General features: G+C 59.3%; 801 protein-coding genes, 9 tRNA genes, 1 other RNA gene, 4 pseudogenes and 2 riboswitches (1 of these 817 cut by a window edge). Of the genes and pseudogenes, 420 read left to right on the forward strand and 395 right to left on the reverse strand.

The window, feature by feature from the left end; genetic code table 11:
- A protein-coding gene (gene ubiB, locus BLR72_RS07625; RefSeq protein ID WP_091947009.1) for a 2-polyprenylphenol 6-hydroxylase crosses the window boundary here: on the reverse strand, window positions 1-1242 show its 5' portion. Its footprint begins 336 nt before the window's first position; only the first 1242 of its 1578 coding nucleotides appear in the window; its start codon is at window positions 1240-1242; its stop codon lies beyond the left edge, outside the window.
- A 7-nt stretch (window positions 1243-1249) separates the two neighbouring features.
- Window positions 1250-2026 carry a bifunctional demethylmenaquinone methyltransferase/2-methoxy-6-polyprenyl-1,4-benzoquinol methylase UbiE gene (gene ubiE, locus BLR72_RS07630; RefSeq protein WP_091947012.1) on the reverse strand — a complete coding sequence of 259 codons (777 nt, stop codon included), beginning with the start codon at window positions 2024-2026 and terminating at the stop codon, window positions 1250-1252.
- Between the two features lie 108 nt (window positions 2027-2134).
- Here ubiE and BLR72_RS07635 point away from each other — a divergent pair, with 108 nt between their 5' ends.
- Window positions 2135-3154, forward strand: a complete 1020-nt coding sequence (locus BLR72_RS07635) for an adenosine deaminase (protein ID WP_091947015.1) — start codon at window positions 2135-2137, stop codon at window positions 3152-3154.
- A 32-nt stretch (window positions 3155-3186) separates the two neighbouring features.
- A complete protein-coding gene (upp, locus tag BLR72_RS07640; protein WP_027230687.1) occupies window positions 3187-3813 on the forward strand; it encodes a uracil phosphoribosyltransferase in 627 nt (208 codons plus the stop codon).
- A 65-nt stretch (window positions 3814-3878) separates the two neighbouring features.
- On the opposite strand, the gene deoA is transcribed toward upp, so the two are convergent.
- The 7 genes from deoA to BLR72_RS07675 are packed head-to-tail and all read right to left on the reverse strand — an operon-like array spanning window position 3879 to window position 10643.
- A complete protein-coding gene (deoA, locus tag BLR72_RS07645; RefSeq protein WP_091948552.1) occupies window positions 3879-5192 on the reverse strand; it encodes a thymidine phosphorylase in 1314 nt (437 codons plus the stop codon).
- Between the two features lie 6 nt (window positions 5193-5198).
- Window positions 5199-5999 carry a purine-nucleoside phosphorylase gene (locus BLR72_RS07650; RefSeq protein ID WP_027230689.1) on the reverse strand — a complete coding sequence of 267 codons (801 nt, stop codon included), beginning with the start codon at window positions 5997-5999 and terminating at the stop codon, window positions 5199-5201.
- Between the two features lie 40 nt (window positions 6000-6039).
- Window positions 6040-6453, reverse strand: coding sequence for a cytidine deaminase (locus BLR72_RS07655; protein ID WP_244506657.1), 414 nt, complete (start codon window positions 6451-6453; stop codon window positions 6040-6042).
- Window positions 6450-7421: an ABC transporter permease gene (locus tag BLR72_RS07660; RefSeq protein WP_091947018.1), complete on the reverse strand. Its 972-nt coding sequence runs from the start codon at window positions 7419-7421 to the stop codon at window positions 6450-6452. Before BLR72_RS07660 ends, BLR72_RS07655 begins: the two co-directional genes overlap by 4 nt.
- Window positions 7421-8566 (reverse strand): ABC transporter permease, encoded by a 1146-nt coding sequence (locus BLR72_RS07665; protein ID WP_091947021.1) that lies wholly within the window; start codon window positions 8564-8566, stop codon window positions 7421-7423. Before BLR72_RS07665 ends, BLR72_RS07660 begins: the two co-directional genes overlap by 1 nt.
- Window positions 8563-9114: a cysteine hydrolase family protein gene (locus BLR72_RS07670; RefSeq protein WP_027230693.1), complete on the reverse strand. Its 552-nt coding sequence runs from the start codon at window positions 9112-9114 to the stop codon at window positions 8563-8565. Before BLR72_RS07670 ends, BLR72_RS07665 begins: the two co-directional genes overlap by 4 nt.
- Window positions 9111-10643: an ABC transporter ATP-binding protein gene (locus BLR72_RS07675; protein WP_091947024.1), complete on the reverse strand. Its 1533-nt coding sequence runs from the start codon at window positions 10641-10643 to the stop codon at window positions 9111-9113. Before BLR72_RS07675 ends, BLR72_RS07670 begins: the two co-directional genes overlap by 4 nt.
- Window positions 10644-10815: 172 nt before the next feature.
- On the opposite strand from BLR72_RS07675, the gene BLR72_RS07680 reads away from it, so the two are divergent.
- Window positions 10816-11031 carry a SlyX family protein gene (locus BLR72_RS07680; RefSeq protein ID WP_091947027.1) on the forward strand — a complete coding sequence of 72 codons (216 nt, stop codon included), beginning with the start codon at window positions 10816-10818 and terminating at the stop codon, window positions 11029-11031.
- A 10-nt stretch (window positions 11032-11041) separates the two neighbouring features.
- Here BLR72_RS07680 and BLR72_RS07685 read toward each other — a convergent pair whose 3' ends face one another.
- From BLR72_RS07685 to BLR72_RS07695, 3 genes are all read right to left on the reverse strand, one after another.
- Window positions 11042-11683, reverse strand: coding sequence for a LysE family translocator (locus BLR72_RS07685; protein WP_210183725.1), 642 nt, complete (start codon window positions 11681-11683; stop codon window positions 11042-11044).
- A 92-nt stretch (window positions 11684-11775) separates the two neighbouring features.
- Window positions 11776-12771, reverse strand: coding sequence for a BMP family lipoprotein (locus BLR72_RS07690; protein WP_027230697.1), 996 nt, complete (start codon window positions 12769-12771; stop codon window positions 11776-11778).
- Window positions 12772-12961: 190 nt separating this feature from the next.
- Complete coding sequence (locus BLR72_RS07695) at window positions 12962-13285, reverse strand: hypothetical protein (protein WP_091947030.1); 324 nt, start codon at window positions 13283-13285, stop codon at window positions 12962-12964.
- Between the two features lie 366 nt (window positions 13286-13651).
- On the opposite strand from BLR72_RS07695, the gene BLR72_RS07700 reads away from it, so the two are divergent.
- Window positions 13652-13742: transfer RNA gene (locus BLR72_RS07700), tRNA-Ser, on the forward strand.
- A 404-nt stretch (window positions 13743-14146) separates the two neighbouring features.
- Here the strand turns inward: BLR72_RS07700 and BLR72_RS07705 are convergent.
- The 9 genes from BLR72_RS07705 to BLR72_RS07750 form a co-directional block, all read right to left on the reverse strand.
- A complete protein-coding gene (locus BLR72_RS07705) occupies window positions 14147-14482 on the reverse strand; it encodes a hypothetical protein (protein ID WP_091947034.1) in 336 nt (111 codons plus the stop codon).
- 169 nt (window positions 14483-14651) lie between these two features.
- Window positions 14652-14888, reverse strand: a complete 237-nt coding sequence (locus BLR72_RS07710; RefSeq protein ID WP_139202510.1) for a hypothetical protein — start codon at window positions 14886-14888, stop codon at window positions 14652-14654.
- Window positions 14889-14993: 105 nt separating this feature from the next.
- On the reverse strand, window positions 14994-15278 hold the full coding sequence (locus BLR72_RS07715) for a hypothetical protein (RefSeq protein ID WP_175492309.1): 285 nt from the start codon (window positions 15276-15278) through the stop codon (window positions 14994-14996).
- A complete protein-coding gene (locus BLR72_RS07720; protein ID WP_091947040.1) occupies window positions 15275-15541 on the reverse strand; it encodes a hypothetical protein in 267 nt (88 codons plus the stop codon). The genes BLR72_RS07715 and BLR72_RS07720 overlap by 4 nt, the downstream gene beginning before the upstream one ends.
- A gap of 511 nt (window positions 15542-16052) precedes the next feature.
- Window positions 16053-17741, reverse strand: a complete 1689-nt coding sequence (locus BLR72_RS07730; RefSeq protein ID WP_091947046.1) for an arylsulfatase — start codon at window positions 17739-17741, stop codon at window positions 16053-16055.
- A gap of 150 nt (window positions 17742-17891) precedes the next feature.
- Window positions 17892-18080 (reverse strand): hypothetical protein, encoded by a 189-nt coding sequence (locus BLR72_RS07735; RefSeq protein WP_091947049.1) that lies wholly within the window; start codon window positions 18078-18080, stop codon window positions 17892-17894.
- Between the two features lie 103 nt (window positions 18081-18183).
- Window positions 18184-18786 carry a DUF922 domain-containing Zn-dependent protease gene (locus BLR72_RS07740; protein WP_091947052.1) on the reverse strand — a complete coding sequence of 201 codons (603 nt, stop codon included), beginning with the start codon at window positions 18784-18786 and terminating at the stop codon, window positions 18184-18186.
- Window positions 18787-18853: 67 nt separating this feature from the next.
- A complete protein-coding gene (locus tag BLR72_RS07745) occupies window positions 18854-19369 on the reverse strand; it encodes a DUF992 domain-containing protein (RefSeq protein WP_027230717.1) in 516 nt (171 codons plus the stop codon).
- Window positions 19370-19605: 236 nt separating this feature from the next.
- Window positions 19606-20391, reverse strand: a complete 786-nt coding sequence (locus BLR72_RS07750; protein WP_091947055.1) for an LssY C-terminal domain-containing protein — start codon at window positions 20389-20391, stop codon at window positions 19606-19608.
- A gap of 149 nt (window positions 20392-20540) precedes the next feature.
- Here BLR72_RS07750 and BLR72_RS07755 point away from each other — a divergent pair, with 149 nt between their 5' ends.
- Window positions 20541-21653, forward strand: a complete 1113-nt coding sequence (locus tag BLR72_RS07755) for a calcium:cation antiporter (protein ID WP_091947058.1) — start codon at window positions 20541-20543, stop codon at window positions 21651-21653.
- Window positions 21654-21663: 10 nt separating this feature from the next.
- Window positions 21664-22305, forward strand: coding sequence for an alpha/beta hydrolase family protein (locus tag BLR72_RS07760; RefSeq protein ID WP_091947061.1), 642 nt, complete (start codon window positions 21664-21666; stop codon window positions 22303-22305).
- A 6-nt stretch (window positions 22306-22311) separates the two neighbouring features.
- Here the strand turns inward: BLR72_RS07760 and BLR72_RS07765 are convergent, their stop codons facing one another.
- Together BLR72_RS07765 and BLR72_RS07770 are read right to left on the reverse strand one after the other, a co-directional pair.
- The gene (locus BLR72_RS07765; protein WP_091947064.1) at window positions 22312-23094 is read right to left on the reverse strand and encodes an SDR family NAD(P)-dependent oxidoreductase; all 783 of its coding nucleotides are present in this window, start codon (window positions 23092-23094) and stop codon (window positions 22312-22314) included.
- A 63-nt stretch (window positions 23095-23157) separates the two neighbouring features.
- Entirely contained in the window at window positions 23158-23799 is a 642-nt protein-coding gene (locus tag BLR72_RS07770) for a TetR/AcrR family transcriptional regulator (protein ID WP_051614672.1), read from the reverse strand.
- 228 nt (window positions 23800-24027) lie between these two features.
- Here BLR72_RS07770 and BLR72_RS07775 point away from each other — a divergent pair, with 228 nt between their 5' ends.
- The 12 genes from BLR72_RS07775 to BLR72_RS07830 all read left to right on the forward strand — a co-directional run bounded on the left by BLR72_RS07775 (window position 24028) and on the right by BLR72_RS07830 (window position 39495).
- Window positions 24028-26127 (forward strand): oxidoreductase, encoded by a 2100-nt coding sequence (locus BLR72_RS07775; RefSeq protein WP_091947066.1) that lies wholly within the window; start codon window positions 24028-24030, stop codon window positions 26125-26127.
- A gap of 6 nt (window positions 26128-26133) precedes the next feature.
- Window positions 26134-27420, forward strand: coding sequence for an MFS transporter (locus BLR72_RS07780; RefSeq protein WP_091947069.1), 1287 nt, complete (start codon window positions 26134-26136; stop codon window positions 27418-27420).
- Window positions 27417-29435 carry a CocE/NonD family hydrolase gene (locus BLR72_RS07785; RefSeq protein ID WP_091947071.1) on the forward strand — a complete coding sequence of 673 codons (2019 nt, stop codon included), beginning with the start codon at window positions 27417-27419 and terminating at the stop codon, window positions 29433-29435. Before BLR72_RS07780 ends, BLR72_RS07785 begins: the two co-directional genes overlap by 4 nt.
- A 55-nt stretch (window positions 29436-29490) precedes the next feature.
- Complete coding sequence (locus BLR72_RS07790; RefSeq protein ID WP_027230726.1) at window positions 29491-30435, forward strand: ABC transporter permease; 945 nt, start codon at window positions 29491-29493, stop codon at window positions 30433-30435.
- A gap of 1 nt (window position 30436) precedes the next feature.
- Window positions 30437-31348 (forward strand): ABC transporter permease, encoded by a 912-nt coding sequence (locus BLR72_RS07795; RefSeq protein WP_091947074.1) that lies wholly within the window; start codon window positions 30437-30439, stop codon window positions 31346-31348.
- Window positions 31345-32343 carry an ABC transporter ATP-binding protein gene (locus BLR72_RS07800; RefSeq protein ID WP_091947079.1) on the forward strand — a complete coding sequence of 333 codons (999 nt, stop codon included), beginning with the start codon at window positions 31345-31347 and terminating at the stop codon, window positions 32341-32343. The genes BLR72_RS07795 and BLR72_RS07800 overlap by 4 nt, the downstream gene beginning before the upstream one ends.
- Window positions 32340-33368: an ABC transporter ATP-binding protein gene (locus BLR72_RS07805; protein ID WP_175492310.1), complete on the forward strand. Its 1029-nt coding sequence runs from the start codon at window positions 32340-32342 to the stop codon at window positions 33366-33368. The genes BLR72_RS07800 and BLR72_RS07805 overlap by 4 nt, the downstream gene beginning before the upstream one ends.
- Before the next feature lie 31 nt (window positions 33369-33399).
- Entirely contained in the window at window positions 33400-34959 is a 1560-nt protein-coding gene (locus BLR72_RS07810) for an ABC transporter substrate-binding protein (RefSeq protein WP_091947084.1), read from the forward strand.
- A gap of 44 nt (window positions 34960-35003) precedes the next feature.
- A complete protein-coding gene (locus tag BLR72_RS07815; protein WP_091947087.1) occupies window positions 35004-36536 on the forward strand; it encodes a trimethylamine methyltransferase family protein in 1533 nt (510 codons plus the stop codon).
- Between the two features lie 174 nt (window positions 36537-36710).
- Entirely contained in the window at window positions 36711-37889 is a 1179-nt protein-coding gene (locus tag BLR72_RS07820; RefSeq protein WP_091947090.1) for a patatin-like phospholipase family protein, read from the forward strand.
- 39 nt (window positions 37890-37928) lie between these two features.
- Window positions 37929-38687, forward strand: a complete 759-nt coding sequence (locus BLR72_RS07825) for an acetoacetate decarboxylase (protein ID WP_091947093.1) — start codon at window positions 37929-37931, stop codon at window positions 38685-38687.
- Between the two features lie 25 nt (window positions 38688-38712).
- Entirely contained in the window at window positions 38713-39495 is a 783-nt protein-coding gene (locus BLR72_RS07830) for a 3-hydroxybutyrate dehydrogenase (protein WP_091947096.1), read from the forward strand.
- Window positions 39496-39543: 48 nt separating this feature from the next.
- Here the strand turns inward: BLR72_RS07830 and BLR72_RS07835 are convergent, their stop codons facing one another.
- Complete coding sequence (locus BLR72_RS07835) at window positions 39544-39852, reverse strand: MliC family protein (protein ID WP_091947099.1); 309 nt, start codon at window positions 39850-39852, stop codon at window positions 39544-39546.
- 33 nt (window positions 39853-39885) lie between these two features.
- Window positions 39886-40332, reverse strand: a complete 447-nt coding sequence (locus BLR72_RS07840; RefSeq protein WP_091947102.1) for a DUF1810 domain-containing protein — start codon at window positions 40330-40332, stop codon at window positions 39886-39888.
- Between the two features lie 87 nt (window positions 40333-40419).
- Here BLR72_RS07840 and BLR72_RS07845 point away from each other — a divergent pair, with 87 nt between their 5' ends.
- On the forward strand, window positions 40420-40887 hold the full coding sequence (locus BLR72_RS07845) for a DUF2721 domain-containing protein (RefSeq protein ID WP_091947105.1): 468 nt from the start codon (window positions 40420-40422) through the stop codon (window positions 40885-40887).
- Between the two features lie 28 nt (window positions 40888-40915).
- Here the strand turns inward: BLR72_RS07845 and BLR72_RS07850 are convergent, their stop codons facing one another.
- Window positions 40916-41317 (reverse strand): YybH family protein, encoded by a 402-nt coding sequence (locus BLR72_RS07850; protein WP_091947109.1) that lies wholly within the window; start codon window positions 41315-41317, stop codon window positions 40916-40918.
- Window positions 41318-41500: 183 nt separating this feature from the next.
- Between BLR72_RS07850 and BLR72_RS22810 the strand changes: the two genes are divergently transcribed.
- Window positions 41501-41632, forward strand: a complete 132-nt coding sequence (locus tag BLR72_RS22810) for a hypothetical protein (protein WP_255453086.1) — start codon at window positions 41501-41503, stop codon at window positions 41630-41632.
- Between the two features lie 119 nt (window positions 41633-41751).
- Here the strand turns inward: BLR72_RS22810 and BLR72_RS22420 are convergent, their stop codons facing one another.
- Window positions 41752-42588, reverse strand: coding sequence for a hypothetical protein (locus tag BLR72_RS22420; RefSeq protein ID WP_175492311.1), 837 nt, complete (start codon window positions 42586-42588; stop codon window positions 41752-41754).
- A gap of 663 nt (window positions 42589-43251) precedes the next feature.
- Between BLR72_RS22420 and BLR72_RS07865 the strand changes: the two genes are divergently transcribed.
- Window positions 43252-43887, forward strand: a complete 636-nt coding sequence (locus BLR72_RS07865; RefSeq protein WP_051614678.1) for a transglutaminase-like cysteine peptidase — start codon at window positions 43252-43254, stop codon at window positions 43885-43887.
- Here the strand turns inward: BLR72_RS07865 and BLR72_RS07870 are convergent.
- On the reverse strand, window positions 43880-44302 hold the full coding sequence (locus BLR72_RS07870; protein WP_091948555.1) for a DUF4864 domain-containing protein: 423 nt from the start codon (window positions 44300-44302) through the stop codon (window positions 43880-43882). The genes BLR72_RS07865 and BLR72_RS07870 overlap by 8 nt on opposite strands.
- A gap of 228 nt (window positions 44303-44530) precedes the next feature.
- On the opposite strand from BLR72_RS07870, the gene BLR72_RS07875 reads away from it, so the two are divergent.
- Both BLR72_RS07875 and BLR72_RS07880 read left to right on the forward strand, forming a co-directional pair.
- Complete coding sequence (locus BLR72_RS07875) at window positions 44531-45754, forward strand: MFS transporter (RefSeq protein ID WP_091947115.1); 1224 nt, start codon at window positions 44531-44533, stop codon at window positions 45752-45754.
- A 157-nt stretch (window positions 45755-45911) separates the two neighbouring features.
- A complete protein-coding gene (locus BLR72_RS07880; RefSeq protein ID WP_036813520.1) occupies window positions 45912-46166 on the forward strand; it encodes a DUF982 domain-containing protein in 255 nt (84 codons plus the stop codon).
- A 51-nt stretch (window positions 46167-46217) separates the two neighbouring features.
- Here the strand turns inward: BLR72_RS07880 and BLR72_RS07885 are convergent, their stop codons facing one another.
- From BLR72_RS07885 to BLR72_RS07940, 12 genes are all read right to left on the reverse strand, one after another.
- Entirely contained in the window at window positions 46218-47873 is a 1656-nt protein-coding gene (locus BLR72_RS07885; RefSeq protein ID WP_091947118.1) for a GMC family oxidoreductase, read from the reverse strand.
- A gap of 1 nt (window position 47874) precedes the next feature.
- Window positions 47875-48639 (reverse strand): 3-ketoacyl-ACP reductase, encoded by a 765-nt coding sequence (locus tag BLR72_RS07890; protein WP_091947120.1) that lies wholly within the window; start codon window positions 48637-48639, stop codon window positions 47875-47877.
- On the reverse strand, window positions 48636-50159 hold the full coding sequence (locus BLR72_RS07895; RefSeq protein ID WP_091947123.1) for a GMC oxidoreductase: 1524 nt from the start codon (window positions 50157-50159) through the stop codon (window positions 48636-48638). Before BLR72_RS07895 ends, BLR72_RS07890 begins: the two co-directional genes overlap by 4 nt.
- 12 nt (window positions 50160-50171) lie before the next feature.
- Window positions 50172-51287 carry an ABC transporter ATP-binding protein gene (locus BLR72_RS07900; protein WP_027230744.1) on the reverse strand — a complete coding sequence of 372 codons (1116 nt, stop codon included), beginning with the start codon at window positions 51285-51287 and terminating at the stop codon, window positions 50172-50174.
- 4 nt (window positions 51288-51291) lie between these two features.
- Entirely contained in the window at window positions 51292-52173 is an 882-nt protein-coding gene (locus BLR72_RS07905) for a carbohydrate ABC transporter permease (protein WP_027230745.1), read from the reverse strand.
- On the reverse strand, window positions 52170-53048 hold the full coding sequence (locus BLR72_RS07910; protein ID WP_091920480.1) for a carbohydrate ABC transporter permease: 879 nt from the start codon (window positions 53046-53048) through the stop codon (window positions 52170-52172). Before BLR72_RS07910 ends, BLR72_RS07905 begins: the two co-directional genes overlap by 4 nt.
- A 97-nt stretch (window positions 53049-53145) precedes the next feature.
- Window positions 53146-54393 carry an ABC transporter substrate-binding protein gene (locus tag BLR72_RS07915; protein ID WP_091947126.1) on the reverse strand — a complete coding sequence of 416 codons (1248 nt, stop codon included), beginning with the start codon at window positions 54391-54393 and terminating at the stop codon, window positions 53146-53148.
- A gap of 107 nt (window positions 54394-54500) precedes the next feature.
- Window positions 54501-56006, reverse strand: coding sequence for an aldehyde dehydrogenase family protein (locus tag BLR72_RS07920; RefSeq protein ID WP_091947128.1), 1506 nt, complete (start codon window positions 56004-56006; stop codon window positions 54501-54503).
- Complete coding sequence (locus tag BLR72_RS07925; protein ID WP_091947132.1) at window positions 56006-56785, reverse strand: enoyl-CoA hydratase/isomerase family protein; 780 nt, start codon at window positions 56783-56785, stop codon at window positions 56006-56008. Before BLR72_RS07925 ends, BLR72_RS07920 begins: the two co-directional genes overlap by 1 nt.
- Window positions 56778-58379 (reverse strand): acyl CoA:acetate/3-ketoacid CoA transferase, encoded by a 1602-nt coding sequence (locus BLR72_RS07930; RefSeq protein WP_091947135.1) that lies wholly within the window; start codon window positions 58377-58379, stop codon window positions 56778-56780. The genes BLR72_RS07925 and BLR72_RS07930 overlap by 8 nt, the downstream gene beginning before the upstream one ends.
- Before the next feature lie 17 nt (window positions 58380-58396).
- The gene (locus BLR72_RS07935; RefSeq protein WP_027230751.1) at window positions 58397-59398 is read right to left on the reverse strand and encodes a Gfo/Idh/MocA family protein; all 1002 of its coding nucleotides are present in this window, start codon (window positions 59396-59398) and stop codon (window positions 58397-58399) included.
- Entirely contained in the window at window positions 59395-60432 is a 1038-nt protein-coding gene (locus BLR72_RS07940) for a LacI family DNA-binding transcriptional regulator (RefSeq protein ID WP_091947138.1), read from the reverse strand. The genes BLR72_RS07935 and BLR72_RS07940 overlap by 4 nt, the downstream gene beginning before the upstream one ends.
- Before the next feature lie 217 nt (window positions 60433-60649).
- Here BLR72_RS07940 and BLR72_RS07945 point away from each other — a divergent pair, with 217 nt between their 5' ends.
- Window positions 60650-61813 carry a dihydrodipicolinate synthase family protein gene (locus tag BLR72_RS07945; RefSeq protein ID WP_091947141.1) on the forward strand — a complete coding sequence of 388 codons (1164 nt, stop codon included), beginning with the start codon at window positions 60650-60652 and terminating at the stop codon, window positions 61811-61813.
- A gap of 102 nt (window positions 61814-61915) precedes the next feature.
- Here the strand turns inward: BLR72_RS07945 and BLR72_RS07950 are convergent, their stop codons facing one another.
- From BLR72_RS07950 to BLR72_RS07990, 9 genes are all read right to left on the reverse strand, one after another.
- Window positions 61916-63640 (reverse strand): ABC transporter substrate-binding protein, encoded by a 1725-nt coding sequence (locus BLR72_RS07950; protein WP_091947143.1) that lies wholly within the window; start codon window positions 63638-63640, stop codon window positions 61916-61918.
- A gap of 71 nt (window positions 63641-63711) precedes the next feature.
- Window positions 63712-63993 (reverse strand): DUF2160 domain-containing protein, encoded by a 282-nt coding sequence (locus tag BLR72_RS07955; RefSeq protein WP_027230755.1) that lies wholly within the window; start codon window positions 63991-63993, stop codon window positions 63712-63714.
- Window positions 63994-64104: 111 nt separating this feature from the next.
- The gene (locus tag BLR72_RS07960) at window positions 64105-65010 is read right to left on the reverse strand and encodes a carbohydrate ABC transporter permease (RefSeq protein ID WP_175492312.1); all 906 of its coding nucleotides are present in this window, start codon (window positions 65008-65010) and stop codon (window positions 64105-64107) included.
- A gap of 1 nt (window position 65011) precedes the next feature.
- Window positions 65012-65878 carry a carbohydrate ABC transporter permease gene (locus tag BLR72_RS07965; RefSeq protein WP_091947146.1) on the reverse strand — a complete coding sequence of 289 codons (867 nt, stop codon included), beginning with the start codon at window positions 65876-65878 and terminating at the stop codon, window positions 65012-65014.
- Window positions 65879-65938: 60 nt separating this feature from the next.
- A complete protein-coding gene (locus BLR72_RS07970) occupies window positions 65939-67003 on the reverse strand; it encodes an ABC transporter ATP-binding protein (RefSeq protein ID WP_091947148.1) in 1065 nt (354 codons plus the stop codon).
- A 9-nt stretch (window positions 67004-67012) separates the two neighbouring features.
- Window positions 67013-68095, reverse strand: a complete 1083-nt coding sequence (locus BLR72_RS07975; protein ID WP_091920502.1) for an ABC transporter ATP-binding protein — start codon at window positions 68093-68095, stop codon at window positions 67013-67015.
- 78 nt (window positions 68096-68173) lie between these two features.
- The gene (glpD, locus tag BLR72_RS07980; protein WP_091947151.1) at window positions 68174-69763 is read right to left on the reverse strand and encodes a glycerol-3-phosphate dehydrogenase; all 1590 of its coding nucleotides are present in this window, start codon (window positions 69761-69763) and stop codon (window positions 68174-68176) included.
- A 73-nt stretch (window positions 69764-69836) separates the two neighbouring features.
- Complete coding sequence (locus tag BLR72_RS07985) at window positions 69837-70601, reverse strand: DeoR/GlpR family DNA-binding transcription regulator (protein ID WP_027230761.1); 765 nt, start codon at window positions 70599-70601, stop codon at window positions 69837-69839.
- 92 nt (window positions 70602-70693) lie between these two features.
- Window positions 70694-71719, reverse strand: a complete 1026-nt coding sequence (locus BLR72_RS07990) for a LacI family DNA-binding transcriptional regulator (RefSeq protein WP_091920505.1) — start codon at window positions 71717-71719, stop codon at window positions 70694-70696.
- A 150-nt stretch (window positions 71720-71869) separates the two neighbouring features.
- On the opposite strand from BLR72_RS07990, the gene denD reads away from it, so the two are divergent.
- From denD to BLR72_RS08035, 9 genes are all read left to right on the forward strand, one after another.
- Window positions 71870-72853 (forward strand): D-erythronate dehydrogenase, encoded by a 984-nt coding sequence (denD, locus tag BLR72_RS07995; protein ID WP_091947154.1) that lies wholly within the window; start codon window positions 71870-71872, stop codon window positions 72851-72853.
- Between the two features lie 3 nt (window positions 72854-72856).
- Complete coding sequence (locus BLR72_RS08000; RefSeq protein ID WP_091947157.1) at window positions 72857-73633, forward strand: SDR family oxidoreductase; 777 nt, start codon at window positions 72857-72859, stop codon at window positions 73631-73633.
- Window positions 73634-73697: 64 nt separating this feature from the next.
- The gene (ugpC, locus tag BLR72_RS08005; RefSeq protein ID WP_091920511.1) at window positions 73698-74762 is read left to right on the forward strand and encodes an ABC transporter ATP-binding protein; all 1065 of its coding nucleotides are present in this window, start codon (window positions 73698-73700) and stop codon (window positions 74760-74762) included.
- 115 nt (window positions 74763-74877) lie between these two features.
- A complete protein-coding gene (locus BLR72_RS08010; RefSeq protein ID WP_091920513.1) occupies window positions 74878-76191 on the forward strand; it encodes an ABC transporter substrate-binding protein in 1314 nt (437 codons plus the stop codon).
- 73 nt (window positions 76192-76264) lie between these two features.
- Window positions 76265-77197: a carbohydrate ABC transporter permease gene (locus tag BLR72_RS08015; protein ID WP_027230767.1), complete on the forward strand. Its 933-nt coding sequence runs from the start codon at window positions 76265-76267 to the stop codon at window positions 77195-77197.
- A 22-nt stretch (window positions 77198-77219) separates the two neighbouring features.
- Entirely contained in the window at window positions 77220-78119 is a 900-nt protein-coding gene (locus BLR72_RS08020) for a carbohydrate ABC transporter permease (RefSeq protein ID WP_027230768.1), read from the forward strand.
- Between the two features lie 21 nt (window positions 78120-78140).
- Entirely contained in the window at window positions 78141-79943 is a 1803-nt protein-coding gene (locus BLR72_RS08025) for an IlvD/Edd family dehydratase (protein ID WP_091947160.1), read from the forward strand.
- An 18-nt stretch (window positions 79944-79961) separates the two neighbouring features.
- Complete coding sequence (locus tag BLR72_RS08030) at window positions 79962-80714, forward strand: SDR family NAD(P)-dependent oxidoreductase (protein ID WP_091947163.1); 753 nt, start codon at window positions 79962-79964, stop codon at window positions 80712-80714.
- Between the two features lie 28 nt (window positions 80715-80742).
- A complete protein-coding gene (locus BLR72_RS08035; RefSeq protein ID WP_091947166.1) occupies window positions 80743-81582 on the forward strand; it encodes a fumarylacetoacetate hydrolase family protein in 840 nt (279 codons plus the stop codon).
- A 178-nt stretch (window positions 81583-81760) separates the two neighbouring features.
- Here the strand turns inward: BLR72_RS08035 and BLR72_RS08040 are convergent, their stop codons facing one another.
- The 3 genes from BLR72_RS08040 to BLR72_RS08050 form a co-directional block, all read right to left on the reverse strand.
- Window positions 81761-86365, reverse strand: a complete 4605-nt coding sequence (locus BLR72_RS08040; protein ID WP_091947168.1) for a translocation/assembly module TamB domain-containing protein — start codon at window positions 86363-86365, stop codon at window positions 81761-81763.
- On the reverse strand, window positions 86362-88290 hold the full coding sequence (locus BLR72_RS08045) for an autotransporter assembly complex protein TamA (RefSeq protein WP_051614680.1): 1929 nt from the start codon (window positions 88288-88290) through the stop codon (window positions 86362-86364). Before BLR72_RS08045 ends, BLR72_RS08040 begins: the two co-directional genes overlap by 4 nt.
- Before the next feature lie 282 nt (window positions 88291-88572).
- Window positions 88573-89847: a D-amino acid dehydrogenase gene (locus BLR72_RS08050; RefSeq protein WP_091947170.1), complete on the reverse strand. Its 1275-nt coding sequence runs from the start codon at window positions 89845-89847 to the stop codon at window positions 88573-88575.
- Window positions 89848-90054: 207 nt separating this feature from the next.
- Window positions 90055-90141: riboswitch (glycine riboswitch) on the reverse strand.
- 104 nt (window positions 90142-90245) lie between these two features.
- Between BLR72_RS08050 and BLR72_RS08055 the strand changes: the two genes are divergently transcribed.
- Window positions 90246-90482 (forward strand): Lrp/AsnC ligand binding domain-containing protein, encoded by a 237-nt coding sequence (locus BLR72_RS08055; protein ID WP_027230775.1) that lies wholly within the window; start codon window positions 90246-90248, stop codon window positions 90480-90482.
- Between the two features lie 164 nt (window positions 90483-90646).
- Complete coding sequence (gene ilvD, locus BLR72_RS08060; RefSeq protein WP_091947174.1) at window positions 90647-92500, forward strand: dihydroxy-acid dehydratase; 1854 nt, start codon at window positions 90647-90649, stop codon at window positions 92498-92500.
- A gap of 40 nt (window positions 92501-92540) precedes the next feature.
- Here the strand turns inward: ilvD and BLR72_RS08065 are convergent, their stop codons facing one another.
- The 9 genes from BLR72_RS08065 to BLR72_RS08105 all read right to left on the reverse strand — a co-directional run bounded on the left by BLR72_RS08065 (window position 92541) and on the right by BLR72_RS08105 (window position 101742).
- Window positions 92541-93527, reverse strand: a complete 987-nt coding sequence (locus BLR72_RS08065; protein WP_091947177.1) for an ABC transporter substrate-binding protein — start codon at window positions 93525-93527, stop codon at window positions 92541-92543.
- Window positions 93528-93554: 27 nt separating this feature from the next.
- Window positions 93555-94655 carry an ABC transporter permease gene (locus BLR72_RS08070; RefSeq protein WP_175492313.1) on the reverse strand — a complete coding sequence of 367 codons (1101 nt, stop codon included), beginning with the start codon at window positions 94653-94655 and terminating at the stop codon, window positions 93555-93557.
- Window positions 94656-95007: 352 nt separating this feature from the next.
- Window positions 95008-95883, reverse strand: coding sequence for an ABC transporter permease (locus tag BLR72_RS08075; protein WP_091947183.1), 876 nt, complete (start codon window positions 95881-95883; stop codon window positions 95008-95010).
- Window positions 95880-96383, reverse strand: coding sequence for a GNAT family N-acetyltransferase (locus BLR72_RS08080; RefSeq protein ID WP_244506658.1), 504 nt, complete (start codon window positions 96381-96383; stop codon window positions 95880-95882). Before BLR72_RS08080 ends, BLR72_RS08075 begins: the two co-directional genes overlap by 4 nt.
- Window positions 96352-97191, reverse strand: a complete 840-nt coding sequence (locus BLR72_RS08085) for an ABC transporter ATP-binding protein (RefSeq protein WP_081815795.1) — start codon at window positions 97189-97191, stop codon at window positions 96352-96354. Before BLR72_RS08085 ends, BLR72_RS08080 begins: the two co-directional genes overlap by 32 nt.
- A complete protein-coding gene (hydA, locus tag BLR72_RS08090) occupies window positions 97191-98645 on the reverse strand; it encodes a dihydropyrimidinase (protein ID WP_091947185.1) in 1455 nt (484 codons plus the stop codon). The genes BLR72_RS08085 and hydA overlap by 1 nt, the downstream gene beginning before the upstream one ends.
- Window positions 98646-98692: 47 nt before the next feature.
- The gene (locus tag BLR72_RS08095; protein WP_091947188.1) at window positions 98693-99154 is read right to left on the reverse strand and encodes an endonuclease domain-containing protein; all 462 of its coding nucleotides are present in this window, start codon (window positions 99152-99154) and stop codon (window positions 98693-98695) included.
- A gap of 3 nt (window positions 99155-99157) precedes the next feature.
- Window positions 99158-100405 (reverse strand): Zn-dependent hydrolase, encoded by a 1248-nt coding sequence (locus BLR72_RS08100; protein ID WP_091947191.1) that lies wholly within the window; start codon window positions 100403-100405, stop codon window positions 99158-99160.
- Window positions 100406-100416: 11 nt separating this feature from the next.
- Complete coding sequence (locus BLR72_RS08105) at window positions 100417-101742, reverse strand: omega-aminotransferase AptA (protein WP_091947194.1); 1326 nt, start codon at window positions 101740-101742, stop codon at window positions 100417-100419.
- A gap of 216 nt (window positions 101743-101958) precedes the next feature.
- Between BLR72_RS08105 and rutR the strand changes: the two genes are divergently transcribed.
- Window positions 101959-102612 (forward strand): HTH-type transcriptional regulator RutR, encoded by a 654-nt coding sequence (gene rutR / locus BLR72_RS08110; protein ID WP_091920537.1) that lies wholly within the window; start codon window positions 101959-101961, stop codon window positions 102610-102612.
- Window positions 102613-102616: 4 nt separating this feature from the next.
- Here rutR and preA read toward each other — a convergent pair whose 3' ends face one another.
- From preA to BLR72_RS08130, 4 genes are all read right to left on the reverse strand, one after another.
- Complete coding sequence (gene preA, locus BLR72_RS08115; RefSeq protein WP_091920538.1) at window positions 102617-103927, reverse strand: NAD-dependent dihydropyrimidine dehydrogenase subunit PreA; 1311 nt, start codon at window positions 103925-103927, stop codon at window positions 102617-102619.
- An 11-nt stretch (window positions 103928-103938) separates the two neighbouring features.
- Window positions 103939-105393 carry an NAD(P)-dependent oxidoreductase gene (locus BLR72_RS08120; protein WP_091947197.1) on the reverse strand — a complete coding sequence of 485 codons (1455 nt, stop codon included), beginning with the start codon at window positions 105391-105393 and terminating at the stop codon, window positions 103939-103941.
- A 206-nt stretch (window positions 105394-105599) separates the two neighbouring features.
- A complete protein-coding gene (locus BLR72_RS08125) occupies window positions 105600-108731 on the reverse strand; it encodes an efflux RND transporter permease subunit (RefSeq protein ID WP_091947200.1) in 3132 nt (1043 codons plus the stop codon).
- Window positions 108732-108740: 9 nt separating this feature from the next.
- Window positions 108741-109904, reverse strand: coding sequence for an efflux RND transporter periplasmic adaptor subunit (locus BLR72_RS08130; RefSeq protein ID WP_091947203.1), 1164 nt, complete (start codon window positions 109902-109904; stop codon window positions 108741-108743).
- A 257-nt stretch (window positions 109905-110161) separates the two neighbouring features.
- Here BLR72_RS08130 and pncB point away from each other — a divergent pair, with 257 nt between their 5' ends.
- Complete coding sequence (gene pncB / locus BLR72_RS08135; RefSeq protein WP_091920545.1) at window positions 110162-111469, forward strand: nicotinate phosphoribosyltransferase; 1308 nt, start codon at window positions 110162-110164, stop codon at window positions 111467-111469.
- Window positions 111470-111486: 17 nt separating this feature from the next.
- On the opposite strand, the gene BLR72_RS08140 is transcribed toward pncB, so the two are convergent.
- The gene (locus BLR72_RS08140) at window positions 111487-111744 is read right to left on the reverse strand and encodes a BQ00720 family protein (RefSeq protein ID WP_051614838.1); all 258 of its coding nucleotides are present in this window, start codon (window positions 111742-111744) and stop codon (window positions 111487-111489) included.
- A 56-nt stretch (window positions 111745-111800) separates the two neighbouring features.
- The gene (locus tag BLR72_RS08145) at window positions 111801-112223 is read right to left on the reverse strand and encodes an Hsp20 family protein (protein ID WP_027230792.1); all 423 of its coding nucleotides are present in this window, start codon (window positions 112221-112223) and stop codon (window positions 111801-111803) included.
- Between the two features lie 134 nt (window positions 112224-112357).
- Here BLR72_RS08145 and BLR72_RS08150 point away from each other — a divergent pair, with 134 nt between their 5' ends.
- A complete protein-coding gene (locus BLR72_RS08150) occupies window positions 112358-113296 on the forward strand; it encodes a nucleoside hydrolase (RefSeq protein ID WP_091947206.1) in 939 nt (312 codons plus the stop codon).
- 141 nt (window positions 113297-113437) lie between these two features.
- Window positions 113438-114001, forward strand: coding sequence for a L,D-transpeptidase (locus BLR72_RS08155; protein ID WP_027230794.1), 564 nt, complete (start codon window positions 113438-113440; stop codon window positions 113999-114001).
- 3 nt (window positions 114002-114004) lie between these two features.
- Here BLR72_RS08155 and BLR72_RS08160 read toward each other — a convergent pair whose 3' ends face one another.
- The 13 genes from BLR72_RS08160 to rph all read right to left on the reverse strand — a co-directional run bounded on the left by BLR72_RS08160 (window position 114005) and on the right by rph (window position 124947).
- On the reverse strand, window positions 114005-114352 hold the full coding sequence (locus BLR72_RS08160) for a 2Fe-2S iron-sulfur cluster-binding protein (RefSeq protein WP_027230795.1): 348 nt from the start codon (window positions 114350-114352) through the stop codon (window positions 114005-114007).
- Between the two features lie 5 nt (window positions 114353-114357).
- Complete coding sequence (locus BLR72_RS08165) at window positions 114358-115383, reverse strand: NAD(P)/FAD-dependent oxidoreductase (RefSeq protein ID WP_091947209.1); 1026 nt, start codon at window positions 115381-115383, stop codon at window positions 114358-114360.
- Window positions 115384-115413: 30 nt separating this feature from the next.
- Entirely contained in the window at window positions 115414-115950 is a 537-nt protein-coding gene (locus tag BLR72_RS08170; protein WP_091947212.1) for a DUF934 domain-containing protein, read from the reverse strand.
- The gene (locus tag BLR72_RS08175; protein WP_091947215.1) at window positions 115947-116702 is read right to left on the reverse strand and encodes a phosphoadenylyl-sulfate reductase; all 756 of its coding nucleotides are present in this window, start codon (window positions 116700-116702) and stop codon (window positions 115947-115949) included. Before BLR72_RS08175 ends, BLR72_RS08170 begins: the two co-directional genes overlap by 4 nt.
- Window positions 116692-118362 carry a nitrite/sulfite reductase gene (locus BLR72_RS08180; RefSeq protein ID WP_091947219.1) on the reverse strand — a complete coding sequence of 557 codons (1671 nt, stop codon included), beginning with the start codon at window positions 118360-118362 and terminating at the stop codon, window positions 116692-116694. The genes BLR72_RS08175 and BLR72_RS08180 overlap by 11 nt, the downstream gene beginning before the upstream one ends.
- Window positions 118363-118382: 20 nt before the next feature.
- Window positions 118383-118697, reverse strand: a complete 315-nt coding sequence (locus BLR72_RS08185) for a DUF2849 domain-containing protein (RefSeq protein WP_027230800.1) — start codon at window positions 118695-118697, stop codon at window positions 118383-118385.
- An 18-nt stretch (window positions 118698-118715) separates the two neighbouring features.
- Window positions 118716-120167, reverse strand: coding sequence for a siroheme synthase CysG (cysG, locus tag BLR72_RS08190; RefSeq protein ID WP_091947223.1), 1452 nt, complete (start codon window positions 120165-120167; stop codon window positions 118716-118718).
- 374 nt (window positions 120168-120541) lie between these two features.
- Window positions 120542-120907: a YraN family protein gene (locus BLR72_RS08195; RefSeq protein WP_027230802.1), complete on the reverse strand. Its 366-nt coding sequence runs from the start codon at window positions 120905-120907 to the stop codon at window positions 120542-120544.
- Window positions 120904-121803: a 16S rRNA (cytidine(1402)-2'-O)-methyltransferase gene (gene rsmI / locus BLR72_RS08200; protein WP_091947226.1), complete on the reverse strand. Its 900-nt coding sequence runs from the start codon at window positions 121801-121803 to the stop codon at window positions 120904-120906. Before rsmI ends, BLR72_RS08195 begins: the two co-directional genes overlap by 4 nt.
- Before the next feature lie 12 nt (window positions 121804-121815).
- Window positions 121816-123063 (reverse strand): radical SAM family heme chaperone HemW, encoded by a 1248-nt coding sequence (hemW, locus tag BLR72_RS08205; protein ID WP_081815796.1) that lies wholly within the window; start codon window positions 123061-123063, stop codon window positions 121816-121818.
- A gap of 103 nt (window positions 123064-123166) precedes the next feature.
- On the reverse strand, window positions 123167-123814 hold the full coding sequence (rdgB, locus tag BLR72_RS08210; RefSeq protein WP_091947229.1) for an RdgB/HAM1 family non-canonical purine NTP pyrophosphatase: 648 nt from the start codon (window positions 123812-123814) through the stop codon (window positions 123167-123169).
- The gene (locus BLR72_RS08215) at window positions 123811-124218 is read right to left on the reverse strand and encodes a VOC family protein (protein ID WP_027230806.1); all 408 of its coding nucleotides are present in this window, start codon (window positions 124216-124218) and stop codon (window positions 123811-123813) included. Before BLR72_RS08215 ends, rdgB begins: the two co-directional genes overlap by 4 nt.
- 12 nt (window positions 124219-124230) lie before the next feature.
- Complete coding sequence (rph, locus tag BLR72_RS08220) at window positions 124231-124947, reverse strand: ribonuclease PH (RefSeq protein WP_027230807.1); 717 nt, start codon at window positions 124945-124947, stop codon at window positions 124231-124233.
- 127 nt (window positions 124948-125074) lie between these two features.
- Between rph and hrcA the strand changes: the two genes are divergently transcribed.
- From hrcA to BLR72_RS08235, 3 genes are all read left to right on the forward strand, one after another.
- Entirely contained in the window at window positions 125075-126145 is a 1071-nt protein-coding gene (hrcA, locus tag BLR72_RS08225) for a heat-inducible transcriptional repressor HrcA (protein ID WP_091920566.1), read from the forward strand.
- 66 nt (window positions 126146-126211) lie between these two features.
- On the forward strand, window positions 126212-126916 hold the full coding sequence (gene grpE, locus BLR72_RS08230; RefSeq protein WP_027230809.1) for a nucleotide exchange factor GrpE: 705 nt from the start codon (window positions 126212-126214) through the stop codon (window positions 126914-126916).
- A gap of 112 nt (window positions 126917-127028) precedes the next feature.
- The gene (locus BLR72_RS08235) at window positions 127029-127709 is read left to right on the forward strand and encodes a trimeric intracellular cation channel family protein (RefSeq protein WP_091947232.1); all 681 of its coding nucleotides are present in this window, start codon (window positions 127029-127031) and stop codon (window positions 127707-127709) included.
- On the opposite strand, the gene BLR72_RS08240 is transcribed toward BLR72_RS08235, so the two are convergent.
- Window positions 127669-128661 (reverse strand): adenosine kinase, encoded by a 993-nt coding sequence (locus tag BLR72_RS08240; protein ID WP_027230810.1) that lies wholly within the window; start codon window positions 128659-128661, stop codon window positions 127669-127671. The two genes, BLR72_RS08235 and BLR72_RS08240, sit on opposite strands and share 41 nt — an antisense overlap.
- Window positions 128662-128815: 154 nt before the next feature.
- Here BLR72_RS08240 and BLR72_RS08245 point away from each other — a divergent pair, with 154 nt between their 5' ends.
- Window positions 128816-129532, forward strand: a complete 717-nt coding sequence (locus tag BLR72_RS08245) for a sulfate transporter family protein (RefSeq protein WP_091947235.1) — start codon at window positions 128816-128818, stop codon at window positions 129530-129532.
- On the opposite strand, the gene nth is transcribed toward BLR72_RS08245, so the two are convergent.
- Window positions 129525-130307, reverse strand: coding sequence for an endonuclease III (gene nth / locus BLR72_RS08250; RefSeq protein ID WP_091948561.1), 783 nt, complete (start codon window positions 130305-130307; stop codon window positions 129525-129527). The genes BLR72_RS08245 and nth overlap by 8 nt on opposite strands.
- Here nth and BLR72_RS08255 point away from each other — a divergent pair.
- From BLR72_RS08255 to cueR, 4 genes are all read left to right on the forward strand, one after another.
- Window positions 130306-130812 carry a DUF2244 domain-containing protein gene (locus tag BLR72_RS08255; protein WP_175492314.1) on the forward strand — a complete coding sequence of 169 codons (507 nt, stop codon included), beginning with the start codon at window positions 130306-130308 and terminating at the stop codon, window positions 130810-130812. The two genes, nth and BLR72_RS08255, sit on opposite strands and share 2 nt — an antisense overlap.
- A gap of 88 nt (window positions 130813-130900) precedes the next feature.
- Window positions 130901-131800, forward strand: coding sequence for a methylated-DNA--[protein]-cysteine S-methyltransferase (locus BLR72_RS08260; RefSeq protein ID WP_091920572.1), 900 nt, complete (start codon window positions 130901-130903; stop codon window positions 131798-131800).
- A 137-nt stretch (window positions 131801-131937) separates the two neighbouring features.
- Window positions 131938-134439, forward strand: a complete 2502-nt coding sequence (locus BLR72_RS08265; RefSeq protein ID WP_091947238.1) for a heavy metal translocating P-type ATPase — start codon at window positions 131938-131940, stop codon at window positions 134437-134439.
- A 7-nt stretch (window positions 134440-134446) separates the two neighbouring features.
- The gene (gene cueR, locus BLR72_RS08270) at window positions 134447-134836 is read left to right on the forward strand and encodes a Cu(I)-responsive transcriptional regulator (protein WP_091947240.1); all 390 of its coding nucleotides are present in this window, start codon (window positions 134447-134449) and stop codon (window positions 134834-134836) included.
- A 7-nt stretch (window positions 134837-134843) separates the two neighbouring features.
- On the opposite strand, the gene BLR72_RS08275 is transcribed toward cueR, so the two are convergent.
- Entirely contained in the window at window positions 134844-135137 is a 294-nt protein-coding gene (locus tag BLR72_RS08275; RefSeq protein WP_091947242.1) for a Dabb family protein, read from the reverse strand.
- A 180-nt stretch (window positions 135138-135317) separates the two neighbouring features.
- Here BLR72_RS08275 and BLR72_RS08280 point away from each other — a divergent pair, with 180 nt between their 5' ends.
- Window positions 135318-137996 carry a sensor histidine kinase gene (locus BLR72_RS08280; RefSeq protein ID WP_091948564.1) on the forward strand — a complete coding sequence of 893 codons (2679 nt, stop codon included), beginning with the start codon at window positions 135318-135320 and terminating at the stop codon, window positions 137994-137996.
- Window positions 137993-138679, forward strand: coding sequence for a response regulator (locus BLR72_RS08285; RefSeq protein ID WP_091947245.1), 687 nt, complete (start codon window positions 137993-137995; stop codon window positions 138677-138679). The genes BLR72_RS08280 and BLR72_RS08285 overlap by 4 nt, the downstream gene beginning before the upstream one ends.
- Here BLR72_RS08285 and BLR72_RS08290 read toward each other — a convergent pair whose 3' ends face one another.
- Window positions 138680-139462: an SDR family oxidoreductase gene (locus BLR72_RS08290; RefSeq protein ID WP_091947248.1), complete on the reverse strand. Its 783-nt coding sequence runs from the start codon at window positions 139460-139462 to the stop codon at window positions 138680-138682.
- A gap of 104 nt (window positions 139463-139566) precedes the next feature.
- On the opposite strand from BLR72_RS08290, the gene BLR72_RS08295 reads away from it, so the two are divergent.
- The 4 genes from BLR72_RS08295 to BLR72_RS08310 all read left to right on the forward strand — a co-directional run bounded on the left by BLR72_RS08295 (window position 139567) and on the right by BLR72_RS08310 (window position 141139).
- Window positions 139567-140058: an OsmC family protein gene (locus tag BLR72_RS08295; protein WP_091947251.1), complete on the forward strand. Its 492-nt coding sequence runs from the start codon at window positions 139567-139569 to the stop codon at window positions 140056-140058.
- Complete coding sequence (locus BLR72_RS08300) at window positions 140051-140245, forward strand: eL24 family ribosomal protein (RefSeq protein ID WP_036813545.1); 195 nt, start codon at window positions 140051-140053, stop codon at window positions 140243-140245. Before BLR72_RS08295 ends, BLR72_RS08300 begins: the two co-directional genes overlap by 8 nt.
- 83 nt (window positions 140246-140328) lie before the next feature.
- On the forward strand, window positions 140329-140661 hold the full coding sequence (locus BLR72_RS08305) for an ArsR/SmtB family transcription factor (RefSeq protein ID WP_027230823.1): 333 nt from the start codon (window positions 140329-140331) through the stop codon (window positions 140659-140661).
- Between the two features lie 4 nt (window positions 140662-140665).
- Window positions 140666-141139 carry an SRPBCC family protein gene (locus tag BLR72_RS08310; protein WP_091947254.1) on the forward strand — a complete coding sequence of 158 codons (474 nt, stop codon included), beginning with the start codon at window positions 140666-140668 and terminating at the stop codon, window positions 141137-141139.
- Between the two features lie 9 nt (window positions 141140-141148).
- Here BLR72_RS08310 and BLR72_RS08315 read toward each other — a convergent pair whose 3' ends face one another.
- Window positions 141149-142114: a DMT family transporter gene (locus BLR72_RS08315; RefSeq protein WP_091947257.1), complete on the reverse strand. Its 966-nt coding sequence runs from the start codon at window positions 142112-142114 to the stop codon at window positions 141149-141151.
- 23 nt (window positions 142115-142137) lie between these two features.
- Window positions 142138-142308: a hypothetical protein gene (locus tag BLR72_RS22425; RefSeq protein ID WP_210183726.1), complete on the reverse strand. Its 171-nt coding sequence runs from the start codon at window positions 142306-142308 to the stop codon at window positions 142138-142140.
- Between the two features lie 117 nt (window positions 142309-142425).
- Here BLR72_RS22425 and BLR72_RS08320 point away from each other — a divergent pair, with 117 nt between their 5' ends.
- The gene (locus BLR72_RS08320) at window positions 142426-144351 is read left to right on the forward strand and encodes a peptidoglycan L,D-endopeptidase MepK (protein WP_244506659.1); all 1926 of its coding nucleotides are present in this window, start codon (window positions 142426-142428) and stop codon (window positions 144349-144351) included.
- A 60-nt stretch (window positions 144352-144411) separates the two neighbouring features.
- On the opposite strand, the gene BLR72_RS08325 is transcribed toward BLR72_RS08320, so the two are convergent.
- Window positions 144412-145152 carry an SDR family oxidoreductase gene (locus BLR72_RS08325; protein WP_091947260.1) on the reverse strand — a complete coding sequence of 247 codons (741 nt, stop codon included), beginning with the start codon at window positions 145150-145152 and terminating at the stop codon, window positions 144412-144414.
- Between the two features lie 127 nt (window positions 145153-145279).
- On the opposite strand from BLR72_RS08325, the gene BLR72_RS08330 reads away from it, so the two are divergent.
- Window positions 145280-146173: a LysR family transcriptional regulator gene (locus BLR72_RS08330; RefSeq protein WP_091947263.1), complete on the forward strand. Its 894-nt coding sequence runs from the start codon at window positions 145280-145282 to the stop codon at window positions 146171-146173.
- On the opposite strand, the gene BLR72_RS08335 is transcribed toward BLR72_RS08330, so the two are convergent.
- Window positions 146170-146847, reverse strand: a complete 678-nt coding sequence (locus BLR72_RS08335) for a TetR/AcrR family transcriptional regulator (RefSeq protein ID WP_244506660.1) — start codon at window positions 146845-146847, stop codon at window positions 146170-146172. The genes BLR72_RS08330 and BLR72_RS08335 overlap by 4 nt on opposite strands.
- Before the next feature lie 97 nt (window positions 146848-146944).
- Here BLR72_RS08335 and BLR72_RS08340 point away from each other — a divergent pair, with 97 nt between their 5' ends.
- Window positions 146945-147709: an NIPSNAP family protein gene (locus tag BLR72_RS08340; RefSeq protein WP_091947266.1), complete on the forward strand. Its 765-nt coding sequence runs from the start codon at window positions 146945-146947 to the stop codon at window positions 147707-147709.
- Here the strand turns inward: BLR72_RS08340 and BLR72_RS08345 are convergent.
- The 4 genes from BLR72_RS08345 to BLR72_RS08360 form a co-directional block, all read right to left on the reverse strand.
- Window positions 147646-148902 (reverse strand): acyltransferase family protein, encoded by a 1257-nt coding sequence (locus tag BLR72_RS08345; RefSeq protein ID WP_091947270.1) that lies wholly within the window; start codon window positions 148900-148902, stop codon window positions 147646-147648. The two genes, BLR72_RS08340 and BLR72_RS08345, sit on opposite strands and share 64 nt — an antisense overlap.
- A gap of 95 nt (window positions 148903-148997) precedes the next feature.
- Window positions 148998-149549, reverse strand: a complete 552-nt coding sequence (locus BLR72_RS08350; protein WP_027230832.1) for a hypothetical protein — start codon at window positions 149547-149549, stop codon at window positions 148998-149000.
- 144 nt (window positions 149550-149693) lie between these two features.
- A tRNA-Ala gene (locus tag BLR72_RS08355) sits at window positions 149694-149769 on the reverse strand.
- A 149-nt stretch (window positions 149770-149918) separates the two neighbouring features.
- Window positions 149919-150308, reverse strand: coding sequence for a TIGR02300 family protein (locus BLR72_RS08360; protein WP_027230833.1), 390 nt, complete (start codon window positions 150306-150308; stop codon window positions 149919-149921).
- Between the two features lie 235 nt (window positions 150309-150543).
- On the opposite strand from BLR72_RS08360, the gene aroA reads away from it, so the two are divergent.
- The 4 genes from aroA to rpsA all read left to right on the forward strand — a co-directional run bounded on the left by aroA (window position 150544) and on the right by rpsA (window position 155137).
- Window positions 150544-151899 (forward strand): 3-phosphoshikimate 1-carboxyvinyltransferase, encoded by a 1356-nt coding sequence (aroA, locus tag BLR72_RS08365; protein ID WP_091947273.1) that lies wholly within the window; start codon window positions 150544-150546, stop codon window positions 151897-151899.
- 85 nt (window positions 151900-151984) lie between these two features.
- Complete coding sequence (locus BLR72_RS08370; protein WP_091947276.1) at window positions 151985-152329, forward strand: hypothetical protein; 345 nt, start codon at window positions 151985-151987, stop codon at window positions 152327-152329.
- Between the two features lie 347 nt (window positions 152330-152676).
- Window positions 152677-153315: a (d)CMP kinase gene (gene cmk / locus BLR72_RS08375; protein WP_244506677.1), complete on the forward strand. Its 639-nt coding sequence runs from the start codon at window positions 152677-152679 to the stop codon at window positions 153313-153315.
- 121 nt (window positions 153316-153436) lie between these two features.
- Window positions 153437-155137, forward strand: a complete 1701-nt coding sequence (rpsA, locus tag BLR72_RS08380) for a 30S ribosomal protein S1 (protein ID WP_027230837.1) — start codon at window positions 153437-153439, stop codon at window positions 155135-155137.
- 73 nt (window positions 155138-155210) lie between these two features.
- On the opposite strand, the gene BLR72_RS08385 is transcribed toward rpsA, so the two are convergent.
- Window positions 155211-155798 carry a hypothetical protein gene (locus BLR72_RS08385; protein ID WP_091947279.1) on the reverse strand — a complete coding sequence of 196 codons (588 nt, stop codon included), beginning with the start codon at window positions 155796-155798 and terminating at the stop codon, window positions 155211-155213.
- A gap of 427 nt (window positions 155799-156225) precedes the next feature.
- Between BLR72_RS08385 and BLR72_RS08390 the strand changes: the two genes are divergently transcribed.
- Window positions 156226-157242, forward strand: a complete 1017-nt coding sequence (locus BLR72_RS08390) for a LacI family DNA-binding transcriptional regulator (RefSeq protein WP_091947282.1) — start codon at window positions 156226-156228, stop codon at window positions 157240-157242.
- Window positions 157243-157365: 123 nt separating this feature from the next.
- Window positions 157366-158334: a complex I NDUFA9 subunit family protein gene (locus tag BLR72_RS08395; RefSeq protein WP_091947285.1), complete on the forward strand. Its 969-nt coding sequence runs from the start codon at window positions 157366-157368 to the stop codon at window positions 158332-158334.
- 38 nt (window positions 158335-158372) lie between these two features.
- Here BLR72_RS08395 and BLR72_RS08400 read toward each other — a convergent pair whose 3' ends face one another.
- Complete coding sequence (locus BLR72_RS08400; RefSeq protein ID WP_091947288.1) at window positions 158373-159179, reverse strand: undecaprenyl-diphosphate phosphatase; 807 nt, start codon at window positions 159177-159179, stop codon at window positions 158373-158375.
- Between the two features lie 173 nt (window positions 159180-159352).
- Here BLR72_RS08400 and BLR72_RS08405 point away from each other — a divergent pair, with 173 nt between their 5' ends.
- The 3 genes from BLR72_RS08405 to BLR72_RS08415 are packed head-to-tail and all read left to right on the forward strand — an operon-like array spanning window position 159353 to window position 162107.
- Window positions 159353-160045 (forward strand): glutathione S-transferase family protein, encoded by a 693-nt coding sequence (locus BLR72_RS08405; RefSeq protein ID WP_027230842.1) that lies wholly within the window; start codon window positions 159353-159355, stop codon window positions 160043-160045.
- A gap of 50 nt (window positions 160046-160095) precedes the next feature.
- On the forward strand, window positions 160096-161238 hold the full coding sequence (queG, locus tag BLR72_RS08410) for a tRNA epoxyqueuosine(34) reductase QueG (protein WP_091947293.1): 1143 nt from the start codon (window positions 160096-160098) through the stop codon (window positions 161236-161238).
- Complete coding sequence (locus BLR72_RS08415) at window positions 161238-162107, forward strand: SDR family oxidoreductase (RefSeq protein WP_091920615.1); 870 nt, start codon at window positions 161238-161240, stop codon at window positions 162105-162107. Before queG ends, BLR72_RS08415 begins: the two co-directional genes overlap by 1 nt.
- A 9-nt stretch (window positions 162108-162116) precedes the next feature.
- Here BLR72_RS08415 and BLR72_RS08420 read toward each other — a convergent pair whose 3' ends face one another.
- Complete coding sequence (locus BLR72_RS08420) at window positions 162117-163157, reverse strand: zinc-dependent alcohol dehydrogenase family protein (RefSeq protein WP_091947296.1); 1041 nt, start codon at window positions 163155-163157, stop codon at window positions 162117-162119.
- 125 nt (window positions 163158-163282) lie between these two features.
- Here BLR72_RS08420 and mepA point away from each other — a divergent pair, with 125 nt between their 5' ends.
- The 8 genes from mepA to BLR72_RS08465 all read left to right on the forward strand — a co-directional run bounded on the left by mepA (window position 163283) and on the right by BLR72_RS08465 (window position 170866).
- Window positions 163283-164302, forward strand: coding sequence for a penicillin-insensitive murein endopeptidase (gene mepA / locus BLR72_RS08425; RefSeq protein WP_091920618.1), 1020 nt, complete (start codon window positions 163283-163285; stop codon window positions 164300-164302).
- 114 nt (window positions 164303-164416) lie between these two features.
- Window positions 164417-164845 (forward strand): methylglyoxal synthase, encoded by a 429-nt coding sequence (locus BLR72_RS08430; RefSeq protein WP_091947299.1) that lies wholly within the window; start codon window positions 164417-164419, stop codon window positions 164843-164845.
- A 79-nt stretch (window positions 164846-164924) separates the two neighbouring features.
- Window positions 164925-165953 (forward strand): glucokinase, encoded by a 1029-nt coding sequence (locus BLR72_RS08435; protein WP_091947302.1) that lies wholly within the window; start codon window positions 164925-164927, stop codon window positions 165951-165953.
- A 194-nt stretch (window positions 165954-166147) separates the two neighbouring features.
- Window positions 166148-167977 (forward strand): ABC transporter ATP-binding protein, encoded by a 1830-nt coding sequence (locus tag BLR72_RS08440; protein ID WP_091920622.1) that lies wholly within the window; start codon window positions 166148-166150, stop codon window positions 167975-167977.
- A complete protein-coding gene (gene dapB, locus BLR72_RS08445; protein ID WP_091947305.1) occupies window positions 167974-168807 on the forward strand; it encodes a 4-hydroxy-tetrahydrodipicolinate reductase in 834 nt (277 codons plus the stop codon). Before BLR72_RS08440 ends, dapB begins: the two co-directional genes overlap by 4 nt.
- Window positions 168808-168831: 24 nt before the next feature.
- Window positions 168832-169452, forward strand: coding sequence for a 2,3-bisphosphoglycerate-dependent phosphoglycerate mutase (locus tag BLR72_RS08450; RefSeq protein ID WP_091947308.1), 621 nt, complete (start codon window positions 168832-168834; stop codon window positions 169450-169452).
- A gap of 170 nt (window positions 169453-169622) precedes the next feature.
- A tRNA-Leu gene (locus BLR72_RS08455) sits at window positions 169623-169707 on the forward strand.
- 214 nt (window positions 169708-169921) lie between these two features.
- Complete coding sequence (locus BLR72_RS08465; RefSeq protein ID WP_091947311.1) at window positions 169922-170866, forward strand: adenylate/guanylate cyclase domain-containing protein; 945 nt, start codon at window positions 169922-169924, stop codon at window positions 170864-170866.
- 4 nt (window positions 170867-170870) lie between these two features.
- Here BLR72_RS08465 and BLR72_RS08470 read toward each other — a convergent pair whose 3' ends face one another.
- Together BLR72_RS08470 and BLR72_RS08475 are read right to left on the reverse strand one after the other, a co-directional pair.
- Window positions 170871-171506, reverse strand: a complete 636-nt coding sequence (locus tag BLR72_RS08470) for a LysE family translocator (RefSeq protein ID WP_091947314.1) — start codon at window positions 171504-171506, stop codon at window positions 170871-170873.
- 61 nt (window positions 171507-171567) lie between these two features.
- Window positions 171568-172527, reverse strand: a complete 960-nt coding sequence (locus BLR72_RS08475) for an NAD-dependent epimerase/dehydratase family protein (protein WP_091947317.1) — start codon at window positions 172525-172527, stop codon at window positions 171568-171570.
- Between the two features lie 290 nt (window positions 172528-172817).
- Between BLR72_RS08475 and BLR72_RS08480 the strand changes: the two genes are divergently transcribed.
- The 3 genes from BLR72_RS08480 (at window position 172818) to BLR72_RS08490 (ending at window position 179915) form a co-directional block, all read left to right on the forward strand.
- Window positions 172818-176312 (forward strand): GH92 family glycosyl hydrolase, encoded by a 3495-nt coding sequence (locus BLR72_RS08480; protein ID WP_210183727.1) that lies wholly within the window; start codon window positions 172818-172820, stop codon window positions 176310-176312.
- A 199-nt stretch (window positions 176313-176511) separates the two neighbouring features.
- On the forward strand, window positions 176512-178254 hold the full coding sequence (locus BLR72_RS08485; RefSeq protein WP_027230856.1) for a cation:proton antiporter domain-containing protein: 1743 nt from the start codon (window positions 176512-176514) through the stop codon (window positions 178252-178254).
- Between the two features lie 134 nt (window positions 178255-178388).
- Window positions 178389-179915 (forward strand): UxaA family hydrolase, encoded by a 1527-nt coding sequence (locus tag BLR72_RS08490; RefSeq protein ID WP_091947320.1) that lies wholly within the window; start codon window positions 178389-178391, stop codon window positions 179913-179915.
- Window positions 179916-179989: 74 nt separating this feature from the next.
- Here the strand turns inward: BLR72_RS08490 and BLR72_RS08495 are convergent, their stop codons facing one another.
- The 6 genes from BLR72_RS08495 to uxaC form a co-directional block, all read right to left on the reverse strand.
- Entirely contained in the window at window positions 179990-180835 is an 846-nt protein-coding gene (locus BLR72_RS08495) for an ABC transporter permease (RefSeq protein WP_027230858.1), read from the reverse strand.
- A gap of 3 nt (window positions 180836-180838) precedes the next feature.
- Complete coding sequence (locus BLR72_RS08500; protein WP_027230859.1) at window positions 180839-181750, reverse strand: ABC transporter permease; 912 nt, start codon at window positions 181748-181750, stop codon at window positions 180839-180841.
- Between the two features lie 5 nt (window positions 181751-181755).
- Window positions 181756-182823: an ABC transporter ATP-binding protein gene (locus BLR72_RS08505; protein ID WP_091947323.1), complete on the reverse strand. Its 1068-nt coding sequence runs from the start codon at window positions 182821-182823 to the stop codon at window positions 181756-181758.
- A gap of 61 nt (window positions 182824-182884) precedes the next feature.
- Complete coding sequence (locus tag BLR72_RS08510; RefSeq protein ID WP_091948578.1) at window positions 182885-184063, reverse strand: ABC transporter substrate-binding protein; 1179 nt, start codon at window positions 184061-184063, stop codon at window positions 182885-182887.
- A 117-nt stretch (window positions 184064-184180) separates the two neighbouring features.
- Window positions 184181-185665 carry a mannitol dehydrogenase family protein gene (locus BLR72_RS08515; RefSeq protein WP_091948581.1) on the reverse strand — a complete coding sequence of 495 codons (1485 nt, stop codon included), beginning with the start codon at window positions 185663-185665 and terminating at the stop codon, window positions 184181-184183.
- Window positions 185666-185673: 8 nt separating this feature from the next.
- Complete coding sequence (gene uxaC, locus BLR72_RS08520) at window positions 185674-187071, reverse strand: glucuronate isomerase (protein ID WP_091947327.1); 1398 nt, start codon at window positions 187069-187071, stop codon at window positions 185674-185676.
- Between the two features lie 255 nt (window positions 187072-187326).
- On the opposite strand from uxaC, the gene BLR72_RS08525 reads away from it, so the two are divergent.
- The 5 genes from BLR72_RS08525 to BLR72_RS08545 all read left to right on the forward strand — a co-directional run bounded on the left by BLR72_RS08525 (window position 187327) and on the right by BLR72_RS08545 (window position 192818).
- Window positions 187327-188097 carry a GntR family transcriptional regulator gene (locus BLR72_RS08525; RefSeq protein WP_091947330.1) on the forward strand — a complete coding sequence of 257 codons (771 nt, stop codon included), beginning with the start codon at window positions 187327-187329 and terminating at the stop codon, window positions 188095-188097.
- Window positions 188098-188131: 34 nt separating this feature from the next.
- The gene (uxuA, locus tag BLR72_RS08530) at window positions 188132-189322 is read left to right on the forward strand and encodes a mannonate dehydratase (protein ID WP_091947333.1); all 1191 of its coding nucleotides are present in this window, start codon (window positions 188132-188134) and stop codon (window positions 189320-189322) included.
- 488 nt (window positions 189323-189810) lie between these two features.
- Window positions 189811-190116 (forward strand): septal ring lytic transglycosylase RlpA family protein, encoded by a 306-nt coding sequence (locus BLR72_RS08535; RefSeq protein ID WP_051614846.1) that lies wholly within the window; start codon window positions 189811-189813, stop codon window positions 190114-190116.
- 115 nt (window positions 190117-190231) lie between these two features.
- Entirely contained in the window at window positions 190232-191173 is a 942-nt protein-coding gene (gene gshB / locus BLR72_RS08540; RefSeq protein WP_091947336.1) for a glutathione synthase, read from the forward strand.
- Window positions 191174-191285: 112 nt separating this feature from the next.
- Window positions 191286-192818, forward strand: a complete 1533-nt coding sequence (locus tag BLR72_RS08545; protein ID WP_091947339.1) for a YifB family Mg chelatase-like AAA ATPase — start codon at window positions 191286-191288, stop codon at window positions 192816-192818.
- Window positions 192819-193000: 182 nt separating this feature from the next.
- On the opposite strand, the gene BLR72_RS08550 is transcribed toward BLR72_RS08545, so the two are convergent.
- The 9 genes from BLR72_RS08550 to dnaK form a co-directional block, all read right to left on the reverse strand.
- Window positions 193001-193615 (reverse strand): transglutaminase-like cysteine peptidase, encoded by a 615-nt coding sequence (locus tag BLR72_RS08550; protein ID WP_027230869.1) that lies wholly within the window; start codon window positions 193613-193615, stop codon window positions 193001-193003.
- A gap of 318 nt (window positions 193616-193933) precedes the next feature.
- On the reverse strand, window positions 193934-195214 hold the full coding sequence (locus BLR72_RS08555; RefSeq protein WP_091920642.1) for a polyhydroxyalkanoate depolymerase: 1281 nt from the start codon (window positions 195212-195214) through the stop codon (window positions 193934-193936).
- Window positions 195215-195378: 164 nt separating this feature from the next.
- On the reverse strand, window positions 195379-195675 hold the full coding sequence (locus BLR72_RS08560; RefSeq protein WP_027230871.1) for a DUF1330 domain-containing protein: 297 nt from the start codon (window positions 195673-195675) through the stop codon (window positions 195379-195381).
- A 23-nt stretch (window positions 195676-195698) separates the two neighbouring features.
- The gene (gene pyrF / locus BLR72_RS08565) at window positions 195699-196397 is read right to left on the reverse strand and encodes an orotidine-5'-phosphate decarboxylase (protein ID WP_091948583.1); all 699 of its coding nucleotides are present in this window, start codon (window positions 196395-196397) and stop codon (window positions 195699-195701) included.
- 91 nt (window positions 196398-196488) lie between these two features.
- Entirely contained in the window at window positions 196489-197073 is a 585-nt protein-coding gene (locus tag BLR72_RS08570; RefSeq protein WP_091947342.1) for an NADPH-dependent FMN reductase, read from the reverse strand.
- 44 nt (window positions 197074-197117) lie between these two features.
- Window positions 197118-197714: a phospholipid N-methyltransferase PmtA gene (gene pmtA / locus BLR72_RS08575; RefSeq protein ID WP_091947346.1), complete on the reverse strand. Its 597-nt coding sequence runs from the start codon at window positions 197712-197714 to the stop codon at window positions 197118-197120.
- Window positions 197715-197798: 84 nt separating this feature from the next.
- Window positions 197799-198926, reverse strand: a complete 1128-nt coding sequence (gene dnaJ, locus BLR72_RS08580; protein ID WP_027230874.1) for a molecular chaperone DnaJ — start codon at window positions 198924-198926, stop codon at window positions 197799-197801.
- 252 nt (window positions 198927-199178) lie between these two features.
- The gene (locus tag BLR72_RS08585) at window positions 199179-202937 is read right to left on the reverse strand and encodes a GH92 family glycosyl hydrolase (RefSeq protein WP_091947348.1); all 3759 of its coding nucleotides are present in this window, start codon (window positions 202935-202937) and stop codon (window positions 199179-199181) included.
- A 226-nt stretch (window positions 202938-203163) separates the two neighbouring features.
- A complete protein-coding gene (gene dnaK / locus BLR72_RS08590) occupies window positions 203164-205086 on the reverse strand; it encodes a molecular chaperone DnaK (protein ID WP_091947351.1) in 1923 nt (640 codons plus the stop codon).
- A gap of 254 nt (window positions 205087-205340) precedes the next feature.
- On the opposite strand from dnaK, the gene BLR72_RS08595 reads away from it, so the two are divergent.
- The gene (locus tag BLR72_RS08595; protein ID WP_091947354.1) at window positions 205341-206501 is read left to right on the forward strand and encodes a zinc metalloprotease HtpX; all 1161 of its coding nucleotides are present in this window, start codon (window positions 205341-205343) and stop codon (window positions 206499-206501) included.
- A gap of 121 nt (window positions 206502-206622) precedes the next feature.
- Window positions 206623-208536: a S10 family serine carboxypeptidase-like protein gene (locus BLR72_RS08600; protein ID WP_091947357.1), complete on the forward strand. Its 1914-nt coding sequence runs from the start codon at window positions 206623-206625 to the stop codon at window positions 208534-208536.
- A gap of 75 nt (window positions 208537-208611) precedes the next feature.
- Here BLR72_RS08600 and BLR72_RS08605 read toward each other — a convergent pair whose 3' ends face one another.
- Both BLR72_RS08605 and BLR72_RS08610 read right to left on the reverse strand, forming a co-directional pair.
- Window positions 208612-209598 carry a Gfo/Idh/MocA family protein gene (locus tag BLR72_RS08605; protein WP_091947360.1) on the reverse strand — a complete coding sequence of 329 codons (987 nt, stop codon included), beginning with the start codon at window positions 209596-209598 and terminating at the stop codon, window positions 208612-208614.
- Window positions 209599-209635: 37 nt separating this feature from the next.
- A complete protein-coding gene (locus BLR72_RS08610) occupies window positions 209636-210526 on the reverse strand; it encodes a LysR family transcriptional regulator (RefSeq protein WP_091947363.1) in 891 nt (296 codons plus the stop codon).
- A 100-nt stretch (window positions 210527-210626) separates the two neighbouring features.
- On the opposite strand from BLR72_RS08610, the gene BLR72_RS08615 reads away from it, so the two are divergent.
- Together BLR72_RS08615 and BLR72_RS08620 are read left to right on the forward strand one after the other, a co-directional pair.
- The gene (locus BLR72_RS08615) at window positions 210627-211622 is read left to right on the forward strand and encodes an aldo/keto reductase (protein ID WP_027230880.1); all 996 of its coding nucleotides are present in this window, start codon (window positions 210627-210629) and stop codon (window positions 211620-211622) included.
- A 199-nt stretch (window positions 211623-211821) separates the two neighbouring features.
- Complete coding sequence (locus BLR72_RS08620; protein ID WP_027230881.1) at window positions 211822-212634, forward strand: aspartyl/asparaginyl beta-hydroxylase domain-containing protein; 813 nt, start codon at window positions 211822-211824, stop codon at window positions 212632-212634.
- A gap of 131 nt (window positions 212635-212765) precedes the next feature.
- Here the strand turns inward: BLR72_RS08620 and pheT are convergent, their stop codons facing one another.
- The 5 genes from pheT to infC all read right to left on the reverse strand — a co-directional run bounded on the left by pheT (window position 212766) and on the right by infC (window position 217876).
- Window positions 212766-215174, reverse strand: a complete 2409-nt coding sequence (gene pheT / locus BLR72_RS08625; RefSeq protein ID WP_091947366.1) for a phenylalanine--tRNA ligase subunit beta — start codon at window positions 215172-215174, stop codon at window positions 212766-212768.
- Between the two features lie 86 nt (window positions 215175-215260).
- On the reverse strand, window positions 215261-216343 hold the full coding sequence (pheS, locus tag BLR72_RS08630; RefSeq protein ID WP_027230883.1) for a phenylalanine--tRNA ligase subunit alpha: 1083 nt from the start codon (window positions 216341-216343) through the stop codon (window positions 215261-215263).
- A 111-nt stretch (window positions 216344-216454) separates the two neighbouring features.
- Window positions 216455-216856, reverse strand: a complete 402-nt coding sequence (gene rplT / locus BLR72_RS08635) for a 50S ribosomal protein L20 (RefSeq protein ID WP_027230884.1) — start codon at window positions 216854-216856, stop codon at window positions 216455-216457.
- A 41-nt stretch (window positions 216857-216897) separates the two neighbouring features.
- On the reverse strand, window positions 216898-217098 hold the full coding sequence (rpmI, locus tag BLR72_RS08640) for a 50S ribosomal protein L35 (RefSeq protein WP_027230885.1): 201 nt from the start codon (window positions 217096-217098) through the stop codon (window positions 216898-216900).
- A gap of 241 nt (window positions 217099-217339) precedes the next feature.
- On the reverse strand, window positions 217340-217876 hold the full coding sequence (gene infC, locus BLR72_RS08645; protein ID WP_036813559.1) for a translation initiation factor IF-3: 537 nt from the start codon (window positions 217874-217876) through the stop codon (window positions 217340-217342).
- Window positions 217877-218080: 204 nt separating this feature from the next.
- Between infC and BLR72_RS08650 the strand changes: the two genes are divergently transcribed.
- From BLR72_RS08650 to BLR72_RS08695, 10 genes are all read left to right on the forward strand, one after another.
- Window positions 218081-218896 (forward strand): alpha/beta hydrolase, encoded by an 816-nt coding sequence (locus tag BLR72_RS08650; RefSeq protein WP_244506661.1) that lies wholly within the window; start codon window positions 218081-218083, stop codon window positions 218894-218896.
- 8 nt (window positions 218897-218904) lie between these two features.
- Window positions 218905-220050, forward strand: a complete 1146-nt coding sequence (locus tag BLR72_RS08655) for a benzoate/H(+) symporter BenE family transporter (RefSeq protein ID WP_091947369.1) — start codon at window positions 218905-218907, stop codon at window positions 220048-220050.
- 117 nt (window positions 220051-220167) lie between these two features.
- Window positions 220168-220614 carry a DUF2852 domain-containing protein gene (locus BLR72_RS08660; RefSeq protein WP_027230889.1) on the forward strand — a complete coding sequence of 149 codons (447 nt, stop codon included), beginning with the start codon at window positions 220168-220170 and terminating at the stop codon, window positions 220612-220614.
- A gap of 103 nt (window positions 220615-220717) precedes the next feature.
- On the forward strand, window positions 220718-221476 hold the full coding sequence (locus tag BLR72_RS08665; RefSeq protein WP_091947371.1) for a M48 family metallopeptidase: 759 nt from the start codon (window positions 220718-220720) through the stop codon (window positions 221474-221476).
- The gene (locus tag BLR72_RS08670) at window positions 221476-222117 is read left to right on the forward strand and encodes a YdcF family protein (RefSeq protein ID WP_091947374.1); all 642 of its coding nucleotides are present in this window, start codon (window positions 221476-221478) and stop codon (window positions 222115-222117) included. Before BLR72_RS08665 ends, BLR72_RS08670 begins: the two co-directional genes overlap by 1 nt.
- A 55-nt stretch (window positions 222118-222172) precedes the next feature.
- Complete coding sequence (locus BLR72_RS08675) at window positions 222173-222832, forward strand: phosphoribosylanthranilate isomerase (protein ID WP_091947377.1); 660 nt, start codon at window positions 222173-222175, stop codon at window positions 222830-222832.
- 45 nt (window positions 222833-222877) lie between these two features.
- On the forward strand, window positions 222878-224128 hold the full coding sequence (gene trpB / locus BLR72_RS08680) for a tryptophan synthase subunit beta (protein ID WP_091947380.1): 1251 nt from the start codon (window positions 222878-222880) through the stop codon (window positions 224126-224128).
- 2 nt (window positions 224129-224130) lie between these two features.
- The gene (gene trpA, locus BLR72_RS08685; protein WP_091947383.1) at window positions 224131-224970 is read left to right on the forward strand and encodes a tryptophan synthase subunit alpha; all 840 of its coding nucleotides are present in this window, start codon (window positions 224131-224133) and stop codon (window positions 224968-224970) included.
- 45 nt (window positions 224971-225015) lie between these two features.
- The gene (gene accD / locus BLR72_RS08690) at window positions 225016-225948 is read left to right on the forward strand and encodes an acetyl-CoA carboxylase, carboxyltransferase subunit beta (protein ID WP_091947386.1); all 933 of its coding nucleotides are present in this window, start codon (window positions 225016-225018) and stop codon (window positions 225946-225948) included.
- A gap of 33 nt (window positions 225949-225981) precedes the next feature.
- Window positions 225982-227310: a bifunctional folylpolyglutamate synthase/dihydrofolate synthase gene (locus BLR72_RS08695; RefSeq protein WP_091947389.1), complete on the forward strand. Its 1329-nt coding sequence runs from the start codon at window positions 225982-225984 to the stop codon at window positions 227308-227310.
- Window positions 227311-227356: 46 nt separating this feature from the next.
- Here BLR72_RS08695 and trxA (BLR72_RS08700) read toward each other — a convergent pair whose 3' ends face one another.
- From trxA (BLR72_RS08700) to BLR72_RS08755, 12 genes are all read right to left on the reverse strand, one after another.
- Complete coding sequence (gene trxA / locus BLR72_RS08700; RefSeq protein WP_027230897.1) at window positions 227357-227680, reverse strand: thioredoxin; 324 nt, start codon at window positions 227678-227680, stop codon at window positions 227357-227359.
- A gap of 110 nt (window positions 227681-227790) precedes the next feature.
- Entirely contained in the window at window positions 227791-231288 is a 3498-nt protein-coding gene (gene addA / locus BLR72_RS08705; protein ID WP_091947392.1) for a double-strand break repair helicase AddA, read from the reverse strand.
- Complete coding sequence (addB, locus tag BLR72_RS08710) at window positions 231285-234413, reverse strand: double-strand break repair protein AddB (RefSeq protein ID WP_091947395.1); 3129 nt, start codon at window positions 234411-234413, stop codon at window positions 231285-231287. Before addB ends, addA begins: the two co-directional genes overlap by 4 nt.
- Window positions 234406-235131, reverse strand: a complete 726-nt coding sequence (locus BLR72_RS08715; RefSeq protein WP_091947397.1) for a nucleotidyltransferase family protein — start codon at window positions 235129-235131, stop codon at window positions 234406-234408. Before BLR72_RS08715 ends, addB begins: the two co-directional genes overlap by 8 nt.
- Window positions 235131-236642: a tRNA (adenosine(37)-N6)-threonylcarbamoyltransferase complex ATPase subunit type 1 TsaE gene (gene tsaE, locus BLR72_RS08720; protein WP_091947401.1), complete on the reverse strand. Its 1512-nt coding sequence runs from the start codon at window positions 236640-236642 to the stop codon at window positions 235131-235133. The genes BLR72_RS08715 and tsaE overlap by 1 nt, the downstream gene beginning before the upstream one ends.
- Window positions 236643-236649: 7 nt before the next feature.
- A complete protein-coding gene (locus tag BLR72_RS08725) occupies window positions 236650-239178 on the reverse strand; it encodes a sensor histidine kinase (RefSeq protein ID WP_091947405.1) in 2529 nt (842 codons plus the stop codon).
- A 204-nt stretch (window positions 239179-239382) separates the two neighbouring features.
- Complete coding sequence (gene ahcY, locus BLR72_RS08730) at window positions 239383-240783, reverse strand: adenosylhomocysteinase (RefSeq protein WP_091948586.1); 1401 nt, start codon at window positions 240781-240783, stop codon at window positions 239383-239385.
- Between the two features lie 159 nt (window positions 240784-240942).
- Complete coding sequence (locus tag BLR72_RS08735; RefSeq protein ID WP_027230904.1) at window positions 240943-241257, reverse strand: HPr family phosphocarrier protein; 315 nt, start codon at window positions 241255-241257, stop codon at window positions 240943-240945.
- Window positions 241258-241266: 9 nt separating this feature from the next.
- Window positions 241267-241668 (reverse strand): PTS sugar transporter subunit IIA, encoded by a 402-nt coding sequence (locus BLR72_RS08740; RefSeq protein WP_027230905.1) that lies wholly within the window; start codon window positions 241666-241668, stop codon window positions 241267-241269.
- Between the two features lie 175 nt (window positions 241669-241843).
- Window positions 241844-242311 (reverse strand): HPr kinase/phosphorylase, encoded by a 468-nt coding sequence (locus BLR72_RS08745; protein WP_091947408.1) that lies wholly within the window; start codon window positions 242309-242311, stop codon window positions 241844-241846.
- Window positions 242311-244098 carry a sensor histidine kinase gene (locus tag BLR72_RS08750; protein WP_091947411.1) on the reverse strand — a complete coding sequence of 596 codons (1788 nt, stop codon included), beginning with the start codon at window positions 244096-244098 and terminating at the stop codon, window positions 242311-242313. Before BLR72_RS08750 ends, BLR72_RS08745 begins: the two co-directional genes overlap by 1 nt.
- Before the next feature lie 146 nt (window positions 244099-244244).
- Window positions 244245-244964 carry a response regulator transcription factor gene (locus BLR72_RS08755; protein ID WP_027230908.1) on the reverse strand — a complete coding sequence of 240 codons (720 nt, stop codon included), beginning with the start codon at window positions 244962-244964 and terminating at the stop codon, window positions 244245-244247.
- 296 nt (window positions 244965-245260) lie between these two features.
- Between BLR72_RS08755 and BLR72_RS08760 the strand changes: the two genes are divergently transcribed.
- The 4 genes from BLR72_RS08760 (at window position 245261) to BLR72_RS08775 (ending at window position 248654) form a co-directional block, all read left to right on the forward strand.
- Entirely contained in the window at window positions 245261-246874 is a 1614-nt protein-coding gene (locus tag BLR72_RS08760; RefSeq protein WP_091947414.1) for a phosphoenolpyruvate carboxykinase, read from the forward strand.
- Window positions 246875-246965: 91 nt separating this feature from the next.
- Window positions 246966-247403 carry an alternative ribosome rescue aminoacyl-tRNA hydrolase ArfB gene (gene arfB / locus BLR72_RS08765; protein ID WP_091947417.1) on the forward strand — a complete coding sequence of 146 codons (438 nt, stop codon included), beginning with the start codon at window positions 246966-246968 and terminating at the stop codon, window positions 247401-247403.
- Window positions 247404-247522: 119 nt separating this feature from the next.
- Window positions 247523-247981, forward strand: coding sequence for a peptidoglycan-binding protein LysM (gene lysM, locus BLR72_RS08770; protein WP_091947421.1), 459 nt, complete (start codon window positions 247523-247525; stop codon window positions 247979-247981).
- Window positions 247982-248039: 58 nt separating this feature from the next.
- On the forward strand, window positions 248040-248654 hold the full coding sequence (locus tag BLR72_RS08775) for an alpha-ketoglutarate-dependent dioxygenase AlkB family protein (protein ID WP_091947423.1): 615 nt from the start codon (window positions 248040-248042) through the stop codon (window positions 248652-248654).
- Here BLR72_RS08775 and coaA read toward each other — a convergent pair.
- The 7 genes from coaA to hisB form a co-directional block, all read right to left on the reverse strand.
- Window positions 248641-249597, reverse strand: a complete 957-nt coding sequence (gene coaA, locus BLR72_RS08780; RefSeq protein ID WP_244506662.1) for a type I pantothenate kinase — start codon at window positions 249595-249597, stop codon at window positions 248641-248643. The two genes, BLR72_RS08775 and coaA, sit on opposite strands and share 14 nt — an antisense overlap.
- A gap of 47 nt (window positions 249598-249644) precedes the next feature.
- Window positions 249645-249968, reverse strand: coding sequence for a phosphoribosyl-ATP diphosphatase (locus tag BLR72_RS08785; protein ID WP_091920702.1), 324 nt, complete (start codon window positions 249966-249968; stop codon window positions 249645-249647).
- A 14-nt stretch (window positions 249969-249982) separates the two neighbouring features.
- Window positions 249983-250768, reverse strand: a complete 786-nt coding sequence (hisF, locus tag BLR72_RS08790; RefSeq protein WP_091947426.1) for an imidazole glycerol phosphate synthase subunit HisF — start codon at window positions 250766-250768, stop codon at window positions 249983-249985.
- Window positions 250765-251508, reverse strand: a complete 744-nt coding sequence (hisA, locus tag BLR72_RS08795) for a 1-(5-phosphoribosyl)-5-[(5-phosphoribosylamino)methylideneamino]imidazole-4-carboxamide isomerase (protein ID WP_091947429.1) — start codon at window positions 251506-251508, stop codon at window positions 250765-250767. The genes hisF and hisA overlap by 4 nt, the downstream gene beginning before the upstream one ends.
- Window positions 251509-252057: 549 nt before the next feature.
- Window positions 252058-252708 carry an imidazole glycerol phosphate synthase subunit HisH gene (gene hisH, locus BLR72_RS08805; RefSeq protein WP_091947436.1) on the reverse strand — a complete coding sequence of 217 codons (651 nt, stop codon included), beginning with the start codon at window positions 252706-252708 and terminating at the stop codon, window positions 252058-252060.
- A 2-nt stretch (window positions 252709-252710) separates the two neighbouring features.
- On the reverse strand, window positions 252711-253208 hold the full coding sequence (locus BLR72_RS08810; RefSeq protein ID WP_091947439.1) for a DUF2628 domain-containing protein: 498 nt from the start codon (window positions 253206-253208) through the stop codon (window positions 252711-252713).
- A 14-nt stretch (window positions 253209-253222) separates the two neighbouring features.
- Window positions 253223-253831, reverse strand: coding sequence for an imidazoleglycerol-phosphate dehydratase HisB (gene hisB / locus BLR72_RS08815; RefSeq protein WP_091947442.1), 609 nt, complete (start codon window positions 253829-253831; stop codon window positions 253223-253225).
- Window positions 253832-254036: 205 nt separating this feature from the next.
- Between hisB and hslV the strand changes: the two genes are divergently transcribed.
- The 4 genes from hslV to BLR72_RS08835 all read left to right on the forward strand — a co-directional run bounded on the left by hslV (window position 254037) and on the right by BLR72_RS08835 (window position 257553).
- Window positions 254037-254591, forward strand: a complete 555-nt coding sequence (gene hslV / locus BLR72_RS08820) for an ATP-dependent protease subunit HslV (protein WP_027230920.1) — start codon at window positions 254037-254039, stop codon at window positions 254589-254591.
- Window positions 254581-255117, forward strand: a complete 537-nt coding sequence (locus BLR72_RS08825) for a GNAT family N-acetyltransferase (protein WP_091947444.1) — start codon at window positions 254581-254583, stop codon at window positions 255115-255117. Before hslV ends, BLR72_RS08825 begins: the two co-directional genes overlap by 11 nt.
- Window positions 255114-256421, forward strand: coding sequence for an ATP-dependent protease ATPase subunit HslU (gene hslU, locus BLR72_RS08830; protein WP_027230922.1), 1308 nt, complete (start codon window positions 255114-255116; stop codon window positions 256419-256421). Before BLR72_RS08825 ends, hslU begins: the two co-directional genes overlap by 4 nt.
- A 163-nt stretch (window positions 256422-256584) precedes the next feature.
- Window positions 256585-257553 (forward strand): DUF1402 family protein, encoded by a 969-nt coding sequence (locus tag BLR72_RS08835; protein WP_091947446.1) that lies wholly within the window; start codon window positions 256585-256587, stop codon window positions 257551-257553.
- Window positions 257554-257562: 9 nt separating this feature from the next.
- Here the strand turns inward: BLR72_RS08835 and BLR72_RS08840 are convergent, their stop codons facing one another.
- From BLR72_RS08840 to BLR72_RS08855, 4 genes are read right to left on the reverse strand one after another with little or no spacing between them, the layout of a single operon-like run.
- A complete protein-coding gene (locus tag BLR72_RS08840) occupies window positions 257563-257925 on the reverse strand; it encodes a helix-turn-helix domain-containing protein (protein ID WP_091947448.1) in 363 nt (120 codons plus the stop codon).
- Window positions 257922-258473, reverse strand: coding sequence for a Smr/MutS family protein (locus BLR72_RS08845; protein WP_091920735.1), 552 nt, complete (start codon window positions 258471-258473; stop codon window positions 257922-257924). The genes BLR72_RS08840 and BLR72_RS08845 overlap by 4 nt, the downstream gene beginning before the upstream one ends.
- On the reverse strand, window positions 258470-259570 hold the full coding sequence (locus tag BLR72_RS08850) for a murein transglycosylase A (RefSeq protein ID WP_091947451.1): 1101 nt from the start codon (window positions 259568-259570) through the stop codon (window positions 258470-258472). Before BLR72_RS08850 ends, BLR72_RS08845 begins: the two co-directional genes overlap by 4 nt.
- A 20-nt stretch (window positions 259571-259590) precedes the next feature.
- Window positions 259591-260286: a Tim44/TimA family putative adaptor protein gene (locus BLR72_RS08855; RefSeq protein ID WP_027230927.1), complete on the reverse strand. Its 696-nt coding sequence runs from the start codon at window positions 260284-260286 to the stop codon at window positions 259591-259593.
- A 178-nt stretch (window positions 260287-260464) separates the two neighbouring features.
- Between BLR72_RS08855 and BLR72_RS08860 the strand changes: the two genes are divergently transcribed.
- Window positions 260465-260950: an FxsA family protein gene (locus BLR72_RS08860; protein ID WP_244506663.1), complete on the forward strand. Its 486-nt coding sequence runs from the start codon at window positions 260465-260467 to the stop codon at window positions 260948-260950.
- A 147-nt stretch (window positions 260951-261097) separates the two neighbouring features.
- Entirely contained in the window at window positions 261098-261604 is a 507-nt protein-coding gene (gene secB / locus BLR72_RS08865) for a protein-export chaperone SecB (protein WP_091947454.1), read from the forward strand.
- A 48-nt stretch (window positions 261605-261652) separates the two neighbouring features.
- Here secB and dnaQ read toward each other — a convergent pair whose 3' ends face one another.
- The 5 genes from dnaQ to BLR72_RS08890 form a co-directional block, all read right to left on the reverse strand.
- A complete protein-coding gene (gene dnaQ / locus BLR72_RS08870; RefSeq protein ID WP_091947456.1) occupies window positions 261653-262363 on the reverse strand; it encodes a DNA polymerase III subunit epsilon in 711 nt (236 codons plus the stop codon).
- A gap of 87 nt (window positions 262364-262450) precedes the next feature.
- A complete protein-coding gene (gene coaE, locus BLR72_RS08875; RefSeq protein ID WP_027230931.1) occupies window positions 262451-263038 on the reverse strand; it encodes a dephospho-CoA kinase in 588 nt (195 codons plus the stop codon).
- Complete coding sequence (locus BLR72_RS08880) at window positions 263035-263871, reverse strand: shikimate dehydrogenase (protein ID WP_091947459.1); 837 nt, start codon at window positions 263869-263871, stop codon at window positions 263035-263037. Before BLR72_RS08880 ends, coaE begins: the two co-directional genes overlap by 4 nt.
- The gene (locus BLR72_RS08885; RefSeq protein WP_091947461.1) at window positions 263864-264457 is read right to left on the reverse strand and encodes a Maf-like protein; all 594 of its coding nucleotides are present in this window, start codon (window positions 264455-264457) and stop codon (window positions 263864-263866) included. The genes BLR72_RS08880 and BLR72_RS08885 overlap by 8 nt, the downstream gene beginning before the upstream one ends.
- Before the next feature lie 31 nt (window positions 264458-264488).
- Window positions 264489-265310, reverse strand: a complete 822-nt coding sequence (locus BLR72_RS08890) for a pyruvate, water dikinase regulatory protein (RefSeq protein ID WP_027230934.1) — start codon at window positions 265308-265310, stop codon at window positions 264489-264491.
- 410 nt (window positions 265311-265720) lie between these two features.
- Here BLR72_RS08890 and hemE point away from each other — a divergent pair, with 410 nt between their 5' ends.
- The 3 genes from hemE to rho all read left to right on the forward strand — a co-directional run bounded on the left by hemE (window position 265721) and on the right by rho (window position 268784).
- Window positions 265721-266752 carry a uroporphyrinogen decarboxylase gene (hemE, locus tag BLR72_RS08895; protein ID WP_091947464.1) on the forward strand — a complete coding sequence of 344 codons (1032 nt, stop codon included), beginning with the start codon at window positions 265721-265723 and terminating at the stop codon, window positions 266750-266752.
- A 24-nt stretch (window positions 266753-266776) separates the two neighbouring features.
- On the forward strand, window positions 266777-267316 hold the full coding sequence (gene hemJ, locus BLR72_RS08900) for a protoporphyrinogen oxidase HemJ (RefSeq protein ID WP_091947466.1): 540 nt from the start codon (window positions 266777-266779) through the stop codon (window positions 267314-267316).
- Between the two features lie 202 nt (window positions 267317-267518).
- A complete protein-coding gene (gene rho, locus BLR72_RS08905; RefSeq protein WP_027230937.1) occupies window positions 267519-268784 on the forward strand; it encodes a transcription termination factor Rho in 1266 nt (421 codons plus the stop codon).
- Between the two features lies 1 nt (window position 268785).
- On the opposite strand, the gene BLR72_RS08910 is transcribed toward rho, so the two are convergent.
- Entirely contained in the window at window positions 268786-270792 is a 2007-nt protein-coding gene (locus BLR72_RS08910) for a thioredoxin domain-containing protein (RefSeq protein WP_091947469.1), read from the reverse strand.
- A gap of 66 nt (window positions 270793-270858) precedes the next feature.
- Between BLR72_RS08910 and mnmE the strand changes: the two genes are divergently transcribed.
- From mnmE to BLR72_RS08935, 5 genes are all read left to right on the forward strand, one after another.
- Window positions 270859-272190: a tRNA uridine-5-carboxymethylaminomethyl(34) synthesis GTPase MnmE gene (gene mnmE, locus BLR72_RS08915; RefSeq protein WP_091947472.1), complete on the forward strand. Its 1332-nt coding sequence runs from the start codon at window positions 270859-270861 to the stop codon at window positions 272188-272190.
- Between the two features lie 139 nt (window positions 272191-272329).
- Window positions 272330-274201 (forward strand): tRNA uridine-5-carboxymethylaminomethyl(34) synthesis enzyme MnmG, encoded by a 1872-nt coding sequence (gene mnmG, locus BLR72_RS08920; RefSeq protein WP_091947473.1) that lies wholly within the window; start codon window positions 272330-272332, stop codon window positions 274199-274201.
- The gene (gene rsmG, locus BLR72_RS08925) at window positions 274198-274842 is read left to right on the forward strand and encodes a 16S rRNA (guanine(527)-N(7))-methyltransferase RsmG (RefSeq protein WP_091947476.1); all 645 of its coding nucleotides are present in this window, start codon (window positions 274198-274200) and stop codon (window positions 274840-274842) included. Before mnmG ends, rsmG begins: the two co-directional genes overlap by 4 nt.
- A 50-nt stretch (window positions 274843-274892) precedes the next feature.
- On the forward strand, window positions 274893-275687 hold the full coding sequence (locus tag BLR72_RS08930) for a ParA family protein (RefSeq protein WP_153666943.1): 795 nt from the start codon (window positions 274893-274895) through the stop codon (window positions 275685-275687).
- Window positions 275688-275728: 41 nt separating this feature from the next.
- Complete coding sequence (locus tag BLR72_RS08935) at window positions 275729-276613, forward strand: ParB/RepB/Spo0J family partition protein (protein ID WP_091947479.1); 885 nt, start codon at window positions 275729-275731, stop codon at window positions 276611-276613.
- Between the two features lie 18 nt (window positions 276614-276631).
- On the opposite strand, the gene holA is transcribed toward BLR72_RS08935, so the two are convergent.
- From holA to BLR72_RS08955, 4 genes are all read right to left on the reverse strand, one after another.
- The gene (holA, locus tag BLR72_RS08940; protein WP_091947482.1) at window positions 276632-277681 is read right to left on the reverse strand and encodes a DNA polymerase III subunit delta; all 1050 of its coding nucleotides are present in this window, start codon (window positions 277679-277681) and stop codon (window positions 276632-276634) included.
- Between the two features lie 139 nt (window positions 277682-277820).
- Window positions 277821-278240: a PIN-like domain-containing protein gene (locus tag BLR72_RS08945; protein ID WP_091947485.1), complete on the reverse strand. Its 420-nt coding sequence runs from the start codon at window positions 278238-278240 to the stop codon at window positions 277821-277823.
- Window positions 278241-278254: 14 nt separating this feature from the next.
- Window positions 278255-278929: a hypothetical protein gene (locus tag BLR72_RS08950; protein WP_244506664.1), complete on the reverse strand. Its 675-nt coding sequence runs from the start codon at window positions 278927-278929 to the stop codon at window positions 278255-278257.
- Window positions 278930-279148: 219 nt separating this feature from the next.
- Window positions 279149-279223, reverse strand: a tRNA-Gly gene (locus BLR72_RS08955).
- Between the two features lie 33 nt (window positions 279224-279256).
- On the opposite strand from BLR72_RS08955, the gene BLR72_RS08960 reads away from it, so the two are divergent.
- The 6 genes from BLR72_RS08960 to BLR72_RS08985 all read left to right on the forward strand — a co-directional run bounded on the left by BLR72_RS08960 (window position 279257) and on the right by BLR72_RS08985 (window position 283063).
- Window positions 279257-279928: a prolyl-tRNA synthetase associated domain-containing protein gene (locus tag BLR72_RS08960; RefSeq protein WP_175492316.1), complete on the forward strand. Its 672-nt coding sequence runs from the start codon at window positions 279257-279259 to the stop codon at window positions 279926-279928.
- A 53-nt stretch (window positions 279929-279981) separates the two neighbouring features.
- Window positions 279982-280959 (forward strand): thioredoxin, encoded by a 978-nt coding sequence (gene trxA, locus BLR72_RS08965; protein WP_091947493.1) that lies wholly within the window; start codon window positions 279982-279984, stop codon window positions 280957-280959.
- 59 nt (window positions 280960-281018) lie between these two features.
- A complete protein-coding gene (locus BLR72_RS08970) occupies window positions 281019-281681 on the forward strand; it encodes an LON peptidase substrate-binding domain-containing protein (RefSeq protein WP_027230947.1) in 663 nt (220 codons plus the stop codon).
- Window positions 281682-281696: 15 nt separating this feature from the next.
- On the forward strand, window positions 281697-281891 hold the full coding sequence (locus tag BLR72_RS08975) for a Trm112 family protein (RefSeq protein WP_027230948.1): 195 nt from the start codon (window positions 281697-281699) through the stop codon (window positions 281889-281891).
- A 92-nt stretch (window positions 281892-281983) separates the two neighbouring features.
- Window positions 281984-282562 (forward strand): TetR/AcrR family transcriptional regulator, encoded by a 579-nt coding sequence (locus tag BLR72_RS08980; protein ID WP_091947496.1) that lies wholly within the window; start codon window positions 281984-281986, stop codon window positions 282560-282562.
- A 75-nt stretch (window positions 282563-282637) separates the two neighbouring features.
- A complete protein-coding gene (locus tag BLR72_RS08985; protein ID WP_091948593.1) occupies window positions 282638-283063 on the forward strand; it encodes a metallopeptidase family protein in 426 nt (141 codons plus the stop codon).
- A 33-nt stretch (window positions 283064-283096) separates the two neighbouring features.
- On the opposite strand, the gene BLR72_RS08990 is transcribed toward BLR72_RS08985, so the two are convergent.
- Together BLR72_RS08990 and BLR72_RS08995 are read right to left on the reverse strand one after the other, a co-directional pair.
- Window positions 283097-283303: a DUF1737 domain-containing protein gene (locus BLR72_RS08990; RefSeq protein WP_027230952.1), complete on the reverse strand. Its 207-nt coding sequence runs from the start codon at window positions 283301-283303 to the stop codon at window positions 283097-283099.
- Between the two features lie 45 nt (window positions 283304-283348).
- Window positions 283349-284230: an HpcH/HpaI aldolase/citrate lyase family protein gene (locus BLR72_RS08995; RefSeq protein ID WP_091948596.1), complete on the reverse strand. Its 882-nt coding sequence runs from the start codon at window positions 284228-284230 to the stop codon at window positions 283349-283351.
- Between the two features lie 156 nt (window positions 284231-284386).
- Between BLR72_RS08995 and leuD the strand changes: the two genes are divergently transcribed.
- Window positions 284387-284992, forward strand: coding sequence for a 3-isopropylmalate dehydratase small subunit (leuD, locus tag BLR72_RS09000; protein ID WP_091947499.1), 606 nt, complete (start codon window positions 284387-284389; stop codon window positions 284990-284992).
- Between the two features lie 156 nt (window positions 284993-285148).
- Window positions 285149-286261 (forward strand): 3-isopropylmalate dehydrogenase, encoded by a 1113-nt coding sequence (gene leuB, locus BLR72_RS09005; RefSeq protein WP_027230955.1) that lies wholly within the window; start codon window positions 285149-285151, stop codon window positions 286259-286261.
- A gap of 70 nt (window positions 286262-286331) precedes the next feature.
- Here the strand turns inward: leuB and BLR72_RS09010 are convergent, their stop codons facing one another.
- Window positions 286332-288218: an MFS transporter gene (locus tag BLR72_RS09010; protein WP_091920770.1), complete on the reverse strand. Its 1887-nt coding sequence runs from the start codon at window positions 288216-288218 to the stop codon at window positions 286332-286334.
- Between the two features lie 337 nt (window positions 288219-288555).
- Between BLR72_RS09010 and BLR72_RS22815 the strand changes: the two genes are divergently transcribed.
- Both BLR72_RS22815 and BLR72_RS09015 read left to right on the forward strand, forming a co-directional pair.
- Complete coding sequence (locus BLR72_RS22815; RefSeq protein WP_280140124.1) at window positions 288556-288687, forward strand: hypothetical protein; 132 nt, start codon at window positions 288556-288558, stop codon at window positions 288685-288687.
- Between the two features lie 101 nt (window positions 288688-288788).
- Window positions 288789-289823: an aspartate-semialdehyde dehydrogenase gene (locus BLR72_RS09015; RefSeq protein WP_091947501.1), complete on the forward strand. Its 1035-nt coding sequence runs from the start codon at window positions 288789-288791 to the stop codon at window positions 289821-289823.
- A 49-nt stretch (window positions 289824-289872) separates the two neighbouring features.
- On the opposite strand, the gene BLR72_RS09020 is transcribed toward BLR72_RS09015, so the two are convergent.
- Both BLR72_RS09020 and BLR72_RS09025 read right to left on the reverse strand, forming a co-directional pair.
- The gene (locus BLR72_RS09020; RefSeq protein WP_091947504.1) at window positions 289873-290610 is read right to left on the reverse strand and encodes a haloacid dehalogenase type II; all 738 of its coding nucleotides are present in this window, start codon (window positions 290608-290610) and stop codon (window positions 289873-289875) included.
- A complete protein-coding gene (locus BLR72_RS09025) occupies window positions 290607-291086 on the reverse strand; it encodes a MarR family winged helix-turn-helix transcriptional regulator (RefSeq protein WP_091947506.1) in 480 nt (159 codons plus the stop codon). The genes BLR72_RS09020 and BLR72_RS09025 overlap by 4 nt, the downstream gene beginning before the upstream one ends.
- Before the next feature lie 159 nt (window positions 291087-291245).
- Between BLR72_RS09025 and BLR72_RS09030 the strand changes: the two genes are divergently transcribed.
- A complete protein-coding gene (locus BLR72_RS09030) occupies window positions 291246-291668 on the forward strand; it encodes an organic hydroperoxide resistance protein (protein ID WP_091947509.1) in 423 nt (140 codons plus the stop codon).
- Between the two features lie 7 nt (window positions 291669-291675).
- On the opposite strand, the gene BLR72_RS09035 is transcribed toward BLR72_RS09030, so the two are convergent.
- From BLR72_RS09035 to BLR72_RS09050, 4 genes are all read right to left on the reverse strand, one after another.
- On the reverse strand, window positions 291676-293727 hold the full coding sequence (locus BLR72_RS09035) for a M3 family metallopeptidase (protein ID WP_091947512.1): 2052 nt from the start codon (window positions 293725-293727) through the stop codon (window positions 291676-291678).
- 140 nt (window positions 293728-293867) lie between these two features.
- Window positions 293868-295091: an argininosuccinate synthase gene (locus tag BLR72_RS09040; RefSeq protein ID WP_091947514.1), complete on the reverse strand. Its 1224-nt coding sequence runs from the start codon at window positions 295089-295091 to the stop codon at window positions 293868-293870.
- Window positions 295092-295191: 100 nt separating this feature from the next.
- A complete protein-coding gene (locus tag BLR72_RS09045; RefSeq protein ID WP_091947518.1) occupies window positions 295192-296895 on the reverse strand; it encodes an ArnT family glycosyltransferase in 1704 nt (567 codons plus the stop codon).
- 80 nt (window positions 296896-296975) lie between these two features.
- Window positions 296976-297794, reverse strand: a complete 819-nt coding sequence (locus BLR72_RS09050) for a phosphatase PAP2 family protein (RefSeq protein WP_175492317.1) — start codon at window positions 297792-297794, stop codon at window positions 296976-296978.
- A 164-nt stretch (window positions 297795-297958) separates the two neighbouring features.
- On the opposite strand from BLR72_RS09050, the gene BLR72_RS09055 reads away from it, so the two are divergent.
- Window positions 297959-298600 (forward strand): LysE family translocator, encoded by a 642-nt coding sequence (locus BLR72_RS09055; RefSeq protein ID WP_027230964.1) that lies wholly within the window; start codon window positions 297959-297961, stop codon window positions 298598-298600.
- Here BLR72_RS09055 and BLR72_RS09060 read toward each other — a convergent pair whose 3' ends face one another.
- The 4 genes from BLR72_RS09060 to BLR72_RS09075 form a co-directional block, all read right to left on the reverse strand.
- Window positions 298601-299035 carry a hypothetical protein gene (locus BLR72_RS09060; protein WP_091947521.1) on the reverse strand — a complete coding sequence of 145 codons (435 nt, stop codon included), beginning with the start codon at window positions 299033-299035 and terminating at the stop codon, window positions 298601-298603.
- Window positions 299032-300270 (reverse strand): dual-specificity RNA methyltransferase RlmN, encoded by a 1239-nt coding sequence (gene rlmN, locus BLR72_RS09065; RefSeq protein ID WP_091947524.1) that lies wholly within the window; start codon window positions 300268-300270, stop codon window positions 299032-299034. The genes BLR72_RS09060 and rlmN overlap by 4 nt, the downstream gene beginning before the upstream one ends.
- A gap of 112 nt (window positions 300271-300382) precedes the next feature.
- The gene (locus BLR72_RS09070) at window positions 300383-300886 is read right to left on the reverse strand and encodes an invasion associated locus B family protein (RefSeq protein WP_027230966.1); all 504 of its coding nucleotides are present in this window, start codon (window positions 300884-300886) and stop codon (window positions 300383-300385) included.
- A 266-nt stretch (window positions 300887-301152) separates the two neighbouring features.
- Entirely contained in the window at window positions 301153-301542 is a 390-nt protein-coding gene (locus BLR72_RS09075; protein ID WP_091947527.1) for a YkvA family protein, read from the reverse strand.
- 134 nt (window positions 301543-301676) lie between these two features.
- Here BLR72_RS09075 and BLR72_RS09080 point away from each other — a divergent pair, with 134 nt between their 5' ends.
- Window positions 301677-302147 (forward strand): low molecular weight protein-tyrosine-phosphatase, encoded by a 471-nt coding sequence (locus BLR72_RS09080; RefSeq protein WP_091947530.1) that lies wholly within the window; start codon window positions 301677-301679, stop codon window positions 302145-302147.
- On the opposite strand, the gene thpR is transcribed toward BLR72_RS09080, so the two are convergent.
- Both thpR and BLR72_RS09090 read right to left on the reverse strand, forming a co-directional pair.
- Window positions 302099-302695 (reverse strand): RNA 2',3'-cyclic phosphodiesterase, encoded by a 597-nt coding sequence (thpR, locus tag BLR72_RS09085; protein WP_091920792.1) that lies wholly within the window; start codon window positions 302693-302695, stop codon window positions 302099-302101. The two genes, BLR72_RS09080 and thpR, sit on opposite strands and share 49 nt — an antisense overlap.
- A gap of 172 nt (window positions 302696-302867) precedes the next feature.
- Complete coding sequence (locus BLR72_RS09090; RefSeq protein WP_091947533.1) at window positions 302868-303539, reverse strand: arylesterase; 672 nt, start codon at window positions 303537-303539, stop codon at window positions 302868-302870.
- Between the two features lie 79 nt (window positions 303540-303618).
- Between BLR72_RS09090 and BLR72_RS09095 the strand changes: the two genes are divergently transcribed.
- The 4 genes from BLR72_RS09095 (at window position 303619) to BLR72_RS09110 (ending at window position 308553) form a co-directional block, all read left to right on the forward strand.
- Window positions 303619-304311 (forward strand): ABC transporter ATP-binding protein, encoded by a 693-nt coding sequence (locus BLR72_RS09095; RefSeq protein WP_175492340.1) that lies wholly within the window; start codon window positions 303619-303621, stop codon window positions 304309-304311.
- Complete coding sequence (locus BLR72_RS09100) at window positions 304308-306875, forward strand: ABC transporter permease (RefSeq protein ID WP_091947536.1); 2568 nt, start codon at window positions 304308-304310, stop codon at window positions 306873-306875. The genes BLR72_RS09095 and BLR72_RS09100 overlap by 4 nt, the downstream gene beginning before the upstream one ends.
- 191 nt (window positions 306876-307066) lie before the next feature.
- Window positions 307067-307843, forward strand: a complete 777-nt coding sequence (locus BLR72_RS09105; RefSeq protein ID WP_027230973.1) for a Bax inhibitor-1/YccA family protein — start codon at window positions 307067-307069, stop codon at window positions 307841-307843.
- Between the two features lie 152 nt (window positions 307844-307995).
- Complete coding sequence (locus BLR72_RS09110; RefSeq protein ID WP_091947539.1) at window positions 307996-308553, forward strand: GNAT family N-acetyltransferase; 558 nt, start codon at window positions 307996-307998, stop codon at window positions 308551-308553.
- A gap of 6 nt (window positions 308554-308559) precedes the next feature.
- Here the strand turns inward: BLR72_RS09110 and BLR72_RS09115 are convergent, their stop codons facing one another.
- The 3 genes from BLR72_RS09115 to acnA all read right to left on the reverse strand — a co-directional run bounded on the left by BLR72_RS09115 (window position 308560) and on the right by acnA (window position 312968).
- Complete coding sequence (locus BLR72_RS09115) at window positions 308560-308931, reverse strand: DUF2794 domain-containing protein (protein ID WP_091947542.1); 372 nt, start codon at window positions 308929-308931, stop codon at window positions 308560-308562.
- 388 nt (window positions 308932-309319) lie between these two features.
- Window positions 309320-310093 carry a DUF1223 domain-containing protein gene (locus BLR72_RS09120; protein ID WP_175492318.1) on the reverse strand — a complete coding sequence of 258 codons (774 nt, stop codon included), beginning with the start codon at window positions 310091-310093 and terminating at the stop codon, window positions 309320-309322.
- 187 nt (window positions 310094-310280) lie between these two features.
- A complete protein-coding gene (gene acnA / locus BLR72_RS09125) occupies window positions 310281-312968 on the reverse strand; it encodes an aconitate hydratase AcnA (RefSeq protein WP_091947545.1) in 2688 nt (895 codons plus the stop codon).
- A 289-nt stretch (window positions 312969-313257) separates the two neighbouring features.
- Between acnA and ccmA the strand changes: the two genes are divergently transcribed.
- Genes ccmA through BLR72_RS09150 form a run of 5 tightly spaced genes read left to right on the forward strand, consistent with a single transcriptional unit; the run spans window position 313258 to window position 316112 of the window.
- Window positions 313258-313866: a heme ABC exporter ATP-binding protein CcmA gene (ccmA, locus tag BLR72_RS09130; protein ID WP_091947548.1), complete on the forward strand. Its 609-nt coding sequence runs from the start codon at window positions 313258-313260 to the stop codon at window positions 313864-313866.
- Window positions 313866-314531: a heme exporter protein CcmB gene (gene ccmB / locus BLR72_RS09135; RefSeq protein ID WP_091947550.1), complete on the forward strand. Its 666-nt coding sequence runs from the start codon at window positions 313866-313868 to the stop codon at window positions 314529-314531. Before ccmA ends, ccmB begins: the two co-directional genes overlap by 1 nt.
- A 47-nt stretch (window positions 314532-314578) precedes the next feature.
- The gene (locus BLR72_RS09140; protein WP_091947553.1) at window positions 314579-315346 is read left to right on the forward strand and encodes a heme ABC transporter permease; all 768 of its coding nucleotides are present in this window, start codon (window positions 314579-314581) and stop codon (window positions 315344-315346) included.
- The gene (ccmD, locus tag BLR72_RS09145; RefSeq protein WP_027230981.1) at window positions 315343-315513 is read left to right on the forward strand and encodes a heme exporter protein CcmD; all 171 of its coding nucleotides are present in this window, start codon (window positions 315343-315345) and stop codon (window positions 315511-315513) included. Before BLR72_RS09140 ends, ccmD begins: the two co-directional genes overlap by 4 nt.
- Complete coding sequence (locus BLR72_RS09150) at window positions 315510-316112, forward strand: DsbE family thiol:disulfide interchange protein (RefSeq protein WP_091947556.1); 603 nt, start codon at window positions 315510-315512, stop codon at window positions 316110-316112. Before ccmD ends, BLR72_RS09150 begins: the two co-directional genes overlap by 4 nt.
- A 13-nt stretch (window positions 316113-316125) precedes the next feature.
- On the opposite strand, the gene BLR72_RS09155 is transcribed toward BLR72_RS09150, so the two are convergent.
- From BLR72_RS09155 to dapF, 4 genes are read right to left on the reverse strand one after another with little or no spacing between them, the layout of a single operon-like run.
- Entirely contained in the window at window positions 316126-316794 is a 669-nt protein-coding gene (locus BLR72_RS09155) for a septation protein A (protein WP_091947559.1), read from the reverse strand.
- Window positions 316794-318371: a signal recognition particle-docking protein FtsY gene (gene ftsY, locus BLR72_RS09160; RefSeq protein ID WP_091947563.1), complete on the reverse strand. Its 1578-nt coding sequence runs from the start codon at window positions 318369-318371 to the stop codon at window positions 316794-316796. Before ftsY ends, BLR72_RS09155 begins: the two co-directional genes overlap by 1 nt.
- A gap of 17 nt (window positions 318372-318388) precedes the next feature.
- Window positions 318389-319672, reverse strand: coding sequence for a tRNA (N(6)-L-threonylcarbamoyladenosine(37)-C(2))-methylthiotransferase MtaB (gene mtaB / locus BLR72_RS09165; protein WP_091947566.1), 1284 nt, complete (start codon window positions 319670-319672; stop codon window positions 318389-318391).
- Entirely contained in the window at window positions 319672-320565 is an 894-nt protein-coding gene (gene dapF, locus BLR72_RS09170) for a diaminopimelate epimerase (RefSeq protein WP_091947568.1), read from the reverse strand. Before dapF ends, mtaB begins: the two co-directional genes overlap by 1 nt.
- A 391-nt stretch (window positions 320566-320956) precedes the next feature.
- Between dapF and BLR72_RS09175 the strand changes: the two genes are divergently transcribed.
- The 9 genes from BLR72_RS09175 to lpdA all read left to right on the forward strand — a co-directional run bounded on the left by BLR72_RS09175 (window position 320957) and on the right by lpdA (window position 332813).
- Window positions 320957-321493, forward strand: a complete 537-nt coding sequence (locus BLR72_RS09175; RefSeq protein ID WP_027230987.1) for an AprI/Inh family metalloprotease inhibitor — start codon at window positions 320957-320959, stop codon at window positions 321491-321493.
- A gap of 51 nt (window positions 321494-321544) precedes the next feature.
- Window positions 321545-322732: a cell division protein ZapE gene (gene zapE, locus BLR72_RS09180; RefSeq protein WP_091947571.1), complete on the forward strand. Its 1188-nt coding sequence runs from the start codon at window positions 321545-321547 to the stop codon at window positions 322730-322732.
- A gap of 301 nt (window positions 322733-323033) precedes the next feature.
- Window positions 323034-323996 carry a malate dehydrogenase gene (mdh, locus tag BLR72_RS09185; protein WP_091947573.1) on the forward strand — a complete coding sequence of 321 codons (963 nt, stop codon included), beginning with the start codon at window positions 323034-323036 and terminating at the stop codon, window positions 323994-323996.
- A 64-nt stretch (window positions 323997-324060) separates the two neighbouring features.
- A complete protein-coding gene (gene sucC / locus BLR72_RS09190) occupies window positions 324061-325257 on the forward strand; it encodes an ADP-forming succinate--CoA ligase subunit beta (RefSeq protein WP_091947576.1) in 1197 nt (398 codons plus the stop codon).
- Window positions 325258-325260: 3 nt separating this feature from the next.
- Window positions 325261-326175: a succinate--CoA ligase subunit alpha gene (sucD, locus tag BLR72_RS09195; RefSeq protein ID WP_091947579.1), complete on the forward strand. Its 915-nt coding sequence runs from the start codon at window positions 325261-325263 to the stop codon at window positions 326173-326175.
- Window positions 326176-326339: 164 nt separating this feature from the next.
- On the forward strand, window positions 326340-329354 hold the full coding sequence (locus BLR72_RS09200) for a 2-oxoglutarate dehydrogenase E1 component (protein ID WP_091947582.1): 3015 nt from the start codon (window positions 326340-326342) through the stop codon (window positions 329352-329354).
- A 31-nt stretch (window positions 329355-329385) separates the two neighbouring features.
- Window positions 329386-330684, forward strand: coding sequence for a 2-oxoglutarate dehydrogenase complex dihydrolipoyllysine-residue succinyltransferase (odhB, locus tag BLR72_RS09205; RefSeq protein ID WP_091947585.1), 1299 nt, complete (start codon window positions 329386-329388; stop codon window positions 330682-330684).
- 153 nt (window positions 330685-330837) lie between these two features.
- Window positions 330838-331362, forward strand: a complete 525-nt coding sequence (locus BLR72_RS09210; protein ID WP_091947588.1) for a hypothetical protein — start codon at window positions 330838-330840, stop codon at window positions 331360-331362.
- A 47-nt stretch (window positions 331363-331409) separates the two neighbouring features.
- Window positions 331410-332813 carry a dihydrolipoyl dehydrogenase gene (gene lpdA / locus BLR72_RS09215; RefSeq protein ID WP_091947591.1) on the forward strand — a complete coding sequence of 468 codons (1404 nt, stop codon included), beginning with the start codon at window positions 331410-331412 and terminating at the stop codon, window positions 332811-332813.
- Between the two features lie 71 nt (window positions 332814-332884).
- Here lpdA and BLR72_RS09220 read toward each other — a convergent pair whose 3' ends face one another.
- From BLR72_RS09220 to BLR72_RS09230, 3 genes are all read right to left on the reverse strand, one after another.
- Complete coding sequence (locus tag BLR72_RS09220) at window positions 332885-333211, reverse strand: hypothetical protein (RefSeq protein WP_175492319.1); 327 nt, start codon at window positions 333209-333211, stop codon at window positions 332885-332887.
- 117 nt (window positions 333212-333328) lie between these two features.
- Window positions 333329-334396 (reverse strand): TraB/GumN family protein, encoded by a 1068-nt coding sequence (locus tag BLR72_RS09225; RefSeq protein WP_091947594.1) that lies wholly within the window; start codon window positions 334394-334396, stop codon window positions 333329-333331.
- Between the two features lie 82 nt (window positions 334397-334478).
- Entirely contained in the window at window positions 334479-335435 is a 957-nt protein-coding gene (locus BLR72_RS09230; RefSeq protein WP_091947597.1) for a tyrosine recombinase XerC, read from the reverse strand.
- 128 nt (window positions 335436-335563) lie between these two features.
- Here BLR72_RS09230 and rimM point away from each other — a divergent pair, with 128 nt between their 5' ends.
- From rimM to leuC, 6 genes are all read left to right on the forward strand, one after another.
- Entirely contained in the window at window positions 335564-336145 is a 582-nt protein-coding gene (gene rimM / locus BLR72_RS09235) for a ribosome maturation factor RimM (RefSeq protein WP_091947601.1), read from the forward strand.
- The gene (trmD, locus tag BLR72_RS09240; RefSeq protein ID WP_091947604.1) at window positions 336142-336846 is read left to right on the forward strand and encodes a tRNA (guanosine(37)-N1)-methyltransferase TrmD; all 705 of its coding nucleotides are present in this window, start codon (window positions 336142-336144) and stop codon (window positions 336844-336846) included. The genes rimM and trmD overlap by 4 nt, the downstream gene beginning before the upstream one ends.
- A 205-nt stretch (window positions 336847-337051) precedes the next feature.
- Window positions 337052-337498: a 50S ribosomal protein L19 gene (rplS, locus tag BLR72_RS09245; protein WP_027230999.1), complete on the forward strand. Its 447-nt coding sequence runs from the start codon at window positions 337052-337054 to the stop codon at window positions 337496-337498.
- Window positions 337499-337667: 169 nt separating this feature from the next.
- Window positions 337668-338459, forward strand: coding sequence for a transporter substrate-binding domain-containing protein (locus BLR72_RS09250; RefSeq protein WP_091947606.1), 792 nt, complete (start codon window positions 337668-337670; stop codon window positions 338457-338459).
- Window positions 338456-339274 (forward strand): amino acid ABC transporter permease, encoded by an 819-nt coding sequence (locus tag BLR72_RS09255; protein ID WP_027231000.1) that lies wholly within the window; start codon window positions 338456-338458, stop codon window positions 339272-339274. The genes BLR72_RS09250 and BLR72_RS09255 overlap by 4 nt, the downstream gene beginning before the upstream one ends.
- 130 nt (window positions 339275-339404) lie before the next feature.
- Window positions 339405-340814, forward strand: a complete 1410-nt coding sequence (gene leuC / locus BLR72_RS09260; protein WP_091947609.1) for a 3-isopropylmalate dehydratase large subunit — start codon at window positions 339405-339407, stop codon at window positions 340812-340814.
- A gap of 67 nt (window positions 340815-340881) precedes the next feature.
- Here leuC and queF read toward each other — a convergent pair whose 3' ends face one another.
- The 5 genes from queF to BLR72_RS09285 form a co-directional block, all read right to left on the reverse strand.
- Entirely contained in the window at window positions 340882-341343 is a 462-nt protein-coding gene (gene queF / locus BLR72_RS09265) for a preQ(1) synthase (RefSeq protein ID WP_091947612.1), read from the reverse strand.
- The gene (locus BLR72_RS09270) at window positions 341340-341726 is read right to left on the reverse strand and encodes a 6-pyruvoyl trahydropterin synthase family protein (protein ID WP_091947615.1); all 387 of its coding nucleotides are present in this window, start codon (window positions 341724-341726) and stop codon (window positions 341340-341342) included. Before BLR72_RS09270 ends, queF begins: the two co-directional genes overlap by 4 nt.
- Before the next feature lie 51 nt (window positions 341727-341777).
- On the reverse strand, window positions 341778-342425 hold the full coding sequence (gene queE / locus BLR72_RS09275; protein WP_091947618.1) for a 7-carboxy-7-deazaguanine synthase: 648 nt from the start codon (window positions 342423-342425) through the stop codon (window positions 341778-341780).
- Window positions 342422-343132, reverse strand: a complete 711-nt coding sequence (gene queC / locus BLR72_RS09280) for a 7-cyano-7-deazaguanine synthase QueC (RefSeq protein WP_091920848.1) — start codon at window positions 343130-343132, stop codon at window positions 342422-342424. The genes queE and queC overlap by 4 nt, the downstream gene beginning before the upstream one ends.
- Before the next feature lie 77 nt (window positions 343133-343209).
- Entirely contained in the window at window positions 343210-343620 is a 411-nt protein-coding gene (locus BLR72_RS09285; RefSeq protein WP_091947621.1) for a hypothetical protein, read from the reverse strand.
- Window positions 343621-343805: 185 nt separating this feature from the next.
- On the opposite strand from BLR72_RS09285, the gene BLR72_RS09290 reads away from it, so the two are divergent.
- From BLR72_RS09290 to BLR72_RS09310, 5 genes are all read left to right on the forward strand, one after another.
- Window positions 343806-344279 carry a GNAT family N-acetyltransferase gene (locus BLR72_RS09290; RefSeq protein ID WP_027231006.1) on the forward strand — a complete coding sequence of 158 codons (474 nt, stop codon included), beginning with the start codon at window positions 343806-343808 and terminating at the stop codon, window positions 344277-344279.
- Between the two features lie 370 nt (window positions 344280-344649).
- Window positions 344650-345048, forward strand: coding sequence for a succinate dehydrogenase, cytochrome b556 subunit (gene sdhC / locus BLR72_RS09295; protein ID WP_091947624.1), 399 nt, complete (start codon window positions 344650-344652; stop codon window positions 345046-345048).
- 17 nt (window positions 345049-345065) lie between these two features.
- Window positions 345066-345449, forward strand: a complete 384-nt coding sequence (gene sdhD, locus BLR72_RS09300) for a succinate dehydrogenase, hydrophobic membrane anchor protein (protein WP_091947627.1) — start codon at window positions 345066-345068, stop codon at window positions 345447-345449.
- Window positions 345450-345457: 8 nt separating this feature from the next.
- Window positions 345458-347290, forward strand: a complete 1833-nt coding sequence (sdhA, locus tag BLR72_RS09305; RefSeq protein ID WP_091947629.1) for a succinate dehydrogenase flavoprotein subunit — start codon at window positions 345458-345460, stop codon at window positions 347288-347290.
- A gap of 24 nt (window positions 347291-347314) precedes the next feature.
- Window positions 347315-348094: a succinate dehydrogenase iron-sulfur subunit gene (locus BLR72_RS09310; RefSeq protein WP_091920854.1), complete on the forward strand. Its 780-nt coding sequence runs from the start codon at window positions 347315-347317 to the stop codon at window positions 348092-348094.
- 71 nt (window positions 348095-348165) lie between these two features.
- On the opposite strand, the gene BLR72_RS09315 is transcribed toward BLR72_RS09310, so the two are convergent.
- Complete coding sequence (locus tag BLR72_RS09315) at window positions 348166-348603, reverse strand: OsmC family protein (protein WP_027231011.1); 438 nt, start codon at window positions 348601-348603, stop codon at window positions 348166-348168.
- Window positions 348604-348763: 160 nt separating this feature from the next.
- On the opposite strand from BLR72_RS09315, the gene BLR72_RS09320 reads away from it, so the two are divergent.
- Together BLR72_RS09320 and BLR72_RS09325 are read left to right on the forward strand one after the other, a co-directional pair.
- A complete protein-coding gene (locus BLR72_RS09320) occupies window positions 348764-349288 on the forward strand; it encodes a hypothetical protein (RefSeq protein ID WP_091947632.1) in 525 nt (174 codons plus the stop codon).
- Between the two features lie 26 nt (window positions 349289-349314).
- Window positions 349315-350355, forward strand: coding sequence for an aldo/keto reductase (locus BLR72_RS09325; RefSeq protein ID WP_091947634.1), 1041 nt, complete (start codon window positions 349315-349317; stop codon window positions 350353-350355).
- Window positions 350356-350396: 41 nt separating this feature from the next.
- On the opposite strand, the gene BLR72_RS09330 is transcribed toward BLR72_RS09325, so the two are convergent.
- Window positions 350397-351620, reverse strand: coding sequence for a ubiquinone biosynthesis hydroxylase (locus tag BLR72_RS09330; protein ID WP_091947637.1), 1224 nt, complete (start codon window positions 351618-351620; stop codon window positions 350397-350399).
- Between the two features lie 96 nt (window positions 351621-351716).
- Here BLR72_RS09330 and tesB point away from each other — a divergent pair, with 96 nt between their 5' ends.
- The 6 genes and pseudogenes from tesB (at window position 351717) to BLR72_RS09360 (ending at window position 359228) form a co-directional block, all read left to right on the forward strand.
- Window positions 351717-352586: an acyl-CoA thioesterase II gene (gene tesB / locus BLR72_RS09335; RefSeq protein WP_091947640.1), complete on the forward strand. Its 870-nt coding sequence runs from the start codon at window positions 351717-351719 to the stop codon at window positions 352584-352586.
- Between the two features lie 247 nt (window positions 352587-352833).
- Window positions 352834-353172: a P-II family nitrogen regulator gene (locus tag BLR72_RS09340; protein ID WP_027231016.1), complete on the forward strand. Its 339-nt coding sequence runs from the start codon at window positions 352834-352836 to the stop codon at window positions 353170-353172.
- Between the two features lie 23 nt (window positions 353173-353195).
- Window positions 353196-354608 (forward strand): ammonium transporter, encoded by a 1413-nt coding sequence (locus BLR72_RS09345; protein ID WP_027231017.1) that lies wholly within the window; start codon window positions 353196-353198, stop codon window positions 354606-354608.
- 224 nt (window positions 354609-354832) lie between these two features.
- Window positions 354833-357457, forward strand: coding sequence for a DNA translocase FtsK (locus tag BLR72_RS09350; RefSeq protein WP_091947643.1), 2625 nt, complete (start codon window positions 354833-354835; stop codon window positions 357455-357457).
- Between the two features lie 323 nt (window positions 357458-357780).
- Window positions 357781-358335, forward strand: a pseudogene (locus BLR72_RS09355) (outer membrane lipoprotein carrier protein LolA); the annotation flags it as partial.
- A gap of 86 nt (window positions 358336-358421) precedes the next feature.
- Window positions 358422-359228, forward strand: coding sequence for an exodeoxyribonuclease III (locus BLR72_RS09360; RefSeq protein WP_091948605.1), 807 nt, complete (start codon window positions 358422-358424; stop codon window positions 359226-359228).
- A 10-nt stretch (window positions 359229-359238) separates the two neighbouring features.
- On the opposite strand, the gene BLR72_RS09365 is transcribed toward BLR72_RS09360, so the two are convergent.
- Together BLR72_RS09365 and BLR72_RS09370 are read right to left on the reverse strand one after the other, a co-directional pair.
- The gene (locus tag BLR72_RS09365; protein ID WP_027231021.1) at window positions 359239-359697 is read right to left on the reverse strand and encodes a cyclic nucleotide-binding domain-containing protein; all 459 of its coding nucleotides are present in this window, start codon (window positions 359695-359697) and stop codon (window positions 359239-359241) included.
- Between the two features lie 38 nt (window positions 359698-359735).
- A complete protein-coding gene (locus BLR72_RS09370; protein WP_027231022.1) occupies window positions 359736-360419 on the reverse strand; it encodes a response regulator transcription factor in 684 nt (227 codons plus the stop codon).
- Between the two features lie 129 nt (window positions 360420-360548).
- Between BLR72_RS09370 and BLR72_RS09375 the strand changes: the two genes are divergently transcribed.
- Window positions 360549-361085, forward strand: coding sequence for a L,D-transpeptidase family protein (locus tag BLR72_RS09375; protein ID WP_091947649.1), 537 nt, complete (start codon window positions 360549-360551; stop codon window positions 361083-361085).
- Window positions 361086-361088: 3 nt separating this feature from the next.
- On the opposite strand, the gene BLR72_RS09380 is transcribed toward BLR72_RS09375, so the two are convergent.
- From BLR72_RS09380 to tsaD, 5 genes are read right to left on the reverse strand one after another with little or no spacing between them, the layout of a single operon-like run.
- Entirely contained in the window at window positions 361089-361766 is a 678-nt protein-coding gene (locus BLR72_RS09380) for a class I SAM-dependent methyltransferase (protein WP_244506665.1), read from the reverse strand.
- Window positions 361763-362191, reverse strand: a complete 429-nt coding sequence (locus BLR72_RS09385; protein WP_091947655.1) for an EVE domain-containing protein — start codon at window positions 362189-362191, stop codon at window positions 361763-361765. The genes BLR72_RS09380 and BLR72_RS09385 overlap by 4 nt, the downstream gene beginning before the upstream one ends.
- Before the next feature lie 12 nt (window positions 362192-362203).
- Window positions 362204-362494, reverse strand: a complete 291-nt coding sequence (locus BLR72_RS09390; protein ID WP_091947658.1) for a YciI-like protein — start codon at window positions 362492-362494, stop codon at window positions 362204-362206.
- 31 nt (window positions 362495-362525) lie between these two features.
- Window positions 362526-363512, reverse strand: a complete 987-nt coding sequence (locus BLR72_RS09395) for an NAD(P)H-dependent glycerol-3-phosphate dehydrogenase (protein ID WP_091947662.1) — start codon at window positions 363510-363512, stop codon at window positions 362526-362528.
- Complete coding sequence (gene tsaD / locus BLR72_RS09400) at window positions 363509-364588, reverse strand: tRNA (adenosine(37)-N6)-threonylcarbamoyltransferase complex transferase subunit TsaD (RefSeq protein ID WP_091947665.1); 1080 nt, start codon at window positions 364586-364588, stop codon at window positions 363509-363511. Before tsaD ends, BLR72_RS09395 begins: the two co-directional genes overlap by 4 nt.
- A 95-nt stretch (window positions 364589-364683) precedes the next feature.
- On the opposite strand from tsaD, the gene hemC reads away from it, so the two are divergent.
- From hemC to BLR72_RS09430, 6 genes are all read left to right on the forward strand, one after another.
- Window positions 364684-365613, forward strand: coding sequence for a hydroxymethylbilane synthase (gene hemC / locus BLR72_RS09405; RefSeq protein WP_091947668.1), 930 nt, complete (start codon window positions 364684-364686; stop codon window positions 365611-365613).
- Complete coding sequence (locus tag BLR72_RS09410) at window positions 365613-366323, forward strand: uroporphyrinogen-III synthase (protein ID WP_091947669.1); 711 nt, start codon at window positions 365613-365615, stop codon at window positions 366321-366323. Before hemC ends, BLR72_RS09410 begins: the two co-directional genes overlap by 1 nt.
- A 99-nt stretch (window positions 366324-366422) precedes the next feature.
- Window positions 366423-367700 (forward strand): COG4223 family protein, encoded by a 1278-nt coding sequence (locus BLR72_RS09415; RefSeq protein ID WP_091947672.1) that lies wholly within the window; start codon window positions 366423-366425, stop codon window positions 367698-367700.
- Window positions 367701-367715: 15 nt separating this feature from the next.
- Window positions 367716-369377, forward strand: a complete 1662-nt coding sequence (locus BLR72_RS09420) for a heme biosynthesis protein HemY (RefSeq protein WP_091947675.1) — start codon at window positions 367716-367718, stop codon at window positions 369375-369377.
- A 115-nt stretch (window positions 369378-369492) separates the two neighbouring features.
- A complete protein-coding gene (locus tag BLR72_RS09425; RefSeq protein ID WP_091947678.1) occupies window positions 369493-369969 on the forward strand; it encodes a tellurite resistance TerB family protein in 477 nt (158 codons plus the stop codon).
- Between the two features lie 11 nt (window positions 369970-369980).
- Window positions 369981-370742, forward strand: a complete 762-nt coding sequence (locus tag BLR72_RS09430) for a glutamine amidotransferase (protein ID WP_091947681.1) — start codon at window positions 369981-369983, stop codon at window positions 370740-370742.
- Here the strand turns inward: BLR72_RS09430 and BLR72_RS09435 are convergent.
- On the reverse strand, window positions 370739-371980 hold the full coding sequence (locus BLR72_RS09435) for an MFS transporter (protein ID WP_091947684.1): 1242 nt from the start codon (window positions 371978-371980) through the stop codon (window positions 370739-370741). The genes BLR72_RS09430 and BLR72_RS09435 overlap by 4 nt on opposite strands.
- Window positions 371981-372103: 123 nt before the next feature.
- Entirely contained in the window at window positions 372104-372790 is a 687-nt protein-coding gene (aqpZ, locus tag BLR72_RS09440) for an aquaporin Z (RefSeq protein WP_091947686.1), read from the reverse strand.
- Window positions 372791-373044: 254 nt separating this feature from the next.
- Between aqpZ and BLR72_RS09445 the strand changes: the two genes are divergently transcribed.
- Both BLR72_RS09445 and BLR72_RS09450 read left to right on the forward strand, forming a co-directional pair.
- The gene (locus BLR72_RS09445) at window positions 373045-373335 is read left to right on the forward strand and encodes a YggT family protein (RefSeq protein WP_027231036.1); all 291 of its coding nucleotides are present in this window, start codon (window positions 373045-373047) and stop codon (window positions 373333-373335) included.
- The gene (locus BLR72_RS09450) at window positions 373332-373661 is read left to right on the forward strand and encodes a DUF167 family protein (RefSeq protein WP_091948608.1); all 330 of its coding nucleotides are present in this window, start codon (window positions 373332-373334) and stop codon (window positions 373659-373661) included. Before BLR72_RS09445 ends, BLR72_RS09450 begins: the two co-directional genes overlap by 4 nt.
- A 3-nt stretch (window positions 373662-373664) precedes the next feature.
- On the opposite strand, the gene ppa is transcribed toward BLR72_RS09450, so the two are convergent.
- From ppa to BLR72_RS09480, 6 genes are all read right to left on the reverse strand, one after another.
- Window positions 373665-374204 (reverse strand): inorganic diphosphatase, encoded by a 540-nt coding sequence (ppa, locus tag BLR72_RS09455; RefSeq protein WP_027231038.1) that lies wholly within the window; start codon window positions 374202-374204, stop codon window positions 373665-373667.
- A 161-nt stretch (window positions 374205-374365) separates the two neighbouring features.
- The gene (locus tag BLR72_RS09460; protein ID WP_091947689.1) at window positions 374366-374872 is read right to left on the reverse strand and encodes a GNAT family N-acetyltransferase; all 507 of its coding nucleotides are present in this window, start codon (window positions 374870-374872) and stop codon (window positions 374366-374368) included.
- A gap of 130 nt (window positions 374873-375002) precedes the next feature.
- Window positions 375003-376829 carry a translational GTPase TypA gene (typA, locus tag BLR72_RS09465; protein WP_091947692.1) on the reverse strand — a complete coding sequence of 609 codons (1827 nt, stop codon included), beginning with the start codon at window positions 376827-376829 and terminating at the stop codon, window positions 375003-375005.
- A 186-nt stretch (window positions 376830-377015) separates the two neighbouring features.
- Window positions 377016-378401: a magnesium transporter gene (mgtE, locus tag BLR72_RS09470; protein ID WP_091920886.1), complete on the reverse strand. Its 1386-nt coding sequence runs from the start codon at window positions 378399-378401 to the stop codon at window positions 377016-377018.
- 248 nt (window positions 378402-378649) lie between these two features.
- Complete coding sequence (locus BLR72_RS09475; RefSeq protein ID WP_091947695.1) at window positions 378650-381091, reverse strand: GcvT family protein; 2442 nt, start codon at window positions 381089-381091, stop codon at window positions 378650-378652.
- Window positions 381088-382005 carry a choline/ethanolamine kinase family protein gene (locus BLR72_RS09480; protein ID WP_091947698.1) on the reverse strand — a complete coding sequence of 306 codons (918 nt, stop codon included), beginning with the start codon at window positions 382003-382005 and terminating at the stop codon, window positions 381088-381090. The genes BLR72_RS09475 and BLR72_RS09480 overlap by 4 nt, the downstream gene beginning before the upstream one ends.
- Before the next feature lie 376 nt (window positions 382006-382381).
- Between BLR72_RS09480 and BLR72_RS09485 the strand changes: the two genes are divergently transcribed.
- Window positions 382382-383155: a DeoR/GlpR family DNA-binding transcription regulator gene (locus tag BLR72_RS09485; protein ID WP_091947701.1), complete on the forward strand. Its 774-nt coding sequence runs from the start codon at window positions 382382-382384 to the stop codon at window positions 383153-383155.
- A 64-nt stretch (window positions 383156-383219) separates the two neighbouring features.
- Complete coding sequence (locus tag BLR72_RS09490) at window positions 383220-383789, forward strand: methylated-DNA--[protein]-cysteine S-methyltransferase (RefSeq protein WP_091947704.1); 570 nt, start codon at window positions 383220-383222, stop codon at window positions 383787-383789.
- Window positions 383790-383801: 12 nt separating this feature from the next.
- Here the strand turns inward: BLR72_RS09490 and BLR72_RS09495 are convergent, their stop codons facing one another.
- Window positions 383802-385172 carry an aminotransferase-like domain-containing protein gene (locus BLR72_RS09495; RefSeq protein WP_091947708.1) on the reverse strand — a complete coding sequence of 457 codons (1371 nt, stop codon included), beginning with the start codon at window positions 385170-385172 and terminating at the stop codon, window positions 383802-383804.
- A gap of 191 nt (window positions 385173-385363) precedes the next feature.
- Here BLR72_RS09495 and BLR72_RS09500 point away from each other — a divergent pair, with 191 nt between their 5' ends.
- On the forward strand, window positions 385364-385753 hold the full coding sequence (locus tag BLR72_RS09500) for a DUF983 domain-containing protein (RefSeq protein WP_091947709.1): 390 nt from the start codon (window positions 385364-385366) through the stop codon (window positions 385751-385753).
- 9 nt (window positions 385754-385762) lie between these two features.
- On the opposite strand, the gene BLR72_RS09505 is transcribed toward BLR72_RS09500, so the two are convergent.
- Window positions 385763-386503: an SDR family oxidoreductase gene (locus BLR72_RS09505; protein WP_091947711.1), complete on the reverse strand. Its 741-nt coding sequence runs from the start codon at window positions 386501-386503 to the stop codon at window positions 385763-385765.
- Between the two features lie 101 nt (window positions 386504-386604).
- On the opposite strand from BLR72_RS09505, the gene BLR72_RS09510 reads away from it, so the two are divergent.
- A complete protein-coding gene (locus tag BLR72_RS09510) occupies window positions 386605-387213 on the forward strand; it encodes a TetR/AcrR family transcriptional regulator (RefSeq protein ID WP_091948610.1) in 609 nt (202 codons plus the stop codon).
- 3 nt (window positions 387214-387216) lie between these two features.
- Here the strand turns inward: BLR72_RS09510 and BLR72_RS09515 are convergent, their stop codons facing one another.
- The 6 genes from BLR72_RS09515 to BLR72_RS09540 all read right to left on the reverse strand — a co-directional run bounded on the left by BLR72_RS09515 (window position 387217) and on the right by BLR72_RS09540 (window position 392100).
- Entirely contained in the window at window positions 387217-388794 is a 1578-nt protein-coding gene (locus BLR72_RS09515; RefSeq protein WP_091947714.1) for an alkaline phosphatase D family protein, read from the reverse strand.
- Window positions 388795-388948: 154 nt separating this feature from the next.
- Entirely contained in the window at window positions 388949-389368 is a 420-nt protein-coding gene (gene rpsP / locus BLR72_RS09520; RefSeq protein WP_091920900.1) for a 30S ribosomal protein S16, read from the reverse strand.
- A gap of 10 nt (window positions 389369-389378) precedes the next feature.
- A complete protein-coding gene (locus tag BLR72_RS09525) occupies window positions 389379-389696 on the reverse strand; it encodes a chorismate mutase (protein ID WP_027231051.1) in 318 nt (105 codons plus the stop codon).
- Window positions 389697-389698: 2 nt separating this feature from the next.
- Window positions 389699-391285, reverse strand: coding sequence for a signal recognition particle protein (gene ffh / locus BLR72_RS09530; protein WP_091947716.1), 1587 nt, complete (start codon window positions 391283-391285; stop codon window positions 389699-389701).
- A gap of 247 nt (window positions 391286-391532) precedes the next feature.
- Entirely contained in the window at window positions 391533-391844 is a 312-nt protein-coding gene (locus BLR72_RS09535; RefSeq protein ID WP_244506666.1) for a BrnA antitoxin family protein, read from the reverse strand.
- Window positions 391831-392100 carry a BrnT family toxin gene (locus BLR72_RS09540; protein ID WP_027231054.1) on the reverse strand — a complete coding sequence of 90 codons (270 nt, stop codon included), beginning with the start codon at window positions 392098-392100 and terminating at the stop codon, window positions 391831-391833. Before BLR72_RS09540 ends, BLR72_RS09535 begins: the two co-directional genes overlap by 14 nt.
- A 323-nt stretch (window positions 392101-392423) precedes the next feature.
- Between BLR72_RS09540 and BLR72_RS09545 the strand changes: the two genes are divergently transcribed.
- A complete protein-coding gene (locus BLR72_RS09545) occupies window positions 392424-393242 on the forward strand; it encodes a lytic murein transglycosylase (RefSeq protein WP_091947722.1) in 819 nt (272 codons plus the stop codon).
- 53 nt (window positions 393243-393295) lie between these two features.
- On the opposite strand, the gene BLR72_RS09550 is transcribed toward BLR72_RS09545, so the two are convergent.
- From BLR72_RS09550 to BLR72_RS09565, 4 genes are read right to left on the reverse strand one after another with little or no spacing between them, the layout of a single operon-like run.
- On the reverse strand, window positions 393296-393712 hold the full coding sequence (locus BLR72_RS09550; RefSeq protein WP_091947726.1) for a DUF4440 domain-containing protein: 417 nt from the start codon (window positions 393710-393712) through the stop codon (window positions 393296-393298).
- An 8-nt stretch (window positions 393713-393720) separates the two neighbouring features.
- Complete coding sequence (locus tag BLR72_RS09555; protein ID WP_027231057.1) at window positions 393721-394389, reverse strand: carbonic anhydrase; 669 nt, start codon at window positions 394387-394389, stop codon at window positions 393721-393723.
- 60 nt (window positions 394390-394449) lie between these two features.
- Window positions 394450-395331, reverse strand: coding sequence for a pyridoxal kinase PdxY (gene pdxY / locus BLR72_RS09560; RefSeq protein WP_091947729.1), 882 nt, complete (start codon window positions 395329-395331; stop codon window positions 394450-394452).
- 55 nt (window positions 395332-395386) lie between these two features.
- The gene (locus BLR72_RS09565) at window positions 395387-395635 is read right to left on the reverse strand and encodes a hypothetical protein (protein ID WP_027231059.1); all 249 of its coding nucleotides are present in this window, start codon (window positions 395633-395635) and stop codon (window positions 395387-395389) included.
- A 137-nt stretch (window positions 395636-395772) separates the two neighbouring features.
- On the opposite strand from BLR72_RS09565, the gene BLR72_RS09570 reads away from it, so the two are divergent.
- From BLR72_RS09570 to BLR72_RS09590, 5 genes are all read left to right on the forward strand, one after another.
- On the forward strand, window positions 395773-396387 hold the full coding sequence (locus BLR72_RS09570; protein ID WP_091947732.1) for a LemA family protein: 615 nt from the start codon (window positions 395773-395775) through the stop codon (window positions 396385-396387).
- A gap of 127 nt (window positions 396388-396514) precedes the next feature.
- Window positions 396515-397303, forward strand: coding sequence for a TPM domain-containing protein (locus tag BLR72_RS09575; RefSeq protein ID WP_244506680.1), 789 nt, complete (start codon window positions 396515-396517; stop codon window positions 397301-397303).
- A gap of 3 nt (window positions 397304-397306) precedes the next feature.
- Window positions 397307-397939, forward strand: a complete 633-nt coding sequence (locus BLR72_RS09580; RefSeq protein WP_091947741.1) for a TPM domain-containing protein — start codon at window positions 397307-397309, stop codon at window positions 397937-397939.
- Between the two features lie 107 nt (window positions 397940-398046).
- Window positions 398047-402837 carry an NAD-glutamate dehydrogenase gene (locus tag BLR72_RS09585; RefSeq protein WP_091947744.1) on the forward strand — a complete coding sequence of 1597 codons (4791 nt, stop codon included), beginning with the start codon at window positions 398047-398049 and terminating at the stop codon, window positions 402835-402837.
- Window positions 402838-403083: 246 nt separating this feature from the next.
- A complete protein-coding gene (locus BLR72_RS09590; RefSeq protein WP_175492320.1) occupies window positions 403084-404478 on the forward strand; it encodes an MFS transporter in 1395 nt (464 codons plus the stop codon).
- Window positions 404479-404489: 11 nt separating this feature from the next.
- On the opposite strand, the gene purH is transcribed toward BLR72_RS09590, so the two are convergent.
- The gene (gene purH / locus BLR72_RS09595; RefSeq protein ID WP_091947747.1) at window positions 404490-406106 is read right to left on the reverse strand and encodes a bifunctional phosphoribosylaminoimidazolecarboxamide formyltransferase/IMP cyclohydrolase; all 1617 of its coding nucleotides are present in this window, start codon (window positions 406104-406106) and stop codon (window positions 404490-404492) included.
- 241 nt (window positions 406107-406347) lie between these two features.
- On the opposite strand from purH, the gene BLR72_RS09600 reads away from it, so the two are divergent.
- On the forward strand, window positions 406348-407574 hold the full coding sequence (locus BLR72_RS09600) for an aminotransferase-like domain-containing protein (protein ID WP_091947749.1): 1227 nt from the start codon (window positions 406348-406350) through the stop codon (window positions 407572-407574).
- On the opposite strand, the gene BLR72_RS09605 is transcribed toward BLR72_RS09600, so the two are convergent.
- From BLR72_RS09605 to htpX, 3 genes are read right to left on the reverse strand one after another with little or no spacing between them, the layout of a single operon-like run.
- Complete coding sequence (locus tag BLR72_RS09605) at window positions 407571-409274, reverse strand: heparinase II/III family protein (protein WP_091947752.1); 1704 nt, start codon at window positions 409272-409274, stop codon at window positions 407571-407573. The genes BLR72_RS09600 and BLR72_RS09605 overlap by 4 nt on opposite strands.
- Before the next feature lie 60 nt (window positions 409275-409334).
- Window positions 409335-410717 carry an RsmB/NOP family class I SAM-dependent RNA methyltransferase gene (locus tag BLR72_RS09610; protein WP_091947755.1) on the reverse strand — a complete coding sequence of 461 codons (1383 nt, stop codon included), beginning with the start codon at window positions 410715-410717 and terminating at the stop codon, window positions 409335-409337.
- Window positions 410714-411688 (reverse strand): zinc metalloprotease HtpX, encoded by a 975-nt coding sequence (gene htpX / locus BLR72_RS09615; protein ID WP_091947758.1) that lies wholly within the window; start codon window positions 411686-411688, stop codon window positions 410714-410716. Before htpX ends, BLR72_RS09610 begins: the two co-directional genes overlap by 4 nt.
- 124 nt (window positions 411689-411812) lie before the next feature.
- Between htpX and BLR72_RS09620 the strand changes: the two genes are divergently transcribed.
- On the forward strand, window positions 411813-412046 hold the full coding sequence (locus tag BLR72_RS09620; RefSeq protein ID WP_091948617.1) for a DUF1674 domain-containing protein: 234 nt from the start codon (window positions 411813-411815) through the stop codon (window positions 412044-412046).
- Here BLR72_RS09620 and BLR72_RS09625 read toward each other — a convergent pair.
- Window positions 412043-413443: an MATE family efflux transporter gene (locus BLR72_RS09625; RefSeq protein WP_244506667.1), complete on the reverse strand. Its 1401-nt coding sequence runs from the start codon at window positions 413441-413443 to the stop codon at window positions 412043-412045. The two genes, BLR72_RS09620 and BLR72_RS09625, sit on opposite strands and share 4 nt — an antisense overlap.
- A 185-nt stretch (window positions 413444-413628) precedes the next feature.
- Here BLR72_RS09625 and BLR72_RS09630 point away from each other — a divergent pair, with 185 nt between their 5' ends.
- The 3 genes from BLR72_RS09630 (at window position 413629) to BLR72_RS09640 (ending at window position 415837) form a co-directional block, all read left to right on the forward strand.
- Entirely contained in the window at window positions 413629-413925 is a 297-nt protein-coding gene (locus tag BLR72_RS09630) for a type II toxin-antitoxin system RelE/ParE family toxin (RefSeq protein WP_091947762.1), read from the forward strand.
- On the forward strand, window positions 413925-414221 hold the full coding sequence (locus tag BLR72_RS09635) for an addiction module antidote protein (RefSeq protein ID WP_091947765.1): 297 nt from the start codon (window positions 413925-413927) through the stop codon (window positions 414219-414221). The genes BLR72_RS09630 and BLR72_RS09635 overlap by 1 nt, the downstream gene beginning before the upstream one ends.
- A gap of 350 nt (window positions 414222-414571) precedes the next feature.
- Window positions 414572-415837 (forward strand): SAM-dependent methyltransferase, encoded by a 1266-nt coding sequence (locus BLR72_RS09640; RefSeq protein ID WP_091947768.1) that lies wholly within the window; start codon window positions 414572-414574, stop codon window positions 415835-415837.
- Window positions 415838-415872: 35 nt separating this feature from the next.
- Here the strand turns inward: BLR72_RS09640 and acs are convergent, their stop codons facing one another.
- The gene (gene acs, locus BLR72_RS09645; protein ID WP_027231073.1) at window positions 415873-417825 is read right to left on the reverse strand and encodes an acetate--CoA ligase; all 1953 of its coding nucleotides are present in this window, start codon (window positions 417823-417825) and stop codon (window positions 415873-415875) included.
- A gap of 293 nt (window positions 417826-418118) precedes the next feature.
- Between acs and BLR72_RS09650 the strand changes: the two genes are divergently transcribed.
- On the forward strand, window positions 418119-418655 hold the full coding sequence (locus BLR72_RS09650; protein ID WP_091947770.1) for a YcbK family protein: 537 nt from the start codon (window positions 418119-418121) through the stop codon (window positions 418653-418655).
- Here the strand turns inward: BLR72_RS09650 and BLR72_RS09655 are convergent, their stop codons facing one another.
- Complete coding sequence (locus BLR72_RS09655) at window positions 418656-419318, reverse strand: YggS family pyridoxal phosphate-dependent enzyme (RefSeq protein WP_091947773.1); 663 nt, start codon at window positions 419316-419318, stop codon at window positions 418656-418658. It lies immediately after the preceding gene.
- 131 nt (window positions 419319-419449) lie between these two features.
- Between BLR72_RS09655 and leuS the strand changes: the two genes are divergently transcribed.
- Together leuS and lptE are read left to right on the forward strand one after the other, a co-directional pair.
- A complete protein-coding gene (leuS, locus tag BLR72_RS09660; protein ID WP_091947776.1) occupies window positions 419450-422068 on the forward strand; it encodes a leucine--tRNA ligase in 2619 nt (872 codons plus the stop codon).
- Window positions 422055-422639, forward strand: a complete 585-nt coding sequence (gene lptE / locus BLR72_RS09665) for an LPS assembly lipoprotein LptE (protein ID WP_027231076.1) — start codon at window positions 422055-422057, stop codon at window positions 422637-422639. Before leuS ends, lptE begins: the two co-directional genes overlap by 14 nt.
- A gap of 143 nt (window positions 422640-422782) precedes the next feature.
- On the opposite strand, the gene fsa is transcribed toward lptE, so the two are convergent.
- Window positions 422783-423436 carry a fructose-6-phosphate aldolase gene (fsa, locus tag BLR72_RS09670; protein WP_027231077.1) on the reverse strand — a complete coding sequence of 218 codons (654 nt, stop codon included), beginning with the start codon at window positions 423434-423436 and terminating at the stop codon, window positions 422783-422785.
- Between the two features lie 104 nt (window positions 423437-423540).
- On the opposite strand from fsa, the gene BLR72_RS09675 reads away from it, so the two are divergent.
- The 7 genes from BLR72_RS09675 to BLR72_RS09705 all read left to right on the forward strand — a co-directional run bounded on the left by BLR72_RS09675 (window position 423541) and on the right by BLR72_RS09705 (window position 431490).
- Window positions 423541-425724 carry a primosomal protein N' gene (locus BLR72_RS09675; protein WP_091947779.1) on the forward strand — a complete coding sequence of 728 codons (2184 nt, stop codon included), beginning with the start codon at window positions 423541-423543 and terminating at the stop codon, window positions 425722-425724.
- 44 nt (window positions 425725-425768) lie between these two features.
- Window positions 425769-426158, forward strand: a complete 390-nt coding sequence (locus tag BLR72_RS09680; protein WP_091947782.1) for an AGROH133_08824 family phage infection protein — start codon at window positions 425769-425771, stop codon at window positions 426156-426158.
- 246 nt (window positions 426159-426404) lie between these two features.
- On the forward strand, window positions 426405-426965 hold the full coding sequence (locus BLR72_RS09685; protein ID WP_027231080.1) for a F0F1 ATP synthase subunit delta: 561 nt from the start codon (window positions 426405-426407) through the stop codon (window positions 426963-426965).
- On the forward strand, window positions 426965-428494 hold the full coding sequence (gene atpA / locus BLR72_RS09690) for a F0F1 ATP synthase subunit alpha (protein ID WP_027231081.1): 1530 nt from the start codon (window positions 426965-426967) through the stop codon (window positions 428492-428494). The genes BLR72_RS09685 and atpA overlap by 1 nt, the downstream gene beginning before the upstream one ends.
- A gap of 22 nt (window positions 428495-428516) precedes the next feature.
- Window positions 428517-429395: a F0F1 ATP synthase subunit gamma gene (locus BLR72_RS09695; protein ID WP_027231082.1), complete on the forward strand. Its 879-nt coding sequence runs from the start codon at window positions 428517-428519 to the stop codon at window positions 429393-429395.
- A gap of 18 nt (window positions 429396-429413) precedes the next feature.
- Window positions 429414-431009, forward strand: coding sequence for a F0F1 ATP synthase subunit beta (atpD, locus tag BLR72_RS09700; protein WP_091947784.1), 1596 nt, complete (start codon window positions 429414-429416; stop codon window positions 431007-431009).
- 73 nt (window positions 431010-431082) lie between these two features.
- Entirely contained in the window at window positions 431083-431490 is a 408-nt protein-coding gene (locus BLR72_RS09705) for a F0F1 ATP synthase subunit epsilon (RefSeq protein WP_027231084.1), read from the forward strand.
- A 67-nt stretch (window positions 431491-431557) separates the two neighbouring features.
- On the opposite strand, the gene BLR72_RS09710 is transcribed toward BLR72_RS09705, so the two are convergent.
- From BLR72_RS09710 to BLR72_RS09725, 4 genes are all read right to left on the reverse strand, one after another.
- Window positions 431558-432076, reverse strand: coding sequence for an RNA pyrophosphohydrolase (locus BLR72_RS09710; protein WP_091947786.1), 519 nt, complete (start codon window positions 432074-432076; stop codon window positions 431558-431560).
- 32 nt (window positions 432077-432108) lie between these two features.
- Window positions 432109-433158, reverse strand: a complete 1050-nt coding sequence (locus BLR72_RS09715; protein WP_244506668.1) for a divergent polysaccharide deacetylase family protein — start codon at window positions 433156-433158, stop codon at window positions 432109-432111.
- A 192-nt stretch (window positions 433159-433350) separates the two neighbouring features.
- Window positions 433351-434676, reverse strand: a complete 1326-nt coding sequence (locus tag BLR72_RS09720) for a S41 family peptidase (RefSeq protein ID WP_091947792.1) — start codon at window positions 434674-434676, stop codon at window positions 433351-433353.
- Window positions 434666-436036, reverse strand: a complete 1371-nt coding sequence (locus BLR72_RS09725; protein ID WP_091947795.1) for a murein hydrolase activator EnvC family protein — start codon at window positions 436034-436036, stop codon at window positions 434666-434668. Before BLR72_RS09725 ends, BLR72_RS09720 begins: the two co-directional genes overlap by 11 nt.
- 262 nt (window positions 436037-436298) lie before the next feature.
- Here BLR72_RS09725 and BLR72_RS09730 point away from each other — a divergent pair, with 262 nt between their 5' ends.
- On the forward strand, window positions 436299-437018 hold the full coding sequence (locus tag BLR72_RS09730; RefSeq protein WP_091947798.1) for a glycosyltransferase family 2 protein: 720 nt from the start codon (window positions 436299-436301) through the stop codon (window positions 437016-437018).
- On the opposite strand, the gene BLR72_RS09735 is transcribed toward BLR72_RS09730, so the two are convergent.
- The 3 genes from BLR72_RS09735 to BLR72_RS09745 all read right to left on the reverse strand — a co-directional run bounded on the left by BLR72_RS09735 (window position 436960) and on the right by BLR72_RS09745 (window position 439615).
- Window positions 436960-438441: a glycosyltransferase family 39 protein gene (locus BLR72_RS09735; RefSeq protein ID WP_175492321.1), complete on the reverse strand. Its 1482-nt coding sequence runs from the start codon at window positions 438439-438441 to the stop codon at window positions 436960-436962. The genes BLR72_RS09730 and BLR72_RS09735 overlap by 59 nt on opposite strands.
- A gap of 140 nt (window positions 438442-438581) precedes the next feature.
- The gene (locus tag BLR72_RS09740) at window positions 438582-438746 is read right to left on the reverse strand and encodes a DUF1328 domain-containing protein (protein ID WP_027231091.1); all 165 of its coding nucleotides are present in this window, start codon (window positions 438744-438746) and stop codon (window positions 438582-438584) included.
- A gap of 74 nt (window positions 438747-438820) precedes the next feature.
- Window positions 438821-439615 (reverse strand): response regulator, encoded by a 795-nt coding sequence (locus BLR72_RS09745; RefSeq protein ID WP_027231092.1) that lies wholly within the window; start codon window positions 439613-439615, stop codon window positions 438821-438823.
- Between the two features lie 188 nt (window positions 439616-439803).
- Between BLR72_RS09745 and BLR72_RS09750 the strand changes: the two genes are divergently transcribed.
- Both BLR72_RS09750 and BLR72_RS09755 read left to right on the forward strand, forming a co-directional pair.
- Window positions 439804-440007 carry a NepR family anti-sigma factor gene (locus BLR72_RS09750; RefSeq protein ID WP_036813618.1) on the forward strand — a complete coding sequence of 68 codons (204 nt, stop codon included), beginning with the start codon at window positions 439804-439806 and terminating at the stop codon, window positions 440005-440007.
- Between the two features lie 11 nt (window positions 440008-440018).
- Window positions 440019-440570, forward strand: a complete 552-nt coding sequence (locus BLR72_RS09755; RefSeq protein WP_027231094.1) for an RNA polymerase sigma factor — start codon at window positions 440019-440021, stop codon at window positions 440568-440570.
- Here BLR72_RS09755 and BLR72_RS09760 read toward each other — a convergent pair.
- The gene (locus BLR72_RS09760) at window positions 440553-440969 is read right to left on the reverse strand and encodes a response regulator (protein ID WP_175492322.1); all 417 of its coding nucleotides are present in this window, start codon (window positions 440967-440969) and stop codon (window positions 440553-440555) included. The two genes, BLR72_RS09755 and BLR72_RS09760, sit on opposite strands and share 18 nt — an antisense overlap.
- Window positions 440970-441106: 137 nt before the next feature.
- On the opposite strand from BLR72_RS09760, the gene BLR72_RS09765 reads away from it, so the two are divergent.
- Window positions 441107-441859, forward strand: a complete 753-nt coding sequence (locus tag BLR72_RS09765) for a Crp/Fnr family transcriptional regulator (protein WP_091921560.1) — start codon at window positions 441107-441109, stop codon at window positions 441857-441859.
- Between the two features lie 32 nt (window positions 441860-441891).
- Here BLR72_RS09765 and BLR72_RS09770 read toward each other — a convergent pair whose 3' ends face one another.
- Window positions 441892-442113, reverse strand: coding sequence for a hypothetical protein (locus BLR72_RS09770; RefSeq protein WP_091920945.1), 222 nt, complete (start codon window positions 442111-442113; stop codon window positions 441892-441894).
- Window positions 442114-442277: 164 nt separating this feature from the next.
- On the opposite strand from BLR72_RS09770, the gene BLR72_RS09775 reads away from it, so the two are divergent.
- Entirely contained in the window at window positions 442278-443798 is a 1521-nt protein-coding gene (locus BLR72_RS09775; RefSeq protein WP_175492323.1) for a sensor histidine kinase, read from the forward strand.
- Here BLR72_RS09775 and BLR72_RS09780 read toward each other — a convergent pair.
- The 3 genes from BLR72_RS09780 to BLR72_RS09790 form a co-directional block, all read right to left on the reverse strand.
- Window positions 443778-444245 (reverse strand): hypothetical protein, encoded by a 468-nt coding sequence (locus BLR72_RS09780; RefSeq protein ID WP_027231099.1) that lies wholly within the window; start codon window positions 444243-444245, stop codon window positions 443778-443780. The two genes, BLR72_RS09775 and BLR72_RS09780, sit on opposite strands and share 21 nt — an antisense overlap.
- 1 nt (window position 444246) lies before the next feature.
- Window positions 444247-444585, reverse strand: a complete 339-nt coding sequence (locus BLR72_RS09785) for an ElaB/YgaM/YqjD family protein (protein ID WP_027231100.1) — start codon at window positions 444583-444585, stop codon at window positions 444247-444249.
- 258 nt (window positions 444586-444843) lie between these two features.
- Window positions 444844-445002, reverse strand: a complete 159-nt coding sequence (locus BLR72_RS09790) for a DUF3309 family protein (RefSeq protein ID WP_036813626.1) — start codon at window positions 445000-445002, stop codon at window positions 444844-444846.
- A 185-nt stretch (window positions 445003-445187) separates the two neighbouring features.
- Here BLR72_RS09790 and BLR72_RS09795 point away from each other — a divergent pair, with 185 nt between their 5' ends.
- The 3 genes from BLR72_RS09795 (at window position 445188) to BLR72_RS09805 (ending at window position 448027) form a co-directional block, all read left to right on the forward strand.
- Window positions 445188-447191, forward strand: coding sequence for an AI-2E family transporter (locus tag BLR72_RS09795; RefSeq protein ID WP_091947809.1), 2004 nt, complete (start codon window positions 445188-445190; stop codon window positions 447189-447191).
- Between the two features lie 254 nt (window positions 447192-447445).
- The gene (locus BLR72_RS09800; protein WP_027231102.1) at window positions 447446-447637 is read left to right on the forward strand and encodes a CsbD family protein; all 192 of its coding nucleotides are present in this window, start codon (window positions 447446-447448) and stop codon (window positions 447635-447637) included.
- Between the two features lie 147 nt (window positions 447638-447784).
- Window positions 447785-448027 carry a DUF768 domain-containing protein gene (locus BLR72_RS09805; protein WP_091947811.1) on the forward strand — a complete coding sequence of 81 codons (243 nt, stop codon included), beginning with the start codon at window positions 447785-447787 and terminating at the stop codon, window positions 448025-448027.
- An 8-nt stretch (window positions 448028-448035) separates the two neighbouring features.
- Here the strand turns inward: BLR72_RS09805 and BLR72_RS09810 are convergent, their stop codons facing one another.
- The 4 genes from BLR72_RS09810 to BLR72_RS09825 form a co-directional block, all read right to left on the reverse strand.
- Window positions 448036-451275: an error-prone DNA polymerase gene (locus tag BLR72_RS09810; protein WP_091947814.1), complete on the reverse strand. Its 3240-nt coding sequence runs from the start codon at window positions 451273-451275 to the stop codon at window positions 448036-448038.
- Window positions 451272-452714 carry a Y-family DNA polymerase gene (locus BLR72_RS09815; RefSeq protein WP_091948623.1) on the reverse strand — a complete coding sequence of 481 codons (1443 nt, stop codon included), beginning with the start codon at window positions 452712-452714 and terminating at the stop codon, window positions 451272-451274. The genes BLR72_RS09810 and BLR72_RS09815 overlap by 4 nt, the downstream gene beginning before the upstream one ends.
- 13 nt (window positions 452715-452727) lie before the next feature.
- Window positions 452728-453516 (reverse strand): ImuA family protein, encoded by a 789-nt coding sequence (locus BLR72_RS09820; RefSeq protein WP_091947817.1) that lies wholly within the window; start codon window positions 453514-453516, stop codon window positions 452728-452730.
- A gap of 85 nt (window positions 453517-453601) precedes the next feature.
- Window positions 453602-454030, reverse strand: coding sequence for an Lrp/AsnC family transcriptional regulator (locus BLR72_RS09825; protein WP_027231106.1), 429 nt, complete (start codon window positions 454028-454030; stop codon window positions 453602-453604).
- A 122-nt stretch (window positions 454031-454152) separates the two neighbouring features.
- Between BLR72_RS09825 and BLR72_RS09830 the strand changes: the two genes are divergently transcribed.
- Complete coding sequence (locus BLR72_RS09830; RefSeq protein ID WP_091947820.1) at window positions 454153-455256, forward strand: saccharopine dehydrogenase family protein; 1104 nt, start codon at window positions 454153-454155, stop codon at window positions 455254-455256.
- Between the two features lie 176 nt (window positions 455257-455432).
- Here the strand turns inward: BLR72_RS09830 and BLR72_RS09835 are convergent, their stop codons facing one another.
- The 3 genes from BLR72_RS09835 to BLR72_RS09845 form a co-directional block, all read right to left on the reverse strand.
- The gene (locus BLR72_RS09835) at window positions 455433-456683 is read right to left on the reverse strand and encodes an aminopeptidase (protein WP_091947823.1); all 1251 of its coding nucleotides are present in this window, start codon (window positions 456681-456683) and stop codon (window positions 455433-455435) included.
- Window positions 456684-456806: 123 nt separating this feature from the next.
- Complete coding sequence (locus tag BLR72_RS09840) at window positions 456807-457652, reverse strand: SDR family NAD(P)-dependent oxidoreductase (protein WP_091947827.1); 846 nt, start codon at window positions 457650-457652, stop codon at window positions 456807-456809.
- Between the two features lie 74 nt (window positions 457653-457726).
- Window positions 457727-458155 carry a hypothetical protein gene (locus BLR72_RS09845; RefSeq protein WP_027231110.1) on the reverse strand — a complete coding sequence of 143 codons (429 nt, stop codon included), beginning with the start codon at window positions 458153-458155 and terminating at the stop codon, window positions 457727-457729.
- 253 nt (window positions 458156-458408) lie between these two features.
- Between BLR72_RS09845 and BLR72_RS09850 the strand changes: the two genes are divergently transcribed.
- Window positions 458409-458702, forward strand: a complete 294-nt coding sequence (locus BLR72_RS09850) for a DUF6074 family protein (protein ID WP_091947830.1) — start codon at window positions 458409-458411, stop codon at window positions 458700-458702.
- A 62-nt stretch (window positions 458703-458764) separates the two neighbouring features.
- On the opposite strand, the gene BLR72_RS09855 is transcribed toward BLR72_RS09850, so the two are convergent.
- The 3 genes from BLR72_RS09855 to BLR72_RS09865 all read right to left on the reverse strand — a co-directional run bounded on the left by BLR72_RS09855 (window position 458765) and on the right by BLR72_RS09865 (window position 460530).
- Entirely contained in the window at window positions 458765-459076 is a 312-nt protein-coding gene (locus BLR72_RS09855; protein ID WP_091920968.1) for a PepSY domain-containing protein, read from the reverse strand.
- A 209-nt stretch (window positions 459077-459285) separates the two neighbouring features.
- Entirely contained in the window at window positions 459286-459702 is a 417-nt protein-coding gene (locus tag BLR72_RS09860) for an HD domain-containing protein (RefSeq protein ID WP_091947832.1), read from the reverse strand.
- A 123-nt stretch (window positions 459703-459825) separates the two neighbouring features.
- A complete protein-coding gene (locus BLR72_RS09865; protein WP_091948627.1) occupies window positions 459826-460530 on the reverse strand; it encodes a DUF899 family protein in 705 nt (234 codons plus the stop codon).
- Window positions 460531-461097: 567 nt separating this feature from the next.
- Here BLR72_RS09865 and BLR72_RS09870 point away from each other — a divergent pair.
- On the forward strand, window positions 461098-461607 hold the full coding sequence (locus tag BLR72_RS09870; RefSeq protein ID WP_091947836.1) for a GNAT family N-acetyltransferase: 510 nt from the start codon (window positions 461098-461100) through the stop codon (window positions 461605-461607).
- A 25-nt stretch (window positions 461608-461632) separates the two neighbouring features.
- Here the strand turns inward: BLR72_RS09870 and BLR72_RS09875 are convergent, their stop codons facing one another.
- The 4 genes from BLR72_RS09875 to BLR72_RS09890 form a co-directional block, all read right to left on the reverse strand.
- Entirely contained in the window at window positions 461633-462190 is a 558-nt protein-coding gene (locus tag BLR72_RS09875) for a methylated-DNA--[protein]-cysteine S-methyltransferase (protein ID WP_091947839.1), read from the reverse strand.
- Between the two features lie 134 nt (window positions 462191-462324).
- On the reverse strand, window positions 462325-463239 hold the full coding sequence (locus BLR72_RS09880; RefSeq protein WP_091947842.1) for a hypothetical protein: 915 nt from the start codon (window positions 463237-463239) through the stop codon (window positions 462325-462327).
- Between the two features lie 260 nt (window positions 463240-463499).
- Window positions 463500-464591, reverse strand: coding sequence for an extracellular catalytic domain type 1 short-chain-length polyhydroxyalkanoate depolymerase (locus BLR72_RS09885; protein WP_091948630.1), 1092 nt, complete (start codon window positions 464589-464591; stop codon window positions 463500-463502).
- A 115-nt stretch (window positions 464592-464706) separates the two neighbouring features.
- Window positions 464707-464796: transfer RNA gene (locus tag BLR72_RS09890), tRNA-Ser, on the reverse strand.
- Window positions 464797-465143: 347 nt separating this feature from the next.
- Here BLR72_RS09890 and rplU point away from each other — a divergent pair.
- The 11 genes from rplU to BLR72_RS09945 all read left to right on the forward strand — a co-directional run bounded on the left by rplU (window position 465144) and on the right by BLR72_RS09945 (window position 475488).
- Window positions 465144-465629: a 50S ribosomal protein L21 gene (rplU, locus tag BLR72_RS09895; protein WP_091947845.1), complete on the forward strand. Its 486-nt coding sequence runs from the start codon at window positions 465144-465146 to the stop codon at window positions 465627-465629.
- A 23-nt stretch (window positions 465630-465652) separates the two neighbouring features.
- On the forward strand, window positions 465653-465925 hold the full coding sequence (gene rpmA / locus BLR72_RS09900; RefSeq protein WP_091920980.1) for a 50S ribosomal protein L27: 273 nt from the start codon (window positions 465653-465655) through the stop codon (window positions 465923-465925).
- A 119-nt stretch (window positions 465926-466044) separates the two neighbouring features.
- Window positions 466045-466665, forward strand: a complete 621-nt coding sequence (locus BLR72_RS09905; protein WP_027231120.1) for a GNAT family N-acetyltransferase — start codon at window positions 466045-466047, stop codon at window positions 466663-466665.
- Window positions 466666-466754: 89 nt separating this feature from the next.
- Entirely contained in the window at window positions 466755-467789 is a 1035-nt protein-coding gene (obgE, locus tag BLR72_RS09910) for a GTPase ObgE (RefSeq protein ID WP_027231121.1), read from the forward strand.
- Between the two features lie 30 nt (window positions 467790-467819).
- Entirely contained in the window at window positions 467820-468986 is a 1167-nt protein-coding gene (gene proB / locus BLR72_RS09915) for a glutamate 5-kinase (RefSeq protein ID WP_091920982.1), read from the forward strand.
- Window positions 468987-468989: 3 nt separating this feature from the next.
- Complete coding sequence (locus BLR72_RS09920) at window positions 468990-470273, forward strand: glutamate-5-semialdehyde dehydrogenase (RefSeq protein WP_091947847.1); 1284 nt, start codon at window positions 468990-468992, stop codon at window positions 470271-470273.
- 56 nt (window positions 470274-470329) lie between these two features.
- A complete protein-coding gene (locus BLR72_RS09925; RefSeq protein ID WP_091948633.1) occupies window positions 470330-470932 on the forward strand; it encodes a nicotinate-nucleotide adenylyltransferase in 603 nt (200 codons plus the stop codon).
- Between the two features lie 163 nt (window positions 470933-471095).
- Window positions 471096-471458, forward strand: coding sequence for a ribosome silencing factor (gene rsfS / locus BLR72_RS09930; RefSeq protein ID WP_036813635.1), 363 nt, complete (start codon window positions 471096-471098; stop codon window positions 471456-471458).
- A gap of 144 nt (window positions 471459-471602) precedes the next feature.
- Complete coding sequence (rlmH, locus tag BLR72_RS09935) at window positions 471603-472085, forward strand: 23S rRNA (pseudouridine(1915)-N(3))-methyltransferase RlmH (RefSeq protein ID WP_091947850.1); 483 nt, start codon at window positions 471603-471605, stop codon at window positions 472083-472085.
- 155 nt (window positions 472086-472240) lie between these two features.
- Window positions 472241-473536 carry an efflux RND transporter periplasmic adaptor subunit gene (locus BLR72_RS09940; protein WP_091947853.1) on the forward strand — a complete coding sequence of 432 codons (1296 nt, stop codon included), beginning with the start codon at window positions 472241-472243 and terminating at the stop codon, window positions 473534-473536.
- A gap of 8 nt (window positions 473537-473544) precedes the next feature.
- On the forward strand, window positions 473545-475488 hold the full coding sequence (locus BLR72_RS09945; protein ID WP_091947856.1) for a MacB family efflux pump subunit: 1944 nt from the start codon (window positions 473545-473547) through the stop codon (window positions 475486-475488).
- 3 nt (window positions 475489-475491) lie between these two features.
- Here the strand turns inward: BLR72_RS09945 and BLR72_RS09950 are convergent, their stop codons facing one another.
- Window positions 475492-475878, reverse strand: a complete 387-nt coding sequence (locus BLR72_RS09950; RefSeq protein WP_091920986.1) for a DUF3011 domain-containing protein — start codon at window positions 475876-475878, stop codon at window positions 475492-475494.
- A 118-nt stretch (window positions 475879-475996) separates the two neighbouring features.
- The gene (locus tag BLR72_RS09955; RefSeq protein ID WP_091947859.1) at window positions 475997-476878 is read right to left on the reverse strand and encodes a LysR family transcriptional regulator; all 882 of its coding nucleotides are present in this window, start codon (window positions 476876-476878) and stop codon (window positions 475997-475999) included.
- Between the two features lie 134 nt (window positions 476879-477012).
- On the opposite strand from BLR72_RS09955, the gene BLR72_RS09960 reads away from it, so the two are divergent.
- Complete coding sequence (locus BLR72_RS09960; RefSeq protein WP_027231130.1) at window positions 477013-478509, forward strand: CoA-acylating methylmalonate-semialdehyde dehydrogenase; 1497 nt, start codon at window positions 477013-477015, stop codon at window positions 478507-478509.
- Window positions 478510-478584: 75 nt separating this feature from the next.
- On the opposite strand, the gene BLR72_RS09965 is transcribed toward BLR72_RS09960, so the two are convergent.
- Complete coding sequence (locus BLR72_RS09965) at window positions 478585-479238, reverse strand: GntR family transcriptional regulator (RefSeq protein ID WP_091947862.1); 654 nt, start codon at window positions 479236-479238, stop codon at window positions 478585-478587.
- Between the two features lie 82 nt (window positions 479239-479320).
- Between BLR72_RS09965 and BLR72_RS09970 the strand changes: the two genes are divergently transcribed.
- The 12 genes from BLR72_RS09970 (at window position 479321) to BLR72_RS10025 (ending at window position 494635) form a co-directional block, all read left to right on the forward strand.
- Window positions 479321-480214: a dihydrodipicolinate synthase family protein gene (locus BLR72_RS09970; protein ID WP_091947864.1), complete on the forward strand. Its 894-nt coding sequence runs from the start codon at window positions 479321-479323 to the stop codon at window positions 480212-480214.
- A 15-nt stretch (window positions 480215-480229) separates the two neighbouring features.
- A complete protein-coding gene (locus BLR72_RS09975; protein ID WP_091947866.1) occupies window positions 480230-481477 on the forward strand; it encodes an NAD(P)/FAD-dependent oxidoreductase in 1248 nt (415 codons plus the stop codon).
- A gap of 8 nt (window positions 481478-481485) precedes the next feature.
- On the forward strand, window positions 481486-482487 hold the full coding sequence (locus tag BLR72_RS09980) for a 4-hydroxyproline epimerase (protein WP_091947869.1): 1002 nt from the start codon (window positions 481486-481488) through the stop codon (window positions 482485-482487).
- Between the two features lie 268 nt (window positions 482488-482755).
- On the forward strand, window positions 482756-483664 hold the full coding sequence (locus BLR72_RS09985; protein ID WP_027231135.1) for a branched-chain amino acid ABC transporter permease: 909 nt from the start codon (window positions 482756-482758) through the stop codon (window positions 483662-483664).
- Window positions 483665-483668: 4 nt separating this feature from the next.
- On the forward strand, window positions 483669-485063 hold the full coding sequence (gene livM / locus BLR72_RS09990; RefSeq protein WP_027231136.1) for a high-affinity branched-chain amino acid ABC transporter permease LivM: 1395 nt from the start codon (window positions 483669-483671) through the stop codon (window positions 485061-485063).
- On the forward strand, window positions 485063-486475 hold the full coding sequence (locus tag BLR72_RS09995) for an ATP-binding cassette domain-containing protein (RefSeq protein WP_091947872.1): 1413 nt from the start codon (window positions 485063-485065) through the stop codon (window positions 486473-486475). The genes livM and BLR72_RS09995 overlap by 1 nt, the downstream gene beginning before the upstream one ends.
- The gene (locus BLR72_RS10000) at window positions 486475-487206 is read left to right on the forward strand and encodes an ABC transporter ATP-binding protein (RefSeq protein WP_027231138.1); all 732 of its coding nucleotides are present in this window, start codon (window positions 486475-486477) and stop codon (window positions 487204-487206) included. Before BLR72_RS09995 ends, BLR72_RS10000 begins: the two co-directional genes overlap by 1 nt.
- A gap of 46 nt (window positions 487207-487252) precedes the next feature.
- Entirely contained in the window at window positions 487253-487606 is a 354-nt protein-coding gene (locus tag BLR72_RS10005; RefSeq protein ID WP_027231139.1) for a DUF6867 family protein, read from the forward strand.
- A gap of 126 nt (window positions 487607-487732) precedes the next feature.
- Window positions 487733-488848 carry a branched-chain amino acid ABC transporter substrate-binding protein gene (locus BLR72_RS10010; protein ID WP_027231140.1) on the forward strand — a complete coding sequence of 372 codons (1116 nt, stop codon included), beginning with the start codon at window positions 487733-487735 and terminating at the stop codon, window positions 488846-488848.
- Between the two features lie 168 nt (window positions 488849-489016).
- A complete protein-coding gene (gene pyc / locus BLR72_RS10015) occupies window positions 489017-492475 on the forward strand; it encodes a pyruvate carboxylase (protein WP_091947876.1) in 3459 nt (1152 codons plus the stop codon).
- Window positions 492476-492627: 152 nt separating this feature from the next.
- Window positions 492628-493410 (forward strand): DeoR/GlpR family DNA-binding transcription regulator, encoded by a 783-nt coding sequence (locus BLR72_RS10020; RefSeq protein ID WP_244506669.1) that lies wholly within the window; start codon window positions 492628-492630, stop codon window positions 493408-493410.
- Between the two features lie 58 nt (window positions 493411-493468).
- Window positions 493469-494635: an MFS transporter gene (locus tag BLR72_RS10025; protein WP_091947881.1), complete on the forward strand. Its 1167-nt coding sequence runs from the start codon at window positions 493469-493471 to the stop codon at window positions 494633-494635.
- On the opposite strand, the gene BLR72_RS10030 is transcribed toward BLR72_RS10025, so the two are convergent.
- Both BLR72_RS10030 and BLR72_RS10035 read right to left on the reverse strand, forming a co-directional pair.
- Window positions 494632-495747 (reverse strand): patatin-like phospholipase family protein, encoded by a 1116-nt coding sequence (locus BLR72_RS10030; protein WP_027231143.1) that lies wholly within the window; start codon window positions 495745-495747, stop codon window positions 494632-494634. The genes BLR72_RS10025 and BLR72_RS10030 overlap by 4 nt on opposite strands.
- Entirely contained in the window at window positions 495747-496526 is a 780-nt protein-coding gene (locus tag BLR72_RS10035) for a 3-hydroxybutyrate dehydrogenase (protein ID WP_091948638.1), read from the reverse strand. Before BLR72_RS10035 ends, BLR72_RS10030 begins: the two co-directional genes overlap by 1 nt.
- Before the next feature lie 220 nt (window positions 496527-496746).
- Here BLR72_RS10035 and ispG point away from each other — a divergent pair, with 220 nt between their 5' ends.
- Complete coding sequence (gene ispG / locus BLR72_RS10040; RefSeq protein WP_091947884.1) at window positions 496747-498009, forward strand: flavodoxin-dependent (E)-4-hydroxy-3-methylbut-2-enyl-diphosphate synthase; 1263 nt, start codon at window positions 496747-496749, stop codon at window positions 498007-498009.
- A gap of 4 nt (window positions 498010-498013) precedes the next feature.
- On the opposite strand, the gene BLR72_RS10045 is transcribed toward ispG, so the two are convergent.
- Window positions 498014-498931: a polyprenyl synthetase family protein gene (locus BLR72_RS10045; RefSeq protein ID WP_051614859.1), complete on the reverse strand. Its 918-nt coding sequence runs from the start codon at window positions 498929-498931 to the stop codon at window positions 498014-498016.
- 211 nt (window positions 498932-499142) lie between these two features.
- Here BLR72_RS10045 and mtgA point away from each other — a divergent pair, with 211 nt between their 5' ends.
- Window positions 499143-499838 carry a monofunctional biosynthetic peptidoglycan transglycosylase gene (gene mtgA, locus BLR72_RS10050; RefSeq protein ID WP_027231147.1) on the forward strand — a complete coding sequence of 232 codons (696 nt, stop codon included), beginning with the start codon at window positions 499143-499145 and terminating at the stop codon, window positions 499836-499838.
- A 189-nt stretch (window positions 499839-500027) separates the two neighbouring features.
- Window positions 500028-500210, forward strand: a complete 183-nt coding sequence (rpmF, locus tag BLR72_RS10055; protein ID WP_027231148.1) for a 50S ribosomal protein L32 — start codon at window positions 500028-500030, stop codon at window positions 500208-500210.
- A gap of 67 nt (window positions 500211-500277) precedes the next feature.
- On the opposite strand, the gene BLR72_RS10060 is transcribed toward rpmF, so the two are convergent.
- The 5 genes from BLR72_RS10060 to phaR form a co-directional block, all read right to left on the reverse strand.
- The gene (locus BLR72_RS10060; protein WP_091947887.1) at window positions 500278-501516 is read right to left on the reverse strand and encodes an RNA polymerase sigma factor; all 1239 of its coding nucleotides are present in this window, start codon (window positions 501514-501516) and stop codon (window positions 500278-500280) included.
- Between the two features lie 5 nt (window positions 501517-501521).
- On the reverse strand, window positions 501522-501875 hold the full coding sequence (locus BLR72_RS10065; protein WP_091947890.1) for a YciI family protein: 354 nt from the start codon (window positions 501873-501875) through the stop codon (window positions 501522-501524).
- A 97-nt stretch (window positions 501876-501972) separates the two neighbouring features.
- The gene (locus BLR72_RS10070) at window positions 501973-502254 is read right to left on the reverse strand and encodes a cupin domain-containing protein (RefSeq protein ID WP_027231151.1); all 282 of its coding nucleotides are present in this window, start codon (window positions 502252-502254) and stop codon (window positions 501973-501975) included.
- 5 nt (window positions 502255-502259) lie between these two features.
- On the reverse strand, window positions 502260-502697 hold the full coding sequence (locus tag BLR72_RS10075) for a GlcG/HbpS family heme-binding protein (RefSeq protein ID WP_091947893.1): 438 nt from the start codon (window positions 502695-502697) through the stop codon (window positions 502260-502262).
- Between the two features lie 74 nt (window positions 502698-502771).
- The gene (phaR, locus tag BLR72_RS10080) at window positions 502772-503377 is read right to left on the reverse strand and encodes a polyhydroxyalkanoate synthesis repressor PhaR (protein ID WP_091947896.1); all 606 of its coding nucleotides are present in this window, start codon (window positions 503375-503377) and stop codon (window positions 502772-502774) included.
- A gap of 261 nt (window positions 503378-503638) precedes the next feature.
- Here phaR and BLR72_RS10085 point away from each other — a divergent pair, with 261 nt between their 5' ends.
- The 6 genes from BLR72_RS10085 to BLR72_RS10110 all read left to right on the forward strand — a co-directional run bounded on the left by BLR72_RS10085 (window position 503639) and on the right by BLR72_RS10110 (window position 511328).
- Window positions 503639-504823, forward strand: a complete 1185-nt coding sequence (locus BLR72_RS10085) for an acetyl-CoA C-acetyltransferase (RefSeq protein ID WP_091947898.1) — start codon at window positions 503639-503641, stop codon at window positions 504821-504823.
- Window positions 504824-504944: 121 nt separating this feature from the next.
- Entirely contained in the window at window positions 504945-505670 is a 726-nt protein-coding gene (locus tag BLR72_RS10090; RefSeq protein ID WP_027231155.1) for a beta-ketoacyl-ACP reductase, read from the forward strand.
- Between the two features lie 562 nt (window positions 505671-506232).
- Window positions 506233-509316, forward strand: coding sequence for a helicase-related protein (locus BLR72_RS10095; RefSeq protein ID WP_091947900.1), 3084 nt, complete (start codon window positions 506233-506235; stop codon window positions 509314-509316).
- 1 nt (window position 509317) lies between these two features.
- Window positions 509318-509716: an RNA-binding S4 domain-containing protein gene (locus BLR72_RS10100; protein WP_091947902.1), complete on the forward strand. Its 399-nt coding sequence runs from the start codon at window positions 509318-509320 to the stop codon at window positions 509714-509716.
- 314 nt (window positions 509717-510030) lie between these two features.
- Entirely contained in the window at window positions 510031-510369 is a 339-nt protein-coding gene (gene fdxA / locus BLR72_RS10105; RefSeq protein WP_027231158.1) for a ferredoxin FdxA, read from the forward strand.
- A 359-nt stretch (window positions 510370-510728) separates the two neighbouring features.
- Window positions 510729-511328 (forward strand): CarD family transcriptional regulator, encoded by a 600-nt coding sequence (locus BLR72_RS10110; protein WP_027231159.1) that lies wholly within the window; start codon window positions 510729-510731, stop codon window positions 511326-511328.
- Window positions 511329-511380: 52 nt separating this feature from the next.
- Here the strand turns inward: BLR72_RS10110 and BLR72_RS10115 are convergent, their stop codons facing one another.
- The 4 genes from BLR72_RS10115 to thiB all read right to left on the reverse strand — a co-directional run bounded on the left by BLR72_RS10115 (window position 511381) and on the right by thiB (window position 516413).
- Window positions 511381-512808 carry a M48 family metalloprotease gene (locus tag BLR72_RS10115; RefSeq protein ID WP_091948641.1) on the reverse strand — a complete coding sequence of 476 codons (1428 nt, stop codon included), beginning with the start codon at window positions 512806-512808 and terminating at the stop codon, window positions 511381-511383.
- 204 nt (window positions 512809-513012) lie between these two features.
- Window positions 513013-513765 (reverse strand): thiamine ABC transporter ATP-binding protein, encoded by a 753-nt coding sequence (gene thiQ, locus BLR72_RS10120; protein WP_091947905.1) that lies wholly within the window; start codon window positions 513763-513765, stop codon window positions 513013-513015.
- The gene (thiP, locus tag BLR72_RS10125) at window positions 513758-515392 is read right to left on the reverse strand and encodes a thiamine/thiamine pyrophosphate ABC transporter permease (RefSeq protein ID WP_091947908.1); all 1635 of its coding nucleotides are present in this window, start codon (window positions 515390-515392) and stop codon (window positions 513758-513760) included. The genes thiQ and thiP overlap by 8 nt, the downstream gene beginning before the upstream one ends.
- Window positions 515393-515396: 4 nt before the next feature.
- Window positions 515397-516413 (reverse strand): thiamine ABC transporter substrate binding subunit, encoded by a 1017-nt coding sequence (gene thiB / locus BLR72_RS10130; protein ID WP_091947911.1) that lies wholly within the window; start codon window positions 516411-516413, stop codon window positions 515397-515399.
- Between the two features lie 44 nt (window positions 516414-516457).
- Window positions 516458-516576, reverse strand: a riboswitch (TPP riboswitch).
- Between the two features lie 374 nt (window positions 516577-516950).
- Here thiB and BLR72_RS10135 point away from each other — a divergent pair.
- From BLR72_RS10135 to BLR72_RS10155, 5 genes are all read left to right on the forward strand, one after another.
- Window positions 516951-517595, forward strand: coding sequence for a thiamine diphosphokinase (locus BLR72_RS10135; RefSeq protein ID WP_091947914.1), 645 nt, complete (start codon window positions 516951-516953; stop codon window positions 517593-517595).
- Window positions 517596-517681: 86 nt separating this feature from the next.
- Window positions 517682-517963: a hypothetical protein gene (locus tag BLR72_RS10140; protein ID WP_027231165.1), complete on the forward strand. Its 282-nt coding sequence runs from the start codon at window positions 517682-517684 to the stop codon at window positions 517961-517963.
- A 274-nt stretch (window positions 517964-518237) separates the two neighbouring features.
- Complete coding sequence (locus tag BLR72_RS10145) at window positions 518238-518570, forward strand: glycine zipper 2TM domain-containing protein (protein WP_091921023.1); 333 nt, start codon at window positions 518238-518240, stop codon at window positions 518568-518570.
- A 131-nt stretch (window positions 518571-518701) separates the two neighbouring features.
- Window positions 518702-520516: an ABC-F family ATP-binding cassette domain-containing protein gene (locus tag BLR72_RS10150; RefSeq protein WP_091947917.1), complete on the forward strand. Its 1815-nt coding sequence runs from the start codon at window positions 518702-518704 to the stop codon at window positions 520514-520516.
- An 84-nt stretch (window positions 520517-520600) separates the two neighbouring features.
- Window positions 520601-522271 (forward strand): ABC transporter ATP-binding protein, encoded by a 1671-nt coding sequence (locus BLR72_RS10155; RefSeq protein WP_244506670.1) that lies wholly within the window; start codon window positions 520601-520603, stop codon window positions 522269-522271.
- Window positions 522272-522278: 7 nt separating this feature from the next.
- Here the strand turns inward: BLR72_RS10155 and BLR72_RS10160 are convergent, their stop codons facing one another.
- Window positions 522279-522644: a cell division protein ZapA gene (locus BLR72_RS10160; protein ID WP_027231168.1), complete on the reverse strand. Its 366-nt coding sequence runs from the start codon at window positions 522642-522644 to the stop codon at window positions 522279-522281.
- A gap of 22 nt (window positions 522645-522666) precedes the next feature.
- On the reverse strand, window positions 522667-522939 hold the full coding sequence (locus BLR72_RS10165; RefSeq protein ID WP_027231169.1) for a DUF4164 domain-containing protein: 273 nt from the start codon (window positions 522937-522939) through the stop codon (window positions 522667-522669).
- Window positions 522940-523286: 347 nt separating this feature from the next.
- On the opposite strand from BLR72_RS10165, the gene tkt reads away from it, so the two are divergent.
- The 5 genes from tkt (at window position 523287) to BLR72_RS10190 (ending at window position 529776) form a co-directional block, all read left to right on the forward strand.
- A complete protein-coding gene (tkt, locus tag BLR72_RS10170) occupies window positions 523287-525272 on the forward strand; it encodes a transketolase (RefSeq protein WP_091947920.1) in 1986 nt (661 codons plus the stop codon).
- 58 nt (window positions 525273-525330) lie between these two features.
- The gene (gene gap, locus BLR72_RS10175) at window positions 525331-526338 is read left to right on the forward strand and encodes a type I glyceraldehyde-3-phosphate dehydrogenase (RefSeq protein ID WP_027231171.1); all 1008 of its coding nucleotides are present in this window, start codon (window positions 525331-525333) and stop codon (window positions 526336-526338) included.
- 120 nt (window positions 526339-526458) lie between these two features.
- Window positions 526459-527652: a phosphoglycerate kinase gene (locus BLR72_RS10180; protein ID WP_091947923.1), complete on the forward strand. Its 1194-nt coding sequence runs from the start codon at window positions 526459-526461 to the stop codon at window positions 527650-527652.
- A gap of 270 nt (window positions 527653-527922) precedes the next feature.
- On the forward strand, window positions 527923-528948 hold the full coding sequence (locus tag BLR72_RS10185) for a class I fructose-bisphosphate aldolase (protein ID WP_027231173.1): 1026 nt from the start codon (window positions 527923-527925) through the stop codon (window positions 528946-528948).
- A gap of 81 nt (window positions 528949-529029) precedes the next feature.
- Window positions 529030-529776 carry an SGNH/GDSL hydrolase family protein gene (locus BLR72_RS10190; RefSeq protein ID WP_091921035.1) on the forward strand — a complete coding sequence of 249 codons (747 nt, stop codon included), beginning with the start codon at window positions 529030-529032 and terminating at the stop codon, window positions 529774-529776.
- 65 nt (window positions 529777-529841) lie between these two features.
- Here BLR72_RS10190 and BLR72_RS22430 read toward each other — a convergent pair whose 3' ends face one another.
- The gene (locus BLR72_RS22430) at window positions 529842-530003 is read right to left on the reverse strand and encodes a hypothetical protein (protein WP_175492324.1); all 162 of its coding nucleotides are present in this window, start codon (window positions 530001-530003) and stop codon (window positions 529842-529844) included.
- A gap of 125 nt (window positions 530004-530128) precedes the next feature.
- On the opposite strand from BLR72_RS22430, the gene BLR72_RS10195 reads away from it, so the two are divergent.
- From BLR72_RS10195 to BLR72_RS10215, 5 genes are all read left to right on the forward strand, one after another.
- On the forward strand, window positions 530129-532033 hold the full coding sequence (locus BLR72_RS10195) for a propionyl-CoA synthetase (RefSeq protein WP_091947925.1): 1905 nt from the start codon (window positions 530129-530131) through the stop codon (window positions 532031-532033).
- An 85-nt stretch (window positions 532034-532118) separates the two neighbouring features.
- Window positions 532119-532418, forward strand: coding sequence for a DUF1127 domain-containing protein (locus tag BLR72_RS22695; protein WP_113281490.1), 300 nt, complete (start codon window positions 532119-532121; stop codon window positions 532416-532418).
- A gap of 29 nt (window positions 532419-532447) precedes the next feature.
- On the forward strand, window positions 532448-533035 hold the full coding sequence (locus BLR72_RS10205; protein ID WP_091947928.1) for a DJ-1/PfpI family protein: 588 nt from the start codon (window positions 532448-532450) through the stop codon (window positions 533033-533035).
- Window positions 533036-533060: 25 nt separating this feature from the next.
- Window positions 533061-533471, forward strand: coding sequence for a hypothetical protein (locus BLR72_RS10210; protein ID WP_091947931.1), 411 nt, complete (start codon window positions 533061-533063; stop codon window positions 533469-533471).
- Window positions 533464-534174, forward strand: a complete 711-nt coding sequence (locus BLR72_RS10215) for a helix-turn-helix transcriptional regulator (RefSeq protein ID WP_027231178.1) — start codon at window positions 533464-533466, stop codon at window positions 534172-534174. The genes BLR72_RS10210 and BLR72_RS10215 overlap by 8 nt, the downstream gene beginning before the upstream one ends.
- Before the next feature lie 146 nt (window positions 534175-534320).
- Here BLR72_RS10215 and BLR72_RS10220 read toward each other — a convergent pair whose 3' ends face one another.
- Window positions 534321-535013, reverse strand: coding sequence for a DUF1013 domain-containing protein (locus BLR72_RS10220; RefSeq protein ID WP_027231179.1), 693 nt, complete (start codon window positions 535011-535013; stop codon window positions 534321-534323).
- A gap of 227 nt (window positions 535014-535240) precedes the next feature.
- Here BLR72_RS10220 and BLR72_RS10225 point away from each other — a divergent pair, with 227 nt between their 5' ends.
- The gene (locus BLR72_RS10225; RefSeq protein WP_091947934.1) at window positions 535241-537442 is read left to right on the forward strand and encodes an esterase-like activity of phytase family protein; all 2202 of its coding nucleotides are present in this window, start codon (window positions 535241-535243) and stop codon (window positions 537440-537442) included.
- 84 nt (window positions 537443-537526) lie between these two features.
- On the opposite strand, the gene BLR72_RS10230 is transcribed toward BLR72_RS10225, so the two are convergent.
- The gene (locus BLR72_RS10230; RefSeq protein WP_091947937.1) at window positions 537527-538531 is read right to left on the reverse strand and encodes an NAD(P)H-quinone oxidoreductase; all 1005 of its coding nucleotides are present in this window, start codon (window positions 538529-538531) and stop codon (window positions 537527-537529) included.
- Window positions 538532-538626: 95 nt separating this feature from the next.
- On the opposite strand from BLR72_RS10230, the gene BLR72_RS10235 reads away from it, so the two are divergent.
- The 3 genes from BLR72_RS10235 to BLR72_RS10245 all read left to right on the forward strand — a co-directional run bounded on the left by BLR72_RS10235 (window position 538627) and on the right by BLR72_RS10245 (window position 540521).
- Window positions 538627-538812: a DUF1192 domain-containing protein gene (locus BLR72_RS10235; protein ID WP_027231182.1), complete on the forward strand. Its 186-nt coding sequence runs from the start codon at window positions 538627-538629 to the stop codon at window positions 538810-538812.
- A 111-nt stretch (window positions 538813-538923) separates the two neighbouring features.
- Window positions 538924-540180, forward strand: coding sequence for an MFS transporter (locus BLR72_RS10240; RefSeq protein WP_091947940.1), 1257 nt, complete (start codon window positions 538924-538926; stop codon window positions 540178-540180).
- Window positions 540181-540257: 77 nt separating this feature from the next.
- Entirely contained in the window at window positions 540258-540521 is a 264-nt protein-coding gene (locus BLR72_RS10245; RefSeq protein WP_027231184.1) for an ArsR/SmtB family transcription factor, read from the forward strand.
- Window positions 540522-540640: 119 nt separating this feature from the next.
- Here BLR72_RS10245 and BLR72_RS10250 read toward each other — a convergent pair whose 3' ends face one another.
- Complete coding sequence (locus tag BLR72_RS10250; protein ID WP_027231185.1) at window positions 540641-540820, reverse strand: YdcH family protein; 180 nt, start codon at window positions 540818-540820, stop codon at window positions 540641-540643.
- Window positions 540821-541046: 226 nt separating this feature from the next.
- Here BLR72_RS10250 and BLR72_RS10255 point away from each other — a divergent pair, with 226 nt between their 5' ends.
- The 5 genes from BLR72_RS10255 (at window position 541047) to BLR72_RS10275 (ending at window position 543890) form a co-directional block, all read left to right on the forward strand.
- Window positions 541047-541250, forward strand: a complete 204-nt coding sequence (locus tag BLR72_RS10255) for a YdcH family protein (protein WP_027231186.1) — start codon at window positions 541047-541049, stop codon at window positions 541248-541250.
- Between the two features lie 104 nt (window positions 541251-541354).
- Window positions 541355-541852: a 5-(carboxyamino)imidazole ribonucleotide mutase gene (purE, locus tag BLR72_RS10260; RefSeq protein WP_091947943.1), complete on the forward strand. Its 498-nt coding sequence runs from the start codon at window positions 541355-541357 to the stop codon at window positions 541850-541852.
- Window positions 541849-542928: a 5-(carboxyamino)imidazole ribonucleotide synthase gene (locus BLR72_RS10265; protein WP_091947946.1), complete on the forward strand. Its 1080-nt coding sequence runs from the start codon at window positions 541849-541851 to the stop codon at window positions 542926-542928. The genes purE and BLR72_RS10265 overlap by 4 nt, the downstream gene beginning before the upstream one ends.
- A 165-nt stretch (window positions 542929-543093) precedes the next feature.
- Window positions 543094-543219, forward strand: coding sequence for a type B 50S ribosomal protein L36 (gene ykgO / locus BLR72_RS10270; RefSeq protein ID WP_027231189.1), 126 nt, complete (start codon window positions 543094-543096; stop codon window positions 543217-543219).
- Window positions 543220-543281: 62 nt separating this feature from the next.
- On the forward strand, window positions 543282-543890 hold the full coding sequence (locus BLR72_RS10275; RefSeq protein ID WP_091947949.1) for a tetratricopeptide repeat protein: 609 nt from the start codon (window positions 543282-543284) through the stop codon (window positions 543888-543890).
- A 101-nt stretch (window positions 543891-543991) separates the two neighbouring features.
- Here BLR72_RS10275 and pyk read toward each other — a convergent pair whose 3' ends face one another.
- Together pyk and BLR72_RS10285 are read right to left on the reverse strand one after the other, a co-directional pair.
- Window positions 543992-545428, reverse strand: coding sequence for a pyruvate kinase (gene pyk, locus BLR72_RS10280; protein ID WP_027231191.1), 1437 nt, complete (start codon window positions 545426-545428; stop codon window positions 543992-543994).
- A pseudogene (locus tag BLR72_RS10285) lies at window positions 545425-545817 on the reverse strand (DUF1036 domain-containing protein); the annotation flags it as partial. The pseudogene BLR72_RS10285 and the gene pyk, both read right to left, overlap by 4 nt.
- 485 nt (window positions 545818-546302) lie before the next feature.
- Here BLR72_RS10285 and BLR72_RS10290 point away from each other — a divergent pair.
- The 3 genes from BLR72_RS10290 (at window position 546303) to BLR72_RS10300 (ending at window position 547842) form a co-directional block, all read left to right on the forward strand.
- A complete protein-coding gene (locus tag BLR72_RS10290; RefSeq protein ID WP_091921052.1) occupies window positions 546303-547115 on the forward strand; it encodes an N-formylglutamate amidohydrolase in 813 nt (270 codons plus the stop codon).
- Between the two features lie 19 nt (window positions 547116-547134).
- The gene (locus BLR72_RS10295) at window positions 547135-547440 is read left to right on the forward strand and encodes a DUF1244 domain-containing protein (protein WP_027231194.1); all 306 of its coding nucleotides are present in this window, start codon (window positions 547135-547137) and stop codon (window positions 547438-547440) included.
- Between the two features lie 138 nt (window positions 547441-547578).
- Window positions 547579-547842 (forward strand): DUF2312 domain-containing protein, encoded by a 264-nt coding sequence (locus BLR72_RS10300; protein WP_027231195.1) that lies wholly within the window; start codon window positions 547579-547581, stop codon window positions 547840-547842.
- A 77-nt stretch (window positions 547843-547919) separates the two neighbouring features.
- Here the strand turns inward: BLR72_RS10300 and BLR72_RS10305 are convergent, their stop codons facing one another.
- Window positions 547920-548756 carry an oxidoreductase gene (locus BLR72_RS10305; protein ID WP_091947952.1) on the reverse strand — a complete coding sequence of 279 codons (837 nt, stop codon included), beginning with the start codon at window positions 548754-548756 and terminating at the stop codon, window positions 547920-547922.
- A 99-nt stretch (window positions 548757-548855) separates the two neighbouring features.
- Here BLR72_RS10305 and BLR72_RS10310 point away from each other — a divergent pair, with 99 nt between their 5' ends.
- Complete coding sequence (locus BLR72_RS10310; protein WP_091947954.1) at window positions 548856-549761, forward strand: LysR family transcriptional regulator; 906 nt, start codon at window positions 548856-548858, stop codon at window positions 549759-549761.
- Here BLR72_RS10310 and BLR72_RS10315 read toward each other — a convergent pair.
- Both BLR72_RS10315 and BLR72_RS10320 read right to left on the reverse strand, forming a co-directional pair.
- Window positions 549751-550440: a YoaK family protein gene (locus tag BLR72_RS10315; protein ID WP_139202513.1), complete on the reverse strand. Its 690-nt coding sequence runs from the start codon at window positions 550438-550440 to the stop codon at window positions 549751-549753. The genes BLR72_RS10310 and BLR72_RS10315 overlap by 11 nt on opposite strands.
- A 90-nt stretch (window positions 550441-550530) precedes the next feature.
- On the reverse strand, window positions 550531-551178 hold the full coding sequence (locus BLR72_RS10320; protein WP_091947957.1) for a hypothetical protein: 648 nt from the start codon (window positions 551176-551178) through the stop codon (window positions 550531-550533).
- A 181-nt stretch (window positions 551179-551359) separates the two neighbouring features.
- On the opposite strand from BLR72_RS10320, the gene BLR72_RS10325 reads away from it, so the two are divergent.
- Window positions 551360-551785, forward strand: a complete 426-nt coding sequence (locus tag BLR72_RS10325) for a DUF2721 domain-containing protein (protein ID WP_091947960.1) — start codon at window positions 551360-551362, stop codon at window positions 551783-551785.
- An 8-nt stretch (window positions 551786-551793) separates the two neighbouring features.
- On the opposite strand, the gene BLR72_RS10330 is transcribed toward BLR72_RS10325, so the two are convergent.
- Window positions 551794-552294, reverse strand: coding sequence for an ion channel (locus BLR72_RS10330; RefSeq protein ID WP_091948646.1), 501 nt, complete (start codon window positions 552292-552294; stop codon window positions 551794-551796).
- Window positions 552295-552480: 186 nt separating this feature from the next.
- Between BLR72_RS10330 and BLR72_RS10335 the strand changes: the two genes are divergently transcribed.
- A complete protein-coding gene (locus BLR72_RS10335; protein WP_081815810.1) occupies window positions 552481-552954 on the forward strand; it encodes a DUF992 domain-containing protein in 474 nt (157 codons plus the stop codon).
- A gap of 77 nt (window positions 552955-553031) precedes the next feature.
- On the opposite strand, the gene BLR72_RS10340 is transcribed toward BLR72_RS10335, so the two are convergent.
- The 5 genes from BLR72_RS10340 to BLR72_RS10360 form a co-directional block, all read right to left on the reverse strand.
- Window positions 553032-553337: a hypothetical protein gene (locus BLR72_RS10340; RefSeq protein WP_027231201.1), complete on the reverse strand. Its 306-nt coding sequence runs from the start codon at window positions 553335-553337 to the stop codon at window positions 553032-553034.
- 135 nt (window positions 553338-553472) lie between these two features.
- Complete coding sequence (locus tag BLR72_RS10345; protein WP_091947963.1) at window positions 553473-554363, reverse strand: fatty acid desaturase family protein; 891 nt, start codon at window positions 554361-554363, stop codon at window positions 553473-553475.
- A gap of 114 nt (window positions 554364-554477) precedes the next feature.
- Window positions 554478-555026: a phosphatase domain-containing protein gene (locus tag BLR72_RS10350; protein ID WP_175492325.1), complete on the reverse strand. Its 549-nt coding sequence runs from the start codon at window positions 555024-555026 to the stop codon at window positions 554478-554480.
- A 35-nt stretch (window positions 555027-555061) separates the two neighbouring features.
- Complete coding sequence (locus tag BLR72_RS10355) at window positions 555062-556486, reverse strand: sensor histidine kinase (protein ID WP_091947969.1); 1425 nt, start codon at window positions 556484-556486, stop codon at window positions 555062-555064.
- Entirely contained in the window at window positions 556473-557150 is a 678-nt protein-coding gene (locus BLR72_RS10360; RefSeq protein ID WP_091947972.1) for a winged helix-turn-helix domain-containing protein, read from the reverse strand. Before BLR72_RS10360 ends, BLR72_RS10355 begins: the two co-directional genes overlap by 14 nt.
- A 286-nt stretch (window positions 557151-557436) precedes the next feature.
- Between BLR72_RS10360 and BLR72_RS10365 the strand changes: the two genes are divergently transcribed.
- Together BLR72_RS10365 and BLR72_RS10370 are read left to right on the forward strand one after the other, a co-directional pair.
- The gene (locus tag BLR72_RS10365) at window positions 557437-557700 is read left to right on the forward strand and encodes a hypothetical protein (RefSeq protein ID WP_091947975.1); all 264 of its coding nucleotides are present in this window, start codon (window positions 557437-557439) and stop codon (window positions 557698-557700) included.
- A gap of 23 nt (window positions 557701-557723) precedes the next feature.
- Window positions 557724-558518, forward strand: a complete 795-nt coding sequence (locus BLR72_RS10370; protein ID WP_091947978.1) for a COG4705 family protein — start codon at window positions 557724-557726, stop codon at window positions 558516-558518.
- Between the two features lie 157 nt (window positions 558519-558675).
- On the opposite strand, the pseudogene ftsZ reads toward BLR72_RS10370, so the two are convergent.
- The 3 genes and pseudogenes from ftsZ to BLR72_RS10385 form a co-directional block, all read right to left on the reverse strand.
- Window positions 558676-559659: pseudogene (gene ftsZ / locus BLR72_RS10375) on the reverse strand (cell division protein FtsZ); the annotation flags it as partial.
- Between the two features lie 166 nt (window positions 559660-559825).
- On the reverse strand, window positions 559826-560239 hold the full coding sequence (locus BLR72_RS10380; RefSeq protein WP_091947980.1) for a DoxX family protein: 414 nt from the start codon (window positions 560237-560239) through the stop codon (window positions 559826-559828).
- An 85-nt stretch (window positions 560240-560324) separates the two neighbouring features.
- The gene (locus tag BLR72_RS10385; RefSeq protein ID WP_244506681.1) at window positions 560325-561605 is read right to left on the reverse strand and encodes a PQQ-dependent sugar dehydrogenase; all 1281 of its coding nucleotides are present in this window, start codon (window positions 561603-561605) and stop codon (window positions 560325-560327) included.
- A gap of 189 nt (window positions 561606-561794) precedes the next feature.
- On the opposite strand from BLR72_RS10385, the gene BLR72_RS10390 reads away from it, so the two are divergent.
- Window positions 561795-562775 carry an SDR family oxidoreductase gene (locus BLR72_RS10390; RefSeq protein WP_091947985.1) on the forward strand — a complete coding sequence of 327 codons (981 nt, stop codon included), beginning with the start codon at window positions 561795-561797 and terminating at the stop codon, window positions 562773-562775.
- Here BLR72_RS10390 and BLR72_RS10395 read toward each other — a convergent pair.
- Window positions 562769-563092 carry an antibiotic biosynthesis monooxygenase family protein gene (locus BLR72_RS10395; RefSeq protein ID WP_091947988.1) on the reverse strand — a complete coding sequence of 108 codons (324 nt, stop codon included), beginning with the start codon at window positions 563090-563092 and terminating at the stop codon, window positions 562769-562771. The genes BLR72_RS10390 and BLR72_RS10395 overlap by 7 nt on opposite strands.
- Before the next feature lie 12 nt (window positions 563093-563104).
- Window positions 563105-563389 carry a DUF3175 domain-containing protein gene (locus BLR72_RS10400; RefSeq protein WP_091947991.1) on the reverse strand — a complete coding sequence of 95 codons (285 nt, stop codon included), beginning with the start codon at window positions 563387-563389 and terminating at the stop codon, window positions 563105-563107.
- 40 nt (window positions 563390-563429) lie between these two features.
- Here BLR72_RS10400 and BLR72_RS10405 point away from each other — a divergent pair, with 40 nt between their 5' ends.
- Together BLR72_RS10405 and BLR72_RS10410 are read left to right on the forward strand one after the other, a co-directional pair.
- Window positions 563430-564113, forward strand: coding sequence for a UdgX family uracil-DNA binding protein (locus BLR72_RS10405; RefSeq protein ID WP_091947994.1), 684 nt, complete (start codon window positions 563430-563432; stop codon window positions 564111-564113).
- A gap of 72 nt (window positions 564114-564185) precedes the next feature.
- A complete protein-coding gene (locus BLR72_RS10410; protein WP_091947996.1) occupies window positions 564186-565106 on the forward strand; it encodes a sensor domain-containing diguanylate cyclase in 921 nt (306 codons plus the stop codon).
- Between the two features lie 11 nt (window positions 565107-565117).
- Here the strand turns inward: BLR72_RS10410 and BLR72_RS10415 are convergent, their stop codons facing one another.
- Window positions 565118-565693 (reverse strand): MarR family winged helix-turn-helix transcriptional regulator, encoded by a 576-nt coding sequence (locus tag BLR72_RS10415; protein ID WP_091947999.1) that lies wholly within the window; start codon window positions 565691-565693, stop codon window positions 565118-565120.
- Between the two features lie 182 nt (window positions 565694-565875).
- On the opposite strand from BLR72_RS10415, the gene BLR72_RS10420 reads away from it, so the two are divergent.
- Together BLR72_RS10420 and BLR72_RS10425 are read left to right on the forward strand one after the other, a co-directional pair.
- The gene (locus BLR72_RS10420; RefSeq protein ID WP_091948001.1) at window positions 565876-566181 is read left to right on the forward strand and encodes a hypothetical protein; all 306 of its coding nucleotides are present in this window, start codon (window positions 565876-565878) and stop codon (window positions 566179-566181) included.
- 47 nt (window positions 566182-566228) lie between these two features.
- On the forward strand, window positions 566229-567077 hold the full coding sequence (locus BLR72_RS10425) for an aldo/keto reductase (protein ID WP_091948003.1): 849 nt from the start codon (window positions 566229-566231) through the stop codon (window positions 567075-567077).
- Here the strand turns inward: BLR72_RS10425 and BLR72_RS10430 are convergent.
- The 3 genes from BLR72_RS10430 to BLR72_RS10440 all read right to left on the reverse strand — a co-directional run bounded on the left by BLR72_RS10430 (window position 567074) and on the right by BLR72_RS10440 (window position 570847).
- Entirely contained in the window at window positions 567074-568882 is a 1809-nt protein-coding gene (locus BLR72_RS10430; protein ID WP_091948006.1) for a chloride channel protein, read from the reverse strand. The genes BLR72_RS10425 and BLR72_RS10430 overlap by 4 nt on opposite strands.
- Window positions 568883-569095: 213 nt before the next feature.
- On the reverse strand, window positions 569096-569899 hold the full coding sequence (locus BLR72_RS10435) for an SDR family NAD(P)-dependent oxidoreductase (protein ID WP_091948009.1): 804 nt from the start codon (window positions 569897-569899) through the stop codon (window positions 569096-569098).
- Window positions 569900-569995: 96 nt separating this feature from the next.
- On the reverse strand, window positions 569996-570847 hold the full coding sequence (locus tag BLR72_RS10440) for a DMT family transporter (RefSeq protein ID WP_175492326.1): 852 nt from the start codon (window positions 570845-570847) through the stop codon (window positions 569996-569998).
- A gap of 252 nt (window positions 570848-571099) precedes the next feature.
- Between BLR72_RS10440 and BLR72_RS10445 the strand changes: the two genes are divergently transcribed.
- Window positions 571100-572254, forward strand: coding sequence for a fumarylacetoacetate hydrolase family protein (locus BLR72_RS10445; protein WP_091948014.1), 1155 nt, complete (start codon window positions 571100-571102; stop codon window positions 572252-572254).
- Window positions 572255-572256: 2 nt separating this feature from the next.
- Here the strand turns inward: BLR72_RS10445 and BLR72_RS10450 are convergent, their stop codons facing one another.
- The 9 genes from BLR72_RS10450 to BLR72_RS10490 form a co-directional block, all read right to left on the reverse strand.
- Window positions 572257-573195, reverse strand: coding sequence for a phosphatidate cytidylyltransferase (locus tag BLR72_RS10450; RefSeq protein WP_091948017.1), 939 nt, complete (start codon window positions 573193-573195; stop codon window positions 572257-572259).
- Window positions 573188-573808 carry a lysophospholipid acyltransferase family protein gene (locus tag BLR72_RS10455; protein WP_091948021.1) on the reverse strand — a complete coding sequence of 207 codons (621 nt, stop codon included), beginning with the start codon at window positions 573806-573808 and terminating at the stop codon, window positions 573188-573190. The genes BLR72_RS10450 and BLR72_RS10455 overlap by 8 nt, the downstream gene beginning before the upstream one ends.
- 56 nt (window positions 573809-573864) lie before the next feature.
- Window positions 573865-574287 (reverse strand): hypothetical protein, encoded by a 423-nt coding sequence (locus tag BLR72_RS10460; protein ID WP_091948024.1) that lies wholly within the window; start codon window positions 574285-574287, stop codon window positions 573865-573867.
- On the reverse strand, window positions 574280-575626 hold the full coding sequence (locus BLR72_RS10465) for a phosphatase PAP2/dual specificity phosphatase family protein (protein WP_091948027.1): 1347 nt from the start codon (window positions 575624-575626) through the stop codon (window positions 574280-574282). Before BLR72_RS10465 ends, BLR72_RS10460 begins: the two co-directional genes overlap by 8 nt.
- On the reverse strand, window positions 575623-577419 hold the full coding sequence (locus BLR72_RS10470; protein ID WP_091948030.1) for a bifunctional alpha/beta hydrolase/class I SAM-dependent methyltransferase: 1797 nt from the start codon (window positions 577417-577419) through the stop codon (window positions 575623-575625). Before BLR72_RS10470 ends, BLR72_RS10465 begins: the two co-directional genes overlap by 4 nt.
- Window positions 577420-578037 carry a CDP-alcohol phosphatidyltransferase family protein gene (locus BLR72_RS10475; RefSeq protein ID WP_091948033.1) on the reverse strand — a complete coding sequence of 206 codons (618 nt, stop codon included), beginning with the start codon at window positions 578035-578037 and terminating at the stop codon, window positions 577420-577422.
- 23 nt (window positions 578038-578060) lie between these two features.
- On the reverse strand, window positions 578061-579389 hold the full coding sequence (locus BLR72_RS10480) for a GGDEF domain-containing protein (protein ID WP_175492327.1): 1329 nt from the start codon (window positions 579387-579389) through the stop codon (window positions 578061-578063).
- Window positions 579390-579434: 45 nt separating this feature from the next.
- Entirely contained in the window at window positions 579435-580196 is a 762-nt protein-coding gene (locus tag BLR72_RS10485; protein ID WP_091948039.1) for a transporter substrate-binding domain-containing protein, read from the reverse strand.
- A gap of 99 nt (window positions 580197-580295) precedes the next feature.
- Window positions 580296-581888, reverse strand: coding sequence for an EAL domain-containing protein (locus BLR72_RS10490; protein WP_091948042.1), 1593 nt, complete (start codon window positions 581886-581888; stop codon window positions 580296-580298).
- A 158-nt stretch (window positions 581889-582046) separates the two neighbouring features.
- On the opposite strand from BLR72_RS10490, the gene BLR72_RS10495 reads away from it, so the two are divergent.
- On the forward strand, window positions 582047-583810 hold the full coding sequence (locus BLR72_RS10495) for a putative bifunctional diguanylate cyclase/phosphodiesterase (RefSeq protein WP_091948045.1): 1764 nt from the start codon (window positions 582047-582049) through the stop codon (window positions 583808-583810).
- On the opposite strand, the gene BLR72_RS10500 is transcribed toward BLR72_RS10495, so the two are convergent.
- Complete coding sequence (locus tag BLR72_RS10500) at window positions 583797-584096, reverse strand: hypothetical protein (protein WP_175492328.1); 300 nt, start codon at window positions 584094-584096, stop codon at window positions 583797-583799. The two genes, BLR72_RS10495 and BLR72_RS10500, sit on opposite strands and share 14 nt — an antisense overlap.
- Window positions 584097-584295: 199 nt before the next feature.
- A complete protein-coding gene (locus BLR72_RS10505; RefSeq protein ID WP_091948048.1) occupies window positions 584296-585399 on the reverse strand; it encodes a DNA topoisomerase IB in 1104 nt (367 codons plus the stop codon).
- Between BLR72_RS10505 and BLR72_RS10510 the strand changes: the two genes are divergently transcribed.
- The 4 genes from BLR72_RS10510 to BLR72_RS10525 all read left to right on the forward strand — a co-directional run bounded on the left by BLR72_RS10510 (window position 585398) and on the right by BLR72_RS10525 (window position 589086).
- Window positions 585398-585697 carry a putative quinol monooxygenase gene (locus tag BLR72_RS10510; RefSeq protein ID WP_091948051.1) on the forward strand — a complete coding sequence of 100 codons (300 nt, stop codon included), beginning with the start codon at window positions 585398-585400 and terminating at the stop codon, window positions 585695-585697. The genes BLR72_RS10505 and BLR72_RS10510 overlap by 2 nt on opposite strands.
- A gap of 63 nt (window positions 585698-585760) precedes the next feature.
- Window positions 585761-586573, forward strand: a complete 813-nt coding sequence (locus tag BLR72_RS10515) for a non-homologous end joining protein Ku (RefSeq protein WP_027231229.1) — start codon at window positions 585761-585763, stop codon at window positions 586571-586573.
- A gap of 113 nt (window positions 586574-586686) precedes the next feature.
- Window positions 586687-587097, forward strand: a complete 411-nt coding sequence (locus BLR72_RS10520) for a hypothetical protein (protein WP_091948054.1) — start codon at window positions 586687-586689, stop codon at window positions 587095-587097.
- Between the two features lie 135 nt (window positions 587098-587232).
- Window positions 587233-589086: an ABC transporter ATP-binding protein gene (locus BLR72_RS10525; RefSeq protein WP_091948057.1), complete on the forward strand. Its 1854-nt coding sequence runs from the start codon at window positions 587233-587235 to the stop codon at window positions 589084-589086.
- Window positions 589087-589095: 9 nt separating this feature from the next.
- Here BLR72_RS10525 and ligD read toward each other — a convergent pair whose 3' ends face one another.
- The 7 genes from ligD to BLR72_RS10560 form a co-directional block, all read right to left on the reverse strand.
- Window positions 589096-591645, reverse strand: coding sequence for a DNA ligase D (gene ligD / locus BLR72_RS10530; protein ID WP_091948060.1), 2550 nt, complete (start codon window positions 591643-591645; stop codon window positions 589096-589098).
- A gap of 15 nt (window positions 591646-591660) precedes the next feature.
- Window positions 591661-592509, reverse strand: a complete 849-nt coding sequence (locus BLR72_RS10535) for a non-homologous end joining protein Ku (protein WP_091948062.1) — start codon at window positions 592507-592509, stop codon at window positions 591661-591663.
- Window positions 592510-592589: 80 nt separating this feature from the next.
- The gene (locus tag BLR72_RS10540; protein ID WP_091948065.1) at window positions 592590-593873 is read right to left on the reverse strand and encodes a CynX/NimT family MFS transporter; all 1284 of its coding nucleotides are present in this window, start codon (window positions 593871-593873) and stop codon (window positions 592590-592592) included.
- Window positions 593870-594547: a FadR/GntR family transcriptional regulator gene (locus BLR72_RS10545; RefSeq protein ID WP_091948068.1), complete on the reverse strand. Its 678-nt coding sequence runs from the start codon at window positions 594545-594547 to the stop codon at window positions 593870-593872. Before BLR72_RS10545 ends, BLR72_RS10540 begins: the two co-directional genes overlap by 4 nt.
- Window positions 594548-594649: 102 nt before the next feature.
- Window positions 594650-595840 carry a vWA domain-containing protein gene (locus BLR72_RS10550; protein WP_091948071.1) on the reverse strand — a complete coding sequence of 397 codons (1191 nt, stop codon included), beginning with the start codon at window positions 595838-595840 and terminating at the stop codon, window positions 594650-594652.
- Window positions 595840-596286 carry a GNAT family N-acetyltransferase gene (locus tag BLR72_RS10555; RefSeq protein ID WP_091948074.1) on the reverse strand — a complete coding sequence of 149 codons (447 nt, stop codon included), beginning with the start codon at window positions 596284-596286 and terminating at the stop codon, window positions 595840-595842. Before BLR72_RS10555 ends, BLR72_RS10550 begins: the two co-directional genes overlap by 1 nt.
- Window positions 596283-597122 (reverse strand): AAA family ATPase, encoded by an 840-nt coding sequence (locus BLR72_RS10560; RefSeq protein WP_091948649.1) that lies wholly within the window; start codon window positions 597120-597122, stop codon window positions 596283-596285. The genes BLR72_RS10555 and BLR72_RS10560 overlap by 4 nt, the downstream gene beginning before the upstream one ends.
- A gap of 115 nt (window positions 597123-597237) precedes the next feature.
- On the opposite strand from BLR72_RS10560, the gene ssrS reads away from it, so the two are divergent.
- The 7 genes from ssrS to BLR72_RS10595 all read left to right on the forward strand — a co-directional run bounded on the left by ssrS (window position 597238) and on the right by BLR72_RS10595 (window position 601720).
- A non-coding RNA gene (gene ssrS / locus BLR72_RS10565) (6S RNA) lies at window positions 597238-597394 on the forward strand.
- 31 nt (window positions 597395-597425) lie between these two features.
- On the forward strand, window positions 597426-598034 hold the full coding sequence (locus tag BLR72_RS10570) for a 5-formyltetrahydrofolate cyclo-ligase (protein WP_091948077.1): 609 nt from the start codon (window positions 597426-597428) through the stop codon (window positions 598032-598034).
- A gap of 42 nt (window positions 598035-598076) precedes the next feature.
- The gene (locus tag BLR72_RS10575; RefSeq protein WP_091948080.1) at window positions 598077-598901 is read left to right on the forward strand and encodes a TIGR00282 family metallophosphoesterase; all 825 of its coding nucleotides are present in this window, start codon (window positions 598077-598079) and stop codon (window positions 598899-598901) included.
- A 109-nt stretch (window positions 598902-599010) separates the two neighbouring features.
- The gene (locus tag BLR72_RS10580) at window positions 599011-599757 is read left to right on the forward strand and encodes a TerC family protein (protein ID WP_091948083.1); all 747 of its coding nucleotides are present in this window, start codon (window positions 599011-599013) and stop codon (window positions 599755-599757) included.
- A 50-nt stretch (window positions 599758-599807) separates the two neighbouring features.
- Window positions 599808-600386: a biotin transporter BioY gene (locus BLR72_RS10585; protein ID WP_091948085.1), complete on the forward strand. Its 579-nt coding sequence runs from the start codon at window positions 599808-599810 to the stop codon at window positions 600384-600386.
- The gene (locus BLR72_RS10590) at window positions 600383-600805 is read left to right on the forward strand and encodes a DUF1284 domain-containing protein (RefSeq protein ID WP_091948088.1); all 423 of its coding nucleotides are present in this window, start codon (window positions 600383-600385) and stop codon (window positions 600803-600805) included. Before BLR72_RS10585 ends, BLR72_RS10590 begins: the two co-directional genes overlap by 4 nt.
- Before the next feature lie 165 nt (window positions 600806-600970).
- Window positions 600971-601720, forward strand: a complete 750-nt coding sequence (locus tag BLR72_RS10595) for a YebC/PmpR family DNA-binding transcriptional regulator (protein ID WP_027231244.1) — start codon at window positions 600971-600973, stop codon at window positions 601718-601720.
- 60 nt (window positions 601721-601780) lie between these two features.
- Here BLR72_RS10595 and BLR72_RS10600 read toward each other — a convergent pair whose 3' ends face one another.
- Together BLR72_RS10600 and rpmE are read right to left on the reverse strand one after the other, a co-directional pair.
- Window positions 601781-603205 carry an APC family permease gene (locus tag BLR72_RS10600; protein WP_027231245.1) on the reverse strand — a complete coding sequence of 475 codons (1425 nt, stop codon included), beginning with the start codon at window positions 603203-603205 and terminating at the stop codon, window positions 601781-601783.
- A 161-nt stretch (window positions 603206-603366) separates the two neighbouring features.
- The gene (gene rpmE / locus BLR72_RS10605) at window positions 603367-603588 is read right to left on the reverse strand and encodes a 50S ribosomal protein L31 (protein ID WP_027231246.1); all 222 of its coding nucleotides are present in this window, start codon (window positions 603586-603588) and stop codon (window positions 603367-603369) included.
- A gap of 204 nt (window positions 603589-603792) precedes the next feature.
- Here rpmE and BLR72_RS10610 point away from each other — a divergent pair, with 204 nt between their 5' ends.
- A complete protein-coding gene (locus BLR72_RS10610; protein ID WP_091948091.1) occupies window positions 603793-605598 on the forward strand; it encodes an ABC transporter transmembrane domain-containing protein in 1806 nt (601 codons plus the stop codon).
- Between the two features lie 47 nt (window positions 605599-605645).
- Here the strand turns inward: BLR72_RS10610 and BLR72_RS10615 are convergent, their stop codons facing one another.
- The 7 genes from BLR72_RS10615 to BLR72_RS10650 form a co-directional block, all read right to left on the reverse strand.
- Window positions 605646-606677 (reverse strand): peptidoglycan -binding protein, encoded by a 1032-nt coding sequence (locus tag BLR72_RS10615; protein ID WP_027231248.1) that lies wholly within the window; start codon window positions 606675-606677, stop codon window positions 605646-605648.
- A 2-nt stretch (window positions 606678-606679) separates the two neighbouring features.
- Window positions 606680-607702, reverse strand: coding sequence for a MotA/TolQ/ExbB proton channel family protein (locus tag BLR72_RS10620; RefSeq protein WP_027231249.1), 1023 nt, complete (start codon window positions 607700-607702; stop codon window positions 606680-606682).
- Between the two features lie 383 nt (window positions 607703-608085).
- Window positions 608086-608877, reverse strand: coding sequence for an inositol monophosphatase family protein (locus tag BLR72_RS10630; protein WP_027231250.1), 792 nt, complete (start codon window positions 608875-608877; stop codon window positions 608086-608088).
- Window positions 608878-608941: 64 nt separating this feature from the next.
- On the reverse strand, window positions 608942-609505 hold the full coding sequence (gene efp, locus BLR72_RS10635) for an elongation factor P (protein WP_027231251.1): 564 nt from the start codon (window positions 609503-609505) through the stop codon (window positions 608942-608944).
- A gap of 147 nt (window positions 609506-609652) precedes the next feature.
- Entirely contained in the window at window positions 609653-610816 is a 1164-nt protein-coding gene (locus BLR72_RS10640) for a M20 aminoacylase family protein (protein WP_091948099.1), read from the reverse strand.
- 106 nt (window positions 610817-610922) lie between these two features.
- A complete protein-coding gene (locus BLR72_RS10645) occupies window positions 610923-612023 on the reverse strand; it encodes a tetratricopeptide repeat protein (RefSeq protein WP_081815815.1) in 1101 nt (366 codons plus the stop codon).
- Between the two features lie 5 nt (window positions 612024-612028).
- A complete protein-coding gene (locus BLR72_RS10650; RefSeq protein WP_091948102.1) occupies window positions 612029-612685 on the reverse strand; it encodes a thiamine phosphate synthase in 657 nt (218 codons plus the stop codon).
- Between the two features lie 240 nt (window positions 612686-612925).
- Here BLR72_RS10650 and BLR72_RS10655 point away from each other — a divergent pair, with 240 nt between their 5' ends.
- The 7 genes from BLR72_RS10655 to ruvB all read left to right on the forward strand — a co-directional run bounded on the left by BLR72_RS10655 (window position 612926) and on the right by ruvB (window position 620184).
- Window positions 612926-613693, forward strand: coding sequence for a sulfite exporter TauE/SafE family protein (locus BLR72_RS10655; protein ID WP_091948105.1), 768 nt, complete (start codon window positions 612926-612928; stop codon window positions 613691-613693).
- A gap of 134 nt (window positions 613694-613827) precedes the next feature.
- Complete coding sequence (gene opgC / locus BLR72_RS10660) at window positions 613828-615021, forward strand: OpgC family protein (RefSeq protein WP_091948108.1); 1194 nt, start codon at window positions 613828-613830, stop codon at window positions 615019-615021.
- Between the two features lie 124 nt (window positions 615022-615145).
- Window positions 615146-616786, forward strand: coding sequence for an acyl-CoA synthetase (locus BLR72_RS10665; RefSeq protein ID WP_091948111.1), 1641 nt, complete (start codon window positions 615146-615148; stop codon window positions 616784-616786).
- 555 nt (window positions 616787-617341) lie between these two features.
- Window positions 617342-617869, forward strand: coding sequence for a protease adaptor protein RcdA (locus BLR72_RS10670; RefSeq protein ID WP_091921142.1), 528 nt, complete (start codon window positions 617342-617344; stop codon window positions 617867-617869).
- 92 nt (window positions 617870-617961) lie between these two features.
- The gene (gene ruvC / locus BLR72_RS10675) at window positions 617962-618489 is read left to right on the forward strand and encodes a crossover junction endodeoxyribonuclease RuvC (protein WP_027231258.1); all 528 of its coding nucleotides are present in this window, start codon (window positions 617962-617964) and stop codon (window positions 618487-618489) included.
- Window positions 618486-619103: a Holliday junction branch migration protein RuvA gene (gene ruvA, locus BLR72_RS10680; protein ID WP_091948114.1), complete on the forward strand. Its 618-nt coding sequence runs from the start codon at window positions 618486-618488 to the stop codon at window positions 619101-619103. Before ruvC ends, ruvA begins: the two co-directional genes overlap by 4 nt.
- Before the next feature lie 40 nt (window positions 619104-619143).
- On the forward strand, window positions 619144-620184 hold the full coding sequence (ruvB, locus tag BLR72_RS10685; RefSeq protein ID WP_091948117.1) for a Holliday junction branch migration DNA helicase RuvB: 1041 nt from the start codon (window positions 619144-619146) through the stop codon (window positions 620182-620184).
- A gap of 3 nt (window positions 620185-620187) precedes the next feature.
- Here ruvB and BLR72_RS10690 read toward each other — a convergent pair whose 3' ends face one another.
- The gene (locus BLR72_RS10690; RefSeq protein ID WP_139202514.1) at window positions 620188-621501 is read right to left on the reverse strand and encodes a glycoside hydrolase family 5 protein; all 1314 of its coding nucleotides are present in this window, start codon (window positions 621499-621501) and stop codon (window positions 620188-620190) included.
- Between BLR72_RS10690 and ybgC the strand changes: the two genes are divergently transcribed.
- The 14 genes from ybgC to BLR72_RS10760 all read left to right on the forward strand — a co-directional run bounded on the left by ybgC (window position 621488) and on the right by BLR72_RS10760 (window position 637226).
- Window positions 621488-621952, forward strand: a complete 465-nt coding sequence (gene ybgC, locus BLR72_RS10695) for a tol-pal system-associated acyl-CoA thioesterase (protein ID WP_091948124.1) — start codon at window positions 621488-621490, stop codon at window positions 621950-621952. The two genes, BLR72_RS10690 and ybgC, sit on opposite strands and share 14 nt — an antisense overlap.
- A 242-nt stretch (window positions 621953-622194) precedes the next feature.
- The gene (gene tolQ / locus BLR72_RS10700; RefSeq protein WP_027231263.1) at window positions 622195-622902 is read left to right on the forward strand and encodes a protein TolQ; all 708 of its coding nucleotides are present in this window, start codon (window positions 622195-622197) and stop codon (window positions 622900-622902) included.
- 45 nt (window positions 622903-622947) lie between these two features.
- A complete protein-coding gene (gene tolR / locus BLR72_RS10705) occupies window positions 622948-623400 on the forward strand; it encodes a protein TolR (protein ID WP_027231264.1) in 453 nt (150 codons plus the stop codon).
- A 5-nt stretch (window positions 623401-623405) separates the two neighbouring features.
- Window positions 623406-624467, forward strand: coding sequence for a cell envelope integrity TolA family protein (locus BLR72_RS10710; protein WP_091921149.1), 1062 nt, complete (start codon window positions 623406-623408; stop codon window positions 624465-624467).
- Between the two features lie 38 nt (window positions 624468-624505).
- A complete protein-coding gene (tolB, locus tag BLR72_RS10715) occupies window positions 624506-625822 on the forward strand; it encodes a Tol-Pal system beta propeller repeat protein TolB (protein WP_027231266.1) in 1317 nt (438 codons plus the stop codon).
- A 234-nt stretch (window positions 625823-626056) separates the two neighbouring features.
- Window positions 626057-626560, forward strand: a complete 504-nt coding sequence (gene pal, locus BLR72_RS10720; protein WP_091948127.1) for a peptidoglycan-associated lipoprotein Pal — start codon at window positions 626057-626059, stop codon at window positions 626558-626560.
- 182 nt (window positions 626561-626742) lie between these two features.
- Entirely contained in the window at window positions 626743-627717 is a 975-nt protein-coding gene (gene ybgF, locus BLR72_RS10725) for a tol-pal system protein YbgF (RefSeq protein WP_244506671.1), read from the forward strand.
- Window positions 627692-629068: a tRNA lysidine(34) synthetase TilS gene (tilS, locus tag BLR72_RS10730; RefSeq protein ID WP_091948131.1), complete on the forward strand. Its 1377-nt coding sequence runs from the start codon at window positions 627692-627694 to the stop codon at window positions 629066-629068. Before ybgF ends, tilS begins: the two co-directional genes overlap by 26 nt.
- Window positions 629069-629163: 95 nt before the next feature.
- Complete coding sequence (gene ftsH / locus BLR72_RS10735) at window positions 629164-631098, forward strand: ATP-dependent zinc metalloprotease FtsH (protein WP_027231269.1); 1935 nt, start codon at window positions 629164-629166, stop codon at window positions 631096-631098.
- A gap of 209 nt (window positions 631099-631307) precedes the next feature.
- Complete coding sequence (gene glmM / locus BLR72_RS10740; protein WP_091948134.1) at window positions 631308-632654, forward strand: phosphoglucosamine mutase; 1347 nt, start codon at window positions 631308-631310, stop codon at window positions 632652-632654.
- Window positions 632655-632879: 225 nt separating this feature from the next.
- The gene (locus tag BLR72_RS10745) at window positions 632880-633665 is read left to right on the forward strand and encodes an outer membrane protein (RefSeq protein ID WP_081815817.1); all 786 of its coding nucleotides are present in this window, start codon (window positions 632880-632882) and stop codon (window positions 633663-633665) included.
- A 182-nt stretch (window positions 633666-633847) separates the two neighbouring features.
- Window positions 633848-635023, forward strand: coding sequence for a phosphoserine transaminase (locus BLR72_RS10750; RefSeq protein WP_091948138.1), 1176 nt, complete (start codon window positions 633848-633850; stop codon window positions 635021-635023).
- 74 nt (window positions 635024-635097) lie between these two features.
- Window positions 635098-636693: a phosphoglycerate dehydrogenase gene (gene serA / locus BLR72_RS10755; RefSeq protein ID WP_027231273.1), complete on the forward strand. Its 1596-nt coding sequence runs from the start codon at window positions 635098-635100 to the stop codon at window positions 636691-636693.
- Window positions 636694-636710: 17 nt separating this feature from the next.
- A complete protein-coding gene (locus BLR72_RS10760; RefSeq protein ID WP_091948652.1) occupies window positions 636711-637226 on the forward strand; it encodes a GNAT family N-acetyltransferase in 516 nt (171 codons plus the stop codon).
- On the opposite strand, the gene BLR72_RS10765 is transcribed toward BLR72_RS10760, so the two are convergent.
- Entirely contained in the window at window positions 637204-638115 is a 912-nt protein-coding gene (locus BLR72_RS10765; RefSeq protein ID WP_091948141.1) for a DMT family transporter, read from the reverse strand. The two genes, BLR72_RS10760 and BLR72_RS10765, sit on opposite strands and share 23 nt — an antisense overlap.
- 192 nt (window positions 638116-638307) lie before the next feature.
- On the opposite strand from BLR72_RS10765, the gene BLR72_RS10770 reads away from it, so the two are divergent.
- A complete protein-coding gene (locus BLR72_RS10770) occupies window positions 638308-639600 on the forward strand; it encodes an adenylosuccinate synthase (protein WP_091948143.1) in 1293 nt (430 codons plus the stop codon).
- A 47-nt stretch (window positions 639601-639647) separates the two neighbouring features.
- Complete coding sequence (locus BLR72_RS22880) at window positions 639648-641324, forward strand: hypothetical protein (RefSeq protein ID WP_091948146.1); 1677 nt, start codon at window positions 639648-639650, stop codon at window positions 641322-641324.
- 65 nt (window positions 641325-641389) lie between these two features.
- Here BLR72_RS22880 and rpoH read toward each other — a convergent pair whose 3' ends face one another.
- Together rpoH and BLR72_RS10785 are read right to left on the reverse strand one after the other, a co-directional pair.
- Window positions 641390-642298 carry an RNA polymerase sigma factor RpoH gene (rpoH, locus tag BLR72_RS10780; protein ID WP_091948149.1) on the reverse strand — a complete coding sequence of 303 codons (909 nt, stop codon included), beginning with the start codon at window positions 642296-642298 and terminating at the stop codon, window positions 641390-641392.
- 231 nt (window positions 642299-642529) lie between these two features.
- Entirely contained in the window at window positions 642530-643534 is a 1005-nt protein-coding gene (locus BLR72_RS10785) for an RluA family pseudouridine synthase (protein WP_091948152.1), read from the reverse strand.
- A gap of 54 nt (window positions 643535-643588) precedes the next feature.
- Between BLR72_RS10785 and BLR72_RS10790 the strand changes: the two genes are divergently transcribed.
- Both BLR72_RS10790 and BLR72_RS10795 read left to right on the forward strand, forming a co-directional pair.
- On the forward strand, window positions 643589-643987 hold the full coding sequence (locus BLR72_RS10790; RefSeq protein ID WP_027231280.1) for a hypothetical protein: 399 nt from the start codon (window positions 643589-643591) through the stop codon (window positions 643985-643987).
- 84 nt (window positions 643988-644071) lie between these two features.
- Window positions 644072-644146 (forward strand) — tRNA-Glu (locus BLR72_RS10795).
- A 35-nt stretch (window positions 644147-644181) separates the two neighbouring features.
- Here BLR72_RS10795 and BLR72_RS10800 read toward each other — a convergent pair.
- Together BLR72_RS10800 and BLR72_RS10805 are read right to left on the reverse strand one after the other, a co-directional pair.
- Entirely contained in the window at window positions 644182-644895 is a 714-nt protein-coding gene (locus tag BLR72_RS10800) for a DUF2270 domain-containing protein (RefSeq protein ID WP_027231281.1), read from the reverse strand.
- 91 nt (window positions 644896-644986) lie between these two features.
- Entirely contained in the window at window positions 644987-646213 is a 1227-nt protein-coding gene (locus tag BLR72_RS10805; protein ID WP_091948155.1) for a TIGR03862 family flavoprotein, read from the reverse strand.
- A 178-nt stretch (window positions 646214-646391) separates the two neighbouring features.
- On the opposite strand from BLR72_RS10805, the gene BLR72_RS10810 reads away from it, so the two are divergent.
- Complete coding sequence (locus BLR72_RS10810; RefSeq protein ID WP_091948156.1) at window positions 646392-647030, forward strand: hypothetical protein; 639 nt, start codon at window positions 646392-646394, stop codon at window positions 647028-647030.
- A gap of 18 nt (window positions 647031-647048) precedes the next feature.
- Complete coding sequence (locus tag BLR72_RS10815) at window positions 647049-647750, forward strand: glycosyltransferase (protein ID WP_091948159.1); 702 nt, start codon at window positions 647049-647051, stop codon at window positions 647748-647750.
- Window positions 647751-647795: 45 nt separating this feature from the next.
- On the opposite strand, the gene BLR72_RS10820 is transcribed toward BLR72_RS10815, so the two are convergent.
- A complete protein-coding gene (locus BLR72_RS10820; RefSeq protein WP_091948162.1) occupies window positions 647796-648986 on the reverse strand; it encodes an alpha-hydroxy acid oxidase in 1191 nt (396 codons plus the stop codon).
- A 207-nt stretch (window positions 648987-649193) separates the two neighbouring features.
- Between BLR72_RS10820 and BLR72_RS10825 the strand changes: the two genes are divergently transcribed.
- Window positions 649194-650117, forward strand: a complete 924-nt coding sequence (locus BLR72_RS10825; protein ID WP_091948165.1) for a 2-hydroxyacid dehydrogenase — start codon at window positions 649194-649196, stop codon at window positions 650115-650117.
- A gap of 42 nt (window positions 650118-650159) precedes the next feature.
- Here the strand turns inward: BLR72_RS10825 and purU are convergent, their stop codons facing one another.
- The 5 genes from purU to cobG all read right to left on the reverse strand — a co-directional run bounded on the left by purU (window position 650160) and on the right by cobG (window position 655329).
- The gene (purU, locus tag BLR72_RS10830) at window positions 650160-651014 is read right to left on the reverse strand and encodes a formyltetrahydrofolate deformylase (protein WP_027231287.1); all 855 of its coding nucleotides are present in this window, start codon (window positions 651012-651014) and stop codon (window positions 650160-650162) included.
- Window positions 651015-651183: 169 nt separating this feature from the next.
- Window positions 651184-652602, reverse strand: coding sequence for a precorrin-3B C(17)-methyltransferase (cobJ, locus tag BLR72_RS10835; RefSeq protein WP_091948168.1), 1419 nt, complete (start codon window positions 652600-652602; stop codon window positions 651184-651186).
- Window positions 652599-653339, reverse strand: coding sequence for a precorrin-2 C(20)-methyltransferase (locus BLR72_RS10840; RefSeq protein WP_091948655.1), 741 nt, complete (start codon window positions 653337-653339; stop codon window positions 652599-652601). The genes cobJ and BLR72_RS10840 overlap by 4 nt, the downstream gene beginning before the upstream one ends.
- Entirely contained in the window at window positions 653339-653965 is a 627-nt protein-coding gene (locus BLR72_RS10845; RefSeq protein WP_091948171.1) for a precorrin-8X methylmutase, read from the reverse strand. The genes BLR72_RS10840 and BLR72_RS10845 overlap by 1 nt, the downstream gene beginning before the upstream one ends.
- Window positions 653965-655329, reverse strand: a complete 1365-nt coding sequence (gene cobG, locus BLR72_RS10850; RefSeq protein WP_091948174.1) for a precorrin-3B synthase — start codon at window positions 655327-655329, stop codon at window positions 653965-653967. The genes BLR72_RS10845 and cobG overlap by 1 nt, the downstream gene beginning before the upstream one ends.
- A 111-nt stretch (window positions 655330-655440) precedes the next feature.
- Between cobG and cbiE the strand changes: the two genes are divergently transcribed.
- From cbiE to BLR72_RS10885, 7 genes are all read left to right on the forward strand, one after another.
- Window positions 655441-656673, forward strand: a complete 1233-nt coding sequence (gene cbiE, locus BLR72_RS10855) for a precorrin-6y C5,15-methyltransferase (decarboxylating) subunit CbiE (protein WP_091948657.1) — start codon at window positions 655441-655443, stop codon at window positions 656671-656673.
- A gap of 182 nt (window positions 656674-656855) precedes the next feature.
- Window positions 656856-657902: a DUF475 domain-containing protein gene (locus BLR72_RS10860; protein WP_027231293.1), complete on the forward strand. Its 1047-nt coding sequence runs from the start codon at window positions 656856-656858 to the stop codon at window positions 657900-657902.
- 87 nt (window positions 657903-657989) lie between these two features.
- The gene (locus BLR72_RS10865) at window positions 657990-658787 is read left to right on the forward strand and encodes a mechanosensitive ion channel family protein (protein WP_091948176.1); all 798 of its coding nucleotides are present in this window, start codon (window positions 657990-657992) and stop codon (window positions 658785-658787) included.
- 117 nt (window positions 658788-658904) lie between these two features.
- On the forward strand, window positions 658905-659810 hold the full coding sequence (locus tag BLR72_RS10870; protein ID WP_091948179.1) for an AraC family transcriptional regulator: 906 nt from the start codon (window positions 658905-658907) through the stop codon (window positions 659808-659810).
- A gap of 157 nt (window positions 659811-659967) precedes the next feature.
- Window positions 659968-660369 carry a GlcG/HbpS family heme-binding protein gene (locus BLR72_RS10875; protein WP_091948660.1) on the forward strand — a complete coding sequence of 134 codons (402 nt, stop codon included), beginning with the start codon at window positions 659968-659970 and terminating at the stop codon, window positions 660367-660369.
- A gap of 45 nt (window positions 660370-660414) precedes the next feature.
- Window positions 660415-661218, forward strand: coding sequence for an SDR family oxidoreductase (locus tag BLR72_RS10880; protein ID WP_027231296.1), 804 nt, complete (start codon window positions 660415-660417; stop codon window positions 661216-661218).
- Between the two features lie 54 nt (window positions 661219-661272).
- Window positions 661273-661767 (forward strand): nuclear transport factor 2 family protein, encoded by a 495-nt coding sequence (locus tag BLR72_RS10885; RefSeq protein ID WP_091948182.1) that lies wholly within the window; start codon window positions 661273-661275, stop codon window positions 661765-661767.
- 179 nt (window positions 661768-661946) lie between these two features.
- Here the strand turns inward: BLR72_RS10885 and BLR72_RS10890 are convergent, their stop codons facing one another.
- Window positions 661947-663197, reverse strand: a complete 1251-nt coding sequence (locus BLR72_RS10890; protein WP_091948185.1) for a tyrosine-type recombinase/integrase — start codon at window positions 663195-663197, stop codon at window positions 661947-661949.
- Window positions 663194-663562, reverse strand: a complete 369-nt coding sequence (locus tag BLR72_RS10895; RefSeq protein WP_091921478.1) for an Arc family DNA-binding protein — start codon at window positions 663560-663562, stop codon at window positions 663194-663196. Before BLR72_RS10895 ends, BLR72_RS10890 begins: the two co-directional genes overlap by 4 nt.
- A 117-nt stretch (window positions 663563-663679) precedes the next feature.
- Between BLR72_RS10895 and BLR72_RS10900 the strand changes: the two genes are divergently transcribed.
- The 12 genes from BLR72_RS10900 (at window position 663680) to BLR72_RS10945 (ending at window position 669196) form a co-directional block, all read left to right on the forward strand.
- Window positions 663680-663868: a hypothetical protein gene (locus tag BLR72_RS10900; RefSeq protein ID WP_091920176.1), complete on the forward strand. Its 189-nt coding sequence runs from the start codon at window positions 663680-663682 to the stop codon at window positions 663866-663868.
- The gene (locus BLR72_RS10905; protein ID WP_091948188.1) at window positions 663868-664590 is read left to right on the forward strand and encodes a hypothetical protein; all 723 of its coding nucleotides are present in this window, start codon (window positions 663868-663870) and stop codon (window positions 664588-664590) included. Before BLR72_RS10900 ends, BLR72_RS10905 begins: the two co-directional genes overlap by 1 nt.
- The gene (locus tag BLR72_RS22820) at window positions 664581-664715 is read left to right on the forward strand and encodes a hypothetical protein (RefSeq protein WP_280140125.1); all 135 of its coding nucleotides are present in this window, start codon (window positions 664581-664583) and stop codon (window positions 664713-664715) included. Before BLR72_RS10905 ends, BLR72_RS22820 begins: the two co-directional genes overlap by 10 nt.
- Window positions 664715-664906, forward strand: a complete 192-nt coding sequence (locus BLR72_RS10910; protein WP_091948191.1) for a hypothetical protein — start codon at window positions 664715-664717, stop codon at window positions 664904-664906. Before BLR72_RS22820 ends, BLR72_RS10910 begins: the two co-directional genes overlap by 1 nt.
- The gene (locus tag BLR72_RS10915) at window positions 664903-665463 is read left to right on the forward strand and encodes a helix-turn-helix domain-containing protein (RefSeq protein WP_139202515.1); all 561 of its coding nucleotides are present in this window, start codon (window positions 664903-664905) and stop codon (window positions 665461-665463) included. The genes BLR72_RS10910 and BLR72_RS10915 overlap by 4 nt, the downstream gene beginning before the upstream one ends.
- Window positions 665453-665782, forward strand: coding sequence for a DUF6074 family protein (locus BLR72_RS22255; RefSeq protein ID WP_139202516.1), 330 nt, complete (start codon window positions 665453-665455; stop codon window positions 665780-665782). The genes BLR72_RS10915 and BLR72_RS22255 overlap by 11 nt, the downstream gene beginning before the upstream one ends.
- 174 nt (window positions 665783-665956) lie before the next feature.
- Entirely contained in the window at window positions 665957-667147 is a 1191-nt protein-coding gene (locus tag BLR72_RS10920; protein WP_091948196.1) for a phage major capsid protein, read from the forward strand.
- 2 nt (window positions 667148-667149) lie between these two features.
- A complete protein-coding gene (locus tag BLR72_RS10925; protein ID WP_091948199.1) occupies window positions 667150-667344 on the forward strand; it encodes a hypothetical protein in 195 nt (64 codons plus the stop codon).
- Entirely contained in the window at window positions 667341-667580 is a 240-nt protein-coding gene (locus BLR72_RS10930) for a hypothetical protein (RefSeq protein ID WP_091948202.1), read from the forward strand. The genes BLR72_RS10925 and BLR72_RS10930 overlap by 4 nt, the downstream gene beginning before the upstream one ends.
- Window positions 667580-668089, forward strand: a complete 510-nt coding sequence (locus BLR72_RS10935) for an HNH endonuclease (protein ID WP_175492329.1) — start codon at window positions 667580-667582, stop codon at window positions 668087-668089. The genes BLR72_RS10930 and BLR72_RS10935 overlap by 1 nt, the downstream gene beginning before the upstream one ends.
- Before the next feature lie 542 nt (window positions 668090-668631).
- Complete coding sequence (locus BLR72_RS22440) at window positions 668632-668793, forward strand: hypothetical protein (RefSeq protein WP_175492330.1); 162 nt, start codon at window positions 668632-668634, stop codon at window positions 668791-668793.
- 157 nt (window positions 668794-668950) lie between these two features.
- Window positions 668951-669196: a DUF6894 family protein gene (locus BLR72_RS10945; RefSeq protein WP_091948209.1), complete on the forward strand. Its 246-nt coding sequence runs from the start codon at window positions 668951-668953 to the stop codon at window positions 669194-669196.
- Between the two features lie 25 nt (window positions 669197-669221).
- Here the strand turns inward: BLR72_RS10945 and BLR72_RS10950 are convergent, their stop codons facing one another.
- On the reverse strand, window positions 669222-669464 hold the full coding sequence (locus BLR72_RS10950; RefSeq protein ID WP_091948212.1) for a hypothetical protein: 243 nt from the start codon (window positions 669462-669464) through the stop codon (window positions 669222-669224).
- Window positions 669465-669719: 255 nt separating this feature from the next.
- The gene (locus tag BLR72_RS10955; RefSeq protein ID WP_091948217.1) at window positions 669720-670106 is read right to left on the reverse strand and encodes a hypothetical protein; all 387 of its coding nucleotides are present in this window, start codon (window positions 670104-670106) and stop codon (window positions 669720-669722) included.
- Between the two features lie 194 nt (window positions 670107-670300).
- Here BLR72_RS10955 and BLR72_RS10960 point away from each other — a divergent pair, with 194 nt between their 5' ends.
- Both BLR72_RS10960 and BLR72_RS10965 read left to right on the forward strand, forming a co-directional pair.
- Window positions 670301-670915 carry a DUF3102 domain-containing protein gene (locus tag BLR72_RS10960; protein ID WP_091948221.1) on the forward strand — a complete coding sequence of 205 codons (615 nt, stop codon included), beginning with the start codon at window positions 670301-670303 and terminating at the stop codon, window positions 670913-670915.
- A 73-nt stretch (window positions 670916-670988) separates the two neighbouring features.
- Complete coding sequence (locus BLR72_RS10965; protein ID WP_091948225.1) at window positions 670989-671846, forward strand: DUF7946 domain-containing protein; 858 nt, start codon at window positions 670989-670991, stop codon at window positions 671844-671846.
- A gap of 210 nt (window positions 671847-672056) precedes the next feature.
- Here BLR72_RS10965 and BLR72_RS10970 read toward each other — a convergent pair whose 3' ends face one another.
- From BLR72_RS10970 to BLR72_RS10980, 3 genes are all read right to left on the reverse strand, one after another.
- Window positions 672057-672782 (reverse strand): hypothetical protein, encoded by a 726-nt coding sequence (locus BLR72_RS10970; protein WP_091948227.1) that lies wholly within the window; start codon window positions 672780-672782, stop codon window positions 672057-672059.
- A 139-nt stretch (window positions 672783-672921) separates the two neighbouring features.
- Window positions 672922-672998: transfer RNA gene (locus BLR72_RS10975), tRNA-Arg, on the reverse strand.
- Between the two features lie 75 nt (window positions 672999-673073).
- On the reverse strand, window positions 673074-674243 hold the full coding sequence (locus BLR72_RS10980) for a M20 aminoacylase family protein (RefSeq protein ID WP_091948230.1): 1170 nt from the start codon (window positions 674241-674243) through the stop codon (window positions 673074-673076).
- 169 nt (window positions 674244-674412) lie between these two features.
- Here BLR72_RS10980 and BLR72_RS10985 point away from each other — a divergent pair, with 169 nt between their 5' ends.
- Together BLR72_RS10985 and BLR72_RS10990 are read left to right on the forward strand one after the other, a co-directional pair.
- Entirely contained in the window at window positions 674413-675525 is a 1113-nt protein-coding gene (locus tag BLR72_RS10985; protein ID WP_027231299.1) for a D-alanyl-D-alanine carboxypeptidase family protein, read from the forward strand.
- On the forward strand, window positions 675525-676682 hold the full coding sequence (locus BLR72_RS10990; RefSeq protein ID WP_091948232.1) for a CobW family GTP-binding protein: 1158 nt from the start codon (window positions 675525-675527) through the stop codon (window positions 676680-676682). Before BLR72_RS10985 ends, BLR72_RS10990 begins: the two co-directional genes overlap by 1 nt.
- On the opposite strand, the gene BLR72_RS10995 is transcribed toward BLR72_RS10990, so the two are convergent.
- The 4 genes from BLR72_RS10995 to BLR72_RS11010 all read right to left on the reverse strand — a co-directional run bounded on the left by BLR72_RS10995 (window position 676675) and on the right by BLR72_RS11010 (window position 679885).
- The gene (locus BLR72_RS10995) at window positions 676675-676857 is read right to left on the reverse strand and encodes a sulfurtransferase TusA family protein (RefSeq protein WP_051614871.1); all 183 of its coding nucleotides are present in this window, start codon (window positions 676855-676857) and stop codon (window positions 676675-676677) included. The two genes, BLR72_RS10990 and BLR72_RS10995, sit on opposite strands and share 8 nt — an antisense overlap.
- Window positions 676858-676912: 55 nt before the next feature.
- Window positions 676913-678172 (reverse strand): L,D-transpeptidase family protein, encoded by a 1260-nt coding sequence (locus BLR72_RS11000; protein WP_091948236.1) that lies wholly within the window; start codon window positions 678170-678172, stop codon window positions 676913-676915.
- Between the two features lie 291 nt (window positions 678173-678463).
- Window positions 678464-678739, reverse strand: a complete 276-nt coding sequence (locus BLR72_RS11005; RefSeq protein ID WP_027231303.1) for an HU family DNA-binding protein — start codon at window positions 678737-678739, stop codon at window positions 678464-678466.
- Window positions 678740-678943: 204 nt separating this feature from the next.
- Window positions 678944-679885: a LysR family transcriptional regulator gene (locus BLR72_RS11010; protein WP_091948239.1), complete on the reverse strand. Its 942-nt coding sequence runs from the start codon at window positions 679883-679885 to the stop codon at window positions 678944-678946.
- A 165-nt stretch (window positions 679886-680050) separates the two neighbouring features.
- Here BLR72_RS11010 and BLR72_RS11015 point away from each other — a divergent pair, with 165 nt between their 5' ends.
- The gene (locus tag BLR72_RS11015; RefSeq protein ID WP_091948662.1) at window positions 680051-681004 is read left to right on the forward strand and encodes a ring-cleaving dioxygenase; all 954 of its coding nucleotides are present in this window, start codon (window positions 680051-680053) and stop codon (window positions 681002-681004) included.
- Between the two features lie 19 nt (window positions 681005-681023).
- Here BLR72_RS11015 and BLR72_RS11020 read toward each other — a convergent pair whose 3' ends face one another.
- The 3 genes from BLR72_RS11020 to BLR72_RS11030 form a co-directional block, all read right to left on the reverse strand.
- Window positions 681024-682589, reverse strand: a complete 1566-nt coding sequence (locus BLR72_RS11020; RefSeq protein WP_091948241.1) for a VOC family protein — start codon at window positions 682587-682589, stop codon at window positions 681024-681026.
- Window positions 682590-682795: 206 nt separating this feature from the next.
- Complete coding sequence (locus BLR72_RS11025; protein WP_081815820.1) at window positions 682796-682945, reverse strand: DUF1127 domain-containing protein; 150 nt, start codon at window positions 682943-682945, stop codon at window positions 682796-682798.
- A 148-nt stretch (window positions 682946-683093) separates the two neighbouring features.
- On the reverse strand, window positions 683094-683567 hold the full coding sequence (locus tag BLR72_RS11030; RefSeq protein WP_027231306.1) for a low affinity iron permease family protein: 474 nt from the start codon (window positions 683565-683567) through the stop codon (window positions 683094-683096).
- 222 nt (window positions 683568-683789) lie between these two features.
- Between BLR72_RS11030 and BLR72_RS11035 the strand changes: the two genes are divergently transcribed.
- Window positions 683790-684188: a hypothetical protein gene (locus BLR72_RS11035; protein WP_139202517.1), complete on the forward strand. Its 399-nt coding sequence runs from the start codon at window positions 683790-683792 to the stop codon at window positions 684186-684188.
- A gap of 81 nt (window positions 684189-684269) precedes the next feature.
- Here BLR72_RS11035 and BLR72_RS11040 read toward each other — a convergent pair whose 3' ends face one another.
- Window positions 684270-685163: a LysR family transcriptional regulator gene (locus tag BLR72_RS11040; protein ID WP_091948247.1), complete on the reverse strand. Its 894-nt coding sequence runs from the start codon at window positions 685161-685163 to the stop codon at window positions 684270-684272.
- Window positions 685164-685278: 115 nt separating this feature from the next.
- On the opposite strand from BLR72_RS11040, the gene BLR72_RS11045 reads away from it, so the two are divergent.
- The 16 genes from BLR72_RS11045 to BLR72_RS11125 all read left to right on the forward strand — a co-directional run bounded on the left by BLR72_RS11045 (window position 685279) and on the right by BLR72_RS11125 (window position 700411).
- Complete coding sequence (locus BLR72_RS11045) at window positions 685279-685692, forward strand: (R)-mandelonitrile lyase (RefSeq protein WP_027231309.1); 414 nt, start codon at window positions 685279-685281, stop codon at window positions 685690-685692.
- A gap of 51 nt (window positions 685693-685743) precedes the next feature.
- A complete protein-coding gene (locus BLR72_RS11050; protein WP_091948251.1) occupies window positions 685744-686724 on the forward strand; it encodes an aldo/keto reductase in 981 nt (326 codons plus the stop codon).
- 163 nt (window positions 686725-686887) lie between these two features.
- Window positions 686888-687904, forward strand: a complete 1017-nt coding sequence (locus tag BLR72_RS11055; protein WP_091948254.1) for a zinc-dependent alcohol dehydrogenase family protein — start codon at window positions 686888-686890, stop codon at window positions 687902-687904.
- A 698-nt stretch (window positions 687905-688602) separates the two neighbouring features.
- Entirely contained in the window at window positions 688603-689412 is an 810-nt protein-coding gene (locus BLR72_RS11060) for a rhamnan synthesis F family protein (protein WP_091948257.1), read from the forward strand.
- A 459-nt stretch (window positions 689413-689871) separates the two neighbouring features.
- Window positions 689872-690111, forward strand: a complete 240-nt coding sequence (locus tag BLR72_RS11070; protein ID WP_091948263.1) for a hypothetical protein — start codon at window positions 689872-689874, stop codon at window positions 690109-690111.
- Window positions 690108-691319, forward strand: a complete 1212-nt coding sequence (locus BLR72_RS11075) for a hypothetical protein (RefSeq protein WP_091948265.1) — start codon at window positions 690108-690110, stop codon at window positions 691317-691319. The genes BLR72_RS11070 and BLR72_RS11075 overlap by 4 nt, the downstream gene beginning before the upstream one ends.
- A complete protein-coding gene (locus BLR72_RS11080; protein WP_091948268.1) occupies window positions 691319-691576 on the forward strand; it encodes a hypothetical protein in 258 nt (85 codons plus the stop codon). The genes BLR72_RS11075 and BLR72_RS11080 overlap by 1 nt, the downstream gene beginning before the upstream one ends.
- Before the next feature lie 154 nt (window positions 691577-691730).
- A complete protein-coding gene (locus BLR72_RS11085) occupies window positions 691731-692732 on the forward strand; it encodes a hypothetical protein (RefSeq protein WP_091948271.1) in 1002 nt (333 codons plus the stop codon).
- Between the two features lie 371 nt (window positions 692733-693103).
- Window positions 693104-693625, forward strand: a complete 522-nt coding sequence (locus tag BLR72_RS11090; RefSeq protein ID WP_091948274.1) for a hypothetical protein — start codon at window positions 693104-693106, stop codon at window positions 693623-693625.
- Between the two features lie 10 nt (window positions 693626-693635).
- Window positions 693636-693998, forward strand: a complete 363-nt coding sequence (locus BLR72_RS22260) for a hypothetical protein (RefSeq protein WP_139202518.1) — start codon at window positions 693636-693638, stop codon at window positions 693996-693998.
- A gap of 61 nt (window positions 693999-694059) precedes the next feature.
- Window positions 694060-695157, forward strand: a complete 1098-nt coding sequence (locus tag BLR72_RS11095; protein ID WP_091948277.1) for a phage major capsid protein — start codon at window positions 694060-694062, stop codon at window positions 695155-695157.
- 1345 nt (window positions 695158-696502) lie between these two features.
- The gene (locus BLR72_RS22445) at window positions 696503-696658 is read left to right on the forward strand and encodes a hypothetical protein (RefSeq protein WP_175492332.1); all 156 of its coding nucleotides are present in this window, start codon (window positions 696503-696505) and stop codon (window positions 696656-696658) included.
- On the forward strand, window positions 696659-698062 hold the full coding sequence (locus BLR72_RS11110) for a hypothetical protein (protein WP_091948283.1): 1404 nt from the start codon (window positions 696659-696661) through the stop codon (window positions 698060-698062).
- A gap of 3 nt (window positions 698063-698065) precedes the next feature.
- Window positions 698066-698509 carry a hypothetical protein gene (locus BLR72_RS22705; RefSeq protein WP_244506673.1) on the forward strand — a complete coding sequence of 148 codons (444 nt, stop codon included), beginning with the start codon at window positions 698066-698068 and terminating at the stop codon, window positions 698507-698509.
- A 193-nt stretch (window positions 698510-698702) separates the two neighbouring features.
- Entirely contained in the window at window positions 698703-699335 is a 633-nt protein-coding gene (locus BLR72_RS11120) for a type II toxin-antitoxin system toxin DNA ADP-ribosyl transferase DarT (protein ID WP_210183728.1), read from the forward strand.
- A complete protein-coding gene (locus BLR72_RS11125; RefSeq protein WP_091948289.1) occupies window positions 699335-700411 on the forward strand; it encodes a type II toxin-antitoxin system antitoxin DNA ADP-ribosyl glycohydrolase DarG in 1077 nt (358 codons plus the stop codon). Before BLR72_RS11120 ends, BLR72_RS11125 begins: the two co-directional genes overlap by 1 nt.
- Before the next feature lie 538 nt (window positions 700412-700949).
- Here the strand turns inward: BLR72_RS11125 and BLR72_RS11130 are convergent.
- The 5 genes from BLR72_RS11130 to BLR72_RS22710 form a co-directional block, all read right to left on the reverse strand.
- Entirely contained in the window at window positions 700950-701906 is a 957-nt protein-coding gene (locus BLR72_RS11130) for a hypothetical protein (RefSeq protein WP_175492333.1), read from the reverse strand.
- Between the two features lie 294 nt (window positions 701907-702200).
- Window positions 702201-702485 carry a hypothetical protein gene (locus BLR72_RS11140; protein WP_091948297.1) on the reverse strand — a complete coding sequence of 95 codons (285 nt, stop codon included), beginning with the start codon at window positions 702483-702485 and terminating at the stop codon, window positions 702201-702203.
- Window positions 702486-702722: 237 nt separating this feature from the next.
- Window positions 702723-703043 carry a helix-turn-helix transcriptional regulator gene (locus tag BLR72_RS11150; protein WP_091948302.1) on the reverse strand — a complete coding sequence of 107 codons (321 nt, stop codon included), beginning with the start codon at window positions 703041-703043 and terminating at the stop codon, window positions 702723-702725.
- A gap of 293 nt (window positions 703044-703336) precedes the next feature.
- A complete protein-coding gene (locus BLR72_RS11160) occupies window positions 703337-704104 on the reverse strand; it encodes a DUF4145 domain-containing protein (protein ID WP_091948308.1) in 768 nt (255 codons plus the stop codon).
- Window positions 704105-704130: 26 nt separating this feature from the next.
- Window positions 704131-704379, reverse strand: a complete 249-nt coding sequence (locus BLR72_RS22710; protein WP_091948311.1) for a helix-turn-helix domain-containing protein — start codon at window positions 704377-704379, stop codon at window positions 704131-704133.
- Window positions 704380-704470: 91 nt separating this feature from the next.
- On the opposite strand from BLR72_RS22710, the gene BLR72_RS11170 reads away from it, so the two are divergent.
- Entirely contained in the window at window positions 704471-704743 is a 273-nt protein-coding gene (locus tag BLR72_RS11170) for a hypothetical protein (protein ID WP_139202520.1), read from the forward strand.
- A gap of 368 nt (window positions 704744-705111) precedes the next feature.
- The gene (locus tag BLR72_RS11180) at window positions 705112-706167 is read left to right on the forward strand and encodes a tyrosine-type recombinase/integrase (protein WP_091948320.1); all 1056 of its coding nucleotides are present in this window, start codon (window positions 705112-705114) and stop codon (window positions 706165-706167) included.
- A gap of 15 nt (window positions 706168-706182) precedes the next feature.
- Here BLR72_RS11180 and BLR72_RS11185 read toward each other — a convergent pair.
- From BLR72_RS11185 to BLR72_RS11205, 5 genes are all read right to left on the reverse strand, one after another.
- A tRNA-Arg gene (locus BLR72_RS11185) sits at window positions 706183-706259 on the reverse strand.
- Between the two features lie 251 nt (window positions 706260-706510).
- Window positions 706511-707464 carry an acetyl-CoA carboxylase carboxyltransferase subunit alpha gene (locus BLR72_RS11190; protein ID WP_027231318.1) on the reverse strand — a complete coding sequence of 318 codons (954 nt, stop codon included), beginning with the start codon at window positions 707462-707464 and terminating at the stop codon, window positions 706511-706513.
- 132 nt (window positions 707465-707596) lie between these two features.
- On the reverse strand, window positions 707597-708109 hold the full coding sequence (locus BLR72_RS11195; RefSeq protein WP_175492334.1) for a hypothetical protein: 513 nt from the start codon (window positions 708107-708109) through the stop codon (window positions 707597-707599).
- Between the two features lie 38 nt (window positions 708110-708147).
- Window positions 708148-709074 carry a site-specific tyrosine recombinase XerD gene (gene xerD / locus BLR72_RS11200; RefSeq protein WP_091948323.1) on the reverse strand — a complete coding sequence of 309 codons (927 nt, stop codon included), beginning with the start codon at window positions 709072-709074 and terminating at the stop codon, window positions 708148-708150.
- A 4-nt stretch (window positions 709075-709078) separates the two neighbouring features.
- Entirely contained in the window at window positions 709079-709240 is a 162-nt protein-coding gene (locus BLR72_RS11205) for a hypothetical protein (RefSeq protein WP_051614764.1), read from the reverse strand.
- 132 nt (window positions 709241-709372) lie between these two features.
- Between BLR72_RS11205 and BLR72_RS11210 the strand changes: the two genes are divergently transcribed.
- The 3 genes from BLR72_RS11210 to BLR72_RS11220 are packed head-to-tail and all read left to right on the forward strand — an operon-like array spanning window position 709373 to window position 712406.
- Window positions 709373-709996 (forward strand): shikimate kinase, encoded by a 624-nt coding sequence (locus BLR72_RS11210; RefSeq protein ID WP_175492335.1) that lies wholly within the window; start codon window positions 709373-709375, stop codon window positions 709994-709996.
- The gene (gene aroB / locus BLR72_RS11215) at window positions 709993-711123 is read left to right on the forward strand and encodes a 3-dehydroquinate synthase (RefSeq protein ID WP_091948326.1); all 1131 of its coding nucleotides are present in this window, start codon (window positions 709993-709995) and stop codon (window positions 711121-711123) included. Before BLR72_RS11210 ends, aroB begins: the two co-directional genes overlap by 4 nt.
- Window positions 711120-712406 carry an HlyC/CorC family transporter gene (locus BLR72_RS11220; RefSeq protein ID WP_091921224.1) on the forward strand — a complete coding sequence of 429 codons (1287 nt, stop codon included), beginning with the start codon at window positions 711120-711122 and terminating at the stop codon, window positions 712404-712406. Before aroB ends, BLR72_RS11220 begins: the two co-directional genes overlap by 4 nt.
- A 125-nt stretch (window positions 712407-712531) precedes the next feature.
- Here the strand turns inward: BLR72_RS11220 and BLR72_RS11225 are convergent, their stop codons facing one another.
- Window positions 712532-712834, reverse strand: coding sequence for a BolA family protein (locus BLR72_RS11225; RefSeq protein ID WP_027231322.1), 303 nt, complete (start codon window positions 712832-712834; stop codon window positions 712532-712534).
- A 124-nt stretch (window positions 712835-712958) separates the two neighbouring features.
- Here BLR72_RS11225 and BLR72_RS11230 point away from each other — a divergent pair, with 124 nt between their 5' ends.
- The 4 genes from BLR72_RS11230 to BLR72_RS11245 all read left to right on the forward strand — a co-directional run bounded on the left by BLR72_RS11230 (window position 712959) and on the right by BLR72_RS11245 (window position 717596).
- A complete protein-coding gene (locus tag BLR72_RS11230; RefSeq protein ID WP_027231323.1) occupies window positions 712959-713606 on the forward strand; it encodes a J domain-containing protein in 648 nt (215 codons plus the stop codon).
- A gap of 93 nt (window positions 713607-713699) precedes the next feature.
- Complete coding sequence (cobS, locus tag BLR72_RS11235; RefSeq protein WP_027231324.1) at window positions 713700-714686, forward strand: cobaltochelatase subunit CobS; 987 nt, start codon at window positions 713700-713702, stop codon at window positions 714684-714686.
- A 13-nt stretch (window positions 714687-714699) separates the two neighbouring features.
- Window positions 714700-716586 (forward strand): cobaltochelatase subunit CobT, encoded by a 1887-nt coding sequence (gene cobT / locus BLR72_RS11240; RefSeq protein ID WP_091948328.1) that lies wholly within the window; start codon window positions 714700-714702, stop codon window positions 716584-716586.
- Entirely contained in the window at window positions 716586-717596 is a 1011-nt protein-coding gene (locus BLR72_RS11245; protein ID WP_091948332.1) for an esterase-like activity of phytase family protein, read from the forward strand. The genes cobT and BLR72_RS11245 overlap by 1 nt, the downstream gene beginning before the upstream one ends.
- On the opposite strand, the gene BLR72_RS11250 is transcribed toward BLR72_RS11245, so the two are convergent.
- Both BLR72_RS11250 and rpmB read right to left on the reverse strand, forming a co-directional pair.
- On the reverse strand, window positions 717569-718219 hold the full coding sequence (locus BLR72_RS11250) for a queuosine precursor transporter (protein ID WP_091921233.1): 651 nt from the start codon (window positions 718217-718219) through the stop codon (window positions 717569-717571). The genes BLR72_RS11245 and BLR72_RS11250 overlap by 28 nt on opposite strands.
- Window positions 718220-718318: 99 nt before the next feature.
- Window positions 718319-718618: a 50S ribosomal protein L28 gene (gene rpmB, locus BLR72_RS11255; protein ID WP_091921235.1), complete on the reverse strand. Its 300-nt coding sequence runs from the start codon at window positions 718616-718618 to the stop codon at window positions 718319-718321.
- Window positions 718619-718895: 277 nt separating this feature from the next.
- Here rpmB and BLR72_RS11260 point away from each other — a divergent pair, with 277 nt between their 5' ends.
- Together BLR72_RS11260 and BLR72_RS11265 are read left to right on the forward strand one after the other, a co-directional pair.
- Window positions 718896-719705: a DUF3108 domain-containing protein gene (locus tag BLR72_RS11260; RefSeq protein WP_091948336.1), complete on the forward strand. Its 810-nt coding sequence runs from the start codon at window positions 718896-718898 to the stop codon at window positions 719703-719705.
- A gap of 39 nt (window positions 719706-719744) precedes the next feature.
- Entirely contained in the window at window positions 719745-720605 is an 861-nt protein-coding gene (locus BLR72_RS11265; protein ID WP_027231330.1) for an aromatic amino acid exporter YddG, read from the forward strand.
- 6 nt (window positions 720606-720611) lie between these two features.
- Here the strand turns inward: BLR72_RS11265 and BLR72_RS11270 are convergent, their stop codons facing one another.
- Both BLR72_RS11270 and gloB read right to left on the reverse strand, forming a co-directional pair.
- Complete coding sequence (locus BLR72_RS11270) at window positions 720612-721043, reverse strand: cupin domain-containing protein (protein WP_091948339.1); 432 nt, start codon at window positions 721041-721043, stop codon at window positions 720612-720614.
- On the reverse strand, window positions 721043-721813 hold the full coding sequence (gloB, locus tag BLR72_RS11275; RefSeq protein WP_091948341.1) for a hydroxyacylglutathione hydrolase: 771 nt from the start codon (window positions 721811-721813) through the stop codon (window positions 721043-721045). Before gloB ends, BLR72_RS11270 begins: the two co-directional genes overlap by 1 nt.
- A 146-nt stretch (window positions 721814-721959) precedes the next feature.
- Here gloB and BLR72_RS11280 point away from each other — a divergent pair, with 146 nt between their 5' ends.
- The gene (locus tag BLR72_RS11280; protein WP_091948344.1) at window positions 721960-722706 is read left to right on the forward strand and encodes a class I SAM-dependent methyltransferase; all 747 of its coding nucleotides are present in this window, start codon (window positions 721960-721962) and stop codon (window positions 722704-722706) included.
- Here BLR72_RS11280 and metW read toward each other — a convergent pair.
- Window positions 722703-723317, reverse strand: coding sequence for a methionine biosynthesis protein MetW (gene metW / locus BLR72_RS11285; protein WP_091921245.1), 615 nt, complete (start codon window positions 723315-723317; stop codon window positions 722703-722705). The genes BLR72_RS11280 and metW overlap by 4 nt on opposite strands.
- Window positions 723314-724501 carry a homoserine O-acetyltransferase MetX gene (locus tag BLR72_RS11290; protein WP_091948667.1) on the reverse strand — a complete coding sequence of 396 codons (1188 nt, stop codon included), beginning with the start codon at window positions 724499-724501 and terminating at the stop codon, window positions 723314-723316. Before BLR72_RS11290 ends, metW begins: the two co-directional genes overlap by 4 nt.
- Window positions 724502-724724: 223 nt before the next feature.
- Between BLR72_RS11290 and hisC the strand changes: the two genes are divergently transcribed.
- The 4 genes from hisC (at window position 724725) to BLR72_RS11310 (ending at window position 727242) form a co-directional block, all read left to right on the forward strand.
- On the forward strand, window positions 724725-725831 hold the full coding sequence (hisC, locus tag BLR72_RS11295; protein WP_091948346.1) for a histidinol-phosphate transaminase: 1107 nt from the start codon (window positions 724725-724727) through the stop codon (window positions 725829-725831).
- Between the two features lie 3 nt (window positions 725832-725834).
- Entirely contained in the window at window positions 725835-726767 is a 933-nt protein-coding gene (locus BLR72_RS11300) for a prephenate/arogenate dehydrogenase family protein (RefSeq protein WP_091948349.1), read from the forward strand.
- 62 nt (window positions 726768-726829) lie between these two features.
- Entirely contained in the window at window positions 726830-727090 is a 261-nt protein-coding gene (locus BLR72_RS11305) for a type II toxin-antitoxin system ParD family antitoxin (protein WP_091948351.1), read from the forward strand.
- On the forward strand, window positions 727087-727242 hold the full coding sequence (locus tag BLR72_RS11310; RefSeq protein WP_091948354.1) for a type II toxin-antitoxin system RelE/ParE family toxin: 156 nt from the start codon (window positions 727087-727089) through the stop codon (window positions 727240-727242). The genes BLR72_RS11305 and BLR72_RS11310 overlap by 4 nt, the downstream gene beginning before the upstream one ends.
- Window positions 727243-727331: 89 nt before the next feature.
- Here the strand turns inward: BLR72_RS11310 and BLR72_RS11315 are convergent, their stop codons facing one another.
- Window positions 727332-728369 (reverse strand): DUF2125 domain-containing protein, encoded by a 1038-nt coding sequence (locus tag BLR72_RS11315; RefSeq protein WP_175492336.1) that lies wholly within the window; start codon window positions 728367-728369, stop codon window positions 727332-727334.
- 42 nt (window positions 728370-728411) lie between these two features.
- On the opposite strand from BLR72_RS11315, the gene BLR72_RS11320 reads away from it, so the two are divergent.
- Entirely contained in the window at window positions 728412-728933 is a 522-nt protein-coding gene (locus BLR72_RS11320; protein ID WP_091948669.1) for a gamma-glutamylcyclotransferase, read from the forward strand.
- A 52-nt stretch (window positions 728934-728985) separates the two neighbouring features.
- Here the strand turns inward: BLR72_RS11320 and BLR72_RS11325 are convergent, their stop codons facing one another.
- The 4 genes from BLR72_RS11325 to ftsE all read right to left on the reverse strand — a co-directional run bounded on the left by BLR72_RS11325 (window position 728986) and on the right by ftsE (window position 732276).
- Window positions 728986-729771: a lysophospholipid acyltransferase family protein gene (locus BLR72_RS11325; RefSeq protein WP_091948359.1), complete on the reverse strand. Its 786-nt coding sequence runs from the start codon at window positions 729769-729771 to the stop codon at window positions 728986-728988.
- Between the two features lie 83 nt (window positions 729772-729854).
- A complete protein-coding gene (locus BLR72_RS11330; RefSeq protein ID WP_244506674.1) occupies window positions 729855-730556 on the reverse strand; it encodes a YdcF family protein in 702 nt (233 codons plus the stop codon).
- 117 nt (window positions 730557-730673) lie between these two features.
- Window positions 730674-731660, reverse strand: coding sequence for a cell division protein FtsX (locus tag BLR72_RS11335; protein ID WP_091921253.1), 987 nt, complete (start codon window positions 731658-731660; stop codon window positions 730674-730676).
- Window positions 731653-732276: a cell division ATP-binding protein FtsE gene (gene ftsE / locus BLR72_RS11340; protein WP_234576140.1), complete on the reverse strand. Its 624-nt coding sequence runs from the start codon at window positions 732274-732276 to the stop codon at window positions 731653-731655. The genes BLR72_RS11335 and ftsE overlap by 8 nt, the downstream gene beginning before the upstream one ends.
- A 244-nt stretch (window positions 732277-732520) precedes the next feature.
- Between ftsE and BLR72_RS11345 the strand changes: the two genes are divergently transcribed.
- Window positions 732521-732775: a hypothetical protein gene (locus BLR72_RS11345; RefSeq protein WP_091948366.1), complete on the forward strand. Its 255-nt coding sequence runs from the start codon at window positions 732521-732523 to the stop codon at window positions 732773-732775.
- Window positions 732776-732871: 96 nt separating this feature from the next.
- A complete protein-coding gene (gene hpt / locus BLR72_RS11350; protein WP_027231345.1) occupies window positions 732872-733414 on the forward strand; it encodes a hypoxanthine phosphoribosyltransferase in 543 nt (180 codons plus the stop codon).
- On the opposite strand, the gene BLR72_RS11355 is transcribed toward hpt, so the two are convergent.
- From BLR72_RS11355 to argH, 4 genes are all read right to left on the reverse strand, one after another.
- Complete coding sequence (locus BLR72_RS11355) at window positions 733411-735975, reverse strand: TIGR02302 family protein (RefSeq protein WP_091948368.1); 2565 nt, start codon at window positions 735973-735975, stop codon at window positions 733411-733413. The two genes, hpt and BLR72_RS11355, sit on opposite strands and share 4 nt — an antisense overlap.
- A 123-nt stretch (window positions 735976-736098) precedes the next feature.
- A complete protein-coding gene (gene lysA, locus BLR72_RS11360) occupies window positions 736099-737364 on the reverse strand; it encodes a diaminopimelate decarboxylase (RefSeq protein WP_091948371.1) in 1266 nt (421 codons plus the stop codon).
- A gap of 9 nt (window positions 737365-737373) precedes the next feature.
- Window positions 737374-737559: an LPS translocon maturation chaperone LptM gene (locus BLR72_RS11365; protein WP_091948373.1), complete on the reverse strand. Its 186-nt coding sequence runs from the start codon at window positions 737557-737559 to the stop codon at window positions 737374-737376.
- An 80-nt stretch (window positions 737560-737639) separates the two neighbouring features.
- Window positions 737640-739040: an argininosuccinate lyase gene (gene argH, locus BLR72_RS11370; protein ID WP_091948376.1), complete on the reverse strand. Its 1401-nt coding sequence runs from the start codon at window positions 739038-739040 to the stop codon at window positions 737640-737642.
- Between the two features lie 34 nt (window positions 739041-739074).
- Here argH and BLR72_RS11375 point away from each other — a divergent pair, with 34 nt between their 5' ends.
- Window positions 739075-739752 (forward strand): thiol:disulfide interchange protein TlpA, encoded by a 678-nt coding sequence (locus BLR72_RS11375; RefSeq protein WP_091948378.1) that lies wholly within the window; start codon window positions 739075-739077, stop codon window positions 739750-739752.
- Window positions 739753-739828: 76 nt separating this feature from the next.
- Here the strand turns inward: BLR72_RS11375 and BLR72_RS11380 are convergent, their stop codons facing one another.
- From BLR72_RS11380 to BLR72_RS11430, 11 genes are all read right to left on the reverse strand, one after another.
- On the reverse strand, window positions 739829-741757 hold the full coding sequence (locus BLR72_RS11380; RefSeq protein ID WP_091948381.1) for a DEAD/DEAH box helicase: 1929 nt from the start codon (window positions 741755-741757) through the stop codon (window positions 739829-739831).
- Window positions 741758-742083: 326 nt separating this feature from the next.
- Window positions 742084-742557, reverse strand: coding sequence for a YaiI/YqxD family protein (locus tag BLR72_RS11385; RefSeq protein WP_091948384.1), 474 nt, complete (start codon window positions 742555-742557; stop codon window positions 742084-742086).
- A gap of 3 nt (window positions 742558-742560) precedes the next feature.
- The gene (locus tag BLR72_RS11390; RefSeq protein ID WP_091948387.1) at window positions 742561-743199 is read right to left on the reverse strand and encodes an exopolysaccharide biosynthesis protein; all 639 of its coding nucleotides are present in this window, start codon (window positions 743197-743199) and stop codon (window positions 742561-742563) included.
- Between the two features lie 21 nt (window positions 743200-743220).
- A complete protein-coding gene (locus BLR72_RS11395; RefSeq protein WP_091948390.1) occupies window positions 743221-744258 on the reverse strand; it encodes a TerC family protein in 1038 nt (345 codons plus the stop codon).
- Between the two features lie 174 nt (window positions 744259-744432).
- Window positions 744433-745314 (reverse strand): 3-hydroxybutyryl-CoA dehydrogenase, encoded by an 882-nt coding sequence (locus BLR72_RS11400; protein ID WP_027231353.1) that lies wholly within the window; start codon window positions 745312-745314, stop codon window positions 744433-744435.
- A 97-nt stretch (window positions 745315-745411) separates the two neighbouring features.
- Entirely contained in the window at window positions 745412-746341 is a 930-nt protein-coding gene (locus BLR72_RS11405) for an electron transfer flavoprotein subunit alpha/FixB family protein (RefSeq protein WP_091948393.1), read from the reverse strand.
- 21 nt (window positions 746342-746362) lie between these two features.
- On the reverse strand, window positions 746363-747112 hold the full coding sequence (locus BLR72_RS11410) for an electron transfer flavoprotein subunit beta/FixA family protein (protein WP_091948396.1): 750 nt from the start codon (window positions 747110-747112) through the stop codon (window positions 746363-746365).
- A gap of 204 nt (window positions 747113-747316) precedes the next feature.
- Window positions 747317-748078, reverse strand: coding sequence for a rhomboid family intramembrane serine protease (locus BLR72_RS11415; RefSeq protein ID WP_091948399.1), 762 nt, complete (start codon window positions 748076-748078; stop codon window positions 747317-747319).
- A 23-nt stretch (window positions 748079-748101) separates the two neighbouring features.
- Window positions 748102-748680 (reverse strand): cob(I)yrinic acid a,c-diamide adenosyltransferase, encoded by a 579-nt coding sequence (locus tag BLR72_RS11420; protein ID WP_091948402.1) that lies wholly within the window; start codon window positions 748678-748680, stop codon window positions 748102-748104.
- Between the two features lie 9 nt (window positions 748681-748689).
- Complete coding sequence (locus BLR72_RS11425; RefSeq protein WP_027231357.1) at window positions 748690-748887, reverse strand: twin transmembrane helix small protein; 198 nt, start codon at window positions 748885-748887, stop codon at window positions 748690-748692.
- A gap of 43 nt (window positions 748888-748930) precedes the next feature.
- Window positions 748931-749764, reverse strand: a complete 834-nt coding sequence (locus BLR72_RS11430; protein WP_091948675.1) for an SDR family oxidoreductase — start codon at window positions 749762-749764, stop codon at window positions 748931-748933.
- A 106-nt stretch (window positions 749765-749870) separates the two neighbouring features.
- Here BLR72_RS11430 and BLR72_RS11435 point away from each other — a divergent pair, with 106 nt between their 5' ends.
- The gene (locus tag BLR72_RS11435; RefSeq protein ID WP_027231359.1) at window positions 749871-750725 is read left to right on the forward strand and encodes a YihY/virulence factor BrkB family protein; all 855 of its coding nucleotides are present in this window, start codon (window positions 749871-749873) and stop codon (window positions 750723-750725) included.
- Here BLR72_RS11435 and BLR72_RS11440 read toward each other — a convergent pair.
- Together BLR72_RS11440 and gluQRS are read right to left on the reverse strand one after the other, a co-directional pair.
- Complete coding sequence (locus BLR72_RS11440) at window positions 750692-751576, reverse strand: DMT family transporter (protein WP_091948405.1); 885 nt, start codon at window positions 751574-751576, stop codon at window positions 750692-750694. The two genes, BLR72_RS11435 and BLR72_RS11440, sit on opposite strands and share 34 nt — an antisense overlap.
- 64 nt (window positions 751577-751640) lie before the next feature.
- Window positions 751641-752504 (reverse strand): tRNA glutamyl-Q(34) synthetase GluQRS, encoded by an 864-nt coding sequence (gene gluQRS / locus BLR72_RS11445; RefSeq protein WP_091948678.1) that lies wholly within the window; start codon window positions 752502-752504, stop codon window positions 751641-751643.
- A gap of 76 nt (window positions 752505-752580) precedes the next feature.
- Here gluQRS and BLR72_RS11450 point away from each other — a divergent pair, with 76 nt between their 5' ends.
- Both BLR72_RS11450 and BLR72_RS11455 read left to right on the forward strand, forming a co-directional pair.
- Complete coding sequence (locus tag BLR72_RS11450; RefSeq protein ID WP_091948408.1) at window positions 752581-753225, forward strand: DNA-3-methyladenine glycosylase family protein; 645 nt, start codon at window positions 752581-752583, stop codon at window positions 753223-753225.
- A gap of 108 nt (window positions 753226-753333) precedes the next feature.
- Window positions 753334-753891, forward strand: a complete 558-nt coding sequence (locus BLR72_RS11455) for an HNH endonuclease (RefSeq protein WP_027231363.1) — start codon at window positions 753334-753336, stop codon at window positions 753889-753891.
- Between the two features lie 99 nt (window positions 753892-753990).
- On the opposite strand, the gene BLR72_RS11460 is transcribed toward BLR72_RS11455, so the two are convergent.
- A complete protein-coding gene (locus BLR72_RS11460) occupies window positions 753991-754509 on the reverse strand; it encodes a disulfide bond formation protein B (RefSeq protein WP_244506675.1) in 519 nt (172 codons plus the stop codon).
- A 21-nt stretch (window positions 754510-754530) separates the two neighbouring features.
- Window positions 754531-755121: a YqaA family protein gene (locus tag BLR72_RS11465; protein WP_091948414.1), complete on the reverse strand. Its 591-nt coding sequence runs from the start codon at window positions 755119-755121 to the stop codon at window positions 754531-754533.
- Between the two features lie 246 nt (window positions 755122-755367).
- Here BLR72_RS11465 and BLR72_RS11470 point away from each other — a divergent pair.
- A tRNA-Leu gene (locus tag BLR72_RS11470) sits at window positions 755368-755452 on the forward strand.
- A gap of 493 nt (window positions 755453-755945) precedes the next feature.
- Here BLR72_RS11470 and BLR72_RS11475 read toward each other — a convergent pair.
- Entirely contained in the window at window positions 755946-757082 is a 1137-nt protein-coding gene (locus BLR72_RS11475) for a helix-turn-helix domain-containing protein (RefSeq protein ID WP_091948417.1), read from the reverse strand.
- A 650-nt stretch (window positions 757083-757732) separates the two neighbouring features.
- On the opposite strand from BLR72_RS11475, the gene BLR72_RS11480 reads away from it, so the two are divergent.
- The 7 genes from BLR72_RS11480 to BLR72_RS11510 all read left to right on the forward strand — a co-directional run bounded on the left by BLR72_RS11480 (window position 757733) and on the right by BLR72_RS11510 (window position 765150).
- On the forward strand, window positions 757733-758746 hold the full coding sequence (locus tag BLR72_RS11480; RefSeq protein WP_091948420.1) for a UDP-glucuronic acid decarboxylase family protein: 1014 nt from the start codon (window positions 757733-757735) through the stop codon (window positions 758744-758746).
- Entirely contained in the window at window positions 758746-759732 is a 987-nt protein-coding gene (gene galE / locus BLR72_RS11485; RefSeq protein ID WP_091948423.1) for a UDP-glucose 4-epimerase GalE, read from the forward strand. Before BLR72_RS11480 ends, galE begins: the two co-directional genes overlap by 1 nt.
- Window positions 759729-761573 (forward strand): glycosyltransferase family 2 protein, encoded by a 1845-nt coding sequence (locus tag BLR72_RS11490; RefSeq protein ID WP_091948425.1) that lies wholly within the window; start codon window positions 759729-759731, stop codon window positions 761571-761573. The genes galE and BLR72_RS11490 overlap by 4 nt, the downstream gene beginning before the upstream one ends.
- A gap of 15 nt (window positions 761574-761588) precedes the next feature.
- Window positions 761589-763016 carry a UDP-glucose dehydrogenase family protein gene (locus BLR72_RS11495; RefSeq protein ID WP_091948428.1) on the forward strand — a complete coding sequence of 476 codons (1428 nt, stop codon included), beginning with the start codon at window positions 761589-761591 and terminating at the stop codon, window positions 763014-763016.
- Between the two features lie 34 nt (window positions 763017-763050).
- On the forward strand, window positions 763051-763554 hold the full coding sequence (locus tag BLR72_RS11500) for a DUF995 domain-containing protein (protein ID WP_091948431.1): 504 nt from the start codon (window positions 763051-763053) through the stop codon (window positions 763552-763554).
- Between the two features lie 15 nt (window positions 763555-763569).
- A complete protein-coding gene (locus BLR72_RS11505) occupies window positions 763570-764514 on the forward strand; it encodes a glycoside hydrolase family 26 protein (RefSeq protein WP_091948434.1) in 945 nt (314 codons plus the stop codon).
- 117 nt (window positions 764515-764631) lie between these two features.
- Window positions 764632-765150, forward strand: coding sequence for a DUF995 domain-containing protein (locus BLR72_RS11510; RefSeq protein ID WP_091948437.1), 519 nt, complete (start codon window positions 764632-764634; stop codon window positions 765148-765150).
- 59 nt (window positions 765151-765209) lie between these two features.
- Here the strand turns inward: BLR72_RS11510 and BLR72_RS11515 are convergent, their stop codons facing one another.
- Complete coding sequence (locus BLR72_RS11515) at window positions 765210-765506, reverse strand: hypothetical protein (RefSeq protein ID WP_091948440.1); 297 nt, start codon at window positions 765504-765506, stop codon at window positions 765210-765212.
- A 1171-nt stretch (window positions 765507-766677) separates the two neighbouring features.
- Between BLR72_RS11515 and BLR72_RS22450 the strand changes: the two genes are divergently transcribed.
- The 6 genes from BLR72_RS22450 (at window position 766678) to arsH (ending at window position 770875) form a co-directional block, all read left to right on the forward strand.
- Window positions 766678-767283, forward strand: coding sequence for a Holotricin-3 precursor (locus BLR72_RS22450; RefSeq protein ID WP_175492337.1), 606 nt, complete (start codon window positions 766678-766680; stop codon window positions 767281-767283).
- 581 nt (window positions 767284-767864) lie between these two features.
- Window positions 767865-768221 carry an ArsR/SmtB family transcription factor gene (locus BLR72_RS11530; RefSeq protein WP_091948447.1) on the forward strand — a complete coding sequence of 119 codons (357 nt, stop codon included), beginning with the start codon at window positions 767865-767867 and terminating at the stop codon, window positions 768219-768221.
- Between the two features lie 13 nt (window positions 768222-768234).
- Window positions 768235-768684 (forward strand): arsenic resistance N-acetyltransferase ArsN2, encoded by a 450-nt coding sequence (gene arsN2 / locus BLR72_RS11535; protein WP_091948684.1) that lies wholly within the window; start codon window positions 768235-768237, stop codon window positions 768682-768684.
- 7 nt (window positions 768685-768691) lie between these two features.
- Window positions 768692-769753, forward strand: coding sequence for an ACR3 family arsenite efflux transporter (arsB, locus tag BLR72_RS11540; protein ID WP_091948450.1), 1062 nt, complete (start codon window positions 768692-768694; stop codon window positions 769751-769753).
- Window positions 769753-770172 carry an arsenate reductase (glutaredoxin) gene (arsC, locus tag BLR72_RS11545; RefSeq protein ID WP_091948687.1) on the forward strand — a complete coding sequence of 140 codons (420 nt, stop codon included), beginning with the start codon at window positions 769753-769755 and terminating at the stop codon, window positions 770170-770172. The genes arsB and arsC overlap by 1 nt, the downstream gene beginning before the upstream one ends.
- Before the next feature lies 1 nt (window position 770173).
- On the forward strand, window positions 770174-770875 hold the full coding sequence (gene arsH, locus BLR72_RS11550; protein WP_280140127.1) for an arsenical resistance protein ArsH: 702 nt from the start codon (window positions 770174-770176) through the stop codon (window positions 770873-770875).
- Window positions 770876-770906: 31 nt separating this feature from the next.
- On the opposite strand, the gene BLR72_RS11555 is transcribed toward arsH, so the two are convergent.
- Together BLR72_RS11555 and BLR72_RS11560 are read right to left on the reverse strand one after the other, a co-directional pair.
- Window positions 770907-771278, reverse strand: a complete 372-nt coding sequence (locus BLR72_RS11555; protein WP_091948456.1) for a YkvA family protein — start codon at window positions 771276-771278, stop codon at window positions 770907-770909.
- Window positions 771279-771290: 12 nt separating this feature from the next.
- Window positions 771291-771716, reverse strand: a complete 426-nt coding sequence (locus BLR72_RS11560) for a MerR family transcriptional regulator (RefSeq protein WP_091948459.1) — start codon at window positions 771714-771716, stop codon at window positions 771291-771293.
- Between the two features lie 67 nt (window positions 771717-771783).
- Here BLR72_RS11560 and BLR72_RS11565 point away from each other — a divergent pair, with 67 nt between their 5' ends.
- On the forward strand, window positions 771784-774015 hold the full coding sequence (locus BLR72_RS11565) for a heavy metal translocating P-type ATPase (RefSeq protein WP_091948461.1): 2232 nt from the start codon (window positions 771784-771786) through the stop codon (window positions 774013-774015).
- A gap of 237 nt (window positions 774016-774252) precedes the next feature.
- Here the strand turns inward: BLR72_RS11565 and BLR72_RS22455 are convergent, their stop codons facing one another.
- The 4 genes and pseudogenes from BLR72_RS22455 to BLR72_RS11580 form a co-directional block, all read right to left on the reverse strand.
- Window positions 774253-774411: a hypothetical protein gene (locus BLR72_RS22455; RefSeq protein WP_155810780.1), complete on the reverse strand. Its 159-nt coding sequence runs from the start codon at window positions 774409-774411 to the stop codon at window positions 774253-774255.
- A gap of 29 nt (window positions 774412-774440) precedes the next feature.
- Window positions 774441-774908, reverse strand: a pseudogene (locus BLR72_RS11570) (transporter); the annotation flags it as partial.
- 96 nt (window positions 774909-775004) lie between these two features.
- The gene (locus BLR72_RS11575) at window positions 775005-775817 is read right to left on the reverse strand and encodes a hypothetical protein (RefSeq protein WP_091948466.1); all 813 of its coding nucleotides are present in this window, start codon (window positions 775815-775817) and stop codon (window positions 775005-775007) included.
- A gap of 84 nt (window positions 775818-775901) precedes the next feature.
- Complete coding sequence (locus BLR72_RS11580; RefSeq protein WP_091948469.1) at window positions 775902-776858, reverse strand: GlxA family transcriptional regulator; 957 nt, start codon at window positions 776856-776858, stop codon at window positions 775902-775904.
- Window positions 776859-776932: 74 nt separating this feature from the next.
- Here BLR72_RS11580 and BLR72_RS11585 point away from each other — a divergent pair, with 74 nt between their 5' ends.
- Together BLR72_RS11585 and BLR72_RS11590 are read left to right on the forward strand one after the other, a co-directional pair.
- Window positions 776933-777619: a DJ-1/PfpI family protein gene (locus tag BLR72_RS11585; protein WP_091948472.1), complete on the forward strand. Its 687-nt coding sequence runs from the start codon at window positions 776933-776935 to the stop codon at window positions 777617-777619.
- 126 nt (window positions 777620-777745) lie between these two features.
- Window positions 777746-778729, forward strand: a complete 984-nt coding sequence (locus BLR72_RS11590) for an alpha/beta hydrolase family protein (protein WP_244506676.1) — start codon at window positions 777746-777748, stop codon at window positions 778727-778729.
- Window positions 778730-778757: 28 nt separating this feature from the next.
- Here the strand turns inward: BLR72_RS11590 and BLR72_RS11595 are convergent, their stop codons facing one another.
- From BLR72_RS11595 to secA, 3 genes are all read right to left on the reverse strand, one after another.
- On the reverse strand, window positions 778758-780044 hold the full coding sequence (locus tag BLR72_RS11595; protein ID WP_091948477.1) for a type IV secretion system effector crotonyl transferase BspF: 1287 nt from the start codon (window positions 780042-780044) through the stop codon (window positions 778758-778760).
- Window positions 780044-781465 carry a lipopolysaccharide biosynthesis protein gene (locus BLR72_RS11600; protein ID WP_091948480.1) on the reverse strand — a complete coding sequence of 474 codons (1422 nt, stop codon included), beginning with the start codon at window positions 781463-781465 and terminating at the stop codon, window positions 780044-780046. Before BLR72_RS11600 ends, BLR72_RS11595 begins: the two co-directional genes overlap by 1 nt.
- Window positions 781466-781614: 149 nt before the next feature.
- On the reverse strand, window positions 781615-784341 hold the full coding sequence (gene secA, locus BLR72_RS11605; RefSeq protein WP_091948482.1) for a preprotein translocase subunit SecA: 2727 nt from the start codon (window positions 784339-784341) through the stop codon (window positions 781615-781617).
- Between the two features lie 338 nt (window positions 784342-784679).
- On the opposite strand from secA, the gene BLR72_RS11610 reads away from it, so the two are divergent.
- The 5 genes from BLR72_RS11610 (at window position 784680) to BLR72_RS11630 (ending at window position 788467) form a co-directional block, all read left to right on the forward strand.
- Entirely contained in the window at window positions 784680-785531 is an 852-nt protein-coding gene (locus BLR72_RS11610) for a peptidylprolyl isomerase (RefSeq protein WP_228019360.1), read from the forward strand.
- A 77-nt stretch (window positions 785532-785608) separates the two neighbouring features.
- Entirely contained in the window at window positions 785609-786850 is a 1242-nt protein-coding gene (gene argJ, locus BLR72_RS11615; RefSeq protein WP_091948485.1) for a bifunctional glutamate N-acetyltransferase/amino-acid acetyltransferase ArgJ, read from the forward strand.
- Window positions 786851-786877: 27 nt separating this feature from the next.
- The gene (locus BLR72_RS11620; protein WP_091948488.1) at window positions 786878-787633 is read left to right on the forward strand and encodes a GNAT family N-acetyltransferase; all 756 of its coding nucleotides are present in this window, start codon (window positions 786878-786880) and stop codon (window positions 787631-787633) included.
- Entirely contained in the window at window positions 787626-788042 is a 417-nt protein-coding gene (locus tag BLR72_RS11625; RefSeq protein ID WP_027229672.1) for a (deoxy)nucleoside triphosphate pyrophosphohydrolase, read from the forward strand. Before BLR72_RS11620 ends, BLR72_RS11625 begins: the two co-directional genes overlap by 8 nt.
- A gap of 80 nt (window positions 788043-788122) precedes the next feature.
- Window positions 788123-788467 carry a hypothetical protein gene (locus BLR72_RS11630; protein WP_348271821.1) on the forward strand — a complete coding sequence of 115 codons (345 nt, stop codon included), beginning with the start codon at window positions 788123-788125 and terminating at the stop codon, window positions 788465-788467.
- 3 nt (window positions 788468-788470) lie between these two features.
- Here the strand turns inward: BLR72_RS11630 and BLR72_RS11635 are convergent, their stop codons facing one another.
- Window positions 788471-789361: a methyltransferase domain-containing protein gene (locus BLR72_RS11635; RefSeq protein ID WP_091948492.1), complete on the reverse strand. Its 891-nt coding sequence runs from the start codon at window positions 789359-789361 to the stop codon at window positions 788471-788473.
- Between the two features lie 62 nt (window positions 789362-789423).
- On the opposite strand from BLR72_RS11635, the gene BLR72_RS11640 reads away from it, so the two are divergent.
- The 5 genes from BLR72_RS11640 to BLR72_RS11660 all read left to right on the forward strand — a co-directional run bounded on the left by BLR72_RS11640 (window position 789424) and on the right by BLR72_RS11660 (window position 792811).
- Complete coding sequence (locus BLR72_RS11640; RefSeq protein WP_091948495.1) at window positions 789424-790203, forward strand: ComF family protein; 780 nt, start codon at window positions 789424-789426, stop codon at window positions 790201-790203.
- Window positions 790204-790280: 77 nt separating this feature from the next.
- Window positions 790281-790550 (forward strand): glutaredoxin 3, encoded by a 270-nt coding sequence (gene grxC, locus BLR72_RS11645; RefSeq protein ID WP_091948498.1) that lies wholly within the window; start codon window positions 790281-790283, stop codon window positions 790548-790550.
- A gap of 10 nt (window positions 790551-790560) precedes the next feature.
- On the forward strand, window positions 790561-791427 hold the full coding sequence (locus tag BLR72_RS11650) for a carbon-nitrogen hydrolase family protein (protein WP_091948501.1): 867 nt from the start codon (window positions 790561-790563) through the stop codon (window positions 791425-791427).
- Window positions 791424-791837 (forward strand): DUF1178 family protein, encoded by a 414-nt coding sequence (locus tag BLR72_RS11655; RefSeq protein WP_091948504.1) that lies wholly within the window; start codon window positions 791424-791426, stop codon window positions 791835-791837. Before BLR72_RS11650 ends, BLR72_RS11655 begins: the two co-directional genes overlap by 4 nt.
- Before the next feature lie 59 nt (window positions 791838-791896).
- Complete coding sequence (locus tag BLR72_RS11660) at window positions 791897-792811, forward strand: DMT family transporter (protein ID WP_091948506.1); 915 nt, start codon at window positions 791897-791899, stop codon at window positions 792809-792811.
- Here the strand turns inward: BLR72_RS11660 and ubiG are convergent.
- On the reverse strand, window positions 792798-793541 hold the full coding sequence (gene ubiG / locus BLR72_RS11665; protein ID WP_091948509.1) for a bifunctional 2-polyprenyl-6-hydroxyphenol methylase/3-demethylubiquinol 3-O-methyltransferase UbiG: 744 nt from the start codon (window positions 793539-793541) through the stop codon (window positions 792798-792800). The genes BLR72_RS11660 and ubiG overlap by 14 nt on opposite strands.
- A gap of 158 nt (window positions 793542-793699) precedes the next feature.
- On the opposite strand from ubiG, the gene BLR72_RS11670 reads away from it, so the two are divergent.
- The 9 genes from BLR72_RS11670 (at window position 793700) to BLR72_RS11710 (ending at window position 805626) form a co-directional block, all read left to right on the forward strand.
- Window positions 793700-793966, forward strand: coding sequence for a type II toxin-antitoxin system ParD family antitoxin (locus BLR72_RS11670; RefSeq protein ID WP_091948512.1), 267 nt, complete (start codon window positions 793700-793702; stop codon window positions 793964-793966).
- Complete coding sequence (locus tag BLR72_RS11675; protein WP_091948515.1) at window positions 793963-794274, forward strand: type II toxin-antitoxin system RelE/ParE family toxin; 312 nt, start codon at window positions 793963-793965, stop codon at window positions 794272-794274. Before BLR72_RS11670 ends, BLR72_RS11675 begins: the two co-directional genes overlap by 4 nt.
- Window positions 794275-794429: 155 nt before the next feature.
- The gene (locus tag BLR72_RS11680; protein ID WP_027229661.1) at window positions 794430-795683 is read left to right on the forward strand and encodes an aspartate kinase; all 1254 of its coding nucleotides are present in this window, start codon (window positions 794430-794432) and stop codon (window positions 795681-795683) included.
- Between the two features lie 91 nt (window positions 795684-795774).
- The gene (gene ptsP / locus BLR72_RS11685) at window positions 795775-798069 is read left to right on the forward strand and encodes a phosphoenolpyruvate--protein phosphotransferase (protein ID WP_091948517.1); all 2295 of its coding nucleotides are present in this window, start codon (window positions 795775-795777) and stop codon (window positions 798067-798069) included.
- Between the two features lie 9 nt (window positions 798070-798078).
- Complete coding sequence (gene prfA, locus BLR72_RS11690) at window positions 798079-799158, forward strand: peptide chain release factor 1 (RefSeq protein ID WP_091921324.1); 1080 nt, start codon at window positions 798079-798081, stop codon at window positions 799156-799158.
- Complete coding sequence (prmC, locus tag BLR72_RS11695; protein ID WP_091948520.1) at window positions 799155-800018, forward strand: peptide chain release factor N(5)-glutamine methyltransferase; 864 nt, start codon at window positions 799155-799157, stop codon at window positions 800016-800018. Before prfA ends, prmC begins: the two co-directional genes overlap by 4 nt.
- 295 nt (window positions 800019-800313) lie before the next feature.
- The gene (locus BLR72_RS11700) at window positions 800314-800994 is read left to right on the forward strand and encodes a DUF4167 domain-containing protein (protein WP_081815716.1); all 681 of its coding nucleotides are present in this window, start codon (window positions 800314-800316) and stop codon (window positions 800992-800994) included.
- A 431-nt stretch (window positions 800995-801425) separates the two neighbouring features.
- Window positions 801426-804038, forward strand: a complete 2613-nt coding sequence (clpB, locus tag BLR72_RS11705) for an ATP-dependent chaperone ClpB (RefSeq protein WP_027229657.1) — start codon at window positions 801426-801428, stop codon at window positions 804036-804038.
- Window positions 804039-804213: 175 nt separating this feature from the next.
- Window positions 804214-805626: a L,D-transpeptidase gene (locus BLR72_RS11710; RefSeq protein ID WP_091948523.1), complete on the forward strand. Its 1413-nt coding sequence runs from the start codon at window positions 804214-804216 to the stop codon at window positions 805624-805626.
- A 9-nt stretch (window positions 805627-805635) separates the two neighbouring features.
- Here the strand turns inward: BLR72_RS11710 and BLR72_RS11715 are convergent, their stop codons facing one another.
- Window positions 805636-807588, reverse strand: coding sequence for a M23 family metallopeptidase (locus BLR72_RS11715; RefSeq protein ID WP_027229655.1), 1953 nt, complete (start codon window positions 807586-807588; stop codon window positions 805636-805638).
- Window positions 807589-808024 lie beyond the last annotated feature (436 nt).

Genomic DNA, 808024 nt, shown 5'->3' on the forward strand with positions numbered 1-808024 from the left:
CGATACGCCCTCCACCACCACCATTGTTTTCTGCAACATGACGAGTTCTGGACGGGTTTCCATGTCGAAGAGTTCTGTAACCTCGAAGAGCAAGGTCAAGAGCTTCGCCATGGAGATCGTCTCGGCCGGCTGGCCGTGGATCGGCTCGCCAATGGCGCGGATCGCCTGCGCGAAGCTCGCCACGTCATGGTGATGCGGGACGTAGCCGGCCTCGAAATGAACTTCGGCGACGCGGGCATAATCGCGAGTGATGAAGCCATAGAGAATTTCGGCGAGAAACCGCCGTTCCTTCTTGCCGAGCCGGCCGGTGATGCCGAAATCCACGGCGACGATATGGCCTTCGTCATCGACGAAAAGATTTCCCGGATGCATGTCGGCATGAAAGAAGCCGTCGCGCAGCGTGTGGCGCAGGAAGGACTGGATCAGCGTTTCGGCGAGGCCAATCAGATTATGACCGGCCGCCCGCAGCCCTTCGATGTCGGACATCTTGATGCCGTCGATCCATTCGAGCGTCAGCACATCCCGGCCTGTCCGCTCCCAGTCAACCTTCGGCACGCGAAAGCCAGGATCATCCTTGGTGTTCTCGCCGATCTCCGAAAGCGCCGCTGCTTCGAGACGCAGGTCCATCTCTATGCGCGTGGTCTGGGCGAGCGTGCGGGTGACTTCGATGGGCCGCAGGCGGCGCGTCGCTGGCACGTAGCGTTCCTGCCACTGCGCGACCAGGAAAAAGCTCTCAAGATCGTTGTTGAAGCGCTGCCGCACGCCCGGTCGTACCACCTTGACCGCCACCTTCTCAACCGCGCCAGCAACATTGACATATGCAGGGTGAACCTGCGCAATCGATGCCGCCGCTATTGGTGCGTCAAAGCTTACATAAAGATCGTCGAGCCTCCGGCCGAGTGAACCTTCGATGGCCTTGACTGAGGCTTCCATCGGAAAGAAATCCAGTTGGTCCTGCAGCAGCGCCAGATCGTCTGCAACTTCCGTGCCGACCACATCGGGACGCGTGGCCAGAAATTGCCCGAGCTTTACGTAAGATGGTCCAAGCTTGTTGATGGCCCGTGACATGCGCTCCGAACGACGCGCGGTCATGGCGCGGCGGCGCGCCAGAAGGCCGGCGACGCGATGGCCAAAGGCGGGAAGACCGCTCAGGCCGTCCGCGGGCAGCGCTGAAATCACGCCTTCACGCGTCATGATCCATCCGGCCCGCATCAGGCGGAATGTCGCTGCTAGCTTACTCATTCAGAATTCACAACTTCCAGCCGGAATGCAGGGCGGCCACTCCACCGGTGAAATTGCGCCAGGTAACGCGCTCAAGGCCTGCCTTGCGGATCATTTCGCCGAAATCGGCCTGACGCGGAAACTTACGGATCGATTCGACAAGATACTGGTAGCTGTCGGCATCGCCGGTCACCGCCTTGCCGATCTTCGGAATGGCGTTGAACGACCACGCATCATAGACCTTGTCGAGGATCGGCAGTTCCACCTCGGAAAACTCGAGGCACATGAAGCGCCCGCCCGGCTTCAGGACACGGAAGGCTTCGGCCAGGGCACGATCGATATGCGGAACGTTGCGGATACCGAAGGCAATCGTATAGGCATCGAATCTCGCATCGGCAAAGGGAAGTTCTTCGGCATTGGCTTCGACAAATTCGAGATTTTCCGCGAGGCCCTTCTTCACGGCGCGGTCGCGCCCGACGCCGAGCATGGAACCATTGATGTCAAGCACGGTTGCATGTGCGTTGCGGCCGGAGGCTTCCACGATCCGGAACGCGATGTCTCCGGTACCGCCGGCAACGTCAAGGACTTTCCAGTTGGCCGTGCGCGAAGGCGACAGCCAGGCAATCATCGAGTCCTTCCAGACCCGGTGCATGCCGCCCGACATGAGATCGTTCATCACGTCGTAGCGCTTGGCAACGCGGTGAAATACATCGTTGACACGCGACTGCTTTTCGCCATCGCTGACGTCCTGAAACCCGAATGAAGTTTCCATGCCGCCATGGGCGCCGGTGCGTTGCTGGCTCATCTCGATTACCTGATCTACTCTATTTGCGGCGAACCATAGAAGATTAGTTCGCGCAACGCTATTGTCCTCTTGCGCGATGAAGCGACGCGTTTGTTGTCGGGTGACTTGATGGTTCTGAAAGCTGAGTTGCACTGCCATATAGAAGGCGCCGCATCCGTGCCGCTGGTGCAGCGGAAGGCGGCAAAATACGGCGTCGATGTTTCCGGCTTCATTCAGGACGACAAATTCGTTTGGGATGATTTCACGTCTTTCCTTCATGCCTATGACCAGGCATCCATGCTTTTTCGCACGGAAGAAGACTATGCCGACCTCGCCGAAGATTACCTTTTAGCGCTGAGCCGGCAGGATTGCATCTATTCCGAAGTGTTCATTTCCACTGATCATGCCATCAGCGCCGGTCTCGATCCGCGCGCCTACATCGAGGGCCTTGCCGAGGGCATGAGCCGCGCCAAGGCAGCAACCGGAATTGAGGGGCGCCTGATCGCGACGGGCCTGCGCCACAAGGGTCCCGAAGCCGTATTGGCGGCGGCCCGCTATATTGTGGAGAACCCGCATCCGCTGGTCACCGGCTTCGGCATGGCCGGAGACGAACGCATGTATCGCCCGGGTGATTTTGCCGCCGCGTTCAATCTCGCCCGCGATGCAGGCCTCGGCATAATTGTGCATGCGGGTGAGCTTTGTGGCTGGGAAAGCGTGGCCGCCGCGCTCGATGCCATCAAGCCCACGCGCATCGGCCATGGAGTGCGGGCCATCGAGAATCCGGACCTCGTCAAGCGCCTTGCCGCCGAGCAGATCGTCCTTGAATGCTGCCCGGGATCGAACATCGCGCTCGGCGTCTATCCTGACTTTTCTGCCCATCCCTTGCCGGCGCTGGCTCGCGCTGGCGTCCCGGTAACGCTTAATGCCGACGATCCGCCCTATTTCCATACGGATCTTGACCGCGAATATGCCATCGCGGCCAACAATTTTGGCTATGACGAGGCGGGCCTCGTCGCCGTGACCAAGACGGCCCTCAAGGCAGCGTTCATCAACGAGGATACGAGGCGTTCATTGATCCAACGTCTCGCAGCGGACAAAACTGTGCGCGCTTCGGTTGAGATCTTTGCGGGACCGGCGCCGAAAGGCTAAGATCGCCGCGTAAAAGAATGAAGGGGATTTCCATGGGCGTGACGCTCGTTTCTCATCCGCTTGTCCAGCACAAGCTAACCATCATGCGCGACAAGGATACCTCGACCGCCGGCTTCCGGCGGCTCCTGAAGGAAATTTCCCTGCTGCTCTGCTATGAAGTGACGCGCGACCTGCAATTGACCACGATCAAGATCCAGACGCCGCTGGCCGAGATGGATGCGCCGGTGATCGAGGGCAAGAAACTGGTCTTCGCCTCCATCCTCCGCGCCGGCAACGGCCTTCTCGAAGGCATGCTCGATCTGGTCCCGGCGGCGCGCGTTGCACATATCGGGCTCTACCGCGATCACGAAACGCTGCAGCCGGTCGAATATTACTTCAAAGCGCCGGAAGACATCGTTAACCGGCTTATTATTGTCGTCGATCCGATGCTCGCAACGGCAAACTCCGCCATTGCCGCGATTCAGAAGCTGAAGGACCGCGGCGCGAGCAACATCCGCTTCCTGTGCCTCCTCGCGGCCCCCGAAGGTATCGAGCGCTTCACCACGGCGCATCCCGACGTGCAGGTCTTTACCGCCGCGATCGACGATCATTTGAACGAAAAGGGCTATATCGTACCGGGTCTCGGCGATGCCGGCGATCGCATGTACGGGACGAAATAGCCTTCCGGGGAACCTCGCCCAGACAAGGACGAGCGTGAGATCACAAACTTCTGAAAGTTTGGTGCTTAACCGCCGACGCGCCGCAGGACGGGGCTTACGGTGCGTGGCTTGCGTTCCGAAAAGCTGAACGCCTGCTCGATGGCGCGAACGCCTGCTGCCGCATCGTCGTCGCTGCGCGCATGGACCAATGCAATCGGCTCGCCCGCTTCCATTCTGGCACCGATCGGCTGCAGATCGGTGATGCCGACGGCATGGTCGATGGGATCCTGGGGGCGGATGCGCCCGCCACCGAGCGCGACCACAGCGACCCCGATGCCGCGCGTATCGATCGACGAGACGAAGCCAGAGACCGGCGCTTTCACTTCACGGGTAATCGGCGCAACCGGCAAATAGTGGCGGGGCCGCGTCATCAAATCGGTTGGACCGCCGAGGGCAGCCACCATGCGCCCGAAGATCTCCGCCGCCTTGCCGCTGTGAAGCGCTTCGCGGGCCTTCTCCATTGCCAGCTTGTGGTTGGCAGCCAGTTTGCCCGAAACCAGCATTTCGGCGGCAAGCGCAAGGGTCACATCCTCAAGCCTGCTGTCGCGCTTGTCGCCGGTCAGGAAATCGACGGCAATCTTGACCTCAACGGCATTTCCCGCCGCGAGAGCCAGCGGCTCGTTCATATCGGTGAGCAACGCCGTCGTCATGAGCCCGGCGCCCTGCGCCACCCCCACGATGCTTTCCGCGAGAGCGACGGCGTCGCGGGTCTTCGCCATGAACGCACCATTGCCAGCCTTGACGTCCAGCACCAGCGCGTTGAGCCCAGCCGACAGTTTCTTCGACAGGATCGAGGCGGTGATCAGCGGGATCGATTCCACCGTCGCGGTGACGTCGCGGATCGAATAAAAGCGCTTGTCGGCTGGCGCCAGGTTTGCCGTCTGGCCAATGATTGCGCAGCCCACGCTGTGCACCACCCGGCGAAACAAGGCATTGTCTGGCTGGCTGCGATAACCGGGGATCGCGTCCATCTTGTCGAGAGTGCCGCCCGTGTGGCCAAGCCCACGGCCGGAGATCATCGGCACATAGGCGCCGCAGGCCGCAGCGATCGGCGCCAGCATCAGCGAGACATTGTCGCCGACGCCACCGGTGGAGTGCTTATCTACGGCGGGCCCGGGCAGATCGGACCAGTCAAGAATATCGCCGGAATCGCGCATGGCGAGGGTCAACGCCACAGCTTCGTCGCGCTTCATGCCGTTGAAGAAAACGGCCATGGCGAATGCAGCGACCTGGCCCTCGGTGATGGAGCCCGAACTCATGGCATTGACGAAAGCGGTGATGTCGGCGGCGTCGAGTGTCTCACCATCGCGCTTGCGGCGAATGATTTCCTGGGGCAACAGCATGGGTCAGCCAATCTCCCGGATCAGCACCCGGATAATCTTCTGCAGGCGCGCGCCACCCATCGGTGCGATGTCCTTGGTTTCCTCGTGCGAGAGTTCAGCGCCGGTCATGCCGGCACCGTAATTGGTGACGACCGAGCAGGCCGCAACGCGCAGGCCGAAGAACCGGGCGAGAATGACTTCCGGCACTGTCGACATGCCGACCGCATCGGCGCCGAGCGTGCGGGCCATGCGAATCTCGGCCGGCGTTTCGAAGGATGGGCCGGAAAACCACATATAGACGCCGGAGGTGATCTTCTCTCCCGCCTCGCTGGCGGCAAGGATGATGGCGTCCCTGAGCTTCTGGTCATAAGCTGTGGTCATGCCGACAAAGCGTTGATCCGAGGGTTCGCCGATCAGCGGATTGAGCCCCGAATAGTTGATGTGATCGTCGATCAGCATGACGCTGCCCGGCGCAATATCGTGGCGCACCGAACCTGCGGCATTGGTGAGGATCAACATCTCGATGCCGAGGTCCGCAAGCGCTGCAATTACCGGGCGCATGACCGATGCATCGCCCTTCTCGTAATAATGCGATCGCCCAGCTAGCATAAGGACCGGCTTGCCGGACAAATAACCGGCAACGACTTCTCCGGCATGGCCGGAGACGCCGCTATGCGGGAAGCCCGGCAGGTCGGCATAGGGGATACGGACCGGATTTTCGACGGCATCGACCAACGAGCCAAGCCCCGAACCGAGCACCAGTGCCACGCGCGGCGCAAGGCCATTGAGCTTCTTGATGAGAGCGCCGGTTGCAGGTGCGATCATGCGGCACCCACAGGGGCGAGAGCAACGTGATGGATGTTCATCATCCCTTTGCTCCTCCGAGGACTTCCGCTTCAAAGCCGAAGGGGAAAATCTCCTTCATCGTCAAGGTCTCGACAATCCCGTCATTGTCGCAAAGGTGGAGCAGCACATCGGGGCCGGCAAATTCCGCTAGCCGCTGGCGGCAGCCCCCACAGGGGGTGCATTTCGCCTTCTTCTCGGCGACGACAGCGATTTCGGTGATCGTGCCGCCGCCGCCCATGACGAAGTGTGAGAGCGCCGTCGTTTCGGCGCACCAGCCTTCCGGATAGGAGACAACCTCGATATTGCAACCCGAATAAATGCGCCCGTCGCTGGTGCGAATCGCGGCGCCAACCGGGAACTGCGAATAGGGCGAATGCGTCTTCTGCATCGCGGCATAGGCCGCGTCGAAAAGGTCCTTGCTGTTGGTCATCATCTTTCTTTCACGTAGGCAACGCCCCCGGCCTTGGGCGGGATCGCCTTGCCGATAAAGCCGGCGAGCAGCACGATGGTGAAAATATAGGGAAGCGCCTGCATCAATTGCACGGGCACCTCGCCGATCAGGGGCATGGGATGGCCCTGCATGCGAATGGCGACGGCATCGAGAAAGCCGAAAAGCAGGCAAGCGAACATCGCCTGCACAGGACGCCATTTGGCGAAGATCAAGGCGGCAAGCGCTATGTAGCCCTTGCCGGCTGTCATGTCCTTGACGAAGCCGGCGCCCTGCGCGGTGGCAAGATAGGCACCAGCAACGCCGCAAAGCACGCCGCAGCAGATGACGGCGCGATAGCGCAGCCAAGGCACCGATACGCCCGCCGTATCGACCGCCGCCGGGTTCTCGCCCACGGCACGCAAACGCAGCCCGAAGCGCGTGCGGTAGAGCACCCACCAGGTGAACGGGACCAGCAGGAAGGCGAGATAGACCAGGATAGAATGACCCGAGATCAGTTCGTAATAGATCGGGCCGATGATCGGGACGCTTCGCATTGCCTCGGCGCCCGGAAGATTGATCGGATTGAAACGTGCCGTATTGGGCAAGGACGGCGTGCGCCCGCCCTGGCTGAACCACGCCTGTCCGAGGATGACGGTGGTTCCCGCCGCGATGAAGTTGATGGCAACGCCCGACACAATCTGGTTGCCGCGATGGGTGATCGAGGCAAAGCCATGCACGAGACCGAGCGCCACGGATACAAGGACGGCAGCGAGAAGCCCCGCCCAGGCGGAGCCGTACCAGGCCGCAACCGTGCCGGCCGCAAAGGCTCCGGCCAGCATCTTGCCCTCAAGCCCGATATCGAAGATCCCTGATCGCTCGGAATAGAGACCCGCCAGACAGGCGAGCAGCAGCGGCACAGAGAGGCGGATCGTTGAATCAAAGAGCTGCAGCAGGGTGATCAGAAAATCCATTATTGCCCGCCCCCAGCTGTAACCACCGATGCAGTCTCCCGCTTCACCCGGCCCACGCGCTGGAAAATGCGCTGCAACGAGGGGCGGAACATATGCTCGAGCGCACCGGCAAAAAGAATGACGAGACCCTGGATGATGACGATCATGTCGCGCGAGATATTGGGCATGTCGAAGGCGATTTCCGCGCCGCCCTGATAGAGCATACCGAAGAGAATTGCCGCGAGCACGATGCCGACCGGATGGGAACGTCCCATCAGCGCGACGGCGATGCCGACGAAACCCGCGCCTTGCACGAAATCGAGCTGCATGCGGTGCTGGGCGCCCATGATAGGGTTCAGCGCCATCATCCCGGCGAGGGCGCCGGAAATCATCATGGTGATGATGATGATCCGCAACTCGCTGATGCCTGCATAGCGGGCCGCCTTCGGGCTGAAGCCCATGGTGCGAATTTCATAGCCGAGCTTGGTGCGCCAGATCAGCAGCCATACCAGGAAGGCGGCCAGCAGCGCGAGCAGGAAACTGATGTTGAGAGGGGCCGAGCGCATGTCGAGGCCGATGATATTGAGCAGCCAGCCGAGGCCCGGCAACTGCCCGCCATCGCCGAAGACCCGGGTTTCCGGAGCCTGGCTGCCGAGCGGCTTAAGAACGCCGACCAGAAGATAGACCATGATGCTGGCGGCAATGAAGTTGAACATGATCGTGGTGATGACGACATGCGAGCCGCGCTTTGCCTGCAGCCATGCCGGGATAAGGGCCCAGAGAGCGCCGACCAGTGCCGAGGCTAGGATCGCCAGAGGAAATACCAGCCACCAGGGCAGGGAATTGCCAAGTCCGAGGCCGACAATGGTCACGCCCAGCCCGCCAATGTAGGCCTGGCCCTCGCCGCCGATATTGAAGAGGCCGCAATGAAACGCGACCGCGACGCAGAGCCCGGTAAAGATGAAGTTGGTGGCGTAGTAGAGCGTGTAGCCGACACCGTCGCCGGAGCCGAAGGCCCCCTTTACCATCAGAACCGCGGCGTCGATCGGGCTTTCGCCGACAAGCATCACAACGAGGCCTGCCACAAGAAATGCAACGATCAGATTGATCAGTGGCAGAAGCCCGTAATCGGCCCAGGCAGGCAATTTGGCGAAGGGCTGGCTCATGGCAAGGTCTCGATGATCGCGTCAGTCATTGAAATGCGGGCATATTCGCCATCGAGAATGGCCAGTGACAGCGCATGCACGTCTTCGGCACTCCATAGCTTGCCGCTCCGATCCTTGCGGTCGATGCTTGCGACCGCATCCTCCGGGATCGTCACCTCGAACCCGAGATTGCTGGCCATGCGCACCGTGGCATCGACAGAGTTTTCGAGAAGGACGCCGGCAATGACCAGGCTGCGCACCTGCAATTCGTCCAGCACATCCATCAGATCGGTGCCGATGAAGGCATTGTTGGTGCGTTTGTCGACGACGGGCTCGCCCAATTGCGGTTCGGCCTCCGGCTTGAAGTCATTGCCGTCGGTGCCGGGCCGGTAGGGGGACTGCGGATCGGTGGAATCGTGGCGGATGTGGATGACCGGCAAACGTCGCTCGCGCCAGGCGGCGAGCAAACGTGCTATCGCTGCCTCCGCACCGGGTTGGCCGCGCCGCCCCCATTTCGGATCATCAATCGCTTTTTGAACGTCGATGATGAGGAGTGCCTGGGTCGTCATTCGGCTGCTTCCTTCGCTTCGACACCAGCCATCAACAGTCCGAGCTCGCCTTCGCTGGCATCGGAATCCCTTTCGCCGACAATACGGCCGGCGAACATCACAAGAATTCGGTCCGAGAGGGAGCGTATCTCGTCAAGCTCGACGGAAACAAGAAGTACCGCCTTGCCGGCGTCGCGCATTTCGATGATGCGCTTGTGGATGAATTCGATGGCGCCGACATCGACGCCCCGCGTCGGCTGGCCGATAATGAGCACACCGGGATCGCGCTCCATCTCACGCGCAAGCACAATCTTCTGCTGGTTGCCGCCGGAGAAGTTCGCCGTCTTCAGGCGCGGATCGCCGGGACGGATATCGTATTTCTCGATCTTCTTGCGTGCGTCCGCCTGGATCGCCTCGATATCGAGAAACGGGCCGCGAAGATAGAGCGGGTCGTCGTGGTAGCCGAGGATCGAGTTTTCATATTCCTCAAAGGCAAGGACGAGACCCATGTGGTGCCGGTCTTCCGGCACATGCGCGAGGCCGCGATCGCGCAGTTCGCCAGGGTCGGCAGCGCCAGTGATATCGATGACCTGGCCGTCAAGCAGCACGCGGCCCGAAACTGCCGTTCGAATCCCGGCGATGGTTTCGATAAGCTGCGACTGGCCGTTGCCGGCGACGCCGGCAATGCCGACGATCTCGCCCGCGCGTACGGTAAAGGATGCGTCGTCCACCATGACCACGCCGCGGCTGTCGCGCACGGTAAGGTGCTCGACCGAAAGCTTGATCTCGCCCGGCTTTGCCTCGCCCTTCTTGACGCGCAGGAGCACGCGGCGGCCAACCATCAGTTCAGCGAGTTCCTCCACCGTCGTCTCGTCGGTCTTTCGCGTTGCCACGACGGAGCCCTGGCGCATGACCGACACATTGTCGGTCACCGCCATGATCTCGCGCAGCTTGTGCGTGATGAGCACGATGGTTTTGCCCTGATCCTTCAATTGTTCGAGAATGCGAAAAAGGTGATCCGCCTCGGGCGGCGTCAGAACCCCAGTCGGCTCGTCCAGAACCAGAATTTCCGCGCCGCGATAGAGCGCCTTCAAAATTTCCACCCGCTGCTGCAAGCCAACGGGCAGTTCCTCGATCAGCGCGTCCGGATCGACATCGAGCTGGTATTCGCGCTCGAGCCGCTTCAGTTCCGCCCTTGCCTTGGCAATGCCGTTCTTCAGGAGCGGCGCGCCCTCGACGCCGAGCATGACATTTTCGAGGACCGTAAAGTTCTCGACCAGCATGAAATGTTGATGCACCATGCCGATACCAAGGCCGATGGCGGCGTTCGGATCCGGTATCTTCACCGGCACGCCGTTAATGCGGATCTCGCCACTGTCAGCCTGGTAAAAACCATAGAGAATCGACATCAGCGTCGATTTGCCGGCGCCGTTCTCGCCGATAATGCCGTGGATCGTGCCCTTTTCGACAAGCATATGGATGTCGCGATTGGCGTGCACGGCACCAAAGCGCTTATCAATTCCAACAAGTTCGATTGCCGGTTCGGCCATATCCCCATCCGCTGTTTCGCAGCTTTTATCGTCTTTTCGCGTTTCGACCCTAACACGGGATTTTTTTCTTTCCAGTCAAGAAACGCAAGATTCAACAGCCATCGGGCGACGAGCCTTGCACCGGGATCGCCCACCGCCTAGAGAGTAAACCGCACGGCAATGGAGACGAGCAATGACGACGGAAGACCGGCCACATCGTTTGACGCGCCTCGAAATTATCGTCACCGAGCAGGAGAAGACCATTGAGGAACTTTCCGGCCAGATCACCGAGCAGTGGAAGACAATCGAAGCCATGCGCCGCCAGCTCGGGGCGTTGACCGACCGCTTCCTCGTTCTCGAAGAACAGGCGACACCGGATATCCCGATTACCAAGCCGCCGCATTATTAAGGGCGGGCAATCAGGCTTTGGACGTGATCGCTTCCGCCATCAGCTTCACGCCGAGGGCGCCCATGACGGCGCCCGCGCCGCGGTCGATCCAGCGTTTCAAGCGCATATAGACGAGGCGGGCGCGCGTACCCGAAAAGGCGAGTGCCACGATCGTGTACCATCCGGCCTCGACGCAAAATAGCATGGGCGGAAGTGCGAGAAGCAGCCAGAGAGGCGGCGATTGCGGCATGAGAGCGGCAAAGATGCTGGCATAGACGATCGACGTCTTCGGATTGCTGAGCTGGGTGAAAAGGCCGACGAGAAATGCCCGCCGCACGGAAAGACCTCTGCCCTCGCCGCTCGGACCCGGCACAGCGAGCGGTTCGGATGCGCCGCGCCAAATCTTGATGGCAAGGTAGACAAGATAGGCCCCACCGAGAAGCTTCAATACCACGTAAAGCCATTCGAACTTGAGCAGCAGCGCAGTTAGTCCAAGGACGGCGAGCGCCGCAAAGAACGCGCCCCCGACCCCCATGCCGAGCGCCGATGCGAGCCCATGGCTTCGCGATGATGCGACGGAAATGCGCGAGACGAGGACAAAACTGGGGCCCGGGCTCATTGCGCCGATGGCGATGGCGGCGAGAATGCTGAGGAGTACGGCAAAAGCAGTCACGGCGAGCTCCTTGGTTTGAATGCGCCCAGTACTAACGACGAAGCCGCCGGATGTCACTATCGGCGGCTTCTCAAGTGCTTATGGATTAACGCTTACTTGTAGGGGCAGGCATTGTCCGTGTTGTAGTTGTGAACCTTGATCTTGCCGGAGATGATATCGGCCTTGGCCGCCTCAACCGCCGTCTTGACGTCATCGGTCAAAAGCTTGGCGTTGTTTTCATCCGCCGCATAATCGACGCCGCCTTCCTTGACACCAAGGACATTGACACCCGCGGTGAATTTGCCGTCAGCGCCGTCCTTGAAGGCATTATAGGTAGCAACGTCGACGCGCTTCATCATCGATGTCAAAACTTTGCCCGGATGCAGGCCGTTTTGGTTGGAATCGACACCAATTGCGAGCTTGTCCGCATCAGCGGCGGCCTGCAGTACACCGATGCCGGTGCCGCCAGCGGCAGCAAAGACCACATCCGAGCCCTGGTCGATCTGTGACTTGGCGATTTCGCCGCCCTTGGCCGGATCGTTCCATGCAGCCGGGGTATCACCGGTCATGTTCTGGATGACCTTTGCATCCGGGTTCGTGGCCTTGACACCGCCGACATAGCCGCAGGCGAAATTGCGGATGAGCGGAACGTCCATGCCGCCGATGAAGCTGACCGTCCCGGTCTTCGAAGCCTTGGCGGCGATCACGCCGACGAGGTAGGAGCCCTCATTGTCGTTGAAGACGACGGAGCGAACATTGGGCTTCTCGACGACCGCATCGATGATGACGAACTTGGTATCAGGAAATTCCGTTGCGACCTTTTCGATCGCGGCTGCGGCTGAGAAACCGGCGATGACGATCGGCGAGTTGCCGTCCGAAGCAAACTTGCGCAGGGCCTGTTCGCGCTGTGCCTCGTTCTGGATTTCGAACTCGCGATATTTGACGCCCGAGTCCGTCTTGTACTTCTCGGCGCCGTTGAACGCAGCCTCGTTGAATGATTTGTCGAACTTGCCGCCCAGATCATAGATCACGGCCGGCTTGTCATCGGCGGCAAACGCCGAGACTGACAATGCTGTAGCGGCCATGAGACCGAGAAGAATACGCTTCATTTGAACCAACCCTCTGGATTTTTGTTGAAAGAACCAACCTGCCGTCGATCCTCGAAATCGTGGCGGCAACCCACGATGGCCCCCGCCCCAAAATTCAATCTGGCATGCCCGCAGGCAAAATTCACGCGGAATTTTGCTGACCGGTCAAATATTGCGCAAATATCGAGTTATGTCAGTTGGTTAGATCGGATCAGCGGGCTGCAAAGCGCCCTGCCCGCTGCTCGCGCCGGTGGCCGAGCGTGTAAAGCACAAAAGCCAGCGCCGCGAAGATGATGAAGGTCGGCGTTTCGAAGATCCAGAGCATCAAGGGATCCCATAGCATGGGATAGAGATGCGAGCGGATATAGTCTTCGGCTGGGACGAGGGTTGAAGGCGAGAAGGACTGCCAGCTGTCGCGAAGTGACGTCATGACCAGACGCGATGCCCCGACGGAGCGGGCAGCGTCCAGGACTGCGGCGATAATCGCCAGGCTCAGGGAAATATAGGCAAGCAGCCTTAGAAACGCACGGATCACTCAACCACTCCAGAATCTTGCGCCCTGATCGCGATGGGGCCGACAGGCACCGCCGGCGATCGTAAGAGGACACGAATGAACGCGACCTTACCGGCATTTTGACGGCACGTGATGAAATTTTCGCGAAAACTCCCAGTAAAATCAGCATCGAATTTGAGAAACTGCGGCAAAGCGCGATAAAACTGAAATAGGTGTTGAACAAGTGCCTGTTCTGACTATATTGCGCGCCGCACGGGGTCGCTGCCAGCTAACCATCGACAGCGCCGTGCATGCTTCAAAAAAGAGTGACCGGTGGTTTGACGGTGCTCACGGCCGGCATTTGCGGCCGACATTATCGACCCGCCTGGCAGATGCCGGACGTTCTGCGGAGAGGTGGCCGAGTGGTTGAAGGCGCACGCCTGGAAAGTGTGTTTACGTCAAAAGCGTAACGCGGGTTCGAATCCCGCTCTCTCCGCCAGTTTCACTGAGACCTAGGAACGCCACTCTCCCATTACTTCCCGAACATCCCGTTTGCAGCCTCGGCGACTAGGGTCCGCGTCGCGGTATCTTGCCATAAAACTCGATGCGAATGATTTGACCATTCGACAATTCGAACACGCCGTTTTGGCCGCCTTGCGCAGAAAATTCCGATCGGACATCCCGCCAACGGCCCATATATGCTCCGCACTCGCTGCAAAAGACCGGGCCGTCATCGTTGTCTATTCGAGGGATGCTCAGATAAATCGTCCGGCATTCCTCGCACTGGAGTTTCCCGTCAATTTTTTGGGCCATTATGCGCCTCTAACACCGTGATCACGCGGGCCTAGCCCACTTCTTTAGAAGTGGACGGCTGCCGCCAGCGACCAGTAAAAACCGGAACAGTCAGTGGTAACCGTCAAGGCTCTGCCCGCAGCCGGACAACCGGTATTGCCGCGCCTGTTCATTCGCGGGAACGAGCGTCAGAATCTTGTTCAGGCTGTACGAATGCTGGGCCTGGGCCCGTTCCGTCTGTGCGGCGACTGCCGCGATGATGGCTATGTCGCGATGCCCCAATTCAAACAGGCGTAAAACCTGCCTGGCCAAGCGGTCAGAGTAGCGGTGACCGTTCGGCGATCGACCAAGGTTCTTCGATGCGCTTTCATGGGCAGCCTGCAGCACAAGCCAGTCGGCGGCGCGCAGGAGATGGGGGCTGGTTATGGTATGATCGATAGGCAACATGTCTGTCTCCTCGCGATTAAAAGGCGGGAGCAGATACTCTCAAGCGTCAGCGGCCATTGCATGCCTGACGACCACTGACTAACGCGCTCAAATCACCGTTAAGTCAATCATGCTTCGATCACATTGCTGTCTTTGGGTTTCAAGTGACCGCGCGCATAGGCATACCAACTCAAAGTTTCGGCTGGGCCTTGCGTGTCTGCTCATTCTCGAAGCGCAGGACGACGGCCTTATAGTGCGATATGAGCTGCTTGTAGTGCGCCGCCGTTTCGACCGAAATGTCTTCGCCTCCGTACTTTCCGGTACTGAACACCTGATCGGTTTCGGCAATAAGGCGCTCTCTTGTTGCCTGGTACTCGGCAATGACAAGCTTGAGGTTTTCGATGAAGGCGTGGCGGGCTGTCCGCACGGTATTCCTCGCCAAAATTCTAGTCCTTTCGCCATGATCTCCGGGTTGGGTAAACCAGCAGCAGTGTCCGCGCATCGGCTCTTTAAATTCCTGCTGTTGGGCCATTCATGAATGCACGTCTGCAAGTGCCCGCAGACTGTCGCGGTCGCCGCTGCTCCAGATATCGATGGCTTCAAGACTATCTTCAGTGGCCATCCGTTCGTGTTTCTCTTCTGCGTCGCGGATACGATACTGGAACGAGCCACCCAGGGGCGGAAGCCTCGCCAGAATCTCGAAGATTGCAGTGCTCTTCATCGCTGCGCCCCCGCCGCTGCGCAGGCGGACCTGCTGGCCGATTGCGAACCGATGCGGCGGGGTTACCGGCAACTTGTAGCGTCGGTGGATATTCATTTGTTTGTTTCCTGTTCTTTTTTCTGTGCCATTTCGAGTTCGTCATAGTCGATCGCAACAAGCTGCGTTCGATGGGCTTTCATGCCCCTTGCCGGAACGTGGATAAAGGTCGCCACGCGCTGATAAGCGAGCCGGGACAGGCCTTCGATCATTTCCTCGTCTACATCGACATCGTATTCGCCGGGGGGCTGAACCCCGTCCAATCCGCGCAAGGCGAAGGGTTCCAAGAAATGAGCAATCAAACGTTTGGTACGCGGGTTCATGCCAATTCCTCCATCACAAGCAGCACTCGCGATTTGGATAGCCATGGCGGCTCGAGGATTTGCGCGAAGAGCCAGAATGTGGCCAAAAGACGAGAACAGGAGCTTGAGCGTCAATTGCGCTTTAATTGCGGTTCGTGGCCAAAAGATTGAATAATAAACCAAATATTGTGGATGCGATTTCGATTTTACTAGTAAGGCGGTGCGGAACAAAAGTCTGATTGCTCAGTTTGAAATATGACATGCGCCGAATTCAAGTGCATAATCATAAAACATTCTGAAATGGCGCGCTTTTTTCAAGATTGCAAAAAAATGATGACTTATTCAGCCAATGTTTTCTCAACGAATATTCTGAGCTACGCATTCGGCGCGATGTTTTTGATCGTGCTCGCCTGGGGCTTTTTCATCGTCCGGCGGCGAATGCGAGGAAGACCTTCCAACGACGAATAGGCTACTGCGTGCACAGGCAACGGGCGGCCTTTTGAGCCGCCCGCCGCACACAATCCAGACCGGCCTAGTTGCCTGGCTTGTTCTTGATTGCGGCATCGATCTGCCGCTTGACAGCATCGAGGTTGAATGACGCCGGGTCCTGCATAGGCGGGTAGTCGACCGCCGTCAGCGCGAGTTTTCCGACCTCCTGCTGAACACTGACGAACCTCCAGAACTCGCGGGCGAAGAAGTCGTTCATATAACCTCCGCCGAGGTCGTTGAGGCTCTGCTGGGCAATCGACGGGGTCCGCTCGAACGGGTCCTGGCGGATATTGACCATGGTCGGCATGTCGGTCGTAACCTTTCCACCCGGCCAACCTTGCGGCTGCTGGAAGAACTGGAACTTGAAGTCATCGATGCGCACTGCGCCGAGCTGGGGTCCACCGAAATAGAAGAATTCATGTCGTGCGGAGGGGCCTTTGCCCAGCAAGAGATCCATCTGATTGTAGCCGTCGAGATGGTTCTTGTAAGTGGTTTCGCCCAGTTTCACACCCTTGAGCAACTGGTCGGTGATATCGGGGTTTCCCGCTGCCGCCACCAGCGTCGGGAACCAATCAAGCGCGGAATAGATGCCGTTTTCGACCGTCCCGGGCTTGACCTTCCCCGGCCAACGGATGATGGCCGGCGCCCGGAAGCCGCCTTCCATCACGGTGCCTTTCGTGCCTTTGAAAGGCGTCATGCCCCCATCAGGCCAGGTAAATACTTCAGCACCATTGTCGGTCGTAAAGAGGACGATGGTATTGTCTGCCTCGCCCGAATCCTGGATGCATTTCAGGATGGCGCCGACGCTGTCATCCAGCTGCGCCATCCCGGCTTCTTCGAGCCCATAGTTGGACGTGCTGTTCATGAGCGCCTGGTATTTTGGCGAAAGAAACGTCCAGACATGCATGCGCGTCGTGTTGTGCCAAACAAAGAACGGTTTGTTTTCCGTCTTGGCCTTGTCCATGAAGTCGCAGGAAGCCTTGACCAGCACTTCGTCAAACGTTCCCATGTCGTACTTCGCCTTGGGCGTTATGTCGTGCATGTTCGGTACATTGGACATGTCCGGGTAAGGCGCCAGTGGACCCTCGTCGACGATGCGCTGCTTGCCGACCTTGCCCCAACGCGGCTGTTCGGTCGCGTCATCGGTGTCCGTCGCAAAGCTATGCACGAGATTACGGGGCCCGACCTTATCGCGGTATGACTGATCGTCGGGGAAGGAATACCAGTAAGGATCAGACATGGCATCAAGATGATAGAGATAGCCGAAGAACTCATCGAAGCCATGCAGCGTCGGCAGGAACTTGTTCAGATCGCCGAGATGGTTCTTCCCGAATTGACCCGTTGCATAACCTTCCGTCTTGAGGGCGGCAGCAATGGTCGCGGCCTTGTCGGGCATCCCGACATCTGCCCCGGCTTGGCCAACCGTCGTCAGCCCGGTACGCAACGGTATTTCACCGGTAATGAAACTTGCCCGGCCGGCCGTGCAACTCGCTTCGGCGTAGTAGTCGGTGAACATCATGCCCTCGGACGCCAACTTGTCGAGGTTGGGCGTTTTTCCGGACATGATGCCCCGGTGATAGGCGCCGATATTGAACCAGCCGACATCGTCGCCCATGATGACGACAATATTGGGCTTGCTGTTTTGAGCGTGCGCCGTATTTGCGACCGGCGATAGAAACGTACCAGTCAATGCCACTGCCGCGGCAAAGTATTTGAGCCTACTTGAACCCATGACCGTAACCTCCGTTGGCGGCGGGCCCACGCTGCCGGGCAGAGGCTTTGGCTATGATGGGTCACGCGCACGGAAAGGTTACTGCAATAAGAAAGGCCAGACAGGTAACTTACGGTAGGCTACACCCGAAGCGCGCGCCCGCGCACCTTGTCACGGGTACTTTTTGATGCAGACAGCAGCCTTCCCATGGCTGTTGACCGCCGGCAAGCAACGTCCCGCCAGCGTTGCCTGCGGTGCCCCATAGATCGATGATTGCGGCGTGATATAGGGCGGTTCGATCTTGTTCCCCATGCAGCCGACGAGCGCGAGCGCTGCAAGCGTCAAGGCAAAGGCTTTCATTCGTGTGTCCCCCGATCAAAACTTGATCAGGCTCAGAATATCACGCCGGTAAAGTGCCGTCAGGGCATCCCTTTGGGCAGGGTGGAATGACGCGCCTCGCGTCTCAGGATCCGTTTACAAGTTGTAGGATGAGACGGTGAACATTGCCGCCCTCGCTCATTTCGTCCTTGTCGAAATCCCGGCTCTTCTGCCGCTGCGCCAGCGACAGTGCGGAGAGACGCCTGGTCATCTCGGACCTGATCTTCTGGCATTTGGGATCATCGGGCACGGACAGTCCGACGGTAGAAGCCTCGATTGCCTTGACCATCTCCTTGATCGTGTCGCCATGGACCCTTTCATGGGTCTCGACGCCGCCTATGAAGGTCTCCCAACCGGCTCGCACTGAAGGCGGCAGAGGTTCGGCAGGCTTCGGAAGCGTATAGGTGATGATCAGCTTCGGCTGCGCCGACACCAGCGTGCAGGCGGTGCCCTGATTCTGGTAGTTTCGCCGCCATGTCAGCTTGAAGTTGGTATGGGCGATGGTGCGGACCTTGCCGCCGCCAAGCTGCGGACCGTGCTCTCCAATAGAGGCGTAGAGTTCGGCGCCCGACTTGCCCCTGATTGCATAGGTTTCGATCTGTTCGACCGCCTGCCAGGCAGCTTTGGCCGTCGCTGGAAGCACAATAAGGCAGGCGGCAAGAAGCGCGCGCTGGACGATCCTGTTCACGTGAGCCCCCGCCCAATTCAACAAAGATGGAAATGCCCCTTCCAGCGAGCGGAAGGGGCAACTGAAGTCAGTTCGCCGAAGCGAGGGTCATCGACGTTCCGGTTGCGGCCAAGTTCAACCCAATCTGCCCGGTCACGCTGATTGCCTGCAGGTGAATTGAACCTGCCGTGCCGCCAAAGAGCACATTGGTCCCGATACCCGCACCGATCGTGGCCTCCGCTGTCGCGCCGCTGTAGACGCCGGCCAGCGATCCGCGGTGATAGCCGGCCGTTGGTGCGAACACCGCCCACAGCAAGCGGCTTTGTGTCGTGAAGCCGACGTCGACGCCGAGCTTCCTGATCGCACCGGAGTAGCGCTCCGAACGATCACCCGTCAGGCTGGAACGGAAAATGCAGTCGATCTCTTTCGCCGAGCCTAGAAGATAGCCGACACCGCCGCCGATCGTGCAGTCGAGATAGCCGATCCTGACACCGCCGCGCGCATCCGGGCTCTGGTAGCGCGCCATATCAGCGGCATTGGCGGAGCTCGCTCCAACGCCTGCCAGCAAAGCTCCAGTAAGCACCATTGCAAAGGTCTTTTTCATGATTTTCTCCTTAAGATTCGGCCTGCGGACCTTGGGTATTTGATCGTCGGCTACGGTTGGGGCAACGGTTTCCACGCAGAACGGTCCCAATTGGGACAATTGGAACGGTTGATGTCAACAGCATGTTTGGATGCGCAAATTTCAGAAACTTGATGGTACCTCCTCCTTTGGGTCAATTTGAAGGCATCGCGTTGATAAGCTGCGGTAATTTGATTCGAGAAGCGCAACAACGCCCGTCAAAAGCCGAGCATGTTCTTGACGCCGTGCCAGGCCTGGTCCTTCGCCTCGATGAAAGGCGGAGGCGGCAACACCTGCGGCGGCGCGCTGCGCTTCTGCCCGTCCTTGACCAGGTCCAGCATGTGAATTTCACCGTCTGTGAAATATCGGCTTCCTTCGCCATTGCGCCCATTCAGCGTCGGGCCGACCCCGGAAACCTCGTAGATGGCGTTGACCATCCCCGCCTCACTGAGACTGCCCGCGAAAAAGTCCCGCTCCCGGTCGACATCGGGTGAAATGTCATGCGTCACCTGGCCGGTATATTCGCTGACGCCAACATGCGCATCATACGTCGCAGAACCCAGCCACACCGGGCGTCCTTCCTCGCCTGATTGCAGCACTTCCCACAGGCGGACATGGTGGCGATGGCGAGCGCTGTCACCTACGGGTTTTTCGTAGGCAAGGTCCTCATGGCGCCCATCGTAGAACAGTGGGCTTACGGGCGCGCTCTTGTATGCCCGGTCGAAGACGACGCTGCCGATGATATCGATGCTCGAGCGCAGGGTGACCGGATCTGCAGGATACCATCCAGCAGCGTGCATGACGCGAACGACATCCTCGCGGCTGCCGATCAATCCAACATTCAAGGGATCGCCAGGCATACCGCCCGCCGTCATCGTCACCATGGGGCGCCGTGCAAGACCGGGCTGGCGCTCGTAATGGGTCCAGGCGGCTGGCAGGATCACATAGGCCAGCAGGAGGTAAACCGCGACCACGACTCCAAGCCCGATGAGCAAGCGCTTCATGTTTCCCCCGCGCGATTCCCCTAGATATGCAGATCGATCTTCGCACGGCTTGGCAAAATACGAAATGCAATCTCTGGATGCAGGTCGGGCTAGGCCTGTTCCGGGAGGAGTGGTAGGAATAGCGTGCACTCGCTTGACCCGGATCGTTCATGGCCCCACGACCCATTTCAATCCATCGCTATCTTATCCCGATTGCCTGCCTTGCCCTTGCGGTCGGCATTCAAGTGGCGAAGGTGCCGGTCGGCGCCGGGCGTCACGGCATCGGCATTGTCGTTTCCGCGCTTGCAATCGCCTTGCTCCTTGCCACGGTGTTTGTCGTCCTGCAGCATGCGGAAGGCCTGGCGCTACGCCTCGGGCAACCTTACGGCACATTGCTCCTCACCTTTGCCGTTACCACTGTGGAAGTTTCGATCATCCTCGCCATGATGCTGCATGGGGAAAATAACCCGACGCTGGCGCGGGAGTCGGTGTTCTCGACGGTCATGATCGTTTGTGCGGGCGTCGTGGGTCTTTGCCTTACGCTTGGCAGTATGCAGCACCGCCAGCAGGAGATGAAACGGCAAGGCACGAGCGCGATTCTTTCCGTGCTTACGGCGCTTGCCGTCCTGACGCTGATCCTTCCGAATTTCACCCTGCATGACGCACCCGGCACATTTTCACGTTTGCAGCTCACCTTCGTGAGCATTTGCTCTGCCTTACTCTATGGCAGCTTCGTCTTCGCGCAGACGGTTCGGCACCGCGATGATTTCGTCGATGACATCGGTGACGCCGAAGGCACACATGCCGGGCACCCCCATCCCGGCGAAGGTTCGTGGATCAACGCCGTCCTTTTGATGATCGGGCTTTTCGGTATTGTCCTCCTTGCCGAACGGGTGGCAATCGGCGTGGAGAACGGTCTCGATGCGATCGGAGTCCAACAAGCGGACGCCATAGTCGGCGCGCTCATTGCAACGCTTGTCCTCTTGCCCGAGGCCCTGTCGGCAATCCGCGCCGCCATGAACAACGAATTGCAGCGCAGTCTCAACATTGCGCTCGGATCGGCGCTCGCGACGATCGGCCTGACAATCCCGTCCATCGGCATTGCCAGCGTCATTACCGGCCGCGAACTGACGCTGGGCTTGCCCGGGGGCGACGCGGTGTTGCTTGCCCTTATTCTCGGCATAAGCATCCACAGTTTTGGAACGGGACGAACCAACGTGTTGACGGGTCTCGTTCATCTCGTTGTATTCGTCGCCTTCATCCTTCTCGTCACCACCAAATAGGCAGACTGAAATGCAGGACAGGTTCCTCTTCGACGGCAGTGACGACGCGCCTGTCACCATTCTTCTCGCACATGGCGCTGGCGCGCCGATGGACTCAGCCTCGATGACTGCAACGGCCAAGGCTCTCGCCGAAGCGGGCTTTCGGGTGGCGCGGTTCGAGTTTGCCTATATGGCGGCGCGCCGCACCTCGGCAGGACGCAAGCCGCCACCGCGTGCCGAGACGCTCAAACCCGAATATGTCGACGCCATCGCCGCGCTCGGCAAACCGAAGCGCCTGATTATCGGCGGCAAATCGATGGGCGGCAGGGTTGCCAGCATGATCGCCGATGAACTCCATGCGGCAGGCGCGATCAGCGGATTGCTCTGCCTCGGTTATCCGTTCCATCCGCCGGCCAAACCGCACCAACTGCGTACGAAGCATCTTGCAGGATTGATGACGCCGACCTTGATCTGCCAGGGAACGCGCGACGAATTTGGTACAAGGGAGGAGGTTGCGGGTTATGACCTTTCCGACAAGATCGAAATCCTCTGGCTTGAAGATGGCGACCACGATCTCAAGCCGCGCAAGAGCATATCCGGCTTTTCGGCCGCCGATCACCTGAAGACCTTGGCCGCCACAGTGGCGGGCTGGGCGGAGAGCCTGAAACGTTAGGTCGTTTCAGGCGATTGACCAGCCGCCGTCGACGAGCAGGTTCAACCCTGTGATCAATGATGCGGCCGGTGATGCCAGGAAAACGACGGCGCCCACAACATCGCGGGTTTCGCCGATCCGTCCGAGTGGGATGTGGGCGAGCGTCTGGTCATGGAAATCCTTGTCCGCAAGGGCGGGCCGGGTCCCATCAGTCCAGATGAAGGTTGGTGCGACCGTGTTGACGGTGATCCCATAGGGCGCCCATTCGGCGGCAAGGCACCGGCTCAGATGGTTGATCGCGGCCTTGCTCATGCAATAGATCGCCTCGCCGCGCAGCGTAACGGTTCCCGCCTGCGAACTGATGCTGATGATGCGGCCTGCCTTGCGGTCGATCATGTGCCGGGCAACAGTCTGGGTCATCAAGAACGTGCCCTTGATATTGACCTGCAGAATCTCGTCAACCGCCGCTTCCGAGACGCGTTCGGCAAGATCGCCTGGCGCTACGCCGACATTGTTGACGAGCACATCGATACGCTCGAATTGCTTCAGAGCGGCCTCGACCGCACTTTCTATATCCGCGCGCTGCGAAATATCGAGTCGTACCGGCAGGACCTTGCGCCCCATGGCTTCGATTTCAGCGATCAGATCGGATGAACCCGAAATGTCGCGCAAGCCGAGGACGATGTCGGAGCCAGCGGCAGCACAGGCAAGTGCGCAGGCCCTGCCTATGCCGCGCGATGCGCCAGTAATCAGCGTTACCTTGCCGTCCAGACTGAAGTTGGGTGCATGTTCGCTCGGCTGTGCCACGATTTATCCTCCTCGTTCTCCCAAGGCAGACCATAGCATGGAGGTGGGAAATCGGCCTAGAGACGGTCAGGCGAAGGCGCCGAGCCGCAATCCCTCGATCCAGTTCTTGCCGATCCGGATCCCTTCCTCAGGCTGGAATGCCTCGGGATTCAAGCACCAAGCGAGCCACAGGCCGTCCATCAGCGCCGTGAAGCCGATCGCGGCAAGACGCGGACTGGCTATCGCGCAGCCCTCCGCCTCGGCATAGTCCGTGATCAGTTTCTCCACGGTGACGACATAAGCGGTATACTCGCCCTTCTGCGAGGCGCTCATGCGCGGCGAGTGCAGGATCAGGCCCCAGAAAACGACCCAAACGCCAAGCACGTCGCGATCGAACAGCGCCGGCGAGAATGAGTTCTCGACAAAGGCCTCCAGCCTCGCCTTGGGCTCGGGCAAAGCGCTGTCAACGGCCGTCATGACCGTATCGAGCATGCCATCGGACATGATGTCGAAGGCATGGGCCACCAATTCGTTTATCTCGCCGAAATGATGGGTGATCAGCCCTTGCGTGACGCCGGCCTCCATGGCGATCTGCCGCGCCGATACCCCGGCATTTCCATGCCGGACGATGCAGCGCAGAGCCGCCTCGGCCAATTGCCGGCGGCGATCCTCCGGAGCTTCACGGCGGAACCCGGCCCGCGTTCTGACGCCTGATTTGGACTTGGCCAAGATCATTTTCCCGTTGCTTTATCACATCGAGGAATCAGGGGCGAAGAGGCAAAAATCTCAGCCAACCGACTCACTTAGTTCACGCTTAATATCAAAATAACATAACTAATTCAAATACTAATAGAGAAATTATACGATCATATAATTTCTCTTGCGGAACACGCAATTCCTGCATATCCTTTTTCCAACGATCCGCCCCGGATGCGGACAATGGGAACGAGGTTTGGCATGAAGCGGGATCCCCGATACGACGTCCTATTTGAGCCGGTGAAGATCGGGCCGGTCACCGCGCCCAACCGTTTCTACCAGGTGCCGCATGCCAGTGGCATGACCAATGCGCTACCCCGCGTTCGCGCAGCATTTCGTGAAACCAAGGCCGAGGGCGGATGGGGTGTCATATGCACCGGCGCATGCTCCACCGATCCGAGTTCCGACGATTCTCCGCTTCCCTTCGCTACCATGTGGGACGCGAATGATATCCGCGCCCATGCGATGATGACGGAGGCTGTCCACCGCCACGGCTCTCTCGCCGGTGTCGAACTCTGGCATGGCGGTGCCTCGGTGATGAACCGCACCAGCCGCATTCCGCCCCTATCGCCCTCCGGCATTCCGTGGATGGCGACGCATGTGGGTTTCATGGGCAATGCACGGCCGAAGACGATGGATAAGGCCGACATCCGCGATGTCCTGCGTTGGCAGGCCGAAGGCGCGCGGAAGTCGCGCACCGCCGGCTTTGACATCGTCTACGTCTATGCCGGCATGGGCTATCTCGGTTATGAATTCCTGCTGCCCGAATATAATCATCGCACCGACGAATATGGCGGTACGCTTGAAAACCGCGTGCGCTTCGTCCGCGAGCTTCTGGATGTGACGCGCGATGCCGTCGGCAAGGATTGCGGCGTTGCTTTGCGCATCAGCCTTGAAGCACTGCGGGGTCGTCCGGGTACACACCAGCCCTCCGAGGCGCACGAGGTGATCGAACTCCTCGCCGACTACGCCGACCTCTTCGACGTCAAGATGGATTCGAGCCCGACTGACTGCTCCGCATCGCGTTTCACCGGCGAAGGCAGCCACGAACCGGTAATCGACTTCGTCAAGGCACTGACGAAGAAGCCCGTCGTCGGCGTCGGTCGCTTTACTTCGCCCGATACAATGGTCTCGCAAATCCGGCGCGGCGTCCTCGACCTCATCGGCGGGGCGCGTCCATCGATCGCCGATCCCTTCCTGCCGGTGAAGATCAAGGAAGGCCGCCATGACGAGATCCGCGAATGCATCGGCTGCAATATCTGCATTTCGAGCTGGCATGACGGTGTACCGGTGCGCTGTACCCAGAACCCGACAGCGGGCGAGGAATGGCGGCGAGGCTGGCATCCCGAACGGGTGGACGCGGCCAAGAAGCCGGAAAACGTACTGATCGTCGGCGGCGGGCCTGCCGGCCTCGAATGTGCGCTCACCCTCGGCCGTCGCGGCCACGAGGTGACGCTTGCCGACAAGGGCACGAGCTTCGGTGGCCGGCTCACATTCGAAACACGGCTTCCGGGGCTCTCCACCTGGAACCGCGTCGCAGAATACCGGCTTGGCCGTCTCAACGAGATGACCAACGTGTCGATGTATCTCGAGAGCGATATTGGCGTCGACGAAATCATCGATCTCGCGCCCGATCACCTCATCCTCGCAACCGGCGCGCGTTGGACCCGCATGCTCTACTCATCCATGGAAATACCCGTCGGTGAACTCGATCATCCGCGCGTCTATACGCCCGACGACATCGCGGCGGGGCGCCTGCCGGAAGGGCCAACGCTGGTCTTTGATTTCGACAATTACTACATGGGCGGCGTTCTCACCGAGTATCTTGCGCAGCAGGGCAATGAGGTCACCTATGTGACGCCCGCCGGCCAGGCATCGGCATGGACGATAATGACCAACGAATTGCCATTGGTGCATCGGGCGCTGGCGCGGCGCAATGTTCGGGTCACGACGCTGCACATGCTCACCGCCTTCGACGGTGCGATGGCAACGCTTACCCACCTCTTCACCGGCGAAACGTTCCGCATCAAATGCCGGTCGGTCCTTGTCGTCGGCCTGCGCATGCCGCGCAACGAACTCTTCGAGGCCCTGACCGCGCGCAGCGAAAACGTTTCGGCGGCAGGTATCAAAAGCATTCGCCGCATCGGCGACGGCCTTGCGCCCGGCGCTATCGCCCATGCGGTCCATAGCGGCCATACCTGCGCCCAGGAACTTGGTGGCAAGCAATACGCTCCATATCGGCGCGATACGCCGATCGTCGATGCCGAGCCCGAATTCAAATCTCGCGCAGCGGCGGAATAGGCGGCCATGAGCGAGCGTCCCGCCCTTTCCCCCTGGTCGATCGCTTCGCCGCTTGCCGGCGGGGCGCTGCATGCCGCGGGGTCAGGGTTGTTCCACACGTTGCTGCCGTTGCGCCTGATCGAGAACGGCTACGGCGCCGACGCTGTCGGTCTCGTGGTCATGGCCGAGGGTGCCGGCTTTCTCATCGGCTGCATCGGCTCGGTGCGGCTCATTCGCTCGGTCGGCGAGGTCCGCGCCTATGCTGCGCTCTCCGCTTCATCCTCCGTACTTGTGCTTGCCCTGGGAGCCGGGCCGGAACTCGCCGTGATGATGGCAATACAGGCGGTCGTCGGCTTCGCCAATGCCGGCCAGTCGGTCGTGATCGAAAGCTGGCTCAATGCGATGGTGCCCAATGAGGGCCGCGGCCGCGCGCTTACCCTCTATGTGCTGGTGCTTGGTCTCTTCTACGGTCTCGGGCAGTTGCTTGCGCGCGATATCGCGCCTGCCGGCAATGCCATGTTGATGATCACCGCGGCATTCTATGCCCTGGCCCTGGTCCCGGTTACGGCGATATGGGTCGGGGAGCCGCAACTCCATGCGCCGTTGGGCATCGATCTCCTCGGCGCCTTTCGCACCTCGCCGCTCGGAGCCCTCGCCTGCCTGCTGACCGGTCTCGTATCATCGACCTTCTCGAGCATCGGCCCGCTATACGGCCTGGAGCTCGGCTTCAGCCAGGACAGGATCGTCATCCTGATGGCGGCCGTCGCCCTTGGCGCTCTCTTTTTGCAGTTCCCGCTCGGCTACCTTTCCGACCGGCTCGACCGGCGCGGCATGATGTTGTGGCTTGCGCTCATCCTCGCCGGCGTCTGCGGTATGTTCCTGCTCGTCGACAGCAACACGCCGCTTTGGGCCTTCCTCATCCTGTTCTCGGTTTTCGGCGGCATTTCGGAAATATTTTACCCTCTCGGCGTGGCGCACGCCAATGACCGCGCTTCGTCCTCGCAATTCGTCACACTCTCATCAAACCTTCTGCTGATCTGGGCGTTTGGCGGCACCATCGGGCCGGCCATCGCCGCGACCGGCGTCGAACATCTCGGCGCGCATTCCTTCTTCTGGTACGGGATTGGACTCTCGCTCACTTTCGCATCCTTCGCCCTCTGGCGGCAGTTCCGCCAGCCAATCGTCGGCACGCGCGATGAGTTCGTCACCTATCCCCAGACATCGCCGGCGGTCTACGAGTGGGTGCCGCGCAAGGAGATCGGTTCCCCTGTCGAAACGGATGCCCCAGAATCCAGCGAGACATCAAAGCCATGACGCGCGTCATCGAGACATTCCCGCACAAGGTGCGCTGCATCGACCCTGTCTTCATACCGATGCCAGACGGAACGCGGCTCGCAGCGACGATCTGGTTGCCGGAGGACGCCGAGACGAAGAAGGTTCCGGCAATCCTCGAACTCATTCCCTACCGTCGTCGCGACGGCACGGTGTTTCGCGACCTCAAGATGCATCCCTATCTTGCCGGCCACGGCTTTGCCTGCTGCAGGGTCGATATTCGCGGGTCCGGCGATTCGGAAGGGCTGCTTGCCGACGAATACACCGAACAGGAGTTTGACGACGCCTGTGCGATCATCGATTGGCTAGCACATCAATCCTGGTCAACCGGCGCGGTAGGCATGACCGGCATTTCGTGGGGCGGGTTCAACGCGCTGCAGGTGGCCGCACGCCGCCCCCCGGCGCTGAAAGCGATCATCGCGCTCTGTTGTTCCGACGATCGCTTTGCCGACGACGTGCACTATTTCGGCGGCTGTCTTTTGACCGAGGACGCCATGTGGTCCTCGTTCATCCTCGGGCTTGGCGCATTGCCGCCAGACCCGCAGATCGTCGGTGATCGCTGGCGCGAGATGTGGCAGGAACGGCTCGACGCAACCACATGCTGGTCGTCCGAGTGGATGCGGCACCAGCGCCGCGACGCCTATTGGAAGCGCGGCTCGGTCTGCGAGGATTTTTCCGCCATCGACATCCCGGTCTATGCAATCAGCGGCTGGGACGACACCTATTCGAATGCGGTGCCGCGGCTGCTTGAAGGTCTCACCGCGCCGTGCAAGGGACTGGTGGGTCCATGGACCCACGCCTATCCGTTCCTCGGCGAACCGGGCCCTGCCATCAACTATCTGCAGGAAGCAATACGCTGGTGGCGCCATTGGCTCGAAGGCATCGACACCGGCATCATGGACGAGCCGAAATACACGGCATGGATCAATGATCCGCACGCGCCGGCGCCATTTTACGAGGAACACCCCGGACATTTCGTTGCCGAGCCGTCGTGGCCCTCGCCGAACATCAAGGAAAACCGCCTCTATCTCAATCGCGGCGCCCTCGAGGAGGTTGCCCAGGTCGGGACGAGCATGGTCCTGCGCTCACCGGTGACCGCCGGTCGGGATTTCGGACGTTATGGCGGCTACGGCGGCATCGTCCCGGATCTTGCCGTCGACCAGCGGCGCGAGGACGGGATTGGACTGCAATTCGAGACCGCGCCCTTGACGCAGGATATCGATGTCCTCGGCGCGCCAAGCGTTTCGCTGGTCCTGACTTCCGACGCGCCGCAAGGCTTTGTCGTGGCACGGCTTTGCGATGTCGCCCCCGACGGAGCATCGACCCTTGTCACCTGGGGCGTTCTGAACCTCGCGCACCGCAACGGACATGAGCATCCGCAAGCGGTTGTTCCGGGCGAGCCGCTAACGGTGAGGCTCGAGCTCAATCATGTCGGCCGTCGCTTTGCCGCGGGCAGCTGCATTCGCCTCATTCTGTCCAACCAGCACTGGCCTATCCTGTGGCCATCGCCGACGATGCCGTCATTTACCATCGACACCGGCATCTCGACGCTCTGCTTGCCCTTGCGTCATGCGCCGGCAAACGATGTGCATCCGACCTTTGCGCCGGCAGAGATCGCGACGCCGGTGCAGATGATCGAACTCAGCAGCGAAGCGCATCGCCGCGACATTGCCATCGATGTTGGCGCACGCAGGGAAACGATCACGCTGACAAGCGACTTCGGTAGCCAGCAATTGACCGACCGCGCCATTGTCACATCGGCCTGTGTTGTCGACAGGATGGAAATCGTGGACGGCGACCCACTCTCGGCACGGCTCGATACCGGCTGGGTGCTTGGTTTCAAAAGCAGCGAAGCCGACACGGAAACACGCTCCTCGGTGACGCTTACGGCGGATGCCGAACGTTTCCGCCTGCAGTGGCGGCTCGAAGCCTATGAGCGCAACGAACTGATTTTTGAACGGGAGGGGGACGAATGGATCGACCGCGATCACCTGTAGCCCCTGATCCTGCAAGGGCCCGATCCGGATCCGCGCCTTGGCGGAGGGTCCGCCGGTGACGAGCTTCATCATGCGTCGCATTGGCCTTGCCGCAATCATCCTGCTGATCGTGGCAATACTTCTGTTTTCGATGATGCACCTTATTCCCGGCGATCCGACCGTGGTCGCGCTCGGGCCCCGCTCGACACCGGAAATGCGCGAGGCTTTTCGCGAGATGATGGGTCTCGACCAACCCATCCTCAAACAGCTCGCACTTTTCCTCGGCCGGCTCGCGGAAGGCAATCTCGGCGAGGACGTCTGGAGCAAGCGGCCGGTGCTGACCATGATCTTCGAGGTCCTGCCCTATACGGCGACCCTTGCCGTGGCGAGCTTCCTGTGGGCGGTAACGCTCGGCATATTGCTCGGCTGCTTCGCCGTCGTCCATCACGGCAAGTGGCCGGACTGGCTGATCGGCATCCTCTCCGTCGGTTTCGTCGCCGTTCCCTCCTTCGTCGTCGCGCTCTATTCGCTGCTGATCTTCGCCGTCAGCCTCAACTGGCTCCCGGCAATCGGCGCCGGCACGCCCGGCGATATCGTCAGCCAGTTGAAGGCGCTCGTCCTGCCCTCCTTCGCCATAGGCCTCGGCTGGGTGGGCTACGTGGCGCGGCTGGTGCGCGCTGCGATGATCGAAGCCATGGGCGAAAACTATACCCGCACGCTGCGTTCGTTCGGCGTTTCCGAACGCCGGATCATTTTCCGCTACGCCTTGCGGCAGGCGCTGATTGCCGTGCTTTCGGTGATCGCGATCGGCTTTGGCGGCCTGCTGACAGGCTCCGTATTTGCCGAAATCGTCTTTTCGAGGCCTGGGCTCGGCAAGATGACCTATGACGCGGTGATGTCGCGCAATTATCCGCTGGTCATGGGCACCGTACTCGTGACCTCCGGCCTTTACGTCACCTGCATGATCATTGCCGACGTCGTTACTGCCTGGATCGACCCTCGCGTCAGGAGCGCGCTCTGACATGGCGGTCATAGGCATAGATACGAACCCGCTCCAATCGCAAACCAGAGAGCCCGGCTGGCTGCGCCGATCGGGCCGCGTTGTCTCGGACATTTTCCACACGCCGCTTGGCGGCATCGGCATCACCCTCGTCGTCCTGATCCTTGTTGTCGCGGTCTTCGCCCAATGGATCGCGCCCTACAATCCGACTGCAATCAGCGTCAAGGAACGCCTCGCCGGTCCGTCCTTCACCCACCTTCTCGGCACCGATCAATTGGGACGCGACCTCTTCTCACGGGTCATCGTCGGCACGCAAACGGCTATGATGGTTGCGATATCGGCGCTTTCCATCGCCCTTGTCGCCGCGTTGCCGCTCGGGCTCATCGCCGGCTATGGACCACGCTGGCTCGACGCCGCGTTGATCCTCGTCTTCGACAGTCTGAGTTCGCTGCCGATGATCATGCTCGGGCTTGCCATCGTCGTTCTTCTCGGGCCCGGCATCCCGACCGTCATCCTCGTAATCGTGCTCTATTCCGTTCCGAGCTATGCGCGCCTCGTGCGCACGCAGACGCTGAGCCTCAAGTCGCGCGATTTCATCAAGGCGGAGCAGGCCATGAATGCCTCGACGCCGCGCATCCTGTTCAATCATCTCCTGCCGAATGTCATCGGGCCGCTGCTCATTCTCGCTTGCCTCGATATTTCCACTGTCATCACGCTGGAGGCAGGGCTCTCGTTCCTCGGTCTTGGCGTCAAGCCGCAGGTGCCAAGCTGGGGCAACATCCTGAGCGATGGGTTCTCGGTCATACGCTCGACCGCGCTCCCGGTCATTGCCGGCGGCGCACCGCTTATCCTCGCGACGATCGGCTTCACCTTCTTTGGCGAGGCGCTGCGCGATGCGCTTGATCCGAAGCTTGCCCGGGAGCGCAAGCCATGATCCCTGGCCCTGCAACCGCAACACCCGTCAACCCGGCACCCGTGCTCGAGCTCGCCGATGTCTCAATCAGCTATAGCGGCATCGTACCTGCCGTCGTCGGCGTCGATCTCAAGGTCATGCCCGGTGAAATCGTCGGCATCATCGGCGAAAGCGGTTCTGGAAAGTCGACGCTGGCGCATTCGGTCCTTGGCCTCCTGCCAGACTCCGCCCAGATCTCCGGTAAGACACTTTCATTGAACGGCATCGACATGCTTGGCGCGCCGGAACAAGCCATGCGCCAGTTGCGCGGCCCGGCGGCGGCGATGATATTCCAGAATCCGATGACGACCTTCAGCCCCATGCATAAGCTCGGTCGCCAGCTCATGGATCTGCTCTGGCGCGAGCGCGGCCTTTCAAATCAGGAAAAACGCCAGAAGATTCTGAAGGCCATGCAGGATGTCGGCCTTCCTGACCCGGCCGCGCGGCTTGAAGCCTATCCGTTCCAGCTCTCCGGCGGCATGCTCCAGCGCGTTGCGATTGCCGCGGCGTTGCTCATGCGCCCTTCGCTGCTTGTTGCGGATGAGCCGACCACCGCGCTCGACGTGACCATGGAAGCCCAAATCCTGCATCTCATGCGCGAGATTCGCCGCAACGCCGGCGTTTCCATCCTGATGATTTCGCATCATCTCGGCGTCATTGCCGAAATCTGCGACCGCGTCGCGGTAATGTATGCCGGACGCATCGTCGAAGAGGGTCCGGTCGATGTCATTTTCGCCGATCCGCGCCATCCGTACACGAAGGCGCTGTTTGCCTGCGAGCCGGCGCTCATTGAAACTGGGGCGACGCGGCTTCCGGTAATCGGTGGCGAAGTGCCCCGCCCCGTTCGGATCGGGTGTGGTTTTGCCGGGCGCTGCCCGCAGGTGCTCGAATGCTGTTGCAACGCGACGCCTCCATGGGTCGCTGTCGGCGCCGGCAACGTCTCCCACTTCTCACGCTGCCATCGGAGTGCGCCATGATGCGGGAGACGGCACTGATCGAAGCAAACAATCTTTCGGTCGCGGTGCCGCGATCATCGCGCTGGTTCCCCTCGAGAAAGCCGGACCTCGATATTCTGGTCGACATTTCGGTTGCCGTAAAACCCGGCGAGATAGTTTGCATGGTCGGCGAGAGCGGCTCAGGCAAGACGACTTTCGGCCGGGCTTTGCTCGGCCTCGTGCGTCCCTCGGCGGGACAGATCGTCTTCGACGGCACGCCTCTGCCGGATTTCTCGCCGGCAAGTTTCAAGCGTATCCGGCGCGAGGCTTCACTCTTGTTCCAGGACCCGGTGACTTCGTTCGATCCGCGCCAGCGCATCGGGTCGATCCTCGCCGAACCACGCCGCATCGCCCGCAGCGGAAGCGTGGCGCGATCGGAGATTGAGGAGCTGGCGCGCAAGGCCGGGCTTGTGAGCCCGCTTCTATCGAAATTTCCGCATGCACTGAGCGGCGGCCAGGCAAGGCGCGCGGCGGTGGCACGGGCCCTTTCGGTCGTGCCGCGACTGATCGTTGCCGATGAGCCCACGGCCGGGCTCGACGTTTCGGTTCAGGGCGGCGTCCTCAACCTCTTCCTCGACATTCGCGAAGAATTTCGCACGTCATTTCTTATCATCACGCACAACCTTTCCATCGCCCGCCACGTCTCGGACCGCATCGTCATTCTCTATCTCGGTCGCGTGCTCGAAAGCGGGCCGGGCCGCGAGATCTTTCGCGCGCCGCGCCATCCCTATACCCGCGCACTGCTCGACTCCGAGCCGATACCCAACCCGGCGAAGCGGCGCGAAGCGCCCCCGGTGATCGGCGAGGTGCCTGGTCTCGCGGCACGTCCAAGCGGCTGCGAATTTCACACCCGCTGTGCCTTCGCGCAGGATCGCTGCCGCCACGAACGGCCGCTCCAGACGACAATATCGGCAGAGCACGAAGTGGCTTGCCACTATCCGCTGACGCCGCGGCTGACCGTCGTCGGTCCGCCGCCACAACGACTGCCGAAGACCGCAAACAGATAAAATCAAGCATAACAAAAGAGGGATCAGAACAATGCATGCAGTTTCGCTCAATCGCAGACACTTCCTTCTCGGCGCCGCGGCGGGCATGTCCGCCCTCGCCATGCGGCCGGGTCTTTCCTATGCCGTGGAGGGTGACACGCTCGTCGTACGCGGCGCCTCGGACATCGAAGTTCTCGACCCGGCTTTCCAGAACGGGCTGCTCGAGGAGGAGATCGGCCGTTGCCTCTTCGTCTCGCTCAATCGCCTTGATGATGTGCGCTCAGGCGCGGCGAACTGGACGCTGTATGGCGCAAGCGAACTCAACCAGAAGTCCCCGACCGAAATCGAGTTCAAGCTCAACGACTGGCTGGAATGGACCGGCGATTTCGGTCCGGTGATGGCGGAAGACGTCAAGTTCTCGTTCGAGCGTGTCGCCAACCCTGAAAACAAATCCGCCTGGGCCTACGCCTTCGATGCGCTGGACAAGGTGGAGGTGACAGGCGAGCGGTCCGGCATCATCCACCTGAAAGCGCCGTCAGCGCCGTTCTTCGTTACGACATTGCCCTATTACATGGGCCATATCGTCTGCAAGAAGGCTGTCGAGGCGGCAGGCGGCAAGTTCACCACCGAAGCTCCTGCCACCGCCGGTCCTTACATCATCGAGAAATGGGTACCGAAACAGAATATCACGCTCGCGCCCAACCCGAAGTGGAAAGGGCCTGCTCCGACATTCCCGAAGGTGCGCTTCGAGATCGTGACGGACGACGACTCTGCCGCCCTCGCCTATGAATCGAAGTCGCTGCAATACACGAAGATCAGCCTCAATACGCTCGCCAACTATCGCGAAAAGCTTCCGGCCGATACGGAACTCATCGAGATGAACGGCAACCGCTTCGTCTGGCTCGCGATCAATCTCGGCAACCCGAAGTTTGCCGACGAAAAGGTTCGGCGCGCCCTGCAATATGCCCTCGACGTCAACCAGATCATGGATGGTTCCTATTCCGGGCTGGCGGCCCCGGCGACGGGTGTCGTGCCGCCTTCGATGATAGGCCATCGGGAGGCGATCCTCTTCCCGGCCGACGCCGCCAAGGCGCAGGCGCTGCTCGAAGAAGCCGGCGTTTCTGACCTGAAGATCGAGCTCGCGGCGCAAAACGACAAGACCAGCCAGCTGACGTGCCAGATTATCCAGGCGGTGTTCGGTGCCGTGGGCGTTACCGTCGACATCAAGACCTATGATGACGGCGTCTACTGGACACTCGGCGACAAGAGTTCGGGCGATACCTACAAGACGCTCGAGATGGTGCTGATGAGTTTTGCCGGCGGCGTCGATCCATCCGAGAACCTGACCTGGTTCCGCCCGTCGCAGATCGGCGTGTACAACTGGTCGCAGTTCGACAGCCCGGAGTTCGAACAGCTTTACCTCGACGGCATGAAGGAAACCGACAAGGACAAGCGCTCCGTCATCTACAAGAAGATGCAGGACATCATGGAGCAATCCGGCGGCTTCATTTTCCTCACGCACGAGACGTTTGCTGCGGTCGTGCGTAAGGGATTGAAGCCCTGCATCATGGCTGACGGCTATCTCGACGTAACGCGGTTCGGCAAGAGCTGATCCCCCCAGGGTTCGGGGAAACCCGGCATGAAAAGGAGGCCATCATGGCCCGAAGCATGTTGAACAGGCGCGAGCGCCGCCTTGCGAGCGCGGGGTCGGTGCGGCAGATGCCGTTTGGCGGTGTCACCAACCGCTATCCGCCGATTGCGATCATGAGCACGGACGAGATCGAAGCGATCCACCGCGCGTCATTGCGGCTTCTGTCGGAGACCGGTATCGAGATCCTGCACGACGAAAGCCGCACGCTTCTCAAGGCGGCGGGAGCGGACATCGATATGTCCAATCTGCGGGTGCGGTTCGATCCGGCGATGGTCGAGGAAAAAATCCGGACCGTGCCTTCCAGCTTTACGCTGCAGGCGCGCAATCCGGCACGCAATCTGACCGTCGGCGATGGCAGCCTCATCTTTGCCGCGACCGGCGGTCCGGCCTTCGTCCACGATACCGACCGGGGGCGGCGCGCCGGCAATTATGCGGACATGTGCGATTATATCCGGGTTGTCCAGCAACTGAATGTGATCCATCAGGAGGGCGGGTGCCCCTGCGAGCCGACCGATCTGCCACCTGATTCGCGCCATCTCGATTTCTATCTTGCCGCGATCCGGCTCACCGACAAGAACTGGCAGTGCTGGGCGCTTGGCGGCTACCGCGTCGAGGATGCGATCGAAATGCTCTGCATCACGCTCGGCCAGACGCGCGAGGAACTGCGGGCAAAGCCGGCGGCGCTCACCGTCGTCAACTCCAACTCGCCATTGCGGCTCGATATTCCAATGGGCGAGGGCCTCTGCGCCATGGCCCGCGCCGGCCAGCCGGTGGCGCTCACGCCTTTCACCCTTTCGGGTGCCATGAGTCCAGTGACGATCGCCGGCGCCCTGACCCAGCAAAATGCCGAAGCCCTTGCCCTGATGACCTTGTCGCAGGTCGTCGCGCCAGGCGCGCCCGTGCTTTACGGCGGTTTCACCTCCAATGTCGACATGCGCACCGGCTCACCGGCGTTCGGCACCCCGGAATATGCCAAGGCGCAGATTGCGTCTGGCCAGCTGGCGCGGCGCTATGACGTGCCGTTTCGCTCGTCGAATGTGACGGCCTCAAATCTGGTGGACGTACAGGCCGCCTATGAGAGCGGGATGTCACTATGGAGTACGATCATGGGCGGAGTAAGCCTGATCGAACACGCCGCCGGATGGCTCGAAGGCGGGCTGACGGCTTCGTTCGAGAAGCTCATTCTCGATGCTGAAATGCTGCAGATGATGCGCAGCTTCCTGGACCCTATTCTCGTTGATGAGGACAGTCTTGCGGTCGATGCCATCAGCGAGGTCGGACCCGGTGGTCACTTCTTCGGCGCGGGCCATACGCTCGCGCGCTTCGAGAACGCGTTCTACGAGCCGATGCTCTCGGACTGGCGTAATTTCGAAAACTGGTCGGAAAGCGGGGGGCGCAGCGGCACGGACCGCGCCAATGCGATCTGGAAAGACCTTTTGCGCACCTATGAGCAGCCGCCGCTCGACCCCGGTGTCGATGAAGCGCTGGACGCCTATGTGGCAAGGCGCAATGAGGAAATCCACGCCGGCAAGTTTTGACCGTCGCGAGCCGATAGCAGCGAACAGGTCGCATCGATGTGGCCTGTTCGGCTTTTGATTTCCTGTATATAGTCCTGACAGTCTTGTGGGATCGATGCCGGCTGTCATCACACCAGCCGCAAACCTTTCCGCGGGCGTGATCGAAGCGACCTCTCATAAACCGGATTGGCCCGCATGACCGTCAATCGCACGCCGAGAAAAAAGACCCACCATACAAGCAAGCGTCCACCCTTCGAGCGGATCGCCCTGCTCCTTCAGGGTGGCGGCGCGCTCGGCTCCTATCAGGCCGGCGTCTACCAGGCGCTCGCCGAATCGGACCTCCACCCCGACTGGGTCGCCGGCATTTCGATTGGCGCCATCAATTCGGCTCTCATTGCCGGCAATGCGCCCGAGCGGCGCGTCGATGCGCTGCGCAAGTTCTGGGAAGCGGTCACCGAGCCGCCGCTTGGCGTCGCGTCACTGGCTTCGGCCTGGCTCGGCAAGCTTGCTGCAAGGGGCGACATGGCCCATGGCTTCGTCAACCAGGCACAGGCCTTTGCCACCATGGTGGGCGGCGCGCCGGGCTTTTTCATCCCGCGGCCGCTGCCACCCTTCATCTCGCCAGCCGGAAGCATGGAGGCCGAGAGCTTCTATGATGTCACGCCACTCAGGGCAACGCTCGAAGAGCTTGTCGATTTCGACCGGATCAATGAAGGGGGAACACGCTTCAGCGTCGGTGCGGTCAATGTTCGCTCTGGAAACTTCGAATATTTCGACAGCACGACCCACCACATCACGCCGGACCATATCATGGCGAGCGGCGCACTTCCGCCGGGCTTCCCGGCGACGCGGATCGAAGGGGAATATTATTGGGATGGCGGGCTGATCTCCAACACGCCGCTGCAATGGGTGCTTGAGAGTTATCCGCGCAAGGATACGCTGGCTTTCCAGGTTGACCTCTGGAGCGCACGCGGTGAAATCCCGCGCGACCTCGTAGGCATTGAGCTGCGCCAGAAGGAAATACGCTTTTCGAGCCGTACCCGCGCCGCCACGGACCAGTTTAAGCGGGCGCAGCGCCTGCGCCGGGCGCTCAAGCATCTGCTCAAGATGGTGCCCAAGGAAACGCTGGCCGCGGCCGATGACGAGACCAAGCTTCTGATCGGGCAGGCCGATGAAACCGTCTACAACATCGTGCAACTGATCTATCGCGCACGATCCTATGAGGGAACTTCCAAGGACTATGAATTTTCCCGCCTGACGATGGAGGAGCACTGGGCTTCGGGGTACAATGACGCGGTTCGCACGCTGCGGCACCCCGAAGTGCTGGAACGCCCCGATACGCCGGACGGTGTCGCCACGTTTGACTTAGCCTAGACTATCAAACCCGTCTTCCAACGAGCACCGAGCACACCCATGAATATCGAAGATGTCCGCGCCAAAGCCTTCGCCATGCCGCTCAACGATCCGGCATATCCTAAGCCGCCTTACAAATTCTACAACCGCGAATTCGTGGTCATCAATTACAGGACCGATCCCGACGCCTTGCGCGCCGTGGTGCCCGAACCGCTTGAAGTCATCGGCGATACTGTCGCCTATGAATTTATCCGCATGCCGGACTCGACCGGCTTCGGCGACTACACGGAAACCGGCCAGGTCATTCCTGTTCGTTTCAAAACTCCCTCCGGCGAGATGCAGGAAGGCGGCTATGTTCACGCCATGTATCTCGACGACAACTCGCCGATTGCCGGCGGGCGCGAGATATGGGGTTTTCCGAAAAAGCTTGCATCGCCAAAGCTAAGCCATGAACAAGAGACGATAGTCGGCACGCTGCACTATGGCAGCGTCCTCTGTGTCACGGCAACGATGGGCTACAAACACAGGGAGCTCGATCTCGAGCCCTTAAGGAAGGCGCTCACAAAACCGGCCTTCATGATCAAGATCATTCCGCATGTCGATTGCACGCCGCGCATTTGCGAACTGGTGCGCTACTATTTCGAGGATGTGACCTTGAAAGGCGCATGGTCTGGCCCGGCTGCCCTGCAGCTCTACGAACACGCGATGTGCGACGTCGCCCGGCTTCCGGTGCGCGAAGTGATCTCGGCGAGCCACTACGTTGCCGACCTGACCCTTGGCCTTGGCGAAGTCGTTTTCGATTATCTGAAACAGGATTGATTTCCGAACAGCAAAGAGGTGGAGCATGTCTCGCTTTACAGGAAGAGTTGCAATCATAACGGGCGCTGCAAGCGGCATCGGCAAGGAGATCGCGCTGCGCTTTGCCGCTGAGGGCGGCACTCCGGTGATTGCCGATCTCAACATTGACGCCGCCAACGCCGCCGCCGATGAGTTCAAGGCAAATGGCGGTGACGCCTTTGCCGTGGCAATGAATGTGACCGACGAAGCGGAAGTGGAAAAGGGCGTTGCCGACGTCATCGCCAAATATGGCAAGATCGACATCCTCGTCAGCAATGCCGGCATCCAGATCGTCAAGCCGATTGTCGATTTTCCGTTTGCCGATTGGAAGAAGCTGCTGTCGATCCATCTCGACGGCGCATTCCTGACGACAAGAGCCTGTCTCAAGCACATGTACGCAGCCAATTACGGCCGGGTCATCTACATGGGTTCCGTCCATTCCAAGGAAGCCTCCAAACTCAAGGCGCCTTACGTCACGGCCAAACACGGCCTTATCGGTCTTGCCAAGGTGGTGGCCAAGGAGGGTGCCGAGCACAATGTCAGTGCCAATGTCGTATGCCCCGGTTTCGTGCGCACTCCGCTGGTCGAGAAGCAGATACCCGAGCAAGCCAAGGAACTCGGCATAACCGAGGAGCAAGTCATCAAGAATGTCATGCTGAAGGATACGGTCGACGGCGAATTTACGACGACCGACGACGTGGCGGACGCCGTACTTTACTTTGCCGGCTCCAGGACAAATGCGTTGACCGGACAATCGCTGGTCGTGAGCCACGGCTGGTTCATGCAATAGATCGGATAAGTGGGGTCTTTCCAGTTCATGGGGAAGACTCCACGCGGTCTACTCCTCCTGGCAGGTCGTGCTGCTGCCATTGCGCGTCAGTTTCGCTTCCCTGCCCTTGGTCCAGAACTCGGTATTCTCATCGGCATAGCGCCCACCATCGGCCGAGAGCGCCTGCGGCAGGGTATAGGTATCGCCGCTGCCGGAGAAGACGAGATCGACCGTGCCGAAGCCATCGCCCGGTGGCGTAAAGCTGGCGGTCAGGCGGGAGCCGTCGGCACACTTGTATTTCACGTCCTTTGCAAGCGCCGCTACCGGCATGAACGCCAGAGCAAGCCCGCAAATCCCGTAGATCAACCTTGAATTCATTCCGCTATACCCCTCGGCTAGATGTCAGGCGAGCTATCCGCCGTTGCCGTTGTCGATCAACGCCAGCGTGTTTTTATCAGGTACACCGTCGCACCAATAGTCAAGGGCCCGTTGGTAGGGACTGTCGGTGTCGGGCGCTGCCAGCGAAAACAATGTCATGCTCGAGCGAAACTTTATGTCGTCGGGCGAACCGAATATCCCATGCAAGGTCGTCCCGCGGATAGCGAGGACGGTGTTGGTGCATTCTGCGAGCCGGCCGCCCAGGAGCGGGTGGGCGAGATAGGAGCGCGCCTCATCAAGCGAAGCGATGCCATAGAATTTCGCAGTCGATGAACGGCCAAGTTCGCGCAGTTGCGGGAAGATGAACCACATACAGTGGCTCTGCTTTCGTCCCGCGCGCAATTCAAGCAGCACCTGCTGATACACGGGGGCCTGCGCGGTCACAAATCGCGCGAGGTTGAAGGGATCCTCCGGCGGCATATGAACCTCCTCCGTGTTGCCCAAGCCATCTTGACTGGAATAATGTAAGGTGCGGCGGCAACGATGTATACATTGGGGGGAATGCTTATGGATGCCACGTCGTCGCCTGTCATCGTATCAATCGTCAATACGCTGGAGACGGCGCTGACGCCGGTCTTCCTGCTGGCAGGTACCGCAGGCTTCCTCAATGCCTTTGTCTCCCGCCTCGCCCGTCTCTCCGATCGCGTCAATCAGATCTCGGACTTGATCGGCACCGACCACGAGCTCAATACAGCACGGCTGACACAACTCAGTTACCTGCGCTTCCGCACGCTCGCGCTGGAAATCGCCGTGGTGTTTGGCACTCTCGCGGGCGTGTTGACCTGCCTTGCGATTGTATCGCTGCTCGGCGGTGCCATCGGCCGCTCGGGCTTTCGCGAACACGTGCTGTACTGGCTTTTTGCCGGAGCCGTCTTCGCCCTGGTCGGCGCGCTTATCGCATTCCTGTTCGAAATTCTGACAGCAAGCCAAAGCATGTTGCGCCAGATAGCCCGCGACCAGCGCCTGCGCAGATAGGAGAACGCATCGCTAAGCCCATCCACTATCACGCGAAGGTGGAATAGGCCTCCTCGCGGCTGAGCAGATTGGCGTCGCGCGCCAAACGCCACCGGCCATCGCTTTCCTTGCGCAGGATGGTCAGCGTATAGCCAGAACGATGGACGGCGGCACCGTCGGCGGGCGTAACTTCCAGCCTGATATAGTTACGCAAGTATGCCCATTCGCCTAGCACATTGACTTCCTGAATGTGATAGGCGCCGTCCATGCGAACCTGCTTCATCGATTTCATCGTCGCAGCAAATGCCGCTTTGCCAAAGGGCTTTTGCCCGGAGACCATGAAGATAACATCGTCGGTCATGAGATCGAGAATGGTCGCGGTATCGCCAGATTTGCTTGCGGAAAACCAGGTTTCCACGAGGGTGCGAATCGCCTGCTCGTCTTCGCTCATCTGTCTCTCCCAGTCCACGTTAGCTCGGTCCTAAGAAATTATAGCGAGACGGCGATTAATTGAAGGGGTCCCGACATGCGTGCACACTCAAACGGCTGATTGACCCCAGCAGGGGCCCGGTTTCCCATACCCCCTGAATATTTGCCTGGCCGGGCCTCTTTCATTCTTTTCGAGGTAGTGGAGATGGAACCGGATGATCCCACTCCGCCAAGGGCGGAGTACGAACCCTACCTTACGCCGGTGCTTCCCTACGTCATCGTCTTCATCATAACAACGACGCTCGTCATCTCCGCAGGTTGGATGCTTCGCCCGTAGGGTGTGCCGGCTGCAAATCCATTGTGTCGATTTCCGTGTTTGATAGTCGCAGTAAAAAGCCCCGTCGCGAGAACGGGGCTTTTCTATTTTCATGCCTTATGGACCGACTGGATTAGCAATCAGTGACCGCCATTGCCGTGGCCGCCACCACCGCTGTTGCCGCCGCGCCCATTGTTGTCGCCTCGGCCGTTGTCACTCTTGCCGTTATCGCCTTTGCCGCGATCGTCTTTATCCTTATCGTTCTTATCGTTCTTATCGTTCTTGTCGTGGTTGTCCTTGTCCTTGTCGCCCTTGTGGTCACGATCATCGCCCTTGTGACCCTTGTCGTCACCCTTGTGGTCTTTGTCGCCCCAGCCGCCCTTGTCTCCTCGGTCGCCCTTATGACCACGATCGCCATGGTCGCCCTTATCGCCCTTGCCGTGACCATGCTTGCCGCCGTGTTCGCCCGGTCCGCAATTGCCTGGATCGCCGCCATTGTCGCCGCCATTGTCGCCGCCGGTACCACCGGTTCCGCCAGTACCGCCAGTGCCACCGTCACCGCCCGTGCCGCCCGTGCCACCCGTGCCTCCCGTACCACCAGTGCCGCCGGTTCCGCCCGTACCACCAGTGCCGCCCGTTCCGCCCGTACCACCAGTGCCGCCCGTTCCGCCTGTGCTGCCCGTTCCGTCAGTACCGCCAGTACCGCCGGTTCCGCCGGTGCCAGTGCCGCCTGTTCCGCCGGCGCCAGCGCCACCAGTTCCGCCAGTACCAGCACCGCCGGTGCCACCTGTTCCACCGGTACCGCTCGGGCTACCACCCGTACCGCCACCATTATTGCTTGCCGAATTGGTGCCGCCGGACGTGCCTGAACCGCCCTTGCCCGCGCCGCCCTTTGAACGACCGCTACGGCTATTGTCCGATACGTTGCCATTGTCATGGGTCCAGCTCGATGGCTGGCTGATGGCCGCCGTGGTCATGGGCGGGCACATGTCAAGTTGCTGCTTGCTGAGGATTGACCGTTTATTCAAGGCATAGCAGCAAAGCCCAACATTACCGTCGTTGAGCTGCCTGCACTGTGCGGCGCTCGCAAACAATGCGCGCCGGCCCTCAGCATAGCTTGGCGCCGTCTGAAGGAGAGTTGAAACCAGACCCAAGGTTGAAATCGTCATAACGGCGAATAAAACGCTGCGTCTGCTCTGGTTTTTATTGTTGTTTGTTATACGCATGTGACATTTCCCCAAGTGTTATTGTTATTAAGCAACTCCACACATCAGGGTAATGTTGTTATCTATCACCTAGCCATTGATGGCTTTATTGCTTGCCAAATATGTAAACTTAAGGTTGTGGTATTGATACATAACAATGCTGCTTATAAACGATGTAAAAAGATTGATGCAAAACGCGGGGTTATACCGTAATATCTAACCTGGGAGTAAGCGCCGGGTAATGAGGCGTCCTGTGTTCCAGTACATACTTTCGTAACCATAAATAAGTACGTTTAAGAAAAAGACGGCGTCAAAGTCGCGACGATCAGTGCGTAACGCCGTGTTAACCGTTGATTCACAAATTCAGGATCTTAGACACGATTTTACCGCCCTGACGCGCCAATTCGTCCCTGCCGATCTTTGGGAGAACACAGCATGTTGCGCATATTTTCGCTCGTGATCCTGTCCGCAGGCTGGTGCCTGGGGGTCTTTGCTTCAATACCCGCCCGTGCCGACGGGACCGAAATGGAGCTCAAGGGCAAGGGATTTGGTCCGCCTGCCTTCCAATCGTTCTGCAATCATTATGCGAGCCTTTGCAACACGCGCTCAGGCGCCAAGGTGGTGCAACTTACAGGTGAAAAGCGTAAGCAGTTGCAAGCCGTCAACATGAGCGTCAACTCCTCGATCCGACAACAGAGCGACATGCAGACGAACGGCGTCGACGATGTCTGGACGATCCCGACCAAGGCGGGTGATTGCGAGGATTTCGCCATCCTGAAGAAGCGCGAGCTGATGCGGCGCGGTTGGCCCGCGGCCTCGTTGCTGCTGACCGTCGCGCGGCTGCCATTCAGCAATGAAGGCCATGTCGTCCTGACAGCGCGCACCTCCGACGGCGATCTTATTCTCGACAGCCGCAGCAATTCGGTGCGTGACTGGTCAAGCACGTCCTATCGCTACTATGCGCGCCAGTCGCAGACATCGGCAGGCTGGGAACGTATTGGGAGAGCAATTCCTGTGACGACCACCGCCAAGGTCAAACTCGACTACACCACCACCGCCAGCATCAAATAGCAGGGCCTGGTGCGGATTGAAGGATCTGCACCCCGTTGATCTTGTAGCCGCCATCCGGTTGCTTCACCAGCTGATAGATGGCGGTCCAGTCCTTGCCGTCCGGGCCAGTGATCAAGACTTCCTGTATGACCTGTTCGCCCTCGATCCTGCTGCGTCCAAACGCGAAGTTTCCCGGCCGGAAAACCGGCTGGTAAGCCCGCTTCACCATATCGAAGAAGAGGTTCTGGTTGAGGAACTTCTCCTGGATCGTGGGTGACGCAAACGAATAGGCGGTAGCGGCATCGTTGCTGAGGAAGGCGGCGATCTGGTTCCTGATGATGAGCTGCGCCGAATCGACGGGTTCCTCCGCCCGCAGCGGTCCGGCAAGGACAAGAGCAGCGCATAAAGCCGCGCTAAAGCCGAATGCCCTGATCATCATGGTCTCCTCCTTACACCCCAGTGCCACTTGAAGTAGATGCGCGTATCACTGCCGATGCCGGTCGTGCGATTTGTTGCCGCCGAGGTCGCCAACTGCGATTGCTATTTGCGGCGCAGTGGTGAAAAACTACGCCCACAATCACGCTCTTGCAATGAGAGGCGCGCCAGGCTCCCGGCGCGAACTTGTTTCTTCCATGCCCACCCGCACAAAGCCCCTTGACAGATCATGACTGACAATCGCCCGGCCTCGGGCCAAAGCGTGACGGAATCGCGTTATTGGCGGCAGAACCTCGTTGTCTGCCTGCTTGGCTCGTTCACCACCATCGTTGCGATGACACTTATCCTGCCATTTCTGCCGCTCTATGTCGAAGAGCTCGGTGTCAGCGACCACGCGGCCATCGTGCAATGGTCCGGCATCGCCTATGGCGCGACGTTCTTCACCGCCGCCCTTGTTGCGCCGCTGTGGGGCCGCCTCGCCGATCTCTATGGGCGCAAGCTGATGCTCATCCGTGCCAGTCTTGGCATGGCGATCGCGATGTCACTGATCGGGATGGCGACAAACATCTGGATGCTTGTGTTCCTGCGCCTGCTCACGGGCCTGCTCGGCGGCTATGCCTCGGGCTCGACGGTCCTCGTTGCGACGCAAACACCAAAGGCGCGCACCGCCTGGGCCCTTGGCACGCTTTCCGCCGGCATCATGGCAGGCAATCTCGTCGGTCCGCTCATCGGCGGGGCGCTGCCGCCGCTTATCGGCATTCGCCAGACTTTCTGGCTGGCTGGCGGGGTGATTTTCATTACCTTCCTCGCCACAAGCTTCTTCATCAAGGAAGAGTGGCGGCCGCCCAAGGCCCGGTCAGAAAAACGGTCAGGCAGATGGAGTACCATTCCCGACAAGCGGCCGGTTGTCGTGATGCTGCTTGCCGGCATGCTGCTGATGCTCGCCAATATGTCGATCGAACCGATCATCACCGTCTACGTGGCGCAGCTGGTCGCCGATCCGGCCAAGATCACGCTCGTTGCCGGCGTCGTCATGTCGGCGGCGGCGCTTGGCAGCATCCTGTCCGCATCCAAGCTCGGCAAACTGGCTGACCGGGTGGGCCATTGGAACATCATCGTCGGGGCGCTCGGCGTATCAGCGCTGCTTCTCGTTCCCCAAGCCTTCGTAACCGAGAGCTGGCAGTTGATCGTGCTGCGGTTCCTGATGGGGCTTTCCCTGGGCGGATTGTTGCCGTGTATCACCGCGGTGATCCGCCACAATGTCCCCGATAATGCGGCCGGCAGCATACTTGGCTATGCCACCTCCTCGCAATATGTCGGACAGGTTGTGGGACCACTGGCTGGTGGCTTCGTCGGCGGTCACATCGGCATGCGCGCGGTATTCCTCGGCACGAGTTTGCTCCTCGCCGGTGCGGCCGTCTATGGCTGGTTGGTACGCCCCAAAGAACGGTGATACGCTCGCCGAAGTACCGAGTGATTCGTAAGCGATGACGATCACGAAAAATTCGCCAGATTGTCATGGAACCAGACTGACTCCCGACGCATTACCGTGGTCAGTTTAGCCTGCAACTTGTTGCAACTAGACTGTCCTACATTCCATGGAGGAAGTAATGAACGACAAGCGGTTTCCCATCCCCGTCATGATCACAGTTGGAGCGGCCGGACAACGCGCCGTGTCCACGGTATGGGAAGCGATAGAATGCCTGCGAACGTATTGGCCCACGAAAAAGGGACCAAGTTACAGGCGGGCATTGCAAGCCTGCCTCGACGCACTCGACGGCTGGAAGCCTGCGCACAAGGCGCGGCATGCCTTCATCAGCGCCGCGCGTGAAGCCGGCGTTTTCCTCGACCCACATTTGCATTGATAAGGCGTTCGAGCCAACATATGCGGGCGGCATCGGCCGCCCGACTCCCGTTCAGCGAATATCTGCCCGCGCCCGCGGACGCCTTTCATTCATTTCATGGCTGAAGATCGCCGGCGGCAATGGTGTGCGCTGGCGGATAATGTCTGAACCCTTCTCGCCCATCATGATCGTCGGCGCATTGGTATTGCACGAGGGAACACGCGGCATCACCGAACTGTCACACACGCGCAGCCCCTCGATGCCGCGGACTTTCAGTTCGAGATCGACCACAGCCATATTGTCCGAACCCATCTTGCAGGTGCCGACAGGGTGGTGGTCGGTCTTCGCATTGGCGCAACCATACTCGAAGAGTTCCTCGTCGGAGTTATACTTCGGCCCCGGCAGGCGTTCCGCCATCACGTAAGGCTTCAGGGCCGCCTGGCTCATGATCTCACGGGCGATCTTCAGGCCTTCGATCGACATTTTCCGGTCATGCGGATCGCTCCAGTAGTTGGGGTCGATCAAGGGAGCGGCGTTCGGATCGGAAGACTGCAACCGCACCGTCCCGCGCGATCGGGGATGAAGATAGGCGGAGTTCAGGGTGACGCCGGCGTTCTTGAGCCGCTCGACGCCAGCTTCGATACCCGAGCCCAGTCCGAGATGGAACTGGATGTCCGGGGAGCGCGCATCGGGATCCGCATACCAGAAGCCGCCCGTTTCAAACAGGCTCGACGCAACCGGACCGGTACGGAAAAGCACGTACTGGATGCCCGCCCACAGTGTTCGGTGCAGCTTGGCGACGCCATCATAGGTATGGTCGCCCGTGCATTCGCAAATGACGAAAAGGTCAAGGTGGTCCTGCATGTTCTCGCCGACGCCGGGCAGATCATGCGCTACCGGCACGCCCACGCTCTGCAGATGATCGGCCGGGCCGATGCCGGACTGGAGCAGCAGCTTAGGCGATCCGATTGCACCCGAACTGACGAGAACCTCGCGTTCGGCACGGATTGTCTCGCGCGCATTGCCCTTAACGATCTCTACGCCGACCGCTCGCCCCTTCTCGACAAGGACCCGGGTTACCTGCGCGCCCAAGCGGATCGTCAGGTTCTTGCGCTCGCTGATTGGAGCGAGATAGGCCATCGACGCCGATGAGCGGCGGCGATTGCGCTGCGTCAATTGGTAGAACCCGACACCCGCTTGCTGCTGGCCGTTGAAATCGTGGTTGTAGGGAATGCCGAGTTCCTGTCCTGCCCGGATATAGGCATCGCAGATCGGCAGTGTGGCCGCGGGCATCGAAACGCCGAGCGGCCCACCATAGGCATGATAATCGTCGGCGTAGCGCTGATTGTCCTCGGCGCGCTTGAAATAAGGCAGAACGTCGCGATAACTCCACCCGGCACAACCATCCTCCCGTGCCCACAGGTCGTAGTCGGTTGCATTTCCGCGCGTATAAAGCTGGGCATTGATGCTTGATCCGCCACCGATGACTTTTGCTTGCGTATAGCGCAAGACGCGGTTGTTCATGTGCTTCTGCGGCACCGTCGACCAGCCCCAGCTGGCAACACCCTTGGTCATCTTGGCGAAGCCGGCAGGCATATGGAAAAGCGGGTTCCAGTCCCCGCCCCCGGCTTCAAGCAACAGTACCGAAACCTCCGGATCTTCGCTCAGGCGATTGGCGAGAACGCAGCCTGCGGGTCCGGCGCCGGTTATGATGTAATCATAGGTCATTCTAGAGCCTGCTTATCGAAAGGGCGCCATCGGCATTGATGATCGAGCCCGTGGCAAAGTTGAAATCGCCGCTGGCAAGAGCGGCCACGATACGGCCGAGATCGTCCGGCTCGCCCCAGCGCTTCATCGGAACAAGGCCCTCGGCAATAAGCTTGTCGTATTTTGCAGCGGCAATGGCGGTCATGTCGGAACGGATGATCCCAGGACGCACATCGAAAACGCTGATTCCCTGATCGGCGAGACGCACCGCAAGCCCCTGCGTGAAGGACGCGAGCGCCGCCTTCGTCAGGCAATAGTCGAGACGTTCGGGCGATGTCATCTCGGCGGAAACCGAGGTAACGTTGATTATGGTGCGCGATGTGGCGCTTTCCTGTTGCTCCAGCATGGCGCGCAAGACGCCTTGAGTGAAGAAAACGGTGCCGCGCAGATTGACGGAGACGATGGCGTCGAAATTAGCCGGCTCAAGGTCGAGGAAGTCACCCCGTACCTTTGAACCGATGCCGGCATTGTTGACGAGACAGTCGATGCGGCCATGGGTGTCGAGCACGCCCTCAATCGTCGCGGCATGGCCGGCGAGATCGGCAATGTCGGCCGTCTGAAACGAGACCTTTGCCCCGAGGCCTGCCAGTGTGGCGACCGCTGCCTCAGCTGTTTCGTCATTGGCGATATCCGTGATGGCGAGATCGAAACCCTTGCCGGCCAGTGCCCTGGCGATGCCAAGGCCGATCCCGCGGCGCGCTCCGGTGACGAGTGCAACCGGCTTCATGACAACTCCTTTCGGACGATATGATCTGCGACGCGCAGGGCCTGGGCCGCGATCGTCAGCGCCGGGTTGACCGCTGCCGACGTCGGCAGAAACGCGGCATCGACAACGAACAGATTAGGGTGGTCAAAAGCCCGGCAATAAATATCGAGCGGCGCGGTCGCGGGGTCGCTGCCCATTCGAACGGTGCCACACTGATGCGACGGCGTCTTGCGGTCGAAGGCCCTGGAAAGCACCAGCGGGAAGCCCGCCGCGCGAAGGGTGGACTTGATCCGCGCCACTAGCCTCAGATGGGCCGGCCAGTTGCTGCGGATCCACTCGAGAATGATCTTGTCACCATCAATGCGCACCCGGCTTTCGGGCTTTGGAACATCCTCGCTCATGGCAAGGAAATCCACCGTATGCGCGCAGAAACGGTCAAGCGCCCATTCCGGCACCATCCGAAGATCGGATTTCAAAACCGCGCCGCTGATCCGCCCGAGCAATTGCACATTGCCGAGCGGCGCGCCGCCATCGCCATCGGACAGATAGAAATCATTGAAGCCGAACGTCTTCTGGTAGACGCTGTCATTTTTGAAGCGTGGATCGAACCCGATGACGGCCGAAAGGTTGTGGTTCATAAAGTTGCGGCCAACCTGGTCCGAGCGATTTGCGAGTCCGGCGGGATTGGCATCTTCGGCCGAGCGCAGCAGGAGTACGGCGGACTGGACCGCTCCTGCCGAGAGTACGACGAGCTTCGGTCGCACGATACGCCTTGCGCCATTCTGCTCGTAATGCACTGCTGCGATTGACTTGCCATCGGCTGCGGTCTCGAGGCGGTTGACCCGCGCATTCGTTTCGAGCCGGACATTCTCGTGTTTCAGCGCGGCAACAAGGGCGGTCGTTTCCGCGTCCATCTTGCCGTTGAAGCTGTTCGGATGGGCATCCCAAGGCGTTTTGCCGTGCTTCAGCCAGGTATCGATATCGACGCCCAATGGCAGCGATGCCGGATGAACGCCCACCTTCTTCAACCGGGAGCGAAGCGCGGCGATGGGCGCTTCGTCTGGCACGGGTGGGAAGTTGTAGGGTGCTGAATGAAACGGCTCGGTCGGGTCTTCGCCGAGTGTTCCCCTCACCTCGAACAATTGTTCGGCCCTGCTGTACCAGGGCTCGAGTTCCTCGTAACCAAAAGGCCAGGCCGGGGAGACACCTTCGAGATGCTGCATCTCCGCGAAATCCTCGGCGCGGTAACGTGTCAGCACCGCTCCATAGAATTTCGAATTGCCACCGACATTGTAATAATTTCCGGGGTTGAAGGGCTTGCCGGACTCGTCGTACCAGCTTTCCTTCGGCCGAAAGAAACCACGCTGGAAGATGGCGCGCGGATCGCGGTTCTCGGGCCGGTCCGCCAGATGATCGCCCGCTTCCAGGATGGTGATCCTCGCTCCCGAACCGGCGAGCCCGGCGGCCATCGTGGCGCCGCCGATGCCTGAGCCGATGATAACGATATCTGCGGCCGCGTTCGGTGTGGGGCTGGTGGTCATGACGCGGGTCGATCAGGCCCCGATGCGCAATTGCGATTGCGGATCGAAGAAAACCGCCTTGTCGAGATTGAAGGCGAGTGCCGTTCTCGTGCCTGCGGATATTGGCGCATCCGCACGCAGGCGTGCAACGACCTCCTTGCCGCCGAGCTTGGTGACCGCGAAAGTGTCGGAGCCTGCAGGCTCAACCACTTCGATGAAGCATTCGCCTTCGACGAGTGAACCCGCGTTACGATCCGCGCCATCCGGATCGGTCAACGCTTCCGGGCGGATGCCGAAAATCACATCCTTGCCCGTGAATGCAACGAGGGCGCTATTGGTCTTGATCGGCAGGCGCAACGGTTCCATGTCGGGGCGCTCGAGCACGACCGCGAGATCGTTGGCGCCACCTTCGATCTTGGCCTTGAGCAGGTTCATGGCCGGTGAGCCCATGAAGTCGGCGACGAAGATGTTGGTAGGATTGTTGTAGATTTCCGCCGGTGTGCCGAACTGCTGCAATACGCCGTCTTTCAGGACTGCGATCTTTGTTGCCAGCGTCATCGCCTCGATCTGGTCGTGGGTTACATAGACGATCGTCGTCTTCATGCGCTGGTGCAGGCGCTTGATCTCGGTACGCATATCGACGCGCAGCTTGGCATCGAGGTTGGAGAGCGGCTCATCGAAGAGGAACACCTGCGGATTGCGCACGAGCGCACGCCCCATCGCCACGCGCTGGCGTTGCCCGCCGGAAAGCTGGCTCGGCTTGCGGTTGAGCAGATGCCCGATCTGCAGCATGTCGGCGACCTGCTTGATGGCCTTTTCACGCTCTTCCTTGGCGATGCCGCGAATTTCCATGCCGAAGGCTATGTTTCCGGCCACGGTCATATTCGGGTAGAGCGCATAGGACTGGAACACCATCGCGATGTCGCGCTTGGAGGGGTGCAATCCGCTGATCGACTTGCCCTTGATCGAGATGTCGCCTGACGTGATCGGTTCCAGCCCGGCAATGGTGTTGAGCAGGGTCGACTTGCCGCATCCGGAGGGTCCGACGAGGACGAGGAAGCCGCCTTCATCGATCTCGATATTGATGTCCTTCAGGATCGGCACGTTGCCGTAGGACTTATGCAGGTCTTGGATCTTGAGAAATGACATTGATTTATCCCTTCACGGCGCCGGACATGAGGCCGCGGACGAAATACCGCCCGGAAACGATGTAGACGATGAGAGTTGGCAGGGCGGCGAGAATGGCGCCGGCGAAATGCACGTTATATTCCTTCACGCCCGTCGACGAGTTGACGAGATTGTTGAGCGCAACCGTCATGGGCGTACTGCTGAAGCCGGAGAACGATGCGCCGAAAAGGAAGTCGTTCCAGATGTTGGTAAACTGCCAGATCACGGATACGACGATAATCGGCCCAGACGACGGCAGGAGGATACGCCAGAAAATCTGGAAGAAGTTTGCGCCATCGATCTGCGCGGCGCGCACCAGTTCGGTCGGGAATGCCTCGTAGTAATTACGGAAATAAAGCGTCGTGAAGCCGAGGCCATAGACGATATGGACGAGGATCAGGCCCTGGATGGTTCCGGCCATGCCGAGAAAACCGAGGACACGCGCCATCGGTATGAGCACGATCTGGAACGGGATGAAACAGCCGAGCAGCAGCATGCCGAACATGACGTTCGAACCGCGGAAGCGCCATTTCGTCAGGACATAGCCGTTCAGCGCGCCGATCACCGTCGATATGGCGACTGCGGGAATAACCATCAGGATCGAGTTGATGAAATAGGGGCGCAGGCCCGTGGGCTGCACGCCGATCTGCGCGGTCGACCAGGCCGAGAGCCAGGGCTGGATCGTCCATTCGTGCGGCGGCGACAGCATGCCGCCCTGACGAATTTCATCGAGCGTCTTCAGCGAGTTCACCACCATTACGTAGAGTGGCAGCAGATAGTAGAACGCGAAAACCAGAAGGGCGATATAGATGACGACGCGGGTGAGTTTGCCGCTGTTGATCACATTGTCGGGGCTTGGAGCGCTCATTTGTTGCCTCCCCTGATTTCGGAATAAAGGTAGGGGATGATGATTGCGAAGATCGTGATCAGCATGATGATGGCCGATGAGGCGCCAATGCCCATGGAATTGCGGGTGAAAGTGTAGGAATACATGAACGTCGCCGGCAATTCGGTTGCCTGGCCAGGCCCGCCGCCGGTCAGGGCGATCACGAGATCGTATGCCTTGATCGCAAGGTGCGCGAGAACGACGAAGGCGGAAAGAAACACGGGCCGCATCAGTGGAATGATGATGCGCCGGTAGATCATGCCGGTCGATGCGCCGTCGATCTGCGCCGCCTTGATGATCTCATTGTCGACGCCGCGCAAGCCGGCAAGAAACATGGCCATGACGAAGCCGGAGGATTGCCAGACGGCAGCGATAACGACCGTATAGATCGCCATCTTCGAGTCCTTGATCCAATTGAACTGAAAGCTCTCCCAACCCCACTGGTGCATGGTGTTTTCAAGACCGATGCCGGGATCGAGAAACCATTTCCAGGCGACGCCGGTGACGATGAACGACAGCGCCATGGGATAGAGATAGATGGGACGCAGGACACCTTCGATGCGGATCTTCTGGTCGAGAAGGATGGCGAGGCCCAGGCCGAGCACCGTGCAGATGACGATGTAGAGCGAGGCAAATATGCCAAGGTTGGTAATAGCCCGCCACCAGTGCGGCAGCGCCCACAGCTTGCGGTAGTTTTCAAAGCCGACAAATCCATAGGACGGCAACATCTTGCTGTCCGTGAACGACAGAATGCCGGTATAGATGATAAAGCCATAGACGAAGATCAGGACGATCAAAAAGCTCGGTCCGAGAACCAGCTTGGGTATAAGGTCCTGTATGCGGCTGCGGGTATCCATAGCCTCACCTCTTAAATCAATATCGTTTTATATCGTTGCCGCGACGGGGCGGAGAATTCTATCCGGGGCATGTGCTGCCCCGGATAGAGGACTAAGCTTATTTCGCAGCGTCAACGGCGGAAACGAGTTCCTTCACCGCGTCTTCGGAGCTCAGTTCACCGTTGAATTCACGTGTGACGACGTCATAGATCGCGTTCTTCACGGCAGCAGGAACCGCATAGCCATGGGCCATGGAGCCGTAGAGCGTGCCGCCCTTGCTGGCTTCGGCAAGATCCTTGATGGCCTTCTTGCCGCAAGCGTCAAAAGCGGTATCCGGAACGTCCGTGCGAGCCGGAGCCGAACCCTTGACCACGTTGAACGCCGACTGGAAGCTCGGGCTCTCGATGGCCGATGCCATTACCAGCTGGTTCTTGTGGTCAGCATCGCTCTTCTTGAAGAAGAGGAACTGGTCGGAGTTGAAGGTTACCGACCCCTGGGTGCCCGGGAAGCGCATGCAGACGAAGTCCACGCCGGGCTCCTTCTTTGCCTTCACGAATTCACCCTTGGCCCAGTCACCCATGAACTGCATGCCGGCCTTGCCTTCGATAACCATGGTCGAAGCAAGGTTCCAGTCGCGACCGGAAAAATTGTCGTCGACATAGCTGCGCAGCTTGGTCATGCGGTCGAATGCTTCCTTCATCTTGTCGCCGCCCAAGGCCTTGGGGTCGAGATCGATGAATGCCGCCTTGTAGAAGTCATTGCCGAGGGAAAGAACGACGGCATCAAAGATGGTCGCATCCTGCCAGGGCTGGCCGCCATGGGCGATCGGCGTGATGCCCTGTTCCTTGAACTTGTCGAGCAGAGCGATCAGCTCGTCCCAGTTGGCAGGTTCCTTGCCGCCAGCCTTGTCAAGGGCCGCCTTGTTGATCCATACCCAGTTGGTCGAGTGAACATTGACCGGCGCGGCGATCCAGTGGCCGTCATACTTGGAGAACTTCTGCAGTGCCTCCGGAATGACGTCGCCCCACTTTTCCTTGTCGGCAACGTCATCGACATTGGCCAGCGCGCCCTGCTTTGCCCAATCGGTGATGTCGAAACCGAGCGACTGCACCGACGTCGGCGGATTGCCGGCGGTAACACGGGCGCGCAGCACGGTCATGGCTTCAGAACCACCACCACCGGCGACGGGCATGTCAGACCAGGTGATGCCCTTGGTCTCGAGATCCTTCTTCAGGACTTCGAGCGCCGTTGCTTCACCGCCGGAAGTCCACCAATGCAGAACCTCGACGTTTTCAGCAGCGCGGGCCGCCGTTGCAGTCCCGAGCAGCATCGCCGCGGCGGCGACCGTATTCATCCACTTTTTCATTTCAGGCCTCCCATTTGAAAAAAGAAAAAATCCAAAATATCCGACTGAGATTCCTCAAGTCCGGAGCATTCTTACAATAGGCGGAAGGGGCTTTACAATCGATTTAATCAGCTCGCCCATACGACTTTCCTCCTACCCAGATGCATGTTGAGAGTCTTCGTTTCCGTGTAATCCTCAACCGCATGCCTGCCCAGTTCCCGGCCGAGACCGGACTGCTTGTAGCCGCCGAACGGCAATTCCGAAGCGCCGTCCATGAAGGTGTTCATCCAGATCGTCCCGGCACGAACCTGGCGCCCGATCGTCAGGCACGTATCGAAATCGCGGCTCCAAACGCCGGCCGACAGGCCATAATCGATGGAATTGGCGATGCGAACCGCTTCATCGAGTGTTTCGAAGGTCAGGACGGAGAGAACCGGGCCAAAAACCTCCTCACGTGCAACTGCCATGTCCGGCTGCACGGCCGACAGAATGGTCGGCGACATGAACTGTCCCATGCCAAGTTCCAGTGGCTCGCCGCCATGGCTGATATTGGCTCCGCCGGTTGCTGCATTGCGCACATAGCCGTCGATCTTCGCCAGGTGCTCGGGCGTGATGATAGCGCCAACCTTGGTCTGCGGATCGAGCGGATCGCCGACCTTTACCTTGGCGGAATGAGCGCCGATGCGGGCGACGACGTCGTCAGCGATATCGCGATGGATGATAAGTCGCGAACCGGCATTGCAGCATTCGCCGGCGTTGAAATAGGCGCCGAAGACCGCTGCATCGATGAAATCATCGAGTTCCGCATCGGGAAACACAATCTGCGGGTTCTTGCCGCCAAGTTCCAGCGAGACCTTTTTCAAGGTCTGAGCGGCATTGGCCATGGTGAGCTTGCCGACCAGCGTCGAGCCGGTGAAGGACACCATGTCGACGTCGGGATGGACGGTCATGGGCGCACCGACTTCCGCGCCGGTTCCCGTCACGATATTGACGACACCGGCAGGAACGCCGGCTTCCATCAGTATCTCGCCAAGCACAAGCGTCGAGCCGGAAGTAAGTTCCGATGGCTTGACCACGGCCGTGCAACCAGCCGCCAGGGCGAAAGGCAGTTTCTGGCTGACGATAAGGAACGGAAAATTCCACGGCGTTATGATCGAAACGACGCCGATCGCTTCGCGCAGGACCACCCCGAGCGTGCCTTCACCGAGCGTATTATAGCTCTCGCCATGGAGATCCCGGCCGAGCGCAGCGGCATAGCGCCAGATATCCACGGCGCCGACGAGTTCGGCCTTGGCCTGGCTGATCGGCTTGCCCGACTCGATGCAATCGAGATAGGCGAGTTCATCGGAACGCGCGGCAATCAGTTCGGCAGCCTTGAGCAGAATGTTCGAGCGCTCTGCGCCGGTCATGCGGGACCAGGTACCCGTATCGAAGGCGCGGCGTGCTGCGGCGATGGCGCGTTCCGCGTCGGATTTCGTTGCGGCCTGATAGCGGGAGACGACGACACCATGTCCCGGGCTCTTGCGCTCGATGGAAGCGCCGCCGGAACCATCGACCCACCGGCCATCGATCAACAGCTGAAATTCGCGCACCTTGAAATCTTCGAGCGCCTGTGGGCGCACCAGAATCGTCATTACCATTCTCCTTTGAATGCGGGTTCGCGCTTTTCGGCAAAGGCCGAAACACCTTCCTTAAGGTCCGCTGTCTTTGCGACGAGGATCGAGCCCAGCGCTTCGACCGCCGTTCCGTTGTCTTCGCCATTGGCCGAAGCAATCATCAGTTTGGCCACTTCGACGGCAGCCGGTCCGCGCTTGGCAATACGTTCCGCATAGGCCGTTGCCGTTGCAACCGCCCCGCCCGTTTCGACGACGTGGTCGATAACGCCGAGGCCCAAGCCTTCCCCTGCACTGAAGATTTCGCCGCCGAGCGCCATGCGGCGCACGACCTGCGCGCCGAAGCGCCGGACAAGGCGCTGCGTTCCCGACCAGCCCGGCACCATGCCGAGGCCGGTTTCAGGCAGGCCAAGCTTGATCTGGGCTTCCGCAATGCGGATATCGGCAGTTGCAGCAAGCTCGAGCCCGCCGCCCAGCGCATGACCATTGAGCGCGGCGATAAGCGGCACGCGCAAGGTCGCAAGGCGTTCGAACACGCGGTGACCGAAGCGCACCCAGGCATGGCCGAACTCGTTGGGCGTCATCGCTGCCCAGGCCTTGATATCGCCGCCGGCCGAGAACGCCTTGCCGGCGCCGGTCAGGATCGCGACGCGCGTTTCGGCGTTGGCTTCGACAGCGTCGCAGGCCGCACTCAGTTCCTTCAGCATATCGAGATCGAAGGCATTAAGCTTTTCCGGGCGCGAGACGGTGATCGTGGCGACGTGACCGGCGAAGGTGACGGTGATGCGCGGGTCAGCCATGGATCGTCCTCTGGGGCTTGTGCGGCAATTCGAGGCCGAGCGGCTGCGGCTGGAAGAGGCGGGCATCCATCTGTTTCAGGTCGCGCGCGACAACCAGAGGAAATTCGGACTGGTCGAGAATATGGGCCTGGAGATCGACGCCGGGGGCGATTTCAGTCAGCACGACGCCTTCGGGACGCAGCGCCATGACGCAGCGCTCGGTCACGTAGGTGATGTCCTGCCCCTGCTCGATGGCGCGGCGACCGGAGAAGGTGACATGCTCAACCTCGTTGACCAGCTTCTTGAGCTTGCCTTCCCTTTCGATAACCAGCTTTCCGCCTTCGACATGTACTTTCGCCCCGGCATTGAACATGCCCGAGAAGACGATCTTGCGAGCGCGCGCCGTGATATCGACGAAGCCGCCGGCGCCAGCGGTCACATGCGGGCGGAAACTCAGCTTCGATACGTTGACAGAACCGCTCTTGTCGATTTCCAGGAACGAGAGCAGCGACGCATCGAAACCAGCGCCCTGGAAATAGGTGAACTGGTGCGGCGACGGCACAAAAGCCTCGGCATTCGAGGCGCAACCGAAGGCAAAGTCCAGAAGCGGAATGCCGCCGACCGGACCCTGTTCGATGACCCAGGTGACGGCACCGTGCAAACCCTCTTCAAGCAGGATGCGCGGCACGTTTGCCGAAATGCCGAAGCCGAGATTGACAGCACTGCCCGCCTCGAGTTCCGTCGCGACCCGTCGCGCGATGACCTTCTGGATATTGAAATCCGGCAGTTCGAAATCTTCGAGCGGATGGAATATCTCGCCGGAAATAGCCGGATCATACAGCGTCTGTGTTGTCTGCTTCTGTTCCGGATCGACCACGACATAATCGACAAGGATGCCGGGAACGCGCACGTCGTGCGGCTTCATCGAGCCGCTCTTGGTGATCCGCTTGACCTGCGCAATAACGATGCCGCCATTGTTGCGCACCGCGAGCGCCTGATCGAAGCCACCGAGATAAGCGCCTTCATGCTCGTAGGTGAGATTGCCGCGCTCGTCGGCGGTCGTTGCACGGATGATAGCGACCTGCGGTACGATCGGCTTGAAGAACAACCATTCTTCGCCATCGAATTCGATTTTGCGCACCAACGGTTCCTTCGCGGCGGATGCATTCATGGCGCAACCCTGGCGGTCGGGATCGACGAATGTGTCGAGCCCGACCTTGGTCAAGACGCCCGGACGCTTGGCGGCAGCCTCACGGTGCATGTCGAAGAGAATGCCTGAGGGCACATTGTATGCAGCAACCTCGTCATTGCCGATCATCTGCCAGATCAAAGGAGGCTCGGCGCTGGACGGGCCCGACGGGTAGGAACCGCCGACGATCTTCTTCAAAAGCCCCTTCCTCGCAATGTAGTCGACGCCCTTGATCCCGCTCATGTCGCCGGCGGCTATCGGATGCAGGGTCGTCAGATCACGCGGGTGACCCGTAGCCTCGAAGCGCGCGCCGATCGCCTTCAGCATCAGGTCGGGGCAACCGAGCCCGCTCGACGATGAGACGGAGACGATGGCTTCGTCAGGAATGAGGTTCGCGGCCTCTTCGGGGGTTATGTGCTTGTTCATGCTCTTGGATCGTGCTTTCAAAGGCCTGGATTGATCTTTTGGGCGGTTCCGGTCCGCGCAGCTTCCGTAACGGCGATGCCGGCGGCAAGCGACCAGACACCGTCCTCGCCCGACGCTGCAGGTCTGCCGTCGCCGGCAATGGCGGCGTGGAATTTGGCAAGGCCCCTCTCGTAGAGATTCTTGTGGTCGAGCTTTAGTTCGCTTTCGCCGTCTGCGTTGCGGAGTATGACCGTGCCGACCGGCTTTTGCGTCATGACATTATGCCCGACGAGCGAGCCTTCCGTGCCGTGCACTTCGAAGCCCGTTTCGGAGTATTTCGTGGTGAAGCCGTCATGAAACAGAGCAATCAGCCCCGACTTGAAGCGCATGACGCCCATCACTCCGTCCTCAAGGCCCTGTTTGGCAAGTCCGCTCTTCTGGCCGAAGGCAACGGCCTCGACCGGGTCGTCGCCAAGCACGTAGCGCAGCGTATCGGTGTCGTGGACCGTAATATCGAGTATCACGCCGCCGCCAGCCTCCGGGCGATCCAGGCGCCAGCCCTGCAGATGCGGCGGAAGATAAACGGCGTGGAAGACCTTGGCGGCGAGCGGCTTGCCGATCTTGCCCGCAGCAATGGCATCGCGCATCGCCGTATGGCTTGCCGCGTTGCGCAGGTGGTGGTTGGTGGCAAAGACAATATTGGCGGCGCGGCAGGCCTCGACCATGGCCCGCGCATCCTCGAGGCTCGTTGCAAGCGGCTTTTCGCACAGTACATGCTTTCCTGCCTTCGCTGCGGCGAGCACCTGGTCCTTGTGCAGTTCATTCGTCGTCGAAATATAGACAGCATCGATCGGCTGTTCGCTGAACAACGCATCGAGCGTTGTGACCGAATGGGGAATTCCGTGATCGTCAGCATATTTGCGCCCGCGCTCGGCATTGGTGCTCATGACCGATACAATCTCGCCGCCACTGGCGCGGATCGCATCGATGACCCATTCATGCGCGATGGTGCTCGCACCAATCAGACCCCAGCGTATCATGCCAATTCCTCCGTTTGCCTGACAGGCGCGCCACAGCTTTGGCGCACGACGAGACGCACCGACGTAACCAGTGTTTCCTGGTCGACCTGCCCGGCGTTGATCTGCTTCATCAAAAGCTGTGCCGCCCGCTGGCCCATGCCCTGCGGATCGACCGAGACGGTCGTCAGGGCGGGAACCGCTGTCTTTGCCTCGATGACATCGTCGAACCCGATGACTGCAAAGCCCTTGCCCGGCTCGATATCGTTGGAGCGAAGGCCATCGCACACGCCGAAGGCGACTGCATCGTTGAAGCACAGCGCCGCAGTGGGACGCTCGTCAAAGAACATCATGCGTTCTACCGCGGTGGCGCCGCCGGCGCGCGAGGGCGCAGAATGAATGACGAAGTTTTGGTTGAGGGCAATACCGGCTTCCATCAGGGCATCGCGATATCCCCGCACCCGGTCGGATGACACGGCGGTATCGGCAAAGCCGCCCATGAAGGCAATGCTGCGGTGCCCGAGATTGATGAGGTGGCGGACTGCCGCTTTCGCGCCGGCGTAATTGTCGGAAAGCAACGTGGATACCTTCGCACCAGGCAGATTGCGCACGACGACCACAACGGGAATGCCGCTGTCGGCGAGCGGCTTGACGTCACTTGCCTCGGTTCCGCGTGCCGGTGACAGGATAAGGCCGGCGATGCCGTTTTCACGCATCGAGGCGATGACCTGGCGCTGCCTGTCGACGCTTTCGCCGCTATGGGCGAGGAATTGGACATAGCCTGCCGACTGAACCACCATGTCGACGCCGACAGCCAGTTCCGCAAAGAAACTGTTGGTCAGATCGTTGACGACGATGCCGATGATTTTCGATTTCGACTGGCGCAGATTGGCAGCCCCGCGATTGTAGACATAGCCCAGATCATTGATGAGCGCGCTGACCTTTTCGCGGGTCTTTTCATTAACCAGCGGACTGCCCTGGAGGACCAGCGACACGGTGGATTTCGACACGCCGGCGGCGCGCGCAATGTCCACAATACTTGTCCGTGTCTTGCTCAAGGTGATTTCTCCCAGTCGCCGCACAGTTAATTGGAACGTTCCAAATATGTCAAGATATTTCTTTAGGATGCCGCAAAGGCGCTGTTCTGCGCGGATTTTGTCCTCACCGCACCTCTTTCCGGATGTCTGTCTGGCTCTTCCGATAATTTTTCGGCCTAGCTCTTGTATTTTGGAACGTTCCAAACTAAAAATCCGACGTCAGTACGGGAGCGAACGCATGACAATCAGCCTCAACCTGCCGACCTCAGATGGAGTAAGCGCTGCCTATAGCCTGCGCGGCGAGCCGCTTGCCAAACCATCGTCCCCGCCCTCGTTCAATCGCATCGCCTATGCCGCGGCGCATGTCGTTTCCGATCCGCGCCGCGATGCCAATCCCTGGACCTCGCCCGCGATCGACTGGGATGCGACGATGGCATTTCGCCATCACCTATGGTCGCTCGGCTTCAAGATTGCCGAGGCGATGGACACGGCGCAGCGCGGCATGGGCGTCGACTGGGCTACCGCGCAGGAGCTGATCCGCCGCTCGCTCGCCGAGGCGCGGACCGTTTCGGGCGCCGATCTTGCCTGCGGTGGCGGAACGGACCAGCTGTTGCCCCAGGATGCGAAATCGCTTCAGGATGTCATCGACGCCTACGAGACCCAGATCGGCTTCATTGAAGGCGAAGGCGGACGCTCGGTGATGATGGCGAGCCGTGCACTCGCACGTGTCGCCCGCTCTGCCGATGACTACCGCACCGTCTATAACGCCGTCCTCTCGCAGACGCGGGAAAAGGTGACCCTGCATTGGCTTGGCGACATGTTCGATCCCCATCTTGCCGGCTATTGGGGTTCGGCAAGTTTTGAAGACGCGCTCGAAACTGTCCTTGCCGTCATCAACGACAATCGAGCCAAGGTGGAAGGCATCAAGATTTCGCTGCTCGACAATGCGAAGGAGATTGAGCTGCGCAAGCGCCTGCCCGACGACGTCCTCTGCTTTACCGGCGACGACTTCAACTATGCCGAGTTGATAGAGGGTGACGGAGAGCGCTATAGCCACGCTCTTCTCGGCATTTTCGACGCCGTTGCCCCATCGGCATCAAAAGCGCTCGCGCACCTCGCAGCGGGCGATGCCGAGGCATTTCGCGAGACGATCGAGCCGACCGTGCCGCTCTCGCGCAAGATATTCGAGGCACCGACGCAGTACTACAAGGCCGGTGTCGTCTTCCTCGCCTGGCTCAATGGCCACCAAAGCCACTTCGTCATGCCGGCCGGTATGCAGTCCGCGCGTGGCATCGTGCACTACGCCGACATCTTCCGGCTTGCGGATGCGGCCAATGTGCTCGACAAGCCTGACCTTGCAGTGGCCCGGATGAAGAGCCTTTTGCAGGTTTATGGAGTGTAATGCACGTCCATGGGTTCTCGGGCTAAGCCAGAGGTCCTCTCTCCCGATAGAAAAAGGGACGGTGCCGGAGCACCGTCCCCTCCCCGCTCCAATCTTTGAAGCTTACTTGTTCCAGCTCTTGACCAGTTCGTCGTAGTTGACGGTCTGCGGCTTTTCCTTTTCGTTTTCGATCTTCAGCTGCGGAGCGAGATTGCCAGCCTTGACCGCTTCCGCGTTCCAGTAGGCAAGGTCATGCTCCTCGGCCAGCTTCGGACCGATATCACCCTGGACGCCTGATTTCTCGAGGCGGCCGAGCACCTTTTCCTGCTCCTCGCAAAGCGAGTCCATGGCTTCCTGAGCGGTCTTGGCACCGGAAGAAGCGTCACCCACGGCCTGCCACCAGAGCTGTGCCAGCTTCGGATAGTCAGGAACGTTGGTGCCCGTCGGCGACCACTGAACGCGAGCCGGCGAACGATAGAACTCGATCAGACCGCCGAGTTCAGGCGCACGCTTGGTGAAGCTCTTGTCCTGGATGGTGGATTCGCGGATGAAGGTGAGGCCGACATGGCTCTTCTTCACGTCCACGGTCTTCGAGGTTACGAACTGCGCATAGAGCCATGCGGCCTTGGCGCGGTCCTCGGGCGTTGACTTCATCAGCGTCCATGAGCCGACGTCCTGGTAGCCGAGCTTCATGCCGTCTTTCCAATAGACACCATGCGGCGAGGGCGCCATACGCCACCTCGGGGTGCCATCTGCATTGACGACGGGAAGGCCTGGCTTGACCATGTCGGCGGTGAAGGCGGTGTACCAGAAAATTTGCTGGGCGATATTGCCCTGCGCCGGAACCGGACCCGATTCGGAGAAGGTCATGCCCTGAGCTTCCGGCGGTGCATAAGCCTTCAGCCAGTCGAGATATTTCTGGATCGAATAGACCGCTGCCGGTCCGTTGGTATCGCCGCCGCGGGCAACGCACGAGCCGACAGGGCGTGACTGCGCATCGACCTTGATGCCCCATTCATCGACCGGGAGACCGTTGGGCAAGCCCTTGTCACCATTGCCAGCCATGGAAAGCCAGGCATCGGTAAAGCGCCAGCCGAGCGACGGATCCTTCTTGCCGTAGTCCATGTGACCATAGACCTTCTTGCCGTCGATCTCGCGACCGTTGAAGAATTCGGCAATGTCCTCATAGGCCGACCAGTTGACCGGAACGCCGAGATCGTAGCCGTATTTCGCCTTGAAATCGGCCTTGTTCTTCTCGTCGTTGAACCAGTCGTAGCGGAACCAATAGAGATTGGCGAACTGCTGATCGGGAAGCTGATAGAGCTTCTTGTCGGGCGCAGTCGTGAACTTGGTGCCGATGAAGTCGTCAACGTCGAGACCGGGATTGGTCACGTCCTTGCCTTCATTAGCCATCCAGTCGGTCAGGTTGCGCACCTGCTGGTAGCGCCAGTGCGTGCCGATCAGATCCGAGTCGTTGACCCAAGCGTCGTAGAGGTTCTGGCCCGTCTGCATCTGTGTCTGGATCTTTTCGACGACGTCACCTTCCTGGATGATGTCGTGAGTGACCTTGATGCCGGTGATCGCGGTGAAGGCCGGGGCCAGTGTCTGCGATTCATAGCTGTGGGTCGTCAGTGACTCCGACACCACCTTGATTTCCATGCCCGCGAAGGGCTTGGCGGCATCGATGAACCACTGCATCTCCTTTTCCTGAGCAGCGCGATCAAGGGTCGACATGTCGCCGATTTCCTTGTCGAGGAACGCCTTGGCCTCATCGATTCCGGCCCAGGCACTGCCTGCGCCGAACAACAGCACCATTGCTGTCGTTGTCGTCAATAATCGCGTTCGCATGGTTGTCCTCCCAGAGTTGCTGCGATTGCATTGTTGGGACAGGGCGGAATGCCCTGTCTCAATTTCATACGTCAGACGAAGCGGAACACGCCTATGGCGTAGACCACCGAAATTGCCAGAGCCCACCAGAGGTTGGGACCAACGAGGCCAAGCCAGGCAAGATGGATATAGGCGGCGCCGAGCAGCGACACGAAAAGCCGGTCGCCCCGCGTCGTTTCAAAGCGCAATATGCCGATGCGGGGATTGCCGCCCGGCGAGAAGTATTCCCACACCGCCATGCCGATCAGCAGAAGGAAGATCGTCATGAAGAACAGCGCGGTCGGCACGGTCCATGCCATCCATGAAAGGTCCATGTCAGGCCTCCTTCCGTGCAATTCTAAAGTCAGAACAGCATGCTGGCCTTGGCGCATTCCCGAGCACGCGCGCCTCCGCTATCCTCAGCGCACGCTTCTCCCAGCCCGTCATTACACCCTCCCCAGGGCGAAGCCCTTGGCGATATAGTTGCGGACGAAGTAGATGACGATGGCGCCCGGGATCAGGGTCAACACGCCGGCGGCGGCCAACAGCCCCCAATCCATGCCTGACGCTGAAACCGTACGTGTCATCGTTGCCGCAATCGGCTTGGCATCGGTTGTCGTCAGCGTACGGGCGATCAGGAGCTCCACCCAAGAAAACATAAAGCAGAAGAAGGCGGCGACGCCGATACCGCTCGCGATAAGCGGCACAAAGATCTTCACGAAAAAGCGCGGGAACGAATAGCCATCGATATAGGCGGTCTCGTCGATCTCCTTCGGCACGCCCGACATGAAACCCTCGAGGATCCAGACGGCGAGCGGTACGTTGAACAGGCAGTGCGCCAGCGCCACCGCGATATGTGTATCAATGAGGCCGAATGCCGAATAGAGCTGGAAAAACGGCAGCGCAAACACTGCTGGCGGCGCCATGCGGTTGGTCAGCAGCCAGAAGAACAGGTGCTTGTCGCCAAGGAAGCGATAGCGCGAGAAGGCATAGGCCGCAGGCAGGGCAACCAGCACCGAAATCACCATGTTCATGACGACATAGATGATCGAATTGATGTAGCCGCGATACCATGACGGGTCGGTGAAAATCACCGCGTAATTGTGAAGTGTCGGATTTTGCGGCCACAGCGTGAAAGTGGTCAAAATCTCCTGGTTGGTCTTGAAGCTCATGTTGACGAGCCAATAGATCGGAAGCAGCAGGAAGATGATGTACAGCGTCGGGACCAGCCACCAGAATTTCGACTCGTCCCCACGCCGACGCATCCTGCGGGCCAGCGCCTTGTCGATCTGCCCCTGCTCGGCGGCAGGCCGTCCGCTTGTGCGTGCAAGGGTTTCGTTCTGCACCGACATGTCAGCGCTCCGCATCGTAGTTGGTCATGACGGTATAGAATATCCATGACAGGAGAAGGATGATCAGGAAGTAGATGATCGACATTGCTGCTGCCGGCCCTAGGTCGAACTGGCCAATGGCGATCTTGACGAGGTCGATCGACAGGAATGTCGTGGAATTGCCGGGACCGCCGCCGGTGACGACGAAGGGCTCGGTGTAGATCATGAAACTGTCCATGAAGCGCAGGAGCACGGCGATGAGCAGCACGCGGTTCATCTTCGGCAGCTGGATGTAGCGGAAGACCGCCCAGCGCGACGCGCCATCGATCTTGGCAGCCTGGTAGAAAGCATCGGGGATCGAGACGAGACCGGCATAGCAAAGGAGTACGACGAGGCTCGTCCAGTGCCACACGTCCATGATAATGACCGTGAACCAGGCGTGCAGCGGGTTCTGCACATAATTGTACTTGATGCCGAGGCTTTCCAGCGTGTGGCCGAGAAGGCCGATATCGTTGCGGCCGAAAACCTGCCAGATCGTTCCGACGACATTCCAGGGAATGAGCAGCGGCAGCGCCATCAGGACGAGGCAGACGGGAACGCCCCAGCCACGGCGAGGCATATTCAGGGCGATGACGATGCCGAGCGGCACCTCGATGGCGAGGATGATGAAAGAGAAGACGAGATTGCGACCGAGCGCTGCGTGAAAGCGGTCCGAATGCAGGATTTCCTCGTACCATTCTGTGCCGGCCCAGAAGAACTGATTGTTGCCGAACGTATCCTGCACCGAATAGTTGACGACGGTCATTAACGGAATGACGGCCGAAAACGCCACCAGCAACAGCACCGGCAGCACCATGAGCCAGGCCTTGTTGTTCCAGGTCTTATCCATGGCTGTTGCCTCCTGCCAGTGTGCGGAGGGTCGCGGACCAAAAGGTCATACCATGCATAATCAGTTCCCTCCCACGCGCCAGGAATCGGCGTAGATATTGATGCCCTTCGGATCGAAGGCGATGTGCGGTTCGGCCGGAATTTCCTGGCCTTCGCCGACAATAACGGCGATCTCCTGAGTGCCGAGGCGGGTGCGCACGATCTTGTGGCGGCCAATATCCTCGACCTTGGCGATTTGAACGGGCATGCCGAGGCGGCCGAGCCGCACATATTCCGGGCGGATGCCGAGTTCGACCTTGCCGCCTATGGGAGCCGCTGGCGACGGCAGCTGAATCTGATGCTCGCCAATGCGGGCGGCGCCGGACTCGATCTCGACCGGCATCACATTCATGCCGGGAGAGCCGATAAAATAGCCGACGAAAGTGTGTTTTGGCCGCTCGAACAATTCTTCCGGCGTGCCGATTTGCACGATCTCGCCGTCATACATAACCACCACCTTCTGGGCGAAGGTGAGGGCTTCGGTCTGATCGTGGGTGACGTATACCATGGTATAGCCGAAGCGCTGGTGCAGCACCTTCAACTGGGAGCGCAGCACCCACTTCATGTGCGGATCGATGACCGTGAGCGGCTCGTCGAAGAGGATGGCATTGACGTCGGAGCGGACGAGGCCGCGGCCGAGCGAAATCTTCTGCTTCTGGTCCGCCGTCAGGCCACGCGCCTTCTTGTTGGCCCAGCTTGCCAGATCGATCATCTCCAGCGTTTCCTTGACCTTGCGGTCGACTTCGGCTGCTGGAACGCCGCGGTTGCGCAAGGGAAAGGCGAGGTTATCGTATACGGTCATCGTGTCGTAGATGACCGGAAACTGGAACACCTGCGCGATATTGCGTTCCTGGGTCGAAAGGTTGGTGACGTCCTCGCCATCGAACAGCAATTGCCCGTGCGACGGATGGAGGAGACCCGAGATAATGTTGAGGAGCGTGGTCTTGCCGCAGCCGGAGGGACCGAGCAGGGCATAGGCGCCGCCGTCCTCCCAGCTGTGGTGCACTTCCTTCAGTGCATAATCCTTGTCCGACTTCGGGTTGGGGACGTAGGCGTGGCGAATATGATTGAGGTCGATGCGTGCCATGGCCAGCCCCTATGCCGCGCGTTTCTGACCGCGGGTGACGGAATTGCCGGCCGCGTCAAAAATCATCAGGTTGCGTGGGTCGATGAAAATGTCGATCTGCTCATCGGGTGCGTAGATATGAATGCCATGGGTCAGCATGGTCCAGCGCGCATCGGCGAAGGAAAGGTGCACGAAGCTCTCAGAACCGGTGATCTCAGTCGCCGTGACCGTCGCCTTCAGGGCGATCTCATCGGGATGCGCCCGCGTCGTCTCGATATGGTGCGGCTGGAAACCGATCGTATAGGTCCCGTCGGCGAAATCAGCGAGATGCGGCGGCACCGGCAGTGTCACCCCGCCCTCGAGCTGGAAGGCCTTGCCGAACTTTGCCAGCGCGATGGTATTGAGCGGCGGGTCGGCAAAAGTCTGGGCGGTGATCAAATCATCGGGGCGGCGGAAGACATCGATGGTCGGCCCGAACTGGGTGATGCGGCCTTCAGCCAGCGTAGCCGTATTTCCGCCAAGCAGGAGCGCCTCATGCGGTTCGGTTGTCGCGTAGACGAAGATCGTGCCCGACTCCGCGAAAATCTTCGGCAGTTCCTGGCGCAGTTCCTCGCGCAGCTTGTAGTCGAGATTGGCCAGCGGTTCATCAAGGAGCACGAGCTTGGCGTTCTTGACGATGGCACGCGCGAGCGCGGTGCGCTGCTGCTGGCCGCCCGAAAGATTAAGCGGCGTGCGGTCGAGATATGGCGTCAGCTTCAACAGCTCGGCCGCCTTGCGCACTTCGCGATCGATGGTCTTGGCGTCCAGACCGGCAACGCGCATCGGCGAGGCAATGTTCTCATAGACGGTGAAGGCCGGATAATTGATGAACTGCTGATAGACCATCGCAACCGAGCGCTTTTGCACCGGAATACCGGTCACATCCTTGCCATCGAACCACACCGAACCCGAGGTCGGCACGTCAAGGCCGGCCATAATGCGCATCAGGCTGGTCTTGCCCGACAACGTCGGCCCCAGCAGCACGTTCAGCGTGGCGTGCTGCAAAGTCAGCGAAATATCGCTGAGATGGGGCTTGCCGCCCACCACCTTCGATACATCGCGCAATTCAAGCATTCGTGGTCCTCCCTTTGAGCGACGCTTACCGCCCCGGCGATGTGGACCCTCCGTCCCATCGCCCGATTTCATTCCAGTCTATTCGGCCGCCAGCCTGCGCCGCCGGTCCACCGCATCTTCCATGAAGCGGTCGAGCGCGGCAGCCTCGTCGGCAGTCAGGTGCAAACCCTTCTTGGTGCGGCGCCACAACACGTCCTGCGCCGTGACCGCCCATTCATGTGCAATCTGGTAGCGTACTTCGGCCTCGTAGAGATCGGAACCGAAATTCTTGCCCAGGTCCTCGATCGACGTGGCCTTGCCAAGCAGCGTGCGCGCCTTGGTGCCGTAAAGGCGGAACAGCCGCCGCGCATGCGTCGCATCAAGAAAAGGGTAGTCGGTTTTCAGTTTCTGCAATTCGGCATCGAACGCAGTCGCCGCAAAATCACCGCCGGGCAGCTTGCCGGCAGCGGTCCAGGGCTGGCCGCGCTTTCCGAGAAACGCTTCGATCTTTTCCAGCATATGTTCCGACAGCCGGCGGTAGGTCGTGATCTTGCCGCCAAAGATGTTGAGAAGCGGCGCCTTACCTTCCACCGCGTCGGCCTTGAGGACGTAGTCGCGGGTCGCTTCCTGCGCCTTGGACGCACCGTCGTCATAAAGCGGGCGCACGCCGGAATAGGTCCACACGACATGTTCGCGTTTGACCGGTTCGACGAAGTATTCGCTCGCCGCGGCGCAAAGATAATCGATCTCGGCGTCGCTGATTTTCACCTCGGCGGGATTGCCGTGATAATCCTGGTCGGTGGTGCCGATAAGGGTAAAATCCTGCTCGTAGGGAATAGCGAATATGATGCGGCCATCGGTGTTCTGGAAGAAATAAGCGCGCGGATCGTCGAACTTCTTGCGCACGACGATGTGGCTGCCCTGCACGAGCCGCACATTGTGGGCGTCATTGGCGCCGACGACGCCCGTCAACACCTCATCGACCCAGGGTCCCGCGGCATTGACGACGAGACGGGCGCGAACCTCCTCCGTCTCGCCGGTCAAACCGTCCTTCAGGGTCAAGGTCCAGGTCTCGGCGTCGCGCCGGGCGCTCACGACGCGGGTGCGGGTGCGCACGACAGCGCCGCGATCCGCGGCATCGCGCGCATTGAGCGCAACGAAGCGCGCATCATTGACCCAGCAATCCGAATATTCGAAGGCGCGGGTATAAAGCGATTTAAGCGGCTTGGCTGCCGGGTCGCGGGTCATGTCGAGCGTGCGCGTTGCCGGCAGCTTCTTGCGCCCGCCAATATGGTCGTAGAGGAAGAGGCCCAGGCGCAACAGCCAGGCAGGGCGAAGGCCCGCATGGTGCGGCAAGACGAAACGCATCGGCCAGATGATATGCGGCGCGTTGGCCCAAAGCACCTCGCGTTCCATCAATGATTCACGTACAAGCCGGAATTCATAATATTCAAGGTAACGCAGGCCGCCGTGGATGAGCTTGGTCGAACCGGAGGACGTGCCGCTGGCAAGATCGTTCATCTCCGCGAGGAACACTGAAAAGCCACGGCCAACAGCATCACGGGCGATGCCGCATCCATTGATGCCACCGCCGATCACGAAGATATCGTAGATCTGTTCAGCCAAGCCCGGCAATCCCCACCCATGATTTCGCAGCGCACCATTTGTTCGCAATTGCGAAACATACATGAGGCGATTACGAAAGCAATACGAAACTGAAATGAACTATATAGCGCAACTTCGCCCCGCACAAGAGCCCCAATCAAGCCGATGTTTCAATCAGGCGTACGTCGGCATCGGCGCAAATTCTGCGGATGGCCTCGCTCTCGCATCGATCGGTGATGAAGGTGTGGACCTGCGAAAGATGCCCGATCCGTACCGGCGCGGTGCGCTCGAACTTGGTGGAATCGGAAACGAGAATCACGTGGCGCGCATTCGCCATGATTGCCTGCGCCACCTTCACTTCGCGAAAATCGAAGTCGAGAAGCGCGCCGTCGGCATCGATCGCGGAGGTGCCGATGACGGCAAAATCCACCTTGAACTGGCGGATGAAATCGACCGCCGCCTCACCGACAATGCCGCCATCCGAGCCCCGGACGACGCCGCCAGCGATGACCACCTCGATATCCGGATAGACACGCAACTTATTGGCAACGTTGATATTATTGGTAATTATCATGAGGCCCTTGCGATCAAGCAGGGCCTGTCCGACCGCTTCCGTGGTCGTCCCGATGTTGACGAAGAGCGATGCATTGTCAGGTATCAGGCCGGCGGCGGCGCGTCCGATTGCTTCCTTCTCCGCTGCGGCAATCAGGCGGCGCGATTCATATTCCAGGTTCTGAATGCCTGATGGAAAAAGAGCGCCGCCATGGATTCGGTTGAGCAGGCGCTGGTCGCAGAGGTCGTTCAGATCTTTACGGATCGTCTGCGGGGTCACATTGAAATGAAGCGCGAGATCGTCAACGAGGACGCGCCCATGTTCCTTGGCCATTTCGATGATTTCGGCGTGCCGGGAGGAAAGGAACATGGAGAGGAACTTTCATTTTCGTTTTTTCGCGCATTATACGAAAACGAAAATGATCACATGTCAATCGAGCGCAATGCGAAACTGCGCCTTTTTCAGGCCGTGGCGCCCTCGATAATATCGAAGCCGGTGTTGATGATTGTCTTCTCCTGCGGCCTCTCACGACTTTCGATGAGCTTCTCGGCCGCCGTCAGCCCGATGAGAAAACGCCGGGACAGAATGGTCGAAAGTGGCATCGGCATGGCCTGCCCTATGTCGAGCCCGTTGAAGCCAAAGATACCGAGCTTTTCCCTGACTGCAATCCCGCTGTGCATGCAATGGAAAATGCCGCCCATCGCCATATCGTCGTTGGGAAAGACCACGACGTCGAGGGAAGGCTCGGCACCAAGGAGTATTTCCAGCGACTCCCGCCCCGCCTTCGTCGAACTCGGACCAGGCTGCCTGTGCTCGGCAATCAGCGAAAGCCCGGCCTCGCGCAAAGAGGTGCAGAGCCCTTCGTAGCGGGCGCTGGCGCGATCGTCCGTAGCGACGCTATGCCCGGCATAGCCGAACCGGCGATAGCCGCGCTGAACCAGGTGGCGGCCGGTTTCATAGCCCGCCTGCCGGTGTGACATGCCGACGGCGATATCGACAGGGTCGCCGTCTATGTCCATGAGTTCGGCGACGCGAAACCGTCCATGTTCGAGGTGACGGCGCGCGGTCGGGGTATGGTGCAACCCCGCGAGGATCACTGCCGCAGGCTGCCAGGCTAGAAACGATAGTAGGATGCGCTCTTCGATCAGCGGATCGTAGTCTGTCACGCCGATGACGGGCTGGTAGGCCGTATGTGTCAGCGCCGAATGAATTCCGCGCAGAACGTCTGGAAAGACGATGTTGGAGAGGGACGGCAGCAGCACGCTCATCAGTGTCGAGCCGGCGGAGGCGAGGCTGCCGGCGGCGCGGTTTGGAATATAGCCAAGCTCGGCGATCGCGGTGAGGACGCGCGTGCGGGTAGAATCGGCGATTGGTCCACGATCGCGAACGACACGCGATGCCGTGATTTCGCTGACGCCGGCAAGACGCGCGACATCCGCCAGGGTCGGCAGGTCAGGGCTGCGATGAGCGTTGCGTTTGCGCGGCATGTCAATCCGGACGGCTGACGAAATTTATTTTATGACAGCGCTACCATAAAACGCTTGATGAATGCTAGTCAGTGTGCATAACTTTATGACAGCGCTGTCATCGTTAAGTGTTTCGGGTCTTGGGAGAGGCCCTTCGGAGGATTCTTGCCCATGCACGTACTGGTCATCGGTGCAGCCGGAATGGTTGGCCGCAAATTGCTCGACAAGATCGCATCGCAGCCGGGCGCGCTTGGCAGGGACATTGAAAAGCTCATTCTCGTCGATGTCATCAAGCCTGATGCTCCAGCTTCGCTCGCAAGCATTTCGACCTCGCGTGCTGCCGACCTTTCGGAACCCGGCGTCGCCGAATCACTGATTGCGAGCCGCCCCGACCTCATCTTTCATCTCGCTGCGATCGTTTCTGGCGAAGCCGAAGCCGATTTCGAAAAAGGCTACAAGGTAAACCTTGATGGCACACGGCAGTTGTTCGAAGCGATCAGGCTCGAGAGCGCCAAGTCGCCCTACAGGCCACGCGTCGTCTTTGCTTCGTCCATAGCGGTCTTTGGACAGCCCTTCCCGGAAAAGATCGGCGATGAGTTCTTCACGACACCTCTGACGAGCTACGGCACGCAGAAGGCGATTTGCGAACTTCTGCTCTCCGACTATAGCCGCCGCGGCTTCTTCGATGGCATAGGCATTCGCCTGCCGACGATCTGCATCCGCCCGGGCAAGCCCAACAAGGCGGCGTCCGGCTTCTTTTCCAATATTCTGCGCGAACCGCTTGTCGGCCAGGAAGCGGTGTTGCCGGTGGACGAAAACGTTCGCCACTGGTTCGCAAGTCCGCGTTCGGCCGTCGGGTTCTTTCTTCACGCTGCAAACCTTGATCTCGAAAAGGTCGGCGACCGGCGCAATCTTTCCATGCCTGGCCTCTCCGCCCTGGTAGGCGAGGAAATTGCGGCTCTGCAACGCGTTGCCGGGGAAAAAGCTGTAAGGTTGATCCGGCGCGAGCCGGATGCAACAATCCAGAAGATCGTTGCAGGCTGGGCCACGGATTTCGATACGAAACGGGCCACAGCATTAGGCTTCAAGGCTGAAACCGCCTTCGATGACATCATCAAGGCGCATATCGAAGACGAACTCGGCGGGAACATTTAGGGCATGGCTTACAATCAGGAATCCGGCAAGGGCAAGATTGCCCTTGTCACCGGCGGTGGCACAGGTGTTGGCCGAGCAATTTCGGCAGCGCTTCTCGGTGCGGGCTATACGGTCGTCATCTCCGGGCGGCGCGAGGATGTGCTTGAGGATACGGCAAAGGCGCTCGCCGCCGAGACAGGCGGCAATGTCAAGGCGATCACAGCGGATGTCAGCGATCCCCAATCGGTTTCGGGGCTCTTCGATGCAATCCAATCGGAGTTCGGACGCCTCGATCTCCTCGTCAACAATGCCGGCGTGAATGTTCCGAACATTCCGATGGAAGAACTCACTTTCGATCATTGGAGCGCCATTGTCGGGGCAAACCTGACCGGCGTGTTCCTCTGCACGCAACAGGCCATGAAACTGATGAAGGCGCAGACGCCGCGCGGCGGACGTATCATCAACAATGGCTCGATCTCCGCGCAGACGCCCAGGCCCCATTCGGCGCCCTATACCGCAACAAAGCACGCCGTGACGGGTCTTACCAAATCGACCGCGCTCGATGGCCGTCCGTTCGACATTGCCTGCGGGCAGATTGATATCGGCAATGCCGGCACGGAAATGACGTCGAAAATGTCCAGCGGTGTCCTGCAGGCGAACGGCGAGACGGCAAGCGAGCCGACGATCCCTGCCCACCATATTGGTGACGCCGTCGTGCACATGGCGAGCCTGCCTCTGGAAGCAAACGTGCTGACAATGACGATCATGGCAACGAAGATGCCGCTTGTCGGACGCGGCTAATACAATATCGACGGCAGCGGTCGGCAGAATCGCGGCCACAGGGACGAAATTTGGAGGAGAACGCATGGCATCGGTTGAATTCGCCAACGTACGAAAATCATTCGGGACGCACCCGGTCATCAAGGGCGTCGATATCGAGATTGCCGATGGCGAATTCGTTATTCTTGTCGGCCCCTCCGGCTGCGGCAAGTCCACGTTGCTGCGCATGCTGGCGGGACTTGAAAACATCTCGGCCGGCGAAATCCGCATTGGCGGCCAGGTCGTCAACGGTCTCGCGCCGAAAGAGCGCGATATCGCCATGGTATTCCAGAATTATGCGCTTTATCCGCATATGACCGTTGCCGACAACATGGCTTTCTCGCTCAAGCTCAAGGGCGCACCGAAGTCGGAGATCGACAAGCGGGTGAAGCCCGCTGCGGAAATCCTCGGCCTGTCGCATCTTCTCGAACGTTTTCCGCGGCAGCTTTCGGGCGGCCAGCGCCAGCGTGTCGCGATGGGGCGCGCCATTGTTCGCGACCCGCAGGTCTTTCTTTTCGACGAGCCCCTGTCGAACCTCGACGCGAAGCTCCGCGTTGCCATGCGGGCGGAAATCAAGGAACTGCACCAGCGCCTGAAGACCACGACAGTCTATGTGACGCACGACCAGATCGAAGCCATGACCATGGCCGACAAGATCGTGGTCATGCATGACGGTATCGTCGAGCAGATCGGTGCGCCGCTCGAACTCTACGATCAGCCGGCTAATCTGTTTGTGGCAAGCTTCATCGGCTCGCCGGCAATGAACATGATCAAGGGCAAGCTCGACCCGAACGACAACGCGAAGTTCGTGACCGACAAGGGCATCGTCCTCCCCGTCGCGAAGGCGCCGGAGAGTGCCAAGGGACGCGCGTTGATCTATGGGCTGCGCCCCGAACACATGACCATCAGCAGCGGTGGCATCCCGGCAGAGGTCGTGGTCATCGAGCCGACCGGCTCGGAAACCCAGATGATCATGCGTATTGGCGGCGATGATATTACCGGCGTCTTTCACCAGCGCGTCAGCGCCAAGCCCGGCGAGACAATCGGGCTCTCCATCCACGCGGAAGCCACGTATCTGTTCGACGCGGAAACGGGCCAGCGCCTGGTTTGACAAGCGGCTGCCTGCCGTTCGGGGCAGCAGGCGCCGTGCATAATTGTCCCCGAATGCAATTTGCCGGGAACGTGGGAGCGTTCCGGGAGAGGACTTAAACCATGGAGGAGAATCAATGACCATCAATAGAAGACATCTTCTTGGCGCGTCAGCAGGGCTCGTCGCGGCTGCCGGGCTCAATCGCTTCGGCCTCACCCCAGCCTTCGCCCAGTCGGCGCCGGCATACAAGCCGGAGGAAGGCGCCACGCTTCGTCTGTTGCGCTGGGTGCCGTTCGTTCCGGCCGAAGAGGCGGCCTGGCTCGCAAACACCAAGAAGTTCACCGACGCCACCGGCGTTCAGGTGCGCATCGACAAGGAAAGCTGGGAAGACGTTCGCCCGAAGGCGGCTGTCGCCGCCAATGTCGGCTCCGGTCCCGACATGGTCATGAGCTGGTTCGACGATCCGCAGCAATATCCTGACAAGCTCGTCGACGTGACGGAGCTTGGCGAATATCTCGGCTCGGCGCATGGCGGCTGGTATCCGGGTCTTGAAGGCTATGCCAAGCGCGATGGCAAGTTCATCGCGCTGCCGCTCTGCGCCATCGGCAATGCCGTCGTTTATCGCGACAGCCACATGAAGGCTGCGGGTTTCAGCGAGTTTCCGAAAGACACGGCGGGCTTCCTCGAGCTCTGCAAGGCCCTGCATGCCAAGGGAACGCCCGCCGGCTTCCCGCACGGCAAGGCTGTCGGCGACGGCAACAACTACGCTCACTGGCTGCTGTGGAGCCATGGCGGCAAGATGGTCGACGAGAGCGGCAAGGTTGTCATCAACAGCCCCGAGACGCTCGCATCGGTCAAGTACGCGCAGGAGCTATACAAGACCTTCATTCCGGGCACCGAAAGCTGGCAGGACGTCAACAACAACCGTGCATTCCTTGCCGGCCAGGTATCGCTGACCGCCAACGGCGTTTCGGTGTATTATGCCGCGATCAAGGATCCGGCCATGAAGGCGATTGCCGACGACATGCGCTCGGTCAACCTGCCAATCGGTCCGGTCGGACAGTCGGTCGAGTTGCACCAGACTTCGACGATTTCGATCTTCAAGCACACCAAATATCCGGAAGCTGCAAAAGCCTATCTGCAGTTCATGTATCAGGCCGACAATATGAACGCCTGGATCACGGGGGCCAGTGCCTATTGCTGCCAGCCGCTGAAGGAATTTGCAGCAAATCCGGTTTGGACATCGAACCCGATCCATGCCGCCTATGCCAAGGCATCCGAGACGCTGCGGCCGAACGGCTATGCCGGTCCGCTCGGAACCGCTTCGGCCGGCGTGATGGCCGACTACGTGCTCGTCGACATGTATGCGACCGCCGTAACCGGCCAGATGTCGCCGGAAGACGCCATCGCCCAGGCGGAAAAGCGCGCCAACCGCTACTACACGCTTTAGGCATGCGAACGATCTTCCGCCGCCAGCGCGGCGGAAGATCCTCCAGCGCTGACGAGGAAACCGGAGACTTCCGATGACAATGACGCAAACCGCAAAGCAGGAATCCGCCTTCCGCTCCTTCGCGCGCAGCAATACCGCCATCGGCGCACTGTTCATGCTGCCTGCAGCGGTCTTTCTCCTGTGCTTTCTGACCTATCCGCTCGGCCTCGGGGTCTGGCTCGGCTTCACCGATGCGAAGATCGGGCGCGACGGCGTCTTCATCGGCCTTGAAAACTACGAGGCGCTGGCGGGCGACTCGGTGTTCTGGATGGCCGTCAGCAACACCGTCTTCTACACGCTCTTCGCCTCGATCCTGAAATTCATCCTTGGCCTGTGGCTCGCACTCATTCTCAACGAGAACCTGCCGTTCAAGTCGTTTTTCCGGGCAATCATCCTTCTGCCCTGGGTCGTGCCGACCGTCCTTTCCGCCCTCGCCTTCTGGTGGATCTACGATGCGCAGTTCTCGATCATATCCTGGTCGCTCATGCAGCTCGGCTGGATCGACACCCCGATCAACTTCCTCGGCGAACCCAACAATGCGCGCGCTTCCGTGATCGCCGCCAATGTCTGGCGCGGCATTCCCTTCGTCGCCATCTCGCTGCTTGCCGGCTTGCAGACGATCCCGCAGTCGCTGCACGAGGCGGCTTCGCTCGATGGGGCAACGCCGTGGCAGCGTTTCCGCTTCATCACACTGCCCATGCTGACGCCAATCATCGCGGTGGTGATGACCTTCTCGGTGCTCTTTACCTTCACCGATTTTCAGCTGATCTACGTTCTGACCAAGGGCGGCCCGGTCAATGCCACGCACCTTATGGCGACCCTGTCGTTCCAGCGCGGCATCCCCGGCGGCCAGCTCGGCGAAGGAGCCGCGATTGCGGTTGCCATGATCCCGTTCCTGCTTGCCTCGATCCTGTTCAGCTTCTTCGGCCTGCAGCGCCGCAAGTGGCAACAGGGCGGACAGGATTGAGCGGAACAAGGAGGACAGCATCATGAGCATTACCGAACAGAGCAACGCCCAACCGCTTACCGACGATGCGCAGGGCATGAGCTATCTCAATCGCCTGCCGCGACGCATTGTGGTGCTGTACCTGCCGCTTGCGGTCTTCGTCTTCGTGCTGCTTTTCCCGTTCTACTGGATGGCGATCACCGCGGTGAAGCCGAATTCGCAGCTGACCGACTACAGCAATTTCAGCCCGTTCTGGGTGGTCGGCCCGACGCTCGACCACATCAAGTACCTCTTATTCGAGACCTCCTATCCAGGCTGGCTGTGGAACACGGTGGTGATTTCCGTATGCGCAACCTTCCTTTCACTCGCCGCTTCGGTCTTCGCCGCCTATGCCATCGAACGCATCCGGTTTTCGGGGTCGCGTTCGGTGGGCCTGATGATCTTCCTTGCCTACCTGGTTCCGCCTTCGATCCTCTTTATTCCCCTTGCCGTTATCGTCTTCAAGTTCGGCATCTACGACACGCGCTGGGCCCTGATCTTCACCTATCCGACATTCCTCATTCCTTTCTGCACCTGGCTGCTCATGGGCTATTTCCGCTCCATACCCTTCGAGCTCGAAGAGAGCGCGCTCGTCGATGGCGCGTCCCGCTGGCAGATCCTCGTCAGGGTCATATTGCCGCTGGCAGTGCCGGGAATGATCTCGGCGGGCATTTTTGCCTTCACATTGTCGTGGAATGAGTTCATCTATGCACTCACCTTCATCCAATCCTCGGAAAACAAGACTGTCCCAGTCGGTGTCCTGACGGAGCTGGTTCGAGGCGATGTCTTCGAGTGGGGATCACTGATGGCGGGCGCCCTTTTCGGGTCGCTGCCCGTCGTCATTCTCTACTCGTTCTTCGTTGACTATTACGTTTCCTCCATGACCGGCGCGGTCAAGGAGTAACTCACCAGGAGTTCTTTCAAAATGACGACGTCCAGCACCCCGAAAAAGCTCCGTTCGCAGGAATGGTGGGATAATCCCGACAATCCGGGGATGACCGCGCTCTATCTCGAACGCTATTTGAACTATGGCCTGACCCGCGAGGAACTGCAGTCGGGCAAGCCGATCATCGGCATTGCCCAGACTGGCTCCGATCTTTCGCCCTGTAACCGCCACCATATCGAACTCGCCAAGCGCGTGCGCGACGGCATCATTGCGGCCGGCGGCATTCCCTTCGAATTTCCGGTGCATCCGATTCAGGAGACCGGCAAGCGTCCGGGCGCTGCGCTCGACCGCAACCTCGCCTATCTCGGCCTCGTCGAAGTGCTTTTCGGCTACCCGCTCGATGGCGTCGTCCTTACCATCGGCTGCGACAAGACCACGCCCGCCATGCTGATGGGCGCCGCAACGGTCAACATTCCTGCGATTGCGCTCTCTGTTGGCCCCATGCTCAACGGCTGGCATCGCGGCGAGCGCACAGGTTCTGGAACCATCGTCTGGAAATCGCGCGAGAAGCTCGCCGAGGGCGAAATCGACTACAACGAGTTCATGGACATCGTGGCCTCGTCGGCGCCGTCCGTTGGTTATTGCAATACGATGGGTACAGCGACCACGATGAACTCGCTCGCCGAGGCGCTCGGCATGGAACTCCCCGGTTGTGCGGCAATTCCCGCGCCATATCGCGAGCGCGGCCAGATCTCCTACGATACCGGCAAGCGCATCGTTGAGATGGTGCGCGAGGACCTGAAGCCCTCCGATATCATGACGCGGCAGGCTTTCGAGAATGCCATCGTCATCAATTCGGCCATCGGCGGTTCCACCAATGCCCCGATCCACTTGAACGCAATTGCCCGCCACCTCGACGTTCCGCTCGACAATGACGACTGGCAGACACTCGGCCACGACGTTCCGCTGCTCGTCAACCTGCAGCCCGCCGGTGAATATCTCGGCGAGGACTACCACAGGGCGGGCGGCGTTCCGGCAGTCGTCGCGGAACTGATGAAGGCAGGCAAGCTGCCGCATCCCGGCGCGCTGACCGTCAACGGCAAGAGCATCGGCAGCAATTGCGAGAATGCCGAGAACCTGAATACCGAGGTGATCAAGCCGTTCGAAGCGCCGCTCAAGAAGAAGGCCGGGTTCATCAATCTCAAGGGCAATCTCTTCGACAGCGCCATCATGAAGACCAGTGTGATCTCGGAAGAATTTCGTGAGCGCTATCTATCCAATCCGGATGATCCGGAAGCTTTCGAAGGCATCGCCGAGGTATTCGAAGGTCCCGAGGACTATCACCATCGCATCGACGATCCGAAGCTCGCGCTCGACGAGCACAGCATCCTGATCATGCGCGGTACCGGGCCTATCGGCTATCCGGGAGCGGCTGAAGTCGTGAACATGCAGCCACCGGCCTATCTGCTGAAAAAGGGAATTCACGCGCTCCCGTGTCTTGGCGATGGCCGCCAGTCCGGAACGTCCGGCTCGCCATCCATCCTCAATGCTTCCCCGGAAGCGGCGGTAAACGGCGGGCTCGCACTGGTACGCTCCGGCGATCATCTACGTATCGATCTCCTCAAGGGCACGGCCGATATCCTTATCGACGACGAGGAACTGCAGAAGCGCAAGGACGACCTGAAGGCGGCCGGCGGATACAAATATCCGGCGAGCCAGACGCCCTGGCAGGAAATCCAGCGCGGCATGGTCGGTCAGCTCGATGAAGGCATGGTGCTGAAGCCCGCGGTCAATTACCAGCGCATTGCCCAGACGAAGGGGTTGCCGCGCGACAACCACTGAGCGTCCAGGGAGGACACCATGGCGAATGCAATAAGGCGCTATGAAGGGCGGCATGCGGTCATTACCGGCGGCGCTTCGGGCATAGGCTTGACCACGGCCGCGCGCATTGTCTCGGAGGGCGGCACGGTCAGCCTGTGGGATGTCGACGCCGGCAAGATAGAAGAAGCCCGGGCGGCGCTCGGCGATGGCGCCCACGGTATCAGGGTGGACGTCTCGGCTCCAGACGAAGTGGCAGCGGCTGCAAAGTCGACGGCAGAGAAGTTCGGCAAGATTGACGTGTTGATCTGCTCTGCCGGCATTACCGGTCCCAATGCCAAGGTCGCCGATTACCCGATCGACGCATGGAAGCGTGTCTTCGACATCAACGTCAACGGGCTCTTCTATTGCAACCGCTTCGTCGTTCCGATCATGCAGAAGAACGGCTATGGTCGCATCGTCAATGTCGCCTCGATCGCCGGCAAGGAGGGCAACCCCAATGCCTCCGCCTACAGCGCTTCCAAGGCGGCTGTGATCGGTCTCACCAAATCGCTCGGCAAGGAGCTGGTCCAGAACGGCATTACCGTCAATGCGATCACGCCAGCGACGGTCGACACGCCGATCCTCCAGCAACTGCAACCGAGTTTCATCGACTATATGCTTTCGAAGATCCCGATGCAGCGTTTTGGCAAGGTCGATGAACTTGCCTCGCTGATCACATGGATCGCGAGCGAGGAATGCTCGTTCACCACGGGCGCCGTATTCGATATTTCGGGTGGCCGCGCCACCTATTGACGCCCTCCAGTCAGGAAAAGGTAAAACCATGAAACTCTTGCGCTATGGTCCTGCGGGCCAGGAAAAGCCGGGCCTTGTCGACAAGGACGGCAAGGTCCGCGATCTTTCTGCCCACGTGAAGGATATCGGCGGCGATGCCATATCACCGGAAGGCCTGAAGAAGCTTGCCGCGCTTGATCCGGCCTCGCTGCCGTTGGTCGAGGCCGACCGCTTTGGCCCTTGTGTGGCGGGAACGGGCAAATTCATCTGCATCGGTCTCAACTATTCCGATCACGCTGCCGAGACCGGCGCCAAGGTGCCGCCCGAACCGATCATCTTCATGAAGGCGACGTCGGCGATCGTCGGTCCGAACGACGATGTCGAGATTCCGCGCGGCTCGGAAAAGACCGACTGGGAGGTCGAGCTTGGCGTCGTCATCGGCAAGCACGCGAAATATGTGAGCGAGGATGAGGCTCTTGATTACGTTGCCGGCTATTGCCTGATCAACGACGTGTCCGAGCGGGCGTTCCAGGCCGAGCGTCAGGGCCAATGGACGAAGGGCAAGAGCTGCGACACGTTCGGCCCGACCGGTCCCTGGCTCGTCACCAAGGACGAAGTCGCCGATCCGCAGAACCTCAAGATGTGGCTCGATGTCAACGGCCACCGCTACCAGGACGGTTCCTCGGCGACGATGGTCTACGGCGTCAAATACCTCGTCGCGTACCTGTCGCAGTTCATGAGCCTGCATCCGGGCGACATCATTTCGACCGGCACGCCGCCCGGCGTCGGCCTCGGCCAGAAGCCGAACGTGTTTCTCAAGGCCGGAGACGTGATTGCGCTCGGGATCGAAGGCCTCGGCGAACAGCACCAGAAGGTCGTCCAGGGTTAGTTCGGCGGATCGTCGCTTCTCGCATCGATCCTCGGTCTCTTGTCCCGAGCATCCACTCTTTGCATCGTGGTTCAGCCAGTGGCATGGATCCTCGGGACAAGGGCCCGAGGATGACGGCAGCGCCGGCGCCGCCACTCACCGCCAAGACGGAAGCCTCGCCTCTCCGGCTAACCAGCCCTCAATAGTCCTTTTCGTAGAACAGTCCTGCGCCCGAATCGCCGTCAGCACCGACGGAGCCTCGCGCCTTTAAGTTCGGCGTGATGTCGAGATTGACCGTACCCTTGCTTGATCCACCCGAACCCGCCTCGACGCCGAGGTAGACATTGTCGCGGATATAGCGCCCGGCGCGCACGCCGGTATTGCCCTTGGCGTCGGTAACGACGTCGAGATCATCAAGGCCCGTACTCTTGCGCAGATTATCGAGCAGCGACGAACGCTGACCGCCGGCGAGTTCCGCCGCGGCAGCAGCGAGGCGCGCCACCTGCAGCGGCGACAATTCGCCGATGGAGCGCTTGAATATCAAACGGGCAAGAACCTCGTCCTGCGGCAGTTCCGGCTGCGACGAGAAGGTGATCTTGAGGTCGGATACCCGGCCCCTCACCATGACATTGACGGTAATGTCGGACCCTTGGGTTGTTGCAACAAAGTTTATTTCGGGGTCGAGATCGCCGACGAGCGTGACCTGGCCCTCGGTAAAGGTGATGCGCTGGCCAAGAATGCCAAGCCGGCCGCGGATGAGATCGAATGCGCCGACCGGCTGGATATCGGTGGCAGGACCAGTCAGGCGCACCGAACCGCCGATTTCGGCATCGAGGCCGCGACCGCGAATGAAGATCTTGTTCGGCGCGTTCACGTTGATATCGAGACGAACGATGCTCGGCCGCGCCGTCGATGCGCCAGCCTTCCGCGTTCCGTCGACACCGGCGCGGCGCAACGTTTTCACCACCGCCTTCGACGGGTCCTTGTGGCGCACATCGATCATTGCGGCAGAACCGCCGAAGTTTTCCGGCACGGTGATCTCGGCACGATTGACATCGATGTTGCCGGCAATGACCGGATCGCGGGTGAGCGGACCGCGGACTGTAAGCGCGCCCGTAACGGTCGCAACGAGCAGGTCGTCGTCGACATAGCGCGCCTTATCCAGCCGGATATCGATATTGGCGGGGAAGTTTGCCGCAGCGTCCGTCGAAATCGTGCCGCTGGCGCTGATAGAGCCGCCGGTCGAAAGCGCGGCGTTGAAGGTGCGGATCGTCACCGTTGTTCCCGCCATATCGCCAAGCAACGTAATGCGTTGCAGCCGAAGATTCGTCTGCGGGTCGAGCACCTCGGCGCCATTGGCGGAGAAGTTGCCGCGAATCTGCGGCTGGCTGAAGCTTCCCGAAACAGCGGCGGACACTTCAATGGTGCCCTTGGCCTGCGTCCCGCGCTCGGCGAGTGAGCGATTGACCAGCGAAAGCGGAATCCGGCCGGTGACGTTGACGCCGAGACCAGATCCGGACAGCGGAACATTGCCGTCGGCCGATACGGTCAGTCCTTGCGGCCCGTCCACCTTGGCGGAAGAAAGGTTCAGCACGTTGTTGGCAAAACGGCCCGCGGCGGCAAGCTGCAATGGCGCCAGTCCGTTGTCCTGCAGGGGACGTGCGGTAAGGCCGGCCCCCTTCAGGTTGAACTCCACATCGGGCCGGCTCAATGTGCCGGTGACACGGCCGCTGCCCGAGATATCGCCGCCAAGATTCTGGTCCCGGACGACGCCGTTGAGCGCCCGCAGCGGCAGGCTGCGCAGGTTGAAATCAACGCCGAGCTGGCCACCGGCAAGCGGAACGGAGCCTTTTGCCGACGCATCGATACCGCCGGCGCCGGTCACATGTGCGTCGACGTTCAACTGGTCGGTGGTCGAGGTCCCCTTGGCATCGACATTGACGGTATCGACACCAGCCAGCTTCAGCGCGGCAGCAGTAATGCCGCGTGCCTGCACATCGAAATTCACATCGGGTTTCTGGCGTGTGCCGCCGATCCGGGCCTGGCCGTTGATCTCGCCACCGAGCCCAAGGTCGGGCTTGATCAGATTGGCGATGCTGAGCGGCAATCGCTGTGCGGCGACGGTCAAGCTCAGCGTTTCGGCAACATCACCGCTGACGGTGACCTTGCCCCCGTCAATATCGAGCAGGATATCGCCAAAGGAAATATTGCTGCCAGCCACATTGATCGCGGCCGGTGCGGTCAGCCTCGCAGCGACGTCGCCGCGCGTGAGCTCAGCCTTGGCAAGCGACAACTGGAAACCTTTGTCCGTGGGTTGCAGTGCGCCGGTCGTGGCGATGTGCGCGCTGTTGGCGAGACTTGCGCCAACAACGAAATTGGTCGTTTGGCCCGACTGCATGGCACGCGCTTCAGCCACCGTGATGTCGATGCCGGCCGCCGATACATCAGTCGCGGTCACCGAACCATTGGCTGACGGAACTTTGAAAATGTCCTGCGCTGTCAGGGCGATCGCTGCCTTGCCGACGCGGATGTCATTGGCCTTCAGACCGTTGACCTGCCCCTTGACCTCGACATTCTGTTTCTCGTCATCGTGGGTAAGCGCAATCGTTGCATCGGCCTTACCGGTGGCATTGACGAGGAACAGGGCCGCCGCCGTCGAAAGATCCGTCGAAGCAAGGGTAAAATTGCCCTGCAGCAGCCCTTTCAGGTTCTGCGTAACATCGCCGCGCAGCCTGGTCCCGCCGGCGATGAATTGGATATCGCTCAAGCGCTTCTCGTCAGCACGGATTGCGATATTCGTGCTGAGGTCTGCCCGCTTGTCGTCGAGGAAGGCGAGACCGGAAACCCTGCCGTCGACATTGCCATTGAACAGCGTGCCATTGAAGGTCAGGGCCCCATCGGTCAGCTTGCGCCCCGAGAGCGCGCCTTGCGGCACCCCGGCATTGAAGGCGAGCGCTATGATATTGTCCTGGCCGCGTGCGCTGCCCTTCACCTTGAGAGCGCCCTTCGTCTTTTCGGAAAGCAGGGCGAGATCGCTCAAATCGAGGCCGAAATCGAAGTTCGCCGCGCCAGTCGCGAAGGTTCCGTTGGCCGTGAGAAGCGTTTGTGGATTCTCGACGCGGAAGTTCCTGGCGCTAAGACCGGCTTCGCCGCGGGCAAGGCCGCCGGTGAGGCGCGTCTCGCCCGCAAGCACCTTGTCGGCAGCGTCGATGCCGAGCTTCATGCCAGTTGCCTGCCCGTCGAGCATGAGATCGAACCCGCCCTTCAACATCTCGATCAAGCCATTGGCCTTGAGGTCGAGCGAGCCGGCAAGGTCACGCCCGGCAAGGGCGGAGAACGGTGCAAGGCTCGATGCCTTGACCAGAATATCGCCCTGGTAGGCGAAATTCTGGATCGTGCCTTCAAGGTCAGCGCTGAATCCATTCGCCGCGATGAGAGCCTGGCTTAGGTTAACGGGGGTACCTGCCTTCCAGTCGCCATTGATCTTGAGCTGGATCTTATCGCCGAGCGCTTCGGCAACATCGGCGCGCGTCGCGGTAATGCCGGAAACGTCGCCCGTTACGTCAAAGGTGAGCGACCGAGCGGTCGGGCTGTCGAGATTCTCGGCAATGCCCTTGCCAAGCAGATTGACGTTGCGCGCTGCAAAGCTCTCCGTCGTCAGGTTGGTGATCTCGATGCTGCTCGTCCAGTCGTTGGTGGCGCTGGCGCCGAACGAGACGGCAAGCACGGCCTTGTCGACGGTGGTCTGCCCGCCTTTGACCGGAAGGATCACCTTCTTGCCGGACGGATCGGCAATAGTGCCATCGATCTTCAGGCGGCGCGGGAAGAGATCGTCGGTCGTATCGCCAGTGGCGTTGAGCGTGAGCGAATTGCTCCTGATGCTGAGCTGATCGAGCGCGACACCGCCACCGTCACGGGCGACGCCATTGACGACGAGTGCGGTCTCGTTGCCGAAGAAATCACGGAAGATGGGGGGCACCAGCGTGGCGATTTCGCCGTTCATCGTTGCCTTGAAGGCGAGGCCATCCGGCTGGCGGTCGAATTTGGTATCGCCGGTGAGAACGCGCTTGCCGGCCGCGTCGAGCGTCAACTGCAGGGCAAGGTCGCTTACCGGGCCCGATCCTTTCAGCGCCAGCGCGACGGGGGGTCTGCCTTCAATATTAAGAAGGTTGGCAACGATGCCGTTCTGCGGCTCGTTCAAGGTCAGATCGAGGTCGAGTTGCTGGCTCTGATTGGCATACGCCGCCTTGATATTAAACTCGCCGCCGGGCCCATCCAGGCGTTTGACGGCAAGCGTCGTATCAAGCGATCCACTTTCAAGCTTCAGGTTGCCCGCGATGGAGATTTCCGACCGAAGCCCGAATACACCGTCGCCGAAGGCAATGCGCGCCACCTGCAGATCCTGGAGGATGACAGCTAGCGGTAGTTCCGGCAGGCTGAAACCCTTGGCTTCCGGCGAAGGCAAGCTGTCGTCGGGAAGCGGCTTGCGGAAGACGTCGATTCGGTCGGCGGCAAGCGTGTTGATATCGAGCCGGCCTCTCAGAAGCGCAAGGCGGCTCCAGACAATGCGGGCATTGGTGATCTTGAGCCAGACCCCTTCGCGGTCAGCCACCGTTATGCTGCCGATGCTCGCTTCGGAGGAAAGCACGCCCTGGATGTCCGAAATGACGATCTGCCGGTTGGGAGTTGAAAGCTGGTTCTGAACGAAGCTCAGGAAATAGGACTTCTCTGCCTCGGCGCTATCCTGCGCCAGGGCCGGCGCTGCAAAAAGCAACAGGAAGAGACTTACGAGGAACCGGGTCAAAACGCTTGTCCTATGCCAACATAGAGAGCAAAATCTGGATCGTCGTGGGTCCGGTCGAGCGGTACCGCAAAGTCGAGGCGGATCGGACCAAGCCCTGTATTGTAGCGCAAGCCTGCGCCAACGCCGACACGGAGCTGTTCGGAAAAGTCCGGATAGGACTGTTCGCCGACATAGCCCGCATCGACGAAGCCGACGACACCGATCGTATCGGTCATGCGTACCCGCGCTTCGACCGAGCTTTCGACGAGCGAGCGCCCGCCAATGACGAAATCCTCGCCGTCGCGCGTCACGTTCACGCCGACATTGCGATAAGCATAGCCGCGAATCGAGCCGCCGCCGCCGGCAAAGAACAATTGGTCTGGCGGCAATTCGGCGATGTCGGCTCCGACAATGCTGCCGAGCTTCAAGCGTCCGGCCAGGATGAAGCGCTTGTCGGCATCGAAACTGTAATAGGTGCGGCCTTCAGCGGTGAACTTGCTGGCGAAATTGCCGTATTCGAACTCGTAGAAGGGGGTGATCAGCCCTTCGAGGTAATATCCCTTCGAAGGATCGACCTTGTTGTCACGGCTGTCATAGGTGAGCCCACCGATAAAGCCCGCCGTCAGAAAATCACGCTTGCCGAAAAAATCGTCGTCGAAACGGGATTTCGCGACGTTGGCCATGATCTTGCCGGTCAGTTCATCGGAGAAAATCCGCGTGAACCCGCCCTGCGCCGTAATCGACGTCTGCGTATAGGCATCCAGAACCTGGCGCTCGCCGATGAGCGACGTGACGAAATCAGTATCCGGATTGAAAACGCCGGGCTTGGTGAAGGTCACGCCAAGAAGATAATTATAGTCCTGCGGGTTGAACGACTGGCCACCAATGCCGCCAATCTTCGCATCGAAGCGCAATCGTTCGGCGTGACCGAAAAGATTGCGGTGCAGCCAATAGGCCTCGAAACCTGCGCCGTCGAGCGTCGAATAACTGCCGCCGAGGCCGAACCGGCGCAGCTTCTGTTCCTGGACGGCGACGGTGATCGGCAGCAGCCCGTTAGGTGTGATCGCGTCGGCTTCTTCAATGCGGGCGGAGCGGAACACTTCGAGGCGGGAGAGCCGCTTCTTGGCGCGCTCGATTTCGTCCGGATCATACTCCACCCCCGGCTGCAATCCGGTGATGAAGGCCACGAACTCCGGATCCATCCGTTCGGTACCCCTCACGGTCACAGGACCGAAGGCGGCCCGGCGATCGGGCTCGACATCAATGGTGGCATCGATCCTGTTGTCATCGTGATTGGCAACGACGTCGCGCGATACGATGCGGGCCTTGGGGTGGCCCTGTTCGCGCCATGCGTCAACCGCAAGGCGTTCCGCCTTGAGGATCGCCGTCGATGTCGCAACATCGCCGGGTGCGAAGCCTTGATCTTCGGGCCTGTCCACGACGTCCTTGGGGTCTATAGGCAGCGGCGCCATATTCTTTATGCGCGTCGATGCAAACAGAAATTGCGGTCCGGGATCGACGGCGATCACGACCGTGGAAGGATTGGGCAAATCGGCATCCGGCGGAATATCCGCGGCCTCCCGGCCGTCGATCTTGATGCTGATCGTGCCGCCATAGCGGCCATCGGCATAAAGCGCGCCCAGAATGCGGCGGTAGTCTCCCCGTGCCTTGGCGATCAGGCCCGCTGCCCCGGAGGCAGGCTTGTCCTCATCCTCGACAAGGCTCGATGCCCCCGCGACGAGCTTGGTTGTCGCCTTGTCCTCGCCTTGCGCATTTTCGACGCTGTAGCGGTGCGGGTCGGCAATGACGGCATCCGCATCATCGGTCTTGCGCTCGCCCCAAAGATGAATGCCGAAGAGGTCAAACGCCTGCGCCGGCGAAACAAGCGCGGTGAAGGCCAGCAAAGCGGCGCCGAAAAGCTTGGCCTGTGGGCGCCTCAATTCCATCAACCAGCAAAATCCTTACTCAAAAAATGACACACATTACGCCGCAGGCATGGAGACACATCCCCACGGATTGTTAAAAATCCTCTCCCGAGCTTAAGAAATTGATAACATGCCGGTCAGGGTGGGCCAACCCGCTAAGACCACGCTCTGGGCGCCTAGGGGTTTTCTTGTGGCCATATCGACACAGAACTCTGCCGGGTGCGGATCACTTTTTGTTAGAGCAATGCAATAGACCGGCTTGAACGACGAAGCGCCGGTCAGGCGGGCGCTTCTCAAGTTCAATTATTCCGCGGCGGCCAGCCACTCCGATTGCCCGGCTTTTTCCGCCGGCATCGCCGCGCTGATATGACCGGCAATGATCTCAGCGGTTGCGGCCGAGAGCGTCCAGCCGAGATGGCCATGTCCCGTATTGTAGAAGACACCCGGTCGCTTGCCGCTGCCGACGCGCGGCATCATGTTCGGCATCATCGGGCGAAGGCCGGCCCACGGCACCACATTCGACGTATCCATGCCTGGGAAGAGATCGCGGCTCCAATCGACCAGCGGCTTGACGCGGTCATGACGGATGTCACGGTTTTCGCCATTGTACTCGGCGGTGCCGGCGACACGCAGCCGTCCTGCGCCGAGGCGGCTGGTGACGATTTTAGCATCGTCATCGAGCAAACTCACCCATGGCGCCGCCGTACGGCTTGCCTCGTCGCCAAGGTTGATGGTGATCGAATATCCCTTGACCGGATAGATGTTGACCCTGTCGCCAAGCTGCGCGGCAAATTTGCGGCTGGTAATACCGGCACAGATGACGATCGCATCGAAGCGCTCGCTCTCGACCGGCGAAAGCGCCTGTGAGGCGCTGTTCCAGGCAACAGCGATGCCATCTTTCCCATGCCTGAGGGTCTGCACATTGGCGTCGCCTACGAAGCGAACGCCACGGCGCGTCGATGCTTCGGCAAGGCCCCGGGTGAACTTGTGGATGTCGCCCGTCGAATCCGAAGGAGTGAAAAAGCCGCCGTGGAACGTGCCGTCGAGCGCTGGTTCGATGTGGTGAATTTCCTCGTTCGTGACCGAGCGGCGGTCTAGGCCCCCTGCTTCAAGCAGCTTGTTGACCTTGACGGCATGGTCGTAACCATATTCCGAACGATAGATATGCAGGATGCCGCGCTTCTCGAGGTCAAAATCGATCTTCTCTTCGGCAGCGATTTCGAACATGCGCTTGCGCGCCTCGATGGCGAGCCTGGTTGTCGCTATCGTGTTCTTCTCATAGTGCGGAATGTTCATGACGAACTCCGCCATCCACGAATATTTGTGCCACGATGGCTTTGGATTCATGAGCAGCGGCGCATCCTTGCGCAGCATCCACTTCATGCCCTTGAGCACCGTGCCCCAACTGTTCCAGACTTCGGCGTTCGATGCCGAAAGCTGGCCGCCATTGGCAAACGACGTCTCCATCGCGGCGTAGCGGTTGCGGTCGAAAACGGTGACGGTGTGCCCTTGGCGGGCAAGCGCATAGGCGGTGGTAACGCCGGTAATACCAGCGCCGATAATGGCGATCGAGGTCATGGCAGTTTAGTCCTTCAGCACAAATGGTTCCAGTTTCGCCGCGAGCGGCACGAAACCCCATCTGTCACGGGACCTGAGAGTTTGGCCCTTACGCACCTGCCGGATGTTTGCCATCCCTTGTCTCGGCTGCGTTACCGGCTTGCGCCGGTCAGGGCTTTCTCCTTCGGTGGGCGAGGCCTTCAAAGCCACGCCACTCTCCAGATGTCCGACGCTAGTCTGGTCCTTTTGCCTGAGAGTTTCCGGGGCGGTTGCTCCATCGGCGCCGGTTTTACCGGTCTCTCCCAGATAGCCTGTGCGAACGGGCTGCTTATATCGCAACCGCGAGACGAGAACAACTGGCTAACGAAGCCCGGACCCATTATGTTGATTGCACCAGTTCAGACCACCGGAGCAGATAAATGAAACCCGTCTTCCTGCAGCTGCAGTGCTTCCCCGGCAAGACCTATGAGGTCGCAGCTGCCCTCTACGAGCGTGAAATCGTATCGGAGCTTTATTCGACAAGCGGCGATTATGACCTCCTGGCAAAGATCTATATCGCCGAGGACAAGGACGTCGGCAAGTTCATCAACGACAACGTGCTCGGAATCCCGGGAATTGCCCGTTCCTTGACGACGATGACTTTCACGGCGTTTTGAATACGAGCCCCGAGACATTACGTCCCGTTTCGGGCAGAGATGAAGTCCACTATGAAATAAATGCAACAATTTGCACGCCCCGCAGGAAACAAATGCCATTTTGCCATTGGCTCTGTTTGTCTGTAGAGATGCTTTTTCGACCACTGCCATCAGGATGATCCCAAATGCCCCCCTATCGTTCACGCACAACCACACATGGCCGCAACATGGCTGGTGCCCGCGGGCTCTGGCGCGCGACCGGAATGAAGGACGAGGATTTCGGCAAGCCGATTATTGCAGTGGTCAATTCCTTTACACAGTTCGTTCCCGGCCACGTCCATCTCAAGGATCTCGGCCAGCTCGTTGCGCGCGAGATCGAAAGTGCGGGCGGCGTCGCCAAGGAATTCAATACGATCGCTGTCGATGACGGCATCGCCATGGGCCATGACGGAATGCTCTATTCACTGCCTTCGCGCGAGATTATCGCCGACAGCGTCGAATATATGGTCAACGCCCATTGCGCCGATGCGATGGTATGCATCTCCAATTGCGACAAGATCACCCCCGGCATGCTGATGGCCGCACTGCGCCTCAACATACCGGTCGTCTTTGTTTCCGGCGGCCCGATGGAAGCCGGCAAGGTCGTCTGGGGAGACAAGGAAAAGAAGCTCGATCTCGTCGATGCGATGGTAGCGGCGGCCGACGACCGCATTTCCGACGAGGAAGTCCAGGTCATCGAGCGCTCGGCCTGCCCGACCTGCGGTTCGTGCTCCGGCATGTTCACCGCCAATTCGATGAACTGCCTCACCGAGGCGCTGGGCCTGTCGCTGCCCGGCAATGGTTCGACGCTCGCCACCCATGCGGACCGCCGCCGCCTCTTCGTCGAGGCCGGCCATCTCGTCGTCGATCTCGCTCGTCGCTACTACGAACAGGACGACGAAACCGTCTTGCCGCGCGCGGTTGCCTCGTTTGCCGCTTTCGAAAATGCGATGACGCTCGATATCGCCATGGGCGGTTCCACCAACACGGTTCTGCACCTGCTTGCTGCGGCGCATGAGGCCGAGGTGGATTTCACCATGAGCGACATCGACCGGCTTTCGCGCCGCGTGCCGGTGCTTTGCAAGGTCGCCCCTGCCGTTGCCAACGTTCACATGGAGGACGTGCACCATGCCGGCGGTATCATGGGCATTCTCGGCGAACTCGATCGCGCAGGCCTCCTCGACACGTCGGTCTATTCCGTGCATTCGGCCAATCTCGCCGCAGCTCTCGACCGCTGGGACATTGCCCGCACCTCGAACAAGTCGGTACACGACTTCTTCCGGGCAGCGCCGGGCGGCGTGCCGACGCAAGTCGCGTTCAGCCAGGATCGCCGCTTCGAAACGGTCGATCTCGATCGCGAGAAGGGTGTGATCCGCAGCGCCGAGCACGCCTATTCCAAGGATGGCGGCCTTGCGGTTCTCTACGGCAACCTCGCCGAGGACGGATGCATCGTGAAGACCGCGGGCGTCGACGATTCGATCCTGAAATTCTCCGGCCCGGCCCGCATATTCGAAAGCCAGGACAGCGCAGTTCTCGGCATCCTGAATGGTGGCGTCAAGCCAGGCGACATCGTGCTTATCCGCTATGAAGGCCCGCGCGGCGGACCTGGCATGCAGGAAATGCTCTATCCGACGAGCTACCTGAAATCGAAGGGTCTCGGTAAGGCCTGCGCCCTGATCACCGACGGGCGTTTCTCCGGCGGTTCTTCCGGCCTTTCGATCGGACACGTGTCGCCGGAAGCCGCCGAGGGCGGATTGATCGGCCTCGTCGAGGAGGGCGATATGATCGATATCGATATTCCGAACCGCAAGATCCACCTCGCGGTGGACGATGCTCTACTTGCCGATCGCCGCGCCCATATGGAAGCCAAGGGCGCCGCCGCCTGGAAGCCTGCAGAAAAGCGCAAGCGCAAGGTAACGACCGCGCTACGCGCCTATGGCGCCATGGCGACAAGTGCTGCCCGCGGTGCGGTCCGGCAAATTCCCGACGATTGGAACTAGGCGGTAGACGGCCCTCCGCGAACACGGAGGGCCGTTTCGGTTACTTTGCAGCGTCGGTGATCTTCGAGGTCCAGGCGCCTTCCGGCTTCTTGGTGATGACCGGATCTGAACCGCCGCCGAGCAGTGTTTCGACCGTCCGCTCGGCCGCAGCCACGTCGAGAACACCCGTCGAGCCTTCCGTCAGCTTGTTGATCTCCGCGACCATTCGCTTCTGGTGCTTCTCGGTCTGCGCGCCGCTTGCATCATTGTCGAGGACGATGGTCGCAGCCTCATCCGGATTGGCGCGGGCATACTCCCAGCCCTTCATCGAAGCCTTGACGAAACGGGCAAGCTTGTCGACCATCTTCGGATCGTCGAGGCTCTTCTGCAGCACGTAGAGACCATCTTCCAGCGTCGCGACCTTTTCGTCCTCATACTTGAATGTGACGAGCTGGTCCGCCGGGATGCCGGCATCGATCACCTGCCAATATTCGTTGTAGGTCATGGTCGAGATGCAGTCGGCCTGCTTCTGGATCAGCGGATCGACATTGAAACCCTGCTTGAGAACGGTCACGCCATCGGGTCCACCATCGGTCTTGAGCCCGAGATGGTTCATCCAGGAGAGGAACGGATATTCGTTGCCGCCGAACCACACGCCGAGCGTCTTGCCCTTGAAATCCTCCGGCTTGGTAATCCCTGTTTCCTTACGGCAGGTCAGCATCATGCCCGAGCGCTTGAACGGCTGGGCGATATTGACGAGAGGCAGACCCTTCTCGCGGGTTGCGAGCGCCGAAGGCATCCAATCGACGACCACGTCGGCGCCGCCGCCGGCGATGACCTGGGGCGGCGCCACATCGGGTCCGCCCGGCTTGATCTCGACGTCGAGGCCGGCTTCCTCGTAGAAGCCCTTATCCTTGGCGACGTAGTAGCCGGCAAACTGGCCCTGCGTGACCCATTTCAGCTGCAGGACGAGTTTGTCCGCGGCAAGCGACGAGCTGGCCATCAGGGTCATGGCGAGGCCGAGTGAGAGTGCCAACGTTTTCTTCATGCTTCAGTTCTCCTCTGTTCTTGTTTGTTATGCGCGATAGGACGGGTGCCAGAAGGTGACGGCCCGTTCGATAAGTGTAATCAGTCCGTAGGATAGCGATCCGGCGAGCGCCGCAACGAAGATTTCGGCCCACACCATATCGACATTCATGCGGCCAACCTCGGCCGATATGCGAAAGCCCATGCCGACGATGGGCGAGCCGAAGAATTCGGCAACGATAGCGCCGATCAACGCAAGGGTCGAATTGATCTTCAACGCATTGAAAATGAAAGGCATCGCCGCTGGCAGGCGCAGCTTGACGAGGGTCTGCCAATAATTGGAGCCATAGGTGCGCATCACGTCGCGTTCCATCGCGCCAGAGGCGGCGAGACCCGCGACAGTATTCACCAGCATCGGAAAGAACGTCATGATGACGACGACCGCAGCCTTCGATTGCCAATAGGACCCGAACCACATGACCATAATGGGCGCGATGCCGACGACGGGAAGGGCGGCCACCAGATTGCCGATCGGCAGGAGCCCCTTGCGCAGGAACGGCACGCGATCGACGATGATGGCGGCAATGAACCCGGAGCCGCAGCCGATGGCATAGCCGGCGATCGCGGCCTTGAGGAATGTCTGCTGGAAGTCTGCCCAAAGGGTCGGGACAGAGCCAGCAATGCGCCCGGCGATCATGGAGGGCGGTGGCAGCAGAATGGTCGGCACGCCGAAGCCGCGCACCACGATCTCCCAGAGGATCAGCAGCCAGGCGCCGAAGAGGACGGGCAGCGCGAGATTGACGAAACGTTGCGCACCGGCAGATTTGAGGCGTAGCGCCGCAAGTCGCTGGACGGCGAGCCAGGCAAGGAGCCAGGCGGATACCACCATGCAGCCATAGCCAATCGCCGGACCGCTTATCGTGAACGAGCCGAGGAGCGCGATGAGGCATGCCGCCGCGATATGGACGAGAACCAGCAAGGCAACCAGTGAGGCTAGAGACGGGGTCACGAAGAGCCCAACCGCCGCTGTTGCGAAGAGGATGGCGGGCGCTACGAAGAAAAGGGTGCCCGGACCGTCCGCGCCGGTCGGCAGTACCAGCGATGCAGCCGCAAGCACGAAGGCGAGGATGGCGAGAGGCGACCGCTTCATGCGCGCACCCCAGTTGTGGAACATGGCCGTGGGTTCGCCCCCCACCCCGCCGCTGCGCGGCGACCCCCCCCACGTCGGGGGAGGGTAAGAACGGCGCCCGCCGATGATAGGTGGATTGTTTCGTCCGGAGGGAAGTTTACACCTTGAGTTTGGAAGCAAGGCCGCAGCCCCACCCGCCCCCAGCGTGGGGAGGGTCGGATCGAAGATCCGGGGTGGGGGGAAAGGCCCAACCAATGATCGACCGCCGATCGCGGCAGAGCCCCCCACTGCGCCGCTGCGCGACGACCCGCCCCACGTTGGGGGAGGGTAAAAGCGGCGCCGCGCGATGACCCGCTGCTTGTCCCGCCCAGTCTCATGCCCGCACCCCCATGCGCCGGTTGACCAGGGTGGCGATCAGGCCGATCAGGCTGACAAGCACTGCTGCCATCAGCGCCGCCGCAATCAATGCCGCCCATATTTGCACCGTTTGCCCGTAATAGGAGCCGGCCAGGAGCCTCGCGCCGATACCGGCGACGGCCCCCGTGGGCAATTCACCGACGATTGCACCAACGAGGCTGATGGCGACGGCGATCTTCATGGAGGTGAAGAGGTAGGGCATCGAAGCCGGCCAGCGGAGTTTCCAGAACACCTGCATTTTCGAGGCGTTATAGGTGCGCATCAGGTCGAGGTGCATGACCTCCGGCGAGCGCAAACCCTTCACCATGCCGACAGCGACGGGAAAGAACGAGAGGTAAGTCGAGATCATCGCCTTGGGCAGCAGGCCGGTAATGTTGACCGCATTGAGAACCACGATGATCATCGGCGCAATTGCGAGAATTGGCACGGTCTGCGAGGTGATGATCCACGGCATCAGGCTCTTGTCAAGGGTCCGCGAGTGGACGATGGCGATGGCCAGCAGGATGCCAAGCAGCGTGCCAAGCGCGAAGCCGAGCAGGGTCGAAGAAAGCGTAATCCAGCCATGATAGACGAGGCTGCGCTTCGAGGTTGGGCTGATGTCGAAGACGGTCTTGCGTATTTCTGCTGCCACCTGATGCGGCGCCGGCAGCACGGGCCGCTCCTGCGCCATGGTATTGGCGATGAGTTGCTGCGTCGAAAGGGTCGTATTGGCGCGCGCCGCCTGATCCCGCTCGAATGGCGCATTGAGAATGACTGCGAATACGTACCAGAGCACCAGTATGGCGAAGAGGACCGTCGAGACCGGAATGACACTGTTGCGGATGAAATTCATGGCGTAGCTCTCACCCCGTCCACACGGCAGACATAGAGGATATCGGGAAGCTGCTCCTCGTTGTCCCCCTCCGTGCGCCGCACTTCCATAAATCCTTCGTGCTTGTAGAACGCCTGGGCTGCCCGGTTGGCGACGAAGGTCCAGAGCTGCACGGGACCTGTCGCCTCACGCTTGGCGCGGTCGAGCAGTGCCTTGCCGACGCCCTGCCGGCGCGCATCCGCGTGGACATAGAGCGCGCTCACCATGTTGTCCGGCGCCAGCGCAACCATGCCGGCGATTTGTTCGTCGCGGTCGGCCACGAAAACCTCGAAGCGTTCGAAAACCGTATCCCGATAGAATTCGGCCACCTCATCAGGCGAATGCACGCGCGGCATCCAGTCGGTCGCATCGATCCATGTGTTGACGATATCCGCGCAGGCCGGCATGTCGCGCAATCTGGCCGCCCGGATGATCATCAGGCGACCCTCGTCATAGATGCGCCTCGTCGTAGGAATGGCCATGGCGCAGCCCCTCCCGTACCCGGTGGGCAATCTCGAGGAATTTCGGCGTCTCGCGAATGTCGAGCGTACGCTCGCTGCCGAGGTCGCAATCGATTATCTCATGGATCCGGCCGGGGCGCGGGCTCATGACGACGATCTTCGTCGAGAGGAACACTGCCTCGGGAATCGAATGGGTAACGAAGATGACGGTCTTCTGCGTCTTCGCCCACAGCTTGAGAAGCTCCTCGTTGAGGTGGTCGCGGACGATTTCGTCGAGCGCGCCGAAGGGTTCGTCCATCAAAAGCAGATGCGGATCGAAAGACAGGGCGCGGGCGATGGAAGCGCGCTGCTGCATGCCGCCCGATAATTGCCAGGGAAACTTCTTCTCAAAGCCGGATAAATTCACGAGGTCGAGATTCTTGGCGATACGCTGCCTGCGCTCCTCGCGCGGCACGCCCATCACTTCCAGCGGCAACGAAACATTGCCGCCGATGGTGCGCCAGGGATAAAGCGCCGCCGCCTGGAATACATAGCCATAGGCGCGCTTCTGGCGGGCTTCTGAAGGCGACATGCCATTGACGGTTATGCTGCCCGATGTCGGCTGCTCAAGATCGGCGATTACACGCAGAAGCGTGGTCTTGCCGCAGCCGGACGGACCGATGAAGGACACGAACTCGCCGGCATTGACCGTAAGATCGATATGGGAGAGCGCATTTACGGGGCCGTCATTGGTCTCGAAGACCAGCGACAGGTCCTTGACGTCAATGACATTCTTGGGTGCCGCTTCGGACATCGTCTTCGCCTTGGGCCTAAGGGCGACGACTGTCATCAGACGCCCGCCGGAATGTTCTTCGGATCGCGATCCACCTTACGCGGCGCCATCAACTCCTTCCAAGTGGAAAGTGCGCGGTTGGCAGGCGCGTTGGCCTCACGCTCGACGAAACGGCCGCTGCCCGTCGGGGCAACAACTTCGCCGTCCTTATAGGCGATGCGCCCGCGCGACAGGGTCATGCGCGGCAGACCCGTGACCTCGAAGCCCTCGAACACATTGTAATCGATGGCGGACTTCTGCGACGCGGCGGAAATGACTTTGCTGGCCTCGGGATCCCAGATGACGATGTCCGCGTCGGAACCGGGAAGGATTGCGCCCTTACGCGGATAGATGTTGAGAATCTGCGCAATATTGGTCGAGGTGACGGCGACGAACTCGTTGGGTGTCAGCCGGCCGGTGCGGACGCCGCGCGTCCACAACACCGGCATGCGATCCTCAAGTCCGCCGGTACCGTTCGGAATCTTGGTGAAATCGCCGACGCCGAAACGCTTCTGCTCGGTGGTGAAGGCGCAATGATCGGTCGCAACGACCTGCAGGCTGCCTGATGCGAGCCCGGCCCAGAGCCCGTTCTGGTTGATCTTGTCGCGGAACGGCGGCGACATGACGCGCCGCGCCGCATAGTCCCAATCCTCGTTCTTGTACTCGCTTTCATCAAGGACGAGATGCTGGATGAGGGGTTCGCCGTAGACACGCATTCCCTTCTGGCGGGCGCGGCGAATGGCTTCGTGTGCCTGCTCACAGGAGACGTGGACGATATACAGCGGAACACCGGCCTGGTCTGCGATCATGATGGCCCGGTTGGCTGCCTCGCCTTCAACTTCCGGCGGGCGCGAATAGGCATGCGCCTCGGGTCCGTTGTTGCCTTCTGCCAGGAGCTTCTGCTGGAGCTGGGCGACGACGTCGCCATTCTCGGCGTGGACCAGCGGCATGGCGCCGATCTCGGCGCAGCGCGTGAACGAGGCGAACATCTCGTCATCGTCCACCATCAGCGCGCCCTTATAGGCCATGAAGTGCTTGAAGGTATTGATGCCGCGCTCGACCACCTTCGGCATTTCATCGAAAACCTGCTTGTTCCAGCCCGTGATCGCCATGTGGAAGGAATAGTCGGTGCGCGCCTTGCCCGCCTTCTGGAACCAGTCCTGCAATGCGGCGAGCAGTCCATCGGCCCCGGGCAGAACGAAATCGACCACCATCGTTGTGCCGCCCGCAAGCGCCGCCGCCGTGCCGGTGTCGAAATCATCGGAGGAATGGGTACCCATGAACGGCATTTCGAGGTGGGTGTGCGGGTCAATGCCGCCCGGCATCAGATAGCAGCCTGTGGCGTCGATAACCTCATCGCCTGAAAGGTCAGGCCCAATCGCCGCGATGGTATCGCCATCGATCAGCACATCCGCCTTGTAGGTGCGATCCGCGGCGATGATGGTACCGCCCTTGATCACTTTCGTCGCCATGTGTCCGTTCCCCTTTTTGGTTTTTTCCGAACAATCCTGCCTGGATCTTACAAATCACCCTCATGCGAAACCCCGTTGGCCGTTTTGTTCGCGGGATAGAAACGCAAGATTTCACATCGAGCCGAATAATGTCCTTCAAGCGCTGTCAGGATTGTATCCAGCACCTGCCGGCGCTCGGTCAGGATTTCGTGATTCCAGAACCGGAGCAGTAAGTAGCCTTTAGCGTTCAGCCACTGCGTGCGTTTGTGGTCATGCAGGCTATCGGCATGCTGAGCGCCATCCAGTTCGACAACAAGCCGCCTAGCGCGGCAAACAAAGTCGCAGACGTAGGGTCCCAGTGGGACCTGCCGCGAGAACTTGTACCCGTTCAGCAGCCGGTTGCGCAGGTCGCTCCACAAGCGAAATTCGGGCTCTGTTTCGCTCCGCCGAAGAAATCTCGCCTTTTGAGTGGCACCGGGCCGGCGTTTGTTGACCGGGCCGGATGAGGGGGGCAGCACCGACAAAATCATGGTTTAGCTGACAACCTCCGCGGTCTCCAGCACAGCATGCAGCAGCACGTCGGCGCCGGCTGTCGCCCACTCCTTCTTGATGTCCTCGTCCTCGTTGTGGCTGAGACCGTCGACGCAAGGGCACATGACCATTGCCGTCGGCGCCACGCGATTGATCCAGCAAGCATCGTGGCCAGCGCCCGAGACGATGTTGCGATGGCTGTAGCCGAGCCGCTCGGCGGCGTTGCGCACCGCCGTCACGCAGCCGGCGTCGAATGCGACCGGATCGAAATGGCCTTCTTCCTCGATCTCTATGCCCAGGCCGAGCTCCTTGGCGATCCCGGCTGCTTTCGCCTCGATTTCCGCCTTCATGGCGTTAAGCGTGGCAATATTGGGCGAGCGAATATCGACGGTAAAGACGACTTTTCCCGGGATCACGTTGCGCGAGTTCGGATAGACGTCGACATGACCGATAGCACCGACGGCGCTCGGCTGGTGCGCCATTGCGACCTCATGAACAATCTCGGTGATGCGCGCCATGCCGAGCCCTGCATTCTTGCGCATAGGCATGGGCGTCGAGCCGGTATGGCTTTCCTTGCCGGTCAGGGTGATCTGCAGCCACCACAGGCCCTGCCCGTGGGTGACGACGCCGATGTCCTTGCCCTCGGCCTCCAGGATCGGACCCTGCTCGATGTGCAATTCGAACAGCGCATGCATCTTGCGCGCGCCGACCTTCTCGTCGCCCTTCCAGCCGATCCGCTCCAGCTCGTCGCCGAATTTCTTGCCCTTGGCATCCTCGCGCTGATAGGCCCAATCCTGGTCGAGCACGCCGGCAAAGACCCCGGACGCCAGCATGGCCGGAGCGAAGCGCGTGCCTTCCTCGTTGGTCCAGTTGACGACGACAATCGGGTGCTTGGTCCGGATATTGAGATCGTTCAACGTGCGGACGAGTTCGAGCCCGCCAAGGACGCCGAGAACGCCATCGAACTTGCCGCCCGTCGGCTGCGTGTCGAGATGACTGCCGACATAGACAGGCAGAGCGTCAGGGTCAGTTCCCGGGCGCATGAAGAACATGTTGCCCATGGTATCGACACCCATCGACAGGCCGGCTTTTTCGCACCACCCCTGGAACAGGCGCCGGCCTTCGCCGTCCTCATCTGTCAGGGTCTGGCGGTTGTTGCCGCCGCGCAGGCCCGGCCCGATCTTCGCCATTTCCATCAGGCTGTCCCAGAGACGGTCGCCATTGATCCTGAGATTTCCAGTGAGCGTCATCGGGCGTGCCTCTATGCGAGATTTTTCAGAACGTCGGCCAGCGTATCGAAGAGGTGTTCGATCTGCCCCTTGCTGATGATCAGCGGCGGCGACAGGGCGATGATATCGCCGGTCGTGCGGATGAGCAGGCCTTTTTCGTAGGAATCGAGGAACGCCTGGAAGGCGCGCTTCGTCGGCGCGCCGTCGATCGGCTCGAGTTCGACGGCGCCGATCAATCCGAGATTGCGGATATCGACGACATGCGGCAGGCCTTTCAAGGCATGCAGCGCGTCGGCCCAGTAATCGGCAAGATCAGCCGCGCGCGTCATCAGGCCCTCGTCCTCATAGGTATCGAGGGTTGCGAGCGCAGCGGCGCAGGCGACGGGGTGGCCGGAATAGGTGTAGCCGTGGAAAAGCTCGATCATGTTTTCCGGGCCCGTCATGAAGGCCTCGTAAATTTGCCGCGTGGCAAAGACCGCGCCCATCGGGATGACACCGCTGGTGATGCCTTTCGCAGTTGTGACGAGATCCGGAATGACGCCGAAATAATCCACGGCAAAGGGCGCACCGAGCCGGCCGAAACCGGTAATAACCTCGTCGAAAATCAGAAGAATATCGTGCTTGGTGCAGATTTCACGCAGGCGCTTCAGGTATCCCTTTGGCGGTATCAGGACGCCGGTTGAGCCAGCCACCGGCTCGACAATGACCGCGGCGATATTGGAGGCATCGTGAAGCGCGATGACCCGTTCGAGATCATCGGCAAATTCGACGCCGTATTCGGGCTCGCCGCGCGTAAAAGCATTGCGTGCCGGATCATGCGTGTGGCGGATATGATCGATGCCGCCGAGCGCATTGCCGAACGTCTTGCGATTGCCGGATATGCCGCCGACGGAAATGCCGCCGAAGCCGACGCCATGATAGCCGCGTTCGCGGCCGATCAGCTTGACCTTGGTGCCGTTGCCCTTGGCGCGGTGATAGGCGATTGCGATCTTGAGCGCAGTATCGACCGCCTCAGAACCCGAATTGGTGAAAAACACATGGTCGATCGGCGACGGCAGCATGGCCGCGAGGCGTGCTGCAAGCTCGAAAACCTTGGGATGGCCCATCTGGAAGGCGGGCGCGTAGTCGAGTTCTGCAACCTGCTTCTGCACCGCTTCGACAATCTTCGGCCGGGCGTGACCGGCATTGCAGCACCAGAGGCCCGCTGTGCCGTCGAGAATCTCGCGGCCGTCATGCGATTTGAAATGCATGTCCTTGGCACTGACGAGCAGACGCGGGTCCTGCTTGAACTGGCGGTTTGCCGTGAACGGCATCCAGAACGCGTCGAGATTATTGGTCCCCATTGCCGCCTTGGACATGTGACTCGCCTCCTGATCGCAGATGGCCCGTTTGGGGCCGATTGTTTTTTGTTCCCGGATGACTGTGCGTCTGGCACAATCAAAAACTTGACTAGTTGGTCAAAATGCAGGCTAGAAGAGCATAGGAAAGCGGTCAAGCGCTTTGTCGGTTTTTCCGGCCGTGGCGGCCGGCAACAGAACTGTCATCTTGTCGCGGTCTGAAAGGAGAGCGGGTGCATGGGGAGAGCGGCCAAAACCAGCGCAGGCGCGGTTCCTGAAAAGACGACGCGCATACAGGAAATCAATCGCCGCCTCATCCTCGACGCCGCGCTCGACGCTTTTTCCACCTATGGCTTTCGCGGCACCACGATCGACCAGATTGCCGAGAAAGCCGGCATGTCGAAACCGAACCTCCTCTATTATTTTCCGCGCAAGCAGAACATCTATGTGACCCTTCTCGAAGAGACGCTGGCGGAGTGGCTGGCACCGCTCGCCGATATCGATCCTGACGGCGATCCGATCGAGCAATTGCGCAAGTATATCACGCTCAAGATCAGTATGTCGGAGAGCCATCCGGCGGCGTCGCGGCTGTTTGCCAACGAAGTGTTGCATGGCGCGCCGGCGATCAGCGAGTTTCTGACCACGCATCTTAAGCCGCTCGTCGACGAGAAGGCGACAGTCATTCGCCGTTGGGTCGGCGAAGGCAAGCTTGCCCCGGTCGATCCCTACCACCTGATCTTCATGATCTGGGCGACCACGCAGCACTACGCTGATTTCGATGTCCAGGTCCGGGCGATCATGGGCAGCCAGGTCGGCCGTCCGGGCTTTCGCGAACAGACGGCGCAGGCGGTGCTCAGCATCATCCTCAATGGGATAAAGCCGCGGGGATAGCTCCCTACTCCGCGGCGACCTTTGCCATCGGGTTGTTCGGATGGGTCGTCCAGTTGGCATAGTCCGGCCTGATCGGCTGCTTCGTGCGCGGATCGACGCCTGCCGTCATCGGCACCATGCTGATGCAATTGTCGACCGGGCAAACGTTGACGCAGAGATTGCAGCCGACGCACTCTTCATCGATCACTTCGAAGTGCCGCGCCCCATCGACCATGGAGGTGATGGCCTGGTGTGAGGTATCCTCGCAGGCGATGTAGCAGCGGCCGCACTTGATGCAGAGGTCCTGGTCGATCCGCGCCTTGGTGATGTAGTTGAGGTTGAGGTATTGCCAGTCCGATACGTTCGGGACCGCAAGGCCGCGGAAATCCTCGATCGTCTTGAAGCCGCGCGAATCCATCCAGTCGGAAAGACCGGAGATCATCTCCTGCACGATCTTGAAGCCGTAGGTCATGGCCGCCGTGCATACCTGCACATTGCCGCAACCGAGGGCAATATATTCCGCCGCGTCGCGCCAGGTGGTTATGCCGCCGATGCCGGAAATGGGCAGGCCCCGAGTTTCGCCATCGCGGGCGATCTCCGCCACCATGTTGAGCGCAATCGGCTTTACCGCCGGGCCGCAGTAGCCGCCATGCGAGCCGCGCCCGTCGATGGACGGGACCGGGGCGAAATTATCGAGATCGACGGAGACGATGGAATTGATCGTATTGATCAACGATACGGCATCCGTTCCACCCGCATTCGCCGCGCGCGCCGGCTTGCGGATATCAGCAATATTTGGCGTCAGCTTGGTGATCACCGGCATGCGGGTGTACTGCTTGCACCAGCGCACGACCATTTCGATATATTCCGGTACCTGGCCGACGGCAGATCCCATGCCGCGCTCGGACATGCCATGCGGGCAGCCGAAATTCAGCTCGATGCCATCAGCGCCCGTTGCTTCGACTAGCGGCAGGATCGCCTTCCACGCCTGCTCTTCGCACGGCACCATGATCGACGCGATCAAGGCGCGATCGGGCCACTTCTTTTTCACCTCTGTCATTTCGCGGAGATTTACTTCAAGCGGACGGTCCGTGATGAGCTCAATATTGTTGAAGCCCAGCAGTCGGCGATCCGGCCCGTGTATGGCGCCATAGCGCGGGCCATTGACATTGACGACCGGCGGGCCCTCCTCACCTAGGGTCTTCCAGACGACGCCGCCCCAGCCGGCCTTGAAGGCGCGCTCCACATTATAGGCCTTGTCGGTCGGTGGGGCCGAAGCCAGCCAGAACGGATTGGGCGATTTGATGCCGAGGAAATTCGTCGATAGATCAGCCATGTCGATCTCCTTCAGCCCGCCACGTGGCGTGGGTGACTGGGTTTGTGCGCGCTGTCGGTCGCCCTGGCATTGTCGGCCATGACGGCTTCGACAAAACCCGCGACCTTTTCCGGCTTCTGCATCAAGGCGCGATGAATCGATTCGGCGGCAATCTTGCCGTCCTGCACCGCCGCAACGGCCAGATCCTCGCCATCGGCCACGCAGTCGCCGCCGGCCCAGATCCCCGGGATCGAGGTTCTGCCTTCCTCATCGACGCTGATACGGCCGCGCGAAAGCGCAATGCCTGCCTCTGCCAGAAGGCTGGCCGCCGGAGCCTGGCCGATAGCCTTGAAAATCTGGTCGCTGGCGAGCGTGATGCTTTCGCCTGTCACGCTGAGACGGCCATCCGTGATGGCGGTGTAATCCAGGGTAATGCCGCAGACTTCGCCATGTTCGTTGCGAGTAAGTTCCCGGGGCTGCAGCCAATGGCGGATGATGACCCCGTTCTTCAGCGCTAGTTCCTGTTCGAAGGCGCTGGCATTCATATGCTCCGGGCCGCGGCGGTAAGCGATAATGACATTTTCGGCGCCAAGCAGTTTGGTCTGCACGGCGACGTCGATAGCCGTCATGCCGCCGCCAATGACGACCACGTCGCGACCGACGGCAATTTCCGAAAGGTCGTCGCTCTGGCGCAGCACTGAGATGTAGTCGACCGCGTCGATACAGCCGGCCGCATCTTCGCCTTCGAGTCCGAGTTCGTTGACGGACGGCAGGCCGATGCCGAGAAACACGGCATCGAAGCCCGCGTGCAATGCATCAAGGCTGACATCGCGTCCAAGCGCCTTATCGTTCTGAATCGTAATGCCGCCGATCTCGAGGATGAAATCGAGTTCCTTCTGGGCAAAATCATCCGGTGTCTTATAGGCGGCAATACCATATTCATTCAGACCGCCGGCCTTGGGCCGCGCTTCGAAGATTGTCACGTCATGGCCGCGCATTGCCAGGCGATGCGCTGCCGACAACCCTGCCGGTCCTGCCCCGACCACCGCCACGGATTTGCCGGACGGTTCGGCGCGCTGGAAGGGATGTTTGCCATTCGCCATCAGGTGGTCGGTCGCATAACGCTGCAACAGGCCGATCTTGACCGGCTTGCCTTCAGCGATTTCACGCACGCAGGCCTGCTCGCAAAGGGTTTCGGTCGGGCAGACGCGGGCGCACATTCCACCGAGAATATTCTCCGATAGAATGGTCTTGGCCGATCCGGTCGGATTGTCCGCGTTGATCTCGCGGATGAAGAGCGGAATGTCGATGCCGGTCGGGCAGGCATTCATGCAAGGAGCGTCGTAGCAAAAATAGCAGCGATCGGATTCGACGAAAGCCTCGTGCCGTGTCAGCGGCGGATGGAGGTCGGAAAATACATCCGCATAGTCTTCGGCTGGAAGACGTCCGGTCCTGACGTCACGGATTGCAGAATCGATCGATCCCATAAAATCGCATCTCCTCTTTCCGGCCGCGTCCGGTTCCCAGGGATCGCTGCCATTTTCGTGGGCCGGTTCGTCCGGCTCCTCTAAGGGAAGAATGCCATATTTTGACAGAAGGTCAAATTTTTTATCAAACGGTCAATATTTTGCCGAGCAGATTGCAACCAACGCCCGTCTGCGTCGAGACAGGCGTTGGAATGTTGCGGAGAAGGCTATTCGGCGGCGAGGCGGGGTCGCGAATCGACTTCGAGCAATTCGCGGTTGAGACGCGCCTCTTCCTCGATCTTCGGCTTGGAGAAGCCCGCGAGCAGCAGATAGGCGACCGGCGTCAGGAACAGCGTCGAAGCGGTGGCGAGACCCAGCCCGCCGACAATCACCCAGCCGAGCGCGATGCGCGCTTCAGCGCCGGCGCCGCTGGCAAGGACGAGCGGAACGCCGCCGAGGATCGCGCAGAGCATCGTCATGACGACGGGACGCAAGCGGATGTTCGACGCCTCTTCGATGGCCTCGCGCACGCCTTTGCCTTGGTCGCGCAGATGATTGGCGAACTCGACGATAAGAATACCGTTCTTGGCCATGATACCGACGAGCAGCACCAGGCCGATCTGGCTGTAGACGTTCATGCTGGTGCCCGTCATCACCATGGCGAAGACGGCACAGGCAAGACCGAGCGGCACTGTCGCCATGACGATGATAGCGCTGATGAAGCCTTCGAACTGCGCTGCAAGCACAAGCAGAATGATCAAGAGGGCGAAGCCGAAGGTCACCATCATGCTTGCCGAATTTTCGCCGAGCGTCGCCGCTTCAGCAAGCGGAATGAGACGGTAGCCGGGCGGCAGCAACGGCGCAGCCACCTGTTGCGCCACCTTATAGGCATCGCCAAGGGCAAAATCGGCACGCAGCCCGGCGGTGACCGCGACCGAACGCATCTGCTGTTCGCGGGTAAGTGCAGGCGGGACTGCCACCTCGGTGAGCTTGGCGATTGTCGACATGGGCACGAAACGACCATCGCCGGTGCGCAGGAACACGTTCTCCAGATCGGTCGGATCGTTGATCGGATTGATGGTCGCGACGAGCTTCACGTCGAAGCTGCGATCCTCGATATAGACTGAGCCTACCTTGTAGCCATCAAGGACCGACTGCAGCGCTTCAGCCAGCCCGCTGATATCGATGCGAAGATCGGAGGCGCGCTCGCGGTCGATAGATACGGCGAGCTGGGGTTGCGTCGGCTCGTTGGTCAGGCGCGGCCGGTCGAAGCGGGGGTCCTTCTCCAGCTCGGAGACGATCTTTGCTGCGGTGGTCCCAAGTTCCGAATAGCTGCTGCCGACGACGGCAAATTGCAGACCATTGCCGGCCCCGCGAATGCCAAGCGAATTGGGCTGCGCGGCAAAGACCTGGATGCCGGGAATATTGCGCACAAGGCGCGAAACGTCGGCGACGATTTCCTGCTGGCTGCGGTGGCGTTCCTTCCACTTGGCAAGGCTCAGCACCATGAAACCGCGATTGGTGTTGCCGTTCTGGCCGGCGATGGAGAAGGTATTCTCGATCTCGCCGGCATCGCGCAACGGCTGGATGAGCGCCTCGATCTTGCGCATCTCATCGCCGAGATATTCAAGGCTGACGCCCTGCGGCGCCGTTATGCGCAGGAAGGCCGCCGCCCGGTCCTCGGTGGGCGTCAGTTCCTGCTTGAGCAGCGAAAATGCGCCGAAGGCGGCGCCGGCAAACAGGACCGAGACAATGACGACGATCCACGGGGCGGCGAGGCAGGCATGCAGCATGCGCGCATAGAGGCCGCCGAACCAGCTGCCAATGCGGCCGACAACACCGGGCGCGTGAGCAACTTCCTCATGCCGCCGCTCGCTGGCGCTCAAGAGCCGCGAAGCAAGCATGGGGCAGAGCGTCAGGGCGACGACGGCCGAGAGCAGTACGCAGATGGCGAGCACGAAGCCGAACTCGCGGAAAAGCCCGCCTGTCTGCCCGGGGAGGAAGGAAAGCGGCACGAACACTGCCGCCAAGGTGACCGTTGTGGCGATGACGGCAAAGAACACTTCCTGCGTGCCGAGCACCGCCGCGGCGCGCGGCCCCATGCCCTGGTTGCGGCGGCGAACGATATTTTCAAGGACAACAATGGCATCGTCCACGACGAGGCCGGTTGCGAGAACGAGAGCGAGCAGCGTCAGAATGTTGATGGAGAAACCAGCGAGATAGATCGCCGAGATCGTGCCGATCAGCGCAACAGGCATGCTGACGGCCGGTATCAGGGTCGCCTTGAAATCCCAAAGGAAGAGATAGATGATCAGGATGATGATGAGGACCGACGCGCCAAGCGCGATCTCGACCTCGTGCACGGCGCCGTTGATGAAGTCGGCATCATCGCTGGTCACCCGAATGTCGACGCCCTTCGGCAGCGTCTTCTGCAGTTCTTCCACTGCGGCGCGTACGCCCTTCGATATGTCGAGCGTATTCGACTGCGCCTGACGAATGATGCCAAGGCCGATGCCGGTCTTGCCGTTGGCGCGCAGCGATGAGGTGCCGATATCGGGTCCGAGCGTGACGGTGGCGACGTCGCGGATGCGCGTCTGGTTCTTGATGATGATGTTCTCAAAATCTTCGGGCGTCGTCACCGGCGCCTGCGCACGCACGACGATGCTCTGGTCATTGCTGTTGAGCTGGCCTGCCGGCGTGTCGAAGGCCATGGTGTTCAGCGCGTTGCGGATATCGGCGATGTTCATGCCGAGACCGGAAAGCTTGCCCTGGTCGATATCGATACGGAAAATCTTGCTGCGGTTGCCGTTGATCTGAACATCGGCGACGCCGGGCACCGAGGCCAGCACGTCTTCGATCTGGTCTTCGACGAGGACCGTCATGTCCTCCACTGCCATCGTGTCGGACGTGACCGCAAGGCGCATGACAGCGTCGGAATTGGCATCCGCCTTGACGATGCGCGGCGGGTCGGCTTCGTCGGGCAGCGTGTTGGAGATGCGGCTGATCGCATCGCGCATATCGGCGGCGGCGACATTGAGGTCGACATTGTCGTTGAACTCGACCGTCACGCGGCTATTGCCGAAGGAGGAGCTCGATGAAATGGATTTGACCCCCGAGACGCGGGATACGGCGCCTTCGATGGCGGATGTCAGTTCGCGATCGACCGTTTCTGCTGCCGCCGAGGTGAAATCCGTACTGACGGTCACCACAGGACGGTCGACGTCGGGCAGTTCACGGACATCGACGCCGTAAAACGCCGCCAGTCCGGCAACGACGATCAGGGCGTTCAACACCAGCGACAGGACCGGACGGCGAATGAAAAGGGCGGTAAAGTCGGCCTGGCCTTTCGAGCTGCTCATGGCGCTGCCTCAGCCCTGTTCGCCGACGGAAGCCAAGGGACTTGCCTGGTCAGGAGCGGGCTGGCCCTGAATTTGGACGAGACCGTCCTGCCGCACCGACTGCACGCCTTCGGCGACGATCTGGTCGCCCGGCTTGATATCGGCGTCGACGAGTACGTTGGTGGTGTTGCGCTGGACGATCCGCACCGGCACCCGGGATGCCTTGCTGGCGACAATGCGCCAGACATAGGCGCCATCCGTCCCCCACTGGATCGCCAGCGGATCCACCGTCGGATAGGTCTCGCCCGGAAAACCGAGCGACACCTGGAATGCCATGCCCTCGCGGAGCGTATCCTTCGGGTTGGTGATCTTCGCCTGGACGTGAAGCGTACGGCTCGTCGGATCGACCCGGTTGTCGATGGCACTGACTGCGCCCTTGAAGGATTCTCCAGGGCGGGCAATCGAGCTTGCCGAAACCTCGGCACCAATCGTCACGGCCGGTGCAAAGCGTTCCGGCACCCAGAAATCGACAAGGAGTTCCGACCGGTCGTCGATGGAGGCGACCTGCGTGGTGGTGACGACGTAGTTGCCGGCATTGATCGGGAAGATGCCGACGGTGCCGCCGATCGGCGCCCGGATGGCGCGGCGATCCAAGGCAAGTTCGGCTTCGCGCAGGTTCAGCCTTGCATTTTCAACGACGAGTTCGGCGTCGGATACCTGGACCGCCGAGACGGTGTTGGTCGTCGAGAGATTCTGTGCGCGCTTCAGCTTGGTCTCTGCATCCTTGAGAGCCGTCCGCGCCTTATCCGCGAGAATGCTTTCCGATTCAGAATCGAGCCGGGCAATGACGTCGCCATTCTGCACGTGGCTGCCGGAGGTAACGAGTATTTCGGTAAGACGGCCGGCGGCATAGGGCGTTACGGAGACGGAGCTCTTGGCCTTGCCCGTTCCGATCGCCGTCAGCCGGTCATTAATCTTCGCATCGGCGGCCGCACGAACCGTGACGAGCGGCAAGGGCTGTCCGCTGCGCTTCTGCTTTTGGCCGCCGGCCGGCGCGGTCGCCGCCGTGGTTGCGCCGCGATCGATGCCGGCCTTCTTCAGGAAATCACTTGCGCCAGGAAAGAGGTACAGCCAGCCTGCCCCGGCAGCACCAAGGATTACCAAAGCCAGAGCCAGTTGTTTCCAAACCTTCATACGTCACTCCAAAACGCCGGTCCCGCGTCAAAGCAGAGCCAGCGCCTAAATTGATTATACCTCAACGCGTCATCGAGCGCGAACAGGCGAATGTGGAGCGAAAGATAGGGTGCTTTGCCTGAACCGTTAATGACAATTCGGTGAGGTTACAAATATTTAATGGAAGAGCCGCTTCGCTGAATTTAGCCAGCTCCGCTTGAAGGCGGATAGTTGCCGTGCAACATGGCTGGCGGAATATTCGGAAGGAGAGCGGCCATATGGCGACCAAGACCGACATCGCACGGCGTGTGTTCAACCACACATGGAAGCTCGATCCCATCGTCCGCAGCCTGCTCGACACGGATTTCTACAAGCTTCTGATGCTGCAGATGATCTGGGGGCTCTATCCCAAGGTCGATGCCACCTTCACCCTGATCAACCGGACCACGCGGGTCCGGCTTGCCGACGAAATCGACGAGCAGGAACTTCGCGCCCAGCTTGACCACGCGCGGACGGTGCGCTTTAGCAAGAAGGAAATGATCTGGCTCGGCGGTAATACGTTCTACGGCAAGCGGCAGATCTTCGAGCCGGATTTCCTCGAATGGCTGACGAATTTCCAATTGCCCGAATATGAACTGACGCGGCAGGACGGGCAATACGTCCTGAATTTCTATGGGCCGTGGATGTATACGACGATGTGGGAGATCCCGGCGCTGACGATCATCAACGAGCTGCGCTCGCGCGCCGCCATGAAACAGATGGGGCGCTTCGAACTCGACGTCACCTATGCCCGCGCCAAGGCCAAGATGTGGTCGAAGGTCGAACGCCTGCGCGCGCTCCCCGATATCCGGATTTCCGATTTCGGCACGCGGCGGCGCCACTCGTTTCTGTGGCAGCGCTGGTGCGTCGAGGCGCTGAAGGAAGGGATCGGCCCTGCTTTCACCGGCACGAGCAATGTTCTGATGGCGATGGACAATGATCTCGAGGCGCTCGGCACCAATGCCCACGAGTTGCCGATGGTGCTTGCGGCGCTCAGCACGACAAGGGCGGAGCTGCTCAAATCGCCCTATAAGGTCCTGCAGGACTGGAACCGCTATTATGGTGGCAACCTGCTGATTGTGCTCCCCGATGCATTCGGCACGGCCGCCTTCCTGCGCGATGCGCCTGACTGGGTGGCTGACTGGACTGGATTTCGCCCCGACAGCGCGCCCCCGGTCGAAGGCGGCGAAAAGATCCTCGCCTGGTGGCGGTCGAAGGGAAAGGACCCGCGCCAGAAACTGCTGGTCTTCTCCGATGGTCTCGATGTCGATACGATCGAGGAGACCTATCACCATTTTCGCGGCAAGGTGCGCATGAGCTTTGGCTGGGGCACCAACCTCACCAATGATTTCGAGGATTGTGCGCCGCGCTACAATGACCGGCTCAACGCCATCTCGCTGGTTTGCAAGGTCAGCGAAACCAATGGTCGGCCGGCGGTCAAGCTTTCCGACAACCCGAAGAAAGCGACGGGCGATCCGGCGGAGATAAAGCGCTATCTGGAAGTGTTTGGGGCGGAGGATCGCGTGGAACAGGCCGTCAAGGTCTGAACCACGCTTATCCGGTTTTACTGCAGCATTACGGTGCGCAGTTCATGTTCCTGGGCGCCGACGAGGACATTGTCGCGCTCATCGGAGAGGACGATCGGATCGCCATTGGCGCCAAAGAGGGCCCAGAGCTCGACACCCGGCGTCATCGGCGGCAGCGCCGGAAAGCTGTGGGCGAGCTCGTCGGTCTTGACCTTGCGCATGTAGGCGACCTGTCCGGCGCCAAGCCGTGCAAATTCAAGATCCGAGAACGGGCTTTTGTGAACAGTGTTTTGCATGTCAGCCTCCATATTCGGACAGTCTATTTCGAAGCCCTGTCCTGTTAGAGCTACGGTCAGTCCTCTACCGCAATGTTTATGCGCTTGACCAACCGTTCGGGTTCCGGCCGATCGAGGTCGATCGACAACAACCCATTCTTCAGCGAGGCAGCGCTTACGCGCATTCCATCGGCAAGTACGAAAATCCGCTGGAACTGGCGCGCGGCGATACCACGATGCAGATATTCCCGTTCGCCTTCATCGGCCTGCCTGCCGCGAATGACCAGCTGGTTGTCCTCCGTCGTGACTTCGAGGTCTTCGTTGGAGAAACCGGCCACTGCCAGAACGATGCGAAGCTGTTCGCGGTCGTTAGCGCCGCGTATGCGCTCGATATTGTAGGGTGGATAGCCGTCGCCGGATTTCGCTATGCGCTCCAGCGTCTTTTCCATCGAGTCAAAACCAAGCAGCAAGGGGCTTGAAAATGGCGTCATTCGTGTCATTGGTGCAGTCCTTGATAAAAGCGACCTAAAAGCGAAACCCGTGTTCGACAGCATTTCGCCTTTGCCAAATGATATGGTCGATCGAATCACGGAGTTCAAGAGAGGGCCGGATTCAGGTCGCGAGAAAGTAGGAAATGACGCGTAAAATCATAATCGATACCGATCCCGGCCAAGATGATGCCCTTGCCATCCTTCTAGCCTTTTCCAGCCCCGAACTTGACGTGCTTGGCATTACCGCAGTCGCCGGAAACGTGCCGCTGGCGCTGACTGAGCTCAATGCGCGCAAGATCTGCGAACTTGCCGGTCGCCCCGATGCGAAAGTCTTTGCCGGCGCCGACCGGCCGCTGCTGCGCCCCCTGATCACCGCCGAACATGTTCATGGCAAGACCGGACTTGACGGGCCCGACCTGCCGGTGCCGACTATGCCGCTCCAGACGCAGCATGCGGTCGATTTCATCATCGAGACATTGCGCCGCGAGGAACCAGGCAGCGTGACGCTCTGCGCGCTTGGCCCGCTCACCAACGTGGCGCAGGTCCTCATCAGGGCGCCGGAACTTTCTCCGCGCATCCGCGAGATCGTGCTCATGGGCGGGGGCTTCTTCGAAGGCGGCAATATAACGCCGACTGCCGAGTTCAATATCCACGTCGATCCCCACGCGGCGCAGATCGTGCTGCAATCCGGCGTTCCCGTCACGATCCTGCCGCTCGATGTGACGCACAAGGCGCTTTCGACGGCAAAGCGGGTCGACCGCTTCCGCAATATGGGAACGCGCGCCGGCGATGCTAGCGTCGAGCTCCTCGAATTCTTCGAGCGATTCGACGAGGAAAAATATGGAAGCGACGGCGGGCCGCTGCATGACCCGAATGTGATCGCCTATCTGCTCAAGCCGGAACTTTATGGCGGCCGCACCTGCAATGTGACGGTGGAGACAGCCAATGAGCTGACGCTCGGCATGACCGTGGTCGACTGGTGGGGCGTTACCGACCGGCCAAACAATGCTTACTACATCCGTGACGTCGATGATGAAGGCTTCTTCGACCTTTTGATCGAGCGCATAGGACGTATTTCCTGACGCTCCGATGGCGGCCGTTGACGGCCGCCATTTCATCACAAAAAGTTGAGCCGGCGTAAACCATGGTTCAGTAATTTCCGGACAGAATCCTCCCAAAAGTGTAGTGTCCTTTGACGGACAGCAGCCAAGTTGGGGGATGAGATGCTGACGCGACGCTTATTCTTGACCGGTGTTCTTGCAGCGGCGGCAGCGCCGCAGGCAGCACTTGCGAAGCCAGCCCGCAAACCATTCGTCATCAACCCGGTCTTCCAGCCGCAATATGTTTCCTTCGATTCGTCCTATGCGCCGGGCACGGTCGTCATCGACCCGCGCAGCCGTTTTCTCTATCTGGTCGAGGACGGGTTTACAGCGCGGCGCTACGGTGTCGGCGTCGGCCGGGCCGGACGCGCCTTCCACGGCAGCGCCAAGATCGGGCGCAAGGAAGTGTGGCCCAGGTGGGTACCGACCCAGGGCATGATCAGCCGCCAGCCGAACAAATATGCGCGCTACGCCGGCGGCGTGTCGGGCGGACCGCACAATCCACTCGGCGCGCGGGCGCTTTACCTCTACCGAAACGGCCGCGACACCTATTATCGCATCCACGGCACGACGGAGCCGTGGAGCATTGGCCGCGCCGTTTCCAATGGCTGCATCCGCATGATCAACGAGCATGTGATGGATCTATATGCGCGGGTGCCGCTCGGGGCGCGTGTCGTTGTGATCTAGAAGCTAGGCCGCGACGCTAGCGCGCTGCGTGTCTGGTGCGAGCGTTACTTCAAGTCCGTTGAGTTCCGGCGTCATGATCAGCTGGCAGGACAGGCGCGAATTATCCTCGACGTGGAAAGTCACGTCGAGTTGGTCGATTTCCTCATCCTGTGGCTCGTAGAGCTTTTCCGTCCAATCCTCGCCGACATAGACATGGCAAGTGCCGCAGGCGCAGGCGCCGCCGCACTCGGCCTTGATGTCCAGTCCCCAATCGCGAATGACCTCCATCACACGAAAGCCTTCGAGGGCCTCGAGCGTATGGCGTTTGCCGTGCTGATCGGTGACGTGGATATAGAGGGCGTCGTCGCTCATCAGTCCTATGCTGCCTTCAGCTTCTTCTGCAGGGAGGTGGATGATGTCGTATACTGGAAGATGATACGCTCGCCAGGCGATACGATCCGCTTTGCCGCCTGTGACATGAGCGCGGCCTCGTGGAAGCCCGACAGGATGAGCTTCAACTTGCCGGGATAGGTATTGATGTCGCCAATGGCGAAGATGCCGGGTTCGGAGGTCTCGAATTTCTCCGTGTCGACCGCAATCAGGTTCTGATCAAGATTGAGGCCCCAATCGGCGATCGGGCCGAGCTTCATGGTCAGGCCGAAGAACGGCAGCAGGCGGCCAGCTTCCAGATGCTCGTCGCCCTCGGCGCCCTTGATGACAACCTTGGACAGTTGCCCGTCGGCGCCCTCTAGATTGCTGACCTGGCCCATACGGAACCTTACGCGGCCTTCCTTCTCCAGTGCCCACATCTTGTTGACGCTGTCGGGCGCGGCGCGGAATTCCGGGCGGCGATGCACGAGTGTTACCGATTTCGCCACAGGCTCGAGGTTAAGGGTCCAGTCGAGCGCCGAGTCGCCGCCGCCGACGATGACGACGTCATGGCCGCGGAAAGCTTCGATCTTGCGAACCGCATAGTGGACGCTCGTTCCCTCATAATGCTCGATCTGCGGCACGGGGGGACGCTTCGGCTGGAAGGACCCGCCGCCGGCGGCAATAACGATGACCTTGGTGATGAATACCTCGTCCGCATCGGTTTCGACGCGGAAGCGGCCGTCTTCGAGCCTGGTCAGCGCGGTTACCATGGTCGAGAAATGGAACTGCGGGTCAAAGGGCGAAATCTGCTTCAACAGATTGTCGGTCAACGCCTGACCGGTTACCTCGGGCAGTCCCGGAATGTCATAGATCGGCTTTTCCGGATAGAGCTCGGCGCACTGGCCGCCCGGCCGGTCGAGTATGTCGATGACATGGGCGCGAAGATCGAGCAGGCCGAGTTCGAACACAGCAAAAAGGCCCACGGGACCCGCGCCAACAATAACCACATCTGTTTCAATCGTGTCGGACATAAGTGCTTTCCAGGTGATGTCGTAAAGGGTTCAGGCGACCGGGACGCGGCGCCAGCTATAGGTTCCGGGGGCGGTATGCGATCCCCTGCCCGGCTGGTAATAGACCGGCGCATCGTGAAGGTTGTGATCGGCAAGCCGCTCCAATGTGACCGCATGCGACACCTTCAGCGTATCGAAACCGGTCCGCAGCATATAGGCGACCTGATCGATCAGGACATCGCCCACCGCGCGCAGCTCGCCTTTGAAGTGACGCTGATTTTTCAGCATTTCAGCCTTCGAGTAGGAGCGCCCGTCATTGAAGGCGGGAAATTCGAGGGCGATCAGCGGAATTCGGTCGAGCGAGCCCAGCAGCGGCTCGATGTTCTCGCCGGGCGCCACGGATACGCCGATGCGCCGGTTCGTTGCAAAACGCACATCGTCCTCAAGACCAAGCCAGACGGCGAGCGGCAGGATGACCGCCGGCGCGTCCCCGGCCTCGTCGACAGAGGCAACCGCGATATAGGGATCTTCGCGAAATCCTTCGCGGCCCCAGAGTTCGCCGGCGGGCTTTTCGGAAATGTCGCTCATAAATTCGAATCCGTCAGTGAAATATTGCTCAACTGGTCGGTAAGGCCAGTCAGGTGAATACCGCATTCGGTCTTGTCCGACCCGGCCCAGCGCCCGGCCCGGTCGTCATCGCCATCCTTGACCGGCGACGTGCAAGGCATGCAGCCAATCGAACGGTAGCCTTCGGCAACCAGCGGATGCGGCGGCAATTCATGCGCGCTCATATAGGCCCTGAGATCGGCCGAGGTCCAGTGGGCCAGCGGATTGATACGGACGCGCGAGCCGACCGACTCGAAGATTGCCAGGCTGGAGCGTGTCGAGGCCTGGAACTGCTTGCGGCCCGTCATCCAGGCGCGATAGGGCGCAACCGCGCGCGCCATCGGCTCGACCTTGCGGATATAGCAGCAGCGGTCCTTGTTGGTCATGGACAGCGCGCCAAAGGGATCTTCATCCTTCAGGCTCTGCTTGAGCGGGTGAATGTCATGCACGTCAGTCAAGCCAAGCTCGCTGACCAGTTGGTCGCGATAGCGCAAAGTTGCGGGAAAATGCTTGCCTGTCTCCAGAAAAAGCACCGGCGTTGCCCGATCGATCTGCGCGATCATGTGGAGCAATACCGATGATTCCGCCCCGAACGACGAGACAACAGCGATCTCCTCATTGAAGAGGTGGTCGATGGCGAGTTCGATGACATCCAGCGGCTCGAGATTGCCGTACCGGGCTTCGAGCGAGCGCGCTTCATCCGCCACCGTTTGCTCGTTGAACTCAAGCAGCATTTGCAGCCTCGCTATAGAGCGCATCCTTGAACGGCGCGGCTCCCACACGACGGTAGGCGGCAAGGAACGTTTCCTCCTTGTCGGTGCGGATTTCAAGATAACGGTCGACGATGGTCTCGACCGCATCGACGATCTCTTCGGACGAGAAGCCGCGGCCGGTAATATCGCCGATGGTGCAGATCTCGTCGCCCGAGCCGCCCAGCGAAATCTGATAGAGCTCCTCGCCCTTCTTCTCGACGCCGAGAATGCCGATGTGGCCAACATGGTGGTGGCCGCAGGCGTTGATGCAGCCCGAGATCTTGATCTTGAGCTCGCCGATATCCGCCTGGCGATCCGGCTGGCCGAAGCGCTCGGAAATGCGCTGAGCCACCGGGATCGAGCGGGCATTGGCGAGGGCGCAATAGTCGAGGCCGGGGCACGCGATGATATCGGTGATGAGACCAGCATTGGCCGTTGCAAGGCCGTCGGTCAGGAGCAGGTCATAGACGATGCGCAGATCGGCGATCGCAACGTGCGGGAGAACAAGGTTCTGTTCGTGGCTAACGCGGATCTCATCTTGCGAAAACTTCTCGGCAATATCGGCGACGAGGTCCATCTGCGCGTCGGTTGCATCGCCCGGAATGCCGCCTATGGGCTTCAGCGAGATGGTTACGACGCCGTAATCCGGGTTCTTGTGCGGCGTGACGTTCTGGTCGACCCATGTCGCGAAGGCGTGATCTGCCTTGCGCGCGGCGGCAAGTCCCGACCACCCTTCCGGGCGCTGCGGCAGGTTGGGCGCGCGGAAATAGCTGTCGATTGCATCGACGTCCTGCTGCGGCAGCTTGAGGTCGCTATCCTTGAGCACCTGCCACTCGGTCTCGACCTGGCGGGTCAATTCCTCGGTCCCGGTTTCATGCACCAGGATCTTGATGCGGGCCTTGTATTTGTTGTCACGGCGGCCGTTGAGATTGTAAACGCGCATGATCGCCGTCGTATACGTCAGGAGATCCTCCACCGGGAGGAAATCCCTGATTTTCTTGGCCACCATTGGTGTGCGGCCCTGCCCGCCGCCGACATAGACTGCAAAGCCAAGGTCGCCGGCTTCGTTCTTCTTTAGATGGAGGCCGATGTCGTGCACCTGGATGGCGGCGCGATCGCGCTCGGCTCCTGTCACCGCGATCTTGAACTTGCGCGGCAGGTACGAAAACTCGGGGTGCATCGACGACCACTGACGCAGAATCTCCGCATAGGGACGCGGATCGGCGACCTCGTCAGCCGCCGCACCGGCGAAATGGTCCGCCGTCACGTTGCGAATGCAATTGCCCGAGGTCTGCAGCGCGTGCATCTCGACCGATGCCAGTTCATCGAGAACCTTGGGCATGTCTTTCAGTGCCGGCCAATTGTACTGCAGGTTCTGCCGCGTCGTGAAATGACCGTAGCCGCGATCGTAATGGCGGGCGATATGGGCGAGCTTGCGCATCTGGCGGCTCGACAGCGTGCCATAGGGAATGGCGACGCGCAGCATATAGGCATGCAGCTGCAGATAGACGCCGTTCATCAGCCGCAGCGGCCGGAACTGGTCCTCGGTCAATTCGCCGGCGAGACGGCGCTCCACCTGATCCTTGAATTGGTCCACGCGGGCAGAAACGAATGCGTGGTCAAACTCGTCATAACGATACATGAATGCGAACCTTCAGGAATTTAAGCGGCCGAGGCTTTGGGCTTTTCAGCTTGCTTGCCGAGATCGAGGCGGATGGTGGGACCGAGTTGGCGGATACGTTCGCGCAGACGCAGCGGATACAGATTAGTGCCGCGCTCTTCGACATCGATCACATTAACGTCGATAACGAGGTTGGACTTGATCGCTGCCTTGCCCGCTTCCTCAAGCGCGGTCACCGCTTCGGCGTGACGGGCGATCAGCGCACCATCGATCTGTTCGAGCCATTCGCCATTGGCGCCGAGCCAGACGGCTTCACCGTCGGTCAGGCGATTTGCGGTAAGAACTTTGACACTCATGATCGTGATCCTTCGCGTTCACGCAGCATTGGTTTCAAGGTGGCGCGCCGCCACGGAATTCTGGTTCCGGGCGGAAAGCGCCTCGGCCTTGTCGATGGCGGCGCCAGCAACGGCGTCACCGATGACGACCATGACGGGACCGCTCAAATCCCCGCGCCGCTCAAGCGACGGCAGGTCGTTCAACGTGCCGTGGAACATGCGACGGTCGCTCCGGCCGGCATTTTCAATGACGGCAACGCCGGTATCGGCATGAAGACCAGCGGCGATCAGCCGTTCTGCGACCGAAGCTGCAACACTGCGGCCCATGTAGACGGCGATCGTCGCGCCAGAGATGGCAAGGCGGGCCCAATCCGGCAGGACTTCGCCGGTCATGTCGTGGCCCGTCGTGAAGACGAGCGAGGAGGCAACGCCGCGCAAAGTCAAGGGCAGTTGCATATCGGCAGCCGCGGCAAAGGCCGAGGTGATGCCGGGAACGATCTCGAAGGAAATTCCGGCATCGCGAAGCGCGGCCATCTCTTCGCCGGCGCGCCCGTAGACGAGCGGATCGCCTGATTTCAACCGCACGACACGCTTACCTTCGCGGCCGAGAGCGACGAGCAGATCATTGATCTCGCCCTGGCTCTTCGAATGGCAGCCCTTGCGCTTGCCGACGGAAATGCGCGCGGCGTCGCGGCGGCCCATGCCGACAACCGCGTCCGGCACCAGCGCGTCATAAACGATGACATCGGCTTCCATGAGGACGCGATGAGCCCGCAAAGTCAGCAGATCCTCTGCGCCCGGGCCAGCGCCGACTAGCCAGACATAGCCTTGGCCCGCTTCCTGATTGCCCAGCAGCGCCGTCGCAGCCTCATGTGCGCCGGCAAGATCATTGTTGTAGACATTGCTTGCCACATCACCGGAAAAAAACGACCGCCAGAACAAACGGCGAGGCAAGCCCTTCCTGACCAGCCGTTCGACCGCGGGGCGATAGGCGTTGGCGAGGCGCGCAAGATCGCCAAGGCGGGGCGAGAACGCCGCATCGATGCGGGCGCGGATCATCTGGGTAAGAACGGGACCGGTGCCTTCCGAACCTATGGCGATTGCGAGCGGTGCTCGGTTGACGATGGCAGGCGTGAAGAAATCGCAAAGGTCGGGACGGTCGACGACGTTGACTGGAATGTGCTGGCGGCGCGCTTCGGCGGCAATCTCTCGATCCTGGTCTTCATCGCCGGTAGCGATGAAGACCAGTTTTGCACCGGTCAGTTGCTTGGGAGCAAATTTTTCCGCGACGTGTTCATATCCGCCATCGCGCAGGAAGACCGCGAGTTCCGGTTCGGGCGCATCGGCGACAACGCGAATTGCCGCATTCGTCTGATCGAGCAATCGCGCTTTGTTAAGCGCCTCTTCGCCATTGCCCACGACCACAAGCACTTCATTCCGCACGCGGAAAAAGGCTGGAAAGACAGAAAGCTGGGTCTTGCTGATGGACATGAATGCGATAATCCCAATGGTTGCAGGGATTATCCATGAAAGGTCAGCGGTTTATAAGGAACAGAAATGCGCCGAAACCGAAGGCGGAGCATGGAATTTCTGAAAAACCAAGAGCTTGCAGATTCTCGTTCTATCAATCAAACAGCAAGCAGCCCCGCTCACCTCAGGGTGGAACAAAGCGGGCGCAATTTCAAGCGATACACGACTACTTTTATAGTGTTAATCAGAAAATGCAAGCACCCTTTTTAGGTAGAACTGGCGCGGCCGACTTTGCCATCTCGGCGCCATGAAATTCTCAACGCTCTGAGCGGCGTCGCGATGGATCCAATCTGGAGCCCACCACCGGGTCACACTGGGCGAATTGCAGCTGACCCTCAGCTTGTAAAAATTGCAGGCACATGTACCGGCCAGCGCCAGGGCAGGATCGCCACAAGATCGAACCGCACTGACAGCAACGCCTGATCCGGTTGGCGCGCCAGCCATTGATCGGCTGCCGCCTCGATGCGGCGCTGCGCGAGGATGTTTACCGAGTCCATCGCCTGGTCGAGCCGTGCCCGTGCCTTCACCTCGATAATGGCGACGATATTGCCGCGGCGGGCAATCAGATCGATCTCGCCGACCTTGGTGCGGTACCGGCGGGTGACTATGCGATAGCCCTTCAGCATGAGGGCGAGCGCGGCGAGCCGCTCGGCGGAATGGCCGCGGCGGTATGCCTTGCGCCTGCCGCCCCGCGCGCTCATTTCATTGCCAGCAACCGTTGATAGAGTTCGCCCTTGGGCCGCCCGGTCATGCGCGCCGCCTCTCCGGCCGCCTTTGCCGGCGACATTTCGAGGACAAGCGCGCGCAGCAACGCGTCGACATCTTCGTCGGAGCGGGGAATATTCGCATCCTCGACGGGAGAACCGACGACGAGAACCACCTCGCCGCGGATGCGATCCTCGTCCGCGAACGTCTCGGCCAGCTGCTTCAGCGGTAGGGTCACGATGGTCTCATAGGTCTTGGTCAACTCGCGGCAGAGGGAAGCCGGGCGTTCCGCGCCGAATATATCGGCCATATCCGCAAGCGTCGCGGCAGCGCGGTTGGGCGATTCGAAGAAAACCAGTGCCGCATCGAGCGCCTTGAGTTCCGCCAGCCGGGCACGGCGCTGTCCCTGTTTCGACGACAAAAAGCCGGCAAAGTAAAATGAGTCCTTGAAGAGGCCCGACGCCGTCAGCGCGGCAAGGACGGATGAGGCGCCGGGTATGGGCACCACCCTGATTCCGGCCGCCTTGGCCTCCGGCACCAGCCTGCCGCCGGGATCGGCGACGAGTGGCGTTCCCGCATCGGAGACGAGTGCAACGCTCTTTCCGGCAAGCAGCGCCTCGATCAGTTTAGGGCCGGCGATTTCGGCATTGTGCTCGTGATAGGCGAAAGGGCGGCGTGAAATGCCATAGCGCTCCAGCAGGACGCGGCTCACCCGAGTATCCTCGCAGGCAATGATGTCGGCGGCGGCAAGGGTTTCGACGCCGCGGATCGTCATATCGCCTAGATTGCCGATGGGCGTCGCCACGATGTAGAGCGCCGGCTCGAGCGGACGAGCCCGGAAGCTGGCGCTGCCGATCTGATAATGCCGGTCGCCGGTTTCAGCTTTGGACACCTGTTTTTCCCCTCAAGCCGCGAGATCGGCGATGACCGCATTGAGAACGATCGCGCCCTGCGGGGTCGTGCGTATGCGGCTATTGCCGACATACTCGATAAGCCCCTGCTCGGCGAGGGAAATTACCCGCTTCTCCTTGACGCTGTGGCCAGTAAGGCGTTCGTAGCGCGCAAGGTCGATCCCCTCGACAAGCCGCAGACCCATGAGCAGGAATTCGTCGCCTTCCTGCTCGCGATCAAGGCGCTCTTCCTCGATAATGCCGTGTCCCGCTGCCTCGACCTTTTCGACCCAGGTTTCAGGATGGCGCTCGGTGATCGTCACGGCGCGTATATTGTCCTCGACAAAGCGCCCATGAGCGCCGGGTCCCACACCGACATATTCGCCGTAGCGCCAGTAGACGAGATTGTGCTGCGACTCGGCGCCCGGAATGGCATGATTGGAAATCTCGTAGGCCGGCAGGCCGTGCTTTGCAGTCACATCCTGCGTTTCGGCATAGAGCGCGGCCGCATGATCGCCGTCCGGCGTAACGAGCTTTCCTGCCTGCCAGAGATTGTAGAAGGGCGTGCCTTCTTCGATGGTCAATTGGTAAAGCGAGAGGTGATCGGCGGCAAAGGAGATGGCACGCACAAGTTCTTCACGCCATGCCTCGACGCTCTGGTCCGGCCGCGCATAGATGAGGTCGAAGGACAGCCGCGGGAAGATTTCCCGTGCAAGGCCGATCGCCGCAAGTGCCTCATCGACACTATGCATGCGGCCGAGGCGGCGCAGATCGGCATCATTTAGTGCCTGCACGCCAAGCGAAACGCGGTTAACGCCTGCGGCGCGATAGCCGCGAAACCGATCAGCCTCCACGCTGGTGGGGTTTGCTTCGAGGGTGATCTCGATGCCCGCGGGCACGTGCCAGTTCTGCGCGATCGCATCCAGAACCGAGCCGACCGTATCGGGGTGCATCAGCGAGGGAGTCCCCCCGCCGAGAAATATGCTGGACACTGTGCGCTCGCCGGTGCGCTGGCGCATTGTCGCGAGCTCGCGGGCAAACGCAGCGGCGAAGCGCTTCTGGTCCACCGGCTGATGCCGCACATGCGAATTGAAATCGCAGTAGGGACACTTTGCCATGCAGAATGGCCAGTGCACATAGACCCCAAACCCGCTCTCGCCCTTGTCGGGGTGCGATTTCGTGCGCCCTCCCTTACCCTCGAACTCTTGGAGAAGGTCGGACCGCAGGTCCGGGGCGGCGGGAATCACTGGCAAGGACGCCATCAGACCCGTCCCCTACCCCGTTGAACAGCAATGACCCTTCCCAGACGGGGAAAGGGTGGGAGCCAAACTGCAAAACTCCGGCGTGTGATCGGATCGTTGCGGGTCATCCTGCGTCCAGACAATCCCTGGCGAAATGCTGGAAGGCACGGGCGCGGTGCGACAGCGCCTTTTCGTCACCCGGCTTCCAGCCATGCTTCTGTTCAGCTGTCATCTCGCCGAAGGTCGCCTCATAGCCTTCCGGCTTGAATACGGGATCGTAACCGAAGCCAGCGCTGCCGCGCGGCGGCCAGACGATCTCGCCCTCGACCTCGCCGCGATAGTAATTGGCTTCGCCGTCCGGCCAGGCGAGGCAGATGACGGATACGAAACGCCCGCTGCGTTGGTCGGGGCTTGTCGCGGCCTTATCCTGCAAGGCCTTTTCCACCTTTTCCATGCCGTGGCTGAAATCGCGCTTTCCATCGGGAAGTTCCGCCCAGTTCGCCGTGTAAACGCCGGGATCGCCGCCGAGCGCGTCGACGCAAAGGCCGGAATCATCGGAGAGCGCAACGAGGCCGGTCGCCTTCGCCGCTGCATAGGCCTTGATATAGGCATTTTGCTCGAACGTGGTTCCGGTCTCATCCGGCTCCGGCAGGCCGAGATCGCCAGCGGAAACCACTTCAAAGCCGAATGGTCCCAGAAGGTCGATCATCTCATTGATCTTGCCCTGATTGTGACTTGCGACGAGCAGTTTGCCCTTTTCGAGTTTTCTCATTCCAAATTCCATAATTTCGGTTCTGCGAATTCGATCGAGTTTCCGGCGGGATCACGGAAGTAGAGCGAGCGCGCGCCGTTAGGCCAATCGAACTCGCTTTCGATCTCGATGCCATTTGCCTCAAGATGGGATTTCCATCCGGCGATTTCATCCCGTGTCGCCTTGAAACAGACGTGGCCCGGGCCTGTTGCCCCATGCGAGGGGATAGGCAGGCTGCCGGGCGGGCGCTCGTTGATAAGCACGGGATCGAACAGGATGAGGACACCGGCGCCGCAGCGAAAAAAGATGGACCGCTTCGGCGTCTCCAATATGATCTCGAGCCCGAGAATGCCGGCATAGAAGTCCTTGGCGGCCGCAAGGTCCGTAACATAAAGCGCCGTTTCAAGGATACCGGATGGTCGCATGGTCTCGGGCTTTTAGCTCACAGCCATCTGCTGCAGGTTGACCAGCCGCCCGATGCCGCTGCGGGCAAGGCTCATAAGGGCAAGCAGTTCTTCCTCAGAAAAGGGCTCGCCTTCGGCGGTTCCCTGCACCTCGACGATACCACCCTTGCCAGTCATGACAAAGTTCGCGTCCGTCTGTGCCGTCGAATCCTCCTGATAATCGAGGTCGATCACCGGCGTGCCGTTGGAAATTCCGCATGAGATCGCCGCAACGTGGTCCTTCAGTACTTTTTCGACCTTGATCATCTGGCGTGCTTCCATCCAGCGCAGGCACTCGTGCAGAGCGACCCAACCGCCAGTGATGGCAGCCGTGCGCGTGCCGCCATCGGCCTGGATAACGTCGCAGTCCACCGTGATCTGCACTTCGCCAAGCGCCTGAAGGTCTACGACCGCACGCAGCGAGCGGGCGATCAGCCGCTGGATTTCCAGCGTGCGGCCGCCCTGTTTGCCCGAGGATGCCTCGCGGCGCATGCGATCGCCGGTCGAGCGCGGCAACATGCCGTATTCGGCCGTTACCCAACCCTTGCCGGTGTTGCGCATCCAGCCTGGCACCTTTTCCTCAAGGCTCGCTGTGCACAAAACGTGGGTGTCGCCGAATTTGACAAGGCACGAGCCCTCGGCATGCTTGGAAACGCCGCGTTCGAAGGAGATGGCGCGCATCTCGTCGGGGGCTCGCTTGGAAGGACGCATTGGAAAGACCTCTTTGAAAATCTGTGGTCCGGCCTTTTAGCCGTGATGGCAGATCGAAGCAAAGGCTTTGATGATTGCCCGGACAATGCTTATATCAGGGCTGTAACAAGCAGACATACGAGGCAAGATGAAACGGGCCGTGGTACCGGAGGCATATCAGTCGCTTGACCAGCGGTCGCGCGACATTTTCCGGCGCATCGTCGAGAGCTATCTTGGCGACGGCGAACCGGTCGGCTCGCGCAACCTTTCGCGGATTCTCCCCGTGTCGCTGTCGCCGGCGACGATCCGCAACGTCATGAGCGATCTCGAGCATCTCGGACTGGTCTATGCACCGCATATTTCGGCCGGACGCCTCCCGACGCAGCTCGGGCTGCGCTTCTTCGTCGACGCCTTCATGGAAGTCGGCGATCTTTCCGCCGCTGAGCGCAACTCGATCGAGGCGCAGGTTCGTGCCTCAAGCGAAGACCAGTCGACTGAAACTGTGCTGACGCAGGCGAGCCAAATCCTCTCCGGCATGTCGCGCGGCGCCGGTCTTGTGCTTGCGACCAAGGCGGAAGGCGCGCTGAAACACATCGAGTTCGTGCGCCTCGAGCCGACCAAGGCCCTGGCCGTTCTTGTCAGCCAGAGCGGGGATATCGAAAATCGCGTTATCGATTTGCCCGTTGGCGTGACGCCCTCACAGCTCATCGAAGCTTCGAACTTTCTCAATGCGCATATCCAGGGCCGCACGATCAGCGAGGCGCGCCAGGAAATCGGCCGGCTCAAGGACGAGACCCAGCAGGCACTCGATGCCTTGTCGCAACATCTGGTGCAACAGGGGCTGGCGGTCTGGGGCGGCGCAGGCAGCGGGCAGCCGCCGCGCCTGATCGTGCGCGGGCGCGGCAATCTTCTCGATTCGATCAACGCCGAGGCCGATCTCGACAGGCTGCGCCACCTCTTTGACGATCTCGAAACCAAGGAAGGAACGCTGCAGCTTCTCGACCTCGCCGAGGCGGGACCCGGCGTGCGCATCTTCATCGGGTCAGAAAACAAGCTGTTCTCGCTGTCGGGTTCGTCGCTGGTGATCGCGCCCTATCGGGACTCGGAGCAGCGCATCATCGGCGCCCTCGGCGTCATCGGCCCGACCCGGCTCAACTATGCCCGGATCGTGCCGATGGTCGACTATACCGCCCAGCTCGTATCCCGCCTTTTGCGATAAGACTTGATTTTCAAGAGCCGAACGTCGATATCCAGCGCAACTTCGAAAAATGAACGGACAGGATAGATGGCTGAAGACAAGAAACTTCACGACACCCCGGATCTCGATCAGCGCGACCTGAAGAATCCGCGCGATCGCGATGCGCTGAAGCGCGCTGCCGATGATTTTCTTAAATCGCGCAAGGCCGAGGAATATGCGCTTGCCGAGGAAGACCAGGAGCAGGCAACGACCGCCGAACTCGACGCGCTGCGCGCCGAAAACAACGATCTGAAGGACCAGTTGCTGCGCCTTGCCGCAGATATGGAAAACCTGCGCAAGCGGACCGCGCGCGACGTCCATGACGCGCGCAGCTATTCGGTTGCCAACTTCGCCCGCGACATGCTTGCGGTATCCGACAATCTGAAGCGCGCCATCGAAGCGGTTCCCGCCGATGCACTTGCAGGCGGCGATGCCGGCCTTAAGGGTCTCGTCGAGGGCGTCGAGATGACGGAACGCTCCATGCTCACCGCTATGGAACGCCACGGCGTCAAGAAAATCGAGCCGCAGGGTCAGAAGTTCGATCCGAACTTCCACCAGGCGATGTTCGAAATTCCGAATGCGGATGTTCCGCATAATACGGTGGTGCAGGTTGCGCAGGCTGGCTTTGTCATCGGCGACCGCGTGCTGCGGCCGGCGCTTGTCGGCGTGTCGCGGGGCGGACCCAAGCAGGCCGCCGGCGAAGCTCAGCCGGAACCCGGCCCGATCAATCCGCAGGCTGAAAAAGACGCCTGATCGGTCGTAACGACGTTCCAAGGAGCCGCATTTCCCTGACCGGAATGCGGCTCTTTTCATTTTCCGGTCATGCTCTATCGTGGGACAAAATAACGGCGAGGGGAAACTGCCGGTGACCATGATTCAGCTGTTCAACTATGCCGGAATTTTCCTTTTCGCCGCGACGGGAGCTCTGGCGGCCTCGCGGCGCCAGCTCGACATCATGGCCTTCATCTTTCTCGCCGCGGTCACCGGAATCGGCGGCGGGACGTTGCGCGACCTCATCCTCGGCGTTCCCGTCTTCTGGGTGAAGGATCCGATGAGCCTCCTCGTCTGCGCCGCAGCGGCAATCCTTGTCTATTTCACCGCCAACCTGCTAGAATCACGCTATCGCGTTCTCCTTTGGCTCGATGCGGTCGGGCTTGCTGCCTACAGTGTCATGGGCGCGGCGAAGAGCCTTGCACTCGGCTTCGACTCGACCATTGCGGTGGTGACCGGCATCATGACGGCGACATTCGGCGGCATCCTGCGTGATATCATTTCGGGGGAGCCATCAGTGGTGATGCGCCGCGAAATTTATGTCACGGCGGCGCTCGCCGGCTCACTTGTCTATATCGTGCTGCACCGGTTTGACGTCGGGACGGAGATTTCCGCGCTCGTCGCGGCGCTTGCCGCCTTCACGGTCCGAGGCGGCGCGCTCTATTTCGGCTGGTATCTGCCGACCTATCACAAGCCCGGCCGCAGTGCGGACGAGCTTGAGCGGGAAGGCTTGATCAGAGCAGCCCCGCCCGCTCCGCCGCGGCCTTCAGATTGATCTGCGGGCGCGGACCGATCTGCTGGATGACAAGCCCGGCCGTCAGCGAGCCGAGGCGGGCGCAATCGGTCAGCGAGCGGCCGTTGGTGTAGCCGAAAAGGAAACCCGCAGCATAAAGATCGCCCGCGCCTGTGGTATCGACCAGTTCCTCGATCTCGATGGCTGGAACCGCAACGGTCTCGTCGCCGGTAACGACCACAGAACCTTTTTCCGAACGGGTGACGGCAGCGAGCTTGCAATCCCTGCGGATCAACTCGAGCCCTTCCTCAAAGTTGTCCGTCTGGTACAGCGATTTCATTTCCGCCTCATTGGCAAAAACGATGTCGACCGTGCCGGAGCGCATCAGATCAAGAAACTCCTCGCGGTAGCGATCGACGCAGAACGGATCCGAGAGGGTCATCGAGACTTCCCGCTTGTGCTCATGAGCGATCTTTGCCGACAGGCGGATGGCTTCCTTGGCGCGCGGCGGATCCCAGAGATAGCCCTCGAAATAGGTGACCTTGGCCTGGGAAACCTTGGAACTCTCGACATCCTCCGGCCCGAGTTCAATGCAGGCGCCGAGATAGGTGTTCATCGAGCGCTCGCCATCGGGCGTCACGAAAATCATCGAGCGCGCGGTGGGTGGCGGTGAAGCCAGCACACGCGTGTCGAAGGCGACGCCTTGCGAACGGATATCATGGGTAAAAACGTGTCCAAGCTGATCATCCGCTACCTTGCCGAAATAGGCGGCGCGTCCGCCGAGGCTGGCAACGCCCGCCGCGGTATTGCCGGCGCTGCCGCCGGACGCCTCGATCGCGGGACCCATTCGCTCGTAGAGGAACTCGGCCCGATCGGCATCGATCAGGTTCATTGCATTTTTGATAATGCCGTTCTTGATGATGAAATCGTCATCGGTGCGGGCAATGATATCGACAATGGCGTTGCCTATGCAAAGCACGTCATAAGTGGACATGGAAACTCCGGGATAGATCGCAGACCTGTTGGCGTTGTTTTGCCTGCTCTACCCCGTCGCGACAGAATTGACCACCCCCCACTTGGGCGAACACCTTGTCCGAAGGGTCAGTTGCGCTTATGTCGGGTGCCTACGCCATGGAGCAAAATGCCCGATGATCGTCGAAAGCGCCCGCGCCGCCGCCAGTCACCTCTTCCGTCCGGAATTTCGCGCCGTCCTGTGGAAATCGCTGGGGCTGACATTGCTGCTGCTCGTCGGCGCATGGTTTGGGCTGCGCGAAATCTTCGAATGGCTCGCGCTCCCTTTTTTCCAAGGAATGATGCCGGATTTGCCATCCTGGACGGGCTGGATCGGCTTCATCGCCGGCCTCTTTGCCAGCATCGGGCTCGCATTGGGACTGGCGTTGCTGATTGCTCCAGTTACCGCCATCGTAGCCGGGCTTTTTCTTGACGATGTTGCGGAGGTCGTCGAAAAGGAAGACTACCCTGGCGACCCGGCCGGAAAGCCGCTGCCTGCCATGCGCTCGATGGTCCTTTCGATCCGCTTCTTTGGCGTCGTCATTCTCGGCAATATTGCCGCCCTGCTGATGTTGCTCATTCCCGGCGTCAACCTGATCGCATTCTTCATCGTCAATGGCTATCTGCTGGGCCGCGAGTTCTTCGAGTTCGCCGCGATGCGTTTTCGATCCGAAGCCGAAGCAAAGGCCTTGCGGGCGCAGAATGCCGGTACGGTCTTCCTCGCGGGCCTGCTCATCGCCGCATTTATGGCTGTGCCATTGCTCAACCTCCTGACGCCGCTCTTTGCCGCAGCGCTCATGGTGCACCTCCACAAAGCCGTCGCCAGTGCGGCACGGCCTGTAGCCGTCAGATAGCCTGCGGCGGCAGCGGCACCAGCGGCGCCGGGATTTCCGAGGTCTTTTCCGCTGCCTTGCAGATATCGGCGATGACACAGGCCGAACATTCCGGCCTACGCGCCTTGCACACATATCGGCCGTGCAGGATCAACCAGTGATGCGCATGATAGAGATATTCCGACGGAATGATTTTCATCAGCTTCGCCTCCACCTCGTCCGGGGTCTTGCCGGGCGCAAGGCCAAGGCGGTTGCCGATGCGGAAGATGTGCGTGTCCACCGCCATCGTAGCCTGGCCGAACGCCATGCTGAGGACGACATTGGCAGTCTTACGGCCAACCCCCGGCAGCTTGACCAGTTCGTCACGATCATCGGGAACGACGCTGCCGTATTTTTCGACCAGTGCTTGCGACAGCGCGATGACGTTCTTGGCCTTGTTGCGCCACAGCCCGATCGTTCGGATATATTCGCCAAGCCTCTCTACCCCTAGGGCTACCATCTTTTCCGGCGTGTCGGCGACCTTGAAGAGCACGCGCGTCGCCTTGTTGACGCCGACATCGGTTGCCTGCGCCGAAAGCGCCACGGCGACAAGCAGGGTGAACGGATTGACGTGTTCGAGTTCCCCCTTTGGCTCCGGCCGCTGGATCGAAAACCGGCGAAATATCTCGTGGATCTCCGCCGCCGTGTAGCGCGTACCCGGAACACGCCGCCCTACCTTGGCGGGCCTGGCGGTCACAGCGTTCTGATCGATTTTCGGCTTGGGATTTTCCATGACCCCTCTATACTTGAGCCCCATGAGCCAAACAACAAACCCGATTGACCCGGCCGCGATGAACGAAGAAGAAATCTTCCGTGCGCTTCTTGTGCCACATCGATCGCTTGGCCGTTTCGGATTTCTTGTTCTTATGGGAACGCTTGGGGTCAGCAGTTTTATGACCGGCCTTTTCTTTCTGTCGATCGGCGCCTGGCCGGTATTCGGCTTTTTCGGGCTGGACGTCGTCATCGTCTACGTGGCGTTTCGCATGAACTACGCTGCAGCGAAAGCACACGAAGAAGTCAGCATTTCGCGCGTTGCCCTGCATATCCGTCAGGTCGCGCCTTCGGGACGGGCAAGGCAGCACGAATTCAACCCTTACTGGACGCGGTTCAGCATTGCCCGTCATGCCGAGATCGGCATTACCTCGATGCGCGTCGAGGGACAGGGCAAGGCCGTCATCATCGGCTCGTTCCTCAATCCCGACGACCGCGAAAGCTTTGCCTCGGCCTTTCAGACAGCGCTTGCGACGGCGAAGGGACGCTAATCTTTCCGACCGGTTCGGCCGTCAAGAATCGGGTGGCGGCGACAGCGGGTGCGTGGTCATATATCCTCAGCACAAGAGGTAAACGCTCATGAAACCGCACGCTATACTTCAAAAAGACATCACTCCGACCGGCGACGACTATGCCATTGTCAGCCACATCATCGAACGCATCAGCAAGGATTATCGCGACCAGCCTTCGCTTGAAACTCTGGCGCGCGACACCGGACTTTCGCCGACTGCGCTGCAGAAGCTCTTTACGCGCTGGGCCGGGCTCTCACCGAAGGGTTTCCTGCAGGCGGTAACGATCGATCATGCGCGTCGGCTGCTTGACGAAGGCATGCCGCTGCTCGAAACCGCCTATGAGACCGGACTTTCCGGCCCTGGCCGGCTGCACGATCTCTTCGTTACCCATGAAGGCATGTCGCCGGGAGACTATAAGAGCCGCGGCGCAGGTTTGACGATCCGATATGGCTTTCTCATATCGCCGTTCGGACTGGCGCTCATCATGGTGACGGATCGCGGTCTTGCCGGCCTCGCCTTTGCCGACGCCGGCAAGGAGCGAGAAGCGCTCGCCGACATGTCCTCGCGCTGGCCAAACGCCACCTATGTCGAGGATCTGGCCGCCACAGCCCCCTATGCCGGGCGGATTTTCAATCCGGCGGAATGGCGCGCCGACCGGCCATTGAAAGTCGTGACGATCGGCACCGATTTTCAGCTGCGAGTCTGGGAAGCGCTGCTCAAGATTCCGATGGGCAAATGCGTCGCCTACTCTGATATCGCCGCTGACATCGGCTCGCCCAACGCCTCGCGCGCCGTCGGTGCGGCGATCGGCGCCAACCCTGTCTCCTTCGTTGTTCCCTGCCACCGGGCTGTCGGAAAGTCGGGAGCCTTGACCGGATATCATTGGGGCCTCACCCGCAAGCGCGCCATTCTCGGCTGGGAGGCAGGGCAGCTCGCACAGGATGCGCCGCACAGCCAGGCAGGCTGAGAACCGTCTTCTCCCAGAAAGCCCGGCCGCGTGCCGGGCTTTTGCGTTGCACCTTATCGCAACATGGCCCTTGACCTTCCAGTCACTGGAAAGATTACCTTTCCTGCATTACTTAGTTAAAGACGGAAAGCAGGACCATGAAGCACGAACACGCGAACCACCAGCACCACGGCCATAATTGCTGCGGCGGGCATCAATCCGTAGCAACCGAGGTCGTTCGCGATCCGGTATGCGGCATGGTGGTGGATCCTGACGCGGGCAAGCCAACTACCGAACATGGCGAGCGTGTTTTCCATTTCTGTTCGGCCGGCTGCCAGGCGAAGTTCGTCAAGGATCCGGAAGCCTATATCGAGGCGACGGATCCGGTATGCGGCATGAAGGTCGATCGGGCCAGCGCCAAGCATTTCCTGCGACACGACGGCGAGAAATACTACTTCTGTTCGGCGGGCTGCATGGCGAAGTTCGAGAAAGCCCCGGAGGATTATCTCGGCGACCGGCCCCTGCCGAAGCCTATGCCAGCCGGAACGCAATATACGTGCCCGATGCATCCCGAGGTCGTTCGGGACGGTCCCGGCGCCTGCCCGATCTGCGGCATGGCCCTCGAACCTATGGGCATACCGACCGGCGACGAAGGCCCCAATCCGGAGCTCGTCGATTTCACCCGCCGCTTCTGGATCAGCGCCTTCTGTTCGGTGCCGCTGCTCGTCATCACCATGGGGCCGATGCTCGGTCTCCCGTTCCGCGACTGGCTTGGCGAACGCCTCGCCATATGGATCGAGTTTGCGCTGGCAACGCCGGTTGTCGTCTGGGCGGCTATCCCCTTTTTCGAGCGCGCCTTTGCCTCATTCGTCAATCGAAGCCCTAACATGTGGACGCTCATTGCCATCGGCGTTGGCGCGGCCTACGCGTTCAGTGTCGTCGCGACGCTTTTTCCGGATATTTTCCCGCATTCCTTCCGTGGCCATGGCGGCATGGTTCCGGTCTATTTCGAGGCCGCCGCGGTGATCGTTGCCCTCGTCTTTCTCGGCCAGGTGCTGGAGCTCAAGGCGCGCGAACGAACCGGGTCGGCAATTCGCGCCCTGCTCGACCTTGCGCCGAAGACGGCACGCCGCGTCGGCGGGGACGGCGCCGAGATGGACGTTCCGCTCGACGAGGTCGCAGTGGGCGACAAGCTACGTGTTCGTCCCGGCGAAAGCATTCCTGTCGACGGCATCGTGCTCGAGGGGCGCACATCGATCGACGAATCCATGATTACGGGCGAACCGCTGCCGGTCGAGAAAGCCGGGCATGACCAGGTCACGGGTGGGACGCTCAATCGCAACGGCACGCTGCTCATCGAGGCCGAGAAGGTCGGCGCGGATACGGTGCTGTCGCAGATCGTCGGCATGGTCGCGGCGGCGCAGCGTTCGCGCGCGCCGATACAGGGCCTCGCCGACCGGGTTGCGAGCTATTTCGTTCCAACTGTCGTGCTCGTCGCCATTCTGGCATTCGCCGCCTGGGCGTTTCTCGGCCCCGAGCCGAGCATGATCCACGGCCTTGTCGCGGCGGTCTCGGTGCTTATCATTGCCTGCCCCTGCGCGCTTGGTCTGGCAACGCCGATGTCGATCATGACGGCAACGGGACGCGGCGCCCATGCAGGCGTTCTCATCAAGGATGCTGAAGCGCTCGAACGCTTTGCCGGCGTCGATACGCTGATCGTCGACAAGACCGGCACGCTGACCGAAGGCAAGCCACGGTTGACCGATCTCATCGCGCAGCCGCCTTTCAATGACGGCGAACTCCTGGCACTCGCCGCAGGCCTCGAAAAAGGTTCTGAGCATCCGCTGGCCGAAGCCATCGTCGATGGCGCCAGGGATCGCGGTCTTACAGTCCCCGACGCAACCGGTTTCGAAGCCGTGACCGGCAAGGGCGTTACCGGTATTGTCGGCGGGCGCACCGTCGCGCTCGGCAACCGCGCCATGATGCAGGATGTCGGCGCCGATGTTCTGCCGCTTCAGGAGCGCGCCGACGCGTTGCGCGCCGCAGGCAAGAGCGCACTGTTCATCGCCGTTGACGGCAAGGCCGCCGGCATTGCTGCCGTTGCCGATCCGATCAAGGCGACGAGCGCTGAGGCGATCCGCCTGCTGCACGCTGCGGGTCTGAAGATCATCATGGCGACAGGCGACAACGCCGTGACCGCTCGGGCCGTGGCTTCGCAGCTTGGCATCGATGAGGTGCGCGCCGATATGCTGCCCGAGAGCAAGAAGGCGCTGGTGGATGAACTGCGTCGTGGCGGCGCCAGGGTTGCGATGGCTGGCGATGGCATCAACGACGCGCCGGCCCTCGCCGCAGCCGATGTCGGCATCGCCATGGGTACGGGCGCGGACGTCGCCATGGAAAGCGCGGGCATAACCCTCGTCAAAGGCGACCTCAACGGCATTGTCCGTGCGCGTCATTTGGCCGAGGCGACGCTTCGCAATATCAAGCAGAACCTCTTCTTCGCCTTCATCTACAACGTGCTCGGCGTGCCGGTCGCCGCGGGCGTGCTCTATCCGGTCTTCGGCCTTCTGCTTTCGCCGATGCTTGCCGCCGCAGCAATGAGCCTTTCGTCGGTTTCGGTCATTGCCAATTCGCTGCGCCTGCGCACCGTCAAACTGTGAGGTTGCCATGAATATCGGTACCGCTTCCGACAAATCCGGCCTGCCACCCAAGACGATCCGTTATTACGAGGATATTGGCCTGCTGAAGCCCGGACGCGCGGAAAATGGCTACCGCGACTATTCCATGTCCGATGTGCATAAGCTGCGCTTCCTGCAGCGCTCGCGCGGCCTTGGATTTTCCGTCGAGGAATGTCGACAGCTCCTTGCGCTCTATGAGGACAAGGAGCGCGCCAGCGCCGACGTAAAGGCAATCGCGCAATCGAAATTCGGCGAGATCGAACGCAAGATTCTGGAACTACGCGAGTTGCAGCACACGCTGCAACATCTGGTCGCTCATTGTCACGGCGACCAGCGGCCTGACTGCCCGATCCTCGAGACGATTTCAGGAAGGAACTAACGGAAGGTCAGACAAGCGTCGAAACAACATCGGCGGAAATGCGCAGTTCGCGCATCGGCCGGACCACTGCCGTCGTCTCACTATAGATCGGATGCGCCTTGTAAGCCGCCAGCGCTTCGGCATCCTTGAACTCGCCATAGACCACGACATCGATCTCGCCGGAGATCGGATCCGTCTTCGTGTTCTGCATCACTTCGAACACATTCGAATGCGGAATTTCGCCGAGGCGCTTCAGGCCCTCGACAATTGCTCCCACGTCTTCCTTGTTCCGGGCACTGAAAAACACAATATGACGGATCACGGCTAGGCTTCCTGCTGCATAGTTTGCGCGGGACTTTCCACACTCGGCCGGTTGCGTCAATAGATGTGCTGTCGCAGCCCAGCCGATCCACGCCTTGGCTTTTCCGACAAAGCTGGGGTAAACGTTCTGGCCTGTCCCTGAGATTTGAGTATGGGCCGCATAAAACAGCTTGAGGCATCCATGGCCGATTACGGTCAAAAAAACAGACCCGATCCCGACAGACTTCTGCAACTTGCGACGCGCGAAACGCGTGGCAAGCTCACGGTGTTTCTCGGCGCGGCACCCGGTGTCGGCAAAACCTACGCCATGTTGCAGCGCGCCCGCCGCCTCAAGGAAGAGGGCGAGGATATCGTCGTCGGCATTGCCGAAACCCACGGACGCGCCGAGACCGCCGAATTGCTCAAGGGGCTGGACGTTATCCCGCGCAAGGAAGTGACCTATCGCGAACGGCTTCTCGAGGAATTCGATATCGATGCAGCCATCGCGCGCAAGCCGAAAGTGCTCATTGTCGATGAGCTCGCCCATACCAACGTTCCCGGCAGCCGCCACCCCAAGCGTCATCAGGATGTCGAGGAACTGCTCTGGCTCGGCATTGACGTCTGGACAGCCATGAACGTCCAGCATCTCGAAAGCGTATCCGACATCGTATCGAGCATTACCGGCGTCACGGTGCGAGAGATTGTCCCCGATACGGTGTTGAAACGCGCCGACGATGTCCTTCTCGTCGACCTGCCCCCGGCGGAACTGATCGAACGCCTGAGAGAGGGCAAGATTTATCTCCCCGGCAATGCGGAGCGGGCGGCCGAGGGCTTCTTCAAGCCTGCAAACCTCACTGCCCTGCGCGAGCTTGCGTTGCGGCGTACTGCCGATCGCGTCGACGATCAGATGATCGATATTCTGCGCCAGCAGGCGATCGAAGGTCCGTGGGCGACGGGCGAGCGCCTCCTCGTCTGTGTCGGTCCCGACAGTCTGTCCGACAAGGTTGTGCGCACCGCCAGTCGTCTCGCTTCCGGTCTCAATGCGCGTTGGCTTGTCGTTTCGATGACGCAGACCAGCGATCTCGGCGGCGAGACCGGCAAGCGCATCGACGCCCTGCTCGATCTTGCCGAACGCCTCGGTGCAGAAACACGGCGCGTCATCGCCGACGACTTCGTCGAGGAAATCTTCCGCATTGCCCGACGTGAGAATGTCACGCAGATCGTTGTTGGCCGTCCCAAGCCAAGGCGGCTCGCCAATCCGTTCCGCCGGTCCCTCCCCGATGAAATCATCAAGCGCTTTACCGATGTCGGCGTTCATATCGTCACCGGCGAAGAACAGGACGTTTCCTATGCGCCGCCCAGACTGCGCAAGCGCTCGCCGCTGGAACTTGCCCTCGCCGTTGGCGTGCCCGTGGCAACGACGGGTGCGACGACACTGCTCGGCCTGACGGCCAGCAATGTCGTGCATCCGCAGAATCTTTCGATGGTATTCCTCGTTGCCGTTATCCTTTCCGGCATGATCTGCGGGCGTCTTTCGGCCGTGATCGCGGCTGGCCTTGCCTTTGTCTTCTATAATTTCTTCTTTCTCGAACCGATACACGATCTCAGCATCGCCAAGCCGCACCAGCTGCTGTCGCTGATCATATTCCTCGCCGTCGCGCTGATGATCGGCGACCTCACCGGCCGTTTGCGCGAACAGGTGGGCCGCTCTCGCCAACAGGCGAAGAACACGCAGGCACTTTACGAATTTTCGCGCAAGCTCTCGGGTACGGCGCGACTGGATGACGTGCTTTTCTCGACGGCGACGCACTTGCACGCGACCTTCGGGACCGGCGCTGCCATCTTGCTTCCGGACGAGGGTGAATTGAGCGTGCAGGCGGCTTGGCCGCCAGATTCGAACCTCGATGGCACCGACATGACCGCAGCGCGCTGGGCTTTTGAGAAGAACGAGCGGGCTGGCCACGACACCGCGACATTGCCGCAGATCGGGTGGGAATTCCTGCCCATCCTCACCTCGCATGGCGTTGCAGGCGTCATTGGTCTCCAAATGGACGACCGCGACGTTCTGACCGAGGAGGACGACCGCATGCTGACAGCGATCCTCGATCAGGCGGCCATTGCCATCGATCGCGCACAACTTGTAAAGGAAAACGCGAAGACGACCGCCCTGCAGGAGAGCGAACAGCTGCATACGGCGCTGTTTTCATCGCTTTCCCATGACCTTAAGACGCCACTTGCCTCGATCACCGGTGCGATCACGACCCTGCGCCAGCTCGGCGACCGCATTAAGCAGGAGAGCCGGGATGACCTTCTGCTTTCAATCGAGGAGGAGGCCGGCCGCCTTACACGCTTCGTCGCCAATCTCTTCGACATGACCCGTATCGAGGCCGGCACCCTGAAGATCAGGAATGTGCCGCTCGATGCGTCGGAGGTCATCACCGCCTCGATCGATCGCATAAAGAAGCTCAAGCCCGATATTGTCGTCGATATCAGCGTCGCCCCCGACCTGCCGATGGTCAAAGGTGACGCCGCAATGCTCGGGCAGGTCCTGTTCAATCTCCTCGACAATGCAGCAAAATATGCTGGCGATGGCCCGGTTACGATCTATGCGCGCCAGGACGACAGCGAAGTGGCCATCAGCGTCACCGACCAGGGCAAGGGTATTCCGCCCAAGGATCTCGACAAGATTTTCGACAAGTTCTATCGCCGTACCAAGGGCGATGGCCGCGCACCCGGAACCGGCCTCGGGCTTTCGATTGCGCGCGGCTTCGTGGAATCGATGGGCGGGACGATCAAGGCGGAAAGCCCTGCCGTGCGCAAGCGTGGCACCAGATTCATCATCCGCCTGCCCGTCGCCAATCCAGCAGGAGCGCATGAATGAACCAGCATCGCATCCTCGTTGTCGACGATGAGCCGCAAATACAGCGGTTCCTGCATCCGGCACTGACGGCGTCGGGTTACGAGGTCATTCAGGCGGCGACCGGCGGCGAGGCGGAGCGCCTGGTCGCAACGAGCGCGCCGGACCTCGTCATCCTCGACCTTGGCCTGCCGGATAAGGACGGCAAGGACGTCATCGAGACTGTGCGCGCATTTTCCGATGTTCCGATCATTGTGCTTTCGGCACGTGACCGCGAGGCGGAAAAGATCGCCGCGCTCGATCTCGGCGCGAATGACTATGTGGAAAAGCCCTTCGGCATCGGCGAACTTTTGGCACGCATCCGAACCAGCCTGCGCCGCCAGGTGGCGGGGGCGAGCGTTCCCTCGCGCTTCGAAGTGAATGGTCTCGTCGTGGATACCGCAAAGCGCATCGTGACGCGCAACGATCAGGAAGTGCACCTGACGCGCAAGGAGTACCAGTTGCTGGTCCACCTTGTGCTCCATGCGGGCATGGTCGTGACCCATCGCCAGTTGCTCGCTTCCGTCTGGGGAGCGGCCCATGTCGAGGATCTGCAATATTTGCGTGTGTTCGTCGGGCAGTTGCGGGCAAAGATCGAGGACGATGCGAACAACCCGCAGTTCATTCGCACCGAGCCCGGCGTCGGCTACCGATTCATCTCCGAGTGATCAACCGAGCGTCGAGTTGAAGGCGCCGCCGTCGAGCAGGAGATTCTGGCCGACGATGAAGCCGGAATACTGGCTGCAGAGGAATGCCGCGGCCGCGCCGAATTCCTCAGCAGTGCCGTAGCGTCCTGCGGGATTGTCGGCATAGGCCTCTTTCCGCGCTTCCTCGATCGATATGCCCTTTTCCTTGGCGGAGCGCTCGATGAAACCCTTGGTTCGGTCGGTGTCATGCGATCCGGGCAAGAGATTGTTGATGATAACGCCATGGCGCGCGACCTGACGCGACGTTCCCGCGACGAAACCGGTAAGGCCGCTGCGCGCAGCGTTGGAAAGCCCGAGCTGCGCGATCGGTGACTTGACGGAACCCGAGGTAATGTTGACCACGCGTCCCCATTTGCGCTCGATCATACCGGGCAAAATCGCCTTCATCAGCAGGATCGGCGTCAGCATGTTGTTGTTGATCGCCTTCAGCCACTCTTCTTCGCCCCAGTCGGACCAGACACCGGGAGGCGGTCCGCCAGCATTGTTGATAAGGATGTCAGGCTGCGGTTCGGCCTGAAGCAAGGCTTGCCGCCCGGCCTCCGTAGTGACGTCCTCCGCCACGATCTGAACCTTCACGCCGTACTTGCCCGCTATCGCATCCGCAGTCGCCTTGAGCGTCGACTCGGTGCGCGCATTCAAAGTCAGATCGACACCCGCCTCAGCAAGCTTTTCTGCTACGCCGCGCCCCAGCCCCTTCGAACTCGCACAGACGATAGCGCGTCTGCCCCTGATACCAAGATCCATCTCATCCTCGCCGATTCTTTTCCGGGCACTGGTTATCGACAATTCTTGGCCGCTTTGACAAGCTCTGGTTGATCAAATCAGCGGCAGATCCTGGAAATGCAGCAATGACCACTTTCGGCGCGACAGTCCTTTGGGAAAAGCAGGACAGCGAACCTTTCAGCGACAGCAAGTATAGCCGTGCCCATGTCTGGCAGTTCGATGGCGGCGCCGAAGTTCCGGCTTCGTCGTCGCCCCATATTGTCCGCGTTCCCTTCTCCGAGCCCGCGAATGTCGACCCCGAAGAAGCCTTCGTTGCATCGCTGGCGAGCTGCCACATGCTGTTCTTTCTTTCGATTGCAGCGAAGAAGGGCTTTGTCGTCCGCCAGTATCGTGACGCTGCCGAGGGCGAACTTGCCAAGAATGAAGGCGGCCGGCTTTATGTGAGCCGGGTTACGTTGAAGCCTGGCATAACCTACGTTGGCGCGGCCCCAGATCGCGACACCGAAGCCGGCATACATCACGAAGCCCACGAACAATGCTTTATCGCCAATTCCGTGCTCACGCACGTCGTGGTCGAAGCCGTTCAAGGCGCAAGGGAGGAACAAGACGATGCATGAACTGAGGATTAGCGACGCGGTCAACAGGAATTGTCCCTGGTCGGGCGATCCGATCAAGGAGGATAGCCTCACGCTCTACAAGGGCGCGGTCGTTGGCTTTTGCAACCCCGGCTGCCGCGACAAGTTCGAAAAGGCGGTCAACCATTTCGAAGCGGCGCTGGCGCGCGTAGCGCACGCAAATCCTTAGAACCGGACTTACTTTAACAACACCCCGAGTGATTTAGGCCACTCGCCGATTGACAGCCTGCCGATGTTGCGATACTTAAGTATATGCTTAACAAACAGGACAAGCTCGATCTCATGTTTCAGGCGCTCGCGGATCCGTCCCGACGCAGCATGATCGAGCGGTTGAGCAAGGGACCAGCCTCGGTCAGCGAACTCGCCAAGCCCCTCACAATGTCGCTGCCGGCCGTGGTACAGCATTTGCAGGTTCTCGAAGCGAGCGGGCTGGTGCGGTCTGAAAAGGTCGGGCGCGTGCGCACCTGCCGTGTCGACTGGGTGGCACTGCAGACGGCCGAGGACTGGATGATGGATCGGCGCAGGACGTGGGAACTGCGCCTCGACAGGCTCGGCGATTTCCTCGCCGATCAAACAAAGGGATAAAAGCATGACCAAGCGATCCGTGACGCATGATACTTTTACTCTCGAGCGTAGCTATCCGGCTGCGCCAGCCCGGGTGTTCTTCGCATTGAGCGACCCGCAAGCGAAGGCAAAATGGTTCAAGGGCCCCGAGGAATGGGGGCCGGCCCAGCACCAGATAGATTTCAGGGTCGGCGGACGCGAAGTCAGCATTGGCGGCCCCAAGGAAGGACCGCAGCACCGCTTCGATGCGATCTACCAGGATATCGTGCCGGACCAGCGCATTATCTACACATACGAGATGCATCTCGACGGCAAGCGCATCTCCGTATCGCTGGCAACGCTCGAACTGAAGCCGGAAGGCACCGGAACGCGGCTGGTCCTAACTGAACAGGGCGCCTTCCTCGACGAGTTCGACAATCCGGCCGTGCGCCGGGGTGGGATGGACTCGCTGCTCGACGCACTCGGCGCATCCCTTGAAGCCGTGCCAGCAAACGCCTGAGCGAAATCACTAACTGTTGCCGGGTCCGGCGCCATCGCCCGATCCGGCAACCACTGTCTGATTGAGCGTTTTGATCCGCCCCTGACGCTTCAGCTGTTGTTCGCGGAAGAAGATGAAGAGGCCGGAAGCGACGATGAAGCCCGACCCGATCAACATCGACATGCGCGGTACGTCACCGAACACCAGCCAGCCGAAGACAATTGCCCAGAACAGCAACGTATACTGCAGCGGCGCTACGGTTGCCGCGTCCGCGAGCTTGAGAGCACGGTTGACAAGGACATGGGCGAGCATGGCGACGACGCCGAGAAGGCCGAGGAGCAGCAGATCGCGCACGCTGACCGGCTTCCAGTCAAACACGATGGCGACGAGCCCCGCCGCGCCGGCACCGACGATCTGCCAGAAAACCAGCGTCGTATCAGGTGTCCCGCGCAAGGACCGGCCAAGCAGCAGCATGAAGGCAAATGCCACGCTGCCTAAAATCGAGATAATCGCTTGCGGTGTCAAAGCCTGAGACGACGGTTCGAGCGCGATGACCACGCCGACAAAGCCGATGATGATAGCGCTCCAACGACGCCAGCCGACGGGCTCCTTCAGGATAAAGGGCGAGACCGCGGCCACATAGATGGGCGCCGCCAGCCAGTAGGTCATTACGTCGGCAAGCGGCAGGTAGACCACGGCGAAATAGAAGGCGAATACCTCCACGGTCGAGAGAACCGCGCGCAGCAGCTGCAGGCGCGGGCGATCGACCTGAAACAGCTTCTCCGGACCGTTGAACCATATGAACGGCGCCAGGATGATGAGCGCGGCGACGCTGCGGATGAAAACCACCTGCCCCACCGAATAGGTCGACACCAGCCATTTGCCCATCACATCGTTGAGAGAAAACATAAGCATGCCAAGCAGCATCAAAACGACGCCGTTGCGGGCTGCAGGCGATGCGGATGCGTGAATATGGGTATCCGATGGAGCGGACATTCGGTTCTATCCTGGGGAGATTTTTAATCCGGCTGGTTTGCGCTATTTTTCTTGGCCAATCCAGCCCAAACAACCAAAAGCCCACCTGTGGCGCGAAAATAAGCAGATTTAGCCCAACCATTTGCAATGTCAGCCATAATCTCGACTTGAATTTGTCCTTTTAGGGAAGACAGCTTGTCTGGGGAAGCGTTCATAAACATTCAAATCGGATGCTCGTGTGCATCAATAAAGTGGTCATTAACCAATAAATCGGATAGTCCAGCTATTCGGTGCTTTGGAAAACGGTCAGGATTGGAACGATATTGTCTAGCGTGAGTGAAGCAAAAACCGGCCTATCGAAGACAGTTTTCCCGATCAGCGGCCGCTGGTTTGGACCCTTTGTCCTTTTCCTGTCGATGCTGTTTTCCTCCGCCGAGGCCTTTGCCGAGACCCGCACATTGCGGCTCTATTTCGTCCACACCAACGAACGCGCCGAAATAACCTTCAAGCGGAACGGCCGTTATCAGCAGGACGGCCTCAACAAGTTGAACCGTTTCCTGCGCGACTGGCGCCGCAACGAACCGACGAAGATGGACCCCCGCCTGTTCGATCTCGTCTGGCAGGTCTACGACAGGGTTGGCGGGCGCGATTATATCCATGTGGTTTCGGCCTACCGCTCTCCGGCAACCAATTCCATGCTGCGCTCACGTACGCGCGGTGTAGCCCGCAAGAGCCAGCACATGCTCGGCAAAGCCATGGACTGGTACCTGCCCGGCGTGAAGCTTGCGACCCTGCGTGCCACTGCCCTGCGCTACGAGGCTGGCGGCGTCGGTTATTATCCTCGTTCGGGATCGCCCTTCATTCACACCGACGTCGGCAATGTCCGCCACTGGCCGCGCATGAGCCGCAAGGAACTTCTCGCGGTCTTCCCGGACGGCAAGACGATCCATGTTCCATCCGACGGACGACCGCTGCCCGGCTATGAACAGGCGGTCGCCGCCTATGAAGCCCGCCGTCGCAACGGCAGCTCGATACAGATTGCAAGCTCGTCATCGGGCTCCAGCCGGAAAGGCAAGACCCTGTTCGGCCTGCTCTTTGGCGGCGGTGCGGACGAGGAAGAGGATTCGAGCGAGAGCTCTGTCGCGGTCGCTTCAACGGCCAAACCCTCGCGCGCCGTTGCCCAGGCTCCGGCAGGCGAGGACGCGGACGATGGCGGTACGGCTCCGGTAGTGGCGGCACAGCCGCAACCAGCGGCAGCGCCTGCGGCAACCGCAACTCCGGCTGCCCCGGAGCTACCCGCCCGGGTTCCGCAGCCTTTGGCCGCGCCGCGCCAGGAAGCACCGGCGCCCGTCGCCATAACGCCCGAAGACAATGCCGCTCTCGCCTTTGCCGTGCCGGTACCGCTGCGCCGTCCAGACTACGCGCCGACACCCGCGCCGGGCGATCCTTCGACACTTAATGCGCTCGCACAGAACACTGCCGCGGTCGCCGTGCCCGAGACGCGACCCGACGACAGCGCCAGCGCGATCCGCGAACTCATCGCAGCAAATATCGAGCAGCCCGCCGAGGCCGCCGATCAGTCCCAACCGGCCATGGCCAACGCTCTTGTTCCCGTGCCCTTCGACAAGCCGAAGCAGCCAGACATGAAGGTTGCTTCGGTCGTCCCCGGCCAACGCCCGGTCGTGGCCGCAGCACCTGCCCCTGCCGCCGCAGAACAGGACGTCATCGCCGTTCCCGATGACAGTCTTAGCCCGGAGGCCATCATTGCTCAGGCGGATGTCGACCATGACGACGATTCCGCCGACCTCGTCGCGCCGATGCCCACGACGAGCGGCACCACAGGCGGACGGTTGCAGCCGCAGCAGAATGTTCAAATGGCGGCGGTTCAACCACAGACGTCCCTCCGTCGCACAATGCTCGAAGCCAAGGGCGACCCGGTCGCCATGCTCGACAGCGGCGTGAAGACCACCAGCAAGAAGGCCAAGCCGCACCGCCAGGCAGCACAGGGGCAGACGGCAAAGGCAATCCAGGTGTCCTCCGACCTATCGGATAGGGCGTTATCCTCCGAACAGGTCGCCGCCACAGCGCCAGAGGTGGTGCCGGCGGTTCTGCGCAACAGCTCGATGCGCAAGGCGCCGACGACGGTCTATACCGCCGGCTTCCAGCAAGCATTGCCTGTTGCTGACGCCAACAAGTTTACCGGCAAGGCCGTGACCTTCATGCAGATTGCGCGCTTCCAGCCGACCAGCGGCATGTAACGGCTGCAAGAACCCGAGACGAGCAACGGCGGCTTCACAGCCGCCGTTTTCTGTTTGGGCTCAGACCAACCCGCCATTGGCCCGCACGACCTGTCCATTGATCCAGCCGCCATCGGGACCCGCTAGAAACGAGACGACGCGGGCGATATCATCCGGCTGTCCAAGCCTTTCCATGGGCGCAGCCTTGCTGAGCTGCTGGACAAGTTCCTCGCTCTTGCCTGCAAGGAAGAGATCGGTTGCAACCGGCCCCGGCGCAACGGCATTGACCGTTATGTTGCGGCCGCGCAGTTCCTTGGCGAAGATGCGCGTGAATGTTTCGACCGCCGCCTTGGTGCCGGCATAAACGGCGTAGCCCGGAAGGTTCGTCCCGACCACCGAGGTCGAAAAGTTGATGATGCGGCCGCCATCGCCCATCCTGCCGGCAGCCTCGCGCATCGTGTTGAATGTGCCCTGAACATTCGTGGCAAACTGCTGTTCGAAAACCGCGTCGCTGGTTTCGGCAAGCGGCTGAACCTTCATGATGCCGGCATTGTTGACGAGAACGCTGACCTTGCCGAGTTCCGCCTCGACAAGATCGAACATGCGGCGCACTTGCTCGGCCTTGGCAACATCCGCCTGCACGGCGATCGCCCTTTGGCCCGCCTTGCCGAGCTTGGCCGCAAGCGCCTCGGCTTCCCTGGCGCTGTTCGCATAATTGATGACGACGGCAAAACCGTCTTTTGCGAGCCGCTCTGCAACCGCCGCACCAATACCACGCGCTGCGCCTGTGACGATTGCGATCCGTTTATCGGTCTGTGTCATTCGATGGAACTCCCCTGTCACGTTGACATTTGCTCCACTATGCCGCAAATCACTTTCTGCATAATTAGCCAATAATTGGCATGACTATTCGATATTCTATAACAATTGAACGAGAGCAAGCGCCGGCATGGATCGTTTTCGCGATATGCAGATATTCGTACGCATCGTCGAGCGGCGCAGTTTTAGCAATGCTGCGGACGATCTCCACATTCCGCGTGCGACAGTGACCAACGCCATGCAACGTCTTGAAGAGCGCCTAGGTACGCGCCTGCTCGACCGCACGACACGCCAGGTCAACCCGACACTCGACGGCGAAGCCTATTACGACCGTTGCCTGCGCCTCCTCGCCGACATGGAGGAAGCGGAAGCATCGTTCCGCGACTCGGCGCCGAAGGGTCTTTTGCGGGTAAACCTGCAAGGCACGTTGGCGCGACATTTTGTGATACCGGCACTGCCCGATTTCCTCAATCGTTACGCCGCCCTCGAACTCAGCATCGGCGAAGGCGACCGGCTTGTCGATCTCGTTCAGGAGGGAGTCGACTGCGTCCTGCGCGTCGGCGACCTCAAGGATTCCACCATGGTCGGACGCAAGATTGCCGAGATGCAGCAAGTGACCTGTGCGAGCCCGGCTTACCTTGCCCGGCATGGCGAGCCAAGGAGCCTAGATGACCTCGCCGGACATCAGGCCGTCAATTATGTTTCAAGCGGTACGGGCAAGCCGTTTCCGCTGGAATTCGCCACGCAAACAGGTCTCAGACTGGTGAACTTGCCGGGACCCGTTTCGGTGACGGGCGCGGATATTTATGCCGCATCCGCAATTGCCGGCCTCGGGCTCATCCAGGTGCCACGTTATCGAATCGCGAATGAACTTGCTGAAGGAAGCCTGCGGGTCGTTCTACCCGGGAGCCCGCCCCCGCCAATGATCGTTTCGGTGCTCTATCCGCAGAACCGCCAGCTTTCTTCGCGCGTGCGCGTCTTCGCCGACTGGCTCACCGAAATATTCGCCAGGGCGCCGCTCTAGGTTCTGCGCAGCAAGGTCTCGAGTTGGGTTGCGCAGGCGCGCAGCGGCGCCGCGCTTTGGCTGGTCTTGGCCATCGCCATCGCCCCCGAATAGCTGGCGACCACGAGCGTGGCGAGATCGTGCGCGCGTGCTTCGTCCATTTCCGGATGATCAGCGTGCAAGCGGAAGGAAAGCGCGGCGCGCCAACGATCGAAGACGGCGTTGACCGCTTCGCGAAAGTCCGGATCGGCCAAGGATAGTTCGAGCGCGAGGTTGTTCAGCGGGCAACCGGTCACTGCCCGGTTATGCTCGAGCGTATCAGCAACACCGTTGAACACCGCACGAATCCCCGACGCGGCCGATGATGCATTTGAAACCGGCTGGATGGCGGTCGCCTCGACTTCCGGCGCCACCCGCTCGGCGATGACGGCAAGGCCTAGCGACTTCTTTGTCGCAAAATGATGGTGCAGCGCACCTCCGGTGGTGCCCGCTGCCCGCACGACGTCATGCACGCTGGTCGCGTTGTAGCCGTGCCGCTGGAAAAGGTCGGCGCCAACATCAAGGATCCGGGCCCGCATTGCCTGCGGATTATTGGTGCGCTTCGGCTTACCTGCAGCAACCACGGCCGGGGCTCCGGGGCCATGCTTTTCGCTCATGGGCGCCACACCGCGCGTTTTCAGTTCGTTCTCAGCCAAGATCCAGATCTCCTTTCCTTCAAGGATAGCGAGATTGACAAAACAGGACAACCGGTCTTTTATTTAAACAGGATGCCCTGTTTGTTTTGGAGGATGAATGTTCAAGACTGTTGAAACCGCCCATCCTACGGACGGCGAGCCGGGGCAAAGCCCGATCATGGAGCTACGCCGCTACAGGTTGCATCCAGGGCGACGCGACGAATTGATCACACTCTTCGATGCTGAATTCATCGAAACCCAGGAAGCCTGCCGCATGCGTGTCATTGGCCAGTTCCGTGATCTCGACGATCCGGATGCATTTGTCTGGCTAAGGGGATTTTCCGGCATGCGAGAACGGCATGCTGCGCTGACAGCATTCTATGACGGACCCGTCTGGGCGAGACATCGCGATGCTGCCAATGCGACGATGATTGATTCCGACGATGTGCTTCTCCTGCATCCCGCAGGCGATTCGGGAGGCTTCAGGTTTCCAGATGCCCGACCCGGGCATGGCTGCGAGCAGCCCTCCCCGGCAATCTATCAGGCATTGACATATAGACTGAAGGAACCCGCTGAAAACGCGTTTCACTCATTTCACCGCAATGAACTGGAGCCGATTCTCGACCGGATTGGCGATATACGCATTGCAATTTTGGCTTCGGAGCACAGTGAAAACACTTTTCCGCGGCTTCCCGTGCGGCTCGGAGAAAATGTTTTCGTGGTCGTCTCCCGCTTCGACGATCTTGCCGCCCATGCCGATTTCAACAGACGGCTGACAAACGACATTGCATGGCAGCGCGTGCAGGAGGCGCTCGAAAGCTATTTGATCGCGGATTCCATCGTAGCAAGGTTTTCGCCGACGGGCCGCTCCGCGTTGCGATGAACCTGCGGCTGGCGCTCACCAGCTGCGGCGACCGACTCGCGTTCCCTACGCTGAATTCTGCGACCGAGTTCGATGCCGGGCCGCTCGATCAGAACGTGCGCCGCCAGCGCCGCGAGAACCAGCACAACAATGACCACGCATATCATGATCCAATAGTATGCGTCGGCGGCCAGAGCGAATGCACGCAACGGCGGAATGGCGAAGATTGAAAACAGCGCGAGGCCCTGCATCAGATAAATGCAATAACTGATTTCTCCGAGCCGGATCGAAGGCCGCGCGACCAGCAGCCCGAAAAGGGTGCCGCCGCTTAACATCAAGTAGAAGGACGCTCCGATTAAGACAGACACATCCGGGCGATAGGATGTTTCATAATTCATTCCTATGACTGCGAGTATCGCGGCAATGCCGATCGACGCAAACGCGGGATGCAGTCGCAGCACCAAACTTTCATCTTCAAGCGATGCGCACACCATACCGAAGCCAAAGAGCGAATAGAGTGCAAACTGGCGGTCCGGCGAGATCAAGGCAAAAATCAGCGCCAGCATCGTTGCGAGCACCGCGAAGGGCAGGTGCAGGCGATCACGCCGCGCAAAAATTGCAAGGAACGGCAGCGCGAAATAGAAAAGCCATTCATATTGCAAGGTCCATGTGACCCCGGCCGTCAGGGTGCCTATGCCCGGGGCACCATTTATCTCGACAAGCGGAAAGATACCAAGGGACAGGTTTTGGACGAGTTCCATGAAAAACTGCGGCGCTGGCACGTTCAGGCGCGCGCCGGACCTGACGAACATGATGGCCATGGCGATCGAGGCGACAAGCAGGTAGACCGGGCCCAACCTGAACAGGCGGCCTAGCATGAGACTGGCAAAATCAAGCGATCCCCTCGCCCTGACGATCTTGCCCCAGAACAGATAGCCCGTGATCACGAAAAAATAGGCAACACCCAATTGTCCGGCCAGGGTGTAGAAGCGCGACGGTGGCACTGCCCAGGCGCCATTGCGCATGAACTCATAGTAAATGATGGAATGGTGGAGCACGACGGCAAGTGCCAGAAATCCCCGCAGCCCATCCACCGCATCGATGCGCCGACCCCTGGCTGGACCGAATCCCGCCCGATCGAAGACCGGCAGGCAAGCGAGCAGCATGACCAAGCCAATAGCGATGAATGATGGCCAAATGGCATAAACGGTCATTCAGGAGCGGTCCACCATGGACAATTTACCCGGCATTCGCACATAAACCGGAGTGATGCAACGCCCGTGCGGGCGGCACATCTCCTCGTAGTTGATCACGATATATAAACGTCCCAGGCCACAAGCGGCAAATACGCAATTGTCAGCGCTGCGTATACCTTGCGCGACCTGGCGAAGAAGGTTGCGACGGGCAGTACAATCATTGGAACGTCCGTCAAAGCCCATGCAGACAAAGGCGACGATTTGAAAAAGAAAATATTCACGAGGAAAGCGAGCAGGAGGAAACCAGTCAGCGATAGGAGAGCGTATCGCCCGTCATGTTCAAAATAGGCGCGCAGCCCGTTTTTTTCATCCTCACTTCTGCTCGGCAGCATAAGCGCTGCCGATAGGAAGAGCATCAGAGTGAGAAGAACAAGGAAGATAAAATCTGGGAAAGAAAACGTTGGCTTCACAGATGGCAGCAGGGTAATGGCCCACCAGTATTGAAGTTGGATAGTGAACAGGATTGCCGCCCATGCGAGCGACACCCAGTCAAGTGGACTTTCGCGCCGGATGCGGAACACAGTGACCAAGCCAAGCAGAAGGCGTGTCACCCCCAGCCCCAGGACCATTGAGAGAACGGTTACAATCCTGCCGAAGTCGGTCATAAATACAGATCGCGGTTTTTCTCAGGAGAAAGAACTCGCCCTGTTGTAAACTGGCATTCTTAACAAATCGCATTGGCACGCCAAACTGGGCTCGGGTGCTCCGATGTGAGATTTCCAAAAGAGATCGGATTATTTTATGAAATTTGGTGGAGCCAAGCGGGATCGAACCGCTGACCTCTTGCATGCCATGCAAGCGCTCTCCCAGCTGAGCTATGGCCCCATTCCAATCGGCCGAAAAGGCCGCGCCGGATAAACCGGCAAACTGTTCGGCAAGGTCTGGCGCCTTGCCCGGGCGGGTACTTATCTCCCGCCGCCGGGAAGATCAAGTCCTGTTCGCCGGTTATTTTCGACGAACAGGATTATTTGAAATCAATTCTCGTCGTCGTCGCCAATGCCGCCGCCGAGGATGTCGGTGACGTCGTCGTCCTCGTCTTCCTCGTCTTCGGCAAGGAACGTATCGTCGTCGTCGGAATCTTCCACCTCAACATCGACATCATCGCCGAGGTCCGGAACATCCTCGCCGCTGTCGGCATCCGCATCCTCGAGCGAAACGAATTCCGGCTTCTCGAGCGCAACGTCGAGTTCTTCGGTTTCGACCTCTTCTTCCTCTTCGCGCGCGGCGGCCGCGGTCGAATCGAAGTAGCTGAGCGGGTAGCTCTTGCCCGTATACGGCGAAACAATCGGATCGCGGTTCAGATCGTAGAACTTCTGCCCGGTCTCCGGGTCAATTCGCTTGGTGCCAAGTTTGGGATTTGCCACGTTTTGCCTCGCGTTCTGGCTGCGCCCGCATCCGGTCAACATTCAGGTCCCTAAACCCGACCGTGCATGCAAGCGCTCATCAAAAATGGATTTCTGGTCCCATAAACGCAATTCAGCGTATTTGTCAAAGTGAAAAAAGCCCGCACACGCGAATGCATTTGCGAGATGACCGCATCTTCAAGCTGTGTTACCAACGCGGCCGCACCCTGCCAGCCCTTTTCATTGTGATTGCTCCATGTCCCACACTTCATTGCCCCGCCCCGCTACCGCCCGTCGCTCGAAGGCCCTTTCGGGCGATATCCGCATCCCCGGCGACAAGTCGATCTCGCATCGCTCCTTCATGTTTGGCGGCCTTGCCTCCGGCGAAACCCGTATTACCGGCCTGCTCGAAGGCGAAGACGTGATCAACACCGGTCGCGCCATGCAGGCCATGGGCGCGAAGATCGCCAAGGACGGAGATGTGTGGATCATTCAGGGTACGGGCAATGGCTGCCTTCTCGAGCCGGAGGCTCCGCTTGACTTCGGCAATGCCGGAACCGGCGCACGCTTGACCATGGGTCTCGTCGGCACCTATGCGATGGAGACGACGTTCATCGGCGACGCCTCGCTCTCGAAACGCCCGATGGGCCGCGTGCTCAATCCCTTGCGAGAAATGGGCGTGCAGGTCTCGGCCGCGGATGGCGACCGCCTGCCGTTGACGTTGCGCGGTCCCAAGGCGGCGGCCCCGATCACATATCGCGTGCCGATGGCGTCAGCGCAGGTCAAATCAGCCGTGCTTCTCGCCGGCCTTAACACTCCGGGCATAACGACCGTGGTCGAGCCGGTAATGACGCGCGATCACACCGAGAAGATGCTACAGGGTTTCGGCGCCAATCTTTCGGTCGAGACGGACAAGGACGGCGTCCGCCATATTCGTATCGAGGGCCAGGGCAAGCTTACCGGACAGGTAATCGACGTGCCCGGCGATCCGTCCTCGACGGCTTTCCCGCTGGTCGCGGCGCTGCTCGTCCCCGGCTCCGACATTACCATTCGCAACGTGCTGATGAACCCGACGCGCACCGGCCTCATCCTGACATTGCAGGAAATGGGCGCAAATATCGAGGTTCTCAACGCGCGTCTTGCCGGCGGCGAAGACGTCGCCGACCTGCGCGTGCGCTCGTCCGAACTCAAGGGCGTCAGCGTGCCGCCGGAGCGCGCACCCTCGATGATCGACGAATATCCCGTCCTCGCGGTCGCAGCGAGCTTTGCCATGGGCGAGACGCTCATGCACGGACTCGATGAACTGCGCGTCAAGGAATCGGATCGTCTCTCGGCTGTCGCCAACGGGCTGAAAACCAATGGAGTCGATTGCACGGAAGGTCCGGAAAGCCTCAGTGTGCGCGGCCGTCCGGACGGCAAGGGCCTTGGCGGCGGTACCGTCGAGACGCATCTCGACCACCGGATCGCTATGAGCTTCCTCGTCATGGGGCTTGCCGCCGAAAAGCCGGTGACTGTCGACGACGCGACGATGATCGCGACGAGCTTCCCGGAGTTCATGGAGATGATGACCAGAATGGGCGCGGAGATTTCCGAAGACGGCGCGCAAGGCTAGATCGGTTCCGATTGCGCATGATTGCATCTGAACAATCCGCACAATTATCAGCATGCCGTGCGCGCGACCGGGAGCGCCTCGGACAATGAGCGCGCTCCTTTCGGCCATCACGGTCTATTTCCTCTACGCCATGTCGAGCGTTCCTTGCCTGGTCTGGGCCGGACGCAGCGCCTATGCCGGCACGATCGCCAGCAGGGAGCCCCGGCCATGGCCGGGCACGGCCAGAACAATCCTGTGGGTTGCGCTTCCTTTGCTCTTGATCTTCCTTTATGCGTGGAATGTGTCTGACACTGCATCCGGTGCAGTGAATGCAGAGGCTGAAGGCGCCAGCGATTGGATGCCCTATCAGTTTCTGCTCTTGCCATCGGCGCTCGGTTCGATCGCCGGCTACGGCATAGGCTTTATCATGGGCAAGAGAAGGGTCGCTTGATGTTTTTCCTGCTGACGTCATTTGCCATCGTCGCCATTCCCTATGCGGTCGAACGCGCGGGCCTTCGCGTCCGCTTCGGCCTGTTTGCGCTGCTTTTCTGGCTCTTCATCTTTCAGTTCGTTCTCATTTTTCTCATCGATACGATACTGCAGAATTTTGCCGCCACCCTGCCCGGCTGGCTGGAATCGATGCTGTCGACCATCGGCGGGTTTGCTTTTGTGACGATAGGCATCACCCCGATCATCACGCTGGTACTTGCGGCTGCCTACTCGCTGTTTGCGCTCTGGCAATGGGCTTTCGACAAGGAAGAAAAAGAAGACGCAGCACCGCCTCAGACGCATTTCACGATTGCGATCGACGGACCGGCCGCTTCGGGCAAGGGCACGCTTGCCCGCCGTATCGCCGATGCCTACGGCTACCACCACCTCGATACAGGCCTTACCTACCGCGCGGTGGCGAAATCGCTCATGGACCAGAACATGCCGCTCGACGACGAGTTCCTTGCCGAAAAGGCAGCGCGCAGCGTTGACCTTTCGAGGCTCGACCGGGATGTCCTTGCCGCCCACGACATTGGCGAGGGCGCGTCGCGCGTCGCGGTGATGCCGGCGGTGCGGCGCACGCTCGTCGCTGCACAGCAGAGTTTTGCGGCACGCTCACCGGGCGCGGTGCTTGATGGCCGCGATATCGGCACGGTGGTTTGCCCGGATGCGCCGGTGAAACTCTATATAACTGCCTCGCCCGAGGCGCGCGCCAGGCGCCGCTACGACGAGATCAGGTTGAATGGCGGTTCGGCGACGTATGAGGATATCCTCAACGATTTGCGGCGCCGCGACGCACGCGACATGGGCCGAACCGATTCGCCCTTGAAGCCCGCTGGCGACGCGCACTTGCTTGATACGACAGAAATGGATATAGAGACCGCGTTTCTCAGTGCCAAAACCCTGATCGATCAGGCCTTGGCGCGAAACATGCATTCTAAACGATAACATTTGCCGCCATCCCATGCACCGGATTGCCCTTCAAAGGGCGGGTTGGCATGCAAATGAACCGCAACACGAACCACCGGTGCTGTGTCCGATGTATTTTCCGGACACTCCAGGAGTATGTATGTCTCAAGCCAATCCAACGCGCGAAGATTTCGAAGCTCTTCTCGCCGAGTCCTTTGCCACCAACGATCTTGCTGAAGGTTACGTTGTAAAGGGCCGTATCGTCGCCATCGAAAAAGACATGGCGATCATCGACGCCGGCCTCAAGGTTGAGGGCCGCGTTCCGCTGAAGGAATTCGGCGCCAAGGCCAAGGACGGTTCGCTCAAGCCGGGCGATCTCGTCGAAGTCTATGTCGAGCGTATCGAAAACGCTCTCGGCGAAGCCGTTCTGTCGCGTGAAAAAGCACGCCGCGAAGAGAGCTGGGTCCGCCTTGAAGAGAAGTTCAATCGCGGCGAGCGCGTCGACGGTGTCATCTTCAACCAGGTCAAGGGTGGCTTTACCGTCGATCTCGACGGCGCCGTTGCCTTCCTGCCGCGTTCGCAGGTCGACATCCGTCCGATCCGCGACGTCACCCCGCTCATGCACAACCCGCAGCCATTCGAAATCCTCAAGATGGACAAGCGTCGCGGCAACATCGTTGTCTCGCGCCGTACCGTTCTTGAAGAGAGCCGCGCTGAGCAGCGCTCCGAAATCGTCCAGAACCTCGAAGAGGGCCAGGTCGTTGAGGGCGTGGTCAAGAACATCACCGATTACGGTGCGTTCGTTGATCTCGGCGGCATTGACGGTCTGCTCCATGTGACCGACATGGCATGGCGCCGTGTCAACCATCCGTCGGAAATCCTGTCGATCGGCCAGACCGTCAAGGTCCAGATCATCCGTATCAACCAGGAAACCCATCGTATTTCGCTCGGCATGAAGCAGCTCGAAAGCGATCCGTGGGATGGCATCGGTGCCAAGTACCCGATCGGCAAGAAGATCACCGGTACCGTCACCAACATCACCGACTACGGTGCATTCGTTGAGATCGAGCCCGGCATCGAAGGCCTGATCCACGTTTCGGAAATGTCCTGGACGAAGAAGAACGTGCATCCCGGCAAGTTGCTCTCGACCACGCAGGAAGTCGAAGTCGTTGTTCTCGAAGTGGATCCGGTCAAGCGCCGCATCTCCCTCGGCCTCAAGCAGACGCTCGACAATCCGTGGACGACCTTTGCAGAGAAGTTCCCGGTCGGCACGATCGTCGAAGGCGAAGTCAAGAACAAGACCGAATTCGGCCTGTTCATTGGCCTCGACGGCGACGTGGACGGCATGGTTCACCTCTCCGACCTCGACTGGAACCGTCCGGGCGAACAGGTCATCGAAGAGTACAACAAGGGTGATGTCGTCAAGGCTCAGGTTCTCGACGTCGACGTCGAGAAGGAGCGTATCTCGCTCGGCATCAAGCAGCTTACCGGCGACAAGGTCGGCGAAGCCGCTTCCTCGGGCGAACTGCGCAAGAACGCTGTTGTAACCGTTGAAGTCACCGGGATCACCGATGGCGGCCTCGAAGTTCGTCTGGTCGACCACGACCTCGACACCTTCATCCGTCGCGCTGACCTCTCGCGTGACCGCGACGAACAGCGTCCGGAACGCTTCACGGTCGGTCAGAAGGTTGACGCCCGCGTCATCGCCTTCGACAAGAAGACCCGCAAGCTGCAGGTCTCGATCAAGGCGCTTGAAATCGCCGAAGAGAAGGAAGCTGTCGCACAGTACGGTTCGACCGACTCCGGCGCTTCGCTCGGCGACATTCTGGGCGCTGCTCTGAAGAAGCAGGAAAAGAACTAAGCGTCTTTTTTAGTCGAAAACCAATGACCCGCCGGTGCAAGCCGGCGGGTTTTTCTATGGGGGTCTGGCAGCGTCAGATCGTGTCGAACTGCACGAGGATGAAGGCGATCTGGACTATAAGCGCGAGGCAGACGAGAACGATCTGCGCGTTGGGGCGGCGAAGGTAAATGCCAAGGCCGGCAATGCCGATCAGGAACAGATTGCGGAAGGGATATTCAGGGCCGAGCGAGCCAAAATGCGCCTTGCCCTTCATCGCAGTATCAAAGAAATCGACGACAAAAATCGCGATCAATATGCCGAAATACCACGCCCTTCGCGACATGAAGTAGTCTTCATAGCCGGAATAGCCCTCCATGCTGTCCGGGAAAAGCAGCGCACAGGCAAGGAAATGAATGCTCGCGAAGAAGATAACGAAGAGATAAGCCTCGAAAGTCCATTGCACGAGTTCGTGCAGATAAAACTCGAACCACCAGAAATGCACGACGGTGAGAAAGGTAAAGAGCACCCAACCGAGATGCACGGCAAATATGTTCTTGCGCTGGGGATGCTGGATGATACGTGCGACACCGGTCAGCAGTCGCGAGACGCTCAGGCCGAGGATGATGCCGATGATGACGCGCACATGGGTGAAGACTTCCGGATCGGGTATGCGGCCTTCCAATGCGTATCCTCCCCCGTCGTAAGCATGAACTGGAAGCTTTATGCTAGCTGAGTGCAAGATTGATGCAAACCACTGGCCCAAACGCCCCCCGCGAAGGTGTCAGGTTTCGTGCCTGCCGTTGCAAAGGCATCCGAAATATTTCTATAGCTCAAAGGTATTAGCTTTACCCTCTTCGCAAGAATTAGTTTCATGATAATGTTTTCCAGGAATTGATCCGGAGTAATTAAGATCTTGACGCGCGTGAGGCTCTCTGCAACTTTCCGAAAAATTGATCGCGCGCCATCAATCAGGTGATGTATTGCGCCGTCTTAGTTTTGAGCAAAAAATCATTGTGATGATTGGCGGCAATTTCCGCACGCACCGGCTTTTTTGAGAGCAAGCTGACAGCAAGCAGGGAATCCAGACGGTGAAAAAACCTATCAAGACGATGGAAGATTTTTCCGAGTTCGTCGGGCTGTCGCGTCCGACGGTTTCGAAATATTTCAACGATCCGAATTCCGTTCGAAGTTCCACACGCGCCATCATCGAGGCCGCCGTCAAGCAGTCTGGGTTTCGGCCCAACATCTTTGCGGTCAATCTCAATCGCCGCCGCACGAATATACTCGGCATCATCGTGCCGAATTCGACCGATCCATTTTATATGGCGTTGACGCGCCGGATCGAAGGCATTGCCGAACAGGCGGGCCACCTTGCATTTGTCTTGAGTTCCGACGGCAAACCGGAACTTGAAGAACGCGCCATCGAGACCTTCAAGTCGATGAACGTCGCGGGCGTGATCATCGGCCCTCTCGGCGTGCAGTCGCATCATGAAAAGCTGCGCAAGCTCGGCGATTCAATTCCGCTCGTTTATGTCGATTCACCGCTTGATGCCACTTCGGCCTATGTCGGCACCAATAATCGCCAGAGCTTCAAGCTGATCGTCGATTATCTGACGCGTTCCGGCGAGCCGCCCTGCTATTTCGGCATGGCGCTCGTCAACAACAACGCACTGGAGCGGCGCGACGCTTATACGGAGGCGATGACTGACCTTAATTTCGAGCCCCGCGCCATTCCAATCGAAGAGCATGCCAATTGGGATTTCGAGAAGTATGCCTTCGACCGGACGACGCGCATCCTGAAGGAAGGGGGATTCCCCACCAACACCGTATTTTGCGCCAATGACCGGATCGCGTTCGGCGTGGTGGCTGCTGCATACCAGGCGGGACTGAAGGTCGGACGCGGACCCGACTGCCAGCTGCGCGTCGCCGGGCACGATGACCAGCCGCTGTCGCGCTATATGTGTCCGCCGCTGACGACAGTGGCGCAAAACTACAACGAGATCGGCCGGCTTGCGATCGAACTGCTGTTCAATAAGCTCGGCGAGAACCAGGACTCCAAAACGCCCCTGCCGGTGGATTCCCGCATCCTTCTTAATGCGGAAATCAAGCTGCGCATGTCGGCCTGACCGGATGCGAGCGCGGCAACGCGCCGCGAAGAATGCGGCGCAACGACCCTTTGCCTTCATCCAAAAAGGCAGTAAACAGCTTGGAAATATGCGGCCGCAGTTTCATTCCCATAGGAGCGTTCGATGACAATCACCAAGCCAAAACTCGTCACCGTTTTTGGAGGCTCCGGCTTTATTGGTCGTTATGTCGTGCGGGCGCTGACGAAGCGCGGCTATCGGGTTCGCGTCGCGGTCCGTCATCCTGAACTCGCCTTTCACCTGCAGCCCCTCGGCGGCGTCGGCCAGATCCAGGCTGTCCAGGCCAATCTGCGCTATCGCTGGTCGGTGGATCGCGCCGTCGCGGGATCGGACCATGTGATCAATCTCGTTGGTCTCCTGTTCGAAGGCGGCAATCAAAAGTTCGGCACGGTGCATGATTTTGGCGCGCGGGCCGTCGCCGAGGCTTGCCGTGCGGCGGGCGTTCCGCTGACCCATATGTCGGCCCTCGGTGCCGACCCGAAGTCACACTCCGCCTATGCCAGCACCAAGGGCCGCGCCGAGGCTGCGGTGCGCGATATTCTGCCGGACGCCGTGATCATCCGGCCGTCGATCGTCTTTGGCCCTGAGGACAATTTCTTCAACAAGTTCGCCAATATGGCGCGGTTGTCGCCGTTCCTGCCATTGATCGGGGGCGGACATACCAAGTTTCAGCCGGTCTATGTCGGCGATGTTGCCGAGGTTATTGCGCGCTCCGTCGACGGGACCTTGAAGCCCGGCGAGACCTATGAACTTGGCGGCAATGAAGTGCTGACGTTCAGGCAGTGCCTCGACATTGTCCTGCGCGTGATCGGCCGCAAGCGCTGGTTCGTCTCGCTTCCCTTCTGGGTTGCCCGCCTTCAGGGGCGTATCATGGGCATGCTCCCCAACCCGATGCTGACGCGAGACCAGGTTCTGTTGCTGCAAAAGGATAATGTGGTGTCGCATGCCGCCAAGGCAGAGGGGCGTACTCTCGAGGGCCTCGGGATCCAGCCGGAAACAGTCGAGATTATCCTGCCATCCTATCTCTGGCGCTTCCGCGTCCACGGGCAGTATTCAGCGCAGAAGCCCGCCTAGGTCGCCCGCAACGGGAGACCCCTTGATGTCCCGCCGTCTCAGCGCATGAGGATAAGTGCGACGAGGCCCAGCGTTCCAACGACCAGACGCCACCAGGCGAACAGGCCGAAACCGTGGCGTGACACGTAGTCGAGCAGATAGCGAACCACGAAGACGCCCGAAATGAAGGCTGCGATAAAACCGACCACGATGAGAGATGCATCGTTGAAGGTCAGGATATGGCGGTTTTTGAAGAGGTCATAGGCGAACGCGCCCGCCATGGTCGGCATGGCAAGGAAGAACGAAAATTCCGCCGCCGAACGCTTGTCCGCTCCGAGCAACAGCGCGCCGACGATGGTGGCGCCCGAACGCGACGTTCCCGGAATCATGGCGAAACACTGGATCAGCCCGATCTTGAAGCACAGCGACAGTGGATAATCCATGACGTTGGTATAGCGCGGCTTCAGTTCGAGGCGATCGACCCAGAGCAGGATCAGGCCGCCAAGAATCAGCATAACGCAGATGAGCATCGGCGATTCGAACAGCACGGTCTTGATCAGGTCATGCGCGAGAACGCCGATGACCACGGCGGGCAGGAAAGCGATAAGCACGCCGGCGACAAAGCGGCGCGTCTTCGGATCGCTCGGCAGATCGCGTGCGATCTTGAGGAGACGGCTGAAATAGACGGTGAGGATAGCCAGAATCGCGCCGAGCTGGATCAAAACCTCGAAGGTCTTGCCGTTTGATTCAAAGCCGAGGAAATGCCCGGCGAGCAACAGATGGCCGGTTGACGAGACCGGTATAAACTCTGTTAACCCTTCCAGCAGACCAAGGAAAAGGGCTTCGACAATCGTCTGTGATTCCATGATATCGCTTTCATGACGGCGCCGGGAGCGGTTGGTAACCGGCTATTGGTGAAATCGTGTTTACTTGTCTCATGCAGCGCTTGCGCCTATAGCTTTGGGCGCAGACTCAAAGCGGTGCCGAGAAATACGACGACGCCGAATAAAATGCCAGTTTGAAAGATCCGCTTACAAAGATGCTGACGCTCTTCCATCATCCCATGTCCACCGGCTCACGCTATGCGCGCCTCATCCTCAATGAATATGACATCGAGGCGGAACTGATCGAGGAGAACAGTTGGGCGCGACGCAAGGAATTCCTGGCGCTCAATCCCGCCGGGACACTACCGGTGCTCCTCGCCGAAGGCGACGTGCCGATCTCGGGGGCCTCCGTAATCGCCGAATATATCGATGAGACGCGCGGCGCGCTGAAGCGCAGCCGCCGCCTGTTTCCGGAAGATTCGCTGAACCGCGCCGAAGTGCGCCGGCTGATTGACTGGTTCCTGTCGAAACTCGAAAACGAAGTAACGCGCCATATGGCGCGCGAGCGCATCTTCAAACTGCACATGACGGCCGAACAGGGCGGCGGCGCTCCCGACTCCACCGCCATCCGCGCGGCCCGCTCGAACATCACGCAGCACATGAAATATATCGACTGGCTTTCGGCGACGCGCAATTGGCTTGCCGGTCCAACGCCGAGCTATGCCGACATGGCAGCTGCAGCATCGATTTCGATCCTTGATTACCTTGGCGAGATCAAATGGGCCGAATACAAGGCCGCACGCGACTGGTACACGCGCATGAAATCGCGCCCGTCGTTCCGGCCTTTGCTTTCCGACCGCGTGCGCGGACTTCCACCTGCATCGCATTATGGCGATCTGGATTTCTGAGGCAAACCGCTGCAAGCTTGCGAGTTCAAGGGTCCACAGGACTTTGCCAGATGCGTGCCGGCCAACCGGATAAACTGAAACAGTTCATCATCGATGAGGCCCGTGCGCACGGCTTTGATCTCGTTGCGGTGACGCGTCCCGACGCCATTCCGCAAGCCGAGGAACGGCTCCGCCAGTACCTGGCGCTCGGCCGCCATGCCACGATGGATTGGATGGAGGAAACGGCACTCAGGCGGGCGCGCCCAGACGCGCTATGGCCCGAGGTGCGCTCGGTTATCGTCCTCGCCATGAATTACGGGCCCGACAGCAATCCGCTTGAGCTTCTCAAAGAACGGGACAAGGCGGCCATATCGGTCTACGCGCAAAACCGTGACTACCACGACATCATCAAAGGCAAGCTCAAGGGCATCGCCAGCCGTTTCGTTGCGCGCGCGGCAGGCGCGGACGTAAAGGTCTTCGTCGATACGGCGCCGGTGATGGAAAAACCGCTCGCCGAAGCCGCGGGCATCGGCTGGCAGGGCAAGCACACCAATCTCGTCAGCCGGAGCCACGGCTCCTGGCTGTTTCTGGGCACGATTTTCACGACGGCGGAACTTCCCGCCGACGAGCCCGACTCCGACCATTGCGGGTCGTGCCGCGCCTGCCTCGATGCCTGTCCGACGCAGGCTTTTCCCGCACCCTATCAGCTCGATGCGCGCCGCTGCATCTCGTACCTTACGATCGAACACAAGGGACCGATCGCGCCGGAATTCCGCAAGGCGATGGGCAACCGGATTTATGGCTGCGACGATTGCCTTGCCGTGTGTCCCTGGAACAAGTTTGCCGAAAGTGCGCGCGAGGCGAAGTTGAAGGCGCGCGAAGATCTGAAGTCGCCTGGTCTCGGCTCGCTGCTTGGCCTGGATGACGCGGCATTTCGCGAACTCTTTACCGGTTCTCCAATCAAGCGCATCGGCCGCGATCGTTTCATCCGCAACGTCCTGATCGCCAGCGGCAATTCGGGCAGGTCGGAACTCATCGAACGCGTGGAAGCGCATCTCGCCGACCCTTCGCCGCTGGTGCGGGGCGCGGCGGTGTGGGCGCTCGGCGAACTCTCGGAACCGGGACCACTTTCGGCCTTGCGAATGCGCCACGCAGCTCATGAGAACGACCTGGACGTCTTGACCGAATGGCGGAATGCTGTGAAAAATCAATAATGCAGATTTTTCTTTTCGGGGCCGGATATTCGGCACGCGCATTCGCTAGGATCATGGCCGGTCAAGCGGACTTTATCGGCGGGACGACGCGTGACGCGAGCAAATTCGCCGCGCTTAAGCAGGACGGCATAACGCCCTATCTTTTCCATGGGACCCATGCCTCGCAGGAAATCGTCGATACGCTGGCGAGCGTAACCCATATCGCCGTTTCGACATCACCGGGCCAAAGCGGCGATCCGGTACTGGCCCAGTTCGCGCCCACCATTGCGCGCGGGATGCCGAAGCTGCAATGGATAGGCTATCTCTCGACGGTGGGCGTATACGGCAATCATGGGGGCGCGTGGGTTGATGAAACGACGCCATGCCACCCGGTCTCCGCCCGGTCTGTCGAGCGCGTCGATGCGGAGAAAGGCTGGCAGGAGCTCGCGAACCGGCGGGAAGTGCCGCTTGCGATCCTGCGTCTGTCCGGCATCTATGGGCCGGGCCGCAATGCATTCGTCAATCTCTCGAACGGCACCGCGCGCCGGCTCAACAAGACTGGACAGGTTTTCAACCGTATTCACGTCGACGATATTGCCGGGGCCCTCCGCTTTCTCGCGACCCGCAACGAGGGCGGCATCTTCAACATTACGGATGACGAACCGGCGCCACCGCAAGACGTGGTCGCCTACGCGGCCGAATTGATGGGCGTCGAACCGCCCGAGGAATCCGACTTCGAGACAGCGCCGCTCACACCAATGGCGCGTTCCTTCTACGGCGAGAACAAACGCGTCTCCAATGCCAGGATCAAGGCGCTGGGCTATACGTTCCGCTACCCGGACTATGGAACCGCCTTTTCAGCCATGTGGCGGGGCGACAGCTGGCGCTGACGCGGGCCGCTAGAATTTCGTGATCACATTGATGCCCGTGCCCTCAAAGCGATCCATGGCCATCAGGGCGGCAGGAGCATCGTCGAGCGTGATCTCCTTGCCGATCAACTTCTGTGGTGCGAGCTTGCCGGTTTCGAGCATGTCCATCAGCGCCTTGTAACGGAACGCCTGCATGCCGTGGCTGCCATAGATTTCAAGTTCATGCGCGATGACCTTGTCCATCGGGATCGGTGCATGCGCATGGTTGCCAAGCATCAGTCCAACCTGCACGTGCCGGCCGCGGCGGCGCAGATTGGCGACGGAGTTGAAACAGGTCGATGGATGACCGAGCGCATCGATCGAGACGTGCGCGCCGCCCTTGGTGATTTCACGGACGGCGCCAACGACGTCTCTTCGCTCGGCGCCATTCACAATGGCGACAGCACCCAGCGCCTTCGCAAAAGCGAGCTTCTCGTCGGCAAGATCGATCGCGACGACATTGGCGCCCATGGCAGTGGCGATCATGATCGCCGACAGCCCGACGCCACCGCAGCCGTGCACGGCAACCCACTCGCCGGGCTTGACCCTGGCCTGATCCACGATTGCGCGAAACGAGGTGACGAACCGGCAGCCAAGGCTCGCCGCCGTCGCGAAATCGAGAGAATCCGGCAAGCCGACCAGGTTGGTATCGGCATAGTCGACAGCGACAAACTCGGCAAATGAACCCCAGGCGGTAAATCCCGGCTGGAACTGGTTCTCACAGACTTGATGGTTGCCGGAATTGCACTCGAAGCAGTGACCGCAGCCGCCGACGAACGGCACTGTTACGCGCTGGCCGATCTGCCATTGCTTCACGTGCCTGCCGACTGCCGCAATGGTTCCGGCAAGTTCGTGACCCGGCACATGCGGCAGGACGATGTCCGCGTCATGCCCCATCCAGCCGTGCCAGTCGCTGCGGCAAAGACCCGTGGCTTCGACCTTTATGACCACGCCGGAATCCGCCGGGCGTGGATCGGCGACGTTTGCAACGCGCGGCGTCTCGCCGAACTTTTCGAAGATGACAGCTCGCATAGTAAGTACCCCTTCGAATCAGAGTGTGGATCCGATCGCATATTGCGACTTGGCGGCGAATCTGGCCATCATAAAGCCCCGATCCTCGACGCAAATTTACCGGGATCACCTGTGGGATAGCGATTATGACACCCAAAGTCCTGTTGCGCCTGATATTCGGCGCGCTCGTTTCACTCGGCATGACAGCGGGGGCGATTGCAGAAGACGGTCCGGCCAAGCAATTGTTCGGCGCGCAGCCGTTGCCGACGCTCGGTGCGCCGCAATCGGACGGATTCTATGCCAAAGGATGCCTTGCGGGCGGTGTGGCCCTCCCGGTCGACGGGCCGACCTGGCAGGTGATGCGCCTGTCGCGCAATCGGCGCTGGGGCCATCCACGAATGATCAGCCTGCTGGAGCGCTTGTCGCGCGATGCCGCGGCCAAGGATGGTTGGTCTGGCCTGCTCGTCGGCGACATTTCTCAGCCGCGCGGCGGTCCCATGCTCACCGGCCACGCCTCACATCAGGTCGGGCTCGATGCCGACGTCTGGTTGACCCCGATGCCAAAGCGCCGGTTCACCAACCAGGAGCGCGAAACTGTCGAGGCCACATCGATGCTCAAGGGCGACACGCTCTTCGTCGATCCGGACAAGTGGTCGGCGTCCCGCGCCGCCCTTTTGAAGCGTGCGGCGAGCTATCCGGAGGTCGAGCGGATTTTCGTCCATCCGGGCATCAAGAAGAAGCTCTGCGACACCGTCCAGGGCGATCGCAGCTGGATGGCAAAGATCCGTCCCTATTGGGGGCACTATTACCACTTCCATATCCGCATTAAATGCCAAGCCGGATCGCCCAATTGCAAGCCGCAGGAGCCGACCGGCATCGATGACGGTTGCGGCAAGCCGCTCGCCTGGTGGTTTACAGACGAGCCGTGGAAGAAAAAGCCCGAGCCGGCCAAGCCGGTCAAACCGCGCGTCATGATGCTTTCGGATCTGCCCAAGGTCTGCGCGCAGGTGCTCAATGCACCCGGACCGAATTCCGCCGCTGAGGTTACCTATGGCGCCGGCGGTACGGTCGCTGCGCCGGCCAAGGCTGCCGCTCCCGCCGCAGCCTATGCGCCCGACGATGAGACGCTGCCCGAGGACGTACCGGTTCCCGGGCAGAAGCCCTGAGGCGGATCGTCTTCCGCTGCATGCTGGTCTTTTTTCACTGCGGCCTTTTCATGCTGTCATGAATTGAGTATAGGGTTTCAATCGATTTAGGGCCGGACCCAAGTTAGAGATTTGATGACACAGCCTTTCCGCCTCGCGCTGATCGCTCACGACCAGAAAAAGGCCGACATGGTGGCGTTCGCCCGCACCTACGAAAAGCTGCTGGCACCGTGTGAAATCGTTGCCACGGGCACGACCGGCGGATTGATCCAGGAAGCGTGCCCATCCCTCACTATCCGCCGCGTCAAAAGCGGACCACTCGGAGGCGACCAGCAGATCGGCGCGCTTATTGCCGAAGGCAAGATTGACGGGCTCATCTTCTTCGTCGACCCGATGTCACCGATGCCGCACGACGTCGATGTGAAGGCCCTGATGCGACTCGGCAGTGTTTACGACATTCCAATGGCATTGAACCGGGCAACAGCCGAGGTTCTGGTGCAAAAACGAGGCTTGCTGCGTGATGACGCAGCAGACAACACAATCACTGCGGCGAGCGCCACTTGAGCGCAAGCGTGCAGCGACAAGGCTAAGAGCGTATGATCCAATGGTCATACTCAAGAAGGGGCGACGCGAGGAAAGCGATATGGTGACACAGGCAGATACCGACCACATCATGAAATTTCCGATTCTGGTCGGCGATATCGGCGGCACCAATGCGCGCTTTGCGATACTGGTGGATGCCAATGCCGAACCCAAGGAATTCCCGATCATACAGACCGCGGATTACCCGACAATCGACGAGGCGATCCAGAATGCCATTCTCGATCATACGTCGATCCAGCCCCGCTCCGCTGTGCTTGCCATCGCCGGTCCGGTAGAAGGCGACGAGATCGACCTCACCAATTGTGCCTGGGTCGTAAAGCCGCGGCAGATGATGGAGACCCTCGGTCTCAGCGACATTACCGTGCTCAACGATTTCGAAGCGCAGGCGCTGGCTGTCGTCTCCCTCGAGCCGAAGCACCTCGAAAAGCTTGGCGGCGGCGCGGGCGACCCCCATGGCAGCCGGGCTGTTCTCGGACCCGGAACCGGGCTCGGCGTCGCCGGCATGGTGCGTTCGCGCAATAGCTGGGTTCCGGTGCCTGGCGAAGGCGGCCACGTGGACATGGGACCGCGCACGGCGCGCGACCTCGAAATCTTCCCGCATGTCGAACACATCGAAGGGCGCATTTCCGGCGAGCAATTGCTTTGCGGTCGCGGACTTCAGAATATCTACCGGGCCATCTGCAAGGTAAGCGGCACCGACGCGACGCTGCAGACGCCGGCGGAAATCACCGCCGCAGGGCTTTCAGGCGAATCGCCCGAAGCCAAGGAAACGCTGGCGCTTTTCGTCATTTATCTCGGCCGCCTTGCCGGCGATTTCGCCTTGACCTTCATGGCACGTGGCGGCGTCTATCTTGCCGGCGGCATCGTGCAGAAGATCGTGCAGCCGCTGAAGGATCCCGCGTTCCGCAAGGCTTTCGAGGACAAGGCGCCGCACGGCGAAATCCTGCGCGAAACCCCGGTCTATATCATCACTCATCCCCTGGCGGCGCTGAGCGGACTTTCTGCCTTTTCCCGGACGCCCACCCGTTTCGGCGTCTCGACCGAAGGACGCCGCTGGCGCCGCGACTGAACCGCCTCGTGGCTCTCGCGCCGACCGCACGGGAGGCGGAGGCCGCAGCACAATGGCAACACTCGGCGCCCAGACGCGGTGCCGAGGCCCAAAACCGATAGGCAAGGCGGATCAATAAGGCTATAGGGACAATTTCAGCGGCAAGGGTCTTCCCTTGCCGGGAAGTCTTTTTGTACCAGCGAGTTGCCGCCTGCATGGATGGTCAGACCAAGAAGAAAAAGATCGATATGAACGAGGCGCGCCGCGTCATCGGAAGGGTTCTGCGCGAGAACCTTTATGAACAGCGCGGGTCGTATGCGGTCGCGGTGCCTGCCATGCTGGCGACGGCCGGCGCCATGGCTTTCGTCGCGATCATTTTCCGTGATGTGATCAACAAGATCTACTACGAGCAACGTGCGGACCTGATCATCCCGATCAGCCTCGGCGTGCTTGCCGCCTTCATTATTCGCGGTGTCGCCACCTATATCTATTCGGTCTACATGGCGAAGATCGGCAACAATATCGTTGCGCGCTATCAGCGCCGCATCTTCGACCAGCTTATGCGTCTTGGGCTCGATTTCTACCATGACAATCGTTCGGCGCAGCTTGCAGCGCGGATAAACCAGAACATTTCAGGCGTGCGCGACCTTCTGCAGCTGATCGTGACCACAGTCGGCAAGGATATTCCGACCCTCGTCTCGATGGTCGGCAGCATGATCTATCTCGACCCGGTGCTCTCGCTCTTTGCCCTTTTGATCGGGCCGCCGGTGCTGCTCACCGTCCGGTACCTGACAAAGCGCCTGCGTAGCATCCACCGCGAGTCGGTGACGCTGAACTCGCATCTTCTCGGCGCCATGCAGGAAGCGACGCAGGGGATTACCATCGTCAAGGCCTTCACGATGGAAGAGCAATTGCGCGGCAAGGTGACGACCCTGATCAACCGCGCCGAGGAGCGCTCCAACAAGATCGCACGCGTCGAAGAGCGGCTGACGCCGATCACCGACCTCATAGCCGGCCTCGCGATCGCCTCGATGATCGCCTATACCGGCTACCGCGCCGTTCTCAATGCGGAGCCACCCGGCGCAATGTTCGGCTTCATGACCGCGGTCCTCCTCGCCTATGATCCGGTGCGGCGTCTCGCACGGGTCCAGGTCGGGCTCGAGCGCGCACTCGTTAATGCGCGCATGATCTACGAAATCCTCGACATCGAGCCCCGACAGGCCGACAGCATTGGCGCGGTACCGATCACCGTGCCCTCCGGCGAGGTAAAGTTCGACAATGTCCGTTTCAGCTATGGAGAAATCCCGGTCCTGCACGGAATCAGCTTCACGGCGGAAGCCGGCAAGTCCACCGCCATCGTCGGCGCTTCGGGAGCAGGCAAGTCGACGCTGTTCGGTCTTGTCGAGCGTTTCTATGACATAGACGGCGGGCGCATCCTCATCGACGGGCAGGATATCGCCCATGTCAGCAAGCGTTCGCTGCGGCAATCGATCGCCTATGTGTCGCAGCAGCCCTATCTCTTCGAGGGTACGATCGCCGATAATATTCGCTATGGCCGCCCTGATGCCACAGACGACGAAGTCATCGAGGCGGCAAAGCTCGCCAATGCCGACGAGTTCATCCGGCGGCAGCCGCAAGGCTACGGCACCGAGATCGGCGAAAACGGGGCGAACCTTTCCGGCGGACAGCGCCAGCGCCTTTCCATCGCCCGCGCCATCGTTCGCAACGCCTCGATCCTTCTCCTCGACGAAGCGACCTCGGCGCTCGACAATGAATCCGAAAAACGCGTGCAGCAGGCGCTTGACTATGTGATGCGCGGCCGCACGACGATCGTTATTGCGCATCGGCTTTCGACAATCGTCAATGCCGACCGCATCGTCGTCATGGAGGCCGGGCGCGTGGTCGAGGAGGGCGTGCACGCCAGCCTCCTTGCCATTCCGAACGGCGTCTACGCGCGTTTCTACCAGTTGCAAGGCAAGGAAGAGTCGCCCATCATCGACGATACCGAATTGCAGCCCGCAGAAATCACAGGAACCGCCACATGAGTGCCGAACAGCCCGCCACGCCGATGAAGCTTGCCGTGGTCGGCGCCGGCGGCCGCATGGGCCAGACGCTCATCCGTCTTATCAACGAGACACCCGGCGCCGTTCTCGCCGGCGCAGTGGAACGGGCCGGCTCGCCGCATATCGGCCGCGACGCCGGTGAGATTGCCGGCGTGGGGACCCTTGGCGTCGAAGTGACCGACGATGCGCTGGGTGTATTTGTCGGCGTCGAGGCCGTCCTCGATTTCACCACCCCAGGCGCCACAGTTGAATTTTCCGAGCTGGCGGCCCAGGCGCGTATCGTCCACGTAATCGGCACGACCGGCTGCTCGGCTGACGACGATGCCAAGATCCACGCAGCCGCGCGCCATGCGGTCGTCATCAAGTCCGGCAATATGAGCCTTGGCGTCAATCTTCTCAGCGTTCTCGTCAAGCAGGCGGCAAAGGCCCTCGGCTCGGACGATTTCGACATAGAAATTCTGGAGATGCATCACAAGCACAAGGTCGACGCGCCGTCAGGCACAGCGCTGCTTCTGGGTGAGGCTGCAGCGGATGGCCGCGATATCGGCCTCGGCCAGCACAGCGTGCGGGTTCGCGATGGCCACACCGGCCCGCGCGAGGCTGGCGCGATCGGCTTTGCCACCCTTCGCGGCGGTTCGGTGGTCGGCGACCATTCGGTAATCCTCGCCGGACCTGGCGAACGCATCACACTATCGCATCACGCTGAGGATCGCAGCATTTTCGCCCGCGGCGCCATCAAGGCGGCGCTCTGGGGTAAGGGCCGCAAACCCGGCCTCTATTCAATGCTCGACGTGCTCGGCCTCAACCCATAACGCTTGTCTCACAGGAGTAATCCCATGTCCGGAACCCTCGTCCTTGTCCGCCACGGCCAGAGCGAATGGAATTTGAAGAACCTTTTCACCGGTTGGCGCGATCCGGGCCTCACGGAACTCGGCCACAAGGAAGCGATCGAAGCGGGCAAGCGCCTGAAGGCGAAAGGCCTGCAATTCGACATCGCCTATACGTCGGTTCTTTCGCGCGCGCAGGCGACGCTCGACCATATTCTGGAAGAAGTCGGACAGACAGGCCTCGATACCATTCGCAATCAGGCGTTGAACGAGCGCGACTATGGCGATCTTTCCGGTCTTAACAAGGATGATGCCCGCGCCAAATGGGGCGAGGAGCAGGTCCATATCTGGCGTCGCTCCTATGACGTTTCGCCTCCCGGAGGCGAGAGCCTGCGCGATACCGGCGCGCGTGTATGGCCCTATTACCTGCACGACGTGCAGCCGCATGTCCTGCGTGGCGAGACCGTTCTCGTTGCCGCCCACGGCAACTCGCTGCGGGCGCTGATCATGGCGCTTGACGGCCTGACGGGCGAAGAGATCGTCTCGCAGGAACTCGCGACGGGCGTTCCGATCGTTTACAAGCTGAATGCGGACTCGACGGTCGCCTCGAAGGAAGTGCTGGCGGGCTAAGCGGTCTCGAGGCGCCCTGTTGTGATTAGCGAAGGCTGGCGCTGGCGCCGGCCTTTTTCGGCACCAACGAGGCGCAAAGGGCGCGAAATTGCACAACGCGTTCTATTTAAACGCGAAGCGCTCTAAATGGATTGACAGACTCAAAGCTGCCCCTTACATGAGACCCCGCTGCCCAGATGGCGGAATTGGTAGACGCGCACGGTTCAGGTCCGTGTGCCGCAAGGCGTGGAGGTTCGAGTCCTCTTCTGGGCACCATTTCCCAATATTTCAATTTCATTCGACATTTGGCCGTTCGATGTCGTTAAGGCCGACGTTGGGCTTCTGACCCAAGCGATCGGAGCCACCTTGGAGCACCGTCGCGGCTATTTGAACCGTTTGCGCATTTACCCAGCCATCTTAAATCGCTATATCTCATAGCGTGACTGGAGCCTTCTTGCTTCAGTCGCTCGCTCGCAACGAGAGTGAAACGATGTCCGAAACGCGCCGCAAGCTGACGACCATCTTTTCCGCCGATGTCCAGGATTATACCCGGCTGATGCAGGCTGACGAGGAAGGCACCCTCGATACGCTGAAGCAATATCGCGACGCGATGGCTGGCCTCATCGCATTGCATGGCGGGCGTGTGATCAATACCTGGGGCGACGGCGTGATCGCCGAGTTCCCGAGCGTGGTCGAGGCCGTGCGCGCTGCGATCGACGTCCAGAACGAGCTTGCCGGCTATAATGGTGACCGCTCCGAAGGTGACCGCATGCTGTTTCGCATCGGGCTCAATCTCGGCGACGTCATCGCCGAGGGCGAGGACATTTATGGCGACGGCGTCAACATCGCTGCGCGCCTGCAAGCGAGCGCTCGCCCGGGCGGCATCGTCATCTCGCATACCGTCTATGATCAGGTGCGAAATAAAGTTGCGGTCGGTTTTGATTTTCTCGGCACGCTCAATGTGAAGAACATCGAAGAGGGGGTGCCGAGCTATGCGGTGCGTATCGGCGGACCCGGAAACGCTGAGGCGCCGCGGCAACCGGAAAGCCCCTACGGGCGCGATGCCCGGCCAGCGCCCTTGCAGTCAGTCCTAAGGGAGCAGTCAACGGCACAATCGGCGCCCCGGCGCAGCTTCGGCGTGCTCGCAGTGATTGCCGCCATGCTCGCGGGCATCAATCTTCTAACATGGGAAGGTGAATTCTGGGCGCAGTGGCCGATCCTTGCCCTCGCCACGTTGGCGGCGCTGATCTGGGTGCGCGGGACAAGGACGATCGACCGCGGCATCGGCACATTGGCCGTCATCGGGCTTGGCCTTGCGGCCATCAATCTGTTCTCGTGGTCGGGCACATTCTGGGCCGTGTGGCCGATGTTTGCGCTCGCCGTGATTGCGGGGCTCAAATGGGCCATGCGCCGGCAGGGCGCAGCCCGTTCATAAGCCCTCAGGCATTTGCGCGGCGATAGAATGCCAGCGAAGCCGCCAGCATCAGCATGGCCCCGCCACACACGCGATCGAGCCATAAGGCACCGGACCTGCGCAGAAAGCGCGCAGCGCGCGAACCGAGCATCGCATACCCGAACATCACCATGAAATCGATGGCGGCGAATGTTGCGGCCAACACCATGTATTGCGGTAGCTGCGGCAAAGCTGGATCAACGAACTGGGGCAGGAAGGCCGAGAAGAAGAGATAGCCCTTGGGATTGGTGACCGCGACCGCGAAGCTTTTCAGGAACACCGACCGCACCGAAACGGATGTCGCGGCACGTGCAGTTATATTGGACAGTTCGAGCGTTCCCTTTGATCGGATCAGCATCACACCCAGAAAGGTGAGATAGGCGACGCCGATCCACTTGACGACGGAAAACCAGAACTCGGACGCCGCGAGTAGAGCGCCAAGGCCAAGCGCCACCGCGCCGATGAGGGCAAAGTCGGAAAGCACCGCCCCCGCCATGCCAAAACAGGCGGTCTTGGTGCCGAAGCGTGAGCCATTCGTCAGGGCGAGGATCACGGTCGGACCAGGCGTCGCAATGCCAATGAAGGCAACTACGGCAAATGCCAAGACTGTCAAATGTGTCATCTATCACCCCATCTTCAGCGTAAGGTAAAACACTCTCATGCCTATTTAAATGTCAAGACCGCTATCGTTCGGATCGTCCGGTTTCGACGAGGCCGCAGATTGTCGCCTCTCGCGGAAACGCACCAAAAAGTTGGGTCTTCAATCTCGTATCGACCTGCAATGATCCGAGCAAGCGCTCCGCATCGCGCGACCTGCCAAGCAGCCGCGCACTGGTAAGCAACAAGGAAGGGGGCATGGAGAAAAGCCTCGCTTTGACGCCCAAGCCCTCGGCAAAAGCGCGCAACAATTCAGGGGTCGATACGTCGTTGCCATCGGCGAGAAGCACGGTTTTTCCCGCCGCAGCAGGCAGATGCGCCGACTCGGCGATGATCGCCGCCAGGTGACCAACATTGAGCAGGCTGCGCCGGTTGTCGACTGAAGACAGCGGCAACGGCATGCCGGTCTTAACCAAGCGCATGAGACGCTCCAGATTGCCGGGATTGCCCGGACCGTAGACGAGGACCGGGCGGAGAACCACAAGTTCCATGGCGCCTTCCCGGCAGACATCCTGCAGCGCCTGTTCCGCCTGCCATTTGCTCATGGCGTAGGCGCTGGTAGGTTGCGGCGGATCGGCTTCGGTGAACGGGCGCTGCGAGAAATCGCCCATGACGCCCGCGGAACTCACGAAGACGAAACGCTTTACCTTGGCGGCGAGCGCCGCGCGCGCCAGCGCAATCGTGGCGTCGACATTGGTGCGCCGGAAGAGAGCGTGCGAAGCGTCGGGAAATTCCCCTGTCTTGTGCGCTCGCGCTGCAAGATGGACGACGACCCGGCAACCGGACACAAGTAGCGACCAGTCGGAAATAGCGCTGATATCACCCACCTTATGCAGCGACAAACGGGCGTGCGGCGCAGATTCGTTGCGCACTTCGGAACGTACCAGCCCACGGACGTGCCAGTCTTTGGCCAGCAGATGTCTTACAGTTTCACGGCCTACGAAACCCGCGGCGCCCGTTACCAGAATTTCGTCTCGATTATTCATGTCACGAGACTGCTTTGACGGCGCGCAATGTTCAATCCCCGCCTGCAATAATTCGAAGGAAAGCCGTTAGACTTTGGGATAATTGACGCTTTTATGACAGCGCGACTATTGTCGCCAACTCTGGAGGAATGCGTGGGAAGGGAGGCCCAGGCGCAGCCATACAAAAACGGATTCCATTATCTGCACGGCAATGCACCCATGTGTGGCGTTGCCTGCGGATCTATAAACTCACGCATATTCTAAATCGATTTAAGCACCGCCTTTCATTACTGATTCATTTGGAGGAATTCATGACCATAACGCGAACGCTGCTTGCCGGGCTGCTCGGCTGCACCATGCTTGCCGGATGTAATTCGGATGACAAGAAAGACGCCGAGGCAGCATCGAGCACTTTTGCCAGTGATGTCGATGCGCTGAAACAGGACAATGCCAGGCTCAATGCCAAGGTTGGCGAGTTGCAGGCGGCGGCTGCCGGCACGGCCACGGTGAGCGTCACGGTCGGCCAGTTGCAGAGCGACCTGCAGACGATCACCACCGACCTGGCCGCCTTGCAGGCCAGGGCGAGTGCCGGCGAGGCCGATGGCGGGGCGCTGGCCGGTGAGTTCAAAGGGCTGCAGCAGCGGATTGACGCGCTCACCACCGCGCTTTCTACCCTCGACAAGTCGTCCGTCACCCAGCAACAGCTCGATACGCTCACCACCGGCCTCGCCGGGGTGAAGACCACCCTTGGCGCCGACATTGCCGCGCTCGACAAGAAGGCAGCCACCAAGGAACAGCTCGACAAGCTGGCATCGGACCTTGCCGCATTGAAGACGAGCCTCACGACACTGTCCGACCTGCAGCAGGCCGACCACAAGCTGACCGTTTCCGCCACGGCCTCCAAGATCAGCACCATCGACTTTCCGGCAGCTTCCGACCGCCTCAAGGCCGCCGATGCCGCCCGCCAGTCTTTCGCGGCGCTGCTGCCGCGCATCGATCAGACGATGCAGGATATTGCCGCCGTTCAGGCGATGTCCAGCCTTTCGGCCGACGACAAGGCCAAGATCGCCGATTTCGCCAAGCAGGCGGCATCGATCAGCGACGACTTCAAGACGTCGCTCGCCGAATTCGAAAAGGGCACAAGCGACGCCCGCCTGCTCACCGAGAAGGTCAGCGCTGCTCTTGCCAGCGGCGACAAGGAGACCGCAGCCAAGCTTTCGGCCGACCTCGAAGCGCTGCCGAAGACCCTCGAAACCCTCGCCAAGAAGATCGCCGACACCACGGCAGCGCTCGACAAGCGCCTGGCGCCCTATTCGGGCCCATGGGAAGAGAGCCTCGAATTCCTGCGCCCGCGCTCCGACGCCCCGCTGACAAAATATGTCAATCTTTTCGTTGGGACCAATATGTCGGACACCGGAGGCGGACACTCCGGTAACGTCAATCCCGGTGCACAAACTCCATTTGGAATGGTCAGCTTCGGGCCTGACACGAGAGGTAGCGGCGACGGTTGGGGTTACGGTTCGGGCGGCTATTACTACGGCGACTCCTCAATTCAGTTCTTCAGCTTGACGCATCTGAATGGTCCAGGCTGCCGCGGCCAGGGTACCGTGGCGATGCTGCCAGCGGAATCGGCGACGCAGAGCCTCTATTACGGACTTTCGTACTCGCACAACAATGAGAGCGCCGAACCCGGCTACTACAAGGTCAAGTTCGATAACAACATCACCGTCGAAACAGCCGCGACGACGCGCACCGGCATGATGCGGGTGACCTATGGCAATGCCGCGGAAGCCTACTTTATCCTGAACTCCCTGTTGAACAACGCGAACAAATCTTCAGGTGTGTCGAAGGATCAAGCGGGACTGAAGATCGATGTCGATGCCAGATCGATCTCCGGGAACGCTGTCGCCAGCAAGTTTTGCGATGGCACCTGGAACCAACCGGTTTATTTCTACGCAACCTTTGACAAGCCCCTTACCAGTGGAACCACCGATGCGGGCAGTGACGTGGCAACGCTGCAGTTCGCACTGAGCGATACGGACAAGACGGTGCAGATCAAGATCGGCGTCTCTTCGGTCAGTGTCGAAAATGCCAAGGCCAATCTTCTCGGCGATGCAGCAAAGAACCTGAAAGGCGAAAACACCGCCTGGTCGTTGGACGAGATCAAGAAACAGGCTTCGGATGTCTGGAACAAGCGGTTGAACACGATCCAGGTCGATCTCGCCAAGCCGGGTGAGACGGACAGGCTGGCCAGCGCCGATCTCAAACAGGCTGCGATCAACAATCTCACCAAATTCTACACCACCCTCTATCGGGTCTTCAGCGGCCCGACCGTGTACAGCGATCTCAATGGCGACTATCGCAGCATGAAACAGGTCGATCTCAAAGCTGCGAGCGGTTCGCTGCCGGCGCGCGAGGTCGAGAACGTGTCGAAATACAGGTTCAAGATCGACGGCAAGGACGCCGGGTATACGACCCACTATTCCGGCTTCTCCATGTGGGATACCTATCGCTCGGCCGCGCAACTTGTCGCTCTTATCGCGCCGGACGAGGCGAGCGATATGATGCAGTCGCTCGTCGCCGATGCGCAGCAGTGTGGAGCGTTCCCGCACTGGGTCGACGGCTCTGAAGACACAATCCCGATGCAGGGCGACCATGGCTTGAATGTCGTTGCAGGCTCATATGTATTCGGCGCCAAGAAATTCGACACAGAGACCGCCCGCAAATATGTGATCCAGTCTGCTTTCGACCCCCAGAGCGCGTGCAACGACAAGCTCAGCGTCGGCCGCAATGCCGACAAGCCCGCGCTGCCGGACTGGCTCCAGTATGGCTACATTCCGACGGACGCAATCGCGGACTGGAAGGAATCGTCGGCAACGGTCGAGATGGTGACCTCCGATCGCTCTGCGGCATCGTTCCTGTCGCGGCTGCCGACAGCATCCACCGACAAGGACCAGATCTCCCAGCTCTATGCGCGTTCGAAGAACTGGTCCAACATCTTCGACACGACGGCTGGTCAATTGAAGCTGCGCGCCAAAAACAAGGCCGGCGTTTGGGAGAACGGCGTGTTCCATGAGGGTACGGAGCCTCATTACGTCTGGGCCTTCGCCCATGACTGGGCGTCGCTGATGGACAAGCTCGGCGGCAAACCGGCCGCGTTGACGCGTCTGCACACGCTGTTCGCGCTCGACACGACCAACCCGTTCAGCAAGGAGCCGACCGGCAGCCAATTGAATTCCGGAGAGAGCGGCTCGATCTACTATATCGGCAACGAACCTTCATTCCAGACGCCGTGGGCGTATAATTGGGCGGGCGCACCGAAATACGCACAGTATATTATCCCGGCGATCATGCGGAAGACCTTCTCGCTGGCTGCAGGCGGTCTCCCAGGCAATGACGACATGGGCGCCACATCCGCATGGTACGTCCTGGCGACGCTCGGCCTCTATCCTGTCATCCCGTCCGAACCCGGTCTTGCGGTTTCCACTCCGCAGTTCAAGGGTATCTCGATGTGGCTCGGGAATGGGAAGAAGCTGCGCATTTCGACCGACCGGCCGGCTATGCTCGGCCACGCCGCACCGGTCGCTGAAGACGCCCGATATATCAAGGAGATGAAACTGAATGGGGCGACCTATCAGGGCACCTGGCTTCCGCTCGACAAGATCAAGGACGGTGGCAAGCTGAACTTCGACCTATCCACCACTCCCACCGAATGGGGTGCGGAGTGGACGCCGCCTTCGGGCCCGGCCGGCGACTACTCGAAGCCGACAGCCAATCCGCTGCCGGGCGTTCAGCTTATCCAATAGGAACAGGGCGGGGCCGTTTCGGCGACCCCGCTTCTTCCCTTGATCGCTTCAGGCGTGGGAAAGCCCGGTACCTGTTATCCGCATCTGAAAATTTTTATGGCAGCATGTAAGCATCAAGGTTAGGTTGTACCCTGAGGCGGCACGGTTGTTCGACCGCAACCTGTCTCGTGGGAAAACACCAAACAATCGAAGGCTGAGGGTGCACCAGGAAGTCGCATTGATCGCAACCGTTGCCGTTGGCTTCGTGTTCGCCGCCATCCTCGGCTATGCCGCGGACAGGCTGCGCCTTCCGCCCCTCGTCGGTTATCTCGTCGCTGGCATCCTCATGGGATCCTACACGCCTGGTTTCATGGCAGACGCGTCGCTGGCCGGCCAGCTGGCGGAAATGGGCGTCATTTTGCTGATGTTCGGTGTGGGCCTGCATTTTTCCGCAGCTGATCTCTTGGCCGTGCGCGGCATTGCCGTGCCGGGTGCGCTTGGTCGTATCGTACTTGCAACCCTGCTCGGCATGGGCCTTGCGTCGCTATGGGGCTGGGGTCTAGGAGCCGGACTGGTCTTTGGTCTCAGCCTGTCCGTTGCCAGCACGGTCGTGCTCCTGAAGGCGCTGGAGGAGCGCAACCTGATCGAATCGGTCGGCGGCCGCGTGGCCGTTGGATGGCTCATTGTCGAAGATCTGGCGATGGTGCTGGCTCTCGTGCTCTTGCCGGCCTTTGCGGAAGTCCTGGGTGGCCATGCCGTCGCCCATGCGGCCAGCGATCTTTCGATTGCCACAACGATTTCCATCACCTTGCTCAAGGTTGCCGCCTTTACCGGCATCGCCGTCTTTGTCGGGCCGAAGGTCGTGCCATGGCTTTTGACGCTGGTTGCCCGCACCGGCTCCTCGGAGTTATTCACCTTGTCCGTGCTCGCCCTCGCCCTCGGCATCGCCTACGGGTCCGCGGCAATCTTCGGCGTTTCCTTTGCGCTCGGCGCCTTCTTTGCCGGCGTCGTCATGAGCGAATCGCGTCTCAGCCACCGTGCCGCCGCCGATTCCCTGCCGCTGCAAAATGCGTTTGCCGTTCTGTTCTTTGTTTCCGTTGGCATGCTCTTCGATCCCTCGATCATCGTTCGAGAGCCGATCGCGGTGATCGCCGTTCTGGTGTTGATCATCATCGGCAGATCGCTGATCGCCTTTTTGGTGGTGCTCGTGCTGCGCTACCCCTTGGGCATGGGCGTGCGCATATCGACCGGCCTCGCCCAGATCGGTGAATTTTCCTTCATCCTTGCCGGGCTCGGCGTCACGCTCGGCTTGCTTCCACGCGAGGGGCAGGACCTTATCCTCGCCGGGGCGATCCTGTCGATCACGCTCAACCCGCTGGTATTGCTCGCCGGTGAGGCCATCCAGAAGAAGCTGCAGGCAACCTGGCCAACAGTGTATGCGACGTACGGCAAGGTGAAGTTTGAAAAGCTTAATCACGCGGTCGAGCAGATCCGCGCCGCCAATGACGAGCGCAACCGGCAGCACCAGCTGGAGATGCAGCAGCTTTGCGAGACATTTCCGCTTTTCTCCCAGGTCGACGAGAATTCGCAGGAGGAACTCTTGCTACTGTTCCGGCCGAAATCCGCGTCACCCGGCGAGCGCGTCCTGCGCAAGGGCGATCGTCCGGACGGGCTCTATTTCATTGCTTCCGGCGCGGTCGAGGTTGAACTGGCGGATGACAATGTCCGGCTCGACGCCGGCGCTTTTTTTGGCGAGATGGCGCTCCTCAGCGGCGGCAGGCGCACGGCAGATGTTATTGCCGTCGACTTTTGCGCGTTCCTCGTGCTTGAGCGGCGCGACTTCAACGTCTTCATGTCCCGTCACCCGGCACTGCGCAAGGCCGTGAGCAACATGGCGCGCGAGCGTGCGGAAATGAACGTTTCCCGCCGCAAACGGGACGACCAGTCACTCGATGTGACCTGAACCAGCCCGCGCATTGGCTACAAGTTCTCGCCCCCGAAAGGTCCCCGCGGTGCTATGATGCGGGCAACGCTAACATGACGCATTGAAACTGCTACCCTCTCCAACTAATATATTAATTCAACCTGGAGAATTTCATGGACACGCTTACCGCCCCTCGTCATTTGCGGCTGCACGCCAGCGACAACGTCGTCGTTGCCGTCGACTCGTTTCAGGCCGGGCAAAAAATCGAGGGCGTCACGGTTGCCGATCGGGTGCCGCGCGGCCACAAACTGGCATCGCGAGTCATTGCCGAGGGCGAGCCTGTGCGCAAGTTCGGCCAGATCATCGGCTCGGCATCAAAGCTGATCGAGCCTGGCCAATGGGTGCACGAACATAATCTGAACTACAGCGATTTCGTGCGTGAGGCGGATGCGGGCCACGCGCCGCACGGGAGCGGTTTGCTGCCGCTGACGCAGCGCGCCACGTTTGAGGGCTTCCGCCGCGCCAATGGCCGTGCCGGTACGCGCAACTATATCGGCGTCCTTACCTCGGTGAACTGCTCGGCCTCCGTGGCGCGATTTATCGCCGAGGCGGTGCGCAAGTCGGGGCTTCTCGATGAATATCCAACGATCGATGGCATCATACCACTCGTCCATGGCGGCGGCTGCGCCATGGATACGAACGGCGAAGGCTACGAGGTTCTGAAGCGCACGCAGTGGGGCTACGCCACCAACCCGAACATCGGCGCCGTGCTCATGGTCGGGCTCGGCTGTGAGGCATTCCAGATCGGCCGCTGGAAAGAAACGTATAATATCGTTGAGAACGACACGTTCCGCAGCCTGACGATCCAGGAAGTGGGCGGCACCCGCAAGACGATGGAAGCGGGCATTGCCGCCGTCCGTGACATGCTGCCAGTCGCCGCGAACGTTCGGCGCGAAACCATTCCCGCCTCGGAACTCATGCTCGCTTTGCAGTGCGGCGGGTCCGACGGCTATTCCGGCATTACCGCCAATCCCGCACTCGGCGCTGCGGTTGATCTCCTCGTCAAGCATGGCGGTACGGCGATTCTTTCCGAAACGCCGGAGATCTACGGCGCCGAGCATCTCCTCATCGAGCGCGCCTCGAACCCGCAGGCGGTGGACCGGCTGCAATCGATCATCGCCTGGTGGGAGGATTATACCGCCCGCAACAAGATGGAGATGAACAACAATCCGTCGCCGGGCAACAAGGCCGGTGGTCTCACCACTATTCTCGAAAAGTCGCTTGGTGCGGTCGCCAAGTCGGGCACGTCGCCGCTCGAGGCCGTCTACGGCTATGCCGAGCCCGTCACTTCCCATGGGCTCGTCTTCATGGATACGCCCGGCTACGATCCTGTTTCAGCGACAGGACAGGTTGCCGGCGGCGCCAATGTACTTGCCTTCACCACAGGCCGCGGCTCGGCCTATGGCTGCAAGCCGACGCCTTCGATCAAGCTTGCCACCAATACGCCGATGTACAACCAGATGATCGAGGACATGGACATCAATTGCGGTGACATTCTCGACGGTGTCTCTATCGAGGCGAAGGGCCAGGAAATCTTCGAACGGGTTCTGAAGGTTGCTTCCGGCTCGCCGAGCAAGTCCGAACAGCTCGGCTATGGCGATGCGGAATTCGTGCCTTGGCAGATTGGCGCAACGATGTAGCCGACAAGGCTGCAGGCATTGGAACGAAAACGGGAGCCATTGGCTCCCGTTTCCTTTCATTTCTGCCTCTACGGTCAGGCGGCTGTTTGCTGATGCTTGGCACGCGCCACGATCTGCGTCGGGTTGACGAAGCGCAGTGCGATGAGCAGCCAGACCAGCGTCGTGATCATGTAGACCACTGCCATCGCGTCGATCGATTGCACGGCCCGAACGCCCGACGCAAACACCGAATAGTAGAGCGCGACGACAAGTGTCTGGCTTGTCGGCCCGGCGGTTAGGAACGTCAGCTCGAACATTGCGACGGTGCGCACGAGCACGAGAAGGAGAGCCGCAAGGATACCCGGCAATAGCATCGGCAGGAGAACGTGGATGAAGAGCTGGAACGTTCCCGCACCGAAGACGCGTGCGGCGGCTTCGATCTTGGGATCGATCTGTTCGATGAACGGGATCATGACCAGGATGACGAAGGGAACTGTCGGCACGAGATTGGCGAGAACCACGCCCCAGAACGTGCCGCCCACGCCCGCCTGATAAAGTACCGTTGCGAGGGGAATACCGAAGGTGATCGGCGGGACCAGCAGCGGCAACAGAAAGAGCAGCATGACCAGTTTCTTGCCGGGAAAATCCCTGCGCGCCAGCGCGTAGGCTGCGGTCACGCCAAGTATCCCCGACAGGGCGACCACGGCGAAGACGATCTGGAAGGTGACGAGCAGGACGTCGCCGAGCTGGAACTCGGTCCAGGCGGTGAAATACCACTTCGTGGTCCATCCGGCCGGCAGCCACGTGCCGAGCCAACGGGTGGCGAAGGAAGAGAAGATCACGGTAGTGATCATCGCAAGGAGATTGAGGACAAAGAAGCCCACCAGTACCCAAACGGCGGTGATCCAGAGCTTTGCAGCAATTGTTGTGTCGCGGATCATGGATCAGCCCTTTCCGCCGGCGGTCGAGCCGCGATAGAACATGTTGCGAATGACGAGAATGGCAACGACAATCAACAGCTGCACAGCCGCCATGATCATGGCGATCGCCGATGCCATCGAATAATCATACTGCTCGAACGCCGCTTGGTAAGCCGCAATCGAAATGACGCGGGTCGGTCCCGCAGGCGCGCCCAGCAAGACCGCGGACGGAAACACCGCGAAGGCCTGGACGAAGGACAGGCAGAAGGCGATGGCAAGGCCGGGAACCAGAAGCGGCAGCATGACATGGCGGAAGCGCTGCCAACTGCTTGCGCCGTGGGTGGCGGCGGCCTGTTCCAGCGCCGGGTCGATGCCCGATACGTAGGACAACGTCAGCAGGAATGTGAACGGGAAGCCGGTGATGATCAGCGACGCGAACACGCCCCAGTAATTGTTGGTGAGCTTGAGCGGCCGGTCGATCATGCCGAACTGGATGAGGGTGCGGCTGAACCAGCCTTGCGGGCCGAGATAGTTCAGGAGCCCTTCGGCGACAAGCACCGTGCCTAATGTGACCGGAAGAACCAGGATTGTCGTCAAGAGCCGCTGATGCTTCAGCAGCCGCACCCGCAGGGCCACCGGAATGGCGATGGCGATGCTGATGATCGTCACCGGTACGGCGAGCCACAGCGTCGTGAGGATCGTATCGTAGAGAAACGGGTCGGAGAAAAACTTCTGATAATTGCCAAAGAGGCCGCCTTCCTTGGGCGTGAAGGAAAGGACCAGGCCATAGATGAATGGATAAACGAATACGGCCAGCAAGAACAGGAATGCCGGCAGTACCAGAAGCGTAACGCCATCAATGCCGCGCACCGCCAGCCGCTGGCGCAGTGGCAGGCGATACTCGGACGGAGAGGAGGATGCGGTAATGCTCGCCATGGCCGTCACGCCGCAAAAGCCAGCGCACGCGCCGGATCAACTGACAGCCAGATGGAACTGCCGAGTTCCGCGGAGTGGCCGGCGTGGAAAACAAGTTCGAGGCCGCCAGCGGTGCGCGCCGTCCCGACAAATTCGCGGCCGCGATACTCGATCGTCTCAACCACGGCCTCGACAGTCTGCGGCGATTTTTCGCCGGCAACGACGTCGTCGGCACGGGCGGCAATGACGGCCGTATCTCCGGGCTTCAGGGATGAGCGAGCGGTGCCGGTCAAGGTCGCATTGCCGACGGTGACGGTTGCGCGGTCGCCTTCCTTGGCGACGACCTTGCCGGTCAGGCGATTGCGGTATCCCATGAATTCGGCGACATCCAGATGATCGGGGCGTTCGTAGAGATCGCTTGGAACGCCAACCTGCCTGATCTCTCCGTCGCGCAGGACCACGACGCGATCAGCTAGGGACAAGGCCTCATCCTGGTCGTGGGTAACGTAAATCGTTGTTGCGCCGAGCTGATTGTGAATGCGGCGTATTTCGGCGCGCATTTCGAGCCGGAGTTTGGCATCCAGATTCGACAATGGCTCGTCCATGAGGACGAGCGGCGGTTCGATGACGATGGCGCGCGCGATGGCAACGCGCTGCTGCTGGCCGCCCGACAACTGGCCCGGCAGCTTGTGGCCCTGACCTTGCAGGCGCACGAGATTCAGTGCCTCTTCGACCCGCTTGTCGATTTCGGCCTTCGCGACTTTGCGCATCTTCAGGCCGAAGCCAATGTTCTGGCGCACAGTCATGTGCGGGAACAGGGCATAGTTCTGAAACACCATGCCGAACCCGCGATCCTCGGGCTTCAAGGTGTCGATGCGCTTGTCGTCGATGAATATGCCGCCGCCCGTGGTTGCCAGGAGCCCGGCAATGCAGTTGAGCGCCGTCGACTTGCCACAACCTGAGGGGCCGAGGAGGGCGATAAATTCCCCCTTGCGAATGGAAAGCGAGACGCTCTTCAGCGCGTTATGCGCACCGAAGGCACGGCTCATTTGATCGAGACGAATTTCGCGAAATGGCGATGATGCAAGCAGCATCTGGAAACCTCATGGCTGTGCGCGGTCCGGCATCGCCGGGCCGCGCCGATGAAACAATAAATTATGACTTCTTGGCTGCGACTTCCTCATCCCAGCGCCGGAATGCCACCACCATCGACGATGGCTCGAGCGGAACCTCGATCGGGTTGTTGGCAATCCAGTCGGCATATTCCTTGCGGCCAAATTCGGCGATCGCGTCCTGGCTTTCCTGCGGCGCCATGGAAAGCGGGACGTCCTTCACCGCCGGACCCGGATAGAAGTAGCCCTGGTCGTAGGTGTAGGCCTGTTGCTCGGGCGTGAGCAGGAAGCTCATGAGATCGAGGAGGACCGCAACCTTGTCATCTGCGACGCCTTTCGGGACGCACATGTAATGCGCGTCGGCGACCCAATGGAAGCCCTTGAGCGGAGCAACTGCAGCTTCCTTCGGAACAACGCCAAGGACGCGCGGGTTGATATCCCAGCCGGTCGTCGACACCGTCATGTCGCGCGTACCTTCGCCGAGTTCCTTCATCAGCGCGCCGGTGCCTGTTGGGTAGTATTCGATATATTGGCCGAGTTCCTTGAGGTAAGCCCACGTCTTGTCCCAGCCCTTGACCGGATCGCGCGGATCGCTATCGCCAAGAAGGTAGGGCAGGCCCATGAGGAAGGTACGGCCTGGACCGGAATTTGCCGGACGCGCATAAAGGAACTTGTTCGGGTTCTCCTTGGCCCACGCCAGCAGCTCTTCGGCTGTGGTCGGTACCTTCTTCACCCGATCCGGCATGTATTCAAGCAGCGGCCCCGAGGGGTAATAGGTAACGACGACGCCATGGTCCTTGCCGAGCGCCAGCATGCGATGAGCCGGTTCAAGATAGATTTTCGCAAGATCAGGCAGCGATGCGGCGTGATCCGGGAGAAGCTTGATCCATAGATCCTGTTCGAGCCCCGCGGAGAGCGCGTCCGTACCGGTGAGCACGAGATCGATATCGAGCCGATTGGCCGCCTGCTGTGCCTTGATCTTGCCGGGCAGTTCGGGTGCCGGCGCCTTGGTAAAGGTGATCTTGGATACCAGTTCCGGCTTCGCCTTCGCATAGTTCTCGATTGCGGCCTGCGTCAATGCAAGGTTGCCGGCAACGTCAGCGACGTTGATCGCGACCGGCGAAGTCGGCAGTGCCAGCTTCGACTGAGCAAAGAGCCGCGTGGCGGGTAGCGCGGCGACTGCTGCCAGACCGCCAATGGCCTGTCTGCGTGTAATGCGGATCATATTATTCCTCCCTTTTGATTTCCCAATGTCCTGCGGTGAGACTGCGACCGGGTTCCCGAACCGGCCTGTTTTGAGATTTGATATATTAATCTATCAGATCAGGATAGCAAGGCTTTAGTCTCTTACAGCTTTTGCTACAGTCAGAGCGGCGCCATCGCGCAGCAGTTGTTCCAGTGCCCCGCCCACGGCGCGGCGAAACTCATTATTGCCCGCAAGGTCCTCGCCAAAAATCTGCTGCATCCCTAGATAGGCGTCGAGAAGGTCGGCGACCGAGGTTTTGCCACGCGTGCGTTCGCGGAAATCGTTTGCCAGCGGATCGCGAACGTCGATCGGCTGTCCGCGCTCGTCTGTCCCCGTGGCGTAGCGCATCCAGGCCGCGACGCCGAGCGCCAGCCGTTTGAAGGGCTTGCCCTGTTCGATGCGCTTGCGGATCGTGTTCAACAGCCGCTGCGGCAGTTTTTGCGAGCCATCCATGGCGATCTGCCATGTGCGGTGGCGCAGAGCCGGATTGCGGAAGCGCTCGCGCAGCTGCGCCTTATAGGACGAAAGGTCGAAGCCTGAAAGCGGCGGCAGGGTCGGCGTAATCTCTTCGTCCATCATCGCTTCGATGAAGGCAGAAAAGCCTTCCGCCTGCATCACGTCGGATACTGTCTCGTGCCCAGCAAGATAGCCGAGATAGGCGAGAGTCGAGTGACTGCCGTTAAGGAGGCGCAACTTCATCAATTCGAACGCATCGACGTCTTCAACGAAGGTGACGCCGACTTTCTCCCATGCGGGACGCCCGGATGGGAAATGGTCCTCCACCACCCATTGCGTAAACGGCTCGGTCATGATCGGCCAGGCATCGCGCAGCCCGGTCGCCTGCTCGACAATTGTGCGATCCGTATCGGTCGTCGCCGGAACAATGCGATCAACCATCGTCGAAGGAAAGGCGACGCTTTCGCGGATGAACGTCGCCAGATCAGGATCGCGCAATTCGGCAAAGCGCAGGACGACCCGCTTGAGGGTTTCGCCGTTCGCCGGAAGATTGTCGCACGACAGGAGCGTAAACGGCTCCGTCCCGTTTTCACGACGGCGCGCGAGTGCCTCTACGATGAAACCAATCGCCGAACGCGGCGCAGCGGCATGCGCAATGTCGTGGACGATATCCGGGTGACTTTCGTCGAGTGAAGCGGTCGCGGGCGCATAGCAATAACCCTTTTCCGTTACCGTCAGCGAGATGATCTTGACGGAAGGTTCGACCATTGCCGACACAACGGCTTGCGGATTTTCAGGCGCCACAAGAACGCTCGTGATGCTGCCAATAACGCTGAAACGATCGCCGCTGCCATCACGCACGGCAACCGTATAGAGGCCGTCCTGCGGTTGCAGCGCATCTCGTGTGTCGGCACTGCGCAACGAAACCCCGAGGATGCCCCAGCGATTGTCGCCGTTCGCCAGCACGGCATCGGTGTAGACTGCCTGATGGGCGCGGTGGAACGCGCCAATACCAAGGTGCACAATCCCGGTATTTATCTCGTCTCGATCATAGGCTGGCCTTTGCACATCCTTGCCGAGGCGAGCCAGCGTGTCAGCGGACAGTTGATTTTGCTCGGTCATGTCCATTCCTAAAGCTTGTATGCCTGCTTGGCGAGGCGGTAGGAAAGTTCGACCGCCACCTCCTGCGCCTCGTCCTCATCAAGCCGGTGATCGGCGACAAGGCGTGCGAGAAATGCGCAATCGACGCGGCGCGCCATATCGTGGCGGGCAGGGATCGAAAGATAGGCGCGCGTGTCGTCGTTAAAGCCCACGGTGTTGTAGAAACCTGCGGTTTCGGTCGTCAGTTCGCGGAAGCGGCGCATGCCTTCCGGACTGTCGTGGAACCACCAGGCCGGTCCGAGGCGCAAGGCCGGATAATGCCCGGCAAGCGGCGCTAGCTCGCGGCTGTAGCTGGTCTCGTCGAGCGTGAACAGGATAAGCGTCAGCCGCGGATCGTTGCCAAATGCATCGAGCAAGGGCTTCAGCTCTTCCACGTAGCCGGTGGCGCGCGGAATGTCGGCGCCCTTGTCCGGTCCGAAGCGGCCGAAAATTTCCGGATTATGATTGCGGAAGGAGCCGGGGTGGATCTGCATGACCAGGCCGTCCTCAACGCTCATGCGCGCCATCTCGGTCAGCATCTGCGCACGGAAGAGTTCCGCATCGGCAAGAGAGGCTCCTTGCAACACGCGATCGAACAGGCTCGCAGCCTCCACCGGCGAAAGATTTGCCGTGCGGGCCGTCGGGTGGCCATGGTCAGTGGATGTCGCGCCGCGCGCCTTGAAATAAGCGCGGCGCAGGCGATGCGCTTCGAGGTAGCCGGCATAGTCGAGATTAACGCCAGCCAGTGCGACGAGATTTTCCACATTCGAGCGAAAAGCCGGCTGCGCGGCATCGACGACCGCATCGGGCCGGTAGGCCGGGACAACGCGGCCATCCCAACCTGAGCGCAGGATCGCATCGTGTGCGGCAAGATCATCTGTTGCCGCGTCGGTGGTCGAAATAACCTCGATGCCGAACTGCTTGTAGAGCGCGCGCGGGCGCATGGCCGGATCAGTCAGGCGTTCGGCGATCCGGTCGTAGAGCGTGTCCGCATTCTTTTCATTGAGCCGCTCATCGATACCGAAAACGTTTTCGAGCGCATGCTCGAACCACAGGCGGGAAGGCGTTCCCCGGAACAGGTGAAAATGCCGCGCGAACGTTTGCCAGATGGAGCGTCCGTCCGTCTCGACGGCCCCGCCATCCTTTCTCGGAACGCCAAGCGTTTCGAGGCGCACGCCTTGTGAGTAAAGCATACGAAAAATATAATGATCTGGCTTGACGAAGAGGCTTGCCGGATCGGGAAATGCTTCATCATCCGCGTACCAGCGCGGGTCGGTATGGCCGTGCGGGGAGACAATCGGCAACCGCTCAACGGTCTCGAACAAGCGCCGCGCGATGGCGCGCGCGTCAGGCTCGATTGGAAACAACCGGTCGGGGTTGAGGGCCATTCTTCAACTTCCTTGCTGCGTCATACAATAACGGGATCTAGTGGCGCTAAAGCTTGGTGCCGATGCCCGCGAGGCCATTATCTTCAGAGATTTGCCGGTATTGGCCTTGGCGAACACTAGAGAATAATATATTAGTATGTCAACACCCGATCGCGCGTGGAATGTCTCGCCGCTGCGGATCGAGGATCTAGGAATTTGGGTGGAATTCCATCATTGAGGATTGAAGGATCCAAAATGAGGAAATGGAGCGCTTGAATGGCAGTAAAGCAGGCGGGAGAAAAAAGCGTCGTCCTTTTGGCGTCCGAGACGATCGTCACGCCCGGCGCTACCAATGTGCGGCCCGTTCGGCATGGGGGAGCAGCGCCTGTTGCCCGGGTCACCACGGCGACAGCCATTTATCGCGAACTCCATGCAGCCATCGTTTCGATGGAGATGACGCCCGGTACGCCGCTGAACGAAAAGGTGCTCACCGAACGCTTCGGTGTCAGCCGGACGCCGGTTCGCGAGGCGCTGATCCGCCTCGTTGAAGATGGCCTTGTCGACGTGTTTCCCCAGTCCGGAACCTTTGTTGCTCGCATTCCTGTTGCGCTTATACCTGAGGCTGTCGTCATCCGGCAGGCGCTGGAAGGCGCGACCGTAGAGCGGGCTGCATCGCGAGCGACCGCAAACGACATTGAACGTCTGGATGAGGTTCTGGCGCGACAGCAATTCTTCGCCGACCGCCAGAACATGGGCGCATTCCATGAAGCCGACGAGGCCTTTCACGAGGCGATTGCCGCTATTTCAGGACATCCCGGCATCTGGCGCTACCTGAAGCCGGTTAAGGTACAGATCGACCGGGCCCGGCGCATGACCCTTCCCGCTCTGGGGCGCATGGAACACGTGCTTTCCGAGCACCGGATCATCCGCAATGCCATTGAGGCCCATGATGTGGCGGCAGCTTGCGCTGCCATGCGGAAGCACCTCGACGCCGTCATCCCCGATGTCGACGAATTGAGAAAAAGCCACCCGGAATCATTCATCTGATCCGGACGAGATAAAACACACCACGGAGGAATGCATGCGTCAGGGATGGCGATGGTTTGGCCCGAAGGCGGGCGTGTCGCTGGATAATGTGCGTCAGGCCGGGGCGACCGATATCGTCTCCGCGCTGCACGACGTACCGATCGGCGAAGCCTGGACCACCGCTCAGGTTCAAGAGCGCAAGTCCATGATCGAATCGACGCCGGACGGCCGCTCGCAGTTGACCTGGTCAGTGGTCGAAAGCATTCCAATTCCCGACGCCGTGAAACGGACCGGCGGGACGGCGAAGAACGAAATTGCCGCATGGATCGCCAGCATGGAAGCTCTGGCGGCCAATGACATCAAGGTCATCTGCTACAACTTCATGCCCGTTGTTGACTGGTGCCGCACCGAACTCGACTACGTCACGCCGACCGGGTCCACGGCGATGCGTTTCGACCACAACATGTTCGCTGTGTTCGATCTGCACATCCTGCAACGCAAGGGTGCCGCAAGTGAATATTCGCAAGCCGACCAGGAGATTGCGGCCGAGCTCTATGCCGGCATGGGCGCACAGGAAATCGCTGATCTTACCCGCAACATTGCCAGCGCCCTTCCCGGCTCGACCACCGAGCCGCTGACGATTCCAGCGTTCCGCGACAAGCTGGAGGCCTATTCGGGTATCGATGCCAACAAGCTTCGCCAGCACCTCATCGAGTTCCTGCTGGCCGTGACGCCCATTGCCGATGATCTCGGTGTCAAGCTGACACTACATCCCGACGATCCGCCGCGCCCGCTGTTCGGGCTTCCGCGCATCGCCTCGACGGAGGCGGACTATGCTGCGGTGTTCGAAGCGGTGCCTTCGCCCGCCAACGGCATGTGCTATTGCACGGGCAGCCTGGGCGTGCGCGCCGACAACGATCTGCCCGCAATCGCGCGGCGCTTTGCCGACCGCATTCACTTTGCCCATCTGCGGGCAACAACGCGCGAGGGCGACGGTCGCACCTTCCACGAGGCAGCGCATCTCGAAGGCGACGTCGATATGGTGGCTGTCTTGCGCGAACTCCTTGCCGAGGACCGCAAACGCGACAAGTCGCGCAGCATCATCTTCCGCTCGGACCATGGTCACCGCATGCTCGACGATCTCAACAAGGAAGTGACCCCGGGCTACCCTGCCATCGGCCGGTTGCGCGGCCTCGCCGAACTTCGAGGCATCATTCACGCCCTTGATCCACAAGCTCTCGTCTAAAAGCGATCACTTTTTACCAAATATTGCGCCCCGGCTTTCCCAAGCCGGGGCGTTCTAGTTCTTTATAGTTAATCCGTTTTAACCATATTCATGAGTCGGGTCGCGCTGCTGGGCAAATAGAGCGCAATAATGCGGTGAATATCCATCACATTATCGCCATATTTTGGATAGCAGGCAGAATACCTTTCCCATAGAGAAGCATTTTCGATCACGTTTTGAATCATATTAAGACAAGCTTTTTGAGTAACTTGGCGGCTCTCTCCAGCTGATCTCAGCCGATCTTGGTTTGGCGGGCCACCTCAGGGCCACATTTCTCCAAAATAGAAGCAATTACTCGCTCACGCCGTGATCTACTTGCCCGGGGGTCAATCTTCAATGCGTGTGTCTTCAGTCCGGCAGTTCTGCCGCGGGCTACCACAAGTGCGAACATCACCATGGTATCTATCGCAAGCATCCGCACCGTCCTTTCGGCATCGGTGCTATTCCTCATGCTCGGCGCCGTTTCAGCACATGCAGGCTCAGCCTGCGGCGGCGCATCCTGGTATGCCTTGCGTTCCAAGACTGCATCCGGCGAACGGATGAACCCATCCGATTTGACCGCCGCTCACCGCACCCTGCCCTTCGGCTCGAAGGTCAAGGTTACCAATCAGCGCAATGGTCGTTCCATTGTCGTGCGCATCAATGATCGTGGGCCGTTCATCAAGGGCCGTGTGATCGACCTCTCCAAGGGTGCCGCCAACCGGCTCGGCTTTGTCGGGCAGGGACACACCAACATCTGCATGGCTCAGCTCTGATAAGGCCTCTGGAAGCAAGGATGCGCCAGCGGCGTTGGCGTATGATGGGATTGACGTTGACCGTCGAACGTGACATCGCCATGTGAGCATTTCCTGCTCGTTTAGGGGACGTTCGATGGTACTCCAAGTCGCGGTCCAGATGGACCATATCAAATCGATCCGGATCGGCGGCGACACGACCTTCGCGCTTTGCCTTGAAGCGCAGAAGCGCGGCCACGTTCTCTTCCACTACACGCCCGACCGGCTCAGCCTGCGCGATGGCGTCGTGTCGGCGCGTATCGAGGAACTCAGTGTCCGCGATGTCGAAGGCGACCACTTCACCCTTGGTGAGCCGATCCGCCGTGACCTGTCGGAGATGGATGTGGTCTTGCTCCGCCAGGATCCGCCCTTCGACATGAACTACATCACGACGACGCATATGCTCGAGCGCATCCATCCGCAGACGCTCGTTGTCAACGATCCCGCCTGGGTGCGCAACAGTCCCGAAAAGATCTTCGTCACCGAGTTTCCGGATTTGATGCCGGAGACCCTGATCACCAAGGATCCTCAGGAGATTGTCGCCTTCCGCAAGGAGTTCGGCGACATCATCCTGAAGCCGCTCTATGGCAATGGTGGCGCCGGCGTATTCCACCTTGCCGACGGTGACCGCAATCTGACCTCGCTCCTCGAAATGTTCAGCCAGATGTTCCGCGAGCCGATCATCGCCCAGCGCTACCTGAAGGACGTGCGGGCCGGCGACAAGCGCATCATTCTGATCGATGGCGAACCCGTCGGCGCAATCAACCGTGTCCCGTCGGATAGCGATGCGCGATCCAACATGCATGTCGGTGGCCGGGCTGAGAAAACGGAACTCACCGAGCGCGAGCGCGAGATCTGCGCGCGCATTGGACCGGCTTTGCGCGAACGCGGCTTCATTCTCGTCGGCATCGACGTGATCGGCGACTACATGACCGAGATCAACGTGACCTCCCCGACGGGCGTGCGCGAGGTGAAGCGTTTCGGCGGCGCCGACATTGCCGCGCTGTTCTGGGATGCTGTCGAGGCCAAACGGGATTAAGGCTCACAGCCTGAACCGTTCACTTAATGTTCTTGTGATGTGGAATGAAATGTGCTGATGTTGCGTCATTGCACTCAGCTCTTTTCATGCCCGCATTTTCAAGGACGAAATCATGGTCACCCGCGTTCGGACGGTCGCCTTCCAGGGTATCGATGCGCAGCCCGTCGATGTGCAGGTCATGATCGCGCCCGGCAAGATGGGCATGCATATTGTCGGCCTCCCGGATAAGGCTGTCGCCGAAAGCCGCGAACGCGTTCAAGCCGCCTTGCATGCGTCCGGGTTGTCGATGCCTGTCAAGAAGGTGACCGTCAATCTTGCGCCCGCGGACCTTCCCAAGGAAGGCAGTCACTACGATCTTCCCATCGCCGTGGGGTTGATGGCCGGGCTCGGCGCCATCCCCGCCGATGTGCTGCAATCCTATGTCGTGCTTGGCGAACTCTCGCTCGACGGCACCATCACGCATGTGGCGGGGGTTCTCCCTGCAGCCATCGCCGCCAACCGCCAGGACCGGGGGCTGATATGCCCGGCCCCGTGTGGACCTGAGGCTGCCTGGGCAGGACCCGAGATCGACATCCTTGCGCCGCGCAGCCTCATTGCCCTCGCCAACCACTTTCGCGGCACGCAGGTTCTCTCCCGGCCCGAGCCGGCTATGCAGACGAGCGCGACCGGCCTGCCTGATCTTGCTGACATCCGCGGACAGGAAAGCGCACGGCGCGCACTCGAAGTCGCGGCGGCTGGCGGGCACAATCTCCTGATGGCCGGGCCGCCCGGTTCCGGCAAATCCATGTTGGCGCAACGGCTCCCCTCGATCCTGCCGCCGCTTCTGCCGCGCGAACTGTTGGACGTGTCGATGATCGCGTCGATCGCCGGCGAACTTCTCGGCGGCAAGCTTACCGACCGGCGTCCGTTCCGCGCCCCGCATCACTCAGCCTCGATGGCGGCGATGGTCGGAGGCGGCATACGTGCCCGGCCCGGTGAGGTCTCGCTCGCCCATCACGGCGTTCTCTTCCTCGATGAGTTCCCGGAATTCACGCCGCAGGTCCTCGATTCGCTGCGCCAGCCGCTGGAGACCGGCGAATGTCTGATCGCGCGCGCCAACCACCGCATCGTCTATCCGGCACAGATCCAGTTGGTGGCGGCGATGAATCCCTGCCGTTGCGGCATGGCGGGCGAGCCCGGCCATCAATGTGCGCGTGGCCCGCGCTGCCGCCAGGACTATCAGGCACGTCTTTCCGGGCCGCTGCTCGACCGCATCGACATCAGGATCGACGTGCCTTCAGTGAGCGCGAGCGATCTCATCCGCCCGGCTGCGTCGGAAGCGAGCGTCACAGTGGCGGCGCGGGTCGCACGGGCGCGCGCCGTTCAAAAGCGGCGCTACGAAGAACTCGGCGCTCCCTCGATCACGACGAATGCGCATTCCTCCGTCGCGCTTATCGAAACGGTCGCCGCACCCGATGCTTCCGGCATGGCGCTGCTGCACCAGGCAAGCGAGCAGATGCGATTCTCGGCCCGCGCCTATCACCGTGTGCTGAAGGTTGCGCGCACGCTCGCCGACCTAGACGGCCAGGAAACGGTCGGGCGCATTCACCTTGCCGAAGCAATCTCCTATCGCATGACCGCCGACAGGATGGGCGAGCCAGCGTGAGATCGAGGCAGAATGGCTGAGGGTGGCCAGGAAGCGCCTTCTCCTGCACGAACGATGCGGAGAGACGTTTATCAGGCGCGACCGCCGCGCCTGTCTGGTGCGAGAACCCTAGGTAAAGGACGGCGCAAAGGAAAACTGCCAGACCCTTGGTCCGGCAGTTCGAATTTCGCGGACTCTCCCGGTTACTGGACGGAGCCGACGAGGATGTTGGAAGGAGCTTCGATGCTGACCCAGCGCCCGGTATTGTTGGTCGCCTGGCGCTTCAGATAGGTGTACTCGGTCTCCGACCAGTTCTTCACACCGTCAACGAGGTTATCGAGAACGAAATCACCCTTGTCGGTGCGAACGGTCAGGACTGCATGACCCTCGCCATCAGGCTTGCGGACAACGGTGATCAGCAGATTGGCGGGCGAGATGCCCTGCTGCATCAGGTCGCGGCGCTTCAGGAGCACATAGTCTTCGCAATCGCCGACCTTGTCCGGATAGGCCCAATATTCCTCGACCCCGTAAATTTCCTTGTCGGTGAGCGGCTTGATCTTCTGGTTCACGTCGCTGTTGACGTTGACGATCAACTGCCAGAAATCGTGGCTCATCTTTTCGGGCATGATATTGCGGCTACGGATCGAGCATTCTTCCGGCATACGCTTGCACAACTCGTAATGACCGATTGGTTGTGAGGTGAGGCCACCGGTGGTCATGAACGCTTCAGACGCCGAGGCGGAGTTTGCCCCAAATGCGGCCGTGAAGAGCGCTGCTGCGATCCCCATCGACTTCAAAACCCGCCCCATTCCGAACATGCCCTACTCCACACCAGCAGCCTTCGTTAACAAAACGTTAATGGCCGGACGGGACATGAGTCAATCACAATGGCGCCACGGTCTTGCCATTGTTAATATATGGTTAAAATTTGAGAAGCCGCCTATCCCCACGTTCGATTGATATGCGCCGACGTGCAATTGCTGCGAAACTCTATGGCTTCCGAAGCAACATACCTCGTAAGCGAAGCCCAAAGCCGCTGCTCAAACCACTGAAAACAAACGATTATTTCTCGCACTCTTTCCGTGGAACAGATTAATCGATCTGTCTCTTCACTGCCTGAGGCTAGACCGAAGGTTCTAGCCCGCCGCGCGTTTGCCGATGGGCGTAACGTTGCTCGTCCGGCGGTTCACGCGTGCGTGATCGTTAACGAATTTGACGATTCGTGGTGCAATTTCGGCACGGAAGCGCGAACCGTTGAACACGCCGTAGTGCCCAACCTTCGGCTGCAGGTAATGCATGCGCATCTCTTTGGGGATATTCACGCAGAGGGTCTGAGCTGCCTTGGTCTGACCCACGCCGGAGATATCGTCATTTTCGCCTTCCACCGTAAGCAGCGCCACATTGCGAATGGCGGATGGATCGACAAGGATGCCGCGGTGGGTCATCTCGCCCTTTGGCAGGGCGTGACGGACGAATACGGTATCGACGGTCTGCAGGTAGAACTCGGCCGTCAAATCCATCACCGCCATATATTCATCGTAGAATTCGCGGTGCTTGTCTGCCGAGTCGCCATCCTCCTTCACGAGATGCATGAAGAATTCCTTGTGCGCCGTGATATGGCGGTCGAGATTCATGCTCATGAAGCCTGAAAGCTGCAGGAAACCGGGATAGACCTCACGCATAAAGCCCGCATGCGGCCAGGGAACCGACATGACGACATTGTCGCGGAACCAGTCGATGCCCTTTTCCTCGGCGAGTTTGTTGACCACCGTCGGATTCTTGCGGGTATCGATTGGCCCACCCATCAGCGTCATGCTCGAAGGCGCGAAACGGTCGCCATTGGCTTCCATGACCGAAACGGCGGCAAGCACCGGTACGGAAGGCTGGCACACCGCAACCACGTGCGTATCTTCGCCCAACGCATGGAACATCTCGATGACGTAATCGATATAGTCGTCGAGATCGAACTTGCCGTCAGTGAGCGAAACGGTGCGGGCGTCCACCCAATCGGTGATATAGACCTCCGCATGCGGCAGAAGCGCTTCGACGGTGCCGCGCAGCAGCGTCGCATAGTGGCCGGACATCGGCGCGACAATCAGGATCCTCGGATCGGCGGCACGCTTTGCCGGCAGGGCGCGCTTGAAATGGATGAGGTTGCAAAACGGCTTCTTCCAGACGATCTTCTCTTTGACGTCGGTCTCAACTCCGTCAACCACCGTGGTAGGCAGGCCGAATGCCGGCTTGCCGTAGGCACGGGTGGTGCGCTCGAAGAGCTCGCACATCGCCGCGATGGAGCGCCCGACTACCGTCTGGGACAATGGATTGAGCGGGTTATCATAGAACAGCTTGGTGGCATCGGCGAAAGCCCTGTAAGGCTGAAGCGCGGCATGGTTGAGTTCATAAAGTTGGTAAAACATTCCACTTTCCGATCAATCACCACAGCTGCAATTCAAGAACAATGACGCCCACATATGAAAATGTTCTTGACGGGTCAGTGACCGTAGCTGGTTTTACCGCTATTGCAATGCAACAAAGGTATGAGAGAACAGAAAAATGTTCGCATCGAAAGGCGCAGCCGCAGTTAGCCGGCTTCGGCGCCTTCGACCAGCAGCATCTCACCCTCGGCGACTGTCAGGCGGATAGCCTTGGCAGCTTGGTATTCCGGCGAATTATAGCAATCGAGCGCGGCCTGGAGCGAGGGAAACTCGATGACAACGTTGCGTCCGCGCGCCTGCCCTTCGAGCACGTGATAGGCGCCGCCGCGCGCCAGGAAATTGGCGCCATATTTCTCGAACGCAGGTTTCGCTGTGGCGATATAGTCCTTGTAGCGTTCCGGGTCTTTTACATCCATCCGCGCGATCCAGTATCCCTTGGGCATTTTCTCGCTCCTTTGATGTCCAATTATGCCGTGGCCATTTCAGCCAGAATCTCTTCCGCTGCCGAACGGCGATCCCGAGCGCCGACAATCGGGCGGCCGACCACAAGGTGGCTCGCCCCGGCGCGCAGGGCGTCTGCCGGCGTCATCACACGCTTCTGATCGCCCGCGGCGGAACCTGCCGGGCGAATGCCCGGCGTGACGATGGCAAGCTCCGGGCCGACGACCTTGCGCACAGCCTCGGCCTCCGTCGCCGCGCAAACGATCCCGCCCATGCCGGCGTTGAATGCCTGTTCGGCCCGGATCAGCACCAGCGTATGCGGGTCGTGCTCATAGCCGGCATTGACGAGATCCTGCTGGTCCATCGAGGTCAACACTGTCACGCCGAGCAAGCAAAGGTCGGATCCCCGCGCTGCCTCGACGGCGGCCCGCATGGCTTTCGGATAGGCATGCAGCGTCAGCATCGACACGCCCATTTTAACGATATTCTCAACGGCCTTCGCCACCGTGTTGTCGATGTCGAGAAGTTTCATGTCGAGAAAGACTTTCTTGCCGGAACGGGCAAGTTCGCTGGCCAGACCAAGCCCGCCGGCGAAGGCGAGCTGATAGCCGATCTTGTAGTATAAAACCGTATCGCCGAGTTCGCTGATCACCTCTTCGGCGACGTCGAGCGTCGGCACGTCAAGGCCGACGATCAGGCGCTCGCGCAAAGCCGCATCCGTCATGACAATCATCCTTTTTCTTTGATCGCATCCCATTGGCACAGATGCAGCCGATTGGAAACAGCTATTGCTGCGAGCCACCGCAAAACGCCAACTATGCGCGGGATCTGGCAAAGCGCGTGTGGTCGATCAACGATTGGCAGACCCGTTCCATCGACTTTGCCGTGCGCTCGTTGCGAAACGATCCATCCTCGGCGAAGGCTTCATGGGCATGGATCACCGAGCATTGTTCCGTGATGATCTGCGTCCCGACATTCATCAGGACCGACCGCAAATGATAGAGCCCGCGCGCACCGCCGAAATTGCCCTCGGATGAAGAGCAAAGTCCAACGACCTTGCCGGAATAGGGCTTAAGCGGCTTGTCGCCATCCTGCGAAATACGGCTGACCCAGTCGATGGTATTCTTGAGAAGCGGCGGAATGGAAGAATTGTACTCGGGCGAGGCAATCAGCATGCCATCATGAGCCGCAAAGAGCCGGCCAAGTTTCATGGCATTGTCAGGAATTCCCTGTTTCTCTTCGAGATCCTCATCCATCAACGGCAAGGGATAATCGAAAAGCGCAATAAGCGTCACATCGGCGCCGAGTTCGGCCAATGTCTTGACCGCAGCGTTTGCTACCTTCTTGCTGTAGGCACCGGTACGGTTCGACCCGGCGAACACCAGAATCTTCGGCAGCATTCAAACCCTCTATCGAAATGGCAGCAAAGGGCAATTGAGCGGAGTCAATCGACCCTGCGGTAGACCCAGAGCCGTGCCGGCGGCACGTTGCGGATAATGAAATCGAGATGCTCAATCTTGTAGTTGCCTCGCCCGGCGGGCACCGGCGAAAGCGGCCCATAGGTAATCTGGACGACGGGCCGCCCGTGCGGAATACGCCGCAGCAGATCCTCGACGATGGCAACGCGGTCACTTACGGGGAAATTCAAGAGTGGAACCGCCGAGATGACGCTGTCGAATTTTTGGTCGCGCTTCTCGCCCAGCGTGGTGTCGAGATCGAACGCATCGCCTTCGATGATGTTGACGCCAGGGAAATCCTCGCGCAGATGCTCGGCAAAATCCGACGAATATTCGACGCTATAAAGATTGGCCGGGGCGACGCCGCGATTGAGAATAGCCCGGGTGATTACCCCGGTGCCGGGGCCGAGTTCGAGCACGGGAAGCCCGGAATGCGGATTGACGACGCTCGCCATGCGCCGGGCAGTAATCGAACTCGTTGGAAGAATCGAACCCACCGCCTTTGGACCATGCATCCAACCCTTGAAGAACCGGATTTCCTCGCCGAACTTCTCGGCCAGTTTCTTCCCCAAAGGTCTCGACATGCTCATCCTCCGTCGCAGTTAGACAAGTTTATGCCGCAACACGTGACGGAAGCAAGGCCGCCAACGGGAAAAGATCCAATAAAACTACTCGCTTAGACTTTCGAAGAACTCTTTCATGCGGGCAAAGAAGCCTGACGATTGCGGGCTGTTGTCCTGCGATGAAATGCGTTCGAACTCTTCGAGCAACTCGCGCTGGCGCTTGTTGAGATTCTGCGGCGTTTCAATGGCCATCTGGATGTAGAGATCGCCCATGGCAGGCTGGCGCAGCACCGGCATGCCCTTGCCCTTGAGACGGAACTGCTTGGCATTTTGCGTGCCATCGGGAATCTTGACCCGCGTCTGCGTACCGTCCAGCGTCGCAACTTCGATCTGCCCGCCAAGCGCGGCAGTCGTCATCGAAATCGGTACCTTGCAATAGAGATCGGCACCGTCGCGCTGGAAAAACTCATGCGGCTTCAGCGAGAGGAAAATATAAAGATCGCCCGCCGGTCCGCCGCGCAATCCAGCTTCGCCCTCGCCGGTCAGGCGAATGCGGGTGCCATCCTCGATGCCGGCTGGAATGTTGACGGAAAGCGCGCGTTCTTCGGTAACGCGGCCCTGGCCCGAGCATTTGGTGCATGGATCCTTGATGATCTGGCCACGGCCATGGCATGTCGGGCAGGTGCGCTCTATCGAGAAGAACCCTTGAGCAGCGCGCACGCGGCCAGAACCGCTGCAGGTGCTGCAGGTGACGGGCGATGTGCCGACCTTTGCACCGGTACCCGAGCATTCGTCGCAGGTGATCGAGGTTGGAACGCGGATCTGCGCCGTCTTGCCGGTATAGGCCTCCTCGAGTGTGATCTCCATATTGTAGCGCAGATCGGCGCCACGCTCGCGCCCGCCGGAGCGGCGCTGGCGTCCACCGCCCATCATCTCGCCAAAAATATCTTCGAAAATATCGGCGAAACCACCGGCGCCGCCGAAGCCACCACCGCCATTCATGCCGCCATGCTCGAAGGCCGCATGACCGAAGCGGTCGTAGGCTGCCCGCTTCTGCGGGTCCTTCAGGGTCTCGTAGGCCTCGCCAATTTCCTTGAATCGGTGTTCGGCGGCTGCGTCTCCCGGATTCTTGTCGGGGTGAAATTGCATTGCCAGCTTACGGAAAGCGCTCTTGAGCTCTTTCTCATCAGCGCCTTTCGTGACGCCGAGGGTTTCGTAATAGTCAGCCTTCATCCAGACACTCGTTCCGTGAAAATCGCGTACGCTTCTTTAAGAAGCTTGTTTAATGCCGGTATTTAGGTGTTCGCCGCCGTGAATGCCATAGCCAACTTACATTGATTCGCAAGAAATGCCGCATATTCGCGGATTATCGCGGGAATGTGGCGGCATCGAACACGCCGTTGAGGCGTTGGCGGCAAAAAGCCCGGCGCGAGCCGGGCTTCTTGTTCTGAGGGTAGTCACAATGCCCTCGCAATTCGGAAGCACTTACAGAGGCGTTGCCGCAGCTGCCACGGGAGCCGGAACCGCATCCGGCATTCCGTAAAGCTCGAACTCGGCAACGGAGACCGCGTTGGTGCCGGTGAATTCCAGCCGGTATCGGCTATAGGATACTGGTGTTTTGAGAGCGAAGGGCCGAGTTTGCTGGCGCCACTGGAAAGTCTGCTCATCTCGCTTGTCGAGCGCGACCCAGTTGGTGCCGTCATTTGAACCTTTCAACGTCCAGCCCGTCGGATCTTGGCCGGCCGCGCTCGTTGATGTGACGGTATACAGCGATACGGTATCGATGGAGGGCGAGCTCTTCTTGCCAGCCTCAATCCAGCCCGCGGATCCGGCGGGGCTGTCCCATTTCGTGCTTGACGTCCTGTCGAACACGTTTGCCTTGGCCGCATCCGTGCTTGCCGTCACATTATAATTCCCAATCGGCAACAGGGACTTCAGAGGTGTCGGTTTCTTGTCACCCTGCGTGATGGAGGTCGGAACGTCATTCACCCCCGTGCCCCACTGGGATGGATTCGGGCCCATCTCGAAATCGAGGGTTGCGCCTTCCGCCAGTTCGGAGTGCAGCAAGTAATTGCGCGTCAAGGCCGTTCCGTTCAGTTTCACGCTCTGCACATAGCGGTTGCTGCTGCTTACATTAGGCGCATTGATAACCAGCTTCTTAAGCTCGCCCTTGATGTTCTTTAATTGCACGGTCATCTTGGGGAAGTATGGCGCGCCGATCGCATATTCCGGGCGCCCCATGCTGACGGGATAAAAGCCCATGGCGCTCAAAACATACCAGGCCGATTGTTCGCCGTTATCCTCATCGCCAATATAGCCGTGCCCGTTGCTGACACCGTCCGCGCCAAAGCCGGTAAAATACAGCTTGTCCATTACATCGCGCAGATATTTTTGTCCGCTCGACGGGGACCCGGCATAATTATACATGTAAATGGAGTGATGTACCGGCTGGTTGGAGTGCTGGTATTCCCCGACATTGGCCAAGTCGTCGACCATCTTGGCCTCGTAGACTTCGTGTATCCCTCCGTAGCTGCCGCCATCAAGACCCGCACGCGTGGTGAAGAAGGTATCGAGTTTATCCTTAAGCTTCTGCCGTCCGCCATAGAGGTTGGCCAGACCCTGACCATCCTGTGGTGCGAGGAATGCATAGGACCAGGCGTTGCCTTCCGTAAAGCCGTTGCCCCAGCTTTGCGGCGTGCCCGAAGTGAACATCAGGCCGCCGGTTGAATTCTTGGCGCGGAAGAAACCTCCAGCCCACGCGCCCGTCGAGGTATTGTCAAAAAGGTTAGGATAACTGATGGCACTATTCATAAAGTAGGCGTAGTCGTCGCCCTTGTTCATTGCCTTCGCCATTTGCGCCAGGCCGAAATCGTTCAAATACCCCTCAAGCGACCATGATACAGATTCGCTGCTTAGGATCGAATAGCCGTAGAATGGCGTGTTGGCCATGCCCTTGCGTCCGCGATCGTTGTTGCTGCTGAAGGTCGATGCGTTGCGGACAATCGAATTATAGGCGGCATCGATATCGAAATTGCGTATGCCCTTCATATAAGCGTCCGCGATGATGATGTCGGAGCTTGTCCCCACCATGGAGTCCGCGTAGCCGGGATTGGACCAGCGCGTGGTCCAGCCACCATCCTTGAAGCCGTTGACGAAACCGTCAATCATCTCGCCTGCCTGGTTTGGGACGAGCAAGGCATAAAGTGGCCATGTGGTCCGGTAGGTATCCCAGAACCCATTGTTTACCCAGATCTTCCCCTTCTTGATCTTGTCGGTCGTGGTGTAGGGGCTGACATAAGTTGGCACGGGGTTGCCGTTTTCTATGACATTTTCCCAGGCGGAATTGGGATAAAGAAAGCTTCGGTACAGGTTGGAGTAAAGGATGATCTTCTGGTCGTCTGTCGCACCTTCGACGCGGACGGCATTGAGCTTTTCGTTCCAGGCCGCCAAAGCCAGGGCCAGTACATCGTCAAAGCTCTTGGCGGCGATTTCCTGTTCGAGATTGCTCTGTGCCTGCTCCACGCTGATGAACGAGGTGGCCATCTTCATGCCGACCACCTTGACGCCTGCGGGCGTATCGAATTGTACCCACGACCTCACATCCCCCGGCGAGATATCCTGCTGGAAATTTGTAATCTTGTTGTCGAACTTGATGAAGAAGTACATTTTGGGAGTGTAAGCGTTGGAACCGTGATTGGCATAGCCCGATGCCGTACCCTGCGCCTGATCGACTTTCAGCGAACCGAGCCCTTCAAACGTATCGAAAGCGATTGTGGTTTTTGCCATGGTGTCGGGCGCTGTGAACCGGAAATACGCGGCGTGATCCGTGGGCGTGATTTCCGTCTTGATTTTGTTTTCGAAGGTCACGCTGTAGTAATGCGCCATCGCAACTTCGTTTTTGCGGTCGAATAGTTCGCCGTTATCATTCGGAAGCCGAACGCCCTCGTTCCTGACTGGCATGATTTTCAGGGCCTGACGGTTGCCGTTCCACTTGCTCGCCTCATGCGTTACAGCAAATGCCCGCATGTATTTTGAGTTGGGGTCATAAAAAGAGCTGTTATCGGTAGAACTGACTGGCGACCACATATTGAAGCCGAACGGCACTGCAGTGGCAGGAAAATTGTTGCCGCGCGAGACGTTGCTGGCGCCGAAATGGCGCTCGGAGAGTGAGCCGCGTGTGGTATTGACGAATGCCGCCAGACCGGTACCGGTGAGTTCCGTGACCTTGCGGCCAAGCGTGGCGGTCACTTTGGAATACCCGGCCAATTTATCCTGAAGTGGTTTCGTATCCGCCTTGAGTGCTGTGGATAATCCTGTGATTTGACCGTCAATCTCCATCACCTGGCCAGAGGTTGCATCGGCCTGCAGTTCACCGATCGATTTGAGAATTGCACCGCCCTTGGCGAGCGTTGCAGCAACCTCCGCCTGTTTCGCGGCAAGGTCCTTTTCCAAGGTTGCAAGCTCCTGAACCGCCGCGTCATACGCGGCCGCATCCTCAGTCGACAACTTCGTTCGATCGACCTTCGTTGTGCGGGCCCTCGATTCAGATGCGCGATCGGCGATCGCGGCCAACGCCGCCACATTCGGCTGGTACTTTGTCAGTTCTGCTTGAAGATCCGCGATATGCGGCTGCATTGTTTCGAGCTTCAGGCTCTTTGCGGTCTGGTCGAGTGAGGCCAGAGCTGTCTGAAGCTTGACGATCTTGGTGTCGTCGGCCGTGTGGACGCTTTCCAAGGTCGCGATCTTGGTATTGGCTGTGGAAACCTTCTTCTCGATCTCCTCGTATCTCGCCTTCAACTGATCGATCGCGGCCGAGAGATCTGGGGTCGTTGCACTGGTGCCTACCTTTGCAAGGAGCGCGGTCATACTGGAGTTTGCCTCCTGACGCTGCTTTTCAAGTTCAGCGATCTCGCTCTTAAGCTGGCCGATCATGGCGCTTACAGCAGCGTCCTGCGCATTATTTCCGGCTTCCAGCTCGTTAGTGCGCTTCACCAGCGTTTCAACCGCAGTGTTTGCTGCGGTATCGGCGGTTTTCAACGCTGCCACCTGATCACCGAGCAAGGTATTGGCACTATTGAGCGCCTGAACCTCGGCCGTGAGCGCAGACACGCGGCCGTTGGCCTCCTCGATCTTGGCGTTGAAGGTCCCCTGCGGATCAGTGTTGTCGCTCGTTCTGTCGTCGCCGTTGTTGCAGCCAGCGAGCATCGTGCACCCAAGAAGGGCGGTGATAAATGTCTTTTTCAAATGACTTTCCTCCAATGAATTCAACAATGAATCCTGCTGAAATAACTTGGAGGGCAAGGGTCCGAAATACGGGCCCGGTTCGATTGCCCCTCCCAGTAGCAATTCAACCGATTGAATAGGCGTGATAGTCCTATTCTCCTCGGCTCTCAATTGACCGAAAGTCTAACCCTGCAACAAAAAAGCCCGGCACGATGGCCGGGCTTTTCCGTGGGTTTCGTAGAAGGCGTCAGGCAGACTTCTTCTTGCCGTCCTCGTCGATTTCTTCGAAATCGGCGTCGACGACATCGTCGTCGGCCTTGGCCGTTGCCTCGGCGCCTGCTGCGCCTTCAGCGGTTTCAGCAGCCTGCGAAGCTTCGTACATCGCCTGGCCAAGCTTCATAGAAGCTTCGGCAAGAGTCTGGGTCTTTGCCTTGATGACGTCGGCGTCATCGCCTTCGATTGCAGACTTCAGGTCGGCAAGCGCGGTCTCGATGGCGCCCTTGTCCTCAGCCGAAACCTTGTCGCCATAGTCCTTCAGCGACTTTTCGGTCGAATGGACCAGAGCTTCCGCCTGGTTCTTCGCCTCCACAGCCTCACGACGCTTCTTGTCGCTCTCGGCATTGGCTTCGGCGTCCTTCACCATCTTCTCGATGTCGGCGTCGGAGAGACCACCGGATGCCTGGATGCGGATCTGGTGCTCCTTGCCGGTGCCCTTGTCCTTGGCCGAAACATTGACGATACCGTTAGCGTCGATGTCGAACGTGACCTCGATCTGCGGAACGCCGCGCGGCGCTGGCGGAATGCCGACGAGATCGAACTGTCCGAGCGCCTTGTTGTCGGCGGCCATTTCGCGCTCGCCCTGGAAGACACGGATCGTCACGGCGGACTGATTGTCCTCGGCCGTGGAGAAAGTCTGCGACTTCTTCGTCGGGATCGTCGTGTTGCGCTCGATCAGACGGGTGAAGACACCGCCCAGCGTTTCGATGCCGAGCGAAAGCGGCGTGACGTCGAGCAGGAGCACGTCCTTGACGTCCCCCTGGAGAACACCGGCCTGAATGGCGGCGCCCATTGCGACCACTTCGTCCGGATTGACGCCCTTGTGGGGTTCCTTGCCGAAGAAGGCTTTGACGATTTCCTGGATCTTCGGCATGCGGGTCATGCCGCCGACGAGAACCACTTCATCGATCTCACCAGCCTTGAGGCCGGCATCCTTGAGCGCGGACTTGCAGGGCTCGACCGTGCGCTGGACCAGATCGTCGACGAGGCTTTCGAACTTGGCGCGCGACAGCTTCATCGTCAGATGCTTCGGACCCGTCGCATCGGCGGTGATGAACGGCAGGTTGATTTCCGTCTGCTGTGCCGACGAAAGTTCGATCTTCGCCTTTTCAGCGGCTTCCTTGAGGCGCTGCAGCGCGAGCTTGTCGTTCTTCAGGTCGATGCCCTGTTCCTTCTTGAACTCGGCTGCGAAATATTCGACCAGACGCATGTCGAAGTCTTCACCGCCAAGGAACGTATCGCCATTGGTCGACTTCACTTCGAAGACGCCGTCGCCGATCTCGAGAATCGACACGTCGAACGTGCCGCCGCCAAGATCGTATACGGCAATCGTCTTGCCTTCCTTCTTGTCAAGCCCGTAGGCGAGAGCGGCCGCAGTCGGCTCGTTGATGATGCGCAGGACTTCGAGACCGGCGATCTTGCCAGCATCCTTGGTCGCCTGACGCTGGGCATCGTTGAAGTAGGCCGGAACCGTGATGACGGCTTTCTCGACCTTCTCGCCGAGATAGGCTTCGGCGGTTTCCTTCATCTTCTGCAGGACCATCGCGGAAATCTGTGACGGCGAATATTTCTTGCCGTGGACTTCAACCCAGGCATCGCCATTGTCGCCCTTCACAATGTGATAGGGGACGAGCTTCTTGTCCTTCTCGACGGTCGGATCGTCGAAGCGGCGGCCGATGAGGCGCTTGACCGCAAAGACGGTGCCTTCAGGATTGGTGACAGCCTGGCGCTTGGCCGGCTGGCCAACGAGGCGTTCGTCGCTATCCGTAAATGCAACGATGGATGGCGTCGTGCGTGCGCCTTCCGCATTTTCAATGACCTTCGCGTTCTTGCCATCCATGACGGCGACGCAGGAATTGGTCGTTCCCAAATCAATACCGATAACTTTTGCCATTACTTCATCTCCATTCAGCAGGCTGCTGGGACCTCTGCCGAGCATTCCATTCAGCAGCCCCTAGGGGGTTTCAACAATAGGGGACCGCCGAGGCGAGCGGTACTTACATTGTTGGGGGCTATATAAGAAGGGTAAATTTGCCATGCAAGTTCTAAGCTACAGCATTTGTCGGGGGAATTGTTGCAAAAGAGTCGTAAAAACCGGGTCTGGGGCGCTCTATTGCCCAAATCCGGCGATGACCCCATATTTCGAGGATGACCGAAAGCGCGCTCCACCCCCATATTCCCGAGCATCGCCGCAGCCAATTGATCAACATGCTGCACACCTGGCTGCTGCTCGCAGGCAGCCTTGCGCTCCTAATCGCCTGTGCCTGGACCCTGGCAGGCCCGGCAGGCATTGCCTATGCCCTCGTCTTCGGCGGCATCAGCCTTTATGCGATCAAGCGCATCAGCCCGCAAATGGTGCTTGCCATGTACAAGGCGCGGCCCGTCACCCGTTCGGAATTTCCGCAAGGTTTGGCAATCGTCGAGGAACTCGCCCGCCGGGCCGAACTTGCAGCCGTGCCGAAGCTCCACGTCATTCCCTCGAGGATGATGAACGCCTTTGCCGTGGGCTCCAGAGAAACGGCGGTCGTCGCTGTTACCGATCAGTTGGTCAGGACCCTGACCGCGCGCGAACTTACCGGCGTTCTCGCCCACGAAATAAGCCATATCCGCAATGAAGATTTGCGGGTCATGGCGCTTGCCGACACGGTCTCCCGCTTCACGTCGCTGATGTCGACGATCGGCATTGTCTCGCTGCTTTTCAATATTACTTGGCTCGCCAGCGGATCAACGCCGCAGATACCCTGGCTTGGGGTTCTGGTGCTGCTGGTGGCTCCGACGGTCGGCGGCCTCCTGCAAATGGCGCTTTCGCGTACCCGCGAGTTTAATGCCGATCTCGGTGCCGCCATGCTCACCGGCGATCCTGAAGGCCTCGCCCATGCGCTGACGAAGCTCGAAAAGGCGCAAGGCAAGGTTTGGGAAAGCCTGATCCTGCCGGGCGGGCGCATACCCGATCCTTCGGTCCTGCGCACGCACCCGCTGACCGAAGCGCGGGTGGCGCGGTTGCAGGCCTTGAAGGATGCCTGCGCGGTTGTGGCGCGGGGCGAAAAGATGCGGGACGACATTCTCATCAAACTGGCGCTTGAGCCGCAGGAGCATATTCGCACCCGCCCGCGATCAGTCCCGCAGATTGGCCAGCAATATGGCCGCTGGAACTCCAACAACCTTGAGATCCTGTCACTCATCAATACGCAGGCGACGCATCCGGTTGTCGCCGACAAGGATGCCGACTGCGAGGCCTGCGCTGCAAGCCTTTATACCCCCGACGGCGATCCGCGAGTCCATGTCACCCGCGGCGGTGTCTATTGGTAGGTCAGGCACTTTCCCTAAAATAACTTCTGATTTTGCCTAAAAAACATTCAGACCGCGACTTTGGTTGAATTGTCATCACATATTTCATCTGCTGAATTCACCCATTCATAGGGGAATTCAAATGAACTTAAAAATACTTTACCTTTTTCCACTTTTAGGCCTCGCTGCATGCGACAGTTCCGACAACCCGGCCCCGGCAAGTGCGGCGCCCGCCGTCGAAGTTTCCTCGGCGGGCACCTTTGAAGCAGCAGCTTTGCCAGAAACCACTCAAGCCGTGACGCCGCAAACACCGGTAGCGGTGGCGCCGGAAACGACTGTAGAGGTGGTGCCTGAAGTCACCGAACCGGTGCAGCCGGTTCCCCCGGCCGTAACTGTCGATCCCGGCGCCGCCGCTCGGGCGGAGGCCGCAGAATTGATGAAGGCGGGCAAGCCCTACGAGGCTGTGAGCGTTCTGAAAGAAGCGGGGCTTGATGAAGAAGCCTATGCGCTGATTGCTCCGGCGGACTATGCATTCCACCAAGAAGACCATCCTGCGACTGCGACCGCTCCGGTCGACGAAACCCCGTCATCGATGCGTCATTCTATGACGATCAATGGCAAGACCGTCTGGTTTACCGCCAAAGCCGGTCATTTTATCGCCTATGCGCCGAAAGACCCAAAAAGCCCTGACAAGAAAGACGCGAAAGCGGCGATTTTCTATATGTCCTATACGCGGGACGATCTGCCTCCTGAAAACCGTCCCGTCACTTTTCTCTTCAACGGTGGGCCCGGTTCTTCCTCTGTGTACTTGCATACTGCTTCATGGGCCCCGCAACGCCTTAAAATAGACACGCCCAATATTCCAAAACTTGCCAAGGACTTGAAATTTCCGCTTCTCGACAATTCAGAGACACTGCTCGACCAGACGGATCTTGTCTTTGTCGATCCTGTCGGCACGGGGCTATCCAAAGCAATCGCGCCGCACAAGAATGAAGAATTCTACGTCGCCGACACGGACGCAGCTATAGTTAGGGACTTTGTAGCACGCTACGTCAACACGAACAGCCGGCAGAGTTCGCCCAAGTATCTGTACGGCGAATCCTGGGGCGGTTCGCGCATCGCCTTTGCCAGCGCGCTCATGGAAGACGCTGGCATCAGTATTTACGAGCCTGATCCTTCCGGCAGACCGACAAAGGTGCTCACGGGCCTGGTCTTCAACTCGCCGCTTCTGAACGGGAGTTCATGCTACCTGTTCAATTTGTCCGGTGGTTGCTATCTAACCTTACCAACCAGTGCCTTTACGGTCGATTATTTGCTGGGTCCAGCGAAGAGCTGGCGCGGCAACCGCACCCTGGAAGAATATGCCGACTATCTGCGCAAATTCTCCGAGGAACGCTTCGCGCCTACATATGTGAAGTACAACGAAAAGGTTCAAGAACCTGGAACTGGAGGAAAGAGCGGCAAGCCGCTGGCCTACAAGCCAAAGACGCCTGAGGTAATTGCTTTGGTGGAGTCAACACTGACCGAACTGCGGAATATTTTTGGCGATCCTTCGATGACGGCAGATGAAGCGTTCACGAAGTATGGCGATATATCCATCAAAGTACCTGGGTTCGGCGGCGGGGTCTACGACACGCGCTTGAAAGCGGATGACTATGACGTAAACGAATTTGACAAGAAGATATTCGGCGACCACATCAGTTCGAGATTGCCGACATATCTCAATTATTTTACAGATGGTAAATACCTCATAAATTGTGGCTGTAAATTTAACCTGAACCGCGACCCGGGCGGCGTGGTCGAAATAACACATGCACTCGGGCGCGACCCCAAATTGAAGATGCTGGTGCTTCATGGCTACTACGACATGTCGACGCCTTTTTTTGGTAGCGAGACAACGTTGAAACAGGCCAAGCTCGACAAAATCATACCCGTGAAACTATTCGAGGGTGGCCACATGACGTACTATACGGAGGCGGCGCGGGGACCGATGAAGAAAGCGCTGGACGCGTTCTACATGGCGCAACCAGCAACGACCGTTGCCTCACAAAATTAGAACGCGGGCCCAAGCTGCAAGCAGAGATGAAAACCGGCGGCGAGACCGCCGGTTTTTATTGAAAGTCGCCAAATCTCAAACCGTTTCCCAGGCCCCGCTCTTATCCGCGCGGTAGATCGCATCGATGAGCTTCTGGTTGCGCACCGAATCCTCCAGCGTGAAGATTTGGGCCTTCTCACCCTTGGCGGCGCGGGCGAAGGCCTCGACCTCCAGGCGGTAGTGGTTCACATCGCTGAAGTTGAACTCGGTCGCGCTGCTATGGTTGGCATTATGCAGCGTGATCTTGGCATGATCGTATTTGCCGGTGTTGAACGGCGCCAGGACCTCGATAAACCCCTTGTCGCCGTGGAATACGATCGACTGGCGGGCGGCTAGTTGCGTGGCGACGTAGAACGCAAGTTCGAACCCGTCAAAATCCGCCCGGACACTCGCAAAGCGATCGGTGCCGAATTCGGGATCGCGCTCGACGCTTGCGGCGACCCGCAACGGCTCTTTGCCGGTAACGAAGCGTGTCGCGACCGTCGGATAGACGCCGATATCGGGCAGGGCGCCGCCGCCGAGCGACACCTGATTGCGCATATTGTTGGCGTCCTTGTTGAAATAGGTGAATGCTGCCTGCACCTGGCGCAGCGTACCGATGGCGCCGTCGGCGACAAGCTCCCGCACCTTCAGCCATTGCGGATGATAGGTGACCATGAAGGCCTCCGAAATCAAAACGGCATTCTTGTCGCGCGCGGACAGCAGCGCATCGATTTCACCGGCATTGAGCGAAATGGGCTTCTCACACAGGACGTGCTTGCCGGCCTCGGCGGCTTTCAGCGACCATTCGACGTGCTGGGACGTCGGCAGCGGGATATAAACGCCGTCGATTTCGCTGGACGCGAGCATATCCTCATAGGAGCCGAATGCATGCGGCGCACCGAAACGATCGGCAACCGCGCGCGCCCTCGCAAGGTCGCGGCTGGCAATCCCGGCGAGGACACCGTTTTCCGCGTCGCAGATTGCCGGAATGACGGCTGTCACTCCGATCTTGGCAGTTGATAAAACACCCCAGCGGAACATGACGGCTTCTCCTGTTTCGGCGAATGGAAGCACTGCTCTAGGTCGTAAAGCGGAAGAAATCAATGAAGGCGCGCAGCGCCGGGCGCATTTGCCGGCGGCTCGGATAGTAAAGATAGACGCCCGGAAATGGCGCGCACCAATCTTCAAGGACGCGGCGCAGCCGACCGTCGGCAATCGCATCCTGCGCCATATGCTGGAGGAGAAAAGCGAGCCCGGCACCGCCAAGAGCGGCGGCGATAACCAGGCCGTCATCGCCAAGGATCAATGGGCCGTTCACATCGATGACGATCTCCTCTCCATCCTTTTCAAACTCCCAGCGATAGACCTGACCGCTTGCAAAGCGACGGCGGATACAGCGATGCGCGGCAAGATCGCGGGGATGCAACGGCAGCGGATGCGCATCGAGGTAGGCGGGCGCGCCGACGATATTGGCATGGATCGGACCGCTCAGCGGTACGGCGATCATGTCGGGCTCGAGGCTTTCGCCAAGGCGCATACCGGCATCAAGTCCGGCGGCGACGATATCATTGAAGGGTTCCTCGGCCCTGAGTTCCAGCGTGACACCGGGATAGGCCGCGCTGAAGGCGGCGAGCCGCGGCGCAAGCAGCCAGTGGGCGGCGAAGGGCGGAACACTGAGGCGCAAATTGCCGGCAACGCGATTATTCGCTTCCTTGACCGCATCGAACGCGAGGTCGATCTCGCCGAGCGCCGGGCGCAGCCGCTTCAACAGCAGCGCGCCTTCCTCGGTGACGGTGACGCTGCGCGTGGTGCGAGCCAGCAACCTGACGCCCAGGGCCTGTTCGAGACTGGAGATAGCATGGCTTACTGCGGATGGCGCTATGCCGAGTTCCTTGGCGGCACCGCGAAAACCGCCGCAAGCGGCGACGCTGGCGAAAACGGCAAGTTGCGGCAGGCGGGATCGTTCCATTGATCTACCATATCGAACAAGCTGTGCCACCGACAAGGAATTATCGAACACTCCCACAGGCCTTATCTTCGACTCACCACACGAGGCAAGGAGATCAGTGATGGAAAAACGCAAACTTGGAACGGAACTCAACGTCTCGGCCGTCGGTCTCGGCTGCATGGGCATGAGCTTCGCCTATGGCGGGCAGGAGGAAGCCGATGCAATCCGCACGCTGCAGCACGCAGTCGATATCGGCGTCACCTTCTTCGACACGGCGGAAGTCTACGGTCCGTTCGAGAACGAGATTCTGGTCGGCAAGGCGCTGAAGGACCGCAGGGACAAGGTGGTGATCGCCACGAAATTCGGCTTCAAGATTTCAGACGAAGGTGTGGGCGCAGCGCGCATGGCCGGCGTCGACAGCCGGCCGGAGCACGTGAAAGCAGTCGCGGAGGCCTCGCTCGGACGCCTTGGCATTGAGCAGATCGATCTCTTTTACCAGCACCGCGTTGATCCGAACGTCCCGATCGAAGATACGGTGGGCGCAATGGCCGACCTCGTAAAACAAGGCAAGGTCAAGGCGCTTGGCCTTTCGGAAGCGAGCGCCGCCACGATCCGCCGTGCGCACAAGGTGCACCCCATCGCCGCTGTACAAAGCGAATATTCCCTGTGGAGCCGCGATCCCGAGGACGAGGTTCTTGCCGTGTGCAAGGAGTTGGGCATCGGCTTCGTTCCCTATAGCCCGCTCGGGCGTGGCCTTCTGACCGGCACGATCAGCAAGCCCGACGAACTCGGAACGGATGACTGGCGGCGGACACTGCCGCGCTTCCAGGCCGAGAACATGGATGCCAATGCGGTGCTGATTGCCACGCTGAAGGGCCTTGCTGGCGACAAGGGTGTCACCCCGGCGCAGCTCGCGCTTGCCTGGGTGCTGCACCAGGGCGATTTCATCGTACCGATCCCGGGCGCACGCAAGATCAAGCACCTCGAGGAGAATGCCGCCGCGGCTGATATCGAATTGTCCACGGCGGACCTTGCGAAGATCGGGGATGCGCTCTCTCCCAACCGCGTTGCCGGCAAGCGCTATACCGAGGCGGCTCTCGCCCTCGTCAACGGCTGATTGCAACCGCAGGGCGTTTCCGACAGGGCGCCCTGCCATTCCTTCCAGAGGCTTGACAGACTGCCGACCCCCGGTGCCTATACCTGACCGCCGTTCGCCACTTTTAAAAATGCGTCGGCGGTTGTATATCGCGCAGGATCGATTTGTCTCAACAAGCCGCGCCGTTGGCTAATCTATAATGGCGCTCAACTGGAACATCATGGAAAAAGCAACGAAAAAGTCGCTTAGGCGCTGGGGTATCGGATTGGTTGTGCTGGCAATTATCGCCTGGTTCGTACCATATCTGGTGATCTTCTATCTGATCTGCGGCATCTATGATTTGTCGCGCAACAAGAATCTCAACTTGCAGGTGATCGAACAGTATTTCTTCGGCAACGGCATTTTCACCTGGGTTCTTTCGCCGCTGAATATCATTCTCGACCTTCTCTCGCTCCCTTATATCAACAAGGGTGTTTACCGCCTGCAGGACCTGCCTTCCGATTATCAGGCCGAGGTCAAGCGCCTGATTACGGCGACTCAGAAGGAGAATATCGTTGGCCAGTTGCAGCAGCGCGCCGAGCAGCAATCGCGCAGCATGTTCTTCTTCAAATGGTACGGCAAGGATCAGCCAAGCTTCGCCAACGTGCCTTCGTTCTACGAGAAGTACAACTTTGTGAAGACGATCGGGGTTTCGGTCTTCAACAAGAAGAATTCGACGTCGAAGCACTTCGGGCCGATGCGCGCAACGATCCGCGTCCTCTACAATATCAACGACATGAATGACCGCTCGGCCTATATCTGGTGCGGCGACACCACCAGTTACTGGAAGGACGACAAGCTCTTCATCTTCGATGATACGCTGATGCACCAGTCAGTGAACCAGACCGACCAGACGCGCTATTGCCTCTTCGTCGATATCCTGCGCCCGTCCTACGTACCGGGATTCTTCGCCGCCGTCGTCGCCTTCATGGGCGTCGTGCTCAAGGGCAGCAATTCGGTATTCTACAAGAACTGGAAGGTCATTCAGAAGTAAGGCAAGGTTCGCCTGTGCTTCTCCTTCGCCTAATAGACTCTGCCATTATCCTCGGGCTCTTGTCCCGAGGACCCAGGCGGATCGCAAATGACCCGCGATAGCAGTGAAACGACGTGGTCCGGGGAGGGGGGTTATCCCCTCAATACGCCCCCGGTCTGCTTGGCGACATTCTCGACAATCCGCTTCGAAAGCGCCTCTAGATCCTCGTCGTTCAGCGTGCGCTCCTGCGGCTGGATCGCCACCTCGATCGCCACGGACTTCTTGTCTGCGCCCAGCGACGCACCTTCGAACACGTCGAAGACCTGAACGCCTGTCACCAGCTTCTTGTCGCCGTTGAGAGCGGCCTTGACGATTGCGCCAGCTTCAACGCCCTTGTCGACGATGAACGCAAAGTCGCGGCGAAGCGCCTGGAAATCGGATAGGTTAAGCGCGGGCTTGGTACGCGTCGCCTTCAGCTTCGGCTCCGGGATAGCGTCGATGAAAACCTCGAAGCCACAGAGCGTGCCGCCGACATCGAGCGTTTCCAGCGTCTTCGGATGGAACTCGCCAAAGGTGCCGAGCACCAGTTTGGGACCAAGCTTGATCACCCCCGAACGTCCGGGATGGTACCAACCGGGAGCACCGGATTCGATCTGCAGCTTGTCCACCGGCGCGCCGCAAGCCTCGAGCACGGCGAGCGCATCGGCCTTGGCGTCGAAAACGCCAACGGGCGCGGCATTGCCGGACCAATGGCGGCCTGAGCCGTCGAGACGGGCGGTGCCACGGCGAACCCCAGCGGCAACGCGCCGCTGCGCTTCCGGTGTGTCGCCCTCATAGGTTCCAGAAACCTCGAACAGGGCAAGATCGCTAAAGCCGCGATCGGCATTGCGCTGGGCGGCAGCAAGCAGGCCGGGCAGCAGGGAGGGGCGCATGTCCGACATATCGGAAGCGATCGGATTGGCGAGTTTCAATTCCGGCTGGCCGCCACCAAATGCCTTGGCGGCCGTTTCGGAAATGAACGACCAGGTGACAGCTTCCATCATGCCCCGCGTTGCCAATGCCCGGCGGGCGTGGCGGGTGCGGATCTGCAGGGTTGTCAGGATCTTGCCGTTGACCGTCGCATGGCTCGGCAGCGCTTGCGGTTCGATGAGGTCGACGCCGTGAATACGCATGACCTCCTCGACGAGATCGGCCTTGCCGTCGATATCGGGACGCCAGGAGGGCACGATCACGTCCACAGCCTCGCCCGTGCCTTGTGGCACGAAACCCAGGCGCCAAAGGATGTCGAGGCTGGTTGCGGCAGGCACCTCGATGCCGGTCAGGCGCTTGACGTCCGATAGCGGGAAGCGGACCACCTTCGGCGTGTGGCCTTCATAGCCGACGACCTTCGCCTCCGACGGTGTTCCGCCGCAGAAATCGAGCACAAGCTGCGTCGCCAGTTCCAGCCCCGGAATCATGAACTCCGGATCGACACCGCGCTCGAAGCGGTAACGTGCATCGGTGATGATGCCTAGATTGCGGCCGGTACGAGCGATGTTCATCGCATCCCACAGGGCCGATTCAATCACCACATTGGTGGTGTTTTCGTCGCAGCCGGAATGTTCGCCGCCCATGATGCCGCCGATCGACTCGACCCCATCGGCATCGGCGATGACGACATTGTCCGGGCCGAGCTTATACTCCTTGCCGTTGAGGCCGAGGATTTCCTCGCCTGCCCTGGCATGGCGAACAGTAAGATCGCCCTTCACCTTGTCGGCGTCGAACACGTGCAGGGGCCGGCCGCGGTCGAAGGTCAGGTAGTTGGTAATATCGACAAGCGCATTGATCGGCCGCAGGCCAATGGCGATCAGCCGCTGCTGCAGCCATTGCGGGCTATGGCCGTTCTTGACGCCCTTGACCGTGCGCCAGGCGAAACCCGGGCAGAGGTGGCGGTCAAGATCGAGCGAAACGCCAACCTGTGGCTCGCCCGTTCCCTTCACCGGCGCTATCGCCTGTTGCCTGAGCTTGCCGATCCCGGCGGCAGCCAGGTCGCGCGCGATGCCATAAACACTGGTGCAATCCGGACGGTTGGGCGTCAGATTGATCTCGATGACAGGATCGTCAAGCCCGGCATAGGCGGCAAAGCTGGTGCCCACGGGCGCATCTTCCGGCAGGTCAATAATGCCATTGTGCTCGTCAGACATCTGCAATTCGCGTTCCGAACACATCATGCCATGGCTCTCGACACCGCGAATCTTGCCGACCGACAGCGTAATATCAATGCCCGGGACATAGGTGCCGGGCGACGCAAACGCGCCGATCAAGCCGGCGCGCGCATTGGGTGCGCCGCAGACAACCTGTAGCGGTTTGCCGTCACCCGTGTCGACGGTCAGAACCTGCAATTTGTCGGCGTCGGGATGGCGGGCCGCAGTCAGCACCTTGGCAATGACGAAGGGCTTCAAGGCCGCCTTGTCGTCGAGCGATTCCACTTCGAGCCCGATCATCGTCAGGGTCTCGACAATCTTGTCGAGCGGCGCATCGGTTTCGAGGTGGTCTTTTAGCCAGGAGAGTGTGAATTTCATGATTTCACTCGTTTTCAGATTTTAGCGTTGGAGCGTTTCGACAAGGCCAAGCCGCTCGCACCGGAAACAGGTTTTTAGCGCTCCGCTCACGCGCTGAGGCCCCCAAACAGGGTCGGCATGTCGAGCGGGCGGAAGCCGTAATGCGACAGCCAGCGCACATCCGCATCGAAGAAAGCGCGCAGATCCGGCATGCCGTATTTCAGCATGGCAATGCGATCGATGCCCATGCCCCAGGCAAAGCCCTGATACTCATCGGGATCGAGGCCGCCGGCGCGCAGCACATTCGGATGCACCATGCCGCAGCCAAGAATCTCCATCCAGTCATTGCCCTCGCCGAACTTCACTTCCTTGCCGGAGCGATCGCACTGGATGTCGACCTCAAGCGATGGCTCGGTAAACGGGAAATAGGATGGACGGAAGCGCATCTTCAACGACGGCACTTCGAAGAACGCCTTGCAGAACTCTTCGAGCACCCATTTCATGTTGGCGACATTCGCCGTCTTGTCGATGACGAGGCCTTCGACCTGATGGAACATCGGCGAATGGGTCGCGTCGGAATCCATGCGATAGGTCTTGCCCGGAATAACGATGCGAATCGGCGGCTTCTGGTTCTCCATGGTGCGGACCTGAACCGGGCTCGTATGCGTGCGCAACACACGCCGTTCGCCGTTGGCATCCGGATTGAAGAAGAAGGTGTCGTGCATCTCGCGCGCCGGATGGCCTTCCGGAAAATTCAGCGCTGTGAAATTGTAATAGTCGGTCTCGATGTCCGGCCCTTCGGCAATGGAGAAGCCCATGTCGGCGAAGATTGCCGTGATCTCGTCGATGACCTGGCTGATTGGATGGATGCGGCCGCGCTCGACCGGAGAGGCGCGGACCGGCAGCGTGATGTCGACCTTTTCCTTTTCGAGACGAAGAGCGATGGCCACATCCTTGAGGGCGGCCTTGCGGGCCGTCAGCGCTTCGGTGATCCGGTTCTTCAGGCCATTGATGGCCGGGCCCTGGAACTGGCGCTCTTCCGGCGACATTGCGCCCAGCGACTTCAGCTTCTCCGAGATCGAGCCCTTCTTGCCGAGTGCAGCAATGCGTACGGCCTCAATGGCCGCTTCGTCATTGGCTGCCTCAATCTGCGCGACAAGCACGCTTTCCAGTTCTACCAGGTCGTCCATCGTTCATCACCTGTCTGATCGTCAATGACAAAAATCGAAAAACCCGCGCCAGCCGAGCCAGCGCGGGTTTCCCAAGTCTAATTTTCCGAAAATGCTTTGGGAGCGCTGGGCTTAGTGGACAGCGCCTTCAAAAGCGTTCGGAGTGGTGTTCTTGAGGTACTCAAGCGCCTTCTTGGCAGAAGCGACGAGTGCACCGAATGCTTCCGGCTCGTGGATCGCGAGATCCGACAGAACCTTACGGTCGACTTCGATACCCGACTTCGACAGGCCGTCGATGAAACGGCTGTAGGTCAGGCCATGCTCGCGCACGGCGGCATTGATGCGCTGGGTCCAGAGCGCGCGGAACGTGCGCTTCTTGTTCTTGCGGTCGCGATAAGCGTACTGCTTCGAACGGTCAACGGCAGCCTTTGCGGTGCGGATCGTATTCTTGCGGCGGCCACGGAAACCCTCGGCCTGCTTCAGAACTTTTTTGTGCTTGGCGTGGGACGTAACGCCCCGTTTTACACGTGCCATGATATGATCTCCTTGTCTTAAGGACTAAAAACGCGCCCGGCTTAGAGGCCGTTGGGCAAGAACTTCTTCACGATCTTCGCATCGGCATCGGAAAGAACCATTGTGCCACGTGCGTCACGGATGAATTTGTTCGAACGTTTGATCATGCCATGGCGTTTGCCAGCGGCGGCGGCTTTGACTTTGCCAGTCCCGGTTACTTTGAACCGCTTCTTGGCAGCAGATTTGGTCTTCATCTTGGGCATTTTGCTACTCCATTCTTCTAAAGGAGCCCTTGTGTTTCCATGAAACGGCGGCTCCTGTTTTTCCACTTCAGGCCGACCAAAGCCTGAAAGCATACAAAACCGCCACGGCATGCCCTGCCGGGCGGTTTGAACGGGGCCTTATTACCAGAAGTCTGAAAAAGCGCAACAACTGAATCGATCAAGGCCGATTGTAAATGAAAAAGCCGCCCGAAGGCGGCTCTTGATCCGAGGAAAGCGCCTGTCAGCGCGGTGCGAGCACCATCATCATCTGGCGGCCTTCAAGCTTCGGCTCCGCCTCGACCTTGGAAATCTCGACAGTATCTTCCTTCACCCGGTCGAGCAGACGCATGCCGAGTTCCTGGTGCGCCATTTCACGGCCGCGGAAACGCAGCGTTACCTTGACCTTGTCGCCCTCATCGAAGAACCGCTTGATCGCCTTCATCTTCACATCATAGTCATGCGTATCGATGTTCGGACGCATCTTGATTTCTTTGATTTCGACTGTCTTCTGCTTCTTGCGCGCCTCAGCGGCCTTCTTCTGGCCCTGGTACTTCAGCTTGCCCAGATCGACGATCTTGCAAACCGGCGGCTCGGCATTGGGGACGATCTCGACGAGATCAAGTCCGGCCTCATCGGCCATGGCCAGTGCTGCCTGAATGGTAACGATACCGTGGTTTTCACCTTCGGCATCGATCAATTGTACCTGAGGTACGCGGATATCGCGGTTCGAACGAGGTCCATCTTTCTGGACCGCCTGTGCTCTAAAGGGTCGGCGAATGGCAGTAGTCTCCTTGAATTATTTCGGTCAACGCAAATAGCACCGTCGGACCAGCGCCGCAATGCTTCTATGCGTCGGGCCCATGCGAATACCATTTTTTTCGGGATAAATCATCCATGACAGACATAGGATTGTTTCAGTTTTATGCAATATCGCGGGCTTTATTGCCAGGTGCGAACATGGCAAAAGGCAGTATAGCGATAGATGACAGGCATGCTCATGGACATTACCCCGCCCCAGTTCCACACCGTCGATGGGATCGAGATTGCCTACCGCAGGCGGAATGGAGGCGAACCCGGTCTCGTCTGGCTCGGCGGCTATCGCTCGGACATGCTCGGCACCAAGGCCGAATGGCTCGATCAATGGGCTGCAAGCAGTGGCCTTGCCTATCTTCGGCACGACTATTCCGGGCACGGCGAATCCCGCGGTGAATTCCGCGACGGCACGATTTCGCTCTGGCTCGAACAGACGCTGGCGGTGTTCCGCGATTTCACCTCCGGGCCCCAGATCGTAATCGGCTCGTCGATGGGCGGCTGGATTGCCCTACGCCTCATCGAAGAACTGCAGAAGGTCGGTGAAGGCGGACGGGTCGCCGGCCTCGTCCTTATTGCGCCGGCGCCCGACTTCACCTCGGAACTGGTAGAGCCGCAACTGACCAACAAGCAGCGGCGTCAGATCGCCGAGCTTGGCTATATGGAAGAGCCGTCGGAGTATTCGCCAGAGCCCTATATCTACACGAAGAAGCTGCTCGAAGACGGGCGTACCAACCAGGTATTGAAGGGCGTCATCCAGACCGACTGCCCCATTCACATTCTCCAAGGCATGAAGGACGACGACGTTCCCTATCGCCATGCCTTGCGGCTCGTCGATCATCTTCCCGTCGACGACGTGACGATCACCCTCGTTCGCGACGGCGACCACCGCCTTTCCCGCCCGCAGGACCTTGAGCTTCTGACGCGAACCGTGTCTTCAATGGTCGATCGCATCACCCATCCAAAGTCCCGCCCGCCCGTTCAATAGGTCACCTCATGCGTTTTTCAGTGGTTGCTTCTGCCGTCGTTGCTGCGGTCGTCGGTTTCGGCGGTACGCTGGCGCTGATTATCGCGGCGGCGCAGGCGCTGGGCGCGACACAGGCCGAGACTGCAAGCTGGGTCACCGCCGTTTGTCTCGCCATGTTCTTCGCCACCGGCTACCTCAGCTGGCGCTACAAAATGCCGATTATCAGTGCATGGTCGACCCCCGGCCTTGCGCTTATCGGCGGGTCAATCGGCTTTACCATGCCTGAGGCCGTCGGTGCCTTTATCGTCACCGCCCTTGCCATCATCCTTACCGGGTTGATTAAGCCCGTCTCGGCTTTCGTCTCGAAGATCCCGGCTTCCATCGCCTCGGGCATGCTTGCCGGCGTGCTCTTTGCCTTCCTCATCGGCGCGGCGCGAACCATACCGATTGATCCGCTCTTTGTTTTGCCGCTGGCGGCGCTGTTCTTCATCATCCGGCTCTATAACCCTGCCATGGCCGTCCTCGCGGTACTCTTCGGCGGCGTGGTATACGCCTTTGCCAGCGGGCGCGTGGCAAGCGTACCCTCGGTCGAACTGTCGACATTGACGCTGATCATGCCGGTGTTCGACCTGCGCGCCATGATCGGCCTTGCCTTGCCGCTTTATCTCGTCACCATGGCTTCGCAGAACCTGCCGGGTTTTGCTGTGTTGCGCGCTGCAGGTTACGAGCCACCCACGGCCGCGGCTTTGCAGGTGACCGGCCTCGTCTCGCTGCTGAGCGCGCCCTTTGGTGGGCACACCAGCAATATGGCGGCGATCTCGGCTGCCATATGCACCGGTCCCGATGCCCATCCTGACCCGCAGAAGCGTTGGCTGACGGGACCGTTCTATGCGCTTTCCTATCTGATATTTGCGATCTTCGGCGCCTCCCTCGTCGCGCTCTTCGCAGTTCTGCCGGCGCCGCTGATCGCGCTCGTCGCCGGCCTCGCCCTTATCGGTGCATTTACCAACGCGCTGTCGCTCGCGCTCAAGACAGAAAAGGAGCGCCTTGCAGCAATCGTGACCTTCTCGGTCACTGCATCCGGCATCTCGATCGCGGGAATCGGCGCGGCCTTCTGGGCGCTCGTTGCGGGCCTGCTCGTCTATTGGCTCGATCACGTAAAGAAAGCGGTCTGATTCCAAAGGCTTGTCGCATTTGGAGTCACGTTTTCTTGAAAAGCCAAAATTGCCTTCCCATGTCGTAATCGATCGACCAATCGGGGTCGGGCTTTCTTCAGTAAGGAAGGGCTTTAGATGAACAATGCTGCTTTGATCCGGCCAGGCTGGACCCCGGCGACCATCGCTCTGATGATTATCGGTTTCATGCTGTTCTGGCCACTTGGCTTAGCCATGCTTGCCTACATTGTCTGGGGCAACCGGTTTGGCGGTTTCAAACACGAAATGAACAATGCCGCTGAAAACGTTTGCGGTGCGTGGCGCCGCAATCGCCGTTCGCAGCGTTTCGGCAGAGGTCCGTTCGGCACCGGCAACGTCGCCTTCGACGAATGGCGCGAGAAGGAATTGGAGCGCCTCGACGAGGAACGCCGCAAGCTCGAAGAGATGCGCGCCGAGTTCGAGACCTACGCGCAGGAACTGCGCCGCGCCAAGGACAGGGAAGAATTCGACCGCTTCATGGCCGACCGCAACGCCAGGAAGCCTTCGGGATCGGTTCCTGATGTGAATGAAGGCAACGGCGAATAAACCCTGTTTCAATCGTTCGTTGCTGTATGAGGCGGCGCCGGGATGTCCCGGCGCCGCTCCTGTTTTGGCTGGCGACACCCCTCGAATCAACTAAAGTGGCCGCATGATCCTGTCCCTGTTTCGGAATCCGCCGAAAAAGTCCGCCACGCTCACGGCTGAACGCAGCTATGAGGTGGCCGGGCGCGTTCTGCCGCTGCGCGTCATGGAGAACCCTCGCGCTACGCGCTTGACACTGCGGATCGATGCCGGTGGCAAGGGGCTGCGCATGACCGTGCCGCCCGGCATGCCGGTGCGAGAGATCGACAAGTTCCTCACGCGCCACGAGGGTTGGATCGAGACCCGCATTTCCAAGATGCCCGACCAGCCCAAGGTGCGCCCCGGCGTGAAGATACCGGTGCGAGGTGTGCCGCATCTCATCGTCCACGAACCCGCCAAGCGCGGCACGGTGCGGCAGGAGCCGGGACCAGACGGGCCATTGCTCATCGTTTGCGGTGACCGCCCGCATCTTGCCCGCCGCGTCGGCGATTTCCTCAAGCGGGAAGCCCGCCGCGACCTTGAAATGCTCGTCGCGCGCCATACTGCGGCTGTCGGCCGACGCGCAAAAGCGGTGCGGTTGAAGGATACGAAAAGCCGCTGGGGCTCCTGTACCTCCGATGGCACGCTGTCCTTTTCCTGGCGCATCATGATGGCCCCGCCGCCGATCATCAACTATCTGGTCGCGCACGAGGTCGCACACCTTAAGGAAATGAACCACGGTCCGAAATTCTGGAAGCTGTGCGGCGAGCTTTGCCCCGATACCGATCGCTGCAAGGCCTGGCTGAAGCGCAATGGCGGCGCATTGCAGGCAATCGATTTCAGCTGATGGCAGTCGATCTTCCAATGCCGGTTTTGCAGGCCGCAAAAACGCTGTGGGAGTATCACCACATCTACGATCCGCTCGCCAAGTCGGACCTGATCATCGGGCTCGGCAGCTACGATCTGCGCGTCGCCGACCATTGCGCCGCGTTGTTTCACCAGGGTCTGGCGCCGCGCATTCTCTTTACCGGCAAATCCGGCAATTGGACCGGCAACCTTTATGAAAACAGCGAGGCAGAGGCGTTTGCGCAACGTGCCGTCAATCTTGGCGTGCCCGCCGTCTCCATTCTCATCGAGCCCCACGCCACCAATATCGGCGAGAATATCCGCTTTGCCAGATCAATGGCCGGCGAGCATATCCAGCGGGTCATTATGGTCACCAAGCCGCAGACCCAGCGGCGCGTCCGCGCCACGGCGGATGCACAATGGCCTGAAGTTACAACGCTGGTGACCGCACCACTTACCCGTTTCGAAGACCAACCGACGACGGCCTATTCGCTTGAGGGCCTTATCAACGAGATGGTCGGCGACGTGCATCGCATGAGGATTTACCCCATCAAGGGCTATCAGACAGCGCAATCCATCCCCGTATCCGTCGTAGATGCGTTCGAATTTCTTGTCGCGAAGGGCTATCACCACCATCTGTGACAGAGTCCGATGCAAAATCCTCGACTTTGGCGCATTTTCATGCGAGTGGCGGGTCATGAGCCTTGATATAAAGATATGCGGATTGAAAACCGACGAAGCAGTTGCCGCTGCCCTCGACGGTGGCGCCACGCATATCGGCTTCATCTTCTTTGCAAAGAGCCCGCGCAATATTAACCCTGCCGAGGCCGGTCGTCTGCGCCGCGCCGCCGCAGGCCGAGCAAAGGCCGTTGCCGTTACCGTTGATGCCGACGATGCCGCGCTCGATGCGATCGTTTCCGAAATGGCGCCTGATATGCTGCAGTTGCACGGCCACGAGAGCGTCTCGCGCGTGCGGCAGGTGAAAGCGCGTTATGGCCTCCCGGTGATCAAGGTCTTCTCGCTGCGCGAGCGCGGCGACCTTGCGCAGATCGAACCGTACATCGGCATCGCCGATCGGCTGATGTTCGATGCCAAGGCACCTGCAGGCTCCGCCTTGCCGGGCGGCAATGGCGTCGCGTTCGATTGGCAGGTCTTAAGTGAGCTTGACGGCTCGCTCGATTACATTCTGTCCGGCGGGCTGAATGCCGGTAATATCGGCCAGGCATTGCAGGCGACATTACCCGGCGGCATTGATGTTTCATCCGGTGTCGAATCGGCGCCTGGCGTGAAGGATGTCGGGCTTATCGAGGAATTTTTCAGGGCCGTGCGCGCTGCCAAAAGCGCCGATGCGGCTTAAGGCGGGCAGTCGTTTCGGCGACTATCCCAGGAACGGAGTGGAGCAGTGAACAAGGTGGTTGAGCCCAATTCATTCAAGACGGGTCCCGACGAAGAGGGCATGTTCGGCATTTTCGGCGGGCGCTTTGTTGCCGAAACGCTGATGCCGCTCATTCTTGAATTGCAGCAGGCCTATGACGACGCCAAGAATGATCCGGCCTTCAAGGCCGAGCTTCAGGCGCTTTCCACGCACTATGCCGGCCGCCCGTCCAAGCTCTATTATGCCGAGGGCCTGACTCGGCACGTGCGCCAGCTCGCCAAGGATCAGGGCGGCATTGGCGGCGCCAAGATCTACTTCAAGCGCGAAGACCTCAATCACACCGGCAGCCACAAGATCAACAATTGCCTCGGGCAAATCCTGCTCGCCAAGCGCATGGGCAAGACCCGCATCATCGCCGAGACTGGCGCCGGACAGCATGGCGTCGCCTCGGCTACGGTGTCGGCCCGCTTCGGGCTCCCCTGCGTCGTCTATATGGGCGCGACCGACGTCGAACGGCAGAAGCCGAACGTCTTCCGCATGAAGCTGCTTGGTGCCGAAGTGAAGCCGGTTTCCTCCGGCCATGGCACGCTCAAGGATGCCATGAACGAGGCGCTGCGCGACTGGGTCACCAATGTCGACGACACCTACTACCTGATCGGCACTGCCGCTGGTCCCCATCCCTATCCCGAACTCGTTCGCGACTTCCAGTCCGTCATCGGCATTGAGGCACGCGAGCAGATCCTCGAACAGGAGGGACGACTGCCCGACACGATCATTGCTGCCGTCGGCGGCGGGTCCAACGCAATCGGCCTGTTCCACCCGTTCCTCGACGACAAGAGCGTCGAGATCATCGGCATCGAGGCTGGCGGACGAGGGCTTGACGGTATCGAACATTGTGCCTCGATGAGCGCAGGCCGTCCCGGCGTTTTGCACGGCAACCGCACCTACCTCCTGCAGGATGAGGATGGCCAGATCCTTGACGGCCACTCGGTTTCGGCCGGCCTCGATTATCCGGGCGTCGGTCCCGAGCATTCCTGGCTGCGCGATACGGGCCGCGTTTCCTACGTGCCGATCCTCGACAATGAGGCGCTCGACGCCTTCCAGCTGACGACACGCGTCGAGGGTATTATTCCGGCGCTCGAATCCGCCCATGCCATTGCGCATGCGGTGAAGATCGCGCCGCAGATGGCGCAGGACAAGATCATGATCGTCAATCTATCCGGCCGCGGCGACAAGGACGTACACACGGTCGGCAAACTGCTTGGAATGGACATCTGATCATGACGACCCGTATCGACAGGAAATTTACTGCCCTTAAAGTTGAGGGGCGTCCGGCGCTCGTGACCTACTTCATGGGCGGCGACCCGGATTTCGACACCTCGCTCAGGATCATGAAGTCGTTGCCGGTCTCGGGTTCCGATATCATCGAACTCGGCGTGCCCTTCTCCGATCCCATGGCTGATGGCCCCGCCATTCAGGCTGCGGGCCTGCGGGCGTTGAAAAAAGGCATGACCCTGACGAAGACCCTGGAGCTTGCCCGGCAGTTTCGCGCGAGCGACGATACGACGCCGATCGTGCTGATGGGCTACTACAATCCCATCTACATTTACGGTGTCGACCGCTTCCTGGAGGATGCCGTTGCTGCGGGAATCGATGGTCTCATCATCGTCGACCTGCCGCCGGAAATGGACGAAGAGCTGTGCATCCCCGCCATCAAGGCCGGGATCAACTTCATTCGCCTGGCGACGCCGACGACGGACGAAAAGCGCCTGCCGAAAGTGCTGCAGAACACCTCCGGCTTCGTCTATTACGTATCGATGACCGGCATCACCGGTTCGGCGCTTCCCGACACGTCGAAGGTTGCGAGCGCCGTGGAGCGCATCAAGAAGCACACTGACCTTCCGGTCGTCGTCGGTTTCGGCGTCAAGACCGCAGAACAGGCAAAAGTGATCGGCAGCGCTGCCGACGGTGTCGTCGTCGGTACGGCGATCATCAATGCCGTTGCCAATACCATCCGTCCCGATGGCTCGCTGGTCGCCGATCCTGCCGAGGCAGTTGCCACCATGGTGCAGGGCCTCTCCAGCGGCGTCAGGGCTGTACGCCTTGCGGCGGCCGAGTAGAAGCTCTAAATCACCTGAACCTTTGACGGAAGAACAGGACCGATCATGAACTGGATCACGAATTACGTTCGGCCAAAGATCAACTCGATGCTTGGCCGCCGTGAAATGCCGGAGAATCTCTGGATCAAGGATCCGGAGTCCGGAGAGATGGTCTTCCACACGGATCTCGAAAAGAACCAGTGGGTCGTGCCGTCTTCCGGCCACCACATGCGCATTCCGGCGCGTGATCGGCTGCGCTTTTTCTTCGATGACGGGATTTTCGAGACGCTCGAGCAGCCCAAGGTCGCCATCGATCCTTTGAAATTCCGCGATGAGAAGCGCTATATCGACCGCCTCAAGGAACATCGCACCAAGACCGGGCAGGACGACGCAATTATCAACGCCCTCGGCACCATCGAGGGTCTGCCGATCGTCGTCACGATCCACGACTTCAGCTTCATGGGCGGTTCGCTCGGGATGGCAGCGGGCGAGGCAATCATCAAGGGTTTTGAAACAGCGATCAAACAGAAGAAGCCGCTGGTGCTCTTTGCCGCATCGGGCGGGGCGCGCATGCAGGAGGGCATTCTTTCGCTGATGCAGCTGCCACGCACCACGGTTGCCGTGGAAATGCTGAAGGAAGCCGGCCTGCCCTATATCGTCGTCCTGACCAATCCGACGACCGGCGGCGTCTCCGCATCCTATGCCATGCTCGGCGATATCCATATTGCAGAACCAGGCGCCCTGATCGGCTTTGCCGGGCAGCGCGTCATCGAACAGACCATCCGCGAGAAACTGCCGGAAGGTTTCCAGCGCGCCGAATATTTGAAAACCCACGGCATGGTCGACATGGTGGTGCCGCGGCCGCAGCTCAAGACGACTATTGCCCGGCTCCTCAAGATGATGATGGGCCAGCCGGCGACGGAAATTGCCGAGGAGACCGATGTGCCGAATGGTCTCGCCACCACCGCTTTGCCGGTTCCGGCCAAGGCCGATTCCTGATGCCGCTGCGCCATACCTAAAGCCGGATGTGCAATGTCGTCGCATGCTGAAAAGGAAATAGAACGGCTGCTCGGCTTGCACCCGAAGGGCTTCGACCTGTCGCTCGGCCGGATCACACGCCTGCTCGACACGTTGGGCAATCCGCATCTGAGACTCCCGCCCGTGATCCATGCCGCCGGGACCAACGGCAAGGGTTCGGCGGTAGCCTTCTCTCGCGCACTGCTCGAGGCTGCGGGCTATACCGCGCATGTGCATACCTCCCCCCATCTCGTGCGCTGGCATGAGCGTTACAGGCTCGGTGCACCGGGCGGCGGCAAGATTGTCGAGGATGCGGTTCTGGCGGAAGCGGTAAAGCGCGTTGCCGAAGCCAACGCGGGGCAGGCGATCACCGTTTTTGAAATTTTGACGGCAGTCACCTTTGTGCTTTTTTCCGAGCACCCGGCGGACGCCGTTGTTCTTGAGGTCGGTCTTGGCGGAAGGTTCGACGCGACAAATGTGATCCCGGAGCCGGCGGTAAGCGTCATCATGCCGATCTCGCTCGACCACCAGCCCTATCTTGGCGATCGTGTGGAGCTCATTGCGGCCGAGAAAGCGGGCATAATCAAGCCCCGTTGCCCCGTCGTTATTGGCGCGCAGGACGAAGAAGCCGTGCGCATGGTCCTGATCGAGACCGCCGAGCGCCGCGATTGTCCCTATGCCGTCTATGGTCAGGATTTCCTGAGCTTCGAAGAGCGCGGTCGCATGATCTATCAGGACAATACCGGCCTGATGGACCTGCCCCTGCCGAACCTTCTTGGCCGGCACCAACTGGCCAATGCGGCTGCGGCCATCCAGGCCGTGCGGACCGCCGGCTTTAAAGTTCCCGAACAGGCCGTTGAGCGCGCCATGACCACCGTGGAGTGGCCGGCGCGCATGCAGCGCCTCGTCAAGGGCAAGCTTGTTGAACTATCCGTACCCGGTTCGGAGATCTGGCTCGACGGCGGGCACAATCCCGGTGCGGGCCTCGTGGTCGCAGAGGCGATCGCCACCCTTGAAGACCGCAGTCAGCGCCCGCTTTTCCTCATTACGGGCATGATCAATACCAAGGACCCTGTGGGATACTTCCAGGCATTCACCGGCATGGCGCGCCACGTCTATACGGTGCCGGTCCGCTCCAGCGGCGCCGGTATCCCCCACGACGAGCTGGCAATCGCTGCCAATGAAGCGGGTCTTTCCGCCGAGCCGGTGCATTCGGTGGAGAATGCCCTGAAAATCTTGCGCGATAGCTGGGACTCCAGCGAGCCCGCGCCGCGCATCCTCATCGGCGGCTCGCTCTATCTTGCCGGCGAAGTGCTCTCGGATAACGGCACGCCGCCGCAATAAAAAACCCGGCACAAGGCCGGGTTTTTTGTTGTGCAGTCCGGATTGATCAGGCAGCCGAATTTCTGATCCAGTCGCTGAGCTTGCTCTTGGGAGCAGCACCAACGAGGTTGGCGGCAAGTTCGCCATCCTTGAACATCAGGAGGGTCGGGATGGAACGGACGCCGAACTGGGCGGCCAGTTCCGGATTCTCATCGATATTGACCTTGGCGATCGTGACCTTGCCTTCCATCTCCGACGCGATTTCCTCGAGGGCCGGCGCGATCATCTTGCAGGGGCCGCACCACTCCGCCCAGAAATCAACGACGACAGGCTGGCCAGCCTGGATTACATCGGACTGAAAATTGCTGGTGTCGATCTTGACGGTAGCCATAGGCTTTTCCTTGTAGGTTTGTTGAATGTGTTGCACATCATGTGGTGAGTCTATCCACACTCGTCAAGCTAGGTCTTGTCACGATTCAGTGCAAAGGTCTACGTGGGTGCCTATCGCAGACGCTCGAGCGCCTCCTTCATGGCCGCCTCGGGAATGTCGACGAGGTGGGGGCCCTCGGTGAAGAGCAAGGCGGTTTCGATGGTCTTGCCGGGGTAAAGTGGCGCCAGCAACTCGCGGTAGAGCGCAAGCTGGGCGACATAGGTTTCCGGTACTTTCGCCAGCATTTGAGGTGCCGGCCGGTTGGTCTTGTAGTCGATGATGACGACGCGATTGCCCACGACGGCGAGTCGGTCGACGACGCCGGATACGGCGTGGTCCTTGCCGCGCAGATGCAATGTCCCCATGACGGCCACCTCTGCCAGCGAGCCTTCGGCAAAGACGGCAGCGAACTTTGCATCGTCGAGGATCGCAAATACCGACCTCCGCGCCACGTCAAGCTCCTGTGGTTCCCAGTCGAACGCGGCCCGCGCCAGATAGTGGTCCGCCGCTGCCATCCGTTGTTCAGCGGGTAGATCAGGCAGTGTCTGCAACAGAGCGTGGATGACGATGCCGCGGCGGATGGCAAAGGATGACGTGCCGCGATCCCCGGAGAGAACCGGCGATCCAGTGACCAGTGGGGCTTCATCGTCCGGCTCGATCACAACCGACACGCCTGACGGGGCGAGCGGTCGCGGCAGACCCAGTTCGCGCGGCATCGGCTTTCTGAAGGCAGCGGGAAACGCGACCTCGGTGGCTGCCGGCCGGTCTTCGGGAACCGCAATATCGCGATCGTCGGGCTGGGTGATGCGATAGCGCCTCGCGTTGACACCTTCCACAGGATGATCGAACGGCAGGCTCGCATCGCCGAGACCGGCATCAACCAAATTGTGCCACGTCTCGGGGGCCTGTCTTATGCCGCGATAGCCGCAGACGATCAGGCGGTCTTCGGCGCGGGTCATCCCAACATAGAGCAGGCGGCGATACTCCTCTTCAGCGCGCAGCTTCAAGGTATCGAGCAATGTGCCCGTGAATGCTGTTGCATGGAATTTCGACGGTACGAAAAGGAAACCCTTGCCCTGCCAACCGTCCTCTTCGCGCATATCGAAGGAGACGAGATTGGGATTTCGTCCGCCGGCCGAGGCCGCGCTGCCAGGATCGACGAGAAAGACCACGGCAGCCTCCAGGCCCTTTGAGGCATGGACGGTCATGATCCGTACTTCGTTGCGGCTCTGGTCGAATTCGCGCTTGATCTCCGGCGTTGCGGCTTCCAGCGTTTCAAGAAAGGCCTGCAGGCCTGGCAACCCGGTACGCTCGGTCGCGATCGCATAATTCTGGAACTCGTCGATGACGTCACCGGCTTCCTGGCCAAGCCGCGCCAGCAGGTCGCGCCGCGCACCGCCTGGTCCAAGGATATGAGCGTAGAACTCGAAGACAGGGAGCGTATCGGCGCGGCTGCGCCATTCCTTCAGGCGCTGGGCAATAGCATGGAACGTAAGGTCGTCCTCGGCACGGCTGTTCAGCCGGTGGAATAATGTCTCGTTTTCGGCGCGGCCATGGGCAAGGACGAACAGTTCATCGTCTCCAAGCTTGAACAGCGGGCTCTTAAGCAGGGCGGCCAGAGAGAGGTCGTCGGCGGGCAGCAACATGAAGCGACCAAGCGCCATCAGGTCCTTGATCGCAATGTGGTCGGTCAGCTTCAGCCGATCTGCCCCGCCGACCGGCACGTGCCGCCGTTTCAGTTCGCGCGACAGGGCATGCATGAACTGGTCGCGCTTGCGAACCAGCACCATGATGTCGCGTGCCTCGATCCTGCGTCCCTGCCCCGGCAACACCTCGCCGTTCTTCAGCCAGAGTTCGATGGTCCTGGCGATCTGCTCGGCGAGCCGCACGGGTGGCGCGCGCAGGCTGTCGACCGGCGTGCGCCAGTCCTCCACCTCCGGGGTCGTGTCCGGCGTCAGCACGTCCCATATTTCGACTTCGCCCGGATCGCTGCCGCGTATCGCTGTGTGGACAGTCGATCCATGATCGCGGCCAAAGCCACGGTGCGCTTCGGCCCGGGCAAAAACCTTGTCTACAGCCGAGAGCACGTCCGGGGCGGAGCGGAAAGAGAAATTGAGGTTGACCTTGGCGAAGCTCAGATCCGCCTGACCGGCATTGCGTTCCGTTGCCCTGCCGTGAGCGGCAAAATCCTCCGGAATGGCCCCCTGGAACGAATAGATCGACTGCTTCTCATCACCCACCGCAAACAGAGTGCGACGTACCTCACGCGCTGTTTTGCCGGCAAAGAATTCCTCGCTGAGCAGCCGGATAACTTTCCACTGGTTCGGGCTCGTATCCTGCGCCTCGTCGACAAGTATGTGATCGATACCCTTGTCGAGCTTGTACTGCACCCAGGGGCCCGCATCCTGGCGCGCCAGCAGATTGACCGTGCGCACGATAAGGTCGTCGAAATCGAGCAGTCCGCGAGACCGCTTCATCTCCTGATAGCGGCCGAGCAATTCGTCCACCAGCACGAATGCGGACAGGGTCAGTCCGATGAGCCTGTATTGCTTGAGGCGGTCAAGACCGCCGCGCACCCGCTCCGCCGCCCTTTCGAAGCGATCCTCGAAGTCGGGCACCCTGTCGACCACGGCCCGGGTCGCGAGCTTGGCGCCGCTGACCGGTTCGCCGGATTTCAGGTAAAAGGCTTCCCGCAGAAAGTCCTCCAGTTCCTCGGTGCGTTTCGCCTGCTCGGCGGACCGGATCAGCCACGCGAAGTCGACTGCGCGCTTGGCGCCTTCGGAAATGTCGAGAAGTTCCCCGAGCACCCCATCATCGAGCTCGGGCAGCGGCCAGAATTCGGCGATTATTTCGTCTTCCGTTTCATCGCCCCTAAAGCCGAAGTGCCCGTAGAAGGTCTGGCGACGCAATCCATCGTGGCCGACTTCGCGGATGAATGAAGCAAGGTCATGCCGTTTCACGATGGCTTCGTCGAGCAGCGCCTGCAGGCCGAATTCACCGGCCGCGTCGAGCACGTCCCCGAAGGCGCCTGCAAGCTCGACATTGTGATCGAGCCGGGCGGTTTGCAACAGTTGCCGGCGCGCCTCGCCGACGAGCGCTACCTGCATCAAATCGTCCATCAATTCGAAATGACCGGCGATATTCGCTTCGAGCGGAAACTGATGCAGGATCGCTTCACAGAAGGCGTGGATGGTCTGTATTTTCAGCCCGCCCGGTGTCTCGAGCGCGCGGGCAAAGAGGCGGCGTGCCTGCGTCAACCTTTTCGGAACTGGACGTTCGCCGTCGATTTTCTCAATCGTGCGGCTGAGCGCTGCCTCATCCATCGTCGCCCATTCCGACAGGCGGGCAAAGACACGGTTCTGCATGACCGCCGCCGCTGCCTTCGTATAGGTCAGGCACAGGATTTTGGACGGATCAATCCCATCCAGCAGCAGCCGGATAACGCGTTCGGTGAGAACATGAGTCTTGCCCGAACCCGCATTCGCTGACACCCAGACGGAATCCTTCGGATCGGCGGCGCGGTTCTGGTCGCGAATGGTTTCCACCGGAATGGCGAGCGGCTTCTTCATGATCCTTCACCCTCGTCGTCGGCGCCGCCGGCCGACCATTCCAGCACACGGGCGAGGTGATCATAATCGCCGGTCAGATCGCCCTCCTTGAATGGCAGGGCGCGTGACAGGTATCCTTTGCCGACGTCGCGGTAGGCTTTCAAGAGTTCGCTCAGGCGATGCCATGCCAACTCACCAAGGTCCGGCGCGGACTTCCTGCTGTTGCGGGTTTCTAGAATCGATTCGGGGACAACCTTCCCTCGTGGCCTCAACCGGACATAGAGCAGGTCGGTTGCATTGCGCCGCCCGACCTCATGGAATCCGCCGCGGGCCAGCAACGCCGCTTCTAACGCGAGCTGCGGGGCAAGTAGGACATGCGCCTGCCGAACCGACGGTGTCGAACCGGTCTTGTAGTCGATGATATCGACGGTTCCGTCGCGGCGGATATCGACGCGGTCAGCGCGCCCCGACAAGGTAACGCCGGTCGAATCAACCGCGATCTTTTTGGATGCGATTTCCGCATGCCGTTCGGCGATGAGTTGCGCGCGCCCGCGCTCCCAATTGATGAACTCCGGTACCAGCATCTGAAATCGCGGCCACCAAACCGCGTCGATTTCCTCCGGCAGAGCGCTCGCATCAAAATGCCGCCGCCCAATATCCATGAGCTTTGCCATCGCATCGGCATCAACCGGATCGATGTTTTCGCCAGTGAATGCGGCAAGGATGTCATGAAAGAGCGAGCCGCGTTCGGCAACGTCGGGATCGCGGATCAAAGGCTCGATCGGGCGCAGGCGCAGGATGCGCCGCGCAAATATCGCGTATGGATCACGCCGCAAGGTTTCGATTTCGGTCACCGAGAAATGCTTCGGCCGTGCATCGAGCGGCGGCTTCGGTTCCGGGCGCTTGACGAAATCTTCATCGAAGGCGTGATCGATTTCGCGCGCCCAGCCAAGATACTTGCCGCCTCGCTGCCGCAATGTCGCACCGGCATCCTTGCCAAGCACCGTATCCAGCCGTTGCAGCCAGCGGGAGGCCACCGTCGGTGCATTTGCCGAGCGTTGCGAACGGGTAAGAACGACCTTACCCATGCCCATCGCCATCTGGAAATCATGGGCTGCAAGGCCGGTCCGTCGTTCCGGCGGTTCGAGCTTGATGATCGACTTCATCGGCCGCGACATGAAAGGATCGTTGCGCGTCTTGCCCGGCCAGGAGCCTTCATTCAAACCGCCAATGACGACCGTATCGACGGTTTGCAGGCGGGCTTCGAGCGCGCCCCAGATGAAGAGGCGTGGATGGGCGCCGACTTTCGGCTTCACGACTTCGCCGGCGAGGAGCGCCTCGACCATGGCCGGCCATTCGGTCGTCGCAAATTCCAGCCCGGTGTCGGCCGATACGAGGTTGCGAAGGAAAGCCGCAAACTGCTCGCCCGCCGGCCCCTCGTAGAGCGCGGAAATATCGCCACTGTCGTCGCGCACAAGATTTTCGAGCGCGGTAACACTCGCATGAATGATTTCGGGCAAGGCGACGGCGCCGGAATGGCCTGCCATGGCAACAATTGGCGCCATGCACCCGCTCAGCGCATCGCAGATCGCTCGTGCCTCCTCGATATCCGTCGCTGATAGGTGCCGCAGCCACAGCGGTTCGAAGGGCGTGCCGCTCGTTTCCGCGAGCCGGTGATTGAAGAAGGCTCCAAGGTCCGCAAGGGTCGCGCGTCCGGTCCCTCCACGCAGGGCGACGAGTTCGATGGTCTCTGCCACTTTGCGCACCTTGCCGCGCTGCCCGCCGATGCGCGTCAGCGGATGCTTGAGCAGTGCCAAAAGCGCAGCGGGATCGCCAGGGTTGAACACCGTCTCCAGCGCCAGGCGCATCAACGTCGCCGGCAAGGTCTCGCGGAGTGCATGGCCGCCGGAATCGTCGGCGATGATGTTGAAGCGGGCGAGTTCCGTAGAAACGCGCCGCGCCAGATCCCGATCGGCGGTTACGAGCGCTGCGGTACGACCCGAATCCTCAATCGCTTCGCGCAGGGCCAATGCGGCAGCGAGCGCTTCTTCGCGTTCATTCGCCGCTTCGATCAAGCAGATATCGGCAGTGGCTTCGGAAAATGCCCCGCCTGCCCGGTCTAGATATGCCCAGGCCTCGCTGGTGTCGGCGGGTCGCATCGACTCGCTGACAAGGCGCTCGCGCGCCCGCATCCCGGGTAGCGGCGCCCCGAGAGGAATGACATCGTCGCGCAGAATGCCAAGCTCCCCCAGGAGTTTGCGCAGGCCGTATTGGGGGTGGCCAAATATGGAGGGGTTGTCTTCGACCTTGGTCAGAATATCCCAACTCGCTGCGTCGAGATCGCGATCGAGGCCGGGCAGAACGACCGCTCCTTGCGGCAATGATGCGATCGCCGCGAGCAGCTTGGCGGTGGCCGGGATCGACCCTGTCGAACCGGCCGCGATCACCGGCCAGGACGGCGGACTACGCAAAAGACGTTCGGCCTCCAGCTCGATAAGGCGATTGCGATGCGCGGCGGGATTGGAACGACGGCGCTCCTCCAGGATTTGCGGCCAGACGCCGGTGACGATATCGAGGAATTCGAGCGTGACCTGCCACCAGTTCGGCAGGTCCTCAGCCACGATATTGCCAAGCGTCGCCCAGCCGCTCGCCTCGGTTTCAACCTGGTCCATCAGTCCGGCAAGATCGCGCGCCAGCCATATGGCGTCGGCGGTTGTCGCCGGAATGGCAATTTCCTCATTGCCGAAGAGCGCACGCACATGGTCGGGCAAACGCTCGCGCCAAGGCCTTACCAGGCTCGCCAGAAGCAGCAGCCGCTCCGTCGCATTGATGGGCGGCAGAAGGTCGAAGAACGCCTCCGAGCCCATGTCGAACATGGCGGCATCTTCGTCCACATCCCCGAGCGGCCGGATGACGGGGAGGATCGCCGATTTCACCAGGCTTTTTTCCACGAGCAGCGAGCGCAAGGTTCGGGCCGCGCGCCGCGTCGGAACGTAGATCGTTGCCCGCGCCAGCGCCATAGGATCGCGAGCGTCGGCGGGAAAGCCCGGGATCAGTGTTCCGGACTGGATGGCTTCGATCAGCGCCGGCAGAAATGGGACGCCGGGAGCAATGGAAAATACCCGCGGCCGTCTGCGCTCAACCATGAACCTTATGTGCGGCAATGGCCGCTTCCGCCTCGCCGATTGCCGCCGGCGTACCCACCGTCAGCCAAAGGCCGTCCATCTGCACGCCATAGAGCCGGTCCGCAGCAATCGCCGCGTCGAAATAGCGATTGAGCGACGCCTTTCCTTGCGCCTCGCCAGCGAAGATGCGCGGGTGGATGATTGCGGCGCCGGCATAGATATAGGGAGATGTTTCGTCTTTCCCTAGACGACTGAGGCGTCCTTGCTTGTCCATATGAAAATCGCCGCGCCCGTCATAGCCCGTCGCCTGGTTCTTGTTCGCGATCATCAGAAGAATATCCATCCGATCATCATCCCACCCTTCCGCGAGCAGGACAAGATTTGGGCGCGCCCCATCGATCCAGAATGTGTCGGCGTTGATGACGTAAAACGGATCGTTTCCAATCTGATCCAGTGCATTGACGATGCCGCCGGCAGAATCCAGAAGTTCAGCCCGCTCGTCCGATACGATAATCGATGGCAGCCTGTACCCAGCGACATGCTGTTCAATCTGGTCCGCAAGATAGTGGACATTGACGATTGCGCGCTCGACATCCGCAGCACGCAAGGCATCAAGGCCCCAATCCAGCAATGGTTTGCCGGCTACCTTAATCAACGGCTTTGGCGTTGTGAGCGTAAGGGGGGCCATGCGCGTGCCGAGACCGGCTGCGAGAACCATCGCCGTGCGAGGAGATTTCATCAATGGAACTCCGGATCGAGTATGCCGGCCTTCTCGCACCAATTTCTGATCGGCGCCAGAGCCTCGTGCTGCAACGCACGGATAAAATACGCTTGAATGCGTGGGAGATGCTTTAGATAGGCTGGCTTGCCGTCGCGCTCGTCGAGGCGGACAAAAATGCCGAGAATCTTGGCGTTGCGCTGCGCAGCCATGATGGCAAAGGCTTCGCGGAATTTCGCTTCATCGAATTTCGGGTCGGCGGCCCGTCGTTCTGCTAGATATGCCAGGAGCAGATGGTCCTGCAGTTCCGGAGAAATGGTCACCCGCGCATCGAGTACAAGGGACGCGACGTCATAGGCGGAAGGCCCGATCATCGCATCCTGAAAATCGATCAGCCCTACCTGGTCCATCCCTTTCCGGTCGGCGCGCCACAGAATATTGGGCGAATGCACGTCCCTGAGAAGCAGGCTCTGCTCGGCATCCTTAAGTTGGCTAAAGACTTTATGCCATGTTGCCACGTAGCCCTGTTTCAACTCTTGCGAGAGTGCTGCGCCACGCATTCGCGGCACATACCACTCCGACAGGAGCTCGACCTCGATCATCATCGCGTCGCGATCGAAGCGGTGGATATGATGTGCATAGCCGTCAGCGGCTTCGATGTCCTGCGGCCACGAATATTGATGCAATCTGGCCAGCAGGCGCACCGCTGCCTCATACCGGGCGAGCACCGGGAGTCCCTCAGCATCGAGGATGCCCTCGCTGCCGAGATTCTCTATAATCAGAAAGCCCGCATCGAGATCGGCGGCATGGATTTCGGGAACGGAGAAACCCCTTGCTTGAAGCAGTTTGTCGATCGCGACGAAGGCAGTAACCGACTGCGACAAATGCGCGATCTGCATGTAGGTCTTGCCGTCGCGCAGGACCGGACCGCCGGGATTGTAGGGCGCGTTCATCAGGATCAGCGGCGACTGACCATCGTTGGCAATCGTCTCGTAGCCGCGCGCCGAGGCGTCGCCGAGAAGATAGCGCCGCTCCGCCTTTGCGAAGCCCGACGAGGCAAGGAAAGCGCGAATGGCGAGGGAGCGTTCGACGCGAGCAAGTGTCGCCGCGTCACCTTCGATCCTGATCTCCCGTCCCTCTCGCTCATGGATAAGCTCGATACGAAGGTTCTCGCGCGGCAGAGCGCCTGCGGCCCGCTCCGGCCACTCGACCAGCACGACGCCATCCTCCAGCGCCTCCTCCAGGCCAAGTTCGTCGACTTCCTCGGCCGAGGAGAGGCGATAGAGATCGACATGGCTGACCGGCAGTCGCAATTCCGGGTAGGATTGAACCAATGTAAATGTGGGACTTGGAACCTCGTAATCATTGTCCGCTGCAATCGTGCGGATGAGCCCGCGGGCGAGCGTCGACTTGCCGGCGCCAAGATCGCCCGAAAGAGCCACGAGGTCTCCCTTGCGCAGTGCCAGGGCAAGGTCCTGTCCAAACCGCTCAGTTTCCTCAGTCGTTGCCAATTGAACGATGATCGGTGCCATGGACGCCTTATTCGGCAGCGATGCTGAAGGTCCGCGCCTCGAGCGGGAAGCGGCATGTCACCAGCGTGCCTTTGCCGGCGGCGCTTTCAATATCGACTGTGCCGCCATGCAGTTCGACGAAACCCTTGACAATGGAAAGGCCCAATCCGGCGCCGCGCTTGCGCCCGCCATTCGGATAGGGCTGGAACCGCTTGAAGATGCTGTCGAGTACATAGCCCGGCATGCCCGGCCCCTTGTCCTCGACGCTGAACACCATTTCGGCCTGCTCGCGCCAGCAGGACAGGGTTACGGTGCTCCCCTCCGGTGCATAGTTGGCGGCATTGCTCAGGAGATTTGCCAGCACCTGCTTCACCCGGCTGGCGTCGGCCCGGAAAGAGCCCGCTCCTGGCGTAATGCGGATGTCGAGAAGGATATTGTGTTCCTTCAGTCGGTCGGCGACTTTTTCCGACGCGGTCGTGATCGCGTCCGCGACGGAAACATCGCTGATATCAAGTTCCATGATCCCCGCATCGACGGTGGCGAGATCTAGAATATCATTGACGATGGTCAAAAGGACCGACGACGAAGTTCCTATATGGTCGAGATAATCGCGTTGCTTCTCGTTCAGCGGCCCCGTCATGGGCGTCTGCAGGAGTTCGGTAAAGCCAATGATATTGGTCAGCGGTGAGCGCAACTCGTAAGAGACGTGCTGTACGAAGTCGTTCTTCAATTCGTCCGTACGTTCGAGCGCTTCGTTCTTCTCCTTCAAGGCTCGCTCAACCTGTACCGAGTCGGTCACATTGACGAAGGTCAGCATGGTCTGACCGTTCGGCAGAGGCGCCGTCGCGTAGGACAATATCTTACCGGTGCTGAGCTCTATATGGCCGGAGAGCGACTGCCGCTCATCGTCAAATCCGGTAACCGTCGTCACGAAGGCTTCCCAGTGCACGGCATCCGAAACTGGTTCGCACAGCCGGCGGACAGCCGAAATATGCATACCTTCGGCGATCTGTTCCTTTCTCAGCGACCAGAGCGACGCAAAAGCAGGATTGAAAAGGCGGATCTTGCCGTCTGATCCAAATACGGCGACACCCTCGGCCAGGTGATCGAGCGTCTGGCCCTGCACCTTGATCAGCGTGTTGTACCGGCTCTGGAGTTCGAGCTTTTCCGTGAGATTCTCGAAGACCCAGGTGACGCCGCCCTTCGGCTGCGGATTGACGATGACCCGCAGCGTACGGCCATCCGTCAGGTACCAGAGGTGTTCCTGCGGTTCGACCGAATGATAGGCCGAAAGAACCTGTTCCTTCCAGCGCCGCCAATCCGGTTGCTCCGGCAAAATGCCGTCACTGCGGAACCTGTCGAGCAGCATGGAATTGTCAGGGTGGCTTTCGAGAAACGCCGTTTCGAGTCCCCAGACCTTGGCAAAGGCCTGGTTGAAGAACTGCAGCCTGCGGTTGGCATCGAACATCGCGACGGCCGAGTTCAACTGGTCCAGCGTGTCGGAATGATTGAGGACGGTTTGCTTGTATTCCTCGCGGATAAGCTCGACTTCGCTGATATCAACGGCGACACCGGCCGAGCCGGTCGTGCCGGCAACGTCGGTCACACGGAAGACGCGCCGGTCTCCGCCTACCACTGTCGAAAGCTGTTCGTTGAAGCGCCGCGATGCGGCTTTTTCCCGCTCCACGCGTTCGCGTGCCTGTGCGCCGAACAATTCACGCGCCTCACTGACGGCGGCGTGCGGTTCTCGCGCGTCGACTGCCTTGGCGTAAGCAAGATTGGCCCAATTGAGCCGCCCATCGGCATCGCGGCTCCATGCCGGCATGTCAACCGATTCAAGCAGTCCCCGCAGGGTGCCGATCGCTTCGCTCAACTGGTAGTTCTCGGTCTTGAGCAGCGCTTGCTCGGCCCTTGCTTCGCCAAGATTGATGAAACGGACAATGGCATATCCGCCCGAGGTACGGCCCTGGATTTCCAGCGGTGCCCCCTTTGTCGTTTCGACGGTGATATCGAAGGGGCGTGCCTTTTCGCGCAAAGCGGCGATGGAGCGATCGAGCAAGGTAACCGAATCCACGCGCAACCAGCGACCGAAGGCAAGGAAGAGCGAGCGGGGCTCCGGCACGCCGATCTCCGGCGGAAGATTGCCGATCAGGTTGGGTGTGCTCGATCCACCTTCCCAGACGATGATGCGCTGATCCTTCAGATTCAGCATGGCCTCGTTGCGCTGCACCGTGACATTGAGATCGGCGACCTTGTCGCGCAACTGGCGGTTCTCATTGGCAATGCGGCTGCGTTCACGGATCAGCCAGCCTGCCGAGAGCAAGGCGGCACCCATGGCGCCAAGGAACATGGCGAACTGGATGACCTCGAACGTGCCGACCTCCACCCCAAAAGGCGTGCTGATCTTGCCAAAAGCATCCTCGGCGCGGGCCGGAAATGAAAACGCCGAAAGAATTGCGAGAGAGGAGCAGGCGCGGCACGCCAAGATCCGCAGTTCCTTCAGCACCGGAAATGCCCGTGCCGGATGTCTCCTGCGAACACCGCTTTCAATCTTCATATCAACCGTCGCTACCCCGTCTGGCGAATGCCCGCTGTTCCTTCCCTTCGATTTTTCAATCGCTTGGCCCACCGGGAACAGCGCTATCCCGAATCACTAGAATAAACCTTGAGCGAATCGACGGGAAGAACTGGCGCTAAAAAAGAAAGCCGGAGAATTTGTCAATCCCCCGGCGTCCATATCTTGTGTCGTTACTAACGAGAATTAATATCTGTAGTGGTCGGACTTGAAGGGGCCCTTCGGCGTTACACCGATATAGGCCGCCTGTTCTTCGGAAAGCACCGACAATTTCGCGCCGAGCTTGTCGAGATGCAGACGCGCGACTTTTTCGTCGAGGTGCTTGGGCAGAACATAGACTTCGTTCTTGTACTTCTCGCCACGGCTATAGAGCTCGATTTGCGCCAGCACCTGGTTGGTGAAGGAGGCGGACATGACAAAGCTCGGATGGCCGGTCGCGTTACCGAGATTGAGCAGCCGTCCTTCCGACAGAAGCAGCATGCGCTTGCCATCCGGGAATTCGATCAGGTCGACCTGCGGCTTGATGTTGGTCCACTTGAGATTGCGCAGCGCTGCGACCTGAATCTCATTGTCGAAGTGGCCGATATTGCCGACGATGACCATGTCCTTCATCTTGCGCATGGTATCGAGCGTGATGACGTCCTTGTTGCCGGTCGTGGTGATCACGATGTCAGCCGTCGGCGCTGCGTCCTCGAGCGTGACGACTTCGAAACCGTCCATGGCGGCCTGCAGCGCGCAGATAGGGTCGACTTCCGTTACCTTGACGCGTGCGCCGGCGCCGTTGAGCGACTGGGCAGAGCCCTTGCCGACGTCGCCGTAGCCACAAACGACGGCAACCTTGCCGGCCATCATGACGTCCGTGGCGCGGCGGATACCGTCGACCAGCGATTCCTTGCAGCCATACTTGTTGTCGAACTTCGACTTGGTGACGCTGTCATTGACATTGATCGCCGGGAAGGGAAGCAAGCCCTTCTTCTGCAGCTGATACAGGCGATTGACGCCCGTCGTCGTCTCCTCCGTGACGCCCTTGATGGCTTCGCGTTGCTTGGTGAAGAAGCCAGGCGTTTCCTTCATGCGCTTCTTGATCTGCGCAAACAGGATTTCCTCTTCCTCGCTGCCGGGATTGGAAAGAACGTCCTCGCCGGCTTCGGCGCGCGCGCCGATAAGGATATACATGGTGGCATCGCCGCCATCGTCGAGGATCATGTTCGACGGCTGACCGTCCGGCCACTGGAAAATCTGGTCCGTGTAGGTCCAATATTCTTCAAGGGTTTCGCCCTTGACGGCAAAGACCGGCGTGCCGGTAGCAGCAATTGCAGCTGCAGCGTGATCCTGCGTCGAGAAGATGTTGCACGACGCCCAGCGCACCTCGGCCCCAAGCGCCTGCAGGGTTTCAATCAGAACGGCGGTCTGGATCGTCATATGCAGCGAACCGGTGATCCGGGCGCCCTTCAGCGGCTGCAACGGGCCAAATTCCTCGCGGCTCGCCATCAGGCCCGGCATTTCTGTCTCGGCGATCTCGATTTCCTTGCGGCCCCACGAGGCCAGCTCAAGGTCCTTGACGATATAATCCTGCTTCTCGGCCATCTGTGCCAACTCCATTTTTCGCAAATTCCGTATGGCCGCGCGCTTGAACAGCGTGGCCGGAGATGGAGTTGACTAGCAGATTAGGGCGCGCCGCACAATGGGACATAAAGAAATCCTTATGCGTGCATATCCAATTTGAGCGATCTTAAAAATCGGCGCTCAAGCTTCTTCGCCGAATTTGTCGGCGATCAGCGAACCGAGCGCTTGCATCACCTCGCGCGCCTGCACACCGGATGCGCTAACTTTTATGCAGCAACCAGGCGAAGCGGCGAGCATCATCAGGCCCATGATGGATGTTCCGCCGACTGTCATGCCATCTTTCTCGACGCGGACATGCGCATCAAAACCATCGACAAGTTGAACGAACTTGGCGGAGGCGCGCGCGTGCAAGCCGCGGCGATTGATGATTTCGAATGACTCCACAAGCGCGTTGTCCGGATTGAACGTACCGGTCGTTTCTGCAGTCAGGCGCATTCATGACCTCTATTTGGCTGTCAGCACCTGGCTGGCCACGTTAATATACTTTCGACCGGCGTCCTGGCCTTCGCGCAACGATGCCGCCATGTCATTGGTCAGGCGAACGCTGGAGAGCTTGATAAGCATCGGCAGGTTCACGCCCGCAATCACTTCGATCTTGCCCGATTCCATCACGGATATGGCGAGATTGGAAGGCGTCCCGCCAAACATGTCCGTCAGGATAATAACACCCGAACCATTGTCGGCGCGGGCAACTGCATCGACGATATCCCGGCGACGCTGTTCCATATCATCATCCGCACCGATCGATACGGTTTCCAAATATTCCTGCTGGCCGACCACATGCTCAACAGCATGATGAAATTCTTCGGCCAGTCTTCCGTGCGTCACAAGCACGAGTCCGATCATTCTGAAACTGCTCCTGTCGCGCCGCGCCCTTCAGCTTGGGCTTTTTTCCGCGCATTGAATGCCCCGTTTGGCAGGTGTCGCATTCTGGCAGGACGAATCGCGAAGGCAAGTGGAAAAATGGCGCCACCAAGACGCATAGTCATTTTATCGCAGTGCAAAAGGGCAACCATCTGGATTAGCTCGTTAATTTTTTCCATTGGGGCTCGAAAAGCCACGCCTCGACGGCCCTGCAAGCGGATTCCACCTCGCCTTCCGGTAGGCGGAGGCGCTGAATTGCGACGCCCTGAAGTTGTGTCGTCTCCTCACCAGCAAATCGAACTGCCTCTGCTTTATCGACGAGTTCGACAACAAGATGAATGACGGCAGTGCCTTCATGATCGACCGCGTGAAGCCCCGACCCACGCACCTCGATTCCGCCCCGCAGCGATGCCGGCGCCGAACAGATGAGACGTCCCGAAGACGGGCGCAATTGGCATTGGTCATCACTGACAAGCGCGGCAAACGTGCCCTTGGCGTTGGTACGCTCGATAAGTGCCCGCGCTATTGACGATTTCCCTGCACCGGACGGGCCGACGATCAGGACGCCACGGTCGGCGACGATGAGGGCCGTTGCATGGATCAGTTCTTCCGGCATGCGCGCCATCAAGCCTCAACCGGCAGAATGGCGGTAAAGCGGGCGCCAAGATAATTCTCCGGATCCTTGGGATCGGGAATGTTTTCGGCATTGAGGGTGCCGCCATGCGCCTCGATGATCTGGCGACTGATCGAAAGGCCGAGACCGGAATTCTGCCCGAACGCCTCCCCGGCAGGGCGGTCGGTGTAGAAGCGCTCGAAAATGCGATCGATCTGCTCCACACGGATGCCCGGGCCATTGTCCTCGACGAGAATGCGGATGCGATCACCCATATGCTGCAGCGAAACGGTAATGATGCCCCCTTCGATCGGGACGAAGGAGCGCGCATTCTCGATGAGGTTGGAGACGACTTGGCCCAGACGAAGATCGTGGCCGACGACATGGAAGCCCTTGCGGTTGTTTGGAAGCTTGCCGACGACCAACTCGATGCGCGTGTCCTTCTTGTTGCGGCGGACTTCGCGGGCCGCTGTCACGAGGTTGCCGAGAAGCATCTTGAGGTCGACATGCTCGGAATCTTCGCGGGCTAGTTCAGCATCGAGACGGGAGGCGTCGGAGATATCGGTGATCAGGCGGTCAAGGCGCTTCACATCGTGCTGGATGACATCCATCAGGCGTTTGCGCGACTCGTCGTTCTTCGCAAGCGGCAAGGTTTCGACGGCGCTGCGCAGCGAAGTAAGGGGGTTCTTCAGTTCATGGCTGACATCGGCCGCAAAGCTTTCTATCGACTCGATCCGGGCATAGAGCGCGTTGGTCATGTCGCGAATGGACGTCGATAGATGGCCGATCTCATCCTGTCGTTCGGAAAAATCCGGAATCTCTTCGCGGCTTTTCACGCCGTGGCGCACGCGGTCGGCCGCGGCGGCGAGACGGCGCAACGGATTGGCGATGGTGGATGCCAGGAACAGGGAAAGGATCGCCATGACCAGGGCCGCAACCGTGAAGACGCGGATGATCGCGTAACGTTCGCCCTGGACGATCTTGTCAATGTCGCCGCCTTCGGTGGAAAGCAGCAGAACACCGAGAACAGCACGGAAACGCTGGATAGGAACGGCGACGGAAACGATCTGCTCGCCCTTCTCGGTCATACGCACGACGGTTGCCGGCGAACCCGTCAGCGCCTTGACGATTTCCGGATAGGACGAACCATTGCCGCCCGGCTGCTCCTGGTAGATCGGCAGGTCGCTGCGGCGCAGGAGCCTCGTCATGCGATTGGTCAGACGCTCGAAGAAACTGGGCTCTTCCCCGTCGATGGGCGGCAATTCATAACGCAGCACCTGTCCGCGCGAATAAAGGTGGCGGGAATCGAGAAGCAGGTTCGAGTCGCGGTCGTAGATGCGGGCGCGGGTCCGCGTCGGCGAGATGAGGCGGCGAAGAACTGGGGCAACGCGTTCCGGATTGATCGGGAAATCGAGATTGTCGAGAACGTCCGGCGATGGCGTGATGCTTTGGCCAGCCTGGAGTTCAAGCAGCTTTTCCGGATCGATAGCGATCGAATTGGTATCGACGGTCGCTGATGAGGCAATGGCGCCTGCAATGATCTCGCCCTGCGTCATCAGGCTTTCCACGCGGGCATCAATCAAACCGTCGCGGAACTGATTGAGATACATGATGCCGGACAAGAGAACGGCGAGGCCGGCAAGGTTGAGGAAGAGGATGCGCCGCGTGAGGCTCGAGAAAAGATAGTTGCCGAAGACGCGATTAAGCGGCTTGAAAAAGCGACGCAAAGCAAGCGAGCGCTTCCGGCGCATGACGGCGCTCTTGCGCGTAATATTGCCGCTTTGCAGCCCGGCTACCATTTATTCCTCAAAGAACCTTGATCGCGGCGTCTCATGGCATTCATATCGCCACGAGACAACCTTGTTTTACAGCGGATCACACGCCTGTGAAAGCAAAGGGCCCGCTCAAGCCCGTCCATCAATTAACCTATACCGCAGCTATTCTATCAGGTTTCGCGAAACCGGTAGCCCACGCCGTAAAGTGTTTCGATCATGTCGAAATCGTCGTCGACGACCTTGAACTTCTTGCGCAGGCGCTTGATGTGGCTGTCGATGGTGCGATCGTCGACATAGACCTGCTCGTCATAGGCGGCATCCATGAGCGCATCGCGGCTCTTGACCACGCCGGGGCGCTGCGCCAGCGAATGCAGAATCAGGAACTCGGTAACCGTCAGCGTCACCGGCTCGCCCATCCATGTGCAGGTGTGGCGTTCCTGGTCCATGACCAACTGGCCGCGCTCGAGCGATTTCGCTTGCGGGCTTCCCGGCTTAACGGTGCCATCACGCGCGGCGACACGGCGCAGCACGGCTTTGACCCGCTCGACGAGCAGGCGCTGCGAGAACGGTTTGGTGATAAAGTCGTCCGCACCCATCTTGAGGCCGAACAACTCGTCGATCTCGTCATCCTTGGAGGTAAGGAAGATGACCGGCAGGTCGGACTTCTGGCGCAGGCGGCGCAGCAACTCCATACCGTCCATGCGGGGCATCTTGATGTCGAAAATGGCAAGGTTCGGCGGGCGCGCCATCAGGCCGTCGAGCGCGGAGGCGCCATCCGTATAGGTTTCGACGCGATAGCCTTCCGATTCGAGCGCAATCGAAACGGACGTCAGAATGTTGCGGTCGTCATCGACGAGCGCTATTGTTTGCATTGCGGGGACTTCCCTCATGCGCTGCCTTCCTTATGCCATTGGTCTGCACAGCTTGTGCAGTACAAATTAGGTACAAAATGTGGCACAGATCCGCGGCGGTGTCACCCGGACCAGTCCACCACTGTCTTACGTAAAGGGAAGAGCACAGAAATTTCCCCTTACTTAAACCGATTTAAAAATATTTAAATTCTTTAAATCGATTAAATATTTGAAAGTATTCAATTTTTCTGCTTTTGACGAGACGTAGCCGCATTCTTGTTCGATGATGCAAGAATGCGGCGAATGCATCTATTGACCCTAACAACGGCGGACACATGACTAGAGAAACCGGTATCCACAACGCGTCTATCGCGCTCGGCAACTCAGGCTTGACGGAACTTTCGGCGGTTTATTACAACCCCGAAGCAGCTGAACTTTATGAAGAAGTCGTACGCCGCGGCGAAGCACAGCTCACCGCCCAGGGTGCGTTGGTCGCCCGGACCGGTCAGCACACGGGACGCTCGCCAAAGGACAAGTTCGTCGTGCGCGACGGTTCCACCGAAGCACATGTCTGGTGGGACAACAACGCTCCGATTTCACCGGAAAAATTCGAATTGCTCTATGCCGACTTCATGGCGCAGGCGAAAGGCAAGGAACTCTTCGTTCAGGATCTCGTCGGCGGCGCCGATGACGACTACAAGCTCAACACCCGCGTCATCACCGAGTTTGCCTGGCATTCCCTGTTCATCCGCAATCTGTTGATCCGTCCCGATCGCGACGAGCTCGCGAGCTTCGTGCCGCAAATGACGATTATCGACCTGCCGTCATTCCGTGCCGATCCCGCGCGCCATGGCACGCGGACGGAAACGGTCATCGCTGTCGACCTCAATCGTCTCATCGTTCTCATCGGCGGTTCGGCCTATGCGGGGGAGATGAAGAAATCCGTCTTCACGGCATTGAACTATATTCTCCCCGCCAAGGGCGTGATGCCGATGCACTGTTCGGCCAATGAGGGTCCTGATGGCGATACCGCCGTATTCTTCGGCCTCTCCGGCACCGGTAAGACCACGCTGTCGGCTGATCCTTCGCGCACGCTGATCGGCGACGACGAACATGGCTGGGGCGAGCACGGCGTCTTCAACTTCGAAGGTGGCTGCTATGCCAAGACGATCCGTCTGTCCGCCGAAGCGGAGCCAGAGATATACGCGACGACGCAGCGCTTCGGCACCGTTCTCGAGAATGTCGTTCTGGACGCAAGCCGTCAGCCCGACTTTAATGACGGTTCGCTGACCGAGAACACACGCTGCGCCTATCCACTCGACTTCATTCCGAATGCATCGAAGACAGGCAAGGCGAGCCATCCGAAGAATATCATCATGCTGACCGCCGATGCGTTCGGCGTCATGCCTCCCATCGCAAAACTGACGCCGGCGCAGGCGATGTACCACTTCCTCTCCGGCTATACCGCCAAAGTTGCGGGCACGGAGCGTGGAGTTACCGAGCCGGAGGCTACCTTCTCCACCTGCTTCGGCGCGCCGTTCATGCCGCGCCATCCTTCGGAATACGGCAACCTGCTGCGCGAACTCATTGCCGAGCACGGCGTCGATTGTTGGTTGGTCAATACCGGCTGGACTGGCGGCGCCTACGGTACCGGCAAACGCATGCCGATCAAGGCGACGCGGGCGCTTCTCTCAGCAGCGCTCGATGGTTCCTTGAAGAACGTCGAGTTCCGCACGGATCCGAACTTTGGCTTCGACGTGCCGGTTTCCGTGCCCGGCGTCGACCAGTCGATCCTCGATCCGCGCTCGACCTGGGCCGACAAGGCAGCTTACGATGCCCAGGCGATGAAACTTGTCGATATGTTCGTTCGCAACTTCGGCAAATTCGAAAGCCACGTGGATAGCGATATCAGGGCTGCCGCGCCGCATATGCCGGTCGCCGCAGAATAGGCCAGACAATTCATAAGAGCCCCGCCCGCGGCGGGGCTCTTTGCATTTCATGCAGCTTTGCGCGAATCAAAGATTGGGTTACCAATCTGGCATGGAAGAGAGCCGCACCCGGATCAAAATCACCAACCGGATCTGGATCGATGAAAGCGATCTGGAGGAGAGCTTCATTCGCTCGGCTGGACCAGGCGGCCAGAATGTCAACAAAGTTTCGACCGCCGTACAGCTGCGCTTTCTTGCGGCGAATGCGGGCCTGCCCGACGAAGTCTTCGCACGGCTCCTCAAACTTGCCGGTCAGCGCGCGACTAAGGACGGTGATATTCTCGTCGAGGCAAGCCGCTTCCGCACGCAGGAGCGCAACCGGGAAGATGCGCGCGAGCGGATGGTCGCGCTGATCGCCAAGGCGGCCGAGCCGCCGCCGCCACCGCGCAAGAAGACGAGGCCCACGAAAGGTTCGATCGAGCGTCGCCTCAAGGCGAAGTCCGGCCGTTCCGACGTAAAGAAGATGCGTGGCAGGGTATCCGGCGACTAGAGTCCTGGTCGCCAATACACGACGCTATAATCTGCTCGGGTGATTTTCTAGCCTTTTCAAGTCCTTCACGGAATGCCACAACTGCATATGTCGGTTTGAACAATTATCAGGAGCCAGTTATGGGACTGTTTGATTTCGTTAAATCCGTAGGCAAGAAGATCGGTATCGGCGACGACGAGCCAAAGGCCGAAGACCTGAAGAAGGAACTCGACTCCCACGAGCTCGGTACCGAAAATGTCGAGGTCGTGGTTCAGGGCGACAAGGCCGTTCTCAAGGGCAATGTGACCAACCAGGAAATTCTCGAAAAGGCGATTATCGCCGTCGGCAATTCCCTTGGCATTTCCAAGGTCGAAACCGACGAGCTCAAGATCGACAACACGCCGACGGGAACGATTGAAAAGGCCCCGGTGTTCTATACGGTCAAGAAGGGCGACAATCTCTGGAAGATCGCCGAAGCCCAGTATGGCAAGGGCAAGGGCGCCAAAAACACGCTTATTTTCGAGGCCAACAAGCCGATGCTCACCCATCCGGACAAGATTTATCCGGGCCAGGTGCTGCGCATTCCTGAACTCAAATAACCCCTTTCACTAGGCACGGCCCGGTCCTGCCGGGCCGGCAAGCTTTGCATTCAAAACGATGATCCTGCTGGCACCTGGAATTCGCTATTATCCCGATTATTTTGATCAGGCGGCGCAGGCCGCATTGCTTGAGTATATCAGGGCGGTGGTTGCACAGGCGCCGCTTTATGTTCCGGCAATGCCGAAAACCGGCAAGGAGATGAGCGTGCGCATGACCAATTGCGGCGCGCTCGGCTGGGTTACGGACAAGGAGCGCGGCTATCGCTACCAGCCTGTGCATCCGATTACTGGGGAACCTTGGCCACCTATTCCCGAGCGCCTGCAACAGCTCTGGCATCATATCTCGGAATTCCCGATGCCGCCCGAAGCCTGTCTGGTGAATTTCTATGCGGACACCGCCAAGATGGGACAGCACCAGGATCGCGACGAGCAAAATCTCAACGCGCCCGTCGTTTCGGTTTCGCTTGGCGATGCCTGCCAGTTCCGCTTCGGCGGCACAAAACGAACCGATAAGACGCAGTCGCTGCGTTTATCGAGCGGTGATGTCATTGTGCTCGGCGGCGAGGGTCGCCTCGCCTATCATGGTGTCGACCGGATTTATCCCGGAACGTCGATGCTGCTCAAGGGCACGGGCCGCATCAACCTCACGCTTCGCCGGGTTACAGCTTCCTGAGCGCAACTTCCTCGATCAAGTGATTGTCGCCCTTGCGCAGGATAAGATCGGCACGGGGCCGTGTCGGCAGTATGTTCTCGCGCAGGTTCTTGAGGTTGATGTTGGCCCAGAGGCTTTCGCCGATGGCGCGCACCGCGTCTTCTGAGATCGTAGAGTAACGATGGAAGAACGACGTCGGATCGCGGAATGCAGTCTCGCGCAGCCGCATGAAACGGCTTATGTACCACTTGTGGATCTGCTCTTCGTCGGCATCGATGTAGATCGAGAAATCGAAGAAATCGGAGACGAACGGCACCATTTTGCCATCCTCCGGCAGGTCGCGAACCTGCAGAACGTTGATGCCTTCAAAAATCAGGATGTCGGGTGCATCGACGGTCTGAAATTGCCCGGGCAGGACGTCGTAGGTCAAATGCGAATAGAGCGGCGCGTTGACGTTGCGCTGGCCCGCCTTGATCGACGAGAGAAAGCGCAGGACCATGCCGACATCATAGCTTTCGGGAAAACCCTTGCGTTCCATCAGGCCTTTAGCGCGAAGCACCTCGTTTGGATAGAGAAAACCGTCGGTCGTGACGAGATCGACTTTCGGGCTCGACGGCCAACGCGCCAGCAATTCCTTCAACACGCGTGCCGTCGTGGATTTGCCAACAGCGACCGATCCCGCAATGCCGATAATAAACGGGGTCTTGAAGGATTCGCTGGTGTTGAGAAACCGGCGACGCTGGTAGAACAGAAGCTGGCTCGCCTCGACATGGGCCGACAGCAAGCGTGAAAGCGACAGGTAGATGCGCGTAACTTCATCGAGATCAATCGGGTCGTTCAGCGAACGCAACCGCTTGATCTCGTCGTAAGTCAGCGTCATGGGCGTATCGGCACGAAACTCCGCCCATCGCTCCGCACTGTAGAAGCGGTAAGGCGAAAACTCGCTGGGTGCCAATTGGTCCATGACTTCCCCTTCCCTCTGCCGTTCGCTCGTCGAAGACCGGAACACGATCAACCCTGCCCGCGCGCGGCTTTTTCCTCAAGCCCGGTTTGCGCCGTCCGCCGTTCGAGTTCGGCAAGCACGTCTTCAAGCTTGATGCCCGAGATTCCAAGAACAACGACAAGATGATAGAGCAAATCAGCACTCTCCGAAACAATCCCCTTTGCATCGCCGGAGACAGCCGCGATCACGGTTTCTACCGCCTCTTCACCAAGCTTCTGGCTGGCCTTGCCTATGCCCTTGGCGTAGAGGCTTGCCGTATAGGATCCGGCATCGGCGGAGGCCGCACGCTCTGCGACAATGCGTTCGAGGTCACTAAGGGTAAATGAGCTCATGGGTCGTCTCCAACTCAGCGGATGGGATCAAGGCGCATCGGAATACCCGCTGCGGCCATGTGGGCCTTGGCTTCGCCAATCGAATACGTGCCGAAGTGGAAAATGGATGCTGCAAGAACGGCGGAGGCATGACCTTCGCGTATGCCTTCGACCATATGGTCGAGATTGCCGACCCCTCCCGATGCGATGACGGGAACCTTGACCGCATCGGCGGTGGCGCGCGTCACCGGAATGTCGTAGCCGATCTTCGAGCCATCCCGATCCATCGAGGTCAACAGAATTTCGCCGGCGCCGAGATCGACGACTCTTCGGGCAAAGTCCACCGCATCAATGCCCGTGGCATTCCTGCCGCCGTGGGTGAAGATCTCCCAGCGGTCCGCCTCGCCTTTGCCTGATACTTTCTTTGCGTCGATGGCAACGACAATGCATTGATTGCCGAACTTGTCAGCCGCCTCGGCAATGAATTCGGGATTCTTGACAGCGGCTGTGTTGATCGAAACCTTGTCGGCCCCGGCAAGCAGCAGCTTGCGGATGTCGGCAACGGTGCGCACGCCGCCGCCCACCGTCAGCGGCATGAAGCACTGCTCGGCCGTGCGAGCCACCACATCGAAAATCGTCTCGCGATTGTCCGACGAGGCGGTGATGTCGAGAAAGCAAAGCTCATCGGCGCCCGCCGCGTCATAGGCCTTGGCTGCCTCCACCGGATCGCCGGCGTCGATCAGATCGACAAAATTGACGCCCTTGACCACGCGTCCGTCCTTGACGTCGAGGCAGGGAATAACCCGGGCTTTAAGGGTCATGCGGCGCGCTCCCGTGCTTGCCGAAGCACCGTCAGCGCTTCCGCCGGATCAATACGGCCGTCATACAGTGCACGCCCGGAAATCGCGCCTTCGAGCCGGGCGGCATCGGGCATGGTCATGCGCACGATATCGGCGATCGAGGCAAGTCCGCCCGAAGCGATGACTGGGATGGAAACTGCTTCGGCCAGTTGCAGCGTCGATTCCCAATTGATGCCGGCCAGAACGCCGTCGCGATCGATGTCCGTGTAGATGATCGCGGCAACGCCCGCACCCTCGAACTTCTGCGCAAGTTCAATCACGCCAAGCGTCGATGCTTCCGCCCAGCCTTCGACCGCCACCTTGCCGCCCTTGGCATCGATGCCGACAGCAATCTTGCCGGGAAACGCCTTGCAGGCTTCGATAACCAGTGCGGGATCGCGAACGGCGACAGTGCCGAGAATGACACGGGCCAGGCCCTTTGCCAGCCACGCCTCAATGTGCGCGATGGTGCGGATGCCGCCGCCAAGCTGCACGGGATTTTTGGTCGCCTTGAGGATCGCTTCGACCGCCGCGCCGTTGACGGATTCGCCAGCAAAGGCGCCGTTGAGGTCAACGACGTGCAACCACTCGAAGCCCTGGTCCTCGAATTCCTTGGCCTGCGCCGCCGGGTCCGTATTGTAAACGGTCGCCTGCTCCATATCGCCGAGCCTCAAGCGCACGCATTGCCCGTCTTTGAGATCGATTGCCGGAAACAGGATCATTTTGCCCTCACGTCCACAAAAAGAACAGATATTGAACATTCATCGTGGACTTACGCCTGCAACGCGCTGGACTCTAAACTTCGAAAAATCTAAGAGTCGGAATCACTAAGACAAAAAGCCGGGATTCCGCCCCGGCTTTTTTAGCCCAGTACAACGTGAGGTGTCGTGGGCGATAGGGTATTACCTACTAGGCGCAAAAAGCATAAAGCTTTTGATACGTCAACATATCCTTGATTGGTCGACACCTCATTTCCTCCCAAGGAGAAATGAATGTCATACTTTACAGATAAGCAAGCCAAGGACATATGGAAGGCGAGGTGGAGGGGTGAATCTGTCCAGTCGCTCATTGGTCGCTATGGGCAGAACACATTTAGATTCTACGAAGTCTGGATGGAAACGCGCAACGTCGGTAGTCGGCTCGACGCTTATGAAGAGTTCAAAGTAGAAGCTCCGCATCTAGCCGTTGACATCGACCCTCAGCCTCATACGCCAAGACGGCGTGTAGTGCAAAAACGCGACATGAACGACAACCACGAGACACCGGGTCAACTAGGGTTTCCATTTTAAAAAATTGGCGATGAGAGCCAGGCCGAGCGCCTGGCTCTTTTCCGGATGAAACTGCGTCCCCGCCATATTGTCGTTGGCAACAGCGGCCGTCACGCTGCCGCCGTAGTCGGTAACGGCGATCACGTCGTTTTCAAGCTCCGCATCGAGAAAATAGGAATGAACGAAATAGGCGTGAAGGCCTTCCGGCCCCGTCCTGATTCCGTCGAAGAGCGGATGCGGACGCGTCAGGCAGATGGTGTTCCAGCCAATTTGCGGGATTTTCAGCGCCGGATCAGAAGGGACCATTTCGCGTACATCACCCTTGATCCAGTCGAACCCGACGGAGATCGTCTTCTCCAGCCCGCGCGACGACATGAGCTGCATGCCGACGCAAATGCCAAGGAAGGGTCGCGCCTTGTCCATCACCACCTCATGGATCGCCTCGACCATGCCGGGAACGGCATCAAGCCCTTTGAGACAATCGGCATAGGCGCCTACGCCCGGCAGGACGATGCGGTCGGCGCCCAGCACCCGATCAGCGTCGGCTGTGAGTTCGATCTCCGCATCTATTCCGGCTTCGCGCGATGCCCGCTCGAATGCCTTCGTGGCCGAGCGGAGATTGCCGGAGCCATAGTCGATGATGGCAACGCGCATGCTCAATTCTCTCCGCGATGGCTGACGAGCCCGACCATTCCGCCGAGCGGTGCCGGACGCGGCGCCGCCGCGAAAACCGGCGTATCGGAGGTCGGGACGGGATTTTTAGCCGGGAGCACCGGACGGAAACGTTCTGTTCCGAGAAACCAGATCGTTTCGGCGTCGCTTGCGTTGTGCGCATCGACGACGCCGGCAAGTTCGAAGCCGCGGCGCTCGAGAGCCGCCGCGCGCCAATGGTTCGCCTCCAGCCCAACAAGCAGCGATACCAGTAGTCCGATCAGCCCGGCGGCGCCACCGTGGCCCGTATAGCTGCCGACCGCCGAACTCGCGACACCGGCCGCAAGCACGATGGCCGCCTCGAACCATAATTTGTGAAAGAGCAGCCAGACAAAAGGCAGGATGAGCGCGAGAAACGCAAAGCCATCGCGGATGAAAACGGTCTTGTCCTCATTGTGCCCGCCATTGTCCGGTCGCGGTGTCAATACCAGGTAGCTCGCCATGACCCAAACCTCCGCTAGCCGTTGAGCGTACCCTTGGTGGAAGGGATCGCGTCCTTCTGCCTGGGATCGGTCTCGATCGCGTTACGTAACGTTCGTGCCACCGCCTTGAAACAGGTTTCGGCGATATGATGGTTGTTGGCACCGTAAAGATTCGTTACGTGCAAGGTGATGCCGGCATTCTGCGACAGGGCCTGGAAGAACTCGCGAACAAGCTCCGTATCGAATGTGCCGATCTTCGGGGCCGAGAACTCGACTTGCCACACGAGGAACGGCCTGCCCGAAACGTCAAGCGCCGCTCGGGTCAAGGTCTCGTCCATTGCAAGGTCGAGCGAGGCATAGCGATTGATCCCGCGCCGGTCGCCGAGAGCCTTGGCGATCGCCTGGCCGATGGCAATGCCCGTATCCTCCACCGTGTGGTGATCGTCGATGTGAAGATCGCCATTCGCCTTGATGTCCATGTCGATCAGGGAATGGCGCGAGAGCTGTTCCAGCATGTGATCAAAGAAGCCGACACCCGTTGCGACGTTGAACGTGCCGGTACCGTCCAGATTAACCGATACGGCAATCGAGGTTTCCTTAGTGATCCGCTCGATCTTTGCCGTGCGTTTGTTAGGGCTGCTCATCTACTGTTTTCCCGCCACATGGTGCTGCAAGCTGGCTTTCAATTGTGGCCTTCTAGAACATGGGCGGCGAATCTCCAAATGCTTTGATGGGCGCTAATTCCGGCAGCATTTGCATTTCGGCGGCCGCGTCATACATAAGTGGCACAGAAGGGGTTCGGTCTGCTGCCAATTGGAGCATAATCGGACCTGCTTGAAGGAGAACCCAATGCAAGAACACAATCCCTCCACCATGTATGGCACGACCATCGTTACGGTTCGCAAGAACGGCAAGGTCGTCATTGCCGGTGACGGACAGGTCAGCCTCGGCAACACGGTCATGAAGGGCAATGCACGCAAGGTGCGCCGCATCGGCAAGGGCAATGTCATTGCCGGATTTGCTGGTGCCACTGCAGACGCCTTTACCCTGCTCGAACGGCTTGAGAGCAAGCTTGAACAATATCCCGACCAGCTGATGCGCGCCTGCGTCGAGCTCGCCAAGGACTGGCGAACCGACCGCTATCTGCGCCGCCTCGAGGCGATGATGCTTGTCGCCGACAAATCGGTTACGCTGGCTCTCACAGGAACAGGCGATGTGCTGGAGCCGGAATTCGGCGTCATGGCCATCGGTTCAGGTGGCAATTACGCCCTCGCAGCAGCGCGCGCGCTTGCGGACACCGATCTTGGCGCCGAGGAAATTGCCCGCAAGGCCATGCAGATCGCCGCGGATATCTGCGTTTTCACCAATACGAGCGTTACCCTCGAGAGTCTCGATGCCGAATGAGCCACACTATCACTACCGCTTCATTCCGGTTGAGCCGCGCCACCTCAACATGATCATGGAGTGGCTGGCGGAACCGCATGTGGCGAAGTGGTGGGGCAAGAGCCCCGATGAAGAAATGGCCTTGATCATGGAAAGCATGGACAGCGTTTCGGTGGAACCCTTCATCATCATGCTTGGCGACGAAGCGATCGGCTATCTGCAGACTTATGATCCGCATCTGGAGGACGATCATCCCTATCAGGATCAGCCGACGGGAACGCTCGGTCTCGACCAGTTCATCGGCGAGCCCGACCTGATCGGACAGGGCCATGGGCCGAGGCTCCTCGACGAATTCGTATCGCTCCTGTTCGAAGAGGGCGTGCCCCGGGTGATCGTCGATCCCGATCCGGCCAACGCCCACGCGGTCAAAGCTTACAAGAAAGCAGGCTTTATCGCTTTCGACACCCGCACAACCATCTATGGTCCCGCCCTCATGATGGCGCGCGACAATCCTGAACTTTCTTCAGATGAAACGAGAATACAATGACAACATTTTCTCCCCGTGAAATCGTCTCTGAGCTCGATCGCTACATCATCGGCCAGAAGGACGCAAAACGCGCCGTTGCCATCGCCCTGCGTAACCGCTGGCGCCGCCAGCAGCTCGAGGGCCAGATGCGCGAAGAAGTCATGCCCAAGAACATCCTGATGATCGGACCGACAGGCGTCGGCAAAACCGAAATCTCGCGCCGCCTTGCCAAGCTCGCCGGCGCACCGTTCATCAAGGTCGAGGCCACGAAATTTACCGAAGTCGGCTATGTCGGCCGCGACGTGGAACAGATCATCCGTGATCTCGTCGAGGTCGCAATCGGCCTTGTGCGTGAGAAGAAGCGCGAAGAAGTGAAGGCTCGCGCTCACGTCAACGCCGAAGAGCGGGTCCTTGATGCCCTTGTTGGCAAGACGGCAAGCCCGGCAACGCGCGACTCCTTTCGCAAGAAGCTTCGCGACGGCCTGATCGATGACAAAGAAATCGAGGTCGAGGTCGCCGAAACCGGCTCGGGCATGCCGAATTTTGAACTGCCGGGCATGCCCGGCGCCAATATCGGCGTGCTTAACCTCAGCGACATGCTTGGCAAGGCCATGGGCGGTCGCACCAAGACTGTGAAGACCACGGTCAAGGATTCCTACGGCGTCCTAATCAATGACGAGTCGGACAAGCTGCTCGACCAGGAACAGATCACCAAGGAAGCAATGCGTTCGGCAGAGGATGACGGTATCGTCTTCCTCGACGAGATCGACAAGATCGCCGCACGTGACGGCGGCGTCGGGGCGGGCGTTTCCCGCGAAGGCGTGCAGCGCGATCTGCTGCCGCTCGTCGAGGGCACAACTGTTGCGACCAAATATGGACCGATCAAGACCGACCATATCCTGTTCATCGCCTCGGGCGCTTTCCATGTCGCAAAGCCCTCGGACCTCTTGCCGGAATTGCAGGGACGTCTGCCGATCCGGGTCGAGCTCAGCGCGCTTTCGCGCGATGACATGCGCCAGATCCTGACCGAGCCGGAGGCTAGCCTCCTGAAGCAGTATATCGCATTGATGGAAACGGAAGGCGTGACGCTCAACATTACGGACGATGCCATCGACGCGCTCGCCGATATCGCGGTGGACCTCAATTCTACCGTGGAGAACATCGGGGCGCGGCGGCTGCAGACCGTCATGGAGCGTGTCCTTGACGAGATTTCGTTCTCGGCTCCGGACAAAGCCGGGACCGAACACACGATCGACGCCAAATATGTCCGCGAGACCGTCGGGGACCTTGCCAAGAATAGCGATCTTTCGCGCTTCATTCTTTAGTTTCCCGCAAGTGCGACAGCGGCGCATTTTGCAATGCGAATCAATGCCTCCCTGCTAGAAGGGGAGGCATTTTTCTTTTGGGGTAAGCGCTGACGATGAGGTTTTTCTGGCTTTCGCGTGAGCAAGAGGCTATTTGGAACGCCCGACGGAATTCTGGACCGCTATGAGAAACCACCTGATCTGCCTCACGACGAGCCTTGCGCTCGCGCTTTTTGCGGCCATGCCGACGGCGACAGCCGTGACAGTCGTTCCGGAAGGAAATCGCAATGCGAGCCAGCCTGGCGTTCCGGCTGCATCGGCAAAGCGCACCCGCGATCTCAACACGACCTACGAAGCCAAGTACCAGAAGATCTACAATCTTCTAAAAACGGACTCCAAACTGCGCTCGAAGATCGCCAGCGTTGCCCGAACCTATGGCATCGATCCGGTCCATATTGCCGGCGCATTGATCGGCGAGCACACCTATAATGTCGACGCCTATGACCGCCTGCAAACCTACTACGTCAAGGCGATTTCCTACGTGCAGCAGGGCCTCGCATTCGACTATCAAGGCGAGACCATCGGGACTTTCGTCAAGCGCCCGCAATTTTCGGAATGCGCGCAGTTCAAGGACAGCTTACGTTTGTGGACCTGCCGGGAGGACGTTTGGGACCATGATTTTCGCGGCAAGACGGTAGGCGGCAAGCGCTTCCCCGACAACCGTTTCAGCACTGTGTTCTTTCAGCCCTTCTATGCCGGCCAGAGTTTCGGCCTCGGTCAGCTTAGCCCGCTGGTCGCATTGCAGATGACCGATATGGTCAATCGGTATTCGGGCCTGCCCAAGCTCGATGCCGACCACGCGGCCGAGGTCTACAAGACCATCATGGATCCCGATCTGACGTTGCCCTACATGGCGGCGACGCTGAAGCACTCCATCGAAGTCTACCGCCGCGTTGCCGATTTCGACATTTCCAAGAATCCCGGCGTCACCGCGACGCTGTACAATACAGGCGGTGCCGATGCACGCGCCCGCGCGCTAGCCGACGGCAACGCCGCGCGTATCGCCAATGGCCAGGCGCCTGAGTTTCCGGCCGAAAATTATTATGGCTGGCTGGTGAACGAGAAAATCGATCAGCTGCGGGCATTGTTCTAGACTACGGGTTCAGCGTTTCGGCACGGTTTTCAATCGCTCGATCAGTTCGCGGGCGGTCGCATCATCCATATCGGCAATGATAATCGCCAGCAGGTTGGCAAGCTCTGTCGCTGCCGGCGAAAGACCGCCGGTATCGATGGTGACGCGCGGGTCCGAAATCATCGCGAGCCGCTGCAATTCCTCCGCCTCGTCCCAGATGATGTTGAAGTACTGGATGATGCGCTGCAGCTTGTCCCAGGTCGGTTGGCCACGATTGCCGTGCTCGAGTGCCGAAAGGTAGGCAGCCGAGACGCCGATCGCCTTCGCCATTTCCTTTTGCGAGATTCCCCGCTCGCCCCGGAGATCGCGAAGTTTTTTCCCGAACGGCGTCATGGCGCATCGCTCAGGCGGCGCATGCGCACATAGATTGCGCCGCTGCCGCCATGGTTGCGGGCCGCGTCCTCATAGCCGTTGACCAGCGGGCGGAACGACGGCGTCGCAAACCATAGTGGCACAGCTTGCTTCAGCACGCCGTCGCTTCCGAATGAAGAACCCTTGCCGGTAATGACCAGCACGTAGCGCAGCTTGCGCAAATGCGCCCTTTGCAGAAATCCGAGCAGCAGCCCATATGCCTCGCTTTGCGTCAGGCCATGGAGATCGATCCTCGCCTCTATGTCGACGCGCCCGCGCGCGATCTTCTTGTGCGTCGGACGGTCGATCGGATGCAGACGATGCGGCGGCGGCGCTTTTGGAGCAGCAGCGCCGATGGCTGTCAGCTTTGTATTCGCCGGCGCGGACGGATGGATGGCTTCCTTCTCTGGGTCGTCGCTGAGAAAGAGCGGCTGGGTCTTGCCCTTCAACGGCCGCGCGGTCTTTGCCACCGTCTCCCAGAGGATCCGGTCTTCAAGCGTGGCGAATCCATCCTGCGGACGCTTCCTCATCGCGCCGCGGCCGGCAGCGAACGGGGTACCAGCGCATAAAAATCGGCACGGTTGCGGATGCCGCCGGCGATTTCGCCGGCCGCGTCGCCCGATCCGGCAAAAAGATCGCCCCGGGCCGGGCCGACAATTGCCGAGCCGGTGTCCTGTGCAATCATCAAACGGGCAAAGCCGTCGCCGCCAAACGCCTTCAAGTCCGGCGCATTTATATAGAACGGCGTGCCAAATGTATGAAGCAAGCGGTCAACGGCGAGCGAGCGGCCGTTGGTCAACGGCACTTTGGCTGCGGCGACAGGGCCAAGCGTTTCATCTTCGACATCGGCCTCGCGGAAAAAGATGTAGGAACGATTGTTCCACATAAGTGCCTGGGCCTTGTCCGGATTTGCCGCCAGCCAGGCGCGGATAGCCTGCATCGACATTTTTTCAGCCGGAACTTCTCCGCTTTCGAGGAGAATCCTGCCGATACCGGTAAACCTTTGCCCCGTTTTCGCAGCATAGGTGATCCGCCGGAGGCGGCCATCGGTCATCTTCAGGCGAGCGGCGCCCTGGACGTGAATGAAGAAGGCGTCAACCGGGCTTTCCACAAAGGCGATCTCGAGACCCTGGCCGGCGAGCGCACCCCTCTCGATTGCCGGTCGGTCGAAATATTCGGTCAAGCCTTCGGGCGTTTTACGCGCAAAGGCGAAATAAGGATCGAAGCCTTGCGGTCGATTGCTGTCATTGACATCGACGAGATCGGCCGGGCGGCCGAGAAAAGGGACGGTGAAACGATCGGTACGTACGGGCGAAGCCACTACCTCTGGCTCGTAGAAGCCCGTTACAAATCCATCCTCGGCATCCGCCGGCCGGACAAGGGCCGGCCTGAACCAGCGCTCGAAGAACTGCCGCGCTGCCACGTCGGTCTCCACCGGTGTTTCACGTGAATCAGCAAAAATCGGCGCTAGCGCTTCAAAACTTATGCCAAGGGAGCCGCTCTTGTAGGGCTTTTCCAGTACATGCTGCGCGGAGCGCCGGAAGGCTTCGAAAGCGGGAAGGTGGTGATCGTCTTGCCAACCGGGGCAGTCTGCAAAATCCACCGGCTTGAACAGGGGCGACAGCATGGCTTTTTCTCAATCGCTGATTAGTCTTCCGCTTCGGTCGCCACGAGCTTCCAGTTCGGGTCCTTCGAACGCGTGTCGCGGGCGAAAGTCCAGACATCCTTCACCTCGGCAACCGCTTCTTTGTCGCCGTCGATGACCGTACCGTTCTTGTCGAGCGTTGCGGAGATCAGTTCGCTGACAATGCGCACAGTCACGTGCGATTCCGTGCCCTTCATCTCGGCGCCGATAATATCAGCCTTGTTGATGCCAACGAAGGACGACTGAACCTTTTCGCCGCGCGACTCCCGATCGGCTATTGCAGCGACGAAACCGTCGAAGACTTCCCGCGACAGGAGCGACTTCAGCGTCTTGCGATCGCCATCGGCAAAGGACATGACGATCATTTCATAGGCCATCTTCGACCCGTCGAGGAATTTTGCCGGCTCGAATGTGGGATCGGCATTTTGAATCGCCCGCAATCCGTCATTGAGCGGCGTACCCGGCTTGGCAACAGCATCGACCTTTTCGAAGCTGCTTTCCTTCACTTCGCCGCGACGCGGCAGCGAAACAACGTTGTCGCTCGGCTTGGACTTGTCATCGACCTCGGCTGTTCGGGTATAGGGATTGAACGGAGGGCGCTCGTTGCCGGTCCGCCGGCCAAGGACCTTGCGCAGCTGGAGGAAGATCACCACCGCCGCCACGAAGAAGAAAATCGTTCCAAAGTCCAGATATTCCATGTCGCCTGCCACTCATCCCAGCGTTCGTTAGGGTCTTCGATCTTCTGCCGAAATACCAAATTCATATAGATTGCCAATGGCAATCATACAAATGCTCATCTTGCTTGCCTATATAGGCATGAAATCGACGCGGGGAATGGATAATATCCCCATATGTCCTTTGAAAGGTAAATTAGTTTTGCGATCGCTTTTCGTTCCCCTGCTCCTGCTCGCCCTGCCGTTCCTGGAGATTGCCGGATTTGTCATCGTCGGCAGCAAGATCGGCGTGCTAGCGACGCTGGGCCTCGTGATCCTGTCGATCTTTCTTGGCGTCTTCCTTCTGCGTGTCCAGGGCTTCGGTCTGATCCAGCGCATTCGGTCCGAGACGGCTGCCGGTCGCACACCCGGGCGCGAACTCGTTCACGGTGTCATGTTGATCGTCGCGGCCTTCCTCCTGATCGTCCCCGGATTCATTACCGATATCGTTGGCCTGCTTCTGTTCATTCCGGCAGTGCGGGATGTCGGCTGGCGGCTGGTCAAGGACCGCATCGTCGTCGTCAAGCCCGGTATGCGACGGTCGCCGCGTTCGGATGCTCCGGGTCCGAGGGACAGGGTGATCGATCTTAATCCGGAGGATTTTTCAAGGAAGCCGGACCCCGATTCGCCGTGGAACCCGAAACCTTGAGGCAGAGAGTTTTGCGGCTATGGGCTTAGGCTGCTGGAACTATAGGATTAGAGGTCGCGGCTTGCCTCGTTAAGGCACACATGCTAGCGAGCCACATCCAAATCGATAACCGCCGAAGCGGACGCAACAAAAGAAGGTTTCCAGACAATGGCTCAAAAGCCTGACGAGAATGCCGAAAACGGCAACGAAGTGACCAATGGGAATGGTACGAGCCAGCAGCAGACGCTGAACATTCTGGCTCAATATGTGAAGGACCTTTCGTTCGAGAGCCCCGGCGCTCCGCTTTCGCTGCGTCCGCGCGACAAGGCCCCCGGGATCAGCATCAACGTGAACGTCAATGCCAACCCGATTGCCGAGAATGATTTTGACGTCGTTCTGACACTTTCGGCCAAGGCCGGCGAAGGCAAGGAAGTCCTCTTCAATGCCGAACTCGTCTATGGCGGCGTCTTCCGTCTCGTCGGTTTTCCGCAGGAGCATTTGCTGCCGCTGCTCTTCATTGAATGCCCACGCCTTCTCTTCCCGTTTGCGCGCCAGATCATTGCGGAAGCCACCCGCAACGGCGGTTTCCCGCCACTGATGATCGATCCGATCGATTTCGCGCAGATGTTTCAGCAGCGCATGGCCGAGGAACAGGCCAAGGCCAAGGTCAGTTGAGCCGAATACGTTGGATTTGAGAAGAACCCGGGCTGGTCCCGGGTTTTTTTATTGGTGAACGGCGACGCGTTCGTTCCAGATAGCCTTTTCGCCGATCTTTGCGACGAGTTGTGCATGGGCGGATATTTCAGCCTCGGTCAGGCGCGGCTTCAGCGGCACAGGGCGCGGCGAAATCAGGATCACGCGAGACTCGCCGCCCGTGCGGCCGCTGTCACCGTGTTCGGCGATGGTCAAACCGAGCGCCGCCTGTTTGCCGCCGATAAGTTCGATATAGACTTCGGCGAGCAGTTGCGAATCGAGAAGCGCGCCGTGCATCTTGCGGTGGCTGTTGTCGATGCCATAGCGCCGGCAGAGCGCGTCTAGCGAATTTGGACCCATCGGATGCTTGCGGCGAGCGAGCGCTAGCGTATCAACGACCCGGTCCGTATGGATGGGGGGATGACCAAGCCGATTGAGCTCGGTATTGATAAAGCCGATGTCGAACATCGCGTTATGCGCGATCAGCTTGGCGCCGTCGATGAAATCCAGGAAGTCATGCAGGATGCCGGCAAAGAGCGGCTTGTCGAGCAGCTTGTCGTTACTGATGCCATGAACCGCCAGCGCATCGGCGTGAACAGCCTTGCCTTCAGGATTGATAAAGACGTGGAACGTACGGCCCGTCGGAAACCGGTTGATCAGTTCGACGCCGCCAATTTCGATGACGCGGTCCTCCAGCCGGTCAAGGCCGGTTGTTTCCGTATCGAAAATGATCTCGCGCATCGACTCACCTTTTTTGCCCACGTTCCATGAAACCAGCGCGTGGGGCAAGTCCGGATTGTCAGTATCCCCTTTTCAACGAACGAGGGCTCACGCCTCAGCGATCAACGCCGCGATGATCTTGTTGACTGCGGCGCGCGTGATAGCAAAATCGTAACGCGTGTCGACGACGAAATCCGCCCGCCTTCTCTTTTCTGCGTCGGGCATTTGTCGCGCCAGGATTGCTTCGAGCTTTTCCGGCGTCATGCCCGGCCGATCGAGGACGCGTTGGCGTTGCACCTCTTCCGGCGCAGAAACGACGAGAACCTTGTCTACGCGCTTTTCGCCGCCAGTTTCGAACAGCAGCGGAATGTCGAGGACAATCAACTTTTCCCCGCGCTCCCTCGCCTCATCGCGAAACCTGATTTCTTCGTCGCGAACGAGCGGGTGGATGATTGCCTCGAGCCGCTTCAACGCTTCGGGATTGCCGACAACGGCCGACGAGAGCTTCGTGCGATCAACCGTGCCGCCCGCCGTCGTTCCAGGGAACGCGTCTTCGATCAGGGGCACGGCGACGCCGGAGTAAAGCCTGTGCACGGCATCATCGGCCGAATGTACCGGAATTCCCGCATCCATGAACATCTGCGCCGCGGTAGATTTGCCCATGCCGATCGATCCGGTGAGCCCAAGCACGATCATCGCTTTGCCATGTCCGCGAGCACAAGGTCGCGCAATTCAGCGGTTACTTCCGGCCGTTTCCCGAACCAGTGTTCGAAGCCGGGTACCGCCTGATGCAACAGCATGCCGAGCCCATCGACGGTCCTCAATCCGCAAGCGCGTGCGGCGTGCAGCAGCGGTGTTTCGAGCGGAACGTAAACGATATCGGTGACCAGGGCGTTGGGTTTGGCACGTGCAAGATCAATCTCCAGCGCATCCTTGCCTTCCATGCCGAGCGAAGTCGTATTCACGATGAGATCGGCATCCCGTGTCAGTTCGGGCACCGCGGCCCAGGAATGAGCGCTAACGCCTTTGCCAAATCGGTCGGCAAGTTCCTGCGCACGGCCAATGGTACGATTGACAATGCGGATATCGCTGAAGCCGCGCTGCTTCAACGCATAGACAATGGCGCGGCTGGCGCCGCCCGCGCCGAGAACAAGTGCGCTCCTGCCCTTATCCCAGCCCGGGCTATAAGCGTCGAGATTTGCCGCAAAGCCATAGGCATCCGCATTCCCGCCCCAAAGCGCGCCGTCGCGGAACCAAAGCGTGTTGACCGCCCCAATCTCCTCTGCAGCGGCATCGAGCCTATCGGCGAGAGCGAAGGCTGCTTCCTTGTGCGGAAGGGTAATATTGCCGCCGACCAAACCGGCCTGCCGCATCCCGGTGACGAAGTTCGCGAAACTATCAGGCGCAACTTCAATCGCCCGGTAGGTACCCACAATTCCATGGGTCTTCAGCCAAGAGCCATGGATGAGCGGCGAGCGCGAATGGCGAATGGGATAACCAGCAACAAAGGCATGTAGTGCGTCAGCCATCGATGGCACCTTCCCGTCGCAGTTCCACAAGCAACGGCAGCAAGGGCAGGCCGACAATGGTGAAATAGTCGCCGTCAACCTTTTCGAACAATTGCACGCCCTCGCCCTCGATCTGATAGGCACCGACACTTTGCAGGGCAATCTCACCGGCACGGGAGAGGTAACGTCCGATAAAGCCCGGGTCGAGATCGCGCACCGTCATTCGCGCGACAGATACGTGTCGCCACAAGGTCTTTCCATCCCTCGCAAGGACCACAGCGCTGTTCAGATGATGGGTCTGGCCTGAAAGCTTGAGCAATTGCCGGCGGGCAGCTTCCATATCGGCAGGTTTGTGCAGCACCTCATCGCCAAGGGACAAGGTTTGATCCGACCCGATGACCAAGGCCCCGGGATTGCGTTCGCTTACATCGAGCGCCTTGGCTTCGGCGAGGACAAGCGCGACATCTTCGGGTGTTGCGCCGGTGTCGTAAAGCGGCGCTTCCACCGCGCGCTCTTCGATATTCGCTGCTTGCGCCGTGAAGCTGATGCCGGCGTTTTTCAAGAGCGTTGCGCGGAACGGGCTCTTGGAGGCTAGGATAATATCCATGGCGTCATCCTCGTGATTGCTGATGGCTGCGTTATCGCCCCTCTGCCCGAAGGGCAAGGACCGCGGCTGCGGTTTCTTCGATCGAGCGGCGCGATACATCTATCATCGGCCAGTTGTGGCGATGGCATATCTGCCTCGCATAGGTCAATTCCTCGATGATGTTGGCGCGATCGAGGTACTGCTCGGCATCGAAATTCTGCGAAGCGCCGAGCACCCGGTGCTGGCGCACCTGCGATATCCGTTCGGCAGATGCGACAAGTCCAACGACCAGCGGCCTTTGCGAGCGAACAAGAACATCGGGTATGGGAACGCCAACGACGATCGGTACATTAACCGTCTTGATGCCGCGATTTGCGAGATAAATGCTTGTGGGCGTTTTCGACGTGCGGGAAATGCCGATGAGGACGACATCCGCTTCCTCCATGTCGAGCGGCAATTGGCCGTCATCGTGCTCCATGGTGAAGTTCAACGCATCGATGCGGCGGAAATACTCGGCGTTGAGGACATGTTGTGCGCCGACGCGTCGCCCCGCCGGCGTGCCCAGATAAGATTGAAATATTCCGAGAACGGGTTCCAGCACCGAGACGCAGGGCACGCCCAGCGCCACACAGCCGTCGTGGATCATCGCCGCAAGGCGTTGATCGATAATCGTATAAAGAACGATTCCGGGCTCGGCATCTATGCTGTCGAGCACGCGGCGGATCTGCTTTTCCGTGCGTATCAGCGGATAAATGTGTTCGATCGCCCGCGCATGGGCATATTGCGCCGAGGCCGCTCGGCCAGCGGCGATGAGAGTCTCTCCGGTCGCATCAGAAATCATGTGGAGATGGAAGTAGTTTACCGGTTTCGTCACAGGAATTTCCACGCTCTGTTGATGGCTGGGGATAAAACGTCTCGCCTGCCACAACAGATGGCAGCCATGTGAATTCTTGGCAAGTCATCCACAGCGGGCACGCCTGTGGGCGTCGCTTCGCAGGGCTGCGGCACTCTGGGGAAACTCAAAACCTCTCCATGCTTGTCCGCCATTTCTTCACAGGAATTTCCACAGCTACCCTCAACATAACTCATTGAATTATATTTATAAAATCGACAGTCCTTACAAAACCTTCTAGAATCTGTTTGGCTATCCCGGACTAATCGTTCAATTGTTAGCTGTGGGAAAGTTCTGGCATTCGGGTAATTCCCAGTACAAACAGACTCTAAGAATCAAAAAATCCAAAATAGATCTGAATTTCTTTTTTATAGAACAGGGTGGAGAGAACGATGGTTCGCAAAGTGATGAAAGTCCTTGGAGGCGAGACTGTCTTCCCTCCTCCGATCTGGATGATGCGCCAGGCCGGGCGCTATCTGCCTGAATACCGGGAAGTCAGAAAGAACGCGGGAAGCTTTCTCGACCTTTGCTATTCACCCGACCTTGCCGTCGAAGTGACCATGCAGCCGATCCGTCGGTTTGGCTTTGATGCGGCAATTCTGTTTTCCGATATTCTCGTCGTGCCGCATGCACTGGGTCGTGATCTTCGTTTTGAAGAAGGTCGCGGTCCGTTGATGACGCCGATCGATGTCGATGGAATATTCTGGCTTGAATCGGGAGGGGCCGCCGATCGCCTGGAGCCGGTCTACGAGACCGTTCGGCTTCTGCGCCAGCAGCTGCCTAACGAGACGACGCTGCTCGGCTTCTGCGGGGCGCCCTGGACCGTTGCGACCTATATGATCGCCGGACACGGTACGCCGGACCAGGCGCCGGCCCGTCTTTTCGCCTATCGCCATCCCGATGCATTTCAGAAATTGCTGGACGAGCTTGCCGATGTCTCAGCCGAATATCTCATCAGGCAAATTGGGGCCGGCGCCGATGCAGTGCAAATCTTCGATTCCTGGGCAGGTGTTCTCGACGAAGCGTCGTTCGAGCAATTCTGCATCGCTCCGGTAGCGGGGATCGTGGAGAAGGTTCGGGCTGTTCATCCGACTGTGCCGATCATCGGCTTTCCAAAGGGCGCAGGCGCACTTTACGCCAATTATCGCGAGCGAACCGGCGTTACAGCACTGGGCCTTGATTGGTCTGTGCCGCTTTCCATGGCGTCATCCTTGCAGGGTAGTGGTCCGGTTCAGGGTAACCTCGATCCCTTACGGGTCGTTGCCGGCGGCAAACCGCTCGACGATGGTGTCGATGCAATTCTCGGAGCTTTGGGACATGGCCCGCTGATTTTCAATCTCGGTCACGGCATTACGCCGGATGCTCCTGTCGCGCATGTGGAGCAGATGATCAACCGCGTGCGCCTCGCGTCTCCGCGGCCCTGATATGGCGAATACGGGGTTCGATCGATGAGTAATTCGGGTTCAGCTGAGACCAACTCCAGTAATGTTCCACTTCTTCCGCGTGTGATCGTCGCGGCTGTTGCGCTGTGCCTGGTTGTCCTGGTTGTTTTCTATCCTGACGATGCCTATTTATGGGTGAAGGCTGTCCATGTCATCGCCGTGATTTCATGGATGGCCGGGATGCTCTATCTTCCACGCCTGTTTGTCTATCATTGCGCGGTTCAGCCGGGGTCGAGCGAGTCCGAGACCTTCAAGCTCATGGAACGACGGCTGCTTAAGGCAATCATCAACCCCGCAATGGGGGCAACGTGGGTTGCGGGCCTATGGCTCGCCTGGAAGAGTGCGGCCTATATGGATGGCTGGTTCCACGTCAAGTTTCTGGCCGTTCTCATTCTTTCAGGCGTCCATGGATACTTTTCGAAGTCGGTAAAGATGTTTGCCGAGGACCGAAATGTTAAATCGCAGCGCTTCTGGCGGTTGATGAACGAAGTTCCGACACTTCTCATGGTCATTATCGTCATCATGGTCATCATAAAGCCATTTTGATTGATCACAGAAACTGCTAATCTAGCATCAAAACCAATCACGAAATCACTTGCCCTTGCTGGCTGGATTAGCTAGATAGGGGCCTCCTCTCCGGAAATACCGCCACAGCATCTTCAGCCAAATCTTTTTTCTGGCACTGCGTTTGGGCATCGTCATTTCCCTTTCCCATTTCTCAACATTAGAATTAAGAGTTCCGCCACACATGCAGGAAATGAAACTACAAGAACTCAAGAACAAGACGGCGGTTGACCTTCTCGCCTTTGCGGAGTCGCTTGAGGTGGAAAATGCCAGCGTCATGCGCAAACAGGAATTGATGTTTGCGATACTGAAAAAGCTGGCTTCGCAAGAAGTCGAGATCATCGGCGAAGGCGTCGTCGAAATCTTGCAGGACGGATTTGGCTTTATGCGGTCCGCCAACGCCAACTACCTCCCAGGTCCAGACGACATATATATCTCGCCGTCGCAGATACGGCGGTTTTCGCTGAAGACCGGCGATACGGTCGAGGGTCCCATTCGCGGCCCGAAGGAAGGCGAGCGTTATTTTGCGCTGCTCAAGGTCAATACGATCAATTTCGAAGACCCCGAGAAGATCCGCCACAAGATCCACTTCGACAACCTGACGCCGCTCTATCCGAACGAGCGCTTCAAGATGGAGTTGGAAAATCCGACGACCAAGGATCTTTCGGCGCGCGTGATCGATCTCGTCGCGCCGCTCGGCAAAGGCCAGCGCGGTCTCATCGTTGCACCGCCGCGTACGGGTAAGACTGTTCTGCTCCAGAACATTGCTCATTCCATTACCGCCAATCATCCAGAATGCTACCTCATCGTCCTTCTCATCGACGAGCGTCCGGAAGAAGTCACGGACATGCAGCGTTCGGTAAAGGGCGAAGTTGTATCATCGACATTCGACGAGCCGGCCTCGCGCCACGTTCAGGTCGCCGAAATGGTGATCGAGAAAGCCAAGCGTCTGGTTGAGCACGGACGCGACGTGGTTATCCTCCTCGATTCCATCACCCGCCTCGGACGCGCCTACAATACGGTTGTGCCGTCATCGGGTAAGGTTCTGACCGGCGGTGTCGATGCCAACGCCTTGCAGCGTCCGAAACGCTTCTTTGGCGCGGCCCGCAATATCGAAGAAGGCGGTTCGTTGACAATCATCGCGACGGCCCTGATCGATACCGGCAGCCGCATGGACGAAGTTATCTTTGAAGAATTCAAGGGTACCGGCAACTCGGAAATCGTGCTCGACCGCAAGGTCGCCGACAAGCGTATTTTCCCGGCGATGGACATTCTGAAGTCCGGCACGCGCAAGGAAGACCTTCTCGTTCCGCGCCAGGATCTTCAAAAGATCTTCGTTCTGCGCCGTATCCTGGCGCCGATGGGAACGACCGACGCGATCGAATTCCTCATCGACAAGCTCAAGCAGACCAAGACCAATGGCGAGTTCTTCGACTCGATGAATACATAACCTAGCTGCCCGGTCTAAGCAGTGCAGACAGCGCTTCGGCAGAGGTTACAGGTGCAAGGCATACAAACCCGCGGCAAAGATAGGCTGCGGGTTTTTCTATCGTGACGTCGCCACCGCCGCCTATGAGTTCGACCTTCTTGCCTTCGGTGAATTCAATCCAGATATCGCTGCGCCGGGGATCGGGAGAACGCCGTGCAGTCTCCACCAGGGGATCATCGAGGCTTGGCGTCACGATGACGAGTTTCATGGGCTCGAGCAGCAGGCTGGCGCTGTTGAGAACCCCGGCCTGGCCGAAACGCTGGTGCAGCACACGGCCGATTGCGCCTTCCGTCATCCGCTCAGTTCGTTCGCGCAGCTGGTCGTCGTTGGATAGCGTGGCAAGACGCGCCATGGCCTCGATGATCTGGCCAGTCGCGCTTGGTATGGCCTCATCCTGGTCCCCGCGTACGCGGATGATAACGTCGCCACTATCGGAAGCGGTCAGGGCATATCCGCCGTCCGGAGCCAGATACCAATCATCAAGCGCAGCCAGCCAATGGCGAGCATCGACGATAAAGGTGTGCTGTCGCGTTACCTGATACAATGAAAGCGCGGCATTCATCATGGCCGCGTAGTCGGACGACAATCCCGGAAATTGGCGCGAAGTTCCCAAGACTGAGTGAGGAAGACGGTCCTCAACCATCGATTCGGCAACGGAACGATAGGTTTCAATCGCAAGCGTCTGCCAATCCGGGCGATCAAATAGAGCCGAAGCTTCGGCAAGCGCACGAATGGCAAGGCCATTCCAGTCGGTTAGTGCCTTGTCGTCCCGGCCAGGTCTCGGCCTTGCCTCGCGTAACTCAAAAAGCTTGCGCCGTTGGCGAGCGAGATCTGCCTCTTCTTGGGCACTGCCCAATCGAGGCGTTCGCAATCTGTTAAGGATATTTTTACCCTCCCAGTTACCGCCTTCGCTCACATCGTAGATTTGCCGGAAGGTTTCGAAATCCGCGGCGCCCGGCACCTCTTTGCTCGACCACACATAGAAGCGGCCTTCTTCGCCCTCACTATCTGCATCGAGGCTTGAAGCAAACCTACCATCGATACGCATTTCTCGTTCCAGCCACGCCACCGTCTCTTCGATTCGTTGACGAAACAATTCTTCGCCCGTCGCCGCATATGCCCAGGTTGCATGGCGGATCATCTGTGCATTGTCGTAAAGCATCTTTTCGAAATGCGGCACGAGCCAGTTCTCGTCCACCGAGTAACGCGACAGTCCTCCGCCCAGGTGATCGTAGATTCCTCCCTGCAGCATCATATGCAGGCTGGTCAAAAAGGCGTCGCGATGGGTCTTCGCACTCGTACGCAGCCAGGACAGCCATAAAGCATCCATGAACGGCGCACTCGGAAACTTGGGCGCACCGGCAATGCCGCCTTTCTCGAGGTCCATCATTTCGAAGACATTGTTGGCGAATTGATCAAAGAGTGCTGCATCAAGTTTTGACGGCTCCGCACGCGCATCAAGGCGACTGCTGACATGATTCACTAGAGCCTGAACGTTTTGTTCGACGCGAATCCTGTCTTCATGCCACACCTTGCTGATCAGGCGCAGGACATCGAGAAAGCCGGGCTTGCCATAGCGTGAATGCTTCGGAAAATAGGTGCCGCCCCAGAAAGGCTTTGCTTCCGGCGTTAGAAACATCGTCAGGGGCCACCCGCCCTGTTCGCCCATAGCGCCGAGCGCGGCCATATAGATTTGGTCGATGTCGGGTCGCTCCTCGCGGTCGACCTTGACGTTGACAAAAAGCTCGTTCATCAGAGTCGCCACCTCGGTGTCTTCGAAACACTCGTGGGCCATAACGTGGCACCAGTGGCAAGCGGCATAACCCACAGATAGCAGGATAGGCTTTTGCACATCCCGTGCCTCGGCGAGTGCAGCAGGACCCCACGCCCGCCAATGGACAGGATTCGTGGCGTGCTGACGCAGGTAAGGGCTTGATTCCTGGCCAAGTAGGTTTCGTTGCTCAGTCATCTTCGCTGCAGCCTTTTCGAAGAAGCCTTGAATGGCTATTGAGACATTCTAGTACGGATGATTAAAATGAAACAGAGCGTCTCCGGCGAGACTATATTCGCACTTTCTAGTGGCAGACTGCCTTCAGGTGTCGCGGTCATCCGCCTGTCTGGACCAAAGACTCGATTCGTTATCGAAACAATCTGCGGTAAGTTGCCAGCGCCACGCGTGGCTGCGCTGAGAACATTCGTTGATGGTGACGGTAATCCTATCGACCGAGGCCTTATTATCTATTTTCCGCCTCCGAGGAGTTTCACCGGTGAGGAGTGCGGGGAATTTCATCTGCACGGCGGCAAGGCGGTCGTCGACGCAATGATTACGTTCTTGTACTCCTTTGAGGGTTGTCGGATGGCCGAGGCCGGCGAGTTTACCAAGCGCGCCTACGCAAACGGCAAATTCGATCTGACGGTTGCCGAAGGGCTGGCGGACCTTATTGCTGCCGAGACCGAGGTGCAGCGGAGGCTCGCCTTGCAGATCGCCTCGGGAGCGCAAGCGGCCCTTTACTCGGGTTGGCGCCAGGAACTCATTCGCGCGCGCGCCTTCATTGAGGCCGAACTCGACTTCGCCGACGAGGCGGACGTCCCCGGCTCACTGTCGGATCAGGTGTGGACCGATCTTAACGAACTCGGCCAAAGGATTAGCAAGCACGTGGCAGACGGCAAGCGAGGCGTTCTTGTTCGCGACGGCTTCCGTGTGGTCATAGTAGGAGAGCCGAACGCAGGTAAGTCAAGTCTGCTCAATGCGCTTGCGGGAAGCGATGTCGCCATCGTCTCCGACGAGCCTGGAACAACACGCGACTTAATTGAGATCAAACTTGACCTCGGAGGCCTTCCGGTCCTCGTGACGGACACGGCAGGCTTGCGTGACACGGAGGGAAAAGTCGAACGAATCGGAATTAATCGTGCACGAGAACGCGCCGCGGCCGCCGACCTAGTGGTCGCGCTGGTCGATCTTTCCAATGCTGCCGCCGACTTCCCGGGAGATGTCGATAACGCGGCCTTGCTGCGCGTTGGCACCAAGTTCGACCTGAACCCGGCCTATAAACGGGATGACTGCGATCTGGTGATTTCCGTACGAGACAATGATGGACTTGAAGCGCTGCTCGCGATCCTCGCTAAACGCGCCGCCGAGGCTGCGGGCAATTTGAGTGATCCGTTGCCCACGCGCCGACGTCATCTCGAGCTTCTTGCGGAAACGAGCCACGAACTTGAAATGGCCGTCACGCAAAACAATGCGCCTCTCGAAGTGCGGGCCGAGTTTTTGCGACGCGCTTCCTTCGCGCTGGGAAGAATTACGGGCCATGTCGATGTTGAGGATATACTTGATGTCGTCTTCTCGCAGTTCTGCATCGGCAAATGATTCACGTGAAACATCGAGTCAAGCGAGGCTTTCAGAGACGGGATGTTTCACGTGAAACATTGTTTAGCTGCCCATACTTGACTCCACGTTGAGTTTTGCCCATCAAGGCAAGGATTCGAATCTCTGAAAGCAATGTATCGTGCAAGACGTCTATGATGTCATCGTCATCGGTGGTGGCCACGCCGGCTGCGAGGCCGCGGCTGCTTCCGCGCGCTTTGGCGCGAAAACCGCGCTGGTAACACATCGCGCGGATACAATTGGAGTTATGTCCTGCAATCCCGCCATCGGCGGCTTGGGTAAGGGCCACCTCGTCCGAGAGATCGATGCTCTTGATGGCTTGATGGGCCGTGTGGCGGATGCTGCAGGTATTCAGTTCAGATTGCTCAACCGCCGCAAAGGCCCTGCGGTGCGCGGACCGAGAACGCAGGCCGACCGCAAGCTCTACCGTCTGGCAATGCAGCAAGCCATCGCCGAGCAGCCAAATCTGGACGTGGTCGAGGGCGGAGCCAATGACCTGATTATCGCTGACGGTAAAGTCAGTGGTGTTCAACTCATGGACGGGCGCGTGCTCTCTTGCGGCGCCGTCGTGCTTACGACTGGAACTTTTCTACGCGGTCTCATCCACATCGGTGAGAAGAAGATACCGGCGGGCCGAATGGGCGAAGCGCCGGCTCTGGGACTCTCCGATACACTCATGCGTCACGAGTTTGCGCTGGGTCGGCTCAAGACGGGCACGCCACCACGATTGGACGGTAGAACCATTGACTGGGACGGACTGGATGTCCAGTCAGCGGATGAAGAGCCCCTACCCTTCTCGCTGATGACGGATGCCATCACTAACCCGCAGATTGATTGTGGCATCACCCGGACGACGCTCAGGACTCACGACATCATTCGAGCGAACCTGCATCGCTCGGCGATGTACTCAGGTTCGATCGAAGGGATTGGTCCGCGCTATTGTCCATCGGTCGAAGACAAAATCGTCAAATTCGGCGATCGCGACGGGCATCAGATTTTCCTGGAGCCGGAGGGTTTGGAAGACCACACAGTCTATCCAAACGGTATTTCGACGTCGTTGCCTGAAGAGGTACAGATCGATATCTTGAAGACGATCCCCGGGCTTGAGCACGCCACAATGCTACAGCCGGGCTATGCGATCGAATATGACTTTATCGATCCGCGCGAACTTGACCGGGCTTTACAGACGCGGCGCATCGGCGGCCTGTTTCTGGCAGGGCAGATCAATGGGACTACGGGTTACGAAGAAGCTGCTGCTCAAGGTCTGCTAGCGGGCTTGAATGCGGCACGCCTGGCAGGTGCCGGTGACCCGATTATTCTGCAGCGGACAGAAGCCTATATTGGTGTAATGGTCGATGATCTGGCTTCCCGCGGTGTGAGCGAACCCTATCGAATGTTTACCTCCCGTGCAGAATTCCGGCTGTCGCTCCGTGCTGACAATGCCGACGAGCGCTTGACGCCGGTGGCTGAGAAGCTGGGCATTCTGGGTGCTGCGCGTCGCGCGCGCTTTGCAGCACGGACCCGCGACCTCGATTCGGCGCGTGAACTTGCTCAGAGCCTCACGATTACACCAAACGCTGCCGCGGCTCATGATCTTCATCTCAACCGCGATGGCATTCGCCGGTCGGCCTACGAGCTGTTGGCATTTTCGGATATTGATCTTGGTCGCATCAAGCGGATTTGGCCCGAGCTTGGTGGGCTTAATCCGCGCATTGCCGAGGCGCTGGAGATCGAAGCGCAGTACGCTGTCTATCTCGACCGCCAGAAGGCGGACGTTGCGGCAATGGAGCGAGAGGAAGCGCTAATGATTCCTGCGTCCGTTGACTTTGCAACGACCTCCGGACTTTCGAACGAATTGAAGCAAAAGCTGAAACAGCGACAGCCTCGGTCGATCGCGGAAGCCCAGCGCATTGACGGGATGACACCGGCTGCCCTCGCCTTGATTATTACCCAGATACGCAAGGTGACAACGGGCACTCGAGACGTCGCGTGAGTGATCGGCGCGAAGCAAGTCTAAGAAAAGTGTTATCCACTGTTTCACGTGAAACAGTGGATAATCTTGTCGGGTTTGAAGACCTATTCCGCAAATGGTCAAAGGCGATCAATCTCGCCTCCCCATCTACGCTTGATCAGCTGTGGGATCGTCACATTATCGATAGCGCGCAGCTATTCAATCTCGCGCCTAATGCGAAGACGTGGCTGGATCTGGGGTCGGGCGGGGGCTTTCCAGGCGTTGTGATCGCGATTCTTCTTAAAGAACGTCATGGCGGAAAAATTGACCTGGTTGAGAGCAACGGCAAGAAGGCGGCGTTCTTGCGGACTGCGATCGGGCAGTTTAAGGCACCCGGGATCGTTCACGCAGCGCGGATAGACAATGTATGGAGCAGGATCGCGACGCCGGATATTGTGACGGCTCGTGCGCTTGCATCTTTAAGCGACCTTTTCGTTCTAGCCGGCCCGTGGCTCAGAGGCGGTGCAACAGCGCTTTTTCAAAAAGGACGGGATTACCAGCGAGAAATCGCGGAAACCCGTGACGATTGGGTCTTCGATCTGGTAGAACACCGAAGTGCGGTCGACAAAGATTCGGTCATCTTGCAGATCAGCAATCTGCGACCCACCGAACCTCGCGTCTGACGCGCGCTTCGTCCGCCCCTGGAATACGGTTTCTGCTCAGGAAGATAGTGATGAACAGTCAGACTCGCATCATTACCATAGCCAATCAGAAAGGCGGGGTTGGCAAGACAACCACCGCAATCAATCTGGCGACGGCCTTGGCAGCTATCGGCGAGAACGTCCTGGTGGTCGATCTTGATCCACAGGGCAATGCTAGCACCGGGCTTGGTATCGATCGCAAAAATCGCGACGTTTCCTCGTATGATGTACTTATGCAGACGGCATCGGTGGAGGACGCTGCGGTTGCGACAGCAGTTCCGAATTTGTCTTTGATTCCATCGACACTCGATCTTCTTGGTGTCGAAATGGAAATCGCCAACGCTGCGGACCGGGCTACGCGGTTGCGCAAGGCCTTTCGTGGCAACCCGGCCGCCTCGCCATATTCCTATATCTTGATCGATTGTCCGCCGTCCCTGAATCTCTTGACGATGAACGCCATGGCCGTTGCAGATTCGGTCTTGGTGCCTTTGCAGTGTGAATTCTTTGCGCTCGAAGGGCTCAGTCAACTCTTGGAAACTGTCAGCCAGGTTCGTGCTTCGCTTAACCCGCAGCTGAATATACAGGGCATTGTCCTCACCATGTATGACGGCCGCAACAATCTGGCGACGCAGGTGGTTGACGATGTTCGCTCGTTCATGGGGGACAAGGTCTATCGAACCGTAATTCCTCGCAATGTTCGCGTTTCCGAAGCGCCGTCTTATGGTATCCCGGCTATCCTGTATGATTTGAAATGTGCTGGCAGCCAGGCATACCTTCAGCTTGCATCGGAAGTCATCCAGCGCGAACGCCATCTACGCGCGGCCTGAATATCGATTCGAAGACGAAATGATTATGAAAGTTGACGACTATGAATGAAGATCTCTCGAAAAAGCGCCTTGGCCGTGGACTTGCGGCGCTTATCGGCGAAATGGACCGCGTTCCCGAGGAAAGCGCATCGCATCCGGTGGCGTCGCAGGACCGAAACATTCCGATCGAATTCATAACGCGCAACCCACGCAATCCGCGCCGGCTTTTCACGGAAGGCGATCTTGAGGATCTGACACAGTCGATCCGTAAACATGGCATCGTCCAGCCGGTTGTCGTGCGTCCCGTCAGCGGTTCGCCCGATCATTATGAACTCATTGCCGGAGAACGCCGCTGGCGTGCGGCGCAGCGCGCCGGGGTGGCATCGATCCCCGTGATCATTCGCGAGGTTAATGATCGCGTTGCGCTTGAGTTGGCGATCATCGAGAACGTCCAGCGCGCCGATCTCAATCCGATCGAAGAAGGCATGGGATATCAACAACTTATAGACGATCACGAGTATACTCAAGCTGATCTTGCGCAAGTGATCGGCAAGAGCCGCAGCCATGTCGCCAATACGCTGCGCCTCTTGAAATTGCCGGAGCCGGTACGCGACATGATCACCAATGGCGCGCTCTCCGCCGGCCATGCGCGTACGCTTATTACTGCAGAAAACCCAGGCGCACTAGCGGACAAGATCGTGCGCGATGGGCTTTCGGTGCGCCAGGCCGAGGCTTTGGCGCAAAGCGGCGGCGAGTCGCCGACACCGAAGCCGAGGGCCGAGCGCGACAGCGAAAAGGACGCGGATACACGGGCGTTGGAAAAGCTGCTTTCCGATGTGACCGGCATGCGCGTGACGGTCAATCATCAGAACAAGGGCGGCGACGTGCGCATTCATTACACGACGCTGGAGCAACTCGATGAGGTTTGCCGGCGCCTGCAAAGCTGATTTCCGAGCGAAATCCCGTTAGCGGCCGGGCCGCCCGGCCCTGGCCGCTTCCGCTGCGAGGGCGATGAGCGACCGGCGGATGATTGGCACAGCCAGATCCGCGTTGCGCCGACTTTCAAGCACGGTTCTTTGCAACCGCTCGATGGCGCGGGCACACGTCAGGGTCGACCAGCGCTGCAACGCGGTCTCTACGAGCTTTTTGCGCGCAAAGAATACGGGAGGCTTGGCCGTCGCAACGGCCGATCCCGCATTTCTGCCCTCCGTTTCCATGCCGTAACGTAACGTTTGTAACGACTGAAACTGGCGAATTGCGCTGCTCAGGATGAGAAAACTCGATGAGCCTGTCCCGATCACCCGGTCAAAGGCGTGGGTAAAATCGGCAAGATTGCCCACCATGATAGCGTCGATAATCGCTTCATGGGATACGGCGCTGACATCGCCAATGATGTCCCGCACGTCATCTATGGTGATGCGCTCGCTCCCGTGCGCATAGAGGCAGATTTTTTCAAGTTCGCCGCGCGTCGCTAGCCGGTCGCCGCCGAGGCTCTCCTTGAGGAGGTTACGGGCATCGAGGCTGATCTGCAGTCCATAGCGCGTCATCATCTCATCAATCGTCGCATCGAGGCTGCGCGCATCGTCGCTGTAACAGGGCAAGGCCATGGCGCTGGCGCTTTGTTCGACGATGCCACGCAGGCCGGCGCCCTTCTTCAGGTCGCCGGCTTCGATGAGAATGAAGGTCGCTTGCGGAGGGTTTTTTGCAAGATGAGCGACTGCATCGGCGAGGCCCTTTTGGCCGGAGGCATTTCGCACCCAGATCAGCCGCTCACCGCCAAACATGGAAATGGTATTGGCTTCGTCGGATAGTTTTCCGGGCTCTGCCTGAACCGCATCCGCATCGAGCCGGATTACGGCAAACGGGTCATCCGGGGAAAGGTCCGTAAGCTTGATGAATGCGGCTGCGCGTTCGCTGACGAGCCCCTTGTCGGGCCCATAGATGAGAATGATGGGATAGGCTCGATCGAGCCTTCTCAGGAACGAATCGACCTCGTGCGCTTTCTTCTGTGCCATGATCCTAGGATTTACCGCTTTGGCTGGAGATTGCAATGCGCGGTGGGATGAAGCGGCGATCACCGTTGGATCGGCGGGGCCAAATAGCAAGAAGGCGCCCAACAAACGGCGCTTGTATTCGACCCCGACAACCTGTTTGTCAAACCGGCAACTGGCGAAGCTTCGTCAACTTCCCTATTGGAATTTCGTGCATTGATGGTGCGGCGAGCAATTGCGTGATCTTAAGCATTTCAGGCAAACGCCATACCAATGTTGCAGCGACTTGGTTCAACGGAGTTCTCTGATAAGCGGGGGCCAATATGAAACCATGGAGCCCTGCGGATCGCAGCGCTGCTCGTTCCCCAGGATTTTTGAGGACGCGACCATCCCCGGAAACAAATATCCACTTTTCGGGTGCCTTTCGAAGGTGGTCAATCCATTCTATATCGGCGGAATGTCGGCCATTAGGCAGTCCAGGAACATCCTTTATGTGGAATGCTGCGTCACCGTAATTGTTGATGAAGCCGTGAAGTGTGGGCGCTATGACTGTCGAAATGCAGTTATCAAATAAAACATTCACGCTGCGACCCGTTGCTACATCGAATTCTCGAATTCAACAGACCGGCGGATTGATGCCTCGCTCACTTCATATGCTTGCGCCGCTCCCTCGATTCCTTCTTGAATAGCGGCCGCAGCGAGTACCGCAGTGGGTACGCTGGATGCAGCGTCAATTGGTTGCCCAAATGACCGCGCCGGATCTACGACTACGTTCAGCTTGCGACCACCTGGCCACCACAGTAGGGGATTGCCGTCATCTCCGAAATCGACAGTCTTGAGGATGGGGTCAAGTATGCCCTTGAACTCATATTGCTTGCGGAAGAGATTCAACAGCCGTTCGCGCTGTTGCCCCTCCTCGTCCGTTTCTATGATGTGCAGAAAAATCTCACGTCCGTCGGTGCGAAACCTGTCGGAAGAGAGTGGATGATCCTGTCCAATCATCTCACGGGCGGCAACAATGGTGGATCGAACCCGAATTGCGGAAACACCAGCGCGAATAAATGCATCGGCGACCCGGACTTCCATAAGATCACGAAAGCCAAGGAAAACTCGTTCGTCGCCCAAGTTGATATCTGGCGTCCAAAGCGGCTCGTACACTTTACCCTGCACCCGGTGACCACGAAGCCAACGTGATATTTTCGATGGACGGACGTGCAAAAGCCTCCCAGCTTCCGCCGGCGTATAGACCCCAACGCCAATCAAATTGTCCATCGCGACAAGCTCCTCTCTGTCAAGCATAGATTCAGCATGTCTGGGCCGTGTCAATATTGTATAGCGGGAAATCGCAAAACTCAGCAATGTCCAAAATTAATCCCACACCTACGCTTACTGGCTGCTGAAAAGCGGGGAGCTATTTGGAAGTTTGCGCATAAAAGCAAGAAGGCGCCCCGGAGGACGCCTTGCTTAAGTGCTTCAAATTATTGAGACAACTGGAGCGGGAAATGGGATTCGAACCCACGACCCCAACCTTGGCAAGGTTGTGCTCTACCCCTGAGCTACTCCCGCATGCGCCAGTCTGTCTTGCGAAGCGGGGCCTATATGGCCCAAGCGCTGGCTAATTGCAACAGGGTTTTTTCAACTTCTGAACGATATAGCGAAAAATCGGCAAAACACCCTGATCTGGGCTTTTCGCTTGAGGCCGCTTCACCGAGCCATTATCTAAAACGCAGAAGCCCCGCTAAACCCCTTGAGAACGTTGTCATGCCCAAGACTTTCGACGAGCTGCTGCAGTTTCTGGACGAACTCAACATCGAAATATCGACGATTCGCCATGCGCCGGTCTTCACGGTGGGCGAAGCCCAGGATCTTCGCGGTCAGATACCGGGAGCACATACGAAAAATCTCTTTCTCAAGGACAAGAAGGACAATTTCTTCCTGGTGACGGTCGACGAGGAGGCCGAGGTCGACCTGAAAACCATCCACAGCAAGATTGGCGCGGCGAGCCGCGTTTCCTTTGGCAAGCCGGAAAAACTGCTCGAATATCTTGGTCTCACTCCGGGTGCGGTGAGCGTTTTTGGCGTGATCAATGATGATCAGCATCAAGTGAGAGTGGTGCTCGACGAGGGGCTCATGCAGCACGACACTATCAACGCACATCCCCTCAGCAATGATGCTACGAGTTCCATCATCCGCGATGATCTCTTGACGTTCCTCAAGGCGACCGGACATGATCCGCTGATCTTGAAAATAGACGGATCGGTCCCAAACTGATAGCTGGTGTCTTCGAGCTTTTGCGAACACCTGACGGATAACGGGAGAAATTGATGAGCAACACTGACAACCCGTTTGGCAGCAGCTATGGCGCTTCCACCACCGGTGCAACAAGCGTGTCGTTCGGTACAAGTGCGCCGAACGGTTCGGCCACCGCTGAATTGATCAAGGACACGACAACGGCAGCTTTCTCCAAGGACGTGATTGCCGAATCAAAGCAACAGCCGGTTCTGGTCGACTTCTGGGCACCCTGGTGCGGGCCCTGCAAGCAGTTGACGCCGATCTTGGAAAAGGCCGTGCAGACCGCGGGCGGACGGGTGAAACTCGTCAAGATGAATATCGACGATCATCCGGCCATCGCCGGGCAACTTGGCATTCAATCCATCCCGGCTGTTATCGCTTTCGCCGACGGCAAGCCGGTCGATGGTTTTATGGGAGCCTTGCCAGAATCGAAAGTCACCGAGTTCATCAACCGTATCGCTTCGCCGGATGGCGGCAGGGATGCCGCTATTCAATCGGCGCTTGATGCGGCAACCGAGGCGACGGAGACAGGCCATTTCGAGGAAGCAGCACAGATCTATTCCGCCATCCTCGGCGAGGTGCCGGATCACGTCGCAGCTCTCGCCGGACTCGCAACCGCGCTTGTCGAACTCGGCGACGTGGCGCAGGCGAGGGCGAGCCTGGATCTCGTACCTGCTGACAAGCGGCAGGATGCGAGTGTGCGCACCGCCGAGGCCAGGATTGCGCTTGCCGAGCAGGTTGCGACGCTCGGTGATGCCGTAGCGCTTGAAGCCAGTCTTCAGGCAAACCCCAAGGATTATCAGGCGCGCTTCGATCTTGCGATGATCCTGAACGCGAAGGGCGAGCGGGATGCGGCAGCCGATCATCTTCTCGCCATCATGAAGGCCGATCGTGGCTGGAACGACGATGGCGCCCGCAAACAGCTGTTGCAGTTTTTCGACGCGTGGGGCCCAACCGATCCATCTTCCGTCACTGCGCGTCGTAAATTGTCATCCCTGCTGTTTTCCTGAGGAAAATCAGGCACTATAGCCGTCGGTCGCGACTTGTCCGATCCGGCTTGGAGAAAATGATGAAGGCAGGAAACGTGCGCTATCGGACGCTGGAGGATATTCCGGAGAGCGTGCCGATCTTTCCGCTATCCGGGGCATTGCTGCTACCCGGCGGACAACTGCCGCTCAACATCTTCGAACCGCGCTACCTTGCGATGATAGATGCGGCGCTTTCCGGCAAACGCATCATCGGCATGATCCAGCCGCGCTTTGACCAGGAGGAGGGTGAAGAAGCCGAGCTGTGCGAAGTCGGCTGCCTCGGCCGGATCACCTCCTTCGCAGAAACGGGCGACGGACGCGTGCTGATCACGCTTCAGGGCATCTGCCGGTTTCGCATCGTCAAGGAACTTGGAACGCGAGCGCCCTTCCGGCAATGCAAGATCGCACCCTTGCGTGCCGATCTCGACGAAGCCGATGAGTCGGAAGTCGATCGCGCGGCGCTCCTGCGCGTCTTCCGCGCGTATCTCGACGCCAATAGCCTGGAAGCGGACTGGGACGGCATCGCCCGCGCAGGGAATGAGACACTGGTCAACGCATTGGCGATGATGTCGCCGTTCGGCGCCGCCGAAAAGCAGGCGCTGCTCGAAGCCGCCGACCTGAAGACACGGGCAGAGACCCTTATAGCCATCACCGAAATAGCCCTCGCCAAGGATGAAGATGGCTTTGAAGGCAGTCTGCAATAGGACGAGGACCCGGCAATGGCCGAAGAGAAACGCGATACGCCTATCGACGTCAAACTACTGGAACTGCTGGTGTGTCCCTTGACCAAGGGTCCGCTGACCTACGATCAGGCGAACTCCGAGCTGATTTCCAAATCCGCTCATCTCGCCTATCCGGTTCGCGACGGCATTCCGATAATGCTTCCTTCGGAAGCGCGGCCGATCGAGGATTAGGCGGCTTCCCTGATTGTCCAATCGTTCCAGCGATTGGCTTTGATCCGGCTTTGCGTCATAATGCGAGTCAGTTGAATGACTGCCGAGCGCTGATGGCTAAGCAAAACGACAAACGGGAAATTCTGACTGCGACGGCTGCGGGGCTGTTCTGGCGTCAGGGTTATGCCGTGACCAGTCTCGCCGATATAGCGGTCAGCTCCGGCATTCCGCTGGGCAATATCTATTATTATTTCAAGACAAAGACCGATCTTGCGCGCAGCGTCGCGGACATTTTCGTTGCCGAAACCGAAGACATGCTGACCCAGATCGTCGCCTCGGACCAGGATCCCCGGCGTCGCCTGCAACTGCTGATCGACAAACTCGCCCAATCGCTCAAGAGCCGCGTCGAGCATGGTTGTCCGATCGCGCTGGGCATCCGGGATTTTCGCCGCGATTCACCTGAGGCGGCGAGCCGAGCGGCCGAAGCCTTCAGCCTCCTCATCGGTTTCATCGGCCGGGAGCTGGGGCGCTCGGGCATTCGGCCATCCACTGCCCTTGCGATAGCACGCAACGCGGTGGCTGAATGGCAGGGCGGTATTATGCTTGCCCATGGCCTTCGCGACCCTACCGTGCTTGCGGAAAGCTTCAGGCGTATGGAACGGCTGCTGCTTGGTGCCAAAGCCCACGCGTGAATGCTGGCAAGCACACACCTCGTATACGGTGGCAAAACGCACTATATGATGCCGGAACGTCATCATGGAGTTGCAATGGCCCGAAGCAACCAAGCTGCCGACTGGGGTAACCGATTGTCACCTTCGCTTGGCGAGATCGAATCGCTGGCGATTGAGGCTTATGCACATCTGCCGGAAACCTTCCGCAGCCTTTGCGGCGATATCACCATTCAGATCTCGGATTTCCCCGAGGACCAGATCGTTGAAGATATGGGCCTGGAATCGCCGTTTGATCTTCTTGGGCTTTTCGAGGGATCGGGCATCGGTGAACGTTTCTCGCTGCAGACCGGACAGCAGACAAATCGCATCACCCTCTACAGGCGTGCAATCCTCGACTATTGGGCTGAGTATGAAGAGGCCCTCGGCGATATCGTGACCCACGTCCTGATCCACGAGATCGGCCACCATTTCGGGCTATCGGATGAGGACATGGAACGGATCGAGGCCACTGTCGATGGGTAGAGGCGATGAAGCGCGGGCCGGCATTTCAGCGATTCAATAGTCGCCGAGCTTGATACCCGGCTCATAGTCCACGCCATCTACATCCTTGACGACTGCCTGGCCGCATTGCATCACCCCCGTCGCCGAGTTGAAGGCGTAGGTCGGCGATCCGTAAATATGCCATCCCTTGTTGATGGCGGCCGTAACCTTGTGACAGAAGCTCGCATCATCAGGGCCTGTCAGAAGCCGATAAAGTTTCATGGTGTTTTCCCAGGTTCAAAGCGAAACCAGCCGATCCGGCTTCGCTCAATTTCTGCCAAGAGCCTCCATCTTTGTCACGAGCTTTTGTGCCGTTTCAAGATGCAGGCGTTCGATCATTTTTCCGGCGAGCGAGATGACACCCTTGTTGGCGTTCTCCGGCTGCGCAAAGGCGGCGACGATGGCACGCGCTTCACTTAAGGCTTGTTCATTGGGAAGGAATGCCACATTGGCGGGCTCGATCTGCGTGGGGTGAACGAGACTTTTGCCATCGAAGCCCATCGCTGCGGCCTCGGCGCATTCGTCGGCGAACCCCGCAAGGTCAGCAAAGTCATTGAACACGCCGTCGATGACATCGAGCTTGCCGGCCCTCGCGCAAAGAAGCACCTGCATGAGCCACGCAACGAAAAACGCGCGGCCCTTCTCCAGACGAGTTCCTGTTTCCTTCGCTATGTCGTTGGTGCCGACGACGAGACAGTCAAGACGCGCGGTCGAACGCAGTCCAAGCTCGGCGATTGCATCGACGTTGAGGATGCCGCGGGCCGTCTCGATCATCGCCCATAACCGGATGTTTTCCGAAGCATCGGTATCGTCGAGAACCTCGGCAACGTTGGCCACGTCCTGCGGCGTCTGAACTTTAGGCAGGAGAATGGCGTCGGGCCTGCAGGCGCGGGCGGCGAGAAGGTCCTCGGCGCCCCATTCGGTATCAAGCCCGTTGATCCGGATGATCCGCTCTGCTCTGGTTGCTGATTGAGCGTGGAAATAGTTACGGAGACTTTCCCGGGCGGCCTCTTTCGCCTCGGGAGCCACAGCGTCCTCCAGGTCGAATATGACGGCATCCGCTTGCAGCGAAGCGACCTTGGCAAGGGCCTTGGCATTCGATGCGGGAACGTAAAGAACTGAGCGACGCAGGCGAAAAGGTTTCGTCATGGCGGTTTTGTGCCTTGATCGCCGCATCAAGACAAGTGCAATCCTGCGTGAAGCGGCGCAGCGCTCAAAGTGCCACAGGCGAAACGCTTTGATTCGCTGCAAAGCTGGTGTAAAGCGAACCATACGTCTCTTTCCGGAATTCTGCAGGCTGACACCATGGACAAATTCACCAAGCTCACCGGCGTTGCGGCTCCGCTGCCCATCGTCAATGTCGACACCGACATGATCATCCCGAAGGATTACCTGAAGACGATCAAGCGCACCGGTCTCGGTACGGGCCTTTTTGCCGAGATGCGCTACAATGAAGACGGCAGCGAGAATCCGGACTTCGTCCTTAACAAGCCTGCCTATCGCAAGGCGCAGATTCTGGTCGCAGGCGACAATTTCGGCTGCGGTTCGAGCCGTGAGCATGCGCCGTGGGCCCTGCTCGATTTTGGCATACGCTGCGTTATTTCGACCAGCTTCGCCGATATCTTCTACAACAACTGCTTCAAGAACGGCATTTTGCCGATCCGCGTCAGCCATGATGATCTCGACAAATTGATGGACGATGCGCAGCGCGGCGCCAATGCGACGCTTTCGGTCGATCTCGAGGAGATGACGATCAAGGGACCCGATGGCGGCACGATCCACTTCGACCTCGACGCGTTCCGCCGTTACTGCATGCTCAATGGCCTCGACGACATCGGTCTGACGATGGAAAAGGCGTCCAAGATCGATACGTTCGAAACCGCGAATGCGGAAAAGCGCCCCTGGGCTTGAGTGTTTATAAGATTGCTTATCGGGCCCGCTTCGGCGGGCCTTTTCATTTGCAGACCCGCCAAAGTTTCAGAAAATTGCGCGCAACGCTTTCCATCTTTGCCGAACTTGCGCTAAGGAACCGCCATTCCATTCAACCGCTCTAGAGGTTTTCCCCTGATGGCATCGAAAAAGCTCCTTCTTCTTCCAGGTGACGGCATTGGGCCCGAGGCAATGGCCGAGGTTCGCAAGATCATTGCCTACATGAATGCCGAACTTGCCAGCGAGTTCGTGCTCGATGAAGGCCTCGTCGGCGGCAGCGCCTATGACGCGCATGGTGCAGCGATTTCGGAAGCCGACATGGCCAAGGCACTGGCCGCCGATGCTGTGCTCTTCGGCGCAGTGGGTGGACCGAAGTGGGACAGCGTACCTTACGACGTCCGTCCGGAAGCCGGACTTTTGCGCCTGCGAAAGGACATGGAGCTTTTCGCCAATCTGCGTCCCGCCATCTGCTATCCGGCACTTGCGGACTCCTCGTCGCTCAAGAAGGATGTGGTGGAGGGCCTCGACATCCTGATTGTTCGTGAGCTGACCGGCGGCGTCTATTTTGGCGAGCCGAAGGAGATTCGCGATCTCGGCAACGGTCAGAAGCGCGGCATCGATACGCAGGTTTACGACACTTACGAGATCGAGCGCATTTCCGGTGTCGCCTTCGAGCTTGCGCGCACCCGCGCCAACAAGGTGACGTCGATGGAAAAGCGCAACGTCATGAAGTCGGGTGTGCTCTGGAACGAGGTCGTCACGGCGACGCACAAGGCCAAGTATTCCGACGTCAAGCTGGAGCACATGCTGGCTGACGCCGGCGGCATGCAACTCGTGCGCTGGCCCAAGCAGTTCGACGTCATCGTCACGGATAATTTGTTCGGCGATATGCTGTCCGACATCGCAGCCATGTTGACGGGTTCCCTCGGCATGCTGCCGTCGGCGTCGCTCGGCGCACCCGATGCAAAGACCGGCAGCCGCAAGGCGCTCTATGAGCCCGTGCACGGCTCCGCGCCGGACATTGCCGGTACAGGCGCTGCCAATCCGATCGCGATGATCGCCTCGTTTGCGATGTGCCTGCGCTATTCGTTCAACATGATTGCCGAAGCCGATCGGCTGGAGGCTGCGATTGCCGGCGTTCTCGATGACGGCATCCGTACGGGCGACATCATGTCGGAAGGCAAGACCAAGGTCGGCACCGTCGAAATGGGCGATGCGATTCTCGCCAAGTTCAAGGCCCTTGCGGCCTGAGTAGCATCGCACCAACAAAAGAAAAGCCCGGCGCGACAGAATCGCGCCGGGCTTTCTCATTTGTGCGGGATCACTCTACGGCATGAAGATCCGTGCCTTTCGTATCGCGTACGAAAAGCAGGCCGATGACGAGGGTCATCGCCGCAATCACGATCGGATACCATAGGCCATAGTAGATATCGCCCTTGGCAGCGCTCATTGCGAACACCGTTGCAGGCAACAGGCCGCCAAACCAGCCATTACCGATGTGGTAGGGCAGGGACATGCCGGTATAGCGGATGCGGGTCGGGAACATCTCGACCAGGATCGCGGCAATTGGCCCGTAAACCATCGTGACGTAGAGCACGAGGATGAACAGAATACCGATAACCTTCGGCCAATTGACGGCCGCCGGATCAGCCACCATTCTGAATGCCCCAGCGCCCGGAACGGAGAAGACCGCGACTTCCGTTGCGCCGGCCGCCTCGTCAGCGGTGATCAGCTTGTCCTTTACCGCCTGCGCCACCGGCACCATGGTTTTTGTTCCGCCGCGAATGGCGGCCGCGTCAAGTGCGAGCTTCGGATTGGCAGCTACAAAGGCATCGAGCTTTGAATCAGCAACCTTGGCGGGGTCGCGGACCAGAGGATAGCCCCCGTCCTGGAGCGCGGTGTTGACGCCCTTGGTGAAGGCCGCCGTCTTCGCCGCAGCATCTGCGCCGGCAGTTGCGCCGTCGAACGATGAGACGGTTTCGCTGCCGATCGTCACGGTTGCCGGCGTGCCTGCAGGTGCGGTCGCTACGATGTCATAGGGTATCGAGCTCTTTGCCAGGAAGTCGGTGGCAATATCGCACGAGCTGACCGGCTTGCGGGTTCCGACGGGATTGAACTGGAAGTTGCAATCACCGGGGGCCGCTGTAACGGTTGCCCGCACCGTTTCCTGTGCCTTCGCCAATGCCGGGTTGGCAGCCCAGGTCAACGCATGGAACAACGGGAAATAGGTGATGATCGCCAGTGCAAGACCCGCCATGATGATGGGCTTGCGCCCGATCCTGTCGGATAGCCAGCCGAAGAAGACGAAGAAGCCCGTACCCAGCAACAGGGCGATAGCGATCATGATATTGACCGATTGCCCATCGACCTTCAGCACGTTCTGCAGGAAGAACAGTGCATAGAACTGGCCGGAATACCAGACGACCGCCTGGCCTGCGGTGAGACCGAAGAGGGCCAGAAGCGCGATTTTGGCGTTTTTCCATTGGCCAAAGGCTTCCGAAAGCGGGGCCTTGGAGCCCTTGCCTTCTTCTTTCATCCGTTGGAAGGCAGGCGATTCACTCAAGGACAACCGAATCCAGACGGAAATGCCGAGAAGGACAAAGGACAGGATGAACGGCAAGCGCCAGCCCCATGCCGCAAACGCTTCCTTGCCGAGCCAATTCTGGATGACGAGGATGACGATGAGCGAGAGGAAGAGACCCAGCGTCGCCGTGGTCTGGATCCAGCTCGTGTAATAGCCGCGCTTATTGTCCGGCGCGTGTTCGGCGACGTAGGTCGCAGCACCACCATATTCACCGCCAAGAGCCAAACCCTGCAGCATGCGCAGAGCGATCAGGATGACCGGAGCTGCAATGCCCCAGCTCGCCGATCCTGGAAGGATACCGACGAGGAAGGTCGACAGGCCCATGATCAGGATGGTCACAAGGAACGTGTATTTGCGGCCGACGAGATCGCCGATACGACCGAAGACCAGTGCGCCGAACGGGCGGACAAGAAAGCCTGCGGCAAAGGCGAGCAGTGCGAAGATATTGCGTGTTGCTTCAGGATATTCGCTGAAGAAGGCCGCGCCGATGAAGGCTGCCAAGGACCCATAAAGATAAAAGTCGTACCATTCGAAGACGGTACCGAGCGAGGAAGCGAAGATAACCTTCTTCTCTTCCCGCGTCATTCCCCGACTGGACGAGTCGGCCAAAGACGTCGTTGCCATTGTATTCCTCCCAGAAAACGGCAGTTGAACCAAGAACACCCACAGCAAACCCCAATTGGTGTTCTCCACTGTCGACACTGCGCATGATCATATCCCCCGATGCACTTGGCTCGTGTTGACCATGCGCCGGTGAATGTCCTCCGGAATTTCTCCCCCCAAAGGTCATGCACCTCATGCACATGCAAATTGTTGACTAAATATTGAAGAAAGCAAAGCCCGCACCTTACGTAAATTGTCCAAAATCATGTGGAACACGACATATTCTTGTCATTTGAGCGGACGATTGACTCTTTTACGAAAGTGCGTACAAGCACAGACGGATATGGAGACGCCTCTCGTGGCAAGCGAATCATTTGCTCTCGCCCTGATGAACCGTTCCGGCCTGATCGCCGGACGCCTTGGCGTGCCCGCGTCCGTCCTCACCACCATGGCCAAACAGACTGCGAAAACGACCACCAAAACGGTCTGATTTCCCTTGGCCTGCTCGCCCCTCCCGGGTCCGGCCCGGGGGTGAGACCCGCAACGGCCAGCGGGTTTTCCAAAGCAGAGAGGGGACAGGAGATTGCTAAAATGAGTTTCAAGGTTGCGGTTGTTGGCGCCACGGGCAATGTGGGCCGCGAAATGCTTACCATCCTCGAAGAGCGCGGCTTCCCGGTAAGCGAAGTTGTTGCCCTCGCATCGCGGCGGTCACAGGGCACGGAAGTGTCCTTCGGGGACCGGACGCTGAAGGTGAAGGCGCTCGACACCTATGACTTTTCCGACACCGACATCTGCCTAATGTCGGCCGGCGGTAATATTTCCAAGGAATGGTCACCGAAGATCGGCGCACAGGGCTGCGTCGTCATCGACAACTCTTCGGCTTGGCGCTACGACGCCAACGTGCCCCTGATCGTGCCGGAAGTGAATCCGGACGCAATTACCGGGTTCACGAAGAAGAACATCATCGCCAATCCCAATTGCTCGACCGCGCAATTGGTCGTCGCCTTGAAGCCGCTGCATGACAGGGCCAGGATCAAGCGCGTCGTCGTTGCCACCTACCAGTCGGTTTCCGGCGCCGGCAAGGAGGGCATGGACGAGCTGTTCGAACAGTCACGTGCCGTCTTCGTGGCCGATCCGGTGACGAACAAGAAGTTCACCAAGCGGATTGCCTTCAATGTCATCCCCCACATCGACGTCTTCATGGAGGATGGCTACACCAAGGAAGAGTGGAAGATGGTCGCGGAGACCAAGAAGATGCTCGACCCCAAGATCAAGCTGACGGCGACCTGCGTGCGCGTGCCGGTGTTCATCGGCCATTCCGAGGCGGTCAATATCGAGTTTGAAAGCCCGATGAGCGCTGAGGAAGCCCGCGAGATCCTGAGCGATGCCCCAGGATGCCTCGTCATCGATCGCGCCGAGGATGGCGGCTATATCACGCCTTACGAAGCCGCAGGCGAGGATGCCACTTATATTTCGCGTATCCGCGAAGACATCACCGTGGAAAATGGCCTGTCACTCTGGGTCGTTTCCGACAATCTGCGCAAGGGTGCGGCGCTCAACACAATCCAGATCGCCGAACTGCTCGTTGCGCGCGGACTGATTCAGCCGAAGCAGATCGCAGCCTGACAGGACGCGGACTTTCGAAATTCAAGGGCGCGGGCAACCGCGCCCTTTTTTATGCGCCGAGCTTGTCCGCCAGATCGACTAGATCGCTGGCAATTACATCCCAATCGTCAAGAGGCGCGAGATCGGTGGTCTGGGACGGACCGTGCTCGGTTGGCCTTGGCACAAAGGCCGTACGCATTCCGCAGCGACGCGCTCCGGCCAGGTCGTCATTGTGAGCCGCAACCAGCATGACCTGATCTGGTCGCAACCGCAAGAATTCGCTTGTACGCAAATAGGCCTCAGGCGCGGGTTTGTAGACCTGGACAACGTCCGATCCGAGGATGACGTCCCACGGCAGTCCCGCGCGCTTTGCCATGTCGAGAAGGAGGCTGGTATTGCCACCGGATAGAGGCCCGATGAGGAATTTCGACTTCAATCGCGTCAGGCCGGAGATGGAGTCAGGCCAGGGGTCGAGGCGATGCCAGGCGAGGTTCAATTCATCGAGGTCGGCGCTCGGCAAGAGCTTTGGCTCTATATTGACGGCTTTGAACGCCGCCTCGAGATTTTCCCGATTCAGCACGTCCAGCCGCGCGAAGGGGCGTTTGCCGCTGCGCACCGCGTCCGTCGCCTGATCGTAGAGGCGCGACCAAGTATCGGCGAAAGCAGCTGCGTCGATGTGAACGACGCCGCAACGCTCGAAAAAAGAAGATACCTGCCGCGCGATCCCGCTGCGCCAATCGACGACGGTGCCCAGCACGTCGAACAACAATGCGCGTACTTCAAGCGGCGTGCTGTGGTTTGTGTTCATGCCGGCTGATCCCTTGTCTCGATGCTCGCGATGAGATTGTCGCGCATGTCCAATAACTCTGTTCTCAGCGATTTGGCATCTTCGAGCGTGCAGCCAAAGGCCTTGCCGATCGCGAGCGGCACCACTTCCGCCTTTGCACGCAGGCTGCGCCCGCTATCCGTCAGATTGATCAGGACCTGACGCTCGTCCACGGTGCCGCGGCGACGGGTGATAAGGTCCATTGCCTCTAGCCGCTTCAACAGCGGCGTCAGCGTCCCTGAATCGAGGTTGAGCCGGTCACCGATGGCCCTGACGGTCTGGTTCTCCGCCTCCCACAGTACGACCATGACGAGGTATTGGGGGTAAGTAAGTCCAAGCGCTGAAAGCCGTGGCTGATAGGCGCGGGTCACGGCATTTGCGGTCGAATAGATCGCGAAGCATAGGAAATTGTCGAGCTTCAGCAGCGAGTCCGATTCAGTTGGCGCTGTTTTCTTCATTCTGGAAACTCCTGCTCTCAGTCAAGCACAATCTAATCGGCGTGCTTCGATTGCGCATCATTTAATTTTTTATCATCTATATCCGAAATTCATATTGCGTACAATTAAGTTGTGTGCAATTTAAAGCGTGTCGAATGAATTCAACCAGAGGTAACGACGATGAGCATTCTCTACACCACCAGGGCAACGGCAACCGGCGGACGCGATGGCAGTGCCAAGAGCGAAGACGGACGCCTCGAAGTGACGCTTTCAACGCCGAAGGAGCTCGGAGGCAACGGTGCTGGCGGCACCAATCCGGAGCAGCTGTTTGCCGCCGGTTATTCGGCGTGCTTCCTCGGCGCGATCAAATTCGTCGCTTCGCAGCGCAAGGTTAAAATTTCGGAGGAAACGGCTGTAACCGCGACGGTTGGCATTGGCCCGCGCGCGGACGGCAAGGGTTTCGGCCTCGACGTTGCCCTTGCCATTACGATGCCCGGCGTCGATGCAACGCAGGCCCGTGAGATTGTCGACGCCGCGCATATTGTCTGCCCCTATTCGGAGGCTACGCGCAGCAATCTCGACGTGCGTCTTTCGGTTAACTGATCAGCGTTTACGCAAGCCCACGCTTTTCGATCATCGCATCGGGCGTGGGCATCTTGCCGCGGAATGCCTTATAAAGCTCCTCCGGGTCGCGGCTGCCGCCGGACGAGTAGATAAACTGCTTCAGCTTATCCGCAAGTTCGGAGTTAAACACGTCGCCGCTTTCCTCAAATGCCTTGAAAGCGTCGGCATCGAGTACTTCCGACCACATGTAGGAATAGTATCCGGCCGAATAGCCGTCGCCCGAGAAGACATGGGTGAAATGCGGCGTGCGGTGGCGCATGATGATCGCATCCGGCATTTCAAGCTGCTTCAATGTGGCGGCTTCAAATTCAATTGGATCGGATGGCGGCGTGCCGTCGGCGTGGAATGCCATGTCGACCAGCGCAGATGAGGTAAACTCCACCGTGTTGAACCCGGCGTTGAAGGTATTGGCGGCCAGCACCTTGTCGAGCAACGCCTTTGGCATCGCTTCGCCCGTCCGGTAGTGGACGGCATATTTCTCGAGTATGGCGGGTACGGTCAGCCAGTGCTCATATAATTGCGAGGGAAGTTCGACAAAGTCGCGCGAAACCGAGGTTCCCGATACGGCCGGCCAGGTCACATCCGACAAGAGCCCGTGCAGGGCGTGGCCGAATTCGTGGAACAGGGTTCGAGCGCCATCGAGCGAAAGCAGCGCCGGCTCGCCCTTTGACGGCTTGGCGAAATTCATGACGTTGTAGATGATCGGCGCATGGTCGCCGTCGAGCTTATGCTGTGACTGCAGGGCGCTCATCCAGGCGCCCGAGCGCTTCGACTGGCGATTGAAGTAGTCGCCAAGGAAAAGGCCGCGCTTGCTGCCATCTGGGTTGAACACCTCCCAGACGCGTACATCGGGATGCCAGGTGGGAATCCCGGTCCTTTCGGCGAAGCGAATGCCGAAGAGGCGGGTCGCAACGTCGAAACAGGCTTCGATAATCTTTTCAAGCTGGAGATATCGCTTGAGTTCGGTTTCGTCGAAGGCGAAGCGTTCGTTGCGCAGCTTCTCGGCATAGTAGCGCCAGTCCCATGGCTCGACCCTGTGGTTGCGGCCTTCCCCGGCAATGAGGCGCTGCAAGTCCACTTCCTCTTCCGCCGCCCGTTCCTTGGCCTTTTCCCACACAGGCTCAAGCAAATCCATCACCGCCTTTGGCGTTTTCGCCATGGTGTCGTCGAGCTTATAGGCGGCAAAGCTTTTATAGCCGAGGAGCCCCGCCTTTTCTGCGCGCAGCTTCACCATTTCGGCAACAATCGCAGTATTGTCGGTTTCGGCGCCGTTCTCGCCGCGTGCTGCCCAGGCGCGGAATGCCTTCTCCCGCAAGTTGCGATTCTCAGAGAAAGACAGGAAGGGCTCGATAATCGAGCGCGAGAGCGTCACGGCCCATGCATCATTGCGCCCGCGTTCCTCGGCAGCGCCTCGCATGGCGTCGCGCACGAAATCCGGCAGGCCGGCAAGTTCCGCTTCATCGGTGATGAAAAGGGCCCAGTCGGCTTCGTCCTTGAGCACGTTCTGGCCGAATTGCGCGCCAAGGCTTGCGAGCCGCTCGTTGATGTCGGCGAGCCGCGCCTTGCCTTGTTCATCGAGCTTCGCGCCGCTGCGTACAAAGCCTTTCCAGGTCTTTTCGAGGACGCGGTCAGTCTCCGCGTCGAGTCCGAGCAGGTCGCGCTGCTCAAAGAGCGAATCGATGCGGGCGAAGAGATGTGGATTCATCATGATCGATGAAGCATGCCGCGACATTTTGGGCGCGATCACGCGCTCCAGAGCCTGGATCGTATCATTGGTATGCGCACCGGCACGCAGCCAGAAGATTGCCGAGACATGATCGAGATCCTTGCCCGAAAGCTGCAGCGCCTTCAGCGTATTGTCAATGGTCGGCGCTTCTGGGTGGGTGACGATCGCATCGATGTCGGCAAGGTCCGAGATAAGGGCCGCGTCGAAGGCGGCGGCGAAATCGTCGTCGTTGAATGCCGTGAAATCGGGAAGTCCAAGTGGCCCGGTCCAGTTCGTCAGCGCGTGGTTGAAGGCCGGTTTCTGCGTGGACATGGGAGCTCCCTGATCAAGTATGGAATTTGGCTTTTAAACATTTAGGGCGGACCCGCGGCCGTCACAAGCTGCGAAGTCCAACATATAAGATCCCAAGTAAAAAGCGGAACCAAGGGTCCCGCTTTTCAAGCTCTTGTGGCTCAGCTGCTGCGTTTGCGCGCGGCAAGTGTACGCAGCCGCAGTGCATTGAGGCGGATGAAGCCGGCGGCGTCCTTTTGGTCATAGGCGCCGCGGTCGTCTTCGAAGGTAACCAAGGCATCCGAATAGAGCGACTTCTTCGATTTCCGGCCCGACACCATGACATTGCCCTTGTAGAGCTTGAGCCGGACTGTGCCTTCCACGTCGTCCTGGCTCTTGTCGATCATGGCCTGCAGCATTTCGCGCTCCGGTGAGAACCAGAAGCCGTTGTAAATGAGCTCAGCATAGCGCGGCATAAACTCGTCCTTGAGGTGGGCCGCCCCACGATCGAGCGTGATCGATTCCATCGCCCGGTGTGCGGCAAGGAGAATGGTGCCACCGGGGGTCTCGTAGACGCCGCGTGACTTCATGCCGACGAAACGGTTCTCGACGAGATCGAGCCGGCCAATGCCGTTGTCCCGGCCAAGGTCGTTGAGCGCCTTGAGCAGGGTTGCCGGCGAGAGCGGCTTGCCGTCGATGGCAACGGCATCACCCTTTTCGAAAGCGATCTCGATCTCGGTTACCCGGTCCGGCGCTTCCATCGGGGAGATCGTGCGCTGGTGCACATATTCCGGCGCTTCCTGCCACGGATCCTCCAGCACCTTGCCTTCGGATGAGGAGTGCAGAAGGTTGGCGTCGACCGAGAACGGCGCTTCGCCGAGCTTGTCCTTGGCGATCGGAATCTGGTGCTCACGCGCAAATTCGAGAAGGTCCGTGCGCGACTTGAAGGTCCAGTCGCGCCAGGGCGCGATAACCTTGATGTCGGGATTGAGTGCGTAGGCGGAAAGCTCGAAGCGAACCTGATCATTGCCCTTGCCGGTCGCGCCGTGAGCGATCGCGTCAGCGCCGGTCTTGGCGGCGATCTCGACGAGATGTTTGGAAATCAGCGGGCGGGCGATCGAGGTGCCGAGCAGGTAGACGCCTTCATAGACCGCATTGGCGCGGAACATCGGAAAGACGAAATCGCGAACGAATTCCTCGCGCACGTCCTCGATGTAGATTTCCTTGATGCCGAGCAGCTCGGCCTTCTTGCGCGCCGGCTCCAGCTCTTCGCCCTGGCCAAGATCGGCTGTGAAGGTCACGACCTCGGCGCCGAGCTCGGTCTGCAGCCACTTCAGGATGATCGATGTGTCCAGTCCGCCGGAATAGGCCAGCACGACTTTCTTGACGTCTTTCCACTTGTTCATTTTGCTATCCCTGATGCCGGGAACCACACGCGTTCCGATGCGGTCTTTTAGCAGTTAGCGCCATGTTGGCAAGCAGCACGCCATGGTGAATCGACGCATTCTATGGGCGTGTCGCAATCCATCCGCGCTGGCCGTATTGGTTTCGGGCGCCAATCAGGTCGCGAGCCCGAAGTGCCGCGTAAAACGGTGGCCATTCGACCCGCCGCCAGCCGCCAACGACTTCTTCGACATTGAAGCCCAATGATTTCAGCTTGTCGGCCACCGGCTGCTCGTTGGTCATGACCAGCTTAACGCCGGGCGCGATACCGGCTGCGGGGAAGCGACGCATCTGCGGGAAGGGCGCTTCTCGATCCATATAGAGGCGCAGTTTGGCGGCGTCGAGGTGGGAGCCAATGAACAGCACCTGATCCTGCGGTAGGTGCACCGGCCCCGCCTTGGCGGCGATGACGGCACCGATATCCGGCAGCAGCAATCCGCGCAGCACCGGCGTGCTGATGAAGGCCGCGCCGAGCAAAAGCAGCGCAAAGCACGCTGCCAGCCGCTCGGTGGTTGCACCCCTACTGTAGAGCCACAGGCCGGCCAATCCGGCAACCGCAATGATTGCCAATGCGACGACGATGACTGGCGGCAGGAGCAGCAGGCCGAGCAGCAAGATCACGGCAAGCGCTCCCGCCATCAAAATCATCGAAATGCGCAGGATGACGCGAAGGACACTATCGGCCCGCTGGTCCATGACGGATTGAAGCGCTACCGCAAGAAGAACGCAAAGCAACGGAATGACGGGAATGATATAGCGATACGACGCATAGCGGGAGAGCGAGAAGATGATGGCAACTGTGACGATCCAGCCGGCGATGAACGGTGCGGTCGCGCCGATGGACTGGACGGTCGGACGCTTGCCGCTTGTCCTCGTCCCGACGAGGAGCATGACCAGCCAGAGAAGCACGGGCAGAAAAAGCCCGGCAATATTGCTGCTCAAGCCATCGACGAAGGTGCCAAACCCGATTGCGACTTTTTCGGAAAGCTGATCGCCGACGAAGTCGGATGCAAGTTCGCTCGAAGCCGTGAAGGATTGATAGGCGAACCAGGCGCCGTAGATGACGATCGAGGGCAAAACGACGGATGGCTGCCAGAGCCGCCGTGCGCGCGGGCGCAACGAGGCGACGCCAAGCGCATAGGCGATGACATAGGCAACCATGGCAAGTGGCAGCAGTCCCTTGGTCAGGACAGCAAATCCGGTGCCGCCATAAGCCAGGAGGGCGTAGGCCCGTTGGCGGTCGTCCTTGAAAAGAAGGCCAGTGAAACCGATGAAGCCAAGCAGCATGAACAGGGTCAGCGGCAGGTCTGGTATGGCATTAAAGCTGGCGCGCAGGAACGCGCCATTGGCGGCCAGCAAGGCCGCGGCGAGCAGCGCCGTCTGGTCGTTGCGCGTCAGGATGCGGGTGAACTGAAACGTCGAGAGAAGGATAGCGGCCCCGCCGACAAGCCAGAAGAAGCGCGAGCCAATAACGGAGATGCCGAATATCTCCATTCCCGCCAGGCTCATCCAGTAGGTGAATGGCGGCTTCTTCAGACGCACGTCACCTTCGGCGGTATGCGGCGTCAGATAGTCGCCACTCTGCATCATGATGACCGCGCCGTTCGAGTAGTAGCGTTCGTCCGGAAAATGCAGGATCAGGCTTGAGCCGAGCGGAAGCAGGCCGATGATGAAGGCGAGAGCGAGAAATATTGCGAGCTTCGTTCTGGAGGTGGCTGTGTTCGACGGACCCGGTTGCACGGAAACCGTCATGGTGTCTTGAGGCATTGTTCTTCTTGGCACCTATTGTTCTTGTTCGGGCTACATAGCCGCTTTCGATCATGCCCGCCAATACAAAGATGTGAAGCCTACAAGGCGGGGCGGACGCCTGGATAAAACCTCCGCGTCAACAACTCCCCCGCCCATGCGACCGCCGAGAAGATGACCAGCGTCGACAGGGAGCCCAAAACGACATCGGAAATATAGTGCCGGCCAAAGGCAACGCGCAGCATATCCGTCGTGATCACGATCGCCAGCATGATCCAGAAAACCCGCTGCCGCTGATGGTGCGGCCAAAGCGGCAGCAGGCAGATGATCCACGCAATGCCGGCGGCTTCACCGGAAACAAACGAACAATTGTGAAGGCAGGCCTTCGACCATTCGGCGGCGGCAACAAAGGGCAGGTCGCCGCCAAAGAGCAGCGAATCTGCCGGGCGCGGCCTGCCGACGAACTCTTTCAAGTATCCATTCACCAGCAGCCCGGGTCCCAGCGCCAGCGTAATCAGTGACACGGTCGAGATGCGGATACGCTCGTGGTTCCATCGAAGTCCGGAAGCGAGATCGCGTAGTGCGATCGTGACGACGACGCTCGCTCCGACCATCGGGAGGGCGTAGAACACGCGGCGGAGCGTTTTCAGCAGGTGGACCGAACTTGCGGGAAAATCGCCGCATATCGAACCGGCGGCTCCATTGGCGCATTGACGGGCGATAAAGAAAATCGATGAGACGTCCTTGTCGAACTCGGGGGCGCTGTTGAACAGGATGGCGAGCGCCATCCAGAGGATCAGGAGCCCTGCAAGGCAAGTTGCTTCGCTCCAGGCGCCGAATCCGTATTGGGCCGTTCCACATGGCTTTGAGGTTGTCCGGTAGTAGACCATGGCTTCCCTGGCGGCCGATGATTCGAGCACTCTTGTGCAATGCTTATGTTGCAACGGCATTACGGCGTGATGAGGAAGTTATCGTGCCCTTGTTATGGCAAGGTTTTTTCGTTCGTGTCGTCGGAACAGCTGAAATCTGATAGCCAAAATTGGTCTTTCGCGCTAATTTCCGCCCGCTTCGACGGAGTACTCTTATGAATTTCATTCCAGACTGGCCCACAATTTTGCAATTTGCCATCGCGACCTTCGTATTATCCATCACGCCGGGTCCGGATATGACCCTCTTCGTGGGGCGGGCGCTGTCGGAGGGAAAGGCAGCGGGCTTTGCCTGCCTTGCCGGCGCCAGCACAGGAATCGTCGTCCACACGACCATGGTCGCCATCGGCCTCTCGGCGCTGATCGTCGCGTCGCCAACCGCGTTCTTCGCGCTGAAGATCGTCGGCGCCGGCTACCTCGTCTGGCTCGCCTTCCAGGCGATCCGCAATGGCTCGGCTTTCTCGCCCGAAAAGAAGATCGGCCAGTCGCACACGCTCTTCCAGAATTGGCTGACGGGATTTGGTATCAACCTGCTAAATCCCAAGATTATTCTCTTCTTCATGACGTTCCTGCCGCAGTTCGTCTCGGCCAGTGATCCGCACGCGCCCGGCAAGCTGTTTTTCCTGGGTGTGCTGTTTATCCCCATGGCGCTGCCTGTGGTTTCGCCGATGATTATCGCGGCCGACAAGTTCTCGATGCTGCTCAAGAAAAGCCCGCGGGTCACTCGCATTACCGATTGGCTGTTTGCCGGCGTGTTTTCGGCCTTTGCCGCGAAGATCCTGATGGCCCAGGCGAAATAGCTAGATATTGCGGTTGGGAGCGCGCTGTGCTCCAAGCCCCGCCGTTCGCCCCGAAACCAGCCAATAGACAGCGCCGCCGACAACGCCGGTGGCGAGGATCGCAGCAAATGTGCTGACATCCTCTGATTGCGGCCGCCATTTCCAGACGATGACGAACAGCGCCGTCGCAGCGCCGCCGAGAGCGTAGAACAACCAATCGCGCCAGCCGGTCAGTTCGGCGTAAAGGATCAGCATTGCGGACGGCACGAAGACGCTATAGCCGATCACGACCGCAAAGACCGGCACCGTCGTATAGAGGAAAGGCCCCTCGGTGCCGATCCACTCGGAACTGCCGAGAAGCAGCATGTTCAGGAAAATCGACGCGGCAATGATTGCGCAGATGAAGCCAAAAACGGCGAGGGCGAAGCGAAAGAGATAATGCAGAAGCTGGGTCAATCTTCGCCATGCCCGGCGATCATCGCCGCTTCGAAGGCGAGGCGCTCCGTTTTTTTCATGCGTTCCGATTCAGATTTGAGCTGACCGCAGGCGGCAAGAATATCGCGGCCACGCGGCGTGCGGATCGGCGAGGCATAGCCCGCATTGTTCACGTAATCGGCAAACTTTTCGATCTGTTCCCAATCGGAACACTGATAGTTGACGCCCGGCCAAGGGTTGAACGGAATAAGATTGATCTTGGCCGGAATGCCCTTCAGGAGGCGGACCAACTCCTTGGCGTCATCGAGCGAATCGTTGACACCCTTCAACATCACATACTCGAAGGTGATGCGCTTGGAATTGGAGAGGCTCGGATAGGCGCGGCATGCGTCAAGAAGCTCCTTCAATGGATACTTCTTGTTGATCGGCACCAGCATATCGCGAAGGTCATCGTTCACCGCGTGCAGGGAAATCGCCAGCATCACACCGATTTCTTCCCCGGTGCGGTAGATTTCAGGAACGACGCCGGAAGTCGAAAGGGTAATGCGACGCTTCGACAGCGAAAGCCCATCGCCGTCGGAGGCGATCAGCAGGGCCTTCTTCACATTCTCGAAATTATAGAGCGGTTCGCCCATGCCCATCATGACGATGTTGGACACCTTGCGGCCCTCGGCCGGTACAATCGCGCCGTCAGGCGTATTGCGATCGGGAAAATCGCCAAGGCGGTCGCGGGCAATAAGCAACTGCGCAAGGATTTCCTCAGCCGTAAGGTTGCGCACGAGCTTCTGGGTGCCGGTATGGCAGAAGGAACAGGTGAGGGTGCAGCCTACCTGGCTCGAAATGCACAACGTGCCTCGCCCTTCCTCCGGAATATACACCGTCTCGATCTCGACAGGCCGTCCGGCACCGCGCGGGGGAAAGCGAAAAAGCCATTTGCGCGTGCCGTCGTTGGAAATCTGTTCTTCGACGATCTCGGGGCGGGCAATGGTGAAATGGCGCGCAAGCAGCTCGCGCATATCGCGGGAAATGTTGAGCATGTCGGCAAATTCCGAAACGCCGCGCACATAGAGCCAGTGCCAAAGTTGCGCCACGCGCATCTTTATCTGGCGCTCGGGGACGCCGATGGCGACAAGGGCCTCGCCGATTTCTGCGCGCGTCAGACCGATCAGCGAAGGCATTTCTGCTGCCGCGGCCGGGCGTGCGTCACGGGATTTATCCCGGGCAACAGAATGTGTCAGGTCAAGCGCTACAGACATGGGATTTTCTAACGTTCTTTCGTGAAGCGCGGCTCATATCACGTTCCGGGCCGACATGCAAAAGGCCGGACTAATTGCGTCCGGCCTTCGCAAACTGTTGATGTCGAAGTGACTACTTGCAGGTGGCGATCGCCTTAAGCGCTGCCGACACGCCTTTTAGCGAATAGCCGTAACTCGTCTTTGTCCCGCGCTTCGACACGGCGCTGATCGTCATCTTGTGGCCCGAGCGCAGTGCGGCAACGAGTTGAGGCTCCTCCGCAGCGTTTTCCATCCAGCCATGGCTGCCATTGGTAAACATGGAGAAGCTGCGTTCATCAATGGTCACGGTGACCTTCGAATCCTTCTGCAGTTCGTAGCCTGCCTTGAACTGCGGCTCGAAGCTGACATTCTGCCCTGGCTTCTGGCTGACCATGAAGAAATTGTCGCCATGGTCGATCTTCGCCGGCTGCTTGTCGACCGGAACGGAAAGTACGTAGCATACCTTGCCGTTGCCCTGCTGATAGCTGTAGGCGCCCCAGGCATTGAACTGGCTGATCTGACTCGGGGTTTGGGCAAGAGCCGTTCCTGTCACGCCAAGTATGATGACAGACGCCGCTACGATTGATTTTCCAAACATTTTACCTACCAGTTTCTGTCGTTCACTTCATAACTCGTAAACCGGCAATGGCCCGGAAAAATCCGATCGCGGCATTGTCCGGTTCGCTTCTCTTAATTTGACTTAATCTGGGTTACCAAACGGTGAAGACAGGGTCAAAAAAGCGATTGCAGGGAGTTAGAAGCTACGTCCTTTTTTCAAAGTCCCACACCGCAAGTCCAGCCAAAGAAAAGCGGCGACACTTTGACGATCTGCGACATCACGGGCTTGTGATTGGGTAGCGGCCATCAACGCTTCGCCGGATCCCGATCGAGATCGTCCAGCGCTTTCTTCGCGGCGGCACGGTGCGCCGGCGTAATGTGCGTGCGGATCGCGGTCAGGGCAGCCATGAGCACGGCGGCGTCGTCCGTGAACCCGAGACCGAATATGAAGTCCGGGATGAAATCGAGCGGCAGGACGAAATAGGCGAGCGAGGCAAGGAGAATACCGCGCACCCGCGTCGGGGTTGCGGGGTCGAGGGCAGCATAATAGGCGGCGATGACCTCATCGAGAAACGGCACGGCCTTTGCAGCCTTTCGCACGGTCTTCCAGAACTGCGCGCGCACGCGCTCCTCGCGGCTGCGTTGCTTTTCGTCGCTGCCAGGCTCCAGAATCTCACCGATCTTGACGTCGTCCATCCCTTTTCCTTTTGAGGTTTCAGGTTACACAACATGGGTAAGGCGAATGCGCCGTACAAGACTTGCGATCAATTCGCCGTGAGAATATCCATCATGGCCTGACCGTTTGATCTTTCTCCGCACCGGAAACCATCATGGTGCAATTACCCTACCGTTCCGTCCTCTTCGTCTGTCTCGGCAACATTTGCCGCTCACCGCTCGCGGAAGGCGTCTTTCGCGCCGTGCTTGCAGGAGAAGGCAAGGGCGGCCACGTATCGATCGATTCGGCCGGTACCAACGGCTACCACACAGGCGAAGCACCGGATCGCCGTTCGATTCGCGTTGCGCGTCACCACGGCATCGACATCTCCGACCAGCGTTGCCGGCAATTGACACCGGGCGACTTTGCGAGCTTCGATCTGATCCTCGGCATGGATCGCGGGAACATGAAGGCCATAGCCGCGCGCCAGCCCGCTGGTGCTACTGCGACGGCTGGGCTCTTCAATGAATTGGCGTTGGGAGAGCCGCAGGAAATCCCCGACCCCTACTATGGAACCGACGCCGATTTCGAGCGCGTCTACCGTATGGTCCTTGCTGCCTCGAAAGGCCTCTCCAGGCTGTTCTGAAACGACGAGCGAGGTGCTTCGAGAGGCCATGCCTCCTCGACGATGTAGGGTCCGCCGCCGACGGAGTCACGCGACGACATCAGCACGAAACGCCCGATCTTGAACGGCGTGGTCGCGAAATTGCCACGCGACGAGAGATAGTGAGCGACCTCTTCGTTGCGCACATTGCGCAGGCGGGCCAGCGTCACGTGCGGGGTAAACTTGCGCGGATCGGCCGGCAGCATCAGCCTTTGGCAGATGCGCTCGATCTCTGCCTGCAGCGCCTGGATATCGGGCGAAGGCGATACGCAGGCAAAGATGCTGTGCGGCTTCTTCGAGCCAAACGCGCCAACGCCCGAAAGCTTCAGCGTGAATTCCGGCCGGCGAATGCGATCCAACGCATTGGCGATCTCGTCGGCGACATGTCCTTCGACATCTCCGATGAACCGCAATGTGATGTGATAGTTTTCGACGTCAATCCATCGGGCGCCTGGTAGACCACCGCGCAAGAGCGACAGTGAGAGGGCGGCGTCCCTCGGGATTTCGAGGGCAGTAAAGAGACGCGGCATAAGGCATCCTCCCCGAATCGAGTTGTCATTCTAGAGAATCATCGAATGAGTCCGGGAGCAAGGCATTCCTTATGATTATCTTGGAGCGCGACATATTGGACACGCATTGTCCCCCGGAAGTTGTGGCGAGCCTATTCTCAAGCAACCGCGGTCCAACTTTCGGAGGATGGTGCTATTGGGTTCCGCCGGCAGCTTCGCTCGATGCCGCGATGGTTTTTTCCATCACCGGCATGAAGCCTTCGACCATGCGGGCAACGCCCTTGGCGTTGGGGTGCATGCCGTCTTCGAGCTGCAGCGATTTTTCCGTTGCGACACCGTCCATGAAGAACGGATAGAGCGGAACATCATATTTGGCGGCAAGACGCGGGAAAATGGAATTGAACTTGTCTTCGTAGTCGCGGCCCATGTTGGGCGGCGCCAGCATCCCGGCAATGATCACCTTGACGTTGCGCTGCTTCAGCCGCTCGATGATTTCGGAAAGGTTCTTCTCGCTGATTTCCGGCGAAATGCCGCGCAGCGCGTCATTTGCTCCAAATTCGAGGATGACCATATCCGTGCCGTCCGGTACCGACCAGTTGAGACGCGAAAGGCCGTCGGTTGTGGTTTCGCCTGCAACACCGGCATTGGCGATCGTGACGTCGACGCCCTTGTCCTTCAGGGCCTTTTCGAGCTGCGCAGTGAAGGAATCCTGGACCGGCAGTTCGAAGCCCGACATCAGGCTGTCACCGAAACCGACGACCGCGAGCGGTCGATCGGACACGGCATTTTGATTGGCCAAGGCCAGCGACGGCAAGGCAACAAGGCCAATTGAAACCAGTATTTGCATCAACGGTTTGAATCTCATTTTGGGCTACCCATATCAGACCAACTGCGGCGACTCGGCCCGACCATATCGCAAAGGATGTCAATTCGTGACTAATTCCATGATCGCGCTCGATCACATTGAGTTGACGCTTGGCAGCGGGGCGTCCTCGGTGCATGTGCTCAAGGGGGTTTCGCTCAATATCAACGCGGGCCAGTCAGTCGGTATCGTCGGTCCCTCGGGCTCCGGCAAATCGACCTTGTTGATGGTGCTTGCCGGGCTTGAGCAGGTCGACTCCGGCTCGGTCGAGATCGCCGGCGAAAGGCTCGAAAGGATGAACGAGGACGCGACGGCCGCTTTTCGCGGGCGCAATATCGGCATCGTCTTCCAGTCATTCCATCTCATTCCGAACATGACGGCGCTGGAGAATGTCGCTGTCCCGCTGGAACTAGCCGGCAATCCCGATGCCTTCGCCATTGCTGAGCGGGTGCTGGCCGCCGTCGGACTTACCGACCGGGTGACCCACTATCCGGGCGAACTTTCCGGCGGCGAACAACAGCGTGTCGCCATTGCGCGGGCGTTGGCGCCATCGCCGAAAATACTTATCGCCGATGAGCCGACCGGCAATCTCGACACGGCAACAGGCAAGCAGATCGCCGATCTTCTGTTCGAGAAGCAGCGCGAGCTTGGATTGACGCTGGTGCTCGTCACGCACGATGCAGCGCTTGCCGGGCGATGCGACCGGGAAATCCGCGTTCGGTCCGGCAAGATTGAAGCGGATGCGGATGCGCCGGAGCTGGCGAAATCCGCATGAGCGAGACAGCATCGTCCCGGACAGCGCCGTCGTTCAAACTTGCTTTCACTTTCGCCCTGCGTGAAATGCGCAGTGGCCTGTCCGGCTTCTATATCTTCCTTGCCTGCATAGCGCTCGGCGTCGCCGCGATCGGCGGCGTCAACTCGGTGGCGAACGCGGTCAGTGCCGGCATCTCCTCACAGGGGCAGAGCATTCTCGGCGGCGATCTCAGGTTCCAGCTCAATCAGCGTGAAGTGGATGCGCAAGAGCGCGCATTTCTTGAAAGCAAGGGGCGTATGGCGGTGAGCGCAAATATGCGGTCCATGGCGAGGCTACCGAATGGCTCGGACCAGTCGCTTGTCGAGCTCAAGGCCGTCGATGGCGCATATCCGCTTTACGGGTCGTTGGTGACAACGCCGGCGGGCGATGACAAGACGCTGTTCGGTGAGGTGAACGGAGTCTACGGCGCAGCCGTCGCGCAGGTTCTGCTCGATCGTCTCAACCTCAAACTTGGCGATCAGGTTCTGGTCGGAGGTGCGAAGTTCGAACTGCGCGCGCTCATTGGGAACGAACCCGATCTGCTTTCCGACGGGTTTGGCTTTGCGCCGCGCATGATGGTATCCCTGCAGGGGCTCGAGGCTGCCGGCCTCGTCCAGCCCGGAAGCCTCGTCGAGCACAGCTACAAGCTTGCGCTGCCCGCGGGGACCGATGAAGCTGCGCTCACCGCCATACGCGACGAAGCCAAGGAGAAGTTTCCGCAAGCCGGTTGGAGTATTCGGGGCCGGACAAATGCCGCGCCTTCGCTCAGCGCCAACATAGAGCGCTTTTCGCAGTTCCTGACCCTCGTGGGCCTGACGGCGCTGATCGTCGGCGGCGTCGGGGTCGCGAATGCGGTCCGCGCCTATATTGATGGAAAACGCGGGGTCATTGCCACGTTCAAGTCACTCGGCGCCCCCGGCTGGTTCGTGATAGCTGTTTACCTCTCGCAAATCTTGATGATTTCGCTCGTCGGTGTTGCGATCGGCCTCGTGCTTGCCGCGATCATCCCCTATGTGGCGGGCTATGCCTTGCAAAGCGTGTTGCCGATAGCGGCCAAGGGCGGCTTCTATCCGGGCGCATTGGCATGGGCTGCCCTGTTCGGCTTCCTGACGACACTCGCTTTCGCCATTCTCCCATTGGGGCGGGCCCGCGACGTTCCGGCGACGGCGCTTTTCCGCGAACAGGGCTTCGAGCAACGTGGTTGGCCGAAGCCCGCCTATATCATCGCCGCTGCTGCCGTCATCGCGGTGCTTTGCGCGCTTGCCATCTATTTTTCTTACGACAGGCGTATCGCCACGATCTTTATTGGCGCGGTGGCGTTTTCCTTTCTCGTCTTGCGCGGCGTTTCGGTATTCGTGCAGTGGCTGGCACGCCGGGCTCCACGTGTCCGCTCGACGGCGTTGCGGCTCGCGATCGGAAATATCCATCGCCCCGGCGCGCTCACCCCCTCGGTTGTGCTGTCACTGGGGCTCGGACTGACGCTTCTCGTTACGCTTGGCCTCATAGATGGCAGCTTGCGTCAGCAACTCGCCGGGAATCTCCCCGAGCGGGCGCCGAATTTCTTCTTCGTCGATATACAAAGCCGCCAGGTGGACGAATTCAAAGGCGTTCTGCAGAAATCGGCTCCCAACGGCAAGATCGTCAGCGCTCCCATGCTGCGCGGGCGCATCATCGCCTTGAACGGCACGGACGTTACCAAAATGACCATTGCGCCGGAGGGCGCGTGGGTCCTGCGCGGCGACCGCGGCATTACCTATGCGAAGAACGTGCCGGAAAACTCGGCGCTGACCAAGGGCGAGTGGTGGCCCGCCGACTATTCCGGCGAACCGCTGGTTTCGTTCTCGGCGGAGGAGGCGACAAATCTCGGCCTCAAGGTCGGGGATACAGTGACCGTCAATGTACTTGGCCGCAATGTAACGGCGCGTATTGCCAATCTAAGGCAACTGCAATGGGAATCCCTCGCGATCAACTTCGTGATGGTTTTTTCGCCCAATACATTTGCGGGCGCGCCGCATGCCTGGCTGGCGACTTTGACGGACCCGACCTCCACTCCGCAGGAAGAAGCCGCAGTCATGCGCAATGTGACCCAGGCGTTCCCCGCGGTCACGACGGTGCGGGTCAAGGATGCGATCACCATTGCCAACGAACTCGTCGGCCAGCTCGCCGTCGCCATTCGCGCCGCAGCTTCGGTGGCATTGATCGCCTCGATTCTTGTCCTCGGCGGCGCGCTCGCAGCCGGCAACCGCGCTAGGGTGCACGATGCTGTCGTGTTGAAAACGCTTGGCGCGACGCGGCGCACGCTTATCAAGGCTTTCAGTCTCGAATATATGCTGCTCGGTCTTTCGACGGCTATTTTCGCGCTTCTCGCCGGCAGTGCGGCAGCGTGGTACGTGGTGGTGCGCGTTATGACGCTGCCAGCCTATTTCCAGCCCGAAGTTGCGGTCATGACCGTCATTATCGCGCTCGTTTTAACGGTCGGTTTTGGGCTTGCCGGAACCTGGCGAATTCTTGGACAAAAGGCTGCGCCGATCCTGCGAAACCTCTGAAATCGTTAAACGAGTGCGATTTTTACCAATTTACTCATAATTTGGCACGCTAACACGCAATCTTGAGTAGTTGAGGTCTTGTTATGGACCCGAGGAATCCCCATAATTCTTCGCAAGGCATGCTGGGGTCCCGCCAGCGGCGCCTGGGGAATAACCCGACACCCGACGGGACGAAGCAAATGAGGAAAACCATGGCTGACTATCGCAATATCCAGGCCCGCACATCGGCCGGAATGCGTGTGGACGCGGGGATCGATCAGGGTCTGCGCAGCTACATGCTGAAGGTCTACAATCTAATGGGCATCGGTCTCGCAGTGACCGGCCTCGCTGCGCTCGCCACCGTTTATTTCGCGACAACCAATGACCCATCTCTCGCCGCCGCACAGTTGCCGAACGGCAAGATGCTAACCAATCTCGGTGTTGCCCTCTACGGCTCGCCGCTGCGCTGGGTTGTCATGCTCGCGCCGCTTGCCGCAGTGTTCTTCTTGAGTTTCCGCATTGAGCGGATGAGCGTATCTGCCGCGCAGACCACATTCTGGGTTTATGCTGGACTTGTCGGTCTCTCGCTGTCCTCGATCTTCCTGATCTACACCTCGGGAAGCATCGTGCAGACCTTCTTCATCACCGCCGCATCGTTCGGTGCACTTTCGCTTTATGGCTACACCACGAAGCGTGATCTGTCCGCGATGGGCTCGTTCCTGTTCATGGGTCTGATCGGCATCATCCTTGCGTCGCTGGTCAACATCTTCCTTGCATCGAGCGCTTTGCAGTTCGCAATCTCGGCAATCGGCGTCCTGGTCTTTGCAGGCCTGACTGCCTACGACACGCAGCAGATCAAGGAAATGTATTACGAAGGCGACGCTTCGGACACTTATGGCCGCAAGGCAATCATGGGCGCCCTGCGGCTCTACCTCGACTTCATCAACATGTTCATGTTCCTGCTGCAGTTCCTGGGTAACCGCAACTAGGCTTCGAGCATGGAAAATAACAAAAAGGGCAGCGGAAACGCTGCCCTTTTTCGTTGAGCGTAATTCCCCACCAGAGTAACGCGTTTCCACTTTAAAATGCCGGCAAAGACGTGCATGAAACGGGCACGATCATTTTCCCCCTGTGAGAGCCAATGTCAGAGATTCATATCCGCCCGGCGCAGCCAGCCGACCTCGCGAGCATCACCGAAATTTACCGCGATGCCGTCCTCCACGGCACGGCGACCTATGAGATCGACCCGCCGGACCAGGCGGAAATGACGAAGCGGTTCCACGCAATCACCACGGACGGCTTTCCCTATATCGTCGCCGAACGGGACGGGGCCGTGATTGGCTACGCCTATGCAAGCTATTTCCGCACGCGTCCGGCCTATTGGTGGTCGGTGGAGGATTCGATCTATATCGCGCCCGACGCCAAGGGAAAGGGCTTGGGCAAGCAACTGCTGAGCCAGTTGATCAAGGACTGTACCGCCCTTGGTTTCCGGCAGTTTATCGCCGTCATCGGGGATGGGCATGAGGATTCCGCTTCCGTTAGGCTCCATACCCGCGCAGGGTTCACATATTCCGGCACAATCAGGGCCTCCGGCTTCAAGCATGGACGCTGGCTCGATACTGTGCTGATGCAGCTGGAGATGAATGGCGGGGCGCATACGCTTCCAGGAAAGCCGCCCTTGCGGAGCGAAGACGCTTAAAACGCGTCAGCCACGCACGAGGCTCAAACCCTTGTCGAACACCTTTAAAACGCGGTCGAGGTCGTGGCCGCGCTTGAGAATAAGACCGCTTGCCGCGATAACGCTGTAGGCGCCCTGCTTGCGGGCAAGTTTCGGGTTCTTTACCACCCGAAACATCGGAACCTCGCTGGCCCTGCGAAAGATGGAAAACACCGCTCGATCCATCAAGTGGTCAATGGCGTAGTCCCGCCATTCGCCGGCGGAAACCATGAAACCGTAGATTCGAAGGATCTGATCCAGTTCACGCCGGTTGAAGGTAACGGGCAAGTCGCTACTGCGTGTGAGGGGAATTAGAGTTGCCTGCTGTTGCGCTTCGTCGCCACCTGCATTGCTGTCCATCAATCATCCGCCTTTGTATGCCGTGTGACACCTGGATGACATCAGGGTGACCTTTTCTGCGCCTATTTACAAGTCCGGAATGATTTCCGAAGGGCGACGACGAGGGTTAGGAACCGGTTTTGCGATGATGTCACGAAGAAATACGCACTGTCTCCAATGGTGATTGTTGGACACATTCTCGCCATTTTCTGTTCGCATTGCCGCCCGATTCCGCACCCAACATCCCTCGCATGTTGTCTGAGACGGTTCGGTCTTGACAGTCCGATACCCCAAGCCCCCGCCCAACGGGTTGTTTGGGCCGAACCATCAGTCTCCCTGAATGGCAACATGCCCCAATATCTCAGGCCGGATTTATCCGGCCTGTTTTTGTTTAGGAGAGCGCCTTCCGCTACTGTTTGGCGGCCATGATCGACGCGCCGATAATTGGTCCTGGCTGACCCTCGCCCAGCATCTCCTGCAGAAGCACGGCACATCCTGTCGACTTCTTGCTGGCAATTTCGCTGATCGGTATTTCAATCTTCTGGGCCTTGCCGTCCCACATGCCGACGGTTTCCATCGCACGCACGCTGTTGGCATAGCTGACCTTGCGCCCGATATTTTCGCCATCCGGAATGGCCACGATGGATTCGCGATTGAAATAGGCGAGGAGGACGCGGACAGGTTTTGTCGGTACTGGCCCTTGGCCGATATCGATGACGAGGCGGTCGGGCGTTGCCTTGGCAATATTGACCGGAATGGTAAGGCCCGAATCGGTATCGCGCATCTCGGCGATGCGGCGGCGAATCTTCTGTCCATCCTGTCCGTTGACGTGGACACGGCCGTTGATAATCACCTGGGGCGTATAGACGCCATTGAGGCCCAGTGCGACGCGATAAGCATTCTGGCGTTCGGTGTTTTCAGGCAGGGCGAGCGTGTCGATCCAGCCCCGATAATCCCAATAATCCACGTGAAAGGCGAGCGCGACGACCTTGCCTTCCGCGACGAGTTCCTTGAGTACCGCGTCCGCGGGAGGGCAGGATCCGCAACCCTGCGACGTATAGAGTTCGACAACGCCCTCGGGTTTCTTGCCAACATCATCAGCGCAGACCGGAAGCACATAGGCGGCCGCAGCAATGAGCGGTGCGCCGATCAGCAAGCGTCTGGAAAGTTTGCGCAGATACACGGGTTAAATTCTCTTCCCAATTCGAGTGGGATTGTTGTCGGATAAAAGGATTGCGAGAAGATTGATAGGAGCCGCACTTTTCAAGGGGAAGTCACTTTGAGGTGAATTCGATCACGTTTTGGCTCACATTCATTCAAAAGGGCCGCCGATCACCCGGCGGCCCTTCAATACTCATGTCATTGGAGCGTCAGGCGGCGAGATCGCGCAGCACGTACTGCAGGATGCCGCCGTTCTTCAGATATTCAAGCTCGTCGATCGTATCGATGCGGCAGATGAGCGGCACCTGTTTGACACTGCCATCGGCATAGGTGACCGTGGCGAATGTCTTCTGGCGCGGCTGGATCGTGGCAAGCCCGTCGATCGAGACGATTTCGTCGCCCTTGAGGCCGAGCGACTGCCAGCTCGTGCCGTCTTCGAGAACGAATGGCACGATTCCCATGCCGACGAGATTCGAACGGTGGATGCGCTCGAACGACTGAGCGATAACGGCGCGGACGCCGAGAAGGCTGGTGCCCTTGGCCGCCCAGTCACGCGACGAACCATTGCCGTACTCGACGCCGGCGAAGATCACCAGCGGCACATTCTCCGTACGATACTGCATGGCAGCATCGTAGATCGGCATTTCCTCCTTGGAAGGATAATGGATCGTGTAGCCGCCTTCGCGGCCGTTCTCACCAAGCATGTGGTTGCGGATGCGGATATTGGCGAAGGTGCCGCGCATCATGACCTCATGATTGCCTCGACGCGTGCCGTACTGGTTGAAGTCCAGCGGGGCGACGCCGTGATCGGTGAGGTACTTCCCGGCAGGCGAAGCCGCCTTGATCGAACCGGCCGGCGAAATATGGTCGGTGGTGATCTTGTCACCGAAGAGACCAAGGATGCGTGCACCCTTGATATCGTTGACCTTGCCGGGCGTCTTGCCCATGCCGACGAAGTAGGGCGGGTTTTGCACATAGGTCGACTGGTCGTCCCACGCGTAGGTCTGGCCGGCAGGCGCCTGCACAGCCTGCCAGTTCTCGTCACCCTTGAAGACGTCGGCATATTTCGATGCAAACAGTGCGCGGGTAACGTTCTTTACGATGAACTCCTGGATCTCATGCGATGACGGCCAGATGTCCTTGAGGAAGACCGGGTTGCCGTTCTGATCTTCGCCGAGCGGCTCGGTGGTGAGATCCTTCGTCACCGTACCGGCGAGCGCATAGGCGACAACGAGCGGCGGCGAGGCGAGGTAGTTCGCCTGAACGTCCGGGGAGACACGGCCTTCGAAGTTGCGGTTGCCCGAAAGTACGGCGGCCGCGATCAGGCCCTTGTCGTTGATCGTCTTGGAGATCGGCGCCGGCAGCGGGCCGGAATTGCCGATGCAGGTCGTGCAGCCGAAGCCAACAAGGTTGAAGCCAAGCTTGTCGAGTTCCTTCTGCAGCCCGGCGTTCTCGAGATAGGCGGCAACCACCTGCGATCCGGGGGCAAGCGACGTCTTGACCCAGGGCTTCGACCCCAGGCCCTTGGCGGCCGCGTTGCGGGCAAGGAGCCCTGCGGCGATGAGGACGCTCGGATTCGAGGTGTTGGTGCAGGAGGTAATGGCGGCGATGGCAACGTCGCCATGGCCGAGATCGTAGTCCTCGCCTTCGACCGCGTAGCGCGCGTCGAGCTGCGTCGTCTTCTTGTATTCCTTTTGCAGGGACTCGTGGAAGCCGGAAGCGATGCCTTCCAGCGCAATGCGGCCTTCAGGGCGCTTTGGTCCCGCCATGGAGGGCACGACAGTACCGAGATCGAGTTCAAGCGTGTCGGTGAAGACCGGATCCGGCGAATCGCTCTCGCGCCACATGCCCTGCGCCTTCGAATAGGCTTCAACCAGGGCAAGGCGGTCTTCGTCGCGGCCCGACATGTGCATGTAATTGATGGTTTCACCATCGATCGGGAAAAAACCGCAGGTCGCGCCGTATTCCGGACCCATATTGCCGATCGTCGCCCGGTCGGCCAGCGTCATGCTTTCGAGACCCGGTCCGAAAAACTCGACGAATTTGCCGACGACACCCTTCTTGCGCAGCATCTGGACGACGGTGAGAACGAGGTCGGTCGCGGTGACGCCCTCCTTGACCTTGCCGGTCAGGCGGAAGCCGATGACTTCCGGAAGGAGCATGGAGACCGGTTGGCCGAGCATGGATGCCTCAGCCTCGATGCCGCCAACGCCCCAGCCGAGCACGCCAAGGCCGTTGACCATCGTCGTGTGCGAATCGGTGCCGACGCAGGTGTCGGGGTAGGCGACGGTGACGCCATCCTCTTCCTTCGTCCAGACACCCTGCGCCAGATATTCGAGATTGACCTGATGGCAGATGCCGGTACCGGGCGGCACAACCCGAAAATTCTTGAACGCCTGCTGGCCCCACTTCAGGAAGCGGTAACGCTCGCCATTGCGCTCATATTCGAGATCGACATTACGCTTGAACGCCTGCGGGTTGCCGAATTCGTCGACGATGACCGAGTGGTCGATGACGAGGTCCACCGGGACGAGCGGATTGATCTTCTCGGGATCACCGCCGAGATTGACCATGGCGTCGCGCATGGCTGCGAGGTCCACGACGGCTGGAACGCCGGTGAAGTCCTGCATCAGCACGCGCGCGGGCCGATAGGCGATTTCAGCGCCGGCGCTGCCGCGGTCGACGAGCCACTTGGCAATGTTCTCGATGTCCTTCTTGAAAACCGAGCGGTTGTCTTCGAAGCGAAGCAGGTTTTCGAGAAGAACCTTCATGGAAAACGGCAGTCTGGAGATGCCTTCCAAACCATTCTTTTCCGCTTCTACCAGGCTGTAATAGACATATTCCTTGCCCCCGACGGTGAGGGTCTTACGGGATTTGAAACTGTCGATTTGAGACATTCTGCGTTCGTCCTTATGCTGCGGCCTAACCCGGGACGAACGCCTTTGCCGCGTTTCAAGGACGCGCTAAGGTGCGGGTGCAGTCATTTCCGCTGTCCGTCCCGACACAGTTCCCTAACGGGCGTCCGTATCCGAGATCGGCCAAAAATTGTTTCCACACCGACCGCTGGCATGGTTGAGGCCTATATAGAGTTTTTCGCCGATCTGTGCCAGACCGACATTCGGAAAAAATGCATGCTGCGTCGAAATGATCACGCGGCGATTGGGGATAGACGAGAGCGGGCAAAACATGCGGTTAGTCGCCGAAAAACTGGCTGGAGAGCGCGGCGGGGAAACGCTGTTTTCCAATCTGGACTTCACGGTGGCGGCCGGAGAGGCGCTGTTGGTGACGGGTCCGAACGGCGCGGGGAAATCGACGCTCCTGCGAATCATCGCCGGGCTGCTTGCCCGCTCCGCTGGCTCGCTGCGCGTGGTCGAGGGTTCGGAAAACTTGGACGAGGTGGCGCAGCTTGCCCACTACCTTGGGCATCTCAACGCCATGAAACCAGTGCTCAGCATCGAAGAAAACCTGGAGTTCTGGCGCGCGTTCAATGGAGCGGGAAAACGCTCCGTCATTGCCGCGCTCGACAAGGTCGGCCTTGGCGACATTGCGCATCTTCCCTTCGGCTATCTGTCGACCGGCCAGAAGCGCCGGGCCAGCATTGCCCGGCTTCTCGTCAGCGACCGTCCGCTGTGGCTGCTCGATGAGCCCACTGCAGGATTGGACAAGGCGTCGGAGCTGCAATTTGCCGGTCTGATGCAGGAGCACCTTGGAAATGGCGGTATCGTGATCGCAGCGACACATCTTCCGCTTGGCCTCGAGGTCGCGGGTGAACTCAGGCTGGGAGCGCCCGCCTGATGGGAGCGCTCTTTGTTCGGGAAGTGCGGCTTGGGCTACGATCGGGAGCCGGTGTCCTCATCGGCGTTCTATTTTTTCTTGCCGTGATTGCTGTCGTTCCGTTCGGCGTTGGCCCCGATCTCAAACTGCTTGCACGCATAGGTGCGGCTATGTTGTGGATAGGGGCTCTGCTCGCCACCTTGCTCGGTCTCGACCGGCTGTTCCAGGCAGACCGCGACGACGGCTCGCTCGACCTCCTGATCATGGCCTCCGAACGGCACCTCTTGACGCTGACAGTGCTGGTCAAATGCCTCGCGCATTGGACGGTGAGCGTGCTGCCACTGGTGATCGCCTCGCCTCTGCTTGGCCTCTTCATGAACATGGAACCTGCAGCCATTGGTGCGACCACGGCAACGCTGCTTGTCGGAACGCCGGCTATAACCCTGATCGGCGCCGTCGGCGCTGCCGTCGCCGTGTCCTTGCCCCGGGGCGGGCTCCTCGTATCCGTCATAGTCCTGCCGCTGACTGTGCCGGTCCTCATCTTCGGCGTCTCTGCGTCCTATGGCGCAGTTGAAGATCCCGCGCCGTTTCTGGCACCCTTCCTTATTCTCGCTGCGATTACTCTGTTTTTTGCAGTGCTGGGGCCGCTCGCAGCAGCTGCGGCGCTGAAATCGTCGGCGGACTGACAGAGAGGTGAATTGCGCAACGGGCACCGGAAAGCTAAGAAACGAGCATGAGTGAGACTGTTTCAAAGACCGGACGCTGGATCGACCGGGCAAACCCCACGCGGTTCATGAGCTTTGCCGGGGTGATCCTGCCATGGCTTGCCGGGCTGACGCTGATCGTTCTGGCGGGCGGGCTGTGGATGTCGATGCAGGCGCCGGACGATTACCAGCAGGGCGCGACGGTCAAGATCATGTTCATCCACGTGCCTTTCGCCTGGCTTTCGATGATGTGCTATACGATCATGACCATTGCTGCGCTTGGCACGCTGGTCTGGCGTCACCCGCTCGCCGATGTTTCAGCAAAGGCCGCGGCGCCCATCGGCGCAGTCTTCACGGCTCTTGCGCTTATCACCGGCTCGCTTTGGGGCAAACCCATGTGGGGCACATGGTGGGTGTGGGATGCGCGGCTGACCTCGGTCTTCGTGCTGTTCCTCATGTATCTCGGCATCATCGCGCTCACCCGCGCCATGGATGATCCGGCGAAATCCGCAAGGGCGACGGCAATCCTGACGCTTGTCGGTTTCATCAACATTCCGATCATCAAGTTTTCCGTCGATTGGTGGAATACGCTGCATCAACCGGCTTCGGTTTTTCGCATGGGCGGTTCAACCATTGACGGTTCGCTGCTGCGGCCGCTGCTCGTCATGGCCATCGGATTCACGCTCCTATTTTTCACCCTGCACCTGATGGCGATGCGCAACGAAATCTGGCGTCGCCGGGTTGTCGCCATGCGCCGTGTCGCGGCCCGCAATGCCGACCGGGGGCCGGTGCAATGAGCAGCCACGCGGGGTTTATCATAGCCGCCTATGGCGTATCATTTATTGCGCTCGCCGGATTGATCGGGTGGGTCTTCATCGATCAGCGCCTGCAAAACCGGGCGCTACGTGAGCTGGAGTCGCGCGGCGTGCGTCGCCGCTCCGAGGGGAAGGGTGCGCAACCTTGAGCCAGCAGGAAGGACTTCAACCGCCGCGGGCCAAACGCAACTCGTTTTTCGTATTCCTGCCGTTGATCATCTTCATCGGCCTTGCCGCAATCTTTGCCTTTCAGCTCGCATCTGGGCGCGATGAATCGGTCATCCCTTCGGCGCTGATCGGCAAGCCTGCGCCGGCGTTGTCGCTGCCGGCAATCCCGGGACTAACCCGGAACGGACAGCCGGTCGGCGGCCTAGATCCGGCAAGCTTCAAGGGCCAGGTGACCCTGCTCAATGTCTTCGGTTCCTGGTGTGTGCCATGCCGAATGGAACATCCGCTGCTCATGAAATTGGGTGAGGACAAGCGGTTTCAGCTTGCCGGCCTCAACTACAAGGACAAGGCCGAGAATGCGCTGGGCTTTCTTCGTGAGCTTGGCAACCCATATGCCGTGGTCGGTGCGGATGACAGCGGACGTGCCGCGATCGAATGGGGTGTTTACGGCGTTCCCGAAACCTTCCTGATCGGTCGCGACGGGAACGTCGCCTTTAAGCATGTCGGACCGCTCAGCGAAAAGTCGATCCGCGACGAACTAATGCCGGCCATTGAGGCGGCGCTCAAGGCAAATCAATAATCGTCGAGCGCAGCTACTTGCCGTTGTTTCCTGCCTTTTCGGCAGCTGGGTGGTCGAGGGAATATTTCATGACCAGCGGCATCTGGGCAAAGGTGAAGATGAGAGTGAGGGGCATCGTGCCCCACACCTTGAAGGCGACCCAGAAGTCCGTCGAGAAACTGCGCCAGATCACTTCATTCAGGACTGCCAAGAACAGGAAGAAGATGCCCCAACGCAGCGTGAGCTTGCGCCAGCCTTCGGCGTTCAGCCGGAAGGCGCTGTCGAAGACGTAGCCGAGCAGGGATTTGCCGAAGAAGAGACCACCCAGCAGGATGACGCCGAACAGCGTGTTTATGATCGTCGGCTTGATCTTGATGAAGGTTTCGTTGTGAAGCCACAAAGTCAGCGCGCCGAAGACGAACACAACGATGCCCGATACGAGCGGCATGATCGGCAGGGTGCGCAAAAGGAGCCAGGATGCGCCGAGTGCCACCGCCGTCGCCACCATGAACAAGGCGGTCGCGATGAAGATCGGACCGCCAATATTGGCGAGGAAAGGAAGGTGTTCCACCAGCCATTCCCCGCGCGAATTGGCGAAGAAGAAGACCATGAGCGGGCCGAGTTCGAGCGCCAGCTTGAGGAAAGGATTGACGTCCTTGTGTGCCGGATCCGACGGGTCGCGTTCGAATACTGATTGGTCCATTATGCGACTCCCGCAATGGCTTTGGCGAAATCTTTGGCGGCGAAGGGTTCGAGGTCATCGACCTGTTCGCCGACGCCGATGAAATAGACAGGCAATTTGTGCTTGGCCGATATGGCCACAAGAATGCCACCGCGCGCGGTGCCGTCAAGCTTGGTCATGACAAGGCCGTTCACGCCGGCGATGTTCTTGAAGATTTCGACCTGGTTGAGGGCGTTCTGCCCGGTGGTGGCGTCGAGGGTCTGCAACACCGTATGCGGAGCCTCGGGATCGTGCTTGCCGAGCACGCGAACGATCTTCGCGAGTTCTTCCATCAGCTCCGCGCGGTTTTGCAGCCGCCCCGCAGTATCGATGATCAGGACGTCGCTGCCGGCTTCCTTGGCTTGTTTCCAGGCATCGAAGGCGAGGCCCGCTGCATCCGCGCCGAGCTTGGACGATACGACCGGCGCGCCGGTGCGCTTGCCCCAGATGTGCAGCTGTTCGATCGCAGCGGCGCGGAAAGTATCTCCTGCCGCCAGCATGACGTTCAGGCCGCCGGCCGTCAGCTTGGCGGCAAGCTTGCCGATGGTCGTCGTCTTGCCAGTACCGTTGACGCCGACCACGAGGATCACATGCGGCTTATGGGATAGGTCGAGCTCAAGCGGCTTGGCGACGGGTCCCAAGACCTTCTCGATCTCGGTCGCCATGATGGTGCGCACTTCATCGGTGCTGATATCCTTGCCATAGCGCGTCGCACTCAATGCATCGGTCACGCGAATGGCGGTTTCCATGCCGAGATCGGCCTGGATAAGGACATCCTCAAGATCCTGCAGCGTATCTTCATCGAGTTTGCGCTTGGTGAAGATCCCGCCAATCGAATCGCCGAGCTGCTGCGACGAGCGCGACAAGCCCTTGCGCAAGCGCTCGAACCAGGAGAGTCGCCTGGCCGGCTCAGCGGGCAAGGGCTCATGCGGCTTCTTGTCCTCTACGAACCTGGTCACTGTCACTTTGTTGGTGGACGGCTTGGCGACAGGTGCCGGTGTATCGACGGCTCCCGCGGGCTCGATATCCGCCGTTGGCGCTTCCGGGGCCGGAATTTCGACCGGCTCGATATCCGCGTCATCCATCGGGCCAGGGATCATGTCGATCGCGATCCCTGACGGTTCGTCGGCAGCTTCCGGCTCGGGTTCAGGTTCCTCGGGAACGGGCGCGGATTCGACCGGGACTGCGTGTGGTTCGAAGGCTGGTATATGTTCGGGTTCGGCCCGCCCGCTCGCTTCCGCTACGGCTTCGACCTGCTCGACCACGACTGGGGCAATTTCTGGCAGAATTTCGGGTTCGGATTCCGCTACAGTTTCCGGCTCCGTCTCGGGCTCGTCCGCAACCGGCGATTCAACCTCAATGGCGCCGAGCGCTTCGGCTGGCAAAACTGCCGCCTCTTCCACCGCTTCCTCGCCCGACGGCGCGGACGCTACGGTGTCATCGGCAGGCAGGGCGAGGCTTTCCTGAGCCTCCGCTGCAACCTGCGGTTCTTCTGCCGAAACCTCTTCGACCTCCTTCTTGCCGAAAGAGAAAATCTTCTTGATGAACCCCAGAGCCATGAATGCTGCTTTGCCTGTTATGCTGCGCGCCGGTCGCGACCGGTTGCAAGCAGCTTGTTACCGTCGTGCCCGCCGATCGTCCGCTCAATTATTTGCCCCGGGACGCCGCTATCGATGCCGACGAGCGTGAAGCCCTCGGTGCGCCCGATGCCGTCGCGTTCAACGAGAACCTTCTGCGTGGTGCCGATGAGCCCGTCGAGATGCATGTTATATGCCACGTCGCCCGCAGCACGCAGCCGAGCTGCCCGTTGCTTGACGATGCTACGTTCGATCTGCGGCATACGAGCCGCGGGCGTTCCCTTGCGGGGACTGAACGGGAAGACATGCAGGTTTGTCAGGCCGCATTCTTCAACAATGCGGATGGAGTTTTCAAACATCTCATCCGTTTCGGTGGGAAAACCGGCGATGATATCGGCACCGAACACGATGTCGGGACGGATTGTCCGGACTTCGGCGCAGAATGCGACCGAATTCTCCCGCGCATGCCGGCGCTTCATGCGTTTCAGGATCATGTTGTCGCCGGACTGGAGCGAGAGATGCAAATGCGGCATCAGCCGCGGCTCCGTCGCGAGCGCTTCCATCAGATCGTCGTCGGCCTCGATGGAGTCAATCGAGGAAAGACGCAGCCGCTTTAAGTCCGGAACCGATTTCAGTACCGTCTTGACCAATTTGCCAAGGCGCAGGTTTCCCGGCAGGTCGGGCCCGTAGCTTGTCATGTCGACGCCGGTGAGGACCACTTCGGCGTAGCCATTGCCGACCAGTCGCTTCACCTGTTCGACCACACCGCCCATCGGGACGGAGCGGGAGTTGCCACGCCCATAGGGAATGATACAGAAGGTGCAGCGGTGGTCACAGCCGTTCTGGACCTGCACGAAGGCGCGGGCGCGGCCCTCGATGGCGTCGACCATGTGCGATGCGGTTTCGCGCACCTCCATGATGTCGTTGACCCGAACCTTCTCGAACTGGTTGACGCCAAAATCCGGCAGCATGCGGTAGGAGTTCGGCTTGAGCTTTTCCTCGTTGCCGAGCACGAGGTCGACCTCGTCCATTTCGGCGAATGCTTCGGCTTCCGTCTGCGCGGCGCAGCCCGTGACGATGATCCGTGCTGCGGGATTGTCACGCCGGGCTTTGCGGATCGCCTGCCGGGCCTGGCGAACCGCCTCGCTAGTTACGGCACAGGTGTTGAAAATGATGGCGCCATTTTCCAGCGTGCCGAGACCCGCTGCATCGGCCTCGCGCTTCATCACTTCCGACTCATAGGTATTGAGACGGCAGCCGAACGTGACGACGTCGACGCCCATCAGGCGGCTCCCTGAGACGATGCCGCTTCTTCGCGCTGCCAAGCGCCGGTTTGCGGGTCGAGGCTGCCGGCAAATTCCCACTCGGCCGGTCCGGTCATGATGACATGGTCGTTGTCGAGCCATTCGATCAGCAACGGGCCGCCGGGCACGGTAACGGTCACGGTACGGTCGGTGCGTCCGGTACGCGCAGCGGAAGCGGCAGCGGCGCAGGCGGCCGAACCGCAGGCGCGCGTAAGGCCGGCGCCACGTTCCCACGTGCGCAACGTCAGGGCATTGCGGCTGGTCACATGAGCGATGGAGATATTGGCGCGCTCGGGAAAGATGGGATGATTCTCGAGAAGCGGTCCGAAGCGTTCGAGGTCGTAGGTCCAGACATCCTGATCGACCCAGAAGATGGCATGCGGATTGCCCATGCTCGCGACGGAGGGCGAGTGCAGGACTGGCGCATCGATCGGCCCGATCTGAAGCTCGATCCGGCGCGTATCGTGGAAGGGTTCGGCGAGCGGAATGTCGCGCCAGTCGAAGCGCGGAATACCCATGTCGACGGAAATCTGGCCGTCAGTATGTTCCTGCGCCGTAAGGATTCCGGCGATCGTCTCGAATGTGAAGGCGCGCTTGTCCGTTTCGACGCTGAGTGCCTGCACGACGCAACGCATACCGTTGCCGCAGGCCTGCGCCTGGCTGCCATCCGAATTGATGATCTCGATATAGGCTTCGGTTCCGACGGTTCGCGGGTCGTGGATTGCCATGATCTGATCGAACTTCGTCGCCGGATCATGGTCGAGTGCCATGGCTGCGTGGGGGGCAATGCGATCGGCACGACCGCGCATGTCGGCAACGATGATTTCGTTGCCGAGGCCGTTCATTTTCGCAAATTGCACCTGTCCTGCCATGCCTGTTGCTTGCCCGTTGCCGCCACTTCCCATTCGTATGGGGCCTATATGGCGGAATTGGTGGAAAATTGCCAGTGCCGCCAGTAATCAATGGTGTCGCGGACGGAGGCGTCGGGCAAAGCGTTTCGATATAAGACTTTATTCACCTTGAAATGGTTGAATTGGTTAATGGCGCCAATATACGTATGCGGGCGTCAGCACGTGCAAGGTGTGGCGATATTGTCATTTCCGGCTACTTTCGCGAATTCTTGCCGCCGATTGGGCTTTGAATGTGGCTGTTTTTTCGATGCGCGGGTTGAAATTTCGCCGAGTTCACCTTTGTATCGCGGTTAATATTTGCCAAATGGAATCGCATTCCGGAGTTCGAATGCGCAGATGGAGAGCTGAGGTTATGGGGTCTTTGAAAGTCAATTTGCTGACCGTTGCCGCTGTAGGCATGGTACTGGCAGGATGCCAGAGTTCGCGGCTTGACCCCGTGTCTTCGGGTCCCGCCCCGCTTCAGCCGGCACCGTCCGGTAGCGTGAGTTCGAGCCAGTTGCCGCCGCCCGGTGGCGCAAATCAATTTCCGACCGCTCCGACCACGGGCACCCCGGGGACCGGTACCCAACCAAACACCCAGGTTGCCGCAATCCCGCCGGAAAATGCGCCGGATTTGACCGCAGGCAGCGTCGCCGGTGTGTGGAATGCTTCGATGGGCGGCCAGAGTTGCAAGATCGCGACACCGCAAACAAAGTTCGGCCAGGGTTACCGCGCCGGTCCGTTGCGTTGCCCGGGCGAACTCGCCAACCTCTCGTCGTGGGCCGTGAGCGGCAAGCAGCTGACGCTGTTTGATGCGGCGGGCGGCACGGTCGCCAAGCTCTATTCTACGGGCCAGTCTAGCTTCGACGGCCAGACATCCGGCGGACAGTCGCTGCGTCTATCGCGATAACCAAGCACGGCGCGCCGGCATCCGCCGGCGCCCGCGGAGACTGCACCGCGCATGTCGCACGACAATCTGAAAGTCTTTCCTTCGGTCCGCGAGCGCTATGATGCGCTCGCGGCTGCCGGCGACATCGAGGCTGATCCGGCGCAGCAACGCCTGGCGAATCGCTTCGACCGGCTGATCCATGAATTGGCCACGACGCGACTGGCGACGAAGTCGAGCGCCCTCGGCTGGCTTTTCGGCCGGAAGGCGCCGCGGCGGGATTTTATCAAGGGCCTTTATATCCATGGCGAGGTAGGTCGCGGCAAGACGATGCTGATGGACATGTTCCACCAGCTTGTTCCGGCAAAGCGCAAGCGACGCGCGCATTTTCTCGATTTCATGGCGGATGTGCACGAGCGCATCAATGCGCACCGGCAAGCGCTGAAGAACGGGGATACCAAGCAGGACGACCCGATTCCACCCGTCGCCGAGGCCCTGGCCGAGCAGGCCTGGGTTCTGTGCTTCGATGAATTCACGGTGACCGACATTGCCGACGCCATGATCCTGTCGCGGCTTTTCCGTGCCTTGTTCGAACGGGGTGTGGTTCTGGTCGCAACTTCGAATGTGGCGCCCGACAATCTTTATCGCGACGGTCTCAACAGGCAGCTGTTCCTGCCGTTCGTGGAGCTTCTAAAGACACATGTTGATGTCGTCAGTCTCGACGCGCGCACCGACTACCGCCTGGAAAAGCTCAATCATCTGCCGGTCTATCTTTCGCCGCTCGGCGACGAAACAAAACGGCAGATGGACGCGGCCTGGCACGCGGCGACAGACGGAGCGGTTGTCACGCCGGATAGTTTGAAAGTGAAGGGGCACACGGTTTCGATCCCGCAAGCGACTCGCGGTACAGCCCGCTTCAGCTTCGCAGACCTATGTTCGAAACCGCTCGGTGCGGCCGACTACATGGCGATTGTCGAGCGCTACCGCACAGTCTTCATCGACGACGTACCCGTCCTCGACTACCCTCGTCGCAACGAAGCGAAGCGCTTCATCATTCTCATCGATGTTCTCTACGACAATCAGGTTCACTTGGTAATGTCGGCTGCTGCTACCCCCGACCAACTCTACCACGCCAAAACCGGCACCGAGGCATTCGAATTCGACCGCACGGCATCGCGGCTCTTCGAAATGCAGAGCGAGGACTATATTGCTGCAACCGGCACAACACATTCGCGTGCAGAGCCGAAATCGGCGGGCGTTTAGGGAGCCAGGGGAAGCCTGAAAACTCCCGGCAATATCATCAATCTGACAAGTTATGCGTGATAGAAACAGGCTTGAATGCGCTCGAAAAACTCAGAACCAATTGACGTTTACGTAAATCCCGTTAAATCTAAACGATTGAATTCATTGGGGTTAAAATTTTCGGTTGAGTTATTTTTCAAAGAGGAATATTCGAACGTCCCAACGCAAGGGCATGTTGTCATAGGTTTGCCGTCTGGCGGCTTGACTATCCAAATGTGTTCTTAGGCGTCCGTCAAGACTTCAGATCAAGGAAGCAACCAGCATGGCACGTAACAAAATCGCCCTCATCGGTTCAGGCATGATCGGTGGAACGCTTGCACATCTGATCGGGCTCAAGGAGCTCGGCGACATCGTGCTCTTCGACATCGCCGAGGGCATGCCCCAGGGCAAGGCACTCGACATTGCCCAGTCTTCGCCAGTGGATGATTTCGACGCCAAGCTTGCCGGCGCCAATGACTATTCCGCCATCGAAGGCGCTGACGTGGTCATCGTTACGGCCGGCGTGCCGCGCAAGCCGGGCATGAGCCGCGACGATCTTCTCGGCATCAACCTCAAGGTCATGGAACAGGTCGGCGCCGGCATCAAGAAATATGCGCCCGGCGCTTTCGTCATCTGCATCACCAATCCGCTGGACGCGATGGTCTGGGCGCTGCAGAAGTTTTCGGGCCTGCCGAAAAACATGGTCGTGGGCATGGCCGGCGTTCTCGACAGCGCGCGTTTCCGCTATTTCCTGGCTGAAGAATTCAAGGTTTCAGTGGAAGACGTCACTGCGTTCGTTCTCGGCGGCCACGGCGACTCAATGGTTCCGCTGACGCGCTATTCCACGGTTGCGGGCATTCCGCTGCCGGACCTGGTTAAGATGGGCTGGACGAGCCAGGAAAAGCTCGACCAGATCGTGCAGCGCACGCGTGATGGCGGCGCCGAGATCGTCGGCCTCCTCAAGTCCGGCTCGGCCTATTATGCGCCCGCGGCATCGGCCGTGCAGATGGCGGAAGCCTATCTCAAGGACAAGAAGCGCGTTCTGCCCGTTGCTGCCCACCTCTCCGGGCAGTACGGCGTCAAGGACATGTATGTCGGCGTACCAGTCATCATCGGTGCAGGCGGCGTCGAACGCGTTATCGAGATCGACCTCAACAAGACCGAGGAAAAGGCCTTCGAAAATTCCGTCGCATCTGTTGCAGGTCTTTGCGAAGCCTGCATCGGCATCGCCCCGAACCTCAAGTAAATCCGGCCCCGGACCATTCTGAAACAATCCTCCGCGCGGGGATTTTTCGAGAGGAAACAGCTAAATGAATATTCACGAATATCAGGCGAAACGTCTGCTGCACACTTTTGGTGCGCCGATCGCCAACGGCGTTGCCGTCTATTCCGTCGAACAGGCGGAAGAATGGGCAAAGACGCTGCCGGGCCCGCTTTATGTGGTCAAGAGCCAGATCCATGCGGGCGGTCGCGGCAAGGGCAAGTTCAAGGAACTCGGCCCTGACGCAAAGGGCGGCGTTCGCCTGGCCCGCTCGGTCGAGGAAGTCGTTGCCAATGCCAAGGAAATGCTCGGAAACACGCTGGTTACCAAGCAGACCGGCCCCGCCGGCAGGCAGGTCAACCGCCTCTATATCGAGGACGGCGCCGATATCGAGCGTGAACTTTATCTGTCGATCCTCGTCGACCGCTCGGTCGGCCGTCCGTCCTTTGTCGTTTCAACCGAGGGCGGCATGGACATCGAGGCCGTCGCCCACGATACGCCAGAAAAGATCATCGCCGTCGCGATCGATCCTGAAAAGGGCGTGACCGCGGATGATATCGCCAAGATCAGCGACGCTTATGGCCTCACCGGCGAAGCGCGCAAGGATGGGGAGTCGCTGTTCCCGGCGCTCTACAAGGCATTCACCGAGAAGGACATGAGCCTGCTCGAAGTCAATCCGCTCATTGTCATGAAGGATGGCCGCCTGCGCGTTCTCGACGCCAAGGTCTCCTTCGACGGCAATGCGCTTTTCCGCCACCCTGACGTCGTCGAACTGCGTGATATCTCGGAAGAGGACGACAAGGAGATCGAGGCGTCGAAATACGACCTCGCCTATGTCGCCCTCGACGGCAATATCGGCTGCATGGTCAACGGCGCCGGCCTCGCCATGGCGACAATGGACATCATCAAGCTCTATGGTGCTGAGCCGGCTAACTTCCTCGACGTCGGCGGCGGCGCGAGCAAGGAGAAGGTAACGGCGGCGTTCAAGATCATCACTGCCGATCCGGCCGTGGAAGGCATCCTGATCAACATCTTCGGCGGCATCATGAAGTGCGATGTCATTGCCGAGGGCGTTATCGCGGCGGTCAAGGAAGTCGGTCTCAAGGTTCCTCTCGTGGTGCGCCTCGAAGGCACCAATGCCGAGCTTGGCAAGAAGATCATCAACGAGAGCGGCCTTAACGTTACGTCGGCCGACGACCTCGACGATGCAGCGCAGAAAATCGTCAAGGCGGTGAAGGGAAACTAAGGCATGTCTATTCTTGTCAACAAAGACACCAAGGTTCTCGTTCAGGGCCTGACCGGCAAGACCGGTACTTTCCACACCGAACAGGCGCTCGCCTATTACGACACGCAGATGGTCGGCGGCATCCATCCGAAAAAGGGCGGCGAGACCTGGGAAGGCAAGTTGCCGACCGGCGCCAGCGCGCAGCTGCCGATTTTCGCTTCGGTTGCCGAAGGCAGGGACCGCACCGGCGCCAATGCCTCTGTGATCTATGTGCCGCCTGCAGGCGCGGCCGAAGCCATCATCGAAGCCATCGATGCGGAAGTTCCTTTGATCATCTGCATCACCGAAGGCATCCCGGTCATGGACATGGTGCGGGTCAAGGCGCGTCTCGATCGTTCGACATCGCGTCTGATCGGCCCGAACTGCCCGGGCGTTCTCACGCCTGAGGAATGCAAGATCGGGATCATGCCGGGCAACATCTTCATGAAAGGCTCGGTGGGTGTTGTATCCCGCTCCGGGACACTTACCTATGAAGCAGTGTTCCAAACGACGAACGAGGGCCTCGGCCAGACGACCGCTGTCGGAATCGGCGGCGATCCGGTCAAGGGTACCGAGTTCATCGATGTCCTGGAAATGTTCCTCGCTGACGAAGCGACGAAGTCGATCATCATGATCGGTGAAATCGGTGGCTCGGCTGAGGAAGATGCAGCGCAGTTCCTCGCCGACGAGGCCAAGCGTGGCCGCAAGAAGCCGATGGCCGGCTTCATTGCCGGCCGCACGGCCCCTGCGGGCCGGACGATGGGTCATGCCGGCGCGGTCATTTCCGGCGGCAAGGGCGGCGCGGAAGACAAGATTGCGGCCATGGAGGCAGCGGGCATCCGTGTTTCGCCTTCACCGGCGCAGCTTGGCAAGACGCTGGTCGAGGTCCTCAAGGGCTGACACCGGCTGGCGCCAGACGCCTGATGAAGAGAACTATCGATTGGGGCGGGCGCCGCCCCGATCAATCCCCGGGGCCATATGAGCCTCAACTCAGAGCGTTTCCGGCTCAGAAGGCCCGGTGAGCTCGCACAAAGGGAGACGGAGTCGGTACTCCGGTCACACATATGGCACGTCAAGAACAGGCCAACGACATCTTCGCACTTACCTCGTTCCTCTATGGCGGCAATGCGCATTATATCGAGGAGCTGCATGCCCAGTACGAAAAGGACCCGGCATCGGTCGGATCCGAGTGGCAGGAATTTTTCGCCAATCTCGACGATGCCAAGGACGACGTCATCAAGAACGCCAAGGGCGCGTCCTGGGAAAAACCGAATTGGCCTATCGCCAGCAATGGCGAACTCGTCTCGGCGCTCGACGGCAATTGGGGCGAAGTTGAAAAGCACATAGCCGATAAGCTGAAGGCGAAGTCCGCCAACGGTGCCGTAGCCAATGGCGTTGCTGCTCCCGTTCTGACGGCCTCGGACAGCGACATCATCCACGCCGCGCGTGATTCCGTCCGCGCCATCATGATGATCCGCGCTTACCGCATGCGCGGCCATCTCCATGCCAAGCTCGATCCGCTCGGCCTCGCCGAGGTCAAGGAAGATTACAACGAGCTTTCGCCGGAGAGCTACGGCTTCTCGCCTGCCGACTACGACCGCAAGATCTTTATCGACAATGTGCTGGGTCTCGAATACGCGACGATCCCGCAGATGCTCGATATCCTCAAGCGCACCTATTGCTCGACGATCGGCGTCGAATTCATGCACATTTCTGATCCTGTCGAGAAGGCATGGATTCAGGAACGCATCGAGGGCCCGGACAAGGGCGTTGCCTTCACCAATGAAGGCAAGAAGGCTATCCTTTCCAAGCTCGTCGAGGCGGAAGGTTTCGAACAATTCATCGACGTAAAGTACAAGGGCACGAAGCGTTTCGGTCTCGACGGCGGCGAAGCGCTCATTCCGGCGCTGGAGCAGATCGTCAAGCGCGGCGGTTCGATGGGTCTCAAAGAAATCGTCCTCGGCATGGCCCACCGCGGCCGCCTCAACGTGCTCAGCCAGTTCATGGGCAAGCCGCACCGCGCCATTTTCCACGAGTTCAAGGGCGGCTCCTATACACCCGACGACGTCGAAGGTTCGGGCGATGTGAAGTACCATCTCGGCGCTTCCTCCGACCGTGAGTTCGACGGCAACAAGGTGCACCTGTCATTGACGGCGAACCCGTCGCATCTCGAGATCGTCAATCCGGTCGTCATGGGCAAGGCGCGCGCCAAGCAGGATATCCTTGCCGGACGCGAACGCGATGAGGTTGTCCCACTCTCCGAACGCTCCAAGGTGATGCCGCTGCTGCTCCACGGCGATGCGGCCTTCGCTGGCCAAGGCGTTGTTGCGGAATGCCTCGGCCTTTCCGGTCTGCGCGGACACCGCGTTGCCGGTACCGTGCATTTCATCATCAACAACCAGATCGGCTTTACCACCAATCCGCGCTTTTCGCGTTCGTCGCCCTATCCGTCGGACGTTGCGAAGATGATCGAGGCACCGATCTTCCACGTCAACGGCGATGATCCGGAGGCGGTCGTCTACGTTGCCAAGATCGCCACTGAATATCGCATGACCTTCCATAAGCCGGTGGTGATCGACATGTTCTGCTACCGCCGTTTCGGTCACAACGAAGGTGACGAACCGGCGTTCACGCAGCCGATCATGTACAAGAAGATCCGCAGCCAGAAAACGACTGTCCAGCTCTACGCCGCAAAGCTCATCGAGGAAGGCCTGATCACTGAGGCCGACCTGGAGAAGATCCGTGCCACCTGGCGCGAAACGCTGGAGCAAGAGTTCGAATCCGGCCAGGCCTACAAGCCCAACAAGGCAGATTGGCTCGATGGCGCCTGGAGCGGCCTGCGGACGGCGGACAATGCCGATGAACAACGGCGCGGCAAGACCAGCATTCCGGTCAAGACGCTGAAGGAAATCGGCAAGAAGTTGGCGGAAGTTCCGGCCGGTCTCAATGTCCACCGCACGATCCAGCGCTTCCAGGACAACCGCGCCAAGATGATCGAAACCGGCGAAGGTTTCGACTGGGCGACGGCTGAAGCTTTGGCATTCGGGTCCCTCGTCACGGAAGGGCACCCGGTGCGCCTCTCCGGCCAGGATGTCGAGCGCGGCACGTTCAGCCAGCGTCATTCAGTGCTTTACGATCAGGATACCGAACAACGCTATATTCCGCTCAACAATCTGCAGAAGGGCCAGGCTCTTTACGAAGTCATCAACTCAATGCTTTCCGAAGAGGCAGTGCTTGGTTTCGAGTACGGCTACTCGCTGTCGGATCCACGCGCGCTGACCTTGTGGGAAGCGCAGTTCGGTGACTTTGCCAACGGCGCGCAGGTCGTCTTCGACCAGTTCATATCGTCGGGCGAACGCAAGTGGCTGCGCATGTCCGGGCTCGTCTGTCTGCTGCCGCACGGTTATGAAGGCCAGGGTCCGGAGCATTCGTCGGCTCGTCTCGAGCGCTATTTGCAGCTTTGCGCGGAAGACAATATGCAAGTTGCGAACTGTACGACGCCGGCTAACTATTTCCATATCCTGCGCCGTCAGATGAAGCGTGACTTCCGCAAGCCGCTGATCCTGATGACTCCGAAGTCGCTGCTCCGCCATAAGCGGGCCGTTTCTTCAATCGGCGATTTCACCGGCGAATCCTCGTTCCATCGCCTGCTTTGGGATGATGCGCAGCTTCTCAAGGATCAGCCGATCAAGTTGCAGAAGGACTCGAAGATCCGCCGCGTCGTCCTGTGCTCGGGCAAGGTCTATTACGACCTTTACGAAGAGCGCGAAAAGCGTGGTATCGACGATGTTTACCTCCTGCGCGTCGAACAGCTCTACCCGTTCCCGGCCAAGGCCCTCATCACCGAGCTTTCGCGTTTCCGCAACGCCGAAATGGTGTGGTGCCAGGAAGAACCGAAAAACATGGGTGCCTGGGCATTCATCGATCCCTATCTCGAATGGGTCCTTGCACATATCGACGCCAAGCATCAGCGCGTGCGCTATACGGGCCGTCCCGCCGCCGCATCGACGGCAACGGGCCTCATGTCCAAACACCTTGCACAGCTCGAAGCATTCCTTGAAGATGCTTTGGGTTCCTAAGCAACTGACTTATCAACGGAAGAGCGAACACATGGCTACCGAAATCCGCGTCCCTACGCTGGGCGAATCCGTTACCGAAGCAACCATTGGCAAATGGTTCAAGAAAGTCGGCGACGCGATTGCCGTTGACGAACCTTTGGTGGAACTCGAGACCGACAAGGTGACGATCGAAGTGCCGGCATCCGCTGCCGGTGCTCTGGCCGAAATCGCCGCCAAGGAAGGTGATACGGTCGAAGTCGGCGCGCTGCTCGGCACGATTGGCGCTGCCGATGGCGCAACTGCCGCCGCCGCTGCTGCCAAGAAGGAAGAGCCGAAGCCCGCGGCTGTCGCCCAGGCATCCGGCGCCGGTGCTGCCGCCTCCACCGCAGAGGCAGCAGCCAAGACCGCCGAAGTTGCCGGGGAGCCGCCGATTGCCGAACGCCGTCCAAGTGAAATGCCGGCATCTCCGGCCGCCTCGAAGCTGCTGGCTGAAAAAGGCGTTTCGGTTTCGCAGGTCGAAGGCTCAGGCAAGCGCGGCCAGGTGCTGAAAGGTGATGTGCTCGACATCGTCGCCAAGGGTGTCCCGGCGCAGCAGCCGGCATCCGAAGCGCCAAAGGCCGTTGTGCGCCCCGCTTCTCCGGCCGACGATGCCTCGCGCGAAGAGCGGGTGAAGATGACCCGCCTGCGCCAGACCATCGCCAAGCGCCTGAAGGATGCGCAGAATAGCGCTGCCATGCTGACCACCTATAACGAGGTGGACATGTCGGCGGTGATGGAACTTCGCAATCGCTATAAGGAACTGTTCGAGAAGAAGCATGGCGTGAAGCTTGGCTTCATGGGTTTCTTCACCAAGGCGGTAACCCATGCGCTGAAGGAGATCCCGGCGGTCAACGCCGAGATCGACGGCAACGACATCATCTACAAGAACTTCGCCCATGTCGGCGTCGCCGTCGGCACAGACAAGGGTCTCGTTGTTCCAGTTGTGCGCAACGCCGACCAGATGTCGATCGCCGAGATCGAAAAAGAAATCGGCCGCCTCGGCAAGGCCGCCCGCGATGGCGCGCTGTCGATGGCCGACATGCAGGGCGGCACCTTCACGATTTCGAACGGTGGCGTCTATGGTTCGCTGATGTCCTCGCCGATCCTCAATGCCCCGCAGTCCGGCATTCTGGGCATGCATAAAATCCAGGAGCGCCCGGTCGTCGTCGGCGGCCAGATCGTCATCCGTCCGATGATGTATCTCGCCTTGAGCTACGATCATCGCATCGTCGATGGCAAGGAGGCGGTCACGTTCCTTGTCCGTGTCAAGGATACGCTCGAGGATCCGGAGCGTCTCGTACTCGACCTTTAGTGCCAATATTCAACCAAGCAGGATCGTCAGTGGGCGGTCCTGCGGCCGGAGAATGAGCATGTCGCACTATATTTACGAACTCAATCACGCAACTGGATTGGTGTTCATCGGGCTGGGCATCAAGCTCGCAAACCAGCAGGCGAGCCAGAACTGATGGGGTCCCGGAAGCGTCTCCGCTGTCTGCATCTCGCCGCTGTTCTTGCAGCAAGCATGCCGCTGCTCGCAACGCCGGCCTTTGCCGCATGCACGCAGGATCGTGCCGTCTATACCGACAAGGGCGACGACTATACGCTGACCTTCAAGCGCGTTCCCGATGATGCGGAGGATGCCTCCAACGAGTTTTCGCTCCAGTTGAACGAAACCGACCTTCGGCTTGATGGCGTCGTTGCCTGGACCGAAGAAGTTGCCCGGCCGAATGGGACTATCTCCTATAAATGTCCGCCCGCGAAGACCGGTGAGGAGCTTGATGCCTGCACCGTATGGCAGGGTGTCATCTATGCGCTGACCGAGGGGGCCGACGCGGATCTCCTGCCCAAGGCCAAGGAACCTGCGGCGCAGGCTTTGCTGCTGCCGGACCTTACCAGCGCCATGACCCGCTACAATTTCAAGCTCGACAAGCCTGTCGAAGCTTTTCCCTGGGAAGTTTTTCGTTTCAAAGAATGCGTGCCCGAGCAGTAATCGCGCCGGGCAGATCGCGCACAGCGTCACAAGAGAAGGATTGAGTTATGGCATATGATGTCGTCGTCATCGGAACGGGTCCGGGTGGCTATGTCTGCGCGATCAAGGCTGCGCAGCTCGGCCTGAAGACCGCGGTGGTCGAGAAGCGCGCCACCTTTGGCGGCACCTGCCTGAATATCGGCTGCATCCCCTCAAAGGCTCTGCTGCATGCATCCGAGGTGTTTCACGAGGCCGGACATTCCCATGCCACCCTCGGCGTCGATGTTGGCACGCTGAAGCTGAACTTGCCGGCCATGTTGGCGCACAAGGATGCGACGGTGGAGGCCAACGTCAACGGCGTCGCGTTCCTGTTCAAGAAGAACAAGATCGATGCCTTCATTGGTACGGGCAAGATCGTGGGCGCCGGCAAAGTTTCGGTGACCGCTGACGACGGCACGGTCCAGGAGATCGAGACGAAGAACATCGTGATAGCCACCGGCTCGGATGTCGCGGGCATTCCGGGTGTAAATGTCGAGTTCGACGAAAAGGTTATTGTTTCATCGACCGGTGCGCTCGAATTTCAGAAGGTCCCCGAAAGCCTGATCGTTGTCGGGGGCGGCGTCATCGGGCTCGAACTCGGATCGGTTTGGAGCCGTCTCGGATCGAAGGTGACTGTCGTCGAGTATCTGGACAAGATTCTCGGGCCGATGGACGGTGAAGTGTCCAAGCAGTTCCAGCGCATGCTCGAAAAGCAGGGAATCGAGTTCAAGATGGGCGCCAAGGTCACCGGCGTCGAGAAAGCCGGGACGAGAGCGAAAGTTACCTTCGAACCGGTAAAAGGCGGCGAGCCCCAGACGTTGGACGCCGATGCGGTCCTCGTTTCTACTGGGCGCCGGCCCTATACCGACGCGCTCGGTCTGGAAGAGGCCGGAATTGCCACCGAGCGCGGGCGCGTCTCGATCAATGATCATTGGCAGACCAACGTTGCGGGCATCTACGCGATCGGCGATGTCGTTGCCGGACCGATGCTGGCGCACAAGGCCGAGGACGAAGGTATTGCTGTTGCTGAAATCCTTGCAGGGCAGGCCGGCCATGTGAATTATGACGCGATCCCGAGTGTCGTCTATACCCAACCGGAAGTCGCGTCGGTGGGCAAGACCGAGGAAGAATTGAAGGCGGCTGGCATCGACTACAAGGTCGGAAAGTTCCCGTTCACCGCCAACGGACGCGCCCGCGCCATGCTCCACACCGACGGTTTCGTCAAGATTTTGGCCGACAAGGCCAGTGACAAGGTTCTCGGCGTGCACATCCTCGGCTATGGCGCCGGAGAGATGATCCACGAAGCGACCGTGCTCATGGAATTCGGCGGTTCTTCGGAAGATCTGGCACGGACCACACATGCTCACCCGACCATGTCCGAGGCAGTTCGAGAAGCCGCGCTTGCGACCTTCGCCAAAGCTATTCACATGTGATGGTGCGTTCCAAAGGTTACAAAAAAGGCCCGGATATCCGGGCCTTTTTGCATTCATTGTAGTACCAAAACTTACTGGGCAGGTGCCGGAGCAGCCGGTGCCGGCGTGGTCGTCGGGGCCGGAGCAGTTTCGGCAGGTGCCGGTGCTGTCGTTGCCGGAGCCATCGCGTTCGGTTCAGGCTTCGCCGGTTCCGGAGCTGTCGTTGTAGCGGGCGCAGTCGGTGCCGGTGCGGTCATCTCGTTGCTACCGCTGTTCAGATAGAAATAGCCGCCAACGATCAGTGCAGCGATCAGAATACCCGCGATAAGAAAGCCGCCTGAGCCCGACTTCGCTGTCGCTCTCGGGTTCAAAGGTTCGGTTTCTATGGGCCGTTGCTGCAGGTTCGGATCATAGGTCATTTCGTGTCCTCCATGACGTTTCAGGGCGTCCAATGGAAGGAAAACGGCTGCTTTTCAAATAAGTTCCAAAAAGCCGCCTGCTTATGCTGCGATGCACACATGCTCGAGCGATCGCGGTTACTCCGCGCTCACCTGATAGCCCTTGTTTCGCAGCAACGAAACGAGCCCATCCTTGCCCGGAAGGTGGAGGGCGCCCACGGCGATAAAGGCATTACCCTGATCTATTATCGGAGAAGCCCGATCAGCCATGACCCGGTTGCGGGCATTGACCATCGTTTCCTCAAAGGCGGCGTAGCTGCTGCCGCTTTCGATGCCATCGGGCGAGACGGAGCGCATTAGCGGGAATATCATGCCGATTTCGCCCTTCGTGTAGAGGACGGTCATCGTCTCGAAGATGTCGTTCAGTCGTGGACCGAGAGCGAGCGTTTCCATGAGACCATCGATATGGAACTGCATCGGTAGCGAAGCCATGGCGCCGAGCTGGTCCTTTATCGTCTCGAGCCCCGCAACCTTTTTGCCTGCCGCCTGCGCATCCCGCGCCAGCTTGATGTCGAGAAAGGCGGTTCCGTCCTTGGTGCGGGCGAGCTCGCAAGCCGGCATGGCGAGCATGCTGGTCAGCATCCAGGGCTGCATGCGGTTGACCGCGGCAAGTGTCAGGCCGCGCTGCTGAAGCGCCGCCTTGACGGCATCGACCTTGTCCTTCGGAATGAGCTTGTCGAGCGTGGTTGCATCCGTGAACATCATCAGTTCAGGTGTCTCGGCGAGAACTTTAAATTGCGCCTTGGGATCGAGCACTTCATCGGTTTCGATGACGACCGTATCGGCGCCCTGATAGGCAGCCTGCGTTGCGTCCGACAGTTTGAGCACGCGCGGATCGGTAAGATGCATGGTTCCGAAAAGATAGGACGGCTTGATGCCGGGCTTTTCAATCTTCCATAGGAGCCCCGTACCGTTCTCAGTTGCAGCGGCCTGCTTTTGCAATGTTTCAAGCTTGGCGGGCTCTGATTTCGCCATTGCAGCGATAATATCGTGGCCCCCACAGCTTAAATCGTCCGCATGGACGCGCGCCGCGCCAAGGGCGACGACGAAGAACGATGCGAGCAAGAGCCAGCTCAGTGCCACCAGCAGCTGGAGCAGGCAATCTGCTATACGGTCGAATATGACGGAAATATCCTGATTATCCATGCCGGACTTTTACCAATGGGCCTGCCGAGAAAGTGTTAATCTCTACCTGCAAATTGTCTCGAATATGAATTGCCCCGACATTTCAAGCGCGCGGATGCGCCTTTTCGTAAATTTCCAGGAGCCGCTCGCTGTCGACACCGGTATAGACCTGCGTCGTCGAAAGGCTGGCGTGGCCGAGGAGCTCCTGAATGGTGCGCAGATCACCGCCGCGCCCGAGAAGATGCGTCGCAAAGGAGTGGCGAAGTGCGTGCGGGGTCGCCGTATCAGGCAGCCCAAGCGCACTGCGCATTTTCTGCATGTCGCGCTGAATGATCGCGGGATGAAGCTCGCCCCCGCGCGCGCCCCGGAAAAGCGGCGTTCCTTCCGCAAGGTCATAGGGGCAGAGCTTGCGATACTCTGCGACAGCGCGATGCACGACGGGTAGCAATGGCACCATGCGGGTCTTGCCGCCCTTGCCGCTGATAGGAATGGAACGCGCGTCGGGATCGGTGAGTGCCCCGCCGTCGAGGCCAAGCGCTTCCGAGATGCGCAGGCCGCATCCATAAAGCAGCGTCAGTACTGCGGCGTTGCGCGCAGCAATCCAGGGTTCTTCGTTTAGCTGTTCGCCCTTTTCAACGACGCGCCGTGCATCGATCATGGTCAGCGGCTTTGGCAGGGATTTTGGCTGGCGGGGCGAACGGATGGCGATGGATGCGGCGGCATTGGCCATGCCCTGCTTTTCCAAAAAGCGCAGAAACGAGCGTATGCCGGCGAGGCCGCGCCCGAGCGTGCGGGCGCCTGCGCCATCATTGCGCCGCCTTGCAAGGAAGGAACGGAGATCGACAATCCGCAACGTCGCAACATCCTTCAGCGCCGGCGGCTCGCCAAGATGTCCCGTGAGGAACTGAAAGAACTGGCGCGTATCACGCTCATAGGCATCGAGCGTATTAGCCGCGAGCCGGCGCGTGTTCTTCAATGATTTCAGCCAGTTCTCACGGGCATCCACAAGATCTGACCGTGCGGACACAAGAAACTCGGCCGGCTTCGATACTGCGCCCATTGCATCGCTCCTTTGAACCATCGCCGCGACAGTGCCACAGGAGTCCTTTCCGGTTCGTTTCTGGTTTTGCTTGGCGTTTCGCCGTAGAAAGGTTAATCCAAAAACTCGAAACTTCAGTACGGAACGTCATGGCAAAGTTGAAAGATCCGGTGCAATTGGCAGTGATCGGCGCGGCACACGGCACGCGAGGCGAACTCAGGGTGAAAACATTCACCGGCGATCCCATGGCGCTTGGCGATTACGGCATGCTTTACGATGAAACTGGCCGGCCTTTCGAAGTTCTCGATATCCGTCCGGCGAAAACCGTTGTCGTCGTGCGCTTTCGCGGCGTGAACGACCGCAACATGGCGGAAGCGCTTAACGGCACGACGCTGTTCATCGACCGTTCGCAATTGCCGCAGGACCTTGATGAAGACGAGTATTATCATTCCGACCTGATTGGACTTGAGGCTGTAGACGCCGATGGCAACACGTTCGGCAAGGTGTCCGCCATGTTCGATTTCGGCGGCGGCGATCTCCTCGAACTGACCATGCACGGCAAGCGACCCATGCTTATTCCGTTCACGCAGGCAGCCGTGCCGAGCGTGGACGTGAAGGCGGGACATGTCGTCATCGATCCCGTGGCCGCCGGTCTTATTCCCGACGCCGACGAGGCAGAAGAGCGGCGGCGGCAACTCGGGGGAGAATCCGGGGGAAACACCAAGCCATGAGCAGTGAGGGGTTCCGCGCCACGGTCCTGACGCTTTATCCCGAAATGTTTCCGGGCCCGCTCGGCATCTCGCTTGCCGGCAAAGCGCTGAACGAGGGAGCCTGGTCGCTCGAAACGGTGCAAATTCGCGATTTTGCCACCGACAAGCACCGCATGGTCGACGATACACCGGCGGGCGGCGGCGCAGGCATGGTCATGAAGCCTGATGTCCTCGGGCGCGCGGTCGATCACGTGGCCGATGGCAGGCCCAAACTTTTCATGAGCCCGCGCGGCAAGCCGCTCACGCAAGAGCGTGTGCGCCAGCTTGCCGACGGCCCGGGTGCCATTATCCTGTGCGGGCGCTTCGAGGGCGTCGACGAGAGACTGATCGAAGCGCGGCAGTTCGAGGAGGTCTCGATCGGCGACTACATTCTTTCCGGCGGCGAAACCGCTGCGATCGTCGTTCTCGATGCGGTCGTAAGGCTTTTGCCCGGGGTGATGGGCAATGCGCTGTCAGGTGAGACTGAAAGTTTCGAGACGGGATTGCTTGAGCATCCGCATTATACCAAGCCGCAAGAATGGGAGGGGAGGCGTATTCCCGATGTTCTCCTTTCCGGCAACCATGGGGCGATCGAGAAGTGGCGGCGTGCCGAAGCCGAGCGTTTGACGCGAGAGCGGCGGCAAGACCTCTGGGATGCCCACGGCAAACGGACGAAGCGATAGCTGGGCAAAAAGATTGACGCACGGAGGTGACAAACCGGCTTTAATGGTGTATCTGCCCGCCAACTCCGGAAAAATCCGGGTCCATTAATCAATGAATGGTGAATTCGCTCCTGCCTCCCTTGAGGCATAGAAACGCGGCCAAATGTGCTGCGTGCCAAGTGCCGAGCGCTCTGACTGTTCGAGAAGAACGTAAAGGATGAAGACGATGGATATTATTCGTCAGCTCGACGCAGAGCAGAAGGCAAAGATCGAAGCCAAGCGCACCCTTCCGGATTTCAAGCCGGGCGACACGGTCCGCGTCAACGTACGCGTTACCGAAGGTACGCGCACCCGCGTCCAGGCCTATGAAGGCGTATGCATCGCCCGCAGCGGCGCTGGCCTCAACGAGAACTTTACGGTTCGCAAGATTTCCTACGGCGAAGGCGTCGAGCGCGTTTTCCCGATCTATTCCCCGTTGGTCGAGGGCGTCGAGCTCGTTCGCCGCGGCAAGGTTCGCCGCGCCAAGCTCTACTACCTGCGCGGCCTGACTGGTAAGGCTGCCCGCATTGCCGAGAAGAAGGACAATCGCAAGGGCAAGACCGCGGTTCCGGCTACCGGCACTGCCGAGACCGTTTCGGAAGCTACTGTCGCCAAGGCACCGGCTGCCGAATAAGCGCAGGCTCCATGGATTTGAACAAGGCGGTCTTCGGGCCGCCTTTTTCATTTTCGGAGTAATTTTGTCCCCGTTCACAACTGACAGTAGGATTGCGACCTTTGCGGGATTGACGGCTCAACGCCAAGGTGAAATCTGTTTCGCTTCAGACGAACGAGGGGCTGAGATAATGTTGCGATCCGTATTGATAGCCGGGCTTATGCTCGCCGCGCTGCCGTTTTCCGCTTTTGCAGCAGACCTGCCTGACCTTGGCGGCAAGAAGATTGCCGTCGTTACCGAGAACGCCTACCCGCCTCTGCAGTTCGTCGATCCCAAGACCGGCAAGCCGATTGGTTGGGAATATGACGCCATGAACGAGATCGCCAAGCGACTCAACTTCCAGGTCGAATATCTCAATACGAGTTGGGACGCGATGATCCAGGCTGTATCCGACAACCAGTACCAGATCGGCATGGATGGCATCACAATCAATGACGAGCGCAAGCAGAAGATCGACTTCTCAGAACCCTATATGCGATCCGAGCAATTCATGCTCGTGCGCAGCGACGAGAAACGCTTCACCGATCCGAAGAGCTTTGCCGAGGTCAAGGACACGCTGGTCGGATCGCAGCCGGGGACGACCAACTTCTACGTCGCCGTCTATAACGTGCTTGACGGCAATGAGCAGAATCCGCGCATCAAGCTCTTCGAGACATTCGGCGCGACAATCGAAGCGTTGAAGACGGGTGATGTCGATCTCGTCCTGACCGACAGCACGGCGGGCAAAGGTTATGTCGATGCGTCTGGCGGCAAGCTGAAGCTCATCGGCGGGCCACTTGGTGCCGAGGATTTCGGCTTCATATTTCCCAAGGGGTCGGACCTGAAGGCGCCCGTCGATGCGGCAATTGCGGCGCTCAAGGCCGACGGCACGTTCGAAGCGCTCAACAAGAAATGGTTCCTCGACTACAAGCTCGGGCAGTGACAAGCGCCAGACCGTCGCGCGCATCGAAGCCGGACTTCCCATGGTGGTTGGTTGTTGCCGGAACGATTGCCATCGCGCTAGGCATCGCCATTCTCGTCAGCCCGATCTACGGGCAAGTCTTCGCGACCGTTTCGCAAGGCATCTGGATTACGGTCTGGGTGTCGCTTCTCGCATTTTGCCTCGCTTCCGTGCTCGGTCTCGCGCTCGCGGTCATGAGCCTCTCGGACCATATCGCAATAAGGCAAGCTGCGCGCTTCTACGTCGAAGTCGTGCGCGGCGTGCCGCTTCTCGTGCTGCTTTTCTATATCGCCTTTGTCGGCGCTCCGGCGCTGGTTGCGCTGTGGAACTTTCTTTCTCAACCGTTGCAAGGCGCTGGCCTGATCGAACCGGCCCTGGTGCGGGATTTTTCGTTGCTTTGGCGCGCGATCATCGCCTTGATGCTCGCCTATGCAGCGTTTCTTGCCGAGATATTCCGGGCAGGCATCCAGGCGGTCGACAAGGGACAGATAGAGGCAGCCAAGGCGCTCGGTCTCACACGGTTGCAGCGCTTCCGGCTGATCGTCATGCCACAGGCCATCCGCACGATCCTGCCACCTTACGGCAATGATTTTATCTCGATGGTGAAGGATTCGTCGCTGGTCTCGGTGCTCGGCGTGGTCGACGTCACGCAGATGGGAAAAGTCTATGCCTCCGGTTCATTCCGCTTTTTTGAAACCTATTCAGTCGTTGCCTATATCTATCTTCTCCTGACTATCAGCCTGTCCCTCGCATTGCGATGGATCGAACGAAGACTGGGGCGGTCCGACCGTCGCTAAACCTGCGCGAAGAGCGGCGCATTGTCGCCGGAATATTACTTTTCTCGCTTGTTTCTTGACGTAACTGGACCTCAAGTGCATATGTCCACGAAATAATTGAAAAGCACAAAACCGTGCCGAGGATAGAACTATGACTGCGCCACGCACACTTTATGACAAGATTTGGGATGACCATCTGGTCGATCAGCAGGAAGACGGCACATGCCTCCTCTATATTGATCGCCATCTTGTCCATGAAGTGACAAGCCCGCAGGCCTTCGAAGGTCTTCGCCTGACCGGGCGCAAGGTGCGTCATCCGGAAAAGACGCTTGCCGTGGTCGACCACAATGTTCCGACCTCGCCCGACCGCGTGAACGGCATCAAGAACGAAGAAAGCCGCATCCAAGTTGAGGCGCTTGCCAAGAACGCCGCGGATTTCGGCGTCGAATATTATTCGGAGAAGGATATTCGCCAAGGCATCGTCCACATCATCGGACCAGAGCAGGGCTTTACCCTGCCCGGCATGACGATCGTTTGCGGCGATAGCCACACCTCCACCCATGGCGCCTTTGGGGCACTCGCCCATGGCATCGGCACGTCCGAGGTCGAGCACGTGCTCGCCACGCAGACCCTGATCCAGTCAAAGGCCAAGAACATGCTGGTGCGCGTCGACGGCAAGCTGCCGCAAGGCGTCACCGCCAAGGACATTATCCTTGCCATCATCGGCGAGATCGGCACCGCCGGTGGCACCGGCTATGTCATCGAATATGCTGGCGAAGCGATCCGCGACCTGTCCATGGAAGGCCGCATGACGATCTGCAACATGTCGATCGAAGGCGGAGCCCGCGCCGGACTCATCGCGCCGGATGAAACCACTTTTGCCTATGTCAGGGACAAGCCGCGCGCGCCGAAGGGCCAGGCCTGGGACATGGCGATCGACTATTGGAAGACGCTTCACACCGACGAGGGTGCGCATTTCGACAAGGTTGTCGTGCTCAATGCGGCGGAACTTCCGCCCATCGTTTCCTGGGGTTCTTCGCCGGAAGACGTCGTCTCCGTCACGGGCACCGTGCCCAATCCGGACGACATCGCCGACGAGACGAAGCGCAGTTCGAAGTGGCGCGCGCTCGATTATATGGGCCTGAAGCCCGGAACGCCGATCACCGACATCAGGCTCGACCGCGTCTTCATCGGGTCATGCACCAATGGCCGCATCGAAGATCTGCGCGCCGTCGCCAAGGTCGTTGAAGGCCGCAAGGTCAGCGAGCACGTCGATGCCATGATCGTTCCGGGCTCCGGCATCGTCAAGCAGCAGGCGGAAGCCGAGGGTCTCGACAAGATCTTTAAGGAAGCCGGGTTCGATTGGCGTGAGCCGGGTTGCTCCATGTGCCTTGCCATGAATGACGACCGCCTGAAGCCGGGCGAACGTTGCGCTTCCACGTCGAACCGCAATTTCGAGGGTCGCCAGGGCTTCAAGGGCCGCACGCACCTTGTTTCTCCGGCAATGGCCGCAGCGGCGGCGATCGCCGGTCACTTCATCGACATCCGCGATTGGAAATAATCGCTGTTGCCCTCCCCTTCCGGGGAGGGCGCTGCTTTTTCTCGGCAGCGCCTTTGGGCTTTGGAGCTCAGCCCCGCCCGCGATAGGGCTGAACGCCCTGGTCAGGCAGCCAAAGACCCTCGGGTGACGGCCCCGATTGCCAGAATACATCGATCGGAATCCCGCCGCGCGGATACCAGTAGCCGCCGATGCGCAGCCATTGCGGCTTGATGGCGTCGACGATGCGCTTGCCGATGCCCACCGTACAATCTTCGTGAAATGCGCCGTGGTTGCGGAAGCTGAACAGGAAGAGCTTGAGCGACTTCGATTCCAGCAGGAACTCACCCGGCGCATAATCGATCATCAGATGGCCGAAGTCGGGCTGGCCGGTAACCGGGCAGAGCGACGTGAACTCCGGGCAGGTGAAGCGCGCGAGAAATAGCGTTCCAGCCTGTGGGTTGGGGACGGCATCGAGCACGGCTTCATCCGGATGCTGTGGAATCCTGACGTCCTTGCCGAGCATTGTTGCCTCATCTGCATAGTGGCTCATGCCGCTGCCTTTCCTGTCTCGAGCTCGCCATTATATTCGCAGCCCTCGCCACAACTGTCGCGATAAATGCCGATCTCAACGAGCGCGGGCAGATCCGGCTCCACACGCCGCCACAGCCATATGGCAATGGTCTCGAGTGTCGGTAGCTCTAGCCCCGGGACTTCATTGAGATAGCGATGATCGAGCTCTTCGCGGGCGCTGTCGGCGCAGGATTTCACTGCGCCGAGGTCCGTGATCAGTCCGCTCTTCGGGTCCGGTCGTCCATCAAGGGTAATCCGCGCGCGGAAACTGTGGCCATGCAGCCGCTGGTTCACGTGGCCGTCGGGAAAGGAATGCGGCAAATGGTGCGCCGCTTCAAAGTTGAAGTCGATAAAAATTCGCATTTGGTCCTCGGTCAGCTCTGGCGCAATACAGGCGCCCGCCAAGGCTTGTCTTTAAGGCAAGCCGATCAATTTATGTGTCTGCGTGCTCAGCCGCCAAAGCGGATGGGCGAGGCAATAGGCCGCTGCAGATGCCACATGCGCGGCGGTTTGCGCCGGATCACCGATAACGTCAAGAGGTTGCAGATAGAAATGGCTGAAGGCAAGCGTCGTAAAGCGCGAGGGGTGAACTTCGCTCTCCTTCTGCGGATAGACAAGTTTGATCTCGTTGCCGCGGGTCTGGACCAGCGAGGCGGTTCCTTTCGGTGAAACGCATATCCAGTCGAGCCCTGCAGGCGCGGCGATCGTTCCGTTGGTCTCGATGCCGACTTCGAAGCCTCTTGCATGAAACGCATCGATCAGCGTCGCGTCGAGTTGAAGGAGTGGCTCGCCCCCCGTGCAGATGACGTAAGGCTTGCCGCCACCGGGCCACTTCGCCGCCACCGCCTCCGCCAAGGCATCCGCGGTCTTGAACTTGCCACCGCCGGGGCCATCGACGCCGATGAAGTCCGTATCGCAGAACTGGCAGATGGCTTGAGCGCGGTCCCGAACAAGACCGGACCACAAGTTGCACCCGGCAAACCGCATGAACACGGCGGCGCGGCCCGTGTGATTGCCCTCGCCCTGAAGCGTCAGGTAGATTTCCTTGACCGCGTATGTCACGCCGCCTCCGCCTTGAATTTCGCCCAGCCACCGGCGCGCAGAGCGCAAGCGGGGCAGGTACCGCACCCGTAGCCCCAGCTGTGGCGGTTGGCGCGATCGCCGAGATAGCAGGTGTGGGTGGACTCGATCACCAGATCAAGCAGCGGGTTGCCGCCAAGTTCCTGCGCAAGGGCAAAGGTCTCTGCCTTGTCGAGCCACATCAGCGGCGTCTCGATGGTGATACGACGATCGAGGCCGAGGGAAAGGGCGACTTGCAGCGCCTTCAGTGTATCATCTCGGCAATCCGGATAGCCGGAATAATCCGTCTCGCACATGCCGCCTATGATGACGCGCAGGCCGCGGCGATAGGCGAGGGCACCTGCAAGCGTGAAGAAAAGGAGGTTGCGGCCCGGCACGAATGTGTTGGGAAGGCCGTTTTCCGCCATGGCAATGGCAATGTCAGCCGTCATCGCAGTAGCGCCAAGCGCGTTGACCATCGACGCGTTCAGCAGATGGTCGTCACCCAAACGTTTGCCCCATGCGGGAAACGCGGTTGTCAGCGCTTCGCGGAATGCACCGCGTACCTCGAGCTCGACGCGGTGGCGCTGGCCGTAATCGAAGCCCACCGTCTCAACCCTCTCGAAGCGTGAGAGCGCCCAGGCCAGACAGGTGGCGGAATCCTGTCCGCCCGAGAACAGAACGAGTGCGCCATCGGAACTGCGAGCCATTGGAAACGATCCTACAATGAAGCGGCCCCATTACAGGCCACGCTTCGTCAAGGCAAATCAATTCTTGGCAGAAAGGTCTACTCGCAGCCGGGGTGCGCAATAACGGGCGTTTCGTTCCAATCGAGGCCATACATATAGCCGCGTCCCTGGATGACGAGCGGACTGTCGCAGCCCGTATTGGGAGGGGGAACGGTTCCAACCACACGCGGATCGCTGACAGGCGAGATCACCGCCGGACCCTTGCCACGCTTATAGACCGGAACCTCTCGCCGGATGTCCCGGCCAAGCGTATCGGATTTTGCCGCAGAAGCGCCGACAAAGATGATCTTTGGTCCGCCCTCTTCGTGCAGGACGACGTTGCCGTACTCGTCGCCATAGGCGTTGCTGGCATTGTTGCCGTTCGCGGCCGCAAGTTGAGGAACCAGCAACAGCGCGAGCGCAACGGATGCAACTGACGATTTCAACAACACACTTTGCATCAAGGTCATTTGTCATCCCTCATCGGCTAGCTTCCTTGATCGCAGCATTAATCTTTTATTAACAATTGTCATCTGCCCATCGCTAATCAAATCGATTTTCATCCGGGCTGCTGGTTGACGGGCCCGGCAAATCAACCAATCCTTGGCGCCAACATACCGGCTCGACCGGTGCGATCCAAGGGATGGAAGCCGACATGACCAAGAAGACCACCGACGAACACGCAATCGACATTTCGCAACTCCATCTCAGTCATGCCCATGAGTTCGCGCCCCTGCTCGCCAGCTACGCGCAAGCATTGAAGCGCGGCGCACCGCGCCGCCCCGACGATTATTACGCCGAAAACCTGTTGCGCGACCGCGCCGCCGAGATCGCGGGTGCGCGCCTCGATGGTCAACTCGTGGGCTTTGTCATCTTCTACGATCTGCCGGAGCCGGTTTCAGGCATGCGCGCCGGCCAGGTCGATCATATCTACGTGCATCACGATCACCGCGGCAAAGGCATCGCCAAGGCATTGATCGATGTCCTCGCCGACAAGGCCGAGGAGCGCGGCTGGACCAAGCTGTCGCTCAATGCGCCGCGCATTCCAGAGGACGGTCGCAAGCTCTACGAGCAAGTCGCGGCGCCGGCCGACTGGACAAGCTTCATCATACGCTTTGGCAATCAATAGATTGTCTCGCAACGAACGGTTGTTTCGCGGTGTAACACGTCGCGCGCGAGACAGGCTGCGTCGCCACCAAATAGCTGCGCAGTGCCTTCGGGACGGCGTCAGGGATATGAACTAGAGAGACTCATTCAAGTATTTTTTGCAGTGAACAATAATGGCGTTCCTATCAGTGACGGAGCCATTTTGCCGGTTTAAACGATTGAATTTTATGAATAAACCATAAGTGCTTGCTATTGGCGCCATTTCGCAGCATGAGGGTGCGGAAAGGGCTTTGACGCAGTGCAAAAACCGGATTAAAACCCTTCTAAATTGCCTCTCGCAGCCTTTCGGCCCTGCCCGCCATTCGAGGCGAGGCGCTCAATTTGGAAACGCCATGAGCAAGTCATCAATGCATGCAAACCGGCCCCTGTCGCCGCATTTGCAAATCTACAAGCCAATCCCAACCATGGTCATGTCGATCGTCCACCGCGTTACCGGTGCGGCGCTTTATGTCGGCACGTTGCTGGTTGCCTGGTGGTTGATCGCGGCTGCGATCGGCGAAGACTACTTCAACTTCGTCAATGCGATTTACGGCTCGTGGCTCGGTCTTCTGGTTCTGCTCGGCTACACCTGGGCGCTCCTTCATCACATGATCGGCGGCATCCGCCACCTGATTTGGGATACGGGACGCGGCCTCGAAAAAGAAACCACCACCAAGATGGCCTGGGCTTCGCTCATTCTTTCGGTCACGCTGACGATCCTCGTCTGGATCGCCGCATTCACAATAGCCTAGAACAAGGAGGCGGAACGATGGGCGACATGCGCACGCCGCTCGGCAAGGTTCGCGGATTGGGTTCCGCCAGGGAAGGCACCGAACACTTCTGGCGCCAACGGCTGACGGCCGTTGCCAACGTGCCCCTGCTTCTGTTTTTTATCGGACTGATCCTTTCCCTGCATGGAGCAAGCTATGCGGAGACCAAAGCCGCGCTTTCCCATCCGCTGACGGCATTGGTCCTGTTGATGGTGATCATTTCCGCCCTATATCACATGCGACTCGGCATGCAGGTGATCATTGAAGATTACGTCCATGGCGAAGGATCGAAGATCGTCCTTTTGATGCTCAACACCTTCTTCACCCTGGCGGTTGGCGTCGTCAGCATCTTTGCCATCCTCAAGCTGAGCTTTGGAGGCTGAGCCACATTATGGCAGCTACAGAAAATACGGCCGGCAAGGCCTACACATTCGTTGACCACAAGTTCGACGTGGTCGTGGTCGGAGCAGGCGGCGCCGGCTTGCGCGCAACGCTTGGCATGGCCGAGCAGGGCCTCAAGACGGCATGCATCACCAAAGTCTTCCCCACCCGCTCGCATACGGTCGCGGCGCAAGGCGGCATCGCCGCTTCGCTGAGCAATATGGGCCCGGATTCCTGGCAGTGGCATATGTATGACACGGTCAAGGGCTCCGACTGGCTCGGCGACACCGATGCCATGGAATATCTGGCGCGGGAAGCGCCGGCGGCGGTCTATGAACTCGAGCACTACGGCGTGCCGTTCTCGCGAACCGAGGAAGGCAAGATCTATCAGCGTCCGTTTGGCGGCCACATGATGAACTATGGCGACGGACCTCCGGTGCAGCGCACCTGCGCCGCAGCTGACCGTACGGGCCACGCCATCCTGCACACGCTCTACGGCCAGTCCCTGCGCAACAATGCGCAGTTCTTCATCGAATATTTCGCACTCGATCTCATTCAGGATGCAGAAGGCACCATTACCGGCGTCGTCGCCTGGAATCTCGATGATGGCACGATCCATCGCTTCGCCGCGAAGATGGTGGTGATGGCGACGGGTGGTTACGGCCGTTCCTATTTCTCCGCAACCTCCGCTCACACCTGCACCGGCGATGGCGGCGGCATGGTGGCACGTGCCGGCCTGCCCCTGCAGGACATGGAGTTCGTACAGTTCCATCCGACCGGCATTTACGGTGCCGGCTGCCTGATCACCGAGGGCGCGCGCGGCGAGGGCGGCTATCTCGTCAATTCCGAAGGCGAGCGGTTCATGGAGCGCTATGCTCCATCCGCCAAGGATCTGGCGTCACGCGATGTGGTTTCGCGTTGCATGACGCTTGAAATCCGCGAGGGTCGCGGTGTCGGCAAGAACAAGGATCATATCTTCCTGCATCTCGACCATCTTGATCCGGCCGTCCTGCATGAGCGGCTGCCCGGCATTTCGGAATCGGCCAAGATTTTTGCCGGCGTTGATCTGACACGCGAGCCGATCCCGGTCTTGCCGACGGTCCACTACAATATGGGCGGTATTCCGACCAATTATTGGGGTGAAGCCCTGAACCCGACCGCAGCAGATCCCGACCGTATCCAGCCCGGCCTGATGGCAGTGGGCGAGGCGGGCTGCGCCTCGGTACACGGTGCCAATCGCCTTGGCTCCAACTCGCTGATCGACCTTGTCGTCTTCGGTCGCGCCGCGGCGATCCGCGCCGGCGAGGTGATCGACCGCAATGCCAAGGTGCCCGACATCAACGGCGCCTCCGTCGACAGGATCATGGATCGGTTCGATCGCCTGCGCCACGCCAGCGGCGGAACGCCGACAGCGGTACTGCGCGAGAAGATGCAGCGCACCATGCAGGAGGATGCTGCCGTTTTCCGGACGTCCGAATCGCTGAAGTCCGGTGTGGAACGCATGGAAAAGATTTGGAGCGAGCTGCCGGATATCAAGGTAACCGACCGTTCGATGATCTGGAACTCGGATCTCGTCGAAACGCTCGAACTCGAAAACCTGATGGCGAATGCCCTGACGACCGTCGTTGCCGCCGAGGCGCGCAAGGAAAGCCGGGGTGCCCACGCGCACGAGGATTTCCCCAGTCGCGATGACGTCAACTGGCGCAAGCACAGCCTTGCCTGGCTGGCTCCGGATGGCAAGGTCACGCTCGGCTACCGCCCGGTCCATCTCGACCCGCTGGTCCGGGAAGAGGATGGGGGCATCAGCCTCGCCAAGATCGCGCCTAAGGCGCGCGTTTACTGAGCAAGGGAAAGGCTTTAGGGCATCATGGTTGAACTTGCACTTCCCAAGAACTCGCAGATGCGTCCGGGCAAGACCTGGGACAGGCCGCAGGGCGCCAACAATCTGCGTGAGTATCGTATCTATCGCTGGTCGCCGGATGATGGCGAAAACCCGCGTATCGATACGTATTATGTCGATCTCGACGATTGCGGGCCTATGGTCCTCGACGGACTGCTGTGGATCAAGAACAAGATCGATCCGACGCTGACACTCCGCCGCTCCTGCCGCGAAGGCATTTGCGGCTCCTGCGCGATGAATATCGATGGCACCAATACGCTCGCCTGCACCAAGGGCATGGACGAGATCAAGGGACCGGTAAAAATCTATCCGCTGCCGCATCTGCCGGTGGTGAAGGATCTGGTGCCGGATCTTTCCAACTTCTATGCACAGCATCGTTCGATAGAACCCTGGCTCAAGACGGTCTCGCCGGAACCCGCCAAGGAATGGCTGCAGAGCCACGAGGACCGTGCCAAGCTGGACGGCCTCTATGAGTGCATCTTGTGTGCCTGCTGCTCGACATCGTGCCCCAGCTATTGGTGGAACGGCGACCGTTATCTTGGACCGGCCGTGCTGCTGCAGGCCTATCGCTGGCTCATCGACAGCCGCGATGAGGCGACGGGCGAGCGCCTCGACAACCTCGAGGACCCGTTCCGGCTCTATCGCTGCCACACGATCATGAATTGCGCGCAGACTTGTCCGAAGGGGCTAAACCCCGCAAAGGCCATCGCCGAAATCAAGAAGATGATGGTGGAACGCCGGATCTGAGGCTACTGCCGTTGAACCTAGAGAAACGGGCGCCTTGAGCGCCCGTTTCATTTATTGCTTGGGTTTCAGATTTATCCCAGCTTGGCGTCCAGCGTTACTTCGATGGCACCGAGCGCCTTCGAAAGCGGGCAGGTCGCCTTGGCCTGTGCGGCGAGCTTGGCGAACGTCGCGTCATCAATACCCGGAACTGTTCCGACGAGGGTAAGAGCGCTCTTGGTGATCTCGAAGCCGCCGCCGGCCGCAGGGCTGATTGTCACCTTGGCCTTGGCGTCGAGGTTCTCGGCGGGCGTGCCGTTCTCGGCGAGGAAATGGGACAATTGCATTGCAAAGCACCCGGCATGCGCAGCTGCCAGCAATTCCTCCGGGTTGGTGCCGGACGTGCCGCTTTCGTCCTGAAAACGCGCCTTAAAATTATAGGGCAGGCTCTTGAGCGCACCGCTTTGTGTATCGAGTGTGCCTGAACCTTCCGTGAGAGTTCCCTTCCAGATTGCGGTTGCCTGTCTGTCCATTGGTATCTCCCTGATTTGATCTGGAGTGATATCGAAAAGCGCTCCGCGCAAACGGCACGGTGTTTCCATCATAACCACCGCCCGGCATTATTCCATCGACTAATTTACCCAGTGCTTGCCTTGACGTAGAGATTGCCAATTTGCGCGGGATTTTTGGATCATGCATATTGTTCTGCTTGTGCTCGGGTTGCTGGGCGGCGGGGTTTTCTGGTGGTACAGGCTAATGTTCCTGGGCAGGGCGGCAAGCGACATCGCCGATGAGGCCGGGCGGATAAGGGGCCATTTCCGGCGCCGAAAAATCAGGATGCAGGCGGAGAATTCGCCGCTCACTGCAATCAACGACCCGGTGCACGCTGCCGCTACCATAATTCTAGCTATTGTCTCGGAAGACGAGATGATCGACGATCGGCATACCGGTCCGGTCAGAAAAGCCCTGCTCAAGGTCACAAATTCCCTGCAGGTTGATGAAGCGATCATCTATGCACGATGGGCATGCGACCAGATCGGCGATACAGTCACGGTGATTGAGAAAACCACGCCTTTCATCAATCAAAGATTGAGCGAAGTGGAAAAGTGCGAATTGCTTGATATGCTGGAAGAGACCGCTGCGGCCGTGCCTCCCACACAGCACTACAAGCAGCGGGTCAGAAAGCTCAGGCAAAGGCTTGGCTTTCAAGTCAACTGATCAACGACACCGAACAGGAAAACCCCGTGAAACTGAAAAAGCTTGGCCGGACGGATATAGACGTCACGGAAATTTGCCTCGGCACCATGACCTGGGGCGTGCAGAACACCGAAGAAGACGCACATCGACAGATCGACTATGCGCTCGATAACGGGATCAATTTCATGGATACGGCGGAGGTCTACGCCATACCGGCGAGTCCCGCGACCTATGGCAAGACCGAGACCTATATCGGCACGTGGTTCAAGAAGACCGGCAAGCGCGACAAGTTTGTCCTCGCCACGAAGATCTCCGGCGGGGGCAATGGCTGGATCCGCGATGGTGCCAAGCCGAGCCGGCGTTCGGTGCGCGAAGCCGTGGAGGGCAGCCTCCGGCGCCTGCAGACCGATTACATCGATCTCTATCAAGTGCATTACGCCGCCCGCGGCCACTATCATTTCGGCAATGGCTGGCACTATGCCCCGCACACCCAGAACAAGGCCGAGGTGCCCATCCAGATCGAGGATGCGTTGCAGGGCCTCAACGATATGGTCAAGGAGGGCAAGATCCGGCACATCGGTCTTTCCAACGAAACCGCTTGGGGCATTGGCCAGTGGCTCAAGCTTTCCGAACGGGAGGAGCTGCCGCGCGTCGCCTCGGTGCAGAACGAATATGGCTTGCTGCAGCGCGCCTTCGATCTCGACCTTGCCGAACTCAGCCATCATGAAGACGTTGGCCTGCTCGCCTATTCCTCGCTGGCGTCCGGCGTTCTCACCGGCAAGTATCTCGACGGCAAGGTTCCTGACGGAACCCGCGGCTCGATCCAGCCGGGCGGCCTGTGGCGCAACAATGAGCATTCGGCGCCGGCGGTGCGGGCCTATATCGATCTCGCGCACAAGCACGGTGTCGATGTGGCGCAGCTCGGCATCGCCTTTGCTCTGACACGGCCATTCATGACCGCGGTCATAATTGGCGCGACGACGATGGAGCAGTTGAAGGTTGATATCGGTGCGGCGGACTTAACGCTCTCGCCGGAGATCCTGACGGAGATCGAAGCTATTCATCGCCGCTTTCCGCGGCCGCTCTGATTTTTGCCCGGAATGTGCGCGGCCTATGCCGCGCACATTCATTAAATCGCCTGACCCTGCAACAGCTTTGGCGCAGAGGTGGACAGGCCGGCAGCCTGCCGAATGAAGAATCCCTTGAGGCGTGGCATGCGTTCGACAAGGCCGAGGCCAAAATCGCGCAAGGCGCGCACCGGCAAATTGTCATTCGAGAACAGCCGGTTTAGCACGTCGGTGGTGACCCCCATCTGCACCGTGTCGAAGCGTCGCCACGTCTGGTAGCGCTCGAGTACGGCCACCGAGCCAATGTCGAGCCCCAGCCGGTCCGCATCGACAATCGTTTCGGCCAGCGCTGCCGCATCCTTGAAACCGAGGTTGAGCCCCTGTCCGGCGATCGGGTGGATGCCATGCGCCGCATCGCCGGTGAGGGCGAAACGCTGCTTGACGAAATCGCGCGCCAAGGTGAGACCGAGCGGGAAGGCCTTGCGCCCGCCTTCGACACGGAGTTCGCCAAGCTTGAGCCCGAAACGCTGCTCGAGCTCTGCTTCGAAAAGGAAATCATCCTCCTGGATAAGGCGCTCGGCATCCGCGGTCCGTTCGGTCCAGACCAGAGACGAACGGTTGCCCTTGAGCGGCAAGATTGCGAATGGACCGGCGGGCAGGAAATGTTCTTCAGCGCGGCCATGGTGCGGCCGTTCGTGGCTAACGGTGCAGACGATGCCGGACTGGCCGTATTCCCAATTGACCGTCTTGATGCCCGCCATGTCGCGCAGCCGCGACTTGACCCCGTCAGCGGCAATCAACAGCCTCGAATCGAGGGTTTTGTCACCGGAATGGCGGACGGTGAGATATGCCTCGCCATGTTCGAATCCTTCGACTGGCGCTCCTTCGATAAAAGTAACGCCAAGCGCTTCGGCCTTCTTGCGCAATGACGCATTAAGGATGCGATTTTCCACCATATGAGCGAAAGGCTCGCCAGGCTCTACCTCGCCATTGAATGTGAGGAACACCGGGCGCACGGGGTCAGATGTGCGCGAATCGGTGACGATCATCTCGGTGATAGGCTGTGCCTCTGGAAGTATCTCTTCCCAGCAGCCAAGCCGGTCGAGCATGCGACTCGCCGCGGCTGCAATAGCCGAGGCACGCGTATCATTGCGCCAGACACCCTTGGGCGCCGCGTCAATGACAGTGACGCCAAGATGAGCGGCAGAAGATTTGAGGGCTACGGCAGTTGCAAGGCCGACATAGCCTGCACCGGCTATGATAATATCGGTGGTTCGTTGCGCCATGTTTGCCTCCTCTTGCCGCTACTGCAAACGCTTGACTTGTCGGTCCGTTCCTGTTGCAAGCGTCAGATAAAACGCCTCGTAGGGAGATGACCGTCCATGTCCAAAGCCATGAAAGAGCTTTTGTCCATACTCGACCTTGAGACGCTTGAACACAACCTGTTTCGAGGTCGCAGTCCGCAGGTGGGCTGGCAGCGCGTCTTCGGCGGACAGGTCATTGGCCAGGCGCTGGTCGCTGCGCAGCGGACAGTCGATTCATCGCGCCATGTTCATTCCCTTCACGGCTATTTCATGCGTGCCGGCGACCCGAAAGTACCCATCATCTACGAAGTCGATCGCATCCGCGATGGTTCCAGCTTCACGACCAGGCGCGTGGTCGCAATACAGCATGGGCATGCAATCTTTTCGCTTGAAGCCTCCTTCCAGATCGAAGAAAGCGGCCTGGAGCATCAGGTACCCCGTCCGCTCGATATCACGCCGCCGGAGCAATTGATCAGCGACAAGGATCTGAAGCAGCAGTACCTGCAGAATGCACCTGAAAATATTCGCAGATATTGGGAGCAGGATCGTCCCATTGAATTGAAACCGTTGTCGCTGACGCATTATTTCTCGCGCGAGAAACTGCCGCCGGAGCAAAACGTATGGATAAAGACGACGGGTCCCGTGCCGGCCGACCGGGCAGTGCAGGCAGCCGTCCTCGCCTATCTTTCCGACATGACCCTGCTCGATACATCGCTTTACGCGCATGGGCGCTCGATATTCGACCGCGACCTCCAGGTAGCGAGCCTTGATCATGCCATGTGGTTCCACCGCCCCTGCAACTTCGGCGACTGGCTGCTTTATACGGCAGACAGCCCTAGCGCATCAGGCGCACGGGGCCTTACCCGTGGCACTCTTTATGGCCGTGACGGCACCCTCATCGCCTCGACGGCGCAAGAAGGCCTAATTCGTGTGCATGCAAAGGTGTGAGATTTAACCAGCCACTTACATTTGCCTATTATTTAATCGGCGCGCATGGAAAAATGTGCAATAGCACCATTTTGTGAAAAATAAACATTAAATATCAATGACTTAAATCTCTCATCTGATTCTGGCACGGAACTTGAATACTCCGGACCAGTCACCAATGGCGCATGCTTGAGGCGATGGGTCCAACGCGGTCATGCCTTCAGGTAATTCCACTCTGAAGGTGCCGCGCTAGCGCAGGGGTAGTTGAATGAAAATTGTGATGGCTATCATCAAGCCGTTCAAGCTGGATGAGGTGCGTGAAGCCCTCACCGCTGTCGGCATCCAGGGCCTGACCGTCACCGAAGTGAAGGGATATGGCCGCCAGAAGGGGCACACCGAAATTTATCGCGGGGCCGAATATGCGGTCAGCTTTCTTCCCAAGCTGAAGATCGAAATCGCAGTCGCGTCAGAGCTCGTCGACACCGCGGTTGAAGCCATCACCACGGCCGCCAAGACCGGCCAGATCGGTGACGGCAAGATATTCGTCCTCAGCATCGAACAGGCTGTTCGTATCCGCACCGGCGAAACCAATACCGACGCGCTGTGATTTAGGGGTTCAAGGAGATAATAATGACAATTCTGCCAAGTTTGAAATCTGCGGCGCGCACTACCCTTCTGGGGTCGCTGGCGCTTTCAGCGTTCGGCGCGATCGCCGCCTTCGCCCAGGAAGCCGCTCCGGCTGCAGCGCCGGCCATGACGGTCGACAAGGGCGACACCACCTGGATGATGATCTCGACCGTCCTTGTGCTGCTCATGACCATTCCCGGCCTTGCCCTGTTCTATGGTGGTCTCGTCCGCGCCAAGAACATGCTGTCGGTACTCATGCAGGTGTTCACGATCACAGCGGTCGTCATGCTGATCTGGGTGTTCTACGGCTACAGCCTTGCCTTCACCCCCGGTAATGCCTTTGTCGGCGGCTTTTCCAAGGCGTTTCTTTCCGGCGTCGACGTGACCACGATGTCGGAAACCTTCTCCAAAGGCGTCGCCATTCCCGAGCTGGTCTATGTCTGCTTCCAGATGACCTTTGCCTGCATCACGCCGGCGCTGATCGTCGGTGCCTTTGCAGAACGCGTCAAGTTCTCGGCTGTGATCCTCTTCGTCATCCTTTGGGTAACGTTCGTTTACTTCCCGATTGCGCACATGGTCTGGTTCTGGGGTGGCCCGAGCGCCTATTCCGACCCATCCGGCCTGATCTTCGGCTTCGGCGCAATCGACTTCGCCGGTGGTACCGTCGTTCACATCAATGCCGGCATTGCCGGTCTTGTGGGCGCCCTGATGATCGGCAAGCGTGCCGGGTACAAGAAGGACATCATGGCACCGCACTCGATGACGATGACCATGATCGGCGCCTCGCTGCTGTGGGTGGGCTGGTTCGGTTTCAATGCCGGCTCCAATCTTGAAGCCAATGCCTATGCCGGTCTTGCCATGATCAACACCTTCGTCGCCACGGCCGCAGCTGCGGTCATGTGGATCATCCTCGAAGGTTGGCTGCGCGGCAAGGCCTCGATGCTCGGTGCAGCTTCGGGTGCAGTTGCCGGTCTCGTTGCGGTAACGCCCGCCGCTGGCTTCGTCGGCCCGATGGGTGCGATCGTCCTCGGTGCCTTCGTCACGTTGGTCTGCTACTTCTTCGTAGCCGTGGTGAAGAACAAGTTCGACTATGATGACAGCCTCGACGTCTTCGGCATCCACTGCGTCGGCGGCATCATCGGCGCGCTTGGAACCGGTATCCTTGTCAACCCGGCTCTTGGTGGCGCTGGCATCGTCGATTATTCGACCGCCGACTTTGCCGCTTCCTATGCCGGCACAGCAACCCAGCTCTGGGCACAGTTCAAGGGCGTTCTCGTGACGCTGCTGTGGTCAGGCATCGGCAGTGCGATCCTTTACAAGATCGTCGATCTGGTCATCGGTCTGCGTGCATCGCCTGAGTCCGAGCGCGAAGGTCTCGACCTTACCTCGCATGGTGAAGCCGCCTACCATATGTAATCGGCAGAAGCGCACATTGCCGTACTGACAAATGAGTGTGATGGGCCCGGAAATTCCGGGCCCATTTTGTTTTGGGTCAAACTTGTCACAATGCCAGTAGAAGCAAATTTGGCCCACTGCTTCCCATGGTTAATGCCCCCTTAACCATCGGCATCTTAACGTGAGAATCAAATCTGCGGCTGGGGCTCAGCCGCTGGGCATGCATTCACGCGGGGCAAGCATTCATGCGTCAAGGATATTCAGCCTCTTATGCCATCGATGGCGAACGGCACGGGTTGACCACCATATTCCGGCGGCAGATTCTCCTGCTTTGGGGGCTGGCGCTGTTTGGCTTCGTGGCCTTCGCCGTCGGAAGCCTCGCGACATGGAATGTCCTCGATCCGAGTTTCAGTCACGCGACGTCCAATCCGGTCCACAATGCGCTGGGCTATCCGGGAGCGGTGTTCGCCGATCTCGGCATGCAGTTCTTCGGCCTTTCCATGGTGGTGGCTTTGATGCCGGCGCTCTTCTGGGGCGGCTTTCTCGTCACTGGCCGCAGCATCGACCGTATGCCCAAGCGCGCCGCCGCCTGGTTCTGCGCCTCCCTGATGGCAGCGGCGATGGCCGGTTGCTTCGCCATACCCTCAAGCTGGCCCATGCCGATAGGCCTCGGCGGCGTCTTCGGCGATATGGTGCTCAAGATACCGGCAATTTTCATCGGCACGTTCCCCCGGGGCGGGTTGGCAATGATCGTCGTTGCCGTGCTCGTATTGCCCAGCCTCTGGGTGTTCGCTTTTGCAAGTGGCATTATCTATCGCGACAGCGAGCCGCCGGTCGCCAAGAAATCGACGCGCCACGTCGCCGACGAAGACGATTATGATTACGAGGACGAGGATGAAGACGATCGCGAAGGCGGTGGTCTGCTTGCCCTTGGCGCCTTGACCCACTGGTTCCTAAGCGCAAAGGCGCTGTTCCGACGGCTGACCGGCCATAGCGGCGCAGGCAATCTGCGCGCACGCCAGCGGGCCGATGACTTCCTCGACGACGTTGGAGGCAGCAAGCAAAAGGCTGGTACAAACGGCGTCCGCCGTGAGCCCGGCTTTGGCGATGCGGCGCCGCGCATACAGGCTCCTTCGATCGACATCGGAAACGACGATTTCGACGCACGCTCGGCGCGATTTGATCCAGTAGCATTCAGTGATGACGACGAAGATGATGACGACTGGGCGCCGCAGGCCGCCCCGGCACGGTCTGCTCCGGCACGGCCGGTGACGGCGCGAATCGATACCCCAGCGCCTGCACCGAAGGCTGGTGCGCGTGTTCAACGTGAAGCGCAGGCCTCGCTGATAAAGTCGGATGACTTCGAGATGCCGTCCCTGCATTTCCTCAGCGAGCCGAAGAATGTCGTCCGCAATCCGAGCCTCTCGAAGGAAGCACTCGAGCAAAATGCGCGGCTGCTCGAGGGCGTGCTGGAGGATTTCGGCGTGCGCGGCGAGATTATCCACGTTCGCCCCGGCCCAGTCGTCACGCTCTATGAGCTTGAGCCCGCACCCGGCATCAAGTCGTCGCGGGTCATCACACTTGCCGACGATATTGCCCGCTCGATGAGCGCCATCGCCGCGCGCGTCGCGGTAGTTCCTGGCCGCAATGCCATCGGCATTGAATTGCCGAATCAGACACGCGAGATGGTTTATCTCAGGGAATTGCTGGCGAGCCGGGATTTCGAACAGACGAAGACCAAGCTCGCGCTTGCACTCGGAAAGACCATCAATGGCGAGGCAGTCATTGCCGACCTTGCGAAGATGCCGCACCTTCTCGTCGCCGGCACGACGGGCTCAGGCAAATCTGTCGCCATCAATACGATGATCCTGTCGCTGCTCTATCGCATGACGCCGGAGCAATGCCGTCTCATCATGATCGACCCGAAGATGCTGGAGCTGTCGATTTATGATGGCATCCCGCATCTTTTGACGCCCGTTGTCACCGATCCGAAGAAAGCGGTCGTCGCGTTGAAGTGGACGGTCAAGGAGATGGAAGACCGCTACCGCAAGATGTCGAAGGTGGGCGTGCGCAACATCGACGGCTTCAACCAGCGCGTCGAACAGGCACAGAAGAAGGGCGAGCGCATCGCCCGGACGGTCCAGACCGGCTTCGACCGGGCGACCGGCGAGGCCGTCTATGAGACGGAGGAGCTCGACCTGAAGCCCATGCCCTATATCGTCGTCATCATCGACGAAATGGCCGATCTGATGATGGTCGCCGGCAAGGATATCGAGGGAGCGGTCCAGCGCCTCGCGCAGATGGCGCGCGCTGCGGGCATCCATGTGATCATGGCAACGCAGCGCCCTTCTGTCGACGTCATCACCGGCACGATCAAGGCAAACTTCCCGACCCGCATCTCCTTCCAGGTCACGTCGAAGATCGATAGCCGCACGATCCTTGGCGAGCAGGGCGGCGAGCAACTGCTCGGCATGGGCGACATGCTCTACATGGCCGGCGGTGGCCGCATCCAGCGCGTGCACGGCCCGTTCGTCGGCGACGACGAAGTAGAGAAGATCGTCCAGCATCTGAAGCTGCAGGGTGTGCCGGAGTATCTCGATTCGATTACCGAAGAGGATGACGAGGACGAAGGTGCTGGTCCGGCCGGAACGAGCAATCTCGAAGATTCGGACGATCCCTACGATCAGGCGGTCGCCGTCGTCCTGCGCGACAAGAAGGCGTCAACGAGCTATATTCAGCGCAGGCTCGGTATTGGCTACAACCGTGCCGCCTCCATTATCGAGCGCATGGAGCAAGAGGGTCTGGTCGGCCCGGCGAACCATGCTGGAAAGCGCGAGATTCTCGTGCCGACACAGGATGACGAGTTCTAGGAACGTGATGCCAGGCGCGTGCCGTAACACCAAGAATTTGCGGCGTTATGGAATGCTGCCCGGTGAGTTCCTATCTGTAAGGGGCAGGGCGGTTACGTAACGTTCTTGCTGGACCACATTGAGGAACGGAAACGGGTTTGTGCCGTTTCTTAGCCACAGTGAAGCCAAACTGGGTTTCTAGATACCGTTCGACGACGACAGGAGATATGACCATGATGACGACCGCACCGTTTCGCGCAATTGGCTCGCTTATGAGAGCGTCCGCGGTCGCCTCGATGGTCGGTACCGCATTTGTTGCCGGAGTAGTGGCTATTGCAACGCCGGCGCTGGCACAAGCTGCGCCCGGAGGCGTCAGTGCTGCCCAGGAAATCGCCAACAAGTTCTCGGGTGTTAAGACCCTGACCGGCAGTTTCGTCCAGTTCGGCCCGCGCGGCGACCAGACGGAAGGCACCTTCTACATCGAGCGTCCGGGCAAGATTCGTTTCAATTACAACAAGCCTTCACCCATCCGCGTCATTTCCGATGGACAGTCGGTGGTGATCAACAACCGCAAGCTCGACACCTGGGATCTTTACCCGCTGTCGAAGACGCCGCTGAAGCTGCTACTTAGCGATTCGATCGACCTCTCCGGCGGTAAGGTAAAGTCGGTCAAGGAAGAGCCCGACATGACGACCATTGTCCTTGGCGACAAATCGATCTTCGGCAACTCCACAATCACCATGATGTTCGATCCGAAGACCTCGGATCTGCGTCAGTGGACCATCACCGATGCGCAGGGTCTCGACACCACGGTCATGATCACCAATGTGCGCACCGGCGTGCGTTTCGCTGACGACATGTTCAAGATCGACTACACACGCATTGCGATGAAGAAGTAGTCACCGGCGGCTTGAACTCTGGTTGATCTTTTGGCATGACCGCGCAGCACCTTTGCTGCGCCTCCCATGCCTTTCCGCGAGTGTTCATGCCCTTTTCCGTTGCCACCTGGAACATCAATTCCGTTCGCCTGCGCCTGCCGCTCGTCCTGCAGTTTCTGCGCGACTACCAGCCGGACGTTCTGTGCCTGCAGGAGACCAAGTGTCCGGACGATCTGTTTCCGCGCGAGGCGCTGCACGCGGCAGGTTATGGCCATATCGAGATCAGCGGCCAGAAGGGATATCACGGTGTTGCGACACTGTCGCGCCGGCCGCTGACGGAGCCGGCACGGGTTGGCTTCTGCGATATCGCCGACTGCCGGCATCTAAGCACAGTCGTTACCGCAGGAACCAAGCGTCTGCGTATTCATAATTTCTACGTGCCTGCAGGCGGCGACGAGCCGGACCCCGTGATCAACCCGAAGTTCAAGCACAAGCTCGGCTTCCTCGACGAAATGAAGGCGATGAACGCCGTCTATGGCGACGGCCATGCCTCCCTGCTGGTCGGTGATCTCAACATAGCGCCGCTGGAGACCGACGTCTGGTCGCACAAGCAATTGTTGAAGGTAGTCAGCCACACACCCATCGAAACCGAAGGCCTGGAAACCTTGCGCAAGGATGGCGGCTGGAGCGACCTCATGCGCCATCACATTCCGCCACACGAGAAAATCTACACGTGGTGGAGCTATCGCGCGATGGACTGGGAAGCGGCGGATCGCGGTCGGCGTCTCGACCATATCTGGGGATCACCAGACCTCGAAAATGACCTGAAGGATATCACGGTTCTGCGCGAAGCACGCGGATGGGACCGACCGTCCGACCACGTCCCGGTCATCGCCCGCTTCAATCTGGATTGATACGGATACTCTAACGCTCCTGGAACAGGTGCTCGTATTGTGTAATCGCGTCGATCAACTCGCTGATATCTGACGCGATCTTGTCGTGCAGCGCGGCGGCGATCTCCGGATATTCCTCGAGAATGCGCCGGAACAGGGACCGGTTGAGGCGGATAACTTCTGTCTCCGCTTCGGCCATAGCGCTTGTCAGCCGCTTCGTCTGAGCAATGATCGCCATTTCGCCAAGCACGGCCCCGGGTCCGACCGTTTTCAGGATGACGCGCCCGGTCGTGCCCTCGCGAAAAAGCGAGATTTCGCCGCGGTCGATGACATATGCGCAATCGGCAGACTGACCTTCGCGGTAGAGTTCGCGGCCCTCTCTGAGGACAAGACGTTCCGTGCCGAAGGCAAGCAGTCGCAACTGGTCGCGCGTAAACGTCTCGAACAGCCCCACCGTCTCCAGTATGCGGATATCATCTTCAATTGCCATGCATGAACAGACATATACCTAGATTGGCCCCACCGGCATCAAGGAATGAGCTTGTATCCCCCGCTTTCCGTGACGAGTATGGTTGAATTCGAAGGATCGTGCTCGATTTTCTGGCGCAATCTGTAGACATGCGTTTCAAGCGTATGGGTGGTAACGCCGGAATTGTAGCCCCAAACTTCTTCGAGAAGCACATCGCGTGTAATGACCTTCCCCCCGGCGCGGTAGAGGTACTTGATGATCGCAACCTCCTTTTCCGTCAGCCGGATCTTGCCGCCCTTGGCATCGATGAGCATCTTCTGTCCCGGCTTGAACGTATATGGCCCGACGACGAACGTAGCGTCCTCGCTCTGCTCATGCTGGCGCAATTGGGCCCGTATGCGAGCCAGAAGCACGGCGAAGCGAAACGGCTTGGTCACATAGTCGTTGGCGCCCGATTCGAGCCCGAGAATCGTGTCGGAATCAGTGTCGTGCCCGGTCAGCATGATCACCGGCGCCTTGAAGCCGCCCTTGCGCAGAAGCTTGATCGCTTCGCGTCCATCCATGTCGGGCAAACCGACATCCATGATCAGCAAATCGACGACGCCGTTCCGTGCAGCCTGTACGCCCTTGGTCGCGTTGTCTTCCTCGATGATCTGGAACTCCTCGTAGAGCCCGAGTTGCTCGACCAGTATGGCTCTCAGATCCGCATCATCGTCAACGATCAGTATAGTACGCGCTGTCATCAGATCTCCCGCAAGTGCAAAGAAGTGATTGGAATTTAAGTCGAATTACGGAGGAAAGAAAGGGGATCGACTTGATATTGCCTGTGAGGCGCATCAGTCTGACACAAAAAGGCTTTTTATGAGGCAATCATGAGTCGAAAGCGGTTGCTGGTCATCGATGTACGCCCCCGCCCCGGGCATGCCACGCAGGGGCAACTCATCGCCGGCGGAATGGTGCTGCGCTGTGCGCTCGGACGCGGGGGAATCACAGCTTTCAAGCGGGAGGGCGATGGCGGGACGCCCTTGGCGCAGATGCGATTGCTCTATGGCTACAAGCGCCCGGACAAGCGCGTTCAGGGCGGCGGCGGTGGCCTTAAGCTGCGCGCCCTGCGCCAGAATGACGGGTGGTGCGAAGTCGGCAACGACCGCAACTACAACCGGCATGTGCGTATTCCCTATGGCGCAAGTCACGAGACCATGTGGCGCGAGGACGACCTCTATGATGTGTGTATCGTCATGGACTGGAATATCCGGCCGCGGCGGCGGGACAAGGGCAGCGCTATTTTCTTTCACCTGGCGCGGCCGGGCTATACGCCGACGCAAGGCTGCATCGCTTTGAGTCGCGGCGACATGGACAGGCTCTTGCCGCACCTTTCCGATCAGACGGTTATTCGCGTGCGGCGGTAAAGGCTACGCAAAGCGCCAGACGGTGGTGCGCTTCACCTCGGCATCTTCGAGGACGCGCGTCACCGGCACGGTGTAGACGGCAAGCTCATGCAGCAGGTTCTTCGGGAAATAGGAACGGCCGGGATCGCCGACGATGACCTCAGCGCCGCGCGAAGCCAGACTGGTAAACCAGGGCATCAATTGATCCGCAAACGCCTTGTCGTAAAAGACATCGCCGGCGAGGACAACGTCCCAGCCGCCGTCGCTGCCGATCAGGTCGTCTCCCCGAGCTTCCAGGGAAACGCCGTTGGCAGCCGCATTGATTGCGATAGCCGGCAACGCGAACGGATCAATGTCGCAGGCAACCACATGCCGGGCGCCGGCTAGCGCCGCCGCAATGCCGACAAGCCCGGAACCCGAAGCGAAATCGAGGATGTTCTTGTCCCTTACGCTCGCCGGCTGGTCGAGCACATAGCGCGCCACTCCTTGGCCGCCAGCCCATGCAAAAGCCCAGAAGGGCGGGGGAAGGCCGAGCGTCGCGAGTTCCTCTTCGGTCCTGTGCCAGAGATCATGCGCCTCATCGGCGAGATGTAGCTTGATCTCGGGAACATGCGGCGGCGATTGCAGTGCTGTGTTGTTCAGCACAAATCGGCGGAATCGATCGCTTCCGGGCTCGAGAACAGGCGCCTCCGCAGCGGTCATTCCGGTGCGGGCGTCAGGCCGCCCATGCGGCAGACTTCGACCCATTCGTCGGGCATGACCGGCTGAACCGACAGCCGCATCGAGGTGACAAGGGCCATCTTGGCGAGCTTCGGGCTCGCCTTGACGTCCTTAAGCGAGACCGGATTCGGCACGTCCTTGACGGCGCGAATATCGACGCATTCCCAACGTGGGTCGTCCGTACTCGAATCATGATGGGCGAGCGCGCAGACTTCGACGATGCCGACAATATCGAGGCCTTCGTTCGAGTGGTAGAAGAAACCCTTGTCGCCGATCTGCATCGCCCGCATGTTGTTACGGGCCTGATAGTTGCGCACGCCCGTCCATTCGGTACCCTTGGCGCCGGCAGCCTTCTGCTTTTCCCAGGACCAGGCGTCAGGTTCGGATTTGAACAGCCAGAATGCCATATTGGACCTCGCTTAACTGTTTGCCGGATTTTTGATGGCCCAGTTCCATGGGCGAATGTCGACCGAGGCGAAAAGGCCCGCCTTGGCGTAAGGATCGTTGGCCGCAATATCCTTTGCTGCAGCAAGATCCCCTACCTCAATCACAACGAGGCTGCCATTCGGCTTGGCGTCATCGCCGAGGAAGGGACCAGCAAATTTCAGCCGGTCGCCAAGGCCCGCCAGATAGTCGAGATGCGTGGCGCGCGTATCGAGCCGCACCTGCAGGTGATCGGGCTTGTCGTTGCAAAGCAGTGCGTAAAGCATTCATGTCTCCCATTCTCATCAGGCCAGCAGCCTAGTCTTCGGTCTTCAACGGCCGGGAAAGCAGCGCTTCCATGGCTTCGTCTATAGTGATGTGACGATCGAGTATCCGCGCCACGGCGGCGATGATCGGCGCTTCGATACCGTGTTTCATGGCAAGTTCGGCTGCGATGGCGGCCGTTGCGACGCCTTCCGCCAGGGGTCTCGCCGACAGATCTTCGCCGCGTCCGAGCGCAAGCCCGTAGGAATAGTTGCGCGATTGCGGGGTCGAGCAGGTCAGCATGAGATCGCCGAGACCGGACAAGCCCATGATCGTCTCCGGCCTGGCGCCGAGTGCCTGGCCGATCCGGCGCAGTTCGACGAATCCACGTGTCACGAGAGCTGCCTGCGCGCTTGCCCCATAGCCGCGCCCCACCGCCGCCCCTGCTGCAATTGCGAGGACATTCTTGAGCGCGCCACCGATCTCCACCCCTATCAGGTCATCGGTCGAATAGCAGCGGAAAGTCGGGCCAGAGAGCGTCGACGCAATACGATCTGCGATGGCCTGGTCGGCTCCGGCGACGGTTACCGCCGTCGGCAGCCCCTTCGCCACATCGCTGGCAAAGCTTGGGCCGGACAGCGCGGCGATCGTTTGGCCGGGCAAAGCTCTTGCAACGACTTCCGACATGAGGAGGCCGCTCGTCCGCTCGATGCCCTTGGCGCAGATCACAAACGGTACGCCGGACGGAATGCTGTCCTTGAATTCATCAATGGCGGCAGACAGCGCCTGTGCTGGAACAACACACAGAATGAAATCGCTGTTTGCCAGAACCGAAGCGGCATCGGTGCTCGCTCTCAGTGCCGGATGAAGGCTGATCCCCGGAAGGTAGCGTTCGTTGCGATGGTCGATATTGATCGCGTCGACTGTCGCCGCATCTCGAGCATATAGCCGGACATTCATGCCATTGCCGGCTGTCATCGTGGCAAGGGCCGTCCCCCAGGCCCCGCCACCCAAGACCGCGATATTGACGCCCGAAGTCATGCCTTGGCGCCTCGCCGCCCTGCACCGATCAACGGCGCAGACCGCAGATCGAGTGGCCAGCGCGACCGCGGCGCGATGTCGAGCGGGTCGGCGGCATTCTGTTTCGCCCGCTCGGCTCCAGCCCAGGCGATCATCGCGGCGTTATCGGTGCAAAGCGCCATGGGCGGCGCAATAAAGCGAAAGCCGTGCTCGGCGCAAAGTCGCTGCAGGCCATCGCGGATAATCTTGTTGGCGGCAACGCCGCCGGCAACGACAAGGGCGGGCGCGGCAACATCCGGAAAGCGGCGGCGGAACAGGGCAAGCGAGCGCGCAACGCGATCATCGAGCGTGTCCGCTACTGCACTCTGAAAGGCGGCGCAAATGTCGTTGACGTCCATCTGTGACAACGGCTGAAGCGATGTGGCGAGTTGGCGTACGGCGGTCTTGAGCCCCGAAAACGAGAAATCGAGCCGTTCCTCACCCTTGAGCGGGCGCGGCAGGAGGAAACGCGCCGGATCGCCAAGGCGGGCCGCTTTTTCCACCTCCGGTCCGCCTGGGTAGGCAAGCCCAAGGAGTTTGGCCGTCTTGTCGAAGGCTTCGCCAAGCGCGTCATCGATGGTCGTGCCGAGCCGCTCATAGTCGCCGAGGCCCTTGACCAGCACCATTTGCGTATGTCCGCCGGAGACGAGCAGCAGCAGGTAGGGAAAGTCGATCTGGTCCGTGAGCCGGGGGGTTAGCGCATGGCCTTCCAGATGGTTGATCGCGTAAAACGGCTTGCGTCCGGCCATGGCGATAGCCTTGCCGGTCATCAAGCCAACGATCAATCCGCCGATCAGGCCGGGCCCTGCGGTAGCGGCGACGGCATCGATATCATCGAGCGACATCTGCGCTTCATGCAGCGCCTGGCCGATCAAGCGGTCGAGGACTTCGACATGGGCGCGCGCAGCGATCTCGGGCACAACGCCGCCATAGGGTGCGTGGTCGTCAATCTGGCTGAGAACGACATTCGACAGGATGCGGCCGCGGCCGTCCGCGTCGCGCTCGACGATGGCGGCGGCCGTTTCGTCACAACTTGTCTCAATTCCCAGAACACGCATAGATAAACCTGATATCCTTCGCCGCATTGCCGGTCGAATAAAACTTCGCTAGGCAGACGTTTCTATTTGAGATCGCGTAACACGGACAGCAGCCAATGCAAACAAAAACGCTCAAGATCGGTACACGTGGGAGCGCGCTCGCGCTCGCACAAGCCCGTGAGACGCGCAGCAGGCTGATGCAGCACCACGGAATGCGTGAAGACGACATCGAGATCGTCGTTATTTCTACCTCCGGCGACCGGATTCAGGATCGTCCGCTGGCCGAAGTCGGCGGCAAAGGCCTCTTTACGCTTGAGATCGAAGAGCAGCTTGCCGACGGCCGCATCGATCTTGCTGTCCACTCCTCGAAAGACATGCCGACGTTCCTGCCTGAAGGGCTGCATCTGTCGATTTTCCTTGAGCGTGAAGACCCGCGCGACGCGTTCATCGGGCGTTCGGTGAAGACCCTCCTCGAATTGCCGCAGGGCGCGGTCGTCGGCTCAGCATCGCTGCGCCGCCAGGCCCTCATCCGGCGCGTGCGTCCGGACCTTAAGGTCATCAATTTCCGCGGCAATGTGGAAACCCGCTTGCGCAAGCTTGCGGATGGCGAGGTGGATGCAACATTCCTTGCCTATGCGGGCTTGCGGCGGCTCGGATTGGGTGAAGTCGTGACCGAACTTATGGATGTGAGAGCCTTTCCGCCAGCCCCCGGCCAGGGCGCGATCACGGTGGAAAGCCGTATCGGTGATGAACGCGTGGATAGCCTGCTCGCGCCGTTGAATCACCTCCCGACATCGACAGCGCTTGCCTGCGAGCGCGCATTTCTTGGAGCGCTTGACGGTTCCTGCCGCACGCCGATCGCCGGCCTTGCCACCGTTTCTGGAGACAGGCTCTCCTTCCACGGCATGATCCTTTTGCCCGACGGCAGTGAGGCACACGAGGTGTCGGGCGAGGGTGCCCTGGCTGATGCCGCCGAGATTGGCCGAGACGCGGCCCAGCGCGTGCGCGCCCGGGCTGGCGCGCACTTCTTCACGGATTGGCTTTGATGAAGACGGTTCTGGTCACGCGGCCCCAGCCCGGAGCGACCAGAACCTCCGAGCGCCTGCTGTGCAGCGGGTTCCTGCCGCTCGTATTGCCGCTCACAAAAATCGTTCCTCTCGACGCGTCGAGGCCAAAAGTGAAGTTTTGCGCCGTCGCCGTGACGAGCGCCAGCGCATTGCGTGAAGCCTCCGACGAACTGCTGCGCCCGCTCCTCAAAGTGCCGTGTTTCGTCGTCGGCGAAGCGACAGCCGCCGCCGCGCGAGCGCGGGGTTTTGAAACGGTGACGACAGGCGACGGCGACGGAGCGACGCTCGCTCAAATCGTGATCGAGGAACTGCCCTCCGGCGGATGCCTCCTCTACCTGACCGGTAAAGTCCGCTCGCCTGATTTTGAACAGAGCCTTCGCAAATCCGCAATCCATTTCCGCTGCAGTCTCACCTACGATACGGTTTCAGTCAGTTATACAACTGAATTTTTGCACGATTTTTTTGCACAGAAGCGTATAGACTCGTGTTTGATCTATTCGCGTTGGGGTGCCGAACTATTTGCAGCTTTAGCGAGTCGGCCAGAGCTGGTTCAAAACTTTGATAACACAGCAATATTCTGCCTATCGCAACGAATTGCCGACGTGTTGGCGGACTGGAAGCAGGGGCGGGTTTACCCCGCATCGAAGCCGGATGAAGGCGCGTTGTTGCAACTCATGCGCGAAGCGTAAGCAGGAGACACCTTCAATTCGCCAATATTGGCCGTTTCGCAGCGGGAACTTCCTTGCTAGCGTGCGTTCACCCGCTTTTGATCACGAAAGAGACAGCTCATGGCAAAATCGTCCGTTCCACGTCATTCGAAATCCGCCCGCAAGCCGGTGACGATCGATTTGGAGCCGTCGGCCGTCAGCAAACCCGAAACAAAGGCCAAGGAAACGCCTGCCGCGGAGCCCGTGGGTTTCGATCCCGCAGCTATTGGATCGCAAACCGCCCCGATCGTGGAGGTGGCGGAAGATGCGGGCGAGCCCGAGCAAACTTCGACGGGAAGTTCAGCGGAGCCAGAGCAATCGTTCGGTCGCCCCAGCGCCGCGAGACCCGCTGAAACACCGCCTGCGCCGGCGCCAAATTCCCGCGATCAGTTCGGCCGGATTGCTGCAGGCGTCATTGGCGGCTTGGTAGCCCTGGTGGGCGTTTCCGCCTTGCAGTGGGCGGGACTGATCCCGTCGCCAAAAGCCGACCTTTCAAATCTCGAACAACAGATTGCCGCCTTGCAAAGAACACCGCCATCACCCGACCTCGGCGATGGCGCTGAACTGGCGCTCAATGGCGCGGTGGAAAACTCCAAGAATGCGGTGGAACAGGTTTCGGCGCTTGCCCATGAGATGAGCCTGATCAAGCAGAGTGTGGACGAGGTCAAGAAAAGCGTGGGTGCCGCCGGTTCAGCCGATACAAGCGCCATTGACGCGCGCATCGCGGCGCTTGAGACCAAACTCAATGCGAGCCAGCAGCAGGTCGAGCAGGCATCAGCTGCAACCGACAGGTTGGCGGCGCTCGAAGCCAAGGTCAATGATACGTCAGGCCAGGCCAATATGGCGTTGGCGATGGCCGCCACCGGATTGAAGGCCGCGCTCGATCGCGGCGCGCCCTTTACCGCCGAACTTGATACCTATGCGGCCGTGGCACCGGCCACAGAAAACATCGAAAGCCTGCGCGCTTTTGCTGCCAAGGGGATACCGACCGTCGGAACGCTTGCGACGGAGTTCGGCGACGTTGCGGCAAAGATTGTCGCGACCACGCGGACCGTCGATCCGAATGCCAGCATTCTCGACAAACTCTGGGCGAGCGCCGGAGGTCTGATCGAAGCGCGGCCGGTTGGCATGGTTGCCGGCGACAGCGTCGATGCGATCACGGCGCGCATCGAAGCCAACCTTGGCTCTGCCAATCTTGGCGGGGCCATAGCCGAATGGGACAAGCTGCCGGATAACGCCAAGTCAGTTTCGGCCAATTTCGCGGAGGCCATGAAGGCCCGGCAGAAGGCCGACGAGGCGCTTGCCAAGGCTCTGTCCGATGCGCTTGCCGGGGCAAAGGCCCCCGCGGCTTCAAACTAGGAGTTCACGACGATCATGGCGCGTCTTCTTACATTCATCGTTGTCGTTCTGCTTCTTGGTATCGGATTTGCGTGGCTCGCCGACCGGCCGGGCGATCTGTTGGTCACTTTCGGCGGCATGCAATACAAAGTAACGCTGATGGTCGCTGCTTCGGCCATTGTCGCAGTCGTGGCCGCTGTGATGCTGACCTGGTGGGCGATCAAGAGCCTCGTCGCATCACCCTATGCATTGCGCCGGCATTTCCGGGCGCGCAAGCGTGATCGCGGCTACCAATCGCTTTCGACGGGGCTGATCGCGGCAGGTGCCGGCGATGGACCGACGGCATTGCGGATGGTCAAACAGGCCGAGAAGCTGCTTAACGTCGACCAGGAACCGTTGATCAAGCTGCTTGATGCCCAGGCGGCAATGCTCGAAGGGCGCGCCGACGATGCGCGGGCAAAATTCGAGGCGATGCTGGATGATCCCGAAACGAAGCTGCTTGGCCTGCGCGGTCTCTATCTGGAAGCGCAGCGGCTCGGGGCGCGGGATGCCTCGCGTCATTATGCCGAGGAGGCTGCGCAACTCGCGCCCAATGTCGAATGGGCAACGTCGGCGGCACTCGGCCAGAAGACAACTCACGGCGACTGGGACGGAGCGCTGGCGCTGCTCGAGAAGCAGAAGGCGGGCAAGCAGATCGACAAGGACCAAGTGAAGCGCGAACGGGCGGCGCTGCTGACCGCCAAGGCCATAGACCTCTTCGATGCAGATCCCGTCAGCGCACGGCCGATCGCACTCGAGGCCAACAAACTGGCGCCGGATTTGATCCCGGCTGCGATTATCGCGGCCAAGGTTCTGTTTCAGCAGAGCGAACTTCGCAAGGGATCGAAGATCCTCGAATATGTCTGGAAGAAACAGCCGCACCCGGACGTCGCCGAGACGTTCGTCCACGCCCGGCTTGGCGATTCGGCCATCGATCGGTTGAAACGTGCACGCCACCTCGCGGCGCTCTATCCGCACCATCCGGAATCCAATCTCGCCATTGCCAATGCGGCCCTCGCGGCCGGCGAACTGAGGGAAGCGCGCGAAGCTGCCGAGGCTGTTTTGCGCAGTGCTCCGCGCGAGAGTGCCTACCTGCTGCTCGCCGATATCGAGGAAGCGCAAACCGGCGACCAGGGCCGCGTGCGGCAGTGGCTTTCGCGGGCGGTCAAGGCGCCTCGCGATCCCGCATGGACGGCCGACGGCTATGTTTCCGACCAATGGGCGCCCGCGTCGCCTGTCACCGGAAAGCTCAACGCCTTCGAATGGAAGGTTCCAGTGGAGCAACTTGGGCCTGTGATCGATTACCAGCGCGAATTCGACGAAGCGATGGCCGAAACTCCGGCGGCATCCGCGCCACCTCGCGAAGATGTGAAGCCGCTGATACCTCCAAGGATCGAAGGCCGCGGCAATGCCGCCGCAAAGGTGTCGCGCGACGATGCGGATGTCGTCGATGCTGAGATCGTCGAACTTCAGCCCACTCCAAGGCCAGATGAAGATACAGCTTCGAAGACGCAACCTGTGGAAAAAACAGCGAAAATGCCGCCTAACCCGGACGAACCGCAGAAAGATGCTGAACTGGTCATCCCGGTTCCTGACGATCCGGGCGTGCGTCCGGAATATCAGGAAGAGCGCGCAAACAAGAAGTTCCGGCTGTTCTAGTTGCGCGTTGGTAGTCGTGCTCGCTTTTTGCGGCAACATGTACAGTGGCAGAACCATGCCTGCCACGCTATCTGTTGAATGATCTGCCCTCCCACAAGATACCGAAAGAATCTATATGCTTGATCGCCTCGTGACATTCTTCAAGGCCCTGCCGTCCGGCGAAGGCGACAAGGATCATTTTTCCAAGAACGATCCCCGGCTGGCAGCTGCGGCGCTTCTGTTCCACGTCATGGACGCCGATGGTGAACGGCGCAAATCCGAGCGCAAGCGCGTGTCGCAGCTAATATCGGAAGCCTACGGCCTGAAAGGCGAGGCCTTGAGGCGTCTTCTCAACGATGGTGAACAGGCCGACCAGGAAGCCGTCGATCTTTACAGCTTCACCAGCATCATCAAGCGCAATCTTGACGAAGAGGCGCGCATTCGTTTCATTGAACTCATGTGGGACGTGGTCTATGCCGACGGCACCGCGCACGAACTTGAGGACAACGTGGTCTGGCGCGTGGCGGAGCTGATCGGCGTATCGACGCGTGATCGCGTGACCATGAAGCAAAAAGCCGCCGAACGCGCCAAGCAGCCGGTTGTCGAGGAATAGGATCGGAGCGAATGTTCCAGACGGACTGGATGGAAAACAGGCAGCCGCAGCGGCCGAAGATCCTCACGGTACTGCATCAGGAACGTTCAAGTCCGGGCCGCGTCGGCCATCTTTTGATCGAATCGGGTTTCGCACTCGATATCCGCAGACCGCCGCTCGGCGATCCGCTTCCGGAAACGCTTGAAGACCATGCCGGCGCCGTCATTTTCGGCGGCCCGATGAGCGCCAACGATCCCGATGATTTCGTCCGCACCGAAACCGATTGGCTGGCCGTCCCGCTCGCCGAGGACAAGCCTTTCCTTGGCATTTGCCTCGGTGCGCAGATGCTCGCCAATCATCTTGGCGGCAAGGTTGGGCCGCACCCGCAAGGGCTCGTCGAAATTGGCTGGTATCCGCTGCAGGCAACTGAAGCCGGCAGCGCCCTGATGGACTGGCCCTCGATGGTTTATCATTTCCACCGCGAGGGTTTCGAACTGCCGCAGACCGCCACGCTGCTTGCGACAGGCGAGAGCTATCCCAATCAGGCCTTCCGCTATGGCAACAATGCCTGGGGCGTCCAGTTCCATGCGGAGCTGACCCGCGCGATGATGCAGCGGTGGGTCGTTCGCGGGTCCGAGCGTTTTGCTCTCTGCGGCGCCCAGCATGGAAGGATGCATCTCGAGGGCCGCATGATCCACGATGCCGTGCTCAAGGTCTGGCTGCACGGCTTCCTGGCGACGATCTTTGGCGTTCCGGCCCCGTCTAACAAGCTGTCGAGGCGAGAAGCCCTCTAGGTTCTGCCCTGAAGATTGCGCGCCTTGCGCAACTGCGGAAACCAATAGGCCCAAAGACCGGCAACCGCAACGGTGCCGATGCCACCGAAGACGACGGCAGGTATGGTGCCGATCAGGGAGGCCATGATGCCGGCGCGGAACTCACCGAGTTCGTTGGAAGCCCCGACGAAGACCATGTTGACCGCATTCACCCGGCCACGGACATGGTCTGGTGTCCACAATTGCAGCAGCGTTTCGCGGATATAGACGCTCACCATATCGGCGGCACCCATCAGGGCGAGAACGACGATCGACAGCCAGGCGATGTTCGAAACGCCGAACATGATCGTCAGCAGGCCGAACAGCGCGACAAAGGCAAACATGATGATCCCGGCGTGATCGCGGATCGGGTGCCCGGTGAGCCAGACGGCGGTCAAAATAGCACCGATGCCCGGCGCGGCGCGCAGCATGCCGAGACCCCAGGGGCCAAGTTGCAGGATGTCGCGAGCATAAACCGGCAATAGGGCGACTGCGCCGCCGAGAAGCACGGCGAAGAGATCGAGCGAGATTGCGCCGAGGACCACCTTCTCTTTCCAGATATAGTGAAAGCCAGCAAGGAGCGTCTGCAATGAGCGAGTTTCGGAAAGCGTATGCTGGGCCGGCTTTGGAATGGCGAATGTACAGGCGGCGGCCGCCGCAAGCATGGCGCTCGCTATGCCATAGGCGACGATCGGCGAAATGCCGTATAGCAAGCCACCGACGACCGGACCGACAATTGCGGCAATCTGCCATGCGGACGAGTTCCAAGAGACGGCGTTGGAGAACACCTCGGTCGGGACGAGGTTGACGACAAGCGACGCCGATGCCGGCCCAAGGAAGGCGCGGCCAATGCCAAAGCCGGCGAGAATGACGAAAACCAGTGCCGGCGAAAACATGTGAGCGATGGTGAGAAGGAGCAGCAGCACGGCGCAGACGAGTTCCACGCAGAGCGAAAGCCCCATGATAAGCCGGCGCCCGAAGCGGTCGGCTGCTGCCCCCGTGATCAGCACCAGGAGCAGGGATGGGGCAAATTGCACAAGGCCGACAATGCCGAGATAGAACGGATCGCGCGTCAGGTCGTAGATCTGCCAGCCGACCGACACGCTGATAATCTGGATGGCGAAAGAACCGCAAAAGCGGGCTAGCCAATAGAGCGTGAAGGACGAATGGCGAAAGGCGGCGTAGCGGTCATGCGCCGCTATCGTTTCTGGCGAGGACATTTTGCTTGAAAGGCTCCGGAATCTGGAGGCCCTTTTAAACCAGTTCGAGCCGAAATGGGATAAGCAATTGCGAAATAATCCAAGGAGGGCCGGCGCGCCGGCGCTCCTTGTGAACGTTGAAGGTCAATCCTTCCCGAGCAAGGATTTCCAGATGATCGCGCCGAGAGCGGCGCCAACCAGGGGCGCAACCCAGAACAACCACAACTGGCTGAGCGCTGCCGTGTCGGCAAACAGGGCGACACCGGTCGAACGCGCCGGGTTAACCGACGTATTGGTGACCGGGATCGACACAAGGTGGATCAGTGTCAGGCCTAGGCCGATGGGGATAGGCGCGAATCCGGCCGGTATCGCAGCCGATGTCGCGCCGAGGATGATAATGAGAAAGAAAGCGGTCATGACGATCTCGATCACCAGCGCCGAAGTGAGCCCGTATTTGCCGGGCGAAAGATCGCCATAGCCGTTCGACGCGAACCCTCCAGCGGCAAAATCGGGCTTGCCGGAGGCAATGAGATAAAGCACTGCGGCAGCGACGATGGCGCCCGCCAGTTGGGCGACCCAATAGGGAATGAGGTCCTTGAACTCGAACTGGCCGGCAATGGCAAGTCCAAGTGACACGGCGGGATTAAAGTGTCCGCCGGAGATACCGCCGACGGCAAAGGCCATGGTAAGAACCGTAAGACCAAAGGCCAATGCAACGCCAAGCAAACCAATACCGACAGCTGGAAACGCTGCCGCAATAACAGCGCTGCCGCAGCCACCGAGTACAAGCCAAAACGTTCCGAAGAATTCGGCAGATAGTTTATTCAGCATCGAAAACCCCCTTAAATAAAAAATCTAAACAAAATAGATCGAATCATGTGAGCAATATTAATCATATTTTTAATTCCAATAATATTCCTACACAAGTGGTGTCTCAGGGGGTGATGTGGTCGTAATCATCCAAGTACCAAATCTATACTACGTTAGTATAATGAATAATCATCGCAAAGCGCCAAGACCGCGACGACCTCTTGCCCCTAGCCGGGTCAATCGCTACATGTCGGCGTGACTGTTAGGAGAAACGAATGCTCGCCCTCATCCGCACCATCGATCTTGCCCTCGATATCTACACCTGGATCATTATTGCCAGCGCCATTTTCTCGTGGCTTTACGCCTTCAACGTCATCAATTCGAGCAACCGGTTCGTTGCATCTGTCGGCGATTTCCTGTTCCGCGTCACCGAACCGGCGCTGCGTCCGATCCGCCGCTTCCTGCCTGATCTCGGAGGCATCGACATATCGCCGATCGTGCTCCTGCTGATCATCTTCTTCATCCGCCAGCTGTTGTGGACGACAATCGCGCCGCTGCTGGTTTGATCGACCGGCAGAGCTGCTTCCGTGATGTGACGGACGGCGTCATCGTATTCGTACGTTTGACGCCTAAATCCACGAAGGATGCAGTCGAAGGGGTGGCGCTTGCAGCGGACCGGCACGCTCACCTGAAGGTGCGCGTCAGGGCAGTCCCCGAGGATGGCAAGGCTAATGCGGCGCTGGAAAAGCTTCTGGCCAAGGAGCTTGGCGTTGCGACAGGTGAGGTAGCGGTCGTATCGGGAGCGACGTCCCGGCTCAAACAGATAAAAATCCTGGGCGACCCGCACGCATTGGCTTCGAAGCTCGAAGCGCTGGGATCGCCCAAGGCATAGTTTTTACGAGGCGGTCTTGGCCTTGTGGCGCTCCATGGCCTCGGTGATGAGCTGGCGGGCGGCATCTTCATCGCCCCAGTCACCAATCTTCACCCATTTGCCGGGCTCGAGATCCTTGTAGTGTTCGAAGAAGTGCTGGATCTGCTTAAGCGTGATATCCGGCAAGTCGGTGTAGTTGTGAACCTTCTCGTAGCGAAGGGTCAGGTGCGGCGAGGGAACGGCGATGATCTTCTCGTCCTGGCCCTTATTGTCCTCCATGACCAGGACGCCGATCGGGCGGACATTGATGATGCTGGTCGGCATCAGCGCGCGTGTGTTGCAGATCAGGACGTCGATCGGGTCGCCGTCATCCGACAATGTGTGCGGTACGAAGCCGTAATTGCCCGGATAAGTCATCGGCGTGTGCAGGAAGCGATCGACAAAAAGCGCGCCGGAATCCTTGTCGAGTTCGTACTTGATCGGCTGACCGCCGACCGGAACTTCGATGATTACGTTGACGTCTTCGGGGGGATTGTTGCCGACAGGAATGGCATCGATGCGCATATTTTCAGAGTCCTTGTTGGTTTGGGAGTGCTGTACTGACTTTTAGGAGCCGGCGCAACAAGAGCGTCGCCTGAGCCGCGGCGAGCGCATGAGAGGCCGGCCTTGCAGCCGGTAAAGAAGTGGAGCGACTTCAGTCTGAACGGCTGGCATTGCGGAAGCCGTCAATTCCACACGAAGGCGAGTTTCTTCAGGGTCTTGCCTTCGAAACATTCAACGCCTTCGGCGACATCGCGGCCGCCCGCGCCCTCGTAGAATGAGGTGGCAAGGCCATTGTCTTCGAGCGCCCAGACGACCAATCCCTTCATCCCTTGGTCGACCAGGCTGCGCTTTGCCGCGCCGAGAAGCCGTGTGCCTAGGCCAAAGCCCTGATATTCCGGCCTGATATAGAGCTCGTAGACCTCGCCTTTCTGCGGCAATTGCCGCGCGCGATTTGGTCCGAGGGTCGCATAGCCGGCCACCACGCCGCCAATGTCCGCGACAAGTATTTGCGTCGAGCGCTGGATGGCGCGCGCCCACCACGTCGATCCGCGGCGCTGCAGCATGGTATTGAGCGCGCGATGCGGAATGATGCCGGTATAGGCACCTCTCCAGGCGGCAACGTGAATGTCCGAAATCGCCTCGGCGTCGGCCAGTTCAGCCCGTCTTATCTCGATCACATGGGTGTTCATGGTTTCTTAACCATAGACCCGAGGGCCGACCTTGGGCAACTGGGATCGCGACCGAAATTTGGCTGAGTTCACGAAAAAGAAAGGGCGACCAAATGGCCGCCCTTTCAATTGGATATTTGGTGCGGCTGGCTTACGCCGCGCCGGCGGTCTTGCTCTTTTCGAAGCGCTTGCGCTCGTTGGAATCGAGGTAGAGCTTGCGCAGGCGGATTGACTTCGGTGTCACTTCGACGAGTTCGTCGTCCTGGATCCATGACAGGGCGCGTTCCAGTGTCATGCGGATCGGTGGCGTCAGCTTGACGGCCTCGTCCTTGCCGGCGGCGCGGATGTTGGTGAGCTTCTTGCCCTTCAGCACGTTGACTTCGAGGTCGTTGTCACGCGAGTGAATGCCGATAATCATGCCCGCATAGACTTTGACACCAGCGTCGATGATCATTGGGCCGCGGTCTTCGAGGTTCCACATGGCAAAGGCCACCGACTCGCCCTGATCGTTCGAAATCAGAACGCCGTTGTTGCGGCCGGCGATTTCGCCCTTGTAGGGTTCATAGGCGCGGAACAGGCGATTCATGATGGCGGTGCCACGCGTGTCGGTCAGAAGCTCCGACTGGTAGCCGATGAGGCCGCGCGTCGGCGCATGGAAGACGAGGCGTACGCGATTGCCGCCGGAGGGGCGCAGCTCGACCATCTCGGCCTTGCGCTCCGACATCTTCTGCACGACCGTGCCGGAATACTCTTCGTCGACGTCGATGAGAACTTCCTCGATCGGCTCGAGCATGTTGCCACTTTCGTCCTTCTGCATGACGACGCGCGGACGTGACACGCCAAGTTCGAAGCCTTCGCGGCGCATGTTCTCGATCAGGACCGCCAACTGCAATTCGCCGCGGCCGGATACGTAGAACGAATCCTTGTCGCTCGATTCCTCGATGCGCAGGGCAACATTGCCCTCGGCCTCCTTGAACAGCCGATCGCGAATGACCCGGCTCGTGACCTTATCGCCTTCGGTGCCGGCAAGCGGCGAGTCGTTGACGATGAACGACATGGTGACGGTCGGCGGATCGATCGGCTGCGCCTGCAGGGGTTCGGTAACTTCCGGTGAACAGAAGGTATCAGCCACGGTGCCCTTCTGCAGTCCGGCAATCGCAACGATGTCGCCTGCCTGGGCTTCTTCGATCGGCTGGCGTTCAAGACCGCGGAAAGCCAGGATCTTGGAAATGCGGCCGGTTTCGAGCTGCGTCCCGTCGCCATGGAGAACCTTGGCTTGCTGGTTCGACTTTACGGTACCGGAGTGAATGCGGCCGGTGATGATACGGCCGAGGAACGGATCGGCCTCAAGGATCGTACCGATCATGCGGAACGGGCCTTCGCCGACGGTCGGTTCCGGCACGTGCTCAAGCACGAGGTCGAACAGCGGGGCAAGGCCCTGGTCCTGCGGGCCTTCCGGGTTCTTGGCCATCCAGCCGCTGCGGCCGGAGCCGTAGAGGATAGGGAAGTCGAGCTGTTCGTCGGTCGCGTCGAGAGCGGCAAAGAGATCGAAGACTTCGTTGACGACTTCTTCGTGGCGCGCGTCGGGGCGGTCGATCTTGTTGATCGCGACGATCGGACGGAGCCCCACCTTCAGCGCCTTGCCGACGACGAATTTCGTCTGCGGCATCGGGCCTTCGGCAGCGTCAACGAGAACGATCGCGCCGTCCACCATGCTGAGAATGCGTTCGACCTCGCCGCCGAAATCGGCGTGTCCGGGCGTGTCGACGATGTTGATGCGCGTGTCCTTCCAGACGACCGACGTGGCCTTGGCGAGAATGGTGATCCCGCGTTCCTTTTCGATGTCGTTGGAATCCATCATGCGCTCGGCGACGCGCTGGTTGTCGCGGAAATTGCCGGACTGTTTCAGGAGTTCGTCAACGAGCGTGGTTTTGCCATGGTCAACGTGTGCGATGATCGCGATGTTGCGCAGTTTCATTGGGTTCTCTTTGGAAGATTAGGGACGCCACATATGATGCGCCGCTTTACATTTGCGCGCTCCATACATGTTTTTTCGCAATTGCGAAAGGGGTCAAAGCATTTGGGGGCTGCATTGCAGCCATGCAGATGCGCTTCTGCGCGGGGGTCGTGCGCGGCGAACGAGAACCGTCCGCCGCGCGCAGTTTCAAAGCAATGTTCCCGACAGGATCATCAGGGCGATGCTAAAGTAGATGATGAGGCCGGTGACATCGACAAGCGTTGCCACGAAGGGCGCGGAGGCGCTCGCCGGGTCGAAACCGATCTTCTGCAGGATGAACGGCAGCATGGAGCCGGCCAGCGACCCGAAAGTGACAATGCCGACGAGGGCCGTCCCCACCGTTGCCGCAACGAGATGCCAATGGACGCCATAATCGTAGAGGCCGAGCATCTGCCAGGTCGAGATGCGAATGACGCCGATCAGGCCAAGGAAAGTGCCGAGCACGATCCCGGTCGGCAGTTCCCGCAGCGCGACCCGCCACCAATCCTTCAGCCGCAACTCCTGCAGGGCAAGGGCGCGGATCAAGAGAGAGGTCGCCTGCGAGCCCGAATTCCCGCCTGAACTCATGATGAGCGGGATGAACAGGGTCAGCACAACGGCCTTCTCGAGTTCGCCCTCGAAGTGTTGCATGGCACTCGCCGTCAGCATTTCGCTGAGGAAAAGAACGCCGAGCCAGCCCGCGCGCTTGCGGATCATCTGGAGAAAGCCGATCTGCATATAGGGCTTGTTCAAAGCCTCCATGCCGCCGAACTTCAGCGTATCCTCGGTCATCTCCTGGGTCATGGCGTCGATCACATCATCGACGGTCACGATGCCGATGATCTGGTTGCCGTCATTGACTACGGGAACGGCGAGGAGGTCGTGCTTGCGGAACAGCCGAGCGACATCCTCCTGATCGGTAAGCGGCCCCACGGTGACCGGCGCAACGTCGCGGCCCACGGTCATGATCGAGGCTTCGGGCTCGCTGGCGATCAGGCGGCGAAGGGCCACTGCGCGCAGCAGGCTGCGGTTCTCAGGATCGATCACATAGATGGCGTAGACCGTCTCGCGGGACCGTTCGACTTCGCGAATGTGTTGTAGCGTGCGCGCAACGCTCCAGTTGGCGGGGACGCTGACGAATTCGGTCGTCATCAGGCTGCCAGCTGTATGGGGCGGATAGCGCAGCAGTTTGGCGAGGGCCTGTTGGGTTTCGTGGCCAAGGCCTGGAAACAGCCGGTCCCGCGCCTCGGCATCCAGTTCATGGAAGATATCGGTGACGCGGTCTGCCGACATGGCGTCGAGCAGTTCGCATGCGATGACGTCGGGAAGCGCCTCGATGATGGCGCCTGCCGAATGCAATTCCGGCTGGTCAAGGATGAGCACCGCATGGTCGCGCGGCATCTCGGCAATGATGCCGACGGTATCGTTCTGTTCGAGCTCGTTGAGAAGCTCGACGGCATCGGCAGCCTGCATGGTTGCCAGCTGTTCGGCAATGGTTGCGGCCGGTGCCGAACCGGCATCAACCACACCTTGGGTAAAGCGAAGGTCGTTCATTTTGCTCGCCTTTCTGTCGATCCGCCGTCACGGGGACCGAGGCGAGCTGATCTCTCAACAGGCCACGATCGCCGATGACGGCGCAAACAATCGACTTTGACTGTCGTCGTTGGGCATTAGAGATAAACTCCGGTTGAAAGATACGTTGGGCGCAAACGAGCGACCCAGCGCGCTGTCATTTGGTCTTGTCCAGGATTAATGTCAAGCCCCGGCGGAAAGCGGCAGGGAACACATCTTCGTGCGCCGCTTCAGGCTCTTATTCGCTCATTGCGTGGGTCGTAAAGTGGCTCGATGTGGACCTTTGCGGCGAATGGCTCGTTGGCGACAATGAGCTCGTACTTGCCTTCGGCGAGGAATGTGTCGTCGACACCTTCTGCATTGCGGATGTAGCCGTAACCGATGGGGCTATCGACGGTATAGCCAAAGCCGCCGCTGGTGAGATAGCCCACCGGCTCGCCATTGCGCAGGATCGTTTCGCGTCCAAGCAGAACGACGTCCCTGTCGATAACCGTGATCCCGACGAGCCGCTTCCCGAGCGGGGCATTGCGCGTGGCCTCCGCTGCTTGCCTGCCAAGAAAATCGGTGTTGCTCTTGAGCTTGACCGCCCAACCCAGGCCGGCTTCAAAGGGGGAGTCATTCGGGGTGATGTCGCTGCCCCAGGCGCGATAGCCTTTTTCGAGACGCAGCGATTCGAGCGCGCGGTAACCTACCGGCCTGATGGCGAAAGGCTCGCCCGCCTGCATGAGCGCATCGAACACAGCGCCGGTCGCGGCGATTGGAACGTGCAATTCCCAGCCGAGTTCGCCCACATAGGTAACCCGTAGCGCCCGGACCGTGGTGCCGGCGATGTCGATCTCGCGCACGTGGCCGAACGGGAAGGCGGCATTGCCAACGTCGCTTGTCGTCACCCTGGCCAGCACGTTGCGCGCGTCCGGCCCCATCAATGAGAGCGTTCCGAAGCACTCCGTAATGTCCTCAAGCGTCGCATCGAGATCGCTGCCGATATGATCCCGGATCCAGGCGAAATCATGCGTCCGGAAGCCGGTACCGGTGACGATGTAGAACCTGTCGTCCGTCAGCCGCGCCACGGTCAGGTCGCACTCGATGCCGCCGCGCGTGTTGAGCATCTGCGTATAGGTAAGCCGGCCGACTGGCTTCGAGACGTCGTTGGCGCAGATGTAGTCGAGCGCCTTGCCGGCATCCTTGCCGCCAAGCTCGTACTTGGCAAACGACGACTGATCGAAGATGCCGACTTTCTCGCGCACGTGCCGGTGCTCGTCGCCGACGGCCTTGAACCAGTTCTGCCGGCCCATGGAATAGATGTCCTCGGCCGAAGTCCCTTCAGATGCGAACCAGTTTGGCCGCTCCCATCCAAGCTTCGAGCCGAACACGGCGCGATGCTGCTTTAGGCGATCATAGAGCGGCGAGACGATGGCCGGTCTGCCTGACGTGTATTCTTCATGGGGAAAGCCGATGGTGTAATGCTTGCCATAGGCTTCGAGCGTGCGGTCGAGCACCCACTGGCGATCGCGGTGCAGATTGGAAAATCGGCGGATATCTACGGCCCAAAGATCAAGCGGCGATTCCCCGTCGACCACCCATTGCGCCAGCACCCAGCCGGCGCCGCCGCCCGAGGCGATGCCGAAGGCGTTGAAGCCGGCGCCGACGAACATGTTGGCGCATTCGGGTGCGATGCCGAGAATGAAATTGCCGTCGGGGGTGAAGCTTTCCGGCCCGTTGATCATCTGCTTCACGCCAACGTTTGCCATGGCGGGTATTCGATCGATGGCCTGGACCATGTGTTGCTCGAAATGGTCGAAATCATCGTCGAACAGGCGGAACTGCCAGTCATTCGGCACGTCCGCCGTCGTCCAGGCCTGCGGATTCGGTTCATAGCCGCCCATCACCAGCCCGCCGACCTCTTCCTTGAAATAGGTACGGCGGTCGGGATCGCGGATCGTCGGTGCCTCGGCAGACAGGCCTTCGATCCTGTCGGTGATGATGTACTGGTGCTTGACCGGCTGCAGCGGCACATTGATGCCGGCCATTTCGCCTACCTGCCGCGCCCATTGGCCCGCACAGTTGACGACCTTCTCACAGGCGATGTCGCCCTTGTCGGTCTTCACCTTGACGATGCGGCCGTCGTCCATCTCAAATCCGGTGACCCGGACGTTCTCGATGAGCTTGGCGCCGTGCATGCGCGCGCCGCGCGCCAGCGATTGGGTGATGTCCGAAGGGCTCGCCTGACCATCCGTCGGCAACCAGCTCGCGCCTATGAGATCGCCGACCTCCATGAGCGGGAACATGGATTTAACCTCCTGCGGGGAAAGCAGATGCATGTCCATGCCGAAGCTGCGCGCGGTGGTCGCCAGCCGGCGAAACTCGGTCCAGCGATCTTCATTGGTGGCGAGGCGCAGGCACCCGGTCATCTTCCAGCCGGTGGCGAGGCCGGTTTCAGCGTCGAGCCGTTTGTACAAGTCGACGGAATATTTGAGAACCCGCGTGATCGAGGCCGAGGAGCGCAACTGGCCGACAAGTCCCGCCGCATGCCAGGTCGAGCCGGACGTCAGCTGGCCCATTTCGAGGAGAACCACATCGACCTTGTGGTCCCTGGCGAGATGGTAAGCTGTCGAGCAGCCGATAATGCCGCCGCCGATGACGACGATCTGCGCATGGGTTGGCAGGCTCATGATATGGTCTTTCCGTATAATGTTCTGTAGTGGTCCAGCGCCTCGTCCAGCCGCTGTAAATTCTCGGTCGTGTAGGCGACGTAGTCGACACCTGGCGCCTTCAGATGCAGTTCCGAGACCATGCTCCACATCGCCTCGCGCAGCAGCGAGGCGCATTGCATGGCGGCGTGCGCGCGGGTCAGTGCGGCATCGGGCCTCGCCCGGAAATAGGCATCCAGCAATGCCTCGGACTCGTCTGCATCAAACCCTGCGTTTGAGGCCAGCCCGGCAAGGTCGAACATCGCCGTCGAGAACCCGGCATATTCGAAATCGATGAGCCACAGCTTTTCCCCGTCATCGAGAATATTGGCAGGGAGAAGATCATTATGGCTGAAGATGATCGGCAGGGGCTTTTGCGCCGCCTCCATTTCGTCGGAGATCGCCAGATAGACGGGAAGTTGATGCGCCAAGCGGCTTTTGCCGGCTTCCAGCGTGCGGGCATAGTCGCGAATGACGTGGAAGACCCAGAACATGAATCCGGGTCCGCGAATATGTTCAGGCATGCGTGTATGGAACTGGCGGACCATGTCGGCAATTCGCGGAATATTGGCGCGCACATCGCGGGCGTCATAGGTTCGAGCACCAAGGAATGCCGTCACCATGACGCCGTCATCGGCGAGAAAGACTTCCGGCGCAAATCCGGCAAGGTGCGCAGCACGCGCGGTCATCACCTCGCGCTGGCGGAATACGTGGTGAAACGGATAGTCCGTGCCGAAGCGCACCACATATTTGCGGCTTGCGTCCTCTACCACGTAGCTTTCATTGCTGATGCCGCCCTTCAAAAGGGCAATGCTTATCTCGCCTTGCCAGATGGGAAGCGCCGCGATGCGCCGCGCTACGGGCTCACCAGGGTGCACGTCAGGCGCGGGGGCCATTGGCGACGCCTACCGTGTATGGCCCGGCAGGAACGCGCCGGTCGGCGAGCAGAAAAAAAGTGCGCGGTCAGACTGACTCACCACGAGGGAGGCAACCTGTCCCCTGAAGGTTGTGGACTCTCCGGTAACAGGCAATCCGTCTATGGCAAAGACTTTCACTCAGGATCCTCGCGGTATCTTGGGTACCTGCAAGGATTGGCCCTCCTCATGGTGAGCCAGTCTAACCGCGCACTACCGCCAACCCCATCGATGGGATCGTCTGCCAAGTTCGCGCATCTGTCAACATATTTATGTGGCATAATGTGGCTTTATCGCCTGATACTGGTAAAATATGTGGTAATGGTGCGGCTTAGGCATCAAATTTTGAGGTTTTGGCATGAGTGCAAAGCGGCGCGGCGAAATTCGGCGGTTACTGCAAGAGGAAGGCACGATCTCGATCTCCGATCTTGCCAACAAGCTCGGCGTCTCGCTCGAAACCATCAGGCGCGACGTCAAGCCCATGACGGACTCGGGCGTTCTCACGCGCATCCATGGCGCCGTCGGGTTGCCGCAGCATATTGGCGAGGCGCCGTTCGAGATGCGCATGCGCGAAAATGCGAGCGCCAAGCGCTTGATTGCCCAATGGGTCGCAGCGACAATCCGCGATGGTGAGTCGGTGATGCTCGATACAGGCACCACGACAAGCTTTCTTGCCCGCGAGTTGCTGCAGCACCGCAACCTGACGGTGGTCACGAACTCCTCCGATATTGCGCGCACGCTTGCAACGGTAAACGGCAACAGGGTGTTCATGGCGGGCGGCGAATTGCGCAGCGATAGCGGCGCCGCCTTTGGGGTATCCGCTATCGAATTCGTCAGCCGCTTCAGCGTTGCCCATGCGGTCATCTCGGTGGGCGCGCTCGACGCGCCGGGAGGCATAACGGACTACGACCTCGAAGAGGCAGAGTTTGCCCGCACGGTACTATCGCGTGGTGCAAGGACAATAGCGATAACGGACGCATCAAAGTTCGGACGGCGCGGTCTTGTGCAGGTTTGCGACTTTAACGGCATCGACGAACTTGTGACCGACCGCGATCCCCCGGGCGACATTGTGCAGGCGCTTCACGCCGCCGGCACCACTGTGACCGTGGCATCGGCGGCGGCGCACTCCTGACAGGAATCGGATTGGCTGGCCTCGGCAGAATGGTACGATCTGGACCGAATCAGGAGGTCGCTACATGATCAGGCTCTTACTTCGCGACACGATCGAAACACAGCTCGGACCAATGATCGCCATGGCAAGCGGCGAAGGGCTGTCCCTGCTCGAATTTGCTGACCGGCCTGCACTTGCCTCGGAAGTCGATGAGTTGCAACGACGTTATGGCTATATGATCGAGCCGGGGCGAAATGCAGTCCTCGATCAGATCGAGTCGGAGCTTGCTGCTTATTTTGCGGGGGAATTGACCGTATTTGAAACGCCGCTCGTCCTGCCGGGGAATGTGTTCCAGAATGAAGTCTGGGAGCGGCTGCGGGAAATACCTTACGGCCAGACCCGGAGCTATGGAGGGATGGCACGCGCTATGGGCCGCCCGAATGCCAGCCGTGCTGTCGGCGCCGCCAATGGCCAGAACCGCGTCGCTATCGTGGTTCCGTGCCACAGAGTCATCGGTGCGGATGGGTCGTTGACGGGTTATGGGGGCGGCCAGCGGCGCAAGCGTTTCCTCATCGACCTTGAGCACCGCACGTTCGCCGCTACGGCAACCCGTCCGGCATTTCATCCGATAACCGCTCAGGGCTCTCTGTTCTGAGAACTGTCGCGCCTATACAATCATTCCAGGGCTGAACTTCGGTTCGCGCAACAGGCGATCGAGCAGGACCAGACCCTGTTCCAATTTGGTCCTGTCGGGGGCTGCGCCGAGGGAAACACGGACCGCTTCCATGCTTGGTGCCCCGATGCTGAACGCCGAGGCTGGCACGACACCCAGCCCGGAGCGAATGGCGAGCGCGGCAAATTCTCCGGCGTGCCATTGCTGTGGCAGCGACAGCCAGAGATGATGACCGCCATGTTGGGCTCTATAGGTCCAGTCTTTAAGAATCCGTGCCGCGAGGGCCTGGCGTTCCCGGCTTTCCGATCTGATGGTGGTCGCGATCTCCCGGAGCGTTCCCGTCTGAATGAAATCGGCCGCGAGCGCGGTGAGCAGCGGCGATGGACCCGGGTTGCTGGCACGCAGGCTGGAACCAAGCTTCAGGGCATCGAGCGCCGAAGGACAGGCGACGAAAGCAATGCGCAGAGCCGGAGCCACGCATTTCGACAATGTGGCGATGTGCCATGTCAGGCCGGGGGCGAGCGCTGCAAGCGCCGGTATCGGCTTGTCGAGCAGCTCCGCGTAGGGATCGTCTTCGATGACAGCTACCCTATAGCGAGCGGCGATTGCAGCAATGGTTCGCCGCCGCGCAAGCGGCATCGTCGCGGTGGTCGGGTTGTCTATGGACGGGATAATGTAGAGCGCTTTGGGCGGCTCATCCCGGCAGCATTCCTCGAAGCTTTCTGGCGTAATTCCGGCTTCATCCATGGCGAGTGGGTACAGCTTGAGGCCAAGGGATGACGCTGCAGATTTGAGCCCCGGGTAGGTTGACGCGCCCGCCGCTATGGTTGCGCCTGGGCCGAGAAGATTGCAGACGGCAAAGAGGGCGCTCTGAGCCCCGCCAGCAACGACGAGGCGATCCTTATCGGGCGTGGCACCGAGACGGGGAGCGAGCCAGGACGCTGCCGCCGCTCGGGACGACGCGCTTCCGGCCGTTTCCTGGTAGGACAACAGCCGGTTTTGTCCATTGGCGAGAACGGCGCCAATGCCGTTTGCGATGCGGGCGGGCAGGTCCGCGGGTTGCGGAGGTATGTTCATGGTCAAATCGAGTTCATTTGCCTGTGCTGCTACAGTCGCCTGAACGGCAGGCGCCTTTACGAATGTGCCGGAACCGATGCGGCCCTCGATGTGGCCCGACCGACGCACCTCGCTAAGGGCACGTGTTACTGTCGTCAGATCGACGCCGAGTTCGCGCGCAATTTCGCGCTGCGGCGGCAGGGCATCGCCGGATTTGACGGCACCGGACGCAATATCGGCTCGCAATGCATCCGCTATGCCCTGGTGCTTGTAGCGGGCGTCGACAGCAATTCGAGGCTTCCATTTCATCAAGGTCACCTAATTGTATGGACATATTGTCCATACAATTAGAATAGATGTTATCGGATAGCAAGCCATTTTGTCGCTATTGCTCAACTGTGGCTTTAAGTTTCGCGAAAACGGCGTATATTGAGTTCAAGCATCGATTACTTGTATGGGTGTAGGTGCCATACAATCTGCAGCCGCGAAAGGCCACGCAAATGTCAGACGCTCGCTATCATGCGACAGAGAATCCGATGAAAACGGGCATTCTCGGACGGTGCCCGCAATGCCAGCAGGGGCATTTGTTCAATGGCTTCCTGAAACTTGCTCCGTCCTGCGAGGTCTGCGGTCTCGACTATTCCTTTGCCGATCCCGCCGACGGGCCCGCCTTCTTCGCCATGACGATCGTTGCTGTTCCAGCGATGCTTTTCGCGCTGTGGCTGCAGACGACCTACGAAGTATCGATCTGGCTGCATCTCATCACCACGCTGCCGCTGACGCTGCTTGGCAGTCTGGTCCTGTTGCGGCCGTTGAAGGGCTGGCTCGTCTGCTCGCAATATTTCCACAAGGCCGAAGAAGGCAAGCTTGTTCGTAAGGGTGACATTTAAGCCTCACGATCAAATGTTGGTCCCGCCGTCGACGGTCAGCGATGCGCCGGTAATGAAGCGACCTTCCTCGCCCGAAAGAAAGGCGACCACCCCGGCAATATCCTGAGCCCTGCCGAAGCGCGGAATGGCCATGAGGGCGCGCTGGGCGTCGGCATGATCGCCGTCGGCCGGATTCATGTCCGTATCCGTGGAACCGGGCTGGACTATATTGACGGTAATCTCCTTCGGGCCAAGGTCCCGCGCCAGCGCTTTCGTCAAGCCCGTCAGCGCAGCCTTGCTGGTCGCATAGATGCTGAGCCCGGTGAACGGTACACGCTCACCGAGATTGCTGCCGATCGATACAATGCGTCCACCGGCACTCATGAGGGCTGCGGCCGCCTTGGAGGCGACGAAGCTGGCACGGACATGGATGGACATGACGCGGTCGAACTCCGCAAGGCTCGCCGTTTCGATCTGGTCCACCGAGAAGACGCCGGCGCTGTTCACCAGGATATCGAGCCGCCCGAACCGCGCGTGCGCTTCATGGACAGCGGCCTCGACGGCCGCGGCGTCAAGATTGTCCGCCTTGATGGCGATTGCCTTGCGTCCGAGGCCCTCGATTGAATTGACAACGGCCTCGGCCTTCTGCGCGCTGCTGGTATAGGTAAGGGCGATATCGGCACCATCCTCCGCTAGTTTCAGAGCGATCGCAGCGCCGATGCCGCGGCTGCCGCCGGTGACGAAAGCGACTTTGTTGTTGAGACGAGACATTCAATGTTCCTTTATGTAATGATCGATACATAAATACCTAAGATGCTTGCGCCTCACCGTCAAGCTATTTATATATTGATCACTACAGAAAGGTTATGACGATGCCGCCACGCGGACGCCCGCGATCATTCAACAGGGAAGAAGCCTTGGCTCGCGCCATGGAGCTATTCTGGTCGCGCGGCTACGAAGGCGCCTCCATGACCGACCTTACCGAGGTGATGGAGATCAATGCGCCTAGTCTCTACGCCGCCTTCGGCAGCAAGGCCGGGTTGTTCGAGCAGGCGCTTGAACTTTACCAAAGGAATGTCGGGCTGGAGATCTGGGAGGCCCTGGAAGCGCCCAAGGCGCGTGAAGGCTTTGCCAATTTTCTCAAAGAAACAGCGCTCGCCTATTCGCAGCCCGATCAGCCGCACGGCTGCCTTGTTGTTCTTGGCGCGCTTCACGGCGAACGCGGATCGGAACCGGCCTGCGCTCTTTTGAAGAAACAACGCCTTGGCAACGCAGTTAAACTGCGCGACCGGCTGGAGCGCGCCATAAGCGAGGGCGAATTACCGTCAAGCGTCGATTGCGATCAGATTGCCGAGTTCTACGCGACGGTCCAGCATGGCATGTCGATCACCGCCCGCGACGGCGCGTCGCGCGAGACGCTGATGCGCACCGCCCAGGCCGCCATGGCAGCCTGGGATTCGCTGATAGCCGGCGCTGGTTAGCCCCTAAGATGAGAAAACAGGGTCGAGCGTGATCTTGTAAAGCTCGACATCCTCACGGTCCATCAGGCGTACCGTGAGTTGCTGGCTGGCGCCCTCGATATCGACCAGCCCGAAGAACTGGAGGCCCGCCGAAGGCGGCACGTTCTGACCTTGCTCGGCAGTCGGTGCCTTGATGAATTTGAGCTCGGGTCCAAAAGTCTGGTCGAGGTCGTTCGGTCCGAAGGTTCCGGCATGGATGGGGCCCGAAATGAACTCCCAGAAAGGGGCGAAGTCCTGAAATTGCGCCTTGTCGGGATTATAGTAATGCGCGGCGGTGTAGTGTACGTCGGCCGTCAGCCAGACGGTGTTGTTGATGCCAGCGGTCTTGATGAAGCGCAGCAGATCGGCGATTTCGAGTTCGCGACCCTTGGCCGGACCATTATCGCCATTGGCGACTGCCTCTGCGCCCTTCTTGTCCTTGGCATTGTCCCAGACGATAACGCCGAGCGGCATATCAGAAGCAATGATCTTCCACGTGGCTTTCGAATTGAGCAACTCGCGCTTGAGCCACCGCAGCTGACGTTCGCCGAGAATTGACGATTCCGGGGTAATCGCTTCTTCCATGTCGGGTCCGTTCGGGCCGCGATAGGAACGCAGGTCGAGGAAGAAGATATCGAGCAAGGGCCCGTAGGCAATCTTGCGATACACCCGGCCCGGCTCCGCAGGCGTATAGCGGATGGGCGTCATCTCGTGAAAAGCACGAGCCGCGCGCGCTGACAGCAGCGCGATAGATTTCTCCTTGTAGCGATCGTCTGTGGCAAGGTTCTTCGAGGACGACCAGTTGTTGGTCACCTCGTGGTCGTCCCATTGAAAAAACGTCGGGCAAACCGCGTTCAGCGCCCGTACGTGATCGTCAAGCAGATTGTATTTCCATTGGCCGCGATACTCGTCGAGCGTCTCGGCAACTTTCCGCTTCTCATCGGTGACGACGCGGTTCTTCCACTTGGTCCCATCCTTCAGATCGACTTCCTCGACGAGGGGCCCGTCGGCGTAGATTGTGTCACCCGAATGGAGGAAGAAGTCGGGCTGATGCTTGGCGATCGATGAATAGGTCTTCATACCCGTCTCATCGATGCCCCACCCTTGACCGACCGTGTCGCCCGACCACGCAAAGCGAATGTTGCGCTTGGACATCGGCGCGGTCTTGAAACGGCCGACAATCGGTTCGGATACGCCGTTGAGATCGTTAAGATCGACTGCAGTAAGGCGGTAAAAAACCTCCTGGTCGGAGGCAAGATCGGTAAGGAGCTGCTTGGCGGCAAAGTCAGTATTGGGAAGTGCATTGAGCGGTGGCAGGCGGACAGAATCTGCAAAGCTTTCCGTCGTCGAAACTTCGATGTTGATCCGGGACGGGCGATCGGTTCGCGTCCAGATCATGCCCGTTGCAGAATCGACGTCACCGGACTGAACACCGTGCGTGAACACCGGGCGCGACGCGGCGCGTGAAATTGCCGGACAGGAAAGGCCGGAAGCAGCGGTCAGGGCCAAAACCCCGGAGGACGTGAGAAAACTGCGGCGGGTGTAGGCAAATCGATTCGACATGAAACTGTTCCCTTGGCTTGCAATTGGCTGGCTAACCCGCCTCTTGTGCACCGGGATTGTTTCGGTTTTTTTGCAGGCGCGTGAAATTATCGCGGGCCAAAACGAAAACGGGCGGCCAGAGCCACCCGTTTCAACAAGACTGCAGCGTGACAGCTTATTCGCTGGCAGCGGCTTCCTCAGCCGGAGCTTCGGCAGCGGCCTTGGCGGCTTCAGCTTCCGCAGCGGCCTTAGCCTTCGCATCTTCTTCAGCCTGCTTAGCAAGGGCAACGCGTTCCTGCGCCTTCTTGCCCGGAACAGCCTTTTCAGGATTGGTGCGCGCGTCGCGCTTGGCGATACCGGCCTGATCGAGGAAACGCAGGACACGATCGGTCGGCTGTGCGCCATGGCCGATCCAATACTGGATGCGTTCTTCATTCAGCTTGATGCGATCGCCGTCCTTGGGGAGCATCGGGTTCCAAGCGCCGACGTTCTCGATGAAGCGGCCGTCGCGCGGGGCGCGAACGTCAGCAACGACGACGTGGTAGTAAGGACGCTTCTTCGACCCTGCGCGGGCCAGACGGATTTTCAGTGACATTGTATTCTCCTTAGGTGTTAGATGGGGCGCCGTTTTCCTCGGCGGCCGTTGTTTCGTGATGTCTGATCACTTCCTTGACGATGAAGTTCAGGAACTTCTCGGCAAAATCGGGGTCGAGATCGGCTTGCTGGGCGAGGGCACGCAGGCGTTCGACCTGCCGCCTCTCCCTGGCCGGATCGGCCGGAGCAAGACCGTTCTTTGCTTTCAGGACGCCGACTGCCTTGGTGCAGCGAAAGCGTTCGGCAAGCATGTGGATAAGCGCCGCATCAATGTTGTCGATGGAAGCGCGCAGATCGATGAGTTCCTTCGGGAGGGATGATGAGGACATGATTATCCTTTCTTCTTTGGAAGGCCGGGCAAACCACCACCAAGCCCTGGCAGGCGCGGCATTCCGCCCATGCCACCCATGCCGCCAAGTCCACCCGGCAAACCGCCGAGCCCGCCAGGCAGACCGCCGCCCTTGCCGAAGCCGGCGGCTTCCGCCTGCTTCTGCAGGGCCTCGAGCTGTTTCGGGTCCATCTTGGAGAGATCAGGCATGCCGCCCATCCCGCCGAGACCGCCAAGGCCCATCTTGGCGCCGAGGCCGCCCATCATCTGTTTCATGATGCCGCCTTTGCCTTTGCCGCCCATGGCCTTCATCATGTCGGCCATCTGGCGGTGCATCTTCAAAAGCTTGTTGATGTCGGCGGCATTGGTCCCGGAACCCTTGGCGATGCGCTGCTTGCGCGAATGCTTGAGCATGTCGGGATTGCCGCGCTCGGCCGCGGTCATCGAAGAGATGATCGCAAGCTGGCGCTTGAAAATGGAATCGTCGAGGCCGGCGGCGGCCATCTGGTCCTTCATCTTGCCCATCCCGGGCATCATGCCCATGATGCCGCCCATGCCGCCGAGCTTCTGCATCTGACCGATCTGGTCGGCAAGATCGTTGAGATCGAACTTGCCGGACTGCATCTTCTTGGCCATCGCCGCGGCTTTTTCCGCGTCGATGTTTTCAGCAGCCTTCTCGACCAGCGAAACGATGTCGCCCATCCCAAGGATGCGGTCGGCGATACGGCGTGGGTAAAATTCCTCCAGCGCGTCCATCTTTTCGCCGGTGGCGATCAGCTTGATCGGCTTGCCGGTGACGGCACGCATGGACAATGCCGCGCCGCCGCGGCCATCGCCGTCCATGCGGGTAAGGACGAGCCCGGTGATGCCGACGCGCTCATCGAATGAACGAGCAAGATTGACGGCGTCCTGACCGGTCAGCGCATCTGCGACGAGAAGAATTTCATGAGGACTGGTTTTCTTCTTGATATCGGCCATCTCGACCATCAAGGGCTCGTCAATATGGGTGCGGCCCGCCGTGTCTAGGATGACGACATCGTGGCCGCCAAGTTTCGCTGCCTGAACGGCGCGAGCGGCGATCTCGACCGGCGACTGGCCGGCGATGATCGGCAGCGTATCTACGCCGGTCTGCACGCCAAGCTGGCGCAACTGTTCCTGAGCGGCCGGGCGGCGCGTATCGAGAGAGGCGAGCAGCACTTTCTTGCGCCCGCGCTCGGTCAGGCGCTTGCCGATCTTGCCGGTGGTCGTCGTCTTGCCCGAGCCCTGCAGGCCGACCATCATGATGACGACAGGCGCGGGCGCATTGAGGTCAATGGAAACGCCTTCCTCGCCAAGCATGCTGACCAGCTCGTCATGGACGATCTTGACCACCATCTGGCCGGGCTTGATGCTTTTCAGGACTTCGGCGCCGACAGCTTTCGCACGCACCTTGTCGGTGAAGGAACGGACGACATCAAGCGCAACATCGGCTTCGAGGAGGGCCCGGCGCACTTCGCGCAAAGCCGCTGCGACGTCAGCTTCCGACAGCGCGCCGCGACCGGTCAGGCCGTTCAATATCGAACCTAGTCGTTCCTGTAAGCTCTCGAACATCCAGTTTTTCCTTCTTCCTTCCAGGGACCTGTTTCCGTGAAAGGTAGGCACAAACCGCGCCCTGGCCAATGGCTCAAAGCAAAAAGGCACCCGAGGGCGCATGGCGCTGTCGGGTGTTGACCTCCGGGATCGTCGAACCCTTGCGGGGTCCCGGTCGGCTGCTCGGAGTTCCAGACTCGTCGCGGATTGATGCGCGGCTTAAACAGGAATTTGCCCCGGGAGTCAAGGCTGCGCGCGTCCAGGACCGTCACGCCCGCTTCTTGAGGCCGGCAGCCTTACGCAAGGCATCGTCGATGCGACCCTGCCAGCCGGGTCCGGTGGACCGGTAGTGGTCGAGGACATCAGGGCTGAGACGGATCGAAACCGGCGTCTTGGTTATTTCTGCCACGGGCCTGCCGGGTCGGCGCTTTGTAAGCACCCCGGCCAAGGCTGTATCGGAATCGTCGAGAGCCGCCTTCGTCAGCTTGGAATCTTCTTCGTCGGTCAGGGAGTCACGGTGTGCCAGGGCCAAAGCAATCGCCTCCTCCTTGCTCCAGGTTTTGCGTTTATGAACTGACATACTCATTCGCTTCCTTCCGGGTTGCTCTACGTAATGAAATTACGCGGATACTATCTTTGCGCATCGCATAAATAAGGACGTAAAGGCCCGTACCGATCAGACCGATCGCCCTGATGCGCTCCTCGCCGTAATCATCGCGATCATCGAGCCATTCTTTGCAAGTCTCAAACTGAAACTCCAGCACAAGAGAAAAGCGCACTCCATGTTTGCTTAAATTGCGCTTTGCCTTTTCAGGATCCCACTCAAATCTAGTCATGAAATCACTTCTGGTCAATGATTATCGTATATACAAAAATTATGATGGAAGCCTAATCGAAAACCTCGCAGACCACCAGCCGTAAGCCTTTCTCTCTAATGACGGCTGCGGAGACAGGGCTTGATACATGCGCGAATGCCAACTCTCGGTTGTGGCCCCAATGTCTATCGTCACATGGGTAGGGGGCGATTTTTGCGAAATTGACAACGACCTTGATAAAATTGCGTCCTTTTAACCTTAAGGCGCGCGATTCTGCCGGATGACACGGTTGCAGAAAAATGGCAGATAGGGCCAACCACGATTCAACTTTTAAGGAGATCTTCATGGCATCTGTTGCCAAAAGCAGATTTTTTGCGGTCGCAACGGCCGGCCTCCTCTTGATGGCGGGCGCCGCACAGGCTGCTCCCTCCTGCGGAAACAACTCCGCCGGATTTCAGGAATGGGTCCAGGCCTACAAGCAGCAAGCGCAGGCGCAAGGAATTGGCGGCAGGGGCATCAGTGCGCTCGATGGCGTTTCCTATGCGAGCAAGACCATCAATGCCGACCGCAACCAGAAGAGCTTCAAATATTCGCTCGACAAGTTCATGCAGGTGCGCGGCGGTCAGACCATTATCTCGCGTGGGCGCGCGCAGAAGGCGCAGAACGCCGCTTTGTTCGCCAGCATCGAGCGCCGGTTCGGCGTTCCGGCCGGCCCGTTGATCGCAATCTGGGGCATGGAGACCGGTTTCGGCAGCTTCATGGGTAACCAGAATACCCTTTCCGCTGTGACGACGCTTGCCTTCGACTGCCGCCGCCCGGAATATTTCCGCGAGCAGCTGAATGCTGCGTTGAAGCTGGTCGATCAGGGAACGCTCTCGTCCAATTCCGTCGGAGCCATGCACGGCGAGATCGGGCAGACCCAGTTCCTGCCGCTCAACGTCCTTCGCTACGGCGTCGACGGCGATGGCAACGGCCGCATCGACCTGCGATCCAAGGCGGATGCGCTGGCCTCGACAGCGAATTTCTTGCGCGGCCACGGCTGGCAGACAGGCGCGGGCTATCAGCCTGGGCAGGCTAATTTCGCCGCAATTCAGGGCTGGAATGCGGCCAGCGTCTATCAGCAGGCAATCGCGATCATCGGCGCGAAGATCGACGGCGAATAGACGGTCCACGTGTGACTAGATTTCAAGGCCGGTGCCCATCGCGCCGGCCTTTGTCATTCGAACCCTTCACAGGCCTCGCCGACCGAACTCTGTGCGCTCTCGATGATCTTCTCGCCGCGAAAACTGAAGATTTCGCGCATGTAGGTAGAATTGCTCGGGAATTGATAGCAGACGAAGACGGTGACCGTCCCGTCGCCGGCGCTGGCGATACGGTGGCGCAGCCTCGCGCCGTGCACCGCATTCTTCCATTCGTCGAGGCTTCCAAGAAACTCGTCCTTCGTCTGGATCGAGTCTATGTCTTCGAGGATCACCCTTGCATCGTCGGCCAGGAGCTTGTCGAACATGGGGTGGTCGGCGGTTGCAAGGGCTGAATACCACTGTTCGACCAGCTGTTCATGGCTATCTGCCGCGCGGCCAGCAAAACTCAGCGAAACGATGAAGGCGAAAGCAAGAACAAGCCGCGCCAACATCGAAGGGCCTATTCCAGGGTTGGCGCGCCGACCTCTTCAGGGTCGGGGCGAACGAAGTCGCCGGTTTCGGGATTCATGATCCAGAGTTCGCCAGTCGAAATATCGAACCATGCGCCGTGGAGCGTTAGCCGCCCCTTCTTCTCGAGAATGTCGATGCAGGGGAAACTGCGCAAATTTTGCAGGGAGTAACGGATCGAGATACGTTCCAGCGCGGTCTGGCGTTCCAGCGTCGTCATGAGCTCGTTGGCGGAAATGGCTTCGGCCGCCGGCGCAACCAGGCTCATCCATTTCCCGATGAAATCGCCGGGCGACAAGGGCTCGCTGGAAGGATCGAGCGCCGCCTTGATGCCGCCACAGCGGCCATGGCCGAGGACGACGATATTTTTGACCTTGAGGCTTTGCACTGCAAATTCAAGCGCGGCGGATGTTGAGTGATACTCGCCATCCGGTTCATACGGCGGCACCAGATTGGCGACATTGCGCACCACGAAGATCTCGCCCGGCGCGGTGTCGAAAATGATCTCAGGCGCCGAACGGGAGTCGCAGCAGGCGATAACGAGCGTCTCGGGGGTTTGACCTTTTTCGGCAAGCTGTCTGTAGCGCAACGTCTCATTGGCATAGCGATGCGCCATGAAGTTGCGATAGCCGGTAAGAAGTTTATCGGGAAGCAGGGTCATGGCTTTGCTGTAGTCCTCATCATCGCGAAGATCAATTGGTCTTCAGGTGTATGATCGCGCTCAAGCCCGGATGCCTTTGCTCGGATGCACCAGGCGGCGCATCTGCGTCATGGCCATTGGCGTCGATAGACTTGAGGCATCCGCTTCCAGCATCAATTCGTCGGCACCGCGTTTGGCGGCGCGTGCCATGATCTCGAACACCGATGCGGTGGTTCGCTGCAAGACCTGCTCGGGTTCAAGCCCAGACAGCGTCCTTGCGAGGAAAAGCGCAGACGTCAGGTCGCCAAGACCATTGGTCGGACCGATGACGAGGCGGTGCTCGGCGAGCAGAGCCAGCGAATGGGTCACCAGCAGATTGCCGGTGCCGCCGGCGATCATTGGATGGGCAGAGGTGACGAGCATCGTGCCCGGCCCGGCATGCAGGGCCGCCTGCATGATCGCCTTGTTGTCAGGAAGATCCGCCCCCGCAAGCCATGCAAGTTCGAAACGGTTCGGCGTAGCGATATCGGCGAGCGGCATAAGCTGGTCGCGAATGGCCATCGCCGTCGCTTCGGGAACATAAAGGCCCTTCTCGTCGCCGATGACCGGATCGCAGAGATAGCGCACCGATTTCCTGCGTGCCTTGATTGTCTTTACGAGCCGCGCAACGCTCGCGGCTTGCGAAGCATGACCAAGATAGCCGGTCATGATGGCGCTGACCTCGTCGAGCCAAGGCGCGCGCTCGAGATCGGCAATGAGGTCGTCGAATTGTTGAGGCTCCGGCACGATGCGCTTGGCCGGTCCATGGCCGGGATGCCATGGAAGAATGACGGTAGGCACCGCCCAGACCGGATGGCCGAGGGTTTCGAGCGCAAAAACCGCGCCGCGATTGCCCACGGCGCCACGAACAACGTGGCTCGAAATGACGATGACAGCGTTGGAGGAAACAGCAGAACCGGTCATTGAAAATACTCGTGCGAGGGAATTGGAAAGAAAGGGTCGGCGGCAGTGCCGAACGTCATCCCTTTCCGGATATGGAGACAATTAACCAAATAAACATTGCGATTAATACTAGCAATCCCAGCAGGCGGCCGATGCGCGTGCCCCAGACTTCAATCGGGTCGGCGGCGTCGGCATCCTGTGCAGAAAAATGGCGCTTCGCGCGGCCGACGATGGCGTTGCCATGAACCGCGGTCTCACGCTCGATACGCTCAAGAATCCGTCTCGATTCAGTATCCGGCCGCCGATTGTCGTTCTGTTCGGGCATGAGGCATCCATTCGATTCCAAGGCAAATCAGCATAGCGCTTTGCCAGTTCCTTTTGCAGAAAAAAATGTCTAGGCTCGCGTTGCTTCGTTTTGATGCCGCCGGCCCCGTGTATCCGAATTTTGGGAGATGATTTTCGATGCAATATTTGCCTTCAGTCGCGATGCCGCGCCGTGCGCTCACCGTTCTTGCCATAGCGCTTCTCCTGCCGCTGCTTTCGGCCTGTGGATTCAACGTCATCCCGACCAATGAGGAACGGGCGAAGGCTGCCTGGAGCGAGGTGCTCAACCAATACCAGCGCCGTGCCGATCTCATTCCCAATCTGGTCGAGACCGTCAAGGGCTATGCGGCTCAGGAAAAGGATGTGTTGACCTCCGTCGTCGAGGCGCGCGCCAAGGCGACCCAGGTACAGGTTACACCGGAAACGCTGACAGATCCCAACGCCTTCAAGGCCTTCCAGGACAACCAGGCGAACCTGACCGGCGCTTTGTCACGCCTGCTTGCCGTCGTCGAAAACTATCCCGATTTGAAGTCGAACCAGAACTTCCTCGCCCTGCAATCGCAACTTGAGGGGACGGAAAACCGCATTGCCGTTGCCCGCCGCGACTATATCGAGGCCGTGCGCGTCTACAACACCTCGCTCAAGACCATGCCGACGATGATCTGGAGTTGGATCTGGTTCCGCGGCAACGAGCCTTACCAGACCTTCACGATCGACGACTCCGCAAAGCAGACGCCTCAGGTGAAGTTCTAGGCATCAGCCGGAAAGAAGGGCTTGTGTGATGTTTGCAGTCGCTGCTGCCACGCGCATATGCTCCCGGGAGTTGCGTGAGGTGAAACGTATTCGACCGGCGCTGCAGCTCTTTTGCGCGGCCGTTCTTCTGGCATTTCTATCGGTTTGCGCTTTTGCCGCCGAACTTCCGGCGCTGACCGGGCGCGTCGTCGATGGCGCCAACATCATCGACACTGCGACCCGCGCCGCAATTACAGAAAAGCTCGCGGCTTACGAGGCAAAGTCCTCCGACCAGGTGGTGGTCGTCACCGTGCCGAGTCTCGACGGGGAAGAAATCGAACCATATGCCAATCGGCTCTACCGCTCCTGGGCGATCGGACAAAAGCAGGAGAACAATGGTGTTCTTCTCGTCGTTGCCCCAAACGATCGCAAGGTGCGCATCGAAGTCGGATATGGGCTTGAGGGCACGATGACCGATCTCCTTTCCAAGCTGATCATCGAAAACGCGATCATACCCGGCTTTCGTTCAGGCGACTATTCCGGAGGCGTCGCGCGCGGTGTCGATGACATACTGACCGTGCTCTCCGGCGACAAGGCAGAGGTTGAGGCGCGGGCCAAGCGCAATATCAAGGAGCCGACGTCCGATACTGACTGGTTCTTTGTAATTTTCATAACCATCTGGGCTCTCATCTTTTTCGGCGGTTTCGCCACCGCTGTGCTGGCCCCGGCATTTGGTCGCAAGATCGGCCCCGGCCAATACGAATGGCTCGGTATGCGCTTTGACAATCGCCCCCGCGGGCGATCGGGCGGTGGGTGGTCAGGCGGAGGGGGCGGCTGGACCGGCGGCGGTGGTGGCTGGTCGTCGGGCGGGGGCGGCGGCGGCTTCTCCGGGGGTGGCGGTTCCTCCGGCGGCGGCGGTGCATCGGGGAGCTGGTAGGCCATGCAGGTAATGAACGAAGCCGATCACGCCAACATCGCTGCGGCAATTCGCGAGGCGGAGAGCCGCACAAGCGGCGAAATCTACGCAGTTCTGGCGCGGCGCAGCGACAGCTATTTCTTCGTTGCCGGCTTCATGGTCGCCTGCGGGATATTGTTCACCGCTGTGCTCGTCGCAGTCGCGGCCCATTGGTTCTGGTATGCGATTCCCCTGCCGGTTTTCGGCCTGGCAATCCTTTCGGCCCTTGTCACCGCCCTGCTGGTGTTGCGGCTGCTGCCGGCCCTCCACATGTGGCTCGTGCCGAAACATATTCGTTATCGCCGCGCCCACCTCAATGCCTCCCAGCAATTCCTGGCACGCAATGTTCACCTCACCACGCAGCGCACCGGCGTATTGCTGTTTGTTTCGCTGGCGGAACGATATGCGGAGGTCGTTGCCGACGCCGGCATCAACGCCAAGGTGGGGCAGCAGGAATGGAACGATATAGTTGCGATTCTGATCGACCATGCCGGCAGGGACGAATTGCCCGACGGATTCCTCAAGGCCATCAAAAAGGCAGGCCTGCTCCTGGAAGAACATTTCCCGGTGAGGCCCGGCGACATCAACGAACTGGATGACCATCTGGTCGAATTGTAATTTTCTTGCGTGTCATACGATTTTCACCGCATCGGTGCAGTTTGGGGTCGAAAACGGCTTCCGAATGGCTATGATCATGCAAAATACGCAATGAGGGGGGAATTTTGATGGCTTCACAGACTGCATTGGACCGAAAGGCCGCCCCGAAGCCCAAATCACCCAAGGCCAAAGACAAGAAGATTGACGCTGGTCTGTTCGAAGAGTTGCTCTTTGCCCGAGCGCCAGACGAAGACCTTGCCGGCTACGATAGAAGCGCAATCCAGACTTCGGCGAAGCTTGCCGAGGAGGCACTCTCACGTTTCAAGAGCGGGCAGTCTATCATCGATGTGAGCGAGGGGTCGCTTGTCTATCGCGACGGCCGTCCGGTCACCGTGATCACGTTGATCAACGACAATATGCCTTTCCTGCTCGATTCCGTGCTTGGTGAAATAAGCGACAGGGCGAACGCTGTTTACCTCGTCATGCACCCGGTCATGGATGTCGACGCCAAGACGAACAAGGCGATTGGCCCGGCAGGACCCGACAAGCCAGGCAAGGATGTGGCGCGCGTCAGCGTCATGCAGATCCACGTGCCCGCGCTCGACGGACCTTCCCGCGAGATCATGCACGCAGCGCTCACGACTGTGCTGAAACAGGTGCGGGAGGCCGTACGCGACTGGAGGCCGATGCTCGACCGTCTCGGCGAAGCGATCGATGCCTACAAGACCGGAAAGCTGCCCATGAAAAAGGCGGCGATCGACGAGGCGGTCTCTTTCCTCGAATGGCTGCGTGACGACAATTTCACGTTCCTCGGCGTGCGCGAATACGACTACCTCGGTGATACTAACCAGGGCGAGCTCGAACGCTCCCGCAAGACAGGACTTGGCATCCTCGGCGACCCCGATGTCCGCGTGTTGAAGCGCGGCAATCAGGGCGTCACCACGACGCCGCAGATTATCGCCTTCCTCACCGGCCCCGAGCTTTTGATCGTTACCAAGGCGAACACGAAGTCGCTGGTGCATCGCCGTGGCTATATGGACTATATCGGCGTCAAGACCTTCGATGCGGAGGGGCGGATCACCGGCGAGCTTCGCTTCGTAGGTCTCTTTACCTCCGGCGCCTATACGCGTTCGGTACTCAAAATCCCCTATCTGCGGTCAAAGACGGAAGCGGTCATCAGCCGCCTCGGGTTCAATCGCGAAGACCATTCGGGCAAGGCGCTGCTCAACGTTCTTGAGGGCTATCCGCGCGACGACCTGTTCCAGATCGACGTCAAGACGTTGACGCGCTATGCGGAGATCATTCTAGCGCTCGGCGAGCGGCCGCGCGTGCGGGTCCTGCCCCGTGTCGATCCCTTCGGCCGCTTTGCGTCGATCATTGTCTTCGTTCCGCGCGAACGCTACGATTCCGTCGTGCGCGAAAAAATGGGCGCTTACTTCGCCGCGCTCTATGAAGGGCATGTCTCGGCCTATTATCCCGCTTTCCCGGAAGGCAACCTTGCACGCGTCCACTTCATCATCGGCCATGCCGAGGACGATTTTCCAAAGGTCAAGCGTGAGATGCTCGAAGAAGGCGTCCGCGCCATCGTTCGTACCTGGGACGATGCCGTCGCCGAGGTTGGCGACCGTACGGGCACATCGCAATATACTGCGCTGGCGGCAGCATTCCCCGATTCCTACCGTGAGAACTTTTCCGCGGATGAGGCGCTCGTCGATGCGAGCCGAATTGCCGGTCTCTCACGCAGCAATCCGCTCTTCGTCGATTTCTACCGCCACCGTACAGACGGGCCCCATGCGGCATCGCTGAAGATCTATCATTATGGCTCGGCTGTTGCCCTGTCGCAGCGTGTTCCGCTGCTCGAAAACATGGGCTTCCGCGTCATCAGCGAGCAGACATTCGCCTTGCCTGCGGCGGATGCCAGCCCGCTCTACGTTCACGACATGGAACTCGTCAGCACTTCGGGCGCGGCCATCGATCTGCGCGACAGTGGCGCCCTGTTCGAGGACGTCTTCCGCAACATCTGGAGCGGCGCCTCCGACAATGACGGCTATAATGGACTGGCGCTGAGCGGCCAACTCACGGCGCGGCAGATCATTATCCTGCGCGCTTATGGTCGCTACCTGCAGCAGGCGGGCATTCCCTATTCGCAGGATTTCATCGCAATCACGCTCAATCGGTACCCGGCGATCGCGCGTCAGCTTTACGATCTCTTCGAGCAACGGCTAAGCCCGGCCAAGGCCAAGGGCGCGCAATCGGAGCGTAAGGAGGCTGCGATCCGTGCGGCCATCGAGGAAGCCTTGCAAGGCGTTCCGAGCCTTGACGACGACCGGATACTGCGCCGCTACCTCAATCTCATCGAATCGACGCTGCGCACCAATGCCTTCTCGCCAGAGGAGGATGGCAGCGAACGCGCATCTCTCGCCTTCAAACTCGATCCGCGTGCACTCGACGAGTTGCCGGAGCCCCGTCCCTACCGCGAGATCTTCGTCTATGGGCCGGAAGTCGAAGGCGTGCATCTGCGCTTCGGGCCCGTTGCCCGCGGCGGGCTTCGCTGGTCAGACCGCGCCCAGGATTACCGCACGGAAGTTCTGGGTCTCGTCAAGGCGCAGCAGGTCAAGAATGCGGTCATCGTGCCCGTCGGCGCCAAGGGCGGTTTCTATCCCAAGCGCCTGCCCACGGGCGGCGATCGCAACGCCATCTTCGAGGCCGGCCGCGCTGCCTATATCACGTTCATTTCTACGCTGCTCTCGGTCACCGACAATCTGAACGGCGAGACCGTCGTGCCGCCGGCCGACATGGTGCGGCGCGATGGCGACGATCCTTATTTCGTCGTTGCCGCGGACAAAGGCACGGCGACATTCTCGGATACCGCCAATGCGATCAGCCAGGCGCATGATTTCTGGCTCGACGATGCCTTTGCCTCGGGTGGCTCGGCCGGCTACGACCACAAAAAGATGGGCATCACCGCGCGTGGCGCCTGGGAAGCGGTCAAGCGCCATTTCCGCGAAATCGGAACAGATATCCAGAAAACCCCGTTCACAGTGGTCGGCGTCGGCGACATGTCGGGCGACGTGTTTGGCAATGGCATGCTGCTGTCGCCGCAGACAAGGCTGATTGCCGCCTTCGACCACCGCGATATTTTCATCGATCCGGAGCCGGACATCAAGGCGACGCTCAAGGAGCGGCAGCGCCTCTTTAACCTGCCGCGGTCGAGCTGGCAGGATTTCGACAAGTCGAAAATTTCGGCGGGCGGCGGCGTATTCTCGCGCTCGCTGAAGTCGATCACGCTGTCCAAGGAAGCCGCGAAGGCCATCGGCCTCGCCAAGACGACGGCAACGCCTTACGAGATCATGACCGCCATTCTCAAGGCACCGGTTGATCTCCTGTGGTTCGGCGGCATCGGCACCTATGTCCGCTCGATGGGAGAGAGCGATGCGGAAGTCGGCGACCGCGCCAATGACGCGATCCGCATCACCGGCAGCGATGTCAGGGCCAAGGTCATCGGCGAAGGCGCCAATCTCGGCGTCACGCAGAAGGGCCGCATCGAGTTCGGCCTGCTTGGCGGACGCTGCAATTCCGATGCGATCGACAATTCCGCTGGCGTCAACACCTCGGACGTGGAGGTGAATATCAAGATCGCGCTGGCGCAGGCCATGCGCGCCGGCAAGCTCAAGCGCGACCAGCGCGACAAGATTCTAGAATCGATGACAGCAGAGGTTGCAGACCTCGTCTTGCGCAACAACTATCTGCAGACCCTGGCTCTCTCGCTGGCGCAGCGGCGCGGCCTGGCCGATCTCGCCTATCAGGCCCGTTTCATCAGCGACCTCGAGGCGCGAAAGCTTCTGAGCCGCAAGGTCGAGACCTTGCCCGATGACAAGGCCCTCGCCGAACGGCAGGTCGACAGCATACCTTTGACGCGGGCCGAACTCGGCGTCCTGCTTGCCTATGCGAAGATCGTGCTATCAGACCAGTTGTTGGCAAGCACCCTGCCCGACGATCCTTATCTCGATCGCGAGCTGATGGATTATTTCCCGAAGCAGATGCAATCCGGATTTGCCGATGAGCTTCATACGCATCGTCTGCGGCGGGAAATCATCGCAACGCAGCTCGCCAACGACATCATCAATCGTGGCGGCCCGACCTTCGTTAGCCGACTGTCCGATCTTACAGGCCGTTCCGGTCCGGAGATCGTGCGCGCCTACGTCATTGTGCGTGACGGCTTCTCGCTCGACGGTGTCTTTGCCGCGATTGACGCCCTCGACAATGCCGTGGCAGGGGACACACAGAACGGTTTCTACGCCAAGGTGGCGCAGATGCTGAACTGGACGACCGCATGGGTTCTACGGAATGGCACCGCAGGGGCCAGTCTCGCGACGGCGATCGATGAGATCAAGAAAGCCCGTGACGCGCTGCAGCCAAGACTAGAGAAGCTGTTGCCAGCCTCCATGCTCGGGTTGATCCGCGACGACACCGCCAGCAATGCGGCACTCGGCGCACCACCGGCGCTTGCCGCGCAAATGGCACGCCTGTCCGTCGCGCCGATCATTCCGGATATAGCGGCGGTGGCGCAGCAGGCGAATATCGACATAGCCACTGCCGGCAAGGCCTATTTCGATATCTCCGAGGCGTTCCGCATCGGCCGTATCGAAGACGCCGCGCGCGGGGTTTCCGTTGCCGACTACTATGACGGCCTGGCGCTTGCCCGCGCGACGGATTTGATCTCGCAGGCGCGGCGCGGTATCGCCGTCGCAGCGCTCAGCCGGCACGGCAAGAACGCTGATCCGGCCAAGGATTGGCTGACCAGTCGTGGCGCGCGTGTCGACGAAGTGCGCCAGCGCATGGCGAACATCGTCGAGAGCGGTGATTTAACCGTATCGCGGCTCGCCGTAGCTGCCGGCCTGCTTTCGGATTTGTCGTAGTCGTGGTAGCCCCTTGCCCTCTCCCTTGGGGGAGGGCGGGCCGAAGGTCCGGGGAGGGGCATGCTTGAACTAATCCGGGCCTGGGATAAGCTTCGTCAAAATTCCGCACGGGGCGACCCTTCCAAAAGGCGGAGGGAATTATCACCCGCAATCACCAATGCCTGGAGGCAAAATGGCGCCAGTCTCGATGAAGCCCGCTTTCGCCGCTTGTGGGGGAAGCTTCAGGCGGGACGGAGGGGCGTGCCAATGACCGCCTCGCTGCTGACAAGCGAAACCACTGCCTCGACCAAGTCCGGCATATGGGGGTGGATGCTGTTCGACTGGGCGGCGCAGCCGTTCTTCACGGTCGTCACCACCTTCATCTTCGGGCCGTATTTCGTTTCGCGCATGGCGAGCGATCCGGCATTGGGGCAGGCTGCCTGGGGCTATGCCATCGCCGTATCCGGCCTGTTCATCGCCGTGCTGTCGCCTGTGCTCGGCTCCATCGCCGACCAGACCGGCAGGCGCAAGCCGTGGATCGCATTCTTCGCCGTCATCAAGATCACTTGCCTCGTCATGCTATGGTTCGCAGCGCCGGGCTCGGGCTTGATCATGCCGCTTATCTTCTTTTCGCTGGCCTCGATTGCGGCGGAATTTTCGATCGTGTTCAACGATTCCATGATGCCGCGCCTCGTTGCGCCGAAGGACATCGGCCGTATATCCAACATTGCGTGGGGCCTCGGCTATCTCGGTGGCATGATCGCGCTGATCTTCGTCGTTGCCTTCACGGCCGGGTCGCCCGAAACGGGCAAGACCATGCTGGGCCTGCAACCGATTTTCGGGCTCGACCCCTCAGCCGGCGAGGGCGACCGCGCAACGGGACCGCTCGCCGCCTTGTGGTACCTTGTCTTCGTGCTGCCGATGTTCTTCTTCACGCCCGATGGCGCGCGCGGCTTGCCCATCCGCCCCGCCATTGCCTCCGGGCTTGCACGTTTGCGTTCGACCTTGGCCGAGGTGCGCCAGCGTCCCGGCATTCTCCGCTTCCTGATCGGGCGAATGATCTATCAGGACGGGGTCAACGCCCTCGTCGTGCTTGGCGGCGCCTTCGCCGCGACGATGTTCGGTTGGGCCACCGCCGAAATCGGCATTTTCGGCATCATCCTCAACGTCGTCGCCATCTTCGGCTGCCTTGCAGCAAGCAGGCTCGACACGATGCTGGGCTCGAAGACGGTTGTGGTGGCGGCGCTCATCGTCCTTGTGATCGCCACGATCGGGATTGTTTCGACCGGGCCCGGCTACACGCTCTTCGGTTTCATACCGCTTCCCGGCGCTGACAGCGGCGGCCTGTTCGGTACGCCTGCCGAGAAGGCCTATATCTGTTTCGGCCTCCTCATCGGTGTTGCGTTCGGCCCGGTCCAGGCTTCGTCGCGGTCGTATATGGCGCGGAGTGTTTCAGTTGAAGAAGCCGGCCGCTATTTCGGCATCTATGCGCTCTCGGGTCGGGCGACGAGTTTCCTTGCGCCCTTCCTCGTGGCGACGGTAACCGCGTTCAGCGGGTCGCCGCGCCTTGGCATGGCGACCATCATCGTTTTCCTTCTGGGCGGATTGGCGATTCTCGTGCGAACGCCCTATCCGGCCGCGATGCCCAGAGGTTCTACCTAACTAGATTTGCTCTAGTGCCGGAAGTGACGCATCCCGGTAAACACCATGGCGATGCCGTGCTCATCAGCTGCGGCGATGACGTCATCATCGCGCATCGATCCGCCCGGCTGAATGACAGCGGTCGCTCCCGCGGCGACGGCTGAGAGCAAACCATCGGCAAAGGGGAAGAAGGCATCGGAGGCAACCACGGAACCCTTGGTGAGGGGCGTTTCGATGCCTGCGGCTTCAGCGGCATCCTCGGCCTTGCGGGCAGCAATGCGGGCGCTGTCAACGCGGCTCATCTGCCCCGCGCCAATGCCGACTGCAGCACCATCCTTGACGTAGACAATGGCATTGGATTTGACGTGCTTGGCGATGCGGAAGGCAAGCTTGAGATCAGCCATCTCGGTTTCGGTGGGTGCACGCTTGGTCACGACCTTCAACTCGAGGTCGTCCACCACGCCGCTGTCGCGCGACTGGACGAGTATGCCGCCTGCCACCGTCTTGGCGCTGATGCCGGACGCACGGGGATCGGGCAGTCCGCCGGTTACCAGCAGGCGCAGGTTTTTCTTCGCCGCGACGATTTCCTGCGCCTCCGGGGTCGCGTCGGGAGCAATAATGACCTCGGTGAAGATCTTGACGATCTCCTCGGCAGCCTCGGCGTCGAGCGTACCGTTCAAGGCCACGATTCCGCCAAAGGCAGACACGGGATCGCAGGCCAGCGCCTTGAGGTAAGCCTCCTTCAACGTCGCCCCTTCGGCGACACCGCATGGATTGGCATGCTTGATGATCGCGACTGCAGCGGTGCGGGCCGGGTCGAACTCGGCGACGAGTTCGAAGGCCGCATCGGTGTCGTTGATGTTGTTATAGGAGAGCTGCTTGCCCTGGAGCTGCGTCGCGGTTGCAACGCCCGGACGCTTTTCGCCGGTCAGGTAGAAGCCGGCGGACTGGTGCGGGTTTTCACCATAGCGCATCACCGAATGCAGGTGACCGCCGATCGCGCGGCGGGATGGCGTCTCCGTCATCAAGGCTTCGGCGAACCATCCGGAAATCGCGGCGTCATAGGTTGCGGTGCGGGCATAGGCCTTGGCCGCGAGACTTTGACGGAACGAGTAAGGCAGCGATCCTTCATGCTTGTCGAGCATTGCGATCACCATGTCATAGTCGCCGGGATCGGTGACCACACCGACATAGGCATGGTTCTTGGCAGCCGCGCGGATCATTGCGGGCCCGCCAATGTCGATGTTCTCGACGATATTGGCATAGTCGGCGCCCGAATGGCGGACGTCTTCGAACGGATAGAGATTGATGACGACGAGGTCGATCCCGCCTATCTCATGCGTCTTCATCGCTTCGACATGCTCCGGGTCGTCGCGGACGGCCAGGAGACCGCCATGCACCTTTGGATGCAATGTCTTAACGCGTCCATCCATGATCTCGGGAAAGCCGGTTAAATCGGAGACGTCGCGAACCGGAATGCCCTCTGCCGCGATCGCTTTCGACGTGCCGCCGGTGGAAAGGATCTCGACCCCGTGGCGGCGCAGCGCGTGGGCAAGGGCCGTCAGGCCCGCCTTGTCGGAAACGGATAGCAGCGCTCGACGGACGGGGAAAAGGTTCGGCGGTGTAAATGATTTTGCGGCGACGGCCATGGGAGTTCGTCCTTAGCAGAATGTGGATGTGTGGATTTGGCGGCTCTAACACAGGCCTTCGCGGAATCCTACTTCGGATCGCGCATTTGCCGGAATTATGCCGGGCTTGCTGCGAAATTAGGTCAGATACATTGACATATCTCGCTTGATGGCGTCATATCCGCCGGGCTTATGCGACGTTCGAGGAGGAGTTTCCGGACGGTGGGCGCACAAGCACGAGAGACAATCAAGCGAGTAGAAAATGAGCAACTGGGAAGCCAGATACGCAACGCGTGCAAACCGGATGCGCGCTTCGGAAATCCGTGAACTCCTGAAACTGCTCGATCAGCCGGACATCATTTCCTTTGCCGGTGGTATTCCGGATCCGGCCTTGTTCCCGACCGAGGCCTTTCGCAAAGCCTATGAGCGTGCGCTTGCCGACGGCCAGGCCGGCCCGGCGCTGCAATATTCGGTCAGCGAAGGCTATGCGCCCTTGCGCGAGTGGATCGCGACGCGCCTCGCGGCGCTCGGCATCGTCTGCGACATCGATAACATCGTCATCACATCGGGATCGCAGCAGGCCCTGGACTATCTCGGCAAGCTCTTCCTTTCGCCGTCCGATACCGCTTTGGTGACGAGCCCCACCTATCTCGGTGCGCTGCAGGCATTCAATGCATATGAACCCCAGTATGATCAATTGACGCCCGAGTTGGGCAATATGACGCCTGCGGGTTACCAGGACACGGCGGCTCGCAATGGCGGACGCCCGAAATTCGCCTATATCAACCCGGATTTCTCCAATCCCGCCGGCGAAACCCTGGATCGCGCCGGTCGCGAACGCCTGCTCGATCTTGCCGACGAACTCGACATTCCCATCATCGAAGACGCCGCCTATCAGGGGCTCCGCTATGACGGTGAGCCGGTTCCGCCGATCCTCGCGCTCGACATTGCGCGCAAGGGCGATATCGATGCAACGCGCACGATCTATTGCGGAACGTTCTCGAAGACGCTGTCGCCCGGATTGCGGCTCGGTTTCGTCTGTGCAGCAAAGCCGGTCATACGCAAACTCGTTCTGATGAAGCAAGCGGCGGACCTCCACAGCCCTACCATCAACCAGATGGCGATGTATCATGCGGCCGTCGATATTTACGACGCGCAGATCGAGCGCCTGCGCGCCACCTATGGCGCGCGCCGCGATCACGTCCTGACGGCGCTTGAAAAATATATGCCGGAAGGCGTGTCATGGACCAAGCCTGAAGGCGGCATGTTCATCTGGGTCACCTTGCCGGAAGGGATTGACGGGGCAAAGCTCCTTGCCCGTTCGATCGAAACCGAGCGTGTTGCCTTTGTGCCAGGCCAGGCGTTCCACGCCGACGGCAGCGGGGCAAATACCATTCGCCTGAGCTTCTCGCTCGCGTCCGAAGAGGTTGCCGATATCGGTATTGCCCGTCTTGGACGCCTCATTCGCCAGGTGATGGCGGAGCACTAAACGCCGAGGCTTGTGCGGGTGAACTGCCACTCGACTTCGGACCGCTGGGCGGCACTGAAGGACAATGTGATCTGGCGGGTCCTGACGGGCCCGCGGAACCCGGCAAAGAACAGTGAATCCTCGACGAAGGGCTGCACCGTTGCCGAGAACATCCAGATATCGTCGTTTTCCGCCTGAAGAATGATCAGGCCATTATCGTCCACAGAGACGTGGACGGCGGGATGCAAGTGAAAACGCACGACGACATTTTCGGCGCCAGTATCACGCAGCGGATTGCGACCGGCGGCAAAGAAGCTGTCGATGCCTTCGATGACGCTGCCATTGTGCGACAATACGATTTGGCGTTCGTGATAGATGCCGAACGGTCGAACGTAGCCATTGTGGTTGGCAACGAAGCCGACGGCGCCTTCCCGCTCTATACGCTCGATATTCACCCTGGTGGGCCCGGCAATGATCGGCGTTCCGATCATGTTCGAGAGTCCGGAGGTATTGCTGAAGCGGCAGGAGGACGTGTCGTTGAGCGTTGCCGTCGAATGAGCGGCGGTCGAGCGGGCGAGCGGCCGAAATTCGGGCGGGCCATAGCGATCGACGCCGGCATTGACGATATAGCGGTTGCGGCCCGATGACATCTCGAAGGACAAGCAGCCGGCGTGGGCATCGCGCGAGGCAGTGACCGGCGGAGCGAGGCCGGTGTCGGCAATGATCGTTGTCGAATCCATGGAAAGGCGCTCATAGCCCGAATGCGGCGCGTGAATGAGCGGTAGGCCGCCGATATCGTCATGGCGGAGCACGGCGATGACCCGTTCCGGCATGGTGGCGCCGACCCCGTTGAACAGGGCAAGGCTGCCGTCATGATGGCGAAAAAAACGCAGCGCCGGCAGCATCCGCTCGATGGCTTCGATCAGCGCTTTGGGCGGCGCCTCCTGGCCGCTGGCATAGGTCTGGCGCAGCGGCAGAAGGTCTGCGAGCAGTTCGAGAATAATAAGGGGATTGCGCGAGATATGGCCGCCATCGGGGAGAATCTGGCGGGTGAGTTCATATTCGAGGTTGCGACGGGCCGACCGGCTGGTGCTCGACGCCACCGGCAGGGCGAGCGCGGCAAGTGCGAGTGCGATGCGGGCGCGCAGCTTCTCTTCGCCGTCATCCATCACCGCCGCCATCGTCCGCAAGTAGCGAACCTGGACGGCGAGCGAGCGCATGAATTGGCGATAGGCGCGCAGGTCTGCGCCTGCCAGAATGAGGCTCGAATGCTGCAGCCAGGCGATGATGCGCTGTGCCGTGACCTCCGGCACCCATGCCGGCCCTGCGACGGAGCGGCCATGCGTAGTGATCCAGTCGCTGAGGAGGGCGCGGGCGTTGGCGGTGGCAAGGTCCGTGCCTGCCGCGCGCAGATGGCGGAGCCAGCCGAAATTGTGCAGAGCCGCCTGCCAGGCGGCATTGGGTGGCTCGACCAGGAACGGTGAGCGGCCGCCGGTCTCGACGACCTTGCCGGCCAAGGCAAAGCGACCATGGTAAAACTCTTCGGCAATTTGCGGATCGGCCGGGCGCAGATCTTGCGGGGCAATAAGCACGCGCTCGGGCGTAAAGCCGGTAAAGCGCCAGCGGTAGAGCGGGCCCATTCGCACGCGCCTGCGGAAACGGCGCCACAATTGCGCCGTCGCTAGTCCCCACAATTGCGGTGTTTCGCTGAGCGCGACCATATTGTTTTTGCTTCGAATCGTCGACGACAGCCTAAACTATCCGGTCAAACAGTTAAAATTTTAGTATTTGCGCCGGAAACGAGCCGCAAAGAAGCCATCCATGCCGGACAGCGCCCCATCGTCATTGGGAAGATCTGCGGGCGTAGAGCGCACAAAACCTTCTTTCGTGATGAGGTCTGCGAGGCCACCGATCTCTTCGGCGACGACAGGAACGAGTTCGATGGCGGGGTTCTTGGCAATCAATTGCCTTGCGACCGTTTCGCCTTCCGAGGGGTCGAGAGAGCAGTTGGAAAACACGATAGTCCCGCCGGGCCGAACGAGGGTGACGGCGTGGTCAAGCAGCTTGGCCTGAAGCGCGGCGAGTTTGGCGATCTCTTCGGGACTTTTAGTCCACGGAACGTCGGGATGGCGTCGTACCGTCCCCGTCGAGGAGCACGGTGCGTCGAGCAGGACAGCATCGAAGGGCTCGGCCGGTTCATAGGCCGCAAGATTTGCTTCGACGGTGTCGGCAGTGAAATGCAGGCGCTCGAGATTGGCGCGTAGCCGCTTCAGGCGATTGGCGGACAGATCGAGCGCGGTCACGTTGGCACCAGCCAAAGCAAGCTGTGCGGTCTTGCCGCCGGGCGCGGCGCAAAGATCGGCAACACGTTTTCCGGTAATGTCGCCAAAGAGCTTTGCCGGAAGGCTCGCCGCCGTATCCTGCACCCACCACTCCCCCTCGGCAAAGCCCGGAAGGCTGGTCAGGGCGCCTTCAATGTTGGCAAGCCGAACCGAGCCCGTTGGCAGGGCTAGACCGCCAAGACGCTCGGCCCACACTTGTGGGTCGCCCTTGACCGTCAGATCGACGGCTGGCTCCTTTGCCTGGATTTCAAGGATGGCGCCTGCCTTTTCCTTGCCAAAGGCGGCAATGAGACTTGCCTCGAACCATGAAGGAACATTGACTGCGGCCCGATTGGCGAACGTCTCCTTTTCCCGCGACAGGCGCCGCAGGACGGCATTCACCATCGACGCAAAGCGCCGGTTGCGGGGGTCGCCGTTCGCCGCTGTCACGGCAAGATCGACGGCGGCGCGATCGGGCAGGTCGAGATAAAGGATTTGTGCCGCCGCCACGTGCAAAAGATGCTTTAGGGCTACCGCATTTTCCGGCAGCGGCCGGTCGATCATCTGGCTGATAGCTGCTTCGATCGCGCCGCGATTGCGCAGCGCAGCCCCGAGAATGGCGCGCACCAGTGAGCGGTCACGGTCGTCGAGCGCCATATATTGGGGATGCCCGTTACTGTTGTCGGTAAGGCCGTCGAGCGACGTATGCTTCTCGATGACAGCCCCCAGCAGACGTGTTGCGCATTGACGCGCGGCGAGGCCAGGCCTGTCCTCCCCGTCAAAAGATTCCGTAACTTGCTGTTTTCTGGAGAAATTCCGTTTGGCTGCCCATTCCGCGCTCATGCCCAAGGGCCTTTGCGGCTTGCGCCATTGCGGCCCCACGGCGTCGGACGGTCGTCTCGCGGTTCCTCATCGTCGAGCGGCTGTTCGACACCGCGCGCCGATTTCGCGGGCGCCTCGGTCCGGGTGAATTCCGAGGCCATGGCCTCCAGCGCCGCAATGCGATTTTCGGTGTTTGGATGCGTGGAAAACAGATTGTCAGTGCCACGACCGCTCAAGGGATTGATGATAAAAAGCGGTGCCGAGGCTGGGTTTCGCTCCGCATCCTCGTTGACAATCTGCTTGGCGCCGCGCGCGATCTTGTTGAGGGCAGATGCGAGCCAAAGCGGATTGCCGCAGATCTGTGCGCCGCGCCGGTCGGCCGCGTATTCCCGTGTCCGGCTGATCGCCATCTGCACGATCATTGCGGCAAAGGGCGCGACGATCATGGCGATCAAAATGCCAATGAAACCGAGCGGGTTATTATTCTCGCGGTTGCCGCCGCCGAAGAACAGGGCGAAATTGCCGAGCATCGAAATGGCACCGGCGAGTGTCGCGGTAATGGTCATCGTCAGCGTATCGCGGTGCTCGACGTGGGCAAGCTCGTGCGCCATCACCGCCGCGACCTCCTGCGGCGACAATCGCTGCAAGAGACCGGTACTGGCGGCGACAGCCGCATTGTGCGGGTTGCGCCCGGTGGCAAAGGCGTTGGGCTGGTCCGCCTCGATGAGATAAACTTTCGGCATGGGCAGGTTGGCGCGCGCCGCAAGATCGCGGACAATGCCGTAATATTCGGGCGCGGTGCGCTCATCGACCTCGACGGCGTGGTGCATCCGCAGCACCATCTTGTCTGAATTCCAGTAGCTGAAAAGGTTCATGCCGGCCGCCATCACGAGCGCGATCATCATGCCGCCGGAGCCGCCGATGAGATAGCCAACGGCCATGAACAGGGCGGTCATGAAGGCAAGCAGCATTGCAGTGCGCATGATGTTCATGGTTGCATTCCTCCCCTCGGAAATGAAGCGTTAGAGTCCATGGCTGGCAAGGTCATTCCTTTTGTTCGCCATCTTCCGCTATATGATGGTGCTTTATACAGCAAGCTTCAATGACGAGTGTCACATGACGGACGAAGAGACAGCAAAAACGCCGCACGCCGACAATGACGATAAGCGCCGGCATCCCGCCTTTGACCAGCTGCCGCCGGCGGCCCAGCGCGCCCTCAAGGAAGCGGAAGCGCGCCGGCAGGCGGAAAAGGATGCCGCCGAGAAACCGCGCGAAATCGGCGGACGGGGCGGCAAGGATCCTGCCCGCTACGGCGATTGGGAAATCAAGGGCCGCACGATCGACTTCTAGTGGCGGATAACTTCAATTCCAAGTTGTTCACGCCGGAGCCAACGGCTGAGCAACAGAATTGCTGCGGCGGCAAGACCGCAGACGAGCCCGAGCCAAATGCCGGCGCCCTTCATGTCCAGCCAGAAGCCAAAGGCGATTGAGAGCGGCAGGCCTATGCCCCAATAGGCAATGGCCGCATAGATCATCGGTACTGTGGTGTCATGCAGGCCACGCAACATGCCGCTCGCGACCGCCTGGCCGCCGTCGAAAATCTGGAAGAGCGCGGCGAACGCCAGGAACGAGACGGCGAGCGATATGACCTCGGCGTTTGATGGGTCGTGCAGATCGATGAAGGCGCTGATAAGCTGGTATGGCGCAAACAGCATCAGCATCGCGGTGAGCACCATGAAGCCGGTTCCGCCGATGAAGGCGACCCAGCCGGCGCGCCTGATTCCGTCACCATCCTGTGCCCCGTAGGCCCGGCCCACGCGGACCGTTGCCGCCTGGCCAAAGCCCATCGGCACCATGAATGCAATGGCGGCAATCTGGATGGCAATCGCATGCGCCGCAAGGTAATCCGCGCCGAGAATTCCCATCAGGAAAGCCGCTGCATTGAAGATCGTAACTTCAAAGCTCATGATCGCGGCGATCGGCAGGCCAAGGCGGAGAAGTTCGCCATAGCGTGGCCAGTCGGCACGCCAGAAGCGACCGAACAGATGGTAACGGCGGAACTGGCGATCGCGCATGATGATGACGACGAGGCCGATGAACATCATCAGCGACGACAGGGAGGTCGCGATGCCCGAACCGACGATCCCAAGCTTGGGGAATCCCAGATGTCCGAAGATCAGGCACCAATTGGCAAGGGCATTGAAGCCGACGCAGAAGAGGGCAACGAACAGCGCCCAGCCGGGACGTTCGAGCGCCGCGATAAAGGACCGCAATACGATATAGCCGTAGAACGGCAGGACCGCCCATTGCAGCGAGCGAACGTAGGCTTCGGCGGTATCGGCAAGGGCCGGATTTTGCCCCATAGCAATGAGAATCGGTCCGGTGTGCCACAACGCGAACCAAATCGGAATCGATATGGTGACGGCGAGCCAAAGGCCCTGCCGCACGGTGCGGCGAACCTCGCGCACCGAGAAGCGATTGCGGCCGAGTTCCTTTGCCATCATCGGCGAGGTGGCAAGCATCAGCCCGAGACCGAAGATCATCGGCATATAGTAGAGGTTGGTGCCGAGGGCGCCGGCTGCGAGCGTATCCGCGCCGACCCAGCCCATCATCATGACGTCGGTTGCCGTCATCGCTGTTTGCGCGAGATTGGTCAGAATCATCGGCCAGCTCAACGCCAGCATCGCAATAATTTCTTCACGCCACGCGCGCCGGGACGCGGCGTTTTGGGCTAGGGCAACCGACATGTCTTGGTCTTTCAGAGGAATTTGCCTCGCATTGAGGCAGGATGCACCGATTTCAGGCAAATTCTTGGTATCATCAAATTTCGGCAAGAGCAAAGGGCACCTGCAACCTGGCATTGGTGGTTGGCTTCGCTTCCGGAAGCTATTGTTGAGCATATTGACATTTGTAATTTAAAAACTACATTTTCATGATAGAAATCACGCAGACAGAAATCTTCCGCAAGTGGCGCTTAAACCTGCAAGACCCTCGCGCCCGCGCGCACATCGCATCGCGGCTTGATCGATTGGCTTTCGGCCATACCGGGGACGCGAACTCCGTTGGCTCGGGCGTTAGTGAACTGCGCATACATCACGGACCGGGCTATCGCATCTACTTCCAGCGGCGTGGCGAGGTCCTGATAGTGCTGCTCTGTGGAGGCGATAAAAGTAGCCAGGCGAAAGATATTCGTGTCGCTCGACGACTGGCGACAGAATGGAGCGAATGATGGCAGAGAAACTGACAAGCTACGATCCGGCCGAGGATCTTGTCACACCAGAAGCCATGGCAATCTTCTTGACCGAAGCCTTCGCGACCGGCGACGCCAGCTATATCGCTCACGCGCTTGGAGTGATTGCACGGGCGCAGGGGATGACAAAGATTGCCGCAGAGACTGGATTGTCCCGCGAGCAGCTGTATCGCTCGTTCAGCGAGGAGGGGAATCCGACGCTGAAAACAACGCTCGCCGTAATGAAGGCTTTGGACATCGAGCTTACCGCCCGTGTTAGAATCCCATCAGCTTAAACGGAAAGGGCCACCCCGAAGGGTGGCCCCGCAATTCCGTCTGGCACAAAGCTGTCTTTGGCCTTTCCCGGCTTTCGCCGGGCGCTTATTCAACGGAGAGACAATCCCCGATGGAAAGCATCAGACGCCTTTTGTGGCAGATTGCGAAATCACGAGACATCGGATCACCTCCTTTTCATTCGTTGAACACAATTGGAGAATGGGGTGTCATGACCCACGTTTCAAGAGAAAAAAGCAAGGCCATGTGTGCATGGGTTGCAAAGAGGCTCAGGCAGTCATAAGCCAAGCAGACTGAATGAAGCAACGCACGCGACGCGCAACTTGCTGCGCCCCGTGCCCGGGGGCAGAGAATGGCAGCTGAAGACAAGGCGGCGCGGATCATCCGCACGGTGGTCGACGTCATCGAACCGCAATTTGCGATAGAACTTTGGGACGGAACCCGCATCGGTGATTTTGATGGCCCTATACTTGCCATCAATGATCCTATGGCCGTGCGCCAGATCGCTCTCAAACCCAATATCGGCTCTGTCGTCGAGTTGTGGGTGTCGGGCCAGATCGACATCAGGAACGGCACGCTGTTCGATCTCGTCGAGCGCGGTCCCAAGGGAAAGTTCAAGCACCGGCTGAAAAGCCTGCCAAAGTGGCAGCTCTTGAAGGATGTGCCTTCGCTTTTGCTGAGCGGAGCAAAAGGCGGCAGTTCCGGGCTTGGCGGCAAGAATCCTTACGTCAGCGGGTCCAACAAGGAAGCGATTACCCACCACTACGACGTGTCGAACGCCTTCTATCAGCTCTTTCTCGATGAGCGCATGGTCTATACCTGCGCCTATTTCACCGACTGGGCCAATAGCATCGACCAGGCGCAGGTTGACAAGCTCGAATTGATCTGCCGCAAGCTGCGCCTCAAGCCCGGCGATCGCCTGCTCGACATAGGCTGCGGCTGGGGGGCCATGCTGATTTATGCGGCAAAGAATTATGGCGTGACCGGCACGGGCGTATCTTTGTCGGAGGCGCAGACGGCCCTTGCCCGCGAGCGGATCAAGGCGGAAGGCCTTGAGGACAAGATCACGATTCACGTGAAATCCTATGAGCATCTCGAGGGGCAGTTCGACAAGATTTCCTCGATCGGCATGTTCGAGGCGGTGGGCATTGCCCACTACGACACCTATTTTTCCAGCGTGCACCGATTACTGAGGCCGGGTGGCCTTTATCTCCACCACGCGATCACACGGCGCATGAAGCGCAACAAGAAGACCTTCGGGCGCAAGAGCGCCGAACACCTCGCCCTGGTCAAATACATCTTCCCGGGCGGCGAACTCGACCATCTCGGCATGACGGTCGAGAACCTCGAAGGCTACGGTTTCGAGGTCCACGACGTCGAGAATCTGCGTGAGCATTATGGCCGCACTTGCCGCATGTGGGCCGACCGTCTCCATGCGCGCTTCGATGAGGCGATCGCGGAAGTCGGCGCTGCCAAAGCGCGGTTGTGGCTGCTGTACCTCACCGGCTGCGCCCTTGCGTTCGAGCGTGGCACCGTACAGATCAATCAGACGCTGGCGTCACGCCGCAAGCGCGGAATCTCTGCCGTGCCGCAGACACGCGCCGACCTCTACCGCTGAAGGAGGGTGTCCCCCCTTAGGGGAAGACACTATTTTCAGCCCTTGCGGTTTTGGCGATTGGCGATCAGGTCATCAACGACGGCCGGGTCGGCAAGCGTTGAGGTGTCGCCGAGCGCGCCAAAATCATCTTCTGCGATCTTGCGCAGGATGCGGCGCATGATCTTGCCGGAACGGGTCTTCGGCAGGCCCGGCGCAAACTGTATCTTGTCTGGCGTGGCGATCGGGCCGATCTCCTTGCGCACATGCTTGACCAGCTCGGCGCGCAAATCGTCGCTACCCTCGAGTCCGGACATCAGCGTTACATAGCAATATATGCCTTGGCCTTTGAGGTCGTGCGGATAGCCGACCACGGCCGCTTCCGAGACCGTATCATGGGAGACAAGCGCGGACTCTACCTCGGCCGTTCCCATGCGGTGTCCCGAGACGTTGAGAACGTCATCGACGCGACCGGTGATCCAGTAATAGCCGTCCTTGTCACGCCGGCAGCCGTCGCCGGTAAAGTACTTGCCCTTATAGGTGGAGAAATAGGTTTCGATGAAGCGCTTGTGATCGCCGTAGACCGTGCGCATCTGCCCCGGCCACGAATCGGTGATGCAGAGGTTGCCATCGGCCGCGCCTTCGAGCACGTCACCCTCATTATCGACCAGTTGCGGTTGCACGCCAAAGAACGGCCTTGTGGCCGAGCCCGGCTTGAGCGGCGTTGCGCCGGGCAGCGGCGTGATGAGGATGCCGCCGGTTTCCGTCTGCCACCAGGTATCGACGACAGGACTGCGCTTGTCGCCCACCACCTGATAATACCATTCCCAGGCTTCCGGATTGATCGGCTCTCCAACCGAGCCGAGGATGCGCAGCGATTTGCGCGATGTCTTCTTGACCGGTTCGTCACCGGCGCTCATCAGCGCGCGGATAGCGGTGGGGGCGGTGTAGAAGATGTTGACCTTGTGCTTGTCGATGACTTCCCAGAACCGCGATACCGAAGGGTAGTTGGGCACGCCCTCGAACATCAGCGTCGTCGCGCCGTTGGCGAGCGGGCCGTAGACAATGTAGGAATGGCCGGTTACCCAGCCCACATCGGCGGTGCACCAGTAGATGTCGCCGTCATGGTAGTCGAAGACATATTCGTGCGTCATCGAGGCATAGACCAGGTAGCCGCCGGTCGTGTGCAGCACGCCCTTGGGCTTGCCGGTCGAGCCAGAGGTGTAAAGGATGAAAAGCGGATCCTCAGCCTTCATCTTTTCAGGTTTGCATTCCGCCTTAACGCTGGCAATCTCATCGTGATACCAGAGGTCGCGATTGCTGGCCCAGCCGGTCTTGCCGCCGGTCCGGCGTACGACGAGTACGTTCTTCACCATGACGTGGTGGCGCGCCGCAATGTCGATCGCCTTATCGGTATTTTCCTTAAGAGGCACCGGCTTGCCGCCGCGCATGCCCTCATCGGCCGTGATCACGAATGTGGATTCGCAGTCGACGATACGGCCCGCGAGCGCATCGGGGGAGAAGCCGCCGAAGACGACGGAGTGGATCGCGCCGATGCGCGCGCAGGCAAGCATCGCATAGGACGCTTCCGGGATCATCGGCATGTAGATCGTCACCCGGTCGCCCTTCTTGACGCCGTGCTTCTTCAGGACATTGGCGAGGCGGCAGACCTGCTCGTAAAGCTCATTATAGGTGATCTTCTTGTCGAGATAGGGATTGTCGCCTTCCCAGATGATCGCGACCTGATCACCGCGCTTTTTGAGGTGACGGTCGATGCAGTTATAGGAAACGTTGGTAACGCCATCCTCGAACCATTTGATCGAAACCTTGCCCTCGAACGAGGTGTTCTTGACCTTGGTGAAGGGCTTGAACCAGTCGATGCGCTTTCCGTGCTTGGCCCAGAACTTTTCGGGGTCCTTGATGCTCTGCTTGTACCAGCTGAGATAGGTATCATTGTCGATGAGCGCGTTTTTCTTCGCGCTTGCCAGCACCGGATAAACCTTCTCGGACATCAATTTCCTCCAGAATCTTAAATATCGGGCCTCCACCCGGATACCTCCCCGGGCGGGAGGCGCACAGGTTCATTACCACCAAGCAAATCAATGCGTAAATATCCGAATTGGCCCTGAGGGCATGGCGTTCGGTCGCATTCTGCAGCGGCCAATATCGATCTCGGTGGCGTTTTATCGCGAAATCGGTCCATTTTGACCACATTTCGGCTTATAGGGTCGCTGCCTTGACCTGGGAGGACAAACTAACGGCGCTGAAGAAATGTTATTTCCGGCGCCGCACCAAGGATCGAGGAATGCGAATAACTGTCTTGCGCAGCGTTGCGTCACGCGCAAAATTCACATGGTTCACCCTAGCCGCTTTTAGCCTTGCCATTCCGGCAGGCGCCGGCACGCTCCCCGCGCCATCCAATCCGCAGGACCGTATCGGCGCAAAGCTTTTCGGCGAGGAGCATGCGCATCTGCTCAAGGATTCGGTATTCGACAAGATCAGTCCGCTGGTATTGGCGGCCATGCCGCGCGGCAAGGCCTATATAGACTACAAGGCGCCGTCGAAATGCGTTCCCGAAAGGCTGAAGAACGTGCTGAGCCGCGTTTCCGCCAAGTATGGGCCGATCACGGTAAACTCGACCGTGCGCACACGCACGCGCAACAATCGCGTTGGCGGCAAGGACCAATCCTACCACCTGAGCTGCCAGGCGGTGGATTTCCGGGTCCACGGCGGCTCGTCCGGCCTCATGAGTCATCTGTCGTCCAGCGGTGACGTCGGCGGGTTGAAACGCTATCCGGCCGGCTATTATCACATCGATACCGGACCGCGCCGCAGCTGGTAATTACCGAGTTCCGAAAATCGCGGAACCGACTCTGACTGATGTCGCGCCGAAGCCGATGGCGAGCTCGTAGTCACCGGACATGCCCATGGAAAGCTTGTCGACTCCGGCCTGCCGGGCGATCTTTTCAAGCAGGGCAAAGTGCGGGCCGGGATTCTCATCGGCCGGCGGAATGCACATCAGGCCCTCGATCTGGAGGCCGCGAACTTCGCGGCAATGCTTGACAAACGCTACCGCCTCTTTTGGATCTATGCCCGCCTTCTGCGGTTCAGAACCGGTGTTCACCTGGACATAGAGGCGAGGAAACCGGTTTTGCTTTTGCATTTCCTTGGCAAGGGCATCGGCGATCTTTTCGCGGTCGACCGTCTCGATCACATCGAAAAGCGCCACTGCCTGCTCGGCCTTGTTGGATTGGAGCGGCCCGATGAGGTGGAGTTCGATATCCGGAAATTCACCGCGCAGGACCGACCACTTCGCTTGCGCCTCCTGGACGCGGTTTTCGCCAAAGACGCGCTGGCCGGATTCGAGCACGGGACGAATCGCTTCCTCGCCGAAGGTTTTCGACACGGCGACAAGCGTGACGGCGCCTTCCGGGCGACCCGCTTCCGCTTCAGCCTTGTGAATAGCGTCCCTGACGGCAAAAAGTTGATCGACGGCATTGGGCATTGGCTGGTTCAGTCCTATTTATCGCCTGACGGCCCGATTTCACGGGCTCCTTCAGCTTCAAGTGGTTGACGGTCCCACCAATCCATGGTGAAGGTCCCCGCATCACTATCCTTTGCAAGAGAATCCCGTTCATGGCAACCGAACGCTATAATCCCCGTGTAGCCGAGAAGCATTGGCAGAGAGTTTGGAACGACGCCAGGCTCTTCGAGACGAACAATGACGATCCTCGTGATCCTTACTACGTCCTCGAAATGTTTCCGTACCCCTCGGGCCGCATTCACATGGGCCATGTGCGCAACTATGCGATGGGCGATGTCGTTGCACGTTACAAGCGCGCCAAGGGATTCAATGTGCTGCATCCAATGGGCTGGGATGCTTTCGGCATGCCGGCCGAAAACGCCGCCATGCAGAACAAGGTTCATCCGAAGACCTGGACCTACCAGAACATCGCGACGATGCGCGATCAGCTCAAGTCCATGGGCCTGTCGCTCGACTGGTCGCGCGAGTTCGCCACCTGCGATGTCGAATATTATCACCGCCAGCAGATGCTCTTCCTCGATTTCGTCGAGAAGGGCCTGGTGACGCGCAAGTCGTCCAAGGTCAACTGGGACCCAGAGGACATGACGGTCCTTGCCAACGAGCAGGTCATCGACGGTCGCGGCTGGCGCTCCGGCGCTCTTGTCGAGCAGCGCGAGCTGACACAGTGGTTCTTCAAGATCACCGACTTCAACGAGGAACTGCTGGGCGCCCTCGATGGCCTCGACCAGTGGCCGGAAAAGGTGCGCCTGATGCAGCGCAACTGGATCGGCAAGTCTGAGGGCATGCTGATCCGCTGGGCGTTGGACAAGCAGTCGCACGTCGAAGGCGAGAGCGAGGTCGAGGTCTACACGACGCGGCCCGATACGCTGTTCGGCGCGTCCTTCATAGCCATTGCCGCCGACCATCCGCTGGCGAAGAAAGCCGCCGAAAACAACGCGGCGCTCGCGCAGTTCAACGAGGAATGTCGCCATGCGGGCACCTCGGTCGTTGCGCTCGAAACCGCCGAGAAGAAGGGCTTCGACACCGGCTTGCGCGTCATGCATCCGTTCGACCCGGAATGGAAGCTGCCGGTCTACGTCGCGAATTTCGTCTTGATGGACTATGGCACCGGTGCGATTTTCGGTTGTCCGTCAGGTGACCAGCGCGACCTCGACTTTGCCAACAAGTATGGCCTGCCGGTCGTGCCGGTGGTTATGCCGAAGGACGCCGACGCGGCCACGTTCCAGATCACCGAAACCGCCTATGTCGATGACGGCGTCATGATCAATTCGCGCTTCCTTGACGGGATGTCGCCAGCCGAAGCTTTCGACGAGGTGGCGCGGCGGCTGGAAAAGCAGACGGTCGGCAACCGCCCGCAGGGCGAGCGCAAGATCAATTTCCGCCTGCGCGACTGGGGCATTTCCCGGCAGCGTTACTGGGGCTGCCCAATCCCGATGATCCATTGCGATGATTGTGGCGTTGTCCCGGTGCCGAAGGCCGACCTGCCGGTCAAGCTGCCGGACGACGTCGAATTCGACCGGCCGGGCAATCCGCTCGATCGTCATCCGACCTGGCGGCACGTCAACTGCCCGCAATGCGGCAAGCCCGCACGACGCGAGACCGACACGATGGATACCTTCGTCGACTCGTCATGGTATTTCGCACGCTTCACCGCTCCTTGGGCCGAGGAGCCGACCGAGCCCAAGGTCGCGAATCACTGGCTGCCCGTCGATCAGTATATCGGCGGCATCGAGCACGCGATCCTGCACCTTCTCTACTCGCGTTTCTTCACACGGGCGATGAAGGTGGCCGGTCATCTCGATATCAGTGAACCGTTCAAGGGCATGTTCACGCAAGGCATGGTCGTCCACGAGACCTACAAGGGCAAGGACGGCTGGGTCACGCCAGCTGACGTTCGGGTCGAGGAGACGGATGGCGCGCGCCGCGCAACGCTGATTGCTACAGGCGAAGAGGTCGAGATAGGCTCGATCGAGAAGATGTCGAAATCGAAGAAAAACGTGGTCGATCCGGATGACATCATCGCTTCCTACGGCGCGGATACCGCGCGCTGGTTCATGCTGTCGGATTCGCCGCCGGAACGCGACGTAATCTGGACCGAATCCGGCGTCGAGGGCGCGCATCGCTTCGTTCAGCGCGTCTGGCGCCTGATTTCGGAAGCGGCCGAGACGTTGAAGACGGTCGATGCCGCAGCCGCGACCGAAGGCGAGGCTTTGGCGATTTCGAAAGCGGCGCACCGGACTGTCAAGGCTGTCGGCGAAGATATCGAGAAGCTGAACTTCAACAAGGCCGTCGCGCGCCTTTACGAGCTCGTCAACACCTTGGCGCCTTCTCTGCAAAAGGTGGCGGCGGGCGAGGCTGACATGGCGACGATCGCAGCAAGCCGCGAAGCGACGGCCATGTTGATTGCAATGATCGCGCCGATGATGCCGCACCTTGCCGAGGAGTGCTGGAAGGCACTCGGCGGCGCAGATCTTGTGGCTCATCAACCGTGGCCGTCATACAACGAGACGTTGATCATCGAGAACGATGTGACCATGCCGGTTCAGATCAATGGCAAGAAGCGCGGCGATTTGACAATTGCCCGCGATGCGGATCAATTGGCGGTCGAAAAGGCCACCCTCGCGCTTGATTTCGTCAAGGCCGCGCTGAATGGCAATTCACCGAAGAAGGTCATTATCGTACCGCAGAGGATCATCAATGTCGTTGCCTGATCGTTTTCAGCCGGGTTCCGTCGTCAAGCGGCTGCTTCCCTTCTGCGTTCTCGGCTTGGCATTGATTGCAGGCGGTTGCCAGGTGCGGCCGCTCTACTCCGATCCCGGTCCGGTCGGCAGCACGGCCGCCGGCGTCTCGGGCAGCGTCCGCTCCCGGCTCGCGACCGTGTCGGTCAATCCGGCGGGCGATCGCGTCACCCAGGAAGTACGCAACAACCTGATCTTCCTCTTCGGTGGCGGTGCGGGCGAGCCGACCCATGTCGCCTATACGCTCCAACTCGCCATTGCTTCGCAGAACATTTCACTGGCGCTGATCCAGAATGCGACCAATGACAAATCGGGTCAGCCAACCGCAGGCTCCATCCGCATGACTGGCAACTACGTTCTGACGCGCGTGTCGGACGGTCAGGTCATCGGCCGCGGCAGCCGTCTTGTAAATGCGGGCTACGATGCGCCAAGACAGCAGTTTGCTGTCCAGCGAGCCTATCGCGATGCTTATAATCGTGCGGCGGCGGAGGTTGCGCAGGCGATTCAGCTCAGCGTTGCCCAGGATCTGACGAAGAACCAATAGTCATACTGCGCATGACCTCGCTCGGCGACGGCCGGGCGTACCGTTCATGATTCCTGCCCCTAACCGGATGCGCGCCGCGTGGGCGCCCAAAAAAACGCCCGCCGGTCTTGCAAACAGGCGGGCGTCACTGAAAATGCGACTGATCAGGCGATCGACTGGCCCGTTTTCTTCCAATCGGCAAGGAAAGTCTCAAGGCCCTTGTCGGTCAGCGGGTGCTTGACCAATGCCTTCAGCGTTGCCGGCGGAACCGTAGCGACGTCGGCACCGATCAGAGCGGCTTCCTTGACATGGTTAACTGTGCGGATAGAGGCGGCAAGGATCTGCGTCTGGTAATCGTAATTGTCGTAGATGGTTCGGATCTCGGAAATCAGTTCCATTCCATTGATGCCGGTATCGTCGATGCGGCCAATGAATGGCGAGATGAACGTGGCGCCGGCCTTGGCGGCAAGAAGTGCCTGGTTGGCGGAGAAGCACAGCGTCACATTGACGAGATGGCCATCGGAGCGCAGGGCCTTGCAGGCCTTGAGGCCGTCGAGGGTGAGCGGGACCTTGATGCAGATGTTGTCGGCGATGCGGGAGAGCACTGCGGCCTCCTTCATCATCTGCTCATACTCGGTTGCCGCGACCTCGGCGGATACCGGGCCGTTGACGATGCTGCAAATTTCTTTGGTGACTTCGATGATGCTGCCACCGGACTTGAGGATCAGCGAAGGATTGGTGGTCACGCCATCGAGCAATCCGAGATCGTTGAGCTCGCGGATTTCCTTCACGTCGGCGGTATCGACAAAGAATTTCATGGGAACATTCCTTCCTGATATGCGGGTGTCTAAATGAGAGATCAATTCTATCTCCCGGAAAGTGACTTTTCTTTATCCGAAAGGCGCGCCAAGGTCACGTATATATGAGTCAGGATTCGTTCATCCCGCAAAAAACCGTTCCCGTGCTTGTGCCGATGCCGGCAGAGCGGCCCTACAGCTACGCCGTCCCGGACGGCATGGACGTCAGGGCCGGGTCAATCGTCCGGGTGCCGCTCGGTCCGCGCGAAGTTGCAGGCATCGTCACGGACGGCACGACTGACAGCATCGATGCGAAGAAATTGCGGCCCATATCCGAGCTTTTCGATTGTCCGCCCGTGGACGACGGCATGCTGCGCTTCATGCGCTGGGCCGCCGATTATACACTGTCCCCACCCGGCATGGTGGCGCGCATGGTGCTGCGCGTGCCCGCGGCTTTCGATCCCGAGCCGCCTGTGCCGGGCTTGCGCTTTGCCGGCCGTGAACCTGACCGCATGACCGGGGCTCGGGCCCGCGTGCTCGAGCTTGCTGAAGGCGGCATGGCATGGACGCGCACGGGGCTTGCCCACGCGGCAGGCGTCTCGGCAACCGTAATCGACGGTCTGGTGGCGCAAGGCGTATTCGAACAGGTCATGATCCCGGCGCGCCCCGTCGTTGCCGCTCCCGATGTCGACTATGCCAAGGCGTCGCTTTCAGGCGACCAAAGCGAGGCGGCGGATCAGCTCGTTGAAGCCGTGGCGTCCGCAAGTTTCTCGGTGTCGCTACTTGACGGTGTGACCGGCTCCGGCAAGACCGAAGTCTATTTCGAGGCGGTGGCCAAAGCCATCGAGCAGGGCAAGCAGGTCCTGATCCTGCTTCCGGAAATTGCGCTGACGCAGCAGTTTCTCGATCGCTTCCATGATCGCTTCGGCACCAAGCCGGCGGAGTGGCATTCCGATCTTGCGCCGCGCATGCGCGAGCGGGTCTGGCGACAGGTCATGGAGGGCCAGGTGCGTGTCATTGCCGGCGCGCGGTCAGCGTTGTTCCTGCCATTCCAGGAACTGGGGCTGATCGTCGTCGACGAGGAGCACGATCCCGCCTACAAGCAGGAAGATCGCGTCTGCTACAATGCCCGCGACATGGCGGTGGTGCGCGGCCATATCGGCGGCTTCCCGATCGTACTTGCGTCGGCCACGCCGTCGATCGAAAGTCAGGTCAACGCCAATCAGGGCCGGTACAAACGCATCCGCCTTTCCGGGCGCTATGCCGAGGCGGCAATGCCGGATCTGAAATCCATCGACATGCGCAGGTCGCCGCCACGACCGGGCGGGTTTCTCTCGCCCGCGCTCGTCGAAGCGATCAATCAGACATTGCAGCGCAAGGAACAGTCGCTGCTCTTCCTCAACCGGCGAGGCTATGCACCGTTGACGCTCTGCCGGGTGTGCGGCCACCGCTTCCAGTGCCCGGATTGTTCGAGCTGGCTGGTCGAGCACCGCTTTCGCGGCCAACTCATCTGCCACCAATGCGGACACCATGAGGCGCGCCCGGAAGCCTGTCCCTCCTGCGGAACGCTCGATCACCTCGTTGCCTGCGGGCCGGGCGTCGAGCGGATCGCCGAGGAAGTGGAAAAGACCTTTCCGGACGCCCGCATCATCGTGCTGTCGTCCGATCTCATGGGCGTCAAGCGCCTGCGGCTTGAGCTTGACGCGATCGCCAAGGGTGAGGCCGACATCGTCATCGGCACGCAGCTCGTTGCCAAGGGGCACAATTTCCCGAACATGACGCTGGTCGGCGTCGTCGACGCCGATCTCGGGCTTGCCAATGGCGACCCCCGCGCCGCCGAGCGCACGTTCCAGCTGTTGAGCCAGGTGACAGGCCGCGCGGGACGCACGGGCAAGAAGAGCCTCGGCCTTTTGCAGACCTACCAGCCGGATCATCCGGTGATGCGCGCCATCGTTTCGGGCGATGCAAAAGCCTTTTACGAGCGCGAGATCGAAGAGCGCGAACGCTCAAGCCTGCCACCCTTCGGCCGGCTCGGGTCGCTGATCATTTCGGCAGCGACGCGCCAGGAAGCGGAGACGCATGCGCGGGCCTTGCGCCGGGCAGCACCGGCATCGGATCAGATCAGCGTCCTCGGACCGGCGGAGGCGCCGCTTGCCCTTGTGCGCGGGCGGCATCGTTTCCGTCTCCTCGTCCACGGCACACGCAAATCGGATATTCAGGGCTTCATCCGCGTCATGCTGGCGGATGGGCCAAAAGAACGGGGATCGACGCGGGTGCAGGTTGATATCGATCCGCAAAGCTTTCTATAAGATCTGCATCGCGGTTAACGCTTCGGCGGAAGGGGCAGGGGATCATGGAACTCTATTGGCCGGCAAGTCAGGGCGAATGGATGGCATGGCTGTCGGCGGCCATCACCGTCGTCTTCGGGCTGGTCCTGTTCTTTGCGCCGCGCGTTGCCATGAGGATAATGCGCTTGCAGACGAAGCCGGAGCGCCCCGAGGCGCTTTCCGAAATCCGTGCGACATTCGCGGGCTTCTACCTCGGACTTGGACTTAGCGCCCTTGTATTTGCACAACCTTTTCTCTGGATCGCGCTCGGCGTTTCCTGGGGCTTCACGGTCTTCGGCCGGCTGATTTCGATGATGTCCGACGGCGGCAACAAGCCGTACAACTGGGCCTGGGTCGTCGTTGAACTGCTGCTTGCAGCAGGTCCGCTTCTATTTGCCTTCGGCTTTGTCGCCTGAGCCGCCGAGCATTAGTGGAATTGCTTACTCATAATTATCCGGAGCTGCGGCGATTCTGCCTCCTCATTTAGCGGATTCGCGTGTTGCGAGTCCTGTCTTCCTATGCTAGACGGCATTCAAATCACGTCTAAGGCAGCTTCAGGGCTTCACCCAAGGCGGTAAAAAAATCAATAATGCCAAAGATTTGACCGAAAACTTCCTTCCGGTTTCCTGATTTTTGGCTTCAAACCAGAGAGCTTGTCGTTCGTGGCAGAAACTACGTCGCTCATTTCCGGTGTTGCCCAGCGTTACGCGGGTTCGTTGTTCGAACTTGCGCTGGAAGCGAATTCGCTTGCCGAGGTCGAAAAGAATCTCGATCGCTTCGAGGCTTTGGTCAATGGCAGTCCCGATCTGAAGCGTCTGGTTGCGAGCCCCGTATTCTCGTCCGGCGATCAGGTGCGCGCGATCTCCGCGATCCTGGCCGAGGCCAAGATCGGCGGGCTGGTCGGCAATTTCTTGCGCGTCGCCGCGCAAAATCGCCGCCTCTTCGCCGTACCATCCATGATCCAGTCGTTCCGCCAGATTGCCGCCGCCCATCGCGGTGAAATCGCAGCGGACGTTACTTCCGCGCATGCCCTTACGGCAGCGCAGGAAAATGAATTGAAGGCCACGCTGAAAAGCGTCGCCGGCAAGGACGTGACAATCAATGTCACCGTTGATCCGTCGATCCTCGGAGGCCTCGTCGTCAAGATGGGGTCGCGCCAGATCGACACTTCACTTCGCACAAAACTTTCTTCGCTTAAGCTTGCACTGAAAGAGGTCGGCTGATGGACATCCGCGCCGCGGAAATTTCCGCAATCCTGAAAAAGCAAATCGAGAATTTCGGCCAGGAGGCAGAAGTCTCCGAAGTCGGCCAGGTTCTGTCCGTCGGTGACGGTATCGCCCGCGTCTATGGTCTGGACAATGTTCAGGCCGGTGAGATGGTCGAGTTCCCGGGCGGCACCCGTGGCATGGCCCTGAACCTTGAAAGCGACAATGTCGGCGTCGTTATTTTCGGCTCCGATCGTGACATCAAGGAAGGCGACACCGTCAAGCGTACCGGCGCCATCGTTGACGTTCCCGTCGGCAAGGAACTGCTCGGCCGCGTTGTTGACGCGCTCGGCAATCCGATCGACGGCAAGGGTCCGATCAAGGCGACGCAGCGCTCCCGCGTCGACGTCAAGGCGCCGGGCATCATCCCGCGCAAGTCGGTGCATGAGCCGATGTCGACCGGCCTCAAGGCCATCGACGCCCTCATCCCGGTTGGTCGCGGCCAGCGCGAGCTCGTCATCGGCGACCGCCAGACCGGCAAGACCGCGATCATTCTCGACACGTTCCTTAATCAGAAGCCGGCTCACGATGCCGGCAATGAGACGGACAAGCTCTATTGCGTCTATGTCGCCATCGGTCAGAAGCGTTCGACTGTTGCGCAGTTCGTGAAGATCCTCGAAGAGCGTGGCGCTCTCGAATATTCGATCGTCGTTGCTGCAACCGCCTCCGATCCGGCGCCGATGCAGTACCTCGCTCCATTTGCGGGCTGCACGATGGGCGAATATTTCCGCGACAATGGCATGCACGCGCTGATCGGCTATGACGATCTGTCGAAGCAGGCTGTCGCCTACCGCCAGATGTCGCTGCTGCTGCGCCGCCCGCCGGGCCGCGAAGCATATCCTGGCGACGTTTTCTACCTCCATTCCCGTCTGCTCGAGCGATCGGCCAAGCTCAATGACGAAAACGGTGCCGGTTCGCTGACCGCGCTCCCCGTCATCGAGACCCAGGCGAACGACGTTTCGGCCTATATTCCTACCAACGTGATCTCGATCACCGACGGCCAGATCTTCCTCGAAACGAACCTCTTCTACCAGGGTATCCGTCCGGCCGTTAACGTCGGCCTCTCGGTTTCCCGCGTTGGTTCGGCCGCACAGATCAAGGCGATGAAGCAGGTTGCAGGTTCGATCAAGGGTGAGCTTGCGCAGTACCGCGAAATGGCGGCGTTCGCGCAGTTCGGCTCCGACCTCGATGCTTCGACGCAGCGCCTTCTCAATCGCGGTGCACGCCTGACCGAACTCCTGAAGCAGCCGCAGTTCTCGCCGCTGAAGACGGAAGAGCAGGTTGCGGTGATCTTTGCCGGCGTCAATGGCTATCTCGACAAGCTTGCCGTCAATCAGGTCGGCAAGTTCGAGCACGGCCTCCTCACCTGGCTGCGTACCGAGAACAAGGACATTCTCGAGACGATCGCCAAGGAGAAGCAGATCAGCGACGACACCAAGGGCAAGCTGAAGGCAGCAGTCGATGCCTTTGCCAAGTCTTTCGCTTAAACTTCATTGACGGGATGAACGGATGCCTTCGTTAAAGGATCTGAGAAACCGGATCGCCTCGGTCAAGGCGACGCAGAAGATCACCAAGGCGATGCAGATGGTCGCCGCGGCGAAGCTGCGTCGTGCGCAGGACGCTGCGTTGGCGGCTCGCCCCTACTCGCAGCGCATGGCTGCGGTGCTGGCCAACATCGCCTCCAACGTCGACGGCGCCGATGCGCCGGTGCTGATGAGCGGAACTGGTAAGGACGATGTGCATCTGCTCGTCGTGTGCACTTCCGAACGCGGCCTTTGTGGCGGCTTCAATGCGCAGATCGTGCGTCTGGCGCGCGATCATGCCCGCCGGCTGATCGCCGACGGAAAGACCGTCAAGATCCTGACGGTCGGCAAGAAGGGCGCTGACATTCTACGCCGTGATCTCGGTCGCCATATCATCGACCACGTCGATCTTCGCGAAGTGAAGCAGGTCGGCTTTGCCAATGCCGATGCAATCGGCCACAAGATCATCGCGCTCTACAACGAGGGCGGCTTCGATGTGGCAACGCTGTTCTACTCGGAATTCAAGTCGGTGATCGCACAAATCCCGACCGCCCAGCAGCTCATACCGGCCAACTCCATCAGCGAAGTTGAACCGGAAAGCGCAGGCGACGCAGTCTACGAATATGAGCCGGATCCGGCATCCATTCTGGGTGACCTCATTCCGCGCAATATTTCCGTCCAGGTTTTCCGCGCTCTCCTTGAAAACGCGGCGTCGGAGCAGGGTGCGCGCATGTCCGCCATGGACAATGCAACCCGCAATGCCGGCGACATGATCAACAAGCTGACGATGTCGTACAACCGCCAGCGTCAGGCCCAGATCACCAAGGAACTGATCGAAATCATTTCGGGCGCGGAAGCGCTCTAATCGCGAAGGTAAGGATCGATGGCAAAAGCAGCGACCCCGAAGACACCCGCAGCCAAGCCGGCTGCGTCAGCAGCTAAGCCCGCAAAGGCAGCTGCACCAAAGGCGGCGGCCGCAAAGGCAGAAGCCGCTGCGAAGCCCGCAGCAAAGACCGCTGCTCCCAAGGCTGTCGCACCGAAGGCGACGCTGAAGGCCAGCGGCGCAGCCGGCCGCGTCAGCCAGGTCATTGGCGCCGTCGTCGACGTTGCGTTTGAAGATGGCAATCTGCCATTGATCCTCAACGCGCTCGAAACCGACAACCTCGGCAACCGCTTGGTTCTCGAAGTGGCGCAGCACCTCGGCGAAAACACCGTTCGCACGATCGCCATGGACTCGACCGAAGGTCTCGTCCGCGGCCAGCCGGTCTATGACACCGGTTCGCCGATCATGGTTCCCGTCGGCGACGAGACGCTCGGCCGTATCATGAACGTCATCGGCGAACCCGTTGATGAAGCGGGTCCCATCAACACCAAGGTGACCCGCGCCATCCACCAGTCGGCACCGGAATATGTCGAGCAGTCGACCGAAGCCCAGATCCTCGTGACGGGCATCAAGGTTGTCGATCTCCTCGCTCCCTATGCTCGCGGCGGCAAGATCGGCCTCTTCGGCGGTGCAGGCGTCGGCAAGACCGTTCTCATCATGGAACTGATCAACAACGTCGCCAAGGCGCACGGTGGCTATTCGGTGTTCGCCGGCGTTGGCGAGCGTACGCGTGAAGGCAACGACCTTTACCACGAAATGATCGAATCCGGCGTGAACAAGGAAGGCGGCGGTGCCGGCTCCAAGGCCGCGCTGGTCTATGGCCAGATGAACGAGCCGCCAGGTGCGCGCGCCCGCGTTGCCCTTTCGGGCCTGACGGTGGCCGAGCATTTCCGCGACCAGGGCCAGGACGTTCTGTTCTTCGTGGACAACATCTTCCGCTTCACCCAGGCGGGTTCTGAAGTGTCGGCCCTGCTCGGACGTATCCCGTCCGCCGTGGGTTACCAGCCGACGCTTGCGACCGACATGGGCGCGATGCAGGAACGCATTACCACGACCCACAAGGGCTCGATCACGTCGGTTCAGGCGATCTACGTTCCCGCCGACGATTTGACCGACCCGGCGCCGGCAACATCCTTCGCCCACCTTGATGCGACGACGGTTCTTAACCGCGCCATCTCGGAAAAGGGTATCTACCCGGCCGTGGATCCGCTCGACTCGACATCGCGCATGCTCGATCCGATCATCGTCGGCGAAGAGCACTACCAGACTGCTCGTCAGGTTCAGTCGATCCTGCAGCGCTACAAGTCGCTCCAGGACATCATCGCCATCCTTGGCATGGACGAACTTTCCGAAGACGACAAGTTGGTTGTTGCCCGCGCCCGCAAGATCGAGCGCTTCCTGTCGCAGCCGTTCTTCGTTGCTGAAGTCTTCACCGGTTCGCCGGGCAAGCTGGTCGATCTCGCCGACACGATCAAGGGCTTCAAGGGCCTTTGCAACGGCGACTACGATCACCTGCCGGAAGCTGCCTTCTATATGGTTGGCTCGATCGATGAAGCCATCGAGAAGGCACAGCGCCTGGCAGCGGAAGCTGCCTGATCCAGAGACTGATGGCGGGCTCCGGCCCGCCCTTGTCCATCTCGATCAAGACCACGGGAATTGAGTGAATATCATGGCAGAAGCCTTCCAGTTCGAACTCGTATCGCCAGAGCGCCTGCTCCTTTCGGAACAGGTCATTGAAGTCGTGGTTCCGGGCACGGAAGGCTACATGACGGTCATGGCGCACCATGCGCCGCTGATGGCAACCGTGAAGCCCGGCGTTGTCACCGTAAAGATGGCGGACGGCAAGCCGGACAGCTATGTCGTCTTCGGCGGTTTCGTTGACGTGACGCCCGATGGATGCACCCTCCTCGCGGAGTCGGCGGTGCACGTCACCGATATAAAGGCTGATGAATTGCAGCGCCGGATCAAGGACGCGAAGGAAGATTTCGAGGATGCGACGACGCGCGAAGAACGCGCCCGCCTGGAAGATCTTCTGGGCCAGCTAACGACGCTCGAGGAAGCCATCAAGGCCGCCTGAAGCTCTTGTCCGCTTCAATTTGGAAGTTTAGAAGCGGGCCAAGTGCCCGCTTTTTTCATTAAATTTACTAGCCGTTCAGATGCCGGAATGCTGCAACGACCTCTTCATAGACCTTGCGCTTGAAAGGCACGATGAGATCGGGTAATTGCGTCATGGGTTTCCAGGCCCATTCATCGAATTCGGCGGTATGGCCGCCCGGAGGCGGGTTGATGGCGATTTCGCTTGCGTCACCTTCAAAGCGGTAGGCGAACCACTTCTGCGTCTGCCCGCGGTATTTGCCCTTGAGCGCGATGCCGACGAGATGTGGCGGCAGTTCGTAATTGATCCAGTGCGGCGCTTCCGCCAGCAATGAAACGCTCTTCATGCCGGTTTCTTCGTAGAGTTCGCGCAGGGCAGCGGGTTCCGGCTCCTCGCCCTTGTCGATGCCGCCTTGCGGCATCTGCCAGAGTTGCGTTGCACCATCCATTTCATCGCCCGGTATCATGATGCGATGGCCAGCCCAGACGAGGCCCTCCTTGTTGAGAACCATGATGCCGACACAGGGCCGGTAAGGCAGGGATTGTGGATCGACCGGCTTCTTGCTCATGGCGAGACCTCCAAATGCTTGCTGCCGCCCTGCTAGCCGTTTTGGGGATCGCGGACAAGGGCCGAGATGGGAACGATCTCGATGCCGCGTGCCTTGGCTTCATTAACCCATGACGTTACCGCCTCGACCGTGACGTCAAAGGCAGAACCGGTGCCGATGGCGCTGCCCTTGGCACGGGCGATGCGCTCGAGTTCATCGAGCTTTTTCAAGATGCTGCCACGATCCTGCGACGCATCGATAAGGACATCGGATGCCGCGAAGGGCGCGCCCTGCTGTCCTGCGATCGCGTCAGCCGTGCTGCGTGCCGATGTACCATCGTCGAGGTAAAGCAGGCCGCGCCTCGCCACATCCTGGATGACAGGCGTCATGGCGTTGGCGTCGGCGGTGAAGCGAGCGCCCATATAGTTCATAACGCCGGTATAATTGGTAATACGCCCCATCGTCTTGTGCAGGTTTTCAAGCGTCGCCGGCGCCGCTGCATCCACCGTCAGCGTGTTGCGACCGGGATTGACGCGCGGATAGTCGAAGGGTTCGAGCGGGATCTGCATCAGGATTTCATGGCCATCCTGGCGGGCCGCCTGCATCCACCGGCCGAGGCTGTTGCCCTCTGGCGAGAAGGCCAAAGTCACCTCACCGGGCAATGCGCGAATGGCATTCTGCGAACCGGTCTGCGAAAGCCCGAGACCGCCGATCACGATTGCGACACGCGCACCGCGTGCACCTGACCAGGGCCGGGCATAGACGTCGAGCGGACGCCTGCCGTCAGGCGCGATGGTCGGGAGAGGGCCTTGCGGCGACTGCTCGATCAAGTCCTGTTCGGGAATGTGTGCCGTGCGCGGGTCCTGCGTGCGCTTGTTTGGATCGCCGACCACGATCACCTTCGGCCCTCCTTCGGGGGAGATGACCTTGCCGGAAAGATTGTTCGCAGTCTGCGGTGGTGTCGGAGCAGCACTTGGCGGGGCGGGCGGCGGAGGTACCTCAGCGACCTGCGGCTTCTCGGGTTCCGGCGCGGGATTGCGGAAGCCCTGATGGCTGGTGAACGAAATCAGGGAAGATAGTCCGACGATACAGGTGGCTACCAAAAGAGGCGGTAGCCAGCGTCCTGGTGTTAGATTGCCGGATTGTCTTGGCCGTTTGCTGTTTTTTCCCAGCGGCCGGTTGAGGTCGACGTTCACGCGTGAGGGCCGGAGAGATGGAGGAAAGAGAGGAAATATTGGCGGTGAGAATATGGGGCCAGACTGCTTGCTGATCGCCTGGCCCCATATGTCGTCATACTAGTTTGGCACGCCCTTCTTGGGGTCGGCCGGGAAGGCCGCATTGGCCTGTTCGCCGCGCAGGAGCTTCAGCGCCTGGATCAGCTGAAGGTCATCCTTCGGATCCGGCGGCACATAGGCGATGGAGCCCGAACCTTCGGCATCTTCCTGCACGCCCTTGATATGGCCCTTGAGATCGGATTCACCCCGGGTGATATCCTGGCCCTTGAGTTCATCGGGCAGCGGCTGCTCGACGGCGATATCGGGAACGATGCCCTTGCCCTGGATCGACTTGCCGGCCGGCGTGTAATACAGCGCCGTCGTCAAGCGAAGCGCGCCATTTTCGCCGAGCGGGATGATCGTCTGGACCGAACCCTTGCCGAACGAGCGGGTGCCGAGCACGGTGCCGCGACGGTGATCCTGCAACGCACCGGCGACGATCTCAGACGCGCTTGCCGAACCGCCGTTGATGAGAACGATAAGCGGCTTGCCGTCGGTGAGATCGCCCGGGCGGGCATCAAACCGGGTGATATCCTGTGGATCGCGGCCACGGGTCGAGACCACCTCTCCCTTGTCGAGGAAGGCATCGGAGACCGCAACAGCCTGATCGAGCAGGCCGCCCGGGTTGAGGCGCAGGTCGAGGACGAAGCCCTTCAGCTTGTCGTTCGGAACCTTGCTCTGGATGTCCTTGATCGCCTTCTGCAAGTCATCGAAGGTCTGCTCGGTGAACGAGATGACGCGGACATAGCCGACATCGTTCTCAACACGGTACTTGACCGCCTTCACCTTGACCACGTCGCGGACGATCGTGAGCTTGATCGGCTTGTCAGCGCCTTGGCGGATGAGGGTCAGTTCGATAGGCGTGTTCACTTCGCCGCGCATCTTGTCGACCGCGTCGGTCAGCGTCAGGCCGCGAACATCAGTACCGTCAATCTGCGAGATATAATCGCCGGCAAGAACGCCAGCCTTGGCGGCCGGGGTGTCCTCGATGGGGGCGATAACCTTGACGAGTTCGTTCTCCATGGTGACCTCGATGCCGAGGCCGCCGAATTCGCCCTTGGTCTGAACGCGCATGTCCTGCGCCTGCTCGGCATTCATGTAGGATGAATGCGGATCAAGCGAGGTCAGCATGCCGTTGATGGCGCTTTCGACCAGCTTCTTGTCATCCGGCGGAGTGACATATTGGGCGCGTACACGCTCGAAGATATCACCAAAAATTGAAAGCTGTTTGTAGGTGTCGGTACCCGCAGCTTCTGCAGCGGTTGTGGGCAGAGCACCCTGCACAACGACCATCGCTGTTGCGCCCATCAGTGCGCCAGCCATGAGAAGCGTTAGCCTACGTATCATTTGCGGTCCTTCCAGCAAGCCGATCCGCCCACCAGGGGGCGGGATTAATAGGTTTTGTATCCTTTCGGAACTCAATGTAAAGCATTGGAGCTCCATTTCCCATCGGAACGGGTGCCGTACTGGCAACTAGTTGCTCGTTCATCACACCGACCGGCTCTCCCGCCAGAACAAACTGATTTTGGGAGACATTGATTTTCTTCATGCCCGCCAAGACGACATGATATCCATTCCCGGCATCAAGTATCAAGAGCTGACCATAGGAACGAAATGCGCCGGCATAAAGGACGACAGCATCCATCGGCGCCGTTATGGTCGCCCCCGGGAGGGTCTCGAGCGTGTCACCTTGCAGGACGCCACCAAGGCCATCGTCATCGCCAAAATGCTTAACAAGTTTCCCCGCTGCTGGCAGGGCCAGATGGCTTTTTAAAGACGCAAAGTTGACCTGGGCCGAAAGGCGGTTCTGGTTGGCGGCAAAATCGTCGGCGCGCTGTTGGCTTGCCTGGAGCTTCTGCTGTTCCTGGGCGCTGGCGGCGCTGGCGGCTTTCTGGACCTCCTGCATGTCCTTTTCAAGCGAGGCAATGAGATCGCGCAGCGATGTCGCGCGCTTCGCCAGTTCCTCCGACCTTGCCTGTTCGGCCATGCGTGTTTCTTCGGACGTCGTCTGCAACTTCTGCTTTTCCGCCAGCAGAAGGTCGAGCCGCTTCTTTTCCTCGGCCTGGCTTGAAAGAGCAGCTGTCAGGCGCGTCTGCTCTTCCGCAATCGAGTTTTTGACCCGGTCGAGTTCTTTCAGGTCGGCGATAAGGACTTCGGTCTGCTGGCGCATTTCCGGGACAACAGCGCCAAGCAGGACGGCGCTTCGAACCGAGGCGAGGGCATCATCGGGACGAACGAGCAGGGCTGGCGGGGGGCTGAGGCCCATGCGCTGGAGTGCTGCAAGCACTTCCGCCAGCGCGCCACGCCGCTGTCTCAATGAGGTGCGCACGCTGTCTTCCTGACCGCGCAGATCAGCCAGCTTGTTGGTGAAGCCCGCTATGTCCTGTGTCAGCTTCTTCTCGGTTTGCGCTGACTGGATCAACGCCGCGGTGATTGTCGTCTGGTCCTTCTTCAGCCCGGCGATTTCATTGTCGAGCGCCGAGACGCGTTCCGAGGAAAGCGAGATCTGGCTGGTGAGATCCTCAAGCTCCTTGAGCGACTGAACGCGCCGCGCGTCGAGCGACTCGGCGGCAGGCGCCGTAGGAGCTGGCGGGGTCTCCTGGCCGCGGGCAGGCGAGGTGCACCAGAGGGCGAAGGCAAAAAGGGCCGTACACGTCAGGCCAAGCCTGCGCGGGTGGAAAACTGCCTTTGATGCCTCAAAAATCATTGTCGGACCGGGACATGCGTATGGTTTGTTCCCGACTCTAGGGAGACTTCGATTAATGAAGTATTAACCATAAACCAGCCGCGTCGAAAGCTGCGCATTTGTAGCAAAAAAGGCATGGCGGAATTGCGGCGATGCACCGGCGTCGGCGGGGCCGGCATAGAAGAAGTCACGTAACCGCTTCTCATCGCAAGGGAAACACTCTATGTGAATGCCACCGACGCGGTTCGCTGAACGTGCTCGCCGGTCCACAATGGCTAGCGTGATGACTGATCTGACCATAATCATTCCTGTGCACAATGAAGCCGGAAACATCGGCGCGCTGATCAAGGAGATCGACGCGGCGCTCGCGAGCGGACCGAATTATGAGATCATCGTGATCGATGACGGATCCTCTGACAGTTCGGCAGAAGAGGCGCTGGCGGCGGGGAACCGCGCCTATGTGCTGCGCCACGAACGGCGTACCGGGAAGTCGCGGGCGCTTGTCACGGGATTTCGCGCAGCCTCCGGTCGGTGGGTCGCAACCCTCGACGGTGACGGCCAAAACGACCCGAAGGATCTGGCCCGGCTCTGGCTGCGCATTTCCAACGCGGAGCCGGCTCTTTTTGCCGGTATTCGCAAACGGCGCAATGATGGCGTTGTGAAACTCCTCACCTCCAAATTTGCCAATTTCGTGCGCCGGCGTTTGCTGAAGGACGACTGCAAGGACACAGCCTGTGGTTTCAAGGTCCTGCCGCGGGACCTTGCGCAGGGTCTGCCATATTTCGACAATATGCATCGTTTCCTGCCGGCCCTGACCCGCCGGGCGGGGCTGCCGGTCGTCGAGGTGGATGTTGAGGATCGGCCCCGGCGCTCGGGCGTTTCCAAGTACGGGTTCTTCGACCGGGCTGCGGTCGCCTTCCTCGATACAGTCGGCGTGTTCTGGCTTATCCGCCGCTATTCGGAACCTGGGTCTGTGGCGCGACTGAATAACGCTGGAAATTAAAGGTTCGGAGCTGACCGCTGAAGTTCCTGACCGGCGCAGTGACCCGCACGGCAGGCCCGAGGAGCATGGCATCGGCTGGAAAGTCTGCAGAAGGCGGTGCGGGTTCATCCCCATGCCAGACCAGGACGACATCTTTCGCCGACCCTTGTTCCGGCGGCCAATGCAGTTGCACCGCAACATTGGCGGCATCATCTTGCCGGTTTGAGATAATGCGCGCTGGTGTTGGATCCTGCGCGCGGATGGAAAGGGCTACCGCATCAAACGGAAAGGTGAAGCGGGGCGTTTCGAACAAGGCGATATATGCGACGGCGACTGGCGCAAGGATGTAGACGAAACCGGCAATCGCCAGAAGGTTGCGGGCTCCCAGAACCTGCGGCAGGTAGAGCGCAAGCAGGATGGCGGTCGGCGCCAGGATCGGCGCCATGTATCGCTCGGCCACCGAATGATAATCGCCGGCGAGCACCAGCGTTGCGAAGGCGGCGAGACCGATCAGCACGGTGCGCAGGAGAAGGACGCGCACCTCCGCATCGCCGTCGGGTGCGGGACGCGGATGATCGCGGGTTCTGCCGATGATGAAGATGACAAGGGCCGGCCCCGCCCACAGCGCCGTGGACATTCCAAGGCTGAGCAGTCCGTCGATCCCGAGGTGCGGCACATCGAACACCAACAGGTAATCGATCGAACTCGCGAGCTTTTCCATCCGCCCGGCGGTTGCCGACAGAGGAGCGCGCAGCGAGGCAATGACGACCGGGGCAAAACTTACGACAAAAATGGCCACTGACAGCCAGATTTGGCGCCGGAACAGCTGGCGGCGAAGACCGGGCGTCAATGCGGCCGCGATCAGAAAACTGACAAGGAATATAAAGAAATTATACTTCGCAAGGGCGCCTGCCGCGGCCCAAAAGCCGAACCAGGCAAAACCGACCGCCCCGCGCCCCGCCCTTATCATGGCAAAGGCATGGACGATGCCTATGGCAGCAACCATGACGAGAATCGTATGAGCCGTGGTCTGGATCGACATCCAGACGATCTGAGGCAGGAAGGCCGAGGCGGTGATTGCCAGAATACCGGCGCGATCCCCCGCAAGTCGGCGAGCGGCGTCGAAGCAAAGCCAATGGTAGAGACCAAGGAGGGATAGCCTGACGAGCGCAACCGAAAAGACCCAGTTCCAATGCGTGATTTCCAAAGCCAGACGAACGAGCCAGTTATAGAGGGGCGGATGAGAGTTGCCGTAATTCCAGGCGAGATAGACTTCGCCGACGAACTGCGCCTCGTCGATTTCCATGAAGCGGGAGAGGGAAAGGCGCAAGAGAATAAGGGCGGTAATGTAGACGACGATCGCGGCGGGAATGCGCTTGGCGAGCTTGGACCATTTGATCGGTGCGCCATCGAGCCAGGCAAGATCGAATTTTCGCCGGAACAATCGCGCTTCACGTGTCATGCAGCCGTGAGTACTACAGGAATTGCGGTTCCCGCAAGTTTTCGGACGAGATTTTCGGAGCTGTCACGCAAAAGAAAACCGCCGGCTTGTGGCCGGCGGCTTTGGCGCTACCCAGGCGAAACTTAGGCGCGCCTGATGATGCTTGCGATGAGCGAGATCAAAAGCAGTGCCAGGAACACGTAGAAGATTATCTGGGCTATACCGGCGGAAGCACCGGCAATACCACCAAATCCCAACGCACCGGCGACAAGCGCAATGATCAGAAAAATTACAGCATAGTAAAGCATTTAGCGTTCTCCCTATCTCGTCGGGGGTGTAACGGATTGAACAAGATTTGGTTCCCTGCTGCGTAGCGTTGTCGTTATGCTTTAGCTTTGCTGCTTTCCTTGAAGAAGAGAGCCTGGGTGATCAGCGCCTTGACCATGTCTGGGTTGAACGGCTTGGTAACAAGGAACGTCGGCTCGGGACGCTCTCCGGTCAACAAACGTTCGGGGAATGCGGTGATGAAAATGACCGGAACCGCATCCTGGCTGAGGATGTTGTTGACGGCATCAATGCCCGAACTTCCATCGGCCAACTGAATATCGGCAAGAATCATGCTCGGCTTGGTTGAAGCGTAGAGCGAAACGGCTTCGTCTTTGGTTCGGGCAATGCCGACCACGCGGTGGCCCAGGCTGTCAACCATATGCTCGATATCCATGGCGATCAGCGGTTCGTCTTCAATGATGAGAATGTCGGTAGCAATCTGCTTGGAGATTCCGACCGATGCCTCATCGAGAAGCTCGTAGAGTTCGCCCTCATCGACATCGAGAATTTCCATGGTCTCGGCCTTGCTGAAGCCTTCGAGACTGATCAGCAGGAAAGCCTGGCGTGCCTTTGGCGCTATCGACGTGAGGTTGGCGGCCGCATGTTTTTCCCATCCATATTCCGACTGCAGTTCCAGCGGGCGAACATTGACCGAATTAAAATGTTTGACCAGCAGCTTGTAAAGGCTGACACGGTCCGACCCGGCACTCGGGAACAAGGAAACGTCGGCAATGAGAATTTCAAGGGTCGCTGCGACGTAGGCATCGCCCGATGACTGCGAGCCGGTGATGGCACGCGCAAATCGGCGAAGGTAAGGCAAGTGTGGGGCTATCCGGGTGGATAATGACATAGTGAGTTCCCTGTTCTCCGGTGAATATGATGAGCCGGCCTGATATAAGCGACGAACAGAAACACATTCGCAAAAAAAAAGTTCCCGACAACGGAACTTTTCCTCTCGTGAAGAATTATCACTGCTAATGTGCTTAACTTATTGGATGAATCCGAATTCGCTCTGCGCCAACAGCAAAGATCCTACGAATGAACGCAAGAAAATCCTCAATTGACGCGCCTGAAAAAGCGCGGGTCCGTCGCCGCGATATAAGGAATGCCGAGACTGAGATTGGATTGAAGCTACGTGCGCTTTATGCATCCGTACAGGAGGAAGAGATTCCGGCTCGTTTTCTGGACTTGCTCGAGAAGCTTGACGAGGCTGAACGCAACCACGCGCAAACCCCTGAATAGCAGGCTGGTGAATGGTCCACGAATCGACTGATTTTAAGAGAGACTTGATTGCGTCGCTGCCAAAGCTGCGCGCATTCGCTGTATCACTCATTGGCAATCCCGACAGGGCCGATGACCTTGTGCAGGATACGATCATGAAGGCCTGGGCCAAGCAGGACTCCTTTGAGCCCGGCACCAACATCAAGGCTTGGCTGTTTACCATCCTGCGCAACGAATTCTACAGCCAGATGCGCAAGCGTGGTCGTGAGGTGCAGGATTCCGATGGCACGTTCACCGAACAGCTCTCGGTCCATCCGGCGCAGTACGGATCGCTGGACCTCCAGGATTTTCGCAAGGCCCTCGACAAACTCCCCGACGATCAGCGTGAAGCTATCATTCTCGTCGGCGCCTCCGGATTCTCCTACGAGGAGGCAGCCGATATTTGCGGTTGCGCGGTCGGAACGATCAAGAGCCGCGTGAGCCGTGCGCGTACGCGATTGCAGGAACTTCTCGAAGTTCAGGGCGAGGTCGATTATGGCCCGGATTCAATCGCGACGCAGGTCACATCAAACAAATTCGCCTGAGGCGCCGTTTCGGCGCGAGGTGGAATTGCGCTGGGAGTTGGCCAGCGCCTTGGCGACTGCCTGAAGAATTTGCGCTTTTCCATAGGGCTTGGCGACAACGGGAATGTCGGGAAAACCTGGAACCCCGTTGGCCTGGCTGTCATAGGCAGTGGTGAAAACGATCGGCAGGCCGCGGCGCTGCATTTCGGCAGCCGAATCAAGCGACGAAACACCACGCGCCTGAACCTCAAGAATAGCCAGATCATAGTCGGTCTCGTTGGCGATCTGAGCCTGCAATTCACCAACAGTTGCAATAAGTTGTACCGACTGCGCCCCAGATTCTTCTGCTATGCGTTCAAGATCCAACCCTATCAGATATTCATCTTCCAGGACCAGAATCCGCATGCCGGTCATTTCCATCTCATTTGCTCCTTTTCGGGGAGCCGTTATGAGCGGAGTGATGACGTGTGTCATTTAACTAAGACATACCGATTGCAAAGATCGCACGCGCAATTTACCGGCATCGTGGTAGCGTAAATCCGAACGGGGATATGGGCATGAACACAGCCGCATCGACAGCACGGCAATACCCGTGCGACAAATGCCCTTTGCAGGGTTTTGCGCACCTGCAGCCGCATCAAAAGGATGAGATAGATTTTTTATCGACCTTCAAGACGGGCGAACTCGTGGCCGATACCGGCACCACCGTGCTTGTCGAGGGAGCCAACAGCGCGCATCTTTTCACGGTCCTATCCGGATGGGGTTTTCGCTACAAGATGCTCGAGGACGGCCGCCGGCAGATCCTGAACTATGTTCTTCCTGGTGATCTCATTGGCTTGCAAGGATCGCTTATGCGGGAGATGTCTCATTCGATCGAGGCACTGTCGCCTATGATCCTGTGCGTTTTCCAGCGCGACAAGCTCCCGACTTTATTCGCTAATTTCCCAAGCCTTGCTTACGACATCACATGGATAGCATCGCGCGAGGAGCAGATGCTGGATGAGATATTGCTGAGCGTCGGAAGGCGTACTGCGCTCGAGCGGGCGGCCTATCTCTTCGCCTTCCTTTTTCAACGCGCCAAGAGCGTCGGTTTGGTGAAAGGCGATACACTGGTAATGCCGCTCCGGCAACAGCATGTCGCCGATACGCTGGGACTCTCCATCGTTCATACCAACAAAACCTTGAAAAAACTGGCAGGTCGCGGTGCCTTGCGCTGGCTTGACCGCGGCTGTGACGTGCTCGACGAGACAACACTGCTCCAAATCTCGAAATGGTCAGGGCTGTCTTCGATCCCGAGGCCGTTCATCTAACGAGTTAGGAGCCGTCGGTTACGCTGCAAACGCTAAAGCGTAGCGGCGCCGGCTTCCGGCTGCTCCGCATTCAATTGGTCGAGAGCCAGTTCAATATCGCGAAGGTTGCGCGTCACACCGTCATCCGGGTCCATGCCGCCCTCAGTGGCCGCTCTTTGCAATCCCCTTGCTTCGCTCAAGAGTTCCTTGAGCCTTGCAATTTTCTGTTCCCTACTCAATCCAGCATCGGTGAGAATATCGTTCGCTTCGAGCATGGGTCTCTCCTTTTTATGCTCAACAAAAGCATTGAACACTCAACCCAAACGGGGAGGCCGATTATTTGTTCCCGTCTGGAACCATGCTTAAAGGGTGGCGTTGATGGACCATGATGTAGTAACGATTAATGTGGGGAGCGGGGTATGGAGTGCCTCATAGAGATATGAAATCACCGCCAATTTCAGAAAACCTTTTTCAGGCAATGTCCGAGCCTGCCCGGCTCGATGTCCTTTCGAGCCTGACGCCGTTGGCAATTGAGAACGACGCGGATTTTGATAACATAGCTGCACTTGCGCTTTCCACGTCAGGCGCGGCAGCTGCTCAAATCTCGCTTGTCGATGAGCGGCAAAGCAAGGTTCTTGCGCATAGGGGAACGCTTGGACGCGCCAACATGTGGACCTTTGAAGCCGCGGCTTTGACGATTCCTGAAGCCAGTTGCCTTGTCATTCTCAATGCAGCAGAGGATGTCCGTTTTTCCGAACTTCATTGCGTTACCCATGCGCCGCAACTGAGATTTATTGCGGTGGCGCCGATCTGCGTCTCGGATGAATGCATTGGCGCGGTCAGCGTCATGTCGGACGAAACACGGACGGAGTTTACGGCCGCGCAGCAGGAGCAACTTGCAAGCCTCGCCAAGGTGGCCGGGTCACTAATCGAGCTCAAGCGTGACTCGCGGCAGGGAGATGAACGCGTCGCTACGCTGCATCGGGATGACGATCGCAATGCCATGGCGCTCGAAGTGGGAAATGTCGGAAGCTGGGTCTGGGATCTGCGAAACGGCCGGTTCACAGGCAATCGCATGGCCTATGAAATGCTCGGACTCGATTCGGATCGTACCGTGAGCGGCGAGGATGTGTTTCGGGCTATGCATCCCGACGATTTCCCTGCCATGAAGTCGGCCTTCACGCGGGCACTGGCGCAGAATCAGGATTATGTCGGCGAGTTTCGCGTCGCTTCGTCGGGCCAGTGGTTGCTTGGCCGCGGTCGCATTTTCGAGCGCGACTCGTCCGGCAAGCCTGTCGTCGCTGTCGGCGTCAATATCGATATCACCAAAACCAAGACGGCGTCGGAAAAGACGCGCTTTCTCCTGCGTGAACTCAATCACCGGGTCAAGAACACGCTCGCCATGCTGCAATCGCTGGCAAGGCAGACGCTAAGCCGCACATCCGATCCGGCAGAATTTATGGAAGCCTTCTCAGGTCGTCTGCGTGCAATCTCCGAGGCTCACACATTGTTGTCGGATCGCGAGTGGAGCGGCATCAGTCTCGTCGATCTGATCACGAAACAGGTAGAGCCTTACGCGATCTTCGATATTGGCCAGATTGAACTCGTGGGCGAAGATATCATGCTGCCTCCTGATCATGCCCTCGGGCTAGGGATCGCCTTGCATGAGCTTGCCACCAACGCCGTAAAACATGGCGCACTGTCGGTCGCCACCGGTCATGTGCGCATCGTCTGGCAACTGGAAGTCGGGTTGCACGAGTCGCGCATCGTCATCCGCTGGACGGAATCCAATGGCCCGCGCGTAACGGCGCCGAACACCCGAGGGTTGGGTTTGAAATTGATCGAACGCAGTTTGGATAAGGTGCTGTCGAGCAGCGTGCGGCTGAGCTATCCGGAGACCGGCATAGAGGCAATTGTCTCAATGCCGATCGGGGATCAGTCAGATCCCGCCGCCGGCTGATGGGTCGTTGCGGGGGCGACGCTTTTTCTTCTTACCTGCGAGAGACAGGCCACCAAATGCTACAAGCGGGACCGTGAGCATCAGCAATGCTCTCGAACGAAGCAGCGCTGGCGCCACGGCCAGGGCCGCGATGGTCAATACGGTCGATGTATCTACTTTAGCGCGTTCTTCCTGGCGGCGTCGTGCCGAGGAAGAGGCGATTTTCATTGCAATATACGCGATGATCGCGAGGCCAAAGGCTGAACCCGCGATGATCAGGGCCGCATATAACGGGCCGTAATGTTCTGCCAAGCTGATCTGCGCCGCCACCAACAGGAAAACGGCTCCAATCGTGACCAGAACCGCGATGATTGCGGCGAAGATGGCGCTCTGTTTGGCTCGGCTGACGACCAAGCCGACCTCTCCAGCCGCCAGGCTGGTTAAAAGTGGGGCCAGCAGCTTCAGCATGTCAGCGGCGCGCGATAAGCGCGAGAAGGAAGCCCACGCCGGCTGCGACTGCGAGCGTGGTCAAGGGTTTTTCCCGCACCGTCTCGACGATCTGGTCTTCAAGCTCGCGCGCCTGCAGCCGCAGGTCTTCGAAGGTCTCCTCCCCGCGCATTTTCGCGGATTCGAACGAACTTGCCGCGCTTCTCCGGGCATCCTGGGCTCTATTCTTGCCGATCTTGCCGAGTGTCGCCGTGATGTTCGCAATGTCTTCCCGCAGCGCAGCTACCTGTGCCTGCAGATCGGGATTGGATTCGGTCGCATCGTCAACCGCCTTGCGAACCTTCGAGGAAACAGAGGCCATGGGAAAACTCCTTTTAGAAAATGGCTGCATATGCTGCGGGAAACGTCGCGTGGCGACATTTGTTCCACGCTTGCGAGCGCATCGCAAGCTGGCAAGCCGAAGATGGATAACAAGACGCCGGCCAGACGGCCGGCGCTAAATGAGGAATTGTTTAAGAAAGATAGCCGAGCAACCAAAGTATGAGGATGATCGGAAGTGGCAAACCTATAAGCCAGAGTAATGCACCACGCATCATGTCTGAAATCTCCTTGCTAAACGTTAGATCCTGCCCATCAAGAGCAATATGAGAACGACGACCAGGACAATGCCGAGCAGACCCGAAGGCCCGTAACCCCAGCTTCTCGCATGCGGCCAACTCGGAAAGACGCCGATCAATGCGAGAATGAGAATAATGATTAACAGTGTCCCTAGTGACATTCCGCGTCTCCCTGTCAGTGGCAAATCGTTCAGTGCAAAAACACGCGAAATGAAATTTGGTTCCTGTTGAGGTTGCAGGGAGTGGAACCAGGTGTTGAATATGCAACCAATTTGAGCCGGCTTCGTTTCTAGTCCGGGTTGTAACGGGAGCGTGCTATTCATGAACCTCAGATTGGGGGATTCTTATGCCGTCTGAGGATAGCGGGGCAAAGGTTTCGCGCGCGGTCGAGCGGATCAGTTTACGTCCGGTTCCAGCGCCCGAAGCAGCAGATCCCCAACAGCAGTTTCCGCCGGTTGTCGTCGCAATTGCCATTGTCGCTGCGCTTTATTTCGCACGCGATGTTTTCGTGCCGCTGGCAATGGCGCTGCTCCTGACCTTCGCCCTTTCGCCGATGGTAACGAAGCTGCATCGTTCCGGCATTCCCAAGGCCTTTGCGGTCATTAGCGTCGTCGCCATGGCGTTCCTCGCCATATTCATCTTTGTCAGCATCGTCGTCAGTCAGCTGACGGTGCTGGCGCAGAACCTTCCAAGCTACCAGTACAATATAGAAGCCAAGATCCGTACGGTGAAGGAAGCGCAATCCGGCAACAGTATTTTCGACCGCGGCGCCAGGATGCTGAAGCGGTTCAACGATGAAATCGGCCGCTCGGACGAGGTCGAGCGTTTTGCCGTAGAGCCGGAGAAGAAGCCCGAGCCGCAGCACGAGCGGCCGCAGAACGTCGAGAACAACCAGGTGGCCGGTGGATCCCCGCTGCAGGGCAATGATCCGAACAAGCCGGTTCCCGTGGAGATCAAGTATCCGCCACCCGACCCCCTGAGCCTGCTCCAGACTTTCGCAGGCCCGCTCATCCAGCCCCTTGCCACGGTTGGCATCATCATCGTCGTCGTCATCTTCATGTTGATGCGCCGCGAGGATCTGCGCGATCGCTTCATCAAGCTCGTCGGTGCCAGCGATATCCACCGAACGACGACTGCGCTCCACGACGCCGGAAAACGTGTTGGCCAATATCTTTTGATGCAGCTGATCATCAATATCAGTTTCGGCGTTCCGATTGGAATCGGGCTCTGGGTTATCGGCATCCCCAATCCGATGCTGTGGGGTATGCTCGCGATCGTCTTGCGCTTCGTTCCCTATATCGGTCCGATCATGGCTGCCGCCTTTCCCCTCGTTCTGTCGCTGGCAGTCGATCCCGGCTGGATGCTGCTGTTCTGGACCGGCGCACTCTTCATCGTCCTTGAACTTGTCAGCAGCAATGTCATGGAGCCGTTGCTCTATGGATCAAGAACGGGCCTGTCGCCAGTTGCCATCCTGATGGCCGCAATCGTCTGGACCTGGATATGGGGGCCAATCGGACTGATCCTTTCAACGCCGCTCACGGTCTGTCTCGTCGTTCTCGGCAGGCACGTTCCGAAGTTCGAATTTCTCGACGTTCTTCTCGGCAACGAGCCTGTTCTTTCACCGCCGCAACAGCTTTACCAAAGGCTTCTTTCAGGCGATCCGGACGAAGCAACGGAAAGGGCGGAGGAGTTTCTACAGTCTTCGACGATCGAAGAATACTATGCTTCGGTCGCGATCCCGGCGCTGTTCCTCGCCGAGAACGACCGGGCGAGAGGCGTCCTTGATTCGACCCGCCGCAGCCGCGTAGCTCAGGGAACCGTTCTTCTCGTTGAAAATCTCTCGGAACATCACGATGACGAGGAGGAAGAGGAAGAAAACGGCAAGCCGGAAGAGATTGAAAAGAATGCTGATCAGCCGGGCGCTAAGCCAAAGGCAGCCATAGCCAAGGCCAAGGAGCCGCCGCCCGAAGAAGAAGCGCGTGTCGCCATTTCGGCAGGCGGTCGCGGCGAATTCGACGATGCGGCAGCCGTCATCCTTGGCGATATTCTGGAACGGCGTGGCTTCGAGGTGCGCGATATTTCCCACGACGAACTCGAATCCGGCAGCATCGGTAAGCTCGACCTTACGGGCGTCAGTGTCATTCATATCAGCTATCTCAATGTCTCGTCGGTGGCCCATGCGCGGTATCTGGTCCGCCGCATCCGGCGCAGGAACGGGCGCGTCAAGATTGTCATCAGCTTCTGGTCGGAAGATCCCGAGAATGTCGATGGTGAGAAGATCGTCGGGTCGACGCGCAACTGCCATTTTGCGTCGTCCGTGGAGGATGCGCTGGAGCTGATCAGTGCGTGAAAGGTCACGTCTTGTCAGGAGACGTCACCGGAAGATTTCAGGCTTGGAACCAAGACAAGGCTGACACGTTTCGAGGTTGCTGGCCAACCCCAGCCAGTAGCGTAAGGACCCGGTGCCTGTTCCCCCGTGGGCGCCGGGTCACATTCTTTTGGAATATTGTGGAATGTTTTCAATGAATTGAACCTGTCAGTCGCGGAACCTTTGTATGGTCTCGCCGTTTTACTGGGGTAAATGCAAATTTCAAGGAGCACATAATGGGTAGCACCAGCGATAAAGTTTCGGGCACAGCCAACAAGGCTGCAGGCAACCTTAAGCAGGCTGCAGGCAAGGTGTCAGGATCACGCAAGATGGAAGCCGAAGGCAAGGCCCAAGAGCTTAAGGGCGATGCTCAGGTAGCCAAGGGCAAGGCCAAGGACGCGGTCAAAAAGGTTGTCGACAAAGCTTGATGTATTCATCGCTTTTTTTAATTTTGGCCGGCTCGTTGAAGCCGGCCAAATGCTTTCATGGGCCCATCATCGCACTGGATATATGGCGGATAAGGGCATATTTTGAAGGCAAGCCAGACCGTGTGGGAAGAGGTAAAGGAGGATTGGATGAGCCAGAGAGCGATCGATTTTGTCAATAACTGGATCTCGACCAACGTGGATGCAAGCAAGCCGGCGGACATGGCGCATCATGACCGGCGGCCCAAACAGCTGGCAGAGAAATGTGCGGCGGATGCGGAAGCTGCGGGCATTTCGTTCGCAGAGATAAAGGATGGTCTGGGCGATCTTGAGATCTGCATGATCACCGCCATCGATCGCGCGGCCCTCGCCAAGGAAAGCAAGCAGGCTTAAGCGATCGACTAATGAAAATCCCTCGATTTCGGCAAGATGCGCACATTGCGCGGATGACGGCCCCGCGATTCTTCTGAAACAGGATGCACAACTTCATCGCTATGCGAGACGGGCAGCGTTGCGAGTTGTTCGGATAGAAGGTAAAGCGCGTTGGTTTTGTCGGTAAGCCTGGTTGCCACGACATGGACGACGTTTTCGGCGCTCTGAACAGTGCCCTCAATAAGGATCAGCCGGGCGCCCATCACTTCACGCCGGTATTTCTCTAGCATTTTCTTCCACACGACAATATTGGCGATGCCCGTCTCATCCTCGATGGTCATGAAGACAACACCCTTGGCGCTTCCCGGCCGCTGCCGGACGGTGACGACACCCGCAACCTTGACGCGGCGATTATTGCCGAGATTGTTGGCTTGCCTGCAGGTCAGGACATTCTCGCGAGCAAACATCTCGCGAAGAAACTGCATGGGGTGGCCCTTCAGGGAAAGCCGTGTCGATTCGTAATCCGCAACGACATGTTCGGAAAGTTTCATTGAAGGCAGCCTGGTCTCTGCCTCCTCCGGAAGTTCGTTGCTGTCGGCCGCCTGAAAAAGCGGCAAAGTCTCGTCGTTCGGCAGGCGCCGCACCGCCCAAAGCGCCTCGCGTCGGGCAATGCCGAGCGAACGGAACGCATCGGCATCGGCAAGGAGGACATAGGCTCTTCTCTCAAGCCGCGTCAGGCGACGGAACTCTTCGATGTTCGTATAGGCCGAGCGGCGTTTGGCCACGATGATATTTGCCCAATCCTTGGAGAAACCACCGATCTGACGCAATCCCAAGCGCGTGGCGAGGCCGTCCTCCGTCTTTTCCAGCGTATTGTCCCAGCTGCTGAAATTGATGTCGGCAGCCCGGATTTCCACGCCATGCTCGCGGGCATCGCGAACGATCTGCGCCGGCGCGTAAAAGCCCATGGGCTGCGAATTCAAAAGCGCAGCGGCAAAGGCTGCCGGATGATAGCATTTGATCCATGAGGAAATGTAGACGAGGATGGCAAAGCTTGCAGCATGGCTTTCGGGAAAGCCGTATTCGCCAAATCCCTTGATCTGATTGAAGCAATTTTCGGCAAAGCTGCGCTCGTAGCCGCGGCGGACCATGCCATCCACCATCTTCTGCTCCATCTGGTTGATCGTGCCCACACGGCGGAAGGTTGCCATGGCCCGGCGCAACTGATTGGCTTCGTCGGGCGTGAACTTTGCAGCTTCGATGGCAATGCGCATCGCCTGCTCCTGAAAGAGCGGCACGCCGAGGGTCTTTTCCAGAACGTTGCGCAATTCGTCCTTGTCACCATGCTCGGGCGAAGGGGCGGGATAGAAGACAGGCTCGATCCCGTTGCGGCGACGAAGATAGGGATGCACCATGTCGCCCTGGATCGGGCCTGGACGGACAATGGCGACCTCGATGACCAGATCGTAGAATTTTCTGGGCTTCAGGCGTGGCAGCATGTTCATCTGGGCCCGGCTTTCCACCTGGAACACGCCAAGGGAATCGGCATTGCAGAGCATGTCGTAGACCTTCTCGTCCTCCTTGGGGACGGTTGCCAGTTCGAACCGATCGCCGCCATGGAGATGGATGAGATCGAACGCCTTGCGAATGCAGGTCAGCATGCCGAGCGAAAGCACATCGACCTTCATGATGTTGAGCGCGTCGATATCGTCCTTGTCCCATTCGATGAAAGACCGCTCGGCCATGGCGGCGGGGCCGATCGGCACGGTCTCGTCGAGCCGCTCCTGCGTCAGCACGAAGCCGCCGACATGCTGGGAGAGGTGGCGGGGAAAGCCAATGAGTTCGGTTGCAAGCCGGACCGCGCGGCGGATCATCACATTGTCAGGATCGAGACCAGCCTGCCGCACCTCCTGCTTTTCAACCGCCGAACCCCAACTGCCCCAGACCGTATTGGCAAGCGCTGCGGTGACGTCCTCAGTCAGTCCCAGAGCCTTGCCGACATCGCGAATGGCACTGCGCGGGCGATAGCTGATGACGGTGGCGACGATGGCGGCGCGATGGCGCCCATAGCGTTCATAGACCCACTGCATCACCTCTTCACGCCGCTCGTGCTCAAAGTCTACATCTATATCGGGAGGTTCCTTGCGCTCGGCCGAAAGGAACCGCTCGAACAGGAGGTTGATCTTGACGGGATCGACCGCGGTAATACCGAGGCAATAGCAAACCGCCGAATTTGCCGAAGAGCCGCGTCCCTGACACAGGATCTTCTGCGATCGGGCGAAGGTGACGATGTCGTAGACGGTCAGGAAATAGGGCGCGTAATTGAGCTGGCCAATGAGGGCGAGTTCCTTTTCAAGGAGTTCGCTTACCTTGCCGGGAACACCTTCCGGATAGCGCTTTGCCGCACCCTTCCAGGTCTCGTCGACGAGATGCTGCTGGGGCGTCTTGCCTGGCGGCACAGGTTCGTCGGGATAGTTGTATTTCAACTCATCGAGCGAGAACCGGATAGGCTCGATGAAGTGACGGGTTTCAGGCAGGGCGCCAGGAAAATGCCGGAAAAGCCGCTGCATCTCCTGCGGCGATTTCATATGCCGCTCGGCGTTCCTTTCGAGCCGCCTGCCCGCCTCATCGATCGTCACATGCTCGCGAATGCAGGTCAGGACATCCTGCAGCGGGCGACGCGAGGGCGTGTGATAAAGGACATTGTTGACTGCCAGAAGGGGAATATCCGCCTTGGCTGCCATGCGGGCCAGCCTTTCACCATACCGCCTGTCCGCGCCTTGATGTGGCATGGCAAGGCCAAGCCAGACTGAACCTGGAGCCGCCAGCGCAAGTATCCTGAGGAACGGTGTTAGGTCCCTGCTGCCGCGGGCCGGCATGACGATGATCTGGAAGTCTCTCGCCCGAAACTGAAAATCCTCGAAACGGAGATGGCATTCGCCCTTTATCTTCGCTCGATCCTTGCCCTCGCTCAAAAGCCGGCAAAGCTGGCCATAGGCCGGGCGGTCGCGCGGATAGACCAGCAAATCCGGCGTATCGTCGATGAAAACCAGTCTGCATCCAATAAAAAGCTTGAGATTGATTCCCGCAGCCTTCTGCAAATCCCTGTGCGCAGAATAGGCGCGGACGACCCCGGCAAGCGTATTGCGGTCGGCAATGCCAAGGCCGTCAAGACCGAGAAGGGCGGCGGCCTTGACCAGTTCCTCCGGCTGCGATGCGCCTTCCAGAAAGGAAAAATTGCTGGTGACGGAAAGCTCGGCATAATTCATGCGAAAAGCCCATGCAGATACCAGCGCGGGTTAGGAGTGCCGCGCTCGAGCAAGCCTTCCCTGAAGACCCAGAAGCGTTTGCCGGAACTATCCTCCAGCCGGTAATAGTCCCTTGTCAGCGCACCGGAATGCTCACGCCACCATTCCGGAGCGATGCGTTCCGGGCCTTCGGCGAGGACGACATTGTGCCTGACACGGCGCCAGATGAATTGCGCCGGCGGCGAATCCGGAACCTCGAAGGTCGCCTCGATGCGTTCAGGCGGCTGGAAAAGCCTGACCGGTCGCTCCGGTGGATCGCCTTGAGGCTGCGCCGCCCATTCGCCATTGCTTTCGCGCTTGGTCTTTGATGCGGGTTCGAGAGCGACCGTTCGCTCCGGAATATGGGTGTCGACAGGGGTTGGCCGCAGGACGCGGCTATTGCCGAGGCGGATGGAAAGCCGGTCGATCAACCTTTCTACCTCTTCGGTTTCCTGCTCGCGGTCATCGAGACTTTTCTGCTGATGCCGGGTACGGTCCGTGCGCAGGGCACCGAGGCGGATCATGTCAAAGCCGAAGCCGGCATCGAGCGGCTCGGCAAGTGTAGACAAGCGCTCCTTCATCAGGCGCATCAGGGTTTTCGTATCGGTCAAGGGTCTTCCTGCCTCGATGCGCAGCCGGCGCACATTGCCGTCAGTACGGAAAAAACTCGCCTCGATTTCGCGCGCGCCTTCGACGCGCTGCCCCAGGCGGATGAACAGTTCGTCTGCCAGCTGAACAAGCACAAGCTCGACAGCTTCCATCGCAATCAAGGGCTCGGCCATGCGCCTTTCCACCATGCAGACGGGTACAATGCGGCGCGGCGAAATAGGCTTGCTCTGCCGGCCAAACAGGGCATCGAGACCCGCAACCACACCATTTCCGAAGCGGGCTGTCAGGGCTGCACGCGGCAAAACATCGAGATCACCGACGGTGCGCAAGCCGGCACGCCTGAGACCGGCAAGATGTGCGTCTTCAAGATCGAGGCTGACGAGAGGAAGCGCATAAAGCCTCTGGCTCTGGTCTGAGGGCTCGACGATACCGCCCGCAGAATGCCGGGCGAGCGCGCTTGCCGCTGCCGCATTCCCGGCAAAGGCCGTCTTCACGATCATGCCATGCCGCTGCAATTGCCGGTGAACGTCCTCAAGCAATGTGGGTTCATCGCCGAAAAGGTGGATGCACCCGGTCATGTCCAGAATAAGCCCATGCGGCGCATCGAGTGCAAACAGCGGCGTATAACGATCGCACCAGTCGGCAAGCTTTTCCAAAAGCTCGCCATCCTTGCGCGGCGAGGCGAAGGCGATGTCGAGCTTGTCGAATTGCGCGCGGGCATCGGTCAGGGCCATGCCCTTGTAAAGGCCGGCCTTGGCTGCTTGTTCGTCTACAGCCGTCAGCCTTAAGGCATTGGCAATCTTGTCCACCACGATCAGATGCTGGTCAGTAAGAGCGCGTGCCGGACTTTCGCGTTTGAGGCGGTCGGTAGGCAGGTGCGGGAACCACATTGCCAGAAAGCGGTTCGATCTGTCGGAACACATGGTCTTCACTCTCCCATTGCAGGGTCCAATGGCCGGTCATGCCCTGCCGGTTGCGAATAAGCGTCGCATCGAACACGGGATGGCCGGGGGCATTTGCCCCGCTCGATTGCGATGCGGCGGAACGGATAAGCCAGCGCGTAGTCGCGGCATTTTCCGTGGGCTGAGCGCCGAGCCGCAGGAGAAAGGCAGGCACATTCGTCTGCTGGGCCGAAAGCAGCAATTTGCGCGAGGCCGTAAGGTCGAGACACTTCGGATTGCTCCAGGGCGCGATAATCACCGCACCTGTTCCGCGAATGCCCAGGCTATCCGCAGCCGCCTTCAGCACATCCTGCGGCGTGGCACAGCGCACGATGACGAGGCGTTGCGGGTCGAGGCCGATATGCCTGAGGCCTGGCGCATAGGGAAACCCATGTTCCTGGGCCGCAAAATCCTCTTCAAGCCACAAGATGAGGCTTTGGTCGGAGGCAGCGCGCAGGGCAAGAGCGATGACGAAGCCTGTTGCTGCCCCAGCGTCACCTGCCTCATCGGCAAAGACCTCATGGACTGCGCCCCGCTCGATTCCGTGGCGGAACATGCGGTCGAGCGTTTCGATGCCGAAGGCAAAGGCAGAGCGCTTGGCGGCAGGCGAAATGCCCGCGCTCAAAGACGCAATATCACGCCGCAACGCCGTAAGATCGACGGTTGTCGCCACCTACTCAACCCCTGAATGTTCACGATATGTTCTATTATGGAATCCAATGGCGGTGAGAGTCAAGCAGTTGCCTGAGTTTACGTTCTCAACGATCGATGCGCGTCGAAAGAATAATCGATGACATGGTGCGCTCAACGCCCTCAAGCGCGCCGATCTCGTCAAGCAATCGGTCGAGCTCCTGGATCGAAGGCGCTTCGACGATAACGATCATGTCGAATTGTCCGCTGACCGAATGCAGCGTTCTCACCCAAGCAATCTTTTTGAGGGCCGCCTCCACCTTGACGGCAAGCTTTGGCAAGGCGGTGACGAGCACATGCGCCTTGACGAGATTCTGCTCATACTCCGGCGAAAGCTGCACGCCATAGCCGCGGATCATTCCGCGCTTCTCCAGTCGCTCGATGCGGCTTTGCACCGTCGTGCGCGAAACGCCAAGCTTGCGGGCGAGATCGGCGGTGGAAGTCCTTGCATTCTCGCGCAACAGGGAGAGCAGGGCATGATCGGCGTCTGTCAGCATATTAACTAATCCATTCGTCGAAATACTAAAAATTAGCATGTCATATCGTCAGTTTACATACTTCATTCCGCCGAACAAGCCTGCGACATTCCGCGAGATTATTTTGTCCATTGGGGAATCACATGAAAAGTATTGTTGTCGTAGGCGCAGGCAAAATCGGCGGAACAATCGCCAATCTACTCGCCAATACCGGGGATTACAGCGTCACCGTCGTCGATCGCTCGCAAGCCCAGCTCGATGGGCTCGACGTATCGGCGAACGTTGCAACGAAATGCATCGAAATCGACGAAGCCGGAGCGCTTGAAGGGGTTCTTGCAGGAAAATTCGCTGTATTGAGCGCTGCGCCCTTCCACCTAACCACGCGCATTGCCGAGGCAGCTGCCAAGTCCGGCGTCCATTATCTCGACCTTACCGAAGACGTCGCCAGCACCCGCATTGTCAGGCAGCTTTCGGCAACGGCAAAGACTGCTTTCATCCCGCAGTGCGGTCTTGCGCCAGGCTTCATCTCGATCGTGGCCAACGACCTCGCCAAGCGTTTCGACTCGCTTGAAAGCGTGCGCATGCGCGTCGGCGCATTGCCGCAATATCCGTCCAACGCGCTCAACTACAACCTGACCTGGAGCACGGACGGTGTCATCAACGAATATTGCGAGCCTTGCGAAGCCATCGTCGATGGCGAGTTGATCGAAGTTCCGGCGCTCGAAGAGCGCGAGGAATTCTCCCTCGACGGCGTTACCTACGAGGCATTCAATACCTCGGGTGGTCTCGGCACCCTGTGCGAATCGCTGCTCGGCAAGGTGCGCACCCTCAACTATCGTACCATCCGCTATCCCGGCCATGCCGCCATCATGAAGGCGCTGTTGAACGATCTCGGCCTGCGCGATCGCCGCGATGTGCTGAAGGACATTCTGGAGAATGCGCTGCCGTCCACCCTGCAGGATGTCGTCGTCATCTTCGTCACCGTCAGCGGCCGCAAGAAGGGCCGCCTCCTGCAGGAAACCTATGCCAATAAGGTCTACAGCAACCATATCGGCGCGCAGCTTTACAGCGGCATCCAGATAACGACGGCATCGGCCATCTGCGCCGTGCTCGACATGCTGGCCAAGGGCGAACTGCCGCAGCAGGGCTTCATCCGCCAGGAAGACATCGCGCTCGACACTTTCCTAGCCAACCGCTTCGGCAAGGCTTACGCCCAGGCTGAATCGGCAGGACGTCTCGTCGCTTAAATACCCTCGGCGTTCGAAATGAGAGAAAGAGGAGTTGGCCCCGGCCAGCTCCTCTTTTTTGTGCAAAGGCGAGATTTCACTGATCGCCGCATCGAATTTACTCTCGCGCGTTCGGCGGCCGATGGCCTGTGGCAAACCGCCGAATTTGCGGTCTCGCTGCCAGCGTTATACGCTACTTAGAACCACTCGCCCTTGCGCATGACCGGCACGGCGGATCCGTCCTTGTTGATGCCGTCGACATCGATCTCGCCCGAACCGATCATCCAGTCGATATGGATGAGGCTCTTGTTTCCGCCCCGCGCCGCAACTTCATCCGGCGTCAACCTGTCGCCATTGATGAAGCACTTCGAATAGCACTGGCCTAGCGCGATGTGGCTGGCGGCGTTTTCATCGAACAGCGTGTTGAAGAACAGGAGGCCCGACGCCGAGATCGGTGACGAATTCGGTACGAGAGCGACTTCGCCGAGGCGCCGCGCGCCTTCGTCCGTGCCAAGCACCTTGTTGAACACTTCTTCGCCGCGCGTTGCCTTCGCTTCTATGATCTTGCCGCCTTCGAAGCGAACCTTGATGTTCTCTATCAATGTTCCCTGATGCGAGAGCGGCTTGGTGCTCGATACGTGACCATCGACGCGCAGGGCATGCGGGGTTGTAAATACTTCTTCGGTCGGTATGTTGGGGTTGCAGGTGATGCCGTTCTTGGCAACCGATGCGCCGCCATGCCACTCGTGCTCGTCGGCGAGCCCGACGGTCAGATCGGTGCCCGGGCCCTTGAAATGCAATGCGGAAAAGGCATGGGCGTTGAGCCAGGCCGTGCGACGGTGCAGGGCGGCGTTGTGATCGCGCCAGACGCTGACCGGATCCTCGATATCGACACGCGATGCGGCGAAAATCGCATCCGCGAGCATCGCTACCGCAACGTCCGGATCCTGATCCGGGAAGACTTGCCTGGCCCAGGAGGGGTTGGGATAGGAAACAATGTTCCAGTTGATGTCGAACCCGGCAATCTTTTCCAGCGCCGGCTGATAGGCGCGCGATTGCGCTCGATTAGCGCGGGCGACCTTCTCCGGATCTTCGGCGGAAAGCAGCATGGGGTTATCGCCGGCCACGGCGAGACGCGCGGTATTTTCTGAGAACGCCTTGGCCATGCCTTCATAGAGCCAGCCTGCAGAGCGGTCGAAGCTGTCGTCCGGCGCGTTGCGATAGCGCATCAGCGTCGTTTCTTCATCGTTATAAAGCGCCGTTACGAGGCCGGCGCCAGCGTTATAGGCATGTTCGGTGATGCGGCGCACGAGTGGCACCGCAGCAAGCGGCGCGGTGATCAAAAGATCCTGCCCGGGCTGCAGCTGCAGGCCGATCTTGACGGAAACTTCCGCCAGACGGTCAAGCTTGACGGGATCGACGGACGGGATTTTGGGGGATGAGGTCATTGGAAATCCATGCTGATCAAAACGATGCTCCAGCATAGAACCGGACCAACGGCCGCATCAAGGCACGGATCCGAATTAAGTTCAGTCAGCATAGACCCGGCTGTGATCGCGCGGTTGTGCTGATCAGTCAGTGCCCTTCAGGAATGCGGCGAATTTTTCCTGATAGTCCGGATGCCAGCGCGAAAGCGGCGGGCGGTTCTCGATCATGTCGTGCGCGGCCCATAATATGCGCTTTTCATCCAAGGCGCGGGTCACGTCGTTATCGGGACAAAGAATGTAGAAATCGCCCTTAGACACGCGCTCGAGCATGAAATCGACGGTCTGTTCAGCTGTCCATGCGCCCGCTGGTTTCTCTGTTCGACCGCCTGCGGCGAGCGGCGTATAAACGAATCCGGGAATGAAAAGATGTGCCGTTACGTGACAGTCCTTCGTGTTGCGTAACTCGTGCTCTAGGGCCTCGGTGAAGGTTTTGACGCCGGATTTGGAGACATTGTAGGCCGGATCGCCGGGCGGGGTGGTGATCCCCTGCTTGGACCCCGTATTGATGATGAGCCCGGGCTTCTGCCGCTTTATCATCGAAGGGCCGAAAACCTGGCTGCCACGGATGATGCCAAAGAGGTTGACGGCGAGGATGCTGTCCCAGTTTTTTGCATCGAAGACGCTGCTGCCGGGCTGGATACCGGCATTGTTCATCAGAATATCGGCCCCGCCGAATTTGGCGTCGACCGCCTCTCTCAGGTGCTCGAGCTCTGGCACATTCGTGACATCCGTCGCAACGGCCAAGACATTCTCACTTCCGGCCTCGGTCGCCAACGTGGCGCGGGCCGTCTCGAGCTTTTCCCCGGCAAGGTCAGCAATTGCGACTTTGAGACCCATCCTGGCGAAGCGCCTGGCCGCCGCAAACCCTATGCCTGATGCGCCTCCTGTTATAACTGCAACGTTGGATGGTAAAAAAGCCGGATGCGCCATGTCTTTTCCCTCCAATGAGATCGCGTCGAAGCCTGAATCTAGCAGACGCCAGACACGGAAGTAAAACCATTCGGTCAGCCGAAGTTCGGCACGCGCATATAGTGCGCAAGCGGGCCTATCTGATCCTGCGAATCATAGCCATGAGTCTGTTGCGCTGCCTCCAGCGCTTTTTGCCGGAGCGCTTCGACAATCTCTTTTTCGGTACTTTCGCCCATGCACAGCGCCTGCAGGAGGACAATCCTCGCCGTATCGGCAATGCCGGAGCGATCTTCATTGAGAGCGATATCGAGAATAACCCTGCTGAAGTCGATGCGCTCCAGCGAGAGGGCCGTTATGTAACGTTCGCGATGCGCGTTTTCCGCATCGATGAGGGCATAGAGCTTTTCACGAAGGTCTGCACCGACGTTCTCGTACTGCGTTGCCAGATCCGGCGCGGCGGCGGCAAGTTTCTGCTTTTGCCGCTCGCGGTGCCGCCGCTGTCTCTCCGCATTGCTAAGTGCCATGTCTCACTGTCTGCGCCGTAACGAAAACGAATCACTTGTCCCTCACTTGATAGGCCCGCATGCCATGACGGGCAACATTTCGAGGCCGTTACGCACAGACTGTTCCCGCTGCTATTGCCCCCAGGGCGTTACGTAACCCACCCAACAGAGGTCGGAGAGGGCCCAAAGGCCTGCGGAAACAAATTGTTAGGACAATTTCCCCTATCGTCAGGCGAATCGATTGCCAACCGCGCCTGCGGGAACCGGGAAGAATATGAGCATGTTTGAAGCCGAAGCCACCACGCCGTGCCGGGTCATCGCATTTCCGCTTACGCGGAGGGCGGCGAAGATTCGCGAAGTGGCGGCAAGGATCGCCGAAAAGGTCTCGGACCGGCAGGCGGGCGCCTATCGAAACCAGGTGGCAGAAACGCTCTTCAGACACCTCAGCAAAATCGGCATCGCCGAGGAAGAGCAGGACGAACAGGTCGGCGCCTTCTTCTCGGCCGTTGAACGCGAGCTTGCGCGCCTATCTTACTTTGAGGACGCCAACGGCGAAACGGCCTATTAAATCTTCGACAAGCAAAAGCCCGCCAATTCCGACGGCGGGCTTTTAATTTTCATTGTTTAACATTACCTGACGGCAACAACGTCGCCTGTGCGACGGTCGATATCGACACGGATATCGTCACCGCGGCGGTCTATGCCTTCCACGACGAATCGCGAACCTCTGCGCCTTACATCGTCTACGTCGCGAACACCTTCGCTTCGCGCGATCCGGACCGCATCACGTTCGGAAATTTCCCGCGAACGATAGGCCGGTTCCCTCTGTGGCTCAGCCAGTCGGACGCCATCGGGGCCAATTACGATAGATTGCGCAAATGCCTGTGGCGCGGACGTTAGCGCGACCAAGGCGGTCGCTCCGATGATCAACAGTTTTCTCATAACTCTTCCCTCATAGTTGTTGAATGTTCCGCCCATTCAGCGAGTCAACGTTCAAGTTGCGGGGTGGTTCCTTGCATTCATGTGCGACGAACCACCGCGCAAAAATCCCTCGGGCAGTAGAGGCGCCGGTCGGGGCGGTAAGGTGCACTGCACAAAACGGTCGGAAATATGTCACCGGCGATCGTCACGCGGCTGAATAACAGAAATGCTCACTGAAGCCGGACAAGGGCCTCTTCATATTTCGCCAGCTTTTCTTCGGCTTGCGATGATTTACGATTGTTCCTGACCTTGGCGATATTATCCTTCAAATCCATGATCTTGACCCGCCTGCCGAGATCATTGTCGCGCGTGCGCTGCACGAAATCAAAGTAATCCTCGTTGTGGCGGCGGGTCACGGCGTCAACCGCTGCGATAATCTGTTCGGAAAAACCTTCATTCCGCAGATTTTCGAGTGTCCAGCCGGTTTTCTCGACAACGTCGTGGAGAACGGCGACGATTCGCTCGTCCTCATCGTGGAGGCCAAGCATCACCCGAAGCGGGTGCAAAATATAGGGCTCATCATTTTCAGTGCGGTAACCAGCATGGGCACTCGCAGCAATGGATATGGCTTGCTCGAGGGATGGCATGGCAGAACTCCCGGACGTTCTTGATGAAGATCATAACTGCCCGGGAGTGAAACTGTTCCACCCGTGAAACCCTGTAATCACACTGAAAAAAAGCGCATTTGAGCGATGTGTTTTTCGCCCGCTCTAGTAGCTCAACTTCGGGTACCAGTCCGAACCTCGACCCTCCGGCGTACAGTCAAGAATCGTCCAGATCGGCATCAGGTCCGGCGCGCCGCGCGGATCCTGCCCGGGGTCCGCCGTGACAAACCCCATCTCGCCACCCCAGAAATGGCGGATCGTTCCGTCGCGCCGCGTGAAGACATTGAAGGCCGCGTCATCCCCGCCTTCCGGCGGCCAGGCATGATAGTCGCGGCTGAACGCACCACTGGTGTCGGAATAGAGCTTCAAAGCCTGCCAGCCGCGCTCCTTTTTGAAGGCAACAAGGCGTTCGATGGGCGAGCGAGCAACGACCGCCAGCGCAACGCGCTGTTCGACATCGCGAGCTTCGCCGTCCCAGGCACTCAGCAGCGAGGTGCACATGGGGCAAGGACGTTCACGCTCCGGTCCGAACATGTAGTTGTAGACGACAAGCGTCTGCTTGCCACTGAACAAATCGGCAAAGCTGACGGGTCCGTCCTCGCTGTCAAAGCGATAGTCCTTTGCAACCTCGCCGCCCGGCGGCAAGGCCCGCCGCTGTTCGGCGACGCGTTCGATATGCCGCCTCAGTTCGATCTCCTCCGCCAGAAGGGCATCGCGTGCCTGCCGGTAGGCGGCGCTTTCGTTGGGATAGCGTACGCCATTGCGGCTGGCGAGTTCGGCTGCGGGAGTAAGCAAATGGGATATGCTCATGGCTCGATCCTCTGAAGTTGGCGCCTTGCGCGTGCATTGCGGCAGTTCTGGCATCAGATGCCATTCCGCCGTGCTGAAGTTTCCGCCCAATAAGGTTGATATCAACATATTGCGCAAATGGCAAACTTTGATGGCCCGCATCTGTTCCGGGCAGGAGGGGGACGGCAGGGAGGGGGATGGGGGACGGTGAGGCGAGGGTGGGGGCGACGGGTGAGGCGAGGGCGGGAGTGACGCTCAGAGGCCTAGGACGACGGCAAAAAACGGAGAAGTATGGAATCAAAGTGTTCACATTCCACATCCGTCGTTGATGTCTAAGCCACTAGAAACAGCCCTGGGCGTTATAGTCTCGTGCGGAACCAGGGGGGCGATATGACCACGTCGTCGGTGAGAGCGGGTCAATAGGCACTACCTTCATCCAGCCCCCGCCGTCATCCTCGGGCCCTTGTCCCGAGGATCCATGCCTGCGTAGGAGGCGTATAACGGCAAGCCTCAGGATGCCGGAAAGCCAAAATTGATGCTGTTTCGATTTTCGCAGGCCGTGATAACTTCTCTCCCAGGAGAAAACGGATGGATGCAGACATAACGATCAGGCGGGCGCGGGACATTTCCGACTTCGAAGTCGCAAGGGAGTTCGTCAGTGCGCTCGGAGCATGGGATACAGATATCAATTCCGGCGCCGGCATGCCGTTCCACGAGGTCGTCGCCGCTTATTTCGGCGCTTCACCGCAGGACCTCATGGCGAAATTTTCAGAAGACGGCGCGGATTTCTTCATTGCCCATATCGGGGGCGAGGCCGTCGGTTGCGTGGGCTGTACCGATGAAGGCGACGGCGTCGGGGAAGTTCACAAACTATATGTAAAGCCGCAGCTGCGCGGCAAGCGCGTCGGGCTCGCGCTTATGACGACCGTGATGAATGCCATGCGCGAACAGGGCGCGACCACAGCGCGACTTGTGACTGCCACCTACATGAACGAGGCAATTGCCCTTTATCGCGGTCTCGGCTTTGAAGAGTGCGAGCCCTTCGACCCGGTGCCCGACAGGATTACCATGTTCATGCAATGCTCCCTCGTACGTTGAGCGCCGAAGCGCGCCGCGCCGGTTCCTAGAAGCCAAACGACTGCTGTGCGGCTGGTGCCGGGCCAACCTGAACGCCTTCAAGCTCAAGCATGCGCATTTTTGCAGTGGACCCGCCTGGCGCCGAAAAGCCACCTATCTTGCCACCCGCGGCAAGGACGCGATGACAGGGAATAATCAGCGCGACCGGGTTTTTAGCCATGGCAACCCCGACGTCGCGCGCAGCTTCGGGACCGGCGCCAAGTTGCTTTGCCAGTGCACCATAGGTGGTGGTATCACCCCAGCCAACGCGCCGTGCCGCAGCATAAACCGCCGTAAAGAACGGGTCCTGTTCGCCAAGATCGAGTGTCAAACTGGAAAAATCGGTTTCTTCGCCGGAAAAATAGCGCTTCACCTCGGCGACTGCGGCGGTTATTTCAGCCGGAGGGTTCGCCGGCGCTCCATCGGGAATGCGGCGCAACAGGTTACGCTCCGTTGCCTCCGCGGTGCGGGACGGGAGTTGAAAACGGGTAATGCCGATATCATTCCAGGCGATGCCGCAAAAGCCAGCAGGCGTATCAAAGATATAGTATTGGTGCGTTGTCATGGCAGGCACTCTCAAGTTTCAGCCTGCATCAAGAATCGTCGCTTTGGCGTCGAGATTCAATCCGATTCCTGCAGCATGCTGACAAAACCCGATTGAATTGCCTGGCGCGGTTGGGCGCGCCAGGCTTTGAGGCTTTACTTATAGGCCTTGTTCGTCGCCGCTAGGTTGGTTTCCTCATCTGTGTCGCGATGATGGCCCCCGAGAGCCGCCGCGACACTGGCAATGAATGCGCCAATCAACAGCGAGAACGCTGCCATGAAGGCTGCGGTGGCACCCGCCTTGCGGGCCTTGTCAGCGGCTTCTGCGGCCGCCTTCTTCGCTTCGTCGGCGCGTGCCAGAACAGCATCAACCCTTGCTTTGGCATCGGCTTCACTCAGTCCGGTACGAGAGGCCACAACCTGGTCCAGATAGTTGCGGTCATCCGGCGGAAGCGTGCCTGTTGTCGCGGCGTTCAGCAGTATGCGCGAGACTTCTCCGGCCGCCTGACTAGCGCTGTCCGGGGAAGTCGCGGTTGCCGGCGTGGCAGGCCGCAGCAGGCTGTCGACAAAGTACGACACCGATGTATCGTTGGCCGCAGCGCCGGCCGCGGAAGCGGTAGCATTCGCGGTGCCCGAGACAACGCTGGACGCCGCCTTTACGCCGGTACTGATGGTCGACGTGACGGCGCTGCCCAGCAAGGCTGCGACGAACAGTGTCGCCAAGGCCCATGCGATGAAGCCGTGGGCAGTATCACGAAAATATACCTCGTTGGTGTGAACGCCCGTCCACTTGGTCCTGAGGCGGCCGGTCAGATAGCCACCCAGTCCCGACGACAACCACTGAATAAGGATCAGCCATATCGCCGTCGATACGGCAAAGGTCGTCAGCGAAGCACTCTGAGATGCCCAGGGCGACACGATGGTCAGCCCCAGGCCTGATCCGAGCAACGTCAGCAAAACCGACGCCGCTGCGGCCGTGACTGAGCCCGCGACAATCGGCCCCCAGCTCACGGCGCTCGAACTCGACTCGACAGTCGTGTCCGTGCCTGAATTTATATCGGTAAATGACATGCTTCGCTCCTATCGCATGAACAGGAAGAGAAGCAGGATGATCGGGATCGGAACTCCGAGCAGCCAAAGAAGAATACCGCGTCCCATAGAAACCTCCTTAAGGTGTCAAGCTTTGCTTTTGGCTGGCCATGATGTGCCAGCCGTATCACTAGAAGCTGTAACGTCCCTATTTGTTCCCGAGCGACTTTATTGTCGACCGCGGCCGATTCCAGCCGGGAATGGCATTCTCCCGGCGATAGACCGAAAAGTCGGATAGGGCCCTATCGCATCAGACCCGCAGCGCGAAGCGCGTTTTCAATGACGCTGCCGACAGCCTGATCGCCGCCGCGAGCGTCGTTGAGGCCGGTTCCTTCAAGCGCAGGCTTGATTGCTTCGACTTTCTGCCGCTCTGTTTCAGTGATCAGGTTCCAGGTATCGGCGATGTGCCAGGTCGAGGAAACGCCCACATCGAGCATGAAAGGACCTGCCGCTCCATACCCGTCAATGCCGCCGGTCTTGATGGGAGTTCCATGGGCCATGCCCTTGATCGTATGGGCTTCGATGCATGCGACACCGTTCGCATCCCGCCATGTCCTGCACTGGTGTTTTTGGGTCAGCGAAGTGATGGTCGGCGCATCGTCGAGATCGCTCAAGTGCCACCACTGGCCAATGATCGCTTCCATATTGACAGGATCGACGGTCGTATCCGCGCTTCCATGCCAGACGGATATCGCCGGCCAGGAACCCGCGTGACCGGAGGCTTTGCGGACTTTCTCCGCCAATGCCCGACTTTCCGGCAAGCCATGGCCGCGCATGCGGTCAAACGCCTCAGGGATGGTGGATGCAGTACCGAACGGCAGGCCGGCGATGATCGCGCCTGCCTTGAACAGTTCCGGATAGGTTGAAAGCATTGCGGCGGCCATGGCGCCACCCGCCGAAAGACCAGTTATATATGTCCGCGATCGATCGATCGGATAGCGCGCCGACATCGCCACGAGCATCTGACGGATCGACTCCACTTCGCCCTGTCCCCGGCCGACGTCGCCCGGGTTGAACCAGTTGAAGCAGAGGTTCGCGTTGTTGCCACGCTGCTGTTCCGGAAATAGCAGCGCAAACCCGTGCGTGTCAGCCAATTCGGACCATCCCGAGCCGCGATCATAGCCGGCTGCGGTTTGCGTGCAGCCGTGGAGAACCACGACCAGAGGCGAGCCTGGCTTGAAGCTTGCCGGAATATAGTGCCATGCCCGCAATTCGCCGGGGTTCTGGCCAAAATCCGCAAGTGCCTTGAGGCGCGTACTTCCGCCAGCGTCAATGATGCCTGCCGGCATGCGATTTACGTTCAGGCGTCTGATCGTGTCGGCTATGTTGCGCATGAAGGCATCCTTTCGCGTCAGCGACCACAATGGCGCCAATTGCTTATAACGCAAGTGCGAAAGGAAAGTTGCTGCACTGCACAAATAAAGGGTGCTGGTGATCAGGCAGAATAAATGGCGGAGAGGGAGGGATTTGAACCCCCGATGGAGTTGCCCCCATGCCGCATTTCGAGTGCGGTGCTTTCAACCACTCAGCCACCTCTCCGCGCCAGAAACCGATGACTCGGTCCCAAAAGAAAATGGTCAGGAAATACAACCCTGCCGGTGCCGCGATGCCCCATAGGGCTTGGCTTGAGCGTGCGGCGTGCTAGATAGCGGGCAAAGCTTCGAGATACAAGAGCAATTTTGCGTTAAATTTCTTGACTCTCCAACAAAGCGGATCTTATAAGCGCGCAACGACTGGCGTGGGGGATTCTCCGCGCCGTTTGTTTTTGAATCCGGGCGCCGAAATTCTTTGATCGAAGCGCCTTTCTATCAATCTGTCACGACTGACAAAAAGACGGTTATTGCGGCGTGCCGCAAAAAACCGAACCGAACGCCGAAAGGGAAAAAATGTTCGCAGTCATCAAGACCGGTGGTAAGCAGTATCGCGTTGCCGCCAACGACCTCGTGAAGGTCGAGAAAGTTGCTGGCGAAGCCGGCGACATCGTTGAGTTCGCCGAAGTTCTGATGGTAGGCGTCGGAGCAGACGCAACGATCGGTGCTCCCGTCGTCAACGGCGCGCTCGTCACGGCGGAAGTCGTCGAGCAGGGCCGTGCCCGCAAGGTCATTGCATTCAAGAAGCGTCGCCGCCAGAATTCCAAGCGCACGCGTGGTCATCGCCAGGAACTGACGACGATCCGCATCTCGGAAATCCTGACGGATGGTGCGAAGCCTTCCAAGAAGGCCGCTGAAAAGCCGGCCAAGAAGGTAGCCGCTCCGAAGGCAGAAGAAGCTGCCGTCGCCGCGGATGCAACCGAGACGAAAGCCGCCCCCAAGGCCAAGGCTGCGCCGAAGAAGGCTGCAGCCAAGGCTGAAAAGCCCGCTACGGGCGAGTAAGAAGAGTTTAGAGGAGCAATCCGATGGCACACAAAAAAGCTGGTGGTTCGTCACGCAACGGTCGTGATTCCGAATCGAAGCGCCTTGGCGTGAAGAAGTTTGGCGGCGAGAAGGTTCTCGCCGGCAATATCCTCGTGCGTCAACGCGGCACCAAGTGGCATGCTGGCACCAATGTTGGTCTTGGCAAGGATCACACCCTGTTTGCGCTTGAAGCAGGCGTCGTTTCCTTCCGTACCAAAGCCAACGGCCGCAGCTACGTGTCGATCGTCAACCCGATCGCCGAAGCAGCAGAATAGCCGGTCCTGCTTGAAGCACCGGCGTCCCATCGGACCCGGTGAAACATGGCAACCGCCAAAAGATCAAAGGGAGATGGGATCAAAGCCCATCTCCCTTTTCGTGTCTGGAGGACGACAAAATGGTTGCTGATTTACTGGAAGACGATGAAGAACGGCTGGACCTGATAGACTGTCCCGTGCTCGTTACGGAACGCCTGGTTTTACGGGCGCCACGTAACGAGGATGTCGACGCAATTGCCCGTCTCGCCGATAACCTTCATGTGGCCGAAATGCTTTCGCGTATGCCGCATCCCTATACGAAGGAACATGCGGTGGATTTTGTGCGCCGCGCCAATGCGGGCGAGATCGGCAAATGCGTCTACGCGATTACCCTGGGCCAATCCGGCACGTTTATCGGGTGCTGTGGCATCAATTACCGGCGCAGCAAGGATGAGTACGTTCCTTCGCGCCGGGACGAGCTGGAAATCGGTTACTGGCTGGGCGAGCCCTACTGGGGCAAAGGCTATGCCACCGAGGCTGCCCACGCGCTGGTCGATCTCGTTTTCCGCGCGACGCAGGTCGAAAAGCTGCACGCGTCGTGTCGCGTGTCGAACATCGCCTCGCGCCGGGTGATCTACAAGAGCGGATTCCAATATGCCAACACAGGCATGATGGATTCAATCGCTGCCGGCAACGTGCCTGTCGAGCGCTACATGCTCGATCGGCGCACCTGGATCGGTTTGCGTAGCTGGACGTCATGAATGAACTGGCCGTTCTGGATAGGGACGGCCAGTTTTCTTTGCGGGCATTTTACTGTAATGCCTCGCCACAACGATAAGGACTGAATTTCATGAAATTTCTCGATCAGGCGAAGGTCTATATCCGATCCGGCGACGGTGGTGCCGGCGCGGTATCGTTCCGCCGTGAAAAGTTTCTGGAGTTTGGCGGGCCGGACGGCGGCGATGGCGGTCGCGGCGGCGATGTCTGGGCCGAGGCGGTCGATGGCCTGAATACGCTTATCGACTATCGCTACCAGCAGCACTTCAAGGCAAAGACCGGCATGCATGGCATGGGGCGGAACATGACCGGCGGCAAGGGTGCCGATGTCATCCTCAAGGTGCCCGTCGGCACGCAGATCTTCGAAGACGACAATGAAACGCTGATCTGCGATTTCACTGTGGTCGGCCAGCGCTATCGCCTCGCCAAGGGTGGCAATGGCGGCTTCGGCAATCTGCATTTCAAGACCTCGACCAATCAGGCGCCGCGCCGCGCCAATCCGGGCCTTGAAGGTGAGGAGCGCAATCTCTGGCTGCGCCTGAAGCTGATCGCGGATGCCGGTCTCCTCGGCAAGCCGAATGCCGGCAAGTCGACATTCCTTGCGAGCGTGACCGCGGCCAAGCCGAAAATTGCCGACTATCCGTTCACGACCCTGCATCCCAATCTTGGCGTTGCGCGTATTGATGGTCGCGAATTCGTTATTGCCGATATTCCCGGCCTGATCGAGGGCGCGCATGAGGGCGTCGGTATCGGCGACCGTTTCCTCGGCCACGTCGAGCGCACGCGTGTGCTTCTGCATCTGGTATCCGCCCAGGAGGAGAACGTCGCCGAGGCCTATAAGACCGTGCGTGCCGAACTCGAGGCCTATGGTCATGGCCTGGCGGAAAAGCTCGAGATCGTGGCGCTGAGCCAGGTCGACACGCTCGACGCAGCGGCGCGCAAGAAAAAGGTGGCGGCGCTGAAGAAGGTCGCCGGGCGCGAGCCGATGCTGCTCTCGGCGGTGACGCGCGAGGGCGTCGAGCAGGTGCTGCGTGCCCTGTCGGCGATCATTCTGGAATCGCGTGAGGCCGACCGGCCGGTTGAAGTCGATACCCGGTTCAATTCTTGAATATTCAACGATGAGCGTTGGTTTGATCAGATGAATCATATTTCCCAGCCGCATCAGTCTTTCAGGCTCTCGACCTATCGCCGCATTGTGGTGAAGATCGGTTCGGCCCTGCTTGTCGACCGTACAGCCGGTCTCAAGCGCGATTGGCTGGAAAGCCTTGGCGCCGATGTAGCTGCGCTCGCCAAGGCCGGTGTCGAGGTGATGATCGTATCGTCAGGCGCGATCGCACTCGGGCGTACTGTCCTCGGGCTTCCGAAGGGGCCCTTGCGCCTCGAAGAAAGCCAGGCCGCCGCGGCTGCCGGGCAGATCGAACTTGCGAAGGCCTATGCTGAAGTCCTCAGTCATCACGCTCTGCGCGCCGGCCAAATCCTGCTGACGCTTTCCGATACGGAGGAACGGCGTCGCTATCTCAATGCGCGTGCCACCGTAGGCACACTTTTGCGGCTGAAGGCCATCCCCGTCATCAATGAAAACGATACGGTTGCGACCACTGAAATCCGCTACGGCGACAATGATCGCCTGGCGGCTCGCGTTGCGACGATGATGGGCGCCGATCTCCTGATCCTGCTTTCCGATATAGACGGGCTCTACACCGCTCCGCCGCACCAAAATCCGGATGCGCAGTTCCTGCCCGTCGTTGATGCCATCACGCCGGATATAGAAGCGATGGCGGGGGCTGCCGCCTCGGAATATTCGCGTGGCGGCATGAAGACCAAGCTTGACGCCGGCAAGATCGCCAATGCGGCGGGTACCGCCATGATCATTACATCAGGCACGCGCTTTAATCCTCTCGCGGCGATCGATCAGGGCGAGCGCTCCACGCTGTTCAAGGCGAGTTTGACGCCGGTCAACGCATGGAAGACATGGATTTCAGGCAATCTCGAACCTTCGGGGCGCATCGTCATCGACGAGGGAGCGCTCGTAGCGCTGAAATCCGGCAAGTCGCTGCTTGCGGCCGGTGTTCGCGAAGTCGCAGGGCAATTCCTGCGTGGTGATACGGTTGCGGTGTTCGGGCCCGACGGGCGCGAGGCTGCGCGCGGCCTCATTGCCTATGACGCTGCCGATGCGGTGAAAATAGCCGGACGGAAGACCAATGAGATTGCCGGCATTCTCGGTTATGATGCACGTTCGGCGATGATTCATCGTGATGATCTTGTGGTGCGCGCGGCCAAGCGAGTGGCTGCGGCGAAGGAGTAGCAAATGTTGGAACGCGTCGAGGCTAAGACGACGGTCGCCGATCTTATGGCAGATATCGGCCGCAAGGCTCGCGTCGCCGCACAACCGCTTGCTATCGCCTCGTCGGACAAGAAGACGGCTGCGCTCAATGCCATGGCCGCGGCAATCGAGCGGCGGCAGGCAGAAATCCTCGCAGCCAACCGCGAGGACGTCGCCAATGGGGTAACCGCCGGCATGAGCGCCGCAATGCTGGACCGCCTTACACTGGATGAAGAGCGTATCGCCGGTATCGCGGAAAGCATCCGCACGATCGCTGCGCTGGCGGATCCTGTCGGTACGGTGATCGCCGAGTGGGATCGTCCCAATGGCCTCCAGATCGAACGGGTGCGCACCCCGCTCGGCGTCATCGGCGTCATATACGAAAGCCGGCCGAATGTGACCGCTGATGCGGGCGCCCTTTGCCTCAAATCCGGTAATGCCGTCATCTTGCGCGGCGGCTCCGATTCGGCGCATTCCTCGCAGGCAATTCATGCTGCCCTGATCGAGGGGCTCGAAGCGGCAGGCTTGCCGCACGATGCGATCCAGCTCGTTCCCACGACCGATCGCGCCGCCGTCGGGGAAATGCTGACGGGTCTCGATGGCAATCTCGATGTGATCATACCGCGTGGCGGCAAAAGCCTGGTGGCGCGGGTACAGTCCGAAGCGCGTGTTCCTGTGTTCGCCCATCTCGAGGGCCTGTGCCATCTCTATATCGACGGCTCTGCCGATCTCGACATGGCGCGCAAGATTGCAGTCAATGCCAAGATGCGGCGCACCGGGATTTGCGGGGCGGCGGAAACGCTTCTTATCGACCGTGCGATCGCGCCGGCTGACTTCACTGCCTTGCTTGAGGATCTCAGCGCTGCGGGTTGCGAGATTCGCGCCGAGGCGGACGTGGTATCGGTGTATCCCGTTGCAACGCCCGCTAAGGAAGAAGATTGGACGACGGAATATCTCGACGCTATCATTTCGGTCCGGCTGGTCGATGGCATCGGCGGCGCCCTCGATCATATCAATCGCTATTCGTCCCATCACACCGAAGCCGTCGTCGCGGAAGATCCAAAGGTGGTCGAGCGGTTCTTCAACGAGATCGATTCGGCCATCTTGCTGCACAACGCGTCTACGCAGTTTGCCGACGGCGGCGAGTTTGGCATGGGCGCGGAGATTGGTATCGCGACTGGCAAGATGCACGCGCGTGGTCCGGTCGGTGTCGAGCAATTGACGTCGTTCAAGTACCGCGTGCGCGGCAATGGCCAGACGCGCCCGTGAAACCAGGGCAGGCGCTGCAGACAAGCTTCCCGGGCGTCAGTGAAGCGCACCTGCGCATGCCCTTTGTTGAAAAAGGCATGACGGTCGGGCTTTTTGGCGGTTCTTTCAACCCGCCGCATGCCGGTCACGCGCTCGTTGCGGAAATCGCCCTGCGGCGCCTCAAGCTCGATCAGCTCTGGTGGATGGTCACGCCCGGCAACCCGCTCAAGGATACAAGGCGGCTGGCGCCGCTTGCCCAGCGACTGGCGCTTTGCGAAGCCCTGCTGCACGATCCGCGCATCAAGATCACCGCCTTCGAAGCCGCCTACCATATTCGCTACACGGCGGATACGCTCGCCCTGATCAAGGCGCGCAATCCCGGCGTCAATTTCGTCTGGATCATGGGGGCGGACAACCTGGCGGATTTCCACCGCTGGCAACGCTGGCACAAGATTGCGCTGACATTTCCCATCGCCGTTATCGACAGGCCGGGATCGACGCTGGCGTTTTTGTCGTCGCGCATGGCGAAGACGTTCGACTATGCGCGGGTCGATGAAGCGGACGCGCCGATTCTGGCGCGCTCGAAGGCACCGGCATGGACATTCATCCATGGGCCTCGTTCGCTGCTGTCTTCCACGGCTATCCGCAACGGGACGCAGAGTGGATCGCGCAAAACGTGATCGAATGCTCCCTTCGGATGTCTTGAAAGTGTCATGCGACTCTGCCTATCTTAATAGCGTGCAGTATGTTTTGTCGGCTGCGTCGCGTTGTTCTTAAGGGAAAGGAAATACACTGAGAACAGCATTTCAGAAGAAGGATGCCTTGGCACCTTCAACGGCGGAGATGGGCGGACTGAGTTCCGTATCTCTCGCCCTTCAGTCGGTTCTTGCTAGTCTTGAAGACTCCAAGGCCGAAAACATTGTCCCCATCGACCTGAGAGGCAAGTCCGTCATCGGTGATCACATGGTCATCGCGTCGGGACGTTCGCATCGTCACGTAACGGCGGTTGCGGACCAGCTTTTGCGCGCTCTGAAAGAGAGCGGGCATGGCAATGGCGTCAAGGTCGAAGGCCTAAGCGGCGGTGATTGGGTGCTGATCGACACGGGCGATATCATCATCCATGTTTTCCGTCCCGAAGTGCGTGAGTTCTACAACATCGAAAAGATGTGGCAGGCTCCCGAGCTTGACGGAGAAACCGTTCACTGATTGACGGATCGGGGCGTCCGGGCGCAGGCCCAAATGACGCCCTGGGCGGTTGATGTGATTTTGAACCGGCTAACGGCCGGGGCGGTCGTTTACGAGCCCGTAACAGAGTAGCACCCATCCGAGTGCGGGCACAGGAATCCTTTCGTGCGCATTACCGTTTTTGCCGTTGGCCGGATGAAGTCTGGCCCCGAACGCGAACTGGCCGACCGCTATTTCGACCGTTTGAAGAAAACCGGCGCGCCACTCGGGCTCGAATTTGCGTCGGTGACGGAAATCACTGAAAGCAGGGCGCAGCAACCCGAGCTGCGCAAGCAGGAAGAATCGGCAAAAGTCCTCGAAGCCCTGGATCAGGGCGGCGTGCTTGTCCTTCTCGATGAGCGCGGCAAGACATTGTCGTCCGAAGCCTTCGCGGAAAAGATCGCGCGCTTCCGCGACAACGGCAAGCGTCAGCTCCTGCTCGCGATCGGCGGACCAGATGGGCATGATCCCGCTCTTCGCGACAGGGCCGATCTTGTGCTTGCGCTCGGCGCAATGACCTGGCCGCATCAGATTGTGCGCATCCTTGTCGCCGAGCAGATGTATCGGGCAACGACGATCCTCTCCGGACATCCATATCATCGCGTCTGATCATTCAGCCGCCGTTCATGCACGCCGTTCATAATCGCGCCTCGAGGATCATTACCAAAATATAATGATCTCAATGCTTTTCGGGCGAACCCCTCATCTCCATTTGTTGGTAATATGGACGAGTTGAGGCGGCGGATGAGAGTGGAGCGGGTCGGATGAAAGAAATAGCCAGAGCGGCCAAGCGGGACAAGACTCCCGAAACATCCAATGTGACCTTCATTCCCGGAGCAGTTCCACCGAGCCGCAAGAAAAAGCGCGCCCGCTTCTGGTTCTGGATCCCCGTAGTGCTCATTGCCGTGGGAGCGGGCGCCTATACGTGGAATCGCTACCAGAACTCGACTGCGACGGCCGCCGTCGTCACGCAGGCGGTCGAGCGCGGCGATATCGAAAATGCTGTTACCGCAGTCGGCACGCTCGATTCGATAAAATCGGTCGATGCCGGCGCGCAGGTTTCCGGTCAGCTGAAAGTCCTTCACGTCGAGATCGGCGATAAGGTCACGCAAAACCAGCTCGTAGGCGAGATCGATCCCGCCACCATCCTCAACAAGATTGAAATCGACCAGGCGGAACTTGCCAATTTGAAGGCACAGCTCGTCTCGAAGCAGGCGCAGCTTGTCCTGAAGCAGTCCAACATCGACCGCCAGCGTAATCTCGTCGCAACGCGCAGCGTCTCGCAATCGGTGCTCGATCAGGCGGTCGCCGACCTCGCCGGCGCGGAAGCGGACGTCAATGCGCTCGAGGCGCAGATTCGCAAGCAACAGGCGACCCTTGCCGGCGACGAAGTCGATCTTGGCTACACCAAAATCTATGCTCCCATGGCCGGAACGATAGCTGCCGTGCCGGTCAAGGAAGGCCAGACGCTCAATGCGAGCCAGACGGCGCCGACGATCGTCACCATTGCCGATCTTTCGACGATGACGGTCAAGGCGCAAGTTTCCGAGGCAGACGTCAGCAAGCTCAAGATCGGCATGGATGCCTATTTCACGCTGCTCGGTCAGCCGGGCAAGCGCTATACGGGCAAACTGCGGCAGATCCAGCCTACGCCGGACATCGAAAACAATGTCGTTCTATATTATGCGCTCTTCGACGTTCCCAATCCCGATGGCGATCTCATGATCTCGATGAGCGCCCAGGTCTTCTTCGTTGAGTCCGCTGCGCGAGATGTGCTTGTCGTGCCGAGTTCGGCAATCACCATGCCTTCGGGCTCGCGGCGCGGCGGCAGTGGCGAAGCATCGCACAAGGGCGAGGTGACAGTCGTCACGGCGGCTGGCGCCACTGAAACGCGCGCGGTCGAAGTCGGCATTCGCAACCGCGTCAATGCCGAGATCAAAAGCGGTCTCAGTGAAGGCGAGCGCGTTGTCGTCGGAACCGGAAGCGATCCAGCAGCGACGAAACCGAATAGTGGCGGCAACCGTTCGCAGCGTTCGGTTCGCATGCCGCCGATGTTCTGAGCAAAGACATGACCGCGCTGATCTCGCTCAAGGATATCACGAAGACCTACTACAATGGCGATCTCGCCGTTGAGGTCCTGCACGGCATATCGCTCGATATCGAGGCGGGCGAGTTTGTCGCGATCATCGGGCAATCGGGCTCGGGCAAATCGACGTTGATGAACATTCTGGGCTGCCTCGACCGGCCAACCACCGGCGACTATCTCCTGGACGGCGAGCAGGTCTCCGCGTTCGAACCCGACGAGCTTGCCGGACTGCGCCGTCGCACCTTCGGATTCGTCTTCCAGAGCTACAATCTCATTCCGACGGCGAGCGCCCAGGAGAATGTCGAGGTTCCTGCCGTCTATGCCGGCGCGCATGCGCGAGACCGGCGCGACCGCGCCGAGGCGCTGCTCAATTCGCTGAAGCTCGGCGACAGGCTCGATCACCGGCCTAACCAGCTTTCGGGCGGGCAGCAGCAACGCGTATCGATCGCCCGGGCGCTGATGAATGGCGGGCGCATCATTCTTGCGGACGAACCTACCGGCGCTCTGGACAGCCAGAGCGGCGAAGAGGTTATGGCGCTGCTGCGAAGCATGAATGAGAGCGGCCACACCATCATCGTTATCACCCACTCGCGTGAGGTGGCCGAGCAGGCAGATCGGCTGATCGAATTGCGCGATGGGCGCGTCGTTTCCGATCGCACCAAGAAGGGCCGCAGCAATCCCGAGGCCGCTTCCGGTCTGAAGCAGAAAGCCGTCGAAGGCGTCGCGGCACTTGCCGATGTGACTGAAGCCGTCAAGATGGCGCTGCGCGCGCTCCATGCCAACCTGTTCCGCACGATCCTGACGCTGCTTGGCATCGTTATCGGTGTCGGATCTGTCGTGGCGATGCTGGCAATCGGGACGGGCGCGCAGAACTCCGTGCTCGACCGTATCTCCGCCATGGGTTCCGATTTGCTGGTAGTTCGCCCGAGCATGGCTAATTTTCGCGGCACGAGTGGCGGCAGTAACGTAACGCTCGTTCCGGCCGATGCGGATGCCATCCTCGAAGTGCCGAACGTTGCCTTTGCCGTTCCGGAAATGACCAGCACCGTTACGTTACGTTACGGCAATGTCGACTATCAAACCACGGCAAACGGTACCGTTCCCCAGTTCACCGAGGCGAAATCCTGGAAGGTCGCCAAAGGCGAATTCCTCAACAGGGACGATATGGAAAGCTATGCCCCCGTCGCCGTCATCGGCCGCACGGTGGAGAAGACCTTGTTTCCAGACGGCGAAAATCCGCTCGGAAAATATGTGCTGGTCAGTAAAATTCCGTTCCAGATCATTGGCGTGATGAGTGAGATGGGGGCGGGGCCAGGCGGCAACGACCAGGACGATACGATCCTCATGCCGCTGACGACAGGCAGCATGCGCATCTTCGGACAACGCAATGTGCGCTCCATTACGGTACAGGTGAAGGACAGCGCCGCCATCGACACGACGCAGGATGCGCTGCAGGCGCTCCTCGATCGCCGTCACAAGAAGCAGGACACCCAGATCACCAATATGGCCTCGATCCGCGAGGCGGTGACCGAAACGTCGAATACGCTGAAGCTGTTTCTCGGTGCCGTTGCCGCCATATCCCTGCTCGTCGGCGGTATCGGCGTCATGAACATCATGCTGGTAAGTGTCAGTGAGCGGACGCGCGAAATCGGCGTGCGTATGGCAACAGGTGCGCGCCAGCGCGATATCCTGCTGCAATTCATCATCGAGGCTGTGGTCGTTTCTGCCATCGGCGGTGCAATCGGCGTGGTCGCCGGCCTTGGTACGGGCATTCTTGCCAAGGTTCTTGGCGCGCCAGTCAGTTTCACAATCGGGCCGGTGGCCCTCGCCTTCGCCTGTTCGTTCCTGACAGGCCTGGTGTTCGGGTTTCTGCCGGCTCGAAACGCTTCAAGGCTTCAGCCGGCAGTCGCTCTCAGTTCGGAATAGCGATTACCAATCGCTCTGCGGATCGCCGCGATAGGGATCGTAGGACCGATCGTCGTAGCCGCGGCGCGGCTGCTGGTAGCGGTCGTCCGGATAGGGGTCGCGGTTGCGATAGTAGCGCTGCGGCGGCCTGCCGCCGGAATCGGCAAAGACAGCGGAGCAACCCTTGTCGACCCAGATCACGCCGCGGGCAAAACCCCACGTGTCGCCGGCAACGCAGGGCGTCCCTGAAAGCTGGCGGACAACGCGCGGTCGGCGCATGCCGGCATCGCACTCCCTATATTTGAACTTGCGCGATTCGCATTTGATCGTGCTCTGCGCGAGTGCAGGTGTAGAAATGAAATATTGCGCGCCTCCAAAGGCGACAGCGAAAGCAAGGATATATCGGTACATTTTGCCTCTCCAATACCGAATCAAAACAACGTGAATGTGCACCAATTGAAGCTTCCGGGGCAATTTTTGTTCCAGTGACAGCGATCACATTTCTAGGGTGCTTCGAAAGAGGCAGTGTTCAGGAAAATCGTGCGTTCTCGCTGCTGACAAGATCGGAAATAAAACTCGAAACGGCGGTTATGCGCCGCAGCGTGCGAACCGATTCATGATATGCGAGCCAGTAGGAGCGGCGGATCGTGCGCTCGGGCAGGACCGGGACGAGATCGGCGTGCTCGCGCGCGATGAACATATGCAAGATGCCGATGCCCGCGCCGGCGCGCACAGCTTCGACCTGGCCGAGCGCGCTCGAGATTTCGAATGCAGGACGCCAGTCGCGGCTGATCTCAGGCGCGTAATTCAGCGATTGGCTGATGACGAGGTCATCGACATAGCCAACAAGCCTGTGGTTCGCGAGTTCGTCGATCGAGCGCGGCGCAGGGTGCGCGTCGAGGTAGGTGCGGCTTGCATAGAGGCCGAGGCTGTAATCCACGAGCTTGCGCGCGACAAGCCGGCCCTGGTCAGGTCGATCGACGGTTATGGCGATGTCAGCCTCGCGCCGCGACAGCGAAAAGGAGCGGGGAACCGGAACCAGCTGGATCTTCAGGTCGGGATAGCGTGCGGTCAGAGTGGCGAGGCGCGGCGCAAGGAAGGTGACGCCGAAGCCGTCGGGGGCGCCAATCCGGACCGAACCGGAGATCGCGACATCCGCATCGCCGAGCGACGAGCGAATTGACAGCATCTCGGCTTCCATGCGCTCAGCCGAAAGCAGGAATTCCTCGCCGGCGTGGGTCAGTTCGCAGCCATTGGTGCGACGGGTAAGAAGCTTCGTGTTGAGGTCGTGTTCGAACGCCGTCAACCGCCGCGCGACCGTCGCGTGGTTGACGCCGAGGCGCTTTGCGGCGCCTAGAATCTGCCCCGAACGTGCAACCGCCAGGAAAATACGTACGTCGTCCCAGTTCATAGGCTTTTCTCCTGCCGCAGTTCGTACTTCAATTTTCGCACAACGGATACGCTTTTGCTTGGCTTGCAATAAATATTTTGAAGCGCGATGATGAGCCACGAATTAATCCAACAATTGCAGGGAGGCAGATCACAATGCGTGAAGTCGGACATTTTATCGGTGGCAAGAACGTCCCCGGCACGAGCGGACGCTCGACGGAGATTTTCCAGCCCATGGACGGAACCGTGCAGGGCCGCGTTGCTCTGGCAACGCCGGCAGAGGTGCGCGCCGCCGTCGAGGACGCCAAGGCTGCACAGCCGAAATGGGCTGCCACCAATCCGCAGCGCCGTATCCGCGTCATGCGCAAGTTTCTTGAACTGGTCGAAGCGGAATACGACTCGCTCGCCGAACTTCTCGCCCGCGAACACGGCAAGACCATTCCCGACGCCAAGGGCGATATCCAGCGTGGCCTTGAGGTCGTCGAAGTCTGCCTCGGCGCCGCTCACATGCTCAAGGGCGAATTCAGCGACAATGCGGGTACCGGCATCGATGTCTATTCGATGCGCCAGCCTCTCGGCGTCGTTGCAGGCATCACGCCATTCAACTTCCCGGCAATGATTCCGTTATGGAAGGCCGCTCCTGCCATCGTCTCCGGCAATGCTTTCATTTTGAAGCCGTCGGAGCGCGATCCGGGCGTGCCGATGCGCCTTGCCGAACTCTTCATGGAGGCCGGGCTTCCCGCGGGCATTTTCAACGTGATCAATGGCGACAAGAGCGCCGTCGATGCGCTGCTCGACGATCCGGACGTCAAGGCCATCGGCTTTGTTGGCTCGACCCCGATCGCCCAGTACATCTATGCGCGGGCGACGGCCAACGGCAAGCGCGCCCAGTGCTTCGGCGGCGCCAAGAACCATATGATTATCATGCCCGATGCGGATATGGACCAGACCGTCGACGCCCTTATCGGCGCCGGTTACGGTTCGGCTGGCGAGCGCTGTATGGCGATTTCCGTCGCAGTGCCAGTTGGCAAGGATACGGCTGATCGCCTGGTCGCACGTCTTGCCCCGCGTGTCGAAAGCCTCAAGGTCGGCCCCTCGACCGATATGTCGGCCGACTACGGTCCCGTTGTTACCAAGGACGCGCTGGAACGCATCAGGGGTTATGTCGATCTCGGCATCAAGGAAGGCGCCAAGCTCGTCGTCGACGGCCGCGACTTCAAGATGCAGGGCTATGAGAATGGCTACTACATGGGTGGCTGCCTCTTCGACAACGTGACCCCTGACATGCGCATCTACAAGGAAGAGATTTTTGGCCCTGTGCTCAGCATCGTCCGCGCCGAAACCTATGAGGATGCGCTGCGCCTACCCAACGAACACGAATACGGCAATGGCGTTGCCATTTTCACCCGCGACGGCGATGCGGCACGCGACTTCGCCTCGCGCGTCCAGGTGGGCATGGTCGGTGTCAACGTTCCGATCCCGGTTCCGATCGCCTACTACACGTTCGGCGGCTGGAAGGCTTCGGGCTTCGGTGATCTCAACCAGCATGGCCCGGATGCGTTCCGCTTCTACACCAAGACCAAGACAGTCACGTCGCGCTGGCCATCCGGCGTGAAAGATGGCGCGGAATTCGTCATCCCGACAATGAAGTAACCTGCGGGTCAGGGAATTGAGCAGGGGCTGTGGCAGCAATGCCGCGGCCCTTTCTGCTTTCATGGGGCTGGCAGATCAGGGCGCCATGCTGCGCAAATGGTCGATCAACCTTGTGGCCTCATCGGCAGCGCGCTGCTCATCCCGATCTATGATTGCTTCGATCAATGCCCGGTGGGCGCCGGCGGATTCCTGCAGGCTTCCCGGCCGCTGCAGCCGGAACCAGAACCTGCGGCTGTGCGTCTGAAGGGGTGACGCGAGCCGGGCCGCAAACGGGTTTTCCGCCGCCTGGCCAAGGACCGTGTCGAACGTCTTGTCCGCAGCAAGAAAGCTGCCGACATTATTGCCTTCTTGAGCGGCGCTCATGGCATCGGAGGCTTGCTGCAGGCGCCGGTGGTGAAGGTCGGCGCCATAGAGCGCGGCGTCGCGGGCGAGGACCCTCTCAACGCCCTCCCGGGTATCGAGGACCTTGCGAAAATCCTGTGGATTGAGCGCGGCAATCGCGATGCCCGAGCGCGGCCGGATCTCCATCAAGCCTTCCCAGGCGAGTTTCTGCACCGCCTCGCGCACGGGTGTGCGGCCCATCCCGGTAATGTCGGTCAAGGCCCGCTCATTGATAATCGCCCCCGGCTCAAGCTTGAGCGTAACGATCATTTCCTCGATCTGGCGATATGCCAGTTCGGCGAGGCTTTCTCCCGTCGGAATTGAACTCTGGACTGTGGCTTGATGCATATATTTGAATCTTTCGGAGTACCCAATTGACAGCGACGAAGATTACAGATATATTTCTGATATATCAAGAAGGAGCAGAGATATGTGGGCAGGCATTTTTCCAGCTGTAACCAGCAAATTCACCAAGGATGATAATCTCGATCATGCGGAAATGGAACGTTGCTTCTCGCTCCTGATGGACGCTGGATGCGATGGCCTGATCGTTGCGGGCTCGCTCGGCGAGGGGCCGATGCTCAGCCATGACGAGAAGCTCGAAGTTCTTGAGACCGCAAAACGCGTAGCAAACGGCAAGCCTGTGCTGCTGACGATCAATGAAGCGGCGACCCGCGAGGGCGCGGCGCTTGCAAAGCGCGCAGCACGCGCCGGTGCCAATGGTCTCATGCTCGTGCCGAGCCCGATCTATCACACCGACCCGGAAGAAACCGTCACAACTTTGAAGGCCGTTGCCGCGGCTGGCGAACTCCCGGTAATGATCTATTCAAACCGTATCGCCTATCGCGTCGATGTCACCAATGAAATCCTCGGCGAGCTGGCATCGGATGATCTCTTCGTCGCCATCAAGGAATCGTCCGACGACGTCCGCCGCACGACCGACATCATCAATACGTTCGGCACCCGCTTCGACCTTTTCACCGGCGTCGACAATCTCGCCTTCGAAGCGCTGACCGCCGGCGCCATCGGCTGGGTGGCCGGTCTCGTCACCGCGTTCCCGAAGGAAACGGTTGCAATCTACAAGCTCGTCCAAGCCGGTCGCTATGAAGAAGCGCTGCGCATTTATCGCTGGTTCCGGCCGCTTCTCGATCTCGATGTCTCGACCTATCTCGTCCAGAACATCAAGCTCGCGGAAGTGCTCGAGATCGGCACCAATGACAGGGTTCGTCTCCCACGCCAGCCGCTGCGCGGTGCACGGCGTGAAGCGGTGGAACTGATCGTCAGGAACGCGATCGCATCGCGCCCAACCTTGCCGGTCCTCTAAGTCTCCCGGCATACGATGGATGGGCGCAAGGACGACATCGTCATCATCGGTGCCGGCATTGTCGGCACTGCTGTCGCTGCCATATTGTCGGAAGGCGGCCACAAGGTTCTCGTCATCGACAGGCAAGGCATTTGCGAGGGTACAAGTTCCGGCAATGCCGGGGCTCTTGCCTTTTCGGACATATTGCCAATGGCATCGAAAGGCGTTCTCGCCAAGGTGCCCCGCTGGCTGAGAGATCCGCTCGGCCCATTCACGATACGGCCGGGTTACCTTCCCAAATTGGCCCCCTGGCTCTATCGCTTCTGGCGCGCCAGCCGGCCAGCAGCGCAATTCCATACGATCGAGGCGCAAGGCGCCATGATGCGGCTTGCCGAGCCTGAAATGCTTGGGTTGATGGAGCGCGCCGGCATTCGCCATATGGTGCGCGAGGACGGATCGCTCGAACTTTACGAGAGCGAAGAAGAGCTCAACAGCGCTCTGCCCGGTTGGACCGCCCGCAAGAAGGCAGGGATCGCCTTCGAGCATCTGCGCGGTGACGACCTCGCAGAATGCCAGCCCGGACTGGCGCGGCGTTTCGTGGCGGGAACGTTCGTTCCCGGGTGGAAGACCGTCAGCGATCCGCTCCATGTCGGAAAGGGGCTGTGGGCTTACGCCGAACGCCTTGGCGCCCGTTACAGGCAGGCGGAGGTAGTGACCGTCACGAGCACCGCGGAAGGCGTGGCGATCGGACTTGCCAATGGTGAGACGATCAATGCTGGAAAGCTCGTCGTTGCCGGCGGGGCATGGTCGCACCGGCTCGCGAAGCAGCTCGGCGACGCGATACCGCTTGAAACCGAGCGCGGCTACAACACGACTTTGCCCAAAGACGCCTTTAACCTGAACAGGCAGTTGATATTTTCCGGTCACGGCTTTGTCGTCACGCCCCTCGAAACCGGCTTGCGTATCGGCGGAGCTGTCGAACTTGGCGGCCTTGATCTCCCGCCCAACTTCGCTCGCTCCGAGGCCATGCTGACCAAGGCCAAATTATTCATGCCCGGGCTTGAGACCGGGGGCGGGAGGCAGTGGATGGGCTATCGTCCGTCGCTGCCGGATTCGCTGCCCGTTATCGGCTATGCAAGGGCGAGTAAAAATGTACTCTACGCATTCGGTCACGGCCATCTTGGGCTGACCCAGGCCGCGGCGACAGGGCGCCTGATCAGCGATTTGATCGACGGTCGCACGCCGTCGATCGCGATCGAAGCATTCCATCCGCAACGCTTTTGAGGAGCATCATGGCGCGTCATTCCTTCTTCTGTGTCGATGGTCATACCTGCGGCAATCCGGTCCGCCTTGTCGCTGGCGGCGGTCCCAATCTGGTCGGCGCTACGATGATGGAAAAGCGCGCGCATTTCCTCGCCGAATACGACTGGATCCGGACCGGCCTGATGTTCGAGCCGCGCGGCCACGACATGATGTCGGGTTCGATCCTCTATCCGCCGACGCGCGAAGATTGTGACGTTGCGGTGCTGTTCATCGAGACCTCCGGCTGTCTTCCCATGTGCGGCCATGGGACGATCGGCACGGTCACCATGGCGATCGAACATGGTCTCATCAATCCGCGCACGCCGGGGCGTCTCAACCTCGATACGCCCGCCGGTCTCGTCGTTGCGGAATATACGCAGGAGGGGCAATACGTTACGAGCGTGCGCCTCACCAATGTACCGGCTTTCCTCTACGCCGAGGGCCTGGAGGTCGAGTGTCCGGACCTTGGCGTTCTTACCGTTGACGTAGCCTATGGCGGCAATTTCTACGCCATCGTCGATCCGCAGGAGAACTTCCGCGATCTCGCCGACTACCGGGCGCTTGATCTCATCGGGTGGAGCCCGGTGCTGCGCCAGCGCCTCAATGAGCGTTACAAATTCGAGCATCCGGAAAAGCCCGAGATCAATGTGCTGAGCCATATACTGTGGACAGGCGCGCCCACGCGGACGGAAGCGCACGCACGCAACGCCGTTTTTTACGGAGACAAGGCGATCGACCGTTCCCCTTGCGGTACGGGCACATCGGCGCGCATGGCCCAGCTTGCTGCAAAGGGCAAGTTGAAGCCCGGCGATGATTTCGTGCACGAGTCGATCATCGGTTCGCTGTTCCACGGTCGCGTCGAAAAGGCTGTAACAGTCGCCGGCCAGCCGGCCATCATTCCGTCCATCGCCGGCTGGGCTCGCATGACCGGCTACAACACCATCTTCATCGATGATCGCGATCCCTTCGCCCACGGGTTTGTCGTCAAATGAGCGTGTAGGGAAAGACGGCCAATTAAGGCGGTGCCAGACGAAACAACGGTTTTCCAGCTATTGGTGGCAACATTCCCTACGGAACCGTCCAATTTTGGTGTATAATCCCGCCGAAACTGTGCGAGCAAATGTAAAGATATCGCGTGCGCTAAAAAAGCTGTTGCTTTCTTTAGCGCACACGCTAGGTGTAGCATATTGGGGTAAACGGGAACCGGATAAAAAAACCGGATAAGAAAATTCCCAATAAAAAATGAGGGGTATCGTTGCGATGGAGTACTTCATCCAGCAATCGATCAATGGTCTGACGCTTGGTTCAATCTATGGCCTGATCGCAATCGGTTATACGATGGTCTACGGGATCATCGGCATGATCAACTTCGCCCATGGCGATATTTTCATGCTTGGCGCCTTCATGGCGATGATCGTTTTTCTAGCTTTAACCACTTTCATTGGCGGCGTGCCTGTCGTGCTGGCGCTGCTCCTGATGATGCTCGTCGCCATGCTGCTGACGGGGTTGTGGAGCTGGACGATCGAGCGCCTGGCTTATAGGCCGCTGCGCGGATCGTTCCGCCTTGCGCCGTTGATTACGGCGATCGGCATGTCGATCGCGCTGTCGAATTTCGTGCAGGTTACGCAGGGTCCGCGCAACAAGCCGATCCCGCCGCTGGTCAATGGCGGTATCACCATTTACGGCACCAATATCACCATCGCCTACAAGCAGATGGTTATCATTATCGTCACAGCGATTTTGCTTGCCGCTTTCTGGTACCTCGTCAACAAGACGACGCTCGGGCGGGCCCAGCGATCCTGCGAGCAGGACCGCAAGATGGCGGCGCTGCTGGGCATCGATGTCGACAAGACGATCTCCATGACCTTCGTCATGGGCGCAATGCTCGCCGCCGTCGCCGGAACGCTCTATCTCATGTTCTACGGCGTCATTTCCTTCACCGATGGCTTCGTGCCGGGCGTAAAGGCCTTTACCGCTGCCGTTCTCGGCGGCATCGGGTCGCTTCCCGGCGCCGTGGTGGGTGGATTGCTCATCGGCCTCATCGAAGCGCTCTGGTCCGCCTATTTCTCCATCGATTACAAGGATGTCGCGGCTTTCTCGATCCTGGCGATCGTGCTGATCTTCCTGCCATCCGGTATCCTCGGTCGGCCCGAAGTCGAGAAGGTATAAGCTTATGGCCGATGTCCAGAATACAGAACGGGACTCCGTTTTCGCGAAAGCCCTGAAGGAAGGGATTATCTCCGGTGCAATCGCACTCGGGCTTTTCTGCCTGATTGTCGGTTTCCGCACCGAGCAGAACATTCGCAACGAACTTATCCTGACCCAGCGCTGGGGGCTTTTGGCGATCTTTGTCCTCGTCGCGGCGGTGGGCCGGTTCCTCGTTACATACACTGCGCCCATGCGCGCCGAGCGCAAGAAGTTGCACAAGGTCACAGAGGCGAGGGAGCCGTCCGCATTCAGGAAGTCTTTCCCGAAGATCGGTCTCGGCCTGCTCTTCCTCTATCCGGCCCTCGTGGTCCTGATACTCAGTGCCTATCAGGGATCGATGATGGGCGGCCTGCAGGCCTCACTCAAATATGTCGATAATTTCGGCATCCAGATCCTTATCTATGTCATGCTGGCGTGGGGACTAAATATCGTGGTCGGCCTCGCCGGACTGCTCGATCTCGGTTACGTCGCATTCTATGCCGTCGGTGCTTATTCCTACGCGCTGCTCTCGGCCCATTTCGGCCTGTCATTCTGGCTGCTTTTGCCGATGGCCGGCATTTTCGCCGCGACCTGGGGCATTATTCTTGGGTTCCCGGTGCTGCGCCTGCGCGGCGACTATCTTGCTATCGTTACGCTTGCCTTCGGTGAGATCATCCGTCTTGTCCTCATCAACTGGACAGCTGTCACCAAGGGAACGTTCGGTATCTCCGGCATCGCCAAGGCGACATTGTTCGGCATCCCGTTCACCCCGGGTCCGACAGGTTTCGCTGCGATGTTCGGCCTGCCAAACTCCGGCGTCTACTACAAGATCTTCCTCTATTATCTCATCCTTTGCCTGGCGCTGCTGACCGCCTGGGTCACGATCCGCCTGCGCCGCATGCCTGTTGGCCGCGCCTGGGAGGCCCTGCGCGAAGACGAGATCGCGTGCCGCTCGCTTGGCATCAACACCACGACGACCAAGCTTACGGCATTCGCCACCGGCGCGATGTTCGGCGGTTTTGCCGGCTCGTTCTTCGCGGCACGCCAGGGTTTCGTCAGCCCGGAATCCTTCGTCTTCCTCGAATCGGCAATCATCCTGGCGATGGTCGTTCTCGGCGGAATGGGATCGCTGGTTGGTATCGCAATCGCTGCGGCCGTCATGATCGGCGGTACGGAATTGTTGCGCGAACTCGAATTCCTCAAGCTTATCTTCGGCCCCGACTTTACCCCGGAACTCTACCGCATGTTGTTGTTCGGCCTTGCCATGATCGTCGTCATGGTGTGGAAGCCGCGCGGCTTTGCCGGCAGTCGAGAACCAAGTGCCTTCTTGCATGAACGCAAGATGATATCGGGCGAGTTTACGAAAGAAGGGCACGGCTGATGGTTTCGGAAGTGCAGAAAAATACCAGCGCAATCCTGCGTGTTGAACGTCTCTCCATGAAATTCGGTGGCCTTATCGCCATCAACGACCTGAACTTCGAAGCCAAGCGCGGTGCGATCACGGCCCTTATCGGCCCCAACGGTGCCGGCAAGACGACGGTGTTCAACTGCATCACCGGCTTCTACAAGCCGACCGAAGGCATGTTGACGCTGACGCGTCAGAACGGCGAGGAGTATCTTCTCGAACGCATGGCCGATCATGTCATCACCAAGCGGGCAAAGGTGGCGCGGACGTTCCAGAATATCCGCCTGTTCTCGGGCCTGACGGTGCTCGAAAACCTCCTGGTTGCGCAGCACAATCCGCTGATGCTTTCCTCGGGCTTCACCGTCCTCGGCCTCCTCGGCTTCCCGACCTACAAAAAAGCGGCCGCCGAAGCGATAGAGAAGGCACGTTACTGGCTGGAGAAGATCAATCTCGTCAGCCGGGCGGACGATCCTGCCGGCGATCTGCCCTACGGGGCGCAGCGCCGGCTCGAGATTGCCCGTGCCATGTGCACCGGGCCGGAGCTTCTTTGCCTCGACGAGCCAGCAGCGGGCCTGAATGCGCGTGAATCGGCGGAACTCAACAAGTTGCTCCTCGATATTCGCGCCGATACGGGAACGTCGATCCTGCTTATCGAGCACGACATGTCCGTGGTGATGGAAATTTCCGACCATGTTGTCGTTCTCGAATACGGTACCAAGATTTCCGATGGCACGCCTGAGACCGTCAAGAATGATCCGAAGGTCATCGCCGCCTATCTCGGCGTCGAAGACGAGGAAGTCGTCGAACTGATCGAGAAGGCGGAAGAAGCGGGCGTCGACGACATCACGGCCGCTGTCGATTTGCTCTCTTCAGAAGCGCTGCACGAGATCGTCGAGACCCATCCCGATGCTCAGCCTGTAGAACTCATCCCGGCCAACACGCTGCTTGAGACGGCACCGGCAAAAGCTACCGCCACCCGCAAGGCGTCAGTGAAGGCCGCGGCGCCTAAACCGGCCTCACCGAAGGCTGCGGCTCCTAAACCGGAGTCGCCGAAGACTACGGCGCCTAAAACGGCGTCGCCGGCGAAAGCCGCTGGCATCAAGGCAGGGGCGACAGCCAATGCACTGGCCGAACCGCGCGGCGGCAAGGCCGACAAGCTGATCCTGATCAAGGGCATAGGTCCGGTCAACGAGCGCAAGCTCAACGAACACGGCATCTTCCATTTCGATCAGATCGCCGCATGGAAGAAAGCCGATATCATTGCCGCCGAAGCCTATCTCGCTTTCGACGGGCGGATTGCCCGTGAAGACTGGATCGGTCAGGCCAAGACACTGGCAAAGGAAAGCCAGGCTAAACCGGCGCCCAAGAAGACCGGAGGGGCTAAGTAATGTCGCAGAACCAGGCCCTTCTCAGCATCGAGAATGTCGAGACCTATTACGGCAATATCCGTGCGCTGAGCGGTGTAACCGTTCATGCCAATCCCGGTGAGATTGTCACGCTGATCGGCGCCAACGGCGCAGGCAAATCGACGCTGATGATGACGATCTTCGGCATGCCGCGCGCCCGGACCGGCCGCATCGTCTTTGACGGCACGGATATAACACAGTTGCCGACACATGAGATCGCGCGCCTGCGCATCGCGCAGTCGCCGGAAGGACGCCGCATTTTCCCGCGCATGACCGTGCAGGAAAACCTGCAAATGGGCGCGAGCCTCGATAATCTCAAATTTTTCGACGAAGACTCGCGCATGGTCTTCGACCTGTTCCCGCGTCTCAAGGAGCGCATCAACCAGCGCGGCGGTACACTTTCCGGCGGCGAACAGCAGATGCTGGCGATCGGCCGCGCGCTGATGGCGCGTCCCCGGTTGCTCCTGCTCGATGAGCCATCGCTTGGTCTCGCGCCGTTGATCATCAAGCACATTTTCGAAGCCATCAAGGAACTGAACAAGAATACGGGCCTGACCGTGTTCCTGGTCGAACAGAATGCGTTCGGCGCCTTGAAGCTCGCGGACCGTGGTTATGTGATGGTCAACGGCATCGTGACGATGAGTGGTTCGAGCGCCGACCTTCTTGCCAATCCGGAAGTGCGTGCCGCCTATCTCGAAGGCGGTCGTCACTGAACAAGTAGGGCCTCCACAGACGGCGAGGCCCAAGGAGAATAATGCCATGCAAGGCATACTTTACGAAGAACCGTCCATCTTTCTGTTCCTGCTCGTCACCTGCGTCATGGGGGGCTGGGCGGCCTGGATGGCGGGACGGGCCTGCGCCAAGACCTGGCGTCCGATTGCCTTCCTCGTCTTCTACATGCTGCTGCTCGGCATCGCCGTCAGGTTCATCCACTTCGCCCTGTTCGGCGGCACGATGCTGACGCTGCATTATTATGTGGTCGATACGATTGTCCTGATCATCTTCGGGACGTTGGGCTATCGCTACACCCGTACCAACCAAATGATAGGTCAATATTTCTGGCTCTACGAAAAAGTTTCTCCATTTTCATGGAAGGAAAAAACGGGAGCCTAACCAATCTCGCTGATGCGAAATGAATCAGCGTGACAACCGCCGGGAAATCGGCAAATGTGCGCTCAAGCGATGAAAACGGGTCATCGCGAGGGGTTAAGTAAATACTTAGAAAATGGGAGTTTTCAAATGAAGAAATCACTGTTCTCGGGCGTTGCACTCGCTGCAATGCTCGCTTTGAGCGGTCATGCCTATGCTGATCTGTTGATCGGCGTCGGCGGTCCGTTGACCGGCCCGAACGCTGCATTCGGCGCTCAGCTGCAGAAGGGCGCTGAGGCTGCCATTGCCGAGATCAATGCTGCGGGCGGCATCAACGGCGAACAGGTCAAGCTTTCGCTCGGTGACGACGTTTCCGATCCGAAGCAGGGCATTTCGGTTGCCAACAAGTTCGTTGCTGACGGCGTAAAGTTCGTTATCGGCCACTTCAATTCGGGCGTTTCGATCCCCGCATCTGAAGTCTATGCTGAAAACGGCATCCTCGAGATCACGCCTGCCGCGACCAACCCGGTCTTCACCGAGCGCGGCCTCTGGAACACCTTCCGTACTTGCGGTCGCGACGACCAGCAGGGCGTGGTAGCCGGCACGTTCATTGCCGAGAAGTTCAAGGACGCCAAGGTTGCCGTCGTGCACGACAAGACGCCTTATGGCCAGGGTCTTGCTGACGAAACCAAGAAGACCTTGAATGCCAAGGGCGTCAAGGAAGCCATGTACGAAGGCGTCAACGTCGGCGACAAGGACTTCTCCGCGCTGATCGCCAAGGCAAAAGAATCGGGCGTAACCGTTCTTTACTGGGGCGGCCTCCACACCGAAGCCGGCCTGATCATGCGCCAGCTCGCAGACCAGGGCCTCAAGGTTCAGTTCATCTCCGGTGACGGTATCGTTTCGAACGAACTCGCTTCGATCGCTGGCGACGCAGTTGCAGGCACGCTGAACACGTTCGGTCCCGATCCGAGCAAGAACCCTGCCAACAAGGAACTCGTCGAGAAATTCCGTAAGCAGGGCTTCGAACCGGAAGCTTACACCCTCTATTCCTATGCTGCAGCTCAGGTCATCGCCGACGCAGCGAAGGCTGCCGGATCGAACGATCCTGAAGCCGTTGCCAAGGTGATGAAGGAAAAGGGTCCGTTCAAGACCGTTCTCGGCGACATCGCCTTTGACGAAAAGGGTGACCCGAAGCTTCCAGGCTACGTCATGTACGAGTGGAAGAAGGGCGAAGACGGCAAGTACAGCTACTTCCAGCAGTAAGCCTTCTTGCATGATTGCCTAAGCGAATGCCCGGCCTTGCGCCGGGCATTTTGCTGTTGGACATTTCGATTTCTTATGGTCAATATGCGTTGTTTGCAGTGCAGCAATCTGTAGCCAGATAAGCGCGCCAAACCAAAACTACTTTAGTTCATATTCGGAGTTGCGGTCTTGCCTATCAAGAAAATCCTCGTCGCCAATCGTTCGGAAATCGCGATCCGCGTGTTTCGCGCTGCCAATGAACTCGGCATGAAAACCGTGGCGATTTGGGCGGAAGAGGACAAGCTTGCGCTGCATCGCTTCAAGGCGGACGAATCCTACCAGGTGGGGCGTGGACCGCATCTTGCCAAGGACATGGGGCCGATCGAAAGCTATCTCTCGATCGAGGAAATCATCCGCGTCGCCAAGCTTTCCGGGGCCGATGCAATTCATCCCGGCTATGGCCTGCTTTCGGAAAGCCCGGAGTTTGCGGAAGCCTGCGCCGAGGCCGGCATCATCTTTATCGGCCCCAAGCCTGAAACCATGCGCCGGCTTGGCAACAAGGTCGCCGCACGCAACCTCGCGATCGAGATCGGCGTTCCTGTCGTACCGGCAACTGATCCGCTTCCTGACGACATGGAAGAGGTCAAGCGGCTGGCGGAGAAGATCGGCTATCCCGTGATGCTCAAGGCGTCATGGGGCGGCGGCGGGCGCGGCATGCGGGCCATCTTCAAGCCGGAAGATCTTGCCCGCGAAGTCACCGAGGGCAAGCGCGAGGCCAAGGCCGCGTTCGGCAAGGATGAAGTCTATCTCGAAAAGCTCGTTGAGCGCGCGCGCCATGTCGAGGTGCAGATCCTCGGCGATACGCACGGCAATGCGGTGCACCTCTTCGAGCGCGACTGCTCTATCCAGCGCCGCAACCAAAAAGTGGTGGAACGCGCCCCGGCGCCCTACCTCAACGAGGCGCAGCGTAAGGAAATCTGCGACTACGGCCTGAAGATCGCCAAATCGACAAATTATATCGGAGCCGGAACGATCGAGTTCCTGATGGATTCCGATACCGGCTCCTTCTATTTCATCGAGGTCAATCCGCGCATCCAGGTCGAACACACGGTGACGGAGGAAGTGACCGGGATCGACATCGTCAAGGCGCAGATCCGCATCCTCGAAGGCGCGACCATCGGAACGCCCGAATCGGGTGTGCCGGCACAAAAGGACATCCGGCTCAACGGCCACGCCCTGCAGTGCCGTATTACCACAGAGGATCCCGAGCAGAATTTCATTCCCGATTATGGCCGCATCACCGCCTATCGCGGCGCAACTGGCTTCGGCATCCGACTCGACGGCGGTACAGCCTATTCGGGCGCTGTCATCACCCGCTTCTATGATCCGCTCCTCGAAAAGATCACAGCCTGGTCACCGACGGCCGAAGAGACCATCCACCGCATGCACCGCGCCTTGCGCGAGTTTCGAATTCGCGGCGTTGCGACGAACCTGACCTTCCTTGAAGCCATCATCACGCATCCGAAGTTTACCGACAATTCCTACACGACTAAGTTCATCGACACGACGCCGGAACTCTTTGCGCAGGTGAAGCGGCAGGACCGCGCCACCAAGCTCTTGACCTATCTTGCCGATGTGACGATCAACGGGCATCCGGAAACCAAGGGCCGCGCCACCCCGCCGAAGGAAGCGGCGCTCCCGCGCGTTCCCTTCATTGAAGCGTCGATTCCAGACGGCACCAAGCAGCTGCTGGATCAGCTTGGACCAAAGAAGTTCGCTGAGTGGATGCGCAATGAAGAGCGCGTGCTCGTCACCGATACGACGATGCGCGACGGGCACCAGTCGCTGCTGGCGACACGCATGCGCACCTATGATATCGCCCGCGTCGCCGGGACCTACGCGCGCGCGCTCCCGCAATTGTTTTCGCTCGAATGCTGGGGCGGGGCGACCTTCGACGTTGCGATGCGCTTCCTGACGGAGGATCCGTGGGAGCGGTTGGCGGAAATTCGCGAGCGCGCGCCCAACATCCTGTTGCAGATGCTTTTGCGCGGCGCCAATGGCGTCGGCTACAAGAGCTATCCGGATAATGTCGTCAAATATTTCGTCAGCCAGGCGGCGCGTGGCGGTATCGACGTGTTTCGTGTTTTCGACAGCCTGAACTGGGTCGAAAACATGCGCGTCAGCATGGATGCGGTCATCGATGAGAACAAGCTCTGCGAAGCGGCGATCTGCTACACCGGCGACATTCTCAACTCGGCGCGGCCGAAATATGATCTCAAATATTATGTCGATCTTGCCCGCGAGGTCGAGAAAGCGGGCGCTCATATCATCGCCGTCAAGGACATGGCCGGGCTACTGAAACCTGCTGCAGCCAAGGTTCTGTTCAAGGCGCTGCGGGAAGCAACCGATCTGCCCCTGCATTTCCATACGCACGACACATCGGGGATCGCGGCCGCGACGGTCCTTGCTGCCGTCGACGCGGGCGTCGATGTGGTCGACGCCGCCATGGATTCGCTCTCCGGCAACACCTCGCAGCCTTGTCTGGGCTCCATCGTCGAAGCGTTAAAGGGCACCGAGCGCGATCCCGGCCTCGATCCTGAATGGATTCGCCGTATTTCCTTCTACTGGGAGGCGGTGCGCACCCAGTACGCGGCATTCGAAAGTGATCTCAAAGGACCGGCTTCGGAAGTCTATCTGCACGAAATGCCCGGCGGCCAGTTCACCAACCTCAAGGAGCAGGCGCGCTCGCTCGGTCTTGAAACCCGCTGGCACGAGGTGGCGCAGGCCTATGCCGACGTCAACCAGATGTTCGGCGACATCGTCAAAGTGACGCCGTCGTCGAAGGTGGTGGGCGACATGGCGCTGATGATGGTGAGCCAGGATCTGTCGGTCGCGGACGTGAAAAACCCCGGCAAGGACATCGCCTTCCCGGATTCGGTCGTCTCAATGATGCGCGGCGACCTCGGCCAGCCGCCAAAGGGTTGGCCCAAGGATATCCAGCAGAAGGTTTTGAAGGGCGAGAAGCCATTCACCGAACGACCGGGCGCGCTGCTCGCGCCGGCGGATCTCGAGGCGGAACGCAACGACATCGAAACCAAGCTCGAACGCAAGATCACCGACCAGGAGTTTGCCTCCTATCTTATGTATCCGAAGGTCTTTACCGACTTTGCCACCACGCACGATACCTATGGGCCGACGAGCGTCCTGCCGACCCATGTCTATTTCTATGGGCTGGCGCAGGAGGAAGAGGTGTTCCTCGATATCGAACGCGGCAAGACATTGGTCGTGCGCAACCTTGCCATGGGCGAGGCCGACGACAAGGGCATGTGCACGGTCTTCTTCGAACTCAACGGCCAGCCACGCCGGGTCAAGGTGCCGGATCGCACGCGCGCCGCGGGTGGAGCGGGCCTTCGCCGCAAGGCGGAACTCGGCAATGACAAGCATGTCGGCGCGCCAATGCCGGGTATCGTATCGACGGTCGGCATCGCTCCGGGGCAGAAGACCAACGCCGGGGACGTATTGCTGTCCATCGAAGCAATGAAGATGGAAACAGCGCTGCGCGCCGAGCGCGACGGGACCGTCGCCGAAGTTCTTGTCCGTGCCGGCGACCAGATCGATGCCAAGGACCTTTTAGTGGTCTACGAATAGGCCCGTTTCTCTTTAGCGGAACGTTCAAGGGCCCCAAACGGGGCCTTTGTTGCAAAGGGATGCGCCCCAGAGTGCGTGTTTATGCAGAAATGTGCAATTGATATTGCCGATATCGGCAGTATGGGATAGAAGGATGCAATGGAGGAACATCCTTGCTGAAAGATCTATCCCCGGACGAACGCAAAAGCATGATCCTGCGGAGGATCAACGAGAACGGTCGTGTGCTCGCCAACATGATCGCGTCGGAGTTCGGTGTTTCAGAAGATTCCATCCGCCGTGACCTGCGCGAACTCGCGGATCAGGGCCTCGTTCAGCGCTTTCATGGCGGTGCAGCACGGAGCCGAACGGGACCGAGAAGTTTCCAGCAACGCGCGCGCGAAGAGACCGCCGGGAAAAAGGCGATCGCCCGGGCAGCGGCAGCGCTTATTCCGCCCGATGCAACGATGGTCCTCGATTCCAGCACGACAGTCCTCGAATTCGTGCGCGCCCTTCCTGCCGATTTCAGAGCCTGCATCATCACGAGTGCACCGGATATCGCGGTCGCGGCGCTCGATCATCCGCTTTGCGAGGTTATATTGCTTGGCGGAACCTTGAACCGGCTGACGCGCAGCGTGATCAGCCAATCGACGCTGGCCGAAGTTCAATCGATGCGCATCGACTACTGCGTGCTTGGCGCCTGCGCTGTCGATGAAAGCCTGATGCTGCGAGCCGAAAATTATGATGATGCGCGCATGAAACTGGCCTTTGCCGAGGCGAGCAACGAAGTCCTGTTGTTGGCAACCAGCGACAAGCTGGTGAAGCGGGGTCCGTTCGCCATCGGGCCGATAGCCCTTATATCGACCCTCGTCACCGATACAACCGCCGACCCCTCGATCCTTGATCGCATAGGCGGTGCTGGTATCGAGGTGATCGTTGCCGCCGATAAACAAGCCTGATTTTATGTGAGTGAATTTTATGTCCGTCCAAGCCCAATCTGCAACTGGTGAAGCCCCAATGGATGCCGCGACCTTTCGCAGGAAAGCTGTTTATGGCCGCTGGGCCGTCGCCAGCGCGTTTTTCTTCAATGGCTTCCTCGTCGGCAGCTGGGCTCCGCAGATACCGGTTTTCATGACGCGACTCGGCATCAGCGAGTTCACGCTCGGGCTTCTTATCCTGGTGTTCGGCATAGGGGCGCTGGCTTCGATGCCCTGGTGCGGCTATCTCATCGAAAAACATGGATCGCGCGCAGTGGTGAAGGGGTTTGCCATATTCTGCTCCTTCTCGCTCCTTCTCGTTGCCCTCGCGCCCAACGTGATAAGCGCCGCACCGGCGCTGTTTCTGTTTGGCGCAGTCATCGGCGGGATGGATGTCGCGATGAATGCAAATGCGGTGGAAGTCGAGAAAAAACTCTCCCGCGCCGTCATGTCGTCCTCGCACGGCTTCTGGAGCCTCGGTGGCTTTGCCGGCGGCGGACTTGGGGGCATCCTGATCGAAGCGCATGGACATCTGGCGCATGCCGTCGTCGTGACGATCATCGCGATCGTGATCGGCCTCATTGCCTTCCGGTTCATGATCACCGAGGATGCGCCCGTCAGGCATGAGAAGCAGAAGCTGACGTTCCCCACCAATCCCTTGATCTACCTTATCGGCTTGATGGCGCTCTTCTCCATGGTTCCGGAAGGATCGGTGCTCGATTGGGCAGCGCTCTATCTGCGCCAGGAGCGCGGGGCCGATATCGCCACGGCCGGCTTCGCATTTGCGGCGTTTTCGGGAACGATGTCGATCATGCGTTTTCTCGGCGATGGCGTGCGTGACCGTTTCGGTGCCGTCAATACGCTGCGCATTTCCGCGCTGATCGGCGCGTCGGGAATGCTTGCTGCCAGTATTGCGCCGACCTCGTGGATCGCCATCCTCGCCTTTGCCTTTTCCGGTCTCGGTATTGCCAACATGGTGCCCATCGCCTTTTCTGCGGCCGGCAACCAGCAGGGCACGTCATCAGGCGTGGCCCTCAGCATGGTTACGCTCATGGGTTATTTGGGGATACTCGTTGCGCCATCGGCAATCGGTTTTGTCGGCGGCAAGACCGGGTTCGGACCGATCTATATGGTGCTCGCCGGTCTGCTCGTCGTCGTCGCCCTCATGGCCAACCTTGCCAGGAGCGCAGATCAAAAGGTACGTTAGGCCCGGCGCGCGGCGCCCATTGGTTTTTTCCGCTGCAAGAGGAAATCGCTGACGCGACGGCCGGGCTTTTTCGCCTTGAAGCCGATATGCATTTCCGGCGCGAGTTCGCCGGTCAGGTCGAGAGTCGCGTGCTCGCCTACGGCGTCGCTGTGCTCATCGAGCCAATCTTCAGCAGCGGCGCGCCCAAGGTCACGCAGATATTCGAGGAAGGCCCATTCGGCATTGATCTTCGACGAAGAAGACAGGCCCGCCAGAGCCTCGTCGGCGTCGATACGATGCATGCGGATATGGCGGTAGTCGCCATGCTGAAGCCGCCCGGCGTCGATCAATGAGTTGACAAAGGCAATCGAGCGGAACTCGCGCAGCAGAGCGGCATTGAACGTGATTTCGTCGATCCGCTCGCTGATTTCGCGTGCGGTCTTTGGCGTGCCGCGGCGCTCGATCGGATTGATCTGGACGAGGAGAACATCCTCGCTCTCGCTCGAATAGAAGAACGGGTAGAGGGCAGGATTGCCGCCATAGCCGCCATCCCAATAGGGCTCGCCGTCAATTTCAACCGCCTGGAAAATATAGGGAAGGCACGCGGAGGCCATCACCACGTCGGCGTTGAGTTCCGATTGCGAGAATACGCGCAGGCGCCCCGTCTCGACATTCGTGGCGGAAATGAAGAGCTTGAGCTTGGGGCAGGCCTTCACCCGGTCGAAGTCGATTTCCTTTTCGATCACGTCGCGCAACGGATTGAGATTGAAGGGATTGAACTCATAGGGCGAAAAAACGCGCGAGATCTGTTCAAACAGGTTGAAGCCAAAGCCATTCTCGATGGACCAGTTTCCAAAGAACCTGTCCCAGGGCGAGCGCTGCACCGGGCTGAACTGGCCCGTTCGGCCCACTGCGCGCCAGAAATCATGCAATTTGGCGCGTGCACCTTCGGCACCATTGTGTGCCCAGCCATCGGCAAGAGCCACGGCATTCATCGCGCCGGCGCTCGTACCTGAGACGCCCTCGATCGTCAGTCGCCCGTCCTCCAGAATGCGGTCGAGCACGCCCCACGTAAAGGCGCCGTGCGAACCACCACCCTGAAGGGCGATGTTGATAGCCTTGGTTTTGGCCATTATGCCGCTGTCCAGCCGCCGTCGACGGAAATTGATGTCCCGGTGATCTGTGCTGCGGCGTCGCTGGCAAGAAACACCACCGTCGCACCGATCTGGTCGACCGTCGCGAACTCCTTCGTCGCCTGCTTGTCCAGCATCACTTCGCGGATCACCGTATCGCGATCCATGTTGTGCGCCTTCATCTGATCGGGGATCTGGGCCTCGACCAAGGGCGTAAGGACATAGCCCGGGCAAATTGCGTTGCAGGTGATATGTTTTTCAGCGACTTCGAGGGCCACGGTCTTGGTCAGGCCGAGAATGCCGTGCTTGGCAGAGACATAGGCCGACTTGAAAGGCGAGGCGCGCAGGCCATGGGCGGACGCGATATTGATGATGCGGCCCCAACCGGATTTCTTCATATGCGGTAGCGCTGCAGCAGTGGTGTGGAACGCCGAGGTCAGGTTGATCGCGATGATCGCATCCCATTTCTCGACCGGAAACTCATCGACCGGCGCGACGAACTGGATCCCGGCATTGTTGACGAGTACGTCGACACTGCCAAAGGTATCGGCCGCCTTTTCGATCAGCGCCCGACATTCGCCGCCGTTCGACATGTCCGCCTTGATGTAGACGACGTCCACCCCATGCTTTTCAGCAATTTCCTTGGCGAGCACATGATCCTCGGGGCGATCGGTGAAGGAGTTGATCACGACATTGTAGCCGGCGGCTGCGAGTGCATGGGCAGAACCGAGGCCGATTCCGGAGTTGGAACCTGTGACGACTGCGGTCTTTTCGGTCATGGCAAAGGCTTCCTTCGATTTCAAACAACCGCCGCCTCGCGGCCCCGGGGAATATATTGCATTGCAGCAAAATTGCTAGGCTCGCAGCCGTGAGACTTTGTCATGGAAGCTCTGCATTCAGCGGGTAGCATAATTGGAACTTTTCTCTTCGACGTTGAGGGGCGGTTTGTGTTGACAAACAGCGATAGCTGCGCCACCTGAACGGGATACTTGGAGCGTGATGATGTCTGACTATTATTCCGACCCCTTTCCCCGGCGTCCATCGGTTGGTGTCGATGTCGGCGGCGTAATGGTGGGTGGCGGTGCGCCTATTGTCGTGCAGTCGATGACCAACACGGATACTGCCGACGTCGACGGCACCGTGGCGCAGGTCGCGGCGCTGTCGCGTGCAGGATCGCAGATCGTGCGCATCACCGTCGACCGTGACGAATCCGCTGCCGCTGTTCCAAAAATTCGCGAGCGCCTTGACAGGCTCGGTCTCCCGGTGCCACTCGTTGGCGATTTTCACTATATCGGCCACAAGCTTCTTGCCGATCACCCGGCCTGCGCGGAGGCGCTGGCCAAATACCGCATCAATCCGGGCAATGTCGGCTTCAAGGAGAAGAAGGACGCGCAATTCGGCGCCATCATCGAGATGGCGATCCGCTACGACAAGCCTGTGCGCATCGGCGTCAACTGGGGCTCGCTCGACCAGGAGCTCCTGACGGCGCTCATGGATCAGAATCACAAGGCAGGGGCGCCGCTCACCGCCGAGCAGGTTACCCGCGAGGCGATCGTCCAGTCGGCGTTAATTTCGGCGCAGCTTGCCGAAGAGATCGGCCTTGCCCGATCAAAGATCATTCTCTCCGCGAAGGTGAGCCAGGTACAGGATCTGATTGCAGTCTATGCCGAGCTGGCACGCCGCACGGACCACGCGCTTCACCTGGGCCTGACCGAGGCCGGCATGGGTTCGAAGGGTATTGTCGCATCGTCCGCCTCGCTCGGCATCCTCCTGCAGCAGGGGATTGGCGATACGATCCGCATTTCGCTGACCCCCGCGCCCGGCGGCGACCGCACCCAGGAGGTGCAGGTGGCGCAGGAACTTCTGCAGACCATGGGCTTTCGCCAGTTTATTCCCATCGTCGCTGCCTGCCCCGGCTGCGGACGCACCACGTCGACCGTTTTCCAGGAATTGGCGCAGTCAATTCAGAGCGACATCCGCAAGAACATGCCAATCTGGCGCGAGAAATATCCCGGCGTCGAGGCGCTTAACGTCGCCGTCATGGGGTGCATCGTCAACGGTCCGGGCGAGTCGAAGATGGCCGATATTGGCATATCGCTGCCGGGAACCGGCGAAACGCCGTCAGCGCCTGTATTTGTCGATGGCAAAAAGGTTGCGACGCTGCGCGGTGCCGGCATTGCCGAAGATTTCCAGAAAATGGTCGCCGAGTACATCGAAAGCCGGTTCGGTCAGCGGTCCGCCGGATCGCACGCTGCCGAATAGATTGCTAACTGCGCCGCTCGGCAATGAAGCGGGCAGCGTCCTTTAACAGTGCGGCCGAAGCGCCGTAGGGCGAAAGCAGTTCTTCCGCCTGGGCGACCAGGCCGGCAAGCTGGCGCTTGGTCCAGTCGATCCCATGCAGCGAAACGAGCGTTGCCTTGCCGGCGGCAGCATCCTTGCCGGTCGCCTTGCCCATGCGGCTCGCATCGGCGGTCACATCCAGCAAGTCGTCGGCGAGTTGAAAGGCAAGGCCAATAGCCGAGCCATATTCCGCCAGCCGTTCGCGATCCTTCACGCCGGCATTGCCGATAATTGCCCCGGCCTCGCAGGCGAAACGGATGAGCGCGCCGGTCTTCATTGCCTGCAGGCGAATAATGCCTTCCTCGTCGGGTTTGACCGTTTCCGCTTCAAGATCAAGCGCCTGGCCCCCGGTCATGCCACCTATGCCCGCAGCGCGCGCCAATTGCGTGATGAGTGGCAGTCGCGCGGACGGAGGAAGCTCGGTCGCCTCATCCGAGATGAGCTCGAACGCGTAGGTCAGAAGGCTGTCGCCAGCAAGAATGGCGGCGGCTTCATCGAATTTGCGATGCACCGTCGGCTGGCCTCGACGCAAATCGTCATCGTCCATGGCTGGAAGATCGTCATGCACGAGTGAATAGCTGTGAATGCATTCGAGCGCCGCCGCAACGCGCAGGGCGGCGAGGTTGTCCGCTCCGAAAAGTGCTGCACTTTCCATTACAAGGAAGGGGCGCAGCCGCTTGCCCCCATTGAGCACGCCGTGGCGCATCGCGGCCATCAGGCGCGGCGGCCGGCTGATTTCACCGGTGCGCGAGCGATCAGAGAGAAGTTCGCCAAGCAATGCTTCGACTGCCGCCGCCCGCTGCTGCAAGGTAATCTCGAACAATGAAAAGCCCTGATCCGTCATCATCATCCGCCAATGACCGAAAAATTGCGCGCCGGTCAATGGGGCTGGTTGCAGCTGCCATCAATTTGCTGCGCTGCCGTGTGTGGATAATGCATAAAACTGCAGAATGAATTCCCTTCCGCGGCGCTTTGCTCTATGTCCAAGAAGAGTTTTAGCGCGGACGGACTGAGTGACGAGGGTATTGGTTAGAAACAAGCGGGGGAGAGGTTATCTGGTCGGGCCCGGTCGTTCGCCCGTCGGACGGCTGATACGATACGCCGTCCTTGCCGGCGTTGTTTTGATCATGCTGCCGCTGGTTCTTCTGAGCCTCTACCGTATTCCTTTCGTCCATCCGGTCTCGACGCTCATGGTCAAGGACCTCGTGACGTTTTCAGGTTACGACCGGCGCTGGGTGCCCATCGAGCAAATCTCGCCGGTGCTGATCAATTCGGTGATGATGTCTGAAGATGCGCGGTTCTGCTTTCATTCAGGCGTTGACTGGGACGCGCTGAATTCCGTTGTCTCTGATGCGATCGATGGCGAGCAGACCCGCGGCGCTTCGACAATCACCATGCAGACTGCCAAGAACCTTTTCCTCTGGACCAGCCGTTCCTTCATTCGCAAAGGTCTGGAAGTGCCGCTTGCGATGCTGACGGATCTGATCCTGCCCAAGCAGCGGATTATGGAAATCTACCTGAACATCGCAGAATGGGGTCCGGGCATCTATGGCGTCGAAGCAGCGGCACAGCATCATTTCAACACAAGTGCAGCAAAGCTTTCACCGCGCCAGGCAGCCTATCTCGCAGTAACCCTCCCCAATCCGATCGTCCGCAATCCGGCAAAGCCGGGACGCGGGATGCAGACACTCGCGCGACTCAACGAACGCCGGGCGCGCGGTGCGGGCGCCTATATCGGCTGCGTGAAGTAGGATCGGAGCCACCCCGCACGGCGCCAAACGCACCGGCATCGGCGCTTGCGACAAAAAATATGCGAGTCCTGCTGGTCAAAAGCTCTCAAGCCGTGTATAGCCCCACCCGAACTTTCCGGAATTTTGTCCATTGTGACAGGCTCAAATCGGGCCAGTGCCGGATTTTGACTGATTACTGGAGCTGGAACAATGGCTGTACCTAAACGAAAAACTTCCCCGTCGAAGCGCGGCATGCGCCGTTCCGCTGACGCCCTGACTGCCCCGACCTATGTCGAGGACAAGAATTCCGGCGAACTGCGCCGTCCGCATCACGTCGATCTGAAGACCGGCATGTATCGCGGTCGCCAGGTGCTGACGCCGAAGGAAGGCTGATCGCCTCTTCGATACGCTTGAATAAAAAGACCGGCTTCAGGCCGGTCTTTTTATTTGGTGGGCAGGTTCATTGCAGCAATGCATGTCGCCGTCGCTGCAAAAATTCGCGCATGGCCGGCCCATCGCAAAGTCCAATGGCGCGATCATAGGCGGATCGCGCTTCATCGCCGCGTCGCAGCGACGTCAGCAAGTGCGCTGCAACCGCCCAATAGGGTTGGTAGCTTTTCACCGCCGTGCCGGGAATGCTCTCAAGCAGCTTCAAGCCAAGCGCCGGACCGCGCGCCTCGGCAATGGCCGCGGCCCTGCCCACCATCGCTCCGATCGTAGGCGCCTGGGCAATAAGTCCCTCGTAGAGAAGTGCGATCTCCTCCCAATCAATGCTCCCGGTTCGCTTGCGCTGAGCGTGAACCGACTGGATTGCCGCTTCGAGCTGAAAGCGGCCGACACGGCGGTATCGCGCTGCCGAGTGCAGGAGTTGCTCCGCTTCCTCGATCATCGGCTGCGACCAAAGTGCGGTGTCCTGTTCCACAAGCGGAACATAATTGCCGGCGGCGTCGCGCCGCGCATTGTGCCGTGATTCACAATAGAGCATGAGCGCCAGCAGGCCGCGCACCTCCGGCTCGTCGGGCATGAACCGCAGAAGCAAGTGGCAGAGCTCCATGGCCTCACGGCCAAGGCCCCTGCTGCGCGGATGGTCGCCCGCGATGTCATCCCAACCGCTGCCGTAGGCGGCATAGATGGCCTCGATGACAGCATAGAGCCGCTGGGGCAGGTCCTCTGCTGCGGGCACCTCGAACTCTATGCCGGCGTCACGGATCTTGCGTTTGGCGCGGGCAAGGCGCTGGCCCATCGCAGCGGGTTGCACCAGAAATGCCGAGCCGATACGCACAGCATCAAGGCCGAGCAAGGTCTGCAGCATGAGCGGGGTGCGCGCGACTCGATCGATGGCGGGGTGCGCGCATATGAAGAGCAATTTCAATCGTTCGTCGGGAAAGGACGGCGCGGCATCGGCCATGTCATGCGCCTCCTCGGCAATTGCGAGCAATGTCGGTATCGCAGCAGTCCTGACACGCGTGCGGCGCATCGCATCCGACAGACGGTTGCGTGCTACAGCAAGCAACCAGGCTTCGGGCTTGGCGGGAATGCCATTGCGTGGCCAGGTTTCGAGGGCCGAGGCGAAAGCATCGGCAAGCGCGTCCTCCGCGGCAGTCAGGTCACGCGAACGCGCCGCGAGAAAGACAACGAGCCGGCCGTAGGAATGACGCGCCGCCATCTCGACGACGCGGCGCGTATCCTCATCGCTCATCGGCTTCACATCGGAATGTTTGGCCGAACTTCGACAACGCCGCCCGCCACGGCAGCCGGGGACCGGGCCGCCCAACTGAGCGCGGTGTCGAGATCGGGCACGTTGATGATGTAGAAACCGCCCAGCTGTTCCTTGCTGTCGGCATAGGGTCCGTCCTGGACCTGCGGCTGACCATCCCGCAATTTTATCGTTGTCGCCGTCTCGGGCGCCTGAAGTCCGGCGCCAGTGACCATGATGCCAGCCTCCCTCAGGACTTGCGAATAGGCCATCCATCCGGCGACATAGGCCTGCTGTCTCCCTGGGTCTGTTCGCGCCGCATATGCATCTTGCGTCTCATAGGCCAAAATCGTGTAGTTCATGGCTGTTCCTTCCCGGTTATAGCGCAAAGACATGCGCCCGATGCAATGACGGCTCACAGCAGCGCATTTTGACATGAACCGAAGATTTTTCCCGGGCCTATTTGATTTCAATCTCGATGAAGGAATATTCGCCGTCATTGGCGTTAATGACGTCGTGTTCGACGCCCTCCGAGCGAAAATAAGGCACGCCCTTTTTCATGTCCGCAAAGGACTCGCCATCCTTGGTCAGGAGTTTAACCCGTCCGTCCATCATCGGCACGACAACATAATCGTGGCCATGCCGGTGCCAGCCCGTATTGTCTCCCGGCGCAAACCGATACTCCGTCACCACAACGCGGTCATTGTCGATGAAGACGGTTGCCTTGGCTGATCCGGACATGCGGTCTAACCCTGGCCGCCATCGGCGACAAAGCCAGCGGCCTCGACGCCGGCGATCGCTGCCGTCTCGTCATTATCGGACGTGTCGCCGCTGATGCCGACTGCGCCAATGACCTCGCCCTTAGGATTCTTGACGAGTACGCCGCCGGCAACCGGAATCACATTTCCGCCGGACGAAGCGACGAGCCCTTCCATGAAATGCGGACGCTCCTTGGCGAATTTTTCTACGGTACGCGAACCGGCACCGATAGCCAGGGCGCCATAGGCCTTGCCGAAAGCGATCTCAAAGCGGAGCATCGACGAGCCGTCCTGCTTCTGGAAGGCCTTCAGGTGACCGCCCGCGTCGAGAACGGTGACCGAAAGCGGTCGCATTCCGGCCTCGGCGCCTTTGGCCAATGCGGCCTTGATGATGGTATTGGCCTTCGAAAGTGTGATGTATGCCATGATGGTCTCTCTGCGATAGATGTCGAATGAAAGCAGGCTTCGGAGCGAAGCCCATTGTCGAATGAAGCAGGTTGCTATTTATCGAGCGAGTCGAGTTTACGCTGCATCGCTGCGATCTGTTCCTTCAACTCGTCGAGGCCGCCGCCATCCTTGGTGGGTTTGTCGGATACCTCGCCCGCTTCGGGCTCCGGGCCCTTGCCGAGCGGAAAGGGCGTAAACATGCGCATTGCGTTCTGCAGCATTTCAGTGTTGCGCCGCACCTGCTCTTCGACCAGCTTGATAGGGGCGCTGACATTCATCATGTCCATTGGCGTCTTGCCGAAGGCCGCGGTCAGCTGCTCGCGCATACGCTCCTGCTCCTTGGCGAAAGCCTGCATGGACTGTTCGAGGAATGTCGGCAAAACCACCTGCATTTGATCACCGTAGTAGGCAATCAACTGGCGCAGGAACGGGATCGGCAACATGTTCTGCCCATCCTTGTTCTCCAGTTCAAAGATGATCTGCGTCAGAACCGAATGCGTGATGTCCTCCCCCGTCTTCGCATCCTGTACTGTAAAGTCCTCATTGCGCTTGACCATTTCGGCCAGATCCTCAAGCGTCACATAGGTACTCGTGCCGGTGTTGTAGAGACGCCGATTGGCATATTTCTTGATCACGACGTCGCCAGTTTTTCCTGCCATTGCTCAACTCCCCAACCTCGCGCCCTCCGCCGAATTTGCGTGCCGGCTTACGGATCAAGCGGGAAGGATAGGGGCAAAGCGCGGCAATTCAAAGAGAATTGTGCAGCGCATCCAACGCGATGCGAGGAAGGTCATGCTGCGCTGCAGCAATGGATAATTTGGCCTTCGGAAACAAATGCCTTGTCAAACGATTGCGGGGAGGGAATTCTGTCGGGGAAGTGTGCTGCACCAACCAGCATGACAAATTTGAGGAGACTTCCCATGAGCCAATCGATCGTCATTGCTAGCGCTGCGCGCACCGCTGTCGGGTCATTCAACGGCGCATTCGCCAATACGCCGGCGCACGAACTCGGTGCTGCCGTCATCAAGGAGGTCCTGGCGCGGGCCGGCGTGGAGGCAGCAGATGTGGATGAAGTCATTCTCGGCCAGGTGCTGACGGCCGGCGAGGGCCAGAACCCTGCGCGTCAGGCAGCCATCGCTGCCGGTATCCCGCAGGAGGCAACCGCCTGGAGCCTCAACCAGGTGTGCGGCTCGGGCCTGCGCGCCGTGGCGCTGGGTATGCAGCAGATTGCAACAGGCGATGCCAATATCATCGTCGCCGGCGGACAGGAATCGATGTCCTTGAGCCCGCACTGCGCGCATCTTCGCGCCGGTGTGAAGATGGGCGACTACAAGATGATCGATACGATGATCAAGGACGGCCTCACCGATGCGTTTCATGGCTATCATATGGGCATCACCGCAGAGAACATTGCCCGCAAGTGGCAGTTGACGCGCGAGGAGCAGGACAGTTTCGCCCTTGCCTCGCAGAACAAGGCCGAGGCCGCGCAAAAGGCCGGGAAGTTCAAGGACGAGATCGTTCCCTTCACCATCAAGACGCGCAAAGGCGACGTTGTCGTTGTTGACGATGAATATATTCGTCATGGCGCCACGATGGATGCGCTGACCAAGCTGCGTCCGGCCTTCGACAAGGAAGGCACCGTGACCGCAGGCAACGCCTCCGGATTGAACGATGGCGCCGCCGCGGTTGTGCTGATGACGGAGGAAGAAGCCAATCGCCGTGGTATCAAGCCGCTTGCCCGTATCGCTTCCTGGGCGACCGCCGGCGTTGACCCGGCAATCATGGGAACCGGGCCGATCCCTGCCTCGCGCAAGGCGCTGGAGAAAGCCGGCTGGAAAGCCGAGGATCTCGACCTGGTCGAAGCCAACGAGGCATTTGCTGCGCAGGCCTGCGCCGTCAACAAGGACCTCGGCTTCAATCCCGATATCGTCAACGTCAATGGCGGCGCCATTGCGATCGGACATCCGATCGGCGCTTCGGGTGCGCGCATTCTCAATACGCTGCTTTTTGAGCTCAAGCGCCGTAACGGCACGAAGGGGCTCGCAACCCTTTGCATCGGCGGCGGCATGGGCGTTGCACTCTGCATCGAACGCCTCAAGGACTAATCCGCTGAGGACCGGCGCGCATTTGACGGGCCGGTCCATTTCGCACGGTGGGTAGGCCCTGCGCTTTCGATTTTCTCAACATTTTCTTGATTGGCATAAATACGTTTAAGGGAGGGCGACAATGACAAAAACAGCAATCGTAACGGGCGGAACACGTGGCATCGGCGCTGCCATAAGCATTGCGCTGAAGAAGGCCGGCTATAATGTTGCGGCAAACTACGCTGGCAATGACGAAGCGGCGCAGAAATTCAGCAAGGAAACCGGCATACCAGCCTACAAATGGGACGTGTCCAACTATGAGGAATGCGCAGCCGGCATAGCCAAGATCGAGGCCGATCTCGGCCCGGTCGCCGTTCTCGTCAACAATGCCGGCATCACGCGCGATGCAATGTTCCACAAGATGACGCCGGCGCAGTGGAATGACGTCATCAATACGAACCTTACGGGCCTCTTCAACATGACGCACCCGGCGTGGAACGGCATGCGTGACCGCAAATTTGGGCGGGTGATCAACATATCGTCGATCAACGGTCAGAAGGGCCAGGCGGGACAGGCGAATTATTCGGCGTCGAAGGCAGGCGATATCGGCTTCACCAAGGCGCTGGCCCAGGAGGGCGCGCGCGCCGGCATCACCGTCAACGCCATCTGCCCGGGCTATATCGGCACGGAGATGGTGCGCGCGATCGACGAGAAGGTGCTCAACGAGCGCATCATTCCGCAAATCCCGGTCGGCCGTCTCGGTGAGCCGGAGGAAGTCGCGCGTTGCGTGGTGTTCCTGGCATCGGACGATGCCGGCTTCATCACCGGCTCCACGATCTCGGCGAATGGCGGACAATATTTCAGCTGATCCTGCCAAAGAGTGTCGCGCGGTCTCGCGAGACACTCTTCATTCGCAAGCCCTGAATCTTCTCCTAACAGCGATGTCGTACATTGCGGAACAAGACGCGAAACGACAGGGCTTTACCTGGCCGTTGCGCGCTTCCAGTCGGATTCGCAGGAGTAAAACCACACGCAGTACTTTTCTGCTCGAATTTCTAATAACTTATTGAATTAACAGTCGTATTTTATTCAATCGGGCGTCTTTCATTCTGGCATTATCGTTAATGCAGATGCCACAGGACTGCTCATCCCGGCAAAAGCCGATTCAGCATTTAGCTGGACTCGGATTGCAAAAATCTACATATTGCCGTGAACAAATCAGGAATCTCATCCTAGAGCTGATTCGTAGCTGATTCGTTCTTCTCGCGTTCTATTTCTTAATGGAAGACTCCGTGAATCGGTTCATGATTGTTTATCCGGTCGCCCCCGCATACTTTCTGTCGGACGTTGAAAGTGCTACGCGGAAAAGCATGCCCGGCTACTACTCACTCACCTGATTGGGCCTTGGTACCGGTATTGGAATGTAGTTGATGAACCTTATGCCCACCTCTGAACTTCCTCTCGTCCTGACGGGCCGTGACGTCACGGCCGTACTCGGACCGACAAATACGGGAAAGACGCATCTCGCCATTGAACGGATGCTATCGCACCAGACCGGGATGATCGGCCTGCCGCTGCGGCTGCTCGCGCGCGAGGTCTATAACCGCGTGGTGCAGCGGGTCGGCGTGGCAAACGTTGCGCTGATAACGGGCGAGGAAAAGATCAATCCGGTCGGCGCGCGCTATTCAGTCTGCACTGTGGAAGCCATGCCGCGCCAGACCGACATGGATTTCGTCGCCATCGACGAGGTGCAGCTCGCCAATGATCTGGAGCGCGGGCACATATTCACCGATCGCATCCTGCATCTGCGCGGACGCCAGGAAACATTGTTGCTCGGCGCCGCCACCATGCGCGGTATTCTCGAAAAGCTCCTGCGCGGCATTTCCGTCGTCACGCGGCCGCGGCTTTCCAACCTCACCTATGCGGGATCGAAGAAGATTACCCGCCTGCCGCCGCGCACCGCGGTCGTAGCCTTCGCGGCCGAGGAGGTCTATGCGATCGCCGAACTCATCCGGCGCCAGAACGGCGGCGCTGCCGTGGTGATGGGGGCCTTGAGTCCTCGAACGCGCAATGCGCAGGTCGAAATCTACCAGTCGGGCGATGTCGACTATCTGGTCGCGACCGACGCGATCGGGATGGGTCTCAACCTTGATGTCGACCATGTCGCCTTCGCCCAGGACCGGAAATTCGACGGCTATCAGTTCCGCAACCTTTCGTCGGCCGAGATCGGCCAGATTGCGGGCCGAGCCGGGCGGCACCTGCGCGATGGTACCTTTGGCGTCACGGGGGCAATTTCCGGTTTTTCCGAGGAGCTGGTGCAACGCGTCGAGTCGCACACATTCGACCCGGTCAAGATATTGCAGTGGCGGACGGCCCGTTTCGACTATTCGAGCATCGCCGCGCTGAAACGCTCGATCGAGACACCGGCAACGATCGAGGGGTTGACGCGTGCGCTCCCCGCCGTCGACCAGCAAGCGCTCGAGTTTCTTTCGGCCGATCCCGACGTTGCCCCGCTTGCCAATACGCCGGAGCGCGTGGCGCTGTTGTGGGATGCCTGCGCGCTTCCCGACTACCGCAAGATCGCGCCGGCGCAGCATGCCGACATCATCGCGTCGGTCTATACCGATCTCGTCGAATTCGGTCATGTAAACGAGAATTACATGGCCGAAGAGGTGCGCCGGGCCGATTCCACGGACGGTGACATTGACGCTCTTTCACGCAGGATCGCCCAGATCAGAACGTGGACTTTTGTGTCGCACAGGCCCGGATGGCTGGCAGATCCGACACATTGGCAAGAAAAGACGCGTGAAATTGAGGACAGACTATCCGATGCACTGCATGAACGGTTGACGAAACGCTTCGTAGACCGCAGGACAAGCGTGCTTATGAGGCGCCTGAGAGAGAATACAATGCTAGAAGCCGAAATCAGCCCTGCCGGGGACGTCGTTGTCGAAGGGCACCATGTTGGACGCCTGGACGGATTCCGTTTCACAACGGACGCACAGGTCGAGGGAACGGATGCCAAAGCCCTCCGGGCAGCCGCGCAAAAAGCCCTGGCTGCGGAGTTCGAGAGCCGGGCAGAGCGCTTTGCCGCGTCTGCCAATGGCGACTTCGCCCTCGGGTCGGATGGAACCCTGCGCTGGATAGGCGCCCCGATCGCGTCGGTGGTGCCGGGCGAGCAGGCGCTCAAGCCGCGCGCCGTCCTTCTGGCGGATGAGCAATTGACGGGTCCGGCGCGCGATAAGGTCGCCGCGCGCGTCGATCGTTTCCTTGCCCATCATATCGAGACGGTCCTCAAGCCGCTGGTTGATCTCGCCAATGCCGATGCGCTCGTCGGTATCACCAAGGGACTTGCCTTCCAGCTCGTCGAAAATTTCGGTGTCCTGCAGCGCCGTGATGTTGCTGACGACGTTCGCGGCCTCGATCAGGATTCGCGCGCTGCGCTTCGCAGGCTCGGGGTGCGGTTCGGCGCGTACCACGTCTTCCTGCCACTGCTCTTGAAGCCCGCTCCGGCCGGCCTGTTGACGCTGCTCTGGGCGCTCAAGGAAGACGCCAAGGATCGTCCGGGTTATGGCGACGTCGTGCAGGTGCTTGCAGCGGGACGCACGTCGGTCGTCACCGATGCAAGCTTTGATCCTGCATTCTACCGCCTTGCCGGTTACCGCCTGCTTGGCCGCCGCGCCGTTCGCATCGATATTCTCGAACGGCTCGCTGATCTTATTCGCCCCGCTCTCGGCTGGAAGCCTGGAACCGGCACGCGTCCGGATGGCGCTTACGATGGAACACGCTTCGTCGTAACCCCGGCAATGATGTCGATCCTTGGCGCGACTGCCGACGACATGGAAGAGATTCTGAAGAATCTCGGCTACCGTGCGGAAGCGACCGACGCTGCAGCGGTCGCTGCCAAGCTCGTCGAGTTCGATGCGGCCGCTGTGCCCGCGCCAGAAGCGGCTCCGGCTGCGGAAGGTGGCGCGGCCGAAGCAACGGCAGAACCGGTTGCAACCGATGCTGTCGAGGCAGAGCCCGCCGCATCCGAAGCTACGCCGATAGTGGATGAACCCGCTGCCGCACCGGCAGAGACCACGGCCGTCGCCAGCGCTCCCGCAGAAGTGGCGGAAACTGTCGAGGCTGCACCGAGCGCCCCCGAAGAAGCACCAAAGCCAATTCTTTTGTGGCGGCAGGCCCGTTTCGATGGCCGCGGCAATCGCGGCAATCAGGAAAAGCGCGGCAACGCCCGTGGTGCGGAAGCCCGGGGCAACAACCAGGCCGAGCAACGCAGCCCTCGTCCGGCAAACAACGAGAATGTGCGGCCCGAGCGGAGCGAGCGCAAGGAACATTTCCGTGGCAAGGGCAAGCCCGGAGGCAATGATCGCTTCAAGAACGAAGGCGGCAAGCCCAACAACGGCAAGCCGCAGCATGGCAAGCGTCCCGAGCGCGAGGAGCGGCCAGTCAAGATCGACATGGATTCGCCCTTTGCCAAGCTTCTTGCCTTGAAGGAGCAACTGAAAAAATAGGATGTCGGACCGCCAGCGCATCGACAAGTGGCTATTCTTCGCGCGGGTCGTCAAATCCCGTTCCCTCGCAGCGAAACTTGTCTCGGGCGGTGGGGTTCGCGTCAACAAGGACAAAGTCGACCAGCCGTCGCATGGCGTCAAGGCGGGCGATGTGCTGACTATTACGCTTGATCGGCGGATACTCATCTATCGAGTGCTCGATGGTGGACAAAGACGCGGCCCGGCCGAAGAAGCGCGCACGCTCTATGAGGATATGTCGCCGCCGCCAGCGCCTAAAGGCGATGTGAGCAAACTCGACTTGCTGCCGAAACGCGACGCCGGAAGCGGGCGCCCGACAAAGCGCGAACGCCGGCAGGTGGATCGCCTGATGGATGGCATCGACGACGACCGCGACAATTGACGGCTCAATTGCAAGTATTGACGGCCACGTCGAAATAATCTCCACCAAAGGCCGCACAGCTAAAATATTATTCCGCAATCTGCGCTAGCAAAGGATGCTCGTTGCTTGTTGACGGGCCTGCCCGGTGCGAAGAAAGGCGGCGCGCATACTTGGATTTGCCCTTGGCCAGGTCGGATGGAGTTCGTTTCCGCGACTTAGACCTTTGACGGGGCGCGTTCTGGTGCCGCAGCCGATTTTCCCCTCTTGTCAGCCCGGCGCCAAATCGTTACCTCAACCGCTGACACACCGAGTGTGGTGTCTTCAGGAGCCTGCAAATGACTTACGTTGTGACCGATAACTGCATCCGCTGCAAATATATGGATTGCGTTGAGGTCTGTCCGGTCGATTGTTTCTATGAAGGCGAAAATATGCTCGTCATTCATCCTGATGAATGCATCGATTGCGGCGTGTGCGAGCCTGAATGTCCGGCGGAAGCGATCAAGCCGGATACCGAGCCGGGCCTCGATAGCTGGCTGCAGATTAACGCGGAATATGCCGACAAGTGGCCTAATATCTCGCAGAAGCGCGATGCTCCTGCCGATGCGAAGGAGATGGACGGCGTCGAAGGCAAGTTTGAAAAATTCTTTTCAGCGGAGCCCGGCGAAGGCGATTGAATCTTCCCCGAATCCCGTGTTTGCAAGACTTGATTTGCTGCAATTTTCAAGACTTGCATTCTGACTATTTTTGAGCAAGTGCAGCAAAAAGTTGATTCTAATCACTTTTCATGTTATGGTCCTTTGATATGTTGATCATTGGACGTCAATTTCGTGGCGCTAAAGCATAAATCACCAATCGGCTAGATTTATTTCGGACCTAACAGTTCAGGGTGTGGTTGTTTGTGTGCCTCAGCCCGCTGGTTTGTCCGGATTGCTTTTGCGTGAACATATTGACGGCCGACAGACCGGTAATCCGGGTCCAGTGGTTGGTTCTAGCCGGTGCGTTTTGCCGGGCGCAACAAGGAGTTATTAAGCGAATGACAGCAGTTCAGCAGAAGAAAGCCGCCCAGCGTATTGGATTTAAAACGGGTGAATTTATTGTATATCCTGCCCACGGTGTAGGCCAGATCGTAAATATTGAAGAACAGGAAGTTGCAGGCCACAAGCTCGAACTCTTCGTCATCGATTTCCAGAAAGACAAGATGCGTTTGAAGGTACCGGTTGCCAAGGCGACTGCCATCGGCATGCGCAAGCTATCCGAGACCGACTATGTCGATCGCGCATTGAAGGTTGTCCAGGGCCGCGCCCGTATCAAGCGCACCATGTGGTCGCGCCGCGCGCAGGAATATGATGCAAAGATCAATTCCGGCGACCTTATCTCGATTTCGGAAGTCGTGCGCGACCTTTTCCGCGCAGACAATCAGCCTGAACAGTCTTATTCGGAACGCCAGCTTTACGAAGCTGCGCTCGACCGCATGGCGCGTGAAATTTCCGCCGTCAACAAGATGTCGGAAACGGAAGCCGTCCGGCTGATCGAGGTTAACCTCGCCAAGGGCCCGAAGCGCGGTGCGAAGGCTGAAGAAGCCGATGCCGATGCTGATATCGCCGTCGAAGACGAACAGGAAGAAGCGGCATAAGCTGTTCTTTCATCGATCGTAAAAAGCCCGGCAATGCCGGGCTTTTTTATTGTTATTCGCTGATGATCTTGACCTTGTCGCCGACGGAGACGGTGCCGCCTGGCGGCAGTGCATTGATCAGGCGGAAGAGATCGAGCTTGCGATCCGTCCCCATGATCTGATTGGAAAGGCTTACGAGCGTGTCACCGGGCTTGACGGTGACGACCCGGATACGCAGCGGCTTGATGCTCGCCTTTTCCTGCGGGCTGAGCAGGCGGAAGCTCTGGATGACGGTCTGTGACGCAGGATTGAGCGCGGCGCTTCCGGCCGGCGCAGCGGTCAGGAACCGGTAGATCCGGTTGCCGGCGTTGACGACGAAGATGTCGAACTCCCAGCGGTCCGCCCGTGCCTTCGCCGTCGCTGCGGGCATGCCATTGAAAGTCGTCGCGGTGACGCTCGCATTGTCGAGCCCGGTGACCCAGCCACTGCGCATATAGTCGGTCATCGAAGGGTTGCCGGAGACCTGCGTTCCATCGAACCTGATGGCCACTTCGCCGGGGCCGGTTGCCATGACCGCATCGGCGCTGTTGTCGATGACGAAGCCTTCCGGCACTGTGAAGCTCACGCCAAGCAGCGGGTGAACGAAGCTGCGGCCGCGGACAAAACCCTCCTCGGGCGTATCGCCATAGAGGATGCCGTCGATGCCTTGCAGGAATGAATCGCGATCGGTGGTGCCGACGCCGGGGGCCCCAACCCGCCGGGCGTGGCCGCGGGCAAGCTCGATGCGCTGTGGGGCGGACGGGTGGCTCGCCAAGAAGTCGAGACTGGCATCCGTCGCTCCGGAAACGCTGCGGAAATCCGCATAGGAAGCCATGGATTGCAGAAAGCGAGCGGCGGCAAACGGGTCATAGCCTGCCTCGCCGATCATCTTGATGCCGATCGCATCAGCTTGCAATTCCTGGTTGCGTGAGAACTGCGCCATGCGCAGCTTGCCGCGAATGAGGGCCTCGCGGCCGGCGCTATCGTCCTGGAGGACTTCCGAGACGACACGCCCGGCAATCTGCGCTTCCTGTTCGCGCTGTTGCCGCTCGATGCCATGGTTGGCGATGACGTGACCCATTTCGTGGGCAATGACGGCGGCAAGTTCGGCGCTGTCATTGGCAAGCGCAAGCAGGCCGCGCGTCACGTAGAGATAGCCGCCGGGCAAGGCGAAAGCATTGATGTTCGGCGAGTTCAGAATGGTGATGCGGTATGTATGGGTCGGATTGTCGGACACGGTGGTCAGGTTGCCGACGACCTTCGCAACCATGCGCTCAAGCTTGGCATCCTTGTACTCGCCGCCATAGGTTGCGAGGATGCGCGGATGCTGTTCGGCGCTGAGCTTTGCCAGGCGGTCGTTCTTGCTGACATTGTCGACGGTCACGGGGTTGGAGGAGGGGCCAATGGCGTCCTCCTTGGTCACGCTCAGCACCTGGCAACCTGACAAAAAGGCGAGCAGCAGCGTTGCCGACGCAAGATTCCTGCGGCGGGTGGCGGGAGGGAACCATCCGTGGCTCAATTGCAGATCGTGCGGACCCAGAATCATATCCTCGTTATCATCGCGAAGCAGCAGACTCGCGTACCATCCTTCTTGCTATCCCGATGAACTGTCCTGAGCAAGAATTTCATGGTTTTTTCTTAAGTAAGCCAAGGCGTCGAAAATATGTCAAAGGTCAGAGTCTTTCGTACCGAGGTATTTCCGCAACAGCGATGGTCCTTGTTCGGATAAAAGTTCCTGTGCGGGTCCTTTGGCCGCGATCGTGCCATTGTCGAGAAAGACCAGGATTGACCCCATGCGCAGCGCATCGTCAGGATGATGGGTGACCATGACCACGGTCATCGCGGTTTCGCGCTGCAGGGTTTCGACGAGGTCAAGCATTTCATGGCGCAGCGCCGGTCCCAGCGACGCAAAAGCTTCATCGAGCAGGAGTACCGGCCGCTTGCGCACAAGAGCCCGGGCAATGGCGACGCGTTGGCGCTCGCCGCCGGACAAGGCTTCAGGCTTCCTTTGCTCCTTGCTGGCCAGACCGACCTTGCGGATTGCTTCCATGATCGCGGCACGGTCGGCGACGTCAAGGCGCAAATCCGGCCGCCGGCCCAGCCCGACATTGGCCGCGACATCGAGATGAGCAAACAGATTATTCTCCTGAAACACCATCGAGACCGGCCGCTCGGCCGGGGCGGCGCGCGTCACGTCCTTGCCCTCGATGAAAATACGCCCAGACTTAGCCGGCTCGAAGCCGGCGATGAGGTTAAGCAACGTCGATTTCCCCGATCCGCTCGGCCCGATGATGGTGACGATGGAGGAAGGCTCGATGACAAGGTCAAAATGCATCGCCATCTCGCCATAATTGAAATCCACCGATTCGAGACGAATTTCCGCGCCCCGCCGCGTTCCGTCACTCCAGCGTTCAACCATCGCTACGTACCTCGCGTGTCTTCAGGCGGTTGGCGGCCCTGTCAGCAAGGATCATTAGGAGCAAGCACAGGCAGCCGAGTATCAGGGCGAGACCGGCCGCATCCTGAGTGCGATAGCTGCCCACGCGCTGCAACAGGAGGTAGGGCAGCGTCTGGACAGCGTCATTTCCGAAAAGCGCGATCGTTCCGAGATCGCCGAGCGAAAGCGCCATTGCGAATGCAAAGGCAATCCACAAAGGCTGCCGCAATACCGGCCAGTCGATGAGGCGGAGCCGGTTCCATCCCCTGATGCCCAGTTCCGCGCAGAGCCGATTATGGCGGCTCGCCGCCGTATCCCAGGCCGGTCGCAGAATGCGGTATGCGAATGGAATTGCCATCGCCGCATTGACGCTCACGACCATTACCGGCGCAAGCCTGAACGGATCGACGAAATGGCGCGACAGGATGAACCACCCCGCTCCGATGACGATCGGTGGCACAACCATGATGAGGCTGGCGCCAAGGTCAAGGGCGCGTTCAAAAATGCCGGGCGTTCCGTAACGGCGGCGGTTTGCGATGTCCTCGCGTGCCGTAACGAGGACGAGCGAAATCAGCGTTGCAAGAAGGCCGGCGCCAGCGCCAAGGCAGAGGCTCGTGAGGATTGCCCGCCACACCTGCGTTTCGCCCATCAAACGCCAAAGGTCGGCAGAAAGACCGGAAACCACGGTGCCTGCCATGGGCAGTCCCACGAAGAGCACGCCGACGAGAATGAGGATAGTATCCAACGACCTTGCCCGGGCATAGGGCCTATCGAAGCGCCGGGCCGTCGTGCGCAGGCTGAACCCCTCTTCCGTAGGCCGGCCGGCCATGCTGAGGAGCAAAAGTACCGCGACCGTCAGGGTCAGTTGCAACAGGGTCAGCGATACGGCACGCGCGATATCGAAGTCGAAGTGGAGCGCCTGGTAGATCGCCACTTCCAGCGTTGTCGCGCGCGGCCCGCCGCCAAGCGTCAGCACGATGGTGAAAGACGTAATACACAGCATGAAGATCAGCCCGGCAATGCCGGCAAGATTGCGCCGTATTACCGGCCATTCGATCAGGCGAAACTGCGCCAATGCGCGCATGCCGAGCTGAGCGGAGAGCTTCCAGTAATCTTCCGGAATTGAATCGAGGCTGGCGAGAATGAACCGCGTTGCCAGCGGCAGGTTGAAGAACACGTGGGCGATCAGAATGCCAGTGAGGCCGTAGATGTTCGGTATGATTTCAGAGCCGGATTGCGCGAACAGCGCAGCGAGAAGGCCGTTGCGTCCGTAAATGCTGGTGATCCCGAGCACAGCGACAAGCGCAGGCAGGGCTAGGGGCAGGGCGAAAAGGCGCAAGATCATCGGCCGCCCCGGAAAATCAGGATTGGCATGGAGGGCCCGGGCCAGCGGGATGGCAAAGGCGATCGAGAGCAGCATTGAAAGAACGGCCTGCAACAGGGTGAAGCGTGCAACTCTCCACAAATAGCTGTCGAATGCAGCAAAGCCTTCGGTATTGCCACGCAATGCCTCGCTCAGGAGACCGAGCAAGGCTCCCCCCGCAAGCAGGGCGAGAAAGGCCAGGGCGAGTGCCCCGGCCAAAGGTTTGAGGGAGATGGTGGGCGTCAATGCGTTACAGGCTCATCGACGCAAGCCACTCGTCGATCCAGGCCTTGCGGTTCTTGGCGACTTCCTCCGGCGAGAACATCAGGGTCGTTACGGGCTTTACCAGCCTGTCGAAGGCCGGGTTCAGCGGCGCGCTGGTTTTTGCCGCCGGGAACATCCAGTTGTTTTCCGGGATGGCGTCCTGGAAGGCAGGCGAGGTCATGAAGGCAAGAAATTCCTTGGCCAGCGGGTTCTTCGCGCCCGTCGTGGTCTGGCCCGCGACCTCAACCTGCAGATAGTGGCCTTCGGCGAACGAGGCCGCCTTGTAGCGCTCGGTCTTTTCGGCGATCTCGTGATAGGCAGGAGATGTCGTATAGGAGAGGACAAGCGGCGCTTCACCCTTGGTGAAGAGGCCGTATGCTTCCGACCAACCGGGCGTAACGGTCAAGACGCGGTTCTTGAGCTTGGCCCAAGCTTCCCCCGCCTTGTCGCCATAAACCGATTTTACCCACAGGAGCAGTCCGAGGCCCGGCGTCGAAGTACGCGGGTCCTCTATGACGATCTTCTGTTTCGGATCGCCTTCGACGAGGTCCTTGAGGCTCGCGGGAGGGTTCGTCAGCTTCTCCGTGTCATAAATCGCGGCAAAGTAGCCATAGTCGAAGGGCACGAAAATATCGTCCTTGTAGCCACCCGGAATTGCTACTGCCTTCGTATCGATGCCGTGCGGTGCGAAGAGGCCGGTCGCTGCCGCCTCATAGGTGAGGTTCGTATCAAGACCGAGCACAATGTCCGCCTTCGTTGCAGCGCCTTCGAGCTTTAACCGGTTAAGAAGGGCAACGCCGTCGGTCACGCCAACGAAGTCGACCGTGCAACCGCACTGTTTCTCGAAAGCCTCTTTAACCTTGGGGCCGGGGCCCCACTCCGCGGTGAAGCTTTCATAGGTATAGACGGTGAGCTTGCCTTCGGCGTTGGCACCCGCCGGGAAAGCGAGGACCAGCGCACCGATCATGAGTGCAAATTTCAATAGTGTCGTTAGCGGCCGCATCGGCGCCTCCTTAGCTTGATGTTCAAAAGGATTGGTGCGCCGGCTGTGATGCCGCGTCTAATCCCTCCGCCGGTACAAACCGGATCAGGTTCCGCGGGTTGGCAGGTGTTTCACCTTGTGCCTCTCAGCCTGTCATTTCTGGCAGGCACCCCGTTAGAGCGTTGCAAAGATTAAAGAAAAACATTGGTCGGCGCAAGCCGATTGCCCGTCTTGCGTGTGGTTGCGATCGCAATGTCGGGGGGCCGGTTAATCCGCGCTGATTAACCCGGATTTGTGTGAAGCCATGCGTCCCCGAATCTGCTAGATTTCCCTTCAGAACAATAAGAAGACTAAGGGGGCAGAAATGTTCGAACTCACGGATGGGGCCATGCTGGTGGTCATCGCCATCGCCACGGCAATCGGGGCTTACATATTCTACGGTATCTCGCTGGTGCAGCTTACAGGGTTTTAGCGTTCGCACGCGTGCCTTTGCCCGGCAGCTTCATGCCACGCTGAACGACGCTATGCGGCGCGAGTGCCGCATGCTATGGCCGCGTCATGAGCAAGTTTGTCATTCTTCTCGGCGGAACCGTCCACGCCAATGATCGCCTCAGGGACCTCGTCGCCGGTGCCCGCGTCCTTGCGGCCGATGGCGGCATAGCACATGCCGAAGCCCTCGGCCTCGAACCCGAGCTTTGGCTCGGCGATTTCGATTCGACGTCACCCGAACTCGACCGGCGTTATGCGCATGTTCCCCGCTCGGTTTTCCCGGCTGCAAAGGATATGACGGACGGCGAGCTGGCGCTCAACGAGGCCTATCGGCTCGGAGCAACGGAAGTCGTTCTGTGCGGGGCGTTCGGCGGTTCGCGCACCGATCACACGCTCCTGCATCTCACCATGGCGACGGCCCATGCGGCCGAGGGCCGCAAGATAATCCTCTCCAGCGGTGATGAAGAAGCGCATCCGCTGGTCGCAGGTTCCTACAGGTTCGATTTCCCCGAAGATACGCTCTTCAGCATTGTTGCATTTTCGCCATTGCACGGGCTTTTTATCGAAGGCGCGCGCTGGCCGCTGCAAAATATGGAACTTTCTTTCGGTTCATCGCTTACTGTCTCGAATTCGGTACGCGGAACTCTCCGGGTATCGCTCGATTCAGGTAAGGCAATCCTGATTGCTGCCTTGCAACCGGCGCCCGGCTTGTAAAAAAAAGCGCTAGATGCAATTGTTGCAGGACAGCATTGGGGACGCAAGCTGTTGAAATTTGGTTCTAACAACGGGAGAGGTCTTCCATGTTGAAAAGTTTGTCCACGATTGCAGTCGCCGGACTCCTGGCGTTTTCGGCCGCCGGGTGCACCACTTCTGATCAGCGCGTCGCCGGCTACGGCGTAGGCGGTGCGGCATTGGGTGCATTGGCTGGCGGTGCAATCAACGGTGGCAAGGGCGCCCTTGCAGGTGCTGCAATCGGCGGTGCCGGTGGTGCTTTGGTTGGTGCTGCCACCAACAACAATAGCAATCGTTATTGCACATACGAGAATCGTTATGGCCAGCGTTATCAGGCTCCGTGCCGATAATCTGTTATTTCCAGCATAAGAACAGGCCGGGATTTTCCCGGCCTGTTTTTTTTGGGCCAGGGCGGAATAGCCCAACGACGCTACTGATCGTAGGTGAGCGTGGCGTACGCAGACCCTCCACCGGCTTCATACAGCCATGATCCTCGGGACACGAGCCGAGAATATCGACGAGCGCTCCGCCATAATTTGTTGGTAAGCGCGACGGAAAACTTTCTTCTGCCTTATTGGCACAGCAGGGTCCGCCGCATCTGTTTTGGACATGAAAGGATTTGTCATGAAGTTACGTCTGACCGCGATTGCGGTATCCGCGCTGCTGGCCGTTTCTGTTGCCGGTTGCGCAACGAGCGAGCAAAACGTACGTGGAGGGACGGGCGCCCTGATTGGCGGTGGCCTGGGTGCGATTGCCGGGCAGGCGCTGGGGCATGACACGAAGAGCACGGTGGTTGGCGCAGCAGGCGGTGCCTTGCTCGGTGCCGCAATCGGTACCGTAACGACGCCGCAAGGCCAGACGCAGAACCTCTGCCGCTACCAGCGGCGTGACGGCTCGATCTATACCGCGCCTTGCGAAGGCAATGGCGGCGGCGCCTATGGCGGCAGCGGATACTGATTTTCAACGCATAGTCCAACGACAGGCCGGAAAATTCCGGCCTGTTTTATTTGACAGAGGCACGTTTCTCGCCGAAAAGGCCATGCGCCCGGCAACCCCGGTCTGTCTGTACCGCTGGATTTGAATTCTTCATGGCCCCACCACTGCTTCGTCTCGACCAGATTGCGCTGACATTCGGCGGCACGCCGCTCCTGAGCGATGCTGCGCTTTCCGTCAGCGAGGGGGATCGCATTGCCCTAGTCGGTCGCAATGGTTCGGGCAAATCGACGCTGTTAAAAATCGCGGCCGGCTTCATTGCGCCGACCGACGGCGAGGTGTTCAAGCATCCGGGCGTGACAGTTCGCTATCTCGCGCAGGCGCCGGACATGGATGGCTTTGCAAATGTCCACGACTATGTGGAAGCCGGGCTCGGACCCGCCGACGACCACTACCGCGTCGGCTATCTGCTGGAACATCTGGGGCTTACCGGCGAAGAAAAGCCGGACAATCTCTCGGGCGGCGAGGCGCGCAGGGCGGCGCTTGCCAAGGTGCTCGCGCCGCAGCCGGATATCCTGCTTCTCGACGAGCCGACGAACCATCTCGACCTGACGACGATCGAATGGCTGGAAGGCGAACTTCGCCAGATGCGCTCGGCCCTCGTAGTCATTTCGCATGACCGGCGCTTTCTCGAAAACGTCAGCCGTACGACCGTCTGGCTCGATCGCGGCGTTACCAGACGGCTCGAACAGGGTTTCGCCGGCTTTGAGGAATGGCGCGACAAGATCCTCGAAGAAGAGGAACGCGACCTTCACAAGCTCGGGCGACAGATCGTGCGTGAGGAACATTGGCTGCGTTATGGCGTCACCGCGCGGCGCAAGCGCAACATGCGCCGCCTTGGCGAATTGCAGACCATGCGCAGCGAATTCCGCAATCACCGGCGTGCGCAGGGAACGGCTGTCCTGAAGGCCAGCGACGCAAGGGAATCGGGCAAGCTCGTCATCGAAGCCGAGCATTTGTCCAAGGCCTACGGCGATAATATCCTGGTCGATGATTTTTCGACGCGCATCCAGCGCGGCGATTGCGTCGGTTTCGTTGGGCCAAATGGTGCCGGCAAGACCACGCTTCTCTCCATGCTCACTGGCCAGCTCGCATCCGACAGCGGCACGCTGAAACTTGGCACCAATCTTGAAATCGCGGTGCTCGACCAGAGGCGCGACAGCCTCAATCTCGAACAGACGCTATCCGACTATTTGACGGACGGGCGCGGCGAGAACGTCATCGTCAATGGCGAGCAACGCCATGTCGCTTCCTACATGAAGGACTTCCTGTTCCAGCCGGAGCAATTGCGCACGCCGATCCGCGAACTTTCCGGCGGCGAGCGGGCGCGGCTGATGCTGGCGCGCGTTCTTGCCCGACCCGCAAACCTTCTCGTGCTGGACGAGCCGACCAACGATCTCGACATGGAGACGCTCGATCTGCTGCAGGAACTGGTCGCGGGCTTTCCGGGAACCGTGCTGCTTGTAAGCCACGATCGCGATTTTCTCGACCGTACGGTGACGTCGGTGATCGCGCCGGAAGGCAATGGACGCTGGCTCGAATACGCCGGCGGCTACACGGACATGCTGGCGCAGCGCAAGGAAGCGCTGGCGACACGCAAGGAAATAAAGGGCGCGAAGGCGTCCGCCGCGACGAGTGAGCCAGGAAAAGCGGCGCCGGCGCGAGAGGAAAAGCGCAAGCTATCCTACAAGCAGAAATTCGCGCTCGAAACGCTGCCGGCAAAGATCGAGACGCTGCATGCGGAAATTGCCGCGCTCGAAAAGAAACTCGCCGATCCGGACCTCTTCGCCAGGAATGCCGGTCTCTTCAACAAGACCGTCGACGACATCGCCAAGAAGCGGCATAGCCTCGAAGCGAATGAGCATGAATGGCTCGAACTCGAAATGCTGCGCGAAGAGATCGAAGGCTGAAATCATTTAGTCCAAGGTAGGGGTTGCCCCCGACGCGCTCCTGCAAGAGATTGCCGGCTTTCCCACCTGTCCGGAGCCGGAACCTTGGTCGATTGGCGCGTGCTAGCCGAGCCCTTGCGCTCTATTCTTCATATCTATTGGCGACAATCGCGCTGGACGCTTCTCCTGATCGCGGCGGTGGTGGCCCTGTCGGCTGTTACATCGGTCATGGCCCCCTATTTTTTCTCGCGTTTGGTCGATCGCCTTGGCGCGGACAAACTTGCCGAGAGCTTGCTTTTGGGCTGGGTGACATATGCCGTGTTTCAGGGTTTGCAGACGGCGCTGGAGCGCGTCGTTCAAAGCCTGTCGTTCATGAATGCGCAAAACGTCAATTTCATTGCCGGGACGAGCTTTTTCGCAAGGTTGCTGCGAAAGCACGTCGCCTTCTTCATCGATCATAATCCTGCGGAGATTCAAAGCGCCCAGTCGAGCGGCCAACACGCGCTCGCCGGCGTGATACAGCTTGGGATCCTGGCAATCCTGCCAGGTTTAATCCGCATTACGCTGACCATGGTCACGCTAGGCGCAACGATCAACTGGGAAATTGCCGCGATTGTGTTCAGCTACGGTGCGTTCTTCATCGCGGCCACCTACTTTTCCAACAAATGGGAACGGCCGCATCTCGATGTAGCCATTGAAACGAGCCAGGAAAACGCGCGCTTTGTCGGCAATTCGGTCAATTCGATGGAAACGCTGCGCTATTTCGGAAGCGCGAACTGGGTAGGAGAGCGCTTTGCGGAAAATGCGCGGACGGTTCGCGCGAAGTGGCGAAAATACGTAAATATCGAAATTGGCTTCGCCTGCGTCCATGGAACGGCGCTGGCGCTTCAACTGGTAATCGCTTTCGTTATCCTGCTTCCGCGCTATCGGGCAGGCGAACTCTCGGTAGGCGATGTCGTATTGTTCAACATGCTGTTGTTGCAGCTCAATCAACCGTTCGAAATGATCGGCTATGCCATCGACGACCTGGTGAAGTCCTATTCCGAATTCTTGCCATTCGCACGGATGTGGATGGCGCCGGAAGAGCCTGAACCCAGCACAAACAATGTGTTTACCCTCGTCAAGGGAACCCTGTGTTTCGACAAGGTCGCTTTTGGCTACCGCGAGTCCAAACGACTGAAAGACATTAGTTTTTGTGTCGAACGCGGATGGGTGACCTTCATCACCGGCGAAACCGGTGCAGGCAAATCGACCCTGTTCAAGCTTGCCCTGAAATCGCTGGAGCCGCAATCAGGGCGCATTACGGCGGACGGGGTCGATCTGAAGACCATTGCACGCTCCGACTGGTTCAAGGCGATCGGCGTCGTGCCGCAAGAAATCATGCTCCTGCACGACACGATCGAGGCGAATATCGTGCTCGGCCGGCCGCTCGACCGCGAGCTGCTTCTCAAGGCGGCCGCCAACGCTGCCATCGACGATTTCATCGCCCAGCTTCCCGAGGGTTTTGCGACCGTTGTCGGGGAGCGCGGATTGAAACTCTCAGGCGGCGAGCGCCAGCGTATCGCCATTGCCCGTGCGCTCTACGCCAATCCGAGGGTGCTTCTGCTCGATGAGGCGAGTTCCGCTCTCGACGAGGGTACAGAGGCCGACATCATGCAAGGGCTGCGCCGTTTGAAAGACGAGGTAACCATCATCGCCATTACCCATCGGAAAACGGTCATCCGCCCGGAGGATCGTGTTATCCGGCTCGCCGATGGCTGCGCCTTCGTGTCGTAACGGTGGCCTAGTTTGGCTTGGGCGAAAGCTTGGTCGTCAGCGTCTCGATGCGGTTCGTCACTTCCGAAAGAACGCCGGTGATTGCCGCATCGTTCTTGTCGGCGCGCATCAGGGCCTCGTCGCGGCTCTTGCGCAGGGCCTCTGCCTCGTTGTCGAGCCCCTTCACCCGCATCTGCAACTCGTTGAACTCGTCCATCACCATGATGCCGGCCATGACCGTGAGGCGCAGGTCGCCGATCTCGCCAAACGAGGATTTAAGGTGAGTGACATATTGATCGAAACGCTCCGCGAGGCCGGTCAGGTGCTGTTCCTGGCCTTCGTCGCATGCCATGCGGTAGGCCTTGCCATCGATCGTTACGGTAACAGTGGCCATGGCGTAAGCTCCCTTCAGCCCTTCAGCGGTCCAGAACGGTGCGGATGGATTCCATCGCGGCTACGAGACGGCGCGAAACTTCCTTGTTTGCGGCCTCCAGACGCTCGGCGCGTCCCTCGGATGCATCGAGTTCCTGGGCGAGCTTGCGACGGTCCATGTTCATGCGCTGGACTTCTTCTTCAGCCTCGGCGAAATCGCCCTCGTGCTCCAATCGCATGTCCACCGCATCCTCGAGCGCGGCCAAAGCTTTTCCCAATCGTTCAAGGACCTGTTTGAGGGTGGCCTCCGATGCCATTTTCGCTTCCCCTTATGTGTCGACCTTTTCGCGAATCGCAAAAAAGAAGAACAGCTTATGGACTGGAGTCTAGAGGTTGCATGAACGTTGCGTCAATCAATCCGCGCTGTCATGATCAAGTCATGCACCGATAATCGAATGACGCGCGGGATCACCGGCGATCAAATTTTGTCGCAAACCGTGACAAATCACCGGATTTGGCGCAATCGGACCGGCCAATAATGCCCGGTCCGGGGCTGGTTTTATTGACTCCCTGATGACACCTGCTATGTGTCGCGTGCCTTTTGGATATTGTCTGACCGGCTTCCAGAAACGGCGTCTCCTTTCCTCCACGAAAGACGGTAACCATGACCAATTCTGAAAAATCCAACCAAATGGCCAATGCAATCCGCTTCCTGTCGGCGGAGGCCGTTGAAAAGGCCAATTCGGGCCACCCCGGCCTTCCCATGGGCGCAGCCGACATTGCGACCGTCCTTTTCACCAAGTTCCTCAAGTTCGATCCGAAAGCGCCGCATTGGCCGGATCGCGACCGTTTCGTCCTCTCCGCGGGCCACGGCTCGATGTTGCTCTATTCGCTTCTCTACCTCACCGGGTACGAGGACATGACGATCGAGGAGATCAAGAATTTCCGCCAGCTCGGCTCTCGCACAGCCGGCCACCCGGAATATGGTCACGCATCGGGCATCGAGACGACGACCGGGCCGCTCGGCCAGGGTCTTGGCAATTCGGTTGGCATGGCGCTTTCCGAGCGCATCATGAACGCCCATTTCGGCAATGATCTCGTCAATCACCACACCTATGTCATCGCCGGCGACGGCTGCCTCATGGAAGGCATCAGCCAGGAGGCGATCGCACTTGCCGGTCACCTGAAGCTCAACAAGCTCGTCGTTTTCTGGGATCACAACAATATTTCCATTGATGGCCCCGTTTCGCTTGCCGACAACACCGACCAGCGCGCCCGCTTCGAAGCGTCGGGCTGGCATACGCTCGAAGTCGACGGCCACGACCAGGCGGCTATCGCCGCTGCCATCGAGGATGCGCACAAGTCCGACAAGCCGACGATGATCGCCTGCCGTACGACGATTGGTTTCGGTGCGCCGACAAAGGCCGGCACCAACAAGGTGCATGGCTCGCCGCTCGGCGCGGAAGAACTTGCCGGCGCCAAAAAGGCGCTCGGCTGGACCGCAGAGCCCTTCGTCGTGCCCGCGGACATTCTGGAGGCATGGCGCGCTGCGGGTCAGCGTTCTTTGAAGGAGCATGCTTCCTGGAGCAACCGTCTCGCCTCCGTCGACGCCGGTATGCGCGCGGAATTCGAACGGCGCGTTGCGGGCGACCTGCCTGCCGGCTTCGAAGCCGCAATCATCGCTTACAAGAAAAAGCTTTCGGAAGAAAAGCCGAAGGTTGCCACGCGCAAGGCATCCGAGATGGCGCTTGAAGTCATCAATGGCATTGTCCCGGAAACGATCGGCGGATCCGCCGATCTGACCGGTTCCAACAATACCAAGACGACGCAGACGAAGAATATCACCCCGGAAGATTACGGCCAGCGCTATGTCCATTACGGCATCCGCGAGCACGGCATGGCAGCAGCGATGAATGGCATCGCGCTGCATGCCGGCCTTATTCCCTATTCCGGCACTTTCCTCACGTTCTCCGACTACGCGCGCGGCGCGATGCGCCTTTCCTGCGTGATGGGCATCCGGGTGATCTATGTCATGACGCATGACTCGATCGGACTTGGCGAAGACGGTCCGACGCACCAGCCGGTCGAGCACCTCGCTGCCCTGCGCGCCATCCCCAACAACTACGTATTCCGCCCGGCGGACGTCGTTGAAACCGCGGAATGCTGGGAGATCGCGCTAAAATCACGCAAGCGCCCCTCGACCCTGGCGCTCACCCGTCAGAACCTGCCGACGGTGCGTGCCGAACATGTCGATGAAAACAAATGCGCCTACGGTGCCTACGAACTCGCCGCCGCAAGCGGCAAGGCCGAGGTAACAATTTTCGCAACCGGTTCCGAAGTCGAGATCGCGCTCGCGGCCCGCGACCAGCTTGAAGCCAACGGTCATCCGACCCGGGTCGTTTCCGTGCCGTGCTTTGAACTGTTTGAGGAACAGAGCGATGATTACAAGGCCAAGGTACTCGGCGATGCGCCCGTCAAGGTCGCGGTCGAAGCGGCAATCCGCATGGGATGGGATCGCTTCATCGGTCTCGACGGCATCTTCATCGGCATGACCGGTTTTGGCGCCAGTGGCCCGATCGAAGAGCTTTACAAGCATTTCGGAATCACCGCGGACGCAATTGTCGCAGCGGCCGAAGGCAAGTTGAAATAACCAGACGATTTCCAGCATAATCCAACCAAGGGCTCCTAACCCTCAGGGAGAGACAGAAATGACAGTTCGCGTTGCAATCAACGGTTTTGGCCGCATCGGCCGCAATGTTCTTCGGGCAATCGTCGAATCCGGACGTACCGATATTGAGGTCGTTGCCATCAACGATCTCGGCCCGGTCGAAACCAATGCCCATCTGATGCGCTATGATTCCGTTCACGGGCGCTTCCCTGGAACCGTCACGGTTTCCGGCGATACGATCGACGTCGGTCGTGGGCCCATCAAGGTGGCCGCCGTACGCAACCCGGTCGAATTGCCGTGGAAGGAACTCGGCGTCGATATCGCGCTTGAATGCACGGGTATCTTCACCGCCCGCGACAAGGCTGCCGCGCATCTCGAGGCTGGCGCCAAGCGCGTCATCGTTTCGGCTCCGGCGGAAGGCGCGGACCTGACCGTCGTTTTCGGCGTCAACGACCATAAGCTCACCAAGGAGCATATGGTCATTTCCAATGCCTCCTGCACCACGAACTGTCTTGCGCCGGTTGCCTATGTGCTCAACGAAGCGGTGGGTATCGACCATGGCTTTATGACGACGATCCACAGCTATACGGGCGACCAGCCAACGCTCGACACGATGCACAAGGACCTCTATCGCGGCCGTGCCGCAGCTTTGTCGATGATCCCGACCTCGACCGGCGCGGCCAAGGCCGTCGGCCTGGTACTGCCGGAACTTAATGGCAGGCTCGACGGCACTGCAATCCGCGTACCGACGCCGAACGTGTCGGTTGTCGACTTCAAGTTCATTGCCAAGCGCCCGACCACGGTTGCGGAGATCAACGAAGCGATCAAGACCGCTGCCAACGGCAAGCTGAAGGGTATTCTCGGCTACACGGATTCGCCGAATGTTTCGATCGACTTCAACCACGACCCGCACTCCTCGGTCTTCCACATCGACCAGACCAAGGTCATGGACGGCACCTTCGTGCGCATCCTTTCCTGGTACGACAATGAATGGGGCTTCTCGAACCGCATGGGCGACACCGCAGTCGCATTCGGCAAGGTGATCTGATTGGTCACGCTTTGACGGTTTCAGGATGGCGGGTCGACAACACCCGCCATTTTGTTTTTGATGGTCCACCAATCTTTCTGGCCTGCAGGGCCGGGTAAATAGTCCATAGAGGGTAAGACGATGCCAGCTTTCAAAACGCTTGATGACGCCGACGTTGCAGGAAAACGCGTCCTTGTGCGCGTGGATTTGAATGTTCCTGTCGCCGATGGCGTCGTCACCGACGCAACCCGCATCGAGCGTGTCGCCCCGACCATTGTCGAACTTTCAGACAAGGGCGCGAAGGTGGTCCTGCTCGCGCATTTCGGCCGGCCCAAGGATGGTCCGACGCCCGAATTCTCGCTGAAACCCATCGCCAACGCCGTCTCCAAGGTCATCGCCCGCGATGTTCAGTTCGCAGAGGATTGCATCGGCGAGAAGGCAGCGGAAGCAGTGGCGAAGCTCAACAACGGCGATGTATTGCTGCTGGAGAACACACGCTTCCACAAGGGCGAAGAAAAGAATGATGCCGCTTTCGTCAAGGCGCTTGCGGCAAATGGCGACATCTACGTCAACGACGCGTTCTCGGCAGCGCACCGCGCCCACGCCTCGACCGAAGGACTAGCCCGTGTTCTGCCCGCCCATGCCGGTCGCACCATGGAGGCGGAACTCAAGGCTCTCGAAAAGGGCCTCGGTAATCCGCAGCGTCCTGTCGTCGCCATTGTCGGTGGCGCCAAGGTTTCTTCCAAGCTCGACCTTCTCGGCAATCTTGTGCAGAAGGTCGATGCGCTCGTCATCGGCGGCGGCATGGCCAATACCTTCCTCGCCGCACAGGGGGTAAAGGTCGGCAAGTCGCTGTGCGAACACGATCTGGCCGCGACAGCGCGCGAAATCATGGCCAAGGCGAATGCCGCAAACTGCACGATCATCCTGCCGGTCGATGCGGTGGTGGCATGGCATTTTGAGGCAAACGCCCCGCACCGTGCCTATGGGCTCGATGCCATCCCTGAAGACGGCATGATCCTTGACGTCGGTCCGCAATCGATCGAGCGGATCAAGGGCGCCATCGATGATGCAAAGACGCTGGTGTGGAACGGTCCGCTCGGTGCCTTCGAACTGCACCCCTTCGACCAGGCGACAGTCGCTGCGGCCCGGCATGTCGCTGCACGTACCCGGGCTGGCCAGCTTGTCTCAGTCGCCGGCGGCGGCGATACGGTCGCCGCCCTCAATCATGCGGGCGTTGCCGACGATTTCAGCTATGTTTCGACGGCTGGGGGCGCCTTCCTGGAATGGATGGAAGGCAAGCCGCTTCCTGGCGTCGACGTGTTGAAGAAATAAGATCAGCGACGCCTTGCCCTCCCCGCTTGGGGGAGGGTCAAATCTATGCGACCGGCAGAGCCAAAATCCTCGGCTTTGTCGCCGCCGCTCGATAGGTCGGCGTGGGCTCAACCCGGCGTTGAGCGATTTTCCAGTTAACGAACAAAAGAAAATGTTATGCTGTTAAATCGGTTGAAAAAATTTCAATCGTTTCAATAGCTTGGATCGCCATTTTGTTTCCCCTAGGCTTCTGATATGCGCCAACGCATGGGAAACGGAGTAAAATAATCTATGAGCGAACGCCTGGAAGATATCGCGATTGCAATGGTTGCTGACGGCAAGGGGCTTCTTGCTGCCGATGAGAGCACCGCAACGATCAAGAAACGTTTCGACACGATCGACCTGGAATCGACTGCCGATAGCCGGCGCGACTATCGCGAGATGCTGTTCCGTTCGCAGGATGCGATGCGGAATAATATTTCCGGCGTCATTCTCTACGACGAGACGATCCGCCAGAGCGCCAAGGACGGCACGCCGTTCGTCGACATCATGAAGGCCGATGGCTGCATTCCTGGCATCAAGGTCGATGCCGGCGCAAAACCGCTTGCGGGCTACCCGGGCGAAACAATCACCGAGGGCCTCGACGGCCTGCGCGAGCGCCTTGCCGAATATTATGGCCTCGGTGCACGCTTTGCTAAATGGCGCGGGGTCATCTCGATCAGCGACACATTGCCGACATGGGGCGCCGTCAAGCAGAATGCGCAAGCGCTCGCCCGCTATGCCGCGCTGTGCCAGGAAGCCGGCATTGTGCCGATCGTCGAGCCGGAAGTGTTGATGGACGGCAAGCCCGGCACGCATTCGATTGAGCGTTGCTACGAGGTGACCGAGCTCGTATTGAAGACAGTCTTCGCCGAACTCTACGATGCCCGTGTCAAGCTCGAAGGCATGATCCTCAAGCCGAACATGGTCATCGATGGCCAGAAAGCCCGCAAGGCTTCAGTGGACGAAGTCGCAGAACAGACCGTGCGCGTCCTGAAGGCGACCGTGCCGGCCGCCGTGCCGGGTATCGCGTTTCTTTCCGGCGGTCAGAGCGACGAGGAAGCGACTGCGCATCTTTCGGCGATGAACGCGAACTTCACGACGCCGTGGAAGCTGACCTTCTCCTATGGCCGCGCGCTGCAGGCTGCGGCGCTGAGCGCCTGGAAGGGCAAGTCTGAGAATGTCGCGGCCGGCCAGCGTGCGTTTACGCACCGCGCCAAGATGAACGGTCTTGCTGCGATGGGCGGCTGGAAGAAGGACCTCGAAAAGGCCGCTTAAGCGTTTTTTATCTATAGAAGCGTATCTGATGGACCCGGGCTGGTATCAGTCCGGGTTTTTTCGTGGAGTATTCAACCGCGCATGACATCGCCGTTCCATCCCCTCCTCAGCTGGCTGCTCTACCCGGTCTACGCCTGGCAGGGCATTGGCGTGCGGCTCAGGACGGAGCGCATGGCGCCGCCTGCAGGTTTGCCTGTTGGGGAGATTGCGGGCAAGGATCCGGCCATTCGATTGCTTGTTATCGGCGATTCGTCTTCGGCTGGCGTCGGTGTAAACGATCCATGGCAAGGGCTATGCGTCAGGCTTGCCGTGCATCTGCAGGGTCGTACGGGCCGCAAGATCATCTGGCGCGCCGCAGGGTTCAACTCGGCAACCTCGGGCCAGTTGCGCGACCATGTCGTTCCCAACCTCGAACGCGGCATGTGGACCCATATCGTTCTGACAACCGGAACGAACGATACCAAGAATTTCCACTCATTGCCTCGCTTCAAACGGGAGTTCGGCGGTCTGCTCTATGCGCTCAAGGCAAAGTGGCCGGAGGCTCATATCGTCTGGTCGAAGGTCATCGATTTTCGCGATGTGCCGGCGATGCCGAAACTGCTCGGCCGCATCCTCGAAGGGCGCGCTGACGCGATAAACAAACTCGGCGAGCGCCTTTGCCGTGAGCGCATGGCCGTCGCTGCGACACGGCTTCCCATTGAAGGGCCGGAGGGCTTTGCTGCGGATGGTTTCCATGCCTCGGCGCTAGGCTATGACGCCTGGGCGAAGCATCTGGTGCCGTTCATTCTCAACCGCGCCGAGACCGAGAACGGACAGGAATTGCTTTAGGGGAATCCGGGCGAAACGCTCAAGATGGTCAGAATCTAACCTGCATCTTCGGACGCGGAACTGATCTAACTCGTATGCCCGATCACCACCACCAGAAACATGGCCAGCATGGCGCCGGCGGCGATCTTCCAGAAATCGCCTCGCTTCTTCATGCCTGGCCAACCGAGCGGCTTGATGATGTGAAGCACCATCATCAATATCAGTGCAAAGGGCAGAATCTTGAGCATGGTGTCCGGTGGTTGGAGGCTGTCGGGTCGGTGGCGGAGTTGTGGGGGATTGACCGTACACTGTCAATTCGACCTTTGACTCTGGCCCGCACATTGCGGATGCTGCCAAACTCGGGAGGAAATACATGACATCACGATACAAGGACGTTTATCGCGAGTGGCAAACCGATCCGCTGGCCTTCTGGGCTCATGCGGCCGTGGCGATAGACTGGTTCAAGCCCTGGGATAAGGTGTTTGACGCAGAGCAAGGCCCTTACGGGCGCTGGTATGCCGGGGCCCAGTGCAATACCTGCCACAATGCCGTTGATCGGCATGTCGAACAGGGCAGGGCCGATCAGCCCGCACTGATTTATGATAGCGCAGTCACCGGAACGCAGCGCAGGATCACCTATGCCGAGCTCCTTGACGAGGTCAATGCGCTCGCGGCCGTTCTGATCGGCAAGGGTGTGGGCAAGGGCGACCGCGTTATCATCTACATGGCCATGGTACCGGAAGCCATCGTCGCAATGCTCGCCTGCGCCCGGATAGGCGCCGTTCACTCCGTTGTTTTCGGCGGGTTCGCAGCGCATGAACTGGCGACGCGCATCGACGATGCCAAGCCGGTCATGATCATAGCGACGTCCTGCGGCCTCGAACCCGGGCGCGTGGTGGCTTACAAACCTATGCTCGACAAGGCCATAGAGCAGGCCGCGCACAAGGTCGGGACCTGCCTTATCTTGGTGCGTCCGCAGCAGCCGCACGAACTCGTTGCGGATCGCGATTTTGATTATGCCGATGCGGTGGCGACCGCACGCGGGCGCAAGGTGCCCTGTGCGGTCGTCGAGGCAACCGATCCGCTGTATATCCTCTACACATCGGGCACGACCGGCCAGCCCAAGGGCGTCGTACGCGACAATGGCGGGCATCTCGTGGCGCTCGCCTGGTCGATGGGGGCGATCTACGATACCAAGCCCGGCGAGGTGTTTTGGGCGGCCTCCGATATCGGCTGGGCTGTTGGTCACTCCTATATCGCCTATGCACCGCTGTTCATCGGCGCCACCAGCATCATCTATGAGGGCAAGCCGGTTGGTACGCCGGATGCAGGTGCATTCTGGCGGGTCATATCGGAGCACAAGGTCAAGGTGCTGTTCACCGCGCCAACCGCATTCCGCGCCATCAAAAAGGAGGATCCGAAGGGCGAATTCATCGCCAGATATGATCTGTCCTCGCTTAAATATCTGTTTCTGGCGGGCGAACGCGCCGATACGGACACGATCAAATGGGCCGAGGAGAAGCTCGGGGTGCCGGTCATCGATCATTGGTGGCAGACGGAAAGCGGCTGGCCGATGGCGGCTAATCCGGCGGGTCTCGGCATGTTGCCGGTCAAGTACGGATCGCCCACGGTGCCGATGCCAGGCTATGACATTCAGGTCCTCGACGATGCCGGCCACCCCGTCAAGCGCGGCGACCTCGGCAACATCGTTGTCAAGCTGCCGCTGCCGCCCTCATGCCTGCCCACGCTGTGGAACGCCGACAAGCGGTTTTGCGACGCCTATACCAGCGAGTTTCCCGGCTATTACAAAACCGCCGATGCCGGGATCGTCGATGAGGAGGGCTATGTCTATATCATGAGCCGCACCGACGACATCATCAACGTCGCCGGGCATCGCCTTTCGACGGGGGCGATGGAAGAAGTGCTTTCAAGCCATCCGGACGTTGCCGAATGCGCGGTGATCGGCATTGCCGACCATCTCAAAGGTCAGGTGCCATGCGGCTTCATCGTCCTCAAATCCGGCGTGACGCGCGCCGAAGCGGATATCGAACAGGATTGCGTGGTGCTCATTCGCGAAAGGATCGGGCCCATAGCGGCGTTCAAGCTGGCCATCACGGCCAAGCGGCTGCCTAAAACGCGATCCGGCAAGATCTTGCGCGGGACGATGCAAAAGATCGCCGATCAGGAGCCCTGGAAGATGCCGGCCACGATCGACGACCCGGCAATTCTCGATGAGATCATCGTGGTCCTCGAGGCTCGCGGTATAGGCCGAAAATGATTTGAGTTCTCATGACATCCTCCTGACAGAAGGTTGTCAGGAGGGGTGTGCGATAGTGTCTCCGTGATGACAAGGAGACAGGGTTATGACTTACGTAGATTTTGGCATTGTTCAGACAGTAAGGCGTCTGTTGACTGACTTCGCAGCGTATCGCGAGGAACTGCGCACGGAGCGCCATCTCAATTCGCTTCCCGAGCATGTGCTTAAGGATATCGGCTGGCCGGATGCTTATGCAGAGCGTCTTGCACGCCGTGGCGCAATGAGGAATGCAGACGTCGGCACCGACAGTGCCGGCGTCGACCTTCCCCTGCGGCATATTGATTGGACAAGAGCATTCCAGCCCAAAAAGACAAGCAAATCCCGGCGTTTCGGGCTAGAATATTGATTTTTCAGAGCGGCAATGGGAGTGGCGGCATGGAACCGAAGAAGCTGATCGGAATGGTATTTATAGACAAGTTTGCCGATTGGGAATTCGGTCTGCTTTCCGGCTCCGCTACTGAATGGTTCGGCGGGCGCATCGTCGCCCTGTCGCCGTCGCAAGGTCCACTCCGCTCGATCGGTGGACTTAAGCTCATTCCGGATCGGGGTGTTGCGCCGGATGAGAATGCCGATCTCGATGGTCTCGCCATCATCGGCTCGGACCTGTGGCCGGAGGAAGACGCTCCTGACATTTCGCCCCTGTTGAATGCGACTTTGTCGCGGGGCGCCATCGTCGGGGCCATCTGCGGCGGGACGCTGGCGCTCGCCCGCGCGGGCCTGTTCGAAGGCCGACGCCATACCAGTAATGGCGCTGGATGGCTGCAGTCAAGGATCGGCGATTACAAGGGCGCGGAGCATTACCAGGATGTGCCGCATGCAGTGCGCGATGGTCATATCGTCAGCGCATCCGGCGCGGCACCGGGCACCTTTGCCACGAGTTTCCTTGAAGCGCTGATGCCGGAGCAGGCTGGCCAGGTGGCCGAGATGCGTGCGTTCATCGCGCAGGAATACCAGACGGCCTGACATTGGCCGAGTGAGGACGCGTAATATGAAGACGTGGACTGAAAAGCTGAATTCCGAGGATCGGCACGAGGTCAAGCCTTCGCCGATCAGTATTGCCGGCATGAAGGCCGGTGAGATCATGCTCGTGCCAACGGCGCTGGAGATCGATGAGTTCATTCGCGGTCTTCCCGAAGGCGCCGAGATGGATGTGAAGTCCATGCGCCGGGCGATGGCGAAGGCGCATGGTGCGGAGGTTACCTGTCCGATTACCACCGGGTTTCACCTGCGGACGGTGGCGGAAGCTGCCTATGAGGCATATCAGCGAACAGGCGATGTCGAGGCGATCACGCCGTTCTGGCGTGTCGTCAACATCAAGACGCCGACGGTTGCCAAGCTCTCCTTTGGTCCGGCGTTTGTCCTCGAACAGCGCCGGCGGGAAGGATTGAGCGATGCGTAGGGCGGACCGGCTATTCCAGATCGTGCAGAAACTGCGTGGCGGCAGGCTCGTGACAGCGCGCCAGCTCGCTGAGAAACTCGAAGTGTCGGAGCGCACGATCTATCGCGATATTTCCGATCTGCAATCGACCGGCGTTCCGATCGATGGCGAAGCGGGCGTCGGTTACATCCTGCGTGAAGGCTTCGACCTGCCGCCGCTGATGTTCACGCGCGACGAGGTGGTCGCGCTCGTTGCCGGTGCACGGCTCATTACCGCCTGGGGCGGCGCCTCTATGGCACGTGCTGCCGAGGAAGCCATCATCAAGATCGGTGCTGTACTGCCCAAGGAAGAACGCCCGCGGATCGCCAACACACATATCCATGCTTCCGGAACGAGCATTACCGAGAACGACCGGTCGCTGATTGATCTTGCGGAAAACGCCGCCGAACAGTGCCGGGTCCTTTCGATCACCTATACGGACCTTGAAGGCAAGGAAAGCATGCGGGACATCCGGCCGCTGGGGCTGTGGTTCTGGGGCAAGGTGTGGACGCTGATCAGCTGGTGCGAATTGCGCAATGATTTCCGCACGTTCCGCATCGACCGCATTGCCAAGGTCGAGAAGATTGACCGCATTTTCCGGCAGGAGCGCGGCAAGACGCTTGCCGATTTCTATCGCCGGGTTGAACTCAGCGAGACGCCGGAGACACGGGCGAAGGCATCTTAAAAGCTGGCAAGGCATGCCGAATCATGTCTGCGAGCTGGGTTAGGGCCTGGTTTCGAATCCGTCATAATATTTCCCGGCAATAAAAAAGCTCCGCGGACGGAGCTTTTTTTATTTCCTTAAGTCCCCGTCAAGCGACGAGGCAGAGCCTATTCCTCGTCTTCGTCCTGATTGCGGCCCTTGAGGGACGACAGCTTGGCGAAGACCTTGTCGGCGTCGAGTTCTTCGTCCTCGTCGCGAACCTGCGGTTGTACGTCGAGGTTCTCGGTTGCCGAAGCCGGCAGCAAGGTATCACCGCTCTCGACCGGCTGGGCGGGACGGCCGCGCGACGAGCGCTCGACCTCGATGTCGAGATCGATCTGCGAGCAAAGGCCGAGCGTCACCGGGTCCATCGGCTGCAGGTTGTTGGAGTTCCAGTGGGTACGGTTACGAATTTGCTCGATCGTCGATTTTGTCGTGCCGATGAGACGCGAAATCTGTGCGTCCTTCAACTCCGGATGATTGCGGACGAGCCAGAGAATGGCATTTGGGCGATCCTGACGCTTGGAAAGCGGCGTATAGCGCGGGCCCTTGCGCTTGGTCTCGGGAACGCGGACCTTCGGATCGGAAATCTTGAGCTTGTGATTGACGTCGGCCTCGCCACGCGCGATCTCCTCGCGCGAAAGCTGGCCGGTGATCAGCGGGTCGAGGCCCTTGATGCCCTGTGCGGACTCGCCATCGGCGATCGCCTTCACTTCGAGCGGATGCAACTTGCAGAAAGCGGCGATCTGTTCGAAAGAAAGGGCTGTATTGTCGACAAGCCAGACGGCCGTTGCCTTTGGCATAAGAAGCTGGGTGGCCATAGATATAATCCTCTCGTTCGTCCGCTCCGGTGGCGCGGGACGTGGGTTCAACCACAATTTCCGGGAATTCGAGGCGCTATATACCTTCATTTTAACCGATGAGCAAGAATCGGATTCAGCCGCAGGAATCTGCTCCGGAGCCGTTTCATCGAACTGTCATCAAAGTGTCATCGCACTGCAATGCATCTACGCCATCGATCTCCGCAATTACAATCGGAGGTCTACTAATGTCTAACAGGAACACGCTCTACGTCGGGCTTGGCGCGGCACTTCTTGCATCCGTTGCCATGCCTGCGTCTGCCGACCCCATTTTCAACCGGATCGCCAGCTTTGCCGTAGCCGATAATCTGCCGAAGGACGCTGACAAGTCGAAGCCGACTTCTTCCGAGATCATCACCGTTTCCGGTGATGGCAAGACATTGATCTATTCGGATAGCCCTTACGGTTCGATCGGCTTCATCGATATCACCGATCCGGCAAAGCCGCAGGCAGGCGGCATCATCAAGGTAGAGGGTGAGCCGACCTCGGTTGCAGCGCTCGGCGATACGGTCTTTGCCGCGGTCAATACGTCCAAGGACAGGGCCAACCCCTCGGGCCGCCTCGACATCATCGATATCGCGTCACGCAAGGTCGTCTCCAGCTGCGATCTCGGCGGCCAGCCGGACTCGGTTGCGATCTCACCGGACCAGACCTTCGCTGCCATCGTCATCGAAAACGAACGTGACGAAGAGATCAATGAAGGCGCGCTGCCGCAGATGCCATCCGGAAATCTCAAGGTTCTGGCGCTGAAGGACGGCGCGGCGGACTGCGCCGGCATGAAGACTGTTGAACTGATCGGGCTCTCCGAAATCGCACCGCAGGATGCCGAACCCGAGTTCGTCTCGATCAACAAGGACAATTTGATCGCCGTTACGCTGCAGGAAAACAACCATATCGCCATTGTCGATGCGGCAACCGGCAAGATCGTCAACCATTTCTCCGCCGGCACCGTCGATCTCGACAAGATCGACGTGAAGAATGACGGCGCACTCAAATTCGACGGCAGCATGAAGGGCGTGCTGCGCGAGCCCGACACCGTCAAATGGCTGGACAATGACCGCTTTGTCATCGCCAATGAAGGCGATTACAAGGGCGGCTCCCGCAGCTTCAGTATCTTCTCGAAGGACGGCAAGCTGCTTTATGAATCCGGCCCCTCGCTCGAATGGAAGATGGCGGAAGCTGGGCACTACCCCGACAAGCGTAACAAGAAGGGCGTCGAGCTCGAAGGCGCCGAAGTGGGCAAGTTCGGCGACACCAATTATCTTTTCGTCGCCAGCGAGCGCGCTTCGCTCGTCGGCGTCTACAAGGATAATGGCGCGGAGCCGCAATTCGTGCAGCTGCTCCCCTCGGGCATTGGACCTGAAGGCGTTCTGGCCATTCCCTCGCGCAACCTTCTGGTTACAGCCAACGAGAGCGATCTCGTCGAAGATGGCGGCGCGCGCTCACACGTCATGATCTATGAACTCAAGGAACAGCAGCCTAATTATCCGCAGATCGTATCGACCACGAAGGATGACGGCACGCCGCTCGGCTGGGGCGCTCTTTCCGGCCTCGTCGGCGATCTGAAAGAGCCCGGCAAGCTCTACGCTGTCTCCGACTCGTTCTACTACGCTTCCCCCTCGATCTTCACCATCGATGCCAAACAGGCGCCGGCGAAAATCACCGAGGCGCTCACTGTCAAGCGCGGCGGACAGGCGGCGCAGAAGCTCGATATCGAAGGCATCACCACGGACGGTCAGGGTGGCTTCTGGCTCGCCAACGAAGGCGACCAGGCAAAGCTCGTCCCGCATGCGATCCTCAACGTGAACGACAAGGGCGAGATCAAGAAGGAAATCGCCCTTCCGGAAGAACTGCTTCCGAACCAGACGCGTTTTGGCCTTGAAGGCATAACCCGCGTTGGTGAAGGCGATGATGCGGTTCTGTGGATGGCGATTCAGCGCGAGTGGAAGGATGACGAGAAGGGTTTCGTCAAGCTCCTTGCCTATAACGTCAAGGACAAGAGCTGGAGCGCGGTCTCCTATCCGCTCGACAAGACGGAAAATGGCTGGGTCGGCCTCTCGGAGATCACCGCCCATGACGGTCAGCTCTATATCATCGAGCGTGACAACCAGATCGGCCAGAAGGCCGCGGTGAAGCGGCTCTATCGCATCGCGCTCGACGATTTGAAGCCGGCCAAGATCGGCGACAAGCTTCCGGTCGTGACCAAGGTGCTTGCCCACGACTTCATGGACGATCTGAAAGCTTCGAATGGCTATGTCGTTGAGAAGCTTGAAGGTTTCACCATCGATTCCGATGGCAATGGCTATGCCGTTACCGACAATGACGGTGTCGATGGCTCCTCCGGCGAAACCCTGTTTTTCAGCGTCGGCAAGGTGCAGGCGACCAACTGATAACGCCGGGTAGCAATCGACCGGGCCGCAGCCTTACACCTGCGGCCCTATCGCGTTTCTATGTAAACAATAAGAGTTCGTCGTTTAACCGACGTCGAGCACGATCTTGCCGATGTGATGGCCGTCTTCCATGCGCTCATGCGCCCGCCAAGCCTCGTGCAGCGGATAGACCATGTCGATCACCGGCGCAACGCGGCGCTCGACCAGCAGCGGCCAGACCTTGGTCTCAAGCGCCCTTGCGATACCCGCCTTGAACTCCACGGGCCTGTTGCGCAGGGTTGACCCTGTATGCGTGAGGCGTTTCACCATCAGTTTGGAAATGTCGCTCGTCGCCTTGGCTCCATGCAGAAAGGCAATCTGCACAATCCGCCCATCAAGCGCGGCGGCTTCGTAGTTGCGCTCGATGTAATCACCGCCGACCATATCGAGGATGAGATTTGCACCCTTGCCCTCGGTCGCATCCTTGACCGCCTTGACGAAATCTTCCTCGCGATAATTGATGGCATGGCTGGCGCCGAGCTTGAGGCAGGCCTCGCGCTTCTCCTGCGAGCCGACAGAGGTCATGACCGAGGCGCCGAACGCGTGTGCGAGCTGAATGGCTGTCGTGCCGATGCCGGAGGAGCCGCCATGCACGAGGAAGGTTTCGCCTTCCTTCAGCGCGCCGCGTTGGAACACATTGTGCCAGACCGTGAAGTACGTCTCCGGAATGGCGGCCGCCTCGATATAGCCGTAGCCGGCCGGGATCGGCAGCGCGTTGGTTTCGTGCACGCTGCAAAACTCGGCGTAACCGCCGCCGGCAACGAGCGCGGTCACCCGTTCCCCTATTCGAAAGCGGGTAACATTTGCGCCCACAGCGACGATATCGCCGGCAATTTCAAGTCCCGGAATATCGGAAGCGCCGGCCGGAGGCGGGTAGTGACCCTGCCTTTGCAACACGTCCGGACGGTTCACGCCTGCGGCCTTGACCTCGATCAACAACTCGCCCGGACCTGGCTCGGGGACGCCGCGTTTTCCTGCCTTCAGCACCAACGGCCCCCCTGGCTGGGTGATCTCGATTGCCGTCATGGTTGTCGGAATTTTTTCGGCCATGGAGCTGTTCCCTTCGATCGATTCGCCAGAATGATTTGCAATTCCAAGTGGTTGGGCTGTATCTTCGTATATTAGAGCTTATCTTGGAGGAAATGATGTCAGTTTTCGACGAAGAGCCAAGACGCAAGGTCGTTCACGACATAGGGCAGGATCTGTCGCTGCTGTCGGTTTCCGAACTTGACGAGCGGATAGCCCTGCTGCGGACTGAAATCACACGCCTTGAAGAAGAACGTTCCCGCAAGGGCAACAGCAAGGTCGCGGCCGAAGCGCTCTTCCGCTAAGTTTTGATAGTCTCCGGGTAACAAAACAGGGATGCCATGAAGTTACCCTATTGCTCCATGAAACGAACCCGGTGCCGGCGGAGTTAGCGAGTCGGTTCCTCCCTCATTCTCATGCAAGGTCTTGCCGTGTTTCGTTCGTTCATCCAGGTCTTCGCGCTTCTTTGCGGTACATCGTTTCTTGTCATGGCGTCCGGCCTGCACGGCTTGCTCCTGCCACTGCGCGGCGGTGCTGAAGGCTTCTCGACGACCTCGCTCGGCCTCCTCGGGACGGCCTGGGCAGGGGGCTTCATCACATCCTGCCTGCTTGCGCCCCGCCTGGTGCGGCGGGTGGGCCATGTGCGGGCCTTCAGCGCCTTTGCCGCGATCGCGGCAATTGTTGCGCTGTTCACCGGGATCCTTGTCGAACCGATAGCGTGGATCGCCCTGCGCGCCCTGACCGGCTTTGCCATGGCGGGCTCCTACATGGTTATCGAAAGCTGGCTGAACGAGCGGGCGACGAACTCCAATCGCGGCCAGATTTTCGGCCTCTACATGGTAGTCAACTTCGCGTCCATCACTGTTGGCCAGATGATGATCGGCTTTGGCGACGTGCGCTCGGGGACGTTCTTCATGCTGACCGGCATCCTCTTCTGCCTCGCACTGATACCGACCGCCATTTCGACCGCCAGCAGTCCAAAACCGCTGACGGAAGTCCAGCTCGACCTCAGGGCACTCTACCGCAATTCGCCCGTGGCTTTTCTGGGCTGTATCCTCATCGGTGTGGCCAACGGCGCGTTCGGTACGCTCGGTGCGGTCTATGGCGCCTCCACGGGCATTTCGACAACCGAGATCGCCTTGATGATGAGCGCTTCGGTCATGGGCGGCGCCCTGATGCAGATCCCCGTCGGCCGCATGTCCGACCGCACCGACCGGCGCTACGTCCTTGCGATCGTTGGCGGCGCAGCTGCTGTGATCGGTCTTCTGATCTTCCTCATATCGCCGCACAATGCCTACGTTATCCTGATCATGACGGCGATCTATGGGGGGCTTGCCTATGCGCTCTATCCTGTCGCTGTAGCCCATGCCAACGACTTTGCCGACTCGGCAAATTTCGTCAAAGTCACGAGCGGCCTGCTGCTGCTCTACGGCTTTGGCACGATGCTCGGTCCCATCCTCGGCGCCCTTGCCATGGAGAGCATTTCGCCATCGGCGCTCTTCGGCGTCACAGCGCTCGCGCATGTTCTGATCATGACCCATGCGATTATCCGCTCGCGCATGCGCGCGCCCGTGCCGATAGAGCTCAGGGACAATTTCAAAACTGCCGGTGCCGAGCGGGTAACGCCGGAAAGCGTGCGGCTTGACCCGCGCGCCGAAAACCCGGCGGAATAGGCGTTTGCGGGCCTCTGGAGGTTCGCTCGACAACGAAATCCGTTGACAATGCGCTTCGTTTAAACCGACTATTCTACATGGTCGAGACGGATGCCTTTACAGCCATTTCAGATCCCAACCGCCGTTACCTCCTTGAGGAACTTCGCCGCGGGCCAAAAACCGTGAACGAGCTTGCGCTCGGGCTGCCGATCTCGCGGCCAGCGGTTTCCCAGCACCTGAAAGCGCTACTCGATGCGCGCCTCGTCAAGGTGAAATCGGAGGGCACGCGCCGCATCTACGCCGTCGATGACAGCGGTTTCTTTCACTTGAATTTATGGCTCGACCAATTCTGGAGCGGATGAGACGACTCTCATGGGCGGGCAAAGAAAAACCCGGTCCCTGCGTGAAGCGGAGACCGGGCTCTTTTATCGCTGCCATCGCGGCGCTGGGTAGCTGCCGGATGGAATTTCGTGGGACCTTCCTAGTGGTGGGTGACGGCTAATTTCAGCCTTTCGATCTGTTCTTTCAGCATAAGCTTGCGACGCTTCAAATCGCTTATCATCAGGTCGTCGGAGGCGGGACTTAACAACGCATCAGCAATCTGCTTTTCAAGCGCTCCATGCTTACGTTCAAGCGTTTCAAGATGAGACTCAATGGCCATCCGGCTTCTCCCTTGGTTTGTTGCCCAACTCGTACGTGCTCCACTTGCCGCGCGGCAAGTATGTGACAGAGCCGTGACAGTCTGCCACCACTTTAAGCAATTGTCGAATTTGTTTCGTAGGATTTTCTTGTGGTGTAAAATGTGATATGGCGACGTGCTGGCGAGGACAGAATTGCCTGCAACCAGTCACTAGCTTCTATTACAGCGAAATATCGGGAATCACTGCATGTCCGATCAGGATCAGGCTGACATTCGATTGGCAGTCGCAAGATTGAAACAAGAACACATGGACTTCGATGCCGCCATACAAGCAATGATCCAGGTGGGCTGCGACCAGCTTCGCATCCAGCGCATGAAGAAGAAGAAGCTCATCATCAAAGACAAGCTCATCGAGCTCGAAGACAAGATTACCCCCGATATAATTGCCTGATTGCAAGAACGGCAGGCACCTGTCCGCGAGTTAACTTGCGGGGGACAACCTTTTCCTTTAATCCGGCCTACTCCCACACCGCCTCGTATTTCAGAGGATGCTCAATGCCAGATAAACGCGCTGACGTCGCAATCATCATGGGAAGCCAGTCCGACTGGGCCACCATGCGTCACGCCGCCGAAACGCTCAATGCGCTCGGCATTTCCCATGACGACCGGATCGTCTCGGCACACAGGACACCGGACCGTCTCGTCGCCTTTGCCAAAGGCGCGCGCGAGGATGGTTTCAAGGTCATTATTGCGGGCGCCGGCGGCGCTGCACATCTTCCCGGGATGGCAGCCTCGATGACTGCTTTGCCCGTGTTCGGCGTTCCGGTCGAATCGAAGGCTCTGTCGGGGCAGGACTCGCTGCTGTCAATCGTGCAGATGCCTGCAGGTATCCCGGTCGGGACATTGGCGATCGGGCGGGCTGGCGCCGTCAATGCAGCATTGCTGGCCGCGGCGGTCCTGGCGTTGAACGATACAGCACTTGCGGTACGGTTGGATGAATTCCGGCAGGCGCAAAGCGACAAGGTTGCTCTGCGGCCTTCTGACGAGGCATGAGCATGATATCACCAGGTTCGACAATAGGCATTATCGGCGGCGGGCAGCTTGGGCGCATGCTGGCGATGGCGGCGGCGCGGCTTGGCTACCGGACGGTGATCCTGGAACCCCAGGGCGATTGTCCTGCAGGTCAGGTCGCCAACCAGCACATCCTCGCGGCCTATGACGAGCCGAATGCGCTCGAACAACTCGCCGAGGTCAGCGATGTCATTACCTACGAATTTGAGAATGTGCCGGTGGATGCAGCGGAAACGCTGAACGAGACAAAAAGTGTGTTTCCCCCGCCCGAGGCGCTCAAGGTTTCGCAGGACCGCGTGGCGGAAAAGCGCTTTCTTGCCAAGGTCGGCATCCCGACGGCGCAATGGCGCATCGTCGAAGGCGAAGGCGATCTCGAAGCCGCGTTGCTGGCGTTCGATGGCAAGGGCATATTGAAGACACGGCGCTTCGGCTACGACGGCAAGGGCCAAGTCAAGTTCACCGGAGCCAAGGGCGAGAGTGCGAAGGCCGGCTACGCGGCAATCGGCGCGGTGCCCGCCATCCTCGAGGCGATGGTCGATTTCACGCGTGAAATCTCGGTAATCGCCGCGCGCGATCAGGAAGGCAACATCAAGGTCTACGACATCGCCGAGAACGTACATAAAGACGGCATTCTCGCGACTTCGACCGTCCCTGTATCGGTCTCATCCACCATGGCCGGGCTCGCTGCCGATGCCGCGCGCAAGCTGCTGGAAGGCCTGAATTACGTCGGCGTCGTCGGCGTCGAGTTCTTCGTTCTTGCCAACGGCACCCTGCTCGCCAATGAATTTGCCCCGCGCGTGCACAATTCCGGCCATTGGACGGAGGCTGCCTGTGCCGTCTCGCAATTTGAACAGCATATCCGCGCCATCGCCGGCTTGCCGCTCGGCGATACAAGGCGGCATTCCGACTGCGTGATGGAAAATCTGATCGGTGACGATATCGACAAAGTGCCGGAACTCCTCAAGGAGCCCGGTGCAGTCGTGCACGTTTACGGCAAGGCGGAAGCGCGCCCCGGCCGCAAGATGGGCCATGTCACGCGCATCAGCAAAAGACTTTAGCTGGACAAATAAGCGATTGAGCGCGGAATCATGCGATGAATCGCCAGCGGGGAGTTGACATTCGGGGTAATCATTGGCTATTTCCCGGCCACGTGTTTCCGGCGCGCTGCTCAGGCGCGCTTTTTATTGGTGCCCGGTTTCGGGCGTAAAGATACCGGTGCTGAAATGAAGATCAAGAACTCGCTCAAGGCTCTCAAGGCCCGTCATCGTGACAATCAGCTGGTCCGTCGCAAGGGCCGCATCTACATCATCAACAAGACTGCTCCGCGTTTCAAAGCGCGCCAGGGCTGATCGTCCGCGACTCACGCTTATTTGCATTTGACGTTTCGCTGATACGGATTACGATCCGTCTCATGCGGAGCGTCTTTGCGTTTTCAGTTGCAACTTCACTGGCAATATCGCCGGCCCTGGCTTTCGCCGAGGACCAGGCGCCCATCGGACAACAGGCCGCCCTTCCCGATATGACCCAGGCGCAAAAGCGCGCTTTGCGGCTGGATGAACTCTTTGCTTCCTTGAAGCGCGAGAGCAATGAGGTGAAGGCTGCGCGCATTGCCGCGCTGATCCAGATTCAATGGCAAAACTCCGGCAGCGCCACCGTCGACCTCATGATGGGCTGGGCCGCCAAGGCGATGGAAGACAAGAAATACTCGGTCGCCCTCGATTTTCTCGACCAGGTCGTGACGATGAAGCCCGATTTTGCCGAGGGCTGGAACCGGCGCGCAACGCTGCACTTCCTCATGAATGACTATGGCCGTTCCATGGCCGACATACAGAAAACACTGGCGCTTGAGCCGCGGCATTTCGGTGCCATGGCAGGCATGGCCGCTATCCTCAAGGATACGGGGCGCAAGGAAGCCGCCCTCCAGGCTTTCGAACGTGTCCTCACGGTCTATCCGATGATGCGCGAAGCGCAGAAACAGGCCGGGGAACTTGCCGACGAACTCACCGGCCAGCGCACTTGATATCCAGGCGATTTGGGCTGGCGGATGCCGGCATGGCACAAATGCAATGTGGTTCGAACCCGCAGGCCGAACCACATCAATTCAAGTTCAATATGCCTGATTTAGATGCCGGTCAGGCCGTCCGAACCGATATAGGCGATGCGCAGCATATTGGTCGAGCCCGGCGTGCGCAGTGGCACACCTGCCGAAATGATCACCCGGTCGCCCGGATTGCCGAACTCTTCCTGATAGGCAATGTGGCAGGCGCGATCGACCATGTCGTCGAGATCGGACGCATCCTCCGTCACGACGCAGTGCAGGCCCCAGACCAGCGACAGCTTGCGGGCCGTCTCCACCACGGGCGAAAGCGCGATGATCGGCAGCAGCGGGCGCTCACGCGCAGCGCGCAGGCCGGTCGTGCCGGACGCCGTGTAGGTGACGATGGCAGAAAGGTTCAGCGTCTCGGCGATCTGGCGGGCGGCGAGCGAGATTGCATCGGCGCCGGTTGCATTGGGCTCCGGGCGCTGGGCATGGATGATACCCGGATAGTTCGGGTCGCGCTCTACCTCTTCGGCGACGCGCGCCATCGTCGAGACCGCTTCGATCGGATAATCGCCGGCGGCAGATTCGGCCGAAAGCATCACCGCATCCGCGCCCTCGAAAACGGCGGTAGCGACGTCGGACACTTCAGCGCGGGTCGGGACCGGGGCCGTGATCATCGATTCCAGCATCTGGGTCGCGACGACGACAGGCTTGCCCGCACGCCGGCAGGCACGAATGATCTGCTTCTGGATACCGGGAACCGATTCGAGGGGCATCTCGACGCCGAGATCGCCGCGGGCGACCATCAGCGCGTCGGAAAGCTCGATGATTTCATCGAGCCGCGCCACGGCCTGCGGCTTTTCGATCTTGGAGAGGAGAGCAACGCGGCCACGCGAGATCTTGCGCACTTCTGCAAGATCCTCGGGCCGCTGGATAAAGGAGAGGGCGACCCAGTCGATTTCTTCCTGGAGGACCGCATCGAGATCGCGCCGGTCCTTCTCGGTCAGCGCACCGACACCGAGCGTCGTATCGGGCAGGCTGACGCCTTTCTTGTCGGAAATCTTGGTGCCCGAAACGACGCGGCAGCGGATCGACTTGCCGTCCGATGCCTCGGCGACTAGCGCCAGCTTGCCATCGTCGATGAGCAGGCGATGGCCGGGCTCGACGGCCTCGAGAATCTCGGGATGCGGCAAGAACACGCGGGTGTTGTCGCCGGGCGTATCGTTGCTATCGAGCGTGAAGGTCTGGCCCGGCGTAAGATCGACCTTGCCGTCCGCGAACTTGCCGACACGCAGCTTCGGGCCCTGGAGGTCGGCGAGAATGCCGATCGGGCGGCCGAGGTCTTTCTCGACGCGGCGGATGCGGCGCACGAGCTCACGCATCAGATCGTGGCTGGCATGGCTCATGTTGATGCGGAATACGTCAGCACCCGCTTCGAACAATTTGCGGATCATGGCTTCTTCGGAAGAAGCGGGTCCGAGGGTGGCTAGAATCTTGACCTTGCGGCGACGTCTCATTGAGGAGGGGTATCCGTTACGATTGGAGAGGAGGGAGGATTCTCTTCGGTAAGCTGGACCATCCAGCTCGTCTGCTCGCCGGTATCATACTCCTGAAATCCCGCGCGCTGAAATCCGCGGGCAAAACAGTCATTGATGCCGGTGATCTTAAACTGGTTTTCCGCGACACACATGTTGATCTTGCCGTCCCAGCGGCCGCCGCTCTGGGCGTCTTCCGCATAGAGATAATAGTAGCGCGATGTCAGTGGTCCGACGACGAGGGTCGTGCAGGACGAGGCGTTGACATGCCACCAGCCTTCGGTGATCCAGCCCGTCTTGGCGCGATAGCCGAGCGCGACGCCGACAAGATTTTGTGTGGTGTTGCACACGCGAAAATCAGCGTGCGCCTTCTCCGGAGCCGCAAAACTGGCTGCTAGAAATATGAATAAAAAAGCCGCTAGAAAGCTGCCCAGGCGTGTCCGCCGATGCTGATCGGGGTGGAATTCAATGCCCTCACGCAATATTGCCTCCGTCCGTCTTCGAACCTCTTTTCGGCAGTTTCATGGGCATTGTCAACGCGCTAATCGTTTGAATGGCAAGTTCAGCGACGAGTGCGACAAAAGAATGATCATTGCCGTGAAAGAGCAGGGCAAAGGCGGCGAAACAAGCGCGGTTTCGCTTGAAAGAGCTTAACGCTGGCGGGGGCGGTCAAACTGGCGGCGACATGGACGGCCACACGTTCTCTTGGTCGATCAGCATATCAGGTCGACCAGCGCATCAGATTGAATCAGTCTGTTAATACGGGCGGATCGTTCGAAAGTGCGCATATTCGTTGCAAAGCGTTCCAGCCCGTGGAAAACAGGAAGTTGTCATCCCCAAGCAGCGAGCACCGCGAATGCCGTTTTCACCTCTTCATCTGGTTGATGGCGATAGGGCCAGGGGCCTTCTCTTGCTTGCCGATCACGCGCGCCGCGATTTGCCTCAGGCGTATGGTTCGCTTGGCCTGCCGCCGTCAGAATTCGAGCGTCACATCGCCTATGATATCGGCGTCGAGCATTTGACGCGGCGGCTCGCGGCGATGCTCGGGGTACCCGCGGTCCTTGGCGGCTTCTCGCGGCTTTTGATCGATCCCAATCGCGGCGAGGACGACCCCACGCTGATCATGCGCTTGTCCGATGGCGCGATCATTCCGGGCAACAATCCCATGCCGCCGGAGGAGCGCGCGAGGCGGATCGAGGGCTATTACCGGCCTTATCACACGGCGGTTTCACAAGCGATCGAAGCGGTGGCCAAGGCGAGCGGCAAGGCGCCGCTCGTTATTTCCATCCATTCGTTCACGGCCTTCTGGAAGGCGACGCCGCGTCCCTGGCATGCCGGCATTCTCTGGGACAAGGACTGGCGCGCGGTCCGCCCGCTGATCGAAGGTCTCAGAGCCGATCCGCAACTCGTCGTAGGCGACAATGAGCCCTATGACGGAGCGCTCCGCAATGACACGATGTTCCAACATTGCATCGTGACGGGCCTCGCTCACGCATTGATCGAAGTGCGACAGGATCTCATCGCCGAGGAAGCAGGGGTCGAACAATGGGCCAACCGGCTTGCGCCGATCCTTGACGCCATCAATGCCGACCCCGATATGCATGTGGTCAGGCATTTCGGTTCGCGAACCGGGCCCATTGCCGGATCGCCTGATGAGACATCGAACTGAATCGAGCGGAGATCGGATCATGACCAAGCTTACGAACGAGCAACAGACGGCTTTCGAAGCCGCCGCCTTCCGCAAGTTGGTCGAGCACCTGCGCGAACGCAGTGACGTGCAGAATATCGACTTGATGAACCTTGCCGGCTTCTGCCGCAACTGCCTGTCGAATTGGTACAGGGATGCCGCCGAGGGCGACGGCGTTTCGATGTCGAAAGAAGAATCGCGCGAGATCATTTATGGCGAGCCCTATGCGCAGTGGCAGGCCAGGAACCAGCGTGAAGCGAGCGAGGCACAAAAGGCTGCCTTCGAGGCGAACAAACCATCGCATTGAGCCAAGCCCCGGCGGGCCCTCCTCCAATTCAAATGCATCCAAGCCTACTCTTAACTTGACTCGTGATGGGCTGGTCGGGCATCGGAACCCTTCGCGCGGCCAACCGAGTCGCACAGGATTTAGGAGCGGAGTATGAGCATGGATGATCTGGCAGCGCAGGGTGGTGTCGAAGGCGTAGCAGCAGCGGAACTGCGGCAGTTCATCGAGCGCATCGAACGGCTCGAAGAAGAAAAGACGACCCTTCAGGACGACATCAAGGAAGTGATGGCCGAGGCCAAGGGCCGCGGCTACGACACCAAGATCATCCGCACGATCGTGCGGCTTCGCAAGAAGGATGCCAATGAGCGCAAGGAAGAAGAGGCTATCCTCGAACTCTACATGAACGCGCTCGGCATGGAATAACGCAGGAACAGGATAATCCGCAGGAGGTTATCGACCCCATCCTGCGGATTGTTACTGCTTGCTGCTCAGCGCCGTTTTTATGCCGGCAACTCGAAATCGGTCGAGACGGATACTTCGCGCCAGTTGGCGACGAGCTCCGCATCGGATGTGTGCTTGGCCGAGATCGCAGCCAAGGTGTCGCTGCCGAGCGGCAGGCGAACCGGCGGATTTTCTGCATCGACGAATGCAACCACCACCTCCGCGAGCTTGTCGGGATTGCCGGGCTGGTTGTGACTGATGTCCCTGGCCTTGCTGCGGACAGCTCCAGCGGTCAGCGCGTAGTCGTCAATCTCGATCGGGCTGACACTCAGCGAGGTAGAATCGAGAAAGTCGGTACGGAAATATCCCGGTTCGATCGCCGTAACGTGGATGCCGAGCGGGCTCAGTTCTTCGGCAAGAGCCTCGGTAAGGCCTTCCACGGCGAATTTCGTTGAACAATAGACGCCGAAGCCCGCGCCGCTGCGATAGCCTCCGACCGAAGAGAAGTTGAGGATGCGTCCTGATCTCTGGCGGCGCATATGCGGAAGCACCGCGCGGGTCACGGCCAACAGTCCGAAGACGTTGGTGCGATAAAGCGCCTCAACCTCTGCGCTGCTTGCCTCTTCCACCGCGCCAAGCAGGCCGTAGCCCGCATTGTTGACGAGCACATCGATGCGCCCGAAGCGGGCGATTGCCTCCTTGACCGCCTGATGCGCCTGTGTCTCGTCAGTGACGTCGAGAGCAATAGCGAGAAGGTTGGATCGCTCGCCGAAGCGGTCGGTGATCGCCTTGGGATTGCGTGCCGAAGCAACGACTTGGTCACCCTTGGCAAGGGCCTTTTCAACGATGAGAGCACCAAAACCACGCGATGCCCCGGTAACGAACCATGTATGCATTTGAACCTCCTGTTGCTAAGCTGTAGGAGATATCTAGCGCGAAGCGGCTGTTGAGATAATCCACTGGATTCTCTTTGCGTTGATGAGTAAAATTCAACAATGCGAAGAGTATCATCCTCCGACCTTGCGCCATTTCTGGTTCTTGCGCGGCATCGCAGTTTCCGTCGCGCCGCTGACGAGATCGGATGCACGACGTCAGCCTTAAGCCACGCCCTGAAGGCGCTGGAGGAGAGATTGGACCTCCGGCTCTTCAACCGTACGACACGCAGCGTCGCCTTGACCGAAGCCGGAGAACGTCTGCTTGGACGGGTAGCGCCGGCGTTTCGCGATATCGACGATGCACTGGATGACCTCAATGAGCTGCGCGGCGCACCGATCGGACGGCTGCGCTTCAATACGGCGCATGTCTCGGCAAAGATGGTGCTTCTCCCCGTTGTCGCCCGTTTCCTGGAGGCTCACCCGAAGATCAGCGTCGAAATCGCCGTCGCCAACGATCTGGTGGACATGGTGTCGGAGGGGTTCGATGCCGGGATTCGTTTCGGCGAGGTGATTGCGCAAGACATGATTGCGGTGCCGATCGGTCCGCGCCAGCGCACGGCCATCGTGGCGTCCCCAGCGTTCTTCGATGCCCATGCCAAGCCGACGACGCCAGAGCATTTGCAACGTCTTCCCTGCGTTGGATTGCGCTTCGGCAGCGGCCGCCTTTATGCGTGGGAATTCGAGCGTGGCGGCGTGGAGTTAAGCGTCGAGGTCGATGGACCGCTCATCGTCGATGATCAGGACATAATGATCGAGGCTGCGCTTCTCGGCGTAGGCGTCGCCTATGCCTTCGAGAGCCAGGCGATCGCGCATATCGAAGCGGGGAGGCTCGTCCGGGTGCTCGAGGACTGGTGTCCCTACTATGGCGGCCTTTATCTTTACTACCCGAGCCGGAGGCAGATGCCCGCTGCGCTTCGCGCGTTCGTTGACTTCGTCAAGGCGTCGGGTACCGCGCTCAGCGCTTGAGATATTTTGCACTTAGCAGAAAGAGGGGAACCGACGCCGCCCAGAAAACGGCGCCTTCCACGGCCCTGTATGAGGCTACGCCGACAATTCCACCGAGCAGGAATGATGCGATTGTTGCCGAGTGCAGTTTCAGTCGTTGAATGGTCGTATTGCGGGCATCAGGGCTGTGAGATCGCCACAGCGTCGCAAGCCCAACGCCAATATCCGTTGCTACACCTGAAACATGCGTTGTTCGGACCCGCCCCGTGGAAATGCGGGTTGAAGCAGCGTTCTGAATGCCCATGGTAAAGCTGAGCATTCCAACGATCAATGTTCCCCTTGTGGGACCGGACCCGTGAATATCGAGGGCGCCGACAATGAGGAGCAGGCAAGCTTCTGCCAGGAGTGTAAGCGCATAAACCTTCTGCCAGTTATTGTGTTTGCCGAGCTGGATGAACAGGGAAGCGGCAAACGCCCCAAGGATGAAGAGCACAACGATGGAGGCGAAGGCTGTCGCGATGACAACTTGTCCGAGCGATATATGGTCGGAGATCAGGGAAACGTTGCCTGTCATGTTCGCGGAGAAATAGCCGAAGGCAAAATAGCCCGCGCTGTTCACCGCTCCAGCCACAAACGACAATATAGCTGCGAGGGTGAGGTCAATTCGAGATGTGCGATGGTCGCCCTCTTTGATCAGCATTGCCCCACCCGTTGGAGATTTGTAATTGTTGGCCAAGTCAATCTTGAGTCTCAGCACCAATCAAGGCCCCGTTGCCCGGTCATTGCCGATCTAGGGCAGAACATTAATCGCTCGGGCGGCGACAATGACGAGCGTCAAAAGTGAAATTGTGCTCTCCACCATCATGAGCGACTTGGCGCGGCGCGTAAGCGGCAGGACATCGGTGGGGCTGAAGGCGGTCGCCGTATTGAACCCAAGAAACAGGTAATCGAGGAACAATGGCCTCCAGTCAGGCGGTGCGAGTTCAGGCGCCGTCGCCTGCGGAAACAACCAGTCGGGCTTGGTGCTTGCATTGCTGATCCGCGCGCTTGGCCCGCCGCGATCGATTTGCCAGTACAACAGGGAAAAGGTCAAAACATTCGTTACCCAGATCGCGAGGGACGACGAGAGCAGCGAGACCGCTCGTGTCTCTGGTGGATGAATCGTTATGATCCCAATCATATCGGCAAGTTCCGCCGCCGTGTTGGCCGCGTAGACCGCTGCAAGCAGCATGATTGCAATCCGTTCCGCTTTTACCCAAAACGTGCTGCCGGTCAGCGTGACGGCCGCCATCGGGACTAGCACCACGAGGACGACGACGTAGGAAATCCAAACCGGCATCACGTGCACATGATGGGGAAGAACTGCGAGCAGGCCAAACACGGCCAGAATGGCCAGCGCGGGAATCCATCGTGGTTCGTCACGAACGTTTGTTGACATTGCACGCCCGCCCCCCATCGGCTCAGCAATCGTCCCTGCAGCGTAGTCTTGATAGCCGGACGCCACAAGGGCGCGCCCTTCGTAGGGTTCAATCCAACCCGCGAAGCAGTTTGCCGAACGTGTCGTTCAGTGGCATCTTCGGCGCGACAAGATCCGCTCTGCAACAAAGGCAGCCCGAGAAATGCCCGTAGACGTCGACCAACTTTCAGCCATGATCTCTCATGCCGTTGCTCCTGTATTCCTGCTGGCAGCCATCGCGGCGCTGGTATCCATCCTGATCAACCGTATGACGGGCGTGACCGACCGCATCAGAAGTCTCAATCAGATCGCCGACGATGATACGAGCCGCAAGTGGCTCAAGGCGGACATAGCGCGGCTGAAGCGGCGCGAAGTCCTGTTGAATCAGGCCCTGCAATTGGCCGTCATCGGCGCAATCGGCATTGCCATCCTCTTGCTGGTCGGGTTCGTGGTGGCATTCCTCGGCTATCGCCACGAACCGGGCGCAGGCGCGCTTTTCGTCATATCGCTATGCTTGCTGGTCGGTTGCCTCGTTCGTTTCCTGCAGGATGTGCGTATCTCGCTGAGCGAACACGATCACCACCTCTGACTGTCAGGTCAGGCATCAGGGTCTGCCTGATCGGAAGCCCGTTCCTTCGGTCCCTTGATCCGTGCCCGATCGAGCTTGCCGAATTCAGTCATGATGCTGACGAGAACGCTGCTCGTCCAACCGAATGTGAACAAGCCGGAAATGGCAATGATCGGGCCGAGCAGGCGCCAGCGTTCCGGCAGGGTGATATTGCCTTGGCCGAGTGTCGTATAGCTCTCAAGGACGAAATAGTAGCTGTCACGCATGGAGGGGATAAAACCTCTCGCATAAATCGGAGCGGCCCAAATAAGGGTCTCGGTGAAATGCAGCGCCGAGAGCGAGGCAATCGTCGCGGCGAGTAGAAGGTTGATGCGCCAGTGCGACGTGCCACTGTCTACATGAACCCAGGCCCGGTTGAATCGCAAGTTGATTGCCCGAATTCCGGCGCCGTGGACAAAGATGACAATAATCAGAATAACTGTGCCGACAGCAATCTCGAGAACCGGCTCAGGCGTGGAAAGGTCATTCATCGTGTCACCCATGTCTCGCGTAACCAGAGGGCCTGCATCCGGAAGAAACTATCGCAATGCAGGACAAACTAGCACGGGTGCCAGAATATCCACTGCTGTAACAGTTACGTACTTCCCACCAATGGCTGTTGCGAAGATCTTTTGGCGGTCGCCCAGGGGACTTTCAATAGTTGCGAAGGAGATACAATGATGACTTTCCTCAAAAAGGCATGCTTTGGCTGTATCGTTGCGCTTATTCCATTCGGCGCAAATGCGGAGTCTACCCAGATCGGAACACTGTCCTGCGACGTATCCAAGGGCATAGGGATGTTCGTCGTCGAAAAGCAGAAGCTGACCTGTACTTTCAAACAGGACAAGGGCGGCAGTGCCGACAATTACACCGGGTCCATTGACGAATTTGGCGTGGCGCTTGGTGAAGTCGCGGCAGGGCACCTCATTTGGGGTGTCGTCGCAGCCACCAGCGGTCTTCCAGCGGGAGCGCTTGCAGGCACATACAGCGGCGTCGGCGCGAACGCCTCCGTCGGCCCCGGTGCTGGCGCCAATATTCTCGCCGGCGGAACCGGCCGGGCCTTTTCCCTGCAACCGATATCAGTTGAAGGGCAGGAGGGCATCAACTTTGCCGGAGGGGTAACGACCGTAACGCTGACGCCGGCGCAGTAAGATAACTGTACTGGAAGCAAGCGGTCAGTTGCGTCGTTGATCCTGAGGGTATCGACGCAACTGCGCCATCTGGCCGTTCAGAGCTGGTCGTTATAGGGCCGCTTGGTCTCGCCAACCATTCTTGCGAGATGTGAGAACGACCATGGCGTATCGGCGCCTGAATTGTTTGCCAACTGCAAAAGGCGGATGGGGAAACACACGGCGTCGCGATTAGCTGGGGATAGGTGCTCGACTGCCCTGTCGTCGCCAACGGCGACGGCTTCGGCCCTCCGTAGGGCTGTGTCGATTTCGACTGCGGTCAACAGCCCCTTGGCAACGAGGGCCCGGTTGACCGCTGCGATGGCTAGGCAAAGTCCTTCCAGTTGAAGATTGGCCGTGTTCATCTTCATTCCTTTCCTGGCGCAACGGATGATGGCCCTACCATACTAGCGCGGAATCCAGCCGCGCGTAACATGGGATCGCCAATCCCCGCTTCTCTGGAAAAACTGGGCTTGCTCGGACCGGATGGATTCGGATCTCTAACGAAGTCCTTCGATGTATCTGGCGTGGAACCGCGTATACCCAGTCTCTGTCTCCTTCAGGTGTTCCTCGATCAGCGCATGGAACTCAGGCAGCCGGTGGAAGGGAACTCCCGGATAGGAATGATGCTCGGCGTGGTAGGGCATGTTCCAGGCGAGCTTGCGCACGAACCATGTCGTCGTCGTGGTCCGGCTGTTCTCGAGCATATTGGCGACGAAGGCGCAGCGCCCATGTTCGGCGAGGAGATAAAGCCGCAGGAATGGTTGCCCTATGATTGCCGGGATAATCCAGGCGAAGAGCAGCGCCGATGATTGGAACCAAAGCGAGAAGCCCGCGAGGCCGGCATAGGCAAGGATCATGATCTGTGCCTCGTGTTTCACCTTGTCTTGTCCCTTGGGCGGGACATAGGGATCATCGCAGCGACCCGAGGCGTTTCGCAAAAGAGTCTTTACATGGCTCAACCAGACAGGGAGTCCAGAAAGGTGGACGATGTATTCGCGCAACGTTTCTGGCTTTGGCGTTGCAAGCTCGGGATCGTTATCGGGATCTTGCGTAAAGCGGTGATGGGCGAAGTGAAAATAGCGGAACCAGTCGGCCGGAAGCACGATCATGAAACCGCATATGCGCGCGACGACATCGTTCAGACGCTGCGTCTTGAAGGGCGTGCGATGCACGGCCTCGTGCAGGAGCGTGAACAGGAAAACGATGAGGATCCCTTGCGGGAGCATGAGCAAAGGCCACAAGGGAACGCGAGCGGCAATCAACAAGCCCAACAGGCCAATCGCGCCCCAATGCACGCCCAGCTGCACGAGGCCTGCTGTATCCGACTTGGCGGTCAGGCGATCGCGCTGCTCCTGGGTCAGCGAGGCAATGATGGTGCGGTGGTCCATGACAACCCTGTCCATTGGCATCAACACATTGATGTTACGCACGTACTAGGTAGTTTAACGCCCGTATTTCGGCATTGTCATGTCGCATTCGCATACAATATGAGCGGCTCATTGCTACGAATTCGGGAAGCCTAGCCAAGGTTCGAGCGCCTCGAACGTGCGGTCCATGGCGAACGCCGGATTGACGGATAGCGAAATGTGTCCATATTCGATCGACATCTGCGCCTCCGCCTGTGCTTCAGTCCCGTGCGCAATTGCAGCAACGTAGAGTGCGGCGGCGAGACCGCTGCGGTCAGCACCGCCTTCACAATGAATGAGGATCGGCTTTTGCGCCTTCTTCAACATTGACAGGAGCGCCTCGGCTTCCTCCTGAGACAGCTGCTTGCGCGATGACATCGGGAAATTCAGGTGGTTGATCCCGAGCCGGGCCGATTCGGCCACCTCCTTGTCGTACCAGCCCTGGCCATCATGCTCGCCGCGCAAATTGACGATGGTCTTGATGCCGTAAGTTGCGTGATATGACACAAGCTGTGCCGGGTTGAGTTGCGCTGAACGGTAGAGTTCGCCGGGAATGGTCGTGTGGAAATTACCGTCGAGGCGCGCGACGCCGTAGTAGCCCGCGGCGGCGACTGCGACGATGATGACCGCGGCGATGGTCGTCATGAGATGTTTCGCTGTGTTGCGTAGCAGGACGGAAGTCATGATTGAAAGCCCTTCGGGTCGATCGCGGAACGGGCCGACTGAAGAGCCGGGTCCGTAACGGACGTGAGGAGAGGAAACTGGATTGCAATGCGCAAGCCGGGGCGATTATCGAGCAGTTCGATTCTGGCGTGATGGAGATCGGCAATGGCCTTTACAAGGCTAAGCCCCAGACCTGTTCCGGGCGTCGTCCGGCTTTTGTCGAGACGATAAAGTCGCTGAAACACCCGCTCCCTTTCGCTCTCCGGTATTCCCGGTCCGTTATCCGCGATTTCAACCTTCACGCCGCTGCCGGTTTGACCAACGCCGATTTCAATTGCCGTGCCTCGCGGACAATGCCGGATGGCGTTTTCGACGGTGTTGGCCAGGAGTTGGACCAGCAGTTCCTCGTCGCCGTCAACCAGCACCGGCTGATGGCTTTTGCCGCGCAAGGCGAGTTCCTGGCCGTTATCGGCCGCAACCTCGGAGTAGATTTCGGCAATCGTTTCAACACAATGCTGGAGATCGAGAGGCCGAAAGCGCGCGCGCCGCGCGCCCGCCTCAATCTGGGCGATGCGCAAAAGCGCGTCAAACGTTGCGTTGATCTGGTTGCTTTCTTCCTTGGCCTGAACGAGCTCCGCATTGCCATCGCCGCCTGACGCGGTCTTGTCGATTGCCTGGTCTATGGTGAGCGACAAACGATGCAGTGGGGTCTTGAGGTCATGCGCAATGTCGGAACTCACCTGCCGCATTCCTTCGACAAGGGCGGCAAGGCGGCCGAGCGCATCGTTCACTTGAGCCGATACCACATCGACATCGTCGCCATTCCCGACGAGGGGTATTCTGGCTTCGAGTTTGCCGGAACCTATATCGCGCATCGTCGTGGCGATGGACTCAAGCCGCCGCTGCACGCGGTAGGCCAACAACGCGCCGCCCGCAACGGCGAGAGCCAGAACGGCTATCGTTGCCCAGCCAAAACTGCTGCGCACGATCTCCTGATACTCGCGGCTTTCTTCAAAACTGCGTCCAACGACCAGGGGTTGTTCGTCAACAGCGCTGGAATAGACCCGGTAGTCCATACCGGGTGCAAGGCCTAATACCGTGCCGTCGACTGTTGCCCAGCCGGAGGGAACGTCCGCCTGGGCAATGTTTCCCGACAGGCGCTGCCCCTCCCTGGATCGCAGCAGATAGACAGCATCATAGCCGGACGTAGAGTTGGCATGACTGGCGACAGCCTCGACGAGATCCGTGACGTCATGGTCGCCATAGGCATCTGCGAGAACGGAATAGGTGTCCTGGATCGTGGCGTCCAGCCGGGCGGCGAGTTCGCTCTTGAGCAACTGATAGGTCACGAACCCCGCCACCAGAAAAGAACTGATGAACAGCGCCGCCACGATGATGGCGAGCCGGAATGGGGTGCTCTTCAGAAGGTTAACGCGGCGCATGTAGGCTGTAGCCGGTGTTGCGGATCGTGTGAAGCAGGGGATAGGAAAAAGGCTTGTCGATCTTGGTGCGCAGCCGGCTGATATGCGTCTCGACGACGCTGGTCTTCGGATCGAAATGGAAATCCCAGACGCGTTCGAGCAGCATGGTCCGGGTCAGGATGCGGCCTTCATTGCGCGCAAGCACTTCGAGGAGCCGGTATTCCCGTGGCTGGAGGTCGATCACCTTGCCCGCGCGCTTGACCACCCGTCGCAGGAGGTCAAGTTCGAGATCATCCACGGCGATGACATTCCGCTCGGCTTGAAACGGTGGCCGGCGAGCGAGTGCATTGACACGCGCGGCAAGTTCGGAAAAGGCAAAGGGCTTGACGAGATAGTCGTCGCCGCCTGCTTCGAGCCCTTCCACGCGATCGTCAAGGCCGCCAACGGAGGTGAGAAAAATCACAGGCGTCTTCACGCCGGCGGCGCGCAGTGCCTTTACCAGCGAGAGGCCATCGAGCCCGGGGATCATTCTGTCGATGACAAGGACGTCGTAGCCTGCTCCCGTCGCGTGTGCGAGCGCCGTTCGCCCATCCGAGATCACTTCGGCAACATGCCCGGATTCGGTAAAGCCCCTGACGATGAATTCGAATGTTTGCCTGTCATCTTCGATGATCAAAATGCGCATGCTGGTTTTCCGTTTCGCACCAACGCAAGTATAGATCATCGGCAATGGATGTCATTGTCCGCATTTCCGATGGCGCCGCGAACACCATTAAGCTGGAAAGTTCACGCGGGCCTTGCCGCGCCCTTACGCTTTTGTAAAAAAGCGAAAAGCTGCGGTCCGTCTTTCGATCTGATTTTCTTACGAATTTGTATGTTGGGGGCAAAGCGCGCGTATTGCCAGCTGGCTAGGAGTGAAGGCGAGGGGGGATCCAATGCCTCCTTCATGTTCTCACCCGAAAGGACCAGCCATGAACAAACGCCCTCCACTCTCGCTCATCGCCGCATTCTTCGTTGCCGGACTTGCCGTATCGCCGGGCCATGCCCAGGCGCCGGTCCCTTGCGAAGACATGCTCAAGGACCTTCGCGCTAAAATGACGACTGCAAAACTCAGCGATGCCGACAAGGCAAAGGTGCAGGCCCTTGAAGCCAAGGGCGTCGAGCGCTGCAACGCTGACGACGACAAGCGGGCCAATGAATTCTTCACGCAGGCCCTTAAGGTCCTCGGCAACTAGAAATGGCGTGAGGAGTGATTGCTATGACAAATCTCACCGGCACCAAGGGGAAGCAGAATTTCAACCGGGTTCCTGAGGTCACAATCGATTTCTGGCTGATCAAGCTCATGGCCGTCACAATGGGCGAGACGGCTGCCGATTACCTCGCCGTCAACCTCGGTCTCGGATTGATGGCGACATCGTTGATCATGACCGCTGTTCTCGTTGTCGCCCTTATCCTCCAGTTCATGCAGAAGCGATATGTTCCGTGGGCGTACTGGAGCGCGGTCGTGCTCATCAGCATCGTCGGAACGTTGATCACGGATAACCTCGTCGACAACTCCAAGGTCCCGCTGGAAGTGACCACCATCGTCTTCACTGTGGCGCTGATCGCAACTTTTGCGATCTGGTACGGGACCGAACGCACGCTTTCCATCCATTCTATCTTTACGACGCGGCGTGAGACATTCTACTGGCTTGCCATCCTGTTTACCTTCGCCCTCGGAACCGCCGCAGGCGATCTGGTCGCAGAGAAATTCGAACTCGGCTTTGTGACGACCGGCGTCATATTCGGGGCGATCATCGCTCTGGTCGCCGTCAGCTACTATTTTCTCAACCTGGACGCCATCCTGTCCTTCTGGCTTGCCTATATCTTTACCCGGCCGCTCGGTGCGTCATTGGGCGATTTTCTGTCCCAGCCCGTCGAATATGGCGGCTTGGGCTTCGGCACCATTGTGACGAGCATCCTGTTCCTTAGCTGCATAGTCGCGATCGTTATCTATATGAGTGTGGTTTACCAGCGCGACGACGGCCTCGACGAAGCGGAGCGTCGAACGTAGGGTACGCCGAAAGTCAGCATAAATATGAGCCGCTCATGTCGCATTCGCATACGACATGAGCGGCTCATGACTTGGGATCGGGTTGGTTCCGTCAGCCTTGGCGACGCAGGAACGGCATGACCGAGGGACTTGCCTCATGCATCGCCGCCGCTGCGGTCTCGACCGCCGCGGCATCGTCCTGGTCGATGCCGGTCGCGACGACCGACACGCGGAATACGCCTTCGAGTGCGTCGTCAAACGTTGCGCCGAGAATGATGTTGGCTTCGTCATCGACTTCCTCGCGGATGCGCGAGGCGGCGACATCGACTTCGAAGAGGGTCATGTCGCGTCCGCCCGAGATCGACACGAGGACGCCTTTCGCACCCTTCATCGAGGCGACGTCGAGCAGCGGATTGGCGATGGCAGCTTCCGCGGCGGTCTTGGCCCGTTCCTCGCCCGTTGCTTCGCCCGTGCCCATCATGGCGCGGCCCATATCGCGCATCACGGAACGCACATCGGCGAAATCAAGATTGATGAGGCCCTCGCGCACCATCAGGTCAGTGATGCAGGCGACGCCCGAATAGAGTACGCGGTCGGCCATGGCGAAAGCGTCAGCAAATGTGGTCGAGGCGTTCGCCACGCGGAAAAGGTTCTGGTTGGGGATGACGATGACCGTGTCGGCGCTGGCGCGAAGCTCCTTCATCCCCTCTTCGGCCATCCGCATGCGCCGTGTGCCCTCGAAGGTGAAGGGCTTGGTGACCACTGCAACCGTCAGGATGCCGGCAGCACGGGCTGCCCTGGCGATGACGGGCGCCGCACCGGTTCCCGTACCGCCGCCCATGCCAGCGGTCACGAAGCACATATGGGTGCCGGAAAGGTAGTCCATGATTTCGTCGATGCATTCCTCGGCGGCGGCGCGGCCGATCTCCGGGGCGGAGCCGGCGCCCAGTCCTTGCGTGACATGCGCACCGAGCTGGATCAGGCGCTCGGCCTTGGACATTGTCAGGGCTTGCGCGTCGGTATTGGCGACGATGAAGTCTGTTCCCTCGAGCTTTTCGCGGATCATGTTGTTGACCGCGTTACCACCACCTCCACCGACACCGAACACGGTGATGTTGGGTTTCATCTCGGAAATTTCCGGCTTTCTGAGGTTGATGGACATCCTGGTTCCTTCGTGTGCTGATCTGCCCGCCGCACATTCAATTGCGGCTTTGAATTCCGGCAGGGCGGCGAATCAAAAAATCATGCTCCGGAACATGTGCAAAGAATCAGACACGGCGATTCGGCGCAACCCCGATGCACGTCTTATCGGGGTCGCGCGGAGCGCTTCAGCGCGAAAACGGCAGGATTGCGCGCAGGCGCGGATCACGCAGGTAAAGCCCGCCCCAAAGAATGAGGCCGAGATAGACCCCGAAGAGCAGGTGGCTGAACAGCGGGTTACCGACCCGAACCTGCGTCGCAATTGCGCCGCCCATGTAGCCGGTGAGCAGGATCGCGCCAAGAACGGAGGTTTGCGGAACAGCGTAGAGGATCGTGCAAACCAGGCCGAGGATGCCGAGGCCCCGGGCAAAGCCAACACCTGTCGGAAGCCCGAGTTCGGCGCAGGTCTGGATGACGACATCCAGCGGAATGAGCTTGATGCCACTGTCGAAGAGCATGAAGAGGATGATCAGACCGCTCATGACGCGGCCGGCCCAAACGGCCGTGTTCGATAGGGGAGCGGCTTCAACAATCGTTTGCATGTAGTTATCGCCTCGCAGGTTGGTGTTCCCGCCAAGGACGTTCGCCGACGCAAGCCTCCGACAGCACAGCAAAAATTTTGTGCGGCTATTTCGCGGCTGGAGTAATTCGCCAGATCGTATTGCCGACATCATCTGCCACGAGCAGTGCTCCGGCCCTGTCGACCGCAACGCCCACGGGCCTCCCCATCGCCTTATCCTCTGCATTGATGAAGCCGGTCAGCACGTCCTTCGGCGGTCCCTGAGGCTTTCCGTCCTTGAACGGCACGAAGATCACCTTGTAGCCGCTGCGCGGCTTGCGGTTCCACGAGCCGTGCTGTCCAATGAAGGCACCGTTCCTATACTTGGGTCCGAGCAACGATGCGGTGTAGAAAGTCAGTCCCAGAGATGCCGTATGGGCGCCAAGCGCATAATCTGGCTTGATCGCCTTGCTCACAAGATCAGGATTTTGCGGCTTTACGCGGGTATCGACATGCTGGCCGAAATAACTGTAGGGCCAGCCGTAGAACGCGCCATCCTTGACCGAGGTCATGTAGTCCGGCACGAGATCATTGCCGAGCTCGTCGCGTTCATTGACGACGACCCACAGCCTGCCGTCATCGGGATTCCAGGAAAGGCCGTTGGGATTGCGCAGTCCGGACGCAAAGAGCCGGCTCTGCCTGCTGGCGAGATCGATTTCGAACACCGCCGCCCGATTTTGCTCTGCCGGGATGCCGTTCTCGCCGACATTGCTGTTCGAGCCGACGGTGGCATAAAGTTTCTTGCCGTCGGGGCTCGCAATAACATCCTTGGTCCAATGATGGTTGATCGGCCCGCCTGGCAGATCGACGATCTTTTCCGGTTCGGCCTTGATCGCGGTTTCACCGTCCTTGTAAGGAAAAGCGACGATCGCATCGGTGTTGGCAACGTAGAGCTTGCCGCCTGAAAGCGTCATGCCGAAGGGCGAATTCAAGCCTTCGAGGAAAGTCTCCCTGGTATCGGCCACACCGTCGTGGTTGGTATCGCGCAACAGGATGATACGGTTCGGCGTTTCGACGCCCGCTCCCGCGCGCTTCATGAAAAAGCCCATGATCCACTTCTTGATGCTGAACCCTTCATCATGGGCCGGAGGCGCGTTGGTCTCGGCAACGAGCACGTCGCCATTCGGAAGAACGTGAAGCCAGCGTGGATGGTCAAGGCCGCTGGCAAAAGCGCCGACCTTCAACCCCGAAGCGGCCTGGGGCGCCGTCCCTTGCGGCCAGGGATCGGTCTTTGCAACATTGATCGTCGGAACGAGTGCCGTATCGGGTTCCGGTAATACGGGATCAGGCCCATAGCCCACGGCGTAATTTGCGCTCGTCTGGGCAAGCGCTCCAGCGCTCGCGACCATCGCCGCCATAAAAATTCCAGAGAGTAGCTGCCGTGATTGCTTCATGTTCTTTCCCTGCCAGAAGAGTGCTGCCGCGCGAGCGAACCTAGCACAGTAACGCGGAACAAGCGTTTCGGTTCGGTGAGGGAACCGATCACCAATTCGTGGCATTTACTCACAACTTCACCCGAAGGCGCGGAGGTAAAAGCAATGGCCCAGACTGCTCGATCCAATAAGGGCAAGCAAACGGCGGAACGGCAGCGGACGATCCAGAAGCGGGCCGATACGAAGGCCGAAAAATCCGGCTCGGGGCAAGAAAAAAAGATACCGCATACGGGAGCGCGCGCCTATCCGGTCCCGCCGTTTCCAAAACAGCATCTGTCAAAACCGGGAACGGAGTCCATGTTGAAACCGGAGCCGATGTACGACGCGCCCTATTATCTCGGTTCACGCAAGCTCGAAGGAAAGGCAGCCCTGATCAGCGGCGGCGATTCAGGTATAGGGCGGGCCGTTGCGGTGTTGTTTGCGCGCGAGGGCGCAGATGTCGCCATCATTCACGTCGATGAGCCCACCGACGCCGAAAAGACCAAGGCGCTAGTCGAGAAGGAAGGCGGGAAATGCCTGGTGATGGCCGGCGACGTGCGAGACCGGAAATTCTGCAAGGATGCGGTCGAGCAAACCGTGAAAGCATTCGGTGCGCTCGACGTTCTGGTCAACAATGCAGCGTTTCAACTCCACACCGACGCGTTCGACGAACTCACGGAGGAGCACTTCGACGAGACGATCCGCACCAACCTCTACGGCTATTTCTTCCTGGCACAAGCTGCGGCCCGAAAGATGAAGCCGGGTTCGGCGATCGTGAATACCGGCTCGGTGACCGGGATCAGAGGCAGCAAGAACCTTCTTGACTATTCGATGACCAAGGGCGGTATTCACGCGTTTACGCGGGCCCTTTCGGGTAATTTGCTGTCCAAGGGCATCAGGGTGAACGCGGTGGCGCCGGGCCCGGTCTGGACGCCGCTTAATCCTGCCGACAAGGAAGCGGCCGACGTTTCGAAATTCGGAAGCGACACGCCGATGATGCGGCCGGCCCAACCCGAGGAAATTGCCCCCGCCTATGTCTTTCTCGCCTCGCCGCACTGTTCAAGCTATATCACCGGCGAGATCCTGCCGATCATAGGCGGCTATTGAGATCGGCCATTGCTGGTGCGGATTTCGAGAATCTGAACCGCATCGGGAAGCTCAATCAGATAATCCTTGTCGCGTGGAAGATGGTGAATGCTATTGGGATCGCTGCCGGTGAACCGTGACATCGCTTCAATGCTTTCCCAATAGGAAATCGTCATGAATTCGGTTTCCTGCTCGCGATCCTCGCGCAAGGTCTGCACCCACAGCGCCTTTTCGATGAGCGGTTTGATCCCCTCCTCGAAGTTATAGGCCTCGTACTCATCGGCAATATGCGGCAGCGTGCGGCCACGCCAGATACGAGCAATCTTCGCCTTTTCCATGATTGAACCCTCTCAGTCTCGCCCGAATTCCTTGCGAAGCTCGCCCTTGGCTTGCTCCAGAATGTACTTTTGCGCCTCGGGGAGATTCTTGCCGGCGCGGTTGATATAAAAGGTCAGCATCGACATGGCAGAACGGTAGGGGCTCGATTTCCTGCGATCCGATTGTTCCGCCGATTGCTTTAGCGAATGCGCAATCTTGCGCGGGTCCTTCTGTTCGAAAACATTCGCTTCAAGATCCAGCGCATCGCTATGCTCTGTGACGTCTTGCGACCATTTCTTCTTGGCTGTCCTGGCCATTGCAGTACTCCTGACTGTTGCGCTGGAGATTCAACCGGAGATGGCAGGATTGGTTCCCAATGCCGTGGAACCACGCAATTCTTTCACGCGTTACGGCGCCATGGACAGATACATCACCGAGGGTGAGACGCCGGACGCACACTCGTTATCTGAGTTAAAGGCGGAAGCCGACCACTGCCGGCGCTGCGATCTCTACAAGTATGCGACCCAGACTGTCTTCGGGGAAGGTCCCTCGCGTGCCAAGATCGTGCTTGTTGGCGAACAGCCCGGCGACAAGGAGGATCTTGCCGGTAGGCCCTTCGTCGGGCCAGCAGGTCTGGTTCTCGATCAGTGCCTTGAGGAAGCCGCCGTCGACCGCGATCAATGCTACGTCACCAATGCCGTCAAACATTTCAAATTCGAGCAACGCGGCAAGCGTCGCCTGCATGCCAAGCCTAACGGCGGGGAGATCGAGGCCTGCTCCTGGTGGCTCAGAAATGAATTGCGGCTGATCCATCCGAAAATAGTTGTCGCGCTCGGCGGCACCGCGGCATCGGCACTACTCGGTAGTTCGGTGCGTGTCATGCGTGATCGCGGCAAGGTCGTTGAAACGACCATATTTCCGCCGGTGCTTGTAACCATCCATCCGTCCTACATCCTGCGAATTCGCGATCGGGCCGATGCTGCCGCCGAGAAAAAGGCGTTCATCAAGGACCTCTCGGCAATCAAGGCGCTTGCTACCTGATGTAACTATCTGTTCCGGTCGGGCGGGATTCGGGTTAGTTGTATTCCCGTGCCGTGATTGATTCAGGTGAGCATGGATTCTTCGAAGCGAGCAGATGCAATTCTCGACAATCTTCTGTCTCTGCAGACGGAAAGCCTCGCCTTGGTCGCCGTTTATGACGAAGATGACGTGCTGCGCTACGCAAACAAGAGTTTTCGTGCCGCCTATCACCTTACCCCTGACGAGCAGTTGAGCTGGGGCGATATCATGCGGCGCAACTTCCTCGCCGGCGTCGGGACCGTCTTGAAGACGGCCGACTTCGAAGAGTGGTTGCGCTCGACCCAGTCACGCCGTGGCAAGACCGCGTTCCGCTCGTTCGAAACGGATCTCGCCGACGGTCGATGGCTGTGGATGACCGAGACAGTGCAATCGAATGGCTGGATGCTGTGTATCGCCAGCGACATTACCCCACTGCGCGCCGACGACCGCTGGCTTCGGCAGGATCGTGATCTGGCGTTGCGCGCCTCGCAAACCGACGAACTCACCGGGATCGCCAACCGGCGCTTCATAATGACAAGGCTTGAGGCGCTTGCGAGCAAGACACCGGCGCCTGGTATTGATATCGGCTGTATCGCGGTGCTCGATATCGATTATTTCAAATCGATCAACGACCGCTACGGCCATCAGTCGGGCGACGTGGTCCTGCTCGATTTTGCCCGGCATGGGCACTCGTTCGTCAGGCGACTTGATTGTTTCGGCCGGATCGGCGGCGAAGAGTTCATGTTCATCTTGCCAGACACCAATATTGAAAACGGCCTGGCGATCCTGGAACGCGTGTTCAGCAAGATTCGCACCTCGAGGCCGCTTCCGTCATATCCGGAGGTTTCCTATACGTGCTCGGCAGGTATGACGGCATTGAAGCCGGGCGACACTGCCCAGGATGCATTCGCGCGGGCCGACAAGGGGCTATATCAGGCCAAGCTTGACGGGCGGGACCGTATCGTCGCCATCTGAGGGTGGCAGTTCTACCGCTCGTCAGGAGATCCGAAAATGGCAGCCGTTGCCCAAGCCCGCTCCAACCTGTCGAGCGTTTCGAACGCTATCTCCATCCGCCGCATGTTCTCAGGGTCGCCAGCCACCAGCTGGTGATATTTTTCGGTGATTTCCGTCAGGTCGGAGCACAGATCCTGCGCCTTTTGTGTCAGGCGCACCCTGATCGTGCGGCGATCGCGCGGCAACGGAATGCGCTCGACATAGCCACACTCGCCGAGCTGCTTCAAGTAATAGGAAAGGTTGGTGCCGCCATAGGGCCCGCGATCCATGAGCTGGCCTACGGAAAGTTCGTCATTCCCGATCGTCAGGAGCAGCATCGCATGGGCAGGACCGATTTCGCGCACGCCGAGGCGGGACATCTCGGCCTGCAGGAATGTGGCGAAGCGGCGATTGGCCCGCTCCAGCGTCCGGCCCAATTCGAAGTGGGTGAAAGCGGAAGAGGACGAAGGCGTGCGTTTGCGTCGTGGTGCGTCTACCGCGTCAACGCTGTCGTCGCCTTCCTTGGCCGGGTCGGCTTCGACGAGATTGTGCAGCAAATGCGAGATCATTAGGTGCTCCTGAAATCAGTGTACCACGCGGTGGAAACGGTAATTCGCATGTGCGAAGGGGGAAATTACAGGGGGTAGGTTAACAGAAAAGAGCGAGGACTAGAAGGCATAAATAGTACTAAAGGATTAGTTGATGTGGAAACGGTCCTCTGCGACGCTCCTCATGGGAGGAATAAAAATAGTTGGCAAACTGGTTGAACGTTCTGCGGGAGAAGAACGAATTGGCCACGGTGTTGGGAAAGAAAATTCCCAAGATGCTCGCGCACGAATCACTTTCGCTCGAACAGATGTCGGAACTCTACAAGTTCCTTGAAAGCCATGCGCACAGCATGGAGGAAATCCGGTCGGAGATGGAAGGCGAAGACCTGCCCGAATCCTATTACCAGGTGGCTGAAGACCTCGATCTCATCTTCACCGACCTCGCGGCGTCGGCTGCGGAGCGGCTGCGCGACATGCGTGCTGGTCCGACAGGCCCTTGCACCGGTTGACGATCGATGCTGGACTGGGCCGTCATCGGGTCTTGCAGGACTGAACAATGAAGCATTCGGATATCAGAACGACGTCGCTGCCTTCTGGCGAGAAGGTACCTGTGCTCGGCCAGGGGACCTGGTTCATGGGCGAAGACCGGCGCCAGGCCCAAAGAGAGGTGGAGGCGCTTCGCCTCGGTATCGATCTTGGCATGACGCTAATCGACACTGCGGAAATGTATGGCGATGGCGGAGCGGAGGAAATCGTTGGCGAGGCGATCGCCGGACGGCGCGACGAGGTATTCATCGTCAGCAAGGTGCTGCCGTCCAATGCTTCGCGCAAGGGAACGATTGCGGCTTGCGAGCGTAGCCTGAAGCGGCTGAAATGCGAGACGATCGATCTTTATCTTCTGCACTGGCGCGGCGGATACAAGCTGCACGACACAGTCGCAGCCTTCGAGGAACTGATTGAGACGGGCAAGATTCGCGCGTGGGGCGTCAGCAATTTCGACACGGACGACATGGAAGAACTCTTCGATGTTTCCGGCGGAAGCGCCGTTGCCGCCGATCAGGTGCTTTACAATCTGACGCGGCGCGGCATCGAATTCGACCTTCTGCCATTTTGCCAAAACCGAACGATCCCGGTCATGGCCTACTCCCCCATCGAGCAGGGCCGCATGCTGGGGCATCCTGCGCTTGCCGCGATTGCCAAGGCGTATGAAACGACGCCGGCCGTCGTGGCGCTTGCATTTGTCATCAATCAGGAAGGCGTTATCGCCATTCCGAAGTCCAGCACGCCGCAACACATCCGCGACAACCGCAAGGCTCTTGACCTCAAGCTCCCGCCAGAGCACCTCGCAGTTCTGGACAGCGCATTCCCGCCGCCGCAGCGCAAGCAGCGGCTTGCCATGCTCTAAATCTCTCCCGATACGTCGCGGCGTTGCCGGTCGAGTTCTTCGCTGTATCGACGCAGCAAGTGGCTTTCCGTCAGGAGACCAATGACGCGCCGCTCGACGAGATCGTTGACGACAGCAAGCGCTTCGCTCTCCGTCTTGTCGAAAATTGCTGCCGCCTGCTTGGCGTTCATCTGCGGCTGCAAATATTCGTTGCGGTATTTGATGAGACCGGCAATCGGCAGGTCCTCGTCAGCGTTCTCGGTCAAGCCCGCATGCGCCTCGGGCACGAGGACCATGCCGGCATATTTGCCGGTGTCATCGACGATGATCACCCGCTGCGTCGAACCCAAAGGAAAGTCACGGCAGAATGCGCGAATGGTCTGCTCGATTGGCGCCGTGCGAACATCGGATCGCATGAGCTTGTTGACCGTGAGGTTGCGAATCCAGCCGACGTCATGGGCGCTGCGAATGCTCTCACCGCGCAGGTGGAAACGCCAGGTCGCGAAGGAGTAGCCGAACGTATGGCGTACCGTTAGCGACGCTGCGGTCACCGCGGCGAGAACGAGGACCGTTATTGGAAAGTCGCCGGTGATCTCGAGGGCGAGGAACGTCATCGTCAGGGGGCCGCCAATAACCGAGACGGCAAGCGCACTCATTCCGACGACCGCGTAGATCACCGGCGTCAGTGTGGCGTGCGCAAAAATATAGGGCGCCGAATAAGCAAAGAGCTTGCCGAGCAAGGCTCCCATGAACAGCGAGCCGAAGAAAAGCCCGCCTCTGAAACCCGATCCGATGGAGATCGCGGAAGCCAGCGATTTGAGCAACAGCAGGCCGACCAATGCGGCAATCGTCGTGGTCGTGTCGAGATTGAGGTGCAGGGCGCCATGTCCGCCCGACAGCACCTGCGGTGTGATGAGGGCGAGGAGGCCGACGATGGCGCCGCCGAGGAGGGGCCTGAGCGCTGGTGGAATGAAGCTCTTGCGCGCCATTTCCTCGACGAAAGAGACGCCCTTCATCAGGAGAACGCCGGCGAGTGCGCAGAAGATGCCGAGCAGCATGGCTGGCAGGTAGTCTGCTGGTACGACCGCGCCGAAATGGCCGATGTCGATAACAAAATTGTCACCCGACAGGGCTCTGGCAACGACATTGGCGATCAGCGCAGACACGATGACGGGTGCAAGGCTGAGGATGGTATAGGAGCCGATGATCAATTCGAAGGCGTAGAACGAGCCGGTGAGCGGCGCATTGAACGCGGCCGCAATCGCTCCCGCCGCGCCGCAGCCGACAAGGATGCGCAGATCCGACCGTCGCAGTTTCAGCGAAAGGCCGATCTTCGACGCAAGCGCGGAGGCAAGCTGTGTGTAGCCGGCTTCGAGCCCCACCGACGCTCCGAAACCGTTCGAGATCAAATTCTGTGCAGCAACGATCAGGCTGTCATTGAGCGAAAGCCTGCCGCCATGCAGCGCATTCGCTTCGATGGGATCGACCATGGGCCGCTTGCGGTAGCGCGTGAGAACGAGCAGCACGAGGCCCATGAGAGCGCCGCCGAAAATCGGCGCGATGAACAAAGTGGTCGTATTGGTCGTGACGATCGTCGAAAGGCGCTCGCCGGCCTCGAGACCAAAAATCATCTGGTGCATGCCCTGGGCGATCATGCTCATGGCCGTGACCGTCCAACCAGAAACAACCCCGACGACAGCAGCCGCGAGGACGAGGCCAAGTTCGGTGCTGCGTGCGAAGGCCCGCAGCCGGCTCGGCGCAAGGAAAATCGAGAACACGCCCAATCGGCGCAGTGCCAGCTTGCGATAAAGTGGACGTAAACCCATGAGCGGACCGTGTTGGCGTGAACCTCCCCGAAGGCTGGAGAGCGTGCGATGTGCGCGTTGCGAAGCGGGTTATACATCCATTGTGTCAATGAGTTGGCACAAAACGCCGGGAATTGGTAGCGCTCAACCTTTGGTGATGCGATTCATGCAATGAGAGCCGGCCGCCTTGTAGCAGCCGGCTCAACGGATATCCACTATTTGGGTTTAGTTGCCTTAAGCCCGGGCGAAGAGGCGCGCCGCCGGTTCCCGATGCGAAAGATTGGGTCGCAATGCTTGTCGGGCGCCCTCGAAGGCATTCCAGTCGGCAATGTCGGGCAAAGCCGGAATTGTGACGAGTTCGCCCTGGTCGAGGCCGGCCAAGGACGCATCGACCATGTCGGCCGCGGTCATGACAATGGCACTCGGCAGGTTTTCAACCGGCCGGCCAGCGTTCGCCCAGAACTCCGTGCTCGTGGCGCCGGGCAACACGGCCTGGATACGGATGCCCTTGTCGTTGAGTTCGTGATGCAGGGACTGGCTGAAGGCGAGCACGAAAGCCTTGGTGGCGCCGTAAACGCCGTTGAGCGCTTCCGGCGCAATGGCGACGATCGAGGCGATATTGATAATCGTGCCGCTGCCGCGTGCGACGAATTTTGGCGCTGCGGCCTCCGTCAGCCGTGTCAATGCAACCACATTGAGCTTGATCATCGCGTCCATTTCAGCCGGATCGGATTCGAGCAGTGGTGCCGTTGCGCCGACGCCCGCATTGTTGACGAGCATGGTTATGCTCGCATCGTTGGCAAGAATTGCTCCGACCTTCGCAATTCCGCTGTCGTCGCCAAGATCGGCGGCAACCACTTCGACGCTCCGCCCCGTTTCGGTGGTCAGGCGCGAAGCAAGGCTTGTCATCCTATCGCGATTGCGTGCGACCAGAATGAGGTCATAGCCGCGGCGTGCAAGCCTGTCCGCATATACCGCGCCGATGCCCGATGATGCGCCAGTGATCAGCGCCGCGCCCTTGTCTGATTGAATGGTCATGTCCTGGTTCCTTCCATGTCTGGGTGACTGGAGGAAGAATACAACTGAACGGCCACGGCCTAAATGTCATATAAGCCACGTTTTAGGACACCGCTGTTAGGTGACAGAATTAGCAGGTGTCGGCCCTTTCTTTGTTCCGGCCAGAACGTTGGCGACCACGGCGGCAAAAACGATCGAGCCACCGATAACCGTGCTTTTGCTCGGAGCCTCGTTAAATACGAGCCAGATCCAGAAAGGTGCGAGAGGCGCATCGAGCGAGCCGATAAGGGCGGTTTCTATGGGTGGAAGCCATTTTGCGCCAAGCGTGAAGCAGGCTAGCCCAACGGCGGAAACGAGGATGCCGAACATGGCGATGAGGAGGAGGTCGTGTGCGGAGACCGACAGCGGATTGCCAAGCGGCCAGCAGATGAGCGAGCTCAGGAGGGCCGAGACGCAGGCGGCAGGCATGACCGAAATTTCAGGAGACCGGCGCACGATGACCATCAGCACGCCCATGCAGAGCGTCATACCGAATGCCAGCAGATCGCCAAACAGGCTGCCCTCCGTCCCGAGCCCGACCATGATGATGACGCCGCCCATCGCCGCGATGCTTGCGACGATCGCGCGCAGGGTCGAGCGCTCGCCCATGGCCAGCCAGGCAATGACGGCGGCGACAAAAGGGATTGTCGCATAGATGACCGCGACATGCGCCACGGTCGTCTCCTTGAGCGCGGTTATGAAAAACACCATGCCTAGCGACGAGACCGCTACGAAAAGCCAGCCGGGGCGACCCATATGGCGAAAGCTCTTCCAGGCAATCCCACCTTCGAAAAGCATCATGGCAACGGCAATGCCGATCGAGCCGAAAATGCCCCGCCAGGCAAGGATCGTCCAGCTGTCGAGCGGGATCGCGCGCGTGAACAAGCCGGCAAGGCTCCAGGCCACTGCGGATGCAGTAACCAGGATCAATCCCAGTCGATATTCCGCTACCCTGTTCACACACGCCCCGGTTGTCTTTTGCCCTTGCGCGTACTAGTGGCGCGTTCGCATAAAATGACAAGATATATTGGAAGCCCGTCCACGGTCTCCTGACAGAGCGGCCCGAACGAGCGTCGGGCTGGTCTTGATTGGAGCGCACTCCTCCCGCATAAATGCGGGCAAGCAGTCCAGGGAGAGGATGCCATTCCACTCCGTCAATCCGAAACATCCAGGAAATCGATCATGTCAAATGCCATCGTCCCAACCTCCGGCGTCCTTCTCGGACGAGCCAAAATTCCTGGCTACGACCACCCCCGGATCGTCACAATCAGAGATGGCATTGTTTATGACATCACCGACAAGGCTGGCCCGACCGTGCGCGACATATGCGAGATGGCCGAACCCGCAAGCTATGTTACCGGCGTGGAAGGTACCAGGATCGGCGCCGTCGATGCTGTCCTTGCCAATAGCTGGTCCGGCACGTTCGATCCGGCCCACCCGGCATTGCTGTCACCCATCGATCTGCAGGCGGTCAAGGCGTCCGGTGTGACGTTTGTCGCCTCGCTGCTCGAGCGTGTTATCGAAGAGCAGGCGAAGGGCGACAAGACCAGGGCGGATTCGCTGCGCGAGGAGGTACTCGGCCTTATTGGCGCGGATCTGTCGCAAATCGTGCCGGGCTCGCCCGCTGCGATGCAGGTGAAGGAGGCGCTGATTGCACGCGGCGTCTGGAGCCAGTATCTCGAGGTCGGCATCGGGCCGGATGCGGAGATTTTCACCAAGGGGCAGCCCATGTCGACGGTCGGCTTCGGTGCTGACGTCGGCCTCCACCCAATCTCAAGTTGGAACAACCCCGAGCCGGAGATCGTGCTCGTGGTTGCCAGCAGCGGCCAGATCGTCGGTGCGACGCTTGGCAATGACGTGAACCTGCGCGATGTCGAAGGTCGGTCAGCGCTGCTTCTCGGCAAGGCCAAGGACAACAATGCGTCCGGCTCTGTCGGACCTTTCGTACGGCTCTTCGACGGCGAGTTCACGCTCGAGAGTGTCAAAGCCGCCGAACTCAGCATGCGGGTTGAGGGCGAGGATGGCTTCGTGCTCGACGGGCATTCCAACATGGCGAAGATTTCGCGTAAGCCAGAATCGCTGGTTGAGGCGACGATCGGTCGGCACCATCAGTATCCCGATGGCCTCGTCCTCTTCCTCGGCACCATGTTCGCTCCGGTCAAGGACCGCGACGGCCCCGGCAAGGGCTTCACCCACAAGCTCGGCGATATCGTCTCGATATCCACGCCTTCGCTTGGGACATTGTCCAACCGGGTGCGGCTCTCGACCGAGTGTGCGCCGTGGACCTATGGTGCAAGCCATCTGCTGCGCGATCTCTCCAGGGCGGAACTTCTCTAGCGCTAGGTCCAGAAGTATCGGACGATGTGAAAGAAGACCGGTGCGGCGAAGACGAGGCTGTCCGCGCGGTCGAGCATGCCGCCATGGCCCTCGATCATGTGGCCCCAATCCTTGACGCCGCGATCCCGCTTGATCGCGGAGGCGACGAGCCCGCCGAAGAAGCCCATGATGCAGGCAAGAGCAGCCATCAGCCCGGCCTGGAACGGCGTGAACGGGGTCAGCCAGTAGAGCGCTGCGCCAAGCAGCGAAGCGCTGGCAATGCCGCCGATGAGCCCTTCCCAGGTCTTGGAAGGCGAAACCTTCGGCGCGACCTTGTGCCGGCCGAAGAGCTTGCCGAACACATATTGCAGGACATCGCTGCCTTGCACGGTGGCTATAAGGAAGGCGATGAGCAGCAATCCCTTGCCGGCAAAGCCGGGGATCGCCAGCGTGAGCAGCGCCGGAACATGGCTGATGCAATAGACCGATAGCATAATGCCCCATTGCTGTTCGCTGACACGTTCCAGAAAGCGCGCGGTGTCGCCCGAAATTGCCGTCAGGGCAGGCATGGCGAGGAAGCAGTAGACCGGCACGAAGATTGCAAACAGGCCGTACCACTCGATCCAAAGCAGATAATATTGAACCGGGATGATCACGAGGAACATGCCGATCAGGATCCAGTGATCCCCGCGCCGCGTGTGGGTGAGCGTCACATATTCGCGCAAGGCAGCGAAGGACACGAAGGCAAACAGGAGGATGACACCGCCCTTGCCGAAAAAGAAGGCGACGGAGATCGCGCCAACCATGATCCACCACGCCTTGATGCGCGAGTTGAGATTGGCGAGGGCGTCCGGCAGCACGTCACCTTTCCGCCGGCTTTTCCAGGAGAGGGCCGTGGCAATGGCGCTTGCGCCAGTGAGGACGGCAAGAAGGCCGAGAAACAGCCAGGCTGCTTCAACCATGATCGAGAGCCCTCTGCTGTTCGGGACTAAGCGCCAGAAGCGCATCGCGGGCACGCGCCAGGAAGGCGTGACGATCCTCCTCTGGCTCCAATCGAATCGGCGTTCCGAAAACAACGCGGCACAATAGAGGGACCGGTAGAAACGCGCCCTTTGGCAGCACGCGGGACATATTCTCGATCCAGCATGGGACAAGCTCAACGTCGGGGCGAGCCAGGGCAAGATTGTAGATACCTGAGCGGAAGCGCAGCAACGGTTCCTCGGTCATGTTGCGCGTACCTTCGGGAAAGATGATCAGGGAGTGTCCATCGGCGAGGGCATCCAGCATGATGACCATCGGATCTTCGGCCCGCTCCACCCAATTGCGCTCGACCAGCACCGTATTGAGAAGATCGCGGGCAAGGATGTGGCGGACGCGGTTCTTGCGCCAATAGTCTGCGCCCGCGACGGCGCGCGTCCGCGCACGCTCCTTCGGCGGGAGGCACGTCGAAAGCAGAATGAAATCGCCGTGGCTGGCATGGTTGGCGAAATAGATGCGCTGCCGCCCCGAGGGTGCGCAGCCCTGCCAGATGGGCCGCACGCCGGTAATTGCGCGCGACAGGCCGACAAGGACCATGGCGGCGGCGCGCCGCGTGACATGCTTACCGAACGTCTCCCCAGGTTTATCCACGCTTATGCCGTCCACAAACTATACGCCGTTGCGGAAGCAAAGAGGGCAAGGAAGACCGCGAAAGCCAGATGAAGGCGCATCAGCAGGCGGTTGGTGCCAGCAATGCGAGCGTTGAGCGGCCGGGTCGTTTTTGGGCATTTGCGCAGGCGCATGCGCTCGAGCAGCTTGTCGGCGGCACGACAGCCCGCCGTTTCGTCTTCATGCGAGGCAATGAAATGGAAAAGTGCCGCATCGAAGCGCAGATAGATGGCAAGGAACAGCGTCGTCAGCCCCCCGACTATGAGGAGTGGCCATAGCCAACTGAAAAGCTTGCCCCCGGCGTCTCCCGCAACGGAAGATGCCACCAATAGAATGCAGGTCAAAAACCCATAAGTATGGGCCCTGCGCGTCAAACGGGCCGCGAAGGTTTCCGCGTCTTCATCCATGCCGTTCCCCTGTTTCTTCCGTCGCGATCATATCGTCGCTCAGGTGTATTGGCCTGCCCCCTGTCTTTATAAGGTGTATCGCCTGTTCTGCGTTAACAGCGTGCCCATGGCGCAAAAGCCAGGTCGCCACTGCCGCCGCGCTGCGCTGAAAGCCGAGCGCGCAACAGACGAGCACGGGACCTCTCATCTGCGCATTTTCGATGGCTTCCGAAGCTTTTTCAAGATCGGCGGGCGGTACCGGCACGAGATCGAGCGCCGGGAAAGTTCGCCAGGCAATTTCGACGCCGGACGGTCTTGCAAGTTCGCTGGTCAAATCGATCACACTGGCAAAAGCCGAAAGCTCGGCACGCTTCGGCAGACGGCCGAGGTGGATGTTGTCAAGAATCCGCACGGAGGAAGGCAGCTTGCGGGTCCATAGGTAAGTGTTGATTTTGACGCCAAGCCGATAGGGCGCAAGGAGCCACAGGCTAGCCAGCGATACTGTTCCATCTTGGCGTTTCTGGAAGACCCTGGGCCCTGCGCCAAGATAGCCGAGGGCGACAATGCCGAACGCCAGAGCCGGCCACAGCAAGATGAGGTAAATGATCGATCTCGCGGCTTCAACCACAACAAGGAGAAGAAGCGCGAGACTGGCGGCGGCATAGTAGCTACCGATACGCTTATGTTTGCCATTGGAGCTGAGAACAAAATCCCCCAGCGGCGACGGCTCCCCGGCGGGAAATAGCCACAAGGCAAAGAATCCGAGGAGTGCGCCGGTCGGTATGTCGATGAAATGGTGCTGATAGGTCGTGAGCACGGAGACTCCGATCAGCAGGCACCAGAGGTGCCATAGCCAGAGTATCGCGCCTGCGAGCCGGTGCCGCCAGTGTTCCCAGATGATGATGAGCAAGGCAATGTGCAGGGACGGCGCCTGGTTGAACGGCTTGTCGAAGCCCCCGAGCAAATCGAAGAGGAAGCCCGGCGCTCCGCTCGTCAGCGGTTTTGCGAAAGTGAAGGTCAGGGGAAAGGCGACGAAGCAGGCAACGGCGATCATCTGCGCCGTGAGATAGCGCCTTGCCAGGCGGTCCACCTCTGATGGGGTGTCGTTGAGGAACAGGGACAGGCCGTAAAAGGCGTTGATAGACCAATAGGGAAAAATCGTCCAGGCGAGGAAGGGAATGTCATGTTCCCAGCTGAAGGTTATGTGCGCAACGTGCAGCCGTTGCGCGGCGAGCCAGTTGGCCGTGCCATAGGTGAGATAGAAGAAGGGTGCGAGAAAGGCGAGCCACAGGATGGCGCGCTTGGCCACCGGCCCTTCAAGACGCCATTTGCCAATCGGTGAAACGCTAGCCGCCTTCATTTACGCTCGGCGACCGACACTGTGAAAATGCCCCAGCGGTCGATGCGCTGCTCGATCTTCTTGAACCCTGCGGCAGCGACCAACTGGTCCATTTCGGCCTGTGTGCGCCGGCGCATGATCCAGGCTTCGCCGCCGCGGTGCGATGTCAGCGCGCGTGCGATCATTTCGAGCTGCGGATGCCAGGGCTGGTTGGTGTAGATCAACAGGCTGCCGGGTTGCATCGCCCGGGCGAGGCCATCGAGCGAGCGGCGGATCATGCCATTGTCGGAAAATAGTTCGTAAAGCCCGGAGACAATCGCAAGATCCGGGGAGGGCACAGTCGCCGCCAGCATGTCGCCATCGAAGGCATCAGCCTGATGGAAGTTCGCGATCGACTGGAGACCGCGCTCGGCTATCAACTTGTTCCCCGCATCTACATTGATGGGCGAATAGTCCTGGAGCCGGACACTGTCCGGCTTTATCCCGGATTGCGCGACGGCGTCGAGGATATAGCGACCGTGGCCGGCAGCAATGTCGAGGACATTCGTTGTTCTTCCGCTCGCGGCGAGCCTGGCGAGGCACATTTCGATCAGCTCTTCGAGGTGCAGCTTTCGCTGGCGAATGCCGCGCCAGCCGATGGCTTCAAGGAACTGTTTGTCGACGAGCCTGCCGCCCGGGCCGATCCCCCGCGGTTGGTTCCGGTAGACATAGTCAAGCGTCGAACCGGAGTCGAAGCCGGTCTTCACCCCCGTGCGGATGCCTTCGGAGATAAGGGCGGCGCAGCGCAGGGAGGTTCTGTACGAGGTCCAGTATAGGCCCTTGGCCGAAAGCATATCGTGTGGTGACGAAAGTCGGTCAGCCTCGTCGCGTGTGTAACCAGTGACATCGGCGTTGGTGACGTCGAGTTCGGCTGGGGCCTTAGCAAAGCGCTCGGTTAAGAAGCGGCGCATATGGGCGATGGGAATGGCCCGTTCCTTTTCGCCGAGTGTGTCGTGAAAGAAGCCTTTCAGTACATGCCGTTCCTTCAGGGGATGCGCCAGATTTTCGTAGAAGCGGTGTTGCGGCGCATGGCGAACGACCCAGTCGCTCCCAGAGATCAGGAGCTGCGTCGGCACGACGATCGCGCGGGCGTCGGCGACGACCCGCTCCGCGGTATCGTAAAGGTCGAGCAATATGTTGGAAGCGATGGGGCGGGTGATCAGCGGGTCGTTTTCAAACGAGGCGATGCGCTCGGGATCGTGGGTGAGGAACTTGGCCTTGACGTAGGAATTGACGAAGAACTGGCCTTTCAGCTTTTGCCAGAGCGAGATGCCTTGCCGGGCAAAGGGAACGTAGAGTTTTACGCTGAAGGCCGGCGACGCAAGAACGAGTGCGCGGATGGGCGGCGCGTAGTCATGGACCCAGCTTGCCGCGAGAACTGCTCCAACCGATTGAGCGACGACCGCGATATCTTCCATGGCAAAACCGTCCCGGGCAATGATGTGCCGAACGAAACTGTCGAGATCGCGTACCGAAGCTGCGAACGATGGAGAGCGCGTTCCGGGAGAACGGCCGTGGCCGCGGGCATCCCAGGCATAAAATGCAAAATCATCGAGACCGAGCTCGCCGACAAGATGGGCGACGCGCCCGCCATGCTCATGGCCGCGATGCAAAAGGATGATTGCGCCTCTGGCCGTTGCGCTGCGCGCCGGCCATTTGCGATAGAAGAGTTCCGTTCCGTCATGCGTGCGAAAGAAATGCTCTTCGGCTGCGCCGGGCGCAGTGTGGCCGTTGGCGTTCGCGGTGATCGTTTCGTGTTCCGCCAACGAGATCATTCAGGATGCCGCCGTTTCCGCGCGCCGCAAGCCTGCGCGAACGCGATTGATCATGGTGTAGACCGAAAGGAGCGCCATAAGAGGAAAGATCCAGCCGAACCAGTAAGGGAGCACGATACCGCTGCCGATGAGGGCCGCAATGACGCCGAGTGCCAAGGCACGGTCGCTCTTGCCGAAGGGTCCGTCATAGCCGCGGCCGCCGCCGGTCATCACCCCGAGGACGCCGGCATATTCGGTCAGCATCGCAGCTATAGCAAAGGTGACGACACCGGGCGGCGCAAATGGCCCGACCAGCATGAAGGGCAGGATGAGCGCCACGTCCGAGACGACGTCGCCGAGTTCGTTAAGATAGGCACCGAGTTTCGAAGCCTGCCTGAACTCGCGGGCCATCATGCCGTCGATCGCGTTAAGCGCCATGCGCACGAAAAGGACGACGGGCAGCAGCCAAAAGACGACGAAGATGTCGTAGAATAGTGCCACCACCGCCCCTGCAAGGACCGAAAGCACGGCTGCCGCGAGGGTGACCTGATTGGCGGTGACACCGCGCGCGACCAGGCGACCGACGAGCGGCCGCAGCAGGTTCTGGAAGGCTGGCTTCAGGGAATAGAGCGTTGGCATCGGCGGGATTCCCGGGAATTGGTCTAGGCCGTCAGCGGTTTCAAATCGGCCCTGCCGGGCAAAGGAAGGGATTTCACAATATTGCGTCCGCTGTGCTTGGCAAGATAGAGCGCCCTGTCGGCATTCTCGAGCAATTGCGCCGCAGTCTCGAACCTTCCGCTTTTTATGGTCGCCACACCGACGCTGGCGGTGATACGGATGGTTTCATCGTAGCTTGAGGTGATGATAAGGCTGCTGATCGACAGCCGGATTTTTTCCGCTTCGGCAATCGCGCTCTTCAAATCGCAATCCGGAAAGACCAGGGAAAATTCCTCGCCGCCGTAGCGAGCCGCGTGGCAATCGCGTTCGGCACCGATGCTGCGCAGGACATTCGCTGTCATTTTCAGGCAGGTATCGCCCATCTGGTGGCCATAATGGTCGTTTATCGATTTGAAGTGGTCGAGATCGACCATGAGGATTGCAAGATCGGTGTCGTTTTGCGTCGCTTTGGCAAATTCTTCGCCGATGCGCTTTTCGAAACTGCGCCGGTTCGCAAGCGTCGTCAGTCCGTCTTCTTCGGAAAGCGCCTGCAGGATGGAATTGGTCCGCAGCAGATCGAGTGAGACGTGGCCATAGGCTTCGATAGCCTCGTTGATCGTCGACAACTCACGGAACAGCGGCCGGCGCAGTCTGAGCCTGCGCTTTTCGTGGCGGTCGATGGAGCGCAGGCCTTCGATGGCCGAATTTATGGGGCGAATTATGTGCCTTGCCACGACATAGATCGCGCCGACAGCAATGAGAACCGGCAGTGTCAGAATGATGATCCACGCTACCTGGATCATCTTCGCCGTCCGCTGGATATCGCCGGACATGCCATAGGCGAGAACCGCGGCGTCGCTGACGATGGATTGGCCGAGCTCATCGGTTACCCGCATGGCGCTTTGGTAGGTTTCGAGGGCCTGCCGCTCCAGCTCCGCTCGAACGGCGGGGTCGGGACTCGTATCGCCGGCATCCATCTTGCGAACCTGATCGCGCAGGGCGACGATCTGCTTGACGTGGCTGCTGACCTTTTGGACGCCCTTTGCCAACTGATCATTTTCATCCAGCGTAAAGCTCTGGGCAAGCACATGCGTCTGCAATTGCAGCTGTCGTTCCAGCTCGCGGTCTTTCGCGAGGTAAATCGAACGCGCCAGCGAGGCCAGCCGCTCGACCTTGATGGCGTTGCGGTTCTGGCTCAAGACCAGCGGCAGCTGCTGTTCCTGGGTATAGCGCGCATCGTTCTCGATCTTGCGCAGGAATACGATGGAAACGCCTGCGGCAACTATGGCGTAAAGGAGCACGAAACCGATCAGCAGCCTTCCGGCCGTGATCATCGATATCTGCACTCCTCTCCTGCGCGCTGCCATTGCCGGACTTACCTAGTAGATGCTGAAGGGAAAATAAGTGTTGTTGATACGATCATACGTCCCGTTCAGCCGGAGATGATCGAGCGCCTCGTTGACCTTCTTGATCAATTCCACATTACCCTTTTGGGCGGTGATGTGCGCCGAGCTTTTAAGAAAGCCGTTGGTTACAGGATCGCCGACATAGTCGAACTTCGAATTATTCGGCGATTGCAGGAAGGTCAGCAGGTCGATGGAATCCGCCAGCACCAGATCGACCTCGCCCGCCTGCAGCAGCTTTTGCGCTTCCGGCTCGTCCTTGGTCAAAACGATCTTGCTCTCGCTATAGGCCTTTTCCAGATATTCCGATTGGATCGTCTGCTTGCCGGCCGCGATGCGCACGCCCTTGAGGGCGGCGGGCGAAACATCCTTGAATCGGTTCGGATCTCCGGCAAACGCCGAATGCGAACGATAGTAGGAGCTTGAAAACTCCATTCGCGCGGCCCGGGCATCGGTATACGACATGCTCGCTACGACGAGGTCGTATTCGTTGTTTTCCAGCCTGCCGATAATCTCATCCCAGGGTATGGCAACGAGGGTGCATTCAGCCTTCATGTCCTCGCAGACAGCCTTGGCGATATCAACGTCGAAGCCCACGAGATTGCCATTGGCATCGATGGAATTGAACGGCGGATATGCGCCTTCCGTTGCAACTCTAAGTTTTAGAGCTTCCGCCGAAGCGCTGCCCGAGAGCAGTTGAAGTGCTACAGCAGCCACTGCCAGGATTGTCAATTTCATCGTTTGGCGTCCCCAATACCCCGATGATAGCAGAATCACTCGGACGAAATGAACAAACTATGATCGATCAACAATTAATCCGAACATGCTTGATTTAAGTTAAATATCAGAAGTTGCATTAGATTGTTCGCGCGATGCGTGCAGCATTTCTCGGATGGCTGCCGAAGTGGTCGGCCGGCCGAACAGCCATCCCTGCCCATCCACCTTCGGCACGAGAGCGGCAAAATAGTCGCGCTGCGCCTCTGTTTCGATGCCCTCGACGACGATGGCGAGATGATGCACATGGGCCATGCCGATGATTTGAGGGATGATCGAAACCGACACCGACCCGGTTCCAATAGTCCGGGTGAAGGAGCGGTCGATCTTGATGCCGTCGACGCTCAGTTCGCCAAGATAGGCCAAACTCGAATAACCGGTTCCGAAGTCGTCGATGAAAATCTTGTGTCCGCGCGCCCGCAAGCGCCGTATCGCGGCGATCGCATCGCTGGAGTTGGCGGTGGATTGCTCGGTAATTTCGAGCAGGATCTGGTCGCTGGCAACGTTTGCTGCCTTGAGCCGGGCCGCGAGCCAGTCGTTGAACTGTCGATCGAAAAGGTCGGCAGCGGATATATTGATATTGATATGAAAATTCCGATTGGCCACCAGAAACGCCGCCATGTCGTCCAGGACGTGTTCGATAATACAGGTCGTCAGACGATTGATCAGGCCTGACTTCTCCGCAACCGAAATGAACACATCCGGCGAAATTGCTTCGCCATTGTCGCGCCAACGCGCCAGCGCTTCCGCCGCCACCGGTTTTCCGGTGACGATATCGACGATGGGCTGATATTCGACTGTGAGCCGCTTGCGCGCGATCGCCTGTTGCAGGCGTGCCTTCATGCTCATCGTGTTGCGCCGTAGCAGGATGAGGATCACTCCGAGCGCTCCGCCAAGCGCCGCTCCGAACAGGGTCAGAATGATCGTCATGGGCTGCGCCGATGCCTCGAGCCTGCCGACTTCGACATTGACCGTTACGCAGGCGGTTTTCTTGCAGACGTTGCGAAAGATCGTACTGCCCTGCCTCCCGCCGCCGGAGGGCCTGACCCTCCCGATTGCCCCTTGATTGAGTGTACCGAAGAGACCGATCGTCTCGGGCATGCCAACGGGATTGAACATGACGCTGAACGTGTAGTCGGGATTTTTCAGCGTTTCGAAAGCTTGGGGGTCAAGGACGACATTGGCATGGCCAGTGCCGATGATCGGGGCGGTGGTGTTGGAGATGGCAAGACGTGCCTTCGTGTAGATCAGTTTGCCGTCCAATGTTTCGAAATCATGCGTGATCAGGGGCATTGGTTTTCGCCCCTTCCCGAAAACCGCAGAGCAATGAAAAGCGCCGTCCTTGACCCGTCCGAGATCCTTCAAGAACTTCGTTCGAAACAGAATATCGCGAAGGTAGCTGATTTCTTCGGTCGAGCAGAAAGGAAAGGGAGAGCCGTTGATAACGGCGAGCATGTCGTCGACTTCGGCAAAAACGTCAACCGCTCGATCAAGAACCTGATCCGTGTATCTGCGCATGTCGGCCCGATCGCTCGAGACAATAACCAGCTTGCTGATCCATGCACCGCAGATACCGCCGCCGATTATCAAGGCGGCGACGAGCAGACTCCTGAACCAGGCCCGATCGAAATAGCGCCGCATCCAGAAAATTCTCATCGTCTTTTCCAAGCATCGATCCGCCAAGCTTCCAGGTTAAAATCATCCTTGCACGGCAAGTCGTAAAATTTCTCTGACCGAATGACACGAGACAATAATCGTAGCGAACCCGAAATCCACGCTGTAAGTTGTGGCGAGGGTGGAGCCACAACGAGAAGATGCAGTCGGCGCGATCAGAGCAAGAATTCCAAAACATCCTTCGTCGTCTCGAAATAGCGCTCGACGCATCGCAGATCGGCGTCTGGGAGCACAATGCCGAGACCGGCGAGGTGATCTGGAATTCACAGATGCACCGGCTCTATGGCACCGGCGGTACGCAAAGACGAGTTAGCTCTGAAATTTGGATCAATGCGATTCATCCTGACGATCGGGCAAGAGCCATGGAGGACTTCAATGAAGCCGCCGAGCTCAAGAGCGACTACGTCTCGGAGTTCCGGGTGATACTCCCGAACGGAGATATTCGTCACATCAGGTCGCGGGCGCATTATTACGACGATGGCAGCAGCGGCACGTTCGTTGGGGCCGAGTGGGACGTGACAGCCGATGTCATGCTCACCCGCGAACTGTCGAACCAGAAGGCGATCGCCGAAGCACGGACGCTTGCCCTCGAAGCCAGCACCGCTCAGATCGAATATGCTGCCGAGCACGATTATCTGACCGGTCTTCCCAATCGGCGGTTCTTCGACAGGCGTCTTGCCGAACTGTCGAACGATCCCTTGAGGGAGCGCCTCGCCGTGCTCCATGTCGATCTCGATTATTTCAAACAGGTGAACGACACGGCGGGCCATGCCGCGGGCGATGCCGTGTTGAAGTCGGCGGCGTTGATGATCGCTTCCGTCGTCCCGGAAGGCGGCTTCGTTGCGCGTATGGGCGGCGACGAGTTCATCATCCTCCTTTCGGATTTTGCGACGATCCGGGAGCTGGAAGTTGTTGCCGAGCATATCGTGCGCCTCCTGAAACAGGGCGTATCCCACGGCGGAGCATTGCTGCAGACCGGCGCCTCCATCGGCGTCGCCTGGGTCAATGACGGCAACGCCTCGAGCCTGCTCGCCGAGTCCGATATCGCGCTCTACCGCGCCAAGAAGCTCGGCCGCAACCGTGTTGAATTCTTTGCGCCGCACCTCAAAAGCGAACTTTCGCGGGACCGTCGCATTGCTGAACATGTGAAGCGGGGCCTTGAGCGCGGCGAGTTCGTGCCCTTCTACCAGATCCAGATCGATGCCGAGTCACGTGAAATCGTCGGCATAGAGGCGTTGGCCCGTTGGCGACACCCCAAGCGCGGCGTGCTTGGCCCTGAGGCCTTCCTGAAGGTGACAAATACGCTCGGCCTCATGGCCGATCTAGATGCAGCCATGCTGCAAGCAGTGCTGCGCGACCGGCAGGTCTGGCAGGAAAGCGGCATCGCGGTGCCACGGATTGCGGTCAACACATCGGCGGCCCGCCTGTCCGATCCCTTGCTGATCAATCAGCTGCGTCTTTTGCAGATTCCGCACAATGCGATTTCGTTCGAGTTGCTGGAAACGATCTTTCTCGACGAGCTCGAAGACGAGGTCCTGCTCAACATTTCCCTGCTGAAGCAAATGGAAATTGACATCGAGGTGGACGACTTCGGTTCGGGTCATGCCTCGATCATCGGTCTCCTGAAACTCAAACCCAAGCGCCTGAAGATTGACGGGCGCCTGGTGATGCCAATCACGATCTCGCCCGAGCAGAGGAGCCTCGTCGGGTCAATCGTTGGAATAGCGCGGGCGCTCGGCATCGGAGTGATCGCAGAGGGCGTGGAAACCAACGAACACGCGAAATTGTTGCGGCGTCTTGGCTGCGATACATTGCAGGGCTATGCAATCGCCTACCCGGAACCGGCGGCGGACCTTGGCGCTCGACTGCTTGTCGAGCGGAGTAAAGGCTCTAGTGTTCCGTGAATGACTCCGGCATTCCTTGCTTGATTTTCCCGATCGGGAAGGGTTTCTGGAAATGACCGCGCGCACCGAGAAAACTCAGTTCGCGGTTCGCCGCCATTGCGGCCAGTTCATCCTCGTCGCGGATCCCGCTTTCGAACATTGCGATAATGGTTCGCGCAAGTTCATTGCACCGAGGATCGGTCCTTGGGCAACGATCTAGCAGAATCGAAGCGCGATTATGCGCGCGCTGCATGATTTCCCAATCAGTGGTCGTAAATATGCGTCTGTCGATTTCCAAAAAGGCCATGACACGCTCCCTCAGATAAGGCGAGAACACATCCATGATTGCGGGTCGCCTCCCGCTGGGCATGATGTGAGCTAAGCGCATTTTCCGAGCGCCAGCAAATCGAATTTATTTCCTCTTTTCCGCGGCCCACTTACCGCAATGCGGAATCGCGCCCTGCGGTTCCAAATTTCTCAAACGCCCTTGAACACATATCCGGCATCTAGCGTTCGCCTTCGAGGAGCCGCATCAGGCCGGTCTCGGGGCCGCTCAAACCCTTTCGATGAGGCGATCGCAGCAAGGCCCCGCCAAGTTCTCCAGCGTTGAAACTTTCGATTATCAACGGGTGCACGTAGCTCGACCTTGTCACGGCCGGGGTGTTGCGCAGAAATTCGCTGACATGGCGCATAGCCGCCGCAACAGCGCGCTTGCGCGCCGATTCACTTTGCGCCTCGATACCGGCCAGGAAGGCCAGCGCCCGTGCGGAACCGTGGAAGGTGCGAAAGTCCTTGGCGCTGACCTTCGAACCCGAAATCTCGCGCAGATATTCGTTGAGCTTGCCGGCATGAAGCTTTCGCCACCGATTCTCGTCCTTGTACTGGAACAGCCGTCCCCGACGCTTCAACAGCCTCAGGCGCTTGACCGCAGACGGATCCTTGATCGTTATCTCATTGGTTTTCTTGGATTTGCCGGCAAAAACGAAGCTTGCAGTATTGCCGTCGATCTTGAGATCGGTACTTTTAAGCGAAGCGATGCCACGGCCGCCATCCTTGGCATATTTTTCGTGACCGGCACGAAACGCCTTCTGGTCGATCAGCTTGATGGCAAGGGCAGCGAGTGGTTTTCCGGATGTCGGCTTGCTGCGCATGTCGCGCATCACCCGTTTGCGGATGCGCGGCAAGGCCTTGCCGAATGCAAGCAAACGGTTGGTCTTCATGCTGTTGCGCACGTTTTCCCATTTCGGATGATAGATGTATTGCCGGCGCCCGAGTACGTCCTGCCCGACAGCCTGTATGTGGCCCTTGGCGCTACCGCAGCAACGGACATCGGTCCAGGCCGGCGGGATGACAAGCGCAACGATGCGGGCTTCGTCCTTGGGAGAAAGCGGCTTGCCGTCGATCCGTTTATAGCGGAAGCCCTTCTTAAAGGGTGTGCGGATTAACGTGAAATCTGCCGGATCGACCAGTTTCAGGCCAAGCTCTTCTGCATAATCTTCATATCCGCGCTTCACCGTCGTCTCCACATGTCTATTGCCGAGAAACGTGATTGCGGCGAGACTGTTCCAGCGCCGAGTGACGCGCATCGCAGTCAAGGGAGGAATGACCATGACGAAACTTGCTCTCTATGTTCCGCTCGAAGCAAAACCCGGCAAGGAGGAAGAGGTCGCGGCCTTTCTCAAATCCGCCTTGCCGCTCGTGAACGAAGAAGCGGGAACCGTCGCCTGGTTCGGCATTCGGATCGGGAAGAGCAACTTTGCGATCTTCGATGCTTTTCCGGATGAAAGCGCGCGGAACGCCCATCTTTCCGGCAAGGTTGCTGCAGCTTTGATGGCGCGGGCGGATGAACTTTTCGCCAGTCCGCCTCAGATCAACAAGCTTGAGGTTTTGGCGGCAAAACTGCCATAGTTACTATGCGGGAACGATTCGGCGGTTTGCAGCTTTCGTGCTGGACGGCAAGGAAAGGTTGACATGGCTCCTCGTTCTTTCTGGAAAGGCTATCTGAAACTGTCTCTGGTGACCTGTCCCGTGGCGATGGTTCCGGCTACGACCGATCAGGAAAAAGTGCGGTTTCATACATTGAACCGGAAGACCGGTAACCGCGTGGTCAGCCAATATGTCGATTCCGTCAGCGGCAAGGCTATCGACGAGGATGATCAGGTCAAAGGCTATCAGCGCGGCGAGGACGAATATGTGGTGCTCGAGGATGACGAGATCGATGCTGTCGCGCTCGAAAGCACGCGCACAATCGACATCGAGATGTTCGTGCCGCGCGAAAGCATCGAATGGATTTGGTACGACAAGCCGCATTACCTGACGCCCGATGATCCCGTCGGCGAGGAAGCCTTTGCCGTCATCCGCGAAGGGATGGTGGCGACAGGAAGGGTCGGTATTTCCCGCCTTGTCATGTATCGCCGCGAGCGGGCGGTCATGATAGAGCCGCGCGGCCGCGGCATCGTGCTGTGGACGCTCCGTTATGGCGACGAGGTTCGCGACGGCGACGCCTATTTCGGCGATATTCCTACCGGCAAGACCGATCCTGAACTGATGAAACTGGTGCAGACACTCATCGAGGAGCGCACCAAATCGTGGGATCCGAAGATGGCCGAAGATCCGGTGCAGGACCGTCTGCTCGAAATCATCGCGGCCAAGAAAAAGGGCAAGAAGCGTCCGGCAAAGGCCAAGGCGGCGGAAACGGAAGAGGCGCCCAGCAACGTCATCAACATCATGGATGCGCTGCGCAAGAGTATAGCGAGCGACAGCAAGCCGACGAAGAAACGGTAGGAAGATCGATTTCTGTTGTTATCTACGAACGGTTTCGAATTTTAGAATGAATGATTTCAATCAGCAATTTGGGCGTCCATCGCTGACGCCGTGAGCCAAGAAGGCAATTTGATATGTCAGCAGATTTTTATTGTTGGGCTGCCAGCGCCGGCATGACGCCTAGTGATCCGAATTTTGACGAATGGGTGGATGCTAAAACCGAAAGCACGGACAAAAAGGCCGCTCCGAGCCTTGAAGCCTTTGCGGATGCTCTTCTCAAGCGATATCCGGATCTCGCTCCTCAGGGCGGAGCTACGATATGGACGTTCAGCCCGATAAAATCGACGATCTCCGACGACTTCATGTCGCTCCACCTCACCTGGGACGGTTTGCAGGAGGCTTTGGCCTTTATCGTTGAAACAGCGCACCGCCACGACATCGACTGTTACGATCCACAGACTGGTGACTATTATCCTGCTCCTGTCCGAAGTTCACCTTCGCTGATCAGCAGATTATTCAAGGGTCTGTCTGGACGATCGAACTGAATGGCGGCACAGCTATGTCGGACGTAATATAGGGGAACTCCACGCCCCTGATATAGATTGAGACTATGGCCGGACGGCACTCGATTCGGCGGTTCAGGTTTTCGCCCTCCTTCTCATCTGGTGTCCGATCGAGCCATGTCAATTTCAGATGCAATCTACCGTCCCTTCGAGAATTTGATCCAGCCACTCGACATCCCCTACAGGCCGCTGCCGTCGAAGGGGCCAGTGGCTGTCCTTCTTCACTTCGTCCTGATGTTTCGCGGCATCTTGATCACGCTCGCCGTCTGCACCATGGCGATCGAGGCCATGAACCTGACGATCGTCTGGGGCCTCTCTGTCATCGTCGATGGCGTCACACAGCAGGGCGCTGTCGCTTTCCTGCACAACGACAGAATGCTGCTGATCTTCCTCGGCCTGATGCTTTTCCCCGTCATCCCGATCGCGTCTTTTTTCGTCAATACGCTGAACTCGCACACGCTTGGGATCGGCATGCCGGCTGCCATTCAATGGCAGGGCCACAGGGCGGTCGAGCGGCAGGACCTCGCCTTCTTCCACGATCTCTATGCCGGCCAGGTCGCTTCGCGCCTGCAGCAGGTGGCGTCAGCCGTGCAGCAGCAGGTCATTTCCGCCTTCCAGTCCATTCCGCGATTCATCATGCAGATGGTCGGATCCGTTGTTCTGCTGAGCGCGCTCTCCTGGCAGCTCGCGCTGCCGTCCATAATTTGGATCACGCTCAACGTAGTGCTCGCCGTCAGGCTGGCGCCCGTCTTTACCGAGCGCTCACGGCGCTCCGCTAGGCGTCGCAGCCTGGTTTCCGGCGCCATCACCGATCTTTACGCCAATATGCAGATGGTCAAGCAATTCGCCGCTGAAGACAGCGAGGCCGGTGCCATCAGAGGGATAATCGGCAAGGCGATCAAAGCGCAGCAGAGCGAACAGCGGATCTACCGTACGGCTGAGGTCATCGTCGTCATCCTCAACATGATGCACTGGCTGGCGATCCTGTGGATCGGTTTTACAGGCCTCGTTGACGGCTTCGTCACGATCGGCGAGTTCACGGCCGCCGTCTACGTTCTCAGTCGCTTCTCCGGTCACACATTCACCTTCCTGCAGATGGGCCAGCAGATCTTCCAGGCGATCGGTACGATCAAGGACGCCATGCCGGTTATGACGACACCGCCGACAATCACCGATCGGCCGGACGCGGCCGAGCTTGTCGTGGACCGGGGCGAGATCCGATTCGAGAACGTCCGCTTCGCGTACGCGTCGGGCAAACCCGTCATTGACGATCTGTCGCTGACGATCCGCCCGGGCGAAAAGGTCGGCCTCGTAGGTCTCTCCGGCGCCGGCAAGACGACGCTCGCAAACCTGCTCCTGCGTTTCTATGACATCAAGGATGGTGCGATATCGATCGACGGCCAGGACATCCGCAGCGTAACGCAGTCCAGCCTGCGTCAAAGCATCGGCGTTATCGCCCAGGATGTCGCGCTGCTGCACCGTTCGGTCGGCGACAATATCCGCTATGGCCGGCCGGATGCGACACAGCATGAGATCGAGAGGGTGACGAAGATGGCGAGTGCCGATGGCTTCATCGCCGATCTCTCCGACAGTGAGGGCCGCAAGGGCTACGCCGCCTTCGTCGGCGACCGCGGCATCAAGCTCTCCGGGGGTCAACGCCAGCGCGTGGCCATCGCGCGGGTTCTCCTGAAAAATGCCCCCATCCTGATCCTCGACGAGGCGACTTCCGCGCTCGACAGCGAGTCCGAGGCCGCAATCCAGGAAAAGCTCAATCTCGTAATGGATGGGAAGACCGTGATCGCCATTGCGCATCGCCTTTCGACGATTGCCATGATGGACCGAATAGTCGTACTCGATCAGGGACGCATCGTCGAAGAGGGAAGGCCCGACGAACTTGTGGCGACTGACGGCTTGTTTGCCCGCCTGTGGAAACGCCAGACAGCAGGCTTTATTGCCGAAGAAATCGACTAGAGCCGCTTTCTAGGCCTTCTTCGCGCGCGTTCCCTTCGGCTTTTCGATCGGCGCCGCTGCTGCGCGGAAATCGGCCCAGGGGTCGGCCTTGTACGAGGCGATACGCGTCGGCGTGTTGAGGACGGTGAAGTAGGCGGGTCCAATTCCCGGGGTGAGTTCGCTCCATTCCAGCGGCATCGATACGGCCGCGCCTGCTCGTGCCCGCGTCGAATAGGGTGCGACCGCCGTTGCGCCGCGCTGGTTGCGCAGGTAGTCGATGAGGACCTTGCCGGTGCGCTTTGCCTTGGTGATGGTGGAGACGTAAAGTCCAGGACTGTCGGCAGCCATCGAATCTGCAATCGCCTTGGTAAACGCCTTGACCTCGAGCCATGCCGCTTTCGGCTTGAGGGGCGAGACGACATGAAGACCCTTGCCGCCGGAGGTCTTCAGGAACGCCTTCAGGCCGGCCTGTTCCAGCCGCTCGCGCGTTTCCTCTGCCGCCCTTATGACCTGCTCCCACGGAACGCCATCGCCGGGATCGAGATCCATGATGATCATGTCCGGACGTTCCCAATCCTTTACGGTCGAGCCCCAGGGGTGGATTTCGAGCACGGCGGCCTGCACGAGGCTGATCAGCCCGTCCAGATCCTTGATGCTGATCAGTGGCTCCTCATCCTTGTCCATCGGGTCGTTCACAAGGACGATGTTCGGATTGAGCCCTTTCCACGCGTGCTTCTGGAAGAAAGATTGGCCGGTGATGCCTTCCGGGCTTCGCAGCAGCGCCAGCGGCCGCCCGACGATGAAGGGCGAAATATAGGGCCAGACCTCGGTATAATAATCCGCCAGTCCCTGTTTGGTTACGCCCTGATCGGGCCAGTAGATGCGATCGGGATGCGTGAGTTTCACGGTGGACCTCTGCGGTTTTATCTGCCCATTCATTTTGGGCGTCTCCCGGACAACCTCGTGCGCCGGCTTGTCCTCGCGCAAGCCGCGGAAGGCGGCGTGACGCAGATTGTTGTCGGCCGTCCAGGTGCGGAACTCGACGTCGGCGACGAGTTGTGGCTTGACGTAGCGCACCTGACGCGCCGCATCGGCGGCAAGACGCGCGACAAACGGGCTTTCCGGCTGACGGATGCGCTCAAGGCGGCGAAAAAGATCCTCGGCGACGGCCGTGCTGTAGCCGGTGCCGACACGCCCGACATGTTCGAGCTTGTCGCCATTGTAAACGCCCATGACGAGTGAGCCGATTGCCTTGCGCGATGTCGTCGAAGGGACATAGCCGGCAATGACGAACTCCTGCCTTTGCGAGCATTTCGCCTTGATCCAGCTCTTTACCCTGCCCGAGCGATAGGGCGCGTCGCGCAGTTTCGAAACAATGCCTTCAAGGCTGAGCCGGCAGGCATGGGAGAGTATGTTCTGGCCGTCGCCTTCGAAATGCTCACTAAACCGCACCATGCCCGTGCTGCCGCCGGCGATCTTCTGCAGCACCGCCTTGCGTTCGAGGAGTGGCAGAGCCTGAAGGTCATAACCGTCTAGATAGAGAAGATCGAAGACGTAGAAGATAAATCGATCGGTGCGGTCGCTGCTGAGATCTGCCTGCAACGCAGAAAAGTCGGAGGCTCCGGCGGAAGCTTCGACGACTAGTTCGCCATCGATCAAGGCGGTGCCGACCGCAAGTTCCTGCAGCGCGGCGATGATTTCCTTGCCGAACTTCTTGGTCCAATCGAGCCCTGTACGGGTGAGAAGCTTCACCCGGCCAGCCTCGATCCGCGCCTGCAGCCGGTAGCCGTCGAACTTGATCTCGTGAACCCAGCGTTCCCCCGATGGCGGCTTTGTCGAAAGCGACGCCAGGGCGGGTTCGATGAAAACAGGGAGCTTCGCCTTCTTCGCGCCTTTGATAGTCGAGGGATCGGGCGTACTCACCTCGATAGCTGGCGCCGCTGCTTTCCTTGCGGCCCGGGCTTTCGGGGCATTCTTGTCGATCTTGCCGGTCTTGGAAGACCATCCCGGAGCCTCGCCGGCTACGTCGCCAATTTCCCGCCCGGTCTTCACCGATTCCGGCTTTTCCGCAAGAATGTCGGGGTCACCCGCCGTGCGCGCAGCGTCGTCCTCGCCCTTGATCAAAAGCCAGTTCTCGCGCTTTTCGCGTGGGCGGCCCTGCATGCGGACAAGATGCCAGCGGCCCGATAGTTTTTTGCCATGGAGTTCGAATTCGAGGTGCCCCTTGGCATACCCCCGATGCTCGTCGAATACGGGTGTCCAGGTGCCGCTATCCCAGACGATGACCGTGCCGCCGCCGTACTCGCCCTTGGGGATGGTGCCTTCGAAGTCGCCATATTCGAGCGGATGATCCTCGACATGAACGGCAAGTCGCTTCTCGCCGGGAACGAGGCTCGGACCGCGCGTCACCGCCCAGCTCTTGAGAACACCGTCCATCTCCAGTCGGAAATCGTAGTGAAGCCGTGTGGCGTCGTGTTTCTGGATAACGAAGCTGTTCCCGGCACTGGCCGCTTTGCGGCCCTTGGGTTCGGGCGTGGTCTTGAAATTGCGTTTCTTCCGGTAGGTTTCGAGCGCAACCATCGATCAGACCCAGATTCAGCTTGCTTTGCGCCTTGCAGGTTCGGCCTTTGCCTTGGTACCCGCCGCCTTCTTTGGTGCGGCCTTCTTTGCCGTCATGCCGGCGCTTTCGCGCAGTGCCTGCATGAGATCGACAACCTTTTCCGACTTCTGGGGTTTGCGAACCGGGATTGCCTTGCCCTCGAGCTTGGCCTTGACGAGTTCCGCGAGCGCGGATTCGTAACGGTCCGTATATTTCGAGGGATCGAACGTGCCGTGCTTGGTATCGATAATGTGCTTGGCAAGTTCGAGCATTTCGCCTTTGATCTTCATCTCGGGCACGTCGTCGAATGCTTCCTTGGCGGACCGCACCGCGTAATTGAACTGCAATGTCGTCGCGAGCAGCCCGGCATCGTCCGGCCGAATCAGCAGCGTGCGCACGCGGCGAAAGAGGACGGTCTGCGCAAAAGCTGCAACTTTCCTGGCTTTCAGACCTTCGCGGATGAGCGCGAACGCCTCCTGGCCATGTTTATCGCCAGGCGTTAAATAATAGGGCTTGTCGAAGTAAAGATCGTCGATCTCATCCAAAGGCACGAATGCCTCGACATTGAGGGTCTTGTCGCTTTCGGGAACGGCCGCTGCCACCTCGTCCGGCTCAAGGACGATGTAGTCGTTTGAGCCGACTTCGTATCCCTTGACCTGGTCCTCTTTTTCCACCGGCTTGCCACTGTCGCTGTCGATGAACTGTCGCATCACCCGGTGTCCGGTGGCGCGATTGATCGTGTGGAAAGCGATGCGGTCGGATGTCGACGCGGCGGTATAAAGGCTCACGGGGCAACTCAGCTCCGCCACTTTGAGATAGCCTTTCCAGTTCGCACGTGGCGCCAATACTCAACTCCTTCGGCTACGCAACAAATGCCGGGGAACACGGTTGGTTCCGACCTTGGTAGCATACTATGCCGAAATTGTTAAATTGCGATAGTCCGTGCTTTTACATGCGCGGCGCGGCCCGCGCCCCAACCGAAAAAGGCTACGCCTATTCCCAATAGCACGAACAGGATCGCGGTCGCGGCGTAGCTGCCCGTGACGCTGTGGATCAGGCCGACAAGCAGCGGACCGACCGCGGCAAGCATGTAGCCAATGCACTGCGCCATCCCCGAAAGGTGCGAGGCGACGTGCGCGTCGGGCGAGCGGAGGACGATGATCGTCATGGCGATGGCGATGAGACCACCCTGTCCAAGCCCCTGCAGGACCGCCCAAACCCATACGGTCGATAGCGGCGCGAACAGGAAACCCATCAGCCCAGTGATGGCAAGTGCAATGAGCGCAAGGTTGACCCCGCGCTGGTCCTTGCAGCGCACGGCGATGGAGGGCACGAAAAGGCAGGCAAAGACCTGGACCATGACCGAGACGGAAACGACGAGGCCAGCCGTTACACCATCCATGCCGCGCTCGCGCAGGATCGGCGACAGCCAGCCGAAAATGCAATAGGCGAGGGCGGACTGGAGCCCCATGAACAGGGTGACCTGCCAGGCGAGGCGGTCGCGCCACAATCCTTCGACCCTGAAGCCCGCATGCTTGGTACGGACCTTGCGGAAGAAGGCATGCGGAAACCAGATCGCCGCCACAACAAGCGCCGGCAGGGCCCACGCGCCGAGCGCGAGCGACCAGGAGCCGCCGAGCATGCGTTGCAGCGGAAGGGTAAAGCCTGCCGCGGTTGCCGCTCCAGCGCAAAGCGCCATCGTATAGAGACCCGTCATCAGGCCGGTGCGACTGGCGAAGTCGCGCTTTACCAGTCCCGGCAGCAAGACGTTGCCGATAGCAATGCAGGCGCCGGCAAGGGCGGTACCGATGAACAAAAGGGGCAAGGATTGCAGGCCGCGCAGCGCAGTACCGAGCGCAAGGAGCAGGAGCACGCCGAGCAGCGTGCGTTCTGCGCCAATGCGCTGGGCCAGTCTCGGCGCGAGTGGCGCGAAGATGCCGAGGCAAACGACGGGGAGCGTCGTCAAGACGCCAGCTCCGAAGGACGATAGTCCGGTCTGCGCGATGATCTCGGGCAAAAGGGCCGAAGCGCTGGAAAACACCGGACGGAGGTTGAATGCAATGAGCACAAGGCTGAGGCCGGTGACAATGGCGACGCTGCGGCTCGAAAATTGCGGCGCACGCGGCTCCGGCACGCTGTCGGCTTCGGCGTTGATCAGTTGATCGCCGATGGCCGCCTCAGCGCGGGATTTCGATGGCATGTGGTTCATGATGCAAGCAACCGGTCAATTTCATCCAGGATGGGAGCCATGAAAGCCCGTGTCGTCAACGCGGCAAGGTCGGGATCGCCGGAGGCAATTGCATCGACGATCAATAGGTGCGCCGCCATGTCGGGTTCCGGAAGTTCGCCCGTCACGGTCGCCTTGATGACTTCCTGAATCGAGGCGGAGAAAAACTCGTAGACTTCGACGAAGGCGAGATTGTTCGAAGCAGCCACGACGGCCTTATGGAAGGCGAGGTCGCGCTGAACATAGCGATCATGATCGGCCGGATCATATTCGCCGCGATCGGCGAGCAGTTGCCGCAGATGTGCTATTGTTTCTGGCCTGTGGCGGGCCGCAGCAAGCCTTGCCGCCTCGACCTCGAGCGCACAGCGCGTCTCGACCTGATCGCGCAACCCGGTGCGCCGCATCCGCAGTAGGCTTTCATCCGTGTCGATCACGGACAGAACATAGGTCCCCGATCCCTGACGTGTTTCCAGGTAGCCTTGCGCGACGAGGACGCGCACAGCTTCACGGACGGTGCCGCGGCTGACGCCAAGCATGTCGGCAAGCGTCGCCTCGTTCGGAATGCGGTCGCCAACCTTCCAGCGATCGGTGGTGATTTCCGCCCGGATATTATTAACTGCCGTTTCGGCAAGATTGGTGCGCGCAGCGGGCTGCATGGCAAAAGTCCTAAAGTCATCTGATGACTTGACTAATACGACTGGTAAAACGGGATGTCAATAAACACCGCTGGATTGCAAAGTATGGCCGGGGTCCCCGGTTCAATGCCGGCGTGAAAGCTCGCGGGTTGCCGCTTCGAGACCCGCCAGTGTCAACGGATACATCCGGTGCGCGAAAATCTTGCGGATCATGGCTGTCGAGGCCGTATAATCCCAATAGCTTTCCTTGGTCGGATTGAGCCAGACTGCGTTCTTCCACTGGTCGAGTACCTGCCCGAGCCAAGCGGCACCGGCCTTCTCGTTCCAGTGCTCGACCGAGCCGCCCGCATGCGAGATTTCGTAGGGGGCCATTGCCGCGTCGCCAACGAAGATGACCTTGTAATCCGGTCCATATTTGTGGATCACGTCCATGGTCGGAATGCTTTGCGTGTGGCGGCGGCGATTGTCCTTCCATACCGCCTCATAGAGGCAGTTGTGGAAGTAGAAATATTCCATGTGCTTGAATTCCGATCGCACTGCGGAGAACAATTCTTCGGCGACCTTGATGTGCTCGTCCATGGAGCCGCCGACGTCGAAAAACATCAGCAATTTAACATGATTGTGCCGTTCTGGACGGGTTATGACATCAAGATAGCCATGTTCGGCGGTAGACTGGATTGTGCCGGAAAGGTCGAGCTCGTCGTCGGCACCCTCGCGAATCCAACGCCGCAGGCGCTTGAGCGCCACCTTGATATTGCGCGTGCCGAGTTCAACGCTGTCGTCGAAATTCTTGAACTCGCGCTTGTCCCAAACCTTGACGGCGCGCCGATGTCGGCTCTGATCCTGGCCGATGCGCACGCCTTCGGGGTTGTAGCCATAGGCGCCGAAAGGCGAGGTGCCGGCGGTTCCGATCCATTTCGAGCCGCCTTGGTGCCGGCCCTTCTGCTCTGCAAGCCGCTGGCGCAGTGTATCCATCAGCTTGTCGAAGCCGCCGAGAGCCTCAATGAGTTTCTTTTCTTCCTCGCTGAGATGCTTTTCCGCAAGCTTGCGCAGCCACTCTTCGGGAAGATTGGCGATATTGATGCCGTCGTCGCCGCCGAACGCTTCGATGCCCTTGAAGACATGGCCGAAGACCCGATCGAAACGGTCCATGTGGCGCTCGTCCTTTACGAGCGCGGAGCGGGCCAGATAGTAGAAGCCTTCCACATCATAGTCGACGAGCCCCGCTTCCAAGCCTTCGAGCAGCGTCAGATATTCCCGCAATGAAACGGGAATGCGCGCCGCCTTCAGCTCAAGGAAGAAGGGGATGAACATCAGACAGTCTTCACGTATTTGATGAACGGCGTGACCTTGGCGATACGGTCATAGAGCTGCCGCGCTGTCGCATTGTTCTGGTTGGTCGTCCAGTAGACCGAATGCGCCCCTGCCTTCGTGGCTTGCGCGTGCACAGCCTCGATCAGTGCGCGGCCAATGCCTTTGCCTCGCACCTCCGGATCGGCGAAAAGGTCCTGCAGATAGCAGACGTTTTCAATGCTCCAGCAATGGCGGTGAAAGAGATAGTGGGTAAGGCCAACCGGCTTGCCATCGAGTTCGGCAATGAAGCCGCGATACTCGTGGTCATTTCCTGACGTGAGCCGTTCGAAGGTTGTCCGGTAGACTTCTTCCGGCACTGTCGTCTCGTAGAACGAAAGGTATCCGGTCCAGAGCCGCCGCCACTCGGCTTCGTCTGATTTCGCCAAAGGGCGGATTTCAACGCTCATCCCTGCCTCCTCGCCATGAAGGCCAGCCGTTCAAAAAGGTGGACATCCTGTTCGTTCTTCAGCAAAGCGCCGTGCAGCTTCGGCAGCATGTTCTTCGGGTCGGTCCGCAGATCCTCCGGCGCTATATCGTCGGCGACAAGCAGCCTGATCCAGTCAAGCGCCTCGGAGGTGGAGGGCTTCTTTTTCAGGCCCGGAACGTCGCGGATCTCATAGAACTGCATCAGTGCGGCGCGGACCAGATTTTGCTTGATGCCGGGATAATGCACCTCGACGATCTTCGCCAGGGTCTCGACATCGGGGAAGCGGATATAGTGGAAGAAGCAGCGCCGCAGGAACGCGTCCGGCAGCTCCTTTTCGTTGTTGGAGGTGATCACGACGATCGGCCGATGGGCAGCGCGGATTGTCTCCCCGGTTTCGTAGACGAAGAACTCGTTACGGTCGAGTTCCTGCAGGAGGTCGTTCGGAAACTCGATGTCCGCCTTGTCGATCTCGTCAATGAGGAGAACGACCTTCTTCGGCGCGGTGAATGCGTCCCAAAGCTTGCCGGGCTTGATATAGTTGGCAATGTCGTTGAAGCGGGCATCGCCAAGCTGGGAATCGCGCAGGCGGCTGACGGCGTCATATTCGTATAGTCCCTGTTGCGCTTTCGTCGTCGATTTGACGTTCCACTCGATGAGATCCAGCCCGAGCGCCGCCGCGATCTGGCGCGCCAGTTCGGTCTTTCCGGTGCCGGGTTCGCCCTTGACGAGCAGCGGACGCTCCAAGGCGATCGCCGCATTCACCGCAATCATCAGATCCTTGTCGGCCACATAGGCCGCCGTGCCTTCAAAGCGCATGGTCATTCCTTTCGTGAGCCCGCGAGATTAGGGATGGCGCAGCGTCGGGGCAAGAGGTTGAAATTAGCCGGCGACGGTACTGGTGCAATTGCGCGCGCCGTCCTATATTCGGCTTGGCGCTCTGCGCTTCTCGACAGGAGAGACATATTCCCCGGGGCCTTAATGATCCCTTAGGGAGCTGTCCCTGAGGAGGCCCGTGGGCCTCTTCACACGGCGCCCACCTACTTTGTAGGTTCCCGGGATCGACTTCTCCATCGGTTGTGTGGACGCCACTTTTGTTTTTCACGCCATCAAAGCCTTGCCGTGACGCATCCCTCCCCCATCAAAGAGTTGAAGAAGAAACTTCGCCTCGAGGCGCTCGGGCGGCGCGACGCGCTGACAACCGAGGCGCGTATAGACGGGTCGATGCGCATTGCCGATATCGGTCTCGCTTTCTTCGCCCTTGAAGCTGACGCCATCGTTTCGGGATTCTGGCCGATCCGGTCCGAAGTCGATTTGCGGCCGCTGCTTTTCGGTTTGCGTGAACGCGGCGCCCGGCTATGCCTGCCGGTCATCATCGACAAGCAGACGATCCTGTTTCGCGAACTTGTGCGTGGCGCGCCCATGGTCGAGACCGGTTTTGGCACGGCCGGACCGCCTGTGGAGGCCGCCGTGCTTGATCCAACCTTCATGCTGGTTCCGCTCGCGGCCTTTGATGCACGTGGACACCGCATTGGCTATGGCGCCGGCTATTACGACCGGGCAATAGCCAGGCTTGAGGACAAGGGGCTAAATCCGCGCCTCGTCGGCGTGGCGTTCGACTGCCAGGAGGTGGAAATCGTGCCGGACGAGCCGCATGACATGCCGCTCGAAGCCATCCTGACGGAAAGCGGGTTGCGCAGTATCAATCGGACGGATAAATCCATTCGATGATGCACGGCTCGCCAAGGGTGGCGGCCGACCCGGGATGCGTAAGTGAGATTACTTTTTCTAGGTGATATGGTGGGCCGGTCGGGGCGAACAGCTGTCTATGAACAGCTGCCCGGCCTTATATCCGACCTCAAGCTCGATTTCACCATCGTCAACGGCGAGAACGCCGCGGGCGGCTTCGGCATTACTGAAGAAATCTTCCACGATACGATCAATGCCGGCGCGGATGTCGTCACCACCGGCAATCACGTCTGGGACCAGCGCGAGGCATTGGTCTTTGCCGCACGCGAAGAGCGCTTCCTGCGGCCCGCGAATTTTCCGCTCGGAACGGCGGGCAAGGGGTCGGGACTTTTCATCGCAAAGAACGGCGCCCGCGTCCTTGTCGCCAACATCATGGGCCGGGTGTTCATGCATCCGGACCTGCATGACCCCTTTACCATCGCCGAGGAAATCCTTGCTGCCTGCCCGCTCGGCGAACAGGCCGATGCGGCGATATTCGACTTTCATGCCGAGGCGACGAGCGAGAAACAGTGTTTCGGCCATTTCGTCGATGGGCGCGCGAGCTTCGTCGTCGGTACGCACACCCACGTGCCGACGGCGGATGCGCAGATTCTCAATGGCGGCACTGCCTATATGTCCGACGCCGGCATGTGCGGCGATTACGATTCCTCCCTCGGCATGGACAAGGAGGAACCGCTCAACCGCTTCCTCTCCAAAGTGCCGAAAGGACGTTTCGAGGCGGCAAGCGGCAAGGCGACGATTTGCGGCGTCGGTGTCGAAATTTCAGACAGGACCGGCCTTGCCGAGAAAATTGCACCGCTGCGCATAGGGCCGCGCCTCGAGGAGACGATCCCCTCCTTCTGGAAATGAGTTGATCTTGCGAGGCGCCAACACCACCTGCGCATCCAATAGACTTCAGAACATCTATTATCTTTGATTTTGCACCATCCGGGCCAACAGCAACACAGGAACGACCCCCATGGAAGCGCTACTTTCCCATTTCGATTTCATCTATCGGCCCGAGGGGCTCATTGCCCTTGTCACGCTTGTGGTGATGGAGGTCGTCCTCGGCATCGACAATCTCATTTTCATTTCAATCCTGACGAATAAATTGCCGAAAGAGCAGCAGGCCCGGGCCCGTCGCCTTGGCATCAGCGCTGCGCTGATCTTGCGCCTGGTGCTGCTGTTTACGATTTCGATCATCGTGCAGTTGACGGAACCCGTCTTCGAGGCCTTCGGACAGGGTTTCTCCTGGCGTGATCTCATCCTGATCGCCGGCGGTCTCTTTCTTGTCTGGAAGGCGACGAAGGAAATTCACCATACGGTCGATCATGAAGATGCCAAGGAAGATGTCATCGGCAAGACCGTAACTCTTTCCATGGGCGCGGCTATTATGCAGATACTTTTGCTCGATCTCGTCTTCTCGGTGGATTCGATCATCACGGCGGTCGGTATGACCGACGAGATTGCCATCATGGTCATCGCGGTTCTGGCGGCGGTTACTGTGATGCTGCTCGCAGCCGAGCCCTTGTCGCGGTTCATTGCCGCCAATCCGACTATAGTCATGCTTGCCCTCGGATTCCTCCTGATGATAGGCATGACGCTTATCGCCGACGGGTTTGGTTTCCACGTGCCAAAAGGCTACATTTATGCGGCAATGGGCTTCTCGGCTCTCGTCGAAGCGCTTAACATGCTGGCGCGGCGAAGGAGGAAGAAGAGCCACTGACCTTTCTCCATGCTGACCCCGGAATTTCTGACAACAAGGACTGAACGTTGATGAATACGACACTTACCGAAGCTTACGTTCCGCTGAAGCTCGCCAACCGGCCGCTGGTCTATAAGGCGCTCGCTGTCCTGATAGGTACGGCCTTCCTCGCCGTCAGTTCCTGGGTATCGGTGCCGATGATCCCGGTACCGGTAACCATGCAGACCTTTGCGGTCACGATGGTGGGCGCCCTTTACGGTTGGCGTCTCGGCGGCCTCACGGTCATCGCCTGGCTGATTGAAGCCATGATGGGCATGCCGGTTCTCGCCGGCGGCGCATTCGGGCTGGCACCCTTCGTCGGTCCTACCGCTGGCTATCTCTTCGCGTTCCCGGTCGTTGCGGCGTTTGTCGGCTATCTCGCCGAGCGCGGCCTGACCCGCAATCCGTGGTCGTCCTTCGCGGTCATGCTTCTCGGCAATGCATTGTGCCTCGTGCTCGGCGCTTCCTGGCTCGTCCACCTTTTCGGCCTTGAAACCGCATGGGTATCGGGCGTCGCACCGTTCATCGTCGGCGGCATTCTGAAGTCGGCTTTGGCAGCCGCCGTTATCGAGGCCTTGCGCCGCTCAGGGGTCATGGTTCGCCTCGGTTGACGGTCAGGCTTCGCCCGCACCATCTCCTGTGCATGCTGACCTATGTCGGCAAGGGCTACAGCGAGGCGTTTACTGCCAATTATGACGAGGTCATCAAGCGACTTGTGGCGGGCGACGCCATAGAACTGAGCGAGGGGCCGGACGATGTCTGCGCTCCTCTGCTTGGCGATGCAGATCCGCATTGCCTGTGGGCGAGTGTTCGCGAGCGCGACGCCAAAGCTGCTGCGGCAGTGAGCAGATTGCTGGGGCGGCAAGTGAAAAACGGCGACACGATCGAACTCGATGCTGCCCTGCTTTCGACATTTCGCCGGGAGTTCAAAAAGGGCACGACGCGCGAGGCGTGTGGTGGTTGCGAGTGGTTCGACCTCTGCTCGGACATTTCGCGGACTAACTTTTCAGGCGTGCGGCTGACACGATGATCCGGATGCAAGCTTTGCTTCTCGTGTGGCTGGACGCGCGATAGGATTTTCCCTATAAGGGCGCCATTCCAGCAGCATGTTTTCCGCTAGGTGCAGCCCGCAGCGTCAAATTGCAGGGCCCTGACGTGAAACATCAGCAAACGTAGCAAAGCACGCAGGGGTGCCATGGCAGGCCATTCACAATTTAAGAACATCATGCACCGCAAAGGGCGCCAGGACGCCGTTCGGTCGAAAATCTTCTCCAAGCTCGGGCGCGAAATCACCGTCGCTGCCAAACAGGGTCTGCCTGACCCGACAATGAACCCGCGCCTGCGTCTGGCCGTGCAGAATGCCCGGGCGCAGTCCATGCCGAAGGACAATATCGAGCGCGCCATCAAGAAGGCGGCCGGTGGCGAGGGCGACAATTACGAGGAAGTCCGCTACGAGGGCTATGGCCCGGGCGGCGTTGCCGTGATTGTCGAGGCACTGACGGACAACCGCAACCGCACGGCCTCCAATGTTCGCGCTGCCTTCACCAAGGCGGGCGGCGCCATGGGCGAAACCGGCTCGGTGGGCTTCATGTTCAACCGCGTCGGAGAAATCACCTACAAGCCGGAAGCCGGCAGCGCCGACAAGGTCATGGAAGCCGCCATCGAGGCTGGCGCCGATGACGTTTCGAGCGACGAGGACGGCCATGTCATCCTGTGCGCCTTTGAGGACATCGGCGAAGTTTCCAAGGCGCTGGAAAGTGCCCTTGGCGAAGCAGAGTCCGTGAAGGCGATCTGGAAGCCGCAGACCATGGCGCCGGTCGACGAAGAGAAAGCACAGTCGGTTCTGCGCCTTCTCGCGACGCTCGACGATGATGACGACGTTCAGAACGTCTATGCCAATTTCGAAGTGAGCGACGAGGTTTTGGCCAAGCTCAGCGCGGCCTGATCGAAGTTTCAGCGCAACAATCAGATCCCGTCAGCCGCAAGGCTGGCGGGATTTTTGTCTTCAGTTCATGGGGCCGTCGCCGCCGAGGGTCTCCATGGTGGGTTCCACGGGCTTGACGCCGGTTGCGCGGTTGATGAGGACCGTGATCACCCACAGGGCAACACCGACACCGATGAGAATGCCGGCGATCTTGTATTGAACCGGATCGCGCCCGGTCCATGGGCCGGCGAAGAAAGCGCATGAGATGGCGCCGACGACGGGCAGGAAGGTCGGCGTGCGGAAATGATCGTGGTCCACCGTCTCGCGCCGCAGGATGAGCACCGCGATATTGACGATGGTGAAGACGAAGAGGAGGAGCAGCGCCGTCGTCCCGCCGAGCGCCGGCACCTCGCCGACAAACATGATCAGCCCGAATGCGAGAAGCGTCGTGAAGGCGATGGCAAGATAGGGCGTGCGGCGCGCCGGATGCACCTTGCCGAAGAGCGGCGGCAAGACATGCTCCCGGCTCATGCCATAAACGAGGCGGCTAGCCATGAGCATGTTGATGAGCGCGCTGTTGGCAACGGCAAACATGGTGATGAAGCCGAATATCCAAAGCGGGAAATTCGGTGCGCCCGCCTGCACCACTTTGAGGAGCGGTGTCTCGCCTTCGCCAAGTTCTGCCGGCGGGACGAGGGTGATCGCCGATATCGAGACGAGAACGTAGATGATGCCGGTGATGAACAGACCGGCAAGCAGCACCTTCGGGAATATCCGGGTCGGATTCTTGCATTCCTCGGCCATGTTGACGGAATCCTCGAACCCGACCATGGCGAAAAAGGCAAGTGTGGTCGCTGCCATAACCGACCAGAACACGCTTGAATCAGGTGCTGTGGCAAATTGCGTGATGCGCGAGACATCGCCTTGGCCTGCGGTAATCGCCATCAGGCCGATGAAGATAATGATCAGGAGACCGGTGAGTTCTACGACGGTCAGTACGACATTGGCCTTCACACTCTCGCCGACACCGCGGAAGTTGACTGCGGCGACGACGGCCATGAAAGCGAGGGCGACGAGCGAAATGCCGATCCCACTTTCGAGATTGAGCTGGAATGCGCCGGAGAGATTGGCGGCGAAGGCGCGTGAGGCTGTCGATGCCGAGGTGATACCCGAGCACATGACGGTGAATGCGACGATGAAGGTGATAAAATGAATGCCGAAGGCCTTATGCGTATAGAGCGCAGCCCCCGCCGCCTTCGGAAACTTCGTGACGAGTTCAAGGTAGCTCAGCGCCGTCACGACAGCGACGATGAAGGCAATAAGAAAAGGCAGCCAAACGACACCGCCGACCTGCTTCGCGACCTGCCCCGTGAGCGCATATATGCCGGTGCCGAGAATATCGCCGACGATGAAGAGAAGCAGCAGCCAGGGTCCCATGACCCGGTGTAGACTTGGCTCGACCGGAGTGGCCGATGCGGTTCCTACACCTGTTGTTACGTCGGTCATCGGGCAGTCCTCCCTTTGAAGTCGGCTGGGGTGTTGCGAAAAAGCTATTGGCGAATCAAGTCCTTGTCAAATTCGCCGAGTCCCATATTTGCCGCGCGACAAAAGAAAAACGGCCCCGCGCTTGGCGAGGCCGTTTTTTAAATCCCGTTGGATGGGAAATATTATATGCCGAGGTTGGCGAAGCGGTTCTTGAACTTCGAAACGCGGCCGCCACGGTCGGTCAGCTGCTGCGAACCGCCGGTCCATGCCGGATGCGTGGTGGGGTCGATGTCGAGGTTCATCGTGTCGCCTTCCTTGCCCCAAGTGGAGCGCGTCAGGTACTCGGTGCCGTCGGTCATGACGACCTTGATCGTGTGATAGTCGGGATGAATCTTGGCTTTCATCTTTCTTGTCCTAAACTAGAGGGCGCAAAACTGGAGCCACGAGCGATGTGGCAAGCCGGTCCGGAGCCGATTGGTAGAGATGAAGCCAAACGTCACAGGGCCGTGGGCTTCCAAAACTGTTGGCGAGCCTATACATCAGCCTTTAAGCAATAACAAGGCCGTCTGGCGGCAAAGTCGCATAGCCGATACGAGGAACAAGCAAGTATGGCCGATCTGGCTCTCGAAGAAGCGGAAAGAAAGCGGCGCTCGTTGAAGCCGCTACGCCGGGTCTTCCCATATATGGCCCGCTACAAGGGCATGATTGCCGGTGCGCTGGTTTCGCTTGTCATCGCTGCCGTAACCACGCTGACGCTGCCGCTCGCCGTACGCCGCATGATCGACCATGGTTTTTCCGACGTGAATGGCGCCTTCATCAATACGTATTTCAGCATGCTGGTCGTGCTCGCCGCGCTCCTCGCCGTTGCCTCCGCGGGACGCTACTACTTCGTCATCACCCTCGGCGAGCGCATCGTTTCCGATCTTCGCCACGACGTCTTCGCGCATCTGACCCGCCTTTCGCCCGCGTTTTTCGACAGCACGCAATCGGGCGAGATCGTCTCGCGCCTGACCGCGGATACGACGATGATCAAGTCCGCCGTGGGTGCGACGGCTTCCGTTGCCTTGCGCAACGTGATCCTTGCCTTCGGCGCCATCGTAATGATGGTCATTACCAGCCCGAAGCTTTCGGGCCTCGTGATTGCGGCAATTCCCCTGATCATCATCCCGCTCGTTGCCTTTGGTCGCTCGGTACGCCGGCGATCGCGGGCCGCGCAAGACCGGCTGGCGAATGCCACGGCCTATGCAAGTGAATCGATTATTTCCGTGCGCACGCTGCAGGCCTTCACCAATGAAAAGCTAGCGACGCGCCGCTTTGCGAAATCGGTGGAAGATGCCTTCGATGCGGCCCGCGCCTCGGTCATGGCGCGGGCGATACTTACGGCCTTTGCAATTTTCATGATCTTCTCGAGCGTGGTCGCAGTCCTCTGGTTCGGGTCGCGCGACGTTCTTTCCGGCGCGATGACACCGGGCACGCTCGGCCAATTCCTGCTCTATGCGGTGTTTGCGGCGGGCGCACTCGGTGCTCTATCGGAAGTGTGGGGGGAATTGTCGCAGGCGTCGGGAGCGGCGGAGCGGCTGATGGAGATCCTGGCCGAAGAGCCGGCAATTGCGGCTCCGAAGAATCCCATGCCTTTGCCGCAGCCGCCCGTTGGCAGCGTCGTCTTCGACAAGGTCCATTTCAACTATCCAAGCCGCCCGGCGGCGCCCGCATTGAAGGGTCTCAGCTTCGCCATCACGCCCGGGGAAACCGTCGCCATCGTCGGCGCTTCAGGCGCGGGCAAGAGCACGGTGTTTTCACTGCTGCTCCGCTACTACGATCCGGTCTCCGGGAACATCACCATCGACGGCGTCGATCTGCGTCAGGCCGATCCGCTCGATCTGCGTTCGCACATTGCCATCGTGCCGCAGGACACGACAATTTTCGCCACGAGCGTGCGCGAGAATATCGGCTTTGGCCGGCCAGGCGCCAGTGCCGCGGAGATCGAGAACGCCGCGAGATCGGCGCTCGCCCATGACTTCATCCTGGCGCTCGATCATGGTTACGACACGCAAGTCGGCGAACGCGGCGTGACGCTTTCGGGCGGCCAGCGTCAGCGTATCGCCATCGCCCGCGCCATCCTGCGCGATGCGCCGATCCTGTTGCTTGACGAAGCGACCTCGGCGCTTGATGCCGAAAGCGAAATGCTGGTGCAGAAGGCGCTCGACCATTTGATGGAAGGCCGCACGACGCTGGTCATCGCGCACCGCCTCGCCACGGTCCTCAAGGCTGACCGGATTCTCGTCATGGAGAAGGGCAGGATCGTCGAGGAAGGCACGCACCAGACGCTGGTCAAGCAGAACGGCCTCTATGCCGGCCTCGCCAAGTTGCAGTTCGAGGCCGGGTCCGACGCCTTCAAGGGCGCCGCCGAATAGCTTTCAGGGCATGTCCTGCTTGAATAGCAGGGCATGCTCTAGCTGGCTTAACGCTCGGTGAGCTTCAGTTCGATACGCCGGTTGCGTGCACGGACTTCCGTGGAATCGCCGGGTTCAAGCGGCTGGAATTCGCCAAAGCCCGCCGCGACGAGCCGGTTTGCCGGGACGCCGTTGGCAATCAAGTACTTGACGACCGAAATGGCGCGAGCGGAGGAAAGCTCCCAATTGTCCTTGAACTGGCCGCTCCCCGACAGCGCAATGTTGTCGGTATGGCCATCGACGCGCAGAACCCAGTTGATATCGTCGGGAATTTCCTTCTGAAGCTCGATCAAGGCGACGGCAAGCTTCTTCATCTCTTCCGATCCGGCAGGATTGAGGACGGCCGACCCGAGCGGAAACAGGACTTCCGACTGGAAGACAAAGCGGTCGCCGACGATGCGGATGTTTTCGCGGTCGGAAAGGATCTCCCGCAGCCGGCCAAAGAAATCAGAGCGATAGCGATTGAGCTCCTGGACACGCTGGGCGAGGGCGACGTTGAGGCGTTTGCCGAGATCGGCAATCTTGGCATTCGATTCCCTGTCGCGGGACTCCGACGCATTGAGGGCGTCTTCGAGCGCAGCGATCTGCTTGCGCAGGGCGGATATCTGCTGATTGAGAATCTCCACCTGCGAGAGCGCACGCGCGCTGATCTGCTTTTCGTTTTCAAGCCCCGTGGATAGCTCGTTGATCTTGCCTTCGGCCGCAGCGCCGGCGCCGGCGCCCTGCGACAGCAGTGCCTGCAGGCGCGACTGCTCGCTCTGGGCATTGGTCAGGGAAGCCTGCAAGTTTGCAATCGTATCTTCAAGGTCCTGCTTGTTGCCCTGTTCCAGCGAAAGAAGCTGCGTCAACTCGTTGATCTGCGCGTTGAGGCGATTGAGAACAGCATCCTTGCCGGTGATTTCCTGGCTGAGCAGAAACTGAGCCAGGACGAACACCGACAGGAGGAACATGATCGACAGGAGCAGCGTCGACAGGGCATCGACGAAGCCCGGCCAGTAGTCGATGTGGCGGATGGCCTTGCGATTACGACCGAGTCCCATACTCAGTTGGCCTTGTCGCGGGCAATGGCATCGCCAAGCTTCGCCAGCGTCTGGCGGATGGATTTCTGTTCGTCAGCCTGCTTCTCCACCCAGTCGCGCATCATCTGCTGTTCGGAGCGCATGTTCTTGACGAGCCCCTGAATTCCTTCGGCAAGGCTCGCCAGCGCCGCCGTGGTGCGCTGGCTCGATCCGCCGCTCTCCTGGATGTTCTGGAGGCGCTCAGCCAGGGCGCGCAGTTCGTCGCTCGTACCGGTGCTGGCGGCGTCGAGCGCATGCAGATCCGAGCCGAGGTCGGTGACGCTGGAAAGCCAGTTTTCAAGCTCTGTGTAGAAACGGTTTTGCGCCCGCCCGGCCTGCAGGTCGAGAAAGCCGAGGATCAACGATCCGGATAGACCGAAGAGAGAGGACGAAAAAGCCGTGCCCATGCCGCGCAACGGGGATTGTAGCCCGGCTTTCAGCGAGTCGAGAACGCTGTTTGCGTCGCCAGCGCGCGGATCCAGCGACTGAATGGTCTGGCCGATGGAGCCAATCGTTTCGAGCAGGCCCCAGAACGTGCCAAGCAGGCCGAGGAAGACGAGCAGGCCGATCAGATAGCGGGAAATATCGCGGGTTTCATCGAGGCGCGCTGCGATGGAATCCAGCATCGACCGCATGGCGCTGGTCGACAAAGCCATGGACTGGCGCCGGCCGATGAGGGCGCGCATCGGTGCGAGCATGACGGGATGCGCATTTGGATCGCTGTTGCCGCGGCGGAAGGAGTTGACCCAACGCACTTCCGGGAAGAGCCGAATGACCTGGCCGAAGGCCAGAAGAATACCGATGGCAAGCACGCCGATGATCAGGCTGTTGAGGCCCGGGTTCGTGACGTAGAACACCGAGATCTGCCGAAACAGGATGGCGGCAAGAAATGCTACGATCGCCAGAAATATTGCCATGGACAAGAGGACGAACCGCGGGCTTGAAAGCCGGTAGGGATCGTATTCTTCGCCATCCCGACCCTGGCGGGTCGAACTGAAATCTGCCATCGCATCGTCTCCGCGTCGCATAAACCGAATTTGCCGCGACCCTAACCGAAATCGAGGTGAAAATGGAAGGTGCAATGAGGTAACGCTTGAATTTGTTATTGCTGCATCTATTCAAGGTTGGTGAGCAGACAGTGGAAATAGAGTATTTCTTCAAATGTACCGAAGATCGACGATGTTCCCTGTTCGGTACGCCCGGCAAGTTCAACAGGTCGGAGCTAATCCCGAGCACGCAACAGGCATGGCCCAAGCAAAGCAAGGCTTTTTCACTGTTCGATGTGGTTACGACACCCGACAAGGAAAAAGCGTCGACTACCGGACGGTAGCCACCTCACGCCACAACGCACCTACTTCAGCCTCTGGGGCGCATTCTTAAACTGCCGGTGTCAGATCGGCTTTTTTAGTGCCTTGACGAGCGCCTTTTGAATGGCTTCGTTGCCGGCGACAATCGAACTGCTCTCCACTACATCCTGTCCGCCGTCAAAGTCGGTGACGAAACCGCCGGCCTCGCGAACAAGGATGATGCCGGCGCCGATGTCCCACGGGGAAAGGCCGCTTTCCCAGAAACCATCAAGGCGGCCGGCGGCCACATAGGCGAGATCGAGGGCAGCGGCGCCCATGCGACGCACGCCGGAAACCTCGCCCATGATGTTGCGCAATTCGACAAGGTAATTGCCATGGTGGCCGCGGCCGAGGTGCGGAACGCCTGTGCCGATGACGGAATCGACCAGTTTGTTGCGGCCGGCAACGCGCAGGCGGCGATCATTCAAGAATGCCCCGCCACCACGCTCGGCGGTATAGAGCTCGTCCATGGCCGGGTTGAAAATCACGCCGGCAACGATCTGTCCCTGGCGTTCGAGAGCGATGGAAACGCCAAAAATTGGAATGCCATGCAGGAAGTTGGTGGTGCCGTCGAGCGGATCGACCAGCCAGCGGTGCTGGCCGTCGCTGCCTTCGACCGCGCCGGATTCTTCCATCAGGAAGCTGTAGTCGGGACGGGCGCGGCGGAGTTCCGCGTAGACGATCTCTTCGGCGCGCTTGTCGGCCTGGCTCACATAGTCGCCCGGACCCTTGAGCGACACCTGCAAGTTCTGCACTTCGCCAAAATCGCGCGCCAGCGAGCGGCCCGCCTTCATGGCGGCCTGAACCATTACATTGAGTATCGCTGAACGCGCCATTCGGGGTATGTCTCCGTAAGATCAAAGAGGGGGAAGCCAGCGGAGCCGGCTCCCCGGAGCCGGCTTAGTCCGCGCGGCGGATATAGGTGATTTCGTTGGTGTCGACGACGATGCGCTCGCCCGACGAAATAAAGGGGGGAACGAGAACGCGAATGCCATTTTCGAGCAGCGCCGGCTTGTAGGAGGATGCCGCCGTCTGGCCCTTCACGACCGGGTCGGCTTCGGTGATCGCCAGCGTGACCTGATCCGGGAGCGAGATACCGATTGGCTTTTCGTCATAGAGTTCGACCGTAACCATCATGCCGTCCTGCAGGAATGCGGCGCGATCGCCAACGAAGTCCTTCTGCAATTCGAGCTGTTCGTAGCTGTCGGTGTCCATGAAAATCAGAGCTTCGCCCTGTTCGTAGAGGAACGAGAAATCCTTCTGCTCAAGGCGGACCTTCTCAACCGTCTCGGCGGCACGGAAGCGCTCATTCAGCTTGGTGCCGTTAATGAGGTTCTTGAGCTCGACCTGATTGTAGGCGCCGCCCTTGCCAGGCTTCACGGCATTCGTCTTGACTGCGACCCAAAGGCCGCCGTCGTGCTCGATCACGTTGCCTGGACGGATTTCATTCCCGTTGATTTTCATTTGTCTATCCGGATTGTTGTTGGAACTTGGCGCCGATTTCGCCGGCTAGGCCAAATATTGGCGCCTCCAAGACCACAATTTCACACAATAGGCAAGAGAGAGGGCGCAAACTGCTTGAGGATGCGCCCTGTTCTTATGGGCGTAAGCTCAAGCGGCCAGCGCGGTTTCGGCCAGCGAAACCCAATAGCTGATGCCATAGGGGATCGCGTCGTCGTTGAAATCGTAGGCTGAATTGTGAAGGGCAGGCGTGTCGCCATTGCCGATGAAGACGAAGGCGCCCGGACGGCTTTCCAGCATGTAGGAAAAATCCTCCGCGCCCATGACCGGCGGCATATCGCTGCTTACGGCGGTTGCGCCGACGATGGACTGGGCAATGCCAACTGCAAAGTCGGTCTCGCGATCATGGTTGTAGGTGACCGGATATCCTTCATGGTAGACGACGTCCGCCTTGCCGCCGAACACGGATGCGGTGGCTTGTGCAATCTCCGTCACGCGCTTCTTCGCCAGTTCCCTGATCTCCGGCACGAGCGTGCGCACCGTGCCGCCAAGCTTCACGCGGTCGGGGATGACGTTGGATGCATCGCCGCCGTTGAGTTGCGTCACGGATACGACCAGCGCCTTCAATGGATCGGTCTCTCGTGACACGATGGACTGCAGCGCAATAATGATGTGGGCGGCGATCAGCACCGGGTCGATCGCCGAGTGCGGTTTGGCAGCATGGCCGCTACGCCCCGTCACCGTGATCTCGAATTCGTTCGTCGCGGCCATGATCGAGCCCTTTCGGGTGGCAAATTCACCAAGGGGCAGCCCGGGGGCGTTGTGCATGCCGTAGACCTCGCGAATGGCGAAGCGATCCATCATGCCGTCGTCGATCATTGCACGGGCACCGGCGCCACCCTCTTCGGCCGGCTGGAAGATGACGGCGATCGAACCCTTGAAATTGCGTGTATCGGCAAGGTGCTGCGCTGCACCGAGCAACATTGCAGTGTGACCGTCATGACCGCAGGCATGCATCTTTCCGGGTGTTTTTGATGCCCATGGTTTGCCGCTCTCCTCGGCAATCGGCAGGGCATCCATGTCAGCGCGGAACCCGAGAACCGGACCATCGCCATGGCGTCCGCGGATGATGCCGACAACCCCGGTCTGGCCTATCCCCGTCTCAACCGTATCACAGCCGAACGCTCGCAGTTTCTCGGCGACAAATCGCGACGTCTCATGCACGTCGTAGAGGATTTCCGGGTTTTCATGCAGATGACGGCGCCACTCGGCGACGTGTTGTTGCATTTCATGAGCACGGTTAATCAGTGGCATTTCGAATTCCCATCGCTTGGTTATGCGGATGGAGCGAAGCTACGACCGGGATGTACGATCCGTCAACGCAATGAATTCGACCAGTTCCATGTGAACAGGCAAGGCTCTAGCGGAATTGCAGCTTGTTGGCTTCCGCGATGGCCTGGCTTTTCTGATCGTCGTCGAGACCGTCCATGAAGGATTCAAGATCGGGATCGTTGAGGCCAGCGCGCTTGGCGGCGATGTACCACGCGGCAGCTTTGATAAAATCGCCCTCGACGCCGATGCCGTCGCGGTAGAGCTTTGCAAGCCGCGCCTGGGCGGCGACATTGCCGCTCGTTGCTGCCCGCAACATCCAGCCGAAGCCAGCCTTGTATTCGTGCGGACCACCGAGCCCGGCGACCAGCCAACTGCCGAGGTCAAGTTGTGCCGTATCGTAACCCTTGACCGCGGCCTTGATGAGATATTCCCGCGCCTTCGCCATGTCGCGCGGAATCGTCGGCGTTCCGTTGGCCAGCACCTGGCTTACCGCATATTCGCCATCGGCAAGACCCTTGTCTGCGGCTTTCAGAAACCAGGGATAAGCGTTTTCAATGCCGGCAGAGCCCGGGCGCTCCTGCATGAGGATCTGGCCGTAATTGAACTCAGCTGCGGCATTACCCTTGTCTGCCGCCGCCTTGGTCAGTTCCTTGGCCTTTTTCGGATCCTTTGGGGCATATCGTCCCTGGAGCAGAATGGCTGCATAGCGGAATTGGGCTTCGGGTACGCCCTGCTCGGCGGCCTTGCCATACCATTTGGCGGATTCTGCCATGTTGACCGGCGTTCCAAGACCACGCGCCAATATTTCCGCAAGCAGCACCTGCGCAGCGCTGTCACCGGCTTCGGCGCGGGGCAGCGCAAGGTTGTAGGCAGTCTTGTAGAGGCCGCGCTGGTAAGCGCCAAAGGCGTCGTCGGCCGGCGCCTGACCGAATCGGGTCGGATTGATAGGCTCGGCCGAATTGTTGTCGCCGGCCGATTTTGGCCTGTCCTGCTTGGTGGATGTGACGGGTGCGCCAAGTTCCTGTTGCAAAGGCGCTGGCTTGGGATCTTCAAGGGCAGGTTTAACCGCTTCGGCCGGGGGCGGTGCAGTCGGCACGGGCTGCGCCGTCTGGGCCGGGGCGCCAGTAACGATGCCTGAAAAGGCAAGCACTGCGCCCGTGCGGATAAGGTTTAGCGACCTTGCTCCCATAAATCTCATTCCTCGAATCTCGGCGCGTGCTGGTCGAGGAGCCTGTTGGCTTCCCGGATTGCCGATTCCGGGTTGTTTCCTTCAAATATGGCGGCACCAAGGGCAATGAATTCCGCGCCGGTGGAAACGGCGTCGACGATGCTTTCGAGATTGTTGCCCGCCTGGATGATGCAGGGGATCTCGATCATCCCCGCCCACCAGTCGGCAAGCTCGATATTGCGCGGATGCGCCTCGGGCTTGGTATCCGCGCCAATCTTGCCGAAGAGTACATAATCCGGCTGGGCCTCGCCCATCTCAAGCGCCGTGTGGCGGTTCTTGACGTTGCCGGTGCCAACGATGAGCTTTGGAGAGAAGCGCGACACGGCATCGGCAATGGCGGTGGCTGGGCCTTCGATATGCAGGCCGTCAGCCTTCACGCGTCCCGCAACCTGCGTGTTCCCGACGATGATGGCGGCGGCGCCCGCGTTCTGGATCACCGGCACCGCGGCTTCGGCAAGCATCTGGAATTGGGCTTCGTCGACATCATAGGGCGGAAGAAGGACCGAGGCCACATCGCCGCCCGATAAAGCTGATGCGAGAATCCTCACAAGTTCTTCGGCGCTGGCCGCTGGCGGAGCGATCAGAACGATTCGGCAGCGTTCGGGCGTTGTTTTGGTGTTCATGGCTGCAACCTGTTTCGTTCTCGAATGCATTGGGCGCACCCATAAAGCGAGTGCTCGTGATCAAATTGGGGCATAAAGGAAGGCAGTCGGTTTGAACAGTCCTACCGGCCTTCATGGGCATGTTGCCATAGGCGGGTTAAGCGCCGGTGTATCGAAATCGGGGCACAATTCCAAAAATCGTTTCTCAACCGCGACGTGCGGGGTTACACAGATTTACGCCCATCCGCCGGATTTCCTGACATGCCCGACCTCTTGATGAACCCATGGTTCTATGCTGCCGCCGTTCCGGCAACGATCCTGATCGGCTTGTCGAAGGGCGGTCTTGGTGGGGCGATGGGGCAGGTCGGCGTGCCGCTGATGGCTCTGGTGATGCCGCCGGTGCAGGCGGCAGCGATCATGTTGCCGATCCTCATCGTCATGGATGTCGCAAGCCTCTGGTCATGGCGCGGCTACCGCGACAACCAGACGCTGAAGCTCATGCTGCCGGGCGCATTTCTCGGCATTGGCATCGGTTGGCTCACCGCGTCCATCGTCACGGACGACATGGTCAAGCTCATTGTCGGGGCCATCGCCATCATCTTTTTCGCCCGCTACATGCTTACCAGTGCGGCAAAGCGAGCGACGGCGCAGCCCCACAATGCGGCGAGTGCGACGCTGTGGTCGACGCTCGCCGGCTTCACAAGTTTCGTCGCTCATGCGGGCGGTCCGCCCTATCAGGTCTATGCACTGCCGCTGCGCCAGGATCCCAAAGTTTATAATGGAACGAGCGTCATTTTCTTTGCGGTCGTCAACGCCGTGAAGGTCATTCCCTATTTCGCGCTCGGGCAGTTCGACACCGCAAATCTCAGGGCTTCGGCAGTGCTTTTGCCGCTGGCGCCGCTTGCAACCTTCGCTGGCGCCTGGATCGTGAAGCGCATGCGGCCGGAGATTTTCTACCCCTTCATGTACATCATGATTTTGCTGATGGGACTGAAGCTGACCTATGACGGCGTGGTCAGTTTGTTATAATTTTCAACGAAAGTTGATCAGCCGAAACGCAACTTTTGTCCTATGTCAACATTAATCACCACATTCATACGCCTCACTCGCGCCGATCGGCGGCGTGTAAAATTCAACCTTGCATATCGGAATACGGGAAGGCCATGACACAGATTCAGCTGAAACAGCGGGATACCCGTATCGATGTTTTCAGAGCGCTTGCCCTGTTGACGATTTTCATCAATCACGTGCCAGGCACGGTCTATGAGAATCTCACGCACAAGAACTTTGGCTTCTCCGATTCCGCCGAGGCTTTCGTCCTGATCTCGGGTATTGCCGTCGGCCTTGCTTATGGCTCGAAGTTCGAACCCGGCAACCGTTTCCTGATGACACTGAAGGCGTGGCGGCGGGCAGCAACCCTTTATAGCACCCATATTCTGACGACGATCGCGACGCTCGCGATTTTCTGCGCGGCGGGCATTTACCTGCAGCGTCCGGAATTCATGTCGTTCATCAATATCGGTCCCCTGATGGATCAGCCGGCAAAGGCGCTGATCGGGCTTGCCACGATGGGCCATCAGCTTGGCTACAACAATATTCTATCCATGTATGGCGTGTTGCTTTTGATGCTGCCGCTGTTCCTGGTGATTGCGCAATATAGCCTTGCCCTCCTTGTCGGCGCCTCCGGCTTGCTGTGGCTGGTGTCCGGCGTTTACCAGATCGCGCCGCCCAATTATCCGACCGACGGCGTCTGGTTCCTTAACCCTCTGTCATGGCAGTTCCTGTTCGTAGTGGGGATGGCTGGCATCATGCATGTTCGCCGCGGCGGCACGATCGCCTTCAACAAATACCTGTTCGGCCTGTCAGTGGCATATATTCTGGTCGCGCTCTTCTGGGTGCGGTGGCCGCTCTGGGGCATCGACACGTCGCTGGGCCTGCCGATGGTCGTCACCGGTTTCGACAAGACCTTCCTGTCGCTGACACGCCTCGCGCATGTTCTGGCGCTCGCCTATGTCATCGTCTCGGTACCGGCGATCTCGAACCTCGCGCGCACATCCGCCGATCATCCGCTCGCCATTCTCGGCAAGCATTCGCTGCCGGTCTTCGTAGCGGGCACAATCCTCGCGATGGTGGCTCAGGTCGTAAAGGTCATGAATCCTGGCGGTCTTCTCGACGATACACTGCTGATCGCAAGCGGCATCATGGCTCAGTTCGCGCTTGCCTATTACCTTGAGTGGCTGCCGCGGCTCGGCTGGGGTGGGCGTCCCGTCCAGAAGGCGGAAAAGACCAAGCCCGTCGTGGCCGGCAAGTCCATGCCGGCCGGGGCCATGAAGCCGGCAACGGCGCGTTCTGCCTGAGTTTGAGCAATGGGTCTTCGGGGCAGGCCCGAAGACCGGACTTGAGCCGAAGTCCATCGGTCCTTTCTCCGCCAATCAAATCGCTGTAGCTTGAACTTGGGAGCTATCGCGTTGGGAGGCGTGTATGGGCGGAATCTTCGATCGTGATCTTGAGCGCAACGCGGCCAACTATCAGCCGCTGACGCCGCTTTCCTTTCTCGAAAGGGCGGCGCGCGTCTATCCCGACCGGCCGGCAATCATTCACGGGGCCCAGCGCATCGATTACGGTACGTTCTATCGGCGCACGCGCCAGCTCGCATCGGCGCTGTCGCGGCTTGGTATTGGCAAAGGCGATACCGTGAGCGTCATGCTTTCCAATACGCCCCCGATGCTTGAAGCCCATTTCGGCGTTCCGATGACGCAGGCCGTGCTGCACTCGCTCAACACGCGGCTCGATGCAGCGGTGATCGCGTTCCAGCTCGAACATGCGGAAACCGAGGTCGCCATCGTCGATAGCGAATTTGCCGATGTCTTTCGCGAGGCGCTCAAGCTTGCCAGGGTCAAGCCGATCGTGATCGATTTCGTCGATGCCGAATACCCGGCCGATGCACCTTATCCCCAAGGCGAGCCATTGGGCGGGATGGACTATGGTGCCTTTGTCGATTCCGGCGATCCTGAATTCGCATGGTCGAAGCCCGATGACGAGTGGGATGCCATCACGCTCAACTACACGTCCGGCACGACGGGAAATCCGAAAGGCGTGGTTTATCACCATCGTGGTGCGGCGCTGATGGGCTATGGCAATATCATCGCTTCGGGAATGGGACGTTATCCGGTCTATCTGTGGACCTTGCCTATGTTCCACTGCAACGGCTGGTGCTTCCCTTGGACGCTGGCGCTGCAGTTCGGCACGCATATCTGTCTGCGCTGGGTGCGCGCCAGGCAGATCTATGATGCCATCGCAGACTACGGCGTGACCCATCTTTGCGGGGCGCCCATCGTCATGTCGACGCTGATCAACGCGAAGGACCAGGACAAGCGGTCATTCCCACAGACGGTCACCTTCAACACTGCGGCTGCGCCGCCGCCCGAGTCGATCCTGGCGGGCATGGCGGAAGCCGGCTTTGCCGTCACCCATCTCTATGGGCTGACCGAGACTTACGGTCCGGCCGTTGTCAATGAGTGGCAGGACGAGTGGGATGCGCTCGATGTTTCTCTGCGTACCGCCAAGAAGGCGCGGCAGGGCGTCCGCTACGCGGCGCTGGAAGATTTGGCGGTGCTCGATCCGGAAACGCTGCAGCCGGTGCCGCCTGACGGCGAGACCCTCGGCGAAGTCATGTTTCGCGGCAACATCGTCATGAAAGGCTATCTAAAGAACCGGGCGGCAAGCGACGAGGCTTTCGCGGGCGGCTGGTTCCATTCCGGCGACCTCGGCGTGATGCATGCGGACGGCTATATCCAGCTGAAGGATCGCTCCAAGGACATCATTATTTCAGGCGGCGAGAATATCTCCTCGATCGAAGTCGAGGATGCACTCTACAAGTTCCCGGCCGTCGGCGCCTGCGCGGTGGTCGCACGGCCCGATGACAAATGGGGCGAAACCCCACTCGCCTTCGTTGAACTGAGACCAGGCCATGCGGCGAGCGAGGCCGAGATCATTGCCCATTGCCGCACGTTGCTGGCGAAGTTCAAATGCCCGCGCAATGTGCTGTTCGAGCCGATTCCGAAGACCTCGACGGGCAAGATCCAGAAGTTCGAGCTGCGCAAGCGGGCAAGGGCGCTTTAGGAAGAATCCTCGGAACAAGAGAACGAGGATGCGGGGGAGTGGGCTAACTTCAAATTGAAGCCCTGTCGGTGACAGAGGTGCCGAGCGATCAACGATGAGCGTGGCAGACGTTCTGCTACCGTCATCCACGTACAACACCCTCGCCGCCGTCGTCTTGAGGCGCCGATTCACCACGGCAAGCCCATGAACGCACCGCGTGGACAGAGCAGTCCCAACTTTATTGTCGGCGTTAAGGAATCGTTAAGCATTACAATCTATAAATTGAACATCCAGTTTTCTGGATTCTTACCAAGTGGTTTGGCCACTTTGTTTGACGCCTCCCTGTTAGACTCCTGAGAGCCGCCATGTTTCGCGGCTCTTTTTTTATGTTCATATCTTCAGACTGGCCCTGCCGTTAACCCTTTATTAAGGATAAACTTGCGCTGATGTGAGTATGCAGGCAGGTTGCTGGGGAATACTGTCCGCCGACCGTTGTGGTGTATCGCTTGCTGTTTCAGTAAGGGTGCACGGCTTTGGCAAGATTCGGTTCGCGACAGCGCATTGGTAACAGGGCATATGATGGCTGAACAGGAATTCCACGTGGACAACACGATACGACTTGCGGAGCGCATGGTTCGGTCGGAAAGCTTCAATCATCTCTATGATGAAGGCATGAGTCTTGTGGAAGAAGCCGCTTCCTATCTCGATGGGGAAGGGCGCGCGGCTGCCCGCAGACTCACCCGTGTCGCCGCCACGCTCTATGCCGCGGAATCGATGCGGCTGACGACTCGGCTGATGCAGGTCGCGTCCTGGCTCCTCTTGCAGCGCGCTTCGCGCAGTGGCGAGATGACGCCCGACCAGGTGCTCTCGGAGAAGGCCAAGGTGCGCCTTGATACCGATTCGGCCCCCGAAAGCGTCGCGGGCTGGGATGAAATCCCGCTTTCCTATTGCGATATCGTGCATCGCTCGCTCCGGCTGCAGGCACGCGTCCGGCAGATGGATGACGAGATCTACAATGAGAACGTCGAGGAGCGCCCGCTTTTCTCGACTAATCCGGTCTCGGACCAGATCACGCTGCTTGCCACCGCCTTCGGCAATCGTTGAGCGTTCGCTTTCGGCAATCATAAACGGTTTCGTTTCGCTTTTGTTCACCTTTCTACTGTCAACATGCCCGGCAGAAAGGTAAGGTTCCCGACATGAAGGAAGCGATTCGAATCATCGGTATTGATCCCGGTCTCAGGCGAACCGGTTGGGGCATGATCGAAACGCTGGGCAATTCCCTGCGCTTCGTCGCTTCCGGCACGATCCTTTCCGATGCAAAGCTCGATCTTGCCTCGCGTCTATGCCAGTTGCACGATGGTCTTGCGGCGGTCATTCACCAGATGGTGCCGCACGAATCGGCTGTCGAGCACACATTCGTCAACAAGGATGCGACGGCGACCCTGAAGCTTGGGCAAGCGCGGGGTATTGCGCTGCTGGTGCCGGCACTCGCAGGTTTGCAGGTCGCCGAATATGCCCCGAACGCCGTCAAGAAGGCGGTAATCGGCGTTGGTCACGGCGAAAAGCAGCAAATTCACATGATGGTAAAGGTTTTGATGCCGAAGGCGACGTTCGATACGGACGATGCTGCCGACGCGCTCGCTGTCGCCATCTGCCACGCACATCACCGGCAAAGCGCGATCGGGCGCATAGCCATCGAACAGAAACTGGCGGCTCTCGGATGATCGGCAAGCTCAAGGGTACGGTAGACGAAATCGGCGAAGATTATGTGATCATCGATGTGCATGGGGTAGGCTACGTGGCTTACTGCTCGGCGCGGACGCTTTCGAATCTTCCCGGAGTTGGCGAGGCGGTAACGCTCTTCATTGAAACCTATGTCCGCGAAGACATGATCAGGCTGTTCGGCTTTACCTCGCCGCTCGAACAGGAATGGTTTCGCCTGCTCCAGAGTGTGCAGGGCATTGGCGCCAAGGTGGCGCTCAGCGTACTTGGCGTGTTGACGCCGTCTGACCTCGCCAATGCGATCGCCCTGCGCGACATTGCCATGGTCAGCCGGGCCCCGGGCGTCGGCAAGCGCGTGGCCGAGCGCATTGTCACCGAACTCAAGAACAAGGCGCCGGCCTTTGCCGGCGAGGCCAGCGGCACGATCGGCCTCAAGCAGGAGATCGGCGAGGGCGTCGCGCCGCGCCCGGTCGCCGACGCGGTTTCGGCCCTCACCAATCTCGGCTATTCCCGCGACCAGGCCGCCAATGCGGTAGCCGCGGCGATGAAGGAGGCAGGCGAGGGCGCCGATTCGACCAAGCTCATCCGGCTCGGCCTCAAGGAGCTGTCGCGCTAATGCCATTGTCTGACGAAGCGGGTTATGCGAGGACAGGCGCATGAGCGATGCTGGCCGTCTGATTTCACCCGACAAGCGCGGCGAGGACCTTGATACCTCGCTGCGACCGCAGACGCTTGCCGATTTCGTCGGGCAGGCTGCGGCGCGCGCCAATCTCAAGGTTTTCATCGAGGCGGCGAAATCGCGGGGCGAGGCGCTGGATCATGTGCTCTTCGTCGGGCCGCCGGGCCTTGGCAAGACCACGCTGGCGCAGATCATGGCGAAGGAACTCGGCGTCAACTTTCGCTCGACTTCCGGCCCGGTCATCGCCAAGGCTGGGGATCTTGCCGCGCTGCTCACCAATCTCGAAGAAAATGACGTCCTGTTCATCGACGAAATCCATCGGCTCAACCCGGCGGTCGAGGAAATTCTCTATCCGGCCATGGAAGACTATCAGCTCGACCTGATCATCGGCGAGGGACCGGCAGCCCGTTCCGTCAAGATCGATCTTGCCAAGTTTACACTTGTGGCTGCAACGACCCGGCTAGGCCTGTTGACCACGCCGTTGCGCGACCGTTTCGGCATTCCCATCCGATTGAACTTCTACACGGTCGAGGAGCTCGAACATATCGTGCGGCGCGGGGCCCGGATCATGGGCATTGGCATGACCGATGACGGTGCGCTCGAAGTCGCACGCCGTGCACGAGGCACCCCGCGTATTGCCGGCCGCCTGCTGCGGCGCGTGCGCGATTTCGCCATTGTCGATGGCAAGGACCGGATCGATCGCGAAACGGCCGACTCGGCGCTGCTAAGGCTCGAGGTGGATTCTCTCGGTCTCGATCAGCTCGACAGGCGCTACCTATCTATGATTGCACATAATTTCGGCGGCGGGCCGGTCGGAATCGAAACGATCGCCGCCGGGCTTTCCGAACCGCGCGACGCGATCGAGGATATTATCGAGCCTTACCTGATCCAGCAGGGCTTTATACAGCGCACGCCGCGCGGCCGCGTATTGACTGCCAATGCCTGGAAACATCTCGGGCTCAATGCGCCGGCAGAAGTCACGCAGCAACAGATCAACCTCTTCCAGGAAGACGAATGAAGCTTATTCAGCTTTCAGCGCTTGGAGGATAACCGGATCGAAAACCCGCTTGTCGTCGGCAAGGGTGATGCCGAAGGCGCCGCCCCACGACCAGACGGACCAGGGAAAGCCATGCTTGTTTGCGGCCGCAACCACGTCTTTCATGTAAGCGGCGCGCCACTCGGCCGGCATGAGGAAATACTTGCCATATTCCTGACGGATCATTCCGAACTCGCCAAGGTATATCCGTTCCGGGGCAATATTATACTGACGGCTCCATGCATCCGCTTGGTCGAACGGCTCGTTCAGTCTCGCCAGCGCCTTGGCATCATCGGCAATCCCATCGGCCATTTCGTTGAGATTGTTCAGAAGGGCCTTGCGCTTGTCCTCTGGCGCCTGCTTCTCGATGCGATGGCGGGCTTCTTCGAGAACCTCGTGAAACCCCTCTTGCCCGAGCCTGTCAGGCGGATAGGGCAGGCCCTCGACATAGGCCATGGCATCGCCCGTCCATCCTGCGCCCTGATGGGTAAGGATATAGGGCTCATACGAGTGGAAGGTCCAGATCACATTGTCATCCGCGACGGTCGTCGGATTTATCTGGATCAGACCGTAGGCGCTCGCCCAGCATCCGCCAGAGAGAACCAGCGTGTGATTGGGTAATGCGTTTCGCGCCGCGGCATGCAATTGCACCAGCAAGGCGGACCATTTTGGGTAGACTGCCAAATCGCAATCCACCACCGGCTCGTTGAACGGTTCAAAGGCAGTGAGCGCGGGATCGGTGATGGAAAGGGCGCGGCCGAGGCGCCCTACCAGGTCGAGATAACGGGCAAACAGGGCCGGATCCGACGAAATCTGGTTGGTGCCGATTTTCCGCTTGTCGCTCGGGATCGTATGCATGTCGACGACCACCTTGAGACCGGCCTTATGCAACAAGTCGATGGATCGGAGCATTGCGGCAAGCAGCTTCCTGACGCGCTCCTCCGAGGCATCCTGCAAGAAGATGGCAGGATCGACAGGCATGCGAACGAAATCGAAGCCCGCCTTGCGGATAGCCTGCAGGTCTTGCAGGCCAGTATTGCGCCGCCACTCCGGAAAGTTGGTGAGGATTTCTTCATCGTCCCAACGTTCGGGAAGCGGCCAGGTGACCCATGGATCGAGATTGACCCCGCGCTGCATCGTGAAGGCGGTGGCCGATGCCGTTGCGACAGTGACAAGCAGGCATGCAAATGCGAAAAGCACGTGAAACAATCGAAACGCCAATTCCTTCACGTCCTCCATCCGGGTCTGGACAAAATGCCCGCCTACCCGGCAAAAGAAAAGAACCATGAGCGAAAACAATATTCTTTCCTTAACGGGCGGTCTCGCCGGAGAATTGACCGATATCGGGCACCGGCTGCTTGCCCGCGTCTATTATGCGGACACCGATTTTTCCGGCGTCGTCTACCATGCCCGCTACCTCGAATTTCTTGAACGCGGGCGCACCGACTATCTGCGGCTTATCGGCGTGCACCACTCGGAACTGGCCGACGGCAAGCTCGGTGAAAGCATCGTCTGGGTGGTGCGGCGCATGGAGATCGACTTTCGCTCAGCGGCGCGTATCGACGATGTCCTGACGGTGGAGACCCATACGGCGGAGATATCGGGTGCGCGCGTGCGCATGGCGCAATCGATCAAACGCGGTGACGAACTCTTGATCGCGGCAAAGGTCGAAGCCGCCCTTGTCAATGGCGCCGGGAGACCGCGAAGGTTTCCCGCAGAATGGATCAAGCTTTTCAAGCCGCAATCTTAGCCTCGATAATTTAAAATCACGCACCGGGCTGAATCATAACTGATCCTTAACCATAACAAACCATGAATAAGGTCATCAAACGGGGCGTTTTGCGTTAACGCCTTCGTTTTACCAAAATTAACCGTGAGAAGCCGCGGTGTGGTTACTGGAAAAATCCGGTCTCACTAGCGTGGCTCATCTGGAGTGAGAGACGATTGCGCCCCGGTCAACATGCCGGGTTTTCGGATTCGAGGGTTGTGGTTATGGAAAATTTAGCGGTTGCCGTTCAAGCATCAGATACTTCGCTTTGGGGACTGTTCTGGCAAGCCGGATTTATCGTCAAGCTTGTGATGATCGGGCTTCTCGGTGCGTCCATCTGGACATGGGCGATCATCATCGACAAAGCGCTCGGATTCGGACGCGCCAAGCGCGCCTTCGACCGTTTCGAACAGGTCTTCTGGTCGGGACAGTCGCTCGAAGAGCTCTATCGTAACCTTGGCGACAAGCGCACCACCGGCATGGGCTCGATCTTCATTGCCGCCATGCGTGAATGGAAGAAGTCATTCGAAAAGGGCGCCCGCTCGCCTATCGCGCTGCAGATGCGAATCGACAAGGCGATGGACGTGGCGCTGGCGCGCGAAAGCGACTATCTCGCCGCCCGCCTGACATTTCTTGCGACGATCGGTTCCGCCGGCCCCTTCATCGGCCTCTTCGGCACCGTCATCGGCATCATGACCTCGTTCATGGCGATTGCCGGTTCCAAGTCCACCAGCCTTGCCGTTGTGGCGCCAGGTATCGCCGAAGCGCTGCTGGCAACGGCTATCGGCCTTGTCGCCGCTATTCCAGCCGTTATCGCCTACAACAAATTGTCGAGCGACGCCGGCAAGCTTACCGCACGCATGGAAGGCTTTGCGGACGAGTTTTCCGCCATACTCTCGCGGCAAATCGATGAGAAGCTGCCGCGGACCTGAATGACCGCCTGCGTAACCGATACTTAAAATTGCGAGATTGATGCCATGGGCATGTCAATGGGAAACAATGGGTCGTCAGGCGGACGCCGACGCCGCGGTCGGGCCAGCAAGGCGCTGATGAGTGAAATCAACGTCACGCCGCTGGTCGACGTAATGCTGGTTCTCCTGATCATCTTCATGGTCGCCGCGCCGCTGATGACGGTCGGCGTGCCGATCGACCTGCCGGACACCGCCGCCAAGGCGCTGGATACCGATACCAAACCGATCACGATCTCGGTCAACCAGCAGGGACAGATCTTTATCGAGGACACGGAAATTCCGATCGAGGAAATTGTCCCGAAACTGCAGGCAATCGCCAAGACCGGCTATAACGAGCGCATTTTCGTTCGCGGTGACAAGACAGCCGATTATGGCGCGGTCATGAAGGTCATGGCGCGCATTTCATCGGCCGGATTCAAGAATATTGGTCTGGTCAGTCTTCAGGAGCAGGATAGCTAAGCGAAATGAAGGGCAGTGTCGTATCCTCTGCTGTTATTCATGCCGCCATCCTTGGCTGGGGGCTGCTGACGTTCTCCGCGCCCGCCCCGATGGTCGCGGACGTCGAGTCCATGCCTATCGATATCGTTCCCGTCGAATCCATCACCCAGCTGCAGCAGGGCGACAAGAAGGCGCCGAAGGCCGAAAAGCCCGCGCCGAAGCCCGCCGAGAAGCCGCAGACCCAGCTCGACGCCCAGAATACTGGCGACAGCGACGTCGACACCAAGACCAAGGAGACGCTGGAAGTAAAACCCAAGCCGGTGGAATCCGCACAAGCGCCGAAGCCATCGGAAGCGCCCGTTCCAAAGCCGGAACCGCAGCCCGAGCCGAAACCGGAGGTCAAGCCCGAACCGAAGCCTGAACCCGTGCCCGCCACGGAAGTGAAGCCGGAGCCTGCGCCCAAGCAGGAAGTCAAACCTGACCCCGTGGCCGCGGCGATTACTGAAGCAAAGCCCGATCCCGTACCGCAGGAAGAGACCTTCAAGCTTCCCGAAAATGTCGCCAAGCCGGAAGCAAAGCCTACCCAGCCGGCGCAGACGGCAAAGACTCCGGAGCGCAAGGAACCTGAGAAGCCGAAGCAGACGCAGACGGCGGCCAAACCCTCCAAGGAGAAGGGCATAGCCGACGAGGTTGCGGAATTGCTCAACAACCAGAAGCCATCCGCAGGCGGTGCCAAGCGCTCCACGGACCGGGCTTCTCTTGGCGCCGACAAGGCGACGGGCGGCTCGAAGCTCAGCCAGAGCGAAATGGATGCATTGCGCAGCGCCATCGAGGGCAACTGGAACAAGCCGGTGGGTGCCGAGGAATATCCGGATATGAAGATCATCGTCTCGTTCAAGCTTACGCCGAGTGGCGAGATCGAAGGTTCGCCGGTCGTGAGCGGCAGTGGCGGTGAACCCGGTCTCCTGAACGCGATCAAGAGCAGTGCATTGCGCGCGGTCATGCGCTCGGTGCCGTTCAATCTGCCGCAAGACAAATATGATACCTGGAAAGATGTTGAACTGACTTTCTATCCAGGAACGACCTGATGATGACAATTGGCCAGCCAAAAGAGGGCCCTGAACTTATGCTTAGAACGACCCGGACAATTCTTTCCGCTTTCGCGATGATTATCGCATTGTTGGCTGTTGCGACGCTCCCGGCGCGCGCGCAGCTCAAACTCGATATCACCAAGGGCGTGGTTGAACCCATGCCCATCGCGATTACAGATTTTCTCTCCGGTGATCAGCTTGGGACCAATATTTCCGGCGTGATTGCTGCGGACCTTGAGCGGTCCGGCCTCTTCGCGCCGATCGAGAAGGGTGCATTCATCGAAAAGATCTCGAACCCCGATGCTGCGCCGCGCTTTGAAGACTGGAAGGTGATCAATGCCCAGGCGCTTGTCACCGGCCGCGTCACCAAGCAGGGCGACGGCAGGCTGAAGGCAGAGTTCCGCCTGTGGGACACCTTCGCCGGTAAGCAGTTGATCGGACAGCAGTTCTTCACCTCGCCGGAAAGCTGGCGCCGGGTCGCCCACATTATCGCCGACGCGATCTACAAGGAACTGACGGGCGAGGACGGCTATTTCGATACCCGCGTCGTCTATGTCGACGAGTCCGGCACCAAGGAAAAACGCGTCAAGCGTCTCGCCATCATGGACCAGGACGGTGCCAACACGCGCTATCTCACCAACGGCAAGGACCTCGTCCTGACACCGCGCTTCTCGCCGAGCCGGCAGGAAATCACCTATATGTCGTTCGAAGGCGGCAAGCCGCAGATTTACCTCTTGCAACTCGAGACCGGCCAGCGTGAACTCGTCGGCAACTTCCCCGGCATGACCATCGCACCGCGCTTTTCACCCGACGGGCAGAAGGTCGTCATGAGCCTGCTCCAGGAAGACGGCAGCGCCAACATTTACACCATGGACCTGCGCAGCCGCACGACGACGCGCCTGACCAGCACCTCCGCGATCGATACCGGCGCATCCTATTCGCCGGATGGCACGCAGGTCGTCTTCGAATCCGATCGTGGCGGCCGACCGCAAATCTACAAGATGGGCGCGGATGGTTCGAACCCGCAGCGCATTTCCTTCGGCGACGGTTCCTATTCGACCCCGGTCTGGTCACCGCGCGGCGACCTGATCGCTTTCACGAAGCAGGCGGGCGGCGAATTCTCGATCGGCGTCATGAAGACCGACGGCTCGGGCGAGCGCATCCTTTCGAGCGGCTACCACGATGAGGGCCCGACCTGGGCGCCTAATGGCCGCGTGCTGATGTTCTTCCGCCAGCCGCCCGGCTCGAACAGCCCGCATCTGATGACGGTCGATCTGACTGGCCGCAATATTCGCCAGATCCAGACCCCGAACCTCTCGTCGGACCCGGCCTGGTCTCCGCTTCTCGAATAGTGGCTGCCAGCCATCAGGAGCTCTTCTCTGCATTCGCGGCGATGTCCCCCGACATTCGCCGCGAATGTCGTTTTTCCGCCGCATTGTTTGCCTTAGAGGTACGGAAATACGCATTCGATTCGCCGTTAATCCTGGTTTTAAGAGGGGATTAACCCTGTTTCTTGAACTCGCCTTAACCTCAATATGGTTACTGGTTGTTCACCGAAACAATTTAGTTCTTAAGGAGTCCAGGCCATGCGCCGGTTCGAAATGATCGCACGCAGTCCACTTGTCGTTGCACTGTTCATGTCTCTCGCCATCGCGGGTTGCGCCTCGAAGAAAAACATGCCCAACAGCGCCGGCGACCTTGGCCTTGCTGGCAGCGCGACACCGGGCTCGACGCAAGACTTCACCGTCAATGTCGGCGATCGCATCTTCTTCGATGTCGACTCCTCGGTTATCCGTGCCGATGCACAGCAGACCCTGTCCAAGCAGGCACAGTGGCTGAAGCGTTACCCGAACTATGCGATCACCGTCGAAGGCCATGCCGACGAGCGCGGCACACGCGAATACAACCTTGCTCTCGGTCAGCGCCGTGCTGCTGCGACACGCAACTATCTGGCATCTCAGGGTGTTCCAGCTGGCCGCATCAAGACCATCTCCTATGGGAACGAGCGTCCGGTTGCCGTTTGCGACAGCGAATCGTGCTGGTCGCAGAATCGCCGCGCCATCACCGTTCTCGGCGGCGCTGGCAGCTAAGCAGACTTCGATTTTATCGACGGAAAAGGCGGCTTTCGGGCCGCTTTTTTTGTTTTGACGCAAGGCTAACAAAATTTGGCCGAAGTCACATTGCTCGTGTTAGATAGGGCGGCCGCAATCATGGCGGTGTTTCAATTCCCATATCAGGGGCGGTAAAAGGAATGAACAAAGGACTTAAGAGAATGGTTCTGGCACTGACGGTTATGCCATTTCTGGCAACCGGCGTCGGCCACGCCATGGATTTGAGCGGTGGATTTTTTCCGCCTGCGCCAAAGGCGGAGATTGCACCCAGCAAAGCTCCCGTCATCCTGGCCCAGGCAGGCGATCCGCGGGTGAGCCAGCTCGAGGAGCAGATCAGGCAGCTCACCGGCAAGGTTGAGGAACTGAACTTCCAGATCCTGCAAATGCAGGAGCAGATGCGCAAAGTACAGGAAGACAACGAGTTCCGCTTCCAGGAGCTGGAAAAGGGCAAGCGGTCGGACGCTGGCGGCAAGAGCGATCGCACGGTCGCATCCGCGCCATCGCCGCGAACAACAACGGGGGAGGCATCGTCGGATGCCTCTGCCTCTTCCGGTTCGTCGCGGGCCGCGCCCCAGACCACCGATTCCGCTGCTATTGATCCCCAGGTCGATTTGTCCGGCTCCGAGCAACTCGGCGCGTCGCCGCGCGACCTCGGGCAGATCGAATTTGACGCCAATGGCAACGTGATCGGTGGAAATGCCAGCGATAATCCGCCGGCCGACAACACGACGGTTGCTGCCTTGCCGCAAACCGACGATCCCAAGGTGCTTTACAACCAGGCCTATCAGCTGTTCCTTTCCGGCGACTACAAGAGCGCGGAACTTGCCTTCCGCGATCATGTCGACCGGTTCCCCAAGGATCCGGCCGACCCCGATGCCCGTTACTGGCTCGGCGAGTCGCTTTACGGGCAGGGCCGCTACCAGGATGCGGCCTCGGTGTTCCTCGACAATCACAAGCAATATCCGGATTCGAAGAAGAGCCCGGAGAACCTGCTGAAGCTCGGCATGACTCTCGCCAAGATGCGCGATCATGACGTCGCCTGCGCCACCTTTTCCTCTGTCGCAACGCGCTATCCGAATATTACGCCGGCGATCAAGGAGCGCGTGAAGAGTGAGCGTGCCGCCAACAAGTGCTGAGACAGGGCTCGATCCGGAACGTATTTTTGGTTCTGTCCATTTCGAGGGACTGACCTCGGTCATCGTCGCCGTCTCCGGCGGCAGCGACTCTCTAGGGCTTCTCCATCTCCTTGTAGAATTGTGCGCTTCCCGGCCGCAGTTTCCAGCCGTTTTTGCCGTTACCGTCGATCATTGCCTTCGCCCGGAAGCCGCCGAAGAAGCGCGCTATGTGGCAACGCTGTGCGCAGAACTCGGCGTCGAGCACCGGACTCTTGCCTGGGATGAGCCCAAGCCACAGACCGCACTCTCGGCATCGGCGCGCGACGCCCGATATCGCCTTCTTCGCCAGGCGGCCCGGGAGGCGGGTACGGACCTGATCCTGACGGGACACACGCAGGACGACCAGATCGAGACCTATGCGATGCGGCGCTTGCGAACGAATGGCGAAGGCAACGACAGGGGCCTTGCCGGAATGGCGCCGGCTACATTGTTCGAACGCGAAATCTGGCTGCTGCGGCCCCTGCTCGGGATAACCCGCGAGGCGCTCCGCGCCTATTTGCGGTCGCGCAGCATCGCTTGGCGCGATGATCCATCCAACGAAGACCCAAAGTATGAACGCGTGCGCATCCGCAAGGCGCTGCGCGATGAGGAGCGCGCGGTTATACTCGCGAATATTGCGATAAAGACCGAGCAGCGCATGGCGCATAATATCGGCGCCGGCGGGCTCTTGCAGAAAAGCGTCACGGTGCACGACGGCACGCTTGCCGAAATCGAAAGATCGGCTTTTGCCGGCGATAGGGATGACCTACGCCTTGCCGTTGGCGTCCTTCTCGCGGCGATGGGTGGCTTATCGATGCTGCCGGCGGCAGAGCTTTGTAACAGGGCAATCCAGCATATTGAGGGAAATGGGACGTTCCGGCGCGTATCGCTCGGCCGCTGCGTGATTGAGGTCAAGCGAGACAGGGCTTTCATCTATCGCGAACTGCGGTCCCTGCCTGAAATCAGCGTTGGGGCTGGCGAAACCGCTATCTGGGACGGGCGCTATCGGCTCACCAACTGGACGAAAAATCCGGTCGAGATCGTACCAGTCGGGAATGGGAATACAGGATCGATCGGAGAAGAACGATCCACCAACATTCATCCCGGTGCCCTGAAATCCTCGCCTGCAATTGTAAACGAAGGCGAGATAACCAGCGTAATTTGCCGCGACGATCACGCTAAGTTGCCTGCCGGCATCGCTCTCGCGCGGCACCTTTCCCTGTTCGACCATATCCTTTCAGGCTATGATATCAGCTTGGCCAGAGTACTTGCCGAACTGTTTTCCCTACGGCCTTATAAGAGTTTGCCTGTAAACCAGATTAACAAGAATTGACCTCAGTTTGACTGCCAGCCTTGGCAAGGCCACGCTTCGAACCTATGTTACGTTAAAATTCCGCATCATTGCGGTTGTGATTGATGGGACCCGATATGAATCCTAACTACAGGAACTTCGCTCTGTGGGCGATTATCGCCTTGCTGCTGATCGCGTTGTTCAACCTTTTTCAAAGCCCCACCTCGCGCTCGGCATCGAGTGATGTTCCCTATTCGCAGTTCATTACCGACGTGAATAGCGGCCGCGTGAAATCCGTTACGATTTCCGGTAACCGCATCACCGGCACCTACTCGGACAATGGTTCAACCTTCCAGACCTATTCGCCCGGCGACGCCGGACTTGTCGGCCGTCTCGAAAGCAAGAATGTCCAGATCGCCGCGCGTCCGGAGACCGATGGGTCCACTTCGCTTGTCGGCATGCTGATTTCCTGGCTGCCCATGATACTTATCCTCGGCGTGTGGATTTTCTTCATGCGCCAGATGCAGGGTGGATCGCGTGGCGCCATGGGCTTTGGCAAGTCCAAGGCCAAGCTTTTGACCGAGGCACATGGGCGGGTGACTTTTCAGGACGTCGCCGGCGTTGATGAGGCCAAGGAAGATCTGGAAGAGATCGTCGAATTCCTGCGCGACGCGCAGAAATTCCAGCGGCTCGGCGGGCGCATCCCGCGCGGCGTGCTGCTGGTAGGCCCTCCCGGCACAGGTAAGACATTGCTGGCCCGCGCCATTGCCGGCGAAGCCAACGTGCCGTTCTTTACCATCTCCGGTTCCGACTTCGTTGAAATGTTCGTCGGTGTCGGCGCGTCCCGTGTCCGTGACATGTTCGAACAGGCGAAGAAGAATGCCCCTTGCATCATCTTCATCGACGAAATCGACGCGGTCGGTCGCCATCGTGGCGCTGGTCTCGGCGGCGGCAATGACGAGCGCGAGCAGACGCTCAACCAGTTGCTGGTCGAGATGGACGGCTTCGAAGCCAATGAGGGTGTTATTCTGATCGCCGCAACCAACCGTCCCGACGTGCTCGATCCTGCGCTGCTGCGTCCGGGCCGTTTCGACCGCCAGGTCGTTGTTCCCAATCCGGACGTCACCGGCCGCGAAAAGATCCTGAAGGTGCATGCGCGCAACGTGCCGCTCGCACCCAATGTCGACCTCAAGATTCTTGCTCGCGGCACCCCCGGCTTCTCCGGCGCCGATTTGATGAATCTCGTCAACGAAGCTGCCCTGATGGCCGCCCGCCGCAACAAGCGCCTTGTCACCATGCTCGAGTTCGAGGATGCGAAGGACAAGATCATGATGGGCGCGGAGCGCCGCTCGACCGCGATGACGCAGGCCGAGAAGGAACTGACCGCCTATCACGAGGCCGGCCACGCCATTGTCGCACTCAACGTCGAAGTGGCCGATCCGCTGCACAAGGCAACGATCATTCCGCGCGGCCGTGCGCTCGGCATGGTCATGCAGTTGCCGGAAGCCGATCGCTACTCGATGAGCTACAAGTGGATGATCTCACGCCTTGCCATCATGATGGGCGGGCGCATCGCCGAAGAACTCAAGTTCGGCAAGGAGAACATCACCTCCGGCGCTTCCTCGGACATCGAACAGGCCACCAAGCTTGCTCGCGCCATGGTCACCCGCTGGGGCTTCTCCGACAAGCTCGGGCAGGTCGCCTATGGCGAGAACCAGGAAGAAGTGTTCCTCGGCCATTCCGTCGCCCGCACGCAGAACGTTTCGGAAGAAACGGCGCAACTGATCGATGCGGAAGTTCGCAAGCTCATCGACGATGCCTATAATCACGCGCGTTCCATCCTGACCAAGAAGAAGAAGGAATGGATCGCCATCGCCGAAGGCCTTCTCGAATATGAGACGCTGACGGGCGAGGAAATCAAGGCATTGATGGCCGGCGGCAAGCCCGCCCGCGACCTTGGCGACGATACGCCGCCTTCGCGTGGATCGGCTGTTCCGAAGGCCGGATCGGCCAAGAAGCCCCGCAAGGGCGATGAGCCCGACAAGGGTCTTGAGCCCCAGCCACAATCCTGATGGTGGATGCAACTTCTACAAACGGCCGGTGAAAACCGGCCGTTTGTACGAATTGTTCATGCATTGGCTCTAAGTATAATCGCTACACAAATTGTGAGATGCGGAATAGAAGGTCTTTTGCAATAAGCTTCACAAGACCAAGGTCAGGCACACGAGGCTGCATTCCTGTCATTCCGGATATCAGACAGCCCTAGATTCGGATAACCAGCATGGCGCGCAAATATTTCGGCACGGATGGCATTCGCGGACAGGCAAACGCCTATCCCATGACCCCCGACATCGCAATGAAAGTCGGCATGGCCGTCGGCCTTACGTTCAAGCGCGGCGAACACCGCAACCGCGTCGTTATCGGCAAGGATACGCGGCTTTCAGGGTACATGATCGAGAACGCCCTTGTCGCCGGCTTCACCTCGACCGGGATGGATGTATTCCTGCTCGGCCCGATTCCGACACCCGCTGTTGCAATGCTCTGCCGCTCGCTCCGCGCCGATATCGGCGTGATGATCTCGGCTTCGCATAACCCCTATTTCGACAATGGCATCAAGCTGTTCGGACCGGACGGCTTCAAGCTTTCCGACGAGATCGAACTGCAGATCGAACGTCTGATGGACGAGAACCTGTCGGATCGCCTGTCGAGTTTCGACAATCTCGGACGCGCCAAGCGTGTCGATGGCGACATCTACCGCTACATCGAATTTGCCAAGCGCACGACGCCGAAGAATATCTCGCTTTCGGGCCTCAGGATCGTCGTCGACTGTGCCAATGGCGCGGCCTACAAGGTCGCTCCGGCCGCCCTCTGGGAACTCGGTGCGGAAGTGATCACAATCAACGACAAGCCGAACGGCACCAACATTAATGAAGACTGCGGTTCCACACATCCGCTCGGCCTGATCAAAAAGGTGCACGAGGTGCGGGCCGATATCGGTATCGCGCTCGATGGCGATGCCGACCGCGTGCTGATCGTCGATGAAAATGGCGCCATCATCGACGGCGACCAGCTGATGGCGGTCATCGCACAATCGTGGCAGGAGACGGACAGGCTCGTCGGCGGCGGCGTCGTTGCAACCGTGATGTCCAATCTCGGGCTCGAACGCTTCTTGATGGACCGGGGACTGACCCTTGCCCGCACGCAGGTTGGAGACCGCTACGTGGTCGAGCACATGCGTAACCATGGCTTCAACGTCGGCGGCGAGCAGTCCGGTCACATCGTTTTGTCCGATTTCTCAACAACGGGCGACGGCCTGGTCTCGGCCTTGCAGATACTCGCTGTCGTGCAGGAACAGGGACGTCCGGTCAGCGAGGTTTGCCGCAAGTTCGACCCCGTGCCGCAGCTCTTGAAAAATGTGCGCACCACCGGCGGCAAGCCGCTTGAAAACAAGAACGTGAAAAGCGCGATCGACGAAGCGCGCGATCGTCTCGGCACGGCCGGCCGCCTTGTGATCCGCCCGTCCGGCACCGAACCGCTGATCCGTGTCATGGCGGAGGGCGACGACCGCAAGCTGGTCGAGTCGGTGGTCAACGACATCATTTCCGTGATTTCGTCTTCGGCGGCCTAGCCGGCCGCAATCCATTAACAAATCATAACGAAGACGGGCCCCATTCGGGCCCGTTTTGTTGTTAAGGGTTTCATTCTACTCAAATCTGTATTCTGTTAACCTTAATAGACATGGTGAACAAACACGGTTAAGCGGGACTTAACCTTTTACGCCCATATTTCCCTCACAACCATCTGTGGCAATCGCCGCGCTTTCCAACCATGGGGCTTTGTGAGGAATAGGGTAATGAGCACATTCAACAAATTTGCTGCCATGGGCGCAGCTATTATGAGCCTGGGCGCGGCACCGGCCCTCGCGGCGGACATGATCCAGGATCCGGTGGTGGAAGTGGCGCCTTTCGGCGGTTGGTATCTGCGCGGCGACATCGGCATGAGCAACCAGCAGTTCGATCATCTCGACTATGTCGGGTTTGCTGATCCCGCCTATCATACTTTTTTCAATGATGGCGACTTCGATGCCGGCATGACGGCGCAGATCGGTATCGGCTACCAGTTCAACGACTGGCTCCGGGCCGACGTGACCGGGCAATATCGTGGCAAGACGGATTTCAGTGCGCTGGACTTCTACGATATCGATGGCGACCTCACCACGACGGATGACGCGGCCACAAATGAATACCATGCCAAGAAGTCGGAATGGCTGTTCCTCGCCAATGCCTATGCCGACCTTGGCACCTATGCCGGAATCACGCCTTATGTAGGTGCCGGTATCGGCGCGTCGCGCAATACGATTTCGGGCTTCACCGATAACAACATCATCACCGGGGGCGGCGGGTATGCCGGCAGTGCCTCGCAGTGGGAGCTCGCCTGGGCGCTGCATGCCGGTGTCGGCATCAAGGCGACCGATCGCATGACGATCGATATCGGCTACAGCTATGTCGATCTCGGCGACGGCAAGACCGACAATGCCTTTAACTACATCAACTCGCTGACCCGCGAAAATCCTGAACCCTTCAAGTTCAAGGATATTACCTCCCACGACTTCAAGGTCGGCGTTCGTTACGCTTTCTGATTGAGTGAGCCATCGAACTGCAACGGCAGGTGCCCGCACCTGCCGTTTTCGTTTGGAGTTCGCCAGAAATTCATGTCGCAGCCAAACATATTTCTTGACTGCCAGCGACATTTCTCCTAGGTCCCGGAGTGGGCCACCTCTCCCCAACGAGAGGCGTGCTATCTGTGAGGATAGGAGAAAACATGACTACGCTTGTAAAGCCGGCCCAGCGCCCGGCTAATCCCAATTTTTCATCAGGTCCCTGTGCTAAACGTCCCGGATGGTCGCTTGCTGCGCTTTCCGATGCAGCGCTTGGCCGTTCGCATCGCGCCAAGGTGGGCAAGACCAAGCTGAAGCAGGCCATCGACCTCACCCGTGAAATTCTGCAGGTTCCTGCCGATTACCGCATCGGCATCGTTCCGGCCTCCGATACGGGCGCCGTCGAAATGGCGCTCTGGTCGCTGCTGGGCGAACGCGGCGTCGACATGGTCGCATGGGAAAGCTTCGGCGCCGGCTGGGTGACCGATGTCGTGAAACAGCTGAAGCTCGCCGATGCCCGCACGATCGAAGCCGGCTACGGCGAACTGCCAGACCTTTCCAAGATCGATTTCGACCGCGACGTGGTCTTTACCTGGAACGGCACAACGTCCGGCGTGCGCGTTCCGAGCGGCGACTTCATCCCTGGGGACCGCAAGGGCCTCACCATCTGCGATGCAACCTCGGCCGCATTCGCACAGCGCCTTGATTTCGCCAAGCTCGATGTCGTCACCTTCTCCTGGCAGAAGGTTCTCGGCGGCGAGGGTGCACACGGCATGCTCATCCTCAGCCCGCGCGCGGTCGAGCGGCTTTTGACCTATAAACCTGCTTGGCCCCTGCCGAAGATTTTCCGCCTCACCTCCGGCGGCAAGCTCATCGAAGGGATTTTCTCCGGCGAGACGATCAACACGCCCTCGATGCTCTGCGTCGAGGATTACCTCGATGCGTTGAACTGGGCGAAGTCGGTGGGAAGCCTCGATGGACTCGTTGCCCGCGCCGACAGGAACTTCGCGGCGATCGACGCCTTTGTCGAACGTACGCCATGGCTTGCCAATCTGGCAAAAGATCCGGCAACCCGGTCGAACACTTCCGTTTGCCTGACCATCGTCGATCCCGATATCACCGCGCTTGACGCCGACGCTCAGGCCAGCTTTGCCAAGAACCTCGTCGCTGCCCTCGAAAAGGAAGCGGTCGCCTACGATATCGGCGCCTATCGCGATGCTCCGTCGGGTCTGCGCATCTGGGCCGGCGCCACTGTCGAGACGGCTGACCTCGAAGCCTTGATGCTGTGGCTGGATTGGGCGTTCGAAGCCCAGAAGGCCGAACTGAAGAAGGCCGCCTAGGTCTCCAGGCTAAAGCCGGCCGCAGCATTGCGGCCGCCTCTCCCATTTATCCGATTTCAACGATGGAGGCCATGATGGCACCGCGCGTACTCGTATCCGACAAACTCTCCCCCACCGCCGTCCAGATCTTCAAGGATCACGGCGTCGAAGTCGATTACTTGCCGGATCTCGGCAAAGACAAGGACAAGCTGCTTGAGGTCATCGGCCAATATGATGGCCTTGCCATCCGCTCGGCGACGAAGGTCACCGAGAAGCTGATTAGCGCAGCGAAGAACCTCAAGGTCATTGGCCGCGCCGGTATCGGCGTCGACAATGTCGATATCCCGGCGGCTTCTCGCCGCGGTATCATCGTCATGAATACGCCCTTCGGCAATTCGATCACCACGGCTGAGCACGCCGTTGCATTGATGTTCGCCGTCGCGCGCGAATTGCCTGAAGCCGATGCTTCAACGCGCGCCGGCAAGTGGGAAAAGAACCGTTTCATGGGTGTCGAGATCACCGGCAAGACGCTCGGTGTTATCGGCTGCGGCAATATCGGCTCGATCGTCGCTACGCGTGGCGTCGGTCTCAAGATGCATGTCATCGCCTTCGATCCGTTCCTTTCCGAGGGGAGGGCGGAGGAACTCGGCGTTGAGAAGGTCGAACTCGACGAGCTTTTGACCCGTGCCGATTTCATCAGCCTGCATACGCCGATGACCGACAAGACGCGCGGCATCATCAACGCCGACGCGATCGCCAAGATGAAGGACGGTGTGCGCATCATCAACTGTGCCCGCGGCGGTCTCATCGTCGAGAAGGACCTCGTTGCCGCACTCAAATCCGGCAAGGTCGCCGGCGCCGGCATTGACGTCTTCGAAGTCGAGCCTGCCACCGATAACGAGCTGTTCCATCTGCCGAACGTCGTGTGCACACCGCACCTCGGCGCATCGACCAGCGAAGCGCAGGAAAACGTCGCCCTGCAGGTCGCGGAGCAAATGTCGGATTACCTGATCAAGGGTGCGGTTTCCAACGCGATCAACATGCCCTCGATCACCGCGGAAGAAGCGCCGCGCCTCAAGCCCTTCGTCAAGCTTGCCGAAGTGCTGGGTGCTTTCGTCGGCCAGGTCACGGAAGAGCCGATCGAGGAAGTCGAAGTGCTGTTCGATGGAGCGACGGCGGCGATGAATACGCGGGCATTGCTTAGCGCGACGCTCGCCGGTCTCATCCGCCCGCAGGTTGCCGATGTGAACATGGTTTCCGCGCCGATCATGGTGAAGGAACGCGGTATCATCGTTTCCGAGATCCGTCGTGACAAATCCGGCGTGTTCGACGGGTATATCAAACTGACTGTGAAGTCGGCGTCGATGACGCGCTCGATCGCCGGCACCTGCTTCTCCGATGGCAAGCCGCGCTTCATCCAGATCAAGGGGATCAACCTCGACGCGGAAGTCGGGCAGCATATGCTCTATACGACCAACAACGATACGCCGGGCATGATCGGCCTGCTTGGTACGATCTGCGGCAACAACAAGGTCAACATCGCCAACTTCGCGCTAGGGCGCGATGCGCCCGGCGGCAATGCCATTGCCATGCTCTATCTCGACGAGCGCATCCCGGACAATGTCCTTGAGGAACTACGGGTCAACAAGGCAATTGTTTCGGCCAAACCGCTGGAATTCAACATTGCTTGATTGTACGGATGTCGGTCATGGCATCCGAACACAGCGATCTCCGTTGGCGTTTGATGGAAGCGGGCGACCTCGCTTCCATCAATGCCATGGCCGAAGTCATCCACCCGGATTTCCCGGAGGATGACAGCGTTTTTCGTGAGCGCATGCGGCTTTACGGCAATGGCTGTTTTGTGCTCGAATCGCGGGGCGGCGCTCTTCACGGCTACGCGGTCACCCACCCGTGGCAAATTTATGCGATGCCTGCGCTCAACAGCCTGCTCGTCGAATTACCCACCCAACCTTCCACCTACTACCTGCACGATATCGCCCTCATGCCGACGGCCCGCGGTAGCGGCGCGGCGGCCCGCATTGTTGCCGTTCTTGCCGAGCAGGCCAGGCGGGAAGACCTTGCCAATATGTCTCTGGTCTCGGTCAACAACTCGGTTGGATTCTGGGAAAAGCAGGGCTTCAAGACAGAAAACCTGCCAGAGCTTGAAGAAAAGCTCAAAACCTATTCGGAGGACGCACGTTTCATGGTCCGCCAGCTTCGCTGATCGCGGCATGCTTGCGTCCGCTGAGTTCGGCGATCCAGATGCCGCCAAGCACGAGCACAAGTGCGACGCCGTGGTAAGGGTGGAACTCCTCGCCGAGCAAGGCTACCGCGAGAAGCGTCCCGAAGATCGGGACCGCATTGATGAAGAGGCCGGCGCGGTTGGCCCCGATATATTCGACGCCCTTGAGGAAAAGCACCTGTGCGGCAAGTGACGGCAAGATAGCGGTATAGAGGACGACCATGGCGCCGGTCGTGTCCGGTGGCATCAGCGCGCCGCGCTGCCATTCCCAGAGCGTGAACGGGATCGCGGTCAGAAACGCGAAGAAGGTCATTGCCGTCATCAGGCTCTGCCAGTTGATGGCGGGCCGGAACCGCAGCGCCACCGTGTAACCGCTATAGAGCAGGACTGCGAGGATCATCAGCGCGTCGCCGAAATTGACTTCAAGCCGGGCCAGTTGGCTGAAGCTGCCGTGCCCCGCGGTCAGCGCTACGCCAACGAGGGAAAGGCTGAAGCCGATGATCTGCCCGGCGCGAACGGGCGTGCCGAACAGCAGGAGATTTGCAACGAAGATCACCATCGGTATGCCGGCCTGCTCGATCGTGACGTTGATCGCGGACGTATAGTTGAGCGCGCTGTAGAGCGCCATGTTGAAGAAGGTGAAGCCGAAAGCGCCGAGGGCGGCGAGCAACCACAAATGTTTGCGCAGCATTGTCCAGTCGCGCTGCACTTGTCTGACGCTGATGGCGGCGATGATCAAAAAGGCGAGCAGCCAGCGCAAAAGCGTGAGCAGCATCGGCGAGATATGGCCGACTGCAAACTTGCCGGCCACAGCATTGCCGCCCCAAAAAAGCGCGGTTAGCAGCAGAAATATGTAGGCGGTACGATTCATGTTTTGCAATCTATTCGGGGTGGTTGCGAAACCACTATCTGGATGCAACGGCAGGGATGTTTATTGCCAGGATAAAGGTAAATAGGTTGCGTGATAGCCGAAAGAATTGTCGCGCTTTTATGAACCAGCCTGTATAGAAGCACCGCATTTGAAGAAAAATGCACGACGAGGTTATGACTCGAGGAGTTTTGAATGGCAAATGTTGTTGTGATCGGTTCCCAATGGGGCGATGAGGGCAAGGGAAAGATCGTTGATTGGCTTTCCGAACGGGCAGATATCATCGTTCGCTTTCAGGGCGGTCACAATGCAGGTCATACGCTGGTCGTCGATGGCGTCACCTATAAGCTGTCACTCCTGCCCTCCGGCGTCGTGCGTCCCGGCAAGCTGTCGATCATCGGCAACGGCGTCGTTTTCGATCCGCATGCCTTCATCGCCGAGAAGAAGAAACTCGAGGCCCAGGGCGTTGTCATTACCCCGGATACGTTGAAAATCGCCGAAAATACGACCCTGATCCTGTCGATCCATGGCGAACTTGACCGGCGGCGGGAAGCTTCGAACGCGGGCACCAAGATCGGCACCACCGGCCGCGGCATTGGTCCAGCCTATGAGGACAAGGTGGGACGCCGCGCCATTCATGTTCTCGACCTTGCCGATCCGGACACGCTGCCGGCAAAGATCGAACGCCTGCTTGCGCACCACAATCCGCTTCGCCGTGGTCTCGGCATCGAAGAAGTCGATGCGGCAAAGCTTCTCGCTGAACTCAACGACGCCGCACCGCACATCCTGCCCTTCATGGACCGTGTGTGGTATGTGCTCGACCAGAAGAAGCGAGCCGGCGAGCGTATCCTTTTCGAGGGCGCGCAAGGCACGCTCCTCGACATAGACCATGGCACCTATCCGTTTGTTACCTCATCCAACACCGTTGCCGGGCAGGCTTCCGCGGGTTCCGGCATTGGCCCTGGCTCCCTGCATTATGTGCTTGGCATCACCAAGGCCTATACGACGCGCGTCGGCGAGGGGCCCTTCCCGACAGAACAGCAGAATGAAGTCGGGCAGTTCCTCGGCGAGCGCGGCCACGAGTTCGGGACGGTTACCGGACGCAAGCGCCGTTGCGGCTGGTTCGACGCGGTGTTGGTGCGCCAGGCGGTTGCCAATAACGGCATCAGCGGGATCGCGCTCACAAAGCTCGATGTCCTTGATGGACTCGAGGAGATCAAGGTTTGCACCGGCTACGAACTCGACGGCGAAGTAATCGATTATCTTCCGGCGGGGCAGGGTCAGCAGGCGCGCGTCAAGCCCGTCTACGAGACGCTCGAAGGCTGGAAGGGAACCACGGCCGGCGCACGGAGCTGGAGCGAGCTTCCGGCGCAGGCAGTCAAGTACGTGCGCTATATCGAGGAATTGATCGGCGCGCCGATCGCTTTGCTGTCCACCAGCCCCGAACGCGACGACACGATACTTGTTACCGATCCGTTTCATGACTAGACTCGGATTGTCCTAGAATCTCACAGCAAAACCATAGGTTTGGGTGAATGGCAGACTTCGTTGCAGTATTGAGGAAGACAATTGACGGGATCGCGGACCCAACGCCCGAACTTCGTCAACGTGTATATGCAAAAGCTCGTGCAACGATTGAGCAGAAGCTTGCGGCGCTGAATGCGCCGGAAGCCGCGGCGGCGCGCCAGATAAGTGCGCTCGAAGACGCTATCGCCGAGGTAGAGTCTGATTTCACGCCGGCCATCGAGGATGCGCTGCCACCGCCGGTGGAAGCAAAGCCGGTCGCCCCGCCACCATCATCGACGCCGCCGCATTTCAAGTTTACGCCCATTATGGATCCGGAACCGGAGCCTGAAATCAAAGCGCCGGAGCCCCTGCCTGCGCCGCCGGAGCCTCCGAAGCCCGCGCCCAGCGTGACGCCGGGCTTCACAAAGATAGGTTCGCAGCCTGATGCGCTTGAAGATTTTCTGACAAGTCACGGCGCCGGCATCAACAAGCGGAGCGAGCCTGAGGACGAAAGGCTTCCTGACGAAGATGTATTGGCAGAATCCGCGACCGGGTTTGCCGCAGGCAATAAATCTGGCCGAGGCCCGGAAGAAGAAGACGAAAACGATCTGACGGTCGCCGCGGAAGATCGCGGGGCGGGCGATTATGGCGTGTACACGCGCGGCCCCCTGAAGCGCTCGGCGCCGAAGAAGTCGCTGGTGCCGCTCCTTGCCATTCTTGGCCTTCTGCTGGTCATTGCCGGTGGCGGCTATGCAGGATGGGTCTACAAGGACAAGCTCTCCGAACAAGCTTCAGCGGCCAAGACCTGGCTTGCCAGCCTGACCAGTTCCAAGACCGAACCGCAAGCGCCCGCAGAAACCGCCAACAATGCGCCGGCCACGACACCCGCTGAGCCAGCTGCGCCTGCACCGACGCCGCAAGCCACTGCGCCGGCCGCAACGCCGGAGAGCACCGAGCCCAAACCCGAGCCGAAGCTGACGCAGCGCCTGATGCCGGATGGGCAGGAGGTCAATCCCGGCCCGGCCAACGACAAGCCTTCGCTCGGTGAGGGAACGTCCGTTGCAGCATCGACACCGGACCAATCGGCAAAGCCGGCTGCACCCCCGGCCGAACAGCAGGCCGCGGGCCAGACACAGCAACCGGCCGCCCTGCCGATCGGACAGAAAGCCTTCTTCTATGAGGAACGCTCCGGTCAGGAAGCCGGAACCGCCGACGCTGGCGCAGTCGTCTGGTCGGTGGTGCAGGAATCCCCCGGCAACGACCTGCCGCCGGAACCTGCGATCAAGGCTGAGGTCACCATTCCTGGCCGAGGCATAAACCTGCGCATGATCATTCGGCGCAATGGCGACAAGACCTTGCCCGCGAGCCATCTGGTCGAGATGATCTTTACGGTTCCTGAGGGCTTCCCCGGCGGGTCGATCGAAAATGTCTCGCGAATGACCTTCAAGGATACGGAACAGGCGCCGGGCAGCCCGCTCGTCGCTATACCGGCGAAGATCGCGGACAATTTCTTCATCATTGCGATGAACGACGCCAAGACGGCGGTCGATACCAACATGGCACTGATGGGCCGCCAATCGTGGATCGATATTCCGATTGCCTACAAGACCGGACGCCGGGCGCTGATCACGCTCGAAAAGGGCCTGCCCGGCGAGAAGGTTTTCAACGATGTCCTGAAATCCTGGGCAGACAAGGCCGGAGGTTAGGATTACGCGTGATGATATGAAAAAGGCCGCTTGAAGCGGCCTTTTTTGCATTCAGCTCGGGGAGACTAGTGGCTGTCACTCATCGAGACGAGCGCCTTCTGCTGCTTGATGGCGGCTGCTTTGACGGCATCCTGCACCTTTTCGAAAGCGCGGACCTCGATCTGGCGTACACGTTCGCGGCTGATGCCGAACTCGGTCGACAGATCCTCGAGCGTAACGGGATCATCTGCAAGGCGCCGCGCCTGGAAGATACGGCGCTCGCGATCATTGAGCGACGACATCGCACCAGACAGCATTTCGCGCCGGCTCTCGAGTTCGTCCTGCTCGATCAGCATATCCTCGGCACTGTCGTGGTCGTCGACCAGCCAGTCCTGCCAGTCGCCGCCAGCTTCACCGTCGGCCGAGCGGATCGGCGCATTGAGCGAAGCATCGCCGGAAAGGCGTCGGTTCATCGAAATGACCTCGTCTTCCGATACGCTTAGCCGCGTTGCGATCTCCTTGACCTGTTCCGGGTTCAAATCGCCATCGTCGAGCGCCTGAATCTTGCTCTTCACCTTGCGCAGGTTGAAGAACAGGCGCTTCTGGTTGGCGGTCGTGCCCATCTTGACCAGGCTCCACGAGCGCAGGACATATTCCTGGATCGAGGCCTTGATCCACCACATCGCATAGGTTGCAAGGCGGAAACCGCGCTCCGGTTCGAAACGCTTCACAGCCTGCATCAGGCCGACATTGCCTTCGGAAATGACTTCACCGATCGGCAGGCCATAGCCGCGATAACCCATCGCAATCTTGGCGACGAGACGCAGATGGCTGGTAACGAGCTTGTGTGCCGCCTTCGGATCGGAATGCTCAAGATACCGCTTGGCGAGCATGTACTCTTCTTGCGGTTCGAGCATCGGAAAGCGTCGGATTTCTTCAAGGTAGCGGGTCAGTCCACCATCCCCGCCGAGAACACTAGGAAGATTTTGGGCCACAGGGCACCCTCCTCATTTGAAATGGACCCCCATTATCGGCAGGTCCGCAACATCCGGCCACCCACAAATTGGCGCTGGCGGATTCGTGCCATCAACATATAGGTACTATTTTGTCAAAATCACGATCTATTAAGCGACGAAACAAGCTGTCACATAAACGTGAACAATAGAGTCATATTTGGGGTGTGCGTTTACTAGAACGTGTCATGGCAAAGAATGTTCCGCCGCTTATTAAAGCGCAGTTGTGCGGAAGGCGTCAAGTAACTCGGCCATATCCGCCGGCACGGGCGCTTCGAAGTGCATGACCTCGCCTGTCGAAGGATGCTCAAAGGCGAGAAGCTGCGCGTGGAGGGCCTGGCGCGTAAAGCTCTTGACGATGCCCTGAAGCGGTTCGGCCAATTTGTTCGCCTTGGTCTTATAGGCGCTGCCATAGTCGAGATCCCCGACGAGGGGATGGCCGATATGCGCCATGTGTACGCGTATCTGATGCGTGCGCCCGGTCTCGAGCCGGCATTCGATCAAGGCAGCAAGGGCGGTGGCATCGTCCTTCGCGCCGAATTTCTCCATGACCTCGAAATGGGTGACGGCGTGGCGCGCGTCGTCGCGCTCCTCATGTACCACGGCCTGCTTGGTGCGGTCGCGGTGGGATCGGCCGAGGGGTGCGTCCACGGTCCCGGTCTTGCGATCGGGCGTGCCCCAGACGATCGCGAGATAGGCGCGTTCCAGATCGCCCGTCCGCCCGTGGTCGGCAAACTGCGCGCTGAGATGGCGATGCGCGAGATCGTTTTTTGCAACGACCATGACGCCGCTGGTTTCCTTGTCGAGGCGATGGACGATGCCGGGGCGCCTTACACCTCCAATGCCCGATAATGTATCGCCGCAGTGGTGGATCAGCGCATTGACGAGCGTGCCGCTCCAATTGCCGTTGCCTGGATGGACGACGAGGCCGGCGGGTTTGTTGATGACGATGAGATCGCTATCCTCGTAAAGAATATCGAGGGCGATTTCCTCGCCCTGCGGCGTTGCATCCTCGGGTTCGGGGACGGCAATCGCGATGCTCGCGCCTTCGCGCAGCTTGTGCTTGGCTTCGCGGATAATCTTGCCATCAATGCTGACCTGGCCTTCGCCGATGAGCGACTGGATGCGATTGCGCGACAGATCGGGGGCCAATTGGGCTGAAAGCCACGCATCCAGCCGCTTGCCAGCCGCTTCGCTATCGGCAATTAACTCTTTCAAAGACCGCGTCCCTTCGTTACAGAGGCTTGGTTTCGAAACCTCGGAGATGCCTTAATGGCTCAAATCAACCAAGAACTCGATGCGGAAGAACAGCCGCTCGATCCGGCGATGGAGCGGGTGCGCCGCAAGATGATACGGCTGCTCGCCGTATCCATCGGCATCATGGTTGTGGGTCTTATGGCCGTGCTGGCGGCGATTGTCTACAAGATTAACCAGCCGGTTCCCGAGGTCGCAGCGGCAGCGCACCATACGGTTCCGGGGCAGCCGCTCGGCGAGGCATTGGCCGGCGAATCGATCACGCTCGACCCCGGCACGCGCATCCTTTCCCACAATCTGTCGAACAATTCGCTTTCGCTCGAAACGCGGCTTGCCGACGGGACGCGGCAGATTCTGGTGTATGATGTTGCAACGAAGCGCGTCGTGGCGCGCATTGGCGAAGCTCCCGGGAAGTAGGGCAGGCTGTCGGATTACGACAGTCACAAATCATTATTGCACTTTGGCGCCGGCTTGATTATACCGCCAGAAGCAACTCGCTAAGCGCCCATCGTCTAGCGGTCAGGACGGCGCCCTCTCACGGCGCAAACAGGGGTTCGATTCCCCTTGGGCGTACCACCTTTCTTACATCCATGTTTATAGGTTCTAGTCGCTCAGACGTGGACTTCGCCGTGCTCTTTTTCGTCCGGGTCGGTCAGCAGCGCGAGATAGCCGAGCCACACATAGAACATCACCACGCCGGCCACCACGAGCCAGCCGGGGAGCGGTCCAAAGGTGGCGTTGCGGACGATCTCAGCCAGTGACCCGGCCACATCATGTACCGCCCCGCCATCCTGCAGTTTCGGCGTCGAAATCTTCAATACCCAGGCGAGGAGGAGGACGAGGAACATCCAGATATAGTTGCGGCGCAGCCGCCGCGACATTGCTGCCCTGGTAGAGATCATGAATTTCGGTCTGCGCAAATCCTCGCCGATCAGATGGCCCCATTTCGTGTCCGGATCTGGCATCGGATCGAGGATCTGAGCGAAATAGTGCTTTTCGAGCTTGCGAACGCGGCCGCGATAAACATCGAAAAAGCGGTATCGACGGGCCTCGATCAGGAGCAGGAGCTGTACCAGGATCATGGCGAAGATCAGGACGCCATGGTGGGATGTCGGCGTTGAGAGGGAGAGCGAAAGCATTGCCGCAACGCCGGTGATGGCCCAGTTGGTTGTTCGGTCTATCCGGTCGCGCCAACCTGCCATGCGGCCCATTTCCGCGCGGTGATAGTGCGCGACAACGGTAATGTATTCAGCTGAAGTTGCCGGCAGCGGCGGCGCCGTCCATCGTGTCTCCCCGCCGGCTGCGGCATCTCGAAGGTCGTCCATATCAGCCTCCCAACCGATATTTCCCCCCCCTTCAGGAGAAGTACATCAAACCGACGGAATATGCTGAAAAATCATCGCCAAGCGGCGTTTTTCAATTGTCCAGAAATGCCGCCATGCCGTGCGCCGCGGCGCGCCCCGTGGCAAAGCAGGCGGTGAGGAGATAACCGCCTGTCGGAGCCTCCCAATCCAGCATCTCTCCGGCGGCAAAGACGCCCGGGATCGACTTGAGCATGTAATTGTCGTCGAGGCCCTCCCATTTTATGCCGCCGGCCGAGGAGATGGCTTCGGCGATGGGACGCGGCCGAAGCAGCGGCAGTTTCAAGCTCTTTATGCTTGCGGCGAGACGCAGCGGGTGGGCAAGATCGGCCGGACTTGCATAGGCCCTGAGGAGCGCCGACTTTACGCCGTCAATGCCGGCGCCCTTGCGCAGGCGATTGCTGAAACTTGCCTTGTTATCCTGGCGCGCAAGGTCGCGGGCAAGCCGCTCCTCACTGCGTCCGGGCGCAAGATCGAGCGCCAGTTCTGCCCGCCCCTCACGTTGAAGCCGGTCGCGCAGTGCGGCGGAATGGGCGTAAACCAGGCTTCCCTCGATGCCATGGGTGCTGATCACGAATTCGCCGGGCAAGGAGCCTGCATCCGATGTTGCCGTGACCGACTTCACCGGTACGCCTGCGAATCGATCGAGAAATCCCTCATCCCAAGCGACGTCGAAGCCGCAATTTGCCGGGCGGAGGCCAGCCATCGGCACGCCCTTGGCGGCAAGCAACGGTTGCCAGCATCCGTCAGAGCCAAGTTTGGGCCAGCTCGCGCCGCCAAGCGCCAGCAGCGCCGCATCGCTGTGGATGATGGTTCGGCCCTCAGGCGTTTCAAATGCGTAGCCGCCTTCGGCAAAGCCTGTCCAGCGATGACGCGACTTGAGCACCACGCCACGCTGTTGCAACCGGGCAAGCCAGGCGCGCAGCAAAGGCGAGGCTTTCATGACCTTGGGAAAGACGCGGCCCGACGAGCCAACGAAGGTCTCAGTGCCAAGTCCGGCCGCCCACTGGCGGACATCGTCCGGCGTAAACGTATCGAGCGCCGCGCGCAGGTGACCTGAGGCAGCGCCGAATCGCCCGGCAAATCGCGCGTAGGCTTCGGAATGCGTGATGTTGAGCCCGGATTTTCCGGCAAGGAGAAATTTGCGGCCAAAGGTCGGCATGCTGTCGTAGACGGTGACAGTATAGCCCCCCGATGCGGACAGAAGTTCTGCGGCCATCAGTCCGGCCGGTCCACCGCCGATGATTGCGACGGCCTTTCCGCTTGGAAGTTCGTTCGCCATTGAATTCCTTCAGAAATGTTGCACGCAGTGTGATATGTGGACTAGTGCATTCAACTACACCATGTTGACTTGCGAGAGTTCCCCGTACATTAGTCGTACAACGGATGTCCATGCGAGGCTGGCGATCAGCTTCATCAATCGGGTCGTTCACCCTCGGACGAGCAACACGAAACCATTAATGTCTTCCATTCCCCATCACAGCGAACGCAAGACGATGTTCATCGTCGGTAACGGTCCGATCAAGGACAATCTCTCCGAGGATGTCGATCGTGCAGATTGTGTGGTTCGCTTCAACGAGCCCAAGTCATCGAAGGGCATGTCCGGGGTCAAGACCGACATTCTGTTCGTATGCAATTCAGGCAAGCCGATGCAGCGCCGCCTGACCGATCCGAACTATTTCGGCTCTCCGATCGTCCAGGGCGCGTCCGAAGTCATTTTTGCCTATCACCCGCAGATCATCGCCGAATATTTCCGCCAGCCGCATCTCCTCTCGCGGCTCAAGGGCCGGCGCGGTGACTGGACATTGCAGGCAATCGACGCTTTCGGCGCTGCGGGCAAATCGGTCTTGATCCTGCCCCCCCGGTTTTACAAGGATGGCTGTGCTGCGCTCGGTATTCCCGAAACTGCGCGCCGGGAGGTGTTCCCGAGTACCGGCTATTTCGGCCTGACCTATATCCTCCAACATTATGACCCGGCGGAATGGAAGATCGTCCTTTGCGGGTTCAGCTGGGAAGGCTGGCGCCGCCACTCCTGGGGCGACGAGCGCAAATGGGTCATGGACAGGGTGGAACAGAACATCCTCAACGTCATCGTATGAAGCTGGAAGCGAGGTCATATGAACAGGGAACTTGATATCTATATTGGCTGGGATTCACGCGAACCCATTGCCTACGAGGTTGCAAAGAGCACTATCCTCAAACATGCGAGCATTCCGGTCAATGTGATCCCGATCAAGCTGGAAGAGCTTGTCGAGAAAGGCGCCTATACCCGCGACATCGACCCGCTGGCTTCAACAGAATTCACCTATTCGCGCTTCTTCACCCCGTGGCTTGCCGGCTACAAGGGCTGGGCACTGTTTTGCGATTGCGATTTCCTGTTCTTCTCCGACGTGGCCAAGCTTTTAGATTACCGCGACGAATCGAAGGCAGTCATCTGCGTCAAGCATGACTACACCCCCAAGGAAGGCACCAAGATGGATGGCAAGGTGCAGACCAGCTATCCGCGCAAGAACTGGTCGTCCTTCATGCTCTTCAACTGCGAGCATCCGTCAACGCGCCAGCTGACGCCGGAATTGATCAACCGCGAAACGGGCGCCTATCTCCACCGGATGCAGTGGGCGAAGGATGATGAGATCGGCGAAGTTCCGGTCGAATGGAACTGGCTCGAAGGCTGGAATGAAAAGCCGGCCTGCGGCTATCCCAACGCCGTGCATTTCACCAATGGCGGCCCCTGGTTCAAGAATTGGCAGAACGTCGATTATGCCGACGAATGGCGATCAGCGGCAGACGCGGTCGATCCCAACTGGAAGGCGATCTGAATTGTGAAAAAAGCCCCGGGCGACCGGGGCTTTTTGGGCTCATGCCTATGACGCGCGCTTGGTCTTGACTTCGGCCATGCGCGGTTTGGTTTCGAGCCCGCTCTTGTAGAGATTGTTGCGGTCAAGTTTTTTCACGTCGCGCTCGCCGCACAGCGCCATGGTGATATCGAGTTCCTTGCGGATGATTTCGAGCGCCTCGCTCACGCCCTGCTTGCCGCCAGCGCCGAGGCCGTAAAGGAAGGCGCGTCCGATAAAAGTGCCCTTTGCGCCAATGGCGAGGGCCTTCAGGACATCCTGACCGGAGCGGATGCCGCCGTCGAACAGCACTTCGATCTTGTCGCCCACGGCGTCGACGATTTCGGCAAGCACAGAAATCGAGGAGGGCGCGCCATCGAGTTGACGCCCGCCGTGATTGGAAACGATTATGGCGTCGGCGCCGGTCGATACGGCCATCTTTGCATCTTCGACGTCGAGAATACCCTTGATGATGATCTTGCCGCCCCAGCGTTCCTTGATCCAGGCGACATCGCTCCAGGAGAGCCGCGGGTCGAACTGTTCCGCCGTCCAGACCGAGAGGGACGAGAGATCGCCGACGCCCTTGGCGTGGCCGACGATGTTGCGGAAGGTGTGCCGTTTTGTCTTCAACATGCCGAGGCACCATTGCGGGCGCGTCACCATCTGCCAGATGTGCTTCGGCGTGAATTTCGGCGGTGCGGAGAGGCCGTTGCGAATATCCTTATGGCGCTGGCCGAGAATCTGCAGGTCGAGCGTCAACACGAGGGCGGAGCATTTGGCAGCCTTGGCGCGGTCGATAAGATTGTAGATGAAATCACGGTCGCGCATCACGTAAAGCTGAAACCAGAAAGGCTTCGTCGTCGCTTCGGCGACGTCCTCGATCGAGCAGATGCTCATGGTCGAAAGCGTGAAGGGAACGCCGAACTCTTCGGCCGCCTGTGCCGCCAGGATCTCGCCATCGGCATGCTGCATGCCGGTAAGGCCAGTCGGCGCCAGAGCCACGGGCATCGATACCTTCTGGCCGATCATCGTGCTTTCCAGCGTGCGGTCGGTCATGTCGACGGCTACGCGCTGGCGCAGCTGAATCTTGCGAAAATCCTCTTCGTTGGCGCGATAAGTGCTTTCCGTCCAGGCGCCAGAGTCGGCATAGTCGAAGAACATCTTCGGTACGCGCCGCTTGGCAATTCGCTTCAGATCATTGATTTCAACTGATTTTGACATTTTTCCGTCCCGAGGCCTTGGTCCTTGCTTTTCATACTAATTGATAGGGTGGCGCAAGCACCAGAACCAAATTACCGCGCCTGACGGTTTTAATCATATACGGGTGCATATTTCACATATAAATTATTGCGTAAGGGTTTGTGTTTGCGTCACCAGTTTCGCTATGGTCAGGAAAGCCCATTGAATTGAACGAACAGGATGTGACGAATGCCAAAGCAACCGCTTCTCGTACTCGGGCCGTTGATGCCCTATCTCCTTGAAGAACTCGAAAAGCGCTATGCGGTGGAAAAGCTCTACGAGGAAAAGGATGCGCTCGGTTTCCTCGAAACGAATGCAAGCCGGTTTCGCGCCGCGGTAACGAGCACGTTTACCGGGCTGAAGGCTGACATGATCGACCTTTTGACGGCGGTCGAGATTGTTTCGTCATTCGGCGTCGGCACCGATTCTCTCGATGTTGCCTATGCGGAGAAGAAGGGCATCAAGGTCGCGAACACGCCGGACGTGCTCAACGAAGATACCGCCAACATGGCGATCGTGCTCCTCCTCGCCGCAACCCGCGATCTTGTGGCTAATGATCGCTTTGTGCGCTCCGGTCGCTGGGCGAGGGGCGAGAATGCACCCCTTGCCCTCGGCATCGAGGGAAAGAAGGTCGGGCTCGTTGGACTCGGCCGTATCGGCAGCGTCATTGCCCGCAAGCTTGAGGCTTTTGGCTGCGATGTCGTGTATCATACCCGCAACAGGAAGCCGGACGCGCCCTATACCCATTATGATGATCTCGTCGCCATGGCGCGCGACTGCGCCGCCCTTATCGCCATCCTGCCCGGAGGCGCGTCGACGCAGGGGATTATTTCACGCCAGGTGCTGCAGGCGCTCGGTCCTGAGGGAACCTTCGTCAATATCGCGCGAGGCACCGTCGTCGATGAGGCGGCACTCGTGGAACTGCTGCAGTCAGGCGAACTCGGCCGCGCCGGGATCGATGTGTTCGTCGACGAACCAAATGTTCCAGAGGCGCTGTTCACGCTCGATAATGTGGTGCTGCAGCCGCATATGGGCAGCGCGACGGTCGAAACCCGGAAGGCAATGGCCGACCGGGTCGTCTCGAACCTCGAGAAATATTTCGCGGCTAACTAACTTTCCCAAGCCGGCTGCGGTAGCAGCCGGTACCGAGTCTGCCTAGCCGAAGACCACGGTCTTGTGGCCGTTGAGCATGACGCGGGATTCGAGGTGCTTCTTCACGGCGCGGGCGAGCACGCGGCTTTCGATATCGCGGCCGGTGGCGACAAAGTCCTCGGCGCTCATCGCATGGCTGACGCGCTCGGTCTCCTGCTCGATGATCGGGCCTTCATCGAGATCCGGCGTGACATAGTGGGCGGTGGCGCCGATCAGTTTGACGCCGCGCTCATGCGCCTGGTGATAGGGCTTAGCGCCCTTGAAGCTCGGCAAGAACGAGTGGTGAATGTTGATTACCTTGCCGTAGAGCCGCTTCGAAAGGTTGTCGGACAGAACCTGCATGTAGCGGGCAAGGACGACAAGATCGGCGCCGCTGTCCTTGACGATCTTCAGGAGGGTTTCTTCCTGGTCGCGCTTGTTGTCCTTCGACACCGGCAGGACGTAATAGGGGATACCCTCGTGCTCGGCGAAACGACGGCTGTCCTCATGGTTGGAGACGATGGCAGCAACTTCGGCATCGAGCCAGCCAACGCGAATCTGGTAGATCAGATGTTGCAGCGCATGGTCAAACTTCGACACCATGATGATGATCTTCGGCTTTTTCGCCTGATCGGCGAGGCTCGTCTTCATGTCGAAGCGGTCGATGGCGGGCTTCAGCCCCCGTTCGACATCGTCCTTGGTCGTCCCTTCCGCCGCGGTGAAAGCGATGCGCATGAAGAAGCGGTTGGTCTGCCGGTCCCAGAACTGGTTGCTCTCGGCAATATTGGCATCCATGCCGGCAAGTTCGGTCGTCACCGAGGCGACGATGCCGGGACGGTCTTCGCAGGTCAGGGTCAAAACGTAATTCTTGTCAGGCATGGTAGCTCCGGATGCAGGCATTCAGGTCTTGGCGGATCATAGTGAGCGCCATTGAAGGGCGGCGATACAAATGCGAAGTGCTCAGTCCTTTTTCCGGCATCGGTGGGCAGCGTCAAATGAACTTTCCTCACTCAACGATGAGTTTTATCGTGAAACGCCCCGCGGCACGTCAGGATTGCGGCTTCGTCCCATACCAACGCGGCGTATAGACCCAGCTGCCACCATCGGCGCGGGGGAAACTTACCGAATGGGACGATCCGACGATCACCACCGTGCGCATATCAACTTGCTCCGGCGTCAATTCGCCAAGCGTAATGGTCCGCAGCGTTTCGCCAGGCCTGCCTATGTCGCGGCCGAGAACCACCGGCGTCGACGCACCACGATACTGACGCAGAATTTCGATCGCGCGCGGCAGCTGCCATGGGCGCGGCTTGGAAATCGGATTGTAGAAGGCCATGGCAAGGTCCGCCTCGGCGGCAAGCGCGATGCGCTTCTCGATGATCTTCCAAGGCTTGAGATTGTCGGAAAGCGAAAGAATGCAGAAATCGTGGCCGAGCGGGGCGCCACTGCGGCTTGCCGCCGCCATGGCCGCCGAAACGCCGGGCAGAATTTCGAGCTTGACGCCATGCCAGGCCGGATCTTGCGATTCGTGCAATGCCTCGACCACTGCGGCGGCCATGGCGAACACGCCGGGATCGCCGGAGGAAATCATCACAACGGAGCGGCCGGTCGCCGCCAATTCGAAGGCATGGCGGGCGCGCTGCATTTCCTCGCGATTGTCGGTCATGTGGATCGTCTGATCCGGCCGGAAAGGCCCCGCCATCCGCACATAGGTTTCATAGCCAAGCACATCTTCGGCTCGTTGCAGCGCCTGCTTGACGGCCGGAATCATGAAGTCGGGATCGCCGGGACCTAGACCGATGACGGACAGACGGCCGCGCTTCCGAGGGGCAGGACTGTTCTGCGGCACTGACTGAAATACGAGTTCGCCTTTTCCGGGAGCGGCATTGTCGGAGGTCACGCGAATGAGCAGATCTGCGTTCTCATCGACGGGCAGGCGCGCCTGCTCGAGCCAGGGAGCATCGCCCTCGATCCGCACCGTCTTGCCGGCGAGCAGATCCGCGATGAAGGTCTTTGCATCCTCCGGATTTTTAAGCACATAGCCCGGCGGAGGATTGAGCAAGCACGTGCCGAAATGCAATTCACCGGAGGTGGTGATCGCCGGAGCAACATTAAGGGTGGCGGCGATCTGCCTCGCGAGGACGTTGACGCCGGTGGTGCCGCCGAGCAAGGGAACGACGGCAGACCCGTCGTCGGCGCCGGCAAGAACGGGGGGCTCGCCTGTCTTGTTGCCGAGAAGTGGCGCCAGCGAGCGTATGGTGATGCCGGCGGCGCAAAGGGCAAGAATAGCGTTGCCGCGCGAATGGTGCTCGCGGATCGTATCGCCGAAATTGGCGAATGTCTCGTCGGCACCCTCAACGCGGCCTTCGAGCCCCAGGACCGTTGCGCCTTCTATACCCGCTTTGATGCGCCGCGCCGTTTCGATGCCGCGTACGGAAAGCACGAAAATGCTGAGCGGGCCGGTCATTCGCCGCTGCCTTGCCACTTTTCGCCCGGGACGAGGATGAGCGAAAAATAAGGCGACGTCTCGGGATCGACTTCGGCGAGCGGAATGATCCGTTGCGCTTGCATGGTCGCCCGTTCGACGTAGAGCGCGCGGTCCGTGAGGCCAAGTTCCTCGATGACGCCCCGAACTTTGCTCAGGTTTTTACCGAGCTTCATGATTGCCGCTGCCTCCGTGGCGGCAAGGCGCATCTTCAAATCGGCCGCAGGCAGGACGCCGGACAAAACGGTAAGCGTCTGGTTACGGTAGACTAGCGGCGCGCCGAGCACCGCTGCGCCGCCGAGAATGGAGCAGACGCCGGGAACGACTTCGGTCTCGTAGTCTTCCGCCAGCCGGTCGTGGATATACATGAACGAGCCGTAGAAGAACGGATCGCCCTCGGCGATCACAGCGACGTCGCTGCCGGCATCGAGATGGCGGCGTAACAGGCCGGTGATTTCACCATAAAAGTCGCTGACGATCGCCTCGTAATTCATATGCGCCGGCAGGATCTCGGTTGTAACCGGATAGACGAGCGGGACCAGAAGTTGATTGTCCCTGAGATACTGTTCGACGATGGTCAACGCGTTGCCCTTCTTGCCTTTGGCGGCATGATAGGCGACGACCGGCGCGCCTTGCAGCAGGCGCAGCGCCTTCAGGGTGATGAGTTCGGGATCGCCGGGACCAACGCCCAGCCCGAAGAGCCGTCCCTTTTGCGGCATCATTCCTTCTCCGAGGCAAGCGCGTTGATGGCTGCCGCCGCCATGGCGCTGCCGCCGCGCCGCCCATGCACGACGACATAGGGTATGCCGCGGCTGTTTTCGGCGAGAGCAGCTTTCGATTCCATGGCGCCGACGAATCCGACGGGAAAACCGAGGATCAGCGCAGGCTTCGGAGCGCCGGCATCGATCATTTCGAGGAGGCGAAAGAGCGCGGTCGGCGCATTGCCAAAGGCCACGACGGCGCCAGGGAGATACGGGCGCCAGAGTTCTAACGCCGCGGCCGAGCGCGTATTGCCGAGTTCGCGCGCCAGTATCTGCACTGACGGATCGTTCAGCGTGCAGATGACATCGTTATCGGCAGGAAGCCTTGCGCGGGTGACACCCTCGGCCACCATGCGCGCATCGCAAAGGATCGGCGCACCGTTCAAAAGCGCGTTGCGGCCCGCGGTCCCGGCACCTTCGGAGAAGGCGAGGTCATCGATAACATCGACCATGCCGCAGGCATGGGCGACGCGCACGGCCAATTTTTCGAGATCGGCGGGGATGCGGCTGAGATCAGCCTCGGAACGGATGATGGCGAACGAGCGATCATAGATCGCCTGGCCGTCGCGAATATAATCTAGCATTAACTGGCCCCGAAATTCTTGCCGATCAAATCGGCCGCTTCCTCGATAGTGACATTGGCAGCCAATAGCTTGCCAAAACGCGACGGTCCATTGGTCGCTTGCAGAAAGATGTCATAGTGGCCGGGCGCTGTCGCAACCAGCGTAATGGGACGTGCCCCGGGCGATGCGCAGGATTTCATGCAGCCGCTCACATGTATCTGCGGGGAAGCGGATGTCGGGCCGAGCAGGGTGGCGAGCTTAAACCCGTCAGCCTGAGTGGCGGCGAGGGCGGAACTGCAACCGGCTGATCCTGAACAACTGATCATCGTGGCGAGCGGCGTTTCAGGGTCCGAATGCAGGCCCAACGCTTCGAGACGAGCGAGGACGCTCTGCGCCCCAGCCGTAGAAATCCCCGGCAATAGGATGCTTTGCCAGGGCGTCAGGCGCAGGTGGCCATTGCCCTGTTCTTGAGCCAGCGCAGCAAGGGCGACGAGCACATCTGGATCAAGACGGCCAAGGGGCGGCATGGCGCCAATGAGGAAAGTGCTTGCACTCTCAATAAGGACGCCGAGGTGTCCATGCGCCCGAGGCTGCCGTCTCAACCATGGGGCAGAAGCATCGTGTCCTACCGAATGGCCGAGCCCCCGCTCCAATTGTTGCAGAAAGTCTGCCTCTCCAATATCCGCAAGAAAGTGGCGCATGCGCGAGGCGGCGGGGTTGCCTCGGCTCCATTCGAGAAACAGGTCGATAATGCTGGTGACGACCGCAAAGACCTCATCGCCGTTGACCCTCCCGAGCGCCGGGCGATCGTCTCGCACCGTTGGGGGCACACCGGCAATGCCGAAGGCAAATTGCGATGTCTTGCTTTCGGGATCGATCGGGCTAACCCAGATATCGTGCGGGTGTTCAACCATCCCGACAGTCTCGCCGCCGTCCACGAGCACCGAGAATTTCGGTGATAGCGTCTGATAACCGGCATTGAGTTGCAAGGCCGTGAGCAGGCGTAAGGCGAGCGGGCGAACATCGACAAGCGCATGATCGACCCCGGCAACCGGACTGACCATGACGTTACGAACATCGTCACCGCGATCCGTCAGCGGCCCAAGTCCGGCATCGAGCAACGCCGCTATCAGGAGCGCTTCAGTTTCCGCGCGAACGCCGCGTATCTGCAGGTTTGCACGGTTGGTGATCTCGATGATGCCATTTCCGAACTTTTCCGCCGCTTCAGCCACCTGCCGTGCCTGTTCGGCGCTGAGTTCGCCGAAGGTGAGCTTTACCCGGCAAATGCCGCCATCAAGCGCCTTGGCCATGCGAAACAGGCCGGGACAGGCGGAACGCCGGTCTTCGATAGTAAAATTCGGGGCAATTGGCGCGCGCTGACTCATGGTTTGACGGTTTTACAGGATGGCCGGCAGCGTGCCAACAGCGATGACAGGAGCGGCAGGCGCGTTGGCCGTTTCGTTGACCTCACGTCTGCTTTCGGGCATGCATGGACCATGAACGACGAAGAAATCACGGCACAGTGGCTGACTGTAGTTGGAATCGGCGAGGACGGTTATGGCGGGCTTGGCGAAGCCGCCCGGCGCGCTCTTGCCGAGGCGGGAACCATTTTTGGCGGCAGGCGCCATCTGGAACTCCTGCCCGACAATCTCGAAGCAAAGCGCGTTGCCTGGCCGACACCGTTTTCCGACGCCTATCCGATGCTGCTTGCTTTACGCGGTCACCCCGTCGTGGTGCTCGCCAGCGGCGACCCTATGCATTTCGGCATGGGCGCGGCGCTGACACGCCATATCGAGCGCAGCGAGATGCGAATACTTCCTGCCCCGTCCTCGTTCGCGCTCGCAGCCGCTGCAATGGGCTGGCCCATTCAGGAAAGCCAGTTGCTGAGCGTTCATGGCCGGCCAATCGAGACGCTGTTCAAAGCCTTTGTTCCCAACGCCAAACTCATCGTCCTCAGCAATGACGGCGATACACCTGCCAATGTGGCGGGAATGCTCGCCCAGCGCGGATTTGCTGGCGCCAGGCTGACAGTGCTCGAACATCTCGGCGGACCGGTTGAGCGCCGGATTGATGGCGTTGCCGGCTCCTGGGATCATCCGCGATGTGCGAATCTCAATGTCGTGGCCGTCGATTGCGGCGTGGTCGGCCAGGAAACGCGAACCTTTCCACTGCTGGCCGGTTTGCCGGATGACGCGTTCGAACATGACGGACAACTGACCAAACGTGATGTCCGTGCCGTGACGCTCGCGCATCTCGCCCCGCTTCCCGGCGAATTGCTGTGGGATGTCGGAGCAGGCTGCGGTTCGATCGGCATCGAGTGGATGCGCAGCCACCCGATGTGCCGGGCGCTCGCAGTCGAACCCAACGACAAGCGGCAGCAGTTCATTTTGCACAATAGCCGCGCGCTGGGCGTGCCGGACCTTCATCTTGTTCGCGGCGAAGCGCCTGCAGCCCTCGCCGAACTGCCGGCTCCCGACGCGATCTTCATCGGCGGGGGCGTCACCGACCCCGATGTACTTTCCACCTGCTGGGCCCACCTGAAACCTGGCGGCCGCCTCGTCGCAAATGCCGTGACCATCGAAGGCGAAATGACGCTCGTCGATTGGCGCAGGAAGCATGGCGGTGACCTGACCAAGCTTGCAGTTTCGCAGGCACAACCCCTTGGAAGCTTCGACGCCTGGCGCGCTGCGCTGCCCGTTACGATCTATATGGTTCGAAAGACCATTTGACCGCCGCCTGCTCGTGGACGAGACAGGATTGAGACAGGTTTGTGGGGTTTAAAGACAGTGGGAGGATTGCAATCGAGTGTGAAATCATATTGAACGGCGCATAAACCCGCCTATGCGGTGGTTATGGCCGTTCTGAGTTCCCATCTTGATAGCAATCAGGGAGTTTCAAGCAGGAAACGCGCATGGCAACGTATAAATATTTCACCTGGCCCTTCATTTTTACATTTGTTGGTCTCGCGCTCGGTACTTGGATCGGTTTCATTTATTCAGGAACCGTACAGGGCGCACTTTCGGTCCTTTTCATTTGTGCTGTCCTCGGCATCCTCGAAATCTCGTTGTCTTTCGACAACGCTATCGTCAACGCCAAGATCCTGCGGGACATGACACCAACGTGGCAGCGGCGCTTCCTGACCTGGGGCATCATAATCGCCGTGTTCGGCATGCGGATTATCTTTCCACTGGCAATCGTCGCCATTGCGGCCTGGATCGATCCAATTTCGGCGCTGAAACTCGCCATCTCCAATCCGGAAGAATATGCCCGCATCATGCAGGACGCGCATGTATCCATTGCGGCATTCGGCGGCACTTTCCTGCTGATGGTCGGCCTGAAGTTCTTTTTCGATCACGAGAAGGACGTCCATTGGATCAAGGTTATCGAGGCAAATGCCTCCCGGTTTGCCTCGATCCAGGGTATTGAGGTCGCGGTTGCGCTGCTTCTCATCATATTCTTCTCGCGCCAGCTCGAGGGCGAGGAATCTGTGACGTTCCTGACGTCGGCCATTTACGGCCTCTTGACCTTCCTCTTCGTCGAAGGGCTGGGCGCGGTTCTCGATGCGACCCAGGAGCAGATGGACACGGTGCACAAGGGTGGGCTCGGCGCCTTCCTTTACCTCGAAATGCTCGATGCCAGCTTCTCGTTCGATGGCGTTATCGGGGCATTCGCCCTCTCGACAAATCTCTTCGTCATTGCGATCGGCCTTGGCATCGGCGCCTTCTATGTGCGGGCGCTGACGATCATGATGGTCGACAAGGAAACGCTCGGCCAATATCGCTACCTTGAGCACGGCGCCTTCTACGCGATCCTCGTTCTCGCCCTGATCATGTATTGCCAGACGCTGGTTCACATTCCGGAGGTGATAACAGGTGTGATCGGCGCAGCGCTCATCATGTTCGCCTTCTTCTCCTCGATCCGCTACCGCCGGCGTCACGGCGAGACCCAGGAGGCTTGAGGCGGAACGAAGGCGACGCTGTGGCATCCGGAACCAGGAGCATCTTCCAACGGTTGAGCCCTTCCCACCGAAACGGAGAACTGTCTGATGGAACTTGATCCTCAAAGCGCCTATTCCGCCATACAAACCGCGATAAGACAGGCGAGCGCGCTGGTTGTCGCCTATTCGTTTTCGGTGATCGGCGCGATCTTGCTCATGGTCATAGGGTTTCTTGTGGCAGGGCTCGTCGAGCGCTGGCTCTTTGCCGGTCTCGGCCGTGTCGGCGGCTTCGACCTTACCTTGCGTCGCTTCCTTTCAAAGATCGCGCGCTATTTCGTGCTCGGGCTCGTGGTTGTCATGGTGCTCGGCCAGTTCGGTATCCAGACAGCATCGGTCATTGCCGCCATTGGCGCGGTAGGTCTCGCTATCGGTCTGGCGCTCCAGGGAACACTGCAGAATATAGCCGCCGGTATTATGCTCTTGGCGCTGCGGCCGCTGCGGATCGGCGAATATGTCGAAGTCGGCAGCGTTTCCGGCACTGTTGAGGAGATAGGGCTCTTTGCGACGCGATTGCGTGCCGCTGATGGGATCTACATTCTGGCTCCGAATTCGACGCTCTGGACGCTGCCGGTCAAGAATTATACGCGCAACGGCGTGCGCCGGAACGATATCACCATCACGATTCCCAATTCGAATGACATCGAGGCAATGCAGAAATCGCTGATGAAGCTCGCCGAGCGCGATGGGCGCGTGAAAAAGGAACCGACTCCTGCCGCATTTGTCGCGGACCTCGGCGATAGCAGCGTGTCGATAACCTTGCGCTACTGGACCTCTGTCGGCGATTTCGCCGCGACCCAGGCCGAAATGAACAAAAACGTCCGCAATACCCTGAACCAAATGGCTTGATCATATCAGTGCTCGCCAAAGCGCCGCTGGACCACCGCTTCGGGGCGCCCAAGGGACGGGTGGATTTGGCGCCTCGGCTAATCTAATATCGTCTGGAACATCGCGCGAGGGCTAAGGATGGCGCGCAGGGGGATAGCCAGTCCGGACAGGTTTCAAGGCGTCGAGCGGCCTTCGTCACTCGAGATGAGCCATATAACGCTGCAGGACGCCACCTTCGGCAGGCTCAAATGGCGGCACGATGACAATGGCATTCCCGTCCAGCTGGAGCAGGCGGACGGCTACATGATTTGCTATCAAAGGAACCATCTTCCGGCGCGGCCACGTTGGATAGTTGGGAAGCCGGTAACGTCCGTGTCATTGGATCCAGGCGAATTTCTGCTCCTCGACCTTAGAAGGCGCTACACAGCGGTCGAGGCCGGGGACGTCGACTGCGTCTCGATGTTCGCGCCCCATGCCTCGATTAGCGAATTCCACCTGGAGAACGATCTGGCGCCCTTCTCGACGCTCCGGGATAGAGACGTGTTTGGTTATTCAGATATCATCGTGCGAAACTTGATGGAATGTTTCGTACCTGCATTCGAGCGGCCTGACGCTGCCTCGCGCCTCTTCCTTGACCAGCTCACTATAACGCTGCTGTCCCATCTGACGATGTTTTACGGGGAACAGACAACCGAGTTCCGTGCGGTCAAAGGAGGATTGGCTCCGCGGCAAGAGCGGAGGGTGAAGGACCTTCTGCTCGCGAACCTGAAAGGCGATATCGGGCTCGACGTTCTCGCCAAGGAAACCGGCCTTTCCCGCGCTCATCTCGCTCGATCCTTCAAGATCAGCACGGGTCGTTCGCCCATGATGTGGCTGCAGAACCAGCGCCTGGAGAAGGCGGTGACGTTGCTTCTGGGAACGAGCCTTACTATCCAGGCGATCGCCGACGATTGCGGCTTTGCTGACCACAGTCACCTCACCAAAGTTTTCCTCAAGCGCTTCAAGGCCTCCCCGGGCGAATGGCGCCGCAAGCACAAGTTGTGAGTGGACCGAACAGCCGACGACCGTGCCCATTCAAGCATATGTGATTTCGGCCGCTCTCAAATCAGCACTCCAGTACACAAAACAGCACGCACGTACCTCGCAGGATAATCGATGCTGAATATTATTCCTCCCGCAGTTGGCGTTGAGGGGAATGGCCATGCAGATCTCGGTTCATCAGGCGCGTTCGATCATTGCGGCCGGGGAAGCCCGTGCCCAGACGATCGGGATAGCGGTCAATATTGCGGTGCTTGACGATGGCGCCCACCTCAAAGCTTTCAGCCGCATGGATGGAGCATTGCTCGGGTCCATAGATATCGCTCTGGGCAAGGCCAAAACGGCCGCTCTCTTCCAGATGGCGACGGAGACCGTTGGTGAGTTCTGCAAGCCGGGAGGCGGATCGCCAGGGCTTGAGCAGACCAATGGCGTTCTCGTGGTATTTGGCGGCGGCCTGCCTCTGACGGCACCCGACGGAACTTTCCTCGGGGCGGTAGGCGTGTCGGGAGGGGCCGTAGCACAGGACATGGACGTCGCCCGGGCGGCCGTTTCAGGCCTCGACTGACGCTCTCAAAACTCACATCAACTAGGCCAACAAGAGGAGAATGGAATGTCCAGGACGATCCTTATCACCGGTGCTGGGTCAGGCTTCGGTAAAGCTGCTGCGATCGGGATGGCTAAAAACGGTCATAACATCATCGCCACAGCACACGTGTCTTCGCAAGTCACGCCGTTGCGCGAAGAAGCGGCTGCGCTCGGCCTCAACAACCTCCGTGTCGAACGCCTGGATCTCGACGATCCGTACGACATCAAACAGGCCATTGGATGGGAATTCGATGTCTTGTGGAACAATGCCGGCATGGGCGAGGCGGGTCCGGTCTGGGAAATCCCGATCGACCTTGTTCGCCGTAACTTCGAGGTCAATGTCATTTTGCCCCTTCAGCTTACGCAGGGCGTTGTCCAGAAATGGGTGAGGCAGGGCAAGAAAGGCAAGGTCGTCTTCACATCGTCAATGGGCGGGCTTTTTACCCCGGCCAACTGGGGCACGTATGTTTCGACCAAGCATGCGCTGGAATCGATCGCTGAAGCGTTGCAGCAGGAACTCAGTGCCTATGGGATCAAGATTCAGACGATCAATCCCGGCGCTTACTACACCGGTTATAATGAAACCATGGCCGATAACCCATTCCGTTGGCTGGACGATTCCACAAATTTCACCAAGCGCGCCGACCTGCGCAAGGGGTTCGACGATTTCTTCGCAACGCCCGAGGGTAAAATGGACCCGCAGGAAATGATCGATCGCATGATCGAGGTCGTGCCCGCCGACACCGGCAAATTCCGCAATGTGGTGCCGAAAGCGATCGAAAACATGCTGAAGGAACATCAGTTGGCGGCCTGGGAAAACCAAATCTAGGCGGTCCGGCCCGTGCACGGCTGCGACTGATTATTACCAGTGGAGGAGATAGCCATGGCAGGATTTGGCACATTGTTGGCAGTAGCGGTCTCAGGCTTCGCCGTGGCCGCGCTGGCTCCATTGGCGCACGCACGGGCAGACACGGCAGATGCGAACAAGGCGATCATCCAGCGCGCGTTCGATGCGTGGGCCGCGGGAACAGGCGGCCCATACGATTTGCTGGCCGATGATGCGGCGTGGACCATTACCGGCAATTCACTCGCTTCGAAGACCTATCCGAATCGCGAAGCCTTCATGAGTGAAGTGATCCGGCCATTCAACGCGCGCATGCGCGCCGGCCTGAAGCCATCAATTCGCAATATCTATGCAGAAGGCGACACCGTCGTCGTTTTCTTCGATGCGAGTGGCACTGCACGCGACGGCAAACCCTATGCAAATACCTATGCCTGGTTCCTCGATCTGAAAGACGGCAAGATCGGCAAGGCGCACGCTTTCTTTGACAGCATCGCCTTCAACGATTTCTGGACAAGGGTCCAGCCAGTTCCTTGAACTGGAAGGTGCTCGCCTAGGGCGGGTTGCGGCACGATGCGACGAGGCAAACATATTAACTCGGGCATCGGTGATTGGTGATCCCGACTGGATTCGAACCAGTGGCCTACAGATTAGGAACATTACTTCGTTATAATGATTTCAACGGCTTACATGCATATGTCGCGTCTATGTCGCGTTCATTGTAGAAGTGCTTGCTCTGCGGCAGCCAATTCCTCGGCGTCGTCGTTGCGCGGGAACAGATGCCCGTAGGTATCCATGGTCAGGGTTATGGATGAATGGCCGAGTCTCTCCTGCACCATTTTCGGCGGTAGAGCCAGACCTCCATCTTCCTTCCGGTTGATGCACCAGGAAGCATAGAAATGCCGGATGGCGTGAAAGCCCGTGTACTTCGCGCGCAAGACTGGCTTGCCGTCCTTGTCGTTCTCGCCGGTGTCGACTGCAATGCCCGCGGCGATTTGTACGGGCTGGAATCCCTTTTGCATGATCTTTGACAGGGACTCCACCTTGCCGAGGGTGTTGGGAAACACAAGCTGGCCGGATCGGATTTCCTCGATTAGGTGTTTGCCTTTGCTGTCCTTCTCTCCGGTGCGAGGACGTGGGCAGGAAAGACGCCAAGCTTTGAGCGTGTTTGCAACCAAGGGAGGGATAGGAACGGTTCTCTCGCCCGCCTCGGATTTCGGCCGGCCGATCTGGTTGAACCGGTCTGCACGCTGATGAACGCGGAGCTCTCGCTTATCGAGGTTTACGTCTGACCAGCGAAGGCCGCGGATTTCGGAGGCACGCAAGCCGGTGAATATCGCTGTCAAAAGCAATGGTCGCCATTTGCCCTCAAGTTGCCCGACAATCGCTTTCACCTCTTCTCGGGTGGGTATGTCCACTCCAAGCTTGAGCTTGCCCTTCTGGCGCCGTTCAAGACGCCTGTCCTTGCCCTTCTGTTTGGACCGGCTTTTCTCTCGTACTGCGTTCCGTACGACAAGGCCGCGTTCTTGAGCGTCGGATAGGAGAGAGCCCAGGCTGACGAGCACCTTCCGAACCATGGAAGCCGATCGACCACCATCGATCATATTGTCTTCGAATGTCCTCACTGCCGGCACCGTGAGGCGAGACAGCAATGTTGAACCAATCAGCGGGTTGATGTGCAGATCGAGATGCTGGCGATACTGGACGATCGTGCCACGCTCGAGGCCATTCTGCTCGCTGCGTTTGATCCAAAGGTCTCCCGCTTCCTTCACAGTGGCGCTGTCGCTGTCGGCAACGTGTGTGCCTTCGCGCACTTCCACACTCGCGGTCGCTGCGAAAGCGTCGGCCTGCTTCTTCAGTTTGAAAGTCTTCAGCCGGCGCTTGCCTTTGGTGTCGACATAATCGACCACCCAGGCGGTTTTCTCCTCGCCCTTGCCGTTGGTCCATGTGCGCTTACGCGTGCTCATCGCCGCGCCGTAATCTCTTCTGCGCTCAGGTATCCTTTCTCGACCAGGTGATCGACGACGAGTTTCGAGAGAGCAATGTCTCGATTGCTGATTTGTTGATCATCCATGAATTCGAAGAATGCCAGTTGGACGTTCCTCGGAATTGAATCGGACAGGAACTTCCATGTGACAACATTCCTTACGGCGTTCACGACCTCTTCAGCATCGTACTCGGAAACTTTCGGCTCGAATGATCTTTCAAGCCGGGAAACTATCTCCGCATTCATTGATCGATTGTTGGCCTGTGCCGACTCTTCAATCAGGCCTTTCAACTCCGAGGTCAGTCGCAACTTGAACTGCGGGTCGGTCTGTTTAGGTGTCGCCATGTCTTCCCCATTAACAAATCTTTGAAACTCAGTGTATGGACCAAAAAGGTCCTTGACGCCAGTGGTACCAATTAGGTACATGGGACCTGTTAGGTACATGGTTAAGAAAGGATGAACATGTCCGAAAAGGAAAACCTAGATCTTGTTTGGGGTGTGCGTGCAATCGGCGACATCATCGGCCGCAGCTATCGTCAGACTTATCACATGATCTCCACCGGCAAGCTCCCAATGGTGAAGCAAGTTGGCGAGCGATACTTCGCCAGCCGTTCGAAGCTGATCAAGTTCTTCATGGAGGACATGGCGTAATGGCGTTGAAAACAGAAAGGCCCGGAGAGGCGGCAACCTCGTCCGAGCCATTGTTCTCAATTTCCCAGGGAAGGAAAATGTCTATGAACGCCGCAATCTTTATCACAACGGGCCGGCCCATGGCAATCGATCCGTCCTTGAACGCGATTAACGCACTCATAGCGGCTCATCAGGCGGCATACGCCATCGATGAGGCCGCGTGGCTGGCCGTATCAAAGATTGAAGACTCAGAGGCTATACGGGGCATCAAGTTCCCATCGGTGCACGTAGGCAGGAAACTGCTTGGAAGGGATGGGCACCGCAACGACGTTTGGGAGCCGATCTACGTCTACTCCGTCGAAGATATCGACTATCACATCGACATTCATCTGTGCTCGGCATTGGCGATGTGCGGCAACCGCGAGGATTGGAAGGAACTTGAGCGCAGAAAATACGAAGCCAAGCGGGCCGAGCATAAAGCCAACTTGGCAATTCAGAAGGCTGAGCAGAAGCGCGTTGAAGACGGCTCTGGCTATACCGACGCGCTCGAAGCTGCACGAGCCACCAACGCCGAGGTGAAAAAAATAGAGAGGGCGATCGTGGCCTTCGTTCCGCAGTCGCTCGCCGCGGCTGTCAGGCTCGCCTCCTTCGCCTGCGAGAACTTGGATGGAAATTCCTATTTCGAGGAGAAAGACCTTCTCGCTGTACTTGCCTCGATCGGGAGGGCGCGGTCGTGCGATTGATGCGCTCCTACTATCTCCTTGCACTGCTGAAAATCTCTCATTGGTGCGCCTATCAGGCAGACGAAATCTTCGACCAGATCGATGAAGAACGCCGGCTGAAAGAACTCAATCGGAGGTATTTCTGATGACTGACCTCACTCCTCCGGAGCATGAGCACAGCGATATCGTCGACGAGGCGGCTCGCTGGTACGCCACCACCCCTCGCGACTTCAACACGCCGGGCGTCGTGTTGCTGCGCGAACGTTTCGGCCTCACGGCCCTGCAAGCATGTGAAGCGCTCAAAATGGCCAACCTGATCAAAGCGAGGTCGCTGTGAGCAACAAGCATAAGCGTAAGGGGAAATCCAAATTCATTATGCTCGATGGGTACGTGAAGCGCAGCACGGCTTGGAAAGCCCTAACGCCAATCGAGCGCAATGCCTACTTGGAGGTCAAATGGCGTTACGATGGGCTTAACAACGGGCGCATTGGTCTGGGCTGCCGCGAACTCGCCGACGAGCTTGGCATGAGCCGAAATACAGCAGATCGCGCACTCGATAGGCTTATGCAGATCGGCTTCATCACCAAGTCCAAGCCGGGCGCGTTCAGCGTCAAGAATCGCGCGGTCACGGAATGGCGATTGACCGAATACCAATGTGACGTGACAGGAGAACTTTCCACCAAGGACTTTATGAAGTGGGCCCCTGAGAAAAAACCACAGTCCCACCCACGGGACACACAGTCCCACCCACGGGACAGAACCACTGAAAACCGGGATGAAAATGCCAATCACAGTCCCATCAGCGGGACTGTGAAGCCAAATTTCGCGAAACCACAGTCCCACCCACGGGACACATATAGATATACCATAGGGGGTAAGACCGATGCAGCGTGACAAAGACCTTCCTCTTTTCACCTGGCAGCCTCCGGTGTGTTCGGTAATCCCATTCCCCGTCCAGAGACGTATTGGCGAAATTAGAAAAGCTGCTCAGTCGATAGCAGGCGCTAAGTCAGATCGTGACGGCGACTTCAAATGGAACCGGGCCCTCGGCGCCTTTCATCAGCGAATGAAGAAAGCGGGCTTGCCGGCCGACGTGATCGAACGTGAGATCAACGGCTTCCATATCCTCGTTTACACGGAATGCCTTCGCATTGGCTCTCGGCTGGCGCCTGCATTACCCGGTCAACAAGAGCAGCCAGGCGGCGCCGCTTGACCTCGCCACTCGCCAAGCTAGACGGGATCATTGCCGAGCTGCAGGTGCTACGGGCGTCGCTGACACCAGCTTTGCCCGAGCAACCGCAACGTGAGGATGAGATGATCGAAACCTGGTGCGCGGAGCAACGATTTGGCATTCCCCAGGATACGTTGCGCGCTTGGTGCCGTAGGTATGGCATCGGACAAAAGCGGCTTGGACGCTGGTGGATTAGCCCATCCCGGCTTCGGGCTCTCCTATCGTCGCAGTAAGAATCGTCGCGTTTATCGCGTTTCAAGGCATTTGGCCGTCACGTTTCCCGTCGCATTGTTTGTCTTCAGCGATTTCAAAAACGATCAGGAGGCCATTGTGGCGCCACAGCCCGAAAATGCAACGATACCCTGGATTGCTCGCGCACTGCTTCACGCCAAAGGCGACCTAATGTTAGCAGCCAAGTGGTCTGAACTGAACTCGGCACCGGATCGCGCCTTGCGCATTCTCAAGGCCGCCGCAAGCGCCGGAACCATATCGGATCCTGATTGGGCCGGTGCGCTGGCAGACTATCGCATAGCAATAGGCGCGTTTGTCGAATCCATGCGCACCCGCAGCGTGTTCTATCGGTTTTTAGCTGAGAATGCGTTCCGCAGAGTTCCGCTCCGGACTCGCATCGCGCTCACGACGATTTCGGCTACAGGCTGGATCATCGGCGAAAGCCAGCCGATGCCTCTTTCCGAGATGAACTTTGCCGGTAAGTCGCTCGAGCCTATCCATGCCGCTGCGTTGGTCGTCGTCACGGCCGAACTGGTCCAAAGTACAACCGCAGCCGGCCAGAGTTTGCTCGCCTCGGAGCTTAAAGGCGCTGTTGCTGATGTCGTAGACGAAAAGCTATTCGACATAGCACTCACCGGCATCACCCCTGTGGCTTCATCCGGATCGACCGCGGCGGCGATTGCGGCCGATCTCCGCAAACTACTGATGGCGGTAAACGTCGTCGGTCAGACATCGAATTTGGCATGGGTTTTATCCCCAGACGTAGCCAACGGCCTTGCAGCGCTAACCACACCCGATGGGATATTCATACACCAGAATATGTCCCCGACCGGCGGCGAGTTGCTAAACCTTCCTGCCCTCGTATCGAACCGCCGACCATCTGGGACGATCATGCTTCTGGATGGTCTCGGATTTGCTGCTGACAGCGATACGATTGTCCTGGACTCTTCCGGTCAGGCCACGGTCGAAATGTCCAACACGCCAAGTTCGGACCCCGTACTGACCAGCCTGTGGCAGCATAATAACGCTGGACTGCTCGCCCAGGCCTTCTTCGGCGCCGAACGACTTCGCGACAATGCTGCCGCAGTTCTTACCGGCATCGAATGGGAGGCGTGAACATGAGCACGTTTGATGGGGAGGAATTTGGCGCCAACGTTGTCGGCGCGGTTAAAGGTTACCTGGAGCGCAAGGTGACGCCCTTGATTGAGCGGATCGAACATCTTGAACATGAGATGCTTCTCATCGAACAGCAGCTTGGCGTCAAAAAGCAGAAGCCACGTTATCGGGTTCCTAGCGGGAGAATTGATCGATGAACAATAAGCAGTTCATTGACGAGGCCCTGCGAGTGGGCAGCCGGCACTTCGATGAGAGGTCGAAGGAAATGGTGCAGGCGTCCATCGATCGCATGATCGCAAATGGTCAAGGCCACGAGACCATAGCTGCAACGTCGGCCGAACTGCAGGCCTTTACCGCGCTCCAAAAGGCGCAGGTGATGATCGAGCTCGAGCGAAACATACGTCAATATCTCAAGGACGAGGGCATGCTCTGATGGTCAAGTTGCTCAAGCCCCGCCTCGGTACGCTTGCGCCTCGCCTCGGCCCCACGCCTGGCGACAGTAAGGCGCGGGACAGACATCGAGAGAAAACTCAACACTGGCGCGCCTGGTATCACTCAGCACGTTGGCAGAAGCTCCGCCTGCAGATCCTCATCAGGGACAACTACACTTGCCGGCAAACAGGGGTGTTGTTGATTGGCAAGGCCCGATCTCCCAACAGCCCGGTAGTGGATCACATCGTGCCTCACAACGGTGACGAGACGCTGTTCTTTGACCCTACAAACCTGCAAGCCGTGTCGAAAGAATACCACGACTCCGAGAAGCAGAAGCAGGACAGGCGCAGGTTCGTTTGCATGATCCCCCGGGGGGGTGGGTCAAAATCTCTGGAAGCCGTTTCAAGCCGCACCCGCGTCCCTGCAATGCGCACAATTTTTTTGCCCGAAACGAAATTTTGGCGGATACGGCAAAACGACCGAAAAACCCTGCTTTTCAGGGCATTTTAGTTCTGGATCGAAGGGGTTTTTTTAGTGCGTCGAAAGAGCAAACATTGCTGATTGATTTTATTTGCTGTTGACCTTTCGGGATGGTGGGTCAACCGAGCCGACCCCAAAAAAGAAGCGTGTGTGGAGGCCGGTGCTAGAATAGTCACACCATGAAGTCTTTGGAACTGTTCCTACGTCTTTCGTAGGATTTGGCCGTTCTTCATTTCGAACACTCCATCTTGGCCACCCTGTCTATTGAAGTCGCGTTCGAGCTCTCCCCAGTAGCCAAGGAATTGGCCGCAGGTCGAGCAATTTATCGGCGTGACGCCGCGCACATCGTCAGGAATTTTTAGATAGATCGTACCGCAGAATTTACAGTCTAATTTGTGATCCAAGCGTTCCATGGCAATCCCCGTACTGTCAGCAAAACACCACCACTAATGATATTGTTGGTCTCTAATCTTGTACAGTTAAACCTATCGGTAGAACGGCGCCGCGGCGATTGCCCGGAACCAATGCGGAGGGGAGTAAGTTACGGGTATAGGCTGGAGCGGAGGTGGCTTATGACTGGTGAGGACGAAAAACCAGAGCGCTCCGACGTCACACGTGTAAGGCCCGATTACACGGAAGCACTCCGCACATATCACAAGCCGTTACCCAATGATGAGAAGTTCAAGGAATTGCTGCGACGCCTGGATGAAGCGGAGCAGCGCAAAAAGAAATAGGCCAGTCTCAATTTTGAAGGCTGGCCTTCTTCTGGGGTGTATTTGGCGCCCCTGGCGGGTTTCAGGATTCCGAATCAATCAATTTATTTATTGAGGGAACAGTAGCCTGTCTGGACGCTTGTTGATTTGCGGTCATTTCAGCAGGAGCATAGGCACAATGCCAATCTTTCATTTCGCCTATCACGAGGGAGACGGGCTTCCCATCGAAGTGGTTGACATGGAGTGTGTCGACGGTGAAGCAGCCCTTCACGCTGCCGCAGAAGCCGCTCGCGACAATATCCATGAAGCTGTCGGGAAGAATATCGATCCTTCGAAGTTCTTGGTCCATGTATATGACGATACGAGCAGGCTTATGGGCACGATGCGCATTTCCGACGTTATGACCCAACCGGGCGCGCGATAGTGCTGACTGTTTTGTCTGAATGCGGTCAAAGATCGCGTTTCGTCATTGCCCTTCGCAATTGTGTCTCGACCGATACAAGCTGTTCCTGATGCATCGCGAGCTGCGTGGTGTCGGCAACCGAAACGATGGCAGCAAAGACTTCATCCTCGGCCCAACCCGCCGCAACTGCCTCACCGAAGAGTTCAAGCAACCTATCCTCGATCGCCATCTGGCAGTCGCTTAGTCGGTCCTTGTGGCCGGATGGCTTGCGTGGTCTTTCGATCGCCATGTGAAGCACTCCCATCATCCGTCACAGTACGACGTTTTCTTGCACGGTCCTGGGCCAGTATCCGCTCGCGATTTTTAGCATACCACGTGTTTTGCTGCTCCCTATATTTATCCGGATTTGCAAGCCGCCATTGTTTTGCTCGCTCGGCTTCTTTTGCTTTCTTCTCCGCGGACAGAGGGTTTTTAGCACGCCACTCCCTCATCTTCTCGGCGTTCTTCGCTTTGCGAAGGGCAGCTTTTTCGTCGGTACTTTTGCTCATGTCTTCCTGCGAATGCGCTCTACCCTACCGCTGCGAAGATCCTCGACGAGAACGACATATTGCTGCGGATTGTTCTGCCTCATCGATCGGAGTTCAATGGTGCGCTGATCATGCGGCCATTCCTGCGGATCACGCTTCCCGGCCTCGGTTGTCAAGAAGTGCGCGAACCTATGCTCCACCCACTCTATAGCCTCACGCCTGGTCAGGCATGAATCTGTGGCTGCATTTCCGATCTGCATGTTTACAGACCACACACTGAGGTTGTTCGAATCCGTGTTGCGAAAGATGCGCGCGACGGTGATGTTCTCGACGTAGGCACAAAAGTCGTGATGCAGCTCATCGCCGCCGATGACGGTTCGGAGCCAAGTCAGTTGAAGGCGCATTGCGAGTCTCCAAAAAGTAAGATTCGCAACACGCGTTTGACTTATCTCAAACAGTCGAGAGAGCGCAAGTTAGGAAGGGCACGCGGGAGTGTGAACAACCGTTGATCGCAAACGTTGGTGAACAGTAAACCTGATACTTAACTATTACGGTGAACAGTGATATCAAAGGGGTATCCCTTCATCAGGTGCCCTTCATGTCAAAAGCGAGTGTTGAAACGATCTGCTCCGAGTTCGAGATCGAAATCGTACCGGCGAACGTCTATCCGGAGCCTGGACAAACCCGGGCAGTTGCCACGATGCGCAACATCATGCGCAAATATGGCGAGGGGCATTTCCGCCTCGTCATGACCACCTTGGGAGAAACCAAGGGAAACAACGCCCTCATCGACGAAGCCTCGCTGTGGGCCACCAGTGACCTGATACGAGCCTGTCCTGATTGGGTGGAAAACCGCACCAGCGAGTGGCTGGAATGGTGGGATCGAATTCCCCTTGGCACGATCATGATCACGATCAATCAGCTTCGTGGGAAGGTGCACCAGCGTTACGCCTTGGCCGGCGCCATCTATTTCGTGCTTTCGCAATACAGCCGGGAGGGCATGAGCGAGCGAGTGCCATCTGCAGGCCTTATACGCCGGGCATTTGGCCGCGTGAAGCTCTCGCCCGACGAGGCCATCGAGGCCGGGCGAAAGTTGCTCAAGGTGAAGGCCTCATTGCCTCATGGTCAGTTTGGCCCCTGGCTCGAAAAGAAATCAGGCGTCTGCCACAGCACTGCGATGAAGTACATGCGGCTTGCCAAGCAGGCAGCATAAAGTTCAAAACGCAAGCTTAAGAGCTTTGACACTTATTCCAACGTAGACTTCGCCTATCTGCCTGGGGGAAGCTATGAAAGTCGAAAGCATCGATCCAATCCGGATCAAATTCGAAGGTCTTGACGCTGCAAATCATACTGTCGAACTGACTTCATTGGCCCTATCTTTGCAAGGAGCGGCGAAGATCATCGGAGCCAGTGGCCAGTTAGCCTTGGTCGGGAGAACTTCCAAGAAGGATAGAGCGAAAGCAATACGTGTGCTTGCGCTTCCACCGCAGCCGGGTTCCTACGAGTTTTGGGTGTTAGTGGCTACGATTACAGCATCGTATACTCCCCCGATGTTGCCGATAATCGAAGCTGCCGTGAAGACAGCAGCCACCAGAGTGACAGAAGCAGTGGTGAACGCAACGATTGCCAAATGGGCCGGAAGGAAAAAAGAGGTGGATATAGCCAACTCAGTTGCAATCAAGGCTCTGGAAGAGATGGGCCATACTACCCGTGCCGCAATTGAAATGGTGGAGAGGGTCGCTCTTGCGAATCATTCGGCTGCTAAGATGCTGGTCAATCCCATCGGCTTTTCGGCCGAAACTGTACAGATTGGAAGCGTAAGCAGCGGAGCATTTGCGATCACGGCTAGTGACCGAAGCGAGATTGAAAAACAGGTGGCCGTTGAAATTGGTGACGAGACAACCTTGTCACTGAAGATAACGGAGTTGGATCTCATCACTCACTCGTGCAAGGTCTCCGTTATCGAGAACCAGCAGGAAACGAAAAGAATTCCAGGACAAATAACCGATCCACAGATCTCGGTGCCGAATAACCCATATTCAAGCGCGTTTGACAGTCAGTCGGTCATATCTGTCAAATGTAAACCGCAGTATTCCAATGGTGAGATCGAGAAGCTCTTTATATCGGATATTGCCTCCGCTTGACCTAGCAGTGTGGTCGGTAGCTGGCGCATGGTGGCAATTAATCATTGGTGCCATACCGGCACTAGAATTGACCGGCCCGAATGGTCTCGGCCCTTAACGCTGTTCCCGCCAGTTTTCTACCACTATTTCGCAATGGTCGCCTGACAGCGCCGGTCGGGAGGTTCAGGCCTGCGGCGCGAGCCGAGACGCGCAGGAGCGCTTAAATACACATCAGTTACCTTGCCAATGCCCGGGATCGTGGCCGATTCCTTGTAGGGCACTGAGACGTTTAGATACGTGAAGCATCTCTTTAATCATGCCATCGTGGCCATCTACGACGCCCTTCGCCATAATGGCAGCAATTTCGGGCAGAACCTTTGGTAACTCGCTCTCGGGGTTCACGGAAACCTTGCCAAAGATAGAGGCCACGTCTCCTGCTACAGATGAGCCAAGCACTCCCAGCCTAGCAATGTTCGCCTCGAAAATTGGCGTCTTATAGCGAGGCCAATTGACAGGAACTTCGATGTTCTTAAATTGATTGTCGTTTGCTAACTTTTCCCAAACCACACGCTGCAACTTATAGAATTGTTGAACATTAAGGCACCGCTTTTCGAGCGCAACCAACTCACCGAACAACGCTGCGGCAAGGGTTCGCTTTTCGTGCTCCCGTTCTTCGGCTCTTGCCTTTTCCTGAAGCGTGTATTGATCGAGCCGCGCATTGCGATCGCGCTTGGCCTGCAATTCCTGAGAATGGATAAGATTTCGAAAACCGAAATAAGTCGTAAGCGCAACGCCCGAAAACCCGATAACGGCAGAGAAGATGGTCGCCGCGGCTGGAGATAGACCGCCGCTCAGAGCTTTTTCAACTAGAACAATAATGGGGCGGATGCTCAGCAGAATACCGAGCCCTAGCGCAGAAAAGCACAGCCAAGGCTTCAACCAAGTTTTTTCTGGCATATCTAATCCTGCTATGTTGCATCCATGTTGCATGGATTTGCCGAGTGTCACAGAAAATCGTTGGAAATCAATGGTAGCCCGTTGCAACATGGCGCAACATGGTTACCGAGGATAGTATAACCTAAGTTCTTGAGTTTGTTGGTGATCCCGACTGGATTCGAACCAGTGGCCTACAGATTAGGAATCTGTCGCTCTATCCTACTGAGCTACGGGACCATGACCTGAGACATACTGTTTTTCGCCGCGCGCGCCAAGCCTGAAGATGCGAGGAAATTGCGTTGCCGAGCCGCGTCAGGGCGAGGCGGGGAGGGCGCTTTCCGCAAGCGTCACCCAATAGCTGATTCCGTGTGGAATGGCGGCGTCGTTGAAGTCATAGGCCGGATTGTGCAGCGATGCGCTGTCGCCGTTGCCGATGAAGATGAAGGCGCCGGGGCGAGCTTCCAGCATGTAGGAAAAGTCCTCGCCGGCCATCATCGGCGCAACGTCTTCGTTGACCGCGTGATTGCCGGCGACCATACGGGCGGTTTGCGCGGCAAAGCTCGTCTCGCGGTCATGATTGAACGTCACCGGATAGTTGCGGGCATAGTGAACGCTGGCGCTTGCTCCAAGCGCGCCGGCAACGCCTTCGGCGACCTCGGTAAGGCGTTTTTCGGCAAAATCGCGCATTTCGGCGCGCAGCGTGCGGACCGTGCCGGCAAGCTCGGCGCGCTGGGGGATGATGTTGTGCGCATCACCCGCATGAAACTTCGTCACTGACAGCACAACGGAATCGAGCGGGTCAGTGCCGCGCGAGACGATCGTCTGCAGAGCGTTGACAAGCTGCGCGCCAATGACCACCGGATCGATGGTTCGGTGCGGCTGCGCCGCGTGCCCGCCCCGGCCTTCGATGGTGATGTTGAACTCGTCCGTCGCCGCCATGATCGGCCCCTTGCGGATGGCGAACTCGCCCACGGCGAGCCCCGGAATATTGTGCATGCCATAGACTTCCGAAATGCTGAAGCGCTCCATCATGCCTTCCTTGACCATTTCGCGCCCGCCACCACCGCCTTCCTCCGCCGGCTGGAAAATGACTGCGACCGTGCCCTTGAAATTGCGTGTTTCGGCAAGATATTGCGCAGCGCCGAGCAGCATCGCGGTGTGGCCGTCATGGCCGCAGGCATGCATCTTGCCGATGTTTTGCGAGGCCCATGGCTTGCCGGTGATCTCGGTGAGCGGCAGCGCGTCCATGTCCGAGCGCAGGCCGATCGTGGGTCCGTTGCCATGACGCCCCTTGATAATGCCGACGACGCCGGTACGGCCGATGCCGGTTTCCACCGTGTCGCAGCCGAATTCTTGCAGTTTCGCGGCGACGAAGGCGGCCGTCTCGTGCACGTCGAACATCAGTTCCGGCTTCTCGTGCAGCTTGCGACGCCACGCTGAAACCTCGTCCTGCATCTCGATGGCACGGTTGAGCAAGGGCATTCGTTAGCGACTCCAAATTCGCGTCTGACATTTTCGTGCACAGCATAAAGGCGCTTTGCCTTTTGCCTGCCACATAAGATAGATAAGGCCATTGCCGCCCGGCGTGAAGCGCGGCTTAATGCCTTATGCCCTCCCGGTTGCTTTTAAAAGGACAGGTCGGATCTCAGGAATGCGCAAAACTGTAGTTTCTTTTCTATCGGGTTGTTTGCTTGCGGCCATGGCCGGTACCACAGCATTTGCCGGCGCCAACATTACCGTGGACGCCAATACCGGTGAAATCCTGTCGCAGGAGGATGCGTTCCAGCGCTGGTATCCGGCTTCGCTTACCAAGCTGATGACGACCTATGTGGCATTCCGCATGATCGAATCCGGGCAGGTGACGCTCGACACGCCAATCCGCATCTCCGCAAATGCCGTCAAGGAACCGCCAAGCCGATCCGGCTACAAGGCGGGTACGGAAATGACGTTGGACAATGCGCTGAAGATCATGCTGGTGCGCTCGACCAATGATGTCGCCATGGCCATCGGAGAGACACTCGGCGGTTCGGAAGAGAAGTTTGCCGCGCTGATGAATGAAGAGGCAAAGCGGCTTGGCATGTACGGCACGCACTTCGTCAATCCGAACGGCCTGCATTCGGACGATCACTACTCGACGGCCCGCGATCTCGCGGTCCTGACGCTGCATTTGCGCCGCGAGTATCCGCAATATGCCCATTATTTCGATATCGAGGCGATCGACTACGGCGCCAAGAAATCGCAGGCCAACTACAATGCGCTGATCGGGCGCTTCCAGGGTGCCGACGGCATGAAGACGGGTTTCGTATGCCCCTCCGGCTATAATCTCATCGGTTCGGCGACACGCAACGGTCGGACGATTGTCACGGTGGTTCTTGGCGAAATGACCATTACCTCGCGGGTCACCAAGGCGGCCGATCTCCTCGGCAAGGCATTCGAAGGCAAGGGCAGCGGCCAGACACTCGATACGCTGGCGCCCTATGGCGGACCCACCCGGGATGTCGCGGTGAACATGCGTCCGACCGTCTGCTCGAAACAGGCAAATGCCTCCGACAGCTGGGACGGCAAGGATGCCGAGGGCCACCTGGTCCAGGGCTCGGTCTACCTCGCGCGGCTCGACCATGAGCCGAAGTCGGAACCGATCGTCGTCCTGCCGCCCAAGGTTAACTCCGAAGGCATGCCGCTGAGCAGCATACCCTTGCCGACGCCGCGGCCAGATCGGCCTTCGATGACGGATGCCAGCAATGTGCTGAAGGCCGTCAATTGATGGCCAGCAATGCGCCCATCCCGGTTTCGGTGCTGACGGGCTTTCTCGGCTCCGGCAAGACAACGCTACTCAACCGGCTCCTCAAGGATCCGGCATTGGCCGATACGGCTGTGATCATCAATGAATTCGGCGATGTCGGCATCGATCACCTCCTCGTAGAAAGCGCCAGCGACGGCGTCATCGAGCTTGCCGATGGTTGCCTTTGCTGCACCGTGCGCGGCGAACTGGTCGATACGCTTGCGGGCCTGATCGACCGTTTGCAGACCGGGCGGCTGCAGCGCCTGCGGCGCGTCATCATCGAGACGACGGGCCTCGCCGATCCTGCACCCGTTCTCCACACCATCATGGGCCATCCGGTCTTGCTGCAGGCCTTTCGCGTCGACGGCGTGATCACGACGGTAGACGCGGTCAACGGCATGGCGACGCTCGATGCCCATGAAGAGGCGGTTAAGCAGGCCGCCGTCGCCGACAGGATCGTCATCACCAAGACGGATCTGCCCGAAGCTGCGGCAAGTCTCGCGGCGTTGCGCACGCGCCTCGCGGCGCTCAATCCCGGTGCTGAACTGATCGATGTCGGCGATGAGCGCACGGGCTATGCGGCGCTGTTCGAATGCGGCGTCTATAATGCCGAGACAAAGACGGTGGACGTGCAGCGCTGGCTGAAAGCGGAGGCCTACAGGGACCGCGAAGGCGAGCGCCATGGCCTCGATGGTGATCACCACCATCATCATAGCCATGGGAACGGTCACGATCATCACCACCATGACGTCAACCGCCATGATGCCTCGATCCGTTCTTTTTCCCTGAGGCACGACCGGCCGGTGCCGTTGTCGAGCTTCGACATGTTCCTCGATCTGTTGCGCTCCGCCCATGGCGACAAGCTGCTGCGGGTCAAGGGCATCGTGCAGCTTGCTGATGATCCGGATCGTCCGCTGGTGATCCATGGCGTGCAACAAATTTTCCATCCACCGGCGCGGCTTGCTGCCTGGCCCGATGGCGCGCGCGAGACCCGTCTGGTGATGATCGTGAAGGACTTGCCCGAAAGCTATGTCAGGCAGCTTTTCAGCGCGTTCCTGAACCAGCCGCAAATCGATACGCCGGATAGTGCGGCGCTCATCGACAATCCGCTCGCAATCTCAGGCATGAAGTTCAGATAGGGTCGCCACGCTCGATGTGAAAGCGATGGCCGCCGACGATGCTGATTGTTTCGATCAGCTGATGCCCCTCGGTCTGGCAGAAGTTCGGCATGTCGATCACGGCGAGCGGATCGCTGGTTTCGACCCACAGACGGCTCCCTGCGGGCATGTCGAGGAGCTTTCGGCGCGTCTTCATCACCGGCAGGGGACAGTTCAGACCGCGTAGGTCATAGATTTCGTCAGGCACGTCCCTAGTTACCGATAATTTTCCACCAGGCCTTCTTGGCAGGTGCTGCCGCAGGCTGTTCGACAGGCGCGGCTGCCGGGGCGGTATCGATTGCGCCGGTGGTCTGCGGGGTGGCCTGCGCCGAGACGGCAGGTGCTGCCGCGTTGGAGGCGACCGACATCGAGGCGGAGGACAGTTGAACCTTCGACATGCGCGTGCGCTTGGCTGCCTCACGCTCTTCCCTGGCCTTGTCGGCAGCGACGGCGGATGCGAGGCGTACCATGACCTGCGGCTTCGAAGCCTTGTCCTTGTCCTGCGGCGAGAGGGACGGCGGGTCCATTGTAACGCGTTCACCGCGGGCGCGACGAGAGCTCCAGTCGGCGATGATCTTTGCTTCAGCGATGCCCTGGATCGAGCGTGCGGGCGGCTGAACCCGGCCCTTGCTTACCATCGATGAAAACGCCGAATCGTAGGTGCTCTGGTAGGACTGATAGGCCATCTTCAGCGAATCGGGCTGATCGGACGGCGGGCAGGCGCTCGTTGCGGCGATAGGAGCGTTCGGATCGCTGGTGTGATTGAAGACGTATTTCTTCTCACAGACATCGACCTTCGGCGGCACCTTGGTGATTTCGAAATGGTCGTAACCTTCCTTCAGGTTTTTCCAGAAGGCATAGTTCGGATCATCCTTGTAGCGCGCCATATTGGCTGCGGTCATGCGGAAGGGAAAGGCCTCGAGCTGGATCGAGTCCTGGCCGCCCTTGAAGGCGTCGCGGGCAAAGGCGTAAATCTGGGCGACCTGCGCGTCGGTCATCGAATAGCAACCCGACGACGAGCACGAGCCATGCACCATCAAATTCGCGCCGGTGCGTCCAAGGGAGCGGTCGAGCGCGTTGGGAAAGCCGGTGTTGAAGGAGAGGTAGTAGCTCGATTTCGGGTTCATCTGCGCCGGCCGCACTGCATAGAAGCCTTCAGGCGCCTGACGATCACCTTCGATGAATTTCGGCCCGAGCTTTCCCGACCATTTGCAGATCTGGTAGCTGGTGACCATGTCGTAGCGGCCATTGTCCTTGCGCTTCCAGACCTCAAGGACATTTTCTTCCTTGAAAATGCGGAACATGACAGGCGCCGTGAGGCTGATGCCTTTCGACTTCATGCTCTCGATCATTTTCGCAGGCAGCTGCGTCGACGCGCCGTTCGGGACAATGTCCTCGACGGACGATCCCTGGCACGCCGCAAGAAATGCGGTGAGCGCGAGGGGCACAAGGATTCGTGTCGATAGTTTCATCGCAAGCTGTTTCAGTTTGTTGTCAGTGTCATTGCCTGGACCCAAATCACGCGGATCCTTACCCACAGCACATGCATGCATCGGTTATGGTTGATAAAGCCTTACCGCAACTATGCAAATTGCTCAATCATGCAATCGTGATCTGCGACCAAGACAGGGCGGATTTATGGCAAACGCTTGGCGGTTGGCAAGGAGAGCGTATCTATGGTGAACGAAACGTTTCTCAAGGCTGCCACAAATGAAAAAGGCGGCACAACCGCGCCGCCCTTTTGAAGTCGATCGTGAACGGGATTAGCCGTTCAGCGCGTCCTTCAATGCCTTTGCAGGCTGGAACGCGACTTTCTTCGAAGCTGCGATTTTGATCGTAGCGCCAGTTGCAGGGTTACGGCCTTCGCGAGCAGCGCGCGACTGAACCTTGAACTTGCCGAAGCCCGGCAGCGATACTTCATCGCCAGCTACGACGGAATCGGTGATACCCTTAAGAACGCTGTCAACAATCGCCTTGGACTGAACTTTTGTAAGACCCTGATCAGCAACCAGCTTCTCTACAAGATCGGAGGTATTCATGTTGGCGGTTTCCTCAGTAAATTCGTTGATCGGAGGGGTCTGTATGGCATGCGATTCCCGCCCTGTCATCAGCAATAGCGCCCAAAATGCTGGTTTATACCCAGTGTTTACAGGGTTTTTTGCGAAACCGGCTACGAAAGGCGGGCAAGGCCGCCAAGGCGGCGGAAAAACCCCAAGAGGTGATTCGCGCAAGCCGAGGCCAATTCAGGCGGGCTCCTGGCGTAGAACATCGGTCATCTGCCATATAGGCGGATCACCGATATGGCGCACCAGATGATCGACGAAAGCGCGGACCTTCGCCGAGACATGACGCGTCGGCGGGTAGACGGCATGGATCCTGTAAGGGAGGGGCTTTGCCTGCGGCAGCACCGGAATGAGCGTGCCCGCACGCAGCGCTTCGGCCGCAATGAACATCGGCAGCAGGACGAGACCAAGCCCGGCAATCGCCATATCGCGCATCGCCTCACCGTTATTCGCAACGATACGCCCATGCATGGCCACGGAAATCGGATCTGATGGTTGGCCGGGGTTTTCGAATTGCCAGAGCTGGCTGGTATTTACATTGGAATAGTCGATGCAGGCGAAATTGCCGAGATCGTCCAGGGATTTCGGCAAACCGTTGGCTGCCGCAAAATCCGGACTGCAGCAGATGACGCGCGAATCGGTGCAGAGCTTGCGGGCAATAAGGCTCGAATCCTTCAAGATGCCGATGCGAACGCCGACGTCAAAACCACCGCGACCGAGATCGACCATGCGATCGTCGAATTCCACCGCCACTTCAAGTTCGGGGTACTGGCGGGCGAAATCGGCGATCATGCGCCCGAGATAGAGCGTGCCGAAGGTCATGGGCGCCGCGATGCGCAGCGTCCCCCGGATGGCGCTGTGCCGCTCACCGACCCGATCGGCTGCATCGATCAGTTCTCGCACCAGCGGCCGCACACGCTCGACAAAATCCAGGGCACTTCCGGATGCGACAAGCTTGCGCGGCGAGCGCTGGAACAACTCGATGCCAAGAGCCCCTTCAAGTTCGGTGATACGTTTGCTGACGACGGATTTCGATAGGTTGAGGCGAGCGGCGGTCGCAGTGATGCTGCCCGTTTCCACTACGTCGAGAAAGGTGAGAAGATCGTCGAAACGCCATTTCATGGTTGCAATTTATCGGACAGTCGGCTGCGAGGGAAGCCGATTTGATTGCTTTTGTTCGATACAGGCGAACATGGGTTGCGCAGATTGGCTCTTTATCAGGTGAGGGCAACGACAGATATTCAGCCCAACGGCAAACGGGCCGCAATTATCATCCAGGAGGCTTCAATGACCTTGCAACTTACAGGCATTCATCACCTGACTGCCATTACCGCAAATGCACCTGAAAACCTGCGCTTCTATACGCAGACGCTCGGCCTTCGCCTCGTCAAGAAGACCGTCAACCAGGACGACACCAGCGCTTACCACCTGTTCTACGCCGACGGCGAGGCAACGCCTGGCTCCGATCTCACATTCTTCGATTGGCCTGTCGGGCCGGAACGGCGCGGCACGCACAGCATCGCACGCACCGGCTTGCGTGTCGGCAGCAAGGAAAGCCTTTCCTGGTGGAAGGAGCGTTTTGACAAACTCGGCGTCAGGGCCGGCGAGATCGCTGTCGTGGGCGGCTATGATTCACTCGATTTCGAGGATGGCGAAGGCCAACGTTTCCGCCTTGTCAATGATGGCGGCGCCACTCCGTCGCATCCATGGGAGAGGAGCCCGGTTCCGGCCGAACACCAGATACGCGGCCTCGGGCCGATTACGCTGAGCGTGCCTGACATCACCAATACCGAGGCGATTCTCTTGCATGTGATGAACATGCGCAAGGTTAGCGACTATGCATCGCCGGAAGGCGTAGGGCATGTCCACGTCTTTGCCATGGGCGAGGGCGGTCCTGCCGCCGAACTCCATGTCGCCGTGCAGCCGGATCTTGCCGTCGCCCGGCAGGGTGCGGGCGCGGTTCACCATGTCGCGTTCCGCGTTCCCGACGTGGCAGCGCTGCATGAATGGACCGAACGGCTGAAGGGCTTCCGCATGCCGTCAAGCGGCGAGGTCGAACGCTATTACTTCCGCTCGCTCTACTTCCGCGAGCCCAACGGTATCCTGTTCGAGATCGCTACGGACACGCCGGGCTTTGCAGTGGACGAACCGATGGAAACGCTCGGCGAGAGCCTGTCCTTGCCGCCGTTCCTCGAACCGAAACGCGCATCGATCGAAGCGGGCCTCAAGCCTCTCGTATAAACTTCAAAAACGGGGCAGATCAGATCTGCCCCGTTTCCGTTTCCGCCAGCCATTGGCGGATCGCCTCGATGTCATGATCGCCGGTTTCATGCCCGGCCGGCACGCTTAATGAAGTCACATCGGCCCCGGCCTGCCGAAGTTCCGCCTCCAGTGCCGGCGCATGGGCGCCGAAGAGATCATGGTCGCCGGTGACGAACAGGATGCGCGCATCAGAAAGGTCGGATTGCGGGGTTTCATCGAGCACTTTCGTTGCCCGCAGGAGTATTGCGTTGCGCACGAGATGGGGACGCAGCTGCATCATCGCCGCAAGCAGATTTCCACCATTCGAGTAGCCGAGGAAGACCGTGGTTGTTAGGTCCAGCCCATAGGCTTCGACCGCGCCCTGGATAAAGGCAGCGAAGGCATCCGCCTCGAAGCCTATGTCCTTCTGGTCGAAGGTGAGCGGCGCAAACCGGCGGAACCAACGCGCGCTACCTTCTTCGGTGCTGCGGCCGCGCACGCCCATCAGCGTTGCGCGCGGTGCCGCCAATGCTGCGAGCGGCATGAGGCTCGCCTCATTGCCGCCCGTTCCGTGCAGGAGCACAAGAGTGGGTCCGCCGGCTTCTTCCGGCGTATAGACGCGGTGCACAAAGGGTAGCTCGCGATAGATGAACCGCCACTCGTTCGGCATGCTGAACTGCGGCAGCATCACTTTGAGGTTCTGCGCTTCTTTCGCAAAGTGCGGCGGAATGAACAGTGTCGAGCCGAGCTCGTTCTTCGCTTCGTCGATCAACATGCCCGGGCCGTCGGTCGCGAGTTCCAACAGCGAGCCGCCCGGTTCGCGCACATAGATCGAAGAGAAATATTTGCGGTCGTGCATGGCGGTGGCATCGGCGCCGCTTGCAACGAGACGATCGAATATGGCCGTCACTTCGGGAATGCCTGGGGAACGAAAGGCGATATGGTCGATCGTGCCGGTGCCGGGCGCCGAACTCCAGAAACCGGAAGCATCGCGGACATCGACGCAGTCGCCACTTTCTGCCACCATTCGCGTGATCGTTTCGCTTTCACCCATCGCCGCATAGCCGAAATAATCTTCCAGAAAGGCACGGGTGGCTCGTGGCTGCTCGGTGAGGATGGTCGCGCCGCGGATTCGGCGTATCGCGTCAGGCGAGGGTATCCCGTCCATGGCCCAGGCATCGCAGGCAGCGACAGCATCGGTGCCGACGAACTTGACGATAACGCCATCGGGATCCTTGAGCCGCAGCACGGGTTCGCCGAACTCTTGCGCCGGACCGGAGGTCGGTATGTTGAACTGGAGGGCCCGGGTCAGCCAGAAGCCGATGCTTTCCGGTGCTATGGCAAGCGCGATTTCGCTAGGCTGCCCATAGCCGACGCGGCCGGGCGAGCCGTCTTCCCAGACGAGGAAGGTGATAAGCGAGCCGGGTGTTCCGGTCGCATCGCCATACAGCAGATGCAACTGGGTCGCGTCTTCGAACCCGCCGGTCTGTTTGACCAGCCGCAGCCCAAGGAAGCCGACATAAAAGTCGACATTTGCCTGAACCTTGCGGGTAATTAGCGTGATGTGGTGAATTCCGCCCGTCATGTTCGCCTCCTCATGGTCGGCAGAGCGTTACAGGGAAACCGTCGAGCGAACAATCTGGGGATGGAGATGCTGAGGCACAAAAAACAACACCCACCGCGGGAGGAGCGGTGGGTGCTATTTGTAAAGACCGGCTGGGAGGAGGAGTGCCGGTCTTTATACGTCCGAAGCTTGGGAGGAGGAGTGCTCCGGACGCAAGTCGTAATCTATTAGCGAGCCGAAGCTGCGCGCTTGGCAACGAAGGCGATATCGCCGCGGGAGATGCCAAGGTCGTTCAGTTCGCGGGCAGAAAGGCGGCTCAGTTCCGTGACGGTGTCACGATAGCGGCGCCAGTTATTGTAAGAGCGGATCAAGTTCATTTCACTCACCTATGTAACTTCTTGTTTGTTGGATCATTTTCCGATCGTTGACGGTGATATAGGCAAGGCGGTGAGGAACTTGGAGTGACAGTTTTGCATAGCTGCAATGCAACAAATCATAGGTTGCATTGCACAATAAAAAGGAACGTCAGCGCGCCGCTGCGGCAGACCGGGAGGTACGGGCGCGACCAGTTGCGGGCTTGGCTGCGGTCTTGCCTTGCGAGCGCTTTTGGGCCTCGGTTTTCTTGAGTTCCTCAAGCTCCTTGTCGGCCTTTTTGGCTGCAGCTTCGCATTGGCGGCGGAATTTTTCGACTTCGTCTTCGGTCAAGTGCTCGATGCCGATAAAGGCATTTTTCGCCTCGGTGACCCGGACGAGTTCGTCAAGCTTCGCCTGAATGGCGATGCCGTCCCGGTTTTGGGTGTTCTGAATGAGGAACACCATCAAGAAGGTTATAATCGTCGTACCTGTATTGATAATGAGCTGCCACGTATCGGAAAAGCCGAATATAGGGCCGCTGATCCCCCAGACGACCACCACGACGCAGCAAAGAATGAATGTTACCGGCTTGCCGGCGGCAAACGCGACCTTATTCGCGATGGTGTTGAATAACTTCCCGAACATGGCCGTGCCTCCGTTGCGAGCCGGCATCGAGCGCCGGCTATCCATAACAGCGGCTGGTAAAATTTGTTCCACGGACCTGGGGCAGCGAGGCGGCGCATTGCCGATGCGCCGCAACGCAAGGCAATCTTTTAGTGTATTTTGCCGATGGCAGGGCCTGTGCAGCACTTTTCCATTAACGGAAAGCTGCTAGCATGGCTGCATTCTCGCTTGAATGAGTCGAACATGAAGATACGATTGTTCATTCTTGCATTCTCAGCCTGTGTTGCTTGCGCCGGCAGCGGACTGGCCGACAGCCAATCCTACCTGGTCAAATTTCGCCTTGGCATGCGCTCGACGACCATGTCGGGCGATATTCGCGGGCCTGAAACCACCACCTATATTATCGAGGCCAAGCCCGGCCAGGAAATGTCGATCGCATTCAGGTCCGATAATGAGAGCTGCACGTTCAACGTCTACGATCCCGAAAGCGATGGCGCGGTGGTCGAAGCCAGGGCTATCGGCGACGGATACATAGGCAAGTTGCCGCCGTCCGGCCAGTATCAGGTCAAGGTCGCCTTCATGAACGAGGCGCAGCCTGTCGCCGCGTGCCGCTACAGTATCACTTTCGACATTTCAGGGTAAACGCGCTCCTCCTCGCATACGCCGTTGACCTGGAGGCAAGTCGGCGCACGTTCCGGGGAGTTGCCATTCCGATACTCTTTATCAAGGCTTGAACCTGAGCGCGTCCAGAAGCAGCTGGAAAGCCGGCGATGATTGCCTGCGCGAGGGGTAGTAGAGATGGTAGCCCGTGAATGACGCGCACCATTGGGGCAGTACGCGCTGCAGCCGTCCCTCGGCGATATGGGTGGCCGCCATGTCTTCTGGAATGAAGGCTAGTCCGTGCCCGGCCAGGGCAGCCGTCAATATCGGCAGGCTGCTGTTAAATGCAAGCTGCCCGTCCACCCGGACATTCAGCGGCTCCCCGTCGCGCTCGAACTCCCAGGCGTAAAAGCCGCCATATGTCGCCAGTCTCAGGTTGATGCAACGGTGCCGGGTGAGGTCGTGCGGTGATTTAGGCACGCCATGCTCCCGGAAATAATCGGGCACCGCCACCACCGCCATGCGCCAGTCGGGGCCGATTCGGACTGCTATCATATCGGCGGCTACTTCCTGCCCCAGCCGGACACCGGCGTCGTACCGCCCCGCCACGATGTCGGTATAGCCGTTGTCGATATCGACTTCGACCTTGATGTCGGGGTAGTGGCGCAGAAAGCGGTCGAGCTTCGGCCACAGGACGGAGCGGACGGCATGCTCGCCCGCATTGATGCGCAGCGTGCCCGTCGGCCTGTCGCGCGTGGCCATCAGCGTTTCGACCGCACGGTCGATATCATCGAAGTGATGGCCTATTTCATGCAGCAAACGCTCGCCCGCGTCGGTAAGGGCCACGCTTCTCGTGGTCCGGGCCAGCAGGCGCACATCAAGCACTGTCTCGAGACGGCGAATGGTGTGGCTGAGGGCCGACGGCGACAGGCCGAGTTGCGCCGCCGCCCGCGTAAAGCTGCCTTCGCGGGCAACTGCCCTGAACGCGATAAGGTCGTTGAAATCAGGCTTTTGCATTACTGAATCTCATTCATAAGGACATGCAGATAATATCATCTAGTTGAAAAATACTGTGAGGTCTATTTTGGCTGTGAAGCGTTGGGATCACCTTCCCCGGCGCAAGGAGTCAATCATGGAAATCATCCGCGCCGGAACGCAGCCCTCTGCCAAAGGACCAAGCGACTGGTTCACGGGCACGGTGCGCGTGGACCCGCTCTTCGCTGTCGCAGACCCCTCAAGGGCTGCAGCCAATGCCGTAACGTTCGAGCCCGGCGCCCGCACCGCGTGGCACACCCATCCACTCGGCCAGATGCTGATCGTCACCGCCGGATACGGGCGTGTCCAGCGCGAAGGCGGGCCGATCGAAGACATCCGCCCTGGCGATGTCGTGCGCTTCGCCCCCGGCGAAAAGCACTGGCACGGCGCGGCCCCCGATACTGCGATGACCCACATCGCTGTTCAGGAATCCCTGGATGGCAAGGCCGTCGACTGGCTGCAACACGTTACCGACGAGGAATACGGCGCGGGCAAGGGCGCGCCGCAATGAGCAAGGTCATTGTGTTCAGTGGCTCAGACAACAAGCAAGAAGGATAGAAACATGCAAAAGCGGATTTTGGGAAAAAGCGGCCTTGAGGTTTCGGCGATCGGTCTTGGCTGCATGGGCATCAGCCAGTCATACGGTCCGCCGCTGGCCTTACCTGATGCCATTGCACTGATCCGCGGAGCCTTTGAGCGCGGCATCACCTTCTTCGACACGGCTGAAGTCTACGGCCCCTACAAAAACGAAGACGTTGTAGGGGAAGCGTTGGTCCCCATCCGCGATCAGGTCGTCCTCGCTACGAAGTTCGGTTTCGACATTGCCGGGGGCGGTGCGATGAACAGCCAGCCCCAGCACATTCGCGCGGCCGTCGAAGGATCGCTCAAGCGCCTGAAAACAGACCGCATTGACCTGCTCTATCAGCACCGCGTCGATCCCAATGTGCCCATGGAGGACGTCGCCGGAACGGTCAAAGAACTGATCGCGGAAGGCAAGGTTCTTCATTTTGGTCTGTCGGAAGCGGGTGTTAAAAACATCCGTCGAGCGCATTCCGTTTTGCCGGTTGCGGCGCTGCAGAGCGAGTATTCGCTGTGGTGGCGTGAGCCCGAGGATCTGATACTTCCGGTTCTGGAAGAGCTTGGCATTGGCTTTGTGCCATTCAGCCCCCTCGGCAAGGGCTTCCTGACCGGCACTCTTGCCAAGGACACGACATTCGGGAAAGACGATTTCCGCAGCACGGTGCCGCGTTTTGCACCTGACAATCTTGCCGCAAATCACGTCTTTGCCGAGGCGTTTGCCAAAATCGCCCGCGAAAAGAAGGTGACGCCAGCCCAGCTCGCGCTGGCCTGGGTGCTTTCGCAAGCGCCCTGGATCGTGCCCATTCCCGGCACGACAAAGCTGGCCCGTGTTGAGGAGAATCTCGGCGCTGCAGCTATCACGCTTTCCCCCGCCGAGCTTGCTGCCATCGACGACGCGCTTTCCGGTATCGCGATCACCGGCGAACGCTATTCACCGCAGAACCAGGCGCGGATCGATCGATGACGCATGCTTCGCAAGCAATTTAAAGCGGGTGTGTCGATGGCTCGCCCGCCGAAAGTCCGCGGGCCAGCCGTGTTTAGGCACGTCGCCTGCATTAGAGGCTTTCGCCTGACATTCGCATGGTGATGGAGTACCCTCAGAACAAGAGTAGACGAAAGGACACGTCATGTTTGGAACGATGCTCTACGGCCCTGGCGACGTTCGCTTCGAGGAGCGGCCCGAGCCCAAAATCGAAAAGCCCACCGACGCCGTCATCAAGTTGTCGGCCAGCTGCGTCTGCGGTTCGGACCTGTGGCCCTATCGCGGTGCCAACGAGGTGACGGCGCCGCTGGCGATGGGCCATGAATACTGCGGCGTGGTGGTAGAGGTCGGTAGCGATGTGAAGACCGTCAGGCCTGGCCAGTTTGTCGTCGGCTCGTTCGTAATCTCCGACAATACCTGCCCGCAATGCCGGTTCGGCTTTCAGTCGTCCTGCGAGCAGCGCGAGTTCATGACTGGTGCGCAGTCCCCCTATGCCCGCGTCCCGCTTGCCGATGGCACACTCGTCGCCACTGAGACGCAGCCGGACGAAGACCTGATTCCAAGCCTGCTCGCGGTTTCGGATGTACTCGGAACCGGCTGGTACGCCGCGGATGCGGCGCGCGTGCAGCCGGAATCGACGGTGGTCGTCGTTGGCGACGGTGCTGTCGGATTGATGGGCGTGCTGGCCGCAAAGCAGATGGAAGCCGGTCGCATCATCATCATGAGCCGCCACAAGACGCGCCAGGACCTCGCCCTCGAATATGGCGCGACCGACATTGTATCGGAGCGCGGCGAGGAAGGTATTGCGCGGATCAAGCAACTAACCAAAAAGGTTGGCGCCGACGCCGTCCTTGAATGCGTCGGCACGCAGGAGTCGATGACCCAGGCGCTGCAGGTCGCGCGTCCCGGCTCGATGATCGGCTATGTCGGTGTGCCGCACGGCGTGCAGTTTGATGGTCAGTCGCTGTTCTTCGCGCAGGTCGGGATGCTCGGAGGCCCGGCCCCGGTCCGCCGCTTCCTGCCGCACCTGATGGACCTCGTGCTTACCCGCAAGATCAATCCCGGCAAGGTGTTTGACTTGACGCTTCCGCTTGCCGATGTCGCGGAAGGCTACAAGGCCATGGACGAACGCCGGGCAATCAAGACGATGCTCCGCGTCTGACCTTGCCATCGTTATCTTCGAGGCTCGCCGGCGCTGTTGTAATCAGAACCTGGGGGCTCGCGCGTTTCAAGGAGGGTTGTACGGACTTGCAGGATCGCGTGCGCGATAGCCGCGTCACCGAGCTCGGCGGCAAGAGTCTTTGTTGCCTTATCGATGAGAGCATTCACTAACCGCGACCGATCAGGCGTCCGAAAAATCTAAGGGGGCCCGTCAGTTTCCAAGACGTTGAATTCCGTAATTCTCGTAGTTCGCCGTCTTGCCGTGCTCTATCTAATTGCAATTGTTCTATCGCTCGCTCGAGCGAGGCGGCGTTTGAAACGAGGCCTTTCACTTGTTCGTTGCATTCACCAAGCGCCTTCCCAAGCGCATTGTTTTCTGCGGTTACCGACCCAAGTCGCTTTAATTGACAGATTGAAAGGCTTTTACGACGCGAACTTTTTTCACGAGATCGGTGTGATGGTGTGTCAAGATGGGGCAGCCCCTTTAACATTGGTATAGCTGGAACATCACAAGATGGGTACATTTGCGCGCTTGGAAAAAGGCTGAAAGCGGGTTGTGAATCGCGGGTCACCAGTGATTACGGTTTGACAGATGTGACGGGATTCGTCACTACGTTGAAAAATCGAGTAACAGTGCGGTCTTGTGAAGTATTGGCGACCAACCAAATAGGTTGTCGTTAAACGGTTCTTTGTGGTCTTGTGGAGATAGCTCAGTTGTCAATTAATGAATCACCCAGGCCGGACCTAGAGGAGACAAGCGAGCTTCCGGTCATTGTTATTTGCCATTGCCACTACGAGGAGGTGGTGGACGAACTCATCTGCGTACTCGATCGGGTGCCAGACACCGCCCAGATCTATGTCACGTCGTCCAATCCATTAGTGTTGTCGGCATTCAAATCCAGGTGGAAAAGATGCAAGGTCTCACTTGACGTATTGGCCACCGAAAACAAGGGGCGGGATGTCTTGCCCTTCCTCAGGGTGCTCGCTCTTCTCAAATTGCCCGACGATCTACCAATCCTGAAAATTCACGGGAAGCGCAGTCTTTATTCTCCATCCGGCGAGAAATGGAGACGCGATCTGCTAAATGAACTTATTCCCTCTGAAGCAGGCGTCCAAAAGATCGTTAATGAATTCGGCAATTCGCCTAAATTGGCGATGATTGGCGCGAGCGGGTCCTATGTCAGCGATCTGGGATATTGGGGCTCAAACCAGAGACGAGTATTTAAATTTATAAGATCGGCAGGTTCAGAGCCGGCCTCTGTTGACCTTGGTTTCTATGCGGGAACCATGTTCTGGATACGGTCGCAGTGTGCCAACAGCATTCTTTCCAATGTCGACCTTGATCAGTTTGAGAAGGAACGCGGGCAAAGGGACGGAACTTACGGCCACGTGCTTGAACGAGCAATCCCGATGATGCTCAGATCCCAAGGTTGGTCTTTGCGAGAAATTGGCGATGACACGGAATTGTTTCCGAATAAAGTCCGCCATCGAAAACTAACGTACTTTTAGACTATACCTGCAGCCGCGAAATTTTGTCCAGGTCGTGCCCTTTTGCGTAAGCCGCGGAATAAGGTCATTAGGGCGACGATCAATTTAAAACTGAAGGTTGGCTGGTCGAAGCAAAGGCGATCGTCGTGTATCCTGCTGTATGAAAGCAACAAGACGCTACCGTTCGTTACCGGCAAAGGCCCCTGCGAAATCGGGCTTGCGCCTACAGTGGCCATCACAACTATAATTGGATCATATTGAAAGTATGGCGCGCCCGAAAGGATTCGAACCTCTGACCCCCAGATTCGTAGGCGGATGCGGTCCATAGAAGCGTCTACAGAAATTTGCAAAACGGTCAATTTTGACCCCATCACATATCAATAGCTTAGCACTCGATTTCAAAATGATTTCGGGTGCTTTTCTACGTCACTTCCCGCTCAGCGGGCGCGCATTCTTGCGCCATAACAAAGGGACACAAATATGAAGATTCTATACTGCCACCCAACCAGAGAGTGCGGCAAGCGCGACTGTATCGCGTTCGTTGATGTCGAGCTTAATGAGCACATCCGTCTCTATGGATTGAGGTTGGTGAAGCAGCCTGACGGCAATCACATGCTGTATGCCCCCCAGGCTGGGCAGCGGCGATCGGCGACCTTCTCTACAGCCTTGGCCAAGCGCCTTACTGCCCTTGCAGTAGAAGCGCTTGAGGTGCGCCAGTGAGCGACGCTCCTCGCACAGCGGTGCCCGGGTCGCTCCTGTCCCAATGGTGGACTCTGGGAGACATCATTCTTGATCGACGCACGAACGGCTCCGGTCGGCACGTCAAAGTTGCCTGGGTCATCATCGACCGCTACATGCAGGCCAAAGGCAATGGCAGAGCCAGTGTTCGCTTCATCGAACAAGCCACCGGCCTTTCCAAGGGGATCATTATCAAGGCCTGCCGTGAACTAGTCGATTGGGGTTACATGACCCAGCGAATCGGCATTGGCACTCGGCCAACCGAGTATAGTCCAAATTGGTCTAGTGTTTCACCCACCTCTAACGCTAAGACTATTTCACCTAGTGTTCCACAGGAGTCGAACGCAAGTGTTCCACCCGAGTCGAACACTACAGATTTTAGCGTTCCACCCGAGTCGAACGAATCCTACTTACCTGAACCGGCCTACAAAGCCGGGTTACAGGTAGGTAGTAACTTTGATACCCATGGTGCCCCGCCTTCGGCTGCCCTTTCGGGCGCCGCGGCAGGCACACGGGTCCCGGAGAGTGCGTTCGATAAATTCTGGCTGGCCTTCCCCCGCAAATTCCAGAAGCCTAAGGCACGCTCAGCCTGGGACAAGATCAATCCAAGTGAAGAGCTAGCAGGGCGCATCATAGAAGCGGCCAGCCTTTGGGCTGCGCACTACGCCAGCCAAAGCACAGACAAGAAATGGATTCCGACTCCAGCCAACTGGCTTACTGGAGAGCGATACGACGAAGACTTGCCGGATGTCTACACGGATCCAAAAGAGGCCGCGATCGCCAAGGCAAACGAGCGCAAGCCCTCAAAGCCAGCCGTAGCCGCGAATGACAATGACGGCTTGCCGGCGTTGCCAGTTTATCAGTGGGATGTAGGCCCGTTCTCGCCGTTCGGAACATTCAGGGGCGAGATCATTGATAGCCATGTGGGATGGCCAAATCCGAAAGACCAACAAGCGGTGTTCACAATCGAACTAGACGGCAGGGAGGGAAACACAGTCGATCATACCTTCTTTGTGCAGGCCGCAGACCCAAAAAAGCAAGAGCGCGGACAGCAATTTTTGCGCGATATCATGCGTGCCGTTAGCTTTGAAGGCGCCCTAGACGACACAGACCAACTTCATTTCAGGCCGCTTCAGGTCACGATTGATCGCGGCCTAATCTCCTATGCACCAATAGAGGAAGCAGCATAATGCTAGAAGATATCTTTAGAGTTCTGGAAGAGCGCCTGCCTCAGCCGGCCGATCCCGACGAACTAACACGCGGCATGATCGCGATCGCGCCATTCGACGCAGAAGACATCGATGATAAGCCGCTCAAGGTTGTTGGCGTTGTCAGTAACGGCGTGATGCTGGATTTCATCGTCATGAAAACCGACAAGGATGATGGATCAATCTTTCCGTCGATAGAGGGAAATGTTTGGCCACTGAAACCAAGGCAGGCCGCTTGACTCCGCGGCCCTAGTCTTTTTTGTTGAGTAAATGCACCGCTTACACTGCATTTAGTGTTTAAGCTTACATTGAATACCAGCCACAGTATCAAGCGGCAATCAAGCTGGCAGTTTAGCAGGCAAGAAGGAACCCGCCAAATATGACCACACTCGCATGAGCACATATCGATTCCGTGGAGGCGCCCGCCTCGTTACCTGGCTATTAAAGCAGGACCCAGAAGCGGGCTATTTGCTTCGTCAATACGGCAGGCCGGCCAACGACAACGACCAGACTTTCGAGCAAGAAACAGACGTTGACGGCGAAACGCCAGCCAAGCCGTCTATCGAGTACCTGCACAGCATCAAACCCGATGCTGACTACATGGTTTCGCAGATGTACCGAACGCGGGCAACCAACACGGTCCCACGCAAGCGCGCACTAAAGAATTCCAAGCCATCCGTATGGATTGCCTATGAATATCTTCAGCAACCGCGTAGCAGTTCGGCCGTGATTGGCGATCTGGTATTCCGCGCCGGCGTGCTTGTGCAGTACGCCACAACGGCTAGCGGAAAACCTATCGAGCCTAAGGTTGAGACGGACAAGCCACGAGGTGGCAAGACTGCGAAGCGCATAGTTAAGCTGCCCGTTCCAAATGCAGAGCGTAACCCGCGCAAGCTTGGATACCTTGATTTACGCGGTGTGCCTATTGAACATCGGGCTGTGGCTGTTCGCGCCGCGCCGATCGGAATGCACAACAGGCCGCCTGCAGAGTCGCGAACTCCCGAGGACGAGGCGGTGATGGCGCGAGCGATAGTAAACGCCAAGGTACTAGCCGACGCCTATGCCAACACGACAGTGCTGCCACCCGTCCAGAAATGCCCTCCTGCGATTGCCAAAGGCGCCGTGTGGCTTGGAGGCATGGTTGGCGCTAAGCAGACCACATCAAGGGGTGCCATTCCATTGGCGCAGCAATACGAGAGGCCAGAATTGCCTGAAGCCGACGCGCGCATTCTCGAGGAAGCACTCTCAAATTCGACCTTTACCGATATCGGGACTAGACTCGGATACAAAGGAAGGTATGCCGATAAGGCCGGCAAACACGCCTTCCTCCGCGCAGTTTCGGCGCTTGTGGCGAACGACAATTTTGCAGAAATCTCAAAAAATATCGCAGCTTAATAAACGTATCTGCCAGTTCATCACCCTATATATGTAGGGTGCAGGGAAACTCTCAGACAAATGTTACAAACCGTGCCACCTGAGCGCGTATATAGTAGGACAGGATTTCAAAGGTCGCTCTCGAGCGGCCTTTTCTTTGCGCGATACCTCGGCGGGTTCTCGTGCGAAGGCTCAGCTTTCGTTCGCGATCTCTGAGCCGACCTTTTGGTGACCACGGATGTACTGGCACCGATGAATCGGCAGTTTGGTTCTCCTCCTGCCTGATCCGGCTGAGCGCAGTGTGGGCCGCACACCACGCTGCGCTCGCCTGGCCTTTCGTCGCCTTTTTTAAAAGGCATTCAATATCAATTTGCAACAAATGGAGGCGACTCATGCGGAAATCGCAGATTGTCGAAATACTCGCGCGTCGACTCAATATTTTGCCGAGCCGTGTGCATCACATCGCCGTAAGATTGGCTGACGATGGCCAGATTCCAAAAGCTGCAGGCTCGAGAAGGTTTCCGCCTGAGCTAGACGAAGTCGAAATAACCCGCCTAGTCCTCGCGACGTTGGCAGACCACGGCCTTGGTAATGTCCATTCGTCTGTTGAGGCGTTTTCGCACCTTACCAGCCATAATGGCTTAAGCTTCGGCGATGTTCTGGCAGAAGTCTTGTTTGGACCTCCTGTCGACGTTGGCCACGTCATTCTTAGACATGACCCACCAGGCGTATCGCTGACCATCAACGGCTGCCATCACGTCTACGGCACCGACGCGCCAGTCAAGACCGCAGCCAAAGCCTCGATCGTACCTGGATACGCGTTGATGGCGATTGCTGCCGAACTACAGGGGCAGGCTCCATCGCAAGCGGATGCAATGATTGAGCTCGCTCGGCTCCAGAGAGCCTTCCAGTAAGGAAATCAAAATGACACACCCATACAAAAGGCCAGATGGCCTTTGGAACATTCCCAAGAACATCGACGCAGTTGAGACTTACGACGCTTTGTTTCCACCCGAAAATAGACGTGAGGGATGGAATCCTAGTGCCGCGGAAAAACGTCAACGTGTTTTTGAACTGCTAAACGATACCATGGCCCGATGCGAATCTGGCGGGCACTCAGCAGTGGAATCCCATTCAGAAGAAGCCCTGTCTAAATTGTCCGCTGTACTGGGTATTTCCGCCAAACTGGATTCATCCAAACCTGTGGAAAAAGCGAACGCTACTGGAGCGGCACTATTCCACGCTCGAGACGCAGTCCGCGCAGCGATTGCTCGCGGCGACTACTAACCTAAACCACCCAACACAACCAACCTCCCCCCAAACGGCTTAACCGCCGAAAGGAACATCTATGTCTGAACTAGCTGCAAAAATTGGCGCAATCGCCGACTCCATCAATGATTTCAAAAGCGAATATAACGACCGAGTGTCTGAACTGGAGAAGCGTTCTGCGCGCCTGACCTTTGGTGACAACGACAACTCGTCATCTGCGTCTCTCGGCGATCAGGTGGCCAATCACGCTTCCGTCAAGGCCATGTCCTCCAGCTTCCGTGGAAAGTCTCTCATTCAGCTCGATCGCGCAGCGCTTACGTCTGGTAATACCACTGTGGGTGCCGGACGGTCTGCGACGACCTCCTTGGTGCAGGCAGATCGTCGTCCAGGTATCGTGGCGCCTCCAGAACGACGCTTTACCATTCGTGATTTGATCCCCAGCACGCCCACAACGTCGAACTCTATTGAGTATCCGAAAGAAACTGGCTTTACGAACAACGCTGCGCCAGTCGCTGAAGGCGCCCAAAAGCCAACGAGTGATCTGACTTTCGATCTGGTTACGTCGCCTGTCCGGACGCTAGCGCACTTGTTCAAGGCCAGCCGCCAGATCATGGACGACTCGCCGGCATTGGCTGGCTATATCAACGCACGTGGTACTTATGGACTGAAGCTTGTCGAGGAGACCCAACTCCTGAATGGCAACAATACAGGCCAGAACCTCAACGGCATTATGCCCCAAGCCAGCGCTTACGAAACCTCGCGCACGGCTGCAGGCGACACCGAACTCGACATTCTGCTGCACGCGATCAGCCAGGCAGAAGAGGCACTGTTGCCAGCGTCGGGCATTATCCTCTCGGTTCGCGATTGGCGCCGCATTCTCGGCATCAAGGACCTGGGTGGCAACTATCTGTCTGACGGTCCATTTGGTACCACGGCTCCACGCATATGGGACCTGCCCGTCATTCCTTCTATGGCAATGCCCGTGGGCAGCTTCTTGCTAGGTGGCTTCGAAACCGGTGCAGAAATCTTTGATCGACTCGAAATTGAGTTCCTGATCTCCTCGGAGAACAGCGATGATTTCGAGAAGAATATGATCACGGCGCGTATTGAGGAACGACTCGCTCTCGCTGTCTATCGTCCGGAAGCCTTCGTTAAAGGCTCGCTTGTAGTCGCGTAAAAATAGGCGGGTGTGAAGGCGGCTTGCTCGGTCGAAGGTGTGGGGAGGCCCGCCAAGTCCTATTTGACCCCTACACACTGTGAGCACGGCGCCGCGCGAGTCCCCTTTGCCTTTGGCATCGCGCGCGGCGCCTTTCTACGGGGGCGTATAGAAGTCAGGCCTCCTCCAGACCTAGGACCGCCGCCAAACACGCGCACGCGACGCCGCAGGTTTTAAGGTTAATTTTCGGTGAGGGGGTATACAAAAAGTCTAAGCATGTCTCCGGCCAGGACCCGTGGGCCCGCATTCTGCGCAAAAAACCAATTGGAAAAATGACCCTATGGCACGACCTCGCAAACCAAAGGCGATTGCCCTCGTCGAGGGCCGCGATCTAACTCACCCCACTCGCTACAATGGGCGCAACGACCCTTCGGCCGCAACATTGGGCCCGCCACCACGGTGGCTGACAGCCGAGCAGGCTGAGGCCTGGCGAGATTTTGACTCCGAAATGCCCTGGCTGCGCGAGTCGCACCGAGCTTTCATGGGGATTGCATCCATTCTACGTGCTCGGCTCGCAGCAGGAGGGGACGTGGGCGTTCAGGCAATGAACCTTTTGCGGTTGTGTCTAGGGCAAATGGGCGCCACGCCCGCGGACTTCGCAAAGATAGGCTGGTCCCCTGACACCGATAGTCCGGACGAAGACATATTCGATCGATGGTAATATCTAGGGCTGCTGTTGGGCAAAAACGAGTAACTGCCAAATGATGGGAGCACGATTCTTGTGCTGATGATGATTTTGCGGTGGCAATGGGTTGCCCTTGTTGGCCGCTATCTCGTCACCGCAATTTTTGCATCGGTATATGCCAGAATTTGGCGGCGTGCTTCCTGGTACCCACTCGGTGTCATATGCAACGCTGTCACCCTTAATCAGGTGATTGCCGTACTTGTATTCAGCCATCTTTATACGCCCCGCCCGCCGCTCGGTGTAAAACTAATTGGATTTTTTACCCTTGTCTGGTCGTTGCGATAGAGCCGACCCAGCGGCGGTTTTGGAGTCCGCTTTTGTGCCCTTGCCTCGAAGCACTTTCGACGCGGCTTTACCTGCCTTTGCACCAGTTTTCTCATTGCTAGCCATGTCAGCCTCCTTGGGGTTTGACTTCAAGTTTATAGCACATCTAGTGGCGCTAGTGCAACAAGACACAACATGTTCCCGTTTGTAGGAGTATTATATGCGATCCTCGATTCAAGCCCGAGTAAACGGGCGTGACCTAACCTTCGAAGTAAAGCCATCGGAAGCGTTTTGCGTGCCGTGGTTCGAAGCCTGCCACTCGCCTGTGGAAGTAACCATCTAATCAAAGGATCCAATATGAGCACCGAAGCGAACGCTGCGGACGATTCCGCACGCCTAAAAACAGCCAAATACCTCAGCCGCAAAGCTGAGTTCGAGGCCGCCAGCAACGCTGGCTTCGACGAAGCCGAACGCCTCGTCGCGGAATACATCGCAGGAAGGAAAGCCCAATAAATGGCAATTCGGAACGACTACCAGGCCGGCAACGCGTCGATCGTAACGGGCACAATCACCGTTACTGGTGCAGGCGGCGCCAACTGGACCGCTGCCGACTTACACCCTGGCGACACGTTCAAGGCACAAAACCTTGACGCCATCATCGCTTCGGTCGACAGCAACACACAGATAACGCTATCCGCCCCGTGGACCGGAACGACGCTGGTAAATGCTCCGTATGCCATCCGATACCAGCCAGACGGTTCGCGCTATACAGCGGCCCTGCGCGACCTGGTGGCGCTTCTCGGCAATGGCAACCTGACCGCCTTCTCTGCCTTGGCCGGGGCCCTCGATCTCATTCCGATCTTTACCGGCGCGGGCGCGATGACGCTTGTGTCCCGGCAGGAGCTTAAGCAGGGCATCGACGTCGACCAAAAGGTTGAAACCCTCGCGCAGCGCGCAGCATATGACGGTCAGGCAGCAGGCTACACCGTTCTCGTCGCAGACGTTGGTGACGGGCGGTCGGCGGTTTACTTCAAAGTCTCGAATACGCTGGCCGACTGGTCGGATCCTGCTTTCCTGACTGGCCCGAACGGCACGTTCCAGTCGAAAGGAAACTATAGCGGATCGACAACGTATCAAATCGGCGATGTTGTCCTGTACAACGGCTCATCGTGGATCGCGCGCGTTGTAACGACCGATAATCCACCGCCGACCTTGCCGACGACTTCAAACACGCAATGGTTCCTGCTTGCCGCTGCCGGCAATGGCTTTGTGTTCAGGGGCGACTATGCAGGCGCGACGGCGTATCTAAAAGATGATGTCGTTACTAACCAGGGCTCGTCGTGGATTGCGCTGCAGGCGACCACTGGCAACGCGCCTCCAACCCTGCCCACGACTTCGAACACCTACTGGAAAGCCATTGCCGTCAAAGGTACCGGCGACGTAAGTGGGCCGGCTTCGAGCGTAGACGGGAGCCTCGTGCTTATGAACGGCACCACAGGCAAGGTCATCAAGGATGGTGGCGTTGTTCTTTCTGCATTCGTAAAGACATTGCTCGACGACGCCAATGGTGCGGCATTTCTCGCCTCGTTGGGTGTGACGTGGAGCGCGCCGTCGAGTTGGAATGGGTGGGTCAAATTCCCCGGTGGGCTGATTGTTCAGTGGGGATCGACAGCCGGGCTAACAACGAGCGGGGGAGGTTTTGCCATCCCCATGCTGACGGCGTTCTCGAGCAACGTTAGCTGGAACTTCGTGGCGTACAATGGGGATAGCCAGACCGGCAATATCGTCGTGCATGCGTATAAGCAATCGGGGTATCCGACAGCCAGCACTGGCTACGTTGTCGCGCTGACTGGGCAGACGGGAGCCGCGCACGCGAGTACATCGCTGCGCGTTGATTGGATTGCGGTGGGAGTCTAGGTCATGGTTAAAAACACAATATATATCACGGTTAATCAGGACGGGTTTGTCACTGCTTTTTACCAGAGCGCGGCTTACGACAACCCGGAAGAGATAATCCCTGCATCGGCGATTGAGATCAGCGAAGAACAGTTTTCCGATCTTTATACGAATTTCCAGACGCGCAAGCTCGTTGACGGTGAAGTTGTTGTCTATACGCCTCCACCGCCACCGCCTGTTATTCCTGATCGCGTTACGCGCCGGCAGTTCCGCTTGCAGTTAATTGACGCGGGCCTGCTGTCAACGGTTGAAGGGTGGATTGCGACACAGGACGAGCGCACGCAGGCTGCCTATGCCGACAGCGGAACGTTTCTGCGCAGTGATGAAATGTTGCAGACGGGATTCGCGGCGCTCGGGTTTACGACCGAGCAGATCGATTCGTTTTTCACTGAAGCGGCGGGGCTTTAGTTGTCGATTTGGGCGGCCACACTTCGTGGGGGTCGCCGTAATCAATGCACGCGCTTTGCTGGCACCTTGTGTTCAGAATGCATGCCATCTTGTCGAAAATCGACACCCCTATGGGCTAGTGAGCTAAAGGGAGGTGACTGAGCATCGGCAGGGTCGCTTGTAGCTCACAATACCGCAGTATACATTTCGAATCATGTCGATTGATTTGAATCCGCAAAAAGCTTTCATCTTCAGAATAGTCCATAGGGACAACCTAGGAGAGACCTTGGATAACGGTTGCCATTGCAAATCTAGTACGCTTGAGAAACCGTACGTGGCCATTGGCAATCCGGAGTTAATAGGAAAGAGGCACTCTAGGGAGGTTACCTGCCCCCCTGGGGGTACACTTAGCGACTACGTTCCGTTTTATTTTACGCCGTTTAGCCCAATGTTGTACAATATAAAGACTGGATACAACGGCATTCCAAAGCGGCCGATGGAAGACATTCTCATCCTGGTGTCTTCGCTACATCATCTGATTGCAAAAAAGGTGCCGTTCGTATTTACAGATCGGCACGCATATTTAAGAGCTGCGCAGTTCTCTGATAATCTGGCCGATTTACAATGGATCATTTGGCCAACGTTGCAGGCTCGCGATTTTAAGAAAGACGATGTAGACAAATTCGAAAAGTATCAAGCGGAAGCGCTTGTGCACAAACATGTGCCTCTAGAGGCGCTGTTAGGCATTGCGTGCTATAACGAGAATGTGAGGGCTAACGTCGAATCCGAAGCCGATAGTAGAGGCGCCGGCATCAAGGTTTTAGCCAAAAGGGGATGGTTTCTCTAATGATTAAATTTGCCGAGGGAAATCTGTTAGAGGCTAAAGCCGAGGCTTTGGTCAATACCGTCAACACAGTTGGTGTGATGGGTAAGGGAGTCGCTTTGATGTTCAAAGAGGCGTTTCCAGAAAACTTCAAATTGTATGAAGACGCTTGTACGGCGAAAAAGGTGCGAGTAGGAGAGATGTTCGTAACAGAGCATCGCGATCTCTATGGGCCGAAGTGGATTGTGAATTTTCCTACAAAGGCGCATTGGCGGTACCCTTCGAAGATTGACTGGATATCTAAAGGATTGGACGATTTAAAGCGCGTGATTGTGTCCAAAGATATCAAGTCAATCGCACTGCCACCGCTCGGTGCAGGGAATGGCGGATTGGATTGGCGTGAAGTCAGGGAACTTATCTTGGACAAACTGTCATCAATGGAGGACGTTCACGTTATTGTTTATGAACCCACCAGGAAATATCAAAACGTTGCGAAGCGTGCCGGGGTTGAAAAGCTTACACCCGCGAGGGCATTAATTGCAGAACTCGTGCGCCGCTATTCCATACTTGGAATCGAATGCTCTCTGCTAGAAATACAGAAACTCGCATATTTTGCAGAACGTTTCGCGCTTATGCATCATCTTCCGTCTTTGAAGTTCGAGTTTGCGGCCAACAAATACGGACCGTATTCAGATAATTTGAAGCACTTACTAAATTCGCTGGACGGAAGTTATCTCCATTGTGAAAAGAGGCTCGGTGATGCAGGTCCATTCGAACCGATTCATTTCAACGATGCTAAGAAAGACATTGTATCTGCTTATTTTACTACCGAGGAGGCGAAACCTTATCGTGCTGTCTTAGACTCTACCAGCCAATTGATTGACGGATTTGAGTCCCCGCTGGGTATGGAATTGCTGGCGACTGTCGATTGGTTGGTGCACCGTGAGAACACTGCTCCAGAGGTTGAAGCCATCAAAACCCAACTTCCATTCTGGACGGGTGGTAAAGAGTCAGCCCAAAGGAAAGTGGAGCTGTTCGAAGACCGCATAGTAGGCATTGCCCTTGAAGCTCTGGGCGAAAACTCGCTCACTGCATCCTGACTAAGCCAAACCGTCGGGTTTACGACCGAGCAGTCCGATGCGTTCGTTACTAAAGGCGGCGGGGTTGTAGGACCTTAGAACGAATGACGCCCCAACTAAGGGGCGTCAAAGTCTTGTAGTGGAGGATGCAGGTTACTTCTTAGTGTCGCCATATCCCGGCTTCGGGACGCGCTCCACAGTCGTGTTGTCGGGGCGCCGATTGGCCTCCTCGATGGTGATGAACTGCCCAGACTTAGAGTCTCGGCCAGCATCAAATGTCTTACGTGTACTCATAGTTTAGTTCTCCAGCGACTTGCGTTGCTAGCCTCTGGGAGTTATCACTAAGCCTTCCACAGCGTTGAGTGACTCCCGGTTAGCTGAATGGCGCGCTGGACCACATCAACAAACACAAAAGGCAGGCCCGAACGATTCGGTGCCTGCTTTTTTGTGCCATGACCGTGTTTTGATGTCAATACTGGTTAAACTGCAATGCGTTACATTTATTATAACTATATACTGAGTCTTCGTCAACCGAGTCAGACCGACATTTTGTCGCACATCAAAACCTAAACCCGATACTTGTGCTGATCGCGTACCGGGTTGCCCCGTCCGAGGGTGATAGCAATAGTTTATCATCCAGAAAGATGTGGCGCAGTTCGCCTTCGACTCGAGCGAACATCTTCTCGAAATGGTACTCAGCCCCAAGCGCCAGGGTCGCCGTAGGGCGGAAGGAATCTCTCTCTTTTACCTGAACCTTACCGGCATAGGGATTTGAGCATCCGACCATATAGTTCTTAAAGTTTCCGAACTGATCGTAGGCAGTAAACGTTTGGGTCTGACCGCAGTAGACAGAACCGCTGTCGTCGTCGGTAATTTTCTCCGATATCAGCGCACCGCCCGCACCCGCCCTCGCGAATAGCAGAACGTTGTTGATCTGGTGTCCAACGCGAGCGCTCAGCGTCGGCGAAAATGTTTCCTCATAGCTATATGATTGTCGTCTGTCGGATCTCGACAGACCCCCCTCATAACTGGAATAGAAGCTGTGGCCCAGACCGCCAGAGCCATATCCATACTGTTGTGGATATATCGCCTCGTATTTTGAAAGGTTCGCGTCCTGCTTCTCTTTGGTAGTATCTGTTCGGACATCAAACTCGAGGCCAAATAACGTGCTCCCATCGATGAAATTGTAACCACCAAATGCCCCAACCTGCGGCGAATTTGGTCTGAAGTCATCAATCTCAGGATCGAGCCCATTGTTTTCCCATGTTTGAATGCTGGAGCTTGTCCCTTTGAGGAGGGTTCCGCCTAGATAGAATCCAGAGATGTCAATCGTATCTGCGCGAGACGGAATTGCCATAACCGTAAGACATGCGACCGCACCTAAAGCCTTGAATATCACAATTATTTCCTCGCCCCTTTGTTGCCGCAATTTAACTTCGCGTACATAAAGCGCAACTAGAACATTGCCATCAGTGGTTGCAAAACTCATGATACGCACAGGGGACGCCGTGGACATAGGCTTATTTGCTGGACCGCTAACCTGGGGGGACGCGGCAACGTGTGCTGGTCTCGCCTTTACGGCCTGGGGCGCATGGAAAACTGCAAACGCTGCAATCGTAACGATCGATCAGGCGCGTGAAATCGGCGTAGCAAGATGGGTTCCCGAAAAGCCCGAAGACCAAGACAAACTGCCACACGTTCAAAGCATTATGGCTCAATCGCGTGGAGCCAGGCGGGGATTGCAATTTATCCTGATCGGGGCATTGCTTCAATTTGGGCCGATTATTGAAAAGGTTGTGAGCGCATATAGCTAGCGATTCAACCTCCTTCTGGGCTTCTTCGCCGTCAGCTTCTTTGCCAGTTCCATCATTCGAATCTCAGATAAGCTGACGTGCGCTGGCCTGATGCTCTCCTTTGCCGCCACGCGCATGATTTCCCATAGGTCAACCAGATCCTGCTCGCTGAATAGGAGATTACGGCCGTTGGCGGAACACAGGCCGTGACGGCGGGCCAGTCTACCTAAGGCGTTTGGCTTCATGCGAAGTTTCTCTTCGGCTTCGGCGAGGGTGTAGATTTGGGAGAGTGGGGCGGTCATTCAAACGGCCACCTCCCATTCGTCTTCCTTCTTGACCCTGTCGAATAAGGCGTCGATCGCGTGCCGGTCGTAAACCAGCCTACCGCCCCATCTGATTGGTTGTGGCATTACGCCTGCTCTAACCAAGATGTCGAACAGGCTGGGACTGATTCCAGCGTAGCCAGAAGCCTGGGCGCGATTAAGTCCGCGGGGAGTGATGTCGGGTTTCGAGCGAAGGTTCATTTGTGCCTGCCAATCCTACTTGGCTGCTCTGCGCGCATCTCGCTCGCGCCTCCATTTTTCGAGGTCTGTCTCGGGTTTGCTCCTCTTGGCGGCCAGCCTAGTGTCAATGGTGCGCTCAATCTCATCAAAATTGTCTTTTTGATATGCCGCATCAGACTTTATCCCAGCAATCGCATCTAGCTTGCCATCGATCGCGCGCTTATCCCACCTCCTCGACCCGGCGACGGGTTTGGGCATCGTTCCGTTAGCCACCCACAGAGAGAAAGCCGAGGGCTTAAGGCCGCAGTATGCGGCGGCTTCTTGGCGAGTGAGGAGGCGTTTTTCGGTATCTGGCATGAAACGGATCGTAGGATGTGAATCCGCCAGGTGTCCAATAGGAGGACTTATATTCACAGGGATTTTTACACGCAGCTCTTACTGGAGAAATCTGTCTATCGATTGCAGAACTGCAGAGAGGGCTGCGGCTAGCGCTGCCCAACTTGCCCACTTACCCTGGCGGCCGATATCGGACGTCAAGTGGTTGATGGTCTCGCGAATTGGAAAGGTTGCGGCTCGCAATCCGAGGGCAGCGGCCAAAAGGCTAACCGAGATTGCTGCGTATGGAACCAATGACAGCAGTTTCGCGCACATCACTTGCCCGCCAACTTTTCGCCACCCGGAGCGGGAGACGGCAAAGCCAAGGCCTCTGCTGGTCTCTCTGCCTCCTTGATTTTTTGCTGCTTTTTTGGCACCGCAAGCTTTAGCTTTTCCATTTCATCTCGAGCGACAAAATGGAACTGGAGAAAGTGCTCGAGGCTAGACATCATTATATCAAGCTGCTCTCCGCTCGGCTTCCACCCCCTATGAGCCGCCGCGCTTCCCGCGTCAGTTAAGATTTCAAGGTGAATTTTCTCCGTCTCCCCTATCCATCCACCTACTTGAAGCTGCTCCAGCTTTTTAGCGAAGGGTAGTGCGGATTGGATCCCCAACGATTCCGATGCTTTATCGAACGCCGTGCGGATACCGATGGCTGCCAGAACTGAGAGATTTTGGTCAAGCGCAGTATAGATATCTTCGAAAAGGTTCATCAGTTCGAGGTCTTTTTTTCCAATTGCGAAAGCCCAGTTAGGGGGAGCCTTGGAAATAGGGGCCGGCCAATGGTCAATTCTGTGACTATATTCGAAAACCTCCTCGCCCGTCATAGGATGGATGTATTGATCAAAATCTTCGGAAAAGACGTGATCCTTTTGATGATAGACTGCTTCGCAGCCGGCACACTGTAGGATGCGATGGTGGGTTACAGACCAAATGGGTTGATCGTCGGGCTCCCACCTTTCCTCGAACTCTGCGCGTGCGTCTGCCCATCGATTTTCACCGCATTTGGGACAATGCCCCTTTACTCGCTTGTTGTCTGACATGTGATCTTCCATCGATTTATCTGGGCTTATCGATCTTTCAGCCGAACGCCGGGTCCGTTGCCGTTTGCATCGATAAACATGACGCCAGCCTGCTCCAGAGCCGTTCGTACAGCCGAAACGTTATTGACCATTCCAGTGGCCGGTCCTTCGCTGGCCTCCATCCGCTTCAGCGTGGGAACTGAAATGTTGGCGCTGTCAGCTAAGCTTGATTGCGACAATCCAAGCAGAGCCCGAGCGGCTGCAATCTGGCGTCCAGTCAGAGTGAATTGATCCATAGGTATCAAAATTATCCAAAGGGGTTGACAATCGTATCTTGATGATCTAAATGTATCACACTGACCCGATTGAAGCAACGAGGAGCCTACCATGGCACAGACGCAGATTGCACCCGCTAGAATCCCAAGCGACTTTGTCATTCCCACCCGATGGGCTCCAACCAAGCCGAGAATCGATGTGGAAAGCGAACTTCTTATTCTGCAGCACCGCCTCGAAATCATGATTGACCTCGCAGAGATGGTTTTTGTGAATGTCGAAGCTCTGAACCTCCCCAAGGGCGTGAAGATCGGCCACTCGCTCATGGTCCACCAAGCCATGGAATGCAGCGACCAAGCTAAAAAGCTGGCATCCCTTCTTCCCTAGAACCACCACGAGGAGAACCACCAAAAATGGAAAGAAGACCCTTCGGCCGCGGCACCATCCGCGGCCATTTTTTTAGTTGCGTTACCGCGCGGAGTCTTTTGTTCATTTGGATTGGTCCACGAAATAAGGAGGAATGATGCTCGAGCTGAAAGAGAAACTGGTTCTAACCCGACCGGAGGCTGCCGCGCTTTGCCACATAAGCGCGGCCACGTTCGATTCTTGGGTCAGGAGGGGCGTCGTGCCCAAACCCATAGTCGGAACGCGTAGGTGGAGCAGAATAGCCATCGAGCGGGCGCTTTGCGGCGACCAAGCGCCCCCAATGGCAAGCAACGACAACCTATCGCCGTTTGAAGTCTGGAAGCGTCAAAATGCACACTAGGTTGAAAGGCATCAACAAAGCCACCGCCAAACTCGCTGACGGCACGCGCGTCACATACTATTATCACCGTGCTACCGCCACGCGCCTCAAAGGCGAGCCTGGATCACCTGAGTTTCTAGCTTCCATCGCAGCAGCAGAGGCTAAGGTCCAGACCCGTAACAAGGGAACGCTCTCCGGAGTCATCCGCGACTTTGAAAAGACAGGCAAATGGCGCAAGCTTGCCGACAGCACCCGCAAGGAATACACGCGCGTCCTGACGTTCTGGGATGGGAAATACGGTACCGTCCCGCACGTGGCTCTCGAGGATAAAAACTTCCGCAGGGATGTGCTCAAGTGGCACGACGATTTTTCAGAGGAGAAGCCGCGCGAGGCTGACAATCGCGTCACCATTCTGGCCCGCGTTCTGTCGTGGGCTGCGAAGGATGGCGACCTGAAAGTAAACGTGCTCGATAGCTTCGATCGCGCCTACGAGGGTGATCGGTCCGAAATGATTTGGTTACCTGAGCACGTAGATGCATTTATGGAAGCGGCGGACGAGGAGATGAAGCTCGCACTGGTTTTGGCTCTGCACACAGGCCAGCGTCAGGGTGACCTCTTAAAGCTTGCATGGGGTGCATATGACGGTGAGCGCATTAAGCTGCGTCAGGGCAAGACGAAGCGCTTCGTCAATGTGAAATGCACCAAGGCATTGCGGGAGACGCTGGACGGGCTTGCAAAGCGCTCCACGCTCATACTCACCACAAAGACGGGGCTGGCCTTCAAGAAGCGATACTTCGCCGCGAAGTGGGAGGAGACCTGCAAGGCGGCTGGCATCGAGGATCTGCATTTCCACGACATACGCGGTACTACCGTGACAATGTTGTTTCAAGCCGGCTGTAACCTGGGCGAGATTGTCGCCGTGACGGGGCACTCCTTGCGCCGAGCACAGGAGATTCTCGACAAGTATTTGGCGCGCACCAGCACAATGGCGGATAACGCAATCGCAAAGTTTGAGAACGTTCTGGAAATAGATTTTGCAAAACGCGATGCAAAACGAGATGGCTGAAAATCAGCTAAGTAATGGCGCGCCCGAAAGGATTCGAACCTCTGACCCCCAGATTCGTAGTCTGGTGCTCTATCCAGCTGAGCTACGGGCGCGTACCACTTATGCGCGTTCGTCTGCGCAGCGCGGTTCGTAATGGGTTGGGAAACGAATTGCAAGCTGCTTCGTAAAAAAACCGAAACTATTTTCGGCAGTGCGGTCGCGGCGCGGATTGTTCGGCGACTTAGCAAATTCGCTGCAGCATGCGGTGAAGCGCAGTACAAAAAAGCCCGGAGACAAGCGGCCGTTGCTCAATCAAAGGTCGAAGGCGAGGGGCTTGAGCGCCTACTGCTTGGAGAGCAACGCTCTAAAGATTGCGGCCGATCGAGAGATATTTATCGCGCCGATCCTGGCGCAGCGCGTCGCCGTCCATGTTGCCCATGGATTTGAGGGCGACATTGATGATGTTGCCGGTCGCTTCGATGGCGGCGTCCTTGCCGCGATGCGCACCGCCCATGGGCTCGGGGATGATGCCGTCGATGATCTTCAGTTCATAGAGATCCTGCGCCGTGATGCGCATCGATGTTGCGGCATCCTTGGCGCGCGTCGAATCGTGCCAGAGAATCGAGGCCGCCCCTTCCGGCGAAATGACCGAATAGATCGAATGTTCGAGCATATAGACGCGGTTCGCCGTGGCGATGGCGATGGCGCCGCCGGACCCGCCCTCACCGATGATGACGGAGACGACCGGCACCTTCAGGTTGAGGCAGGCCGCAGTGGAGCGGGCAATGGCTTCCGCCTGGCCGCGTTCCTCGGCGGCAATGCCCGGAAAGGCGCCGGCCGTATCGACGAGGGTCAGCACCGGCAATTGGAAGCGGTCGGCAAGTTCCATGATGCGCACGGCCTTGCGGTAACCTTCGGGCATGGCCATGCCGAAATTGTGCTTGAGGCGCGACTTGGTGTCGTTGCCCTTTTCCTGACCGATTACGGCGACTGCCTGGCCGTTGAAACGGGCAAGGCCGGCCTGCACTGCATCGTCGTCGGCAAAATTGCGGTCCCCGGCAAGGGGCGTGAAGTCGGTAAAGAGCTTGGAAATATAGTCCACGCAATGCGGACGGTCCGGATGGCGGGCGATCTGCGCCTTCTGCCAGGGCGTAAGCTTGCGGTAGAGATCGCGCAGGGCCTCGGCCGACCTTTTTTCCAGCCGTGCGATCTCGTCATTGGTATCGAGCGCGTCGCCTTCTTCGGCGAGCTTCTTCAGCTCGAGGATCTTGCCATCGAGATCGGCGACCGGTTTCTCAAAATCAAGGTAGTTGTACATGGACGAGATGTCTGCCTGCAAACGGTGAATTTTGCTCTAACTGGCTGTTGCCGAGGCGCATGTCAAGAAACATGGCCGAACGGCGCGCCGGCGGCGCAACTTATTAGGGGGAATTCAGGCGAAGGTGTGGTGCTACTTCGTCGCGGGCTTGCGCCTTGCAAGCTTCGGCGGCCTTGGCGGCGCGGCAGTCTTGCGCCGCCTCGGTTTCGGTTCTGCGTGTTGCCAACCGATCCAGCGACCTTCGCCAGCAAAATGGCGCGGGCCCAAAGCTGCGGTTTGCAACCCTTCACGCAACATGTCGAGGTCAAGGTCCGGCATCCGGTCGAGAAGGCCGGGAGGCAGGCGGTCAAGATCGAGCCAGGTGACATCGAAGTAGATGTGTTCCTTGCGCTCGCCGTCATCGACGGTAAAGAACCATTGGCTTTCCATATAGTCGCCAAACCACGGGTCGGGAAACATGGCAGGGGTAAAGGTAAAGCCGAAGGCGGTTACCTCGTTCCAGCTCCAGCTTTGCCGCCAGCCCATGGAGCGGGTGAGGTGGCTGGTGCGGGTGAAGCCCCGATCATGAAAATGCATCACTTCGCCGTCGGCCTCGGCGGGCGGCGGCTCCGGTCGGGTGATCATCTTCTTCAACAAGTGCCACATGGACAGACCTCTGGTTGAATGCTTTTTCGCCCTTCTCCCTAGTCTGCCAGAGGGTGATGCTCCGTGACAAGCCTGTGCAGGCGTTCTTCCATCACATGCGTGTAAATTTGGGTCGTCGCAATGTCGGAATGACCCAGCAATTGCTGGACAGCGCGCAAGTCGGCGCCATTCTGAAGGAGGTGGCTGGCGAAGGCGTGCCGCAGGACGTGCGGCGAGATCGCGGAGGTTTTTAGCCCGGCGCGGGCCGCCAGCCCTTTCAACTCGCGGGCAAAAACCTGCCGCGCCAGAAAGCCAGTTTCGGAAACAGCGGGAAAGAGCCAGGAATTGTCGGCAAGATTGGGCTGTGCATCACGGGCGGCGAGGTAGCGGTTCATCGCATCGCGCGCCTTTGTCGAAAGCGGTACCATCCGGTCTTTCGAGCCCTTGCCGCGCACCATCAAGAACCGGCTGTCCTGCCGGGCGACAGCCACCGGCAATCCGACAAGCTCGGAAACGCGCAGGCCCGTTGCATAGAGGATTTCGAGGAGAGTATGGAGACGCAGGGCCTGCATCGGCGATGCGCCGGAGGCTTGCGGATCGTTCGTCTCAAGCTCGGCGCGCCCAAGCAGTTTCTCGACATCCGCCTCGCTCATGATTTTAGGAAGCGCCCGCTCCTTCTTGGGGGCATCGAGCGTGCTCGTTGGATCATCGCCCCGGAGATTCTCGGTATACAGAAAGCGAAAGAACTGGCGGAGCGCCGAGAGCCGGCGGGCCTGCGAGGTCGCGGCGAAGCCACGGGCCGAAATATCGTCAAGATAAGCGCGAACCGTCGCATTGGCGGCATCCGTCAGCTGCTCGCCAGCCGCCGCGCTGAAGGCGGCTGCGTCTTCGAGATCGCGCCGATAGGATTCGAGTGTGTTCCGGGCGGCGCCGCGTTCGGCACTCATCATTTCGAGAAATGTTTCAATGGCGGCGGCAGCGCGCATGGCGTCACTTCTTCTGGTCGGGCTTCGGGTTGAGCTTCTCGCTTGGAATGCGAATGGTCATTTCGGTCTGCTTGGGATGCACGAAGGTCACGAGCGCGACCATGCCGGCATAGACGAGCCCGGCGAGGATCGCGAGGACAAGGATCAATCGTGTCAGGGTAGGCATTTTCGCTTCGTATGGTCAGATTTGAGGTTCCATAATCCTGCCGTCGAAACCTTATGATTTCATGAAACTGGCAAGAAGGGCAGGACCACTATAGTTTGCTTGACGAAAACAGAGTTTTCCTGTCGATACGCAATGATGAACACCACTGAAGACCAAGTAGAACATACGGACGTATCAGAGACTGCAAGGTCCATCCGCGAGCGCCTTGGGCACAAATCCATCGTGCTCATCGGGCTGATGGGCGCCGGCAAGTCAACGGTCGGCAAAAAGCTTGCCGCATTGGTCGAACTGCCCTTCTTCGACGCCGATCACGAGATCGAAAAGGTCTCGACGATGACGATACCGGAACTCTTCGAAGCCTATGGCGAGGCCGAGTTCCGCGACCTCGAGCGGCGGGTAATTGCCCGCATGCTGGAGGACGGGCCCATCGTGCTTGCGACCGGAGGCGGCGCCTATATGAACGACCAGACGCGACGGGCTATCGCCTCGGAGGGCGTTTCGCTTTGGCTGAAGGCCGAGCTCGATGTGCTGATGCAGCGCGTAGCGCGCAAGCAGAACCGGCCGCTTCTCAAGAACGACAACCCGCGCGGCGTCATGGAGCGATTAATGACCGAGCGCTATCCGATCTATGCCCGGGCCGATCTGACGATCAATTCGCGCGAAGAAAAGAAAGAGATCATTGCGCTCGAGGCAATGCAGGCAATTGCCGAGCACCTTGGCGGCGTGGTGATGACCGGTGAGGAATCGAGTAAATGACGGAAGCATCCGCCGCAGCGACAACCATCGTTCCCGTCAAGCTCGGGGACCGCTCGTATGATATTGTCATCGGCTCGGGGCTTATCGAGCGCGCCGGTCGTGAGATCGCCGATCGGACCGATGCCATGCGCGTTGCCATCGTCAGCGACGAAACGGTGGCCGGCCTGCACCTTGAACGCCTGACGCACAGTCTCAACGCAGCGGGCGTTCACGTGACGCCCATCATCGTTGCACCCGGCGAAAAGTCCAAGGGCTTTGCCACGCTCGAAACCGTGACCAATGCTATTCTTTCGGCGCGACTTGAGCGCGGTGACATTGTCGTTGCCTTCGGCGGCGGCGTCATCGGTGATCTCGCCGGCTTTGCCGCGGGCATCGCCCGCCGCGGCATGGGATTCATCCAGATGCCGACCTCGCTTCTCGCGCAGGTCGATTCCTCTGTCGGCGGCAAGACCGGCATCAACACCATCCACGGCAAGAACCTCGTCGGCCTGTTCTACCAGCCGCAACTTGTCCTTGCCGATACGGATGTTCTCGACACGCTGTCGCCACGCGAGTTCCGCGCCGGTTATGCAGAAGTTGCCAAATATGGCCTGATCGACCGGCCCGATTTCTTCGCGTGGCTCGAAAAGAACTGGCGCGGCATTTTCGAAGGTGGTCCGGAGCGGACGGAGGCGATCGCCATCTCCTGCCGGTCCAAGGCGGACGTGGTGGCCCGCGACGAGCGGGAAACCGGTGACCGGGCCTTGCTCAATCTCGGCCATACGTTCGGGCACGCACTCGAAACGGCAACGCACTATGATTCTTCGAGGCTGGTGCACGGCGAGGCCGTAGCGATCGGCATGGTGCTCGCCCATCAGTTTTCTGCCAAGATGAACCTGGCGAGCCCCGACGACGCCGCGCGGGTTGAAACGCATTTGCGCATGGTCGGCCTTCCGACGTCAATCCACGAAATACCGGGTGATTTGCCGCCCGCCGAAAGGCTGATGGAATATATTGCCCAGGACAAGAAGGTTGCGCGTGGTGCGCTTACCTTCATTCTCACGCGGGGAATCGGCCAGTCTTTCATAGCCAAGGACGTGCCGGCATCCGCCGTATTGAGTTTTTTGCAGGAGAAGCAGCAAAGATGACCCTGGAAATCTGGATCTTTTGCGGAGTCATCTTCGGTCTGATCCTGATCTCCGGACTGTTTGCCGGGTCCGAAACGGCGCTTACGGCGGCATCGCGGGCGCGCATGCATCGCCTCGCGAACCGTGGCGACAGCCGGGCGAAGATCGTTGCCAATCTTATCGAAAAGCGCGACCGGCTGATCGGCGTCATGCTGATCGGCAACAACTTGATCAACATCCTCGCCTCGTCGCTGACGACAAGCATGCTGCTTGATCTCTTCGGGCAGGCCGGTGTCGCCTATGCGACCGCGATCATGACGGTGATGCTTGTCATCTTCGCCGAAGTCCTGCCGAAATCATGGGCCGTTGCGAGCCCGGATCGGCACGCGCTTGCGCTCGTGCGTTTCGCCCAGGGCACGGTTTTCGTGCTCGGCCCAATCTCTGACCTCGTCAACTGGATCGTGCGCAAGATGCTGGGCGCCTTCGGCATCAACCTTGCTGCGGGAACATCCATGTTGTCGGCGCAGGAAGAGCTGCGCGGCGCGGTAGAACTCCTGCACAAGGAAGGCTCGGTCGTCAAAGGCGACCGCGACCAGATCGGCGGGCTGCTCGATCTGCGCGAGCTCGAAGTCTATGACGTCATGATCCATCGCACGGACATGGATTCGGTCAATGCCGACGATCCGGTCGAAACGGTGATCGGCGAGATTCTGGCGAGCCATCACACGCGTATCCCGGTCTGGAAGGGGGCGAGCGACAACATAGTTGGTGTCGTCCACGCCAAGGACCTCGTGCGGGCCATTCGTGACGCGGACCGCGACTTTGCGAAGATCAACATCATGAAGGTCGCGACCAAGCCGTGGTTCGTGCCCGATACGACCACGTTGCAGGACCAGCTCAATGCGTTCTTGCGGCGCAAGGCGCATATCGCGATCGTCGTCGATGAGTATGGCGATGTTCAGGGATTGATCACGCTTGAGGACATCCTTGAGGAAATCGTCGGCGACATTGCCGATGAGCACGATATCGACGTGCAGGGCTGCCGGCCGCAGCCTGACGGTTCAGTGCTGGTCGACGGTTCGGTGCCGATTCGCGACCTCAACCGCGCGCTCGACTGGAACCTGCCCGATGCTGAAGCCACGACTATCGCGGGGCTCGTTATCCACGAAACGCAGAGCATCCCCAAGGAAAAGCAGGCCTTCACCTTCCACGGCAAGCGCTTCACCATTTTGCGGCGGGAAAAAAACCGCATCACGCGTCTGCGCATCCGTCCCCTGGAAGATGACAAGGCCGAATCCCGCTAGAATCACGACAATCCTGACTATTCCTTCAGCGCGACTGGCGCGATCCGGCTACATGGCGCGAGGTCTGTGCCCCGCAATCGGGCGCGATTGCCAGGCCCGAAAGGCGGTGAATGGAGTGTTGAACGCTATTTACGTGTAGGCTCGCCGGGTGCTGCCGGCTCGAGCGCCAGCGCATGAACGCTCCCGTTCAATTCCTCCTTGAGGACATCGTTGATCGCCCGGTGGCGCTCGACGCGCGACAGTCCCGTAAAGGCGTCCGCGACAATACGCACCCGAAAATGCGTTTCGCCCGACCCGTCAAATGTGCCATGATGATCGCCGTCTGAATGATGGTGACCGGCGTGGAGGTGGCTTTCATTAATGACTGCCAAAGAAACGGGATGAAAAGCCTCGTTCAGTTTGTTTTCGATTGCGGACTGAGTGGACATTTCGTTCTCCTGCGCCCATATGGTAGTTTCACTTGGCAAATCCGTACATGATCACAAATTTACCGCCATTTCAGGCGTTAGGTCGATCCATGGGCAAATGTCAATTCATGCTTAGCAAAGATAGATGACCTCGAATTCGAAATATTTTGACAGCATCCGCATCCGGCCGAAGAAGGCGGAAGAGGAAAAATCGCGCACTCCGGTGTGTCAGTGGGACGGCTGCGAAAAGCCGGGCCCGCATCGCGCCCCCGTGGGCCGCATGAAGGAGGGAGAATTCTTCCACTTCTGCATCGATCATGTGCGCGAGTATAACAAGGGCTACAATTATTTCTCCGGTCTCTCCGATGCCGAAGTCGCGCGCTATCAGAAGGAAGCCCTGACAGGCGACCGCCCGACCTGGACCATCGCTGGCCTGCCTGGAACGGGCGCCGGCGCAAGCGCCCAGGCTGCAAGCGCTGGCGGCGCGCGCACATCACCGGACTTTTCCAAGCTGCGCTCGGGCCGCGCGGCTTATCTCAATCGTTTTCGTGATCCCAACAGCGTTTTCAATGAGGCGCGGGTTCATGTGCGCAAGCCAAAACCATTGGAAGCGAAAGCGCTGGATACGCTGGGACTCGGCGCAAAAGCCAGTAGCGAAGACATCAAGTCGCGCTATAAAGAGCTGGTGAAGCGCCATCATCCCGATGCCAACGGCGGTGACCGGGCTTCCGAGGATCGTTTCCGTGACGTAATCCAGGCCTATCAATTGCTTAAGCAGGCTGGTTTCTGCTAGGACCGCTGTCGGCTTATTTTTCGAGACCTCGCCGGAGGTTTCAGGGTGTGACTATCGTTTTGCGTCTGCGCGTGCAGTCGCGCTGGAGGCATGATGAACAAGGTTGATCGCGATATTGCGAATTTGCCGGATACAACGGTTTCGGTTTCCAAGCTCTTCGGGTTTGATTCGGACATGATGGTCCCTGCCTATAAGGCGGGCGATGCCTATGTGCCGGAAATCGACAACGACTATCTCTTCGACAAGCAGACGACGCTCGCGATCCTCGCAGGCTTTGCCTATAACCGCCGCGTCATGGTTTCCGGCTATCACGGGACCGGCAAATCCACCCATATCGAGCAGGTCGCCGCCCGCCTGAACTGGCCTTGCGTCCGCGTCAACCTCGACAGCCATGTCAGCCGTATCGATCTCGTCGGCAAGGATGCGATCGTCGTCAAGGAAGGCATGCAGATTACGGAATTCCGCGACGGCATCCTGCCTTGGGCCTACCAGCACAATGTCGCGCTCGTTTTCGACGAATATGATGCGGGCCGGCCCGACGTGATGTTCGTGATCCAGCGTGTGCTGGAATCGTCCGGCCGCCTCACGCTGCTCGACCAGAGCCGGGTCATCCGCCCGCACCCTGCCTTCCGGTTGTTCGCGACTGCGAATACCGTCGGTCTCGGCGATACGACGGGCCTCTATCATGGCACGCAGCAGATCAACCAGGCGCAGATGGACCGCTGGTCAATCGTGACGACGCTCAACTATCTGCCCCACGATAACGAGGCTGCAATCGTCGCGGCCAAGGCCAAGCACTACCAGAACAAGGAAGGCAAGGAGATCATCTCGAAGATGGTCCGCGTCGCCGATATGACGCGCTCGGCCTTCATCAACGGCGATCTGTCGACGGTCATGAGCCCGCGAACGGTCATCACCTGGGCGGAAAACGCCGATATCTTCAAGGATGTCGGTTTCGCGTTCCGGCTTACCTTCCTTAACAAGTGCGATGAGCTTGAAAGGCCGATCGTTGCGGAGTTCTACCAGCGCGCCTTTGGCAAGGAACTGCCCGAATCAACGGCCAACGTCGTCATAAGCTGAGCGGCTGTTGGAAATGGCAGGTCCGGGAGATAACTTACGTACAAATCCGAAAGGCCCGGTCGATTCCGAGCCCTTCAAGCGTGCCGTTACCGCCTGCATGCGCGCCATTGCCGGCGATCATGAACTCGAAGTCGGCTTTGGCAATGACAAGCCGGCGCTGACCGGCCATCGCGCCCGCCTTCCCGACCTTCCCAAGCGCCCGTCCGTCAACGACATTGCCGTCACCCGCGGTCTTGGCGATTCGATGGCGCTGCGCAAAGCCTGCCACAATGACCGTATCCATGCGACGCTCGCCCCCGAAGGCAAGCAGGCGAGGGCGATTTTCGATGCCGTCGAACAGGCGCGTGTCGAGGCGATCGGCGCCTTGCGCATGGACGGCGTTGCCGAAAACCTGACTTCGATGCTTTCGGATAAATATGCGCGGGCCAATTTTCCCGCGATCACCGACAAGGCCGAAGCGCCGCTCGAAGAAGCCGTGGCGCTGCTCGTGCGGGAGAAACTGACCGGACGCAAGGCGCCGGAATCGGCGGGCAACGTCCTCGACCTTTGGCGCGACTGGATCGAGGAGAAAGCCTCCGGCGACATCGACCACCTGGCCGCCAAGATCAACGACCAGAATGCCTTCGCCCGCGTCGTGCGCGAGATGCTCGCCTCCATGGAAATGGCCGAGGATCTCGCCCAGGACAGCCAGCAGGACGAGGACCAGGACAATAGCGAGGATTCGCCCGATCCGGAGGAGAACGAAGAGGGCGGTTCCGAGCAGGACGAAGGCAGCGATTCGTCCGAAAGCGATGATTCCGACACGTCCAGCGATGATAGCCAGGCCGGGGAAACCGAGGCCACCGATGCTTCGTCGGACGAGATGGAAGAAGATAGCGACGCCGACGCCGAAATTCCGGGCGAGGCGCGCCGGCCCAATCCGCCTTTCTCCAATCTCGGCAGCGAAAGCGGCTACAAGGTCTTCACCCAGGAGTTCGACGAGACGACTGACGCCGAAGAGCTTTGCGACGAAGCAGAACTCGACAGGCTGAGGGCCTTTCTCGACAAGCAGCTGGCCAATCTTTCCGGCGTCGTCGGGCGCCTCGCCAACCGGCTGCAGCGCCGCCTGATGGCGCAACAGAACCGCTCCTGGGATTTCGATCTCGAGGAAGGCTATCTCGACTCCGCGCGGCTCGTGCGCATTGTCATCGACCCGACGCAGCCGCTCTCCTACAAGCAGGAACGCGATACGGATTTCCGCGACACGGTCGTCACCCTCCTCATCGACAATTCCGGGTCGATGCGCGGCCGTCCGATCACGGTGGCTGCCACCTGTGCAGACATATTGGCGCGCACGCTCGAACGCTGCGGCGTAAAGGTCGAGATTCTCGGCTTTACGACCAAGGCCTGGAAGGGCGGGCAGGCGCGCGAGGCCTGGCTCGAACGCGGCAAACCCGCCAATCCCGGGCGCCTCAATGATCTGCGCCACATCGTCTACAAGCGCGCCGATGCGCCGTGGCGTCGTTCCCGGCGCAATCTCGGCCTGATGATGCGCGAGGGACTGCTAAAGGAGAATATCGACGGCGAGGCGCTGATCTGGGCGCACCAGCGTCTGCTCGGCCGTCCCGAGCAACGTCGCATCCTCATGATGATTTCGGATGGCGCGCCGGTCGATGATTCGACGCTCTCGGTCAATCCGGGCAACTATCTCGAACGGCATTTGCGCGCCGTCATCGAAGAGATCGAGACGCGCTCGCCCATTGAGCTGATCGCGATCGGCATCGGTCACGATGTCACGCGCTACTATCGACGGGCTGTCACCATCGTCGATGCGGAGGAGCTTGCTGGCGCCATGACCGAGCAACTCGCCTCACTGTTCGAGGAACCGGAACGGGCGCCGAAATCCGCGCGGAAGCGTTAATGCGGCGGCCCGCGCTGGCTTTCCGGCGCGCGTTGCTATCAGCCGCTATTCTCATTCCCCTGACTGCGCAAGCGCAGGACGAGGGCGTGTCACCCGCCGTCATCAAGGCATATCCGATCAGCAACTTTAAGATTGGATCGTCAGAAACCCGTTTTGGCGGATTGGAGTTCGTCGGCGGTCTCGACCTTTCTTCGACCAATCGCGACTTCGGCGGCCTTTCGGCGTTCCGCTATCTCGACAAAGGCGGCTCGTTTCTCGGCATTACCGATACGGGCTTCTGGTATGCCGGCACGATGGAACGCGACGAGAAAGGCAGGCCGGTCGGGGTCGGCAAATTCCGCCTCGCGCCGATCCAGAGCGAGGACGGCGCGCCTCTTGAGGGCAAATGGAATTCCGACGCCGAAGGCATGAGCGTTTCGGGCAGGACGGCGACGGTCTCGTTCGAACGTGTGCACCGGATCGCCGAATTCGATCTCGATCTTGAAAACTTCGCGTCAAAGCCGAGATTTCTGCCGCTGCCGATACCGGAGAACGAGCTCCGCAGTAATCGCGGCATCGAAACGATCGCCTATGCGCCGGAGACAGGGCCGCTCCGGGGCGCCCGCGTTGCGGTTACCGAGAAGAGCATCAACAAGGCCGGCGACATGTTTGCTGCCGTGCTTGAGGGGCCGCGCAAGGGGATCTTCTACGTCAAGCGCGTCGACGGTTTCGACATCAGCGATGGAGATTTTCTGCCGAACGGCGATCTCCTGTTGCTGGAGCGCCGCTTCAGCATTGCGAGCGGCGTTGCGCTGCGCATTCGCCGGATAGCCGCCGACGCCATCGTACCCGGCGCGACTGTGGAAGGTCCCGTCATTCTTGATGCTGACATGCGCTACCAGATCGACAATATGGAAGCGCTTGACGTCTGGCAGGCCGAGGACGGCTCGACGCGGGTGTCACTCGTTTCCGACGACAACCACTCGATCGTCCAGCGCAATCTTTATCTGGAATTCCGGTTGGCCGAATAGATCGCCGGCGCGAAGATGGCGAGAATGGCGCCATAGGGGACGAGCATCACCACGGCCATGACGATCTTGACCATGAGGTCGCCGAAGCCCAGCGACATCCACAGCGGGATCTCATGGCCGAAGAATGGAACAGGCATGGCGAGTGACGAGTCGGGACGGCCCGTCACTGCATCGATCCACGCAAATTTCGCGGCGAAGGCTATGGAGAAGAACAGCAGCGTGTCGAGGAGCGAGCCGAAAATCGCCGAGGCGAAGGGGGCCTTCCACCAGGTCAACTGCCGCAGCTTGTTGAAAACAGTGATGTCGAGCAACTGAGCTGTCAGGAAGGCAGTGCCAGAGGCGATCGCAATGCGCGGCGTCGCCAGCCAGATCGAGAGGACCACAGCGATCGTAAAGCCGACATAGACGACCCTGCGCGCAAACGCGGGGCCGTAACTGCGGTTGGCAAGGTCGTTGACCAGGAATGCAATCGGATAGGTGAAAGCCCCGTAGGTGAGTATTTCACCAAGGCCGAAATGGTTGAACGGGTACTGCACCAGAATGTTGGAGGCAGCGACCACGGCGCACATGGCGAGGACGGGAAGAATGAAATCCGAAGGAGAATAAGCGCTTTTGAGCGGCATTTTTTTATCCTGGGTAATGGAACCAGCCAAAACGATGATGACAACAATAAGGCCAGCCGAAGCTGGCCTTACGGCAATAAAAAGGAAGCCGTTGCCGGATCAGGCAGCAACCGGTGCCTCGAGAAGCTTCTTGGCGATCTGGCGCTTCAAGAGACGAGCGCGCTGCGACAATTCCTTCTCGTCAGCCTTGGCCAGGAACGCGTCCAGACCACCGCGATGCTCGACACTGCGCAGGGCATGAGCCGAGACGCGCAGACGGAAGCTCTGACCGAGAGCTTCGGAGATCAGCGTAACGTGGCAGAGGTTCGGCAAAAAGCGGCGGCGCGTTCTGTTGTTCGCATGGCTCACATTGTTACCGTACTGTACCGATTTAGCGGTCAATTCACATGTGCGGGACATTGGGTCTCACCTTCAAATTTCATTACCTATAGCCCGAATGTTTCTTGTTACCATCGCACGTCGCCGTGCAGCGGCGCGCTTATCGGACAGGCGGCCTATTGGGAAGTCGCGTTTCTATAGTGATATGAGCCGCGCGCGTCAAGTCTACTTCTGCTGCCGGCTCGAAGTTTGGCACAGCTCTTGCGTGGCAGGCCGTCAGTTCACATCTTTATCACAACTTTGCCTGCTTTCTACGTTCGAAACGCAGAAAGGGACGCGCACCGACGGGAATGACAGAATGAAGCCTACCCGGCATCTTGCCATCCGAAGACTAGCTCTCGTTCCGTTGGCCGCCGCCGCGCTTATCGGAGCCGTGCCGGCGCATGGCGCGCAATCGTTCAAGACCGACTACCGTGTGTCGATATATGGCTTGTCGATCGCCAAGGCGAGTTTTTCGACCAGCGTTGAGGAAAATGGTGCCTACAAGGTCACGGGCAAGCTTTCGAGTTCCGGCCTAGCCAGTATTTTCGACGATACGAATGGGAATCTGGACGTCACCGGGCACCTTGCCAAGAACGGACCTGTGCCGAATTCCTATGAGGTGAAGTACCGGCACGGCGACCGCGACAAGCTGACCTCGATTGCCTTCACCAATGGCAATGTGACCAACACAACCAATGTTCCGCCGATTAACAGCAAAAAGAAGAACTGGGTGGAACTGACGCCTGCCGATCTTCAATCCGTTGCCGATCCCATATCCGGAGTGATGGTTGCGGCGGATCGTCCCGATGAAGTCTGCGCCCAGACCTTGCATCTTTATGACGGGCAGACGCGCGTCGATCTCAAGCTGTCGCCATCAGGTGGTGTCGCCCCCTTCGCGACCCGCGGCTTCAAAGGCGATGCCGTAACGTGTGCCGCGAAATTCGTCCCGATCGCCGGCTATCAGGCGGGGCGCAAGGCGATAGAATATTTGAAAAACTCCAGCAAGATCAGTCTCACCTTTGCTTCGCTGGGCAAGTCAGCTATCTATTCGCCCGTGCAGGCGAGGATCGGCACGCAGATCGGTACGGTTACCGTTTACGCGACCCGTTTCGAAAAGACAAAATAGGGCGGCCGGGGGCGGTCGTTTCGAAATTGGGGGCGCCGCGTGGCCACGTTCGTCGGGTTTCTTGCGATCATCATGTGGGCAATGCTTGCCCTTTTCACCGATGTGTCCGGCAAAGTGCCACCATTCCAGCTCACAGCCATGACCTTCGCCATCGGTACGAGTCTCGGCCTGATTTCCTGGCTTTGGCGTCCCGGCGCTGCACGCAACCTGCGCCAGCCGGCAAAAGTCTGGCTGCTGGGTATAGCCGGCCTCTTCGGCTACCACTTCCTCTATTTCACCGCGCTTCGGAATGCCCCTGCGGTAGATGCAAGCCTTATCGCCTATCTCTGGCCACTCTTCATCGTTGTCGGCTCCGCGCTCATGCCGGGCGAGAAGCTGCGCTGGTTCCACATCGTCGGTACGCTGCTTGGCCTGTCTGGAACAGTGCTGATCATTACCAAGGGTGGCGGCTTCGGCTTTGATGCGCAATATGGCTTCGGCTATGCCATGGCCGGGCTGTGCGCGCTCACATGGGCTGCCTATTCGCTGCTGTCGCGACGCTTCGCCCATGTGCCGACCGATGCAGTGACAGGCTTTTGCGCGGCGACATCTGTCCTCTCACTCGTCTCACACCTGATGCTTGAACAGACGATTTGGCCGGAGGGCGCGGTTCAGTGGCTGGCGGTGCTCGGCCTCGGCCTCTTCCCGGTCGGCGCCGCCTTCTATGTCTGGGATTACGGCGTCAAGCACGGCAACATCCAGGTGCTGGGCGCAGCAAGCTATGCCGCGCCTTTGCTTTCGACCCTTGTCCTCATCATTGCCGGGGTGACGGAGCCGACCACGCGTGTCATGCTCGCCTGCCTGCTCATCACGCTCGGCGCGGTGCTGGCAGCCAAGGAAATGCTGTTCAAGCGCCGATAAAAAACATCAGGGTTCCCAGCCGGGCTCCGCAAGCTCGAACTGGGCAAAATCAAAGCCCGGTGCGACGGTGCAGCCGACGAGCGTCCAGTCGCCGGTTGTTTGTGCACTCTGCCATTGTCCCGCCGGAACGACCGCTTGCGGCCGTTCCCCCGCGGCAAGATCAAGACCAAGGCGGTGGGTTTCCCGCGCTCCATCGGCAGATGCAATCGCCAGCAGCAAGCGCGCGCCGCCATACCAGTGCCAGACTTCGGCAGCGTCCTTGACCCGGTGCCAGGCCGACACCTCGCCCTTTTCGAGGAGGAAATAAATTGCCGTCGAATGGCCGCGACCGCCGACCGGCCATTCCCTGTTATCGCGAAACGTCTGCACGTAGGAACCGCCCTCGGGATGCGGCGCAAGTCCAAGGTAGCTGCGGATGGCCTCGGGCGTCAGCGTCATCAGAACACGTCCTTGCGCTTGCGGATTTCGGCGAACACCGCCTCGTCGCTGGCGTTCTCCATCTTCAGGTTCTTGCGGATAACGGGATCATGGGCGCGCAGGAATGGGTTGGTCGCCATCTCGCGAAATATCGTCGTCGGCAAGGTCGGCAGGCTCGACTCGCGCAAGGCCATGATCTCCTTGGCGCGCTCCTTCAGCGCCGAATTGTCCGGATCGATGGTCAGAGCGAAACGCGCATTGCTTTCGCTATACTCGTGTCCGCAATAGACCTGTGTGTCGCCGGGTAGCGCCATCAAGCGCTGCAGCGACTGAAACATCGTCGATGGTGTCCCTTCGAAGAGCCTGCCGCAGCCGAGCGAAAACAGCGTATCGCCCGTGAACACGACCTTGCCGTTCGGTATGTAATAGGAAATCTCGCCTGCAGTGTGCCCGGGCGTCGAAATGACCTCGACCTCGAAGTTGCCGAACGCAAAGCGCTCGCCATGCTTCACGGCGCGATCAATCCCCGGTATTTTTGAACGCTCGTCGGCGGGCCCGATGATTTCGGCGCCGAAACGTTTCTTGAGGGCAAGGTTCGCCTCTACGTGGTCGCCATGATGATGCGTCGTAAAGATATGGGTTAGCTTCCAGCCACGCCGCTTCAGGGCATCGAGGATCGCCGCTTCTGCGGGCGCGTCGATCGAAGCAGTGAGGCCAGCGTCCGGATCGTGGATCAAAACGCCGAAATTATCGCTGCGTGCCGTGAATTGTTCGATTTGGAGATTGGACATGATCGTTCTCTTGAAGAAAGGGGAGCAGAAACAGGATAGCCTTGCTACTGAGCGGCGCAACCCACCTGTCCCTAGAAGTTTCATGTTCATGTTGGCGATACTCGTATCTGCTTCTATTTAAGGCAGGAACGCTTTAGGTTGCCCGCATGCATCTCGACATTATCGATCTCCGCGCATTCTACGCATCGACGCTCGGCCACCTGACCGAGCGTTCGATTACGATGGCACTCGCTTCGATCTGGCCGAAACTGCCGGGAGAAAGGCTCGTCGGACTTGGCTACGCCGTTCCCTATCTCGACCGGTTTCGCAGCGATACGGAGCGTACGTTCGCCTTCATGCCGGCCGGGCAAGGCGCCGCGAGCTGGCCGCCTGCGGAGCCTTCCGCCACGGCATTGATCTTCGAAGAGGAATTGCCGCTGCCCGATTCTTCCGTCGATCGGATTTTAATGGTGCATGCGCTGGAGCATGCGGAAGACCCGCGCGAAACGCTCAAGGAAATGTGGCGCGTGCTGGCGCCCAACGGCAGGCTGGTCATTGTCGTGCCGAACCGGCGCGGCCTGTGGGCGCGCTTCGAGCATACGCCCTTCGGCAGCGGCAGGCCCTATAGCGGCGGGCAGCTGACGCGGCTGCTGCGCGAGGCAAACTTCACGCCGGGTCCCTGGGCAGAGGCGTTGTTCTTTCCGCCGTCGTCGAGGCGCTCCGTCATGCGGCCGTCGCCGCTTTTCGAGCGAGCGGGTCGGCGCTTCTGGCCAATGTTCTCGGGCGTTCATATCGTCGAAGCGCAAAAGCGAATCTACCAGGGCCTGCCGGTTGCGCAGCGATCCTCGCGGCGCGTTTTCGTCCCGGTACTGTCACCGTCAGGTACGGCCAGTGCCCGGCGGGATGGGATCTAACGCTTGAGCAGAAATACGGCCTGCTGGCCGAATAGGTTCCAGAATCCCCACGGCATGTTGAAGCCGAGCCGTTGGCCGAGCGCATTGAGCGCGACGGCGGATTCCACCTCGGCCCCGACTTCCCTGGTCATGTCGACAAAGTCGCTGATCGTGCAGAAATGGATATTCGGCGTGTCATACCAGCTGTAGGGAAGATCCTTGGTGACCGGCATGCGCCCGTTAAGGGCAAGCGATGTTCGCACGCGCCAGTGACCGAAATTGGGGAAGGATACGATTGCGCGCTCGCCGATGCGCAGGAGTTCGGTAAGGACGTTTTTCGGATTGCGGGTCGCCTGCAGGGTCTGTGACAGGATCACATAGTCGAAGCCGGAATCGGGGTAGTATTTGAGATCGCTGTCGGCGTCGCCCTGGATGACCGAAAGGCCGCGGGCCACCGATTCATTGACGCCCTTTTGCGATAGCTCGACGCCACGGCCATCGACATTTTTTGCGCTCTGCAGCAATTCGAGGAGTTCGCCATCGCCGCATCCTACATCGAGGACGCGGGAACCGGGTTTGACCAGCGAGGCGATGACTTCGAAATCGACGCGGGCATTGGTGTTGACGCTCATTGGGCCAGGAGCCCCTTGGCGCGGGCCGCCGAACGAATGAAGCCGTTGATGGCCGAAAACATCTCCGGCTCATCAAGCAGGAAGGCATCATGACCGCGATCGGATTCGATCTCGACGAAAGACACCGAAGCACCCGCGGCATTCAGGGCATGGGCGACAGTGCGGCTTTCGCTCGTTGGAAACAGCCAGTCGCTGGTAAACGATACGATGCAGAAACGTGTTTTCGACCCGGCAAAGGCGTCGGCAAGGCGCCCCTCGTGCTCGGCCGCCAGATCGAAATAATCCATGGCGCGGGTCATGTAGAGATAGGAGTTCGGATCGAAGCGGTCGACGAAGCTCATGCCCTGATAGCGCAGATAGCTTTCGATCTGGAAATCCGCGTCAAAGCCGAACGTGACGTTCTGCCGGTCCTGAAGATTGCGGCCGAACTTTCGATGCAGGGCAACTTCCGAAAGATAGGTGATGTGTGCAGCCATGCGGGCGACGGAAAGACCCTTGCGGGGCACTGTCTCGGCTTCAAGATAACGCCCTTCCTTCCACTCGGGATCGGCCATGACCGCCTGCCGGCCAACCTCGTGGAAAGCGATGTTCTGCGACGAATGCCGTGCGCCTGTCGCAATCGCTACTGCGGCAAACACCCGGTCTGAATGGCTCGATGCCCATTCGAGCACCTGCATGCCGCCCATCGATCCGCCGATGACGGCAAAGAGTTGCTTGATGCCGAAATGGTCGATGAGCATGGCCTGAGCCCGGACCATATCGGCAATGGTTATGACGGGCAGATCGAGCGCATAGGGCTTGCCTGTTTCCGGATTAATCGATGCGGGGCCAGTCGATCCGAGGCAGCCGCCAAGGACGTTGGAGCAAAGCACGAAATAGCGGTCTGTATCGACAGGCTTTCCAGGTCCGACGAGCGTCTCCCACCATCCGGGCTTTCCTGTCATCGGGTGCACGTTGGCAACGTGCTGATCGCCGGTGAGCGCGTGACAGATCAAAATGGCATTGGACTTGTCGGCGTTGAGTTCGCCGTAGGACTGGTAGGCCAGGCGGAACGGAGACAGCGACACGCCGCTATCAAGATGCAAGGGCTTGTCCGCCCCAAAATCCACCACGGGACTATGGGGATTGGTCGCTTCTTGAATCTTCTGATCGGTCGTTGCTGATGCTCGGCTGGCTTTGGTCATCTTTACGCGAAAATTGAGCAAGATGCCGGTAGCTATGGTTGCGGTAGAGACAAAGTCAATGGTTACTTTGGTGCTGGCCGTCATCCATGGCGATCAAGGCCAAGAAGGTGAAATGCCATTTTTCTCGACATCCGCCCCGTGTGCGGCTATGTCCGCACGGTTGCTTTCCAGTGAACGACGAGCATTGCCCCTCGAAACGTACGATGCCACGGAACATAGAATCATGACGACGACGCTTAAAGACTTACGCCCAACCCCCAAAGCCGGTGTGCTCGACATTGAAGCCTACGTACCGGGCAAGGAACATGCGCCGGGTGTCGCGAAGGTCCACAAGCTCTCGTCCAACGAAACTCCGCTTGGCGCCAGCCGGCACGCGATCGAAGCCTATGGCGCCGCGGCGGAACGGCTGGAAATCTATCCGGACGGGCAGGCGACCGCACTGAAGAAGGCGATCGCCGAAATGCACGGCCTCAATGCCGGCAATATCCTTTGTGGCAATGGCTCCGACGAATTGCTCGGACTGCTCTGCCAGACCTATCTCGCGCCCGGCGATGAGGCGATTTATACCGAGCACGGCTTCATGGTGTACAAGATCTACATCATGGCGGCTGGCGCAACGCCTGTCGTCGCCAAGGAAAAGACCGAGCAGGCGCATGTCGATTCCATTCTTGCCGCAGTGACGCCGCGCACCAGGATCGTATTCCTGGCCAATCCGAATAACCCGACGGGCACCTACGTGCCATTCGAGGAAGTGCGCCGGCTGCATGCCGGGCTGCCGAAGAACGTTCTTCTCGTACTTGATGCCGCCTATGCCGAATATGTCCGTCGCAACGATTATGAAGCCGGGGTCGAACTCGTCTCGAACTTCGAAAACGTTGTGATGACCCGAACATTCTCGAAGATTCACGGGCTTGCCGGCCTGCGCATCGGCTGGATGTTTGCGCCCGCCCATGTCATCGATGCTGTCAACCGCATCCGTGGTCCGTTCAACATGAACTCGGCGGCGATCGCCGCCGGTGCCGCGGCCATCCGCGACCGCGCTCATGTCGATGCCGCCGTCGCATTCAACGAGAAGTGGCTGCCGTGGCTGACCGAGCAACTGACGGCGCTGGGGCTGCGGATCACGCCGTCAGTCGGCAATTTCCTGCTCGTGCACTTCCCGGACGATCCGGCGAAGTCGGCCGAAAAGGCCGACGCCTACCTGACGAGCAAGGGCTATATTTTGCGCCGCGTCGGCGGATACGGATTCCCCAACGCGCTGCGCCTTACCATCGGATCCGAGGAAGCCAATCGCGGCGTAGTCGCCGCACTCTCCGAATTTCTGAAGTAGACCATGTCCAAAATCCACTTTGACACAATCGCACTGATCGGCATCGGCCTCATCGGTTCTTCCCTTGCGCGCGTCATCAAGCGCGAGGGCCTTGCCGATCATGTCGTCATCTCCACACGCAGCGCCTCTACGCTTGCCCGGGCCAGGGAACTGGGCCTGGGTGACAGCTACACGCTCGACAGCGCCGAGGCGGTGAAGCAGGCCGACCTGGTGATCATTTCCGTGCCTGTGGGGTCGTCCGGCGAAGTGGCGCGCCAGATTGCCGGGTCGCTTAAGCCCGGCGCCATCGTCACGGATGTCGGCTCGACCAAGGGCTCTGTCATTGCACAGATGCAGCCGGAACTTCCCACAAGCGTACATTTCATTCCCGGCCATCCGCTGGCGGGTACGGAGTATTCCGGGCCGGATTCAGGCTTTGCCGAACTCTTCAACAATCGTTGGTGCATTCTGACGCCGCTCGAAGGTACCGACCCGGACGCGCTCGACCGGTTGACGAAGTTCTGGGAAGCGTGCGGCTCGCGCCTCGATACGATGGATCCTGTGCACCACGACCGGGTGCTCGCCATCGTTTCGCACCTGCCGCACATCATTGCCTACAATATCGTCGGCACAGCCAGCGACCTTGAGGAAGTGACGAATTCCGAAGTCATCAAATACTCGGCCTCGGGCTTTCGCGACTTCACGCGCCTTGCCGCTTCCGACCCGACAATGTGGCGGGACGTCTGCCTCCACAACAAGGAGGCGATCCTCGAAATGCTCGCGCGTTTCTCGGAAGACCTATCCTCGTTGCAGCGGTCGATCCGTTGGGGCGACGGCCATGCGCTCTTCAGCCTGTTTACGCGCACCCGCGCGGTGCGCCGCGGTATCATCGACGCTGGGCAGGAAATCGACGCCCCCGATTTCGGCCGCCAGAAGGCAAGCCAGCCGGGGAGTTAGAGCAATCACAAAACGGGCTTGATAACTATTATCGATTATTCATAATAGTCGAGAGGTGAGCCATGGCACATAGTGTTGAACTCGGAAATTTAGAGGCGGTCGTTGAGCGCCTTATAAAGAGCGGGCACTACAATTCGAAGAGCGAGATACTGCGCGAAGGTATTCGCCTTGTCGATGAACGCGAGAAGCGTCTGGCTGCGCTGGACGCGGCCCTGGCACGAGGTCTTGAAGACGTTGAGGCTGGCCGGGTCAGGCCGGCGCAGGATGTTTTCGACGAGTTGAAGGCCCGCTACACCGCCATGGCAAAAGAACGCGGCCTTTGAAGCTTGCCTTCACAGACGCCGCGCGAAGCGACGTATTGTCGATTGGCGATTACATCGCAGACGACAATCCGTGGCGAGCGGTTACGTTCCTTGAGGAGTTGGAGGCGCGATGCGCCAGCATCGTGGATTTCCCGAATTCGCATGCGCTCTAACCGGCCGAAAAGGTAGGGGAATCAGGTGCGCCGTCCACAATGGACCATGAGCGGGTACTTTTTGCAGGCGATCCGTCGTCCCAATAAAGTCACAGCGACGGCAGGCGGCCGATACTAATAAAGCCGACGGACATTTTCCCATTCTTCACGCTGATCGGCAGCGTCGGTGCGCCGTCAGCGTCGCGCGGCGCAAAGGCAAGCGCCTGCAGCACGGTCGAAATCGTATTGCCGGCCTCGGGAACTATGCCCTGGACGGCCTTGGCGAAGCCCTCCGGGTTGCGCAAAGTCACCCGGAATTCGCCGGTGATGCGTCCGTCTTCAGCCACCGAGAACGGCCCGGTGATGCCGACGCCGCTGCCGTCTTCAAAGGAGAGATCGACCTTGCGCAAAGTGCCTGATTGCCCGCGCAGGACAGTCAGGTTGCGCTCGGTTTTGCCCAGAAGCGCAAACCCGTTGGCAAGTCCGATGTCCGCAGCGCCGGTAAGTTCAGGCAGCGAACGGTTGGGAACGACGTTATCGGCGAGTTTGAGCTTGTTGAAATTGAGCGTGACATCCATCTGCGGATCATTGGCGCGAAAGTCGAGCTGCCCGCTTCCCACGACGGCGATTGGCGCCGCGCCCGGATCACGCCCGCTCACGACGACATTCTTCCCGTCGATCGTGATTTCCTTCGGAAGCGGCCGGTCGAGACGGATACTGGAGGTCAAGCCGTCCCACTTGGCATCAAGTGGAATAAACCCCGGCAGATCGAGCGCCGCAGGCCCTTCGATGACGCTGTTGATACGCATTGGATCGTAAAGCTGTGCCGCCGAGCGGAAGCTTCCTGCTGTCACTGAAAGATTTTTTGCCTTGTCGGCCCAGCCGACCTTGGTGCAATCGAGCCCGACGCGCAGCGGGAAGCCGCTGGCCCTTGCGTTCTCGCAAGTCGCGTCGATGCCTCTTTCCTTGAAGGCGGCGATGTTGGTCGCAACACGGGTCTCGAGTTCGCGGGCGAGATAATACCAGCCGGCTGTATAGATCACGCCAAGCACGACAAGCCCGCCGATCAGAAATTTCAGCAGTCTGCGCGGCTTCTTGACAGTTTCGGGGGTGCTTGACGGCATGGTCCGGCTCTCGCTATCGATCATGGGGAAGCTCCGCTGGGTGGGAGTACAGCTATCAGGATGGATATGGGCGATTTTTGGGTCTTTGGCTACGGATCTTTGATGTGGAAACCCGGCTTCGCTCATGTGGAGACCACTCATGCCCGCCTCCACGGCTATCGGCGCGCGCTTTGCGTGCGTTCCTACGTTCACCGTGGCACGCCGGAGCGGCCGGGCCTCGTCCTCGGGCTTGATCGAGGTGGGTCATGTCTCGGCATGGCGTTTCGCGTGCCTGGAGAGCTAGAGGATGAGGTTGTGGCCTATCTGCGCGAGCGCGAGCTTGTGACGCATGTTTATCTCGAACGCCGGCTCGGCGTGCGCCTTGCGGATGGCCGCAAGGTCGAGGCGCTAACCTACATCGTGGACCGCGACCATGTGCAATATGCAGGGGCACTGTCCGTTGAAGATGCGGCAACGGCGGTCCGCGGTTCGGTCGGAAAATCCGGCCGCAACGAAGACTATGTGCACAGTACGCTTGAACATATGCGCAAGATGGATATTCGCGACCATTGGATGGAGGCAGTCGCGGCTGCTGTCGACCAAGGCTAAAGGCTGGTCCTCAGGCGAGGCTTGAGGAAGTAGCAATCGTAGTATTGAATAATCAAACCTCGACGCCGAGTTCCTTCAGCCGCTGGACCGCCGTTGGCGGCATTGGCGGCGGGTTGTCGGATTTCGCCGTTGCGATCAATAGCTCGTCGCATGCAGCTTCCGTGACCTCTTCCAGCTTTTTGAGGAAGGCGTCGTTGTCGAGACCCGGCTGGATCGGCGGCAGGATACGGCAGCGGATTACGCCGGGGTAGCGCAAGAATTTGCGGCGCGGCCAGAAAAGCCCGGCATTATGGGCAATTGGCACCACAGGGACGCCGAGTTCGCCATAGATGTGGGCAACGCCGTATTTGTAATGCGGCGGAGCACCTGGAGCCGTTCGGGTACCCTCCGGGTAGATCATCAACTGCCGGTTGTCGGCAATCGCATCGCGAGCGCCACGTACGGCTGCTTTCATTGCCGCTGAACGCCTGCCGCGGTCGATCGGCACCATTTTCATCTTGGCGATATACCAGCCGAAAAGCGGGATCCACGTCAGTTCGCGCTTGAGGATATAGACTGGGTCGGCGATGTGCGGCAGGAAGGCATAGGTATCCCAGAACGACTGGTGCTTCGGCGCGCAGATATAGGGGCCGTCCGGGAGGTTTTCCAACCCTTCGATCAGCGGCTCGGCGCCCGCAATGACCTTCTGCAGCCAGAGATTGGATCTTGCCCAGTTCTTGGGGATGATCCAGGCCTGCTTGCGCGGGCTGAGGAAGTAGAAGGGCGTGAAGATGATCATCTGGATGATCAGGTTGAGATAGAAGGCGGTGTTGAAGAGAAGTGACCGGATGATCGTCATGAGGGTCTCTGGTGCTGTCGGCTTGCGGTCTTCGTTATACCAATTCAGCGTGGCCGTGAACCGGCAAACCGGCTCCTGCGAAATTACCCCTTGAAACGGTGCAGAAGCGACGCGGTGGCATCGGACAGACTGTCGGGCAGATTGGAGCGCAGGACAGCGCCGAGATATTTGACGTATTCGACGAAGAGTACGCGGACGATCAGGCCGCGCGATATCCAGTCGCCATCACGCAGGTTGGTGTTGATGATCGGATAGGGAATGAATTCGATATCCTGCGAAGCATGGGTGAGTTCGACCATGGTGCGCGGGATGTGGTAATTGTTGGTGACCACGATCACCCGCTTGTAATTGTTCGCATTGGCCCATTTGACGCTCTCTTCGGCATTGCCGATGGTGTCGAGTGCCGAACGGTCCAGATCGACGCAGCAGTCGAACAGTTCCGCATCGCCGCCCGTGACCCTTTGCAATTCGGCGCGGTTGGCCGAGGCATGAACGCCGCTTATGAAAAGCCGCTTGCCGCGCTTGTTCTTGAGCAGGTCGAGCGCCCCCTCGATACGCGAATAACCGCCCGTGAGAACGACGATGCCATCGGCCGGCTCGGTCAGGTCCGGTGGTTCCATCATCGTCACGCGATCGCTGAAAATGATGAAGCCACCGATGAACAGTCCGAGGGCAAGAATTGCGAGGACGAACAAAGGCAAGACGATGCGATTGCGGACGAACGTCACGACCCGCCCATCACGTCTCATATCGTCGGAATCCTGGTTGCCGTTGCTGTCGTTCACGCCGTTCATCTTGCGCGCAAATTGCCTTGTCTGAGATATGTCTTTCAAATGGAGGTCAACCGCGGCCTTGCAGGGGCCTTTTGCCAAATCCATGTTACTGAAACTAAATTAACAAAGTTAGGTTTCGTCGCGTCTGTCCACCTGTCTTAAATGTGCAATGACCGTCATTCGCGTTGTAATCATCGTGAGGACGCTGACCGCCAGAATAATAAGGACAACACCGGTATAGCCGCTCGATCCGATGGAAAAATTGCCGAAAAGCGCGGTCGCCTGATCTGCCTCAGGCGTGGCAAGATTGCGCGACGACCACCACGCAATCATCAGGAAAATGGCTATCGCGAGCGCGCCGCCGCAAAGTGCTCCCTTGAGCGCGGTCCAGAAGAAATGCCTCTCGAACTGGCGGGCAACGAACTTCTGTTCAGCGCCGATGAAATGCAGCACCTCGATGATATGGCCGTTGCCCGCCATGGCGCCGCGCGTTGCGAAGATAACCGTAAGCACTGTCGCCGCCACGACGAGGGCAAGGACCGCGGTGCCGATAAGCACGGTCGAGCGGGCCATTGAGACGAGGCGGTCCACCCAGTTGCGGTGGTCGTCGAAGCTTGCCCCCGGCACATCCTTGACGAGCGCGGCGCGGATGGCGGCAAAATCGGGCAGGGCGGCCTCGTCGAGCGTCACGACAACGAGGCGCGGCACCGGGAGTTCATCAATGTCGAGCCCGGTGCCGAGCCACGGCTCAAGCAGCCGCGCCGTCGCTGCCCTGTCGATGATCCGCGTTGCCTTTACGCCGGCGAAACCTTGCGCGATGCCGCTTGCCTTGGCGAGCAGCGCTTCCATGTCCTCGCCCTCGACGGGGCGTATCTGGATGGTGGCTTCAGTCGAAATCTGACTCTGCCAGGTGGCCGCAGTTGATTGAACAAGGCTGACGGCGCCTATTGTGAGGCAGGCAAGAAAGGTCATGATGGCAATCACGATCATCAGAGCATGTCCGACGACATTGCCTGCAGGAACGATCGGCGCCTGGCCGTTGCCGCCGCGCACACGCGCGACAAGGACGCCAATGGCGGAGAACGCCTGTTCCTTGAGGCGGGCGGCGTCAATCATAGACGTCGAGCCTCCCCTGATCGAGGATCATGCGCCGCGCATTGATCTGGTCCATCAGCGTGAGATCGTGGGTGGCGATGACAACGGCGGTGCCGGAACGATTAAGCTCGCCAAAGAGCCGCAACAGCCGCCGCGCCAGCGGCGGATCGACATTGCCCGTAGGCTCGTCGGCAAGCAGAATCTCGGGTTGGTCAATGAGGGCGCGGGCGATTGCCGCGCGCTGCTTCTCACCGCCGGAGAGAACGGGCGGGAGCACATGCATGCGCTCGCCAAGGCCGACCCAGTGCAAGAGTTCCTCGACTTCGGCGCGGTATGTCGCCTCTTCCTTGCCGCGCACACGCAGCGGCAGGGCGACATTCTGATAGGTCGTCATGTGATCGAGAAGGCGGAAATCCTGGAAGACGACGCCGATGCGGCGCCGCAGTAGCGGCATTTCCTTCGATGAGATGGTGGCAATGTCCTTGCCGAAAACCGTAATCAGACCGCGTGTCGGCTTCAGCGTCATGAAGAGAAGACGCAGCAGCGAAGTCTTGCCGGCGCCAGAGGGACCGGTCAGAAACTGGAACGAGCGGGGCGAGATATGGAGGCTGACATCACGCAGCACCTCCGGGCCCATCCCGTATCGCAGTCCGACATTCTCAAAGCGAATCAAGCGTAGTTTTCCAATCTCAAATCCATGCCCGTTTTATTTGGCGCGGACAGATTTGACCACCCATCAACATGCCTGAACAACAGCCGAAACGTTAATTTTTGCGCGCTAGGCTCCTGCGCATGATTCGGACAAACATGACTGCAACATGGCAGGGTGAGCGGGAAACCGGAAGAATGCACAATCTGCAGCACCGCTTGCGACCGATGCCATGAATATTGCGTCGGCGCAGGCATTCGCCATTTCCGAAATCGAAGACGCGTCGTTCGAAACGATAATGCCAGGTGGAAGCGCGATCGACGCACATGCTGAGGTGGCGGCAACGGCAGGCGGCTTTGCGATATTCACTCCTGCGGTTTCTCGCCGTCCAACCCTTCCCGGCTTTGGCTATTGGCTGGTCGTCGCTTTGGCGGCCCTGTCGGCATTCTGGATCGCTGGCGGGCACGTGCTTTTCATCGGACAGTAAGCCGCCCGCACATGTTCAACTTTGCTTTTTGCCTCAGGATCAGGCTATAGAGCGCATCTGCGCAACCACCCCGTATATGAAACCGGAAAGACACGCATGCCAAAGGTCAGCGGAAGAAACATCGACGTTCTATTCAGCGCCGAAACGATCGCGGAGCGGAACCTCGAACTGGCAAAGGCCATTGTCGGGCGCAACTTCCAGAACCTCCTCGTCATTTCGATCCTCAAGGGATCGTTCATCTTTGCAGCCGACCTGATCCGCGCCATGCACGATGCAGGCGCGGAACCCGATGTTGAATTCATAACGGTGTCAAGCTACGGCAAGGGAACCGAGAGCGGCGAAGTGCATCTTTTGCGCGATATCGACAGCGATGTGCATGGACGCGATGTGCTGTTGATCGATGACATTCTGGAATCGGGCAAGACTCTCAAATTCACGCGCGAATTGATGCTGGCGCGCGGCGCCCGCAGCGTTTCCATTGCCGTGCTCCTCGACAAGAGCGTCAAGCGCAAGACGGATATCGAGGCCGATTTCAAGGGTTTTGAATGCCCGGACTATTTCGTCGTCGGCTATGGCATGGATGTCGGCCACTCGTACCGGCAGCTGCCCTATGTTGGCGTCGTGACTGACGACGCTTAATCGAACTTCAATAGCCGCTCGAGATAGTCCTTTTCCATCTGCGGGCTCAGCGCATTGCCAAGCCTGCGGCGGATGGCGTCCAGGATCTCGCGCGCCCGCTGGATATCGATTTCGCCGGGGACCTTTGTGCTGGTGCCGTCGTCGATGCCGCCAGTGCGGCGCTCGCGGCCGAGCGGATCGAGCCGGCCGTTTTGCTGGCGTCCTTCCGGTCCGGTCTGGCCCTCCTGACCCATCGCCTGCTGCATCTGTTTCATCATGTCCTGGCCGCCGCGGCGCAAGGCGTCGAGCGCATTGCTTTGCTGGTCGAGCGCCTGACCCCCATCAGCTTCGCCGAGCGACTTGCCGGCATCGCCCATGGATTTGCCGGCATCGCCGAAGTCCTTGCCGGGATTGATGCCGAGGCCCTTAAGGTCGTCCATCATCTGGTCGAGATCGGATCTGAGCTTGTTCTGCCCTTCCTGCAGGCCGCGCAAGGCGTTCTCGATCTCCTGATCTGACATCTGGCCCTGGTTGCCCTGCTGGCCATTTTGCCCTTGTTGACCATTCTGGCCGTAGTCCTGCTGCATGCCGTTCTGGCGCTGCTGCTCAAGGCGGTGGGTCTGGTTCATCATGTCCTGCTGGCGCCGCATCAACTCGCCGAGCTTGTCCATCTGCTGGCGCATCTGACCTTGCTGGCCGTTCTGACCACGCTGGTTCTGCCCCATCTGCAGGTTGTTGAGCATGTTCTCCAATTCGGAGAGCAACTGTTGCGCTTGATCGCGCGAACCCTGCTTGGCAAGATCCTCGATCTGGTCGAGCATGCGGTCGAGGTCTTCCTGGCGCAGTTCCTGCATGTTCTGGTTCGGCGCTTGCGCCATGTTGGGATTTTTCTGCGCCTTTTCAGCAAACTCGCGCAGATACTGGTTCATCGCTTGGCGCAGTTCGGCCATGCGGCGTTCAATTTCTTCCTGGCTCGCGCCCCGTTCCAACGCCTGTTTCAACGCTTCCTGCGCTTCACGCAGCCGTCGTTCAGCGTCAGAAAGGGCGCCATCCTCGATGCCGCGCGCGACCTGCCACATATAGGCGACAACATCGCGCAACTGGTCATCGGTGCGGGCAATGTCGAGCCGTGTGTGGACGCTGCGCAAGGCCAGATAATGCGAGGCATTTTTGATGGTTTCTTCCGGCCACATCGTGATTGCGTCCAGCGTGTTGAGCACATCCTGCCGGGCGTTGGCATTCAGCGCCAGGTTGCGGCGCTGCTCGATTACCGCCCGGGCCAGCGGATTGGCGAACGGCCGCTCGGGCATGATGAGCGTCTTGGTTTCGCTGCGCGCCTCCTGCTTGGCGTCATCGGTGGCAACAAGCGTCATGCGGATTTCGGAGCCCGCCCATGGATGCTCCGTAAGGTCCTTGGTGGTCTTGGTCTCCTTTGCCGCTTCGCCGCGGCGGGGCAGTGCAAGCGGAAGATCCGGCGCATTGTAGAGCGGACGGGCGTCATTGTCGGCAGGCTTGGCCGGTTCCATCCTGGCGACGGCACTGACCGCGCCGTAATCATCCTTGATTTCGTAGGTCACCTCCATCGTCCCGTTTGCCGCGCTCGACGGGTCCTTGGTGAAGCGGATCGAAGGCGGCTCATCCGGGGTGACGGAAAAGGTCCATTCGGCGTTGCCGCGGCCATCGACAAACAGCGCGACGGTGCTGGTCGCGCCGAGCGACATTTCGAAATTGCGCGGCCTGTCCTTTACGGCCTCGCCTTCCGGTTGCTTGCCTTCCTGCTTGGCAGCAACGTCCGCGGCAATTCCGCCTTGTGGTCGCAGTGTCACCTTCTCCGTCCCGTTTCCGCCAATAACGCGGATAGTGAGGATGCTGCCTTCTGGAACCGTGAACTGCTTCTCGGCGGTGTTGGCTGCCGACGTCAGGAACAGCGGCGCGCGCCCGGTATAACGCGGCGGCGTGACCCAGGCATCGATCCGCGGCGGCGCCACGTTGCTACCCCCATGGCTGCGGAAAGCATCGCTGATGTGCCCACCCAAAGGCCCGCCAGAGAAGGCGAAAGCAATTACCAGAAACAGGCCGACGATTGCGCGCAAACCCCACGGGTCGATTTCGGGCACACGTGTCTGCGGCAGGTCGCTCTTGAGATTGCGAATGCGTTCCGCCATCCGCCGGCGGTGCTCGTCCCAGAGTGCGCGGGCGAAGGGGTCGGCGCTGCTCGTCGCCAATTCTTCCGACTGCACGGTGATTGGCTGATGGTCGAGGGCATTGACCTTTTCGAGCCGCGCATCGATCTCCTCCTGATCCGGCAGGCGGAACTTCAAAAGGAAATAGAAGCACGGCATGAGTCCGATTAGGAAAAGCGCCAGCGTACCGAGGCGCAAAAGATCCGGCATCAGCCGGAAAATTCCAAACCAGGAAAGGCAAAGAAAGACGCCGCCCAGCAGCAGGAACGGCAGCAGCAGCGGCCACAGGCGCTCGAAACTGATCGCGACCCATGTGGACAAACGGAGGCGATCGATACTTCTGAAAATATCGAACCTGACCCCTTCAGCGTCCCGTTGGTCGGGGTGTTGATCGGTCATACGCACTCCATCTCGGCAACATCGACGATGATGGCCCTAAAGAACAATAACATCCATCATGGCAAAGGCGAGGCCTTGGCCGAAAAAACCGATCATAGTTTTGTGTTTAGGTCTGTAAAAAACTCACAACCATTCAGGGATTGAATCAAGCCCGATCAGTTCCTCATAGCTCGTGCGTCGGCGGACAACATGAAATTGATCGCCACTGACAAGGACTTCCGGCACGAGCAGGCGCGTGTTGTAGGTGCCGGCCTGCACGGCTCCGTAGGCACCGGCCGTACCGATGGCGATGAGATCGCCTGGCGCCGGCCCCGGCAGGTCGCGGTCCAGCCCAAGATAATCGCCCGTCTCGCAAACTGGCCCGACAATGTCGGCGCGGATACGCGGCTGCGAAGCCGAAGCCTCCCTGACCGGCCGGATGATATGGAAAGCATCGTACAAGGTCGGGCGGATGAGATCGTTCATTGCCGCATCGACAATGACGAAGTTGCGCGCGTCGCCTTCCTTGACGAAGATTACTTCGCTGACGAGGATACCGGCATTGCCGACGATGAGCCGCCCGGGCTCGAAGATCGTCTTCAGGCCCAGCGGCTTGATGTGCCTCGCAACGATCTCGGCATAGGCATCCGGCAGCGGCGGCGGGTTGTTGTCGAAATGATAGGGGATGCCGAGGCCACCGCCGAGATCGACATGCTGGATGTCGTGCCCATCGGCTTTGAGCTGGGCGACCAGCTCGGCGAGGAGACGGAAGGCATTGTCAAAGGGCTCGAGATCGGTGATCTGGCTGCCGATATGCATGTCGACGCCGATGACCTTGAGTCCCGGAAGTTTTGCGGCCCGGGCGTAGACCTCACTTGCCCTTGCAAGCGGAATGCCGAACTTGTTTTCCGATTTGCCCGTCGAGATCTTCTTGTGGGTCTTGGCATCGACATCGGGGTTGATGCGGAGTGATACCGGTGCAACCTTGCCCGCGGCCACAGCCCTGCTTGAAAGCAGTTCGAGTTCAGGCTCGGATTCGACGTTGAAGCAGTGGATGCCGGCAGCGAGGGCATAGTCCATCTCGCCGGGCTTCTTGCCGACGCCGGAAAAGACGATCTTTCCGGCGGGAATGCCCGCGGCAAGGGCACGGCGCAGTTCGCCTTCCGAGACGACATCGGCGCCTGACCCCAGCTTTGCCAGCGTTTTCAGCACAGCCTGATTGGAATTGGCCTTGAGCGCGTAACAGACGAGCGCATCCATTTCGGCAAAAGCGGAGGAAAAGACCTTGAAATGCCGTTCGATCGTTGCGGTCGAATAGCAATAGAACGGCGTGCCCACGACCCGCGCGATATCGGGGATGCTGACGCCTTCGGCGTGTAGAACGCCGTCCTTGTATTCGAAATGGTTCACGGCAATGGCCTAGATCAATGGGTCGAGTATGAAACGCTTGTCCTGGGCGGGAGGGGCGGCCGTTTTCGGCTCGCCCGGCGCGGAGGTCACGGAGGCTGGCGGCAGTTCGAGCGGACCCTTGCGGCCGCAAGCCGAAACGGCGCTCGCAATCGCCAGTGTGACCAGAATTGTCGTCAGAATGGAACGGCTTGCCATAGGTCTTGATCCTGTCGTCCGGAAGGGCGGTTGTCCTTGTCTAGTGCATGATGGCGACTTAGGGAAGGGTCACCCGCTACCTAGAGTTTTGCAATTCGCTTTTGCCAGAACTTGATCTGCTTGCGAACCTGTTCCGGGGCTGTTCCGCCATAGGATTTGCGGCTGCGCACCGATTTGTCGACGGTCAGAAAGCCGAACACAGCCTCGGTAATCCCCGGGTTAATGCCCTGAAGCTCGGCGAGCGACAATTTACCGAGATCGGATTTCTTCTGCTCGGCGAGGGCGACAGCGCGTCCGGTGACGTGATGCGCCTCGCGAAACGGCAGTCCGAGCTCACGCACCAGCCAATCCGCGAGGTCCGTCGCGGTGGAATAGCCCGAGCCCGCGGCCTTCTTCATCGCCGCCACATTGATCGTCATGTCGCCGACCATGCCGGTCATCGCCGCAAGGGCAAGCTCGAGGGTTTCCGCGGCGTCAAACACTGCCTCCTTGTCCTCCTGCATGTCCTTTGAATAGGTGAGCGGCAGACCCTTCATCACGGTCAGGAGACCAACCAAAGAACCGGTGATGCGGCCGGTCTTGGCCCGCACAAGTTCCGCGGCATCGGGGTTTTTCTTCTGCGGCATGATCGATGAGCCGGTCGAAAACGAATCCGACAGCCGCACGAAACCGAACTGCGGCGTCGACCAGATCACGATCTCCTCGGCGAGACGCGAAAGATGCGTCGCGGCAATTGCGGCCACCGAGAGAAATTCGAGCGCGTAGTCGCGATCGGAAACGCTGTCGAGCGAGTTCCTGGTCGGTTCGCGAAAGCCGAGCGCCTTCGCGGTCATGTGACGGTCGATGGGAAAGCCGGTACCGGCAAGGGCTGCGGCGCCGAGCGGCGATTCGTCCATTCGGGCGATAGCATCCTTGACGCGGCTGAGGTCGCGCCCGAACATTTCGACATAGGCCATGCAATGATGGCCGAAGGTGACAGGCTGGGCGGTTTGAAGATGGGTGAAGCCCGGCATCAGTGTTGCCGCATGTTCTTCGGCGCGGCGAAGAAACGCGTCGATAAGCTTCTTCAAGGCGACCGCGACCTTTTCGAATTCCGCCTTTACCCACAGGCGAAAATCGACCGCGACTTGATCATTGCGCGAACGCGCCGTGTGCAGGCGGCCCGCCGCTGCACCGATGAGTTCAGCCAGTCTCGACTCGACATTCATGTGAATGTCTTCAAGTTTGCGTGAGAAATTGAACTTTCCACTCTCGATCTCTGACAAAATCGTGTTCAGGCCGCCCGCGATCTTGTCGTAATCCTCTGCCGCGATTATGCCGGTTTTCGCAAGCATGGCAGCATGGGCAAGTGAACCTTGAATGTCCTGGGCGTAGAGTTTCTGGTCGAAACCGATGGAAGCGTTGATCTCTTCCATGATCGCGGCGGGACCGGAGGCAAAACGGCCGCCCCACATTTCATTGCTGTTCTTCTTGTCGGACATGATGCGCCTTGGTGAGTAGCGAAAAGAGTAGAAAATGGCAGGCAGCGACGAGACAGGCAAAACCCAACGGAGCGGCAGCAGGAGGATCATTTCCCTTGCCGCGCTCGCTGGCATCCTTGCCGGTGCGGTTGCGGTATACGTGATGGAGCGGCCCTCTGGCAATATTGCCACCGCGACAAACACAGGCGATCAATGTGCGCTGAAAACCGCCAATGCAAAGACGATCGACAAGTCGGCAACCGGTGCCGTGGCGGCGATGCGCGGCGCCGATACGCCGCAATCCATGACGTCGCTCAGCTTCACCGGCCCCGACGGGAAGCCGGTACGGCTCGAGGATTTCAAGGGCAAGACTTTGCTGGTCAATCTTTGGGCCACCTGGTGCCTGCCCTGCCGCGAGGAAATGCCGGCGCTCGACGCGCTACAGGTGAAGAAAGGCGGCGATGACTTCAAGGTCGTGACGATCAATATCGATACGGGCGACGAAACGAAGCCGAGGACGTTCCTGAATGAAATCGGCGTCAAATCGCTGGAACTCTATCGTGATCCGTCGATGAGCGTCTTCAATGATCTGAAGCGCAAGAACCTCGCCTTCGGCCTTCCCGTCACAATGCTTGTCGACAAGGAAGGCTGCCAGATTGCCGCCATGAATGGCCCTGCCGAATGGTCCGGCGAAGACGCCGCCCGCTTTATCGACGCGGCAAAGGCTCTTTAGGTCAGGGCTAAATACTTCCCTGATCGCTATCGCGATCCTTGGGCTGACGAACAAGGCAGCCCCGGCGTATCGCTTATTATTCGCCCCCGCCGGCGGCGGCTTTGCGTGCCTTCTTGGCCTTGTACTTGTCAAAGCCATGCAACTCGCCGGGCTTGCGCTCCTTGGGCTGCTTTTTCGGCTTTTCGGTCGTCCAGCCTTCGGGCTTCGCCTTGGCCGGCTTGGCTGACCAATCGCCTTTCGGCTTGTCGTCGCGGGCGCGCGGCTTGTCATCCCAATCGCGCTTTTCGCCGAAGCTCTTCTTGCCCTTGTATTCGCCGCCATCGCTGCGGCGCGCGCCAGCAGAGCCCGGGCCCTCGCTGCGGGTAATGTTCACGCCCTTTTCGCCGCTGCCGTACTGCTTGATACGGGCGAGGAAATCGTCGGCCTTGCTTACAGTGATCTCGAAACGCGTTTCGGTGTCGAGAATCTTGATCGATCCCACATCGGTCTTGGTGATGTCACCGGCCTTGCAGATCAACGGCAGCAGCCAGCGCGGTTCGGCGCGCTGCTTGCGACCGACGCTGACGGAAAACCATGCGCCACTTTCGAACTCCGTATTGCGCGCCGAGCGCGTTCCACGGTCAGCGCGTTCACCCCGCTCCGGACGCTCGTCGAAACGGCCCCCTTTGCGCATTGGTTCGAGCACATGCGACGGCGTCGAAGACAGTTCCTCGGGAGCAGGGCGGGCGGCCATCTGCTGGCGCAGATAGGCGGCCGCAATCTGCTCTGACGAATGCTTTTCAAGGAGTTCGCGCACGAAATCCGTCTCGTCCTCAGCGACGGTTTCGGTCAATGACGGATCATTGAGGATACGTTCGCGATTGCGCTTGTTGATGGCTGCCGCATCCGGCGGCGGGACCATGGACGTCGCGAGCTTGGCACCCTGCAGCAGGCGTTCCGCCGTGCGGCGGCGGGATGGCGGCACGATCAGCACGCAGACGCCCTTGCGTCCGGCGCGTCCCGTGCGGCCGCTGCGGTGGAGCAAGGTCTCGGAATTATTGGGAAGGTCGGCGTGGATGACGAGGTCGAGATTGGGCAGGTCGATACCGCGGGCGGCAACATCGGTCGCAACGCAAACGCGGGCGCGACCGTCGCGCATCGCCTGCAAGGCGTTGGTACGCTCGGCCTGGCTGAGTTCGCCGGAAAGCGACACAACATTGAAGCCGCGATTGGAAAGACGGCTCGTCAGGTGCTTGACCGCTTCGCGGGTCGAACCGAAGATGATGGTGTTCTGCGCATCGTAGTAGAGCAATGCGTTTATGATGGCATTTTCGCGCTCGCGCGGCGCCACCGGCATGATGTGGTACTCGATGTCGCTGTGCTGTTCCTTTTCGCTCGTGGCGGAAATGCGCAGCGCATTGTTCTGGAACTGCTTGGCCAACTGGGCGATGGGCTTCGGCACCGTCGCCGAGAACATCAATGTCCGGCGGTCTTCCGGCGCCTCGCCGAGGATGAATTCGAGATCTTCGCGAAAGCCGAGATCGAGCATCTCGTCGGCTTCGTCCAGAACGACGGCGCGCAGGTCCGCCATGTCGAGCGAGCCGCGGGTAATGTGATCGCGCAGACGGCCGGGGGTGCCGACGACGATATGGGCGCCGCCCTGCAGGGCGCGGCGTTCCTTGGTCATGTCCATGCCGCCGACGCAGGAAGCAATGCGCGCGCCGGTCTGCTCGTAGAGCCATTCGAGCTCGCGCCGCACCTGCAGCGCAAGCTCGCGCGTCGGTGCGATGACCAGCGCATAGGGCGCGCCGATGGATTCGAAGCGCTCAGCGCCATCGAGCAGCGTCGGTGCGATGGCGATGCCGAAGGCAACGGTCTTGCCGGAGCCGGTCTGAGCGGAGACGAGAAGGTCTGCGCCTTCTGCCTCTGGAGCGAGCACGGCGGTCTGGACCGGGGTCAGGGTCTCATAGCCACGGGCTGCCAATGCACCGGACAACGCCGGGGCGATAGAATCGAAGATGGTCATTTATGAACTTTCAAGTATGGGTTTGGGCTGGTGTCTGGGCTCGGCGTCAATGGGAGCACGAGCGGCACGCATATAGCTTTGTTGCGTCCTCGTAGAACTTATCGCGCATTTCGTCAATGGCGGGAGGCTTGCCGCGCGGACAATCCGCCTCGGCCATCTCGGGAAATCCTGCGATGATCACGTTTTTTGCGTTGGCGGTAAAGCATTAGGGAAAGGCGCGCGGTGAAAATTGGTCGCACACGGACACTTTATAGGACTGTACTCAGAAGGGCCTATGGCGGTGATGATGCTGCGCTTGAAGCGCTGTAGCGGCGCGGATTCGTTGGCTAAACGAACCCCGCCCGCTTCAGACGCACGATGGCAAGGTCGAGCGCTGAAAGAAAAGCCGAGCGGTCCTTCGGCGAGAAGGGCCGCGGGCCGCCGGTGATCTGTCCCGCCTGGCGCAATTCCTCCATGAGATTGCGGGTCGCCAACGTGTTGCCGATCGAGGCCTCGGTGAAAGCCCGCCCCGTCGGCGAAATCGCGTCGGCGCCGGCCTTGACGCAGCGGCTGGCGAGCGGAATATCCGCGGTGACAACAATATCGCCCCGGTGGACGCGCTCCGCGATCCAGTCGTCGGCCGCATCGAACCCGTCGCTGACAATGACGCGCTCGATCATCGGATCGCGCGGGATCGCCATGAAGGAATTCGACACGACATAGACCTTGACGCCATGGCGTTCGGCCACACGGTATATCTCCGCCTTGACCGGACAGGCGTCGGCATCGACATAGATCGTGATCTTGTTGGTGTCGGTCATGGTTCAGCCGAAAATATGCAAGGCGGCAAGGCCCACGGAGGCGCCAAGGCCGATGGCAATGCCGGCAGCGAGCGCCGCAACGAGCAGCCCGGTGCCGAGCCACAATCCGTCCTGTTCGCCAAGCCCGATCGAAAGCAGAACGATACTCAGTGCAGGCATCTGGTTGATCAGGGGAAACGGCAAAATCACGATCAGTGACATTGCCAGCGCGACAATGCTGACGACGCGCTCGACAATGATCTGCGGCACCAGCCAGTAGCGCGGGCGAGCCAGCTTTTCGAACCGCAGCAGAATGGGCTGTATCCGGCCGATGAAGGCGCGGTAAGTTTCGATACGCATGGATTTGCGGCGGATGAAGGCGGGGAACCACGGGTTCTCGAAACCGATCAGCATCTGGATCGAGAGCAGCACGAGGGGAATGCCGAATATTGTCGATGTCCCGGGGGGGAGCGGCACCAGGTTGAGCGCCGAAAACAAGATCAGGAGCGCTCCAAAGCTGCGCTCCGAAAGTGCGGACAGGATATCTTCGAGCGATATCCTGTCCGCCTGTCTGTCGCCAAGATGGACAAGAACGCTAGAGAGGCGCCGTTCGTCAGCAGACCCGGTCGGGTCCCAGTCGGACGGTGTTCCGTCAGCGTTCATCGCGTCCTCCTGCTCGATGGTTCAGACTTTCCCCGACGTGTCAGCGGCAGCTGCGGCTGGGGAGGGTTTTCCATCATGTGACAATCCGGCCTTATGCTCGTGCCGGGTGCTCCAAAGCGAACCGAGGATACCCGCGAGCAGTATGCCAAGCGTGATCGACAGTGACCACATCGGCGGTATCTTTGCCAGCCCCAATGCGTCGGCAACGAAAATCTTTCCGCCGATGAAAACGAGGACGAGCGAGAGCGCGTATTTCAGGTAAACGAAACGGTGGATGAGGCTCGCCAGCGCGAAATAAAGCGCTCGCAGGCCAAGAATTGCGAAGATGTTCGACGTGAAGACAAGGTAGGGGTCGGTGGTGATGGCGAAAATCGCCGGGATCGAGTCGACCGCGAAGATCACGTCGGCAAGTTCGACCATGACGAGCGCCAGAAGCAGCGGCGTAATCCAGGTCTGGCGTTTCATTGTCAGTGGATCTGTGCGGCGCACGATGAACTTCTCGCCGTGCAGTTCCGGCGTGACGCGGAAGCGCTTGCTGATGAACTTGAAGACCGGGTTGGCCGAGACGTCATACGCCTCGTCGCTGGAAACAAGCATCTTGATGCCAGTAAAGACAAGGAAGGCTGCGAAGAGATAAAGGACCCAGTGGTATTCCTGGACGATGGCAGCTCCCGCGGCAATCATGATGCCGCGCAGGACGACGACGCCAAGGATGCCGTAAACGAGGACGCGGTGCTGATACTGCTTTGGAATGGCGAAATAGCCGAAGATCATCGCTATGACGAAAATATTGTCCATCGCCAGGCTTTTTTCGACGACGAAGCCGGTGAGATATTGCATGCCGGCCTCGGGGCCGAGTTCCCACCAGATGAACCCGCCGAAGGCGAGGCCGAGACTGATATAAAAAGCCGAGAGCAAAAGGCTCTGGCTCATGCCTATGTCGTGATTTTTACGGTTGAGAACGCCCAGATCAAGGACGAGAAGAACGAGTACGAGGGTGAGAAAGCCAAGCCACATCCACAGGGGCTGGCCCATGGCGTCGGTAAATAGAAGCTCCATGTTGAAAAAGATCCGCCGGCATCGGTTCCAGATTACAGCTCCGACATCACGAGAGAGCCGGTAACTCCCGCCAGAGGGGCCCGGTGCTGCAATTCTGCCTCAGTTGGGAAGAGGCGGAGACCAATGCAAGGGTTTGATCGAAATATACTTTTGCGGCAAGCGGCTGGCGGAGGATCAGCGTGTCGGCACGGGGTGTTCGCCGCGATAGTCGTAAAAGCCGCGTCCTGCCTTGCGCCCGAGCCAGCCGGCTTCGACATATTTGACGAGGAGGGGGCAGGGGCGGTACTTCGAATCTGCGAGGCCGTCATAGAGGACCTGCATGATCGACAGGCAGGTATCGAGACCGATGAAATCGGCAAGCTGCAGCGGCCCCATTGGATGATTGGCGCCGAGCTTCATCGCCGTGTCGATCGCCTCTACCGAACCGACGCCCTCATAAAGCACATAGATCGCCTCGTTGATCATCGGCAGCAGAATGCGATTGACGATGAAGGCGGGAAAATCCTCGGCGACAGTAATCGTCTTGTCGAGGCTGGCGACGAATTCCCGCGCGGTCTCGAAGGTCACGTTTTCGGTGGCGATGCCACGAATGAGTTCGACGAGCTTCATCACCGGCACCGGATTCATGAAGTGAATGCCAATGAAGCGCTCGGGCCGGTCGGTGGTGGCGGCAAGGCGCGTGATCGAAATCGACGATGTATTGGTGGCGAGGATCGCTTCCGGATTAAGATTCGGACAAAGCTGGGCAAAAATCTTGCGCTTGACGGTTTCGTCTTCGGTCGCCGCCTCAATGGCGAGATCCACGCCGGCCAGATCCTCCATGCTCAGGGCGGGACGGATATGCGACAGCGCTTTGACGCGGGCGGATTCCTCGAGTTTGCCATGGGAAACCGAACGAGCCATGTTGCCGTTGACCGTGGCGATGCCCTTCTCGATCTGTTCGGCAGACTGGTCATGGATCAAAACATTGTAACCGGCGACTGCGCAAACCTGGGCAATGCCCGAACCCATTTGCCCTGCGCCAATAATGCCTACAGTCTTGATCGTGCCAGCCATGTTTCCATCCGATTGTTATATGTACCATACAAACTAAATGGCCGGGGTAGTATCGTCTACCCCGGCCAGATAATTTCATTTCAAATTTTGAAGGATCTCAGAGCGCTTTTTCGAGTTCCGGCAGGATGGTGAAGAGGTCGCCTACGAGGCCGTAATCCGCCACCTGGAAGATCGGGGCTTCTTCGTCCTTGTTGATGGCGACGATGACCTTCGAATCCTTCATGCCGGCAAGGTGCTGGATCGCACCGGAAATGCCGACCGCGATGTAGAGGTCAGGAGCCACGACCTTGCCGGTCTGGCCAACCTGCCAGTCGTTGGGGGCGTAGCCGGCATCGACGGCGGCGCGCGACGCACCCACCGCTGCGCCGAGCTTGTCGGCAACCGGCAGGATCACTTCCTTGAACTTCTCGTTGGAGCCGAGCGCGCGGCCACCCGAGATGATGATCTTCGCCGAGGTCAGTTCCGGACGATCGCCGCCCGAAAGCTTGGCTTCGATAAATTTCGACAGGCCGGGATCGGCAGCGGCATTGACGCTTTCGACCGATGCCGAACCACCTTCACCGGCGGCGGCGAACGTTGCGGTGCGCACGGTGATGACCTTCGTGGCATCGGTGGCCTGCACGGTCTGGATGGCGTTGCCGGCATAGATCGGACGCTTGAAGGTGTCGGCGGAAACCACTTCGATAATGTCCGAGACCTGCATGACATCAAGCAGGGCTGCAACGCGTGGCAGGATGTTCTTGCCGTTGGTGGTGGCAGCGGCAATGATCGTGTCGTAGTTGCCGGCAAGCGAAACGATGAGCGCGGCGCTTGCCTCGGCAAGGCGGTTGGCCAGATCGTCGCTGTCGGCGAGAAGCACCTTCTTGACGCCGCCAAGCTTGGAGGCCTGCTCGGCGACGCCCTTGGCGCCTTTGCCGGCGACGAGCACATGCACGTCCGGGCCGATGGCGAGGGCGGCCGTCAGCGCCTTGGCGGTCTGGTCGGAAAGGGTCTCGTTGTCGTGTTCGGCAAACAGAAGAATAGCCATTTTATGTTCCTTTCCTAAATATCAGAGAACGCCGGCTTCGTTCTTCAGCCTGGAGACGAGTTCAGCGACGTCCTTGACCTTGACGCCGGCCTTGCGGCCGCCCGGTTCCTCGGTCTTGATGACCTTGAGGCGGGGCTTGGTGTCGACGCCGTAGTCGGCGGCGGACTTCTCGTCGAGCGGCTTCTTCTTCGCCTTCATGATGTTCGGGAGCGAGGCATAGCGCGGCTGGTTCAGGCGCAGGTCCGTGGTCACGATCGCCGGCAGCTTGATTTCAATGGTCTGCAGGCCGCCATCGACTTCGCGGGTCACCTTGGCGCCGTCGCTGCCGAGTTCAAGCTTGGAGGCGAAGGTACCCTGGCTCCAGCCGAGCAGCGCGGAAAGCATCTGGCCGGTCTGGTTGGCATCATCATCTATGGCCTGCTTGCCGAGGATGACGAGCTTGGGCTGTTCGGCCTCGACGACACCCTTCAGGATCTTGGCAACGGCAAGCGGCTCGACAATGTCTTCGACCTTGACGAGGATGCCGCGATCGGCGCCCATGGCGAGCGCGGTACGGATCGTCTCCTGTGCCTGCGCCGGCCCGATGGAGACAACGACGATTTCCTCGACCTTGCCGGCTTCCTTCAGCCGCAACGCTTCCTCGACCGCGATTTCGTCGAACGGGTTCATCGACATCTTGACGTTGGCAAGCTCAACGCCCGAACCGTCGCCCTTCACCCTGATCTTCACGTTGTAATCGACTACCCGCTTTACCGGTACGAGGACTTTCATGGGGACTCCCTCTTCAAAAAAGAAAGGCAGATTTAACTGCCTCAATATAGTACCCGCTTGCCGGATGCCGACATTGAGGTGAAAAAAACGACACGTCAGGTGCCGGAATTGCGCCGGACCGTAAATATGAGGGAAGTAAAGGTCAATCGGTGCGGCGGGCGATTTTTAAGTTCAAACGATTGAATAAATCTCATGTCTCGGGTGCTAACGCCCCCACCGGACCGGCGGCACATTTGAGGTTGCCTGCTCGGGCGCCTTTTCGGTTATGACTGCCTTTGGAGAGACAATCGCCCTGTCGAAAAGCGGCACGCCGCGGCGCTTCATGATGATGATCAGAAGCGCACCCGCAACGATGCCACCGACATGGGCCGGCCAGGAAACCTGTTCAGCGCCGCCGAGCCCCAACATGAGAAATTGCGTCGCCACCCACAGCGCGAGCGGGTAGATAGCGGGGATGCGCAACGGGATTCGCCCGAAGGCCAATACCCAGACGCGAACGCGCGGGTGGAGCAGCAGATAGGCCGCAACAATGCCCGCGATTGCCCCCGATGCGCCAATGAGCGGCATTTCCGAGGCAGGCAGAATGACGCCGTGCAGAAACGCACCCGCCGCCGCACAGAGAAGATAGAAGATCAGGAACTTCACATGTCCAAGGGCGTCCTCGACATTGTCGCCGAACACCCAGAGGAACAGCATGTTGCCACCGAGGTGGACGATATCGGCGTGCAGGAAGGCATATGTGATGTAGGTCGCATCCGGCGGCACGAAATCGTAATTCGCCGGGAGGTTGACCAGATGGTGGATGACGGCGGGGATGTAACCTAGGCCGATCGCGGCGGCTTGCGATACGTCGCCGGCAACGCTCATCACCGCGAAAACCAGGACATTGATGCCGATCAGGGTCAACGTGACATATTGGAGCTTGATGTATTTGAGGCTGTTGGCGTCATGCAGTGGAATGAACATCGGCGCCTCTATCCCCTCCGCACTCAGCGATTATGCCCGGGGAGCCATAGCACGTCCTTCGCGCCATTGTCATTGACGACCCGTGCGGCGACGAAGAGAAAGTCGGAAACGCGGTTGATGTATTTGAGCGCCGCCGGTGTCACGGTTTCGTCCGGTTTCCGCGACAGCGCTACCATGTGACGCTCGGCGCGCCGGGCCACGGTGCGCGCCAGGTGAAGTGCCGCCGATGCCGGCGATCCGCCGGGAAGCACAAAGGACCGCAGGGGTGCAAGGTTGGCGTTGAGCGCGTCTATATCTGCCTCGACGCGCTGGACCTGACTGTCGATGATGCGTAGCGGCTCGTAGGCAAGTGTCTCGCCGGTATCGGGCGTTGAAAGGTCGGCGCCGAGATCGAACAGATCGTTTTGGATGCGTGCGAGCATTGCATCAAGCTCCGGGAAGGTGCCCGTGTGGATGCGTGCAAGCCCGATGCAGGAATTCGCTTCGTCGACGGTACCGTAGGCTTCCACGCGAAGGTCATGCTTCAAGCGCCGCTCGCCACTGCCAAGACCCGTGCTGCCGTCGTCGCCCGTGCGCGTGTAGATCTTGTTGAGCTTGACCATTTGTGAAACCTAGCCTGCCGCACGATGGAAATAGAGTGCGCCGACGATGAGGATGATGGCGATCAACTGCAGGAAGATGCGCAGTTGCATCATCTTGTTGGAGAAGTTGGCATCGCCTCCCTTCATCATGTTGCGCAGTCCGATGAGAAGAACGATCGTGACCGCCGCAATGGCAACGACCGCCAGAAACTTGAAGATGATATCCATGATGCATTTCCTTTCAGACCGGCCAGACTATAGGCTGATCTCATTATGATTGGCGTGCAAGCATGGCGTATAGCGCACGTGCGCTGAGAAATCTGCTTGCGAATGCGCTAATTTTTGCCGGGCGAGTGACGATATAATGCGGCCTCGGGCGTGGATTTTCCAAGGCGTCCTTGAGCACCGTATAAACTGCGTCCGGACCAAGCTTGAAGCGGGATTTGGTTCCGCCACCTCCGAGCCTGCTTACGAGTTTGCGGTAGTCATCGCGATGCACCGATTTTTCCGCATCGATATGCGTCTCGAATTGCTTGAGCGCATTCAAGGGAAACCGTGTTGCAATAGGCCCCGGCTCGATGAGGGACACCTCGATGCCGGATCCCGCAAGCTCCATGCGCTGCACGAGCATGAGGCCCTCGACGGCAAACTTCGAGGCGACATAGGCGCCGCGCCACTTCATCGGCAACAAGCCGAGGATGGAGGAGCAATGGATGATCCGTCCGTGTCCCTGTCGGCGCATGGCGGGAACCACCATTTGCGTCAATTCGTGCCAGCCGAAGAAATTGGCGTCGAACTGTTCGCGCAAGGCGGCAATGGGCAAATCCTCCACCGCGCCGGGCAGCGAATAGGCGCCGTTGTTGAACAGGGCGTCGAGCTTTCCGCCCGTGCGGGAAAACACCGCATCGACGGTGGCGGCGATCGATTGCGGTTCCCGGTAGTCGAGGTAGAGGCCGGTGAGGCCGGCTGCATCGAGGGCTTCGATCTCGGCCGGTTGCCTCGCGGTTGCGAACACGGTCCATCCGTCGGCCTTCAGCGCCCTTGCGCAATGCGCACCGATGCCGCTGGAACATCCGGTAAGGAGAATCGTTCTGGAATCGGCCATGTTGCTGAATGTTTTCAAATTGTTCGTTTGATCCAAGACAAGAAAAGACTTCACATATTCGACCGCGCCTTGCAATCTTGGGCTTCACAGGGGGCAATCATCGCCGATGCGTAAAGTGTTTGGGTTTCTCCGGCGTGTGGTCGCCGATGCGCTGGGGCATTTCCTGACCGATGACGGTTGGGCGCTTGCCAGCCATGTCGCCCTTTCCGGCATCCTGGCGCTGTTCCCGTTCCTTATTTTTGCGACGTCGCTTGCAAGCTTTCTTGGCGCCAGCGCCTTCACCGATACGGCCGTGCACGTCATCTTCGATACCTGGCCCGATGTCATCGCAAGGCCGATAGCGCAGGAGGTCCGCAACGTCCTCAACGTGCAGCGCGGCGGACTGCTCACGGTCAGCGTTATCGCGGCGGCCTATTTCGCCTCCAACGGCATCGAAGCGCTGCGCGTTGCCCTCAACCGCGCCTACCGCGTCATCGACACGCGCTCGATCATTTTCTGCCGGCTGCAAAGTCTCGGTTTCGTCATGGTCGCGACGATCGGCATCATGGCGATCAGTTTCCTGCTCGTGCTTGCACCGCTCGCTCTGCGCATTGCAACACGCTGGATACCGGAACTTGTGCTCGTATCGGGTACGATTGTCTTCTGGCGCTATGTCATTGCTACGGCGGTTCTTGTCGTCGGTCTCCTCGTCGTGCACCTCTGGCTGCCAGCCGGGCAGAGGCGGTTCGTCGACATCCTGCCGGGCATTCTCATCACGCTTATCGCCTGGACGGTCGGCGCGACCATTTTCGCAAGCTATCTCGAGACCTTCGCCTCCTATGTGACGACCTATGCGGGTCTTGCCTCGATCATGGTCGCTATCGTCTTCCTCTATATCATCGCCGCGATCTTCATCATCGGCGCTGAGGTCAATGCGGCGATCATCCGCTACCGCGAAGGCAAGGCAGCGGAACGTCTCTGACCCGTCGACAGCGCCACTCCGAGCGTGGCAATCGCCATGCCGATAAGCTGAAAATGTGTTAGCGTTTCTCCGAACAATACATAGGCCATGAGCGCGGTGACGCCCGGCACGAGATAGAACAACGAAGCGACCTTGGAAACGGCGCCTTGCTTGATCAGGATCATAAGAAGCAGCACGGCACCGATCGAAAGCACGAAGACCAGCCAGAACATCGCAAAGGCAAGCGGGGCTGCCCAGGTGACTTGATGTGTTTCAAGGACCAGGGATAGCAACCCCATCAGCACCGCGGCACCGAAATATTGCAGAGCCGTCCCTGCCTTCAGGTCGATCGCGCCGACGAAGCGCTTTTGCCATACGGTGCCGGCGCTGATGGCGATAACCGAGACGATCGACGCGGTAACGGTGGCGGGCGTGATCCCGTCCGCCGCGATCGAGAGCTTCGGCCAGAGCACCATGGCGACGCCGGCGAAGCCGATGGCCAGACCGGCCCAATGGCGAGGCTGGATAGTCTCGCCAAGGGCAACACCGGCAATCATCGCGGTGATGAGCGGCTGCAGGCCGACGACCAGCGCCGACATGCCGGCGGGCAGGCCCTGGTGGATCGCCCAGAATACGGCGCCGAGATAGACGCCGTGGATGAGACAACCGGCAATGATCGCATGCATCGCCCCGCGCCTGCCCGGCCATGCATTGCCCGTGAGCGCGACCCAGACCCCGAGGATCGTGCCAGCAATAAGAAACCGCAGCGTCAGGAACAGGAACGGCTCCATATAGGGCATCGCATAACGCGCGCCAATGAAGCCTGTGGCCCAGAGCAGAACGAAAAGTGCAGGGAAAAGACGAACGGGCATGTCGGGAGACCGGCGGAACGAGGATGGCAGGGCTGTTTATACCCGAACGATGCGTAGCGAAAGGTCAGAGGCCGACCATGGCGAAAATCTGCTGACCCGTCACTCCCGCTTGGCGCAATTCCCGCAAGGACGTGTCCCTGCGGCTTTTCGACAGTTTCTCGCCGTCACGGTCAAGTATTAGTGCATGATGGTGGTAGACCGGCGGCTCAATCTCCAGCAAATGTTGCAGGATCCTATGGACGCTGGTGCTCTGGAAGAGATCCCTGCCGCGCACGACATGGGTTACTCCCTGCGCGGCATCATCGATGACGACCGACAGATGGTAGCTCGTAGGTACATCCTTGCGGGCAATGATGACATCGCCCCAATCCTGCGGCCGTGCTTCGACACTGCTTTCGCCAGCGCCTTCTTCGTGCCAGCTTAGCGGAGCCGGAATCGCCGCCAGCGCCCGCTCCATGTCGAGGCGAAGCGCGTAGGGCGAGCCGTCGTCGATGCGACAAGTACGTTCGTCCCGCGAAAGCTTCCGGTCATGGGGCGGATAGAGCAATGCGCCGTCCGGATCGTGCGGCCAATGCTCAATGCCGCCTCCAATCGTTTCGGCGATCCGCCTGACTTCACCGCGGCTGAGAAACGCCGGATAGACGAGACCCATGTCGGTCAACCGCTGCAACGCTTGCTGGTAGACCGGGAAATGCTCCGACTGGCGGCGCACGGGCTCCTCGAAGGTGATGCCAAGCCAGCGCAGGTCCTCGAGCATGGCCGCTTCGAGTTCCGGCGAACAGCGCTCGCGGTCGATGTCTTCCACGCGCAGGAGCAGGCGGCCGCCGCTTTCGCGCGCCATCTTTTGGTTGAGAAGTGCCGAATAGGCATGTCCGAGATGCAGGTATCCATTGGGGCTAGGCGCGAAGCGAAAGACAGGAAGTGTCATGAGCGTGAACTGGTGTCCTTGCGTGACCATATGCGCGGGTTGATACTGTGTTTTCCCGACGATTCAAAGTGACGACATGCGCAGGATAGATACGCTCGATGACGTGGCCGAAGGCCTGACGGCATTGCTCAAGGCTCACCCCGAGCTGGCGGCAGTTGCGGAACGGGCTGGGCCTTTGCCGCTGCGACGCTCCGAGCCCGGCTTTGCCAGCCTTGCTTCGGTCATCGTTTCGCAACAGGTTTCCAAGGCGAGCGCCGCATCGATTTGGTCGTGGCTCATAGGGCTCATCGATCCGCTGACGCCGCAAAACTACCTTGCGGCCGGCGAGCAGGCGTGGCGCGCAGCCGGCCTTTCACGCGCCAAGCAGGAGACCCTCGCGCGGATCAGCGAGGCGATCATTGCCGGGGACCTCGACCTTCTCGATCTTTGCGAGCGGCCGATAGAGGAGGCCATGGCACTGATGACGCGCATCAAGGGCGTGGGGCCGTGGACGGCGGAGGTCTACCTCCTGTTCTCGGCCGGGCATGCGGATGTGTTTCCGTCCGGCGATGTTGCCCTTCAGCATGCCTATGCCCACGCCTACAGCGAATCAGCCCGGCCCGATTCCAAGGCGCTGCAGCGTTTTGCCGAAAGATGGTCGCCCTGGCGCGGGGTGGCGGCCCGGCTTTTCTGGGCCTATTATGCCGCGACGCGTGGCCGCGACGGCACACCAATCGCATGAATTTGATATAGCGGCGTTTTTCGCTGCATAAGCGAGCAATTCGCTTCACATTCTTGTCACGTCCAGCTTACAATAATAGGGCCTGATGGTTGGATTGGAGTTGATTCCTTGACAATAGCCGTCTCGCCGGACGGGTTGCCGGCACTGGTGCTCAATGCGGATTATCGTCCGCTCAGTTACTATCCCTTGTCGCTCTGGTCATGGCAGGACGCGATCAAGGCGGTGTTTCTCGACCGTGTGAACATCGTCGCCGAGTATGAGCACGAGGTGTCGTCGCCTTCCTTCGCCATGCGGCTGCCGAGCGTCGTTTCGCTGAAGACCTACATCAAGCCGTCGCGCAACCCTGCCTTCACCCGGTTCAACGTCTTCCTGCGCGACCGGTTCGAGTGCCAGTATTGCGGTTCGGAAGAAGACCTGACCTTCGACCACGTGATCCCGCGTTGCGCCGGTGGTGAGACGATCTGGGAAAATGTCGTCGCCGCCTGTTCGCCGTGCAACCTTCGCAAGGGCGGGCTGATGCCAGACCGCGCCAAAATGTGGCCGCGGCAGAAGCCATTCCAGCCGACAGTGCACGACCTTCACAACAATGGACGGCTCTTCCCGCCAAACCACCTGCACGACAGCTGGATGGATTATCTCTACTGGGATGTCGAACTGGAGCCTTGAGGGTTCCGGCCGTCGGTCCCTGCGCCGCGCTATGCCATTTTTTGCTGAGCTCTCTGCATTGCCGGGGGTGACTCAAATGCTCAGCAGGTTACCAAGGGCTTAACCCCGCCTCATCGCTCCACGAAACGCCACGACAACCAGAATGAGGCTGGCGATGGCGTTCCAGCCGGCAAATGACAGGCCGAGCACGCGCAGGGCCGCAGTGTCGCATGCCGGTGGATGGACCGCGTTGAGGTCACTTAGCAGATTGCCGGCATCGGTGGTGATAGACATTGCGACCGCGGTGCAATCCGTCGGCCCCGCCCAGAACTTCCACTCGACGCCTGCATGGAAGATCGCAAGGCCAAGGCCGACCAACATGAGGATGCCCCCCAATGCGATCAGCAGCCGTGTCAGGCCTGACGGCCAGCGCAGGAGAGAGGCGACGACGGCAAGCGCCATGAGCGGAATGCCGGCATAGTAGGGATACCGCTGCTCGAGGCAGAGCTTGCAGGGCAGGTAGCCGCCCACATACTGGAAGGCCAGCGCCGACCCGACCGTCACAATCATTGCGGCGAGAAGGAACAAAGCGGTCCGGAAATGCGTCGAATTCATCGCGGGTGCCGTTGCCATTGTCATGATGCGCGAAGCGTCCTCGAACTATAGATGATAATAGTGGAATACGGCGTAGAGCAAAATCAGCACCGCGGCGGCTGCACCGGCGATGAGGCCGAGTCGCTTTTCGATGAAATGGCGGATCGGTTCGCCGTAGCGGCGCAGGAGCCAGGCGAGGAAGAAGAACCGCGCCCCGCGTGCAAGAATTGCCGATGCGATGAATACCCAGATGTTGATCGCGGCAGCGCCGGAGAGGATCGTTACCACCTTGATCGGTGGCAGATGCGCAAGGCCGGAGGTGATGAGCAGCAGGAGGATCGCATCGGCGCTGGTCGAGCCGCGCAGCGCCTCGAAAGCATCGAGCTTGCCGTACATTTCGAGAATGGGTTTTGCCAGTGTCTCATAGGCGTAATAGCCGAGAAGCCAGCCGGCAATGCCGCCGAGCACCGAGGCGACCGTCGCCACGAGCGCGTAACGATAGGCTCGCTCCGGCCGTGCCAGCGCCATGGGAAGATAGAGCACGTCGGCTGGAACGAGGAAGACGGAACTCTCCACGAAGGCGATGATGGCGAGCCAGACTTCCGCGGATTTGCGCGCGGCGAGCGACATCGTCCAATCATAGAGTTTGCGAAGCATATGGGGGTTCCTGTCCGGGGAAGTTGTTCGAGAAAGTCGGTGATCCTTAGAGCAAACTTCACCCAAATGGAATCGCTGCAGTCGATTTTTGCCAGCCAGGCTGCTTCGCCTCTACTTATGGCCTGCGCGACCGGCAACACACGAGTGCGTTATCGCGAGAAATTGGCGGAATGGTGTTGACCGCGGGCCGCTCCAGCATGTATTTGGCTTTGGACGGTGCGGTTCGCCGCACCCGACGCTTTTGCGGCCCCCTTGGCGGAATTGGTAGACGCGCCTGACTCAAAATCAGGTTCCGAGAGGAGTGCTGGTTCGATTCCGGCAGGGGGCACCAGAGACCCATCCACACCCGTCCATCTACGACTTCTCCCACATAATAATTAGTAAATGCTCGGTTTTTCGCGGATTGTGTCCCCACCTGTCAATAGCATTCCTTGACCAGTTAAGCCACGATTTTTGCGCAGTGGTCGATGGTAAGATCACATGGCGCACCTATCGAAGCCAGGACGCGGGAAGCCAGCTTGTTTGGCCTGTCAACATGCAGATCGACAATGCTTCCGCCGATACTTGCTTGATCCGCCTAGATGCCATTCAGATGGTTGGTTCACTTTTTTACGACTTGGAGGGCAAAGCCGATCCACGAGAATGGACGCATGATCGGCGCTCGGTGCACCTTGGATTATGCGGCAGAACAACCCGAACCAATATGCCATCCTTATCGAGGACCGTCGCAGCGGACGAGTAGAGCGCACTCATAGGAAGACATGAGCAAAAGTGACGAAGAAAATGCCGACCTTCGCCAACCCTGTTTAAATGTCGATTGCACGTCAAGAGAGTCCGAGGGTTCGCAGCAAGGTTTCAAATGTGACCTTTGGCGTCCCATCCCGCGGCATATCCGGTCGCTTATGATCGCCGAAGCTACGCTTTTGTATGTTGCTCGGGCTATACCCAAACTGCTGCGTAAAAGCGCGACTGAAGTTCGCTGCCGAATCGAAACCGATTGCCAAACCAACTTCGGCGATTTTTCGGGGATCTGAAGGATCCGCCAACATTGCGTGAGCTGCTGACAGGCGCCGGCGACGAATATAGTTCGCTACGCCACCGGACGTTTCGAAAAGTTCATAAAGGCGGGTCCTTGAGATCGCCAATTCCCGGCCGAGAGCATCCGGCGTCAGGGCCGGCGAGGCAAGATTGCTCAAAATGAATCGTCTCGCCCGCGTCATCAATCCCAACTGTGAAATCTGATCGTTAACGCCATCACGATCCACCAAAGGCGTAATCGTATCGAAAATCATTTCCCGCAAACGATCTTTGATCCCCGGAACATCCTCCTGCGCGAAGTGCTCGAGATTGGCTTCAACGCTGGATAGATGATCGATCAACAATTTGGCCCGGTGTCCACCCAAGACTACGTTGTGGCTTGCGGTGGTCAAACCACCTCGATCAGCAAACAGGTCGACCGGAACAATCAAACTGAGGGAATCTGTCGCTATCGCCCGACCACTGAACGGGTGCCCGAGCGAGCGAACTTCTATCCTACCTGGCTCATTTTGGGCAACCCGTCCATCCATACCGGTCCAAGTGCGACCGGCACGGAGAAGCGTGATCTGCCAATGATCAATTGGACTGAACCGCACCATGTTTGGCGAGCGTTCATAACTGAAAGCCGGAGCGGTTTGTTGTACAAACAACATACCGTCCAAATGCCAAACGGTCTGCTTTACAATAAAACCGTCCTTGGGATCGACGTCGTCCGGCAAACGTGTTTCCGACAACACCGCCATGTGCTCTTGCCAGGCTTGAAACTGTTTGTGTGGTGGAAGCTCCTCTGACGCGAAACGCAGCGGAACTAAGGCGGTCTTTACCGCCTTACCCTCACCAAGGGGATCTTGCGACACGCGCGGCCAACGACGGCGTTCTGTGGCGGCCGGGTTTGAACGATAGTCATAGTCTTTATCGGACATTAATACTCCCAGCCGGTGTCCAAACCGCCCACCCTACATTCGCGTTATTCCGCATCGCAGAACCGTTTCGGACATCTGCCAATCCTGCAAAGTTAAGAACTGCAATGAATGCCCCGCAACCGCTTGCATATCATGCAGACAAACGATGAATTCAAGAATATTGCGGGTTTAAAGCATGAGCAAATTTAGTAGAAGCATGCCGCCCCGCCGTCTTACTTCTGATCCCTCCCCTGTATGAAGGCTGACATTCCCCCGTAGAAGCTGTGCATTTTGTAGCACAACGTATGCTCTCCCATTGCCCACGCAGTCGGACGAAAACTGAATTTTGGGACATGCAGACAATTACTTTGGTTCTGACCTGCGCGTTAGCATGCTTCCAGCCTTTATTCAAAAAACCTTCAGGTGATGTGACCAGTTGATTTGACTGATGCCGTGGCGGTGCGTCTGCAGATGATCCTGCAGAAATGGACGTTTTGAATAGTTTTCCGGACAACTGGATATCGCAACGCAGCAAGGGGGACCGTATTAGAAGGGATGAATTCGCTTCAGGAAAAAATCGTAACATCTCTGTTAGTTTTCAGTGATTTTCGTACGCCTTCTTCCTTCGCAAGCATTAACGCAAATATGGTTGTTATAGGTGGGAGAGTTCTGTGAGCATTGTCTTCAATTCGTCTAACTTTCGTTCCGACGACGCTTCAAAGCCGCGCGTTCTTGTTGCAGGCGGCGCGGGGTTTCTTGGATCTCACCTTTGTGAACTACTTTTGGGCGAAGGCAGGACAGTAGTCTGCTTGGACAATTTTTCTACAGGGCGGATGGAAAATGTGCGTCATCTGCTGCGCTTTGACACCTTCAGTTATGTCCGCCATGACATCGTTGATCCGATCGATCTGCCTGTAAGCGAAATCTATAATCTCGCCTGTCCAGCCTCGCCGCCGCACTATCAGGCCGATCCGATCCATACCATGAAGACAAATGTGATCGGTTCACTCAATCTTCTCGAGTTGGCCGCACGGTATCGGGCGCGCATTTTCCAGGCATCCACCTCGGAGGTCTATGGCGATCCGCATGTCCATCCCCAGCCTGAAAACTATTGGGGCAATGTGAATTCGTTCGGTCCGCGCTCCTGCTATGACGAAGGCAAGCGTTCCGCCGAAACACTTTTCTACGACTTTCACAAGCAATACGGCGTCGATATTCGCATCGTGCGCATATTTAACACCTACGGACCCCGCATGCGTCCCGATGACGGCCGGGTTGTTTCAAACTTCATTGTGCAGGCACTTAAAGGCGAAGATATTACCATTTATGGCGAGGGATCGCAGACCCGGTCCTTCTGCTATGTCGATGACCTGATCCTAGGATTTCATCGGCTCATGTACAGTCCGCGAGCCATTCACACCCCTATCAACATCGGCAATCCTTGTGAATTCACCGTGCGCGAACTGGCCGAGCAGATCATCACGTTGACAGGCTCGCCATCGAAGATCGTCAATCACCCACTGCCTACAGATGATCCGCGCCAACGTCGGCCCGATATTACGCTGGCAGAACGAGAACTCGGTTGGGCACCCCGCATTGCGCTGGCGGACGGCTTGAAATCCACGATAGCTTACTTCGAACGACAGCTCGCGAGGCCCGATGGGAAACTCGCTGAGGTGGCATAATGAATGGACAGAACGTAATCGTTGTCGGCGGAGCGGGCTTTATTGGAAGTCACACGGCCAAGCTCTTGTCAAAGCAGGGGTATCGGCCTGTCGTCTATGACAATCTCTCGACTGGGCATCTCGCATCCGTGCGTTGGGGAACATTTGTTGAAGGCGACATTCTCGACACTCCACGGCTGATTAAGGTGGTCGAGGATCACAATCCGGTCGCTGTGATCCATTTCGCCGCCTCGGCCTATGTCGGAGAGTCCGTCGAGCAACCTGCTAAATACTATCGCAACAATGTCACAGGAACTCAATCGCTGCTGGAAGCTTGCCGGCTCGCTGGAGCGCGCAATGTCATCTTTTCGTCGAGTTGCGCAACGTATGGCATCCCACATCAACTGCCAATCCGCGAAGGCGAGGAGCAACGCCCGATAAACCCGTACGGTCGCACCAAACTGATCGCGGAGCAAATGCTTGGCGATTATTCTGCTGCTTATGATCTAGGTTATGTGGCGCTACGTTATTTCAATGCATCCGGAGCGGACATTGACGGCGAAATCGGCGAAAGCCACGATCCCGAAACGCACCTGATTCCGCGGGCCATGATGGCTGCCGCGGGCAGCATCGAATTTCTGGAAATCTACGGCAACGATTACAACACGCCGGATGGCACCTGCATCCGCGATTACATACATGTTGCCGATCTGGCGCGGGCACATGTACTGGCGGTCGAGCACCTCGTCAACGGCGGCGAGAATATGGCTGTCAACTTGGGTACAGGACGTGGCACATCAATCAAAGAGATTCTCGATGCGATTGGTCGCCTGACAGGTCGTAACGTGCCCGTCAAAATGCGCGATCGCCGTGCCGGCGACCCTCCGGTCCTTTTTGCTGATCCAGCACTTGCAGCGGCTAAGCTTGGCTTTCAGGCACTTTATTCCGATCTCGATACGATCATTCGTACCGCAGCTCCTTTTTTCGGGCTGGAGGTCAGAACATGACCAAACGCCTCGCCAAAAACGGCGTTGCCGACGACGGACCTTTGATGGTGCCGGTTTTCACCGGCTGGCGGCGCGTGGAATACCTGCTCGGCGCAGCACTATGGGTCGCGGCGCTGTTCTACTTTTGGCGCTGGTGGCTTGAACCTGCCAACCATGTGAATCTTGCGGGCTCCATCCTGGTTACGGCCATCCTAGCTTGGGTGACGTTGTTGCCGGCCTATTTCATCGTTCTTTTTTTCCGCGCCCGTCGTCCAAGCGGCCCGTTGCGACTTCCAGCGGGGAGCTGTGTTGCCATGGTGGTAACAAAGGCGCCGTCGGAACCTTTCGAGATCGTTGCCGAGACCTTGCGCGCCATGTTGGCCCAGGACTTACCGCACCACACATGGCTTGCCGATGAAGACCCTTCTTCGGCAACTCTAGATTGGTGTGAAAAACATGGTGTCTTCGTCTCCACGCGCAAAGGACGTGCAGACTACCACCGCCAATCTTGGCCGCGTCGTACGCGCTGCAAAGAAGGTAATCTAGCCTTTTTCTACGACCATTATGGCTACGATGTTTACGATTTTGTAGTACAGCTTGATGCGGACCATGTGCCAGAACCTGACTATCTATTTCAGATGCTGCGTCCCTTCGCTGATCCGTCCGTTGGCTATGTCTCCGCACCCAGCATTTGCGATCGCAATGCCCATGAAAGCTGGTCAGCGCGCGGACGTCTCTATGCCGAAGCGAGCATGCACGGATCTTTGCAGGCCGGCTATAACAACGGTCTGGCGCCGCTTTGCATCGGGTCGCACTATGCGGTTCGCACAGCGGCATTAAAGGAAATTGGTGGTCTTGGACCGGAATTGGCGGAAGATCATTCTACGACTTTGATGATGAATGCCCACGGGTGGCGCGGCGCGCACGCACTCGACGCCATCGCACATGGTGACGGACCGCGTACTTTTGCCGACCTCATCACGCAGGAGTTTCAATGGTCGCGCAGTTTGGTGATGATCCTGCTGCAGTATTCGCCCAAACTAGTCGGCAATTTGTCGCCACGACTGAAATTTCAGTTTCTGTTTTCGCAATTTTGGTACCCGCTGTTTTCTCTCTTCATGGCGCTGATGTTCGTCTTGCCCATCGCTGCGCTGGTTGCGGGTGACAGCTTTGTTGCCGTAACTTATCCCGATTTCATGCGTCATTTTCTACCCCAGGCGATCATACTGATCGTTCTGGCCTATCGCTGGCGCGCCTCTGGCACATTCCGCACGCATGATGCGAAAATACTGAGTGTCGAGATGACGCTGTTTTTGTTCGCCCGCTGGCCGTGGGCGATGGCTGGAACGCTCGCCGCGTTGCGCGATTGGGCAACGGGCTCATTTGTGGACTTCCGCGTCACACCGAAGGGGGCGTCGGAAGTGGATCCCCTCCCGTTCCGAGTCCTCGCACCCTACGGTTTCTTGGCGATTGTCTCGATCCTGCCGGTGCTGCTTATCCCAGACGCCAGCGACAGCAGCCGCGGCTTCTATGTTTTCGCCATCATTAACGCTGCGATTTATGCACTCCTCCTGTTCGTTATCGTTCTCCAGCATGCCCGTGAAAACACGGTTCGCTACCGCACTCGGATCTATCGCCCAGCGCTTGCAGCCAGCTTGCTCGCTCTTGTAGCTCTGCCGACCCTTGCAACGGCCGAGCGAGGCCGGGACGGAATTGAGGCGCTCGCATGGGGAACCCGAAGCTTTACCTTGTTCGAGGACCGCTTTTCGGTTGCTGGCGCGGGCATCGGTGGTCGCGATGTTCATAGGACAATATTCAATCCACGCTGGCGCACCAACGCTCCCAACATTTCAATGCAGTAAAAGGCAATTAAACAGATGAAGATCGCAGTCATAGGTACGGGCTACGTGGGATTGGTCAGCGGGGCGTGTTTCGCCGCCTGGGGACACGAGGTTGTATGCGTCGACAAGAATGCTCAGAAAATCGATGGCCTTGCCCACGGCGTCGTGCCGATTTACGAGCCGGGGTTGGATGAACTAGTGGAACGCCATTCAGCGGCAGGCCGCTTGCGCTTCACGTGCAATCTGGCCGAGGCGTTGAACGAGGCGTCCGTCGTTTTCATCGCAGTGGGCACGCCGCCGCGTGCCGGACACGGGGATGCTGATTTGTCGTTCGTTTACATGGCTGCGCGCGAATTGGCGCCACTCATTGACGACGATACCGTGGTGGTTGTGAAATCCACCGTTCCAGTGGGTACGGGCGACATCGTGCAGAAGATTATTGGATCGGTGCGCAAAACCGGTACATTCTCTGTTGCCTCCAATCCTGAATTTTTGCGCGAAGGCGTCGCTATCCGCGATTTCCTGGAGCCCGATCGCGTTGTGATAGGCGTCGAGGATGAACGCGCGAGAGAGATTCTGATGAAACTCTACGGTACGTCTCTTGATGCGCACAAGACACCCATCGTAATGACCCAGCGCCGGACGTCGGAACTAATAAAATATGCTGCCAACGCGTTTCTGGCGACCAAGATCACCTTCATCAACGAACTTGCGGATCTTTGCGAGCAGGTCGGCAGCAACGTCAGTGATCTGGCGTTGGGAATGGGTCTGGACAAGCGCATCGGGACAAGTTTCCTCAATGCCGGACCAGGTTATGGCGGCTCCTGCTTCCCGAAAGATACGATGGCGCTTTTGCGTACTGCTCAGGACCACGGTGTGGCGGTGCGGATCGTAGAAGAAACCGTAACGGCCAACGAAGCGCGCAAACGCCGCATGGCTTTGAAAGTCATGGACGCTTTGGAGAATGATGTGGAAGGCCGGACGATCGCCATTCTAGGCCTCACTTTCAAGCCCGATACAGACGACATGCGAGATGCGCCTTCCGTACCACTGATTGAGACCTTGCAGCGCTTCGGCGCGACTATCCGCGCCCATGATCCCGTGGGTATGGAGAATGCCGGCCGTATCCTCTCGGACGTCGAATTTTTTGAAGACCCGTATGAATGTGCGCACAACGCCGACGCTGTTGTCGTCATCACGGAGTGGGACAGCATTCGCAAACTCGATCTCGCGCGCCTGAAGAATTCCATGCGTCAAGCGCTATTGATCGATCTACGAAATGCTTTCGAACAGGGCGCAGCGGAGGAAATTGGCTTTCGTGTATCTGCGATTGGCCGACCGACAACGGCTCGGTACGAGGTGACTAACTCGGCCGTACTGCGAGGGTCGAAGCAAGTCCGTGGAGGACGAAATGCAAAGGGCGCTTCTTTTGAGATGGCAGGAGATTCAAATGACAATTTGTAAATCTGCAAGGGTCCGATGCCAGCGGGGCTTCCGCATGATAACGACCTTCGCTTGGGTCGCATCCTCGTTTATCGCACCGGCTGTTGCGGCGGCGCAATCTGTCGAACAGCCGTCGGGTACTCGCGCCATGACGGCTTTCGAAGTCTACGCACTCTATAAGAATAAGAGCTGGCAGTGGGTCAACGGAGCCGGATACATGACGGATGCCGGGCGGCAGTTCAGTGCATGGTCCGAGGGTGAGAAGGGCAAAACCTGGGCAGAAGGACGCTGGGTGATCTCTGACACGGGAGCATTGTGTCTCGATGCGACATGGCATTCTGAGCAGGGAGCTTTTCCGGCCAAGACCTGTTTCTCGCATCGTCTCGGCGGTGGAACGATCTATCAAAAGCGTGAGCCCGATGGTGAATGGTACGTATTCCGCCACGCCAATGCCCGCGAAGACGATGAAGCCCACAAGCTAGTTCCTTCCGATCTCGTATCTCAACAGCGCGATAGCATCAAAACGGCGCTGGGTATGACCCAGTTGCCTCAACAATAAGAAAAGGAGGGGGCGATGAAACGTCTCTTGAGACTAACCGCAGCTTTACTTTGCGGCGCATGTGTTTCCGGTGGTGTATATGCCGCCAGTGGAGTGTCAGGCGCGAGCGTCGACAGTCGCAATCGCTTTCATGACAAGCGGCCAGTCGTTGCTGCTGACGCCGTGACGCCGGGTGCCTATGATCCGCACGGAGACTTCACCAACGACTCCAACTCCAAGATCGAACACCTGTTCCTACCTTGGGAGGACGTGGACCTGACCACTCTCAGCACCGCAGACGCCTACGCGCGCGAGCGAGGCCGATCTCTTTTGATCACCATCGAACCTTGGTCATGGGCGCGTGACTGGCGCATCAGCCCGGATGACCTGCTCACAGGAATTCTGGCTGGGCGGTATGATTCCAACATGTCGGCGGTTTGCTCCGCCGCAGCTAAGCTGAAAAGCCCGGTCACCATCCGCTGGGCACAAGAAATGGAAGATAATGACGGGCAGTTCACGTGGGCCTTTTGGAAGCCAGAAGGTTACGTGAAGGCTTATAGACATGTAAACGACGTATGCCGCAAGCAACTTCCTTCAGCCAAATATATGTGGTCGCCGAAAGGCGAGGAAGGGCTGGAAGCCTATTATCCGGGCGACGAATATGTGGACATTATCGGTCTGTCGGTCTTTGGCTATCAGCCCTATGACAAACTGGAGGTCGGACACGACACGACGTTTGTCGAGCGGACAAAACCCGGTTACGATCGTGTGGCACGCTTCGGAAAGCCAATTGCTATTGCGGAGCTTGGCTATGAAGGCAGCGACGACTATGTTCGGGACTGGGCTGCAGAAGCAAACAAGCAGCATGCCGAGTTCCCTGCAATGACCGCGGTTGTCTACTTCAACGACCGTGAAGTCTATGACTGGCCGAGGAACGTGGGTAGACCCGATTGGCGCGTCGCCAACCATCCGCTGGATTAATCTTCGATTGTTCAGGGCGGTTTGTTTCCACCACGTAGCGAACCGCTTTTGTTTTTCACGCGATCCCATACACAGGACGCTGTGTCCTCTGGAATTGCATGTGGTCAGGAGTAATGAATGTACCCGATCCGTTTAAATATTATGAGCACGGCGCTGTCGGCGCTTTTACTCGCTGGCAACGCCAGCGCGGCACCGAAGACACAAGTAGATGAAGCGACAGCTAAGCTTGCCGCGTCCGCGACGCCGATGAAGGCTACAGCGCTACAGAAGCTTTACGTTGACCGTACCTGGAAGTGGAAGGACGGGGGCGGGTTCTTTTCCGCCGACCAAAGACAATTTACCGCTTGGTCCCGCAAGGGAGCAGCTTGGTCCTACGGTGAGGGCCGTTGGTATGTAACTGATGGCGGAAAACTTTGTCTCCAAGCTCTCTGGTCCAGCAAGATGGAAAGGGGTGGCGCGGTAACATGTTTCCTGCATCGCGAAAAGGATGGCGTTATTTATCAAAAGCCGAGTTTGGGCGGAAGCTGGTATGTCTTCCGGCACGATCCCGTTCAGAAAGGTGATGAAGCGCTTAAACTGGTTAAGGGCGATCGTGTGAGCAAAGAAGTATTTCGTCTCAAGGGCATGCGTCGATAAAGATGAAGAGCTGCCGGACCGGCAGCTCTTTTTTTTACGCTCTGTAGAGGCTCGGCCGCTTAAAAGCTCTGCGTATAGCAACGCGCCTTTTGCCCAAAGCCGCTTGGCGTGCAGACATAAGGATTGCTTCTCATATATTGCGAGGCCGACACCTTCACGATCTGGCGAGCCGGCTTCTTGGCATAACGAATTTCATTGTTGACGCGATATTTGACGAGGTAGACGGATCGTATCCCCTCTGTTTGGTTGCGGTTCTCTCCGGCTTGTGCGTCTGTGCAAACAAGGACGGAAACAGCGAGTCCGATTGCTGCTGTCGTTATGCTTTTCAGCCTTTGATGCGCGATAGAAAACGTCATGTTGCAACTCCAATATGGTTGTCTTGCAAAGCGTTTTAGTGATCAGAATTTAAAGTTCGGGTCGAACAATTCAGAGAATTTTATGCAAATTGTTGCTTCTCTGCGGCTCCTTGACGTATCAGGAAAACTCGCGAAATCGACCGACCTAGCGAGGCCAGCGCAAAACCGATGTACCCATCATACCATCAAAGCCACAGATATTCAGGACACTATTAACCCCCAACAATCGGTTGCTTCAATTCTACGATGACCCATTGTCAATTCGAGATAAGAATTTTCAATTTTTCTCCTTTGAGGACCGCACCGTCGAATATTCAAGGTGTCAAATGTCCACCAGCGGAGACAAGACCGAAGACGCAGAAACATTGGATAGGAAGATAGAGGCCCGGAACACCAAGCGAATGCACGATCCTACCCCCTTGGCGAAATCGTCCTCCACAAAATCGTCGAAGCTCATCGCAGCTAATGATGTTCGTTATCAGTGATATGTGTTAGCGCCTTGGATCCCGAAGGAACATTTCATTTAGTTTCCCCGTTTCCAACCATGAAACAAAATCACTTCAGACCAGTGACATTGCAGCGCCGAGGCAGACGGCCGAAGACCATTACTACAGTTGATGAAGCTTATGAGTTTCTAAAGCACAGCTGGTACAAGGCACGATGTGGGCCAGTATGTCAGCGCGCCAAAATGGCGTGTTCAGCGGCCCTCGAAGGATCGATTCCAGCCGAGGAGGCTCGAGGCGCGTTTATCGAAGCCGCAACCGAAGCAAACATGATCGTCGATGATGTCGGAGATTCGCTTATCATGGCCTTAATAGCGAAGACCCTTCCTAACAGTTTCAAATAGATGCAGCCCGAGGGAAGGGGGGAGCGTCCCCGCACAAAACTTAACCCATCCTCCAGAATTAGGAGTATAATATCGGTGTTGGTATCCCCCACCCGGCGGGGCTTGGCCAAAGATATTCTTCCGAGACGTAATGAGGCCAAGCCCTTGTGGAACAGTCCTCACTGTACACCGTTTAAAATCTACTGACGTTCGATTGTCAGCAGAGACTCGGGGTAGGCGGTCCGATTAGCCCCGCCAATCGTTTGGTCCCCGACTGCCGATTAGGCCATATTTGGTACAACTGACGGTCCAGTTTTCGACTTAATAGTTATATGGGAGGTAGACATGAAGCGGCTCAGATTCATTCTCATTGCGACCGCGTCTCTCGGTTTAATGGTTGCCGGCACGACGATAAACCAAATTAATTTCTCTGGCCCGGCCTTTGCCGAAAAGGGTGGCAACGGTAACGGTGGCAATGGACATGGGGGCGGTAATGGAAATGGCGGCGGCCAGGGCAATGGCAAGGGAAACACCGGCGCTAGCGGAAAATCCTCTTCCAGCCACGGCAGCGCAGCGAGTGCCCATAATAATAGGAAAACCGATTACGATAGGTCGAAAGTGCAAAGGACCGCCATCGACAAATCAAAAGTTCAGAAAACTTGGGCCAAAGTAGACGATGTCACCGATGACAACCTTGATGACAATACATTGGGCCCGTTGAATGCGGCGCATGCCTCTGCCCGCGCCCGGGAGCGCGCGGCCCCAAACTCGTCGGTTGGTAAAATAGCAATCTATGAGCGCGATCGCGAGGCAGCGCTGGCGCTGACCGATCCGATACTGCGCGACCAAGCTCTCGATAATGCCGTGACATCGTTGGAAGCAAATTTCGGTCGTACGCTGACAGACGATCAGGTTGATGAGGTCAACGCACTGCTGGATGCAAGGCGCTAGCACCCCTGGTCTGTGTATTGGGGGGAATACGAAGGTTCCGAGTCACCCCGAGATCACGCCGAACCTAATATATCGATTATACTGACCGCTACCCCCAAAAGCCGGCGGTCGGCCTTCCTCGGAGGAGAACGAAACGGCAGCCCTTCGGCGTTTCCCTCCTCCTCTTTTTGAGCGTCTATTAGCGGTTTGGTTGAAGCGAACAATCACCGCGAGACCCGTTCGGAACAATGGCGGATCGGCCCCATAACGCTTCATAAATAATTTTATTGAATCGCAACCCACAATTTGGCCCCTATATTTCCAGCCATGGTTTACGAGGATTCCAGGACATTTCAGCGAGTGCAGGTGTTCGGACGACAGCCCGGCCAGCTTGTCTGCGTGACGTCAGCCCGCGAGCTTTGTGCTCGAGCAATTGCCCGATGAGACCGGCCCGAAGCATCTTATGGCACGTGAGTTTCGAGAACGGTAGGAAGGGGATCAACAAAGTGTTCAACGCCAAGGTATTCAAGAACGTGCGCCTATCGCAGATTGGCCGACGATGGCTGTTGACATAACCACTACATATCGATAAATCCAGATGCATGGATCAATATGCTACAATCGAAGCCTTTGCTGCTCTAGCGCAACCCACCCGGCTTGACGCCTTCAAGCTGATCGTCACCCGTGAACCAGAGGGCATCGCGGCTGGAGAAATATCGCGGCTGCTCAGTGTGCCCCAGAACACGATGTCATCGCATCTTGCGGTCTTGTCGAGGGCGGGGTTGATTTCATCACAGCGGCAAAGTCGTTCGATCATCTATCGTGCCGACTTCGAGAGCTTGCGAGGAGCGATCAACTTCCTCCTCAAGGATTGCTGTGCTGGGCATCCTTCGATCTGCGCCCCACTCCTGTCCGATATCGTTCCTTGTTGCCCACCTTCGGAGCAAATCAATGCATGAGATTGCTCTGGAAATGCTTGAGGGACTTCAAGCAGAGCCCATCGCTTCGAGCGACGTGGACTTCAGATCGGCTTTGAGATCGTTGCACCTTCCAGCCGAGGACCTTGATCAATCGAGTGGACACTTCTTCCGCTTCTGGGACACTGATCGCACTACGGTTGGCTACGGTGGAACTGAGTTGACCGAAGACGGCGTGGCGCTACTTCGGTCCATAGTCGTCCTCCCAGAGCACCAGCATCACGGCAACGGAGGCAAGATCACGAAATCACTCCTACGCTACGCGAGTGGGCAAGGCGCGATGGCAGCCTACCTCCTTACAACCGATTGCGAGCCATTCTTCGGGAGGCTCGGGTTTCAGAGGATTGAACGTGCTGACGCCCCGAGCTCAATAAGCCAAAGCACTCAGGCAGCGGATCTCTGTCCATCCTCAGCGTCCCTGATGACGCGCCCCACTGGCGTCTGAGGCCCTCATGTCAGTCTTCGAACGCTATCTCACGATATGGGTTGCCCTTTGCATGGTGGTTGGAGTGTGGCTCGGTCACGCTGTACCAGAGGTATTTAGGGCTCTCGGTAACATTGAGACCGCCAACGTCAACATTCCAATGGCCGTACTGATCTGGTTGATGATCATTCCAATGCTACTCCGGATCGACTTTCGAGCTCTCAGAGAAGTCGGCACCTACTGGCGGGGCATAGGGATCACCCTCCTCATCAACTGGGCCGTGAAGCCGTTTTCGATGGCGCTGCTGGGATCGATCTTCATTGGCTGGTTGTTCAGACCTTATCTTCCGGAAGCTCAGATCAGCTCGTACATTGCGGGGTTGATCATCCTTGCGGCGGCCCCCTGCACAGCCATGGTGTTCGTGTGGTCTGGTCTGACAAGAGGCGAGCCACACTTCACCCTCTCGCAGGTGGCACTGAATGACGTGATCATGGTCGTAGCGTTCGCGCCTATCGTTGGGTTCTTGCTCGGTCTCTCTGCCATTACGGTGCCTTGGGACACCCTGATACTGTCCGTCGTTCTTTACATTGTCGTGCCGGTCATCGCCGCACAGGCGATCCGGCGGCGAATGTTGTCGTCAGGATCGCCTCAGCGACTTGAACGGCTCCTGAGCACCCTCCAACCCTTGTCGCTGGTTTCTCTTCTGGTCACGCTGGTGCTGCTGTTCGGCTTCCAAGGCGAGCAGATGATTGCACAGCCATTGGTGATTTTGCTCCTCGCCGTCCCCATCCTGATACAGGTCTACTTCACCTCAGGACTTGCCTATTTCCTCAACCGTGTCAGCGGCGAGCAGCATTGTGTAGCGGGACCCTCCGCCCTCATTGGTGCCAGCAACTTCTTCGAATTGGCAGTCGCCGCCGCTATCAGCCTCTTTGGCTTCAACTCAGGTGCAGCGCTGGCAACCGTTGTTGGCGTCTTGGTCGAAGTGCCAGTCATGCTGTCGGTGGTGTGGTTCGTGAATAGAACCAAGAAATGGTACGAGGACGGGGAGGCTGTACAGAAGCTGGAGCAACGACAGAGGATCGCATGATGAGTGTCACTATCTACCACAACCCAGCCTGTGGGACTTCTCGCAACACATTGGCAATGATCCGCAATGCCGGTATCGAACCAATGGTCATCGAATACCTCACGTCACCACCTACTCGCGCTGTCGTGATGGAGCTGATCCGCAAGGCAGGACTGACCGTACGCGAAGCTCTGCGCGAGAAGGGGACGCCATATGCAGAGCTCGGACTTGCTGACCCGTCTCTCACTGATGAGCAACTGCTTGACGCGATCGGGGCCCATCCGATTTTGCTGAACCGCCCATTCGTCGTGACAGACAAGGGTGTACGCCTCTGTCGCCCGTCTGAGGTGGTCCTCGACCTTCTACCTCCCCACTTCGCACCATTTGCCAAGGAGGGTGGAGAAGTCGTCATCGACGCGGGAGGAGTTCGAATTGTCTGATCTGCTCCACGTCGATCCGGAGGCGCTTCACATGCCTGATGCGTCACGATTGGTTACTCCTTCCTCCTCCCATCCACCACGTATCCTCTTGCTGTGTGGATCGCTGAGGAAGGTATCGTACAGTCGGATGTTGACCCAAGAAGCTGCCCGGCTGCTCCAATACTTTGGTGCTGAGACGCGCATCTACGATCCAGCAGGCCTACCGCTCCCTGATGACACAACTCCAGATCACCCCAAGGTGCAGGAACTTCGCGAGTTGTCGATCTGGTCTGAGGGTCAGGTGTGGACCAGTCCAGAGCGCCATGGTGCAATGACCGGCGTGATGAAGTCGCAGATCGATTGGATACCATTGGCAACAGGGTCCATTCGTCCGACACAGGGGAGGACCTTGGCCGTCATGCAAGTCTCAGGAGGGTCACAGTCCTTCAACGCGGTCAACCAGATGCGGGTGCTTGGCCGCTGGATGCGGATGATCACGATACCGAACCAGTCTTCCGTGGCGAAGGCCTACAATGAGTTTGACCCCGACGGGCGCATGAGGCCTTCTGCCTACTACGACAGAGTTGTTGACGTCATGGAAGAGCTGTTAAAGTTCACACTGCTCACCCGAGATGTTACAGGCTACCTGACGGACCGCTACAGTGAGCGTAAAGAGACCGCAGCGGAGTTGGAGAAGCGCGTAAATCTTACCTCGGCGGTCTGAGAACACCTCAAGCTCGATCACCGATCGAAGTTTACGGCAAAAGGACAAGCCAACCGAATAGCAATATTGCTCCGATCCAAATGGATAGGATTGCCACTAGTCCTGCACGACTAGAGCGGCGTCCCTCTCGAGCAATAGCCTCATCGCGAAACTCTTCCATCAGTGCTAGCGGAATGAGCGCGACCGCGACCAGGATGCCCGCCGGTACTATCAGAAGATCATCGAGGTATCCGAGTACAGGAATGAAGTCCGGGATCAGATCGATAGGAGAAAGAGCGTACGCGGCCACGGCTCCCGCTACGAACTTTGCGAGCAGAGGTGTGCGAGGGTCTCGTGCTGCGATCCAAAGAGCCACAATGTCCCGCTTGATCCTTCTTGCCCATAGCTTTATGTCGCCAAGCATGAAGCGCCCTGTTCAGTGATGGCCATGAATGCATTGGTCATGGTGGGCCAGCGTCTCGATCACGCGGCATTCCTTGACGCGTCCATGGCTGCATTCCTCGACCATCGTTTCCAGTTCAAGCTTGAGGGCATTGAGACTGCGTATTCGTTGTTCGACGTCACGAAGGCGATCCTTGGCGATGTGATCGGCCGTGGCGCATGACTGGTTAGGGTTGTCCTGCAGAACCAGCAATGTCTTGATGGCATCGATCTCGAAGCCAAGCTCGCGTGAATGGCGAATGAAAGCCAGTCGCTGTACCTCGTCCTTCCTATAGTTCCTTCGGTTGCCCTCGGTGCGTTCAGGCGCCGGTAACAAGCCAATCTGCTCGTAGTAGCGTATCGTTGGCACCTTCACTCCACTGCGTCTCGCAGCCTCGCCTATGGAAATTTGGTCCGACATTTGCTCTTGCTCCTCTAGTCGCTAGAGGATGTAGGTTGGTCAGTGGAGAAGTCAATGGAGCTGACAGATGGATACGGCATCAACGCAGACGAGGTTTCGCGTAGAGGGAATGGATTGCGCTGGTTGCGCGTCAAAGATCGACACGGCTGCGCGTAGGCTCTCTGACATTGAAGATGTCTCGGTGTCGGTCAGTGCTGGGACTATGACAGTGATGCATGGAGCAAAGGCGGACCTGCAGGAGCTTCAAAAGAGCATTGCAAGGCTGGGCTACAAGATTGCCCCAATCGGCAGCAGCGATGTTCGTAGAGAGAAGGCATCGCTGGACGACAGTTCTCATGACCACGCGGACCACGATCACTCCAAGCATGATCACGCAAAAGAGCAAGCAGATGGCTTATCGGGGCTGCATGGGCATGACCATGGACCTTCGTCAGGGCCTTGGTGGCGAAGCAAGAAGGCCTATCTGACCATCGCAAGCGGACTCGCGCTGGTGGCCGCCTATGGGCTCGGCAAATTGTTTCCTGACATTTCGCAGTGGGCATTTGCCGTCGCAATGCTCGTGGGTCTCCTGCCAATTGCTCGTAGGGCACTGATGGCGGCGCTTGCAGGTACTCCATTCTCCATTGAGATGCTGATGACGGTTGCCGCCGTTGGAGCTGTGATCATTGGAGCCGGGGAAGAAGGGGCCGCAGTTGTGTTCCTGTTCCTCGTTGGGGAACTTCTGGAGGGCGTAGCGGCTGGTAGGGCTCGGGCGAGCATTCAGGGGTTGGCCAACCTTGTACCGAAGACAGCTCTGGTTGAACGCGAGGGACAGACCGTTTCCATTGCTGCTGACAAGTTGGCTATCGGTGATGTGGTGCTTGCTCGTCCAGGCGACCGGATACCCGCCGATGGTGACATCACTGAAGGCACCAGCGAGATTGATGAAGCACCCGTAACCGGCGAAAGCACGCCAAAGCGCAAGACCGCTGGCGATAGTGTCTTCGCAGGTACCATCAATACGGATGGTTTGCTGCGTATTCGTGTCACAGCAACCTCAGCTGACAACACGATAGCTCGCGTGGTGCGTTTGGTGGAGGAAGCCCAAGAGAGTAAGGCACCTACGGAACGTTTCATTGATCGGTTCTCGCGCTACTACACGCCAAGCGTTATGGTCGTTGCGACCCTCGTCGCTGTTGTCCCTCCCATGGTGATGGGAGGCTCTTGGGTTGATTGGGTCTACAAGGGCCTCGCAATCCTGCTGATCGGCTGTCCATGTGCCCTAGTCATCTCCACACCAGCTGCAATCGCGGCAGGGCTGTCGGCAGGGGCACGACGCGGTCTTCTGCTGAAGGGAGGGGCCGTCCTTGAGACAATCGGGAAGATCACTGCGGTTGCATTCGACAAGACTGGAACGCTGAGCGAGGGCAAGCCGGTCGTCACGGACATCATCTCGTTCGGACATGCTGAACGGCAAATATTGTCCCTCGCGGCCGCCCTCGAAACAGGGTCAAGCCACCCGCTCGCCAACGCCATCCTCGCCAAAGCGACCGCAGAGAATGTACCCATTCCACCTGCAACAGCTGCGACAGCACTCTCCGGAAAAGGCGTCGAAGGCAACGTCGGTGGTCAGAGGGTCTTCTTGGGCTCTGCCCGTGCGGCAACGGACATGGTTCAACTTTCCATGGATCAGCGCCATGCGGTGGAAAGATTGAATGAAGCTGGCAAGACAGTATCCATCCTGATCGTTGCAGATGAAGTAGCGGGATTTATTGCGATGCGGGATGAGCCCCGTCAGGACGCCGCGCAAGGGCTGGAGATGCTCCGAAATAACGACATCAAGACCGTCATGTTGACCGGTGACAACCGGAGGACCGCAGAGGCAATTGCAGACGAATTGGGCATTGAAGCAAAGGCCGAACTCATGCCTGAAGACAAGCAACGCACTGTGAGCGAAATGAAACGCGAGGGGCTTATTGTTGCCAAAGTTGGCGATGGCATCAACGATGCACCTGCGCTTGCAGCAGCCGATGTTGGAATTGCAATGGGCGGGGGTGCCGACGTTGCACTGGAGACAGCAGATGCGGCCATATTGCACGGTCGCGTCATTGATGTGTGGAACATGATCGATCTATCGAGGCAGGTCATGGGCAACATCCATCAGAACATTACAGTAGCACTCGGTCTGAAGGCAGTGTTCCTCGTCACCACGATTGTCGGCATCACCGGGCTGTGGCCCGCAATACTTGCCGACACGGGTGCGACCGTCATCGTAACCGCGAATGCCATGAGGTTGTTGGGCTGGCGGGGGTCAAAATGAACTTAGAAGCGGGGTACTGATTTCACATAGTACGAGGTACTGTTCAAACGCGCAGACCTACCGGGCGAGCTTCCTGCAAGGTATTAATATTGTTGATGGATTTGCTGTTGGTGGTAGGGTTCGATTTTGCCCAAGATGGACCGGCAGGGCGCACCAATGCGCCACCCGAACAATCTGGAAATTGCGTGTGTCACCGGTTCTGGCATGCCCGACCGGGAGCCCCAGCCATGCGGCAGGTCACACCCTGTCGTCTACTCTCGGCGTGCAGTTCGTGAAGACCCGGGCATTGATGTCCGTCGGCCTGTCGCAAAATCTGAGGGGGCTTACATTGCCGCTCGACGTGCAACCCGAAAGGCCGATAAGTGTGAGTGCAAGGAGCATCGTCAAACGGATCATGTCTCAGGTCTCCTGCAATTTATGTGGACTTACTTTGTGAACAGGAACGTAACCACAAAGCGTGCACCCCAACCTTCAGGCCCATCTTTCGGGCTGGCGGCCCAATAGCGGACCCCGCTGCCGATGCTCACCGGCTGGTCGCCGATCTTCACCAGTTTGGAGACATCGAAGTTGATCGGGATGGACCACTCGCTGCTCTGCCAATCATAGTTCGACTCCGAGCCAAGTTCAAATGTCCATGCATCCTTGGTCGTATAGTCGATGAACGGCTGGACAAAGCTCGTGCTGATATCGGTTCGGTCCCTGTCACCGGCAAATGACCAGAGGTGGTTGGCAAGCAGGCCGTACGTCCAGTACTGAGACTGTTTCAGCACGACGACTGTTGGGCCGGCACCCCATTTTTCACCGCCGAGAAGGTCGTCCGTTGCCGTGGGTAAAAGGAAAATCGGGCCCGCGCCCCGGATAATGCCGTCATCCGTTGGCCGCGACGACGTCATCAAAACATCTCCAGCTCAAATAAGATCTTTCAGATCAAATCTGCTGCATGCAATAAGTGCAACCGTCATCGACGTGGTCTGTATTAGCCAGCCCGTCTATTTTCCCTTTGGAAACAGGAAAGTGACGACAAAGCGTGCCCCCCAGCCATCGGGGCCATTCTCCGGGCTCTCGGCCCAGTAGCGCACGCCGGCCGTGAAGCTTACCGGCTGCTTGTCGAATTTGACCAGTTTGGCGACCGTCAGGTTGATCGGCACCGACCACTGGTCTTCATCCCAATTGTAGGTCGACTCGGTGTTGACGCCGAATGTCCAGGCATCGGGGGTCGTATAGGACAGGAAGGGTTGCAGGAAAGTCGCGTTAACATCACTGCGGTCGTCATCGCCGGCAAATGACCAGATGTGGTTGGCGAGCGCGCCGAAGGTCCAGGGGCCCTCCTGCTTGAGCACGACCCCCGTCGGACCCGCACCCCATTTCTCGCCGCCGAGGAGATGATCGGTCGCGGTGGGCAAGAGGAAGGCTGGTCCAACGCCCCAGATAACGCCGCCAAGACCCGGCTTCTTTGGTGAAAAGAAGAAGCTCTGCGTGGTGTCGCCAAGGCCGAATTGATGGCCCGAAGGCCCGGCAATGTCGTCCTGCCAGACAACAGGCAGGATGGTGCGCGAAATTACGTTCCAATCCTCGTTGAGGGTGAAAGGAATGACCGGCTGGATGTTGATCGTATACTTGCTGCCGTCTTCAGGTCCGTAGCCGCCGTCGTAATTGGCCTGAAACGGCACGCTGATCATCGCGGCCACCGGATTGGAGAGTTTCTTGGCGAGATCGGCGGTCGATTCCTGCGCCTGTGCCCCCAACACCGTTGTTGTCAGAAGGAGCGGGAGGATCAGGCCATGCGCAAATACAGGTTTCATATCACAACCCCCAAACGCAATACGTTACTAGAAATGCAAATCAGAGGTTACATTAGGCAAGGCCAATGGATTTGCCAATAAGGTTCAAAAACGTTCGCGATAGGCTTGTGGCGTGATGCCGACATAGCGCAGGAAGCAGCGTCGCATTGTCTCGTCCGACCCAAAGCCGCAATGTGCGGCCACACGCCCGACGGAGTTTCCCTGTTCCAGCATCCGCCGCGCCGTTTCGAACCTGATTTGTTCGACCCCGCGTGCCGGCGTCAGTCCGGTCTCGCTCAGGTAGTGGCGACAAAAGCTGCGGGCACTCATGTTAGCTTGCTCCGCCAGCCGGATGAGCGAAAGGTCCGAGCGCAAATTTTCGAGGATCCAGGCGTGTAGGCGGTCGAAGCGCGTGGCGCTCTCCTGCAGGACAAGTGTCGCGCTGAATTGCGACTGACCGCCCGGGCGCTTGAAAAACACCACCAGTTGGCGGGCAACGGCGAGTGCTGCCTCACGTCCCAGATCGGCCTCGACGAGCGCGAGGGCGAGGTCTATCCCGGCCGTTACCCCAGCGGATGTCCAGAAGGCTCCGTCCCTGATGAAAATCGGATCGGGTTCGAGCCTGACATCAGGAAAGCGTTGCGAAAATTCGGCGCAACGCTGCCAATGGGTCACGGCTCGCCGACCGTTGAGGACGCCCGTCGTGGCGAGGAGAAAGGCGCCGCTACAAACCGAGACCGTGCGGCGCGCTTGCGCGGAACTCTGTCCGACCCATTCGACAAGCTCGGGGTCTTCGCAAGCGGCGTTGACGCCCCAGCCGCCGGGGATCACCAATGTGTCGAGGTGGCGGCAATGTTCGGGTAAGGGCTCGGTCGCCAGCACCAACCCTGAGCTTGTGCGTATTTGTGACGACTTTCCGACGATTGTCAGCGCGTAGGGCGCCGGGCCGCTGCGCGCGGCGGCGAAGTCGTTTGCGCTCGAAAACACCTGGAGCGGACCGGATATGTCCAGCACCTGAGCGTCGGCAAAAGCCAATATTTCGATATTGCGCGCGTTTGGCATGAAATGTGGGGCCTTTGGCAAACCTGCCAAAGTCTGATGTCGTAAACTGCCAGAAGTCAATAAGGAGTTTGCCCATGTCTTTTCGCTTTGGATTTCTTGTTTTTCCAAATGTCCAGCAACTCGATCTTACCGGTCCATATGAAATGTTCGCCTCCGCCACGGGTGCGCAGATGCACCTTGTCTGGAAGGATCTCGCCCCGGTACGCTCGGCAACTGGCCTCATGCTGACGCCGACACATACGCTCACCGATTGCCCTCAGCTCGATGTGATCTGCATACCGGGCGGGGCCGGCGTCAACGCGTTACTCCTGGATGAAGACGTGCTGCAATTTGTGCGCGAACAAGCTGCTGGCGCGCGTTACGTGACCTCGGTCTGTACGGGGGCACTCGTCCTCGGCGCTGCAGGACTGCTAAAGGGGAAGCGGGCGACAACGCATTGGAATGCAGTCGATTATCTCGCCCGTTTTGGCGCGACCCATGTAGAGGCCCGCATCGTCAAGGATGGAAATCTCATCACCGCCGGCGGAGTAACCGCAGGGATAGATTTCGGGTTGGCGGTCGTCGCAGAACTGATGGGGCAGCAGGAGGCAGAACGCGTCCAGCTTTCGCTCGAATATGATCCGCATCCGCCATTTTCCTCAGGCACCCCCCGGCAGGCTTCGCCGCAGCTCCTGGCCTTGGCGAGAGAGCGCATCGCTCCGTCGATTGCCGCGCGCGAGGCGATTGTCGCCGAGTGGGAGAAGCGGACGGCGACGGTCTGAAGTATAGCGGCAATTTACACGGCATGATTGTAACGCATTGAAAATGCGAAACTTTTCGAATTGGCGATTGAGGAATGGGAACGTCCGGGCGTATATTCGAGGTAAATGTCCTGGAGATTGCAGAGATTGAACGATTATTACAGATGCCTTAATTTCAAATCGCTTCGCCTCGCTGTGGCGGCACTAACTGTTGGTGTACTGGCATCCGCCGCCGCTGCCGCGCCGGAACGTCACGAGACGAAGCGGCCAGACGGCAGCACCATCAACTGGTACCTCGACAGGCCGGAGAATGCCAGGGCTGGCATCATCATCCTCGCGCAAGGCTCGGGGTGCCAGTCGGCATTGGCCAGCAAGAATCTGGCTGTTGCACGCGAGGCGTTTCCCGGCTTCGCCGCCCTAATGGTCGACAAGTATGGGGTTGGTCCGGGGGATGACCCCGCCGACCCGGGATGTTCGGAGGCGTTCCGTGCCCACCACACGATGGGGCAGCGCGTCGCGGACTATAAGCAGGTTTTGGCGCCGCTCCGCGACGAGACCTGGTGGGACGGCAAAATCGTCCTGTTCGGAGGTTCCGAGGGAGGCGGTGTCGCCGCCCGCCTTGCTCCGGAAATCGATGCCGACGCGGCCGTTCTCCTATCGACGGGAGGCGGCGTTACATTCGGTGAGATGGTGCGGCAGTCGATCATGGATGAAATGGCGCGGAATGCGGTTCCCAAGGACCAATGGCCGCCAGTCGATGAAGCTTTCAGAAAGGCGCGGGAGAAGCCCCAAAGCAGCGAAGTGTGGGCTGGGTCGAGCTACCGCTTTTGGGCTGACGCCATAGATCGCCGCCCTGTGGATGCAATGCTTCTGTCGAAGTCCGCGCTTTTGCTTATCCAGGGTGGCAAGGACGATTCAACGCCTGTCGCCAATGCAAGATCGGTGGCGGATCTCTTTGCAAAAAATGAACGGTGCAATCTTACATACTGGGAATTTCCGAGCTTCGACCACAGAATGGTGGATGTGGACGGCCGAAACCGGATGTCAGAGGTCCTGTCGCTGAGCGCCGCATGGGTGAACATCCAGTTGGCCCAAGGCAGGACAACGGCGTCATGCGCGGCTCCCAAGTAAGCGCCGGGCGGCACGCACTCGCAGCGAACTACTTCCGCCGGGTGAAATCCCGTATCCGCTCGCGCAGGGCGCGAGCGAGGTTCTGGGTGCGTCGGTAGAGGTGCAGTTGCGACGCCGCCTGGCGGGCGGCGCGGTCGGCTCCGGGCGTCAGTCCGATCACCAGCGTCCCGATCAATTCGCGCTCGCGAAAGAGGCGAGAGGCGACGGGGTGGTCGGGGATGGCGCAAGAGTCGGTCCGGTCGATGTTCGGATCGTCGAGGTGGTTCTTCAGCATCTCGATCATCAGGAGCACCCCTGGCGAATAGGCGCCGAGGCTTTCATCGTATGCGGTTTTCCAGGTCCAGGCTTCGCCGGCTTCGACAAAAACGACGAGAACGGCGATGGTCTTGCCGTCGAGTTCAAGCGCGTGGATGCGCGCCAGATCGCGTCCGGCAAGGTTGTTGACAGCTTCCCGGGCAAAGGCGGCGCGGAAACGATCGACGGCCATCGCCGAGCCGCGCTGGCCCTTCCAGCCGCTCGCTTCAAGGGCCAGAAACTCTTCGAGCTTGAGGCGAATGTCTTCTTCGCTGCGGCTGACAGTGTAGGTCAGCTTGCCCTTTTCGGCGAGGCGGCGCCACAGGCGCCGGTACTCCTTGGCGTGGCGGGTGCCGATGGCTTCGCGCAGATAATCGTCGCCGTCGAGCTTGCTTTCGATGAACGGGCGCTCGACCTGGTTGACGGTTTCGATCGTAAGGTCGCGGTCCATGGCAACCGAGCGGATCAACTGCGCAACCGGCCGGTTGAGCAGCATGTCGGGCAAGACCAGGATCTGCGGCAGCTTCAAATGCTTGCGGCCGAGCATGTCGAAGAAATCATTGAGCACGCCGATCGGGTCATCGCGGTCGATCAATGGCGTTCCCTGCGGGCCGAACGAAGTCGCCCAGCCGCGGATGATCGAGGCCGAAAGGGCAAAGCCGGGCCTTTCGATCGTATAGGGCATGACGAAGCGCAGCCGGCTCTTGGCGTCGTTTTCGTCGCGCACGACCATCAGGCGTACCTGCCTGTCATCAAGGCGAGGCATGGCCGGGGCAAGGAAGCGCGGATTGAAGAAGATATTCGGCTCGACGGTGCGGTAGGTCAGGTAGTCGAGTTCTTCGAGAAGTTCGAAGCCGGCGGACGCCGAATAGACCGAGATCTTGCGCGGCACGCCTCGATTGCCGAGCGATTCCTCGATCTGCTTTGCCGCATCCCCTGGATTGTCGAAGCCGGAAAGCTGCGCAATGATCTGTGCGGACGGGCCAGCGGCCAATTCTTCGAGAAGGGGTGTGGCTGCCATCAGATTTCTTCCTTGGCGGGCTTGGCTTCAGACCTGCCGGCAAAAACAAACATTGTTATGCCCAGGCGATAATAGACGGTCAGTGACAGGGTCGCCGCTTCAAACACCATTGAGAATGCGGTGGCGCAGGCGGCGCCCGCCAGGCCATAGATCGGGATCAAAAGTATGCTGAGACAGATGTTTACGACAAGCGTCACTGCGTAGACCGTCGCGCAGATGTTCTGTCTGCCGGCCATATTGAGAAGGCTCTCCGCCGGGCCGACCGATGCACGGGCTACGACGCCGATCACCATGATGAAAAGCAACGGATAACCATCGGTGAACTGCGCGCCGAAAAGGTAAAGAAGCGGCTTGCCGGCAACGAGCAGCAGCATCGCCATGACGAGGGACGGCCAGAAAGTCCAGCGCGCCGTATCGCGGGCGAATTGCCCGAGCTCCGCCTGGTTGTGGCTCTGCATCAGCTCGGAATAGCGTTGCGCCGCCCCGGCCTTTACCGAGAAATAGACGAAATGCACGAGCGCCAGAAGTTTCACCGTGGCGAAGTAGGTTGCGACTTTCTCGGGATCGAGGAAGCGGCCGACCATCAGGACATCGGCATTGGTCAGCAGGAAGAAGAAGCCCTCGACGAGGAAAATCGGCAGGGATACCGCAAACCAGTGGCCGAACTCTATGGTTTTTGGGCCAGGTTCCACCACCGCCTTGAACCGGTGCCGGACGACGAGGAACTGGAACAGGCTCGTCGCATAGGTGGCGATGATCGCCGAGATGATGGCGGTCATCGCGGTCGGCGCAAAACCCGTCACATGGCCGATGCTCATGACGATAAGGGTGAGGATGGGGCGGACGATATAGGTCGGCGTGAGGGCGACAAGCGCCCAGGAGCGCGAGCGCGCCGTGCCGTCGAGCGTGTCGCCAAGTGCAATCATCGGCAGGCAGATAAACCCCGCGATGAACGGCGCGACGTAGTAGGATTCGAGCCTGTCTCGGAAGATATAGACGCCGGCCGCGCCGATAACCGCAACCAGGGTGGTAAGGCCGACGGCAAACGTCTTGCTGGTGAATAGAATGCCGCGCAGATGGTTCATCTGGCCGCGCTCTAGATATTCCGGGACAAAGCGGATGACGGTGGTCTGGAAGCCGAGGCAGGAAAGGTTTCCAAGGATGACCACCGTCACCCAGACGAGCACGAAGATGCCGTATTCGAACTGGCCCATCCAGCGCGCGAAGATCACCTGCGAAATCAGGGCGATCATGGCGCTGACAATGCGAACGGAAAAAGCGATAAGCGAGACGCGCTGCGCAACGGCATGCTGGTTCGATCCGTCGAACAGCTGGTCGAGGCGTAAAAGCCACGGATTAAGCTGCTCCGACAGTCGTTTTGGCAATAGAAGGTCTGCAGTTCGTACCGCAGAAATTCGCAAAGGCCGCTCCACTTGTTCAACCCTGGGTATTAGTCCGTAAACGTTTAGAAACGGTTCGGAATGTCAACGCCCCGAAGGTGTGCGCTCACAGGAGAAAAAAGGCCGCGTGGTGAGCGCGGCCCTTTTCATAAGTCATTGATCGGGCGACTTCAGACGAAGGCGCCGTGGCAATGCTTGTACTTCTTGCCGGAACCGCAAGGGCAGGCCTCGTTGCGGCCGACCTTGCCCCACGTCTTCGGATTGTTCGGATCGCGGTCGGCGGGGTCTACCACCCGAAGATCCTCCTGCACCGCGAGGACGCTGCCTTCGCCAAAATCATCTTCGCCGGTGAAGCCGTCGATGTGATGGCCTTCCATGACCGGGAGCGCCGGTTCAGGGGCGGCTGCGGCTTCGCGCACGAGTTCGACACGCATCAGTTGCGAGGTCACGTTCTGGCGCAAGTTGACGAGCATCGTCTGGAAGAGCTCGAAGCCTTCGGTCTTGTACTCGTTGAGCGGATCGCGCTGCGCGTAACCACGGAAGCCGACGACCGAACGCAAATGGTCGAGATTGACCAGATGCTCGCGCCAAAGCGCATCGAGCGACTGGAGGATTACCGACTTCTCGACATAGGCCATGATCTCGGGGCCGAAACGCTCGGCGCGATCTGCCGCTGCCTTTTCGACCGCCTCGGTCAGGCGCTCGCGAATGTCGTCGGGCGTAATGCCGTCCTCGAGCGCCCATTCGGTGACGGGCAGGTCGAGATTGAGGATGTTACGGACGTCCTCATCGAGCTGCTTGATGTTCCACTGCTCGGCATAGGCGCCTTCCGGCGTATGACGGGCGAGAAGGTCGTCGATGACATCCTCGCGCATTTCCCTGGTGGTCTGGCTGAGATCGGTGCCATCCATCAATTCGATGCGCTGTTCGAAGATCACCTTGCGCTGATCATTCATCACGTCGTCGTATTTTAGAAGGTTCTTGCGGATGTCGAAGTTGCGCGCCTCGACCTTCTTCTGCGCCTTTTCGAGCGCCTTGTTGATCCAGGGATGGACGATGGCCTCGTCCTCCTTGAGGCCGAGCTTTTGCAGCATGCCGTCCATGCGCTCGGAACCGAAAATGCGCATGAGGTCGTCCTGCAGCGACAGGAAGAACTTTGAGCGGCCGGGGTCGCCCTGACGGCCGGATCGGCCGCGCAGCTGGTTGTCGATGCGGCGGCTTTCATGGCGCTCGGTAGCAAGAACGTAGAGACCGCCGGCGGCAAGCGCTTTTTCCTTCAGCCGCGCAATATCGGCGCGGATTGCGGCTTCCTTGGCGCTGCGCTCGTCGCCTGCCGGCATATCGTCCAGTTCGGCCTTGATCCGCATGTCGAGATTGCCGCCGAGCTGGATATCAGTACCGCGACCGGCCATGTTCGTGGCGATGGTCAGCGCACCCGGGACGCCCGCCTGCGCGACGATGAATGCTTCCTGCTCATGGTAACGGGCGTTCAGGACCTGGAAGTCCTTGAAGCCTTCCTTGCGCAGGCGTTCGGCAAGCAGTTCGGACTTCTCGATCGATGTCGTTCCGACGAGGACCGGCTGGCCCTTGCCTGTCGCTTCGCGGATGTCACGGATGATAGCCTTGTATTTCTCCTCGACGGTCCGGTAGACCTCGTCGTCCTCATCCTTGCGCTGGACGGGAAGATTGGTCGGAATTTCGGTGACTTCGAGGCCGTAAATATTGGCAAACTCTTCGGCTTCCGTCGAAGCGGTACCGGTCATCCCTGCTAGCTTCTTGTACATGCGGAAGTAGTTCTGGAAGGTGATGGATGCCAGCGTCTGGTTTTCGGGCTGGATCGTCACATGTTCCTTGGCTTCGAGTGCCTGGTGCAGGCCTTCCGAGAAACGGCGGCCCGGCATCATGCGGCCGGTGAACTCGTCAATGATGACGATTTCGTCGCCGCGGACGATGTAGTCCTTGTCTTTCTGGAACAGCTTGTGGGCACGCAACGCATTGTTGACGTGGTGCACCACCGCAACGTTCTCGATGTCGTAGAGGCCTTCGCCCTTGAGGTGGCCGGCATCGCGCAGCAGATTTTCGAGCTTCTCGGTGCCTTCTTCGGTGAAGATCGCAGTCTTCTGCTTTTCGTCGACTTCGTAGTCTTCCGGCTTCAGCGGCAGGATGAATGTGTCGATCAGATTGTAGAAGTCGGAGCGGTCGTCGAGCGGACCGGAAATGATGAGCGGCGTGCGCGCCTCATCGACGAGGATCGAATCCACTTCGTCGACGATGGCGTAGTTGTGCGGCCGCTGCACCATTTGCGCGCGCTCATACTTCATATTATCGCGCAGATAATCGAAGCCGAGTTCATTATTCGTGGCGTAGGTGATATCGGAATTATAGGCCGCTGCGCGTTCCTCGTCGTCGAGACCATGAACGATGATGCCGTAGGTCAGGCCGAGGAAATTGTAGACCTGGCCCATCCAGTGCGCGTCACGCGTTGCAAGGTAGTCGTTCACAGTCACGACGTGAACGCCCTTGCCTTCGAGGGCGTTCAGATAGACTGGAAGCGTCGCAACCAGCGTCTTGCCTTCACCCGTACGCATTTCAGCAATGCCGCCATGGTGGAGCACCATGCCGCCAATCAACTGCACGTCGAAGGGGCGCATGCCGAGGACACGCTTGGCCGCCTCGCGTGCAACCGCGAATGCCGGTACCAGCAGGTCGTCGAGCTTGGTGCCCTCGGCGAGCTTCGCGCGGAATTCCGCGGTCTTCCCCTTGAGTTGTTCGTCGGTAAGTGATGACATTTCCGCTTCAAGCGCGTTGATTTCCTCAACGCGAGGTTTGAAGCCTCTGACACGGCGCTCGTTCGAGGAGCCGAAAATCTTGCGGGCAAGGCCGCCGAAACTGACCATCCCTGGTCCTCTCTAATCCGTTTTGCCAGGAAACCCGGCATTTATTGGCGCCCGCCGCCCGCATGAAGCATGCCTGTTACAATACGGACACCAAGCCAAATCTATAAGCGTATGGTTGCCAAGCTATCTGGACGCAAAGCCGATGGACAGATAAGAGGGGTCCCGAATTATGTCAATGTTGAAGCAGCAAGCGATTGATCGCTTCGCCATAGCAAAATTCTGCCGCATTCCTAGCACGTACCGGTCCTTCCGAGGAGAAATTGACCATGACGCATATACGTAAAACCCTTTCATTGATGACTGCTGCTTTGCTTTTGACCGGTGTTTCCACTCTGGCCATGGCTCAGGACGCAGGAAAAACAGAAGCTCCGAAGCCCGATGCGACCCAGGCAGAGCCCGCGAAAGTCGATCCGAACAAGGTTCTTGCCACCGTCAACGGTGAGAAAGTTACCGTGAAGGACGTAGACCAGATCGCCGCCGATCTCGATCCGCAGTTTTCGCGCCTTCCGGAAGAGCAGCGGCGTTTGGCCGCTCTTGCCGCGATCATCGACATCAAGTCGCTGGCGGCAAAGGCGGAGTCCGAGAAGCTCGACCAGACACCGGAATTCCAGGCACGCCTTGAATTCCTCAAGGATCGCGCGCTTCACAACGACTATTTCAAGCAGCAGGTCGTCGACAAGATCACCGATGCCGACATCCGCGCTCGCTACGACAAGGAAATAGCTGCCATGCCGCCGCAGAATGAGGTGCGCGCGCGCCACATTCTGGTGAAGACCAAGGAAGAAGCCGAAGCCATCATCAAGGAACTCGATGGCGGCGCATCGTTCGAGGACGTTGCCAAGGCCAAGTCGACCGATGGTTCGGCGGCCCAGGGTGGCGATCTCGGCTATTTCGGACCGGGCCAGATGGTGCCGGAATTCGAAAAGGCAGCCAACGAGCTCGAAATCGGCAAGTATACCAAGGTGCCGGTGCAGACCCAGTTCGGCTTCCACGTGATCAAGCTCGAAGACAAGCGCGTGCAGCAGCCGCCGGCATTCGACCAGGTCAAGGAGCAGGTAAAGTCGATCCTTATTCGCGAGCGCTATCTTGATCTCGTCAAGAAGGACCGCGGCGACTTGAAGATCGAATATGGCGATCCTGAAACCGAAAAGGCCATGAAGGCCGCCATGGAAGCGCAGCAGCAACAGTAATTGATAGGGACCCGGCGTTCATGCGCCGGGTCCCTATGCTCTCCCACCTTGTCAAAAGCGCTTTTCGAGGTCGCCCAATGTCTACGTCTGTCTCGCCGCTGGCACCGAAACACTATCCTGCCATGCCGGATATCCATGGGGTCAGGATCGCCACTGCCGAGGCCGGAATAAAGTACAAGGGCCGTACCGACGTCCTTATGATCGTCTTTGACAAGCCGGCAGCGGTCGCCGGCGTTTTCACCAGGTCTAAATGTCCCTCCGCTGCGGTCGATTTCTGCCGCGACAGCCTCGAAGGCGGGAAAGCGCGTGCGGTTGTCGTCAATTCGGGCAATGCCAACGCCTTTACCGGCAAGAAAGGCCGCGAATCGACCAAACTGACCGCAGCAGCAGCAGCAAAGGCCGTGGGCTGCAAAACCGGGGAAGTGTTTCTCGCGTCTACGGGCGTTATCGGCGAGCCTCTGGACGCCGGCAAGTTCAGCCATCTCCTTGCTGATATGACGAAGAAGGCCGTGCCCGGCTTCTGGCAGGAAGCCGCAAGCGCAATCATGACGACCGACACATTCCCCAAGGTCGCGACGGAAACGGTCCTGCTTGGCGGCGTACCGGTCACCATTAACGGCATCGCCAAGGGCGCCGGGATGATCGCGCCTGACATGGCGACCATGCTGTCGTTCGTTGCGACCGATGCCCCGATCGAGTCGGATGTGCTGCAGAAGCTCCTGTCGAAGTCCGTAGGCAAAAGCTTCAATTCCGTTACCGTCGACAGCGATACATCCACTTCCGATACGCTTCTGCTGTTCGCAACGGGCTCGGCAGCCGAACGCGGCGCCGAGCTTGTCACCAAGGTCAAAGACAAGCGGCTGAAAGATTTCAAGAAGGCGCTCGACCGGATCCTCAAAAACCTCGCCCTGCAGGTCGTTCGCGACGGCGAGGGGGCACGCAAGATGCTTGAGATCAACGTGACCGGCGCAAAGTCCGACGGTTCGGCCAAGCGCATTGCTCTATCAATCGCCAATTCGCCTCTCGTCAAGACCGCTGCCGCGGGCGAGGACGCCAATTGGGGCCGTATCGTCATGGCCGTTGGCAAGGCAGGCGAACCGGCCGACCGTGACCGCCTTGCCATCTGGTTCGGCGACATTCGCGTTGCCCGCGACGGTGAACGCGATCCGGACTATTCTGAAGACGCAACCTCTGATTACATGAAGAATGAGGATGTCAAAATCCGAGTCGATATAGGCCTCGGCAAGGGCAAGGCAACTGTTTGGACCTGCGACCTGACGAAGGAATATGTCGCCATCAACGGCGATTATCGCAGCTAGGCGGGCTTGCTCATACAAGGATAGCGAATGCAACTGGCGAAGATCAGACAGATTGAGGCGGTTGGATTCAGGGCTTGGCCAGCGTCCTCGGTTCATTACGATGGAAGCTGGGCCATTCGCATTACCGCGAGTCATCCCTCGAAACGGCTGAATTCGGTCAATCCGCTCGATCCCGGGGATGTTGCCGATATGGAAAATCGCGTCGCGCGCGCAGCGCAGCGCTTTCGCGCCTATGGGAGGCCGCCAACCTTCCGGCTATCGCCGCTGGCGCCACAGGAGCTTGATACCTATCTTGAAAGCATAGGTTGGGCGCGCTTCGATGAATCGATGGTCATGGTTGCCGACCTCGCGCATGTCGATGTCGGCGACGCCATCGATCAAATACCGCTCAAGGACATCGGCAGGTTCATCGATGCTTCGATCAAGGTCCAGGGAGATGATCCTTCAGTGAAGCCCGGCCTTTTCGAAGTGATCAGCGGTATCAAACCTTCAAAGGGGCTTTTTGTCATCGAGGAGAACGCCGAGCCGGTTGCAACCGCGATCGGTGTTCAGGACGGCGCTCTCGTTGGCCTGTTCAACATCAGCACCGCAGCCGAGCGCCGGCGCGCCGGACTGGGGCGCGCGATCGTGCGCTCGGCACTGAAGTGGGCCGAACAGCACGGGGCAAAAAAGGCATGGCTGCAGGTCGAGGTCGAAAATACCGCCGCGATCGGGCTCTACGAACAATTGGGTTTCAAGGAAGCCTATCGGTACGTCTACAGGCAGGCGCCCGATCATGAGTGAGCGCGTGTCGCACCCGATCCTTCTCGTTACGGCCTGCGCCCTTGTTGACGCCGACGGGCGCGTGCTCCTGACCCAGCGCCCTGAAGGCAAATCGCTCGCGGGGCTCTGGGAGTTTCCCGGCGGCAAGGTCGATCCGGGTGAAACGCCCGAAGAGAGTCTCATTCGCGAACTGCATGAAGAGCTCGGCATCACCGTCAAGCCGGCCTGTCTCGCGCCGCTAACCTTCGCGAGCCATACCTATGAGACTTTTCACCTCTTGATGCCGCTGTTCATCTGCCGCCGCTATGAGGGTATTCCCCGTCCGATGGAAGGGCAGGCGCTGAAATGGGTAAGGGCAAGAGACATGCGCGACTATCCAATGCCGCCTGCCGACATACCTCTGATCCCGTTTCTGATCGATCTCCTTTGAACACAACTGTAAATTGCCAAGTCTTCCAAGTGTTAATGAATCCTTCACCTGATTGAGCGACTTTTAGCCGAATTGGGGCAATGAAGTTCAGGTGGGGCATGGCGCGCAAGGAAGACTATCGCGAGGATGAACCGCGGCTGTCAGGTACGCTGATGAATGCGGGTACCGGGCTGCTTCGCATCACTTTGCTATTCGGTTCGGCTGCCATTGCACTGGCGCTGATCATAGCGCCGCTGGCCGATCGCGGCTCGCAATCCGTCGTCGATTATTCCGCTGGCCGGTCTCTCGATGAGATGGCAACCGGCTCGATCCGGAAAGAGGATCCATCGACGAAGACCTATACGATTCACCGCAGCGTATTGCAGCGCTCGCCCAATGCGGTTTGCATTATAAAAAGCGACGGCTCGCAAAGCGGCGACTGCTGATCGCTATTTCTTCTCAAGGTTTTCGACGCTGGTGAGAAAATCCGCGAGCTTGGCCTTGGCCGAGCCTGGCTTCAGCGGCTTTTGCTGCGACTCATGTGCGGCCCACCCGGACATCCAGATGAACGAGAACGTCGCCCTTATACGCCCGTCCGGGTCACTGAAGCGTTCCGCGTAGATTTCCGCCACGCGCGCGAAGAAGCGTCGCGACACCGGCTTGCGCGAGCGCCCGAGGAGGACGTTCTGCATGCCCATGGCCCGCAAATCGCGCATCAGGTGAAACGCCGTGTCGTACCGGACCGTGTAGGTTTCGATATCGGTGACCGGCAGGGTGAAGCCGGCCCGCTGCAGCAGTGCGCCGACATCGCGCACATCCGCAAACGGCGCGACGCGCGGGGATGCGCCGCCGTAAATTTCACTCTCGGCCGCGAGCAGGCATTCGCGCAGTTCGCCAAGCGTGTTCTCACCCGCCATGGCACCAAGGAAGAGGCCATCTGGTTTAAGGGCGCGCCTTATTTGCAGCAGCGTGCCGGGCGTATCGTTGGTCAGGTGCAGCGAAAGCAGGGATATGATCAGGTCTAGGGACCCGGCCTTGAGCGGCAATGCCTCCTCGTCGGCGACAACCCCGGGAAACGACCGATCAAGAAAGCTTGCATCATGTTCAACGCGCAAGATGCACTCGACCTTGCCCGAGCGCAGCAGAGCCTGCGCCCCGAGGCCGTTATGGCCAGCGAGATCGACCGCCACGTCGAAGCGGCGCTCGACCGCCGAAAGACGTTCTCCGAGATCATCGGCTGCCCGCCCGAGCAGAAAATCGGCGGAGCTGCCGTGCTGGCGCAACGCCCGCAGGCGCCGTGTCAGCAACAATGCCCGATCGAAAACCTGATGACGTTCCATTCCGAATTACTCTGATCAATGTATAGTCAACGGGTAGATGCGTCGCCTTGGAACGAATTGCAATGAAAACCCGAGCGGAAACCTTCAAGCAGACGGCGCATGGGCTTGCGAAAGGGCTGACACGCCAGTTTGCCACGCTGTTGTTTCCGCCGGTATGTTCGGGCTGCGAGCGGCTTGTCGCGGAGCCCGGCAGTCTTTGCGGTGCATGTTGGGCCAAGGTTCGCTTTATCGAGAAGCCGTATTGTCCCGTTCTCGGGACGCCATTCAGCCACGATCTTGGCGCCGACATCCTCTCCGCGGAAGCAATCGCCGATCCGCCGCCTTTCGAGCGGGCCCGTTCGGTAGCCGTGCATGAGGGCGTTGTAGCCGAGATGGTGCAGGGGCTGAAATATAATGACCGAACCGATCTTGGACCATGGATGGCTCGCTGGATGCTGCGCGCCGGCACTGAACTGCTTGACGGTTGCGATATTATCGTGCCGGTACCGCTCCACGCACGGCGCTTCTGGTTTCGCCGCTTCAATCAATCGGCCGAACTCGCCCGGCATGTTGCGCGTCTTGCCGGCAAGACCTTCGATCCTGATGCGCTCAAACGTGTGAAACGCACGCGCCAGCAGGTCGGTCTCGGCTCGAATGCGCGCAGGCTCAACATGAGCGGCGCTTTCAAGGTGCCGGAGGCACAAGAAATCAAGGTCCGGGGCCGCCGCGTGCTTCTCATCGACGACGTCTATACAACCGGGGCTACCGTGAAGGCTGCGTCGCGCGCATTGCTGCGCGGGGGTGCGTCAAGGGTCGATGTTCTCACTTTCAGCCGTGCGCTTGCAAAAGAATTGCCCATCTGACGGCGAGATGTCGCAAAGTTCAGGTCTTTCCGCGTTGATTTTTCATGCCTATATAGGGAGCAACGTGGAGTATTCGAATGGTTGATGTAACAATCTATACGCGCAATGGTTGCGGCTATTGCACGGCGGCCAAGAGCCTCCTTGCGGAGAAAGGCGTCGCCTTCGTCGAACACAATGCAAGCCTCGAGCCGTCGGCCCGTCAGGATATGCTGGTGCGTGCCAATGGCCGCACGACATTCCCGCAAATTTTCATCGGCGAGACTCATGTCGGCGGATGCGATGATCTCTATGCGCTTGAAAACCAGGGCCGGCTCGACACACTGTTGAAGACCGGCGAACTCGCTTGAGGATGATCCAATGACGTCATTTCGTGCAGCCGCCATCCAGATGCGCTCCGGCGTCGATCCAGAGCGCAATGCCGCTGACCTTGCTGAATATGTGGGGGATGCGGTCGGCAAAGGCGCTGTCTACGTGCAGACGCCGGAAATGACCGGCGCGTTGCAGCGGGACCGCAAGACGCTGGCAAGCGTGCTCAAGGGCGAAGCAGACGATGTCATCGTGCGGACAGCCTCGGCGCTTGCCGCGAAACATGGCATCCATCTTCACATCGGGTCGACGGCGATCGCCCGTGATGACGGCAAGATTGCCAACCGCGCATTCGTATTCGGTCCAGACGGCAAGATGCTGACGCGCTACGACAAGATCCACATGTTCGACGTCGATCTCGACAATGGCGAGAGCTGGCGCGAGTCCGCCGTATATGCGCCCGGCGCTGATACCGTCCTCATCGATCTGCCGTTTGCTCGCCTCGGGCTTGCCATCTGCTACGACGTGCGTTTCCCGCAGCTTTTCCGCGCTCAGGCGCTTGCCGGTGCCTCGGTTATATCGGCTCCGGCCGCCTTCACCCGTCAGACGGGTGAGGCGCACTGGCATGTGCTGCAACGGGCCCGGGCGATTGAAAACGGCGCCTTCATGATCTCGGCTGCCCAGGGCGGCGTGCATGAAGACGGGCGCGAGACCTTCGGTCACTCGCTGATCGTCGCTCCCTGGGGTGAAGTTCTCGCAGAGGCTGCCCACGCCGATCCCGCGATCATTGTCGCCGATATCGATCCGGCACTCAGCGCCGCCGCGCGTGCGAAGGTACCGAACCTCAAGAATGCGCGTCCGTTCGGATTGATCGTCGAAAATGACGGCGAAAAGACAAGGCTCGACGTCGCATCATGATCCGGTTTTCGCTCCATTGCGAGCACGACCATGAATTCGAAGGGTGGTTCCGCAGCAATGACGACTTCGATTCCCAGGTGGGGAAGGGACTGGTAGCCTGCCCGACTTGCGGCTCGTATAACATCGGCAAAGCGCTGATGGCGCCATCGGTGACGACCGGGCGACAGAAGGAGAAGATCGCCGTTGCCATGAGCAAGATGGTCAGCGAGCTCAAAGAAATGACCAGAAAGGTGCGCGAGAATGCCGATTATGTCGGCAGTGACTTTGCAGAGGAGGCGCGCAAGATCCATTTTGGCGAGGTGGAAAAGCGCGGCATCTACGGCGAAGCTTCCCAGGAGGAGGTCAAGTCTCTTCTCGATGACGGTGTCGACGTGATGCCGCTTCCGGTCTTTCCCGAAGAGCGCAATTGATCTTGCTGCGTTGATGCCAATGGCTAAGGTTCACCTCTCCGGACCGAGGTGATTCTTCCATGCAATTATTGAACTCCGCTGCCGTTCTGCTGGTTCTGACCGGCGCCTTCCTTGGGCTGACGCTTCCCTTCGGCAAGCTCGCATTCGTGGCAGGTGTTGCGCCGTCGGTCTGGGCATTCGTCATTTCACTCGGCGCCGGAACCGTGCTGCTGACGGCCTTTCTCGTCATGGGCAAGCGGCCGCAGCTCAATGCGCACATGCTGCGCTATTACGTTATCACCGCGCTCGTTTCCTACGCCGTTCCCAACCTGATGACACTTTCGGCCATCCCGCATCTCGGATCCGGCTATACCGGCATCATGTACACGCTGTCGCCGGTCTTCACCTTGCTGTTTTCTGTCATGTTGAAGTTGCGCAGGCCAAGTCCACTCGGCCTCCTCGGCATTCTTGTCGGGTTTGTCGGCGCCGTCATCGTCGGCTTCACCCGCGGTCAGGTCGGGCAGCCGGCCGAGCCGCTCTGGGTTGCCATCGGTTTACTTATTCCGGTTCTGCTGGCGCTCGGCAACGTCTACCGCACGGTCGACTGGCCGGCGGGCGCCGATCCGACCGAGCTTGCAGCTGGCAGCCACCTTATGACGGCGCTGCTCCTGATCCCGATCATTTTCTATATGACTGGCGGCTTTCCGGTTGCGCCGCTTCGCGGCATTCCTTGGCTTGTTGTGGCGCAAGTGGTGGCTTCTGCCTGCATGTTCGCGCTGTACTTTCAGCTGCAGGCGGTGGGCGGCCCGGTCTATCTCAGCCAGATCGGCTATGTGGGCGCGGCAGTTGCGCTGCTTGCCGGGACGTTATTTCTCGGCGAAATCTACCAGCTTGCAACCTGGGGAGGCGCCCTCATCATCACAATCGGCGTGCTGATGACGACGAAGGCCCAGCGCATGGAAGCCAAGGCGCTGGTGGCAACTAAGGCCGCGTAGCCAGCACCATATAGTTGACGTCGGTATCGGGGGAGCGGTTCCAGCTATCGCTGAGCGGACTGTAAGTCACGCCTATCTTCTCGACGACTTCCAATCCGGATTGCCGCAGCGCGGCTTCGAGTTCTTCCGGGCGGACGAGCTTTTCATATTGGTGGGTTCCGCGCGGCAACCACCGCAAGACATACTCGGCTCCAAATATTGCGAGCCCCAGCGCCTTCAATGTCCGGTTGATGGTGGCAACGAAGGTTAGTCCGCCGGGCTTTACCATCTGCGCGCAGGCCGACATGTAAAGTTCGACATCGGCGACGTGCTCGACCACCTCCATATTGAGGACGATGTCGAACTGTTCGCCGGCCTCCGCCAGCGCCTCTGCCGTTGTCGCCCGATAATCGATGACAAGGCCGCTTTGGGCGGCGTGGATTTTGGCGACCTCGATATTGGTCTCGCCCGCGTCAGCGCCGACAACCGTTGCGCCGAGCCGCGCCATGGGCTCGCACAGAAGTCCGCCGCCGCAGCCGATATCAAGAATGCGCAGGCCGGAAAACGGCATCGGCGTATGAGGGTCGATACCATAATGGCCGCAGACCTTTTCCTTGATGTAGGCAAGGCGGGTTGGATTGAACTTGTGCAGGGGGCGGAACTTGCCCTGCGGGTTCCACCACTCGGCTGCCATGCGAGAGAACCGCTCGACTTCTGCGGCATCGATTGTAGTGCGCTCGGTTGTCGCCATGGCCTCATCCTCTTTGACTGTTTTCGAGTGGCCTGTTCCGGGAGGCAATGTCAAGGCGCAATCGGGGTAACAGTTCCTGGTGTCAATGAATGTCATTCTTTGGTATCTATTGTCACCGAGATCGACATCATCAAATATGACAGCTGAGGTGCCCCATCATGACAAGCATCGCACTCAATGAGCACTATGAACAATTTATCAAGAGGCAGCTTGATTCCGGCCGCTACAACAATGCCAGTGAAGTCGTGAGGGCCGGTTTGCGCATGCTTGAAGACTATGAGCAGGCCAGGGAGAACTGGCTCCGAAACGAAATCGCAGGGCGGGCATTGGAAATCCAGAATGACCCTTCGCTGCCTATACCCGCAGAGCAGGTGTTCTCAAGGCTCGAAGCCCATCTTCGACCTGCAAGCAATCTGAAAAAATGAACTATCGGATCCTGTTCCATCCACGGGCTGAACAGGACCTTATTGATCTTCACCGATATATTCAGGAGTCCGCCGGGACGGTAAGGGCGCTCGCGTATCTATCTGCCATTAAAGCCTTTTGCATGAGCCTCGCAACCTTTCCGGAGCGAGGCACAGTCCGTGACGATATCATGCAAGGCATTCGAATCATCGGCTTCAAGCGCACGGTCAGCGTTGCCTTTTTGGTCAAATCGGACACCGTCTTGATCCTCGGAGTTTTTTATGGCGGTCGCAACATAGCGCATGACACATTCGAAGATCGCGACTGAGCCTCCTCAAGAGGACGATCGCGCGTTTATTCCCATTCTTGCAGTCGGCTGATAATTTCGTTATGGGAGGCCGCATTCATTTGGCAAAGAGCCAGTTCATTTCAAACGACTCTTTTCCGACCCAGTTTTCAGGCCTTTCCAGAACGGTAATTTCCATGGCACGCATCGTGATGAAATTCGGCGGCACTTCGGTGGCCGATATTGACCGCATCCGCAATGTGGCCAGGCATGTCAAACGCGAGGTCGACGCCGGGCACGAGGTTGCCGTCGTCGTCTCGGCAATGGCCGGAAAGACCAATGAGCTCGTGGGCTGGACCCGGCAGACGTCGCCGATGCACGACGCCCGCGAGTACGACGCCATCGTAGCCTCGGGCGAACAGGTAACCTCCGGGCTCCTTGCCATCGCTCTGCAATCCATGGGTATCCATGCCCGCTCCTGGCAAGGCTGGCAGATACCGATCAAGACCGACAATGCCCATGGTGCGGCCCGCATCGTCGACATCGACGGCTCCTTTCTGATCGAGCGCTTCCAGGAAGGCCAGGTCGCGGTTATCGCTGGATTCCAGGGCATCGGTCCGGACAACCGCATAGCGACACTCGGGCGCGGCGGTTCCGATACCAGCGCCGTCGCCATCGCCGCCGCGGTGAAGGCCGACCGCTGCGATATCTATACGGACGTAGACGGCGTCTATACGACCGACCCGCGCGTCGAGCCCAAGGCGCGCCGGCTTTCGCGCATTTCCTTCGAAGAAATGCTCGAAATGGCCTCGCTCGGCGCCAAGGTGCTGCAGGTCCGTTCGGTCGAGCTTGCCATGGTGCACAAAGTGCGCACATTTGTCAGATCCAGCTTCGAGGATCCCGATGCACCGGGCATGGGCGATCTGATCAATCCGCCCGGAACACTTATTTGCGACGAGGAAGAAATCGTGGAACAGCAGGTTGTCACAGGAATTGCCTACGCCAAGGACGAGGCCCAGATTTCGTTGCGGCGTGTTGCCGACCGTCCCGGCATTTCCGCCGGCATCTTCGGCCCGCTCGCCGAAGCGCACATCAATGTCGACATGATCGTTCAGAACATTTCCGAGGATGGGTCGAAGACCGACATGACGTTCACGGTCCCGACCGGCGATCTCGACAAGGCCCTCGTTGTTCTCGAGAAGGTCAAGCAGGATGTCGGTTTCGACGTGATTCAGTCCGAAGCCGGCATGGTCAAGGTATCCGTCATCGGCATCGGCATGCGCAGCCATGCGGGCGTCGCTGCCACGGCGTTCCGCGCCCTTGCAGACAAGGGAATCAACATCCGCGCCATCACGACATCCGAGATCAAGATCTCGATCCTGATCGATGGACCCTACGCGGAACTCGCCGTACGCACTTTGCATTCTGTGTACGGTCTCGATAAGCATTAACGAGCGAGATTCTGTTTGTCGGCGTTCGTGCCGACTGACATGATGGATCGACTGATTTGGTGAGGTCCCGGCGGCCTTGCCACAATTGACAATGGGAGAAAGGCATCCAGTGCCTACACGCGACCCGATAAGTGGCCCTCGTGTGATGCTGAAGCGCCTCCGCGAACTGATGGCGGAGGCTCTTGAGCCGCAGGAGAGGCTCGACCGCATTGTTCGCGAAATTGCGCAGAACATGGTCGCGGAAGTGTGCTCATTCTACGTGCTGCGCTCCGATGGGGTCCTCGAACTATACGCAACCGAAGGTCTCAATCCCTCGGCCGTCCACCTGGCGCAACTGCGCCTTGGTCAGGGTCTCGTCGGCACGATTGCCGCAAGCGCGCGCCCGCTCAACCTGACCGATGCGCAAGCTCATCCGGCCTTCGCGTATCTGCCGGAAACGGGCGAAGAAATTTACAACTCCTTCCTCGGCGTGCCGATCCTGAGGGCAGGGCGCACGCTCGGCGTTCTCGTCGTTCAGAACCGCACCAAGCGGGTCTACCGCGAGGATGAGGTCGAGGCGCTCGAGACCACGGCCATGGTGCTTGCCGAAATGGTTGCGGCCGGCGATATCCCCCGCATCGCACGGCCCGGTGTCGAACTCGACCTTGGCAAGCCGATGAGCTTCAGCGGCAGCGCGTTCAACGATGGGGTTGGCCTCGGGCACGTCGTGCTGCACGAGCCGCGAATCGTCGTAACCAACCTCTTCAACGAAGACATCAATGCCGAAATCGACAGGCTCGAGAGCTCGCTTGGGTCCCTGCGTATTTCCATCGACGACATGCTGTCGCGGCGTGACGTGGCGTTCGAAGGCGAGCACCGCGAAGTGCTTGAAGCCTATCGCATGTTCGCTCACGATACAGGCTGGGTACGGCGCCTCGAAGAGGCGATCCGCAACGGCCTGACTGCGGAAGCCGCAGTCGAGAAGGTGCAGAGCGATACGCGCGCCCGCATGATGCATCTGACCGACCCTTATATGCGCGAGCGGCTGAGCGATTTCGACGACCTTGCCAATCGGCTGCTTCGCCAGCTGATGGGGCGCGATGTCAAGACGATGGCTGGAACGCTGGCGAAGGACGCGATCATAATCGCGCGCTCGATGGGCGCTGCGGAGCTTCTCGACTATCCGCGCGAACGCCTGCGCGGCCTCGTGCTCGAAGACGGGGCGGCGACCAGCCACGTGGTCATCGTGGCGCGCGCCATGGGCATTCCGGTGGCGGGCCAGGTCAAGGGCGTCGTTTCCATGGCGGAAAACAATGATGCCGTGATCGTCGATGGCGATGACGGGCGTGTTCATCTGCGGCCGCAATCGGAACTTGAGGCTGCCTATTCGGAGAAGGTGCGGTTCCGGGCCAAGCGCCAGGCCCTCTATCGCGAATCGCGGGACAAGCCGTCGATTACCAAGGATGGCATCGAGATCAAGCTGTTAATGAATGCCGGCCTGCTGGTCGATCTGCCGCAGCTTACCGAAGCCGGGGCGGCGGGCATCGGCCTCTTCAGAACCGAGCTCCAGTTCATGATTGCATCGACCTTCCCGCGCGCCGAGCAGCAGGAGCGGCTCTATCGATCCGTGCTCGAAGCTGCCGGCGACCGTCCGGTCACGTTCCGTACGCTCGATATTGGCGGCGACAAGGTGCTCCCCTACTTCCGCAGCAACGTAAACGAAGAAAACCCGGCGATGGGCTGGCGGGCTTTGCGCCTTACGCTCGATCGGCCTGGCCTTCTGCGCACACAGGTACGCGCCCTGCTCAAGGCCGCCGGCGGCCGCGAATTGCGCCTGATGCTGCCGATGGTCACGGAAGTGCAGGAAGTGCGCAAGGCCAGCGAACTGATCAACCGCGAGGTCCAGCACCTGTCGCGCTTTGCCTATGATCTTCCCACCCGCGTCAAGATCGGAGCCATGGTCGAGGTGCCGTCGCTGCTGTGGCAGCTCGACGAGTTGATGGCCGAAGTCGATTTCGTATCAGTCGGCTCCAACGACCTCTTCCAGTTCGTCATGGCGGTCGACCGGGGCAATTCGATCATCAACAATCGCTTCGACAATCTCTCGGTGCCGTTCCTGAGGGTGCTGCGCCAGATCGCCGAGGCGGGCGAGCGCAACAATACGAGTGTGACGCTTTGCGGTGAAATGGCGGGCAAGCCCTTGTCATCCATGGCGTTGATCGGGCTCGGCTATCGTTCCATTTCAATGTCGCCGGCCGCGATCGGTCCTGTCAAAGCCATGCTCGGCTCACTGGACGTTGGCGAACTCAGCGCCCAGCTTAAGGACGCGATCGACAATCACGGCGAGACCGGCACGTTGCGCAACTTTCTTACGAAGTACGCAGAGCGAGCTGGCGTTCCACTCTAGAGGTTTTGAATAATGTCCATTCCGCAGGATCGTATGGATCAGCTGCTGAAGCGTTTTTCCATGATGGAAACGCAGATGTCGAGCAATCCCGATTCCGAAACCTATGTGAAGCTCGCATCGGAGTATTCCGAGCTCGAGCCCGTTGTCGCCAAGATTCGTGAGCTTCTGGCCGCGCGCAGCGAGGCCGATGGGCTGCAGGCAATGCTCGATGATGCAGCGACCGATCGGGATATGCGCGAACTTGCCGAGGCGGAACTGCCGGAGATCGACGAGCGGATCGGCGAACTCGAAAAGGACATCCAGGTCCTGCTCCTGCCGAAGGATGTCGCCGACGAGCGCAACGCGATCCTCGAAATCCGTGCCGGGACTGGCGGTTCGGAAGCAGCGCTTTTTGCTGGCGACCTCTTTCGCATGTATGAGCGTTACGCAGCCGCCAATGGCTGGCGCGTCGAGCTCATTTCGGCAAGCGACGGTGAAGCCGGCGGTTACAAGGAAGTCATTGCCATGGTCTCCGGCAAGGGGGTCTTTGCCAAGCTCAAGTTCGAATCCGGCGTACACCGGGTGCAGCGTGTCCCCGATACGGAAGCGAGCGGGCGCATTCATACCTCGGCGGCAACCGTGGCGGTTCTGCCCGAAGCCGAGGAAATTGATATCGATATCCGCCAGGAGGACATCCGCATCGATACGATGCGCGCCTCCGGTTCCGGCGGCCAGCACGTCAACACCACCGATTCGGCCGTCCGCATCACACACATTCCGTCCGGCATCGTGGTCGTTCAGGCTGAAAAGTCCCAGCACCAGAACCGCGCGCGCGCCATGCAGGTGCTCAGATCGCGGCTTTTTGACATGCAGCGGCAGAAGGCGGACAGCGAGCGCTCGGAGGCGCGGCGCAGCCAGGTCGGTTCGGGTGATCGGTCGGAGCGTATTCGCACCTACAATTTTCCGCAGGGGCGTGTGACGGATCACCGCATCAACCTGACGCTCTATAAACTCGACCGCATCATGGAAGGCGATCTCGACGAACTGATCGGCGCCTTGATCTCAGATCACCAGACGGCCTTGCTCGCCCAGATGAACGATGGGCTATGACGACGGCGCGCCTCGCCGACGCACACAAGCACGCGCGCAACCGTCTTGCGCGTGCAGGAATTGACACAGCCACGCTGGATGCTCGCCTTCTGGTTGAATGGGTCACCGGAACCGATCAACTGGAAACGATCCGGAACCCCGGCAGGCAGGTGGATTCTGAAACGAATGCGCGGCTGGAAGTGGTCCTCAACCGGCGAATGAACGGCGAATCCGTACATCGGATCATCGGCAAACGGGCCTTTTTCGATATCGAACTGGCGCTGTCGCGCGAAACGCTGGAGCCGCGCCCCGATACCGAAGCGATTGTGGAACTCGTGCTGCCTTTCCTGCGCCGCCGCATTCAGGAATTGGGCGTTGCCGACCTTCTCGACCTCGGCACCGGCACCGGAGCCATCGCCTTGGCGTTGCTCAATCAATTGCAGCAATTGCGTGCCGTGGGTGTCGACATATCGACAGGCGCCCTTGATACGGCGCGCGAGAATGCCCACCTTAACAGGGTATCGGAGCGCTTTGCCTGCCTGCATTCGGATTGGTTTTCCACCGTGACGGGCGTCTACGATCTGATTGTCTCCAACCCACCCTATATACGGACGACCGACATCGAAGGCCTGCAACGTGAAGTTGTATTGCACGATCCGGTCCGGGCGCTCGATGGCGGGGAGGATGGTCTTGGACCATACCGAATCATCGCCGCCGGGGCCCGCCAGTATCTTCGGGAAGGTGGAGCGGTTGCCGTGGAGATCGGTTTTGATCAACGCGCCGACGTTGCAGCGATTTTCGCTGCTTCAGATTTGGTGCTGGAGGCCACAAAGACGGATATTGGCGGCCATGAACGGGCACTTTTGTTCACAGCCGCGTAAAAATCTTGAAAAAAGGCTTGGAATTTGCCGCGAAGACGGATAGTTTCCGGATACCGCTCTAAACCGAACAAAACTGGTTCTGCCTATCAAGAAGTTGGTAGGGAATTTCTGGGTGTTTGATCTTTCTTCGGGAAAACTTTGGAGAAGACGGTTTTTGCGGCAGCACAAAAGTTTTATGAAACTTTGGATGCGATTGAAGCGCGGGGCGCGCTTCAGGTCGGCACTTGAGAAGCGAAGCTTTTTGACTCAAATGGTGAGCAAAACAGCGCCCCTGATTTTCTGAAAAGAGATAAGTATGAGGCCAGTACAGCAGAATAGGCGCATGCGCGGACGCGGTAACAACAACCGAAAAGGTCCGAACCCACTATCCCGCAATTACGAAAGCAACGGACCCGACGTCAAAATTCGGGGAAATGCTCAGCACATCGCCGAAAAATATACGACTCTGGCACGTGACGCACAGAGCAGCGGCGACAGGGTAATGGCTGAAAACTACCTTCAGCACGCCGAGCACTACAATCGAATCATTCTAGCGGCACAGGCCCAGGCGCCCGTCCAGTTCCAGCGCGACGATCGCGATGACCAGGACGACGACATGGGCTATGACGACGACAACGGTAACGAGGTCGAACGTATCGTGCACCAGCCGATCAATGGGAGCGGACCGCAGCCGGTCATTCAAGGCACGCCCGCAGAGGTCGCCTATGACGATGATACGGCAAGCCAGCGCCAGCCGCAGCCTCAGCCCGAGGCACGGCCGGTGGAGGCCGAGGCATCTGTCGACGCGGAAAACGCCGAGGCCAAGTCCGCCCGCCGCGCACCGCGCGGTCGTCGCCCGGCCCGGCCGCGTGAACCGCGTGTGGCAGAAGGCAACAGTGACGCACCGAGTACAGCTGACGCCACGAACGATCTTTCGCCGGCAGGAATTGTCGCCGAAGTGAAGAAGCGCCGGGCCGCGGTCGAATCGGACGTCTGATTTCGGTTTTCTTGATATAGGCCGCCTGCGTTCATTCGCGGGCGGCTTATTCATTTTGTGAATGCGAGATCGCATAGACTCGCTCGCAACACGTGCCGACCGGTCGGCCCTAATCTCCGGCTTCGCCGAGGATCCGCGCCCGCTATTGCGCCGCAAGCCTGACTATTCGGCAAACTCCATCCATTTGCCGCAGATCAGAGCCCGCCGCCCAAATCCATCATCGCTTCTTCTGCGCGCGCCGGCATGCGCCATGATTCATATCGATAATTTGCTTTGCTTCTGGCATGATAAATCCTTCCGCTTCGACCTTGCGAGCCTAGGAACTGGTTCCCATATTTGCCTCGAGCGAATGGGTCCGCCTCTCGCAGGGGGCCCGTCACCAGACCACCGCACGATGCCGCTTAAGGGTCGTCCGGGAAAAGGAGACAGTAATGAATATTGAGAAGTACACCGAACGGGTTCGGGGTTTCATCCAGTCGGCGCAGACATTTGCCCTCTCGTCCAATCATCAGCAGTTTGCTCCCGAGCACTTGCTGAAGGTTCTCGTCGACGATGAGGAAGGACTTGCTGCGTCGCTGATCGAACGGGCCGGCGGCAATGTCGAAGAGGTTCGCCTCGGCCTTCAGGCAGCGCTTGACGCGATGCCAAAGGTAACGGGCGGCAATGGTCAGCTTTATCTTTCGCAGCCATTGGCCAAGGTTTTTGCCACGGCCGAGGAAGTGGCCAAGAAAGCCGGTGACAGTTTTGTTACCGTCGAGCGCCTCTTGACGGCCATGGCCATCGAGAAATCGGCAAAGACTTCCGAAATCCTGAGCCGCGCCGGCGTAACGCCCGCTGGGCTCAATGCCGTCATCAATGATATCCGCAAGGGTCGCACCGCGGATTCGGCCTCTGCCGAAAATGCCTATGACGCCTTGAAGAAATATGCGCGCGACCTTACCGCCGACGCGCGGGCGGGCAAGCTCGACCCGGTGATCGGTCGTGACGATGAAATCCGCCGCACGATCCAGGTCCTGTCACGGCGCACGAAGAATAATCCGGTGCTCATCGGCGAGCCCGGCGTCGGCAAGACCGCCATCGCCGAAGGGCTGGCACTGCGCATCGTCAATGGCGATGTGCCGGAATCCCTGAAGGACAAGAAGCTGATGGCGCTCGACATGGGCGCGCTCATTGCCGGCGCGAAGTATCGCGGCGAGTTCGAGGAGCGCCTTAAGGCCGTGCTTTCGGAAGTGACTTCGGCAAATGGCGAGATCATTCTCTTCATAGACGAGATGCACACGCTCGTTGGCGCGGGAAAGAGCGAAGGCGCAATGGACGCCTCCAACCTTTTGAAGCCGGCGCTGGCGCGCGGCGAACTGCACTGCGTCGGTGCAACCACGCTTGACGAGTACCGCAAGCATGTCGAGAAGGATCCGGCGCTTGCCCGTCGTTTTCAGCCCGTCTTCGTCGACGAGCCGACAGTCGAGGACACAATCTCGATCCTGCGCGGCCTCAAGGAGAAGTACGAGCAGCATCACAAGGTACGCATTTCGGACTCGGCCCTCGTTGCGGCCGCGACGCTGTCGAACCGCTACATCACCGACCGCTTCCTGCCGGACAAGGCCATCGACCTTGTCGATGAGAGTGCGGCGCGGCTGCGCATGCAGGTCGATTCGAAGCCGGAGGAACTCGATGAGGTCGATCGGCGCATCATGCAGCTGAAGATCGAACGCGAGGCGCTGAAGGTAGAGAAGGACGATGCTTCGCGTGACAGGCTTGAGCGCCTGGAACACGAGCTCGCCGAGCTTGAGGAAGAGTCGACCGCGTTGACCAATACCTGGCAGTCGGAAAAGCAGAAGCTCGGCCATGCGGCGGATCTGAAGCGGCAGCTTGAAGATGCGCGCAATGCGCTCGCCGCTGCCCAGCGCAATGGCGAATACCAGAGAGCCGGCGAACTTGCCTATGGCACAATCCCGGCGCTCGAGAAGGAACTTGCCACCGCCGAACAGCAGGACAACGCCACATCGATGGTAGAGGAGACCGTTACCTCCGACCACATCGCCCAGGTCGTTTCGCGCTGGACCGGCATTCCGGTCGATCGGATGCTCGAAGGCGAGCGTGACAAACTGCTACGCATGGAAGACGAGCTTGCCAAGCGCGTCGTCGGCCAGGGTGAGGCAGTCCAGGCCGTGTCGAAAGCAATCCGCCGGGCGCGTGCCGGTCTGCAGGATCCGAACCGGCCGATTGGCTCGTTCATCTTCCTCGGACCCACCGGCGTCGGCAAGACCGAACTGACCAAGGCCCTTGCGGCATTCCTGTTCTCGGACGAGACGGCGATGGTACGCCTCGACATGTCCGAATATATGGAGAAGCATTCGGTCTCGCGTTTGATCGGCGCTCCTCCCGGCTATGTCGGTTACGAGGAAGGCGGCGCACTGACGGAAGCGGTGCGGCGGCGGCCCTATCAGGTGATCCTTTTCGACGAAATCGAGAAGGCGCATCCGGATGTGTTCAACGTGTTGCTGCAGGTGCTCGACGATGGGCGCCTCACCGATGGGCAGGGACGAACGGTTGATTTCCGCAATACGCTGATCATCATGACGTCGAACCTCGGGGCCGAATATCTGACTGCGCTGGGCGAAGACCAGGACGTCGACGTGGCGCGTGACGAGGTCATGAGCGTCGTCAAGTCGGCGTTCCGGCCGGAGTTCCTCAATCGTGTCGATGAAATCATCCTGTTCCATCGTCTGAAGCGCAAGGATATGGGCAAGATCGTCGCGATCCAGATGGAGCATTTGCAGAAGCTGCTTACCGATCGCAAGATCACGATCAAGCTTGACAGTGAAGCAACCGACTGGCTTGCCGAGAAGGGTTACGATCCGGCCTATGGCGCGCGACCGCTGAAGCGTGTCATCCAGAAAGAGGTGCAGGATCCGCTGGCAGAGAAAATCCTGCTCGGCGATATTCTGGACGGCTCGACGGTGAAGATCACAGCGGGCTCGGATCGGCTGAATTTCAAGTCGGTCAAATCCGCGCCGGAGCGCGACAAGAGCGAAGCTGCATGATTGCGATTTCGCAACACTGAAAGAAAGAAGATGGCCGCCACAGCGCGGCCATTTTCACGTCTCGTTCATCTCATAAATGCAACGATAAAAGCGCGAAGGCATTAACCATAATGACAGGAAGTTCGGTCATTTATGATTAATGTCGCGTTATCGGCAATAACCGGAATCTTATGGCATGGCCTCTTATCATCATTCATTACTCGGATTGTTGCTCATGGCTTCAGCGGGCGTCACCGCCCCGGCGACGTCGAGCGCGGCCGGAATGATTGCGCCTGCCGCCAATGCCGACACGCCATACACTTTGGCGCAATGGTTCGAAGGCGAGCGTCGCCCGCGCCGGGAGGCCTATCGTTCCTACTATGATGAATATGGCCGCAGGGTTACGGTTGATCGCCGCGGCCGTGTCGTTTCGGTAGAAGAGCCGCGCAACGATCAGGGTGCGGATTACTTCCCTGACGCGCCGCAGGATCCCTATGACACCGGCGCCATCCCTAACGATCCCTATGCAGGACCGGGCAATGATCGCTATGAACAGCAATCGGCGCTCCCGTCCGAGCGCGACTATGGCAGCGTCGATCGGCAACCGCTGCCGCCCACAGGCGGCGAGGCCGATCTCAATCCGGCGGATCCGAATTTCAATCCACCGGACTCGCAAAATGACGGGTTCTACGACACGCCGCAGCAGGAGCAGATACCGGCTCATCCAAATCCCGCGCCGACAGTAGAATTACCGAAGGGGCAGGGCGCGAAGGCAAAGATCGCCGCAATCCAGGTCCTGCTCGATCGGATCGGCGTGTCACCCGGCGTGATCGATGGCCACAAGGGCGGCAATGTCGACAAGGCTGTCGCGGCATTCGAGGAAATGACCGGCCAGCAATTCGATCCGCTCAATGATGAGGGGATCAACGCCTCGCTCGAACAAACCGGCGGACCCGCTTTCGTGTCCTATACGATCACCTCGGAGGACGCGGCCTATCCGTTCGTCGCCTCCATCCCGGAAGATTACGGCCACAAGGCGCAACTCGAGCGCATGGCGTTTACTTCGGTCACAGAGATGTTGGCCGAACGCTTCCATATGGATGAGACTTATCTCAAGGAGATCAATCCTGGCGTCAATTTCAACACACCGGGCGTTTCCATCCAGGTGGCCAATCCCGGCCAGAATGCCGGCGGCGCGGTAACGCGGATCATCGCCGACAAGGGCCGCAAGCAGGTGCGCGGCTATAATGCCGAGGGCCGGCTTATCGTCGCCTATCCCGCGACGATCGGGTCGACCGATACGCCATCGCCTTCGGGCACGGTCCAGGTCGAGCGTATCGCGCTCAATCCGAACTACACTTATAATCCGAAGCTGAACTTCAAGCAGGGTGAGAACGACAAGGTCCTGACGATTCCGCCCGGCCCGAACGGCCCGGTGGGCACGGTGTGGATTGCGCTGTCGAAGCCGACCTATGGCATTCACGGCACGCCTGAACCGTCGAAGATCGGCAAGACCAACAGCCATGGCTGTGTGCGCCTGACCAATTGGGACGCAACGGAGCTTTCCAAGATGGTTCAGAAGGGCGTGACGGTAGAGTTCCAGGAATAGCGCGGGTGCTTACCCGCTCGCCGCAACCTTGGTGGCGTCGGAATTTTCGTCCTGAAGCAACTGGTCGATCCGTTCGCGCTCCCGCTGGAAGGCGACGAGATCATTGCCCTGCAGTTCGCCGCCGCTCGGCAGGCGAATGCGCATCGGATCGACTTTCGAACCGTTGACGATCACCTCGTAGTGGAGATGCGGCCCGGTCGAAAGACCGGTTGATCCAAGATAACCGATGACCTGACCCTGGCGCACACGCGCGCCCGCAACAACGCCGCTTGCCACGGCATTCTGGTGCGAATAGCTGCTCTCGTAACCATTGGAATGACGGATGAGCGTCTGGATGCCATAGCCATTGGTCCAGCCGGCGCGCTCGACGACGCCATTGCCGGCCGCGACGATGGGCGTGCCGCGGGGCGCTGACCAGTCGACGCCGGTATGCATGCGCGAATAGCCGAGGATCGGGTGGCGGCGCATGCCGAACGGCGAGCGGAAAGTGCCGTTGGGCACTGGCTTGCGCAGGAGGAACTGCTTGGAACTCTTGCCGTTTTCGTCGTAATAGTCGGTCGTTCCATCCTCGCCGTGGAACCGATAGAACTTCTTGAGGTCGCCGCCGAAGTTCGCGGCGACATAGAGAATCTCCGATTCGTCCCCGGCCTTGTCGGAGCCCGCCGGCAGCGAAAACAGCGCTTCAAGCTCGTCCGTGGGGCTCAGCTGCGACTGAAAGTCGACATCGGAAGCCAGCATGCGGATCAATTGCTTGATCATCGGATCGGTCATGCCATAGGCGATGCCGGCCCTGTAAATACCGTCATAGACGGTCGGCAGGTCTTCGGCGCGCCGCGATCCGGCGGGACTGTCATCGAACGCCACCTGCAGGCCGGGCGTCATTTCCGGCTCGTCGGCGGGGACATATTGTTCCTTGTCGTTGAGCGCGATCGTCAGAATATGCGTGCTGCCATTGTAGACACTGGCGCGCACGATGCGGTCGAGATCGTCGCGCGATTCAATGCCGAGGCGTAGAACACTGCCGCTCTTGAGGCGCGGGGAGTTCAAGAGCTTGCTGATCGCCCCGGACATGCCGGTCGCATCGTCGCTCTCATAACCGGCGTCCGCGAGGGCGGCGGTAATTTCCTTATCGCTGCGGAACGGGATCAGCGCTTCCGAATATCCGGTGCTCGCTGCATCCTCGGGCAGGCGCGGCGCAACACTCACATTCTCCTGGATGATCTTGACCGCGAGGGGACTGCGCAAATTGTAGGGGTCGTCATCCGTACCGAAACGCAGCGGATCGACATAATGCAGCGAAGCAACCTGAATGGCGCCATCGGTCAACAGCGAACCGGTGTTGCGGACGACTTCCTCAACTTCGTCGACGCTGAGATCGTCCGCAGGATCATATTGCGCCGTGGTCAGCGGGAAATCGACGGTGCGCAGGCTGACTTCGCTCTCGACCTTGGCGCCGTAAATCTGACCGGTCTTGGGCGTGGGGTCCGTATCCTCATTCGCTTCGGCAAAGACGTCGAGCGGATTGAAGTTTGGATAGCGGCGATTGGTATTGTGCACGTCTGCAAGTTCAATGTGCACGAACTCGAATGGCATGGAGCGAACGACATCGCGCTCGCCATCCTTGAACATGGTCGAAACGTCGAGACGGCGGCGGTCCCGGTTCTTCTGTATGGGGGTGGTTGCGACGACGCGCGATCCCTTGGTCACGCCGCTGGCGTCGGCCGGGGCGGGCATGGCATTGCGGCCGATCAGTTCCGGCGGTGTTGCGAGTTGTTCGCGACCGTCGAGCGCTGCAAACAGGGCAACGCCCATCAGCATGCTCGAGGTAATGCCGGTAAGAAACGTGCCGGCCAGCCAGCGCGCCGAGATTTCGCGGCGGTCAGGCGGCCCGCGGCGTCCGTCCGTGATAAGCGGCGGCTCATTGCCCGGATCGATCGATGAGTGCCCCTCGTACTCGCTCATACTTTAAAGTGTGATCCCGTCGCCGTTGTGAATGCAGGTTCCCGGCGCGTTTGCCGGCCAGGTTTGCCCTGGCATGAAATCAACGAGGCCGCAGTTTTGCCCCCGTGACTTCACTATGTCAACGCAGGCCGCCGAAACGGATGTGCGCATCGCTCATTCGATCGCGGTGGCTGTTTGAAAAAGCCCCGCATGTCGGCGCGAGCGCTAGGTCGCGATTGGGGCATGTTTGTGGCCAAGGCCATCACATTTGGATTTGCCCGGTCGGGATTCGCAGCCATCGCAAGGGCTGGGCAGGGCGGCGAAATCGAACCGTCATATTTTTCATAAATTCTTCAAAATCGGTGTTGACAGTTTTGTTGGGTGGGGTCTATATACCGGCACAACGAGGGCGGGGCGCCGCTGGCGGTTGCTGAATGCGCCCTAAGGTTTGCAGGAT

The organism is Phyllobacterium sp. YR620, from assembly GCF_900104165.1.
In the GTDB taxonomy this organism is placed as follows: Bacteria; Pseudomonadota; Alphaproteobacteria; order Rhizobiales; family Rhizobiaceae; genus Phyllobacterium; species Phyllobacterium pellucidum.

What these genes read in the sequence shown, in the direction of transcription:
- ubiE (WP_091947012.1), bottom strand. Translation starts at nt 2,026, where the DNA reads ATGAGCCAGCAACGCACCGGCGCCCATGGCGGCATGGAAACTTCATTC.
- BLR72_RS07635 (WP_091947015.1), top strand. Translation starts at nt 2,135, where the DNA reads ATGGTTCTGAAAGCTGAGTTGCACTGCCATATAGAAGGCGCCGCATCC.
- upp (WP_027230687.1), top strand. Translation starts at nt 3,187, where the DNA reads ATGGGCGTGACGCTCGTTTCTCATCCGCTTGTCCAGCACAAGCTAACC.
- BLR72_RS07650 (WP_027230689.1), bottom strand. Translation starts at nt 5,999, where the DNA reads ATGATCGCACCTGCAACCGGCGCTCTCATCAAGAAGCTCAATGGCCTT.
- BLR72_RS07655 (WP_244506657.1), bottom strand. Translation starts at nt 6,453, where the DNA reads ATGATGACCAACAGCAAGGACCTTTTCGACGCGGCCTATGCCGCGATG.
- BLR72_RS07660 (WP_091947018.1), bottom strand. Translation starts at nt 7,421, where the DNA reads ATGGATTTTCTGATCACCCTGCTGCAGCTCTTTGATTCAACGATCCGC.
- BLR72_RS07665 (WP_091947021.1), bottom strand. Translation starts at nt 8,566, where the DNA reads ATGAGCCAGCCCTTCGCCAAATTGCCTGCCTGGGCCGATTACGGGCTT.
- BLR72_RS07670 (WP_027230693.1), bottom strand. Translation starts at nt 9,114, where the DNA reads ATGACGACCCAGGCACTCCTCATCATCGACGTTCAAAAAGCGATTGAT.
- BLR72_RS07675 (WP_091947024.1), bottom strand. Translation starts at nt 10,643, where the DNA reads ATGGCCGAACCGGCAATCGAACTTGTTGGAATTGATAAGCGCTTTGGT.
- BLR72_RS07680 (WP_091947027.1), top strand. Translation starts at nt 10,816, where the DNA reads ATGACGACGGAAGACCGGCCACATCGTTTGACGCGCCTCGAAATTATC.
- BLR72_RS07690 (WP_027230697.1), bottom strand. Translation starts at nt 12,771, where the DNA reads ATGAAGCGTATTCTTCTCGGTCTCATGGCCGCTACAGCATTGTCAGTC.
- BLR72_RS07705 (WP_091947034.1), bottom strand. Translation starts at nt 14,482, where the DNA reads ATGTTGCCTATCGATCATACCATAACCAGCCCCCATCTCCTGCGCGCC.
- BLR72_RS07715 (WP_175492309.1), bottom strand. Translation starts at nt 15,278, where the DNA reads ATGAATATCCACCGACGCTACAAGTTGCCGGTAACCCCGCCGCATCGG.
- BLR72_RS07720 (WP_091947040.1), bottom strand. Translation starts at nt 15,541, where the DNA reads ATGAACCCGCGTACCAAACGTTTGATTGCTCATTTCTTGGAACCCTTC.
- BLR72_RS07730 (WP_091947046.1), bottom strand. Translation starts at nt 17,741, where the DNA reads ATGGGTTCAAGTAGGCTCAAATACTTTGCCGCGGCAGTGGCATTGACT.
- BLR72_RS07735 (WP_091947049.1), bottom strand. Translation starts at nt 18,080, where the DNA reads ATGAAAGCCTTTGCCTTGACGCTTGCAGCGCTCGCGCTCGTCGGCTGC.
- BLR72_RS07745 (WP_027230717.1), bottom strand. Translation starts at nt 19,369, where the DNA reads ATGAAAAAGACCTTTGCAATGGTGCTTACTGGAGCTTTGCTGGCAGGC.
- BLR72_RS07750 (WP_091947055.1), bottom strand. Translation starts at nt 20,391, where the DNA reads ATGAAGCGCTTGCTCATCGGGCTTGGAGTCGTGGTCGCGGTTTACCTC.
- BLR72_RS07755 (WP_091947058.1), top strand. Translation starts at nt 20,541, where the DNA reads ATGGCCCCACGACCCATTTCAATCCATCGCTATCTTATCCCGATTGCC.
- BLR72_RS07760 (WP_091947061.1), top strand. Translation starts at nt 21,664, where the DNA reads ATGCAGGACAGGTTCCTCTTCGACGGCAGTGACGACGCGCCTGTCACC.
- BLR72_RS07775 (WP_091947066.1), top strand. Translation starts at nt 24,028, where the DNA reads ATGAAGCGGGATCCCCGATACGACGTCCTATTTGAGCCGGTGAAGATC.
- BLR72_RS07780 (WP_091947069.1), top strand. Translation starts at nt 26,134, where the DNA reads ATGAGCGAGCGTCCCGCCCTTTCCCCCTGGTCGATCGCTTCGCCGCTT.
- BLR72_RS07785 (WP_091947071.1), top strand. Translation starts at nt 27,417, where the DNA reads ATGACGCGCGTCATCGAGACATTCCCGCACAAGGTGCGCTGCATCGAC.
- BLR72_RS07795 (WP_091947074.1), top strand. Translation starts at nt 30,437, where the DNA reads ATGGCGGTCATAGGCATAGATACGAACCCGCTCCAATCGCAAACCAGA.
- BLR72_RS07800 (WP_091947079.1), top strand. Translation starts at nt 31,345, where the DNA reads ATGATCCCTGGCCCTGCAACCGCAACACCCGTCAACCCGGCACCCGTG.
- BLR72_RS07805 (WP_175492310.1), top strand. Translation starts at nt 32,340, where the DNA reads ATGATGCGGGAGACGGCACTGATCGAAGCAAACAATCTTTCGGTCGCG.
- BLR72_RS07810 (WP_091947084.1), top strand. Translation starts at nt 33,400, where the DNA reads ATGCATGCAGTTTCGCTCAATCGCAGACACTTCCTTCTCGGCGCCGCG.
- BLR72_RS07815 (WP_091947087.1), top strand. Translation starts at nt 35,004, where the DNA reads ATGGCCCGAAGCATGTTGAACAGGCGCGAGCGCCGCCTTGCGAGCGCG.
- BLR72_RS07820 (WP_091947090.1), top strand. Translation starts at nt 36,711, where the DNA reads ATGACCGTCAATCGCACGCCGAGAAAAAAGACCCACCATACAAGCAAG.
- BLR72_RS07825 (WP_091947093.1), top strand. Translation starts at nt 37,929, where the DNA reads ATGAATATCGAAGATGTCCGCGCCAAAGCCTTCGCCATGCCGCTCAAC.
- BLR72_RS07830 (WP_091947096.1), top strand. Translation starts at nt 38,713, where the DNA reads ATGTCTCGCTTTACAGGAAGAGTTGCAATCATAACGGGCGCTGCAAGC.
- BLR72_RS07835 (WP_091947099.1), bottom strand. Translation starts at nt 39,852, where the DNA reads ATGAATTCAAGGTTGATCTACGGGATTTGCGGGCTTGCTCTGGCGTTC.
- BLR72_RS07840 (WP_091947102.1), bottom strand. Translation starts at nt 40,332, where the DNA reads ATGCCGCCGGAGGATCCCTTCAACCTCGCGCGATTTGTGACCGCGCAG.
- BLR72_RS07845 (WP_091947105.1), top strand. Translation starts at nt 40,420, where the DNA reads ATGGATGCCACGTCGTCGCCTGTCATCGTATCAATCGTCAATACGCTG.
- BLR72_RS07850 (WP_091947109.1), bottom strand. Translation starts at nt 41,317, where the DNA reads ATGAGCGAAGACGAGCAGGCGATTCGCACCCTCGTGGAAACCTGGTTT.
- BLR72_RS22810 (WP_255453086.1), top strand. Translation starts at nt 41,501, where the DNA reads ATGGAACCGGATGATCCCACTCCGCCAAGGGCGGAGTACGAACCCTAC.
- BLR72_RS22420 (WP_175492311.1), bottom strand. Translation starts at nt 42,588, where the DNA reads ATGACCACGGCGGCCATCAGCCAGCCATCGAGCTGGACCCATGACAAT.
- BLR72_RS07865 (WP_051614678.1), top strand. Translation starts at nt 43,252, where the DNA reads ATGTTGCGCATATTTTCGCTCGTGATCCTGTCCGCAGGCTGGTGCCTG.
- BLR72_RS07870 (WP_091948555.1), bottom strand. Translation starts at nt 44,302, where the DNA reads ATGATCAGGGCATTCGGCTTTAGCGCGGCTTTATGCGCTGCTCTTGTC.
- BLR72_RS07875 (WP_091947115.1), top strand. Translation starts at nt 44,531, where the DNA reads ATGACTGACAATCGCCCGGCCTCGGGCCAAAGCGTGACGGAATCGCGT.
- BLR72_RS07880 (WP_036813520.1), top strand. Translation starts at nt 45,912, where the DNA reads ATGAACGACAAGCGGTTTCCCATCCCCGTCATGATCACAGTTGGAGCG.
- BLR72_RS07885 (WP_091947118.1), bottom strand. Translation starts at nt 47,873, where the DNA reads ATGACCTATGATTACATCATAACCGGCGCCGGACCCGCAGGCTGCGTT.
- BLR72_RS07890 (WP_091947120.1), bottom strand. Translation starts at nt 48,639, where the DNA reads ATGAAGCCGGTTGCACTCGTCACCGGAGCGCGCCGCGGGATCGGCCTT.
- BLR72_RS07895 (WP_091947123.1), bottom strand. Translation starts at nt 50,159, where the DNA reads ATGACCACCAGCCCCACACCGAACGCGGCCGCAGATATCGTTATCATC.
- BLR72_RS07900 (WP_027230744.1), bottom strand. Translation starts at nt 51,287, where the DNA reads ATGTCATTTCTCAAGATCCAAGACCTGCATAAGTCCTACGGCAACGTG.
- BLR72_RS07905 (WP_027230745.1), bottom strand. Translation starts at nt 52,173, where the DNA reads ATGAGCGCTCCAAGCCCCGACAATGTGATCAACAGCGGCAAACTCACC.
- BLR72_RS07910 (WP_091920480.1), bottom strand. Translation starts at nt 53,048, where the DNA reads ATGGATACCCGCAGCCGCATACAGGACCTTATACCCAAGCTGGTTCTC.
- BLR72_RS07915 (WP_091947126.1), bottom strand. Translation starts at nt 54,393, where the DNA reads ATGAAAAAGTGGATGAATACGGTCGCCGCCGCGGCGATGCTGCTCGGG.
- BLR72_RS07920 (WP_091947128.1), bottom strand. Translation starts at nt 56,006, where the DNA reads ATGACGATTCTGGTGCGCCCACAGGCGCTCGAAGATTTCAAGGTGCGC.
- BLR72_RS07925 (WP_091947132.1), bottom strand. Translation starts at nt 56,785, where the DNA reads ATGGCTGACCCGCGCATCACCGTCACCTTCGCCGGTCACGTCGCCACG.
- BLR72_RS07930 (WP_091947135.1), bottom strand. Translation starts at nt 58,379, where the DNA reads ATGAACAAGCACATAACCCCCGAAGAGGCCGCGAACCTCATTCCTGAC.
- BLR72_RS07935 (WP_027230751.1), bottom strand. Translation starts at nt 59,398, where the DNA reads ATGATACGCTGGGGTCTGATTGGTGCGAGCACCATCGCGCATGAATGG.
- BLR72_RS07945 (WP_091947141.1), top strand. Translation starts at nt 60,650, where the DNA reads ATGACAATCAGCCTCAACCTGCCGACCTCAGATGGAGTAAGCGCTGCC.
- BLR72_RS07950 (WP_091947143.1), bottom strand. Translation starts at nt 63,640, where the DNA reads ATGCGAACGCGATTATTGACGACAACGACAGCAATGGTGCTGTTGTTC.
- BLR72_RS07955 (WP_027230755.1), bottom strand. Translation starts at nt 63,993, where the DNA reads ATGGACCTTTCATGGATGGCATGGACCGTGCCGACCGCGCTGTTCTTC.
- BLR72_RS07960 (WP_175492312.1), bottom strand. Translation starts at nt 65,010, where the DNA reads ATGTCGGTGCAGAACGAAACCCTTGCACGCACAAGCGGACGGCCTGCC.
- BLR72_RS07965 (WP_091947146.1), bottom strand. Translation starts at nt 65,878, where the DNA reads ATGGATAAGACCTGGAACAACAAGGCCTGGCTCATGGTGCTGCCGGTG.
- BLR72_RS07970 (WP_091947148.1), bottom strand. Translation starts at nt 67,003, where the DNA reads ATGGCACGCATCGACCTCAATCATATTCGCCACGCCTACGTCCCCAAC.
- BLR72_RS07975 (WP_091920502.1), bottom strand. Translation starts at nt 68,095, where the DNA reads ATGCTTGAATTGCGCGATGTATCGAAGGTGGTGGGCGGCAAGCCCCAT.
- glpD (WP_091947151.1), bottom strand. Translation starts at nt 69,763, where the DNA reads ATGTATGTTTCGCAATTGCGAACAAATGGTGCGCTGCGAAATCATGGG.
- BLR72_RS07985 (WP_027230761.1), bottom strand. Translation starts at nt 70,601, where the DNA reads ATGTTCCTTTCCTCCCGGCACGCCGAAATCATCGAAATGGCCAAGGAA.
- BLR72_RS07990 (WP_091920505.1), bottom strand. Translation starts at nt 71,719, where the DNA reads ATGCCGCGCAAACGCAACGCTCATCGCAGCCCTGACCTGCCGACCCTG.
- denD (WP_091947154.1), top strand. Translation starts at nt 71,870, where the DNA reads ATGCACGTACTGGTCATCGGTGCAGCCGGAATGGTTGGCCGCAAATTG.
- BLR72_RS08000 (WP_091947157.1), top strand. Translation starts at nt 72,857, where the DNA reads ATGGCTTACAATCAGGAATCCGGCAAGGGCAAGATTGCCCTTGTCACC.
- ugpC (WP_091920511.1), top strand. Translation starts at nt 73,698, where the DNA reads ATGGCATCGGTTGAATTCGCCAACGTACGAAAATCATTCGGGACGCAC.
- BLR72_RS08010 (WP_091920513.1), top strand. Translation starts at nt 74,878, where the DNA reads ATGACCATCAATAGAAGACATCTTCTTGGCGCGTCAGCAGGGCTCGTC.
- BLR72_RS08015 (WP_027230767.1), top strand. Translation starts at nt 76,265, where the DNA reads ATGACAATGACGCAAACCGCAAAGCAGGAATCCGCCTTCCGCTCCTTC.
- BLR72_RS08020 (WP_027230768.1), top strand. Translation starts at nt 77,220, where the DNA reads ATGAGCATTACCGAACAGAGCAACGCCCAACCGCTTACCGACGATGCG.
- BLR72_RS08025 (WP_091947160.1), top strand. Translation starts at nt 78,141, where the DNA reads ATGACGACGTCCAGCACCCCGAAAAAGCTCCGTTCGCAGGAATGGTGG.
- BLR72_RS08030 (WP_091947163.1), top strand. Translation starts at nt 79,962, where the DNA reads ATGGCGAATGCAATAAGGCGCTATGAAGGGCGGCATGCGGTCATTACC.
- BLR72_RS08035 (WP_091947166.1), top strand. Translation starts at nt 80,743, where the DNA reads ATGAAACTCTTGCGCTATGGTCCTGCGGGCCAGGAAAAGCCGGGCCTT.
- BLR72_RS08045 (WP_051614680.1), bottom strand. Translation starts at nt 88,290, where the DNA reads ATGGAATTGAGGCGCCCACAGGCCAAGCTTTTCGGCGCCGCTTTGCTG.
- BLR72_RS08050 (WP_091947170.1), bottom strand. Translation starts at nt 89,847, where the DNA reads ATGACCTCGATCGCCATTATCGGCGCTGGTATTACCGGCGTTACCACC.
- BLR72_RS08055 (WP_027230775.1), top strand. Translation starts at nt 90,246, where the DNA reads ATGAAACCCGTCTTCCTGCAGCTGCAGTGCTTCCCCGGCAAGACCTAT.
- ilvD (WP_091947174.1), top strand. Translation starts at nt 90,647, where the DNA reads ATGCCCCCCTATCGTTCACGCACAACCACACATGGCCGCAACATGGCT.
- BLR72_RS08065 (WP_091947177.1), bottom strand. Translation starts at nt 93,527, where the DNA reads ATGAAGAAAACGTTGGCACTCTCACTCGGCCTCGCCATGACCCTGATG.
- BLR72_RS08070 (WP_175492313.1), bottom strand. Translation starts at nt 94,655, where the DNA reads ATGAAGCGGTCGCCTCTCGCCATCCTCGCCTTCGTGCTTGCGGCTGCA.
- BLR72_RS08075 (WP_091947183.1), bottom strand. Translation starts at nt 95,883, where the DNA reads ATGAATTTCATCCGCAACAGTGTCATTCCGGTCTCGACGGTCCTCTTC.
- BLR72_RS08080 (WP_244506658.1), bottom strand. Translation starts at nt 96,383, where the DNA reads ATGGCCATTCCTACGACGAGGCGCATCTATGACGAGGGTCGCCTGATG.
- BLR72_RS08085 (WP_081815795.1), bottom strand. Translation starts at nt 97,191, where the DNA reads ATGACAGTCGTCGCCCTTAGGCCCAAGGCGAAGACGATGTCCGAAGCG.
- hydA (WP_091947185.1), bottom strand. Translation starts at nt 98,645, where the DNA reads ATGGCGACGAAAGTGATCAAGGGCGGTACCATCATCGCCGCGGATCGC.
- BLR72_RS08095 (WP_091947188.1), bottom strand. Translation starts at nt 99,154, where the DNA reads ATGATTTTGTCGGTGCTGCCCCCCTCATCCGGCCCGGTCAACAAACGC.
- BLR72_RS08100 (WP_091947191.1), bottom strand. Translation starts at nt 100,405, where the DNA reads ATGACGCTCACTGGAAATCTCAGGATCAATGGCGACCGTCTCTGGGAC.
- BLR72_RS08105 (WP_091947194.1), bottom strand. Translation starts at nt 101,742, where the DNA reads ATGTCCAAGGCGGCAATGGGGACCAATAATCTCGACGCGTTCTGGATG.
- rutR (WP_091920537.1), top strand. Translation starts at nt 101,959, where the DNA reads ATGGGGAGAGCGGCCAAAACCAGCGCAGGCGCGGTTCCTGAAAAGACG.
- preA (WP_091920538.1), bottom strand. Translation starts at nt 103,927, where the DNA reads ATGGCTGATCTATCGACGAATTTCCTCGGCATCAAATCGCCCAATCCG.
- BLR72_RS08120 (WP_091947197.1), bottom strand. Translation starts at nt 105,393, where the DNA reads ATGGGATCGATCGATTCTGCAATCCGTGACGTCAGGACCGGACGTCTT.
- BLR72_RS08125 (WP_091947200.1), bottom strand. Translation starts at nt 108,731, where the DNA reads ATGAGCAGCTCGAAAGGCCAGGCCGACTTTACCGCCCTTTTCATTCGC.
- BLR72_RS08130 (WP_091947203.1), bottom strand. Translation starts at nt 109,904, where the DNA reads ATGAAGGTTTGGAAACAACTGGCTCTGGCTTTGGTAATCCTTGGTGCT.
- pncB (WP_091920545.1), top strand. Translation starts at nt 110,162, where the DNA reads ATGGCGACCAAGACCGACATCGCACGGCGTGTGTTCAACCACACATGG.
- BLR72_RS08140 (WP_051614838.1), bottom strand. Translation starts at nt 111,744, where the DNA reads ATGCAAAACACTGTTCACAAAAGCCCGTTCTCGGATCTTGAATTTGCA.
- BLR72_RS08145 (WP_027230792.1), bottom strand. Translation starts at nt 112,223, where the DNA reads ATGACACGAATGACGCCATTTTCAAGCCCCTTGCTGCTTGGTTTTGAC.
- BLR72_RS08150 (WP_091947206.1), top strand. Translation starts at nt 112,358, where the DNA reads ATGACGCGTAAAATCATAATCGATACCGATCCCGGCCAAGATGATGCC.
- BLR72_RS08155 (WP_027230794.1), top strand. Translation starts at nt 113,438, where the DNA reads ATGCTGACGCGACGCTTATTCTTGACCGGTGTTCTTGCAGCGGCGGCA.
- BLR72_RS08160 (WP_027230795.1), bottom strand. Translation starts at nt 114,352, where the DNA reads ATGAGCGACGACGCCCTCTATATCCACGTCACCGATCAGCACGGCAAA.
- BLR72_RS08165 (WP_091947209.1), bottom strand. Translation starts at nt 115,383, where the DNA reads ATGTCCGACACGATTGAAACAGATGTGGTTATTGTTGGCGCGGGTCCC.
- BLR72_RS08170 (WP_091947212.1), bottom strand. Translation starts at nt 115,950, where the DNA reads ATGAGCGACATTTCCGAAAAGCCCGCCGGCGAACTCTGGGGCCGCGAA.
- BLR72_RS08175 (WP_091947215.1), bottom strand. Translation starts at nt 116,702, where the DNA reads ATGCTGCTTGAGTTCAACGAGCAAACGGTGGCGGATGAAGCGCGCTCG.
- BLR72_RS08180 (WP_091947219.1), bottom strand. Translation starts at nt 118,362, where the DNA reads ATGTATCGTTATGACGAGTTTGACCACGCATTCGTTTCTGCCCGCGTG.
- BLR72_RS08185 (WP_027230800.1), bottom strand. Translation starts at nt 118,697, where the DNA reads ATGAGTGTCAAAGTTCTTACCGCAAATCGCCTGACCGACGGTGAAGCC.
- cysG (WP_091947223.1), bottom strand. Translation starts at nt 120,167, where the DNA reads ATGTCCATCAGCAAGACCCAGCTTTCTGTCTTTCCAGCCTTTTTCCGC.
- BLR72_RS08195 (WP_027230802.1), bottom strand. Translation starts at nt 120,907, where the DNA reads ATGAGCGCGCGGGGCGGCAGGCGCAAGGCATACCGCCGCGGCCATTCC.
- hemW (WP_081815796.1), bottom strand. Translation starts at nt 123,063, where the DNA reads ATGGCGTCCTTGCCAGTGATTCCCGCCGCCCCGGACCTGCGGTCCGAC.
- rdgB (WP_091947229.1), bottom strand. Translation starts at nt 123,814, where the DNA reads ATGAGAAAACTCGAAAAGGGCAAACTGCTCGTCGCAAGTCACAATCAG.
- BLR72_RS08215 (WP_027230806.1), bottom strand. Translation starts at nt 124,218, where the DNA reads ATGCGACCATCCGGTATCCTTGAAACGGCGCTTTATGTTACGGACCTT.
- rph (WP_027230807.1), bottom strand. Translation starts at nt 124,947, where the DNA reads ATGCGTCCTTCCAAGCGAGCCCCCGACGAGATGCGCGCCATCTCCTTC.
- hrcA (WP_091920566.1), top strand. Translation starts at nt 125,075, where the DNA reads ATGAAACGGGCCGTGGTACCGGAGGCATATCAGTCGCTTGACCAGCGG.
- grpE (WP_027230809.1), top strand. Translation starts at nt 126,212, where the DNA reads ATGGCTGAAGACAAGAAACTTCACGACACCCCGGATCTCGATCAGCGC.
- BLR72_RS08240 (WP_027230810.1), bottom strand. Translation starts at nt 128,661, where the DNA reads ATGTCCACTTATGACGTGCTTTGCATAGGCAACGCCATTGTCGATATC.
- BLR72_RS08245 (WP_091947235.1), top strand. Translation starts at nt 128,816, where the DNA reads ATGATCGTCGAAAGCGCCCGCGCCGCCGCCAGTCACCTCTTCCGTCCG.
- BLR72_RS08255 (WP_175492314.1), top strand. Translation starts at nt 130,306, where the DNA reads ATGAGCCAAACAACAAACCCGATTGACCCGGCCGCGATGAACGAAGAA.
- nth (WP_091948561.1), bottom strand. Translation starts at nt 130,307, where the DNA reads ATGGGGCTCAAGTATAGAGGGGTCATGGAAAATCCCAAGCCGAAAATC.
- BLR72_RS08260 (WP_091920572.1), top strand. Translation starts at nt 130,901, where the DNA reads ATGAAACCGCACGCTATACTTCAAAAAGACATCACTCCGACCGGCGAC.
- BLR72_RS08265 (WP_091947238.1), top strand. Translation starts at nt 131,938, where the DNA reads ATGAAGCACGAACACGCGAACCACCAGCACCACGGCCATAATTGCTGC.
- cueR (WP_091947240.1), top strand. Translation starts at nt 134,447, where the DNA reads ATGAATATCGGTACCGCTTCCGACAAATCCGGCCTGCCACCCAAGACG.
- BLR72_RS08280 (WP_091948564.1), top strand. Translation starts at nt 135,318, where the DNA reads ATGGCCGATTACGGTCAAAAAAACAGACCCGATCCCGACAGACTTCTG.
- BLR72_RS08285 (WP_091947245.1), top strand. Translation starts at nt 137,993, where the DNA reads ATGAACCAGCATCGCATCCTCGTTGTCGACGATGAGCCGCAAATACAG.
- BLR72_RS08290 (WP_091947248.1), bottom strand. Translation starts at nt 139,462, where the DNA reads ATGGATCTTGGTATCAGGGGCAGACGCGCTATCGTCTGTGCGAGTTCG.
- BLR72_RS08295 (WP_091947251.1), top strand. Translation starts at nt 139,567, where the DNA reads ATGACCACTTTCGGCGCGACAGTCCTTTGGGAAAAGCAGGACAGCGAA.
- BLR72_RS08300 (WP_036813545.1), top strand. Translation starts at nt 140,051, where the DNA reads ATGCATGAACTGAGGATTAGCGACGCGGTCAACAGGAATTGTCCCTGG.
- BLR72_RS08305 (WP_027230823.1), top strand. Translation starts at nt 140,329, where the DNA reads ATGCTTAACAAACAGGACAAGCTCGATCTCATGTTTCAGGCGCTCGCG.
- BLR72_RS08310 (WP_091947254.1), top strand. Translation starts at nt 140,666, where the DNA reads ATGACCAAGCGATCCGTGACGCATGATACTTTTACTCTCGAGCGTAGC.
- BLR72_RS08315 (WP_091947257.1), bottom strand. Translation starts at nt 142,114, where the DNA reads ATGTCCGCTCCATCGGATACCCATATTCACGCATCCGCATCGCCTGCA.
- BLR72_RS22425 (WP_210183726.1), bottom strand. Translation starts at nt 142,308, where the DNA reads ATGAACGCTTCCCCAGACAAGCTGTCTTCCCTAAAAGGACAAATTCAA.
- BLR72_RS08325 (WP_091947260.1), bottom strand. Translation starts at nt 145,152, where the DNA reads ATGACACAGACCGATAAACGGATCGCAATCGTCACAGGCGCAGCGCGT.
- BLR72_RS08330 (WP_091947263.1), top strand. Translation starts at nt 145,280, where the DNA reads ATGGATCGTTTTCGCGATATGCAGATATTCGTACGCATCGTCGAGCGG.
- BLR72_RS08340 (WP_091947266.1), top strand. Translation starts at nt 146,945, where the DNA reads ATGTTCAAGACTGTTGAAACCGCCCATCCTACGGACGGCGAGCCGGGG.
- BLR72_RS08345 (WP_091947270.1), bottom strand. Translation starts at nt 148,902, where the DNA reads ATGACCGTTTATGCCATTTGGCCATCATTCATCGCTATTGGCTTGGTC.
- BLR72_RS08350 (WP_027230832.1), bottom strand. Translation starts at nt 149,549, where the DNA reads ATGACCGACTTCGGCAGGATTGTAACCGTTCTCTCAATGGTCCTGGGG.
- aroA (WP_091947273.1), top strand. Translation starts at nt 150,544, where the DNA reads ATGTCCCACACTTCATTGCCCCGCCCCGCTACCGCCCGTCGCTCGAAG.
- BLR72_RS08370 (WP_091947276.1), top strand. Translation starts at nt 151,985, where the DNA reads ATGAGCGCGCTCCTTTCGGCCATCACGGTCTATTTCCTCTACGCCATG.
- rpsA (WP_027230837.1), top strand. Translation starts at nt 153,437, where the DNA reads ATGTCTCAAGCCAATCCAACGCGCGAAGATTTCGAAGCTCTTCTCGCC.
- BLR72_RS08390 (WP_091947282.1), top strand. Translation starts at nt 156,226, where the DNA reads ATGGAAGATTTTTCCGAGTTCGTCGGGCTGTCGCGTCCGACGGTTTCG.
- BLR72_RS08395 (WP_091947285.1), top strand. Translation starts at nt 157,366, where the DNA reads ATGACAATCACCAAGCCAAAACTCGTCACCGTTTTTGGAGGCTCCGGC.
- BLR72_RS08400 (WP_091947288.1), bottom strand. Translation starts at nt 159,179, where the DNA reads ATGGAATCACAGACGATTGTCGAAGCCCTTTTCCTTGGTCTGCTGGAA.
- BLR72_RS08405 (WP_027230842.1), top strand. Translation starts at nt 159,353, where the DNA reads ATGCTGACGCTCTTCCATCATCCCATGTCCACCGGCTCACGCTATGCG.
- queG (WP_091947293.1), top strand. Translation starts at nt 160,096, where the DNA reads ATGCGTGCCGGCCAACCGGATAAACTGAAACAGTTCATCATCGATGAG.
- BLR72_RS08415 (WP_091920615.1), top strand. Translation starts at nt 161,238, where the DNA reads ATGCAGATTTTTCTTTTCGGGGCCGGATATTCGGCACGCGCATTCGCT.
- BLR72_RS08420 (WP_091947296.1), bottom strand. Translation starts at nt 163,157, where the DNA reads ATGCGAGCTGTCATCTTCGAAAAGTTCGGCGAGACGCCGCGCGTTGCA.
- mepA (WP_091920618.1), top strand. Translation starts at nt 163,283, where the DNA reads ATGACACCCAAAGTCCTGTTGCGCCTGATATTCGGCGCGCTCGTTTCA.
- BLR72_RS08430 (WP_091947299.1), top strand. Translation starts at nt 164,417, where the DNA reads ATGACACAGCCTTTCCGCCTCGCGCTGATCGCTCACGACCAGAAAAAG.
- BLR72_RS08435 (WP_091947302.1), top strand. Translation starts at nt 164,925, where the DNA reads ATGGTGACACAGGCAGATACCGACCACATCATGAAATTTCCGATTCTG.
- BLR72_RS08440 (WP_091920622.1), top strand. Translation starts at nt 166,148, where the DNA reads ATGGATGGTCAGACCAAGAAGAAAAAGATCGATATGAACGAGGCGCGC.
- dapB (WP_091947305.1), top strand. Translation starts at nt 167,974, where the DNA reads ATGAGTGCCGAACAGCCCGCCACGCCGATGAAGCTTGCCGTGGTCGGC.
- BLR72_RS08450 (WP_091947308.1), top strand. Translation starts at nt 168,832, where the DNA reads ATGTCCGGAACCCTCGTCCTTGTCCGCCACGGCCAGAGCGAATGGAAT.
- BLR72_RS08465 (WP_091947311.1), top strand. Translation starts at nt 169,922, where the DNA reads ATGTCCGAAACGCGCCGCAAGCTGACGACCATCTTTTCCGCCGATGTC.
- BLR72_RS08470 (WP_091947314.1), bottom strand. Translation starts at nt 171,506, where the DNA reads ATGACACATTTGACAGTCTTGGCATTTGCCGTAGTTGCCTTCATTGGC.
- BLR72_RS08475 (WP_091947317.1), bottom strand. Translation starts at nt 172,527, where the DNA reads ATGAATAATCGAGACGAAATTCTGGTAACGGGCGCCGCGGGTTTCGTA.
- BLR72_RS08480 (WP_210183727.1), top strand. Translation starts at nt 172,818, where the DNA reads ATGACCATAACGCGAACGCTGCTTGCCGGGCTGCTCGGCTGCACCATG.
- BLR72_RS08490 (WP_091947320.1), top strand. Translation starts at nt 178,389, where the DNA reads ATGGACACGCTTACCGCCCCTCGTCATTTGCGGCTGCACGCCAGCGAC.
- BLR72_RS08495 (WP_027230858.1), bottom strand. Translation starts at nt 180,835, where the DNA reads ATGATCCGCGACACAACAATTGCTGCAAAGCTCTGGATCACCGCCGTT.
- BLR72_RS08500 (WP_027230859.1), bottom strand. Translation starts at nt 181,750, where the DNA reads ATGGCGAGCATTACCGCATCCTCCTCTCCGTCCGAGTATCGCCTGCCA.
- BLR72_RS08505 (WP_091947323.1), bottom strand. Translation starts at nt 182,823, where the DNA reads ATGCTGCTTGCATCATCGCCATTTCGCGAAATTCGTCTCGATCAAATG.
- BLR72_RS08515 (WP_091948581.1), bottom strand. Translation starts at nt 185,665, where the DNA reads ATGACCGAGCAAAATCAACTGTCCGCTGACACGCTGGCTCGCCTCGGC.
- uxaC (WP_091947327.1), bottom strand. Translation starts at nt 187,071, where the DNA reads ATGGCCCTCAACCCCGACCGGTTGTTTCCAATCGAGCCTGACGCGCGC.
- BLR72_RS08525 (WP_091947330.1), top strand. Translation starts at nt 187,327, where the DNA reads ATGGCAGTAAAGCAGGCGGGAGAAAAAAGCGTCGTCCTTTTGGCGTCC.
- uxuA (WP_091947333.1), top strand. Translation starts at nt 188,132, where the DNA reads ATGCGTCAGGGATGGCGATGGTTTGGCCCGAAGGCGGGCGTGTCGCTG.
- BLR72_RS08535 (WP_051614846.1), top strand. Translation starts at nt 189,811, where the DNA reads ATGCTCGGCGCCGTTTCAGCACATGCAGGCTCAGCCTGCGGCGGCGCA.
- gshB (WP_091947336.1), top strand. Translation starts at nt 190,232, where the DNA reads ATGGTACTCCAAGTCGCGGTCCAGATGGACCATATCAAATCGATCCGG.
- BLR72_RS08545 (WP_091947339.1), top strand. Translation starts at nt 191,286, where the DNA reads ATGGTCACCCGCGTTCGGACGGTCGCCTTCCAGGGTATCGATGCGCAG.
- BLR72_RS08550 (WP_027230869.1), bottom strand. Translation starts at nt 193,615, where the DNA reads ATGTTCGGAATGGGGCGGGTTTTGAAGTCGATGGGGATCGCAGCAGCG.
- BLR72_RS08555 (WP_091920642.1), bottom strand. Translation starts at nt 195,214, where the DNA reads ATGTTTTACCAACTTTATGAACTCAACCATGCCGCGCTTCAGCCTTAC.
- BLR72_RS08560 (WP_027230871.1), bottom strand. Translation starts at nt 195,675, where the DNA reads ATGCCCAAGGGATACTGGATCGCGCGGATGGATGTAAAAGACCCGGAA.
- pyrF (WP_091948583.1), bottom strand. Translation starts at nt 196,397, where the DNA reads ATGACGGATGCGGCTTTGCGCGAGCGCCTGATCGTCGGCCTTGACGTG.
- BLR72_RS08570 (WP_091947342.1), bottom strand. Translation starts at nt 197,073, where the DNA reads ATGCTGCCGAAGATTCTGGTGTTCGCCGGGTCGAACCGTACCGGTGCC.
- pmtA (WP_091947346.1), bottom strand. Translation starts at nt 197,714, where the DNA reads ATGTCGAGACCTTTGGGGAAGAAACTGGCCGAGAAGTTCGGCGAGGAA.
- dnaJ (WP_027230874.1), bottom strand. Translation starts at nt 198,926, where the DNA reads ATGAAGGCTGACTATTACGAAACCCTCGGCGTCACGAAAGGCGCTGAT.
- dnaK (WP_091947351.1), bottom strand. Translation starts at nt 205,086, where the DNA reads ATGGCAAAAGTTATCGGTATTGATTTGGGAACGACCAATTCCTGCGTC.
- BLR72_RS08595 (WP_091947354.1), top strand. Translation starts at nt 205,341, where the DNA reads ATGACCGAAAGCGCGCTCCACCCCCATATTCCCGAGCATCGCCGCAGC.
- BLR72_RS08600 (WP_091947357.1), top strand. Translation starts at nt 206,623, where the DNA reads ATGAACTTAAAAATACTTTACCTTTTTCCACTTTTAGGCCTCGCTGCA.
- BLR72_RS08605 (WP_091947360.1), bottom strand. Translation starts at nt 209,598, where the DNA reads ATGTTCCGCTGGGGTGTTTTATCAACTGCCAAGATCGGAGTGACAGCC.
- BLR72_RS08610 (WP_091947363.1), bottom strand. Translation starts at nt 210,526, where the DNA reads ATGGAACGATCCCGCCTGCCGCAACTTGCCGTTTTCGCCAGCGTCGCC.
- BLR72_RS08615 (WP_027230880.1), top strand. Translation starts at nt 210,627, where the DNA reads ATGGAAAAACGCAAACTTGGAACGGAACTCAACGTCTCGGCCGTCGGT.
- BLR72_RS08620 (WP_027230881.1), top strand. Translation starts at nt 211,822, where the DNA reads ATGGAAAAAGCAACGAAAAAGTCGCTTAGGCGCTGGGGTATCGGATTG.
- pheT (WP_091947366.1), bottom strand. Translation starts at nt 215,174, where the DNA reads ATGAAATTCACACTCTCCTGGCTAAAAGACCACCTCGAAACCGATGCG.
- pheS (WP_027230883.1), bottom strand. Translation starts at nt 216,343, where the DNA reads ATGGACGACCTGGTAGAACTGGAAAGCGTGCTTGTCGCGCAGATTGAG.
- rplT (WP_027230884.1), bottom strand. Translation starts at nt 216,856, where the DNA reads ATGGCACGTGTAAAACGGGGCGTTACGTCCCACGCCAAGCACAAAAAA.
- rpmI (WP_027230885.1), bottom strand. Translation starts at nt 217,098, where the DNA reads ATGCCCAAGATGAAGACCAAATCTGCTGCCAAGAAGCGGTTCAAAGTA.
- BLR72_RS08650 (WP_244506661.1), top strand. Translation starts at nt 218,081, where the DNA reads ATGACAGGCATGCTCATGGACATTACCCCGCCCCAGTTCCACACCGTC.
- BLR72_RS08655 (WP_091947369.1), top strand. Translation starts at nt 218,905, where the DNA reads ATGCGTTTTTCAGTGGTTGCTTCTGCCGTCGTTGCTGCGGTCGTCGGT.
- BLR72_RS08660 (WP_027230889.1), top strand. Translation starts at nt 220,168, where the DNA reads ATGAACAATGCTGCTTTGATCCGGCCAGGCTGGACCCCGGCGACCATC.
- BLR72_RS08665 (WP_091947371.1), top strand. Translation starts at nt 220,718, where the DNA reads ATGATCCTGTCCCTGTTTCGGAATCCGCCGAAAAAGTCCGCCACGCTC.
- BLR72_RS08670 (WP_091947374.1), top strand. Translation starts at nt 221,476, where the DNA reads ATGGCAGTCGATCTTCCAATGCCGGTTTTGCAGGCCGCAAAAACGCTG.
- BLR72_RS08675 (WP_091947377.1), top strand. Translation starts at nt 222,173, where the DNA reads ATGAGCCTTGATATAAAGATATGCGGATTGAAAACCGACGAAGCAGTT.
- trpA (WP_091947383.1), top strand. Translation starts at nt 224,131, where the DNA reads ATGACGACCCGTATCGACAGGAAATTTACTGCCCTTAAAGTTGAGGGG.
- accD (WP_091947386.1), top strand. Translation starts at nt 225,016, where the DNA reads ATGAACTGGATCACGAATTACGTTCGGCCAAAGATCAACTCGATGCTT.
- BLR72_RS08695 (WP_091947389.1), top strand. Translation starts at nt 225,982, where the DNA reads ATGTCGTCGCATGCTGAAAAGGAAATAGAACGGCTGCTCGGCTTGCAC.
- trxA (WP_027230897.1), bottom strand. Translation starts at nt 227,680, where the DNA reads ATGGCTACCGTCAAGATCGACACCAGCAATTTTCAGTCCGATGTAATC.
- addA (WP_091947392.1), bottom strand. Translation starts at nt 231,288, where the DNA reads ATGAAGAAGCCGCTCGCCATTCCGGTGGAAACCATTCGCGACCAGAAC.
- addB (WP_091947395.1), bottom strand. Translation starts at nt 234,413, where the DNA reads ATGGTTGAGCGCAGACGGCCGCGGGTATTTTCCATTGCTCCCGGCGTC.
- BLR72_RS08715 (WP_091947397.1), bottom strand. Translation starts at nt 235,131, where the DNA reads ATGAAATCTCCTCGCACGGCGATGGTTCTCGCAGCCGGTCTCGGCACG.
- tsaE (WP_091947401.1), bottom strand. Translation starts at nt 236,642, where the DNA reads ATGGCACCGATCATCGTTCAATTGGCAACGACTGAGGAAACTGAGCGG.
- BLR72_RS08725 (WP_091947405.1), bottom strand. Translation starts at nt 239,178, where the DNA reads ATGAAGATTGAAAGCGGTGTTCGCAGGAGACATCCGGCACGGGCATTT.
- ahcY (WP_091948586.1), bottom strand. Translation starts at nt 240,783, where the DNA reads ATGGCCGAGAAGCAGGATTATATCGTCAAGGACCTTGAGCTGGCCTCG.
- BLR72_RS08735 (WP_027230904.1), bottom strand. Translation starts at nt 241,257, where the DNA reads ATGCGCCTGACTGCAGAAACGACCGGTACGTTCAATCCGGACAACGCG.
- BLR72_RS08740 (WP_027230905.1), bottom strand. Translation starts at nt 241,668, where the DNA reads ATGATCGGACTCGTGCTTGTGACGCACGGAAGACTGGCCGAAGAATTT.
- BLR72_RS08745 (WP_091947408.1), bottom strand. Translation starts at nt 242,311, where the DNA reads ATGGCGCGCATGCCGGAAGAACTGATCCATGCAACGGCCCTCATCGTC.
- BLR72_RS08750 (WP_091947411.1), bottom strand. Translation starts at nt 244,098, where the DNA reads ATGGTAGCCGGGCTGCAAAGCGGCAATATTACGCGCAAGAGCGCCGTC.
- BLR72_RS08755 (WP_027230908.1), bottom strand. Translation starts at nt 244,964, where the DNA reads ATGAGGGAAGTCCCCGCAATGCAAACAATAGCGCTCGTCGATGACGAC.
- BLR72_RS08760 (WP_091947414.1), top strand. Translation starts at nt 245,261, where the DNA reads ATGACTAGAGAAACCGGTATCCACAACGCGTCTATCGCGCTCGGCAAC.
- arfB (WP_091947417.1), top strand. Translation starts at nt 246,966, where the DNA reads ATGGAAGAGAGCCGCACCCGGATCAAAATCACCAACCGGATCTGGATC.
- lysM (WP_091947421.1), top strand. Translation starts at nt 247,523, where the DNA reads ATGGGACTGTTTGATTTCGTTAAATCCGTAGGCAAGAAGATCGGTATC.
- BLR72_RS08775 (WP_091947423.1), top strand. Translation starts at nt 248,040, where the DNA reads ATGATCCTGCTGGCACCTGGAATTCGCTATTATCCCGATTATTTTGAT.
- coaA (WP_244506662.1), bottom strand. Translation starts at nt 249,597, where the DNA reads ATGGACCAATTGGCACCCAGCGAGTTTTCGCCTTACCGCTTCTACAGT.
- BLR72_RS08785 (WP_091920702.1), bottom strand. Translation starts at nt 249,968, where the DNA reads ATGAGCTCATTTACCCTTAGTGACCTCGAACGCATTGTCGCAGAGCGT.
- hisF (WP_091947426.1), bottom strand. Translation starts at nt 250,768, where the DNA reads ATGACCCTTAAAGCCCGGGTTATTCCCTGCCTCGACGTCAAGGACGGA.
- hisA (WP_091947429.1), bottom strand. Translation starts at nt 251,508, where the DNA reads ATGATCCTGTTTCCGGCAATCGATCTCAAAGACGGGCAATGCGTGCGC.
- hisH (WP_091947436.1), bottom strand. Translation starts at nt 252,708, where the DNA reads ATGCGCGTTGCCATCATCGACTATGGCTCCGGCAATCTCCGCTCGGCC.
- BLR72_RS08810 (WP_091947439.1), bottom strand. Translation starts at nt 253,208, where the DNA reads ATGGCGAGCTACCTGGTATTGACACCGCGACCGGACAATGGCGGGCAC.
- hisB (WP_091947442.1), bottom strand. Translation starts at nt 253,831, where the DNA reads ATGAGCAGCCCTAACAAACGCACGGCAAAGATCGAGCGGATCACTAAG.
- hslV (WP_027230920.1), top strand. Translation starts at nt 254,037, where the DNA reads ATGCAAGAACACAATCCCTCCACCATGTATGGCACGACCATCGTTACG.
- BLR72_RS08825 (WP_091947444.1), top strand. Translation starts at nt 254,581, where the DNA reads ATGCCGAATGAGCCACACTATCACTACCGCTTCATTCCGGTTGAGCCG.
- hslU (WP_027230922.1), top strand. Translation starts at nt 255,114, where the DNA reads ATGACAACATTTTCTCCCCGTGAAATCGTCTCTGAGCTCGATCGCTAC.
- BLR72_RS08835 (WP_091947446.1), top strand. Translation starts at nt 256,585, where the DNA reads ATGAGAAACCACCTGATCTGCCTCACGACGAGCCTTGCGCTCGCGCTT.
- BLR72_RS08840 (WP_091947448.1), bottom strand. Translation starts at nt 257,925, where the DNA reads ATGACGCCGTTCGGGAAAAAACTTCGCGATCTCCGGGGCGAGCGGGGA.
- BLR72_RS08845 (WP_091920735.1), bottom strand. Translation starts at nt 258,473, where the DNA reads ATGAGGAAGCGTCCGCAGGATGGATTCGCCACGCTTGAAGACCGGATC.
- BLR72_RS08850 (WP_091947451.1), bottom strand. Translation starts at nt 259,570, where the DNA reads ATGCTGTCGCCCCTGTTCAAGCCGGTGGATTTTGCAGACTGCCCCGGT.
- BLR72_RS08855 (WP_027230927.1), bottom strand. Translation starts at nt 260,286, where the DNA reads ATGGAATATCTGGACTTTGGAACGATTTTCTTCTTCGTGGCGGCGGTG.
- secB (WP_091947454.1), top strand. Translation starts at nt 261,098, where the DNA reads ATGGCTCAAAAGCCTGACGAGAATGCCGAAAACGGCAACGAAGTGACC.
- dnaQ (WP_091947456.1), bottom strand. Translation starts at nt 262,363, where the DNA reads ATGCGCGAGATCATTTTCGATACGGAAACAACCGGCCTTGACCGGCTG.
- coaE (WP_027230931.1), bottom strand. Translation starts at nt 263,038, where the DNA reads ATGATCGTGCTTGGGCTCACCGGATCGATCGGCATGGGCAAATCTACC.
- BLR72_RS08880 (WP_091947459.1), bottom strand. Translation starts at nt 263,871, where the DNA reads ATGGCTGACGCACTACATGCCTTTGTTGCTGGTTATCCCATTCGCCAT.
- BLR72_RS08885 (WP_091947461.1), bottom strand. Translation starts at nt 264,457, where the DNA reads ATGGATATTATCCTAGCCTCCAAGAGCCCGTTCCGCGCAACGCTCTTG.
- hemE (WP_091947464.1), top strand. Translation starts at nt 265,721, where the DNA reads ATGGTTCGCAAAGTGATGAAAGTCCTTGGAGGCGAGACTGTCTTCCCT.
- hemJ (WP_091947466.1), top strand. Translation starts at nt 266,777, where the DNA reads ATGAGTAATTCGGGTTCAGCTGAGACCAACTCCAGTAATGTTCCACTT.
- rho (WP_027230937.1), top strand. Translation starts at nt 267,519, where the DNA reads ATGCAGGAAATGAAACTACAAGAACTCAAGAACAAGACGGCGGTTGAC.
- BLR72_RS08910 (WP_091947469.1), bottom strand. Translation starts at nt 270,792, where the DNA reads ATGACTGAGCAACGAAACCTACTTGGCCAGGAATCAAGCCCTTACCTG.
- mnmE (WP_091947472.1), top strand. Translation starts at nt 270,859, where the DNA reads ATGAAACAGAGCGTCTCCGGCGAGACTATATTCGCACTTTCTAGTGGC.
- BLR72_RS08930 (WP_153666943.1), top strand. Translation starts at nt 274,893, where the DNA reads ATGAACAGTCAGACTCGCATCATTACCATAGCCAATCAGAAAGGCGGG.
- BLR72_RS08935 (WP_091947479.1), top strand. Translation starts at nt 275,729, where the DNA reads ATGAATGAAGATCTCTCGAAAAAGCGCCTTGGCCGTGGACTTGCGGCG.
- holA (WP_091947482.1), bottom strand. Translation starts at nt 277,681, where the DNA reads ATGGCACAGAAGAAAGCGCACGAGGTCGATTCGTTCCTGAGAAGGCTC.
- BLR72_RS08950 (WP_244506664.1), bottom strand. Translation starts at nt 278,929, where the DNA reads ATGGACAATTTGATTGGCGTTGGGGTCTATACGCCGGCGGAAGCTGGG.
- BLR72_RS08960 (WP_175492316.1), top strand. Translation starts at nt 279,257, where the DNA reads ATGGCCCAAGCGCTGGCTAATTGCAACAGGGTTTTTTCAACTTCTGAA.
- trxA (WP_091947493.1), top strand. Translation starts at nt 279,982, where the DNA reads ATGAGCAACACTGACAACCCGTTTGGCAGCAGCTATGGCGCTTCCACC.
- BLR72_RS08970 (WP_027230947.1), top strand. Translation starts at nt 281,019, where the DNA reads ATGAAGGCAGGAAACGTGCGCTATCGGACGCTGGAGGATATTCCGGAG.
- BLR72_RS08975 (WP_027230948.1), top strand. Translation starts at nt 281,697, where the DNA reads ATGGCCGAAGAGAAACGCGATACGCCTATCGACGTCAAACTACTGGAA.
- BLR72_RS08980 (WP_091947496.1), top strand. Translation starts at nt 281,984, where the DNA reads ATGGCTAAGCAAAACGACAAACGGGAAATTCTGACTGCGACGGCTGCG.
- BLR72_RS08985 (WP_091948593.1), top strand. Translation starts at nt 282,638, where the DNA reads ATGGCCCGAAGCAACCAAGCTGCCGACTGGGGTAACCGATTGTCACCT.
- BLR72_RS08990 (WP_027230952.1), bottom strand. Translation starts at nt 283,303, where the DNA reads ATGAAACTTTATCGGCTTCTGACAGGCCCTGATGATGCGAGCTTCTGT.
- BLR72_RS08995 (WP_091948596.1), bottom strand. Translation starts at nt 284,230, where the DNA reads ATGACGAAACCTTTTCGCCTGCGTCGCTCAGTTCTTTACGTTCCCGCA.
- leuD (WP_091947499.1), top strand. Translation starts at nt 284,387, where the DNA reads ATGGACAAATTCACCAAGCTCACCGGCGTTGCGGCTCCGCTGCCCATC.
- leuB (WP_027230955.1), top strand. Translation starts at nt 285,149, where the DNA reads ATGGCATCGAAAAAGCTCCTTCTTCTTCCAGGTGACGGCATTGGGCCC.
- BLR72_RS09010 (WP_091920770.1), bottom strand. Translation starts at nt 288,218, where the DNA reads ATGGCAACGACGTCTTTGGCCGACTCGTCCAGTCGGGGAATGACGCGG.
- BLR72_RS09015 (WP_091947501.1), top strand. Translation starts at nt 288,789, where the DNA reads ATGAGTTTCAAGGTTGCGGTTGTTGGCGCCACGGGCAATGTGGGCCGC.
- BLR72_RS09020 (WP_091947504.1), bottom strand. Translation starts at nt 290,610, where the DNA reads ATGAACACAAACCACAGCACGCCGCTTGAAGTACGCGCATTGTTGTTC.
- BLR72_RS09025 (WP_091947506.1), bottom strand. Translation starts at nt 291,086, where the DNA reads ATGAAGAAAACAGCGCCAACTGAATCGGACTCGCTGCTGAAGCTCGAC.
- BLR72_RS09030 (WP_091947509.1), top strand. Translation starts at nt 291,246, where the DNA reads ATGAGCATTCTCTACACCACCAGGGCAACGGCAACCGGCGGACGCGAT.
- BLR72_RS09035 (WP_091947512.1), bottom strand. Translation starts at nt 293,727, where the DNA reads ATGTCCACGCAGAAACCGGCCTTCAACCACGCGCTGACGAACTGGACC.
- BLR72_RS09040 (WP_091947514.1), bottom strand. Translation starts at nt 295,091, where the DNA reads ATGAACAAGTGGAAAGACGTCAAGAAAGTCGTGCTGGCCTATTCCGGC.
- BLR72_RS09045 (WP_091947518.1), bottom strand. Translation starts at nt 296,895, where the DNA reads ATGCCTCAAGACACCATGACGGTTTCCGTGCAACCGGGTCCGTCGAAC.
- BLR72_RS09055 (WP_027230964.1), top strand. Translation starts at nt 297,959, where the DNA reads ATGAATTTCATTCCAGACTGGCCCACAATTTTGCAATTTGCCATCGCG.
- rlmN (WP_091947524.1), bottom strand. Translation starts at nt 300,270, where the DNA reads ATGTCTGTAGCGCTTGACCTGACACATTCTGTTGCCCGGGATAAATCC.
- BLR72_RS09070 (WP_027230966.1), bottom strand. Translation starts at nt 300,886, where the DNA reads ATGTTTGGAAAATCAATCGTAGCGGCGTCTGTCATCATACTTGGCGTG.
- BLR72_RS09075 (WP_091947527.1), bottom strand. Translation starts at nt 301,542, where the DNA reads ATGGACGACGTCAAGATCGGTGAGATTCTGGAGCCTGGCAGCGACGAA.
- BLR72_RS09080 (WP_091947530.1), top strand. Translation starts at nt 301,677, where the DNA reads ATGGTGCAATTACCCTACCGTTCCGTCCTCTTCGTCTGTCTCGGCAAC.
- thpR (WP_091920792.1), bottom strand. Translation starts at nt 302,695, where the DNA reads ATGCCGCGTCTCTTTACTGCCCTCGAAATCCCGAGGGACGCCGCCCTC.
- BLR72_RS09090 (WP_091947533.1), bottom strand. Translation starts at nt 303,539, where the DNA reads ATGAGATTCAAACCGTTGATGCAAATACTGGTTTCAATTGGCCTTGTT.
- BLR72_RS09095 (WP_175492340.1), top strand. Translation starts at nt 303,619, where the DNA reads ATGATCGCGCTCGATCACATTGAGTTGACGCTTGGCAGCGGGGCGTCC.
- BLR72_RS09100 (WP_091947536.1), top strand. Translation starts at nt 304,308, where the DNA reads ATGAGCGAGACAGCATCGTCCCGGACAGCGCCGTCGTTCAAACTTGCT.
- BLR72_RS09105 (WP_027230973.1), top strand. Translation starts at nt 307,067, where the DNA reads ATGGCTGACTATCGCAATATCCAGGCCCGCACATCGGCCGGAATGCGT.
- BLR72_RS09110 (WP_091947539.1), top strand. Translation starts at nt 307,996, where the DNA reads ATGTCAGAGATTCATATCCGCCCGGCGCAGCCAGCCGACCTCGCGAGC.
- BLR72_RS09115 (WP_091947542.1), bottom strand. Translation starts at nt 308,931, where the DNA reads ATGGACAGCAATGCAGGTGGCGACGAAGCGCAACAGCAGGCAACTCTA.
- acnA (WP_091947545.1), bottom strand. Translation starts at nt 312,968, where the DNA reads ATGTCTCAAATCGACAGTTTCAAATCCCGTAAGACCCTCACCGTCGGG.
- ccmA (WP_091947548.1), top strand. Translation starts at nt 313,258, where the DNA reads ATGCGGTTAGTCGCCGAAAAACTGGCTGGAGAGCGCGGCGGGGAAACG.
- ccmB (WP_091947550.1), top strand. Translation starts at nt 313,866, where the DNA reads ATGGGAGCGCTCTTTGTTCGGGAAGTGCGGCTTGGGCTACGATCGGGA.
- BLR72_RS09140 (WP_091947553.1), top strand. Translation starts at nt 314,579, where the DNA reads ATGAGTGAGACTGTTTCAAAGACCGGACGCTGGATCGACCGGGCAAAC.
- ccmD (WP_027230981.1), top strand. Translation starts at nt 315,343, where the DNA reads ATGAGCAGCCACGCGGGGTTTATCATAGCCGCCTATGGCGTATCATTT.
- BLR72_RS09155 (WP_091947559.1), bottom strand. Translation starts at nt 316,794, where the DNA reads ATGGACCAATCAGTATTCGAACGCGACCCGTCGGATCCGGCACACAAG.
- ftsY (WP_091947563.1), bottom strand. Translation starts at nt 318,371, where the DNA reads ATGGCTCTGGGGTTCATCAAGAAGATTTTCTCTTTCGGCAAGAAGGAG.
- mtaB (WP_091947566.1), bottom strand. Translation starts at nt 319,672, where the DNA reads ATGGGCGTCGACGTCGTCACGTTCGGCTGCCGTCTCAATACCTATGAG.
- dapF (WP_091947568.1), bottom strand. Translation starts at nt 320,565, where the DNA reads ATGGCAGGACAGGTGCAATTTGCGAAAATGAACGGCCTCGGCAACGAA.
- BLR72_RS09175 (WP_027230987.1), top strand. Translation starts at nt 320,957, where the DNA reads ATGGGGTCTTTGAAAGTCAATTTGCTGACCGTTGCCGCTGTAGGCATG.
- zapE (WP_091947571.1), top strand. Translation starts at nt 321,545, where the DNA reads ATGTCGCACGACAATCTGAAAGTCTTTCCTTCGGTCCGCGAGCGCTAT.
- mdh (WP_091947573.1), top strand. Translation starts at nt 323,034, where the DNA reads ATGGCACGTAACAAAATCGCCCTCATCGGTTCAGGCATGATCGGTGGA.
- sucC (WP_091947576.1), top strand. Translation starts at nt 324,061, where the DNA reads ATGAATATTCACGAATATCAGGCGAAACGTCTGCTGCACACTTTTGGT.
- sucD (WP_091947579.1), top strand. Translation starts at nt 325,261, where the DNA reads ATGTCTATTCTTGTCAACAAAGACACCAAGGTTCTCGTTCAGGGCCTG.
- BLR72_RS09200 (WP_091947582.1), top strand. Translation starts at nt 326,340, where the DNA reads ATGGCACGTCAAGAACAGGCCAACGACATCTTCGCACTTACCTCGTTC.
- odhB (WP_091947585.1), top strand. Translation starts at nt 329,386, where the DNA reads ATGGCTACCGAAATCCGCGTCCCTACGCTGGGCGAATCCGTTACCGAA.
- BLR72_RS09210 (WP_091947588.1), top strand. Translation starts at nt 330,838, where the DNA reads ATGGGGTCCCGGAAGCGTCTCCGCTGTCTGCATCTCGCCGCTGTTCTT.
- lpdA (WP_091947591.1), top strand. Translation starts at nt 331,410, where the DNA reads ATGGCATATGATGTCGTCGTCATCGGAACGGGTCCGGGTGGCTATGTC.
- BLR72_RS09220 (WP_175492319.1), bottom strand. Translation starts at nt 333,211, where the DNA reads ATGACCTATGATCCGAACCTGCAGCAACGGCCCATAGAAACCGAACCT.
- BLR72_RS09225 (WP_091947594.1), bottom strand. Translation starts at nt 334,396, where the DNA reads ATGGATAATCAGGATATTTCCGTCATATTCGACCGTATAGCAGATTGC.
- BLR72_RS09230 (WP_091947597.1), bottom strand. Translation starts at nt 335,435, where the DNA reads ATGGGCGCAGTATCGAAGCCGGCCGAGTTTCTTGTGTCCGCACGGTCA.
- rimM (WP_091947601.1), top strand. Translation starts at nt 335,564, where the DNA reads ATGGCAAAGTTGAAAGATCCGGTGCAATTGGCAGTGATCGGCGCGGCA.
- trmD (WP_091947604.1), top strand. Translation starts at nt 336,142, where the DNA reads ATGAGCAGTGAGGGGTTCCGCGCCACGGTCCTGACGCTTTATCCCGAA.
- rplS (WP_027230999.1), top strand. Translation starts at nt 337,052, where the DNA reads ATGGATATTATTCGTCAGCTCGACGCAGAGCAGAAGGCAAAGATCGAA.
- BLR72_RS09250 (WP_091947606.1), top strand. Translation starts at nt 337,668, where the DNA reads ATGTTGCGATCCGTATTGATAGCCGGGCTTATGCTCGCCGCGCTGCCG.
- leuC (WP_091947609.1), top strand. Translation starts at nt 339,405, where the DNA reads ATGACTGCGCCACGCACACTTTATGACAAGATTTGGGATGACCATCTG.
- queF (WP_091947612.1), bottom strand. Translation starts at nt 341,343, where the DNA reads ATGAGCCACTATGCAGATGAGGCAACAATGCTCGGCAAGGACGTCAGG.
- BLR72_RS09270 (WP_091947615.1), bottom strand. Translation starts at nt 341,726, where the DNA reads ATGCGAATTTTTATCGACTTCAACTTTGAAGCGGCGCACCATTTGCCG.
- queC (WP_091920848.1), bottom strand. Translation starts at nt 343,132, where the DNA reads ATGGCTCGCAGTTCCGATGGCGCACTCGTTCTGTTCTCGGGCGGACAG.
- BLR72_RS09285 (WP_091947621.1), bottom strand. Translation starts at nt 343,620, where the DNA reads ATGACCTTGATGCAAAGTGTGTTGTTGAAATCGTCAGTTGCATCCGTT.
- BLR72_RS09290 (WP_027231006.1), top strand. Translation starts at nt 343,806, where the DNA reads ATGACCAAGAAGACCACCGACGAACACGCAATCGACATTTCGCAACTC.
- sdhC (WP_091947624.1), top strand. Translation starts at nt 344,650, where the DNA reads ATGAGCAAGTCATCAATGCATGCAAACCGGCCCCTGTCGCCGCATTTG.
- sdhD (WP_091947627.1), top strand. Translation starts at nt 345,066, where the DNA reads ATGGGCGACATGCGCACGCCGCTCGGCAAGGTTCGCGGATTGGGTTCC.
- sdhA (WP_091947629.1), top strand. Translation starts at nt 345,458, where the DNA reads ATGGCAGCTACAGAAAATACGGCCGGCAAGGCCTACACATTCGTTGAC.
- BLR72_RS09310 (WP_091920854.1), top strand. Translation starts at nt 347,315, where the DNA reads ATGGTTGAACTTGCACTTCCCAAGAACTCGCAGATGCGTCCGGGCAAG.
- BLR72_RS09315 (WP_027231011.1), bottom strand. Translation starts at nt 348,603, where the DNA reads ATGGACAGACAGGCAACCGCAATCTGGAAGGGAACTCTCACGGAAGGT.
- BLR72_RS09320 (WP_091947632.1), top strand. Translation starts at nt 348,764, where the DNA reads ATGCATATTGTTCTGCTTGTGCTCGGGTTGCTGGGCGGCGGGGTTTTC.
- BLR72_RS09330 (WP_091947637.1), bottom strand. Translation starts at nt 351,620, where the DNA reads ATGGCGCAACGAACCACCGATATTATCATAGCCGGTGCAGGCTATGTC.
- tesB (WP_091947640.1), top strand. Translation starts at nt 351,717, where the DNA reads ATGTCCAAAGCCATGAAAGAGCTTTTGTCCATACTCGACCTTGAGACG.
- BLR72_RS09340 (WP_027231016.1), top strand. Translation starts at nt 352,834, where the DNA reads ATGAAAATTGTGATGGCTATCATCAAGCCGTTCAAGCTGGATGAGGTG.
- BLR72_RS09345 (WP_027231017.1), top strand. Translation starts at nt 353,196, where the DNA reads ATGACAATTCTGCCAAGTTTGAAATCTGCGGCGCGCACTACCCTTCTG.
- BLR72_RS09350 (WP_091947643.1), top strand. Translation starts at nt 354,833, where the DNA reads ATGCGTCAAGGATATTCAGCCTCTTATGCCATCGATGGCGAACGGCAC.
- BLR72_RS09360 (WP_091948605.1), top strand. Translation starts at nt 358,422, where the DNA reads ATGCCCTTTTCCGTTGCCACCTGGAACATCAATTCCGTTCGCCTGCGC.
- BLR72_RS09365 (WP_027231021.1), bottom strand. Translation starts at nt 359,697, where the DNA reads ATGGCAATTGAAGATGATATCCGCATACTGGAGACGGTGGGGCTGTTC.
- BLR72_RS09370 (WP_027231022.1), bottom strand. Translation starts at nt 360,419, where the DNA reads ATGACAGCGCGTACTATACTGATCGTTGACGATGATGCGGATCTGAGA.
- BLR72_RS09375 (WP_091947649.1), top strand. Translation starts at nt 360,549, where the DNA reads ATGAGTCGAAAGCGGTTGCTGGTCATCGATGTACGCCCCCGCCCCGGG.
- BLR72_RS09380 (WP_244506665.1), bottom strand. Translation starts at nt 361,766, where the DNA reads ATGACCGCTGCGGAGGCGCCTGTTCTCGAGCCCGGAAGCGATCGATTC.
- BLR72_RS09385 (WP_091947655.1), bottom strand. Translation starts at nt 362,191, where the DNA reads ATGGCATTCTGGCTGTTCAAATCCGAACCTGACGCCTGGTCCTGGGAA.
- BLR72_RS09390 (WP_091947658.1), bottom strand. Translation starts at nt 362,494, where the DNA reads ATGCTTTACGCACTGCTTTGCAACGACAAGCCCGATCACCTGCAGGTG.
- BLR72_RS09395 (WP_091947662.1), bottom strand. Translation starts at nt 363,512, where the DNA reads ATGACTTCGGGCGTCAATATCGCGGTCTTGGGTGGCGGGGCCTGGGGG.
- tsaD (WP_091947665.1), bottom strand. Translation starts at nt 364,588, where the DNA reads ATGCGTGTTCTGGGAATTGAGACAAGTTGTGACGAAACGGCCGCCGCC.
- hemC (WP_091947668.1), top strand. Translation starts at nt 364,684, where the DNA reads ATGCAAACAAAAACGCTCAAGATCGGTACACGTGGGAGCGCGCTCGCG.
- BLR72_RS09410 (WP_091947669.1), top strand. Translation starts at nt 365,613, where the DNA reads ATGAAGACGGTTCTGGTCACGCGGCCCCAGCCCGGAGCGACCAGAACC.
- BLR72_RS09415 (WP_091947672.1), top strand. Translation starts at nt 366,423, where the DNA reads ATGGCAAAATCGTCCGTTCCACGTCATTCGAAATCCGCCCGCAAGCCG.
- BLR72_RS09420 (WP_091947675.1), top strand. Translation starts at nt 367,716, where the DNA reads ATGGCGCGTCTTCTTACATTCATCGTTGTCGTTCTGCTTCTTGGTATC.
- BLR72_RS09425 (WP_091947678.1), top strand. Translation starts at nt 369,493, where the DNA reads ATGCTTGATCGCCTCGTGACATTCTTCAAGGCCCTGCCGTCCGGCGAA.
- BLR72_RS09430 (WP_091947681.1), top strand. Translation starts at nt 369,981, where the DNA reads ATGTTCCAGACGGACTGGATGGAAAACAGGCAGCCGCAGCGGCCGAAG.
- BLR72_RS09435 (WP_091947684.1), bottom strand. Translation starts at nt 371,980, where the DNA reads ATGTCCTCGCCAGAAACGATAGCGGCGCATGACCGCTACGCCGCCTTT.
- aqpZ (WP_091947686.1), bottom strand. Translation starts at nt 372,790, where the DNA reads ATGCTGAATAAACTATCTGCCGAATTCTTCGGAACGTTTTGGCTTGTA.
- BLR72_RS09445 (WP_027231036.1), top strand. Translation starts at nt 373,045, where the DNA reads ATGCTCGCCCTCATCCGCACCATCGATCTTGCCCTCGATATCTACACC.
- ppa (WP_027231038.1), bottom strand. Translation starts at nt 374,204, where the DNA reads ATGCGCATCGATGCCATTCCTGTCGGCAACAATCCCCCCGAAGACGTC.
- BLR72_RS09460 (WP_091947689.1), bottom strand. Translation starts at nt 374,872, where the DNA reads ATGAACACCCATGTGATCGAGATAAGACGGGCTGAACTGGCCGACGCC.
- typA (WP_091947692.1), bottom strand. Translation starts at nt 376,829, where the DNA reads ATGAAACTGCGCAACATCGCGATCATCGCACACGTTGACCATGGCAAA.
- mgtE (WP_091920886.1), bottom strand. Translation starts at nt 378,401, where the DNA reads ATGAACGACCTTCGCTTTACCCAAGGTGTGGTTGATGCCGGTTCGGCA.
- BLR72_RS09475 (WP_091947695.1), bottom strand. Translation starts at nt 381,091, where the DNA reads ATGAGCCTGCCAACCCATGCGCAGATCGTCGTCATCGGCGGCGGCATT.
- BLR72_RS09480 (WP_091947698.1), bottom strand. Translation starts at nt 382,005, where the DNA reads ATGGCCCCCGCGCCTGACGTGCACCCTGGTGAGCCCGTAGCGCGGCGC.
- BLR72_RS09485 (WP_091947701.1), top strand. Translation starts at nt 382,382, where the DNA reads ATGAGTGCAAAGCGGCGCGGCGAAATTCGGCGGTTACTGCAAGAGGAA.
- BLR72_RS09490 (WP_091947704.1), top strand. Translation starts at nt 383,220, where the DNA reads ATGATCAGGCTCTTACTTCGCGACACGATCGAAACACAGCTCGGACCA.
- BLR72_RS09495 (WP_091947708.1), bottom strand. Translation starts at nt 385,172, where the DNA reads ATGAAATGGAAGCCTCGAATTGCTGTCGACGCCCGCTACAAGCACCAG.
- BLR72_RS09500 (WP_091947709.1), top strand. Translation starts at nt 385,364, where the DNA reads ATGTCAGACGCTCGCTATCATGCGACAGAGAATCCGATGAAAACGGGC.
- BLR72_RS09505 (WP_091947711.1), bottom strand. Translation starts at nt 386,503, where the DNA reads ATGTCTCGTCTCAACAACAAAGTCGCTTTCGTCACCGGCGGCAGCCGC.
- BLR72_RS09510 (WP_091948610.1), top strand. Translation starts at nt 386,605, where the DNA reads ATGCCGCCACGCGGACGCCCGCGATCATTCAACAGGGAAGAAGCCTTG.
- BLR72_RS09515 (WP_091947714.1), bottom strand. Translation starts at nt 388,794, where the DNA reads ATGTCGAATCGATTTGCCTACACCCGCCGCAGTTTTCTCACGTCCTCC.
- rpsP (WP_091920900.1), bottom strand. Translation starts at nt 389,368, where the DNA reads ATGTCACTGAAAATCCGTCTGGCCCGCGCAGGGTCGAAGAAGCGTCCT.
- BLR72_RS09525 (WP_027231051.1), bottom strand. Translation starts at nt 389,696, where the DNA reads ATGTCCTCATCATCCCTCCCGAAGGAACTCATCGATCTGCGCGCTTCC.
- ffh (WP_091947716.1), bottom strand. Translation starts at nt 391,285, where the DNA reads ATGTTCGAGAGCTTACAGGAACGACTAGGTTCGATATTGAACGGCCTG.
- BLR72_RS09535 (WP_244506666.1), bottom strand. Translation starts at nt 391,844, where the DNA reads ATGTCAGTTCATAAACGCAAAACCTGGAGCAAGGAGGAGGCGATTGCT.
- BLR72_RS09540 (WP_027231054.1), bottom strand. Translation starts at nt 392,100, where the DNA reads ATGACTAGATTTGAGTGGGATCCTGAAAAGGCAAAGCGCAATTTAAGC.
- BLR72_RS09545 (WP_091947722.1), top strand. Translation starts at nt 392,424, where the DNA reads ATGGCATCTGTTGCCAAAAGCAGATTTTTTGCGGTCGCAACGGCCGGC.
- BLR72_RS09550 (WP_091947726.1), bottom strand. Translation starts at nt 393,712, where the DNA reads ATGTTGGCGCGGCTTGTTCTTGCTTTCGCCTTCATCGTTTCGCTGAGT.
- BLR72_RS09555 (WP_027231057.1), bottom strand. Translation starts at nt 394,389, where the DNA reads ATGACCCTGCTTCCCGATAAACTTCTTACCGGCTATCGCAACTTCATG.
- pdxY (WP_091947729.1), bottom strand. Translation starts at nt 395,331, where the DNA reads ATGACCGGTTCTGCTGTTTCCTCCAACGCTGTCATCGTCATTTCGAGC.
- BLR72_RS09565 (WP_027231059.1), bottom strand. Translation starts at nt 395,635, where the DNA reads ATGCCCGAACAGAACGACAATCGGCGGCCGGATACTGAATCGAGACGG.
- BLR72_RS09570 (WP_091947732.1), top strand. Translation starts at nt 395,773, where the DNA reads ATGCAATATTTGCCTTCAGTCGCGATGCCGCGCCGTGCGCTCACCGTT.
- BLR72_RS09580 (WP_091947741.1), top strand. Translation starts at nt 397,307, where the DNA reads ATGCAGGTAATGAACGAAGCCGATCACGCCAACATCGCTGCGGCAATT.
- BLR72_RS09585 (WP_091947744.1), top strand. Translation starts at nt 398,047, where the DNA reads ATGGCTTCACAGACTGCATTGGACCGAAAGGCCGCCCCGAAGCCCAAA.
- BLR72_RS09590 (WP_175492320.1), top strand. Translation starts at nt 403,084, where the DNA reads ATGACCGCCTCGCTGCTGACAAGCGAAACCACTGCCTCGACCAAGTCC.
- purH (WP_091947747.1), bottom strand. Translation starts at nt 406,106, where the DNA reads ATGGCCGTCGCCGCAAAATCATTTACACCGCCGAACCTTTTCCCCGTC.
- BLR72_RS09600 (WP_091947749.1), top strand. Translation starts at nt 406,348, where the DNA reads ATGAGCAACTGGGAAGCCAGATACGCAACGCGTGCAAACCGGATGCGC.
- BLR72_RS09605 (WP_091947752.1), bottom strand. Translation starts at nt 409,274, where the DNA reads ATGGTCGCGCTCAGCGAAACACCGCAATTGTGGGGACTAGCGACGGCG.
- BLR72_RS09610 (WP_091947755.1), bottom strand. Translation starts at nt 410,717, where the DNA reads ATGAGCGCGGAATGGGCAGCCAAACGGAATTTCTCCAGAAAACAGCAA.
- htpX (WP_091947758.1), bottom strand. Translation starts at nt 411,688, where the DNA reads ATGAACATCATGCGCACTGCAATGCTGCTTGCCTTCATGACCGCCCTG.
- BLR72_RS09620 (WP_091948617.1), top strand. Translation starts at nt 411,813, where the DNA reads ATGACGGACGAAGAGACAGCAAAAACGCCGCACGCCGACAATGACGAT.
- BLR72_RS09625 (WP_244506667.1), bottom strand. Translation starts at nt 413,443, where the DNA reads ATGTCGGTTGCCCTAGCCCAAAACGCCGCGTCCCGGCGCGCGTGGCGT.
- BLR72_RS09630 (WP_091947762.1), top strand. Translation starts at nt 413,629, where the DNA reads ATGATAGAAATCACGCAGACAGAAATCTTCCGCAAGTGGCGCTTAAAC.
- BLR72_RS09635 (WP_091947765.1), top strand. Translation starts at nt 413,925, where the DNA reads ATGGCAGAGAAACTGACAAGCTACGATCCGGCCGAGGATCTTGTCACA.
- BLR72_RS09640 (WP_091947768.1), top strand. Translation starts at nt 414,572, where the DNA reads ATGGCAGCTGAAGACAAGGCGGCGCGGATCATCCGCACGGTGGTCGAC.
- acs (WP_027231073.1), bottom strand. Translation starts at nt 417,825, where the DNA reads ATGTCCGAGAAGGTTTATCCGGTGCTGGCAAGCGCGAAGAAAAACGCG.
- BLR72_RS09650 (WP_091947770.1), top strand. Translation starts at nt 418,119, where the DNA reads ATGCGAATAACTGTCTTGCGCAGCGTTGCGTCACGCGCAAAATTCACA.
- BLR72_RS09655 (WP_091947773.1), bottom strand. Translation starts at nt 419,318, where the DNA reads ATGCCCAATGCCGTCGATCAACTTTTTGCCGTCAGGGACGCTATTCAC.
- leuS (WP_091947776.1), top strand. Translation starts at nt 419,450, where the DNA reads ATGGCAACCGAACGCTATAATCCCCGTGTAGCCGAGAAGCATTGGCAG.
- lptE (WP_027231076.1), top strand. Translation starts at nt 422,055, where the DNA reads ATGTCGTTGCCTGATCGTTTTCAGCCGGGTTCCGTCGTCAAGCGGCTG.
- fsa (WP_027231077.1), bottom strand. Translation starts at nt 423,436, where the DNA reads ATGAAATTCTTTGTCGATACCGCCGACGTGAAGGAAATCCGCGAGCTC.
- BLR72_RS09675 (WP_091947779.1), top strand. Translation starts at nt 423,541, where the DNA reads ATGAGTCAGGATTCGTTCATCCCGCAAAAAACCGTTCCCGTGCTTGTG.
- BLR72_RS09680 (WP_091947782.1), top strand. Translation starts at nt 425,769, where the DNA reads ATGGAACTCTATTGGCCGGCAAGTCAGGGCGAATGGATGGCATGGCTG.
- atpA (WP_027231081.1), top strand. Translation starts at nt 426,965, where the DNA reads ATGGACATCCGCGCCGCGGAAATTTCCGCAATCCTGAAAAAGCAAATC.
- BLR72_RS09695 (WP_027231082.1), top strand. Translation starts at nt 428,517, where the DNA reads ATGCCTTCGTTAAAGGATCTGAGAAACCGGATCGCCTCGGTCAAGGCG.
- atpD (WP_091947784.1), top strand. Translation starts at nt 429,414, where the DNA reads ATGGCAAAAGCAGCGACCCCGAAGACACCCGCAGCCAAGCCGGCTGCG.
- BLR72_RS09705 (WP_027231084.1), top strand. Translation starts at nt 431,083, where the DNA reads ATGGCAGAAGCCTTCCAGTTCGAACTCGTATCGCCAGAGCGCCTGCTC.
- BLR72_RS09710 (WP_091947786.1), bottom strand. Translation starts at nt 432,076, where the DNA reads ATGAGCAAGAAGCCGGTCGATCCACAATCCCTGCCTTACCGGCCCTGT.
- BLR72_RS09720 (WP_091947792.1), bottom strand. Translation starts at nt 434,676, where the DNA reads ATGATACGTAGGCTAACGCTTCTCATGGCTGGCGCACTGATGGGCGCA.
- BLR72_RS09725 (WP_091947795.1), bottom strand. Translation starts at nt 436,036, where the DNA reads ATGATTTTTGAGGCATCAAAGGCAGTTTTCCACCCGCGCAGGCTTGGC.
- BLR72_RS09730 (WP_091947798.1), top strand. Translation starts at nt 436,299, where the DNA reads ATGACTGATCTGACCATAATCATTCCTGTGCACAATGAAGCCGGAAAC.
- BLR72_RS09740 (WP_027231091.1), bottom strand. Translation starts at nt 438,746, where the DNA reads ATGCTTTACTATGCTGTAATTTTTCTGATCATTGCGCTTGTCGCCGGT.
- BLR72_RS09745 (WP_027231092.1), bottom strand. Translation starts at nt 439,615, where the DNA reads ATGTCATTATCCACCCGGATAGCCCCACACTTGCCTTACCTTCGCCGA.
- BLR72_RS09750 (WP_036813618.1), top strand. Translation starts at nt 439,804, where the DNA reads ATGAACGCAAGAAAATCCTCAATTGACGCGCCTGAAAAAGCGCGGGTC.
- BLR72_RS09755 (WP_027231094.1), top strand. Translation starts at nt 440,019, where the DNA reads ATGGTCCACGAATCGACTGATTTTAAGAGAGACTTGATTGCGTCGCTG.
- BLR72_RS09760 (WP_175492322.1), bottom strand. Translation starts at nt 440,969, where the DNA reads ATGGAAATGACCGGCATGCGGATTCTGGTCCTGGAAGATGAATATCTG.
- BLR72_RS09765 (WP_091921560.1), top strand. Translation starts at nt 441,107, where the DNA reads ATGAACACAGCCGCATCGACAGCACGGCAATACCCGTGCGACAAATGC.
- BLR72_RS09770 (WP_091920945.1), bottom strand. Translation starts at nt 442,113, where the DNA reads ATGCTCGAAGCGAACGATATTCTCACCGATGCTGGATTGAGTAGGGAA.
- BLR72_RS09775 (WP_175492323.1), top strand. Translation starts at nt 442,278, where the DNA reads ATGAAATCACCGCCAATTTCAGAAAACCTTTTTCAGGCAATGTCCGAG.
- BLR72_RS09780 (WP_027231099.1), bottom strand. Translation starts at nt 444,245, where the DNA reads ATGCTGAAGCTGCTGGCCCCACTTTTAACCAGCCTGGCGGCTGGAGAG.
- BLR72_RS09785 (WP_027231100.1), bottom strand. Translation starts at nt 444,585, where the DNA reads ATGGCCTCTGTTTCCTCGAAGGTTCGCAAGGCGGTTGACGATGCGACC.
- BLR72_RS09790 (WP_036813626.1), bottom strand. Translation starts at nt 445,002, where the DNA reads ATGTCACTAGGGACACTGTTAATCATTATTCTCATTCTCGCATTGATC.
- BLR72_RS09795 (WP_091947809.1), top strand. Translation starts at nt 445,188, where the DNA reads ATGCCGTCTGAGGATAGCGGGGCAAAGGTTTCGCGCGCGGTCGAGCGG.
- BLR72_RS09800 (WP_027231102.1), top strand. Translation starts at nt 447,446, where the DNA reads ATGGGTAGCACCAGCGATAAAGTTTCGGGCACAGCCAACAAGGCTGCA.
- BLR72_RS09805 (WP_091947811.1), top strand. Translation starts at nt 447,785, where the DNA reads ATGAGCCAGAGAGCGATCGATTTTGTCAATAACTGGATCTCGACCAAC.
- BLR72_RS09810 (WP_091947814.1), bottom strand. Translation starts at nt 451,275, where the DNA reads ATGAATTATGCCGAGCTTTCCGTCACCAGCAATTTTTCCTTTCTGGAA.
- BLR72_RS09825 (WP_027231106.1), bottom strand. Translation starts at nt 454,030, where the DNA reads ATGCTGACAGACGCCGATCATGCCCTGCTCTCCCTGTTGCGCGAGAAT.
- BLR72_RS09830 (WP_091947820.1), top strand. Translation starts at nt 454,153, where the DNA reads ATGAAAAGTATTGTTGTCGTAGGCGCAGGCAAAATCGGCGGAACAATC.
- BLR72_RS09835 (WP_091947823.1), bottom strand. Translation starts at nt 456,683, where the DNA reads ATGACCTCATCCCCCAAAATCCCGTCCGTCGATCCCGTCAAGCTTGAC.
- BLR72_RS09840 (WP_091947827.1), bottom strand. Translation starts at nt 457,652, where the DNA reads ATGGCGCATCCGGCTTTTTTACCATCCAACGTTGCAGTTATAACAGGA.
- BLR72_RS09845 (WP_027231110.1), bottom strand. Translation starts at nt 458,155, where the DNA reads ATGGCACTTAGCAATGCGGAGAGACAGCGGCGGCACCGCGAGCGGCAA.
- BLR72_RS09850 (WP_091947830.1), top strand. Translation starts at nt 458,409, where the DNA reads ATGAGCATGTTTGAAGCCGAAGCCACCACGCCGTGCCGGGTCATCGCA.
- BLR72_RS09855 (WP_091920968.1), bottom strand. Translation starts at nt 459,076, where the DNA reads ATGAGAAAACTGTTGATCATCGGAGCGACCGCCTTGGTCGCGCTAACG.
- BLR72_RS09860 (WP_091947832.1), bottom strand. Translation starts at nt 459,702, where the DNA reads ATGCCATCCCTCGAGCAAGCCATATCCATTGCTGCGAGTGCCCATGCT.
- BLR72_RS09865 (WP_091948627.1), bottom strand. Translation starts at nt 460,530, where the DNA reads ATGAGCATATCCCATTTGCTTACTCCCGCAGCCGAACTCGCCAGCCGC.
- BLR72_RS09870 (WP_091947836.1), top strand. Translation starts at nt 461,098, where the DNA reads ATGGATGCAGACATAACGATCAGGCGGGCGCGGGACATTTCCGACTTC.
- BLR72_RS09875 (WP_091947839.1), bottom strand. Translation starts at nt 462,190, where the DNA reads ATGACAACGCACCAATACTATATCTTTGATACGCCTGCTGGCTTTTGC.
- BLR72_RS09880 (WP_091947842.1), bottom strand. Translation starts at nt 463,239, where the DNA reads ATGTCATTTACCGATATAAATTCAGGCACGGACACGACTGTCGAGTCG.
- BLR72_RS09885 (WP_091948630.1), bottom strand. Translation starts at nt 464,591, where the DNA reads ATGCGCAACATAGCCGACACGATCAGACGCCTGAACGTAAATCGCATG.
- rplU (WP_091947845.1), top strand. Translation starts at nt 465,144, where the DNA reads ATGTTCGCAGTCATCAAGACCGGTGGTAAGCAGTATCGCGTTGCCGCC.
- rpmA (WP_091920980.1), top strand. Translation starts at nt 465,653, where the DNA reads ATGGCACACAAAAAAGCTGGTGGTTCGTCACGCAACGGTCGTGATTCC.
- BLR72_RS09905 (WP_027231120.1), top strand. Translation starts at nt 466,045, where the DNA reads ATGGTTGCTGATTTACTGGAAGACGATGAAGAACGGCTGGACCTGATA.
- obgE (WP_027231121.1), top strand. Translation starts at nt 466,755, where the DNA reads ATGAAATTTCTCGATCAGGCGAAGGTCTATATCCGATCCGGCGACGGT.
- proB (WP_091920982.1), top strand. Translation starts at nt 467,820, where the DNA reads ATGAATCATATTTCCCAGCCGCATCAGTCTTTCAGGCTCTCGACCTAT.
- BLR72_RS09920 (WP_091947847.1), top strand. Translation starts at nt 468,990, where the DNA reads ATGTTGGAACGCGTCGAGGCTAAGACGACGGTCGCCGATCTTATGGCA.
- BLR72_RS09925 (WP_091948633.1), top strand. Translation starts at nt 470,330, where the DNA reads ATGCCCTTTGTTGAAAAAGGCATGACGGTCGGGCTTTTTGGCGGTTCT.
- rsfS (WP_036813635.1), top strand. Translation starts at nt 471,096, where the DNA reads ATGGGCGGACTGAGTTCCGTATCTCTCGCCCTTCAGTCGGTTCTTGCT.
- BLR72_RS09940 (WP_091947853.1), top strand. Translation starts at nt 472,241, where the DNA reads ATGAAAGAAATAGCCAGAGCGGCCAAGCGGGACAAGACTCCCGAAACA.
- BLR72_RS09945 (WP_091947856.1), top strand. Translation starts at nt 473,545, where the DNA reads ATGACCGCGCTGATCTCGCTCAAGGATATCACGAAGACCTACTACAAT.
- BLR72_RS09950 (WP_091920986.1), bottom strand. Translation starts at nt 475,878, where the DNA reads ATGTACCGATATATCCTTGCTTTCGCTGTCGCCTTTGGAGGCGCGCAA.
- BLR72_RS09955 (WP_091947859.1), bottom strand. Translation starts at nt 476,878, where the DNA reads ATGAACTGGGACGACGTACGTATTTTCCTGGCGGTTGCACGTTCGGGG.
- BLR72_RS09960 (WP_027231130.1), top strand. Translation starts at nt 477,013, where the DNA reads ATGCGTGAAGTCGGACATTTTATCGGTGGCAAGAACGTCCCCGGCACG.
- BLR72_RS09965 (WP_091947862.1), bottom strand. Translation starts at nt 479,238, where the DNA reads ATGCATCAAGCCACAGTCCAGAGTTCAATTCCGACGGGAGAAAGCCTC.
- BLR72_RS09970 (WP_091947864.1), top strand. Translation starts at nt 479,321, where the DNA reads ATGTGGGCAGGCATTTTTCCAGCTGTAACCAGCAAATTCACCAAGGAT.
- BLR72_RS09975 (WP_091947866.1), top strand. Translation starts at nt 480,230, where the DNA reads ATGGATGGGCGCAAGGACGACATCGTCATCATCGGTGCCGGCATTGTC.
- BLR72_RS09980 (WP_091947869.1), top strand. Translation starts at nt 481,486, where the DNA reads ATGGCGCGTCATTCCTTCTTCTGTGTCGATGGTCATACCTGCGGCAAT.
- BLR72_RS09985 (WP_027231135.1), top strand. Translation starts at nt 482,756, where the DNA reads ATGGAGTACTTCATCCAGCAATCGATCAATGGTCTGACGCTTGGTTCA.
- livM (WP_027231136.1), top strand. Translation starts at nt 483,669, where the DNA reads ATGGCCGATGTCCAGAATACAGAACGGGACTCCGTTTTCGCGAAAGCC.
- BLR72_RS09995 (WP_091947872.1), top strand. Translation starts at nt 485,063, where the DNA reads ATGGTTTCGGAAGTGCAGAAAAATACCAGCGCAATCCTGCGTGTTGAA.
- BLR72_RS10000 (WP_027231138.1), top strand. Translation starts at nt 486,475, where the DNA reads ATGTCGCAGAACCAGGCCCTTCTCAGCATCGAGAATGTCGAGACCTAT.
- BLR72_RS10005 (WP_027231139.1), top strand. Translation starts at nt 487,253, where the DNA reads ATGCAAGGCATACTTTACGAAGAACCGTCCATCTTTCTGTTCCTGCTC.
- BLR72_RS10010 (WP_027231140.1), top strand. Translation starts at nt 487,733, where the DNA reads ATGAAGAAATCACTGTTCTCGGGCGTTGCACTCGCTGCAATGCTCGCT.
- BLR72_RS10025 (WP_091947881.1), top strand. Translation starts at nt 493,469, where the DNA reads ATGGATGCCGCGACCTTTCGCAGGAAAGCTGTTTATGGCCGCTGGGCC.
- BLR72_RS10030 (WP_027231143.1), bottom strand. Translation starts at nt 495,747, where the DNA reads ATGGCCAAAACCAAGGCTATCAACATCGCCCTTCAGGGTGGTGGTTCG.
- BLR72_RS10035 (WP_091948638.1), bottom strand. Translation starts at nt 496,526, where the DNA reads ATGACCGAAAAGACCGCAGTCGTCACAGGTTCCAACTCCGGAATCGGC.
- ispG (WP_091947884.1), top strand. Translation starts at nt 496,747, where the DNA reads ATGATGTCTGACTATTATTCCGACCCCTTTCCCCGGCGTCCATCGGTT.
- BLR72_RS10045 (WP_051614859.1), bottom strand. Translation starts at nt 498,931, where the DNA reads ATGACGGATCAGGGCTTTTCATTGTTCGAGATTACCTTGCAGCAGCGG.
- rpmF (WP_027231148.1), top strand. Translation starts at nt 500,028, where the DNA reads ATGGCTGTACCTAAACGAAAAACTTCCCCGTCGAAGCGCGGCATGCGC.
- BLR72_RS10060 (WP_091947887.1), bottom strand. Translation starts at nt 501,516, where the DNA reads ATGAGCGATGAGGATACGCGCCGCGTCGTCGAGATGGCGGCGCGTCAT.
- BLR72_RS10065 (WP_091947890.1), bottom strand. Translation starts at nt 501,875, where the DNA reads ATGAACTACACGATTTTGGCCTATGAGACGCAAGATGCATATGCGGCG.
- BLR72_RS10070 (WP_027231151.1), bottom strand. Translation starts at nt 502,254, where the DNA reads ATGTCCGGATCAGCCAAGGCAACCGTCTTCATCGACAATGACCGCGTT.
- BLR72_RS10075 (WP_091947893.1), bottom strand. Translation starts at nt 502,697, where the DNA reads ATGGCATACATCACACTTTCGAAGGCCAATACCATCATCAAGGCCGCA.
- phaR (WP_091947896.1), bottom strand. Translation starts at nt 503,377, where the DNA reads ATGGCAGGAAAAACTGGCGACGTCGTGATCAAGAAATATGCCAATCGG.
- BLR72_RS10085 (WP_091947898.1), top strand. Translation starts at nt 503,639, where the DNA reads ATGAGCCAATCGATCGTCATTGCTAGCGCTGCGCGCACCGCTGTCGGG.
- BLR72_RS10090 (WP_027231155.1), top strand. Translation starts at nt 504,945, where the DNA reads ATGACAAAAACAGCAATCGTAACGGGCGGAACACGTGGCATCGGCGCT.
- BLR72_RS10095 (WP_091947900.1), top strand. Translation starts at nt 506,233, where the DNA reads ATGAACCTTATGCCCACCTCTGAACTTCCTCTCGTCCTGACGGGCCGT.
- BLR72_RS10100 (WP_091947902.1), top strand. Translation starts at nt 509,318, where the DNA reads ATGTCGGACCGCCAGCGCATCGACAAGTGGCTATTCTTCGCGCGGGTC.
- fdxA (WP_027231158.1), top strand. Translation starts at nt 510,031, where the DNA reads ATGACTTACGTTGTGACCGATAACTGCATCCGCTGCAAATATATGGAT.
- BLR72_RS10110 (WP_027231159.1), top strand. Translation starts at nt 510,729, where the DNA reads ATGACAGCAGTTCAGCAGAAGAAAGCCGCCCAGCGTATTGGATTTAAA.
- thiQ (WP_091947905.1), bottom strand. Translation starts at nt 513,765, where the DNA reads ATGGTTGAACGCTGGAGTGACGGAACGCGGCGGGGCGCGGAAATTCGT.
- thiB (WP_091947911.1), bottom strand. Translation starts at nt 516,413, where the DNA reads ATGCGGCCGCTAACGACACTATTGAAATTTGCACTCATGATCGGTGCG.
- BLR72_RS10135 (WP_091947914.1), top strand. Translation starts at nt 516,951, where the DNA reads ATGAGCAAGTTTGTCATTCTTCTCGGCGGAACCGTCCACGCCAATGAT.
- BLR72_RS10140 (WP_027231165.1), top strand. Translation starts at nt 517,682, where the DNA reads ATGTTGAAAAGTTTGTCCACGATTGCAGTCGCCGGACTCCTGGCGTTT.
- BLR72_RS10145 (WP_091921023.1), top strand. Translation starts at nt 518,238, where the DNA reads ATGAAGTTACGTCTGACCGCGATTGCGGTATCCGCGCTGCTGGCCGTT.
- BLR72_RS10150 (WP_091947917.1), top strand. Translation starts at nt 518,702, where the DNA reads ATGGCCCCACCACTGCTTCGTCTCGACCAGATTGCGCTGACATTCGGC.
- BLR72_RS10160 (WP_027231168.1), bottom strand. Translation starts at nt 522,644, where the DNA reads ATGGCCACTGTTACCGTAACGATCGATGGCAAGGCCTACCGCATGGCA.
- BLR72_RS10165 (WP_027231169.1), bottom strand. Translation starts at nt 522,939, where the DNA reads ATGGCATCGGAGGCCACCCTCAAACAGGTCCTTGAACGATTGGGAAAA.
- tkt (WP_091947920.1), top strand. Translation starts at nt 523,287, where the DNA reads ATGACCAATTCTGAAAAATCCAACCAAATGGCCAATGCAATCCGCTTC.
- gap (WP_027231171.1), top strand. Translation starts at nt 525,331, where the DNA reads ATGACAGTTCGCGTTGCAATCAACGGTTTTGGCCGCATCGGCCGCAAT.
- BLR72_RS10180 (WP_091947923.1), top strand. Translation starts at nt 526,459, where the DNA reads ATGCCAGCTTTCAAAACGCTTGATGACGCCGACGTTGCAGGAAAACGC.
- BLR72_RS10185 (WP_027231173.1), top strand. Translation starts at nt 527,923, where the DNA reads ATGAGCGAACGCCTGGAAGATATCGCGATTGCAATGGTTGCTGACGGC.
- BLR72_RS10190 (WP_091921035.1), top strand. Translation starts at nt 529,030, where the DNA reads ATGACATCGCCGTTCCATCCCCTCCTCAGCTGGCTGCTCTACCCGGTC.
- BLR72_RS22430 (WP_175492324.1), bottom strand. Translation starts at nt 530,003, where the DNA reads ATGCTCAAGATTCTGCCCTTTGCACTGATATTGATGATGGTGCTTCAC.
- BLR72_RS10195 (WP_091947925.1), top strand. Translation starts at nt 530,129, where the DNA reads ATGACATCACGATACAAGGACGTTTATCGCGAGTGGCAAACCGATCCG.
- BLR72_RS22695 (WP_113281490.1), top strand. Translation starts at nt 532,119, where the DNA reads ATGACTTACGTAGATTTTGGCATTGTTCAGACAGTAAGGCGTCTGTTG.
- BLR72_RS10205 (WP_091947928.1), top strand. Translation starts at nt 532,448, where the DNA reads ATGGAACCGAAGAAGCTGATCGGAATGGTATTTATAGACAAGTTTGCC.
- BLR72_RS10210 (WP_091947931.1), top strand. Translation starts at nt 533,061, where the DNA reads ATGAAGACGTGGACTGAAAAGCTGAATTCCGAGGATCGGCACGAGGTC.
- BLR72_RS10215 (WP_027231178.1), top strand. Translation starts at nt 533,464, where the DNA reads ATGCGTAGGGCGGACCGGCTATTCCAGATCGTGCAGAAACTGCGTGGC.
- BLR72_RS10220 (WP_027231179.1), bottom strand. Translation starts at nt 535,013, where the DNA reads ATGGCCACCCAGCTTCTTATGCCAAAGGCAACGGCCGTCTGGCTTGTC.
- BLR72_RS10225 (WP_091947934.1), top strand. Translation starts at nt 535,241, where the DNA reads ATGTCTAACAGGAACACGCTCTACGTCGGGCTTGGCGCGGCACTTCTT.
- BLR72_RS10230 (WP_091947937.1), bottom strand. Translation starts at nt 538,531, where the DNA reads ATGGCCGAAAAAATTCCGACAACCATGACGGCAATCGAGATCACCCAG.
- BLR72_RS10235 (WP_027231182.1), top strand. Translation starts at nt 538,627, where the DNA reads ATGTCAGTTTTCGACGAAGAGCCAAGACGCAAGGTCGTTCACGACATA.
- BLR72_RS10240 (WP_091947940.1), top strand. Translation starts at nt 538,924, where the DNA reads ATGCAAGGTCTTGCCGTGTTTCGTTCGTTCATCCAGGTCTTCGCGCTT.
- BLR72_RS10245 (WP_027231184.1), top strand. Translation starts at nt 540,258, where the DNA reads ATGGTCGAGACGGATGCCTTTACAGCCATTTCAGATCCCAACCGCCGT.
- BLR72_RS10250 (WP_027231185.1), bottom strand. Translation starts at nt 540,820, where the DNA reads ATGGCCATTGAGTCTCATCTTGAAACGCTTGAACGTAAGCATGGAGCG.
- BLR72_RS10255 (WP_027231186.1), top strand. Translation starts at nt 541,047, where the DNA reads ATGTCCGATCAGGATCAGGCTGACATTCGATTGGCAGTCGCAAGATTG.
- purE (WP_091947943.1), top strand. Translation starts at nt 541,355, where the DNA reads ATGCCAGATAAACGCGCTGACGTCGCAATCATCATGGGAAGCCAGTCC.
- BLR72_RS10265 (WP_091947946.1), top strand. Translation starts at nt 541,849, where the DNA reads ATGAGCATGATATCACCAGGTTCGACAATAGGCATTATCGGCGGCGGG.
- ykgO (WP_027231189.1), top strand. Translation starts at nt 543,094, where the DNA reads ATGAAGATCAAGAACTCGCTCAAGGCTCTCAAGGCCCGTCATCGTGAC.
- BLR72_RS10275 (WP_091947949.1), top strand. Translation starts at nt 543,282, where the DNA reads ATGCGGAGCGTCTTTGCGTTTTCAGTTGCAACTTCACTGGCAATATCG.
- pyk (WP_027231191.1), bottom strand. Translation starts at nt 545,428, where the DNA reads ATGAGACGTCGCCGCAAGGTCAAGATTCTAGCCACCCTCGGACCCGCT.
- BLR72_RS10290 (WP_091921052.1), top strand. Translation starts at nt 546,303, where the DNA reads ATGCCGTTTTCACCTCTTCATCTGGTTGATGGCGATAGGGCCAGGGGC.
- BLR72_RS10295 (WP_027231194.1), top strand. Translation starts at nt 547,135, where the DNA reads ATGACCAAGCTTACGAACGAGCAACAGACGGCTTTCGAAGCCGCCGCC.
- BLR72_RS10300 (WP_027231195.1), top strand. Translation starts at nt 547,579, where the DNA reads ATGGATGATCTGGCAGCGCAGGGTGGTGTCGAAGGCGTAGCAGCAGCG.
- BLR72_RS10305 (WP_091947952.1), bottom strand. Translation starts at nt 548,756, where the DNA reads ATGCATACATGGTTCGTTACCGGGGCATCGCGTGGTTTTGGTGCTCTC.
- BLR72_RS10310 (WP_091947954.1), top strand. Translation starts at nt 548,856, where the DNA reads ATGCGAAGAGTATCATCCTCCGACCTTGCGCCATTTCTGGTTCTTGCG.
- BLR72_RS10315 (WP_139202513.1), bottom strand. Translation starts at nt 550,440, where the DNA reads ATGCTGATCAAAGAGGGCGACCATCGCACATCTCGAATTGACCTCACC.
- BLR72_RS10320 (WP_091947957.1), bottom strand. Translation starts at nt 551,178, where the DNA reads ATGTCAACAAACGTTCGTGACGAACCACGATGGATTCCCGCGCTGGCC.
- BLR72_RS10325 (WP_091947960.1), top strand. Translation starts at nt 551,360, where the DNA reads ATGCCCGTAGACGTCGACCAACTTTCAGCCATGATCTCTCATGCCGTT.
- BLR72_RS10330 (WP_091948646.1), bottom strand. Translation starts at nt 552,294, where the DNA reads ATGAATGACCTTTCCACGCCTGAGCCGGTTCTCGAGATTGCTGTCGGC.
- BLR72_RS10335 (WP_081815810.1), top strand. Translation starts at nt 552,481, where the DNA reads ATGATGACTTTCCTCAAAAAGGCATGCTTTGGCTGTATCGTTGCGCTT.
- BLR72_RS10340 (WP_027231201.1), bottom strand. Translation starts at nt 553,337, where the DNA reads ATGAACACGGCCAATCTTCAACTGGAAGGACTTTGCCTAGCCATCGCA.
- BLR72_RS10345 (WP_091947963.1), bottom strand. Translation starts at nt 554,363, where the DNA reads ATGGACCACCGCACCATCATTGCCTCGCTGACCCAGGAGCAGCGCGAT.
- BLR72_RS10350 (WP_175492325.1), bottom strand. Translation starts at nt 555,026, where the DNA reads ATGACGACCATCGCCGCGGTCATCATCGTCGCAGTCGCCGCCGCGGGC.
- BLR72_RS10355 (WP_091947969.1), bottom strand. Translation starts at nt 556,486, where the DNA reads ATGCGCCGCGTTAACCTTCTGAAGAGCACCCCATTCCGGCTCGCCATC.
- BLR72_RS10360 (WP_091947972.1), bottom strand. Translation starts at nt 557,150, where the DNA reads ATGCGCATTTTGATCATCGAAGATGACAGGCAAACATTCGAATTCATC.
- BLR72_RS10365 (WP_091947975.1), top strand. Translation starts at nt 557,437, where the DNA reads ATGAACAAACGCCCTCCACTCTCGCTCATCGCCGCATTCTTCGTTGCC.
- BLR72_RS10370 (WP_091947978.1), top strand. Translation starts at nt 557,724, where the DNA reads ATGACAAATCTCACCGGCACCAAGGGGAAGCAGAATTTCAACCGGGTT.
- BLR72_RS10380 (WP_091947980.1), bottom strand. Translation starts at nt 560,239, where the DNA reads ATGCAAACGATTGTTGAAGCCGCTCCCCTATCGAACACGGCCGTTTGG.
- BLR72_RS10385 (WP_244506681.1), bottom strand. Translation starts at nt 561,605, where the DNA reads ATGGTCGCGAGCGCTGGAGCGCTTGCCCAGACGAGCGCAAATTACGCC.
- BLR72_RS10390 (WP_091947985.1), top strand. Translation starts at nt 561,795, where the DNA reads ATGGCCCAGACTGCTCGATCCAATAAGGGCAAGCAAACGGCGGAACGG.
- BLR72_RS10395 (WP_091947988.1), bottom strand. Translation starts at nt 563,092, where the DNA reads ATGGAAAAGGCGAAGATTGCTCGTATCTGGCGTGGCCGCACGCTGCCG.
- BLR72_RS10400 (WP_091947991.1), bottom strand. Translation starts at nt 563,389, where the DNA reads ATGGCCAGGACAGCCAAGAAGAAATGGTCGCAAGACGTCACAGAGCAT.
- BLR72_RS10405 (WP_091947994.1), top strand. Translation starts at nt 563,430, where the DNA reads ATGGCAGGATTGGTTCCCAATGCCGTGGAACCACGCAATTCTTTCACG.
- BLR72_RS10410 (WP_091947996.1), top strand. Translation starts at nt 564,186, where the DNA reads ATGGATTCTTCGAAGCGAGCAGATGCAATTCTCGACAATCTTCTGTCT.
- BLR72_RS10415 (WP_091947999.1), bottom strand. Translation starts at nt 565,693, where the DNA reads ATGATCTCGCATTTGCTGCACAATCTCGTCGAAGCCGACCCGGCCAAG.
- BLR72_RS10425 (WP_091948003.1), top strand. Translation starts at nt 566,229, where the DNA reads ATGAAGCATTCGGATATCAGAACGACGTCGCTGCCTTCTGGCGAGAAG.
- BLR72_RS10430 (WP_091948006.1), bottom strand. Translation starts at nt 568,882, where the DNA reads ATGGGTTTACGTCCACTTTATCGCAAGCTGGCACTGCGCCGATTGGGC.
- BLR72_RS10435 (WP_091948009.1), bottom strand. Translation starts at nt 569,899, where the DNA reads ATGACCATTCAATCAGACAAGGGCGCGGCGCTGATCACTGGCGCATCA.
- BLR72_RS10445 (WP_091948014.1), top strand. Translation starts at nt 571,100, where the DNA reads ATGTCAAATGCCATCGTCCCAACCTCCGGCGTCCTTCTCGGACGAGCC.
- BLR72_RS10450 (WP_091948017.1), bottom strand. Translation starts at nt 573,195, where the DNA reads ATGGTTGAAGCAGCCTGGCTGTTTCTCGGCCTTCTTGCCGTCCTCACT.
- BLR72_RS10455 (WP_091948021.1), bottom strand. Translation starts at nt 573,808, where the DNA reads ATGGTCCTTGTCGGCCTGTCGCGCGCAATTACCGGCGTGCGGCCCATC.
- BLR72_RS10460 (WP_091948024.1), bottom strand. Translation starts at nt 574,287, where the DNA reads ATGGATGAAGACGCGGAAACCTTCGCGGCCCGTTTGACGCGCAGGGCC.
- BLR72_RS10465 (WP_091948027.1), bottom strand. Translation starts at nt 575,626, where the DNA reads ATGAAGGCGGCTAGCGTTTCACCGATTGGCAAATGGCGTCTTGAAGGG.
- BLR72_RS10470 (WP_091948030.1), bottom strand. Translation starts at nt 577,419, where the DNA reads ATGATCTCGTTGGCGGAACACGAAACGATCACCGCGAACGCCAACGGC.
- BLR72_RS10475 (WP_091948033.1), bottom strand. Translation starts at nt 578,037, where the DNA reads ATGCCAACGCTCTATTCCCTGAAGCCAGCCTTCCAGAACCTGCTGCGG.
- BLR72_RS10480 (WP_175492327.1), bottom strand. Translation starts at nt 579,389, where the DNA reads ATGATCACGGCCGGAAGGCTGCTGATCGGTTTCGTGCTCCTTTACGCC.
- BLR72_RS10485 (WP_091948039.1), bottom strand. Translation starts at nt 580,196, where the DNA reads ATGAAATTGACAATCCTGGCAGTGGCTGCTGTAGCACTTCAACTGCTC.
- BLR72_RS10490 (WP_091948042.1), bottom strand. Translation starts at nt 581,888, where the DNA reads ATGAGAATTTTCTGGATGCGGCGCTATTTCGATCGGGCCTGGTTCAGG.
- BLR72_RS10495 (WP_091948045.1), top strand. Translation starts at nt 582,047, where the DNA reads ATGCAGTCGGCGCGATCAGAGCAAGAATTCCAAAACATCCTTCGTCGT.
- BLR72_RS10500 (WP_175492328.1), bottom strand. Translation starts at nt 584,096, where the DNA reads ATGGCCTTTTTGGAAATCGACAGACGCATATTTACGACCACTGATTGG.
- BLR72_RS10510 (WP_091948051.1), top strand. Translation starts at nt 585,398, where the DNA reads ATGACGAAACTTGCTCTCTATGTTCCGCTCGAAGCAAAACCCGGCAAG.
- BLR72_RS10505 (WP_091948048.1), bottom strand. Translation starts at nt 585,399, where the DNA reads ATGGTCATTCCTCCCTTGACTGCGATGCGCGTCACTCGGCGCTGGAAC.
- BLR72_RS10515 (WP_027231229.1), top strand. Translation starts at nt 585,761, where the DNA reads ATGGCTCCTCGTTCTTTCTGGAAAGGCTATCTGAAACTGTCTCTGGTG.
- BLR72_RS10520 (WP_091948054.1), top strand. Translation starts at nt 586,687, where the DNA reads ATGTCAGCAGATTTTTATTGTTGGGCTGCCAGCGCCGGCATGACGCCT.
- BLR72_RS10525 (WP_091948057.1), top strand. Translation starts at nt 587,233, where the DNA reads ATGTCAATTTCAGATGCAATCTACCGTCCCTTCGAGAATTTGATCCAG.
- ligD (WP_091948060.1), bottom strand. Translation starts at nt 591,645, where the DNA reads ATGGTTGCGCTCGAAACCTACCGGAAGAAACGCAATTTCAAGACCACG.
- BLR72_RS10540 (WP_091948065.1), bottom strand. Translation starts at nt 593,873, where the DNA reads ATGAACCACATGCCATCGAAATCCCGCGCTGAGGCGGCCATCGGCGAT.
- BLR72_RS10545 (WP_091948068.1), bottom strand. Translation starts at nt 594,547, where the DNA reads ATGCAGCCCGCTGCGCGCACCAATCTTGCCGAAACGGCAGTTAATAAT.
- BLR72_RS10550 (WP_091948071.1), bottom strand. Translation starts at nt 595,840, where the DNA reads ATGTTCATCCCCTTCTTCCTTGAGCTGAAGGCGGCGCGCATTCCCGTT.
- BLR72_RS10555 (WP_091948074.1), bottom strand. Translation starts at nt 596,286, where the DNA reads ATGAGCGTTGAAATCCGCCCTTTGGCGAAATCAGACGAAGCCGAGTGG.
- BLR72_RS10560 (WP_091948649.1), bottom strand. Translation starts at nt 597,122, where the DNA reads ATGCGCTTTGAAGGCACGGCGGCCTATGTGGCCGACAAGGATCTGATG.
- BLR72_RS10580 (WP_091948083.1), top strand. Translation starts at nt 599,011, where the DNA reads ATGGAAGCGCTACTTTCCCATTTCGATTTCATCTATCGGCCCGAGGGG.
- BLR72_RS10585 (WP_091948085.1), top strand. Translation starts at nt 599,808, where the DNA reads ATGAATACGACACTTACCGAAGCTTACGTTCCGCTGAAGCTCGCCAAC.
- BLR72_RS10595 (WP_027231244.1), top strand. Translation starts at nt 600,971, where the DNA reads ATGGCAGGCCATTCACAATTTAAGAACATCATGCACCGCAAAGGGCGC.
- BLR72_RS10600 (WP_027231245.1), bottom strand. Translation starts at nt 603,205, where the DNA reads ATGACCGACGTAACAACAGGTGTAGGAACCGCATCGGCCACTCCGGTC.
- rpmE (WP_027231246.1), bottom strand. Translation starts at nt 603,588, where the DNA reads ATGAAAGCCAAGATTCATCCCGACTATCACACGATCAAGGTCGTCATG.
- BLR72_RS10610 (WP_091948091.1), top strand. Translation starts at nt 603,793, where the DNA reads ATGGCCGATCTGGCTCTCGAAGAAGCGGAAAGAAAGCGGCGCTCGTTG.
- BLR72_RS10615 (WP_027231248.1), bottom strand. Translation starts at nt 606,677, where the DNA reads ATGGGACTCGGTCGTAATCGCAAGGCCATCCGCCACATCGACTACTGG.
- BLR72_RS10620 (WP_027231249.1), bottom strand. Translation starts at nt 607,702, where the DNA reads ATGGCAGATTTCAGTTCGACCCGCCAGGGTCGGGATGGCGAAGAATAC.
- BLR72_RS10630 (WP_027231250.1), bottom strand. Translation starts at nt 608,877, where the DNA reads ATGGCGCGTTCAGCGATACTCAATGTAATGGTTCAGGCCGCCATGAAG.
- efp (WP_027231251.1), bottom strand. Translation starts at nt 609,505, where the DNA reads ATGAAAATCAACGGGAATGAAATCCGTCCAGGCAACGTGATCGAGCAC.
- BLR72_RS10640 (WP_091948099.1), bottom strand. Translation starts at nt 610,816, where the DNA reads ATGCCACTGATTAACCGTGCTCATGAAATGCAACAACACGTCGCCGAG.
- BLR72_RS10645 (WP_081815815.1), bottom strand. Translation starts at nt 612,023, where the DNA reads ATGGGAGCAAGGTCGCTAAACCTTATCCGCACGGGCGCAGTGCTTGCC.
- BLR72_RS10650 (WP_091948102.1), bottom strand. Translation starts at nt 612,685, where the DNA reads ATGAACACCAAAACAACGCCCGAACGCTGCCGAATCGTTCTGATCGCT.
- BLR72_RS10655 (WP_091948105.1), top strand. Translation starts at nt 612,926, where the DNA reads ATGCCCGACCTCTTGATGAACCCATGGTTCTATGCTGCCGCCGTTCCG.
- opgC (WP_091948108.1), top strand. Translation starts at nt 613,828, where the DNA reads ATGACACAGATTCAGCTGAAACAGCGGGATACCCGTATCGATGTTTTC.
- BLR72_RS10665 (WP_091948111.1), top strand. Translation starts at nt 615,146, where the DNA reads ATGGGCGGAATCTTCGATCGTGATCTTGAGCGCAACGCGGCCAACTAT.
- BLR72_RS10670 (WP_091921142.1), top strand. Translation starts at nt 617,342, where the DNA reads ATGATGGCTGAACAGGAATTCCACGTGGACAACACGATACGACTTGCG.
- ruvC (WP_027231258.1), top strand. Translation starts at nt 617,962, where the DNA reads ATGAAGGAAGCGATTCGAATCATCGGTATTGATCCCGGTCTCAGGCGA.
- ruvA (WP_091948114.1), top strand. Translation starts at nt 618,486, where the DNA reads ATGATCGGCAAGCTCAAGGGTACGGTAGACGAAATCGGCGAAGATTAT.
- ruvB (WP_091948117.1), top strand. Translation starts at nt 619,144, where the DNA reads ATGAGCGATGCTGGCCGTCTGATTTCACCCGACAAGCGCGGCGAGGAC.
- ybgC (WP_091948124.1), top strand. Translation starts at nt 621,488, where the DNA reads ATGAGCGAAAACAATATTCTTTCCTTAACGGGCGGTCTCGCCGGAGAA.
- tolQ (WP_027231263.1), top strand. Translation starts at nt 622,195, where the DNA reads ATGGAAAATTTAGCGGTTGCCGTTCAAGCATCAGATACTTCGCTTTGG.
- tolR (WP_027231264.1), top strand. Translation starts at nt 622,948, where the DNA reads ATGGGCATGTCAATGGGAAACAATGGGTCGTCAGGCGGACGCCGACGC.
- BLR72_RS10710 (WP_091921149.1), top strand. Translation starts at nt 623,406, where the DNA reads ATGAAGGGCAGTGTCGTATCCTCTGCTGTTATTCATGCCGCCATCCTT.
- tolB (WP_027231266.1), top strand. Translation starts at nt 624,506, where the DNA reads ATGCTTAGAACGACCCGGACAATTCTTTCCGCTTTCGCGATGATTATC.
- pal (WP_091948127.1), top strand. Translation starts at nt 626,057, where the DNA reads ATGCGCCGGTTCGAAATGATCGCACGCAGTCCACTTGTCGTTGCACTG.
- ybgF (WP_244506671.1), top strand. Translation starts at nt 626,743, where the DNA reads ATGGTTCTGGCACTGACGGTTATGCCATTTCTGGCAACCGGCGTCGGC.
- ftsH (WP_027231269.1), top strand. Translation starts at nt 629,164, where the DNA reads ATGAATCCTAACTACAGGAACTTCGCTCTGTGGGCGATTATCGCCTTG.
- glmM (WP_091948134.1), top strand. Translation starts at nt 631,308, where the DNA reads ATGGCGCGCAAATATTTCGGCACGGATGGCATTCGCGGACAGGCAAAC.
- BLR72_RS10745 (WP_081815817.1), top strand. Translation starts at nt 632,880, where the DNA reads ATGAGCACATTCAACAAATTTGCTGCCATGGGCGCAGCTATTATGAGC.
- BLR72_RS10750 (WP_091948138.1), top strand. Translation starts at nt 633,848, where the DNA reads ATGACTACGCTTGTAAAGCCGGCCCAGCGCCCGGCTAATCCCAATTTT.
- serA (WP_027231273.1), top strand. Translation starts at nt 635,098, where the DNA reads ATGGCACCGCGCGTACTCGTATCCGACAAACTCTCCCCCACCGCCGTC.
- BLR72_RS10760 (WP_091948652.1), top strand. Translation starts at nt 636,711, where the DNA reads ATGGCATCCGAACACAGCGATCTCCGTTGGCGTTTGATGGAAGCGGGC.
- BLR72_RS10765 (WP_091948141.1), bottom strand. Translation starts at nt 638,115, where the DNA reads ATGAATCGTACCGCCTACATATTTCTGCTGCTAACCGCGCTTTTTTGG.
- BLR72_RS10770 (WP_091948143.1), top strand. Translation starts at nt 638,308, where the DNA reads ATGGCAAATGTTGTTGTGATCGGTTCCCAATGGGGCGATGAGGGCAAG.
- BLR72_RS22880 (WP_091948146.1), top strand. Translation starts at nt 639,648, where the DNA reads ATGGCAGACTTCGTTGCAGTATTGAGGAAGACAATTGACGGGATCGCG.
- BLR72_RS10790 (WP_027231280.1), top strand. Translation starts at nt 643,589, where the DNA reads ATGGCTCAAATCAACCAAGAACTCGATGCGGAAGAACAGCCGCTCGAT.
- BLR72_RS10800 (WP_027231281.1), bottom strand. Translation starts at nt 644,895, where the DNA reads ATGGACGACCTTCGAGATGCCGCAGCCGGCGGGGAGACACGATGGACG.
- BLR72_RS10805 (WP_091948155.1), bottom strand. Translation starts at nt 646,213, where the DNA reads ATGGCGAACGAACTTCCAAGCGGAAAGGCCGTCGCAATCATCGGCGGT.
- BLR72_RS10810 (WP_091948156.1), top strand. Translation starts at nt 646,392, where the DNA reads ATGTCTTCCATTCCCCATCACAGCGAACGCAAGACGATGTTCATCGTC.
- BLR72_RS10815 (WP_091948159.1), top strand. Translation starts at nt 647,049, where the DNA reads ATGAACAGGGAACTTGATATCTATATTGGCTGGGATTCACGCGAACCC.
- BLR72_RS10820 (WP_091948162.1), bottom strand. Translation starts at nt 648,986, where the DNA reads ATGTCAAAATCAGTTGAAATCAATGATCTGAAGCGAATTGCCAAGCGG.
- BLR72_RS10825 (WP_091948165.1), top strand. Translation starts at nt 649,194, where the DNA reads ATGCCAAAGCAACCGCTTCTCGTACTCGGGCCGTTGATGCCCTATCTC.
- purU (WP_027231287.1), bottom strand. Translation starts at nt 651,014, where the DNA reads ATGCCTGACAAGAATTACGTTTTGACCCTGACCTGCGAAGACCGTCCC.
- cobJ (WP_091948168.1), bottom strand. Translation starts at nt 652,602, where the DNA reads ATGACCGGCCCGCTCAGCATTTTCGTGCTTTCCGTACGCGGCATCGAA.
- BLR72_RS10840 (WP_091948655.1), bottom strand. Translation starts at nt 653,339, where the DNA reads ATGCCGCAAAAGGGACGGCTCTTCGGGCTGGGCGTTGGTCCCGGCGAT.
- BLR72_RS10845 (WP_091948171.1), bottom strand. Translation starts at nt 653,965, where the DNA reads ATGCTAGATTATATTCGCGACGGCCAGGCGATCTATGATCGCTCGTTC.
- cobG (WP_091948174.1), bottom strand. Translation starts at nt 655,329, where the DNA reads ATGAGTCAGCGCGCGCCAATTGCCCCGAATTTTACTATCGAAGACCGG.
- cbiE (WP_091948657.1), top strand. Translation starts at nt 655,441, where the DNA reads ATGAACGACGAAGAAATCACGGCACAGTGGCTGACTGTAGTTGGAATC.
- BLR72_RS10860 (WP_027231293.1), top strand. Translation starts at nt 656,856, where the DNA reads ATGGCAACGTATAAATATTTCACCTGGCCCTTCATTTTTACATTTGTT.
- BLR72_RS10865 (WP_091948176.1), top strand. Translation starts at nt 657,990, where the DNA reads ATGGAACTTGATCCTCAAAGCGCCTATTCCGCCATACAAACCGCGATA.
- BLR72_RS10870 (WP_091948179.1), top strand. Translation starts at nt 658,905, where the DNA reads ATGGCGCGCAGGGGGATAGCCAGTCCGGACAGGTTTCAAGGCGTCGAG.
- BLR72_RS10875 (WP_091948660.1), top strand. Translation starts at nt 659,968, where the DNA reads ATGCAGATCTCGGTTCATCAGGCGCGTTCGATCATTGCGGCCGGGGAA.
- BLR72_RS10880 (WP_027231296.1), top strand. Translation starts at nt 660,415, where the DNA reads ATGTCCAGGACGATCCTTATCACCGGTGCTGGGTCAGGCTTCGGTAAA.
- BLR72_RS10885 (WP_091948182.1), top strand. Translation starts at nt 661,273, where the DNA reads ATGGCAGGATTTGGCACATTGTTGGCAGTAGCGGTCTCAGGCTTCGCC.
- BLR72_RS10890 (WP_091948185.1), bottom strand. Translation starts at nt 663,197, where the DNA reads ATGAGCACGCGTAAGCGCACATGGACCAACGGCAAGGGCGAGGAGAAA.
- BLR72_RS10895 (WP_091921478.1), bottom strand. Translation starts at nt 663,562, where the DNA reads ATGGCGACACCTAAACAGACCGACCCGCAGTTCAAGTTGCGACTGACC.
- BLR72_RS10900 (WP_091920176.1), top strand. Translation starts at nt 663,680, where the DNA reads ATGTCCGAAAAGGAAAACCTAGATCTTGTTTGGGGTGTGCGTGCAATC.
- BLR72_RS10905 (WP_091948188.1), top strand. Translation starts at nt 663,868, where the DNA reads ATGGCGTTGAAAACAGAAAGGCCCGGAGAGGCGGCAACCTCGTCCGAG.
- BLR72_RS10910 (WP_091948191.1), top strand. Translation starts at nt 664,715, where the DNA reads ATGACTGACCTCACTCCTCCGGAGCATGAGCACAGCGATATCGTCGAC.
- BLR72_RS22255 (WP_139202516.1), top strand. Translation starts at nt 665,453, where the DNA reads ATGCAGCGTGACAAAGACCTTCCTCTTTTCACCTGGCAGCCTCCGGTG.
- BLR72_RS10920 (WP_091948196.1), top strand. Translation starts at nt 665,957, where the DNA reads ATGGCATCGGACAAAAGCGGCTTGGACGCTGGTGGATTAGCCCATCCC.
- BLR72_RS10925 (WP_091948199.1), top strand. Translation starts at nt 667,150, where the DNA reads ATGAGCACGTTTGATGGGGAGGAATTTGGCGCCAACGTTGTCGGCGCG.
- BLR72_RS10930 (WP_091948202.1), top strand. Translation starts at nt 667,341, where the DNA reads ATGAACAATAAGCAGTTCATTGACGAGGCCCTGCGAGTGGGCAGCCGG.
- BLR72_RS10935 (WP_175492329.1), top strand. Translation starts at nt 667,580, where the DNA reads ATGGTCAAGTTGCTCAAGCCCCGCCTCGGTACGCTTGCGCCTCGCCTC.
- BLR72_RS22440 (WP_175492330.1), top strand. Translation starts at nt 668,632, where the DNA reads ATGACTGGTGAGGACGAAAAACCAGAGCGCTCCGACGTCACACGTGTA.
- BLR72_RS10945 (WP_091948209.1), top strand. Translation starts at nt 668,951, where the DNA reads ATGCCAATCTTTCATTTCGCCTATCACGAGGGAGACGGGCTTCCCATC.
- BLR72_RS10950 (WP_091948212.1), bottom strand. Translation starts at nt 669,464, where the DNA reads ATGGCGATCGAAAGACCACGCAAGCCATCCGGCCACAAGGACCGACTA.
- BLR72_RS10955 (WP_091948217.1), bottom strand. Translation starts at nt 670,106, where the DNA reads ATGCGCCTTCAACTGACTTGGCTCCGAACCGTCATCGGCGGCGATGAG.
- BLR72_RS10960 (WP_091948221.1), top strand. Translation starts at nt 670,301, where the DNA reads ATGTCAAAAGCGAGTGTTGAAACGATCTGCTCCGAGTTCGAGATCGAA.
- BLR72_RS10965 (WP_091948225.1), top strand. Translation starts at nt 670,989, where the DNA reads ATGAAAGTCGAAAGCATCGATCCAATCCGGATCAAATTCGAAGGTCTT.
- BLR72_RS10970 (WP_091948227.1), bottom strand. Translation starts at nt 672,782, where the DNA reads ATGCCAGAAAAAACTTGGTTGAAGCCTTGGCTGTGCTTTTCTGCGCTA.
- BLR72_RS10980 (WP_091948230.1), bottom strand. Translation starts at nt 674,243, where the DNA reads ATGCCCTTGCTCAACCGTGCCATCGAGATGCAGGACGAGGTTTCAGCG.
- BLR72_RS10985 (WP_027231299.1), top strand. Translation starts at nt 674,413, where the DNA reads ATGCGCAAAACTGTAGTTTCTTTTCTATCGGGTTGTTTGCTTGCGGCC.
- BLR72_RS10990 (WP_091948232.1), top strand. Translation starts at nt 675,525, where the DNA reads ATGGCCAGCAATGCGCCCATCCCGGTTTCGGTGCTGACGGGCTTTCTC.
- BLR72_RS10995 (WP_051614871.1), bottom strand. Translation starts at nt 676,857, where the DNA reads ATGAAGACGCGCCGAAAGCTCCTCGACATGCCCGCAGGGAGCCGTCTG.
- BLR72_RS11000 (WP_091948236.1), bottom strand. Translation starts at nt 678,172, where the DNA reads ATGAAACTATCGACACGAATCCTTGTGCCCCTCGCGCTCACCGCATTT.
- BLR72_RS11005 (WP_027231303.1), bottom strand. Translation starts at nt 678,739, where the DNA reads ATGAATACCTCCGATCTTGTAGAGAAGCTGGTTGCTGATCAGGGTCTT.
- BLR72_RS11010 (WP_091948239.1), bottom strand. Translation starts at nt 679,885, where the DNA reads ATGAAATGGCGTTTCGACGATCTTCTCACCTTTCTCGACGTAGTGGAA.
- BLR72_RS11015 (WP_091948662.1), top strand. Translation starts at nt 680,051, where the DNA reads ATGACCTTGCAACTTACAGGCATTCATCACCTGACTGCCATTACCGCA.
- BLR72_RS11020 (WP_091948241.1), bottom strand. Translation starts at nt 682,589, where the DNA reads ATGACGGGCGGAATTCACCACATCACGCTAATTACCCGCAAGGTTCAG.
- BLR72_RS11025 (WP_081815820.1), bottom strand. Translation starts at nt 682,945, where the DNA reads ATGAACTTGATCCGCTCTTACAATAACTGGCGCCGCTATCGTGACACC.
- BLR72_RS11030 (WP_027231306.1), bottom strand. Translation starts at nt 683,567, where the DNA reads ATGTTCGGGAAGTTATTCAACACCATCGCGAATAAGGTCGCGTTTGCC.
- BLR72_RS11035 (WP_139202517.1), top strand. Translation starts at nt 683,790, where the DNA reads ATGAAGATACGATTGTTCATTCTTGCATTCTCAGCCTGTGTTGCTTGC.
- BLR72_RS11040 (WP_091948247.1), bottom strand. Translation starts at nt 685,163, where the DNA reads ATGCAAAAGCCTGATTTCAACGACCTTATCGCGTTCAGGGCAGTTGCC.
- BLR72_RS11045 (WP_027231309.1), top strand. Translation starts at nt 685,279, where the DNA reads ATGGAAATCATCCGCGCCGGAACGCAGCCCTCTGCCAAAGGACCAAGC.
- BLR72_RS11050 (WP_091948251.1), top strand. Translation starts at nt 685,744, where the DNA reads ATGCAAAAGCGGATTTTGGGAAAAAGCGGCCTTGAGGTTTCGGCGATC.
- BLR72_RS11055 (WP_091948254.1), top strand. Translation starts at nt 686,888, where the DNA reads ATGTTTGGAACGATGCTCTACGGCCCTGGCGACGTTCGCTTCGAGGAG.
- BLR72_RS11070 (WP_091948263.1), top strand. Translation starts at nt 689,872, where the DNA reads ATGAAGATTCTATACTGCCACCCAACCAGAGAGTGCGGCAAGCGCGAC.
- BLR72_RS11080 (WP_091948268.1), top strand. Translation starts at nt 691,319, where the DNA reads ATGCTAGAAGATATCTTTAGAGTTCTGGAAGAGCGCCTGCCTCAGCCG.
- BLR72_RS11085 (WP_091948271.1), top strand. Translation starts at nt 691,731, where the DNA reads ATGAGCACATATCGATTCCGTGGAGGCGCCCGCCTCGTTACCTGGCTA.
- BLR72_RS11090 (WP_091948274.1), top strand. Translation starts at nt 693,104, where the DNA reads ATGCGGAAATCGCAGATTGTCGAAATACTCGCGCGTCGACTCAATATT.
- BLR72_RS22260 (WP_139202518.1), top strand. Translation starts at nt 693,636, where the DNA reads ATGACACACCCATACAAAAGGCCAGATGGCCTTTGGAACATTCCCAAG.
- BLR72_RS11095 (WP_091948277.1), top strand. Translation starts at nt 694,060, where the DNA reads ATGTCTGAACTAGCTGCAAAAATTGGCGCAATCGCCGACTCCATCAAT.
- BLR72_RS22445 (WP_175492332.1), top strand. Translation starts at nt 696,503, where the DNA reads ATGAGCACCGAAGCGAACGCTGCGGACGATTCCGCACGCCTAAAAACA.
- BLR72_RS11110 (WP_091948283.1), top strand. Translation starts at nt 696,659, where the DNA reads ATGGCAATTCGGAACGACTACCAGGCCGGCAACGCGTCGATCGTAACG.
- BLR72_RS22705 (WP_244506673.1), top strand. Translation starts at nt 698,066, where the DNA reads ATGGTTAAAAACACAATATATATCACGGTTAATCAGGACGGGTTTGTC.
- BLR72_RS11120 (WP_210183728.1), top strand. Translation starts at nt 698,703, where the DNA reads ATGTCGATTGATTTGAATCCGCAAAAAGCTTTCATCTTCAGAATAGTC.
- BLR72_RS11125 (WP_091948289.1), top strand. Translation starts at nt 699,335, where the DNA reads ATGATTAAATTTGCCGAGGGAAATCTGTTAGAGGCTAAAGCCGAGGCT.
- BLR72_RS11130 (WP_175492333.1), bottom strand. Translation starts at nt 701,906, where the DNA reads ATGTCCACGGCGTCCCCTGTGCGTATCATGAGTTTTGCAACCACTGAT.
- BLR72_RS11140 (WP_091948297.1), bottom strand. Translation starts at nt 702,485, where the DNA reads ATGACCGCCCCACTCTCCCAAATCTACACCCTCGCCGAAGCCGAAGAG.
- BLR72_RS11150 (WP_091948302.1), bottom strand. Translation starts at nt 703,043, where the DNA reads ATGCCAGATACCGAAAAACGCCTCCTCACTCGCCAAGAAGCCGCCGCA.
- BLR72_RS11160 (WP_091948308.1), bottom strand. Translation starts at nt 704,104, where the DNA reads ATGTCAGACAACAAGCGAGTAAAGGGGCATTGTCCCAAATGCGGTGAA.
- BLR72_RS22710 (WP_091948311.1), bottom strand. Translation starts at nt 704,379, where the DNA reads ATGGATCAATTCACTCTGACTGGACGCCAGATTGCAGCCGCTCGGGCT.
- BLR72_RS11170 (WP_139202520.1), top strand. Translation starts at nt 704,471, where the DNA reads ATGGCACAGACGCAGATTGCACCCGCTAGAATCCCAAGCGACTTTGTC.
- BLR72_RS11180 (WP_091948320.1), top strand. Translation starts at nt 705,112, where the DNA reads ATGCACACTAGGTTGAAAGGCATCAACAAAGCCACCGCCAAACTCGCT.
- BLR72_RS11190 (WP_027231318.1), bottom strand. Translation starts at nt 707,464, where the DNA reads ATGTACAACTACCTTGATTTTGAGAAACCGGTCGCCGATCTCGATGGC.
- BLR72_RS11195 (WP_175492334.1), bottom strand. Translation starts at nt 708,109, where the DNA reads ATGTGGCACTTGTTGAAGAAGATGATCACCCGACCGGAGCCGCCGCCC.
- xerD (WP_091948323.1), bottom strand. Translation starts at nt 709,074, where the DNA reads ATGCGCGCTGCCGCCGCCATTGAAACATTTCTCGAAATGATGAGTGCC.
- BLR72_RS11205 (WP_051614764.1), bottom strand. Translation starts at nt 709,240, where the DNA reads ATGCCTACCCTGACACGATTGATCCTTGTCCTCGCGATCCTCGCCGGG.
- BLR72_RS11210 (WP_175492335.1), top strand. Translation starts at nt 709,373, where the DNA reads ATGATGAACACCACTGAAGACCAAGTAGAACATACGGACGTATCAGAG.
- aroB (WP_091948326.1), top strand. Translation starts at nt 709,993, where the DNA reads ATGACGGAAGCATCCGCCGCAGCGACAACCATCGTTCCCGTCAAGCTC.
- BLR72_RS11220 (WP_091921224.1), top strand. Translation starts at nt 711,120, where the DNA reads ATGACCCTGGAAATCTGGATCTTTTGCGGAGTCATCTTCGGTCTGATC.
- BLR72_RS11225 (WP_027231322.1), bottom strand. Translation starts at nt 712,834, where the DNA reads ATGTCCACTCAGTCCGCAATCGAAAACAAACTGAACGAGGCTTTTCAT.
- BLR72_RS11230 (WP_027231323.1), top strand. Translation starts at nt 712,959, where the DNA reads ATGACCTCGAATTCGAAATATTTTGACAGCATCCGCATCCGGCCGAAG.
- cobS (WP_027231324.1), top strand. Translation starts at nt 713,700, where the DNA reads ATGAACAAGGTTGATCGCGATATTGCGAATTTGCCGGATACAACGGTT.
- cobT (WP_091948328.1), top strand. Translation starts at nt 714,700, where the DNA reads ATGGCAGGTCCGGGAGATAACTTACGTACAAATCCGAAAGGCCCGGTC.
- BLR72_RS11245 (WP_091948332.1), top strand. Translation starts at nt 716,586, where the DNA reads ATGCGGCGGCCCGCGCTGGCTTTCCGGCGCGCGTTGCTATCAGCCGCT.
- BLR72_RS11250 (WP_091921233.1), bottom strand. Translation starts at nt 718,219, where the DNA reads ATGCCGCTCAAAAGCGCTTATTCTCCTTCGGATTTCATTCTTCCCGTC.
- rpmB (WP_091921235.1), bottom strand. Translation starts at nt 718,618, where the DNA reads ATGTCCCGCACATGTGAATTGACCGCTAAATCGGTACAGTACGGTAAC.
- BLR72_RS11260 (WP_091948336.1), top strand. Translation starts at nt 718,896, where the DNA reads ATGAAGCCTACCCGGCATCTTGCCATCCGAAGACTAGCTCTCGTTCCG.
- BLR72_RS11270 (WP_091948339.1), bottom strand. Translation starts at nt 721,043, where the DNA reads ATGACGCTGACGCCCGAGGCCATCCGCAGCTACCTTGGACTTGCGCCG.
- gloB (WP_091948341.1), bottom strand. Translation starts at nt 721,813, where the DNA reads ATGTCCAATCTCCAAATCGAACAATTCACGGCACGCAGCGATAATTTC.
- BLR72_RS11280 (WP_091948344.1), top strand. Translation starts at nt 721,960, where the DNA reads ATGCATCTCGACATTATCGATCTCCGCGCATTCTACGCATCGACGCTC.
- metW (WP_091921245.1), bottom strand. Translation starts at nt 723,317, where the DNA reads ATGAGCGTCAACACCAATGCCCGCGTCGATTTCGAAGTCATCGCCTCG.
- BLR72_RS11290 (WP_091948667.1), bottom strand. Translation starts at nt 724,501, where the DNA reads ATGACCAAAGCCAGCCGAGCATCAGCAACGACCGATCAGAAGATTCAA.
- hisC (WP_091948346.1), top strand. Translation starts at nt 724,725, where the DNA reads ATGACGACGACGCTTAAAGACTTACGCCCAACCCCCAAAGCCGGTGTG.
- BLR72_RS11300 (WP_091948349.1), top strand. Translation starts at nt 725,835, where the DNA reads ATGTCCAAAATCCACTTTGACACAATCGCACTGATCGGCATCGGCCTC.
- BLR72_RS11305 (WP_091948351.1), top strand. Translation starts at nt 726,830, where the DNA reads ATGGCACATAGTGTTGAACTCGGAAATTTAGAGGCGGTCGTTGAGCGC.
- BLR72_RS11315 (WP_175492336.1), bottom strand. Translation starts at nt 728,369, where the DNA reads ATGATCGATAGCGAGAGCCGGACCATGCCGTCAAGCACCCCCGAAACT.
- BLR72_RS11320 (WP_091948669.1), top strand. Translation starts at nt 728,412, where the DNA reads ATGGGCGATTTTTGGGTCTTTGGCTACGGATCTTTGATGTGGAAACCC.
- BLR72_RS11325 (WP_091948359.1), bottom strand. Translation starts at nt 729,771, where the DNA reads ATGACGATCATCCGGTCACTTCTCTTCAACACCGCCTTCTATCTCAAC.
- BLR72_RS11335 (WP_091921253.1), bottom strand. Translation starts at nt 731,660, where the DNA reads ATGATTGACGCCGCCCGCCTCAAGGAACAGGCGTTCTCCGCCATTGGC.
- ftsE (WP_234576140.1), bottom strand. Translation starts at nt 732,276, where the DNA reads ATGGGCCCGGAGGTGCTGCGTGATGTCAGCCTCCATATCTCGCCCCGC.
- BLR72_RS11345 (WP_091948366.1), top strand. Translation starts at nt 732,521, where the DNA reads ATGAATATTGCGTCGGCGCAGGCATTCGCCATTTCCGAAATCGAAGAC.
- hpt (WP_027231345.1), top strand. Translation starts at nt 732,872, where the DNA reads ATGCCAAAGGTCAGCGGAAGAAACATCGACGTTCTATTCAGCGCCGAA.
- BLR72_RS11355 (WP_091948368.1), bottom strand. Translation starts at nt 735,975, where the DNA reads ATGACCGATCAACACCCCGACCAACGGGACGCTGAAGGGGTCAGGTTC.
- BLR72_RS11365 (WP_091948373.1), bottom strand. Translation starts at nt 737,559, where the DNA reads ATGGCAAGCCGTTCCATTCTGACGACAATTCTGGTCACACTGGCGATT.
- argH (WP_091948376.1), bottom strand. Translation starts at nt 739,040, where the DNA reads ATGTCCGACAAGAAGAACAGCAATGAAATGTGGGGCGGCCGTTTTGCC.
- BLR72_RS11375 (WP_091948378.1), top strand. Translation starts at nt 739,075, where the DNA reads ATGGCAGGCAGCGACGAGACAGGCAAAACCCAACGGAGCGGCAGCAGG.
- BLR72_RS11380 (WP_091948381.1), bottom strand. Translation starts at nt 741,757, where the DNA reads ATGACCATCTTCGATTCTATCGCCCCGGCGTTGTCCGGTGCATTGGCA.
- BLR72_RS11385 (WP_091948384.1), bottom strand. Translation starts at nt 742,557, where the DNA reads ATGACCGACACCAACAAGATCACGATCTATGTCGATGCCGACGCCTGT.
- BLR72_RS11390 (WP_091948387.1), bottom strand. Translation starts at nt 743,199, where the DNA reads ATGAACGCTGACGGAACACCGTCCGACTGGGACCCGACCGGGTCTGCT.
- BLR72_RS11395 (WP_091948390.1), bottom strand. Translation starts at nt 744,258, where the DNA reads ATGGAGCTTCTATTTACCGACGCCATGGGCCAGCCCCTGTGGATGTGG.
- BLR72_RS11400 (WP_027231353.1), bottom strand. Translation starts at nt 745,314, where the DNA reads ATGGCTGGCACGATCAAGACTGTAGGCATTATTGGCGCAGGGCAAATG.
- BLR72_RS11405 (WP_091948393.1), bottom strand. Translation starts at nt 746,341, where the DNA reads ATGGCTATTCTTCTGTTTGCCGAACACGACAACGAGACCCTTTCCGAC.
- BLR72_RS11410 (WP_091948396.1), bottom strand. Translation starts at nt 747,112, where the DNA reads ATGAAAGTCCTCGTACCGGTAAAGCGGGTAGTCGATTACAACGTGAAG.
- BLR72_RS11415 (WP_091948399.1), bottom strand. Translation starts at nt 748,078, where the DNA reads ATGTTCATTCCACTGCATGACGCCAACAGCCTCAAATACATCAAGCTC.
- BLR72_RS11420 (WP_091948402.1), bottom strand. Translation starts at nt 748,680, where the DNA reads ATGGTCAAGCTCAACAAGATCTACACGCGCACGGGCGACGACGGCAGC.
- BLR72_RS11425 (WP_027231357.1), bottom strand. Translation starts at nt 748,887, where the DNA reads ATGGATATCATCTTCAAGTTTCTGGCGGTCGTTGCCATTGCGGCGGTC.
- BLR72_RS11430 (WP_091948675.1), bottom strand. Translation starts at nt 749,764, where the DNA reads ATGGCCGATTCCAGAACGATTCTCCTTACCGGATGTTCCAGCGGCATC.
- BLR72_RS11435 (WP_027231359.1), top strand. Translation starts at nt 749,871, where the DNA reads ATGCGTAAAGTGTTTGGGTTTCTCCGGCGTGTGGTCGCCGATGCGCTG.
- BLR72_RS11440 (WP_091948405.1), bottom strand. Translation starts at nt 751,576, where the DNA reads ATGCCCGTTCGTCTTTTCCCTGCACTTTTCGTTCTGCTCTGGGCCACA.
- gluQRS (WP_091948678.1), bottom strand. Translation starts at nt 752,504, where the DNA reads ATGACACTTCCTGTCTTTCGCTTCGCGCCTAGCCCCAATGGATACCTG.
- BLR72_RS11450 (WP_091948408.1), top strand. Translation starts at nt 752,581, where the DNA reads ATGCGCAGGATAGATACGCTCGATGACGTGGCCGAAGGCCTGACGGCA.
- BLR72_RS11460 (WP_244506675.1), bottom strand. Translation starts at nt 754,509, where the DNA reads ATGACAATGGCAACGGCACCCGCGATGAATTCGACGCATTTCCGGACC.
- BLR72_RS11465 (WP_091948414.1), bottom strand. Translation starts at nt 755,121, where the DNA reads ATGCTTCGCAAACTCTATGATTGGACGATGTCGCTCGCCGCGCGCAAA.
- BLR72_RS11475 (WP_091948417.1), bottom strand. Translation starts at nt 757,082, where the DNA reads ATGTCCGATAAAGACTATGACTATCGTTCAAACCCGGCCGCCACAGAA.
- galE (WP_091948423.1), top strand. Translation starts at nt 758,746, where the DNA reads ATGAATGGACAGAACGTAATCGTTGTCGGCGGAGCGGGCTTTATTGGA.
- BLR72_RS11490 (WP_091948425.1), top strand. Translation starts at nt 759,729, where the DNA reads ATGACCAAACGCCTCGCCAAAAACGGCGTTGCCGACGACGGACCTTTG.
- BLR72_RS11495 (WP_091948428.1), top strand. Translation starts at nt 761,589, where the DNA reads ATGAAGATCGCAGTCATAGGTACGGGCTACGTGGGATTGGTCAGCGGG.
- BLR72_RS11500 (WP_091948431.1), top strand. Translation starts at nt 763,051, where the DNA reads ATGATAACGACCTTCGCTTGGGTCGCATCCTCGTTTATCGCACCGGCT.
- BLR72_RS11505 (WP_091948434.1), top strand. Translation starts at nt 763,570, where the DNA reads ATGAAACGTCTCTTGAGACTAACCGCAGCTTTACTTTGCGGCGCATGT.
- BLR72_RS11510 (WP_091948437.1), top strand. Translation starts at nt 764,632, where the DNA reads ATGTACCCGATCCGTTTAAATATTATGAGCACGGCGCTGTCGGCGCTT.
- BLR72_RS11515 (WP_091948440.1), bottom strand. Translation starts at nt 765,506, where the DNA reads ATGACGTTTTCTATCGCGCATCAAAGGCTGAAAAGCATAACGACAGCA.
- BLR72_RS22450 (WP_175492337.1), top strand. Translation starts at nt 766,678, where the DNA reads ATGAAGCGGCTCAGATTCATTCTCATTGCGACCGCGTCTCTCGGTTTA.
- BLR72_RS11530 (WP_091948447.1), top strand. Translation starts at nt 767,865, where the DNA reads ATGGATCAATATGCTACAATCGAAGCCTTTGCTGCTCTAGCGCAACCC.
- arsN2 (WP_091948684.1), top strand. Translation starts at nt 768,235, where the DNA reads ATGCTTGAGGGACTTCAAGCAGAGCCCATCGCTTCGAGCGACGTGGAC.
- arsB (WP_091948450.1), top strand. Translation starts at nt 768,692, where the DNA reads ATGTCAGTCTTCGAACGCTATCTCACGATATGGGTTGCCCTTTGCATG.
- arsC (WP_091948687.1), top strand. Translation starts at nt 769,753, where the DNA reads ATGAGTGTCACTATCTACCACAACCCAGCCTGTGGGACTTCTCGCAAC.
- BLR72_RS11555 (WP_091948456.1), bottom strand. Translation starts at nt 771,278, where the DNA reads ATGCTTGGCGACATAAAGCTATGGGCAAGAAGGATCAAGCGGGACATT.
- BLR72_RS11560 (WP_091948459.1), bottom strand. Translation starts at nt 771,716, where the DNA reads ATGTCGGACCAAATTTCCATAGGCGAGGCTGCGAGACGCAGTGGAGTG.
- BLR72_RS11565 (WP_091948461.1), top strand. Translation starts at nt 771,784, where the DNA reads ATGGATACGGCATCAACGCAGACGAGGTTTCGCGTAGAGGGAATGGAT.
- BLR72_RS22455 (WP_155810780.1), bottom strand. Translation starts at nt 774,411, where the DNA reads ATGATCCGTTTGACGATGCTCCTTGCACTCACACTTATCGGCCTTTCG.
- BLR72_RS11575 (WP_091948466.1), bottom strand. Translation starts at nt 775,817, where the DNA reads ATGAAACCTGTATTTGCGCATGGCCTGATCCTCCCGCTCCTTCTGACA.
- BLR72_RS11580 (WP_091948469.1), bottom strand. Translation starts at nt 776,858, where the DNA reads ATGCCAAACGCGCGCAATATCGAAATATTGGCTTTTGCCGACGCTCAG.
- BLR72_RS11585 (WP_091948472.1), top strand. Translation starts at nt 776,933, where the DNA reads ATGTCTTTTCGCTTTGGATTTCTTGTTTTTCCAAATGTCCAGCAACTC.
- BLR72_RS11595 (WP_091948477.1), bottom strand. Translation starts at nt 780,044, where the DNA reads ATGGCAGCCACACCCCTTCTCGAAGAATTGGCCGCTGGCCCGTCCGCA.
- secA (WP_091948482.1), bottom strand. Translation starts at nt 784,341, where the DNA reads ATGGTCAGTTTCGGCGGCCTTGCCCGCAAGATTTTCGGCTCCTCGAAC.
- BLR72_RS11610 (WP_228019360.1), top strand. Translation starts at nt 784,680, where the DNA reads ATGGCTCAGGACGCAGGAAAAACAGAAGCTCCGAAGCCCGATGCGACC.
- argJ (WP_091948485.1), top strand. Translation starts at nt 785,609, where the DNA reads ATGTCTACGTCTGTCTCGCCGCTGGCACCGAAACACTATCCTGCCATG.
- BLR72_RS11620 (WP_091948488.1), top strand. Translation starts at nt 786,878, where the DNA reads ATGCAACTGGCGAAGATCAGACAGATTGAGGCGGTTGGATTCAGGGCT.
- BLR72_RS11625 (WP_027229672.1), top strand. Translation starts at nt 787,626, where the DNA reads ATGAGTGAGCGCGTGTCGCACCCGATCCTTCTCGTTACGGCCTGCGCC.
- BLR72_RS11630 (WP_348271821.1), top strand. Translation starts at nt 788,123, where the DNA reads ATGAAGTTCAGGTGGGGCATGGCGCGCAAGGAAGACTATCGCGAGGAT.
- BLR72_RS11635 (WP_091948492.1), bottom strand. Translation starts at nt 789,361, where the DNA reads ATGGAACGTCATCAGGTTTTCGATCGGGCATTGTTGCTGACACGGCGC.
- BLR72_RS11640 (WP_091948495.1), top strand. Translation starts at nt 789,424, where the DNA reads ATGAAAACCCGAGCGGAAACCTTCAAGCAGACGGCGCATGGGCTTGCG.
- grxC (WP_091948498.1), top strand. Translation starts at nt 790,281, where the DNA reads ATGGTTGATGTAACAATCTATACGCGCAATGGTTGCGGCTATTGCACG.
- BLR72_RS11650 (WP_091948501.1), top strand. Translation starts at nt 790,561, where the DNA reads ATGACGTCATTTCGTGCAGCCGCCATCCAGATGCGCTCCGGCGTCGAT.
- BLR72_RS11655 (WP_091948504.1), top strand. Translation starts at nt 791,424, where the DNA reads ATGATCCGGTTTTCGCTCCATTGCGAGCACGACCATGAATTCGAAGGG.
- BLR72_RS11660 (WP_091948506.1), top strand. Translation starts at nt 791,897, where the DNA reads ATGCAATTATTGAACTCCGCTGCCGTTCTGCTGGTTCTGACCGGCGCC.
- ubiG (WP_091948509.1), bottom strand. Translation starts at nt 793,541, where the DNA reads ATGGCGACAACCGAGCGCACTACAATCGATGCCGCAGAAGTCGAGCGG.
- BLR72_RS11670 (WP_091948512.1), top strand. Translation starts at nt 793,700, where the DNA reads ATGACAAGCATCGCACTCAATGAGCACTATGAACAATTTATCAAGAGG.
- BLR72_RS11675 (WP_091948515.1), top strand. Translation starts at nt 793,963, where the DNA reads ATGAACTATCGGATCCTGTTCCATCCACGGGCTGAACAGGACCTTATT.
- BLR72_RS11680 (WP_027229661.1), top strand. Translation starts at nt 794,430, where the DNA reads ATGGCACGCATCGTGATGAAATTCGGCGGCACTTCGGTGGCCGATATT.
- ptsP (WP_091948517.1), top strand. Translation starts at nt 795,775, where the DNA reads ATGGGAGAAAGGCATCCAGTGCCTACACGCGACCCGATAAGTGGCCCT.
- prmC (WP_091948520.1), top strand. Translation starts at nt 799,155, where the DNA reads ATGACGACGGCGCGCCTCGCCGACGCACACAAGCACGCGCGCAACCGT.
- BLR72_RS11700 (WP_081815716.1), top strand. Translation starts at nt 800,314, where the DNA reads ATGAGGCCAGTACAGCAGAATAGGCGCATGCGCGGACGCGGTAACAAC.
- clpB (WP_027229657.1), top strand. Translation starts at nt 801,426, where the DNA reads ATGAATATTGAGAAGTACACCGAACGGGTTCGGGGTTTCATCCAGTCG.
- BLR72_RS11710 (WP_091948523.1), top strand. Translation starts at nt 804,214, where the DNA reads ATGGCCTCTTATCATCATTCATTACTCGGATTGTTGCTCATGGCTTCA.
- BLR72_RS11715 (WP_027229655.1), bottom strand. Translation starts at nt 807,588, where the DNA reads ATGAGCGAGTACGAGGGGCACTCATCGATCGATCCGGGCAATGAGCCG.